The organism is Ochrobactrum teleogrylli, from assembly GCF_037482325.1.
In the GTDB taxonomy this organism is placed as follows: domain Bacteria; phylum Pseudomonadota; class Alphaproteobacteria; order Rhizobiales; family Rhizobiaceae; genus Brucella; species Brucella teleogrylli.
In genome coordinates, this window is sequence record NZ_JBBHKQ010000001.1 from 1,377,501 (window position 1) to 2,295,202 (window position 917,702).

Consider the following 917,702-nt stretch of genomic DNA (forward strand, 5'->3'; position numbering starts at 1 on the left):
AGAAGCTGGTCTTTCTGCTGATAACGTCAAGACTGATGTTTTGATGGATATTGGCAATGAGAGTGATCAAGTGTCTTAAGGGCATTTGGTGGATGCCTTGGCATGCACAGGCGATGAAGGACGTGATACGCTGCGATAAGCGTCGGGGAGGTGCGAATACCCTTTGATCCGACGATTTCCGAATGGGGCAACCCACCTTAGATAGCTAGAAAATTTGAATTGTTGGCGCTTTGGCAAGAACAGTTCAACTTTCTAGTTATCGTAATAAGGTATCTACACCTGAATACATAGGGTGTTAGAAGCGAACCTGGGGAACTGAAACATCTAAGTACCCAGAGGAAAGGACATCAAACGAGACTCCGCTAGTAGTGGCGAGCGAACGCGGACCAGGCCAGTGGCTTAATTGAGTAAAGTGGAACAACTTGGAAAAGTTGGCTAAAGTGGGTGATAGCCCCGTACACGCAACACGAAATTAAGTCCTTGAGTAGGGCGGGACACGTGAAATCCTGTCTGAACATGGGTCGACCACGATCCAAGCCTAAGTACTCGTGCATGACCGATAGCGAACCAGTACCGTGAGGGAAAGGTGAAAAGCACCCCGACGAGGGGAGTGAAATAGTACCTGAAACCGAATGCCTACAAACAGTTGGAGCCCAAGGTTCGTCCTGGGTGACAGCGTACCTTTTGTATAATGGGTCAGCGACTTAGTCTGACGAGCAAGCTTAAGCCGGTAGGTGTAGGCGCAGCGAAAGCGAGTCTGAACAGGGCGTTCAGTTCGTCGGATTAGACCCGAAACCAAGTGATCTAGCCATGAGCAGGTTGAAGGTACGGTAACACGTACTGGAGGACCGAACCCATATCTGTTGCAATAGATCGGGATGACTTGTGGCTAGGGGTGAAAGGCCAATCAAACTTGGAGATAGCTGGTTCTCCGCGAAATCTATTTAGGTAGAGCGTCCAGCGAATACCCCCGGGGGTAGAGCACTGAATGGGCTATGGGGACTCACCGTCTTACTGATCCTAATCAAACTCCGAATACCGGGGAGTACTACTGGGCAGACACACGGCGGGTGCTAACGTCCGTCGTGAAGAGGGCAACAACCCTGACCACCATCTAAGGTCCCTAAGTTATGGCTAAGTGGGAAAGGATGTGAGGATCCCAAAACAACCAGGATGTTGGCTTAGAAGCAGCCATCATTTAAAGAAAGCGTAACAGCTCACTGGTCTAAATAAGGGTCTTTGCGCCGAAAATGTACCGGGGCTAAAGCCATACACCGAAGCTGTGGATGCACGTATGTGCGTGGTAGCGGAGCGTTCCGTAAGCCTGTGAAGGGACAGTCGTGAGACATCCTGGAGGTATCGGAAGTGAGAATGCTGACATGAGTAACGATAAAGGGAGTGAGAGACTCCCTCGCCGAAAGTCCAAGGGTTCCTGCTTAAAGTTAATCTGAGCAGGGTTAGCCGGCCCCTAAGGCGAGGCCGAAAGGCGTAGTCGATGGGAACCACGTTAATATTCGTGGGCCTGCAGGTAGTGACGGATCGCGTGTGTTGTAAGGTCTTATTGGATTGATCTTGCAGCGAAGCGGTTCCAGGAAATAGCTCCTGCATATAGACCGTACCCTAAACCGACACTGGTGGACTGGTAGAGAATACCAAGGCGCTTGAGAGAACTGCGTTGAAGGAACTCGGCAAAATGCACGCGTAACTTCGGAAGAAGCGTGACCTCCATGAAGGCAACTTTGTGGGGGTGGCACAGACCAGGGGGTAGCGACTGTTTACCAAAAACACAGGGCTCTGCGAAGTCGCAAGACGACGTATAGGGTCTGACGCCTGCCCGGTGCTGGAAGGTTAAGAGGAGATGTGCAAGCATTGAATTGAAGCCCCAGTAAACGGCGGCCGTAACTATAACGGTCCTAAGGTAGCGAAATTCCTTGTCGGGTAAGTTCCGACCTGCACGAATGGCGTAACGACTTCCCCGCTGTCTCCAACGCAGACTCAGTGAAATTGAATTCCCCGTGAAGATGCGGGGTTCCTGCGGTTAGACGGAAAGACCCCGTGCACCTTTACTATAGCTTTACACTGGCATTCGTGTCGGCATGTGTAGGATAGGTGGTAGACTTTGAAGCAGTGGCGCCAGCCATTGTGGAGTCATCCTTGAAATACCACCCTTGCCTATATGGATGTCTAACTGCGGCCCGTTATCCGGGTCCAGGACCGTGTATGGTGGGTAGTTTGACTGGGGCGGTCGCCTCCTAAAGAGTAACGGAGGCGCGCGATGGTAGGCTCAGAACGGTCGGAAATCGTTCGTCGAGTGCAATGGCATAAGCCTGCCTGACTGCAAGACTGACAAGTCGAGCAGAGACGAAAGTCGGTCATAGTGATCCGGTGGTCCCGCGTGGAAGGGCCATCGCTCAACGGATAAAAGGTACGCCGGGGATAACAGGCTGATGACCCCCAAGAGTCCATATCGACGGGGTTGTTTGGCACCTCGATGTCGACTCATCGCATCCTGGGGCTGGAGCAGGTCCCAAGGGTATGGCTGTTCGCCATTTAAAGCGGTACGTGAGTTGGGTTCAGAACGTCGTGAGACAGTTCGGTCCCTATCTGCCGTGGGTGTAGGAATATTGATAGGATCTGTCCCTAGTACGAGAGGACCGGGATGGACGTATCTCTGGTGGACCTGTTGTCGTGCCAACGGCATAGCAGGGTAGCTATATACGGACGGGATAACCGCTGAAGGCATCTAAGCGGGAAACCCACCTAAAAACGAGTATTCCCTATCAGAGCCGTGGAAGACCACCACGTTGATAGGCCGGGTGTGGAAGTGCGGCAACGCATGCAGCTTACCGGTACTAATAGCTCGATCGACTTGATCACTCCCATTTACAATATCCATCAAGCTTCGCTTGACGAATACCAGCTTTAACTTCTGTCCTCACGCTGTCGCGGCTAAAGCCGCTTCGCTCCGGACAGGGCGCCGGACAACCGGCGGCACGCAGTCGCGTGCTTATTGTTTATCAGTGCAGAAAGAAAATAAGAGCAGAGGAAACAGTGAGCTAACATACTCCCTTACTGCCCTATTCCCCTACTCCCCTAATCCAGCTTCTCAATTTGTGTTCTTCGCCGACCTGGTGGTTATGGCGGAGCGGCTGCACCCGATCCCATTCCGAACTCGGCCGTGAAACGCTCCAGCGCCAATGGTACTTCATCTTAAGATGCGGGAGAGTAGGTCGCTGCCAGGTCTGCTAAGCACACAAATTAAAACATCTTCTCAAATCATACAAAACACTCCAAACATGCGATAATCGCTAAAAATACCCAACCGGTTCTAAAATAAAACACCCTGGCGCGGGGTGGAGCAGCCCGGTAGCTCGTCAGGCTCATAACCTGAAGGCCGCAGGTTCAAATCCTGCCCCCGCAACCATCTTTAATTGCGATCGGCCCATCTCTCCGGCGGGCTTTTTGTTTGTACCGAGAGTGTCAGGATACCAGCAAGATCGCCGCGAACGTCGATCTCGACCTTGCCGTCAACCGGCGTCAGGATGATGTCCTCAACGAGCGTGCGCAGGATATTGGCGGCTTCGTCCGCTGTTCATCGGAATCGTCCTGTAGCGTTTCGTAGAGCGGTTGGACACGCAGCCGATACTGGCGGGCCATTGCCGGATGCAGGAGCGAGGGCGGTTCTTCGGCGGTTGCCAGGAATGCGGTGAGCTCAGCTTTACGTGCCCGCAATTTGTCTCCGCGTTCCTTCACGTCTTCAATGGGCAAGGCATCCTTCAGATAAAGGTCTATCAGCTTTTGAACTTCGCGGTCGATCCGATCGATCTCTGCCACGGTTGCGTTGATGGTCGCGCGGCCTCCATCCGAAGTCGGTTCATCTCCTGCGTATAAGCGTCACAGAATTCGGCGAAAACTTCGGGATCGAGAATGCGATTGCGCAGGGCGTCCAGCACCCTTGACTCCAACTCATCGCGGCGAATGTTGACGCGGTTGTCGCAGGTGCCTTTGTTGCGGGCTGTCGAGCAACCGATCAGCGTGGCCGAAATTGCCGAATAACCTCCGCCGCAGCAGGCGCATTTAGTCAGGCCGGAGAAGAGATATCTGGGGCGACGACGATAATTGATCGTCGCGACATCGGCATAGCCGTCATCGTTCTGCTCGATCTTGTTCTTTTCTTGTCGCTCTTTGACCGCTTGCCAGAGTTCGTCATCGATGATGCGCAACTCCGGCACCTCCTGGATCACCCAATCGGATTCCGGGTTCGGTCTCGCCTGTCGCCTGCCTGTATCAGGGTCTTTGACGAAATGCTGGCGATTCCACGTGAGCTTTCCGATGTACATCTCGTTATTGAGGATGCCGGTTCCGCTCTTCGGATTGCCGTTGATGGTGCTGAATCCCCAAGTGCCCCCTGTGGGCGCCGGGATGCCTTCCTTGTTGAGTGCAAAAGTGATCGTCTTGGCCGACTTGCCGGCAGCATAGTCGCGGAATATCCGTTCGATCACCTTGGCCTGGGTTTCGTTGATAGCGCGATCGCCACGAACCGGGTCGCCATTGCCGTCGAGCTTCTTGACGACATCGTAGCCGTAGGAATTGCCGCCTCCGGATTTACCGGCCTCGATGCGACCGCGCTGGCCGCAACGGGTATTGTCGGCCAAATCCTTGAGCAACAGGGCATTCATCGTGCCCTTGAGCCCGATATGGAGATGGGACACCTCTCCTTCGGAGAGAGTGAAGATCTTCACATTCGAATAAGACATGCGCTTGAACAGGCCGGCAATGTCCTCCTGATCGCGCGAAAGCCGATCCATCGCTTCGGCCAGGATCAGATCGAAACGACCACGACTGGCGTCCGAGATCAGGGATTGAATACCAGGGCGTAGCAGCGAAGCGCCCGAGATCGCGTGGTCGCTATATTCCTCGACAATCTGCCAGCGCTGCTTTTCGGCTTGTAGCCGGCACATGCGAATCTGGTCGGCGATCGAGGCATCGCGCTGATTGTCGGAAGAATAGCGGGCGTAGATGGCAACTTTCAAATGAGGTCTCCCGTCATCAGGGCCGTTCGGGCCCCGTTTGCGGATCTGCGCTTCGAAGTCCTGACGCGCCATCTGTCTGCCGAGCAGACGGGCGAGTTGAATAAGACGAGGGTCCGGGTTTCCGCGCGGAGTGAAGGTCAGTTCCGGCGCGTCGGGAAGCATCGCTGCGAGCAGTTCTCGGCGCTCGCTTGGCGTAACCGTTTTTGTGGCTTTGCGTGCTTTCGGGGTCATGGCCCTTAGAATTCACGCCAAAGCTGAGATAAACAACTGAATTCAAAGCAGAATGATCGGCGTGAAACGGAGCGGATGCACGTACTGTAGCGGGCGTCGGCGTAGCATGGCGCGCGCTGGCGTCGTAAAATGACCTACGGAATTTGCGTGAAGCCTGCTTCTGAAGCATGTGACCTCCTCGGCTACCTTGGCGTCGTGTTCAGCAAAGCGCGATAAGTAGTGAACGACGCGGATGAATATCGTATTGCATTTAGCGATACAAGATATTATCTTGCTCGGAAAGGAGAAAACAATGGCCGCCACTGTCGAACGTAAGGAATACCCGATCTCGATGCGCCTGCCAGAGGCGGATGTCGCGATGATTGATCGCGCGGCCAGCCTGCGCGGCCGCTCTCGCACGGATTTCGTCCGGGACGCCGCCGTGCGCGCCGCGGAGGAAGTCGTCATGGAGCAGGGGCTTATCCGTATGAGTCCCGAAGGCTTTGCCGATTTCATGGAAATCCTGTCTCGTCCTCCCACCATCGTTCCGGAGATGATGGAGGTGCTCAGGCGGCCCGCCCCATGGGAGCCCGGTTACGAGCCGAAGCGCTGAGCCTTGGTTTTATCGGCTCCCGAGCCGCTCACCGCGGCGCATGACGTTTCAAAATTCTCCTGCGGAAAGCCGACGCTCGACCACTGGCTGAAGATCCGCGCTCTTACCAATCAGGAAAAGGGTTTCACGGCAGTCGTCGTCGTTCATGACGCGGGGCGCGTCGTCGGATACTACGGGCTGGCGCCCACAGGCGCTGTCCCTTCGATCCTGCCGCGTGCGATTCGCACCGGGCAGCCCCCCAATCCTGTTCCCTGCCTGCTTCTGGGGCAACTCGCCACGGATACGGAATGGGCCGGGCAGGGGATCGGCACAGGCTTGATGAAGCATGCTCTGCAGCGTTGCGTACAGGCTGCGCACCTGATCGGTGGGCGGGCGCTGATTGTCAACGCCGTCGATGAAGAGGCTGCCCGGTTCTGGCTGCGCCGGGGGTTCATCCCTTCAAAGGATGATCCATTGGTCTTGCTGCGGTCCATTGCTGATGTCGCCGCGATGCTGGCAGAAGACGGAATTCAGCGGGGAGACCCCGCAGCGCCCCCTTGAGAGTGAGCGTGCGGACGGGATTTGCCGTGACGGGTTGAGGGCTGGGAGAGAGGCTCCCGGCGCCTGTCGCGGAGAACCGCGATGTCCAGATATGACCGCAACATGCGCACCGGCTCGGACCGGGAAAACCTTTACGACGAAATCACCAACAAGATCATCGCCGGGCTGGAGGCCGGACGTATTCCCTGGGTCCAGCCGTGGGGCACGTCGGCAGCGAAAGCGCCGCTCGGCCTGCCGCAAAACGCCTCGACTGGACGGAGCTACTCAGGGATCAACGTTCTGATCCTCTGGGGCGCTGTTATCGAGCATGGTTTCCCCGGCCAGGGCTGGCTGACCTTTCGTCAGGCCCTTTCCCTTGGCGGCAATGAGGACTTCCCCTTCAAAAGTGGGGGGCTTCTGTTAGATAAAACTGACAGGAGACTTAGAATTGAAGCAGCGCGAATTTACAGAAGATTTCAAACGGGAAGCCGTTTGTATTTTGACGACGAGTGGTCTAAGCATTTCATCGGTTGCGGACGACCTTGGCATTGGCAAATCAACACTTGACCGCTGGCGTCGCAATTTTGCTGAGAAGGATCTGCTTTCTGGTCCGCATGAGGACATGAGCGAGGAACTTGCCCGGCTTCGTAAGGAAAATGAACTCCTGCGACAGGAACGTGACCTACTAAAAAAAGCGACGGCCTTCTTCGCTCGGGAGACAAGTCGATGAAGTTTGCGTTCATCGACACGGAGAAGGCTCATATGTCTCTGTCACGGTTGTGCGCTTTCGCAGGCGTCAGTATCAGCGGTTATTATGCATGGAAGCATCGTTTGCCCAGTCGTCGTCAGCTCGATGATATGATCATCCTGGCGCATATTCGTAATCAGTGTGATCTGTCACGTGAAACTTATGGCAGCCCTCGAATGCATGTCGAACTGAACGAAGAAGGTATTCGAGCAGGACGTTACCGCACGGCGCGACTGATGCGTGAAAACGGCCTTAAAGCCCGGCAGAAAACTCGCTTCAAACGCACGACCGACAGCAATCATGGTAAACCCGTTGCTCCCAATCTTCTGGATCAGGACTTCACTTGTGATGGGCCTGATCAGAAATGGGGTGTCGATATCAGTTACATATGGACGGCAGAAGGCTGGCTATATATCTGGCAATCGTTGTCGATCTTTATTCGCGTCGCATCATCGGCTGGGAAGCGCGCGATAGGATGAAGAAGTATCTGGCGATCAGTGCTTTGAAGCAAGCCATTGCAATCCGTCAACCAAAGCCGGGGCTGATCCAGCACTCGGACAAAGGAAGCCAGTATGCCAGTTATGAGTATCGCAAAATCCTCAAAGCTCACAAAATGCTTCCATCCATGAGCGGCAAAGGAAATTGCTATGACAATGCAATGGTGGAAACCGTCTTCAAAATGATCAAGTCGGAACTGATCTGGCGCACTGTGTTCTACACACGTGAGGATGCAATCAAAGCCATTGGCGAATACATTGACGGCTTCTATAATCCTGTGCGCAGACATTCTGCACTCGGGTATAAATCACCGATCCAGTTCGAGACGATAAATCGTAAATTAGTGACGGAACCTCTCCACTAAATAAGGGCAAGTCCACTGCGGGGCTTTTGGTGTTTTAGGGGCGAGTGGAAAGGAAGGGGAGGGCAGATTGCGACCAGGGAAGCGCGTTCTAAAAGTCGTGCAGCTTAACAGATCGTCGATACCTCAGCCATCAGCCAGTCGCGGAAGAGCTGTAATGCATGGTTTGAGGCAATGGTCTCATGGCTGCAAATGAACTTGTAAGATTCCTTGGGCTGGAAGTATTTCTCCGATACGATGCCGAGACTGCCGCGCTGCACGTCGCTTTCGAGAAGCGGTCGATGAGAAAAGCCAATGCCTTGTCCCGAACGTGCTGCCGCTAGGAGTGTGTGCTGGTCGTCGAAAAACAGATTTGAGTTTGCGGCTATATCACCAATGCCGTGGTGCGATATCCATCGCTTCCAGTCGCTCATGTCGCGGTAGTGTAGGCGCGGAATGTCGGGGTTTGTGAGAAGGTCTTCCGGGTTTGCCACGCCTTCGAGAAGAGAAGGGCTACAGACGGGAACGAGCTTTTCGGTCAACAGGTCGATGCTGTAGGCACCGGCAGGGGCGTTCAGGCAATATTTGATCTGCGCGTCTTCTCTGTCATGCGCAATGGAATCGATCTCGAGATTGTTCAGATGCAGCTGTATACCCGGGTTCTGTTTGAGGAATCCAGCAATGCGGCTGGCAATGACTTCCATAGAGAAGAAAGGCCCGGCGCGGACGCGGAGAATTTGCGCCCTGTTGTCCTGACCGATAAGGGCCGTCACAGCACCGATTTCGTCAAGGGCACGCCCACAAACTTCGGCCAGCAATGCGCCCTCTGCGGTAACGGTCACGCCACGAGGCCCGCGAATAAGCAACTGGCAGCCCAAGGCCTGTTCGAGAAGTTTGATCTGATGACTGACCGCGCCTTGGCTGACCGCAAGCTCTTCCGCCGCAGCGGTAAAGCTCTGGCAGTGCGCCACGGCTTCAAAAGCCCGCAACGCTTTCAAGCTTGGAAGTCTTCTCCGCCCGGTTCGTGAATTCATAGTCCCATTAAATTTTCTAATAACATTGAATAGTTCTTTTGCATTGATCGGCTGCGGGCACAAGCATAATCGTCAATCAATAAAAGCTGCCCAAGGGAGCATTCCCACCGGCTGATGATCTCAGGTGACGCTGATTGTCTGGGATCAGACATTGCCGGGCAAGGGCGAATAACAGGAGATCGGAACATGCATAAGCACGCCAAAATGGGAATTATTGCAGCGATTGTCGCCGTGTTCGGTGCTTTTCCAACCTATGCCGAAGAAATCCGCATGGGAGCCGAGGGCGCTTATGCGCCGTTCAATTACCTCGATCCCAATGGGAAGCTGCAGGGCTTCGATATCGACGTCGGCGATGCGATCTGCGAGAAACTGAAAGCGGATTGCGTGTGGAGCGCCAATGAATGGAGCGGGATTATTCCTGCTCTTCAGGCGAAGAAATTTGATGTGATGGCGTCGTCGATGGCTATCACGGAATCGCGCATGCAGCAGGTCAATTTTTCCAATCCCTACTACTACAATACCATGCGGTTTGTTGCGTTGAAGGAACTTGGCCTGAAGGACGTGACGCCGGAAAGCGCCAAGGGCAAGGTCATAGGCACCCAGACCGGCTCTATCGCGGTCGATGTTTTGCAGCGCTTTTTCCCTGATAATGAGGTGAAGCTCTATCCGACGCTGGAAGAAGCTTTCCTCGACATTGAAAACGGTCGCGTGGACCTCGTGCTTGAATCCAAGTTCGCGCTCAGCAACTGGATTTCTAAGGGAGCGAGCTGCTGCGAGTTCGTCGGTAACGAGTTCCTGCTCGACGGCACATTGGGTGCTGGCATGGCCTTCCGCAAGGATGATGAAGAACTGCGCGCGCGCGTCAACAAGGCGCTGGAGGAGATCATCCAGGACGGCACCTACGACAAGATCCGCGCCAAGTATTTCGACTTCGACATTCGGGAAAAGCCGAAATTCGCCAGCGAAATCTTCGCAAAATAGTTCGTTCCGAAAGGGCCCTGATCTGAAGCACCACATCAGATCAGGTGCCCGCCTTATGCCATGCGCAAGGTTGCCGCGGTTGGATCACGCATCAGCCGTTACATTCTCGACCAATCCAAACTGGTCTTCGCCGACATAAGAAAGGTCGATCCCGTGTCCTATCGCGTTGCGATCATCGAACTCATCAATGAAAGTAATACCTTCACGAAAAATCGCACGAGTATCGGCGATTTCCGTGCGTCCCACTATTTCAAGGGTGATGAGATTCCGGCCAATTTCCGCGGCACCGGCTCGGAGGTCGGCGGCGCGATAAAGGTCGCGGATGAAAAGGGATGGACACCTGTTTATATCACTGCCGCCCATGCGGAGCCGAATGGCGCGGTGCTGGAAAGCGCACGTCTGGAAATCACAGGCGAATGCCTGCGGCGGTTGAAGGAATGCGGACCGTTCAACGGTATCTTCGTCGCTCTGCATGGTGCCATGGTGACGGAAACGGATCAGGATGGCGACAGCCAGTTCCTGCGCGAAATCCGCTCGGTGGTTGGGTATGATGTACCGATTGCCATTACGCTCGATCTTCATGCGAATATTTTCGACGAACTGGCCGATCTGGCGCAGATCGCCGTTTCATTCCGAACCTATCCACATATCGATATGAATGAGGTTGGGGTTGAGGCCTGTTCGCTGCTGGATCGGGCGATGAAGGGCGAGATCGAACCTGCTCTCGCCATCGCCCGCCCGCCAATGCTGCTCGGTTGCGATGACGGTCGTACGACGGATAACGGCCCGATGTGCCGTCTGCTCGAAAGCGCGGACCGCGAAATGCAGCAGCCGGGCATTCTCAATGTAGCGATCAATGCCGGTTTTACCGATGCCGATGTTTGGGCGGCGGGACCAAGTGTCATCGTCACCTTCGATGCGAAAAGTGTTGAACGGCAGGCCGCTGTCGATCTTGCAGGCAAGATGTGTGATGAAATCTGGTCCTATAAGGATCAGTGGACGCAGCCGATGCCTCTTGATGCGTGCATCGCGCGATTGAAAGAGGCGCGCGGCGCCAAGGGCACGATTGTCGTTGCGGACTTCTCGGATAATCCCGGCTCGGGCGCTTATAGCGATTGCACCGCGCTGATTGCGGCGATGCTGGACGCCGGTGTGACCGATGCCGCCGCTGGCGCGCTGCTGGACCCCGAAGCGGTGGCCGAGATTGCAGCCAAGGCAGTGGGCGAGACCCTCACGGTGACGATTGGCGGCAAGTCTGATCCAACGGTCGGCGGTGGCCCGCTGACGGTGACGGGCCGTGTCATGGCGATCAGCGATGGCAGCTTCGTTTTCGAAGGGCCGATGTTTACGGGTCTGCCCGGAACGACCGGAAAATCCGTGTGCCTGCGCGTGGAGGGGATCGACATCATGATCGTTTCCGAACGGATGCAGATGCTCGATCAGAACATCTTCCGGATTGTCGGTATCGAGCCGAAGGAAAAGGCAATTGTTGCGGTCAAGTCGATGCAGCATTTCAAGGGGGCTTTCGGCCCGATTGCAGCGCAGATCATCGTGACCGATGCTGGTGGGTTGAGTTCGCCGGATCTTTCGAGACGCACTTATTCGCGCCTGCGGCGTCCGGTTTTCCCACTGGATACACTCTCCTGAGTACATCAGTGAAAGTCCCAACTGAATCTGTTGGACTTTTGCCAGCGAACAGGGAATTTAGAGCATGTCCAGCAAAAGTGCGTAGCGCCTACGCTGGGAAATCAGTCCACTGGACTGATTTCTAATCCCGCTTCGATGCGTAGGATAATGCGTAAAACAAATAGATAGAGCGGATCCACGATTCCGTTTTAATCGGAACCGCTCTAGAACCGTTTCGATCTGACGTAATCAATCATATCCACGGATGGAGTATCCGATGCAGACAGCGCCAATTTTCGCCGGATTAAAAATCGAGGCGGCTGAAATACGGGTTATCAGGTTGCCGCTGCTCGTGCCTTTCGTGATCTCCACCGGCACGATGACTGAAAAGGTGATACCGATCCTCACCCTGAAGGCGGAAGGTCTTGAAGGCTATGCCGAAGGCGTGATGGACCCCTTGCCGGATTATCTCGAAGAAACCATCTCCGGCTCGCTCTCATTCCTGCGCGATGTGCTGCTGCCGCAGATTGTTGGAAAGCGTTTCAACGGTCCGGCTGATCTTGCCGCCATTCTCGATCCGTGGCGCGGGCACAGGATGAGCAAGGCCATGGTCGAAATGGCCGTGTGGGACTTGTGGGCGAAAGCGCTGAACCTGCCATTGAGCGTTGCGCTTGGTGGCGTTCGCGATGCCATCGATGTTGGTGTCAGCCTTGGCATCGCCGATATTCCAACGACGATTGACCGCGTCGCGGCTTCGCTCGACGCCGGTTACAAGCGCGTGAAGCTCAAGATCAAGCGCGGCCATGATCTGGCGATGCTGCAAGCCGTGCGCGACCGCTTCCCGGACGCCAAGCTGACCGTTGACGCCAATACGGATTATCGCCTGTCGGACCTGCCGCTTTTGAAAGCCATGGACGCATTCGCGCTCGATTACATCGAGCAGCCGCTGGCGTTTGACGACATTACCGACCATGTGCATGTGCAGGAAAAACTGCTGACGGCCATTTGTCTCGATGAAAGCATTCGCTCTTCGGTCGATGCGCGCAAGGCGCTCGTCGCGCGTGCCTGCCGGGTCATCAACATCAAGGTCGGGCGCGTCGGTGGCCATAGCGCATCGCGGGCCATTCATGATGTCTGCGCGGCTTTCGATGTACCTGTATGGTGCGGCGGCATGCTGGAGGCAGGCATTGGACGTGCGCACAATATCCATCTTTCGACGCTGGCGAATTTCACCAAGCCGGGGGATACCTCGTCCGCCAGTCGCTATTTCCCGCGCGACATTGTCAATGAGCCGCTGGAAGCCGAAAACGGCCGCATGGCTGTGCCGAAAAACGGCCCGGGTATTGGTGTGACGCTCGACCGCGCCTTCCTCGATACGGTGACGAACCATCGCGAGGAATTCGCAGCATGAGCGAAATCGTCATCCGCGAACTCGCATCGCTGGCCGAGATGAAGGATTCGGAAACTGTGCAGCGGCTTGTCTGGGGCGACGACGATCCTGTCGATGCCTCCGATCTGTTGCTTGCTATCCAGCATGAAGGGGGGCTTGTCGCCGGTGCCTTCGATGGTGAGAAGATGCTGGGTTTCATCTTTGGTTTCCCGACTGCGACACCGGGCATCCAGCATTCGCATCGTCTGGCGGTTTTGCCGGAAGCGCGGGGCCTGAAGCTTGGTGCGCGCATGAAGTGGTTCCAGCGTGACTGGTGCCTTGCGCGCGGCGTGACCCATGTGCGCTGGACCTATGATCCCATCCGCGCGGTCAATGCCGGGTTGAATATTGCAAGCCTTGGCGCCACGTCCTCCACCTATCATATCGACTATTATGGTCCCATGGTCGGCATCAATGCGGGCCTTCCGTCGGATCGCATCGTGGCCGACTGGCACTTGGACGATCCGCGTGTCGAAGCACGTTCCAAAGGGCAGGCACCTGAATTTCCGGCCGATATTCGTCGCGTCGAATTTCCCGGCGATATCGACCAGCTGCTTGCGACAGATCCGGCGGCGGCCATGCAGGCGCGCCTGTCGCTTCGCGAGACGCTGCGCGCAGCCTTTGCCGAAGGGCAGCGCATTGTCGGCTTCGATCCCCAAATACCTGCCTATCTGCTGCGCTGAAGCCAGCCCGCGCGCCCTTTTAAAAGCCCGCATCCGAGCATTGGTTGCGGGCTGACTTTTTTCCGCGCGGCGCTACTTATTACATGGGGCGGACATCCCCCACGCTTGCGATGGTTTTTGAAAGGCAGAGCAAGCGCTCGCGTGTATGGTGAGTCCTCGACAGGATGCAGGCGGCGAAAGGAAAAGCGAATTGGCTCAGCATCGCGTAGTGATTGTCGGCGGCGGTTTTGCGGGTTTGCAGCTGGCGAAAGATCTGCAAAGTCCGGATACATCGATCACGATCATCGATCGCAGAAACCATCATCTTTTCCAGCCCTTGCTCTATCAGGTCGCGACGACTGTTCTTGCAACATCGGAAATCGCCTGGCCGATCCGCTCCGTCTTTCGCAATCGCGAAGAGGTTTCCACCCTGCTGGCTGAAGTGACGGGCGTGGACACGCAGGCGCGCAAGGTGCATCTCCGCGATGGGCACGCCGTTGATTATGACACGCTTGTGCTTGCGACCGGTGCGCGGCACGCTTATTTCGGACGCGACGAATGGGAGCCTTATGCACCGGGCCTGAAGGCGCTGGAAGATGCGACGACTATTCGCCGCCGTCTCCTGCTGGCTTTCGAACAGGCCGAGCTGGAGACCGATCCCGAAGTTCGCAAAGCGCTGCTGACATTCAGCATAATCGGCGCGGGGCCGACCGGCGTGGAACTGGCGGGGATCATTGCAGAACTGGCCCACCGCACCTTGGTCAAGGAATTCCGCAATATCGATACATCCACAGCCCGCATCATACTCATTGAAGCGGGGCCGCGCATTCTGCCGGTTTTCCCGCCGTCGCTCTCGGAATATGCGGAGAAGTCGCTGACGAAAATGGGCGTGGAGGTCAGAACCGGAACGCCCGTCACCGCCTGCGATGCCAGGGGCATTTCCATCGGTGACGAACAGGTCGCGAGCCGCACCGTCATCTGGGCGGCGGGCGTGCAGGCTTCGAAAGCGGCTGAATGGGTGGGCGCCGAACAGGATCGCGCCGGGCGCGCCGTGGTCGAGCCGGACCTGACAGTGAAGGGCCATCCCGAAATCTTTATCGTCGGGGATACGGCTCTGGTCAAAACCGCTGATGGAAAGCCAGTGCCGGGCATTGCGCCTGCCGCCAAGCAGCAGGGCAAATATGTGGCGAAGGTGATCAAGGCGCGGTTTGCCAATCATGCCGCGCCCGGTCCCTTCCGTTACAAGCATCTTGGCAACCTTGCCACCATCGGTCCAAGTGCAGCCGTCATCGATTTCGGGTCGCTGCGGCTCAAAGGCTGGATTGCATGGTGGATATGGGGCCTCGCCCATATCTATTTTCTCATTGGCACGCGCAGCCGTCTGGCGGTGGCGCTCAGCTGGCTTTGGGTGTTCATTTCCGGGCAGCATTCGGCGCGTCTGATTACGCAAAAAGAGACGCTGAAAAATGAAGTGTAGGCGTGTCGCCCACGGCATGTTTACGCCAACGCGATAGTGAATTTCGTTTCGCTGGACACATGGTTGTGTGCGCCATTCTTAGAGCGCGGTTCGATCTGATTGAATCAGATCGAACCGCGCTCTAATTTTTCTGTTATAACGCGCATCTTCTCCGAAAACCGTTTCACGCTTTTCGGGATGCGCTCTTAACGAGGAGATATGAGAATGCACTTGATGATGGGAATGCTGCTGGCGGGTGTCAGTATTTTGGGTGGGGCGAACCTGGCGCAAGCCGAGGAAAGCGTGGAAGTTCTCCATTACTGGACCTCGGGCGGTGAGGCGGCAGCGCTTAATCTCTTGAAGGAAAATCTTCAGAAACAGGGTATCGGCTGGGTCGATATGCCGGTCGCCGGCGGTGCGGGCGAGGCTGCCATGACGACCTTGCGCGCCCGTGTGACGGCGGGCAATGCGCCTGCCGCCGTGCAGATGCAGGGTTTCGACATTCTGGATTGGGCGGAGCAGGGCGTGCTCGGCAATCTGGATGAAGTCGCCGACAAGGAAGGCTGGGACAAGGTCATCCCGCCTGCAATCCAGCGCTTCTCGAAATATGACGGCCACTGGATCGCCGCGCCGGTCAATGTGCATTCTACCAACTGGGCGTGGTACAACAAGGCCGCGCTCGACAAGGCAGGCGGAAAAGTGCCGCAGAACTGGGACGAGCTTGTCGCGCTGCTCGACAAGTTCAAGGAACAGGGGATCACGCCGATTGCCCATGGCGGCCAGCCCTGGCAGGAAGCGCTTATCTTCACAAGTGTCGTGATGTCGTTCGGGCCGGATTTCTACAAGAAGGCGCTGATCGATCTCGATCCGGAAGCGCTGAAGAGCGATACCATGAAGCAGGTCTTCGAGCGGATGTCGAAGCTGCGCACCTATGTGGACGACAACTTCTCCGGACGTGACTGGAATCTTGCCTCGTCCATGGTCATCGACGACAAGGCGGGCGTGCAGTTCATGGGCGACTGGGCCAAGGGCGAGTTCACCAAGGCCGGAAAAAAGCCGGGCGCGGATTTCGTTTGCGGTCGTTTTCCGGGAACGGAAGGTTCCGTGGCTTTCAATGCCGATCAGTTCGCTGTCTTCGAAGTGGGTGAGGACAAGCGCAAGGCGCAACTTGCACTCGCAGCCGCTGTGGAAGACGTCAATTTCCAGTCGGCCTTCAATGTGGTGAAGGGCTCGGCACCGGCGCGCACGGATGTGCCGACCACGGCATTTGACGAATGCGGACAAAAGGCGATCAAGGATCTGGCCGCCGCCGACAAGAGCGGATCGCTGCTTGGTTCCTTCTCGCAGTCGCATGCACAGCCAACCGCGATCAAGAATGCGATGTTCGATGTCATCACCCGTCAGTTCAATGGCCAGCTGACGGCTGATCAGGCGGTTGAAGAGCTCAGCTCCGCCATCGACATGGCGAAATAAATAAAAAAGCCTCCACCGAAACCTTCGGGGGAGGCTTTTTCGTTAGAGCGGTTCCAGTTAAATTGGAATCGCTGGAGCTGCTCTATCCATTTGTTTTCACTCATTGTCCTACGCAAAACCGCTTCGCACTTTTGCTGGAAATGCTCTAGATCGGCTTTTATGCCAGATCGAAACGGTCGGCGTTCATCACCTTGGTCCAGGCGGCAACGAAGTCCTTCACGAACTTCTCCTTGCTGTCGTCCTGAGCATAGACTTCGGCATAGGCGCGAAGGATCGAATTCGAACCGAAAACGAGATCGACACGCGTTGCGGTGAACTTCGGCGTGCCGGTCTTGCGGTCGCGGATTTCATACAGGCCTTCGCCGGTCGGAACCCACGTGTAGCGCATGTCGGTGAGCGTGGCGAAGAAATCCGTCGTCAACGCGCCGACCTTGTCGGTGAAGACGCCATGCGCCGTGCCGCCATGGTTGGTGCCGATGGCGCGCATGCCGCCGACAAGGACCGTCATTTCAGGGGCGGTGAGGCCCATGAGCTGGGCACGGTCGAGGAGCAGTTCCTCGGCGCTGACCACATAGTCCTGCTTCTGCCAGTTGCGGAAACCGTCTGCCAGCGGCTCGAGCGGAGCGAAGCTTTCGGCATCGGTTTGCTCGGCGGTTGCATCGCCACGTCCCGGTGCGAAAGGCACTTCAATGTCGAAACCGGCGGCCTTGGCTGCCTGTTCCACACCGTAATTGCCAGCCAGCACGATGACATCGGCCAGACTTGCGCCAGACGCCGCTGCAATCGGTTCCAGAACCGAGAGAACACGGGCCAGACGTTCCGGCTCGTTGCCTGCCCAATCCTTCTGCGGAGCCAGACGGATACGCGCGCCGTTTGCGCCGCCACGGAAATCCGAACCGCGATAGGTGCGGGCGCTGTCCCAGGCGGTGGAAACCAGATCGGACACGGAAAGGCCGGAAACGGCGATCTTGGCCTTGAGGTCCTTCACGTCGTAATCCGTGCGACCAGCCGGAACCGGGTCCTGCCAGATCAGGTCTTCCGTCGGCGCGTCAGGCCCGATGTAACGGGTCTTCGGGCCCATGTCGCGATGGGTCAGCTTGAACCATGCGCGGGCAAAGGTATCCGAGAACGCGTCGAAGTCGTTCATGAAACGCTCGGAAATCGCGCGATAGATCGGGTCTACTTTGAGCGCCATATCCGCATCGGTCATCATCGGGTTCAGGCGGATTGACGGGTCTTCCACGTCAACCGGCTTGTCCTGCTCGGCAATCGAAATGGGCTCCCATTGCGATGCGCCAGCCGGGCTCTTGACCAGATGCCATTCATGCTTGAACAGCATTTCGAAGAAACCGTTGTCCCACTTGGTCGGTTCCGTGGTCCATGCGCCTTCGAGGCCCGAAACCACGGTATCACGACCGATGCCGCGACCCTTGGTATTCATCCAGCCCAGCCCCTGATATTCAGGGCCGGCATCTTCCGGATCGGGACTGAGGTTAGCCGGATCGCCATTGCCATGGGTCTTGCCGATCGTATGGCCGCCAGCTGTCAGCGCCACGGTTTCCTCGTCGTCCATACCCATGCGGGCAAAGGTTTCGCGCATCTGCGCTGCCGTTGCCAACGGATCGGACTTACCGTTCACGCCTTCCGGGTTGACATAAATCAGGCCCATCTGGACCGCCGCCAGCGGGTTGTCCAGCGTGCTCGGCTTGGTCACGTCACCGTAACGGCCATCGCTTGGCGCCAGCCATTCCTTTTCATTGCCCCAATAGGTGTCTTTTTCGGGCGCCCAGATATCTTCACGGCCAAAGGCGAAACCAAAGGTCTTAAGACCGGCGACATCATAGGCAATCGTACCGGCAAGCGCGATCAGGTCGGCCCAGGAGAGCCGGTTGCCGTACTTCTTCTTGATCGGCCACAGCAGGCGGCGACCCTTATCGGTGTTGACGTTATCCGGCCAGGAATTGAGCGGCGCAAAACGCTGGTTACCGGTGCTGGCGCCACCGCGACCATCGGAGGTGCGGTAGGAACCGGCGGCGTGCCAGGTCACGCGAGCCATCATGCCGACATAGCTGCCCCAGTCGGCAGGCCACCACTCCTGACTATCGGTCATGAGCGCGCGCAGATCGGCCTTGAGGGCTTCCACGTCGAGCTTTTTCAGCTCTTCTTTATAGTTGAAGTCCTTGCCCAGCGGATTGGTCTTGCTGTCGTGCTGGTGCAGAATGTCGAGGTTCAGCGCATTGGGCCACCATTCCATGACAGAACTGCCAAGCGCGGTATTGCCGCCATGCATGACCGGACATTTTCCGGCCGATTTCGTCTTAACGTCCATGATTGCTCTCCGATGGCTTTCCCAAAGATGGCTTTCGCTAAATTGAACGAGCGGCTGACACTGGCATGCCAAAGCGTCCGCTTTATGAATGCGGACACTCCGGGCCACAGTCAGTTTTGGTACGGTAATCAATGCTTCCGATAAATTCCAATTGTATATTCTAAAGGCTGCGATATGCTCAGCTTATGATTGGCCTCTCCATGAAACACCTTCGCTATTTCGACTCGCTGGCGCGATTGAGCCATTTCGGGCGCGCGGCAGCGGCCTGCTCCATCTCTCAACCCGCCTTATCCTTGCAGATCAAGGAACTGGAAGACCTGATCGGCGCGCCTCTGGTGGAGCGTGGTGGCAGACAAATCCGCCTGACCGGGCTCGGTGAGGAATTCGCGGAGAGGGTGCGCGGCATTCTGCGTTCGGTCGACGAACTGGAAGAGCTGGCGCGGGCAGCGCATGGCCCGTTCACGGGGCGCCTGCGTCTCGGCGTGATCCCGACGGTTGCGCCCTATCTTCTGCCGGAAGTGATCAAGACGCTCACCCAGCGTTATCCGGGGCTGGAACCACGTCCGCGTGAGGCCATCACCCAGAAACTGATCGAAGACCTTTTGGAAGCCAGACTGGACGCGGCGATTGTCGCCTTGCCGATTTCCGAGCCTGCCTTGCAGGAAGTGCCTCTCTTTGAAGAGGAATTCGTGCTGATGCGCCCGCTGGAAGATGCGGGCAAGCCGGTTCCAAGCGCCGAAAAACTGCATGAAATGCGGCTTCTCCTGCTGGAAGAAGGGCATTGTTTTCGCGATCAGGCGCTATCCTTCTGCAATATTGCGAATGCGCCGCCGCGTGAATTGATGGAAGGCAGTTCACTGTCCACGCTTGTGCAGATGGTGGGCGCTGGCATCGGCATTACGCTTGTGCCGGAGATGGCGGTCTATACGGAAACACTCGCCGCGAATGTCTGCATGTTCCGCCTTGCAGAACCGCGCCCGTCGCGAACCATCGGTCTGGTCTGGCGCAAAAGTAACCCGCTGTCGTCGCAACTCTCGCAGATCGCCGAGATCGTTCGGGAAGTGGGGTTGCGCAATCAGGACCGGATGCAGGCTTTGTTGAGCCAATAAACACCCGTCTGCGTCGGATCGGGCCTATTCTCCCACAATTTCGCCGACAACTTTGCCCGCTACAGACGTGCAGCGAAGATAGACCCGGTTCACGGCAACGCCGGGCAGGGGCTTTTCAAGAGCGTCGCGGGCGTGAAAGCCGTTTGCGTTATTCATTATAAGCAACCTGCGGCTTTCCTGCGGGATGGAATAGCGAAATTTGTTTTCTGATATGGCATTCACCATGTCGGTGACGACGTCATGGGATTGGGTGCGTTCCTCGCCCACCTTCCCGTCAAACTGGCCGCTCATATAAGTTGTAATCGAGCCGTTCTGGTCACGGCTGAAAATGGTTGCCTTGACGCGATGTTCTATGACCATCACGTCATTTTGCCCGTCTTCATAGACAGTCGGATTGAGCTTGAAATAATACGCATCCGATAAGCCTATTCTGTCCACAAGCGCTGCCAGACCATCGAGTTTGCAGGTCGGGACCCAATGAAAGTAGCCGCGTTCTTCGAAATTAATGGCAATGTTATAGACGGATATGTAGTCGGGAACGGCCACCTCTGTGCCGGTAAGTGCACTGTCGGAATGAAACTCCAATCGGTTCGTTGGCGTTAGATCCTGTAATCCGGCGCGTTCAAGTCTTTCGAGACTGTCTGCGGAAGTGGTGAAGACGGAAAACGGCGTCTGGTTTCTTCCGTCGGTTAACGTCGGCATAAGCGCCTGGGTGAGTGAAACGGCCAGCAGCGCACCCGCAATGGCATCCAATGTCGCATCGTCAAGGATGGACGGTATATCGACCGCGACGATCCCGATTTCCGGGCAATCCAACTGATACTGCAAATCTTTGAGCAAGTTTGCGAAGACATGAGCGGCCTGGTCGGCCAGATCCGCCGCGAGTTCCTTGTCACGCAAATCCGCGAGCGAAATCATGATGCCGCTCTTGGTGAGATAGTGCTCACAAAAGTCGCTTGCGGCCTGGTGAGGCAGCGAAAAGATAACCGGAGTTTCAAAGTGTTTCGTCATGAGAGTTATCTTTCCAGCGGGAAAATTAGGGAGTGAACTACCCCCTAATCTCCATCCAGAAGTTAGTAACGGGCGTTCTTAGCAGAGATAATATTATTTCTTCTTATTGTTGCAGTCATAAACATAAAGAAAATCAATAAAGCTGAGTGTTGAAGAGAGTCCCTTCAATACATCTTCAAATGCAATTGATTGCTTGCTTACGGTGTTGTTTGGATTATGCATTGAACTTCTCCCAATTTTTAAAATGTGCCTTTTATGAAGGTAGCTTATTATTGAAGTAATTTATTATTTCGCGAAATAGCAAAGGAGCGCTGGCAATTTTATATCAGAGATTGCTTTTTATAGTGTTGATTCTTGCGGGCGAGTTTTTGGTTCGGCGAAAGGATTCTGCCATACTGCGTCGGTTCCGCCGACAAAGGCCAATATGGCCGTCCACTGTAGAGTCCGCCTTGGTTTGTCTTGTTTGACGGCATCATCGTTGATTTTATTGGTCTTTTTAGCGTACCTTCAAAAAGGTATGGTCATTTCGTTGCGTTTGATTTGTCCGTTTTAAAGGGAAGATACAAAAAAAGCCCGCTTAGCGGGCTTCGTAAGGTTTCGGAATTGATTTTCTCATCGTCCCAAAGCGAAGGCTCCTCGCTTTTCAAGATCGGACAAATTGTAATAACTAGCCACGAATTTATTATCGTCGAAAAGTGGCGAGACGCCGAGATCTGCTAATCGCTTCTTCATCCCAACTCGGTTCACGCCGACCTTCTGACAGAAATCTACAAGAGAAATGAACTTGGATTTGAATTCTTGAAGCGAGTCCTCGTTAATCAATCGAGCCATTTTTGATGACCGCTTGTAATCCTTCTCCTTGATGTAACCTCGCCTGAGAAGCTGCGATAGCGTGACATCCGATGTACCGAGTAAGTCGAGAGCCTGCTCGAAAGTTACGAAATTTTCTTGCATGTCAGATAGGCTCTGGAGTCGAACACGTTGAACTTCGAGCTTACTCACGCGTAGCCTCGTAAGCAGGCCGCCTGGGCCAGTAATGACACGAGCATCTACAGAACCCTTGATAATCAGTTGGAGAATGTTTTCAAAAGCCATCGTAAAAGCGTGGGCGAGTTCCATTAGCGAACCCCACTCGCCTTCGTCATGTTCGACCGATTCCGCGTTTGCGAGCAACGCGGATTGAAAGCTGTCCAATTCCGCTTGAGGAATACGCAAATATCCCCTTTCGTTCTCTCGTTCTTCAACCTGGCCTACAAACCCGACTTTCACCAGTGTTCGGAACTGTTCTTCATCCACGCCGAGAATTGCTGCGGCAGCCGTAGATGTAAGGGTTTCGAGAGCGGCTTCTAAAATAGGACGAGCCTTCTCAGCATCAAAATAGATCGCCGAGTCATGCAGATTGACGCGGTCGGTTAGTCCATGCGACGCAAGCAGGGTCTTGATGCGCTTTTTATGAATGCCGAAGTCTGTGTGCGCAGAGTTCACGCAATAGACATAGCGGTGCTCGACGCGATTGATAAAGGTCAAGCCTGGACCAAATGGCATGTTCTTTTCGGCAATGTCCTGGAACAACGACACAAGAGGCTGGTATGCTGGCTTCAGTTTATTGCGGCGAAGCCAATCGATAAGCGGACCAAAGAATTGCTCGACGAAACGCACCATCGGCCTTTTCTGCTCGATGGTTTCAATAATAATGCGCTCCAGTTCTGCCTGCCCTTTGCAGAGTAGCCTAAATCCCCATTCACGCTGGTCCGTCGCCTCGTCCTGAAAGTCAGTCAGCTTATGAATCGCAATGAATGTACCCAAGTACCCTGAAAGCTCAGCAACGATATGGACATCCAATGTGTCGACCAGATCGTCGCCTTCGGCGCGTTTGAAAATGCGGTCACGCAGAAACCGATCCATGAAGGGTGCTGAGCTTTGCTGATCAGTGCACGCCTGATTGCGGAGTGTCTGGACATTTTGCTTGACGAACGTGGCAAAGTCGTCGCGCTGGTCAAAAGAGGTTACGAGGTGCTCGACCAACTTACGCCCATGCTCTGGACAACCTTCGATACCGCGACAACTCCACCACGAGCGTGCATAGGGCTTGGCGATGGAGCGACCTGGTTGCCGATCAATGTCGTCAAGAACGCAATGCGGACAGTATCGGAGCATCTTTCCCGGACGCATCTCTTTATTGAAAATAGCGTGGCCAAGCTTCCAGTTGGAACCTGGATGCTGATGGACGATGCTTGCGTTCGATAGGCGTTCAATGGAAATCCCTGAAAGCTCCGAGATTTCCGCAAGCGCGTCATGATCTCCACGAACAATAGCTTCTCGGCTCGTGTGTGTGAAACCGAGCAATGATTGCAAGGAATCATAGCTATTCGCGCGCGCCAGACGCGACACGAGGCTGATCGGACTTTCGTCTTCATGGAAGGGCAGGGTAACCGGCAATGTCATTTCTTGGTCCTTCCTTTTTTCTTGGGTTCGGTGGATGCAGACAGATCGGCGAGCACATGTTCAGGCGAGATTTCTGACCAACGTGCGGCTGAGAAGATATTGTGTTCGGGCAGGCAACCGCTCGATTCTTGATAGACGAATGCGAACGCACGATTTTCGAGCGCCGTCCTGTCGTTTTTAACGGTCAGGATGCAAGCGGCACGGATAGTTTCAACAATCTTGCCTAGCCCGCCTTGAGCCGAGTGACACAGTCGTCCCACAAAGTCGGCTTCTCGCAGTTCATCCGCGATCTTCAGGCCACACATCTGTTCGGCAATTTTGGTCATGGCATCGTTGATGAATTGCTGATCATCAGTAGGGCTCTGCTCAACATAGCGGATGACCTTGCTACGGTTCGCGAGCTGGAGATCATTTGTCAGCAATTTGGCAAGATCCGGCACACCCGAAAAGATCGTATGCAAAGGCCAGTCAGGAATCTGCATAAGGCTCTTCAGCCCGTCCTGGACTTCGGTAATCACCTTCTGACTATCGTGACGAATGAGGTGTTGAGCCTCATCGACGTGCAGATAGAGAATACCTCTCGCTTTCAACTGAGTTTTTACAGCCGAAAACAGCTGGGTCTCAGTCTGCTTGGAGTTTGCTGGAAGCCCCATCGCTGACAACAGCGTGATCGCAAACCCCTTCATGGTTGATGAGCTTGATGCCTCGATACTGAGAAAAGGCGTGATGGTTTCGCCAAACTCATTTTCTCGCGGCTGAAACTCTTCGATGCGACCACAGTGGTGTTTCAATGAATGGGATTTGCCGCTCCCGGATTCACCAATTACAAATAATGCAGTCTGCCGAGAACCGCCGCCACCGTTCAGGTGATCATCAACGTTATCAACCATTCCTTGCAGCATATTGCGCAATTTTCTGTCGCGCGGACTTTCAAGATATGTGCCGTAGATATGTCTTTTGAGTTCTTTCAATTCGTCAGTGTTCATTGGTCCCGCCCTTCTTAAAATTCGTCGTAATAGCCGCTCCTTGAAACAGAGGTTTCTGTTTGAAGGTCGGTATCTGTATTGTTCGCTCTGGTTTCCAGCCGCTCGCTTTTCGCAGCCCGTTTTGCAGCTGCGATCTCTTTCTTCTGGACCGTTTGGTACTCCACGAACGCCGATTCATCCGCGAGCTTCAGATCCCCCGGAAGAGAAGCGAGCGCTTCAAGTCCCTGCATCTGGTCATCCGGCTTTGCGATCCAACTGCCGCACAGTTCGGCTTCGAGCCTTGCCAGTGCATTGCTATCCAATGACCGTGCACCCAGCTTTGCCCTGATCATCGCGGCGTCACCGGAGGTCCGCAATTTATTGATCGCTCGGTACATAGCGGCGAGACCAGACTCGCTTTCCTTGGCATTAGCCAGACGAAGCTGCTGCCGTGCTACGATCCATTCCTCAAGCGAAACGTTATCGTCCAGTCCGATTTGGTTTTCGACTGCGAACCAGCCCTTATCCTTGCCTGCATAGACGGCAATGGAACGCAGATTCGCTGGATCGTACTTGATCTCAAAATCCGTCTGACCATGTTTCAGGCGAAGGCGCGTTAGCGCATCGTTCGAATAAGGAATGCCCATGAAAGACACGCCATAGGACGAAATCCGTCGCGAAACCTTCTCCCCGAAGATGTGAAGCATTTCTTCTTCGTCGGGCGCAACGTCGATTGGATATTGGGATGTCGCCTTCACCCAAGCATTGTGCGGAGTTCCTCCCGCGAGTCCTGCATGCTTCGTGTTGTGGTAGATATCGCAGATCGCGTAGAGGAAGAATTTGATCAGCTCGTCACTCTGCAGGCTGAGGCGTTCCTCGGGATTGTAGTCTCCTTTCTCCTGAATAGAACCGAAGGTTCGGCCATCAAAATGGTGGGCCACCATCGGACCAATGGTCTTGAAAAGTCGTTCGATAGATGGTCTGGCTTGTGGTTCACCCGCTGGTGGACGGGTGAACGCAATGCGTGCATTTCTCAGAACTTCTTGTGTCCGCTGGCTGATGAACTCCTTGCCGTTATCGCAATAGATCTGGCGAGGACGCAGGCGTCCAATCCAGGGCGTTTCGCAACCCAACGCAGTGGAAATATGCGTTTTGTCGGACATGATCATTCTGATTGCTTCGACGGCATTGGCCGCATTCGGATTGGTGCTCGCCTTAAAAGCCAACACATAGCGAGTGGACATGTCGATGGCGGCAGCGAACCAAATGCGAGTGCTTCCGATCTGATTACGGTAGCTTTCCGGTAACAGGGACCACATCCCCGTTTCCACGAACAAGGACATCAATTCCACATTCCAGAAGTCCATCTCGATGCGGTCACCCGGCACCTCGAAGTGGAAGCTCCGCTTTACGGAAGAAAGCCGTCTCTTGGCGTAAGCCTCCCCGTGTCGTCCAGCGACCTTTGCGTACTCATCAAAACCATCAATGATGCTCTCGAATTTTGTGCGCGAAACCTTTTTGAGTTGAGAATCCCGTGACGAATTCATCTCAAAAAGCTTGGCCAGATAATCCTGATAAACCTGTGCCTTCGATTTCTTCCTGTTATCCATGTACCGAAGAGCTTCGCTGTGAGCGAAAGCAATCGATTCCGGGTCAGCGGAACGATAATAGATTCCAGGACCATGGTGACGTTGAACCAATCCGAGGGCGTCGCCTCCGCATCCGTGATACTTGGTGTAATCCCTCCAAAAGGTCTTGACCGATGGGGCGCGATAGAACGTGAGTTCCATCGGCCTGTCTGCGCGCTTGGCGCTTGGGAGAAGGCTTGACTGGATCTCGGCGTGCCAAGTATTCAGCAGATGCTGGAGCTTCTCATTGTTCCAACGTTTCCGCCCATATTCCGGGAATTCCGCGTCATAACGGTTGATCAGCTTTTCACGAACGAGAGCCAGCTTCTGAACCTTCTCAGGGAAATCAGAGAACTTTTTATCGCCGAAGATAATGCGTAGCTTCTGTTGCTCTGGTTCCTGATATCCATACCGAACCGAGGCCCGACCAGCAGAAATTTCATTATAGAGTTCCTGATGGCCGACAACGACTTCGTGGCTGTCGTCTTCCCTCTTGATGTGCCATCCCTCGCTGCCTCTGCAAACTGGAATCCAATGGGCGTTCTTATAGCTAAGCCTGTCGACCTTGCGCATGTTCACCAAAGAGCGCTGGAATGTGGCTGGCTGTGCAAAATAGCTGTTCATGTTAACCTCCTTTTTGAACGTAGCTGTATTGGTCGTCGTCTAGCGAACCACAGTCATCCAACTGAGTTCGTTGATCTGTCCCGGATTCACGGGCCTGATAATTTCGTGGTCGATAAGCGACCAAGCCGCAGTCCAGCGGCTTGAACGGCTCGTGCAGTTCTTGAACAATTGCCCAAATCGGAAGTGGCCTGGGCAGTTCTTGATCTCGTTGGCCAGCGCCAGATACTCGTTTTCATTGTAATGAGAGCGGGCGCGTAGGATGTTCATGGCGTTCAGAAATGCATCGATGTTAGCCTCGACTTCGGTGAGAAGTCTGAGCTTGATGTCGGGGTGTCGAGTTTCAATCTCACCCAGTGTCCCGATGCATTCCATGCCTGCCCGTTGAATGCGCTCCAGCACATCTTGCATGGCCGCCTTTTTCTTGAACGGCTTAACTGCAATGGCCAGGCGCACTCCGCTTTTCAGCACCACGTAATAGTCAAAGATATGCTTTCGTCCGACGCCATCAGCGTCGACGTAGCCCATTACCGGATACTGTGAATGAAGTTCCTGAACGTCTCGCCGCGCCTGAATTAATGTCGAAACCCGATGCTCAAGTTCACTTTCATGGAAGACAACTGTAACTTCATGAACGGTGGAACCACGAGCGGTTTTGGCATTTTTTTGATGCGGTTGACGGGTTGCAAATCCAGGGCAGGGTTCTTTCCAAAACTTGATGGAAGAGCTGCCACTTTCGGATGAGGCTGCCTTATATTTCCAAGCCCCCGACCTTGGTCGGGCCGTGACAATCTTGGTCAATGAGCTGCAGCAGATCACGTGAAGCGTCAGCTTCGGCGGTGAATCCGAGACCGGCACGTTGAAGACTGATGTTTCGAGATACTTGACGAGAAAAATTCATAGCTGTCCCCTGAAAGCTTTTGGTGGCCAGGATGGCCAAAAGTCTGTCAATTGGGGAACACAAGGATAAGCCGATGCAATTGCGCATCGGGTATTAAACCGACACCAATACTAGGCCTTGCTTGTGCTCCACTGGGTAGTCGGTTTGCGTATCATGGTGATTTTTCCTTTTGCTCGAGCGTTTAAGCTCAGGGCGCTGCATATGGCAGCATTTCAAATTGATTGCAAGATACTAATTTTATAATCGCCACTTCGGATCGCTGTATTCGGGGACGCTATATGCAAGTGGCGGTCTTGAATACGTACACAATCGTGTCGGGTTCCCGTTCTCAGATGCCATTTAGTAGATTACTTTCTGTGGCTACCGCAAAATTGGAAATAGTAATTCATTAAACGTAGCGTTCTATAGCAGATTTTGCAGCATCGTCATCTGGAGGGCGGAACAAAGTGCGTGATCTTAATTGGGTAGAATCCAAGCTGGGTGATGATGCTCTTAATCGGCTACATCGAAAGCTGTCTGGAGGCAAAGCCAATCAAAATGGTTATGAGTTCGAGCTGTTCAACTGTATTGCCGAGATAGTGAGCGTTGCCTCCGCTTATGATACTTCTCTTGAGAGCGACGATGGAGAAGTTGCAGATCATCCAAATGCTGTTCGCATGACGCAAGGTTGTCTTGCCTTTGTCGATGATATTATGATCGAAACTCCGGATCGCTTAAGGTTCATACAAGTTAAAAGCACCTCGTGTTTAACGTGGGACGCGAAACTATTTGAGGACTTTCAAAACCAGTATGATTGGTTGATGGCGTACGGAAAAAAATTTGAACTGGTTCTCGTAACGATATCAGAAGGAGTAAGGAATAATTTAATTTCAGGTAGGTCAAAGTATACTTTCGACAAAGCCATCATTATTTCGAGGAATCCGGACGAGACAGAGTGGGTGGAGAAAATAAAATCGCTGGTGACGGGCGTTCCTTCTCTACGTAATGCACGCCTTTTGCATGGCCAACTGACTTTAGCTTGGATGGAATCAAATCGAGAGGAATTCATGGGGGAAACTCTATCCCGTGCAAAAGAAAAAACACGGGGTATGATCAAAGCATTTCAAAAAACTCCAGTCTTCCTTCAGGAGATCATTGGCGAAATTAAAAATCTTGACAATGATGTTTTGACACTTTCAGCCGATGGGCTGAGTATAATGTATCATATTCAAAATGAAGAAGATGAAATACAGGGAGTTATTTCGATTGAGAATTGGTGTGCGGCCGAAAGAGAACTGATCAATAATCCCCCTCAGACCGCCATAGCATTGATCACTCAGATTGCGGAAGGATTGAAAAATTTATGATAATTGTAGGACAATCAAGAGAAGGACTTAACGCGAGCGAACTGAGAGCTCTGAACTCGCTTCTCAAAGAGCAGTCTGATGAACAAGAGTTGACGGAAGTGATTTCTATTTTGGCGACACGTCTCGCCAACGAGCTTATTCCCATTGAGGGCGGTCGAAGTGTGCGGTTGATGGGGATTGCACATGATTTCGACTGCTTTTGTGATCCGATTTACAATCGTCTTGGCGCGCACGATGGTAAAATTGAACTCCACTGCATCTGGGGGAGCCGCTGTAGAGGGCTCAATGATTTCCAAACGTATATTGCTACGGAGTATGTTCAAAACAAAAATCAGCATTGCGATTTACTATGTATTGCTACCGCAGTCCTAACCGATGTGGAACTACTAGAAACACTGTTAGACCGATCAAACGAATTGTACGGCGACCACGCTCACACGCATATATTGTGCGCGATAGCTTCACATGAGGTGCGAAAAACTGCGCGAACGTTGGGCCATACCCTCTATAGCCTATACGATGTCGCTGAGTACGGAAAAGGTTATCACCCCGATGTATATGGAAGATATTTGAGTGGGCTTCCTTCTCAACGAGCTAAATCTCATTATTTTCCGAGTAATGTCGCAGACAGGATGTCGAGTTTAAAAAAATATGAAATATAAGCGATCTGCAAGAAATTCTTGTGCTTAATGCAAGAGTTGAAGCCGTGGACAAATGTCAGCAATATTAGGTTTCGGTTGGTGGATCCTCGGACAATACGAAAAATACATTCGCCAAAAGACTATCATTATTGGGTTGTACTCGGTCTGATGTCACGAATAGTTAGGTAGCCATTGAAGGAGTTGCCTTCGGTAACTTGCCCTTTGAACGGAAATAGGCCTTGCGCCGTTTCTTCTTGGCACCTACGCGCCAGGTCTTAGATTCCACGATGTCGCAATATCGCTCGAAAGAATCTTCACCAGCGGGGGTGCGGACGACGGAATAGAATTCATTCTTCCGCCCCTGCAGGACAGAAGTGTCGCCATGTTCCAGATTGCAATTGAAAATATCGATTTGCTCAGCTGTGGTGCGTGTCTTGTCGTCGTTGAGTGTGAATCCCGCCTCATCAACCGCCATCAGGAGCCCCTCGAACGCTTCCCGTAGGGCAGGCTCATCATTACCTGATAGGCAGATATCGTCCATATAGACTGACACCGTGACGGAAGGATTGAGGCCGCGCAGGTAATTGCCGATAGCCGAGCGCGCCAACACGAGGGTGGCGAGGATTGGAGACTGCACAAAGCCATAAGGGATGACGTAGCCGCCGCCCTCATATGGGTTTTTCACAGTTGACCACTTGGCGTAATATTCGGCCCGGAAGATGCCGATGTCTTTTAGGACCCGCTTTAGGCGGTTTCTCTGGATACTGTAGAAAAACCGAGCGATGTCAATACGGCAGAAAAAATGGTTGGCACGGTGCTTATGCAACGCTACCACATGTGAGCCGTCCTTAAAGTGATATATGAAGCTGTCAAACTTGTAGGCCTTGTTGACTTGTTGCTTAATTTGGTGACCGAGCTTCTCACAGAACTCGTTAGGTGCGTAGACCGGCTTGCCGTTGCGTTGGAAGGAATAGAGGAAGTTTTCGAACGCGACGGGCATAGTTGACAACCTTGCTGAGCAGATCAATCACAGACTTTATGCAATCCAAAGAAAGCGTTAGCACTGTCAAAGCTACTACAGCAAGGTCGAGACGCTTACGAATTTTCTTCATGCGCGAATCCTCCATTGCGAGACTTCAGCAAACTGCAACCCAGGTTTTAACCATGGAGCCGTCAACTGAGAGAAAGTTATTCTCGAAGATCGTACATCCGGACAACCTGTAGGTGTATCTTTCCGTCGATCCGTGAGCTACAGCCTAATACTGAAGTCAGCATAGATTTATGTAAGGTTGCGCGGATTTACAATAGGGTGTGCCCCTTCCTGAAGCAAAATTCCTCCATGGCCTTCGATACGCCGTTGCGTCGGTCAGAGCCTTTGACGAGTTGGTAAGATCCAGCCCATTGCGGTCAAGGGAGCACTCACATTTACTTCCACTCTGCTATACGATTCTTACCAGCCTCGGTCAGCACTGCCGCTAAGAAGTCACTACTTTTACGATGATCGATGTCAAACCGCCTTGCCGGGATCGCATGTACAGCGGTCGAATGACCGGCACCTACAAGAATTAATCCAATTCCATGTCGTATGCACTCGTCCTTTACGCGAACTGCTTGTGCGGGGTCTTTAGTCGTCCATGTAACTTCATCCAGAGGAAATACTACGTATGAACGTGTTGCCGCACTTCGGTGGGACATTGCTTCAAAAACTGCCAGCACATTACTGGTGTCGGCCCGCTTCACCTCAAACGTGACAACGTCGAATTCCGATCCGATTGTCCAAGGAAACTTCTTGTAGGAGACCATGGTGAAGTCTGGCCTTGTCCAAGGTCCCGCGATTTTCGAGTCACGGCGCGCTGTGTTTTCAAGATAAAACTGAGACTTGTCGTAGCCTTCGGCCTCCCAAATTTCCCGAAACGCACCTTCAATGGAGTCGTAGTAAGCTTCTTCTGGTATTATGTACGGAGCCACGAAGGTGAACATATTCCGATCACCCCACTTTAAGACCTTCCTTTCCGAGCCGTGCTGAACTGCGGCATCGAATAGGTCTGGGTCAAAATCATATGTTCTCTTGAGCTTCGTGCCACTCATTGTTTTGTGGATTTGAAGCGCCTGAACCACGGTCTCAAGACACCGAAGGATTTCAATGTTAGGATGCGGCACGTCTTCCCCCCAGCCGTAAAATGTTAATGTAGATCCATAACAAGACATCGCCGATTTCTCTACACATTTTCCTTGTGCGTCGGCTATTCAATGATCCAGGCGAACGACTGGGAAAGCTGGAAGCGGCTACAAAGGTCCGGGATGGGGTAGGAACCGGTCATTGATAACTGTTTATTTCCATGGCTGCCATTGCATACGCGATCACCGACACCGGCCCGACCGCTTCGGGCCTCAATTATGACGTCGACAACGAAGACACGTTATTGTGAAATGTGCAGTATCCGCGCAATCAAAAGGGAGTTCGCATGCGTACGGATTGGAACCAAATCAGAAACATGATGAATGCGGCGATTGAAGCTTGCGAGCGTATTGAATCGACGGGTGCGCGTTATCTGGGCCCATAAGCATCTATAGTCATTTCAACATAAATTTTATGCAGCCTTTCGATTTTCGCTTATCCGTTGAAACTCCGCCAGTATCTCCGGATAGTATTGGGCAAGTTGCCGGACAATACGGACGTTCTCTAGCAATCGACCTACATATCCAGTGGCAATAACCAGATCGATGTTATCTTTGCCGTAGTCTTCTTCGGCAATCTTGAACTCCTTTTCCAAGTTTGCCGTTTCGCGTTCCATTCTGGAAATCTGCTCAAGTGTTAGCCCTTTAGCTGCTTTTTGGGGGGCGATCAGCATGCTCTCGGGGGTCGATATCACAAGCGAATTCGCATAGCTTTGGCTATAGTTGTTCATCGCAATCATAAGTTCGGCGACTTCAATTTGCCTCATTGGTTTCAGCTTTTTAATTTGAGACATCGAATTCAACGGTACGTGTCTGTCTTTTAGCAGCTCGGCAGCCTCAGGACAGATACCGTCGAGCAATCGTTTTTTAGCCCTGATGCTGTTGATGTTAACGTTCAGTGCTCGAGCCAAGCGTTCCTCTGAAACGCCTTTTTCGATAGCCTTCATAATCATTCTGTACTCTTGGATCGTCGCCAATTTGCTGATCCTTTTGTTGTAAGTGAAGGCTTCATCTTCGGTTGCAACAAGGCATACGACCTCGGTGTCGCCCCTCTTGCGCAAAACATCCAAACGCAAATGGCCGTCTAAAAGATGAAATAAGGTAGTATTCTGCTTGTCTCTCACGACGACCGGCGGTTCTATTAGGCCGATTTCCCCTATGGAAGCTACTATTTGAGCATACTTGGAAGATCGTAACGCGGCTGGTGTCATAGGCCTCAAGGGAAGAATGGAATCCAGTGAAATGCGAAGGCTGGTTGTTTCGAAAGCTAGTGATACGGAGCCATCTTTACTACTATTTGACATGTACCTTCTCCAGATTTAGAGCTTTCGAGCCAAAACTTCGGGAATGGTTGTCAATCCTTCCTCTTCAAAGATTGGCCTTAATCTATTGTCGAGAAGAAGCGTTTTGACTGCTGCAATAATGAATGCCAGTCTGCTCTTCGCGGCGTCAGCTCTCTTGATCAGCATTTTCTTTTTGGTCGTATCGGCTTCGAATGCCTTGAGAATGGCGTCAGATGACATCGGGCGAGCTCGGCTGTCATAAACCTTTAGGCCTTTACCTCGAAGGCGACGCATTTCGACAATTCTCTTGGCCTGTATGAGCTTGCGTCCACGAAGAAGCTTGCTTTCGTATGCTGTCTGCAAGGCTGACTGAATCTCGTTGTTTTCTGCACATGCAATTTCCAGTGCAATGGAGAATGGAATCTGTCCGCACTCTACAGCATTGAGCAGTCGTTCTTCCCCTTTTTCGATGAGGCTTATAATTGCATGAATATATTCGGGCGTGAGGCCAGTCATTTGTGCAATCTTCGGAACAGAATGGCCGCGCCGACTCATACCTGCGATGTCTTTCAACAAATCGACAGCGCGAAGTTTACGCCTTGCACAGTTCTCCACTAGGCTTGCGATGTAACAGTCTTCCGTTCTCGCATTAACTACAAGTGCTGGAACTTCGGTCTGGCCAAGCGCTATAAAGGCTTCGATACGCCCTTGACCACAAACTAAATCGTAGCATGGTCCTTCAGACGTCATACGGCGCGCGACAGTGATAGGTCTTTTCAAACCGATCTGGCCGATATTATCGATGATTTCTCGAAACTGTTTTCGATTTCGACTGCGTGCGTTAATGACCGTGATACTGGAAATGGGTATCATCTCGATCTTCTGGGCGGGTGTAGCAGACATCATGCAACCTCCGAAATTGGGACGCGAGCAGCCAAAGAATACAAATTGTCTAGCGATTCAGTGCGAAATGCGTCGAAATATAAACCGTTCTCTTCACAAAGGCGCACCACGGCTTGCTCAATCGTCATCGTTGGCAATAGATAATAATCGTGAGCGGCAGAGTTCGATTGGTCCATACGAACGACGAGTGAAAAATCCGGGCGAATTTCTGTATCGAGCCGAACTTTCCATCGAAGGTGACCATTGGGCGTAGTCAGACACCGCGCGATTATAAGTGAGACTGTAAACTCACCATTGATAGTGAGTAGATCTGTTTCTGGATCCTGGTTTACAGTCCCACCCGTAATTTGAAGGCCCTGGACGAGCTGGCTTATTAGATCGCGATGTCTTACGCGCAAAGCCTTATTAATTTCAATGAAACTGTAATCTTTATCCGGCGCAAACCCCACTAATGTATAGGCTCGAAGCAGACTACCGAAGCGATGAGTAAAGGCGCTGCTTGAAGGACATTCTTCCGCTTCATCTATTATCAATCCAGAAAGATAGCCCGTATCGTGAAACACCTTTGCCAGTTTCTCCAACATTGCCTCGTCACTCAATCGCGCAGAGCGCTCGAGAATAATCCCCGTGGCTTTCAGGAAAAGTTCCTCGTTTACAATTGGTTCAAAGACGCTGTTAGCTCGAACCCATTCTTCCGGGGGATTTCGTGCATGTTTGGATTTGAGTTTGAAAGACGTCTTTGCCCAAACATTGTTGCCAATGTATTTTTCGTTAGTGAGTACCTGATGAACGGTACCTCGCGTCCATTGGCGATTTAAATCGGTCAAGACGCTCATCTCGTTCAAGTGATGGGCTATTTCGGCTTCCGTCCGTTTCTGATTAACAAATAAATCGTAGATATCCCTCACTCGTTTCTGCTCCTCTAGGGGGCCGGGAACGAGAATGACCCGATCAGTCGCGATGCTCTTCTGCTGACCTGGCAAAAGTTCGCTTTTCTGATTGCCGCACTGATCGATTAACATGCGTCGCAGGCCGTAACCGGCAGCACCACCTTGTCGAAAGCCTAATCGGATTAGGCGAACTTGCCCATTATAAACTTTGATGGAAAGATCACGACTGTACTCGCCAGCCATGGCGCGTTTGAGTGTTTTAACGATGGAAGAGCCCATACTGCCGTCATTCGAAAATAGCTCTCCGCAATAATGCACCGAGACACCGGCACGTTTGCATTTCAACTCAATTTCTGCAGCTTCGTCAGGATCTTGAAATCGTCCGAGGCGGCTAACGTCGTATACAAGGAGAGCCTTGTAATGAACGTGACTATTTTCAATGTCGAAAAGTAACCTCGTTAATGCGTCGCGCCCACGTAGACTTAGGCCGCTCTTACCTTCGTCAGCATAGAGTTGAACAATTTCATAATTGTTCTTCTCGGCATATGATTGAATAACGGCAAGCTGATTGTCGGTTGAATAGCGCTGATGGTCTGTAGACATACGTACATAAGCTGCCGCCGACACGGGAGGCATTGAGACGGGACCTGTTTGGTGACTCCAATCAATAATCATCGTCTTTCTTGGCGGAATAGCTGATTAAAGAACGACTATACACTATAAGGGTAAGAACAATGGTTCCTAAAAAGGGCACAGAAGTTCTGAAGCAATCGCGGCGTATTTTTCTAGAAGAGATGTCAATCGCGTTAAAATCAGAACTTGGCGATAGTCGCAAAGCGGCTAAAGAAATCACAAAATGGACAGGGGCAAGTGATCGGACTGCAAAATATTGGTTGTCGGGCGCTCGCGCGCCGAGCGGTTGGCAACTGATTGTTCTGGCCGAGCATTCCGATGCTGTTTTTCAAGCATTTCTGCGTTTAAGCCGCAGAAATGCGTTCCAAGTGTCCGTAGAACTAAATGTGGCAAAAGCGGCACTGAAACGAGCAACCAACCTCATCGACGGATTGTCTGTTCCTTGAGGATGTCGGGTCAACAGCGGTACCGGAAGGCGGGATTCAACCCTGTTCAGAAAAAATCGCAACTACAACGACTAACAATCGCGGCCATAGACTGACGTGCAGAACATTGCGCGAACGTGGAGACCATGAAATCATGTCATCTTCTGAACAACAGTTTGTCGAACAGATAAAGAGAAACGAGACAAACCGTTGGCTTTTGGAAGTTCTTCCCATAATGAAATTGCCTCAAGCTACTCTGACTGCGGGTTGCTTATTTCAAACAGTATGGAACCTCAAAAGTGGCAATGAACCAAATTGGGCCATCAAAGATTATGATGTTTTCTACTTCGATGCCGACGATCTCTCGTGGGAAGCAGAAGACGCTCAGATTCAAAAAGCCAGAGAATTGCTAGGCGATCTTGCAGATAAAGTTGAAATCAGGAACCAAGCTCGTGTCCATCTCTGGTATCAGCAGAGATTCGGTTCCCCTTGTCCGCAACTCACGCGAGTTGAAGACGGAATTGATCGATACCTGATCAACTGCACTCGGTTTGGGGTCGGCATTGAGAGTGGTGCAGTCTATGCTCCGGATGGGTTCGACGACATGCGCACTGGCATTCTCCGCATTAATCCCAATAACCTTCAAATGGATCAATTTCTCAGCAAATGTGCAGACTACTAGGTTAGATGGCCATGGCTTTCAGTGGCGCTTTGAACTTTATTTTCTGGTGCCAATTATCCGCATCCATTTGCCTTTATAAACCCAGCTGCGCTTGTTAGGCTCAGCCAAACCACAAGCGCTTGGAGGCCACATGACGAAGCAGGCATTTATCATTGGCGGAACCGGGCAAATCGGTCGGGTAGTTGGCCTGAAATTGTTGAAGGAAGGGTGGGGCGTTACCTTCGCAAGTCGTAATGGAAACATTCCCGATGAAGCCGTGAGCTTTGGCGCTAAGGCAATCTTTTTGGATCGTGAACAACCGGGCGCTTTAGCACAGGCCATCGGCGAAGGCGCTGACGCTGTGATCGACACAGTGGCGTTCGACCAAACACATGCAAATCAGTTGCTCGAACTGGAGTCATCAATTGGGCAGCTTGTAGTGATCTCGTCATCGAGCGTTTATCGTGATGCGTCTGGCAGAACACTTGATGAAGCGCGAGAGAATGGTTTTCCGGACTTGCCAGACGGGATGACAGAACAACAGTCAACTGTCGAACCTGGTTCAACGAATTACTCGACAAAAAAGGTTGCGCTCGAAAGACGGCTACTCGATAAAGCTAGGCGTTCTGTTATAATTTTACGTCCCGGTGCAATTCACGGCACGCATTCTTCGCATCCCCGCGAGTGGTGGTTTGTGAAGCGCATGTTAGACGGCCGTGAGGTGATTCCCATCTGTTTTGTGAGCGCGACGAACAACCCACCTTTTCTTTTGTGAATGAGGCCGCGAGATAAGCTCCTTCATCGATAGGAGCGGAATGGAATGGTTGGAGAACGCGCTGATGCCATGCTTGAAGTCATGGATGAAGGCATGCATGAAGCTAGGCATGAGGGAAAGTATCGTCGGATCGAGGTGATCACCGGTCGGCGCCAGCGGCGGAATTGGTCAGACGAGGAGAAGGCGCGGATCCTTGCGGAAAGCGCGGAACCTGATGTTAACATCTCGGCCGTTGCCCGGCGCTGGGGCGTCAATCGCGGCTTGCTGAACGTCTGGCGCCGGGACGCTGGGCTGACCTCCCAACGATCTGCGAGGTCCAGTGCGCAGCAGGCGATGTTCGTGCCCGTGACGGTGGTTGGCGATCGAACGCCTCCCGGAAGCTTGCCGTCGGATGTCGCCCACGTTGCCGCAGGTCGGATTGAGATCGAGATTGCTGGCGCGCGCATGACGGTTATGGGCCCGGTAGCACCTGAACTGGCGCAAGCGATGGTGGCGGCCTTGCGAGGTCGCCGGTGATCGGAGTTTCGCCGAGTGGCGTGAAGATCATGGTGGCGACGCAACCTGTCGACTTCCGGCGCGGTATGAATGGTCTTGTGGCTTTGGTGGCGTCAGCGCTTGCGGCCGATCCCTATTGTGGCGACGTGTTCGTGTTCCGCGCCAAGCGTCTGGATCGACTTCGCTGCATTTACTGGGATGGGTCAGGCATGATCCTGGCGACAAAGTGGTTGGAAAGCGGAAAGTTTGTTTGGCCCCCGATCCGCGATGGTGCGATGCAGATGAATGCCCAGGAGTTCTCACTTTTACTGGCGGGCATTGACTGGACACGGGTCAAGCGAAACGCGGTGAGACGACCCTCAAAAGTAGGCTGATCCTATTGGTTTTGCTTGAAGATTCAGGTTCATATGGTAGGGTCAGTCATGCTGCTTCGACCCGATCCCTTGCCTCAGGATGCTGCGCAATTGACCCGGATCATTCTCTCGCTCGACGAAGAGAATGCCGACCTCAAAGCGCGTATTGTCTTCCTTGAGCGCCAGCTCTTCGGGACGAAATCGGAGAAGATGACGATCATCGATCCGGCCCAGGCAACACTCGACCTGGGCGATCCAGGCGATATTCCCGTTGCAGCCAATGACGATGCCGCACCGGCCGATGAAGACAAAACACAGGCACGGCGATCGCCTGCCCGCAATATCGGCCGTTTGCCCAAGCATCTTCCGCGCTATGAAGAGATCATTGAGCCGGAGAGCAAGATTTGCCCTTGCTGTTCGTTCGAACTGCATTGCATCGGCACGGACGTCAGCGAGGCGCTCGACATCGTACCTGCTGTTGTCCGGGTCAAACGGACGATCCGGCCGCGCTATGCATGCCGGGCCTGTGAGAGTGCCGTCGTGCAAGCACCTGCACCGGCGCGCGTGATGGACGGTGGCATGGTGACCACTGCGTTTGCCGCGCATGTCGCTGTTTCGAAGTTTGCCTGGCATCTCCCGCTCAATCGTCAGGCGCAAATGCTGGCCTCCTGCGGTGTCATCATCGATCGCGGCACGCTTGGCGCCTGGGTAATGCGGGTCGCCTGGTGGCTGGAGCTTCTCTATGACGCGCTTACCGCCTTTATCCGCTCGCAGCCGAGAGTGTTCTGTGACGAGACGCCGTTGCCCCGGCTCGAGCCGGGCCGCAAACGAACCAAGGTCTGCCAGTTATGGGCGCAGGCGGTTGACGACCGTCCCTGGAATGGTCCGGCACCGCCGGCTGTGGCCTATATCTTTACCGAAAGCCGCAGCGCCCGCGAGATCGAGGGACAATTGTCGTCGTTTACCGGCGTGCTTCAAGTCGATGGATACCAAGCCTATAAAACCATGGTCAAACGTCGGGGCAAGAGCAATGTCGCACCCATGCGGCTAGCCTTCTGCCTTGCCCATGCCCGGCGCAAGTTCGTTGATGTCGTCAAGCTGACGGGTTCTTCGGAGGCTTTGTCGATCCTTGCCAGGATTGCGGAAATCTATCGGATCGAAGCAAAACTGCGCGGCGAAAGCGCCGATACCCGGCTCGTCGTGAGACGTCGGGAGGCAGCTCCAGTCATGAGGGAGCTGAAGGCCCACCTCACCGAACTGCGCGACGAGGTGTCGGCGAAATCGGCACTTGGCAAGGCCGTCAGCTACACGCTCAACCATTGGAGCGGGTTGACAGCCTGCCTTGATGATGGCCGGATCGAGGTCGACTCCAATGTGGTCGAGCGTTCAATGAAATCCGTGGCCCTGACGAGGAAGAATTCGTTGTTCGTGGGCAACGAGCGGGGTGGAAAGACTTTCGCTGTCCTCGCATCGCTCGTCAACACCTGTAAACTGAATGGTGTGGACCCCGAGGTCTGGCTTGCCGATGTGCTGGAGCGCATCATCTCCGGCAAAGTGAAAGCCAACGAAATGGAAAGTCTCCTGCCGTGGGCCTGGAAGGCTGAGCGTGAAGCGATGACACAGCAGGAGCGACGGGCGGCATGACACCGAACAGCCAGGCGACGACGGCACGACCGAAGCTCGATGACGAGGCGTTCGAAGCCTTTATCAGGGCACGTCGTCCGGCATCGCCAATCTGGTCAATGAGCGGTCTCGATGGTTATCTTACGGCTCTCATCATCGGCCCGAAGTTCATCGACCCACGCAAGTGGATCCCGGAACTGACCGGCCAGGACGCCCTGAACTTGCCGATGCAAACAACCGAACATCGGGCCGTGCAGACGATCGTTGCGGAATATAACCGTATCTCCGCGAACCTTTCCGAAACCCCGAAAGACCACAGGCCCAGGTTCACCAGGATCGATGACCAAACCTTTGATCCGTTCGATTGGGACCTCTGCTTTTTGCTGGCAACAGGATACGCGCCGAGGCTTTGGCAGCCGGTTCTTCGAGGTCATGCCGGGACTGGCGATATCATTGCGCCCATCCGCAAGCTCGGCGAGACAAAACGGAAAGCGACCCGCCAGGATGCTGCTGACGTCGCCGAAGCACTCGTCAATATCCGAACCTACTTTATGCCGAAGCGGGCAAAACAGAAGTTCTGAAAGAAAGTGCTATTGCGATCCCGTCAACGCCGAAAGCAGTGGGCTGTTCGTCGCGCTCACTCTGTTTTAATGGGAAAAGCCGTTTCCATACGACTGCCGCGCTGAACATAGCCGAGGTGACGAACGCTGCTTTAAACCAAACTGGGAGCCTCATCCTTAATATAGCAGATCCGGTTGCTCCGACCGTTCATGAGATCGGCTCTCACATTGCCAAAGCCATGGATTGGAAAGGGATACTTAAGCCAATTAATGTCGCCGATGCAGGTAAGGACTCGCTCGTTGGCTGGACACCTTGGTCAGTTCCTGCTCCGTTTACTTTGAGTACTGAAGCCGCACAGAAAATCGGATACATACCGGTTACCGATTATGCGCGTTCAGTTACGAACACTTGCCAGTGGCTTCGAAACTTGTCTGACGAGGACTGGCAACAACGCTTTCCCGCCTTGGCACGCTATACCATTCCCTTATTTGATTACGTCTCGGAAGACGCATACTTCATGGTTAGTCGGTGATTTACTCTCCAAACTCACGCGCCCATTTGTTCAAGCTCAAGCACGTTCCCTTCAGGATCACGTGCATAAGCGATAAAGTAAGGCTTCTCCGGCATTCCGAAATTTGTAGTTTGCCCGATCTGTGACCCACCCGCCCTGATGATTTTCGAAAGTATATCGTCGAGGTTCTCTATCCGGAAAGAAAGATGACCATAACCAGGTTCATTGACCTTTGGCAGGTCGCGCGAATGGGTGGTCTTATGCTCATGTATCTCAAGGAAGGGCCATTCGAGCTCCGGAAACTTTAACCAGATCGAATAGATCTCGCAATCCGGAAGCCCGTTACCACGTGAGACCTTATCGCCTGATAAAACCCTGGGCTCGCGAAGCAACTCGCATTTCATGACGTCCATATAAAATGCAGCGAGCGTTTCCGCATTTCTAGCGACCAGATTGATGTGAGCGAGTTTCAAGGCTAAGTACCTTCATCTTGGTTTGAGTTCCTTTTTAATTGCCACGTATGGGAACGCAACGGCCTCGTGCCAAAGTCGATATGTCTATTTACAGACACGATCTGACGTTGAAGACGGATCACAAACTCGAAATTTCGTTCAACACGGACTTGCACGCATCCTTACCGCTCTGTGCTTCTGTTTGAATTTCGGACGAGACGACGAGGCGATGAAATCGTACTTCCTCCTCGTTAAAGTTCTTCAACGTTTGCTGTGCCTGAGCGGCGGTTTTCGGGGCGACCGCCGACGAACAGTTTCTCGCCGCCCATTCAATCAGTGTAGCCTCTCTAAGTGTTCGAATTCGAGCCCGTTCAGCGGCGGTGCGAACCTGCAAGTCTTTTTTCGATTGCTCAACAGGGGTAAATACATCCCGCATGGCCAGATCGCATGGATCGTCTCCCCGGTCTCGAATTAGCAAGGCGCGTTCCGCATTCAGGGTACGGAAGAGTTCTACAGCGTTGGTATCATTTGTTTCGCTCAAGATAGTCTTGGCGCTCATTGCCCTTTCTGTATTTATAGCGGGAGAGCAATTATCGGCGGTCCATTCTACTAAGGCAGCTTTGTAGAGGCGGTAGACCGGACTTTTTTCCAAAGCTGCCTGCGCATCAGTGGAAACTTCAGTCGTCTCTGCAAGACATTGACCGCTCATTGCCGTGAGCGCAACGAACGCACTAGTAAAGTAGTGACGAATTTTCATTTTAGCCATTCCAGATGAAGAACAACCTCGCAAACATTAATATCGATTATTCGCGGGGATATTAGGGCTGGTTGATAGGATATTGTGGTGGGATGTAGCTTTATTCCCTGCGTCATCGCACTGGCAATTCTAATCAGATCAGGGACCTGCGGATTTTAGAATTAAACCGCCGATTTGGATTTTTATACGCGAAATAGGAGCCGTGGATTTAGCCAGCCGATGGAGCGTTCCTTGATATATTGCCCGCTTGGCGCGAGCATTATCATAATATCCGAGGCTATACTGAGCAGGTTTGCCGAAGAGCTTACAGAAGGGTAACGTTCTCAGCCTTCGATTTACCAGTCTTGCGATCCTGTCCAACGTCATAACTCACTTTATCACCGTCCCGGAGGTCTCCGCCTGCCATTATACCAGAGATGTGAACGAATACATCCGGACCACCATTTTCTGGTGTGATGAAACCGAAGCCCTTCTCATGATTGAAAAATTTTACTGTACCTGTAGCCATGCTTTCCTCTTTCGCATTCTTCTGAAAATAAATTTTTATATTTTAAGCAATCTTCTGGCAATGAATTTGGTTATTGCCTCCGAGCGCGGGTAGTCGATTTGGTTTCTCGCAGAAGAATCCTTTTCAGTTGCCTTTCGTTGAGTATCGAATAACGTTCGAGCTTCGCGGCGATTGAAGAAACGGCTTTCGCTTTTTTCTCGATGATGCCGACCGCTCTATCAAACTGGATTCGAAGGATTTCATTCACACGCTGATGGAGATGGGTATTTTGGCGCAGTAGGGTTTCGTCGCACAGATCCATAGTAGCTAAGAAAGCCAGCCCGTTACCCAAGCCGAAGGATGCTTCCATCCGAATTGCAATTCGGGTCGCTTCTGCTAGATCAGATTGAGAGCCGCCGCCGCTGCCATCAGTCGTCTCTCCAAACACAACCTTCTCGGCGGCTAACCCACCCAAAAGTGTGCAAATCTGCGCCTCAAAAGCGTTTCTGGTTGTTAGGATTCTATCTGCTCGAATTTGCATCAGTGTGCCGCCGAGATTGCAATCACGGTCTCGGAAGGTTCGCCTGATATGAACGGACACTGGTTTGATGCCAGTAACATCGAACAATTCATCTGCAACGATAGCATGCCCGGCTTCGTGAATGGCTGTTCGGCGGATGTCTTGAATACATACCGGGCGCGGAGAATGAATATTGATGGCAAGGTCTGACGCGCTTAGAGGGGCTTTCCTCGTTCGTGCGCGGCTCCGTGCTTCTCGCACCAGTCGGGCAATGTCTGCACCGGACGCGCCTTCAATCCTAACAGCGATTTCAGAAATGTCTTCCCCTGACAGGGCATCTCGCAAATGGTATTTGAGGATTTGTTCCCTTCCGACTGCATCGGGGAGGGGGATGTGAACATGCCGTTCAATTCTTCCAGAACGAATGATCGCAGGGTCAATTGCATTGATGTCGTTGGTCGCTGCAACTACGACGACACCTTCTCGTCCATCCAGACCGTCCAAGCACTGCAAAAATCCATTGATAACCTGCCGCGCGTAATTGGAATTTCTCCCAGAAAGCTGGGATCGTGTTCCGAAACTGTCAACTTCATCGACAAACAAAATGCATGGCGCTTCCCGTTTCGCCTGCTCAAATGCACAAAGCATCGCTTTGAGGAGATCGTCTAAGCTACCTTTGGCTTGCCATTGCGCTAGAGAGTGCGCAAACAAGGGGACTTTGCAGGTTCCAGCTAATGCACGAGCAAAAAGCGTTTTGCCGACGCCTGGCGGCCCACAAAGCAACACACCACGATCAATATCGTCCCAGTCCAGTTCTCGCTTGGCGAAGAGAGCTAGATCTTCTGCAAGCCTTTTTCCCCACGAAGCCGCTTCGCCGTATCCTGCGATATTATCGAGGTTGATCTCGTTTTTTGTGCTGATCGCTTTTGCTCCTCTGGTCACGCGATCAAGCTTGTGTTGAACGTCCTGATCACTCCATGATTGACAGATCATCGAAGCGAGGATGCGTAACGAGAACGGGGCAGGGACAGGCAGATCGGAAAAACGCGGCGGAGTTAGAAGACTTTCATTTGCAATTGCTTCACACAGAGAGCCATCAATCTTGATTTCGATGATATCATCAGCGGAGTCCAACACCTGCTGTGGCAAGGAAGCTACGTGTTGTGCGAAATAGACGGTTTGCTTGTAGGTGACGTGATCATCACCAAAATCACTGTGATCCCGCTTTTGGGCTGTTAGTAGGACGATGCTTCGCTGTGACGGCCGTTTCGAATTGTAATAGTCCAACCGACCAAGGGCCTTCTCATAAAGCTCCAGGTCATCTGCATGTTCACATGTCACAACTAGGTCCAGCACTCGGCCCGCGAGTAAATCATGAAGACCTCGCCTTCGAATTTGCCGAATAAGATGCGCAACAGCAAGGCGCAACGCCAGGTTTTCGGGTGTCTGTTGGAAATTCTGCATTCTGTTTTCTCACAAGGTTTCACAGCATTGAAAGATGGAGACCGGCTGCAGTGCGATATTCGAAACATTGTCATAGACGTCGCCCTCAAAAAATTAACGTAGACCTCTGACTGGAGCGGGTTTACCGAGTCGATAAAATCGCGAATACGTGCGCGCGAAGTGCAACTGCGGATCGACATAAAACAGTTCGCTTGTCGTAATCAGTCTGCGGCTACCGAGCTTCGGATGCTCTAGAACCATTCCTTCTAGACACGGTAAGGAGCGGGTCGTTCGAACCCAGTCGTTGAGAAGTGGGCTGTTATCCAAAAGGTTCAGGTCCGGTTGTTTGCCCTCGCGTAAAACCCTGAGATCGTTGATCAATTTTTCGAGCGTATTGATCGTTTCAGTTAAATAGTTCAGATTGTTCATCGTAAGCCTCCTCGTTATCGGGCATCAAAAGCCGATCTGGATAATTCTGATTTTGAAGTTAGATTAAGTTCTCGAAACCCTAGTTTCCGGGCTTATTCTTTCATTCAGGTCGAATGAAACTTCTCCAGAAAAATAGAGCGCGGCCAAAGCGCTCATCGGTTCGTTAGAATTGCGTACCAACTGACAGCAATGTTTAAGAAGTAGAGGACCGTCATCGTCTAACGCGGAAAGTAGTCGAAGTCGGTCTCCGAGCGAAACCGTAGATGAGGCAAAGGGAACGAGATCGACGGCATTAAAAATGATTGTTTGTTCAATCTTTTTGTAGGTGTGCTGATCATATAACCAGCCTTCATTCTCTGCCGCCGCAAGAGCCCATTCCGGTGTGTCATGGACATCGACAAGGTAGTCGCCATCCACTCTCTGAACTGCGAAGTCTGGGATGTGAAATGTCTCTGTCGAGCCGAGTAGGATCGGCAGGCACGACCATGCCAGTACGTCGGGGCTGAGGTCAAAATAGCAAGCTAGGTTTCGAGCCTTCTGTGATCGAAAGAGAGCGCGGCCCCTGCACTTTAAAACAACTGAAGGTGCAAATAAGTTGCTGGCCGCACGAAGATGTGCGTCAGCTAGGACATCATTAATGGAATGGAACATTGCATTGCTCCTGAGGACGGCAAGCCGTCTATGAACTGCGGGGTTCAAAAACTCAGAAGGTACGTATTCGACGCGCGCGGGTGACAAGCTCAACAGGGAGCATAGTCAGCAATGGGGAATGGGTGAGCGCGTGTTTCATGGTGGGAACATAACAGGAACAAAATCTGGGAGTCAAGGCACCATTTCTGTTTTTTTCGATCCAGCATACCATTCACCTGTAGCAGGATTGCAAAGTCCAGGAAGTGTGTACCATTGATGAATTCTAAGGAAATCGCTGACGTTTTCTGTCGCTATCGGAATTTGGTGGCGTATTGAAGCAGCGGCTATTTGCAGGTCTTGACCAAATTTGGGCTTCTTAGATTTTGCGTCTGGTACCCACAGAGATTTCAAGGCTGGCGTAGAGATCATCTGCCCAATTATTCGGGCGGTAATGACGTCTTGATCAAGGCAAACGAGGTCGCTGGCGAGTAGTCGATCCAGCCATTTCTCCAGTGCATCCGCGCGGGGCGAGCCCGAGAGCCGGAGATTTTCTATTCCCTTCTGTATCTCGATTACAGTCGAAACAGAGATCGCAAAATAATTGTCCGGAAATCGCTGGGACCATGTGATAAGCTGATGCGGAGGATTCTTGTAAGCAAATTGACTTATGATGCAGGTATCTAGTAGCAGTCGCTCATGCGTTTTCATACTGCACTCGCAAGCGTGGTTAATTGATAAGCATTATCTGGGCAATTACAAGAATTTGGTAAAATAAACATTAGTATATCTAACGGTGGCTCGCAAAAGCTGTCGCTATTAAACATGGGGTGTTTTGTAGATGGGTTCTGGAAAACATTGGACTATTACTGAATTTATTTCAGCGCCAGATGATGTTTTGTCTCTTGTTGATGCACAAAGTCCGCAATTTTTAGTGTCGGGCAGTAAGGTTTATAAAATTGAAGCCGTCCAAGAGGATCAGGCCGAAAATGCAAAAGCTATATTATTTCGCGGTGGGCCATTGGATACTGGTGACAGATTAGATTGAGCGGGCTTTGATTGTCTTCTCTAGGACCAGCAGAACATCCTTAATGAGGATTTTAGCTCTGTTCTGGGTGAGGATGTATCGGATCGACCCAATAGACCGTTTCTGGATTTTCGATAGGTTCCACGTCTGTGATGTTCACGACAACTGCTTCGTTGTCAGATCGAACCAAAACGCATTCCAGCACATTGTCCGGATCGGCATTAATCTCCTGATGGGGAACATAGGGTGGTACAAAAATAAAATCGCCTGGCCCGGCTTCAGCAACATACTCTAGTCGATCTCCCCAGCGCATCCGCGCTTTTCCTCGCAGAACAAAAATGACACTTTCCAACGCTCCATGGTGATGGACACCCGTTTTGGCATTGGGTTCGATTGCAACCGTCCCCGCCCAGATTTTCTGCGCACCAACACGTGCATGATTGATTGCGGCTTGACGGAACATCCCTGGGGTTTGTGCGGTGTTGGGGTCTAGCTGTTCACCTTTTATCACGCGTACCCCGTCATGCTTCCATCGATCTTTATGTTCCTGATGATGATCGTTGCTCATGACACACTCCCTTCCACGCGAGGGGAAAACAAACCTATCGACCGACATGGTCCGACAGTAAATACCTTGAGTCAAGGAGCGGCATCCAAAGATTGATCTAATACTAAAGGGGAGATGATCAGTTTTCCGCTTGATCGCACAGAAGAGCTAGGCAATATGGTTTCTGGGCTGGGACGATATGAATTTTCAATTTTGTGGCGAAACCCGATCATTGGTCGGCGAAATCACTGAAGCATTTTTACCTTACGCAGAAGCGGCTGTTTTAAGGCTTCAGACCTTATATCCCGACGTCAGTTTCTCGCTGGATGGCGATAAAATAACCGTTCGAGAAATCTATGAGCAATCTGTTGCAGTTTTTCGAAGCGCCATCGTCCATCAGATTTATCGCGAGAAGATTCTCGTCGAAACGCTTTCGTTGCGGAAATCCTTGTTGTCAGCGGTCATAAAATGACAGAGGTCTGGCCGCTTAAGTTCAAAGATACGGATAAGGAATATCTATTCTCGGACGACGCGGGGGGCTTCTTCCGGTCAGATGCCAAGTTCCTAGATCGCTATGCGAATGGCGAGCTCGTTGAACGCGACTTGAAGTTTTTAAAGTCGAATGGCCACGCATTTGAAGAACAGAACGACCTTGCCTGGACTTCATTTGCTTACAGATGGTCGCGACGCCAGGCGGCTGCGGGTGAGCTGACGTATCTGATCCTGGTTCCCACACTGCGCTGCAATCTGACTTGCGGCTATTGCCAGGTTTCTCGCGTTTCGGAGACGGCAAAGGGATTCGACTGGAACAGCGAAACCCTTGACGCTGTACTCCAGTTTCTGAACCAACTTTCAACCAGGTCGATCAAGATCGAGTTTCAGGGTGGAGAGCCACTGCTCCGGTTGGATATCCTTGAAAAGGTGAGGGCGTTTTGCAGACAACGTTTCGAGTGTGCTCAGTTTGTCGTTTGCACGAACCTGCAAAATTTGTCTGAGCGCGAATGGTCCTTTCTGGTAGATGACGACACTTTTATAAGCACGTCCGTCGACGGAGATCGTAGAACTCACGAACGGCAAAGAACGCATGAGGCTTCAAAAACGGACGCGTTCTTCAGGAATCTGAACGAGGCAGTTCGTCGCTTTCCAGAAGGCAAGATTTCGGCATTACCTACCATTGATGTCGATAATCCTCCTGATCTGGAAGCTTTGATCACGAATTTTGAACAGTTCGGCATTCGGTCAATTTACCTGCGCCCCATAAATTATCAGGGATTTGCCCGGAAACTGAAGCAGCGCGGTGACGTACTTCAACGCTGGAATACTCTTTATAACGATTTCATTGATCGCCTGGTCCAGCGCAATTTCGAAACTGGATCGGTTTTGGAAGAATACTATTTCAGCCAGTGTCTGAAGCGTATCCTTCGCAACGGATCAGATCAGCATGTGGATCTTCGAAATCCAAACTTCTTCGCGTCAGACTATCTGGTCATTGATCATGATGGCGTGTTTTATCCAACCGACGAAGCCCGAATGCTGTCACGTATCGGTCGGATTGATCTCAGCATAGGTGACCTCTCGTCAGGCTTGGATTCCACAAAGATTGCCGCTCTTAACGCCTCGTCGCTGAACAATTTCGACCCGGATTGCATTCATTGCGTTTATCAACCTTTCTGCGGGACCGATGTCGTAGATGACCTTTCGCGCTATGGTCGCATTGACGTTCCTCGGCACGAAACGTGGTTCTGTGGTCGCCACACAGCCATTTTCGATAAGGCATTCGAATTTTTATATAGCAATGACGAAGCAATTCGGTTCTCTGTCGCACATTGGCTCGGTATCGCCGATTGGAGCCCTCAGATGGTTGAGGTGCACACATGATACCGCTCCGTATCAAAGCAATGTCAGATGCGTCGGAGCCCTTTGTTGTTAGGCTATGGGCAGATCGACCGTTGGACGAGCCGTGGGTCGACGAAGCTTTCGAAGCAAATCTCGTGGCAGATTCGGATGGCAAAAGCATCTTCGAAGGCAAGGCAGGCCAAATAACAATCTCGGGAATTTCGCCTTCCGATGTCAATGGCGATGTGCTCCTTGTCAATCCGAGAAAGGGGGTCGCTGATCGTCTTGTTCGCAGGAACTCGCCTCATAATACATTCGTAATTACCGAGCGATGTGACCAGCTTTGCGTGATGTGTTCTCAGCCCCCGAAACAGCATCATGTGGATCTGTTTCCATACTTCGAAGCCGCAGCATTGTTGGCTCCGCGCAATGCGGTACTCGGATTGTCGGGTGGTGAGCCAACTCTCTACAAGGCTCAGCTTTTCGGACTTCTCGGCCGTGTAATGCAACAGCGGCCCGATATCAGCTTTCACATTCTGACAAATGCTCAGCATTTTGCTAACGAGGATCTATCCGCTCTAAGCCAGATTGATCTCAGTCGTGTAATTTGGGGCGTCCCTCTTTATTCAGCAGATTCTTGCGTGCATGACGAGATCGTCGGCAAAGCTGGGGCTTACGAGCACTTGCAGAAAAATCTGGCGCTGATGGCACGTGCTGGATGTCGGATCGAACTCAGAACCGTGCTGATGCGCCCGAACGCAGAGCACCTGCCGGAACTGGCGAGATTCATTACAACGATGCTGCCCTTTATTGACGTTTGGGCCATCATGCAGATGGAAAACATTGGTTACGGCAGGAAAAATTGGGACGCGCTATTCTTCGACAGTTCTGATCAATTTATGGGACTAGCTACGGCATTGAACATCGTCCAAAGTCGAGGGCTGGAAGCAAAATTATACAATTTTCCACTCTGCACTGTGCCAGTGGCTTACAGATCGCTGGCTCCGGCTACGATCTCGGACTGGAAGAAGACTTTTCTAGAGGAATGTGATGGATGTTCGATGAAGGAAGCTTGTGGGGGCTTCTTTGAATGGCATCCGCGTAATCACGGTTACAGGGCGTTGGGGGTATTATGAAAAAGAAGGTATTCGCAATTCCATCTTTGCTGGCCGCTGGGTTCTTGCCAGCGGAAGCGGTGGCAATGCCACCAAAGCCGTCCATAGATGACGGAGGAAGCTCGAAATCTCTATTCGATGTTTTCAGGATGGACCACGACTACACTCTGGCTGGCCACAGAAGCCACAGTTCACACCGGTCACATAGCAGTCACCGTTCCTCAACCGGCGGCTATTCCTATCGAGCGCCTTCTTACAGTGCGCCTTCCCGGAGTTATGCGGCACCGCTTTATAATCCGCCTGTTAACACTGCCCCTGCGCCGTCGCCCCAATATTATCCATCAGCGCCATCTGGATCGGGTGCGACAGGTGGCACAGCCATGCCGCTAAAGACGCTCCCTGGCAATAGCGACAAGTTCAAGGAAGTCGTGAAACAGGTCCAGCTCGCCATGCTCGCATACGGTTACTACAGCGGTGACATCGATGGGCTTCTGGGACCAACAATGAAAACAGGGTTGCAAAGGCTTCAAGGCGATTATGGATTGAAGGTTACGGGAACAATCACGCCTGAAACCCTTGACGCTCTTCGTATTTCAGCCAGATAAAGTGAGTAATGGTAATGGGTTCATGGCAATTGGCTCGTTTCCTGATAGCAAATGTTATCGCCATACTTTCGCTTGCGACATTCGCACGTGCGGAAATAGCTGTTGAACGTGTACCACTTGATGATGGACCACCGGCATTGGTCTTGAAAGGCGAGTTCTCTACCAACGACGATCCAAGTGTGTTTGCTCGCGAAGTTGGCGCTACTGGTGCCAAGATTGTCTCGTTCTCAAGTGGAGGGGGCAATATTATTTCCGCGATGGCATACGGTCGAATGATCCGATCCCTTGGTCTATCGACAATGCAACCTCGTTCCATGGAATGCTCGTCTGCATGTGCACTTGCGTTTGTGGGTGGTATCAACCGGCACGCGGAACCTGGTGCAATAGGTGTCCATCAGTCATCGTTTGCTCCTGAACATACACTGGACGGGCAAAGTGCGGTGGCTGCTGTCCAAAGGGTTACAGCGCACATCATTACCTATCTAGTCGAAATGGGCATCGATCCAAGGCTTCTGCAGCTCAGTCTGTCGGTACCGAGCACGGATATGCGCTATCTGACCGCGACTGAGATGCAAGACTTCAAAGTAACAACGAGCGGTGAAGCCACTGCGGCATCGACACCCTCTGTGGTGACAACACCTCAGACCGTCCAGTCGCCGTCAGTTGCGGAGAGCACTCCGCAGAATGACACGAGAGAAGATAGAGCACGCGCTTTTCTGACGAGCTATTATGAAACTTGGTCGCAATCAAACAGCCAGTCAATGAACTTCGCGGAAAGCGCGTATGCTGACTTTGTTACATTTTACGACAAGGTCCAGACCAAATCGTTCATCGTTGATGAAAAGCGCAAGTTTGTTGAGCGTTGGCCCGAACGGGCCTATAGCCCGAAAGCCGACACGGTTAAAGTTAGCTGCACGGATAATTGCCAGATCACAGGTGTCGTCGAATGGTTTGCGCGAAGCTTCTCTGGCAAGACCTCGTCTGGAGATGCCGAATTTGCGTTCGGTTGGGATCCACGCACGAATAGGATCGTCTCTGAATCGGGGAAGGTCATAACACTCGACAAAAACGTATTCGAACCCACCCGGATAATTTCGCAGTGGCAAACAGAAAATCAGTTATGCCGGGGTGGATCCGGGGACTCTCCTGAAACACATAAAGCTTGCGGACGACGAGATAAGCTGGATGCCAAACTCACTTCTGTTGGCTGGTGTTATGGGCGTCCGAGCGAATATGGCTACCAGATGAACTGGCATCAATGCGAAGGACGCCAATCGTCGGCTTCGAATTCTGTTCAGGCCAATGCTACCCGTGTAAGTGCTCCAGATCCCCGCGCATATCCTGTCGAAGCACGGTTCTCCGGCAAAACGAAGATGCCGGACTTCAAGGGACGCGATATGGATTTCAATTCGTTTCGAACTCGAATTCGCAATGGTCTCAAAGACGGACCCAATTTTGCGGGGCACTATTCGTTGATTCAGTTTGGCTGTGGGACCGGCTGCTCGGCGGTGATTGTGAGTGATAGTAATACTGGTCGTCCAATGGGCTTTCCACGCGGTGGCGAAGACAACTTGTATTTGTCGCTGATGTTTCGGCGCGATAGTCGCCTCATTGCGGCGCAATGGGCTGATACCGAACGTGACAAGTGTGTGATTGAGTTTTTCGATTTCAAGGGACGGGCTTGGAAGCCATTAAACCGTTACGACGTTGGGGCTGTCGACGCGTGTTATCGGGAGATAGGTCAAAATCTTCAATAGGTTTACAGCACAGCACATACGAGCAAGCGATCTGGGGGAATAGTTGCCATTTTATATTAGAAAATCGGTTTCTGCGGGGCCATTTCGTTTCAATTTTTCAAAGGGCGGTGTCGGCGTTTCTGTAGGCGTTAAAGGCCTCCGGATAGGAACAGGTCCGCGCGGTCATTACATTCATGCTGGAGCTGGGGGACTATATTATCGTGCTACGTTGGGTAATGCTGGTCGCAAGCGATCTTCGCAAGACCTAACGCCAAGTGAACGGCCTCCGGTCGCTACCTATTTCGACACTGATGTCACTATGGTTGAGATCGAGTCTGGCGACGTCATGCATATGCGTGACGAATCCTTTGAAAATTTGCTCAACGAAATCAATTCCAAGTTTACGCAATCGCGAATGTCCACCACTTTGGCTTGGATTTTGGGCGGCGTTGGGTTCGTGGCAGGTCTGGCGCTCGGGGGAGGGACTGCGCTTTTGTTCAGCCTATTGGCACTCCCTGGATGGGCGATAGGTACGTGGCTTGATTCATACCGACGTACCACGGTGCTTTATTATGATCTCGAAGGGGAGGCGGAGAGGGGCTATAGGCGTCTAACTGAGGGATTTGATGCTCTTTGTGGTTGCGCCGCAAAATGGCACATCGAGGCTGGCGGCGCAGTGCAAGGGCTTACCGCTTGGAAACGAAACGCAGGCGCGAGCCATCTCGTTAACAGGAAAGCGACCGCACTCTTATATAAGCTGCCTTCAATTATTAATAGCAACATAACTCCGCCTGCGCTTCATGTCGGTAGGCAGGTTATGTACTTCATGCCCGATGTCGTTCTGGTCCAAGATAGAAATCGGTTCGGTGCCGTGCAGTATGCTGATCTGAATTTGCGATGGCAGCCTTCAAGGTTTATCGAAACCGAACGTGTACCGAGCGATGCAACGGTTGTCGGCCATACCTGGAAGTACCCCAATAAAAACGGCGGACCAGACCGTCGCTTTAACGACAACAGACAAATTCCGATCTGCCTTTACGAATCCGTTCACTTCAAGAGCAAAAGTGGTATCAATGAGCTAGTCGAGTTTTCAAAAACAGGTCTCATTGAGCAGTTTGCCGAGGGCTGTAGTCTGCTGGCGGAGCTACCTCGCGGTCGTAAAACCGTTGCCCCCCCTGCAATTGAAGATGACGTGCGCAGCGCGATTGCGCCCGACGACCCTGCGATCAAGCGCAATCATTTCAGGACTATTGCGTATGTCTTGATAGGACTGGTTGCTAGCTTTTTTGTGCTGCGTTTTTTCGAATTCGGCAGCAGCCAACCGGACACAAATTCTGTCAGTCGCACGACAAGTGAATCTTCACCTTCCTTGGGACAGAGGTCTGAGCCTAACATCTCGTCTCCTCAAGAGGTGGATATGGCACCACAATTGCTGCCCAATAAAAATCCGGAAACGCTCCCTACTAACGCTCCTGCAGGTATCTCGGTAAAAACTGACACCGAAACAGAAAAAGCTTCAAGACGTTATACGAAGACGGCAGTCAATCTGAGGAAAGGTCCTGGGACGACTTTTGATGTATTGAGAGTCATTCCGAAGGATGCTGAGGTTTCTGTGTTGGAAATAAAGGGAAGATGGAGCCGCGTGCAGATTGATAATCAAAATATCGGATGGATAGCGAATTCGACCTTGTTGGATCGCTAATTATATCTGTACTGACGCTTTGGGATGCAGTCAGTCGTCGCCGTAAGAAGGCTTACATTTTCTACCAACCCGACTGGGTCGACTATCGCCGAGGCTAGTATTCCACTCTGATAGGCTCCTGTGTCCAGTGCTATTCTGTTTGAATAAACTTCCGGCCTACGCGATGCAGTAACCGTATGACCATGAACAATGAATTTCTCATGTGCATCCGTATGGTTGAGAAACTCATCTCTGATCCAGCGTAAGTCTTTTTCTCGTTGTTCGTTCAAAGAGACGTTCGGTCGGACGCCTGCATGGACAAACACAAAGTTTCCGTCGACGATAAGGTTCTCGGCTTGTCGCATCATTGCTACATGATGAGGAAAATGTTTGTTGAATTCCTCGGCCAAGTGCGTGACGTCTCTGCAATCGAGAAGGCCATATGACGCTAGCGTCTCGAAACCGCCTTTACCTAACCAGTGGTCCAGCACACGTTCACTCTCTTGGCTGCAATCGAGGACCCGTAGGAAGAATTCCTCGTGGTTGCCCAATATCAGGCGGCTATCCGGGGAAGCGTTAAGCGTTGCATGTACCAAGTCCATCGCCCTCCTGCTATCAGGTCCGCGATCAATGATGTCTCCTAAAAAGATAATGCGATACTCGACCGCTCGCTGATCAACATCAGTCTGAATTTGATCCAGCATCTTTTCCAGCAAATCTGCACGCCCGTGCACATCGCCGATGGCGTAAGTAATCCTGCTCGATTCCATTGGCTTTCCTTGGCTCATCGACGCTGTGTTTTCGGCAGTTTTCGCCATTCCCATGGCACAATGAAATCACCTTGCCAAAGGCCTGAAGAGGCTCGCATAGCAATGTCTTGCACGCCCTCGTATGCTCCCTTGGAATAAACTGGCCAATCCAATGCGAGACCGTTCTCGACCAACCATGCAGCGATGTCTTGGCCTTGGCTTGTTTGGCACGTCGCAACGGTTCGGCCGTACCGATCTCGATTCACTGGCAAACAAGTGACAGGCTGTGCTTCCTGAATGAATGCATCGAGTTTTAAGGCCGCTTGCTGTCCGCAACGATATAACTTGCCTTCCGCATTCTTACAGGTCTGCGTGCTTTCTGGGGCGTCAATCCCGCTAAGTCGAATGCGTGCACCATGTATTTCGATTGTGTCACCGTCGATCACCGAGGCTCTTCCAGTGATTTCAGCGCCATGAGCGGCTACAGCGCCTACACTGAGAAGCGCCGTCAATATCATTCGAACCATACGACTGCTACTTTCTAGTGCACAGTCGCTTGGATTTACTGATTGAGCCGTCCTGACAGAGAAACTTGCCATCGGCGGTACAACGCGCAACGCCGCCTTTCTTTCCAGAACATGGTGTATTGCGTGCATCCGCGAAACTGGAAAACGACAGAGCCGCAATCAGGATCGCGACGAAAGCTAAATATTTTTGCATTTTGCCCCCACGTAAAAATCGCCTCTCTAAAACAGGTCGGCGCTTAGAAACTTAAACATTTCAGAACTGACGCCCTAAATCCTTGCCAAGTGGTAGCCTTCAAGAACGATCCAGAAACTAAACAATTGATGCGACGTTGAGTGCGCCTGCTTCTTCCGCAATTGGGGCAGAAGCAGGCGCGGAGTTTCTTCGGTCTTAAATTGTCTTGAGTGTGAGAAGCCCATCTCGTTCCTCAAGTATATTGGCTTTTTTCAAATAGCCAATTCTCGCTTGGATATGCTCCCTCAATTGACCACTTGTTGATTTGAACCCAAGCGCTCGGGAAATCGCATTGATTGCTTCATCAGGCGTTGCACCGAAACTCGCCTCGACCAATTGTCGAAGTCCCTGATCAATTTCCATTGGAGGAAGCATATCGAGGCGGCGCAAACTGAGCGAGGTAACTTCACTTCGATCACGAAGCTTGATTTCTCCATTTGGCCATAGCAGGAATTCGCCTTCGATGTTGATGTGCTTGTTTCGGGCGGCCGCCAATATTGCCACGGTTACGTGGCTGTTGATGCGCTGGCCTGCTCTTTGTAATCCCCACGCGCTTCTGAGCCGAGTGACGAGTTCGTCTTGATGAAGAGGGCCTTCGACCTCCACAATTTCCTTAATGTGTTCAACCAGAATGCCGATAGGCGTTTCATGAAGTTCAACATGGATCACTGGCGTGATTGACGCTTCCTTATAAAGGGGAGTTGCGTTTTCGATCACATCCTTCGGCAGTAGCCCGATTTCAGTCACGTAATCACGATCAATGGTGATGATCTCCACATTGACTGCTTTGCGCTTCTTCTCTGTGTCACCTTCGAGTTCAAGTGTATTGGCCTTCGCACGTTCTATCGCGGTGATCAGCTTTTCGAGCTCAGCATTTGGGCGTTGAAACCAATCGGTGCTCCATATGCGATGAATATTCCAGCCATGCGCTTCAAGAACAGCTTGTCGCAAACGATCACGGTCGCGAGCAGAACGAGAGTCATGATATGCGGCACCGTCGCATTCAATACCGAGCAAATACCGCCCAGGAACGGCGTCATCGGCGACCGCAAGATCAATAAAGAACCCCGCAATACCCACCTGCGGATGGACCTGATAGCCACGCTCAGTCAATGCCGCAGCGACCTGTTCTTCAAAGACGCTGTCCATCTCGCGTTCAGTACGCTTGGAAAGCGATAGCCGTCCGGTTCTTGCAAAATGAAGGAAGAGCTTGAATGCAGCTACGCCTTTGCCTCGGGCGCGCTCCAAATCGATGTCCTCATCGGTTATGGACGCGTAGACTTCACAGCGTTGCTTGGCGCGACTAATCAAAACATTCAAACGTCGTTCACCACCCTCTGCTCCAAGTGGGCCGAACCTCATCCCCATGTACCCTTGGGCATTGCGGGCGTAGGCCACTGAAATGAAGATGACATCACGTTCGTCACCCTGAACGTTTTCGAGGTTCTTGATGAAGAACGGTTCTGTTGGATGCGAATGAAAGAAGGCTTCAGTTTCAGGGTTAAGCCGACGCAGGATTTCAAGCTGGTCCTGTATTTCCCTACGTTGCTTGATCGAAAAAGCAGCAACACCCAATGACAGGTTAGGGTTCTCAAGAGCATGTTTGATGATAGCTTTGGCCACGGCCTTGGCTTCGGTTTTGTTTACGCCTTCTTCAAAGGTGCCACCTGGAACTTGATGGAATCGGAGCCCCATTCCAGCTTCGTGCGTATACGGACTGGGAACGATAAACAGCTTGTTTTCGTAAAACTCGCTGTTTGAAACTGCAATGAGTGACTGGTGACGGCTACGATAATGCCATCTCAACATTTTCTCGGGCAGACCACGCGCAGAAAACAGACCGAGAATGCTCTCGATATCTGAAACCTGTGCGCCTTCAAGTTCGTCGTCCTCCGAGCCGCTTGAAGTCATCTTCGAGAAGAAGCGCGTTGGCGGCAACTGTCTTTCGTCGCCCACAACAACCACCTGCCGAGCTCTGGCAACAGCGCCAATGGCGTCAACAGGTTGTATCTGACTGGCTTCGTCCATAACGAGCAAATCGAAGGTGAGTTGTGCAGGTGGCAGAAACTGTGCAATGGACAGCGGGCTCATCATAAAGACTGGCTTCAGCGCTTGAATTGCCGGAGCGGCCCTTGTCATCAGCTGACGAATTGGCATGTGACCACGGCGACGAGCCATTTCAGATCTAAGTACACCCACGGGACCAACACCGCTCTTGCCCGGAATACGTTTATGGTGTGAACGAACGACTTCCAGTCGCGACAGTCCCATCCTATCCATGTCAAGGCGCGCGAATTCATTTACCAGCCTTCCGTGAACCTCGCCGTCGAAACGAGCTAACTCCGGATCGTGTCTATGTTGATCACGTAGGATGGCTTCGTAAAATGCCATCTCAAAATATGACATTACGCCGTCTGGAGTGACACGACCGTCTTCCAGACGTTCAACAATTAGTTCTGCGCCTGCATCATTTGCGGCATTGGCGCGATTACGGTAGGCGGTCCATTTGGACAGCTGTTCCCGTGAGGTCAACCAATCTTGCAACCGCTCCTGCAATTCGGAGCAGAGAACTTCCTCAACCCTGTTGGCTCCAAAAAGTGTTTCCGGATCGGTCTGTAGGTAATCAAGGATCGCTGAGAATTCGCCGACCCAGGTACCGGCATCGTCAAGCGTCGCTCCCGTTTTTCTGGCCAGGTCTCCCCGATCAGCTATTGTCGCAGCTAAAGGACGTATGTCTGCATTTTGCTGAACCCAATCGACCAGAATAGAGAGTGCATCCCAATCGGATCCAATGCCTTCCCAACGTTGACCAAATGCTGAAGCTAAAAGCGTTCCCTGACTGTCCACCTTTGCTTTCAGATCAAGGGCGAGGCCTAACACTTGGAAAATTTTCGAACGTTCGCCTGCTGTCGCCAGATCGCGCTTAAGGAGCGTCTTGGCTTCCTGCTCGGCTTGGCCGAGCTCATCCACCAATCTCAGGACTTGCGATAAATGTGCATCTTCTGCTCCGGTAGCGCCAGGGAAAAGAATCTGCGTCTTATCAGACAGTTCCAGCCAGAGAGCATGAGTCAGTCTGCGGGCTTCTTCCAAGATGCCTTGTACTTGTTCCGCACCGGTACCAACTGCGGCTTTGTTCGAAAGGCGGCTTGCGATTTGCCGCGCCTCAGTGCTGACACCGCGCAGGCTACGCATCCAAAGCACCAGATCTTCAAGCGGCTTCGGGTCTGTCTTCTCACCTCGCCAGTCCGCTCCAAAGGCGGAACGGCCAAGAGCATCTCCGTCTCGTATAGTGGCTCTGGCCTGCTTGCCCTTTTGAAGCAAGTCGAGAATACGCAACGTTTCGTCGACGGAAGGCTCACCAACCAATACCGTTTTAAGCAATGATCGGGCAGAACGCCAATCTCCACTCAGGAATTTGAGCATTCGCTTTCCGTGAACCGCCAAAGCGGTTCTCGCCGCAACGAGATCGACTTCCCAGGCGTGATCAGTAACCTTCCCCGTGAGTTCTGATCGAGCGTTTTGTAGTGTGGCTACGGCTTCAGCAAGATCACCGGCCTGATCGAGCCCTCGTTCCCAAATAGCTGCAACAAACGCGTCCGGACTTGCGTCTGGGGCATTTGCCACGCGTTGGCCGATTACGACCATCCGCTCAATCGAAGCCAATGATCCTATATCGTCTACCCCGAGCAATGCTTGCAATGATCGCACCGCTGTCAGCAATCGCGGTAGAAGGGTTCTTAATTGTTCAACGGTCGTAAAAGCTGCATCTGAGAAATTTGCAGGTACTCGTGAGAACTGCGAAACGAGTCCTGCAGGCTCATATTCCCAAGCTTCCGATGTTAAGATTTCATTAATTCTTTCAGCAACATTCGCTAACTTCTTACCATCTTGAACCAAGGAAGCGATGTCGGTGATTGAATTCGCCCATGCATCATTTGAAAGGGCTTCATTCGTAATAGTATCGGGACAGCTAGCGAGTCGGTCTGCAAGCTTCTTGCAGTTCTGATAATCTTGAAGATCGACGACATCCGCATGCTGAAGCGCCGTCGTCGTTTTTTGCATCCTTTCGAGCAATTCCGCGAATGCTGTGCTGGAGTTCTGGATGCGTACGGCTAGTCGTTCAAGATCGAGAGGTGAGATGCCCGTTATACCGACACCACGCCAAGGATGTTGAGAAGGCAGTCCAATGTCGCGAATGCGTTCCGCGAGCTCCATAAGCAATTTTGACACTTCGTCACGATGACCTGGTGTCCACTCTACCGCGTTATGAAGCTCTATATCTGACGGTGCCATACCTTCTCGACGAAGCCGAGACAAATGGCCGATGACCGTATATGCTGAAAGTCGATATGGCTCATACAGGCGGTGAAGCCTCTTGGGATGATCGTTCAGCCTGTCACGAAGATCGAGCAGGACATTATCTATCGCGCCATCGAAATTTCCTCGTGGCGAACCTAGATCCCAAGTTTTTTGGAGGTCGTGAAGTACGGCTTTCTTGTTCGCTTTATTGCTGTGCAACTCAAGGCAGGCTTCGCCGACACCAGCGGCGTCCAGGCGGCGTTTCACCACCTCCAGCGCCGCCATCTTTTCAGCTACAAACAGTACCGTTTTCCCATCAGCAACTGCCGAGGCAATAATATTGGCAATCGTCTGCGACTTCCCTGTTCCGGGAGGCCCTTGAATCACAAGGTTTTTACCTCGTTTGACCTCATGAATTGCCGCTGACTGCGAGCTGTCGGCATCGACGATATGGGTCATCTCAGATGGCTGGATGACGGAATCAATATTAGCGTCGTCAGAAATCAGGTCGTCATCGCGTTCAAACCCATCCGAGACAAGAGATCTAATAAGAGGCGTATCTGTAAACTTGGCGTGCACGGGCCAAAGAGAAGGATCGAGATCCCGATACATCAGAAATTTGGCGAATGAAAAGAAGCCAAGAACGATGTCGTCAGGCTGTACTGACCAATCCGGCTTAACCGCGATACAAGAGGCAATTCTCTGCGCGTAATCTTCAAACGAAAAATCGTCTGTTGCCTCGAACTCGGGCATTTTGATCGAATGGACACGATCAAGTAGGGCTTCCAAGGACAGATTGGATGAGAAATCTTCTTGCCGTGCCCGGAGCTTAAAGCGTTCACCGGCGGTTCCGCGTTCCAATATGACCGGCACCAATATCAATGGAGCATATCGTGTATTCTCTTTATTGTTGGGGTCGATCCATTTCAGCGTTCCGAGACCAAGAAATAGAATATTGACGCCTTGCTCTTCTTCGAGTGTGCGTGCGTCGAAATAGAGGTCCAGCAGACGTTTCTGCAAAGCATTCGGCGTCATCTTGGTCTGTAGCTTGGTATCACCGTGCCGGACCAGCTTGCCTTGTTCATCGCGCTCGTCATCATCCGGCAGTGCAAGCTCTATAAGCTCCTCGCCATCAGCATCTTCTCCGGTCTTCTCGCGTCCTTTCGCGCCTGCAAGGAAGGTCATTGCCTTCCCTTCGGTCACGAGAATACGAAATACTTCAGCCGCTTTTTCATCGATGATATCGACAGTCTTCGCGCTCTTTGAAAAACGCGGCACGTTCAACAAGCGATTTCGAGCTGAAAGATCTAAAAGCTCTGTTCGAGCTCGTTCGATCTTGTCTTCGACCGATAAACTACCTGAAAAAGCGGAATTTTCGACCGAGTTGGTCGATTCCGAACGCTGCTGATCCATGATTTAACCCACCCAATTATCAGCAATAAATGGAACAATCATGAGCAGGAGTCTAGTTGGATTTTTGTTGCGGCAGCCGTTTGGGTTCTCCCAGTCGAATTTGAAAAGATGTGACGAACCAAAATATATTTCAGCTAGCGATGCTGTTGCGCTCCTCTCACCTGAGATACTTATCGCAGAATCGAATGAATAAACGTTTTTTATTTAGAAGTAACTCCCAAGATGAAAAACTAATATAATTATATCATACGAAACCCATTTCTCTAAAATAAGGATCAGATTTTAAAGACGGGTGCGTGGCGAGCATTTTGGGAAAAATTTTGTTAGCATTTCGGTTCTTCTTGACAGATAATAACTGAAGAACTTTTGGAAAATAAATACTTTGCGGAAATGTAGGGTTTTGGGCCGCGAGATAGGATTTCTGGCTCAAAGTTAATTTAGTTGTTTGTGACAAATTGTAGAAATAAGAATAAACTGTTTCTGTGTCTTCATTTCTTAGATCCCTAATAATCTTTGTATAATCGCTCCACATGATTCCTGTATGTATGAACTTAGGGGTGAAGGATGCAGCCGCTCGTGAAAGCCAGAAACTGGATCGAATCCTGCTCATGTTATTTTTCAGTATTTCTAGATTGCTGGCTTTGTCTTGGAATTTTAAAGAGATATAAAATGCAGAATGGAGTTGTACTTCGGACAAACTAGATAATATATTTACAAAATCGGCCACATTTTGATCGAATTTTTTACTTCTTCTAAATCTAGAATGTAATATAAATGAAGACAATTCCACAACAGAAGCATCATCTATAAATAACCCATCTCTTACCCATGAAATAATTTCAGAAAAATGCGAGTTATTCCGTTTTGAGTGAGCTAAATACCGAAGAGCGGTCGATCTCATCCCTGGATCGTTCTTTATCAAATGTAAAAGATCATCATCGGGAACGGTTTCCCCGGATGAATATAATAGAGAAAAAATCCTTTTATGGATTCTAGGTCCATTCCCTCCAACAAATCTAGATCGGCTGCCGGGGCTGTGCGTAGACGTTCTGTCTAGCCATCGAGTATACTTAGATAGCAAGACTGGTCCGATCTTAGTTGCCCACTTTGCCTTAGTCGATGCCGATTCAAGCGTAGAAAGTTGAATATTTTCTGAAATGCGAAAATGGTCAAATGCTTCCATTTGGGATAAGATTTTTGTTTTCGAAGAATTCAATCTCAACTGGCGGGATTGTAGAGTTAAATCAATATCTCTTACTATCTTCTTTGCTTGTGCTGTGCTCTCGACGCCAATATCCATGTCGTCCATAAAGCGAGCGTAATTCAGCTTAGCATAGTCCTCACAAACTTTATCAACTTCGTAAAGCATTGCGTTCGCTAACACTCGTGTTGCAGTTGTCTCGATCTGCGGCATACCGATCTGTGTTAGCGGCATAAAGTCCGGTGTCCAAGTCAAGCGATTCAAAAGGTAGATTAGAAGATCTAAAACGCATTCTCTTACGCTAGAGAGCGAGGAGATAATATTTCTCAAATGTTGAAAATTAATAAAATCGTAAAAATTCGCAACGTCTGTAATTACCAGATATTTATTTTCTGAAGCGAAGCCAAAAACCTTCTTTTGAAATCGCTTCCAACTTGCATATGATCCGTATTGAAAATCAGATTGTTGGAATCCTTTTACAAAACTTCCATCGTCTGGTTCAAAAAACGCGGATTTGCTGGGAGAGTTGCTTTTTAGTTCGAAATAGAAACTGCGAGATAAACGTTCTAGGACCAAAAGGTCGCGCGGGTGTATTAGTGTCATCTGGCGACATAGGCCGACCGATTTTTCAACCAAGAATCTCTTTGCAGGTTTTACTTGGTACGTGCCGCTAGTGATATCCAAGCGTATGCCGTCAATAATGTTATCTAAATCTTCATCGTAATCGCGATATTCTATTGGATCAAATATTATTTGCTTCCTTATTTGATACTTAACCCTCTTTTTCCATTCTTCTTTCAAGATTGATCTTGTGAAGGTATCGTCGAGTTGCTTTTTGACGAAGGCAAATTTAGGCGACTGCAATTTGAATGTCCCATCCCACAGAATTAAAGGGATCATATCTATACGTTTTAAAAGTACAAGTCAGATAGACGCCAAGGAATACCTCCTTGAGCACGGGTTAACGAAAACCCTAGCGATTCAAACGGTCAACGAGCAAGTTTTACCCGACAACACGCCCCGAGCGATGTTGATCGATACAATTCGATACAAGCTATATCAACTAGATGCCAAGCACAGTTTGACTATCGTCGATCCATTTCTGTTCCCAAATGGGGCCGATCCAGATTACGAAAGTGATCTTTTTCATCTTCTCGCCCCCTGCCTTCAGAAATGCAGCCAACTGACCATTGTTGCAGGCCCGAAAACGCACACTCCTTTTCGGGTTCACATCGAAAATTGGATTCGCAGCCAGTCATCCATCAATCTAACCGTTAAACTAGTCGACGAGTTTCACGACAGATATTTGATTGCAGACGACAAGAGAGGACTATTTCTCGGCACTTCCCTGAATGGGGTCGGCAAAAAGTATGCGCTTGTCGACTTTCTTCAGGATCAGGATGGCCGCCAATATCGCGCAGCGGGTCGCAGCGATTCCGTAAGGGAATAGGAGAGGAATTCGATGGGTTGCATTTCAAAATTTGCTTATGCAACACTTCTGGGGCTGGTAGTCAGCCTTGCATCTGGTGTTGCCCTCAGTCAGGAAGATGAAGAGATCGAAGGGACAGTCGTTGACCTTGGCGAAGACTCGCCCGCCCTGCATTTTCCAATCGGGATGTCGGGCAAGCAGGTCCTCGTGGTTCCTGCGTTCGAAGACTATGCCTTCATGTTGGAAGACGCGTGTAATGCCATGAAGTTGACAGTCGAGGATGGCTGCAACATTCTGCCTATGAATGCGGATCTTGGCGGGAACGCCATCGCGACCATTCTGGATGGTAGCCAGGTGATCATTTACGACCGCCAGATGTCACCTGAAGCTGGCTACGATGGGGCGATGGCCATCATCGCACACGAGCTGGGTCACCATTATTGTGGCCATCTCGGCAAAAAGGCTGACCCCTCGCAGGAACTTGAAGCTGACCGTTTTTCAGGCGCTGCAATGCGGCGCTCTAATATGCCTCTGGAATCGGCACTAGCGATGGCAAAACTGATGGACGAGCGGCCATCTCGAACTCACCCTGCGAGAGCAGATCGGGTCGAGGCTTTCAAATCAGGCTGGAACGACCCCGAATCCGCCGAAGCCTGCAGGAAGAGCTGATGTGCGGTCGCTACACCCTTTATCACCGTGGTCCGAGATACACCGTCTTTATAATATGAGATTGACCACTGACCAGGCACGCAATACGCGGCCTCGTTACAATACTTGCTCAACGCAAAATGTCCTCTTCGTCACTCACACTGACGACAGGATGAGATTACGAGAAGGAAGGCGGGGCCTCGTTCGGTTCTGTGCCAAGGAACTTGGCAAGTTCTCGACATTCAATGCGATGTCGGAAGAAGCCAATGTTCCGAGAGGTCTTCAAAAGCAAGCGCTGCCTGATGCCGGCTGATGGCTGTTACGGATGCACGAAGAACACAGAAGATGGTGGTCGTGACCCTTGGGATATCCGTCTGCCAGAGCATTCGCTGTTATTCTCAATCCGGACGTTTATGAGCAATGGACTGATCCCGCTAAGTCAGTGCCACATGCCAAGAAATTGCTGAAACAGAAGCGGGATGGCAATTTCCAGATCTATTGGGTCGACCGCCAGATTAACTCAAACAGATGGTCTGGCGACGAAACGGCTATCCGGCCGATTTAATTGGGCAAGCTCACTTCAGGGCAAGCTTTTTTAAACTCAGCATTCGTGAGTGCTGTCGTTTTCCCAACTCTGTCCAGGATATCCTTTGTCCACGTGTCGAAGTCCTGCTTTACGTTATTGTCTGCGATAGATGGCCACGCCTTGGTGTCACCCAACTCAACCCATTGCATAGGCACATTCTGATCCAGCAGATACAAGATGCCAATGCGAGCGTTTAGAAGTTTGTCGAAGTTCCCTTTATCGTCAGAACTGTAATCGAAATAGATCTGGTTCTGATCAACCTCGCCATTCAAATTGAACGTATGTGATTGGCGATTGGCATCTGTAACAACGAACATAAAACGCTTTTTTGCTATTTTCTGCTGCCCATACAAAGCTGGAAGATCGAACCGATACGGAACGAAAATTGTCAGATACGATTTGGCGTTAGTCTTGGAACATCGAAACATTAGAAGATTGCGATTAGGGATTTTTGCACTGGTATCGACAGTGTATTTCCGGAAAATACTAAAACCATCAGGGTCTTGACCCTCTAAGTGATACCAATTGTTGGTGATCGCCAGACGCTCTTCACGCTTCTTTTCAGGTGCGTTTTTGGAGTCGCTGTTTGTGCTCTGGGCTTCACCAGTCTTTATAGAACTACAGGCCTGAAACTTGCCGCCTTCTGGATTCGAGGGGTAAATCCGGATACCATCCTGCTCTTTCACGATGAGTTCACGCGGCGTTGTGACCTCCGGGTCCATGTCGTTCCCACCACACTCATAATCGAGAATTACAGCATCGATATTTTTGATTTTTTGTTGCTTTGTAATCTTGCAGTTTATCTCCCAGCCTTTCAATGATTTGGCCGTAAATGTACGGATGCTGTCATTATCCTCACAGGTTCCACTGCTTTCTTTTATGAAGGTGTTTTGCCACCATTCATTGGCTACGCTCACACTCGCTGAGTTGGCGAGCAACGCTCCAGCCAATGCAAAGCTGAAATACCTGTTCATGATCCCCCACATTCCGCCTTGCAGGAAGGCGTCGGTATGCCCCTGCATGAAACCTCACTCCATGACCTTGCCAAATATAGCAAAATTGCTGAGCGCGTTCGACTAATTCCTTGTCTGAGTTTAATACAAAGAATGTCCGACAGCTGGAAGCATTTGCCCGGATTGCAATGGCTTTGGTTTCAAACTTCGAAAGCCAAAAATAGACTTCCACATCATGTCCGTCAGCTCGTCGAATGTTATGATGGTAGATGACGGCGGAGCGATTTTGGGCGAGGGCATTTGCCTTATGGAATGTAATAGATTTGCCGATTTTTGCCTTCGAGTGAGCAAGCCGTCATCAGGATCGGCTATCCGCAAAGGGGCCCAATTCGCCTACTTCTTGTCTAAACTAGATTCGCTATCGCCTAGGATTTTTTGGCCAGTATTGCCGCTTAAGGGATTGTTCCGCATTATAACTGCTTTTCCATTCGTCGGGCGAATTCGCGAAATGGACAAATCAAATGCATCGAAATGACTATACCAAGGCGCAGGGGGACAAACCAAGGCGGCATTTACATCCACCAATCCCATTTTACGCCATACGCCTGCACGCAAAATTTTGACGTTTACGGAAACGTCAAACTACGCTAGTTTCGAGTCCGAACTGGTCGGCTGCGACCCGAGAACGGGTTAAGGCTGGCCAGAATGCTGCAAAAATGGCAGTTTTCGAGTGAGAACGGTCCTTTTGTTGCAGCATGCAGGTTGTCACGGCGTTTTGCCGGTTAAGCAGACAGCATGCATGAAACGCGGTTTGGAGCTGGTATCCGTTTGTCACGGGCTGGCTCAGGTGATGAATTTGGAGGATTTTGATGCCGAGCTATCGCGCGCCCGTTGAAGATACGAATTTCGTGCTCAACGACGTTCTGAACTATCAGCGTTACAACAATCTGCCGGGCTTTGCCGACGCGTCGCCCGACGTGGTCGAGGCAATCCTGTCGGAAGGTGCAAAGCTCGCTGAAGGCACCCTGTTCCCTGTCAATCACAGCGGCGACCGCGAAGGCTGCAAGCGCGCTGCCGATGGCAGCGTCACCGCGCCGAAGGGCTTCAAGGAAGCCTTCGATCTTTACCGCGAGGGCGGCTGGCTCGGTCTCGCCGTGCCGGAGCAATATGGCGGCCAGGGCCTGCCTTATCTGCTGCACACCGCCGTCGGCGAATATATGTCCTCGGCCAATATGGCGCTCACCATGTATCCCGGTCTGACGCAGGGCGCGATTGCCGCGATCCTCGCCCATGGCACCGATGAGCAGAAGGACACCTATCTGCCGAAGATGGTGGAAGGCACCTGGACCGGCACGATGAACCTGACCGAACCGCATTGCGGCACGGATTTGGGTCTCCTGCGCACCAGCGCGGCGCCGCAGGGCGACGGCTCCTACAAGATTTCCGGCCAGAAGATTTTCATCTCGGCTGGCGAACATGACATGTCGGAAAACATCATCCATCTGGTGCTGGCCCGTATCGACGGCGCGCCGGAAGGTGTGAAGGGCATTTCGCTGTTCATCGTGCCGAAGTTCATTCTCGATGAAAACGGCAATCCGGGTACGCGCAACGGTGTTTCCTGCGGTTCCATCGAGGAAAAGATGGGCATTCACGGCAATGCCACCTGCGTCATGAACTATGACGATGCGACCGGCTATCTGATCGGCGAGGCGCATAAGGGCCTGCGCGCCATGTTCACCATGATGAACGAAGCGCGTCTCGGCGTGGCGCTGCAGGGGCTTTCGATTGCCGAAACCGCCTATCAGAATGCCGCGATCTATGCCCGCGAGCGTATTCAGGGCCGCGCCCTTTCCGGAGCGAAAGAGCCGGAAAAGAAGGCCGACCCGATTATCGTGCATCCGGATATCCGTCGCAACCTGATGACGATCCGCGCTTTCAACGAAGCAGGCCGCGCGCTCATCCTGTGGACGGCGCTGAATTCCGATATTGCGCATCGTTCCGGCGACGAGGCCGAGCGTCAGGCCGCCGATGATCTGGTCGGCTTGTTGACGCCGGTGCTGAAAGGCGTTCTGACCGACAAGGGTTTTGAACATGCCGTCATGGCGCAGCAGGTGTTCGGCGGTCACGGCTATATTGAAGAACACGGCATGAGCCAGTATGTGCGCGATGCGCGCATTGCGATGATCTATGAGGGTGCGAACGGCATTCAGGCGCTCGATCTGGTCGGTCGCAAGCTGGCGCTGAATGGCGGTCGTGCGGTCACGACCTTCTTCAAGGAAGCGGGCGAGTTCTGCGAAGCCAATCGCGACAACGAGAAGCTGTCCTTTTTCACCAAGCATCTGAAGAAGGGTCTCAACGACCTTCAGGCCGCCACCATGTGGCTGATGCAGAACGCCATGGCGAAGCCCGACAATGCCGGTGCAGCCTCCAATGACTATATGCACCTTTTCGGTTTGGTTGCGCTGGGCCTGATGTGGGGCCGCATGGCCAAGGTCGCCGAGGAAAAGCTGGCGGCAGGTGAAGGCAACAAGGCTTACCTTGAAGCCAAGCTTGTCACTGCCCGGTACTATTTCGAGCGTATCATGCCGGAAAGTGCCGCCCATCTGGCGCGCATCCAGTCGGGTGCGGATAGCATGATGGCGCTGCCTGCGGATGCGTTCTGATTTTCTGCCGATATTTTAAAGGTTAGGCCGGGTTCTTCGGACCCGGCGGGAAGGAGAAAAAATGGCTGAGGCTTATATTTACGATCACGTGCGGACGCCGCGCGGGCGCGGCAAGAAGGACGGGTCCTTGCACGAAGTGCCTGCTGTGCGTCTGGGCGCAAAGGTTCTGGAATCCCTGCGCGACCGCAACAACATCGATACCGCCAAGGTCGATGACATTATTTTTGGCTGTGTCGATCCGGTTGGCGAAGCCGGTGCCGTCATTCCGCGCTCTGCCGCTTTCGAAGCCGGTTACGACTTTAAGGCTCCGGGTATCCAGATTTCGCGCTTCTGCGCTTCCGGTCTCGATGCCATCAATCTGGCGGCTGCCAAGGTTGCTTTCGGCGCCGACGATCTGGTGATAGCGGGCGGCGTTGAAAGCATGTCGCGCGTGGGTATGGGCATGTCGGGCGGCGCGTGGTACATGGATCCATCGGTTGGCTTCCCGGGCTATTTCATGCCGCAGGGCGTTTCTGCCGATCTGATCGCTACGAAATACGGTTTCAGCCGGGACGACGTCGATGCCTATGCTGTCGAAAGCCAGAAGCGCGCCGGCAAGTCGTGGGAAAAGGGTTATTTCAAGAATTCGGTCATTTCGATCAAGGATCAGAACGGCCTGACCATTCTCGACCATGACGAGCATATGCGCCCGACGACCGACATGCAGGCGCTGGGCCAGTTGAACCCGTCCTTCGTGATGCCGGGCGAAATGGGCGGCTTCAATGCTGTCGGCATTCAGGCGCATCCGGAAATCGAAACGGTCAATCACGTTCATCATGCCGGTAATTCGTCGGGTATCGTCGATGGCGCAGCGGGCGTTCTGGTTGGCTCCAAGAAGGCTGGCAAGGCGTTCGACATCAAGCCGCGCGCCCGCATCCGCGCTTTCGCCAATATCGGCTCCGACCCGGCGCTGATGCTGACCGGCCCGGTCGATGTGACGGAAAAGCTGCTCAAGCAGGCCAAGCTGAAGATTTCGGATATCGACCTGTTCGAACTCAACGAAGCCTTCGCCGCTGTGGTGCTGCGCTATATGCAGGCTTTCGACATTCCGCACGACAAGATCAACGTCAATGGCGGCGCGATTGCCATGGGCCATCCGCTCGGCGCAACCGGCGCGATGATCCTCGGTACGGTGCTGGATGAGCTGGAACGCCGCGATCTCAACACCGCGCTGGTGACCTTATGCATCGGTGCTGGCATGGGCACGGCGACGATCATCGAGCGCGTATAAGGGCGAGGGAGGTTTTTACGAATGGCTTACACGAATTTCAAAGTTGAGACCGACGCCGACGGCATTGCCCTCGTCACCTGGGACATGCCTGAAAAGTCGATGAATGTTTTCACCGTCGAGGCGATGCAGGAACTGAACGCCATCATCGACGCGGTGGTTGCCGATGACAAGATCAAGGGCGTGGTCATCACGTCCGGCAAGGAAAGCTTCTCCGGTGGCGCCGACCTGACCATGCTGGAAGGCATGTTCAAGGCGTTCCAGAAGCAGAAGGCCAAGGACCCGCAGGGCGCGGTCCAGTCCCTGTTCGACAATGTCGGCAAGATGAGCGGCCTGTTCCGCAAGCTTGAAACCTGCGGCAAGCCATGGGTTTCGGCCATCAACGGCACCTGCATGGGCGGCGCGTTTGAAATGTCGCTCGCCTGCCATGCGCGGGTTGTGTCGGATTCTCCGGGCGTGAAGCTTGCGCTGCCTGAAGTGAAGGTCGGCCTGTTCCCGGGCGCTGGTGGAACGCAGCGCGTTCCGCGCCTAGCCAACCAGCAGGACGCGCTTCAGATGATGACGACCGGCTCCAGCCTGACGGCGCAGCGCGCCAAGGCGATGGGCCTCGTTACTGAAGTCGCCCCGGCGAAGAAGCTGGTCGAAACCGCCAAGAAGCTCATCAAGGGCGGCCTCAAGCCGGTTCAGCCTTGGGATGAAAAGGGCTTCAAGCTGCCGGGCGGCGCGATCTATTCGGCTGCCGGTGCCAACCTATGGCCTGCCGCAACCGCCATCCTGCGCCGTGAGACATCGGGCAATTATCCGGCGGCGCTGGCCATTTTGAAGTCGGTTTATGAGGGCCTTCTGGTGCCGTTCGATACCGGCCTTAAGATTGAGCAGCGCTATTTCACCGAAATCCTCCAGACAACCGAAGCGGGCATGATGATCCGTTCGCTGTTCGTGTCGTTGCAGGAACTGAACAAGGGCGCACGCCGCCCTGCGGATGAAAAGCCGACCAAGCTCAAGAAAATCGGCGTCATTGGCGCTGGTTTCATGGGGGCGGGCATTGCTTATGTGACCGCCAAGGCGGGCATTCCGGTGGTGCTGATCGACCGCGATCAGGAAGCCGCCGACAAGGGTAAGGCGCATACCGCCGATCTCGTCACCAAGGAAATGCAGAAGGGCCGCGCTACTGAGGCCGACAAGGAAAAGCTTCTGTCGCTCATCACCGCGACGCCGGACTATGCCGAACTCGACGGTGCCGATCTGGTGATCGAAGCCGTGTTCGAGGACCGTGAAGTCAAGCGTGTCGCGACCGAGAAGGCCGAGGAAGTGCTGAAGTCTTCGGCGATCTTCGCGTCCAACACTTCGACCCTGCCGATCAGCGGTCTTGCCAAGGTGTCGAAGCGTCCGAAGAACTTCATCGGCATTCACTTCTTCTCGCCGGTCGACAAGATGATGCTGGTCGAAGTGATCCTCGGAAAGAAGACCTCGGACAAGGCTCTGGCCGTCGCGCTCGATTATGTCCGTGCGATCAAGAAGACGCCGATTGTCGTCAACGACACGCGCGGCTTCTACGTCAATCGCTGCGTGCTGCGCTATATGTCGGAAGCCTACAACATGCTGGTTGAAGGCGTCCCGGCGGCCATGATCGAAAATGCCGCCCGCATGGCGGGTATGCCGGTCGGCCCGCTGGCGCTCAACGACGAAACCGCCATCGACCTGTCGCAGAAGATCCTGAAAGCCACGCTTGCCGATCTGGGCGACAAGGCCGTTGATCCGCGCCATGTCGAGCTGGTGGACAGGCTCGTCAACGAGTTCGATCGCAAGGGCCGCAAGAATGGCAAGGGATTCTACGAATACCCGGCCAAGCCTGCCAAGAAGCATCTTTGGGCTGGTCTCAAGGATCTCTATCCGCAGCAGAACCCCGACAAGATCGACGTGAACGAGCTGAAGCAACGCTTCCTCGTCACCATCGCTCTCGAAGCTGCCCGCGTGATGGAAGAAGGCATTGTCACCGATCCGCGCGAAGCCGATGTCGGCTCGATCCTCGCCTTCGGTTTCGCGCCTTATACGGGCGGTACGCTGTCCTATATCGATGGCATGGGTGCGAAGAAATTCGTCAAGCTTGCCAAGGATTTGCAGAAGAAATACGGCCAGCAGTTCAAGGCGCCGAAGCTTCTGCTCGACATGGCCGAGAATGGCGAAAGCTTCTATCAGCGTTTCAATCCCTACAAGAGCGAAACCAAAAAAGCGGCTTGATCCGTAATCTCTTAAAGTCTGGAAGGCGCGGTGTGAAAACATCGCGCCTTTTAATTTTCCGGCGTCCCTTTCGATCTCGTTAGGAAATTTTCCCTGTTATTTCATGCGTCTTGCGTAAAACACCAATTTTCGGTAGGTTCTGACAAAAGTTGGTAAGGGTATTAGGTTTAAAATCCTACGCGGCGCATTCTCACGGCCCGAGTTCGCCATGGGACGATGCCTGCCTGAAATTGGCGGATAACACATGTTTTCTCACGACAGCGTCTGGGCGGCGATAGACGCACTGGCAGAACGCCATTCCCTGAGTGCGTCGGGCCTTGCCCGCCGCGCTGGTCTTGATCCCACGACCTTCAACAAGTCGAAGCGTTACGCCGCCGACGGGCGCGCACGCTGGCCCTCGACGGAATCGCTGGCCAAGGTGATGGAAGCCACCGGGGCAAGCTTTGAAGAACTCACACGCCTGATCGGCGGCGTCAATACGAACCAGGGTTTCGGCGAATATACGCAGGATGCGCAACCGATCCCGCTTCTCGGCATGGCGGAGGCAGGCACGGGCGGCTATTTCGACGATGCAGGTTTCCCGGCGGGGCAGGGCTGGGACATTGTGGAATTTCCAGTGGGTGCCAGTGAAGGTGTGTATGCGCTGGAAGTTTCGGGCGACAGCATGTTGCCCCTTTACCGTGACGGCGATACGTTGATTGTCGCGCCCAATGCGCCGGTGCGTCGCGGCGACCGCGTGGTGGTGCGAACCAAGGACGGAGAAGTCATGGCCAAGATCCTCTATCGCCAGACACCACGGACAATCGAATTGCATTCGCTTAATCCAGAGCATTCAAACCGCAGCTTTGAGACCAAGGATGTGGAATGGATCGCCAGAATTCTATGGGCCAGCCAGTAATGGCGCAGTCGCATACGAGAAGCCATTCGCGCATGGTCTATGGCAGTCTCGCCGGTTTGACGGGCGCGCTGTTGGCCGCTGCTTTCATCGCTCCGTTTTATGGCGCTCTGGATGGGCCCGTGCCGGTGATCGCTGCGGATAGCGGCACGACCGCGCCGACCGGCAGTTCGGGCAACGGCATCGTCGTCGAACAATTCGATTATGACGAGCCGGGTACCAAAACGGATGGTCAGCAGAATGCGCAATCCGCTCCTGAGACCACGCCGCAGCCGGGCAATTCCAGCGATGAGGCAAACGGGCTTCAGCGTGAAGCGCCGCGACCGCCGCTCAGCGATCTCGGTCTTGCGGCAACACCAAAGCCGCCGGAGCCGGTCGCTCCGGCTGAGCCGGTTGCGCCAACCCCTGCCGTGCCTGTCGGGGAGGGCGAGGACATGCAGCTGTTGCAGCGGCCCGTCGCGGTTGCCGCCGGGCGGCTCGAAAGTCAGGGACGCATGATCGATTTGCAGGGCATCGAGGTTTTGCCGGTCGAGCAGACCTGCCAGACCGCATCTGGCCAGAACTGGCCATGCGGTATGCAGGCGCGGACGGCTTTCCGCCAGTGGCTGCGCTCGCGCGCCATCATGTGCCGTCTGCCGCAGAACGATAGCGGTGCCGCCATTGCGACCGGGTGCAAGCTTGGCAATGACGATGCCGCCGAATGGCTGGTGACGAATGGCTGGGCCAGGGCGACGCCAGACGGTTCCTATGCTGATGCGGGACGCAAGGCGGAAGAAGCGCGCCTTGGCATTTTCGGAGACAAGCCGGATGCGTCCTTGCAAAGTCTGGAGCCTGATCCGGGCAACAGTCTCGGCAATCCATCGCCGCTGGCACCTGAGCCAGAGCCGCAACCCTCTGTGCCTTCTCCGCAGCAGGGTGAGTTCCCGCCAGCACCCGCTGCTCCAGCACCGGCTAATTAAGCTTGCGCTGTTGCCTTCGGGTTTCCCCGTGTCGCTGATTTCAGCGGAACGGTGATCACCACGAGGCATGCGATCACCAGTACGACGCCGAGCCAGCCCATGGCTGGGAGACGTTCCCCGACGATGACTACGGCCAGCAGCGCGGCGACGACAGGCTCGACCAGTGTGATCGTCGTCGCCATGCTGACAGGAACCCGCGCAAGGCCGATGCCAAAGCAGACATAACCGAGGAACATCGGCACCGCCGCCATATAGATGCCGACAGCGGCATTGTTCCATGAGGCGAGGAAGGGCGCGCCGGTCATCAGCAGCACCGGCATCAGCAACAGGCCGCCAATGCCGAATGTCGCGCCCATCGCGACCGATGAATGGATGCCGCGCAGGATCAGGCCGCGCGCAGTCCATGAATAGAGCGCATAGGTGAAGCCTCCAATCAGGCCAAGTCCAATGCCGATCAGCACCGAGTTGCCCGTCTGTGCGCCGCTATGCGCCGATCCTTCGACAATCGATATAAGGACCATTCCCGTCAAACCGATCAATGCGCCGCAGAACCATTGCCTGGTGGGGCGAGAGCCGCCGAACATATATTCGATCAGGGCGGCCAGCAGGGGTGCCGAGCCAATGGTCACGACGGTCCCGATGGTGACCCCAGCCATACGCATCGAGGCGTAGAAGGCGAGCGGATAGATGGCGACGGCCAGTCCGCCCAGAACGAGGTTGCGCCAGTGCTGGCCCAGTTGCGGCAATGCACGGATGATACCGCGTCCGGCGAGAAGCGCCTGCATCAGCCCGCCGACGCCCATGGCCGCAGCGCCGATTGCCGCAGAACCCACCTCCGGGGCAAATGTTGCGGCTGTGCCAGTCGTCCCCCAGACGGCAGAGGAAAACAAAATGGCGGCGACGCCAATCGCATAATTGCGCGATGATGTGTTCACAATGCCCCCAACATGTCCGATACCATAGCCCGCGCCTCCTGAATGCAGACGCTGTTCCCCTCAAGTCCGGCGCGCGACATTGCCCCTTCCAGCAGAAAAGACAGTTGCCGCGCCAATGCAGCCGCTCTCTCAGGCGCGTCGGGCAGCAGTTCCGCTAGATGGCCAGCCAGCAGCGCTTCGACCTCGCGCTTGTGGTGTTTCACTGCCTGGCGCCCAATATCGCCGACCATCAATTCGGCAGCAGCATTCAGCAGCCCGCAGCCGCGAAAGCCGTGCTCATAGGCAAATTCAGCGTGGTCCTGATAGGCGTCGAAAACCGCGAGAACCTTTTCCAGCGGTGTGACTGCTTTTTGCAGCCGCGCATCATAGAGGCCCAGCCATTCGGCATGGCGCACTTCCAGATACTGGTTCACCAGATCGGCTTTGGACGCAAAATTATTATAGAGGCTCTTCTTGGCGACGCCCGCTTTTTCAACGATGGCGTCAATGCCGGTGCCGCCGATGCCGTGATCGTAAAACAGCACGGCAGCAGCATTCAAAAGCTTTTCGCGCGCGCTTTCCGTGGAAGCCGGAAATGGTGTTTGAACGGTCTTCATCGCAGTAACCTTTATGATAGGTATACCGTTCTACCTACTACGCGATACAGAGTCAATCGGAGCAAATGTGCCAGCGTTTCGGGCGCAAAAAAGCCCCGCGCCGGGTGGCTGCGGGGCTTGTCGTTTTGTTCGGCTATTGAGCGGCTCAGACCAGTTCGCCAGCCAGCGCCTTTTTGATCAGGGCGCGGGTTTCCTCGATGCCGTAAAGCGCGACGAAGGAGCCGAAGCGTGGGCCACGCTCCTGTCCGATCAGCACTTCATAGAGCATCTGGAAGAAGGAAACCGACACGCCGGGGCCGCCTTCCGGGCTCTTCTTGGTGTGATCCTGATAGCGTTCGATGGCGCGGGCGACGTCCAGAATGGCGTTCTGGATATCGTTGCCATCGGTCCCGGCAGGCAGGGTCGCAAGCTTGGCGTCCAGCGCTTCCAGTGCGCCGCGTTCCACGTCGTCCGGCGCACGGAACTGCTTGGTCGGCTTGACGAAATCGTTGAAGTAACGGATCGCGTAACCAACCAGCGCATCCAGTTCCGGATTGTTTTCCGGCGTGACGCCCGGCGCGTGGCGCGAGATGAAGCCCCACAGAACCGACGGGCTTTCCGCATTTGATGCGCTGACCAGATTGAGCATCAGCGCGAAGGTCACCGGCAGGTCAACCTTTGGCGGGTTGCCGTAATGAATATGCCAGACCGGATTGTTCAGCCGGTCCTTCCACTCTTGACGGTCATAGGCCGAAAGATAGGTGAAATATTCATCCACCGCCTTCGGGATGACATCGAAGTAAAGGCGCTTTGCGGTCTTCGGCTTCTGGAAATTGTAAAGCGCAAGGCTTTCGGTCGGCGCATAGGCCAGCCATTCGTCAATCGAGATGCCGTTGCCCTTGGACTTGGAAATCTTCTGGCCAAGTTGGTCGAGGAACAACTCGTAAACGAAATGTTCTGGCGCGCGTCCGCCGAGAATTTCGCAAATGCGGTCGTATACGCCCGCATTGGTCTGGTGATCCTTGCCGAACATTTCGAAATCGACGCCGAGTGCCGCCCAGCGCATACCAAAATCCGGCTTCCACTGCAGCTTTACCTTGCCGCCGGTGACGGAAAGCGTGGTTTCGACGCCGTCTTCATCGTCGAATGTGATCGTGCCAGCCTTGGCGTCCACGCTCTTCATCGGCACGTAAAGCACGCGGCCCGACTTGGGCGAGATCGGCAGGAACGGGCTATAGGTCGCCTGACGCTCTTCGCCGAGCGTCGGCAGCATGACTTTCATGATGTCGTCATAGCGTTCGACGGCCTTGAGCAGCACCGCATCGAACTTGCCGGACTTGTAGTAATCTGTCGCGCTGGCGAATTCGTAGTCGAAGCCGAAAGTGTCGAGGAAGCGGCAGAGCATAGCATTGTTATGCTCGGCAAAGCTCTTATATTCGCCGCCGAACGGGTTCGGCACCGACGAAAGCGGCATTTGCAGATAAGGCTCAAGGGCCGCCTTGTCCGGCACATTGTCCGGAATCTTGCGCATGCCGTCGAGATCGTCGGAGAAGCAGATCAGGCGCGTCTTCACCTTGTCTTCGGTCAGAATACGGAAGGCATGGCGCACCATCGAGGTGCGCGCCACTTCGCCGAATGTGCCGATATGCGGCAGACCCGACGGGCCATAGCCGGTTTCGAAAATCACTGTGTCCGGCAGGCCGGTCTTGGCATAGCGCTTGAGGATTTTCTTCGCTTCTTCAAAGGGCCATGCTTTCGCGTCCGCCGCCGCCGCGGTCAGTTCCGGGGTCAGCGTAATTTCGGGCAGACGATGCGAAGTCATGGTTTTGTCCTGATATCCTGTGAAGGGCGTTATTCTTGAAAAACGGTGCACGCATCCGTGCTTATGCTCTATGGCGCGACAACCCCGTGCCGTCAACGGCTGGTGCGGAATTTCCTTGCCTAACCGCGGGAGGCTTCCTAACTTTCCGGCAAATTGTAACCGGAAAAGCTGATTCCGATCATGGTGTCGCTGAGGAGTACCCGATGAAGAAAATCTCGCCGCAGGATGCACTCGTCTACATCATGATCACGACGTCGGCTGCCGATACGACGATGACCGACGCGGAACTGGAGTCCATCGGCAATGTGGTGACGCGCCTTCCGGTGTTCCGTGGCTTCGATACGGCGGAACTGCCGCGTCTTGCCAATGAATGCTACGCTCTGCTGGCCTATGAGGACGGTCTGGAAAAGATCCTCGACCTTGCGCATGAAGCGCTGCCTGAAAAGCTTTATGACACGGCCTATGCGCTGGCGGTCGAAGTGGCCGCCGCCGATCTCCATGTCGAGCAGGAAGAGCTGGAATTCCTGCAGATGCTGCGTGATCGCTGGACGCTGGACGAGTTGACGGTTGCCGCCATCGAGCGCAGCGCACGGGTGCGTTTCCGCAAGCTCTGAATAGTTTCCGTCACGCAAAAAAAACGCCGGTCCGAAACAATCGGACCGGCGCTTTCTTTTTGCGGGATAGGCTTACCAGGCAGGCTGAACCGAACCCTTGAAGGTTTCTTCGATGAAGGTCTTCACTTCCGGGCTGTGATAGGAGGTGATCAGTTCCTTGACCCAGTCGGCGTCCTTGTCGGCGGTGCGCACGGCAATGACGTTGAAGTAGGGCGCCTTTTCGCCTTCGCGGATCAGCGGGTCCTTGGCCGGGTTAAGACCGGCCTCCATGGCATAGTTCGTGTTGATGACAGCCGCCTCGACATCTTCCAGCGAGCGCGGCAGCTGTGCGGCATCAAGCTCGACGAATTTCAGGTTCTTCGGGTTTTCGGTCACGTCGATGACGCTGGCGCGCAGGCCCTTGGCCGGATCGATCTTGATGAGACCGTTATCGGCCAGCACCAGAAGTGCACGCGCGCCATTGGTCGGGTCGTTGGGGATCGCCACCGTCGCGCCATCGGCAAGTTCGGAGATGTTCTTGAGCTTCTTCGAATACATGCCCATCGGGAAGTTGACGGACTGTGCCACGCTGACAATATCGAATTTGCGGTCGGCAACCTGATTGTCGAGATAGGGCTGGTGCTGGAATGAATTGGCTTCCAGCGCGCCATCGGCCAGCGCCATATTTGGAATGACGTAATCGGAAAATTCCTGAATATCGATTTCCAGACCCTTGGTGGCAGCGACTTCCTTCACCTTTTCCATGATCTGGGCATGCGGGCCGGGCGTGACGCCGACGCGTATGGTTTTTGCCATCGCCGATCCGGCTGTGCAGACGGCGAGAATAAGGGCGGCGGTAAGCAGCTTACGCATCGGAACTCCTGAGATAATTGGTATGCGACCTGGGGAGGATGATTTCATCAGGTCCGGTTCATAAAGCATTTCCAGCAAAAGTGAAAAGCGGTGGCCGACCTGTCATGCACAAAAAAGCGGGCGGGGAAAACCCGCCCGCCTGTCCGGTTTCACGCTATCAGCACACGACTGGAAGCCGTCGCGCCTTGCGTCGTTCCAAAGCCGCGCGCATCACATGGGCGGCTTCTGAGAAAGTTGCGTTTTCTTTCCAGCGTTCCGCATGAACCAGTGTCGACGGAACGATATCCTTCAATGCTTCCAGCGTGTGGCGCGGCACCATGTCGGTGCAGTTCCACAGGCGACGGAAGACAACGCTGATACGTGTAATCTTGCCATTGACCTGAACAACCGGCTCTGCCGTTTCCAGTGTCCAATCTTCATAAGCATCGACCGCATCTTGAAATGCGTGATGTAGATAGATCGGTGCGTGACCGTCATGAAGCGGGGGCAGCAAACTAGACATTTCTGTTTCCTCTCTTCCAATGTGGTTCAGCTTCAAAACTTGCAGCCGGATTTATCTATCGGGCCTGCAAGTGGGCGAAACAGGAGCGGGGGTAAACTCCTGTGGTCATGTGCTGGCCATATTCGGTTCTCTCTTCACGAAATACGACAACACATAATTAACCATGATCTATGCAAAGGCGCCCCTTTGGCAAGGGGAGAATTTCTTAAGATGGCAATTTTGTAAAAAATTAATTCAGCAGTATTCTGCAAAATACTGAACAATCAGTGAGCATATTATTGGATTATACTACGTTTATCTGTTGGTCAAAATTTCCCAAAAAGGAAATGATTTTCAATATTTATTGTCGTGGTGACAGGTTTTGACCCTGTCATTCGGCCGTGGCTGCGATAGAAATAAGCCGATGGGAATAAAAAAGCAGGGCAGGTGGGGTTATGTCTCGGTTCATTGCGTCGCGAAGAGGTTTTCTGGTCGGCTCGACCTTTCTGGCCGCATCGGTGGCGTGGCCGAAATGGGCGCGGGCGCAGGACAGTGCAGAAAAGGGCGGACGACTTGTCGTGGCGGCGGATTCCGAACCGCGTAATCTCAACCCGGCTATCGTCGCCTCCAATGGCGTGTTTTTCGTTGCAAGCAAGATCGTCGAGCCCTTGGCCGAAGCCACTTTCGACGGCGAAAACGGCTTGAGCCCGCGTCTGGCCACGGCCTGGGACGGCTCGGCTGACGGGCTGACTGTGACGTTCCGCCTGCGTGAAGGCGTCACGTGGCATGACGGCACGCCGTTTACGGCGGCGGACGTGGCCTTTTCCGCACTGGAAGTCTGGAAGCCGCTGCAAAATCTTGGCCGCGTCGTGTTCAAGGCGCTGGATAAGGTGGAAACACCGGACGATCATACCGCCATCTTTCATTTCTCGGAGCCGACGCCGTTTCAGCTCGTGCGCAACGCTCTGCCAGCGCTGACCGCCGTTCTGCCGAAACATGTTTTCGCGGGCACCGATATTGAGGCCAATCCGGCCAATGAAAAGCTCATTGGCACCGGACCGTTCAAATATGCCGAGCACAAGACCGGCGAATATTATCGACTGGTCCGGAACGACGCCTATTGGGGCGAGGGCGAACCTCATCTCGATGAGATCATCTATCGTGTTCTACCGGACCGGGCTGCCGCAGCCGGTGCGCTTGAAGCGGAAGAGATTGATCTGGCGGCTTTCTCCGCCGTGCCGCTGGCCGACCTCGACCGCATTTCGAAAGTGCGGGGGCTGACGGTTATCTCCAAGGGCTATGAGGCACTGACTTATCAGCTTGTCGTGGAAATCAATCATCGTCGCAAGGAACTGGCGGACCGGAAGGTTCGTCAGGCGATTGCCCATGCGATCGACCGCGATTTCGTGGTCAAGACCATCTTCCTTGGCTACGCCAAAAACTCGACCGGCCCCGTGCCGCGCTATGACAGCCAGTTCTATACGGGTGATGTGCCGTCCTATCCGTTCGATGTGGCCAAGGCGAATGCGCTTCTGGACGAGGCGGGTTACAAGCGGGGCGCGGGTGGAACGCGCTTTGCGCTGAAGCTTCTGCCCGCGCCCTATTTCAACGAGACCAGACAGTTCGGCGATTATCTCCGGCAGGCTCTGGCTGCGATTGGTATCGATGCGCGCATCGTCAACAATGACGCGGCGGCGCATCAAAAGGCGGTCTATACCGACCACGATTTTGACCTTGCCATTGCGCCGACCGTCTATCGCGGCGATCCGGCCATCTCCACCACCATTTTGGTGGAAAGCGGCATTCCGGCGGGTGTGCCGTTCTCCAATCAGGGCGGCGATACCAATGCCGAACTGGACGCCCTGATCGCCGCCGCGGCACGCGAGATCGATGAGACGAAACGCACGGCGCTTTATCACGAGTTCCAGCAAAAAGTGGAAGCGGACCTGCCGCTGATCAATGTTGCCGAATGGGGTTTCATCACGGTTGCTAGTGAGCGGGTGAAGAATGTTTCCAACAATCCACGCTGGGCGGTTTCCAACTGGGCCGATACCTGGGTTGAGCCGCGATAGACAGTGACGAAGCTTCGCGTTGATTGTATCGTCGCGACGTGGCGCAGATTCTAACCCTTCTCCGGAAACGTCTGATCGGCAGCATCCTTGTGCTGCTGATTGTCGTTGTCGGCTGTTTTCTGATGCTGGAACTGGCGCCGGGCGATGCGGTGGACGCCTATGCCGTCAGCTTCGGCGGTGATGCGGCACAGATTGCGGAAATGCGTGCCCGCTGGGGGCTGGACCAGTCGGTCTGGCACCGGCTTGCCGCCTATATTGCCTCTCTCTTGCAGGGCAATCTTGGCTGGTCGGTCAGTTTCAACCGCCCTATCCTTGGCGTCATTCTGGAACGGCTGCCCAATACGCTGCTGCTTATGGGGGGGGCGACGGCGCTGTCCTTTGCCATAGGCACACTGCTTGGGCTTGTCGCCGGATCAAGGCCGGGTAGTTTGCGAGACCGGTTTCTGTCGGTTACCTCTCTGGTGCTTTATGCCATTCCGGGTTTCTGGCTGGCGCTGGTGCTGGTCATCCTGTTTTCGATCCGGCTGCGCTGGTTACCGTCGAGTGGCATCGAAACCATTGCATCCGGCAAGCAAGGACTGGCGCGGGCAGGCGACATAGCGCGCCATCTGGTGCTGCCGGTCATGTCGCTGGCGCTGATTTATCTGGCGCTTTATCTGCGGGTCATGCGCGCCGCGATGGCCGACATATGGCGGATGGATTTTGTGCGAGCCTTGCGGGCGCGCGGCATTTCGCGACCACGCATTGTGTTGCGCCATGTGGCGCGCAACGCGTTGTTGCCGCTCGTTACCCTGCTCGGATTGCAAGCGGCCAGCATGTTGGGCGGCAGCGTGGTGATCGAAAGCGTCTTTGCGGTTCCCGGTCTCGGACGACTGGCGCAGGAGGCCGTTGCAAGCCGCGATACGCCCTTGCTTCTGGGCGTCATTCTCACAAGCGCGATCATGGTGATTGCGGTCAATTTGCTTGTCGATCTTCTCTATGTTTGGCTCGATCCGCGTATTGCCCAAAGGCCGACAGGAAAGGCCAGCGCATGACGGTTTTTCTGCGCAGTCTCAAGACGGGCGAAGGTCTGGCAGGTTCGCTTATCCTGACGATCCTCGTCGCAGCAGCACTTTTCGCGCCGCTGCTCTTTCCTGGTGATCCGCTGCGGATTGTCGCGTCTCCCTTGCTGGCACCGTTCGAAAACAGCGCCTTTCCGCTTGGCACGGACCGGCTTGGGCGCGATGTGCTGGCCGAACTTTTCCACGGCGGGCGCACCTCGCTGGTTGTCGGGCTTGCGGCGGCTGTGGCCTCCATCCTCGTCGGCAGCACGGTCGGCGTGCTGGCGGGTTTTGTAGGCGGGATCGTCGATGAAGTCCTGATGCGGGTCACCGAGGCGTTCCAGACTGTGCCGGGCTTTTTGCTGGCGCTGGCGCTGGTTAGTCTTGCCGGGCCGTCATTGCCGGTTCTGGTCGCCGCAATCGTACTCTCAAGCTGGACGCAGGCTGCACGCCTAACGCGCGGGCAGGTGCTGTCCATCCGCGAGCGCGACTATGTGGCCTCGGCGCGGGGCATAGGCATGCATCCGCTGGAGATCGCCTTTCGCCAGATATTGCCCAACGCCCTGCCGCCGGTTCTGGCGCTGGTGCCGGTGATCGTCGCTTCGGCCATATTGATCGAGGCCGCACTGTCCTTTCTCGGCCTTGGCGATCCGAACCGTGTCACATGGGGCGGCATGATTGCGGAAGGCCGCACGGTTCTGCGCTCTGCACCGTGGCTTTCCATTGTGCCGGGACTGGCATTGGCTTTGACCGTTGTTGGCGTCTATCTGGCGGGCGAGGGCGTGACTGCCGCCGCGGCACGGCGCGAGGTGCAATCATGAGCCTGCTCGTGAAACTGGATAACCTCTCCGTCACCTATGGGCGCGAAACGGCGCTGGGCAACGTTCAGCTCGATATAGAGGCGGGCAAAACGCTTGCCATTATCGGCGAAAGCGGCTCCGGCAAAAGCACGCTGGCGCTGGCGCTTGCAGGTCTTCTGCCTGCCAATGCTCGAGTATCAGGGCGCATCGATTGGGCCGAAGCTCCCATGAAGCCGGGTCGCGATATCGGCTTTGTCTTTCAGGACCCGGCATCAAGCTTCGATCCGCTGATGAGCATTGGCGCGCAATTGGTCGAAACCATTCGCGCGCATGAAAAGCTGGATTACCACACCGCGAGGATGCGGGCGCTCGCACTGCTTGAGCGCGTGCATATCCCTGACGCGGACCAGAGCTTCCACCGCTACCCGCATCAGTTCTCTGGCGGGCAAAAACAGCGTATCGCGATAGCGCTCGCCATCGCCGCCAATCCGCGTGTGCTGATCGCCGACGAGCCGACAAGCGCGCTCGATACGATTGTCCAACGGGAAATCGTGGCGCTGCTGCGCAAGCTGGTGCGTGAAGACGGCATGACGCTGATCTTCATCACGCATGATATCGCGCTCGCTTCCGGGCTTGCGGATCGCATCGCGGTCTTCCGCCGGGGCGCGCTGGTGGAAAGCGGCGATGTGCGCGCAATCATCGGCACACCGCAGACCGACTATACGCGCGCACTGATTGCCGCCGTGCCTGTACTGGAGTTGGCTACCCATGGCTAAGACCTTGTTGCAGGCGGACGGGCTGGTGGTGCACTATGGCGCTGCATTGGCGATCAATCATGTCGGCCTTGCGGTCAACAGGGACGAGACACTGGCGCTGGTCGGCCCGTCGGGCAGCGGCAAGTCCACGCTCGCGCGTGCCTTGCTGCGCTTACAGCCGCTGGAGAGCGGGACAATCCGCTTTGAGGGTGAGGATTGGCTGGCACTGCAAGGCGCTGCGCTGCGAAAGCGTCGCGCAAGGATGCAGATGGTGTTTCAGGACCCGCTATCGGCTTTCAACCCTCGCGCCAGCGTGGGCGATCTTCTGCACGAACCGCTGCGCATTCATGGCATCGACCGCGATATCGCAGACCTGTTGCAAACGGTCGGGCTTGATCCAGCGCTTGCGCGGCGCGGTGTGCATGAAATTTCCGGCGGCCAGCGGCAGCGGGTGGCAATTGCCCGTGCGCTTGCGACATCCCCGTCGCTGATCGTGCTGGATGAAGCGGTTTCCGCGCTTGATGTCACCGTGCGCGGCGCAATTCTCGACTTGTTGCAGGAGATACAAAAGGCCGAGCAGACGGCCTATCTCTTCATCACCCATGATCTCGCGGTTGCTGCACAAGTGGCGGATCGCATTGCGGTGATGGAGCGCGGGCGGATTGTTGAAAGCCGCCCGACGCGGGAGCTGATCCTGACACCGCAAGCGCCTGTCACCAGAGCGCTGATTGATGCGGTGCCGAGACTTGCTGATTAAGCCTTGCCGAGTTCCACCGAACGCTTGCGCGCTGCTTCAACGGCCTCGGCAACGAGTGTCTTGAGACGGTCGCCACCCATCAGCACGTCAAGCGCTGCCGCCGTGGTGCCGTTCGGGCTCGTCACCTGCTCGCGCAGTTTCGACGGGGTGTCGGTGCTGGCGTCGGCAAGCGCGCCCGCACCCATCACGGTCTGCATGGCAAGAAGTGCCGCCGTTTCGCGTGGCAGACCGGCCGTAACACCAGCATCGGTCAAGGCTTCGATGAAGTGGAACACATAGGCCGGGCCTGAACCCGAAACCGCCGTGACGGCATCCATCAGCGTTTCGTCATCGACGCTGGCGACCTTGCCCGACGTTGCGAGCAGGCGTGCGACGAACGCCTCGTTGTCGGCGGTCACATTGGCGTTCTTGAAGGTCACCATCATGCCCTTGCCGATGGCGGCAGGCGTGTTGGGCATGCAGCGGAGGATGGCGGCGTCGCTGCCCAGATGATTTTCAAACAGCGCAACCGGAATGCCAGCTGCAACGCTGACAAAGGTGGCGGCAGGCGCAAAGCGCTTATAGGCAGGCAGGACGGCGTTCATCACCTGCGGCTTGACGGCAACCAGGATCATGCGCGGCTTAAGGTCAGCAGGCAGCGCATCCGCGCTGGCATAGGCGTGAACGCCGGCGCCAGCTGCACGTTCGCGCAGCGCATCCGTCGGCTCGACGACGTGAACATCGCCAGCTTTCAGAATGCCATTGTCGAGCCAGCCTTTGAGCATGGCAAAGCCCATATTGCCGCAACCGACGAGAATTACCGTATCCTGCATATTGATTGTTCCGCCTGTCTGAATGTGTCGGCGCCGTTGCGCCAGGATTGATCAAAGCCGGTATAGCCTTGCGCCTTTGCAATCTGCAAGGCGGCGCGGCCAAATTTGATCGTTGCGCGCGGACAAAACATAAAACTGCGGAAATTATAGCTTTATTGCCCGTAAATTATTGATGCCTCATAAATTATCGAACAATATGTCCCGACGAAATTGCATGAAAGCGCGGATAATTTGCTTATCCGCGCTGCTGTTGGAATGAGGGGCCAATGGATCCGTCTTTGACTACAGGTATTCCGCCAGCGGAGGCATTCGGTCACGTTCGCATCATCATCGGTATCATTCTGGGCCTGTGCGTATCGCGCCTGCTCACCGGCTTTGCGCGCTTCATCCAGCATCCCGGCAAACAGATAATCTATCCGGTACATCTGGCCTGGGTCGCCTTCGTGCTGTTGTCGGTGGCGCATTTCTGGTGGTTCGAGTTCGGCCTCAGAACCATTCCGCTATGGACGTTCGAAAAATATCTTTTCGTGATCTTTTATGCCGGGCTTTATTTCCTGCAATGCACGCTGCTCTTTCCCGACAGCATGGAGGAATATACTGGCTATCGCGATTATTTCATGTCACGGCGCAAATGGTTCTTCGGCATTCTGGCGTTGATCCATGTGGTGGATGTGCTCGACACATTGCTGAAAGGCGTGGATCACTATCAACTCTACGGGATCGAATATCCGATCCAGACGGTCTGCTTCATCCTGTTCAGCATCATCGCCATGTATACGGATAGCCGCCGCTATCATGGGACATTCGTCACATTCGCCTTGCTCTATCAGATCATCTTCACGCTGCGGCATTTCGCGACGCTGAACTGATCACTTCTGCCGCTCCGCATTGCGCGCGGTTTGCGCATCCACCACGGCGCGAAACTGGCGCAGGAGCGGGTGGCGCTCGGTCTGCTTGAGGCCGTAGCCAAGATTGAACGCATAATCGAAATCGGGCGGGTTCAGCCCGATATTGTGTTGCAGCATGGTCTCGATCTTGTCGAACCCCTTGGCGAAGATCGCCTCCGGGGAGGCACCGCGATTATAGTCGGTCCAAAGGTCGAGAGTTTCCGCCCGTAGATCATCGGGCAAAGGCGCGCATAGCTCGATGAGATCAGCCTTTTCCCGTTCGGCGCGGCCATCGTCGGCGCTTTGGTGAATGGCCGGAACATCGCCGGAAATCGCTTCGCCCAGATCATGTATGAGGCACATTTTGAGTAGGCGCAGCCGGTCGCAATCGCCAAGTTCCTTGTCGAAAAGCGTGACCAGCAGACTGAGCCGCCAGCTGTGTTCGGCAGTGCTTTCCGGGCGGCCCTCGGCAGTATGGCCGGAACGCAATGTGCTTTTCAGGCGTTCGGCTGCCTGAATGAACTCAATGATGCCCTCAAGGCGTTTCATATCGACCGGATGTTCCATTTTGGTTTGCATCGAGGGTTCCTCAAGTTGCGCATCGATATGAATCATTATGGAAAACTACAATTTTAACGGTTTGTTTGCCATGATGGATGCCATAATTCTCATGGTCTGTGATATGGGCAGATCATGGGTGGATGGTCCGGGCAAAGGGGCCAATCAATGGGCTTGGATAGGCATCGGGAAAAAGCGATGGTTGAGCAAAAGAACAAGGGACAAGCTGCTGCCGCGCGCCCCTTATTGGCTTATGCTCCCGAGTTTCTGGCCAGGACACCGGATGTAGGGCCGACCAAGACCACTGCCGAACTGGCCGAGGAATTGCTGGCCGAGCGCGAGCATCGAAGGCGGCGTGAGGAACTTTTGCGCCGCAAGCAGGAAATGCTGGACGGCGAACCGGCTGCCCCTTCGGCGGTCCATGATCCTGCCGCCGATATGCGCCAGCGCATGAGCGCGATCAGGGCCGAATTGCAGTCCCGGCTTGAACCGGAGGAAGCGCCAAAGCTGCCGATGCCAATAGCGCCCGCCGCTGTCGCTCCGACCGCTGATACACCGCCCGCCAAACCGCGCAGGCGTTGGCGCTTGCGCTGGGGTCGCATCGTGGGTTTTACCGTGCTGGGCGGTTTGCTTGGGCTTGGTTATGCCATGCTGGAGCCACAACATTATCGCGTATCGACATCCATGCAGGTGTTCCCTTCCGAACGTCGCAGCGAGATTGCATCCGAAGCGGTGCTGAACCGCGCCGCGCAACTGGCGCATATCCAGTCGCCACGAGATTTCGGGCCGCCGCCGCTTCTCGATCAACTGCGGCAAACCCTTGCCCGGTTCACCACAGCCGAAGGCGAGGCTGCGCCCGCAGCACAGGCCGCGCAAACGGGTGCGGCCATTCTGCGCCCGCATCTGGAATTTTCGCAGGCGCTCGATAGCGGCATCGTCACGGTCGAGGTGAAGGCCGCGAAGCCGGAAACAGCAGTGGCGGTTGCCAATGCGGTGACACAGGCCTTCCGTGACCAGCTGACGGGCAGCACGGGCGCGCCGGATGCCGGTCTGCCCGAGCGATTGCAGGCTCTGGAAGCTGATGCGACTGCGGTTAAGGCGGCGGTTGAAGCGTTCCGCGCCAGCCGGAATTTCGGCGACGGCGACCAGGCGGCGCTTGAAAAGGCCTTTGCCGAGGCCAAGGCCGAAACGGCGCGGATTGGCGCCGAGGCTGGCCGCTTGAGCAGCATGACGGCGGAAAGCCTGTTGCGGGATGGCCTGCCGGAAGATATGCGTTCCGGCGCGCTGGGCCGGCTGGTCGAACAATATCGCGCAGCCGGGCAAAGCGAAGCGGCCAAAAGCCTTGCCACTGAAATCGATACGGAAATCGCCAATCAGCGCAGTCTGATTCAGGCAGATTTGCGCAAAGCCGTTGAAAACGAGCAGAAGGCGGCATCGGCCATGACCGGGCTGAATGCGCCTCCAGCTAGCGATGAAGACCGCAATCGTCTGCAAGCGATGCAGCGCGATCTGGCGGCGCGGCAGGCGCTTTTTGAAGATGCGCAAATGCGCGCGGCGCAAGGCGATATGAGCACCCTGTCGGCGACGGGTGCCACGGTGCGCCTTGTTCCGCCCGCCAAGGATTCATACGGCTGGCGCGGCGTGTCCTTGCAGACTTCGGTTCTGGCCGGACTGCTCGGCGGCCTCTGGCTTGGTCTGTTTTCGTGCCTGTTCGGAAACAAGCACGCGCCCGTTGCAGAAAAGCGGGAGCGGGACGAGCCGGAAGTCGACGACGTGCTTGAGACCTATGGCGAAACGCGGCTTGCCGCCGTCATTCGGGAAGCGAACGAGCGCTGGGAAGTCGAAAACAATCGCGCCCATACAGCCGCAGAAGCGGATGAATTGCAGCGCACCATCGACGACGTGCGCGCAAACCGCGGCGTCCGGTTCTGAAACTTCTGAAATCCTGCCCTGATTTTCGCCTTTGTCGCGTATTCGGTAATTGTCATCGGGCGTCATGACGCTTATTGGCATGTATGCCCGACGGATGTGATGTATCTCCCAGACATTCCGCTCCGTTATTTCGCAAAGCCGATATTTCGAAAAGAAAGAAGCGCTCGCTATGGCCCAGTTGATCGATGGCAAGAAGCTCGCCGAGGATGTGGTTTCCACGGTGAAGACCGAAACCGAAAAGCTCGTTGCAGCGACCGGCGTGGTTCCCGGTATTGCCGTGGTGATCGTGGGTGAAGACCCGGCGAGCCAAGTCTATGTCGCCTCCAAGGGCCGCAAGGCCAAGGAATGCGGCTTCCATTCCATCCAGCACGATCTGCCGGACACCGCCTCTGAGCAGGAGCTTCTCGACCTGATCGAAAGCCTCAATAACGATCCGGCGATTCACGGCATTCTGGTGCAGCTGCCGCTGCCGAAACACATTGATTCAGGCCGCGTCATCCAGACCATTTCGCCTGACAAGGACGTGGATGGCTTCCACTTCATCAATGTCGGCAAGCTCGGCACTGGCGAGGTCGATACGGCGTTCGTGCCCTGCACGCCAGCCGGTGCGATGATCATGATCGAGCGCGTTCACGGACGCGATCTTTCCGGCCTCAATGCCGTGGTGATCGGTCGCTCCAATATTGTCGGCAAGCCTATGTTCAATCTGCTGCTCGCCGCCAATGCAACGGTCACGGTTGCTCATAGCCGCACCAAGGACCTGCCGGCGATTGCACGCACGGCGGATATTCTGGTTGCAGCCGTTGGCCGTCCGCAGATGGTCAAGGGCGATTGGGTCAAGCCCGGCGCGACGGTGATCGATGTCGGCATCAACCGCATCCCGGCGCCGGAAAAAGGCGAGGGCAAAACCCGTCTTGTCGGCGATGTCGATTTTGCCGATGCGGAAAAGGTTGCAGGCGCAATCACGCCGGTTCCGGGCGGTGTCGGCCCAATGACCATCGCCATGCTGATGGCTAACACGCTGACAGCGGCCTGCCGCAGTGCTGGCGTAAAAAAGCCCGTTTTTTGACATAATTGAGAGGCGTTTTCGCGCCTCGTTCCCGCAATTTGATGCGATTTGAAAGGCAAAGCGGTGCAAAACCCGCTTTGCCTTAATTGCTTCAGAACACCGAAGCGCCTTCATCGGCCCGCCCGGCAATCTGCCGGAAGGCGCGGAACAATTCACGCCCCATGCCATGTTCGTTGTCGGAAAGGTCGGGGCGTTCTTCCAGTCGGGCGTCGAATGTCGCGTGATTGATCAAAACTTCCAGCGTACCATTGACGGCATCCAGGCGGACAACATCGCCGTTGCGGATTTTGCCGATTGCGCCGCCATCGAGTGCTTCCGGCGTGACGTGGATTGCGGACGGCACCTTGCCCGATGCACCTGACAAGCGACCATCGGTGACAAGCGCCACGCGCTGGCCGCGATCCTGCAAGATGCCGAGAACGGTCATCAGCTTGTGCAGTTCCGGCATGCCATTGGCCTTCGGTCCCTGATAGCGAACCACCGCGATGAAATCGCCGGTCAGGTCGCCCGCCTTGAAGGCAGCCTGCAACTCGGCCTGATCGTTGAACACCTTTGCGGGCGCTTCGATCACATGGCGCTCGGGCTTCACAGCGGAAACCTTGATGATGGCATTGCCGATATTGCCGGTCAGAACCTTGATGCCGCCGGTTGGCTGGAACGGCGCATGGATTTTCGCCAGTACCTTGTCGTCGCCGCTCTTTTCGGGGACGGGTTCGCGCAGAACCGTGCCATCGGCACCGAGCTTCGGCTCAATGGCGTAAGGACGCAAACCCTCGCCCCAAACGGTGCGCACATCTTCATGAAGGATGCCGCCGTCCAGAAGCTCGCGGATGAGGAAGCCCATGCCGCCTGCGGCATGGAAATGGTTCACATCGGCCAGACCGTTCGGATAGACCCGGGCGAGCAGCGGCACCACGTCCGAAATCTCGGAAATGTCGTGCCAGGTCAGCTTGATGCCAGCCGCCGCCGCCATGGCGATCAGATGGATCGTATGGTTGGTCGAACCGCCGGTGGCATTGAGGCCAATGATGCCATTGACGAAAGAACGTTCGTCCAGCATTTCGCCGACTGGCGTATATTCATTGCCGCAGGCGGTGATGGCGAGCGCGCGCTTGGCGGCTTCGCGCGTCAGCGCATCGCGCAGCGGCGTGCCCGGGTTGATGAAGGACGCGCCCGGCAGATGCAGGCCCATGATTTCCATCAGCATCTGGTTGGAATTAGCCGTGCCGTAGAAGGTGCAGGTGCCAGGACCGTGATAGGACTTTGATTCCGATTCCAGCAGTTCCGCGCGCCCGACCTTGCCTTCGGCATAAAGCTGGCGGGTCTTGGCCTTCTCGTCATTGGGCAGGCCGCTGGTCATCGGACCGGCAGGAACGAAGACCGCAGGCAGGTGCCCGAAAGTCAGCGCGCCAATGATGAGGCCCGGCACGATCTTGTCGCAGACGCCAAGATAAACAGCGGCATCGAACATGTCGTGCGACAGGCCGACAGCTGCTGCCATGGCAATGACTTCACGCGAGAAAAGCGATAGTTCCATCCCCGCGAAACCTTGGGTGACACCATCGCACATGGCAGGTACGCCGCCCGCCACCTGCGCCACGCCGCCCGCATCGCGGGCCGCCTGCTTGATCAGCTGCGGGAAGGTTTCGAATGGCTGATGCGCCGAGAGCATGTCGTTATAGGCGGTGATGATACCCAGATTGAGCACTTCGTCGCCGGTCAGCGCAGCCTTGTCATGCGGCCCGCAGGCCGCAAAACCATGAGCCAGATTGGCGCAGGCCAGAACCGTTCGGTTCGGTTTTTTCAACGCCGCCTCGCGCACGCGGCCAATATAGGCCTCGCGGGTCGGTTTGGAGCGTTCGCGAATGCGCGCGGTGATTTCCTGAATGCGTTTGTGAGCGGATTGCATGGGCATGGGTATCACCTGTGCCAATCTGGCCTGAATAGAATTAACTGGTCCAGTAAAGCTGGATGGGGGTACGGGCATGGTGGAAAACCGCCCGTACCGGCATTTCATGTTCGTCGTCGCCGGACAGCGCCTTTTCCAGCGTCGCCTGCTTGGCCGCGCCTTCGATGTGCAGCACCAGCATGTCGGCCTCTGCAACCAGTGGCAGGGTCAGCGTCAGGCGCTTTTCACCAGCACCTTCGGCATGGATTGGCAGAACGAGCGCCCGCGTTGCCGGGTCGATCGCCTGATCGAGCCGGTCGGCATTGGGGAAGAATGAAGCGGTATGACCGTCATTACCCATGCCAAGCACCACCACGTCGAAGGGACGGCGCAATGCGTCGATGCGGCTGGCCGCGGCCAGCGCCGCCGTTTCGGCCGTCGCCGCCGGATTATAGAGGCCGACGAATTTGGCCACGCCCGCATGATCGCGCAAAAGATGGTCGCGGACCAGCTTTTCGTTGGAACGATCGCTGTCTGTGGCCACGAAACGCTCGTCAACGAGGGTGATCGTGACGAGGTTCCAGTCGATCATCTTGCGCGACAGCACTTCGAACAGCCTCAGCGGCGTGGTGCCGCCGGAGACGGCGAGCGTCGCCTGTCCCCGCTCAGCGATTGCGGCAGCCAGCTTGATTGCAATTGCCTCCGAGAGCGCTTGCGCCAGTTCCGTTCCGCTGGTGAAATCGTGCCGTTCGATGGTCATGCTGTTCCTTTCAGGGTCCTTTATAACGTTTCGTGCCAGGTGCGACCGTCGCGTTCGATCAATGCGATGGACGACGATGGCCCCCACGTTCCTGCGGTGTAACCCTGGACCGGCTGACTGTTCAACTCCCATCCCTGAAGGATCGGATCGACCCAGCGCCATGCGGCCTCGACTTCGTCGCGACGCATGAACAGGGTCTGATTGCCGCGAACCACATCCATGATCAGCCGTTCATAGGCGTCCGGATTGCGCTCGTTGAAGGATTCGGCAAAGCTCATATCGAGCGGAACGTGACGCAGGCGCATGCCGCCCGGGCCCGGATCCTTGATCATCAGCCACTGCTTGACGCCTTCATCGGGCTGCAGGCGGATGACGAGCTGATTGGCAATGACCTTGCCAGCACTTTCACCGAAGATCGAATGCGGAATTGGCTTGAAGGTCACGACGATTTCCGAAACGCGGGTCGCCAGACGCTTGCCTGTGCGCAGATAGAACGGCACGCCCGCCCAACGCCAGTTGGCGATTTCGGCCTTCAACGCCACGAAGGTTTCCGTGTTGCTGGTGTCGCTTTCGAGGTCTTCGAGATAACCGCGCACCGCGCCGCCCGCCGAAGCGCCCGCGCGATATTGGCCACGCACGGTCACATCCTCGACATTGGCATTGGTGATGGGCTTGAGCGAGCGCAGCACCTTGACCTTTTCGTCATGTACCGCGTCCGCTTCAATCGACGAAGGCGGTTCCATGGCGACAAGGCAGAGCAGCTGGAGAATATGGTTCTGCACCATGTCGCGCAAAGCGCCCGCCGTGTTGTAATAACCGGCGCGACCTTCAAGGCCGACGGCTTCGGCAACGGTAATCTGCACATGGTCGATATGGGCTGAGTTCCAAAGCGGTTCATAAAGCGCATTGGCAAAGCGCAGCGCCATCAGGTTCTGCACCGTTTCCTTGCCCAGATAGTGGTCGATACGGAAAATCTGGTCTTCACGGAACACGCTGCCCAGCGTGTCGTTGAGCGCCATTGCCGAATCCAGATCGCGGCCAATCGGCTTTTCAACGATGATGCGGGTGTCGCGGGTGATGAGGCCATGGCTCTTCAGGCGCGTGGCGATATCGCCGAACAGGGTCGGGCTGACTGCGAGGTAAAAGGCGCGAATCTTTTCCGGCTTCTTGCCGATCAGGGTCTTGAGCGCATCCCAGCCCTCTTCGGACTTGGCGTCGACCGCAACATAGCTGACACGCTTCAGAAATTCTTCGACCTGCTTTTCGTCGACTTCGGCAGGCTTGACGTGCTCATGAATGGCATCGCGCGCAAACTTCCGATATTCCTCATCGGTCATAGGGCTGCGCGAAGCGCCGATAATGCGCGTCGGGTCGGAGAGCTGGCCTGCACGCTGCCGCTGATACAATGCCGGGATCAGTTTGCGTTCGGCTAGGTCGCCCGAGCCGCCAAAAACGATGCAGTCGAAAGGCTCTACCGGAATAGTCTGGCTGGTCATCTGTCGCTCTCTTCTTTCGTTCGCGCAAATCAGTCTGTCAGTCATAGCCTACTATGACAACGGTGCCATATGCGCGGCCCATCTTTATAATTTAATCGATTTAAATTCAACCGTCCGATTGCCGCATTCTCGTGAATTTGAACTGGGCGTCAAATGTGGGCCAGATATCGGGATAAGACCGCGCATGGAGGCAGCCTGTCGGTTTTGTCGGGTTAACCGCTTATGCACACATGACATGTTCATCTTAAAGCCATATTGGAACAAACAATCGTGTTTCAAGTGATTTGCACACAAAGTCTGAAACGGCTTTGTCAAAGGAGAATGACATGAAGAGGCTGCAGGATAAGGTCGCAATCATCACCGGTGCCGGATCGGGTTTCGGTTCAGGCATGGCGCACCGATTTGCAGCCGAAGGCGCGAAAGTCGTGCTGGCTGACGTCAATGTGAAGCGCGTGGAAGACGAGCTGGCGCATATCGGCAAGAATGCCTTGTCCGTGCAGGCGGATGTGTCGCGCAAGGACGATGTGGAGCGCGTGGCGCGTGCGGCCTTCGAGGCCTTCGGGCGCATCGACATCATGGTCAACAATGCCGGTTTCACGCATCGCAACATGCCATTGACCGAGGTGGATGAGCACAATTTCGATCTCATCCATGCCGTCAACATGAAGGCGCTCTATTATTCGACGCAGATCGTCGTGCCGATCATGGAGCATCAGGGCGGCGGCGTCATCATCAACACTGCTTCGGCGACCGCGCTGCGCCCGCGCAAGGGGCTGGTCTGGTATAGCGCGTCCAAGGGCTGGATCATCAGCGCCACCAAGGCGATGGCGCTGGAACTGGCCAACAAGAATATTCGCGTCAATTGCATCTGCCCGGCGGAAAGCGACAGTGAAGCGCTGAAGCTGTTTCTGGAAGACGATACGCTGCAAGCGCGTGAAGCCTTGAAAGCAACCATCCCGCTCGATCGCTTTTCGACGCCGGAAGATGTTGCCGAAGCTGCCCTTTGGCTCGCATCCGACTCCGCCGCGATGGTCACGGGGACAGCGCTGAGTGTCGACGGCGGCTATTCTATCTGAGATTGCTGCTCTGGCCGCCTGTAAATGGCGTTGTTTTGCGCTTCCGGTGCTCATGTACCTTTAAGTACACTCCGCTCTGGTTCTCAAACTCCACCATTGTCGGCTGACCATAACCACAATCCATCTCATGCACCTGCTTCCGCGAGAAAATCATCATAGATGGCTTCCAGCCGCTTATGGCGTTCGGCGGCCATGCGCCCTCCGGTTTCCGTTCTGAAACCGGAGGCAAGCTTGAACAGCTTGGTGCGGAAATGGTCGAGCGCATAGGTTTTATCGTCAAGCGCCCGGTCTTCCGCTCTCGGGTTGCGCCAGTCATAAAGGGCGCTTCCCATACGGCCAGCAATATAAAAGCAGCGTGCAGCGCCGATCACGCCAATGGCGTCGAGCCTGTCGGCATCCTGCAAGGTCTGCGCCTCGATGGTCACGGGCTCGATATTGGCTGAAAAACTGTGCGCTTCAACCGCATGGGCGACGCGGTCAATGCGCTCATCGTCCCACCCGAGGCTGCGCAGCAGTGCGGAAGCCTTGTCGGCTGCAAGGCGCGAGGCCTTGTGCCGGTCGGGGGAATTTTTCTCCACACTCACACAATCGTGCAGAATTGCCGCTGCGCAAAGAATTTCGGCGTCGCCGCCTTCCACGCTTTGAATGGCCGAGGCATTTTTCCAGACGCGGGCGAGGTGGGACAGGTCGTGCGATCCGTCCTCACCATGTTCCAGCGCATGCGGCAGAAGTTCAGCTGCAAGCGCTTCGAAGGGCGCGAAGATATGGTCTGTCATTCAATGTCCCAGAATCATGGAATCGATGGAGTGACAGCCAGTATCCCTTGGTTGCGTCAGTTCTGTGAAGCGCGGCGCAGCACGATCCAGTTATAAAACGCGCCAAACGCCATCATCAGGCAGGTGCCGAGAAAGACGGCGCGCATCCCGAAATGGCCGCCGACAAAGCCGCCTGCCACCGGGCCTGCGACCTGTCCAACATATTGCGCCGAGACCGAATAGCCGAGTATGCCGCCAGCAACCCGGTCCGGCACATTGTGCCGGATGACGCTGGTGATGCAGGGCAGGAGGCCGCCCAGCGCCAGGCCCATCAGAAAGCGCAAGCCGATCAGTTGCCAGGCTTGTGTGACGAATGCCTGCGGGATCAGCAACAATGCGGAAATCGCCAGCGCACCGATGATGACATATCTGTGCCCGATGCGGTCGGCCAGTCGTCCGAGGCGCGATGAGGACAGGATGCTGCCCAAGGCTGCCGCCGCCATCACGACGCCGGAAATCAGCGTAACCTTGGTCTGGTCGTCCATCAGTTGTATGACATAGACAGTGATGATCGGTTCGATCGACATATTGGCGAACAGCAGCAGCATGCCCGTCACCAGCATGGCCAGAACAGGCTTTCTGTCGGGGATCGCAGCCCAGATGGATTCCGCCTTCTGTTCCTTGGTCGGTTTCGGCGGCTTGCGCTCTTCGCGGATCAGGAAAGTTGTGGCGAGGAAAGTCAGGAAGATCACACCGCCCGCCAGCCAAAAAGTGGCGCGAATGCCGATCAACGGCGGCAAAGCGCCGCCGAGCAGCGGTCCGGCCAGATTGCCCGCCATGATGCCCGCCGAAAGCGCGCCCAGCGCCCAGCCGGTCTTGTCTTTCGGGGTCTGCGTCGCGACGAGGATCATTGAGCCGGAGGAATAACCGCCCGCAATGCCGACGAACAGGCGTAGCGCGACCAGCTGCCAGACGCTTGTCACCATGCCGATCAGCGACATGGCGATGGCCATGCCGAGACTGGCCCGGATCAGCATCAGTTTGCGGCCATAGCGGTCGCCAAGCTTGCCCCAGAGCGGCGCGACGAAGGCGGCGGCGAGAAAGGTTGCGCCATAGGCGATGCCGGACCATTGCACGATGGCCGCATGGTCGGACACGCCAAGCTGCTCCACATAAAGCGGCAGGAACGGAAGCAGAAGCGACATGGCCACAAGCGTGGTGAACGAGCCGATGAGGCAAATGAGGAGGTTCTGTTTCCAGTAGCGCTCGTGGTTTTCCTCAGCCTGTTTCGGGCCAGCCAAAGGGCCAGTGGTGCCGTCTAAAGCGGCGGCGTCCCTGGCGGCAGCTTGGGTCGTACTCATGTCATGTCCTGCGAATGAATGCGGATGCGGGAATGGGATTGTATTGTATTCCATTTTGGGATACCAAAACGGAATACATGCATGCGCCTGTTGCTTCGTCTTGTCAACTCCCGTCAGGAACAAGCATTCACGGTGTGGTGAACGAGAGCATTTCCAGCAACAGTGCGTAGCGGTTTTGCGTGGGATAATGCGTGAAACAACTAGATAGAGCGGTTCCACGATTCCGTTTTAACCGGAACCGCTCCAGGAGGCCGGTCGGCAATGTCACAGATGAGGCAAGTGGAAGAGCAACTCCGCGACATGATCCTGGGGCTTGAGCTTGGGCCGGGCGAACGCCTGACCGAGCGCTGGGTGGAGACGCAGTTCGCCGCCTCGCGCACGCCGATCCGCGCCGCGCTGCTGCGGTTGGAAGCCGAAGGGCTGGTCTGTCGGGAAGGGCGCGGCTGGACGGTTTCGCCAATCAATCTTGCTGAAATCGATCAGATCGGCGTCTATCGCGAGGCGCTGGAAGTGGCGGCCATTCGTTTGACTGCGGCGCTTGATGACCGCAGCGGCGTCGAGCCGATTGGCGCGATGCTGGACAGTTGCGACGCCGAAACCTCGCGGGAGGAATGGCATCGGGTCGGCATGGATTTCCACATCGAACTGGCGCGACTGTCGGGTAATGAGTTTTTGAGCCGTGGCGTGCGTGATGCGATGCAGCGCCTGTCACGAGCGCGCTGGCTGGAAGTGCGCGACGAAGCGGCCCTTGCCCGCGCATGGCGTGAGCATCACGCGATCCTTGATGCGGTGCGCGAAGGCGACGCCGACGAGGCGGCGAAGCTGTTGAGCGCGCATCTGGGCGGCAGCCGCGACCGTCTCGTCAGCAGTTTGCACGAGGATCGTCGCGGCCTGAAGGCGCGGGGATTTGCCGTTATCAGCGCTTGAGTTAGCGCCAATCCGGCAGTCTGTGTCCGCCGCGCGGGAGGCGGGAGGTGCGCCCTTCCATGAGGCCAAGGTCGCGCAGCAGATAGTCGGGCGAGTGTTCGCTGACGACATAGGGCGCTGGCTTGCGCTGAAACAGGCGGGTGAAAAGACGATACCAGCCTGTGGTGGCTTTGCCGGCAGGGCCAGACGCAGCGCAAGCGCCTGCATGGGCTGGTGCATTGATCTCGATATTTTGCATGGTTCCGGCTTTGCTTTTGTGAACTGTGGGAGACAGTTCAGTTAAATTCTGCCTATAGATATGGCCGGAAAAGCTGTTGTTTTCCAATTGAACGTCGATTACCCTGCATAAGGAGGGCTTATGTATCATGGTGTCGTCGCTACCCCCTTTATCCGACATTCGCGTCTTTGAATCCGCGTCCCGTCATGCAAGCTTTACCAAGGCTGCGGAAGAGCTTGGCATGACGCAGGCCGCCGTCAGCTATCAGATCAAGATGCTGGAGGAGCGGGTCGGCGCGCCCTTGTTTCTGCGCATGCCGCGACAAGTGAAACTGACCGAGCTTGGTGAGCGACTGGCGCCGTCCATTACAGAGGCTTTTGAAACGATGCGCACGGCTTTCGCCACGTTGCGGGAGGATGCGGAAGGCGTGCTCACGATCAGCTCGGTCGCCACTTTCGCCGCCAACTGGCTGGTTCAGCGCCTTGGTTCGTTCCAGATGGAGCACCCGCTTCTGGCGGTGCGGCTCGATACCAATGACCAGCTGATCGATTTCACCCAGAGCGAGGTCGATCTCGCCATCCGCACCGGCACCGGCCACTGGCCGGGGCTGGTCAGTCATGAGCTGATCAAGGCGCAGTTCACGCCCATGCTGAGCCCGAAACTTGCGGCAAGCATTGGCGGGGTGCGCGAGCCAGCCGACCTGTTGCGCCTGCCCGCCATCGATGCCAGCGATCCTTGGTGGCGGCTGTGGTTCGAAGCCGCTGGTGTTCCTGATCCGCAACTGCGGGGCAACACGCAGAACCGACTGGGCGCGCAGCATCTGGAAGGGCGGGCGGCCACGGCGGGCCTCGGTATGGGTATCCTCACCCCTGCCTTTCACACGGCGGAAGTTGCGGCGGGTCTGTTGATCCAGCCTTTCGACCTCCTCTGCGATGATGGCCGTTCCTATTGGTTGGTCTATCCCGAATCCCGCCGTAACGTGCCGAAAATCCGGGCTTTTCGGGCATGGATTATGGGAGAACTTGGAAAATAACGCCTATCGGCAAAAGTTTTTTGCCCGCATGTCACATTCAGCGATGCTCGCTCGTCATGTCTTTCGAACCATCAAATCAAACCCGAAAGGAACGAGACCATGACTGCCACGCTGAACCCGTTCAATGCTGCTCCTGCCCTGATGAAATCCTGGATGACCACCTCGCAAGCCGTCGCTGCCAGTCTGGAAGGGAGCCTGATCGAATTGGTCAAAATCCGCTCGTCGCAGAACAATGCCTGTGCAAACTGCATCAACATGCACACGATTGAAGCCCGCGCGCTGGGCGAAACCGAACAGCGCATTTATTTGCTCTCGGCCTGGCAGGAAGCGCCATGCTATTCTGAGCGGGAACGGGCGGCTCTTGGCTGGGTGGATGCGCTGACGCGTCTCTCGCAGGGGCATGATCTTGTCGAAGCGCGCAAGGCCCTGCAGGCGCAGTTTACGGAGGAGGAACAGGTGAATCTCACGCTGATGATCAATATTATCAACGGCTGGAACCGCATGGCCGTTGGCTTCGGCCTCTGGTTTGAACCAGCAGCGGCAAAGGCTCCGGCCCAAAAGACTGCCGAGGCGGTCGCCTGATGACAGAGGGGCTGGCGCATGACGATGCAGCGGAGATTTTCGATCCGCTGCGTTCGAAACTGATCCGTGTCGCCTATCGCATGCTCGGCTCCGTCGCCGATGCGGAAGATATGGTGCAGGAGGCGTTCATCCGCTGGATGAACGCCGACCGCAGCGCGGTGCGCGAGCCGGAAGCCTTCCTGCGGCGCACGGTGACGCGGCTTTGTCTCGACCGGCTTAAATCCGGCCAGCGGCAGCGCGAAACTTATTTCGGCCCGTGGATTCCAGATCCGGTGGTCGAGGAGGAAGAGGAAGACGACGATGTGACCCTGCCGTTGATGCTGGCGCTGGAGCGTCTTTCACCGCTGGAACGCGCGGCCTTTCTGCTGCACGATGTCTTCGGTCTCGACTTCGACGAAATAGCGAAAACAATTCAGCGCGATGCGGCGGCCTGCCGACAACTCGCGACCCGCGCGCGCAAGCATGTTCGCGAAGAACGACCGCGTTTTCAGGTCGATAGAGAGCGCGGGATTGAGCTGGCGCAGGCTTTCTTCACGGCATCGCGTAGCGGCGACATGAATGCGCTGGGCACCATGTTGGCCGCCGACGTGCATATGCATGCGGATGGCGGCGGAAAACGCCCGGCCTTCCCGAAGCCGATTTTCGGCTTTACCGATGTTATGGAAATTCACGAGAAGCTTGCCGGCTATTTCAGGGCCAATGGTTCAACGCTGGTGCGCACCACCTTCATCAATGGTCTGCCGGGCTTCATCTCGCTGGAATCGGATGGTCAGATCCAGACCACGGCGCTCGATATCGAAGACGGAAAGATTGCGGCGATCTATGTCGTCCGCAATCCCGACAAGTTGCAGCACCTGCACTGACCTGTGCTGCCGCTATCCGATCAGGTAGCGGCAGAGACCGGCAGCACCGATGCCGATGATCACGGTCGGCAGCATGGAAAAGCGCGTGGCGGCGAAAATGGTGATCGCCAGAGCCAGAAGATCGGCGGGCTTGTCGGAGACGAAATCCGGTGCGATCACCGATATCAGCACACAACCGGGCGCGGCTTCCATAACGGCGGTCGCGCGTTTGCTGAGTGTGCGATTGCGCAGCAGTACATATCCGCCGATGCGGGTCAGATAAGTGACGCTGGCCATCAAAACGATGGTGAGAACGGCTAACGGATCGATCATTCTTCACCTGCCAGAAGATAGGCGGCAACGAGGCCGGAGAGTGCACCGGCGGCGACATACCAAGCGCCGGGAATGGTGAGATAGGTAACGGCGGCGACGACAAGGCTGACCAGCCATGGGCGCGCTGCGGCAAAGCCCTTCCACATGCCTGCCAGCAGCACCAGAAACACCGCCGGAAACGCCATGTCGAAACCATAGGGCCGCAAGTCGCCCATCATCGGGCCAAAGGCGGCGCCGAGCGTGGTGAAAAGCACCCATGCAATGTAGAACGGGATGGCGACACCGGCATAGAATTTGAGGCTCAGCGCCGGATTGACGCCCTTCGCCTGACGGCGCTTCGCATCGGCGAGGCCGAGCGCCCAGCTTTCATCGCACATCAGAAACAGGCTGGCGAAAGCCTTGCGCTTTGGCAGATGGCGGATGAAAGGCGCAAGGGCGGCACCCATCAAAAGATGGCGGCTGTTGACCAGAAGCGTGATCGCGGCAATGAGCAAAACATGCGGCGGCGAGGTCCAGAGCTGGATCGCGGCAAATTCAGAGCCGCCCGCGAAATTCAGGCCCGTCATCAACGGCACTTCGAGGACGCTTAGGCCCTTTTGTGCAGCCTGCGCGCCCAGCACCAGAGCATAGGGAATAATGCCTAGCAAAACCGGTAGTCCGGCGGTGGCACCCCGACGGAATTCCGACGCCGGTTTACTTTGCTGTGGCACATAGGCCTGTGAAATATCCATAAAACCGCCGTTGGCTGGCCTCGCGGCTGCCCCTTGTCTATTACCCCAGCATCTTTGCTTGAGAGCGAACGGCAATATAGCCAATGTCTTGAGCAATCGGGTTGCAAAGATTGGCCGATTGCAGCAATATTTGGCAGTGAATGCCAACAATATCGGCATAAATGGAATTCGTGGCCAATGAAGCGCGGGGCGATATAGAAGCTATCCGATAAAGTGGCGGCAAAGACCGGCAGTGCCGATGCCGATCAGCACGGTCGGCAGCATGGAAAAGCGCGTTGCGGCGAGAACGGTAATCGCCAGCGCCAGAAGATCGGCGGGCCTGTCGGAGACGAAATCCGGTGCGATGACTGAAATCAGTACACAGCCGGGCGCGGCTTCCATCACCGCCATCGTCCGTTTGCTGAGTGTGCGATTACGCAGCAGTACATAGCCGCCGATGCGGGTCAGATAGGTGACGCTGGCCATCGCGATGATGGTGAGCAGGACTAAGGGGTCAATCATTCTGCACCTGCCAGAAGATAGGCGGCAACGAGGCCGGAAACTGCGCCAGCGGCGACATACCATGCACCTGGAATGGTGAGGTAGGTGACTGCGGCGACGGCGAGGCTGACGAACCACGGACGCGCTGCGTTAAAGCCTTTCCACATGCCTGCGAGCAGCACCAGAAAGACCGCCGGAAACGCCATGTCGAAGCCATAGGGGCGGAGATCCCCCACCATCGGTCCGAGGACAGCGCCCAACGTGGCGGCGGACAGCCATGCCACGTAGAATGGGATGGCAACGCCCATATAAAATTTCAGGCTCAGCGCCGGGTTGACGTCCTTAGACTGGCGGTGCTTCGCATCTGCCAGACCAAGCGCCCAGCTTTCATCGCACATCAGGAACAGGCTGATGAAGGCCGTGCGCTTCGGCAAATGGCTGATGAAGGGCGCAAGGGCAGCACCCATCAGCAGATGACGGCTGTTGACCAGAAAGGTAATCGCCGCGATGAGCAGGACATGCGGTGGCGACGTCCAGAGCCGGATTGCCGAAAACTCCGAACCGCCCGCGAAGTTCATGCCGGCCATCACCATGACGGACAACAGGCTGAGGCCTTTGTGTACCGCCTGCGCGCCCATAACCATGGCATAGGGAAAAGCACCCAGCAGAACCGGAAGCACGGCAATGGCTCCGCGGCGGAATTCTGAACTTCTAATTTGATGGCTGCTAAATGTGCTTTCTTGAGATGCATAGAACGGTGGAGTATCCATAAAAATCCCGTTGGCTGGCCTCGCGGCTGCCCCTTATCCGGGTGGTTTCCAGTCCAGACACAGCTGCTGGAACCACTTGATCTCTTTCTTGCTTTGCGCGGCAAACTGGCCGCTTCATAACCTTTGCCGGAAATTCGCGCATGCGGTGCGCTGATCTGGAAGTACTCGATAATTTAATCAATATCTTGAGCGATTACCTTGTAGGAGCTAGTATATGGCATCAATATTTGGCAGAAAATGCCAATAGTTTGGGTGTAAATGAAATCGGTGGCCAATGAAGCTGGACGAGATCGACAAGCGGATATTGCGTGTGCTGCAACGCGACGGGCGCATCGCCAATAATGATCTGGCGCGCGAGGTCGGACTGTCGCCGTCGCCGTGTCTGCGGCGGGTGAAGCTTCTGGAAGAGGCGGGCGTGATCGACCGCTATGTTGCGGTGCTTAATCCGGCCAAGATCGGCAAGGGGCTGACCTTCTTCACTCGCATCCGGCTGGACAGGCAGGATGAGGAAACGCTTCAGGAGTTTGCGCGCGAAATATTGAAGCTGCCGCAAGTGCTGGAATGTTATTTCATGCTGGGCGATTACGATGCGATGATCCGCGTGGTCGCGGCGGATATCGAGGAATATCGGCGTTTCCAGTCGGAATATCTAAGCCGCATCAAAGGCGTGCAGAACCTGAAGACCGACGTTCCGAGCCAGACGGTCAAGCAGACTTCGGCGATGCCGCTTTAGGCGTTCCGGGAAGCGCGAGCAGGCTCACAAGCGCTATGGCCGAAAGGATCGCTCCGGCGAGGAAGGTCGAGGACGAGCCATAGGCTTCCCATAGCCAGCCAGCGCCGACATTGCCCGCCAGCATGACAAAGCCGGTGATCACATTGAAGATGCCGAAGGCGGTGCCTTTGAGATGCGGGGGCGCGGTATCGGCGATAAGCGTCGTCAGAATGCCTTGTGAAAAGCCCATATGCAGGCCCCACAGGACAATACCCGCCAGAAACGGATAGATCGTCGTTGAATGGGCGATCACCAGATCGGCGGCAACGAGAAAGCCGAGGCTTGCGGCGAGCAGGCCCTTGCGGCCCATCCGGTCCGACAGGCTGCCGACGGGATAGGCGGTCAGCCCATAGACGGCATGCATGACGACCATGGTGATTGGCACCCAAGCGGCGGTAAAACCGGCTTCCTGCGCCTTGAGCAGCAGAAATGCTTCGCTGAACCGGGCAAGCGTCAGGACCGACGCGACGGCGATGACGATCCAGACGGCGGTGTTCAGTTTTCCCGTATCGGCAAAGCGGGGCAAGCCTTTGGAGCGGGCAGGGGGTGTTTCCGGCTCGCGAATACCGACGATCAGAAGCGCAACCGCAAGGAAGGCCGGGATGACGGCAATCCAGAAAATCGCGACAATATTGCCTCCTGTCGCCAGCATCAGACCGATAGCGACAAGCGGACCGACAAAGCCGCCAACAGTATCGAGTGACTTGCGCAGGCCAAAGGCCGCGCCGCGAATTTCCGGCGGGGTTACGTCGGCAATCAGGGCGTCGCGTGGCGTGCCGCGTATGCCCTTGCCAACGCGGTCGATGGCTTTGGCGGTGACGATGCCGCCAGCCGTGGTGGCAAGCGGAAAGATCAGCTTGGAGAGGGCGGCGAGACCATAGCCTGCCACCGCGAGCGGCTTTCTGCGGCCAGTCCAGTCGGATATCACGCCGGAAAAGAGCTTGGTCACCGTGGCGATGGCAACCGACAGGCCTTCGATAAAGCCGATCATCATCGCGGATGCGCCCAATCCCGCCACCAGATAAAGCGGTAGCAGCGTCTGCACCATTTCCGACGAAATATCCATCAACAGGCTGACAACGCCCAGAACCCACACGGTTGAGGGGATTGCGTGCGTCTTGTCGGTGGAAGCTGAACCTGTCGCCATGCAGAAAATCCGAATCTGTCGAAGGATTATGTGTCTGATAGCACGGGTTGATGAAATATGAGCGCTGTGCTCACATTATTTGAGATAGGCGCGAACCACGTCCACAAGTTCGCCAGCGCCTTCGTCGCGCTCTTTCTGCGGCAGATCGCCATCGGCGACATGCATGAGAATATGATCCTCGATCACCTCGGCCATCAGCCCGTTCACCGCGCCGCGCACACCGGCGATCACCTGCATGACTTCAGAGCAGCCCTTTTCCTCTTCAAGCATCCGCTCCACACCTTCAAGCTGCCCGCGAATGCGGCGCACGCGGTTGATAAGCTTCTGCTTTTCGCGGATGGTATGGGTCATGGCGGCTCCTGAATATTCAGTAGGTCAGGCGGGGCGGGCTTCCACCTCCACCGTCACATGCGACAAATCGTGGATCGCTGCAAGCTTCTTGCGGTAATAGGACGGCGCCTTTGGCGTGGCCGTGACAATCGACACGATGGCGCCGTGATGGCCCGGCCCAAGCTGCCAGACATGCAGATCGGCGATTTCGCCGCCTTCCTTCTCGATGATCTCACTGATCTCTTCGGGCAGGTCCTCGCCTTCGGGGATGTAATCGAGGAGCGTCGCGCCCGCATCGCGAATGAGGCCCCAGGACCAGCGCGCAATCACCAAGGCACCGACAATGCCAATGGCCGGATCGAGCCAGAGCCAGCCGTAAAGACTGCCGAGAAGAAGGGCGGCAATCGCCAGCACCGAAGTCAGCGCGTCGGCCAGCACATGAATATAGGCGGCGCGCAAGTTCTGGTCGTGACCGCTTTCGTGGTGATGGGCGTGGTCATGTCCGTGGTGGTGATGCGCGTGATCGTCTTTCAACAGCCAGGCGCAGACGAGATTGACCGCGAGGCCGAGGCAGGCAATCAGAATGGCTTCATGGAAGTTGATGGCGACCGGGGCGCTGAAACGCTGGAAACTTTCCCAGCCGATCAGCAAAGCAATCAGTGCTAGAACGATGGCGCTGGCAAAGCCCGCCAGATCGCCGAGCTTGCCAGTGCCGAAGGTAAAGCGCGGATTGTTGGCGTGCCTGCGGGCATAGAGATAGGCGAGTGCTGCGATGAGCATCGCTGCTGCATGGGTGGACATGTGCCAGCCATCGGCAACCAGCGCCATGGAACCATAAAGGTTCCCGGCAACGATCTCGATCACCATCATTGCGGCGGTAATGGCGATGACGATCCACGTGCGCCGCTCGTTGCGCCGGTGGTTGTCACCCAGAAACACATGGTCGTGCCGCGCTTCCAGCTGACGTTCATACGGATGATGCGTGCCCATATCGCGGCCTCCTATAAAATAGGGGGGTATACTATTTTTGACGTTTCGACAAGAAGTGGAATCGGATGTTTCAGATGATGGGAATTAATCTCGATCAGTTCGCACTGCTTTGAGACGGACGGGAAAATGCCAAAAACCTGCACCTTTGGAGGTAGGTTTTACGCCTGTTTATGGAGGGTTTCGTCCGTTTTGCCGGAATATTCAGCGGGGCATGATCGGCTAAGATCAGAAACGTAGTCTTGGGGCAAAGCGTTCGAAACGACGAATTTCCACGTAATGGCGAGCGGCGTTTCGGGTTTTCAATCTGCGCATCGTGCTTTGCAAAACTCCGCACTGGTTTTCTGGCCGATGTTCAACTGCATTTCCGGCAAAAGCGCGCGGCGCTTGATGCTGGCGATGCGTCGAAACAGACAGACGGAGCGGAGGGATTTATGTCGACAGAACAACAAAACAGGCATTCACCACGCAATCGTGCGCGACGCCATTTTTTAGGAGTGGCGGGCGCTGCTGCCGCAAAGGCCGCTGCGCTTGGCGCTTTGGCGTCGTCTCTCACAACGCCAGCCCGCGCCTTGGGGACGAAATGGTGGGAGGATGGCGGCGGTGACGGCGGCGGTGGCACCAACTGCCTTTTGAAAGGCACGCTGGTTGAAACAATGAGCGGACCCGTTGCCGTTGAAAAACTGGCCGTTGGCGATCTTGTCGTGACCGCCAATTGCAAGGTGGTGCCGGTGAAATGGGTCGGCTGGCAGCGCTATAGGAAGGGCGGTGCGGAATGGGGCGAGGACGTGATGCCGATCCGCATTGCACGTCACGCGCTCGACCGCATGACGCCGCGACGCGATCTTTATCTGTCGCCCAACCATGCGCTTTTCATCGACGGCGTTTTGATCCGCGCCAAGGATCTCGTCAACGGGCGTTCCATCACGCGTGTGCCGATGGAGCAAGCAATCGACTACTACAATATTCTGCTCGACAGCCATGAAGCTATATTCGCCGAAGGGGCTGCGGTGGAGACCTATCTGCTGCTGGGCGACAGCTATAAGAGCTTCATGAACTTTGCGGAATATCAGGAGCTTTATACCGACGAGCCGAACATCGTGATGCAGCCCTTCGCGCCGATCATGGGCTATGAGGGCGGACGCGAACATATGCGCGCCTTGTTGTGCCTGAGCGGTGTTCTGCCGATGCGCGATGTGGTGGAGGAAACCTATCAGCGTCTGGCTTTGAGGGCCGGGGAGCAAATAGTGTAAGGGGAGCGGTCTGCAAAAATGCAGGTCGAAGAAAGGCGAGGCGCCAAATGGCGCCTCGCCTTCATTTCATATCCGATCCATCAGCGCATACCATGACAGCGCAAGGAAGAGCAGCGGCGCGCGGAATGTGCGCCCGCCGGGGAAGGCGGGAATGCGCAGTTCTTCGAACAGTCTCAGTTTGTCGCGCTTGCCGGAAATGGCGTCGGCATAAAGCTTGCCCATGAAATTCGCCAGCATCACCCCATGGCCGGAATAACCGCCTGCCGAAATGACGCCGGGCATCACTTCGCGGACAAAAGGCTGGCGCGGCATGGTTATGCCGACCGAGCCGCCCCAGGCATGGGTGATCTCGACATTGCCAAGTGCGGGATAGATTTCAGCGATCTGGCGGCGGATATGCGTGCTGATCTCACGCGGATTATCCGCCGTATAGGCTTCGCGACCACCGAACAACAGTCGCCCATCTTTCGAGCGGCGGAAATAGCGGACCACAAAGCGGGAATCGTCGACGGACTCGCCGCCCGGTATCACTGGGCTGTCGTCACCCAGCGGCACCGTCGCGCCGATGAAGGAGCGGATCGGCATGACATGCGATGCGCTGGTCGGTTCCAGCGTCCCGCCATAGGCATTGACCGCGATGAAGGCATGTTTCGCAACAATTGTGCCCTTTGTGGTCGCGACTTCCACACGCCCGCTGGACGTGCTTATCCCCGTTGCCCTGGTGTTTTCATAAAGCTGCGCACCCGCCGCTTTCGCCGCCTTGGCCGTGCCGATGAGCAACTTCAGCGGATGGATGTGGCCGGTGCCCGCATCATAAACGCCCCCGTGATAGCGGCTCGACCCTAACAGTGAGGCGGTTTCATCGCGGGTGATAAAACGCAAATGCGGATAGCTGAAGCGGCTCTGCATCAGTTCCGCATGGCGTTCATATTGCTTGAGATAGCGCGGCTTGTGCACGACGGAGATCTGTCCGGGGACATAGTCCATGTCGATCTGATGTTCGCTCGCAAAGGCGAGCAGATAGGCTTTCGCTTCTTCGGCCACATCGAACAGGGCCTTGGCGCGCTCGAAGCCATATTCGGCTTCAAGGTCTTCTGCCCATGTGCGCTGACCGGTGCCGAACTGGCCGCCATTGCGCCCCGACGCGCCATCGCCGAAGCGTTCGGCCTCGATCAGAACCACATCTGCGCCCTGTTTCGCCAGATGATAAGCAGCCGAAAGCCCTGTATAGCCGCCGCCGATGATAACAACATCGGCCTGCCGCGAACCGTCAAGTTCCGGATATTCTGGCCGCTCGGACACGCTCGCTTCGTACCACGAAAGGCCGGGGGAGATTGGGGACTGGTGGGGCATCGGCGATTCCGCGCTTTAAGGGAGTAGGGGAATAGGGGAGTAAGGGAATAAGGGAATAAGGGAGTGTGTTAGCCGTCCGATAGCTTGCGAATGAGAAGCCTAAGTAATTTTCCAATACTCTCACTCTTCGCCATGATCGGATCGATAGTGTCTTGTTTGATGAATCCCAATCTCTCAGCAATCAGTATATGGGTTTCCACTTCTTTCAACGAACCTTGCGCGATACGCAAAAAGTTCTGGTAGGCGCCACGTGTATCCCGCCCGTAACCTTCCGCTATATTCGCCGGAATTGATACTGCTGCGCGACGCACCTGACTTGTCAGCCCATAGACCTCTTCTTTTGGCCACATCTCCGTCGATTTATAGATTGCTGTTACCAGCTCCATTGCCTGCTGCCACGCAAGAATATCGCGATAAGAATTGATTGCCATATCTATGCCCCCGCATATTTTCTACTCCCCTACTCCCCTACTCCCCTACTCCCCTACTCCCCTAACCTACACATTAAGCAACAGGAACTCGCGTTCCCACGGGCTGATGACTTCCATGAAGGTTTCGAACTCGGCGCGCTTGATGGCGGCATAGGTCGTGACGAAGGAGCTGCCGATCAGATTGCGCAGTTCGTCGTCCTTTTCGAACAGTTCCACGGCGTCGATCAGGCCGCGCGGCAGTTCCACTTCCTTGGTGTTGACGCTGGTGGTGGCGGGCTGTTCCGCCTCGATCCTGTTGACGAGACCGATCAGGCCGCAGGCAAGCGAAGCTGCCAGCGCAAGATAGGGATTGGCGTCGGAGGAGGGGATGCGGTTTTCCACGCGGCGCGCATTGGGGTCGGAGCGCGGCACGCGGAAGGCCGTGGTGCGGTTGTCATAGCCCCATTTAACGTTGACCGGCGCGGAAGCGTCCGGCGTCAGGCGGCGATAGGAATTCACATAGGGCGCGAACATCACCAGAGCATTCGGCACATGGCGCTGCATGCCGCCGATGAAGTGGCGGAAAGCTTCGCTTTCGCTACCGTCTTCGTTGGTGAAAATGTTGCGGCCTGTTTTCTTGTCGACGATCGACTGGTGGATATGCATCGCCGAGCCCGGCTGGCCCTGAATGGGCTTGGCCATGAAGGTGGCATACATGTCGTGCTTGAGCGCCGCCTCGCGGATCGTGCGCTTGAACATGAAAACCTGATCGGCCAGTTCAACCGGGTCGCCGTGGCGCAGGTTGATTTCCAGCTGACCGGCGCCTTCCTCGTGGATCAGCGTGTCGATCTCCAGACCCTGACCTTCGGAGAAATGATAGATATCGTCGATCAGTTCGTCGAACTCGTTGACGCCCGCAATCGAATAGCCTTGTCCGCCGCCAATGGCGCGGCCCGAGCGGCCGACCGGTGGGGTGAGCGGATAATCCGGGTCCGGGTTCTTGCGCACCAGATAGAATTCGATTTCCGGCGCAACAACCGGCTTCAACCCGCGCTTGTTGTATGCGGCGACGACATTACGCAGCACGTTACGCGGGGTGAATTCGACCAAGCGTCCGTCCTGATAGACCAGATCGCAGATTACCTGCGCCGTCGGGTCGGATTCCCACGGAACCGCCGATAGCGTGGAAAGGTCGGGCAGAAGCCTAAGATCACCATCGTCTTCGGGATAGTGGAAGCCGTAGCCGTCTTCCGGGTAATCGCCGGAAATCGTCGTCATGAAGACGGCGGACGGCAGGGCCAACGATGTGTTGGACGTGAACTTCTTGGACGGCATCATCTTGCCGCGCGCAACCCCCGCCTGATCGGGGGTGATGCATTCGATGTCTTCGATATCCCGCCAGGCCAGCCATTCGGTTGCCTGCTTCCAGTTCTTCACCCCACGCAGGGATTTGACATAGGCAGGCGTACGGCGACGCGGCGCACGCGTAACCTTCTTTTCCGTCGTATCAGCAGACATCCATCACCAGAAAATGATTTCGATATGTGCATGATAGCTGCGTCGGCTGTGGTTGACAAATGGGGCCAGCAGGCTTTTTTGGGAGCCGGAAAACGGGTCTGGCTGGCAGGGTTGTGGTGGTCTTAAAGGCCGAACCGCGCCTTCAATTTCCAGAAATGCGCTTTGATCTCGTCCGCGAGGAGGTCGTCCAGTTCCCGAATGTGACTGAGGGCATGCAAGCCGATCTGCCTGATCTGCGACATGGTCAAACCGCTTGCTTTCAGCGCGGCGAGCCCCTTCAGCAATGCGCCGATTCTCTCGCCCGCAAGATTGCCGGCAGCATTGGCGATCCAGCTGAACAAGCCGCCTTCCGCGTTTTTGGCCATGACGTCATTGGCGTTGGCCAGTTCTTCCGCGCCTGGAATTTTGTCGAACAGGCGCGCCGCAAGGTCTGGCCTCTCATGCTGTACGACGGAGAACATGATCCCTGCAACGCGTTCGGCGACCACAGGGTCGATGCCGGTCTTCAATGCGACGCTATCGATGATGGACTGTACGGACATTTTATCCTGCGTGATCCGGGCGGTGTTGAACGCCCAGAATGATCAGGATCGTTGCGGCTTTCTACGGTCAGAAAAGACAGGATCGTACAGGTGTTTCCGGCAAAAGGTTTGTATGTCTGCGGGAAGTGTTCGAGGAGGACATGCGCTACCCGCAGACAATCGACCTCTTTATAGTCCCGATTTGCGGGGCGAGCATAACTCTCGGCTATCAACGCATATGGGAAGCTTGAGATCTGCGGAATTTGGGTTCGATACTTGCTGCGCTTTTAACGCGTCAGCATTCGCATCTTTAACAAACGAATATTTTTGCCCGAATGCCAGTGCTATAAGCGCCGTCGCCAGAAATATGAGAAGTGAATTCATAGGAATATCCTTATGGTTATTGGGTGGCACTCGCGTTTATGAATACCAGCATTCGAGATGGAGAAATCCCTTCTCGTAGAAGCAAAACAAATCGTTGATAAGGCCGCGCACCGCTTGATCCGGGCGCAAATCAGCACTCATTGCACTGGCGGCGGAATAGTTTGCTTCGGCAATTAAAGCGCTTGAAACAATTGAAAGAATGAAGATATACTTACGCATATTTTTCTCCTTTTCGCTATATTGCGCTTTTATTGAAAGCACATAATTTATTTTACTTCGATATCCAATATAGAATTAAATTTATATTCACAATTATTCAAATTTCGATAAATGCTGTATTTATTGAAATAGCGGTCTGTCGACTGCCTGTTTTTCTTTTCCGGTGCAAAAAATCCCCGGCTGGAGGGGGCAGCCGGGGTGGAGTTCAGGCAAGGAAGGCATGGGGCAGAGAGACGGTCAAAGCCTCTTGAAAGCGTTGGCCGGGGTAGGATTGCTGCCGCCGCCACCGGCATGAAGAATAGTTATGGTGGCGACGGCGATTGTCAGGATCGTCATCATTTTTCGTGAGTGACGATGAGGGGGATCAAGAGATCGCCCCAGTTACCGTCGCCATTCCCGTGTTGCCGAAGGCACACAAAATAAAAGAACATGGTGGCGACGGCGATTGTCAGGATCGGCATCATTTTTCGTGAGTGACGATGACGGGGATCAAGAGATCGCCCCAGTTACCATCGCCACCATGATGCCGGGCGGAGCGGACCAGTTCCACTGAGACGCCTGCCTCGACCGCCTTCATGACGGTGTAGTTGAGGCGATGCAGATCGTTGGCGAGCATGCGGATAACGGTCTGCTGATCCGTGGTCATGCTTGACGATTGTTCTTCTGCTCTTTCCTTGACGCGTGCTGGCGAATTCATGGAACTGTTCCTCCTGTTTTATGGCCGGTGTTACTCAGCAGCCGGTCTGAACTGTGCTGTTTCAGTTGATTCCTTCATGGCGGTGGTCGAAGACTGGCCGCCGGTGATTGCAAGCGACACGGCATCGAAATAGCCGGTGCCGACTTCGCGCTGATGCTTGGTCGCGGTGTAGCCGTTGGCTTCGGCTGCGAATTCCGCCTGTTGCAGTTCGGAATAGGCTGCCATCTGCCGGTCCTTGTAGCCGCGTGCCAGTTCGAACATGCCGAAGTTGAGCTGGTGGAAACCGGCCAGCGTGATGAACTGGAACTTGTAGCCCATCGCGCCCAGCTCGCGCTGGAACTTGGCAATCGTGGCGTCGTCGAGGTTCTTCTTCCAGTTGAACGACGGCGAGCAGTTATAGGCGAGCTTCTTGCCCGGATGCGCCTTGTGCACGGCTTCCGCGAAGCGGCGAGCCTGTTCGAGATCCGGCTTGGATGTTTCCATCCAGATCAGATCGCAATAAGGCGCATAGGCAATCGCACGGGCGATACATGGCTCGATGCCGTTCTTCACCTGATAAAAGCCTTCCGCGGTGCGGCCCGCATCATAATCGACAAAAGGCTGATCGCGCTCGTCGATGTCCGAGGTCAGAAGCTTGGCAGCTTCCGCATCCGTGCGGGCGATGACCAGCGTGGCCGTGCCCATCACATCTGCCGCAAGGCGCGCCGCATTGAGGTTACGGATATGCGCTGCCGTCGGGATCAAAACCTTGCCGCCAAGATGGCCGCACTTCTTTTCCGAAGCGAGCTGGTCTTCATAATGCACGCCTGCTGCACCGGCCTCGATGAAAGCTTTCATGATTTCAAAAGCGTTCAGTGGTCCGCCAAAGCCTGCTTCGGCATCGGCGACGATCGGGGCAAACCAGGTGTCGACCGAAAGTCCCTTGCCTTCGGCGGTTTCGATCTGGTCGGCGCGCTGCAAGGTCTTGTTGATGCGCTTGGCCAGTTCCGGGGCCGCATTGGCCGGGTAGAGAGACTGGTCCGGATACATGGCCGAGGCGGTGTTGGCATCCGCCGCAACCTGCCAGCCGGAGAGGTAGATCGCCTTCAGTCCGGCGCGAACCATCTGCATGGCCTGGTTGCCGGAAAGCGCACCCAGCGCGTTGACGAAATCTTCCTCATGGATCAGCTTCCAGAGGCGGTTTGCGCCCATTTCAGCCAGCGAATACTTGATCTCCACCGAACCGCGCAGCCGTTTTACATCTTCGGCCGTATGCGCACGTTCGATACCGTCGAAACGACCCTTGGGCGCCGAAGGAATAAGGCTGTAAAAATCTGTCATTTCGGTGTCTCCTCACACTTATCACTGGTTTTTCAAGAGCGGTTGGTCGCTGCTCTTTCTGTGACTGAATTTACATTCGCAATCGGTGGGGCGCCAGAAAAAGCAGCAAATACGCCTGATAATTGAAGTTAAGCTGTCGGAACTTTGACGGACTGGCTCTGTAAATTTGTAAAGATTGTCAAAAGTAGAATTTACGGCTATTTTGTCATGAATTGTAAAAGTCGCCGTTGCGGGTTTGGGAGGACGGAGTTGAGCGAACGCAAGATTTTTGCCGGACCGCGCATCAGGCGTATTCGCAACGAGCGGTCCCTGACGCAGACGGCTATGGCCGAAGCGCTCGGCATTTCACCGTCCTATCTCAACCTGATCGAGCGCAACCAGCGGCCCTTGACGGTGCAGCTGTTGTTGAAGCTCGCCAGTGTTTACAAGCTCGATCTCGATAGTTTGCAGGCAGAAAGCGGTGCGACGATCACCGGACTGAAGGAAGTGTTTTCCGACCCGCTTTTGACCGGCGAATTGCCGGGCGATCAGGAACTGGTGGAGATTGGCGAGGCGGCCCCCAACGCAGCTGTGGGTATAATGAAGCTTTATCGCGCCTATCGCGAACAGCAGCAGCGCCTGTCCGATCTCTCGCAATTGCTGTCGCATGAGGGGAGCGCTGCGCAGCTTTCCGCCACGCGCCTGCCGCTGGATGAAGTGCGCGATGTGATGGCGCGACGGCCCAATCATTATCCGCGTATCGAGGAAGAGGCGGAAAGTTTTTTCGCGTTGTTGAAGCCGGATGGCGATCTGTCGGCAGCTTTGAAGGATTGGCTGCGGCGTGAGCATGGCATCACGGTGCGCACTTTGCCTGTCGCGACCATGCCCAATTGGCGCAGGCGCTATGACCGCCATTCGCAACGCCTGTTCATTTCGGAGCGTCTGTCGCCTTTCGATCAGTTGCAGGAAATCGCCATGGAGGCGGCGCTGATCCGTATGCAGGTGGTGATCGGCGCAGAGACCGAAGGGCTGAAACTGTCTTCCGGTGAAGCAAAGCGCATCGCCCGGTTCGAGCTGGCGCGCTATGCCGCGCAGGCGCTGATGATGCCCTATCGCCAGTTTCGCGATGCTAGCGTGCGGATGCGCTATGATGTCGATGCGCTGCGCTCGCGATTTGGCGTTTCGTTCCAGCAGGCTGCGAACCGGCTGACGACCTTGCAGCGGCAGGGGGCGAGCGCGCTGTCCTTCTTCGTGATGGAAATCGACCATGCCGGCAATCGGCTGCGCGTTGCAGGCGCCGAGGGGTTTCCGGCGCGGTTTGGCGGCCAGTGCCCCAAACTGCCGGTCTATGCGGCTTTTGCGCAGGCGGGGCAGGTGCTGGTCGAACCGGCGGAACTGCCGGACGGGACTGCATTCCTGACCATTGCCCGTACGCTCGAAGGGCCGCAAGGCGCATTCAATGAGCGCCCGCGCCGCACCGCGATCCTGCTTGGCTGCGCGCTCGATGCGGGTGAGGAAACCGTTTACGGCGGAGCTATCGCCAAGGCTGGCAATACAGGGATCGGCCCCGCCTGCCGTTTGTGCGAGCGGCAAGGCTGCGTGACCCGTGCCGAGCCGCCGCTGACGCGTCCGCTGGGGCTGGACGAGATGGTGGCGGGGCTTTCGGCATTCGACTTTCAGTGACCATAAAAACACGAGTGCATTTTTTATGTTCGTGATGGCCGGAGGCGGTTGACGAAACCGGTGCAATCTAAAAAAGTGCAATCAAGGAATAGTATATCCAACCTGTACCTGCACCGGAAATGACCGTGTAGAATGGAGCAAAAAATGGGGATCAAATCCTTCCTTCTGGCCACAACCGTCGTGACGAGCGTTGTCGCCGCCGCCACATTCTCCGCCAGCGCGCAGGAGCGGGTGGTCAATATCTATAACTGGTCGGATTATATCGACGATTCCATCCTGAAGGATTTCACCAAGGAAACCGGAATCAAGGTCGTCTACGACGTCTATGATTCCAACGAAATCCTCGAAACCAAGCTTCTGGCTGGTGGCAGCGGTTACGATCTCGTTGTCCCGTCGGGCGAATTCCTGGGTCGTCAGATTCCAGCTGGCGTGTTCCTGAAGCTCGACAAGGACAAGCTGCCGAACCTCAAGAACATGTGGGATGAAATCTCCACCCGCGCTGCCACCTACGATCCGGGCAACGAATACTCGGTCAATTATATGTGGGGCACCACTGGCATTGGCTACAACAAGGCCAAGATCAAGGAAGCTCTCGGCACGGATACCATCGACTCGTGGGATGTGCTGTTTGACCCCGAAAAGTCGGCAAAGCTTAAAGGCTGCGGTATTTATCTGCTGGATTCCGCCAGCGAAATGCTGCGTCCGGCCCTGAATTATCTCGGTCTCGATCCGAATTCGCCGTCGCCGGACGATCTGCAGAAGGCGCAGGACCTTTATCTGAAGATCCGTCCGAATATCCGCAAGTTCCATTCGTCGGAATATATCAATGCGCTGGCCAATGGCGATATCTGCATGGCGATTGGCTATTCAGGCGATATTTTCCAGGCGCGTGACCGCGCCGAGAAGGCCAATCAGGGCGTCGAGATCGGTTACTCGATCCCGAAGGAAGGCGCTTTGATGTGGTTCGACCAGATGGCGATCCCGGCTGACGCCAAGCACGTGCCGGAAGCGCTGGAATTCATGAATTACATCATGCGTCCGGAAGTGGCGGCCAAGGCTTCGAACTATGTGTTCTACGCCAACGGCAACAAGGCGTCGCAGGAATTCATCGACAAGGAAATCCTTGAAGATCCGGCGATTTATCCGACGGACGACGTCATGAAGAAGCTGTTCGTGCCGACGCCTTACGACACCAAGACCCAGCGCGTCGTTACCCGTGCCTGGACCAAGATCGTCACAGGCCAGTAATAATCGAACGCTAGAGCATTTCCAGCAAAAGTGCGTAGCGGTTTTGCGTAGGATAATGCGTAAAAATAAATAGATAGAGCGGTTGCCCGATTCCGTTTTAACCGGAACCGCTCTAAGTCGGGGTGTGATCCCGGAATGCCCTTGGGCATGACATTGTGAAGAGCGGCTCACTGTTGGACAGAGAGCCGCTCTACGTCTTGTAAAACCTGACGAAACATCGGGCACGGCTAGATCGATAGGGGAACGGAATGGAATCTTTTGGCAGCTTTCGCCGCAAATTTGCACCCTGGAACGATCCGGCGGCCAAGCCCTATATTTCCTTCGAGAATGTGACAAAAATCTTCGGCGATTTCACTGCCGTCGATGATCTGTCGCTGAATGTTTTCAATCGCGAATTCTTTGCGCTGTTGGGCGCTTCTGGCTGCGGCAAGACCACGCTGATGCGCATGCTGGCAGGCTTTGAGGAGCCGACATCGGGTCGCATCACGCTGGACGGTCAGGACATGCGCGGCATTCCGCCCTATAAGCGCCCGGTCAACATGATGTTCCAGTCCTATGCGCTGTTTCCGCATATGACGGTGGAGAACAATATCGCCTTCGGCCTCAAGCAGGACGGCATGGCGAAATCTGAAATCGATGCGCGCGTCGCCGAAATGCTCAAGCTCGTGAAGCTGGAGCAATATGGCAAGCGCAAGCCGCATCAACTGTCGGGTGGTCAGCGCCAGCGCGTCGCGCTCGCCCGCTCCGTCGCCAAGCGTCCCAAGGTGCTGCTGCTCGACGAGCCGCTTGGCGCGCTCGACAAGAAGCTGCGCGAGGAAACCCAGTTCGAACTGATGGATTTGCAGGTCAAGCTCGGCATGACCTTCATGGTCGTCACCCACGATCAGGAAGAAGCCATGACCATGTCCGACCGTATCGCGGTCATGGACAAGGGCCGCATCAAGCAGGTGGCGACGCCAGCGGAAGTCTATGAAGCGCCGCGTTCCAAATTCGTGGCCGACTTCATCGGCAATGTGAATATCATCGAAGGTGAAGTCGTGAAGGCCGCTAATGGCGAGGCGGAAATCGCCACCGAAAAATTCGGCTTCCATATCCAGACCGAAACCCGCGAGGAGCTCAACCCCGGCCAGAAGGTCTGGTATGCGGTGCGTCCGGAAAAGACCCGCATCTCGCGCAGCAAGCCGGAAGAGGCTGCGGTCAACGCCGTCGAGGGCGAGCTTTGGGATATCGCCTATTTCGGCGACATGACGGTTTTCCACGTCCGCCTCGACAATGGCCGCACCATTAAGGCCGCGAGCCTCAACGCGGTCCGCAAGACGGAAAATCCGCTGACCTATGACGAGCGCGTCTGGGTCTCTTTCGATACCGATGCCGGTCTGGTGCTGACCGCCTGAGGAGGGCAAGACCATGCAGAAGCTGATCGCTTCCATTGCCAGCCGCCTCGTCATCACGGTGCCCTATTTCTGGCTGCTGGTTTTCTTTCTCGTCCCGTTCTTCATCGTCTTCAAGATTTCCCTGTCGGAAGTCGCGATGGCGATCCCGGCCTATATGCCGACTTTCGATCTGACGCAGGGCTTTGCGGCGAACTGGGAGAAGATCAAGCAACTCTCCTTCGATAACTATTTCTGGCTGCTCGACGATCCGCTTTACTACAAGGCCTATCTGTCGAGCGTCCGCATCGCAGCCATTTCCACGTTCCTGACCTTGCTCGTCGCCTATCCGATGGCTTATGGCATCGCGCGTGCGCCAACGACGATAAGGCCGACGCTGCTGATGCTGGTGATCCTGCCGTTCTGGACGTCGTTCCTGATCCGCGTTTATGCCTGGATCGGGATTCTGAAGCCGGAAGGTTTGCTGAACCAGTTCCTGATGTGGCTCAACGTGATCGATACGCCGCTCAACATTTTGAACACAGATACGGCGGTCTTTATCGGCATCGTCTATTCCTATCTGCCCTTCATGGTGCTGCCGATCTATTCGTCGCTCGAAAAGATGGATTATTCGCTGATCGAAGCGGCACAGGACCTGGGCTGCACGCCGTTTGCCGCCTTCTGGAAAATCACTTTCCCGCTGTCGCTGGCTGGCGTTCTGGCTGGCTGCTTCCTTGTCTTCATCCCGGCTGTCGGCGAGTTCGTGATCCCCGATCTTCTGGGCGGATCGCAGACCTTGATGATCGGCAAGACGATCTGGAGCGAGTTCTTCTCCAACCGCGACTGGCCGGTGTCGTCCGCTGTGGCGGTGGTGTTGTTGATCCTGCTGATCGTGCCGATTGTGATCTTCCAGCAGGTGCAGGCGCGCCAGCAGGAAAAGGGGAAATAAGCGATGAACAACAACTGGTCCCGTTTCAATATCGCATCGGTGGTTGTCGGCTTCGCCTTCCTCTATCTGCCGATCGTGCTGCTGGTCATCTATTCCTTCAACGAATCCCGGTTGGTGACCGTCTGGGCAGGCTTCTCGACCAAGTGGTATGGGGAACTGTTCCGCAATCAGGCGCTGATGGATGCGGCATGGGTGACGATCCGCGTCGCTTTCCTGTCGGCGACGATTGCAACCGTGCTGGGGACGCTCGCGGCGCTCGCGCTGACGCGCTATACCCGCTTTCGTGGTCGCATTCTGTTTTCCGGCATGGTCTATGCGCCGCTGGTCATGCCAGATGTCATCACTGGTCTGTCGCTTCTGCTGCTTTTCGTGGCGATGAATTTCGACCGCGGTTTCTGGACGGTCACGCTGGCGCATATCACATTTGCCATGTGTTTCGTCGCCGTCGTGGTGCAGTCGCGTCTGGTGAGCTTTGACCGTTCGCTGGAGGAAGCGGCGATGGATCTTGGTGCGCCGCCAGTTACAACCTTCATGAAGGTCACCCTGCCGGTGATCCTGCCTGCGGTGGTGTCCGGCTGGATGCTGGCTTTCACGCTGTCGCTCGACGATCTGGTGATCGCAAGCTTCACGTCAGGGCCGGGCGCAACCACCCTGCCGATGAAGATTTACAGCCAGGTGCGCCTTGGCGTGACCCCGGAAATCAACGCGATCTGCACCATCCTGATTGGGCTGGTGACCACAGGTGTCATCGTCGCATCCATCGTCAACAAGCGCCGCGAAGTGCAGCGCCGCCGCGATGAGCAGGCGGCATTCCGTATGTCTTAAAAAAGGGGAAGGGGCTTTATTGCCCCGATGCGCCCGATCCCGCCGATCCCATTGAGGACGGCGAAATGAAAGGCCGGTCCCAGGAACCGCCGACAAAGAAATGCAGCGGCGGCTTGGCGGGCGTGGCGTTTTCAGCTGGCGCGGGCGCTGGCTGGCCTTCCGTTCCTGCCTGCGGTTGCTGTTGCGGCGTTTCCGGCTGGCTGTTGGGGAAGATGACTTCGCCGCTCAGCGCAAGACTGCGATCCACGAAAGGCACGATGCCCGCCAGATTGAGCGTGCCATCCGATGTGTCGAGGCGCGCGCTTTCCAGCGATGCCACGCCTTCGGAAAGATTGGCCTTGAGGTCGAGCCGGTTGAAGGCCAGCGCAACATTATCTTTCCGTTCCAGCGCGAAGAAGCGCTCGCTCTCAGCCTTGGTCAGAAAATCCTGAACGGCAAATCCCTGCATCTGACCGTTGTTCAACTGCACGGATACATTGCCCTGCGCGCCGGAAAGCAGGCTGGACCAGCGATTGACCGGCCCCTTCATGAACAGCGAAACATTGCCCTTGCCGCTGATGAACGGCTTTTCGAAACCAAGCGCGGTGAGAAACTGTGTGCTTTCAATATCGCTGGCGTTGAACCGCAATTCGCCCGTGGCGCTCTTGAGATCGCGCACGATCTGCACATTCGTCTGCAAGGTGCCATTGAACGCTTTGGCGTCGCCAATGTCGAAAATTGCGCGGCCACCGCGAATCTGGATCGCCGCCGCAACACCCGTCAGCGCCACAGGGCCTGCCGTAGCATTCTGGGCGGAAAGGCGCAGGTCGAATTCGGAGCGGTCGAAGAAGCTGGTATTGATGGTGTCGACATTGCCGCGATCATTCGGCGCGCGCGCGGTTGTATCCGGCAAGGGCACGAAAGCGGCAAAAAGGCTGCGCAGGTCCAGCTTGTCGAAGGCGAGCGTGCCCGTGACGGCGGGCTGTTCCTGTTCGAGGCCGATCTCGATCACGCCTTTGGCGAGGCTGTCACCGGCGGTCATGTTCACATCGGCAAATTTCCAGCGCTTTGGCGTGGCGGTGATGGTGGATTCCAGCGAGAAAGCCCCGACTTCCGAGCTGCCGGCAATCGGCGGCAGGCTCAGCCACCGCACCGCGCCGCTCAAGGATGGCGTCTTGGCGCTGAGGTCCCCTTCGAAGAAGCGGTCTTCCGAAATATTGGCCTTGCCCTGAAAGGTCAGGCTCAGCGGATTGGCCGTGAGGCTCGCCGTTACGTCGGACGTGCCGCCTGCCAGAAGCGGCAAAGCCTGTGCCGCCGTGATGCTGAATTGCGATTCTTCGTTGCGCCATTTGCCGCTGCCGCGCAAGGTCGCTGCGCTCGACGTCTGGGGCCATTCCAGCGTCATGTTCACATTGGTCAGCTGTTCGTCTTTCGCGGTGTCTGCGCCGTTTTCGGCACGCGGAAACGAAACCGTGCCATCGCGCACCACCACACGGCCAAAAGGCTGCGATGCCTGTTCGGTGGCCTGCGTGTCGTTGTTCGTGCCGCGCTGTTGCAAGGCGCGCTGGGCGCGGATGGCCGTGCCAAGCCGACCGTTGGAATTGGCAATGGCATCGAGCAAGGCAGGGAAATTGGAAACCGGCCCATCAAGATTAACATGCGGGCGCACGATCTGCGTTTCCGAAAAGGAAATATGCCCCATGATCGCATCGAGCGGCGACAGTTCCACATCGATGCGGGCAGCGCTCATGAAGGGTTTCTGGCCCTGATCCGTCATCTTGCTCAAGGTGACGCCGTTCAGCGAGGCGCGCAGCATGGGGAAGACTTTGAGGCGCGGGGCTTCGCGCAATTCGACGCTATAGCCGGTCCAGGCGCTGATTTCCTGCGCCACACGCACGCGGATTGCGTCGGTCGAGACGATGAAAGGCACCACGGCCAGCAAGGTCGCTGCAGCCGCGGCACAAAGAATGACGAGCGCGATGACAAGGCGTGCGAATTTAGGCCAGCGCATCAACCATCCGATCCCTAATTCCCCTTACTATCGTTTAAACGAGCGAAATCACAAAGCAAAGCCGCCTTCGCAGATTCGGTTTAGAACGGTTCTTCCTTCAAGGGAATCGCTCAAATTGTTTTCGCGCAGTTCCTGACGCAAAACCGTGTCACAATTTTGCTGGCAACGCGCTATGGTTAATCAATTGTGTGCTGAAATTTAACCCTGATTTTACAGTGGCTACCAATGCGTAAATTTGGAACGGTGAAATTAATTTCGCATTAACTGGGATTATGCGAGAAAGCGTTAACACAACGGGTAATGATCGAGCCGCCGTTTCCGGCATCCTCTTGCAAGTTGCTTTTGTGTCTTTGTCTCTGAGATTCTCGTAGCGCCGGTTTTATCCGGCGCTTTTTTTTGGTCCGGTTATGCTGAGACTGATTAGTCAGCCAGAACCCGTGTTGGCGGGAAAAGGATTTCCACAACAGTGCCGCGTCCAGGCGTCGAGTCGATAGCGAACTGGGCGCGGTTGGCTTCGACCATCGCCTTGGTGAGCGGCAGGCCAAGGCCGGTGCCCTCATTGCGCCAGTCGCGCGACTGCTCGCTTTGGCGGCGCTGCGAAGCGTTCACCTGACGGAACGGCTTCAATGCCTGTTCGACTTCAGACTTGGTCATGCCGATACCGGTGTCGCGCACCCGCATGGCCACGTCGCCATTCATCTCATAGCTGGTCGAAACGATCACCTGACCACCGGGCGCGGTAAACCGCACCGCATTGGACAGGAGATTGAGCGCCACCTGCTTGATCGAACGCGCATCGGCTACGATGTCGGGTAGATTGGACTGGAAACTGGAGCGGATGATGATGCGCTCGCGGTTCGCCTGCGGCTGCATCAGCGCAATCGCCTCGGCAATCGCATCGTTGAGCGACACCGCTTCAAACTGCATTTCCAGCGCACCGGCTTCGATCTTGGAAATATCCAGCAGGTCGTTGACGAGCGCCAGCACATGATTGCCCGAGCGGTTGATATCCCGCAGGTAGTCGCGATAGCGGTCATTGCCGATGGGGCCGAATTTCTCGTCGGCCATCAGTTCGGAAAAGCCGATAATGGCGTTGAGCGGCGTGCGGATTTCATGGCTGATGCGCGCCAGAAAATCGGTCTTCTGGTTGGAGGCGCGTTCGGCCTCCTTGCGCGCATTGGTCAGTTCTTCCTCGGTGCGCTTCCACTGCGTGATATCGCGCAGCACGGCGCAGAAACCACGCTTTTGAGGCAGCTTGCCGATGGTCATGAAGAGCGGGATGAAACCGCCCTTGGCTTCACGACCGATCACTTCGCGTCCGTCATTGAGCACGCTCAGCACGCCATTGCCCGAAAGTCCGCTCAGATAATCCATCGCGGCGCGCTGGCTTTCAATGGCGAACAGCATAGAGAAGAACTTGCCTTCCGTCTCGTCGCGGTCATAGCCGAAAAGTGCGGATGCCGAATGGTTCATCGACCGGATGCGCCCTTCAGGGTCGATCAGCACCACGCCGTCGGTTGCCGTGTCGAGGATGGTCTTCAACTCATCCACATGGGCTTCCAGCGCCTGCTTTTCTTCGTCGTCGGTGACGGATTGCGGCACGGTTGCCCCGGCAGGTGCTGGCGCGGCTGGGGTTTCTGCAACCGGCATGAGGCTCAGCAACAGGGCGCGACCGTCCTGCCAAGCAATCGCATTGAGATGCGCATCGACCGGCTGCTCGCTGCCATCGGCACGACGCAACACCATGCCCTGGCGGGGCGCATTGTCGTCGCTCTCGCTGTTGAACAGCGCTTCCACGCCGCCCGCATGGCGAATGTCTTCAATGGCGTCATAGCCGGTCAGGTCCAGCAGGGCCTGATTGACGTAATGCACTTCATCGCCGGAATGAATGATGACCGGAACCGGCAGATTGGCCAAAAGGGCTGTCTCGTCGATGGCAGCCGGTTCATGCGCGGCATGATCCGCCTGCGGCTCTTCGACCTGTGCAAGGGGGATATCTGCAACCGGTGGAACCGGCGTCGTTTCCGCCGCCACGTCTTGCGTCTCAACGGCCGGCGCCTCGCTCTGTGTGCTGGAAAGTCCCTGTTTGCGCAGGCGATCGGCGATTTCGCGGAACGCATTGCGCTCGGTCTTGGTCAGCCCGCCTTCGGGACGCTGTTCGCGTTCCCTGACTTTCAGGAGCTTCGCCTGATCGGCGGCCACCTTTTCCTGTGCAGCCGCATTCAGAAGGTTGATCACCTTGTCGGAATCGCGACGCCCGGCTGTCGGCGCAATATTGAGCGGCGGCTTCGGCAGAATATCACCGGGATGATCGTCATTGGCGATTTCTTCGGTCAGCGCCAGCACGTCGTCATCGGGAGCATCGGCGTTGATGGCATCCTGAATTTCCGGTTTGCGCTTTTGCGGAATGCCTCCGGCCAGAGCGAGGCCGATTTCTTCCGGGTCTTCCACCGCTTCGTCAGGCCGCACGAGACCAAAACCGCGAAAACCGATGAATACGCGGTCCCGGGAATAGACCGGCAAAGCCGCCAGTTCCACCGGCACGCGCAGATTGGTGCCTTCGACCGGCCACATCAGCCGCTTGCCCGACCAGGTGTCGCGTTTGTTGAGCAGCGAGGCAATGCTGCCATCATGATCGAAGCCGAATACATTGGCGACATCGCTGAAACGGCGTCCGGTGACATCAGCCGCGTTGGGGCCGACGGTTATGCCGAACTCCGGCGAAATTTCGCTGAACACAGCGTCGGCGCTGGTTTTCCAGATGAAGCGGGCAGGCGGCGCATCCCGGTCGAACTGGAAGCCCTGTGGCTTTGGCGTTTCGGCTGCGGGTTCGGCGACCGGCTCTTCCCGAAGGGTTATTTCCTGTTCAGGGAGCATCTCTTCAAGAATTTCTTCCGCGCCTTCAGGCTGCTGGGCAGCTGGCTTCGCCACTGTCTGCGCCGGCGCTTCAGCAACGATGCACAGAAGATGCAGAGCGGGTGCGTCGATCAGCCGGGCAATGGCGCCCGGAACCGACTGGCGGCCAGCGCGGATGCGGCGCTTGACGATGCGGTCAGCCGCATCGGCGACTTCCACGACCAGATCTTCAAGCGTTCCGGCGGAAATATCGAGCGCGGCGAAGCGCGGGCTTGCGGCAATGACCTTGCAGTCGGCATCGATCAGCGCGACATGGGTGTCGTCATCGCTCAGACCGGCAATGATGTCTTCCGCGTCGCTCGATGTGCCGCTGGTGGTCATCGCAAGACCGGCCACGCCATCGGGCAGGACAATATGGGATATCCAGAGACGCGTCAGTTCCGAACGCAGACCACCGCCAAGACGCACGGACACGGAGCGGGGTTCGGCGCTGTTATCGTCGCTGGCGGCTGCAATCTGCCGGCGTGTTGAGACGGGCAGATCAATGGCGCTGCCGATCATATCCTCGATACGGTCAAAGCCGAACAGCCGGGCTCCGGCACCGTTCACCCAAAGCACAGCCGACAGGTCGCGCGTCAGCACGATCTGCGCATCGCCTTTGGCAAAGCCCTCGCGGATAGTATCCAGCGCGGCAATATCGATGAATGGGTATGATCCAGACATACCGGTCCTTATCTGTTCTTTCGACCGCCCCGTCGTAGCCATTAACCGCCTGTTAATAAGCTCACTGAGGCCGCGGGTCCATATTTCCATACGGTATGAGCCCGATTTTCTGTTTCATTAGTTAATGCCGGAAAGGCAATTTTACAGGTTGCGGTCAATAATCCGGTTGTTCACAGCCAGCCAGCCGCGATGGTTACCAGTCTGTCTAGATTATCGGTGGAATTGGACATTGAATCCGACAATTGGGAATTTCTGAAAAAAGAGCGCTATAATCGCTTGCAATATGGATCGATTCTCCGTATGTGACCCCCTGTCGGCGGCGCTGAGGCGCTTATACCGGCAAAGGTACGCGGTCGTAGCTCAGTTGGTTAGAGCGCAGGATTGTGGCTCCTGAGGTCGTTGGTTCAACTCCAACCGACCGTACCATTATTTTCAGCCGTTCATCAGAAATTGTGTAACGATAACAACCGCTTAGGCGGATTTTTTATTGTTGGTTCGATCTTAAACGTACCGTTTTGTGATACAAACTGTGCTACAAAATGCGCTACAATGTGTGTCACACTATGTTATCATGCCTATATGGCTGGCTATCGTATCAAAACTGATCCACACCGATATCTGAAAAACCGCGACGGCGTTTATCAGTATGTTCGCCGCGTTCCCACGTCTGTTGCAGACAAGGATAGTCGCGCTCCCATCATCCGCATAAGCCTGAAAACAAACGATCTCGCTCGGGCTATGACGAAGCGCAACGAATACGAATCTGCTGACGACGCGTTATGGGCGATGCTGAAGGCTGGGGCTGATGGCGATAAGGCAAGGGCACTTTATGATGCCGCCATTAAGCGCGCAGAAGCCATCGGAATTTCATATGTGCCAGCCGACAGGCTGCTTTCGTTTACGGATGACGCGCTAGCGGCCCGACTAAACCACGTAACTGGCAATCCGGTTGAAGATGCGGCGATGGTGGGCGCGGCAAGGACCCCGTCGGTGTCCGTGACGCAAGCCCTGAAAATCTATTTTGATGAGATAACTCCCGACGAATTGACGGGTAAGAGCGAAATTCAGAAAAAGCGTTGGCGTGCGCATAAGCAGCGGGCGATCGATCATTTTGTGAAGATTGTTTCAGATATGGCAATCGCGGACATAACGCGCGAGGACGCCCAGAAATTCTATAAGGTTTGGCTGCAAATGATAACGAAGCCAGCTAAAGGGAAGCAGCCGATATCGGCCAGCATGGGCAACCGCATGATGGGCGGGATGCGCGTTCTCTTTGCTGAGTATTTCAAGCACATGGGCGATAGGGATCGGCCAAACCCTTTCCGCGATTTGAGCTTTGCAGAGAAGGTCGAAAAGTCACGCCCACCGATCCCGACGGATATCATCAAAGGGAAGTTCCTGACCTATGGGCCCCTCGTCAGCTTAAACGAAGAGGCTCGTGGTATAGTCCTGGCCATGATCGAGACGGGCTGTCGACCAAGCGAACTTTGCAACATTACGGCCGAGCACATATTCCTGGCCGACAAGGTTCCGCATATCCTGATTGCGCCCCGAAAAGACGCTGCAGATCCGCGCGAGATTAAAACTGCTTCGTCTGTTCGCAAGCTGCCTTTAGTCGGTATAGCGCATGAGGTTTTTAAGAAGCATAGGAATGGCTTCCCTCGTTACAAAAACAAGGAAGACACACTATCAGCGACGCTGAATAAATATTTCAAGGACAACGAGCTGTTTCCGAAGGGTGCCGGCTATACCGTCTATTCGCTTCGCCACTCATTCGAGGATCGCATGAAAGAGGCTGGCCTAGACGATGAGCTGCGCCGGATGTTGATGGGCCATACAGTTGACCGCCCACGATATGGCACGGGCGGTTCCTTGGAATGGCGGAAAGAACAGATGGAAAAATTCACGCTGCCGTTCGACGCAGCCGTGATTTGATGCGGTCGCGAATATTATCGTTCGCAGTGAGATTGCGCTGCATGCCTTCCACACGCTCGTAAAGTGGCAATAGATTGTGTTCCGTTTCTGGAAAGCAGGCAATTACACCGGCTATGGCGTCCAACCATCGTTCGGTGTCAGCAAAGGTGTAAGCCGTCATCCTTACTCACCTTCCTGCGATGCGACATGCCCTGCTTTTTCTGCCGCCTCTTGCGCTTCCCGTATGGCTTTCGAAACGTCCTCGTTGGACGCGCTTCCGCCCTCGTAGCTGCCTTGGGCGCGCTCTCCGATGTAAATTTGCGGAATCTGCTGGTAGGCGAGGAATATGGCTACGAGCGCCGCGATGACGATAAATACTCGCTTGTAGTCTCGCGCTGACATCCTCACTCCCTTTCCCGCAGTGCGGCGCGGCCTGCTTCGGTATGCGATAAGCGGTCGGGGAGAGCCATAGCTACTCCTACGAAATGGCTGATTAAATCTTCCCAATTCATGAGCTTTAGCGGAACCATCGAGGGTCCTCCAGCGTTAGAGCGCGGAATGAAATGATGGAGAATTTCGCACATGCTGAAGGGCGGATTGCTTTGGCTCATTGGATTACCCCTCCCTGTAATTCTGGTGCTCTGGTTGATGGGTTACTTGTCCTAATAATCGAATAGCTGGAGAGATAAGATGTCAAATGCACGGTGGCGAGGGTTGGAAATGACAACTCATTTTTATTACATTTCTCAACAACCAGATGGTCTTTGGTCAGTACAAGAAACAGTAACGAACCAACCTGTCTCCCTTCATGGCCAATTGTGCTGTTCTCTCCGGAAGAGAGATGCGGAAGAGCTCGTTGAATACCTAATGAACCTTGATAGAGATATCGCAGCTTAGGTGCTTCGAGCTCTTACTGCCTCCGCGCCCGGCGGCGGTTGTCGTTGGCCGGGCTGCGACGCTGGCGGGGAGCGCCATAGCGGAACCGAACGCCGGTAATGCGCGCCAGTTCGAAAGCGGTGTCGCGCAGCCTCTCAGCCTCGGAATGATAACCGAGCGCTCGGACGGCTTTTGAAATCGATAGGACTTGTGTGGCGTTCGTGCCTTGCTGCTGGAATTCGGCGGCGGTCAGGATGGGTGCCATAGCGGCGTGTGTGATGCATCTGGACATAGGGTCTCCTCGTGTTTTGGTGGGTGCAAAAAGCCGTCGCGCAAAAACGCGCAAGGCTGTCATTCTTTGAGGTTCGGGGGCTTAAGCGCCCCGTCGCTATCTTTCGCGCCTCATGCTACAAGCCTCAACCCAACGCCGCACGCGGCAACGCAAAAGGCTACAACGACGGTCATCTCGACCGCTTCGCGGGCGGCATAACGTAGCCACGGCTGTGGGCGACCATGTTTCCTAGCCTTGTAGTCAGGGCGGCGCATAGGCTCGACATTGCCGGCCTTCGGTGCGTCGGTGTTCGGTGCGGACTCGTCGTGGGCGAGCATTTCCAGGAGCGCGCGGTTCATGCTGCAGCCCCCCGGTCTTTTGCCGCCCGATCCGATGCCGTTATGTTGTCGTTCGCGACAGGCTCCAGCTGGTAGTACCCATGGTTTCCCGCACCGCGATGATTCATCGGAATAGTCCAGCCAAACGAGGGCAGGAGCTTGCGGAGGCGACTGATTTGCACTCGCACAACGTTTTGCGCGCCATCAGGACCGCCGTTTGGGTCAAAGGCGTAGACGTTGTCGACTAGATCGTCGATGTAGATGCGACGCGGATAAATAGCTGTCAGCGCATCGACGATATTCTTCTGTCCACGCGGGAGGGGCGCGGCTTCGAGTTCCGTGGCTGGGTTGCGCTCCATTTTACGCAGCCTCCGCCAACACTACCGGCGTGCAGCAAGCTACGGCGCCGCTCGTCTGGAAAACTTCGAACGTTTCGCCGGGGCACAGGGCAGCGAGACGCGTCGCTTCTGCCACGGCATGCTCAAACGAACCGTGTTCGTATGGCATGGTGGTGAAGACGCCAACGCGGCCAGTCTTCTTGCCGCGGCGGAATACAAAGAATCCGCCGCCGATGATTTCATTCGGGCGTGCTTTGGAGCTTCTTCTTCTCGGTGCTGTTGCTGACATTTGGGTTTCTCCTCGTGTTCTGGTCGGTGGGTCAGCAGATCAAGCTGGTGAGGCTGTCTTCGTGCTGTGGTGTCATCGGTATATGCGAAATAGTCACCAAATGTCAACGCTATATGATGACAAAAACGCACCATTCGAGGCAATCATGGTTTATAACTAATAAATGTTCTTGAAATGCTCGCCGCCTGATGGAATCAATAAGGGTAGTTAGGAGAGGTTGGATGTTCCCAGTATGCGTAGTGCAATCGTTTACGGCCGGTCGATGGGGTGTTGTCCCAGACGCACCAATTCAAGTCGGAGACGTTATTCAGGCCGAGCGGTTGGCGGAGAGGCTGGCAAAGACAAAGCCTGCGGCCCTCGCCGTCTACAAATGGGCCGGGAGCGCAGAGGTCATTACAGCCATAGGCGAAGTGCCGGAAAGCTTCTTAGACGCCATAATGTGAAGCTGGGTCAGCGAGTATTATATTTCCCGACGACACGGTGGCATACGGGCCAGTCGCCGCGAAATTCTTTGAATTCCTTGTGCGGATTGTATTGCTCAAGCATCCATTCACGGTCGTTGAACCCGACGAGTCGCTTGATGATTGCTTCGTTCTCGTCCATTTCGCTGGTGTGATAGAGGATCACATCTTCGTCGCGCATGGGCGGAAGGTTGGGGTTCACGAGCGCCGTTTCGCCGGGGCGATAGGCCGGGACCATCGATTCCCCCGACAGTAGCAGGCCGTAGCCGCCCTTAACGCCCTGCAGGACGGCGGGCATCTTCATATAGCTGATTGGATCGAACGTAATAATTACATGCCCATCGCCGCCCTTGGCCGCTGCATAGACGGGAAGATCGCGTTGATCGCCAACCAGCTCGTTGCCAGGAATAATTTTTGGAGTGAACACATCGGCAGGTCGCTCAAGCGCTATTCGCTCCTCTTGGCTAATCATGTCGCCTTTTTCAAAGGCAAGCCAATCCTCGCACACATTCAAGGCTTTTGCCAGGCGAGCTACGAAGTCAACACTAACTCCGCGCTTGCCGCTTTCGAGCAAGCTTATTGCAGACTTGTCGCGACCAACAAGGTCGGCAAGCTGGGCTTGGCTCATGTCCCGCGCTACGCGCGCATTCTTAAGGCGAAAGGCGAAATCCTTATCCATGATGGGCTTTTCGCATATTGTTGTGAAAATGTAACGTGCGAATGTGTCATCACGTGTTGACATAGATGCGAATATGTCATATCTATACGTCATCAACCGACGCAGAAGACGCCGGACAGTTCGAAGGAGGGCCTACCTCATGATGCCAGAAAACATCTTCCCGAGGATATCGGCACTCAACAGATAGAAGCCGCGCTCAGGCGCAATCGAAATAGAGGAGAGAGCGAATGACGAAAGTTGCCGACAGAAGCGAACCGGCTCTCGTTGAAGTGCCGCCATAGAAATCATCAGGGACGCTGGCCGCTGAAACGCGGCTGGCGCTTTCGGCGTACATCTAAAGCAGGCTGTTATGGGTCGGCACCACCCGTTACCCCAGCCTGCCCGTACGTCGCGATAAACACGAGGAGGGCCGAAGCCGCTTCTACACCACGATTTCCTTGCCCAGTACCACCCGGGCCGACCAGACAGATGCCGTTAGACGCGGCACTTGTCAACCGTCACCAACCGACACGAGGAGACATGCCGTATTCAACAAGACACGAACTGCAGGCAACTGCCGCCGCGCACCGTAAAAGAGGCGCATCGTTTGGGAAGATCGCGGAATTGATGGGCATTACCAGAGGCCACGCATGGTCGCTGCTTTCGGAAAGAACGCCCACGCAAGCCATCAGAGCAACCGAAGGTTCATAAAAGCGAACAGGCCGCCACTGACGAGGCTGAACGGCTTGCCGTCAAATATCCAGGCCAGAAGTTCGGTGTGTTCGTTCTCGCTGACTCCCGCATTGCCGATGTCGTTATTCGGAGGGCCGCATGACCTCCAACACGTACAGCCACACGCGCAACTATGCGCCCAAAGACTATGCGGACGGCGATACGTTGTATGAGCCTGAAACCACGCTCGGCCTTGGCGACCGCTTTCTATGGGGCTTGGCAGTTGTAGCTGCGCTCGCTCTGACCGTCGGCTTTTACGCATGGGTGCTGGCATGATTTCCTTCACCACAAAAGCCACGACTGACATGCCGTTCATCGATCCCGGGCGAAAGCCCGGCGTCGGACGCATCTGGCAGTCCTTGGCGCTTGCAGCGTTCGCGCTGGCAATCGCCACGACAATTGCGGCCTTCCTGTTCTGGAACCTGCTGCTGCCGTTCTACGGGCTGCTTTATCTGTGGGGTGCGGCGTGACCGCACCACGCGCATGGCTGCTCACAAAACCACCTGCATGGCTTGTCGGCTGGCTCATACTCGCGGCCGCAATCGCCGCAATCGCCGTTACCCACCACACCTACTGAACACGAGGAGACCACATGTCTGTTTTTGACAGATTGAAGTCCAGTAAACGCAAGACGCCACCGTCGATTGCCATTTACGGCACGCCAGGCGTCGGGAAAACCAGTCTTGCTGCTGAGTTTCCAAAACCAATCTATCTTTATGTTGAAGGCGAGGAGCCGCCAGACGGCATCGACCTACCAAGTGCTGAAATCACTTCGTTCAGCGACCTTCTGGACACCTTCGGAGAAATCCTGACCGAAGAACACGAATTTCAGACCGTCATTCTGGATTCGGTCGATAAGATCGAGCCGATGGTTTGGGCTGCGACCTGCGCGCGAAACGGATGGGATTCCATCGATAGCAACGACAAGGGCTCCCCGACAGCTTTTGGCAAGGGTTACCTCGCCGCGGACGTCGAATGGAAAGAATACCACGAGGCTATCGCTGCGCTAAACCGGGCAGGACTGTTTGTAATTCAGATCCTGCACAGTGAAGCTAAGTCGTTCAATGATCCACTTGTGGATTCGTATGATCGATATCGCCCGAAATTGCAGAAGAGAGCTCTCGATCTCGTCATCGAAAACTGTAAGGCGCTCCTATTCCTCAACCGCCGCACGTCCGTAAAACAAGTCAAGGAAGGCTTCGGCGGCGAAAAGAAGAATAAGCCAGAGGGTATGTCTGGAGCAGAACGCGTCATCCATACAGATGAGCGGGCCGGGTTCTTGGCGAAGAACCGGTTGAAAGGTGCGCCGGCCACCATTCCTTATCGGCAAGGGCATGGCTTCGAGGAGCTTTCAAAATACCTCGATGCTGGGAACGACAATGACCAGAGGGAGGCGGCTTGATGGAAAAAGCTCTCGCGGGCCTTGTAGCAATCGCGGCCATCCTTTTCTTCGCACCGCTAATCGGCGTTCTCGGTGGCGCGTTCGTCGGCTGGGTCGTCGGTCTGTTTTTCGCAGAAACGATCCATGCGTTCCTTGCCGCCGTTGGCATCAACGCGGCAGGCCTTGCGATGTGGCAAATCGGCGCTTCGCTCGGCTTCATCGGCGGGTTCTTCCGCCCGGCTATTCATCGGGCGAAGGCGTAGGCGCCCAAACCCCAACGCAGCTGTTTTAAGTAAATAACGTCGCTCCGCTGCGGACGGAACGCGCGGAGCGACGGCGCAAAGCAATCCTCCTCCCCTGATTACTTACGCAGCTGCGAATTACCATGAGAATAAAATGGTTAATAGTTAAACATCCGTAACGATTACCTAACCACACCACCAACAACACGAGGATTTTATAGATGGCCAGACTTGGCTCAACATTTGATGCGACCAAACACGACACCACGCAGTCCGATTAGTCGGAACTGCCGAACGGCGACTATGAGCTGGAAATCGAGGCCAGCGAAGTAACCGCCACGAAGGACGGCACGGGCACCATCCTGAAGACGACGATGGTCGTTATTCGCCCGGAAGAGTACGCGAAGCGCAAGCTCTTCAACAATTACAACCTCAAAAACAAAAGCACTCAGGCCCAAGAGATCGGCCAGAGGCAGTTCGCCAGCCTTTGCCGAGCGATTGGCGTCTCGGAAGTCGAGGACAGCGAAGAACTGCACTTCAAGGCGTTCACGGCAAAAATCGGCCTCGGCAAGCCGTCGAAGGACGGCCAGTATCCGGCCCGAGCCGAGATAAAGCGCTATTATTATCCCGATGAGGGCAACGTTCCCCAGCCTTCAATCGACACCAACCAGCCGGTAGCGCAAGCCCGTCCGGCCAATGACAACCGACCGGCCGCGGCTAACAGCAACAAACCGGCGCCGGCTGCTGCTGCGGCAGGCAAGAAGCGACCTTGGGGTTAAGTCAACCCGCTACTGGCGCGAAAGCGCCGGTAGCAACCACCTTACCGAACCGAACACGAGGAGATACGTATGGCTTATGAAGCGGAGCGCAGACAGATCGATGGCGCGTTGCCAATACGCTTTGAGGGCGCGTTTGTAGCTGGCGGCGCCGTGACGAGCGTTTTTACCGGGGCGAAGATCAATGACGTTGATCTTTACTTCAAATCACGTCGGGCGTTTGAGCGCGCTGTTTATGACGCATATGAAGAAGGCCTCTGGTGCGTCGCTGCTAGCAAGCGGGCCGTGACGTTTGCCGATCAAAGCAACAATATCGCCCAGTTGATGTATTTCGACTTCTTTCCGGCTGCCGAAGATATCTTCAAGGCATTCGATTTCACCGTCTGCATGGGCGCTGTGGACTTGGATACGGGCTTCTTTAAATCGAAGTCAGACAGGTGGTGGCGAAAGCACGGCGGTCAGGCCCCGTTCCCGAAAACGGTGCTGGAATTCATGGAACGCCAGAACGAGCTGCTGCCTACGGGCGAAATCGTTGTGAAGCCGAACGGCAAATACTGGGAAGTGGTCGACGCCATGCCGGGTGCTGCGAATGACAACGTGACGGGGGCTGGTAATGACAATGAGCCCATGTCCGCTGGACTAGCAGAAATACTGGCAGACGACATACCATTTTGACAACCCGTTAACGGGATGCGCCGCGAGGCATGTTAACTTACCTACCGCTGCTTATCGCAGCAAAACCAACCAGCAAAAAACGAGGAGTAATGATGCAGAACAAAGCCGACAACGCGAGAGCGCAGAACTATCTGGCCTATGATGTTACCGTGCTGGAACGGGAATTCGCCGACCTGGTTGCGGTATACCCAGAACTGGCCGAAGATGAGGAACTGCGCGCTGACACGATCGAAGGTGAGACGGACGCTTACCGCGTGCTCGGTAAGATCGTGGCCATCGAGCGCGATGCAAACAGCATGGTACTGGCCATCGGCGAACGCGCCAAGGAATTGGCCGCGCGCAAAGACCGATACACCAGACGCAAGGACGCCATGCGGGCCTTGTTGCTGCGTCTGTTGAAGGCTGCCAACCTGAACAAGGTCAGCCTGCCGGAGGCGACCGTGAGTATCGGTAAGGGCCGCGCCGGGGTTGAGATTGTGGATGAAGCGCTGCTGCCCGATAACGTTGTGAAGCTGAAGCGTGAGCCGGATAAGACGGCGATTAAGGCCGCGCTGGATGCTGGCGAAGATGTGCCCAGTGCAGTGCTGCGAGAAGGCCAGCCGAGCGTTACGGTGAGGGCGGCTTAAATTCCGAGGTGGTGACGATATAGGATTTGAACCTAACGGACGCTTCCGCTTAGCATTGGAACGGGCCACATCGCGGCGCCTGCCCTGAGGAATTTCCCGCTCTCCCTCATGCTTCGTCACCAATTGCAGACAAAACGTAAAATGTGACCCTGTCAACACCCCACCAGCCACCAACTGGCGGGTTACCACCACGAAACACGAGGAGATGAGGATGATTGAGCCGCTACCGAGCGGGCCTTTCGGCTGCGTCCTTGCGGACCCGCCATGGGCATTTAGAACCTACAGCAAGAAGAACGTGGCGCCGGCTAGAGGTCGCCAGCCTTATAGCGTGATGTCGCTCGACGATATCAAGGCGCTACCTGTCGAACAGGTATGCGCCCGCGACTGTTTGCTATTTATGTGGACAGTTTCACATCTGCAGCGTGAAGCCTTCGATGTGGCTGCATCGTGGGGATTCCGTCCTGTCAGTGTGGCCTTTGTCTGGGACAAGGGGCGCATGGGAATGGGCTATTGGACACGACAGGAAGTTGAAATCTGCCACCTGTTCAAGCGAGGCAAGCCGCGACGTCAGAGCAAAGGCGTGCGCTCGCTGATCAAAGCGCCCCGCCGTGAGCATACGCGCCTTAACGCGCAGCGGACACGATGGGCGCGCCGTTCAACAAAAGCACGGCTTACAGCGTCCATCCGTACACAGCGAGAGCAACGCCGCCGACCGCACCGATGACTGACCATCCAATCATGCTGATACCCATGAAGCTGTGATACGTGTCCGCTGAAATCTTCTTGAAAGCCGCAACCACCAAAAGGTTTGCTAATGCACCTGCAATGAGACCGATACCGTTTGCGACATATGCCGCTGGATGAAGTGCCATGGTCTGCATGAAATACGGTCTCAACAGGAAAGTCGCCCCCAACATACCTGCGATCAACACAAAAACGGAAACCATTCCGAAACCGGACCATCTTACGAGCATTTGGTGAATTACCTTTGTCTTGGAGAAGATCAGGCGGTAATGGCCCTTGCTCGCTCACCGGGCAACCCACCAATGACAAAATCCTCAAGAAAAACCCCGGAACAAGCCGGGGCTATTTGTCAGCGAACCTGCAGTACCTCGCCGGAATACCGGTCGATGACTACCCGCATTTCATCATCGTAACGGTCCACTCCGCGGACGATGTAGACGTTGCGTCGACGTGATACGTTGTCAATTTCGTCCATACCCTCTCTCTGAGCGATGCGTGCCGCACGACGTTCGCTGATATCTTCGCGATATCGCGGGCGATCACTTTCAGGTTCTACTAGGCGGATGCCGTTCGGGCCGATTTCTATACTCTGCGCGTGCGCAGGAAGAGCGGAAGCCAATACTGTTATCAGTGCTGCGAAAGCTGCAGTTTTGTACATTGTCTATCCAACATTCAGTGGTTCATATCGCCCGCCAATTACCGGCGGCTTTGTACATCGCCTCATCTCCGGTGAACACTGGCTTGTGGCTCAATTACGCTAACAAAGCGAATGATCCTGTGATGTCTTCACGGCAGCCGACCGGATCCGCATTCTTGGTGGCGTTCGATATACTTCCAGACTAACGGTCTCGGAATAACGAACGGGAGGATCTTTCGTTCGTTCAATTGGAATTACGCTTCAGAACGAACTGTGCGCACGGAGCGCAAATTGAGCTCCCAACTCCATTACAGGAAATCCCCATGAACAAAACAACGTTCTTCGCGTATGCGAGGCGCGCGCCTTTTGGCGGGCGTTTGAGCCAGGCGCAGGTCGACGGCACGTCGGCAATTCTGGCTGAAGCTGAGCGGCGAGGCCTGCCAGACGAGCAGACGGCTTATGTGCTCGCAACGGCATTCCACGAGACGGGCGGCAAGATGCAGCCGATCGAGGAAAACCTCAATTATACCAGTGCGGCTCGCATCAGGCAGGTGTGGCCGTCGCGGTTCGCGTCTGCCACTGCCGCACAGCCTTATGTCCGCAACCCACAGGCCTTGGCCAACAAGGTCTATGGCGGTCGCATGGGCAATACTGGCGCGAACGATGGCTGGATATATCGTGGCCGCGCCTTGGCGATGATCACTGGCAAGGACAACTATAAGAAGTATGGCCTCGGCGATAACCCCGACGCTGCGCTGGAGATGGCCACGGCTATCAGCATCCTGTTCGACGGGATGATCAACGGCAAGTTCACGGGCAAGCGGCTGGCAGACTATTTCGGCGCCGGTAACGCTAACCCAGTGGGCGCCCGCGCTATCGTCAACGGCAGCGACAAGGCCAGCCTAATCGCTGGCTATTACCGCAATTTCCTCGACAGCCTTGTGGCTGCCCGTGAAATGAAGCCCGCCGCGGCTGAGGACGCCAAGCCTGATGATGTGCCTCTGCTCGAAAGCCCCGCCGTTAAACTGATGCTTACGGGTGGTGCTGGCACGATGGCGACCAGCCTTATTGGCGCTGTGGCTAACCCGTGGGCGTTCGCAACTGTCGCGCTTCTGCTGGTCGCAGCGGGCGCGGGGTTCTGGCTTTGGAAGAGCGGCAGGCTTGAGCTGAAGAGGGCGGCGGCGTGAGTAAGATTAAGGTGGTGATCGATTACGACACGGACACGGATACGGCGCAGGTCCAGTACGGCGGCAAAACGCAGGAATGGCGCGACGCCAAGCTGACCTTCGCTCAGGGAATTACTGAGACGCGCGATGGCTACCTCATCCGCCGCGAACGCGACGGCAGCGCGTCCATTATGCTGACGGGAGTGCCGACATGACCTGGCTCTTATCCCTCCGCTCCAAAATCACAGGCTGGGCCGTGGCTATCGCTGCGGCCCTTGCGATTCTGGCGGGCGCTTACCTCAAGGGCAGGGCGGACAGCGTCACAAGCGCCACCGCCGACCGGCTGAAAGCCGCCAACAAAGCAAGGAAAATCGAAGATGAAACCAGCAAGCTTGGCGGCGCTGATGTTGACGCTGCTCTGTCTCGGTGGATGCGTGACAGCTGGTAGCTATTGCGACGTAGCGCGGGCAGTCCGGCCAAGCGTGTCGGACCGGATGACGCCAGAAACCCAGCGTCAGATCCTCGCGGAAAACACGAAACTTGAAAAGCTTTGCGGGGTGCGACCGTGAGGGCGCAACTGTGGCTGGCCTGCCTATGGCTGGGCGTGGCGGCAAGGGGGATTATCGGATGACCGGCGCTGAAATCATGGCCGTTGTCGGCTTTATCGTGATGCTGATGGGCTTTCTGTTCGGCCTCTGGAAGTACGTCGAAAGCCAGATCGCAAAAGCTGAGACGCGTAGCGCTGCAAAAGCTGACGCTGCGACCGCACTTGCCAGCCTGACGCGGCAAGAGCTTTCCGACTACAAGCTGCGCGCGGCAGAGACGTTCGCCACGAAAGCAGGCATGCAAGAGCAGACGTCCCAGATCATGCGGGCCATCGAAAGCGTGGCGCACCGCATCGATGGGCTCACCGAGCGGATTGATAATCTGATGCAGCCAAAATCGGTGAGAAGTAGAAATTAATTCCTAAAAAGTGGGAACAAAGGATACCGCATGCGCATTATACGTTCGTAAATGCCAAATATGAATGGAGAATATAATATGCGTCGTATTTTGTTAGCTGCTGTTGCAACTGGTGCACTTGTTTCTTTCGCAAATGCGCAGAGCGCTACCGCAACGCAAGAAGAGGTATTTGTTACTGCAAAGCCTACCGACGTTATTACTAGTAATATTCTTAACCTTGATGTTACGAATTCTAACGATGAGAGCATCGGCAAAATCCAGGATGTAGTGATGGGCGACGGTGACGTCGAAGGCTATATCGTATCGGTTGGCGGCTTTTTGGGCGTCGGCGAAAAGTATGTAGTCGTTGACCCGGATGCTATCGAGATTGTCTATTCTGAGAATGATAAGAAATGGTCGGCGAAAATGAACGCCACCAAGGAACAGCTCGAAAAGGCCACCGAGTTTAAGTACGAAGGCCGATGGGCCAAGTAATCAGTTTTTGAAAGAGCGGCTTTCGAGCCGCTCTTTTCATTTTTGGTAAGCTAAAGGCGCGAGCAGCTCACTACTGGTTTTCAGGTCCAGGCGCTCTCCGGATCATGTGAATGCAGACGGCTTAAAGAGAGCTATCAGCCCCGCTGGGCCGTGGTTCCTATTTATGCAAGCGTGTAGAACCAGATGACCGGCGCCACGATCAGGAATGCCAGAACACTCCAGGCTGCTCTCCACCCGGTGCTATTCGTTCCCAAGAATGCCGTTATGGCTATAGCCGCCGCTATCATCACGGTAATCGGCCAATAGATTGACATATATACGAGGGCGGCAACCCACCAAGGAAATGAAATCATGCGCGCTTTTAGCTGGTGGGCAGGGCGTCGGCAATATTGTGGTTGTTGATAGCAAGCAAAAAAATATGACAACTATCGGGCCACTGTTTTTACTCTGGCGTCATAGATGCGGAGGTGAGGCCACAAGTAACGCATTCCGTTCGATGTCGGATTTCAATTGTCCCGGACTGAGACCGTGACGTAATCTTCGTAAATTTCGACATATATAAGCGGCGTTCCGTTTAGCACCGCGCTTTCGGCGCCACCGAGGTAATGGCCGTTGGCGATCATTCGTTCGAGTCGGGCGCGGTTAGCCTTGTCAGAAAACGTATAATCCGAATCATCTTCACGATCGCGCTTCCCATAAACATGGAAGTTTGCTCGATCCTGCCGAATAATCGCTGCCGCTGTGGTTAGGCGCTCACCCGCTGAATTGAAATGATCTTCGGCGCTTAATCGAGCGTAGTACGACTCGATGGGTTTTTCTGCCGCGCCCACATAAATACTGGATACAAGTAACGCGCCTAGCGCCAAAATCGCACGCATATTAACACCCGTGTTGTTTAATTTTGAAGTATTTATGGTGAGTCGGCGGCCGTACTCCAGCCCAAATTTTAATTAGGAAATCGTCTCTTACGTGAATATTTATTACTGAAATCATTCTTTCATGCGCCATTAACACCACATTTATCGAGACATTCCCTCCTTCCTTTTGCGCCGCTCACCACGGCTACCAACCAAACACGAGGAGACTGTATGTCCCATGACAGAAAGGGTGCGGGTGCGCGCCTTTCACACGAAGAACTCCTGCGCCGCGCCGAGGCTTACCGCGAGCACGGCACGCTGGTTAAAGCTGCCAGTGCGCTCGGCATAAAGAAGTCAGCATTCCACGACAGCATAAAGCGGGCGGCAGAGCTGGGGCTGTTGGGTCCGTCGCCGACGTTGCCCGGATATGCGATCAAAAGCCTGACCGATACGCCTAACGGCACTTATATGCGCCAGACGAAACAGGCTGGCCCGGTATATGAGCCAACAGCTGGCCTTGCCGTCAAAGGCAAAACTACGCTCGTCAATGCCGAAGGCCGGGTTATCACGCAGCACATTATGGAGCGGGCAGACGCCAGCGCACAGCGTGCGGCACTCGATGCCATGGTGTCGGCTCTTTCGGAAAGCCTGCCGCGCGCCAGCATTATGCCCGCTCCGCGCGGCACGAATGCGGAGTTGTTGAACTTCTTTTGTTTAACAGACGCCCATTTTGGGATGCTGGCATGGCGCGAAGAAACCGGCTCTGATTACGATATCGAGATTGCAGAGCAACTGGTTACGGACTGGTTCGCTGCCGCGATTGATCTTGCGCCAGATGCGCACACCGCCGTTTTGGCGCAACTCGGTGACCTTGCTCACTACGGCAGCATGGAAACGGTCACGCCTGCCAGCAAACACGTGCTGGATTCGGATTCGCGCTTGCAGAAGATCATTCGCGTCATCATCCGAACAGTCCGTCGCGTCATCGACATGTTGCTGCAAAAGCATCAGCATGTGCACATCATTATGGCACAGGGCAATCACGATCCAGCCTCCTCGGCTTGGCTTCGAGAAATGCTGGCAGCGATGTATGAGAACGAGCCTCGCATCACCGTCGATAATTCACCCAGCCTTTATTACGCCTATGAGTGGGGCAAGACGGCAATATTCGCACATCACGGCCACAAGCGCGGCGTCAATAACGTTGATGCGACACTCGCGGGCATGTTTCGCGAAATGTATGGACGGAGCAAATATGCCTATGCGCACATCGGCCATTTGCATTCGGACGAAGGGCGCAAGTCTGGTCTGATGTATGTCGAGCGCCACGAGACGCTGGCGGCGCCAGACGCATATGCTGCCGGCGGAGGTTGGCTGTCAGGCAGATCGGCGAAGGTCATCACGTACTCAAAGCTGTACGGCGAAGTTTCGCGCCTGACGCTCAGGCCTGAAATGGTCCAAGGCGCTGCGCGTTTGCTGGTGGCCGCGAATGATAACCAGCCTAAGCGGGCTGCAGCTTAAAAAGAAAAAGGCGGGTTTTGCCCGCCTCTCACTTCGTTGTCCTATTGTGCAGCAAGAATGCCTGCAATCAATCCGGTGGCACCTGCAATGAGAAGGAACTGATTATCGACCTTAACCCAATGCTGGCCACGACCAGGCTTACGAAGACCGTAGCGATTGTAGTCGCGGATTTCCTGATGGCGGCGCCAATCGCTGTAACGCTGACCCTTTGACCACTGATGACGTCCGTAGTCGCGGCGATCATGGCGATAGAACTCCTTGCCGTGATGCGGGCGCTGCGGCTCATAGCGCTGTGGAGCAGGCTTGCCGTGATGGTAATCGCGGGCCTGTGCCATTGGAGCGGCAACGAACGTCATAGCGATGGCGGCTAGTACAGCTTTCTTGAACATGAATGCTCTCCTTTGTTGTCCGCAAGATATCGGGAGCGAACTGAACGCTAGATGAACAGACGAAGGTGCAAACATTAAATAAAATCAATGTGATGTTAGTAAAATATTAACCAAAATACTAACCACCGCAGCCAAAAACACGAGGAGAGAATATGCTTGAAGAAGCAGAAGACCGCGCCGCGCGAGTGGCCGTTGAAGGACGGCAGATGAGGGCAGGTGGGGCAGTTATAAGTTGCCTGCCAAAACCTTATAACGACAGCCGCAAGCCACTCGTCATCATCGAAAGCCCTTACAGCGGCGACGAGGCGCGCAATACGGAATATGCGCGCGCTTGCCTTCTAGATAGCTTGCGGCGAGGCGAAGCACCGATTGCGAGCCACTTGCTGCATACGCAGGTGTTGGACGACGTGCGGCCTGATGAACGTGAACTCGGCATCGAGGCTGGTCTCGCATGGTATCGGGTGGCGGAGAAGTGCGTGATCTACGAAGATCTTGGTATAAGCGGTGGTATGATCGAAGGCATCGAGCGGGCCAAGCGGTACGGAGTGTTGGTCGAGTTCCGCAATATTGAAGCAAGCGCCGTAGGAGAAAACCCATGAGTAACCTTGAAACAGCAATTGCGGTAGCGGCAGCGGCGCATATGGACCAGAAGAGCGACAACGGCGACCCGTACATTCTGCATCCGCTGCGCGTCATGATGGCTCAGGAAACGCGTGAAACGCAGATCCTCGCAGTTATGCACGACATGATCGAGCACACGAATACCTCGCTGAACGATATCTATTCGTTCGGTTTTGATGACGACATCGTGCTCGCTCTAAACGCGATAACTCGGCGCGATGATGAAGACTATCTCGTCTACGTCAAACGGGCCTGCTCTAACCCTATCGCGCGACCGGTGAAGATCGCAGACCTGCGCGACAATCTACGTGCCTATGGCGACGATGAAGAGCACCGAGCGCGCTATACAAAAGCTCTCGAAATCATCGGGGAAGCGCCATGACCCCTTTCAAAGTTGGTGATCAGGTCGTCTGCATCGATGCCAAGGTCGGCTTCGAACAGTTCATCGAAATCCGGGAAGGCGAAGTCTACACCATAAGCTGGATCGGACCATTTGAGCACTACACGCAGGGCAGCTACATCGGCGTTCGTCTGAAAGGCGTCGATCGAGGAATCTGCCCGCAATTCGGTTATGACAATCCGCCGTTCGCGGCGCGTCGGTTTCGCCCGCTTGTTCGCGATAAGCTTTCGTCAGTTCGCGGGTTACTCGCAGGCGGGCCAGTAACTGAGAAGTTTGAAGAGCCGAAGCGGAAGGTGCGGGAAGAGGTATGAGTTTCGTCGTCGACAGAACAGCGCCCATTTATGCCGACCTCAAGTTTAAATCAGTCACCTCCGACGGCGGCAGCACGAGCTATTACGAGCTGCCTCCCCATGCGACCGAGCTAAACGATCTTATCGAGCACAAAGGCATGTCCTTTGCGCTCGGCAACATCTTCAAGGCTTGCTATAGGTTCGGTGAGAAAGACGCGGCCAGCCGGATGTACGATCTGAATAAGATCATCTATTTCGCGGAGAGGCTTAAGGCTTTGGAAACGAGAAGAAAAACGTAGCCAGTAACGCGGCTCCCTTGGGTTCTTATCTACGAAAAGAACGTTTTCGCGATGAGCCTCCGCACGACCGCCTAAGTATATTGGAAAGTTTTGTCCAATCTTCTGAGGGGGATGACATCTGTTTGTGCGCGTCTTCAATATCGCGCTGCGTAGCAACAGCATTTTTCACCACGCTAAAGTTACTGTTCGGAATGGTAAGGCCGATATTCACCTCATGGTTATTCATTCTAATCTCTCTTTCGTGTTGGCTCCCTTGCCGGGCAATAAAAAAGGTCGGGCTATTGCCCGACCCCAAAAGTCAACTTCTTCCGATTGTGCCAGTACATCCGTGGTCACTAGAAAGAAGAAACTTCATTCAAGCCGCCTGCAAATTACAAACGGACATTTTTCCAGACTTGCGATCCTGTTCAAGATCATAAGTCAGCTTCTGACCTTCACTGAGCGTATGCATACCTGCTCGCTCAACAGCGGAGATGTGAACAAACGCATCCAAACCGCCGTTTTCAGGCTGAATGAAACCAAAGCCTTTTGCTGCGTTAAACCATTTAACTGTGCCGGTGCTCATATGAACCCCTTTCATAGCAATATTGATATCCGCGTTTGAATTAAACGCAGAGATGAAACGATTTTTTAAAGGGAGTTTTCGTTCGGCGCGCAGTGCTAATCGCGCAGGGAGCAAATCTCAGCAAGAAAATCTCGATTTCTAGCTTTTATCAGCTTAAATAAATTTTGTCAAATTATTAATATCTCACGATCTCTTTCATAGAGAGAAAAACTTAAATCTATTACAATTTCCGTTGTCTTCATATAGAAATAACGAGTTACTTGAGAGGCCCGGTGCGGGCTCCCTCAAATGATGATTGTTAAGCTGTGCCGTAAGAGAATGAGCCATCAGTGTGGGGGCCTGCATTCGCTTGAATGTCGCCCATGACCTCAGCCATAAAGCTATTTAAAATCAATACCGAGTCATTGTAATGAGGACCCGGCAGTGGTTTCATCCTGGCTGTTAGATAACCGGCTTTCATAATCATCTGCTTCAGTATGCGATGGTTTGAGTGAAAATCCATATTATGGATGTTGGAAGACATAGCGTCCTCCTTTCAAATTGCGGGCAAGGGCAGTTCAGCCCGCGTCAGCTGAGCCCGTATTCAATCAAAAGCTGACAACCTATGGTGGACGGACTGCACGCGAATAGCAAGCGGACAATTAAGGTCACTTAAGGGCAAACCGTACTTTGTACCAACGGCCCTACAATTGATTCATTAGCAGAAGTTTAATTCGTATCAAAAAGAACCCCGCAGCGAAAACCGCGCGGGGTAAGGCTACTGAGCCCTCTCTCCCAAGGGCGACAAAAATTTACCCATCTGGTCAAAAAAGTAAAGCCTCACATGAAGTCAGGCTTCAAACTTTCTGCCTTTCAGGGATGTAGGCCGCCTTCTTCGGCGGCTCGATGGCCGGCGGCCAAAGAGGTTGTCCATCTGGGAAAAAAATCAAAAGGGCCCCGGATTCCTCCAGAGCCCGTTTCGCCTAAGCGGATTGGTTATCTGTGGTAAGATAAGCCACCCCAAATTCTGCCTTCGTCACGATGACGGCCTCCGTGTATGGCTCCGATGTAGGCTGCCACAGCGGCAACGAGAGCAGATGCTGCAAGCAGGAATGCAGTGAGAATGCCAGTTATTCTGGCCTTTTCAGCAGTTTCAGCCGCTTGAGCCTTTACTTCTTCAGCAGCTTTCTCGGCCTGTGCTTGAGCGTCGGCGAGTGCCTTCTTTGCTTCTTCCACTTTCGCCTGAGCTTCGGAGCGCAGGGCCTGAACGCGCTCAACGGTCTGGTTCACTCGCGTCTGGGCGTCATTTTGACTAAGTCCCGTCCGCGTGGCGACTTGGTTTGTGAGCCAGGCGCGGTCAGCGTCAGAAATTTCGCCAGTACTAAGCAGGTTTCCCAGAATGCCGCTTATCTGACGTTGGAAATCCGCCAAGTTCTGTGCTTCCTGACCGGCCACAGAGCTTCCTTGGGCGTCTGTGCGCAGCAGGCTATCTGTAAGATAGTCTAATGGGTTGGTTTTCAGTCCTTGCGGCAACATCTGCTCTACGGATGGAGCGGCCGCTTGCCCTGCGCCTTGCGTAAGCCCCGAGACAGCTTGCCCTGCACCTGAAACGATGCCGCCCGCTAACTGACCGGCGCCCTGAGCGGCGCTGCCAACAACTGTACCAGCTGTTTGTACTGCTGTCTCAGCCGCGCTTCCAACCGCTTTTGCGCCACCTGAAATAGCGCTGACGAGTAGTAGCGTGGAAACGATCGTTCCCAAACCCCATACAACCAAGCCGTTCAGGCCGTCCCGAACGGTTAGTTCGTCACGAGTTGCGGTTCCAGCGGGGCGGCGCATTCTTCCGGTGATATATCCGCCGAGCATATAAGAGGCGACCGTCGATATGACGATAAAGAGCGCCGTAATAACGAGCCATACCGTACTTATATCCCCGCCTTCATCGACGGAAAATGAGCTTAAGCCAAGGCCGCCGGCGAATGTGGTCAGGACGGCCATCACACCTGATGCCACTGTAGCGCCAGCAAAGATTGCCGCCCAGTCTACATAGCCGCGATCAGACGTCTTTTCTACGACAGTTGGATCTACCATCAACGTAACCCCAGAAAAGAGAGAATGAACAACACGATGACAACTAGTCCTACTAAATAGATGATAGAGTTCATGTTGATTGTCTCCTTCGCATAGATAAAAAAATGCCCGAAGGTCGGGATTTTAGTGATCGATAGATTGTGCTCTGGAGATGAGAACTCGGCAGCTATTAAAAAGTTTCATTCAGCATGAATTTTATTTATTCTAAAAATACTTAGTCGGGTCGGTGGGCACTGTCCGAACTGCTCACTTCGACTATCGTGTCTCGTTCTTCAACGAATTCCGCAAAGTGTCCATGATGTTAATCATAATCGGCTGGTTCCATATTGGAGTTTGCGGCGGGAAAATGATCTTCTGGATGCCGGAATTGATATTTCTGGTGTGTCAATTTGGCGGCCAATTCTGACATGTAGCCGAGGTCTCGAAGCCCGCTCTCATAAAGCATGATAATTGTGCCAGAGAGATCTATCCCCACATACTCTCTTTCGCTTTCATCGAGCAGGACAACAGCATCGGAATAAATCCGTCGCATAAAGTTCACTTCCTCGATTGTATAAATGCGGCTTCCCTCGCTAAAAAACGGCATGATTAGCCTCCCTTCAGTACTCAACCAAAGCAAAAGCCGTGGGGCATTGATTCAAGTGATATAGGTTAATGCGGAAGGGCCCAGAAGGTTTCTGAAAAGTATGCCCTTGGCGCAGAAAAGGCTATTCCACGGGTGTGATAGGTTCCATTGTGTCATCGCCAGTGTAGCGACTGTTGTTGACCTGGGGCGACACGCGCCACGCTTGCAGTACGTCGTCATTTGCGGGTTTGAGCAAATCTTCACGTGGCTCTGACAACCAGAGGTGCCAGTCCTTCTCGTCCAAGATGACGGGCATTCGGGTGTGAATTTTTGCCATGAAGTCGTTAGCGGCACAGGTGATTATCGTGCAGCTTTTCACCTCTTCGCCGGTGGTTCGGTCGCGCCATGTCTCATGCAGGCCTGCGAAGGTCAGGGGCTTCCCGTCCTTAGCGGAGATGAACCAAGGTTGGCGCGATTCTTTCGGACCCGTCCATTCAAAAAAGCCAGAGGCCGGGATAAGACAACGGGTGCTTTTAAAGGCGGAGCGAAACATAGGCTTGCTGGCGATCTCTTCAGATCGAGCGTTGAAAGTAGCTGGAACACTCTTCAAATCCTTCGACCACCAGTTGGGCACGAGCCACCAACGCATTTCTGAATAGTCGAGTGCGCCGTCTTTCTGCGTTATGACGCCCACCTGCGTGGTCGGCGCGATATTGTAGCGAGGCTGGATATTCCGAGGCGTAACTGCCGTCAGATTGTACATCGCGTGGATTTCAGCCCACGTATAGGTCTGGGTAAATCGTCCGCACATGCGCGCCTCCGGTTGCTGGAAATGTAGTGCGCTTATTGTTTTCGTCCAGCCAGCGCGAAATACGGCGGATGGCGTATTTAATCTACAAGCCTGAATTGGTTGAATGTACTCCAACCTTCCGCAGGGGAAGGGAATATTGGAGGGTGCTATGAAATTTGCAATTATCGCGATGGCTTTACTCTTGGCTGGGGCATCTACAGCGTCGGCTATGGCTAGCTGGAAGCCAGAAAGTCACTGCCGTACCGGCAAAGGATGCAAGACTGGAAGGTAATTCCAATGGGCGCCTGTGAACGGGCGCCTATTTCTTTCTGCCAGCCAGCGCGTCTTCGCCTTCCTGTTTATGCTCACGGCAAAACCAGAGCTGTCCAAAGGCCGTCTTGTAGCCAAACGAACCCCACGCTTTGCAGCCCTTCGAATCACAGTAGTGCTCAAAAAGCTTGCCGCCTTTGGTTGCGACGGTGTTCTCGCTCTTATATCCGCTCATTTTATCTCGGTGCCTTTGTTATCCCGAATTGAGCATCGCCCTTGGCCGTGCAGGCCTTGCACCGCATTCGAGGGTGCAGATCCACGAAATAGGTGTGCGTACCGAACTTTCGCAGAATGATGGTTCTGTCTACGGACCCGATATGGCCGCATCGGCAGCAATAGCCGTAAAGCTCGTACCAGCCGAACAGATCCATTATCCGTGCCGAAGCAGGCATTTCCTTCAAGAAGGTCGGTCTTATTCTCATTTCTCAAAATACGTCTCCCACGGCTTGGAAGACTTGTCGTGCGGGTTATGTGCCTTGCCGCCATAAAGCCGGATGAATTCTTGCTGGCCTTCCTCGGTCTGGAACATGGCCGCGCTGAAATCTTTCTTATCGTGATACACACTTCTCCATAGCCGATACCCGCCTAATCTCTCCCGGTCGTTCAACATCTGAACGAGGTTTGTTCGGTGCCAATCTGTGAGGTAAAGCACGACTTGAAACGGATATTCTTTGTTGATGAGCGTCTTAGGCGGCTCACCGCGTGACCTGCCGCTCATTTTACGAACACCGTCGGCTTCCATTCGCGGGCAAAGCCCATCGACATTGCGAGGCTAGTATATTCGATTTCCTTCACCAGAAAATCGCGGTCTTTCAGCAAGGTCTCTATTGCAGCTCGCACGTCACCGTCATGGAAGGCGAGTAAGCAGGAATATGTGGTCGTATAGACCGATATCGAACATCGTCAGTCTCGGTCTCGTTCTGCCCAAGCCGTGAATCCGATGAGCGCGAACAGCGACACGATCATTGTGCCAATGAACCATACAAACCAGCTCATACCGGGTTCCTCCGGCGACCAAACAACCCCGACCGGCAAAAGTTCATCCGACTTACGCAAATTGAACGAAAAACCCCGGCGACGCGGCGCGATACCGGGGTTATGTCGTCAGCGCACTTCGAGCACTTCGCCCGTGCGGCGGTCTATCACAACGCGCATATCGTCATTTCGACGGTCCACGCCCCGAACAACATACACGTTTCGACGTCGTGACACGCTTTCGACTTCATCCATACCCTCGTTGCGTGCAATTCTCGCGGCTCTACGCTCGCTTATCTCGTCGCCGTAACCGCGTCGATCACGATCCATGCGCCGGTTATCGTCTGGATTGACCTGAATCCCGTTGGGTCCGATTTCGATGCTTTGGGCCTGTGCTGGAACGGTCGCCACAAGCGCTGTCACCATCACCGCTGCGATTGTCGAAAACTTATACATGGCACCTATCCTTATCTCGCGCCCGCCGTGCAAATGAACGGCCAGACCCGCCTGTGGTTCCTGTTGGCGCGGTCAACTCTTTATAACGGGGCGATATATTGATCGTTGCGCTGTTGGGCGTGGCGCGGTGCAGCGTCCATGAGAACGACAACGGGGCGAGAGGCATAAGTGGTGTTGAAATTATGCCTCTCGCGGGGGCGGGCAATTGCTTAGGCTGCCCGGCTCGGGACTTAATACTCACGTGTTTTAGCTGCAACTTTTAAACGCATAGCGTGTGTCTTATTCGATCAGAACGGGACATTTCTGGCACGATTAGACAAGAAAGGGGGCCAGTCCGCTGCTTGTGCCGCAGAAAGGCCCGAGCGGATGAATAAAAAACCCCGGACAAGCCGGGGTTTCAAGCTACTGCCGCCGTCTGGTATCCCAGAAAAGCATCGATACGACCCAGAGAAACGCAAAGAGGATCGTTCCCTCAATCAGAAAATACCAATGCATTGCCATTCCCTCATACAGGAACGCGGCCACCGCCATTGCCATGCGAAATCATCCACGGCATGGCGGCTTCAGGTTTTTCGAGAATATTTCGCTTTCGCGCAAATCCTTCAAATGCGTTTTGCGCCACGATCAGCGGCTTTTGTCCGCTGTGAGCGTCGCAACAGGCGCTCCATGCCACTTCATAGATGATATCGCGATCATCCTGTGGCCATTCATAAAGAAAATCGATTGCGTCGATCGGGCCTGCAATCTCCCTGATTAGAAATTTGCCGTCCTTCACAAAAACAGGACTGTCAAACAAACGGTCGCTCATCGGAACCTCCATTTGATCGAACGATAAAGTTGGAATGACGGCTTCGATTTAGTAATCGCTCCGACGGTTTCAAGAACCCCACAGCATGAATTTCAGCAAAACTCAGCGCGCAAAACAGCACGCTTCGCAGATGCGAGGCGCGTGTTTTTTAGCGACTATAAGAGGCGGCAGGCTTCAGCTGCAGAGGGGCGCGGACCTGCTGCATGTGCAGATCAGTTTGTTGGCAAGCAGCGCGCTTATTTTCTTCGTTCAGCCATGTCGAAATACGACAGATGACGTATGGCGTTTCATCCGGCTTTGTCGTCCTCTGTGTCAAGATCGTGCACGTCACCTGCACGGTCGTTTCTGTGTTTGGCGAATTGCTGGCGAGACCAGCAGAGGAGGGCATATGAAAGCCATAGCGATAATAGCAATCGGATCGATGATGGTGTCTGGCACTGCGCTTGCTGCGGCACCGGTCGTGGGCGCACAAAAACCTGCGGTAGCGACCAGCAAGGAAAACGGTAAGCCTGTTTTGCTGGCGGTCGGACCGACGCGAAATATAGGTCCAGGCAAAATATTTGGTACCAAAGGCGCTTAGCAGAGGCATTTGCCCCGGTTGACAGCGGGGCAAGTCTTCTATGGCCCCATTCGTATACCAACGGCATTGCAGCGGGATTGGACAATCCCGCCGTGAAGCCGTTGTCGCTTGCGCGAAATCTCGCTAAATATGGGGCCACAAACGGGTGCACTTATGGGTGCACAAATATCGGATCGTGTTTGTAGGACCTCGCAATGATTGGATGCCTGCCGCCGCTTATCCTGCTGATTTTAGGGGCTGGCATTGGGGCATTGATCGGCGGCAACACCGATGCCGTCTATGGCGGTTTGATTGGTTTGGCGATCGGCCTCGTCGTAATGATCGTTCTCATCTGGATTCTGATGAAGGCCCGCAACCGATAGGCTCAGAGGCGCGCGTCGTCCTCATGTGCGCGCACTGGTGATAGCCTTTCATGGGCGCAGAAATAGTGAACTATCTCTGGCAGTTTTCTGTGCAATATTAAAAATATAACTATGCGTCATCTGTTACAGGAGTGGCGCATGCAGCGTATCGTTTTATCAATATTCTTATTGTTTTTAAATTTTCCTTTGGCCAATGCTGCGGACAAGGCCGCGGGGGTTCAATATACAAATATAGACAAAAGCTTCACCTTTTTAGGCGGTGTCGGCTACGCTTGGGTCAAGGCGGACGAAATCGTCTACAATGGCGGAAACCGCATGAGCCATTTGTTTTGGCAGTCGCAAATGCCTGTGCTGACCGGCGCTTTCAGGGCCGATCCCATGAAAAATATAACTGTGGTTGGCCGTGTGAAAATCGGGCTGGGTGGCACCCACAAGATGGAAGACTACGATTGGTTAGCGCCATATTTGAAAAGTTATGATTTTGATGACTGGACAGATCGTTCGGTTAGCGATGAGACAGATCTGGATCGTTACATCAATCTGGATATTGCCGTTGGGCATGATTTCGAGATCAATCAACATAACGTCTTCAATCTGCATGGCGGGTTCAAATATACGAATGTGAAATGGACCAGCGGTAACTCGCAATATGTCTACAGCGAAGAGGGATTTCGCGATAAAACGGGCGTCCTCTCTGGGAAGGGGATCAGCTACGAGCAAAGTTTGCCAGCGCTGTTTGTGGGCGGCGAATGGCGTTCAACATTCGAAAAATGGTCTTTTTCGTTGCTGGGGCGCGTAGGAGCAACTGTCGCTGCCAAGGACATCGACGATCATTGGCACGGGGATAAGCGTTTTACTGATACGTTCGGAAGCCGGGCGTTTCTGGATACGCAGGCCGAAGTCGCTTATGCCTTTACCGAGCGCACAAATGTCTATCTCTCGGCGGCTTATGAAAAATACTTCCGCATGAGGGGCGACACGATGATGGAAAACAGAACAACGGGGGAGGTTAAGAGCTTCCCCGATGATGCAGGCGCCGGCTTGCAGGCGTTCACGCTTGGCGGCGGCCTGAAAGTCAGTTTCTAACATTGCAAAAAGAAAATCGGCCAGAGTTTTGCTCTGGCCGATTTTTAGAAACACTGAGGCTTGCGGCTTACCGGCCAGCGAGAATGCCAGCGATGATTCCCGTTGCCGTGGTGACCAGCAGGAACTGGTTGTCAACCTTCACCCAGCGCTGGCCCGGACCCGGACGGCGCAGACCATAACGCTTGTAGTCGCGCACTTCCGGCTGGCGGCGCCAGTCATTGTAGCGCTGGCCCTTGGACCAATGCTGACGGCCATGGTCGCGCGGGTCTTTACGACCGAATTCCTTGCCATGCGGCGGACGCGGCTTCTGGTCCATGCGGTGCGGACCCGGCTTGCGCTGATAATCCTGCGCCTGTGCGGCCAGCGGTGCGCCGATGAAGGAAAGGGCTACGGCTGCAAGAATGACTTTTTTGAACATCATGTTCTCCTTTGCTGTTGGGTGGACACTATTGGGAGACGAATGAACGGAAGATGAATGTCTGCATTTTGAAACATTAAATAAAATCAATGTGATATTAACGCTTTGTTAACCATGGCTTTATGCGCTTGGGCATACCGCCAAATGGAAACAGAGCCACTTGACCTCAGCGCAATGCGAACGTAATAGTATTACGACGGTTCCCCGACCGAGAGTGAAGGGGATTAATAGGGAACACGGTGAGGACGACCCGAAAAGGGACCGAGACCGTGGCTGCCCCCGCAACTGTAAGCGGATTGCTGTTCATCCTCGTGACGCCGACGGGCGTCATGCCACTGTGTTCAACCGGCGAAAGCTGAAAGACACGGGAAGGCAGATGGAAGCGATTATCTGCAAGCCAGGAGACCTGCCGTCATAGGGCCTTTGGGCCATCATTATCCATTGTCACGGGCGGGGATGCCCGGAGCAGGAGCAGGTTATGACAGCACATCGCGCCGCAAGGCGCTTTCTTTCATCGTCATCCATATCCCCGGATATCTCCGTTTGCTCACGGCGTCTTATCGCCGTCGCTTGCTGACGTGGCCATTTCTCTCACCATTTCGGGGTTTCCCATGACATTGCACGGCAAGACGTCGTTTCGCATCGCTTTATGCGCTCTTTTTCTGTTTGCAGGCGCGCCAGCACTGCAGGCGGCGGAAACGCAATATCCGCTGACGCTGAAGAACTGCGGACGCGACGTTACATTCAAACAGGCCCCGACGCGCGCGGTGGCTGTCGGTCAAAGCAGCACGGAGATTTTGTACAGCCTTGGTCTGGGTGACAAGGTGGTCGGTACGGCGGTGTGGTTCGGCCCGGTACTGAAAGGCTTTGAAGAGGTCAACGCCAAGGTCAAGCGACTGGCCGATAACGACCCGAGCTTCGAAAGCGTACTGGCGCAGAAACCCGATATTGTGACGGCGGATTTTCAATGGCATGTCGGGCCGAATGGCATTGTCGCCAAGCCGGAGCAGTTCGAGGAACTGGGTATCCCGGCCTATACCTCGCCTTCGGATTGTGTCGGCAAGGATAATTCCGGCGGCGGCGACGGCGTGCGCACGGCCGCTTTCACCATGGATATCGTCTATCAGGAAATCGGCGAGCTGGCCGCAATCTTCAACGTGCAGGATCGCGGTGAAAAGCTCATTGCCGAGCTGAAAGGGCGCGAAGATGCGGCGCGCCGCAAGATTGGCGCCAGCGGGGCCAAGCTTTCCGCTGCGGTGTGGTTTTCCAGCACGCAGATTGACGCCGATCCCTATATCGCCGGAAAATTCGGCGCTCCGGCCTATATCCTGTCGGCGCTCGGCATCAGGAATGTGGTCGACAGCCAGGAAGAATGGCCGACCATCGGCTGGGAAACCATCGCCAAATCTGGCCCGTCGATGATCGTGGCAGCAAAACTCGATCGTCGCCGCTATCCGGCGGACGATATTGCCGTGAAGCGCAAATTCCTCGAAAGCGATCCGGTGACAAGCCTGATGCCTGCAGTCAAGGACGGCCACGTCTTCGACATGGATGCGCAGTCGATGAGCACCTCGCTGCGGGTGATTGAGGGCATCGAAACGCTGGCGGCGGCCATCGCTGCCTCGGACCTCAACAAATGACGGCATTGGTAGCCATAGGAAGGCTTCCGTTCAGCAACAAGCTGAGCGCCGGGGTTCTGGCGCTCATCCTGCTGCTTGCCGCCTTGTGGCTGGGCGCAGCGATTGGCGAAACCGCCATACCGCTCGATGTGGTGGCGAAGACCGTCGCCAACCGCCTGTGGCATGCAGGCTATGTGCTCGATCCCATCGATGAGGGCATTGTGTGGAGCTATCGTCTCAGCCGTGCCGTGGTGGCGGCATGCTGCGGGGCGGCGCTGGCGCTTTCCGGCGTCGTGCTGCAATCGCTGCTGCGCAACTCGCTGGCTGATCCGTATATTCTGGGCATTTCCGCCGGGGCCTCGACCGGGGCTGTCAGCGTCGCCATTCTTGGCATCGGCGCTGGCGTTCTCACTTTGTCGCTTGGCGCATTCATCGGGGCGATTTTTGCCTTTGTGCTGGTGTCGCTGCTGGCGTTGAAGGCGGGGCGGGGCAACAGCGCGATCATTCTGGCCGGTATTGCCGGATCGCAGCTTTTCAACGCGCTGACCTCGTTCATCGTGACCAAGGCGGCCAATGCCGAGCAGGCGCGGGGCATTATGTTCTGGCTGCTTGGCAATCTGTCCGGCGTGCGTTGGCCGGATGTGACGCTGGCGCTGCCTGCTTGCCTGATCGGGCTGGTGGTCTGCCTGTGGCATGCGCGTGCGCTCGACGCCTTCACTTTCGGCGCAGAATCCGCTGCTTCGCTCGGCATTCCAGTGCGGCGTGTTTATGCCGTGCTTATTGGCGCAAGCGCCATGATGACGGCGGTTATGGTCTCCATTGTCGGGTCCATTGGCTTTATTGGCCTTGTCATTCCCCATGCGGCGCGGATGGTGGTGGGTGTCCGGCATGGCGTTTTGCTGCCCACATCCGCTTTGATCGGCGCGATCTTCATGATCGCAGCAGACATCGTGTCGCGCATCATCGTGCCGGGACAGGTGCTGCCCATCGGTGTGGTGACGGCGCTGGTCGGCGCTCCGGCCTTTGCGCTGCTGCTTGGGCAAAGGAGGGCGCGGGCATGATGCTGTCGGCACAGAATCTTTCATGGTCGGCAGGCAGCGTCGAAATCCTGCGCGGCGTTTCGCTCGATGTGATCGAGGGCGAGTTTCTCGGCATTATCGGGCCGAACGGTTCCGGTAAGACCACGCTTCTATCGCTGCTTTCAGGTCTGAAGCGCCCGCGCAGCGGTACGGTTTATCTCGGCGAGGCGCCGATTGAACGCTTCAACCGCCGCGAGATTGCGCGCTTGCTGGCGCTGGTCGAACAGCAGGCGGAAACGACCGAGCGCATCACCGCCCGGCAGGCAGTGGAGCTTGGGCGCACGCCTTATCTCGGTACGCTTTCACCATGGTCTGCGGAGGATGACGCCATCGTCGATCAGGCGCTTGCGCATGTGGACATGTCGCATCTGGCCAAACGCAACTGGCACACATTGTCGGGCGGTGAACGCCAGCGCCTGCATATTGCCCGCGCTCTGGCGCAGCAGCCGCGCATCCTGTTGCTGGACGAGCCGACCAATCATCTCGATATCGGCCACCAGATCGGCCTTCTCGATCTCGTCCGGCGTCAAAGTCGAACGATAGGCCTGACGGTAGTGGCAGCGCTGCATGACCTCAACCATGCGGCCATGTTCTGCGACCGCATTGCGGTGATGGACAGGGGGCGTCTGGCGGCGCTGGGCGCGCCGCGAGAGGTTTTAACCGTGGAACGCATTCGCTCCGTGTTCGGTGTCGATGTGGAGGTCGAGCATAGCGGCGAGCGCGGCTGTCATATCCGTTACTGCGCCTGCGCCGCCTGACGGCTTACAGCGCCGCTTTCAACCGGCGCTGTTCCAGACCGAGCCCCAGCTCTTCCGCCCGCGCGATGATGGGCGCAAAGCGGCGCTGCTTCTTTTCCTCGTGATTGGAAGCAATATCGGCGATGCGATGCTTCAGGAACGGGTTGAGAAAACGATTGCGCACGGAAACCACATAGGCTTCCGCTTCCGCGCCAAGCCCGTCTGCTGCGAAAACCGGTAGCACTTCCTCACGCCACAGGGCTTCCAACTCGCTGCGGATGGTTTCATCCTGCATGGCTTCCAGCACGATTTCGTCTTTCGGGCGATTGCCCTTCAGCCAGCGTTCGGCAATGAAACTATGGCCGAGATTGAGCAGATAAAGCTTCAACCGCTCATAGCGCGCCAGATCGTCGGTGACGACGATATCCTTGTGACGGCATGGCAGCGTCTGACCGTCAGCCTGTTCGATAGCCCAGATCGCATAGGGTTCGGCGATGGCGCCGACCGGTTCGATGGCCTCGGAGACGATGCGGTCCACCAGACTATTGGCAAAGATGCATCGCGTTTCCAGCCAGTGGGCAAAGCTGTCCGGCAGTTTCCAGTCCTGCGTCAGCCTGATCAGAATTGCGCGCAGCTTGTCGCCATTGCGGGAGATCAGCTCGCACGGAAAAATCGAGAGCGGTGCATCCGGGTTGTTCTGCCAGCGATTGTGCAGCAGCACGAGCAGCTTGGCCGGAAAGCTTTTCGGCAGGGTCAGCGGATTGGCGATGAGCGATGCGTCGTCGCTTGCATCCAGCTCATAACCCCTGTCGCCGGTGTTCGAGAGGATCACCTGGACCGTCGCGCCGAGATCGAGAATCGCGGCCCAGTCGGTATGCGCGGAATAGGCAGCGGTCACGCCCCTGGCGTTGTGCTCTGTTTTCGACGGCTTGCCATCGACCAGACCACGGATCACGACCGGATAACCCTTGCCCTCGTTCAGTGCGGCGATGCGTTGCGCGCTTTGCGGATTGGAGGTGGTCTGCACCACGGCAATCGTGCCGATTGCATCGCCCGTTGCCAGCGCTTCGGCGACGAAGAAATCGGCATGGGCGAGCAGAAAACGGCTGGTGCCGAACTGAAGAATCACTGGCTTGTCTTGCATGGAATGCTCCCGAATTTGCAGGTCACAACTAAGCAATCCGCACTAAATTGGTCAAGCCAATAGGCTTTATAGCCCAAAAATAGCGTTGAACTTTTCGGTGGTACTGCGCGATTTGCCGCATTTTCGCACCGATTCAGGCATATTGCGCTTGGGGCTGACCGGAATTATGGTAAGGCCAATTTGGGAGCGACGATGAGCGACTTTGCGGCCACAGCGGAACCCCGCAGGCTTTACCAGCAGATTGCCGACCGGGTGAGAGGTCTCATTCAGGCCGGGCAGTTTCCGGCGGGAAGCAGGCTTCCGGCTGAGCGCGAGCTTGCCCAGCAATTGGGCGTGTCGCGCCCGTCGCTGCGCGAGGCGCTGATCGCTCTCGAAATTGCCGGCAATGTCGAAATCCGTATGGGTTCCGGCATTTATGTCAGCGCCGAGCCGGAAAAGCGCGTTGTGACGCAAGGCGTTTCGATCGGCGAAAGCCCGCTTGAAATCATGCAGGCGCGCGAGTTGATCGAAGGCAGTTTGGTGGTGATGGCCTGTGCGCGCATGACGCCGGAGACCTTGGCTGCCTTGCGCGCCACGCTCGACGAAATGCGCGCCCAGGTGCATGTCGACCGCCGGGCGATGGAGCTTGACCGGCAGTTTCACCTGTTGCTGGCCGAACAGGCAGGCAATTCGGTGGTGGTACGAATTATCCGCGATCTCTTCGATGAGCGGCACAGCCCGCTGACGTCGCAGATCAGAACACGGTTTGAGAATAACGATACGTGGGTTCTGGCTTTGGCAGAACACGAAATCGTCTATGCAGCGCTGGAGGCGAGGAATCCGCTTCAGGCGCAGGCGGCCATGCGAACGCATCTGGAGCAATCCAAGCAGCGTTGGATGGATAACGAGCCGCGCGACAGGTCGCCTATAGCGACATGACCGCGACGACATGAATTGGGAGTGAGGTCAGACCCATGAATATTTCCGTTTCTCCGGCTGCCGCAGCGCCGGTCATTCTCTTGCATACGTCCGACGATGTCGCGGTTGCGCGTATTTCCGTTCGTGCTGGCGACCCCATCGGTCTGGAAGGCATCAATGCACGCGAACTGATCGGACGCGGCCACAAGGTGGCGATCCGCGCCATTCCAGAAGGCAAGGAAGTTCTGAAATACGGACAGGTCATCGGCGTTGCCACCAAGGACATTGCGCCCGGCGAGCATGTGCATCTGCAAAACCTCGCCATGCTGCCTTCCGAACATGAACACCAGTTCTCCATCGATATCGAAGAACGCGGCATGTTGCCGGAAGCCGAACGCCGCCATTTCATGGGCTATGATCGCGGCGCTGGTGGCGTGGGCACGCGCAACTATATCGGCGTCATTTCCTCGGTGAACTGTTCGGCCACCGTGTCGCGCTATATCGCTGACTATTTCAACCGCATGGGCGGTCTCGACGGATTCGACAATGTGGATGGCGTTGTGGCGCTGACCCATGGCAGCGGTTGCGCGCTCAACACCAAGTCTGAAGGCTATCGCCTTTTGACCCGCACCATTCAGGGTTATGCCAAGCACCCGAATTTCGGCGGTATCCTGCTGATTGGCCTTGGCTGCGAAACGAACCAGATCGCGCCGATCCTTGAACATTACCGCATGGAAGAAGGCTCGCGCCTGCGCACCATGACGATTCAGCAGCATGGCGGCACACGCAAGACCATTGATCATGCGATTGCCGAGATCAAGGAAATGCTGCCGCTGGTCAATTCGGCGGTGCGCACCAAGCAGCCGTTGTCGAAGCTGAAAGTGGCTCTGGAATGCGGCGGCTCGGATGGTTATTCCGGCATTTCGGCCAATCCGGCGTTGGGCTATGCCTCTGACCTGATCGTGCGTAATGGCGGCACGACGGTTCTGGCTGAAACGCCGGAAATCTATGGTGCAGAACATCTTTTGACGCGCCGCGCCGTGACGCCTGCGGTGGCGGAAAAGCTGCTGCAGCGCATCGACTGGTGGCGTGATTACACGGCGCGCAATGGCGACGAACTCAATAATAATCCATCGCATGGCAACAAGCTTGGCGGCCTGACCACCATTCTGGAAAAGTCGCTCGGTGCCGTTGCCAAGGGCGGCTCGATGCCGCTCAAGGCGGTCTATGAATTTGCCGAAACCATCACGGAGCCCGGCTTCGTCTTCATGGATACGCCGGGCTATGATCCGGTTGCCGTGACAGGACAGGTGGCGGGCGGCTGCAATGTCATTTGCTTCACCACGGGCCGTGGTTCGGTTTCCGGCTTCAAGCCCTCGCCCTGCATCAAGATCGCCACGAATTCCGAAATGTACGAGCACATGAAGGAAGACATGGATATCAATTGCGGTGGCATCGTCACCGGCGAGGAAACCATTGAGGAATCCGGCACGCGCATCTTCGAATATATCATCGCGGCCGCCTCCGGCGAAAAGACGCTGAGCGAAATCTACGACTATGGCGACAATGAATTCGTGCCATGGCAGGTCGGCGCCGTTACCTGATCCGCATCTTTCAATCTGTAACCGACAGGAATATCCGATGGTCAAAGCTCTGCGTATCGAGAGCGAAAACGTTACCCGCTTCGCCGAAATCGACGAAGCGCCGCTGCTCCCCGGTCATGTGCGCGTCAAGGTGCGCCATGTCGGCCTGTGCGGCAGCGATTTGAACACCTTCAAGGGTCTCAATCCGCTGGTGCAGCTGCCGCGCATTCCCGGCCATGAAATCGGCGGCGAAATCATCGAGGCCGGTGCGGGCGTCAGTGCGGCCTATGCCGCAGGCAAGCGCGTCATCGTGCTGCCCTATACGAATTGCGGCGAATGCTCGTCCTGCCGCAAGGGGCGTCTCAATGCGTGCCGCTACAACAAGACGCTCGGTGTGCAGCAGAATGGCGGTCTGGCCGACCAGATCGTGCTGCCAGCCGAAAAGCTGATCCTCAACGATACGCTGGAACCACGCCATTTGGCGCTGGTCGAGCCACTTTCGGTCGGTTTCCATGCGGTTGCTCGTGGCCGCGTCGAGGCGGGCGATACGGTTGCGGTGCTTGGCTGCGGCATGATCGGCATGGGTGTGCTGATCGGTGCCGTGGCGCGCGGCGCAAAGGTCATCGCCATCGATCCGAGCGCTGAAAAGCGCGAGCTGGCGCTGCAATTCGGTGCCACGCATGTTCTGGCGAGCGGCGAGAATGTGGTGCAAAAGGTCATGGAACTGACCGGCGATGACGGCGTCGATGTCGCTTTCGAAGCGGTCGGCCTGCCCATCACTTTCACGCAGGCCGTCGATCTTGCGGGCTTTGCGGGACGTGTGGTCTATGTCGGCTACTCCAAGGCACCTGTCACCTACCAGACCCAGTTCTTCAATCTGAAGGAACTCGACATCATGGGCTCGCGCAATGCGACGCTGACCGATTTCGAGGCAGTGGTTTCGCATCTGGAGAAGCTTGGTGCCGATGCCGACAAGCTGATTTCAAAGGTGTTCCCGTTCGAGGAAGCCGAACAGGCGCTGCCCTATTGGGATGGCGACCGCAATGTGCTGAAAATCGTGATCGAGCGGGCGTAAGCCGTCGCAAATCGAATAAAGGGGAGCCGGTCTGGCTCCCTTCTTATGCGCTAGGAAAAGGCACGAAGGTGCTCTTTCAGAACACGTGCCGCTAGCAGTAAACAGCGCACACTATATTCTTGAAAACTATACTTCCAACACAGACCAGGAGTCCGTCTGGTTTGCGTGTTCGGAATCCGCAAGCGCTGGATAATAACGTCCTTGCGCATCGATATATTCAATTAGCTTCTGTCTTTTATTGGAATGATATATTCTAAATAAATTTGTACCATCGATTTGATCAAATTCAAATACAATTGGATTATGAAGATGCTCGGGTGCACCCTGCAGAGTGGTGTAATCCACGTCATTTTCGGTAAATTCATCTAAGTGACATATCCAAGCGGCTGTGCCAATTAGTTTTAGTGAAAACGAGCCAGTATCAATTCGATTGTGGTTGGGCGATAGCTGCCATATTGAGCGTTTATCAACTTCTTCGCTGTATTCCTCCAGTGTGGCTCTGTGTATTCCCATTTTGCCAGATGGAGTCAGCGTTAATACATTTTTACTATAGTTATTTTTGATGCGATATAGCATTCTAATTTTCCTCTAGAAAATAATTATGAAAAAATTATTTAAACCGTACGAGTAATGTACTGGTGCATTTTAAAAGCTGAAACTGTAAATAAAGCGGGTAAAGAGCATACCGTTGCTGTCAGCTTCGGTTGCCATTGTAGATGTCGCAGCTGATGGCATATTTGTCGCACGCCGTTCGTGCAATTGAGTGGCGAAGGACTACTATTGTCCTCATGCTGGCCGACTTCGACCTACTTAAATAATGCCCCGGCCAGCCTGCATATTTCGTCGCGCAACCTTTCAAAAAAGCATTAAAGGGGATGGGTGCGCTTGGATGAATTCACGGCTGTGGGTGGACATGTCGGGAAATGACCTATATAGAATCAGGCAATCTTTCGCTAATCATTCGGTGCGAACCGTTCGCGGTTCACAGATTGTGTGTGCGCGATTCGCGCTGGAATGAAGTCATATCAATCTTGAAAAGGAGATTAAGTCCGCCAGCACAGCGGGGTTAAACTTAATGCATGGTATTTTATACAAGGATGAAAGTATGAAGTCGCCGGCTAAGACAAAGATAAGCTTGAATGGCGTGTTTAAAGTCTTCGGCGACGACCCGAAGCGTGCAATGGAAGCGTTGCGCGCAGGCAAGTCAAAAGCGCAGATTTACAGCGATCTCGGGGCCACAATCGGCGTCGATGATGCAAGTTTCGATATTTATGAAGGCGAAGTATTCGTCATCATGGGTCTGTCCGGCTCCGGCAAATCGACCCTCCTGCGCCTGCTCAACCGGCTTATCGAACCGACCGCCGGATCCATCGAAGTGGAAGGCCGCGATATCGTCAAAATGACGAAGCGCGAGCTGATCGATCTTCGCCGCCGCGACATGAGCATGGTTTTCCAGTCATTCGCGCTGTTGCCCAATCGTTCGGTGCTGAACAACGCCGCCTTTGGCCTTGAAGTGGCCGGGATGGGCGAAGCCGAGCGCCACGCCAAGGCGTTGACCGCGCTCGCAGCCGTCGGTCTCGAACCCTATGCCAACAGCATGCCGGACCAGCTTTCCGGTGGTATGAAGCAGCGCGTCGGCCTGGCGCGGGCTCTGGCCAGCGAGCCGACGATCCTTTTGATGGATGAAGCGTTTTCTGCGCTCGATCCGCTGATCCGCACCGAAATGCAGGATGAGTTGAAGCGCCTTCAGGCCGAGCATAGCCGCACCATCATCTTCGTCAGCCATGACCTTGATGAAGCGATGCGCATCGGCGACCGTATCTGCATCATGCAGCACGGCAAGGTCGTGCAGGTGGGCACGCCGAACGAGATCGTCTCGGAGCCTGCCAATGATTATGTCCGGTCCTTCTTCCGCAATGTGGATGTGTCGCGTGTCTTCAAGGCCGCCGACGTTGCCCGCGAGGATGAGCTGATCGTGTTTGAACCCGAACAGCTTGCCACCGCTCTTGAGCGCTTTGACGCCAGCGGCAAAACCTTTGGCGTGCTGGTCGATGCAGACCGCACCTATCGTGGTCTTGTCAGCCGGGATGCGCTGGCCAAAGGCGTCCCCGCCGAGGCAGGAACGCGACTTGACGATGTGGCCGCCATCGAGGCGGAAGCGCCACTGTCGGGCCTCCTGACGCAGGTCGCCGCCAGCCCGTGGCCGATGCCCGTCACCGACCAGCATAACCGCTACGTGGGCGCGATCAGCAAGTCGGCATTGCTTGAAACCTTGGGCCGTGCGGGCTGATTGCTCGCCGCCAATTCGTTCTCGCACGCTTTGTGTGACGCATTTCCAGACGCAAAACCGGTTACCACTTTTGCTGGAAATGCTTCCCACCCAGTCCAGAAATACGGAAATGGACGGTAAAACATGGATTTGAATTTCAGTGTTGGTGGTGCGGCTGATGTTGTGGTCAATTACATTCTCGACCACTTCACGCCTGCACTCGACATAATCGCAGCGACCATCGGTTTTGTGACCGATGGTATTCAAAACGCTCTCATCGCTATTCCACCAGTTGCTGGTGTGGCCATCCTCACCTTGCTCGCGCTGTGGCGCGTGGGCTGGAAGTTTGCGATCTTCACCCTTCTCGCATTGGCGCTCATCATCCACATGGAATTGTGGAGCGGCACAATGGAAAGCCTGTCGCTGGTGCTGGCATCGACCGTCATCGCGGTGGTGATTGGCATCCCGCTTGGCATCGCCATGGCGCGTAGCGACACGGTGGCGTCAGTCGTGCGCCCGGTGCTCGACCTGATGCAGACGATGCCAGCCTTCGTCTATCTTATTCCGGCGGCCATGTTCTTCGGCCTTGGCGCCGTGCCCGGCACGATTGCGACGGTGATTTTCGCCATGCCGCCGGTGGTGCGCCTGACCAATCTCGGCATTCGGCAGGTTCATGCAGAATTCGTCGAAGCGGGTCTGGCCTTCGGCTGCACATCGCGCCAGCTTCTGTTCAAGGTGCAACTGCCGAATGCCATGCCGTCGATCATGGCCGGTGTGAACCAGACGATCATGCTGTCGCTGTCGATGGTGGTCATCGCGTCGATGATTGGCGCGGGCGGCCTTGGAAACACGGTCCTGACCGGCATTCAGCGCCTCAATGTGGGGCTTGGCTTCGAAGGCGGACTGGCCGTGGTCATTCTGGCGGTCATTCTCGACCGGATTACCCAGAGCTTCGGCAAGGGAAATGGCACCGGTTTCTTCAAGAGACTGGCATCGTTGAGAAAGGCGGCGGACCCACAATCCGCCTCATCCTTTCGCAAGCAGGAAGCATGAGACAACCAGAAACAATAACGGGAACTGAATCCAATCGAAAAGGAGTAGGCATGTTGAAGAAACTTGCAGGTTTCGGTCTGGCTGCAGTGGTGGCGGGTACCATGACAATGGGCGCGGCCTTTGCGCAAGATAGCAAGACGGTGAAGATCGGCTGGGCCCCATGGTCCGACGCCGAATTCGTCACCAAGCTGGCGAAGAAGCTGATCGAAGACAATCTCGGCCAGAAGGTCGAACTGGTGCAGACTGATGTTGCACCGCTTTATCAGGGCGTCAGCCGTGGCGATATCGACGCCATGATGATGGCCTGGTTGCCGGAAACCCACGCCGATTATTACAAGCGCGTCGAGGGCAAGGTTGAAGATCTCGGGCCGCTCTATGAAGGCGCAAAGCTCGGCTGGATCGTGCCGGATTATATTCCGGAAAGCGAAATCAGCTCCATCGCCGATCTGAAGAAGCCGGAAGTGAAGGAAAAGCTGAAAGGCGAAATTCAGGGCATCGATCCGGGCGCCGGTCTGACGCGGCTTTCGCAGGAAGCGATCAAGAAATACGGGCTTGATTACAAGCTCAATATTTCGAGTGAAGCGGCAATGCTCACGACTGTTGACCGCGCGACGCGCTCCGATGGCTGGTTCGTGGCAACCTCGTGGAGCCCGCACTGGATGTTCGGCAAGTATAAGCTTCGCTATATCGCCGATCCGGAAGGAGCGCTGGGTGGTGCTGAACATATCAACGCCATTGCACGCAAGGGCTTCAAGGAAGACAACCCGAAAGTTGCTTCGCTGCTGACCAAGTTCAGCATTCCGATCAGCGAACTCGAAGCGGCGATGTTCGATGCGCAGGAAACCTCCTACGAGAAGGCTGTCGATAAATATATCGCCGACCATCCGGACCGCATCAAGGAATGGCTTGCCGAATAATCGGTAGCTCTGACAGGAAAAAGCCCCGCTCACGCGGGGCTTTTTTAGCCCTTGCGGGCGATCAGAATACCGGCAATGACGATTGCGCCGCCCAGCCCCTGCATCATGCCGAGTGGTTCGGACAAAATGGTCCAGGCGAGAAACGCCGCCACCACCGGCTGAAGCAGCAAGGTGAGCGACGAGAAGGAAGCCGGCAGAAATGCAAGCGCATAGGCGATCATGCTTTGTCCGGCGGCATGGGTGAGCCATGCAAGTCCTGCCAGTATCAGCCAGCCGTAGAGCGTGGTGGGCACGATCTGCCCTTCGGCAAAATAGGCGACTGGCAGCGAAACGATCGCCGCGATGGCGCTGCTCCAGAGCATGATGCGCATGGTCGAAAACCGGTTGCGCAGGCGTCCGACCGCCAGAATGTAACCGGCATAGAACACGGCAGCCAGCAGTGCGAGCGCATCGCCCGATGATTGCGAATGCAGGAGTTCGCCCGGCCCGCCTTTCAGCACGACCACACCCAGAATGGCCACAACCAACCCGATGATGAAGGACTGGCTGACACGCGCCTTGTAGAGCAGCCATGCGGCGAGCGTGACGAAGATCGGCGCCATATTGGCCAGAAGCGTCGCATTGGCGACCGACGTATAATGCAGCGACAAATGCCACGCGCCGAGATCGGCGGCGATGAACAGGCCGGGCACGGCCAGCAGCAGGCAATCCGTGAGGGTGAGGCGCTTGTTGTCTTTTATGTCGCTGCGTTCGCGTCCGCTCATCAGCAGCAGCGGGATGACCGCCAACGCCACGCGCCAGAAGCCGGTGGCAAGGGGGCCTACTTCCGACAGGCGGACAAAGATCGGCGAACTCGCAATGGCAAAGCCACCGGCCACCAGAATGGGCATGGCCCAACGCTGGCCAAAGGTCTGGGCGCTTGAAGGGGACGGGCCCGTTACGGGGCTTTCTGGAGCGGTCGTCTGCGACATTATCAAACTCGGGTCAAACTCGGGCGAAACCGGCGTTGCAGAGCGAATTCAGCATATTTATTCTGCAACACATGTTCTGAAACCGTCTGTCATGTCGCAAAGCAGTCGAATTATAGAAATTCTTGACTGTTGGCATACAGACGCCGAGATGCTTATTCCTGTTTGATGACAGCGTCCAGAAGAAAGAATGCGGGCATGACTGCTTTGCAGCCGTTGCTGCCACAACGCTTTCAGGAGGACGGTGCGTACAAAAAAGCGCCCCGCAGGGCGCTTTCCGATTGTCGATCTATGGCGCGTTACCGATAGGGCGAGACACATTGTCTGCGCGGGCCGCTGTTCGGCTGGAAGGTGTTATCCGATACGCGATAGGTGCGATAACGGTTCTGACACCAACGAACGTGGTTGTTGCTGTGAACAACGCGGGGCTGGTTCAGCGCGCCGCCGACGATTGCGCCTGCCGTGAAGGCTGCCAGCGGATACCACCAGCCATCACTGTGGCGGCGATAGCCGTTGCGGTAGTAGCGCGAGCCGTGATGGCCATGCCAGTAACCGGGACGGTTCGACGGACGGTGGCTGCTATGGGGCGGGCGACCGGGGCGATGGGCATTGCTTGGAGGGCGGCCCGGCCTGTGGGCGTTGCTCGGCGGACGTTTGTGGCGCTGGGCATGACCGCGCGGCGGACGGCGATCATCGCGAACCTGTTCGACGTTCTGATTGAGAGCAGGACGCTCAAGGTTCATCGGCGCAGCCATGGTTGGTACGATGGATGTAAATCCAAAGACCAGCGCCAAGGTCCCCGCGCACGCCTTTTTCAGAATTTTCATATGCAACCCTCCGTATGGAATGACGCAACTAAACGCCTGAAAACACAATTGGTTCCGTTTCCAGGCGATGATTGGCCCACAATTTTGACCGGAGGATTGTGAAATCTATTCCGTGCCGATGCGCACGATCTTGTCGACCAGAGCGGACGCCAGATGGAGCGCGCTGCCGGTAGCAGCCACGATCTGGGGCAGGATCATCCATTCCAGCATCCATGCCGCGCCCGAACGTTCCTGCTCATGCACCATGGATTGATGCAGGCCGGAAACTTGCACCGCGTTGAAACGGGCAAGGCTGACCAGCACTTCCGCACCGACCGGATTTTGCTTGTGCGGCATGGCCGATGATCCGCCGCCGCCCGAAAGAGAAAGCTCTGCGCCAAGTTCGGCCATCAGCGCAATGTCCTGCCCGAATTTGCCGAGCGTTCCCGTGATCAGCGACAGGAGGCTGCCGAATTCTGCGATGAAAGCGCGCTGGCTTTGCCATTGCGGGCGGTCGTGCAGACCAAGTTTCTCTGCCAGAAGCGCCCGCAGGGCCGGGCCGCTCTCGCCGAACTTTTCAAGCGTTCCCGCCGCGCCGCCAAATTGCAGCGGAAAGGCGAGGGTGCTGAGCTTCTGGTCGTAACCGCCGAGCGGCGTCTGCCAGCTCGCAATCCGGTCGGAAACCGTGACGGGAATGGCGGCCTGCATCCGGGTATAGGCGGTGAGGCTGTTTTTGCCGAAGGTCGCATCGAGCCATTTGAAGCGGTCGGAAAGCTGATGCAGCCGACCGCGCAGAATTGCATTCGCCGCCTGCAGCCGCAGCATCAGGCTTGTGTCGATGACATCCTGACTGGTGGCTCCGAAATGCAGCTGTGCGGCGAATTCCGGGCCTGTGGCCTTGCGCAGTTCCTTCACGAGTGCCGGAATGATCACGCCATCCCGTGCCGTCCCGCTTTCAAGAACGGACAGGTCCGGTTCGAAAGTCTCAGCCGCCAGCCTGATCGCATTGGCGGTTTCGACCGGGATTATGCCGAGCGAAGCCTGGGCATCCGACAATGCCACCTCGAAGCGGACCATTCCGGCGATGTCAGCCGCAGCCGTGAAGAGACTTAATATCTCTTCGTCATCGCCGAAAAGCCCGGCCAGAAACGGATGTTCGAATACCGAAATGCTCATGCGTCAAATATCGAAAAAGACGGTTTCTTTTTCGCCCTGCAAATAAATGTCGAAGTGATAGATGTCACCTTCGCGCTGGCCGATCAAGGTCTCAACGCGCGCACGATGCTCGACGCGCGCCAGAACCGGATCTTCCGCATTGGCGTCTGCCTCATCGGAGAAATACATACGCGTCTGCAAGCCGAGATTGATGCCGCGTGCAACGATCCAGAACGTGATATGCGGCGCCATCAGGCGTCCATCCCGGAAGGGAACGCGACCGGGCTTGATCGTCTCGAAGGTGAACTCGCCAGTTTCCATATGGCTGGGGCAGCGGCCCCATCCACGGAAATTGGGGTCGGCCTTGCCGCCGGTTTCCGAAGGGCTGTTGTAAAGCCCCTTGGCGTCGGCCTGCCAGATTTCCACCAGCGCATCGCGCAGCGGCGCGCCCATGCCATCGATAACGCGACCCTTGATGGTCACACGCTCGCCGGACGTCTTGTCGTTGGTGAGCGGGCCGGACCCGAGATCTTCCGCGAAAACGCCATTGATGCCGACGAAATTCGGCGTCAGCCCGATATGGACGTAAGGGCCCGCAGTTTGCGATGCGCTTTCCTTGAGATAACCCAGTGGCTGTACCATATCAGTTGCCCTCCGGCCGGTTTTCAAAGAAGGTCGAGCGGCGTCCGCGCAACACAATGTCGAACTTGTAGGCCAGCATGTCCATCGGCAGGCTCGCATTCATGTCGAGCGGTGCGATAAGGCGCTCAACCGCGCTTCTGTCGGGAACAGTCTTCACAATCGGGCAGCGCCAGATCAGCGGATCACCTTCGAAATACATTTGGGTGATCAGACGCTGCGAGAAGCCATGGCCGAAGATCGAGAAATGGATATGCGCCGGGCGCCAGTCATTGACGCCATTTGGCCACGGATAAGCGCCGGGCTGGATCGTCTTGAACCAGTAATAGCCATTCTCGTCGGTGATCGTGCGGCCCACGCCGCCGAAATTCGGATCGATGGCCGCGAGATAGGTTTCCTTCTTGTGCCGGTAGCGACCGCCAGCATTGGCCTGCCAGAATTCGACAAGCGCACCAGGGATCGGGCGATTGCTTTCGTCCAGCACACGACCATGCACCAGAATGCGCGGGCCGACCGGCATTTCGCCGGGGCGCGCATAGTTGCGGATCAGGTCGTTATCGAGTTCGTTCAACATGCCATGGCCGAAAACCGGGCCGGTAATCTCGCTCTTGGTGCCTTCCAGCGAAAGCAGCGCGCGGGTGGGCGAGCGCAGAACGGATGTCTTGTACCACGGCGTATAGGCCGGTGGATGCATGGTGAGATCACGAGCGAAAAAAGGGCTCGTTTCCGGCGGTGTGTTTTTCATTTCTCGGCTTCCTCCGCTTCCATCTGCGCGTAGGTCTGTTTGGCGATCTTGAACGCGTGGTTCGATGCAGGCACGCCCGCATAAATCGCAACATGCAGCAGAGCTTCGCAGATGTCTTCCTTGGTTGCGCCCGTATTTTTCGTGGCGCGGATATGCATTGCAACTTCATCGTCCTGGCCAAGAGCGGCCAGAAGCGCAATCGTCACCATGGAGCGCTCGCGCTTTGTCCATTGCGGACGCGACCAGACCGTTCCCCATGCCGTTTCGGTAATAAGCTCCTGAAAGGGCGCATCAAGTCCCGTGGCAGCCTTCGATGCCCGGTCCACATGCGCATCGCCCAGAACCGAGCGACGGACGCTCATTCCAAGCTTGTAACGCTCGGAGCGCTCGACAGTGTCACCCATGGCTATTCTCCCTGTGGAAGCTTAATTTGAAAGTCGGGTTGAAAGAAAATCGCGCAATAGCGAGACATAGGCGTCTGGCTGTTCAACGCAGGGTATGTGGCCGCTATGCGCAATTTCAGCGAAATGCGCGCCGGGCACGAGGCTTGCCAGTTCCTTGACGAGCGCTGGCGGTGTTGCGCCATCCTGATCGCCCACGACACAAAGCACGGGCACGGCAATCGCCTTGGCCGCTTGCGTGAAATCCGCATCGCGCAGGGCTGCGCAGGTTGCCGCATAGCCCTCGAGTGGCTGGCGCACGAACATGTTGCAATAGGCGCGGAAGGCGTCATTGTCGGGCTTGCGGAAATCGTCGGTGAACCAGCGCGGCATCGTGCCGTCGAGAATGCTGGCAAGACCGTTTTGCATAATGGCGTCGATGCGGGCGTTCCACATCTCCGCGGTGCCAATCTTGTGGGCGGTGTTGGACAGGACCAGACCCGCGACGAGATCGGGACGGGCGGCATAAACGCCCTGCGCAATCAGTCCGCCGACCGAAAGGCCGCACAGAACCACGCGGCGGATCGACAGTTTTTCCAAAAGCGCGATCAGATCCTGCGCCAGAAGTTCGATGCTGTAGGGCGTATTGCCGATATCGGAAAGGCCGTGCCCGCGCTTGTCGTAAACCAGCGTCGGGATATCGTTGCCGAGCTTCGCCCTCACGTCATCCCAGATGCGCAGGTCGGTTCCCAGTGAATTGATGAAAACCAGAACGGGCTTTTCATCACCACTCCACTGCAAATCATAGTGAAGGACGATATCGTTGACGTTTGCGAACTGCACGGCTTTCTCCTCTTGATCAGCACTGTTGCGCTTTCCAATTGGTTAAGTAAAATGATATTATCAGTCAAAAATATAACTCATAGGTTATCCAATAAGTGATCGGAAACAGGATCAAGTTTCGCCATCTGCACACCTTTGTTGAAGTGGCGCGGCAGAAGAGCGTGGTCAAGGCGTCGGAGATTTTGAATATCAGCCAGCCCGCCGTCACCAAAACTATCCGTGAGCTGGAGGAGGTGCTGGGCGTTCCGGTTCTGGAGCGCGACGGTCGCGGCATTCGTATTACGCGGTTTGGCGAGGTATTCCTGCGCCATGCGGGTACGGCGCTGACGGCCTTGCGGCAGGGGCTGGATTCGGTCTCGCAGGAGCTCGACGGTTCCGGCCCGCCCATTCGTGTCGGCGCCTTGCCGACAGTTTCCACACGCATCATGCCCAAGGCCATGAGCCTGTTTCTGGCGGAAAAGGCGGGCAGCCGCGTGAAGATCGTCACGGGCGAGAATGCGGTTTTGCTGGAGCAGTTGCGCGTCGGCGATCTCGATCTGGTTGTCGGGCGTCTTGCCGCGCCGGAAAAGATGACCGGCTTTTCCTTCGAACACCTCTATTCCGAGCAGGTGCGGTTTCTGGTCCGGGCAGGGCATCCGCTGACCGACGGGCGACCCGTCTTCGACCATCTGGCGGATTATCCGGTGCTGATGCCGACTCAAAATTCGATCATCCGTCCTTTTGTGGAGCGGTTGCTGATTGCCAACGGCATTGGCGCGCTGCCCATTCAGGTTGAAACCGTGTCGGATGCTTTCGGGCGCGCTTTCGTTCGCGAGAGCGATGCAATCTGGATCATTTCCGAAGGTGTCGTGGCGCGCGATGTGGCGGAAGGCAAACTGGTCATGTTACCGATCGATACCAGCGAGACTGTCGGGCCGGTTGGTCTGACAATGCGGACGGATACGGTCAGCTCCGGGGCGCTGCAAATGCTTATCCAGATATTGCGCGACGTGTCCGGCGCGTCTCTGTCCCGCTCGTCCACAAGCAGACTGCAATAAGGCTAGTGGATTGAATTTGACGTTTGAATCCCGGCTGACATAGATGCTGTTTCAAACGTCAAATTCGAAAAATCCACTAGATACATATACTTGCTAGTGATCTTTTTGATTCCAACATTTGCTCAGCGCGTGAACCGAGGAATGCAAATGTTGGAATCAGACCACTAGTGGTGCAATAGTTCGCCCAGAAATTTGCGCGTGCGTTCCTGCTTCGGATTGGCGAAGAATTCGTCCGGGGACGCCTGTTCAATAATCGCGCCTTCGGCCATGAAGATCACGCGGTCGGCCACCTGACGGGCAAAACCCATTTCATGGGTGACGCAGATCATCGTCATGCCTTCTTCGGCAAGGCTGACCATGGTGTCGAGCACTTCCTTGACCATTTCCGGATCAAGGGCCGAAGTCGGTTCATCGAAGAGCATGACCTTCGGCTTCATGCAGAGCGCTCGCGCAATCGCAACGCGCTGTTGCTGGCCGCCCGAAAGCTGCGACGGATATTTATCGGCCTGCTCGAGAATTTTCACCCGGTCCAGAAGCGCCCTGGCGCTTTTTTCCGCATCGGCCTTGCTGGCTCCAAGCGAGCGCATGGGCGCCAGCATGCAGTTTTGCAGCACGGTGAGATGCGGGAACAGATTGAACTGCTGAAACACCATACCGACCTCACGGCGCACCGCATCGATGGTTTTGCCCGCATGGCCGAGCAAAATGCCGCCAACGTGGATTTCACCCTTCTGGTAGGTTTCGAGATGATTGATGCAGCGGATGAGCGTGGATTTTCCACTGCCGGAGGGACCGCAGAGAACGATCTTTTCTCCCTTGCGCACCGCCAGATTGACATCGTGCAAGGCTTGAAAATGGCCATACCATTTCTCGACATTCTGCAAGCGGATCATCGCTTCGGAAGGATCGGCGGATGGCTGGTGGATCATCGGGTCACTCCGGGCATGGTTCAGGCTCAGCGGCTCGACGCGGCAAATTTACGTTCAAGATGCGCGCCGAAGATCGTCAGCGGGCAGCACATCAGGAAGTAGAGAATGCCCACAACGCCGAAGACAGTGAGCGGCTCGAAAATCTGGTTCGAAATGATGTTGCCAGCCCGCGTCAGCTCGGTGAAGCCGACGATGGAGGCAAGCGATGTTCCCTTGATAAGCTGCACCAGAAAGCCGATGGTTGCGGGCAGCGAAATGCGGATCGCCTGCGGCAGGATTACATCCTTCATGCGCCAGAAATAGCGAAGGCTCAGCGCTTTCGCGGCCTCCATCTGTCCCTTGGGAACCGCCTCAATCGAGCCGCGCCAGATTTCGCCAAGATAGGCGCTGGCATGCAGGGTCAGGCCGATGGCGACGGCCAGCCATGCATCGAGTTTCAGCCCGATCAGTGCAAGGCCATAATAGACGACGAAGAGCTGCATCAGGAGCGGCGTGCCCTGAAAGACCGCGATATAGCCAGCGGTCAATCGTTCCAGCACAGGAAAGCCCGATGTGCGAAGCAAGGCAATGCCAAGACCGGCCGTGCAGCCGCAGACGAAGCCCACGGCGGAGAGCGCGACCGTCCACTTCAATCCGATCAGCAGGAAGACGAATTCATCGCGACCCATGGGAATGCTCCTACTTGACCGGATAGGCGAAATAGCGCGCCGAAATGAAGGAGAAGAGGCGCATCATGACCCAGGAAATCACCAGATAGAACGCCGTGACGGTGAAATAGACCTCGAAGCTGCGGAAGCTGTCGGATTCGATGCGCTGGGCAACTGAGGTCAGTTCATAGGCCGAGATTGCCGAGGCGATGCTGGTCGTCAGCGTCAACAGGATGAACTGGCTGGTCAGCGATGGGAAAATTGCCCGCAAGCCCGGTTTCAGCACGATCAATCGGAAGACCTGCGCCTTATGCAGACCAAGCGCGATGCCCGCCTCGATCTGGCCTTTCGGAATGGATTGAACACCGCCACGAATGATTTCGATGGCATAGGCGCCGCCATTGATGCCGAGCGCAATGATGGCGGTCGGCGTCGGGTCGAGCCGGACACCGGCCAGCGGCAGAGCGAAATAGATGAAGAATATCTGGACGAGAAAGGGCGTGTTGCGGATGAGTTCGACAAAGCCGATGACCAGCCATCGCAAAAACCAGTAGCGCGAACCGCGCAGCAGAACACCGCCAATGCCGATGACGATTGCCAGCAACATGCCGAATATGGCCAGGGTAAAGGTGCCCAGACAGGCAAGCAGCAGGTTGGGGAGGCCATCGATGACCGGCGTGAAATCCAGAGTATAATTCATCGTTCGCTCTGTCTGTTTTTATCAAGGCGCGGCGAGATCGCCGTTGCTCTCTTGCTCCAATTGACCGGCGCGGCTGGCCAGATGTCTGTCGGTCAGTCCTTGTCGGCCATTTTCGCCATGGCTTGCACGGCCAGTTCATACCCATTCGCGCCGAACCCGATCAGAATGCCGGTTGCGACACGCGAAATGAGCGAATTGTGGTAGATGCTCTCGCGGGCATGGACATTTGAAATATGCAGCTCGATCTTCGGGCCGTCGAACATTTTCAACGCATCGAGCAGGGCGACCGACGTGAAAGTATAGCCCGCGGGATTGACGATGATGCCGCAGGCTTGTTTGCGCGCCTGATGCACGCTTTCCACCAGTTCTCCCTCGAAATTGGTCTGGCGAAAATCGACTGCAAATCCCAGCGTCTCAGCCACCTGTGTCGCGCGGTCGCGAATATCGGCAAGCGTTGTGGTGCCATAGACTGTCGGCTCGCGCTCGCCGAGCAGATTGAGATTGGGGCCGTTCAAGATAAAGATTGTTCTGGACATGGTGCTTCCCGAAACGGCGGGTAAGCCGTTTTACGACATGAGGAAACGGTTGCAGACGCTGGCGTTTTTAGGATCGGATTGGCGCCCCCCGGTGCCAATCCAAATCTTGTTTTTATGCATTTGAACGCAAAGCGGCTTCGCGCTTTTGCCGGGAATGCTTTTTAGCCAGCGTCTGCAATCGGGATCGCTGAATTATCAGTTCGCCGTGAAGGAAACGCCTTCAAGCTTTTCCGGGAATTCCGGAACCGGCACCTTCATCCACTTGTCGTAGATTTTCTTCAGCTCGCCATTGTCCTTGATCTTGTCGATGAAGCTGTTGATGGCGACGTTGAGTTCCTTTTCGCCCAGACGCGTGCAGGCGCCATTATAAAGCTTCTGGAATTCCAGCTTGTTTTCGAATTCGCCCGGACGGGCCTTCTCGACGCGGTCCATGTAGAAGATGTTTCCGCCCAATGCCTGCACCTGACCCGAAGCCAGAGCCTGAACGCTTGGCGCATCGCCGTCATAGCGGCGGATGGTGGCGCTGGATGGTGCGTTCTTGGTCACCTGCGTGTCCTGCGCAGCGCCCTTCGCAACCGCGATGGTGAGATTGGCCATATCTTCATTGGTCTTGATCGACATGGATTTCGGGCCGATCAGCACAATGGCATTGGCCACATAGGGCTTGCTGAACTGTACCGCCTTGGCGCGTTCCGGCAGCATGGCCATGGTTGCGAACAGCACGTCGACGCGACCGGTGGTCAGCGCGGGAATGCGGTTGTTGACTTCGAGCGGTACGAATTCGACCGGCACGCCCAGTTCCTTGCCGAACAGATTGGCGATATCGGCGTCAAGGCCGTCCTGCTGGCCAGCGCTCGTCACGAAACCCCATGGCGGATTGTCGCCCTGAATTCCAACGATCAGCTTGCCGCGCGCCTTGATTTCCTCTGGCGTGATGGCGGATGCGGGCTTGGTCATCCCGGCGGCGGCAACCAGCGCCGCCGCACCCAGCATCATGTTGCGACGTGTCAGCATCGATTTAAACATTCGTTCCTCCTCCCAAAAACTGCCGCTCTGTCGATCCTCTCCCGTGGATCAGATGGCCGTATGAGTATATTTTTGTCAGATGATGCTTGGCAAATCAACCGAGTTTATAAAAATCATATGAGATTTTGTATTTTGCACAAAACGCATTTTTCCGACAGACAACCGACGGATATGTACGAGCGAATGCGGTTCAGACGATGCGCCCGCTTTTGAGAATATGATCCATGCCGCTCTGGATATGGCGGCGCACAACGGCTTGCGCGCCTTCGACATCGCGTGCCACGGCCAGTTCGAATAGCAATTTGTGGTCATGCACGACGGGGCGTCCGCGAAAGGTCTGCGCCAGCATGTGATAGCGCAAAAAGCGGTCGAACACCGAGGACAGCGCCGTCAGCAATGTTTGCGAATCGCATGCCGAGACGATGGCCTGATGAAACTCCCAGTCGTAACGCACCCAGTCGATGGTGCGCGATGCATCGCCTGCAAGCAGCACTCTTTCCGCAGCGGCGAGCTTGTGGTGGGCCGCAACGATACGCCCCTCCCATTCCAGATCGCCGACCGCGAAGGAAAGCCCGATGGCGTGGGTTTCGAGAACCGAGCGCAGATCGGCCAGTTCCTCAAGCTCCTTGCGGGAAGCCGGGCTCACTTCAAAACCGCGCTGCCCTTCAGCCACGACCAGATTTTCCGTGGTCAGCCGGTTGAGGATCTCGCGCAGCGACGAGACGCTGATCGAATAGCGCTCCCTTGCCTGTTCCAGCTTGATCTTGGCCCGTGGCGGCAATGTACCGGAGATGATGTCCTTGCGGATCTGCCGGAAAACTACATCGCTGACGGTTTCGGTGGGTGCGCTTTCTTCCCGCAGCATGGTGTTTCCTTTTCCGTGGCGGTCACGATCAACGGCAGTGGCAAATCAGGGCAGGGTGCCCCCGGCCAGCGCATGTTGGACGCCGCCATCTATGTGCTTGATAAGAATGGCTTTTGCTTCGGTCGCATTGCGCGCTAGCGCAGCGTCGAGCAATTGCTTGTGTTCCTTTTCGGCGACATCGCCGCGATAGGACAGCGCAACCATCTGATAGCGTAGATATTTGTCGAAGACGGTGGCGTGGGTTTCCATCAGCAATCTTGAACCGCAGGCGGAAATTAGCGCCTGATGAAACTCCCAGTCATAGCGTTTCCATTCTTCCGCCCGGCTGGCGTCGCCTGACGCCATGATCTGCTCCATCCGCGAAAGCTTGTAGTGCGCGGAGACCAGTTGCGCCTCCCAATCCATCCCGCCGAAAGCGAAGGATTGCTCCAGCGCGTGGGTTTCGAGCAACAGGCGCAATGCAGCGATTTCCTTGAGATCGGCATCCGACATGGGCGCGACTTCGAAGCCGCGCTGGCCTTCGGCAACGACAAATCCTTCCGATGATAGCCGGTTGAGGATTTCGCGCAACGTACTCACACTGGTGTCGTAGGAATCCTTCAGGCTTTCCAGCCGCAACCGCTGCGCAGGCGCCAGCCGCCCGAAGATAATATCGGTCCGAATGCGGCGATAGCAGCTTTCAGCAATGGACTCATTGGAAGATTCGTAACGCATTTGGAGATATCTCAGATATTCGACACTTTATCATACATGTCTCGCGCTGCGGTTACAATGTGATATCCTGTCTTGCGGCAAGGTCCGACATTTTCTCGGATGATTTTTGGATCGTCCCTGAATACGGAGGCTGACCGGCCTTCACGGAATATCGCGGCAGCAACACGATACGAACAGATCATTTGATATATTGTGGTTTATGGGCGGCGGCAGTCGTTGGCATCCCTTCTTTATCGCGAATGTTGATGCTACGACTTCTGCCGATCTTCATTTCGTTCCCGGTAGAAATAGCATGACCTCACAAACACCTATCCGTAAACCGCGTGGCCGCGATCTTGGCATCCCTTTCACCGGGTGTACTGGTCCGCACAATGCGATCACCGATGTTGATGGCGTCGGTGTCGGCTTTCAGACGATTATCGAGAACGAGCCGCGCCCGGGCCGCAAGCGTCCGGTCCGCAGCGGCGTAACGGCCATTCTGCCGCATATGCAGTCAGAAACGCCTGTTCCGGTCTATGCTGGTGTGCATCGTTTCAACGGCAATGGCGAAATGACCGGCACGCACTGGATCGCGGATGGCGGTTATTTTCTGGGACCCGTCGTCATCACCAATACGCATGGCATTGGCATGGCGCATCACGCCACCACCCGCTGGATGGTTGACCGCTATGCCTCGACCTACAAGACCGACGATTTTCTCTGGATCATGCCGGTTATTGCTGAGACCTATGACGGCGTGCTGAACGACATCAACTGCTTTCCGGTTACCGAAGCCGATGTGCGCAAGGCGCTCGACAGCGTTGCCTCCGGCCCGGTGCAGGAAGGCAATTGCGGCGGCGGCACAGGAATGATCACCTATGGATTCAAGGGCGGCACGGGCACGGCATCGCGCGTCGTGGAATTCGGTGGTCGCAGCTTCACCATTGGCGCGCTGGTGCAGGCCAATCACGGCCAGCGCGACTGGCTGACCATTGCCGGTGTTCCGGTTGGCCAGCATATGCGCGACGGCACGCCGCAAAGCCAGTTGCAGGAGCGCGGTTCCATCATCGTGGTGCTGGCAACGGACCTGCCCTTGATGCCACACCAGTTGCAGCGGCTGGCACGTCGCGCCGCGATCGGCATCGGTCGCAATGGCACGCCGGGCGGCAACAATTCGGGCGATATTTTCCTGGCCTTCTCGACGGCCAATCAGCGCCCGATGCAACACCGTTCCGCGCCGTTCCTCCAGATGGAAGTGGTGAATGACGAGCCGCTCGATCCGTTCTATCTCGCTGCGGTCGATAGCGTGGAGGAAGCAGTGGTCAATGCGATGCTGGCAGCTGAAGATATGGGCGGCACGCCTTACGACCGTCTGCGCGTTCAGGCTATCGATCACGACAGGCTGCGCGAAGTGCTGGCCCGTTACGGACGGCTGTCTGCATAAAGACGGCTGATTGCAAATATAGAAAGCAGCGACAGATGCGGGTTCTGTCGCTGCTCCCCCTTTTGTGATGCCCTTTTGACTGGAGGTCAGATCATCACAAACTGGTAGTGTTGGTGGGGCCCATTTTTGCCACTAGAACGACCGCTGGAAGCGCACCGTGCCGCCCCAGGCATCGTTGACCTTGTTGTCGCGAAAATCGGCTTCGTAACGCCTCCAGTTCCCGCCGAATTTGGTGTAGTTGACTTCCGGCGTGATGGTGAAGCCGGGGACAATTTGGTAGGCAATATTGGCGGCAGCAGCCGTCTTGCCCCAATCGTCATGCGCACCTTGGAGATTGAACGCGACCTTGTCGGTTGCCTGGAATTTCAGGCCGCCCCAAACAGCCCAGTCGCCACCCCATTGGCCATACATCTGGTCTGGGTCTTCTTCCGAAGCATAACCGCCCTGTAACCAGAGCGAGAAACGGTCGGTCAGATTGACGTCGCCGCGAAGCTTGGCCGCCCATTCTTCGATAACGGAATCATACGCAACGACGCCCGCAATGGAACCCCAGCCGCCTGCATATTTCAGGCCGCCGACGACATGTGGCACATAACCGTCGATCGTGTAATGATGGCCTGTCGGATTTCTGTAACCGTTATCGTTGTCGCCGCCCTCTTCGAGAGCGATCACTGCGGAGAAGCCGCTGCTGCTTGCGAATGTGTAAGAGATCTTGCCTGTGCGATAGGCGCCGGGAGAAACCACGTCGTCGTTAATGACGTCGCCGAGATAGCCGGTGAAAGTATGGAATTCTGACTCGTCGATGCCGACTTTGAGACCACCCAGTTCGATATAGGCGAATTGGAGAACGACTTCCGAGCCGCTCCAGCCATAAACGTCGGTTCTGCGCGAAATATTTGCCCAATAGTTGAATCGGGTCTCGGTGAAAGTCTTCAACGTGCCCAGTTCGGTTTCGGAAGCAGTCGAGGTGCGCAACGCAAAACGGGCGCCCTTGTCCCAGCCTTCGCGATCTATGCCCGTAAAGACATTATCAGCGCCATTCATGTCGTAACGCACATAGCCATGAATGCGCAGGCAGGTCTCGGTGCCGGGGATATAAAAATAGCCCGCGCCATAGGTGTCGCAAACACGCACATATTCAACGGCTTCCGGCTCCGGTGCGATGATTGCGTCGGCAGCGTAAGATGAAAAAGACATCATCGTCGCTGCCGAAGAGATCAGAACGGTCTTCATTTTCATAAGAGTTGCCTCGATTCAGCGTGAACTTTGAGAGAGTTCATGTATATCGCGGCAAAGCTTCGGTCTCAATGGAACTAAAAGTAATTAAATCCAATAGAGTTGTTATGTTGCATAAGAGATACCAATTTATATAATAAATATCGATTTGTATTTTTACTTTTACATGATTAGATACGGATTACCAATAAATCAAACTATGAAATAGTTATATAACTAATTATAAAATTCTCATTATTTTTCAAAAAGTTGCGATTTTGCGAATTTGATTGATAGTATAATCATGCATTTCAAAATGAGAGGATTTAATCGTTCCTTTGGAGCGGCTAATTGGAAAAGAAGTTTATCGATGACGATTGACGCAGAAAAAATGATTTTATTGCGCGACTTGATGGCGAATATACTTGTCTCCGCGAAAATATGGCGATCGCTGGCCAATGAGGCGCTGCTGGACCTTGGACTTGATTCCGGGGTTGCGGCCTGCCTGTTCTGGATCGCCTATGTGGGCGATGGCGCCAAGCAAATCGATATCGCGACGGAAATGGGGCTGACGGCTGCATCGCTGGTGCGGATGATCGATTCACTCGAAGCGCTGCAGCTGGCGCGCCGCGAGGTCGATGAGAACAACCGGCGGGCCAACCGGATCAGGCTGACCGAGGAGGGGCGTCGTGTCGTTTCCATCATGCAGACGATCCTGGATAGTGTGCACCAGAATCTGTTCCGGGAATTTGAGAGTTCCGATATCAACACGGCCAATACTCTTTTGCGGCGCGTCATCAGTGAAAGGGCGTGATCCCTGTTCGATCACGGCCGAGCCGGCACGGTGTTGAAGAAACTGCGCCTGGTCCGGTTGTTGCCGGACAGGCGGTTCAAGGCTCATTTGTTGCGGAATGTTTCTGGCTTCGACGCGGAAATATTCGGTTACAAAAAAATGAAAACCGCCCGCCGTGAAGTGGCTATAGTGTTTTTCAACAACACCTGATTGATAACGTCACGAGCCCGAATGAGCGTTCCGCCCCATATACTGATCGTCGATGACGACCCGGAAATCCGCTCGTTGTTGTCGCGCTATATCAGCGAGCAGGGTTTTCGCGTTTCGGTGGCGGGCGATCGCCGCGAATGCGAAAAGCGTCTCACGGAGACCAACCCCAATCTGATTGTTCTGGATGTCATGTTGCCGGATGGTTCGGGCCTCGACATTTGCAGGCGGCTGCGTGACCGGGAGCCTAGCATTCCGGTCATCCTGCTGACTGCATTGAAAGAGGATGTGGATCGCATCATCGGTCTGGAAATCGGCGCGGATGACTATCTGGGCAAGCCGTTCAATCCGCGCGAACTGACGGCTCGCATCAAGGCTGTGCTGCGCCGCAGCCAGCATGTTCCATTATCCACTAATGATGATGTTACGCTTTTCCATTTCGGCGCCTTCGTCCTCGACCCGCAGCTGCGCAAGGTTGCGAGGGATGATGGCGCGCAGGTCGATCTGACGGCGGCTGAATTCGATCTGCTCAAAGTATTCGTGGAGCGTCCTGGTCGGCTATTGTCGCGTGACCAGCTGCTCGATTTCACACAGGGGCGGGGACGCGGCCCGCTTGATCGCTCGATTGACGTTCTTATGAGCCGGTTGCGCCGCAAGCTTGATGACAGTCAGGCTGGCGATGTATTCAAGACCGTGCGCAATGGCGGCTATCAGCTGACGATACCGGTCAAAACATCGGTTGTGACGCGATGAACACATTGCGCAATCGCATCGCTCTGTTGTTGATCTGCGCCATCGTCTCCGTTGTGGGACTGGCGACATTTGCGGCGGACCGCGTACTCAGTCCGCCGCCGCGCGAACTGACGTCTGATCCGCTGGCGCGCCAGATCATGCTGCAGGTGTCGCTGTTCACTCAGAACCCGGCAGCAGCGCAAGCCTATGGCCTTGTCGTTCAGGACAAACCCATCGATACGAATGTCGATGAGAGGGGAACCCGCTTCATCTCGCGCGCGCTGGCTGCAAACGGTAAGGACTGGCCGCTGATCGTCAGCCATGCGGACACGCCGAGGACGGACAATGTCTCGGTCAAACTTGGCGAGGATCGGTGGATCATTTTGCAAATTCCGCAAATGGGGCCGCCGGAAGGCGCCGCTCGCGTGCTGGCTTTGTGGGTCTGCCTGATTGTGCTGGGCAGTGCTGTCATTTCATTGTTCGCCGCTGCCAAGATCACGAAGCCGCTGCGCCTGCTCGAAGGGGCGGTGACGCGCATCGGGCCGGATGGCGTCCTGCCGCTGATCCCCGAAACCGGATCGGGCGAAGTGCGCGCAACTGCAAAGGCCATCAACCGCCTGTCAACGAGGCTCAAGACGGCAATGGAAAGCCGCATGCGGCTGGTTGCCGCCGCCGGTCATGATCTGCGCACACCGATGACGCGGATGCGGCTGCGCGCCGAATTCGTCGCAGATGAGGCGGAGCGTGCGAAATGGCTGGCAGATCTCGAAGAGCTCGATTCCATCGCCGACAGCGCCATTCGTCTCGTGCGCGAGGAAGTGGACAGCAACGGCGCGACGGAGATTTTGCAGCTCGACCGCCTCGTGACCGAACTGGTCGCGGAACTGCGGGCGATTGGCTATTCGGCAGAGTTGCAGCCGGTGAAAACCGCGCAGCCCCTCGTCGTGCAGGCCAACCCGATTGCGCTGACGCGCGCCTTGCGCAACCTGATGATCAACGCGGCAACCCATGGCCATCACGCTGTTGTGTCGAGTGTTGAGAAGAACGGCGAAGCAGTCGTTCTTATAGAAGATAACGGTCCGGGCATTCCTGAAGAATTGATAGGGCGCATTTTCGAGCCCTTCTTCCGGGTCGATGCGGGACGCCGGAAAATGCATCCCGGTGCGGGGCTTGGGCTGGCCATCGCCAAGGAAATTATCGAGCGCATGGGAGGGCGCATCGATATCGCCAACAAAACGCCGAACGGCATCGCGCAAACCGTGACGCTGCCGGTCGCAACCAAATCGCTCAGTAAACAAGGTTTATAGTATGGTTCAGCCGCTGATTTCCCGTAGCAAACCGTGTCGCTTCCTCCCAGATGCGCGGTCTTTCGGAATGGCGCTGGCCGCCGCGTCGCTTCTGCTGGTTTCTGCCTGTTCGCAGGAGCAATCCCAGAAGGCGGGCACCAATGCCGCGGCGCTGCCGAAACCGGAGGTTGGCGTTGTGACCTTGCAGCCGCAATCGGTCTCGATCAATGCCGAAATGCCGGGGCGCACCACCGCGTCGCTAGTGGCGGAAGTCAGACCACAGGTTGGCGGTATCATCGAGCAGAGGCTGTTTACGGAAGGCAGCGAGGTCAAAGAGGGCGATGCGCTCTATCAGATCGAACCTGCCAGCTATAAGGCTGCCTATGAGAGTGCAGCTGCCGATCTCCAGCGGGCGGAAGCGACTGTACCCAGCGCGCAATCCATGGTGACGCGCTATCAGGGGCTGATCAAGCAGAACGCCGTCAGCAAGCAGGACCTCGACAATGCGGTTGCATCGCTGGCGCAGGCCAAGGCCGATGTTGCGGCAGCGAAAGCCGCGCTGGAAACGGCGCGTATCAACCTTGATTATACGTCGATCAAGGCGCCGATCAGCGGACGCATCGACCGCTCGACCCTGACGCCCGGCGCGCTGGTGACAGCCAGCCAGGACACGGCGCTGACCACCATCCGCACGCTTGACCCCATCAATGTCGATGTGACGCAATCGAGCACCAATCTGCTCAATCTTCGTCAGGCCATCCAGGATGGGCGCATCAAGATCAGTGGTGAAAATGTCAGCGTGCGGCTCAAGTTGGAAAACGGCGCGATCTATCCGCTGCCGGGCAAGCTTGAATTTGCGGAATCCGCAGTCAGCGAAACGACGGGCACCTTTACGCTCCGCGCCACATTCCCCAATCCGGATCGACTGCTTCTGCCGGGCATGTACGTGCGCGCGCTGGTGGAAGAGGGCGTTGCCCCCAACAGCTTCCTCCTGCCGCAGCGCGGCGTTTCGCGCAATGCCAAGGGCGAGCCGACCGGCCTTTTCGTCAATGCCGAGAACAAGGTAGAGGAGCGCGTCCTCGAAGTCCGCCAGAGCGTCGGCAATAATTGGCTGGTCAACGGCGGCGTTGCGGCTGGCGACCGGGTCATCGTGGAAGGATCGCAGCTTGTCCGCGCCGGTCAGGAAGTGCAGGCGGTCGATGTCATTGTCGATGATACGACCGGCGAGGTGCGCGAGCGCAAACAGGCGCAGACGACCGATGGCGCTGGCAGTCAGTTGACCCAGAACCAGACCGGCAACGCGGCGGTGAAGGAATAGACCATGTCGAATTTCTTCATCAACAGGCCCAATTTTGCCTGGGTCATTGCGATTGTCATCATGCTTGGCGGTTTGCTGGCGCTGAGTTCCCTGTCGATCTCGCAATATCCGCAGATCGCGCCGACCACGGTGCGCATCAGCGCCACTTACGCGGGCGCAGATGCCGAAACGGTCGAAAACTCGGTTACCAAGGTGATCGAGCAGGGCATGACCGGCATCGACAATCTGGATTACATGACGGCCAACTCGACCTCGACCGGCTCGGCAACGATTACGTTGACCTTCACCAGCGCCGCCGATCCCGACGTGGCGCAAATGCAGGTGCAAAACAAGCTGCAGCTCGTCCAGTCGCAGCTGCCGGAGAGCGTACAGAGCACGGGTCTGACAGTCAGCAAGTCGTCCGAAAGCTTTCTGATGGTCATCGGCTTTGTCTCGACCGATAGCAAGCTAACAGCCAACGATCTGGCTGACTATATCGACAGCTCGCTCAACGATACGCTGAAGCGCGTCGAAGGCGTGGGCGATACGCGCATTTTCGGTTCCGGCTATGCAATGCGCATCTGGCTGGACCCCGACCAGCTTGCGAAATATGCGCTGATGCCGGGCGATGTCGCTTCGGCGATTGAGGCGCAGAACACGCAGGTTTCGGCTGGTCAGCTGGGCGCAATGCCCGCCAATAAGGGTCAACAGCTCAATGCGACGGTGACGGCGCAAAGCCGTCTTCAAACGCCGGAACAGTTCCGCAATATCATTTTGAAAAGCACGACCGATGGCGCGCTGGTGCGGTTGAACGATGTGGCCCGCGTGGAACTGGGTTCGGAAAGCTATACGAGTGAATCCAGTTATAACGGTCTGCCTTCGGGCGCCATCGGCATTTATCTCGCCACCGGCGCAAATGCGATCAGCACGGCGGAAGGGGTGCAGGAAGCAATCGGGAACCTGAAGGAAACGCTGCCAGCGGGGGTGGAGGTCGTTTATCCTTATGACACGACGCCCTTCGTGCGCTTGTCTATCGAGGAAGTGATCAAGACACTGATCGAGGCCATCATTCTGGTTTTCGTCGTGATGCTGGTGTTCCTGCAAAACATCCGCGCCACGCTTATTCCAACGCTGGCCGTTCCGGTGGTTCTGTTGGGCACGTTCGGGGTGCTGGCGATCTTCGGCTATTCCGTCAATACGCTCACCATGTTCGCCATGGTGCTGGCCATCGGCCTTCTGGTGGATGACGCGATTGTCGTCGTGGAAAATGTCGAGCGCGTGATGGAGGAGGAAGGACTTCCGCCAAGGGAGGCCACGATCAAATCCATGGGCGAGATCACCGGCGCACTGGTTGGCATCGCGACGGTGCTTTCGGCGGTGTTTATTCCGATGGCCTTTTTCGGCGGATCGGTCGGCGTCATCTATCGCCAATTCTCGGTCACCATCGTATCGGCGATGATCCTGTCGGTGGTGGTCGCGCTGATCCTGACGCCCGCTTTGTGCGCCACGCTTTTGAAGCCGGTCCAAGGCCATGCGAAGCAGCGCGGCATTTCCGGTTGGTTCAATCGCGGTTTCGACCGGACAACGAATGCCTATCGCCGTGGCGTGAATGGAATCCTCACGCGGTCATTCCGTTACCTTCTGGTCTTCGCGCTGATCGTGGTTGCCATGGGCTGGATGTTCAACCGTCTGCCAAGCTCGTTCCTGCCGCAGGAAGATCAGGGCACGCTGATGACCAGCGTTCAGCTTCCCGTGGGCGCTACGCAGGACCGTACCGAACGGGTCATGAAGCAGGTGACGGATTTCTATCTCAATCAGGAGAAGGATGCGGTCGAAGGCGTGATGAGCGTAATCGGCTTTGGTTATGGCGGGCAGGGACAGAATGTCGGTCTGGCCTTCGTGCGTCTGAAAGATTTCGAAGCGCGCCAATCTGCTGATCTATCGGCAAGCGCGGTCGCCGGACGCGCCATGAAATTCTTCTCGACAATTCGCGACGGCAAGGTTTTTGCGCTGGCGCCGCCTGCCATTCAGGGCATGGGCAATTCGAGCGGCTTCGATTTCTTTCTGCAAGATGTCAATGGCGCCGGTCACGCCAAGCTGATCGAGGCACGCAACCAGTTGCTGGCGCTGGCGGGCAAAAGCAACCTTCTGGCCAATACGCGCCCGAACGGGCAGGAAGATACGCCTGAATTCGCGATCAATATCGATCAGGAAAAGGCGAGTGCTTTGGGCGTTTCGCTGGCCGATATCAACAGCACGCTGTCGACAGCCTGGGGCAGCGCCTATGTCAATGATTTCATCGACAGGGGTCGCATCAAACCGGTCTATGTTCAGGGCGACAGCAATTTCCGCATGCAGCCGGAAGATCTGGAGAAATGGCAGGTCCGCAACGCCGATGGCATCATGGTGCCGTTTTCAGCCTTTGCAACCGGCTACTGGAAATATGGCTCGCCGCGACTGGAACGCTATAACGGCTCGTCCGCCGTGGAAATTCAGGGCGAAGCGGCACCCGGCGTCAGTTCCGGTGTCGCTATGGATGAAATAGACAATCTGATGACGCAATTGCCGTCCGGATTTGCCCATGAATGGACCGGACTTTCCTATCAGGAACAGCTTTCCGGCAATCAGGCAGCCTCACTCTATGCGATTTCGGTTCTGGTGGTGTTCCTATGTCTCGTCGCGCTTTATGAAAGCTGGTCCATCCCGTTTGCAGTCATGCTTTCCGTGCCGATCGGCATTTTCGGCGCACTTTTGGGCGCAACGATTTTCGGGCAGAGTAACGACGTTTATTTCAAGGTCGGTCTTCTCACCACCATCGGTCTTGCCGCAAAGAATGCTATTCTGATCGTCGAATTTGCGATAGAGCGGCAAGCGGCAGGCATGGGGCTGGTCGAGGCGACGCTGGAGGCCGCTCGACAGCGCCTGCGACCGATCCTGATGACATCATTCGCCTTCATTCTGGGCGTCACTCCGCTGGCCATTGCAAGCGGTGCCGGTTCGGGTGCGCAGAACGCAATCGGTATCGGCGTCATGGGCGGGATGATCGCCGCAACCGTGATAGGTGTCTTTCTTGTTCCGCTGCTCTTCGTTGCCGTTCGGCGCATCTTCAAGGGCAAATCCAGTCAAACTCAATCGGTGTCGCCGCAGACGCAGACGGAATCAAACCATGTCGACAAATGATCTCACCCGCCTTGCAGCGACTTTTGACCACAACCCCTGCACCAGACAGGATCAGCGCGTCCGCCGCACGATGAAAGTGCTGGCCACGTTGTGTCTTGTTGCGACCGTCAGCGGTTGTGTGGTCGGGCCGGACTATCAGTCGCCCCTGATCAACATGCCTTCCAACTGGGGCAACAAGAAGCAGCAAAAACCGGCAAAGCCCGCGGAACTGGCCGAATGGTGGAAGCGGCTCAACGATCCATTGCTCAATGCTTTCGTAGAGGAAGCGGTTGCGGGCAATCTGGATGTTGCAACCGCCAAGGCCCGCGTGCGCGAGGCGCGCGCTACCTATCGTCAGTCGGTCGGCACGCTGCTGCCGTCACTGGACGGTTCCGCTTCGGCGACCCGCAGCCGCACAGGCTCTTCGGTCAGTGGCACGGCGAGCACCAGCAGCCAGTTCCAGAGCGGACTGGATGCAAGCTGGGAAATAGATCTGTTCGGCGCCAACCGCCGGTCGGTGGAAGCCGCCAAATACGGCATGGATGCCTCGGAAGAAGACCTGCGCAATACGCTCGTGACGCTGATTGGCGATGTAACCACGAATTATGTCGAAGCACGCGGTTATCAGGCGCGTGCCGCGCTGGCCCGGCGGACCGCCGCTTCACAGCGCGAAACGGCTACCCTGACGCGCAACAAATTCGAGGCGGGCGCATCGTCGGCGGTCGATCTTTCCAACGCATCCGGTCAGGCGGCTTCGACAGAGGCCAATATACCGGACCTTGAAGCGGCCTATGCCGCTTCCGTGCATCGGCTTTCTGTGCTGACAGGTCGCGCGCCTGCCGCACTTGCCGAGCGCATGAAGAAGGTTAAGGCGATCCCCAAGCCGAAACTGCCGATGCCCACGGGCATTCCAGCAGACATTCTTCTCTCCCGCCCGGATGTGCGGCTGGCTGAACGTCAATATGCGCAATACACGGCCAAGGTCGGTCAGGCGGAAGCCGCCCGCTATCCGGGTCTCAGCCTGACGGGCGATATTGCGACCTCGGCCACCAAGATCGGCGATCTCGGCAAAAGTTCGTCGATCAGCTGGTCGTTCGGCCCAACCCTCACGGTTCCGATCTTCAATGGCGGCCAGCTGAAGGCAGCCGTCGAGATGGCGCAGGCGCAGCGCGACCAGTATTTTATCGCCTACCGCTCTTCGATCCTGACCGGGCTTGAAGAAGTCGAAAACGCTATCGTTTCGCTGGCGCAGGAGCGCATCAAATCGTCCAAGCTTGCAACATCGGCTCGCCATTATCGCGAGGCGGCGTCGCTTGGACGTTCGCTCTATCAGTCGGGTACGCAGAGCTTCCTCGATCTTCTGGAGGCCCAGCGTTCGCTCTATTCGGCGGAGGATTCACTGATCGCCAGCCAGGTTCTGATCACTACCGACTATATCGCGCTCAACAAGGCGCTTGGCGGTGGCTGGAGTGGCGCCATTGAAGTTTCCAAACCGGAAGTCGTGGACGTGAATACGGGTCCGCGTCTTCCGAAGAGAAATGCGGTGGCCACTGCCGCCGCCAACTAAGTTAAATCCCCCTCATACGGATTTGGTGGTCGCATTCCGGCATGTGCTGCCAATGTCACACATTGGCCAAGGCAGATGCCGGAATTGAAAAGATTGCCTGCAATTATAGATTTCTACTGGATTTTTTGAATTCGACCCTTGATCATGCGGCCCTGTGAGGCCGGTTTCCGAGGTCACGTTCAATCCACGAGCATATGCAAGGTTCCCTGAATGCGCTTTAAACGTCTCGTCGTCACGACCGCAGTCCTCATCGCTGTGGCCGTGTGCGGATATTTTTACTGGCGCAGCCAATCGTCGTCCCAGACACCATCGATGATGACCGCCACTGCGACCCGTAGCGACATCGAAGTCACGGTGCTTGCAACGGGAACCATCAAGCCGGTTCGTCTGGTTGCGGTCGGCGCGCAGGCATCGGGCCGCATCACATCGGTCAAGGTGAAGCTTGGGCAGGTCGTGAAGGCGAATGACCTCATTGCTGAGATCGACTCCACCACGCAGAAAAACGACCTGCGGACATCCGAGGCGTCACTTGCCAACATGCAGGCGCAGTTGAAGGAAAAGCAGGCGACGCTGGCGCTGAACCAGCAGACGCTGAACCGCCAGAAAGCCATGCTTGCCAAACATGCCGTTTCGCAGGCCGATTACGACACGGCTGCCGCCGATCTGAATGTGACGCAGGCGCAGATTGAATCGCTCAGGGCCCAGATCAAGGCAGCCGAAGTTGCCGTCGAGACAGCCAGAGCCAATCTCGGCTATACGCAGATCACCGCGCCGATTGAGGGAACCGTTCTTTCCATCGTCAGCCAGGAAGGCCAGACGGTCAACGCAACGCAATCCGCACCGACGATTGTTATTCTCGGCCAGCTTGACCGGATGACGGTTTATACGGAAATTTCCGAAGCTGATATCGTCCGGGTGAAGCCCGGCCTGCCGCTTTATTTCACGGTGCTCGGCGATCAGGACCGCCGCTATGAAGCAAGCCTTGAATCGGTGGAACCGGCGCCGGAATCGATCAAAAGCGACAGCAGCTTCAGTTCCTCAAGCTCGTCCTCGTCGTCCTCTTCGAGCAGCACGTCGTCGGAGGCGATCTATTATAATGGCCTTTTCACCATCCCGAATGAAGACGGGCATCTGCGCACCTATATGACGGCGGAAGTGCACATCGTTCTCGGGCAGGAGAACAATGTCCTGACCATTCCGTCCTCTGCCTTGGGTGCGCGCGATGCGGATGGCCGCTATACGGTGCGCGTGGTCGATGACAAGGGGCAGATCTCAAGCAAGAAGATTGAAATCGGCCTGAACAACAAGGTGATGGTTCAGGTGAAATCGGGCCTCGATGAAGGCGAACGCGTCGTCACCGGCCAATTGGCGGCAGGTGCTGCGGCAAGCCCCAGCCCGGGTGGCCGTCGCGGCCCGCCGATGGGCTTCTGATCATGACGGAACCGTTGATCCGCCTCAGAAAGGTCCGGCGGGAATACCCGTCGGGGGACAGTTCCATCGCGGTACTCAAAGATATCGACCTCACCATCAATGCTGGCGAGATGGTGGCGATTGTCGGTGCCTCAGGTTCGGGTAAATCCACGCTGATGAATATTCTCGGCTGTCTTGACCGCCCAACGTCCGGCAGCTACGAAATCGGCGGTCGCGAAACCGCCTCCATGGATGTCGATGAACTGGCCGCGCTGCGGCGTGAGCATTTCGGCTTCATCTTCCAGCGTTATCATCTGCTGCCAGAGCTGACGGCCATCGGCAATGTCGAGATACCGGCGATCTATGCTGGTATCGACCCGTCGGCGCGTGCCAAGCGCGCCGGGTCCTTGCTGACGCGTCTTGGCATGGGTGACCGGCTGCATCACCGGCCCGGCCAGCTTTCCGGCGGGCAGCAGCAGCGCGTCTCCATTGCGCGCGCGTTGATGAACGACGCCAGCCTCATTCTGGCCGACGAGCCGACCGGCGCGCTCGACAAGCATAGCGGCGAAGAGGTGCTGCGCATTCTGGGTGAGCTGCATGCCGAAGGGCGCACGGTCATCATCGTCACCCACGATATGTCGATTGCCAGCAAGGCAGAACGCATCATCGAAATCAGCGACGGCGAGATCATCGCCGACCGCCCGGTTGAAAAGACCGAGATCGTGGAAAGTGCCGTCAGACCGGAGGATGCGGCCTCGAAGCGCAAGCGCGCGTTGTCGCTCTATGGATTGATGGGTTCGATCCGCGAGGCCTTTCTGATGGCCTTACTCTCGATGCGGGCGCATAAGCTGCGCACTTTCCTGACCATGTTGGGCATTATCATCGGCATTGCTTCGGTCGTCAGCGTCGTGGCGCTGGGGCGCGGTTCGCAGGAGCGGGTGCTGGCCAATATTTCCAGCCTCGGCACCAATACGCTGGAAATTTTCGCAGGCAAGGATTTCGGCGATGTGCGATCCGGGAAAATCACCACACTGGTGGTTTCGGACGCTTTGGAACTGTCCAAACAGCCCTATGTCGCGGCTGCCACGCCAACAGTCTCGACAAACAGCACGGTGCGTTTCGGCTCGCAGGAGTCCAATGCGCTGGTGAATGGCGTCAGCGAGCAATATTTTGTCGCCAAGGGCAGCAAGATTGCCGATGGACAGTTTTTCGACCGCGAAAGCGTGCGAACTACGGCGCAGGATGTGGTCATCGACCAGAACACCAAAAACGCGCTGTTTGCCGATATCAATCCGGTGGGACAGGTGCTTTTGATTGGCAATGTTCCAGCGCGCATTGTCGGCGTGATGGAGCCGCAGCAGGGCGGTTTCGGCTCTAACCAGAATTTGTCGCTTTATCTGCCATACACCACCGTTCAGGCACGGTTTCTGGGAAGCAATTCGCTGCGCAGCATTACCTTGCAGGTCAAGGACGGGATCGATACGGCGCTGGCCGAACAGTCGGTCACCGAATTTCTGTTGCAGCGCCACGGCACCAAGGATTTCTACATCCTGAACACCGACGATATTCGCAAGACGATCACCAGCACGACCCAGACGCTGACGCTTCTGGTGGCGGCAATCGCCATTATTTCGCTGATCGTCGGCGGCATCGGGGTGATGAACATCATGCTCGTCACGGTGTCCGAACGTGTTTCGGAAATCGGGGTACGCATGGCGGTCGGCGGGCGACAGAGCGATATCCTGCAGCAATTTCTCATCGAGGCGGTGCTTGTCTGCCTGATAGGCGGTGTTCTGGGCATTCTGACGGCGCTCGGCTTCGGCTTGCTCTTCAGCTTGTTCAGCTCGAATTTCAGCCTTGTTTATTCAACCACGTCGATTATCGCAGCTTTCCTGTGTTCGACGCTGATCGGTGTCGTGTTCGGCTATCTGCCAGCGCGAAACGCTTCGCAACTGGACCCGGTCATCGCGCTTTCCAAGGGGTAAGTGCGACGACTAGCGCCAAACGCAGGTTTGCAGCGGCACTCTTAAAAAAATCAGCGGCAATAAAAGAAAATGCGTGTGTCTGTAGGGATTTTTGCTAAATCCCTACAAAATAATAAAAATTTATAAGCTGAACTCTGCCCCCGATCCTTTAAAAATACGGATAAAGGTCGCAGTGCTCACTGTTCGTCATCTGATTGTAACAGAAATGGGCGAAGCATCCGGCCATTCGCAGTTCGTTGGGGGACAACGGCTGCGGGGATGTATTGAAGAGGGGTGAAATATGGCGGGTTTGGCTACCACCGGAAATATTGAGGCTATGTCTTGCACGCTGCCAAGGCGGTGCATGATGTCGCTTACTTGCGCAACAGCTGCCCGCGGCATGTAGCCGTTTCCACCATCTGCACGGGTTCCACCGAGAAGCTGCAGAAATCCTCAAAACAGCGCTCCGGGCATCCGGGGGATCGAAAATCCGGTTCCCGCAAAAGTGGGAGAGCGGCGGGCCATGGCTAATTATGACTGTTGCAGAATTTCAACGGTCGCCCCGGAAGTAACGGTCTGTATCTTATTGGGAAAAAACGCCATTGACTAACGAAACCATCAATGAAAATCGTATTATGCAATCGTAAAAAACGACTCGTAAAAAAATCGAAACTTCTATCAACTTGATCCTGGAGGTCAGAAATGAACATCAAGAGCCTTCTTCTCGGCTCCGCTGCAGCGCTCGTTGCAGTTTCCGGCGCACAGGCTGCCGATGCAATCGTTGCACCGGAACCTGAAGCAGTTGAATATGTCCGCGTTTGCGATGCTTACGGCGCTGGCTACTTCTACATTCCGGGCACCGAAACCTGCCTGCGCATCAGCGGCTACGTCCGTTACGACGTAAAGGGCGGCGATGACGTCTACACCGGCGTCGACCGTAAGGGCTGGGATAAGGCTGCTCGCTTCACGCTGCGCACCCACACCGCTTCGGAAACCGAACTCGGCACCCTGAAGACCTACACGGAAACCCGCTTCAACTACGGCGCCAACAATTCCCGTCACGATGGATTCTACGGCGGCTACAGCCCTGACGAAGACACCGTTTGGGGTGGCACGAGCAGCGGCGTTGATTTCCGTATCGGCTACATCCAGCTCGGCGGCTTCAAGGTCGGTATCGACGAATCCGCATTCCACACCTTCACCGGTTACCTCGGCGGCGTCATCAACGATGACGTGGTCGGCGCAGGCAGCTACACCACCGGTCAGATTTCGTACACCTACAAGGGCGGCAACGGCTTCTCGGCTATCCTGGCTGTTGAAGAAGGCGGCTCGGGCTACGTCATCGACGGCTACACCCCGCACATCCTCGGCGGTCTGAAGTACGAAGGCGGCTGGGGCTCGATCGCAGCTGTTGCAGCTTACGACTCGGTCATCGAAGAATGGGCTGCCAAGGTTCGCGGTGACGTGAACATCACCGACCGCTTCTCGGTTTGGTTGCAGGGTGGTTACGCTTCGGAAGAATCTCCGGTGCAGAACTACGGCCAGTGGGGCGGCGATTGGGCTGTCTGGGGTGGCGCGAAGTTCAAGGCAACCGACAAGGCTACCTTCAACCTTCAGGGCGCACACGACGACTGGGGCAAGACTGCAGTTACGGCTAACGTAGCTTACCAGCTCGTTCCTGGCTTCACGATCACCCCGGAAATTTCGTACACCAAGTTCGGTGGCGAATGGCGTGATCTCGCTGTCGAGAAGGACGCTTGGGGCGGTATCGTTCGCTTCCAGCGCTCGTTCTAATAACACATATCAATATCGGATATCGGGGCATCGTCCCGATATCCGGACAGGTTTCGTCTAGGTTTATGTTCGCAGTAATGTGTCGGGTTATCTGACGAAGCTTGAAAATATGAACTGATAATAATGTGACCTCCAGTCCATTGTTATAGACAGGCGACAGGTCTCCGATCTGTCGCCTGCTTTTTATCTGGGCGGCGGTATTGCCATTTGGGTTGCCCTTTGAAGCGCACCAGTTCGGGTCGAGCAAAGCGGCTCCCCGGCCGTAACTCCCGCTATTTTTCAGAAAACTGCTTTCCGTTTCGCCTCATCACGCGCCGATCACATTGGCGTGCCCTCAAGCGAATGGAACTCCCGCGCGTGCAGATTTTTGTTATAAATTTGTCACGGAGGATTTACCGCGCGTGAACATCATCGTAACAGCACCCCGGACGGACGGAACAGTGACGCAAACCGGTTTGAGCAATCTTCAGGTGGAAGTTGCGCATAAGATGCTGGCGCTTATCACCAAGGAGCGCTGGCAGATCGGTGATCGCATTTCCGATGCTGCGATTGCGCGCGAATTGCACGTTTCACGCTCGCCGGTCCGGCAGGTTTTGCATCTTCTGGTGGAGCGGGGGATCGTCGCGCAGGCACCGAACCGTGGTTATCTGTTGCAGCGTTTTCCGAAACAGGACGAGCTGTCGAACGAGATTTTGCCGCCGTCCGATTTCGAAGACCTCTATCACAGGCTGATGAGCGCGCGTGCTTCCGGTTCGATCGGCCTGGAAGTTTCTGAAGCAGCCCTCGCGGAACAGTTCGAAGTGACCCGTGGAACGGTGCGCCGCACATTGATGCGCTTTGCCGCCGAAGGACTGGCCGAGCGGCTTCCAGGCTACGGCTGGCGCTTTGCCGAAGCGCTCGACAATGAACATGCCGTCAATGAAAGCTATTCTTTCCGGGTGGTCATCGAATGCGGCGCGCTGACACAAGCTGATTACAGCCCGGTTCTCTCCGAGTTGCAGGAACTGCACCGCGAACAGCTTGAAATACTCGAACGCCCGATATCCGATTTTCCGGATGGGTTTTGGTTCGACGTCAATGCGAATTTCCATGAAACGCTGGTGTCATGGGCCAATAACCGGTTTCTTACCCAGGCTCTGCGCTGGCAGAACCATTTGAGGAGACTGACGGAATCCTGTGAGTTTGAGCGTATGGGCGAAGCGCGAATTCGTCAGGCCTGCGCGGACCATCTGGAGATTTTGCAGGCTATCGAGGCACGGGATTTCGAATTTGCAGCCGCATTGCTGAAGCGGCATATCGCGCGTCCAGCTCACGATAGCGTGTGATTCCGCGCGGCATTTTTCAACGAATGAAATGGAAAAGGCCGGGATTCGAAGCGATCCCGGCCTTGTTCTTGGTTAGATTTTGGCGGCCTGCACAAAGCGCGGATCGAAAGTCTGCGCAAATGAAATATCCGCGCTGGAAAGCTCCGGATCGAGCGCCTTCAACATTTCATAGAGGCTCTTGAAGCCTTCTTCGGCAATCAGGCCCTTTTCGGAATACATGGCGCGGGATTTCTCAAAGCCGGTTTTGTAGAGTTCGCGGTCGCCAAGCAGATATTCCTCCGGCACGGCGTCGGCAACGTCGTCGGCGGATGCCTTGTGAATCCAGTCCAGCGACTTGACGAAGGCATTGACGACGCGCTGCGTGGTGATCGGGTTTGCGTCGATAAAGCTCTGCTGCACATAAACTGTCGCGGCCGGATTGGTGCCGCCGAACAGCTGTCGCGTGCCTTCTTCTGTGCGGGTGTCGATCAGCAGAGTGATATCGCCATCGACTTCGAGGCGGGTGATCACCGGATCGAGATGGACGAGAGCGGCGATTTCGCCTTTCTTGATGGCTGCAACCGCGCTTGCGCCGCCGCCAACGCCGATAATCGACGCGGCATCTTCCGACAGACCGTTCTTCATGAGTGCATATTGCAGGAACAGCGACGTGGAGGAGCCGGGCGCCGTAACGCCGACATTCTGGCCCTTCAGGTCGGCAATGGTCTTGATTTCGCCTGCGAGGTCCTTGCGCACGCCGATGCAGATGCCCGGGAAACGTCCAAGTTCGCAGACTGCCTTGATGTCCTGGCCCTTGTTCTGCATGCGGATCGTGTGTTCATAAGCGCCCGTCACGACATCGACCGAACCACCGATCAGAGCCTGCAACGACTTCGCGCCGCCGCCAAAATCGTTGACCGTTGCCTTCAGGCCCTGTTCTTCAAAGAAGCCTTTGCGCTCGGCAATCGTTAGCGGCAGGTAGTAGAAAAGCGGCTTGCCGCCGACGCCGAACATCAGTTCGGGTTTTTCTGGCGTTGCCGATGCATCCTGCGCATAGGCGGGCAGGCGGGAAGCAATGCCGGCCAGTCCAAGAGCTGCGGCGCCCAGCAGGGCGTCTCTGCGATTAATCTTCATGATTTTCCTCCTAGAGCATTTCCAGCAAAAGTGCGCAGCGGTTTTGCGTAGGATAATGCGTGAAAACAAATAGATCGAGCGGTTCCATGATTCCATTTTAACCGGAACCGCTCTCGTAAGCGCGACGCGCCGTTATGCGTTGTGGCTTGCGGCTTTGGGGCGCCAGACAAGCAGGCGCTCCTCGATGATGGTGACGCCCCAGTCGATGATCAGCACGAAGACGGTCAGCACGAGCATACCGGCGACAACGCCGGTCACGTCGAACACGCCTTCCGCCTGATGAATGAGGTAGCCAAGCCCCGCCGAAGAACCGAGATATTCGCCCACGACCGCACCCACGACGGCGAAGCCGACAGCGGTATGCAGGCTCGAAAACATCCATGACAAAGCCGAAGGCAGGTAGACGTTGCGCAACAATTGCCGCTCGTTCATGCCGAGCATGCGGGCATTGGACAGCACGGTCTGGTTCACTTCCTTCACGCCCTGATAGACGTTGAAGAACACGATGAAGAACACCAGTGAAACGCCAAGCGCTACCTTGGACCAGATGCCGAGGCCAAGCCACAGCGCAAAAATCGGCGCCAGAACAACACGCGGCAGGGAGTTGGCGGCTTTCACATAGGGATCGAAAACAGCTGCCAATATGGGCTTGCGCGCAAACCAGAAGCCGATCAGGACACCCGCAATCGAGCCGATGGCAAAGGCGAGCATGGCTTCGAGCAGCGTGATGCCGAGGTGATACCAGATGGTGCCTTCGGCAAACCATCTATAGGTGCGCAAGGCGACATCGCCCGGTGTGGCGAAGAAGAATTTCGCCTTGGCGGGGTTGCCGAAAAGATGCGTGGCGGTAAAGACATGCCACACGAGAATAACGGCGACAGCAATACTGAGCTGCGCCAGAAACAGCATTGGCTTTTTCATGAACGTCCTCCGGCGCGGTCTCCACTCGTCTGCTGGTAGCCCTTGAGGACTTCTTCCTTGAGCGCGCTCCAGATTTCCCGGTGGATTTCGTGAAACTGGTTGTCGAGGCGGATTTCGGAAATCTCGCGAGGGCGTTCGAGCGGAATGCGATATTCCGCCATGATGCGCGCCCTCGGACCGGCAGACATGATGACAACGCGGTCAGCAAGCGCGATGGCTTCTTCGAGATCATGCGTGACGAACATGACCGCCTTCTTGTCTTGCGACCACAGATCGAGCAGCAAATCGCCCATGATGACGCGGGTTTGCGCGTCCAGCGGGCCGAATGGCTCATCCATCAGCAGATATTTCGGATTGCGGATCAGCACCTGCGCCAGACCCACACGTTTGCGCTGGCCCCCGGAAAGCATATGCGGATAGCGGTCGCCGAAGCTTGCAAGCCCGACACGAGCCAGCCATTCCTGCGCATGTCTGCGGGCTTCGGCCTTTGTCGAGCCTGCGATTTCAAGACCGATGGCGACATTGTCGAGCACCGTCTTCCAGGGCATCAGCGCGTCCTGCTGGAAGAGATAACCCGCCTTGCGATTTAGCCCTTGCAGGCGCTGGCCGTTGATCTCGACAATACCCTGCGCAGGCGTCAGAAGACCGGCCACAGCATTCAGCAAGGTGGATTTACCACATCCGGTTGGACCGACAATGGCGACGAATTCGTTTTCCGCGACCTTGAGATTGCTTTCGGCAACCGCATCGAACCGACCGCCATCGGCCAGTTTGAACGAAATCTCTACATTCTTCAGCTCGATGGCCGTCTTGTCGGTTCCACCCGCCTGCGCGTGCTTTACTTCGGCGCTCATCGTCTTCTCTCCTTGGGAAGTCGACGAGACGCCTTGCCGCAGTATTGCATATAATCACTCCTCCGAATGCGCACTTCAACGATGGGGGTTGGGCAAGACGGCCAGAATTCAGGGTCCTGCACGTCGCGAATGAAGCGCGCGAACGTTTAATTTCAGCCTTCCTATACCGCTCTTGCAACAAGGCGCAATGGAAAGCTGACCGCGCTTTGCATTATATCTACATAAATAAGTCTATACGAAATAATATTGCTGTCTGGCAATGTGCCGCAAATTGGCAGCGCATATCGCCTCTTTCGTCCGTCGAAGCGGGGCTTTAAAGTCCCAATTTAAAAAGCCGTCCGGCGATGTTGGGAGGAGCTAGGCGTGACGCTTCGATATCAGATTCTGGCTCTGGCCATTGTGCCGTTGATCGTAGCGATCCTGACGGTCACGGCCTTCATCACGTGGCAATCGGCCAATCTCGTGCAGAGCAGCATCGCGACTTTTGAGAAAAACATGCTGAAGGCGAAGGAGACCGAGCTTCTGAACCTCACCAATCTGGCTCTGTCAGCAATCCAGAAAATCTATGACGAGGCCGGTCCCGACGATACAGCGGCCATGCAGAAGGTGACGAGCATTCTCACCTCGCTCGATTATGGGCGGGACGGCTATTTCTTCGTTTATGACTATGACGGCAACAATGTCGTGCATCCGCGCCAGACCTTTCGTCCCGGTCAGAACTGGCTCAATCTGGTCGATCCTGATGGCGATCATGTCATTGCCAATCTGATCGACAAGGCAAAGCAGGGGGGCGGGCTGCACCAATATAAATGGGAAAAGCCGTCGAGCGGCGAAATGGCCGACAAGCTGTCCTTTGCGGTTGGGCTGGATAAGTGGAAATGGATGCTGGGAACCGGCGTTTATCTGGATGATGTTTATGCGCAGACGGCGGCGGCCAATGCCGATTTTCGCGCCAATATCCGCAACACGTTTCTGGTGGTCAGCCTGATCGCCGTGCCTGCCGTCATGCTGGTTTTTGCGACATGCATGTTGTTGAACATTCGCGAGCGGCGCATGGCGGACAGCAAGCTCAAGGAGCTTGCCCAGCGCATCATCGATACGCAGGAGGAAGAACGCGCCCGTCTGGCCCGCGAACTTCACGACGGCATTTCGCAGAATCTGGTGGGCGTGCGCTATGCCATCGATCTGGCCAGCCGTCAGGTGCATACGGGCAGCGACGGTGCGCCGAGGGCTATCGAGAAGGCATCGGATGTGCTGAACGGCGCGATCAAGGAGGTGCGGCGTCTATCGCATGATTTGCGACCGCGCATTCTGGACGATCTGGGCATGACGGTGGCGCTGAAAGCGCTCTTCGAGCATTTCGCGGAGCGGACTGGTATCGAGACCCGCTTCGAGGCTGATACGCTGCGGGTCAATCTGAAACCGGAGCCGAGCACGGCGCTCTACCGGGTGGCGCAGGAAGCGCTGACCAATATCGAGCGCCATTCGGGTGCCAATGCTGTCTCTGTGCGCCTTTGGGATTCGAACGGGCGCGTGACGATGACGGTGAGCGACAATGGCAATGGATTTGCCGGTCATGATCTGAAAGGGGCGACATCGGGACTTGGCCTCAGAAATATGCAGGAACGCATGGCACATTTCGGCGGTGTGCTCTTGGTGGAAACCGGCAGCGATGGTACGCAGTTGACCGCGCGCCTGCCGCTTTCGGCAGTCGAAAGACCTATGACGAAGCCGTCCCTGATGAAACCGGAAGTCGCATGACGAAAGAATGCAAGATTCGCGTATTGCTGGTCGATAATCATCCGCTGGTTCTCGACGGCTTGCGCGCCGTGCTTGAAACCTATGACGACATTGAAATCGCGGGCGCTGCATCCAATGCGCGGCTGGCGCTGGATATGGCGCAGACCGCCAAGCCCGATGTCGTGCTGATGGATATCAATATGCCGCTTCTCAACGGTATCGATGCCATCGAGCTTTTCAAGCGGCAACTGCCGGGTACGCGCATTCTGATGCTCTCCATGCATGACAGTCGCGAATATATCTCGACCTCGATCATGCGCGGTGCTTCGGGCTATGTGCTGAAGGATGTTTCGACGAGTGAAATCGTCGCCGCCATCCATGCGGTCGCATCGGGCGGAACCTATTTTTCCTCCGGCGTTTCGGAAGCACTTCTCGACAATGCCGAGAAGAAGGCGGAAGGCCTGTCGTCGCGTGAAAACGATGTGCTGGTTCTGGTTGCCGAAGGTAGCAGCAATCGCGAGATTGCTTCCGCGCTCGGCATATCGGAAGCAACAGTCGAGACTCACCGCAAGAACATCAAGAAAAAACTCGGTATCGCCAGCACCGCCGGATTGACCCGTTATGCCATTGAAAACCGGCTTGGCTTTTCAGAAAGTTAGCCGCCGGAAGACGGGAAAGCTCTGCTTATTACCCACTAGTGGGTAATTGTGCTTTTGTTGCGACTATCGTCTGCTTGCGGGTGGATTCCCGCGCACTTATTCTCTTTTGCAAAACGGCTTGAGGAGGCCGAAACAAAAGGGGAGGAGCAATGTCAGTTTTGCTGGCGTTGTCGCGCGCTATTGACGCGGCCAATAATTTCATCGGAAAAGCAGTATCCTGGCTGATACTCGTGGCGGTGCTGATCAGCGCCATCAATGCGGTTTCGCGCAAGCTTTTCAATCTCAGTTCCAACGCATGGCTGGAAGCGCAGTGGTATCTGTTTTCGGCGGTTTTCCTGATCGCCGCCGGTTACACGCTGCTACACAGCGAGCATGTGAAGGTCGATCTGCTCTACAGCCGTTATTCGCGCCGCACCCAGCTGCTGGTCGAGATTTTCGGCACTATCGTCTTCCTGCTGCCCTTCTGCCTCATCACGATCTATCTTTCATGGCCCATTGTGGAAGCGAAGTTCGCCAGCGGTGAAACCTCCAACAATACAGGCGGGCTGGTTCTCTGGCCTGTCTGGACGCTGATCCCCATCGGTTTCGGACTCTTGGCGCTGCAAGGCCTGTCCGAACTCATCAAACGCATTGCCATTCTGCAAGGGCGTCTACCGGACACGGTGGCGGCTGAAGACGCAGAAGCCCAAGCGCTCTGAGGGGGACGGATATATGGTTGCTTTCTTCGCGGAAAATCTCGCGCCGCTGATGTTCCTCTCGCTGATCGTCGTGCTTTTGCTCGGCTATCCGGTGGCTTTTGCGCTTGCCTTTGTCGGGTTTGCCTTCGGTTTCGTCGGCATCGAAATGGGGCTTTTGCCGGTCAATCTGTTCGGGGCCATACCCGACCGCATCTTTGGCCAGATGTCGAACGAAACCCTGCTCGCCATTCCTTTCTTCACCTTCATGGGGTTGATATTGGAGCGAAGTGGTATGGCCGAAGACCTGCTCGACACGATCGGGCAGTTGTTCGGCCCCGTGCGCGGTGGCCTGGCCTTTGCGGTGATTATCGTCGGCGCACTTCTGGCGGCCACCACTGGCGTCGTTGCCGCTTCGGTGATTTCGATGGGCTTGATCTCGCTGCCGATCATGCTGCGCTATGGTTATGACCGCAAAGTGGCAAGCGGCACTATTGCCGCTTCCGGCACATTGGCGCAGATCATTCCGCCGAGCCTCGTTCTGATCGTTCTCGCCGACCAGCTCGGTCGGTCGGTCGGGGATATGTATAAGGGCGCGCTCGTGCCGGGCCTGATGCTGGTCGGCTTTTATTGCGCCTACATCATCGGCATGTCGATCCTGCGGCCTCAGACTGTTCCAGCCTTGCCGTTGCAGGCCCGCACCTTGAAGGGGTGGAAACTGGCGCAGCGCGTGGTGGTCTCGCTCGTGCCGCCGCTGGTGCTGATCTTCCTCGTTCTTGGCACGATCTTCATCGGTGTCGCTACCCCCACGGAAGGCGGCGCAATGGGCGCGGTCGGTGCGCTTCTGCTTGCGATCATCAATCGCCGCCTGAACATGAAGATGCTGACCTCGGCGCTTTACGCCACGGCGAAGCTTTCGTCTTTCGTCATCTTCATTCTGCTTGGCGCACGTGTGTTTTCGCTCACCTTCTACGGTGTCAACGGTCACGTCTGGGTTGAGCATCTGATGACGTCGATTCCCGGCGGCGAAGTCGGCTTCCTGATCGTCGCCAATATTCTCGTCTTCTTTCTGGCCTTCTTCCTCGATTATTTCGAGCTGGCCTTCATCATCATCCCGCTTCTGGCGCCGGTTGCCGACGCACTCGGCATCGATCTCGTCTGGTTCGGCGTCATGCTGGCGGTGAACATGCAGACATCGTTCATGCATCCACCGTTCGGCTTCTCCCTGTTCTATCTGCGCTCGGTGGCGCCGTCGCGCGCCTATAAGGACAAGGTAACGGGAGCCACGATCCAACCGGTCACGTCGGGCCAGATCTATATGGGGTCAATCCCGTTCCTGCTGATCCAGCTGGTGATGGTCGCGATCATCATCGCGTTTCCCGGTATCGTTACCCATTACAAATCCGGCCATCCGGTCGCCGATCCGTCGACGATCCAGATCAACGTGCCGATGCCGGGTGCGGATGGCGGCAATCCGTTCGGCACTGCGCCCGCCCCATTCGGTGCGCCTTCGCCGTCCACGGACCCGCTGCCCGCCCCATCGTTCGGATCGCCGCAGCCAAGCTTCGGACAACCGGAAAAGCCAGCGCAGTAACCGAGGGGAGACCAGTTTTCGCGCGGGTTACAAGTGAAACAGTTTTGGAGGAGGAAAACATGAAACAGGATTTGAACCGCCGTACATTTCTAACCAAGGGGGCGGCCATCGGCGCCGCCGCCGCCACAAGCGGTGCGGCGCTGGCCACACCGGCAATCGCAGATGAATTGCCGAACATACGCTGGCGTCTGACATCGGGCTTCCCGAACAATCTAGACACGATCTATGGCGGCGCGGTCTTTATGGCCAATGCTCTGTCGAAGATGACGGACGGCAAGTTCCAGATACAGGTGTTTCAGGCGGGCGAACTGGTGCCCGGTCCGCAGGCTATTGACGCGGTGCAGGCCAATACCGTCGAAATCGCCCATACCTGCGGCTATTATTTCACCGGCAAAAACCCGGCTTTCGCCATCGGCACCGCTATTCCCTTCGGCATGAACACGCGCCTGCAAAATGCATGGCTCTATCATGGCGGCGGCAATGAGCTTTATAACGAATTCCTTTCCGATTACGGCGTTGTCGGTATCGTCGGCGGCAACACCGCTGCACAGATGGGCGGCTGGTATCGCAAGGAAATCAAGAGCCTCGAAGACCTGAAAGGTTTGAAGATGCGCATTGCCGGTGTGGCTGGTGAAGTCATGTCGCGCCTTGGCGTCGTGCCGCAGCAGCTGCCCGGCGGCGACATCTATCCGTCGCTGGAACGCGGAACCATCGATGCCGCCGAATGGGTCGGCCCGTATGACGATGAGAAGCTCGGCTTCTACCAGATCGCGCCTTACTACTACTATCCGGCTTTCTGGGAAGGTGGCGCTTCGGTGCATTTCTTCGTCAACAAGCAGCAATATGAAAGCCTGCCGGAAGCCTACAAGGTGGCGCTGAACACCGCCGCTCAGGCTGCAACGCAGAACATGATTTCGCTCTATGACGTGAAGAACACCGGTGCAATCCGCTCGCTGGTGTCGAAGGGCGTAAACTTGCGGCCTCTCCCGCGTGACGTGCTGGATGCCGCTTACAAGGTCACTTTCGATCTCTACGCTGAATATACCGAAAAGAACCCGGCCTGGGCGAAGATCTATCCGAGCTGGAAGAAATTCCGCGACGAGGGTTTCGAGTGGTTCCGCGTCGCCGAATATACCTATGACAGCTATGTCTATGCAGCGCAGGCGGCGGGTAAATAGGGTAGCGTCAAGCCTGTTGAACTTAGAGAAGGGGTCGGTTTACCGGCCCCTTTTCCATTTGCGCATGCATGACAGTGCCCCGTGCTTGCCCCTCGCGGAACTATGCGCCTATATAACCCACCAGTTGGTACATTTTAAAAGGCGGCCAGACGATCACGATGGACAGCGCAGTCGAGCTTGCACAGGCCCGCGCGGGACGGAAAAACGATCCCGACAGCACCAGGGAAAACATCCTTGAGGTCGCGACCGAAGAATTCGTTCGGGCGGGTTTTTCCGGCGCGCGTGTTGATACGATTGCCGAGAAGACCAAGACGTCGAAGCGGATGCTCTATTATTATTTCGACAACAAGGAAGGGCTTTATCTGGCTGTGCTGGAGCGCGCCTATGCCAAGATAAGGGCGCTGGAAAGCCGCCTTCAGCTTCAGGATTTCGAGCCGGAAGAAGCGATGCGGCGGTTGATCGAGGCCACATTCGATCATGACGACGCCAATCCCGATTTCGTGCAGTTGGTCAGCATCGAGAACATCCACCGCGCCGAGCATCTGAAGAATTCCAGCGTTTTCCAGCGCACCAATTCCGGCGTGATCGGGATCATTGCCGAGATTCTGGCGCGCGGGGAAACACGCGGTGTATTCACCCGCAAGGTCGATCCGGTCGATCTGCACCAGATGATCAGCGCCGCCTGTTTTTTCCGGGTCGCCAACCGGCACACATTTGGCGCGCTTTTCGACCGGGACCTCATGGCCGATGAGTACCGAACGCGACATCGTCAGCTTATCGCGGATATGATCCTGGCCTACCTGAAATCGTGAGGCTCTATAGCGGTTCCGGTTGAAACGGAATCTTTGGACCGCTCTAAATATTTGTTTTCACGCGTTATCCGACGCATCGAAGCGGGATCAGAAATCAGTCCAGTGGACTGATTTCCCCGCGTAGGCGTTACGCACTTTTGCTGGAAATGCTCAAAGCACATTCAATTCGGTGTGCATTGCAAAAATAGTCGCCATGTCCGATTGACGTTACTAACCAGTTCGTACATTTTCAAAAACAAGAAACCTGCCGTGCGAAAATGGCGGGACGATAGGGGTGGAGTTTAAATTCCGTGACGGAAACAGTGACGCGGTCGGTTCGCGTGGGCTTGATTGGCAGCGGCATCGGTGCCTCTCGCACTCCAGCCATGCATATGCATGAAGGGCGCATGAACGGCATCGATTACCGCTATGACCGATTCGATCTTTCGGTGCTGGGCGTGGGCGTTGAGGCTTTGCCGCAGCTGATGGATCAGGCGGAGAAAGACGGGTTTGCAGGGCTCAACATCACCTATCCCTGCAAACAGGCGGCGATTCAGTTTGTCGATGAATTGTCGCCCGATGCGGCGGCACTCGGCTCGATTAATACGGTGACATTCAAAAACGGTCGCAGAACCGGCTATAACACCGACTGGTGGGGCTTTTCGCAGGGCTTCCGGCGCGCTTTGCCCGATGCCCCGGTCGACAATGCAGTATTGATCGGTGCCGGTGGTGCGGGTGTTGCGGTTGCGCATGCATTGGCGACAATGGGCGCGCGAAACGTGCAGGTTTTCGATTTGGATGCCGCCCGAACCGAAGCGCTGATTGCGCAACTGGCGCCGAGGCATGAGGCTTGCCGGTTTGTATCAGGCGGGGATATCGCCGCCGCGCTGGAAGTTACCGATGGGCTGGCCCATGCCACGCCGACCGGAATGGCCAAGCACCCCGGCGTGCCTTTGGATACGGGTCTGCTGACGCCACGGCATTGGGTGGCGGATATTGTTTATTTCCCGCTTCAGACGCAGCTTCTGGTCGAAGCGGCAAAGCGCGGATGCAGCATCGTCAACGGCGGCGGCATGGCCGTTTTTCAGGCGGTCGGCGCGTTTGAATTGTTCACGGGTCTGACACCCAATGTCGATCGCATGATCGAGCATTTCGGCACTCTCGGCGAGGGCGGCGGTATCTAACGAAACGGCCCGCATGAAGCGGGCCGTTTTTGTTTGCGTAGCGCTTACTCCGCTGGCTCCAGCTGCGGCATCGCATCGGTGATGGCGGGGGTGCCAGCCAATGCGGCGGCAAGCTTGTCCTGATCCAGCTCGTTTTCCCAGCGCGCAACAACGATGGTGGCGACTGCATTGCCAACGAGATTGGTCAGGGCGCGGCATTCCGACATGAAACGGTCGATGCCGAGGATGAGCGCCATACCGGCCACAGGCACAGCCGGGACGACCGACAAGGTCGCGGCCAGCGTGATGAAGCCCGCGCCGGTTATGCCAGCGGCACCCTTGGAGCTGAGCATGGCCACCAGCAGGAGCAGAATCTGGTCGCTCAACGACAGCGGAATATCTGTCGCCCGCGCGATGAAGAGGGCAGCAAGCGTCATATAGATATTGGTGCCATCGAGATTGAACGAATAGCCGGTGGGAATGACGAGGCCGACAACCGAGCGTTTGCAACCTGCCTTTTCCATCTTGTTCATCAGGGCAGGCAGAGCCGCTTCCGATGAGGAGGTGCCCAGCACGAGCAGCAACTCTTCCTTGATGTAACGGATCAGAGCGAGAATGGAGAAGCCGTTATAGCGCGCCACCGCACCCAGAACGACGAGCACAAAAAGCAGCGAGGTGAGGTAGAAAGTGCCGATCAGCATGGCGAGATTGGCGATGGAACCAATGCCATATTTGCCGATGGTGAAGGCCATCGCGCCGAAAGCGCCGATGGGTGCGGCTTTCATTAGGATCGACACCAGCTTGAAAACCGGTGCGGTCAGCACATGCAGGAAGTCGGTGACCGGCTTGCCGCGGTCGCCCACAAGCGCAAGCGAAATACCGAACAGGACCGAGAAGAACAGCACCTGCAGAATGTCACCTTCCGCAAAAGCGCCGACAATCGTCGTCGGGATGATGTTGCTGAGGAAGCCAGTAATGCTCTGCTCATGCGCCTTGGTGGCGTAGTCGGCCACGGCCTTTGGGTCGAGAGAGGCTGGGTCGATATGCATGCCAGCGCCCGGCTGCACGACATTGGCCACGACGAGACCGATAATCAGCGCCAGCGTGGAGAAGGTGAGGAAGTAGATCATCGCCTTGCCAGCAACGCGCCCCACGTTCTTCATGTCGGTCATGCCAGCAATGCCGGTCGCGACCGTCAGGAAGATGACGGGCGCGATGATCATCTTCACCAGCTTGATGAAGGCGTCGCCCAGCGGCTTCAGCTGCGTGCCAAGTTCGGGATAGAAATGGCCGAGCGTGATACCGGCGGCAATCGCCACCAGTACCTGAAAATAGAGATGCTTATAAAGCGGGATGCGGCCGCGCGGCTCATCCGCCGTGCCAGTCGGAACTGCAATCATTGTGTCCTCCATTTGGCTCAGTCTGGATCGCGTCCAGCCTCCCGAGCCTTTCAGTCCTGGATTTCAGCGGCGCTCAACCGCTGTTGGAGGTTCTAATTGCAATGTCCGTGCCAAGTTTGTGAGCGCGTACTTATCCGATTGAAAACTATGGATATTATACCATGGGCAGGGGTAGCGTTACTCAGTATTGTGTGAATTTTTACACATTCTTCTTTTCAATTTGTGCGAAATATCGCACATTGATTTGATGAACAAGTTGGTGTCCCCAATCATTGATGAAGCGGATCTGCGAGCCGCCAATCGCCGGGCCTGGGCTCTGTTTGCGCTCATCTGCGCCGTGTTCTTCGCGCTGGCATTCTGGCTGGTTGGCAACACGGCGCATGAGCGCGCCGTCGAGGACTTGAGCGAGCAGACGCGCATTGATGCCAATCTGAATACAGCGCTGCTGCGCGCTGTTCTCGACAAGCAACGCGCCTTGTCGCTTGTGCTTTCAAAGGATCGGGAGCTGGCGTCGGCACTTCTGGACAAGACGGTGGCGACGATAGACCCCGCAAACCGAAAGCTGGAGACGCTCGCGGATGGCACGCAGGCGGCGGTGATCTATCTGGTGGGGATGGACGGGATCGCGATTGCGGCCAGCAACTGGCGCGAGCGGGACAGCTTTGTCGGCAATGATTACAAGTTCCGGCCCTATTTTCGGGATGCCCTGACCAATGGCGGCGACGAATATTTTGCGCTCGGCAATGTGAGTTTCCGCCCCGGCCTTTATATCTCGCGGCGCGTCGATGGGTCTTCGGGCCCGCTCGGCGTCATCGTCGTCAAACTGGAATTCGACGATCTGGAGCAGGACTGGCGCAATGCGGGCCGTCCGACTTTCGTGACCGACGAACGCAACATCGCGCTGATAACCAGCCTTCCGTCCTGGCGCTTCATGACCATAGGCCGCATCGGTTTGGAACAGTCTCAATCTATTCGTGACAGTCTGCAATTCGGCGATGTGCCGCTGCAACCCTTGCCGCTGTCTATGAAGGCGGTGGGCGAGGGCGATGTGCTTTTGATGAATGCGCAAATGCCCGGCGAGGGGCGCAGCACGCAGTTTCTGGCTATTCATTCCACGGTGCCGTCCACGCCCTGGCAGATGTACAGCATGGCGCCGACAAAGCCGCAGATTCCAGGCGCGGTGCGCGAGGCGCGGCTGATTGCCTTCATCATTCTGGCGGCCATTGCGACCATCGCCGGGATGTTGTTGCGCAGGCGGCAGAAGGTGGTGGCGCGCATCGCAGCGGCAGCGCGCACGCAACAGGAACTGGAGCAACGCGTAGAAGAACGCACCCGCGATCTCAGTCTTGCGCGAGACCGGCTGGAAGCTGAAATCAGCGACCACCATCGCACGGAATCCATGTTGCAGGGCGTGCAGCAGGATCTCGTCCACGCTAACCGTCTCGCCATTATGGGGCAAGTGGCGGCGGGTGTTGCGCATGAGATCAATCAGCCGGTCGCGACGATAAGGGCCTATGCGGACAATGCGAAGACGTTCATCGAACGAAAGCGGCTGGAGGCCGCAACCGAGAATCTCGATGAAATCGCCGCGCTGACCGATCGTATCGGCACTATCACCGGCGACCTGAAGGCCCTTGCCCGCAAGGGACGTTCACCTTCGGAGCCGACACCGCTCAGTCAGGTCATATCGGGCGCGCTTGTGCTGCTGCGCAGCCGTTTTTCCGGTCGGATGGATCAACTGGATATCGAATTGCCGCCGCCCGATCTGCGCGTTGTCGGACATTCGCTTCGGCTGGAACAGGTGCTCATCAATCTGTTCCAGAACGCGCTGGAGGCGGTGGAACTCAAAGGCAATGACGGACGCATCGAAGTGCGCGCAACAGAACAGCGCGAGACGGTGCTGGTCACCGTGTCCGATAACGGACCGGGCATGCCGCAGCATATTCGCGACAACCTGTTTTCGCCCTTCAATACATCGAAGGAAAAGGGCCTCGGCCTTGGTCTGGTGATCGTCAAGGAAATCGTCACCGATTATGGCGGAACCATATCTGCGGAAAGCAGTGCCGACGGCACAGTCTTCCGCGTCGAATTGAGAAAAGCATGATGAACCCTCCTCACTCCGTTATCCTGGTCGATGATGACAGGGCATTGCGCCGCGCCACCCGGCAGACACTGGAGCTTGCCGGTTTTTCCGTCGCCGATTATGGCAGTGCCGTGGACGCGCTGGCCGATGTGACGGCGGATTTTGACGGCGTGATCGTATCCGACGTGCGGATGCCGCAGATTGATGGGCTGCAATTTTTTACGCGGATCAAGGGCATCGATCCCGATCTGCCGGTGATCCTCATCACCGGTCATGGTGATATTCCGATGGCGGTTCAGGCCATTCAGGATGGCGCCTATGATTTTATAGCCAAGCCTTTTGCTGCGGACCGGCTGGTGCACAGCATTCGACGCGCCGGTGAAAAGCGCCAGCTTGTGCTTGAAAACCGCGCCTTGCGCGCCGCTGCAATCGACGCCGAAGGCGATCTGCCGCTGATCGGCCAGACGTCCGTGATGGAAAACCTGCGCCGCACACTGCGCGATATTGCGGATACAGACGTGGATGTGCTGGTGGCGGGCGAAACCGGCAGCGGCAAGGAGGTCGTGGCACAACTGCTGCACAATTGGAGCCGCCGTCGCAAAGGCAATTTCGTTGCGCTCAATTGCGGCGCGCTGCCGGAAACTGTGATTGAAAGCGAATTGTTCGGCCATGAGGCGGGTGCCTTCACCGGCGCGCAGAAAAAGCGGCTGGGACGCATCGAACATGCAAGCGGCGGCACGCTGTTTCTCGACGAGATTGAAAGCATGCCAGCCGCAACGCAGGTAAAACTGCTGCGCGTGCTAGAAATGCGGGAGATTACCCCGCTCGGTACCAATGAAATCCGCCCGGTCGATTTGCGCGTGGTGGCTGCCGCGAAGATCGATCTCGGCGATCCGGCGCAGCGCGGCGATTTTCGTGAAGACCTTTACTATCGGCTCAATGTTGTGACGCTATCGATACCGCCGCTGCGGGAGCGCCGCGAGGACATTCCGCTGCTTTTTGCGCATTTTTTGACGCGCGCGGCAAAGCGCTTCAATCGCGATGTACCGGTGGTTGACGCCGCCACGCATCGCCATCTGATGAGCCATGTCTGGCCGGGCAATGTGCGTGAACTGGCGCATTTTGCTGACCGGGTGGCGCTTGGCGTCTCATCTTCCAATGGCGTAGGCCGTTCCGTGGCGGATGATCAGGAACCTTTGCCGAAACGTCTGGAGCGTTATGAAGAAACGCTGATCCGCGAAACGCTTGCCGCTCATAGCGGCAATGTGCAGGAAACGATCAAGGCGCTCGGCATTCCGCGCAAGACCTTTTACGACAAGATGCAACGTCACGGCATTACCCGCGCTGATTATCGAGCCAATGACTGACGTCAGAGCGCGTTTCGATCCGATTGTATCAGATCGGCACTCTAACTGTTTGTTTTAACACACATCTTATCCGAAAACCGTTTCACACTTTTCGGGATGTGCTCTAAAATAAAGGAGAGCGGGTTCCTCCCCAAGAACCCGCTCTCCAGATGCATCGCCCCCCGCTTCGGTGCGATGCTTGTTTTGTCGGCCTAACTATTAGCTGTCTATATTTTTCTTGCAAGCAAAACGTTACACAGTTTTGCGGGAATTGCCGCCGGTCAATTCTTGCCGGACAAGGCGCTTTCCAGAAGCTTCAGCGCGCCTTCCTTGGTAAGCTCAATCGGGTTGCCGCCAGCCGTCGGATCAACGATTGCCATCTCTGCAATCAGGTCCTTGCGAGCGCTGTCCATCTCCAGCCCTTTGATGAATTCCGGCAATGTGTCCGGCACGCCGAGGTCCTTGCGCAGTTTCATGATGGCAGCGACGAAGCCGTCGAATCCGCCCTTGATACCGAGATAATCCGCAAGGCGTTCAATCCGCTTTTCGATAGCGGCGCGGTTATGATGCAGCACATAGGGCATGAAAACGGCGTTGGTCATGCCGTGATGGGTGTCGTAGAGCGCGCCAATCGGGTGCGACAGCGAATGGATCGCGCCGAGCCCTTTCTGAAAAGCGGTTGCGCCCATCGCGGCTGCGGCCATCATATTGGCGCGGGCTTCAATGTCGTTGCCGTTGGCATAGGCCCGGGGCAGATTTTCGAACACAAGGCGGATACCTTCGAGAGCGATGCCATCCGCCATTGGGTGAAAGCCCGGCGCGCAATAAGCTTCAAGACAATGTGCCAGTGCATCCATGCCGGTTCCTGCCGTGATGAAAGGCGGCATACCGGTGGAAAGTTCGGGATCGGCAATGACCGTGACCGGGAGCATTTTCGGGTGGAAAATGACCTTTTTCGTGTGCGTCGCTTCATTAGTCAACACGCCCGCGCGGCCCACTTCCGAGCCGGTTCCAGCGGTGGTTGGCACGGCAATCACCGGCGCGATGGCGTTGCTGTCGGCACGGGTCCACCAGTCGCCAATATCCTCGAAATCCCAGACCGGGCGCGTCTGGCCCGCCTGAAAGGCGATCAGCTTGCCAAGGTCGAGCGCAGAACCGCCACCAAAGGCGATGACGCCATCATGTTTGCCGTCCTGAAAAACCTTGACGCCCGCATAGAGATTGCTTTCGACCGGGTTAGGCTTCACATCGGAAAAGACGCCATATTGCACACCTGCCGCATCGAGAACGGCCAGCGTGGAAGCAACCACGGGAAGTTTCGCGAGACCCGGATCTGTTACGAAAAGCGGGCGCGCGATACCTGCCGCCTTCAGAACAGCAGGCAGTTCCTTGATGCGCCCCGGCCCGAAAAGAACGGTGGTCGGGAAGTTCCATTTAGCGGTCAGTGTCGTCATATCGATTGCTTTCAAAGTGGGGCAGAACAGGGGTCAGATCAGATTTTTTCACGCAGGTGGAAGGATTTAGGCCGGGTCAGATTGCCGTATCCGATGGGCGAAAGGGAAGCGCCTTTGCCGGTATCCTTAACGCCGGTCCAGACAAGGCCCGGATCGAGATAGTCGCAGCGATTCATGAAAACAGTTCCGGTTTGGATGCGGTCGCCGAGCGTTGCCGCGCGGTCCGTGTCCGTCGTCCATAGCGAAGCGGTGAGGCCATAAATGCTGTCATTCATCAAAGCGAGCGCTTCCTGATCGTTGCGTACCTTCATGATGCCGACGATGGGGCCGAAACTTTCCTCGCGCATGACGCTCATCTGGTGATCGACATGGGTGAGTACTTCCGGCGCGATATAGGGTGAGCCGGCGACGTCATTTTCAACTTTCATGTTCACATGCGCCTTGGCACCCTTGCGCAGCGCTTCGGCCTTCTGCTCGCGGATAAGATCGGCAAAACGCGCCTGCGCCATGGGGCCGAGCGTTGTACCAGCGTCCAGCGGGTTGCCGACGACATATTGGCGGGTCAGATCGATGAAACCGTCCACGAAACGATCATAGACATCTTCATGCACATAGATGCGCTCGATGCCGCAGCAGCACTGGCCCGAATTGAAGAAGGCACCGTCCACCAGATTGGCGACCGCATGATCGAGATTGACGTCCGGCAGGACATAGGCCGGGTCTTTGCCGCCAAGCTCCAGCCCCATGGTCATGAAGGTGCCTGCGGCAGCCTTTTCAATCGCCCGTCCGCCGCCGACCGACCCCGTGAAATTCACATGATCGACCGTGCCGGAAGCCAGCAGTTTTTCGGTGGAGGCATGATCCAGAACCACATTCTGGAAAACACCCTTGGGAAGCCCCGCCTTCTCAAAGGCTTGGGCGAAGCGCTCGCCCGCCAGAAGCGTCTGCGTCGCATGTTTCAGGATGACGCTATTGCCCGCCATCAGGGCTGTGATTATGGTGTTGACGGCAGTAAGATACGGATAGTTCCACGGCGCGATCACCAGCACGACGCCAAGCGGCACATGTTTGACATAGCGGCGGAAACCGTCCTTTGGCGCGGGTAGATAAGGTTCCAGCGCTTCCGCGGCAATATCGATCATATACTGACCGCGCTCCTGCACGCCGCCATTTTCGCCGCCATAGCGAGTCGGGCGACCCATCTGCCAGGCAATCTCCGGCACGATTTCGTCCTGCATGGCGGCAAGCGCTGCAAGCGCGGCACGGCAATAGCGCGCCCGCTCCGCAATGCTCAGTTCAGCCCAGGCGGCTTGTGCCGTTCGCGCCGCCGCAACGGTGGACTGAATGGCGGCTTCGCTCAAAAAAGGGCGCTCGGCATAGACCGAACCGTCGATAGGCGAGATGATTTTCGCAGTGCCGCTCATTGGGCAGGTCCTTCATAGCTCATTCTGGATATCCATGGACGGTCAGTAGCGCTCGAAACCGCGATGCAATTCCCAATCGGTGACGCGGCGGTCATATTCGATCTGCTCCCAATGGGCGGTGTGGACATAATGGCTGACCACCTCCTCACCGAGTGCTTCCTTCAGGAAAGACGAGTTCTTAAGCGCAAGCGCTGCTTCGCGCAGCGTGTAGGGAATTTCCTTCAGCTTCACCGCGCCATAGGCATCGCCGACAAAAGGTTCTTCCAGTTCAAGCTTCTCATCGATCCCTTGAAGACCAGCAGCGATCAATGCCGCAAAGGCGAGATAAGGATTGAGATCGGCCCCGCCGATGCGGCACTCGATGCGAATGCCCTTGGTGCCTGCACCACAAAGCCGGAAACCTGCGGTGCGGTTGTCCTCGCTCCACATGATCTTGGTGGGCGCGAATGTGCCCGCCTGAAAGCGCTTATAGGAATTGATGTAGGGCGCGAGGAAATAGGTGTAGTCGGTTGCATATTTCAGCTGTCCGGCCACCCATGACCGCATCAGCGGAGTCATCGTATGTGGCGCCTTCGGGTCAAAGAACAGCGATTCCTTGCCGTCAGCGCTCCAGATCGAATTGTGCACATGGCTGGAACTGCCAGCCTTGCTGTAATCATACTTCGCCATGAAGGTGATGCATTTGCCATGCTGCTCGGCAATGTCCTTCATCGCCGTTTTCATGATCACATGCCGGTCAGCCATTTCCAGCGCTTCGGCATAGCGCACATTCAGCTCTTCCTGACCCGGACCCCATTCGCCTTTCGAATTCTCAACCGGAATTCCGGCTGCGGCTAGTTGATTGCGCATGGCGCGCAGGACCGGTTCTTCCTTGGTGGTGAGGTGGATCACATAGTCCTGCACATAGGGCGAGGCCGTTTCCATGGCCTGCCAGTGCTTGTTGCGGGCGGTCTTGTAGGTCTCGTCGAAGAGATAGAATTCGAGCTCGGAGGCAAAATAAGCGCGATAGCCGCGCTCTTGCAGGCGGGTGAGCTGCTTCTTCAAAATAGCGCGCGGCGAATGGGCGAGATCGTCATGGTGATGGTCCTGCACGTCGCAAAGAACGAGGGCGGTCTTTTCCAGCCATGGCGCAAGCCGGATGGTGGAAAGATCGGGTTTCATGACGAAGTCGCCATAACCCTTGTCCCAACCGGCGGCTTCATAGCCGGGCACCGGTTCCATGTCGATATCGTCGGCGAGGAGATAGTTGCAGCCATGCGTTTCGTCATAGGCGGATTCCACGAAGAACGGCGCATAGAAACGCTTGCCGATCAGGCGTCCCTGCATATCCACGATGCAGGCCAGAATGGTGTCGATCTCTCCGGCGGAAACGGCTGTTTTCAGCGCGTCGAAAGTCAATTGTCCGGCCATTTATATGCCTGCTCCTCAAAGCATGAAAGGATAGACCGGGATCGGAGACTTTCCCGTAAGCCTCCGATCCCTCGCTGGTTCGTTATGTTCACCGTCAGCTGTAGCGATACGGCGCTCCGGCATTGCGCATGGTTTCCTGATATTTCTTCAAAATGGCCACGACCTTGGCGTTGCGCTCGCTCTGCTTGGAAATGTCGTCCCAGAACTCCTGTGCCGCATCTTCGATCTGCTTCCATTCCGATTCCGGAATGGTGGTCAGTTCCAGCTTGCCGCCGGTAGTGCGGTAATGCGCTTCGCCCCACCAGTACCAATGCTGACGGTAGTAGTGCGAGGAATCCATCGCCAGCTTGAAGAGCGCTTTCAGGTGTTCCGGTACGGCATCCCACTTTTCGGTGTTGGCGAAATAGGAACCGGCCCATGCGCCGTTGATATTGTTGGTGAGGTAGTACTTGTTGATATCCGCCCAGCCAACGGTATAGGCCTCGGTCGCGCCGCACCAGGCCACGCCGTCGAGTTCGCCGGTCTGGATGGCGACTTCAATATCTTCCCATGGCAGCGTGACAGGCACCACGCCGAACTTGGTCAGGAAGCGACCGCCTGTCGGGAAGGTGAAGACGCGAAGGCCCTGCAAATCGGCAACGCTGCGGATCGGTTTTGTGGTGACGAAGTTGCAGGGGTCCCACGAACCGGCGCTCAGCCAGGTGACGCCGGGAATTTCCTTATAGGCTTCCTCCCAGATTTCGTTCAGCCCGTACCAGTTGAAGAGTGTCGGCACGTCGAGGCTATAGCGCGAAGCGAAGGGGAAATAAGCGCCGAACACCGCGACATCGACGGGCGATGCCATGGAATCGTCATCGCTTTGCGCGGCATCGATGGTGCCCGACTGCACGGCGCGGAAGAGTTCTCCCTGCGGCACCAGCTGGTCAGCGGTGTAAAGTTCAATTGTCATTTCGCCGTTCGCCGCCTTGTTGAAGGCGTCAATCGACGGCTTGATGACATGTTCGGCCAGTGCCGGGCCTGCATAGGTCTGCAATCGCCACTTGATCGGGCTTTGTGCTTTGACATAGGGCGTCGCAAGTGTGCTGGCACCCAATGCTCCAACCGTCGTCAGTCCGGCCTTCTTGAGAAAGTCACGTTTATTAAGCTTGTTATTCTCGCTCATGCCCATTCTCCCGTTTGTTTGAAGTTCACCCTTTCACATGAGCCGGGCCGGTCCATTCGGACTCTTGTCACCGGATTATTCGTATTTCCTCCATCGTTCCTCATCGTCCTGTGTACCAGTTCGGCAGCCACAACGCGATTTGCGGGAAAATCATCAAGATGATGATCGTCAGCACCATAAGGAAGAAGAACGGCACGATGGATTTGTAGATGTCGATCAGCGTGATTTCCTTGGGTGCCAGCGCTCGCATCATGAAGAGATTGTACCCGAAAGGCGGCGTGATATACGCAATCTGGCAGGTGATCGTGTACAGAATGCCGAACCAGATCGCATTGAAGCCGAGGCTCTTGACCAGCGGAATATAGAGCGGCGCCACGATAACCAGCATGGCCGTATCATCCAGAAACATGCCGAGCAGAATGAACGACAGCAGCATCAGGATGAGAATGGTCCACGGCGACAGATCGAATGTGCCAAGAAGGATCTTCTCGATTGCCTTGACGGCGCCCAAACCGTCATAAACCGACGAAAAGCACAGCGCGCCGAGAATGATCCAGAGGAACATGCAGGTGACGGTCAGGCTGTTGCGGGACGTCGTTTCCCACACCTGCTTGTTAAGACGCCCGGTGAACAGCGCCGCCAATGTGGCGAGCAAAGCGCCGACCGCCGCACTTTCCACCAGGCTGGTAATGCCCGTCAGGAACAGGCCCATCATCGCGCCGAAGACGACGAGCGGCAGCAGACCGGCGCGCAACACGGAAAAGCGTTCGCTCCAGCTGAATTTCTCCAGCTCTTCTTTTGGCAGGGCTGGTCCAAGTTCCGGGTTCAGGCGGCAGCGGATATAGATATAGATCGCGAAAAGTGCCGCCATCAACAGGCCGGGGCCGATGCCAGCCAGCCAGAGTTGCAGCACCGGCTGGCGAGCGATCATCGCATAAAGCACCAGCACGACGCTGGGCGGAATGAGGATGCCGAGCGAACTGCCTGCCTGTATGACGCCGGTGACCATGACCTTGTTGTAGCCACGCTTGAGAAGCTCCGGCAGCGCCACGGTCGCCCCAATGGCCATGCCTGCAACGCTGAGGCCGTTCATGCAGGAGATGATGACCATCAATCCGATGGTGCCGAGCGCCAGACCGCCGCGTATGCCGCCGAACCAGACATGGAACATGCGATAGAGATTGCTCGCAATGCCGGATTCCGACAGCATATAGCCCATGAACACGAAGAACGGCACGGTGATCAGCGGATACCAGTTCAGGACCGCGAAGGTCGCGTTGAACGGCATTTCAAACGAGCCTTTGCCCCAAAGGAGCAGGGCCGCCAGCGATCCGACAAAGCCGATGACGCCGAAAACCCGCTGACCGGTCATCAGCAGCGCCATCATTGTGGCGAACATAAAAAGTGTTATGAGTTCAGAGCTCATATATGATGGCCCTCCTCAATGGCCGGACCGGCAAGCGTGTCGATGGGCTGGCCGCGCAGCGATGCCCAGTCCTTGAAAAAGTTGGAAAGGCATTGCAGCAGCAGGAGCAAAATGCCGGTCGTCATGATGAGCTTGATCGGCCAGAGCGGAGGCGCCCAGGCGGTATAATTCTTCTGCCCATAGACGATGGCGTAATTCGTGGAAGAAATGCCGCCCATCACCATGACGCCGAGATAAAACACGATGAACAGAATGGTGATCAGGTCGGTCAGCGTCTTTTTGCGCGGGGGCAGACGGTCGAAAAAGAGGTCCATGCGGACATGCGCGCCCTGTTGCATCGCATAGGCGCCGCCGAGCAGATAATAGGCCGACAGCAGAAACTGCGACATTTCAAGGACCCAGTTGACGGGCACGCCGAAAGCAACCCGCGAGAAGGTGGAATAGAGAAGGCAAGCCGCCAGCACGAAAAGCAGATACATCGAAAAGCGCCCGACACGATAATTCAGCGCATCCACATATTTGACGAAAAGCCTGATCGGCTTGGGCATTTCCCTCTCCTTCAGTTCTTCGTTCCGTTCGGTTGCGCTGCGGGGCAAAGCGTCTCGCCAATCCGGCTGAATATCGGCGCCAGCCGCTCGGCCCATGCTCTTTGAGCCTTTGCATCGGCGATTTCGTTATTGCGGATTTCGATCATGGCGCAGGGCGCATTGCGCGGGCGCGCATGGCGCTCCAGCGTGTAATAGACGCGGTCGGACGGCGCATAAGGCTCGTTGACGCCGACATTGAGCGTTTGGTCCTGCTTGAGTGCGGCAATCAGCGGCGCTGCAACCCGGTCATCCGCATCGTGGATGATGCCGACATGCCATGGGCGCGATATGGCGCGATAGACCGGCGTGAACGAATGGATCGTGACCATCCATGACGGAAAGCCGCGTGCGGCGCGCGCCGCAATAAGCTGTTCGATCCTGGCATGAAACGGGCGATGCGACAGGTCGATGCGCGCGGTGCGCTCCAGCGAGTTCAGCTCGTGATTGCCGGGAATGACCGTCATTTCGCTGATTTCGGGGATCAGGTCCGGCGCATCGAGCGGGCGATTACAATCGATCAGCAGGCGCGACAGACACGACTCTACGAGCGGCGCATCGAGCGCGGCGCTGAGATGTCGGGCAACCTCCACCGCTCCGGGATCCCAGGCGATGTGGGCGCGAAGGGCATCCTCCCCCAGCCCCAGGCCGTCGAAACCGTCCGGCACATGGTTGGAGGCGTGTTCGCAAACGAAAAGCCAGGGGCTTGACCCTGTTTCGTTGACGACAAAAACCGGCTCATGCGAAGCCGGGCGTTTCTCTCGCTCGTCCGCCATTTTGTTTGTTCCCCGCGCTGTAACTTATGTTACGTTTTTTAAAATTATGCGCTATTGCGGATTATTTGATACGTCGTATGATAATTTGTCAAACACAATTTTGCCCGAATTGAATTGGGTATCGGGATGGAAAATATCGTGCCGGAAAGCGCCCCGGAAAACACCAGCGTTGCCGAACGCATCAATGAACGGATCGATACGATGCCTGCCGGCGAACGGGCCGCAGCGCAGACTTTGATCGCCAATTATCCGATACTCGGATTGAAGACGGTGGCGGAATTTTCAGCGCAGGCGGGCGTCAGCTCGCCGACGATCCTGCGCTTTGTAAACCGGCTCGGTTTCCAGAATTATCCCGAGTTTCAGGCGCATCTGCAAAACGAACTTGCGGCGCAATTACAATCGCCGCACCACCGCAATGAAAATCCGGACAAAGCCCCCGATACGGCCTATCCGGCGGTAGAGCACACACAGGAAAATATCCGCGAGACATTTCGGCATCTTGGCGCCAGACAGTTGCAGCAGGCGGTGGCCGCACTGTCGAATGCCAAGGGCAATATTTATCTGATCGGGGGCCGGTTCACCGATCCCATCGCGCAATATATGACGGCGCATATGACGATCATCCGCCCGCAAGTGTTTCATCTCGGCGGTCAGGAAAGTGTCTGGCGCGACCGGTTGCTGGATATGGGAAAACGCGATGTGCTCGTCGTTTTCGACATTCGCCGCTATCAGGACAGCCTGTTGGCGCTGGCGGAAAAAGCACGGGCGCGGGGTGTCGAGGTTATTCTTGTCACCGACCAGTGGCTGTCGCCGATTGCCCGCGTTGCGCGCCATGTTCTGGCGGGTCGCACGGCGGTGCCCTCTGCCTGGGATTCGTCGGCGGCCCTGTTTGTACTGGCCGAAACGCTTATCCGCGAAATGACGCGCATGCTGGAAAAGGATAGCGCCGCGCGCATCGCAGAACTCGAAGGGCTGCGATAATTACTCCAGCCCGCATGCGCGCAGAAACAGCGCCGAGACTTCCTTTTCGATGCGCTCGAAATCCAGCGGAACGTCCTCGCCCACTTCCATCATGCTACGCACCTGCGTTTCAAAATCGGCATAATGCTGCGTCACGGCCCAGATATGCATCTGGAACAACAGCGGATCGACTGGCTTGATGCGCCCGTCATCCACCCATGACTGGATCAGTTTGACCGCGCTGTGGGTGGCTGCGACATGCTTGTTCCAGTGGCGGCTGAGATAGGGCGCACCATTGGCGATTTCGGTGGTGAAAAGCCTCGATGCCTTGGGGTTCTTCTGGCTATAAGCGAGCTTGGCCCGGATATATTGGCGGATCACCTTGGCCGGATCATCCTCGGCGCTGGCATCGAGGAAAATATCTTCCCACTGGTCGAGGATGAAGACGATGATGTCTTCGTAGAGCTCTTCCTTGCTGGAAATATAATAATGCAGCTGAGGCTTGGTCAGTCCGGCACGGTGCGCAATGCCTTGGGTCGATGCGCCGACCAGACCCTTTTCCGCGAATTCGTCAATCGCGGCAGTGCGGATCGCGCCGAGAATGCGCCGCCGGCGGTCGAGAACCTTGTCTCGCCCGGTCGGCTCGATATCGTCATTCTCGTCGTCGATAGCCATGTCTCTAACCGTGGTCGGGAGGGAAAGCCGCCGGGCATTCAAACAGGCGGGCGACTTTCCGTTTTCGTCGGGGCTTACTGGCCCAGCTGCTTCTTGATGTCGAGGCCTGCGCCCTTGTTGACGAAGGCGTCGGTTGCCACCTTGCTCATGTCGAGTTCTTCGCCGCTGACAATGCCGGACTTGCGCGCCAGCTCGTAAAACGACTTGACGCGGTTCATGTCGATGGCGCCAATGCCCTTGGTCAGCGTGTCGCCGCTGTCGATGAGCTGCAGTTCCTTGAGATTGGCCAGTTCGGCGTCGAGCGTTTCCTTGCTCATATCCGCATTGTCCTTGAGGATCATCTCATAGGCCTTGCTGTGGTCGCCATACATGAAGTTGACCCAGCCTTCGATCGAAGCCGTCACAAAACGCTGCACGAGGTCGGGGTTCTTGTCGACCAGTTCCTGACGCGTCTCAATGGTGTTTGCGTAGGTATTGTAGCCCTGATCAGCGAGCAGGAACGTCTTGACCTTTGCGCCTTCCTTGGCCGCGTAAAGCGGTTCGGCGGTCGCATAGGCCTGCTGCACGGTCTTCTTGTCGCCGAGGAACTGGGCGAGGCTATAGCCATAGGGACGCAGCTGTTCGTCCTTGAAACCAAATTCCTTCACCAGCCAGGGCCAGAACGAGAACTGGCCGTCCTTGGAGATCAGGATCGTCGGTGCGTTCACCAGATCCTTGAAATCCTTGTACTCGCCGTCATGCGCCATCAGGGCCTGCGGGTCCTTCTGATAGAAGGCAGCCACAACCGTGGTCGGAACGCCATTGGCGACATTGTTGAAGGACAAAAGCAGATTGCCGGTGAGCAGGAAGTCGAGGCGGCCTGCGGCCAGCATCGGACGGTTGTTGACCTGCGGTCCGCCCATCTCGATCTTCACGTCGAGGCCGTATTTTTCATAAGTGCCATCGGCGAGCGCCTGATAAAAGCCGCCATGACCGGCCTGCGCCAGCCAGTTGGTGCCAAGCGTCACCTTGTCGAGCGCAAAGGCCATCTGCGCCGAAAGGCCAAGCGAGAAAGCGGCGACTGCCGCAAAGAGTGCTTTTTTCATTGGTTTCGTTCCCCTGTTATCAGTTCGAAAGTGCCATATCGGCCGTCCAGCCGCGTGTTTTACCGGGATTGAGCAGACCATAAGGATCGGCCAGTTTCTTAAATTCGATCTGCACGCTGTCGATCTCCTTCATGCCGCCATCCTCGATGGTATAGGCATGGGGATCGTAGATGTCGCAACCGTCAACCTGTTCCAGCTCGCCGATGAGCTTATACATCGCGTCGCGGTCCTCGAAGCGCACCAGTGGCAGGCCGAAAATCTGTACTTCGCCTTCAAGGCGCGCCATTTCATGGTGCATATATTGCGTGTCGCCATAACGCTCGATCTGGCGATTGACCAATGCCGGGTCGAAGGGGCGCGGATAGGCGACCTGAAGATAGGTCCAGCCCGGTTCCGCCTTCAGCGCCTGAAGCGTGGTGTGGTTCCAGCCGCATTCATAGGCGGGCTGAAGGCCAGCCTTGTGCAGCTCGTCCAGCGTCATGGAGAACGATACCTGACCGTTGAACTCTGTGGCGAGCTCTGCGAACCGCTCGCGTTCTTCCGGCGCGATCATGGCGAAAACGGCATCCTTGTCGGATGGGAAAAGGTCGCCGAACTTGGTGTAGAAGCGCGCGAAGCGACGATCCACGGTGGTCAGAAGATAGCAATCCAGATTTTCTTCCAGCGCCTTGAGGCAGAAGTTCAGCGTCGCTTCATAGCTGTCGAAAAGCGCTGCGGTATGGATCCAGTCGGTCGCCTTGGTCAGCCCGATTTCCAGCTCCAGAATGATGCCGTTGGTGCCATAGGCGTGCTGCACCTTGTGGATGTCGCGACCCATCAACTCGATGATTTTCGGCTCCGGCTCGACGGTCAGAACCTTGACCGAATAGACATTGCCGTCATCGCGCAACATGCCATGGCGCAGTGATCCGATGCCGCCCGAACCGCCGGAGAAGAAGCCGCCAATGGTGGCGATGCGGCGGGTGGACGGATACATGAGAAGTTCCTGTCCGGTTTCGCGCACGGCGTCGTCAAGACGCGAAATGCGTGCGCCGCCTTCGACGCGCACCTTGCCCGGCTCGATGGCGATGATGCGGTCGATCTTGGTCATGTCGAGGATGACGCCGCCTTCAAGCGGAACGCACTGGCCGTAATTGCCGGTGCCGCCGCCGCGAACCGTGATCGGAATGCGCAGTTTCGCAGCTGCCGCCGCCACGCGGCGCACTTCGTCCTGATCCTTCGGAATGACGACGAGGTCGCCGACATAATGGCCGATATCTTCGGTCAGGATCGGGCTGTACCAGAAGTAATCGCGGGAGCGCAGCTCGACCTGCTTGGGGTCGTCATAGATGCGGATGCCGTCGATTTCGGCGCGGAATGCGGCCCAGTCATAGATGCGCTGCGGGGCGACAGAATTCATGGGTTTCTCCCGTAAACATGGTCCGAGGCAATGCCATCGCGCCAGACACGGCGGAGGGCTTGCGGACGGCTGATGAGATCATTGAGGTCTTCGGCATCGTGCCAGATGAAATTGGCGGCACCGCCTGCGGACAGCGCCTGCACGCGCTCGCTCCTGATCAGGTGCGCGGGCAGGGTGGTGATGCTGTCGAGCCATTCTTCCGGCTCCAGATGGCAGACAGGTGCCGCAAGGCGCAGGATCGCGAGCGGATCATAGTCGCCATAGGGGTAAAAGGCATCGCGTACATTGTCGGAGCCAAGCATGGTTTCCACACCGGCCAGACGCGCTTCTTTCAGCGGGGCCACACCACGAAGACGCGGCGATTTTCCGCCGATCCGGTCTTGCAGATAGAGATTGGTGGTGGGTAGCGAGACAAGCGCGACACCTGCTTGCGCGGCGGCATCCAGAATACGCGTGAGTTCATCCACTGTTCGCAGCGAAAGCGAGCAGGCATGGCCGCACAAAACGCGGCCCGCCATATGATGCCGTGCGCTCGCATCGACAATCAGCGAAAATCCGTCCGCTTCAACATCCAGACCTTCATCAACATGAAAGTCGAGATCGAGATCGTTTTCGACAGCGAGACGGAACATTTCCTCTATCTTGGCTGCGAGATCGGCATTGCGATAGAAAAACGCGCCAAACACACCGCCATCGGCCTTCACGTGGGTCGCAATGTCACTGCCTGCTTCCAGAACCAGATCGCCGTGAACAAGGGCCGCAAGTTGAAGATCAATGCGGTCTTTCCATTCCTGTCGCAATTCGTTGAGAACAGGCCAGGCGGTCGGAACTTCCGGGCTGGTCCAATCCACATGGCTGCGAATAGCGCCGACGCCCTGCGCAAAAGCCGCCTCAAGGCCGCGCGTGGCGCGGGTGCGGATGTCTTCGGCGTTCCAGTTCTGGCGGTCGGTGTTCATCAGGTCGATGGCATCGAACAGGCACTCGACCTTCGTGTCGCCATTCTGCGCGATGCGCTGGATGGTGAACGTCTTGTCGAGATGCACATGCACATCGGCCAAAAGCGGCGTGACGCACCCGCCGCCTGTCGCTTGCGACGACGTGATCGCGGCAATGCGTCCATGCTCGACGGTGATGTCGTGGCGGCCCGGACGGCCCGCGATGGCGACGCCATTCAACATATCAGCGGTCCCGGCGAATTTCGCTTTCGTGCCAGCGTCCTAGGACAAGGCGCGACAGCCAGCTGGTGATCAGGAAGATCACGATACCCAGCAGCGAAACGAGGAAAAGCGCCGCAAACATGCGCGGGATTTCATTACGGAAGCTCGATTCCAGAATACGCGAGGCAAGGCCGGTGCTCTGGCCTGCGGTGCCTGCGACGAATTCAGCCACCACGGCGCCGATCAGCGACAGGCCACCGGCGATTTTCAGGGCCGCCATGAAATAGGGCAGCGCGCTCGGGGCCAGCAGATAGCGCAGGCGCTGCCACGGCGAGGCGCGATAAAGCTTGAACAGATCGCGCAGATTGTGGTCGGCGCTGCGCAGTCCGATCACCGTATTGGACAGAATCGGGAAGAAAGCGACAATCCACGCGCAGATAAGCAGGGCCGAGAAAGTATCGCGCACATAGATCAGGATCAGCGGTGCGATGGCGATGACCGGCGTCACCTGAAGGATGACGGCGAAGGGGAAGAACGCCATTTCGATCGGACGCGACAGCGCAAACACCATGCCGAGCAAAACGCCGCCAATGATGGCGCAGGCCAGCGAGATGAGCGTCAGCTTGACGGTGAACCACATGGAGGCCATCAGCGACGGGCCGTCCTTGAACAGCGTTTCGGCAATCAGTGACGGGGCCGGGATCAGGTAATGTGGCACTTCATAGAAGCGCACCAGACCTTCCCAGATGCCGAGCGCGATAATGATCGCCAGCGTCGGCATGAGAATGCGCAGCGTGCGTTCGCGTCGTGCGAGACGATCCTGTTCGGAATTGAGGACTGGCAGTTCGTTTTGCATCTGGTTCATTTGCATGTCCTCAGTGATCGATATCTTCAGAGGAAAGCGTCGCGGTCAGCGTATCGGAAACCTTGGCGCAATATTTCGCGTAAGAATCCGTGGTGCGGTAGTTTTCGGCCCGCGGATAAGTGCCGATGATGGGAATGTCCGCGACGACACGACCCGGACGCGCCGCCATCACGATCACGCGGTTGGAGAGATAGACCGACTCATAGACGCTGTGGGTGACGAAGATCACGGTCAGTCCGTGTTCCTGCCACAGCCGCAACACGTCATTATTGAGCTTGAAGCGCGTCATCTCGTCGAGCGCTGCAAAAGGCTCGTCCATCAAAAGCAGGCGCGGGCGAGTCACCAATGCGCGCGCAATGGAAACGCGCATTTTCATGCCTCCCGAAAGCTCCCGCGGAAAGGCATTGGCAAAACGCGACAGGCCAACCTGCGTCAGCACTTCTTCAATGCGGGGCTTGGCTTCCTTGCGCGAAACGCCGGAAAGCCGCAGCGGCAGATAGACATTGTCATAGACGCTGGCCCAGGGCATCAGCGTCGGCTCCTGAAACACAAAGCCGATATCCTGTGCGCCGGAAGGACCCTTGCCGGGCGCATGACCATTGACGCGAATTTCGCCAGCCGAGACCGATTCCAGTCCGGCGATCATGCGCAGCGCCGTGCTCTTGCCGCAGCCCGAAGGCCCAAGAAAGCTGACGAACTGGCCTTGCTCGATCTTGAGCGACATGTCGTTCACGGCCATGACGCCGGTGCCGTACTGCTTGTAGACGCCGTTGATGTCGATCAGTGGTGACTGGTTCTGCGAGTTGGGGGCCACGCTCATCGTCCTTACCAAGCGGGATTTTTGTCGAGCCAGGAGAGCGGCGCGCGCTCAATCTCGCCCAGCGCTTCAATCAGCCGGTCGGCAGCAAAATCGATGGTCTTGCGACCCTTTTCAGCGGTGGCAATCGATGCGTTGCCGGCTGCGCCATAGGCATTGATATCCTGCATCTGCCATGCGGGCTTGGCGCCGCCGCCAAGGCTGATGTGCTTGTATTCGTCGGCGAAAACTTCGGTCAGCGTGCGGAAATCCTGCGCCTTTTCCATCACCACCAGATCGGGATGCATTTCCAGCATCACCGATGTTTCCATGTCGCCAGCATGGATGCCATGCTTCAGGTCATGCTCGCTGTAAACGCCATCGGGCATGCCCAGGCCGAACCAGTTGAGGCAGAAGACCATCATATTGTGCTGCACGCGCAATTCGCGGGCGACAATGTCCATCACCGGAATATTGCCGCCATGGCTGTTGAACAGCACCATCTTGCGCACGCCGCTTGCCGCCACGCAGGTGCCTATCTCGCACCACATGCGGATGACAGTTTCGACTGAAAAGGTCAGCGTGCCAGGATAACGCTTGTGTTCATTGCTCTTGGCAATGGCCTGTGTCGGCAGGAACAGAACCTTGCTTGTATCGGGCAAGCGTTTGATCAGTTCCGCCACCATGCCATCCGCGACGGCGGCATCCACACACATCGGCAGATGCGGTCCGTGCTGCTCGATTGCGCCAACAGGCAACACCGCCACGAGCTTGTCGCGCTCAAGGCGCGAAAACGCCTCGCTCGTGTAATCGGACCAATATCGTTTCAAGGTGGCGCTCCAAATTTTGTCTTGAAGCAGCAACCTTACTAAACAATCTGACCGATTGGTCAAACTAAATGTTTAAAAATTGCGAGCCCCGTGCAATTAAGATGTGAATCCGTGGTAGATGCGCCACGCGACAGACCAGCACATGACTATGATGCGGGGAAATTTCCGGAGGTCCTATGGACGAGAGATGCATTATTATTGGCGCGGGCCATGCGGGCTCGCAGGCCGCAATCAGCCTTCGTCAGGAAGGCTATGCCGGAGACATCGTACTCATCAACGATGAGACGGATATTCCCTATCATAAGCCGCCGCTTTCCAAATCCTATCTCAAGGCACCTGAGCATGGCGGCCTGGTGCTGCGTCCGGAAAGCGCCTATCGCGACAATAATATCGAGATGTTGTTCGGGCATCGGGTCGAAGGCGTATCGCTGACCGACCGCACGGTGACCCTTGATGACGGTCGCGTGCTGCACTGGTCTGATCTGGTCTTTGCAACCGGTGCCCGCGCGCGCGTTCCCGACATGCCGGGCGTCGATCTTGACGGTGTCGTCACGCTGCGCCGGATGGAAGATGCGCGCCGCATTGCTGGCCTCATGCCCACCATCAGCAATGTCGTGATCATCGGCGGCGGCTTCATCGGGCTTGAAATGGCACATAGCGCGATGGCGCTCGGCAAGAACACCGTGTTGATCGAGGCCGCGCCGCGTGTTCTTGGCCGCTCGGTCGCGACACAAATCTCTGCACATGTCGAAACGCGCAGCCGCGCCGCGGGAATTACGCTGCACACCGGGCTTGGTGTGATGGCAATCGAAGGCGAAAACGGTCGCGTGACCGGTGTAAAGGCAGCAGATGGGACCGTGTTCCCGGCGGATATGGTTGTTATCGGCACCGGCGCGCTGCCCAATGTCGAACTCGCTGCCGCAGCCGGACTCGTCACCGACAATGGCATTGTCGTGGATGAAAAGATGCGCACATCAGCGGATCATGTCTACGCCATCGGCGATTGCGTGAGCTACGACCATTTTCATGCCGGTCGGCGTGTGCGCTTGGAATCGGTGCAGAACGCGACCGATCAGGCCAAGCATGTGGCCCGCAGCATTGTCGGGCGCGCCACGCCGTTCCGCGAAGTAGCGTGGTTCTGGTCTGATCAGGGCGACATGAAGCTCCAGACGGCAGGCCTGTCATTTGAAGCAGATCGTCATATTCTGTCAGGCAATCCCGATGATAATGCCTTTTCGATCTTCCATTTTGCCGGTGACAGGCTGGTGGCGGTTGATTCCATCAATCGCCCGGCCGACCACATGATCGCCCGCCGCCTGCTGGCGGCCGGGATCACCCCCACGGAAGCCGACATTGCCGCGGGTGCGCCGCGCCTGAAGGAACTTCTGGCCAGCGCCCCCAAATCATAAGGATCGTTCGATGAGCACTTTGCAACATTTGCTGCCTGCCGACATGGCGGCACCCTTCGCCGCCTATAGTCATGGCGTGAAGGTGCAAGCCGGTGCCGAACTGGTGTTCTGCTCCGGCCAGCTCGGTATCGCGCCGGATGGAAGCGTGCCCGAAGATGCGGCCGCGCAAGCCGAGCTTTGCTTCGAGAATATCCGTCGCATTTTGCGCGATGGCGGCATGGATCTTTCCAATGTCGTGCGCATCAACGCCTATGTGACGGATCGCGCCTATATGCGCCCCTATATGGACGTGCGCGACAGGCTGTTTCCGCAGCCAGCGCCCGCCTCGACGCTGATGATCGTTTCCGGCTTTACCCGCGAGGAATTCAAGGTCGAAATCGAAGTCGTCGCCGCAAGTTGATCTCTCGCGCGCATCCCGAAAACCGCTTCGCGCTTTTTGGGATGCGCTTTCGAACTTTACGCGTGACAAGAAGGCGTATCGCCTTTGCATGAAATGGGTGGTAGGTGTGCGAGACTCCTACACTCCCTTCAGGCCTATTCATGTCACAATTTCAGTCTTCCGCTGCGATGCGGAAATCTTCGCCACGCTCGTCCGAACGCATGGCGGAAATCGCGCTTGCCATTGGTGGCTTCGGCATCGGCACCGGCGAGTTCGCCATCATGGCACTGCTCCCGGATATTGCACGCGACCTCAACGTCACGATCCCGCAGGGCGGACATCTCATCAGTTCTTATGCGCTGGGCGTGCTGATCGGCGCGCCGGTGCTGGCCGTCATCGGCGCGAAGCTCGACCGCCGCAAGCTCCTGTTCCTGCTGATGGGCCTGTTTGCCTTTGGCAATCTTGCCAGCGCTTTCATGCAGGATTATTCCAGCCTTTATATAATGCGTTTTATCGCAGGCTTCCCACATGGCGCTTATTTCGGCGTCGCATCGCTGGTTGCTGCATCGCTGGCCGAGCCGGGCAAGCGCGCGCAGGCGGTTGGGCGTGTCATGATGGGCCTGACGATTGCCACGCTGTGCGGCACGCCGCTGGCCACATGGCTGGGGCAGGTGGCGGGTTGGCGCGCCATGTTCGGCGCGGTCGGCCTGATCGCCATTCTGACCATGGTGATGGTGACGCTTTATGTGCCAAAGCTGCCCGCCGCAGAAGGCGCATCGCCGCTGCGTGAGCTGGGTGCGCTGCGCCGCAAACAGGTGCTGCTAACGCTTGCCATTGGCGCCATCGGCACGGGCGGGCTGTTTTCCGTCTTTTCCTATGTCGCCGCCACCGTGACGGAAGTTTCGAATATCGATGTGAAATGGATGCCGCTGGTGTTCGTTATGTTCGGTCTCGGCATGGTGCTGGGCAATGTAGTGGGCTCCCGGCTGACCGACCGTTCCGTCATGGGAACCGTTGGGATCGTGCTGCTTTATGACATGGCGGTGATGCTGGCATTCCCGCTGCTGATGCAGCATCCACTCACCGCTTTCCTTAATGTGCTTCTGGTCGGCGGCGGTTTTGCGCTGGTGCCTGCACTGCAAACCCGCCTGATGGATGTCGCAGCCGATGCCCAGACGCTCGCTGCGGCGCTCAACCATTCAGCGCTCAATCTCGCCAATGCACTCGGTGCATGGCTTGGCGGACTGGCAATTGCATGGGGCTATGGCTGGACATCGACCGGTACGGTCGGCGCGCTTTTGGCTCTGGCCGGTCTGGTTGTGTTCGGAATTTCGATGCTGCTGGATCGGGGAACTGCGACGACGCCTGCCTCACAGGAAAGCTGAACAGGTCGGCGCAAACGAAAACACCCGTCGCGGGAGGAGCGACGGGTGCTTATGGGGAAGACCGGACAATGGGGGGAGGAGGATGTCCGGTCTTTGGATCGCCAGGGAAAAATGGGAGGAGGAAACCCCGGCGATAACTCGTTTGAGCAATTGAATGCTCTGGAAACTATAAGGACCGCGCGGTTTGGAGGACGCGATCCTGAAAGAAGGCTGATGCCTTCGGATGGCGCTTTTCCCGCTGATTAGCGAGCAGCAGCCTTGCGTGCGACGAACGGAATTTCCGAAGGCAGGATGCCGAGGTCGTTCAGTTCACGTGGGCTCAGGCGGCTCAGTTCGTTTACGGTTGTACGGTAACGGCGCCAGTTGTTGTACGAGCGGATCAGGTTCATTTCTCTCACCTAGTAAAATCTATCTCTCTGTGTTGCAGACAGCATATAGGCTGGTGCGATCTGAAAAAGGAGAGCCAGATTTGCATAGCTGATGTGCAATTAAGCTTGGAGATTGCATGTTTTTTACGCAGATCGGTCATTATGTTATCACAATTGCCGTTCTCCATGGCCAAATCACCAAATTTGATGCCGTGCAGAGCCTCCATCGCTATCATTTTCCACATAGATAGTGAAAATCTCTTATTTATACATCCATGTCGGCTGATCCTTGGGCGGCGGGCGCAATGGCTCAAGTTTTGTCGCAAAACTTCTGGAAATTGTCGGTTGAAGACTACAATTCTACATGACTCCCAAAGCGGATTAAGCTAAGGGATTTGTGTCGGGTGCCGAAGCATGCGTTTTACAAATGCTTTTTCACTGTCTGTCTGCGGGAGAGCGCCAATTGGCCGCCGAAGGGGAAATCGCCCGAAATCTCTCAGGTACAAGGAACCGCAGACGGGTAAGACAACTCTGGAAAGTCGGGGGAAACTCCGCGCCGAAGGTGTAAGTATAGCGCTTTGCTATGCGAGTCTCTCAGGCCTGAGACAGAGGGGCACGAAGCTACCGCATTTTGCGGAAGGCACACGTGCGACTCTGGAGTTGTTATGGGCGATACCGCACATTTGAATATCCTGCCTTTGCAGGACTTGCATGAACAGGCTGGCGCGCGCTTTGGCGGCTTTGCAGGCTGGAACATGCCGATCACCTATCCGCTGGGCGTCATGAAGGAACATCTTCATACGCGTGACCATGCGGGCCTTTTCGATATTTCTCATATGAAGCTGGTCGAAGTTTCCGGCAGCGATGCCGCAGCGCGTCTGGCGGAAACCTGCCCGCTCGACCCGACCGTGCTGAAGCCTGGCCAGTCGAAATACACTTTCTTCCTTAATGACAAGGGCGGCATTCTGGACGATCTCATCGTCACGCGTCTTGGCGAAGACCGCTTCATGGTCGTCGCCAATGCGGGTAATGCCGATGCCGATATCGAGCATTTGAACGAAGCCGCTTCCGGCAAACAGGTTACGGTCAATCCGCTCGACCGCGTATTCCTCGCCATTCAAGGGCCGGAAGCCGAAAGCGTTATTAACGATGCCGGTCTTACCGGTGCTGCCGATCTCGCCTTCATGAGCGGCTTTGAGCCGAAGCCGGGCTGGTTCATGACCCGCTCGGGCTATACCGGCGAAGACGGTTTTGAAATCGGCCTGCCTGCCGATGAGGCGCGCGCGCTGGCGACCAAGCTTCTCGCCGACGAACGCGTTGCGTGGATCGGCCTTGCCGCTCGCGACAGCCTGCGCCTCGAAGCCGGGCTTTGCCTGCACGGACAGGACATCACGCCGGAAACCGATCCGGTCTCCGCCGGTCTCACCTGGGCGATCACCAAGGCCGTGCGCGAGAAAGCCGCCTTCAACGGTGCCAAGCCAGTGCTCGACACTATTGCCAAGGGCGCTGCCGCCAAGCGCGTCGGCCTCAAGCCGGAAGGCCGGCAGCCGGTACGCGGCGGCGCAGACCTGTTCGATGAAAGCGGCCGCCAGATCGGCACGGTCACATCGGGCGGCTTTGGTCCCTCCGCCGGTTTCCCGGTCGCCATGGGCTATGTCGAGGCCAGCCTCGCCACGCCCGGCACACGTATTTTCGCTGAAGTTCGCGGCAACAAGGTTCCCGTTGACGTTTCGGCGCTTCCCTTCACACCGCATCGCTATCGCAAAGGATAATTTCCATGGCCAAAATCCTGTTCACCGAAGATCACGAGTGGATCAGCGTCGAAAACGGCGTCGCCACTGTCGGCATAACGATCCACGCACAGGAACAGCTGGGCGACCTCGTTTTCGTCGAGCTGCCGGAAGTCGGTCGCACCGTTTCCAAGGGCGAGGGCGTCGTGGTTGTGGAATCGGTCAAGGCCGCTTCCGACGTTTATGCGCCGGTTGACGGCGAAGTGGTGGAAGTCAACGAAGCCGTGTCGTCCGATCCGGCTCTGATCAATCAGGCTGCCGAAGGCGATGGCTGGCTGTTCAAGCTGAAGCTTTCGGATGAAGGCCAGCTTTCCGGTCTGCTCGACAAGGCCGGTTACGACGCTCTGGTAGGATAAAGCGATGACCCAGCAGGTTCTTCCCTTTGTTGCCCGTCATATCGGGCCGAGAATTGAAGACGAGCGCGCCATGCTGGCCGCGCTCGGCCTTCCTTCCATGGAAACCCTCATCACGCAGGCCGTTCCGGCGTCCATCCGTCTCAACCGCGCTCTGGATTTGCCAGCGCCGTTGAGCGAACATGCGGCGCTGGCCGAATTGAATGAAATCATGGGCCGCAACGTGGTGAAGAAGAGCTTCATCGGTGCGGGCTATCATGGCGTGCATACGCCGCCGGTGATCCAGCGCAATCTGTTTGAAAATCCAGCCTGGTACACGGCCTATACGCCGTACCAGTCGGAAATCAGCCAGGGCCGTCTGGAGCTGCTGTTCCACTTCCAGACGCTGGTTGCCGAGCTGACCGGCCTGCCGGTTGCCTGCGCCTCGCTGCTCGATGAAGCAACCGCCGTTGCGGAAGCTGTCGGCGTTGCCTGCCGTCATCACCGCGACAAGCGCAGCCGCGTGCTTCTGGCGGGCGATCTGCATCCGCAGACCGTCGATGTCGTCAACACGCGCGCCGAGCCGCTCGGCTGGCTGGTTGAGGCTGGCAGCACCGTCGATGACAACACCGCTGCTGTCATCGTGCCGTGGCCGGATACCAAGGGCGTTTACGGCGACTTCACCGGCGTTATCGCCGATGCAAAGGCCAAGGGCGCGCTGGTTATCGCCGTTGCCGACCCGTTGGCGTTGACCATAATGGAAGCTCCCGCGAAGTGGGGTGCGGACATGGCGGTTGGCTCCATGCAGCGTTACGGCGTGCCGATGGGCTTTGGTGGCCCGCATGCCGCTTATCTCGCTGTGTCTGAACCGCTCACCCGCATCATTCCGGGCCGCATTGTTGGCCAGTCGGTCGATGCGCATGGCCGCGCGGCCTATCGGCTGGCGCTCCAGACCCGCGAACAGCACATCCGTCGCGATAAGGCGACCTCGAACATCTGCACTGCGCAGGCGCTGCTCGCCAATATGGCTGCATCCTATGCCATCTGGCACGGTCCGGCTGGTTTGCAGGCGATTGCCACACGCATTGCCGCTCTTGCTGCCCGTTTTGCTGCCGGTCTCAAGGCCGCTGGTGTCGAAATCGCAGGCGAAAGCCTGTTCGATACGGTTTCGGTCAAGGTCGCCGGCAAGGCTGCGAAAATCGCTGACGAGGCCGACAAGGGCGGTCGTCTGCTGCGCATCATCGATGCCGACACGGTTGGCGTGACCTTCGACGAAACCTCGACCGAAGACGATCTGGCGGCGCTCGCCGTTCTGTTCGGCGCGAAGGCGGTCGAAGGCGACGCGGTCCTCGTTCCGGGCAAGGGACGCGGTGAGGGCTTCCTGACGCAGGATGTGTTCCATTCGCACCGTTCGGAAACCGAGATGATGCGCTTCCTGCGTCGTCTGGCCGACAAGGATCTGGCGCTTGACCGCGCAATGATCCCGCTTGGTTCCTGCACCATGAAGCTCAATGCGGCGGCAGAAATGATGCCGGTGAGCTGGAACACGGTTGCGAACCTGCATCCCTTCGCGCCTGCGGCACAGACCGAAGGCTATGCGAAGATGACGGCTGACGTCGAAGCATGGCTTTGCGAAGTCACCGGCTTTGCAGGTGTTTCGCTGCAGCCGAATGCGGGCAGTCAGGGCGAATATGCCGGACTTCTGGCTATCCGTCACTATCACCAGTCGCGTGGTGAAGGTCATCGCAACATCTGCCTGATTCCATCCTCCGCGCATGGCACCAATCCGGCCAGCGCCTCGATGGCAGGCATGAGCGTTGTCGTGGTCAATTGCCGCCCGGATGGCGACATCGATATCGATGACCTCAAGGCCAAGGCCGAGAAGCATCGCGATAATCTCGCCGCCTTCATGATCACTTATCCGTCGACCTATGGCGTGTTCGAAGAAGGCATCAAGGCTTTCTGCGAAATCGTCCATGACAATGGCGGTCAAGTCTATTTCGACGGCGCAAACCTCAATGCACTCGTTGGCCTTGCGCGTCCATGCGATATCGGCGCCGATGTCTGCCATATGAACCTGCACAAGACCTTCTGCATTCCGCATGGCGGCGGCGGTCCGGGTGTCGGTCCGATCGGCGTTGCCAAACATCTGGTGCCTTATCTGCCAGGCCACGTTGATCTTGGTTCCAAGCACGCCGTTTCGGCAGCTCCCTTCGGCAGCGCGTCTATTCTGGTCATTACGTGGATGTATATCCGCATGATGGGCGGTGCAGGTCTTAAAAAGGCGACCGAAGCTGCGATCCTCAATGCCAACTACATCGCGCATCGCTTGAAGGACGCTTATCCGATCCTTTATACGGGCGCGCATGACCGCGTGGCGCATGAGTGCATCGTGGATACGCGTGTTCTCAAGGATAGCGCGGGCGTAACCGTGGAAGATGTGGCCAAGCGCCTCATCGACTATGGTTTCCATGCGCCGACCATGTCCTGGCCGGTTGCGGGTACGCTGATGATCGAGCCGACAGAATCCGAGCCGAAGTCGGAAATCGACCGTCTCTGCGACGCTATGATCGCCATTGCTGGTGAGGCGAAGAAGATCGCCGAGGGTGTCTGGCCGCAGGATGACAATCCGCTGGCCAATGCACCGCACACGGCAGGCGATACGCTGGCCAGTGAATGGACGCATCCTTACACGCGTGAGGAAGCGGTGTTCCCGGCCATTGCCTTGGGCGGCGAATTCGACGCCACGGCAAAATACTGGCCGCCGGTCAGCCGCGTGGACAATGTCGGCGGCGACAGAAACCTCATCTGCTCGTGCCCGCCGGTTGCAGCCTACGGTTGATTGCCAGTTGGATGACTGAAAACACGAAAGCGCCGCCGAAATGCGGCGCTTTTTTCTGTCCGGTTTGTTGGGGTTTTCAGAAAACGCCGCTTTTGCAATTATCTGCTGATCGCAAATAGAAGAAAACATATCGGACGGATTTATTATGAAGATAATAGTTTTAGTCTTGTCTCTCTTTCCGATCTTTATCGGATTTTCTTCCAGAGCGGCGTTCGCGAAGGATAATGCTGCCAGATTAGAATCCACATTACAGTGCTGGCGCTACGGCGAGAAATTGTGTTGTTTTGATCATTACGGTGAGTATGTATGCTTCCCGAGAATGTGAAGCATTTATTATAATTCAAATATAGAAGCTCTGCTGCGGTGGAGCTTCTTTTATTTGGCGCTACAGGAATTCAGGCAAAAAAAGAGCCGGACTAGGAAGTCCGGCTTAGTTATGAAGGTGCCACTTGGGCAAACCTCCAGAGGGGAACACTTACCGCGCGCAATGGGAGGAGGCACAGCGGTAAGTAACCCCGATATGGATCAGTCAGCCGCATTGTTCAACCCCTTAGTCGACTTTTTTTGTCGATTTCGGAAGATTATGAACTTTTTCACGGGTTTATGATCGCGCTACCGCAATGCAAACGGGGGTTGTGTTTCATTTCGGTTCAGGTTGCGGCACAGAAAAATTCAAAATCTTTTCCGTGGGATAGGGCGTGAGTCGCCCGGGCCTGTCTGCCACGGTTCGTCAGCCTTGCCTTAATTGCTTCCATAAACGCATGAAATCGTTAGAATAATTCTAAAACATTCCTAGCGTGGTCATGTTCATTTGTCTTGCAGTGGGTGTAAGCTAATTATAAAAGGTGACCAATTGACGAAGGCTTAGGCTGATCGAGAACTGGTCAAAAGGGGCGGGCCGGTTTCTCTGTCTGTTTGGATAGAACGAAATGCTCGTACCGTTTCTCATCATGTTCCGCGAAGGCGTGGAGGCAGCGCTGATCGTTGGTATCATCGCGAGCTATCTGCATCAGACGGGACGCAGCGCCTGGATGCCCGTTGTCTGGATCGGCATTCTTCTGGCGCTTGCCATGTCGCTGACCGTTGGCGCGATCCTGCAAATTCTGAGCGCAGAGTTTCCGCAAAAGGCGCAGGAACTGTTCGAAGCCATCATTGGATTGATCGCCGTTTTCGTGCTGACTTCCATGGTGTTCTGGATGCGCAAGGCAGCGCGCTCGATCAAGGCCGAGCTGCATCATTCCATCGACGCTGCTTTTGAAACGCCGACGCATAAGGGCGTCGGCCTTATCCTGATGGTGTTTTTCGCTGTTGCCCGCGAGGGGCTGGAGTCGGTCTTCTTCCTGCTGGCCGCATTCCAGCAAAGCGAAGGCGCTGCCGCCCCGCTTGGCGCGCTTCTGGGTGTGCTGCTTGCCGCTGTCGTCGGCTATGCCATCTTCAAGGGTGGTTTGAAGCTCAATCTGCGCCGTTTCTTCCGCTGGACTGGCGTTTTCATCCTGATTATCGCCGCCGGTATTCTGGCCAATTCGGTGATGGCGTTGCATGAAGCCGGTCTCTGGAACCATTTCCAGACGGTGGTTTTCGACGCAAGCGACATTCTACCGCTGGACAGCACGCTCGGTTCGGTTCTGGCCGGAATCTTCGGCTATATCGCAACGCCGACGGTTAGCGAAGTCGTGGCCTATGTCGCCTTCCTTGTTCCAGCACTCGTTCTTTTCCTGATGCCATCCTCCGCGCCTGTTCAGGGCGCTGAGGCCAAGCATAGCGCTTAGTCGAAGAGATTTTTCATGACGAACCCTAGAGCCACCGAACCTTTCTCCCGCAATCTGGTTCGCATCGGGCTGGTGCTGGCCGTGCTGCTGCTCGTGGCGGCGGGGGCGGCCTTCTATTATGCCTCGCGCGTTTCGGATAAGGCGCGTCATGCCGATGCCGAAGGCAAAATTCAGGTGGCGATCAATGCGAAAAGCTGCGAACCGAACGAGCTGTCCGTTCCGGCCGGGCGCTCGGTGTTTGAGATCGTCAACAAGTCCGACCGCACCGTCGAATGGGAAATTCTCGACGGCGTCATGGTGCTGGAAGAGCGCGAAAATATCGCGCCCGGTTTCAAGCAGACAATCACGGCAAAGCTCGCGCCCGGCGAATATCAGATCACCTGCGGCCTGCTGTCCAACCCGCGTGGCAAGCTGACGGTCACGCCGTCCGCCGCAAGTGATGCAGAAAAGGGCAAGAAACTGCCACTGACCGCCTTTATCGGCGCGCTGGCGGAATACCAGATTTATCTTGCAGCAGAAGTGGCTGAATTCCAGAAGGAGACAGGCGATCTGTCGGCTGCTGTCACCAGCGGCAATCTGGAAGCAGCGCAGGCAGCCTATGGTCCGGCCCGCGCCGCCTATGCCCGCATTGCGCCGGTCTCCGAAGCCTTCTCCGATCTCGATACGGCCATCAATGCGCGTGCTGATTATTTTGAAAAGCGTGAGCAGGATGCTGCTTTTGGCGGCCTGCATCGTATCGAATACGGGCTGTTCGAGCAGAAATCGGCAGACGGTCTGGCCCCGGTCGCGGACAAGCTGGCACAGGATGCCGGTGCCTTGAAGGAGCGTATTCGCGCCCTGCGCATTTCGCCGGATCGCATGCTCGCTGGTACTGCATCGGCGCTTAATCGCTTTGCTTCGACGGCGGGCGATACGGGTGAAGACCGCTATGCCCACACCGATTTGCACGCATTCGCCGGTCTCGTTGAAGGCGCGGCCAAGACGGTGGATGTGTTGCGTCCCATCGTGGACAAGGTCGATGCGAAGGCATTTGAAGGCATCGACAAGGAACTGGCTGCGGTGAACGCTCTTTTGAGCGCCAATGCCGAAGGCAATGGTTTCAAGACCTATGACAATCTTTCGTCTGATGAAAAGGCGAAGATCAAGGACGGCGCCGCCTCGCTCGCCGCCCAATTCTCTAAACTCCGCGATCAATTGGGAGTGGATTAATGACCAAGAAATTTTTGAAAACCGATAATCCTGTTTCACCTTCACGCCGCGCATTGCTGCTGGGCGCTGGGGCAACCGGCGTTGCCGGCGCGGTGGCGGGCGTGTTGAACCCGCAACCGGCCCATGCACTGTCTTCCGACAGCGTGACCAACGCGCCGGAAAGCGACAAAATTCACGAAAGCCAGCCGTTCCATGGCGTTCACCAGCCGGGCATTGTCAATGCGCGTCCGGCGGCTGGCCTGGTTGCCGCCTTCGATGTTCTGGCGCGGGATCGCGGTGAACTTGAGCGCATGTTCAAGCTCCTGACCGAGCGCGCTGCCTTTCTCATGAAGGGCGGCGAGCCGCCGGTGCTCGACGCAAAATTTCCGCCGTCTGATTCAGGCATTCTCGGCCCGACGGTGACGCCGGACAATTTGACGATAACGGTCGCGCTCGGCAATTCGCTGTTCGATGACCGTTTCGGCCTGAAGCCGATGAAACCGAAGCGCCTTCAGCGCATGACCGGCTTCCCCAACGATGCCTTGCAGAAGGATATCTGCCATGGCGATCTGATGATCCAGTTCTGCTCCAACACGCCGGACACCAATATTCACGCGCTTCGCGATATTATGAAGAATATGCCGGACTTGCTGATGGTGCGCTGGAAGCAGGAAGGCACTGTGCCGGTGCAGCCGCCGCATTCGCCGAAAGCCAAGGAAAGCGCGCGTAACTTCCTCGGTTTCCGCGATGGGTCGGCCAATCCGGATGCATCCGACAAGAAACTGATGCAGCAGGTTGTCTGGGTGCAGAAGGAAAGCGACGAGCCGGATTGGGCCGCCAATGGCAGCTATGTCGCGGTGCGCATCATCCGCAATATGGTGGAGCGCTGGGACCGCACGCCATTGCAGGAGCAGGAGACGATTTTCGGTCGTCGCAAGGATAGCGGTGCGCCGTTCGACGGTAAGACAGAAGCCGATGTGCCGGATTTTGCCAAGGATCACGATGGCAAGGTCACGCCGATGGATTCGCATATCCGTCTGGCCAATCCGCGTGATGCCAAGGCGCATGAGAACCTGATCCTGCGCCGTCCGTTCAACTATTCGAACGGTGTCACCAAGTCGGGCCAGCTCGATATGGGGCTGCTGTTCATTGCCTATCAGGCCAACCTCGAAAAAGGTTTCATCACGGTCCAGAACCGCCTCAATGGCGAGCCGCTGGAAGAATATATCAAGCCCATCGGCGGCGGATATTTCTTCGCGCTGCCGGGCGTGACGGACGATCAGGACTATTACGCGCGTGGATTGCTTGCGGCGAGCGGGCCGCAAAACGCCCGCGGGTGAGGTGGAGGCATTTCCCCCACAACTGCCCAAGCTGTTTGGAGAAATGCACAAACAAGATGACAGAGCGTTTTGACGGTTGAGGCCGGAGCGCTCTGTCCATCATCATGGAGAGGCTAAACATGAAGTATCGTCTGCCCCTGTATGTTTCTGGGCTTGCTTCGGCTTGCGCCGTCGCGCTCTCGCTCAGCTTCGGCGCTGCCAAGGCCGAGGTTTCGCCGCTGGATCTCGTCCAGCCGATTGCCGACTACAAGGTCTATGTGCAGGAGCACCTCGACATTCTGGTGAAGGACACCAAGGCTTTCACGGATGCGATCAAGGCTGGCGATCTGGCGAAGGCCAAAGAACTCTATCCGTCCTCGCGCGTCTCCTATGAAAAGATCGAGCCGATTGCTGAACTTTTCGCTGATCTCGATGCGTCTATCGACAGCCGCGCCGACGATCATGAAAATGGCGAGAAGTCGGAAGATTTCACCGGCTTCCACCGCCTCGAATATGGCCTGTTCGCACAGAACACGACCGATGGCCTGACGCCTTTTGCGGACAAGCTCTATGCCGATGTTCTGGAACTCCAGAAGCGTGTAAAAGACCTGACTGTTCCGCCTGAAAAGGTCGTGGGCGGTGCAGCCGCACTCATGGAGGAAGTGGCTGCTGGCAAGATTTCCGGCGAAGAAGACCGTTACAGCCACACCGACCTTTGGGATTTCAAGGCCAATGTCGATGGCGCGCAGAAGATTGTCGAGTTGTTCAAGCCGCTGATCGAGAAGGAAAATCCTAACCTGATCAAGAAGGTCGAAGCCAACTTCAAGACCGTTGACGATATTCTTGCCAAGTACAAGAAGGGCGACGGCTACGAAACCTATGACAAGCTGTCGGAAGACGACCGCAAGGCGCTTGCCGGTCCGGTGACGACGCTGGCCGAAGACCTGTCCACGCTGCGCGGCACGCTCGGCCTGAACTAATCCGTTCCAGCAATGGAAAATGAAAATGGCGGGCAATGCCCGCCATTTTCTTTTGGTCAGATCGCGCCCGGATAGACTCTGACGGGGCGATTGTCCTTGACGGATTCCATCACCACGAAGGTCGATGTGCTTGCCACATTGGGCAGGCTGGAAATCTTCTCGCCCAGCACTTCGCGATAGCGACGGATATTTGGTGTACGCACTTTCAAAAGATAATCGAACGAGCTCGCGATCATGTGGCACTCTTCCACCTCGCGTATCTTGCGCACCGCCGTGTTGAAGGCGTTGAGCGCCGCCTCGCGTGTGTCGGACAGTTTAACCGTCGTGAAGGCGATGTGATCGATGCCAAGTTTCTCCGGATCGATAGCCGCGCGAAAGCCCAGAATATAGCCTTCATCGACCAGCCTTTTCAGTCGCGCCTGACATGGCGTCTTGGAAAGACCGACCTTTTTAGACAGCTCGGTTACCGGAATTCTGCCGTCTTCGCTGAGAACTTCCAGAATGCGCCGGTCGAACTGATCCAGATCGTCTATAGACTCTATCTTTCGCATTCATTTTGCCTTTATAGATCGCGATAATAAGATCGTTTTTCCTCTATATGGTTCAAATCAAGGCAGAATGCAATTTGCGCCGATGATAGTGTGCACCCAAATAAAACAGAGGTAAACTGGGCGTTACGCCCGGGCCTGTTCTCTTTTGCGAGCCTTGCACCATGACCGATAAAATTCCAGCTCCCACAAATCCGGTTTTCCAGAATTTTGCGCCGCCGATCCGCGAGCAGAGCGCTCTGCGTCAGATCATCACGAGCGCCTATCGTCGTTCGGAAGCGGAATGCGTGACGGCTCTGGTTGAGCAGGCGACACTGCCGGATGAAACCCGCAAGGCGGTGCGCGCAACGGCGCGCAAGCTGATCGAGGCGCTGCGCGCCAAGCACAAGGGCACCGGCGTTGAAGGTCTGGTGCATGAATATTCGCTGTCGAGCCAGGAAGGCGTGGCGCTGATGTGCCTCGCCGAAGCGCTGCTGCGTATTCCAGACATGGCGACCCGCGATGCGCTCATTCGCGACAAGATCTCTAATGGGGACTGGAAATCCCATATCGGTGGCGGTCGTTCGCTGTTCGTCAATGCGGCAACCTGGGGTCTCGTCGTTACCGGCAAGCTCACCAACACCGTCAATGATCGCGGCCTTTCGGCTGCGCTGACGCGCCTGATCGCCCGTTGCGGCGAGCCGGTTATCCGCCGTGGCGTCGATATGGCCATGCGCATGATGGGCGAGCAATTCGTCACCGGCGAAACCATCGACGAAGCACTGAAGCGCGCCAAGCCGCTGGAGGAGCGCGGCTTCCGTTACTCCTACGATATGCTGGGCGAGGCCGCGACCACCGCTGCCGACGCCGAGCGCTACTACAAGGATTACGAAACCGCCATTCATGCCATTGGCCGCGCTTCCGCTGGTCGCGGCATCTATGACGGCCCCGGCATTTCCATCAAGCTTTCGGCGCTGCATCCGCGTTATGTCCGCTCGCAGAGCGAACGCGTCATGGGTGAATTGCTGCCAAAGGTGAAGGCACTCGCGGCCATCGCCAAGTCCTACAATATCGGTCTGAACATTGACGCCGAAGAAGCTGACCGTCTGGAACTGTCTCTCGATCTGTTGCAGAGCCTGATCGAAGATCCGGATCTGGCCGATTGGGAAGGCATCGGCTTCGTGGTGCAGGCCTATGGCAAGCGCTGTCCGTTCGTGCTCGATTTCATCATCGATCTGGCCCGCCAGAACAAGCGCCGTGTCATGGTGCGTCTGGTGAAGGGCGCTTATTGGGACGCCGAAATCAAGCGCGCGCAGGTGGACGGTCTGGAAGACTTCCCGGTCTATACCCGCAAGGTGCACACCGACGTTTCCTACATTGCCTGCGCTCGCAAGCTGCTGGCGGCAACCGATGCCGTCTTCCCGCAGTTCGCGACCCACAATGCGCAGACGCTGGCGACGATCTATCACATCGCCGGCCAGGATTTCAAAACCGGCAAGTTCGAATTCCAGTGCCTGCACGGCATGGGTGAGCCGCTTTATGACGAAGTTGTCGGCCCGTCCAAGCTTGGCCGTCCGGCCCGCATTTATGCGCCGGTTGGCACGCATGAAACACTGCTGGCCTATCTGGTGCGCCGCCTGCTCGAAAACGGCGCGAACTCATCCTTCGTCAATCGCATTGGCGATGAAAATGTGTCCGTTGATGAGCTGGTCGCCGATCCGGTCGAGGTCGTGCGCTCCATGGCCGTCGTCGGTGCGCGCCATGACCAGATTGCGCTGCCGGAAGGTCTCTATGGCGCTCGCCAGAATTCCGCCGGTTTCGACCTGTCCAACGAAGTGACGCTCGATGCGCTGAGCAAGAAGCTTGAAGCGACGGCAGATCGCAGCTGGACGTCCGAGCCGCAGGTTGCAGGCGTCAAGGTAAAGGGCGCAAGCCGCCCGGTTCTGAACCCCGGCGACCACGAAGACGTTGTCGGCACGGTCACGGAAATCGACGCCGCTGATGTTGCCAAGGCGATGGCCATTGCAAAGACGGCGACTGCAAGCTGGTCCGCCGTAGCGCCCACCGAACGCGCCGCCTGCCTTGATCGCGCTGCCGACATCATGCAGCGCGACATGGCGGAACTGCTCGGCCTCGTGATGCGTGAAGCGGGCAAGTCCATGCCGAACGCCATCGCCGAAGTGCGCGAAGCCATCGACTTCCTGCGCTATTATGCCGAACAGACCCGCCGCACATTTGGCGTTGCGCATAAGGCGCTCGGTCCTATCGTCTGCATCAGCCCGTGGAACTTCCCGCTCGCTATCTTCACCGGCCAGATTGCAGCCGCGCTTGTTGCTGGCAATCCGGTTCTGGCGAAGCCTGCCGAAGAAACGCCGCTGATCGCGGCGCAGGGCGTGCGTATCCTGCACGAAGCCGGTATTCCCGCTGACGCGCTTCAGCTTCTGCCGGGCGATGGTCGCATCGGTGCTGCATTGGTTGCAGCGTCGGAAACCTGCGGCGTGATGTTCACTGGCTCGACGGAAGTTGCGCGACTCATTCAGGCGCAGCTTGCTTCGCGCCTGCTGCCAAACGGCAAACCGATCCCGCTGATCGCCGAAACCGGCGGCCAGAACGCCATGATCGTCGATTCTTCGGCTCTGGCCGAACAGGTTGTCTTCGACGTGATCGCTTCTGCCTTCGACAGTGCCGGTCAGCGCTGCTCGGCGCTGCGTGTACTCTGCTTGCAGGAAGATGTGGCAGACCGCATTCTGGCCATGCTCAAGGGCGCGCTTCGCGAATTGTCCATCGGGCGCACCGACAAGCTGAAGGTGGATATCGGGCCGGTCATCACCGACGAAGCCAAGGGCATCATCGAAAAGCATATTCAGGGCATGCGTGAGCTTGGCCGCAAGGTTGAGCAGCTTCCGCTTGGACCGGAAACCGCTAAGGGCACATTCGTTGCACCGACGATCATCGAGATCGAAACGCTGCGCGATCTGAAGCGTGAAGTGTTCGGCCCGGTTCTGCATGTGGTGCGCTACAAGCGCGACGACATGGAGCGCCTGATCGATGATATCAACGCCACGGGCTATGGTCTGACCTTCGGTCTGCATACGCGCCTTGATGAAACCATCGCCAATGTCGCCGACCGTATCCGCGTCGGTAACATCTATATCAACCGCAACGTCATCGGTGCGATTGTCGGCGTTCAGCCGTTTGGTGGCCGCGGCCTGTCCGGCACCGGCCCGAAGGCGGGTGGTCCGCTCTATCTCGGACGTCTGGTTGATACCGCGCCGATCCCGCCGCGCCATAGCTCGGTTCACACCGACGCGGCGCTCAAGGATTTCGCGAAGTGGCTTGGCCAGCGCGGCATGAACGATCTGGCGCAGGCAGCGCGCGAGACGGGCAGCGTTTCGGCGCTCGGTCTCGATATCGAGCTGCCGGGTCCTGTTGGTGAACGCAACCTCTATGCGCTGCATCCGCGTGGTCGCATCCTGCTGGTGCCGCAGACCGAGATCGGTCTCTATCGCCAGCTGACAGCAGCGCTTGCCACCGGCAACACGGCGGCAATCGACGCGGCTTCCGGCTTGCAGGCCAGCCTGAAAGACTTGCCTGCCAGCGTTGCCGCCCGCATCAGCTGGAGCAAGGACTGGCAGGCGGATGCGCCTTTCGCCGGCGCGCTTGTCGAAGGTGACAGTGCGCGCATTCTTGAGGTCAACCAGAAGATCGCGGGGCTGCCGGGACCATTGGTTCTGACGCAGGCCGCCTCGACCGAAGAACTGGCCGCCAAGGACGATGCTTACTGCCTCAACTGGCTGTTGGAAGAGGTCTCGACCTCGATCAACACGACCGCTGCAGGCGGTAATGCCAGTCTGATGGCAATCGGCTGACGGGTCTCGCTCTTGAAATTGAAAAAGGCGGCTTTCGAGCCGCCTTTTCGGATTTTTCAGGCATTTTACGGATTATCGCGCTGATAAATCCAGTCGTGATCGGGGTGGTTCTTGAAGCGCCATTTACGCATTGGCCCGGCCATGACGTTGAGATAATACATCTCATAGCCATAGGGCGAGCCGCAGGGGTGGTGCCCCTTCGGGACCAGCACGACATCACCATCTGAAACAGCCATTGTTTCATCGAGGCTGCCATCTTCGGTGAAGACGCGCTGGATGCCATAGCCCTGCGCCGGATTGAGCCGGTGGTAATAAGTCTCCTCCAGATAGGTCATATCCGGATAATTGTCCTCGTCATGCCGGTGCGGCGGATAGGACGACCAGTTGCCCTGTGGCGTGAAGACTTCCGTCACCAGCAGGCTGTCGGCAACATCGCGGCCTTCCATCGCGATATTGTGGATGTAGCGCGTGTTGGCGCCCTTGCCGCGCTGCTCCAGCGTCAGGCCTTCGGGGCCAAGTTTCTGCGCCTTGCGTCCGGGCTTGCCGGGTGCTGTGCAGACGGCGAGGACGCAATCGCTTGTCGCTATGGCTATCCAATCGCTTTCGGCTGGAACATAGACGCAATGCGGGGGCAGCTTGTCGAACACGCTCATGCGTTCGCCCATTTCGCCAAAATCTTCGCCCGATGCGGTGATTTTGGCCTTGCCTTCCACCAGCACCAGAATGACTTCGTTGACATCGGTCCGCTCGGAGACCGTGTCGCCCGGTTTCAACCGGTAGAGACCGAAACCGACATAACCCCATTCGGCACTTTCCGGCGTGATGTCGTGGACTTTGCCATGCGTGCCTTGCGGCTTGCGTAACAGATTAGCCATGTCTCAGTCTCCCTTGTCGAGCCCTGCGTCCCTGGCGAATGCTTTCAGCGATTTCAGCCCCAGCGTCTGATATTCGAACGGGTTGCGAATATCCGGGTCCTGTTCGGCTTCGATGACGAGCCAGCCCTGATAGCCGTGTTCGGCAGCTTGCTTGAGAACAGGTACGAAATCGACCGCGCCTTCCTTGTCGCCCGGAACCGTGAACACGCCGCGACGCACCCCTTCAAGGAAGGAAAGGCTTTGGTCGCTGACTTCGGTTGCAATAGCCGGGCGAACATTCTTGGCGTGGATATGGCCGACGCGCGCCATATGCTTTTTTGCTGCGCGCTCAGGATCGCCACCGCCAAACAGGCAATGCCCGGTGTCGAGCAGGAGTTTCGTCGCCGGGCCAGTATGGTGCATCAGCAGGTCGATTTCGTCCTCGCTTTGCACGATCGTGCCCATATGGTGATGATAAACGAGCGCAATCCCCTGTTGAGCCGCATGAGCTGCGAGCGCTTCGACGCCAGCGCCGAAAGTTGGCCAGCGCGCTTCTTCCAGCACGGGGCGTTCGGAAAGCGGCTTGTCGTTATCGCCGTGAATGGCGTTGGAGGTTTCGCAGACGATGATGACCTTCGAGCCCATGGCCTTCAGAAGGTCAAGCGCGGGCTGCATCGCGGCTTTCTCGTCTTCGACCGAATTGACGAGCAGGTTGAGCGAGTGCCAGCCGGAAACATAACGCAATCCCCGCTGCTCCAGCACAGCCTTGAGCGCGTCTGGTTCTTGCGGGAATTTATGGCCCTTTTCGATGCCGTCGAAGCCGATTTTCGCCGCTTCATCCAGGCATTGATCCAGCGTGATATGCGCGCCGAGGCTGCGGTCATCGTCATTGGACCAGGCAATGGGATTGGTGCCGTACAATATCATCGGTCAGTTTCTTTCTTTCAGCTGAGCTTCATAGGCGCGGCGGGCAGCGCGTACCTGTTCGCGCTCCGATACTTCCGGCACGGCAACATCCCACCACCAGCCTCCGGTGTCAGGCGTCGGGTAGGGATCGGTATCGATGACGATCACGCTTGTGCGTGGGCTTTCGCGTGATTCGGCAAGGGCCGCTTCCAGCTCCGTGATCGACGTAACCTTGCGCGTATCCGCACCCATGGCGCGGGCATGCGCGGCGAAGTCGATCTGCGACGGGTTCACATGGGCGGCATGGTCGAGCAGATTGTTGAACTCTGCGCCACCAGTGGCCATTTGCAGCCGGTTGATGCAGCCAAAGCCGCGATTGTCCGTCAGGACAACGGTGATTTTCTGACCCAGCATCACGGCGGTGGCGAGTTCGGAATTTGCCATCATGTAGGAGCCATCGCCAACCATGACGATGACGTCGCGGTCCGGCTCAGCCATCTTGATACCAAGGCCACCCGCAATTTCATAGCCCATGCAGGAGAAGCCATACTCCATGTGATAGGACATGGCGCGCCCGGCCTTCCAGAGCTGGTGCAACTCGCCCGGCATCGTACCGGCTGCACACATGACAACCGTATTGTCACGCGACTGGCGCTGCACGGCACCGATCACCTGCATGTCGGTAGGCAAGGCATTGCCCTCCGTGGGTGCAGCGGTGATCCGGTCGGCATCGGCAAACCATTTGTCTTTCAAGCGTGTATCGACCGGCTGTCGTTTGTAGCCTGAAAGCGCCGCGTCAAGCGCCTGCAACCCGATCCACGCATCCGCCACCAGAGGCAATGCATTGTGCTTCGCACCGTCATAGGGCTGGACGTTGAGCGACAAGAGCTTGCGGCCCGGATGCTTGAACAGCGCCCATGAGCCGGTGGTGAAATCCTGAAAGCGGGTCCCAACGCCGATCACCAGATCCGCTTCGGCGGCAACAGCATTGGCGCTGTCGGCACCCGTCACGCCGACCGGACCGAAGTTGAGCGGATGATCCCATGGCAGCGCAGATTTCCCCGCCTGTGTTTCGATGACGGGAATGCCATGCGTTTCGGCAAATTGCTTCAAAGCCTCATGTGCGCCGGAATAATGCACGCCGCCGCCTGCGACGATCACAGGCTTGGATGCGTTGCGGATTGCGGCGATGGCGGTTGCGAGCTCCAGTTCATCCGGCGGAGGGCGACGCCAATGCCAGACCTTTGGCGCGAAGAATTCCAGCGGCCAGTCATAGGCTTCCGCCTGAACATCCTGACAGAAGGCGAGTGTCACCGGGCCACAATCGGCTGGATCGGTCATGGTGCGGAAGGCGCGGGGCAGGGCGGTGAGAAGCTGTTCCGGTCGGGTGATGCGGTCGAAGTAGCGGCTCACCGGGCGGAAACAGTCGTTGACGGTCATGGTGCCGTCGCCGAAATCCTCGATCTGCTGCAGCACGGGATCGGGGCCGCGATTGGCGAAGACATCGCCGGGAATAAGCAGAACGGGCAGGCGGTTCACATGGGCCAGCGCTGCCGCCGTCACCATATTGGTCGCGCCGGGGCCAATGGAGGATGTGACGGCGCAGGCGCGTTTGCGGCCAAGCTGCTTGGTATAGGCGATGGCCGCATGGGCCATGGTCTGCTCGTTATGGCCGCGCCATGTCGGCAACTGCTCGCGGATGCCGTAAAGCGCCTCGCCCAGCCCCGCCACATTGCCATGACCGAAAATAGCCCATACGCCCGCGATGAATGTGTCGCCTTCCGGCGTCATCTGGTTCGCGAGATAACGCACCAGCGCTTGCGCGGCAGTCAGTCGAACGGTTGTCATGTCTCCTCCCGAGATATGAATCAGTGTCTGCGCAGTTTGTCCCAGACATCGCACAGGTTTTTGTAGCGCGCGACCATTTCGGCAACGGCCTCATTATCGCTGATCTTGCCATTCAGCCATTTGCGCGCTGCGTCACCGAAGATGGTTCTGCCGACCGCAAAGCCTTTCACAAGATCGAAGCCTGCCGCTATTGCGAGGCTCGATTCCAGCTCCTCCGCTGGCGCATCAAGACCCAGAACCACGATGCCACGCGTGTAAGGATCGTTGCGGGTGATGGCTTCACAGGCATTGGCCCAGGCCGCCTTGGTCTTCATCGGTTCCAGCTTCCACCAGTCGGGATAGACGCCGATATCGTAGAAGCGCTGGATGACGCGCGCGGTGGTCCCGTCATCGACCGGCCCGGCCTTGGACGGAATGATCTCCAACAGAAATTCCAGCCGGTTGCGGCGCGCCGCCGTGAACAGCCGTTGGACGGTCGCTTCCTGCTCGGCCTTCATATCCGCCGTATCGTCCGGGTGGTAGAAACAGAGAAGCTTCACCACATGTTCCACCGGCCATTCCACGAGTCCGCCGCAATCGGCTCCGAGGTCTGGTTCCAGCTTTAGCGGACGCGAACCCGGCCATTCGGTCGGGCGCCCGATCCATAGGCCGGAGCCAGCCGCCCGGTAGAGCGCGTCACGACCCAGCCTACCATCGCACAGGATGCCATAGCCGCCGCTTCCGCCGGAAACCTGCAAGGCGGCGTCGAGGCAGAGACGTTTGAATTCGCCGATCTTGGTGTTATCCACGCCGGCCTCGGCAGCCATTTCTTCCAGCTGGATGCGATGATCGAAAGCGAAAACCCGCATATGCGGCCAGTCACCGTTGCGGTTGGTGGACCAATGCACCTGTTCCAGTTGCGCATCCTTGCGCAGCGCATGATTGCGAATGCCGTTGCGGAAGAAATATTGCATTTCTTCGAAGCTTGGATAAGCAGGCGTGCAGCCATGTCGGGAGACGGCGAAAGCACCACAGGCATTGGCGAATTTCAGGCTGGTCGGCCAGTCCTCGCCCTTCAGCCAGCCGCGCAACAGGCCGGACATGAAGCCATCGCCCGCGCCCAGCACATTGAAAACTTCGATGGGAAAGCCTTCTCCGCTCTGCCCCTTGTCGAGATTGTCTGGAATAGCGCCTTCGAAAACCACCGCGCCCATCGGCCCGCGCTTGCAGACAAGAACGGCATCGGTGATCTTGCGCACAGCGGTGAGGGCTGCAAGCGTATCGGTCGAGCCGCCTGCAATGTGAAACTCTTCCTCCGTGCCTACGATGAGGTCAAAAAGCGGCAGGCTCGATTGCAGCTTTGCGGTGACGGCAGCAGATTCGATAAAACGGTTTTCGCCATCGCCATGCCCTGAAAGACCCCAAAGATTGGGGCGATAATCGATATCGAGCGCGGTGCGACTGCCATTCTGGCGCGCAAGGCGCAGCGCCTTGAGGACAGCGGCTTCCGTGCGCGGATGCGACAGATGGGTGCCGGTTGCGAGAACGCATCCAGCTTCAGCGATGAAATACGGGTCGATATCATCTTCGCAAAGCGCCATGTCGGCGCAGTTCTCGCGGTAGAAAATCAGCGGAAAATGCTGCTGGTCGCGGATGCCCAGAATGACCAGTGCGGTCAAACGTTGCGGATCGGTGACGATGCCGCGGGTGTCTACACCTTCCCGTTCCAACTCGCGCAGCAGGAAACGGCCCATATGCTCATCGCCGACGCGCGTGATCAGTGCGGATTTGAGGCCGAGCCGGGCGGTGCCCGTTGCGATATTGGTCGGGGAGCCGCCGACATATTTGTTGAAGGAAGCCATATCTTCGAGAAGGCCGCCGATCTGCGCGCCATAGAGGTCCACCGAAGACCGGCCAATCGTTATCAAGTCGAGCGGCTTCTCCATGAAATGCGCTTCCTCCCTCGGCACTTCTTATGATGACCGCAATGCGATTCTGTGCGCATAGCAGTTATTCCATTTCTGATTAAAATGGATTTATTATTCCATTTCAACCGAAAAATGGAATCAACCCGACTGGCGGGCGGTGCCGACGGCAACCGCAAGCGCGATAGCGAGGCAGAGTGTGGCGGAAAGCGAGCGGAAAGCGCCGAAATCCACTTCGGAGACCAGCAAGGTTTGTTGCGCAAGCTTGCTCAGCGGGCTGACGATGGTGTCCGTGATGCCGACGACATTGACGCCGCGCGCGGCAGCGGATTCCGCCATCTCGACGGTTTCAGCGGAGTAGGGCGAAAAGGTGATTGCCAAAAGCACATCGCCTTTGCGGATGGCGTGCATGTTTTCCAGCTTGCCGACGGCGCTGTGCAGCATGGCCGGAACCTGCATCTTTTCCAGCGCATAAGCGAGATAGCTTGCCACAGGAAACGCGCGGCGAATGCCAACGAGGTGGATTGTCTCGGCGCGGGCGAGAATCTCGACGGCTCTTTCCAGCGCTTCCGGTTCTATAGTCTTGAGCAGGCCTTCAAGCGATGTACGCCCCGCTTCGGCAAACTCGGCCAGCAAGGCAGGCGCGCTGTTGGCTGCCGTCTCGCGCAGATGTTCCAGACGGGTCGAATAATCAGGCCAGCCGCCAGCATAGGATTCTCGGAAAAGCTTCTGCATTTCCGAAAAGCCGGAAAAGCCCAGCAATTGGCAAAACCGCATGAAGGCCGAGCTTTGCACGCCTGCGCCATCGGCCATTTCTGCGACTGTGGAAACCGCGATGCGATCCTGATTGGCCGCGACAAAATCCGCGCATTGTTTCAGGCGCTTCGGCAGGCGGTCGGAAACTTCCAGCAGACGCGCTTCAAATTCCTTGACGGTGGTTGGGGCTGGGGATGAAGCGGAAACTGTATCCATTGCGGACTTTCCAAAAACGGTGTCTTGACAATCTTTATGCCACATTCTAGCAAAATAGAATAAATATTCCAATATGCCTTACGCGCGATCCCCAATAAACGGGACAATTAAGTGGTAAACGCATGAATGGGAATATCAATCAGTTTTGTAACCGTTTCACAGCGGCGGTTTCCTGGGAGGGATAAGGCAATGGTGACACGTCTGGCACTGCTTGGCGCAGGTCGCATCGGCAAGGTTCACGCGGGCGCGATAGCGTCCGACAGGCGCGCCAGACTGGTCGCAGTCGCCGACGCCAATGAGGCGGCGGCGCACGCGATTGCCGACGCTGCCGGTGCGGATGTGCGCACAATCGAAGAGATCGAAAAGTCCGGTGATGTGGATGCGGTGCTGATCTGCACGCCGACCAACACCCATGCCGATCTGATCGAGCGCTTTGCGCGGGCAGGCAAGGCGGTGTTCTGCGAAAAGCCGATTGATCTCGACATTGCGCGGGTGCGCGCTTGCCTGAAAGTCATCAAGGAGACCGGCGCGAAAGTGATGCTCGGTTTCAACCGCCGTTTCGATCCGCATTTTACAGCCGTGCGCAAGGCGATTGACGATGGCCAGATCGGCAAGGTCGAAATGGTGACGATCACCAGCCGCGACCCCGGCGCGCCGCCAGCCGAATATATCAAGGTTTCGGGCGGGATTTTCCGCGACATGACGATCCATGATTTTGACATGGCGCGTTTTCTTCTTGGCGAGGAAATCGACGGTGTTTCGGCCTCGGCCTCGGTGCTTGTGGACCCGAAGATTGGCGAGCTTGGCGATTTTGATAGCGCCAGCGTCATCCTCACCACGGCTTCCGGTCGTCAGTGCGTTATCTCCAATTCGCGCCGCGCCTCTTATGGCTACGATCAGCGCATCGAAGTGCATGGTTCGCTGGGCGCTGTATCGGCGGAAAACCAGCGTCCGGTATCGATAGAAATAGCTTCGAAGGATGGTTACACCCGCCCACCGCTGCATGATTTCTTCATGACGCGTTATACGCAGGCTTATGCGGCGGAAATTGCGTCGTTCATCGATGCGCTGGATAGCGGCAAAGCGCCGTCGCCTTCCGCCGAAGACGGTTTGCAGGCCTTGGCATTGGCCGAAGCGGCTTTGCGCTCGGTCAAAGAGGGACGCCGTGTGAAAGTTGCGGACGTTCTGGCTTAGGCATTGATTTCCGTTTGCCTTTCCCGCCGCGAGGCTGCGATATGCGGATATGGCTTACAAAATCGATGACCTGCCGCTTGAGGAACTTTTCCTTGCCGTGACCAGCGCGACCGCCGCGCTGACACGACTGGACGAGCGGCTGGCGCGTTCGCCCATCTGTGATGGATTGAAACGGCGCATGCATATGCAGGACGCCGTCTCCTCCATGTGGCTGGAAGGCGAACTGGTGCATCTGGAAGACCTGGTGCTCCATGATGCGCTGATGGACAGCCGCACGCCAAGCCATGCCCTCACGGTCGCTCATGCGGTGCTACGTATGCGCCGCCAGATTGCGGGCCGTGCGGCGGGCTGGGCGTTGAGTCCTGCTGGCATGCGGCAGCTCCTGGGGCTTAATCCTGATGTTGCTGAAGCACCCGAGCCAGAGCCGTCCGCCCTGTCCGACGATGACGACAGCGATCCGCTGCTTGATGATATCGACGCGCTTCTGGCACGAACGGATGCCCTGTTAAAAGGCGTGACCAGCGAACCCCGCAAGCCGAAACCTTTGCCACGCGATACGCTGATCTATGAAGACGACTGGGACGAGGCCGAGCGTCTGCAGGAATGGCGCGAAATTTTCGATTCAACCCGGCATTTGCCGCCGCTCTTGCGTGCCGCAATCATGCATGACGCCTGGTTTTCCATGCAGGTGGTGCAGCGCTCGTCCTGGATTGGCCGACTGCTGACGGCGTCTTTCCTGAACCAGTCGGGCATCGCCGCCAATCATCTGCCAGCGATCAGTATCGGTTTGCAGACGAAAAAGCCCAATGAACGCCGTTCGCCGAACCGGCTTATGCGGCTCAAGGTTTTTCTGGCGGCAATCGAAGAGGCTTCGGAAGCGGGCATGAAGGAGCATGACCGCCTGATGCTGGCGCGCGAACAGATGCAGCGCAAGCTGAAGGGGCGCCGATCCAATTCGCGTTTGCCGCAATTGATGGAACTGATCCTGAGCAACCCGCTGGTTTCCAGCCAGATGATCGAGAAGGAATTACAGGTCACGCAGCAAGGTGCGTTGAAGCTGATCGGCGAACTCAATCTGCGCGAAATGACCGGGCGAGGCCGCTTTCGCGCCTGGGGCGTTCTGTAGTTCAGGTCAGGCTGCGTCGCTCATACAGTTGTCGCGCAGATGGCTGGCGAACAGCTGGAACTCGTTGCGCCGCGCCGCATTCGCCCGCCACGCCAGCACCAGCGAACGGAAATTGTTCTTCCCCTCATAGGGCACAATGCTGAGATCGGTGCCACGCGCCACATTGGCCTTGACCGCCAGCTCCGGCAGCAGCGTGACGCCCATGCCAAACTGCACGAGCTGAACCAGCGTCATGATGCTGGTGGCGTGCACATCGCCGCCGGTTTGGGCAGGCTTGGAGCCGATGGCCGCCATCACATGTTCGCGCAGGCAATGGCCGCTTTCGAGCAGCAGGAAAGGCTCATCCAGCAGATCGTCGGCATCGACGCGATCCCGATTGGCAAGCGCATGATCGCGGCGCACGGCCAGGAAAAACGGATCATGCCCGATTTCCGCCATTTCGAACTCATCGAGGTCATAGGGGTGGGCTACAAGCGCAACATCCAGCGTGCCGGAGCGCAGGCTTTCCAGCAGGCTGCGGGTCAGCCCTTCACGCACGGTCAGTTGCAACTCGGGAAACGCCTTGGCCGTCGCGGGCAGGACTTTCGGCAGGAAGAACGGCGCGATGGACGGAATGACGCCAAGCCGCAGGCGCGTGGTCAACGGTCGTTCGGCCTGCCGGGCATGTTCGGGCAGCTCTTCGATCCGCGCAACGATATCACGGGCGCGTGCCAGAAAATCCTCGCCAGCGGGCAAGAGTTGCATGCGTCGGCCCGTCCGGTCGATCAATGTAACGCCCAGTTCCGCTTCCAACGCCTGAATGGCAGCGCTCAATGTGGATTGGGTGACGCCCACGGCTTCAGCGGCGCGCGAAAACGAACCTGCCTGTACAAGCGATAGAAAATAGTGGAGCTGGCGAACGCTGATATTGAGCATGAAATGAAGGGCTTATCGTTATAATCGATATGAACAATCGCTTTAATCGCTTTGACCGATAGTGGTAGGTCGACTATAGATGACTCGCAAGCAGAAAATTCAGAAAATTCTGAATTTTCTGAATAACTATAGAATTTACAGGCAGGTTTTAAGATGCTCGGTATCGGCGATAAGCTCCCCTCTTTCAAGGTCACCGGTGTAAAGCCCGGTTTCAACCATCATGAAGAAAACGGTGTTTCGGCATTCGAAGAGCTGACGGAAACGAGCTTCGAAGGCAAGTGGAAGGTCATCTTCTTCTACCCGAAGGATTTCACCTTCGTCTGCCCGACTGAAATTGCAGAATTTGCTCGTCTGGCTTCCGATTTTGAAGACCGCGACGCCGTGGTTCTCGGCGGTTCTACCGACAATGAATTCGTGAAGCTCGCATGGCGTCGCGACCACAAGGATCTCGACAAGCTGCCGATCTGGTCGTTTGCCGACACCAATGGCTCGCTGGTTGACGGTCTCGGCGTTCGTTCGCCGGATGGCGTTGCCTATCGCTACACCTTCGTTGTCGATCCAGACAACACGATCCAGCACGTCTACGCAACCAACCTCAATGTTGGCCGCGCTCCGAAGGATACGCTGCGTGTTCTCGACGCTCTGCAGACCGACGAACTGTGCCCTTGCAACCGCGAAGTCGGTGGCGAGACGTTGAAGGCAGCTTAAGCTGTCGCGCACGACCAATCAAAAGGCGGGTTCAGGCCCGCCTTTCTTTTATCCAGCAATAAGCAATAAGAGGGTTCCATGTCGATTGACGACCTGAAGTCAAAAATCCCGGATTTCGCCAAGGATGTCCGCCTCAACCTGTCGTCCATGGCCAGCGACGAAACGCTGAGTCCGCAGCAGAAATACGGTCTGTTCGTGGCTTGCGGCATTGCCTCGCGCAATGCGGATGTGCGCAAGGCGCTAACCGCCGAAGCCGCAGCCAAGGTCGACGCATCGGTGGTGCAGGCTGCAAAATCGGCTGCATCCATCATGGGCATGAACAATGTCTATTACCGCTTCGTGCATCTGGCCTCGAACAAGGACTACCGCACATTGCCAGCCAAGCTGCGCATGAATGTGATCGGCAATCCGGGCGTGGACAAGGTCGATTTCGAACTCTGGTCGCTCGCGGTTTCGGCGATCAATGGTTGCGGCATGTGCATCGACGCGCATGAAGATGTGCTGCGCAAAGCGAACGTGACGACGGAAGTCATCCAGACGGCAGCGCGTTTTGCCGCGATCATCCAGTCGGTGGCGATTGCACTCGAAGCTGCCGACGTCGAATAAGCTTTCGGCAACGGAAACGAAAAGCCCGCGTGGATTGCTCCACGCGGGCTTTTGTTTGGCTTTCAAGCCTGGCTTTATTTGCCGCGATTGAACGAGATGAAGGCAAAGCCGATCAGCGAGATCAGGGCTGCGACCACCATGTAATAGCCGACATAGTCGAAGCTGTAATGGGTGGCGAGCCAGGTCGCGATATAAGGCGCGACCGAAGCGCCGAGAATGCCGGCCAGATTGAAGGTCAGCGATGCGCCGGTGTAGCGTACCGAGGTTGGGAACGGTTCGGCCAGCGCCGCGCCGATCGGACCATAGGTCATGCCCATCAGGCCGAAACCGATGATGAGGAAGGCCAGAACGCCAGCCGTACCGCCCAGGAAAAGCGGTGCCATGATCAGGCCGTAGAGACCAATCAGGATCGTGACGACGATCATCACCGGGCGCATGCCATAGCGGTCGGACAGAATAGCCGACAGCGGAATGGTCAGGCCGAAGAACACGACGCCGATCATCTGCAGGACGAGGAATTCTTCACGGCTATAGCCCAGCGCACGCGTGCCCCAGCCGAGCGAAAACACGGTCATGAGGTAGAAAAGCACGAAGGTTGCAACGGCGGCGATGGTGCCGAGGAACAGGTTCAGCTTGTGCTGCTTGAACAGCGTGGCAACCGGCACTTCAACGCGTTCGGCCTTGTCGATGGCCTTCTGGAATTCCGGCGTTTCAGCGATCTTCAGGCGGATGAAGAGGCCGACCGCGACGAGAATTGCACTGGCGATGAACGGAACGCGCCAGCCAAAGGCGAAGAACTGTTCTTCGGTGAGAACTTCGGCCAGAAACAGGAAAATACCCGTCGCCAGAATGAAACCGACCGGCGCGCCAAGCTGCGGGAACATGCCGTACCAGGTGCGCTTGCCTTCCGGCGCGTTTTCGGTGGCGAGCAGCACGGCGCCGCCCCATTCACCGCCGAGACCGAGGCCCTGGCCGAGACGGCACAGCGCCAGCAGGAGAGCGGCCCAGACGCCGATGGATTCATAGGTCGGCAGGAAGCCGATGGCGACTGTGGAAATGCCCATGGTCATGAGCGCGGCCACGAGCGTTGCCTTGCGGCCGATCCTGTCACCGAAGTGACCGAACAGCGCGCCACCAATCGGGCGGGCAAAGAACGCGATAGCAAATGTGGCAAGCGATTGAAGCAGTGCCGAATTACCATCGCTGGCAGGGAAGAACAGATGCGGGAATACAATCACCGCTGCCGTTGCATAAATGTAAAAGTCGAAGAATTCGATCGTAGTGCCGATCATGCTTGCGGCCAGAACACGGCGCGCGGAATTTTGCTGCGGAACAACCGCTTGAGCGACAGTCATTTTCTTATCCGTTTTTGTGGGCTGTTATAATTGGGAGCAGCCAAGATGCGGTTCTTTAAAACCTTGTGATACGGAATCGCAAGCAGAAAAGGGGTTTTGCGTAATTTTATGAACGCGGAACTCTTCTTTTCGAAAGAAAAGTGAAAGTGCGAGCTAAATCATGGGATATAAGAATAGGCCTTTCAATTGTCACATCGCGTCCCTAGATTCGGGTCGGATCAATAACCGGGCATCAATTCGGATGCGGAGATGCAGTTCGTGAAACAGAACATTGGCGGCAGACGCAATATGTGGGGTCTTTCCTTCCTGCATATGCCGTCGCGCGTGTTGCTGACGGTTTTGTCAGTGCTGTTTCTCATTTCCACACAGCTTTGTTATGCCATGGCGCATGATACGCCGACGGCAGGCGTTTCTGTCGGCTGTCGTATGAGCGAACAACAATCCGCAGACAGCGCGATGCCCGTCTCCCACAATGGGGGGCAACAGGCACCCATGGATCACGGAGCAAAGGCTCCGGTCGCCTGTGTGATGATGAGTTGCGGCTGTATTGTGCAGTTGAGCGCCGATATTGGCGCATTCGCGCCGTCACAGGATTTTGGTCCTCCGCCACTCGTTGCCGCACTGAACAGCAATGCCCGCCATGACCTTCTGCGACCTCCAATAACACTTCCGCTTTAATCGCTCAAAACGCTGTCGATCGATCGGCGGCGACAGGATTATTGTCTGGAATTCTATTTGGAGACTTCACTATGCGTGGATTAACTCGCCGCCGCCTGCTCGCGCTTGGCGCGGGCGCGGCAAGCTTCGCCGCTGTTCGCCCTTTGACCGGCTTTGCGCAGGATGCGCATCAGAATATGGGCCACGGCGCCATGGAAATGGCCCCATCGGGCAAGGCGCAGAGCCTGCCCGTTCCGCCTTTGCTGGAACCCGATGCTTCCGGCGTCGTCCGGTTCAAGATCGGCAAGGGTCGTCATTCCTTCGCGCCGGGCAGCGATGCGGCTTCTGCCGGTATCAACGGAACCTATCTCGGCCCCGTCGTCCGGCTCAAGAATGGCGAAAACGTAACGCTTGCCGTCGAAAACGACATGGACGAGGAGACGACCCTGCATTGGCACGGGCTGTTCGTTCCGTCGAACCTTGACGGTGGGCCGCACAATCTTGTTCCGGCGGGAGGCCGCTGGGAACCAAGGGTAACGGTCAACCAACCGGCTTCGTTCAACTGGTTTCACCCGCATCTGCACGGCGGCACCGCCCGTCAGGCGCATATGGGCATTGCCGGGTTGATGATCGTCAGCGACGGCAAGGATGCCGAGCGAGGCCTGCCGGAAACCTATGGTGTGGACGATATTCCGCTGGTGCTTCAGGACCGCCGTGTCATCGAAGGCGACAAGGTCTATCAGCCCGATATCATGGATCTGATGCACGGTTTTCGCGGAGATCGTCTGATCGTCAATGGCGTCATCTCGCCGGAAGCGAAAGTGCCCGCGGCAGTGGTGCGCCTGCGCATTCTCAACGGTGCCAATGCGCGCAATTTCCATCTGCGTTTCAGCGACAATCGCCCGCTGCATGTGTTTGCTTCCGATGGCGGCTTTACCGGCAAGCCGGAAGCCGTCGAACGGCTGACGATCAGCCCCGGCGAGCGTTATGAGGCGCTCGTCGATTTTTCGACGGGAGGCAATAGTGTCGAACTTCTGACCGCAAGCGATGACAGCGGCGGCGACGACCAGATGCTGATGCGGTTCAGCGTCGATAGCGCGCTTAAGGGAGGGGTCAAGGACATTCCGGCAAGTCTTGAAGCACCGGAAGCGCCAGACCCCGACAAATCGGTGCGCAGGCGTTCATTCTTCTTTGATGAGCGCATGGCTGAAAACATGAAGCTGATGATGCAAAAGCCTGCCGCAGACCCCCATGCTGGCCACAGGATGGGCCCGATGGATATGGGCGCCATGCAGGGCGGGGAGATGGACCACGACATGATGCATGGTAGCCGTTCATCCGCTGAGGCCGGTCCGGCGCTGGATGCGATGACGTCCGGTGTGCGCATGGCGATTGCGGGCGAACCTTTCGACATGAAGCGTATCGATGTGGAGGCCAGGCTGGGCTCATGGGAAATATGGGAACTGACCACGAAGGAAATGGCGCATCCGTTCCATATCCACGGTGCCTCTTTCCGTATCCTGACGTTGAACGGCAAGGCTCCGCCCGCCCATCAGTCGGGTTGGAAGGACACAGCGCTGATTGATGGCAAGGCAGAGCTTCTGGTACACTTCGATCGTGAAGCGGTGCGCAGTCATCCATTCATGTTCCATTGCCATGTGCTGGAGCATGAAGATGTCGGCATGATGGGGCAGTTCGTAACTGTCTGATCCAATACCGGATTGCGCGGCGGAACACTGCCGCGCAATCTTTTGCAAACTTTATAAACCGAACAATTTGTCGATCCATACGTTAGTTTTTATCCCGAAACGAATTTGAGGATGGAGGAGACGATGCGCAGCTTGATTTTAGGTTCGTTACTGGCGCTTGCGACTGTGCCCGCCTTTGCGGACGACGTCAGCGTGAAAATGTTCGAGGCGCTACCAACAGGGCAGGGCAAGGAACTCGGCACGATTACGATTTCGCAAACTGCTGATGGCCTGCAGTTTACACCCAATTTGCAGGGCATAGCAGCGGGGGAACATGGTTTCCATGTCCATGAAAAGGGAAGCTGCGCACCGGCGGAAAAGGACGGCAAGACCGCTCCCGCAGAGGCGGCTGGCGGACATTATGACCCCGGCCATACCAAGCATCACATGGGGCCTGAGGGCGAGGGCCATATGGGCGACCTGCCGCTGTTGAAGGCCGATGCGGACGGCAAGGTTACGGGTAGCGTGGTTTCGCCGCGTCTCAAATCGCTGGATGAGATCAAGGGCCGCGCCCTGATGGTGCATGTTGGCGGCGATAATTATGCGGATAAACCGAAGCCGCTTGGCGGTGGCGGCGCGCGCTTCGCTTGCGGCGTGATTGAATAATTCGGGCCGCTTTCCCCGGAGCTGTCAGCTCCGGGGAAAGCATATTGGGCTTAGCCCCAGGTTTCGATGCGCAGTTTTGACCCATCGGAAAAGCGGGAAATATGGAACGGCGATGGATCGACCACCGGCGTTTCACCGCTCACCATATCCGCAACCAGACGGCCAGCGCCGGGGCCGATGCCGAAGCCGTGGCCGGAGAAGCCGGTCGCAACGATAAGGCCCTCAACGCCCGGAATCGGGGAAATGGTCGGAATGATATCCGGCATGGTGTCGATCAAGCCCGCCCATTCCTGTGCAATCGAGACGGAAGCAAAGGCGGGGATCGCCTGTTTCAGCTTCGCCAGAATTGCTGCATTGGCGGCGCGGTGCGGTTCGGGGTCGAGCGTGCGGATTTTCTCGAAGACCGAGACCTGATCGGCGGGGCGCAGCTTCCACTGGAAGGCTTCCTCGAAGAAGCGTTTTCCGAAACGGAAGCGCACATTGAACCACTCTCCACTCGATAGCGAAGGGATAAAATCTTTTAGATAGCGGAAACTGTCGGGAACGATATCGGCAATCGAGCCGCCGAGGCTGGCGACCGTATAGCCGCCGTCCATCCGCTTGCGCAGCGCGAAATCCGAATAGGCAATGGCAGGTTCCACACCGGCATCAATCGGCGTGGTGCGGAAAACCGACGAGCGAACCTTGAGTTGCGGCAGGCGGGCATTGAACTCCGAGATAATCAGGCGCGACCATGCGCCACCAGCCACAACGACCGCCTCACAACGCACGCGGCCCTTTTCCGTCAGAACGGCAGTCACGCGACCATTGGTCGTTTCGATGCCGCGCACCGCGCAATTCTGCATAATGACGGCACCGTCTTCCTGCGCCTTGGCGGCAAAGGCGGGCACAGCCTTTTGCGGCTCTGCGCGACCGTCAAGCGGCGTGATCATGCCGCCAGCAAGGCGACGCGTCAGGCCCGGAGCCAGCGCTTCGGCCTGCTGGCTGTTCAGAATGTCGGTTTCAATGCCATGCTCGCGCGCAGCGGCAATCCATTGTTCATAGAGCGCCATCTGTTCGGCTTTTTCAGCCGCATAGGCAATGCCGGTCACGCGGAAGCCGGTTTCGCGGCCCGTGCGCTCGTTCATTCCGTCCCAAAGCCGCATGCTGTCGACGATCAGCGGCATTTCACGGGTATCGCGGCCCGTGCGGCGGCACCAGCCCCAGTTTCGGCTGGACTGTTCGCCTGCGATTTCACCCTTTTCGAACAGAGCGACCGGGATGCCGCGTTCGGCCAGAAACAGGGCGGTGGAAACACCGATGACGCCGCCGCCGATAATGGCGATTTTCGTTTCTTGCGGCAGGCGTTCGGCTGTCGCGACCTTGTCCGTGACGGGCCCCATGGTCATTCTCCTAAGGTATGATAAGGCATGCGGAAAGCTTGCGGAACATGCTCCGCTTTTTGCTTGCAATCAACCAAGTTGATACCCAAAGCAATATCGAAATCCGAAAAAGATGGGGCCGCTATCCGGTTCTTGAGGAATTGTGTCCTGTTTTGGTGGCGAAGCCGCTAAACACGCTTTATAGCGAGGGAATGGACAAGGGGATTCCGGTCAGGCATGGACGTGCGAAATCAGGTTGAGCAATTGCAGGAAGAGGCCGGTGCATCCGGTCCGGCTCTGACGCTTTCCAGCGTTACCCGCCAGTTTGGCCCTGTCCTTGCGCTCAACAGTGTGTCGCTTGACGTGCAGGCCGGTGAAATCATCTGTCTCGTGGGCCATTCCGGCTGCGGCAAGACCTCCATGCTGCGCATTATCGCCGGTATCGACGCGCCCGATGGCGGCTTGCTGAGCATGGGGGGCAAGGTGCTTGCCTCGCCAACCACATTCGTAGAACCCGATAAGCGCAATATCGGCGTGGTCTTTCAGGATTATGCGCTGTTTCCGCATCTGAGCGTTCGCGACAATGTCATGTTCGGTCTGCGCAAGATGCGCCGCGATTTGGCTGAGGGCCGCGTGCGCGAGCTGCTTGAACTTGTGGGCCTGTCGCATATGGCCGACCGCTATCCGCACATGTTGTCGGGCGGCGAGCAGCAGCGCGTGGCGCTGATCCGCGCGCTGGCGCCAAAGCCGCATCTTTTGTTGATGGACGAGCCGTTTTCCAATCTCGACCGGGGCCTGCGGGCAAAGGTGCGCCGCGAGACGGTCGGCCTGTTGCGGGCGCTTGGCACCACGGCAATTATCGTGACGCATGAGGCGGAAGAAGCGCTTTCGACCGGCGACCGCGTTGTGCTGATGCGTTCGGGCGAGATCGTTCAAAGCGGCACCGCGCGTGATCTTCATGATCGTCCTGAAAGCCGCTATGCCGCAGACTTCTTTTGCGATTTCAACGTCATTCCGGGTGTGGTGCAGGGCAATGCGGTGGAAACTGTTTACGGCAATTTCAAAGCGCCGCAAGCGCTGCAATCCGTGAAAGACGTGTCCGTCTATCTGCGTCCTGCCGATCTGCATATCGTCGCGGATGATGAGGCTGATCCCACCGATCTGCGCTGCCTGATCGAGATGCGCACCTTTCTGGGTGAAACGGAAGAGCTGGTGCTCCATGCCGACGCCGCGCCACTTCGTTTGCGCCTGCGCACGCCGGTCCATGTGCCGAATACGGTCAATCACGTGTTTGTTCGTTTCGACCGCGATAAGGCCCTGATCTTCCACAGCTGATTCCGATTGGTTCGCATTTGCGTGGCAGGGCGATTGACCGGGCCAGAAACTGCTCATATAAGTTGATTGCATAACTCATCATTTTATTTGGAACCATTCCAAACGGAGGTAAAATGCCTATTTTCGCGCGTGCCAGCCTTGCTCTCGTTGCAGCGACTTTTCTATCTGGAACTGCTTCCGCCAATGAGGTGAATATCTACACGACGCGCGAACCGGGCCTCATTCAGCCTCTGCTGGATGCGTTCAAGGCATCGACGGGTATCACGGTCAACACCGTGTTTCTGAAGGATGGTCTGGCTGAGCGCGTCGCATCGGAAGGCGCAAGCTCTCCTGCCGATATTCTGATGACGGTTGATGCGGGCAATCTCGTCGATCTCACGGAAAAGGGGCTTACCCAGCCGGTCGAATCCAAGACCCTGAACGAAGCCGTGCCGGAGCAGCTTCGTGACGCCAAGGGCAACTGGTATGCCCTGTCGCTGCGCGCCCGCGTGGTTTATGCGTCGAAGGATCTGGAACTCGACGCCATCAATTATGAAGACCTGTCCGATCCGAAGTGGAAGGGCAAGATCTGCATCCGCTCCGGTCAGCATCCTTACAACACCGCGCTTTTCGCCGATTACATCGCCCATTACGGCGCTGAAAAGACCGAAGCCTGGCTGACCGGCCTGAAGGCCAATCTGGCCCGCAAGGCTGCCGGTGGTGACCGCGATGGCGCCAAGGATATTGTCGGCGGCATTTGCGATATCGCCGTTGCCAATTCCTATTATGTCGGCCTGATGCGTTCGGGTAAGGGCGGCGATGAGCAGAAGGGCTGGGGCGAGGGCATCAAGGTCATCCTCCCGACCTTCAAGGATGGCGGCACGCAGGTCAATATCAGCGGCGCAGCCGTGGCCAAGAATGCCCCGCATAAGGAAGAGGCTGTCAAGCTTCTCGAATATCTGGTTTCCGACGAAGCGCAGAAGATCTATGCCGAGGCCAATTACGAATATCCGGTGAAGCCGGGCGCTCCGGTCGATGCGATTGTAAAGTCGTTTGGCGAATTGAATATCGACAAGGTTCCGCTGACCCAAATCGTCAGCCATCGCAAGGAAGCCAGCGAACTGGTTGATAAGGTTGGTTTCGACAACTAAAACCAGAATGACAGTATGAACAAAGCGCCGGTGCTTCATGCGCCGGCGTTTCAGTATAACGAGCACAATGACACCTATGCCCGCCACAGCACGACGTTCGCTTTTCCGGCCTGCAAGGGCGGGGCGCTTCTGGCTTTGGGCTTCAGCGGTGATTGCGCTTCTTGTTTTCCTGCCGGTTCTGGCGCTCGCTCGTGAAGCTTTGCAGGGTTCGGCAGGCCTGTGGCAGCATCTGTTCGCGACATTGTTGCCGACAGCCTTTGCCGATACGATCATTCTTCTGCTTGGCGTCGGCTTCATTGCCGCGCTCGTCGGTACGTCGATGGCGTGGCTGGTGACAGCCTATGATTTTCGCGGGCGCGCTATTCTGGAATGGGCGCTGCTGCTGCCGCTGGCGGTGCCGACCTATATCGTCGCCTATGCCTATCTGGACATTCTTCATCCGATAGGGCCGGTGCAGGGCGCAATTCGCTATATTCTGGGCTTTGATAGCCCGCGTCAGTTCCGTTTGCCGGATATTCGCTCGATGACCGGCTGCATTCTGCTGCTGGGCTTTGTGCTCTATCCTTATGTCTATATCCCGACCCGGGCGATGTTTCTCACGCAGTCGGCGAGTCTCATGGATGCCGCGCGAACCCTTGGGGTCAGCCGTCGCGGTATTTTCTGGCGGGTGGCGTTGCCGCTGGCGCGTCCCGCTGTTGCCGTTGGTGTCAGCCTCGCCTTGATGGAAACGCTGAACGATGTGGGCGCGGCTGAATTTCTAGGCGTCCGCACTCTGACCGTATCGATCTACACGACATGGATCACGCGATCCGATCTGCCGGGCGCGGCACAGCTGGCACTGGCTTTGCTGCTGATCGTGGTGGCGCTGGTGTCGCTGGAGCGTTGGGCGCGGCGCAAACAGCGCTTCGCCTCCAACATCCGCCATTCGCGCGGTTTTGAACCATCGAAGGTTTCAGCAGCCAGAGGGCTGTGGCTGTTTGCTCTCGGGTCTTTGCCGGTGGTCATCGGCTTTGTCGGACCGGCGCTCTATCTGCTCATCGAAGCAATCAAGCGCGCGCGCTTCGCAGGCATATCGCCGCGTCTTGCCGGGGAGGCGGTCAACACGCTGCTGCTGGCCTCAATTGCGACAGCGATTGTGCTGGTCTGTGGCATGGCGGTTGCTTATGCGGTGCGCCTGTTTCCAGGCGCTTCCTCCCGCTGGTTCTATCGCCTGTCGACCATGGGCTATGCCGCCCCCGGTACGGTGATTGCCATTGGTATTCTCGTCGTTTCGGGCAGCTTCGATCATGTGTTCAACCAACTGGCCGGGTATCTTCTCGGCGTTCCCGCCGGTCTGATTCTGATCGGTTCGGGTGCCGCTGTGGTTTATGCCTATGGCGTGCGGTTTATGGCCATCGCCGCTGGCGGTATCGATGCCGGGCTGGAGCGCATTTCGCTGTCGCTCGATCATGCATCGCGCACGCTTGGACGAAGCGTGACGGCGACATTCCGCTCCGTGCATCTGCCGCTCTCCAGGACGGCAATCGTTGCAGCCGGATTGCTGGTTTTCGTGGACTGTGTGAAGGAGCTGCCCGCGACTTTGCTTCTCCGCCCGCTCAATATGGAAACTTTCGCGACGCATCTTTACGGCGAAGCCGCCCGCGGTACATATGAAGAAGCGTCGATTGCCGCACTTGCCATTGTGGTGATCGGTATTGTGCCGGTTATCCTGCTTGCGCGGGTGGGCCGTAGGACTGTCGATTCCGCGCGTCAATATTAAAATTGTCTAATATAGTAAGTGTCTTAAGTATAGACCTTATACCCTGGTATCGCTTGGCTTTTATGCTCGAATTTATGATTGCTTAAGTAGTGTAGGCTAAAGAAAATCCTGTTATATAATAAAACTACCAATATGCTTCGGTCAGGGCCGACGCGGCCTTGCGCGAATGAGAGCGGGGGCGTGACGTGTTCAAAGTTATCGAATGCATATCCGTACAGCACGACAGATCTATCGTCATCCTGGCCGCCCTCATTTCCTTCATTGGTGTCTTTGCTTTTTTTCTTCTGCTGGCGAGAGCGGGCGAATGCGCCGATCATCGCCGTGACAGCTGGCTTGCAACCGCTGCTTTTGCAGGGGGCTTGAGCGTCTGGGCAACGCATTTCGTTGCGATGCTCGCCTATCAGGGCACGGTGGCGATCGAGTTTGACCTCATCATCACGACGCTTTCAGCTGTGATTGCCATTGCCGGTTTCTGGGTCATGCTTCGCTTGCTCAATTTCGACAGCGTCAAGGCAAACCTGTTTGCAGGTTTTTGTGGCGCGCTGGTGATCGCCGCAATGCATTTCACCGGCATGGCCGCAATCCGGGCTGCTGCGACAGTCCAGTTTGATGCAGTGCCTATCATTGTCGGCGCGGTTGTCTCCACCCTGTTGCTGGCTGGCGCTTTCGAGGTGATGCGCCTTCCGGGCCGTTGGATGCGCATTTCCATCGCCACAGTTCTCGGTGTCGGCTCGATCTGCGTCCTGCATTTCACCACCATGTCGTCCAGCACTTTGATACCCGATCCAAGCCTGCCTGCGGCTGATCCGCTGGGTACGGGCCGCATGTGGATCGTCGGCGCTGTGGCGACGGTCTCCTGCTTTATAGCCTTCATGACAGTCGCTGCCGTATTCATCGACCGTTACATGACGGATTTGAAGGGCTTTGCCAATGCGACGCTGGACGGGCTTGCCGTCATCCGCGACGACCGGATCGTCGAAGTGAATGCGCGCTTTTCGCGTTTGATGAACAGCACTGAAAAGGCGCTGATCGGGCGTTCGCCAGAGGATTTGCTGCTGACGGCAGATGGTCTGCCCGCCGCCGCGCCGCGCACGGCTGCGGTCGAGGCGACTCCCCGGCAGGAAAATGACGAGCGTATTTTCGAACTCGCCGTCCACACGATTGAATATCAGGGCAAGGCCTGTGAAGTGCTCGCCGTGCGAGACCTGACGGAAAAGCACGCCGCGCAGCGTCAGATCGAGCATATGGCGAACCATGATGCGCTGACCGATCTTCCCAATCGCGCCTTTTTCGAACAGCGCCTGTCCAATGCCGTAGGCGGACGCTCGCAGCAGCGTTGCGCCGTCTTCGCGCTCGATCTCGACCGGTTCAAGGCGGTGAACGATATTTTCGGTCATGCGCAGGGCGACCGGGTGTTGAAAACCGTTGCCAATATTCTGCGGCGCACGATTAGCGGCGTCGATACGGCGGCGCGCATCGGCGGCGACGAGTTCGTGATCCTGCAGGTCGGCGTGCCGCAGCCTTCCGGCGCGCGCAGGCTTGCCGAGCGGATATTGGACGAATTCAAAAAGGAAATGAATATGATCGCCGATCAGACGGCGGTGGGCGTCAGTATCGGTGTTGCGATCTATCCGACCGATGGCCGTGATGCCGAAACGCTCCGCCATGCTGCCGACGTTGCGCTTTACCGCGCCAAGACCAGCGGGAAGGGCATGGTTGCGTTCTATTCGCCGGAAATGGATCGCGAGATTACCGAGCGGCGGCAGCTGGAAGCCGATCTGCGGCAGGCCATGTCGCGCGGTCAGATAACAATCGCCTACCAGCCGCTGATCGGAACCGCCGACGGTTCCTGCAAGGGCTACGAAGCGCTGTTGCGCTGGACGCATCCGGAGCGCGGAACCATTCCGCCGGAAGTGTTCATTCCGATTGCCGAGGAAACAGGTGTCATTATCGCCCTTGGCGAATGGGTGCTGCGGGAAGCATGCCGGACGGCAGCGACATGGGAACGTCACCTGACGGTCGCCGTCAATGTGTCTCCGATCCAGTTTCGCCTGACCAATCTGCCTGAGACGGTCGCCGCTATTCTGGATGAAACCGGACTTGAGGCCTATCGGCTGGAACTGGAAGTTACGGAAGCGGCACTCATCAAGGACAGGCCCACCACGCTGGAACTGCTGCGCCGGATCAAGAAACTGGGCGTGCGCATCGTGATGGACGATTTCGGCACCGGCTATTCCTCGCTGAACAACCTCCAGAGTTTTCCTTTCGACAAGATCAAGATCGACCGCAGCTTCATCAATACGATGGAAACCGATGTCAGTTCCCACGCGATTGTGCGTGCAATTGTCGGGCTTGGGCGCAGTCTCGATCTGCCCGTCGTAGCGGAAGGTATCGAAAATTTTCATCAGCACCGCATGGTGATTGAAGAAGGCTGCGCACAGGTGCAGGGTTTCCTGTTCGGGCGTCCCGCACAGGCGCCAGGCATGGCCGACCCGTCAGAAATTGTTCCCTACAAGAAATTTGTGGACAAATAAAACGTTCCGCCTTGCTTGCTGCGGCGAATAAAGTGGAGCTTCGGGAGCGGCTCCCGGGCTCTCTATACTCTGCCAAATTGTTACAACGCTGTTACATGACAGTCGCGTGATGCGCTTTCAGGGCGCGTCCGCCGGCCTGCGCGTCGGTAGCGCCAAGACAAATAATCCAAGACTATCAAGGGGGTTGCCACTGCACCCGTATCGGAGGGGAGCGGGGATAGTATAATGTTTTCAACACGATATTTCGCGTGATCGCAATAATATGTGAATTTATTACAAGGAGCTTTCCGTGCTTCTAACACGTTGAAGCCACAAATTGACAGCTCAATGGGGCTGAAGCATCGGGCAAGAAACGACATCGTTTTGGAAAGCACGGTGTAAAGGAAAGTAAACAATACCTTCGATCCGGAAGGAAAAGCCATGTGGCGGCTTTTGACCTGACGTATCGCGGCTTAAGTTGGATGATAGATACTATGCTTACTTCGCAGCAATGGCTCCCGGTCGAATTGCTCAACATCGGGCTGGCCGCGGCTCTTTTCTTCGCCTGCCTTGTCCACTCGCTGTGGAAGGCGGTCTTCGATGAACTCAATCCGGTTTTCTGGCGCCGTACGGCTGCCCTTTTGTGGGCTGGCGTCGTGGTCGTCGCGCTGAGCGGCGGGCTGGACAGCTTCGACTGGGTACAGGCAATCGGCTGGATGCTCGTCGCCGGTGGCGTTGCCGCAACGGTGGTTCGCGCCGGTCTTTCCTATTATCGCCAGTATTGCGCGCAGAACCCGCAGGGTGTCTTCGGTCGCCGCACGCGGCTTTCGGGACGGTGAGCCTTATGTTTGCAAGAACCGAAACAATGCCCTTGCGGCAACACCGCCCTTATAGCCTGCGCTCGTTCTTTATCCGCGCTTTTGGCTCTGCACGATCCCGTAAATATTCGTAGAACGGGCGCCGGAGCGGCAATAGGCGAAGAACGGGCCTTCTGCCTCGTCAAGCGCCGCCGCCATGGCATCGACATCATCCTGCGTCAGCTGGCCGCCAACTACCGGAATGTAATAGGTGGCGAGGCCAGCTTTCTCTGCAACACGCGCAATTTCTGCAAAATCCGGCTGTTCCGGGCCGCCTTCGCCATCGGGACGGTTGCAGATGATCGTCTGAAAGCCTTCTGCCGCAATGTCGCGTACGTCATCGGGCGAAATCTGGCCCGAGACTGAGTAATTATCGTCGATCTGGCGAATATCCATTTTATCCTCGCTATCGGCGCTGCCTTTCATACACAATATATTCGGGCGATGGCCGAAATACTTGTGCTGCATGCCTGTTCGCTGGCACCATACATAAAACCCGATATGATGCTACAGCAAACTGTAGCAATGTGTCGGGATGCGCAAACAGCAGGCAAGAGAAATGACAATACCCAAGATCAGTCAGGATGTGGTGCGCCTCGCACATCGCGTTTCGGGCTTCCAGGAAGGGCGCCGCACCGTGCCCGAGGAAGTGCCGGTCGCGATGAGCTATAACGGCTCCACCCAGGCTGTCATGATGGCGACCCCATCCGATCTGGAGGATTTCGCGGTCGGGTTCAGTCTGACCGAAGGTATTATCGACGATGCCAGCCAGATTGAAAGCATCGAGCTTGTCGCTTTCGCGGAAGGCGTGGATGTGCAGATGCGCCTTGCTGAATTGCCGGAACAGCGGCTGGCGGCGCGTCGCCGTTTCATGGCTGGCCCGGTTGGCTGCGGACTATGCGGCATCGATTCCATCGAACAGGCCTTGCGCCCGGTGAAGCCGCTCGCGGTAGACGGCTACCGTTTTTCGGCGAGCACCATTGCCATCGCGATGGCGGCACTCGGGCGTGAACAACAATTGAATGCAATCACCCATTCGGTTCACGCAGCGGGTTTCTACACACCGCAGCAGGGATTGATTGCGGCGCGCGAGGATGTTGGCCGGCATAATGCGCTGGACAAGCTCGTTGGCGCTCTGACGCGTAGCGAGTTCGCAACCGGATGCGGCATAACCGTGATCACGAGCCGGGTATCCGTTGAAATGGTGCAAAAGGCAGTGAAGCTCGGCGCGCCGGTTCTGGCGGCTATTTCAGCGCCCACGGCACTCGCCATTCGCACGGCACAGGAGGCCAATCTCACTCTAGTCGCCATCGTGCGCGGCGAAGAATTCGATATCTACACCCATGGCGAGCGTATTGTGGTCGACTGAGATACGGCCCCGCATGGCGGGGCCGTTCCTGTGAGCGATCAGACCAATGCGGCGATACGGCTGCGTTCGCCGACGATCTGCAAGGCCGCGTGAGCGGCTTCGACACCCTTCACCTTGAAATGGTTGAAGAAGAAGTCGTGATGCTCCTTGCTGTCATGGAAATGATGCGGGGTCAGAACGACGCTCAGCACCGGCACTTCGGTTTCCAGCTGCACCTGCATCATGCCGTTGATGACGGCAGTGGCCACGAAATCATGGCGATAGATGCCGCCATCGATGACGAATGCGGAGCCGACGATGGCTGCATACTGGCCGGTCTTGGCAAGCGTCTTGGCATGAAGCGGAATTTCGTAAGCGCCGGGAACATCGAAGACGTCCACTTCGACATTGGTGCCGGTTTGGGCGGCGAGTTCCGCGATAAAGCTCTTGCGGGCTTCGTCGACAATGTCGGCGTGCCAGCGGGCCTGAATGAATGCAACTTTGAAGGAAGTCTTGTTCGGATAGCTCTGGTTCATAGGTTCCTCAAGAAACTAGAATCAGGGCGCACAAAGGAACGCTTTGCTGGCGTCGGGAGACGCAATTCGTCACGCTCTTTTGCTCTCTTTCATCCGGACTATACCGTCGGCTCCGGCATCTCACCGGATCTGCTGACCCTGACAGAAGAAGCGAATCAGCTTCCTTCTTTCAGGCGCTCGCGGGCTTAGAAATAGCTTTCCATACCGCCGGTGGGGAATCTCACCCCGCCCCGAGAACAAGCCCACGCACTATTGCGAGAGCACCCTTAAATTAAGTGGCGGCTGCGATCTTGTCCAGTCGGTTCACAGGATTTTTATCCCATTAAAGAGTGTGCAGCGTCATTTTTGGTCTACGGAAATTCAAACGTTTAGGCGCTAGCCGCAACAGCGCGCGAAAAAAGCCTAAACGCCTCATTTCTCATGCGAAATTGCCCGCAGAATAGGGCGGCAAATTTTAATCGATTAAATTTCTCACTATTTATCATATCTGCCGTATTGACACCCATCAGGGGTTTCAGCCTATCCTAAGCATTACATCTTGTCGGTTGGATGCGGTTCATCCATGAAAGACAACGTTGTCAATTGGGGTGAGGCGGCGTAAAGATGGTATGGAGGACATCGCAGCACGTCGTGTCGTTTGGCCGGGGTATCCGGCGGGGATCATCTCCCTGTTTCGGGTTGCGGCAGTGAATGAGGAGGAGCCGGTTGTATGGAGCGACCGGTTTGGTTTGCGCCTGAAGGCGCGGACAGGACGAAGGAAATATAAGTTTCGTTTGTTTCTACGGGAGGTAGACATGCATAAACTTCTGAAACTCGCCGCTATGGGCACCGCTGCCTGCGCTTTGCTTGCCGGAATGGCGCCCGTCGCAAATGCACAGGATGCCAAGCAGAATGTTGAGGTTCTGCACTGGTGGACCGCTGGCGGTGAAGCTGCCGCGCTCGATGTTCTCAAGAAGGACCTCGAAAAGAAGGGCATCAGCTGGACTGACATGCCGGTTGCAGGCGGTGGCGGCACCGAAGCCATGACCGTTCTGCGCGCCCGCGTTACCGCTGGCAACGCACCGACCGCCGTGCAGATGCTCGGTTTCGACATTCGCGACTGGGCCGAGCAGGGCGCTCTTGGCAATCTCGATGAAGTTGCCAACAAGGAAGGCTGGGACAAGGTCATTCCGGCTCCGTTGCAGGCATTCGCCAAGTATGAAGATCACTGGATTGCCGCGCCTGTGAACGTTCACACCACCAACTGGATGTGGATCAACAAGGCCGCGCTCGACAAGGCAGGCGGCAAGGAACCGGCAAACTGGGATGAGTTGATTGCGCTTCTCGACAAGTTCAAGGAGCAGGGCATCACGCCAATCGCCCACGGTGGCCAGCCTTGGCAGGATGCGACGATCTTCGACGCTGTCGTGCTTTCGTTCGGCACCGATTTCTACAAGAAGGCTTTCATCGATCTCGACCCGGAAACGCTGGGCAGTGATACGATGAAGCAGGCTTTCGACCGTATGACCAAGCTGCGCAGCTATGTCGATGACAACTTCTCTGGTCGCGACTGGAATCTGGCTTCGGCCATGGTCATCGAAGGCAAGGCCGGTCTGCAGTTCATGGGCGACTGGGCCAAGGGCGAATTCGTGAAGGCCGGCAAGAAGCCGGGCACGGATTTCGTCTGCATGCGCTATCCGGGCACGCAGGGCGCGGTGACTTTCAACTCCGACATGTTCGCGATGTTCAAGGTTTCCGACGACAAGATCCCGGCGCAGATGGAAATGGCATCGGCTGTTGAAAGCCCGACCTTCCAGTCGGCCTTCAACGTGGTCAAGGGCTCGGCGCCAGCACGTACCGACGTGCCGAACACCGACTTCGATGCTTGCGGCCAGAAGGCTATCGCCGACCTGAAGGAAGCCGATGGCAAGGGCACGATGCTGGGTTCCATGGCGCATGGCTATGCCAATCCGGCAGCCGTCAAGAACGCGATCTACGACGTGGTGACCCGCGAGTTCAACGGACAGCTCTCTTCGGAAGATGCTGTCAAGGAACTCGTCTCGGCTGTCGCTGCAGCGAAGTGATGCGCTGAATAGGCGTCCGGGAAGTTTAAACCTCCCGGACGTTTTTTATCCGGCCCGGATTCTCCGACCGGCGCAGCAATATCGTAACTAATCAAGCATTGCATGATGTTGTCTTGCATGGTTCCATCTGAACCGGTGAAGGCATCTCGGACCAACGCATTTTGCAGCCGGGTCGCGATCCGGTCTTGCATAAATGCCGCTGAAACGATCGTCTCCAAAACGCCTTCATGGGCATCAGGAGCGGCGCAAACTGGGTGGCGCAAATATGCAGCGTAACAGCCGATTGCAGGAAATCATCCCCAAGCTGGTCTTGGCTCCGAGTTTCCTGATCGTCCTCGTCTTCGTCTACGGGTTTATCATCTATACCGGCGTGCTTTCGCTGACCAACAGCCGCATGCTGCCATCCTACGGCTTCGTGGGATTGTCCAATTATGAGAAACTCTGGGCGCTGCCGCATTGGTGGCGGGCGATCACCAATCTGGCGATTTTCGCGTCGCTCTATATCATCATCTGCTCGGTGATCGGCCTGTTTCTGGCCATTCTGCTCGACCAGAAGATCCGCGGCGAAGGCTTTTTGCGTCCGATCTATCTCTACCCGATGGCCCTTTCCTTCATCGTGACCGGCACGGCATGGAAGTGGTTTCTCGATCCGGGCATCGGGCTTGAAAACACCATGCATCTGTGGGGTTGGGAAAGTTTTTCCTTCGGCTGGATCAAGAGCAACACCATGGCGATCTACTGTCTGGTGATCGCCGCCGTGTGGCAATCGTCGGGTTTCGTGATGGCGATGTTTCTTGCCGGCCTACGCGGCGTTGATAATGAAATCATCAAAGCGGCCCAGATCGACGGCGCTTCGACCGCCACGATCTATCGCCGCATCATTATTCCGCTGATGCGCCCGGTATTTCTGTCGGCCTTTGTCGTGCTGGCGCATCTGGCGATCAAGGCCTACGATCTGGTGATCGCGCTGACCGGCGGCGGGCCGGGGCAGGCGACCGAACTTCCGGCGACATTCATGTATTCCTATACGTTCACCCGTAACCAGATGGGCATTGGTGCTTCGTCGGCGATTATCATGCTGGCGATGATCTTCTCTATCATCATTCCCTATCTCTATTCGGAAATTCGCGGAGGGTCGCGGTCATGAGCGCCCAGTCGCAAGATAACGCCATCAACAGCGGAAAGCTGACGCGAGCGCTGATCTACACCGCGCTGCTGCTCTTCGCCTTTTATTATCTGTTGCCGCTCTATGTGATGCTGGTCAACTCGTTCAAGCCGCTGGAAGAAATCCGTCAGGGCGGCATGTTGAACTTGCCTCAGCAATGGACCATCGAGCCCTGGCTTTCGGCCTGGTCCACGGCGCAGATCGGTGTGCAGCCTACCGGACTGAAGCCGTTCTTCATCAATTCCATTTTGATGGTCGTGCCTGCCGTGGCAATCTCCACGATCATCGGCGCGTTGAATGGTTACGTGCTGACTAAATGGCGCTTTCGCGGCTCGAACATCTTCTTCGGACTGCTGCTTTTGTCATGCTTCATTCCGTTCCAGATCGTGCTCATCCCCATGGCGCGTGTGCTCGGGCTTTTCGGCATTGCCGGAACGATATGGGGCCTCATCATGGTGCACGTCATCTATGGTCTCGGCTTCACGACCCTCTATTTCCGCAACTATTACGAAGCGTTCCCGACCGAGCTGGTGCGTGCCGCGCAGATTGATGGCGCAAGCTTTTTCCAGATTTTCTGGCGCATTTTGCTGCCGTCGTCGGGGCCGATCATCGTGGTGTCGGTGATCTGGCAGTTCACCAATATCTGGAACGACTTCCTGTTCGGCGCGTCCTTCTCCGGCGCGCACTCCACGCCGATGACGGTTGCGCTCAACAACCTCGTTTCGTCTTCCACAGGCGTCAAGGAATATAACGTCCATTTCGCGGGCGCCATTCTGGCGGCTCTGCCGACGCTGATCGTCTATATCGTATCTGGCCGCTACTTCGTGCGCGGTCTGATGTCCGGTGCCGTCAAGGGATAAGTTCAATATGTCATTTCTGAAAATTACCGATCTCTACAAATCCTATGGCACCGTCTCGATCCTGAAAAACATCAATATCGAGATTGAAGAAGGCGGCTTTCTGGTTCTCGTTGGCCCGTCGGGTTGCGGCAAGTCCACGCTGCTCAACACGATTGCCGGTCTTGAGCCGATCACCTCCGGCGACATCGCCATCAACGGCAAATCGGTTGCCGGCCTGCATCCATCCCAACGCGATATCGCGATGGTCTTCCAGTCCTATGCGCTTTATCCGAACATGACGGTTGCCGGAAACATCGCTTTCGGCATGGAAATCCGCAAAGTTCCGAAGCCCGAGCGCGACAAGGCCATTCAGGAAGTGGCCGACATGTTGCAGATCGGGCATCTGCTCGACCGCAAGCCGAGCCAGCTTTCCGGTGGTCAGCGCCAGCGCGTCGCCATGGGCCGCGCATTGGTGCGCAATCCGCAGGTCTTCCTGTTCGATGAACCGCTGTCGAACCTCGATGCGAAGCTGCGTGTGGATATGCGCACCGAAATCAAGCGGCTGCACAACCGCATGAAAACCACTATTGTCTATGTCACGCATGACCAGATCGAAGCCATGACGCTGGCAACCAAAATCGCGGTGCTGAAAGACGGCGTCTTGCAGCAGTTCGGCACGCCTGCGGAGATTTATAACAATCCGTCCAACATGTTCGTGGCGGATTTCATGGGTTCACCGGCGATGAACCTGCTGACCGTTGCAGTGGAGAAGAACGGCACGGATTATGCAATCTCGCTCGACCGCGGGGACGGTCAAGCCCTGACGCTGCCGCTGAAGAATGCGCCGCAGAAGCTTGGTGACTATGTGGGGAAACAGGTTGTCTTCGGCATTCGTCCGGAAGCCCTGACTGATCCCGACGGCGCGGATCGCAATGCGGGCGCTGTCGTGGAAGGCGATTGCCTGATCGACGTGGTCGAACCGGCAGGGTCGGACACGTTCGCGGTAACCCGTCTTGGCGGCAAGCATGTGGTCGCCCGGCTGCGCGCCGATGCGCGCATCGCTGCCGGGCAGGCATCGCGGCTCGCCTTCAATCTCGACAAGTCGGTGTTCTTCGATCCGACGAGCCAGGCACGGATTCTGTAGAACAACATTCGCCAGATACGGGAAATCGGTATCTAAAGCGTGTCGCATTTATTCGGCCTCATACCCAGCAGCCTTAAAGAAGTTCTGGCATTCATTGATGGAGAAGAGACTGATGATATCGCCAAGTGCTTTTGAGATGGCGTCGAAGCTGCGTGCTGCTCGCTTTCTCAGAAGTGCTTTGAGTTTTGAGAAAGCCATTTCGATTGGGTTCAGGTCCGGCGAATAGGGCGGCAGGAAGAGAAACCAAGCGCCCTTTGCCTTGACGAGTTGCTCAGCCTTCTGGCTTTTGTGGAAGCCGACATTGTCGAGGATGACTATATCACCGGCTGACAGTGTCGGCACAAGCTGTGTCTCGATCCAGGTTTCGAAGATGCGGCTGTTCATCGGTGCATCGACGATCCATGGCGCGGTCAGGCCATGGCAGCGCAGTCCGGCAATGAAGGTCTGTGTCTTCCATTTTCCGAAGGGCGCATAGGCGGCAAAGCGCCTGCCTTTGGTAGACCATCCGGTGCGTTTTGTCAGGCGCGTATTTGTGGAAGTCTCATCGATAAAGATGAGACGCGACAAGGCCTTGTTGAAGAACCGCTTTCGGCGATTGATCCAAAGATCACGCGTCTTGGCGATCTCTGGTCTACGCTGCTCGCTTGCCTTGAGGCTTTTTTTTATTACTCAGCCCAAGTCGGTGTAGAAATCGCCCGGCCGTGGCGCGGTGGACTTCAATACCGCGCTCCGCGAGCGCAACGCACAGTTCGTCCAAAGTCGTTTCGCCACGGGCGGACATCTGCTCGCGGACCCAATCACCATGAGCCAAAAGCTTCACACTACCAGGCGGGTGGCCCTGCCTGGCGGCGGCCAGACAGCCGGATGACCGATGCAGGATCATCATGTTGTTGACGAACCGAGGCGAAACACGGAAATGCCGAGCGGCTTCCCGGTGACTATTGCCCTCATTCACAAACGCAACGACACGCTCACGCAACTCAATCGGATGCGGCTTGCCCATGGTGCATCTCCTTCCATGAGACAAGTGAATCACAGATCAAGCCAAACGGGAATCCCGAAGCCGGTTAACAGCGACATGCTTTAAACCGCTTCCCCATTCTGGCTCGCCGTTCAAAGCCAAAACGAAAAGAGCGCTTCCGACCAATCGGAAGCGCTCTTTTTCATAATTTGCCTGGAGGGCAAAATCAAATTCGATCTATGAACATCGCAAGCACTGGACCAGCCTCATCGGGCGGTCAACTCAGCGCAGAAAATCCAGTCCCAGAAGACCGACCGCAAGCGCCGTGTTCAGCGAAATGATCATCATGCCATAAACAAGTGCAGTTCTCGTAATATCGTTCATTTCCTACCTCCTTGAGCCGGGACCACCCCTTCCAGACTCGAAGCCTCGTGAAACTGTTACCGAATGTAACAGTCCGTTACGGAGAGCGCAACCCCGCTTTACACAATTGTGAACGATTGAAATTTGCCGTGAGAAAAATGGCTGCCTACAGCCCGCGCTCGCGGTCCAGCCGCGAAAATTGCCGCCAAGTCACCACAATGTGAGAAAAAATTGGCTAGCAATCTATCTATAAGCTCGACATAGCTTCGGCAGGCTTTATGTAAAAAGCACGGCTTATTCGGATATTCATCGTGAACCGCATCATTCCACTTGTGCTGGCTATTGCTCTTTTCATGGAGCAGATGGATTCGAATGTCATTTCGACATCTTTGCCAGCAATTGCTGCAGATATCGGCACTAGCCCGATTGCGCTCAAGCTGGCGCTGACGGCCTATCTGGTTGCGCTCGCGGTGTTCATTCCAGTCAGCGGCTGGATGGCTGATCGGTTTGGCGCCAAAAATGTCTTTCGCGCGGCCATTGCCGTCTTCGTCGTCGGTTCGATTGCCTGTGCAGCGGCAAACTCGCTGACCGCCTTCGTGGTTGCGCGCTTCTTGCAGGGCATGGGCGGCGCGATGATGACGCCGGTGGGGCGCCTTGTGCTTATCCGCTCCACACCGCGCAGCGAACTTGTCTCCGCCATGGCGTGGCTGACGATCCCGGCCATGGTCGGCCCGTTGGTCGGCCCGCCAGTCGGCGGCTTCATCACGACCTTTCTCACGTGGCACTGGATATTCCTGATCAATGTGCCCATCGGCGCTGTCGGTATCTGGTTCGCCACCCGCTTCCTGCCCGATAATGACGAGCGCATCGTCAAGCGTCTCGACTGGCCGGGTTTCGTTCTTTCCGGCATCGCCATGTCTGGTGTGGTCTTCGGCCTCTCAGTGGTCAGCCTTCCGGCGTTGCCGCCCGCCGTTGGCTTGGTCACTCTGGCTGTCGGTCTGATCTGCTCGGTGCTTTACATCGGCCATGCCCGGCGCAGCGCCGATCCGCTGCTCGATCTGCGGCTGTTCGACAATCAGGTTTTCCGTTCGGCAGTGTTCGGCGGCAGTATTTTCCGCTTTGGCATTGGCGCAATTCCGTTTCTGCTGCCGCTGATGTTCCAGCTCGGCTTCGGGTTCTCGCCGTTCCAGTCGGGCATGATAACCTTCGTGTCAGCCATCGGCGCTATCAGCATGAAGTTCGGTGCAAAACGGATTTTCGCTCGGATCGGTTTCCGGCGCGCCTTGATGGCGGGTTCGATCATTTCGGCGGGTTTCATCGCGGTAAACAGCCTGTTCACGCCTGCAACGCCGATCTGGATCATTCTCGGCTTCCTGCTGGTCGGCGGCTTTGCGCGCTCCCTGTTCTTTACCGGCGTCAATGCGCTGGCCTATGCGGAAATTCCGGATGAGAAGACCAGTCAGGCCACGCCGATGACCGCCGTTGCACAGCAGGTTTCGCTGGCGATTGGCGTTGCGCTTGCCGGCGGCGTTCTGGAAATCAGCAGTGGCTTGCGCGGTGCGCCGCTTGCTTTGGTCGATTTCCACGTCGGCTTTATCGTGGTGGCTTTGGTCTCCGCAGTGGCATTCTTCTGGTTCGCGCGGCTTTCGCCCGATGCCGGTCACGAATTGGCCGGGCCGACTGTCGTTAAACCGAAGAGCACGGAGCGTGCTGTAGTCGAAGCGGCAAACTCGTCGGCGGGCAAATAAAAGGGGCCGTGGGGGCCCCTGTCGTGACTTTGCGATTTCGTTTGAAAATCAGCCTTTGAAGTCACGTGCGAGCAGATAAAGCTCCACCGATTCCGCGCGCGATGCGGGCGGTTTGACGTGATGCACGGAGCGGAATTTCTGCTTCAGCATGGCCAGAAGCTCGTTTTCCGTGCCGCCCTGAAATGTCTTGGTCAGGAAGTGGCCGCCGGGCTTGAGCACCGAGACCGCAAAATCAGCCGCCACTTCACACAGATGCACGGTGCGCAGATGGTCGGTGCGACGGTGGCCGGTGGTAGGTGCCGCCATATCGGAAATGACGAGATCTGGCTTGTCGCCAAGCGCTTCCATCAGCTTCTGGGGTGCTTCATCATCAAGAAAGTCCATTTCAAGCAGGATAACGCCCGGCAGCGGATCGACATGCAGATAGTCGATGCCGACGACATGCGGGTTTTCATCGGTGGAGCCGACGATCTTGGCCGCAATCTGCGACCAGCCGCCCGGTGCTGCGCCAAGATCGATGATCTTCTGCCCCTTCTTGAGCAGGTCATAGCGGTCGTTGATTTCGATCAGCTTATAGGCCGCGCGCGAACGATAGCCGTCCTGCTTGGACTTGTGCACATAGGGGTCGTTCAGGTGACGCAGCAGCCAGCGACGCGAGGATTCCTTGATCGTGCCTGCCTTTTTCTTCACGCGCACGTGCAGATTGCTGGTGCCCGCACCACCACGCCCACCAGTTTTGGCGCCCGTCTTCGTGCCGCCCTTGTTTCCGCCTGCTTTGCTCATTTTCAGTTGCCTGTTCTAGCGCCAACAGCGCATTTATTGGCGCAATTGCGCACGATTGTGCCGCCATGCGCCGTCGCGCGACATCAGTTCGGTCAGGATGCCTTCACGCAAACCGCGATCCGCCACCAGAAGTTTTTCACTCGGCCAAACCTTGCGGATGGCATCGAGAATGGCGCAGCCTGCGAGAACCAGATCGGCCCTGTCCGCACCGATGCATGGATTTGCCACCCGCGCCTCGAAATCCCAGGAGAGGAGGCGGCTCGTCATCTGCGTCACATCTTCCGAGCCCATCCACATGCCATCGACGCGGCGACGATCATAGCGTTCGAGACCGAGATGAATACCCGCCAGTGTGGTCACCGTACCGGATGTGCCGAGCAAATGGAAACGCGGGCTTGAAGCCAGTTGGCCCAAGCAGTGCCGTTCGGCAAAGCTGGACAGAAGCTCGGTCACATGACCGACCATCGCCTCGAAACTTTCCTGCGTGACATTGCGCCCACCGAAACGCTCGGCAAGGGTCACGACCCCAACGGGCAGCGACGTCCATGCCATGATGTGTTCGGCAAGACGCGGCGAACGGCGTTGTGAAACGTCGATCAGCGCGATTTCGGATGAACCGCCGCCAATATCGAACAGCACCACGGCTTCCGTTTCGCGCGCCACCAGCGTTCCGCAGCCCGAAACGGCCAGACGCGCCTCGGTCTGGCGATCGACGATTTCCAGTTCAAGTCCGGTTTCCTCGCGGACACGCTCCAGAAACTCTTCGCCGTTGGAAGCCGCGCGGCAAGCCTCCGTCGCAATCAGACGCGAACGGCGAATTTTCTTGCCCGCCAGCTTGTCGCGGCAAATCTTGAGCGCTTCAATGGCGCGCAGCATGGCGTTGTCGCTCAGTCTGCCAGTCGCGCTCAAGCCTTCGCCGAGGCGCACGATCCGCGAAAAAGCATCCACAACGCGAAACTGTCCCGGCCGGGTCGGCGATGCAACCAGCAGGCGGCAATTGTTGGTGCCAAGGTCGAGCGCGGCATAAAGCGGCGCTTCGGTGTGGTAGTGCCGTGGAGGCTGTGCCGTGCCGTTCTTGCGCTTGGCTTGAGACGATGCCTGCGCATGGTTGTCACGGCGCGGGGTTTCGTGGCCTTGCTTGGCGGTGTGTTCAGCGGCCCGCGGCGCGGCATTCGTCTGCTGCTGCGCCTGCTTCTTCTTGCGGGCGCGTCGGCGACGATTCGAAATTTTGCCGGGAGACTTGGCTTCCTGATGCGCGGCTTCTTCCGCAGCTTTCTGTGCAACAGCTGCTTCCGGTCGCCGTCCCGCTTTGCCACGGTGACGACGGCGCGCACGCTTCCGCTGGCTGCCGGAACCCTTGTCGTCCGCTTCACTTTGCGGCTTTGGGCATCCTGAATCGGGTGCGCTACGCGCATTGCCCGCTTCTGCAACGGCTTCCTTGCGCGCTTTGCGCTTGCCGTTGTGGGACGGACTCCGGGCTTGAGCATTTCCCGATTGTCCGCCGGACGCCCCTTGATGCGCCTTTTCTACGGGGCGCTCCTCGGGGTTTTTCAAGGTACTGATCCTTATAAGCGCCGCGCGAACCGTCAGGACGCAAGCTGGACGCTTGAATTATTACGTTGCCCTTAATGTAACAGCGGTTTCCTCTTTTACCAAGGGGCAGGCCGGTGAGACTCGGCGGAAAATTTTGAAAAGAACGAATGAATTGCGCCAAGGCGAAAAATGAGAGGGCCTTCGCAAACACGAAAGCCCCCTTTTGAAAGCAAAATGTCCGGTCAGATGTCGTAAGTGTGCGCGGCGTTGATGGTTGCGACAAACTGCTTGGTACGCTCGCGGGATGGGCGCGTGAAAACTTCATGCGCAGAGCCGGTCTCGACAATATTGCCCGATTCCAGAAACACCACATTCTGCGAAATCTTCGAGGCGAGGCGCAGATCGTGGGTGGCAATCACCATCGTCGTGCCTTCCTTGGCAAGTTTGCTCAGCACATCCACCACTTCCGAGGCAAGTTCAGGATCGAGCGCCGAAGTGGGTTCGTCGCACAGCAGCACGCGTGGCGAAGGCGCCAGCGCACGGGCAATCGCGATGCGCTGCTGCTGCCCACCGGACAAGGTCGATGGCCAGGCGTCGGCCTTATGGGCCATGCCCACTTTCTGCAACAGTTCCATCGCGCGTTCGCGGGCCTTGGCTTTCGGCCATTTCAGCACGGTGACGAGGCTTTCCATGACATTCTGGATCGCGGTCTGATGCGGAAACAGCTGGAAATTCTGAAACACCATGCCGGTCTGGCGGCGAATGGACTGAATGGCCTGCCAGCTTGGCTTGCGCCCCGGCTCGAAAGTCAGCGTCTGTCCGCCGAGCGATAACGTGCCGGATGTCGGTACTTCCAGCAGGTTGATGCAGCGCAGAAGCGTGCTCTTGCCGCCACCCGATGGGCCGACGAGAGCTGTCACCGAGCCTTCAGAGATCGTGACATTGATGTCGTTGAGGATAACAGCGTCGTCGAAACGCTTGACGATGTGTTTCAGCTCGATCATGCGTTTGTCTCCAGCGTGCCGCCATAGCGCCCGAAGCGTCGTTCAAGCCGTACCTGAAGGGCCGACAATATCGAACTCAACGCAAGATAGATCAGCGCGGCCTCGATATAGAGGATCAGCGGTTCATAGGTGGTGGCGACGATACGCTGTGCCGACTGGAAAAGCTCCGGCACGGTGATGGCGGCGGCAAGCGAGGTATCTTTCACAAGCGAAATGAAAGTGTTGGAAAGCGGCGGCACGGCGATTCTGGTCGCCTGCGGCAACACGGTGCGGGTCAGCGCCTGACGCCAGCTCATGCCGATGGAGTATGCGGCTTCCCACTGCCCCTTGGGCACGGATGAGATGACCGCGCGGATGATTTCCGAACTATAGGCACCGACATTCAACGTGAAGCCAATGAGGGCTGCCGGGAACGCATCGAGATAAATGCCAATGCTCGGTAAGCCATAGAAGATCACGAAAAGCTGCACCAGTAGCGGCGTGCCACGGAATATCCAGACATAGAAGCGTGCAATCGACGAGAGCCAGACCGGCGCGAAAAGCCGGACGAGGGCCGTCAGAAGCGCCAGCGCCAAACCAAAAATGAAGGACAGCAATGTCAGTGGAATTGTGAAGATCAGCCCCGCCCAGAGAAGGGTCGGGAGCGACTCGATCATGAGTTGTAGCCAGTCAGGCACTGGGGTCTGCTCCTTCGCACACAAAGCAGTGTCGGTTCAAATCGAGATGATCAGGCACCGGCAAGGCACTTTCATTCATCTTATACTGTTTGTGGAAAACGATCTCTGAAATTCAGTGGGAATAATTTTCTACTACACAATAAAAGAAGCCGGAAATGAATTCCGGCTTCATCGTTTATGTATCCGGAAGCTTACTTGGAAACGTCCTGACCGAAATATTTCTGCGCAATCTTGTCGTAGGTGCCATCGGCCTTGATATCGTCCAGCGCCTTGTTGATGGCTGCGACGAGGTCGTCGTCGCCCTTGCGAACGATGATGCCCGAAGCGTCAGCATTTTCCTTCTCTGCGGCGATCTTGACCGGAGCCTTCGGCTGCTGCTTCTTGAAGTCAAGGAAGGACAGGCTGTCATTGAGCGTCGCATCGGCGCGGCCCGTCAGGACGAGCTGGATCGACTGGTCGAAACCATCGGTCGCCACAAGTTCCGCACCGGCTTCCTTGGCGAGCTTGCCGTAGTTACTGGTCAGCGACTGTGCCGACTTCTTGCCCTTCAGATCGGCAAAGTCCTTGATCGTGTCGTTCTTGTCGTTGACGATCAGAACAACCTTGGAAACGATGTAAGGGTTGGAGAAGTTGAACTTCTTCTTGCGCTCTTCGGTGATGCCAACCTGATTGATGACGGCATCATAACGATTGACGTCGAGACCGGCGATGAGGCCGTCCCACTTGCCTTCGATGAATTCCGGCTTCACGCCGAGCTTGGCGGCCACGGCTTCACCGATTTCCACGTCGAAGCCGACGAGCTTGTTTTCCTTGTCGTGATAGGTGAAAGGCGCATAGGTGCCTTCCGTGCCGATCTTCAGAACGCCCGCCGACTTGATGGCGTCGAGATTTTCTCCGGCCATTGCGCCGGTGAAGAGAGCTGCTTGAATGAGGCCTGCCGTAGCGATGATCTGAGCGAATTTCATTTTCGGTATCCGTGAACTGGTTGATGTTCTATTGATCGCAGAAATTTAATTCTAAAGATGCGTCCAAAACGACGGTAAAGACGCAATTATTAGGATTGAATCCTAATTATAGATCGAATTTGGGTGAATAATTCTAACATTTTTCGGGGTGGACCGAAAGGGTGGAAAAACCGTTCGCAAATGCGTCGGCACGCATTGATTTTGCCCGGTTTTATCCCGGTTGAATGCACAACGCCGCCAGACATGAGCTGGCGGCGTTGTGCTTTGTTAATATTCATCTCGGTTGCTCAGGCTTGCCGTATCCGCCACCAGTCGGCGTGATGACGGTGAAGGCTTCGCCTGCTTCCAGAACAGTCTGGTCGCAATTCCCCAATACGTCGATGGACCCGTCCTTGCGCCGCACTTCATTGCGGCCGGTCTGGCCAGCTTCGCCGCCTTCCAGACCGAAAGGCGCCACCCGGCGATGACCGGAAAGAATGGCAAATTCCAGCGTCTTCAGCGCGCGGATCGTCCGCCTGGTGCCGTCGCCCGCGTGCCATTTGCCCTTGCCGCCGGAATCTTTTCTGATGTGGAAGTCTTCCAGCAAGACGGGGAACCGGGTTTCCAGAATTTCCGGGTCGGTCAAACGCGAATTGGTCATGTGGGTGTGCACAGCATCGGCACCGTTGAAACCGGGACCGGCGGGCGCGCCGGAACAGATGGTTTCGTAATACTGATATTCATCATTGCCGAAAGTCAGATTGTTCATCGTGCCCTGCGCTGCGGCCATCGCCTTGGTCGCGCCAAACAGGCAGTTGGTGACGGCCTGACTGACTTCGACATTGCCCGCCACGACCGCCGCTGGATATTGCGGCGAGAGCATCGAGCCTTCCGGCACAATGATCCTGATCGGTCGCAGGCAGCCCGCATTCATCGGAATGTCGCCCTCAACCAGCACGCGGAAGACATAAAGCACAGCCGCGCGGGTGACGGGCTCCGGCGCGTTGAAATTGTCGGAACGCTGTTCCGACGTGCCGGTGAAATCGACCGTCGCTTCGCGCTTTTCCTTGTCGATGGTGACGCGCACCTCGATTTGGCAGCCCTGATCCATCTCATAGGTGAAATGGCCGTCGGGCAGCTTGTCGAGTACGCGGCGCACGCTTTCGGCGGCATTGTCCTGAACGTGGCCCATATAGGCTTTCACGACATGCTCGCCGAATAGGCCGATCATCTTTTTCAGCTCGGCCACGCCCTTTTCGTTGGCCGCGATCTGCGCCTTCAGGTCGTTGACGTTCTGCGTCAGGTTACGGACAGGGTAGGTCGCGCCAGTCAGCAGAGCGGCAAGCGCCTCTTCGCGGAAGGTGCCGCGATCTACCAGCTTGAAATTGTCGATATAGACGCCTTCCTGCTCGATATTGACCGCAAGCGGCGACATGGAACCCGGCGCGATGCCGCCAATATCCGCATGGTGTCCACGGCTTGCCACCCAGAAACGGATTTCACGGTTCTCGTCATCGAAAACCGGCGTGCAGACGGTGAGGTCGGGCAGATGGGTGCCGCCATTATAAGGTGCGTTGATGAGGAACACATCGCCCGGCTTGATGTCGCTGTTTTCGCGGATGGCGGTGGCGACCGACGCATCCATGGAACCGAGATGCACCGGCATATGCGGCGCATTGGCGACAAGATTGCCTGCCGCGTCGAAAACCGCACAGGAAAAGTCGAGACGCTCCTTGATATTCACCGAATAGGCAGTGTTTTGAAGCGTAACGCCCATCTGTTCGGCAATGGACATGAAGAGATTGTTGAAAATCTCCAGCATGACCGGGTCGGCTTCGGTGCCGATGGCCGTGCGCGCGGGCAGCGCCTTGATGCGCGTCAGCACGACGTGGTCATGCGCAGTCAGGCGGGCCTGCCAGCCATCTTCGATAACGATGGTCTGGTTTTTCTCGATGATGATCGCCGGGCCGGTAACAGTCTGGCCGCGTTGCATCTGCTCGCGCAAGACAACGCCCGCGTCGTGCAACGCGCCCTGCGAGAAGAAGCGGGTCCGCTTGGCGGTTGCAGCTTCCAGATCGCTGTCGAGCGATTGGGCGCTTTCGGTTTCGCCCGCGCCTCCGCCAACGGCTTCGACTTCCACCGCGTCGATAACGAGAGCCTTGTTTTCCGCAATGAAGCCGAAACGGCGCTTATGGGCCGCCTCGAACTCGGCGCGAAGACGGTCGGCACTATCTTGTGCCGGGAAGGTGGCTTCAACGGAGAGCACCGTGTCGGTGCCAGCATAGCGGATGTGGGCGCGCAGATGACGCTGCACGGCTGCGGCCTCTATGCCTTGAGCCAGAAGTTCAGCGACGCATTCCTGCGCCAGTTCTTCACCCAGTTCTTTCAGGGCTGAAGGCGCTGCCGGATCGAGCGCGACGCCGAGCGCCTTTTGACGGGTGGCGCGAATATCGGCCAGGCCCATGCCATAGGCAGAAAGCAGGCCGGACATTGGATGGAGGAGAATATTCTTCATGCCAAGCGCATCGGCAACGAGACAGGCGTGCTGGCCACCCGCACCGCCAAAGCAGTTGAGCGCATAGCGCGTCACGTCATAGCCGCGCTGGACGGAAATTTTCTTGATGGCCTCGACCATATTGGCCACCGCAATGCGGATGAATCCATCGGCAACGGCTTCCGGCGAGCGACCATCGCCTATTTCGGCTGCGAGCGCGGTGAAGAGTTCACGCACTCGCTCCACATCGAGCGTCTGGTTCTGGTCCGGGCCAAAGATTGCCGGGAAAAATTCCGGCAACAGCTTGCCCAGCATGACATTGGCATCGGTAACGGCGAGCGGTCCACCGTTGCGATAGCAGGCTGGACCGGGATTGGCGCCCGCCGAATCCGGGCCGACGCGGAAACGTCCGGCGTCATAATGCAGGATCGAGCCGCCGCCTGCGGCAACGGTGTGGATCAGCATCATCGGTGCCCGCACGCGCACGCCAGCCACTTCCGTTTCGAAAGCGCGTTCATATTCGCCATCGAAATGCGCGACGTCCGTGGAGGTGCCGCCCATGTCAAAGCCGATGACTTTCGGAAAGCCTGCCGTTTCGCCGGTTCGGGCGAGGCCGACAACGCCGCCAGCCGGGCCAGACAGGATTGCATCCTTGCCCTGAAACAGGTCTGCTGCCGTGAGACCGCCGGACGACATCATGAACATGACGCGCGCTCCGGTGCGCTCGACATCCAGCTCATCGGAGACCTGCGCAACGTAACGGCGAAGAACCGGCGACAGATAGGCATCGACGACGGTAGTGTCGCCACGACCGACCAGCTTGATCAGCGGCGAAACCTCGTGGCTAACGGAGACCTGCTCGAAGTCGAGACCGCGCGCAATGCGAGCAATTTCAGCCTCATGCGCGGGAAACTTATAAGCATGCATGAGCGCGATGGCGACGGATTTGTAGCCCTGTTTCTTCAGCGCAACCAGTACGGCTTCGGCCTCGGAGGGATCGAGAGCCGTTTCAACCGTGCCATCCGCCTGAACGCGCTCATTCAGTTCCACGACCTTTTCATAAAGCGCTTCCGGCTTGATGATTTCGGTCGCGAAGATGTTCTTGCGTTCCTGATAGCCAATGCGCAGCGCATCACGGAAACCCCTTGTGGTAACAAGGGCCAGCCGCTCGCCCTTGCGCTCCAGAAGCGCATTGGTGGCGACCGTCGTGCCCATGCGAACTTCGCCGATGGCACCGGCGGGAATCGTTTCACCGGAGTTCAGGCCCAGATGCAGGCGAATGCCGTGAACGGCGGCGTCCTTATAGGCAGACGGGTTTTCGGAGAGAACCTTGCGTGCATGAAGGCGCCCCTGCGGATCCCGCCCGATGACGTCCGTAAACGTACCGCCGCGGTCGATCCAGAAATCCCATACTCCGCGTCCCGTTCCGCTCATCGCTGGCTCCCTCACACAAGTTATAAAGCGGGTCGCATTTATCCTATTAGGGTGACGCGCTCTCAGTATTTGTTTATACGCACATCCCGAAAACCGTTTCACCCTTTTCGGGGTATATTCCAAAATCTTCTTGGCGACTGGCTGCGCGACAGCCTTGACCCCGCTTTGATCCCATTGGCAGGACTTCCCGATGAGCGTGCTTTTTGAGAAAACCTATCCGCGTACCGTTCATGCGCTTGTCGATCATTTTCTGAAACCGGAAATGCGCGACGCGAAGGTGGAAGCCTGGCTGTTCGATGACCAGCCGAGCCGCTTTGCAGCGGAAACGAAGCTGCGCGAAGCAGGCGTCGAGGCGCGCCTGCGCTCGGCTTACAAGCCGCTCCTGCATTTCTTTCTGGAAGAAGTCGATGGCGCGGCGCTGAAGTCGGCTGCGATCCGCTATCCACGCCACGAAGCCTGCGTGCAGAACCGTTTCCTGCTCGAAACCTATCCTTTGTCAGTGCTGCTGCCGGAGGCGGAGGTGGCTTTTGCAGCTTCGGACAAAGACGATTTTTATTACGAAGTCGATCTGGTCTTTGCGGATGGTCATAGCGAGAAGCACCGGGTTTTTGCCCCGAACCGCGTGCATGTGGATTTCATCGGCGAAACGCTGGTCTCGCCAACCGGCTGGCTGACGGTCACGCAAGGCGGCAAGACTGAAAGCGCGCGCTACGAGACATCCTATGAAAAGCTCTTTCATGACACGGTTTCGACCATCGCGGCCCATGACTGGAAGCGTGGCGAACCTTATTTCGATGAACTGAACATTACGGTCAGCCTGCCGATCACCGACCGTCGCCTGCCTTACGATGAGGAAACGCTGAGCCTCACCGAAGCCATGCACGAGGATATCTATTTCTCGCTGCTTGAAGTATTTCAGAAAAAGTCCAGTCGTCCAGTGGGTGATCGTGGGTTGCAACCGGGCCAGATTGTGCCGGAAGTCTGCTTTTGCGATGCCGAGCCGTCGGTCAGAGTGGAAACGAGACCGCTTTCCACCGATGACGCGCTGACGGCAGAACAGGTGCTGGAGACGGCGCAAGCGCCGCTTTCCGCCGATCAGATCCGCCGTGAACTCGCCCGTCTGGGCGGCGAGCCGTTTGAGGCAAAAACCCGTTCGGGCAGAGCGGTGCGCGCGACCTATCGCAAGGGCAGCGATGCCGCGATGATGATCAGCGCCGGTCAGCATGCCAATGAAACGACGGGCGTTGTCGGCGCGTTGCGTGCGGCCAATCGGCTTGCCACGCGCGAAGGCGCGCATTTCACGATCTCCCCGCAGGAAAATCCAGACGGCTATGAGCTTCACAAGCGGCTATGCGCCTTGCAGCCGCACCACATGCATCACGCGGCGCGCTATACGGCGCTGGGTGATGATCTGGAATATCGCAGCGGCGAGGGGCTCTACGAAAAGGCCATTCGTGTCGAGGCTGAAAGGCTGACGGAGGCGAAACTGCACGTCAACCTGCATGGTTATCCGTCGCATGAATGGACGCGCCCGCTCTCAGGCTATGTGCCGCGTTCCTTTTCCATGTGGACGCTGCCGAAAGGCTTTTTCCTGATCATCCGCCACCATGCCTCATGGGAGAGGCACGCAGAGGAACTGATCGACCGCGTAACGAAACATCTGGCCGCGATTGACGGGCTGGTCGCTTATAACAACGCCCAGATCAGGCTTTTCGAGCAGCATGCAGGCGAAACGGGTTTCCGCATCATCAACGGATTTCCGTGCCTTGTCGGCGTCGATGACCGCCATACGGCACCATTGACGCTGATCACCGAATATCCGGATGAAACGGTCTACGGCGATGCTTTCGTCAAGGGCCATACCGCGCAAATGGAAACCGTGCTGGCATCCTACGATGCCTTGCAGGCGCTGTTCCCATCCACGCCGGTTGCCTGAACGGTCTCGATTTCGAGAGTGAACTTTTATAAAGGAAAAAAAGCGCCGTTTAGCGGCGCTTTTTCATGTTTAACATCTGCTGGTTGAGATCAACCGCTGATCAGCTTCACTTCCATGAAGTCTTCGAGGCCCCATTTGCCGCCTTCGCGACCGTTGCCCGACTGCTTGTATCCGCCGAACGGGCTGCCCGGAGCGCGGGACGTGCCGTTGATCTGGATCATGCCTGCGCGAAGCTTGCGCGCAACGCGCTTGGCGCGTTCCGGGCTGCCGGTCTGGATATAGGCGGCCAGACCGTACGGCGTGTCATTGGCGATGGCGATGGCTTCTTCTTCCGTTTCAAACGGGATCATGGCCAGCACTGGTCCGAAGATTTCTTCGCGGGCGATGGTCATGTCGTTGTTCACATCGGCGAAGACGGTCGGCTTGACGAAGTCGCCCTCCGTGAAGCCATCCGGACGGCCCGTGCCGCCAGCAACGAGGCGTGCGCCTTCATCGATGCCTTTCTGGATCAGCTTCTGCACCTTTTCGAACTGAATCGACGAGGAAAGTGGCCCGATATGATCGCCTTCTTCCGCAGGATCGCCAACCTTAGTGCCTTCGGTGACCTTCTTCGCGAGTTCGACGGCCTTGTCATAGACCGAGCGCTCAACCAGCATGCGCGTCGGCGCATTGCAGGACTGGCCGGTATTCTCGAAACAATGGGCAAGGCTGCGCTCGATGGTCTTTTCCAGATCGCTATCGGCAAAGACGATGTTCGGCGACTTGCCGCCGAGTTCCAGCGAAACGCGCTTGACGGTTGCCGCTGCGGCGCGGGAAACCGCCGTGCCCGCGCGCGTCGATCCGGTGAAGGACATCATGTCCACATCCGGGTGCTGCGACAGCGCTTCGCCGACCACCGGACCTTCGCCATTGACGAGGTTGAACACGCCCTTCGGCAGACCGGCTGCATCGACGAATTCTGCAAACAGCATCGCCGACATCGGTGCGATTTCGGACGGCTTGAGCACGACCGTGCAGCCAACCGCAATCGCGGGAATGACCTTCAGCGCAATCTGGTTCATCGGCCAGTTCCACGGGGTGATCAGCCCGCAAACGCCGATCGGTTCGTGCACGATGGTCTGGTTTGGAAATTTCGGAGAAAGAATTTCTTCGAACTCGAAATTCTCGAAGGCAGCGACAAAAGCCTTGATATGCGACACGCCAACGGCAGCCTGCGATTCACGCGCAAGCGTGATCGGCGCCCCCATTTCGTGCGAAATGGCCTTGGCCATTTCATCCATGCGGGAATCGTAGATTTCAGCAATACGGCGGATATAGGCGATACGCTCCTTCGCGGGCGTTTCGGCCCATGCCGGGAAGGCTTTGCGCGCTGCCGCAACCGCCAGATCGATATCGGCAGCCGAACCGCCGGAGATCACCGCATAGGGCTTTTCATTGGCCGGATTGACGACTTCGATGCTCTTGGCGTCGATTGGAGCCCGCCAGGCGCCGTCGATATAAAAATCCGTTTTCTGAACCAGGTTCTTCTGAAGCATGGCGCTTTCCTCCGTCGTTTTTGAATTCCCATATGTTGTTCTGCAAGCGGATCCAAATCGAACCGGTTACATTTGCGGGCAACTCTAATGCCCGGATATGGCAGCGTCAAAACAGAAGGACGGATGGAACCATCAATTTTTCTTATTCATTATCGTAGGCTTCGACATCGATGCCGAGCGACACAAGGCCTTCCTCGATATAATCGCCCAGAAGCGGTGTTCCGATCAGGTATTTTGCCTCGCGCCCATTATGGCGTTCGCTTGCGGTGGATAGCGCGTCGTCCCATTCCTCTGCCGAGAAATCGCCGCGCCCCACCCACATCAAGGCGAGCAATTCGATACGCTGATCTTCGTTCAGCGAGCGGATGGCGGCGAAAAGCTCTTTCCGGGTTGGGTTGTCAATTGACGCATCGAGAATATCGACATCCCTGTCGTCGCCGGGATTGGAGCCGGAATCCTCGTCCACCGCAGGCACTTGCACGTCATATTCGCGCGCCTTTGATATAATGAATTCCAGATTCTCCAGATTGTTCGTCAGCTCGACCATCGAATACCTCCGTTACCGGTTTTCTCAGCGTCTTTCTGATTATAGGGTGTCCGCTTCACGCAGGCGATAGCCAACACCGGTTTCGGTGAGAATATATTGCGGCTGGTCGGGCAGGGCTTCGATCTTGTGACGAAGCTGGCGCACATAGATGCGCAAATATTGCACGTCTGCCGCCGGACCCCAGACGTAATTCAGAATAAATTGATGCGTCAAAACCTTGCCCGCATGCTGCACCAGAAGGCGCAGAATATCGTATTCTTTGGGCGAAAGCTTGATGTCGTTGCCATCGACCCTGACGATGCGCCGCACCAGATCGACCGAAAGACCACCGCTCTGGAAAATCGGCTTTTCGCCTTGCTGTTGCAGCTTGTGGCGGAGCGCAACGCGCATGCGTGCCGCAAGTTCGCGCATACCGAAGGGCTTGGTCACATAATCGTCGGCGCCGAGTTCGAGAGCTTTCACAATGCCCACTTCGTCGGTGCGGCTCGAAAGAATGAGGATGGGCAGGCTGCGCCCTTCCTGTCGCCATTGCAGCAGGAGCCGGTGCCCGTCCATATCCGGCAGGCCGAGGTCGAGCAGTACCAGGTCTGGACTTTCTGCCTCAATCTTTTCGATCGCTTCGGTAGCATTGGCGGCTTCAACGGTCGTGTAACCCTCGGTGGTCAGCCCGACGCGCAGAAGTTTGCGGATCGGCGGTTCGTCATCGACGATCAGCACTTTGACGCTTTGCATATTCATTGCGTTGTTTCCGTTTCAGCGTCGCCGGATGGAAGCGGCAGGGATATGACGAAGACCGCGCCCGCACTGCTGTGGCCGCGATTGCGGGCGGATAAGGTGCCGCCCATCGCTTCGACAAAACCGCGCGCGATAGAAAGGCCAAGGCCTGTACCCGCTTGTACGTGATCACCCTTGCGAACGCGATAGAAGCTGTCGAAAATCCGTTCCGTGTCGTCGGCGGGGATGCCCGGCCCCTGATCGGCAATTTCCAGAATAAGCCGCGTGCCGCTGATATGGGCTTCGATGGTAATTTCAGAGGCGTCCGGCGCATATTTCGCGGCATTGTCGAGAAGATTGAACAGAACCTGTTCAAACAGCACCGCATCCAGCCGCAGCATCGGCAGATCGGCGGGTACTGATACGCGCACCGCATGGCGCGCAAGAATTTTGGCGGCGCGGTGCAGGGCAGCGCCGACAAGATCGCCAATATAATGCGGGGACAGGTTCGGCTCCATCGCACCTGCTTCAATCCGGGTCATGTCCAGAAGATTGGCGATGAAGCGGTTGAGACGTTCCGACTGATCCACGATGGTCTGATAAAGATCGGCCTGATCTTCAGCGGGCAAAGAGCCATGATATTCGCGCAATGTGGTGGCCGCACCCATGATGGCCGCGAGCGGGGTCTTGAGGTCGTGCGAAATCGAAGTGAGAAGTGCGGAGCGCAACTTGTCGGTTTCCGCAGCAAGCTTCGCCCGCTCGACATCCTCCACCAGTTGCACGCGCTCGATGGCGATGGCGGCCTGATCGGCCAGCGCTTCGAACAGTCTTTGCTGCTCTGGCGTGAGTATCGGTCCCTGCCGGTCATTGTCGAGACCGATAACGCCGACCGAGGTTCGCGCCGTGCGCAGTGGCAGGTAAAGGCGGCGCGCGCCGGGCAGTGTATCCGCACCACGTTCTGCGGGCAGATTGTGCTCCCATGCCCAATGGGCAGCGGCGATATCGGCATCGTCGAGCGTGTCGTCCGGCGGATATCCGGCGCGCACCGCGATGCTTTCGCGTTCCGGCAGCAGGATGACCGCACGCACCTTCAGCATGGACGCGATCTGGAACGCCGTTGCCCAAAGGACATCGTCCAGCGAGCCGGTGCCCGCGAGCTTTTTGCTGAAAAGATAGAGATCCTCCGTCATGCGCGCGCGCTGGCGCGCCGATGCCGCCTGACGCTGTACGCGGCTTGCCAGATTGCTGGCCACGAAACTGACGAGCAGGAAGAAGACGAGGGCGACCACGCTTTCCGGGTCCGCAATGGACAGGGTGTAAAGCGGCAGGAGAAAGAAGAAATTATAGGCGAAAGCGCTAATCACGGACACAAACAGCGCTGGCCACAGGCCAAGCGTTACTGCAACGCCGAGAACGCCGACCACGAAGACCAGCGCTATGCTGCGCACGTCGAGAAACTGGTCGAGCAGCAGCCCGACGGCGAGCGCCGCCGTGATGACCGCCATGCCAATCACATAGGGCAGGAGTTGCAGGCTCGCGGTTGGCGCGGCGGTCTTGACCTTGCGGGCTGCATTTGCCGCCTCCTGATCGATGCCAGCGGTGATGTGAACATCGATGGCGCCTGCCCGGCGGATCAGATCGTGCCCGACCGAACCTTCGATGATTTCACGCCAGCGCGGCTTGGCCGATTTGCCGACGACAACCTGCGTGAAATTATGCGTGCTGGCATAGCGAATAATGTCTTCGGCCACCGACTGGCCGGGAATGATGATCGGTTCGCCGCCCAACTGTTCGGCAAGGCGCATGGTTGCCGACAGCCGGTCTTTTTCATCCTCCGACATGGTGGCCGAGCGGGGCGTTTCAATGTGAATGACCGCCCATGGCGCGCGCAGCCGGTCGGCAAGACGGCGCGCATAGCGCACGAGAGACGCGCTACGCGGTCTTTCATCCACGGCAACAAGAATACGGTCGCCAGCAGCCCACGGACCTTCGATGGCATGGGCGCGCATATGGGTGAGAAGCTGCTCGTCCACCCGCTGCGCAGTGCGCCGCAGTGCCAGTTCGCGGAGCGCCGTCAGATTGCCGGGCGAGAAATAGTTGCGGATTGCGCGCTTCGCGGTCTTTGGAAGATAGACCTTGCCTTCATTGAGCCGTTTGATGAGGTCGCCCGGTGTCAGGTCGATCAGCTCTATATCGTCGGCGCGGTCGATAATGCTGTCCGGCACGGTCTCACGAACGCGAATGCGCGTGATCTGCGCCACCACATCATTCAGGCTTTCGACGTGTTGAATGTTGAGCGTGGTATAGACGTCTATCCCTTGCGCGAGGATTTCCTCCACATCCTGATAGCGCTTGGGGTGTCGGCTGCCGGGCGCATTGCTGTGGGCGAGTTCGTCCACCAGAACCAGCTGCGGACGGCGCGCCAGCACGGCGTCAATGTCCATCTCTTCCAGTTCATGGCCATGATAGGCGACGCGGGCGCGCGGAATGATTTCCAGCCCATCGACCAGTGCTTCGGTGTCGCGGCGGCCATGGGTTTCGACAACGCCGATAACGATATCAACGCCATCGGCCTTGCGCGCCCTGCCGGACATCAGCATTTCATAGGTTTTGCCGACACCGGGTGCTGCGCCCAGAAATATCTTCAGGCGGCCACGCGCTTCGCGCTCCGCCTGTTCGAGCAGGGCATCGGGAGAGGGCCGTGTGTTGTCAGCGCGAATGTCGTCCGACATCAATGATAATGCTCCTGCGAAGCGGGCGGCGACATGAGCGCCACCCCCAATCTACCTCATTTCGCTGCGGTTCTGTCCAGAACAAGATTGAGTTTCAGGACATTGACCACAGCTTCGCCGAGAAAGCCGAGTTTTCGGTCTTCCACCTGCTGCTCCACAATGCCGCGCAGCGTGGCTTCGCTGATACCCCGCGCTTTGGCGACACGCGGTATCTGATAAAAGGCTGCTTCCGGCGAAATATGCGGGTCGAGACCGCTGGCCGAAGTGGTCACGAGATCGATAGGGATCGCGGTGTCAGGCGCTGCCTGTTTTAACGATTCCGCCTCGGCCTTGATCCGCTCTATCAAAGCGGGATTAGTGGGGCCGAGATTGGAGCCGCCGGAACTGGATGCATCATAACCATCCTTGCCTGCGGCGGATGGGCGGCCGTGGAAATAACGGTCGCTGGCAAAGCTCTGGCCGATCAGTTCAGAGCCGATGACCGTTCCATCCTTCTCGATCAGGCTGCCATTGGCCTGTTGCGGGAAAATTGCTTGCGCAAGGCCTGTCATGCCGAGCGGATAGATGAAGCCGGTAATGACAGTGAGCGCGACGATCATGACCAGTGCAGGGCGAAGTTGCTTCAACATGGGCGAAAATCCTTATGCGAGGCCAAGGGCGATAATGGCCATATCGATGGCCTTGATGCCGATGAATGGAACGATGACGCCGCCGAGACCGTAGATGAGCAGGTTGCGGGAGAGCAGGGCGCCCGCGCCAACGGCCTTATACTTCACGCCTTTCAGCGACAGCGGGATCAGCGCCACGATGATGAGGGCGTTGAAGATGATGGCCGAGAGAATAGCGCTTTGCGGCGTGGCGAGGTTCATGATGTTCAGCGCGCCAAGCTGCGGGTAAAAAGCCAGAAACATGGCCGGAATGATCGCGAAATATTTCGCGATATCGTTGGCGATGGAGAAAGTCGTAAGCGCGCCGCGCGTCATCAGAAGCTGCTTGCCGATTTCAACAATCTCGATGAGCTTGGTCGGATCGCTGTCGAGATCGACCATATTGCCCGCCTCGCGGGCCGCAACCGTACCAGTGTTCATGGCGACACCCACATCGGCCTGCGCAAGCGCTGGCGCATCGTTGGTGCCATCACCACACATGGCGACGAGTTTGCCCTTGGCCTGTTCCTCGCGGATCAGCGCCAGCTTGTTCTCCGGCGTTGCTTGCGCCAGAAAATCATCCACGCCCGCTTCCGCAGCAATTGCCGCTGCCGTCATCGGATTGTCACCGGTGATCATCACCGTGCGGATGCCCATACGCCGCAATTCGGAGAAACGCTCGCGAATGCCGCCCTTGACGATATCCTTGAGGTGAATGACGCCGAGCAGCTTGCCATCCTTGGCGACGGCAAGCGGCGTGCCGCCACCCTTGGCAATGGTGTCGGCGATGGCTTGCAGTTCGTGAACGGTTTTTGCATCCGAAGTCGCGTTTTTCAGCACGGCATCCACGGCACCCTTGCGAATGGACGAACCGTCAATATCAACGCCGCTCATGCGGCTCTGCGCTGTAAAGGGCACGAAAGTCGCATGCAGGCTTTGCATATCGCGACCGCGAATGGCGTATTTTTCCTTGGCCAGAACCACGATGGAACGACCTTCCGGCGTTTCATCGGCAAGGGAGGCGAGTTGTGCTGCGTCGGCCAGTTCCTGTTCGCTTACGTCGGTGATGGGCATGAAGGCTGTTGCCTGACGATTGCCAAGCGTGATCGTACCGGTCTTGTCGAGAAGCAATGTGTCTACATCGCCTGCCGCCTCTACCGCACGGCCCGACATGGCCAGCACATTGAAGCGCACCAGACGGTCCATGCCTGCAATGCCGATAGCTGACAGCAGCGCACCGATGGTGGTCGGGATCAGTGTTACGAACAGGGCAACCAGCACGATGACCGGGATATAGCCACCCGCATAGGTCGCGAAACTTGGAATTGTCACCACGGCCAGAACGAAGATCAGCGTCATGCCTGCAAGCAGGATGTTGAGCGCGATTTCGTTCGGCGTTTTCTGGCGTTCAGCACCTTCCACAAGGCTGATCATCTTGTCGATGAAGGTCGAGCCCTGCGCTGCCGTGATGCGCACCCTGATCCAGTCGGAGAGAACCTGCGTACCGCCGGTGACGGCGGAACGGTCGCCGCCGGATTCGCGGATGACCGGTGCGGATTCGCCGGTGATGGCGGCTTCGTTAACCGAGGCGACACCCTCGATCACTTCGCCATCGGAGGGGATGATGTCACCTGCTTCAACGAGAACGATATCGCCGACCTTGAGGCTTGTTCCGGCCACGGTCTTGTAATCGGTCTTGCTGTCGCCGCTCAGGAGCTTGGCTTGGGTTTCAGTGCGGGTGCGGCGCAATGATTCCGCCTGCGCCTTGCCGCGCCCTTCGGCAACGGCTTCGGCAAAATTGGCGAACAGCACTGTAAACCAGAGCCACAGCACGATCTGGGCGGAAAAGCCGACATTGCCGCCGCCTGTGGCAATGTCCTTTGCAAGCAGTACCGTGGTGAGCGCCGAAACGACGGCCACGACGAACATGACCCGGTTTCGGGCAAGGCTTTTCGGGTTCAGTTTGCGGAAGGCATCGCCAACCGCTGGGATAAGAATACGGGCATCGAGAATGCTCGCAGATTTGGACTGGCTCATAACGAGGCTCCAGTGGATGTTTTGCGAATCGGACGCTCAGATCAGCCGGATGGCGAGAAACAGGATGAGCATCACGGCAAGGATCGACAGAATGCAGTTCGATGGTTTCAGCATCAGAAGGTCTGTCCCTGGATCAAAGCGAGGTGTTCGGCGATGGGGCCGAGCGCCAGCGCGGGGAAGAAGATCAGCCCGCCGACAACCAGAATGACGCCGATCAGCAAGCCCACGAACAATGGACCATGGGTCGGGAAGGTGCCGGCCGATTGCGGAGCGATTTTCTTGGCGACCAGCGATCCGGCAATGGCCATGGCGGGAACAATGACGAGAAAGCGCCCCATCAGCATCGCAAGCCCGATGGTGATATTGTACCAGGGCGTGTTGCCGGAAAGCCCACCGAAAGCCGAGCCGTTATTGGCGGTGCCCGACGTATAGGCATAGAGGATTTCCGAAAAGCCGTGCGGTCCCGGATTGGCGATGGAGCCAAGGCCAGCCGGAATGACGGCAGCGATTGCGGTAAAGCCGAGGATCGACAGCGGCAGGCACAGCACGGCCAGCATCGCCATTTTGACTTCCCTGGCCTCGATCTTCTTGCCCAGATATTCCGGCGTGCGACCGACCATCAGGCCAGCCACGAAAATCGCCACCACAACGAACAGGATAATGCCGTAAAAACCTGCGCCGACACCGCCGATGATGATTTCGCCGAGCATCATATTGATCATCGGGATCATGCCGCCGAGCGCCATCATGCTGTCATGCATGGCGATCACCGCGCCACAGGATGCGGCAGTCGTGACCACGGCGAAAAGGGCGGTCATGGCGATACCGAAACGGGTTTCTTTGCCTTCCATATTGGCACCGTCGATGCCGAGTGCGTGGATCAGCGGGTTGCCGGCAGCTTCTGCCCAGTAACAAATGGCAACGCCTGCAACGAACAACACGCCCATGGCCGCGAAAATGGCCCAGCCCTGCTTTTCATTGCCGACCATGCGGCCAAAGACATTGGTCAGCGATGCGCCGATGGCGAAGATCGCAACCATCTGGATCATGTTCGAAATGGCGTCCGGATTTTCAAACGGATGCGCGGAATTGGCGTTGAAGAAACCACCGCCATTGGTGCCCAGCATCTTGATCGCCAGCTGCGATGCAACCGGCCCAAGCGCGATGACCTGCCGCGCGTCTTCAAGCGTCGTGGCCTGCGCATAGGCGCCAAGCGTTTGCGGAACGCCCAATGCGACGAAGGCAAGCGTCATCACGATGCAAATTGGCAGCAGGATATAAAGCGTGCAGCGCGTGAGATCGACCCAGAAGTTACCAAGCGTTTTCATGGATTTGCGAGAGAAAGCGCGGATAAGCGCTATCGCGATCGCCACACCCGTTGCAGCCGAGACGAAGTTCTGCACCGTCAATCCGGCCATCTGCGTCAGATAGGACATGGTGCTTTCGCCGCCATAGTTCTGCCAGTTGGTGTTTGTCACGAAACTGGCGGCGGTGTTGAAGGCGAGGTCAGCGGGCACATTGCTCATGCCCATGGGGTTGAAGGGCAATGCACCCTGAAACCGCTGCATGGCATAAAGCAGAACGAACCCGGCCAAGTTGAACAGCAGCATGGCGGCGGTATAGCTCGTCCAGTGCTGTTCCTCGCGTTCGCCAGTGCCTGCAAGGCGGTAGAGCCCGCGTTCGACCGGAACGAGAATTGGCGAAAGGAACGTTCGTTCGCCGTTGAAGACGCGCGTTAAATAGAAGCCAAGCGGCTTTACGAGCAGAATGATGATCCCGCAAAAAACGAGGATCTGTATCCATCCATTGATTGTCATGGTTTTTCCCAAGCCCCATTGGGCTGCAGCTCAGAACCGCTCCTCAGAACCGCTCTGGGCGAATGAGCGCATAAAGAAGGTAGATCGCGATGAAGATGGCGACCAAAGCGCCAGCGATATATTCGATCAGCATGTCACGCCCTCAAAGCTTTTCGCAGACGCGCAGATAACCAAAGAGCAGACCGAAAAAGCCGATGCCGATTGCCAGGACGGCGATGTCCATAATGTCGTCCCCTTGCGGGGCTCCCTGTTGGTGAAGGCTTTCGCCAGGCAGGGATTATGTGACGTTACGGCATAGGGTTTCGAGACAGGGAAACGGGCCGCGATATAAAAATCTCATATAGAAAATGGAATAGTGGACGGCAGCTGTCCGGCTGACGATCCAGAAAAAATCACGTAAAATCGAATTGTTACGGAATGGTGCTCACGCTTCAGATCGAAGCGACTGCCCGGCCTGCCGCCCGCCCGGAGAATATACAGCCGCCCAAGAATGTGCCTTCCAGCGCGTTATAGCCGTGATAGCCGCCACCGCCAAAACCGGCGGCTTCGCCTGCTGCATAAAGGCCGGGAACCGGTTCGCCGTCCTCGCCCAGAACTGCCGATTGTAGGTTGGTGTGCAGGCCACCCAGCGTCTTGCGGGTCAGGATATGCAGTTTGACGGCAATCAGCGGGCCGTTGGCAGGGTCGAGCAATGCATGCAACGGCACGGCCCGCGTCAGCCGGTCGCCGATATAGGCGCGGGCATTATGGATCGCCATGATCTGCGCGTCCTTCGTGTAGCGGTTGACCACTTCACGATCCCGCGCTTCGATCTGGTCGCGAATGCGCCGCACATCGAGCAGTTTATCGCCGCTCAAAGTGTTCATGGCCGCGACCAGTTCTTCAATCGTCTTGGCGGTGATGAAATCCGCCCCCTTGTCGATAAAGGCTTTGACGGGCGGCGGCGGCGCTTTGCCGAGCCGACTTTTCAGGAGCAGCTTCCAGCTTTTGCCGGTCAGGTCCGGGTTCTGTTCGGAGCCGGACAGCGAGAACTCCTTGCGGATGATCTTCTCGGTCAGAATGAACCAGGAATAATTATATCCGGTGGAGAGAATATGTTTGAGCGTGCCGAGCGTATCGAAGCCGGGCAGATAGGGAGCCGGTAGCCGGTTGCCGCGCGCGTCGAACCACATGGAGGAAGGACCGGGCAGAATGCGGATGCCATGATTGGGCCAGATCGGGTTCCAGTTGCGGAGACCTTCGGTGTAATGCCACATGCGGTCGGCATTGATGACGTGCCCGCCTGCATTGACAGCCATATCGATGCCGCGTCCGTCCACATGGGCTGGAACACCAAGCACCATTTCCTTCGGCGGATTGCCGAGCCTTTCGCGCGGCCATGCCCGGCGCACGCGTTCTGGATCGCCGCCAATGCCACCGGATGTTACGATAACGCTGTCAGCGCCAAAGGCGAATTCCCCAATGATCTCGCGGGACGATGGTTGCCCGCGCTCAACGGTGGAAGGGGCCAGCACTTCTCCGAAAACGCCGGTGACGCGTCCGTTTTCGGTGGTGATTTCATTGACGCGATGACGGCATTTCAGAGTCACCAGTCCTTTCGCCATTGCCGTCCGCAGCCGCTGTTCGAAAGGGGCCACCACACCCGGCCCGGTTCCCCAAGTGACGTGAAAACGCGGCACGGAATTGCCATGCCCATGGGCCTCAGCGCCGCCACGTTCGGCCCAGCCGACAACGGGAAACCAGCGCATGCCAAGGCTATGTAGCCATGGGCGCATTTCTCCGGTTGCAAATTGCAGATAGGCTTCGGCCCACTTCCGGGGCCATAGGTCTTCCGGCCTGTCAAACTGCGCCGAGCCGAACCAGTCCTGCGCGGCAAGATCGAAACTGTCCTTGATGCCGAGACGGCGTTGTTCCGGCGTGTCGATCATGAACAGGCCGCCCAGCGACCAGAAAGCCTGACCGCCGATGGAATTCTCGCCTTCCTGTTCGAGCAGGATGACTTTTTTGCCCGCGCTGGTCAGCTCGCTCGCTGCGGTAAGGCCCGCCAGCCCCGCACCGATAATGATCGCATCCGCATCAGCCATTCCCACATCCTCCCCGCATTTTGTGCGCATGGTGGCGGAAGCGGAAGCATCTGGCAAGAACCGGTGAAAGCCTCTCAACCAAAGAAATACGGCATGACCCAATCGGCGATCAGCTTGATAGAAAGGCCGAACAGCGTCAGTTGTACCAGCAGGAAGAAGGGACCGTCAGGAAGAAGCCGCGTCAGTTTGGCACCGGCAAAAGTGCCGATGACTGCCGACGGTATCAGCCAGAGGCCCATCGACAGGTCGAGATTGGAAAACTGCTGCAACTGCCAGTATGGCACCAGCTTCACGGCGTTGACGATGGCGAAGAGGATCGTCGATGTGCCCGCGAAAACAAGCTTTTCCAGATGTTGCGGCAGCACATACATCTGAAAGGGCGGCGCGCCGGAATGCGACACGAAACTGGTGAGGCCGGTGAGAATGCCCCAGAAGACGCCACCTGGAACATCGGCCTTGCGGGCTTTTCTGCGATAGCGGGCGCCGATCCAGGCATTGAGGCAAAACAGGATGCCGACCAGCCCGACCAGCATGCCAATGAAAGTGGCGGAGAGGTGCGAGCTGAACACCCAGCCCACACCGACACCAACGATGGCCGCTGGCGTGAGGATGGCGAGATTGCGCGCTGAATAGTGATGTCGGTAGAGATAAAGCCCGAACATGTCGCTGATGACATAGATCGGCAGCAGCAAGGCGGCGGCTGTCACAGGCGAGATGACAAGCGCCATCAGCGGAACGGCAAGCGTACCGACCGAGGGCAGGCCGCCTTTCGACATGCCGACCAGAAAGGCCGCAGTGACAGCGATTGCCAGATAAAGGGGGGTATGTTCGATCATGCGGCCGCCGCTGTCGGGGATAGGCTCCGGGCAGGATGGCCCGGAGGGTCAGGAGAATGGAATTTCGTGACGGAAAATCAGGCTTGCGCCCATTCCCAATAGAGGCTGCGGGCGCGCTTGGTCACGGCACCGTAATCGAGCTTGCGGTCGTCAAAACCGATGATCGGCACAACCTTGCTCATATTGCCGGTTGAGAAAATTTCATCCGCCTGACGGAAATCTTCGATCTTCAGCGTGGTTTCATGCACCGTCACGCCTGCGGCGCGCAACAGCTTGATGACGCGCTGGCGCGTGATGCCGTTGAGGAAGGTGCCGTTTGGCACCGGGGTGAAGACTTCACCGCCGCGAACCATGAAGATATTGGAGGTCGCCGTCTCTGCGACGTTACCCAACACATCGGTCACGATTGCGTTATGAAAGCCCTTGGCCTTGGCTTCGAGCAGCATACGGCCATTGTTCGGATAGAGGCAGGCCGCCTTGGCATTGACCGGCATTACTTCCAGAAAAGGACGACGAAACGAGGTCGTGGTGATGGTGAAGCCCTTCGGCTCAACCATCGGAATGGCTTCAAGGCACAAGGCGAAATCGGTGGAAGAGGCAAGCGGCGCAACCGTGCTGCTGTCACCCTCCTCGGCCCAATACATGGGGCGGATATACACATCCGTGCCGGGGGCGAATTTCTTCAGGCCTTCCAGCGCCAATGCTTCGATGTCATTGGCCGAAAGCGTCGGCGCCAGACCGAGCGCGCGCGCGGAATCATTGGCGCGTGCGGAATGCAGGTCGAGGTCCGGCGTAACACCTTCGAACAGGCGCGCGCCGTCGAATACAGCAGAACCGAGCCAGGTCGCGTGCGAGGCCGCGCCCAGAATGCGCACGTCGCCTTCGCGCCATTCGCCCTTGTAATAGGTCCACATTGCCTTCGAGGCCTGCTTGTCGGTCATTTCTCTCGTCCTTAATTCGTTTGTCTTGCGACGGTAACCCATGGCACCGGCGAGCGTGGATACGCTGTTGTCTGCTGCTGATCTGTCGGGGAAAGGTGCAGTCGGCCGGTGAGTTTTGGGTATCGTAGGATCGCTTGTCGGTGGAAACAAGCGGGAAGCGGGCAACGAGAACAGTTTTTATCGGGCAATGCCGTAAAAACGGAGAAGCCAGCCGGGTGGGCTGGCATCCAGTATGTTTCTGAATGTATCGCTCAGAACATCGTATTGTTATTCTTGGACGTTTCCGGCACCGCCTGGATTACGTCCCAATGTTCGACGATCTTGCCGTTATCGACGCGAAAAATATCCACGATGGCGCGACCGCGATCCTCTTCATTCATTTTCGACTGGAGATGCAGGAAGACAAGATCGCCATCCGTGGCGCTGCGCACAATGCGTGCGGTGGCCTTGGGATTGTCCTTGAAGCGCTGCGTGAAAAATTTCACGAAAGGCGCTTTACCGTCGGGTACGCCCGGATTGTGCTGGATATAGTTTTCAGCAAGTACTTCGGAGTATTTTTCCACTTCATGCTTATTGAAGACACCATCGTAAAATTCAAGAACGAGTTTGCGATTGGCTTCTTCTTTGGCAATGTCCCGCGTTTGCTGGGCAAAGACTGGTGTGGAAACCGATGCAACACTGATCAGCAAGGCACTGCAAACGGCAAGAATGGATATTTTCATGGGAGAGGCCTCTTTGTTAGGCTGGGAGGAAGCCTCTATTCTAGGGCATTCTGGCGATTGGAAAAGGCCTTATTCAGCATTTCGCCAGATTCTCAGAAAGCTGGCGATCGATGCGTCGATCAGTTTTTGATTGACCTGTTCGTCGGGATCGACCGTGCCAAGCAGCAGACGGGGAAACAGAAACCCGCTGATACTGCCCAGAAAAAGCATAACCTGCGTTTCCGGGTCCTTTACATGAAACTCGCCGGTCCTGGTTTTTGCCTCCAGATATTCGATCATTTTTTTCAGGACCTGGCCGGTTTGATCCGATCGCAGACTGACGCTGATCTCAGGAATATCCTCGACAGCTTGGATCATTGCGCGCAGCAACTTGGCCATTGCCAGATCCAGAAAACTATCCGCTACAATACGCGCGATCACGGGGAGCAGAACTTCAGGTTCAGCGTCCCATGGAGCATTGTCAAGACGAGCATGAATCTGTTGGCGCAGATCGTCGAAAGCAGCGCGGAGAAGGGTTTGCTTACTGCCAAACCGGTTATAAAGGGTCTGGCGCGTCAGTCCGGCCTCGGCGGCCACGAGTTCCAGACTGACGGCAGAACCGTGTTGGGACAGCATCTTTCTCGTGGCGTTGAGAACCGTTTCGGTACTCACATTCAATTTTCTATCCATGTTTCTCAGGCCCTCCCACGCCCCGTGCGTTCGTCAAGAGACTGATATCACAGAAGATATTTTCACTTTACTGTAAAGTCAAATATGTTGAAGGCTAACAATTAACTGCCATTCGACCTGACGCGTGGGAGAGAACGCGGTGTGGAATCAAGCGCGATAGACTGCTGCGCCGCCCATCATTCCGGCACCTGCGGCGGTTAGCAGGATGGTTTCGCCTTCTGAAAAAGCTTTGCTTTCATTGGCAATCGACAGCGATAGCGGAACTGTCGCAGCGGAGGAATTGCCAAAGGTTGCGATTGTCCGGACCGTTTTAGCCGGATCGATTCCCAGATTATGTGCCACAGCATCGAACATGCGCGCATTGGCCTGATGCGGGATGAAGCGATCAATGTGTGCCGATTCGATTCCGGCTTTCGCAAGCGCATTTTTGGAGGCGACGGTCATAAGATCGACCGCGCGGGAAAACACCTCGCGACCATCGCTCATCGTCATCAGAAATTGCTCTGGCGGCAAATCGGGAGAAAATGGCTGGTTGCTGCCGCCGGACGGGATTGAAATCAGGTCATAACCGCTTCCGTCGGAAGACAGATCAGCCGAGAGGATGCCGCGTTGCGGGTCTTCATCCGGCACCAGTACAACGGCTCCGGCCGCATCGGCGAAGAGGACGGCGCTAGTCCGTTCAGCGGGATTGATGCGGCGGCTCAAAATATTGGCGGCGACCACAAGGACCGGGCGTTTATGGCTGCGCACAAAGCCATCGGCCAGCGTCAGCGCATAGAGAAAGCCCGCACACGCCCCCGCCAGATCGATGGCGCCGGATCGTGCAAGGCCGAGCTTTTGCGCCAGCAGCGGCGCTGACGGCGGCAGCAGATGATCCGGCGTGGAGGTGGCCAGCAAAGTCAGCGCGACGTCTTCGCGGGCGATGGCGGCATTGTTGAGCGCCATGTCTCCAGCCATGGCTGCAAGCCCGCTCAATGTCTCGCCATCGCCTGCCCAATAGCGCGTGCGGATACCCGTGCGGCGTTCGATCCAGCCCGTTTCCAGACCGAGTTGCTGTTCGATCTCACCGTTTTCCACGCGGCGTTTTGGCACTGCATGACCAAACCCCACCATGCGGGAGGAGTGACACGAGCTCATAGTGCCCGCCCCGTCACGATGGATGCCACATCGTCAATCGCGTTGTAGAGGGCGGTCAACTCTTCGCTGGTCACACAATAGGGCGGCATCAGATAGATCACATTACCAAGCGGGCGGATCAGCAAGTTCCGCTCGCGAAACAATTTGCGCATCTGTTGGCCGATTTCTGCAAGATAGCCGCCGGAAGGTACGGCAATATCAAGCGCGGCAATCGTTCCCGCCTGCCGGATGCTGGCAAAGCGCCGGTCGCCTGCAAATCGCGTCAGATTGTGTTCATGAAACTCCTCGATGGAGCGAATGCGGCTCAAGACCGGCTCCTGCTGCCAGACTTCGAGATTGGCGACAGCGGCGGCGCAGGCAATCGGATTGGCGGTATAGGAGCTTGAGTGAAAAAAGGTCTTGCGTCGGTCGGTCGACAGATGCACATCGAAGATCGCCGGGGTGCAAAGCGTTGCCGCCAGCGGCAAGGCACCGCCGGTCAGCCCTTTGGAAACGCATAGGATATCCGGTGTGATGCGCGCCTGTTCACAGGCAAAGACGGTTCCGGTTCGTCCCCAGCCGGTCATGACCTCATCGGCGATCAGCAGGCAGTCGAAACGTTTGGCGATCTGTTTCAGTTCCGTCAACAGGGCCGGGCGATAGGTTTTCATGCCGCCCGCCCCGAGGACTAGTGGTTCGATCAGCAAGGCCGCTACGTGACCTGCCCTGCAATACTCCTCGAACATATCGAGTGTGCGCTGTTGATTGCCTTTTTCGGGAAAGGGCAGCCGGTCAACGCCAAACAGCAAGGGTTCATAGGCGGCATTGAACACGCCGCGCTCTCCAGTGGACATGGTGCCGATGGTATCGCCGTGATAGCTGTGTTCCATCACGACGATACGGTCGCGCTTTTGCCCGGTATTGTGAAAATAGCCGAGCGCCATTTTCAGCGCCACTTCCACCGCGGTCGAACCGCTGTCCGAATAAAAGACGTGCTGCAGGCCGGGCGGTGCGATTTCAATCAGCCCTTCCGCCAGCTGTTCGGAAGGCGCATGGGAATATTCGGCAAAGATGATCTGGTCGAAGCTTTCCGTGGCGGCGCGGATTGCCTGCATGATTAAAGGGTGTCGGTGACCATGGGTGATGACCCACCAGGAGGAGATTGCATCGAGAATGCGCTTGCCGCTCTCGTCGATCAGATAAGCGCCTTCCGTCGAGACGATGCGCTGCATCTCCGGTTCCAGCGCGTGCTGGGTGAAAGGGTGCCAGACGGTCTGCCGCTTCATGCCCACACCTCCACGAAGCTGCCGAGATCGAAATTTTCTTCGAAGGCATGCATCAATACACCTTCGGAAAGTGACGGCAACAATGGCAGGCGACCCAGAATGCGCACGCCGCTCATTTTGGCGATGATGCGCTGGGTTTCGGGATTCTCATCGCCGATAAAGGCAATGCCGCATATTGGCGTCCGGCGATGCTTCAGCGCTTCGACCGACAAGAGCGTGTGATTGATCGTGCCGAGATTGGTGCGGGCGCAGACAATGACAGGGATTTTCCACTGCGCGAATATATCGGCAAAAACCAGATCATCCGAAAGCGGCACCAGCAAGCCGCCAGCGCCTTCGATGACCAGCGGTCCGTCGGTTGCGGGGACAGTGAGTGCGTCGGCGGAGATTGCCGTGCTGTCCAGCGCTGCCGATTGATGGGGGGAAAGCGGTGCCGAGAGCCGATAGGCTTCGGGTAAAATGCGGCTTTGGGGCATGCCGACGAGCTTTGCTATCGCTTCACTGTCCGTCTCCGCATCAAGGCCGGATTGCACCGGCTTCCAGTAATAGCCGTCAAGGGCGGCGGTGAGTGCGGCTGAAAAGACCGTTTTCCCGATGCCGGTATCCGTGCCGGAGACGACGAGGCGCGTTGTCATGGTCTGTCTTTCCCGATTGCGATGGAAAGCCGTTCGAACATCTCGGTAATCTGGCTTTCATTGGCATTGAGCGTGATGGATAGTCTGAGCCGGGCGGTCCCTTCCGGCACGGTCGGAGGGCGGATAGCCCTGATATCGAAACCATCGGCGCGCATGGCCTCGGCGATGCGCATGGCGCGGAAATTATCGCCGATCAGGATCGGCATGATGTGCGAACCACTGGGTGTGAGACCCAGAAGCGAAACGACCAGCGATCCAGCATGGCCGGTCAGCGTCTGCAATTGCTGACGACGCTCTGGCTCGTCTGCGATCATCCGCAGGGCCTCGCGCACGCCCGCTGCCATCAAGGGCGATGGCGCGGTCGAATAGATGAAGTTGCGGGCGCGGTTGACCAGATAATCGCCGAGTATGGCGGGCAATTGCAGCAATGCGCCGGACAGGCCCAAAGCCTTGCCACACGTATGCAACACCAGTACATTGTCGCGATTTTCGAGGTCTGCCGCCAGTCCACGTCCTTGCGAGCCATAAATGCCAGTGGCGTGGGCTTCATCGATGACCAGAAATCCGTCATGGCGGGTCGCCAGTGCGGCCAGTTCTGCGATGGGAGCCATATCGCCGTCCATGGAATAAAGGCTTTCAACGGCAATCCACGGACGGCCCTTGCCGCCCTTGCGTCGCCAGCCATTGATTGCCGTGTCGAAAGCATCGACATCATTGTGTTGCACGAAGACCGCGTCTGCCTTGCTGGATGAAATTCCTTCATGGACGCTAGCATGGATCAGCGCGTCGCAAACGATCAGATCCCCGCGTTGCGGCAGGGTCGCGAAAAGCGCCGTATTGGCAGCAAAACCAGTGCCGAAATAGAGCACTTTTTCTGCGCCGAAAAAGGCGGCTGCTTCACTTTCGAGCGCTTCATGCTCGACGTGATTGCCGCGCAACAGCCGCGATCCGCCAGCACCCGCCGGGACGCCCCGGTAGAGAGCCGTAGCGATTGCGGCCTTGAGGCGTGGTGAATTGGCGAGGCCCAGATAATCGTTCGAGGTGAAATCGACGCCCTTTTGCGGGGAAAGGGTGCGCAGGCGCGATTTCCGCTCAAGACCCTCAAGCGTTGCCTGATAACGGGCGAGTGCGGGAATGCTCAACGCATCTGCTCCAGTGTCATCGGCTTGAGACCGAGCCGCCGGAAGAGCGCGCTGTCGCGATCCTCGCCGGGATTGTCGGCGGTCAGCAGCGTGTCGCCGACAAAGATCGAATTGGCCCCGGCTAAGAAGCATAGTGCTTGCGTTTCATCGCTCATATCGGTGCGCCCGGCGGAAAGCCGCACATAGGAGGTTGGCATCAGAATGCGGGCCAGCGCGATGGTGCGGATGAAATCGAACGGGTCGATGGGCGCGGCATTGGCAAGCCGCGATCCGGGGATGGGGATCAGCATGTTGATCGGCACGCTTTCGGGCGGTGTCGGAAGGCTGGCCAGTGTGACCAGCATCGAAATGCGGTCATCGACGGTTTCGCCCATGCCGAGAATGCCGCCCGCACAGACCTTGATGCCAGCATCGCGGACATTCGCCAGCGTTTCCAGCCGGTCTTCGAAAGTCCGGGTAGTGATGATTTCGGGGTAAAACCGCTCCGACGTGTCGATATTGTGGTTGTAGTAATCGAGCCCGGCGTCGGAAAGGCGTGCCGATTGTTCCGGCGTCAACATGCCAAGCGTCATGCAGGTTTCCATGCCCATCGCCTTGACGCCTTCGACCATGGCGACAAGCATGTCCATGTCGCGCTCTTTGGGGCTGCGCCATGCCGCACCCATGCAATAGCGTGTCGCGCCGCCATCCTGTGCCTTGCGCGCTTCCGCCAGTACGCGCTCGACTTCCATCAGCTTGGAGGCTTTCAGCCCGGTCGGATAATGCGCCGACTGGCTGCAATAGCCGCAATCCTCCGCACAGCCGCCCGTCTTGATGGAAAGCAGCCTGCTCATTTGAATGGCATCGGGGTCAAAATGCTGTCGATGGATTTCCTGCGCGCGGAAGATCAGCTGAATGAAGGGTAAATTATAGATAATTCTAGCAAGATTGAGCGACTCATTTTGTTCTCCTGATGAATAAACGCCACGTATTTGTCCAATTATCTCATTAATCTCGGTCATGTAGCGGCTCTTCCCATCTTTAATAGATTTGATTCTTGATTTATCTATATTTTAGATGGGCGCATTCATGCAAGCGGCTAAAGATTGCCAGATGTCGCCATTGGTGAGCTTCTAGGGAGGGCGTCACTGGCTGGAACGCTGCGTTCCGCGTAGTGCAAGGCGGTGGACACGAAACTGGCGAGGGAAGAAGAGAGCGCTTCAGAGAGGAAGTCAGAACAGCTGAAGCCGCATATCCCCGCGCTATGAAGCGCGGGGAGGAGGCTGAGTTACTTCACCCAGATGACGCGGCGCGTCTGCGGCTCAACGAGGGCCGGGCGCTGATCGATATAGACGTAGGAATAATTCGGCTGATCCGGGACGGCCACCAGTGGCACATCTTCCGGTATCACCATGCCTTCCGTCACCTCGCCTTCGATGGTGATGGGCTCAATTGGATGGCTTTCAATGAAGGTCACGACATCATCCGGCACAACGGGCACGGGCGGTCCTGCATTGGGTCCTTCGTCATAATAAACCACCTGCCGGTTCTGCATGGAAACGATCACCGGTTCGCCATTCACATAGATATAGCCGAAGTCGGGATTGTCTGGGATGGGGCGCACGACAACAGCTTCCGGCACCACATAGCCCTGAGCGATATCGTCCTGAATAACAACCGGATCGACGGGATGGGCGATGACATAATCGCGTGCGGACTGGGGCACTTCGATGATGACAGCATCCTGCGCGGCGGCCAGACCGGTTGTCGCAAGAAACGCTGCCGCTGTAAGAATAAGAGCCTTTTTCATTGCATCGTCTCACTTTCTGTCTTGCCCCGCAGCGGTGGATAAACCTGCACGCGGACAATCTGTTCCCCCTGCGGCGCGCACATCGTGCAACAGGCTGCAATATTCGACCCGTCGCTAGCGATCAGGCCATGCAAAAAGCGAGCAAAGAGGAAGGGTAAGCGTAGGACGCTCCCTCAACCATAAACTGCGTGAAATCGAGTTTCCGTTGCGACTGGCAAAAAATAGTTGGCTTTGTTGTGGTAATCCGCCGTCGTTCGGATTACTCAGACTTATCCCCTCAAGACAGACCGTCACCCGTTTCGGGCGGCTTAGAGTATGGCGTATGACCCCCAAGAGCCAAGGCTACTTCTTCACGATCCTCGCGGTGACCATTTTTGCGGCGCAGGACGGCATATCGAAATATCTTGGTACGCATTACTCGCCGATCTTCATCACGATGATCCGCTACTGGGTGTTCGCAATTTTCGTCATTCTGCTGGCCATGCGGTCTGGCGGAATCGTCAAGGTCGCTTCCACGAAGCGCCCCTTTCTGCAGATTACTCGTGGTGTGTTATTGGCGGCGGAAATCGTCACCTTCATTTTCGGCCTCAGCCGGGCCGGAATGGCCATGGCGCAGTCGGTCTTTCAGGGCGCGCCACTGCTGGTCACCATGCTTTCCGTGCCGTTTCTGGGCGAAAAGGTCGGCTGGCGTCGCTGGACGGCGATCATTATCGGCCTGTGCGGCGTGCTTTTGATCATCAACCCGGTCAATGCGCATTTCGATGCCAATATCCTGTTTTCCGTGGCTGCGACCTTCATGTTCGCGATCTATGCCGTGGCAACGCGTGCGGTGAGCAAGGATGACGACGCCATGACCAGCTTCTTCTATACGGGGATCGGGGGTGTCGTGGTGCTGACGGCGGTGGGCGTTTTTTATCTCGTACCCATCGCGCCGCATGACTGGTTCTGGATGGCCGCGCTCTGTGTTTGCGGCATTTCGAGCCATTATTGCCTTATCCGCGCTTATGACATTCTCGAAGCGGGCGAAGTGCAGCCACTAACCTATCTCCAGCTGGTCATCGGCGCTTTTATCGCCACGCTTGTTTTCCACGAAACCTTGACATGGAACGTTATCGCTGGCGCTTTCATCGTTGTTGGCGCTGGTCTGTTCTCCATGTTCCGCGAGCGTAGCCTGTCGCTGAAACGCACCACAAGCGCGACGACGCCCTGAACCAAAAATGAATTTAAAATTCCTCTGCTGCCGACGACGAAAAATAACGGGTTTCGTTGTAGCAATCTGTGATGGCGGGGATTACTCAAAACTATTCCTTTAAGCAGATTTTCACCTGTTGCGGGCGGCTTTGAGTATTGCGTATGACCCCCAAAAGCCAAGGCTACCTGTTCAAGATTGCCTCCGTGTCCATCTTTGCGGTGCAGAATGGCCTGTCGAAATATCTTGGCACGGCCTATTCGCCAATCTTCATTGCGATGGTCCGTTACTGGGTGTTCGCGGCCTTTGTCATTCTGCTGGCCATGCGGTCCGGGGGCATCGTGAAGGCTGCGTCAACGAAGCATCCCTTTCTCCAGATTGCCCGGGGTGTCATATTGGCTGTTGGTGTTGTCGCAGCGATTTTTGCCTTGAGCCGGGCAGGCCTTGCCGTAGCGCAAACGATCTTTCAAAGTTCGCCTTTGCTGGTCACCATGCTTTCCGTACCGTTTCTGGGCGAAAAGGTCAGGTGGCCGCGTTGGATGGCGGTCACCCTTGGTCTGGGCGGTGTGCTTTTGATCATCAACCCGGTCAATGCGCATTTTGATGCCAATGTTCTGTTCGCCGTGGCGGCTTCCTGTCTCTTGGCGATTTATGTCGTGGCAACGCGTGCGGTCAGCAGGGATGACGACACCGTGACAAGCTTCTTCTATACGGCGATCGGCGGCGCTGTGGTGCTGACAGCCGTGGGTGTCTTTTATATCGTACCTATCGCGCCGGAGGATTGGCTGTGGCTGGCAGCGTGCTGCGTGTGCGGCATTGCGAGCCATTGCTGCCTCATCCGGGCTTATGAAATCCTTGAAGCGGGGGAATTGCAGCCGCTGACCTATCTCCAACTGGTCATAACCGCTTTTATCGCCACGCTGGTTTTCCACGAAATGCTGACATGGAACGTCATTGCTGGCGCTTTCATCGTTGTTGGCGCTGGTCTGTTCTCCATGTTCCGCGAGCGGAACCTGTCGCTGAAACGCACCACAAGCGCGACGTCGCCCTGATCCATAAATGAATCCGAGGTCAAATTCTCTTGAGCGGCTATGTTTCGCCGTGATCTGTGATATATGCCATCAACGGTGGAGGACTGAGTTTACTGCTCGCAGTTTTGTGTGAGTCGTCCATTGTTTACTCGCTGATCGGCATTGTCTCGGCGAGCGAGTCCGCAGCGCTGGAATAGCCATGAGTGTCAGCCTCGAGAGCCAGAATTCAACCGCCGAAGCCGCAGCTTCGGAGGGCAAAAGCAATTTTCGCATCGTCGCACTGATTGTCGCCAGCGCCATGCTGATGGAACAGCTCGACGCGACCATTCTGGCCACGGCACTGCCGACCATGGCGCGCGATTTCAATGTCGGGGCGCCTTCCATGAGTGTGGCACTGACTTCCTATCTGCTGAGCCTTGCGATTTTCATCCCGGCCAGTGGCAAGATCGCCGACCGCTTCGGCACGCGCACGGTTTTCCGCTTCGCGATTGCAATCTTCATTCTGGGTTCCGTACTCTGCGCGCAGGCGCCGAACCTGCCCTGTCTGGTCGCGGCCCGGCTGTTGCAGGGCGCAGGCGGCGCGATGATGCTGCCGGTCGGTCGTCTGGTGCTGATCCGCTCCGTGGAACGCAAAGACCTCATCGCCGCCATGTCGTGGATGCTGGTGCCAGCCCTTATGGGCCCCATTCTCGGGCCGCCGCTTGGCGGTCTGTTTGTGACATATCTGGACTGGCGCTGGATTTTCTACATCAATGTTCCCATCGGCATTCTGGGCATGATTTTCGTGTCGCTTTATATCGGCGAATATAAAAGCGAAACGCGTGAACCGTTCGATTTCATGGGCTTGATCCTGTCCGGTATTGCGCTCGGTGCACTGCTGTTCAGTCTGGAAACGGCGAGCAATCCCGAAGGCGGGAACCTGGCGCTGAAACTGTTTGTGGTCGGCATTGTCTTCGGGGTTGCCACAATCGTCCATTCGCGCCGTCATCCGGCGCCGATGTTAGATTTTTCTCTGCTGCGGATTGAAAGCTTCGGAACCTCGATGATTGCGGGGTCGATCACTCGTATCACGCAGGGCGCGCATCCGTTTCTGCTGCCACTGATGCTTCAAATCGGCTTTGGCCTGTCTGCCGTGGCGGCGGGCAATATGGTGCTTGCGACTGCGCTTGGTGCGCTGGCCATGAAGGCCTTCGCGCCGCGCATTATCCGGCAGTTCGGCTTCCGCATGTCGCTGGTCGTCAATGGCATATTCTCTGCATGCAGCTATGCAATCTGCGCCTTTTTCACGCCGGACTGGCCGCACTGGCTGATCTTCATCGTGCTGGCCATGTCGGGCTTTTCCATGTCGTTCCAGTTCACTGCCTATAACACCGTGGCGTATGACCGGGTGGACGCAAAGCGGATGAGTTCCGCCAACAGCTTCTATTCAACGTTCCAGCAGCTCATGCTGTCGGTCGGCGTTTGTGTGGCGGCACTGATACTGCATGCATCCATGAACCTGCATGCCCGGGACGTGCCCGTCATGTCCGATTTCTCGACGGCGTTTCTCGTCGTCACCGGCATTTCGCTGACGGCGACCTTCTGGAACCTGCGTTTTGCCAAAAATGCAGGCGAACAGATGCGGGGCAAGTAAGCGGCAACGAAAAAAGCCTCCTTGCCGAGCGTTCCCGACAAGGAGGCTTTTGTTCAGATACGCTTCTTGTGTTCGGTCGATTATTCCTCGAACCAGATTTTTTCCGCCAGACGATAGCCGCTCATATCGCCGCCGGATGGCGTCGGGGTAAAGCCCTTGATCTTGTCCGTTGCTGCGGCAAGGTTGTCGGCAAAGAGCGGGATAAGCTCGCCGCCTTCATCCACCATGATTACCTGAATGTCATGGTAGATTTTCTTGCGCTTTTCCTCGTCCAGTTCGACGCGGGCTTCAGCAAGCAGCTTGTCGAAGGCTTCGTTCTTCCAGGCGGTTTCGTTCCACGGCGCATCCGATTGCAGGATCATCGACAGCATGGCGTCGGCGGTCGGGCGAACGGCCCAGTTGGAGGCGACGAACGGGCGCTTCAGCCAGATTTCGTCCCAATAGCCGTCGGACGGCACGCGTTCCACGTCGATGGTGATACCGGCCTTGGCGGCTGCTGCCTGATAGACCTGCGCCGCATCAACCGCGCCGGGGAAACCGTTTTCGGAAACGACCAGCGGAATATTTCCGCTATAGCCTGACTTCTTGAAGTGGAAGGCCGCCTTTTCCGGGTCGTAGGCGCGCTGCGGAATGTCCTTGGAATAATACGGGTTTGACGACGAAATCGGATTGTCGTTGCCAATTGAGCCGGTGCCGCCGAGAATGCTCTTCTGCAGTTCTTCGCGGTCGATGGCGTATTTCAGCGCCAGACGCACATCGTTATTGTCGAAAGGCGCCGTGTCGACCCGCATTGGCAGGCAATACATGGTGTTTTCCGGCGTTTTCAGGATCTGCACGCCGGGACGCGACGAAACGAGACCTACCGAGCGGGCGTCTACGCGATTGACGACATGCACCTGCCCGCTCAGCAATGCGGCCATGCGGGCGGTCGCATCGCTCATGGCGATCGTTTCGACGGATTCCACATTGGCGCGATCTGGCGCCCAATAGTTCGGGTTGCGGCGTGTCAGTGCCCGGACGCCCGGCTGGAAATCTTCCAGAATGAAAGCGCCGGTGCCGATACCCTTGTCGAAATCCGCATCGAGCGGCGTGATACCAAGATGCACGTCGGTTAGAGCTGCGGGGAAGTCGGCATTGCCCTTGTCGAGCGTGATCGTCACTTCGTAAGGATCGGTCGCCTTCAATTCCGTCACGGCGAGCAGGAAGCCTTTGCCGCCGGAATTGCTGTTTTCGCCGCGATGATGGTTCAGCGAATAGATGACGTCTTCGGCTTTCAGCTCTTTGCCGTTGTGGAACTGGATGCCCTTCTTGAGCTTGAAAACCCACTGCGATGCATCAGGCTTGGTCGCTTCCCAGCTTTCGACAAGCGCGCCGTAGAGGCGACCGTCCGGGGTCGGTTCAAGCAGGGTGTTGAAGAGCTGAAAACCCACCGAATACATATAGGCTTCCGGATAATAGGCCGGATCGAGCCGGTCTGAACTCGACGCCGTGTCGAGACCCATGATCAGATGGCCGCCCTTGCGTGGCGCGGCATTCTGCGCGCGCGCCTGACCGGGCATCCAGAAGCTGCCGGTAGCGCCAAGCGCCAGTGCACTGCCTGCTCCAAGCAAAAACTGACGGCGATTTGGGGAAAGAGAGTTGGGGTTGTGATCCGACATGGCGGGTACTCGCATTGTATGAATTGGGCCTGGGTTGCAGGCGTACTCTTGGGTTCCGTTCTATCGGGACCGCTGGTTGCATTCGTGGTAATTTTTTCTAATTTCTACGCAATTTCTGTAATAATTTTCAATAGCAATTATCATGATCCTGCGCGTACGGAGCGTTTCGCGTAACTTATGATTGCCTGCTTCCATTTGGAATTTGACTGCGCGGTAGCACACTGTCAAACGTCTGCGTGCCCGTGTTTTCTTGATCGTGCCTTTCAGGGAACCACGGCATATATGAAATGATGTGATTGAACAGTCGAATGCGCAGTTTGCCGGATCAGAACATTGTTATCGTCGGGGCAGGGCTGGTGGGCTCGGCCATTGCCTGGGGGCTTTTACGCTCTGGCATGCGCCCGCTGCTTCTTGATGGTGAAGACCTTTCGTTGCGCGCATCGCGTGCCAATTTCGCGCTCATCTGGGTGCAGGGGAAGGGTGTCGGCGCTCCACACTATGCGCGTTGGACGATTCAGTCCGCCCGGTTGTGGCCGACATTGGCAGATGATTTGCGTGAAGTAACCGGCATCGATGTCGCCTTGAAACAGAAGGGCGCCTTCATTTTCTGCTACGACGAGCGCGAGCTTGAAATGTACATGGGCGATGTGGAAACTGTTGCACAAGAGCTAGGCCGTGACGCACCGGAACATGTCGTGCTGGACCACAGTGGAACAGCAAAAATGCTGCCGTCAATTGGTCGTGATGTTATCGGCTCGATCTATTCCCCCATGGATGGCGACGTGAATTCACTGCGTCTGTTTCATGCTTTGCATGAAGGCATGTTGAAGCTCGGCGCTTCCTATCAGCCGCACAGCGAAGTGACCACGGTTACTCCGCAAGACGGCGGGTTTCTGCTGCGTGGCACTTGGGGCGAGGTTTTCACCGAGCGCGTTGTCCTTGCGGCTGGCAATGGCAACCCCGTCCTGGCCCAAAGTGTCGGCTTGCAAGCGCCGGTGGTGCGCAGCAAAGGGCAGATTCTGGTGACGGAAAAATGTGCGCCATTCTTTCCCTATACGGCGGCGACGCTGCGCCAGACCGATGAGGGCGGTGTCATGATCGGCGATAGTCAGGAGACGCATACGGACCGGATTGCCACCAATCAGGATATCAGCGCGGTTCTCGCCAACCGGGCTGTGCGGGCCTTTCCGCATCTGGCGGAGGTCAATGTCGTGCGAAGCTGGGCCGGGTTTCGCGTCAAGACACCGGATGGCTTGCCGATCTATGAGCAGTCCGCGAGCCATCCCGGCGCTTACGTGGTCATGTGCCATTCCGGCGTGACGCTGGCAGCCAATCACGCCATTACGATTGCGCAGCAAATCGCAACCGATGCAAAGCATCTGGCGGATGATGCATTCTCCGGGCGGAGGTTCCATGTTTCGTAAAACCGACATTCCGAACGAAACCGTGTCGATTACCTTCGATGCGCGCCCGCTGACCGTGCCTGCCCATGTGACAGTCGCCGCCGCCTTGCTTGGCGAGGGCATAACCAAGCTTAGAAACAGTGTCGTGGGCGATCAACCACGCGCCGCCTATTGCCTGATGGGCGTCTGTTTCGAGTGTCTGGTTACAATCGATGGCGTACAGAACCGGCAGGCCTGCATGACACAAGTGTCTGACGGAATGGTCATTTCGTCCCAAAGTGGCGCGCGCGCTTTGGAGGGGAATGATAATGTTTAGGACAATTTCCGACATTCACGCGCTCGATACGCTGTACGACCTCGCCATCGTTGGCGCAGGCGCGGCAGGCATGGCAGCCGCTGTTGAGGCGAGCGCGATCGGCGCAAAGGTGGTGCTGTTCGTCGAAAATCCCGCAGCGGGCGGGCAGATTTATCGTGGCATTGAACAGAATAGACCTGAGCGCCGACCGTTTCTCGGCAAAGACTATTGGCGCGGCGAGGATGTACTGAAAGCTTTTCTGGCAAGCGAAACAACCTACGTGCCGCAGGCGCTTGTCTGGAGCGTCGAACAGCGGGAAGAACCGAACGGAACCGGCGTTGAACTGCGGGTGTCGGCAGGCGGCAAAAGCGGGATTGTTTATGCGCGCCGCGTCGTCTTTGCGACCGGAGCGATGGAACGCCCGATGCCCGTCAAAGGCTGGACATTGCCGACCGTGATGACCGTTGGTGCGGCGCAGATAGCATTGAAGACCGCCGGGCTCATTCCAGAAGGGCGCGTGGTGCTGGCGGGCACAGGTCCGTTGCTCTACCTTTTCGCAGCGCAGCTTTTGAAAGCTGGTGGCAAGATCGCTGCCTTGCTCGATACGACACCGGCGGAAAACTGCCGAAAAGCCATGCCGCATTTGCTGTCGTTCCTCATCTCGTCTTATGGATTGAAGGGGCTTTCGCTGCACTTGAACGTGCGAAAATCGGTGCCTGTCTTTTCCGGGGTTACGAGCATCGCCATTTCTGGAAAAGACAAGGCCGAGGCCATCGTCTTTACGGCAAATGGCAAGGAACACAGGCTTGCCGTCGATAGTGTTTTTCTGCATCAGGGTGTTATTCCGAACAATAATCTCGCCAATGCGTCCGGTTGCGCGCTTGTCTGGAACGATGGGCAGAAGTGCTTCCAACCGAAACTGAGCGAGAACGGTCGAAGCTCGGTCGAGGCGATCTATGTTGCGGGCGATGGCGGCGGTATCGGCGGTGCCCTGCTTGCTGAGGTGAGCGGGCGCATTGCGGCACTGGCCGCCTGTCAGGATATTTTTCCGGAACGAGCAGCAGGCTTGCAACCGAAGATCGATGTTCTGCGCAAGCAGGGCCGACGGTTGGGGCGGGGGCGGGGTTTCATTGATGCGCTTTATCAGCCGGGGCAGGCCTTTCGCGCCCCAGCGGATCGCGGTGTGATCGTCTGTCGCTGTGAAGAAGTGACCGTGGGAACAATCCGCGATGCCGCGCCGCATGTCGTTGGTCCCAACCAGCTCAAGACCATGGTGCGCTGCGGCATGGGGCCATGTCAGGGACGTCTTTGCAGTTCCACGGTGACTGAAATTCTGGCCGAAGTGCGCAATTGCACGCCGGAACAGATCGGTTTTTATCGTCTGCGCGCGCCGGTAAAGCCGGTGCCGTTGGGCGAGATTGCCGCTTTGCCGCAAACACCAGATGCGATTTGCGCTGTGGCGGGGGAGTATTCGGAAACAGTCGAAACCCCTTGAAAAGATTGAAGATAAAACATCGGGGGATGCTTGATTTTTATTGGCTCGGTTCGGGTCAAGAAGTAAAAAATTTCTGCCCGCCGCGCGGTGGCAGTAAGAATTTGATCTTAACTTAAATAAGTAAGTATCGATTCTTTGGCATTCTGTCGCTAAACTCCCGCTTCAATATGGGCGAGAGCACGCGCCGAAAACCGCGAAAGACGGGTCTCGGGCAGAATGTGCGCGACAATAAATAGTTAGAGCGCCGATCCGGCACTGTCGGATCGCAAGCGCTTTACAGGGGTGCGGAGTTAATCTTGGAGCTAGACCAGAACACGCTATTCTTCGCAGCGGGCTTGTGTTCGCTTGCGGTGGCGCTGACGATTTTGAGTGTCTGGTATCAGAACCGGATGGACAGGTTCCTGCTCTGGGGTTGCCTGGGCATGATCCTGCTCGGCGCGGGCGCCGTGCTCAACTATTCCGGCCTCCTGGCGCTGGTTCCGTCGCTGGTCATTGCTTTCAGCGTCATGACGGTGGGCTTCGTTTTGCTGTTTGTCGGCGCAAGGCAGATATCCAGCAATCCGGTCAACAGGAAGCAACTCGTCGCATTTTCGATCATAGCGATTGCCGCTGTTCTGGGGCCGATTGTCTTGGGCGTTGCCGGTATCGGCATTGCGCTCTTCAACTTCATTGCCGCATTTCTGCTGTTCATCACCGCCAGGGAATATGTCTCGGTCTATGAGGAGGCCCCGGTTCCTGTTGTTGGCATGATGGTGCTTTATCTGCTGACGGCCATATCGTTTTTGCTCTGCGGTTCCGTCATTGTCTTTGACCGGCAATGGACGCTGACCAGTATGCCGAGCAATCTGGCGGAAGATTTCAATGCCATCATGGCGATCATCGGCATTACGGGGATCGGGGCGCTATCACTGACCTTCACGCAGTCGCGTGTGGCGCGTCGCCATGCGAACGAAGCGCGCACGGACAGCCTGACAGGGTTGCTCAACCGGCGGGCGCTTTACGACAGTCTGGCCATCGATGTGATGCGCATCGGCGATTCCGTAATCGTGTTCGATCTGGATGACTTCAAGTCGATCAATGATAGCCACGGTCATACGGTCGGGGATCGCGTATTGCTGGAATTCGCAGGCATCATCCGTGCCTATGCCGGGCAGGATGCGCTCATTGCACGCATAGGCGGCGAGGAATTCGTGCTCATCCTGCGCCAAACATCCAATGTGAATGTTCTGGCGATCGCGGACAAAATCCGCAAGGCTTTTGCTTCGGCGTCTTTCGATACGACGCATGCTCCTTTCAGCACCACCACCAGCGCCGGTATCGCTTTTCTGACCGCGGCGGATACCGGGTTTGAGACGGTTTTCCGTCGCGCGGATGCCGCGCTTTATCGCGCCAAGGATCTGGGACGTAACCGTATCTGTACGGAATTGCAGATTGTAGCCTGATTATTTCTTCCAAAACGGAAGGAATTAGCTTCGTTTCACCCCGCTAATCAGGGGGCGTTTTCTCTGACAATATCAGGTTCAGTAATCAACGGTTTGAAACGAGGCATCTATACGGCGTCTCGTACTTCATGCGAACATCAAGGACAGACGCCATGCTGGTAGACGGAAAATGGACTGAAGACTGGCAACCGGTTCAGGCCAAGGATGAGAAGGGCGGCTTCGTGCGCCAGATCTCCGGTTTCCGTAACTGGGTCACACCGGATGGCAGCGCGGGACCGACCGGCGAGGCGGGTTTCAAGGCGGAAGCCGACCGCTATCATCTCTATGTCGCCTATATCTGCCCATGGGCCTCGCGCACGCTGATCGCGCGCAAGCTAAAAGGGCTGGACAAGCTCATTTCGATCTCGGTGGTAGAGCCTGCGCTGACGGATCAGGGCTGGCGTTTCGGTGACTATCCGGGGTCCAACCGCGATAGCCTCAATGGCGCAACCTATATGCATGAGCTCTATACCAAAGCCGATCCCTACTATACGGGACGCGCCACCGTGCCGGTACTTTGGGACAAAAAGACCAAAACCATCGTCAACAACGAATCCGCCGACATCGTGCGTATGTTCAACACCGGTTTTGGCGATCTCGCCAATAACGATATCGACCTTTATCCCGAGCCGTTGCGCGCCGAAATCGATGCGCTGAACGAACATATCTATCCGAGCCTGAACAACGGCGTCTATCGGGCGGGCTTCGCCACCACGCAGATCGCCTATGACGAAGCCTTCCGCGATGTGTTCCGCACGCTTGATGAACTGGAGGCAAGGCTTTCGGCCAAGGGGCCGTTCCTGTACGGGGAACAGTTCACCGAAACGGATATCCGCCTCTTCGTTACTCTGGTGCGTTTCGATGCGGCCTATCATGGCCTGTTCAAGTGCAATCTGCGTCGGCTGGTTGATTATGCGGCGCTCAGCGCCTGGCTGACGCGAATTCTGGATATTCGCGGCATTCGGGAAACGGTCAACATCGACCATATCAAGCGTGGTTATTATTCCATCAAGGCGCTGAACCCCACCGGCATCGTGCCGCTTGGCCCCGATCTTCCGGGATTGGCTCCCGTCCAAATTTGAAAGCGAATGACAGACAAATGCGTTCTTTGGTAATTTTCCTTCACGGTGTCGGCAGTCGCGGCGCGGACCTTTCTTCGCTTGGCACGTTCTGGGCCGATAGCTTGCCCGGCACCGTATTTGCAGCGCCTGATGCGCCTTTTGCCTTCGATCAGGGTGGCTCGGGCCATCAGTGGTTCAGCGTCAGCGGCGTCACCCCGGCCAACCGTCCGCAGCGGATTGTTGAGGCGCGTGCGCCTTTTGATGAAACACTGACAAGGATCATTTCCGAACACGGCTTCGCCGACAAACTCGACCGCGTGGCACTGGTCGGTTTTTCGCAAGGAGCGATCATGTCGCTTGACGCTCTGGTTTCGGGTCGCTGGCCCATTGCCGCTGTGGTTGCCTTTTCTGGCAGGCTGGCTTCGCCAGAACCGTTTACGCCGACGCTTGCGACGCAGGCCATGCTTGTGCACGGCAGCGCCGATCCGGTTATTCCGGCAAGCGAATCCGAAAGCGCGAATGCGCGCCTTGGCGAGATTGGCGTGAATTCCACCTGCCACATCTTTCCCGATGTCAGCCATACGATATCAGCCGACGGAGCCGTCATGGCTGCAGCCTTTCTGCGGTCTGCTTTGAAGCTTGGATAATTTCCATATTCAGCTATTTTCCTGTTCTTAAGCGGAAGAAAATAGCTGAAATGGAAGCAATCGATGGATCGGCTTGACTGCGAACGGATGTTCGTTGCGGTGCTGGATACGGGCAGTTTTTCTGCGGCGGCGCAACGGCTTGGAACGAGCAGCGGTCAGGCGTCCAAACTCGTGTCACGGCTGGAAGCCGATCTGGGTGTCCAGCTTATCAAGCGCACCACGCGCGCCTTGTCGCCGACCGAGGTGGGGTACGCCTATTATGAGCGCATGAAAGGCCTGTTGCAGGACTTTGACGCGCTGGAAGCCGCGGTGCGCAACGCATCAGGTGCTCTGACTGGACGCATCCGGCTGACGGCTCCTTTGTCATTCGGCACCTTGCGGCTGACTCCCATATTGCTGCAATTCGCGCAATCTTTTCCCGATATCCAGATTGATGTGAGTTTTTCCGACAGGGTTGTCAGTCTGGTCGATGAAGGTTTCGATATCGGGGTTCGGATCGGAAAGCCGCTCGACAGCAGCCTGATTGCCCGCAAACTGTGCGATGCGCGGGTGGTTCTGGTGGCCGCACCGTCCTACCTTGCCGAACATGGAACGCCGGTTCATCCACAGGAACTGACGCAGCATAGCTGCATCATTGATACGAATTTCCGCGATCCGTATGTCTGGCGTTTCGCTTCCTCACAAGGCGGCGACGGCGAGACGGTCAATGTTGCAGGCCGGTTGCATTTTTCCAATGGCGAAGCCTGTCTTGATGCGGCCCTTGCCGGATTGGGCATTGCCCACGTCCCAACATTCATTGCCGGGCCATCCATCCGTGAGGGGCGGGTGCAGCGGCTCCTTGGCGAGTTTGAAAGCACGCCGCTTGGCATCCATGCGGTCTATCCGCCTGCGCGCCATCTGGCGATCAAGGTACGCACCCTCGTCGACTATCTGGCGGAGAGTTTTCGCGGTGAGCCTGACTGGGATCGTGGTTGGAACTAAAACAGGTTGCGCCCGCCGGAAGGCGGGCGTCGTCTCGCAGACTTTAGCCTGCGGTGTCTTGTTCCCGCTGGCGCCAGTTGACGACAAGCTCTTCACGGAAAGCAAAGCGCACCAGATGCCGTACAACCACATCCTGCAACTGTGTCAGCGAAGGCTGATCGGGCGAGGTGAGGGCGATATGCAGAAATGCATCATCGGCCCGTAACCGGCAGTCGCCGATGGAGAAGCTGATCTGCCCCGCTGCCGGATCGAAAGTGACCGGCAGCTTATGCGCAAAATGCTTGGCCAATTGCTGCAAATAGCGGCTGGCATGGGCGGTCGCGATGGACGCTTCAGAATCCACGACCGTATTCGACGTGTCCATCAGCTTTCCTCCACAATGCGGGCAGCTTCGTTGAGTGCGGTGACGATGGCTTCAGCGCTTGCGGCATCCATCGGTCCACGATGCAGCCTTTGGCGAACCGTCATCTTCAGACTTTTCAGCGCGTGAATGACGGTGTGCGGCATCTCGCCGTTGTTCTCGGCAAAGCTGCTTATTCTGCTCAAAAGCGCATCGGCTGCGGCACGATTTGCGACCAGAAAGGCCTCACCCTCTGCCGTGATGCGATTGAGCTTCTTGCCTGAAGCGCCGGGTTCGGTGACGGTGTAGCCCATGTCGTCCAGCCATGAAAGCGTCGGATAGATCACCCCGGGGCTTGGCGTGTAAACGCCTTGCAGCCGTTCGGAAATATCCTTGATCAGCTCATATCCATGACGGGGGCGTTCGGCGATCATGGTAAGGACCAGCAGGCGCAGGTCGCCATAATCGAAAATCCGCTCACGACGGTGACCGCCTCGGCCACCACGTCGTTCGCCCCGATGCTCGTCATGGTCCTCGCGAGAATGTTCGCCGCGATGACGGCCACGCCCACCGAAGGGACCACCCCGGTGACCGCCGCGATGATCGCCATGGCGACCGTGACGATGACGGGTTTCTTCTTGTTCCGGATGATTTGGGCGATCCGGATCGCCATTGCTTGTGTTTGTCATGTCCACAAGATAAATCCCGATATATCGAAAAACAAGATATATCGAAATTAATTTTTCGTAATGCGTTTCGATCTGTCACTTGAACAGAAGGTCGACCTGCGCCTCGAACATGGTTGCGGTGTCGATCAGGCTGTCCTGCCCGAGTAGACCGTTATGGACGATGCCCATCCACACGGGCGCGGTCAGCAGATGCGGATAGGTCTTCAGGATCGTACCCTTCAGCTCTCCGCGTTCTTCAGCCACGTCGATCAGCCAGCGTATCCGATCCAGAAAAGGCTCATAGACTTCGGTGCGGTAAACTTCCGTGAGATACGGAAAGGCATGTCCTTCGGCGAGCACAAGCCGCGCCACAGTCGCCCGCCCCTTGTCCTCGATGGTCCGCATCACCGGGATCATGGTGCGTTTGCAATAATCGGAAACCCGCTCGTCCGCCCTGATCGGGAAGTTTTCAATCTCACCGAGCGGGTTGGTCACGATATCGCGGACGATGCCAGCAAAGAGATCTTCCTTGGTGTCGAAATAGCGGTAGGCCGTGCCTTTGGCGAGGCTGGCGCGTTCGGCGATACCGGCCATGGTCGCATTGGCATAGCCCTTGTCCAGAAACTCCCGCATCGCGGACCTGATGATCTGCCTGCGGGTGCGCGCCGTCTTCTCTGGGCTGGGACCGCGCGTTCTGGGCACCCTTGTTGCGGTGCGAGGCTCGGTCCTCTGCGCTTCAGCACGATTGGTCGTCGGATTGTTGACCATGGCTGTATTCCCTTCCTCATGGCATCGTCATGTCAAAGCAGCTTGCAGAACGATTCCAGTTGAATTGGTCTTTTTGCGTGCTCCATCTCAGTGTTGTCGCGCATTATGCCACACAGAACTATTGCAGTTTTTTGCCGGGAATACTTTACGTGCACTGTTGGCGATTAATTTTTGAAAGCGCACCTACAGCGCGATTACATAAAACTTCGAGTCCACTGCCATGACAGGAAAACTCTCTGGCAGGGCAGACCGTTCCACCACGGTAAAACCATTCTTTTCATAAAAACGGTGTGCGCCGAGAAACTTATCCGTTGTTCCAAGATAAATGCGGCGAATGCCTTTTTCCCGGGCATGAGCGAGCAGGGCAGACAACAACTTGCTGGCAGTCCCAATCCCGGAACCCCGATAGGCAGCGGCGACGAACATTTTCCGCAGAGCGGCTTCATTGTTGCCGATATCCTTGAGCGCGATTGTTCCGACGACATCGCCATCATGTTCCGCAACCCAGAACTCCCCGCTGCCTAACCGATAAAAGCTGTCGATGGAATTGAGGTCGGGCTGGTCTTCGGCGGTTATGGCGATGCCATATTCGTCCCGCTGGATCGGCAGGATAACGGAAAATACGCCTTCCAGATCAGTTGGTTGAAAAGGGCGAACGGAGACGAAAACGGGTGTGGTGGTGTCGGCCATAAGGGGAGCATTTCATTAAAGGAAAGGATGACGGATTGTTAGCGCAAAATCAGCTGAGATCAATCGGCTCTGACGAGCGTGGGTGTGTCGCTCCGCAGTCAGAACTTGCGATAGATAAAGCTATCCGGGATGGGAGCAGCGGCGTTTTCCTGCGCCATGGCCGTCACCGTATCGCGCAGCGGTGAGCGTACACAGACCGGATCGGTCGCGCTTGCATCACCAGCCAGCGCCATCGCCTGACAGCGGCAGCCGCCGAAGTCTATCTCCTTGCGCTCGCAACTGCGGCAGAGGTCGGGCATCCAGTCATCGCCGCGATAGGCATTAAAGGCCTCGCCATCAAACCAGATATCGGCCAGTCCCTTATCGCGAACATTGTCGAAGCGAAGCGACGGGATTGTTTCTGCGGCATGGCACGGCAGCACGCGCCCGTCGGGCGTAACATTGAGGCCAACCCGGCCCCAACCGCCCATGCAGGCTTTCGGATAGGACGAATAATAATCAGCCGGAACATAATCGATCACAAGTCGGCCTTCGAGACGCTTGCGCGCTTCAGCGACGGTCTGGTTGGCTTTGACGACCTGCTCGCGCGTCGGCAAAAGCGCCGCCTTGTTTTTCTCCGCCCAGCCGTGAAACTGCACGGTTGCAATTTCGATGCGGCGCGCGCCAAGCGTCAGGGCAAGTTCCAGCATCGCGTCGAGCTGGTCCATATTCTGCTTGTGGCAGACGGCATTGACGGTCAGCGGAATGCCCGCCGTCGTGACCCAGTTCGCCACGGCCATCTTGCGTTCGAACCCGTTTTTATATCCGCCTATACGGTCCGCCGATGCGGCGTCGGTGCCTTGTATGGAAAGTTGCACATGGTCGAGACCAGCTTGCCCGAGTGCGTCCACACGCGCTTGCGTGAGACCGATGCCCGAGGTGATCAGGTTCGCATAAAGCCCAAGCTTGACTGCGGCCCCAGTCAACTCAAGAAGATCGCGCCGCGCCGCCGGTTCTCCACCGGAAAGATGGAGGTGCAGGACACCCATTTTGGCGGCCTGACGAAAGACCTCTATCCACTCTTCAGTCGAAAGCTCCTGCTTTACGCCAATCAGTTCCAGCGGGTTGGAACAATAGGGGCAGGCAAGGGGGCAGCGATGCGTCAATTCGGCAAGCAAAGCCATCGGCGGCGGTGCCAGCCGTTTCAGCTTTGCTTCCTGAATTGCCAGATTCATGTCTGAACCTCGATCATGCGGCGGTGGGCCAGTTCCTGAACGAAGGCCAGCACATCGCCGCCGACCTGTTCGCGTGGCGCATTGAATTCCAATGCGAAAGCATCGCAGATCGCATCGATGCTGCGCACACCATCAAGCGCATTGACGATCAGGATCGCAATATCGTCGAGCGCCATGGCGCGCTCGGGCGCCAGAAGCACGGTTTGTCCGCGCACCTCATCGACGCGCAGTCTCACACCACGCGCAAGCGTGACGATATCGGCCGGTTTGATGGCGACGCTGCCTGTCTCGCTCATGCGGAAACCCTCTTTTCTGCCAGAGCCTTGTCCCATGCGGCATTCACGCCTTGCCTGCCATCCCACGCGCCAGGCGGGATCATGCCGGGGGCCACATAGGCCGCATAAAGCGCATCAAGCTGCGCCCACAGCACATCCGTTTTGAAGGTCAGGGCAGCGGCCACAGCATCCTGCTTTTCCAGAGTGTCGGCATGTTCCAGCACATAGGCAAGACCATATTCGACATCGACCGGCGCTTCGTTGAGCCGCTGGCGGAAATAGGACAGCGCGTCTTCATCGGCGAAGGCATAATGCTTCAAAAGGCCCGCAATACGATCCTTGTGGATTTTCGGCGCAAACAGTTCGGTAAGCGACGACGCGACTGCATCCAGAAGCGGCTTGTCACGGACATAGTGGACATAAGCACCCACTGCAAAGCGGGTTGCCGCCAGAATGCCCTTGCCAGACGCCACATAGTCGGGATCAAGGCCAACGGCTTCGGCCAGTTTGAGCCAGCGCCGGATGCCGCCACCTTCATGGATGCCGCCGTCGTGGTCTTCGATCCGCGAGCGCCAGGCGCGGCGCATATCGACATCCTCGCAGCGTGAAAGGAACGCCGCATCCTTCATGGGAATGCTGCTTTGATAGCAATAGCGATTGATCACCCAGGCGCGCACTTCCGTAATGGTGCATTCGCCGCCATGCAGCCGGATATGGAACGGATGCTTGTCGTGATAACGCTCGTGACCGATGGCCAGAAGTCGGGCGTGGAATGTGTCCTTGTCGGCAGCGTCTTTCATAAGCTGATCTCCTTGCCGTCAAAGGCGATTTCGAACCCGTTATCCTCGACCAGCTTCCGCTCGGGGCCATCACGCCAGACCGGGTTCGTATTGTTGATATGGACATATATCTTGCGTCGAACTACCACCTTGGCGAGCGCTTTCAGGCTGCCCTCGTCGCCCGAGATGGACATATGCCCCATGCGTTGGCCAGACTTGATGCCGGTGCCGGATTTGATCATCTCGTCATCGGTGAAAAGCGTGCCGTCGAAATAAAGAATATCGGCGCCGCTGATCCGAGCCTTGAGATCGTCGCGCAGCAGCGCACAACCCGGAATGTAGTAGACTCGGTGCCTGACCGTGATGAGTTCGACGCCCACCGTCTGCTCGCCCTCAAGCGCCGTGTCCGGGTTTTCGCCTTCCATGAAGAGCGGCACTTTTCCGGGCACGGAAAACAATCGGGCCTCGATGCCGGGAACCAGCATGAAAGGCTCATTCAGCGCCACGATTTCCTGCGTTACGAAAGCCGGATCGAGCGCATTGAAAATCGGATTTGCAGCGAGAATATCGCGAATGGCAGCAGTCATCACCAGCCGGAACGGCTGCTTTTCCCGCAGCGTCAAAAGACCGGCGATGTGATCTATATCGCCATTGGTCAGGAGCACGGTCTTGATCGGACTGTCACGCAACGCTCGCGGATGCAAGGCGGGTGTGTTGATCAGTTGCTGTCGCAGGTCGGGCGATGCGTTGAGCAGCGCCCAGCTGTCGCCATCCGATGTGACGGCCAGCGAGGACTGGGTTTGCGGCATAATCCCATCCGGCAGGCCCAATCGCGCCAGACGGCAGTTTTCACAACCACAATTCCACTGAGGGAGACCGCCCCCAGCGGCGGCCCCAATCACGATTGCGCGGATCTCCGTCATGAAACTGTTCCCGCGTATGGGGAGACAGTTCAGAACAGGATCGGTTCGTCACCGTCTGCCGGTGCATAGCGATTGATTTCCATGCCGCAGCTAACTTCGATGAACTTCGGTGCATGCCAGGACAGGGATTTCGTCATGCGGCTTCTCCTTGGTTGGACGAATGATAACATTGTACCACCTATAAACTAGGAAGAGCCGCGCCGTTTGGTAGGCCAGATCAAGTCAATTTTACCACAGGCTCAGCTGTGCCGATAAACGCCTTGTCCTATCTTGCGCTATCCGTTCCGCCCTTCTTGTCCTTGATTGGCGCGTTGCCGTGGATGAGATCGCGCCCGGCATAAATGCCTTCGGTTAATTCGATTGTGAGGCGATCACTGTCGCGACGGCGAACATCTTCCATGACACGCTCGCGCTCCTCTTCATCGACGTCCAGCATTTCCAGCGCTTTTTCGCCAAGAGCCAGCGCCGATTCAAAGGTCTCGCGGATTTGATATTCGACACCCGCATTGATCAGTTCGATGGCATGTTCGCGGTCGAGGGATCGTGCCAATACCGGAACAAGCGGAAATTCCGCCTTCACCAGTTCCGCGATTTTCAGGCTGGCTTCGCGGTCGTCAACGCTGATGACGATCAGTCGCGCATGATGTGCGCCCGCAGCATGCAGTATGTCGAGGCGCGAGCCGTCGCCGAAATAGACCTTGAAGCCGAAGTCCTTCGCGTTGCGGATGGCATCGGTGTTGGTTTCGATAATGGAAATCGAGCAGCTGTTACCAAGAAGCGGCTGGCTGACGATCTACCCGAAACGGCCAAAGCCGATCAGGAGGACGCTGGCGGACAGATTGTCTGCCGTCTCGACATCTTCCATGGAAGGCGCGGGTTTTGGCATCAGCCGGTCATGCAGGATGATCATGATCGGTGTGAGCGCCATGGAGACGATAATCGTCGCTGTCAGGATCGCATTGGCCTCGGCGTCGATGATGTTGACCGCCGTGGCAGCGGCATAAAGGACGAAGGCGAACTCACCGCCCTGCGCCATCAGAACGGCGCGTTCGACGGCTTCGCGGTTGCTGGCGCGAAACAAGCGGGCAACCGCATAGATACCGAACATTTTCAAGAGCATATAGGCGACGACCGCAACGATGATCAGCTGCCAGCTGGCCGCAATCACCGCAAGGTCGAGCGACATGCCGACGCCGAGAAAGAACAGGCCGAGCAGTACACCGCGAAATGGTTCGACATCGGCTTCAAGCTGGTGGCGGAAGGTGGATTCCGACAGCAGCACGCCAGCAAGAAATGCGCCCATCGCCATCGATAGCCCGCCGAGTTGCATGGCAAGCGCTGCACCCAGCACGACGAAAAGTGCTGCCGCCGTCATCACCTCGCGCGCTTTGGCTTTGCCGAGAATGCGGAATAACGGGTCGAGCAGATAGCGCCCTGCCAGGATCAAGCCGACGATGGAGGCAAGCCCGATGGCAATGCCGGTCAGACGGTCGGCGAGCGTTGTTTCTTCGCCGCCCGGTGCCAGAAAGGCCACGAGCGCCAGAAGCGGCACGATGGCGAGGTCTTCGAGCAGCAGAATTGCAACGATGCGGCGACCTTTCGGCAGACCCATGGCCCGCCGTTCTTCCAGCATTTGCATCACGATGGCAGTCGACGTCAGCACGAAACCGGTGCCTGCGACGAAGCTTTGCGCGACCGGATAGCCAAGCGTAAGGCCGACGATAGTGAGAAGACCGATACAGAGTGCCACCTGTGCCAGACCGAGACCGAAGATTTCACCACGCATAGACCACAGGCGCGAGGGCTGCATCTCCAGACCGATGATGAACAGGAACATCACCACGCCGAGTTCGGCAACATGCAGGATCGCCTGCGGATCGGAAAATAGTCCAAGACCGAACGGCCCGATGATCAGCCCGGCTGCGAGATAGCCGAGCACCGAGCCGAGACCGAGTCGTTTGAACAAAGGCACTGCAATGACGGCTGCGCCCAAAAGCACGACGATGGGGATAAGATCGAAACCGCCATGATGGGCGGCTTCGGCGGCGTGGGTTGCGGTTTCAGCAGCGGCCATTGGCTATTTCCTTGCCATTGCCAGCATTTGGCTGGCAAAAATGTGGGGGAGAGCAAAGATTACAAGAAGAATCGGGTGTTCCGAAGTCAATGTATCGCTACGCTTGACGAGGAGCGAGTCTCGGCATGTTCTGCACAAAGCAAATATTGCGGGGCTATGGTCTATTGAAATTATTTTTTGTAGTCTCCATGTAGTTTGTGCCCGCTAGAGGAAGCGGGCTATGGGGAGGTCCGCCGCAAGGCGGCTTTGCGTCTGATTTGGGAGGACATATGCGTAGGTTTATTCTGGCCGTAACGTCGGTCGCTGCTTTGGCAATGATGGGAGCCGGTTCGGCGTCGGCGGAAGATTACAAGCTGCTCGCGCCGGCTGCCCCGGGCGGCGGCTGGGACCAGACGGCACGCACGATGCAGAGTGTGCTTCAGGACGAAAAGATCTCCAGCAGCGTACAGGTTATCAACGTACCGGGTGCCGGTGGCACTATCGGTCTGGCGCAGTTCGTCAATCAGAACAAGGGCGACGCCAGCCAGCTGATTGTTGGCGGTTATGTGATGGTCGGCGCAATCCTGACCAACAAATCGCCGGTAACGCTGGATCAGGTCACGCCGATTGCGCGCCTGACAGGCGAATATGAAGCCATTGTTGTTCCCGCCGCATCCGATATCCAAAATCTCGGCGATCTTGTCGCCAAGCTGAAGGCCGATCCTGGTTCCGTATCCTGGGGTGGCGGTTCGGCAGGCGGCACCGATCACATCACGGCTGGCCTTTTTGCAAAGGCGGCTGGCGTCGATCCGACCAAGGTGAACTACATCGCGTTTTCAGGTGGCGGTGAAGCATTGGCCGCTATTCTCGGCAATCAGGTGACGGTCGGCATTTCCGGTTACGGCGAATTCGACTCGCAGATCAAGGCCGGTACGCTGCGTATCATCGGCATTTCCAGCGATGAGCGTGTGGAAGGCATCGATGCGCCCACCTTCAAGGAAGGCGGCGTGGACGTCTCCATCCAGAACTGGCGCATGGTTGCTGCCGCTCCGGGCATCACGGCTGAACAGGAAGCCGCGATCAACGCCGATGTCGAAAAGCTCGTGAAATCGGAATCCTGGCAGAAGGCGCTGAAGGATAAGGGTTGGGCCGATACCTATCTCGCCGGTCCGGCATTCAAGGAACAGCTCGCCAAGGATGTCGCGGCGACTGAGACAATCCTCAAGGAAATCGGCCTCGTCAAATGACAGGGTCTCAACAGCACGATGAGCGTCGCCCTGACAGGGCGGCGCCGGATATCGCCGCTCTTGTCATCGCTTTCATTCTGGCTGCCGTTTCGATCGCCATTGCCTGGTCCACGGCCTATGGCAACGAGGTGACGAGTTACTCGCCGGTCGGCCCGAAAACCGTTCCCTATGTCGTTGCAGCCGGATTGTTCGGCCTTGCCATATGGACAGTTATCGAAGCGCTACGCGGTGATTTTCCCGAAAGAGAGCATCAGGAAATTGCCCCCATGGCGTGGATCATCGGCGGTCTGGCTATCCAGATGCTGACGATGAAGACAGCCGGGTTTTCGCTTGCCACCGGATTGCTGTTCGCGGCAACCGCACGCGGCTTTGGCTATCGCAAGTTCTGGATCAGCGTTCCGGCAGGCATCATCTTTGCCTTCGTGATCTGGTTCATCTTCGCGCGTGGTCTTCAGCTGTCGCTGCCATCCGGCTGGCTTGAACGTTTCGTCTAACGGCGAGGGCACATTATGGATACTGTAGCACTTCTCGCCAACGGACTGCTGGTGGCGTTGGAGCCATCGAACCTCCTCTATGCTCTGATCGGCGTGACGCTCGGCACGGCAGTCGGCGTTTTGCCGGGCATCGGCCCGGCGCTGACGGTCGCGCTTCTGCTGCCGGTTACCTACAAGCTGGACCCGTCCGGCTCGCTCATCATGTTTGCCGGTATTTATTATGGCGGCATGTATGGCGGCTCGACCACGTCAATCCTTCTCAATACGCCGGGTGAAAGCGCCTCCATCGTGACTGCGCTGGAAGGCAACAAAATGGCAAGGGCCGGGCGCGGCGGGCCAGCACTGGCCACGGCTGCCATCGGCTCATTCATTGCGGGTCTTATCGCCACGCTTGCGCTCGCCTTCGTCGCGCCGTTCGTGGTGAAATTCGCGCTATCCTTCGGGCCGTCAGAATATTTCGCGCTGATGTTGCTCGCCTTCATGACAGTCTCGGCGGCTTTCGGCGATTCCACCCTTCGCGGCCTCACATCGCTATTCATCGGACTTGCGCTTGGCCTGATCGGTATCGATCAGCTGACCGGACAGGCGCGCCTTGTGATGGGCACGCCGAATCTGCTCGACGGCATCAATGTCACGACGCTTGCCGTGGCGCTGTTTGCTATCGGTGAAACGCTGGCGGTGGTGTCGAAGAAGCTCGGCCCCGACGATGAAGTCATTGCCGTCAAAGGCTCGGTCTGGATGACCAAAAACGACTGGAAGCGCTCGTGGATGCCATGGCTGCGCGGCACGGCCATCGGCTTCCCGATTGGGGCCATGCCTGCAGGCGGCGCCGACGTATCAAGCTTCCTGTCCTATTCGGCGGAACGCCAGTTCTCCAAACATCCGGAAGAATTCGGCAAGGGCGCAATCGAAGGTGTTGCCGGGCCAGAAGCTGCCAACAACGCTTCGGCTGCCGGAACGCTTGTGCCGCTTCTGACGCTTGGTCTGCCGACTACTGCAACAGCCGCGATCATGCTGGCCGGTTTCCAGCAGTTCGGCTTGCAGCCGGGACCGCTTCTTTTCGTGACGAATGCTTCGCTGGTCTGGGGACTGGTTGCGAGCTTGCTCGTCGCCAATCTGATGCTGCTGGTTTTGAACCTGCCGCTGATCGGCCTGTGGGTGAAGATGCTCACCATTCCGCGCCATTGGCTTTATGCAGGCATTCTGGTGTTTGCGACACTCGGCACGATTGGCGCCAATGCCTCAACGTCGATGCTGTTTGGACTGCCGGTTTCCTTCGAACTGGGCCTGCTTCTGGCATTCGGTCTGCTCGGCTATGTGCTGCGGCGCTTTTCCTATCCGATTGCGCCAGTGGTCGTTGGTCTGATCCTTGGGCCAATGGCGGAAAAGAGTTTGCGTCAGGCGTTGCAGATCAGTCAGGGCAACCCGATGGCGCTCGTCCATTCCTGGGTGTCGGTCGCGCTGATTGCGCTCGCAATTGCCGCTGTCGTCGTGCCGATGATCATGCGCCAGCGCGGCAAGGGCGATCTTTTGAAGCAGATGGCCACCGACGAAGATTGATCAAAACAAAACAGCCCCGGTGTTCGGCCGGGGCTGTTCAAAACGCGGATACTTGATACTCTTTACACGAAAATTATCCGTGAATTTCGCGGAACTGCTTTGCATTGATGCCGAGCGTCTCAAGGTCTTTCGCGGCAGGCTGATGACCAACCCGCACAGCAGCCGAAGCGCGGACAGCGCTACCAAATTGCGCGAATGCACGACCGAAACGATTGTTAAAACGGGCAAACATTTTTCATCTCCAGTACGGACAGTTTCTTCGTCCGTGACTTTTAAATGGCGATGAAGCCGGGCGTTTTGAAGAGAGTTCCGTGCATGCCTGCCATGCAGCACGTGCATGTGGTGGCCATCGCCATCAGGCGGTGGCTTTTCCCGCTCAATATCGTCATCGCGAAATGAGACGTTATTGCGTGGGGTTTTCTTCCACGAGCGCAGGCGTCGGGTCGGATGTAGCGACGGCGGGCGGTCCCTCCACGCCGCGCTGGCGTTCGCGGATGAATGTGAACATGCCGGAAATGACGATCAGCACAATGCCGATCAGCATCGCCATATCGATATGATCGTGGAAGACGAAATAGCCGAACAGGATCGCCCAGATCATCTGGCTATATTGCGGCGATGCAATCGCACTGGCAGGCGCGTGATGTGCCGCCAGCATGAGCAGAATATTGGCGAGTGCTGCCAGCAGGCCATATCCAGCCAGATAGACCCATTGCATCGTATCGGGTGCCTGATAGGTCGGCAGCATCAGCGCGCCGCAGATGACGATGGGGCCGATGAGCCCGCTTGTATAAAGCGAGATGCGCTTTTCCTGTTTGCCCATCACGCGGAAAATGATGATGCCGACTGCGCCACCCATGCCGCCGGCGAGCGCACCGAGATGGCCAATGGACAATTCGCGGAAGCCGGGCCGCAGAACCACCAGAACACCCGCAAAGCCGATGGCGACAGCCAGCCAGCGTCGCCACCCGACCTGTTCCTTGAGGAACACGACGGACAATATGGTGACGAATGCAGGCAACAGGAAAATCAGCGCGAAAGCTTCCGCCATCGAAAGATGTGTAAATGCGGTGACGCTGCCAACAGTCCCCATCGTGGTCGTGACCATGCGCAGAAGCCACATCTTCACATTGGTGGTTCGAAACATATCGAGCCAGCCGTCGGTGGCTTTCTTGGTGAAAGGGACGGCAAGCAAACCGAGCACTGCGCCGAAAAAGGCGGTTTCGTAGGGAGACAGCGAGCCGTCAATGAATTTGACGCAGGCATCACTGATAGCGAATGCAGCATAGGAAGCAAACGCGAGGAAAATTCCGTAAAGCATGACTATGTCCGTAAAGACGGGTCCGAAACCGCGGAGGCCGAAAAGAAGGGAGGAGGCTCTTGTCGATCCTCTAATCGATTGGAGACACATTGGCAAAAGACATTTTAGTAAAACTGCTGCTGAGCCAGTATAAATCGAGAGGTGCGATTTCGCCTTTTTCAAGGCTTGGAGCTCTCGCGAAAACGCATGCCTCATTTGCAATCATATCCGTGGTGGAAATTTAGACAAACGCCTATTTCATGCTCATCCAAACGAGGAGAGAGCAAATGAACATTCGTCAGAAATTCCAGCAGTATGTATCCCGTCGCCGTGCAGTTCGTGAACTCGGTGCAATGGACGACCATCTTCTTGCCGACATCGGCGTTTCGCGTTCGCAGATTCAGAGCGCCGTATTCGGTCGATAAGTGCTTATGGAGCGTCTTTCGAAGGATCGCCCCGCAAGTACAATTGAAATAAAGTGACAAAGCGTCGGTCTCCAGTCCCGGCGCTTTTGCTTTTTCTGCCTTGCCTTAGAGTATTTTAGCAATTTCTTTTTTGATCAGCGCATTCCAGCTGGCAATTCTATTCCTCCGATTCTTTAAAAATTCGAGCTTGCAGACGGGCGATATTAATGTCGCATGGCTGTTGTTTTGCCGTGGGATCCACTCTCTTTTCGCCGGTTTTTTCGAAATCCAATCGCATTTGGGACATTTCTGATCCCGTTTTGAGACAACTTTGAATTGTTTCTCGCATGGTCTCTCATATACTCAATCTCGCGGGGGCTGATGATGAAGAGCATTTCAAGGTTGAGATGTTCAGGCTTTGAGTGCTTCTTCATCGTCGCTCTCTTTTCAGAGCAATGACTATTCAAACGATTGTTACAGCGGCTTGGCAGTAATATTGTGTGAAAACATCTATACTGAGACTGGCATCCTTGCGCATCGGGCGATCAGATTGCTAACTGATCGCCCGATGACATAAAAGCTCACAAGGCGATGGGGCTTGCAAGATGATGGACCTCCTATGGCGCGGTATCCTGATTGGGATCGGCGCAACAGTGGTGATGGATATTTGGGCAATCGTGCTGGCAGCTATGCCGGGACAGTCTGCTCCAAACTGGGGGCGGGTTGGTCGCTGGTTTTGGCACCTTCGCAAAGGCCAGATCTTCCATGACGATATAGGCAAGGCTGCGCCCTACAAGCACGAGGTCGCGCTTGGCTGGATTGGCCATTATGGTGTCGGCGTTCTTTACGGCGTGATCTTCGCTTTCTATGGCGGGGCGGCGTGGTTCGAGGACCCTGTCTTTCTGCCCGTCTGGATCTTCGGCATATTAACGGTCGCCGCCGGTTGGTTTTTGCTGCAGCCGGGGCTGGGAATCGGCTGGGCGGCATCCCGTTTGCCGAATGCGCGTCATGTCCGTATTATGAACCTCGTCGCGCATACATTTTTTGCGCTTGGCATGTATGCGACCGCGCTTTTGCTGAAAAGCGCTTTCTAATCAGCATGTTGAAGATCGCATTCGTCGCCAAGACGGGTGCTTTTTTTTGAAGCACTTTCAAATATTTCCCCGCAAATGGGGAACTGGTGTTCGGGGACAAGTCAGTCCACACTTCATCAAGTCAATAAATAGGCATTCTCAAGGCAGAATTGTGTGCAGATCGTGTAGAGAACTGTGCATTGCCTGCAATGAGGTGTATGGGGAACCAGTCCGTCCGTGCAAAATGCGGCGGCGTCTAACATTTTGGCAATCCCAAAGGGTTGCTCCATTCTGCATTCCGTGGCGGCGCAGCAAATCTGTCCGTGGCGGAATTGGCGTGGGCACCCGAGAAACGGGCCTACTTGCCTCGGAGGAACGATGCTCGAAAAGCTGTTCAAATTACGGGAACATGGCACTAACGCGCGGACGGAAATCATCGCCGGCGTAACAACCTTCCTGACCATGTCCTACATCATCTTCGTCAACCCGGATATCCTGTCCACCACGGGCATGGATAAGAGCGCGGTTTTCGTGGCGACCTGTCTTGCGGCAGCGCTCGGCTCGATCATCATGGCTCTCGTTGCCAACTGGCCGATCGGCATGGCGCCCGGCATGGGCCTCAACGCGTTCTTCGCGTTCACGGTCGTTGGAGCCATGGGCTTCAGCTGGCAGCAGGCGCTTGGTGCGGTTTTCATTTCCGGCATCATCTTCCTCCTTCTGACAGTAACGGGTATCCGCCGCTGGCTGGTTGAAGGCATCCCGCATTCGCTGCGCAGCGCCATCGCCGCCGGTATTGGCATGTTCCTGGCGTTGATCGGCCTCAAAACCGCAGGCGTCGTGGTTGGCAATGAAGCAACGCTCGTCGGGCTTGGCGATCTGACCAAAGCTGGCACCCTACTCGCTATTGCCGGTTTCTTCATCATCGCGGTTCTGGATGCGCTCAAGGTTCGTGGTTCGATCCTGATCGGCATTCTGGTGATTACGATTGCATCGATTGCGCTCGGCATCAGCCAGTTCAATGGCGTGTTCTCCGCGCCGCCAAGCCTTGCGCCGACGTTCCTGCAGCTTGATGTCATGGGCGCGCTCCACACCGGCATTCTGCACGTGATCCTCGTCTTTGTTCTGGTCGAAGTTTTCGACGCCACGGGCACGCTGATCGGCGTTGCCAAGCGTGGCGGCTTGATCGAGCCGGGCAAGCCGAACCGTCTTGGCCGTGCACTTTTTGCCGATAGCACGGCCATTCTCGGCGGCTCGCTGCTCGGCACCTCGTCCACGACGGCTTATGTCGAAAGCGCTTCCGGCGTGCAGGCAGGCGGTCGCACGGGCCTCACAGCGCTCGTCGTGGCGCTGCTGTTCCTTGCAGCGCTGTTCATTTCGCCGCTCGCCGGTTCGGTGCCTGCTTATGCAACCGCACCTGCGCTGATCTATGTGGCTTGCCTCATGATGCGCGAACTGACCGAGATTGAATGGAGCGACATTACGGAAGCAACGCCTGCCGCGTTGACGGCTCTGGCCATTCCGCTCACCTATTCGATCGCCAACGGTCTTGCCTTCGGCTTCATCAGCTATGTCGTGCTCAAGGCCTTCACAGGCAAGGCACGTGAGGTTCACCTCGCAACCTGGCTGGTGGCTGCACTGTTCGTGATCCGCTTCGCATTCTTCGCAGAATAGTCTTGCAGCGCCGGGCGTCCGCGCCCGGCGCATTTCCTGACCAGAGATGAGGAGAGAGCCTTGCAGTCGAACGATTTGAAACTTCTGGAACGACTGATTGAAGTTCTCGAGAAGGATATCATCCCGCTGACGGAAAAAGGCGTTGCCGCTGGCAACAAGATTTTCGGCGCAGCACTTTTGCAGAAATCCGATCTCTCGCTCGTTTTGGCGGAGACCAACAATGAGACGGAAAACCCGCTTTGGCATGGTGAAGTGCACACGCTGAAGCGCTTTTATGAAATGCCGGAAAAGGGCAGGTCGAACACCAAGGATATGGTGTTCTTTTCCACCCATGAGCCATGCTCAATGTGCCTTTCGGCCATCACCTGGAGCGGCTTCGACAATTTCTACTATCTGTTCAGCCATGAAGACTCGCGCGATGCGTTTTCAATTCCGCACGATCTGAAAATTCTGAAAGAAGTCTTCACGCTGGAACCGGGCGGCTATAATCGTGACAATGCCTTCTGGCATAGCCATTCCCTGCCCAAGCTCGTTGCAAGTTTGCCGGAGCCGGATCGTTCGCGGCTAGAAAAGCGTCTTGATGCCATTCGCGCGAAATATGATGCGATGTCCGGCGCTTATCAGGCCCACAAGGATGGTAACGCAATCCCGCTGAACTAAAAACTTTAGCGCGCGAAGGCCGATTATTTTTTACCGAAGCTTGACAGGCCGACGGGTTACGCCGCACATCGCTCGTGTTGCGTGATCCGGTTTTGTTTCAGCGAAGACTTTTTGACTTCGCATGCCGGCGCCAGCGTGTCGGCGAGCCTGTGAGGATATTGATGCTGCGTATGATTGTTATGGGCGTTTCGGGTTCCGGAAAGTCCACTGTCGGTGAGAAGATCGCTGCCGAATTGCAGCTGCCCTTTCTGGAAGGGGATTCCCTCCACCCCAAGGCCAATGTCGATAAAATGTCGGCGGGCATTCCGCTTCAGGATGAAGACCGCTGGCCGTGGCTGGACAAGATCGGCGAACAGCTTGCCGCAGCAAATGATGGCATCGTCGTTTCCTGTTCCGCTTTGAAAAAGACCTATCGCGACCGCTTACGCGCTGCTGCCGGTGCACCGGTTCTGATTATCTTCCTCGATGGAACATTCGAAGTTCTCCACGAGCATATGGGACACCGCACTGGCCATTTCATGCCGGTCGCCATGCTCGAAAGCCAGATCGCGACGTTGGAAAACCCGGTGGGCGAGCCGCTTGTTTTCCGGGCAGACGTTGCCGACCCGGTGGGGAAAATCGTGGCGGAAAGCCTTGCCTGGGTTCGCGCGCAGAAGCTCTGAGCCGTCCTATTTCAGCGGCCAGAAGAACATCAATGTCGGCACGGTTACGATCGCGATGATGATGGAAAGCGGCAGCCCAAGGCGGGAGTAATCACTGAATTTGTAACCCCCCGGTCCCATGACCAGCGTGTTGCATTGATGGCCGATGGGCGTGAGGAAATCGCATCCCGCGCCGATCGCCACCGCCATCAGGAAAGCTTCAGGCCTGAAGCCAAGACCAGCGGCAAAGCTGGTTGCAATGGGTGCCATGACCAGAACCGTGGCGGCATTGTTGAGAAACGGCGTCACCATCATTGCGGCGACCAGGATCAGCGCCAGTGCACCGGCGGGTGGCAGTTGATGACCAATGGTGGCGAGGGCTTCGGCGATCAGATCAGTGCCGCCTGTGGTCCTGAGTGCGTCCGATACGGGTATGAGCGCCGCGAGCATCACCAGAATAGGTCCGTCGATCTCGTCATAAACTTCGTTGAGCGGGATCACCTTAAAAAGCAGCATCGCAACCGCAGCTGCGAAAAACGCAATGGCAACCGGTACGATGCTGAAAGCGGTCGCGCCAATGGCGACAATCAGAATTGCCAGTGGTATCAGGCTCTTGCGGACATTTCCAAGCATCAGCTTGCGCCGCGCCAGAGGCAAAAGCTCGAATTCCGGCAGGAAGGTCGAAAGACTGGCCTGTCTGCCTTGCAGCACCAGCACGTCACCAAAGCGCAGGCGCACTTCGCTCAATCGTTCCGTGATGCGCTCGCCGGGACGACTGACGGCGAGGAGATTGACGTCATAGCGCGCATAAAGCTCGAGCCGTTGCGCCGAAAGATCGACAAGATGGGAATTCTTGCCGATGACGGCTTCAACCACCTCAATGTCGGTCGAGCCGCTCGTGTCTTTCGGGTCGCGATTTTCGGACAGGGTCAGCTTTCCGGCGCTGACAACCGTATCGAGCGCTTTCGGATCGCCTTCCAGCATGACGATATCGTCTTCGGCAAGGACTGTGTCGGGCAGGGGCGTGATGCGCCCTTCCTTGCGGATGATGGCTGTGACCATCGCCTCACCTTCGGCGGGACGGATCAGTTCGGATATCTGCTTGCCTACCAGTGGCGAGGATTTTGAAACACGGGCTTCGGAAGCGTAGTTCTTGATCTTGATCGCTTCGTTGAGCGAAACGTTCTCGCGGGTGCGCTGCGGCACCAGCCAGTAAAAGCACACGAGATAGACGAGGCCGACAGCGGCAAGCACAGCGCCGACCGGCGTGAAATCGAACATGGTGAAAGGCTCGCCGACCATTTCGCCGCGAATACGCGAAACGACGATATTGGGCGAGGTGCCAACTTGCGTCATCAGCCCGCCGAGCAGCGCGCCGAAGGCCATCGGCATCAGGAATGTCGAGGGCGAGACATTGGAGCGGCGGGCAAACTGAAAGGCGACAGGGATCATGATCGCCAGCGCGCCGACATTCTTCACGAAGGCGGAAAGCACTGTCACGATGGCGACCAGCACGGCCAGCTGCAATCGAACGCTGTTCATTTCGGGCAGGAACCGCTGGACGGCAAGCTGCATCAGGCCAGAGCGTGCGACGCCCGCGCTAACCACCAGCGCACTGCCGACAATGATGACGATGTCGTCGCTGAAACCGCTGAACGCCTGGTCATAAGGGACGACACCGACCGCGATGGCAAGCAGAAGCGCGCAAAGCGCCACGATGTCGTATCGAAACTTGCCCCAGATAAAAGCCCCCATCATGAGTACGATCACAGCGAAGGACAGTATCTGTTGATGAGTCATTCAGTACGCATTCCCAGAAATGAGAAAATTATTCCCTTTCTGTGTAACGCATAAAATTTCAAACGGAAATTGATTATTCAAGGTGATGTAAACATTGCGCATATAAGAAAAGGCGGCGTCTTGCGCTCTGGTTGCAGAGCGCAAGACTGTTTCAATCAGTCGCCGATACGGCGGCCATTCGCATCAAAAAGATGCACGTTCTGCGCTGAAGCGCCGACCTTCACGACTTCATCGATTGCATGGCCCGAGCGTCCGGCCACGCGGAAGACCAGCGGCTTGCCATCGGAAAGCGAGCCATGGATGAAGCTTTCCGCGCCAACCAGTTCGATAGCGTCAATGCGCACATCGGCGTTGAAGCCATCTGCCGGCGGTTCTCCGGCTTCGATGATGCGAATATCTTCCGGGCGTACGCCGAGCGTGAAACTGCCTGACGGGATAGTGATGGCACTGCCCGGCTGCCACAGCGTGCTTGCGCCGCCTTCCAGTAGGTTCATCGACGGGGAACCAATGAAGGTTGCCACAAAGGTCGAAGCGGGCTTTTCGTAAAGCTCGATGGGCGTGCCGACCTGCTCGATATTCCCGGCATTGAGCACGACGAGGCGGTCAGCCATGGTCATGGCTTCCATCTGGTCGTGGGTCACATAAACACTGGTGGTGCCGAGCGAACGTTGCAGGCGCTTGATCTCGACGCGCATCTGAACGCGCAGTTTCGCATCGAGGTTGGAAAGCGGCTCGTCGAACAGGAATGCCGCCGGTTCGCGCACGATGGCGCGGCCCATGGCAACGCGCTGGCGCTGGCCGCCCGAAAGCTGGCGCGGCTTGCGGTCAAGAAACTGCTCGATCTCCAGCGCCTTGGCGGCCTTAGCGATCCGGCGTTCGATCTCGTCTTTCGGCGTTTTGCGGTTTCTAAGGCCATAAGCGAGGTTATCGCGCACCGACATATGCGGATAAAGCGCATAGTTCTGGAACACCATGGCGATGTCGCGTTCGGCTGGCTCGACATCGTTGACCACACGGTCGCCAATGGCAATCGTGCCGCCGGTGATGCCTTCAAGCCCTGCGATCATGCGCAACAATGTGGACTTGCCGCAGCCCGATGGGCCGACGAGAACGACGAATTCGCCATCCTGAATATCCAGTGAAACGCCTTTGATGACTTCAATGCCGGCACCATAGCTCTTGCGGACATTATCAAGAACGATTTTGCTCATTATTTTTCCGTTTCCACGAGACCTTTGACGAACCAGCGCTGCATCAGCACGACAACGAGGATCGGCGGGATGATGGCCAGAATTGCCGTTACCATGACATAGTTCCATGGGGTGGATGCGTCGGCCCAATCGACCATGCGGCGCAGGCCGATGATGATCGTGTTCATTTTCGCATCATTGGTAACGAGCAGCGGCCACAGATACTGGGTCCATCCGTAAATGAAGAGAATGACGAAAAGCGCTGCGATATTCGTCTTCGACAGCGGCAGGAGAATGTCGCGCATGAAGCGGAACGGTCCTGCATTATCGATGCGCGCGGCTTCGACCAGTTCTCCCGGAATGGTCAGGAAGAACTGCCGGAACAGGAATGTCGCTGTCGCCGATGCCATCAGGGGCAGTGTAAGCCCTGCATAGGTATCGATCAGGCCAAGATCGACGATGACCTTGTAGGTCGGCAGGATGCGCACTTCGACCGGCAGCATCAGCGTCACAAAAATCATCCAGAAGAAGAACATGCGCAGCGGAAAGCGGAAGAAGACAATCGCGAAGGCTGACATGAACGAGATGATGATCTTGCCGATGGCAATCGCCATCGCCACGACGAACGAGTTCCACAAGAGCCGTTCAAGGCTGACGCCGACAACGCGCTCCACGCCGCCGAATATGGCTTCGTTATAGTTCTCGATGAGATTATCGCCGGGCAGGAGCGAGATAGGCGGGCGGATGATTTCCGACGAGCTCATCGTCGAGGCGATGAAGGTGTAATAGATCGGAAAGGCGACGATGATGATCCCGATGATCAGGATCAGGTGGCCGATCAGATTGGAGATGGGGCGTTTTTCGATCATGGCCGCCTCGCTCACGAATAATGCACGCGCTTCTCAACGAAGCGGAACTGGAAGGCAGTCAGGGCGATGACGATGGCCATCAGGATGACCGATTGGGCCGACGACGAGCCGAGGTTCAGATTGACGAAGCCATCATTGTAAACCTTGTAGACTAGCGTTTCCGTGGCCTTGGCAGGACCGCCGCCGGTGACGGCATGGATGATGCCGAATGTATCGAAGAAGGCATAGGTCGTGTTGACTACCAGCAGGAAGAACGAAGTCGGTGCCAGCAGTGGAAACACGATGGTCCAGAAGCGCCGCGCGCCGCGCGCGCCATCGATTGCCGCTGCTTCGATTAAGGACTTAGGAATTGCCTGCAAGCCTGCGACAAAGAACAGGAAATTGTAGGAAATCTGTTTCCACGCCGCCGCGAAAACAACGAGGCCCATAGCCTGATTGCCATCCAGAAGCGGGTCCCATGCGATGCCGTTGCGGCGCAGTATATAGGCGAGTGTACCCATCGCCGGGTTGAACATGAACAGCCACAGCATGCCAGCGACGGCAGGTGCCACGGCATAGGGCCAGATCAGCAATGTGCGATAAAAGGTCTTGCCGCGTATGACGCGGTCGGCTGCGGTCGCCAGCAACAAGGCTGCGCCCATGGCCACAAAAGCCGTCAGGACGTTGAAGACAATCGTGACCCTGAAGGAATGCAGATAGTTCGGGTCCGAGAGAACCGCGCTGAAATTTGCCAGCCCTACGAAGGTGGATTTCAGGCCGAACGCGTCTTCACGCATGAAGGACTGATAAATGGCCTGACTGGCGGGCCAGAAGAAGAACACCAGCGTCAGCGCGATTTGCGGCGCCAGCAGGAAATAGGGCAAGATCTTATTGGGGAATGTGACTTTCTGCACGGCGATTTCCTTGCAGGAAACAAAGCCGCCCACTCGATTAAGAGCAGGCGGCATTGCTTGATTTAAAACTTATTGTGCGGCTGCGATCGCATCGTTTCCACGCTTGACAGCGTTTTCAAGCGCGGTCTTCGCGTCCTGCTTGCCGCCGAGCATGGCTTCGAACTCTTCGTTCAGGATATCGCGCACCTGCGGCAGATTGACGAGGCGCACGCCCTTGGAGTTCTCGGTCGGGGCCTTGCCCATCATCTGCAGGATCGGCGTTTCGCGCCCCGGATTCTTTTCATAGAAATCCGACTTCTTGGTTTCTTCGTAAGCCGCCAGCGTCACCGGCAGATAGCCGGACTTCTCGTGCAGCTTGACCTGAATCTTGGTCTGCGACAGGAAGTTGAAGAACTGCGCAATGCCCTTATACTGGTCGTCGCTGAGGCCAGCGAAAACCCAGAGAGCCGCACCGCCGGGAATGGTGTTCTGAGGCCCATGACCTTCATAATAAGGCAGCTGGCCGATACCGTAATTGATGCCGGATTTGACCACATCGCCGAGACCACCGGACGATTCCGTCAGCATGGCGCATTCGCCCGAGGTGAAGAGCTGCTTTGCTTCCGAGGTGCGACCGCCATAGCGGAAAGTGCCATCCTTGGCGAGATCGGCAATCGACTGGAAATGCTGGATGTAAAGCGGGGAATTGATTTCCAGCTTCACATCGGTGCCGCCGAGGCCGTTTTCGTTGGTGCCATAGGGCACGTTGTTCCAGGCTGCGAAGTTTTCGGTCTGGATCCAGGTCAGCCAGGTCGAGGTGAAACCGCAAGCTGCAGCGCCGCTCGTCTTGATCTTTTTGGCGGCTTCAAACACTTCCGGCCAGGTCTTTGGCGGATTGTTCTCATCCAGACCAGCCTTTTTGAAGGCATCCTTGTTGTAATAGAGGATTGGCGACGAGGAATTATACGGGAAGGACAGCATGGTGCCGTCCGGCTTGGAGTAATAAGCGACGATACCCGGCAGATATTGCGACTTGTCGAACTTGAAGCCGCCCTTTTCCAGCACTTCCGCTGCCGGAACCACAGCGCCCTCTGCGCCCATCATCACGCCACTGCCAGCGTCGAAGACCTGAAGAATTGCCGGCGGCTGCTTGGAACGGAACGCGGCAATGCCAGCGTTCAACGTTTCCGGATAGCTGCCCTTATAGACCGGAACGACCTTGTAGTCGCTCTGGCTTTCGTTGAACTCCTTGGTGAGTTCGTTGATCATTTCGTTGTTGGCGCCGGTCATGCCATGCCACCAGGACAACTCGGTCTGGGCAAATGCCTGCGAACCGATGCAAAGAGCAAGCGCGCCTGTAAGCGCAGAGGTCGAGATCAGACGGGTAAGCATGTTTCCTCCTCGGAGTTGAGGTTGCGTGAATATCAGGAACAGCGAAGCCTGCTCGCGATAACTCCGGAACCTGCATTATCGTTATTACGCTTATATGAATTCAATTTTTAGGGAAGGATCAACCTTCGATTTCACCTATGTCAGAGTAAACCCGAAAATAGTAGCTATCGAAAAGAAAAAAATCGAAAGTCCCGCGAAAAATTGTGAGTGGCTGTGGATTAACTGCGGAAGTTTTATGACGTTACAGGAGACGGGTGTTGCTGTCTTGAGCAAAAAATAAAGGAGGCCCGGAAGGCCTCCTCGATACTTTGTCTGGATTTGCAGGATTGTTTGGGTCTTATTGGCCCCAGCTGCGCTCCAGCACATCAATCCAGTTTCCATGGGCCAGTTTGACGAGGGATGCGTCGTCATAACCATGCGCGCGGAAGGTTTGGATCACACGCTGAAGGTCGGCGACGCTATGCAGGCTGTTCGAGATCGTCGTTCCGTCGAAGTCCGAACCAAGCGCGATGTGATCGATGCCGATGCGGTTGACGATATAGTCGGCATGGCGCACCAGCTCGTTCAGATCGGTATTCGGGTCGCGTTTGCCATCTTCGCGCAGAAAGCCGACGCCGAAATTCAGGCCGACAAGACCACCGGTATCGCGAATGGCGTCCAGCTGCCGGTCGGTGAGATTGCGGCTTTGCTGGCAAAGCGCATGGGCATTGGAGTGCGACGCAACCAGCGGTGCATCGGACAGGGCAGCAATATCCCAGAAGCCTTTTTCATTCATATGGGAAAGATCGACCATGACCTTCAGTTCATTGCAGGCGCGGATCAGCGCCTTGCCGTGATCGGTCAGGCCCGGCCCGATATCGGGCGATGATGGAAAACGGAACGGAATGCCATGGGCAAAAATATTGGGGCGGCTCCAGACAGGGCCGAGCGTTCGGAGGCCGGCTGCGTGCAGCACGTAAAGCGCATCGAGGCTTTCGTCGAAAGCTTCCACGCCTTCAATGTGAAAGACGGAGGCGAAAATGCCTTTGGCAAAAGCGTCGCGAATATCCGCAGCCGTCCGGCAGATGCGAACCTGCCCTTCCGACTTGCGTTCGATGTTCTGCAGGATGGCCGCCATGCCCAATGTCGCCTTCATGGCATCGGGCTGGCTTGGCGTTGGCAGATTGCCGTCGGCGTCAAGCTCACGGGCAGGAGACGGAACATAGACCGCGCATAGTCCACCGCCGAGGCCCCCCTTGCGGGCGCGGGGCAGGTCGATATGCCCGACATCTTCGCCTTCCAGGAAGCGCTTTTCAGGCGCAGGCTTGTTGGAAGACCACAGGCGCAGCAGAACATCATTGTGCCCATCGAATACCGGAATCAATTGTTCTGTCGCCATGTTGGGAGTTTTCCTTCACGCTGATCATTCAGTTCAATGGCGTAGTGGACCCGCTGACGGCAAATTGCAAACGAGTTTTCTGCGTCATGTGTCTCACACCGTACAGTGAGGCGGTCTTGCGTGGACAAGAGAATCCCATTTATCTGCGGTCGGCCACGATCCCATGCTATGGTGCCGCGATGTTTCTTGAGACAGTGAACATTCGGCATCCGGGATTGTGGAACAGCTCGGCGGCGGGGGAATTGCGCATGCAGGGAGCGTTGAAATGCAAGAGCTGTCTGACGGAGATTTTATGCCAATGCATGCGGACTGGAACGCTGCCTCACAGGCTGCGAAGGTCTATTCGAGAAGCTGGGCGAAGGATGAGCCCGGCGGTGTGATTATCGGTTTTGATCTGGACGGGGTCAAATTCGCTTATGCGGGCGGGCTGGAAAGCCTCGCGACGGGTGTTCCCTTTACGGCCAATACGGTCGTGCGCTACGCGTCCATCACCAAGCATTTGTTCTGCGCCATGGTTCTGAGCCATAGCGATGTCATAAGCCTCGATGATCGTCTCGGTGACCATCTGCCGGAACTGCAAAGCCCGCTGGCGGATGTGACCGTGGGCCGTGCGCTGGATATGACTGGCGGCCTGCCCGATACGCGCGAATGCCTGACACTGCTTGGTCTTTCCGTCTACACACAGACTGAAGCAAACCAGCTTCTGGATTTTCTAGCATCGTTGACGCGGCTCAATTTTGAAGCAGGCAGCGAAATTTCCTATTCCAATACCGGCTATCGGCTGGTGGAAGCCGCGCTGGAACGCAAAGGCTTAAGCTTTCGCGATTTCATAAAGGCCAAAGTTGCGGCGCCGCTTGGTCTTGCGATCGATGCGCCCGATCTGTGGAACGATCCGATCAAGGGATTGGCCCCGGGTTACTTTCAGGCGGGCGACAAGTGGCAATTGAGCGCTGCTGGCTTGCATCTTTCCGCTTCGGGTTGTCTGGTCGGCAGCGGCATGGCCTTGACGATCTGGGCGCAAGCGCTTCTGGAAGGCGAGGGTGCTTACAGGGGATTACTCGCAAAACTCTCTGCGGAACGCACCCTGTCGAACGGACGTCCGACCGGCTATGGTCTGGGCCTGCGCTGGAACGGCGTGGACGGACGGGCATTTGTCGGCCATGGCGGTTCGCATCCCGGTTACAAGAGCTATTTTCTGCTCGATCCGCTTGCGAAAAGCGGCATGGTTGTTGTGTCCAACCGGGAAGACGCCGACACTTATAGGATCGCGCGCGATTGTATGGCCGCCCTCTATAGTTTGCAGCTGCCCGATACCGATTGCACGATCCCGGACGGATTGTACGTTGCCGAAACCGGGTCGCTATGGCTGGAAATGCGCAATGGCGTCGCCAATTGCCTTGATGCCCAAGAAACGCTCTACAGCGTTGGTGATGGCTGGTTCTCGTCCCTTTCTGCGTCGTCGCCGGTCAAGCTGCGCTGGACGGGTGACGTGCTGGAAGGTGAAATCGGCTATGCCCCGTGTCGCCTGAATCCGGCATCGGTGTCGCCTGCCGGAAGAGAACTGGATGGCCACTGGCAGGCATCGGCTTATGGCGCCAGTTTCGATATCAGGGACGGGCATGTCATTTGGGGGATCGGTCCCACACGCCGCGCCATACCGCTGGAAGACATGGGCAATGGACGGGCGCTCTTCACGCTGCAAGACGGCCCGTGGACGCGGCGCGTCTGTCTGCACCAGCTCGACGGTAATCGTCTCGAACTGGTTTTGAGCCGCAGCCGCATCATGGAATATCGCCGCTGACAACGCGGTATTGTTATCGACGGCGCGGCGGAAGGGCGACCTTACCGCCGCGTCTTGCATTATGATAACCTCTTTCGAATTGATTCAGTTGTGAATGGAGTAAGCGATGCTGGAACGGATGATCGATCAAGGCGTGGGCCGCGAGCCTGCCGATATCGTGCTGAAGGGTGGCCGCTTCTTCGATCTTGTCACCGGCGAGCTGGTGGAAAGCGATATTGCAATCTGCGGGGATCGCATTGTCGGCACGTTCGGGACCTATTCCGGCAAGCAGGAAATCGACATTTCGGGGCGCATCGTCGTGCCGGGCTTTATCGATACGCATCTGCACATCGAATCCTCGCACATCACGCCGCATGAATTCGATCGCTGCGTATTGCCGCAAGGCGTGACGACGGTTATCTGCGACCCGCATGAAATCGCCAATGTTCTGGGCGCGGAGGGCATTAAGTTCTTCCTCGACAGCGCGCTGGAAACCGTGATGGATATCCGCGTTCAGTTGTCGAGCTGCGTCCCTGCCACGCATATGGAAACGGCGGGTGCGGAACTGCTGATCGGCGATCTTCTGCCCTTCGCGGATCATCCAAAGGTGATCGGTCTGGCCGAGTTCATGAATTTTCCGGGTGTTCTGGCCAAAGACCCCGAATGCATGGCCAAACTCAACGCATTTCAGGGGCGACACATCGACGGTCATGCACCACTGCTGCGCGGCAAGGACCTGAACGGCTACATTTCCGTCGGCATTCGTACCGAACATGAGGCGACAAGCGCCGAAGAAGCGCTGGAGAAGATGCGCAAGGGCATGCATGTTCTGGTCCGCGAAGGTTCGGTTTCCAAGGACCTCAAGGCGCTGATGCCGATCATCACCGAGCGCCACGCGCAGTTTCTGGCGCTTTGCACCGACGACCGCAATCCGCTCGATATCGCTGATCAGGGCCATCTCGATTATCTGATCCGCACCGCTATTGCGGGCGGCGTGTCGCCTTTGGCCATCTATCGTGCGGCCAGTGTTTCGGCGGCCCGTGCATTTGGCCTGTTTGACCGGGGGCTGGTAGCGCCGGGGCAGCGCGCCGATCTCGTGATCGTGGACAGTCTGGAAGGTTGTCATGCCGAGATCGTCCTCTCGGCAGGACGTGTGGTTTCGGAAGAGCTTTTTGCCCAGCGCAAGACAATCGCCGAAGTGGGGCGCAACAGCGTGAAGGCGCAGCGTGTCAGTGCTGCCAATTTCCGTTCGCATTCCAACAGCGGCAAGACGCGCGCCATTGGCATCATTCCCGGCAAGATCATCACCGAAAGCCTCGAATTCGAGCTGAAAGTCGGACCGAAGGGTGTTGAACCCGATCTCGAACAGGATGTTGTGAAAATCGCGGTGGTTGAGCGCCACGGCAAGAATGGCAATATCGCCACCGGTTTTGTGCATGGTTTCGGGTTGAAAGCGGGAGCCATTGCTTCAACTGTCAGCCATGACAGCCACAATATTTGTGCCGTCGGCACATCGGACGAGGATATTGCGGTCGCCGCCAACCGGCTTGGCGAGATCGAAGGCGGTTTCGTGGTGGTTCGCGATGGCAAGGTGCTGGCCGAACTACCTTTGCCCATTGCCGGACTGATGAGCGACCAGCCTTATGAGGTGGTGCGGGAGGAATTGCGCAAGCTGCGCCATGCGGCGGAAGAACTGGGCTCGGTTCTGGAAGAACCATTCCTGCAACTGGCCTTTGTCGCACTGCCGGTGATTCCGCATCTGAAAATCACGGATCGCGGTCTGGTCGACGTGGACAAGTTCGAATTTGTCGGCAACTGAGCGCTAGCTCAGTTTGCTGGCAGGGCTGAATCTGTTCGAAAGGAAACCCAGAAAAGCAAAAATCCCGGGCGAAGCCGGGATTTTGATCGTTGCCTTGCTGGAAACTGGAGCGGGCGAAGGGATTCGAACCCTCGACCCCAACCTTGGCAAGGTTGTGCTCTACCCCTGAGCTACACCCGCTCGCGCCAGTTTCGACCTGAAAACGTTTCCGAAGGAAGTCGTTTCCGTCAGGCAGGCGCTATATGGACTAAGGCATTTCGGAATGCAACAGGGAAATTACAATAAAATGTCGTTTTCCGGAGATTGTCCAAAGTTCGGTTCGGGTGGTTACAGCCGTGCATGCCATGGTCTATAAACCTGAACGGAACAATTTGAATATTGAATGGAAATGGGTGGAATCATGGCTTTGTCGCCGAAGGAGCTTCTCGACTATCTGCAAAATCTCGGTATCGAGGTGACGACCGTGGAACACCCGCCTTTGTTCACGGTTGCGGATTCTCAAGGCTTGCGTGGCGAAATTCCCGGCGGACACACCAAAAACCTGTTCCTGAAGGACAAGAAGGACAATTTCTTTCTCGTGACCGTGGAGGAAGATGCCGTGGTCGATCTGAAGTCGATCCATCAGGTGATCGGTGCGGCAAGCCGCGTTTCGTTTGGCAAACCGGAAAAGCTGCTGGAATATCTGGGTGTCATTCCGGGATCGGTGACAGTGTTCGGCGCGATCAACGACCGCGACCACAATGTTCAGGTCGTCATCGATGCGGATCTGATGAAATATGATGTCATCAACGGACACCCGCTGACCAACGAAGCCACCACCTCGATCCGGCGCGAAGACCTCATCGCCTTCCTGAAATCGACCGGTCACGAACCACGTATCCTTGCAGTATCAGAAGGTGCGAAGGCAGACGCAACGGTATAGACTACGCGTCTTGAAATCCGCCGGAACAGATACAAATTGACAAGCACGAACTGAAAAGATCGACACCGGCCTTGATGCGGGGTGCATGAACAGGGCCGGAAGATATGAGGAATATTCCATGACCAGCCAGAACAATCCTTACGCCAATACGGGCGGCCAGATGACGGCAAATGTTTCTTTCGGTTCGGCGCCGGCACCCGTGGGCGGGGCGGATCTGATCAAGGATACGACGACTGCGGCATTTCAGACCGATGTGCTGGCCGAATCGCGCCAGCAGCCGGTTCTGGTCGATTTTTGGGCTCCGTGGTGCGGGCCCTGCAAGCAGCTGACGCCGATTATCGAAAAGGCCGTCAAGGACGCGGGCGGAGCAGTCAAGCTCGTCAAGATGAACATCGACGATCACCCGTCCATTCCGGGCCAGCTTGGCATTCAGTCCATCCCGGCGGTTATCGCCTTCGTCAACGGCCAGCCGGTCGATGGCTTCATGGGCGCATTGCCGGAATCGAAGGTGAAGGAATTCATCGCCAAGATCGGCGGGCCAAGCGATCAGGAAAGCGCGATTGCCGAGGCGGTAACAGCCGGGCAGGAACTGCTTGAATCCGGCGATTACGTTCAGGCTGGTGAGATTTTCAGTTCCATTCTTCAGGCCGCGCCCGACAATGTCGATGCGATTGTCGGTCTGGCGTCCTGCGTTCTGGAATCGGGCGATGCCGAACAGGCACGCGAAATTCTGGCCGCCATTCCTGCCGATAAGCAGAATGCCGCATCGGTGCGCGCGCTCGAAGCCAGGCTGGCGCTTGCCGATCAGGTCAAGCTGATTGGTGACCCGGTTGAACTGGAAAAACGCCTTCAGGCTGATCCGCAGGATTATCAGGCGCGTTTCGATCTGGCGCAGGTGCGCAATGCACAGGGTCGTCGCGACGATGCCGCCAACGAACTGCTGGCCATCATGAAGGCCGACCGCAGCTGGAACGAGGATGGCGCGCGTAAGCAACTGCTCCAGTTCTTCGAAGCATGGGGCAATACGGACCCGGCGACGCTTTCGGCCCGCCGGAAGCTGTCTTCGCTGCTGTTTTCGTAGGCGATAAAAGCGGCGGGAAATCTGACTGTCAGGATGCTGCGCGCGTGGATTGCGCGAAGCATCCCAAAGGAGGTTGCAATGCAAGTGGGTAATGCCCGCTACAGAACGGGTTCCGACATTCCGGACCTGGTTCCGATATTTCCGCTGAAAGGTGCCCTGCTTTTGCCCGGCGGCCAACTGCCGCTGAACATATTCGAGCCGCGTTATCTGGCGATGGTGGAAAACGCGCTTGCCGGCAAGCGGATCATCGGCATGATCCAGCCGCAGATCGATGACGAAGACGACGACGAGGGCGTCAATGAACTGGACGAAAGCCTTCGTCCGCCGCTGAGCAGCATTGGGTGTCTCGGTCGCATAACGACCTACGCGGAGACCGGCGACGGACGGCTTCTGATCACGCTTCAGGGCATTTGCCGTTTCCGTATCAAGGAGGAGGTCAATTGCCGCCAGCCTTATCGCCAGTGCCGGATCATGCCGTTTCTGGCCGATCTGGAAGAGGCGCGCGACACGGCTGATATCGACCGCGGAGCGCTGCTTCGTGCCTTCCGCGACTATCTCGAAGCGCATAATCTGGAAGCCGACTGGGAAAGCATCTCCCGCGCCGGAAACGAAACGCTCGTCAATGCGCTGTCGATCATGTCGCCCTTTGGGCCTGCCGAAAAGCAGGCATTGCTGGAGGCGCCCGATCTCAAGACGCGTGCTGCGACGCTGATCGCCATTACCGAAATGGTGCTGGCGAAAGTGAAAGACGACGATTACGGATCGCGCCTGCAATGATCCGGAGGATATGAAATGGTGAATGATAAAACCGAAACCGGCAGCATCGATGTGCGCCTTCTGGAGCTGCTTGTCTGCCCGCTGACCAAAGGCCCGCTGGAATATGACGCGGAGCATAGCGAACTGATTTCGCGCAAGGCAAAGCTTGCCTATCCGGTGCGCGGCGGCATACCCATCATGCTGCCATCGGAAGCGCGGACGCTTGTGGACTGAGCGTCAGCTTCGGTTATTTAATTTCTGCACAAGCCTCGATCTTTTTCATAAGTTTCATGCCTGCTGATTGTTGCCTGCCACGCAACAGGGCTCTATAACCCTCCCGGAACTTTGAAAAACAATTTCGGAAGACGCCCGGTTTTTCGTAATTGTGCATTGAAAAACAGAGGCTTGGCATTATGGCAACCAGAAAACTTCTTCTCCTGCCCGGCGATGGCATCGGTCCCGAGGCCATGGCGGAAGTCCGCAAGATCATCGCTTACCTCAATTCGGACCTCAAGCTCGGCTTTGAAACCGAGGAAGGTCTGGTTGGCGGCTGCGCTTACGACGCGCACGGTCAGGCGATTTCGGATGCCGATATGGAGAAGGCGCTGGCAGCCGATGCCACGCTGTTTGGCGCTGTTGGCGGCCCGAAGTGGGATAGCGTGCCTTATGAAGTGCGCCCGGAAGCTGGCCTTTTGCGCCTGCGCAAGGACATGCAGCTTTACGCAAACTTGCGTCCGGCCATTTGCTATCCGGCGCTTGCGCATTCCTCTTCGCTGAAGCCAGAAGTGATCGAAGGCCTCGACATTTTGATCCTGCGCGAACTGACTGGCGGCGTTTACTTCGGCGAGCCGAAGGAAATCATCGACCTCGGCAACGGCCAGAAGCGCGGGATCGACACGCAGGTTTATGACACCTACGAAATCGAGCGCATCACCGATGTGGCTTTTGAGCTGGCGCGCACGCGCCGCAACAAGGTCACCTCGATGGAAAAGCGCAATGTGATGAAGTCGGGCGTGCTCTGGAATCAGGTCGTCACCGCGCGTCACAAGGAAAAGCATTCCGACGTGGAACTGGAACACATGCTGGCCGACGCTGGCGGCATGCAGCTCGTCCGCTGGCCGAAGCAGTTCGACGTCATCGTGACCGACAATCTGTTCGGTGACATGCTGTCGGACGTCGCTGCCATGCTGACCGGTTCGCTCGGCATGTTGCCGTCGGCTTCGCTTGGCGCAGTCGATGCCAAGACCGGCAAGCGCAAGGCGCTTTACGAGCCGGTCCATGGCTCCGCACCGGATATCGCTGGCAAGGGCATTGCAAACCCGATCGCCATGATCGCGTCGCTGGCCATGTGCCTGCGTTATTCGTTCAATCTGGTTGCCGAAGCCGACCGTCTGGAAGCAGCGATTGCCGGTGTTCTGGACGATGGCATCCGCACGGCGGACATCTGGTCGGAAGGCACAACCAAGGTTGGCACCACCGAAATGGGTGATGCGATCCTCGCCAAATTCAAGGCGCTTTCGGCTTAATCACCCGCTGAAGAATTGCGAAATTGGAAAGCCCGCCGGATAGTTCCGGCGGGCTTTTTCTTATTGAAATAAACGCCTGATTTGAGGCTGTAATTTCTGCATAGACGGATAAGAATGCGTGTCATGTTGTTCACGCTTCCAAACCAAGACAAACTTTACGACGCGCTGTTGGCCCGCGATGCCTCTTATGAGGGCAGGGCCTACGTCGGTGTCGTTTCCACCGGCATTTTTTGCCGCCTGACTTGCCCGGCGCGCAAGCCGCGCCGGGAAAACTGCCGCTTTTTTGCGTCGGTTGCCGAATGCATGGCGGATGGTTTTCGCGCCTGCAAAAGATGCCATCCGCTGCAACCCGCAGCCGAAGCCGAGCCTTCCATCAAGAAATTGCTCGATGCTCTGGAAGCCGATCCCGAACGGCGATGGAGCGAAGATGATGTCGCGCGCATGGGGCTTGATCTGTCAACGGTGCGGCGCAGCTTCCGGCGACATTTCGGCATGACATTTCTGGAAATGGCGCGCCAGGAACGTTTGCGTCACGGCTTTCAGGCATTGGCTGACGGAGGCCGGGTCATCGACGCGCAGATCGATGCGGGCTTTGAATCGCCGGAGGCGTTCCGCAGCGCCTTTGGCCGTATTCTTGGTCTTCCTCCCGCAAAACTGCGCGGCGACGGTCTGTTGCGCGCCGATTGGATCAAGTCGCCGCTCGGAACGATGATTGCCATTTGCGATGCGAAAAACCTGCATCTGCTGGAATTTGCCGACCGCAAGGCGCTCTCTTTCGAGTTGAAGAAACTCTATGCCACTTCTCGTGGAGATATCGGCATTGGTCGCTTCAACACGCATGATCTGGTCGAGCGACAGCTGAGTGCTTTCTTTGACGGCAAGTCGCCCACTTTCGATCTGCCGATGGTCTTGCATGGCAGCGCCTTTACGCAATCTGTGTGGCGTGAGCTGCAAAAGATCAGGGCAGGGGAAACACGCAGCTATAGCGAGTTGGCGCAAGCCATCGACAAGCCGCTTGCTGTAAGAGCGGTTGCGTGGGCCAATGGCGCCAACCAGATTGCCATTATCATCCCGTGTCATCGCGTGATCGGCGCCGACGGATCATTGACCGGCTATGGCGGCGGTCTCTGGCGCAAGCAGAAACTGATCGAGATCGAAGCGCAATATCGCTGAAAATTCGTTGGGTGTACGCAAAAACGCCGCCCTTTCGGGGCGGCGTTCCGCATTGTCGTTATTGCCGGATTAGTCGAGCTTGTGCAGATCGACGCCCTTGGTTTCCTTCACGAAGATCATGCCGATCACGAAGGTGATGGAAGCGATGACGATTGGATACCAGAGGCCATAGTAGATGTCGCCCTTGGCTGCACTGAGTGCGAACACGCCAGCCGGAAGCAGACCGCCGAACCAGCCGTTGCCGATATGGTAAGGCAGCGACATGCCGGTGTAGCGGATGCGGGTCGGGAACATTTCCACCAGGATTGCAGCGATTGGGCCATAAACCATCGTCACATAGATGACGAGGATGGTCAGGATCGCAATCGTCATGACCCAGTTCACCTTGGCAGGGTCTGCCACCATCTTGAATGCGCCTGCATTCGGAATGGTGTAGACGGCCTGATCGGTGCTGACGCCGAGACCTTCGGCTTCAGTCTGGGTCAGGAGCTTCTGCTTGACCAGATCGGCAGCAGGAACCATCGCCTTATCGCCACCGCGGACAGCATCAGCACTCAGCTGGAGTTCCGGATTGGCGGCCAGGAAGGCGTCAAGCTTGCTGTCCGGCACCTTGGCAGGATCGCGGACCAGTGGGAAGCCTGCCTTCTGGAGAGCCAGGTTCACGCCATGAGCGAGTTCAGCCTGCTTGCCGGCAGCACCTGCACCAGCCTGAACGGCATCAAAGGACGTAATCGTCGCGTCGCCGATGGTGACGGTTGCAGGCGTTCCAGCCGCAGCGGTCTGCACGACTTCGTAAGGCACCGAGCTCTTGGCGAGGAAGCTGGTCGCAACATCGCAGGAGCTGGTAAACTTGGACGTGCCGGTGGCGTTGAACTGGAAGTTACAATCGCCAGGGGCCGCGGTGACGGTTGCCTTGATGGTCTGCTCAGCCTGCGCCAGCGCCGGATTTGCGGCATTGGTCAGCGCCTTGAACAGCGGGAAGTAGGTTACAGCCGCCAGAAGCAGGCCCGCCATGATGATCGGCTTACGGCCGATCTTGTCCGACAGCCAGCCGAAGAAGACGAAGCCGCCGGTGCCGAGCAGCAGGGCGATAGCAACCATGATATTGGCCGACTGATTTTCCACCTTCAAAACGTTCTGAAGGAAGAACAATGCGTAGAACTGGCCGCAATACCAGACCACGGCCTGACCGGCGGTGAGGCCGAACAGTGCGATAAGCGCGATCTTGGCATTTTTCCACTGGCCGAAAGCTTCGGATAGCGGAGCCTTCGAGGTCTTGCCTTCTTCCTTCATGCGCTTGAACGCAGGCGACTCGCTCATCTGCATGCGGATCCAGACGGAAATACCGAGCAGGAGAACCGAGACGAGGAACGGAATACGCCAGCCCCAGGCGGCAAAGGCTTCCTTGCTCATCATAGTCTGGATGCCGAGGATCACCAGCAGCGACAGGAACAGGCCGAGCGTTGCAGTGGTCTGAATCCACGAGGTGAAGAAACCGCGACGGTTATTCGGCGCATGTTCCGCGACATAGGTTGCCGCGCCACCATATTCGCCACCGAGTGCGAGACCCTGAAGCATGCGCAGCACGATCAGTATGATGGGCGCCAGAATGCCGAGTGTTGCCGAACCAGGCAGAAGACCGACCAGAAAGGTCGATGCGCCCATGATGACGATGGTGACGAGGAAGGTGTATTTGCGTCCGACGAGATCGCCAAGGCGACCGAAGACGAGCGCACCGAACGGACGCACCAGAAAGCCCGCCGCAAAAGCCAGCAGGACGAAGATGTTGCGCGTTGCTTCGGGATATTCGTTGAAGAAGGCTGCGCCGATAAAGGAAGCGAGCGTTCCGTAAAGGTAAAAGTCGTACCATTCAAAGACGGTACCAAGCGACGATGCAAAGATGACTTTGCGTTCTTCGCCCGTCATTTTCTGCGTGCCGACATCGGCACTTGACGAGACTGCCATTAATCTGTCCTCCCAAACAGAGCCCCTGAGGGGCAATGCAAGACTGGGGTTCATTCGCTATACAAATGTAACCAGTCCGATGCGCCGCCTTGTATCCCAACAAGTGAGGCGCACTCCTCACCAAATTATGATGAACCTAAAAAGGAGATTCGGGCAGTAGTCTTTAGTATGAGACAAAATCGACAGCTTGACGCCCGCCGGTTTTGCTTGCGGTGCAAAAAAATACAGGGCGGAAGCGGTGGAGAATTGACTCCGTTCATAAAGCGCGTAAAAGCAATGCCGAACGAAGGAGAACTCGCGTGCAACGCGTTAACGTAGCGTCAGTTTCGTCTGGAACTGCCGGCATCAATGCCGGAGCAGTACGCATGCCTTCGATTACCAAAAAACTCACGGCCATCACTAAAACGACCACGAAAACGGTCTGATTCCCTTGGCCTGCTCGCCCTCTCCCCGGGTCTGGCCCGGGGACGGAAAACCCGCGTGGCCTGCGGGGTTCCGGATCTGGAAGCGGAGAGGGACAGGAGACGAAAAATGGGTTTCAAGGTAGCAGTAGTCGGCGCCACCGGTAATGTCGGGCGCGAAATGCTCAATATTCTAGAAGAACGCGGTTTTCCAGCCGATGAAGTTGTGGCGCTCGCATCGCGTCGCAGCCAGGGCACAGAAGTGTCCTATGGCGACAAGACGCTGAAGGTTCGCGCGCTCGACACATACGATTTTTCCGATACGGACATTTGCCTGATGTCTGCTGGCGGCAATATTTCGAAGGAATGGTCGCCGAAGATCGGCAAGCAGGGCTGCGTCGTCATCGATAATTCGTCGGCCTGGCGTTATGACATGGACGTGCCGCTGATCGTGCCGGAAGTAAACCCGGATGCCATCACGGGCTTCACCAAGAAGAACATTATTGCCAACCCGAACTGCTCGACTGCGCAGCTCGTTGTTGCGCTGAAGCCGCTGCATGACGCCGCCAAGATCAAGCGCGTCGTCGTTTCGACCTACCAGTCGGTTTCCGGCGCGGGCAAGGAAGGTATGGACGAACTGTTCGAACAGTCGCGCGCTGTGTTCGTTGCTGACCCGGTCACGGCGAAGAAGTTCACCAAGCGCATTGCGTTCAACGTGATCCCGCACATCGATGTCTTCATGGAAGACGGTTACACCAAGGAAGAATGGAAGATGGTGGCCGAAACCAAGAAGATGCTTGATCCGAAGATCAAGCTGACGGCGACCGCAGTGCGCGTTCCGGTCTTCATCGGTCATTCGGAAGCGGTGAATATAGAGTTCGAAAACCCGCTTTCGCCGGAAGAAGCCCGCGAAATCCTGCGCGAAGCGCCGGGTTGCCAGGTTATCGACAAGCGCGAAGACGGCGGCTACATCACGCCATATGAATCTGCTGGTGAAGACGCGACTTATATCAGCCGTATCCGTGAAGACATTACTGTCGAAAACGGTCTGGCCATGTGGGTCGTCTCGGACAATCTGCGCAAGGGCGCAGCGCTCAATACGATCCAGATTGCAGAACTGTTGGTCGCTCGCGGCCTGATAAAGCCAAAGGCGCTTGCCGCCTGATCTGTCTTGGTCAGTCGAAATACATAAGCGCCGGGAAACCGGCGCTTTTATTTTGCGGTGATGAACTAGCGTTCCGCGCTATCGGCAAGATTGCCGCGAATGTCGAGCAGGCGGGAACGCAAATCCTTCAGTTCGTCGACGGGCTGACCGAGCGCACAGAGAATTTGATCCGGTACAGAATCAGCCGCTTCACGCAGTTTGAGGCCTTCTTCGGTAAGTGTGATGCGCACTTGCCGTTCGTCCTGTGGGTCGCGGCGGCGCACGATGCGTCCTGCCGTTTCAAGCCGTTTCAGGAGTGGCGTCAGCGTCCCTGAATCGAGATGGAGCTTCGCGCCGATTTCGGAAACGGTCTGGTCGTCCTTTTCCCACAGCACCAGCATCACCAGGAACTGCGGATAGGTCAGGTCCAGTTTGCTCAAGATCGGCTGGTATGCGCGCGTCAGCGCATTTGCGGTCGAATAAATCGCAAAGCAGACCATGTTTGAAAGTTTGAGAAAAGAGTCCTGTGTCATGCGCCAATTCCTTCGAGCGCTGTTCCAGCGCATATCCTTCATACCATAAATCATGCGCAATTGCATTGTGCATCACTTAATTGTGAGAAATGATTTTGCAAAATTAGATTGCGCACAATTTAATTTTCGATAGCTTGTCTTCGGAGACAAATTATCACCGAAGGAGAAATCGAATGGCTATTCTCTACACCACCCAGTCTACAGCAACCGGCGGACGCACGGGCAGCGCCAAGACAGCAGATGGTCGCCTTAGCGTCGTTCTCGACACGCCGAAGGAACTCGGTGGTCAGGGCGGCGAGGGCACCAATCCCGAGCAACTTTTTGCGTCCGGTTATGCGGCCTGCTTCCTTGGCGCGCTGAAGTTTGTTGCTTCGAAGGAGAAGGTCGCCATTGCTGCCGACAGCACCGTTACCGCGACCGTCGGCATCGGCCCACGGGAAGACGGCACCGGCTTCGGTCTCGATGTTGCGCTTGAAGTGGCGCTTCCGGGTGTCGAGAAGGCAAAGGCGCAAGAGTTGGTCAATGCGGCTCACATCGTTTGCCCCTATTCGCATGCCACGCGCGGCAATATCGACGTGCGCCTGAGCGTCGCCTGACCCAAACAAAAAGGCGCCCGATCAGGGCGCCTTTTTGAATTGATATTCGGCAGAAATTATTCTGCCTGGGCTTCGATTGCTTCCATGTCGTCGTCCGACAGGCCAAAGTGATGGCCGATCTCATGGATAAGCACATGGGTGACGATATCGCCCAGCGTCTCCTGATTTTCAGACCAGTAATCCAGAATGGCGCGACGATAGAGCGTGATGCGGTTGGGACCATCGCCGGTCTGCAGGCTGAAACGCTCGCCAATGCCGCGACCTTCAAAAAGGCCGAGCAGGTCGAACGGCGTATCCAGCCCCATATCCTCGATGATCTGGTCTTCAGGAAAATCGGCGATCTGGATGATGATGTCGCCGCACAACGCACGAAACTCCTGCGGCAGATGCGCAAGAGCTTCAATCGCGATGGATTCAACTTCGTCCAGCGAGGGCGAGAAACGTCCCGCCCAGTCGCCGCTTTGATCTTCTCGGGCCATTCCAGCCAATCGTGTCCTATTCAATTGCTCAGGCCACAGGGCTTAAAGGCCGCGTAAATTGCATTGTGTGTCATCAGGCCCAGGGACGCAGTTCGGCGCGCTTGGCTTCGAACGTGTCGATGCTCTTTGCCTTTTCCATGGTCAGGCCGATATCGTCCAGACCGTTGAGCAGGCAGTGGCGCTTGAAGTCGTCGAGATCGAAGGAAATCGTGCCGCCGTCAGGGCCATGAATTTCCTTTGCTTCGAGATCGACGGTGAGGGTGGCATTGGCACCGCGCGAGGCGTCGTCCATCAGCTTGTCGAGATCTTCCTGGCTGACCTTGATCGGCAGAATGCCGTTCTTGAAGCAGTTATTATAGAAGATGTCGGCAAACGAGGTCGAAATCACGCAACGGATACCAAAATCGAGCAGAGCCCAAGGGGCGTGCTCGCGCGAGGAGCCGCAGCCGAAATTATCGCCTGCGACCAGGATCTGGGCATTGCGATAGCCGGGCTTGTTCAGCACGAAATCAAGATTTTCGGAACCGTCTTCATTAAAGCGCATTTCCGCAAACAGTCCCTTGCTCAGGCCCGTGCGCTTGATCGTCTTCAGGTAATCCTTCGGAATGATCATATCCGTGTCGATGTTGACGATCGGCAGGGGAGCGGCGACGCCGGTGAGCTTGGTGAACTTATCCATGTCCTGAACCTGTCGGTTGGGTATTTGCTATATTGCGAACTGGTTTACATCAGCATTGCCGAGAGTCAACGTTTCAGGCCCAAACTGCCCAATAGGTCGCAACCTGCGGCGGATTTATCGAACCATCCAGACCGTTTTGAGGCGGTCCGGACGGTTCGATGGTTGATTACTGCGCATAATCCTGTCGGGAAATCCCGTCAACCTTTGTGAATCATGCGCTGTAAATGCCGCATCCGCAATTATTGGACGTTCAACGCCACGCCGCCGCTCTCGCTGCCGGTCAGGCGGCGGGATTTTCCGTCACTGCCGACAACAATGGTAAAGCGCCGGCGCCGCATCGACATATTTGGCGAAACGGCGACATCGATCGCCGGGTCGAACTGCAATGTGATCCGCCACAGATCCGGCTTGATGGTTTCCTCGACGCCTATAATACGGGCGTCGAAGGGCGTGGTGTGAAACATGCCGGAGATGCGCTGGCCGACACGGTAGGGGGCGGTGTCGTCCTGCGCGGCAACCGGTGTTGCTTCCACCTTGCCGCCCGTGGCGGCAAGCGTGTTCCAGTCACGCGTGCCTGACTGGCGGGCCACGAGATCGAGCGCCTTACCGTGGCTGATGGCGATGCCTTCCTCGCTCAAAGCCTGCCGCAAACGGCGAGCCTGATGCTTGAAGTCAATAGTGGTGTGCCCAGCGGTCATAGCTGTGGTCATTGTTTTCGCTCCTGATTGTGAGCGGCGTTTTCATGAACGGGTGCCCGCATTGCCGTTTCTGCCGTCACGGGACAGGAACGTGTATTTCGAATGCTTTACCGTGGCTTGAAACCTGCGGGCGGCTGGCGCATTCAACCGAAGGCTGGAAAATAGGCGGGCAGGGCACGGATTTCAAGCCCCCGCTTTGAAGGGAGCTTTAACCCGCTCCCAAGGCTTGCACCGTGTCGCAGTTCCGTGCACAAATCGGCCATGAAAACAATCGCTCGTCCACGCCGTTCCGTTCTGTTCGTTCCTGCCGCCAATCCGCGCGCGCTGGAAAAATCGCTCACGCTTGCAGCCGATTGCGTGATCTACGATCTGGAAGATTCCGTTGCGCCCGAAGCAAAGCAATCCGCGCGCGAGGCGTTGGTTGCGCATTTTGCAGCGCATCCGAAACCGGCCTTTGAGCGGATCATTCGCGTCAATTCTGGCGAGACGCCATGGGGCAAGGATGATGTGGCCGCAGCGGCTGATATGGGTGCCGACGCCATTCTCCTGCCGAAGGTCGAGCGACCGCAGGACATTATCGATGCTGCCAATCGGCTTGATCGCAAGGATGCTGATCCGTCTGTCGGCGTTTGGGCGATGATTGAAACTCCGCGCGGCATTTTGAACGCGGATGAAATAGCCATGCTCGGCCATCGCTCGGCAGTGCGGCTCGCCTGTTTCGTTGTTGGTCCGAACGATATTGCACGGGAAACTGGTGTTCGCCCGCAAGCCGGGCGGCCTTATCTCGTGCCGTGGCTGATGCAGATCATTCTCGCGGCGCGAGCAGGCGGGTTTACTGTTCTCGATGGCGTGTTCAACGATTTTCGCGATTCTGTCGGCTTTGAAGCCGAGTGTTTGCAAGGGGCTGCGATGGGCTTCGACGGCAAGACGCTTATTCATCCGGGTCAGATCGAGGCCGCCAATCGCGCCTTCTCACCGACGGATGAGGAAGTGGCGCATGCACGGGCCGTTGTCGATCTGTTTGCGCAGCCGGAAAATGCGGATAAGGGCGTTGTGTCACTGGATGGCCAGATGATCGAACGGCTGCATCTGGCAATGGCCGAAACGCTGCTCGCGAAAGCATTTCCAGCAAAAGTGTGAAACGGTTTTGCGTTCGGAAATGCGTAATAAATAGAACCAAGGCGGGCCTGAAATTTAACAAAGGAAGAAAGACTATGAAGCTCTATCGTTTCATCACCGGACCGGATGATTCCGCATTTTGCCACCGCGTTACGGCGGCGCTCAACAAGGGCTGGCAGCTCCATGGCTCGCCGACCTATGCCTTCAATGCGGCAACCGGCGTGATGCAGTGCGGCCAGCCGGTTGTGAAGGAAGTTGATGGCGTTGACTATACGCCGGATATAAAGCTCGGCGAATATTGATGGCCGTCCGTCGCATCGTCGCCAATATAGCTGCCAGCGACCCTGCGGCGGCAAAACGCTTCTATGGCGAATTGTTGGGCCTCGACGTGGCGATGGATTTCGGCTGGATCGTAACCTATGCCACCGATGCGCAGTCGCGCGTGCAGGTGAGCATCATGCGTGAAGGTGGTTCGGGCACACCGGTGCCCGATCTTTCCATCGAGGTGGACGACGTAGACGCCACGCTGGAGCAGGCAATCGCGATGGGGTTTCCTATCGAATACGGTCCGGCGGATGAGGATTGGGGCGTGCGCCGCTTTTTCGTACGCGATCCTTTTGGGCGGTTGGTCAATATCCTGACCCATAAGAACTGAAAAGGCCGGTTTCCCGGCCTTTTGCTTGATTAGTTCAACCCGCGTTTTTCGATCATCGCATCCGGCGTCGGCATCTTGCCGCGGAATGCTTTGTACAGATCTTCCGGGTCGCGACTGCCGCCAGCGGCATAGATGTGCTGCTTCAGCTTGGCGGCGAGTTCCGGGTTGAAAGCGTCGCCGGTTTCCTCGAAAGCCGAGAACGCATCCGCATCCAGCACTTCCGACCACATGTAGGAATAGTAACCGGCGGAATAGCCATCGCCGGAGAACACATGAGTGAAATGCGGTGTGCGGTGGCGCATGATGATCGCATCAGGCATGGAAAGCTTTTCGAGTGTCTTTGCCTCGAAGGACAGCGGATCGGCGATCTTCTCATTACCGGTATGGAAAGCCATATCCACCAGCGCGGACGCGGTAAATTCAACCGTGTTGAAACCGGCATTGAACGAACGCGCCGCCAAAACCTTATCGAGCAGGGCTTTCGGCATTGCTTCGCCGGTGCGGTAATGCACGGCGTATTTTTCCAGAACGGCGGGTACGGTCAGCCAATGTTCGTAAAGCTGCGACGGCAGTTCCACGAAATCGCGCGATACGGCAGTGCCGGAAACGGCAGGCCAAGTCACATCCGATAGAAGTCCGTGCAGCGCATGGCCGAACTCGTGGAACAGCGTGCGGGCATCATCGAGCGACAGCAGGGCGGGTTCACCGGCCTTCGGCTTGGCGAAATTCATCACATTGTAGATGATGGGCTTCTGGCCGCCGTCGAGCTTGTGGCTGGATTGCAGCGCGCTCATCCACGCGCCGGAGCGCTTCGATGTCCGGGCGAAATAATCGCCGAGGAAAAGACCGCGTTCGCTGCCATCCGGGTTGAAAACCTGAAACACGCGCACGTCCGGGTGCCAGGCGGCAATGCCCTTCTTTTCTTCAAAGCGAACGCCGAACAGGCGCGTGGCCACATCGAAGCTCGCTTCGATGATCTTTTCCAGTTGCAGATAAGGCTTTAGCTCGGCCTCGTCGAAGGCAAAGCGTTCGGCGCGCAACTTTTCTGCATAGAAACGCCAGTCCCATGGCGCGACTTTGTGATTGCTGCCATCGGCGGCGATCAGGCGCTCAAGCTCTGCCTGTTCTTCACCAGCCTTTGCGCGTGCCTTGTCCCAAACGGGTTCCAGCAGGTCCATGACGGCCTTTGGCGTCTTGGCCATGGTGTCGTCCAGCTTATAGGCTGCAAAATTGGCATAGCCGAGCAGATGGGCCTTGCGCTCGCGCAGTTCGACCATCTCACGCACAATCTCGCGATTGTCGGAGTCGTTGCCATTCTCGCCGCGCTTGGCCCAGGCATTGAAAGCCTGCTCGCGTAAGGCGCGGTTTTCCGAAAAGGTGAGGAATGGCTCGACGATGGAACGCGACAGCGTAACCGCATAAGCATCCGGTTTGCCGCGTTCGCTTGCTGCGCTCTGCATGGCGTTTTTCAGAAAATCCGGCAGCCCGGCGAGATCGGCTTCATCGGTGATGAACAGTGCCCAGCTCGACTCGTCTTTCAGCACATTCTGGCCGAAGCGTGCACCGAGACCGGCAAGCTTCTCGTTAATGCCAGCGAGTTCCGCCTTGCCAGCTTCATCGAGTTTTGCGCCGGACCGGACAAAACCCTTCCAGGTCTTTTCCAGAACGCGTTTGGTTTCCGTGTCGAGATCAAGCAGATCGCGATTGTCATAGAGCGCGTCGATCCGGGCGAACAAAGCCGGGTCCATCATGATGCGCGAATAATGACGCGACATTTTCGGCGCAATGTCCCGCTCCAGTGCTTGAATGGTGTCGTTGCTATGGGCGCCTGCGCGCATCCAGAAAATGGCCGACACATGGTCAAGCGCCTTGCCTGTCAGTTGCAAGGCCTTCAGCGTGTTTTCGATGGTTGCTTCGCCAGTTGCGCTGGCGATGGCTTCCACCTCGGCGAGATCGGATGCGAGCGCTGCCTCAAAGGCTGGCGCGAAATCGTCGTCTTTGAATGCGGTGAAATCCGGCAGGCCCAGCGGTCCGTTCCATTCTGTGAGCGCATGATTATAGGTGGGCTTGTCGGACATGATGAAACTCCGGATCAAATGAATTCGATGGTCAAGACTTAAGGTTTCGGTGTCGGGTGAGCAAGGGCGTTCAACCGGCTTTTACGGTTAAGGCGCCAGACGACAGCATTCGACGCCTTGCTCGCAAAAACCTCTTCAGATTACTGTGTGGGGCTTGACTTTAAGGGCGACCAAGCGCACATCACGCTGGCTGTCCGAAGTCTCTTTGCGACAGCAATCTTCAACCGGAGTTTTATTCTCTTATGCCCAGCGACAGTCACAGTCGATTGTGTCAGCCGTCAAGGTAGCCGTGTACTGATCGCTTGAGGTCAGCTTGCACGATCTGCCTTTGACGGCGGATCGACGGAAAGGCAAGCTTAATGACCGACAACAACTTCTCTCCGGAAGTGCTTGATGTTGCCGACCTCCCGGCGGCTGCGATTGCTGCACGTATCGCCGAAATGCATACGGGCGATGCCGTTGAGCTATTGAACGAGCTCGAAGATGATGACGCAATCTCCGTCTTCGGACAGCTCACCCATGAAGATGCCATCCGCCTGCTTGACCAGCCGGAACTGCATCGTACCGCCGAAATCGTAGCGGCGCTTGCGCCGGGGCTTGCGAGCCTCCTTTTGGACGGTATGTCAGCTGACCGTTCGACGGACGTGTTTCAGGAACTTGACGAGAGTGACCGTGCGCGGCTGTTCGCCATTCTGGCCCCGGAAACCAAGGCCAATCTGAAAAAACTTATGGGCTACCCGCCGAATACGGCCGGTTCGCTCATGACGACCGAATTCATCGCCGTGCCGTCGAACTGGAATGTGGCCGAGACGCTCGATCACATTCGCAAGGTCGAGCGCACGCGCGAAACCGTCTACGCGATTTACGTGGTTGATCCGAAGTCCCGCGCCCTTGAAGGCGTGGTCAGCCTGCGCCGCCTGATCATCCGCGAGCCGGAAGAACCGATTCTATCGATTGTCCGTGACGAAGAGCCGATCACCATTGCGCCGCTCACCAGCCGCGAAGATGTTGCGCGCCTGTTCCGCAAGCACGATCTTCTGGCCGTCCCCGTTGTGGATGAAAGCCGCCATATCATCGGCATTGTGACGGTGGACGACGTGCTTGACGCCATCACCGAAGATGCCAGCGAAGACGCCTATCGCTTCGGCGGCATGGAGGCGCTGGACAAGCCCTATATGCGCATTGGCTTCGGCGAAATGTTGAAGAAGCGCGCTGGCTGGCTGGGCGTTCTGTTTCTTGGCGAGATGCTGACGGCGAGCGCCATGCAGCATTTCGAGATGGAGCTGGAAAAGGCGCTCGTGCTGACGCTGTTCATTCCGCTCATCATGTCGTCGGGCGGTAATTCCGGTTCGCAGGCCACCTCGCTGATTATCCGTGCGCTGGCATTGCAGGAAGTGAAGCTCAAGGATTGGTGGCGCGTCGCGCTGCGCGAACTGCCGACCGGGCTTGCTCTTGGCAGTTTCCTCGGCCTGATCGGCATTGTCCGCATTGCCGTGTGGCAGACGATTGGCATCTATGACTATGGCGAACACTGGATTCTGGTCGCTCTGACCGTCGGCATGGCGCTCGTCTGTATCGTGATGTTCGGCTCGCTGACTGGCTCAATGCTGCCTTTTGCGTTGAAACGGCTTGGATTCGATCCGGCCAGTGCGTCAGCGCCTTTCGTGGCGACATTGGTCGATGTGACGGGTCTTGTCATTTATTTCAGCGTCGCCATTGTCATACTTTCTGGCACTTTGTTGTAGCGCTTGGTGCCGACTCCGCATGCCGACTGACAAAAAACTGACAGAATGACGGTGTAAAAGCGCCGATAAACAAGGGTTTTTCGCGAGAAATAAGGGGCAGTGTCGCGCTGCCCCTTTCTAAAACGCAAAAAAACCTGTAAGAGCGCCGCATTGTTTTTCCGCGCGGGTCTGTTGGCGCGGCTCCCAACTCATATAGAAGTGATCTCCATATGGAATTGCGTAATATCGCTATTATCGCACACGTCGATCATGGCAAAACCACACTGGTCGATGAACTGCTGAAGCAGTCTGGCTCGTTCCGCGACAACCAGCGCGTTGCAGAACGCATGATGGACTCCAACGACATCGAAAAGGAACGCGGGATCACCATTCTCGCCAAGGCGACCTCGGTTGTCTGGAAGAATACCCGCATCAACATCGTCGACACACCCGGCCACGCCGACTTCGGCGGTGAAGTTGAGCGTATTCTTTCGATGGTGGACGGCGCTATCGTTCTCGTTGACGCCGCCGAAGGCCCGATGCCGCAGACGAAGTTCGTCGTTGGCAAGGCGCTGAAGGTTGGTCTGCGTCCGATCGTTGCGATCAACAAGATCGACCGTCCGGATGGCCGTCATGAAGAAGTCATCAATGAAGTGTTCGACCTCTTCGCCAATCTCGACGCCACCGACGAACAGCTGGACTTCCCGATCCTGTACGGTTCTGGCCGTAACGGCTGGATGGCGCTGAACCCGGAAGGTCCGCAGGACGAAGGCCTGGCCCCGCTGTTCGACCTCGTGCTCAAGCACGTTCCGGCGCCGAAGGTTGCCGAAGGCCCGTTCCGCATGATCGGCACGATCCTGGAAGCCGATCCGTTCCTTGGCCGCATCATCACCGGACGCATCCATTCCGGCTCGATCAAGTCGAACCAGGCCGTCAAGGTTCTCGGTCAGGACGGTTCGCTGCTCGAAACCGGTCGCATCTCGAAAATTCTCGCATTCCGCGGCATCGAGCGTCAGGCCATCGACGAAGCACAGGCAGGCGACATTGTTGCCATCGCTGGTCTTTCGAAGGGCACCGTTGCAGACACGTTCTGCGATCCTTCGGTCAGCGAGCCTCTGGCAGCACAGCCAATCGATCCGCCGACCGTGACCATGTCCTTCATCGTCAACGACAGCCCTTATGCGGGCACCGAAGGCGACAAGGTAACGAGCCGCGTTATTCGTGACCGTCTGCTCAAGGAAGCAGAAGGTAACGTTGCGCTCAAGATCGAAGAATCGAACGAAAAAGATTCGTTCTTCGTGTCGGGTCGTGGTGAATTGCAGCTCGCAGTTTTGATCGAAAACATGCGCCGCGAAGGCTTCGAACTTGGCGTTTCGCGCCCGCGCGTCGTCATGAAGGACGGCGAAAACGGCGAGAAGCTTGAGCCGATCGAAGAAGTCGTCATCGACGTCGATGAAGAATATTCGGGCACCGTTGTTCAGAAGATGTCGGAACGCAAGGCCGAAATGGTCGAGCTGCGTCCTTCGGGCGGCAACCGCGTTCGTATGGTGTTCTACGCACCGACCCGTGGTCTGATCGGCTATCAGTCGGAACTTCTGACCGATACGCGCGGCACGGCGATCATGAACCGTCTGTTCCACGATTATCAGCCATATAAGGGCGAAATCTCGGGCCGTAACAACGGCGTTCTGATTTCCAACGATCAGGGCGAAGCTGTTGCTTACGCGCTGTTCAACCTTGAAGATCGCGGCCCGATGATCATCGACGCTGGCGTCAAGGTCTATCAGGGCATGCTGATCGGCATTCATAGCCGCGACAACGATCTGGAAGTCAACGTTCTGAAGGGCAAGAAGCTCACCAACATCCGCGCCGCTGGCAAGGATGAAGCTGTGAAGCTCACCCCGCCGATCAAGATGACGCTGGAACGCGCCCTGTCATGGATTCAGGACGACGAACTGGTTGAAGTGACGCCGAAGTCGATCCGCCTTCGCAAGCTCTATCTCGATCCGAATGAGCGCAAGCGCTTTGAAAAGAGCAAGTCGAGCGCTGCATAAGTTCGACAACACAAAAGAAAACGGCGCCTTCGGGCGCCGTTTTTGTTTGCAGTTTGGTGGTGAAAAACGCCGTTAGCGCTCTCCGCGACGATAGGGCTGCATCAGCGCTTGCGGAACGCGCGCGCGTCGCGCCATGACGATCAGCGCGATAATCGACATGATGTAGGGGATCATCAGGAAAAGCTGGTAAGGAACCGCCTTCCCATACACCGTTTGCAGGCGAAGCTGAAAAGCATCGAACAGCGCGAACAGCAATGCGCCCAGCAATGCACGGGCGGGCTTCCACGATGCGAAAACGACGAGCGCGATACACACCCAGCCGCGTCCCTGCATCATGGTCGGGAAGAACGAGTTGAACGCCGAAAGCGTCAGGAACGCGCCGCCAACCGCCATCAATGCACTGCCGAACATGATCGTGAAAATGCGCACGCGGATCGGGTTGATGCCTTGCGCCTCGGCGGCATGGGGATTTTCGCCGGTCATGCGAATAGCAAGGCCGAGCGGTGTGCGGAAAAGCACATAGCCAAGCAACAGCGCCAGTGGAATGGCGATCCATGTCAGTGCGGTCTGTGTGCCCAATACCTGCCCGATAAAAGGCACATCAGCCAGGAAAGACGGGTTCACTGGCTGGAATGGCGTTATTGTCGGCGGCGTTGAAGAAAGCGGCACCAGCAGTCGGAACAGGAAATAGCTGAGGCTCGAGGCAAACAGCGTGATGCCGAGGCCTACCACATGCTGCGACAGCCCGAGCGGGACAGTCAACGCCGCGTGCAGCAGGCCGAACAATGCGCCCGAAGCGGCAGCGGCCAGCACACCCACCCACAGATCCGCCCCGTTATAGACAGTCAGCCAGCCGATCATCGCGCCAAAGGTCATGATGCCTTCGATGCCGAGATTGAGCACGCCTGCGCGTTCGCAATAAAGTGCGCCGAGCGTGCCGAAGATCAGCGGCGTTGCGATGCGCAGGACCGAGACCCAGAGGCCAGCGGAAAGCAGGATATCCATCAACTCGTTCATCGGGCGATCCTGTATTGGGTGAAGAACAAAGCGACGAGCATGGTCAGGAGCGACAGCGCCACGGTGACATCGGCAATGAAGCTCGGAATGCCGATGGTGCGGCTCATGCCGTCCGCGCCAACGAACATGGCGGCGGCAAAGAGCGCCGAGAAGATCGCGCCGATCGGGTTTAAGTTGGCGAGCATCGCGACGATAATGCCGGAATAACCGAAGCCCGGCGAAAGGTCGGTCGTGACATAGCCCTTCACACCCATGACCTGAATGGCGCCCGCCAGACCTGCCAGACCGCCGGAGATACAGGCGACCTTGATCAGTGTGCGACCGAGGGGAACACCTGCAAAACGCGCCGCACCCGGATTGATACCGGCGGCCTTGGTTTCAAGGCCGAACACGGTGCGCTTCTGCATATAGGCAATGATCAGCGCAAGCGCGATGGCGATCAGGATGCCGATATGCAGTCGCATACCCGCCATGATTTTCGGCAGCACGGCGGCATCCGGCACCGGTTCAGACTGTGGCCAGCCAAAGGCCAGCGGGTCTTTCATCGGCCCTTCGATCATCATGGAAACGAACAGCACGGCTACGAAGTTCAAAAGCAGTGTCGTCACCACTTCATCGACGCCGAAGCGCAAGCGAAGGCCGAGCGGGATCAGTAGAAAAATCATGCCAGCAATCGCGCCGACAATCAGCAGCAGCGGAATTAGGAGCGGCGCGGGCAGCTGCAATTGCGTGCCCATGGCCACCACGGCCAGCGCGCCCATATAGAACTGTCCCTCAGCACCGATATTCCAAAGCTTGGAGCGGAAGGCGACAGCGGCGGCAAGGCCGGTCAGCATCAGCGGCGTGGCGCGTGTCAGCGTCTCGCTGATCGACAGCTTGTTGCCAAATGCGCCGATGGCGATCTGGCGGAAGGATTCGACCACCGGCGCACCGGCGGCGGCGATCAGCAGGCCCGCCAGCACGAAAGCGGCCAGGACCGCAATGATCGGTGCCGTAGTCACCAACGCCATGGGCCGCGTTTCGCGTCGTTCAATACGCATCAATTCAGCCCCTTCTTGGTATTTGCCTGCCATTCGCCAGCCATCATGAGGCCCAGTCTCTGCGCATTGGCTTCTTCTGCATCGATAGGCGGGGAGAGGCGGCCCTTAACAATCGCTTGAACACGATCAGCCAAGCCAATGATTTCATCAAGATCTTCGGAAATCAGCAGAACGGCTGCGCCCTTGGCGCGTGCTTCGAGAATGCGGGTGTGGATGGCCGCGACCGCGCCTTCATCCAGTCCGCGTGTCGGCTGCGCCGCGATGAGAATGCGCGGCGCGGTCTCCAGATTGCGACCCAAAATGAGCTTTTGCATATTGCCGCCGGAAAGCAGGCGGATACGACTATCCGGTGTGCCGCCGCGCACATCGAAATCCGTGATAATACTTTCGGTGAATTCGCGTGCCGCAGTGCGATTGACCAGAATACCGTTCGAGAATTTCAGATCGCGCACGCGCTCCAGAATGGCATTTTCCCACAAGGTCAGATCGCCAATGGCGCCTTCAGCATTCCGGTCTTCGGGAATACGCCCGACACCTTCTGCCACAAAGCGGCGCGGATCGAATTTGGTCACGGTCTGCCCCAACATGATAAGCGCGCCGCTTGCCGGCTGGCTAAGGCCCGAAACCAACCGTCCGAGCGCTGCTTGCCCATTGCCGGACACACCGATAATGCCGAGCGTTTCACCGGCACGAACCTGAAAATTCAGTTCCGAAAGGCGAGCAATTCCGTCCTCCACAACCGTGACATTGCTGGCTTCCAGCAACGTTTCGCCGGGGGTTGCAGCGGCGCGGGCAGGGCGCGAAACACGTCGTCCCACCATCAGTTCGGCCAGTTCTTCCTTGGAAGTCTCAGAAGCCTTGCGCTCGGCGACAAGCTTGCCGCCGCGCAGCACGATAACCCGGTCGGCGGCGGACATAACTTCATGCAGTTTGTGCGAGATGAAGATCAGCGACAGGCCTTGGCGGGCCATTTCCTTGAGCGTCGCGAACAGGCCTTCCGCTTCCTGCGTCGTCAGAACGGCGGTCGGTTCATCGAGGATCAGCACATCCGCGTCGTTATAAAGCGCTTTCAGAATTTCGACGCGCTGCTGCTCACCGACCGAAAGATCGCCAAGCCGCGCATCAGGATCGACCTTGAGGCCAAAACGCTCTGCAATCTGCGCGATCTTGGCGCGCGCTGCACCATGCGCGGATTTGAGCTTCCAGAGGCTTTCTGTGCCGGTAATGATGTTTTCCAGAACCGTCAGGTTGGGTGCGAGGGTGAAATGCTGGTGCACCATGCCCACGCCCGCATCAATGGCTGCGCGCGGCTTGCCCTGCGGAATTTCCGCGCCCTTCACAAAGACGCGCCCTTCATCCGGCACGTAATGGCCGAACAGGATGTTCATCAACGTGGTTTTACCCGCGCCGTTTTCGCCGAGAAAAGCGAGGATTTCGCCACGCTCCAGCTTCAGCGAAATATCGTCATTGGCTGTAAGCGCACCGAAGCGCTTGGTGATGTTTTGCAGTTCAAGAACTGTTGTCGTCATTGGTTCAACCCCGCAACGGGAAATTTATGCCGCCAGCGGCGATCCGCTTCCAACCGCTGACCGGCATTTAGAAGTAGCCTGTCCGCGCCCATCGGCGCGATAAGCTGCACGGCTAACGGCATCCCGTTGGCATCTTCTCCGAATGGTAGAGAAAGCGCCGGGAAACCGGAAATATTGGCAAGCGCCGCATAGGGCGCAAATTCGTTCATCTTCCGCCAGTGATTGTCCACATCGCCATGGTTCATCGGAAACGAGCCCAATGGCAAGGGCGCTCTGGAAAGCATCGGGGTTATCAGCACATCAATATCGCGGAAAATCTGCCAGAGCATATGCGAAGCGCTGACAGCGCCGTTCATTGCTCGATAGAGCGCGGTTGCATCAAACCCGCGTCCTCGCTCAGCAACAGCGCGGGTGAGCGGTTCCAGTTTCTCCTGATCGATTGCCAGAAAGTCGATTGCAGCAGCCAGATTGACGGAAATGATGCGATCGAATGCGCGTGCGCTGGAAGCGACAAGAGGACTTAGATCCTGCGCGGGGATTTCGCGGATTGTATGGCCTTGCGCCTCCAGAAAACGGGCGGCATCGGTTACAACCTGCATACGCTCTGCTGTGACAGGATAAGCGGCAAGGTCTTCCGCGACAAAGCCGATGCGCAGACGTTCCGGCAGCTCGCCCGCGCGCATGGCCGGATCAGGCAGAAAGCCCTCGGTCTTGCCCTCGACGAGCGGAAGCAGTGTCTTCGCATCGCGGATCGAGCGACACAGCGCAAACTCGCTGGCGATACCGGCGAGAAAATTGCCGAAATGCGGTCCTGCGGGCATCGCGCCACGGCTCGGCTTCAGGCCGATCAGACCGCAGGTAGCGGCAGGTACGCGAATGGAGCCACCTGCATCCGTTGCGTGGGCGATGCTGACAATCCCGGCTGCGACGGCTGTCGCCGCGCCACCGGATGAGCCAGCGGGAGAAAGTGTTCCATCGAATGGATGGCGGGCCAGTGGGCCGCTTTCCGGTTCGCTGGCGAGTGCAAGGCCGAATTCCGGCACGGTGGTCGTGCCGAAGAAATTGAGGCCCGCTTTGCGCAGGCGTCTGCCAAGCTCGGAATCCATTTGCGGCGAAGCGTTTTCGAAGGCACGCGAGCCAAGCCGGATCGGCAGACCGGCGCAAGGGCCGCCCAAATCCTTGAACAGCGATGGGATGCCCGCAAACGGAGCTTTGTCGGCGTGCGCGTCAAACGCCGCTGCGTTGGTGCGGCCAAGTTCAGGATCGAGATATGCAATGGCGCCCAGAGGGCGCCATTTTTCTGCGGCTTCAAGGGCGGCATCCATGGCCTCTCGCGCACTTAAAACGCCTCCGGCAATCGCTTGCGCGAGTGCTGTTGCGTCCTGATGCTTGCTGTCGAATGCCACTTCTGCCGCCCTGTTTGCTGCTGTCTTACTTGGGCTCAGCCGCGTTCGGCTTGTACTCGAACTTGCCAGCCTTGATCTCGGCGCGGCGCGCTTCCATCTTGGCTTCGGCTTCTGCCGGTGCGACGCCCTTGACGTAGACGATGTCGTTGCCGCCTTCCTTCATCAGGCTGAATGGCGTGTAGTCCTTGCCGGTCGGCTGGGCGGCTTTCACATCTGCAATCGCTGCATTAAGGATTGGGCGGAAGTACCACATTGCATTGGCAAAAATGGTGTCCGGATAGCGCGGTGTATAGTCGATCAGCGAACCGATTGCCTTGATGCCGCGTTCCTTGGCGGCGTCGGCGGTGCCGATGCGTTCGCCGAACAGAATGTCTGCGCCGGAATCGATCTGGGCAAGACCGGCTTCACGCGCCTTCGGCGGATCGAAGAAGGTGCCGATGAAGGATGCAATGAATTTCGCATCTGGCCGGGTTTCCTTCACGCCATCCTGGAAGGCGTTCATCAGCATGTTGACTTCCGGGATCGGCACAGCGCCGACCGAACCGAAAGTGCCCGACTTGCTCATCGCGCCTGCCAGCATGCCTGCAAGATAGGCTGCTTCGAAATTCCAGGTGCCGAACACGCCGAAATTGTCGCCCTGCGGCTTGCCGGAGGAACCCATGACAAAAGTGGTCTGCGGATAATCGCCAGCAACCTGACGCGCTTCGCGTTCGACGGCATAGGATTCGCCGACGATCAGCTTGATGCCCTGTTCGGCATATTCGCGCATGGCGCGGGGATAGTCGCTCGCCGAAACGCCTTCGGAGAAGACATATTCGATGACGCCTTCGTCATTGGCCTGCTTCAGTGCTTCGTGCAGGCGGGAGTTCCAGGCGTTTTCAACCGGCGAGGCGTGAATGCCTGCAACCTTCAGCTTTTCATCCGCTGCGAAAACACGCGTGGAAATCGCAGTTGCGCCGAGTGCCGCAGACATCGCAAGAATGTCGCGGCGGGTAAAGTTCGATAATTTGGCCATTTGGACCCCTCTTAAGGTGGTGTTTGTGCGTGCTTTCCATGCGCGACGGATTGCCCTGCACCCTGATCAGGAGGAGCATAAGCAATGTCTCGTATTTCCGACTAATCTGCCTTTAATTCAAGCGCTTTTATCGGTCGCTTGAAAAACAGGCACCGGTTTGTTGCTGCGTCGTGTTTGTTCAGCCGATGGGTGCGTAATCGGCGCCATCAATCGAAGACGGACGGCCTTCGAGATTGAGCGCACTGACACGCTGCGGCGTTTCAGCAATGATCTTGCCTCGCTTCACGACCGTCAGGCGGTTGGCCTTGAGGCGCAGCGCTTCCAGCGGGTCACGCGCCTGCAACACGACGAAGTCTGCATTGCAGCCCTTTTCAAGACCATAGCCTTCCAGACCTAGCGCCTTGGCCGAATTGACGGTCAACGCATTGAAGACCTGTTTTTTGCCTTCGATGGACGTCATCTGCGCCACATGGACCGCCATATGCCCCACTTCCAGCATGTCGCCGGAGCCCATCGAGTACCATGGGTCCATAACACAATCATGACCGAAGGCGACATTAACGCCAGCAGCCATCAGTTCCGGCACGCGGGTCATGCCGCGACGCTTTGGATAGGTGTCGGCGCGTCCCTGCAATGTGATATTGATGAGCGGGTTCGGAATAGCGTTCATCTGCGCTTCCGCAATCAGCGGAATGAGCTTGGAAACATAGTAATTGTCCATGGAATGCATGGATGTGAGGTGCGAGCCCGATACGCGACCCTGAAGCCCGAAACGCACGGTCTGGGCGGCCAGCGTTTCCACATGACGCGACATTGGATCATCGGTTTCGTCGCAATGAATATCGACCGGCAGGCCACGCTCGGCGGCAATCCGGCAGAGCTCTTCCAGCGATGCCGCGCCGTCGGCCATGGTGCGCTCGAAATGCGGGATGCCACCGACAATGTCGAGGCCCATATCGAGCGAGCGGTTGACCAGATCGACCGCGCCGGGCGAGCGGTAATAGCCATCTTGCGGAAAGGCGACGAGTTGCAAATCTATATACGGCTTTACCTTTTCGCGCACCTCAATCATCGCTTCCGCCGTCAGCAGACGCGGATCGCTGACATCGACATGGCTGCGAATGGCCAACAGGCCCTGGCTGACGGCCAGATCGCAATAGCGCAAGGCGCGCTCGACCATGGCTTCAACGGTCAGCATGGGCTTCAGTTCACCCCAGAGCGCGATCCCTTCCAGAAGCGTACCGGAACGGTTGAGACGCGGCAGGCCAAGCGACAGCGCTGCGTCCATGTGGAAATGCGGATCGACAAAAGGTGGTGTTACGAGGCGGTTGGAAGCGTCGATTTCCTTGGCAGCCTGATGCTCGCCCTTCGATGGAACGATATCGGTAATCTTGCCGTCCTTGACCAGAATGTCCTGCTTCTCGCGACCGTCAGGGAGATTAGCGTTTCTCACAATCAAATCGAACATCGGCAGGCCTCTTAAGTCATTGCAGGAAGATCAATGCTGTTAGAAAACAGCACATTTCTAAAATGCCTTATACCCTCCGCGCCGTAGGCGCAATGGCGGGCAATGCGTAAGGGGTCGTCATCTACACAGGAACATGATAGGCCGCAAAATCATAGTTGCAGGATTGCCATGTTCACGATCAGTCGCGTCGAAACCTATAGTCAGGAAATCAAGAAAAGTCGGTTTCTGGCCATTGCCGCGCCGGTTGCGAGCGAGCAGGCGGCGAAGGATTTCCTGAGCGAACATTCGGACCTTGCGGCCAGTCACAATTGCTGGGCCTGGCGTATGGGGCAGAACTATCGTTTCAGCGACGACGGTGAGCCAAGCGGCACGGCGGGCAAGCCGATCCTGCAAGCCATCGACGGTCAACAGCTCGACAATATTGCGGTGGTGGTGATCCGTTGGTTCGGCGGCATTCTGCTCGGTAGCGGTGGCTTGATGCGCGCCTATGGCGGCACGGCGGCGACCTGCCTGCGACAGGCGGAAAAGACCGAGGTGATCCCGATGATCGGCTTTGCCTTTGCCTGCGATTTTTCCGACCACGCGCTGTTGAAAGCGCGGCTGACCGCTGTGAATCATGTCGCGATTGCGCAGGAGAATTTTACGGCAAACGGCGTGGAAATAACCGGCGCAATGCCTATTGCCGCGCAGGATGACCTGTCGCGGCTCGTGACGGACCTGACACGCGGCAAATCCGTCATCACGTTCGACGATTAAAGCTCCCGCTAGACATCAGTTGCGACGATGCGATCAGGTGCGCTTGGTCTCTTCCCCAAGCGCTCCCATCCGATCCTCCGCGAATGCGTCAACAAGACCGTGTGGTGCGTCTTCGCCAAACAACAACCGCACAAGCGCTGCTGCCTCCACCGCAGCCGACCGGCTTCGGGGGAATAGTTCTGCCTCGTATTGAGTGAGCGCAGCCTCTATATCGCCTTGACTTTCAGCGATGGCCTTGCCGAGTTCTGCGCCGTCGAACATCGCAAGATTGGCGCCCTCGCCAGACGGCACCATCAGATGCGCTGCGTCCCCGATCAGGGTTACGCCCGGAACTCTCTTCCAGCTAAAGTGTTCCGGCAACGTGTGAAGGACACGCGCAACCAGCGGCGTATCGCTCTCGGTGATGAGCGCCTTGAGCTCAGGAGCCCAGCCATCGAATTCCTCGGCAGTCGTTGCGATCGCGCTTTCGCGCTTGGAAAAGTCGATCTGCGCGATCCAGTCCTCAGGCTTGTTTAGCGCCACATAGGCATGCAGAACGCCGTCAGGCTCGCGATGCGCCATTATGCCCTTGCCGGGTGAGAGAGCAAACATCGAGCCGCCGCCGACGGCCTTGGCGGTGGCCGGATGGCGAACGTCTACATTATAGAGCCACGTCTCTACGAAAGTCGTTCCGGAATAGGTTGGCTTAACATCCGACAGGCGTGATCGCACCTTCGACCAGGCGCCATCAGCGCCAACGAGAAGACCGGTCGCCACGCTCGAGCCGTTCTCGAAGGTCAGCTGGTGCCGTCCCATACCGAGTGGCTCAACACTTCTAAGCTTGTGACCCCACCGAACGGTTTCCGGCGGAAGCGCTTCCAGCAAGATGCGACGTAGTTCTCCACGCTGTACTTCCGGCCGGCCTCCCGTACCGTCGTCCGGATTATCCATCAGAAGACATCCGTTCTTGTCCAACACGCGGGTTTGTTGTCCTCCCGCATGGACCAGTTCCAAAAACCTCTCATAGAGGCCGGCGTCGTGGAGCGCGCGCTGGCCGTTGAAGTCGTGGATATCGAGCATGCCGCCCTGTGGTCGGGCATTGTGGGAGGAGTCCGCTTCATAGACCGTCGCCGTAATCCCGTTGACGTACAGAACGCGTGCGAGCATGAGCCCGCCGAGCCCACCGCCGGCGATTGCAATATCCATTTGGCTGTTCTCCTTGAATGGAATATCATTCCATAGTTGGAATATCATTCCATTCATGTCAAGAAGGGCTATGAGAAAAGATGGTAGACGCAGACAGGATATGCTCACGAGGGCGCAGATTATCGATGCAGCCGTCGAGCTTCTGGATAGGAACGGAGAAAGCGGGCTAACGTTTCAGGCGCTTGCAAAGCATCTGAATACCGGCTCCGGCGCGATCTATTGGCACATCAAGAACAAGGCCGCTCTGCTGGTCGCGGCTTGCGATGCCATCGTTGAACCCATTGCCCGTCCGGCTAGCCAAGGCTCTCCGTCTTGCGGGATCCGAGATTTTTCTGGCGCTATTTTCGACGCCATCGACAACAGGCCCTGGATCGGATCTGTCCTCGCTCAGGCACCTGGATCATTGCCCTCGGTTCGCATCATTGAACTCTTTGGCCAGCAAATCCGAAGGATGGGCGTCGCTCCAGCCAAGGAATGGTCGGTCGTCGCTGCTATTCTGAACTACGTTCTGGGCGTTGCCTGCCAAAATGCAGCCAATGCCACGATGGCGCGCAGGCTCGAGCTCGACCGGGAACAGTTCTTGGGTGGAATGGCGGAAGAATGGTCGCGTCTCGACGCCGCAATCTTCCCGTTTACGCAGGACATTTCCAGTCAACTATCGGCGCATGATGACCGTGACGATTTTCTCACTGGGGTCGATCTCATCCTTGCTGGCATTCAGCAGAGCCTAGATACCGCCTTTGGATGAATATTGCTGGCGCTTGTTTTCATACATCAGGAGATCGGCGCGTTTGGCGACGGCTTCGAGCGTTTCTCCCGGCGTGGTGGTTGCCGTGCCGATGGACAGGTTGAGCTGCAATTGGGAATAGTACTGATTGTTGATTTCAACCAGCCGCTTGATGTCTTCCACCATGGCTTCCGCGCCGCGCTCATCCACATAAGGCAGCACAATTGCAAATTCGTCGCCGCCGATCCGCGCGGCATGGCCGGGCAGCTTGACGGCTTCGTTCAGAACTTCGCCGATACGGCGCAGCAATCCGTCGCCTGACGCATGTCCCCAAAGGTCATTGGCAGACTTGAGGCCATTTAGATCGATGATGATGATGGAAACAGGCAGGTGGCCCTTCCGCTCCAGCCGGTTGAGCTCATCCACATAAAAGGCGCGGTTGTGCAGCTTGGTCAGCACGTCGTGCTTGCCGAGATATTCCAGATAGGCTTCGGCCTTTTTGCGTGCGGTGATGTCCGTCAGCGCCACCTGCACCAGCGACCAGTCATTTTCATGGCCGGGCAGGACCGAGAACTGCAACAGAACGTGGCGTTCAGTGCCATCGAGTGCGTAGTTGATCACTTCGCGACGCTGGAACAGAATGCCATTCCACAGGTCGATCAGCTGTTCGCGGAAATGCGCTTCCATTTCCCCGCGTAGAATCTGCGGCAGGGATTGCAGCAATGTCTGCTTGTCAGGTGCGAGGAAAAGCTCCAGCGTCTCGTTGTTGATTTCCAGCACGCGAATTTCGCTCATGCACTGACGCACGAATTCCGGGTGCACATCGGTGAACACGCGGAAATCGACAATGCCGCGCTGGCGCACATCGTCCATCAGTTCCTTGATGCGGCTGAAATCCTCAACCCACAGCGAAACCGGCGAATGCTCGAACAGGCCTTGCGCATGACGCTTGTGGCGATCCTGCTCGCGCATCGCGTTCTCGCGTGCGGTCACGTCCTCAATCGACAGGAGGACACGATCCCAGCTTTGTTCGTGACCGGGCAGGATACGGCCCTTCAGCTGAATATCGATGCGCCGGCCTTCTAGCGAATAGTTGATCGTGTTGCTGTAGAAGGTGTCGGAGCCGTTCCAGAGCTGCACCATCTCGTCGATATGCGGTTCCAGCATATCGTCGCGGAAAACGCGCTCCAGATTGGTGACGAGGTGATTGATATCCTTCGCCTCGAACAGCGAAAGCGTCTTGCGGTTAACCGCGAGAACCCGGATGTGACTCGTGCAGATGCGAAGACGGCTCGTGTCTTCCATCAGAAAAGTCTTAAGGTCAGTGATGCCTTCCGACCGCCATGTATCGAACTGCTTGCGAAGACCGCTATAGTCTTCAAGCCAAAGAGAAATAGGAGCCAGATCGAAGATGCTGGCTTTGTCGTTCACGGCCGTCTCGATGTTCATTAGGTTCCCGCTTTTAACACCACCCTATTGCGAGGCGGCAATAAAATATCAGGGGCGCCTTATATTATGAAAGTGTTGAATAGACCAGCGGCTTTGAAGTCACAGCGATGCAATATTTATAACACTAAATAAGAAAATGCTGTTTCTTTGTGAGCCGGACGGCTTTGCCTTTTAGCTATCTGCACGAAAGACATAGGCTTTGTGTGCAGCGCTTATTGAAATTCGCCATTGCCGTCACCATTCTGGCTTTTGCACATTATTCCACGCCAAATGTGGTTCATTTTCCTTGCGAACGAAGCAAAATTTTACGAGGTGTCTGGTATGAAAACCTGGAAGTGGTTGCATGAAACGAATTGAGTTGATGATTGAGAACATCATTCTGGCCTCGCGTTGGCTGTTGGTGGTTTTCTATCTGGGTTTGGCCATTGCCTTGGCCATTTATGCCGTATCTTTTGCGGGTAAGCTTTTCGACTTTGCCAGCAAGGCCACGTCGCTGAACGACACCGATACGATCCTGAAAATATTGGGGCTGATCGATGCGGCGCTGATTGCCAGCCTCGTGGTGATGGTGATCATTTCCGGCTATGAAAATTTTGTCAGCCGCTTCGATCAGGCAGGCGACGAGGTGCACTGGTTGGGCACGATTGATGCCGGTTCGCTCAAGATCAAGGTCGCATCGACGATTGTGGCCATCTCGTCGATCCATCTTTTGCAGATATTCCTGAATGCCACGACCTATACGTCGAACCAGCTTATGTGGTTCACGATCATACATCTGGCCTTCGTCGTGTCTGCGCTGTTCCTTGCCTATATCGACAAGCTCACAGCCAAGGATAAGGGCAAGGCCAAAGGCAAGATCGAACCGAATATCTGATCGGCCTTCGCAGGCGTCAACACAGATCAAAAACGCCCGGCACTGCCGGGCTTTTTATTTTTCTAGACGCTAATAAAGGGAATTTGATCATAATCAATGAAATCAAGCCGCTGGCGTGGGTTGATAGCGCCGGGACGTGTTCCATATCGCCTATGGGATGCGTTGCATTGCCATTCATCAAATCACTCAGGAAAGGATGAATCATGTCGGCTAACACCAAGGTTGCGCTCGTCACCGGTGCGGCACAGGGCATCGGTCGGGGCATCGCCCTTCGGCTGGCCAAGGACGGTTTCGATGTCGCACTGGTCGATCTCAAGGCGGACAAGCTCAATGCTGTCAAAAAAGAGGTGGAAGCCTTGGGCCGCAAGGCGTCTACATTCTCAGCCGATGTCAGCAAGCGCGATGATGTCTATGCCGCTATCGACCATGCGGAAAAGGAACTGAGCGGCTTCGACGTGATCGTCAACAATGCCGGTATCGCGCAGGTTCAGCCGATAGCGGATGTAAAGCCGGAAGAGGTCGAGCGTATTTTCCGCATCAATGTCGATGGTGTGCTCTGGGGCATTCAGGCGGCTGCCGCGAAGTTCAAGGCGCGCAACCAGAAGGGCAAGATCATCAATGCTTCGTCCATTGCCGGTCATGATGGTTTTGCGATGCTCGGTGTTTATTCCGCCACAAAATTCGCCGTTCGTGCGCTGACGCAGGCCGCAGCCAAGGAATATGCCAGCGCGGGCATTACCGTGAACGCCTATTGCCCCGGCATCGTGGGCACCGACATGTGGGTGGAAATCGACGAACGTTTCGCCGAGATTACCGGCGCGCCGAAAGGTGAAACCTATAAGAAATATGTCGACGGCATTGCGCTTGGTCGCGCGCAGACGCCGGACGATGTGGCATCTCTCGTCTCTTTCCTGGCGAGTCCGGATTCCGACTATATCACCGGTCAGGCCATCCTGACCGATGGCGGTATCGTCTACCGCTGATCCTACGGAAAGCCGGAAGATACCCCGCGCTTTCGCACGCGGGGTATCTGTCATTTACCCGGAAGCACCCTGTGTTAAGCTGACCTCCTTGAAAGAGGAGAGCGCTGCCCATGACACGTTTAACGGCAAAGGACTTCCCGCAGGAACTGCTCGAGCTTTACGACTTTTACGCGCATGGCAAGATCACCAAACGCCAGTTTCTCGACCGGGCTGCAAAGTTCGCCGTCGGCACGATGACGGCAACCGCTATATTGGCATCGCTCAGCCCGGATTACGCCATAGCGCAGCAAGTTGAGTTTACCGATCCTGATATTCTGGCCGAATACATCACCTATCCATCACCGGAGGGGAACGGCAATGTGCGCGCCTATCTTGTCCGTCCTGCGAAGGTGCAGGGCAAGGTTCCGGCGGTCGTGGTGGTGCACGAGAACCGCGGCCTCAACCCTTATATCGAGGATGTCGCGCGCCGTGTGGCCAAGGCCGGTTTCATCGCATTGGCACCGGATGGTCTTACGTCGGTCGGCGGCTATCCCGGCAATGACGAAAAGGGCCGCGAATTGCAGCAGCAGGTCGACCCAACCAAGCTGATGAACGACTTCTTCGCTGCCGTCGATTTCATGATGAAAAGCGATCTGACCACCGGCAAGGTCGGGATCACCGGCTTCTGCTATGGTGGTGGCGTTGCCAATGCGGCAGCAGTCGCCTTTCCCGAACTGGCCGCTGCCGTGCCGTTTTATGGTCGGCAGGCACCGAAAGACGAGGTTTCGCGCATCAAGGCGCCAATCTTGCTTCATTATGCCGAGTTGGACACGCGTATCAACGAAGGCTGGCCGGCCTATGAAGAAGTGCTGAAAAAGAACGGCAAGACCTACGAGGCCTATATCTATCCGGGCGTCAATCACGGCTTCCACAATGATTCCACCCCACGCTATGACGAGGCCGCCGCCAAGCTCGCCTGGGACAGAACAATCGCCTGGTTTAGGCGCTATCTGGCGTGATCAGGCCTTGGATTTAACCGCCTTGACGACATGTACGATGCCGACAATGACGGCCCCGATCAGGACGGCGAGCACTGCTTGCAGGAAAGACGTTGCGATCCACTCCAGAACGCCGCCGAAGCTGCTGCCTTCGGTCGGCAGATGGGCGACGATGTTGTGAATGAATTCCTCGACGCTGTGAACGCCGATCGATGCCAGACCGTGAACGATGATGCTGCCGCCAACCCAGAGCATGGCGACGGTGCCCACGGTGCTGAGCACCTTGAGCACGACGGGCATACCCGCAACCAGACCCTTGCCGAACCGCTTACCAAAACCGGTATGGGCATTGCGGGCAAGCGCGACACCCATGTCATCGAGCTTGACGATAAAGCCGACAACGCCATAAACGGCGAAGGTGATCAGGACGGCGACACAGGCGAGGATCGCCGCCTGCGTATAGATATTCGAAGGCGGCAGACCGGCAAGCGTGAGCGCCATGATCTCCGCTGACAGGATGAAGTCGGTTCGGATGGCCCCGCTCACAGTTGTCGCTTCAATTTCCTTCGCGGTGGTGGCCTTTGTTTCCGCTTGTTCCTCATCCTTATGCGGCACGAAAAACTCGACCAGCTTTTCCGTGCCCTCAAATGCGAGATAGGCGCCGCCGATCATCAGAAGCGGCATGATGAGACCGGGCGCGAAATAGCTGAAGATCAGCGCCAGCGGCAGTAGAAAGATCAGCTTGTTGCGCAGCGAACCCTTGGTGATTTTCCAGATGACCGGCAATTCCCGTTCCGGCTTCAGACCAACGACATATTTCGGCGTCACCGCCGTATCATCAATCACAATGCCTGCCGCCTTGGCGCTGGCCTTTGCGGTTTGTCCAGCCACGTCATCCAAAGAGGCCGCCGCCATTTTTGCGATTGCTGCCACGTCATCGAGAAGTGCAAACAAGCCGGACGCCATGGGAGGCCTTTCTTTGTCATTGCGATAAAGGTTAGCTAAACTTGTAGGGGGTCTCAGTCCAGCACCTATTGGCAGGGATAGCTAATTGTATTCGATCTGAAGACAATCTGTGTATGATTGTCAATATATCCAGATGCATTCCGATCATTATATCTTGCTGCAACACAACAGGAGAGATCGCCATGCTTAATCAGATCAAAGGCCTTCACCACGTTACGTCGCTGGCAGCAGATGCCCGTTCGAACAACAAGTTCTTCACGGATGTGCTGGGATTACGCCGCGTCAAGAAGACCGTGAACTTCGATGATCCGAGCGTTTATCACCTCTATTATGGCGATGAAGTTGGCACGCCGGGCACCGTCATGACCTATTTCCCCTTTCCCGGCATTCAGCGCGGTCGCGATGGTACGGGCGAGGTGGGAACAACCGTTTTTGCAGTCCCGCAAGGCTCGCTCGGTTTCTGGAAGGATCGCTTCGCGCAATCCGCCGTCACTGTCGAATCGGAAGATGAAGCTTTTGGCGAAAAGCGCGTCTTCTTCCGTGGCCCCGATGGCGACAGTTTCGCTCTGGTGGAAGTGAAGGACGATCCGCGTGAGCCGTGGGCGCATGAAGGCATCGATGCCGACCACGCCATTCGCGGCTTTCATTCGGTTTCGATGCGCTTGCGTGACGAGGGCGCGACTTCGGAATTGCTCAACTATATGGGCTATCAGAAGCTGGACGCGAAGGATGGCATCACTCGCCTTATCATGTCGGAAGGCAACGGAGCTGATGTGATCGATCTTCAGACCTTGCCTTCTGTCGGTCGTAACCAGCAGGGAGCAGGTTCGGTGCACCACGTCGCCTTTGCGGTCGAAAACCGCGAAAAGCAGCTGGAAGTTCGCAAGGCCCTGATGGATACCGGATATAATGTCACGCCAGTGATCGACCGCGATTATTTCTGGGCGATCTACTTCCGGACACCGGGTGGTGTTCTGTTCGAAGTCGCAACCAACGAACCCGGCTTTGATCGCGACGAAGACACCGCGCATTTGGGCGAAGCTCTGAAGCTGCCGTCGCAGCACCAGCATCTTCGTGCTTATCTCGAAGAACATCTCGACAAGATTTAAGCGCGAGCAGGAGACAGATTATGACCATTCAGACCTACGTGCACCGGCTGAAGGCCGGTGCGGTCGGCGCGCCGCTGTTCATTGTCTTTCACGGCACCGGCGGCGATGAAAATCAGTTCTTCGGTTTGGCTGAACAGCTTTTGCCGGAGGCGACCATTGTTTCCCCCCGCGGCGACGTGTCGGAATTTGGTGCCGCCCGCTTCTTCCGTCGGACGGGCGAGGGCGTCTATGACATGCCAGACCTTGCCCGCGCCACGGACAAAATGGCTGCGTTTATCGCCGCGCTGGTCGAAGAGTATCAGCCGTCGGAAGTGATCGCTTTGGGTTATTCTAACGGGGCCAATATCATGGCCAATCTGCTGATCGAGAAAGGCAGGATATTTGACAAGGCAGTGCTTCTACATCCGCTGATCCCGTTCAAACCAGCGAATAATCCGGGCTTGGAAGGCGCGAAAATTCTGATGACGGCTGGCCGAATGGACCCGATCTGCCCGCCGGATTTCACGGAGGCGCTCGCGCACTATTTTGAAAGTCAGAAGGCCGACGTCAATCTTGTCTGGCATCCGGGCGGTCATGAACTGCGCCAGACCGAACTGACAGCTGTGCAGGAATTCCTCGGCTGACAAAGTCGATCACCGCCATTCGTAAGGATGGCGGTGATTTTTATCTCTGTAGAACTCCAGATACCGCACTTGATTTTATCAATATATATTATATGTAAGCGTATATTGAATTTGGAGTTGCCTCATGGATAGTGTTACGGGCACCAATGCCGTCATGTCGCGCCAGCAGATGGAAAATCGTGCGGGCGAAGTGGCCGAATTGCTGCGCACCCTGTCGCATCCGGCCCGTCTGATGCTGGCCTGTGCGCTGGCGGAAAAAGAATATTCGGTTGGTGAATTGGAACATGGGCTTGGCATTCGTCAGCCGACCCTGTCGCAGCAACTCGGCGTGCTGCGTGAATCCGGCATCGTCGAAACCCGGCGCGAAGCCAAGCAAATATTCTATCGCCTGACGGAAACCAAGGCGGCGCAGCTGATCGAGGCGCTGTATGGCATCTTCTGTCATGACGCGCCTAAGGGAGATTTGTCATGATGACCTATCTCCAGTCGCTGGCAGGCGGCATGATTCTCGGTGCAGCAGCGATTTTTCTTCTGATTTTCAATGGCCGCATTGCCGGTATCAGCGGTATCGTCGGCAGATTGCTGAACGGAAGTCAGGCCGCGCTCAATGCAGCTTTCGTTCTTGGCCTCATTCTCGGCCCCGTGGTCTACGCCGCGCTTTTCGGGAGCTTCCCGGTAACAACCATTTCGGCTTCCTGGCCGATTATTGTCGTCGCCGGTCTTCTGGTCGGCATTGGAACGCGCATGGGCTCGGGCTGCACATCCGGTCACGGTATCCTCGGCATGGCCCGCTTTTCCAAACGTTCCATCGCCGCGACAATCACCTTCCTGATAACTGGTGTCGCGGCGGCGACCCTCACGGGAGTTCTGTTATGAAAAGTTTCGCTTATTACCGGCTCGCGGCAGCGCTTTTCGCAGGCGCGTTATTCGGGTTCGGATTGTCGCTTTCAGGCATGATCGACCCGTCACGCGTGCAGGGCTTTTTGAATATCGCAAGCGGTCACTGGGACCCCAGCCTTGCATTCGTGCTCGGCGGCGCTCTTCTGGTCGCCATCCCGGGCGTAATGCTACAGCGTAAGCTGGCAAAGCCGGTGCTGGATGACAGCTTTCACCTCCCCGAAAAGACCCAGATCGACCGGCCTCTGCTGTTTGGCTCGGCGCTGTTCGGTCTCGGCTGGGGACTGGCCGGCTTCTGCCCGGGACCTGCGGTCGCAGCCTTGTCTATCGGCTTGCCGCAGGTCTGGTTATTCGTGGCCGCCATGGCGGCAGGCATGGTCATCCACGACCGTTTTGGGAAGGCTTAAAGCCCGCGAGCAATCACCAGTCGCTGAACTTCGCTCGTGCCTTCATAAATCTGGCAGACGCGCACATCGCGATAGATGCGCTCAACCGGATAATCGGCAAGGTAGCCATAGCCGCCGTGAATCTGGATCGCAGCGGAGCATACTTCTTCAGCCATTTCCGACGCCACGAGCTTGGCCATCGAGGCTTCCGTCAGGCAGGGTTTGCCCGCCTCGCGCAAGGCTGCGGCGTGCAGGACCATCTGGCGAGCCGTTTCGATCTTCGTCGCCATATCGGCAAGACGGAAGGCTACGGCCTGATGTTCGGCAATCGGCTTGCCGAAGGTGATGCGCTCTTTGGCATAGTCGCGGGCTGCTTCGAAAGCGGCCCGCGCCATGCCCACGGCCTGCGCGGCAATGCCGATGCGTCCGCCTTCAAGATTGGCAAGCGCTATTTTATAGCCTTCGCCTTCCGCGCCCAGCCGGTTTTCCACTGGCACGCGCATATTGGTGAAAGCCAGCGCGCAGGTATCGGATGAATGCTGGCCGAGCTTGTGTTCGACCGTCATGACCTCATAGCCTGGTGTGTCGGTCGGCACGATAAAGGCCGAAATGCCCTTCTTGCCCGCAGTCGGATCGGTGACCGCAAAGACAATCACCACACTGCCATTCTTGCCGGACGTGATGAATTGCTTGGAGCCGTCGATCACATAATGGTCGCCATCAAGCCGGGCGCGGGTTTTCAGCGCCGACGCATCGGATCCGGCCTGCGGTTCAGTCAAAGCAAAGCCGCCGATCCATTCACCCGATGCCATTTTCGGCAAAAAGCGGCGTTTCTGGTCCTCAGTCCCGAAGCGCAGGATGGGTACGCAGCCCACAGAGGAATGCACCGAAACGATGGTCGAGCACGCGCCGTCACCGGCGGCGATTTCTTCCAGAGCCAGCGCATAGGCCACCATGCCGAGGTCCGAGCCGCCCCATTCTTCCGGCACAAGCATGCCGAGAAAGCCAAGTTCGCCCATCTCGGTCAGTTCAGCGCGCGGGAAAGCATGTTCCCGGTCACGCTTTGCCGCGCCCGGCGCAAGACGCTCCTGCGCGAAATCGCGGACGGCGTCGCGGATCTGCTCCTGCGTATCGGTCAGAAGCATCACACGATCCTTTCAATGCCGATTGAGGTGGCTTCGCCACCGCCAAGGCAGATACCAGCCATGCCGCGTTTCAGGCCATGCGTTTCAAGCGCGGCGAGCAGCGTCACCAGAATGCGCGCGCCGGAAGCGCCGATCGGGTGGCCGAGCGCGCAAGCGCCGCCATGAATATTGACCTTGTCATGCGGCAGATCGAGATCGCGCATGGCCGCCATGGTGACGACAGCGAAAGCTTCATTGATCTCGAACAGATCGACATCCTTGAGGTTCCAGCCGATCTTTTCCGAGAGCTTGCTGATTGCGCCGATAGGCGCGGTCGCGAAAAGGTTCGGCTTGTCGGCATAGGTCGCATGACCAACCAGCACCGCGCGCGGGGTCAAGCCACGCTTCTCCGCTTCCGATGCGCGCATCAGCACGAGCGCTGCAGCGCCATCGGAAATCGACGAGGAATTGGCCGCCGTTACCGTGCCGCCATCGCGAAAAGCTGGGCGCAGCGCGGGGATCTTGTCGAGCTTCGCCTTGCCGGGCTGTTCGTCAATCGAAACCTGCACCTCGGCGCGACTGGATTTCACCGTGACGGGCGTGATCTCTGCCGCAAACAGACCATCCTTGATGGCCTTTTGGGCGCGGGTCAGCGAGGCAATGGCGAACTCGTCCTGCGCTTCACGGGTGAACTGGTAGGCTTCCGCGCAATCTTCCGCAAAAGTGCCCATCAGGCGGCCCTTGTCATAGGCATCCTCAAGACCGTCGAGGAACATATGATCCATAATCTGGCCGTGGCCCATGCGATAGCCGCCACGCGCCTTGGGCAGCAGGTAGGGCGCGTTGGTCATGCTTTCCATACCGCCGGAAACGATCACATCCGCCGAACCGGCCAGCAGCAGATCATGCGCCAGCATGGTGGCTTTCATGCCCGAACCGCACATTTTGTTGACGGTCGTAGCCCCGGTCGAAACGGGCAGTCCAGCCTTGATCGAAGCCTGACGCGCCGGGGCCTGTCCCTGACCGGCAGGCAGGACACAGCCCATCAAAACTTCTTCGACAGCTTCCAGTGCCAGACCCGCGCCGGCCAGCGCGCCGCTGATCGCAGCAGCGCCGAGATCAGTCGCCTGCGCGCCGGAAAAGTCGCCCTGAAAGCCGCCCATGGGGGTGCGGGTTGCGCCGACAATGACAATAGGATCGCTGTGGGACATGATTATTCCTCGCTTCCTGATGGTGAATTTATTTAGCAGCCATGCGCAGCGCACCGTCGAGACGGATGACTTCGCCGTTGAGCATCTGGTTTTCCGCAATGTGGCGCACGAGCGCTGCATATTCCGCCGGGCGTCCAAGCCGCGACGGGAACGGCACGGATGCGCCGAGCGCGTCCTGCACGTCCTGCGGCATGCCTGCCATCATCGGTGTCTCGAAAATGCCGGGGGCAATCGTCATGACGCGAATGCCATGGCGCGCCAGTTCACGCGCGACGGGGAGGGTCATGGCCGCAACGCCGCCCTTCGAGGCGGAGTAGGCGGCCTGTCCGATCTGGCCGTCAAAGGCGGCGACCGAGGCGGTGTTGATGATCAATCCGCGTTCGCCGCCATCGCCCGGTTCATTCTTTGCCATGGCTTCGGCTACCAGCCGCAGCATGTTGAAGGTTCCGATCAGATTGATCGAAATGGTGCGCGCAAAACTGTCGAATTTGTGTGGACCTTCGCGGCCCAGCACCTTTTCGCCCGGCGCAATGCCTGCGCAATTGACGAGCGCATCGATACGGCCAAAAGCCTTGAGCGCGGCAGCAATGGCAGCTTGTCCATCTGCCTCGCTGGTCACGTCGGTGCGCTGGAAAATAGCGGCTGCGCCAAGCGCTTTCGCCGCCGCTTCACCCGCTTCCGTGTTGACATCCAGAAGGGCTACCTTGCCGCCAGCTTCGACAACCATCCTGGCCACAGCCGCGCCGAGGCCGGAACCTGCGCCGGTGATCAGAAATACCCGATCTTGAATCTGCATAATTGTACCTCAGGCTGTTGTCTGTTGCTGTTTGTCGATTTCTGCCTTGCGCAGCAGAAAGCGCTGGATTTTTCCGCTTGGCGTTTTCGGCAGCTCGCTGACGAAATCGATCTCGCGCGGATAGGCATGGGCGGAAAGCCGTTTCTTCACATGCTGCGCCAGTTCTTCGGCAAGCGCGGGCGTGCCTTCCTGTCCGGGTGCCAGAATGACGAATGCCTTGACGATTTCGGTGCGTTGCGGATCAGGAACGCCGACGACCGCCGCCTCATTGACCGCCGGATGCTCCAGCAGGGCGCTTTCCACGTCGAACGGTCCGATGCGATAGCCGGATGAGGTGATGACATCATCGGCACGACCAATGAAGCTGACGGAACCGTCGTCTTCGAATTCCACCGTATCGCCGGTGCGGTAATAGCCGCCTGCAATGGCTGGTGTTTCCTGCTTGTAATAACCGAAAAACCAGAGCAGTGGCGATTTTGCGATATCGATGGCGAGGACACCCGGCTGGTTCGGGCCGAGTTCATTTCCGGCCTCATCCAGAACCGCGACGCGATAGCCCGGCATGGCATAGCCCGCCGAACCCTGACGCACGGCATGTTCAAGGCCGTGGTGATTGTTGACCACCATGCCGAGTTCCGTCTGGCCGTAATGGTCGTGGATCGGCGCGCCGAGATTGGCGTCGAACCAGCGGATCACTTCCGGATTGAGCGGTTCGCCCGCGCTGGAAACCACGCGCAGACGTCCCTTGATCCGGGCTGCCGCCTCCGGGCCTGCCGCCATCAACAGGCGAAAGGCGGTTGGCGAACCGGCCAGACTGGTAACGCCCAGACGTTCGATAATGTCGTAGGTGCTTTCGGCGTTGAAACCGCCTTCGTAAAGCGTGGTGGCGATGCCCAGTTGCAGTGGGCCCGTCACGGCATAGTAAAGCCCATAGGCCCAGCCGGGATCGGCAATATTCCAGAAAATGTCGTCGGAACGCAGGCCCACGGCTTCACGCATATAGGCGCCAAAGGCGAGAAGCGCGAAAAGCGGAACCGGCACGCCTTTTGGCAGGCCAGCCGTGCCGGAGGTGGACATCATCATGAAAAGATCATCGCCCTTGCGCATGACAGGCGGACAATGGGTGGAGGCAGCGGCGAGCGCTGCGCGGAAATCGATATCAGCGGCAGGTGCGGTTTCGTCGGGCGCAAGTATCGTTGCGACCTGCGGGCAATTTTCGACTTCGTCAAGCTTGCTGCGATTGGCAAGATTGGTCACGACCAGTTTTGCATCGCTCGTCTTGAGGCGGTGTTCGATGGCCTTTGGACCGAAAGCGGTGAAGAGCGGCTGATATATAGCGCCGATACGCCAGGCACCGAGAATGGTTGCAACAAGTTCGGGTGTGCGGGGCAGGAGACCGGCAACGACATCGCCCGCACTGACGCCTGCATTCTTCAGCATGTTGCCGACTTTTGCGGAAAGATCGCGCAATTCTTCAAAGGTGAGTTCTGTCAGCTGGCCGTCGGCGGAAATGGCGCGCAGCGCTACCCGGTTTTCGCCGACATAACGGTCGCAGCATTCCACGCAGGCATTGAGGCCGGTGTCGGGATGGCCCGCAAGCTGTGTGATGGCATGATCGAGTTCAAACTTTGCCACGGCGTCATCATAACGCACACGCTGCGTGAAAGCAGACGCTTCAGTCATTCCGGTATTCCTCCCAGACTAGTCACGGCAGCGCCAAGCTCCTCTAAAAACGCTGCGAGGAAGAGGTTAATCCCTCAATCATTGCAAACAATGACATTAGAGGTCTTAATTGGTGATCGTTTTTGCAATAAAGTTCAATCCATGGAACGCCATAATATCACACCCGGCTTCGTTGAAGATGCTTTGGAAAGCGTACGCCAGCGTGGCATCGATACCGCGCCATTGATGGCGGCAGTCGGTTTGCCGGAAAGGCTGACCGAGCCGGTCACGAATATCCAATACGGTCGCCTGTGGTGGCTGATTGCCGAAACCATCGATGATGAGTTCTTCGGTTTGGCCGCACGCCCGATGCGGCCCGGCAGCTTCAACCTGCTTTGTCATGCCGTTTTACATGCGGGCACTCTGGAGCGCGCCTTGCGTCGTGCCCTACAGTTTCTGAATGTCGTGCTGGACGATCCGCGTGGCGAATTGCGCATCCGAGACGGCATGGCGCATGTGGTGCTGACGGATGCAGGCTCGCCGCGTCCGGCCTTTGCCTATCGCGCCTATTGGCTGATCCTGATGGGTGTGGCGTGCTGGCTCGTGGGGCGGCGCATCCCGTTGCGAACGCTGGATTTCGCCTGTCCGGCACCCGTGGACCGGCAGGATTATCGAAAATTCTTCGGCGCGCCGGTGCTGTTCGATCAGCCCGCAACACGACTGGTTTTCGATTCATCCTATCTAACCTTGCCGACTATCCGCAGCGATGTGGCGCTCGAAAATTTTCTGCGTGAGGCTCCGGCCAATATTCTGATCCGCTATCGCCACGATCACGACATTTCCTCACGGGTTCGCGGGCATCTGAGCCAGATGCCTGCGCAGGAATGGCCTTCATTCGAAGATATCGCCGTAAAGCTGAAAATGTCCGCCCCGACGCTGCGGCGCAGGCTGAAAGCCGAAGGGCAAAGCTTTGGTACGATCAAGGACGAGTTGCGCTTCGTAACAGCACAGCAACTGTTGCAGGAGGACAGGCTGACCGTTGCGGAAGTTGCGGCGGAACTCGGCTATAGCGAGCCCAGCGCATTCTATCGCGCCTTTCAAAAATGGATCGGGCAAAGCCCCGGCACATTCAGAAAAATCGAGCCTTCCCAATAAAGGCCAGCGGGTGCAAGCGCATCTGCTCCAACTTTTTTGCGAATGAAAGCGTTAATATCTGTACCCGGCGGTTCTCCGGTGTTAAAGCACCCGCGCAACAAGAACTGGCGGCCTCCCACCGCGCAAGCAGCTGACATATCCGAAAATATCGTATTGACGACAGATTTGGCTTCATTCATGTCGTAATCCGACCGTTTGCTGTTCCAGCCTGGAAACCCTGACAATGACCGAACGTCTTTCTTTCGCCCGTGATCGCATCAATGTTCTTCTTCTCGAAGGCATCAATCCGACTGCCGTTGAATACTTCAAATCCTCCGGCTACACGAATGTCACGCATCTTCCCAAGGCGCTGGACAAAGCCGATCTGATTGAAGCGATTTCGCATGCGCATATCATCGGTATCCGCTCGCGCACGCAGCTGACCGAAGAAATCTTCGCCGCAGCGAACCGTCTGGTTGCAGTCGGCTGCTTTTCCGTCGGCACCAATCAGGTCGATCTGAAAGCGGCCCGCAAGCGCGGCATTCCGGTTTTCAACGCGCCGTTTTCCAATACGCGCTCGGTTGCAGAATTGGTGATCGGCGAGATCATCATGCTGATGCGTCGCATTTTCCCGCGGTCGGTATCGGCTCATGCCGGCGGCTGGGATAAGACTGCGACCGGCAGCCGCGAAGTGCGCGGCAAGACGCTCGGCATTATCGGATACGGCAATATTGGCTCGCAGGTCGGCAATCTGGCCGAAAGCCTCGGCATGACCGTTCGCTACTACGACACATCCGACAAGCTGCAATACGGCAATGTGAAGCCAACGGCGACACTCGACGAATTGCTGAAGATTTCCGATGTCGTCAGCCTGCATGTACCGTCGAACAAGTCCACGTCGAAGCTCATCACCGAAGCACGACTGCGCAAGATGAAGAAGGGCGCCTTTCTCATCAACAATGCGCGGGGCACGGTTGTCGATCTGGATGCGCTGGCAAAAGTTCTTCAGGAAGGCCATCTTGCCGGTGCGGCAATCGACGTTTTCCCGGTCGAGCCTGCTTCCAACAACGACAAGTTCGTTTCACCGATTCAGGGCATCGAGAATGTCATTCTGACGCCGCATATTGGCGGTTCGACGGAAGAAGCGCAGGAGCGCATCGGCATCGAAGTGACGCGCAAGCTGATCGAATATTCCGATGTTGGCTCGACGCTGGGCGCCGTGAACTTCCCGCAGGTTCAACTCCCGCCGCGCCCGACCGGCACGCGCTTCATGCATGTGCATGAAAACCGTCCCGGCATCCTCAACAGCCTGATGAACATTTTCTCCACGCATGGCATCAACATTGCCAGCCAGTTTCTGCAGACGGATGGCGAAGTGGGTTACCTGGTTATGGAAGCCGATGGCGTCGGCGAAGCCAGCGACGACATTCTGAACGCCATGCGCGAAGTTCCCGGCACCATTCGCGCGCGTCTTTTGTACTAACAGTCAAAACAGCTGTTTTAATTCTGTGACGGCGTACCCCGGTGCGCCGTCATATTCGTTTCAAGAAACTGTATTATATGCCCGGCAAATAAGGACTTTTTGCCATGCAGTTTTTAAAGACATTTGATCTCTTTCCTTTTCTGGATACGGTCGTCAGCCTGACCGCAGCATTCATTTTCGGCACGCTGATCGGCGCGGAACGTCAGTATCGGCAGCGGACCGCAGGATTACGCACCAACGCTCTGGTGGCGCTCGGCGCTGCCGCTTTCGTCGACCTTGCGGTACGTATTGCCGGGGCACCGGAGTCCACGCGTGTAATTGCCTATGTCATTTCGGGTATCGGCTTTCTGGGCGCAGGCGTCATCATGAAAGAGGGCATGAATGTGCGCGGCCTCAACACTGCCGCGACGCTCTGGTGCTCGGCAGCAGTGGGCGCATTTGCGGGAACCGACATGGTTGCCGAAGCTGCGTTGCTCACGGTTTTTATCCTGTTCGGCAACACGCTTCTGCGTCACCTCGTCAATCTCATCAGCCGCATCCCGATCCATGAACGCGCCTTGGAGCAAACCTACGAAGTGCGCGTCATCGCTTCTCATGACGGGATGGAGGAACTGCGCGAATTGCTGGTCGAACGGCTGGAACACGCGAAATATCCGGTCAGCGACGTGGAGATCACTGATCGCAACCCGAAAACCGTGGAGATACTGGCAACCCTGGTCAGCACATCCATCGAGCCGGATGAAATCGAGGCAGTCACTGCTTTCATGGAAAAGCAGAACGGCGTTTTCTATGCGGGCTGGGAAGGCAGTTCGAAGGACTGACGCTCGAAGGCTATGCGCTTATCGGTCGATGCGCGTGGAAAGCACGATGGACGACATGGTGCGTTCCACGCCTTCCAGCGCGCCGATCCTGTCGAGAACTGCATCCAGTTCCTGAATAGAGGGCGCTTCAACCACGACAATCATATCGAAATGACCGCTGACGGAATGGAGCGTTCTGACCGTCATCATGCCGCGCAGCGCGGTTTCAACCTTTGGCGCTAGTTTGGGCAGTGCTGTCACCAGCACATGGGCGCGCACCAGATCGCGCTCGAATTCCGGTGCGATTCGAACGGTATAGCCCTCAATGACGCCCTGCTTTTCCAGCTTTTCAATGCGGCTTTGCACGGTTGTTCGCGAGACGCCGAGGCGTCGGGCGAGCTCGGCTGTGGATGCGCGCGCGTTTTCACGAAGGAGGGCGATGAGGTTCAGGTCTGCATTTGTCGGCATAATGCATAATTATTACGGCATAATGTGCAAAGAAACAACGTCAGATCGTCGGTTCATACGCTTCTTTTTGCATAAGACTATGCGATTCTTGCATATCGAATTGCATTCCAGTGGGACCAGAAAGGCCAAGGGGAAAACAAAATGAAACAGATCGTTGTCGTCGGCGCAGGTAAAATCGGTGCAACCATTGCCGATCTTCTGGCTTCCACAGGTGAGTATGACGTCACCGTCGTCGATCGTTCGCAGGCACAGCTCGACGCGCTGGAATCCGGCGCTTCGGTCAAGACGCAGGCGCTCGATATCGAAGACGCCAAGGCGCTTGAAGCTGCCCTTACCGGCAAGTTTGCCGTGCTGAGTGCCGCTCCGTTCCACCTGACCACCCGCATCGCCGAAGCCGCTGCCAAGGCAGGCGTTCACTATCTCGATCTGACCGAAGACGTTGCCAGCACGCGCCGCGTGAAGGAACTCGCGCAAGAAGCCAAGACGGCTTTCATCCCGCAGTGTGGCCTTGCCCCGGGCTTCATCTCCATCGTCGCTTATGATCTGGCCAAGCGTTTCGACAAGCTCGATAGCGTTCGCATGCGCGTCGGCGCTCTGCCGCAATATCCGTCCAATGCGCTCAACTACAACCTGACCTGGAGCACCGACGGCGTCATCAACGAATATATCGAGCCTTGCGAAGCCATCGTGGACGGCGAACTGTCGGAAGTTCCCGCGCTGGAAGAACGTGAAGAATTCTCGCTCGACGGCGTGACCTATGAAGCGTTCAACACGTCTGGCGGTCTCGGCACGCTGTGCGAAACACTGGAAGGCAAGGTGCGCACCCTCAACTACCGCACCATTCGCTATCCGGGCCACGTTGCGCTCATGAAGGCGCTTCTGAACGATCTCGGCCTGCGTCATCGCCGCGAAGTTCTGAAGGACATCTTCGAAAACGCGCTACCGACTACGCTTCAGGACGTTGTCGTGATCTTCGTGACCGTTTCCGGCACCAAGAATGGCCGTCTGGTTCAAGAAACCTACGCAAACAAGGTTTATGCTGCGCAGGTTGGCAAGATCGTCCGCTCCGGCATCCAGATCACCACGGCTTCGGCCATTTGCGCGGTGCTCGACATGCTGGCTAAGGGCGACCTGCCGCAGAAAGGCTTCATTCGTCAGGAAGACATCACGCTGGAAGCATTCCTCGCGAACCGCTTCGGCAAGGCCTATGCACAGGACGACCATTCCACGCGTCTGGTTGCCTGATTTTCTGGGCTGATGAACTTGGGCTCACTGCGTGCCAGCGCAGTGAGCCCTTTCGTGCTTTTGGCCAAGGGGGCTTGCCACCGGGGCTTTGAGAAACGGGCGAACTCTCGCCTCATGCAACGGCACTCCGGTCAACAGCCGGAATTGCACAGGACTATGAAACAGGGAAATCATGTTGAAATCAGTTTTGCTGGCCGGTCTGGCCACTGTCGTTCTCGCCTTGCCCGTTCAGGCTAAGGAATGGAAGGAAATCCGTATCGCCAGCGAGGGCGCATATCCTCCGTTCAATTACATGTCGCCAGAAGGCAAGCTCGTTGGCTTCGATCTCGATATCGCCAATGCTCTGTGCGAAGCCATGGAAGCCAAGTGCACGGTCGTCGCCAATGATTGGGATGGCATGATCCCCGGCCTGCAGGCCAACAAGTTCGACGCAGTGATCGCATCGATGGCCATCACGCCGGAACGCGAACAGCAGGTTGCCTTTACCGAGCGCTATTACACGACGCCGCTTGCAGTCGTCGTGCCCAAGGATACGGACCTCACTTCGCTTGAACCGTCGGCATTTGATGGCAAGACCATCGGCGCACAGGCTGGCACCACGCAGGGCAATTATGCCGATGACGTTTATGGCAAGGCTGGCGCTGACGTGAAGCTCTATCCGACCGCCGACGAAGCCAATGCCGATCTGGAAAGCGGTCGCGTCGATGCGATTGCAGCCGACAAGTTCCTCGCTGCCGACTGGCTGAAGAAGCAGGGCGCGGATTGCTGCAAGTTCCTCGGCGACATTCCGGGTTCCGAAACCAAAATCGCCGTGGCGCTGCGCAAGGGCGATGACGATCTGCGCGAGCAGTTCAATGCCGCGATCAAGAAGATCCGCGAAAACGGCACCTACGACACGATCCGCAAGAAGTACTTCGATTTCGACATCTATTGATCTTAAAATATCATCGGATGCCGCCAAAAGCCTACTTGATGTTGGCGGCATCCGGTGCTTCAGTCAAACTGAAGCCGATGAGGTTCGCGCGCTGCACTAAACAGCGAATTTCTGTCGGACGAACTAAAAAGCAGTCAACAAAAATAAGCATTTAAGGGGAAACCATCATGCTGAAATCTATCCTTGCCGCGGGCCTTTTTGCTGGCCTTTCCACTGTGGCCGCCGTTATTCCGGCGCAGGCAAAGGAATGGAAGGAAATTCGCATCGCGACGGAAGGCGCTTATCCGCCCTTCAACTTCGTTGCTGCTGACGGCTCCCTTCAGGGGATGGACGTTGAAATTGGAAAAGCGCTCTGCGCTGCCATGCAAGCCAAGTGCACGATTGTCGCCAATGACTGGGACGGCATGATCCCCGGCCTGAAGTCGAATAAGTTCGACGCTGTTCTCGCTTCCATGAGCATCACCGAAGAGCGCAAGAAGCAGGTCGCATTCACGGACAAATATTATTCCACGCCGCTCGCAGTCGCCGTTCCGAAGGACAGCGCGATCACTTCGGTTGACGTTGAAGCGTTGAAGGGCAAGACCATCGGCGCGCAGGCTTCCACGACGCAGGCAACCTATGCCGAAGACGTTTATGCCAAGGGTGGTGCCGAAGCCAAACTTTACCCGACCGCCGACGAAGCCAATGCCGATCTCAAGAGCGGTCGTCTGGATGCCGTCGTGTCGGACAAGTTCCCGCTCGTGGATTGGCTTAAGGCTGATGGCGCTGATTGCTGCAAGCTGCTCGGAGACGTGCCGGGAACGCAGACCGCAGCCGGTATTGCCGTCCGGCAGGAAGACAACGATCTGCGCGAACAGCTGAATGCCGCGATCAAGAAAATCCGCGATGACGGCACCTATGCCACCATCGTGAAGAAATATTTCGACTTCGACATTTATTGATCCCGACCAGCAGCAGACTTTGCTGCAAGCAGAAACGCGCCAGCTAAACGCTGGCGCGTATTGTAATGAGAATGCCGGAAATACCGATGCAAAATCAGGATATTATCGTTCTAGGCGCTGGCATTGTCGGCGTTTCGGCTGCGCTTCATTTGCAGGCGCGCGGACGTTCCGTCTGTCTGATCGACAAGGCAGAGCCGGGGCAGGGAACGAGTTTCGGCAATGCCGGCCTGATCGAACGCTCCAGCGTCATTCCCTATTCCTTTCCGCAGGGTTTTGGGAAGCTTCTGCGCTACGCCACCAATCGCCGTACCGATGTGCGCTATTCTCCGCTTTATGTTCCGCGCATGGCGCGCTGGCTTTACCGTTACTGGCGGGAATCGTCGCCGGAACGTCTGGAGATTGCCGCGCAGGCCATGCTGCCGCTGATCGAAGCAAGCGTGCATGAGCATGATGCTCTGATTGCGGAGGCGGGCTGCGAAAAGCTCATTCGCAAACAGGGCTGGATGCAGGTTTACCGCAACCAGTCCGCTTTTGATGCCGCGGTGCGTCGTCTGCCCAATTTACAGCGCTTCAATCTGGCCTATGACATTCTGGCTGCCGGAGCCTTGCGCGCACGCGAAACCGCTCTGGGCGAGGTTGCGGGGGCCATTCACTGGCTCGATCCCAAATCGGTGGTCAATCCGGCTGGACTTGTTCAGGCCTACGCCGATCTATTCATCAATCGCGGCGGCAGATTTGTACATGGCGACGCGTCAATGCTGGCGCAGAATGGCGACAACTGGCAGGTGACGACGCGGGAAGGGCCGGTTAAGGCGCGTGAGGTTGTCGTGGCGCTTGGGCCTCAGTCGGGGCTCATTTTCCGCCGCTTCGGCTATCCCATTCCGCTGGGCATCAAACGCGGCCATCACCTGCATTTCGCAATGCGCAACAATACGCGACTGGGCCATACAGTGGTGGATGAGGAAGCCGGTTACGTTTTGGCGCCGATGGTGCAGGGTGTACGGCTAACCACCGGCATCGAATTCGCTTCGCCCTCGGCTGCGGCCAATCGCATCCAGCTTGGAAAGACGGAGAAGATTGCACGGCGTCTGGTGCCGCAGCTTGGAGAGCCGGTGGACAGCACGCCATGGCTTGGTCTGCGCCCATGCCTACCAGACATGCGACCGGTGATTGGTCCGGCACCGCGCCACAAGGGATTGTGGTTCGATTTCGGCCACGCCCATCATGGCCTGACGCTGGGCCCTGCAAGCGGACGCCTCATCGCTGAAATGATGACAGGCGAGAAAACCTATATCGATCCGACGCCTTATTCGGCAGAACGCTTCCTGTAATCGTTGAATATTTTGTGACAGGCTTGTCAGAGGTGACGAAGCGGGGCTATCAATTCACCCCTCACATTATTCCGCAGTTCTGCGGACCAATTGATCCGGAAAATCCTCGTGAAAAAGAATTCCCTGGGCCGCACCGGCCTCTCTGTCACTGAAATTTGCCTCGGAACCATGACCTGGGGTGTGCAGAACACCGAAGCCGACGCCCACGAACAGCTGGATATTGCTGTCGATGCAGGCATCAACTTCATCGACACGGCGGAAGGCTATGCCATTCCGATGAGCGCTGAAAGCTACGGCAAGACCGAGACCTATATCGGCAACTGGTTCAAGAAATCGGGCAAGCGCGACAAGGTCATTCTCGCCAGCAAAATTGCGGGCGGCGGTCGTCAGGAGTGGATTCGCGGCGGCGCCCGCCCAAGCCGCGCCAGTGTGCGCGAGGCGGTTGAGAACAGCCTGAAGCGCCTTCAGACCGATCACATCGATCTTTACCAGATCCATTGGCCGATGCGCTCGCATTATCATTTCGGACAGGGGTGGAATTTTGATTTCACCAAGAACGATGCGAAGTCGGAATTGCAGCATATGCATGACACTTTGCTCGGCCTCGACGATATGGTTCGCGAAGGCAAGATCCGGCATGTCGGTCTTTCCAACGAAACCGCATGGGGAACGATGCGCTGGCTGCGTCTGGCTGAGGAACACGGTCTGCCGCGCATGGCGTCGATCCAGAACGAATATGGTCTGTTGCAGCGCCACTATGATTACGACATGGCTGAAGTGTCTTTGGCGGAAGATATCGGACTGCTGGCCTATTCGACACTCGCCGCAGGCGTGCTGACGGGCAAATATCTTGGCGGCAATGTGCCAGCCGGTTCACGCGCGGCGGTCACCGATGGCGGCCTGTGGCGTGACAATTCCCATTCGGAACCGGTGGTGCGTGCTTATATCGATGTTGCCAGGAAGCATGGCCTCGATATCGCCCAGATGGGCATTGCCTTCTCGTTGACCCGCCCGTTCATGACCTCTGTCATCATCGGGGCCACGACTGTTGAGCAGCTAAAGACGGATATCGCGGCCCATGAGCTGAAACTGTCGGACGAAGTGCTGGCTGATATTGCGGATGTTTACCGCAACAATCCGCGCCCGCTCTGATCGCGCTCAATAGAGCGCGGTTCGATGTGATTGGATCAGATCGGCGCTCTAATTCTTTGTTTTAACGCGCATCTTTTCCGAAAACCGTTTCACACTTTTCGGGATGCGCTCTAATGCTGACTATGAAAAGCCCGGTTTTGACCGGGCTTTCTGTTATCCGGCCAGATAAATCTCATCCTTGACGATCCATTGGTCGATTGGGGTCATGCTGGACGAACTGACAATGACCATGCGGTCGAAACGAACACTACGACCGGACAGTGCGTCTGAAAGACGTTTCATTTCGGCGCGTTTCTCCGGCGTCTCATGAACGCCATAGGCAAGAGACACATGCGGGACGAAACTTGCGAGATCGTCCATGCCCGAAATGCCGATTGTATCTCGCTTCAAATCCATCAGCGGCGGCGTTTTCTCCAATTCGGCATAGAACGAACGGAAATAGGCTTCCGTTGCAGTTATACCGTCGATCTTGATATCGAGCGGCTTGCGCCCTATCGCAAGGCTGAGAACCAGCGGTTGAAGCTCTTCAGTCGAGCGTTCCATATCGGGGATCAAGGTCGCATGCGGTTCGAAAACTGGCGTATCAAAGCGAAGCGCCAGATCGCGAACTATCGTTTCGAGAAACTGGAGGTCGCCACGCGACGGGCGCAGCCAGACGGAATGAAATGTCATGTGTCAGGCACCCTTTGCGCCCTTGGTCGCATAGTCTGTTTTCAGTGGCCGCACACTACCGCGCAGAATGAGCGGCATGTCCAGGATAATCGTCTGCGGCGGCTCATTGGGTGCGCTTTGTCGTTCATCGAGCAGGCGAACGATTTCCGCCGAAAGACGCTCCGCATTCTGGTCGAATGTCGTCAGACGATATGCGCCCCAGCGCGCCTCGGCCACATTATCGAAGCCGATGATCGAAAGGTCCTCCGGAATGCTGAGATTATAGACATCGCGCGCGCAGTCCATCAGGCCAAACGCCATCAGATCATTGACGCAAAGCACGGCTTCAACCCGATCCTTATCGCCAAGAAGCAGCGAACCGGCGGCGAACCCGCTGTCATAGTCCGTCAGTTCACCGCGCTGCACGACCACCGGCAGGCCCATACTGGCCGCCTTGGCTACAAATGCTTGCTCTCGTTCCACAAGGCTCGGACTGCCGACGCTTGATGTAAGCAGGCCAAGCTTTTTTAAACCCCGCGCAGTAAAAACATCGACCGCCGTTTCTGCTGCGAGTTTGTTGTTGGCGTGGACGCGGTCTGCCCCGGCCTCGGTCCGGCCCACGAGAATGAGCGGTTGGCCATTTCGCTGCGCCAGTTCGACGAAGGACGAGGAAGGCATGCCCGACAAAACCACCGTCGCTTCCGCACGATAGCGCAACAGCGCCTCGTGGGCGGCAGAAAGGTTCTCGCCATGCTGACCGGTGGGGATCAAAACCGGCACATTGCCGCGCGCCGCAAGACGTCGGGAAAGGGTGGCGATCTGGCGGGCACGAAAAGGGCTGTCGGGATCGGCGGCGATCATGCCGACGATACGGCTGCGATGGGCGAGAAGTCCGCGAGCAAGATCATTGACCTGATAGCCAAGCTTGTCGGCGGCTTTCAGCACTTTCTCGCGGGTTGCAGCCGAGACGCTCGCGCCGGGCGTGAAGGTGCGGGACACAGCGGAGCGCGAAACGCCTGCTTCCTGCGCCACTTCATGCGCGCTGATGAAGCGCGGGCCACCACTGGCGTCCTGATCCTGCTGAGCCATTTCTAGCGCCCCACTTTCGAAAGAACATCGGCGCGAAGAAAGCGCTCCACAACGAACATGAATGCAATCGAAGGCACAAGCAGTATCAACGCGCTGATTGATGCAATCTGATAGTTGCCGCCAGAGCTTGCCGTATAGAGCAAGAGCGGCAGGGTGGAAATGTCCGGTGCGCCCACAAAATAGGTGCCGGTAAATTCGTCCAGCGATTCAAGGAAAACGAAGATCGCGCTTGCCAGCAGCCCCGGTGCGGCGATTGGCAATGTGATGTCGAAGAAGGTTTTTATCGCGGAAGCGCCCATGGAACGCGCGGCTTCTTCAAGCTCGCTGTCGATGGCCGAGAAGGCGGCGGTTGCAATCCAGACCGCATAGACCAGACCATGCGTGACATGCACCAACACCACGCCGATGATCGTGCCATTGAGGCCGAACGAATAGAACATTTGCGCGATGTTCACATAGACCGGGAGGTTGGGAAAGGCTTGCGGGATCAGAAGCGTCAGCAGGATCAGGCCACGAAACGGCAGTTTCAGCCTTGCCAGCGCATAGCCCGCTGGAATGGCCAGACCAAGCGAGACGATCACGGTCAGGATCGCGATGAGAACACTGGTTCCAAGCGACGACAAGGCATTGCCGCGCGGCGAGAACACATTGGCCCAGAAGGAAAAACCGTATTGCAGCGGCAGTGTGTGTGGAAAATACCAGCGTTCCGCCACAGCCCACAGGAGGAGGTTGGCCAGCGGGCCGAAAATCGCGAAGGCCAGAAGGCCGAGTATGATGCCGCGCGGTATCCAGCGCCAGTCGAAGGTGGTACTCATTTGCCGTGCTCCTTCATGGTCTGGCGCAGATAGATCCACGCCACCAGACTGGTCATCAGCAGCGAAATCGTGCCAAGCGCATTGGCGACACCGTAATCGCCATAGGCATTGATGCGGAAGGCCATATTGGCGGTAATCATGGTGGGTGATTGCGCGTTGATCATCAGCGGTACGGACAGGACCGACATCATGGTCACGAAGCTTAAGATAAGCCCCACAAGAAGCGTCTGGCGCACCTGTGGCAGAACAATCTCGATCAGGATACGCAGGCGTCCTGCGCCCAGATTGCGGGCGGATTCAATGGTGCTTCTGTCGAGCGAAGCCATAGCGCCTGCCAGCAGCAGGGTGACGAACGGGGTCTGTTTCCAGACGAAAGCGATGGTAATGCCGCGCCAGTCAAGAAAGCTCATCGCCTGTAACGGTGTCAGTATGCCGGTTTCGATCAGCAGGCTGTTCATCAGACCATTCTTGGCGAGAAAGGTTCGTAATATCTGGCCGACGACGATAAACGGAATGAACAATGGCCAGCGATAGAGCCACCGCAGCACCGCGACAGCGCGCGGATTGGAGCCGAGCGTCAGGTAACCGCTGATCGCGATGGAGAGCAGTGCGATCAGCGCCGACGACAGCATGACAATCAGCAATGTGAACAGAATGTCGCTTGAATAAAGCTCGAATGTCTTGGTGAAATTGCCGAAACCCCATTGCCCGGACACATAAAATGCTCCGGTGAGGGCGCCGAACAGCGGCACGATGAACAATACCACGACGATTGCCAATGCAGGCGCGACCAGCAGTAAACCCGTCAGTCTTGGCGACATTCGAGACCTCATGAAAACGATGGAATGCCGGATGCGCCTGCGGCGGCGCATCCGGCAACGCGGTTATCAGTTGCCAACTTGACGTTCGTAGGCTTCGAGAATGGCGGTGTTGTACGGCGCAATCGGGAAGGACTTGCCGAACTTGCCCAGATCATCTGCCGAGATATCGGTGAAAAGCTTGTTCCAGGTGTCGGCATCGAGTTCCGATTTGACGTTGTCGGCGTCAATGCCCGGATACCAGTTGAAGCGCTTCACAATGCCTTCGGCCTGAACTTTCGGGCTGGTTGCCAGCGCGACGAACTTTTCGGCCAGTTCTTTATTCGCACTCTTTTCCGGGATCACATAATGCATCGGCTGGCCCGGCATGCCGGGCTCCGGCAAAACAAGCTTCATTTCGGGCGGCAACTGGCCATTGGCCTTCCATGAATAGAACATATCCACCCAGACCGGACCCATGGCGATTTCGCCACGGCTTAGCATGTCGAGCGTTCCGGCATTGCCCGGCGTCAGGGTCGCGTTCTTGGTGAACTCCTTCAGCGATGCAAAAGCCTTGTCCCAGTTCTTGGCTTCGCCTTCTTCGAACGGTCCCTGCTGAAGCTTGTTCGCATCGCCGCCATAGGCATAAATCCAGCCCATGACGAAGCTGACGCCCGAAGCACCGCCCTTGATGCCGTTATAGCCGAACTGCTTCGGATTTTCCTTGGCCCAGGCGACGAGTTCGTCATAGCTCTTGGGCGGTGTGGCGACGAGTGCGGGATTATAGGCAAGCGCGGTCTGGCTGTTGAACATCGGCATGACATAGCCGTCGACATTGGTGCCAAGCGCCATCTTGGCATTGTCGCGGGTTACCAGCTTGCCAGTTTCGATCTTGCCGCGATAATTTTCAAGGAATTTGCCGGTGACCATCGGCCCGGCGAATTTTTCATGGATGACGGCAACGTCCGTATCCCATTTTTCGACACCCGCCTTGGACTGGGCTTCGAAACGCTCGAGAATCTTCTGCGAACCGGCATCGCCCGGGCCGGTGCCGACAACGCGCACGGTCGTGCCCGGATTTTCCTTCTCGAACAATGGTCCGAGATACTGGTTGACGTAATCGACCATGTTCTGGTCACCGGCGGTAAGCACCGTCAGTTCGTCGGCGGATGCTGGGGCCACGGTAAGACCGAGTACCATTGCTGCTTTCAGGACCGTTCTCATGAAAAACTCCTGTTAAATCCGGATCATCCGGTTTGTAGATTGCGATTGGGATGCAAGGCATCCTGTTGCTTCATCGGGAATTTTTAAGCTGCTGCGGACTGGTTGATGCCCGCAGTTACTGACATTGGCCGAGCCGAAACGCCGCCCGGCAAAACTGGTGCGGGACTACTTGTCGAACAGAAACAGCGCCTGTTCGGGTATCTGGATTTCGACATCCGTACCGGGTTGGTGGCTTTCCTGCGCATCGACCATGATATGGCGGTCGCCAATGCTGACCATGTGTCGCCAAAGGCCGCCGGGATAGCTGGTCTGCTCCACCCTGCCTGTGAGGACGAGGGCAGGTGCATTGTCGCGCTGTGTGCCCGGCTTTACGAGATGCGCAGCTTCGCTGCGGAAGCGCGCGGAAGCGATTCCATCGGAAAGAGTGCGCCTTCCGGCTGGAATAGTGCTTGCCTTGTTATGCGCGCCCGTCGCGATTTCGATCCTGTCAGCTTTGATCGCAACAGGCAGTTCAATCAGGTTTTCCGCACCCATGAAGGCGGCCACAAAATCGGATGCCGGATGGTTGTAGACTTCCTCGGGTGCGCCAGCCTGGGCGATCTCGCCATTGTTGAGAATGACGATCCGATCCGCCATGACCATCGCTTCTTCGCGATCATGGGTCACGTGAACCGCCGTAATGCCCAAACGGCGCTGCAAGGCGCTGATTTCATGACGCACCGACAGACGGATACGCGCGTCAAGATTGGAGAGAGGCTCGTCAAGAAGCAGAATGTCGGGCTGGATGGCCAGTGCACGACCCAGCGCGACGCGCTGGCGCTGACCTCCGGACAAAGCCGCGGGCTTCCTTTCCAGCAGTGCGTCGAGGCCAAGCAGGCGGGCAACTTCCTCCACCTTCTGCTTGATCGTGTCTTTGGCAATACCGCGAATGCGCAGACCATAGCCGATGTTCTGCGCAACCGTCATGTGCGGCCACAACGCATAGGACTGGAATACCAGCGCCATGCCGCGCTTGTCCGGGGGCAGGCGAGTCACATCAGTTCCATTGACCCTGATCGCGCCGCTGCTGGGCGTGTTGAAACCAGCGATTGCACGCAGCAGGGTTGTTTTTCCACAACCTGACGATCCGAGCAGGGCAACGAATTCGCCTTTGCGGACCGACAGATCTACCCCTTTGAGAACCTCATTATTGCCATAACGAACGCGCGCGCTCGCCACCTCCAGAAAAGCTGGCATAGGCGTCTCCTCCCCAGGATCGCCGGCTGCTTTTGTTTTTTCTGCACAGCCGTGCAATTCAGATTGAAACATCTTTATGAGACCTCGACAAGCGGCAAAAACAGTTCCAATGCAGAAACAGCGCGAATGCACCCCCACATCGTGGCCCCCTGTTTAGCGGGCCTTTATTACAGCGGTGTGACGCAGCGCGATCGAGGTGGACAGCTTTGCATTCAATTCGGACAGGCCCTGTGCATTATTCAAGGTCGATGAAGAAGCCGTCAAGGAAGCCCAAACCGCGCTGCATTTCGGTTTTCAATGGATGCAAAAATGCAATGGCGTGCAACAGCCCCAATATCCGCCTGATTTACATGAGAAGCTGCTAATGAGAGCAAAGGGAGGATGCAACAACGGAGCCTTATTCCGTGCCGCAACACGTTTTGTCCGGCTTCAATAATTCGGTTGCATAATCTTTAAATTGCAACTAAAGATTGATTTGCGGCATTCACGCGGTTTTTGAGGGAAGGCCGTTTTGATTTTCTAAAATCCAGGGGGAATACAGGTTTCGAGTCCGTTCCATTAAACCCGTGGCGCTCCCAATATTTATTCTTTTTTTCGGTTTGATGATTGAGGATAATATGAGCATAGTCATGAAGAATAACTCAATGAATTTATCGACTTATGATCCATCGCCAGTAATCAACGCAATGCAGCTGGCATCGCTGGATGGCGGTGGCAAACCCGATATTGATTACGGTTTTTCAGACATTGGCGAGAGGACGTATCACTCGCTCGAAACCATAGCCATCATCGTGCTCGAAATGGTGCGCGGGTTGAGATGGAAGCCCTTTGAGGCGCCTGAGGAGACCATCAATTGCCCGGCAGGTATGACGTTCATCATTCCCGCTCACATGAGCTGCGCAATCGTGTGGCCCAAAAATACCGCGCATCTGACGGTGACGCTCGACACGTCGTTTTTTTCTGCGGAAGAAAGCGAAGAGGCTACCCATAACTGGACGCCAATTCATTTTTCCAACAGGCAGTGCCTGCAACTGGCGCAAATCCTGTGGGGGGAGCTACAAGTATCACCTCATGTAAGCAGCACCTATATGGATGCGTTCCGCACGGTGCTGACAGGCGTGCTGGTGCGCAACGCGTCTATCGCAAGGGGCAGCAACAAACAGCAGTTTGGGCTCAGCAATTATGCCTGCCGACAGATTGAGAATTATCTCAGGGAAAACTATCGCCAGCAGGTATCTGTGCCGGACATGGCATCCCTGATCGGGATTTCAGCGGGCCATTTTGCAACCTGTTTTCGCGCAAGCTTCGGTCTTACACCACATCAATATCTGATGCGACTGCGGCTGGACGAAGCCGAGCGATGCCTGCGCGAGACCGATATATCCTTGAGTGAGCTTGCAGCCACGTTGGGTTTTTCCAGCCAGAGCCACATGACGACTGCGCTTCGCAAATATCGCCATCTGACGCCGGGAGAAGTCCGGCGGCGCAGTTACGCGCAGCGGCGGAAGAATCTGTCCTGAACCATCAACTGATACGCGGACTCGGATTGGCCCGGCTTCATGCCGGGCCATGTCGTTTCTATCGCGTTGCTTCTGTTGAGCGCTCAGGCCTGCAACGGCGCGAGATATCAGTTTCCCGTGCCACCATTGGCATTTGAGGACGCGTTGCGGCGCACCCATTTGCGCCAGATGTAGATTTCGCTGCGCCGGCGGATACGACGAACCCGGTGAGAATCGTGAGAAAGCACGATCAGGCCAAGCGGAAGCATCCAAAAACCCAGCACAGGAAGAAAACCCAGTGCACCACCGGCCACCAGAGTGCCGCCCAACATGCGGCGCATCATCACCGATTGGGGAATCGGGATTCGCCGACCAAGAATCAAAATGACCTTGCGGGGCGCTTTGGGGTTCGTTTCTTCGTTCACTGGACCAGGTCTCTCCACAGCTGCTGCATATTTTTTACGTCTGAATGTCCCAGAGAATATAGGGTTTCGTGAGGCAGATGCAAAAAGTTGGAAAAAATACGATTTTGCCCTTTGCAAACCCGAAATCCTTTTGCTATACGCCACATCGCTGACGCAACGAGCACCTGTTCCCCGGTAGCTCAGTGGTAGAGCAACCGGCTGTTAACCGGTTGGTCGCTGGTTCGAATCCGGCCCGGGGAGCCACTTCAATTTCCGAAGTCACTTAATAACTCAATCACTTGCGCAAAACTGATCAAGCATTGCATTAACAATGCACCATGACTGTACGGCGTTTTACCCGTTTCAATTCATGCAAATTTCTCCATCTTTAAATCGTCACGTGCAGAGCGCGAATCACTTCGCCGCAGTGGCACATTGGGCCGCAGAACCGTCATTTAATGCTGATGGCTTCAGGCAGGCGCAGGAGAGCGTTCAGTCGATTTTTCCGCAATCCCCCAGCCCAGAGATGGTTCACGAGCCAGCGGGTTGGGTTGGAGCCGTAGAATGCCTTTGAGCGGAGAAGAGCAGGTCCGGCTTGAGATCCCCCATGCCGACATAGGGATTTGCGTGGTTTGCCAATATCCAAAGACTGATCGTGGCTGTGAGCACGTAGAGGATCAGGGCGCGCCGCCCGGCAAGCGGGCGATCGGCATGGACCGAAGCAATCGTGATGGCTGTCAGCAGGGTCAGGAACAGGACGAGATACCACTTGGATTCGTCGATCGACGCGCTCGCCACCGCCAATCGCTCATTACGGGCATCCTGAAGTTCGTCAAAATCATTGACGAGTTGCGAGACAATCGGGCCGGGCAGCCCGGAAAGCGCAATCTTTTGGACCATGGCGCGAATCTCCAGGATCGCGTGATCCACTTCCAATGTCGAAGCCGTGTTGTTCCGTTGTCCCCATTCATCGTCGACCACGATGGTGCGATAGTTGAGCACCGCAGTCTTTAGTTCCTCATCGTTGAGAACCATGGGGTTAGCTGTATCCAGCAATCGGTGGATGGCAGAGCGCTCCTTGCTCACCGAAAAATCGGCGCGAGAATTGAGCGACCATGCGTCGGCAGCGACAAAGCCAATGGAAAGCGCCCATGCGGTTGCAATCGTTCCGAGAAAGGCCGGTGCAGGTATGGAAAAAATATCGTGTTTGGCGTGCACATTGAGATATCGTAGCGCGCAATAGCCGATAGCGAATAGTATAAGAGCAAAAGCTATGAAAAACAAAAAGACGGCATAGGTGGGAAATTCTAGAAACGTCGCGAGCATTGTTTATGACTCCACCTAACCCCTGAATAGTGGGCGCAATAATAACTGCTCGTCCGGCTCTGGCAATCGAGAGCGCAAACAATAAACAGAAAGGTCGGCCCGTAAACAATGCCGACGCGGAACCTCCGGGGAGGGAGCTTCGATGATTTATCCTGTGCATGACAGTCATGGTAATCGCATCGGCACCATCATGCCTGAAGACAGCGAAAACCCCGAGGAACGCTGGATCGCCTACGCGCTGCACAATCAGCGAATGGCCTTCGGCAGCTGGCAGGCCGCACGGGACTGGATTGAAAGAAAAGCCGCAGATGATGGCGCGCGATAAGTCACTTCCGAAAGATGTTCCGCGTGCTTCTTGTCGGTTAACCTAATTTAGCGGTTTTATGTGCATTTAAAACTGACATAGCTATACTTTTTTTGAAAAGGAACTGTCACGCTTGGGAGAATATTGATGCTACGGATTGCAGCTGTTGGTCTTGCTTCGCTTTTTCTTTGTCTGCCTGCGACGGCGGCCTCTAAAAAATGCGCCAATGCGCAAGATCAGGCCACGATGACCCAATGCGCTGGCGATGATTTTTCTGCTGCTGATAAGAAGCTCAACGCCAGCTTCAAGGAAATCCAGAAGCGTCTTGCCGATGACGCCGATGGAAAGGCGCGGTTTGTCAAAGCCCAGCGCGCATGGATTGCATTCAGAGATGCCGAATGCGGTTTCAATGCGGGCAATTCTTCCGGTGGCAGCATCTATCCGATGCTTGTTGCCAGCTGCAAAACCGACCTGACCGAGCAGCGCAATAAGCAACTGCGGACTTATCTAAGCTGCGAAGAGGGTGATCTCAGTTGTCCGGTTCCGGCTAATTGATTCTTTGCTTCCGAATCGCAGCGCCATATTTCGGGCTGCAACGGGGCGCAAACTCCAGATCGGAAGAACAGGCGGAACTATAAACGATCATATGTCTGTCTTCCGAACCAAGGAGGATATGCCGTGAAAACGATGCTTCTAGCGATCGGATTGGTCGCGCTATCGACGGCTGGCGCGTTTGCAGCCGAACCTGCCAAGATGATGGATAGCCAGTCCGGCAAAATACTGACCACGCCGAAGGGCATGACGCTTTATACATTTGACAAGGACGAAGGCGGTAAATCGTCCTGCGATGCCAAATGCCTGAAGATTTGGCCTGCATTTCATGCCGACAAAGGCGCAAAATCGGACGGCGACTTTTCTGTCGTCAAAGCCACGGACGGCAAGGATATGTGGGCTTACAAGGGAATGCCGCTTTATCGTTACCACGACGACATGAAGATGGGTGACGTTAAAGGCGACGGCAAGGGCGGCGTCTGGCACGTCGTCAAATGAAAGAGGGCGCTACGGCGCCCTTTTCGCTTCTAATCGTCATGAAATCATCCGCGTATGGTGACGGCGTAAAGCAAAGCCAGAAAATTGACGAGCATGAAGCCTGTTCCCATATAGGGCAAGGCCTTTGCAAAAAAGAACTGCAGCTTGGCCATAAATCATCTCCGCAATTGAACGATTGCGGCACTCTACGAGCCATTTCAATCCAGGATTCGGCAGCGAGGTTTCCAGCTGTTGCAATTTGTAACGTCAGATTGCCGACGAGGGATCAATTTCCGGTCGGCGCTGTCGCGCCGGAAACACCCTTGTCGGGAACCGGCGGTTTGTTACCGTCCGGATTGGTCACCATGGTCAAAGCCGCTAATGCCAGCAGAATGGGGGCGGCCAGCATGGCCACGCGCAAAACGAAGCAAGCCGCGTGCTTCACTCGTCTCCATGTCGGCGCTTGTCTCATGGGCTTATTGTTGCACAGCCTGTCCTTTCCAATGCGTTAACAGATCGTAATGCTCTAAAATTCCCCAATCGCGCTGGCCGCAGGCGCTTATTCGTAGGCCAAGAGAAAACACCAAGGATTTTTTACACAAAGGGCTCGAATCGCTTGACGAAGTGGGCAGGGATCAATATTGGAACTGCGCAGAGCCAAACCAATTGATTTGGAAACGCTCTCAGGAAGGCCTCGTGGCGGAGTGGTTACGCAGAGGACTGCAAATCCTTGCACCCCGGTTCGATTCCGGGCGAGGCCTCCATTTTTTTCTCAAAATCACTGTAACCGATTGATATCCAAGGTTTTATTTTCTTGGGTGTGGCAAACTATGCCGTCTTTTGGCTCTGAGCCTCCGCAATATGTTCGCCCCGGTTTAGTAACTGACTGAAATTTCAATACTGTGGAGGGCGTCTAGATGCCGAAATACGGCATGTGCCGTATATCATCGAGGCCAAATCTGGCGTTTTCTAAACGCCGGATGGTGCGTCAACGCCCGCATGATCTCATCGTATTTTCGGCGTCAGCTGGCAGGGCCAGCAAAGGAGGAACCATGAAGACCATAGCTTTGTTAGCCGTTGGTGCATTCATGACGGCAGGAACTGCATTTGCGACCGCGCCAACGAACGGAAACCTGGATACCCAGACGGTAAAGTCCGATAAATCTACCGGGGTTATTGTCGCGGGCGGCAAGAACAGGAGCGGATTTACGACCAGTTCGGGATCGGGTTTCAGCGGTGGACGGACCATTTTCGGCGGTTGAATGATTTGCCCCGTTTAGGCGGGGCAGACGCTCACATGTGCTCTCCCGCAAGAGAGTTCTGCCTTAATGCTTGTGCCTGCAGATAGTGTATCAAAACGAAATCCGGCGTTTGCAGTCCAAACGGCTGTTTGAACGGCCACGGCACCAATGTGTCAGGTGACGTCATCCTGGGCTATGATGCCGCCTTCGCCTTCGAGGATCGCTATGCGTTTGGCTTCGGAGGCGGTGAATTTCAAGCGAACGCCAACTCCGCGTTCATCTTCCGGGATAAAAACTGCGCCGAGATCTTCCAACGCGCTTTGCAGCTGATTGATCGTTTCAGCGGACGGTTTGTCGATCTTCCGCTCAAAATCTTCGATAACCGATGCATCCACCTTGGATAGTTTGGCGAGGTTATCGCGTGAAATCTCAACGAGCGCGCGGCCTGCTCGACACAATGGGCCTGTCAGCATTTTTAACCTCCATGTTTTAGCTGCGGGAATTGAACCGTGAGTCTAAAGCGGAAACAAGTCGGATAACGCGGTGAATTCCCGTCAGGCCGCCAATCACTCAGTCGTGGTCGTCATTATCGCGGTCGGATGGTGTCTGCGTGCGGGCGAGATTACCTTTTGAGAAAGTATAGCCGGTCTCAACTGCATTCAGCCCGAACTTGTTGCGCAGGCGATCAATCGCGGTTTCGGCGACAGCACGCTTTGTGGCCTGCGTATCGACCAGATCTGGCGGGTCAGCCCGGTCGCTTGAGGATAGCTCGCCGACACCGATTCCAAGCAGCCGGAATTTGGTGCCATCCAGCTCCTTTTCCAGAAGCTGCAATCCATGGCGGAAAATGCGGTCAGCCAGCTGGGTCGGGTCCGAAAGCTGGCGATTGCGGGTGCGCAGCTTGAAGTCCTGCGTCTTGAGCTTGAGGACGACCGTGCGCCCGGCAATTTCACCTGCTTTGAGCCGTCGCGATACTTTTTCTGCAAGCGCACGCAAAACAGGCACCAGATCGGCCGCAGTGGAAAGATCGGTGCTGAAGGTCGTTTCCGCCGAAACGCTTTTCATATCATGTTCCGGCTCGACCCGTCGGCTGTCCTGCCCCCGCGACAGGCGATAGAGACGCTGGCCCATGGTGCCATAGGCCTTCATCAGCCCGCCTTCATCCATCGTCTGGAGCTGGCCTATGCTACGGATGCCGTCGCTTTGCAGCTTGGCCGCAAATGCTTTGCCGACGCCCCAGATCATGCTCACCGGCTTATCGCGCAGAAAATCGAGCGCCTCGGCTTCTCCAATAACGGAAAACCCGCGCGGCTTTTCCAGATCGGAGGCCACCTTGGCGAGATATTTGCAATAGGACAGGCCGATGGATGCGCTGATTCCAATCTCGCTTTCCACGCGCTTGGAAAAGCGTGCGAGAACCACGGCGGGCGGCGCCTTATGCAGTCGTTCCGTGCCACTGAGATCGAGAAACGCTTCGTCAATGGAAAGCGGCTCAACCAATGGGGTGAGATCACGCATCAGCTGGCGCACTTCGCGCCCCACGCGGGCATATTTCTCCATATTAGGCTTGATAACGACCGCCTCGGGACAGGCTTCCAGCGCCTTGAACATCGGCATCGCCGAACGCACACCATGAATACGGGCGAGGTAACACGCTGTCGAAACGACGCCGCGCTTGCCGCCGCCGATGATGAGCGGCTTGTCGCGCAATTCAGGATTATCGCGCTTTTCAACGGAGGCGTAGAATGCGTCGCAATCGATATGCGCCAGCGTCAGCTTGTACAATTCCGGATGTCGCACCAGGCGCGGGCTGCCGCAGGAAAAACAGCGGCGCACCGAAGCACTCTTCTGCAGCGACAGACAGTCGCGACATAAGCCTTGCTCCGAACTGTTTCCGGCGAAATTCTCAACCATCGTCCACATGCGCAGCTTCGTCGTCTGGCCCGGCTTCGACTCGATGAAGCCTGCTCGAACGAACATAAAAGGAACATGCTTTGTATATCACCAATCGCGCGCCGTGCCACTGGCAGAGCCGCGCACAACCGTCATGCTCTTGACATTGGCAACGATATCACCAACTTTAGTGTTATGAACAACCGTTTCGCCGCCATACTCCATCGGGTTCAACCGATCGCGGGATAAAGGCCCTCGAGTCCTGCCTAGCGCAGAAGGACTCCGGGGGATGGTTCGTCGCTTGCCTCAAGCGAATTCGACAAGCGCTTTCATGAAAACATCCCAATAATCCGCTTCGAGCCATCATGCTCGGAGATATTTATCTTTTATAACAGTGAGCTATCGCCATGAGCGTCAAGAATCGCAAGAAGCCCAATATTGTCGTCAGCGACGTCGATTACGAGCGCCTGATGGGGCTGGCCAACAGCGTCGCCGAGCAGCACGAGGAAATCGCCGACGAGCTGATGGCCGAACTTGACCGCGCCAAGGTCGTGCCCGCCAAGCGGCTGCCGCAAAATGTGGTGCATATGGGTTCGGTGGTCGAATTCCGTTCCAATGACGGACATGAGCGCCGCGTGACGCTGGTTTATCCGGGCGAGGCGGACATTGCACAGGGCAAGGTTTCGATTCTGACCCCGATCGGTACGGCATTGATCGGGCTTGCACCCGGCCAGTCGATTTCATGGACTGCACGCGACGGGCGGGCGCATGAACTGAACGTTCTCAATGTGTCCGCGGCGGAAGAGGTCGTCACCGGGCCGACCGCAGCCTGATTTCAGCGCAAAAACAGGGCGGTGTCGGTCGAATCAGTCGGCGCCGCTTTGCAAATGCTGGCCCGCACCGCCGGGCAAGAAAGACGCCGCTTTCTGGATGATAGCCGGGTCACGCCCGGTTTCTTCGCAAAAGCGCATCAGCGTTGGCTCGTGGCTTAAGAAAAACTGCAGCACACCGGCCAGAAAGCCCGGCTCACGCGCTGCCTGACGGATGGACGAGGCTTCGATGCCCGTCAGCGCCAGAAAGCGCGGGAGTAAATCCTTGTCCTGCGCAAGCCAGGCCAAAGCTTCAATGGCGAGACCCTGCGCTTCTGTTTCGTTCATAAGCGTTTTCATCGTCATCTCCATTTCAGCCTATCCATGCCGCCGCCACGCGGGCCTGCAATTGTTTTCATATAAGATGCAGGTCCTTGTAGCGACAACGGAATTATTTGCCTTTCGTCAATGAAATGAGGTTAAATCATAGAGTGGACCGAGGGGAATGTCGGTGCACACACTGTTTGGTGTCAGCCAATGCCAGTAGATGAATGAATAATCGGGCCGGGGAGTTGCCCCAGGGAAGTTTCGATGACGAAAAGCGTAATGATCGTCGAAGACAACGAATTGAATATGAAGTTGTTTCGCGATCTTATCGAAGCCAGCGGATACGAAACGATCCGGACACGAAACGGTCTCGAGGCGCTTGATCTCGCACGCGAACATCGGCCAGATCTCATTCTCATGGATATCCAGCTTCCGGAAGTCTCAGGTCTGGAAGTGACCAAGTGGCTGAAAGACGATGAGGAACTGCGCCATATTCCGGTGATCGCGGTCACGGCTTTCGCCATGAAAGGCGACGAGGAACGCATCCGGCAGGGCGGATGCGAGGCCTATATATCCAAGCCAATTTCTGTTCCAAGATTTATAGAAACGATAAAGTCTTATCTGGGCGACGCTTAGGCTCGACCAGGCGAGGGGGATCATGACTGCCAGAATTCTCGTCGTCGATGATGTGGCTTCCAATGTGAAGCTTCTGGAAGCAAGGCTGCTTGCTGAGTATTACGAAGTTGTCAGCGCTTATAACGGATCAGATGCTTTCGAAATCTGCTTAGGCGGGCAGATTGACGTTGTCCTGCTCGATGTTCTCATGCCGGGCATGAATGGCTTCGAAGTTTGCCGCAAGCTGAAGGACGACCCGCGCACGTCCAATATTCCTGTGGTCATGGTGACATCGCTTGACCGCCCGGAAGACAAGATTCGTGGGTTGGAGGCGGGTGCAGATGATTTTCTCTCCAAGCCGGTCAACGATCTCCATCTGATGTCGCGTGTGAAAAGCCTCGCCCGCCTGAAGCTGGTCTCGGACGAACTGTTCCAGCGCAGCAACAGCGTGGCCGATGCCGAGGTGGAGGCGCTGCTTTCAGCCAAGGTTTCTGGTTCCGGTCCGAACTTGCAGGATGCCGCCCGCATCCTCGTTGTGGACGAGGATGAAACGGCGGCAGCACGGCTGCGCGTTATTTTGGGCGAAACCTATCGGGTCGATATCGCCACAGACGCCAATGCCGCTCTCATCAAGGCCATCGAGGCGGATTTTGACAGCATCGTCGTTTCGGCGGCTTTCACCTATTACGACCCGCTGCGCCTCTGCTCCCAATTGCGCACCATCGAGCGTACCCGACTGGTGCCGATCATCCTGATTGTGCGGGAAGACGAGGGCGCGCTTGTCGTTCGCGCGCTGGAGCTTGGCGTTAACGATTATCTGATGCGCCCGCTGGAAAAGCTGGAGCTTTTTGCGCGGCTGCGTACGCAGATCAAGCGCAAGTGCTACAATGATCTGCTGCGGCAGAGCCTGAACCGCTCGATCACCATGGCGGTAACGGACGATCTCACGGGGCTGCACAACCGCCGCTATCTCGATACGCATATGCCGGTGCTTTATAGCCGCGCCACAGGCCGGGAGCGCCCGCTGACGGTCATCATGATCGACTTCGACTATTTCAAGCGCGTCAACGACCAGTACGGGCATGATGCTGGCGACGATGTCCTGCGCGAATTCGCATCGCGCCTGCGCAAGAATATCCGCGGTATGGACCTGATGTGTCGCTATGGTGGCGAGGAGTTCATCGTCGTGCTGCCCGATACAGATTTGCAGGCCGGAGCAGCCGTTGCAGAGCGTATCCGCACCTCTGTCGAGGCAGTGCCCTTCTCGGTCGCCAGCGGGCGCCACAAGGTCAATATGACGATCAGTGTCGGTCTGGCTGGCTTGCGCCTGATCGGCGACAGCGTCGAAGCGCTGTTCGACAGAACCGATGCAGCGCTTTATCTCGCAAAAAAGAATGGGCGGAATCGGGTGGTCGCTTCGGCTGCCTGAATGTTTTGATAAACGACGGATCAAAAACAAAAAGCCGTCTCGTGAGAGACGGCTTTTTTGATTCCGGTCACCGCATGGGCAACGCGGGAAACGAATTACTTGATCTTCGTTTCCTTGAACTCGACGTGCTTGCGCGCAATCGGGTCGTACTTGGTCTTTGTCATCTTTTCCGTCATCGTGCGGCTGTTCTTCTTCGTAACGTAGAAGAAGCCGGTGTCAGCGGTCGACAAAAGCTTGATCTTGATCGTCGTAGCCTTGGCCATATCGAAATACCTGCTCTTTAACTTTGCCGGAGCATCACCTTTTCGGAAACCGGACCCGCTTATCGGGCTCCCATTCTCCGGGGTCATACTCTATGGATGGTAACCGCCAGCGATTCCGGCAATTCACCCGGCAGCGGAAATTCGCCGCATAACTACGGATTGGGGCCGAAAAGTCAAGTCCGCTTCTTTCTGAAAAGCAGTCTTCCTGCTGCAAAGATCGCATATGCGGCAAAAAATACCCCAAGCGTCCACGAAAAACCTGCCGGGCCGAAAGCATCCATGCCGACACCCACGGCCTGCGGGCCTGCCAGCATGCCAATTGCATAGCAGAACACGAAGGCGGCATTGGCCGACGCCAGTTCGCGGCCTGTGAGTTCGGAACCGAGATGCGCAAGGCCGACCGTGTAGAGACCAGCCACCACGCCACCCCACAGGAACAGCACGCCCGCCATCAGATACCAGTGCTGCATCAGATAGGGCAGCGCGATCATGCCGATGAGGCCGGTGACTGCACAGAACAGCAGAAGCTTGCGGCGGTCGGAAATCTTGTCGCTGATGATGCCAAGCGGAATTTGCAGCAGCACATTGCCGAGACCAATCATCGTCAGCAACAACGCAGCGTCCGCTTCCGGATAGCCAATGCGCGCGCCAAAGACCGGGAAAAGCGCAAAGCCGCCCGTTTCCACGGCACCAAAGACGAAGACTGCCATGGTCGCGGTTGGCACGGCGAAGATAAACGGCAGGAAGGGAACATGTTCACCTTCCTCGAAATCCGGGCTGTCGCGCCAGGCAATTGTCACCGGGATGAGCGCAATCATGATGATTGCGAATCCAACGAAGAATGGTAGGCCACCGGCGCTGCCGATCTTCGAGAAAAGCCATGGTCCGAGCGCGAAACCGAGCGAGAGCGATGTGGAATAGATCCCGAGCACCAGTCCGCGTTTTTCCGGCGGTGCTGAGGCATTGATCCAATATTCTGACAGGACGAAAAGCACCGTCAGTGCAAAATGCAGCACGATGCGCAACGCGAACCACGCCCAGAGCGGCTGGAAAAAATGAAAGCCGAGGAAGGCAATACCGCCGATGACGAGCATCAGAAAGATGGCTCTGACCACGCCGAGCTTTGCCGCAATCGGAGCGGCGAGGGGGGCGGCGGCAATCGAGGCAAGCCCGGCAACAGCGGTATTGGCGCCGATAAGGCTTGCCGAATGACCGCGGGCTTCCAGCAGCACGCTCAAAAGCGGAATGCCCAGCCCGATAGCCGCACCCACCGCGCTGATGGTCGCAATGGCCGCAGCAAGCGAACGCCAGTGCATCTGGCCTTCCTGCGGAAGAGCGCCGTTCACGCCTTCCGTGCTTGTTTTGGCAGAAGCACGGTCGGTTGCTGGAATTTCTGTATTCATCAGGTCAGATCACTTCACGGACAAAGCGGCCGTGCCGCACACGGTATTGCACCACCGGAAGGGCGGCAGGCAAATCAAGGCGTGTTTCAGCCAGTAGATTTTGTGCTTCCTCCAGGATGATCTGGGTAATGCGAGCGAGATCGAGTTTGCCCACATCATCGATCGATACCCAGTCGAGATTTTCCAGCTCGCCGCTCGGTGCGAGCTTTTGTTTGCCGAATTCCGGCAGGCTGTCGCAAAATGCGATGAAGAAGCGTGTATCGAATCGACGGACATGTTCCGGCGGGGTCACGGCACGCGCAAAATAGCGCAGGCTGGACAAAGCGGGCAGAGCGCCCTGACCGAGAAAAGCCCGCCAGTCCTGATGATTGGCCGGGAGGCCAAACGGCGGTTCGGCGGAAGACTCGGCGTTGACCGGATGCGCCACACGCAGCCCGGTTTCCTCGAATGTTTCGCGGATGGCGCATAGGCCAAGCGCGCGGGCGCGACGCATCGAAGGGCGGGAACCCATGCCATTCAGAAGTTTCAATGTGTCGTCGTGGCTGAGTTCGCTCGAAGCTGAAATCGCGCCGTCAATTGAATCGGCACGGCCACCTGGAAACACGAATTTTCCCGGCATGAAGGCAAGGCTGTGATGGCGCTTGCCCATCAGCACGCGGGGCTTGCCGGATGAACGGTCGATCAAAAGTAGCGACGCTGCGTCGCGCGGGCGCAGCACCTTCTTCTTCTGTTCAGCCAAGGGCGTGGAAACTGTCACGGTCATGATAGCCGGATCAGGTCACGTCGCCGTAGTCGCCTTCGCCCTTGCCCCCGAAACCATGCATGTAAAGCGCCCATTGCAGACCGATGGTTGCCCCTTTGAGCGGCTGGAGCAGCATGAGCGACAAAATGACCGTCAGCGGCCCCCAGATCGCCATATGCGCCCACAGCGACAGATTGGTCGTGGCTTCCACGCCCATGAAAGCGCCGACCACGATGTGACCGACAACCAGAATCGTCAGATAGGCCGGAAGGTCATCAGCACGCTGTTCGGTATAATCCTCGTTACAGACGGAACATTTGGCGACCGGCTTGACGAAAGCGCGGAAAAGCTTGCCTTCGCCGCAATGCGGACAGCGGCAGCAGAAACCGCGCCACATGGCCTCGCCAAGCGGGCGCTTGGGATGGGCTTTTCTGCTGGTTTCGCCACCGAAAACCTGAATGTTCTGCGCGGAATTGGCCTCAAGCGTGCTCATTACCGACCTCTCTTCTTGTGACGCGGGATGCCCGAGGGCTTGCCCTTTCGTCCGCGCATCGTCCGGGTTGCCTTGTGATGCGAGCGCGTCGACATCGGCAGGGGATGCGGTTCCGATACCATCTCAAAACGAAGCGCGCCCGCGACGGGGAGCGCCTCGACCAGCCTGACCGTGACAGTATCACCGAGGCGGAAGCCTTTTCCGCTTCTTTCTCCGGCAATCGCATGGTTGGCTTCGTCATATAAATAGTATTCATGACCCAAAGTTGAAATGGGCACCAGTCCATCCGCGCCATATGTCGCAAGGTTCACGAAAAGACCGGCCCGGGTAACACCTGTCACGCGACCTTCATACTCGTCACCCAGATGTGAAGCGAGGAAATGCGCGATCAAACGATCCACGGTTTCACGCTCTGCCAGCATGGCGCGGCGCTCGGTTGAGGAAATCAGCGCGGAGATTTCCTCAAGGCGCGCTTCCTCGTCGGTCGTTATTCCGTCCTTGCCAAGCCTCAGCGCCTTGATCAGCGCGCGATGCACGATCAGATCGGCATAACGGCGGATTGGCGAGGTGAAATGCGCATAGCGGCGCAGATGCAGCCCGAAATGCCCGATATTGTCAGGGCTGTATATGGCCTGGCTCTGCGTGCGCAGCACGACCTGATTGACCAGTTCCTGATGATCGGTGTCCTCGACAGCCACCAGAATACGGTTGAACTGCGATGGTTGCAGCGGCCCGCCCTTGGCGAGATTGAGGTCGAGCGTGCGCAGAAATTCGCGCAGGCTTTCCTGCTTGGCAAGCGCCGGCTCGTCGTGGATGCGGAAGATCAATGGCTGACGATGATCTTCCAGTGTTTCAGCTGCCGCGACATTGGCCTGAATCATGAACTCTTCGATGAGCTTATGTGCATCCAGACGTTCCGGCACGATCACCTTGTCCACCTTGCCATCCGGCGTCAGCAGGATTTTCTTTTCCGGCAGATCGAGTTCCAGCGGCTCACGGGCGTCCCGCCCGCGCTTCAACACCGCATAAGCAGCCCAAAGCGGCTTCAGCACACTATCGAGGATTGGTGCCGTCTTGTCATCTGTCGCGCCGTCAATGGCGGCTTGAGCCTGACCATAGGCAAGCTTGGCGGCAGAGCGCATCATGATGCGGTGAAACTTGTGCGATTTCTTTCTGCCGTCTGCGGCAAAGACCATCCGCACAGCCAAAGCCGGGCGGTCTTCCAGCTCGCGCAGCGAACAGAGATTGTTCGATATGCGCTCCGGCAGCATCGGCACAACCCGGTCCGGGAAATAGACGGAATTGCCGCGCTTCAAAGCTTCCCGGTCCAGCGCCGAACCGGGGCGTATATAGGCCGCCACATCGGCAATCGCCACGATAACGATCTGGCCACCGGGGTTTTCCGGGTCGGTATCCGGCTCCGCATAGACGGCGTCGTCATGGTCCTTGGCGTCGGCCGGGTCGATGGTGAGAAGCGGAACAGCCCGCCAGTCTTCGCGGCCATCGAGCGTCGCGGGCTTGGCATCTTCGGATTCGCGGATCACTTCATCCGGGAACACATGCGGAATTTCATGTTCGTGGATGGCTATCATCGACAGCGCCTTTTCGCTATCGATGGAACCAACCACCTGTCGGACCTTTCCACGCGGCAGCCCCTGACGGCGCGACGAGATCAGTTCGACTTCCACCAGATCGCCGCTTTCGGCATTTTCCAGTTGGGCAGGGTCAAGCTGCACTTCCGCCTGCTTGCGATCCACAGGCTCCAGCCGCCACTCGCCATTGCCAAGCTTGCGCACGACACCCAGCACCGCATCGGTGCGGTGTTCGAGCCGCTTCATCACGCGCGCGGTATAGTCCGGGCCGTCGCGGTCTTCATTGCGGAAAATCTTCGCGAGAACGCGGTCGCCGACACCGACCGCCGGACCACCTTCGGACGCCTTGTTAAGCCGCGTGCGGCGCACCAGCACCACGGGCGGCTTGCCATAGGCGGCCTCGTCCCATTCGGCTGGACGGGCCAGCAAGCCGCCATCCTCGTCGCGTCCCGTGACATCCAGTACGGTGACGCTTGGCAATGAGCCGGGACGTGAAAGCTTGCGTGCACGCTTTTCGACAAGACCGTCATCGGCCAGTTCGCGCAACAGGTCTTTCAGATAAACCCGTGCATCGCCATTGATATTGAATGCCTTGGCAAGTTCACGCTTTCCAGCGCGATCAGGATTTTCCTCGATATATTTGAGGACTTCCTCACGCGTCGGCAGAAAGGCATGCGGATCACCCGTATGCGCGTCCGATTTTGCCTGTGCTGCACGCCGTTCGGTCCGTGCGGATCGACCGGAATCGGGTTTAGGAAAACGACGTGCCAATTGTTACTCCTCTGCCGCCGCGGCCTTCTTAGCCTTCGGAGCGGCTTTTGCCTTTGCGGGCGCTTTCTTTGCTGCCGGCTTTTTGGCTGCGGCTTTCTTTTCCGTACTGGCGGCAGATTTGCGGGCAGGGGCTTTCTTGCCCTTGGTCGAGCCAGCCTTTTCGGTGATCAGCGCCAGCGCTTCTTCCAGCGTGACACTTGCCGGGTCCTTGCCCTTCGGCAAAGTCGCATTGACCTTGCCCCAGTTCACATAAGGACCATAGCGTCCGTCGCGCACCGTGATCGACCCTCCATCCGGATGGTCGCCAAGCGTTGCCAGCGCCGCAGGTGTCGAACGCCCGCGACCGCCCTTCGACTGCTTGTCTGCCAGCACCGAAACGGCGCGGTTGAGACCAACCGAGAACACCTCCTCGGCATTTTCCAGATTGGCGAATGTGCCGTCATGGCTGACATAAGGCCCATAACGCCCGATGCCCGCTGAAATCATCTTGCCGGTTTCCGGATGCTGGCCCACATCGCGCGGCAGCGACAGCAGGGCCACAGCCTTTTCATGGTCGACCGTATCCAGCGTCCAGCCTTTCGGCAGGCTGGCGCGCTTGGCTTCCTTGCCTTCGCCACGCTGGATATAGGGACCAAACCGGCCTGTCCGTGCAGTGATTTCCTCACCCGTAAACGGATCTTTGCCGAGCGACTTCGGTTCGTCGGCTGCTGCTGCCTCGCCATTGGCTTCGCCACCGAGCTGGCGGGTGAATTTGCACTCGGGATAGTTGGAGCAGCCGACAAACGCGCCATACTTGCCAAGTTTCAGCGACAGCACGCCGGTGCCGCAGGTCGGGCACGAACGCGGATCGCTGCCGTCTTCGCGAGCGGGGAAAGCCAGCGGCGCCAGTTCCTCGTTCAGCGCATCAAGAACATTGGTAACGCGCAGTTCCTTGATGTCATCGACCGAGCCGGAGAAATCGCGCCAGAAATCACGCAGCACGTCTTTCCAGGAAAGCTTGCCATCGGAAATGAGATCGAGCTTCTCTTCAAGGCTCGCCGTGAAATCATATTCGACATAGCGGTCGAAGAAGCTTTCAAGGAAAGCCGTGACCAGACGGCCCTTCGGTTCCGGGATCAGCTTGCGCTTGTCCATGCTGATATATTCGCGGTCGCGCAGCGTGGCGAGCGTGGCGGCATAGGTCGAAGGACGACCGATGCCCAGCTCTTCCATCTTCTTGATCAGCGAGGCTTCCGAATAGCGCGGCGGCGGTTCGGTCGAATGCTGGGTGGCATCGATCTTTTCGCGCGCCAGCGCTTCGCCGCTGCGAATCTCCGGCAGCTTTGCGCTGTCCTCGTCGTCGTCCTCTTCCTCGCGATGATCCATATAGGCTGCAAGGAAGCCGTCAAACTTCGTCACCGAGCCATTGGCGCGCAGCATTGCCGAGCGCGAACCATTGACGGCTTCAATGTCAGCCGTGGTGCGCTCGATATCGGCGGCCTGCATCTGGCTGGCGATAGCGCGCTTCCAGATCAGCTCATAAAGCCGCGCCTGATCTTCATCGAGATAACGGCGCACTTCCTTCGGATGACGCGAAAAATCGGTCGGTCGAATGGCTTCGTGCGCTTCCTGCGCGTTCTTGGCCTTGCTGGAATAATAGCGCGGCTTTTCCGGCACATATTTTGCGCCGAATGTGTCGCCGATGGCCTGACGTGCGGCAGTGATCGCTTCCGGCGCCATCTGCACGCCGTCGGTACGCATATAGGTGATGAGACCGGCAGTCTCGCCGCCGATATCCACGCCTTCATAAAGGCGCTGCGCCACCTGCATGGTGCGCGACGCCGAGAAACCGAGCTGGCCGGAAGCGGCCTGCTGCAAGGTGGAGGTGGTGAAAGGTGGTCCGGGATTGCGCTTGGTCGGCTTGGCTTCGACCGAAATAGCCTTGAAGCTCGCGCCTTCCAGCATAGTGCGGATGCCGGTTGCCTGTTCACCATTCTTGATGTCGAGCTTGCCGAGCTTCTTGCCATCCACTGCGGTGAGGCGAGCGGTAAAGCTGTCACTGCGCGGCGTCTTCAGAAGAGCGGCAATGTTCCAGTATTCTTCGCGAATGAAGCGTTCGATTTCCGACTCGCGGTCGGCAACGAGGCGCAGGGCGACGGACTGCACGCGGCCAGCCGAACGCGCGCCCGGCAGCTTGCGCCACAGAACCGGCGAAAGCGTGAAACCGAAGAGATAGTCGAGCGCACGGCGCGCAAGATAGGCATCGACCAGCGGCTCGTCGATATCGCGCGGATTGGCGATGGCGTCGAGAACGGCCTTCTTGGTAATGGCATTGAACGCGACGCGCTTGACCGTCTTGCCCTTCAGCGCCTTTTTCTGATTGAGCACTTCCAGCACGTGCCAGGAAATGGCTTCACCTTCGCGATCCGGATCGGTTGCGAGAATGAGGCCATCGCTGTCTTTCAGCGCCTTGACGATGTCTGACAGTCGCTTGGAGGAATTGCCGTCCACTTCCCACGACATGGCAAAATCTTCGTCCGGACGCACCGAACCATCCTTGGCTGGCAAGTCTCGCACGTGACCAAACGATGCCAGAACCTTATAGTTCGAGCCCAGATACTTATTGATAGTTTTCGCCTTGGCAGGCGATTCGACAACAACGACGTTCATTTAAAACAGCCCAGATTCGCGCCCCGCAGAGGCGTTTTGCCTCCCAACCGCGTCATATTTGTTGCCTTCCACATGAACAGAGGGCGACGTTTGGTCAAGAGTGCGAGACAAAAAATCGCGAAATACAACTATAAATAGCGATTGCCAGATATGTAACTTTTGGTAGATTTGGAGCCAAATATGGTCGGAGCGTTCATAATTTGCATAGTGATTTTCTAATAAAGCTACTTGCTTATTTGTTGGGGGCAGCATGAAGCAACGTCGTGAAGATAATCCTGAGACCCTCGTATATATAGAACAGATGCTGGGCGAACTTGGGAAACTGGCAAAGAAGACAGACAATCCCTTATTGGCTTACATGATTCAAATGGCTTCGGAAGAGGCGAAGGATCTGATTGAGGGGAAGCGAAATCATTAAAGGAACGGGCGGGGCACAGATTACCCCTCGGGGAGGAGGGCGATCTGATTGCCGGGATAGCGCACAAGGCGTCCCGCCAGATCGAGTTCCAGCAGAATAAGCTGGACCTGACTGGCACCAATGCCGGTATGGCGGACAAGACTATCGATATCGACCGGGCTTGGACCGAGAACGTCCACAACGCGGTAACGTTCCTCATCCGTCATGAGCGCGGGCAGTTCATCCAGCGGTTCTTCCAGTTGATGGTTACCGTCAGCCTGCGGAATTTCGGCGCTAAAAAGATCTTGCGGCCGCAAGATCGGATTGAGCGTCTCGATCACATCCTCCACGCCGGTGACCAGTGTTGCGCCTTGTTTCAGGAGCGCATTGGTGCCACGGGCGCGTGGGTCCAGCGGTGAGCCGGGCACGGCAAAAACCGTGCGGCCCATTTCGCCCGCCATCCGCGCGCTGATCAGCGAACCGGAGCGTTCCGCCGCTTCCACAACGATCAGGCCGAGCGAAAGCGCGGCAATGATGCGGTTACGGCGCGGAAAATCGCGGGATCGCGGTTCTGCGCCCATCGGCATTTCGGTGATCAAAGCGCCGTCATGTTCGGGGATTGCGCGGTATAGCGGCAGGTTTTCAGGCGGGTAGGGGCGATCCAGCCCTCCAGCCAGCACGGCAACCGTGCCGCTCGTCAGGCTGGCCTTGTGTGCGGCGGCATCAATGCCACGCGCGAGCCCGGAAATCACGGCAAAGCCCGCATCGCCGAGATCACGCGCCAGTTTCTCCGTGAAGCGCGCACCCACAACAGAAGCATTGCGCGAGCCGACAATGGCAACGGGTGGCTTGCGGAACACGTTCTCACCGCCCTTGATGATCACCAAAGGCGGCGGCGCTTCGCAGTTCTTCAGTTGCGCGGGATAATCCGGTTCGCCCATGCCGACGAGGCGAGCGCCATGGCGCTCAATTGCCTCCAGCTCACGCTCGGCATCTTCCATCGGCGTAATGCGAAGTGGTCTCGTGCTGCCGCCCCGGATATTGAGATCGGGTAGCCGCTCCAACGCATTGGCGGCGGAACCGCAAAAAAGGATAAGGTCGCGAAAGGTAACGGCACCGATATTGTCGGTGCGAATAAGGCGCAGCCAGTTCAATCTCTGGCGATCTGAGAGGCGAATTCCGGCTTTTGAATTCGCGCCCTCCATCACCCCTTGGCTCCGATCCGGCTTTCTGTGCCGTTCAGAAGCCGCTTAATATTGGCGTAGTGCTTGAAGAAGATGATCACTGTCAGCACTGCAAACAGGCCCGCAATCGCGTGGTCGCCTTTGAAATAAAGGCCAATCGGCACGATGACACTGGCCAGAAGCGCGGATAGCGACGAATAACGCGTGACAATTGCGGTTACGATCCAGACAGCGGCGAAGATCAAGGCGCCGGGCCATGCCAGGCCGATCAGAATGCCGAGATAGGTGGCAACGCCTTTCCCGCCCTTGAAGCCGATCCATACCGGAAAGAGATGGCCGATAAAGGCGCCAAAGCCCGCAGCAATTGCGGCACCTTCGCCATAGCGCCAGGCGATCAGCACGGCAAAGGTGCCCTTCAGCGCGTCGAGAATAAGTGTCGCGGCGGCGAGTTTCTTGTTGCCGGTGCGCAGCACATTGGTTGCGCCGATATTGCCCGAGCCGATGGACCGCACATCACCCAAGCCCGCCAGTCGGGTGAGGATCAGCCCGAAAGGAATGGAACCGAGGAGATAGCCGAATATTAGTGTCGCAACGAGCACGAGATTAAAGAAACCGGTTTCGGCCATATAAATTCCCTCTGGCTTTTATTGTCATCCGAGGTCCCGAAAAGAATTCCCCTCCCGGGACCATGGACTCTTATGCCGAATAAACGGTTTTGCCGGCGACTATAGTGCGGACAACGCGACCCTGAAAGCGGGCGCTTTCAAAACAGCTGTTCTTCGAAAGCGAATGCAGCTCTTCCTCCCGCACAATCCACGGCTCGTCGAGATCGACAATGGCAAGGTCTGCCGACGCGCCGGGCTTCAGCGTACCGGCATCGAGGCCGAAAATCTTCGCTGGGGCGGTAGACAGCACTTCAACCAGACGCAACAGCGGGATGCTGTCATTGTGATAAAGACGAAGGGCTGCGCCCAGAAGCGTTTCCAGGCCGATGGCTCCGGCTTCTGCGTCCGCAAAAGGCAGGCGCTTGGTGTCCACATCCTGCGGATCATGCGCGGAGACGACAATATCGATGGTGCCGTTCTTGACCGCCTCGACCATGGCAAGCCGGTCCTGTTCACTGCGCAGTGGCGGCGACAGGCGGAAGAAGGTGCGGAACTCGCCAATATCGTTCTCATTGAGCGACAGGTGGTTGATCGACACACCTGCCGTCACCTTGGCGCCAAGGTCCTTGGCACGGCGCATGGCATCTGCCGACATGGCGCAGGAAAGCTGTGCCGCGTGATAATTGCTGTTGGTCAGCGCGGCGAGGCGCAGATCGCGCTCCAGCGGGATGACCTCGGCTTCACGCGGGCTTCCGGACAGGCCGAGCCAGCTTGCGAACAGGCCTTCATTCATCACGCCATTGGCACCGAGATAGGGGTCACGGGTTTCGCAGGCGATGACCGCGTTGAAATCGCGGGCATAGGTCAGTGCGCGGCGCATCAGCTGCGTATTGCCTATTGTCTGACGGCCTTCGGTGAAGGCGACCGCACCGGCATCGCGCAACAGACCGATTTCAGTCATTTCTTCGCCGTGCAGCCCCTTGGTGATCGCAGCCGCCGGGTGCACATTGACAACGGCCGTATCGCGGGCAGTGCGCTTGACGAACTCCACCAGTGCCACATCGTCGATGACCGGATCGGTATCCGGCATCATGATGATAGAAGTCACACCACCGGCGGCAGCAGCGCGGCTGGCTGACGCGATAGTTTCGCGGTGTTCCGCGCCCGGCTCGCCAATAAACACCCGCGAATCGACCAGACCGGGCAGAACGGCCTTACCGTCCAGATCGATGATTTCCGCGCCTTCCGGCGCGCCCTGATTGCGGGCATCCGCTCCGGCGGCAACGATCTTGCCGTCGCGGATCAGCACGCTGCCGGTTTCATCGAGACCGCGCGACGGATCGACGATGCGCGCATTTTCAAACAGAACGGCGCTCATGCTGCTTCTCCGTTGCTTGGATTTCGGCGCGGATCGAGTAGGGCTTCCATCACGGCCATGCGCACGGCAACGCCCATTTCCACCTGCTGCTGGATGACGCTCTGCGGGCCATCGGCGACATCCGAGGCGATTTCGACGCCACGGTTCATCGGACCGGGATGCATGACGAGCGCGTCAGGCTTGGCGTGTTTCAGTTTTTCCTTATCGAGGCCGTAGAAGCGGAAATATTCACGCACCGACGGCACGAAGGCACCTGCCATGCGCTCGCGTTGCAAGCGCAGCATCATGACCACATCGGCGTCTTTCAGACCTTCCTCCATCGAGTTGAAGACTTCGACACTCATATCCGCCATGCCGGAAGGCAGAAGCGTGGATGGCGCGACGACGCGAACGCGCGCACCGAGGGCGTTGAGAAGCAGAATGTTGGAGCGCGCCACGCGTGAATGGAGCACATCGCCGCAAATGGCGACAATCAGGTTTTCGATCTGGCCTTTGGCGCGACGGATCGTCAGCGCATCCAGCAGGGCCTGTGTGGGATGTTCATGCGCGCCGTCGCCCGCATTGACGACCGAGCAGCCGACCTTTTGCGCGAGCAGGGCGGCGGCTCCGGCAGAGGCGTGACGGATGACCAGAATATCCGGTTGCATCGCGTTCAGCGTCATCGCCGTATCGATGAGCGTTTCGCCCTTCTTGACCGACGAATTGCCGACCGACATGTTCATCACGTCGGCACCAAGCCGTTTACCGGCCAGTTCGAACGACGATTGCGTTCGCGTCGATGCTTCGAAGAAAAGATTGATTTGCGTGCGACCGCGCAGCACGGACTTTTTCTTCTCTGGCTGCCGGGATACGGCGATTTCCTGATCGGCAAGATCAAGGAGGCAGAGAATGTCCAGGGGCGATAGCCCCTTGATACCAAGCAGGTGGCGGTGAGGGAAAAGCGGAGAGACCGGTTCTTTTATCATGGCAAGTCACCCGTATAGGACCATAGCACTAAGCCCGCAACCGTCCTTATAACGGCATCTGCCGATTCCCCAAGAAAAACCTGTGTCGTTTGAGCGACAAATTCGGGAATGGATGGCAAATTTTTAGCAAATGCGATGCAAGACGGTTAAGTTGAACAAAACGAACAGCACGGAATGAGCCTTTGAAAACGCATGAAGTCACCAACCAGACGCCGCCCATGACAGGCACCAATGCATATCTGGGCGATCCGCTTCTGATGCAGATTGCGGCTCGTTTTCCAAAAGAGCTCCACAATGAGCTGGAACAGACAGGGCGTTTCGTGCTGTCGGCGGAAGCGCAGGATCTGGCACGGCTGGCCAATACGGAGCTGCCAAAGCTGCGCTCCCATGACCGGCAGGGCAACCGGATCGATCTTGTCGAATATCATCCGGCCTATCACGCACTCATGCGCCGCTCCATCGCCCAGGGCCTGCATTGCTCGATCTGGGAAGACAATCCGGCTGAAACCGGTCGCCGTCATCAGGCGCGCGCCGCACGCTTTTATCTGACCGCACAGCTTGAGGCCGGGCACCTTTGCCCACTCACCATGACAAGCGCCTCGCTTGCGGCATTGATGGGCGCGCCGGACATCTACAAAGAGTGGTCTCCGGCGGTCCTGTCGCGCAAATACGACTTTTCTCAAAAGCCCGCGCTCGGCAAAAACGGCGTCACGCTCGGGATGGGCATGACGGAAAAGCAGGGCGGCACGGATGTGCGCACCAACACGACCCGCGCGACAGTTAATGAGGACGGCACCTATACGATCACCGGGCATAAATGGTTCATGTCTGCGCCGATGTCGGATGCGTTCCTGGTTCTGGCGCAGGTCGATGAGCAGCTTTCCTGCTTTCTGGTTCCGCGCCTCACTTCGGAAGGTAAAGGCAACGGCTTTGCCTTCCAGCGTCTCAAGGACAAGCTCGGCAACAAGTCCAACGCCTCTTCGGAAGTCGAGTTCGACGGCGCGATCGGCCAGCTGATTGGCAATCCGGGCGAGGGCTTGAAAACCATCATGGACATGGTAACGCTGACACGGCTTGATTGTGCCGTCGCATCGGCAGGCCTGATGCGCTCCGGTCTGGCCGAGGCCGTGCACCACTGCCGCCATCGCGCGGTCTTCGGCAAGCCCTTGATCGAACAACCTTTGATGAGCCGTGTTCTGGCCGATATGGCGCTGGATGTTGCTGGTGCGACAGCACTTTCCATGCGCCTTGCCCGCGCCTTCGACATGGCGGCAGGTGATCGCGCCGAAGCTGCCTTCGCCCGCTGCATGACGCCGGTGGTGAAATATTGGGTGTGCAAGATTGCGCCCGCCTTGCTTTACGAAGCCATGGAGTGTCTTGGCGGCAACGGCTATATCGAAGACGGCAATCTGGCCCGCGCCTATCGCGAAGCGCCGGTCAACGCCATATGGGAAGGTTCTGGCAATGTCATGGCGCTGGATGTGGCGCGGGTGCTGTCGCGTGCGCCCGGTCTGTTTGACGAAGTGCTGGAATGGATCGGCGGACAACTTGGCCAGCGCGGGCAGGGCACCATCGACGTTCTGCGCGCTGCTTTGCAACTGACGGAAAGCGATCAGGGGGTTGCCCGTCTTCTGACGGAACAGCTTGCCTATGCGGCTGCGGCGGCGGAATTGCGCCAGCTCGGCGCGGACGACATTGCTGATGCCTTCATCGAAACCCGGCTCGGCGGCCAGTGGCGCAGCACCTATGGCATGCTCGATGCGCGCCATGATGCGATGCGCATTCTCGACCAGCTTTATCCGGCGTCGTAATCGTCATCGGCTTCCGACCGCCTGATCAGATGCAGGCGGTCGAGCGCGCCTTGCAGGATGAAGGCAGCAGCAGCCGAATCGATGCGTTCGGCGCGCTTGCCGCGTGATACATCCATGCCGATCAGCGCGCGTTCAGCGGCAACGGTGGACAGCCGTTCATCCCAGAACACGAAGGGCAGACCGGTCAGCGGCTGCATGGTGCGCACGAAAGCGCGGGTTGCCTGAACACGGGGACCGGAAGTGCCGTCCATATTCATAGGCAAGCCGATCACGATCACGCCGACCCTATCCGCCTCCAGCGCCTTCAAAAGCGTTTGCGCATCCAGCGTGAATTTAACCCGTTTTATGACCGGACGCGGATTGGCAAAAGAGTAACCGAGGTCCGAAACGGCGACGCCTATGGTTTTGGTGCCAAGGTCCAATCCGGCAATCGTCTGACCGGGCTTCAGCAGCGCCGGGATTTCCTCGATTTCAACGATAGCCATAAGTCCTCATCGGAATTTGAAGTGGTCTTCATATTGCTTTCAACTTTATGGGCGTCATATCTGTTCTCAACCCGGAAATCGAGATCGAAGGAGAATCTTCATGAAACTGACCTGGCTTGGCCATGCCGCCTTCCGCATTGAAACCGCAAAGGCGGTCATCCTCATCGATCCGTTCCTGAACGGCAATCCCGGGGCGAAAGGCATCGACTTCAAGGAAGCGACCAAAGGCGTCACCCATATTGCACTGACCCACGGCCACGGCGATCACATCGGCGACACGGTTGCCATTGCCAAGGAGCATGGCGCGACGGTTATCGCCAATGCCGATCTGGCAAGCTGGCTCGGCACACAGGGCGTTGAAAAGCTCGAGATGGGCAACACCGGCGGCACGCAGTCGCATGACGGCTTCACCGTCACCTTTGTCAATGCGCTGCATTCCTCGGCTTTTCTGACGGAAAACGGTGTTTCGCAGGCGCTTGGCAACCCGAACGGTCTGGTGTTCCACTTTGAAGACGATCCTACGCTTTATCACATGGGCGATACGGATATTTTTTCCGACATGGCGCTCATCAACGAGTTGCACCAACCGGAAATCGGCATTGTGCCGGTTGGCGACCGCTTCACCATGGGCGGTGCGGTGGCGGCTCTGGCCTGCCAGCGTTACTTCAACTTCAAGACCGTGTTGCCGTGCCATTACGGTTCGTTCCCGATCATCGACCAGACCGCGGAAAAGTTTGTGGCCGGTATGGCCGATCATCCCGGCACGAAGGTTCTGGCAGATCCTGCCGGCATCGTTCACAGCTTCTAATCCCCGTTGAAGCGCCAAGAAATGTTGCGCTTCAACAATCGCGCCGTTATAGCCGTAGCAAAGAACCTTCAGGGTGGCGGGTCGCCGCCCTGATACAGCATTTGCGGAGAACAGAATGTCCGTCGATATTTCCACCGTCAAACGCGTTGCGCATCTCGCGCGCATCGCCGTCAGCGAAGACGATGCCGAGCGCATGACCGGTGAACTCAATGCAATTCTGGGCTTTGTCGAGCAATTGAACGAAGTCAATGTTGACGGCGTCGAGCCGATGACCTCGGTGACGCCGATGAATATGCGCCTGCGCGACGACAAGGTGACCGATGGCGGCATCGCCGATGCCGTGGTTGCCAATGCGCCAGTCACGGAAGACAATTTCTTCGTCGTTCCGAAGGTCGTGGAGTAAACCATGGCCGTTCGGGTTTCCATCGAGACCCCATTGCAGGACGACGTGCGCGAGCTGGTCGAGCACCTGAACGCGCATATGCTGCCGCTGTCGCCACTGGAATTCCAGTTCAAGATGACAGTTGAGCAGATGGCGGAGCCGGATACCACGGTTTTCGTGGCCCGCGACGAGACGGGCAGGGCTGTCGGTTGCGGCGCTTTGAAGCTGCACGAAGACGGCATCGGCGAATTGAAACGCATGTTCACCCGCCCGGAAGTGCGCGGCAAACGTGTGGGGTCTGCTCTCGTGGATGCGATTGTCGATGCGGCAAACGCCAAAAACGTTTCCCGCCTTGTGCTCGAAACCGGGACAGGCCCCGGTTTTGCCGGTGCATGGCGGCTTTATGAGAATTCGGGTTTTACGCGCTGCGGTGTGGTTCTGGACTATCCGGACTCCGAATACAGCGCCTTTTTTGAAAAGCGTCTCTCTGAGGCGCACTGACAGGATTTGACGATGAGCGAACTGACCGCACTGACCATTGCCGAAGCGCGCGACAAGCTGAAGGCCAAGGCCATCACCGCGACCGAGCTGACCGATGCCTATCTGGCCGCTATCGACACCGCCAATGAAGCCATCAATGCCTATGTGACCGTTACGCACGATCAGGCGCGTTCCATGGCCAAGGCCTCGGATGAGCGCATCGCCAAGGGCGAAGCGGGTACGCTGGAAGGCATCCCGCTCGGCGTGAAAGACCTGTTCGCAACCAAGGGTGTGCATACGCAGGCTTGCTCGCATATTCTCGACGGCTTCAAGCCGGAATATGAATCGACCGTCACCGCCAATCTCTGGGCTGACGGCGCGGTCATGCTGGGCAAGCTCAACATGGACGAATTCGCCATGGGCTCGTCCAACGAAACCTCCTATTATGGCTCGGTCAAGAACCCGTGGCGCGCCAAGGGTTCCAATGCCGATCTGGTGCCGGGCGGTTCGTCCGGCGGTTCGGCTGCTGCCGTTGCCGCACAGCTTTGCGCTGGCGCCACCGCGACCGATACGGGCGGTTCCATCCGCCAGCCTGCAGCCTTCACCGGCACGGTCGGCATTAAGCCGACCTATGGACGCGTGTCGCGCTGGGGCACGGTTGCCTTCGCTTCGTCGCTCGATCAGGCTGGTCCGATTGCGCGCGACGTGCGCGATGCCGCTATTCTGCTCAAGTCCATGGCATCGCTCGACCTCAAGGACACCACCTCGGTCGATCTGCCGGTGCCGGATTATGAAGCCGCCATCGGCAAGTCGCTGAAGGGCATCAAGATCGGCATTCCGCGGGAATATCGCGTCGATGGCATGCCGGGCGAGATCGAAGAACTGTGGCAGAAGGGCATCCAGTATCTGAAGGATGCCGGTGCCGAGATCGTCGATATTTCGCTGCCGCACACGAAATATGCGCTGCCTGCTTATTACATCGTCGCACCGGCGGAAGCTTCGTCCAACCTCGCGCGCTATGACGGCGTGCGCTATGGCCTGCGTGTGCCCGGCAAGGACATTGCCGACATGTATGAGCAGACCCGCGCGGCCGGTTTCGGCAAGGAAGTGAAGCGCCGTATCGTGATCGGCACCTATGTGTTGTCAGCTGGTTATTACGACGCCTATTATCTGCGCGCCCAGAAAGTTCGCACGCTGATCAAGAAAGACTTCGAGGACGTTTTCGCCAAGGGCGTGCACGCAATCCTCACGCCTGCGACGCCGTCGGCTGCATTCGGCCTTGCCGATGAAGACCTCGCCAACGATCCGGTCAAGATGTACCTCAACGACATCTTCACCGTGACTGTGAACATGGCCGGTCTTCCGGGCATTGCAGTGCCTGCTGGCATCAACGGGCAGGGCCTGCCGCTCGGTCTTCAGCTGATTGGTCGCCCGTTCGAGGAAGAAACCCTGTTCCAGACAGCCCACGCTATCGAGCAGGCCGCCGGACGCTTCACTCCGGCCAAATGGTGGTAAAAGTCGAAACTGCAATTCGCCGGGGCCTCCCCGGCGAATTTGTTTTCATGGCCGCTCTTGCGGTCAGGGCGTGGGAAATCCCTGCCAAAAGCGAGCCACTTGGTGATCGTCGCCGCGCGGAGCTGGAAGCGAATTTTCTCGGCTATCTGCATGAGAATGCCGATGGCGTTTTGGTTGCGGAGCTCGACGGAAAAATCCTCGGCTGGGGTGCGCGCGTTCCCGGCAGCAATTATATCGCCGATCTCTGGATCGATCCGCCCTATCACGGACAGGGCATAGGCGGACGCATTCTCGACGCGCTGATGGCGCAAATTCTGCTGGATGGCTTCGATTCAGCAACGATCGGCACGCATGCCGATAATCTCCCGGCCATCGGCCTTTACGAGAAAATGGGCTTTCGCATCGAGTGGCGTGGCGAAGAAGCATCGGTCAGCATGGGCCGCGTCGTTGAAAAAGTGCGCATGTGCGCAACGCTTTGAAACGCCTTCTGTTGCCGAACAGTCCGGCGCGCCTATCCTTCTCTTGAGAGTTCCAGTTTTTCTTAGGAGGAGGGCCATCATGTGGATCATGCTGACGGATGTGAGTGGCGAAAAGCTCGCGATCAATTTCAACCACGTTCTATCCTATAATGCCTACGGTACGGGCACACGCATTCTGACGATGAGTGCGGACCAGACTTTCTTCGTTAAGGAATCGCTGGAAGATATCGAGTCGCGCCTTGGTATCAACGTGAAAGCGTAAAAATCATTTTTTTCAGTCAGTTGAAATATCTGGCTCAGATATAAATAGAGCGGCGGTTGGCCAAAACCAACGCGCCGCTCTCTGTTCATGATAAGCTTACTTTAAATGTCGAGTTCTTCCACGAAAGCAGCGCGATCCGTGATGAAGCGGAAACGGGCTTCCGGCTTGGTTCCCATCAGTTCATCGACGGTATTGCGGGTTTCATCGATATAGTCTTCGTCCACCTGCACCCGCAGCAGCGTGCGCTTCTTCGGGTCCATCGTGGTTTCCTTCAACTGCTCGGCGCGCATTTCGCCAAGACCTTTGAAGCGACCGATTTCCACCTTGCCACGTCCGGTAAACATGGTGCGCAGCAATTCATCTTTATGGGCGTCGTCACGCGCATAAGCCGTCTTGCCGCCTTGGCTCAGGCGGTAAAGCGGCGGCACGGCCAGATAAAGGTGGCCGTTGCGGATCAGTTCCGGCATTTCCTGATAGAAGAAAGTGATCAGCAGCGATGCGATATGCGCGCCGTCCACGTCCGCATCGGTCATGATGATCACGCGGTCATAACGCAGATCGTCTTCGCGATAATTCTTCCGCGTGCCACTACCCAGCGCCTGAATGAGATCGGCAATCTGCTGGTTTGTTGTCAGCTTTTCGCGGCCAGCGCTGGCGACGTTCAGAATCTTGCCGCGCAGCGGCAGGATCGCCTGCGTGGCGCGATTGCGCGCCTGCTTGGCCGAACCGCCTGCCGAGTCACCTTCGACGATGAACAATTCCGCACCTGCTGCCGCATTCTGCGTGCAGTCGGCCAGCTTGCCGGGCAGGCGCAGCTTGCGCGTTGCGCTCTTGCGCACCGTTTCCTTTTCCTGACGACGGCGCAGACGTTCTTCCGCTCGGTCCACCACCCAGTCGAGCAGGCGCGAGGCTTCCTGCGGTGAGGCCGCGAGCCAGTGGTCGAACGGATCGCGGATTGCATTTTCCACAATTCGCTGCGCTTCCACCGTCGCCAGCTTATCCTTGGTCTGACCGACGAATTCCGGTTCGCGGATGAAGACCGACAACATGCCCGCAGCCGAAACCATGACGTCATCCGTCGTGATGATCGAAGCGCGCTTGTTATTGGTCAGTTCCGCATAGGCCTTGAGACCACGCGTCAGCGCAATGCGCAGGCCAGCCTCATGGGTGCCGCCATCGGCAGTCGGAATCGTATTACAATAGGAATGGACGAAGCCGTCGCCGCCATACCACGTGACCGCCCATTCGACGGCGCCGTGCCCGCCCTGCTTCTCGGTCTTGCCAGCAAAAAGCTCGCGGGTGACCTGATGTTCCTTGCCGAGGGAGGCCTGAAGATAGTCCTTCAGACCACCGGGGAAGTGGAACACGGCCTTTTCAGGCGTTTCCTTTTTGGGGTCGAGCAGCGAGGGATCGCAGTTCCAGCGAATTTCGACACCGCCGAACAGATAGGCCTTCGACCGCGCCATGCGATAAAGCCGGTGCGGGTCGAAATGCGCCGTCTTGCCGAAAATATCCGGATCCGGGTGAAAGCGAACACGTGTGCCGCGACGATTATGCACTTCGCCTGCATCTTCCAGCCCGCCCTGCGGAATACCGCGCGAAAAGCGCTGGCGATAGAGACGACGGTTGCGCGCGACTTCCACTTCCAGCACGTCGGACAGCGCATTGACCACCGAAACGCCGACGCCGTGCAGGCCGCCCGATGTTTCATAGGCCTTGCCGTCGAACTTGCCGCCCGCATGCAACTTGGTCATGATGACTTCAAGCGTGGACTTGCCCGGCACCTGCGGGTGTTCGTCAACCGGAATGCCGCGGCCATTATCGGAAACGGTGATGAAACCTTCTGCATCGAGGCTGACTTCGATGAAATTTGCATGGCCTGCCACCGCTTCGTCCATCGAGTTATCGATGACTTCCGCAAACAGGTGGTGCAATGCCTTTTCGTCGGTGCCACCGATATACATGCCGGGGCGCAAACGCACCGGCTCCAGCCCTTCGAGAACGCGGATGGACGAGGCGTTGTAATCATCGCCACCTGATGAAACCGGCTGGGCCTTGGTCGCAACCGGCTTTGCGGCCTGTTGAACAGGTGCAGACGGCAATGGCGTTGCCGCAGGCGGTGCGACGGGTTGAGGCGCGGCGCTCTGTTCCGTGCGTCGTTCCACCTGCCGCTCCCGGGCATTGTTCACCACTCTCGAAAAGAGATCGTTGCTGTCGTCCATCTTTACCCGATAAGCTCTCTGTCAGAATTTCAGGAAGGACCATGCGGCTTGCTGCCCCGGCATGGACCGAAAATATACTGTCTGCGAATCATCCGAATGATGCCATGCGCAGCCGTGAAAGGCGAATGAAGTTCGCCTTACGTTCCACTTTCGCACGGCTTTATCAAAGGATTTCGTGTGATGTCGTGTCGGTTTGCACCAGAAACAAGGCGAAAGTCAAACAAGCGGCTGTTCATTCGATGAATATGATGGAAACGGGGCCGTTGTTGGCCTACAGCGAACAAACGAGCATTTAGAAGAAATCGTGAGCGGGAAATGCAGGGCAGCGCGGCAGGCGGCGTAGAAGCGCATGTAAAAGGCATGGCCATTATGGTCGTCTCGGTGCTGATGCTGCCGCTGATGGACGCCATCGGCAAATGGCTGGCCATGATGGATAATATGCCTCCGGCAACCGTTACGTTCATGCGCTTTTTCGTGCAATGCTGGTTGATGTTCTTCATTCTGCTTGTGGCAGGTGGTGGGGTGGCGGCACTTCGCACGCAGCATCTGGCGGGCAACCTCATACGCGGGGTTCTGATGGGCTTTGGCGGCCTCTGCTTTTTCACAGCTGTCAAATATATGCCGCTTGCCGACGCCATGGCCGTATTCTTCGCAGAGCCGCTTATTTTGACGCTGCTTTCGGCGATCTTCCTCAAGGAGAAAGTTGGCTGGCGGCGATTCAGCGCGGTCGGTATCGGCCTCATCGGCACGATGATCGTCATCCAGCCAAGCTTCGAGATTTTCGGCGCGGTGTCGCTGTTGCCGCTGGCGACGGCGGTGACATTCGCGATCTATCTGATCCTAAACCGCAAATTCGGCGCGAAGGAGAGCCCGCTCGTCATGCAGTTTTACGCAGGCGTTGGCGGATGGGTGTTTGCGGGGCTCGCCATGCTCGTCGGGCCAACCATGGGCCTCGAAGATTTGAGCTTCGGCCTGCCCAACGGCATCCAGCCCTGGCTGCTTTTGCTGCTTTTGGGCACTATCGGCACGGTCAGCCATTTGATGGTCGTGCACGCCTTCAAACTGGCGCCAGCTTCCATGCTGGCACCGTTTCAATATCTGGAAATCGTGAATGCGGTTCTGGTCGGGCTGATCGTCTTCGGCGATTTTCCAACGCCATCCAAATGGTTTGGCATCGTGATCATCATCGGCTCGGGCTTTTATGTCTTCATGCGCGAGCGCAAACTGAAGGTCGCAGCCTGACGCTTACTTCACTGCGCGACGACCGAATACGTTTTCGAACGCTTTGCCGAGCGCCACATCCATATCGCCCAAGGTCACGGGCAGGCCGAGATCAACAAGGCTCGTGACGCCGTGTTCTGAAATGCCGCACGGCACGATGCCGCCGTAATGGCCGAGATTCGGCTCCACATTGATGGCGATGCCATGAAAGCTGACCCAGCGGCGCAGACGAATGCCGATAGCGGCAATCTTGTCCTCGCACATGTCGCCATTGGCAAGGCGGGGCTTTTCAGGGCGCATCACCCAGACACCGACGCGATCTTCGCGGCGCTCGCCCTTCACGTTGAATTCGGCGAGGCTTTCAATGATCCATTGTTCCAGTGCAGCCACGAAAGCGCGCACGTCTTCGCGCCGGCGCTTCAAATCCAGCATCACATAGGCCACACGCTGGCCCGGACCGTGATAGGTATATTCGCCACCGCGCCCTGTGTTGAACACCGGCAGGCTGTCGGGCGTCAGCAAATCTTCCGCCCGCGCGCTCGTCCCAGCCGTATAAAGGGGAGGATGCTCTACCAGCCAGACAAGTTCGTTTGCCGTGCCTTCACGAATGGCCTGCACCCGCGCTTCCATGAAGGCGAGCGCTTCCTCGTAATCGGTAAGCCCATCCGCCACGAGCCATTCCACCGGCGGCGCATCGGCGTCCATAGGCAGAAACTGCACGTTGAGCGCGTCGCGTTGCGGCTTGGAGGAACTATCCATAAGTGAGGCAGAGTTGGTCATGATGGCAGCATATGGCGGTTTTCAGCGCCCGTTTCCAGATGTCAAAATGCCTCTGCTCTTCACTGAACCGCGAGCGGCACTTCCGTTTCGCAGCGATTGCGGCCAGCCTGCTTGGCCCGATAGAGCGCCTGATCGGCGGCGTCGACCAGATGCGTATAGTCCGGATGGCCGTTGAATGTGGCGATGCCGATGGAAAGTGTCACGGTGTCCACCGTGCCATTGGTCAGATTGAATGTCTGTTGCTCGACCAGCTTACGCAGCTCTTCGCCAATACCAAAGGCCCTGTGTTCGTCGGTTTCGACGAGCGCGACCAGAAACTCTTCCCCGCCATAGCGGAAAACAAAATCTCCCGGACGGCAATGGGCCAGAATCGTTTCCGCGACCTGCTGCAATACGGCGTCGCCACCGCCATGCCCATGGGTGTCGTTGATCTTCTTGAAATGATCGATATCAACCATCAAAATGCTGAGATCGAGTCCTTTCTGTGAGGCCATGCGGATTTCGCGGGTCAGAATAGGCGGCAGAAAACGGCGGTTCAGGGCGCGTGTCAGTGGATCACGGCCTGTCTCCATCGTTGCTGCGGCCTGAAACAATTCCGCCAGCAGAAACTTCGCTTCGCCAATCCTTGTCTGAAACTCGGCCATCGCAGCTGGAAGCTCTGCCGGGTCACTTTTGCGCGCCGCATTCAAAGCTGGCAATAATTCATAATCAATGAGGCTGACAGTCTGACGCAGGCGCTCAAGCGTTGCCGAACCGGAAAACAGCATGTCAGCCTTGTGCTGCAGCCACAGGCCGAAATCCGAGCTGCCGAGCAAGAGCAGTGGGCTGTCGTTGTTGCCATAAAGGTTGAACAACAGAGATTGGCTCCATTCCATCAGGGCGGCGCGTTGCGATTCCCGTTCGAGTGGAATGTCGTGGCTTAGCGTGAAGGCGCGATATGCTTCGTCCGTCTGGGCGCTTTTGCGCGCGTCTTTGACGAAGGCCTGACTCATGATTTCAATGGCAATATCGACCGCATTGCTGACATGCACGATCAGCCGAGCCAGCGCATCGCGCTCCGGCACAGTCTTCTTCAACTGGCGGATGATTTCGTTTTTCAGCAGCCGTGCGCCCTGCATGACGATATGGATCGGCACCTGAATACGCGCATGAACCTCGCCAATCTTGCGCTGTTCCTGCACGAAAGCGGCTACATCCGTGGGACGACTCACCAGAAGATGCACGAGCCAGTCGCTGAGCGAATGTTGCAGACGATCATGCACGACAGTTTGCGACAGGAAGACCGCCGCCTCGCGATTTTGCATCAGGCGGCTATAAAAGATGTCCACGAAGCTCTGTTTGTGCTGCTCGACCAGATCGGACAAAAGCCGCGACTGGTCTTCAGACAGGTGCGAGACCAGCTCTACCCATTCCTCTTCGGTCGCCCCAAGGCCTGTTTGAGATCCCCACCGCGTTGCATCGTTCAACAAGGCCGCACCACCCATATCCAAAATCCCGCCAAGCGCTGCCAGTTCCAGCAACCATCGTTACCGGCCAAGACCGGTTGAAATGGGGAACAGGATTCTGCAGCTTTCTTCAGGTTCTATAAGGTGTGCTCGGCGGAACTCAATGCCTTATGTCGTTGATGCGCGAATTTGCCTGCGAACGGCGCTGCTCGGGGAAATTCAGGGTCGAAAAAGCCATCGAAGCCGCTGTGGTGTTGTTTTTATGGTATTGGCCAGTTAATTTCGCCGTTTCATACTTCATAGTAAATTGCTGAAATATATGAGGTAAATTGCGTTCGGCTTGAAATTTGATATGATTGCTAGTCATATTCAGGGTGCATTCATGTGGGAGACTTCATGATGCATGCACCTGAAAAGGAGAAGCATAATGAAGAGCAACCTTACAAGTTTTTGGTCTGGCAAGGCATTGCTGGCCGGAACGATTGGCGCGACATTTCTGATCGGCGCCATCGCACCCGCAGCTGCGGCGCCGGTCATGCCTTCGGCTCCAGCTGTCGCCAACGAAAACATCCAGCAGGTTCGCGACCACTGGAGAGGCCGCGGCGGACATTGGAACGGTTACCGCCATGGACCACGTCCGGGCTGGCATGGCGGCGGTTATCGTCCGGGGCCGGGCTATTGGAACGGCCATCGCGGCTATAACTACTACCGCCATGGCTATCGCCGCCACAGCGACGGCTGGTGGTATCCGCTTGCGGCCTTCGGTGCGGGCGCAATCATTGGCGGGGCTATCGCGGCTCCACCGCCGCCACCTCCACCGGTCTATCGCGCACCGGCCTACAACACGTCTCATGTGGAATGGTGCTATGACCGTTACCGGTCCTACCGCAGCTCGGACAATACGTTCCAGCCTTACAACGGTCCGCGCCAGCAGTGCTATTCACCGTATCGCTGATAGATTCGACCTCTATGAATAGGAAGCCGCCCTTCGGGGCGGCTTTTCTTTTGCAAAGGCAGCTAAAAACCATCAGCTTGCGCTGATTGAAGCCAGTCTCGTTTCGCTATGGCGCGGGATTACGTGCAGTTGACAGGATTTTTTGAATTTATGTTGGAGAAACGTGATTTTATGGTGTTGACCATTCGAAAACTCGCCCTTATGTTCCGCCGCACTTCCAGGGACGATTTGTTCCTCAGGGAGCGCGTAGCTCAGCCGGTAGAGCAACTGACTTTTAATCAGTAGGTCCAGGGTTCGAATCCCTGCGCGCTCACCACTTTTCCAAGACCTTATTTGATCGATTCTCCGGTCTTTGGATCGATTTTGATTTCGACTTTCGCGCCGTTCTTCATGAAATACTCGATCTCATAATAGCCACGATCATTCCAATCGACTTCATCGACATATGACACGTCCGAGGTTTGCTCGATCTTCGAAATGATTTCAGAAAGTTTTTGACCTTCAGGGGCGGCGGCTGACGCCAGACCACAGGTTGTTGCAAATGCCAGAACGGTAAGCATCAAACGCATTGGTTCTCTCCATTTTCCATTGTTACATGGGGAGATATAGGCCCGCATTCATCAATGTTAAGAAACTAAATCCTCGGCACCTCGAATCTGGTCGCCTACGACCCTTCTTCCTCGACGGCAGTTTGTGCGATCTGTTGGGAACCGCTGTTGATCTGTTGCGCGGCAAGGAAGCCAAGCCAGACCGCAATGAGGCAAAGGATAACCGAAATGCCGATATTGAGCAGAGCTTTGCCGGCCTGGCCTGCTCGCAGGAGATCCAGCGTTTGCAGGCTGAATGAAGAAAATGTGGTGAAGCCGCCGCACACGCCGACCATGAAGGCGAGACGCCAGATTTCCGGCACCGCAAAGCGCCCCTGTTCAAGTGTCAGCGCACCAAAAAAGGAAATCGCAAACGATCCGGCTATATTGATGACGATTGTGCCCCAAGGAAGGTCGCGACTGACCGGCAACATCAAAAGCGCGAGCCAGTAACGCGCTACACTTCCGATTGCGCCGCCGAGCGCCACCATGATGGTTGCTTGCATAATTCACCTGTCAAAATTGCGGAACGAAATGCCTGCTGGAGAAAGTCGGGCAGGGATAACCCACAGCCCCGACAGCTTCCCGCTATCGAGGCATTGCGTTCCTGTTGTCAATTCGATCAGGAGTCATCAGCCAGAAGCGGCGGTTTCGGGAGAACCCCATTCCCATCATGCGCATCGTTTATATAGAATAGCCGCACGCCCCGTCAACGCGACTGGAGCTTCACAATCGCGCAACCCGATTCCGCAACGCATCGCTGATGCGATAAATAGTGGAGGCCGGTGCGGGAAGGGTACGTCGCATGAAAGCGACTTTCTTCAGGTAGCGTTCGATCTTCCAGGTGGCCCATGTTCCACCGCGGAAATAGCCCACATCACCGGCTTTCAGCGTTCGATGTTTTCCGTCGGCATCGGTGACATGCACCTCGCCTTCGAGAATATAAACCGTTTCATCCCAGCCGAAATACCAACGGAATTCGCCCGCTGTACAATCCCAGATCGCAGTGAAAGCCGCGCGGTCGCCGCTGGCGGATTGTTCGCATGAACGTGCCTTTGGCGATCCAGCCAGTATCCATTCAGGATTAATCGGCGCGGATTTCAGCTCCATGTCGAATGCATTATCGGCAATGAGCGCAGGCTTCGCCGGTGTGTTAAAAATATTAGGCTTAAAGACATTTGGCATAGTACGCGCAACCGCCATAACGGCTGTCGCCAGCATAAATTTCCAGGCCATGGTATCCCCCCGATCCACAATGGCCTGTTCTTAGTTGTAAATCGTCGGAAAAGTATTAATTCGCGAATAAAATTTGGCGCGGCGAAACCAGAAATACTGTTCCCAACGGCGCATTCCATGCTTCAATTTTATTGAACTTATGGGGCGTTTTAGCCAATGAAAATGAAAATAAGCTTGTGATAAGTGTGATGACGAACCCTCTGTCAGAGGGCATTGTCAGATCGATTTCAATAAGAGGCGCGCGAGCTAATGAGCCAGACGAAGCTATTTTCTCCTTTGGACGTGGGCGGTTTGCATCTGAAAAACCGCATTGTCATTGCCCCGATGTGCCAATATTCGGCTGAAGACGGCAAAACGACCGATTGGCATCTGATGCATCTCGGTAGTCTCGCTCAATCCGGAGCAGGGCTGTTGACGATTGAGGCAACGGCAGTCAGCCCTGAAGGCCGGATCAGTTATGCGGATGTCGGGCTTTATTCCGATGAAACCGAAGCCGCGCTGGAACGGACGCTCGACGGTATTCGTCGCTGGTCATCCATGCCCATCGCCATACAGCTTGCGCATGCAGGCCGAAAGGCATCCACTGATTTGCCATGGCAAGGTGGACGCCAGATTGCGCCGCAGCATGAGAACGGGTGGCAGACCATTGCGCCGTCAGCCGTGGCGTTCAATCCCGCTGACAATGCTCCGACAGCGATGGATAAAGACGAGCTGAAGCGCATCCGCGATGCATTTGTAAGCGCTGCCAAACGCTCGGCGCGGCTTGGCCTCGATGCAATCCAGGTGCACGGAGCCCACGGTTACCTTTTGCATGAATTCCTGTCGCCGCTCTCGAACAAGCGCGACGATGAATATGGCGGCTCGCTGGAAAACCGTCTGCGTTTTCCGCTGGAAGTGTTCGACGCTGTACGCGCAGCGTTTCCGGCAGATCGTCCGGTCACCATGCGCGTTTCCGGAACGGACTGGGTCGAAGGCGGTTGGGATATAGAGCAGACCGTGGCGTTCTCGCAAGCTTTGGCCGCAAGAGGTTGTGCAGCAATTCACGTTTCGAGCGGCGGCCTTGATGCGGCACAGAAAATACCAGTCGGCCCGAGCTATCAGGTGCCGCTGGCGCGCGCTGTGAAATCGGCTGTCAATATTCCCGTCGTTGCTGTCGGTCTGATTACCGATTTCGAGCAGGCAGAAGCCATTCTGGCCACCGGTGATGCTGATCTGATCGGACTTGCACGCACGGTTCTCTATGATCCGCGCTGGCCGTGGCATGCGGCGGCGCATTTCGGCGAAACCATTGAGGCGGCTTCCCAGTTTCTGCGTTCACAGCCGCGCCAGTTCCGCAATCTCTTCACACAGGCAAAGTAACGAACACCCGCCAAGCAGGATTCAACGGGGCAGCCTAGGCTGCCCCGATGGAAAAGCTATCCCAAGTGCATCATGCCGTTGATGAGGCATATCTGATTATGCTGCTTCCTGCAAAAGGGAGGCGAACACTTCAGCGGGTGTCTTGAATCCAAGACACTTGCGCGGGGTTGCGTTAAGATCATGGGCGAGGGCAGTCAACTGCGCCTGGTTGACCTGCGTCAGGTCAGTGTTGCTGGGTAAGTAGCGTCGGATGCGCTTGTTGATGTTCTCAATAGCACCTTTTTGCCATGGCGAGTTTGGATCACAAAACCAGCTTCTGGCCCCCATACCATCTTCCAAAGCCCTATACCCCATGAACTCGGAACCACGGTCAAAGGTAAAACTGCGGCGTGCGTGATAAGGCAGTGCTGCAAAGGTCTGAATGATTTTGTTCATGATAGGCTTTGAGTGCCGACTGTTGTTTTTGATGATGACGCAATAAAGACTTTTGCGTTCAACAAGCGTCATGAGATTGGCTTCTCCAAGGTCTCGCTCAAAGATAATCAAATCACCTTCCCAGTTCCCAAATTGCAGACGACTGCCAATAAAATCAGGGCGTTGATGAATGCGAAACGCTTCTGGAATGCGGGAACTGCGCAATCGTCTGGTGCCGCGTGGGCAGCGTTTTGTTCGCATCTCGGCAAGATGTTCATACAGCTTCAGAGCGTATTCTTCCTTTGAATAGATGAAGCGATAGATTGTTTCTGCACACAGACGTATCGCGCTCACACCATGGCTAACCAAATCGGCCGCAGATCTGTTCCGGCGACCAATGGGCTTCCAATTGTTCAATGACAAACTTGCGCAGCTCTGGATAACGTCTGAGCTTGCGCAACCGTGTTCTCCGGTCTTTGCTGATGTTGTCGGCAACAACGCTATGATAGCCATTATAGTCTGGTATCTCCGTGTCCCGAAAGCTGTTGCGCTTGATCTCGCGATAAATCGTCGAGCGATGACGACCCATCAGCCGCGCTATATCGCCGGGAGGGACTTTGAGCTGTTTAAGCTCGAAAAGACGGCGACGTTCACGCAAAGTGATCTGTGAATAGCAATTCGACATCCAATTTCCTCCATGGCTAACATCATGAATTCATTGGCATGTTGCAGTTTAAAATAGAATGTACCCCGACTGCCATGCTTGTTTTGGCAAGATAGGGATGCGCTATCTCCAGCAAGATAGAGATGCGACAGGTGCTGACGTTCAGCCCCCATTCCGAGAGGCTGGTCAGGGTTGCAAGCGAGGAATGGGGGCGGGTCGATAGGTGCCCTTCGGCTTTAGCTTTCTTAGTAACAATCATTCCGTCGCTTTGGGTCATGCACGACATCACCCGCCAGCTGAAGCTTCTTCGCCGCTCTGGGCAGCTTGCCTGCAGCTGGAATCGGATACCCAAAGCGACATTGAGGTGCATTGACGATCATTATTCGGCTGCTGTCCGCCTCATCAGTGCCTTCTCCCGGCGCGCGATAACGTCAGGATCGTTCATGTAAGCGGCGCGCGATTTGCGCTCGCGCTTCTGATACCCGTTCCCGACACTGCCATCAGGCACGCCAAACAAATGGTTCGTCTGACCTGTGCGACGGGGACCGCTCTGGCTGCGTTGCAGTTCCCGGCCTGCCTGCATCTCGGCCACAATCGAAAGCATGTCATCCAGTCGCTTGTTCTCGACAACAGGCGAGCGATGAACAGAACGAAGCTTGTCGAATGTTCTGTAGGGCAGGGTGTCCGTACCATACATGATCTCCAGACGGCCATCCGGATAGTCGCAGACAATCACCTTTTGTCGAGCCAGCCGCTTTGCAAACTCCGTCGGCTCCAGGATGAACAGCACCTTGTCGTAACGCAGTGTCAGTGTTTGCGACAGTGTCCGTACTTCCTTCCGGCACATCGCACCATCGATGTTCTCATGCGCGGCCAGCGGTCGATGCATATCCTTAGGATTGCGCGGCTCCTTGCCAAAACGAGCATTGAAGTCTGCAATATATTCCGGCGCATAAGCATTGGCTGCTTCGATCGTATCAATGCCGCGCAGTCGCAATTCCTTGACCAAACGATCCTGCAAAGTTCTGTTTGCCCGCTCGACACGGCCTTTGGCCTGCGGGGTATTGGCGCAGATAATGTCGATGTTGAGTTCATAAAGCGCCCGGCCAAACTGGGTCAGACCGCTCGTGCGATCCTGCTGCGAACCATGGGTCGTGCGAAACACACCATGCTTGTCACTGTAAAAGGCCAGCGGCTTGCCCCATTGCTGCAGGTAGGCCTTCGTCGCATGAAAATAATCAAACGTGTTCTCTGATCCAGCGAAGCGCAAATGCAGGAGCTTGCCCGTGGCATCGTCAATATAAACGAGGAGGGCGCATTTGGGACCCCGCTCCTCAAACCACCAATGATGCGAACCATCGATCTGTACCAGCTCACCAAAGCAATCACGCCGACCGCGCGGCTGATGCAGTTGTCGCTTGCGTTCGCGCCGTAACGTCCACAAACCCGCCGCCGTCATCCATTGCCGCAGCGTCTCCTTGCTGACCGAAAGCTGGTGGCGTTCGACAAGCTTCTCACAGGCCAGTGTCGGCCCAAAATCCCGATAATAAGCCCGGATCAAATCAAGCACCGCATTCCGGAAATCCTCGCTGTAACGACGATTGCTCGGGCGTCCGCGTCGTCCCGACATCAGACCCGAATGCCCAAGCTTGTCGTAAGCCTGTAAAAGACGATGGATCTGGCTGCGGCTGAGATCCAGCAATGCAGTCGCCTGGATAACCGTCAGACGACGATCTCGAATCTTCTGAATGACTTCCAATCTATTGAGTTCTTTCTGCGACATCGTAATCAAACAAGACATGGCAACTCTCTAAACGGATACGTGTGAAGAGCCGCCCAGTCTTCCTTTCCTCGTTCGATCTGAACAGGGCACGCGACCTAAAAATGTCGCATCTCTATCTTGCCCATCTGTCGCATCTGTATATTGCTGTTATATATGTCGATCACATAATTTACATTATGGAACAATCATGTTCATGAAACGGCGATGTGAAAGCACGTCCAGCTCCACGACTATTCGATGAACCAGACAATTACGCCAACCGTCATCAAGCGATCTAGCGTGGTTCAGTTCAACCACGCTGGATCGAAATGTCAGCGACGTCGCGCGACGTAAAGATGTCCGGGAACCGGCGATCCTTGTTCGCTACGCACGGTGATGTTTTCACAGCGGATGCAGTCCATGCCGTGCGCATCCAGCATTGCTGTCACGTATGATTTTGCATGCGCGAAACGCTGATAATCGCCGACCATAAACGCCCGGCCCGCAAAGCGCGTATCGTCCTGCGTTTCACTGGAGAAGCCAAAATAGCCGTCCGGCTCCAGTTGCGTCGCCACGCCTGCAAAGAACCGATCCAGTTCGCCCATATAAGGCAGCACGTCGGTTGCCACGATCAGGTCCCAGTTGTCCTCGGCTGTGGTTTCCAGAAAGCGTACCGCTTCGCCCACGAACAGCGCGTCGTAATCACCTTTTTCAAAAGCGACTTCGATCATGTTTTCAGAAATGTCCACACCGGTCTTGTGCGTCGCCATGTCGTCGAGCGCATCGGCGGAAAGGCCCGTGCCGCAACCAAGATCAAGCATACGATCACGATGAAACTCGTCGTCGATCTCCAGCAATATTTCGCGCAATTGCAGCGGCACGTCGTAACCAAGCTGGTCCACGAGAATTGTGTCGAACATTTCCGCGTGCTGGTCGAATAATGTTGCCACATAAGCATCTGGCGCTTTCAGTGGAACAGCGCCGCGTCCCATGCTGGCCAGCCGCACGGTAGCGCCGCCATGGTCGTCGGGATCGATGGCCAGAACTTCTTCATAGGCCTTAGCAGCGCCGTCGAAATCGCCAGCCTTTTCAAGCGCAAGCGCACGATCATAGGCTTCCGCCAGAGCGTCCTCATCGAAGGATTTGTCGTCGGTCTGCGCCATTGTCGTATGCCTTTTCAAAGTCTGATGGTCGTGCAGCTTATTTATGATCGGCCAGTTTTCGCGCAATCACCGCGCAAGCCATAAGCTGTATCTGATGAAACAGCATCAATGGTAGCACAATACTGCCCACATTGGCGCTCGCGAAAATGGCACTAGCCATCGGCGCACCACTGGCAAGGCTTTTCTTGGAGCCGCAAAACAGGATGGTTATGCAATCAGCGCGATTGAAGCCCAGTCGCTTGCTGCCGTACCAGGTAATCAACAGGACGGCAATCAGCAGCACGATGTTGACGCCGACCATCATCACCAGATCGTCCCAGGAGACCGATTTCCAAAGGCCTTCCACGATGGCTTCGCTGAAAGCCAGATAGACGACCATCAGGATCGAACCGCGATCCACGAAGCTGAGCGGCTTGCTGTTGCGCCGCATGAAATTGCCGATCCAAGGCTGCAGGACTTGACCCAGAACGAAGGGCAGCAGCAATTGCAGCAGAATAGATTCAAACGCATCAAGAGAGATGCCGCCTCCTCCGCTTTGCACCGCAAAAAGCAAGCCCACCAGCAGTGGCGTCAGAAACATGCCGAAAATATTCGAAGCAGAAGCCGAGACAATCGCCGCGGACACATTGCCACCCGCCATCGATGTGAATGCGATGGATGACTGGACCGTCGAAGGCAGAACGCAGATGTAGAGAATGCCGGTATAGAAGGCCGATTGTGCGAGGCCCGGAATAACCCATCCCGCTGTGAGGCCCAGAATCGGAAACAGCACGAAAGTGGACAGGAAGACCACGAGATGCAGCTTCCAGTGGGTGATGCCTGAAATAACGGCTTCGCGCGACAACCGCGCTCCGTGCAGGAAGAAAAGAAGACCGACGGCCACTTTTGTCGCCATGCCGAACCATTCGGCAAACTCGCCCTGTACCGGGAGCACCGATGCCAGCAGAATTGTGGCGATCAACATTGTGGTGAATTTATCCGGCAGGAAGCGCATTCTTTCGTCCAATCTTGTTCGGCGCGCCTTTTAGGAAATTGGGCGCCGTTTCGTATCCATGAAACAGGGATATTCAGGGACATAAGCCCATTTTGCGGGGCCTGTTTATTAAACGCATCGGGCCTGTTTTCAACCATTGGTGGATCGAAAACAGACCCGTCTGCTTCACTTTTCCGGGATTTACTTGCGATGAGCGCGTGACGCCGATCTATTCGTATCCATTGGGATTTTTTGCCTGCCAGTTCCACATGTCCTGACACATCTCGCGCAAGTTCTTTTCAGCCGACCAGTCGAGGAAATCATTGGCAAAAGTCGGATCGGCGTAGCATTCGGCAACGTCGCCCGGACGACGCGGTGCGATTTCGTAATGAATCTGGCGGTTGGAGACGTGCTCGAACGCCTTGACGACATCGAGGACGCTGTAGCCCTGCCCTGTGCCGAGATTGACGGCGAAGCATTTCGGCTCGTCCAGCTTTTTCAGAGCCTTGAGGTGTCCAGCGGCCAGATCGACCACGTGGATGTAATCGCGGACGCCCGTGCCATCCGGTGTCGCATAGTCATTGCCCCAGATGTTGAGCTTTTCCCGGCGTCCAGTTGCAACCTGGGCGATGATCGGCATCAGATTGTTCGGAATGCCTTTCGGGTCTTCGCCAATCAGGCCGCTTTCATGCGCGCCGACGGGATTGAAGTAACGCAGAATGGCGATCCTCCAGCTGTTGTCGCTGTTATAGAGATCGCGCAGCATTTCTTCGATGATCAGCTTGGTACGACCATAGGGATTGGTCGCGGAAAGCTGCTGGTCCTCGGTGATCGGCAGCTTCTGCGGATCGCCATAGACGGTGGCGGAGGATGAGAAGACCAGCGTTTTGACGCCGGTGGCCTCCATCGCCTGCAACAGCCGCAGCGTGCCCAGCACATTGCAGTCATAATAATGCAGCGGCTTTTCACTTGATTCTCCGACAGCCTTCAGGCCCGCAAAATGGATCACCGCCGTGCATTTGTGACGGGTGATGATCTGCTCCAGAAGCGCGCGGTCGCGAATGTCGCCCGGCTCGCGAATGGGCGCGCGACCGGTGATTTTTTCGATCCGGTGAAGGGCTTCCGGGTTACTGTTGTCGAAATTGTCGACCACGACCACTTCATGGCCTGCCTCGATCAGCTGAACGCAGGTATGAGAGCCGATATAGCCGGCACCGCCAGTCACAAGAATTGTCATTGATCAAGTATCCACTTGTTGAACATGCCGCCCCGATGTGCGATCCCGAGCTGACTATGCAAAATCGGCAACGGACTTCAACCCGTTCCAGATGATTCTTTGGGAGCAACTGGCAACGGTATTAACGAAGTTCGATGGAGCGCAGATGACCCCTTCCCGCAATATCGACCGCCTGCTCGAAATTATGGCCGCCCTTCGAAATCCGGAAACCGGCTGCCCCTGGGATGTGGAGCAGAACTTCCGCTCGATCATGCCATATACGCTGGAAGAAGCCTACGAGGTTCTCGACGCCATCGAGCGCGACGATATGGACGATCTGCGCGAGGAACTGGGCGATCTTCTGCTGCAAGTGGTTTTCCATGCGCGGATGGCTGAAGAGCAAGGCAGCTTCGATTTCGGCAATGTGGTGGAGGCGATCACCCATAAGATGATCCGCCGCCACCCGCATGTCTTTGGCGATGCGGAAGCCCGAAGCGCCGGTATGGCCAAGGGTTCGTGGAACCGGATCAAGGCGGAAGAGAAGGCGGAGCGTGCGGAACGCCGCGCCAATCTCGGGCTTGATACGAGCGAGAGCAACGGTTTTCTTGACGATATACCGAACGCCTTCCCTGCCCTCGTCCGCGCTTTGAAATTGCAGCAGAAAGCAGCAAAAGTTGGCTTTGACTGGTCTGAGGCGGCACCGATTCTCGACAAGATTTCGGAAGAAACCGCCGAGCTCAAGGAAGCGATGGCCGCACAGGACAAAGCCAATATCGCGGAAGAATATGGCGACCTGCTCTTCGCCATGGTCAATCTGGGCCGTCACCTTGAGATTGACGCAGAAACGGCGCTGATTTCTGCCAATGAGAAGTTCAAGCGGCGCTTCCATTTCATCGAAAAGACGCTGGATGAGGCAGGAAACAGCCTCGATTCAGCAAGCCTTGAGGAAATGGAAGATATCTGGACCGAAGCCAAGAAAAAGGGGCTTTAACAAACCCCTCTTACTTGTCTTTCCATTTTGGCCGGAACATCTGATAGACGCTCTCCGTCGTGGCGTAATCCATATAACCAAGCCGGGTTACCGGTTTTACCTTGGCGATATCGACAAGGCCGTCGGTCAGAATGCTTTCATCGATATGGACGCCGACGACTTCCCCGATGACCATATAGTTATTGGTCGGCTGGCCTTCCTTGTCCTGCAATCGCCGGATGTCCACGGCGACACATTCCAGTGACGCGTAGGCTTCCTTGACACGCGGAGCGGCGATGATTTTCGACGATGCGCGGGTCAATCCGGCATAGTCGAACTCGCTGACACCACGCGGTGCGTCGACGGATGACGCATTCATATGCGTCTTGAGATGGTCGCTCACCAGATTGGCCGTGAACTCGCCCGTTTCCTCGATAAACGTCACGCTGTCCTTGATGCCACTGGACGAAAACATCACCATCGGCGGCGTGTCGCAGATCGCGTTAAAGAACGAGTATGGAGCGAGATTGACCGCGCCGTCTTTCGAACATGTGCCGATCCAGCCTATTGGACGCGGCGCGACAATTGCCTTGAAGGGATTATGGGGCAGCGGATGCCCCTCTTTCGGCTCATAAAACATCGATATTTCCTTGTGTTAGGAAATGATTTTAAGGTGATAACTTATCCCGCCCACGGGCCGGAATAGTCGGAAACGATCTTGTCCATATCAGCGCGGGGGCGCTCTGGCATCTTGTTTTCGGCTGTACCAATATGAACGAAACCAGCCACGCGTTCATTCGGCGCGAGACCGAGAAACGCGCGGGACGGCGCGTCATTTGAATACCAGTTGGTGATCCAGTTGGTGGCATAGCCGAGCGCATTGGCGGCAATGCAGAGGTTCATCGCAACGGCGCCAGCCGACAGGAACTGCTCCCATTCCGGAATGCGCTCATGTCCCACTGGGGACGATATAATGCCGATCACCAGCGGCGCGCGCGAGAATCGGGTCAATTCCTGCTCCTTGCGGCCTTCCGGCAGTGGGCCTTCGCGCTCTTCGGCGCGCTTGACCAGCAACTCCCCTACCCGCTTGCGAGCATCGCCGCGGTACAAAATGAAGCGCCAGGGCGTGAGGCGGCCATGATCGGGAACGCGGGCCGCGACCTTGAGCAGTTCGGCCAGTTCTTCACCTTCCGGTGCCGGAGCGCCGATTGCGGAAATCGGCGTGGAACTACGCTGAGCTAGAAAATCGAACACCGGATGCGCCACGGGAAACCTCACGACTGGAACTTGCTAAAACCTGAACTGCCACTCCGGTTTAGAGAGGGCCGCCTCTTCTCGCCCGTCACAGGGGCGGTGTAAAGTCAAAACTCTGGCAAACCGCAGCACAGCCATGGTTAAAAAAATGCCGGTGGCAGAAACGATTTGGCCTTGAATTCGACACCGGCATGGGATCAAAAAAGCTATGTCGGTTTTCAAACTTCTGCCTTGCGTTCAAATATCCCGATACTTTCGCGGCAAATGGGTTGCTGTCGCACTGCTATCCGCGATTCCGGGTGTACCCGCATGGGCGCAGGGTCTCGATCCTGCTGCCGAGGCAAGCAGTGGATTGAACCTGCCTGAACCGCCGCTTGATCTGCCAACGCTCAGCCCCTATGCGTCACCGACGAGCCCGGAAAACAATCCCTTGATGAAAACCAGTGAACTGGATCTCAAGGCACGCCTCGTGGATGATGGCAGCGACATACCAACGGGTTTGGTCTGGCGCGTTTTCTCTCCCAATGTCGGGCCAGACGGACAATTGCCGCTGATCGCCAGTGCACAGGGCGGAAGCGCTGTCTTCAATCTGCCGGAGGGAAGTTACCTCGTTCATGTGGCCTATGGGCGCGCTGGCGCAACCAAGCGCATTACGCTTGGTGGCAACGCCCGACAGGAACTCATGATGCTCGATGCGGGCGGGATGAAGCTGAGTGCGGTTCTGCCCGACAAAAGCAAGATTAACAATGATCTGCTGCGGTTCTCGATCTATGCGGACGAAGACAATAGTGATCGTTCCTTGATCGTTCCCGATGTGAAGCCCAATGCGATCATCAGGCTCAATAGCGGCACCTACCACGTCGTTTCCAACTATGGTTCGGCCAATGCGATCATCCGTGCCGATATTCGTGTCGAAGCAGGCAAACTCACCGAAGCCACGGTCGAGCATCGTGCTGCGGAAATGACCCTCAAGCTCGTGCGCGAACGGGGCGGTGAAGCGCTGGCCGACACGTCGTGGTCCGTTCTCAACGCCTCGGGCGATGTGGTGCGCGAAAGTGTGGGTGCCTATTCCTCGCTGGTGCTGATCGAGGGCGATTATGTCGCCGTCGCAAAGAACAAAGACCGCATCTATCAGCGGGATTTCAAGGTTACGTCTGGAAAAAACGAAGAAGTCGAAGTCATTGCCAACAAGGAATCTGAGGCATCTGACGACAGCCTCGACTGAGATTCTAAATTCCGCTGAGATAAAAAAGACCGCGCTAAGGCGCGGTCTTTTTGTTTGGAGCGAGGCGTTTGTTATTTGCCGCCATTCTTGAGACGGATCAAATCCGGCGGGGTGGCCTCTTCGGTCAGACGGGCAATAGCCTCATCAAGCGTCATCGATTCCTGATCGCGAGAGCCGAGGCGGCGCATATTGACCGTCTGTTCTTCCGCTTCGCGCTTACCGCAAACGAGAATGACTGGAACCTTCTGGAGCGAATGTTCGCGAACCTTGTAGTTGATCTTCTCGTTGCGCAGATCGGTGACGACCTGCAAACCGGCAGCCTTCAGCTTGGCGGCTGTTTCGACCGCATAATCATCGGCGTCCGAAGTGATCGTCGTCACCACAACCTGAACCGGCGCGAACCAGAGCGGCATGTGACCGGAGAAGTTCTCGATCAGAATGCCCAGGAAACGCTCCATCGAACCGCAGATGGCGCGATGGATCATGACCGGCTGGCGCTTGTCGGATTCCTTGTCGATGTAGAACGCTCCAAAACGTTCCGGCAGGTTGAAATCGACCTGCGTGGTGCCGCACTGCCATTCACGGCCAATGGCGTCTTTCAGCGTATACTCGAACTTCGGTCCGTAGAACGCACCCTCGCCCGGCAGAATGCCGGTCTTGATGTCGTCTGACTGCTGTTCGATTTCTTCCAGAACCTTCATCATCACGCTCTCAGCGCGATCCCACAGCTCGTCGGAACCGACGCGCTTTTCAGGGCGGGTCGAGAGCTTGATGGTGATCCCTTCGAAGCCGAAATCCTTATAAACCGACAAAATGAGATCGTTGATGCGCAGGCATTCCGCTGCCATCTGCTCTTCGGTGCAGAAGATGTGCGCGTCGTCCTGCGTGAAGCCGCGTACGCGCATCAGGCCGTGCAGAGCGCCGGACGGCTCGTAACGATGGACGTTGCCGAACTCGGCAAGCTTGATCGGCAGATCGCGATAGGATTTCAGGCCGTGCTTGAAAATCTGCACGTGACCTGGGCAGTTCATCGGCTTCAATGCAAAGACGCGGTCGTCGTCGGTATCGTCACCGGCAACCGTCACCTTGAACATGTTGTCGCGATACCAGCCCCAGTGACCGGAGGTTTCCCAGAGCGACTTGTCGAGGACCTGCGGCGCGTTGACTTCCTGATAGCCGTGGCTGTCGAGGCGACGGCGCATATAGCTCACCAGATTCTGGAACATTTTCCAGCCCTTGGCATGCCAGAACACGACGCCCGGACCTTCTTCCTGAAAATGGAACAGGTCCATTTCGCGGCCAAGACGACGGTGATCGCGCTTCTCAGCCTCTTCAAGCATATGCAGATAGGCCTGAAGGTCGTTGTCGTTGGCGAAGGCGGTGCCATAGATGCGGGTCAGCATCGGATTGTTGGAATCACCGCGCCAGTAAGCACCGGCAACCTTCATCAGCTTGAAGGAATTGCCGATCTGGCCGGTGGAAGCCATATGCGGACCACGGCAAAGATCGAACCAGTCACCCTGGTAATAGATCTTGAGGTCCTGACCTTCCGGAATCGCATCGACGAGTTCGACCTTATAGGCTTCGCCCTTGTCGGCAAAAACCTGCCTGGCCTTGTCACGCGACCAGATTTCCTTGGTGAACGGCTTGTTGCGCTGAATGATCTCGCGCATCTTCTTTTCGATCACCGGAAGGTCGTCCGGGGTAAACGGTTCATTACGCGCAAAGTCGTAATAGAAGCCGTTTTCGATGACGGGGCCGATGGTAACCTGGGTGCCCGGAAAAAGCTCCTGAACGGCTTCAGCCAGGACGTGCGCCGTGTCGTGGCGGATCAGTTCGAGCGCGCGCGGATCTTCGCGGGTCAGAATCTCGATCTTGCCGGAAGCGCCAAGCGGATCAGAAAGATCGCGCACGGTGCCGTCGACGGCATAGGCCACCGCCTTTTTTGCGAGAGATTTGGAGATTGATTCCGCGAGTGCAGTGCCGGTGGTCGACGCATCATAGTCCCGTACGGAACCATCGGGGAATTGCATGGAAACGGTATTCGACATTCTATTCGTCCTTATCCAGTCCCGCCAACGATTGCGGGTGGTTCATGATCATGCGTGCTTGTATCGTGAGGCTTCTAATATTTTTTGTCCGGCCAGTAAAGCACGGCATCCCGACAAGGCTATTTGTCGGGATTTATAAGCCAATTTGTAAATGGGATTTCAGCCCTTGATAGGCAAGCAGTCGATATTCTGCTTTTTCAACTTGGCGCAGGCCTTTTCGGCGGAAGCGGAATCCTTGAAGCCGCCAAACCAGACGCGATAGACCTTGCGGCGCTTGCCGTCCGGCGAAATCTCGCCCTTCAGCCCATGAGCGACCTGATCCACCGCGGGACGGAACTTTTCCTGAAGTTCGTTGGCTCCGGCACGCGTGGGTGTTGCTGCAAGCTGAATGCGCCACGCCGCGCCTGCCGATGCGACGAGATAGCCGCCGTCGCCCTGTTCAATCTGGGAATCGTCGATCAAGTCCGCAACCGAATCTCTTTTCGGAGCTGCTTTTTGCGCTGGCGCTAAAGCGACCGGCTTTGCCATAGCCACAGCCGTGCCCTCGCCGCTGGCATTGCCATAGCGGGTCAGAAGCTTGGCCATCTGGCCGTCCCGCTCGCCTGCCGACCCGGCGCCCAGAACAACGCCGACAAGATGCTTGCCATCAATGATCGCGGACGAAACAAGATTGTAGCCGGATACATTCGTATAGCCGGTCTTGATTCCATCGACGCCGCCATAACGGTACATCAGGTTGTTGTGGCCGTTATAAACCCGGCCGCGATAGGTGAAGGAGCGCTGGGAAAACAGCGCATATTGGTCCGGGAAATCACGGCGCAGCGCCATGCCAAGCACCGCCATGTCGCGTGCTGTGGTGAGCTGCGTCATATTGGCGGTCAGTCCTGACGGATTGACGAAGAAAGTGCTCTTCATGCCGATCTGGCGTGCGCGCTGTGTCATCAGACGCCCGAAGGCCGCTTCGGACCCGCCGATATATTCGCCCATCACAGTGGCAGCATCATTGGCCGAGATGATGATCATTGCATTGACGGTGTCGCGCACTGAAATGGTTTGCTCCGGCTTGAGCCATAGCTTCATGCGGACTTTCGCAGCGGCATTTTTGGAGACGGGCATCTCGTCATCCCAATGGAGACGACCCGTCTTCAGCGCTTCGAATGTGATGTAGAGCGTCATCATCTTGGCGAGCGAGGCCGGTGCGCGCTGGAAATTCGCGTCGTCCTGACCAAGTATCCGATTGCTATCAGCGTCGAACACGACCCACGACGGCTTTGCCAATGCTGTAGAGGCACACAGAACGGTGGCTCCAAACGCTACGGAAGCAACGAAACGTGCGAAACGGGACGGCGATGTTAGCATGATGGCTCGCGGATATGGAATTGCTAGCTGGATGTGCAGGCAAATTGCGGCCTGAAAAAGACCATAACGATGCCTCAATTCTTATTCCCTAAGAAACATTGATATCGTTAATGAATTCTAAGCATCGCGTAAAAACATGGGTATTTAGTCGTGAGGAGCCGAACAGCGCCAGTAGCGCCAGGGCAAATACCATTTGAGGTCGCCCGCCAGTTCGCGCGGCACCGGATCGAAACCATGGGTGCCGAACGGGCCACAGCGCATGACGCGAAAAAGCCCCATCCAGCCGCCGCTCCACAGGCCGTGGCGGGCGATTGCCTCATAGGCATATTCGGAACAGGTCGGCATATGGCGGCAGGAGTTGCCGATCAGCGACGACAGCGTCAGCTGATAGAGTCGAACGAATGCCGTGCCAAACACCCTCCCCGGCGTTTTGCGCCAGCCATCGGTGAAGTTGCGGCTGTATCGCTTTGCTTGAGGCGGCGTATCAGTCGTGTGGTCTTTACCACAGGAACACATGGCGTCAGGCGGCCTTGGCTTTGTCTTCGATCTGGCGAATGCAATCGACAATAGCATCGAAGGTCAGAAGCGTCGATGCATGGCGGGCCCTGTATTCGCGCACCGGCTCGAAATATTTGAGGTCTTCGAATCGCCCTTCCGGAGCCGGGGCGTTTTCCTTGAGCATGGCATACATTGCACCGCGGACGGCTTTCAGTTCGTCGGCGGTCGCGCCAATGATATTGCGCGCCATGACCGACGAGGACGCCTGCCCCAGTGCACACGCCTTCACCTCATGCGCAAAATCGGTGACGACACCATTGGCCATCTTGAGATAGACGGTGACCGTCGAACCGCACAGTTTGGAATGCATCGTTGCGACGGCATCCGGCTCGGCCAAACGACCGATACGCTCCATATTGCCCGCAAATTCCAGAATGCGCTTGTTGTAAATGTCGTCGATCATATGCGTGAGCCTTCCGCCCGGTATGCTGGCTATGCAGCCTCATGTTCTTACATGGTGCCAGCAGTCAGGAACTTCAAATCCGTAGATAGCGCCAGATTCAGCTGATTTCGAATCCTGCCCCTGCCGCTTTTCATTGCGCCGAAATGATACGAATTTCACAATGGTGACACCAGCCTGAGAAAAAACAAAAAAATGTTTTTCGACGGCAGTTTGAAGTTGCAATTTACTCCCTATATATTAGGCAAGTAATGCCTGCACTTTGGATGGTGTCAGGACGTTGGACTTAAAACTATTGTTGAACGTTCTGATAGTGTGTTTTAGAGCATGATAACGTATAAAAAAGCCTTTGTGCTTTCAGGTATCATGTTTTAGCACAACGCCGTGGTGGCGGCATGAAAACCTGTCCGGTGGGCCTAAACCGCCGGATCAATACATCGCCCGCTCGCAAAGCGTATCGTTGTATTGTCCGTTTAACTCGTCTCCTCCCCGAAGGAGACTACTGGAGAATACTGATGGACGCGCGCATCCTCAAAGAAGATGACGAATCCGGCCTGCCTTCGAAGAAGCAGGCAAATGTAACCCCGTTGCACGGCACGCCAACGCAGGCCGACGCGGAAGCGGCAGTCCGCACGCTTTTGCTGTGGGCTGGCGATAATCCGGACCGCGAAGGCCTTCTGGAAACGCCAAAGCGTGTTGCCAAAGCCTATAAGGAGCTTTTTTCCGGTTATGCGGAAAGCCCCGAAGAAGTGCTTGGCACCGTGTTCGAAGAAGTCGCCGGTTATAACGATATGGTGCTGGTGAAGGACATTTCCTTCTTCTCGCATTGCGAACACCATATGGTTCCGATCATCGGCAAGGCGCATGTCGCCTATCTGCCCGACCACAAGGTTGTCGGCCTGTCGAAGATCGCCCGCGTGGTCGATATTTTCGCGCATCGCCTGCAGACGCAGGAAAGCATCACCGCCCAGATCGCCGACAGCATTCAGACCATTCTGAAGCCACGCGGCGTTGCCGTGATGATCGAGGCCGAGCATATGTGCATGGCCATGCGCGGTATCCGCAAGCAGGGTTCGACCACCATCACCACCACCTTCACCGGTGAGATGAAGACCAAGGTGGATGAACAGGTGCGCTTCATGACCCTCTCGCGCAGCAAATAATGCACTGTCCCGAAAGGTTTCGGCTTTTCGGGCATGCATGACCGACGTTTTTCAAATATTTCGAGGCACGTGGTATAAAGCCCGTGCCTCTTATCCGTTTCAGGCGAGACAATGACGACCTTCCCTGCCCAGCCTTCCGATAAAAAGACGATAGAAGAAGGTGCGGTATTCATGCCGCGCTTCGACGCTTCCGGCCTCATCACGGCTGTCGTCACCGATGAACGGGACGGCGTGCTTTTGATGGTGGCTCATATGAATGCGGAGGCGCTGAGCCTGACGCTGGAAACGGGCATCGCGCATTACTGGTCACGCTCGCGCAACACACTTTGGAAGAAGGGTGAAACGTCCGGCAATCTGCAAAGCGTCATCGAATTGCGCACCGATTGCGATCAGGACGCCTTGTGGCTGAAGGTTCGCGTCGCTGGCGACGGTCCCACTTGCCACACCGGACGCCGGTCCTGCTTCTACCGGCAGGTGGTTACCGAGAACGGTGAAACGACGCTGGAAATGGAAGCAAACGGCGCTTGCGATCACGATCATTGATCGTTTTCAATTCGATGTGATGACGCGAATAGGTCTCGCGTCATCAATTTGCAGCATTTATTCTTTGGATACCAAGTTTCGCTAGTCTGAACGAAACGATGAGGTGTCCGTGGTGATGCTTAACTGGGGGGTAAGGCGCAGGACTGTCAGTGTAGACGTCGAAGCACCTGCTCAGGAAGTCATTGAGAAGCCTGAAATCAAGCGTGAGCCGCGCAAGATTGCGCTGGCGCTTGGCGGCGGTGCTGCACGCGGCTGGTCGCATATCGGTGTGCTGCGCGCGCTGGACGAGGCCAATATCAAAATCGAAATGATTGCCGGCACATCCATCGGCGCGCTTGTCGGGGGCTGTTATCTGGCGGGCAAGCTGGACGAGCTGGAAGAATTCGCCCGCAGCCTGACCCGACGCCGCATGTTCAATCTCCTCGACATTACCTTTCGCGGCAGCGGTCTTTTCGGCGGCATGAAGCTCGATGGACGCCTTCGTGAACATCTCGATGGCCTGCGGATAGAAGAGCTTACACGGCCCTTTGTGGCGGTCTGCACGGAGTTGCGTACCGGCCATGAGATATGGCTGTCGTCGGGGCCGCTTGTGGATGCCATGCGGGCTTCCTATGCCCTGCCCGGCGTGTTTGAACCCGTGCGCTGGGACGAGCGCGTGCTTGTCGACGGTGCGCTTGTCAATCCTGTGCCGGTTTCCGTTTGCCGCGCCTATGAGCAGCGGCTCGTTCTGGCGGTCAACCTTCATTACGATCAGTATGGCCGCGCAGCGGTCATCAAACACGCGCAGATGCGTCAGGAAAGTCTGCCCGGCGCTGTCCATGGCGAAAAGGAAGCGCGTCTGGGAATCACCGGCGTGATGATGGACGCCTTCAACATCATCCAGGACCGCATTTCCCGTGCACGTATGGCGGGCGATCCACCAGACCTTTCGCTGATGCCTGTGGTTGGCCAGATTGGCCTTGCAGATTTTCACCGCGCTTCCGAGGCAATCGATGCCGGATATGTCGAAACGATCAAACGTCTGGAGGATATCCGGCGTCTTCAGGGCATAGCGGGCTGATTTTTCAGTTTTTCACGAATCTTCTGGAGCGAGGATTCGCGATTCTTCGGACTTGCTGATCGTGTCAGCTGTTTTTGCGCTCCCAAGACGGGCTCTGTGAAGATTTTCTGAAAAAATATCATCCGAGGGAAGCCTTTGAAAAAGCCCGCAAAATAAGGGTTCCCAGTATTGGTGATGGTGAACGCGACGCGGTTTTTCACATTCTTTTCGAAAAAGATTGGCTGATGATGCAGATGGGGCTTGTGCACCCCAAGGTGATTTGCTAAATGCCCACTCGCCGGAGCAATTCGGCTTCTACCACGGGCGGTCGTGGCGGAATTGGTAGACGCGCAGCGTTGAGGTCGCTGTGGGGCAACCCGTGGAAGTTCGAGTCTTCTCGACCGCACCATTCTCTTTATAGAGAATTGAAATCGTTAGATTTTAAGCAAACGCCCTTTCGGGCGTTTTTGTTTTCCGGCTTAAGAAAGTGCTTCTCCAGCGCAAAGAAAACCCCGCCGGAGCGGGGTTGATCACTTCATTTGCGATCCAGTTCAGATCGGATCATTTCGCTATGTTCGCCCAGATTGGGTGAGCGATGGTCGGTTTTCAGTTCGGCATCCGAGAAGCGGATCGGCGTACGCAACCCCGGTACGCCCTGCGGATCGATCTTCATCCCACGTGCGATGAATTGCGGATCGGCAAAGACATCGGCAACCGAGTTGATTGGCCCGGCCGGAACGCCGATCTTTTCCAGACGCGCCAGAAGGTCGTCGCGCTTCCATCGCCGCGTGCGCTCTTCCAGCCGTTCTGTCAGTGCCGTCCGGTTCGCGACACGGGCAGCATTGGTGGCAAAACGTTCGTCGCTCGCAAGCTCAGCAAGCTCCAACAGGCCGACCAGCCGGCCAAACTGGCCGTCATTGCCGCAAGCGATGATGAAATAGCCGTCGGAAACCGGCAGCGTCTGATATGGCGCGATATTGGGATGTGCGTTGCCCATGCGCTTCGGGGATACGCCGGAAGCCAGATAGTTCATGGCCTGATTGGCGAGAACTGCTGACATGCAGTCGAACAGCGCCATATCGATGTGCTGCCCCTTGCCCGTGCGCTGGCGCATGATCAGCGCCGACTGGATGGCAATCACGCTATAAAGGCCGGTGAAAATGTCTGCAAAAGCCACGCCGATCTTCTGCGGTTCACGGTCCGGCTCGCCAGTCAGATCCATGATCCCGCCCATGCCCTGGATCATGAAGTCATAACCTGCCCTTTCGGCATAAGGGCCATCATGGCCGAAACCGGTGATGGAGCAGTAGATAAGGCGCGGATTGACGGCCTTGAGGCTCTCATAATCAAGTCCATATTTATCGAGGCCGCCGAGTTTGAAATTCTCAATGACAATATCTGCATCGGCCGCGAGGCGGCGCACCAGCTCCTGCCCTTCTTCCGAGCGGAAATCCGCTGTAATCGAGCGTTTGCCGCGATTGCAGGCATGGAAATAGGCAGCCGACTTCTCGCCTTCGACTTCAATGAAGGGAGGCCCCCATTTGCGCGTATCGTCGCCTTCCGGGCTTTCGACCTTGATAACGTCCGCTCCCAGATCGGAAAGCGTCTGACCGACCCACGGGCCTGCCAGAATACGGGCCAGTTCAACCACCTTCAAACCGTCAAGCGGTGTGTTCTGCATTTCGGATACCTCGAGAAAGTAGAAAAGCCCGCCCGCGAGAAGCGAGCGGGCCTTGGGAGGATAGTGCGGGCGGTTACGATCAGAAGAAAGCCTGAATGCCGGTCTGCGCGCGTCCAAGGATCAACGCGTGAACGTCATGCGTGCCTTCATAGGTATTCACGGTTTCGAGGTTCTGCGCGTGGCGCATGACGTGGTATTCGATCTGGATACCGTTGCCGCCATGCATGTCGCGGGCCTGACGGGCGATATCGAGCGCCTTGCCGCAATTGTTGCGCTTGACGATGGAGATCATTTCCGGGGCCATCTTGCCTTCGTCGAACAGACGACCGACGCGCAGCGATGCCTGAAGGCCGAGCGTGATTTCGGTCTGCATGTCGGCGAGCTTCTTCTGGTAAAGCTGCGTGCCAGCCAGCGGCTTGTCGAACTGCTTGCGGTCGAGGCCGTATTGACGCGCGCGGAACCAGCAATCTTCGGCGGCGCCCAGAACGCCCCACGAAATGCCGTAGCGCGCACGGTTGAGGCAGCCGAACGGACCCTTGAGGCCCGATACGTTTGGCAGCAGCGCGTCTTCCGAGACTTCCACGCCGTCCATGACGATTTCGCCGGTGATCGAAGCGCGGAGCGACAGCTTGCCACCGATCTTCGGGGCGGAAAGCCCCTTCATGCCCTTTTCAAGCACGAAGCCGCGAATGGCATTGTCATGGGCTGCGGACTTGGCCCACACCACGAACACGTCAGCGATTGGCGAATTCGAAATCCACATCTTTGAGCCGGTCAGGCGATAGCCGCCGTCGATCTTTTCGGCGCGGGTCTTCATGCCTGCAGGGTCGGAACCGGCATCCGGTTCGGTCAGACCGAAGCAGCCGATCAACTCGCCGGAGACGAGACCCGGCAGATATTTCTTGCGCTGTTCGTCAGAGCCATAGGCGTAGATCGGATACATGACGAGCGAGGACTGTACGCTCATCATCGAACGATAACCGGAATCAACGCGCTCGACTTCGCGCGCTACGAGGCCATAGGCAACATAACCGGCATTGGCCGCGCCATATTCTTCCGGCAGCGTCACGCCGAGAAGGCCAGACTGGCCCATGAGGCGGAACAGTTCCGGGTCGGTGGTTTCGTCGAGATAGGCCTTTTCCACACGCGGCAGCAGAACGTCGCTCGCGAATGCCTTCGCGGAGTCGCGGATCATGCGCTCGTCTTCGGTCAGCTGTTCGTCGAGCAGAAAGGGATCTTCCCAGTTAAAGGCCGTACGCGACATTAGAAATTCTCCTCATTTCAGAATTGACCGGACTATGAACCGCAGGGCGTCAGGCTGCAAACGATGTTTACTCATCGATCTATTCCATTTAGTAATAGATCATGACGACACTCTCGCGACGGCTCCTTCCCTCCACCAGTGCGCTTGCGGCGTTTGACGCTGTTGCGCGGCTTGCAAGCTTTTCTGCGGCTGCAGAAGAACTCGCGCTGACACAAGGCGCGGTCAGCCGTCAGATCGCGACGCTCGAAGAACAGCTTGGCACAGCACTTTTCGACCGCACCAGCCGCCACGTCGTGCTGTCGGATGCGGGACGCGCTTATTTTAATGCCGTTGCGCCTGCCCTTTCGGTTATTCGGGCCGCTTCGCTTCAGGTCATGTCGCAGATGCGTGGCAAAACATTGAACCTCGCTTTTCTGCCCACATTCGGCACGCGCTGGCTCATTCCGCGTATTCCGCGCTTTGTGGCACAATTTCCGGATATTATTCTGAATTTCGCGACCCGTATCGGCCAGTTCGACTTTGACCGTGAAGGTCTGGACGCGGCCATTCACATCGGCCAGCCGGATTGGCCGAATGGCGATTGCGTGTTTTTGATGGATGAAACGGTTGCGCCGGTTTGCAGCCCGGCTTTTTTGAAGGAGAACCCGGTGTCAGCGCCCACCGATCTTCTTCGGCTGCCCTTGTTCAACATGGCTTCGCGACCGGGAGCGTGGGATCACTGGTTCCGCAGCCTTGATATCACCGTGCCAGCGCCGGGTGGCATGCGGTTTGAACAGTTTTCCAATGTTTCGCAGGCTTGCATCGCGGGGCTGGGCGTTGCCCTCATGCCGCTTTTTCTGATCCGCTCGGAAATCGACAGCGGGCAGCTTGTGGTGGCCTACCCGCACACGGTCAAAAGCCCCAGCAGCTATTATTTCGTCACACCGAAGGCGCGCGCAAACACGCCTGCAGTCAATGCGTTTCGCGATTGGCTTCTGGGTGAAGTCAATCGCGAATTCGATCCTCACGCTATCGAGTTGCTGACAATCTCGTAGGAGCGCAGGCGCTTCTTGTGATCGTGGATCATGCCGGTGATCATCAACTCATCAGCGCCGGTGCTTTCGGCAAAGGCCTGAATGCCCTTTGCCACCGTTTCAGGCCCGCCGACCACGCGGCACGACAGCATCTGGCGGACAAGCGCCTGGGCTGCCGGATCAAGCTGCTCCATGTAGCCGGCTACAGGTGCGGGTAATTTTCCGGGACGACCGCTGCGCAGGTTTACGAATGCCTGCAATTGCGAGGTGAAGAGATAATGCGCCTCTTCGTCGGTATCTGCTGCGATCACGTTGAGGCCGAGCATGACGTAAGGCTTCTGCATATATTCCGATGGCTCGAAACGCTCGCGATAAAGCGCGATGGCGCGTTCCATCTCCGCTGGTGCAAAATGCGATGCAAAAGCGTATGGCAGGCCCAGCATGGCCGCAAGCTGCGCGCCGAACAGGCTTGAACCTAGAATCCAGACCGGAACCTCAAGCCCCTCGCCTGGAACGGCGCGGACGCGCTGGGCGGGTTCCGCCGGTTTGAAATAATTGAGCAGTTCAACCACGTCCTGCGGGAATGCGCTGGCATCGCCGTCGAGATTGCGCCGCAAGGCGTGCGCCGTGATCTGGTCGGTTCCGGGCGCGCGGCCAAGGCCGAGATCGATACGGCCAGGAAAAAGCGACGCCAGCGTGCCGAACTGCTCGGCAATCACCAGCGGCGAATGGTTCGGCAGCATGATGCCACCCGCGCCGACGCGAATCGTCGAAGTGCCATTCGCGACATAGCCGATCACGACCGATGTGGCGGCACTGGCAATGCCGGGCATATTGTGATGTTCGGCCAGCCAATAGCGATGAAAGCCAAGTTTCTCCGCGCGCTGTGCAAGCTCAAGCGTGTTGCGCAGAGACTGTCCGGCATCGCTGTTATCGGGAACGGGCGAAAGATCGAGTACGGATAAAGGTATCATGCTGGCTCATATGGGCTTGAATACTGCAGTTACAACTGCCGCAAAGAAATAGGGCACCCTAGAAATAGGGCGCCCTATACTTAATTCAAAGCAACTAAGAGTGATCGAACAATCCTAATGTGGTTGTGCCGGGGCTGAATCATGCCCCTCTTCCGGCGAAGCCACATACTCGCCTTCCACATCCTTCTTCGCGATGAAGGTGTAGAACATTGGCACCACGAACAGCGTAAACATCGTACCAATCACGATACCGGTGAAAATCACCAGACCCATCGAATAACGGGCGGCGGCACCGGCGCCGGTTGCAATGATCAGCGGAACGACGCCAAGCGCCATGGCTGCGGTGGTCATCAGGATCGGACGCAGACGGGTTTCAGCGGCGGCGACGATTGCATCGCGACGCGAAAGCCCGTGCAGGCGGCGCTGCTGATTGGCGAATTCCACCATCAGAATGCCGTGTTTGGTTATCAGCCCGACAAGGGTGATGAGACCAACCTGCGTGTAGATGTTCAGCGTGCCGAGACCGATATTGAGCGGCACGATAGCGCCGAAGATCGAAAGCGGCACCGACATCATGATGATGAACGGATCGCGGAAGCTTTCGAACTGCGCAGCCAGAACCAGATAGATCACGATAACGGCGAGGCCGAAGGCGATCAGGATGGTGTTGCCCTGCTCCACTTCCAGACGCGACTGACCGGAATAATCCAGGAAGAAGCCTTCCGGCATCTTCGCCTTGGTCAGATCCACAAGCGTTTGCAGGCCCTGGCCGGTGGTGACGCCCGGCAGAGGCAGCGCCGAAATCGTCGCCGAATTGAGCTGGTTGAACTGCTCGATTGCGGCAGGCGATGCGTTCTGCGTGATCGTGATGACTGATGATAGCGGGATCATCGAACCCGAAACGCTGCGGACATAGAATTCACCAAGCTTTTCGGGATTCGAACGATAGACATCAGGCACCTGCGTGATGATGTCATAGCTGTTCGAATCGCGGTCGAACTTGGCAATCGACGCACCACCAGTCAGTAGGCCGAGCGTTGCACCGATATCACTGACCTGCACGCCAAGCGTTGCCGCGCGGTCACGGTCGATGGTGATCGTCGTTTCCGGCGCGTTGAAGGACAGCGAGTTCTGCACGATGATGAACTGTCCCGAAGCTTGCGCTTCGTTCTTGATCTCTTCGGCCAGTTCGAAAACCGTGTCCGCCGGGCCCGTAGACTGCAAGGCAATCGAGATCGGCAAACCGCCACCTGTGCCCGGAAGCGATGGTGGAGCGAAGACGAAAGCCTGCACGCCGGCAACTTTGGTCAGACGGTTGGTGAGGTCTTCCTGAATCTGCTTCTGCGAACGAGTACGGTCGTTCCAGTCGCTTAGCACCCAGAGTGCGATTCCAGAGGTGGTGCCGCCATCCATGCCGACGATCTGGAAACGGGTCTTCTGCTCAGGCAAATCCTTCGTCAGCGCATCGATCTGTTCGGCGTAAAGGTTCGTATAGGCCGAAGTCGCATATTGCGGCGCCTGGAACATTGAGAACAGTGCGCCCGAATCTTCTTCAGGAGCCAGTTCGCTCGATGTGTTCATGAACAGAAAGCCTGTCAGGCCCATTAGCGCCACAACGATCATTAGCGTAATGCCGCGATAGTTCAGCGAGTTGGAGACCCGGCGATGATACCATTTCTCGACACGCGAGAAGGTGCGGTCGATGAACTTCTGAAACCGCGTTTCGCTGCCATGCTTGAGCATGCGCGAGCACATCATCGGAGAGATGGTCAAGGCCGCCACACCGGAGATGATAACGGCACCCGCCAGCGTGAAGGCGAATTCGCGGAACAGCGCGCCGGTCAGACCGCCGGTGAAACCGAGCGGAGCAAACACGGCCGCCAGCGTGATCGTCATGGCGATGATCGAGCCGGTGATTTCCTTCATACCTTTGAAGGCGGCATCCATAGGACGCAGGCCCTCTTCGATGTGGCGGTGAATATTCTCCAGAACGACGATGGCATCATCGACCACGAGGCCGATAGCCAGAACCATGGCCAGCAGCGAGAGAAGATTGATCGAGAAACCAAGCGCGAACAGGAAGAAGCACACACCGATCAGCGAGATCGGAATGGTCACAATCGGAATCAGAACCGAACGGAACGAACCAAGGAAGACGATGATGACCAGAATAACAATGGCCACAGCTTCGCCGATGGTCGTGAACACTTCCTTGATCGACGAACTGATCTGTTCGGTCGCGTCATAGACCAGAACCAGAGACATGCCTTCCGGGAGCGAGTTCTGGATTGATGGCAGTTCCTTGTTGACGGCAGCCGCCATGTCGATCGGGTTTGCCGCTGGTGTCGGATAAACGCCAAGGAACGTACCAGCCGAGCCGTTGAACGACACGATGGTGTCCGTGCTTTGGGCCGCCAGTTCCACCTTCGCCACATCGCGCAGGCGCACGACTTCATCACCCGAAGTCTTGATCGGCATTGCGCCGAAGGCTTCCGGTGTTTGCAGCGTGGATTTGAGCGTGATCGCCGACGCGACATATTCGTTTTTGGTCGTGCCGGGGGCCGACAGGAAGTTCGACGCATTGATTGCGGCCAGCACTTCCGGTGCTGTGATCTGACGCGCCGCCAGCTGGATCGGATCAAGCCAGACGCGCATCGAATAGACCTGACCACCGAGGATTTCAGCCTTGGCGACGCCCTGAATGGTGGACATGCGCGGCTGGATGACGCGTTCCAGATATTCGGTGATCTGCTCGCTGGTCATGTTCGGGTTCTGCGCAGCCAGATACATGGTTGCGAAGCTCTGGCCCGTCCCCTTGACGATGATCGGATCATCGGATTCATCCGGCAGATCGCCGCGAACCTGATTGACCTTGGCGATAACTTCCGTCAGCGCGGCATCCGGATTGGCGCCAAGCTTCATCTGCACCGTCACCGTGCTCGACGATGGGCGGCTGGACGAGGTCACATAGTCAATGTTTTCTGTCGTCGCGACCGATTCAGCGATAGGCGCGGTTATGAAACCCTGAATGAGTTCAGCGCTGGCACCGGCATAGTTGGTGGTGATGGTGATGACCGTTTCGTCAACCTTCGGATATTCGCGCACCGAAAGCTGCGCGATACCCTGAAGGCCGAGGAGAATGATCATGAGGGCGACCACCGTTGCAAGAACGGGTCGCCGAATGAAAATATCTGAAAAACTCATCGGTTCGCCTATTTCTTGTCAGCCGGATTGGCCGGGTTAACCGCGTTGTCGATGTTCACCGGAACGCCGGGCGAAAGCCTGTTCTGGCCAGCGGTGATGACGATGTCGCCTGCCTTGAGGCCGCTGGTGATTTCCACCACGCCATTGTAGCGACGGCCAAGCTTGACGAAGACCTGCTGCGCGACCAGCTTTTCGCCTTCTGCGGGCTTTGCATCGGCAGCAGGTGTCTTGGCCTCTTCGGCTGGCTTTGCTGCTTCCGCATTGGCCTTACCCTCTTCGGCCTTCTTTTCCGGGCGAACGGCATAGACATAATCGCCATAAAGGCTCGACACGATCGAAGTCTGCGCAATGGCGAACACATTGCTTTCTTCAGGCAGTTCAACGCGCACCTGCACGAACTGACCAGGCGTCAGCTTGTGATCCGGGTTCTTGACTTCGGCGCGCACAGAAACAAGGCGTGTGGTCGGGTCGATCTTCGGATCGATACCGACAATCGTGCCGGTGAAGTCGAGGTTTTCAGCCGTGGAGCCGACCTTGACGGTCTGGCCGAGCTTGATGGAGGCCAGCGACTGTTCCGGCACAGTGAAATCGATGCGCATCATGTTGGTGTCCTGCAAGGTGGCAATCACCGTGCCGGGCGTCAGATACTGACCGATATCGACCTTGGCGATACCGATAACGCCGGAAAACGGTGCCTTCACCGTCTTCTGCGCCAGCGTTGCGCGCATCTTTTCGACCGCTGCTTCAGCGGCATTGGCGACCGATGCCGTCGTATCGACGTTAGAAACGGCACCGACGCCGCGTGTCCGCAGCGTATCGGCGCGCTTCAGATTCTGCTGGGCAAGAACGGCCTGCGCCTCGGCGGCGACAAGATCAGCCTTCTGGATGCTGTCTTCCAGCTGCAGCAGCACATCGCCCTGCTTCACGTCCTGATTGGAGGTGAAGTTAATCTTCTGCACGATACCGTCGAGCTGAACCGTCAGGTCAACGCCGTTCAGCGCATGAGCCGTACCGATGGCTTCAACACCCGGCTGCCATGTACCCGGCTCAACCGTGATGGTCGAAACCGTCTGGGCTGGCTGCTGCATAGTGGCGAAAAAGTCCTTGATGGCCTTCGATCTGAACAGATTGAAGCCGACAAGCCCCCCGACGACGATCACCAGGAACACGATTGCCAGAATTAGGCGCTTTATCATTGCGGTTGTACTCCGGGGTGGCGCCCTGAACGCTGTTAAAAAGCGTCGAGGGGGGACGTTGAGCGCATCCCTTGGCCATCACACAAAGGTCGCGCGTATTTTACTTGAATTAGCGGAGCGAATAACTGTACCGTCTGGACGGTATTGTCAACTCATGAACTGTCAGGAGACCCGGCGAAGTTGTTAGCTAAAAAGAAGGTCTCTTCGCGTGATCGTATTTTACGCGCGGCAGTTGAGCTAGCCCGGGAAGTGGGGCCGGCTCATATTTCACTTGACGCCGTTGCCGCCCGAGCCGGGCTGTCGAAAGGCGGATTGCTTTATTCTTTTCCGACCAAGGCAAAGCTGCTTGAGGGCGTTGTCGAAGAATATATGAAAGAACATGAGCGCGCGATGGAGGTTCAGGAAACGCTCCAGTCCGGCGATAAAAACCGCGTTGCGCGGGCTTTTCTGGATGTTTACCGCGTTCAGGCCGACGATGAACCACCCGCTTGTGGCGTTCTTGCGGCACTTGCCGAAGATCCGGGTTTCATGGTGCCCGTTCGCCAGTACCATCGGACATTTCTCGACCGCATGATCAAGGATACGACCGATCCCGATACGGCGCTGATCGTCTATCTGGCCGTGGCCGGGCTTGAGTGTTCCAAATTGATGGAATGCGAGATTGTCACTGATGAAGAGCAGCGTGCCGTTCTCTGCCGTTTGGAAAACATGCTGACAGAAAACTGACAGTATTTAAGAAAAAAGGGCGCCGAGCGCCCTTTTATTTAACAGTCTGCGAATCACAGAGCCGGAATGTCTCCCCGCTCCCACCCCGCGGTGGTTTCAGCGGCAAAATCGTTGAATCGCCCTTCGGCAATCGCTGCGCGGATGCCCTTCATCAGATACTGGTAATAGGCCAGATTGTTCCAGGTCAGCAGCATGGCGCCGAGTGCTTCACCGGACTTCACCAGATGGTGCAGATAGGCGCGACTGTAGTCGCGCGACGCCGGGCAATCGGATTCCGGATCGAGCGGACGGTGATCGTCAGCATGGCGCGCATTGCGCAGATTGACCTTGCCAAAACGCGTGAAGGCCAGACCGTGACGCCCTGCGCGGGTTGGCATGACGCAGTCGAACATGTCGATGCCGCGCGCGACAGATTTTAAAATATCGTCCGGCGTGCCGACGCCCATCAGATAGCGCGGCTTTTCAGCGGGCAGGATCGGACAGACGACTTCCAGCATGTCCAGCATGACGTTCTGCGGCTCGCCGACAGCAAGGCCACCCACCGAATAGCCCTTGAGGTCCATGGCTTTCAGCGCTTCGGCTGAACGCTCGCGCAGACGGGCATTGTCGCCGCCCTGCACAATGCCGAACATGGCCTTGCCCGGCTGGTCGCCAAAGGCCACCTTGCAACGCTCGGCCCAGCGAAGCGACAGTTCCATCGCGCGCTCGGTGTTCTTTTCCGGCGATGGCAACGCCACGCATTCATCGAGCTGCATCTGGATATCACTATCCAGCAGGCCCTGAATTTCGATGGAACGCTCCGGCGTCATTTCATAGGCTTTGCCGTCGATATGCGAGCGGAAGGTCACGCCCTTCTCATCAAGCTTGCGCAATTGTGCCAGCGACATGACCTGAAAACCACCGGAATCGGTCAGGATCGGGCCTTTCCAGCCGCCGAATTCGTGCAATCCGCCAAGGCGGGCAACACGCTCTGCGCCGGGGCGCAGCATGAGATGATAGGTATTGCCGAGGATGATATCCGCGCCAAGGTCCTTCACCTGGTCCATATACATGGCCTTGACTGTTCCGGCTGTGCCGACCGGCATGAAGGCAGGCGTGCGCACCACGCCGCGCGGCATGGAAATTTCACCCTGACGGGCCGCGCCGTCGCGGGCGAGGACTGTGAATTCAAAATTTTCGCTGGTCATGGCCGTTGTCTATTATGTCAAGCGCGTTCAAGCAAGCTGCCGTCGCCGTAGGAATAAAAGCGATAGCCGGTTTCAATGGCGCGTTCATAGGCAGCGCGCATGGTGTCGAGGCCGCTGAAGGCGGAAACCAGCATGAACAGCGTCGAACGCGGTAAGTGGAAATTGGTCATCAGCATGTCGACTGCGCGGAATTTATAGCCGGGCGTGATGAAGATGTCGGTCGGGCCGGACCAAGGACGAATGAGACCATCCTCGCCCGCAGCACTTTCAATGAGCCGGAGCGACGTCGTGCCGACACAAACCACGCGGCCACCGCGCTCATGCACGGCGTTCAGCGCATCCGCAGTCTTCTGCGAGACATAGCCGATCTCGGAATGCATTTTGTGGTCGGTGGTGTCGTCGGCCTTGACGGGCAGGAAAGTCCCCGCCCCGACATGCAGCGTCACGAAATGCTCTTCAATGCCCTTGGCCTTGATCTTTTCCAGAAGGTCGGGCGTGAAATGAAGCCCGGCGGTGGGGGCTGCGACAGCGCCTTCCTCACGGGCATAAACGGTTTGATAATCGCTGCGGTCGCGGTCGTCTTCCGCGCGCTTCGAAGCGATATAAGGTGGAAGCGGGATATGTCCGACAGCAGCGATTGCTTCATCCAGCATCGCGCTGGACAGATCGAACACGAGAAGCGCCTCGCCCGCCTCGCCTTTCTCGGCAACGGTTGCGTCGAGGGTGCCAAGAAAGCAGCTTGAACCGGAATGACCGAAGCGGATGCGGTCGCCTTCCTTGACGCGCTTGGCCGGGCGCAGAAACGCCGCCCAGCGATCTGGTCCCATCCGCATATGCAAGGTTGCGCTGACTTGGCTGATATTGCCGTCGCGTTCGCGCATACCTTCAAGTTGTGCCGGTATCACCTTGGTATCATTAAAAACAAGCGCATCGCCCGGCTGCAGAAGATCGGGCAGATCATAGACGTGACGATCCTCGAAAGGCTGGCCCGGAACAACACGCAAAAGCCTCGCATGATCGCGCGGCTCCGCTGGGCGCAGGGCAATACGCTCTTCCGGCAGATCGAAATCGAAAAGATCAACACGCATGATAGGCCTCGTACATAGCTGCGGCCCCGGTATGAACCGGAGCCGCAATTTTCATTGGAAATAGTCGATCAGGCGTCGGCTGCGATGCGGGCAGACACGATCTTGTCCGGGTCGGTGACCGGCTCGCCGCGCTTGATCTTGTCGACATTGTCCATGCCTTCAATGACCTGACCCCATACGGTGTACTGGCGGTCCAGCCAGGGAGCATCGGTAAAGCAGATGAAGAACTGCGAGTTGGCAGAATTCGGGTTCTGGCTACGTGCCATCGAAGCCGTGCCGCGCTTGTGCTGGGTGTTGGAGAACTCAGCCTTCAGGTCCGGCTTGTCCGAACCGCCCATGCCAGCGCGCGAGCCGTTGAAATATTCGCCGCCCGACTTGCCGAACTTCACATCGCCGGTCTGCGCCATGAAGCCGTCAATGACACGGTGGAACACGACGCCATCATAAGCGCCTTCACGCGCCAGTTCCTTGATGCGCTCGACATGGCCCGGAGCCAGGTCGGGATAGAGTTCGAGCACGACATTGCCCTTGGTGGTTTCCAGAACGAGCGTGTTTTCGGGGTCTTTGTAAGCCATTGGGCCTCTCCTGTTTCAATGCGTTCGATAAGACGCGTTGTATTGGATATTTATTTCTGAATGGTCGCCTTGACGATCTTGTCCGGGTTTTCGACGGACCCATTATCGGATTCGCTGCCCTTCTTTATCTTGTCCACGGCTTCCATGCCGCTGACAACTTTGCCGACAACCGTATATTGGCCATTCAGGAAAGCACCGTCGTCGAACATGATGAAGAACTGCGAATTGGCGGAATTCGGGCTCTGGCTGCGGGCCATGCCCACCGTGCCGCGCACGAAAGGTTCTTTCGAGAATTCAGCCTTGATATCAGGCAGTTTGGAGCCGCCGGTGCCCACGCGCGACGCGTCAAAGCCCTTGTTCATATTGCCGAATTCGACATCGCCGGTCTGGGCCATGAAGCCCGGAATGACACGATGGAAGGCAACGCCGTCATAGGCGCCTTCGCTTGCCAGCTTCTCGATCTGGGCCACATGCTTCGGCGCGAGGTCGGGACGCAGCTGGATTGCGACATCACCGTCCTTGAGCTTCAGAACGAGCGTGTCCGCCGCATTGGCGATGGAGGCCATCACGCCTTGAGACAGTGTAAAAATCGCGGCAGCGGCAAGCGCCGAACGGATAAATTTCATGATCGAAAAACTCCCAAACCTCAGGATTTGAATTTTGCTTCAAGGGCAGCGGCCACAACAGCCGGTACGAAAGGCCTGATATCGCCGCCCATGGACGCAATCTGGCGAACCAATGTGGCGGTAATGGTGCGCACGGCAGGATCGGCCGGCAGGAAAACGGTCTGCAATTCCGGCGCCATAGTGCCGTTCATGCCCGCCATCTGCATTTCGTAATCGAGATCGGTGCCGTCGCGCAGGCCGCGCACCATCAGCTGCGCCTTATGCTTGCGCGCCGAGTCGATCACCAATCCATCAAAGGAGATAACGGAAACGCGCGCTCCATCACCGCCAAGAACAGCTTTCGCGCTCTGGCCGATCAGTTCCACGCGTTCCTCAAAACTGAACAGCGGCTTCTTACCGGGATGCACGCCAATGGCGACAATAACCTCATCGGCAAGGCGCAAAGCACCTTTCAGGACATCCATATGGCCGTTTGTCACCGGGTCGAAGGAGCCCGCATAGATCGCGATTGTCATTTCTTCCAGCTAGCCTTTTCTGACAGGATTTTCAACAAGAACCAGAACGATAAGAAAATAGAAACCAAGAAACCAATTGAACGCGATGTGAACGATGATTTCACGGCAAGTTCACAACCGATTTACCAGAATAGGCGCAAGTTTGGTGCAACCTTTTCGTTTCTGAAGCGTATGTATGTCGAAAGGATATGACGATGATGATCTTTCTTCTGGCATTATCCATGATGGTCGCAATGGCCGCATCGGCAATCATATTGCTCCTCGAGGAGAACGAAGCCAAACGCCAACGCGTGCGTCAGGTGGCCTTCGACCTCAACAGCATGCGCAACATGCGCTCACGGTAATTCGTATCTTCCTGGCTTGAACACTCGCCTTTCGGCTTGAGATTGAGCATCCAGAAGAAGAACACATCACCGGCGGTATTCCCGAAACAAATCAACTATCTGTCGTAATGACGCAACCTGATTAGAAGATCGCCAATTCCTCCAGTCTTGGCATCTGAAAAAGGCCGATGGTTTTGCCATCGGCCTTTTTCATTGCGCTTACTCCAACCGGGGCATCAAGCCCGGCTAGTTTGCTTATTCTTCGCTGGCTGCGGGTGCTTCGCCTCCGGGCGCGGATTCGCCACCCTCAACGTCACCATTGCCGTTTTCCTCGTCGCTATCCGTTTCGGAAATACGCTCGACGGAAACAACCTTTTCACCATCAGCCGTGTTGAAGATCGTAACACCCTTGGTCGAACGGCCCGCGAGACGGATACCATCGACAGGCACGCGGATCAGCTGGCCACCATCGGAGACGAGCAGGATCTGGTCACTTGCTTCGACCGGGAATAGCGAAACGAGCTTGCCGATTTCGTCGGTCTTCGACGTGTCGGTGGCACGGATGCCCTTGCCGCCACGGCCCGAAACACGGAACTCGTAAGACGATGAACGTTTGCCGTAGCCATATTCGCTGACCGTCAGCACGGTTTGTTCGCGCGCCTTCAGTTCCTGATACCGCTCTTCGGAAAGTTCGGCGTCGGTACCGACTTCCTCACCAACAACGACGATATCGTCGGCATCGTCCGCGCCTTGCGCCCGGCGTTCGGCAATCGAACGCTTGAGATAGGCGGAACGCTGCGAGGCATCGGCTTCGACATGGTGCAGGATCGCCATGGAGATGACCTTGTCGCCATCCGCCAGATTAATGCCGCGCACGCCGATCGAGTTGCGGCCTGCGAAGACGCGCACATCGGTAACCGGGAAGCGGATACACTGGCCGCCGGCGCAGGTTAGAAGCACGTCGTCGAATTCCGTACAGGTATCGACGGAGAGGATTTCATCCCCGTCATCCTCGAGCTTCATCGCGATCTTGCCGTTGCGGTTGACCTGAACGAAGTCCGACAGCTTGTTACGGCGAACCGTACCGCGCGTGGTCGAGAACATGACGTCCAGATTTGCCCAGGAATCTTCATCCTCCGGCAACGGCATGATGGTCGTGATGCGCTCGCCCTGCTGCAACGGCAGCATGTTGATGAGAGCCTTGCCGCGCGATTGCGGTGTGCCGACCGGCAGGCGCCAGACCTTTTCCTTGTAGACAATGCCACGCGAGGAGAAGAACAGAACCGGCGTATGCGTATTGGCGACAAACAGGCGGGTGACGAAATCTTCATCCTTCGTCGCCATGCCGGAACGGCCTTTGCCACCGCGGCGCTGTGCGCGATAGGTCGTCAGCGGAACGCGCTTGATATAGCCCGCATGGCTGACGGTGACGACCATGTCTTCGCGAGCGATCAGGTCTTCATCGTCCATTTCCGCGCCGCCGAAACCGATTTCGGTGCGGCGTGGCGTGCCGAACTCGTCACGAACGGCAATCATCTCGTCCTTGACGATGGTCATGACGCGCAAACGCGACGACAGGATATCCAGATAATCGCGGATTTCCTCGCCGATCTTGTTCAGTTCGTCCGCCACTTCGTCACGTCCGAGCGCCGTCAGGCGCTGCAGACGCAATTCGAGAATGGCGCGGGCCTGTTCTTCGGAGAGGTTATAGGTGTTGTCTTCATTGATGCGGTGACGTGGATCGTCGATCAGGCGGATTAACGGTGCAACGTCAGCGGCGGGCCAGCGGCGCTCCATCAACTGTTCACGCGCGGTCGTTGGATCGGGCGCGCGACGGATCAGTGCGATCACTTCATCGATATTGGCAACCGCAATCGCCAGACCCACCAACACATGCGCACGGTCGCGCGCCTTGTTCAGCAGGAACTTGGTGCGGCGGGTGACGACTTCCTCGCGGAAGGCCACGAAGGCGCGCAGCATGTCGAGCAGCGTCAGCTGTTCCGGCTTGCCGCCATTCAGCGCCACCATGTTGCAGCCGAACGAGGTCTGCAGCGGCGTGTAGCGATAGAGCTGATTCAGCACGACATCGGCAACGGCGTCACGTTTCAATTCGACCACGACGCGATAGCCTTCACGGTCGGATTCGTCGCGCAGATCGGAAATGCCTTCGATGCGCTTGTCGCGCACCAGTTCGGCCATTTTCTCGATCATCGAGGCCTTATTCACCTGATACGGAATCTCGGTTATGATAATGGCTTCGCGGTCGCCGCGCATTGGCTCGATTGCCGCGCGTCCACGCATGATCACCGAACCGCGCCCGGTCGTATAGGCGGAATTGATGCCCGCACGTCCAAGAATGATGCCTCCGGTCGGGAAATCGGGACCCGGAATGATCTCCATGATTTCTTCCAGCGGGATGGCTGGATTTTCAATCAACGCGATGCAGCCATCGATGACTTCGGCAAGGTTGTGCGGCGGAATATTGGTCGCCATACCGACCGCAATACCGCCCGAACCATTGACGAGCAGGTTCGGGAAACGCGCTGGCATAACCACCGGTTCCCGTTCGCGACCGTCGTAATTGTCCTGGAAATTGACCGTGTCCTTGTCGATGTCCGACAGAAGGGCTTCGGTGAGTTTTTCCAGACGGCATTCGGTATAACGCATTGCCGCCGGGGGATCACCGTCGATGGAGCCGAAATTGCCCTGCCCGTCGACAAGCGGATCGCGCATGGAGAAATCCTGCGCCATACGCACGAGGGCATCGTAGATCGAGGCATCGCCATGCGGGTGATACTTACCCATGACCTCACCGACCACACCCGCCGATTTACGGTAGGGGCGGTTATAGGCGAGATTCATCTCGTTCATGGCGTGAAGGATACGACGATGCACTGGCTTCAGGCCGTCGCGCACGTCGGGCAGAGCACGGCTCACGATAACGCTCATGGCGTAGTCGAGATATGAGCGCTGCATTTCCTCGATAATGGAAATCGGCTCAATACCGCTCGGGCCGCCATTCATATCGTCGGAACCGGGTGGAGGGGTTTGATCTGACACTATTCAGATATCTTTCTCAACAGAATCGATAAAGTCTCTTTATAAAGGAAAGTAGCGCAAAACGCCAATTTCGAGACCATTTCCGGCGGCTAAATCGTTTTTGTAAATCAATGACTTATAAGATATTCACATAAACATGGCGCAAGCTTGTTGCTCGATCCGGCACTTTGCATCGACCAATGCGGCTTGATCGTCTAGAATTCAATCGTGACAGACCAATGAGAGGGCGACAGTAGCATGGGGTTCTACGATACCGTATTCAGCGCCTTCGTCACCCTTCTTGTCACGATCGATCCACCGGGCCTGGCGCCGCTGTTTCTAGCGTTGACGCCGGGCATGGATCGTCACCATCGCGGTCAGGTCGCGCTTCGCGCTTCCATCATCGGATTCATCGTCATGGCGCTCTTTGCCGTGGCAGGCGTGCAGATCCTCGGCATGTTCGGTATTTCCATCGGGGCTTTCCGCGTCGCCGGTGGTCTGCTGCTGTTCTGGATCGCGTTTGAAATGATTTTCGAGAAGCGAACCGAGCGCAAAGAAAAGAGTGCCGAAGTCGCGATCACCAAGGATCATATCCGCAATATTGCCGCCTTCCCGCTCGCAATACCGCTTATCGCCGGTCCCGGCGCGATCTCGGCCATCGTGCTGACGTCGAACTCATTCCATGGCTTCGGGCCGCGTATCGCCCTTCTGGGGGTGATCTTCGTTTGCCTGCTCATTACCTATGTCGTGCTTCTGCTCGCAGAACGCGTCGACCGGTTCCTTGGCGAAACCGGTCGATCCATTCTCACCCGCTTGCTGGGTGTCATTCTGGCGGCACTCGCCGTTCAGTTCGTCGCCGATGGTATCAAGACGCTCATAACCGGTTAAGAGCATTTCCAGCAAAAGTGCGAAGCGGTTTTGCGTCAGATAATGCGTATGAATGAATGTATAGAGCGGTTTCTAATAACCGCTCTATACCGATTTCTGTGCCTTCTTGCCGATCATGGCATGACGCAGCTTGGACGAGAACCAGTCGATAACCGCAACAGCAATCAGGATCATGATGATCAGGAACGAAACGTCCTGAAGGTTCAAAACCTTGATCTGTTCGGCCAGATGCGCGCCGATGCCGCCTGCCCCGACAATACCGATGATCGTTGCCGAGCGCGTGTTGGACTCGAAGAAGTACAGAACCTGACTACCGATCAGCGGCAGAACCTGCGGCAGTATGCCGAAGCGATAGCCGTGCAGGCGGTTGCCTCCCGACGACAGCACGCCTTCAACCGGCTTCTTGTCCGCGCCTTCAATGGCTTCCGAAAACAGCTTGCCGAAAGCGCCAAAGTCGGAACAGGCGATAGCCAGAATACCGGCGAAAGGTCCAAGCCCCACCACTGACACCCAGATCAGCGCCCAGATCAGTGTATCGACGCCACGGATGGTATCGAGAAAGCGACGTATGCCGAAATGCAGGAAGATGTTCGGGATGATGTTCTTCGCCGCCAGAAACCCGAACGGAAAGGCCAGTATGGCGGCCAAAAGCGTGCCCAGATAGGCAATGGCCAGCGTTTCCAGCATTGACCACAGATATAGGCTGAAACGGCCATTGGATGCCGGTGGCAGCATCATCAAGGCGAAATCGCCGAGACGACCGAAGCCGTTCAGGATACGCAGCAGCGAAAAATCCAGCCAGTAGAAGGCAAACCACAACGAGGCGATGATGAGCACGCCTGCAATCGTCAGATTGCGCCATGTGCGCGCATTGCCGAACAGTTCCGCATATTCCGCGCGCAATTCCTTTTCGTGGGCATGGGCTTCGCGGGAGAGGCTTTGCGCAATGTCTGTCATGAGAAGCTCCCCTTTAACCGATGCGGCCCAGAAGCGCGTGACGCACACGCTGGGTGATGAGATCGATCACGACTATCGTGATGATAATCAGCAACAGGATGGCGCTGACATCGCTGTAATAAAATTGCCGGATGGAAGTGAGCAGTTCCTGACCGATACCGCCTGCACCGACAAAGCCCATGACGGAAGCGCCGCGCACATTGATTTCAAAGCGCAGCAACCCGTAGGAGGCGAAATTGGCGGCGACCTGTGGCAGTACGGCAAAGCGGATGACCTGAAGGCCGGAGCCGCCGGAAGCACGGATACCTTCCACCGGCCGCATGTCGATGTTTTCGACTACTTCCGAAAAGAGTTTGCCGAGCGCGCCGGTCGTGTGAAGCATCAGAGCCAGCACACCGGCCATTGGTCCCAGACCGAAAGCGATAACAAATAGCAAGGCGAACACGATTTCAGGCACGGTCCGCAGCAGTTCTAGTCCACGACGAACGATGAAACGCACCGTCGAGTTCGGGGCCATATTGGAGGACGCTGCGAAGGAAGCCGCAAAAGCGATAACCGCCCCGATCAGCGTGGCGAGATAGGCGATCAGCAACGTCTCGAAGAGCATCTTGAGCCAGCCACCGATATTCCAGTACCAGGCGGCCATGTCGCCCCAGAAATTGGCGATGGTCAGGTCTGGCAGAATGCGCCCGAGATAACTTGTAAAGCGAAAGAGATTTTCAACCAGTGTGCCCGGCCGAACGTCGGCAACAACAGAGGCAGCTATGGCGATAACAACAAGGCCGACGAGGAAACCGATGCCATAAAGGCGTCGTTTCCCGACTTCCCTGCGATACTCGGCGAGCAGACCCTTGGAGCCGCTGCCGTCGAGAGTGGATATCGTCATGCGAGATTCCCTAACAAAAATGCCCGAAGCTTTTGCGGCTCCGGGCATTTCGATTGTTCTTCGGATCAGGACTTGCGTGCCTTGTCGTTGAACTTCAGCATCTCGATGATCGGCTCATAATCCTTGGTTTCGGTCGCCACGAATTCCTGGTCCTTGCCATCGGAAAGAGCGTCAAAACCGGCCTTGTCCTTCTTTGGCATGTCGAGGAAAGCCTGCTTGATGTCAGCCTTCAGCTGGTCAGGCAACGTGCTGAGCACGGCAAACGGACCTTCCGGCAGGAAGTCCGACTTGAAGATGATGCGGAAATCGTCCTTCGTCAGCGCCTTGCCGTCTGCGTCCTTGAGAACGCCGCGGCTGATCATGCGGGTCAGGTTGGAGTCGTTTTCCGAATTCCAGGAATTGGCGGCAGCGTCAGCGGTGCCCTGAGCGAGAGCCAGAACGGCGTTTTCGTGGCTGCCGGCAAAAAAGTTCTTACCGAAGAAGGTATCGACGCTATAGCCTTCGCGGTTGAGGAAGTAGCGCGGCGCATTGTTGCCCGAGGTGGAGTTTGGATCGACAAGCGCGATACTCTTGCCCTTCAGGTCGTCCATTTTCTGGTATGGGCTGTTGGCGCGAACATAAACGACCGAATAATAGCCGTTGACGCCGGTGTCGTGACGCTGGTTGACGAGCGGCGTGGTTTCAACACCGGTCATGACGGCGCGTGCATAGGAAGCCGGGCCATAGAAAGCGATCTGGATATTGCCAGCGCGCTGGCCTTCGATAACGGCGGCGTAGTCGTTTGCAACGCGCAGCGTGACCTTGGTGCCGAGTTCCTTGCCGAGATAGGCCGTCAGAGCGGCATAACGGTCACTGGTGGTCGAAGCGTTTTCGGACGGGATAACGCCCAGAACCAGTTCCGGATATTCCTTGCTCCAGTCAGCAGCCTGAGCATGGAAGGTCATGGTAGCGGTGAGCGCAACAGCCGCCAGAAAAGTTCTACGGTTAAGCATAAGTCTCTCCTGTTAATCCTGAGTTTGGAGCGAGTTTTTTCCGCAGCTTTATTCGCTCAGGCGGAAATCTGGCGCAGTGCGGCTTCAGCCGACTGCGGAACCGGTACAGGCATTGCGTCAACCGTGTCGTCACTATCGACAACGTCGGCTGCTTCCATGCCGTAAAGATCGCGCGATGCCATATCAGTCAGCATCGACGGCGTGCCGCGGAACACGACCTTGCCAGCGGACATGCCGACGAGGCGGTCGCAATAGCTGCGCGCGATATCAAGTGAATGCAGATTGCAGAGAACGGTGATGCCGTATTCGCGATTGATACGACGCAACGCATCCATGACGCTGCGCGTATTGCGCGGATCGAGCGAAGCAATCGGTTCATCGGCAAGAATGATGCGCGGCTGCTGAACGAGTGCACGCGCAATCGCCACGCGCTGCTGCTGGCCGCCGGAAAGCTCATCGGCGCGGTGCGCGGCCAGATGGGCGATATCGAACTGCTGCAAGGCAGACAATGCGATCAGGCGTTCTTCATCGCTCCAGATGCGCAGAAGCGACTTTGGCGTCGAGACATAATTAAGACGCCCCATAAGCACATTGGTCAGAACATCGAGACGGTCGACCAGATTGAAATGCTGAAAAATCATCGCGCATTGTGCGCGCCAGTCGCGAAGCCCGGAGCCTTTCAGGCCGGTAACATCGCGCCCCTCCCAATGAATGGTCCCTTCCGACGGTTCGACGAGGCGGTTGATCATACGCAACAGCGTCGATTTACCCGCGCCCGAACGTCCGATAATTCCCACAAACGTGCCGGGCTCGATCTCGAGGTCAACCCCCGAAACCGCCACCTTGTCATTATAGCGGCGCGTTACGTTTTTCAGTTGAAGCATGAATTCATCTCCATTCATGCTCACTCTGAATTGCTTCCATGACATTGCAATGAAAGCATCGTGACGTTTGTGTAAATTTAAACGCTACTATAGGTTTATTAGTTAAGACTTTGTTTTAGCGTACATTTCTGTCAGATGACGAATAAATGCCTCTGTGGATTCACCAACATCGCCGGAATTGTCTATTATGACAACATCGCCAGCCCCGTCATTGAAGTTCACTTCGCGCGAAAGCCGCAAGGCGATCTCGTCTTTGCTTTCGCGGCCACGGCTTGCCAGCCGCTCGGCGAGGATTTCCGCGCGTGCCGAAATGACCACCACCGAACGCGACGGATAAAGCCTGCGCATGTCGTCCAGAACGCGGCGCGAGACATTGGCAATCACCACAGTTCCGCCATCGATCAGCGTATCAAGCGACTTCGGAAGACCGTAGTTCAAACCATGGGCGCGCCAATGAAGCGCAAAGGCGCCCTCGCCCGCGGCTTTCGCAAAAGCCGCTTCATCCAGACTGTCGTGGTCTTCGGTTCCCGGCATTTGCGGGCGCGTGACGATGCGGCGTACAAAATGAAAGCGCGCATCGCCTGCGAGGGCCATGCGCGCGCCATCCATGATCGTGTCCTTGCCGGCCCCGCTGGGGCCGACGACAGCAACGAAACAGCCTTTCGGCCGGATATTTTCCATACGCATCAGAGCACCCGCTCGCCTTCCCGCCAGACGGTGCGCACCACCGGTATCGCACTTCTGGTGCGTGCTCGTACCAGATCGGCGCGCTTGCCGACAGCAATTTCGCCACGATCATCCATGCGCATTGCATCGGCGGGGTTCTTGCTGACAAGGCGGATGGCTTCAGGAAGCCCAATCGGGCGCTCGCCGGAAGCAAGGCCGAAAGCCGACTGGATGAGGCTGAACGGAATATAGTCCGACGACAGAATATCGAGACTGCCATTATCCACCAGATCGCGGGCGGCGATATTGCCCGAATGCGAGCCGCCACGCACGATATTCGGCGCGCCCATCAGGATCGACAGGCCCGCGCCCTTGGAGGCAGAAGCCGCTTCCAGTGTGGTCGGGAACTCCGCAATACGGACGCCGTGATCAAGCGATTCCCCCACGTGAGCGCTGGTGGCGTCGTCATGGCTTGCCAAAACAATACCGCGTGCGCCCGACATATCGGCAATCGCCCGGCGATGCTTGGCCGAATAGGCGTCGGAGTCTGCCATGCGCTGTTCGCAATGCAAACGAAACTCTTCGTCGTTGAGTTTCAGCTTGCGCATGTAATAGGTGCGATAGGTTTCGATCTCCGCGAACTGACGCTGCCCCGGCGCATGATCCATCAGCGAAGCCAGCCTCACCCGATCATCGTTTTCAAAAAGCGCAAAGCCTTCAAGGCAGTCGGCTGCGGAAACCTCGCAGCGCAGATGCAGGAAATGGTCCGCGCGCAGACGGTTTTCGCGCACGCCGCTTTCAATTGCATCGGCCAGCAGACGCATATCCTTGCCGACGAAGTCGCGATCATAATCGGAACCGACCCGCATCGCATCGAAGACAGTGGTGATGCCCGATGCGGCAACCTGCGCGTCGTGGGCCTGAACGGCGGCATCCACGTTCCAACGCACCTTGGGACGCGGCGCATAATGCGATTCCAGCTGGTCGGTATGGAGTTCAATCAGGCCGGGAATGACGTAATCACCATCCATATCCTCGCCGCCATTTACATTGCCCTGATCGATGGCGGCGATCTTGCCGTCGCGTATCAGGATGGAGCCGGAAACGACCTCGTCGGCGAGCACGATGCGCGCATTTTTGAGAACGATTTCATTCGCCATGAGAAAGCTCTTTCATGACCGCCTCGGTATTGGCGGCAGTTTCATATTTTGAGAGAAAAGTTTCGATATCGAGCGCGCGGAAATCATCAAGTGCATCGCGCAGGCGTTCATGGCTCCAGTCCCACCAGCCCAGCCGGTCGAGACGATTGCCGGTCGCGGCGTCAAAGCGCTCGCGTATGAGACGCGCCGGGACACCGCCCACAATCGTGTAAGGCGCAACATCTTTGCTGACGACCGCACCGGCACCGATCACTGCGCCATTGCCCACGGTGACGCCCGGCAGGATGGTCGATCCGTGACCGAGCCATGTGTCATGGCCGATCTTAACCGCATTGCCGCGACGCCAGTCGAAAAACTCGGTTTCATTCTCCGCATCCGGCCAGTAATCGCCAGCGCGATAGGTGAAGTGATGCAAAGTTGGACGCCAGGTCGGATGATTGGTGGCATTGATGCGCACATGGCTTGCAATGTTGGAGAATTTACCGATCTCCGCGCACCAGATTTCGCAATCGATGCCGAGATAGGAGTAGTCATCCAGCACAGTTTCCGACAGACGGCTGCGCGCGCCGACTTCCGTGTAACGGCCAAGCTTGCTGCCGGTGACATCTGCCGTTTCGTGAACCAGAGGTTCAACCGAGAGCTTGGTCATGCCGCCGCCCTCGGCGAAAAGGCGGTCACGTCGATGATGCGGTCGGCCACTTCCTCACGCACATCCTCGTCGTGGAAAATGCCGAGCATCGCAACGCCTTCTTCCTTTTTGGTCTTGATCAGATCCACCACGACCGCGCGGTTCTTCGCATCAAGCGAAGCTGTCGGTTCGTCCAGCAGCAACACCGGATGATCGGTGATGAAACCGCGAGCGATGTTGACGCGCTGCTGCTCGCCGCCGGAAAAGGTTGCAGGCGGCAGCGCCCAGAGGCGTTCCGGCAGGTTGAGCTTGGCCAGCAATTCCCGCGCGCGGTCCAGCGCCATGTCGTGGTCGGCACCACGAGCGATCAAAGGTTCGGCCACGACATCGATAGCCGCCACTCGGGGTAACGTGCGCAAAAACTGACTAACGTAGCCAATCGTGTCACGGCGAACGCCAAGCACTTCGCGGGGATCAGCCGTGGCCAGATCGACAGCGCGATCCACATGGCGGATCAGAATGGAGCCCCCATTCACCGCATAATTGCCGTAGACCATCTTCAGGATCGAGCTTTTGCCGGCACCCGATGGACCGCCCAGCACGGCGCATTCACCGGCATTGAGTTCAAAATTCACGCCCTGCACGACCGGCAGTTCAACGCCGCCCTGCAAATGCATGGTGAAGGTCTTGGTAACGCCGGATACCACCAGGGGCGGCGTGGATTGCGAAGCGGATGTTTGCAACAGAGACATTTCTCACCTCACGCATGAAGTTCCGTCAGTTTGGAAAAAACACGCGATAAATATCTATTTTAATTGATCTATACCTGTAAGATCGATGATACGAGCAACTGCGTATAAGGCGCTTGCGGGTCATCCAGCACGCGATCCGTCAAACCTTGCTCGACGATGTGACCGTCTTTCATGACCATGATCCGGTGCGACAGAAGCCGCGCTACGGCGAGATCATGCGTGACGATGATGACCGAAAGCCCCAGATCGTTGACGAGCCCGCGCAACAGATCGAGCAGGCGCGCCTGCACCGAAACGTCGAGACCGCCGGTTGGCTCGTCCATGAACACCAGTCGCGGCGCGGTGACGAGATTGCGGGCAATCTGCAAACGCTGGCGCATACCGCCGGAAAAAGCGCGCGGCTGATCATCGATACGGTCGGCAGCAATTTCCACACGGCCAAGCCACTCAGTCGCAGTGGAGCGGATATTGCCATAATGGCGCTCACCCACCGCCATCAGGCGCTCGCCGACATTGGCGCCAGCCGAAACCGTCATGCGCAGTCCGTCAGCCGGGTTTTGATGCACAAAACCCCAGTCAGTGCGCATCAGAAAACGGCGCTCGGCCTCGCCGATCTTGTAGAGATCGCGGAATGCGCCATCGCGCATCCGATATTCAACGGTGCCAGACGTCGGTTCCAGCCGGGTTGCAAGGCTGTTGAGCAGCGTCGTCTTGCCCGAGCCGGATTCCCCGACGATGGCCAGAACTTCGCCGGGCCAAAGATTGAAGGAGATATCCTCGCAGCCACGGCGGCTGCCGTAGAACTTCGACAGGTTGTTTACTCTCAGCAGAGGTTCGTCGTTCATTCTGCGGCCTCCTTATTGGCAGCCAGATGACCAAAATGGCCCTTTGCCTGACGGTCTTCGCAATAATCGGTATCCGAGCAAACGAACATTGAACCGCCGCGATCATCGAGCACAACTTCGTCCAGATAGACGCCCCTTGCGCCGCACAGCGCACAAGGTTCCTTGAACTTCTGCACTTCAAACGGATGATCCTCGAAATCGAGGCTCACGACCTGCGTGTATGGCGGCACTGCATAGATGCGCTTTTCGCGACCCGCGCCGAACAGCTGCAAGGCAGGCGACATATGCATTTTCGGATTGTCGAATTTCGGCGTCGGCGATGGTGCCATCACGTAGCGACCTTCGATCATCACGGGATAATCATAGGTCTTGGCGATCTGGCCGTGGCGCGCAATGTCCTCGTAGAGCTTCACATGCATGAGGCCATATTCGGCGAGCGCATGCATCTTGCGCGTTTCCGTCTCGCGGGGTTCCAGAAAGCGCAGCGGTTCCGGGATCGGCACCTGATAGACGATCACCTGCCCTTCGGTCAGCGGATATTCCGGAATGCGGTGGCGCGTCTGGATGATCGTCGCCTCGCCGGTGCTGGTGGTCACGGCCACATTGGCGGTCTTCTGGAAGAACGCGCGGATCGAAACGGCATTGGTCGTGTCGTCCGCACCCTGATCGATAACTTTCAGCACATCGTCCGGCCCAAGAATGGCAGCCGTCACCTGCACGCCACCCGTGCCCCAGCCATAGGGCATCGGCATTTCGCGGCTCGCAAAAGGTACCTGATAGCCGGGCACCGCTATGGCCTTCAATATGGCGCGGCGGATCATGCGCTTGGTCTGCTCGTCCAGATAGGCGAAATTGTAATTGGCCAGATCGCTCATTCTGCGGCCTCCTTCACTGGAGATTCTGCTTGATTTTGCGTCTTCTCATATTCAGCACGCATGCTGCGGATGAGTTCGAGCTCAGCCTGGAAATCGACGTAATGCGGCAGTTTCAGATGCTCGACGAAGCCGGTCGACTGCACATTGTCGGAGTGCGAAATGACGAATTCCTCATCCTGTGCGGGCGCGGTCACGTCGGTATCGAATTCACGAACCCGCAAGGCGCGGTCGCAGAGCGACATAGACATGGCCTTGCGTTCGCTCTGGCCGAACACCAGACCATAGCCACGCGTGAATTGCGGCGGCTGCTTTGAGGAGCCCTTGAACTGGTTCACCATTTGGCACTCGGTCAATTGCACCCGGCCAAGCGAGACGGCAAAGCCCAACTCCGGCACGTCGAACTCGACCTCCACTTCGCCGATGCGAATTTCGCCGACGAAGGGGTGGGTGTTGCCGTAGCCGCGCTGGGTCGAATAACCGAGCGCGAGAAGAAAACCTTCATCACCGCGCGCCAGCGCCTGCAAGCGCAGATCGCGTTCCATCGGGAATGTCCATGGCTCGCGTGTCAGATCGCCGGGCTCATGACCTTCCGGCAGGGAGCCATCGTCCTCGATCATGCCGTTCGCGCCGAGAATATCGGTGACGCGGGGCGTCTCTTCCTTCTCGGTTTCGCGTGCTTCCGGCTCTGGCACAGCAACGTCTCCCGCCAGATCCGGATCGAGAAGACGGTGGGTGTAGTCGAAGGTCGGGCCGAGCATCTGGCCGCCCGGAAGATCTTTATAGGTCGCGGAAATGCGGCGCTCGATCAGCATCTGCCCGGTTTCCATTGGGCGGGAATACCCAAAGCGCGGCAATGTGGTGCGATAAGCACGCACGAGGAAAATGGCCTCGATCAGATCGCCACGCGACTGACGCACGGCAAGCGCGGCCAGCTCGCGATCATAGAGCGAACCTTCCGCCATCACACGGTCAACGGCGAGTGCAAGCTGCTCGACAATCTGATCCAGACGCAGTGCGGGCACAGCACGATCACCCCGGCGGCGATCATCGAGAAGTCGGTGGGCGTTACGAATGGCTGTTTCGCCACCCTTTACGGCAACATACATGTTCAGCCCTCCAGTTTGATTATGCGCGTGGTGCGCGGAAATGCGATGACCGCGCCATCGCAGACCAGAACCAAATCGACGCCAAGCGGATATTGTGCGCCGTTGTCTCGCCATTGCGAAACGAAGTCCTGCGGAAGACCGTCGATGTGAATTTCCCGCTCACCGTTAATGCCCGGCCCCTTCAGAACAAGGCCCTGCCCGCTCTCAAACGACTTGACCGCAAGAACCACCGTTGTCGAACGATCCGGAAACTCCGGCTGCCCTTGCGAGAATTCAGCCAAGGGCGGCAACAGCGAAGCATCGGTAACCAATGCGAATTGCGCAGAAGCGGAAGATTCAACCTGCGGCGCGCCGGTTTGAAATGTCAGCCAGGCTGTAGCGTCTGCATCGGCTGCAATGGCGCGGTCGCACCAGACGGTGGCATCATGGTCGAGCAAGGTGGCGGCTATGACGCCCAGTTCCGGCGTCAATGGCTGGGGCGGCGTGGCAGCCCGGGTCAGAGCGTAGACGCGGCCCGGATTGGCCATCGCATGCATGACGGCATGAAATGCCGATTGGGCGTCGGTGACCGGATTTGCCAAACCACCTTCGAAGGCCGGAGACGAATGGGGTGAAGAATGCAGCATCAATTGTCTCCCCGAACCATGGTGAAGAAATCAACTTTGGTGGCAGCAGCTTCGCTGCGCAGTTTTGTGTCGGCCTGTTCCAGCCGGTTGCGCAAGACGTCGAGGACCTGACGCTCCACCGCTTCACGGCGCGCTTCGTCGGTCCAGAGCGCATCAAACAAAGCGGCCAGTCGTGCCTTTTCCTGATCGCGACCGAGAGCATAGGAATGCCCGACGGAACCATCGGTCAGACGCACAGTCGCGCGCGTCACCGTCGCCTCGCCGACATTGAAAGGCGCACCGCCGCCGCCGATACGGCCGCGCAGCATTACCAGTCCTGTTTCCGGACCACGGAGAATTTCGAAATCAGGCTTGTCCGACCAATTCTGCCAGAAAGCTTTCAGCTCTTCGCCGCTTGCCTGCGCAAGCGTTGCCATGCTGGCCTGTCGTGCAGCCTGCACCGCGTCAAGCGCCTTGCTGTTGCCGGACTTGTCGTTGCTGGCCGAGGCGTGCATCCCACCGGCGGCAGTGCCATTGCCTGCCTTGGGCTCTGTCGTTTGCATGAGCTTTTCCGCCCTGTTCAATTCCGTTGACTTGCCTTGCATATTTGTCTATTTATCTAGACAACCATACAATAACAAAATTATTACTCCCTGCCAATGACAGGACGATGACAGTTGATGACAAAGACCAGACGAATTGAAAGAAATAGCGGCGTGGCGATCTGGCGGCAGATTGCCGATGAGATACGCGGCGACATCATGGCCGGGAAACTTCAGTCCGGCGCGCGCATGCCTGCCGAAATGGAGCTTGCGGATCGCTTCGGCGTCAACCGCCATACGGTGCGCAGCGCCATTGCCGCGTTGACGCAGGAAGGCGTACTTCGTGCCGAACAGGGTCGCGGCACATTCGTCGCCAATGCAAAGCGTTTGACCTACCAGATCGGGCCACGCACCCGCATTTCACAGTCACTGGGCACGCAGGCGAGCGAAGTCAAAGGCATATTGCTCAGCAGCGGCACCGAAGTCGCGACCGCCGAAATAGCCGAAGCCCTGGGCATCGCCGCCGGAAGCGAAGTCACGCGGCTTGAGACGGCGCATAGTGCCGATGGACGCCCTGTATCGCGCGCAACGCATTGGGTGGATGCGGCGCGCTTTCCCGATTTTGCTGCTGACTATGCTGAAAACGGGTCTATTACCTGGGCGCTCAGGAAAGCTGGTATCGAGGATTATTTCCGCAAATCGACAACCATATCTGCCCAGCACGCTGATTCAGATGACCTGAAACATCTGAAGCTCTCGCCCGGTGCTATCGTGCTGATGGCACGCGCCATCAATGTCGATACGAACGGTCAGCCTCTTCAATATTCTCTGACGCGGTTTTCTGCGGATCGCATGGAGTTTTCGATCGATACATATTGAGCTGATAAGCTCGGAAATTTCTTTATTATTCAGTTAGATAATATTAATTTATAAGGTTCCGATTTAACAAACCGTCTAACCATAATGAAACGGGCGCCTAAAGCGCCCGTTAGATTCATCAAAATGGAATTTCGTCGTCGAGATCGCGGGAGAACCCACCGCCACCGCCGCCACCCGAAGAAGACGGTCCGGACGAACCGAAATCGCCACCACCGCCGGAATAATCCGACATCTGATTACGTCCACCACCGCTGCCGCGATCAAAAGAACGGCCCTGATCGCCGCCTTCACCACGGCTATCGAGCATCTGAAGCTCACCACGGAACTTCTGTAGCACAACTTCCGTCGAATAACGGTCGTTGCCGTTCTGATCCTGCCACTTGCGGGTCTGGAGCGCGCCTTCGATATAAACCTTGGCACCCTTCTTCAGATATTGCTCTGCGACCTTGGCAAGGTTTTCGTTGAAAATAACAACGCTATGCCATTCGGTGCGGTCCTTGCGCTCGCCGGACTGGCGATCACGCCAGCTTTCCGAGGTCGCAATACGCAGATTGGCAACCACATCGCCTGAATTCAGACGACGAATTTCCGGATCGGCACCGAGATTGCCGACCAGAATGACCTTGTTGACGCTACCAGCCATCGAAAACCTACTCCGGGTCTCATGCGCGCCTCGCCGGATCTGAAATCCTCACAAGAGCGCTTTCCTAAAGAAGGATCAGGCGCATGAATTGCGCCATCACCTGAAACTCAATTACCCACCTTACAGGACTGGCGCGCATGACGCTCAATTTCCCGGGCGGGGAATGGTCAATGTCCACAGAGTTTATGTTCTTGTTTTGTTCAAAATGCAAGTGCTTGTGGCATCAAATCGACAAAACATCCCTCATTTCTAACGAGGTCCAGTGACTAACGAGGAGAATGCCTGACCCGCCGCATAGCGACAGCCGAAGATACAACAAAGCGCGTCACAGTCAGACAATGAAAAGCCCCGCCGCTCACTGTTTCTTTGGCGCGCGGGGCTTGGGGTTTGAGCAAAGCTCATATGTCGGCATTAATTCGTCGACAAAATCTTTCGGAACTCGAAGGCACGCGGCCAATCGTTTTCCGCGCATATATAGATTTTCGGCAATCGAACTTCTCACCAACGATGCATTGTTCCTTGCGAAAGAACGCATCCGCGACAAAGATCGATTGTGCTTTCATCTGTGTGAAAGCTAGGCAGTGTAGTCAGGTGGACTCATGCTCCTTTACCTCCCTACCGGATTTCCCGCCTCCTGCGAACCTCTTGCCGATATCGCGTCATCCCTCCGCAATACCTCTTCGCATCAGCGAGTAAGAGAAGTGTGCTCCTGTCAGGAGTGACAGTCAACGCTCTTGCGTTCACATTTCGTATCGCCTATCAGAAGCTTGGTTGTTCGATATTTGTTCCGGTGATACAAGAGCGCAAATTAGGATAACCAAGCCCCTTCTTCTTTGGAGGGCTTCGCCCCATATTATGGGATTGGCGCGGCGGTTCATCGCCGGGGCCAATCTATCCATGGCATCACGAAGCAGGCAGGACGCGGAATGAGCGATCAGAAATTCATTTCCATACGTGGCGCGCGCGAGCACAATCTTAAAAATGTCGATCTTGATTTGCCGCGCGACAAGCTGATCGTCATGACAGGCCTTTCCGGCTCGGGCAAGTCGTCGCTTGCCTTCGACACGATTTATGCGGAAGGCCAGCGTCGTTACGTGGAAAGCCTCTCGGCTTATGCGCGCCAGTTTCTGGAAATGATGCAGAAGCCGGATGTGGACCAGATCGATGGTCTGTCGCCCGCCATTTCCATCGAACAGAAGACGACGAGCCGTAATCCGCGCTCGACGGTCGGCACTGTCACCGAAATCTACGACTATATGCGCCTTCTTTTCGCGCGTGTGGGCGTGCCTTATTCGCCTGCAACTGGCCTTCCCATTGAAAGCCAGACCGTCAGCCAGATGGTTGATCGTGTGATCGCTCTGGAAGAAGGCACGCGTCTTTACATTCTGGCGCCGATCGTACGCGGGCGTAAGGGCGAATATAAGAAGGAACTGGCAGAGCTTCAGAAGAAGGGCTTCCAGCGCGTCAAGGTGGACGGCACTTTCTACGAGATTGCCGATGTTCCGGCGCTCGATAAGAAATACAAGCACGATATTGATGTGGTGGTAGACCGCGTCGTCGTGCGCCCTGACCTCACCTCGCGCCTTGCCGACAGTCTAGAAACTTGCCTCAAGCTCGCCGACGGTCTGGCCGTCGCTGAATTCGCCGACAAGCCGCTTCCGCCCGAAGAAACGGCGGAAGGCGGCGCAGCCAATAAGTCGGCCAACGAGACCCACGAGCGCATTCTGTTCTCAGAAAAATTCGCCTGTCCGGTTTCCGGTTTCACGATCCCGGAAATCGAGCCGCGCCTGTTCTCGTTCAACAATCCCTTTGGCGCCTGCCCGACCTGTGACGGTCTCGGCACACAGCAAGCTATCGATCCAAACCTGATTGTTCCCGATGAAAGCGCGGCGCTGAAAGATGGTGCAATTGCGCCCTGGGCGCGGTCATCGTCACCCTATTACAATCAGACGCTGGAAGCGCTGGGCAAGGCTTATGGCTTCAAGATCGGCACCCGTTGGTCTGATCTGCCCAAGGAAGCGCAACGCGCCATTCTTCATGGCACGGGCGGCAAGGAAATCACCTTCCAGTATGACGACGGCCTGCGGTCCTATCAGACCACAAAGCCCTTCGAAGGCGTGATTCCGAATCTGGAGCGCCGGTGGAAGGAAACCGATTCTGCCTGGTCGCGTGAAGAGATCGAACGCTTCATGTCTTCGACGCCCTGCCCGGCTTGCAATGGCTATCGCCTGAAGCCGGAAGCGTTGGCCGTGAAAATCGGCATGAAGCATATCGGCGAAATCACCGAAATGTCGATCCGCAAGGCAGATGCCTGGTTCCGCGACGTCGATGGCAGCTTTAATGAAAAGCAGCGGGAAATTGCAGCGCGCATTCTCAAGGAAATCCGTGAACGCCTGCAATTCCTCAATGATGTCGGCCTCGATTATCTGACACTGGCGCGTAATTCCGGCACGCTTTCCGGGGGTGAAAGCCAGCGTATTCGCCTCGCCTCCCAGATCGGCTCTGGCCTGACTGGCGTTCTCTACGTGCTGGACGAGCCGTCCATCGGCCTGCATCAGCGCGACAATGCCCGCCTGTTGGACACGCTTCGTCATCTGCGCGATCTCGGCAATACGGTCATCGTGGTGGAGCATGACGAAGATGCGATCCTGACCGCCGATTATGTGGTCGATATTGGTCCCGCGGCTGGCGTCCATGGCGGCAAGGTGATTGCACAGGGCACGCCGAAGGACGTCATGTCCAATACCAATTCGCTGACCGGCAAATATCTCTCGGGCGTTATGGAAGTCGCTGTTCCAGCGGAACGTCGCAAGATTTCCAAGACCAAGCGTATCCGCGTCGTCGGTGCGCGCGGCAACAATCTGAAAAATGTCTCGGCAGATATTCCGCTCGGTACTTTCACCGCTGTAACGGGCGTTTCAGGTGGCGGCAAGTCCACCTTCCTGATCGAAACACTGTTCAAGGCCGCTTCACGCCGCATCATGGGTTCCCGCGAGCATCCGGCGGAGCACGACCGTATCGAAGGGCTGGAGTTCCTCGACAAGGTGATCGATATCGACCAGTCGCCGATTGGACGCACGCCGCGTTCCAACCCGGCGACCTATACCGGCGCCTTCACGCCGATCCGCGACTGGTTCGCGGGGTTGCCGGAAGCCAAGGCACGCGGATATCAGCCGGGTCGTTTTTCCTTCAACGTGAAGGGCGGACGCTGCGAGGCCTGTCAGGGCGACGGTGTCATTAAGATCGAGATGCACTTCCTGCCGGATGTGTACGTGACTTGTGACGTCTGCCACGGCAAGCGTTACAATCGCGAAACGCTGGAAGTGCTGTTCAAGGGCAAGTCCATCGCCGATGTGCTGGATATGACTGTCGAGGAAGGCGCGGAGTTCTTCTCCGCTGTTCCTGCCGTGCGCGACAAGCTGGAAACGCTGGTCAAGGTTGGCCTCGGCTATATCAAGGTCGGGCAGCAGGCGACAACGCTCTCGGGCGGTGAAGCGCAGCGTGTGAAACTCGCCAAGGAACTATCGCGTCGCGCAACCGGACGCACGCTTTATATTCTCGATGAGCCAACCACCGGTCTGCATTTCCACGACGTAGCAAAGCTGCTGGAAGTGCTGCATGAACTGGTCGAACAGGGCAATACGGTCGTGGTGATCGAGCACAATCTCGAAGTCATCAAGACTGCCGACTGGGTGATCGACCTCGGTCCAGAAGGTGGTGATGGCGGCGGTGAGATCCTTGCTGTGGGCCGTCCAGAAGACATCGTTAAGGAAAAGCGCTCCTATACCGGCCATTTCCTCAAGGAACTGCTGGAGCGACGCCCTAAGCGAAACTCGGAAGCTGCGGAGTAAGCGCAGCTCGACGGTTGAAAATGCAAAAGCCGGGTCTAGCGCCCGGCTTTTTTCGCGATGAGCGGAAAATCAGCGGCGGCGTAGTATCTAAACGAAAAAAGCCCGGACAAGCCGGGCCTTCTCGACAGCCGCTCACGTTTAAACCGCAGCGACCGAAATCTTGCCTTCACACATAATGCTTCGAAAAGCCTGTCGGCTTTCCGAGATCATGCATTAGCCGTTGACGGCATCCTTCAGGCCCTTGCCGGCCGAGAACTTCGGCACGTTGCGAGCCGGAATAGCAACTTCCTTGCCGGTCGACGGATTGCGGCCGGTCGAAGCTGCACGGTGCGAAACGGAGAAAACGCCGAAGCCTGGCAGGCGGACTTCTTCACCAGCCTTCAGTGCGCCGGTGACAGCAGCGAGCACAGCGTCAACAGCCGTACCGGCATCAGCCTTCGTCAAACCGCCCTTTTCCGCGACTGCGGCAACCAATTCGTTCTTGTTCATTGGCATTTCCTTTCTTTACCTACCGGAACGGATAACGTGACCGGATTGGGCGGAGTTTATTCGAAACGCTCGCCAAACCAAGCCTGTCAATGGCAAAAAAGCCCGGTTTTCTGGGGTTAAACACAGAAATGCCGGGCTTTTGGCCCGGCATTTCGTTTGTTGGTCGTCTTACCGACTGTCAATGTGCTGTTGTGGCGCCTGCTTCATCGTCAACCGAAGGCACCTTTGCAGGTGTTTCAGGCTCGGTCCACTCAATCGGTTCGGGCTGACGCACGAGCGCGTGCTTCAGAACTTCACCGACGCGAGACACCGGAACGATCTCAAGATTGTTCTTCACATTGTCCGGAATATCCGCCAGATCCTTGGCGTTTTCTTCCGGGATCAGAACCTTCTTGATGCCGCCGCGCAGAGCCGCAAGGAGCTTTTCCTTCAGGCCACCGATCGGCAGAACCCGACCGCGCAGCGTCACTTCGCCGGTCATCGCGATGTCCTTGCGAACCGGTATGCCGGTCAGCACGGAAACGATGGTCGTGACCATGGCGATACCTGCGGACGGACCGTCTTTCGGCGTCGCACCTTCCGGCACGTGGACGTGAATGTCGCGCTTGTCGAACAATGGAGGCTCGATGCCGAAATCAACTGCTCGGCTGCGGACATAGGATGCAGCAGCGGAAATCGATTCCTTCATCACGTCACGCAGGTTACCCGTGACGGTCATGCGACCCTTGCCGGGCATCATGACGCCTTCGATGGTCAGCAACTCGCCGCCAACTTCCGTCCAGGCCAAGCCGGTAACGACACCGACCTGATCTTCGCCGTCGATCTGACCGAAGCGGAAACGCTCCACACCCAGATAGTCGGAGAGGTTCTTGTCGGTGATCTTCACCGACTTCTTCTTCGACTTCAGGATTTCGGTGACGGCCTTACGGGCGAGTGTCATCATCTCGCGCTCAAGGCTACGTACACCGGCTTCCCGTGTGTAAAGACGGATCACATTGCGCAATGCATCGTCCGTGAGCGAGAACTCCTTCGGCTGCAAAGCATGGTCCTTGATGGCCTTGGGCAGCAGGTGCCGCTTGGCGATTTCCAGCTTTTCATCCTCGGTGTAACCGGCGATACGGATGATCTCCATACGATCCAGCAACGGACCGGGGATGTTCAGCGTATTGGCGGTCGTCACGAACATGACGTTGGACAGGTCATACTCAACCTCAAGGTAATGGTCCATGAAGGTTGCGTTCTGTTCCGGGTCCAGCACCTCGAGCATTGCAGACGACGGATCACCACGGAAATCCTGGCCCATCTTGTCGATTTCATCGAGCAGGAAGAGCGGGTTGGACTTCTTCGCCTTTTTCATCGACTGGATGACCTTGCCAGGCATCGAGCCGATATAGGTGCGGCGGTGACCACGGATTTCAGCTTCGTCCCGCACGCCGCCAAGCGACATACGGACATATTCACGGCCCGTCGCCTTGGCGATCGAACGCGCAAGCGAGGTCTTGCCGACGCCGGGAGGTCCGACGAGGCAAATGATCGGGCCCTTGATCTTGGTCGAACGAGCCTGCACCGCCAGATACTCGACGATGCGTTCCTTAACCTTGTCGAGACCGAAGTGATCATTGTTGAGCACTTCTTCCGCAAAGTTCAGGTCCTGCTTGACCTTCGACTTCTTGCCCCATGGAATGGACAGCAGCCAGTCGAGATAGTTGCGCACAACCGTCGCTTCCGCAGACATCGGGCTCATGGTGCGCAGCTTCTTCAGCTCAGCCTGAGCCTTTTCACGCGCTTCCTTGGAAAGCTTGGTCTTGTTGATGCGTTCTTCCAGTTCAGCCGCTTCATCGCGACCGTCCTCGCCGTCACCAAGCTCCTTCTGGATCGCCTTCATCTGCTCGTTGAGATAATATTCGCGCTGCGTCTTCTCCATCTGGCGCTTGACGCGCGAGCGGATGCGCTTCTCAACCTGCAGAACCGAGATTTCGGCTTCCATGAAGGCAAGAGCCTTCTCCAGACGCTCACGCACCGAGAGAATGGACAGCATTTCCTGCTTTTCAGGTATCTTGATCGCGAGATGCGAAGCAACCGTATCGGCAAGCTTGGAATAGTCGTCGATCTGGCTGGCGGCGCCAACCACTTCCGGCGAAATCTTCTTGTTCAGCTTGACGTAGTTTTCGAAGTCGGAAACCACCGAACGGGCCAGCGCCTCGATTTCAACGGCATCTTCCTCCGGCTCCGGCAGAGCCGCAGCGTAAGCTTCGTGATAGTCTTCGCGATCCGTAAACTTGGAAATCTTGGCGCGCGCCGTGCCTTCGACCAGCACCTTCACAGTGCCGTCCGGCAGCTTCAAAAGCTGAAGCACATTGGCAATGGTGCCAATTTCATAAATTGCATCCGGCGCCGGATCGTCGTCGGCAGCATTTTTCTGGGTCGCAAGCAATATCTGCTTGTCGACACCCATCACTTCTTCCAGAGCGCGAATAGACTTTTCGCGTCCGACAAAAAGCGGAACGATCATGTGCGGGAAGACCACAATATCGCGCAACGGAAGAACGGCATAAAGCCCGTCTGCACCGCCCGCTTCTGCTCCACCCATCAGGGTCTTGTCTTCAATACCCGTCATAATTCAAGTCCTTTCTCAGGCCTTTCGACCCGACTGCCACGCCGACGCCCCCTTTCATCATGAGGCAGGTCGCACAGCGTGCTTCGGTTCATACTTGGAGAGCCAAGCCCGGCAATTCAATAGCCAGTTTCGGGCGGCTTTCATAGAATCGTTAACTATCCTGCGCCGTCCGGGCAATTTGCACAATATGCCGCTTTGGATATGCTCCGATACAAGCGCTTCGAACCCATAACACTAAAGCGAATTGCCAAACTGGCAACAAAAAAGGCCGCTTTCGCGGCCTTTTGAGGAGAAAATCTATCTCTTAGGCCGAAACATTGCCCTTCTCGTCCTGACGCTCCGCATAGATGTAGAGCGGACGGGCGCTGCCATCCACGACATCACCGGAGATCACGACTTCGCGAACACCTTCCAGTGTCGGCAGTTCGAACATCGTGTCGAGCAGGATCTTTTCCATGATCGAGCGCAGACCGCGCGCACCCGTCTTGCGTTCAACTGCCTTGTTGGCAATGGCGCGTAGAGCGTCGTCATGGAACACCAGCTCGACATTTTCCATATCGAACAGGCGCTGATACTGCTTCACTAGCGCATTTTTTGGCTCAGTCAGGATCTGGACCAGTGCATCGACGTCGAGGTCCTCGAGCGTTGCAATAACCGGCAGACGACCGACGAATTCCGGAATGAGACCGAATTTCAGCAGATCCTCCGGTTCCAGTTCGCGGAACACCGCACCGATACGACGCTCGTCAACCGAGCGGACAGTCGCCCCGAAGCCGATGGACGTCTTTTCGCCACGAGCGGAGATGATCTTGTCGAGACCGGCAAAAGCACCGCCGCAGATAAACAGGATGTTCGTCGTATCCACCTGCAGGAATTCCTGCTGCGGATGCTTGCGACCGCCCTGCGGAGGAACCGAAGCAACGGTACCTTCCATGATCTTCAGAAGTGCCTGCTGCACGCCCTCGCCCGATACATCGCGCGTGATGGACGGGTTGTCGGACTTGCGGCTGATCTTGTCCACTTCGTCGATATAGACGATGCCGCGCTGTGCGCGTTCGACGTTGTAATCAGCAGCCTGAAGCAGTTTCAGGATGATGTTTTCAACATCTTCACCGACATAACCGGCTTCGGTCAGCGTCGTCGCGTCAGCCATGGTGAATGGCACGTCGATGATGCGAGCGAGCGTCTGGGCAAGATAGGTCTTGCCGCAGCCGGTCGGACCGACGAGAAGAATATTCGACTTCGCCAGTTCTATATCGTTGCTCTTCGACTGATGTGCGAGACGCTTGTAGTGATTGTGCACCGCGACCGACAGAACGCGCTTGGCATCCTTCTGGCCGATGACATAGTCGTCAAGAACGGCCATGATTTCCTGCGGCGTCGGCACGCCCTCGCGGGACTTCACCATCGAGGATTTGTTTTCCTCGCGGATGATATCCATGCAAAGTTCGACGCATTCGTCGCAGATGAAAACGGTCGGGCCTGCAATCAGCTTGCGCACTTCATGCTGGCTTTTGCCGCAGAACGAGCAATAAAGCGTATTCTTGGAATCGCCGCCGCTGTTGCTGACTTTGCTCATTGCAGTTTCCTTTCAATAAACCGAAACGAACCTTGGGCTGTTCATTCCGATCGTTTCTTCCGGTTCGGACCCAGTACGGAAGGAAACACTCACCTTCTACCGGTCACATTGACAGTTGATACGCACTGCCCCTGTAGTCTCTAGGATTCCAATCACCGTAGACTCCCCGACCGAAGGAGTCATTTGGTGACTTTTGCAGAACCTGAACCGTCGAACAAACAAAAAATAAGTTCCCGGCAAAGATTCGGCCTGATCTGACCAACTTTAGCGCCTTGATGCCCAACAGATGCTTAACGCGGCGCGTTAACCTTCACGTTGGTCCAAGAATTGAGCCCCTTTTGTGGCAAAAGGGGCCAATAATTGGAAGGGAGCCAGATTCAGGCTAACTTCGATTCGTCGGCGCTCACGTCGCGGGCTTCCACGACCTTGTCGATGAGACCGAATTCGAGCGCTTCCTGAGCGGTCATGAAATGATCGCGATCAAGAGTGCGTTCGATGGTTTCGTAGTCGCGGCCCGTGTGCTTCACATAGACTTCATTGAGACGGCGCTTCATCTTGATGATGTCCTGCGCGTGGCGTTCGATGTCGGACGCCTGTCCCTGGAAGCCGCCCGAAGGCTGGTGGACCATGATGCGGGCATTCGGCAGCGCATAACGCTGGCCGGTTGCGCCTGCCGTCAGAAGCAGCGAACCCATCGACGCGGCCTGGCCCATGCAAAGCGTGGATACCGGCGGACGGATGAACTGCATCGTGTCATAGATCGCCATGCCGGACGTCACCACGCCACCGGGCGAGTTGATGTACATGTTGATCTCTTTCTTCGGATTCTCGGCTTCGAGGAAGAGAAGCTGCGCGCAGACCAGCATCGACATGCCGTCTTCAACCGGTCCGTTGACGAAGATGATGCGTTCTTTCAGAAGGCGCGAGAAAATATCATAGGCCCGCTCGCCGCGGTTGGTCTGCTCGACCACCATCGGCACGAGGTTCATGACGGTTTCAATCGGATCTCTCATTATGGGCCTCTGCATATATTGGATGCGTATTGAGTGGATTTGAATCGTCGGACTTCCATACATAGGGCGTTGCGCCCCTGTTCCGCAAGTGGTGCTCGGTTCCTCACGGAATCATGACTAACACTATAGTTGCATTCTTCGTGAGGTCGGTCTGCAACGAGCAATTTCCTGTGCTCCGGTGCTCACGTACCCAAAAGTACGCTCCGCTCCGGTGCTCGAAAATCAGTCGTTTCGCCACGACCTGACGAATTTGCAACTGTAGTGCTAATCCCAGTCGTTTTCCGGCTTCTCCGGCTTGATGCCGCGCTTTTCGTCCAGCGTCTTGCGCGCCACTTCGGTCAGACGCGCCTGCACCCGAACCGAACCGTCTTCGAGATCTTCGCGCTGCACATCACTGCCGTGCTGGTAAATCCAGTTCAATATGTGCAACTCGAAAGGCGACAGAACGACATCCACCGTGCCAAGCACGCCCGCTATCCGCGTTTCGATCAGGTTTAGCAAGCGATCAACGCCCTCGCCTGTGATGGCTGACAGGGGGATGGGGCGGCCTTCATCACCGCCGGCTGCGGCCAGACGCAGCGCCGCTTCACGCCCGCTTTCGTCCAGATTGTCAATCTTGTTCCAGATTTCGACGACGCGCTTGCGGTCCTGCGGCTCAATCCCGAGACCAGCCAGAATATTCTCGACATCTTCAGCCTGCGCGGCATTGTCCGGATCAGAAATATCGCGCACATGCAAAATGAGATCGGCTTCCACCACTTCTTCCAGCGTCGCGCGGAAGGCAGCCACGAGATGGTGCGGCAGGTTGGAAATAAATCCAACTGTATCAGACAGGATCACCGTCTCGCCATGCGGCAGGCGAATGCGCCGCAAAGTCGGATCGAGCGTGGCGAAGAGCATGTCTTCGGCCAGCACCTCGGCACCGGTCATACGGTTGAACAGCGTGGATTTTCCGGCATTGGTATAGCCCACAAGGGCGACAATCGGATGCGGAACCTTGCGCCGCTTCTGGCGGTGCAGTGTGCGGGTGCGCACCACCGTTTCCAGTTCGCGCTTGATCTTCAGAATCTTGTCCTGCAGCAAGCGACGGTCGGCTTCGATCTGCGTTTCACCCGGACCGCCGAGGAAGCCGCCACCGCCGCGCTGACGCTCCAGGTGGGTCCAGCTGCGAACCAGTCGGCCCTTCTGATAATTCAGATGCGCCAGTTCGACCTGCAGCGCGCCTTCCTTGGTGCGCGCACGTTCACCGAAAATCTCAAGAATCAGACCCGTGCGGTCGATGACCTTGACGTTCCATTCCTTCTCGAGATTGCGCTGCTGTACCGGTGTCAAAGCATGATCGACAATGACCAGCCCGATATCGTTTTCCTTGACCGTATCGGCAATGGCTTCGACCTTACCTGCACCAAGCAAGGTTGCGGGCCGTGGATTGGTGACAATCGCCACTTCTGCGTGAATGATTTCCAGATCGATGGCGCGCGCCAAACCGACCGCTTCCTCCAGACGTGCTTCGTTCGAGCGCTGGAACTGCGTGCGTGCGCCTTCTTCGCCCGAGCCGTTCGCACTATAGCGCTCCGGCAAAATGGGAACGACGACGGCAGCTCTGGTCGGTTCTTGTTCGGAAAGGCCGTAGCCTTTGTTCGCATCGTCTTTATGCGCGTCGAAGGATGACGCGTTTTTATCCTTGAATTTGGACAAATAAATTTTCTCCGGGGAGTGCAGAGACATTGCGCTCCATCATCAAGCACAAATAGGTCGCCGCTATGCGTGTTTCAAATGGAAGACGCCCCGGGCGTTAAAGCAAATACATCCGAGTCCCATGGCTGAGACCCGGAAATAATCGCCTAACAAAACATCCACGCGACGCGACATCGATGGACGAAGCCGCTACACCCGAATGGAATTCGGAAAGCGTCAGGCTTCCTCGCCTTCGAACATCTGAACCGGCTGGCTCGGCATGATCGTCGAAATTGCGTGCTTATAAACAAGTTGCGAATGACCATCGCGGCGCAGAAGCACACAGAAATTGTCGAACGACGTCACAATACCGGTCAGTTTTACGCCATTGATCAGAAAAATCGTCAGCGAGATCTTCTGTTTGCGTACGGAGTTCAGAAAAAGGTCTTGAAGATTTTGCGATCGTTCAGCCATTGTTTTTATTCCTTTAATCGATCAGCAGCCTGTTCGCGATACGTCAAAGCGGTGAACCCGCTCTATCTCTTTGTTTTCGTGCACTTCTCGACCAGCAAAACCGTTTGACACTTTTGCTGGAAATGCTCCAGACGAGCATGCGCATTTGCATAAATCAAGCACCGGAGCGCGAGGCGCCAGTACAGAACTGCAATTGCTGTGGAAAGACAACTGCTTCGCCCTCTAGCTTCGGTTAACAGGATGGGAATCTTTGCGCAACCGACATTTTTGTTGAACACGCGTCAAATATTGCTCACAAGCCTGTCGGCTGTCGGTCAGCCTGCCTTTGAAAGCTCAATGTTATCATTGTGTTCCAGCAGAGGCTTAACCTGATCCCTCATCCACATGTAAAAACTTCCGGGTTGCAATGAAACAACTTCCTTGTGTTTTTTATGAACATGGAAGCCGATGAAGTTGGGATGATTGAGCGGCTCCAGACCATAGGCAGGATCGTAGATACGGGTCGCATCCTTGCCCACCCAATAATAGAAATTCTCCTGCTGAGCGGCGTTTTTGAAAACTCCGTATTTGCGGGCAAGGCGTGAAATGCCGTCATTGCCGAAAACCGTGATACCGATAGATGCTGGCGTAACTTCCTTGCCGATTGCCCGGTAATAGAGCGGTCGCAGCGTTCCACGCCGTACTCCCAGCCATCGCGGTAGGGAATAAGTCGCGCCCATATAGGCTTCAAACTCGCCAATAATCGGATGGTCCGACGGGAAGTAAAGCGCCGATACACCGACGCGAAACCGGTTTTCGCGCGCAAGATACGGCTTCTGCGGATCTGGGTGGAATTGCTTTACGAGAAAAACATCCGTGTCGAGCCATACGCCCTGCTGGTGTTTCATCAGCATGATGCGGAAAATATCGCTGAACTGCACAATGGTTCGCGATGAACGAAAATTCGGATAGTCGCAATCCAGCCGTGTGAATGCACTTTCCGGCAGAACCGCATTGGCATCATGCAATTCCACGCCAGACGGCACATTTTCAATTGGCGCGTAAGCAAATAACTTCACACGCTGGCCCGTCATCACCATCGATGCGAGACAAATCCGATCGACCTCGCGCAAGCGAGGTCCGTACCAGAAGGTACAAATATCCATACAAGCCCCCAAGATTGCAGCTTGAAGACTTATACCACTCATATTTAATTAACTATATCAGAATTCTATGGTCAAAAAAATTCCAAGCTGACACGGAACATCTGTTCCACATGCTTTACAGCTTCCGCAGTAGCGAAAATAACCACCCGGTCCTTCGGCTTGATGCGGACGTCGCCATTGGGCCGGATCACCTGCCCATCCCGGTAGATCGCACCGATTCGCAAGCCGACCGGGAGATCGAGATCCCGCAATGGCGCGCCGACGAGCGATGATGTTTCCAGCGCTTCAGCTTCAATGATTTCCGCCATGTCGCGATAGACGCTATAGACGGCACGGATACGGCCGCGGCGCACATGCTGGAGGATTTTGGAGACCGTCACCGCCTTCGGATTGATATAGGCGTCGATCCCCACCATGTGGGTGAAATCCTGATAGGCGACCGTGTTGAGCAACGCCATGTTGCTTTTGCAGCCAAGGCGTTTCGCCATGATGCTGGAGAGAATATTCACCTGATCCTGATTGGTGAGCGCCACCATCAGGTCGGCATCCTGAATATCGGCCTCCTGCAGCAAAGCCTGATCCAGCGCACTGCCATGTAGCACCATGGTCCGCTTCAGCTGATCGGCAATCGTGAAGGCGCGCTCGTGGTCGCTTTCGATCATCTTCACGCGGGTTTGCCATTTGCGGTCTTCGATAGCCTTGGCGACATAAAGCCCGATATTCCCGCCGCCTGCTATGACGATGCGGCGCGCTTCCGGCTTTTCATGGCCGAACAGCGACAGCGTCCGGCGAACCTGCTCGCGCGTGGTGACCACATAAGCCAGATCGCCTGCATTCAGCTCATCGGACGAGCGCGGAATGAACAGATTTTCATTGCGCACCACGCCCACCACTGTTGCCGCGAGATCGGGAAACAGATCGGTCAGCTGCTTGAGCGGCGTGTTGATGACCGGGCATTCTTCCAGACATTCGATGGCCAGGCCGATGACGCGATCATCGGCAAAGCGCAGAACATCCGTCGCACCCTGCAAGGCGATGCGGCGCAGCACCACCTCGCCCACTTCCAGTTCGGGCGAAATAATCACATCGATCGGCAGGTTTTCGCGGAGAAACAAGTCCTGATATTCAGCCTGAAGGTAGGACTGGGCGCGAATGCGCGCAATCTTCGTCGGCACATTGAAAACCGAATGTGCAACCTGACAGGCGACCATATTCACTTCGTCGGACAACGTGACGGCGATGATCATATCCGCTTCGTCAGCGCCAGCCGCAGCCAGCACATCCGGCTGCGAACCATGGCCGACGAACCCACGCACATCCAAAGTATCACGCACGATTTCGATATGACGCGCCGACGTATCGATGACCGAAACGTCGTTCTCCTCGGCGGCCAGCCGCTCAGCTATGCCATAGCCGACCTGCCCCGCTCCGCATACGATCACCCGCATGACTGCTCCGCTTCTATAATCACCAGATGCTTATACGCCGAGTGATTTCAATTTACGATGCAGGGCCGAGCGTTCCATACCGACAAATTCCGCAGTACGCGAAATATTGCCGCCAAAACGGTTGATCTGCGCGATCAGATATTCCTTCTCGAAACGCTCACGCGCTTCACGCAATGGCAACGCCATGATGTGCTGGTCCGACTCCGTCGGCGCACGCGGCAACGTGTCACCAATTTCGGCTGGCAGAAGATCAGCTGTTACCGGCGCATCCGCGTCGTCGCCCCGCGCCAGAATCATCAGGCGTTCGACATTGTTGCGCAGCTGACGAATATTGCCTGGCCAGCTATGGGCCTGAAGTACGGCCATGGCATCCGCACCGATCTTGCGCGGCTTGATGCCCGCCTGCCCGGCAATCTGGGTCATGAAATATTCGACAAGCGACGGAATATCTTCGCGACGAGCTGCGAGCGGCGGAACCTGCACCGGCACAACCGACAGCCGATGGAACAGGTCTTCGCGGAATGTGCCTTCGGCAATCATCCCTTCAAGGTTTTGTGCCGTGGATGAGATGATACGCACATCGACCTTGACGCGCTTCGTGCCGCCCACGCGCTCAAATTGCTGATCGACCAGAACGCGCAGAATCTTGTTCTGCGTTTCGCGCGGCATATCGGCAACTTCATCGAGATAGAGAATACCACCATGCGCTTCTTCCAGAGCGCCGACCTTGCGTTCGCCCCCGTCCATTTCGGTGCCGAAAAGCTCGATCTCCATGCGCTCCGGCGTGATCGTCGCCGCATTAACGGTCACGAAGGGCCCATTGGCACGCGCCGATTGCGCATGGATGGCGCGGGCCGCGAGTTCCTTGCCGGCACCCGAAGGGCCGGTGATCATGATACGGCTGTTGGTCGGGGCAACGCGCTCGATGGTCTGCTTGAGCTGGCTCATGGCCAGCGATGCGCCGATCAGTTCCATGCTTTCGCCGGAGCGCTTGCGCAGATTGGACACTTCGCGCTTCAGCTTAGACGTTTCCAGTGCGCGTTCGGCGACGAGGATCAGGCGATCCGCCTTGAATGGCTTTTCGATGAAATCATAAGCGCCGCGACGAATGGCCGAAACCGCCGTCTCGATATTGCCGTGGCCGGAAATCATCACCACCGGCAGATCGGGATGCTGCTTCTTGATTTCGTCCAGCAAAGCCAAACCGTCAAGACGGCTGCCCTGAAGCCAGATATCGAGAAAAACCAGTCGCGGCACGCGATCACCGATGGCGGCCAGCGCGCTGTCCGCATCGAACGCGGTACGGGTTTCATGACCCTCATCGCTGAGAATACCAGCTACGAGCTCCCGGATATCCGCTTCGTCATCAACTACAAGAATATCGGCTGCCATATCAATTCACCTGTCCAGCTATCTTTGTCTCATCATTTCCGTTGGCAGCGCCGGGTGTACCGGCCTGCGTATCGGGAAAGACCATACGTATCATCGCGCCACGACCTCCGTGGAAATCCGCTGGCGCGTCATGCAATTCGAGATGCCCGCCGTGATCCTCGACAATCTTGCGGACGATGGCGAGGCCAAGCCCGGTGCCCTTCTCCCGCGTGGTCATATAGGGCTCAAGCAGCTTCTGGCGGTCGTCACCGGGCAGGCCCTTGCCATTGTCGATCACATCAACAAACAACTGCCCGTCCGCCTTGTAGGACCGAATGAGAATATGCCCCTCGCCGCGGTCTTCCTTAGCAACGGCGTCAATTGCTTCGCTCGCGTTCTTGATGACATTACCGAAGGCCTGACCGATCAAGCGGCTGTCAAAAGAGCCTGCCAGCTTTTCGGGGCCGAAATCATTTTCGAACTTGATATCGCTACGGCTGACTTCGATCAGGAAGGACGCTTCACGCAACGCTTCGCGCATATCCATCTGCCGCATTTCCGGTTTCGGCATGCGCGCAAAGGCGGAAAACTCATCCACCATGCGGCCAATATCGCCAACCTGACGGATAATGGTGTCGGTGCACTGGTCGAAGACCTCGCGATCCTCGGTAATGACTTTGCCATAGCGACGACGAATGCGTTCGGCAGAAAGCTGGATCGGGGTCAGAGGGTTCTTGATCTCATGCGCGATGCGCCGCGCGACATCGGCCCACGCGGACGTGCGCTGCGCCTGCACCAGATCGGTAATGTCGTCCACCGTCACGACATAGGAATGGTCTTCAGATTCAATATCTTCAACGGTAACCTGAACATTGAATGTGCGCGCCACACCACTGCGTGTCATGCTCACCTGCTCGCGATGTACGGGTTTGTCCGCAGTGCGGGCGACTTCAAACGCCTGACCGACTTCGGGTGCGATGCTGCTCAGACTTTTGCCCACGGCATCCTCCGAAACGACCCCGAACATATGTTCGGCCGAGCGGTTGAGAATGGAGATGGAACCGTCGGTTTCGATGCCGATGACGCCAGCCGTCACGCCAGAAAGCACAGCTTCCGAGAAGCGGCGGCGTTCGTCGATCTGGTCCTTGGCCGAAATCAGTTCGTTACGCTGGCTTTTAAGCTCCGCGACCATATTATTGAACGTACCCGACAGAGCGCCGACGTCGCCGTCGGACGAACGAACCGGCACGGAAACGTCAAGATCGCCAGCTGTTACGTCATCGGCAGCGCCGATCAGCAGACGGATCGGGCGAACCAGACGATCCGCAACGGCAATACCGGTCCAGATGGCCGACAGAAGAACAATCAGTGTCAGACCGAAATACAAAAGCGCAAAGGCAATCTGGGTTGGAATGCGGTTCGCATCCATCGCCTGATAGCGCTGCGTATTGGCTTCCATCAGGCGCATTGCGTCGAGGATCTGCGGATCGACGGCGCGCACCGTGTAGAGAAAAACGTCCGGAATTTCGCGCATCTTGATGATTGCGCCGACAAAATTACTGTTGCCCGGTGGAATGATGACAGGCTTGCCGTCAGTCGCCGTCTTTAGCGCATCTTCTGTCGGCGGCGGCAGGCGCGTTTCCAGCCCGGTGCCGCTTTTCACGACAATGGAACCGTTTTCGCGCACCAGAAATGCACCGAGCAGACCGCGTCCACGCGTCTGTAGCGTCATCAATTCGATGAACCCGCCCCGATCAAGGCTATAGAGCGTACGCTGCGCATCCAGATCCTGCAGCATCGAGTACGACGTGCTTTGCAGATTGAGCGCGGTCTCGCGAATATAGGCCGTGGTGAGGCTCTGTGAGGAATTCACAATGTCGCGCGTATTGGTGTCGAACCATCGGTCCAGACCGAGATTAAGCGTCACCGATGCGACAATGGCTACCACAATCGCCGGAACAGCGGCGATCAGGGAGAACAGCGCGACAATGCGGACATGCAGCCGCGACGCCGCCTTGCCCGACCGCCGGGCCGTTACGATGCGGTAGACCTCACGGCAAATCAGCAAAATCAGGAACAAAATCAACGCGACATTGATGATGACCAAGGCCAGCGTGACTGTGCGGTCAGGGGTGATCGGGGTAATGCCGATCAGGATCGCAAAGGAAATAGACGCCGTTATCAGCGCCGAAACGACGGTGATAATACCGGGCAACGCAAGAAGCCTGCGCCCCTCGCCTTTGCGCGACGTTTTCTCCGTCTTATCCATATCCGTGGTCAGATTCGCTGCGTTCATATTAACCATGATACCCAATAGCGTTGCATCTATGCAACGCATTGTGGCGAAAATGCAACGTTTGTTTTCGTAGATTGTTGATATTCAACAGCACACGCATGGCGGGTGTCGGCAACTGAAAGGCGCTGCCACGGAGCAGCTGAACATTTATTCCCCTCTTTCCAGCAAAGATTGGCAAATCAAAGCGCCTGACATGCCCTGAAGAGGTCGTCTTTTCTTTGACGTTTACAGGCTATGACCTCAAAATTACCAACATGGAAACAGCTCAGTACATATTCGTACTTATTGCGGCCTCACCCTTCGTGATCTGGGGCGCCATTCTTTATGGCCTCTCCGTTGCCGTGCCTTTGAAGAGCGCATCAAACGTGAACATGTTCGGTGAAGGAACGGCGAAAGCAACAGACAGACAATCATTTTATCTGTCCGAACTTCCTGATGTTGCGATCGAGCACTATTATATTCACCAGACTGAGCGAACCCCCTTTATTTCGAGCTGAAGTCGTTCATCTTAACAAGATATACAGACATAAATTCAGTTATCGAAGACTGACATGCAATATTGTCTGGAACCAATTGCAAAATAATGCATTCTGTTCGGCACAGTCATCCAGTCCTTTGGCTGATTGAAGTGTCCGACCACGTCTGTTGTGACAATCCCCCGGTCGGGCCACCTGTTTTACAACTGGAGTTCGACATGGGCATTTTCGACAAGATCAAGGGCGCCATCTGGGGTCAGGCACAAGCAGCGACACCTACCGCCGAAACGACCGCAACCGCCGAACCAAGCCAGACAACAGCAGCACCTTCCCCGACCGCAGCGCCAGCGCCGTCGGCACCTGCCGCCACAGGCTCTGTCGATGTCAGCGCTGTGCTTGATGCAGCGGTGGCGAAAAGCGGCCAGAAGCTCAACTGGAAAGCATCTATCGTCGATCTGATGAAGGCGCTCGGGCTCGACAGCAGCCTTGAACACCGCAAGGAACTTGCCAAGGAACTTGGTTATACCGGCGACACGAGCGATTCCGCGACGATGAATGTCTGGCTGCACAAGCAGGTCATTCAGAAGCTCAAGGACAATGGCGGCATTGTTCCAAGCGGGCTTTGATATTTTGCGGCCAATGGGAACATTTGGCCGCATAACACGTTTATAAACAGACGCTTGGAGCGGCAAGTTTATCTGAAGAGATAAGCAGATGTTCCGGGCGTCTGTCGATAGTTCGAACGATCGATCCGATTTTGTGAAGTGTTTCCGTGCTTTTGGGACGCTTTTGAAAACCTGTTGTCTTACGTGCCTGTTTTCCGAGTGTAGCCCGCCTTGTGGGCATGATTTCGAAAGGCATGTTTCAAGGTTCGGCAGATGGCTATGCCGTTTGTCGAGACCGGATTAGAGGAGTGGATCATATGAGCGGTGCAGGCGTGGGCTGGATTGCTGCCATCATCATCGGCGGCCTTGCTGGTTGGATTGCTTCCAATTTCATGAATAGCAACACCGGCATATTCATGAATATCATTTTGGGTATCATCGGCGCTGCAGTGGCGAGCTTTCTGTTCGGTCTGCTCGGCGTGTCCTTCGGTGGCTGGCTCGGTTATCTGATTTCAGGCTTCGTCGGGGCGTGTATACTCATATGGGTCGGAAGAATGATCAGTTCATAAAACAAGGCGCCGCTGGCGCCTTTTTTATGCCTGTTCGCCTGCTCTCGCCCAGATATTCCTTTCATGCCTCGTACATGGCAAGCGTTCGCAACAATGTTTCGAATGTCGAAGGCTGGGCCTGATCCTGATGCGCGTCTGCCACCGCATCGGTCCTTGACGATGGCTTCCGCACACTGCTGGGGCTATAGCCGAACTGCTGTGTGAATGCGCGCGTGAAATTAGCAGCGGAATCGAACCCGAAAGCGAGCGCGGCATCCGCAACCTTTCGATTTTCGGATGCATCCGCCAGCATGGTATGAGCCGCAAACAAGCGCCGTTGGCGAATATAATTCAGCACGCCGCCTGACCCTTCAAAGAGCTGATAAAGATGCGTGCGCGAAATCGCCAGTTCACGGCTCAACGCTTCCGGCGTCAAATCCCGCGACATAAGATTTTTCTGGATGAACCGCCGCGCCTTTGTCATCAATCCCAACTGGGAAATCTGCTCGCTGACGTCGATTTTCTTTACTAGCGGCGCAATGGTGTCAAATATGATCTGTCGCAGACTATCCCGCAATGCCGGCAAATCTTCGTTGGTGACCCGGCTGAGACCGTCTTCGAGGCTCGAAACGAAGTCGATCAGCAATTTGGCGCGGTAGCCGCCCAAAGTGACGTTGTTACTCGATTCAGGCATGCCGCCGCGTCCGGCAAACTGATCGACGGGGATGATCAGGGAAACGGACTCTGAAGCGATGGCCCGCCCTCGAAAAGGATAGCCGAGCGAGCGCACGTCGATCATGCCCGGCTCATTTTCCGCCACACGCCCATCAACGCCGGTCCAGCTGTGGCCGCTGCGCAAAAAGCCGATCTGCCAGTGATCAATCGTGCTGAAACGCACCTTTTCCTTCGGGCGCTCATAGCTGAAAGCCGGTGCGGACTGCTGGATGAGGAGCATGCCACCCAGATTCCACACCGTTTGAGATGCTAGAAATCCGTCGCTGGCATGAACTCCATCCGGCAGGCGCATGTCCAGCAAGGGCAGCATGTGCTGTTGCCAGGCAGCAAATTGTTCGGAGGGTTCATAACATTCCGTGGTGAAGATCAAAGGTTCCAGAAGGTTGCTTCCGCCAGCAATTTCGCCCAAGGGAGAAACCGGCACGCGCACTGATTGTCGGCGCTCGACAAATTCCAACTCAAAATCTTGCGCGGTCTTGTCATTGTCGGACGTCACGGCAATTCCTTGATTTCACCGCTTGATCCAAGCGATGCACTTCGCCTTAGACTTTAGGCCTAGATGATAACATTTGGGAAAATTAAATAAATCGAATTCGCGGGCGAAATATTAAATTCGTTTTATGTATAAAGTCGGCGAAAACTTGGCGTTGATACTCCATTTTAAAAGTCATCTTGGTGTAGCGGCAAAATCCAAAATAACCAGTCGCCACGCAGTGTTCCCTCAAATGCTCCATACCCCTTCGTATATTAGTATTAGCTAACAGTGGACAGGCATACGCCTTTCATGGGATATATGCGGCTGCGTCCCATTTGATGAAAATTGTCTGGAATTTCCGGCAGGAATATTAAATCGCTCTTGCTAAAACACCTCCAAAATAACCAACAGGAGGCAGTCGCATGAACAATGTATTTTTCAATGCTGTACGCCGTGAAAGCGTAAAATGGGCAGCAACGGCCGCGATAGGTCTTGCAGCTTCTTTGTGTCTTTCTGCAAATGCGCAGGCCAAAGACAAATACAAACCGAAGAATGACACGCAGTCCGTTTACCTCGTGAAGTATCGCGTCAATAACGAAGTCCGTTACAACAAGAACCCGATGGGCAAGGTCGTCAAGGTTTCGGCTTCGCAGTATTATAGCGGTACTCCCTATGTCTGCACACCGAGCGGCTTTGGGCAAAAGTCACGCTGTTTTATGCGTGACTAATAATGTTCGTAACCCGGGGCCGACATTCGCATCCTTGGGACATGAATGTCGGCTTCTAACGACCACCAGCCCGCCAACTCCGCTCATGCACTCCTAACGCACGAAGTCGGCGAGCCGGTTCCCCGCCTGGGATTTATTTGGCTGACGCCTTAATTCGCATCAGTCCTTTGCTGACCAGATCGCCCCGCACGAGCTTTTGTGCTTCATCCGTCGGCTTCGAAGGGTTGTTCCGGAATATGTACCAGTCGCCGCCAATGGAGCGCTTCTGGTAGATCACGCCTGCCTTCTCGCGATGCAGGAAGCAGCTTATATCTCCGCCGCCACCACTGGATTTATTGCGCCAGTAAGCCTGCATGCAGAGCTTGCCGCCGTCGGTCGCGTACCAGCGTCCTTCACCATAGGACCAGGCTTTTCCCTTTTGGGACCAGGCCGCCAGTTTGTGTCGGTCGGCAGAGAAAAAGCCGCCGCCGTCCTTCCATTTCCATGTTTTGCCCGCATAGATCGCCTCAAGCGCCTGTGCGGACATTGGCGAAGCGGCAGCGGCCAGCTTGGCCGTTACGTCATCTGCTTTTGGCTTCGGTGCAGCTTCGGCGACACCTGCCACGAGGAGTACGGACAGCGCCGCACTCACAGCTGTGAAACGGATCGAAACCATTTTGCTTTCCTGTCCAATCTTTCGAGTTTCGGTTAATCCAACGGATGGTTCGCGACGCGCCAGTCAGGCCGCCCGACACCCCTTGGCCACGGATAGACTTCGCGGTCATTGAAATAGACAACGGCTGTCAGTTCCGGGAATTCGGGCTGAGGCTTGTTTGCCTCCGCAGCCCATGCCCGCACATAGTCGTCGCTGCCTTCATAACCGAGTTCCGCAATAACGATCGGCTTGTTGAAGGCCACCACGCGGTCGTAACCGGGCTTTGCGCGTTCGACGAAACTCGTGGGGCGCCCGACCTCCAGCTTGTCATAAGGCTCGTAGCCGAACACCGACAGGCCGATCACATCCACGAAGGCGTCGCCCGGATAATAGGCCTGAAGTCCCTCGTCTCCCTTCGGCGACCACATATATTTGGCGTTCGGCAGAGTTTTCCGGCAGACCTTCACGGCATGCTGGTAAGCAGCGATATACCCCTGCGGCGACCAATAGGACCATGTGAACTGGCCGGTCTTGTCGTCCATTTCCTGCGCCCAGCGAATAGTCACCGGACTTTTCAGTTTTGACGCCGCCGAACAGACGGCACCCATGTTGGAGTCGTAGCGACCATTGACGATTCCGCTCAGGAGCGCATCCGGCGCAACACGCCAGTCGCGCGCCCATGACCATGGCTCGATGGTGATCAGCAGATCACGACCGCGCTCCCGCGCATAGGCATCAGCTGCGCTGAGGCTTGTCAGATCCACATCTTCCCATGGCAAGAACAGATGTTCGATCTTCGAATTGGGATCATTGGTATAATCCCCGTGCGGGTCGTAAGCGCCGGGCGTGATCGACTTCGGTGTTATCACCGGGCGCTTGTCGTGGAACAGATTGCGCGTATCGACCGTCGCACCGGAAACCCCGCTTGCGGCATAGACAGCGCTGGTAACGAATGCTCCGCAGAGCAATATCGAAGCTATCTTGTAAGGGGTTTTCATGGCCCCCTCCCTTCTATTGTTTTGGCGATTGCTGGGCGGCTTCCGCCGCTGTCAGCTCGCCATTCTTTTTTTCCGATGCAAGACTGATGGATATGAGTTTGCGCGCCTCGTCTTCCACACGACCGTCAGCGTGACGGAAGACGTACCAGACGCCGTTGGGCTCGCGCTTTTGATAGACTGCTCCATCGCCGATACGGTGCGAAAAGCACGTCTTCGCCGGAAACTTGCCTTTTTCGGTGTGCCAGTCAGCCTTGAAGCACATGCGCCCGGTCTTGGTGATCATCCAGCGACCTTCCGCCCAGGCTTTGCCCTTTTCGCCATCGACACGCGCCGTAAAACGACGATCCGCACTCACCATCTGGCCGGAGCCATCGGCCCATTGCCAGTTTTTGTCACGGTAAAGCACGTAGATTTCAAACGGCGTCATCACGCGCGTCCCGGCGGGGATATTATCACCGGGCATGGTCGCAGCTTCGGCAGCACCTGCTGCGAGACCGGTCAGGCCAGCCATCAGGGCAAGAGTTGTAAGGGACAGCCTGCTCCGGCGGCTGAAATAGCGGCCGGTATCAAACATCGATAGCTTCATTTGATCCTCCCACGATTTTGAGATTGCGCGCGCCCGCCGGGGGTTCTTGTGGTGGGCGGACGCGCGCCTGCGGCAGCAAGTTTATTGGTTTTATTTCCTGCCGCAGATGAACGGGGCGACCGATGGTCGAAATACGAAAGCCAAGCCTTTCGGCCATCGCCCGGGAAAAGACATTTCTGAGATCTATGAGAACCGGCTGGCGCATTAGCCGCTTCATGCGAACGAGATCAAGCTTGCGAATGCTGTCCCATTCGGTCACGACAACGGCGGCATCAGCATCGGCCACACAGTCATAGGCGTTCTCGCAAAACTCCACATCGCTGAGGATGCGGCGTGCATTTTCGATGCCGACCGGATCATGGGCACGAATGCGTGCGCCGAAACGCTGCAAGGTTTCAATCAGCGGAATGGACGGCGCATCGCGCATATCATCCGTATCGGGTTTGAAGGTCAGGCCAAGCACGGCAATGGTGCGGCCCTCGATATCGCCGCCGAGCGCATCCATGACCTTCAGCGCCATGCGGCGCTTGCGCGCTTCATTGGCTGTCACGGTTTCCTCGACCAGACGCAGCGCTACGCCGTGGTCCTGCGCCGTGCGCAGAAGCGCAATGGTATCCTTTGGAAAACAGGAGCCGCCATAGCCCGGACCCGCATTTAGAAAGCTGGTGCCGATCCGCTTGTCCAGCCCCATGCCCAAAGCGAGATCGGAGACATCGCTTCCCACTTCCTCGCAGAGATCGGCGAGTTCGTTGATGAAAGTTATCTTGGTGGCAAGAAACGCATTGGCCGCATATTTGATCAGTTCGGACGTGCGGCGCTGCGTCACCACGATGGGCGTCTGGTTTGCTTCGAGTGCAGCGCTATAAAGCGCGACCAGAAGCTTGCGCGCACGCTCGTCCTCGACGCCGATAACCACGCGGTCGGGTTCCAGAAAGTCGCGGATGGCAACACCTTCGCGCAGAAACTCCGGATTGGATGCAACCGAAAATGTTCCAGGCTTGCGCACCGAGCCGATGATCTTCTGCACCACATCACCGGTCCCGACCGGAACGGTGGATTTCACCACCACAACCGTATTGTCATCGATGAGCGGCGCCAATTCGCGTGCCGCCATATAGACGAAAGACAGGTCTGCATCGCCATGGCCAGCCCGGGCGGGCGTACCGACGGCGATAAGCACAAGCTCTGCGCCTTTGACGGCTTCGGCCAGATTGCAGGTGAAGCTGAGACGACCAAAGGCGAAGTTGCGTTCGACCAGTTCGTCCAGCCCCGGCTCGTAAATGGGCACGATACCACGTTCCAGTCCGGAGATTTTCTGCGCGTCCTTGTCCACGCAGACAACCTCATGTCCCCAGGCAGCGAAGCAGGTGCCGCTGACCAAACCGACATATCCCGTTCCAATAACAGCGATCTTCATAACAAGTCCCGCCTCTCCGCTAGTTGTTTTCGCTGCGCGTGCCGCCCAATGGGTTCTCGCGCCAACGTGGGTTGAATATTGTCTTGTGCGTGTCGCGTCCGCCGACGCCTGCTCCGGCTACCGAGAATTGGTCGTCGAATACTGAAAAGCTCAATGTGCCCCAGGTGAGCGCTTCAATGCCGTCGCGGCCCCGTTCAGCGGTCGTGAAACCTGTGACCATGACAAGCGCCATGAAGCTGCTTGCGAGGACCGGCTGATAGAACCGGCTTTGCATCCGCACCTTGTTTTCATGTGCGTGCTGCACAATGATCATGCCGATCAAAAACAGGTAGAAGCACGCATTGATGATGGCGAAGACGTAGAAGCCGCGTGTTTGATCAGCGTCATCGACCAACAGAACCGGAACAAGCGACAGCATGGAGATGGAGGCATAGGGTGCAAGCACTCGGAACGGCACCGGATCGACTTCTGATGAGCCCTTCGGCGTAACGCGGAAGTCGACGAATGAACCCGTTGCCCAGTCCCGAAATGCTGCGAAGGTTCCAGCCAATACCCATGGCCAACGCGCCAACAGAAACAGCATCGCTTCCCAGCTGAAAATCTTGCCGTCGACCGGGCGGAACGTCTTGCTCGACCGCCACCAGAACGCGAGGAACAAAATCATCAGCGACTGCGGCATGAAGTGAAGCAGAAAATCCGGATATGTGACGCTGACAAAATTATCGCCATAGGCAAGGATAATGATCGGCAACAGAAAGGTCATAGCCAGGAAGAAGGCATAGAGCGGATACCAGACCTGTGAAAACAGAAACTGGAACTTCAGACGCAGCGGCAGTCGACCGATCAACTTCGGCGTGTACTGCAAAAGGATCATGACCAGACTACGCGACCACTGAAACTCCTGCGTTACCAGATCGCCGAAGGTTCGCGGACCATCGCCATGGGCAATGGCATCCAGTGCGTGAACGCCGCGCCAGCCATGCGCATTCATGAACAGGGTTGTCGAATGATCTTCTGCAAGTTCGGGGCCAAGGCCGCCGATTTCCTTCAAAGCCGCTGTACGAACTGCATAATGCGAACCGATGCACACAGGCGCAAAGCCGCCATTGTACCCCGCCTGCAACGAGCCATGCATGCTCGCCTCGACATAGAGACGTCCGCGTGCCGACCAGCTTTCATGGGCGTTGCGATCGCAAATGCTTGGCGCTGAAACATAGCCGATTGCCGGGTCTGCGAATGGACGCAGAATGTTGTAGAGATAATCCGGCTCTGGCACATGGTCCGCATCGAGCTGCGATACGAAGTCATAGCGTTCATAGCCGTAATGATCGTAGAAGAACGCCAGATTACCTTCCTTGCAGCGCGTGCGGCGCGGCCATGTCTGCCGGTGATAATCGGCGCGTCCCTTGCGCGTTGATACGAACACACCATGCTCACGGCACCATGCCAGCGTTGATGGTGACGGATCTTCATCGGCAAGCCAGGTGTCATGCGGGACATTCTGAGCCAGCATGGCCAGCAATGTTTCCGACACGACTTCAAACGGTTCGGACGGTGCCTTGGTGACCACCATGGCCACCCGGCTTCCTTTCGGCAGCCGTAACGGGCCGGTCGGGCGCGCCGCGTGGAAGAAAATCAGGATGAAATAGAGCGGCAGTATGGTTATCCAGGCCAAAAGCGCCGTAACCAGAACAGAACCGACCGGATGGATATGTTCGGCGCTGATCAGCCACCATTGCCAGAAATAAGCAATGGCCATAGCCCAGAGAACGATGCCGATAATATATTCCACCCGCTTGCGGCCTGTGAAAATGGGTGTCAGCAAGGGTTCATGATTGTCCGTGAGCGGAGGAATTCGAGGCGTTTTCATGATCGCGCCTCCAGACCGAAGAACGGAGCAGCGGTACGAATGATCGTATCGAGATCGGAATGAAGCGTCGTGAAGCCGAGCTTTGCGGCGGCTTCTGTCGGATCGGCGTAAAGCGCTGGCGGATCGCCTGCCCGGCGCGCGCCCATTTCTACCGGCACCTCACGTCCCGTTACCCGCCCGATGGCATCGACGATTTCCTTGATCGATGTGCCGCGTCCGGTGCCGAGATTGAGAACGAGATTGCCGCCGCCATTCGCCAGATGTTCGACGGCCAGCACGTGGGCCCGCGCCAGATCGACAACGTGGATATAGTCGCGAATACAGGTGCCGTCCGGCGTATCGTAATCATCGCCGAAAACTTCAAGCGCATCAGCGCTACCAGCCGCCGCCAGCATGGCGCGCGGGATAAGATGCGTTTCGGGATCGTGCTTTTCGCCCAGTTCTCCATCGATATCCGCGCCGCACGCATTGAAATAACGCAGCGCCGCATAACGCATCCCATAGGCTGTCGAATAATCGGCAAGCATATGTTCGGCGATCAACTTGGTCCGCCCATAAGGATTGATCGGACGTTGCACCTCGCCTTCCCGGATCGGCAAGCGATCTGGGATGCCATAGGTCGCACAGCTGGACGAGAAGATAACCGGACGTCCGCCCGTCAAACGGCACGCTTCCAGAAGCGATTGCGTGCCGCAGACATTGTTCCGGTAATATTTTGCCGGGTCAGTGACGGATTCACCGACATAGGCCGAAGCCGCAAAATGGATGACAGCAACGGGATCGAAAGTCTCGATCGCCGCGATGAGCTTTTCCTGCGAGAGAATATCGCCTTCGACGAATTCGCCCCAACGTACCGAAGCCTTGTGACCGGTCGACAGATTGTCGTAGACGACCGGAGAAAATCCGTGCCCGGCCAAAAGCTTGGCCGTATGGCTACCGATAAAGCCAGCACCGCCGGCAACGAGTACGTTTTGCCTGGTCATCATGCCACCTCAACAAGCTCTCCCGAAGGTCGGACCAGTTGGCGCTCGAAATAGGCTATCGTTGATTTCAACCCTTCAGTGAGGGCAATCGCCGGTTCCCAGCCAAGCTCGCGCTTGGCAACGGTGATATCTGGCCGACGCTGGCGCGGGTCGTCGGTTGGCAGCGGACGCTGCACAATCCGCGATGACGAACCGGTCAGAGCGATGATCTGTTCCGCCAGTTCCCGCACCGTGAATTCGCCGGGATTGCCGAGATTGACCGGCGTGTGGATGGCAGGCTGACTGCCCATCAGGCGGCAGAAGCCTTCGATGAGATCATCGACATAGCAGAAGGAACGCGTCTGCGAGCCATCGCCATAGATGGTGATGTCATCACCCTTCAGAGCCTGTACGATGAAATTGGAAACGACGCGGCCATCGTCCGGGCGCATGCGCGGACCATAGGTGTTGAAGATGCGCACGATGCGGATATCAACGCCATATTGCTTATGAAAATCATAGAACAGCGTTTCAGCCGAACGCTTGCCCTCGTCATAGCAGGACCGTGGACCGAACGAATTGACGTTGCCCCAATAGGTTTCCGGCTGTGGGTGCACCTGCGGATCGCCATAGACTTCCGATGTCGAAGCCTGGAAAATCCGGGCCTGATAATGAGCGGCCAGTTCCAGCAGATTGAGCGAGCCGATAACGCTCGTCTTCATCGTGTGAACCGGATCAGCCTGGTAATGCGGTGGCGAAGCCGGGCATGCCAGATTGTAGATTTCATCAACCGGCAGATCGAGCGGGTGCACAATGTCATGGCGAACGAAGCTGAACGTGTCATAGCGCAACAGATTGCGCAGATTTTCGATGCGCCCCGTGGAAAAATTATCGACGCAGATAACGAAATTGCCTTCGCGCAGAAGTCGCTCGCAAAGATGCGAACCTAGGAATCCTGCACCGCCGGCGACAAGAATGCGGCGCGTAGACATGCGCTCTGCGAATATACTCGACGATTTGAAGATGATGCTCACAAAAACCTCCCGCGATACTCATCCGGTTTATGTCAATTCTTCAAATGCAAAGGACCTCCCCCAGCGACCGCATAGCAGCAGCCACTTTGAACAGTGTTTTCGGATGCCCTTTATTAGATGCTTGACGATAACCGCACGGGTTGGCTCTGTCGTTAGCGTAGAATCCTGAAACTTATCCGCGCGTCCAAATCTTCACAAAAACAAGGCGACCGGCTTTCGGGACGAGAAAATTGAATTTCAGACGCCTTGAAGCTGGAGATTGCAGGTCTAACGCGGCCCAAATCGCGGATAAAACCGCGTGTTCCGCAGCGCATATGGTGCAATCATTGAGACAACACGCCATATTACGAATTGTTGTATTTGTTTACAGCATCAGAAATTCATTAGAACTAAATTCTATTTGTATATAAATTAATTGCTAGATTAGTCCGCTTTTCCCGGCTCTTCGAATAGGTTTTCGCCCCTGAAACCTCATCTGTGTCTCTTTTTATTTATATTTACAGCCTTTATCCATATACGAGTTTACATTAGCGTGCGCGCATTCTTGAGGTGATGAGGAGGAGACACACCGGAATGAGTGCTACACATATTGATAGCGCTGTTCGGAAGGCCACACGGCGACTGCTGCCATTTCTGGCGCTGATGCTGATCATGGCCTTTCTTGATCGCGCGAATATCGGCTTCGCCAAGAAGGAGTTTCAGCTCGATACGGGCCTAAGCGATGCAGCCTATGCTTTCGGAGCGGGCATATTCTTCATCGGTTACGCGCTGTTTGAAGTGCCGAGCAACATCATCCTGCACAAAGTGGGCGCGCGGCTCTGGCTTAGCCGCATCATGATCAGCTGGGGGCTTGTATCGGCGGCGATGATGTTCGCCCATACGGAAACGGTGTTCTACACGCTGCGTTTTTTGCTGGGCGTTTGCGAGGCTGGTTTCTATCCGGGCGTTCTGCTGTATCTGACCTATTGGTTCCCAGCGAAGGAACGCGCGAAGGCGACGGGCCTGTTCTATCTCGGCGTCCCTCTGGCGCTGGTGTTGGGCAGCCCCCTGTCCGGCTGGCTTCTCACGCATCACGGCATATTCGGGCTCACCAACTGGCAATGGATGTTCCTTGTCGAAGGTCTTGGCGCCTCACTCATGGGCATCATTGCGCTCTTTTACCTGACCGACCGGCCCGAAAAGGCGAGCTGGCTCACGCCGGAAGAACGAGATGCGCTGACGACCGTTGTGAAGGCGGAAGAAGCCGCCAAGGAGAATACGCACAAGCATTCGGCACTTTCTGTTCTGAAAGACGCCAGAGTCTGGGCCTTTATCGCGATCTACTTCTTCCTGCAGATTGGTACCGCACCGCTCACGTTCTATTTCCCCTCGCGATTCGCGGACGCGGCATCGGGTGGAGAAATGAACCTCTTGATCGGCACGCTGTTGAGCCTGCCGTGGCTGTGTTCGGTGATAGCAACCCGCTATTTCACCGTGCTTGCGGATAATACCGGCAAACACCGGCTCATCTGCGCTCTGATGGTCACCGCAGGCACCATCGCCTTGGCGATGATCGGTCTGACCGGAAATGCCTGGATCATGCTGATTGCGGCCTGCATCGCCGTGCCCGGACTGACCGCATCGCAACCGGTTTTCTGGAGCCTCCCGACGCGCTATCTCGGTGGTGTGGGTGCGGCAAGCGGTATCGCCTTTATCGTGTCCATCGGCAATTTGGGTGCATTCTTCGCGCCGCAGATCAAGAACTGGGCCGATGTCGCCGTCGGCAATCACGATGCCGGGTTCTACGTTCTGGCTCTTCTGTGTGCGCTTGCCATCGTCGTTCTGATCGGACTGCGGGCAAGGAATGGCGGAAGCGAACTCGCCAAACATCACGCATAAAGCTTTCAAAATTCAAGCTCCCGGCTGACCATTTGGCCGGGAGTTTTATGACCTGAGGCCTATTCATCCATAGACAACAGAACCAATTGGCGATTCATGCACCGCGCGTCAGATTTAACTTGGTTTATGAAAATAAGTCATTGATGCGATTGCCCGGTTCAGCTAGAAACGCGGCAGAACAGGCTTTCAGCCGTCCAGTTTGCACCCGTAGCTCAGCTGGATAGAGTGCTGCCCTCCGAAGGCAGAGGTCACAGGTTCGAATCCTGTCGGGTGCGCCATTTTCCAGATAGCTTTCAGTTCGCTCAGGATACCTGTAGCCAGCCGTCGATACCTTCGGCTGCGGCAACGCCCATTGTGAAACAGGCCGTTAAAAGATAGCCGCCGGTGGGTGCTTCCCAATCGACCATCTCACCGGCAACAAAGAGGCCGGGCATTTTCTGCAACATCTGATTCTGGTCGATCTCATCCCACACGATACCGCCAGCCGAAGAGATGACCTCATCTATCGGACGGGTACGCAGCAAAGGGACGCGAAGCGCCTTGATGGCATGCGCCAGCTTGTCAGGATTTTTATCGCGCAGATATTCAGCAACGAGCGCTGCCTTCACGCCGGTCAAGCCAGCGCCCTTCCGCAAAAGATTGCCAAAGCTGAGCTTGCTGTCCTGTCGTTCCAGATCGGCTTTGAGCCGCTCAACGCTACGCCCTGGCGCAAGATCGAGCACCAGATCGGCCCGCCCGTCTGCTTCCAGCGCGTCCCGCAAGGCGGCTGCGTGCGCGTAAACAAGGCCTCCTTCCACACCCGTTTTCGTGACGACGAACTCGCCCTGTGTGGTCCCCGCAACGCTTGTGATGGTGACGGATTTGACCGGTTCGCCTGCAAAACGGCTCACCAGATGCTCACTCCAGGCAACATCGAATCCGCAATTTGCGGAACGCAACGGCGCAATCGTAATGCCCTTCTCGGCAAAATGCGGCATCCAGGCGCCATTTGAACCGAGTTTAGGCCAGCTTCCGCCGCCAAAAGCAAATAGCGCAGCATCGCATTCGACGGTTTCGCGGCCTTTGGCTGTTTCCACAACAGGCCTGTTGCCTTCAAAGCCCACCCAGCGATGACGCGTCAGCACCCGCACGCCTTGCGCTTCCAGACGGCGTCCCCATGCGCGCAGAAGCGGCGATGCTTTCATCGCCTTGGGAAACACCCGATCCGAGGACCCCACAAAGGTTTCAGCGCCAAGCCCGTCAGCCCAGTCGCGTAGTTGTTGAGGCCCAAACTTTTGCAGCATTGGCAGAAGCCGGGCATTGGCCGCGCCGAAACGGCTTGCGAAGACCGCGAAATCTTCCGCATGGGTGATGTTGAGACCGGATTTTCCAGCCAGCAGAAATTTCCGTCCAACCGTCGGCATCTGCTCGTAGACGGTCACGGCGTATCCGAGGGCAGATAGTTTTTCGGTTGCAATCAGTCCGGACGGACCGCCGCCGAAAACCGCGATGCGACCGCTACGCATGACTGTTTTGCTGAAACGTGGACGTAAAATCCATCAGTCCTGCTTCTCCAGCATTTCCTTAACGGTAGTCGCCAACTGCTTGAGCGAAAACGGTTTTGGCAGGAATCCGAACTTTGCATCCGCTGGCAAGTTACGCGCAAAAGCATCTTCCGCATAACCGGAAACAAACACGAATTTGATGTCCGGATAGGTCTTGCGCAGCTCACGCAACAGCGTCGGGCCGTCCATTTCAGGCATGACCACGTCGGATACGACGATATCCACCTCGCCGCCCAGCTCTTCCATGATTTCCAGCGCTTCCACGCCGGAAGCCGCTTCATGCACCGTATAACCGCGCGACTGGAGCGCGCGCACGCCGCCCATACGCACGGCATCCTCGTCTTCCACGAGCAGGACGGTCGCGGAACCGGACAGGTCCGTTGCCTTTTCGACCTTCTTTTCCTTGACCGCGACGGGCACGTCTTCGGCGCTCTTTTCCACGATAAGGCGCGGCAGGAAGATCTTGAAGGTCGTTCCCTTGCCGACTTCGGAATCGCAATAGATGAAGCCGCCGGTTTGCTTGATGATGCCATAGACCATCGAAAGGCCAAGACCGGTGCCCTTACCGACTTCCTTGGTGGTGAAGAACGGCTCAAAAATCTTTTCAAGCACATCGGCTGGAATGCCCGTGCCGGTGTCTTCCACCTCGAAGACGACATAATCGGCTTCAGGAAGATCGCGATAGTTGAGCTTTGCCGCTTCATGGACGGGCACGTTGCGGGTCCGCAGCGTGATTGCACCGCCTTCAGGCATAGCATCGCGGGCATTGACGGCGAGATTGACCGCAACCTGCTCGAACTGGCCAAGATCGGCTTTGACTGGCCACAGGTCGCGGCCATGATCAATCTTCAGTTCGATATCCTTGCCGACGAGACGCGCCAGCAACATGCGCAGATCGGCCAGAACATCGGTCAGGTCCAGCACTTCCGGACGCAGCGTCTGGCGGCGCGAGAACGCAAGCAACTGGCGCACGAGCGAAGCGGCACGGTTTGCGTTCTGCTTGATGTTCATAATGTCCGGGAAAGACGGATCGGACGCGCGATGATTGGTCAGAAGCAGGTCCGACGACATGATGATTGCCGTCAAAACGTTGTTGAAATCATGCGCGATACCACCGGCAAGCTGGCCCACAGCCTGCATCTTTTGGCTCTGCGCCATCTGGTTTTCGAGCGCTTTCTGTTCCGTCGTTTCAACGGCGGAAATGATCGCGGCTTCTTCCGACGATTCCCCGCCCATATCGCTGACCGGGCTCATATAGAAACGGATATGCCGTTCTTCATTGCCCGGAAGCACAGTATCGACGGGCGAGATACTCGCCTGTCCGGCAAATGCCGCAGCAAGCGCCTTGGTGAAGACTTCGCGGTCACGCTCATGCACGACATTTTCAAGCTTCACGCGGCGATCGACGGAATCGCGATCCACAACGGACGAGAAAATATCGAGGAAGCGCGCATTGGTGCGTAGCGTGTGCCCTTGCGCATCGACGGCGGCAATGGCCATTGGCGCGGAATTGAAGAATCGCGTGAACCGAACTTCTGCCGAACGCAGTGCAGCCGAGGAATCATCCCCCTCCGCACGATCCAGAACGATGGTGCGACTGGTGCCGCGCGTCCCGTCGCGCGCCGCCTGTACACGGTGATAAAACCGCACGGCCAGGCTCTGGCCATTGCGCTTGATGAGATCGAGATCGATCACCGTGTTGCGGCTGGTGCCGGGCTCGGCCTTGACGGCCTTGATCAGCGCCATGCCGCTGCCCGCTACGATTTCGTTGAGCGTCAGCGAGCCCGGTGTGAAGGCTGTGAGATCGACGCCCAGCCATTCCGCCAAAGTGGCGTTGAGATAGATGATGCGGCCCGACGGATCGGCAGAGAAGAAGCCTGCCGGTGCATGATCGAGATGATTGATTGCTTCCTGCAATTCCTGAAAGAAGCGTTCCTGTTCGGCGCGTTCTTCTGAAATGTCGGCAATCTGCCAGGCGACGAGCGGACCTTTGTAATCCTGCCCCGCTTCGATGGGACGAGCTTTGATCCGATACCAGACCGGTGCAAGCGAACCATGGGCTTCACGGGACAGCCCGCCAGACAGTCGCACTTCCTCCTGCCCGGAGAGACCGTCACGTACGGCATTCGTCAGACGGTAAATCGCGTCGGATGCCGCCGGTTCCGCCGTCAGCACATTGTCAAGCGAGCGGATGCCGTCGGCATTGGCAACGCCGGTCATGTTGGCATAAGCCTGATTGGCATAAACGATCTGACCGCGAGAATCGGAGATGACAGTACCTTCCGGCTGCGAATCCATGAAGGAATGCGCCAGATCTTGCCCGCCTTTGCGCTGGCTGAACTGAATGAGGCCCGTGGCCGCGCCCAGAAGATAGAAGACGCCGACCATCGACAGAATGCCCATCAGGATAAGCGCGAAACCATCACCAATCCGGTCGCGAAAAAGGAAGTAGACAACCGCCAGCCCGGTCAGCAAAAGGCCGACGATCAGCAGACGCAGCGCGCCGCTGGAATTGCGCTTCGGTGTAACGAGCGGTTTCGGATATGCGTTGTCCGTCTGTCGAGACATCAAGCCCACCGACCTTCCATACTGCATGACTGTTCTGCGCAGGCCGTGAATGTGCCGTGCATTGTTTCGATCAGCCAAGACGTCTTTTCACTCATTTAGCAACCCGATCCTGTCGCCACCCATCTTCTTGCGCGTTCTCCATAAACGATCGCGCAGCGGGGCGAAACGCCATGCATCTGGGTATATCCGATTCGCAGAATGCGTTAATCGGCGAGCAGCACAAGCGTTGCTACACGGAAACGGTGTAAATGCGGTTGTTTTTCACCGTTTTGGTTGGGGATCATAGATTTCTCGCAATTCGATGGAACATTCCCAACGCTTGCAAATTCAACTACTGTCCTGGAAAGTGCAAGTTGCGCGATGATGCGGAATGTCGGGGGATGCACAATCTCCGCTCGTCGGGTTTTTCGAATATTGAATTTAAGAGGGTATCCGCATGAAGGAATGGCTCAGCGGCATCGTTGGAGAAAGCGCGGCTAATATTGTCGGCTTTGTGCTTATATTTGCGATCATTCTCGGCGGAATTTTCGTTGTTTTGAGTATCATCCGCCGTTTCAGCGGTGGTACTTTCGTCTCGAACGGTCGGACACGCCAGCCGCGCCTCTCCGTCATGGATGCCGCAGCCGTGGATAGCCGCCGCAAGCTGGTTCTCATCCGTCGCGACGATGTCGAGCATCTGCTGCTTATCGGCGGCCCGACGGATGTGGTTGTCGAACAGAACATCGTTATGGAATCACGCGCCCATGCCCGCGTGCAGAACTCGCGTATCGAGCCGGAACATATCGAGCGTTTTCGTCAGCATGAAGCGACGATCACAAGCGACGTGAACGAGCGGCCAGCTTTGTCGTCACAGACATCCGCGCCAGAACCGACGCCAGCCAAGGATGAAGCGATCCAGCTGAGTTCGGCCATCGAAACGCCGGTCTACCGCAAGCCGGAACCGCCGAAGGAAGAACCGGTCAGACACGAAGCCCCGCAAGTTGCTGCGCCGCGCGTACCACCGCGCCCGCCGGTGACACCAACGGTTACTCCCGCCGCCCCGCAGGCCCCTGTTCGCCCTCCGGTCGCGCCGCCCGTACAGGCCGCACCACAGAATCGTCCGCAACCGCGCCCTGCACCCAATTATCCGCCGCAGCCGCGCACGGTGCTTCCAGCCCAGCCACCACAGCCGTCGCAGCCGCCTGCCCGTGCTCATCCTGCCTATCCGTTGAGCCAAGTATCGCGCGGCGTGGTCAGCTCTACGTCAAACCTGGGAACCGCCGCCGTAACAGCTGGCGCCGCTGCTGCAACGGTCGCCTCGGCAAATCTCGGCAGCATCGTGCCGGAGCGTGAACCGGTAGCCGCCGTGACAAACACGCCCACGCCTTCGCTCGACGTGACGAGCCCGTCCGTTTCGTCCACCGTGACACCGGATTTCAGCAATGTATCCGAACCGAAGCGCGTCGAGCCGGAAGTAGCAGTCGCCGCACCGGTCCAGCCCACAGCGGCAACGGAAGATGACGATCTGGAAGGACTGGGGGGTGCGTTACACGACGCCATTATGGCCGATCTTGAAACGGAAGTGACGCCGGTGAAGGAAGAAACGCCTGAACCGGAAGCGGATTTGACGACTGATTTCTTCGAAAGCGAACTTTTGAGCTCGCTTGACATCTCGGCAACCGACGACACGACGTCGGATGATATCGAAGATGAGATGGAAAAGCTTCTCGGCGAACTGACGAAGAACGAAACCCGCCCGTAAGACGGCGGTTCTCGTTTCGACTTTAAAGCGCCAGCGGTTATGCCGCTGGCGCTTTTAGTTTGGCGGGCATGCAAAAACAAAAGGCTGCGGTCACCCGCAGCCTTTGAAATTTCTCAAACCAACGTTATGTTCTTAGTCGTCGCGATAAACTTTTTCACGACGCTCATGACGTTCCTGCGCCTCAATGGACAATGTCGCAATTGGGCGTGCATCCAGACGCTTCAGACTGATCGGCTCGCCGGTTTCTTCGCAGAAACCATAAGTGCCTTCGTCAATCCGGCTCAAAGCCGCATCAATCTTGGAAATCAGCTTCCGCTGTCTGTCGCGAGCCCTAAGCTCGATTGCCCGGTCCGTTTCGGAGGATGCCCTATCCGCCAGATCGGGATGGTTTGCATTTTCCTGCTGTAGCGCATCAAGCGTTTCACGCGCTTCGCGAAGAATATCATTCCTCCAGGCGATTAGTTTCGCTCGGAAGTAAGACTTCTGCCGTTCATTCATGAACGGTTCGTCTTCAGTGGGCCTATAGTCAAGGTCGATTAATTCACTCATTCTGAATCACCCCACATCTAGGAGACGCGTGCGGTTATATAAGTCCATCGTCCAGTCGACACAACATCAAAGAAACGTATCCCACTACTTTTTAGTGCATCAATTTTGTGTGTATTTGCAAAAAATTTGTGCAAATGGCGCGCGCAACAGATACTCCGGCCATTATGTCTGGAAGATGACACCGAGGATTAAAAATAGATTGCAACGGGAAACATGATCTCAGCAATTCCGTTACCGTTGCTCTATTATGCCCAATAAATCAGCACCAATCCGCTGTGAAAAACGTCAGGCAACGGTGGAAAATTACGCCACATGACGCAGCAACCGCGCATTTTAGCGAAAATCATGGCAAAACATCTGTGTAGCCACGTTCGGGACGGTACAGATGAGTCGCTTGCTTCTCCTACGACATGCCAAAGCCGTCTGGGCAAAGCCCGGAATGAAGGATTACGACAGGCCGCTGGATGTGGAAGGCCACAACGCGCTCGACAGGCTCGCCGAGGCGATGCGCGCGACAGGCCTTCTGCCTGACCGCGTGGTGCTTTCCGGCTCCTGCCGTACGCGGGAAACCGCCTTCGGCCTGCAGACAAGGCTGGGCGTCGAGGTCGAAACCATCATAGACGACGAAATCTATAACGGCGGCGCAGCGGAATATCTGCGCTCCGTTCGCGCGCATGGCGATGTCGAGACGCTGATGCTGGTCGGGCATAATCCGAGCATGGAAGATCTGGCGCTTGCCTTGTGCGCCAAAGGCGACCGGGAGAGCCTTGACCGTCTGCATGCCGGTTTCCCCACCGCCGCCCTCGCAACAATCATTTTTTCTGAAAAGCTGAGCGATCTCAGCCGCGAACACGGATTTCTTGAAAGTTTTCCGCAGCCGTGAGCTTGAACGGGATCCTGACGCGCCTTCGTCTTGCGAAAAGGGTTCGTCATCTTATTTATACGTGAACCGGGATTCACCCTGCGAGGACATCATTGGCAAAGCTTACCAGCATCGGCGACGAAGCCAAAATCGCACTGGACACACTGACGGAACGTGCGACCGGGCTTCTTTCTCCATCGCTGCGCCTTGGGGTGACGGGCCTGTCCCGCGCCGGTAAAACGGTTTTCATCACTGCACTGGTCCATAATCTCGTTCATGGCGGCAGGCTGCCGATGTTCGAAGCGTATAAGTCGGGGCGGATATCCCGCGCGCTTCTTGAGCCGCAGCCAGACGACGCTGTTCCGCGTTTTCAATATGAAGAACATCTGTCGGCGCTTATCGACGAACGCGTCTGGCCGGATTCCACTCGTGCCATTTCGCAGCTTCGTCTGACCATTGAGTATGAAACCGCATCAGCATGGGGGCGATGGCTGTCTCCCGGACGACTCTCGGTCGATATTGTCGATTATCCCGGCGAATGGCTGCTCGATCTGCCACTGCTCGGCAAGAACTATGCCGAATTCAGCGCAGATTCCTTCGCCTTGGCCAACGAACCGACCCATATCGATCTGGCGCAGCCGTGGCTGGCGGATGCCGCCTCGGTCGATCCAGCCGAAAAGGCGGATGAACTGACGGCGCAGCGGCTGGCAAAAAGTTTTACCGCCTATCTGCGGGCCGGAAAAGCGGACGAACGCGCATTGTCCACCCTGCCGCCCGGTCGCTTCCTGATGCCTGGCGATCTTGATGGCTCGCCTGCGCTGACCTTTGCGCCACTACCCAACCTTGCACCTGAAGACATCAAGGCCGGATCGCTCGCGGCCATGATGGAACGGCGCTATGAGGCCTATAAAACCTATGTCGTGAAACCGTTCTTTCGCGAGCATATTGCTCGGCTGGACCGCCAGATCGTGCTGATCGACGCGATGCAGGCCATGAATGCCGGAGGCGCCGTGGTGGCGGACCTCGAACGTGCACTGACCGATATCCTGTCCTGTTTCCGTCCCGGACGCTCCAATCTGCTGACCGGCCTTATCCAGCGCCGTATCGGGCGAATTCTGGTGGCCGCAACCAAGGCCGACCATCTGCATCATGAAAGCCATGATCGTTTGCAGGCCATTGTACGTCGTCTTGTAGAACGCGCCATCGAGCGCGCCAATTTTTCGGGCGCAGACATCGATGTTCTGGCCATGGCAGCCGTGCGCGCAACCCGCGAAGCGACTGTGACACAGGGAAAAGAGGTTCTTCCGGTCATCGTCGGGACGCCTCTCAAGGGCGAACGTATCGACGGCGATGTTTTCGATGGTGAAACAGAAACAGCTATATTTCCTGGAGACTTGCCAAAGAATCCTAATGCGATCTTTGAACAGGTTTCCACACCGGAAGACCCTGCCATTCGCTTCGTGCGGTTCCGCCCCCCGCGCCTTGAACGCACCGCCGAGGGTGTGACGCTATCGCTTCCTCATATAAGGCTCGACCGCGCCCTTCAGTTCCTGATCGGAGATCGTCTGGCATGAGCGATGACACACCGCGCAAACCGACCTCCTTCAAGGTTGCCCCCCAGCCACGCGTTCAACCGGTACCGGAAGCGCCTGACGAGACGCCGCGCCGACCCCGTGCCGTCAAAGATTTGGAGCAGATCGTCGTAGAGCCGGATATTTTCGAACTCAGCGACGAAGAAGCCGCCGAACTCGAAGTTCTTGATCCAGCCTTCGAAGCACCGAAGCGCAAGGGCTGGTTTGGCGGATGGTCGCTCGGCAAGATATTGACCGGCGCACTGGGTGTTCTGGTTTCTTTTGCCGTTGGCATCTGGACCGAAGATCTCATTCAGGCGCTTTTTGCCCGTGCAGGCTGGCTCGGCTGGACCGCTCTGGCGGTAGCACTCGTCGCCCTCGCCGCTTTCATCGCCATCATAACCCGTGAATTGCTGGCCCTGAGACGCCTCGCCTCCGTGCAGCATTTGCGCAGGGATGCGGCGGACGCCGCAGAGCGCGATGACATGGCGGCTGCGCGCAAAGCGGTCGATGAATTGCGCGCCATTGCGGCCAACCTGCCGGAAACGGCGCGTGGACGTCAGCTTCTGGACGGTTTGACCGACGACATCATCGATGGGCGCGATCTGATCCGACTCGCGGAAACGGAAATTCTGCGCCCGCTCGACCGTGAAGCGCGCGCGCTCATTCTCAACGCGTCGAAGCGCGTATCGATTGTGACGGCGATCAGCCCGCGGGCGCTTGTCGATATTGGCTATGTGATTTTCGAATCGGCGCGGCTCATTCGCAGACTGTCGCAGCTTTATGGCGGCAGGCCCGGCACGCTTGGCTTTATCAAGCTCGCGCGGCGCGTTCTCGCCCATCTGGCCGTCACTGGCACCATTGCCATGGGCGACAGCGTGATTCAGCAACTGGTCGGGCAGGGTCTGGCGTCGCGGCTGTCGGCCAAGCTCGGCGAAGGCGTGGTGAACGGCCTCATGACGGCGCGGATCGGCATAGCGGCGATGGAGGTCGTGCGCCCCTTCCCGTTTAACGCTGAAAAGCGCCCCGGTATCAGCGATTTCATCGGCGATCTGGCGCGCGTCAATGGCGACCGAAACGCCGCGCCCAGGTCTGGCAAGGCCGCAGCGACCAAGGCCAAACCATGAGTTTTTTCCCGGAAAACCCACTGACTTCCAGCCCGATGAAAACCAAGCGTTAACCATTCGCGACGATTATTAGCGGATAGAAATCCTGCGTCAGAATCGCGTGATCTGGTCGTTTGGCACAATCCTGTTTCGGTGTGCCCATCCAGTCCGATTGTTTCTGATAGTGCCGGTTATTCCGGCTTTTTGCAGCGTATGACACGACATTCGGTCGTGACATACTGACCAACAACGATTAGGAATGGCGTCCAGTAAAGGTCGCAAATTCCGGGACAGAGCCGAATATGAAGAATTGCATCGCTGCCTGCCTGACGCTGCTGCCCGTCTCGCTTTCCGCTGCGCCGGTTCTGGCCGCAGACAAGGACAAGCAGTTTTTCCAGACGATCGAAGGCCAGTGGTCCGGCCCGGGCGAAATCGTTGCCGGCAAGTACAAGGGCACCAAATTCGTCTGCAATCTTGCTGGCACCACACCGGATGATGCCGTTGGCATGACGCTGGATGGCAGCTGCCGCGTCGGCGTCTTTTCGCAGCCCATGAAGGCTACCGTCACCCGCGTCGGCTCCGGCTATTCCGGCAAGTTCAATGATGGGTCGGAAGGCAAAGGCCTCGACGTTACGTCCGGTTCCGTCAGCGGCAACAAGATGGTGTTCGGCCTCAATCGCAAACAGCTGAACGGCGCCATGCTGGCCCGTATTTCCGATCAGAACACGATGAATGTCACCGTGTCGGTGCGTGTCGAAAAGGAACTCGTTCCGGTTATCGGCATGAGCCTCAAGCGCATTGATAATGTCGCCGTCGGCAGCATCGCCAAGAACTGACTTTTACAGTTTTATTGGTTCCACCAGCCCGCATCCGTGCGGGCTTTTTCTATTTCGGATGATGGAACGTCCGCTTTCCATTCTGCAACCGTTCGCCCGGCGACTTTCAAGGATGGTGCGATATCGCTGAGTGGCACAAGCACAAATGCCCGCTCCTGCATGCGCGGATGCGGCAACTGGAGTTCCGGCAGCGCCATCGCAACAGGCTGCCCGGCAGCATCTTGCATGGCCAGAATGTCGATATCGATGATGCGCGGCCCCCAACGCTCCAGCCGAACGCGTTTCAGCGAGCGCTCCACGTCGAGACATGTCGCGATCAGTTCCAGCGGTTCGAGCGTGGTTCGCAGCTCGGCGCAGGCATTGTGAAACCAAGCCTGATCGGTCTTGCCCCATGGCGGAGTGCGATAAACGGGTGAAACGGCGACCACACTCGTATCCGCGCGCGCATCCAGCATACGCAGTGCGCTGCCCATCGAAAGAATGGGGTCGTCAATATTGCCGCCGAGGCCAAGCCAGGCGCGATAGGGTCCTGCGACTGCGCTCACTGCGGATGAACCACCGTGACCTCAACATGATCCAGAACACCCGGCACTGGCGCATTGGGCTTGCGAATGGTGATTTCGGCGCGCTTGATTTGCGGAAACCGCTTGCTCAGAGCCTTGGCGACGTCAAGCGCCAGCGTTTCGATCAGATAGCGCTGGCGACCGGTGATGATTTCCTCGATCACAGTGAAAGCCGTTCCATAATGGACGGTCCCTTCAATATCATCGCTTTCCAGCGCATTGCCGGGATCGACATCCAGAATGGCGTCGACATAAAAACGCTGACCGAGTTTGTGTTCTTCATCGAACACGCCGTGGTGCGCAAAGAATGCGCAATTCATAATCCGGATCGTGTACACGGCTTCACTTTCTCATATTCTCGCTGCGCTTCACTTGCAGGATAGCATCCGCAACCGCAAGTGCGTCTCTATTAAAAGCGACATTGTGAACGCGAAAGATGTCGGCTCCTGCCAGTCGCAACGCAACCGAGGTCGCAGACGTAGCTATATCACGCTTCAAAGGGTCGGTCTCGCCCGTGATCGTGCCCACAAAGCGTTTGCGCGATGTGCCGACCAGCCACGGATAGCCGAAACGATGTAGTTCCTCCATCCGTGCCATCAAAATCACGTCGTCTTCGACGGTCTTGCCGAAACCGAAACCCGGATCAAGCATGATGCGGGATCGATCAATGCCCGCCGCAGATGCAACCTGCAGCGACTTGTTTAGAAAAACGGCGCGATCCTCGATGACATCAGGATCGGTTTCCCGCTCGCGGGTCGTATGCATGATGACAAGCCCTGCGCCCGTCTCGCGGGCAACATCGGCAATAGCCGGTTCGCGCTGCAACCCCCAGACGTCGTTGACGATATGCGCGCCAGCCTCCACCGCCGCTCTGGCCGTTGAAGCCCGATACGTATCGACTGAAATGATGCAGCCGAAACGTTCCGTCAGCGCCCGGATGACCGGCACGACGCGGGCCACCTCTGTTGCGGCATCGACGCTCTCACCGCCCGGCCTCGTCGATTCACCGCCAACATCAATGATGGTGGCGCCGTCCTCGAGCATCTTTCCGGCAGCGGCAAGCGCCGTTTCGAATTCATTGTGATGCCCACCATCAGAAAAGGAATCCGGCGTAATGTTGAGAATGCCCATGATTACGGACTTTTCCCCGAACTCAAGGCTGCGCCCGTGAGCCAGTTGCCAGATTTTCGCCATTTCCGGATATTCCTGTATAGATGCTAATTAAGGCCCGCGATGCAACCAAGCTGGCCGAATGTCATTTAACCAAAGCGTTATAGTTCTCTTGACGTTTGCATGCCATGCTGCGACGGCAAAATATGAGTTTATTCCGAGTTTAGGAAAAAGGTGCCAGAATATGATTTTCAAAAAGCGGATTCTGGCTTTTGGCGCAGCTCTTGCAATCCTTGCATCTCAGGCCGACGCCGCATCGATCTTCCGTGAATTCAAATATTACACCGTCAATGGCAAGACAGCTGCCGAACTCGACAAGGCGCTCTCCCGCAGCGGCCCCTTTCTGAAGAAAACAGGACAGCATCATCCTGGCGCCGCTGAAATCCGATTCGACGCCAAAGTCCGCTATGGTCGTGCGCCGGGCAAGGCCTGCAAGGTGCAGGACGTCTATGTCAATGTTCACGCGAAAGTCTCGCTGCCGCGCTGGGCGCAGCGCCGCAAGGCGACAGCGGAACTGGCGCTGATCTGGGACACGCTCTATCAGGACATTCGCCGTCACGAGGAAAGTCATATCGTCATCGCGCGCAGCCATGCCAGCGAGATGGAACGACAGATCCGCGCCCTCCCCACCCGCTCGGACTGCGCCGTTTTGCGCAAGGATATCGACAGGATCACCGCCCGACTGATGGAAGCCCATGACGAAGCGCAGCAACGCTTCGACCGCGTCGAGACCATCAATTTTGAAAAGCGCTTCGAGCGGCTGCTGACCTATCGTCTTGAAAAGATGAATCAACTGCCGCGCTGATTCCTACGATCCGGCTTTATGCAACCTCTTGCGCACAGCCTGCGTCATGAGGGCGGCTTCATGAAAACCGCACAGGATTAGCTTCAGCTTGCCCGGATAATGGCAGGCATCGCCAATCGCATAGATATCGGGCTGTGAGGTCGCGAAAGTTTCAGGTGCGACAGCAATGGCATTGCCAGCCCTTTCCAAAGCGATTTCGGCCAATGGATCGGGCCGCACGATCTGGCCATCCGGTCCGAAAGCACCGAGACCCGAAGCGATCACCACGGCATCCGCCGCAAATGAAGCATCGTTGGCCGTCGTCAGGACAAGGCGATCTCCAGCGCGTTCCAACGTCGTGACGGTCTGACCGTAATGGAATGTGGGTTCGTAGGGCGCGATCTGTTCCAGGAGCCGGGAAACCAGCTCGTCGCCCATGATCGTGGGGAAACCCGGAATATCGAAGATTGGCTTGTCGGGATAGAAGGCGGAACATTGTCCGCCCGGCCGATCCAGCGCGTCGATAAGCTGACATCTGAACCCGAACAGGCCGAGCTGGAATACGGCGAAAAGTGCAACAGGCCCTGCCCCGATGATCGCTATATCATTCTTTATAACGATCCCCGGAGCAGCCGCCATTTTCTTAGTTCTGGCGTTCCGGCACCTGAACGACGAGACCGTCGATCTCATCGGTCACGCGGATCTGGCAGGACAGACGCGAAGTTGGACGCACCTCATAGGCGAAATCCAGCATGTCTTCTTCCATCGGATCAGGCCCGCCAACCGTTTCCGTCCACTCTTCATCAACATAGACGTGGCAGGTAGCACAGGCGCATGCGCCACCGCATTCGGCGTCGATGCCCGGAATGCCATTGCGAATGGCCGCTTCCATCACGCTGGAACCGTTATCGGCCTCAACTTCGGTACGTGTCGCGCCGTCAGCAGATACGAATACGATCTTGGTCATTTTCATTCCTTGAAACGCGTGAAGCCACGCGATCTTTTATCCCTTGCGATGGATCACCTGAAATTGGGATCTGCACGCATAATCTCGCAATGGCAGATACGGCGTTCCGGCCTTAGTTTCAACTGCAAGAGCCCCGTTAAGCCCAACTGCGCCAATATGCCGTGTTTTATAATGTATAAGCGGTGCGCAAGCGCCGATATAATGGGTTTTCTGCAAAACTCCGCCTTGCCGTTGCGCAAGTTTGCGGCATATGATGACAAGATGGGAATGCAGACATGTCGGATGGACGAATCCTGCACCCGGCAAATACAGCTTATAATTGCGCTATAGGATATCGAATTCGAGATACGAGCAATTTTGTTAACGAATTTGCATCGCCTTTCGAACTGCAAAAAGCGACCCCTGCTGATTTCCACAACTTGCTGATAATTGCAAAAAGCCCGAAAACACCGCATTTTTATGAACCCAAGCGTTTTCTGTTAACCTTGTATTTAAAGTTTTAGGCATCAGCGGGTGTCGCCTATTTCCTTAACAGGACCGAGCCGATACGATGCAAAATGGCGGATAAAGTTTAGTAACGGCTCTTTGACGATCCGGCCGTCACGGTAATTGAGTACGAGGTAGGCGAACAATGGCTTCCAAATCCAAGGCACAAAAGCTCGACCTTGAGGTTGAAAAGGCACTAGAACAGGCACTCGACATCGACTTCGGCGATGATCTCGATATCGATATGGATTTAAGTGCGTTCGACGAGAGTTTTTCGGTCGACGATCTGGAAGAGCAGATTTCGCGCGCCGCTGAAGAGCTGGTCGCGGAACAGAAGACGAAAGCCGCTGAACCCGAAAAGGTCGCAGCCGTGGCAGCCGAAACCAAGGTCGCTCCGATCGTTTCTGCATCCGTTATCGCCACGCCTGCAGCACCACCCGTACCGCCGGTGGTCAAGGCCGTGTCTTCCACACAGCAGCCCCTGCAGCAGATCGTCGCCAATACGCCGCATAAGCCGACCCCGATCAAGCCCGACACGACGCAAGCCGCTCCTTCGCCTCAGGTAGCAGATGTGCCGGAAGCGCCGGAAGCAATCCTGCGCCCTGTTGCACCGGCAGCGACCGTCAGCGTTGCAGCGCCTGCCGCACGCACACCCGCCAACGATGATTCGCGCAACGATCGTGCTATCGCAACCGCGCCGCGCCGCGTGACCGAGCGCACATCCAAGCTTTACTGGACCACCACAGCCATCAGCGTTTTGTGGGCAGCCGGTGGCGTCGCACTCGGCAAGGCCATCGATCCGGCTGTTTTCTCCAGCCTTGAGGCCACCAAGAACTTCTTCACCTCGCCCGCAGGCATTGGTGTGGTTGCAGGCGTCGCCCTGCCCGTTGCCATGTTCTGGGGCTTTGCGCAGCTTGTGAAGCGCGCGCAGGAAATGCACAACGCCGCACGCAGCATGTCTGAAGCGGCGATGAAGCTGCTTCAGCCCGAAGCCGTATCGGCTGATCGTGTTTCGACGCTGAGCCAGGCTGTGCGTCGCGAAGTGGCTGCCATGAACGAAGGCATCGAGCGCACACTCGCCCGCGCCGTCGAGCTGGAAACCCTCGTTCAGTCCGAGGTCAATCAGCTTGAACGCGCCTATAGCGATAATGAAGTTCGCATCCGTTCGCTGGTCGGCGATCTGGGCAATGAGCGCGAAGCCGTCGTCAGCCACGCTGAACGCGTTCGCTCGTCGATTTCCGGCGCCCACGAACAGCTCAAGGAAGAACTGTCGAGCGCATCCAACATCATCCGCGATAATGTTCTGTCTGCTTCCCAGCAGCTCAGCTCGCTGTTGAGCGAATCCGGCGAACGTCTAATCGGCAGCATCAATGAGAGCGGCAGCTCCATTGCCGAAGCCATCGAAACCCGCACGGGTGACATCGGTTCGCGCATCACGACCTCGGGCGAGGCTTTTGCCAATCTGCTCGATACGCGTATCGCAACGCTGGACGAACAGTCCCGCACGATCTCCGAACGCTTCACGACGGCTCTCGATGAACGCGCCGCTGGCATTGCCAATCTGCTTGGCAGCTCGACGCAATCGATGGTCAGCGAATTCGACACGCGCCTTGCCAATCTGGAAGGCACCTTGTCCGAACGCGGTCATGCCCTGCTTTCCGAGTTTGAGGCACGCGCTCATGCACTTGACAGCAGCACAGAGAAGCTCAACGCCGCTCTGGAAACACGCTCGCGTCAGATCAACGAGAACCTCATCGCCCGCACCCGTGAAATTGCCGAGACCTTCTCCGGCGGTCGCGCTTCGCTGAGCTCGATGATCGACGAAACCAAGACGAAGATCAGCGACGATCTGACCTCTATCGGTGAAAGCGTCGGCAATCTTCTCGGTGAAAAGGCAGCCGCCTTTGCAGGTAAGCTGGCAGAAAGCCGCGATGTGCTGGCTGCTTCGCTCGAAGGCGAAACCGACCGCGTGTCGGCAGTCATTCGCGGACATGCCGATACGCTGGCAGCCCGCACCGATGACATCCGCAATGCGATTGACGGTAGCGCATCGGCGCTCAACTCCGTCGCGGATAACCATGCGGCCATTCTGGCTGAGCGCACCAATGCGCTGCAGCAGGCAATGGCGAGCCATTCGGCACAGCTGGATAGAAGCTTTGCCGATCACGCCCGTTCGCTGGAAGAACGCGCTTCCGCCCTGCATACGGTCATCACCGGCAATCAGGCCATGCTTGCTCAGCTGATGGATGAGCGCACGGCGGCAATGCGCGATAATTTCAACGAAAATCGCGAAATCATGGCGCGCGCATTCGATGACCGCGTCAATTCGCTTCAGGCCCTGATTGCCGACAACCAGGCTTCGCTGGCGCGCATTCTGGACGAACGCGCGGCAACGCTCGGCCAGTCCATTGCCGCCGGACGCGAGGCTTTCGAAGCAACGCTTGGTGATCATGTTCGTCAGGTGGAGGAACGCACGAGTGGCCTCCGCGCCGTCCTGAGCAACCATAACGACTCGCTGGTCGATATTCTGAACGGCCATGAGCAGACGATTGAAACACGTGCCGCAGCAATCCGCGCAACGCTGAGCGACAGCACTGCCTCGCTCAACCAGTCGCTGCAAGACCATAGCGATGTTCTGGATCAGCGTACCGCCAATCTGCGCGGCGCGATTGCCGACAGTGCTTCGGCAATCGGTCAGGCGTTCGAAGGCCAGACCGGCATTATCGAAGGACACACGGCCAATCTCCGCAGTGTCATCGCCGAAAGCGGTTCCGTCATTGGCCAGGCATTCGCCAGTCAGAACGGTGCGATTGAAGAGCACACCGCCAACCTGCGAAACGTCATTGCGGATAGCAGCGCTATCATCAACGACGCGTTTGCTGGCCAGACTGGTATTATCGAAGAACGCACGCAGACCATGGAAAAGGCGCTATCCATCGGCGTCGACAATGTTCGCCGCGCACTGGAACAAAGCGCCGGTGTTGTTGCAAGCTCGCTGCGTGAGAAGATCGGCGAAGCGGCAAGCACGCTTTCCGCAGAAGCAGCAAAGGCCGGTCAGGCTCTGGATGGCTTCGGCGAAGCATTCAGCGCGCGCCTGATCGACAATCTGTCGGGCACGGAAGCACGCTTGGGCGAGCGCGCCGATGCGATTGCCGGACGCCTCGGCGATATCGAAACCCGCCTCACCGGCGAGCTCGGTTCTATCGAAGCCCGCATCGCTGACACCGCAACCAAGACAAGCGAGACCCTTGCCGGTCACAGCGAGGCTTTCGCTGCGAACGTTATCGATAATCTGGCGGGCACCGAAATCCGCCTCAATGAGCGCGCTGGCGCGATTGCAAGCGGCCTTGAAGCCATCGAAAACCGCCTCACCGGTGAACTCAGTGCCATCGAGGCCCGCATCGCCGATACGGCATCGAAGACGAGCGAAACCCTTGCTGGTCACAGCGAGAGCTTCTCTGTCAGCGTTGCCGACAATCTGGCAGGCACCGAAGCCCGCCTTGCGGAACGCGCCGACGCGATTGCCACCCGTCTGGGCGACATTGGTTCGCGCATCACGATGGAACTCGGCTCCGTGGAAGCCCGCATCGCGCAGGTCACGGATACAACGGCTGTTACCCTTGAAGAGCGCACGCGTGAACTCAATGCGGTTCTCTCGGCCCGCTCGCAGGAAATCACCAAGATCCTCAACGATACGGCTGAGCCGCTGGTCCAGCGCCTTGCCGACAGCGGACGCGGTTTGGCACAGCAGCTTGAAGAAGCAACCCATGCCGCAACCGACCGCCTGCGTTCGGAAAACGCCGCTCTGGTCAACGCACTGGCAAACCGCACGGCAGAAACCATTGCAGCCGTTCAGCAGGCAAAGGCCGGTCTGTCCGACAATGTCAGCGAGCTGATCGATCGCCTCTCCACTTCGAACGGCGAGCTTGGCAAGCTAATCGACGCTGCAACGCGCAACCTGACGGATATTGATGGACGCCTCGTCGACACCACGTCGAGCTTCGTTGAAAACACCAATCGGGCTGCTCAGATGTTCCAGGCCTCGACCGGCCTGATCGACACGAATATCGGTACGCTGCGTGCACTCTCCGACAGCACCCTGTCGCAGATTGCCGACATTGCCGACCGTTTCGAAGACCATGGAAAGGTTCTTTCCTCGGCCTCCGACATGATCAATTCGGCGCAGAACGGTCTTGTCTCCACGCTGTCCGACCGCCAGCAGGCGCTCGACAAGCTGGCTTCCGGCCTTGTCGAGAAGTCGGAAGGTATCGAGAAGCTGATGCAGTCCTTCGAAACTCTGGTTGCTTCGGCATTCCAGCGCGCAGAAGGCCAGACCCGCGCCTCGGCGGAAAAGATGCGCGAAAGCGTTTCCGAAATCGTCGAGCAGGCAGCGCAGAAGTTCTCGGCGGCAACAGACGATATCCGCCGCACCGCTGGCGAAATCCGCACCGAGCTCAACACCACGCGTGGCGAGCTGAAGCGCGGCGTTCTCGACATGCCTGCTGAAGCCAAGGAAACGACGACTGCCATGCGCAAGGCCGTCAGCGAGCAGATCAGCGCGCTTAAGGAACTGGCTGAAATCGTCAACAAGTCTGGCCGCCTGGTCGATGTTGGTGAAAGCCGCGCAGACCGTCCGGTTTCGCGTCCGGCGCCAGCTGCACAGCGCCCGGCCCCTGTTCAGGCGCCAGTTGCACCAGCGCCACAGGCTGATGTTGCCGTGCGCCAGCGCCCAGTTGAAATGCCAAAAGCTCCGGCTGCATCGGCACCTGCCGCTACCGCTGACAAGCCTCGCGGCTGGGTTTCCGATCTCCTTGCCCGCGCATCGCGTGAAGAAGAAGAAGCCGTTCAGCCCAAGGCGCAGCCAACCGCCGCTCCGCGTTCGCCGAGCCATGTGGTTGAATCGCTGAACTCGCTTTCGGTCGATATCGCCCGTGCAATCGATCATGAAGCATCGGTTGAACTGTGGGACCGCTACCGCCGCGGCGAGCGCAACGTCTTCACCCGTCGCCTTTACACGCTCAAGGGCCAACAGACGTTTGACGACATCAAGCGTAAGTATCAGACGGATGGCGAATTCCGCCGCGCCGTGGACCGCTACATGGACGACTTCCAGCGTCTGCTCGAAGACGTCGCCCGTAACGACCGCGATAATATGGTGACGCAGACCTATCTGACGTCCGACACCGGCAAGGTTTACACCATGCTGGCCCATGCCAGCGGTCGCCTGCGCTAATCAGGTACCAGATCACACGCAATTCAGAACGCGGCTTTCGGGCCGCGTTTTTTGTTTACCGAAAGGAAGTGAGACTAACAAACGTGGCAACGCGGCGATGGGTTGATAAGACCGAAATCCGGCGTGCTTTGGCTGCTACAGCTGGACAAAAGAAAAGCGGGGTTTGCACCCCGCCTTTTCATTTCAAATCATCTATTCGGCATTTGCGCGGTTTACAGCGATGAAACCGTCCAAGTGACGATTTCATTCACCGTACGATCAAAGGCAGCATCAAGCGCCTTCACGTAAGCCGCATTGCCGGTGCCGCTGACCGGCGCGGAATTCCGAAACACGCGTGTGGAGCGCACTTCACCGGTCTTGTCGTTCATGAGCTTGATGGCGAGTTCCACAACAGCCGTTCTGGAACCGCCGCTAACCTGAACGCCAAACATGCGAAGATCAGTCAGGATCTGATAATTGATCGCCAGACCATCACCCGGACGCCCAACACCGCCAAACACTCCAGTATTCTCGTAGGCCTGGACAAGGCGAGACTGGACGATATTCGTCAGCCTGTCGCCCCATTGTGCGCCCTTCAGATACTCGATGGAACCCGGCGCTGAGCTGATAACGATGTTTTCGCTGTCCAGCGCCTTCAATGCTGTTGGTGTCGGAACCAGCAACTGTAGGCTCTTGCGGCTCGGCGACGAAACAGCAGGTTTCGGCGCGCTCAGATTGAATGTATCGAGAGGTGTCGTCCCACAGCCCGCGAGAAGCGCCGCCAGCAAGAGCGAAACCGAACCCACGGCACCAATCTTGCAGCGCGATTTCAAGCCATTCGTCCCACCTGTCGAATTTCCGCTTAAGAAAATCAATGACGCGCCCTTCCGTTATACTGGGGTACACTGCCTTGCCCGCCGAAAATCAGACGCTGCGGGTTGCGTTCTAGATCTGTGATGGCCTGCTCAATACGCTGTATGGAGCGGCGGCTATCCACGACCACCGACTGCACGTCGCGCAAACCCTGACCTGAAAAACGCTGCAAATTATCTGCAATCGGTCCGAGGCGCTTGTCGAGATTGTCCGAGGTCTGGCGAATGGATTCGAGCGTCGCCTTGGCCTGCGCCACCACACCGTCCTTATCGTCCGTAGACAGAAGCTTGTCGGTCTTGGCCAGAATGCCGTCAACGCGCACCGAAGCCGCATTGAGCCGCGCCATTGTTTCCTTGGCATCCTCGATGATCTGCTTGATGTTTCCGGTGTTGGAACCCAGTTCGTCAAGCACATCGGCGTTTTTGGCCAGTGCGTCGGTGAATGTCTTGGTGTTGTTAATCGTGTCGGTCAGAGGACCACGCGCTTCTTTGACAAAGCCTTCCAGCTCGCCCAGCACAGTGTTGGCACGTCCGAAAATATCCTGCGCGGTGGCAAGGAGATTGTTGACCGCAGATGGATCGGCGTCGATACGCGCGACCGTATCCTCCTTCGCCGCTTCGGTCAGCAGGTTAGGCTCGTCCAGGCTGCCGCCCTTCAGTTCGATATAGGCCTGTCCGGTCAAGCCCTGAAAGCCGAGCGTTGCAGCCGTCGAGCGCGTGATCGGCGTGCTGCCATTCACGCGCGTCTGCACGATAACCATTTCCGGGTTGCTCTCATCAAGGCGCAGACGACGAACATCGCCAACCTTGATACCATTGAAGAGAACCTGACTGCCGACAGTCAGGCCCGTCACGGAGCCGGGAATGCGCACATCCATGGGAATGGAATCGCGGGCCTCACCGAAGCGCGCAATCCAGTACACGAATCCGAAAGCCAGCAGGCTGACAAGCAGCGTGAAAACCCCGACCAGAACGTAATTGGCTTTTGTTTCCATATCTTATCCCGTCTGCAAGCGGCTGCCGGGCCGCCGTCTTGATGGCGCCGAAGTATCGATCTGGCGCGCACGCTTGCCCCGAAAATAGGATTTAACCCATGGATCGTCTACATGCAGCATGTCTTCTATCGTGCCGCTGACGAGCACTTTTTTGTTCCCCAGAACTGCTATGCGGTCGCAGATCGCAAACAGGCTGTCGAGGTCATGCGTGACCATATAGACCGTCAAGCCCATCGTATCGCGCAAATTCGCGATCAATTCATCGAATTCCGCGGCGCCGATCGGATCGAGCCCCGAGGTCGGCTCGTCAAGAAAGACGATGTCCGGATCGAGCGCCAGCGCACGTGCCAGAGCGGCGCGCTTGATCATGCCGCCGGAAAGTTCCGACGGAAATTTCTCTGCCGTATCCGGCTTCAGTCCCACAAGATCGATCTTCAGTCGCGCCAGCTCATCCATCAGCTTTGGCGACAGATCGAGATATTCGCGCATCGGCACCTGAATATTTTCGAGCACGTTGAGCGCCGAAAACAGTGCGCCATGCTGGAAAAGAACGCCCATCCGCATGTCGATGGCCATTTTTTCCAGCTCATTGAGGTGATCGATATTGCGCCCAAGAATCTCGATTTCGCCGGACTGCTTCTTGTTCAAGCCCAATATGGTGCGCATCAGCACCGACTTGCCCGATCCGGACGGACCGATGAAGCCCAGAACCTCGCCCTTGTAGATATCGAGGGACAGCTTATCGAGCACCGGCGCACGGCCAAACGACACCGTCACGTCGCGCACCGAAATCATCGGTATCGCCGTGTGCTGGCCATCGTCCTGCTGTGGTTGCGACTCTGCGTCGATACCGTTCTCCATATCTATTCTTTAACCGAGCCGCGCTTCCGACTGAACAGCGGAAGGCCAATGCAGGATCAGATTTTTGTGTAACTGTGTCTCAAAGAACCCAAACAAAACAACGGCCATACAAAATTCTAGAAATTGATCGCTGCGTAGAACATCGCAAACATGCCATCGACAACGATAACCACAAAAATAGCCTTCACCACCGATGCTGTGACCCGGCGTCCAAGTGATTCTGCACTTCCGCCGACCTTCATACCTTCGACCGAAGCAAGAATACCGATAATCATCGCCATGAATGGCGCTTTGATCAAACCGGCGAAATAAGTGTTGAGCGCCACGGCATCATGCAGACGGCTGATAAAGGCCTCCGGCGAGATATTGGAATAGAACCATGCGACACCACCTGCCCCTACCAGTGCCGCCAGATTGGAAATAATGGTCAGCAGCGGCAGCACGATGACGAGCGCAACAAGGCGCGGAAACACCAGAACTCCAACGGGATTGAGCCCGATGACGGTCAGCGCGTCGGTTTCCTCGCGCATTTTCATGGAGCCTATTTCGGCCGTGATGGCGCTGCCGGAACGACCGGCAATCATGATCGCGGTCAAAAGCACGCCCAGTTCACGCAAAACCAGAATGCCAACCAGATCGACCACGAAGATTTCAGCGCCAAAATAGCGAAGCTGAAACGCGCCCTGCTGTGCGATAATGGCGCCCACAATCGTCGACATCAGCACGATAATGGGAATGGCACCCACGCCCATGCGGTCCATCTGCGTCACGATGGCGGCAATCGGAATTCCGCTCCCACGACCATATTTCAGCTGCGCGCCGCGAATGGTGGCGCCCAGAATATGCATCGACATCTTGAAGTCATTGTAAATCGAGACGACACCGCCACCAAGGGCTGCCAGAAACGCGATAACGAAGAACGGCTTTTTGGCGCGCGGAACGTCGAGCGCGCGTTCGACGGCACCGCCGACTTCGTCCATCAGCGGTGCCCAGGCTTCGCGGATACCTTCAAGCTGAACATCCGCCTTCTGGGTGATGAGACGCTGCCTCAGCCGCTCGACAAGCCACGCGCCTGCCGTATCGAGGCCGGAAATGCCGGAAGCATCGATATGCGTGGATTGGCCGCCCGCAACTTTTTCGAGACTGCGCATTTTGTCGTCGACAAGATGAACGCTCTGCGAAACCCAGCGTCCGCTCAGGCGAACCAGACGCACGCCATCCTGATCGGCCACATCGATCTTTGGCGCGACATTCGCAGCGGCTCTTGCTTTGTCAGCAGTGTCGGTCAACATGGCAAACCTCATATACGAGTCGTAACACGACCGAAATACAGCGTATTGGAGCATCCGCCCGTTGAATCAGACGAATACCCCAATTTCGCGCTCTCACGCACTATCTCATCCCAAAAGCCCATCAACTTTTCGGGATTGAGATTCGGAAGGCTCTCCATGCAGAATACCTTGAACATCCTCGTTGAACGCTACCCTATCGCCGGAAAATTCACAATTTCGCGCGGGTCGAAGACCGAAGCAGCAGTCGTTGTGTGTGCAATCGGCAACGGTGAACATCAGGGGCGCGGCGAATGCGTTCCCTATGCACGCTATGGCGAAAGCATCGAAAGCGTCACGGCAGCAATCGAAGCCGTCCGGGCACAGATCGAAGATGGTGCAACGCGTCAGGATATCCAGACGCTGATGCCAGCCGGTGCCGCCCGCAACGCGGTCGATTGCGCCCTGTGGGATCTGGAAGCCAAGACCACCGGCAAACGTGTTGCCGATATGCTGGGCGGTGCGTTCAAGCCGCTGGAGACCGCGATTACCGTTTCGCTGGGCACGCCGGAAGAAATGGCGGAATCGACCGCTAAAGTCGCGCATTATCCGCTGATCAAGGTGAAGATGGGCGGCGACAACGACATTGAACGCATTCGCGCCGTTGCCGCGGCAGCGCCGAACAGTCGCATCATCATCGATGCAAACGAAGGCTGGACCGATGCGAATATTGCCGAAAATATGCGCGCCGCTGCCGATGCGGGCGTGATCCTCATCGAGCAACCCCTGCCCGCTGGCAAGGATGCGATCCTGAGCCAGATCGAACGTCCGGTCATGATTTGCGCCGACGAAAGCGTTCACACGTCAGAGGGTCTGGAAGAATTAGCCAAGCGCTATGATGCCGTGAATATCAAGCTCGACAAGGCAGGCGGGCTGACCGAAGGGCTAGTGATGCGCGAAAAGGCCATTGGGCTCGGCCTGAAGATCATGGTCGGCTGCATGGTGGGCACATCGCTCGGCATGGCGCCCGCAGTTCTGCTCGCCCAGAAGGCAACGGTTGTCGATCTCGACGGACCACTGCTCCTTGCACAGGACCGCGAACCCGGCCTTCGTTATGATGGCGCGCTTGTTTATCCGCCGGAAGCGACTGTCTGGGGCTGAACTGCCTGATAGTCCCGAACGGGGGGCTGTCCGCCCGCTATGGAGGTCAAAGCCTCTTCAAAGATGTCTGCGCAGGCATCCCAGGTGAAGGGTTTTAGAACCTGTTCCGGATCGAAAGGCTCAAGCTCCAGCGCGGCCAGACAGGCCGCGCGCAGATCTTCCGAAAGAACACCCGCGCCCGTCGCGCCGATGACGTCTTTCGATCCCGGTACGGGAAAAGCCGCAACAGGCAGACCGGATGAAATTGCTTCCAGCAGCACGAGGCCAAACGTGTCTGTCCGGCTCGGGAAAACAAACACGTCAGCCGACGCATAGGTTTCGGCCAGCGCCTCGCCTTCCCGCTTGCCCACAAATACCGCATCGGGAAAGCGTGATTTCAGATCATCGAGTGCCGGGCCGTCACCGACAATCAGCTTGGTGCCGGGTAGATCGAGACTGAGAAAGGCGGGTAGGTTCTTTTCCGTCGCCACGCGTCCAACACAGATGAAAACAGGTTCCGGCAGATCGCGGCTCACATTGGCGCGGGCATGGAATACACCGCGATCCACGCCGCGTGTCCACAGATTGAGGCCGGTAAAACCGCGCTCTTTCAGATCATCCAGAATGGATTGGGTGGGAACCAGCGTATGCGATGCGGCATTGTGAAACCGCCGCAGAAAGCCATAGCTCCAGCTCAAGGGAACCGGGACGCGCTCCGCAACATATTCAGGAAAGCGCGTGTGAAAACTGGTGGTGAAACTCCAGCCCTTTTTCAGACATGCCTGTCGCGCCATGTAGCCGAGCGGACCTTCGGTGGCGATGTGGATATAATCAGGCTGCATTTGCACCAACCGCCGCCGAAATGCGCCGGGTGTGGTCAGTGCCAGTCTGATTTCCGGATAGGTCGGGCACGGAACCGACTTATAGTCGAGTGGCGAAACCACAATCACTTCATAGCCCCGCGCGCGCATCATGTCCTGACATTTTGTCAGTGTCCGAACGACGCCGTTGACTTGCGGATGCCAGGCGTCGGTGACGATGACGAGCTTGTTCATCCGGCAATTTTCGCCGCGCTACGGGCAGGACGTGGCAGACGGACTATCCTGTTGTCGTCGGCCCGATTATCGTGAGCGAGAGCCCTGCCGTCGGACGATTTTTCGTCGCGCATTTCCGTCCAGCTGACCAGTTCCATACGTCCGTCGAAATGCTCCAGCACCGCTGTGCAGCTTTCCACCCAGTCGCCGGTGTTTATATATTCAACATCGTTCATCTTTTCGATGGTGGCGTGGTGAATATGACCGCAAATGACGCCATCGACACCGATGCGCTGCGCCTCTTCGGACACCACCGTTTCGAACTCGCCGATGAAATTGACCGCCTTTTTCACGCGGAATTTCGCCCAGGCCGAAAACGACCAGTAGCGCAACCCGAAGAGCGAGCGCAAACGGTTCATCGCCGTGTTGATCCAGATCGCCGTGTCATAGGCCCAGTCGCCGAGATAAGCGATGAAACGGGCATTGCGCACCACCACGTCGAACTGATCGCCATGGATCACCAGAAACTTGCGGCCATCCGCCGTCTCGTGAATGGCGCGGTTTATCACTTCGATGCCGCCGAAATGCGTTCCCTGAAAATTACGCAGGAACTCGTCGTGATTGCCTGCAATGTAGATGATGTTGGTGCCCTTGCGGCTTTTACGGAGAAGCTTCTGGACAACGTCGTTATGTTCCTGCGGCCAGTGCCAGTTGCGCCGTAATCGCCAGCCATCGACGATATCGCCGACCAGAAAAATCGTTTCCGCATCATGGTAGCGCAGGAAATCGAGAAGCAGATCGGCCTGCGCGGCCTTTGATCCCAAATGCACATCCGAGATAAAAATCGTCCGGAGTTTCTTGGCCTGCGCTGCATCGGTGCTCATTTGGTTGTCCCTCTCAATGGCAACCTGAAACTACGTGCAGAGAACCTGATTCATGTCACAGAGTTATGACGGGACTGTAATGCGCAGATGACAGTGGCCGACGAACAGACAGCCCCATGCAAAACACGATCACCGAATAGTGTGCGTGAAAAACACCGAAAAATGGTCAAATGAGCGTCGAGAAAAGTGGACACATCAGCGCGTCAACCAGAATCCGGTTGATTGCACTTGGCGCTTGGTGGCATGTCTCCATGACCTTTAAAAAGCAAAGAGGATCGAGCCGTGGATTTGGGCTTGAAAGGTCGCAAGGCAATCGTATGCGCTTCCAGCAAAGGTCTGGGTCGCGCCTGCGCCGAAGCACTGGCCGAGGCAGGATGCGATATCGTGCTGAACGGACGCAGTGAAGAAACTCTTCTTGAGACAACTGACGCCATTCGCTCGGCTTATGGTGTCAATGTGGTCGCTGTCGCCGCCGATGTTTCGACGCCAGAAGGTCAGAAGGCGCTGCTCGCCGCCTGCCCCAACCCGGATATTCTGGTCAACAATAATGGCGGACCACCCTTCCGCGACTTCCGCCTGCTCGACCGCGAAGCCCTTCTTGAAGGCGTGACGCAGAACATGGTCACCCCGATCGAACTGATCAAGGCGGTCATCGACGGAATGGTTGAGCGCGGCTTTGGCCGCATCGTCAACATCACCTCGACCTCAGTCTATGCGCCTATTCCGGGACTTGATCTTTCATCCGGCGCCCGCGCGGGACTGACGGCCTTTCTGGCCGGCGTTGCCCGTACCGTTGCCGGGGCCAATGTCACCATCAACAATATCCTGCCCGGTGCATTCGACACGGACCGCCTGCGCAAAGGCTTTGCCTTCTCCGCGCAGAAGACCGGCACCACCGCAGAAGCAGAAGCTGCCAAGCGCGCAGCCCGCATCCCTGCGGGACGCATTGGCCAGCCAGAAGAGTTTGGAAAGGCTTGCGCCTTCCTCTGCTCGCAGCATGCAGGCTATATAACGGGCCAGAATCTCGTTATTGACGGCGGCGCTTATCAGAGCGCCTTCTGACACGGCCATTACATTACAGATAAACTCATTCTCCAAAACGGGCCTAATGGGACGTCAGAGTTTGAGCTAAAACCCAAAGTGCCCGACCCACGTGTTTAAAGGCTCGGTGTGCATGTGATTGCACCCTCCACGCGCCGCTGATCATCCCGGCGGTGCGGAAAAATGGAAAGCGATGCGACTATGACCAAGAAAACTCCTTCCACGCCGACGCGTTCGGATTTCGATGAAGCAGCCCTGTTTTTCCATCGATATCCGAAGCCCGGAAAGCTGGAAATCCAGGCAACCAAGCCGCTCGGAAACCAGCGTGACCTTGCGCTCGCTTATTCGCCAGGTGTGGCAGCGCCCTGCCTCGCCATTCAGGAAGACCCTGCCACCGCTGCCGAATATACGGCGCGAGGCAATTTGGTGGCGGTGGTTTCGAACGGCACGGCTGTTCTCGGTCTTGGCAATATCGGCGCGCTCGCATCGAAGCCGGTCATGGAAGGCAAGGCCGTCCTGTTCAAGAAGTTCGCCGATATCGACGTTTTCGACATCGAAATCGACGCGCTGGAAATCAACCGCGTTGTCGACGTGGTTTCCGCTCTGGAGCCGACATTTGGCGGCATCAATCTGGAAGACATCAAGGCACCGGAATGTTTCGAAGTTGAAGAACAGCTTCGTGCCAAGATGAATATTCCGGTTTTCCATGACGACCAGCATGGGACGGCGATCATCGTGGCCGCCGCCGTGTTGAACGGTCTGGAACTTGCAGGCAAGCAGATTGCAGACGCCAAGATCGTCACCTCGGGTGCCGGTGCCGCGGCTCTCGCCTGCCTCAATCTTCTCGTCAATCTCGGCGCCAAGCGTGAAAACATCTGGGTCTGCGATCTGGAAGGTGTGGTCTATGAAGGCCGCAACACGCTGATGGACCGCTGGAAAGAAATCTATGCCCAGAAGACCGATGCGCGCACGCTGGCCGATGTCATCGGCGGGGCGGATGTGTTCCTCGGCCTTTCGGCTGCGGGCGTCTTGAAGCCGGAACTGCTCAATCAGATGGCTGAAAAGCCGCTGATCATGGCTCTCGCCAATCCAAAGCCGGAAATCATGCCGGAAGAAGCGCGTGCTGCGCGTGCCGACGCCATGATCTGCACCGGACGGTCCGACTATCCGAATCAGGTCAACAACGTTCTTTGCTTCCCCTATATCTTCCGTGGCGCTCTCGATGTCGGCGCAACCGCGATCAATGAAGAGATGAAGCTCGCCGCCGTGCGCGCCATCGCCTCGCTCGCCCGCGAAGAACCTTCCGATGTCGCCGCCAAGGCTTATTCCGGCGATACGCCGACCTTTGGCCCGGATTACATCATTCCCTCGCCTTTCGATCAGCGCCTGATCCTGCGCATCGCCCCGGCTGTGGCCAAGGCTGCGATGGAAACCGGTGTCGCAACGCGCCCCATCGAGGACATGGAAGCCTATCTCGACAGGCTGAACCGCTTCGTGTTCCGCTCCGGCCTCATCATGAAGCCGGTTTTCGCCGCCGCCCGTTCGCAGGACAAACCCAAGCGCGTCATCTATGCCGATGGTGAAGATGAGCGCGTGCTGCGTGCCGCGCAGGTGGTGATCGAAGAACGCATCGCCGCGCCGATCCTTGTCGGTCGTCCGCAGGTTGTCGAAACGCGCCTGCGCCGTTATGGCCTGAAAATCCGTCAGGGCGTCGATTTCGAACTGATCAATCCTGAAGACGATCCGCGTTACCGCGACTATGTCGATCTGTACCTGTCCTATACGGGGCGTCAGGGCGTAACGCCGGAAGCGGCCCGCACCATCGTGCGCACCAATTCGACCGCCATTGCGGCGCTCGCCGTGATGCGCGACGAAGCGGATGCAATGATCTGCGGTCTCGAAGGTCGTTTCGAGCGCCATCTGCGCGTTGTGCGCCAGATCATCGGCATTGTGCCGGGTATCCGCGATTACTCCGCGCTCAGCCTGCTTATTTCGCAGCGCGGCGCGCTGTTCCTGACCGACACCTATGTCAATGTCGATCCGAACGCGAATGAAATTGCTGAAATGGCAATTCTCGCGGCCAAGGAAATAGACCGCTTTGGCATTGTCCCGAAGGCTGCTCTGGTTTCGCATTCGAATTTCGGATCGAAGGAAAGCGCCAGCGCGGAAAAGATGCGTCAGGCAGCGGCCATCCTCGCAGAAAAGGCCCCCGACCTCGAATCCGACGGCGAAATGCATGGCGACTCGGCGCTGTCTCAGGCGCTGCGTGACCGCGTGTTCCCGAATTCGCGCCTCAAGGGAGAAGCCAATCTTCTGGTTTTCCCGAATCTTGATGCCGCCAATATCACGCTCAACGTGGTCAAGACGGTCACCGATGCGCTGCACGTCGGCCCGATCCTGCTCGGTGCCGCCCGCCCGGCACATATTCTGACCCCTTCGGTCACGTCGCGCGGCGTCGTCAACATGACCGCTCTGTCGGTCGTGGAAGCACTGCAGCGCGCTGGCGAAGCACCGGTCCGCAAGGCAAAGATTCGCAAGTAAGCCTATCCGCAAAAAGAATCAGCCGGCACAGTATCAACTGTGTCGGCTGTTTTTGTTTGTAATCAGTAAAACTGTCAGGGCTTTCGGCTCTGAACCTTGTCCGGCCCCATCAGCACAAGAAGGTCGGCCAGTTCGGGTCCGTGAGATTGCCCCGTCAGCGCCAGACGCAACGGCATGAAGAGACCCTTGCCCTTACGTCCCGTTTCCGACTTGACCGCGTCAGTCCAGGCTTTCCATGTCTGGTGGTTCCAAGGAGCTGCTGGCAACGAATTGAACGCGATACGAATAAAGTCGCGATCCTCATCGGACAGTTCCGGCGCTTCCGGCAAATCGCCAGTCACGATCTGCCACCAATGCTGCACATCGCCGAAGCGATCCAGATTGCCACGCACAGCGAGCCAGAATGGTTCAGCCTTGCCGCCTTCGACACCAAGCGCTGTGAGACGAGGCTTGGCGTCGGCAAAAGACATTTCATGCAGCAATGCGCGATTGAGCGTGTCCAGTTCCGCCGGATCAAACTTGGCCGACGATTTTGAGATGGAGGCCAGATCAAAACGTTCCGCCAGCGCATCCATGGTCGGTGCAGCGGCGACATTTTCCGACGTGCCGATCAGGATAGCCAGCGAAGCAACCGCCATCGGCTCATAGCCGTTTTCGCGCAGCGACCCAACCGAAAGCGCGCCCGTGCGCTTGGACAGCCCTTCGCCCGTCGTGGTGGTCAGCAGATTATGGTGTCCGAAGACCGGCGGTTCTGCGCCGAGCGCCCGGAAGATTGCGATCTGCACGCCGGTATTCGTCACATGGTCGTCGCCACGGATAATATGGCTGACGCCGAGATCGATGTCGTCCACGACCGAAGGCAGCGTATAGAGATAGGTGCCGTCTTCACGCACCAGCACCGGGTCCGACATGGACGCCAGATCGACCACCTGGGGGCCACGCACCAGATCATCCCAGTGAACTTCGGTGCGCTGCGTTGTGAACGGATCGCTTTCGAAATTCGGCAGCAGAAAGCGCCAATGCGGCTTGCGGCCTTCGGCCTCGAAAGCGGCCTTTTCCGCATCGGTGATTTTCAGCGCCTCGCGGCCATAAACCGGTGGCAGGCGGCGTGCGAGACGCAGCTTGCGGCGGCGTTCCAGCTCGTCAGCCGTTTCATAGCAGGCATAAAGCAGCCCTGCTTCCTTCAGCTTTTCCACGGCGCGAGCATAAACATCGAAGCGTTTCGACTGATATTCGACGCGGTCCGGCTTTACGCCAAGCCAGTCCAGATCAACGGCGATGGCCTCAGCATATTCTTCACGCGAGCGTTCAACATCCGTGTCGTCATAGCGCAGGATGAACTTGCCGCCATTCTTTTGGGCATAAAGCCAGTTCGAGAGCGCAGTGCGCGTGTTGCCGATGTGAATATAGCCCGTCGGCGATGGGGCAAAACGAACAGTAACAGTCATTCTATTATCTTTCAGCGGTCGCGGAAGCGGTTCGTTATGGGATAACGGCGATCGCGTCCAAAATTCTTCCTGGTAATCTTAACACCGGGGGCCGATTGTCTGCGTTTGTATTCAGCGAGATAAAGCAAATGTTCGATACGCTGCACGGTCTCAACCGGATGGCCGCGCGCTACAATATCGGCATTGCTCATTTCGTTTTCGACCAGACATTCCAGAATATCGTCGAGCACCGGGTAGGGCGGCAAGCTGTCCTGATCGGTCTGGTTTTCACGCAGTTCGGCGGACGGCGCCTTGGAGATGATGTTGTTCGGGATCACCTCGCCTGCCGGTCCGAGCGAGCCTTGCGGAACATGGCTGTTGCGCCATTCCGACATCGCATAGACCTGCATCTTGTACACGTCTTTGATCGGATTGAAGCCGCCATTCATGTCGCCGTAGAGCGTGGCGTAACCGACAGACATTTCCGACTTGTTGCCAGTCGTGACGACCATGGAGCCGAACTTGTTCGAAACGGCCATCAGGATGGTGCCGCGCGCGCGGCTTTGCAGGTTTTCTTCAGTGACACCGCTGTCCGTACCGGCAAATAGTGGCTGAAGCGCGCTCATGAAGCCCTCAACCGGCTCGGCAATGGGCACGATATCGTAACGTACGCCAAGCGCCTTGGCGCAGTCGGCTGCATCTTGCAGGGATTCACCTGACGTGTAGCGATACGGCAGCATGATGCAGCGCACACGCTCCGGCCCCAGTGCATCCACGCCCATCGCAGCGCAGATTGCCGAGTCGATACCGCCGGAGAGACCCAGAACGACATCCTTGAAACCGTTCTTGTTCACATAGTCGCGCAGGCCCAGCACGCAGGCGGAATAATCCGCCTCCAGTTCTTCCGGAAGTAGAGCTTTCTCGCCCTCCTCGCAACGCCAGGTGTCTCCGTCGCGATGCCAGATCGTCATGGCGATCTGCTCCGAAAATTGCGGCATTTGCAGGCACGGGAACTTGTTGCCGGGATTGAAAGCAAACGATGCGCCGTCGAAAATCAGTTCATCCTGACCGCCAACCTGATTGGCGTAAAGCATCGGCAGTTCGGACAGCATCACCTGCTTTAGAACGACCTGATACCGGCGGTCCATCTTGGCGCGGTGATAGGGTGAACCATTCGGCACGAGAAGGAATTCTGCACCGCTTTCGGCAAGCGTTTCGGAAACGCCGAGATCGCCCCAGATATCCTCGCAGATCGGAATACCGATTCGCACACCACGGAAATTGACTGGTCCCGGCAGCGGACCCGGCTCGAATACGCGCTTTTCATCGAATTCGCCGTAATTCGGCAGATCGACCTTGAACCGCTCAGCAATCACTTCGCCGCCATCCAGCACCATGACCGAATTATGCAAGCCGCTCTCGCGGCGCAGAGGGGTTCCGATGATAACGCCCGGCCCACCATCCGCCGTATCGGCTGCAAGGTCTCGGACGGCCTTCTCGCAGGCTTCGACAAAAGATGGCTTCAGCACCAGATCCTCAGGAGGATAACCGGCAATGAACAGCTCTGTGAACAGGATCAGATCGGCCTTCATGTCGGCAGCCTGCACGCGAGCCGCGCGGGCCTTGGCCAGATTTCCGGCAATATCGCCCATGACGGGATTGAGCTGCGCGACTGCAATACGAAGCATAATGAGATTCTCACCAACACTATTTCAGCGCAAGATTTAGCGTGGGAGTGGAGGGGATGCAATGACCGGCACGCCTCCCCGCGCCGTTCGTCTCAATTATCGATGAGAGAACCCTGAATTGTTCAACCGATCTGAACAAGTCAACGGCAAACTGCCTTGCCAAGACCCGAATTAGTTTACGTCCTATTTCGGGGATATGAGGATACAACGGGTATAATCCGCCAGGTTTTCATAACTATCGCAATGATGTGCATTCGGCTGCGACGGTGCAGTATCCGCAGCATTGGCATCAATAAAATAAAGCCCAGCCGATATTAGAAACACCAAAAACAAAAAAAGATAAATTATTCTCGTCATTTATATCTCCTGGAATCAACCCGAAAGAAGATATCAATTATAGAAATTTCTAAAACCGCAATTATGAAAGAACTTTTGCTATTTTATCTATTTCAAATTCAAATATATTTATTTTAATAATAGAAAGACGATATGATTATATAGCCCCATGTGGCCACAACAAATATAATCGCGATCAGCACGGCCAATGAACCACAGTCCTTGGCAATCTGGATTTCCTTATGAAAATCGCGGGACACCGCATCGCATGTCGCCTCTATGCCGGTATTCAGAATTTCGACCATCATCAGAAACAGGATCGAGCCGGTCATCAGCAGGAAGGCCAGCCATGTGGGCGCAAGGAAGAAAGCGACAGGCAAGGAGACCAGAAACAATACCAGTTCCTGTTGCACGGCTTTTTCATTGCCCGCGAGATATTTCAGCGCGCGCATCGAGTTCAGAAAAGCCAGAAAAATGCGCTGCATAAATACCCCCAGAAGCCATGGACACGATTTCGCGCTTTGCCGGAGAATGCTTTAGACAACTCTGCTTCAAAAGCAACAGGGCGGAGATCGAAACCTCCGCCCTGCCCAAATGATTGCAATCCAAGAGCCTTTCAGGCGCTTGCGACCTGCTTTTCAGTGCCCGCATCGCGCTCCTTCTTGAGGAGTTCGGCCAGCAGGAACGCCAGTTCCAATGCCTGATCGGCGTTAAGGCGCGGATCGCAATGCGTGTGGTAGCGATCCTGAAGATCGTCTGCGGAGATGGCGCGGGCGCCGCCCGTGCATTCCGTGACGTTCTTGCCGGTCATTTCGACATGGATACCGCCCGGATGCGTGCCTTCGGCGCGATGGATCGCGAAGAAGGATTCCACTTCCTTGAGAATGCGGTCGAACGGACGCGTCTTGTAGCCGCCAGCGGTGATCGTATTGCCATGCATCGGATCGCAGGACCAGACGACCTTGCGGCCTTCCTTTTCGACAGCGCGGATGAGCTGCGGCAGGTGATCGCCCACCTTGTCGTAGCCGAAGCGCGCAATAAGCGTCAGACGGCCAGCTTCGTTTTCCGGGTTGAGCAGGTCGATCAGACGAATGAGGTCATCCGGCTGCAAGGACGGGCCACACTTGAGACCGAGCGGGTTCTTGATACCGCGGCAATATTCAATATGCGCATGGTCGGCCTGACGCGTGCGATCACCGATCCAGATCATGTGACCAGACGTGCCATACCAGTCGCCCGACGTGGAATCGACGCGGGTGAGCGCTTCTTCATAGCCGAGTAGCAGCGCTTCATGGCTCGTGTAGAAGTCAGTCTCGCGCAGCGAATGGTTGCTGTCAGACGTGATGCCGATAGCGCGCATGAAGTGCATCGTTTCCGAAATGCGCTGCGCCAGAGCCGTGTAACGTTCCGCCTGTGGGCTCTTGCCGACGAAGCCGAGCATCCACTGGTGCACGTTTTCCAGATTGGCATAGCCGCCCTGCGCAAAAGCGCGCAGCAGGTTCAGCGTTGCTGCGGACTGGCGGTAAGCCATGTCCTGGCGCTGCGGATCGGGCGTGCGCGAGGCTGCGTCGAAATCGATGCCGTTGATGATGTCGCCACGGTAGGATGGCAGCTCGACGCCATCCTTCGTTTCCATGTCCGTCGAACGCGGCTTGGCGAACTGACCGGCAATACGACCAACCTTCACCACCGGCTTGGAAGCACCGAAGGTGAGAACGACGGCCATTTGCAGGAACACGCGGAAGAAGTCGCGAATATTGTCCGCGCCATGTTCAGCGAAGCTTTCGGCGCAATCGCCGCCCTGAAGCAGAAATGCCTTGCCTTCCGCCACAGCGGCCAGCTGCTGCTTGAGCTTGCGCGCCTCGCCTGCAAAAACCAAAGGCGGATAGGTGCGAAGACGGGCCTCAACGTCGGTCAGAGCCTGTGCGTCCGGATAAAACGGCACTTGCTTGATCGGTTTGTTTCTCCAGGAATGCGGGGTCCAGTTCTTCGTCATTAGAGCACCTGTTTTGCGTTATCCGCTCGATAATCCTCGGATTATATCCTCCTTACACGAAAGCCGGAATTCCAATCATGCAGTCTGCACCTGAAGAAGATGCCAGCCACATGTCTAATCCCGGCGTGCGTGGGTCGCGCTGATATAATGCACGCGCGGGTTTTATACCAGCAATAATCGTTAATGATATTCGCCTGCGGCGAAAGGGTCAGCCTTCGACCTTTTCGCCATTTACGACGCGATAACTTGGCTTGTACATCGTGACCAGTTCTTCGGCGGCGGTCGGATGCACGGCCATGGTGCGGTCGAAATCATCCTTGGTCGCGCCAGCCTTCAGCGAAATCCCCAGAAGCTGCGCCATTTCACCGGCATCCGGTCCCATAATATGGGTGCCCAGGACGCGGCGGCTTTTGGCATCGACGACGATCTTCATCAGCATCTTTTCGTTGCGGCCCGAAAGCGTGTTCTTCATCGGACGGAACAAGGCGCGATAGACTTCGACTTCCGGATATTTCTTCGCTGCCTCTTCCTCGGTCAAACCGACAGTGCCAATTTCGGGCTGGGAAAAGACAGCCGTTGCGATCAATTCATGATCGGGCTTGGTCGGATTGTCCTTGAAAACTGTTTCAAGGAAGCACATTGCCTCGTGAATGGCCACCGGCGTCAGCTGCACGCGGTTGGTGACATCGCCGACCGCCCAGATATTGGCGGTGCTGGTGCGCGAATAGTCATCCACTTCCACGGCGCCGAGCTTGTCCAACTTCACGCCAGCGGTTTCAAGGCCGAGTCCTTCCGTGTTGGGCATGCGGCCAAGCGCCAGCATCGCCTGTCCGGCTTCGAGCGTCTCGCCATTCGACAGGGCAATCGACAACAGGCCGTTTGCCTGCTTCGTAACCTTCTCGAAAACCGCCTCACAAATGATGCGAATACCCTTGGCTTCCATGGTTTCATGCAGCAAATGGCGAACATCGCCGTCGAAACCGTTCAGGACTTCCTTGCCGCGATAGACAAGTGTGGTTTCCACGCCGAGACCATGGAAGATATTGGCGAATTCGACCGCGATATAGCCACCGCCAGCGATGACAATTGCCTTTGGCAATTCATCCAGATGAAAAGCCTCGTTCGAGCTGATGCAAAGCTCATGGCCGGGCAGAGCCGCGTGCGGGTTCGGACGTCCGCCGGTGGCGATCAGAATATGTTCAGCAGTAACGCGTCGTCCATCAGCCTTAAGCTCGACCGTATGTTCATCGACGAGCACCGCGCGGCTTGCAAAAATCTCGACCTTCGAATTTTCAAGCCCCTTGCGGTAGAGCCCTTCCAGACGGTCGATTTCCTTGTCCTTGGCAGCGATCAGCTTCTTCCAGTCGAAGCTGCTTTCGCCCACCGTCCAGCCGTAACCGACAGCGTCCTCGAAATGTTCGGGAAACTGTGAGGCATAGACAAACAGCTTTTTCGGTACACAGCCGCGAATGACGCAGGTTCCGCCCATGCGATATTCCTCGGCCAAACCGACCTTCTTCCCCATGGCGCCCGCCAGTCGGCCTGCGCGCACACCACCGGAACCGCCACCGATAACAAAGAGGTCGTAGTCATATCCGGTCATGGGGAATCTCCTTCAGCATTACTGACGATGATATGTAGGCAAAAGAAAAAGCCCGGCCAAGTCGCCGGGCTTTCAAATTATTTGATCTGAGCCGTGATTTACTGCTGTGCAGGCTGCTGCGTCTGCTGGCCAGCTGCCGCACCGGCCTGAGCGGCCAGAACTTCTGCAACATCGCGAGCGAGGTCACGGGCAACACCATTTTGCCAGACATTGGCGGCCTTCACGACTTCACGGGTCACAATCGGGCCTTCCGACAGAAGCTTCTTGCCAGCTGGCGAGGTGTAGAAGGTCGAGATCGCCTTCAGTTCCTCTTCCGAAAACGCCTTTGCGTAAGCGCGTGCGGATTCGGTTTCGAGGTCCGAACGGCGGGCAGCGAGAGCCAGAGCCTTTTCATCGACGGTCTTGGTGATCAGACCTTCGAGATTGGGATCCTTCTGGATCAGCTCGCCCTTGAGCGCGCGGGCTGCGTTCGGCAGAATCTCGTCGAACTGCTCGGTCGCGTGGATCGCGGAGATCGCTTCGCGGGCAGCCTGCAGATGGGCATCAGTGATTTCCTGCGCCGAAGCCGCATGAACGCCGGCCATCAGGGCGAATACGGAAAGCGGTGCAATCAGACGACGAAAGCCAGTTGCCGGGATCATATGCTCAATACTCCGTTCAATCAGTTCAACACCAGTAATAGCACTGGCAGTTCAAGACCGGTTCAGGGTTCGGATGCCGTCGGTGCCTGCAATTACTGCCGCACGCGCCAGCCCGATGAAAAGTCCATGCTCGACGACGCCGGGAATGGCGAAGAGAGCGTCAGATAGTGTCTTTGGCTCGGGAATGCGGCCAAAAGATGCATCGACGATGTAGTGTCCACCATCCGTTACAAAAGGCGAACCATCTTTTAAGCGCAGGTTCAGCGGGCCTGCAAGGCCGCATTTCGCGGCTGCCGCCTCGATTGCGCGCATCGTGGCGCCAAGACCGAAGCGGTTGACCTCGATGGGCAGCGGAAAACGACCCAGGGTTTCCACAACTTTCGATTGGTCGGCAATGACGATCATGGCGTCCGAGGCTGCGGCCACGATCTTTTCGCGCAACAGCGCGCCGCCGCCGCCCTTGATGAGCGACAGTTCGGAATCGACTTCGTCCGCGCCGTCAATGGTCAGATCGAGATGCGGAGTTTCTTCCAGCGTCGTCAGCGGAACGCCCAGTTCCTGACACAGGCTGGCGGTGCGTTCAGAGGTCGGCACGCCGACGATCTTGAAGCCGCCCTGCACTTTTTCGGCCAGCAGACGCACGAATTCTTCTGCCGTGGAGCCCGTGCCGATGCCAAGACGCATACCATCCTTGACATGCGTCAGCGCCTCGGCTGCGGCGGCGATCTTCAGCTTGCGTGCTTCGTCCATGAAAGAAATCCTAGCATATCCTCCGGGTTGAACCGGCGGATTCTCGTCCCAATTCGGTTCGCGTCTAGCATGCGCAGGCATGACAACAAAGCATCTATTTAAATATGACGCAGAATTTCACATCTGCGCGACCGGACTACCTGCCCTTGAGCCGTTGCACGCTATCGGTTACGTATGCCTGACCTCATCTATCCGAAAGAGACATTATGTCCGTTGCCAGTGCCAAGCCCATCATCGTTTTCGATCTCGACGGCACACTCGTCGATACCGCGCCGGACCTTCTCGACAGCCTCAATCACTGCCTGTCCATTTCCGGTCTCAAGGCCGCCGATCGGGCAGCGTTGCGCCGGTTTGTCGGTCAGGGCGGACGCACCATGATCGAACGCGCTTTCGCGGCGCAGCAGACGCAGATCGATGACACGCGCCTCGACCAGTTGGTGGAAGAGTTTCGCGAGCATTATGCGGACAACATGCCCGGACATTCCGTGTTCTTCCCCGGGGTACTGGAAGCGCTCGACCGCTTTCAGGCGCATGGCTTCGAACTGGCTGTCTGCACGAACAAGTTCGAATCTCTTTCGGTCAAGCTGTTGACGTCAATGGGCGAAGCCGCGCGCTTTGCCGCCATCTGCGGCGCGGACACTTTCGCCTGGCGCAAGCCGGACCCGCGCCATCTGACCGACACCATTGCGCGCGCTGGCGGCAATCGTGATCGCGCTCTGATGGTCGGCGACAGCCGCACGGATATCGACACGGCCAAGGCTGCGGGCATTCCTGTGGTAGCCGTCGATTTCGGTTATACTGACCTTCCGGTCCAGCATTACGAACCGAGCCGGGTGATTTCGCATTATGACGAATTCACCCTCGAAATGGCTGAACAGCTGATCGACGCGGTTGCAGACCCCGTCTGAAAGGATCGAGAACGGTGAAAAATACAGTTTCTCAGTTTGTTACGCTGGCTTTTTCAACCGCTATGGCATCAGGCGCTTTCGCTCAGGAAAAATCCGCGCCCGGCCTTCCGGGCGTTGAACCGCAAAAGCCGCTCGTCTCGGCTCCGCCGCCCGCCCCGGAGCCGGATGGAACGCCAGCAGGCAGTTGGAAGAATTTTCGGGTCGGCAATACCGATGTCTCTGTCTCGGGCGATATCATCATCGATGTCGGCACCGGCAGAGGCGGTTCCCGTCACCGATGATCCTTAGCTCCTTGCTGCAACCGCCAAGGCCGACCAGACGGCGGGCAGCAGCTCGGGCAAGTCTTCAGCGATCAATCCGTGACCGAAGCGCCGTCCCGCATCGGCATGAACCCAGACTGCCGCACAGGCTGCCTCGAAGGGCGACATTCTCTGCGCCAACAGACCGGCCACAATGCCTGCCAGAACATCGCCGGAACCGGCGGTCGCCAAAAACGGCGTTCCATTTGCATTGATCGCGGCGCGACCATCCGGGGCGGCGATGACCGTATCCGGCCCCTTATAGATCACCACCGCATTGGCAAGGGTAGCCGCCTTACGGGCCTTATCGAGCTTTGACGCATCATCCTTGGCCACATCCGGGAAGAGCCGACGGAATTCTCCCTCATGCGGCGTCAAAACAAGCGCTGTCGCCGCGCCTTTTCGCGCCTCAAACAATTCTCGCGGATTCTTTTCGAATGCCGTTATGCCATCCGCATCAAGCACCAGCCCATTGAGCGCCGGAAATGCCGAGGCCGAGCGCCCGCCCAGCATCAGGGCATGCTGGCGTGCGAATGCTGCGTTTCCGTAACCGGGGCCGAGCACAGCCGCCGCGACTTTTCGATCTGCGATGAACTCCCGTACATCGCTGGCACTGCGGGTTTCGCGCACCATGATGCTGGTGACATGCGCCGCATTGATTGGCACGGCATCCGGTGGCGACAACAGCGTTACGGCTCCCGCGCCGCTTCTGGCCGCAGCCAGTGCCGACAGCCGCGCTGCGCCCGTCGCGTGCATGCCACCAGAAAAGACGGCGACATGTCCGCGGCTATATTTATGCGCATTGACGTTCAAGGCAGGCAAGCTATCCACCCATAAAGCGGGAGCATTTTCGTGCGCCTGCGGGCGGATCGTGTCCAGCACACGGTCTGGAATGCCGATATCCGCCACATGCAGAACGCCGCATAACGCCCTGCCCGGCTGCAGCAAATGGCCGGGTTTCTTGCGGAAAAATGTGACGGTTGCCCGCGCTTTGGCCGCCGCGCCCAGGAGTTGCCCGCTGGCGCCCGACACGCCGCTTGGCAGATCGACGGCGATAACCGGAATGTCTGATGCGTTGATCGCGTCGATGGCCACGGCTTCGGCCCCATGAACCTCACGCGTCAGTCCTGCACCGTAAATGGCATCGATGACACCGGAAAAACTGGCGGGCGAAAATTCGTTGATGCTGCGCACCTCGCCCTTGTGAAACAGCGAGGCACGAAGCGCGTCGCTGCCTTTTCGCGGCGGCGCGACGCTGAAGCACACGACCTCGAAACCCGCTTCCAGAAGATATTGCGCTGCGACATAACCGTCACCGCCATTATTGCCCGGTCCGCATAAAACCGCGACCGGCCCTTTGTCGGCGAACATGCGTTGTGCGACTTCCGCCACCGCCCGCCCCGCCGCCAGCATCAGCGAAAAGCCGTCACGCACCCCGTTATCCATGGTCCAGCGGTCCGCGGCTGCCATTTCATCGGGGTTTAGCAATTCCAACATCGCGCACCTGTTTCGTAAGACGGATTTCGCGGTGATTAAACACGCGGCAGAGCGCTTTGTGCAAGAGAGCCTATATTTGTCGCAAATTGATTACTTTTTAATCATACATTCAATATCAGGATAGCTCTTCCACACCCCAACGATAGGCACCTCCTTGCAAAGGTGCCGCCTTTAGTGCCACTCTGCTAAGGAAATGGAAGAGAAGAGAAAATTTTGCCTAGTTTTTTCAAACTGGCACGCTTCATGCTTCTCCAACAGTGAAACGGGCACAACGCTCATTTCTGAAGAAAAGCGGAGACCATTCTCTGATGAAAAAGATCGAAGCCATCATTAAGCCCTTCAAACTCGATGAAGTGAAGGAAGCCCTTCAGGAAGTCGGCTTGCAAGGCATCACTGTCATCGAAGCCAAGGGCTTTGGACGACAGAAAGGTCATACCGAGCTTTACCGCGGTGCCGAATACGTCGTCGACTTTCTTCCCAAGGTGAAAGTCGAAGTCATTGTAGCGGATGAAACCGTGGACAACGCGATTGAAGCCATCCGCAAGGCAGCCCAGACGGGTCGCATCGGCGACGGCAAGATTTTCGTCTCCAACATTGAAGAAGTCATTCGTATCCGCACCGGTGAATCCGGCGTCGATGCCATCTGATTAACACCTGCATACCTCTCCTTCGTCGTGCAAACAGGGAATTAAAATGACGACCGCCAACGATATTCTGAAACAGATCAAAGACAACGACATCAAGTTTGTGGACCTTCGCTTCACCGACCCGAAGGGCAAGCTCCAGCACGTTACGATGGATATCGGCCTCGTTGACGAAGAAATGTTCGTTGACGGCGTCATGTTTGACGGCTCCTCGATCGCCGGCTGGAAGGCCATCAACGAATCCGACATGGTTCTGATGCCTGATCCGGCGACGGCCCATATCGACCCGTTCTTCGCCCAGTCCACGCTGGTCATTCTTTGCGACATTCTCGAGCCGATCTCGGGCGAGGCTTACAGCCGCGATCCGCGCACGACCGCAAAGAAGGCAGAAGCCTACATGAAGTCGCTCGGTATCGGCGACACGGTCTATGTCGGCCCGGAAGCTGAATTCTTCGTCTTCGACGACGTCAAGTACAAGGCAGATCCGTACAATACCGGATTCAAGCTCGATTCCACCGAACTGCCGTCCAACGACGACACCGACTATGAAACCGGCAATCTCGGCCACCGTCCGCGCGTCAAGGGCGGCTATTTCCCGGTTCCGCCGATCGACAGCTGCCAGGACATGCGTTCCGAAATGCTCACCGTTCTGACGGAAATGGGCGTAACAGTTGAAAAGCATCACCACGAAGTGGCATCGGCCCAGCACGAACTCGGCGTCAAGTTTGACTCGCTCGTTCGCAACGCCGACAAGATGCAGATCTACAAGTATGTCGTGCATCAGGTTGCCAATGCCTATGGCAAGACCGCAACCTTCATGCCGAAGCCGATTTTCGGCGACAACGGCTCGGGCATGCACGTTCACTTCTCGATCTGGAAAGACGGCAAGCCGACCTTTGCTGGCAATGAATATGCCGGTCTGTCGGAAAACTGCCTGTTCTTCATCGGCGGCGTCATCAAGCATGCCAAGGCTGTGAACGCATTCACCAACCCGTCGACCAACTCGTACAAGCGTCTGGTTCCGGGCTATGAAGCTCCGGTTCTGCTGGCCTATTCGGCACGCAACCGTTCGGCTTCCTGCCGTATTCCTTTCGGCTCCTCGCCGAAGTCGAAGCGTCTTGAAGTCCGCTTCCCGGACCCGGCTGCCAATCCGTATCTCTGCTTCGCAGCGCTGCTGATGGCTGGCCTCGACGGCATCAAGAACAAGATCCATCCCGGCCAGGCCATGGACAAGGATCTGTATGACCTGCCGGCAAAGGAACTGAAGAAGATCCCGACCGTTTGCGGCTCGCTTCGTGAAGCGCTCCAGTCGCTCGACAAGGATCGCGAATTCCTCAAGGCCGGTGGGGTGTTCACCGACGACCAGATCGACTCGTTCATCGAACTAAAGATGGCCGAAGTGATGCGTTACGAAATGACCCCGCATCCGGTCGAATTCGACATGTACTACTCGGTCTAATAACGGAGATGCGGGAGCGCTTGCGCTCCCGCCATTCCATGAGTTACCGAGGGGAACGACGCGTTTTTAAAAACGCGCAAAAGAAAACCCGGCCTTATGGCCGGGTTTTCTTTTTGTAATCAATGCTTTGGATAAACTATTTGAGAAATAGTTTCAGTTGGCTCAAAGCGCCTTGAGTACCCGCGCTGCGATCATCATTTCGACCGCGCGCGCCTTGCGCCGTGCAGCCGCTTCCGCGTCTTCGCCCCACTGTTCGGTCGTCCAGTCTTCGTCGATATGCGCCAGTGCCCAGCCGTCTTCGGCGGATACTTCGCCCTTGGCGATGGCCAGTGCAATGATGGCCGAGCCGGTTAGCGTCGTCATCGTATGGAGCGACGCAAGCGCAATCGGATCGGTGAATGCGGACAGATGAATGCCAAATGCCGTAATCGCCTCACGCGACTGCTCCACATGCATCACGCCTTCGGCAAGCGTAAAGCGCGCGCCTAGCGTTTCCGCCCAGTCGATCAGCGGGTCCCACCGCGCCGTCTGGCGCGACACCAGTTCCTGTGGCGCATCGGCGCGATAGCAGAGCAAATCCGTGCCTGCGAAGCGCAATATGTCTTCAAGCACCGCCTGGGGGTCCTGCGCGATGCCGTCAATGGCCGTGTTCACAAGGCGCGTTGCGGGCATTTTACCCGGATCGATAACCTTTTCCTGCGCACGGAATTCTTCAGCAACTATCTCTGCCGCCGCAGCCGTCGGAAGCATGAGGAGACTGCGCGCTGGTGTCTTTACCGGGCGACCGTCGAGATGAACGGCAAAACCACCTTCCACTTCAGCGACTGCCACCTGCTCATAGAACCGCTTCGGCAGTTGCGCCTGCATCAGCTTCTGCGCTCGTATGATGGGATTCTCGTCGGAAAGCTGCTTTCCGGCTTCAAGATCGCTTAAAGTATCACGCATGGGGTCTTTCCAACTTTTTAAAGTGCATCCATTGCTTTCAGCAGCGGATGAAGGTCGTGCGGCGTAGCCAATATGTGGTGCGCACCGGCTTCGACGAGCGCATGCCGGTCATGATAACCCCATGACACGCCCGCCGCCATGGCTCCTGCCGAGCGCGCCATCTGCATATCGTAAATCGCATCGCCGATAACAATGGTTCGGTCGGGTTCTATCCCCATTTCCGCGCAGGATTCAAGCACCATCGCCGGATGGGGTTTGGACGGGCAGTCGTCCGCCGTGCGAATGACCAGAAAATGCTTGCCGATGCCATGGCGTTCGAACACCGCATGGACGCCGCGACGCGATTTGCCCGTGACGATCCCCAACAAAAGATCGTCCCGCTCGCCGAGTTCGGTCAGAAGCGGCAGAATGCCGTCATAGAGCGGCTCCGAGAAATCCGGCGCCTGCCGCAGTCGCACGAAATTATCCTTGTAGCGCTGCGTCAACCAATTGACCTGTTCATCCGGCTCGCGGCCCAGCAATCGCGCAATGGCCAACGGAAGCGACAGACCGATGATGGAATGCGTCTGGGCTTGTTCCGGTGGCGTCAGCCCCGCATCGGCAAAACTTTCCGCCATGCAGCGATGGATGAAATCACCGCTATCGACCAAAGTGCCGTCGCAATCGAAAAGAACAAGTTTCATCGTGCTGCTGCCGCCTTTGCCGGTCGATTGATGATTGTCAAGCCAAGACCGATCAGGATCAAGGCTGCGAATATCTTCCAGCTCAAGGCCTCGCCGAGCACAATACCGCTCAGCAACACGCCGAAGGCTGGCGTGAGAAAGGCAAAGTTGGAAAGCTTCGACGCCGGATAGCGATTCACCATCCAGAACCAGAGCGGATAGGTGAATGCGACCACAAAAAAGGACTGAAACAGCAGCGAGATCACCGAAAGAACATTCGGATCGCGCACGAGTGGGCCGGCAAGGCCGATAAACGGTAGCGGCACCAACGTGGCAACGACCAGCTGATACAGCAGGATTTTCTCAGGAACGGCATAAGCGAGTTTGCTGCGCTTGATGACCAGCGTGGTCAGCCCCCAGAGAATGCCCGAAACAAGCGCCAGCAAATCGCCATAGAACGCATAGGGCCCCGGTCGGCTGACATGATCAGAAAACACCACAAACACACCCAGAAACGCCACGCACATGCCGATGAACGCCCGGACCGACATGCGCTCGCCGAGCAGGAAATGGCTGCCGATCGCCACCCAGAACGGCATGACATTCATCATCAGTGTCACGCGGCTGACGCTGGTGAGGTCCATCGCGAGAAAAATCAGCACAAACTCGGTGCCAAACAGCAGTCCGGCAAGAATGCCCGGCAGCAGGGTTCCGTCATTTCTGAACAGCGGAATGCGTCGCCAGAAACACCAGAAAAACACGCATATGCCGCCGAGAGCGGAACGCCCGGCGGCCATCAGCATCGGATTGAAACCCTGATTGCCTATCTTCACGGCAACCTGATTAAGCCCCCAGCTGAACATGATGAAGATGACCAACGCCACGGCCAGCCCATCGAAAGAAGCCCGGCCCGGCGCCAGCGCTTCAACTTTCCCCTGCCCCATTTTCGCACCGAAATCGTCAGTTTGACTTTATTGGTTAGTCTTCCGCACTGTCCTCATCGAAACCAAGCAGGTTCCACGACTGAACCATGTGCGGCGGCAGCGGCGCGGTCACATCAATGATCCCGCCCGATGGGTTGGGGATGCGGATGCGGCGCGCATGCAGATGCAGACGCTTCTGAATGCCGCCGGGAAACTCCCAGTTCTGGTCGGCTTCGAAATATTTCGGATCGCCGATGATTGGATGACCGATATAGGCGGCGTGAACGCGCAGCTGGTGCGTGCGGCCCGTATAGGGCTCCATTTCCAGCCATGTCAGATTGTTGCCCACCTTTTCGATGATGCGGTAATAGGAAACCGCGTGATCGGAATCCGGTTCGCCGTGCTGGCAAACGCGCATCTTGTCGCCATCGGGCGTCTGTTCCTTGACCAGCCAGGTCGAAATCTTGTCTTCACGCTTGCGCGGAACACCCTTTACCAAAGCCCAGTAGGTCTTTTTGGTATCACGCTCGCGGAAAGCGGCAGTCAGAGCCTGCGCCGCGCCGCGCGTGCGCGCCACCACAAGAACACCCGATGTATCGCGGTCGATGCGATGAACAAGACGCGGCTTTTCGCCCTTCTTGTTGCGCCACGCTTCCAGCATACCGTCAACGTGACGGGTCAGTCCCGAACCGCCCTGCACGGCGAGACCCGCTGGCTTGTTGAAGACAAACACCTTCGGGTCTTCATAAATCAGCATCTGCGAGAGAACGTCGCCGTCCTGCTGGCTGCGGATGGTGCGCGCTGTGACCGGGCCAGTTGCCTTTTCATCGACACCGAGCGGCGGCACGCGGACCATCTGATTGGCCTGAAGGCGCGTATCAGCCTTGGCGCGACCACCATCGACGCGAACCTGACCTGAACGCAGCAATTTTTGCAGATGGCCGAAGCCCAGCCCAGGAAAGTGAACCTTGAACCAGCGATCAAGGCGCATGCCCGCTTCGCTTGTATCCACAATCTTCTGTTCAACGCCTGCCATGAGAAACCCGATCAATATCTTTCTGCCACGCGCAATCGGCGTGTCTGAGTGTTATTCCTGTCAATAGACGTGAGTTTCCACGATTGCTAGTGGAATTCCGGAAAACTCCGACTTGAAGCCTTTTACGCCAATTGCAGCCGATATTAGCCGGAAAACGCCTGAATCTTCACACTCAGTTACATACGTTTTTAATTTATGGTTGGTTCTGACACCCCATAGCCACTTCTTGCAGTCATAGAATATTGATACAAAGGCGGGGCTATACCATGTAGCCCCGTAAATAGAACGAGCGGGAGTGCGAAAGTGTCATTGCTCAAAATATACTGGCGAGCCATGGAATATCTTGCGGTCGAGAAAACCGCAACGATATCGATGTGTGTCGCGAGTGTCCTTGTTGCCCTTGTAACACTGGCCGAGCCTATCCTTTTCGGTAAGGTCATTCAGGCCATTTCCGACAAGGGAGATATCTTCTCCCCGCTGTCGATGTGGGCAGCGCTTGGCGTTTTCAACATCATCGCAGCCGTTTTCGTGGCGCGTGGTGCGGATAGGCTTGCGCATCGCCGCCGTCTCGGCGTGATGATCGACTCCTATGAGCGCCTGATCACCATGCCGCTTGCCTGGCATCAGAAGCGCGGCACGTCGAATGCCCTGCACACGCTGATCCGCGCGACGGACTCGCTCTTCACGCTGTGGCTCGAATTCATGCGTCAGCACCTGACCACGGTTGTGGCTCTGGCGACGCTTATTCCGGTTGCCATGAACATGGATATGCGCATGTCGCTGGTCCTGATCGTGCTCGGCGTCATCTATGTCATGATCGGCCAGCTGGTCATGCGCAAGACCAAGGACGGCCAGATGGCCGTTGAGAAGCACCACCACAAGCTTTTCGAACATGTCAGCGATACGATCAGCAATGTTTCGGTCGTGCAGAGCTATAACCGCATTGCCTCGGAAACGCAGGCGCTGCGCGACTATGCCCGCAATCTGGAAAAGGCACAGTTTCCGGTTCTCAACTGGTGGGCGCTTGCCAGCGGCCTCAACCGCATGGCTTCGACCTTCTCCATGGTGGTCGTGCTGGTGCTTGGCGCCTATTTCGTGACCAAGGGTCAGATGCGCGTCGGCGATGTGATTGCCTTCATCGGTTTCGCGCAGCTCATGATCGGTCGTCTCGACCAGATCAGCGCCTTCATCAACCAGACTGTGACGGCACGCGCCAAGCTCGAAGAATTCTTCGAAATGGAAGATGCGACCGCAGACCGTCAGGAGCCGCAGGACGTGGCCGATCTGGAAAACGTTAAGGGCGACATCGTCTTCGACAATGTCACCTTCGAATTCCCGAATTCGGGTCAGGGCGTCTATGACGTTTCCTTCGAGGTGAAGCCCGGCCAGACGGTGGCCATCGTCGGCCCGACCGGTGCAGGCAAGACCACGCTGATCAATATCCTTCAGCGCGTGTTCGATCCGGCTGCTGGTCGTGTGCTGATCGACGGCGTCGATACGCGCACCGTCAGCCGCCGTTCGCTGCGCCATGCGATTGCCACTGTGTTTCAGGATGCCGGTCTCTTCAATCGTTCCGTGGAGGAGAATATCCGCGTCGGTCGTGAAGACGCCACGCATGAAGACGTCCATGCCGCCGCCAAGGCTGCCGCCGCGCATGACTTCGTTCTTGCCAAGGCAAACGGTTACGACACGGTTGTCGGCGAGCGCGGCTCGCAGCTTTCGGGCGGCGAACGCCAGCGTCTGGCGATTGCACGCGCCATCCTGAAGGATTCGCCGATCCTCGTGCTCGACGAAGCGACAAGCGCGCTCGACGTCGAGACCGAAGAAAAAGTGAAGCAGGCTGTGGACGATCTGAGCCAGAACCGCACCACCTTCATCATCGCGCACCGTCTTTCGACGGTACGCTCAGCGGATCAGGTTCTGTTCATGGACAAGGGCCATCTGGTCGAACGCGGCAGCTTCGATGAGCTTGCAGCCCGCGGCGGTCGTTTCTCCGACCTGCTCCGCGCCGGTGGTCTTGCTCTCGAAGACAAGCAGGCCAAGCCCGCAGAAGGCAGTAATGTGATGCCTTTCCCGGCCCGTGCCTGATCGCTGATGATAGCGAACACGAAAAAGCCCGGCAGAGATGCCGGGCTTTTTCGTTTTAGAGCGGGATTTCAAACCGGAGTCCATCATATCCGGGCTCAACATTCTCAGGCGTTTCACGCAACACCGTCTCATAGTCCAGCGGCACATGCATGTGTGTGAGGATTGCCCGCCTGGGCGCGAATAGTTCGATCCATTCCAGCGCCTGTTCAAGCGAGAAATGGCTCGGATGCGGGCGATATTGCAAGGCACCAAGGATCAGCACATCGGCGTGGCGGATATGGCGCAGGCTTTCATCCGGGAACGCGCTGACATCCGTGCAATAGACAACATTGCCAATACGGAAGCCGAGCGACTCGATATCGCCGTGGATCTGCCGGAACGGCTCGAACCGGATCTCACCACCCGCGCCGTCGATGGTGAAGGGTGTTTCGGCTGCAATATCATGCATGCTCAGGATCGGCGGATAGCTTGAGCCCGCCGGCGTCTCGAAACAATAGCCAAAGGCGTCGTACAGCCGGTTACGCGTGAAGCGGTTGGCATAGACATCCATTAGCCGCCGATTATCCACCACATAGGTGCGCAGATCGTCGATCCCGTGAATGTGGTCGGCATGCGGATGGGTATAGACCGCCGCATCGAGCGCGTGCACGCTGGCATTGATCATCTGCGTGCGAAAATCCGGCCCCGTATCGATCACCACGGTGGTGTGGTTGCCGCTCTCATTGAAACGCTCAACCAGCAGCGAGGTACGCGTGCGACGGTTTTTCGGGTTTTGCGGATCGCACTTACCCCAATCGCCATTGACACGCGGAACGCCGGGCGACGAACCGCAGCCCAGAATCGTGAAGCGCAGGCAATTTCGGGGAGAAGTCACGCTCAAACTTCCTCTGAAGGCCGGGGCATCTTGGAGAAGAGCCTGAACACGTTGTCGCTCGTGATGCGGGCGACTTCTTCATTGCTCACGCCAATCGTCTCGGCCAGCATGGCAGCGGTGTGCTGCACGAAAGACGGTTCGTTGCGCTTGCCACGATGCGGCAGCGGCGCAAGGAACGGCGCATCCGTCTCCACCAGCAGACGGTCGCGCGGAACAATGGTCGCAATCTCGCGGATTTCCGGCGAGTTCTTGAAAGTCAGAATGCCGGAAAACGAAACATAGCCGCCCAATTCAACACCTTTTTCCGCCAGTGCGCGACCGGACGAGAAACAATGGAGAATGAAGGGAAAAGCGCCCTTGGCGGTTTCTTGCTCCAAAATTTCGGCCATGTCGTCATCGGCGCTGCGCGCATGGATGACCAGCGGCAGTTGCGTGCGGCGCGCGGCTTCGATGTGGACGAGAAACCCCTGGCGCTGCGCTTCCGGCGGAGCGTAGTCGTAATGATAATCAAGACCCGCCTCGCCTATGGCGACAACTTTCGGGTGCTCCGCAAGGCGCACCAGATCGTCAGCCGTAATGTCCAGTTCTTCATGCGCATTGTTCGGATGGGTGCCGACCGAGCAGTAGACGGACTCGTAAGATTCAGCGATGGCGCGGATCGTATCGAATTTACGCACCCGTGTGGAGATCGTCACCATGCGCTTGATACCGGCGTCGAGCGCGCGCTGCACAACAGCATCGCGCTCCGGCTCGAAATCGGCAAAATCGAGGTGACAATGGCTATCGACAAGCATCATCGCACTCAGTTCTGTTCTTCAGTTTCCACATAGCGCGGGAATACCGGCTGCGGGGCTGGCAGATCGGCGCCACCGATGAGCTGGCTTGCTGCCACGTCAGTGAACTGGCGCTTGTCGGCAGGGATGGCCAGAATGTCGAGCAGCTTTTCCGCCGACTGCGGGATGAAAGGCTGCACCATGATGCCGACGCGACGAATGACTTCTGCCGTCACGTAAAGCACGGTGCCCATGCGCGCCGGATCGGTCTTGCGCAGCGCCCAAGGCTCCTGCCCCGCGAAATAACGATTGGCTTCCGCGACGACGGCGAAGATCGCGCCGAGCGCCAGATGCAGCGCCTGATCGTCCATGGCCTTACGCGCTGTTTCCAGCGCCGCATCGGCCTGATCGAGAATGGCCTTGTCGGCGTCCGAGAATTCACCCGGCTGCGGCACCTTGCCTTCGCAATTCTTGGCGATCATCGACAGCGAACGCTGCGCCAGATTGCCAAGATCGTTGGCAAGATCAGCATTGGTCCGGTTAACGATGGCGTCATGGCTGTAGCTGCCGTCCTGTCCGAACGGCACTTCGCGCATCAGGAAGTAACGCAGCTGATCCAGCCCGTAACGTTCCACCAGACCGAACGGGTCGATGACATTGCCGAGCGACTTCGACATCTTCTCGCCGCGGTTGAACAGGAAGCCATGGGCAAACACGCGCTTCGGCAGCGGAATGCCTGCCGACATCAGGAATGCGGGCCAGTAGACGGCGTGGAAACGCGAAATATCCTTGCCGATGATATGCGCATCGGCAGGCCAATAGGCCCACTTGTCGCTGGTCGTATCGGGATAGCCGAGTGCGGTGATGTAGTTGGTCAGCGCATCGACCCAGACATACATGACGTGCTTTTCGTCGCCCGGCACCGGAATGCCCCAATCGAAAGTGGTGCGCGAAATCGACAGGTCCTTCAGACCGGACTTCACGAAGCTCACAATTTCATTGCGGCGTTCGGCAGGCATGATGAAGCCCGGATTCTTTTCATAAAGATCGAGCAGCTTGTCCTGATATTGCGAGAGACGGAAGAAATAGCTTTCCTCTTCAACCCACTCGACAGGCGTGCCTTGTGGACCGTAGCGAACATTATCCGCGCGGACTTCGGTTTCTTCCTCGCCGTAATAAGCTTCGTCGCGAACCGAGTACCAGCCCGCATAGCCGCCCTTATAGATGTCGCCATTGGCGGCCATTGCCTGCCAGATGGCCTGGCTGGCCTTGTAGTGACGCTCTTCGGAGGTGCGGATATAATCGTCGTTCGAGCTGTTCAGAACCTCGGCCATGCGACGGAAAGCTTCGGTATTGCGGTCTGCAAGCTCGCGAGGCGTGATGCCTTCCTTGCGCGCGCTTTGCAGCATCTTGATACCATGCTCGTCCGTACCGGTCAGGAAATGCACATCCTTGCCGTTCAGGCGCTGAAAACGCGCCATCGCGTCGGTTGCGATCAGTTCATAGGCATGGCCGATATGCGGCTTGCCGTTGGGGTAAGCAATCGCGGTGGTGATATAGTATTTTTCGCGGCTCATTATGGACCCGGTCTTTCGATGTTTGAAAGCGCGCCTGACCGTTTGCGGGAACGATCACCAGACACACACAAGAGAAAATCGTCGGCTGTGACATAACCCATGTGAGCAGTCATGTCACGCCGCAGTGCAGCAAGTTGGGCCAATCTGGAGCTATGATCCAGCGCCAGTGTGAAAAGCGCGATGCGTCTTCTCCAGCAGGATCACAACCGCTTGCTTGCGATCAAGATTATAGGTTTCAGCATCGATGATCTCGCGACCGAGATCGCTCCAGAATCGCGACCACTGATCGGCCTCCCGCAATTGCCCTGCTTCGGCGCGCTGGCGCGCTTCCGTGGCGATGCGCTCCATCAGATGATCGCGGAAAAGTTGATACTGAATTTCCGCCTCACGCCCCGTCAGGACGCTGGCCAACGCCTGCGCCTTGGGCAGATCGAAGGCCGGCCTCTCCAGTATCCCATCGACGGTGTCGGAAATCTCAATGCCGCCATGCGCCAGAAGCAGAAGCGCCTTGCGCACGCTGCCTTCGGCGCGTTCCAGAAGCGTCGGCGTGACACCGGATGCATCCAGCCCGATATGCGCGCCGACATGAGTCAGCGCATCCTTCATGGCCCTCTCGTCCAGCGGACGCAGCTGAATGCTCTGGCAGCGGGAACGGATGGTCGGCAAAAGGCGACCGGATGAATGCGACACCAGCACGAACAGCGCGCGCGCTGGCGGTTCTTCCAGTGTCTTCAATAGCGCATTGGCCGCATTGCGGTTCATGTCGTCAGCGGGATCGACGATGACGATGCGCCAAGCATGGTCCGAGGCGGTGCGGGTCAGAAAATGCGTGACGCGACGGATTTCCTCGACCGTGATACCGGTGCGGAATTTGCCGGTCTTCTGGTCGAACGGGCGATTGATATGCAACACTGCTGGGTGCATTCCACCCGCGATCTGCCGCCAAAGAGGCCTCGAAAAATCCGGCGTACCGATATCTTCCGGCGCATTGGTCTGATCGCCGTGGGTCAGCATATGCCCCGCCAGATGGAAAGCGAGCGTCGCCTTGCCGATGCCCTGCTCGCCCTCGAGCAACAAAGCATGGTGCATCCGGCCTTCGCGATAGGCCTGCGCCAGAAAGCGTGTCACCTCCCCGTGACCGGTCAGATAATCACTCGCGGATGGTCCCGGAATACCTTCAATGGAATCATGCGCCTTGGGGACGTCGAGTTCGTCGATCACAACAGCCCCTTCTTTTTCAACAATTCGCTGGCCAGTGCGCCGATATCTTCAGCTATTTCTTCCTGCGGTCGGTCAGCTGCAACAACCTTGCAGCGCTCTGGCTCCGCAGCAGCAATGGCCAGAAATGCCTGACGGCGCGCCTCATGCACGGCAATGTCTTCCTTCTCAAATCGATCCGCAGTCTCGTTACCGCGCCGTTTTCCGGCACGGGAAAGCCCTTTTTCAGCCGGAATATCGAGAATGATTGTCATGTCGGGAACAGCACCGTCGATTGCAATACGTTCAATGGCTGCCATATAGGTCGCATCGAGATTGCCCGTCACGCCCTGATAGGCACGGCTGGAATCGATAAACCGATCACACAGCACCACGCGCCCTTCGGCAAGCGCCGGGCGTATCAGCTGGTCAACATGATCGGCGCGGGCGGCTGCAAACAACATTGCCTCCATGGCCGGACCATAGCTTTCGGCATTACCGCTCAGGATGACGTGCCGCACAGCCTCTGCGCCCGGCGAACCGCCGGGTTCGCGCGTAATGACGGGATCAAATCCGTTTGCGCGCAAATATTTGGCAAGCAAGGCGATCTGCGTCGACTTGCCTGCACCCTCGCCGCCTTCGAATGTGATGAATAATCCTGACACTCTGGCTTCCGCATTACGTTCTGAAAAGATTCAATAGCCACAAGAGCTTGATTCAAGTTCATACCGGCCTTTGGCGGTGAGGTCGAGAATTTTGAGCATGTCCCGAAAACTGTCTAAAGATATTTGCGCAACCAGCCGGTCGAAAGCTCCACCGCGCTGCTCCATGCTCTTTGCGCAAGACTGCCTTTCTCGACGGATTGCGCAGCAAACAGCGGCACTTGCTGAACCATATTGCCGTTGAGATCAAACTCCAGCATACCGACCTTGCTTTCAACTGCGACCGGCGCATGCAGCGGCCCCTCATAAATGAACCGTGCCTTCAGCTTTTCCCGCCCCTCTTTGGGCAGCAGTAATTCGACATCGTCCTTCACTTTCAGCGAAACACTGGCCTGTGTCCCGCCGAAAACCTGCGCTTCCCCCACAATATCGTTTGCCGAATAAAGACGCATATCGTCAAACGACGTCATGCCCCACTGGATCAGCTTTCTGGCTTCCTCTTCGCGCTCCTTGACGCTGGCGAGACCGCTCAACGCAAGAAACAGACGCCGCCCGTTCTGCTCAGCCGATGCGACTAGAGCGTAACCAGATGCTTCCGTGTAACCGGTGCCCATGCCATCCGCGCCAACATCCAGCCGCAAAAGCGGATTGCGGTTGCGCTGGGTGATATTGTTCCAGGTAAAGGCCTCCTGCGCGTAATATTTGTAAAAATCCGGGTGGGCGGAATGAATATGACGTGCAAGCTTGGCCAGATCATCCAGGGTTACCGACTGTCCGCTTGCAGGCAGACCGGTCGAATTCACAAACACGGAATTGGTAAGACCCAGTTCCCTGGCGCGCTGGTTCATTCGTTCCGCGAAGCTTTGTTCGCTCCCAGCCATTCCTTCAGCCAGAATGATTGCACCATCGTTAGCCGACTGAACAATGAGCCCCTGAAGAAGATCCGCGACGGTCGGTGCGGACTTGATGCGGGCGAACATGGTCGAAGTGCCTGACGGTGCACCGCCGGTGCGCCAGGCATTTTCACTGACGATGTAAGGCGTTTCGAGTGTGGTCTGGCCCTTTTCCAGTGCTTCAAACACCACCTCCGCTGTCATCAGCTTGGCAAGCGATGCGGGCGGGATCGGCGTATCGGCGCCCTTTGACAGAAGGACCGTGCCACTGCGGTCATCGATCAGCAGGGCTTGCGGAGCCTTGGTCACAAGCGCGGTCTCGGCTGGCGCGGCAACGGCCGCCAAAGGCAACAGAACGGCAGCGATCCCCACCGTTCCTGCTGTTAAAACGCCAGCGATTCTTGAATGAAGCCCCATGGAAATCCCGTTACGACAGCAAGAGTACAAGCTTACGCAACGAATTCGACCAAAATCAATCCTTCAAACCGCATCACTCAAATATGATGCGACTGAGGGATTAATCCATACGGACAACGAATGCGTTCTTGGCCCCAGCCTTCCATGCCGCGCGCAGCAGGGCATCGTTGCCGCCCTTTTCTGCAACAGCCGTGAGTTCGTAGAACTCGCCCGTTTCAGTCGGCACTTTGGTGCGTTTGACTTTCGCCGTTTTCGGCAAGGCGCGCTGCATCTTTTCAGCCGCTGCAAGCGTGTCGAACAGACCGAGTTCAACATACTCGCCGTGCTCTTCGGCATTGCGGCGCTTCCATGCATCCGAAACAGCGCTTGCCGTCAGGATGCTGCCATAAGTGCGTTCTTCCGTATAGGCGCTTGCGGCGATCCGATCAGACGCATAGCCCGTCAGTCCGCTGATGTGACCCGCATTGGCCACACCAAAGCTTCCATTCGGCTTGCGCGACGGCAGAGGTACGTTCGGTGGCAAAACCGGTGCCGGACCCGACGCATCGCCATAGGCCGGATTGACCGAGAATGGCGATTCCTGCGGCACAGGTGCGGAAACCGGCATAGGTGCGCTTTGCGGCGCCATGGCAGGTATCGGAACAGCGGATTTCGGCGAGGTCGGCGTCGGGCCGTTCATGGCCATCATCACGCCCGTTGCAGGCTGGCCGATCATGTCGCCGCCAGCCGGACGATAGGATGCCATCAGATAGGCATCATCCTTGCCGTCGAGCGGTGCGCGCCCGACATATTCCACCTTCACATTGGCCGTGCCGTGATGTTGGTAATCGAGCATTTCCGCCGCTTTCTGCGACAGATCGATCACGCGATCATATTCATAGGGACCGCGATCGTTGACGCGCACGATGACTGAGCTACCGGTATCCATATTGGTCACGCGGGCATAGCTCGGCAACGGCATGGTCGGATGCGCTGCGGTCAGATGCGTCATGTCATAGACTTCGCCATTGGCAGTGAGACGGCCATGGAAGGCCTCGCCATACCAGGACGCACGACCGACGGCGGTATAATTTTTGTCTTCTTTGGGATAATACCAGCGGCCCTTAACCTTGTAAGGCTGGCCCGTCTGATCTCGTCCGCCCCCACGGGGCATAGGCTTGCCGGTGCCATAGGCAACACGCGGGCTTGCCTTCACGCCATATTTGGATTCGGCAAAATATTCCTTGGAGCGCTTCGGCTTCGGCTTGGCAGTCGGCGGCGTCGCGCAACCGGCCAGAGCAACGGCCATGGCCATGAAAGTCATCATGGCGACCGAGCCGCGCTTATCACGCAACATCGCCGCCTTCTCGCTGACCGAAATTTTCAGCCCACGCTTCGAACTCATACGCCACACGCCCGCTACTCGACACGCAGCCAAAAACGCTGGCTGCACTTTACATAAATCCAGTGATGTCACCGATTTATTGACGGATCATTAAAACTTTCAGAAAAGCCGTCATTTGAGTCGCCACACGCACAAGATGATTAACGGAGCCGACGATCACCGCCTTGAATTGTGGAACCAATCTGCCTCCCACAGAGTTGGAAATACACAACAAGGAGAACACCATGTTTCGAGCACTCATTCTTTGGCTTCTGGGCGTACCATTCATCCTCGTGCTGATTATCTGGTATTTTTTCTTCTAAACACGGAACATTCGCAGGACTACTCCGTTTTAGAAGTGGCTCTCTTGACCTCTGAGCCAGTCACCTAACGTCATGATTAGGCCCGCGCTTCATAGCTGCGGGCCCTTTTTTTGGCTCGAGTTTACCGGTCGCGCGCCGGTTAAGTGGGAATAAGCGCGTTGATGGCCTGCCGGTGGAGCTTGAAATGCGCCGGTGTCCAGGTGGAAAGCTCGCCATCGGTATTCACCGCGCGCGGCTTCTTGGTGCGGATAATCACTTCTGTCGTCGGAAAGGCGCGCACATCATTCCATTTCGACTGCGTGCCGCGTCGCAGGCTCGGCAGTAAACGAAGCAGATGCCACCAGTGATCAACTTCGAGACTGTAGAAATCCAGCTTGCCGTCATCGATGGCCGCGTCCTTTTCAACGGCCATGCCACCACCGTAAAACTTGCCGTTGCCGACGGAAACCTGCAATGTTTTGATCTTTTCGGTGATGCCATCATGTTCGAGATAGGCGGTAAACAGCTCTGACCGCATCAAAATGCGCGCCGCGACGATACCATAGCCGAGCTTGCCCCATTTCTTTTTCGCGTCCGCGCTCAGTTGCTGCGCAAGTTCCGCGCTGAAACCGATACTGGCGACGTTGAAATAGAGGTGACCGTTCACCTCGCCGAGATCGATGGGATGCACCTTATAGGTCGCAATCTGACGGGCCGCCTCCACCGGATCAGCTGGAATGCCCACGGTGCGGGCAAAATCATTGGCTGTTCCGAGCGGCAAAATGGCGAGCGGCATGCGGGTTTCCATGAGCCCCTTTGCAGCCGCATTGAGGGAACCGTCACCACCGCCGATGACGACCAGATCATGGTCCCGCTCGCGCGAAATGACATCGGAGATCGTTTCGCCCTCGCGCGGCTGGTGCTCGAACAGTTCCAGCCCACCGCGCTCAAGTTCCGTCCTCATCGCGCCGCCGAACCCTTTCCCATTACGGGCATTGGGGTTCACAATCAGCAATGCGCGACGCTTTGTTGTCTTTGCCATAGAGTATCCGTCGGGTCCGTTTCGTTTCACCCACCGCGAGTTGCAGCAAGTCGTAAAAGGCTTGTTCAGCAGATGGCGACGGATCGGCGGATATCAATATGCGCAAATGCTAATTCTGCTACCTTTGACAGCAAAGTGAAGACTGTAACAGCATGTGATCGCGTCAGCTGAGCAACTTTTCGCAGGCCCCACCCTGCCGCCGCAATCTTACAGATTGACGGGTGGATAAAGAGAACATAGCTTGTGCCCAAGAGTGCCAAACTCTCCAATCTGATCGAGCCCGATGTGGCTACAAGATACTGAAATATCTTGCAGATTGCGGGTATGATGTAATGGTAGCCTGTCAGCTTCCCAAGCTGAACGCGCGGGTTCGATTCCCGCTACCCGCTCCAGTTTTTCCCAATACTTACAATCAATGACTGTTGCGACTGCGCCTCCTCGCACGACATCGCGCATCTCGATTAATACTTAAAAAGCCAAATCATTACACCATTATAAGTATATTATAATTTAGTAATTTATAATATTTATTATTTGCTCCCTAATACTTGCCGTATTAACTATTTTCATTTCAATATAGAATTCCGAATTATTTAAGAACGAGATAGTTCATGCAGCGATATTCTATTCTGATTTCAGTGGTAACGAGAAATCGCCCGGCGATGCTCGCCGCACTTCTCAAGTCATTGGAAAGCGTCGTGGTGCCGGAACAGGTGTCGCTGCATTTTCTGGTCGTCGAGAACGATTCTCGCAAATCGCTGGATGAACAGGTGACGGCTTTTGCTGCGCGCATGCCGGACCATATCGTGCAGTATCGGCTTGAACCGAGGATCGGCATTTCGCACTCCCGCAATTGCGCGCTGAACCATGCCGTCGATAACGGCCACGATTTTCTGGTCTTCATCGATGACGACGAAATTCCAGAACCAAACTGGTTGATCGAACTCTTTGCTGAGCAACAGAGGGAGAGCCTGGATATCGTCGGCTCGCCGGTGCGCCCGATGCCTGTCGAGGGCAAATTGAACATCTGGCAGAAATTCGTCTGGTCCGGGCTGGACCGCCTTGCCAGTCGCTCGGAGCGGAAATCACGCGCGAAATGGGAAAATGGCCTGGCTGGCGGCATCAAGGTCGCTACGGGAAGCTGGATGGGCAGGCTCGATTTCTTTCGCGAGACGGGACTGCGATTCGATTCCTATTTCGGCCTGACGGGCGGCGAAGACTGGCATTTGTGGGCCAAGGCCAAAACGCTCAATGCGAAAACGGGATGGGCGCCGGACGCCATCGTCTACGAGACTGTGCCGCTCAGCCGCCTGACCCTCGCCTATCACTTCCGCCGTAATCGCGATCACAACACGACGGAGTTCATTTCGTCCTACAAGAAGAACCCATCGCGGGCGCTCGGTAAACTGCCTTCGTTGCTGGCCAGCCGCAGCTGGAAATTACTGGTTTCGGTTCTCTCCATTCCGCTGAAAGGCGCGCCGGCAGTGCTGGCCTCCGCGACAGCGCTTGGAGGTCTTGTCGGGTTGCTCCGCGGCTGCCGAGGCAAGCAATCCATGCATTATGCGAAAACGACCGGGCACTGAGCATTTTTTCGAAAGTGTGAGCGGTTCTCGTAATAGATGGAACAAACAAAAACAGCCCCGTAAGACGGGGCTGTTTGCATTTCAAAATCTGGGCAGGCAATCAATACCAGCCGACAGCGACCTGCGCTTCTTCGGACATACGGTCTGCGGTCCATGGCGGATCGAAGGTCATCGAAACTTCGACCATGGAAACCCCCTCCACCGCTCCAACGGCGTTTTCCACCCAGCCCGGCATTTCGCCAGCCACCGGGCAGCCGGGGGCCGTCAGGGTCATTTCGATCTTTACGGTACGGTCGTCTTCGATATCGATCTTGTAGACAAGGCCAAGCTCGTAGATATCCGCCGGGATTTCCGGGTCATAGACGGTTTTCAAAGCCGCAATGATGTCATCCGTCATGCGCAGGAGTTCTTCCTGCGGAAGAGCGGAGGCAGAGAAAACAGCGCTGCCTTCGGCTTTCGCCGTTTCATCGGCAGGCTTGGTTGCAGCCTGATCCTGAACTTTTTGTTCCATCTCGGTCATCCGAAAAACTTCCTCGCCTTTTCCAAGGCTTCCGCCAATGCATCCACTTCAGCGCGGGTATTGTACATGGCAAAGGATGCACGGCATGTAGAGGTGACGCCAAAGCGTTTCAAGAGGGGCTGTGCGCAATGCGTGCCCGCGCGCACCGCCACCCCGGCCCTGTCGATCACCATCGACACGTCATGCGCATGGATGCCTTCCAGCGCAAACGAGATGATCGCGCCCTTGTCCGGCGCATGACCGAAAATGCGGAGCGAATTGATTTTGCCCAGTTGTTCGTGGGCGTAATCGCGCAAATCTTCCTCATGGGCGAGAATGGCGTGACGACCAATCTTTTCCATATATTCGAGCGCCGCACCAAGACCGATTGCCTGAACGATGGGTGGCGTGCCAGCTTCGAAACGGTGTGGCGGATGATTATAGGTCACGTATTCTTCCGTGACTTCCTCGATCATTTCGCCGCCGCCCTGGAAGGGGCGCATCTTTTCCAGCATTTCGGCGCGACCATAAAGGACACCGATACCGGACGGACCATAAACTTTGTGGCCAGTGAAGACATACCAGTCGCAGCCCAGATCCTGCACATCGACCGGCAGGTGCACCGCGCCCTGACTGCCATCGACCAGAACCGGAATGCCCCGCGCATGGGCAAGCTCAACGATCTTCTTGATCGGCGTCACCGTGCCAAGCGCATTGGACATATGCGTGATGGCGACGAGCTTTGTGCGATCGGTCAGGCGCTTCTCGAATTCCTCGATATGGAAGATGCCTTCATCATCCACCGGCGCGAAAACCAGCTTGGCGCCCTGTCGCTCACGGATGAAATGCCACGGCACGATATTGGAGTGGTGCTCCATGATCGAGACCAGAATCTCGTCGCCTTCGCCAATATGCGGCATGCCGTAGCCATAGGCGACCGTATTGATTGCCTCGGTGGCGTTCTTGGTGAAGACGATCTCATCGACCGAGCCCGCATTCAGAAAACGCCGCACGGTTTCGCGCGACTTTTCATAAGCATCGGTTGCAGCATTCGACAAAAAATGCAGGCCGCGATGCACATTCGCATATTCGTTGGAATAAGCGTGCGTCACCGCATCGATGACGCTTTGCGGCTTTTGCGCCGAAGCGCCATTGTCGAGATAGACAAGCGGCTTGCCGTGGACTTCGCGCGACAGAATTGGAAAATCCCGGCGGATGGCTTCCACGTCATAGGCCGCAACAAGCGGATTCTTCTGGTCCATGATCGTTCCTTTTGCCGTTCGGCAGGAAGGACGGCGCGCACATCTGAGCGCACCGTCCTATTCAATCAGGCATGAACGGCGAGCCAGTTGGACAGCACGGCTTCCAGCGCTTCCACCAGCGTTTCGTCTTCCAGCTCTTCAATGATCTCGGCGATGAACGCCTTGATCAGCAGGCCACGCGCCTCGTTTTCCGGAACACCGCGGGCCATCAGATAGAACAGATAGTCCTTGGAAAGCTCGGCAACCGTTGCACCGTGACCGCAGGCCACGTCATCGGCAAAGATTTCGAGTTCCGGTTTGGCGTCGAACTCGCCTTCGTCCGAAAGCAGAAGCGTGTTGCAGGCCATGCGGGCATCGGTCTTCTGGGCGATCTGCGCAACGCGGATCATGCCCTGGAAAACGCCGCGCGCGCGGTCCTTCACCACATTGCGGATGATCTGGGTCGAACGGGTGTTCTCCACCAGATGGCCAACCGTCATGGTGATGTCGGTGTGGGTGTCGTCGGCCAGAAGATTGAGGCCGCGAAGCTCGAAGTCGGAATCTTCGCCCGTTACATTGACGTGCACTTCCTGACGAACCAGCTTGCCGCCCGCATTGACGATGTATAGCGTGAGCTTGGAGCCTTTGCCAATCGTCGCATTGAACTGCGAAAGCTGCGTCGCCTGGCCGAAATCACGCAGGATGACCCAGAGGACTTCTGCGCCGTCACCAACCGAAACGTGGCTCACCGACGTCGAGAACGCATCGCCCTCGCCGCCATTCTGGCGCTCGATGATCGTTGCCTTGACATCCGAACCGATGCGAACCGGGAAACGCGTGTGGCTCTGCCCGGTCTTCTGGATGTTCTGGATTTCGAGAGGCGCTTCCAGCTCGGTGCCATCGGCAATCGAAACCATCCAGCCATCGCTGACATAGGCAGCGTTGATCTGGCCAATCGTATCGTCGGTGCCACGTGCTTTAAGCTGAAGAGCCAGCGAACCATCGGCCAACGCTTCGCGAACCGGGGTCAGCGAAACGCCTTCCGGCGCCTTGGCGTCGAGCGCAGCGCCATTGCTGGCGGCAAGAATGGTGGAACCGGTGAGCAAAGCCGCAAGCGGCTTCGTACCGGCAGCGCTATCAAAAGGCGCGACGCCCTTCAAAAGTGTGCGGAAATCCGTGTAATGCCAGCTTTCGACGCGGCGCGACGGAAGCCCGATGCTCTTGAGCAGCTCAAGCGCGGTATCGCGTGCGACGACGACATCGCCATTGCCCGACAAATCGCCGATATAATCGCCAAAATTGTCGATCAGCGCGCTTTCAGCGGGCGTCCTCGGCTTTGCGGTCTGAGCGGTCTGGATATTCATAATCCAATCCTCCTCAGGCTGCTTCGCCGATTACTTCGGCATAACCGTTTTCTTCCAGATGCAGTGCGAGGCTCTTGTCGCCAGACTTGATGACCTGGCCCTTGTAAAGCACGTGCACGCTATCGGGAACGATGTATTCGAGCAGACGCTGATAGTGGGTGATGACGATCACGGCGCGGTCAGGCGAACGCAGCGCATTGACGCCTTCCGAAACGATCTTCAGCGCATCGATGTCGAGGCCAGAGTCGGTTTCGTCGAGCACGCAGAGGCTTGGCTCCAGAAGCTGCATTTGAAGAATTTCAGCGCGCTTCTTTTCGCCGCCCGAGAAGCCGACATTGAGCGGGCGCTTCAGCATGCTCATGTCGATGTTGAGGCCGCCGGCGACATCCTTCACCCGCTTGATGAATTCCGGAATCTTCAGTTCCGGCTCGCCGCGCGCCTTGCGCTGGCTGTTCATCGCGACTTTCAGGAATTCCATCGTGGCAACGCCCGGTATTTCCATCGGATACTGGAAAGCGAGAAAAATGCCCTTGGCAGCGCGTTCTGCCGGGTCGAGTTCGAGGATCGACTCGCCATTGTAGAGAATGTCCCCTTCGGTCACTTCGTAGTCGTCGCGACCAGCGAGGATGTAAGACAGCGTGGACTTGCCCGAACCGTTCGGCCCCATGATCGCAGCCACTTCACCCTTGTTCACGGTGAGGTTCAGGCCACGGATGATTTCGGTGTCCGTATCGGCGATCTTTGCGTGGAGGTTCTTGATCTCAAGCATGAATGTAAACCTTGTTCTAATGCCAGGAAAAGGCTGGCCAGAAAAATCAATGGGGAAGAGGCGTGTCGATTGGTTAGCCGACACTGCCTTCAAGCGAGATGCCGATCAGCTTCTGGGCTTCGACGGCGAACTCCATCGGCAGTTCCTGAATGACTTCCTTCACGAAGCCATTGACGATGAGAGCGATTGCCTCCTCTTCCGGAATGCCGCGCTGCATTACATAGAACAGCTGGTCTTCGGAAATCTTGGAGGTGGTTGCCTCGTGCTCGAACTGCGCCGTAGCGTTCTTCGCTTCGATGTACGGTACCGTATGCGCGCCGCAATCGTTGCCGATCAAAAGCGAGTCGCACTGGGTGAAGTTGCGGGCATTCTCCGCCTTGCGATGCGCCGAAACCTGTCCGCGATAGGTGTTGTTCGACTTGCCAGCCGAAATTCCCTTGGAAATGATGCGGCTCGACGTGTTCTTGCCGAGATGGATCATCTTGGTGCCCGAGTCGATCTGCTGATAACCGTTCGACACGGCAATCGAGTAGAACTCACCGCGTGAGTTGTCGCCGCGCAGAATGCAGGACGGATATTTCCAGGTAATGGCAGAGCCGGTTTCAACCTGTGTCCAGGAGATCTTGGAATTGTCGCCACGGCAATCGCCACGCTTGGTGACGAAGTTGTAGATGCCGCCCTTGCCGCTGCTGTCGCCCGGATACCAGTTCTGGACCGTCGAATACTTGATTTCGGCGTTTTCCATCGCAACCAGTTCAACCACGGCGGCATGAAGCTGGTTTTCATCGCGCTGCGGTGCGGTGCAACCTTCCAGATAGGAAACATAGGCGCCTTCATCGGCGATGATGAGGGTGCGCTCGAACTGGCCGGTGTTCTTCTCGTTGATGCGGAAATAGGTCGAAAGCTCCATCGGGCAGCGAACGCCCTTCGGAACATAGACGAACGAACCGTCGGTGAAGACAGCCGAATTCAGCGTCGCATAATAGTTGTCCGACACCGGAACAACCGACGCTAGATATTTCTGCACCAGTTCAGGATGTTCACGGATAGCTTCCGAAATCGAGCAGAAGATCACGCCCGCCTTGGAGAGTTCTTCCTTGAAGGTGGTCACGACCGACACGCTGTCGAACACCGCATCGACGGCAACACGGCCGGACGCATAGACATTGTCTGACGGATTGCCGTCGATTTCGCTCGGATCGCCCTGCTTGCGCACGCCCGCAAGAATTTCCTGCTCGCGCAGCGGAATGCCAAGCTTTTCGTAGGTCTTGAGAAGTTCCGGATCGACTTCATCCAGCGACTTCGGGCCGCTCTGGTTCTTCGGCGCCGCGTAATAATAGGCGTCCTGGAAATCGATCTTCGGATAATCGACACGCGCCCAGCTTGGCTCTTCCATGGTGAGCCAGCGTTCATAGGCCTTCAGACGCCATTCCAGCATCCATTCCGGTTCATTCTTCTTGGCGGAGATGAAGCGAATGATATCTTCGTTCAGGCCCTTGGGAGCCTTCTCTGCTTCGATCGTCGTCTCGAAGCCGTACTTGTACTGATCCACGTCAAGGCCGCGGACCTGATCAATGGTCTCCTGCACTGCAGGCATTGGCGTTCTCCATCCTCGTCGGGGTCAAGGCCCGACAGTTGCAAACGTCAAGGTGATATGTCTTGAACAATACCGCCTCAATATAGTGTGCGTGACGCTTCTTTAAAACCTCTCTAAACTAGATTTCAAGCGCCGCACGTAAATTTGTCCGAAAAATTCAAGAATATTTTGGGAATGGCGTAAACCCGGCAGCCATTCCAGCGTTTAAACACACTTCCGCCGCCTATTTCCTGCTTTCGTGACGCTCAACAATTTTGCGCAGGACGGCGAGAAACGCTTCGACCGAATCCATGCTCACATCCGGTTCCAGCGACACACGGATCGCGCCGGGGCCGTCCTCATGGCCCATGGCCGCCAGCACGTGGCTTGGACCGACCTTGCCTGACGAACAGGCAGAACCCGCCGAAAGCGCTATTCCGCCAAGGTCAAAGGCGATCTGGACTGTCTCGGCCTTCTGGCCATCGAGCGAAAAGAACGTTGTGTTCGGAAGACGATCCACGGACTTGCCGTGAATCACTGCCCCGGGTGCGATTTCCAAAATCCCCGCTTCCAGTCTGTCCCGCATATCGGGAGACCAGCCGCCACTTTCAAGCCGCTCTTTCGCAACGGTTGCAGCAGCGCCGAAGCCCGCAATCAGCGGCAAGGCTTCTGTACCGGCACGGTGTCCCTTCTCCTGACCGCCGCCGCGCACCAGCGCACGCGGCATCATCAGATCTGAAATGGCAATAACCGCACCGACGCCTTTCGGACCGCCGATCTTGTGGGACGAAACGATGAGATAATCGCCACAATTATCTGAAATATCGAGCGGAATACGCCCTGCCGCCTGAACGGCATCGACGACATAAATGCCGCCCGCAGCCTTCACGATAGCGGCAATCTCTGCCACGGGCTGAACGACACCGGTTTCGTTATTCGCGGCCTGCACGGCGACCAGCGGCAAGCCCTTGCTTTTGTCATAGGCAGCAAGCGCTTGCTCCAGCACATCGAGCCGCAAAATGCCGTTTGCATCGACAGGCAATGCCGTGATGCTGTCAGCGGCAAACTGACCGCCAGCGGTCATGCAGGGGTGCTCGGTCGCGCTGACATAAAGATGCGAAAGGCGCACCGGCGAACGCCCCATCATATAATTCGGCGTCAAAAGCGTCGATGCAGCTTCGGTCGCGCCGGAGGTAAAGAAGACATGTTCGGGCTTGGCGTTGACCAGCGACGCGACGTTGCGGCGCGCCGCTTCAACCAGCGCGCGGGCAGCGCGGCCCTCACGATGCACGGAGGACGGATTGCCCGTAATGCTCAACGCCTCGATGACCGCATTGCGCGCTTCATCGAGCAAAGGCGCACTGGCATTATAGTCCAGATAGAGCCTCTTGCCGCTCCCGTTCACCGTCCCTATCTCCTAAATAACGTCAAGAATGGGCTTCGAGCGCAATTTCCTTGAATTTTCAATCGGGAAAAGCCTATTAAGCCATTACTGCGTGCTGAACTTCAGGTTCAGCCTGTCCAAATTTCAAATCGGTTCTAGAAGCGGCGTCCCCCAACGTCAAGTTCGCAGCTTCGGTCCGATCATCCCGTTACAAGCGGAGTACACATGCCAGAAGTCATTTTTAACGGACCAGCCGGACGCCTCGAAGGCCGCTATCAGCCTTCCAAGGAAAAGAACGCGCCCATCGCGCTCATCCTGCATCCGCATCCGCAATTCGGCGGCACGATGAACAACAAGATCGTCTACGATCTGTTCTACATGTTCCAGCAGCGCGGTTTTACGACACTGCGCTTCAACTTCCGTGGCATCGGTCGCAGCCAGGGCGAATTCGACCACGGCGCGGGCGAATTGTCGGATGCCGCGAGCGCGCTCGACTGGGTGCAGGCCCTGCATCCGGATTCCAAGAATTGCTGGGTTGCCGGTTATTCCTTCGGTTCCTGGATTGGCATGCAGCTTCTGATGCGCCGTCCGGAAATCGAAGGCTTCATCTCGGTCGCACCGCAGCCGAACACCTACGACTTCTCGTTCCTCGCGCCGTGCCCTTCGTCCGGTCTCATCATCCATGGTGATCAGGACAAGGTCGCACCGCCCAAGGATGTGCAGGCGCTGGTGGATAAGCTTAAGACCCAGAAGGGCATCACCATCACGCAGAACACGATTGAAGGCGCCAACCACTTCTTTGCCGGCCATGGCGATCAGCTGATCGAGGAATGCTCGGAATATCTCGACCGCCGGCTGATGGGCGAACTGGTCGAAGCGCGCCCGAAGCGTCTGCGCTAAACAACAAAATCGGTCGCAAACCAGATTGACCTGGTCTTATCCGGCGGATCGCTCCGCCGGATTTTTTGTGCATATTGATTTCGTCAGATCGATTCGTTTCTCAGCAGGTGCGCCATGCCGGTCTATGCCCTTCTCGCCATTGCCATCTGCTCCGAAGTCATCGGCACATTGAGCCTCAAGGCGTCGGAAGGGTTCACCCGGCCCATTCCATCTATTATTGTGGTCGTCACCTATGGGCTTGCCTTCTATTTTCTATCCCTGACATTGAAGACTATTCCCGTCGGCATTGCCTATGCAGTCTGGTCGGGGATCGGCGTCACACTGGTCGCGCTGATCGGCTGGCTCGTCTTCGGTCAGAAGCTGGATTTTGCCGCCGTGGCGGGCATGGCATTGATTATCGCAGGCGTAGTGGTTCTCAATCTGTTTTCAGGCACAGCACAGCACTGAACAATCGAAGCTGTTGACGAAACCTGCGCAAATTGCGTGTTTCGCCAGACGTTCGGGAGTTTCCTTGTTATTGGCGGTTGATTGGTGCTAAAGGCCAACTTATCACTTTGTTGTAAGCATCCGCTTACTCCAGTTTCAACTTCGCCTTACCAGTCAGGAAAAAGGAATGTCCGGTTTCAAATCCGATTTTCTTCGCACGCTTTCCGAGCGTGGCTTCATTCATCAGATTTCCGATGAAAGCGGCCTCGACGAATTGTTGGCCAAGGAAACCGTGACGGCTTATATCGGCTTCGACCCGACGGCACCAAGTCTGCACGCGGGCGGTCTTATCCAGATCATGATGCTGCACTGGTTCCAGCAGACCGGCCACAAGCCTGTGGCCTTGATGGGCGGCGGCACGGGCATGGTCGGCGATCCGTCCTTCAAGGACGAAGCGCGCAAGCTGATGACCGAAGATACGATTGCCGAGAACATTGCCGGCATCAAGCGCGTCTTCGCGAACTACCTCACCTTTGGCGACGGCGCCACCGACGCGCTGATGGTCAACAATGCCGACTGGTTGCGCAACATCAATTACCTCGAATTCCTGCGCGATGTGGGCCGTCATTTCTCGGTCAATCGCATGCTGTCCTTCGATTCGGTGAAGATGCGCCTTGACCGCGAGCAGTCGCTGTCCTTCCTCGAATTCAACTACATGATCCTGCAGGCTTACGACTTCGTGGAACTGAGCAAGCGCCATAATATCCGCCTGCAAATGGGCGGCTCGGACCAGTGGGGCAATATCATCAACGGTATCGACCTCGGCCACCGTATGGGGACGCCGCAGCTCTATGCCCTGACCTCGCCACTGCTGACCACCGCTTCCGGCCAGAAGATGGGCAAGTCGCTGGGCGGCGCCATCTGGCTCAATGCGGACATGCTGAGCGCCTACGACTTCTGGCAATACTGGCGCAACACCGAGGACGCAGACGTGGAACGCTTCCTGAAGCTCTACACGACGCTGCCGATGGATGAGATCGCCAAGCTTGCCGCGCTCGAAGGTTCTGAGATCAACGAAGCGAAAAAGATCCTCGCGACGGAGATAACGGCTATATTGCATGGCCGTGATGCCGCCGAGGAATCCGCCGAGACGGCCCGCAAGACCTTTGAAGACGGCGAACTGTCTGAAAATCTTCCGACGGTCGGCGTCCACAAGGCAACGCTCAACAGCGGCATCGGCATTCTGGCGCTGATGGTTCTGGCAGAACTCTGCACCACCAACGGTGAAGCCCGCCGTCATGTTGAAGGCGGTGCCGTGCGCATCAATGACGAGCCGGTCACCGATCCGCGCATGACGATCGACGCCGGTGCGTTGAACGATCAGGGCGTCATCAAGCTGTCGCTCGGCAAGAAGCGCCACGTGCTTATCCGCCCGGCCTGATCTGGCCAGCCCAATAATTGAAACGAAAAAGCCGGGCTCCTGCCCGGCTTTTTCACATCCGTATTATCGGCGCTAACCCGCTTTAAAACTCGAAGATCGAGCGGAAGATGCCTGGCGCAATGATCGAAATAGGATTGACGATCACCTGCGGCTGTTTTGCGCTTCCCGAAAGCTTGTAGGTGATGCCGATCAGGCCACGGTCGCGACCATTGCCCAGCAGCATACCCACGATAGGCACTTCCCCGAACAGGCGGTTCACGCCATAAGCAGGCATGAAGGTGCCGGTGATCGCCATATTGCCTTGCTTGTCGTAAAGCGTTCCCTGGAACGTTGTGCCGACCGATGGTCCGCGCACCACACCCTTCGACAGGTTGAGATAGCCATCGCCCTTTTCAATCAGCGAGAAGCCCCGCTCGACATCGACGCGCGACACGTCAATGTCACGCTTCACCGCCTGATTGAGGCTTGCACCACCGGTTGCAGGCGGGCTCGACACGAGCTTGGCCAGACGCGGCTCGTTGATGATCGCGAAGTTGCGGGCATCGATCTGTCCACGCAGCGGGCCATCGCCCTGCGCCGCAAGCCCAACGGTTATCTTGCCGCCGCGCATCTTGTCGTAGAAATCGAAAAAGCGCAGCACCGCGCCCGCATCATTGGACTGGAGCGAAATTGAGCGGGCATCGCCCTGATCATTATTCGTCGCGACGAATGATTGACCGGACGAAGTCTGGGCGTTGACGGAAACACCCGCAATGCGATTGCCGGAGCTTTCATAGGAAATAGCGACATTGCGCAAGGATTCGCCGTTGAAGCCGCTGACTTCATCGACCTGCGCGCTCACGACCACACGCGGCCCCTTGCTTTTGCCGCCGCTGCCCTTGCCGCCCAGATCGGACGCCTGCTTGATCAAGGCCCGCGCATCGAATTGCGATCCGCGCACATTGACCCGATAGCCATTGGCACCCTTGGTAGCCTTGACCGACAGACGGTCATTCCGGTTGAGACGCAATTCGCTGAAATCAGCCGACTGGAAATCGCCCTTGGCAATCGACAGATCGCCCTTTACGCCGAATGCATCCCCCGTGAAGACCAGATTGTTGATATCGATCTTGCTCTTATCATCCGGATTCTGGATGAAATCGAAGGTGGCCTTGGCCGGTATGCCAGCGCCCTTACGCCAGCCAAGCCATGACAGGTCCACCTGTGTTCTGCCAAGATCGGCCGTGACGTGGCGCTTACCGCCTTCCGCCATGCCGAGATCAACCGACATTGGCCCGGAAAAGACGGAGTTCAGCCCCGGAAACACCGCGTTGCGTGTCTTGTCGTCGATTTCCAGCTTGATCTTCTGATCGCGCTTGGCCGGTCCGGACAGATTAACCGGCTCGGTCATCGTCACCTTGCCGGGTACGCCATCGAGTTTAGCATCAGCGGTGATGACAGCGGCGGTCTGGTCAACCTTGATCGTGCCTGTCGCATTGCTGACATTCGATCCGCCCACCGGCTTTGCGATATCCAGATTGTTGAAGCCGATATCGGCGCTCCATTTCAAAGTGCCGGGCGGCGGGTCCTTCGACACGGCAAAGCTTACCTTCACCTGCGCTTTCACATCGCCCGATACGTCTTCCGGCAGGAAGGGCACGTTTTTCAGAACATCAATGGGCTTTTTACCGGCAATCTCGGCGATAGCGGATGCATCGCCCGAAACCGTAATATCGAGATCGGAAATAACCGGACGCTGCGGTCCCCATGGAATGATCAGCGTGCCGTTGGAAACGTCGGCCTTTCTGTTTTGCGCCGTATAGACGACCCCCTTGGGGAGCTTGATCGTCGTATGCGCACCGCGAACGGTGATCACGCCATCGGCATCGCGCACCGGCGGCAATTCACCGACCACGTCAAGACGTGTGTCGAAAACCTTGAAATCACCTTTGATTTCATCGCCCGTCAGCGGTGGCGGCAGACCCGGACCGTTAAAGCGTCCGGCAGCCAGCGAGATGTCGATCTGGCTATCTTTCAGCGTGCCGCCGTAAAGGTTTTTCAGAACCCATTCACGCGCGCCATCGGCCACGTCGATGGGCCAGAGATGCTTGGCGTCAGCCACAGGCATTTTAGGAATGCGCAGCATGAAGATCATTTCGGGCGAGCCATTGCCGAACGCCATGCCGCCCTGCCCGTAAAGCTGACCGTTTTCGGTCTGCACATCGAGATTGGCAAACTGCACACGCAGCTGATCAGCCAGAAAACGACCAGATATGCGGGTTGCGAAGGACAGCGGCTGCTCTGTCGACTCCGCTGGCATGCTCGTCGCCGAACTGGTCAGAACCTCGAAACGATAGGCCGGACCGTCCTGATTGCCCGCATCCTCCGGTTCTGGCCCGAATGCGCCGTTGAACTGCGCCTGAAGTCCCCCCAATTGCAGCCGCGATTGCTTGATCTCGATCTTGCGACTACCCACCTGATGCTCAAGGCTCAAAAGCGCACTGCCGCGCACGTCCTCGACCCGCCCCATCTGCATGTCGATGCCATCGACGCCCAGATCAACGCCAAGGCGTTCGGGCCGGTCGCCCGTCGCGGCTGTGCCGGAAAGCGTAATTTTTGCCTGCCCGTCCAGCTCGAAATGCGCCGGATTGATCCTGTTGTTCGCCATGACAGGCGTTACTTCAGGCGGCGATCCGAGCTTAACGGGAATATCATTGATGTTAAGCGCGAAGCCCTGAAGGCTGTTATCAGCAACATCGCGATCAATCTTGCCGTCAATCGCGATCCTCTTACCCTGCCAGAGCAGATCACCCGTGATGGCGATCTTTCCTTGATCTTCCACCAGTCGCGCAGTCTTGATTTCCACGGAATGTTGAGCGTCGCCCGCCTTGAAGCGGATGGTGCTGTTGAAAATGCCAATGGCGCGGGTGTCCTGCTGGCGCAAAAGCTCGACGCTCTTGCGCATCGCCGCGAAAATCTGCGCCGAAACGGCATCGAAATCGACGATGCCGCGCTCATCGTAAGGCAGGGACTTCCAGAAACCGTCGCCCTTCGCCTCCGGCATATCGAAGGTCACGCCCTCGACTTCGAGCTGCGCCACGCGCACCGATCCGGTCAAAAGCGGCAGAGGGGCCAAACCAAGGCGCACAGACCGGATGCCTTTGATTTCAACGCCTTGCCCGGGGTCGATCACGGAAACGTCCCGCGCTTCCATGGCGACATGGCTATCCTGATCGAGCGAAAGCGCGGCGCTGCCAATCGAAGCGGACGCGCCATCGCCCAGCACGCCGACCAGAGCCTTCTGCGCTTCATTACGCAAAAGCTCGCTGTTCACGCCGCCACGAAGAATGAGAAAACCCGCACCACCGACCAGAACAAGCAGAATGCAAATCGAAACGAAAGCATGGGAACAACGCGAAATAAATGACCGCCCCGAGCGCAACGGGCCGTCTGCGAGACCATCTGCGCCATCAGCGGCCAGACGCTCGATTCTATCCATCTCCCGCTTCGTGAAGCGGATTCGTTTCGGTTTCTCTGTCAACAACCCAGCCGGATATCAAGTGCTGCAATCGACGACGCTTCATAAGATGAATCATGAAACTATCGTATTGAATTGATTTTACTCACCCTTTCCATCTGAGACAGTGCTTGCGGTTTGCGCTTGCGTCCATTTTCCGACATTTCGCCAATCTGCGAAACGATGCGGTTTCCATGGTTGCACAAGCGTCACTCGAATGCGATAGCTCGGACTGTAACAGGTGATTTCCATGCTAATCCATAAAAGAAAGGCACAGATATGGCTCATCCCCAAGTTGGCGAAACGGCACCGGATTTCAGCTTGCCGTCAGATGGACTTTCGGGAAGCGGTCAACTCACCCTTTCGTCGTTGAAAGGCAAGCCTGTCGTCCTCTATTTCTATCCCAAGGATGACACGTCGGGCTGCACCAAGGAAGCGATTGCCTTTTCACAATTGAAGCCGGAATTCGACAAAATCGGTGCGCGGGTAATCGGCCTGTCGCCAGACAGCGCCACGAAACATGCCAAGTTTCGCAAAAAGCACGATTTGACCGTCGATCTCGTCGCAGACGAAGAACGCACAGCTCTGGAAGCCTATGGCGTGTGGGTCGAGAAAAGCATGTATGGCCGCAAATATATGGGCGTCGAGCGTACAACCTTTCTGATCGATGCCGCTGGCCGTATCGCACGGGTCTGGAACAAGGTGAAAGTTGCCGGTCACGCCGAAGACGTGCTGGAAGCGGCTCGCGCCCTATAGCCCGACGGAGTGTATCCTGTGATGCGCGAGACCAAGGCTCCCGAACAAACGCTGCGTGGCAATGCCATCCGTGCCATTGCTGCAGCCGATCTGGACGACAAAGTCCGCCTCACGCGCGAGACGGCGGCGCGCTGGTTCGGGCGCACGCTCTCGGTGCGAAGCCCGCTCGACCCGCCTTTGCCAGATCGTCCGGGCCGTCCGGACAAGCCGGAGCTTGTCCCGCCGCGCATGATGAAGAAGCGCTCGCTCCACACGGAGCATGGCCGTATCGCGCTGATGCACGCTCTTGCGCATATCGAGTTGAATGCCATCGATCTGGCGCTCGATATTGTGGCCCGCTTTGCAGCCAAGCCCATTCCGCGCAGCTTTTTCGATGGCTGGATGAAAGTCGCTGATGACGAAGCGCGGCATTTCACTTTGCTGCGCAATCGCCTGAAAGATCTTGGTGCCGATTATGGTGACATGCCTGCTCATGACGGGCTGTGGCAGTCGGCGCATCAAACGCGCAATGATCTGGAGGCGCGGCTGGCCGTGGTGCCGCTCATACTCGAAGCGCGTGGGCTGGATTTGACGCCGTCGCTTCTCGAAAAGATGATCGAAACCGGCGATCACGAGACGGCAGCGATACTGGACACCATCTATAACGACGAGAAAACCCATGTCGCGGTCGGCGCGAAATGGTTTCGCTTTTTCTGCGCGCGTAATCGCATCGATCCGGTCGCCCGCTTTCAGGAACTGGTGCGCACCAATTTTCGCGGCGATCTCAAGCCGCCGTTCAACGATTTGGCACGGGCCGAAGCCGGACTGACGCCGTCCTTTTATCGCAACCTGTCTCCGGTCTCGATCTGAGACACTTTCCGGCCCGCATGGCTGGCGCAAGCCACGAATGCAAAGCTTTATTAACCCTAATAAGTTGTAATCAAACTTAGGGAATCGGTGCGTTTTCCAGAACGTTCCGCCAGAATTTTGCAGTTCGCATCCGTGTTCAGGTTCCGAGCTGCTCTATCGGGGGGCATGTGGGTGCCATGACGAATAAACGGGCGAAAACAACGGGAAAGACGGTCTTCGGTGAACGCAAGGAACCGCCTGTCGTCATTATCGCTCGCGGCGAGAAAATCAGCCATTTCACGTTTCGCCCTTGGATGGCCATTGCAGGCGGAGCGGCGTTTCTGGCGCTTTCAACTGCCTATCTCGGCTCCACCGCCTATCTCGTGCTGCGCGATGATCTGATCAGTTCCAGCATTGCGCGACAGGCACGCAACCAGCAGCTTTATGAAGACCGGATTTCGCTGCTGCGCACGGAAGTGGACCGCATTACGAGCCGCCAGATGCTTGACCAGCAGGTCATGGAAAACAAGCTCGCTGAACTCATGCAGCGACAGCAGACGCTGAGCGCGCGCGATGGCAAGCTTGCGCCTTTGCTGGAACGGGCATCGAAGTTGCAGCCAATGCCGGATATGCCGACACAGCCCGTCCCCTTCGCCGAAGAGCATAGCCAGCTTATCCCGGATGAGGCGATTGGCGAGCGGGACTTTCCCGGCATCGATCCGATCATAACCGGGCCTGTGCCCGCGAATGTCAAACCGGAGCGTCGTGCCGATGCGGGACCGCTGGGTCTGCGTCTTGCGGGCGGCATGTCGGGTGAATCCACAATCGAGACCTCCGACAAGTTGCTTGCCACCATCAACCAGACCCTCCATCGCATCGAAAGCGAACAGAATGGCAAGGTGCGCAATCTGGCGGATGCCGCTTATGAAAAAGCCGACACCATCGTCGACACGCTAAATTCCGCCGGGCTTCGCATCGAAACCTCGGACCAGGCGCATTCTGCCATGGGCGGCCCGCTGATTCCGATTTCAGCGCCCGGCACAATCGTCAATGATTTCGACATGCAGATCCGCAATCTCGACAGTGCACTGGAACGGCTCGATAGCGTTCGCAAACAAATCACGGCGATGCCGCTCGCGAACCCTGCCCCCGGTATGCCGGTGACGAGCCTTTTCGGATATCGCAGCGACCCGTTTTTCGGCAGCTCCGCCTTTCATTCAGGTATCGATTTTCGCGCCGCCTACGGCCAGACAATCCGGGCCACGGCTGCCGGAATGGTCATGAAGGCAGGACGCTTTGGCGGCTATGGTAACATGGTCGAGATTGACCACGGCAATGGTTTTGCCACACGCTTTGCGCATCTCTCGCAGGTTCTGGTCCGTGACGGGCAGAAGATCACCCGCGGCACGGTCATCGGTCAGGCGGGCAGCACCGGGCGTTCGACCGGGAGTCACCTTCATTATGAAGTGCGCGAGAACGGTCGTCCCGTCAATCCGGTCAATTTTCTCAAAGCGGGCAAACAGATAGAGCCGCTGCTTTAACAACAGCCATAAAAAACCCGGCGCTGAGGCCGGGTTTTTGTTATTCGCGGATTTCGAACAGGTATCAGTCGATATCGTCGATCATCTCGCCACCACCCTGAATGCGGTGTGCGAGCGCTGCTTCCATGAAAGGCGTTACCGCGCCATCCAGCACTTCCTGTGGATTGGTGCTTTCCACGCCGGTGCGCAAATCCTTCACCAACTGGTATGGCTGCAGAACGTAGGAACGAATCTGATGCCCCCAGCCGATATCCGTCTTGGTGGCATTGGCTGCGTCCGTCGCTTCTTCGCGCTTTTTCAGCTCTTCCTCGTACAAACGCGCGCGCAGCATCGACCATGCTTTTTCACGGTTCTTGTGCTGCGAACGTTCCGCCTGACACTGCACCACGATACCGCTCGCGATATGCGTGATACGCACTGCGGAGTCCGTCGTGTTGACGTGCTGACCACCGGCACCCGATGCACGATAGGTATCAATGCGAACGTCTGCTTCCGTCACCTGCACATCGATATTGTCATCGATCACCGGATAAACCCAGATACTGGCGAAGGACGTATGGCGGCGGGCATTGGAATCGTAGGGCGAGATGCGGACCAGACGATGAACGCCTGATTCGGTCTTCATCATGCCGTATGAATTGTGCCCCTTGACGAGAATGGTCGCGGATTTGATGCCCGCTTCATCGCCATCGTGCACTTCCATCACCTCGACCTTGCGGCCGTTGCGTTCTGCCCAGCGCGTATACATGCGCAGCAGCATCGACGCCCAGTCCTGGCTTTCCGTGCCACCGGCGCCGGCATGCACTTCGACATAGGTGTCGTTGGCATCGGCTTCGCCCGACAGCAGCATGTCGATCTGGCGGCGATCGATCTCGACCTTGAGTTCGCGGACGGTGTTTTCCGCATCGTCGATGATCGACTTGTCGCCTTCCTCCTCGCCCATGGCGATGAGTTCGATGCTGTCGTTCAATGTCTGGGTAAGCTGATTGATACCGTTAATGCTGTCTTCCAGCTGCTGGCGCTCACGCATCAGCTTCTGGGCTTCCTGGGCATCATTCCAGAGTGTGGGATCTTCGGCCTTCTGATTGAGATAGCCGAGACGTTTTATCGCCTGATCCCAGTCAAAGATGCCTCCTCAGCAGGCTTATGGCCTGCTTGATTTCGACAACCAGCGTCTCGATTTCCGCGCGCATGGGCAAATCGTTCCTTCAGTAATTCCTATTTCAATGGGAAACCAAACCGGACGCAAAGCCCGGCTCGTCATTTCCAGCGTCGGACAGCCTGTCCAAGCGCCGCGGACCATAGTGACGCGGCCACGCTGTGTAAAGGCCAAAGCCCTGTAACCGGATCAGTAAAGTCCGCCCGAGCCGGAGTTGATTGCACGGGTTGCTTGCGGCGATTGCGGTGCGACAGGCGCGCCTTCACGGAACGAATCCATACCGATGACCGAATAGCTGTCGGATGGTCCCGTGCCCGGCTTAAAGGCTTCCATAATCAGATTCGGGTCACCCTCATTGGTGCGCATACCGGTCTTGCGGTTGATCGCAATCAGCGTCATGCCTTCCGGTACGCGGAAGTCCACCTTGGGCGTTCCAGCCAGCGCCTGCTCCATGAAGGATTTGAACACCGGTGCAGCCAGACCGCCGCCCGTGCCGCCCCGTCCGAGCGATTCCGGAGTATCGTAGCCCATAAATACACCGACCACGAGGTCGGGCGTGAAGCCGACGAACCATGCGTCTTTTTCGTCATTGGACGTGCCGGTCTTGCCAGCCAGCGGACGGTCGAGGCTCTTCAGAATCTGCGCCGTGCCGCGCTGAACAACGCCTTCCATCATCGATGTGATCTGATAGGCCGTCATCGGGTCCAGCACCTGATCGCGATTGTCGATCAGGGTCGGCTCTTCCTGATTGGCCCAATCCTGCGCATTGCAGCCTTCGCACTGGCGCGCATCGTGCTTGAACACGGTCTTGCCGTAACGGTCCTGAATACGGTCGATCATCGACGGCGTGATGCTCTGGCCACCATTGGCGATGACGGAATAGGCCGTTACCATGCGCAGTACGGTGGTTTCACCCGCGCCGAGCGACATGGAGAGAACCGGCAGCATCTTGTCGTAAACGCCGAAACGTTCGGCATATTCAGCGACAAGCTTCATGCCCATGTCCTGTGCCAGACGCACGGTCATGACGTTACGCGACTGCTCGATACCGTAGCGTAGCGTGGACGGACCGGCGAATTTGCCCGAATAGTTCTTCGGCGCCCAGACACCGAGCGTACCGCCCTGATTGACTTCCAGCGGACCGTCCAGAACCACGGAAGCAGGCGTATAACCATTGTCGAGCGCCGCAGCGTAGACGAACGGCTTGAACGACGAACCCGGCTGGCGATAGGCCTGTGTGGCGCGGTTGAATTCCGATTCCGCATAGGAGAAGCCGCCGACCATTGCCAGCACACGGCCCGTATGCGGGTCCATGGCGACGAGCGCGCCTTCAAGCTTCGGCGGCTGCTGAAGCCGATAGCCGTTGCCTTCCTTCGAGACATAGATGATGTCGCCGGTGTTGAGTACACCTTCCGGCGACTTCGCACTGCTGCGCTTGCCATCGATATTGGTGACGCGCATCGCCCACTTCATGTCGTCGGCGGTGATAAAGGCGCGCTTGCGCTCCTTGCTGCGCGATCCGGACGCTTCGACTTCCGGCTGGAGGCCGATATCGGCACCGGCAGCGGAAACATTCAGCACAATGGCGAGCTGCCATTCCGGAACATCCGAATAGGACTGCATGTCGCCGAAGGCGGTGCCCCAATCATTGCCGAGATCGACATTCTTCAACGGCCCGCGCCAGCCGCGTGCTTCGTCATAGCGCAGAAGCGCAGACTGCAGCGATTTGCGTGCTTCGACCTGCAAGGTCGGATTCAGCGTGGTGCGGACCGACAGGCCGCCTTCATACAGGGCGTCGACACCATATTTCTGGATGATCTGGCGGCGCACTTCCTCGGTGAAATATTCCGATGCGAAGACATAATGCATATCGCTGCGCGATGTGACGCCGAGCGGCTGCTTCTTCGCGTCTTCCGCCTCAGCTGTCGTGATATAGCCGTTTTCGGCCATACGATCGATCACCCAGTTGCGACGTTCCATGGCGCGGGCTGGCTGGCGGAAGGGATGATAATTGTTCGGGCCCTTCGGAAGTGCTGCGAGATACGCGCTCTCCGCGATGTTCAGTTCGCCGACCGACTTGTCAAAATAGGTCAGTGCCGCGCTGGCGATACCGTAAGAGCCAAGGCCGAAGAAGATTTCATTCAGATAGAGTTCGAGAATGCGATCCTTGGAATAGGCCTGCTCGATACGCATGGCCAGAATCGCTTCACGAATCTTGCGGTCATAGGTCTGGGTCGAGGACAGGAGGAAGTTCTTCGCGACCTGCTGCGTGATGGTCGACGCGCCCATCGGGCGGCGACCCGAGCCCATATTCTTGACGTTAGTGATAACGGCGCGTGCCAGACCACCGAAATCGAGACCATGATGTTCGTAGAAGGTCTTGTCTTCGGCGGAGATGAACGCAGCCTTGACCCGGTTCGGCACAGCCTGGATTGGCAAGTACATGCGACGCTCGCGCGCGAACTCCGCCATCAGGCTGCCGTCCGATGCATGAACGCGGGTCATGACCGGCGGCTCGTACTTCGCCAGCACCTCATAATCGGGCAAATCTTTGCTAAGGCTTCCGACGTAAAGGGCAACGCCGCCTGCTGCCAGAAGCATCAGCACCGCACCAATCCCGAAGAAATAACCGATAAGCCTTACCATATTTGCGGAATCCTGCCGTCAGATTATGCCCATGATAAGCGTCAATGCGCCAACCGCCAACCCACGAGCCCCGTAAGGTTCATGGTATCAGGCTTAGTGACCATCAAATGCGTCAAACGCAAGATCGTTTATGCGTTTTAACAGAATTAACATCTTTAGGCTCGGTCCCGGAATAAAAATACGACAAACTGTTGCATGCATGCATCGTCGTGCTGGTGCTCAACCTTTTGTTACGATTGCCGGGCGTCGTAACGTTTCGAACGACTTGATTGCCAAAGCAAGTCGGTCAGCAAGTTTTTTCCGCCATTCCGGGTTGCTTATGAGTTTTTCGTCTTCTGCATTCGACAGATAGCCGATTTCGATCAATACAGAAGGCACGTCCGGGGCGCGCAGCACCTGAAATCCGGCAAAACGGTGCGGATTGTTGATGAGATTAACCTGCCCCTGCAATTGTGCGATCACCTTTTCCGCAAAGCTCAGCGAGAAGCTATGGGTCTCGCGGCGCGTCAGATCGAGCAGAATATCGGCAACTTCCGGCACTTCTTCCGGCGCGGTGCCTCCCAGATTGTCGGATTTGTTTTCACGTTCCGCCATGGCGCGCGCTACCGCATCCGACGCCTTGTCGGAAATCGTATAGACCGTGGCACCGCGAATATCCTGCTGATTGATCGTATCAGCATGGATGGAGATGAACAGATCGGCCTCATGCTGGCGCGCGATGCGGACGCGCTCGGACAAGCGAAGATAAGTATCGTCGTCCCGTGTCATCAGAACCTGAATGTTCTTTTCCTGCGCAAGACGGTCGCGCAATTCGACACCGAAGGCGAGCGTCAGGTCTTTTTCCTTGATACCGCTCAGGCTTTCGGCACCGCTGTCGATGCCGCCATGGCCCGGATCGATCATCACCGTAAACGGACGGGTCTCGATCTTGGCTGATTGAGCAGAAAGCGCAGCCTTGCGCTCGGTCGAACTCGTGATTTCTGAACGTCCTTGCAGTTGTGCGGTGAATTCCCGGTCGGACGTTGCGACCATATCCGCCACAAGACGATAACCGGACGCGCTTTCATTTTTCAAAACGCGCAGATTTTCCACCTTGAAGGGGCCACGCAGGGTCAGGATAAGGCGCGAACGCCCCTTCCCCGCCAGTCCGTAACGAACATTGGAAACCAGACCTCTGGCTTCAAGGCTCTTTTCGTCGAACCCGAAACGGGTTTCGGGCAACTCGATCACCAGACGATGGGGATTGTCGAAAAGGCGCGTCGTCAGTTCCGGCTCGCGGTCGAACATCACGACGATGCGGGTGCGCAGATCATCGCCTGCCATGCGAAAAGTGAGCGCCGTCAGCGACTGTCCGGCCTGATCGGCGGCCAGAGCGGCGCCCACCTGAAAAAGACCCACAAGGAGAAAGACCGCAAGCGCCAGCCATTGCCGCGCAGTTGCAGAGATTGTCGTTGCTTTTTCACCGTTTCGAAAATGCATTCGCCATCACGATCGAATAATATTGAATTGGTGGCACCGAATAGCGATGCCAGCGCTTTTATGTGCGCCTCAATGCGCAACTGTCCACCCGACCCGCTGCACGCAACTCATGAAACTGTCGTACAGAACTACGGTTAACGAAGGCTTTCCAGCCGCAATTGAGCCGCGAATATGACCTACATTCGGGTTACGACGAAATTGCGATGCGAATGTCAACTGATATTCGTACTTGTCATCATGCATCCGACGCCATAAAAGCTAATGCAGGTTACGGGTTAGCTGTCAGAATCGTTTGCCGGTTTTCGAATATGACCGGAGAGAACGAGAGCGAGAACAGTGGTTTATACGCTCACAGTCCCGGTGGCCGGAACAGAATTCAGTGGAGATGTGGCTCCCCCGCCCTCCACTTTTGATTGGTCGATTGCGCATTGTTACGCGCTGTCGCCACCGCATCGAACTTAAAGCCGGGTCCGGCTTCAGGATAGAACGGTGCGTGGATTTGAGAATTTAAGGTGTCCTTGTGCGTCCAGTTAGACGCACGGCGCTTTAACGCTCGAGAAGAGCAATGAAATCGGCCCGGTCTCCGGGTCATATATTGAGGTCGTTTCGTTCGGAACAGCTATGGGTCTAGTAAGACTGACCATCGCAAGCCTAAAGACCGTGATCGCCACGTGGCCGTCGCGCGTAAAGGCAGCAGCTTATGTTCCGGCGAACCCAGAACCATCCGGCAGATGCAATACGGTTAGGTCGGCAGCCTTCAGGGCTTCCTCCGGCGCACGTGTTTTGCGTCTTCGCGCCGGTAGGAAAGACACTAATGTCCAACAAAATGCTCATCGATGCCTCCCACCCGGAGGAAACCCGCGTCATTGTTACGCGCGGTAACAAGATTGAAGAATTCGACTTCGAGTCGGAACACAAGAAGCAGCTGAAAGGCAATATCTACCTCGCGCGGGTCACGCGCGTCGAACCTTCGCTTCAGGCTGCATTTGTGGAATATGGCGGCAACCGTCACGGTTTCCTCGCCTTCTCGGAAATCCATCCCGATTATTACCAGATTCCGGTCGCGGATCGTCTGGCGCTGCTTGAAGCGGAAGCCAAGGCGCAGCGCGCCGAAGACGACGATGATGACGAGCCACGCGCCAAGAGCGAACGCTCTGGCGAGCGTTCGGGTGAACGGTCGAATGACCGCTCGCGTCGCAATCGCCGCCGCGGTGGCCGCGACAACCAGAACAAGGCACAGGCCAGCGCATCGGATAACGGCCTGCCCGCAGCCGAGCCCGTCGGTCCCGGTTTTGCGAATTATGTGCCTGGCACACCTGCAAGCGCCCTGTCGCATAAGGGCGACGTAATTTCGGAAGCCATCGACAATGGCGACGAAGACGATGTCGAGCATGAAGAAGACATGGTCGAATCGGTCGGTTCGGAAGATGCGCTGGAAGAACTGCCGACGCATACCCGCACCCATCGCCGCCAGTACAACATTCAGGAAGTCATCAAGCGCCGCCAGATTCTGCTGGTGCAGGTGGTCAAGGAAGAGCGCGGCAACAAGGGCGCTGCTCTCACGACCTATCTGTCGCTGGCTGGTCGTTATTCGGTGCTGATGCCGAACACTGCGCGTGGCGGCGGCATTTCCCGCAAGATCACCCAACCGCAGGATCGCAAGCGACTGAAGGAAATCGTCAAGGAACTCGAAGTGCCGCAGGGCATGGGCGTGATCCTGCGTACGGCTGGCGCCAATCGCACCAAGGCGGAAGTCAAGCGCGACTACGAATATCTGATGCGCCTTTGGGAAAATGTCCGTACGCTGACCTTGCAGTCGACGGCGCCGTCCCTCGTCTACGAAGAAGGCAGCCTGATCAAACGCTCGATCCGCGACCTTTATAACAAGGACATCACGGAAATCCTCGTTTCCGGCGAGAACGGCTATCGCGAGGCCAAGGACTTTATGCGCATGCTCATGCCGAGCCATGCCAAGGTGGTCCAGCCCTATCGCGAACAGGTGCCGATCTTCACACGCAATGGCGTCGAAGCCCAGCTCGACCGCATGCTGCTGCCGCAGGTGACGCTGAAATCGGGTGGTTACCTGATCATCAACCAGACTGAAGCGCTGGTTGCCATCGACGTCAACTCCGGTCGCTCGACGCGCGAACATTCCATCGAAGACACCGCGCTCCAGACCAATCTGGAAGCAGCCGAAGAAGTGGCGCGCCAGCTGCGCCTGCGCGACCTTGCCGGCCTGATCGTCGTCGACTTCATCGACATGGAAGAAAAGCGCAACAATCGCGCTGTCGAAAAGAAGATGAAGGACTGCCTGAAGGACGACCGCGCCCGCATTCAGGTTGGTCGCATCTCGCATTTCGGCCTTCTGGAAATGTCGCGCCAGCGCATTCGCGCATCGGTGCTGGAAAGCACGATGCAGGTTTGCCAGCATTGCGGCGGCACCGGCCATGTCCGCTCGGACTCGTCGATGGCGCTGCATATCATTCGCGGCATTGAAGATTATCTGCTGCGTCATTCGGGCTTTGACATCAATGTTCGCACGCCAGCGGCTTCGGCGCTTTATGTGCTGAACCACAAGCGCCAGTTGCTGGCCGATCTGGAAGGCCGCTTTGGCGTCGCCATCAGCATCGACGCCGATGAAAGCGTCGGTCACCAGCATTTTGCGATCGACAAGGGCGCGCCGTCCACCCGTCCGGTGACACAGCCTCCTGTCCAGCCGATGGCCTATATCGAAGACGACATCGAAGATCCTGAAATTCCGGTCGAGGAAGACGAGGAAGAAGAAGACGTCAAGGCCGAAGCGCCGGCTCGGGAAGAGCGCAGCGAGGAAGGCGACCGCAAGCGTCGTCGCCGTCGTCGCCGTCGTGGCGGCAAGGATCGCGACAACCGCGAACAGACCGCTCAGGACAATGCTGCCACCGAAGATGCCGAAGACGATGCGGATGAAGGCGATGAAGCTTCTGAACCGCGGTCGGATGCCGCTTTGAGCGACGATGATCGCCGTAAGAAGCGCCGTCGTGGCCGTCGCGGTGGACGCAAGAATCGTCGTGAAGACGAGGTGCGCGGTCGCAAGGTTCCTGATCCGGAGTTTGTCGGCTACACGCCTGTTCTGCCGGTAAAGGCCGAGGCCGCTATTGAAGCTGCTGCAGCCGAAGTCGTCGCTGCCAAGGCCGAAATTGTTGAGGTTGTGGAAGCGGTTGCTGTTGCAACGGAAGCTGCCGAAGCGCCGGCTGAAGCCGAAAAGCCAGCCAAGGCTGCCCGCAAGCCGCGTGCCCGCAAGTCTGCAAAGACTGAGGAAGCCGCAGATGAGGTGGTTGCTGCAGAAGTCGAAGAAGCCCCTGTCAAGCCAGCCCGGAAGACCCGGTCTCGCAAGAAGGCCGACGACGCCGCACCGGAAGCCGTAGAAGCGCCTGAAGCCGTGGAAGCTGATAAGCCGAAGCGCCGCACCCGCAAAGCAGCTGCCAAGCCGGTAGAGGTTGAAGAAGGCGCTGCCGAAGCTGTTGAAGTCGAAACCGAAGTGGCTGTGATCGAAGAACCGGCCAAGAATGTTGAGCCTGTCGTCACATCGAGCGAGAGTGACGAACAGAAGCCGAAGCGTGGCGGCTGGTGGCAGAAGAAGGGTTTCTTTTAAGCTCTGCCCGAACATCAGAAATAAAAAAAACCGGCGGAAACGCCGGTTTTTTTGCATCTTTGGTTTCAGGCTGACTGTTGCGGAAGCCAATCTTCCAGGCGGCGAACCGCTTCCTGCATTTCCTCGACTTTTCCAGCATAGGAAAAGCGCATGGTACGGTGGCCATCCAGCGGATCGAAATCGCGGCCCGGCGTTGCGGCGATGTTGATCTCGGCAATCATCTTGCGCGCAAATTCCATGCTGTCATTGGTGAAGCGTGAAACGTCGCAATAAGCGTAGAATGCACCGTCCATCGGTGCCGCGAGTTTCAGCCCCATTTGCGGCAGGTGTTCCAGCAGGATGGCGCGGTTCTGGCGATAGCGATCCTTGATGCGCTCCAGTTCGGCAGTGGCGTGGAAAGCCTCGATGGCCGCGCGCTGCGAAAGCTCTGGCGCGGAAATATAAAGGCTTTGGCTCAGCCGTTCGATGGCGCGAACATCGCCCTCCGGCAGAACCATCCAGCCGATACGCCAACCCGTCATGCAGTAATATTTCGAGAACGAATTGATGATCGTGACATCGTCGGCGATTTCAAGCGCCGTCACATCGTCGGTTTCATAGGAAAGCCGGTGATAAATTTCGTCCGAAATCACGCGAATGCCAAGCGAACGGGCCGTATCGATGATCGCCCTCAGTTCAGGCTTGGCAATGACTGCGCCTGTTGGATTGGCCGGGCTTGCAAATAATACGCCCTTCAACGGCTTTTCGGCGTGCGCAGCCGCCAAAGCCTCGGCAGTCAGCGCCGCCGATGAGCCATTGCCGGTTGGGATTTCCACCACTTCCAGCCCAAGCGCTGTCAGAATATTGCGGTAAGCCGGATAGCCCGGGCGCGTGATCGCCACCCGGTCGCCTGGATCGAAATAGACGACAAAAGCCAGATTGAAGGCCGCCGAAGAGCCGGTCGTAACCGCTATTCGATCTGCCGAAACGGAAACGCCGTAATGATCGGCATAATGCGTGGCAATCGCTTCACGCAGTTCAACCAGCCCCAGCGCGTCGGTATAGCCGATGCGCCCGTCTTTCAACGCCTGTTCGGCGGCCTGCCGCACGATTTGCGGTGCCGGATCTGCGGGCTGGCCAACCGCCATCGAAATGATCGGATGACCTGCCGCGCGGCGGCGGTTGGCTTCGGCCAGAACATCCATGGCGTGGAATGGCTCAACCGCGCTGCGGCTAGAAAGACTGATCAACTTTACCTCCAGAACATTGCAGGCGCTCCGCTGGAGCCGCCGCACGGACACAACACAACATCACCGCCGTATAAACGCCGGATTGCTAAAGCAACAGCGCTTTTAGGAAATTGGGTACATTGTCTTGGATGAATGCTTGTAAACGACACCGGTAGCGCAGTCATAACGCGCTTTGGGGTCTACAGATTGATGGCAACAATATCGGAATTGACCGGATATCAAAGTCGGCAGAGATTGCACGCCCGATATCCGACTTTTAAGATCATGCTGCCTTGTCGAGATATCGTTTAAAAAGCGCTGAGACGGCTATAAGGTCCTGAACCGGAACTTGTTTCCCGATACGATGAATGAACCGATGCGAGATTCGCATGAAATGACGAGGAGGACGACGAGCATTATGGCAGCATTGATCGCGCCGTTCCCGACTGGAACCTTATCCTTTGGACGATTTGTCCGCCGTTCTGTGGCCGCACTTTCAGCACTTGCCGTGGCGGTGACGGGAGTTATGCCTGCATCCGCCCAGTCGCGTGGTGTACCGATCGTGCGCGACGCGGAAATCGAAGCACTGGTTTCAGATTATGCCGCGCCGATCCTGAAGGCCGCTGGTCTTTCCAGCCGTGGCGTGCGCGTCATCCTCGTCAATTCGCCGAGTTTCAACGCCTTTGTCGATGGGCGGCGCATTTTCATCAATACCGGCGCGATCATGCAGGCCGATACGCCCAATGAAATCATCGGCGTGATCGCGCATGAGGCGGGCCATCTGGCGGGCGGGCATCAGGATCGCCTGCGGGAACAGTTGAGCCGCGCGCGGACCATGGCGGTGATCGGCATGTTGCTCGGCGTGGGCGCAGGCGTTGCAGGCGCAGCAGCAGGCAGCGGGTCTGCAGCCGGTGCAGGCGGCGGCATCGCGCTTGGCAGCGCCGAGGCGGCAATGCGCAGCCTGCTCAGCTATCAGCGTACCGAGGAAATGACCGCCGACCGTATGGCAGTCAATTATCTCAATGCGACCGGGCAGTCGTCCAAGGGAATGCTGGACACGTTCCAGCGTTTTGCCTCCGCCCTCTCCCTGTCAGGCACGCAGATCGATCAATATCGCATCAGCCACCCGCTTCCGCGTGAACGTATCGCCAATCTGGAAGAACTGGCCAAGAAGAGCCCAAACTTCAACAAGACGGATTCGCCCGCACTTCAATTGCGTCACGACATGGCACGCGCCAAGATTGCCGCTTATTCGGGCAATATGGGCGCGCTGCAACGCATGTTTCGCAGCAATCCCGGCGGGCTTCCGGCGCGCTATGGCAGCGCCATCACCACCTATCTGAACGGTGCTGCGCGTTCCGCCCAGCCCAAATTCGACGCGCTGATCAAGGAACAGCCGAAGAACCCTTATTTCTTTGAAATGCGCGGCGAAGTTCTCATCAAGGCGAATGATGCCGCCGGCGCAGCAAAGGCTTTCCAGACCGCCGTATCGCTCGACCCACGCAAGTCTCCGCTGCTGCGCATGAGCTACGGACGGGCACTCATGCTGACGGGCACAAAGGCGAACATGCCAACCGCGATCAAGGAGATCAAAGCGGGCATTGCTTCCGATCCCGAGTTTCCGGGCGGCTATGGATATCTCGCGCAGGCCTATGGCCAGCAGGGCAATATGGGCCTTGCAGACCTCGCAACCGCCGACATGAACTTCTATGCGGGCAAACTTCAGGATGCCCAAATATTCGCAATCCGCGCACAGAAGCAGCTGAAATCCGGCTCGCCGGACTGGTTGCGTGCGCAGGACATTATCAATACGAAGAAAAGCAAATAACGCCCGACATAGTCCTCCTGGCAGGGCGTATTTTTAAACGGATTGGAATTTGAAGATGAAGAACGCAGTTTCCATCACGCTGGCAAGCGGCATTGTCGGTCTGGCAGCGCTGGCTCTTGGCTATGGTGCGGGTCTGTCGCGCCATTCGGCTGCGCCCGTCGCCCCAGCAGCAGCGGCAGTAACAGCTGAAGCACCGCTTAACCAGCAAGCCATTGAAAATGTGGTGCGCAACTATCTTCTCAAGAACCCAGAACTGATGCTGGAAGTGCAGACCGCGCTCGAAACCAAGCAGGCGCATGACGCGCAGGAGCAGGTCAAGAAGGTGCTGGCTGCCAACCAGAGCGCACTTTACCACCCCGAGCATGACGCAGTTTTTGGCAATCCGAACGGCGACGTAACCGTCTATGAGTTCTTCGATTACAATTGCGGCTATTGCAAGCGCGCCCTGCCCGACATGCAGGCCATCCTGAAAAACGATCCGAATGTTCGTTTCGTCATGAAGGAATTCCCGATCCTCGGCCCGGATTCGGTGAAGGCGCATATTGTTGCGCAGGCCTTCAAGGCGCTGATGCCGGAAAAATATGCTGAATTCCACGGCGTATTGCTGGGCGCACAGGAGCGCGCGACCGAGGCATCTGCGATTGCCGATGCCGTCAAACTTGGCGCCGATGAAACCGCACTGCGCGAAAAGATGAAAGACCCGGCGATCACCGGCGCTTTCCAGGATACCTATCAATTGGCAACGCAGCTCAACATCACCGGCACGCCGTCCTATATCATCGGCAGCGAGCTGGTGCCGGGCGCCATCGGTGTCGATGGTCTGGTGGAGAGAATCGCCGCAGCACGTACCGCCGCCAAGAAGTAAAACTGACACCTGTGCCCGATACGCTTTTCCCTGACAGGCGTTTCGGGCACAGACTTATCAAAACTCGGTGATAACCGGCGATTAAAGCAAATATGCCGCAATGCCGGTGCATCTCGCAAAGAATAGCGGGAAAAACCGGTCAGGCAGGACATCTGCACTGAATTATAGGGTTTCGGCTTGCATCCAAGCTCTCTATATGGAAAGCGAAGTGTTACTAAATTTTCGTGGTAACACGATATCGGTTGCAAAGGATTTGGCGCGGACACAATGGCAAAGACGGTTTTTGTTCTAAACGGTCCCAATCTCAATCTTCTGGGAAAGCGTGAACCGGGGATTTATGGCGTTGCGACGCTGGCCGACATTGAAGAGGCTTGCAAGCGCGAATCCGGTTCTCTCGATCTTGACGTTGATTTCCGCCAATCCAATTATGAAGGCGATCTGGTCACTTGGATTCAGGAAGCGGGCAAGAAAGACGCCTATGTCCTGATCAATCCGGCGGCCTACAGCCACACTTCAATTGCCATTCACGACGCGATCCGCTCTGCAAAGGTCACGGTTGTGGAAGTGCATCTTTCGAACATTCATACGCGTGAGGCCTTCCGGCACCACTCTTATGTATCCGCAGTCGCCAAAGGCGTCATTTGCGGCTTTGGCGCGGAAGGGTATCTGCTCGGCCTACGCGCGCTCGCGGCAATTGCCAAAGAACAAGAACACAACGGGCAAAGCGTAAAAGGGGCCTGATATGTCCAGCAAAAACACTGTCATCGACAAAGAAACCATCCGCGATCTGGCGGATATCCTCAACGATACCGACCTCACGGATATCGAAATCGAACATGGCGATCTGCGCATCCGCGTTTCGCGCAATGTAACGGTTCAAGCCGCAGCGACCGTTTATCCGGCCGCAGCACCGGCTGCTGTTGCAGCGCCTGCCGCCGCTCCGGCAGCCGCCGAGCCGACCAAGGCTGAACTGGCAAAGAATGCCGTTCCTTCGCCGATGGTTGGCACCGCCTATCTCGCTCCGGCACCGGGCGCCCGCAACTTTATCGAAGTCGGCACACAGGTGAAGGAAGGCCAGACCCTCCTCATCATCGAAGCCATGAAGACCATGAACCAGATCCCCGCCCCGCGCGCCGGGACGGTCAAGGCCATTTTGATTGATGACGCCCAGCCGGTTGAATTCGGCGAACCGCTCGTCGTGATCGAATAAGCGTCGCACAACCATTGTTTGACGTGTCTTCACTTCACGAAACGGGAACTGGCAGCAAGCGCATGTTTCAAAAGATCCTCATAGCCAATCGTGGCGAAATCGCTCTTCGCGTGCTCAGAGCCTGTAAGGAACTGGGCATCAAGACGGTCGCCGTTCACTCCACGGCAGATGCCGACGCGATGCATGTCCGTCTGGCGGATGAAAGTGTTTGTATCGGACCGCCGCCCTCGCGCGACAGCTATCTGAACATTCATCAGATCGTTGCTGCTTGCGAGATCACCGGCGCCGATGCGATCCATCCGGGCTACGGCTTCCTGTCCGAAAACGCAAAGTTTGCGGAAATTCTCGAAGCACACAACATCACCTTCATCGGCCCCACCGCCTCGCATATCCGCATCATGGGCGACAAGATCGAAGCCAAGCGCACAGCCAAGCGCCTTGGCATTCCGGTCGTTCCTGGTTCCGATGGCGGCATCACCGACGATGTTGAAGCTGCCCGCGTGGCCAAGGAAATCGGCTTCCCGGTCATCATCAAGGCTTCGGCCGGTGGTGGCGGTCGCGGCATGAAAGTGGCGCGTACCGAGGAAGACCTGTCGGTTGCGCTCGCAACCGCTCGCTCAGAAGCTGCTGCCGCTTTCGGTGACGATGCCGTCTATATCGAGAAATATCTCGAAAAGCCGCGTCACATCGAAGTTCAGGTCATGGGCGATGGTGCGGGCAACGCGATCCATCTGGGTGAACGCGACTGCTCCTTGCAGCGCCGTCACCAGAAGGTCTGGGAAGAAGCCAACTCTCCGGCTCTTAATTCGGAAGCGCGCGACAAGATCGGCATGATCTGCGCCAACGCTGTTGCCGAGCTTGGCTATCGCGGTGCGGGCACGATCGAGTTCCTCTATGAAAACGGCGAGTTCTATTTCATCGAAATGAACACCCGCCTGCAGGTGGAGCATCCGGTCACGGAAGCCATCACCGGCATCGATCTTGTGCATGAGCAGATTCGTGTCGCTGCGGGTCTCGGCCTTTCGGTGAAGCAGAAAGATGTGCGTTTCTCTGGCCATGCCATTGAATGCCGCATCAATGCCGAAGACCCGCGCACCTTCACGCCATCGCCGGGTCTCATCACCCACTACCATACGCCTGGTGGCCTCGGCATCCGCGTGGATTCCGGCGTTTATTCCGGCTATCGCATTCCGCCTTATTACGACAGCCTCATCGGCAAGCTCATCGTGCACGGACGCAACCGCGTCGAATGCATGATGCGTCTGCGTCGTGCGCTGGACGAATTCGTGGTGGATGGCGTCAAGACGACCCTGCCCCTGTTCCAGGAGCTGATCGGAAATCAGGACATCGCCAATGGTGCCTATGATATCCACTGGCTGGAAAAATATCTGGCCAGCCAGTCTGAGAACGAAGGCGCTTAAATAAGTGACTGCAGGAGCAAAACCGGACGACTATATAATCGAACCGGAATTGCTCCTGCGCGCTTACGCCACCGGGGTTTTCCCGATGGCCGAAGAGGCGGATGATCCAGAGGTCTTCTGGGTACGCCCTGAAAAACGCGGTGTTATTCCGCTGGATGGTTTCCACATCCCCCGCAGCCTGCAAAAGACCATTCGGCAGGGCATTTTCGATATCAGGCTGGATAGCGATTTCGAGGGCGTCATAGATGGATGCGCCAGCGGGGTCGGCGAACGTGCGCGCACATGGATCAACGGTCCAATCCGCGAAGCCTATGGCAAATTATTCGAAATCGGACATTGCCACACAGTCGAGGCATGGCACGAGGGCAAGCTGGTCGGCGGCCTTTATGGCGTGACGCTCGGGAGGGCATTTTTCGGTGAGAGCATGTTCACACGCAAGCGTGACGCTTCAAAGGTCTGCCTTGCTTATCTGGTGCAACATCTGGTCAAGCAGGGTTTTCTGTTGCTCGATACCCAATTCACCACGCCGCATCTAGAGCGGTTCGGTGCAATCGAAGTTCCCCGCAAGAAATACGAGAAAATTCTCGAGCAAGCCCTCGAAGGTATTGCCCTTTTCTAACTGTCGGAAGGTGGTTTGATCAGTTCTGCTTTGCCGCCGGTGCCGGAACGTCGGACTTCTGCTTGCAGTCTTTCAGCCAAACGTCATAGATCGGATGCTCAACGGCGTTGAGACCGGGACTGTCTGCGAACATCCAGCCGGTGAAGATACGGCGTATTTTGCGATCCAGCGTAATTTCCTCAACCTCGACAAAACTGTCGGTGCGCGGCGCTTCATTTTCGGTGCGGGAATAGCAAACCTTCGGCGTCACCTGAAGCGCGCCGAATTGAACCGTCTCATTGATATAGACGTCAAAAGTCGTAATGCGGCCTGTAATCTTATCCAGCCCCGAAAACTCCGCGACCGGATTGGAAATGCGTTCTGCCTGAGCAGCGTGCAAGCTGCCAACAGCGGTAAAAAGCGAAATCAGGGCCACATATGCAGCCTTCTTGATTCTGTTCTTTCCGTTGCCAGCCGTGCCGGGGGAATGCTTCGTCAAAACGGAAACCCGCATCAAAGTTTGTCGAATAAACTGGAATAATTCCTAGGCATGAAATGTGACGATTCGTTGCTCTGCTGCAAGTTGCAATGCCACGATCACACCCTCGTCGCCTGTCTATCCCGGCTTTTTAAGTGAAAAAACAAGCAAGGCGACGGCAAATAAGAAAATCCGGCGTGAAAATCACGCCGGATCGTAAACTTTGTCAGTCTTAATTACCCGGCGTCCAGGCGTCATATTCGCCCGTCACACGTGGACGCTCGGCCGGTTCCGTACCCGGACGCGCAATCGAGCCCTTGGGACGATAGGCGAGCGGGGAGCCGGTCAGGTTCTGCAAATGCGGCTTCTGCCAGTCGCGCGGCTTGTAGTCTTCCTTGCTTGGCGGCGTATCGACACGATGATGCATCCAGCCGTGCCAGCCCGCAGGAATTGCACTCGCTTCCGCATAGCCATTGAAAATGACCCAGCGGCGCGTGCGACCTTCGGAGTCCTTGCCACCCTGATAGTAGATATTGCCGAACTCGTCCTCACCGACGCGCTCGCCCTTGCGCCACGTATGAAGGCGGGTGCCGAGCGTCTGGCCATTCCACCAGGTGAAGACTTGCGTAAGAAATTTCATCATGGCCTTTTCCAGATCCATCATCTCGCAGACAGCCGAAACTGCCGCTTTATTCTTGCTTATGGCCCTATCGTCCGATCAAGGCAAGGGTCAAGTTGCCGCTGTCACAAGAGTATGAAGAGCGTCACACGCTCCAGCCCTCGAGCGACTTTTCCATGACCAGAACGGGTTCCTTGCAATTCGGATCGCCCCAATCTTCGTTGCGCCCGACCGTGACATAGCCCTTGCGTTCGTAGAACCTCACCGCCTTGGCATTCTTCTCGATGACTTCGAGCTTGATCGTGCGCACATCCGGGAAAGCCATTTCGATTTCCGCAAGCAGCATCGTGCCGACGCCCTGAACCTGCACGTCGGGGCGCACATAAAGCTGGTGCAGCGATACCTTGCCTTCCTCGGACTGGCTGGCGAAGGCCATACCATCAATGCCACCCTCGCCGTTATCGGCGACGATGAATTCCGAATAAGGCTTGCGCAGATTGGCTTTCAGCGCGGCAACACTGTGCCACTGGCCGGTGACGGCGTTGACCATCTCCCGGCCCAGAATGTCGTCGAAAGTCGCGTGCCAGGTCGAAACCAGCAGTTCGTGCACTGCCTTCAGATCGGCCTCGGTGGCGCTTCGAACCCACATTACTCCTCGATCCCGAGCTTGGCCTTAACCAGATCATTAACAGCCTGTGGGTTGGCCTTGCCGCCCGTCGCCCTCATGACCTGTCCCACAAACCAGCCGGCCAGCGTCGGCTTGGCCTTGGCCTGTTCGACCTTGTCCGGGTTGGCCGCAATGATATCGTCAACAGCCTTTTCGATGGCGCCGGTGTCGGTGACCTGCTTCATGCCGCGTTCTTCAACGAGCTTCTTCGGGTCTCCGCCTTCGTTCCAGACGATTTCGAACAGATCCTTGGCGATCTTGCCGGAAATCGTGCCGTCCTTGATGAGATCGATCACCGCGCCGAGCTGTTCCGGGCTGACCGGTGATTCCTCGATGCTCTTGCCCGCCTTGTTGAGCGCGCCGAGCAGATCGTTGATGACCCAGTTGGCCGCAGCCTTGCCATCGCGACCGGCAGCGACAGATTCGTAATAGTCGGCAATCGCCTTTTCCGTGACCAGAATAGAGGCGTCGTAGATCGAAATGCCCTGCTTTTCGACCAGACGCTGCTTCTTTTCATCCGGCAGTTCCGGCAGTTCGGCAGCCAGCGCATCGACAAAGGCCTGATCAAATTCGAGCGGCAGCAGATCCGGGTCTGGGAAATAGCGGTAGTCGTGCGCTTCTTCCTTGGAGCGCATCGAACGGGTTTCGCCCTTCACGGGATCAAACAGGCGCGTTTCCTGATCAATCGAACCGCCATCTTCCAGAATGGCGATCTGACGGCGGGCCTCATATTCGATGGCCTGACCAACGAAGCGGATCGAGTTGACGTTCTTGATTTCGCAACGTGTGCCGAACTCGCCACCCGGACGACGCACGGAAACATTGACGTCGGCGCGCATGGAGCCTTCGTCCATATTGCCGTCGCAGGTGCCGAGATAGCGGACAATCGTGCGCAGCTTGGTGAGGTAGGCGCGTGCTTCATCCGACGAGCGCAGGTCCGGCTTGGAGACGATTTCCATCAGCGCCACGCCAGAGCGGTTCAGATCGACATAGGACATGGTCGGATGCTGGTCGTGCATCGACTTGCCCGCGTCCTGTTCCAGATGCAGGCGCTCGATGCCGATCTCCACATCTTCGAACTGGCCCTTATTGTCGGGGCCGACCGAAATCATGATCTTGCCCTCGCCGACAATCGGCTGCTTGAACTGCGAAATCTGATAGCCCTGCGGCAGATCGGGATAGAAGTAGTTCTTGCGGTCAAACACCGACTTCAGATTGATCTGGGCATTGAGACCGATGCCCGTGCGGACGGCCTGCTTGACGCATTCCAGATTGATGACCGGCAGCATGCCCGGCATGGCGGCATCCACCAGAGACACATTGGCGTTCGGATCGGCACCAAACGACGTGGAAGCGCCGGAGAACAGCTTCGACTCGGACGTGACCTGCGCATGGACTTCCATGCCGATGACGACTTCCCAGTCGCCGGTGGCGCCGGAGATGAAGCGTTTCGGTTCCGGTATGCGCGTATCAATAAGGGACATGCTGGCTCGCAAATATTCTGATTGAGCTAAAAACGGATTGATTACTGGCTAGAGCAAAGCCCCCATGGATGCAAGCTTTTCAGCCGTTTATCCGTGGGTTGAAACGGAAAAGGCCGCGCAATGCGCGGCCAGTTCCAAATTCGCTAGATAGAAAAGATTAAGCCTCTTCGGACTTGTCTTCGTCGGCCTTCTTCTTAGGAGCGGCCTTCTTCTTCGGTGCAGCCTTCTTTGCAGGCTTTGCTTCCGAACCGTCTTCGTCTTCAGCCGTCAGCTCTTCCTTCGAGACCTTCTTGTCGGTCACGTTGATGTTGGCGAGCAGATGATCGACGACCTTTTCTTCGAAGATCGGGGCGCGGAGGTTAGCCACGGCATCCGGCGTCTTGCGCAGGAAGTCGTAGATTTCCTTTTCCTGGCCCGGATAGCGACGAACCTGGTCATAAACGGCGCGCTGCAGTTCTTCTTCCGACACTTCTACGCCAGCCTTCTCACCGATTTCGGAGAGAACGAGGCCGAGACGAACGCGGCGTTCAGCGAGCTTGCGGTATTCTTCGCGAGCAGCTTCTTCCGTGGTTTCTTCGTCTTCGAAGGTGCGGCCAGCCTGCTGCAGGTCGAAGTTGATCTGCTGCCAGATGTTGTTGAATTCAGCGTCAACCAGCTTCTGCGGGGTTTCGAACTGATAATCGCCGTCCAGAGCGTCGAGAATCTGGCGCTTTACCTTCTGGCGGGTGATCTGGCCGTACTGGCTTTCGATCTGTTCGCGAACAACCTGACGCAGACGCTCCAGCGACTCGATGCCGAGCTTCGTCGCAGTTTCGTCGTTGAGTTCGAGTTCGTTCGGCTTGGCAACTTCCTTGACCTTGATGTCGAAGGTGGCTTCCTTGCCTGCGAGATGCGCTGCGCCGTATTCAGCCGGGAAAGTCACGTTGATGACCTTTTCGTCGCCAGCCTTGACGCCAACAAGCTGTTCTTCGAAGCCCGGAATGAACTGACCCGAACCGAGAACCAGCTGTGCGTCGTTGTCGGCGCCGCCGTCAAACGGCTCGCCATCGAGCTTACCGAGATAGTCGATCGTGACGCGATCTTCGTTTTCGGCCTTGCCCTTCTTGGTCTCAAAAGTGCGGGTCGACGAAGCGATACGCTTGACCTGCTCATCGACTTCCTCATCGGTGATGTCGACGACTTCACGGGTCACGGCGATCTTGGAGAAATCCTTGACTTCGATTGCCGGCAGAACTTCGTAGTTCAGCGAGAAAACGAAATCGGCCTTGCCGTCGAGAACCTTTTCGGCTTCTTTTTCGTCTTCCGACATGATGACTTCAGGCTGGGTGGCCGACTTTTCGTTACGGTCTGCGAGAACCGAACGCGACGAATCGCTCAGGATTTCGTTGACGATCTCGGCCATGAACGAACGGCCATACATCTTGCGCAGGTGACCGGCAGGCACCTTGCCCGGACGGAAACCATTGATCTTGGCGCGACCGCGCGCGGTATCGAGCCGCTCAACGAGCTTGGCTTCGAGATCTCCGGCCGGAACCACGACTTTAATCTCGCGCTTCAGCCCTTCATTGAGCGTTTCGGTAACCTGCATGTTCAAACCTTCACTTCTTGTCATTGTCCCGCCGTTTCCGGCATTTTGCCTCAAGACGCGGGAGAGAAATTCTTTGGCCTTATGGCAGTTGGTGCGGATAGAGGGACTCGAACCCCCACGGTCTCCCGCCAGAACCTAAATCTGGTGCGTCTACCAATTTCGCCATATCCGCTTCTGAACCGAAGCGCATTCTTTAAGAACGCACCAAATTCGTCTCAGATCTTGAACTGCCCTCGAAAGCGCGCGTCTCTATATCATCCAATTTTCCCGGTTCAAAGGAAAAAAGCCGCCTTCCCGGTATAGATTTTCCGGGTTTGGCAAGACGAAACGCTTCCGGCACTCTGCCCCTCTATATAGCGATCATTCCGCGCATGCCAAGCCTGAGATAAACTTCAGCTTGACGCGGCAATATAAGAGTGGCGAAACCGCTGGAAAACCGATCAATAGAGCGGTTCTTCATAGAGTTGCCGCCCTTCGTCCCGCAAAGCCTTGATGACCGCAGTGCCGCTGTCATCGACAGCAACGACAACGGAAATCCGGCTTTCACGTTGCCCGATCTCGATATCGCGACCCTGCCCTTCAGGAACATAATAGCGTTCGATGCCGAAATTGAGGCGGATGGTCTGATCCGGATAGCCCGAAACCGGATAAGTCGACTGGCCGCGAATCTGCACTTCATCCGGCGCCAGATCGGTGAACGGGCTGAGCGCCGCCCGCGAGAAATGCCATAGCTTTTCTGCATCCGGCTTTAGCGCCACATAGACCGTTCGTGGTTCGCCCGTGGGTTTACCCTGCACATCCTTGCCCATGACACTGGAAATTGCGTAGCCGAGGATGACGTAATCGCCGCGCATCAGATCGCGCGGATCGACCGGCTCGGTCTGCAACACGATTTCATGGCCTGAACGCAATATGGATGCGCGCTGTTCGATACCCGCATAAAGAATGCCGCTCTGCAGCAAGGCGGAGACGGCAGCACCAATATAAAGCCACTTCCTGCTCATGACTGGTTCCCCGCTTCGCGTTTTTTACCGAACCGCCGTTCCATCCGGCGGACAAAGGCCGCCAGCAGCAGCACGAGGACGCCTGCGGTCAGGAAGAAGCCCGACGTACCGATCATCGTGCCCACGGTCGTGAATGCCAGATAAAGCACCTGAAACGAAAACGCCGCATAGGCGATGGAGCGCAGTCCGCCATTGTCGCGACCACACAGGGCGATAGCGCCAATCGATAGGCCGAGGATCAGCATACTATAAAGAACATCCTGATCGAGCGAGGCAGAGCCGCCTGACGAAGAGAACATATGATTGAGCTGCAGAATGCCAAGCGACAGCAGGGCCAGCATCAGCCCATAAGAAGCCAGCGGCTGCGCGAAGCGGGTGAGCCGCTCCATCGTGTCATGTGCAAATGCATCCGCCAGCATCAACGCGATGCCGACCGCAATCATGAGGCACAGGATCACGTCGTTTTCATTCTGAACGTAAACCAGCAAGGCCCAGCCGATTGCGAACAGGGCCCAGAGATGGGCGGCATGGCGCGAACGCGTGAGGAGTGCTGCACCGACGCCGACCAGCAACAGAAGCGGACCGATCCAGCGATAGGCCAGCTCACCATTGTCAGCCGATGTGCCGTCAAACACGAATGTCGAAAGATAAAAACACGCAACGCCTGCACCGAATGCAGCCAGAACCGGCGCACGCAGCAGGAAGGCTGACGCAAGCACGCCCAGGGTCCAGTAGACGGCGGCGGAATGAACATCGCCGGACACGTGATACATCTGCCCGACAAGCGCGATACCTGCGCCGAAGGATGCGGCACCGACGACATAAAGAGCGGACGAGAACACCTTGTCGCCCCTCGCCTGTCGCCATGCGCCGCCGAGATAGCCGATCCAGATAAGTGCAAGCACCATCCCGATCCGCATCAGGCGCGGCATATCCTGCCAGTTGGCGGCAACCAGCATGATGACGGCTGCGCCCAGAAGCAGACCGCCAAGCGTGGCGAGCACCGCACCCAAGCTGAAACCCGTGGCTCGTTTTTCAAGATCCGCATTCAGGCGCGACGCGGTAACCGCATCGATCAGCCCTTCCTGCTGCCAGCGCTCAACCAGGCGCTCCACTGAGATTGAAAAAGACAAAATGACTCCCGGGTCAACGAACTGAGATGGCGGTCGCAACCGCAACCGGTTGAGAACATATAAGAAACTTCGCAACCAGCAAACCACCCGATCAAATCGCATTGCGGCAATTTTGTGCCGGAACAGTCCAATCGATTTAAAGCGTCGTGCAGGAACCGCAAGGCAGCTATGCAAAGTCGGCTCTGCAACTTGCAAAAACAATAGCTTATATCATGGGCAACAAAAGAGATGAATTGAACCCAAGCGATAGCATCGCACATTGAAGGATTAAGATCATGAACCTGTTTCGCTCTTACAACAACTGGCGCCGTTACCGTGAAACCGTCAGCGAACTGAACCAGCTTTCGACTCGCGAACTGAACGATCTCGGCATCTCCCGCGCCGACATCCCTTACGTCGCTCGTCAGAGCAAGGCTCGCTAAGCATCAAGCTGAAGACCGAAAAGCTGTTCGCGACGATTGCACTACGCTGAACGCCTTTCGATGAAAATTTCAGATTGAAGTTTCGCGCTGTGAATACCACCAGGACTGGATCCTCCTCCCGCCAGCCCTGGTTTGTTGCCAAGCCATCCTCCTCCCAGGCTTAGCGACAACGAGACCGGTTCTCCTCCTCCCAATCCGGTCTTTCCATATGGCATCCGTCGCACCTCCTCCCGCGACGGATGCCATTTGTTTTTCTGGACCTTGCTCGCCCATTGATGGCCGCCAGCAAAGGCGATATGGGAAGGACCATGACAAACACATCCGATCTCACCCCCATTCACGTCGTTGGCGGCGGTCTCGCTGGCTCCGAAGCCGCCTGGCAGATTGCGCAGGCAGGCGTTCCTGTCGTGCTGCATGAAATGCGTCCCGTGCGCGGCACTGATGCGCACAAGACCGAACAACTGGCCGAACTCGTCTGCTCCAATTCATTCCGCTCGGATGATGCCGAAACCAATGCTGTCGGCGTACTGCATGCGGAAATGCGCCTTGCAGGCTCGCTCATCATGGCCTGCGCCGATGCACATCAGGTTCCGGCGGGCGGCGCGCTTGCTGTGGACCGCGAGGGATTTGCGCAAGCCGTAACCGAAAAGCTTGAGGCTCATCCGCTGATTACCATCAAGCGCGAGGAAGTCACCGGCCTGCCGCCGGAAGAATGGGGCACGACCATCGTTGCCACCGGCCCGCTGACCGCGCCGTCGCTTGCCGAAGCCATCGCTGCGGAAACGGATGCCGATGCACTCGCCTTTTTCGATGCGATTGCGCCCATCGTGCATTTCGATTCGATCAATATGGATGTCTGCTGGTTCCAGTCGCGCTACGACAAGGTCGGCCCCGGCGGCACCGGCAAGGACTATATCAACTGCCCCATGGATAAGGAGCAGTATGAGGCGTTCGTGGCGGCGCTTGTCGAAGGCGACAAGACGGAATTCAAGGAATGGGAAGGCACGCCCTATTTCGATGGCTGTCTGCCGATTGAAGTCATGGCGGAACGCGGACCCGAAACGCTGCGCCACGGCCCGATGAAGCCTATGGGCCTGACCAATGCGCATAACCCGACCGTCAAGGCCTATGCGGTTGTGCAACTGCGTCAGGACAATGCGCTTGGCACGCTCTACAACATGGTCGGTTTCCAGACGAAGCTGAAATACGGCTCACAGACCGGCATCTTCAAGATGATTCCCGGGCTGGAAAATGCCGAATTCGCGCGCCTCGGCGGTTTGCATCGTAACACCTACCTGAACTCCCCCGTGCTGCTCGACAGCGTGCTGCGCCTGAAGTCGCGTCCGACACTGCGCTTTGCCGGCCAGGTGACGGGTTGCGAGGGCTATGTCGAATCATCGGCCATCGGCCTTCTTGCCGGTCGGTTCACCGCTGCGGAGCGACTGGGCAATGCTGCCGTCCCGCCACCGCCGACAACCGCCTTTGGCGCACTGCTTGGGCACATCACCGGCGGCCATATCGTCGCTGACGATGCCGAGCCTGGCAAGCGGTCGTTCCAGCCGATGAATGTCAATTTCGGTCTGTTTCCGCCGGTCGAAGTGCCGAAGGAAGAAGGCAAGCGTCTGCGTGGCAAGGAAAAGACCATCGCCAAGAAGCGTGCGCTTTCCGCCCGCGCGCTTGCAGATTTCCGCACATGGCTGGAACAGCTGGCCTGACGGTCAGAAATTGGCGCGAAGCATCAGCCACTGCTTACGGATAGCCGAAATATCGGCTGTCCGTTCTGCCGCCCTGCCGCCAAGGCGTTCAATCGCTTTCAGATAAGCTGGCACGATGGCCATCGGCAAAAATGCTGGTGCAAGGCTTTTTGGCAATGTCGCCCTTGCCTTATCGAAAATCGCCAGATGTTCCCGCGCCAGTGCCAGCATGACGCTGGCCACGCGCTCAAAAGCCGACGGATCGTCGTTGGCAAAAAATGCTTCGCGCGTCACGCCGACCGATGCCAGCATGTCGGCTGGAACATAGAGCTGGCCGCGACGGCGATGAATCGGCAATAGGCGAAGCAGGCCTGTCGTCGCCTGCGCAACGCCCGCGTGACCGGCGGTTTCACTCTGCGCCTGCGCGGCGTCACGATCCAGAATAAAGCCGGCTAACTGAATGATTGCCGAAGCGGTCTCACCGCAATAGCCTTCCAGATCGTTACGGCTTGGCATCGGATCGTCATAGAGATCGAAGATACGCGCCTCGCAATAATTGTCGAAAGCGGAGCGCGGAAGCTCGTATTTGTCGATTGTTTCGACCAGAGCAGCGGCAACCGGGTGCGCATCAGCGCTGCCCCTCGCCTCGCCATTGATCAGATCGCGCCACCATTGCAGACGTACTTCGCCCGGCAACGGCTCATGAACAAGATCGCGAATGCGCGCCACTTCCGCATTGAAGGCATAGAGTGCCGCCAGCCCGCCGCGTTTATCCTCCGGCGCATAGAGCACCGACAGATAACGGTCCCGGTCAGCCTCACGAAGAAGCGCCAGGCAATGTGCCTCATTCTGGTTCATGATCGTTATTCTACTGCAATAAGCGCCGCCGCAACCGCGCGATCTTCCGCCAGCAGCACATTATAGGTCCGCACGGCAGCACCTGTGCTCATCGGATCGGATGAAATGCGATGCTCGCGCAAAACAGCGCGCACGTCTTCTGGAATACGCCGCAGATCCATTCCGGTTCCAACCAGCAGAATTTCAATATCCGAAGCCTGCTCCAGAATCAGCTCCAGATCGGCCCGCGAAAGCACCGGCGGCATTGCAGGCTTCCAGCCGTGAATACCGGAGGGCAGACACAGGATCGAACCGCGATGCGACATTTCGGCGAAACGAAAACCACCATCGCCATAAGCATCAATGGGCGCGCGCCCCGGAAAATGCGCTTCGCGTATTTCTATTCCCTTGGCCATTCTCAGCTTTCCAGATTGAGCGACTGTGCAAGTTCGTCGCCCATTTCCTCATCCTGCTCAGGCCCGCGCGGCTTCAGTCCAAACTGAACCAGCAGCGGTGCGGCGATGAAGATCGACGAATAGCTCGCCACAATAATGCCGACGCTGAGCGCCAGCGCAAACATGCGGATATCCGCGCCGCCAAAGGCGTAAAGCGGAATATGCGCGAGGAACGTCACGAAAGACGTCAGCAAGGTACGCGACAGGGTCTGGTTGATCGAGGCATCGATGATCGCAGGCAGCGGCGCGCTGCTGTAGCGGCGCAGGTTTTCGCGAACGCGGTCATAAATCACGACCGTATCGTTCAGCGAATAGCCGATGATCGTCAGGATTGCCGCGACGCTCCACAGATTGAATTCCATGCGGAAGACAATGAACATGCCTGCGAGAATAACCACGTCATGCAGGGTCGATAGCACGGCGCCAAGCGCCAGTTGCCACCGGAACCGCACCCAGACATAGATGAAAATGCCGATTAGCGACAGGACAACGGCCAGAATACCGGCGCGCGACAGCTGTTCGGAAACCGTCGGGCCGACGACTTCCACACGCTGGAACGAATAATCCTGTTCGAACTCACCGCGCAGTTTTACAGCGACCGTCTGTTCGGCGTCATCACCGACTTCCTGGCTGCCGATGATCACAAGCGCCGAGCGCGCCGATTTGGCGGGCAGAACACGGGCGCTGTCGATATTTAGTTCGGAGAGACGGTCCTGAATATCTTCCAGATTGGCGTCACCGCTGCGCGCCTGAAGCTCGACCATCGAACCGCCACGGAAATCGATGCCGTAGTTGAAGCCGATATTCACAAACAGCGCCACCACGATGGCGCAGGCCAGCACGGAGATGCCGAGCGTAATGAATTGAAGGCGCATGAACGGAATATGCGTCACCGTCGGCACCAGCTTGAGGCGGCGCTTCGGCACTTCCTTCGGCTTTGCCGTGCGCACCCATTGGGCGATCAGCAGTCGGGTAAAAGTCAGCGTGGTGAACAGCGTCGTGCCAATACCAACCGCGACGGTCAAAGCAAAGCCATGCACCGTGCCGGAACCGAGCAGGAACAGAACCAATGCGGCAATGAGTGTTGTCAGATTGGCGTCGATGATGGTCGACAGAGCGCGGTAGAAACCGGATTCCATCGCCTGCACGACGGAATAGCCCTTGCGGCGATCTTCGCGCACGCGTTCATAGATCAGAATATTCGCGTCAACCGCCATGCCGATGATGAGCACCAGACCGGCAACGCTGGCGAGGCTGATGGAAGCGCCGATCAGCGACATCACCGCAGTCAAGATGATGATATTGACCACAAGCGCGACCATGGCGATGACGCCAAGAACGCCATAGGACAGCACCATGAACAGGCCGACGAGAAGTGCGGCCAGAAGTGCAGCCGTCACGGCAGCGCTGGCATAATCCTCGCCAAGTGCCGAGGCGATGGTGCGCTCTTCAAGCACGGTCACAGCCTGTGGCAACGTGCCGGAACGCAGAACCACGGCCATATTGTTGGCAGCCTGCAAATCGAAGGCGCCTGAAATCTGCAATTCGTTGGTATCGAGCGGCTCGCTGATGACCGGCGCAGACACGACCTGATTATCGACCACGATGGCAAAGCTCTTGCCCGTCGCATTGGCGGTCAGCTCTGCCAGACCTTTGCGGCCCGCGTCATCAAGGGTCAGGGTAATAACCGGTTCATTATCATCGGAAGAAAGCGTGGCCTTCGCGTCGGTGATATTCGCGCCGGTGAGAACGGGCTGTTTCTTGACGAGATAACCGACCGGCGGATCGTCATAGGAATAGACGACTTCGCTACCCACCGGGGGCGCGCCGCGAATGGCGTCATCCGGCGAAACGGAATCATCCACAGCGTGGAATGATAGATCGCCGCGAATACTCAGAATGTCTTTCAGAAGCTGCGCATCGTAAAGGCCCGGAACTTCGACGCGAATCTGGTTGCGCGCTTCGGTTTCCACAACGGGACGACCGTAACCCAGTTCCTCCAGCCGCTGCCGCATGATCTCGGCACTGTGTTCCAGATCGTTGCGGCCTGCATTTTGAACCTGCAGAACAAGGCGGGAGCCGCCGGAAAGATCAAGGCCGAGCGCGACCTGCTTCTTCGGCAGGAAACCGGGCAGATTCGCCAGCGTTTCACGCGAGAAAAAATTAGGGGAAGCGATGACGAAGCTGACGAGAACCGCCAACCAGATCAGGGCCGATTTCCAGCGTGAAAAATAGAGCATAGAGCAGCAATTCCGTTTCAGCTTGGCCCGTTTTGGCCTGGATAGGGCATGCCGGGGTACGAATGCGCACCGCTCTCCGGCCTTGGGTCATGCGCGCATACAAAGGTCGCGCCGACCGAATATTGCACGGGCTCCGGTTAGTGAATGCTTACCGGAGCCCGTATCATCTCAAAAAGAGATTACTTGTTCTTATTATCGGCGACTGGTTCGCCCTTGACGCGCACATCCATCAGGGTGCTGCGCAGAACCTTGATGCGAACGCCTTCGGCGATTTCGACTTCGACTTCATTGTCGTCGACGACCTTCTGCACCTTGCCGACGATGCCGCCGCCGGTGACAACCGTATCGCCACGGCGCACTGCGTTCAGCATTTCCTGACGCTTCTTCATCTGGGTCCGCTGCGGGCGGATGATGAGGAAATACATGATGACGAAGATCAGGATGAACGGCAGAATGCTCATGAGCATGTCTGGGCCAAAAGCGCCGCCGCCAGGTGCTTGAGCGAAAGCCGGTGTTACGAACATTAGGAACTCCTCTGAAGTCTCAAAGACAATTTGTTAAGGGCATTACAATGGTTGGCGCGCCAAATGCAACCGACGATCATCCCGCCTGCGCCAAGGTCGCACACTTTTCGCCTCCGCTGTGACATGTTAAGCCGTTCAGACACCACTAGGGGCATGGAAATGACGACCGAAGACATACTCAGCCAGAAACTGGACCGTTTGATCGCCGCGCTCGAACGTATCGCACCACCAGAAGCCAAAACGCCGGACCTCGACGCCGCAGACTGTTTTGTCTGGGCGCCGGAACGATTGACGCTTGATCCGGTGAAGCGGGTTAACCGCGTGGATATCTCCCTGATCCGTGGCGTAGATTTGGTGCGCGACCAGCTTGTAGACAATACCCGCCGCTTCGCAAATGGCTATCCGGCAAACAACGTTTTGCTATGGGGCGCACGCGGCATGGGCAAATCCTCGCTGGTGAAGGCCGCGCAGGCCAGCGTTAACGCCGAACTCACGTCCCAGAAGCCGCTTAAGCTGATCGAAATCCATCGCGAGGATATCGACAGCCTGCCGACGCTGATGAACATGATCAAGGATACGGAATATCGCTTCATCCTGTTCTGCGACGACCTTTCCTTCGACCATGACGACACGTCTTATAAGTCGCTCAAAGCCGCGCTCGAAGGCGGCGTCGAGGGCCGTCCGGGCAATGTGATCTTCTATGCAACATCGAACCGCCGCCACCTCATGCCGCGTGACATGATCGACAATGAGCGTTCCACGGCGATCAACCCGTCGGAAGCGATTGAAGAGAAAGTTTCGCTGTCGGACCGCTTCGGCCTTTGGCTCGGCTTCCATAAGTGCAGCCAAGACGATTATCTCGCCATGGTTGACGGCTATGCAGCCCATTTCAAACTGAACTACGATCAAGCCAAGCTTCACGCGGAAGCGCTGGAATGGTCAACCACGCGCGGCAACCGCTCGGGGCGCGTGGCCTGGCAATATGTGCAGGACCTTGCTGGCCGCCTCGGCGTTGCAATGTAAGAATAGAAAAAGGCGGGCTTTTCGGCCCGCCTTTTGATTTACATCTCTCAGCGCAATCAGCTTTCCAGATATTTGGAAGGATTGACCGGCGAGGAATTCTTGCGCACTTCAAAGTGCAGCTTCGGCGACTTCGCATTCCCGCTCATGCCGGACTTTGCGATATCTTCGCCACGACGAACCTTCTGGCCGCGCTGCACCAGTATCTGGCTGTTATGGCCATAGACCGTGACAAGACCGTTGTCGTGACGGATCAGAACCGTCTGACCGAATTCCTTCAAACCGTCGCCAGCATAGATGACGACGCCGTTTTCAGCGGCCTTAACCGAGGTTCCTTCCGGAACCATGATATCGATGCCATCGCTGACAGCAGTGCCTTCACGCTGACCGAAGCTCGCCAGAATACGACCGCGAACCGGCCAGCGCATCTGAGAAATACCGGTGGAAGAAGGCGCTGCGGCCTGATCCTTCTCGGCATCCTCGATCACCTTGTTGCTCGCTTGCGGCGGCGTATAAGGCTTGACGCTTCCAGCCGCTTCCGGCGCTGCGGCAACAGCCTTGGCCGGGCTTGCGGGCTGCGGCGTGACAGCGGCAACTTGCGTTACAGCAGCAGCACCGGCTGCCGGGATCACCAGCGTCTGGCCGACGCGGATTGCGCCGTTAGACAGGCCGTTGGCCTTCTTCAGGTCGTCAACCGGAACGTTGTGCTTCTGTGCGATAGAGAACAGCGAATCGCCGCTCTGGACCGTATAGCCGCCCTTTGGTGCAGGCGGCGTTGCCGTGTTCGCGCCAGCCGATGCCAGATCGGTTGCGGCAGCAGATTTCTTGCCGTTAACCGAAGGGACTGCGGGGACAACAGCTATGTTGTTGTCCGTCGGGCGCGGGGCACCCTGCCCCGGCGTTGCCGGAAGCTGGCCCAGAACCTTTTCCTTCGTGCCGTTCACGGCATTATGGGTCGTCGTGGCAGCGCTTGCCACGCGGGTCTCTGCGCCATTGACCTGATTGGCCGTCATATCGCGGGCCTGACCAACCTGGTTCTGCATCTGCGTTGATGCCGCAGCGACTGGTGCCTGAACCGACTGGCGCGCTGCGGCGACCGGTGCCGCCATCGGAGCGGAAGACACCGCAGAAGGCGCCGGAAGGGAATTGCGCTGTACCGTTCCGCTGGAAACCCGCGGGGCTGGCGCTATTGGGGCGGACGCATAAACATCGCCTGCGGGCTGTTGCGCAACGCGCTGATTGGACGTCGAACCGGTAAAGATGCCGTCTGTGAAACGCATCGTATCGGAACTGCACCCGGCTCCAAAGCCGGCAATCAGAACAATTGCGACATTCCGCAGGAGACGTTCGGACGTATGATGCAAAATTGGGAAACGCATGTTCAACTCGTCCATACTCGAAACTCAGTAAGACGATTAAAGCGCGTTAATGTTACTCGCTGGTTAAGAACGGCCCAACTTTGGAAAAAGATTCACCAATTAAACACCATAAGCCCGCATTGGCGCGCGGCCATCATCGGTGGGCACTGAAACACATGACGGGTAGATTGGAAAATGTGAATCTTCAAAGAACCGAGGAAACGCCTTCAATGAAGGGCTGATAGCGAACAGCCATCAGGTTTTCCTGCTCGAAACGGCTGCCAACCTTCGAGATTCGCGTCACGATCTGTTCGCCGTCACCGGGACCAATCGGCGTGATGAGAACCCCATGCGTTGCAAGCAGCTCCACGAAATGACGCGGCACTTCCTCGCAAGCCAGCCAGAGAATGATTCGGTCGAACGGCCCGCCCGGCATGCCATGCCGTCCATCGGCATGCTTGACCATGATGTTCTCACGCTTGAGCGAGACGAACTGCTGCAAGGCATGGTCGCAGAGTTTGCGATAACGCTCTACGGTCGTCACACGACCGGACAGCAATGACATGACAGCGGCGGTAAAGCCCGATCCCGTGCCGATTTCCAGCACGCGATGGCCGGGTTCCAGCTTGAGCGCGGCTAGCACACGCGCCTGATCGTCAATGCCTTCGATATATTCGCCGCAATCGAGTGGCGCCGTGCGGGTGCTATAAGCCAGATGCGACCACGCCGAAGCAAGAAAGCTCTGGCGTGGGGTCGCTTCAATGGCCGCAAAGAGGCGCGGATCATCAATGCCGCGCGCGCGCATGCGCAAGACGAAGGATGCAAATCCTTCCCGGTCCGAAAGCCTTGGCCGCTCAGACGTTGCCTGCCTCATGCTTCCCCCCGCTTCAAGCTTCAAGACCAAGCGCAGAGCTCAGTTCTGCACGAACCTTATGCGCCGTCAGGTCGAGGTGCAACGGCGTGACCGAGATGCAGTCGGAGCGGATGGCGGCCAGATCGCTGTCGTCGGCGACCGGAGCTTTGCCGCGACCGAACCGCAGCCAGAAATACGGGAAACCGCGACCGTCGCGGCGCTCATCAAGACGCGCATCGTGGCTAAGCTTGCCTTGCGCCGTCACGCGGGTGCCCTGCACTTCATCCGCACCGCAATTCGGGAAATTGAGGTTCAGCAGAACGCCTTCCGGCCAACCGGCTGCGACCAGCTTACGGATCAGGTCTGGCGCGTGCGCTTCAGCTGTTTCCCAAGGAACTATCCGGCGGTCGCCTTCATAATCATATTCCTGCGACAGGGCGATGGAGCGAATGCCGAGCAGCGTTCCTTCCATCGCACCGGCCACGGTGCCCGAATAGGTCACGTCGTCTGCGATATTCGCACCGGAATTGACGCCGGACAGGATGAGGTCCGGCGCACCCGGCAGCACATGACGGACGCCCATGATGACGCAATCGGTCGGCGTGCCGCGCAGCGCGAAATGGGTATCGTCAATCTGGCGCAGGCGCAGCGGCTCCGACAAGGTCAGCGAATGCGCCAGACCGCTCTGGTCGGTTTCCGGCGCAACCACCCAGACATCATCCGAGAGCTGTCGTGCGATTCGCTCCAGAACTGCGAGGCCTTCAGCGTGGATACCATCATCGTTCGTCAGCAAAATTCGCACGTCTTCACTCCTGCTTTAATTATTGAGATCCTGAATCACGCAGCCTTTTCAATGCGCGTGAGGCCGCCCATGTATGGCTGCAATGCTTCAGGAATATGAATGCTGCCATCTTCCTGCTGGTAATTTTCCATGACGGCAATGAGCGCGCGACCGACCGCAACGCCAGACCCGTTGAGAGTGTGGACGAAGCGCGTGGACTTCTCGCCCTCCGGGCGATAGCGGGAATTCATACGGCGACCCTGGAAATCACCGCAGACCGAGCAGCTGGAGATTTCGCGATAGGTGTTCTGACCTGGAAGCCAGACCTCGATATCGTAGGTCTTCTGCGCGCCAAAGCCCATATCGCCGGTGCAAAGCACGACGGTGCGGAACGGCAGTCCAAGACGCTTCAGCACTTCTTCGGCGCAAGCCGTCATGCGCTCATGTTCGGCAATCGAGCTTTCTGCATCGGTGATCGACACCATTTCCACTTTCTGGAACTGGTGCTGGCGCAACATGCCGCGCGTATCGCGCCCGGCGGAACCGGCTTCCGAACGGAAGCAAGGCGTCAGCGCGGTGTAGCGCTGCGGCAGGGTCTTCACATCGACGATTTCGTCGGCGACCAGATTGGTCAGCGGCACTTCCGCCGTCGGAATCAGCCAGCGCCCATCCGTGGTGCGGAACAGGTCTTCCGAGAATTTCGGCAGCTGGCCGGTGCCATAAACGGCCTCATCGCGCACCATCAAAGGCGGCATGGTTTCGGTGTAGCCATGCTGCGTCGTGTGGAGGTCGAGCATGAACTGACCAAGCGCACGCTCAAGACGCGCCAGACCGCCCTTCAGAATCGTAAAGCGCGCACCGGCGATTTTCGCGGCGCGTTCGAAATCCATCATGCCGAGCGCTTCGCCCAGCTCATAATGCTCCTTTGGCTGGAAGGAGAAATTGCGCTGATTGCCGACGCGGCGAACCTCGACATTGTCGGCTTCGTCCTTGCCAAGCGGCACATCGCCAAGCGGAACATTCGGTATTGTCGACAGCGCGTCGTTCAGTTCCTTGACCAGCCGACGCTCTTCTTCCTCAGCGTGAGCGAGGAAATTCTTGAGCTCGTTTACTTCCGCTTTCAGCTTATCGGCGGTGGCGGTGTCTTTTTCAGCCATCGCCTTGCCGATTTCCTTCGAAGCGGCATTGCGACGTTCCTGTGCGGCTTGAACCTTGCCGACATTTTCGCGGCGCTTTTCGTCGAGCGCGATCAGTTCGGACGAGAGCGGCCCTGCCCCGCGCTTTGCAAGCGCCTTATCGAGGTCTTCAGGGTTTTCGCGAATCCATTTGATGTCGAGCATGGGAAAAGCCGTTTCGTGAAATTTGAGTACAAGCGGGCCGCAAAAGCTGCGGCCAGCGGAAATCGTAGTCTACGATCAGGAGGAAGAAGCGTCGTTTTCAGCTTCTTTTGCGTTCTCTGCTTCGTCGCGTTTCTTCTCGATCATACGAGCCACGATAATGGAAATCTCGTAGAGAAGGATCGTCGGCAAGGCAAGACCGATCTGGCTCGCCGGATCGGGCGGCGTCAGAACGGCGGCCACGACGAAGGCGATCACAATCGCATATTTACGCTTGTCCTTCAGGCCCGCCGAAGTCACCAGACCAACACGCGCCATGAGGCTGGTGATGACCGGCAACTGGAAAACCAGACCGAAAGCGAAAATGAGCGTCATGATGAGGCTCAGATATTCCGAGACCTTCGGCAGAAGCGAAATCTGCACTTCCCCCGCGCCGCCCGTCTGCTGCATGGCCAGGAAGAACCACATCACCATCGGGGTGAAGAAGAAATAAACGAGCGCGCCGCCCAGCAGGAACAGAAGCGGCGATGCAATGAGGAATGGCAGGAACGCCATACGCTCGTGCTTATAAAGCCCCGGCGCTACAAACTTGTAGATCTGCGCTGCGATGATCGGGAATGCGAGCACAATACCGCCGAACATCGCCACCTTCACCTGCGTGAAGAAGAACTCCTGCGGTGCGGTATAGATCAGCTCGGCCTTGGAGCGGTCCATGCCTGCCCAGTCGATGGCCCATTGATAAGGCACCACAAGCAGATTGAAGAGATGCTTTGCGAAGGCAAAGCAGAACACGAATGCCACGAAAAATGCCAGGATTGCCCAAATGAGGCGGCGGCGCAGTTCGATCAGGTGTTCAAGCAAAGGTGCAGCACTCTGCTCGATTTCATCCTCGTCACGGGTCACGCTTTGGTTCCTGTCTTCTTGGTGGTCTTTTTGGCAGGAGCAACCGCCTTATCGGCGGCTGGCTTTGCTGTATCCGCCGCTTTCTTTGCCGCGGATTTCACCGCAGCCGGTTTTGCAGCAGGCTTTTTGACAGCAGCAGGTTTCGCGACCGCAGGCTTTGTCGTCTCGGCCTTGGCCTTTGTCACCTTCGGTGCCGCTGGCGCAGCTTTTGCCGCCGTTTTGCGGGGCGCCCGCGCAGCCTTGGCAGGCTTTTCCGGGGCAGTGTCTGCCTGAACCGGCGCAGATACAGGAACAGGCGTTCCGCTCAAATCGACCGGTGTGGTCACTTCCGCAACCTTGTCAGGCGTCGCAGGCGACATGGAGGTCGAGGATTTGATGCTCGATTTCAGGTCTTCGCCTGCACTTCGAATCGGATCGAAAACCTGCGTCAGCTTGGAGCGCGGATCGAGCTTGCGTGTTTCGTCGATGATATTCTTGACGTCTTCCAGTTCCGCCTCTTTCAAGGCTTCGTTGAACTGGTTGCGAAACTCGTTGGCTGTCGCGCGCATGCGCGCCGTCGCCTTACCGAAGGCTCTAAGCATCTTCGGCAAATCCTTGGGGCCGACGACAACGATCATCACGATCGCAATGACCAGCAATTCAGACCAACCGACATCGAGCATTTTATACCCCGCGCAATGCGCGCGCGTCCCGTCTTTCGGCGGAAAACCGCACTTTTACAGATGACAAACATGCTGCGTATCCATCGCGATACGCAGCATTCTTGATCCGATAGATCAGGACTTGGTGGTTTTCTTGACGGTGTTGACGGTTTCTTCCGCCTTGGCGTCGATCGTGCGACCGTCATCCCCAGCGTCCTTGGCAGCGTCTTCGTCGTTCATGCCCTGCTTGAAATTCTTGATGCCCTTGGCAACATCGCCCATCAGCTCGGGAATCTTGCCGCGGCCAAAAAGAAGCAGCACAACCGCCAGAACGATCAGCCAGTGCCAGATGGAAAAGCTACCCATTTCATTCCTCTCATCGCTGCTTAAACGCAGCCTGTTCCTGCAATGTCGATAGTGATTTAAGCGCTTTCAAGCAATCTTTCAAACGGAAGTATAGCTGTGAAGGCAGATGTGACGATTTTATTCGTCGCATGTGTCCTCTTTATGTGCAGCGAATTGTGGATCATGACGAGATTGGGCCTATTTCACCCTTTAGGAGCCAGCAGGCCGAGGCCTTCAAGATCGATATCCTCGAGCGGCTCTTCTTCGTCGGTTAGCTCATCCGGATCGATATTCGGCACCGGAACAGCAAAGCTTGAAGGCATGCGGGCGGAAAGAAGCCCTGCCCCGCGCAATTCTTCCAGACCCGGAAGATCGCGGATTTCCGGCAACCCGAAGTGGTCGAGAAACGATTCCGTCGTGCCATAGGTGACCGGACGGCCCGGCGTGCGGCGACGCCCGCGCAGCTTGATCCAGCCGGTTTCCATCAACACGTCCAGCGTGCCTTTCGACGTTTCGACACCGCGAATATCTTCGAGTTCAGCGCGCGTGACCGGCTGGTGATACGCAATGATCGCCAGCACTTCCATTGCAGCTCGCGACAGTTTGCGCTGCTGCACCGCCTCACGGCTCATCAGGAAAGCGAGATCGGGCGCGGTACGGAACACCCAGGCCGCACCGACCTGCACCAGATGCACCCCACGCGACTCATAGACTTTCTGGAGATGCTGCAAGATCGGAGCAAGCTCGGCTCTTGGCGGCAGGCGTTCCTGAAGGGCGCGCTCCGACACTGGTTCGGCGGAAGCAAAAATGATCGCCTCGACGATGCGCGCCAGATCGGCCAGTCCATTTGCCGGAAGCTGTGCTTCCTCAAATTCATCATCCATCTCGAATTCCGCCAGCGGGCGTTCGGCCTCAGACATCCTCGTCCTCGTCAAATTCGCTTAAACCGGGCTTGGCCCGCATATAAATCGGCTCGAACGGCGCATTCTGGCGAACTTCAAGCTTGCCTTCACGCACCAGTTCCAGACTGGCGGCAAAGGAGCTTGCGAGCGCCGACGCCCTTTCCTGCGGCGACAGCGCATAGTCGATGAGAAAACGGTCGAGCGAAATCCAGTCGCCGATATCGCCACCCATCAGGCGCACCAATGCGACACGGGCTTCTTTCAACGACCAGACGGCACGTTTGGTAATCTGCACATTCGTCACGGCTTGCCGCTGCCTTTGGGAAGCGTAAGCCGTCAGAAGATCGTATAGCGAGGCAGAAAACTGGCTGGCGCGATCGACCATCACCACTTCCGGCATGCCGCGCGCGAAGACATCGCGCCCCAGCCGGCTGCGATTGACCAAAGCGGCTGCGGCATCGCGCATTGCCTCCAGCCGTTTCAGACGAAATTGCAAGGATGCCGCAAGTTCTTCGCCGGTCTCGCCATCATCCCCTTGCTGCTTTGGAATCAGCAGCTTGGATTTCAGATAAGCGAGCCACGCCGCCATCACGAGATAATCGGCGGCCAGCTCCAGCCGGAACGCCCGGGCCTGCTCCACGAATTCGAGATATTGCTCGGCCAGCGCCAGAACGGAAATACGCGCCAGATCAACACGCTGGTTGCGCGCCAGATGCAGCAGAAGATCGAGCGGACCTTCAAAGCCCTGCACGTCGATCAGCAAGGACGGCTCGCTTTGAGCCCGTTCGGCATCGCTTTGCCACAGCGAATCCATCGGCACGAGCGTACCGTCTTTTCCGTCCGTGTTCGTTCCTGATGCCGCCAAACCGCTAGCCTCTCGATGCGCAGTCGTCACTCACGCTGCCCGGACAAGCCGGGCAACGCATCTTTGCAGTTTACCAAGTTTTAACGATTACGCTATCGCTTCGAATATACCATTGAATTCTGCGCGCAGTTCATCTTCATCCGAAAGGTCCGGATCACCGGCGTAGACTTCGGCCAGATCAGCGCGACGCTTCGACTTGCCTTCAAGGACCGGCACGCGGGCGGCGACCTGAACCAGTTCCTCCATCACGCCTGCGCAATAAAGCACGATATCGCAGCCTGCTCCGGTGATGCCCCCAGCGATATCGCCGAGTTCGCCGGAGAGCGCTTTCATCGAAATATCGTCGCTCATGATGAGGCCATCGAACTCAATCACCTGACGGATGATCGTGTTGATCACGGTCGGCGACAGGGTGGACGGACGCTGCGGATCGAGCGCGTCGAATACGACATGCGCCGTCATCGCCATCGGTAGATCATTCAACGCCTTGAACGGCACGAAATCATGCGCCAGCAATTCGCTCAATGGCGCGTTCACCCGGGCCAGTTCCTTATGCGTATCCGCAAAGGCGCGGCCATGGCCCGGCATATGCTTCATGACCGGCAATACGCCGCCCGCCAGCAAGCCCTCGGCAGCGGCACGGCCCAATTCAGCCACCGCATGCGGATTCTTGGAATAAGCGCGGGCGCCGATCACATCATTTGCGCCCTCGACGGGGACATCGAGCACCGGCAGGCAGTCGGAGGTGACGCCAACCTTCAAAAGATCGAAGGCGTGCAGACGCGCATGCAGCCATGCGGCGCGCAGGCCCGCTTCGCGGTCACGCGTATAGATCGCTCCAATCTCTCCAGCAGAGGGATAGTTCTGCACAAGCGGCGGACGCAGGCGCTGCACGCGCCCGCCTTCCTGATCTATGAAAACCGGAGTCTGATCGCGCCCCGTCACCTCGCGCATATGCGCGGTCAGTTCGGCAACCTGTTCAAGACTTTCGACATTGCGCGCGAACAAGATAAAGCCCCAAGGCCTCTCATCGCGGAAAAAGGCAACTTCATCCGGTGTAAGTTTTGTCCCCGAAACACCGGCAATCCAGGCCTTGCACTGTTTCATGCGAATATCCCTCGTCTTTTCCGCAAATTAGAAATTTGTTCTAACGAAAATTCCATGCACTTGATAGTGCATATGAAAAGGGCGGCCTCAAGCCGCCCTGTTCCTGTCTATTGCCGTGGCTTACCGCGTTACAAGGCAGCTGCCCCCAGCCGACTTCAACCGTCCGCAGAGCGCGTTGGCATCGTCACGCGAACCCGCCTGAACGCGGACACGGTAGTAGGTGCCCTTGCCCGGAATGTCGGCGCGCTTGATATCCACGCCGCGTCCGCCGATCACATTGGCGTATTTCTGCGCCATGTTGGAATAGGACTTCTGCGCCAGTTCGGCAGAAGGCTGTGATGCGATCTGGATGAAATATCCACCGGCACCGGCTGCCGATGCAACCTGCTGATTGGCCGCCGGAGCAGCAGCGGCAGGCGCTTGTGTCTGCGTGCGCTGCGGAACATTGCCCACGATATTGACCGGCTGTTCAGCCGGGCGCGACGGGACAACCGGAGCGCGAGCTGGAAGGCGCGGCGTTTCTGCAACCGGCGCCTGAGCAACAGGGGCTGGCGCGGCGGGCTGCGGGGCCTGCTGCGGCGCAGGTGCCGAAGATTCCGGCACGGAGTTGCCCGAAGCAATTGCCGCGATTTCGTCACCACCCACCGGAGCGGAAGGCTGTTCCGAAGGCTGGGGGGTGTTGTTGGCCGTCTGCGGTGCGGGCGATTCCGGCTGCATGATCGTACCATCCGGGCGAACGATCATCGTTTCAACTTCGCGCGGCTGGATCAAAGGCGCATTTTCCTGCGCGTTCTGATTACCGGTATTGGCCTGACTGTTTTCAGCCGACAAATCCGGCGTATCGGTCATGGCTTCATTGTCGTCCGTGCCGGAAATATCAACCGGCTCCTCGCCTGAGGTGATCAGTGATTTCTGTTCCGGATTGTTCGGCAAGGTGCCTGCCACACGGTCATAGACCGCCTTGTCCTGGTTCGGCACCGTTGCGCCACCTGGGTTTTCCGGCTGCATCTTGATCGGCTGCGTGTCGGCACGAATGACCACCGGCTCTTCCGAGCCGCCGCCCATGAAGTGATATCCGATACCGCCGAGCAACACGACTGCACCGGCAACACTTGCCAGAATCAGGCCGCGACGACCGCGTACCGGACGGTTGCGATAGGCTTCCGACGCCTTGCCAAGATCGTCTTCCGGCTGCATGGCGGCACGCGCGCCATAGTCACCACCTTCAACGGTCTGTGCGCCCTGAGCAGCCCAGTGATTGTAGAAATCATCCTCGCTGCCAGCTTGCTCGCCTGCATTGTACTGGCCAGTCTGGCGCGGCTGCGCACGGCCATAGGAGGCAGCGGATGCGGCAACGGCAGCGCCAAGGCCCGCCGCGGCAGCACCTGCGGCAACACCGGCGTTCGGCAGATAGCTGGATGCGCTTTCGCGGAAAATATCCTCAAAGGCTTTGTCGGCTTCGCTCTGCGCTTCCGATGGGGTGTTCAGCTCATCGACGCCAACCGTATTGAAGACCTCGGCAAATTCAGCTTCGAGATCACCAAGACCGGCAGCGGTTTCCTCTTCACCGTAATTAACTTCCGGCAGATCCAGCGAATGGGTCTGCTCAACCTTGTTTTCGGCAACGCTCAGCGTTTCCACATCCGGCGCGGGTGCGCTGGCAGCCTGCTGCGCGCTGGCAAAATGCGGCATCGATGTGGACGGACGATAATCCTCGTCCGACAGCACCGCATGCGCATAGGCGGGCGCGGCTGCACTGTTTTCAACGCCGCCCAGATCAAGATCGTCTTCGTTGAAGAAATCATCACCGCCAAGCAGTTCTTCATCGGTCGCCTTGAGCGGTTCCGATTCGGAATAATCACCCGAAGGCTCGAAACCGAAATCGTCTTCGGTCAGGCTCAGCTCATCAAGGTCGGACAGATCGTCATCGGTGCCTTCCGCTGCGGTCGCTGCGGAGAAAGCTGGTGCGTCGAAGGAGAAATCATCATCGAACGAAAAATCGTCGTCTTGCGCTGCAACTTCGTTCGAAGCTTGTTCCGAACCCGTGAAGGCGGCGTAAGGCGCTTCCGCCTGACCAACCGGCTGCGCTGCCGTCACTGGCATTTGCGCAGCAATGCCTGAAGCAAAGTTGCCACGGGTGTAATAGGGATAACCGGATGGCTCCGTGCGCGCGACAGCTTCGTGCACCGGCGCGGCAGCTACCGGCTGATGCGGTTCTTCAAAGGTCTGCTCATCCAGTTGCAGTTCGTCGAGCTCGAGATCGTCAAATGCAGGCTCGGCTGCTTCCTCGCCCGCATAGGCATGATCCTGCGCGGACGCGTAGGACACGGCCTGTTCCGGCTCGTAAGCTGGGGTCTGCGGAGCATAGGATACCGGCTCCGGCTGGTAGCCATAAGCGCTGTCATTTGCGGATTGGGGCTGTGGCTCATCACCGAACAGCAGGTTTTCCAGTTCGTCCTCAAGCGACAAGGACTGATGCGCAGGCTCGACATCATAAGACGGCGTAGCAGGCTCAACGGCCTGCACTTCCCAGTCGCGGCTTTGCGCAGTCTGGGTCAAATAGGATTCTTCGTGCGGCTCGATAGCCGGCTGATAAATCGTCGGATCAAATGCACCGGCTTCGGTCGCATGGCTTCCACGCGCACTATCCAGCGATTCGCGATTATCATAGGCCGAGTTCTGCGCCGCATAAGGATCGCCATACGAATCGCGGGCGCTCGAATAATCGGCATAATCGAACTGCTGAACGGGTTCAGTCCGTTCGATATCTTCGAAGTCGTCCAGTTCAGGCGCAAGAACGGATGCACCGCTATCCAGATGCAGGTCGAGTTCTTCCTCAAGAGCCGAAGCAAGTTCGTCTTCATGCACCAGCGGTTCGGCACCGCGATAATACTGCGCGCTGTAGCGCTGCTCCTGAGCGGCCTCGGCCTCGGGCTCCACAGGCTGGCTCTGGCTGGCCGCCGGTGCGTAATCGTCGAAGTCGCCGAGAAGCTCGCGCTCAAGGTCAAGCGACGCATCGAAGTCAGGCTCCGCGCGCTCACGCGCCAGTTCATCTTGCGATCGGCGCTCGTTCCTAGCGGAATGATCACCTTGAGGCGCGCCAAAGTCCACGATTCGCGACAGTTCCATCAGCGGATCGTCTTCGTGCAGCGGACGCTCGCCGTAATTACGGGGATTTGCACTGCTGTCCGTCATGGTGTGTTCCTAACTCAAACCCTGGACGCCGCAAGACGTCACCTTACATTGCTTATTAGCGAGGCAATGTGGGCAAAAGTTGACGGTAGTTTCCTGCACCGAAAGACCAGAACGGGATAAACCAACACCTTCGGTTCATCCCGGTCCTTTCTCGTTAGACTTAATCGTCTGCACCCGAAAGCTTCGTTTGACTTAACGAACCCTCGATCAGTCGATCAGTCCTAGCGCATTTCCGTCGGAGCATCAGCCCCGATGATCGTCAAACCTGACGTCAGCACATCGGAAACAACCTGTACCAGCCCTAGCCTGGCTAATGACAAGTCTGGATCGTTAACCTTAATAAAACGTAAGTCCGGGTTCTCTGTGCCCTTATTCCATTGCGAATGGAACGCGCTGGCAAGATCAAACAGATAAAAAGCAAGACGATGCGGCTCCTGATGGATCGCCGCTGCTTCGATCAAACGCGGATATTCTGCAAGCTTGCGGACGAGTGCGATTTCGCTCTCGTCGGTCAGCTTGTCGAACTGGGCAGCCATCGCCACACGATCCAGATCAGCGAGACCCAACTGGTCGGCAGCCTGACGGAAAACCGAGTGCGAACGCGCCGATGCATACTGCACGTAGAACACCGGATTGTCCTTGGACTGTTCCGTCACCTTCGCAAAATCGAAATCGAGCGAGGCATCGTTTTTCCGGTAAAGCATCATGAAACGCACCGGATCACGGCCCACTTCGTCCACGACATCACGCAGGGTGATGAATTCGCCCGAACGCTTCGACATGCGCACCGGTTCGCCGTTACGGTAGAGTTTCACCAACTGGCAGATCAGCACCGTGAGCTTTGCCTTGCCGTCGGAAACAGCACGCGCGACAGCTTCAAGACGCTTCACATAGCCGCCATGATCGGCGCCCAGCACATAGATCATCTCGTTGAAGCCGCGGTCGTATTTGTCCTTGAAATAGGCAACGTCCGCCGCAAAATAGGTGAAGGAGCCGTCAGACTTCATCAGCGGACGATCGATATCGTCACCCACTTCGGTCGAGCGGAACAGGGTCTGCTCGCGATCTTCCCAATCTTCCGGTAGCTGACCCTTCGGGGGCGGAATCTTGCCCTTATAGACGTGGCCTTTCAGCGTCAGATCGTTGATCGCATTGCGAATCGCTCGCGCATGGTCAGCATGCAACTGGCGTTCGGAATAGAACACATCATGATGGACGTTCAACGCTTCCAGATCGGCGCGGATCATCGCCATCATGGCATTGATCGTGGTTTCCTTGACGATAGCCAGTGCTTCCGTCTCCGGCATTTCCAGAAGCTTGGTGCCATATTCCTTGGCAAGCGCCTGCCCCACCGGCACGAGATAATCGCCCGGATAGAGACCTGCCGGAATTTCACCGATGATTTCGCCCAGTGCTTCGCGATAACGCAGCATGACGGAGTTTGCGAGCACGTCGATCTGCGAGCCCGCATCGTTGATGTAATATTCCTTGACGACGTCATAGCCCGCAAATTTCAGCAGGTTGGCCAGCACGTCGCCGACGACGGCGCCCCGGCAGTGACCGACATGCATCGGGCCGGTCGGGTTTGCCGAAACATATTCGACATTGACCTTATTGCCCGCGCCAAGCTTGGAGCGACCGAAATCCGTGCCTTCATTGAGCATCGCGGCAAGCTCGCGCTGCCAGTAGCTGGCCTTCAGACGCAGATTGATGAAGCCCGGACCTGCAACATCGACCGTTTCAACATCCTCGTCGTTCTTCAAGGCTTCGGCGATACGCACCGCAAGTTCGCGCGGATTCTGCCCCACGGCCTTGGAAAGAACCATGGCCGCATTGGTCGCTATATCGCCATGGGTCGCATCGCGCGGCGGCTCGACACCAACGCGCGAAAGATCGAGTTCACCGCCATCTTTCGGTTTCAGATCAATATCTTGCAACGTCTTTTTGATACGTGCGTCGAAATCTGCGAAGATATTCATGGTCTGTCCTGTCAGGCTGTCGTCCGGTGTCGTGATTTGCGTATTCCGGAGTCGGCTCGTTCGATTAGGTAGTTGTGTTGCAGGGGCCTTTTCAGCCTCGCCAGCACTTCGTTTGGCCCCGATTAAGCTAAATCGGGGGTATGGTCAAACAATCGTCGGTGTTCGCGCACGGCAAAATTGTCAGTCATCCCCGCCAGATAGTCGGCCACACGGCGCGCGCGTGACGGGATATCCAGCGTTTCGCAGCCCGATTGCCACTCGGGCGGCATGATCGACGGATCGGCAAAACAGGCATCGAAAAGGTCCTGCACAATTTTGTCCGCCGCCTGCCGACGCACCACCACGCTGTCATGAAAATAGAGGTTCTTGAACAAAAACCGCTTCAGCACTTTTTCCTCGTCACGCATCGTCGGCGAAAACGCCACCAGCGACCGGGACTGGTTATGAATATCGGTAAGGCTTTGCGGCTGCGCGACAGCAAGGCGACGCTGCGCCTCGGCAATCACATCCTCAACCATGATGGTGATCTGCCTGCGGACCAGTTCGTGGCCGGTGCGCACCGCATCGAGATTGGGATAGCGTCCGCGCACCACATCAAGCAGCCGCTTCGTCAGGGGCACTTCGTCCAGCGCGTCGAGCGTCAGCAGGCCCGCGCGCAGGCCGTCATCAATATCATGGGCATTATAGGCGATGTCGTCGGCAATCGCCGCGCATTGTGCCTCCAGGCTGGCAAAACGGCCCAATTCGAGATCGTAGCGTTCGTTGAAGTCCAGAATTGGCTGCGGCACTGGCTCATCCGAATGCACAGCATGCGGCCCGACCAGCGGACCATTATGCTTCACCAGACCTTCCAGCGTCTCCCAAGACAGGTTGAGACCGTCGAAATCCGCATAACGATGCTCAAGCTTGGTGACGATGCGCAGAGACTGGGCATTGTGATCGAAGCCGCCATAATCCTTCATGCGCTCGTTGAGCGCGTCCTCGCCGGTATGGCCAAAGGGCGTATGGCCGAAATCATGTACGAGTGCGACCGCTTCGGCGAGGTCTTCATCCAGCCGCAACGCACGGGCCAGCGCGCGCGCAATCTGCGCCACTTCAATCGTATGCGTCAGCCGCGTGCGGTAATGATCGCCCTCATGCGCAATAAAAACCTGCGTCTTGTGCTTCAGGCGACGGAAAGCGGTGGAATGGATGATGCGGTCGCGATCACGCTGAAACGGTGTGCGCGTCGGGCTTTCCAGTTCCGGCACCAGTCGTCCACGGCTTGAGGCCGGATCGCAGGCATAGGGCGCGCGTTCGCGATAACCAAAGCCTATTCCTTCCAGCGACATTGCGATGCATCCTTCACTGTAATATGATTACACCAAACATTGACTTCTATCGGTAGCGTTCATAGCTATCAGAGGAATATGAAGGCAAGTCTGCGATAATGGGCAGCAGGGGAAAATCACGCTCCAGCCCAGCAACTGCAAACGGATGAGACCGATGACAGGCATTACCGTTTCCGATTCCGCCGCAAAGCGGATCGCTAAAATTCTCAATTCCGAACCGGACAAGACCGCGCTGCGCGTTTCTGTCGAGGGTGGCGGCTGCTCCGGTTTTTCCTACAAATACGATCTCGTCGACGAACAGACCGACGACGACATCGTCATCGAAAAGCTCGGCGCGAAGGTGCTGATCGATTCGATCTCGGTTCCTTATATGGACGGCTCGGAAATCGATTTCGTTGACGATCTGATGGGACAATCGTTCCAGATCCGCAATCCGAATGCGACCGCCTCTTGCGGTTGTGGCACAAGCTTCGCGATTTAGACGGTCCAGAACGCACCGCATAAAAATAAACCGGCTGCCTCGTGGCAGCCGGTTTTGTTTTGTCAGACTTTCACCGAAGCGACCGTCGCATCGATATGGTCCACCAGCGCGTCGGGCAGACCAAGACGTCCAGCCAGCATATCGAGATAGCCACGCTCCGCCCGGCTATCGGGATCGATGGTCAAACGCGAGGCGGTGTAAAGCTCCACCTTCTGCTCTTCTGTTTGTGCGGCGGCGACCAGTGCGTCGAGATCGACGGGCTCTGCCAGTTCTTTCTGGAAAAAAGCTTCCGCATCGTCATCAAGCCCCGAAATCTGAAGCTTTTCCATGATGCGCGCGCGCTCCGCGTCGTCGATATGGCCGTCTGCCTTGGCGGCGGCGATCATGGCCTGGATCAGCGTCAGGGCAAAACTGTTGCTCATGGCTGGCGAATGCGGGTGAAAAGGAGAATCGGCGGGCGGCGGCGGAAGCAGTTCCTGCTCCTTTGCCACCGGCTGTTCCACCGTTTGCGGCGATTGACCGGACTTGTAGTTCTTATAGGCCAGATAGCCGAGACCGGCGATGGCCGCAATCCCGCCAACAGTGGCGACATTGCCTGCCAGCTTGCGGCCCGTCTTGGTGCCAAGAACCGCAGCGGCGATAGCGCCAGTCGCAAGCGGGTTCTTCTTGGCCAGATCACCCACCTGCCCGGCTCTGTCCTTCACGCTCCCCGACATGCCTGGTATTTGCGATCCCAAAAACTGGTCGAGAAGTTTCTTGGCGTCGAACATCGTCATCTCCTGTCTGGCTCCATTGAGTCCGAGATAGGAACGCGATGGCGACAATACAAATACAACCGGCATCGAAATATGCACTTGGCTGCAATTTCTGTGATGAGGCCTGCGCCGTGCTTGCCCTCACCCTTTCAAGCGCCTAATCATTGAGCCATGAAGATTGCTACGTGGAACATCAACGGCGTCAAGGCCCGCATCGAGAACCTTCAGCATTGGTTGAAGGAGTCTTCGCCCGATATTGCCTGCCTGCAGGAAATCAAGTCGGTGGACGAGCAGTTCCCCCGCCTTGAGCTTGAGGCGCTTGGCTATCACGTCGAGACCCATGGCCAGAAAGGTTTCAACGGCGTCGCACTTCTCTCCAAGAAGTCACCCGATGAGGTCAATCGCGGCCTGCCCGGCGATGACAGCGACGAACAGGCGCGTTTCATCGAAGGCGTCTACTCGACCGATAAAGGCGTCATCCGCGTCGTCTCACTCTATCTGCCGAACGGCAATCCAATCGATACCGAGAAATTTCCCTACAAGCTTTCGTGGATGCGGCGTCTGGAAGCCTGGGCGAAGGATCGTCTGGCGCTTGAGGAACCGCTTGTGCTGGCTGGCGACTATAACGTCATCCCCGAGCCGCAAGACGCGAGAAACCCGGAGGCATGGCTTGGCGACGCTCTGTTTCAGCCGCAATCACGGCAAGCGTTTCGCAAGCTCGAAAATCTCGGTTTCACCGACGCTATTCGAGCGGCGACCGACGATGACGGCATCTATTCATTCTGGGATTATCAGGCCGGTGCCTGGCAGAAAAACAACGGCATTCGCATCGATCATCTGATGCTCTCGCCGGAAGCGGCCAATCGTTTCGTATCGACCGATATTGAAAAACACGTTCGCGGCTGGGAAAAGCCATCTGACCACGTGCCGGTAACGGTCACGCTGTCGGTTTAAGACACTGGAAGCTTAGCACTACAGTTGCAAATTCGTCAGGCCGTGGCGAAAAGAGTGATTTTCGAGCACCGGAGCGCAGAAAATTGCTCTTTACAGACCGGCATCACGAATTTGCAACTGTAGTGTCAGAACGACCCTTTGGTCGTCATATCGCTCGCTAGAGCCACAGCATTCCGGCGATCAGCTTCACCGACAATTGAGAAAGCCTGTTCCTGCATTTCGCGGATCCAGGTGCAATCCTCGGCGGCGCAACGCTCAGAGGCAGCCGTCATGAAAGCCAGCCCGCGCACGGTCTTGCCCGCCTGAAACAGCATGTTTCCAAGCATGGCCTGAGCGCTGACATTGCCTTTATTCGCAGCCAGCTGGAACCAGCGCGCAGCCTGAACCGAATTGCGCTCTCCGCCCTCACCGGACAGAAGCATCTTGCCAAGTTCAAACTGGGCGGCAGAGTCACCGAAATTCGATGCAGCTTGCACGTAAAGATCGCGGGCGACACCAAGATTGGCGCGTACCGGCGAACCCGGAATGCCGCGTTTCACATAGCCGGCCAGCGCGACCAGCGCGTCAGCGACATAGGAATCGTTCTCGGAACCCGGTTCGGACCCCTCACGCACGATCTTTTCGAAAATCTTGTAGGCTTCGTAATCGTTTTCCGCCACGCCGTCGCCATCGGCATACATGCGCGCCAGTTTCCACTTTGCACCCTGATGACCACGCTCGGCGGCATAACGCAGCGCCTTGATCGCCTCGTCCTTGTGGCCGTTCTTATAGGCGGAGAAGCCGAACTTGAAGAGTTCAAACGGGCTGCGCGACTTTTCAGAATCGTCGTTCAGATCAAAAGCAAAGGCACTGTTGCAGGCGATGGCCAAACCAACAGCCATGGCGATAACAGGATATGAAAAACTACGACTACGCATCACACGCCGGTCTTTCACAATAGTTGGCACAAATCGTGGAGAAAGATTTCATTACACGCAGAATAGCCACGCTTTTCGTCAAGACTGAGACCCGATCTTGGCCGAAAAAAGCCTTACCATCATTGGAAGGAATCGGAGCGGCGGCGGCAAGGTTTCCCTTGCTTGCAATCGGTGTGCTCTGCAACAACGCGCTCTTGCTCATTCCTGCCTAATCCTGCGGGAGCCTTCGCTCCAGATTGTTTGACGGCTTTTGCCTTTCCTTGACGGATGATGTCCCTTTGTGGCGGGAAATAGGCAAAAATGACCGTAGTTCTTTCTAACCTAAAGTAACGGTAAAGACTGTTGCCGTTTGACAACAAACCGATTGTTGTTGATCCCTTTGAATATGCTCCCCATGAAACAGAACGCTGACGATTGTTTCCGTCTGAGGGCCGCATAAAATAGAACGCCTATGACACCGACGATTGCAACCAACCGGATCCCATGCGCAATTACAGACGCCCCTATCGGCGCCCCAATAGGCGAAACAACTCCGGCACCCGCAAAAGCGGAATGGGAGGTCTTCGCAGCATCATACTGACTTTATTGTTCTTTTCAGCTATCGTTATCGGCATTTCATACTTGCCGAATGAAAAGCGCCCGACCGAAACGCGCGATGGGTCGGTCTATGTCATAGATGGGGATACGGTGATCATAAACAAGGTGCATATTCGCCTGAAGGGTATCGACGCACCGGAGATGACACAGAGCTGCGAGCGAAACGGCAATAGTTACGATTGCGGCAAGGAAGCTCGCAATTTCTTGCGGGCAAGAATCGGAAGGGCAACGATTCGCTGCGAGACCGAGGGCTTTGACCGTTATGGCCGCGACCTGGCGCGTTGTTATCTCGGAGAAACCGACCTCAATGGCTGGATGGTGCAGCAGGGTTGGGCGCTTGCCTATGGCGATTATGACCGCGAGGAAACAGACGCCCGCCGCAACAGCCGCGGCATGTGGGCAGGGCGTTTCGAGAAGCCCTCGTCATGGCGGAAGGAAAATCCGCGCGAGGATAAGGATGCGCAGACGGGGAGCGAGACCTCATCGCTGGACCGCAATAGTATCGACGCTTTCGTTTACTATATTAAGGAGCGTATCGCCGCCTTCATCGACCGTTTCCAATGACGACATCCCGAAATCCGGAGCGAAGCTTCGTGGAAGACCTGATCACGCTCAGCCAATCGATCAAAGCCTGCCGCATCTGCCGCGATGAGCCGCTGTTTCAGCCACCGCTGCCACATGAGCCCAATCCTGTCTGTTTTGTCTCCAATACGGCGCGTGTCGCGATCTGCGGTCAGGCACCGGGTATCCGCGTGCACAATACGTCCCTGCCCTTTAACGATCCTTCCGGCGACCGCCTGCGGCAATGGCTTGGAACGACCCGTGAGGAGTTTTATGATCCGGCCCGGTTTGCCATCGTTCCCATGGGCTTCTGCTTTCCCGGCTATAACAAGCATGGCGGCGACCTGCCCCCGCGCCGCGAATGCCGTATGACTTGGCATGACCGGGTCTTCGCTTCCATGCCGCAATTGGAGTTCGTTCTGGTGGTGGGGCAATATGCGCTGGCCTACCACTTGCCCGACTATCGCGGACGCAACCTGACCGAAACAGTGAAGAACTGGCGTCACTTCATTGAAACGCCCAACAAGGCAGGACGGATCGTGCTTCCGCTGCCTCATCCTTCCTGGCGAAACAGCGGCTGGCTGAAACGCAATCCATGGTTCGATGAAGAGGTTGTGCCTATTGTTCAGGCAAAAGTGCGAAGCCTCATCCACGACGATAAATAAATTTTACTGGATTGGTTCTCATAAGAATATTTTTCCTGTAACTTCTGCCGATAGCACATCATAAGGTATGACGTTTCGCACACTCGTAAAGTTCGGGAAACGATTTCTAAAACCGGGAACGGAAACGCATGGACAGGCTCGACAGAAAAATACTGCGCTTATTGCAGGAAGACGCAACATTGGCAGTGGCAGACGTTGCCAAGAAGGTTGGCCTTTCCACAACGCCTTGCTGGCGTCGTATCCAGAAGCTTGAAGAAGATGGTGTCATCAAGCGCCGTGTGGCGATCCTCGATCCGATCCGCGTCAATGCGCGTGTAACGGTGTTCGTATCGGTGCGCACCAGCTCGCACAGCCATGAATGGCTGAAGCGCTTCTCGGAAGTGGTGCAGGAATTCCCTGAGGTTATCGAATTCTACCGCATGAGCGGCGATGTCGATTATCTTCTGCGTGTCGCTGTACCGGATATTGCGGCCTATGACGCCTTCTACAAGCGCCTGATCAGCAAGATCGAAATCCGCGACGTGTCGTCATCCTTCGCGATGGAGCAAATCAAGTACACGACCGAGCTGCCGCTCGACTACATGGTGCTGGATAAGGAAAATAATTGACCTCCCAGTCTTTGAAATGAAAATGAAAAGCCCGGCAGCGCCGGGCTTTTTGTTGTTGTTAGTGCTTCGCGGAGGCTACACCGGCCTGCTCGAAGGTTGCCATGCCGCTATGGCATTGTGCCGCCGCCTTGACGATGCTGGCGGCGAGTGCGGCACCGGTGCCTTCACCCAAACGCATGCCGAGATCGAGTAGCGGCTCCTTGCCAAGCTTTGCCAGCAGCAGACGATGCCCCGGCTCAGCCGACACGTGGCCGAACAGGCAGTGATCGATTGCTTCCGGATTTGCCGCATAGAGTATCGCCGCAGCCGAAGAGGCGACGAAACCGTCGATAATGACCGGGATTTTTTCCATGCGAGCGGCCAGAATGGCGCCTGCCATGGCTGCAATTTCACGCCCGCCGAGGCGGCGCAGCACTTCAAGCGGATCTTTCAGATGCGCCTGATGCAACGCAACCGCCTGACGAACGGCTGCAAGTTTGCGCTGCAACAGATCACCCGTAGAACCTGTGCCCGGCCCCACCCAGTCTTCCGCCGTGCCACCAAACAAAGCGAGCGCGATAGCCGCCGCAATGGTCGTGTTGCCGATACCCATTTCACCGATGCAGAGAAGATCGGTGCCGCCGGCAATCGCCTCCATGCCGAAAGCCATGGTCGCCGCGCAGGTGCGCTCATCCATGGCCGGTTCTTCGGTGATGTCTGCCGTCGGATGCTCCAGCGCCAGATCGAAAACCTTCAGGCCCAGATCATTGGCAATGCAGATCTGGTTGATAGCCGCACCACCTGCCGCAAAATTCTCAACCATCTGCGCCGTGACGCTCGACGGAAATGGCGTAATGTTCTTTGCCGTGACACCGTGATTGCCAGCAAACACCGCGACCAGCGGGCGGTTGATCTGCGGCGTGCGCTTTCCGGTCCATGCGGCGAGCCAGGCTGCGATGTCTTCAAGACGCCCCAGCGAACCGGCAGGCTTGGTCAGAGTTACCTCGCGCTCGCGCACGGCCCTTTCCGCACCCAGATCGGGACCGGGCAGATTGCGGATCAGTTCACGAAAATCGTCAAAAGGAAGGCCACTGGCGCTCATATCGTTCAGTCCAATCGATCATGGGAGATGCAAATCTGTTTGGCACGTCCTATAAGCACTGACACAATTTTTCAAATCACCTCTTCGAGCCAATGGCCCTTGAGGCGAAATATCGCGAGCCCCGAACCCTTCTTTGGGCGATAAAGTGTTGCGGAGCAGTCGTTTGCAGAAAAATGGTTTCATAGGCGATACAATCCGGTCGCTCGGCTTTCTGAGCCGTCTGCCGCTTCCGCGAAGCTGGTTTGAAAACACGGACGATTCGCTATTGCGCAATGCACGCGCCTTCCCGCTTGCCGGTGCTGTGCTGGGCCTGCTTGCAGGCATCGCGCTGATGGTCGCCAATTCACTGCATCTGCCGGCCCTCGCCTGCGGGTTTATCGTAATCGGCGCGCTGGCAGCCATGACCGGCGCGCTGCATGAAGACGGCCTCGGCGACACGGCTGATGGCTTCTTCGGCGGCGCAACGCCGGACCGTCGGCTCGATATCATGAAGGATTCGCGCATCGGCACGTTTGCCGCCCTCACGCTCATCACGTGGGTGGGCATCAAGGCTTCGCTTCTGGCCGCTATTATAGAGCGCGCAGGCCCCGGCTATGCATTGCTTGCTCTCATCGCCTGCGAAGCGGCGAGCCGTTCGGCCATGCTCGCCTTCTGGCATAGCCTGCCCTCCGCCCGCCCCGGCGGGCTTGCGGACAGCGTTGGTGCGCCAAGTTGGGAAACGGTCGTTTGCGGCGCGGCGCTGGGTTTCGTTATTCTGGCGGCGGGGCTGATCCCTTCAGGCGGCGTCCCGTCCGTCATCAATGCGCTTGTTCTTGTGACGCTGCTGCTTGTCGGTTTCGCCCGGCTGTGCATGTCGAAAATCGGCGGGCAGACGGGCGATACTTTGGGCGCTGCGCAACAAATCGCGTCGCTTGCGGTGTTGATCGGGCTTGTCATGGCCCTGTAATGCAACCACATTTCACGCATGAACACGGCGACAATCAAATCACCCTGCATATTGATATGCACGATGGACGCAGAAACCGGCTTTTGTCTCGGTTGCGCGCGCACGCTTGATGAAATCACGCGCTGGTCCCGGATGAGCGCCGAAGAGCAGATCACGGTGCTATCGCTTCTGCCCGACCGGCATGAAATTCTCATTGAAAAGAAAGTAGGCTGATGGGGCGTTTCTTCTGGCTCGTTATTGCCGCTGTCGCAATTGTCGCTCTGCTGCTGATGTCCAATAATGACAGCGGCACCACGATGGGGCTCGACAATGATGTCTTCGCCCGCGCAGCCTATCTTGGCATATGGGGCGTGGTTCTCGCCGCCGGTCTGCTCGGCTCCGGCATCAAGCTTTCGGATTTCGCACGTAATATGGCGGTCTGGGCGGTGATTATTCTCGGTCTCGTTGCAGGCTATCAGTACCGCTACGACCTTCAGGATGCTGCCAGCCGAATTACCGCAGGCCTTATTCCCGGCAGCCCGATTTCCGGACGAAACGCCGAAGGGTCGCTGACCGTCACACTCGCCAAAGCCGCCAATGGCCATTTCGAAGTGAATGGTCGCGTCAACGGCGCGCGCGTGCATTTTCTGGTCGATACGGGCGCATCTTCCGTCGTGCTCTCACAGCAAGACGCGGAGCGCGCGGGTCTGGATACCGCGTCGCTCAACTATAATGTGCCAGTGATGACAGCCAATGGCACCGCTTCCGCCGCCAGCATCACTATCGCGAATTTGCAAATCGGCGACATCGAACGCCAAAATATTCGCGCCATGGTCACCAAGGAAGGCCTCATGACTGGCAGTCTGCTTGGTATGAATTTCCTGCAAACGCTTGGCGGTTTCACGGTGCGTGGCGACCAGCTGATCCTGATTGATTAAGCCGCTTCGGCACTGGCTTCGGTTACAGCAGCATAGGCTTCACGCAGCACAGCGCTGGTAGCACCCGGCTTCGTCGCGTCGGTGGACAACATCTGACGCCAGCGGCGCGCGCCCGGCAGGCCGCTGAACAGGCCCACCATATGGCGACTGACATGGGAAAGCCTGCCACCTGATGCGATATGCCGGTCGGTATAGTCGCACATGGCTTCGATAATATCCGCCATTTCAACCGCGACAGGTTCATCGCCAAACAGACGGGCATCCACTTCAGCCAACAAAGCGGGATTGTGATAGGCAGCGCGTCCGAGCATCACACCATCCATCTGTTCCAGATGCGTTTTGGCTTCATCAAGCGTGGTAATACCGCCGTTGATACCGACGAAAACATCGCCAAGACGCTGCTGCAGGCGATAGACACGATCATAATCCAGCGGCGGAATTTCGCGGTTTTCCTTCGGTGACAGCCCTTTCAGCCACGCCTTGCGTGCATGCACCCACAAGGCGTCGGCGCCTGCGGCAAGCGCCAGATCGACCAGCGCATCGAGCGCCACTTCCGGGTCCTGATCATCGACGCCGATACGACACTTGACCGTGACCGGCACGGAAACAGCCGCCTTCATCGCTTCGACACAGCGCGCCACGACTTCGGGCGTCTGCATCAGGCAAGCGCCGAACGTGCCCGACTGGACGCGATCCGATGGGCAGCCGACATTGAGGTTGATCTCGTCATATCCAAAGCCGATCCCGATCTTTGCCGCTTCTGCAAGCTTCACCGGATCGGACCCACCGAGCTGCAAGGCGATTGGATGTTCTGCCGCATCAAAACCGAGCAGACGATCGCGCGGACCATGGATCGCCGCATCCGCCACAACCATTTCCGTATAAAGCAAAGCGCGCTTCGAAAAGAGCCGGTGAAGATACCTGCAATGTCTGTCAGACCAATCGATCATCGGCGCAACGGCGAAGCGATAGTCCGGATAGTTGCGATTTTTCGACGGTACATCAGTCATTTAGGCATAAATCCTGAGAAGGCGATTCATGGAGCATTTCAGAACAATCGGCTCGATTGCAGGTAATGAGGTCCCAATCTGGCACTCGAACGGCGCAAAAAGCCACACTTGCGCAAAATGTTCAAGTTTTGCGGGTTGGGTTTCGCTTTGCACCTATATAGGAGTTTATCGCGTTCAACGCCAACCAGCGCCGTTATATGCCAAAGACTGTGACTTTGGTCGCATTTGCGCATTATGATCGCGTACTAAAGCATTTCTTCCGATTCTTTTCTCATTCATTCAAGGAAATCCGGCGTGACCTCCCTTTCTCCCTTCGGCAAAACCTTCGATGCCTTCCTGTTTGACATGGACGGCACGATCCTGAGTTCCATCGCCGCGACCGAACGCGTCTGGGGAGAATGGGCCAAGCGTCATGGGATCGATCCGGTTACATTTCTGCCGACCATTCATGGCGTACGCGCAGTCGATACCGTTCGCCGCCTTGATCTCGGCCTTGACCCCGATCAGGAAGCGGCGATCCTGCTGGAAGCTGAAATGGCCGATCTGGATGGTATCGTTCCGATCGACGGTGTCTGCGATTTTCTGAAGGCCCTACCGGAAGATCGCTGGGCGATTGTCACATCCGCCCCGCTTGAGCTGGCCCGACGCCGCATCAAGGCAGCCGGACTGCCGCTGCCGAAAACCATTGTTTCGGCAGAAGATGTCGAGCGCGGCAAGCCGAGCCCCGAATGCTTCCAGCTCGGCGCAAAGAAGCTTGGTTTCGATCCACATCGCTGTCTGGTGTTCGAAGACGCTCCGGCTGGCATCGTCGCAGGCGAATCGGCTGGCGCTTGCGTGGTGGTCGTCACGGCAACGCATCCCCATTCACCGCAGACCTCGCATCGCAGCATAAACAGCTATCGCGAGTTCGAGTTGAACGTGGCCGATGACGGCAAGCTTAGCCTTGCCGCAGCAGAGCCGATGCCGGTTGGGTAAAGATTACATCCGGCAGGATCAGATAACACGTTTCCCCTCGCGCCAAACAGTCTTGATAATCGGCACATGGTCGGCCACCTGAAGGCGTACCAGATCGGCGCGCTTGCCTTCGGCAATTTCGCCGCGATCATCGAGACCCACAGCCTGCGCGGGATTCTTCGAAACCAGACGAATAGCCTGCGGAAGTGAAATTCCATCAAGCACATCGGCCAGAAAGAATGCCGACTGCATCATGCTGGCCGGAATATAATCCGACGAGATGATGTCGAGATGCCCGGCTTCAACCAGCTCGCGTGCGGACACGTTGCCCGAATGCGAGCCACCGCGAACCACATTCGGTGCGCCCATCAGCACCGACATGCCAGATTCTTTCGACGCTCTGGCCGCGGCATGAGTGGTCGGAAACTCGGCCACGCGAATGCCCTGTTCGCGCGCTTCGGCAACGTGATCCAACGTTGCATCGTCATGACTTGCGAGGATCACGCCGCGCTCGTGGCACAGATCGGCAATCGCCTTGCGGGTCGTGGCGGAATATTGCTGCGACTGGCCGATGCGGCGCTCGCAGTAAATCCGAAACTCTTCTTCCGACAGCTTGTTCTTGCCCAGGAAGTAGGCCTTGTAGGCGTCAAGATTGGTGAATTGGCGCTGTCCGGGCGCGTGATCCATCAGCGAGACCAGCCTGATCAACGGATGACTGCCGAAGCGTTCAAAGGCCGAAAGACAATCCGGCGCGGAAACTTCGCAACGCATGTGCAGGAAATGGTCGGCACGCAGCCGTCCCGCCGCACGACCTTCCGCTATTGCCGTGGAAAGCTTGAGCATATCATCGATGCCGGTTGGCGCATCATCATCCAGACCTATGCGCAAGGCGTCGAATACGGTGGTGATGCCGGAAGCAGCAATCTGCGCATCATGCGCCTGCACGGCGGCAATCGGGTTCCAGCGCACTTTCGGGCGCGGTGCATAATGCCCTTCCAGATGATCGGTGTGCAATTCGATCAGCCCCGGCGTCAGGAAGTCGCCTTCCATATCCTCGCCGACCGCTGACGGACCGCTGGCAATGTCTGCGATTTTACCGTCGACGAGCTTGATTGATCCGTCGATAACATCGTCTGCGAGAACGATACGCGCGTTGCGCAGGATAGTTTCATTGGTCATCGCTTACGGCCTCCCCACTGCCCGCTGGGTGCGCGTCTTCGTGGTTCCGCCTGTCAGCGGATGCAGCGAATGGATCTCGAAGGGCGCGCCCTTCTCAGGTTCCACAAACAGAGCGAGATTCGCAACCTCGACCGGGTCGTTCAGCAATGGCGCAAAGAATTCTTCCAGCCTGCGCTCGATCCTGGCGCGGTCACCTTCCGCGACAGGACCCGTGAGCGTCATATGGAAACGGAACTCTTCAAAAACGTATGGATAGCCCCAGCGCTCCAGATTGTGACGCTGCGCTTCGCTCAGGCGTTCAGGGCGGCGCTTGGCAATTTCAGCTTCGTTGAGCGGCGCGCGGAAGCGGTCCAGCGCGACGACAACATCATTGGCGAGTTGGTTCAATGCTGTGACAGGTTCATGCGGCACCAGCGCGAAGAACGGCCCGATGGCCTGAAGCTTCAGGCGTGGAATGACGACCGGCTCGACCGACGAGGCAAAATGCATCAATGCGGACAGGAGTTCGCTTTCCGTCTGATTGTCGTTCAGGCGAAACGGCGCTTTCATCGTGGCGTGGAAACCGTAACGACGCGGCTCTTCAGTCAGCGATGCGATCTCTTCCGTGCCAAGGGAGCGAATCGCCGGCAGCTTGACAGGCTCTCCGCTAAAGGCGTTGCGCCCCAGCCAATTGGCCGCAACCTTCAAAAGCGCATCGCTGGAAGGCGGCGTGAAATAGATTGCATAACGCATTTCAAATCCTTGGTCTGTAACGGTGTCTCACCCCAGCACGGCGCGGGATCGTTACACAACGAATGTGGCAAGTCGATAAAGCCTGTATGACAATGATGGAAGACAACTGACAAAGCGATTTTACATCACAGAAAATTGGTATAGGCGTCTGTAATCGATTTGAGGAGAAAAAGATGAGCGGTTTCGCGTCTATCGGTGAGTGCATGATTGAACTTTCGGGCGGCGAAGGCGACCAGTGGCGCATGGGTTTTGCTGGCGATACGCTGAACACCGCCTGGTATGTTCGCGCGCTGACAGACAGAGCGTTTCCGGTCGACTATGTGAGCGCATTCGGCGAAGACAATTTCTCGCAGAAACAGCGCGTTTTCTTTTCGTCCAACGGCATCGGCATTGCCCATAGCCCGGTGATTGCCGGTGTGCATCCGGGCCTTTATGCGATCACGCTGAGCGGTGCGGAACGGTCCTTCACCTATTGGCGCAGCGATGCCGCTGCGCGCCGTCTGGCCAGCGACAGAGCCGCGCTAGAGCAAAGCCTTTCCGGGCGCGACATCATCTATTTTTCCGGTATTTCGATCGCCATCGTCCTGCCGGAACATCGCGAAACCTTTTTCGACGTGCTGCGGCAATGCCGCGCTGCCGGATCGCGGATCGCTTTCGATCCGAATTTCCGTCATCAACTCTGGCCGGATCGCAAGGCAGCGCAGGAGATCATCAGTGAAGCGATGCGCCTTGCCGATATCGCTCTGCCGACCTTCCCGGATGAACAGGCGCTTTTCGGCGACACCAATGCCGAGGCCTGCGCCGAGCGCCTCATCAGCCTTGGCGTGAAGGAAGTTGTCGTCAAGGACGGCACCGAACCCGCCCTGGTTGCAGCGGGTGGCGAACAGACACTGGTTCCTGCCGTTTTCGCCAATGCCGTGGACACGACCGGCGCTGGCGACAGCTTCAACGGTGCCTATCTTGTCGCGCGCATGGAACGGCTTTCACCCGTCGAAGCCGCGCAGAAGGCCCATGCCGTCGCGGCCCGGGTGGTGGAAACGCGCGGCGCGCTCACGCCCATGGAAACAGCGCGCGCCGCTTATGCCGGATAGCATCCATTAGTCCCGGGTGAAGGCGAAACGGCTCTCCTGAGCGTAGATTTCGCCCGGGTGCAGAATGGCCTGCGGGAAATAGGGATATTCGAGCGAGCCGGGCCAAATTTGCGGCTCGAGGCAGAAGCCCGCATGTTTCCCGTAGGGCTTACCCGTCAGGCCGATGCAATCATTGGCCATCGTATTGCCGGCATAGAACTGGACGCCCGGTTCTGTCGTCAGCACATCCATACGCACACCGGACTTCGCGGCCTTGACAGAAGCGCAGAGCCGCAACGGCACACGCGCCGCCGAAAGACAAAAATTGCTGTCATACTCGACCTGTTTGCCGTTTTCAGCATGGCGGATCGGGCGATAATCGCGGAAATCATATGCCGTGTCCTTGACCGGCAGAACGCGCCCGTCTGGAATCAGCGCTTCATCCACCGGCATATAAGCGTCGGCCACAATCTTCAGCTGATGGTCGAGGATGTCGCTTTCGCCGCCGTCGTCCAGATTGAAATAGCTGTGGTGCAGAAGATTGCAGATCGTCGGCTTGTCGGTCACGGCTTCCAGCCGCACGATCAAGGCGCCATTGCCATTCAGCATATAGGTGCAGCTGATTTTGAGATTGCCGGGAAAACCCATTTCGCCATCTTCGGCAACGGTTGCAAGCGTGACATAATCGGCACCGCTGCCGGTGACTTTCCAGACGCGATTGCCGAGGCCCTTGCTGCCACCATGGAGATTATGGCGGCCGAGATAGTTTGGCTCCACCTCATAAGTCTTTCCGTCCAGCACAAAGCGCGCATCGCGAATACGATTGGCCGAGCGACCCGCAATCGCGCCCAGATGCGGCGAATGGGCCGGATAATCATCAAAATTCTGGTAACCGATCACCAGCGGCGCATCATGCCCGTCAAGACGCAGATCCTGAATGGCCGCGCCCCAGGTGATGATCTTGGCCGTGAGCGGCCCGTTGGAGATGGTCAGCCGGTGAACCGCCTGCCCGTCTGGAGCATGTCCGAAAATTTCCGATGTCACGTCTGCCGCCTGTAAAAGTATGATTTATGGGAACCGCATCAAGCCGCATCGCACGCTCTTAAGCAAGAGGGTTGCTGCTTGATCGCAATCGATTCCTCCGATATTTTTTACATCTATTTCTGTGATAGCGTACAGTATACAGCGCCCATACTTACTTTATATTTCTAATATAAATTAATAAAGGTATTGATATGCGTTCAAACTTCTCGACGATTATGCCCTATATATTTCAGGAAGAAGGCGGCTACGTCGACAATCCGGCTGATCCGGGCGGCGCAACCAATATGGGTATTACTATCGGCACTCTTTCGAAATGGACAGGTCATTCCGAGTCTGCTCAAGACGTCAAAAATCTTACGAAAGACGCTGCAACGGAAATCTACAAAAAGCAGTATTGGGACAAGATCGATGGCGACAGTCTTCCCTCAGGCGTTGACTATGCCATGCTGGACTTCGCGGTCAATTCAGGCCCCGGTCATGCGATCAAGATGTTGCAGCAAATACTTGGCGTTCTTCAGGACGGGTTTCTCGGGCCAGCAACATTTGCCGCACTTTCCGCCCGCTCCCCGCAAGACCTGATCGACAGACTTTCCGATGAACGTGCAGCCTGGCTCAGAGGACTGGCCGCCGCCGCGACCTTTGGCAAAGGCTGGCAGGCTCGTGTCGAACGCGTGCGAACACGCGCGCTGGCGCTGGCGGAAAAGCCAATCAACGATATCGACGCCGCTCATTCGGCAGGTATTTCGTTCCCGCACTCCTATGAACCGGCATATAAGGGGGCCCCGGAGGCTGAACAGCAGAGCGCGTCCATAACCACCACGTTGCAACAGCCGGGATTGCTTGGCACGCTGGCCAGCATCATATCGGGTCTCGTTGCTATCATCATACAGGACGGCCCGCTGGAAACGGCGCTTGCCTGCGCCATGATAGCGCTGTCGCTCATTGGGGTGATCTATTTCGTCAAGCGCTAAAAAAGCCACCAAAACGAGCCATATGAAGTGATTTCAAAAAATTGAGATTGCCTTTATGTTGCGCTTCGCTTGTCTCGTATCTTATATGCGCATCGAATGCCCGGTGATCTTGAAAGTAATATGACTTTCCTCGTGACCGGAAAAACGCTAGACACGCGCATACAGAGCATTTCCAGCAAATGTGCCCGGCACTTTTGCTGGCTGCGAAATGCGACGAAAAAATCAGATGCCTATAATTCGCGGCATCATCAGGAATAAAGGAATCGAAACTTGTCCTCTACTTTTGACAAAGTCGCCGACATCATCGCCGAAACCAGTGAAATCGATCGTGACACCATCACGCCGGAAAGCCACACCATCGACGATCTGGGCATCGACAGCCTCGACTTCCTCGACATCGTCTTCGCTATCGACAAGGCTTTCGGCATCAAGATTCCGCTTGAGCAGTGGACGCAGGAAGTGAACGAAGGCAAGGTTCCGACCGAAGAATACTTCGTGCTGAAGAACCTCTGCGCCAAGATCGACGAGCTGGTTGCGGCCAAGAAGGCCTGAGCTCGCTGAAAAATTGACGGTATTGAAGGGTGGACAGCAATGTTCGCCCTGATTCCGTTTCTGGAGCGCAAGATAGTTCTCGGATAGACCTTGGCCTCATCACGGCAGAACCGGACCCATGCAGAACAATAAAGTCGTCATCACCGGCATCGGCATCATTTCATCACTCGGCGAAGGCGCTGAAGTGCATTGGAACGCTTTTTCGACAGCAGGCAGCGAACCGCGCCTCGAAAAAGAAGCCTTTGCTCCCTACACCGTCCATCCACTCGGCGAAGTCGATTGGAGCCTGCAAATTCCAAAGCGTGGCGACCAGCGCCAGATGGAAACCTGGCAGCGCCTCGGCACCTATGCCGCAGGTCTCGCGCTGCAAGATGCGGGCATGAAGGATGATGAAGCGCTCTGCGCGACCATGGATATGGTTGTGGGCGCGGGTGGCGGCGAACGCGATATTACCGTCGATATGCAGATTCTTGAGGAAGGCCGCACCAGCAATAATCGCGGTGTGATGCTGAACGAGAAACTCTCGACCGAACTGCGTCCGACCCTGTTTCTGGCGCAGCTTTCCAACCTGCTCGCTGGCAATATCTCCATCGTGCACAAGGTGACGGGTTCTTCGCGCACCTTCATGGGTGAAGAAGGCTCCGGCATTTCAGCCATCGAAACCGCGGCAGCCCGCATCCGCACCGGACAAAGCACCCATGCTCTGGTGGGCGGCTCCTACAATGCCGAACATTTCGACATGATTCTCGGTCACGAATTGGGCGGATTGCTCAAGCATGACGGCTGGGCTCCGCTCTGGGAGCGTGACGGCTCGGCTGGCGGCGGCATGATTTCAGGTTCCGGCGGCGTGTTCCTCGTCCTCGAAAACGCCGAACATGCGGCAAAGCGCGGCGCACGCGCCTATGCGGAAGTAGCGGGAATCGCTGCCACGCAAATCCGCCGCGAAAGCGACGATCTTGCAAAGACCGTTCGCGACCTCGTTCTCGAAGCCAATGGCGGCAAAGAGCCTGCTTATGTCGTTTCCGGCGCGTCCGGCGCTCATGACGCGACCAAAGCCGAAAAATCCGTACTCGACGGCTTTTCCGCAGCCTATCGCGGCATATCCGGCCTGACCGGACATTTGCGCGAAGCACAATTCCCGCTGGCGCTGGCGCTGGCCGCCATTTCCGTTTGGAAAGGTGAGGCTTTTGCGCCGTTGAACGCGTCGGAAAAGGCAGCTGATGGAAAAATCAGCGAAGCCGTCGTCACCACTGTCGGAGCAACGCGCGCCGAAGGTGCCGCAAAGCTGGTGAGAGCATAAGATGACCAAATATAAAGACCATCTGGGCCGCCCCATCGTCGCCATCACGGGCGCTGGCGTTGTTTCCTCGCTCGGACAGGGCAAGGAAGATAACTGGGCCGCGCTGACCGGCGGTGTTTCGGGCATTCACAGCATTACCCGTTTTCCGTTGGAAAATCTGAACACGCGTTTTGCGGGCACGGTCGATTTCCTTCCTGAAAGCGAAGTCGGCGCGTCGGCACTGTCGGAAAAGCTGGCACGTCTGGCCGGTGAAGAGGCGCTTGCACAGTCCGGCCTTTCGACAACCAATTTCGGGGGTCCGCTCTTTCTGGCCGCTCCGCCGGTCGAACTCGACTGGAAAAGCCGCTTTGCGCTTGATGCCAGCGTGAAGAACGAAGGTCCTGCAAGCTATCAGCTTCTGCTTGAAGCCTGCCGTCGTGCACGTCACGAGGCACTCTTCAACACGACGCAGTTCGGCTATATCGCCGAACGTCTTTCGGAAGTCTTTGGCACGCGTGGTCTGCCGATCACGCTTTCCACCGCGTGCGCCTCGGGTGCAACAGCGATCCAGCTTGGCGTTGAAGCGATCCGTCGCGGCGAAAGCGACCATGTTCTGGCGATTGGCACCGATGGTTCTGTTTCGGCGGAAGCGCTCATCCGCTTCTCGCTGCTTTCCGCATTGTCCACCCAGAATGAAAAGCCGGAAAAGGCCTCAAAGCCCTTCTCCAAGGATCGCGACGGCTTTGCCATGGCCGAAGGTTCCGGCGCGCTCGTTATGGAATCGCTCGAAAGCGCGGTCGCCCGTGGTGCGAAGGTTCTCGGCATTCTGGCTGGTTGTGGCGAAAAGGCCGACGACTTCCACCGCACCCGTTCCAAGCCGGACGCCTCACCTGCCATTGGCACCGTGCGCGCGGCACTGGCTGATGCTGGCCTGACCGAAGACCAGATTTCCTACATCAACGCCCACGGCACCTCGACGCCGGAAAACGACAAGATGGAATATCTGGCCCTTTCGACGGTATTCGGCGAACGCATCGAATCCATCCCTGTTTCGTCCAACAAGTCGATGATCGGCCATACGCTGACCGCCGCCGGTGCGATTGAAGCTGTGTTCTCGCTGCTCACGATCCAGACGGGGACGCTGCCGCCGACCATCAATTACGACAATCCAGACCCGGCTATCCCGCTGGACGTTGTGCCGAATGTGAAGCGTGAGGCCAAGGTTTCCGCCGTGCTTTCGAACTCATTCGGCTTCGGCGGACAGAATACGAGCCTTGTTTTGGCGGCAAATCCGAATTAATCCGTCCGGCAAAAGAATTTTAAATTTCCTGATGATCCCGGAAGGCGGAAGCTCTCCGGGATCATGCCATGAAAGGAAGAGCCCATGCGCGCTTTGCAGCTTCTCGACGACCGTCGCCTTGAAATCACCGACATTGCACCGCCGCCGCCTCCCGGCCTTGGCGAAGTCACGGTCAAGATCAAGGCGGTCGCGCTGAACCATATCGACGTATGGGGCTGGCGCGGTATGGCTTTCGCCAAACGCAAGATGCCGCTGGTGATCGGTGCGGAAGCTTCCGGCGTTGTCGATGCCGTCGGTCCCGGCGTTTCCAATCTGCTGCCCGGCCAGCTTGTTTCGATCTATGGTGCGCGCACCTGCGGCCTTTGCCGCGCCTGCCGTGAAGGCCGTGACAATCTGTGCGAACATGTCGGCGGCGTTCATGGTTTCCATCTCGACGGCTTTGCCTGCGAGGCCGTGAACCTTCCGGCTCGCCTGCTCGTGGCAGCACCTCCCGGCGTTGACGCCATCGGCGCTGCCGTCGCGCCTGTCACCTTCGGCACGGTCGAGCACATGCTGTTCGACAATGCCAAGCTGGAACCGGGCGAAACCGTTCTCGTCCAGGCTGGCGGCTCGGGAATCGGTTCGGCGGCGATCCAGCTTGCCAAGAAGATGGGCTGCACCGTCATCACCACGGTCGGTTCTGACGACAAAATCGAGAAGGCCAAGGCTCTCGGCGCCGATCACGTCATCAACTATCGCGAAGACCGCTTCGAAGGCGTCGTGCGCAAGCTGACCAAGAAGAAGGGCGTCGATGTCGTCTTCGAACATGTCGGCGCGGATACCTGGGCCGGTTCGATGCTCTGCATGAAGCGCGGCGCGCGTCTTGTCACCTGTGGATCGACCTCGGGCGTTTCGACCAACATGAACCTTATGCAGCTCTTCCAGCAGCAGCTCAAGATTTTGGGCTCATTTGGCTGCCGCATGGAAAACATGGCGGATGCCATGCAGAAAATGGCGCGCGGCATCGTGCACCCGGTCATCGATACGGTTGTCGATTTCAACGATATCGACACGGCCCTGAAGCGCATGGAAGGCCGCGACGTCTTCGGCAAGATCATTCTCCAGATTGACTGAAGCCCGTCCTTGTCATGATGTTCAAACTGAAGCTCCTGCTCTTTCGCTGGTCGCGCAAGCTGAAGCAGTTCAATTACTGGCTCTGGGCTCAGGCCGTTTTTGTGCTGCTTGGCCTGTTGCGCCTGTTTCCGGCGAAAGCTGCCATCAGCTTTTCGGCCAAGGTGGCCCGTCTCATCGGGCCGCTGACGCCGCGCCACAAGATCGCAACCAACAATCTGCGCCAAGCCTATCCCGGAAAGAGTGACGCCGAGATCGAAGTGATCGCGCGCGACATGTGGGATTCCATGGCGCGGCTGCTGGCGGAGTATATTTTCCTCGATGCGATTTTCGATTTCGATCCGAACGCTGCCAAGCCGGGCCTGATTGAAGTCGATGGCATTCCGATTTTCGAACGCCTGCGCGATGAAAAGAAGCCGCATATCTTCTTCACCGCCCATACCGGCAATTTCGAACTGCTGCCGATCTGCGCAGCCACATTCGGCCTGAATGTCACCGCACTGTTTCGTCCGCCGAACAATCCCTATATCGCCAACAAGGTTCTGAAAGCGCGCCATACCAATATGGGCCATCTCGTGCCTTCCAAGGCAGGCGCTGCCTGGGCGCTGGCGGGTATTCTCGGCGATGGCGGCAATGTCGGTATGCTCGTTGACCAGAAATTCTCGCGTGGCGTGCCTTCCACATTCTTCAACCGCCCGGTGAAGACCAATCCGCTGCTGGCCAAGCTTGCGCGGCAATATGATTGCGATGTCTATCCGGCGCGCTGTATCCGCCTGCCCGGCGGACGCTATCGGCTTGAACTTTACGAGCGCATGGAATTGCCACGCGACGACAAGGGCCAGATCGATATCGACGCCACCGCGCAATTGCTCAATGACACGGTCGAGCAATGGGTGCGCGAATATCCGGGCCAGTGGATGTGGTTCCACAAGCGCTGGGGATAGGATTTTTGCTGTTCATATGATACGGGCAAGCCACGCTGCCAAGGAGACTATCGCCATGCGCCCCATCGCCATTGCCCCGTCCATTCTGTCCGCCGACTTTGCCCGTCTTGGCGAAGAAGTCGATGCCGTGCTGGAAGCCGGTGCCGACTGGATCCATATCGATGTCATGGACGGACATTTCGTGCCGAACATCACATTCGGCCCGCAGGTGGTGAAAGCGATCCGCCCGCGCACCAAGGCATTCTTCGACGCGCATCTGATGATTGCGCCGTGCGATCCCTATCTGGAACCCTTTGCCGATGCAGGCTGCGATCTGATCACCGTGCACGCAGAAGCCGGACCGCATACGCATCGCTCGCTGCAGTCGATCCGTGCGCTCGGCAAGAAGGCCGGTATCGCGCTCAACCCGGCAACACCGGTCGAAGCGATCAGCAATATTCTGGACGATGTAGACCTGATCCTCGTCATGACCGTCAATCCGGGCTTCGGCGGCCAGAAATTCATCACGCCGATGCTCGACAAGATCAAGCGCGTCCGTGAAATGGTTGGAGACCGTCCGATCGACATCGAAGTCGATGGTGGCGTGACGCCGGAAACCGCAGGCTCGGTGGTTGCAGCTGGCGCGAATATTCTCGTCGCGGGCTCCGCTGTCTACAAAGGCAATTCGGTCGAGACCTACCGCGCCAATATCGACGCCATTCGTGCTGCGGCGGAAGCCGCGCGTAATCGTTAAACCCTCACTTTCTACAGGACGCTCCCATGATCCCGCGCTATTCCCGGCCAGAAATGGTCGCTATCTGGTCTCCGGAAACGAAATTCCGTATCTGGTTCGAGATCGAAGCCTATGCTTGCGAAGCGCTGGCCGAACTGGGCGTCATCCCCAAGGAAGCTGCCAAGACCATCTGGGAAAAAGGTAGCGTCGCGAAGTTCGACGTCGCTCGCATCGACGAAATCGAAGCCGTCACCAAGCATGACGTCATCGCCTTCCTGACACATCTTGCCGAATTCATCGGCCCCGACAGCCGCTTTGTGCATCAGGGCATGACCTCGTCGGACGTGCTCGACACCACGCTCAACGTCCAGCTGGTTCGCGCTGCCGACCTCCTGCTCGCCGACATGGACCGCGTTCTGACCGCGCTCAAGACCCGCGCCTTCGAGCACAAGGATACGGTGCGCATCGGCCGCAGCCATGGCATTCACGCCGAACCGACCACGATGGGTCTCACCTTCGCGCGTTTCTATGCGGAAATGCAGCGGAACCGCACCCGCCTCGTCGCGGCCCGCGCAGAAATCGCAACCGGCGCGATTTCCGGTGCTGTCGGCACTTTTGCCAATATCGATCCACGCGTTGAGGAATATGTCTGCGCCAAGCTTGGCCTCGAAGCCGAGCCGGTTTCCACGCAGGTCATTCCGCGCGACCGTCATGCGATGTTCTTTGCAACACTTGGCGTCATCGCTTCGTCGATCGAAAATGTCGCCATCGAAATCCGCCACATGCAGCGCACCGAAGTTCTGGAAGCCGAAGAGTTCTTCTCTCCGGGCCAGAAGGGTTCGTCCGCCATGCCGCACAAGCGCAACCCGGTTCTGACCGAAAACCTGACCGGCCTCGCCCGTCTCGTGCGTATGTCGGTCACGCCTGCCATGGAAAATGTCGCTCTGTGGCACGAACGCGATATTTCGCATTCGAGTGTCGAGCGCGCTATTGGACCTGACACCACCATCACCCTCGACTTCGCGCTCAACCGTCTGGCTGGCGTGGTCGAAAAGCTGGTGATCTACCCGGACAACATGCTGAAAAACATGAACAAGTTCCGCGGTCTGGTGCATTCGCAGCGCGTGCTGCTGGCGCTGACGCAGGCAGGCGTATCGCGCGAAGACGCCTATCGTCTCGTGCAGCGCAACGCCATGAAAGTCTGGGAACAGGGTGCCGATTTCCTTGAAGAACTGCTGGCAGACACGGAAGTGCGCGCAGCCCTTTCCGAAGAGCAAATTCGTGAGAAGTTCGATCTCGGCTACCACACCAAGCATGTGGATACGATTTTCAAACGCGTCTTCGGTTGAGGAGATTTCGGCTCTGGCACTGCCTTTCCCTCATCCTGAGGAGCCGTTGAAAACGGCACATCATCCTGAGTATGTCGAAGGATCGAAGGAGAGGGAAACAAGCAAAGCGCCTGCCCTCGCCCTCGACACGGCGCTTCGCGCCTGCTCAGGATGAGGGAGAAAACAAGTGTCCGGCTGATCTGAAACGATCACGCCTCAAGTGATAGCCGTATACAAAAAAGCCCCATGTTTTTGAAAACATGGGGCTTTTCTATTGTGGGATATTGGTTCTATCAGGCCTTGGTCTTGATCGTATTGACCACATTGCCCCAAGGATCGACGAAGGAGCTATCGTTACCGCCGCGCGTATCTTCCAGCTCAACCCAGGCAAGTCCGGTACGATCTGCATCACGCTTACCGGCACCGGCGCTCTGCCAGGCATTGGCTGCGATATGGTGATGGTAACGCCCCGTGGACATGAACACAGCCCGGTCGCCATAGGTCTGCACCGTCTCCAGCCCAAGCTCGTTGTGCCAGAAGGTTTCGGCCTCATGCGCATTGCCAACACGCAGGTGCACATGGCCGACAACGGTGTTTTGCGGCGCGCCAGTCCATTCTCCGCCTTCGGTCTTGATGACATCAAGCAGGCCACGCACGTCGAGCGCTTCCGTGCCCATTTTCACGCGGTCACCATTCCAATGCCACTTCTCATGCGGGCGGTCGGAATAAATCTCGATGCCATTCCCTTCCGGGTCAGTCAGGTAGATGGCTTCACTGACATCATGGTCTGAAGCGCCGGCAACCGGCAATTGCTTGTCGATAGCCCGGCGCGACCAGCGCGCCAGATCGCCACGCGTCGGCAGCAAGAACGCCGTGTGGTATAGCCCGGCGCTGCGCGGATCATCCGCGCGAGCAGCGGAAAACTGTTCGATTTCCATCAGTTCGCGATCCCCAGCGCCCAACACGATGGAAGCGCCGCGGCGGCTCATTTCGCGCAAGCCGACAACGTCGCGATAATATTCGGCCAATGTTTCCGCATCGCGTGCCTTGAGACCAATACGCGCCACGCGCATTGGCGTAGTCATGGCAAATGGAAGCGGAGCAACCGGACGGGTCGTCTCGGCAACCGGCGTCTTCAATTGCTGTGTCATATCATTCTCCTTCGACGGCATGTCTGCACGCGCGGGCACTATACCGGCCATTAAAGCAGCTCCCGTAGCGCCAAGCACCGAACGTCTGCTGATTGTCATGGCCTATGCTCTCCTTCGCGTTCTGTTCCCGCTAAACATCGCTGTTTGCGGGATCGTTCACAAGATCGCGATCTGAGAACAGGCTGTTCATCATTCGTAACATTCAGCGGCATCGCCGGTGCTTGAAGAAGTCACAAAGGCAATCTAAATGGGTGCTATGAAAGTCAAAGACGCAGATATCCTCATCATCCCCGGTTACACCAATTCCGGCCCTGACCACTGGCAGACCCGTTGGGAGAACAAACTCTCGACAGCGCGCCGCGTGCAGCAGGCCGAATGGTCGAAGCCGGTTCGCGACGATTGGGTGGGCGAAGTCGTCAAGGCGGCGAATGCGGCCACCAAGCCGATAGTGCTGGTTGCGCACTCTCTCGGCGTGGCCACAGCCCTGCATGCCGTGCCGTTGATCCAGCACAAGATCGCGGGCGCATTTTTCGTTGCCCCGCCAGATGTTTCGAACGAAAGCATCCGCCCGAAGCATTTGATGACCTTCGGCCCCTATCCGCGCGACCGACTGCCTTTCCCGACCATCACGGTCGTGAGCCGCAACGATCCTTTCTCAAGCTTCGAAGCAGCCGAAGATGTCGTGAAGGATTGGGGCGCCATGCTGATCGATGCGGGCGAGTCGGGTCATATCAACGCGGATTCCGGTCACGGACCATGGCCGGAAGGCTCCATGGTGTTTGCGGAGTTTATGACGCAGCTACAAGCACCCAAGCAGCACTGAAACAAAAGGCGGGTTTGAACCCGCCTTTTTGGTAGTCAACAATGCAAGCTAAAATCAGGCGCGAACGGCGTCCACAAGCTGTTGTGCAGCAAGACGGAGGTAGCCGCCCTCATTGCTGACCGTCACGAAACGGAAACCCAGCGGAATATAACGTCGCGCAAATTCCGGCGACGGCGAATAAATGCCCGCGATCTTGCCAGCGGCAGCGGCTTTGCGCGCAATATTGCTGATCGGCTCGACAATGGCGTCGGAATTTGGGTTGGCCTCGCGTCCATTGCTCCAGGCAATCGAGAAATCGGCGGGGCCGACGAAGACACCGTCAATGCCGCGCACATCGAGAATGGCATCCAGCACATCATAAGCGTCACGCGTTTCGATCATCGCGAAAGCCAGCGTGTCCTGATTTGCCGTGGTCAGATAATCGTTGGAGCCGGGTGTGCCATAATCGGCATTGGCGCGGAAAACACCCCATGAACGTTCGCCCACCGGCGGATATTTCATGGCTGCTGCGAACTTGCGCGCATCTTCGGCGGAATTGATCATTGGAGCGATCACTGCCTCCGCGCCGAAATCCAGTGCGCGGCTTGCCATGTCGAAGCGTCCCACCGGAATACGCACCACCGGCGGCTTTCCGGCATTCAGCACGTGACCGACGCTGCGCAGCACACTCGCCTCGTCATGACCGCCATGCTGCATGTCCAGCGTCACGGCGTCAAAGGCGGTGTGTGCAAGGATTTCGACCGTCAGCGGCTCAGGGAGAGACGACCACGCGGAGAGCACGGTTTCACCGGCACGCAGACGCGAAGACAGGGACATAGGAATTTCCTTCATTTCATAAGAACGGCATTTCACAATAGCAGGTAAATAAAAATGGGGTGGAAGCACTAGCCGCACTTCCACCCCATGATATCAATCCTGCTGTATCTGACGGATCGCTTCCTCTAGGAACAGTTGCATTTTTTCGCGGATCGTTTCGTCGCTATCGGTGACACCGCCTTCGTCGAAATCGGTGCGGATCTTGCGAAACACATCGTCATCACCGGCCTCGATGAAATCGGCTGCTATGACATCGCGGGCATAGGCCTCGGCCTCGCCATCCTTTTTGCCAAGACGCTCGGCAGCCCACAATCCGAGGAGCTTGTTTCTGCGCGCTTCGGCCTTGAAGCGTAAATCAGCATCGTGCGCGAATTTCTTTTCGAAAGCATCGCGGCGATCATCCATACCTGTCGTCATTCACAAAACTCCCAACAACTGCCATTAGGAATGAGATCGTCACCCATTCTCTTGCCTAAAGCTGGCAAGGGGCGCAAGATTATACAAGAGCGGCAAATCAATTTCTTGCTGTTCGTCCATAATCTTGCATGAGAACGCATCCCGAAAAGTGTAAAACCGTTTTCGGAGAAGATGCGCACCAAAACAAAGGATTGGAGTGCCAGGCTGATAGAATCGGATCGAAACGCGTTTCAGAATCACCGAAAACGGGGGAACGGGCACGAAGCAGGATTGTTAAAAGCCCTTATTTGCTATAGGTAGCCCGCGAGAATAGCGGCTTAGAGCCGATCACCATAGATATGGAAATCCGAGAAAAGCCATGAACCGTCGCCGCCGTATTTACGAGGGCAAGGCCAAGATTCTTTACGAAGGCCCCGAGCCAGGAACGCTTGTCCAGTTCTTCAAGGACGATGCAACCGCGTTCAACAAGAAAAAGCACGAAGTCGTGGACGGAAAGGGTGTACTCAACAACCGCATTTCCGAATATATTTTTACGCAGCTGAACCGCATTGGAATTCCGACCCACTTCATCCGCCGTCTCAACATGCGTGAGCAGCTGATCAAAGAAGTGGAAATCATTCCGCTTGAAGTCGTGATCCGCAACGTTGCAGCAGGCTCGCTGTCCAAGCGCCTCGGCATCGAGGAAGGCACGGTTCTGCCGCGCTCGATCATCGAGTTCTATTACAAGGCCGATGCGCTCGAAGACCCGCTGGTCACCGAAGAACACATTACGGCATTCGGCTGGGCCAGCCCGCAGGAAATCGATGACATCATGGCTCTTGCCATTCGCGTCAACGACTTCCTTTCCGGTCTGTTTCTTGGCGTCGGCATCCAGCTTGTCGATTTCAAAATCGAATGCGGACGTCTGTGGGAAGGCGACATGATGCGTATCGTCGTCGCCGACGAAATCTCCCCGGACTCGGCTCGTCTCTGGGATATCAATACCAATGACAAGCTAGACAAGGACCGTTTCCGCCGCGATATGGGCGGATTGGTCGAGGCCTATCAGGAAGTGGCGCGCCGTCTCGGCATCATGAACGAGAATGACTCGCCCCGTCCTTCCGGCCCTGTGCTTGTGAAGTAATCCGATCAGCCCGGGAGCCGCTAAGACAGACACCTTCCGGGCTGTTTCGTTCGCGACAGGCAATTCCAGATTTTCATCTGAAGTTGTAAGAACCAAATCTAGAGCTACAGGAACTTAAGAGTGATCAAGGCACGCGTCACCGTTACACTGAAAAACGGCGTTCTGGACCCGCAGGGCAAAGCTATCGTCGGCGCACTCGGCAGCCTCGGTTTCGCCGGCGTCAATTCGGTCCGTCAGGGCAAGGTGTTCGACCTCGAACTCGAAGGCACCGACAAGGCCAAGGCCGAAGCAGACCTGAAGGCCATGTGCGACAAGCTCCTCGCCAATACGGTGATCGAAGATTATTCCATCGCCATCGGCTGAGCCAAACAAAGGAAGCAGACGCTCATGAAATCCGCTGTCATTCTCCTTCCCGGCCTCAATCGCGACCGCGACATGATCGCAGCGCTCACCAAGATCACCGGTCAGGCTCCTGTCACTGTCTGGCAGACCGATACCAGCATCCCGGACGATGTCGACCTGATCCTCATCCCCGGCGGCTTCTCCTACGGCGACTATCTGCGCTGCGGCGCAATTGCGGCCCGTATGCCGGTTCTTCAGGCCGTGCGTGAGAAGGCCGACAAGGGCGTCATGGTCATGGGCGTTTGCAACGGCTTCCAGATTCTCGTTGAAGCCGGACTGCTGCCGGGCGCGCTGATGCGCAACGCCTCGCTTAAGTTCGTCTGCCGCGAAGTGAAGCTTGAAGTCAGCAATGCGAACACCGCCTTCACCCGTGGCTATCAGCCGAACCAGATCATCCGCTGCCCGGTCGCGCATCATGACGGCAATTATTTCGCCGATGCCGAGACGCTGAAGCGTATCGAAGGCGAAGGTCAGGTCGTGTTCCGTTATGCGGAAGGCACCAATCCAAACGGTTCGGTCAATGATATTGCCGGTATCGTCAATGCGCGCGGCAATGTGCTTGGCATGATGCCGCATCCGGAAAATCTGATCGAAGCGGCCCATGGCGGCGACGATGGGCGGGCGCTTTTTGCGGGCGCGCTGGGCATCGCAGCCTGATAAGTTTCGAAGAAGGGCGGTTCTCTATGAGACCGCCCTTTTTCATTTTCTTCACCGAATTGCATTGCCGGTAAGATAACGTTCCCTGCCCGCACCCTCGACGACGAAAACCAGTCTAGCTTGTCGCCTGCTTTCGTGGCAGTTTTGCCTTGGGAGAATTCCTTGGCAACCGAATCGGGGGGACAAAATCATGCAGCTTTATTCTCGGCCTCTGTCTCCTTACTCCGCTTTCGTGCGCAGCGTTCTCTATCTGAAGGACCTGCCTTTCAAGCCGATCACACTGCCCTATCCCTTCCCGGCCGATTTCGGTGAAATCACGCCTTTGCGCCGTGTTCCCGTGCTGATTACCAGTTCCGGCGAAACGCTTTTTGAAGCCGTTGTGATTGCCGAATATCTCGAAGATCATTTTCCTGAAAAGCCGCTCCTGCCCGGCACGCCGCGCCAGCGCGCGCTGATCCGGCTTCTGGCCCGCGTTGTGGAGCTGGAAGTTCTTGGACCGGCGATGAAGCTGTTCATCCTGCTGAGCAAACCGGAGCGTGACAGCGCAACCATCGACCGCCTGTTCGAAAAACTGAATACGGGCCTGTCGGTGATCGAACATCGCCTCCCGGATACGTTTTATGCCGTTGGCGAAGAGCCGACGCTGGCTGATGCCTGGCTGCTACCGGTGCGCTTTCTCATGGAACCATTGAAGAAGCTTTCGGGAAAGCCGGATTTGCTGGACGCGTTTCCGAAATTCGATGCCTATGCCGCGAAGGCAAAGCAACATCCGGCTTTTGAGCGCATCTGGAACGAGATGAGCGATGGACTAAAGGCCTTCATGCCGCAGCTGGCCTGAGAGCCCGCTGCGCCGCCCCTTCCTGTCATTATTCCCCCTCTGCGCGCCTCCAGTCCTCCCCGGTGGCACGCCCTTTTGGAGTTCGTTTCTTGACGAAAAAGACCATCGCTTTCATCGCCTTGCCTGCGATTGCGCTTCTTGCGGCCTGTACGCCGCGTCCGGCCAGTGGACCAGTCACGCAGAATGTCAGCAAGGCTGCGCTACCGACGATGGAACGCATTGCACTGGCCGCCAATAGCTGCTGGTTCAAATCGAAGGACAAGGATTTCCGCAGCTATTCGCTGGCACCGGAACTCAATTCTTTCAGCGGTCGTCCGCGTATCCTCGTCGTGCCGGGGCACAATCCGGCAGCGCGCCCGCTGCTAGTCGTTCAGGCGGAAGGCAATCCCGCCCGTGTCGAAACCTTCGGCCCGATGCTCCAGGAAAGCCACGGCAACCGCATTCTCAGTGACGTCAACCGCTGGGCATCTGGCCAGAAGGGCTGCTAAAATTGAAACCCTCCCGCAAAAATGCGGGAGGGGTCATCTCTATAACAGCTGTCGACGACAGCGAATGTGTGTTTCAGTTCTTCACATCGAATTCGTTCTTGGCAGCGCAGGCGGTCGCTTCCCGTTTCAAAGCTTCAGATTTCGTCCCGCCTGATGCCAATGTCTTTAAGCTGTCTATCGTCCAGCTCCATAAGCATCTTCCGGGTCCGACGTCTTGACGAAGATGCCCGGACTTTATCGACAAGCCCTGTCCAAGCCTTGCGTATCCTGTGCGGCACAACCGAAACTGACCGAGCGCGCAAGCCCTTGCTTAAATCACTCGCAATATCGACTTCCGGCAGAATAGTAATTGCGTCAATCACATCATTGGTTGGCCTGATGTAGTTCATTACAGCAGCCTCCTCTTTTCAAACATTAGCTTCATGCGAATGGATTGATGATTAGGATGCTACCAAATTCACCAATATGAACAATTACAAGTACTTGCGCTGGATTTCTGCCTCGCTATTTTGCCATAGCCATTATTTCGATACTGCTCATATAGAGCTCGACGATTGCAGGCATGTTCCTGCATGCGCGTAAGCCCGGAGCGGGTTTGGGAATTTCAGCGCAGATGAAAACGTACCTTGCGCGCTTCCCGCTCGGCTTCGCTTCTTCTGAGGCCAATATCGCGCAACTGCTCCTCGGTCATTTCGAACAGTGCAAGGCGACTGCGACGCATCATGCTTTTGTGTGACAGCCAGTTGAAGAGCCGACGCAGCAGGCCCGCATCCGTCGCTTCCCCCGACGCAGCCTCCAGTTGAGCATGCAACCCACGGGGCAGTTCGCTTATACGATCCGCATCCGGCATGGGGGAAATTGTATCTATTGTCTCTGTCTGCAGTCTGAAGTAAAACATCGTTCCGTCCATTCATGTGCGCGCCTGATGCCATAGGGGGCCAGATTTGAAGGTCATTCACGGCAATCTGGATATAGGGGCATCAATCGGCTGCGAAATGACTCTATAATTGACTCCGTAACCGATACAATTTATAAGTTGTCACCATGACAAATTGGATTCCTGACCTATCGTGCAAAACCGGCCCGCTTTACCTGCAATTGGCGGATGCGATTGAGGAAGCGATCGGCAATGGTGGATTGCCTGCGGGCGTGAAACTGCCGCCGCAGCGCAATCTCGCTTACGATTTGAAGGTGACAATCGGTACAATCGGGCGCGCCTATGCGCTTGCCCATGAGCGTGGCCTCGTCACCGGTGAAGTCGGGCGCGGCACCTATGTGCTAGGTGAAGAGTCGTCCGAATCCGGGCTGGTTCCGCCCGGACTGATTGGTACGAAACCGGCTGACGTGCCAACGGGTAAAATCCGGCTCGATTCCACCTCGGCGCCGGAAGTCGGCCAGCACGATGTGCTGGCGCGGATCAGCGCCGACATTCACCGCGATTTTCCGCAGGAGATTGCCAACTATTCGCGTCAGTTTCCGCAGCATTGGCTGGAAGCGGGCCAGAAATGGCTCGGCAGGGCCGACTGGCAGCCGGATCTCGACAATATCGTCATCACCAATGGCGCGCAGGCCGCAAGCATTGCCATCATCACGGCTTTCACCAATCCGGGCGACCGCATTCTGTTTGAAAACCTGACCTATGCGCAGATCAGCCGTTCGGTGCGACTTCTCGGTCGTCGCACTATTCAGGCTGCGCATGATGAATACGGCCTCATCCCGGAGGAATTCGAGCGCGCCTGCCGCCAGCAGCACCCTACTTTGGCATTTCTCATGCCAACGCTGCACAATCCGACGCTTGCGACCATGACGGCGGAGCGTCGTCGCGCGATAGCCGATATTGCGCGGCGGTATAATGTCTGGCTCATCGAGGACGACATTTACGGCAGCATGTGCGAAAGCGACATTCCGCTCTTGGCAAGCTTTGCACCGGAGCGCACTTTCGTCGTGTCGAGCCTCTCAAAGGCGGTAGCCGCTGGCATACGCAGCGGCTGGGCCGCCTGCCCTTCGCATTGCGCGCAACGGGTCAAGGTCACGCACAAGATGATGACGGGCGGCGTGGCTTTTCTGCTGGCTGAAACCGGCGCACAGCTTGTGCTGTCCGGCGCCGCCGACGATATCCGCGAAAAAAGCCGTATAGAAACAAGAGCGCGTGAAGAAATAGCGCGCCGCGTGTTTTCCGGCTTCGATTTCGTGTCCCGCCCCAATATCCCTTTTCTCTGGATGGGACTGCCCGAGCCATGGCTCTCCGGCACATTCAAGGCTGCGGCCTATGAAAGCGGCATTCTGATTGACGATGAGGACGAATTCAAAGCCGGTCGCGTCGATCAGATTTACCACCGCGTGCGCGTCGCCTTCTCGTCACCGATAGACAGGAACATTGTCGAAGACAGCTTTCTGACGCTGCGGCGTCTGCTTGAAAACGAACAGGCGGGCTATGAGGGCAGCGTGTAAACGCTGCCGCTTGCCGGGCTGATAGAGTTTCGATGCAATCAGATGCTGAATCAGGCCGGGAAAGCGGCATTTTCCTGTCGCGCTTCCAACAGAGTTAGGTTAAAGAGACCCCTTGAAACCTTAGGTGTCCGCCCTTCGCCAGAAGTTTCCGGGTGCCACAGCCTGCGACGGGGTCCCTCATCTCCATGACTATTTCCAATAAGCGCGATATCACGCCGGAACTTATCGAATCCCACGGTCTCAAGCCGGACGAGTATCAGCGCATCCTCGAATTGATCGGTCGCGAACCGAGCTTTACTGAACTCGGCATTTTCTCGGCCATGTGGAACGAGCATTGTTCCTACAAGTCCTCGAAGAAATGGCTGCGCACGCTGCCGACCACCGGTCCGCGCGTCATTCAGGGCCCCGGCGAAAATGCAGGCGTCGTGGACATTGGTGACGGCGATTGCGTCGTCTTCAAAATGGAAAGCCACAACCACCCGTCTTATATCGAGCCCTATCAGGGCGCGGCGACCGGCGTGGGCGGCATTTTGCGTGACGTGTTCACCATGGGCGCGCGTCCCGTTGCTGCGATGAATGCGCTGCGCTTTGGCGAGCCGGATCATCCGAAGACCCGCCATCTGGTGTCCGGTGTCGTGTCCGGCGTCGGCGGCTATGGCAACGCGTTTGGCGTGCCGACCGTTGGCGGCGAAGTGAACTTTGACAAGCGTTATAACGGCAATATCCTCGTCAATGCTTTTGCAGCCGGTCTTGCCAAGCATGACGGCATCTTTTTGTCGGAAGCCAAGGGCGTCGGCCTGCCGGTCGTCTATCTTGGCGCCAAGACGGGCCGTGACGGCGTCGGCGGCGCGACCATGGCCTCGGCTGAATTCGACGAATCGATTGAAGAAAAGCGCCCCACCGTTCAGGTCGGCGATCCCTTCACCGAAAAGTGCCTGCTTGAAGCCTGCCTTGAGCTGATGGCGTCAGGCGCAGTCATCGCCATTCAGGACATGGGTGCGGCGGGCCTCACATGTTCTGCTGTTGAAATGGGCGCAAAGGGCGACCTCGGTATCGAACTCATTCTCGATCATGTTCCGGTTCGCGAAGAGAACATGACCGCCTATGAAATGATGCTTTCGGAAAGCCAGGAGCGCATGCTCATGGTTCTGAAGCCGGAAAAGGAAGCCGAAGCCCAGGCGATCTTTCGCAAATGGGGTCTCGACTTCGCCATTGTCGGCAAGACGACTGACGATCTGCGTTTCCGCGTCATTCATCAAGGCGAAGAAGTCGCCAATCTGCCGATCAAGGATCTGGGCGACGAAGCGCCGGAATATGATCGTCCGTGGATGGAACCGGGCAAGCATGCGCCACTCCCGGCCAGCAATGTGCCGCAGGTGGAAGACTATTCGGCAGCGCTTCTCAAGCTCATCGGCTCGCCTGACCTTTCGTCGCGCCGCTGGGTCTATGAGCAATATGATACGCTCATTCAGGGCAATTCGCTGCAGGTTCCGGGCGGCGACGCCGGTGTGATCCGCGTTGAAGGCCATGACACCAAGGCGCTCGCCTTCTCGTCGGACGTGACGCCACGCTATTGCGAAGCCGATCCCTTCGAAGGTGGCAAGCAGGCGGTTGCCGAATGCTGGCGCAACATCACCGCGACCGGCGCAGAGCCGCTGGCTTCGACCGACAATCTGAACTTCGGCAATCCTGAAAAGCCGGAAATCATGGGCCAGCTCGTCAAGGCCATAGAAGGCATTGGCGAAGCCTGCCGCGCGCTCGATTTCCCGATCGTTTCGGGCAATGTCTCGCTTTATAACGAGACCAACGGTCAGGCCATTTTGCCGACGCCGACCATTGCCGGTGTCGGCCTTATTCCGGACTGGACGCAAACGGCCAAGATCGGCGGCATGCAGGACGGCGACACGCTGGTTTTGCTTGGCGGAGACGGCACGCATCTCGGCCAGTCGGTCTATCTGCGCGATCTCTTCGACCGTGCCGACGGCCCTGCCCCGTTCGTCGATCTCGCGCTTGAAAAGCGCAATGGCGAATTCGTCCGCTCGGCAATCCGCAATGGTCAGGTTACGGCCTGCCACGATCTTTCCGACGGTGGACTGGCAATCGCTGTCGCCGAAATGGCGATCAAGTCTGGCAAGGGCGCAACCCTCAATGCTGGTGACGGCCTGCCGCACGCTGTTCTGTTCGGTGAAGATCAGGCGCGCTATGTGATCGCCGCCACGCCGGAAATGGCCAAGCTCATCGCGCTCAATGCCGAGGGTGCAGGCATTCCGTTCCGCATTCTGGGTCAGGTCGGTGGCGACCGTCTGACCATCGGCGATAGCGTCAATGTCGGCGTTACCGAACTGACGCGGGCTTTCGAAGACTGGTTCCCGGGCTTCATGAGCGGTGAGTTGGTCAGCGATAACTGATCGTCGCTGAACCAGCAGAAGTTAAAACGCCTGGATGAACATCTCATCCGGGCGTTTTGCCTGTATGGACCACCTGTGTGGCATTTAAACATTAGACAGATACACATTGACGTTCCACGATGGTGCGATACGATTCGATGGGTAACAAGAAGCTGGAAACGGCGGGAGTATTTGCATGGCTATGGACGCACATGAGATCGAAAAACTGATACGCGAAGGGATTCCCGGCGCAAAGGTGACGATCCGCGACCTTGCCGGTGACGGGGATCATTATGCAGCCGAAGTGGTCGCGGAGAGCTTCCGCGGCAAGTCGCGCGTGCAGCAGCACCAGATGGTCTATGACGCGCTGAAGGGCAATATGGGCGGCGTGCTTCACGCGCTTGCCTTGCAGACCAGCGTTCCGGAGTGAACCGAAGCGCTTATTGAGCGGACGGCATCTGCTGCGGCAAGATGTTGCCCCTTCAATCCGGCACTTCGCGCGTATTTGACTTGCTTTCACCCGCACGGGGTGGTTACGAGCATGGAAATGATTATATTGGGAGAGACCTCCCAATTAAGCCGGAAATCGACCCGGCGAGTTTGTTTGAAGCGTGATGCGGCCCCATATGTTCCAACGACATTGGGCACACGCTCTGAAAGGAAACGAGATGACCGGCATTAACGATTTCATCGACAATGAAGTGAAGACCAACGACGTCGTGCTTTTCATGAAGGGCACGCCCGGCTTTCCGCAGTGCGGCTTTTCCGGTCAGGTCGTTCAGATCCTCGACTATCTTGGCGTCGACTATAAGGGCGTGAACGTGCTTGCCTCCGACGAGATTCGCCAGGGCATCAAGGAATATTCCAGCTGGCCGACCATCCCGCAGCTTTATGTGAAGGGTGAATTCGTCGGTGGCTGCGATATCGTGCGCGAAATGTTCCAGTCCAACGAATTACAAGCACTTTTTACCGATAAAGGTATTGCCACCAAGGCTGCTTGAGGATTAATAGCCGGTCATACGGCTTTAGTCTTAGCTTTTTACAAAAGGCGCCGTTTATCGGCGCCTTTTCGTTTTTATCCGACGGCAGTTTCTGCCGGGTGCCTCATTTTCGAGATTTCGACGTTCGTACCGCCCTTTACTGGCGCGGCGCGTCAGTATGCCAAGGAATGTCAGTCATGCCGATCGACATAAAGAACGCCTCGCCGGACCAGAAGACCTCCATACACGGGCGCGGCGAATTCATTGCACTGATCGCGGCTATCATGGCCATCAATGCGCTGGCGGTTGATATCATGCTGCCCGGCCTGCCGCAGATCGGCGCGAGCCTCGGCGTGCAGTCTGAAAACCATGTGCAATTCGTGATCACCGCCTATCTGCTGGGCTTCGGTGTCTCGCAGCTGTTTTATGGACCGCTCAGCGACCGTTTCGGTCGCCGTCTGCCACTGTTCGGCGGCTTGGTGATCTATGTGCTGGCCGCGCTCGGTGCCGCCATGGTCACGGATTTCACCACGCTCATCATATTGCGCGTGCTTCAGGGACTGGGTGCCGCGGGCACCCGCGTCATTGCCGTTTCAGTGGTGCGCGACCGTTTTGCCGGTCGCCAGATGGCGGAAGTCATGTCGCTGGTGATGATGATCTTCATGATCCTGCCGGTGGTCGCACCCGCCACCGGACAGCTGATCATGCTGTTTGGCGAATGGCACCTGATCTTTCTGTCCATGGCCGTGATGGCGCTGATCGTCGGCATATGGGCCTTCATCCGCCTGCCTGAAACGCTGCCCACAGACCAGCGCCGCCCGCTGACCATCAAAAGCGTGATCGGCGGCTTCGGTATCGTGCTGTCGAACCGCGTCGCGCTGTTCTACATGCTTGGCACGTCGTTCATCCTCGGCGCGCTGTTCGGCTATATCAATTCCGCCCAACAAATCTTCGTTGATATCTACAAGCTCGGCTCCTACTTTCCGCTGGCGTTTGCTGCGGTCGCCATGACACTGGCGCTGGCGTCGTTCCTCAACTCCCGCCTCGTCGGACGGTACGGCATGCGCCGCATCTCCCAGTCCATGCTGCTGGTTTTCACCAGTTTCAGCCTGCTCTGGATGGTGCTGTCGATCGTGCTGGTCGATCCGGTGCCGTTCCCGCTGCTGATGGCGATCTACATGACCATCATGTTCTCGTTCAGCCTCGTGACGGCCAATTTCAACGCGCTTGCGATGGAGCCGCTTGGTGAAGTTGCAGGCACGGCATCGTCCGTTCTCGGCTTTGCCCAGACGGTCATCGGTGCTGCGCTGGGTGCGATCATCGGTCAGGCCTTCGACGGCACTACGACGCCGGTCGCCATGGGCTATGGCGTGCTTGGCTTCGTCGCGCTGATCTGCGTGCTGATCGCCGAACGCGGCAAGCTCTTCCGGGTGCAGAACCCGCCTGCCGAACATGTGGTCGGTTGATTTTCAATGAGAATAAAAAACCCGCCATTCCGGCGGGTTTTGTTTTTACTCTTCCCAGAGCGTGGCCTGAATAGCCTGCCAGCTGTCCTTACTCGGCGCAGCCAATATGCCCCCGCCGATATGCGACGGATGATAATCGCTACCGTCCCAACGGGCGAGATGGCCGCCTGCTTCCTGATGGATCAGTGCGCCGGGCAGATGGTCCCAGGGCATCAGCTTGTTATAGACCGCGAAATGCGCGCCGCCGGTCGCGAGAATGCGATAGTCATGCGCTGCACAGCGATAGCCGATCTGCGACAGGAATTTCGTATGATTGCGCGCAAGACGGGACCGCAGCGGTTCCGCCGTGTACTGCCACGAGATCGTGCCTGTCATCTGGTCGATAGCGGCGGGCGCTGCAACGCGGACCTTGCGCGTGCTGCCATTGGCATGGCGAATATAGCTGCCGCTGCCCTTTGTGGCCGTGATCCAGTCATTGCCGACCGGATCGTGGATGATGCCGGCAACGGTCTCGCCTTTCGACACGACCGCTAGCATAACACCGAACAGCGGTACGCCGGATGCAAAATTGAACGTGCCGTCCACCGGATCAATGGTGAAAGCAAAATCGGCATCGCCGAGTCCATCGAGCAAGGCTGGATTGTCGGAGCACGCTTCCTCGCCCACAATCATCGCATCGGGATAGCGTTCTTTCAGCTTTGCGGTGATAAAGCGCTCTGCATTGACGTCGGCTTCCGTCACCAGATCGGCGGGGGACGTTTTCTGCCGGATATCGTCCGCGTCGAGCGTGCGGAAACGCGGCATGATTTCTTGCTGGGCAGCTTCTGCCAGAAGATCGGCAAGCCAGTCGATCTGGCCTTCATCAAAGCGCACTGTCATTCCCTTCATTCTTCTCGTCCTGCGGACCAGCCATCAGGCCCGCGAAATCGAACAGCTTGCGGTCCAGAAGATGGCTCGGGCGCACATTGGTCATGGCGCGGATCATCGTGTCCTTACGGCCCGGCATGCGCTTTTCAATATCCGTCAGCATGGCCTTCATGGCATTGCGCTGAAGCCCTTCCTGGCTACCGCACAGGTCGCAGGGAATGATCGGAAACTGCATGGAGGTTGCAAATTTTTCCAGATCGTCTTCCGCCGCATAAGCCAGCGGGCGGAACACCATCAGATCGCCTTCGTCGTTCAGAAGCTTCGGCGGCATGGCGGCAAGGCGTCCGCCATGAAACAGGTTCATGAAGAAGGTTTCGAGAATATCCTCGCGATGATGGCCGAGAACGATGGCCGAGCAGCCCTCCTCGCGCGCAATGCGATAGAGATTTCCGCGACGAAGGCGCGAACAGAGCGAGCAATAGGTGCTGTTCTCTGGTAGCTTGTCCGTCACAATGGAATAGGTGTCCTGATATTCGATGCGATGCTCGATGCCATAGCGGTTCAGGAAATCCGGCAGAATGTGCTTTGGAAAATTCGGCTGTCCCTGATCCAGATTGACCGCGAGCAGTTCGACCGGTAGCAGGCCGCGCCATTTAAGATCGAGCAGCAGCGCCAGCAGGCCATAGGAATCCTTGCCGCCGGAAAGACAGATCATCCAGCGCTCGCCGGGCTTCACCATAGCAAAGTCTTCGATAGCCTGACGCGTCAGACGTAGAAGGCGCTTGCGCAGCTTGTTGAATTCGACCGTGGCGGGCACGTCGCGAAACAGCGGATGGCAACCGTCTCCGCCGGTCTCTTCCGAGATACCGGGCAAATTATCTGGCGCAATATTCGGATCGAAAGCGTTCATGGCTCTTCTCGGATGCTGTCTGGTATAGCGCTTTACATACAGAAAAGCCGCCCATGGGGAAACCATGGACGGCCATTTCTTTGCGATAAGTGGCGCCCGAAGGCGACCAGATTAACGCGAGTAGAATTCGACCACGAGGTTCGGTTCCATCTGGACGGCGTAAGGCACATCCGTCAGGGTCGGAACGCGGGCGTAGGTCGCAACCATCTTATTGTGATCAACTTCGATGTAGTCCGGCACATCGCGTTCTGCGAGCTGAACAGCTTCGAGAACAACAACCAGCTGCTTCGACTTTTCGCGAACTTCAACAACGTCACCGGCCTTCAGGCGGTAGGACTGGATGTTGACGCGACGGCCGTTCACGTTCACGTGACCGTGGTTGATGAACTGGCGTGCAGCGAAGATCGTCGGAACGAACTTTGCGCGGTACACAACAGCATCCAGACGTGATTCGAGAAGACCGATCAGGTTTTCACCCGTGTCGCCCTTGCGGCGAGCGGCTTCGTCATAGGTCTTGCGGAACTGCTTTTCCGAGATATCGCCGTAGAAACCCTTGAGCTTCTGCTTGGCGCGCAGCTGCACACCGAAGTCCGAGAGCTTGCCCTTGCGGCGCTGGCCGTGCTGACCCGGGCCATATTCACGACGGTTAACCGGGGACTTCGGGCGGCCCCAGATGTTTTCGCCAAGACGGCGATCAATCTTATACTTTGCGGATTCGCGCTTGCTCATCGCATTTCCTTCAAAAAGTTAGTGCGCCATACGGCGCAGACAGGAAACGCGCCCTCCTCTGCCCTCCGTTTTCGAGGACTGACAGGATGAAGCGCGCGAGCGCAATCTTCATCCACGGGACACGTCAAATGAAACGCCAGCGCGTTAAAGCGCCAGCGATGGCGGGCTTTTAGTCATGTGCATGTCATCTTGTCAAGTTCGAACGCTTGCCAAAGCCCAGATAACCGGGCGTTTAAAGCGCTTTTCGCCGTCTTTTGCAACATATTGCCATCAAGCGTGAAGGAACGCGGCTTCTCTTTGCGGCATTATGCAGTCGGGGCTGTAGAAAATGAGGTATTCATTGGTGTTGCTGGTCCTACCCCGTTTCCTATCCCGTAGAAATTCAACTGCCGCTGTTCTCCTCCTCAGTTTCCTCGGTTTTACGGGAGAAACGGCTCTTTATCCTCAGCCCGCACAGGCGCAAAACTTCATCGAAAAAATCCTGAAGCGCGATGCGCAAAAGGCAAAGCAACAGCGCAAGCGCCCGTCGGCCAACCCGCAAAAGAAACGGCAGGAAAGAAAGCCGCCAGCCCGGCAGGATAAAGCTCCGACTAAACCTGCACCACAGTCAGCATTGCCTGTTGTCGTTCCTGTTCCAACACCGGCACCCAGACCAGCGCCTGCTCCCGAACCGAAGACCGAGGCAGAGCCCGCCGTCATCATTCCGCCTGAAAAGCCCACCCCGCCACAACAGGCGGAGCCAGAACAGCCGCAGCCTTCAAAACCTGCCGCTGATGGACGCGTCTATCAGGTGGCGTGCCCCGCGCTGATTTCCGGCGAAGTAGAGGGCAAACTTCTGACACCCATCGAAGACGGCGCGCAATGCGGTCTCCATTCGCCGCTCTCACTGACGGCAATCGGCAAGAATGAGCCGCTCAAGCTTGCCAATCCCGTCACGACGAACTGCGCCATGGCGGTGACACTCGCCCAATGGAGCAACGACGTTAAAAACGCAGCACAGGATATCTACGGCAAGGATATCAAGATTACCCAGATCGGCACCGGCTCTGATTATCAATGCCGCAAGGTGAATGGCGCATCCACAGGCCGCGTGTCGGAACATGCCTTTGGCAATGCGCTCGACATCATGTCCTTCACATTCTCGGACGGCAGCAAGACGCAGCTGGAAAGCGGCTGGAATGGCGCCGACAAGGAAAAGGCCTTCTGGCGCGCTGTGCACGGCGCAAGCTGCAAGCTTTTCATGACCGTCATCGGCCCGGATGGCGATGCGGCGCACCGCACCAACATACATCTTGATCAGGGATGCCACGGCAAAAGCTGCACGGCCCGGATATGCCAGTGAGAAAAGTGCATAACCGCCCGGAATTCATAAAAAAATCCAAATCCGGTTTCTAGTTTGATGCGGTATTATCGATTCCAGAACGGGTCCGCCTGTGACAGAATCACTGGAACCGCTCTCTTTGCCTATTTTGCAGGGTTTCCGAAAAGGATATGGGGCATGCAATTGACCAAAATTATACTTTCCACCCTTTGCGCCATCGGCTTTGTGACCGCCGCTCACGCGGACGCTGTTCCGAAGCGCTCGAAAGATTTTACGGGTAATTACCAGACATTGGTCAAGGACCAGCAGGCCTCGCCACAGGTGGCCGATTGTGTGGCCAGCGGTTATGATCTGGTGAAAAAGGACAAGAAATACGACCGTCTAGGCTTCACAAAAGACGATATTTCGTCGGCCACAACCAATGACACATCATCGAAGTTCAGCGCCAAGGACCCGCGCAAGGTCTCAGCCGTCATCTCGGTGCCGGGCGAAGCGCGTATCAAGAGCACGGGCTATAAATGGGATGGCGTCAATCTGCGTTGCGGCATCACCAATGGTAAGCTGACGGCCATCGAACTGGTTCAAACGAAAGCCGCACAATAATTTGATCGGCAACAGCCACACAGAACCGAGCACCTGATCCCAAGTCAGGTGTTCTTTTTGTCGTCGACATGCTGAGGCAGACCGTTGCGCTTGGTCTCGGCGAATTCTTCCAGTTCTTTCTCGCTCATCGATTCGTACATCTCTTTCGATGCGCCGATTAACTCGCTGACCTTGATCTCGCCGCGCTTGGCCGCCAACGCAGCACCGGCAGCCTTTTGCTGGGCTTGAGATTTTGCAGGCATGAACTCTTCTCCTTTTGCGCCGCCCCAAGGCCAACGCGACGGATAGAAATCAGTTCCCGCCGCTAGTCCTGCTCGCTGTCGAAACGAGAGCGCGCACTGCGTAGCGACGCCCGGTTTGCAACCGCCCATTGCCCCAAACTGTCGATAGGCCCCGCCAGCGAATGACCAAGCTCGGTCAGCGAATATTCGACTTCCGGTGGTGAAGTCGGTCGTACATGGCGCGAAACCAGCCCGTCGCGTTCGAGCGAACGCAGCGTGACCGTCAGCATACGCTGCGAGATTCCTTCAATTTCTCGCCGTAAGGCATTGAAACGCATGGAACCGCTCTGCAAGCTGAAGATAACAAGAATGCTCCACGTGTCGCCAACCCGGTCGAGCACATCACGGATCGGGCAAGAACCCTTGCCGTCCGTCTCAAAGGCCGGTGTGGAAGACAAAAGCGGCGTCTTGGCGTCTGGTCGTGTCGGTATCGTCATAGTCACTCTTATCACATACTCGCTTGTTGGGATCAAACCGGATGCTTGCGTCTGCCCTTCCGCCAAGCCCATGGGCTAACAACCCCACACGTCCAAACGTCCTTATCTTGCCTTTTGGACGGTTACTTCCATGTTTCCTACCCATGTAGAAGTGCGTTCTTCACAAGCCCGGTAGCCTGACATATGTAGTTACCAGAAATAACCTGATTATGAAACATACCTTAAATGGCTGAACTACAAAAGCGTAAGGAAGGAACTGGAATGGCTAAAATCGCACTGATTGGCGCAACGGGTTTTGTTGGCGCAGCAATCTTGAAGGAAGCCGCATCGCGCGGCCATCATGTTACGGCGCTGGTACGCCACCCGGAAAAGGTGGAAAAGCTTGCCAACGTGACCGCCGTGAAAACGGACGTGTACGACACGGATGCGCTCGCCAGCCAGCTTTCAGGACATGACATCATCATTTCCGCATTCAATCCCGGCTGGGGCGACACGAATATTCGTGAAAACCACATCAAGGGCAGCCGCTCGATCAACGAGGCAGCCAAGAAGGCAGGCGTCAAGCGTCTAATCGCGGTCGGTGGTGCTGGTAGCCTGTCGATCAACGGCCAGCAACTTGTCGATTCCGCCGAATTCCCGGCAGAATGGAAAGAAGGTGCTCTGGGCGCCCGCGAAGCGCTGAACGAGCTGCGCAAGGAAAGTGGCCTCGACTGGACCTTCGTGTCGCCAGCGATCATTCTTCAGCCGGGTGAACGCACGGGCAAATATCGTCTTGGCGGTGACGAGCCCGTTTTCAACGACAAGGGCGAAAGCACTATTTCGGTCGCTGATCTGGCTGTCGCTATCGTCGATGAGGCCGAACAGGGCAAGCATATCGGCAAGCGTTTCACCGCAGCCTATTGATTACTGCTTCTTGATCGCATTTCTGCTTTAAAAGCAAAGCCGGACGGTAAATGCCATCCGGCTTTAGAGCGCATCCCGAAAAGTGTGAAACGGTTTTCGGAACAAGATGCGCGTTAAAACAAAGAGTTAGAGCGCCGATCTGATCCAATCAGATCGAAACGCGCTTTAACGTATCAAAACAACCTGCGGAGACCGTATGGAACTCGGAATCTATACTTTTGGCGATCTTGGTCCAGACGTGGAAACCGGAAAGCCGATCGCCCCGCAACAGCGTATCAGCAATCTGATCGAGGAAATCGAGCTGGCCGATCAGGTGGGGCTCGATGTCTTCGGCCTTGGCGAACACCATCGGCCCGATTATTCGGTATCCGCACCCGCCGTTGTTCTGGCTGCTGCGGCCTCGCGCACTAAAAACATCCGGCTGACGAGCGCAGTCACCGTCTTGTCGTCCGACGATCCCGTGCGCGTTTACCAGCAGTTTTCGACGCTGGACCTGATCTCGAATGGACGCGCTGAAATCATGGCCGGACGTGGTTCGTTCATCGAATCCTTCCCGCTCTTCGGGTACAATCTCGACGATTACGACACGCTTTTTGCCGAAAAACTCGATCTGCTTCTAACGATCCGCGACAACGAACGCGTGAGCTGGACCGGGACGACGCGCGCAGCCATTGACGGGCGTGGTGTCTATCCCCGTGGCGTGCAGGAACAGCTGCCCATATGGCTCGCCGTTGGCGGTACGCCAGCTTCCGTCGGTCGCGCCGCCCTGCTCGGATTACCATTGGCTCTCGCCATTATCGGCGGCTACCCGGAACGGTTTGCCCAGCTGACCGATTTTTATCGTGAAGCTGGCGTAAAAGCGGATCATGCGCCGGAAAAGCTCAAAATTGGAATCAATTCGCATGGCTATGTGGCTGAAAACGCTCAACAAGCAGCGGATGAATTCTATCCGTCCTATTCACAAGTCATGGCAAAGCTTGGCCGGGAACGCGGCTGGCCGCCAACCACGCGAGAGCAATTCGACGCAATGCGCGAACCGCGTGGATCTCTTCTGGTGGGCAGTCCGCAGCAGGTCATCGACAAGATTCTCGCCCAACACAGCTACTTCAAGCACGACCGCTTTTTGTTCCAGACAGCGCTCGGCAATCTGCCGCATAAATATACGATGAAATCGATTGAGCTGTTCGGCACCAAGGTTGCGCCGGAAGTTCGCAAAGCGCTCGGCGTGGTATCCGCGACATGAAAAAAGCCCGGTGTCGCGACCGGACTTTTTTTAAACCAGTTCCACGTCCACGACGCCCTGAATGGCTTTCATTGCGCTCGCAATCTGCGGGCTGACGCGATAACGGTGGGGTAGTTCGATTTCAACTTCGCGCTGCCCATTGTCCTTGATGACGATGAGACTGACCTGTCCGTCGCCGCGCGTGTTGAAATGCGGCGCGATATGGCGAATCGCTTCCGCCGAGCGCAGATAAAGCCGCAGCGCCTTCTGCATGCGGCAGGCCTCGTCTTCCAGCGATTGCACGGTCTGGATGCGCAAGCCGATACCTTCCGGGCGATCCTCCGCCTGCACCGTGATCACCACCGATTTGCCGCTTTCCAGAAGATCGCGATATTGCGCGAGCCCTTCCGAAAACAGCACGGCTTCAAACTGGCCGCTGGCATCCGACAACTGAACAATGCCCATCTTGTTGCCGGTGCGGGTCTTGCGCTCCTGACGCGCCGTCACCGTGCCCGCCAGACGCCCGGCATTGGCGCCGCGCTTCACCGCAGCCGAGAAATCAGCCCAGCTTTGCACGCGCATACGATCCAGAACCGCGCGATATTCATCGAGCGGATGCGCCGACAGATAGAAGCCGACCGCCTGAAACTCTCGATGCAGCATTTCCGACGGCAGCCAAGGTGCGGCCTGCGGCAGAATAAGCTGTTCCTTCGGCGCACCGGACAGGCCGAAAATATCGGACTGGCCGCTGGCGGCATTTTCCTGCGTGCGCTGGGCGAAGCCCATGATGCGGTCCATGCCTGCGCTCATTGCCGGGCGTTCGCGCTTGAAGCAATCCATCGCGCCCGCATTGATCAGGCTTTCCAGCACGCGACGATTAACGATCCTCGGATCAATCCGCTCGCAGAAATCCTCAAGGCTTTCAAACGGCTTCTGGGCGCGCACATCCACAATATGGTCGACAGCAGCTTCACCGACGCCCTTGATGGCAGCCAGTGAATAGAAAATCTGCTTCTCGCCCACTTCAAACGGACGGAACGAGGTCATGACCGAAGGCGGCACGACCTCGATCCCCAGACGATTCGCTTCGCGGCGGAAATCGTTGAGCTTGTCGGTGTTCGACATATCGTAGGTCATCGACGCGGCCAGAAATTCGACCGGGTAATGCGCCTTCATATAGGCTGTCTGATAGGAAACGATGGCATAGGCCGCCGCGTGTGACTTGTTGAAGCCGTAATCGGCAAACTTGGCAAGCAGATCAAAGATCATATTCGCCTGAGCCTTGTCGACGCCGCCATCAATAGCGCCCGAGACGAAACGGACGCGTTGCTTGTCCATTTCCTCGCGAATCTTCTTACCCATGGCGCGACGCAGAAGGTCAGCTTCGCCGAGCGAGTAGCCCGACAGCACCTGTGCGATCTGCATCACCTGTTCCTGATAAACGATAACGCCTTGCGTTTCCTTGATCAGGTGATCGATCTTCGGGTGAATGGAAGCGATTTCCTCTTCACCATTCTTGCGCGCATTATAGGTCGGGATGTTCTCCATCGGACCGGGACGATAGAGCGCGACGAGCGCAATAATGTCCTCGATCCGGTCAGGACGCATGCCGAGCAGCGCTTTACGCATGCCAGCACTTTCAACCTGAAACACTCCGACGGTTTCGCCGCGCGACAGCATTTCATAGGTCAGCTCATCGTCGAACGGCAGCCGGGTCAGATCGATGTCGATCCCCTTGCGCGCTACGAGCTTGACCGCCGTTTCCAGCACCGTCAGCGTCTTGAGCCCGAGAAAGTCGAACTTGACCAGTCCAGCTTGCTCCACCCACTTCATATTGAACTGGGTGACTGGCATATCGGAACGCGGGTCGCGATACATCGGCACCAGTTCCGACAGCGGACGGTCGCCGATCACGATACCGGCGGCGTGGGTCGAAGCGTGGCGATAGAGACCTTCCAGCTTGAGCGCCATATCGAGAAGCCGCCCAACGACCGGTTCCTTCTCGCGTTCCTCGGTGATCTTCGGCTCGGTTTCGATGGCCTGCGCCAGCGACACCGGATTGGCTGGATTTTGCGGCACCAGCTTGCAGAGCCGATCCACTTGCCCATAGGGCATTTCGAGAACGCGGCCGACGTCGCGCAACACGGCGCGCGCCTGAAGCGTACCGAAGGTTATGATCTGGGCGACCTGATCACGCCCGTATTTCTCCTGCACATAGCGGATCACCTCTTCGCGGCGATCCTGACAGAAGTCGATATCGAAGTCGGGCATCGATACGCGGTCCGGATTGAGGAAGCGTTCAAACAGCAGCGAGAAGCGCAGCGGATCGACGTCCGTAATCGTCAGGGCATAAGCGACGAGCGAACCCGCACCCGAACCACGGCCCGGCCCGACCGGAATGCCATGCGCCTTGGCCCATTTGATGAAGTCCGCAACGATCAGGAAGTAGCCGGGGAACTTCATGCGGGTGATGATGCCGATCTCATATTCGAGACGTTCGGCATATTGTTCCGGCGTATAGCCTTCGGCAAGGCCCACGCTTTCCAGCCGCATCTGCAAGCCCTCACGGGCCTGACGTGCAAGTTCTTCTGCTTCCGCAGCGACAGCGGCTTCAGGATCGTCGGATTCACCCGTGAAGCGTGGCAGAATTGGAGCGCGGGTTTGCGTGTACCAACTGCAACGCTCCGCTATCTCAATCGTGTTGTCCAGCGCCTCGGGCAAGTCGGCAAACAGCGCCGCCATTTCGGCGCGGCTTTTCAGATAATGATCCGGCGTCAGGCGGCGGCGATCATCATTGGAAAGGATCTGCCCCTCGGCGATGGCCAGCAGCGCATCATGGGCTTCGTAATCCTCCGCCTTGAGGAAGAACGCCTCATTGGTGGCCACCAGAGGCAATTCCATCTCATAGGCTAGCGCAACAGTCTTGGCTTCCAGAGCACGGTCATAGCCCGCATAACGCTGTAACTCGACATAAAGCCGATTGCCGAATGTCTCATGCAGGAACGCCAGACGCGATTGCGCCCGGTCTGGCCGGTCTGCCGCAAAAGAGCGACCGATTGGCCCGAGCGGCCCGCCTGACAGGACGATGACGTCCTTGGCCAGTGCTGGCAGCCAGCCTGCATCTATATGGACCGGATCGCCCGCAGGCGTATCCAGAAACGAGCGGCTGACCAGCCGCACGATATTCGCGTAGCCCTCTTCCGTCGAAGCAAGCAGGACGAGAGGAGCCAGATCAAGCGCGAGCCTGCGATTGATACTGCGCCCATTGTCGTTGTGGTCGCCGAAGGCAACATCGACCTGACAGCCGATGATCGGCTGCACACCATCCTTCGATGCCTTCTGCGCAAATTCGAGTGCACCAAACAGATTGTTGGTGTCCGTTATCGCGATGGCCGGCGCTTCGTCGGCAATCGCCTGTTTGATGACCTTGCCGAGCGGCAATGCGCCCTCGAGCAAGGAATAGGCCGAATGAACACGCAGATGCACAAAACGCGGCGTGGAAACGCTTCCACTGGCTGCATTGTCTGCTGCTGCATCATTCATTCTATTCACCCTGATCAAACCGAACCGTGCGGGTGGACATACACCCGTTTCATAGGACCGCCTACTGAAATGCTGCTGGTCGCCGGCGACTCTGTCGCCTGAGGCTTTCAGTTTCAGGGAATGTCCCGGCGATGTCCAGAGAGACAGCCGCCGGTATCGAAAGGGTACACAAGAGAACCCTCAAAAGCGCGTTACTTCGAGCCGGTTCATACGGCGAACTTCAGTGATCGCACTCCAAGCTTTGTTACGCATATCAGTGTCCAAAACAGGTTTTCCGCTTTGGATGATATGCTTCAGTCACTTCAGATCGCGCTGACCCAGATGGCGAAGGTTGCAATAAACAGGCTGACGGAGACGAATGACAAAACGTCGTGGACGAGATCGGTCATGTGGAAAACTCCTCTTTGTTCACGTATGTTTATTTTTTGTTCTATTTTTGTTCCAAAGTCAACACCCTGTTTGAGTCGCCAGTTACATTAGGGTTTACGAATAATAAACGCGCAACCGCAGGCGGTATCACGCGCCTGCGGTTTCAATGGCTTAACGATGGAGAAAGTTGGCCGTCTTACAGATCGACGACCTTGCCGTCCTGCAAGGTCACGCGCCGGTCCATGCGGCGGGCCAATTCGTGATTATGCGTGGCGATCAGCGCCGCCAGACCGGACTGGCGCACAAGCGCCTCCAGTGCCCCGAACACATAGGAGGACGTCGTCGGGTCGAGATTGCCGGTCGGCTCGTCGGCTAAAAGCACAAGCGGCGCATTGGCGACGGCGCGCGCAATAGCGACACGCTGCTGCTCACCACCGGAAAGCTCGGCGGGACGATGCGAAGCGCGCTTGCCGATCTTCATATATTCGAGCAATTGCTGTGCGCGTTCCGATGCGGCCTTCTTGGTCAGGCCACGGATCATCTGCGGCATCATCACATTTTCCAGCGCTGAAAACTCCGGCAGCAAATGGTGGAACTGATAGACGAAGCCGATATCGTTACGACGCACCGCCGTACGGTCGTCATCCGAGAGCGCGCTGCAGGAGCGACCGTCGAGAAAGACATCGCCATTGTCCGGGCGTTCCAGAAGCCCAGCCGTGTGCAAAAGCGTGGACTTACCGGCACCGGACGGGGCGACGAGCGCCACCATCTCGCCGCGACGCAGCGTGAAATCGGCGTCTTTGAGGATAACCAGTTCGCGGTCGACTTCCTTATAGGCGCGACTGACCTTCTCCAGCCGCAGAATAATTTCAGCCGCCATTATTCGTACCTCAATGCTTCGACCGGATCGAGCTTGGCAGCGCGCCAGGCTGGGAAAATGGTGGCGATAAAGGAAAGCACCAGTGCCATGACGATGACGGAAATCGTCTCGCCAGGGTCCATCTTTGCTGGCAGCTGGCTCAGGAAATAGAGCTCCGGATTGAACAGCGTCGTTCCCGAAAGCCACGAGAAGAACTCACGCAACCGTTCGACATTCAGGCACACCACCACGCCGAGCACCACACCGGCGACCGTGCCGGTCACGCCGATGGCTGCACCCGTCATCAGGAATATGCGCATCACCGCGCCGCGTGTCGCGCCCATGGTGCGCAGAATAGCGATATCATGCCCCTTGTCCTTCACCAGCATGATGAGACCGGAGATGATATTGAGCGCCGCGACCAGAACGATCAGCGTCAGGATCATGAACATGACATTGCGCTCGACTTCCAGCGCCGAGAAGAAAGTCTGGTTGCGCTGGCGCCAGTCAACAAGTGTCAGCTGGCGACCTGCCGCCTCTTCCACCGGCGCGCGCATCGCATCCACCTTGTCGGGATTTTCGACAAAGATTTCGAGCGACTGCACCTTGCCTTCCTGATTGAAGAAAAGCTGCGCCTCGGAAAGCGGCATCATCACGATGGAATTGTCATATTCCGACATGCCGATCTCGAAGATCGCGACAATCGGATAGGCTTTTACGCGCGGATTAACACCAAACGGGGTCACATCGCCATCGGGAGAAATCACCCGCAGCGTATCTCCGATGGAAAGCCCCAGATTTTCAGCCATGCGCGTGCCGATGGCGACACCGCCGCTCTGGTCGAAGCCTTGCAGTGTGCCCTGGCGGATATTGCCCGATACAAGCTTCAGCTTGTCGAGGTCTTCCTCGCGCAGACCACGGATCAGCGCTCCATTGCCCGCACCGATGGTGCCCTGCACGAGAGCCTGTCCTTCCACCACCGGAATAGCGAATTTGATGCCGGAAATGCCGTCGATACGCTTGATCAGGTCAGCATAATCATCCAGCGGACGATCAATCGGCTGCATGATCAGATGGCCATTGATGCCGAGAATGCGCGTCAAAAGCTCGGCGCGAAAGCCGTTCATCACCGCCATAACGATGATGAGGGTCGCCACGCCCAGCATGATGCCGGTGAAAGAAAACCCGGCAATAACCGATATGAATGTTTCACGGCGGCGCGCACGCAGATATCGCCACGCGATCATCCGTTCGAAGGCCGAAAAAGGGCCGGACTTCGGCGGCTTCACAGCTGCCTTGGCCTGCCCTTCGGACTTTGCTGCCGCCGCGCCGCTCATGCTTCAGCCGTCAGCATGTTGATGGCGGCTTCCACCGTCAGATTCTGGCGTTCGCCGGTCTTGCGGTCCTTGACTTCAACCTCACCAGCGGCAACGCCGCGCGGACCGACGATCACCTGGGTCGGCAGGCCGATCAGGTCCATGGTGGCGAATTTTGCACCGGGACGGTCATCCGTATCGTCCAGCAGCGGATCGATACCGGCATTGGTCAGTGCGTCGTAGAGCTTCTCGCTGACGCTATCGCAGCCTTCGTCGCCGGGCTTCATGTTCACGATGCCTGCGCCGAACGGTGCAATCGCCTTTGGCCAGATGATGCCCGCATCGTCGTGGAAGGCTTCGATAGCAGCCGCCACCAGACGCGACGGGCCGATCCCGTAGGAGCCCATAGACACCAGATGTTCCTTGCCGTCCGGGCCCTGCACTTTCGCGCCCATCGGTTCGGAATATTTTGTGCCGAAATGGAAGATGTGACCGACTTCAATGCCGCGCGCCGAAACCTGATCATCAGCCTTGACCTTGGCCCAATCGGCTTCGTCATGCATTTCGTCGGTTGCCGCGTAGGGCGTTGTCCAGCGATTGACGATATCGGTCAGCTGCGCATCGTTGCGGAAATCCGTATCCGCGCCTGGCACGGCCAGATCGAGATAGGCCTTGTCGCAATAGACCTGGCTTTCGCCGGTTTCAGCCAGAATTATGAATTCGTGAGACAGATCGCCGCCGATCGGGCCGGTGTCGGCGCGCATCGGGATCGCCTGCAGACCGACGCGCGCAAACGTGCGCAGGTAGGAGACGAACATGCGGTAATAGGCCATCTTCGCGCCCTCATAATCGAGGTCGAACGAATAGGCGTCCTTCATCAGAAACTCGCGTGAGCGCATCACGCCGAAACGCGGGCGGACTTCGTCGCGGAATTTCCACTGGATATGATAGAGGTTAAGCGGCAGATCCTTGTAGGAGCGCACATAGGAACGGAAAATATCCGTGACCATCTCTTCATTGGTCGGGCCGAAGAGCATTTCGCGCTCCTGACGGTCCTGAATGCGTAGCATTTCCTTGCCGTAAGCGTCGTAGCGCCCGCTTTCACGCCACAGATCGGCGGACTGGATGGTCGGCATCAGGATTTCGTTGGCGCCAGCGCGGTTCTGCTCTTCACGGATGATATCGCAGACCTTGTTCAGCACCTTCAGCCCAATCGGAAGCCAGGAATAGATGCCTGCCGACTGCTGGCGGATCATGCCCGAACGCAGCATAAGCCTATGAGAGACGATTTCCGCCTCTTTAGGATTTTCCTTCAGAATGGGCAAAAAATACCGCGACAAACGCATCGTAACCACCGATCCAGAGAGAATGCCTGCTTGCTTCAAGAATCAGGCAAAAATTAAGCATATTTGAAGGTTTCTTATCGGGTTATGCTTGCGTTGAAAACCCGCCTGAAAAAGCTTTGCGCGGAGCGGTTTTCACCATCCACAGGCGCGACAGGCAGGTAAAACGCCCAAAGCCACAAAACACCGCCTCCGAATTCACATTCAATTTCAATATATTACAGATATATCATTAGCTTTTAGGAAAATTCACGAAAGAATTATGACGCAGAAGAAGATTTTTCGTGACAAAAGCTGTGCAGTTCGCTATTTTTTTCATCATAAGAGCAACAACGGAATAAAACCGTTGTTTTCACGCGGTCAAAGTCTTGGGAGGATGGATCCAGGCGCGAGCTACGCAGCCGCCAGTAACATGGAAACGGATCGAACGCGTATTTTATTAGCAAGGCGAAAGCCTTGCTTTTTTTTTGCATTTGCATTGATCGCGACCCTCGCCGTCAGCTTCCCGAAAAGCCGCGCAATAACCCATTGAATTTGTGTGATTTATAGACCTGCTTTTGCAGGCGACTATTTGCAATATGTTGCCAAAGTAAAACTAGTTTTATTCTTCGGCGCATATCGCGACCAGAGCGAACGAGGACCGAAGCGTGAAATTCCTTTAGTCCCTTATAATTCAGCACCTTACGATAAGATCATAAGTTTTTGATTCAGAGCGTATTTCCCAGCAGTCTGTTTTGCGCATAAAAGAAAGACTGCCTAAAAATGAGGCAGCCTTGGATTTCTCATTCTGTTTTCGTAAATGCGATTACGTCAAATCCGGGAAAAAATGCGGAATGTCGTCCAGACCAAAACCGCTGATCTGCGTCACATAATAATAGACAGCGAAGATAAGCGTGGCGACAAAAGTGGTACGCAGAAAGGCGCGACCGATGCGCGGTGTTGCCGGAGCGCTGGCCACCGTGCCAAGCGTAACATTATTTTCCTCAGCCTGTGTGCGCAGGCCGACCGGCAGCAGCGCAAAAAGCGACGTCCACCAGATAATGAAATAGATCGCAATGCCGGACATGATGGACATGATTACACTTCCTCCAGCTCAATCAGCGTGCCGTTGAAGTCTTTCGGGTGCAGAAACAGGACCGGCTTGCCATGGGCGCCGGTCTTCGGCTCTCCATCGCCGAGAATACGTGCGCCTTCCGCCTTGAGCTTATCCCGCGCTGCGATAATGTCCTCCACCTCATAGCAGAGATGGTGCACACCACCGGACGGGTTCTTTTCGAGGAAGGCTGCAATGGGTGATCCCTCACCCAAAGGCTCCAGCAGCTCGATTTTCGTGTTGCCGACGTCGATGAAAACCACGGTCACACCGTGTTCCGGCAAGGCCTGCGGTGCGCCGACATTTGCAGCCAGTTTGCCACGATAAAGCGCGGACGCAGCCTCGATATCCGGAACGGCAATCGCGACATGGTTCAAACGTTCGAGCATCAGCACCTCCCTTGCTGCATATTTATAGCGTGACGGTCAGCGTATCCTATTCACGAATACGGTCACCACAGGCTTTTTGCCCCACGTCTGATTTGCCGCAGCGCGCACCGCGCGGCGCGCGGATTCACGCACCAGCTCGACATCCTTGCGGCGGACGCGGGGAATGCTATCGACGGCCTCGACGACCGCATCGAGCAGGATGTCTTCCATCAACTCGCCCTGACCGTCTTCTTCCGGCAGACCAAATGTCACCAGATCGGGTTCGTCGAGAAGCTTGTGGTCGCGGTCCAGCAGGATGGAAACGGCGACATGGCCGACATAAGCGAGCTTGCGGCGCTCGACCATGCCGATCTCTTCCTCGTCACCGATCAGCTTGCCGTCCTTGTAGATACGGCCAATCGGCGCTTCGTCGATAATTTCGGCCTTGCCGGGGGCAAGACGCAGCACGTCGCCATTGCGGATCTGGGCGACCTGCCCGATCCCTTCCATCGCGCCAAGCGAGCCCTGCGCCACCAGATGCGCAGCTTCGCCATGCACCGGAACGAGAATTTGCGGGCGAACCCAGGAATACATACGCTTTAATTCGCTGCGACGCGGATGGCCGGAGACGTGCACCAATGCATCATCGTCGCCGATGATCTTGATGCCCCGGTCGATCAGGCAGTTCTTGATGTCGAGAATGGCTTTTTCGTTGCCCGGAATGGCGCGCGACGAATAAATGACCGTATCGCCCGGCGACAGGGCCAGACTGCGCATTTCATCGCGGGCCAGCTTGGCAAGTGCTGCACGCGGCTCGCCCTGACTGCCGGTCAGGATCATCACCACGTTTTCACGCGGAATATAGCCGTAATCCTCTTCGCTCAGATATTCCGGCAGGCCTTCCATATAGCCAAGCTCGGTCGCGACAGAAATCGCGCGCTTCATCGAGCGACCGACGACCAGAACCTGACGGCCCGCATCGCGCGCCGCCTCCGTGATGGAGCGTATGCGGCCCACATTGGAAGAAAAGGTGGTGATCGCCACGCGTCCACGCGCATTCTCGATCAGCTCGCGCAGGCTTTCACCGACCTGACGTTCCGACGGGGATTCACCCTCGCGCATGGCATTGGTGGAATCGCAGATCAGCGCCAAAACACCGGCATCGCCAATGGCGCGGAAGCGCGCTTCATCGATGACCGGGCCGAGCGAAGGTTCCGGGTCCATCTTCCAATCGCCGGTGTGAACGACAGTGCCAAGCGGCGTCGTGATCGCCAGCGACACAGGTTCCGGGATCGAGTGCGTGACAGCGACCGCTTCAACCTTAAACGGGCCAACTTCGAACTTTTCACCAGCCTTGTAGACCGTGACCGGAATTTCCGGCGCGCTGATCTCGGACTGGCGCTTGGCTTCCAGCAGACCGGCGGTGAACGGCGTCGCATAGACTGGAACCTTCAGGCGCGGCCACAGATCGAGCAGCGCACCAAAATGGTCTTCATGCGCGTGGGTGATGATGATACCGCGCACATTGTTCTTTTCCGCTTCAAGATAGCGAATATCCGGCAGGATAAGGTCGGCACCCGGCTGTTCCGGCCCGGCAAAGCTCACGCCCATGTCGACGACCAGCCATTCGCGATTATCCGCAGGTCCAAAGCCGTACATAGCGAGATTCATGCCGATTTCGCCCACGCCGCCGAGCGGCAGAAAGACGAGTTCCGGGTTATTGGATCGGGCCATGAAATTTCCTCTGTAATTATACCCTGCTTATAAAGTGGAACCGGATCAGTTTGCACTTCGGGAAGACATGCTTTCGCCGCATCCACTGAACCTAAATGGCTTTAGTTGCAACCCCGGCAAGATAAAAGAAAGCTGTTATTTACGCAGTGTTGCTGCCGTTCCGAAATAAACATCGCCCGCTGTGACCGTAATGCGCGCGCCGTCATTGTCGCGGATCACGAAACGGCAGGCTTCATCGATGGTCTCGAACCGGCCTTCGATGACCTTGCCTTCAACCTGCATCGTGACATTTCCACCAAGACCATGCGCCCGCTCCAGCCAGCGTTTGCGGATCGTATCCAGCCCGCGTCCCTCGTCCCAGACACGATAATTGACCGACCACGCATCGGAAAGAGCGGCAAACAATGTCTCGGCATCGCACTTGCTGCCAAGCGCCTGCAGCGACGTGGCGGCGTATGGCAGATCGTCGGGAAAGGCCACGATGTTGGTGCCGATGCCGATGGCAATCGCAAAGCTATCCTTGGCGAGAATTGATGATTCCAGCAGAATGCCCGACAGTTTCGCACCATCCAGCAGCACATCATTCGGCCATTTCAGGCCGATCTTCGGCGGCACGGCTGGTCCGGTTGCTGCAAAAGCCGCTTCCAGCGCATCGGCCAGCGACAGGCCCGCAACGAAACCGAGCGTTGCCGCCGTTTTCAATTCGTAGGATTCGATCAGGAGAAGTGTGGAGGCCAGATTACCTTCCGAAGTAGACCAGGCGCGACCGCGTCTTCCGCGTCCACTTTCCTGCCTCTTCGAGACAAGCCAGAGCTTGCCCGGATCACCGCCAGCTGCTCGTTCCAGAGCCACCGCGTTTGTGGAGCCTACCGTCTCGAAAACCTCGAGACGGTAGCCAGCATTTTCGGCGACAGGCGAAAGCGCAAAATGCATTCGATCACCTGTCACAGTTTACTTAGAAGAACGTCTTTGCTGCGGCTTCGGCAAATCCGCCGATTGGACCAGCGAGGAAGACGTAGAAGAGCACGAAAGCGCCCGTAACGCCGAGAACGAGGCGCAGCTCGCCCGCGACCGGCACGAAACCACCAACCGGCTCATCGAACCACATGATCTTGATCATGCGCAGATAGTAGAACGCACCCACGACCGAAGCCACGATACCGATGATCGCCAGCGGGTAAAGACCAGCCTGCACAGCAGCAAGGAAGGTGTACCACTTGCCGAAGAAGCCGGCGAGCGGCGGGATCCCGGCGAGCGAGAACAGGAAGATCGTCATGATCGTTGCCAGCACCGGATTGGTGCGCGACAGACCGGCCAGATCGCCGATGTTCTCAACATTGCCGTCTTTGGTGCGCATGGCGAGAATGAAGGCAAAGGTGCCGAGCGTCATGGCAAGATAGATCGCCATGTAGATGGCCACGCCCTTCACACCGATGGCCGTACCAGCAGCCAGACCCACAAGGGCATAGCCCATGTGGCTGATCGACGAATAAGCCATCAGACGCTTGATATTGCGCTGGCCGATAGCGGCGAAGGCACCCAGAACCATCGAAGCGATTGCGATGAAGATCACAACCTGCTGCCAGTCATGGGTGACCGGAGCGAAGGCTTCGGAGACGACGCGGATGATGAGCGCCATGGCGGCCATCTTCGGAGCGGCGGCAAAGAAGGCCGTTACCGGGGTCGGCGCACCTTCATAGACGTCCGGCGTCCACATGTGGAACGGAACGGCGGAAATCTTGAATGCCAGACCGGCCAGAATGAAGACCAGACCGAACACCAGACCAAGCTCACGCTGGCCGCCCGAAACAGCCTGGGCGATTTCGGCGAAACCGATATGGCCGGTATAGCCGTAAACAAGCGAGATACCGTAAAGCAGCATGCCCGAGGACAGCGAGCCGAGAACGAAATACTTCAGACCGGCTTCTGTGGAGCGAACGCTGTCGCGGTTGAACGCAGCCAGCACGTAAAGCGCCAGCGACTGCAGTTCGAGACCGAGATAAAGCGACAGCATGTTGGAGGCCGACACCATCAACAGCATGCCGAGCGTCGAAATGACGATCAGGACCGGGAACTCGAACTTGTCGAACTTTTCCGCCTTGGCGAAACCGACCGACATGACGAGCGTGACGATGGAGCCGATCAGCGTCAGCACCTTCATGAAGCGGCCAAAACCGTCATTGACGATGGCGCCGCCGAAAGCGGAACCATTCGCCGGGAATAGAACAACCAGTGCCAGCGCTGCAATCAGCACTGCGACGGACAGTCCGTTGACGAGCGTGGTTGCACGCTCGCCAGAGAACACGCCGATCATAAGCAGTGCCAAGGCGCCTACAGCCAGGAGAACCTCCGGCGCTGCAAGGGTCAGATGAGCTATCAGATCAGTCTGCATGACCTTACGCCTTTATTTTCTTACTGTGCCAGCATTGCATTGGCGGCTCCGCCAATTGCAGCGTCGTAATGTTGAACCAGAGCGGTCACAGCACTTGCAGTCGCATTGAAGACCGGTGCCGGATACACGCCGAAGAAGATGGTGAGTACCACGAGCGGATAGAGAATGATCTTCTCACGCGGGCTGAGATCGAGGAGCGCCTTGAGGCTTTCCTTGTCGAGCGCACCGAAGATCACCTTGCGGTAAAGCCACAGCGCATAGGCCGCCGAGAGAATGACGCCCGTGGTTGCGAACAGCGCCACCCAGGTATTGACCCGGAACACACCGAACAGCGTCAGGAATTCACCGATGAAGCCCGAAGTACCCGGCAGGCCGACATTCGCCATCGTGAAGATGAGGAAGGCCACCGCATATTTCGGCATGTTGTTCACCAGACCGCCGAACGCCGCGATCTCACGGGTATGCATACGGTCATAGATCACGCCGACGCAAAGGAAGAGAGCACCCGACACGATACCGTGCGACAGCATCTGAAAGATTGCGCCCTGAATGCCCTGCTCATTGGCCGCGAAGATACCCATGGTCACATAGGCCATGTGTGCGACGGACGAGTAAGCAATCAGTTTCTTGATGTCTTCCTGAACCAGAGCCACCAGAGACGTGTAGATGATGGCGATCACCGACAGCGTGAAGACAAGGGGCGCGAAATCAGCAGAAGCCAGCGGGAACATCGGCAACGAGAAGCGCAGGAAGCCGTAGCCACCGAGCTTCAGAAGGATACCGGCCAGAATGACCGAGCCTGCTGTCGGCGCTTCAACGTGGGCATCGGGAAGCCAGGTGTGGACCGGCCACATCGGCATCTTGACCGCAAACGACGCGAAGAAGGCGAGCCATAGCCATGTTTGCATGCCAGCCGGGAAGCTGAACTTCTGCAGTTCGACGATGTTCATCGTGCCAGCCTGCCAATACATGGCCATGATGGCGATGAGCATCAGCACCGAGCCGAGCAACGTGTAGAGGAAGAACTTCAAGCTTGCATAAACGCGACGCTTGCCGCCCCACACGCCGATGATGATGAACATCGGGATAAGGCTTGCTTCGAAGAACACGTAGAACAGGAAGAGGTCGAGCGCGCAGAACACGCCGATCATGAGCGTTTCCAGAATGAGGAACGCGATCATATATTCCTTGACGCGCTTTTCGACAGACACCCAGCTTGCAAGAATGCAGAACGGCATCAGGAAAGCGGACAGCACCACGAACAGGACGGAGATACCGTCCACGCCCATATGGTAGCTGATACCGCCGCCCATCCAGTCGACCTGCTCGACCATCTGGAAGCCAGCGTTCGAATTATCGAACCCGGCCCAGACGACGAGCGACAGGATAAAGACGAACACCGTTGTCAGCAAAGCGACGTTGCGGATGTTGCGACGCGAAGCCTCGCTGTCGTCCTTGATCAGAAGGATCAGTAACGCGCCGACGAGCGGCAGAAACGTGACCGTTGAGAGAATTGGCCAGTCGGTCATCAGAAAGAGCTCCCGAGCATCATCCAGGTGACGAGCGCGGCGACGCCGATCAGCATCGCGAATGCGTAATGATAAAGATATCCGGACTGCATCTTGACGACGCGGTTGGTGACATCAAGCACACGGGCCGAGATACCATCCGGACCGAAGCCGTCAATGAGCCAGCCGTCGCCACCCTTCCAGAAGACACGACCGAGCCACTTGGCCGGACGAACGAAGAGGAAGTCGTAGAGTTCGTCGAAATACCACTTGTTCAGCAGGAACTGGTACAGACCGCGATGGCGTTCTGCCAGTGCCTTCGGCATTTCCGGCGACCGGATGTAGAAGATCCATGCAACGATGAAGCCGATGATCATAGCCGTGAAAGGCGACAGCTTAACCCAGGTCGGAACATGATGGTACTCATCGAGGATCTCGTTGGTCGGCAGCGTGAACAGAGCGCCCTTCCAGAATTCGGCATAGTCATGACCGAAGAAGAATTCCTTGAACACCACACCGGCAAGGATTGCGCCGACAGCAAGAACGAACAACGGCACCAGCATCACGGGCGGCGATTCATGGACGTGATGCATGACTTCCGCCGAAGCGCGCGGCTTGCCGAAGAAGGTCATGAAAATCAGACGCCAGGAATAGAAGCTCGTGAACAGAGCCGAGACGACGAGCAGCGTGAAGGCGTAGCCAGCAGCCGGGCTGTGCGAAGCGAACGTCGATTCAATGATCGCATCCTTCGAGAAAAAGCCTGCCGTACCGATAATCGTGCCCGGAATGCCAAGACCCGTAATAGCAACCGTACCGATGAGCATCATCCAGTAGGTAACCGGGATCAGCTTGCGTAAGCCCCCCATGCGACGCATGTCCTGCTCTTCCGACACGGAATGGATGACCGAACCGGCGCAAAGGAACAGGAGAGCCTTGAAGAAGGCGTGCGTGAACAGGTGGAACACCGCAGCGCCGTAAGCGCCGACGCCGAGAGCCACGAACATATAGCCCAGCTGCGAACAGGTCGAATAAGCGATAACGCGCTTGATATCGTTCTGCACCAGGGCAACCGTTGCCGCAAAGAATGCGGTGGTGGCGCCGATGATGGTGACGACCAGAAGAGCTGTATGCGACAGTTCGAAGATCGGCGACATGCGCGCGACCATGAACACCCCCGCGGTCACCATGGTTGCGGCGTGAATGAGAGCCGAAACAGGTGTCGGGCCTTCCATAGCGTCCGGAAGCCAGGTGTGCAGCAGGAACTGCGCCGACTTACCCATCGCGCCCATGAACAGAAGCAGGCAAACAACGGTCAGTGCCGTTTCCTTGTGCAGTTCATAGCCGAGGAAGTTCAGCACGACCTGACCTGCATCCGCAGCGCCTTCTGCCGGCAGATAATTGGCGGCAGCAGCGAAGATCGTGTTGTAATCAACCGACTGGAACAGAGCGAACAGGCCGAAGATGCCAAGCAGGAAGCCGAAGTCACCAACGCGGTTGACGACGAAGGCCTTCATGGCGGCGGCATTGGCCGAAGGCTTCTTGAACCAGAAACCGATCAGAAGATAGGACGCCAGACCCACGCCTTCCCAGCCGAAGAACATCTGAACCAGATTGTCCGACGTAACCAGCATGAGCATCGCGAAGGTGAACAGCGACAGATAGGCGAAGAAGCGCGGACGATGCGGATCGTGGTGCATATATCCAATCGAATAGATATGCACGAGAGCCGAAACCGAGTTCACGACAACGAGCATGACGCCGGTCAGCGTATCGACACGCAGCGCCCAATCGAAGGACAGCGAACCGGACGTGACCCAATGCAGCACCGGAATGCGCACAGTTTCACCGTCGCCCATTGGAATCTGGAAGAACACGATCCACGAGCAGATCGCGACGATAACCATAAGGCCGGAAGTGATGTATTCACTCGCTTTTGCGCCGATCTTATTGCCGAACAAGCCAGCAATAAGAAAGCCGATAAGCGGAAGGAAGACGATCGCGTAGTAGAGCATTTGCCCGTCAACCTTTCATAACATTGACGTCTTCCACCGCGATGGAACCGCGATTACGGAAGAAAACAACGAGAATTGCCAGACCGATGGCCGCTTCAGCAGCCGCAACAGTCAGAACGAAAAGGGCGAAGACCTGCCCGACCATGTCGCCGAGCTGGCTGGAGAACGCCACGAAGTTGAGATTGACCGAAAGCAGGATCAATTCGATCGACATCAGGATAACGATGACGTTCTTGCGGTTCAAAAAGATGCCGAAGACGCCAAGCGTGAACAGGATGGCCGAAACGGTCAGATAATGAGCGATACCGATTTCCATATGCTTATCCTTAGATGCCTTTGCCCGTTTCGACCTTCTTGATCTCAATCGCCGTTTCGGGCGTGCGAGCAACCTGGGCCGAGATGGACTGGCGCTTGACATTCGGCTTGTGCCGCAGCGTCAGAACGATGGCGCCGATCATCGCGACCAGAAGGACGAGACCAGCAACCTGGAAGTAGAAGACGAAGTCGGTGTAGAGAATGTCGCCCAGAGCAGCGGTATTGGACCGCTCGGCGATATTCGGGATCGGCACAGCGCCCTGCCCCAGCTTCGGTGCAAACATGTTGCTCGCGAAGACGAAGATCAGTTCGCCCAGCAGGATCAACCCGACCAGAGCGCCGACCGGCGCATATTGCAGCGCACCGCGCTTCAGTTCCGAGAAATCCACATCCAACATCATGACGACGAAGAGGAAGAGAACCGCCACAGCGCCGACGTAAACGACGAGCAGGATCATGGCGAGGAACTCGGCCCCGGTCAGCAGGAACAGAGCTGCCGCATTGAAGAATGTGAGGATCAGAAACAGCACCGAATGCACGGGGTTGCGTGCCGCAATCACCATGAACGCGCTTGCGATCATGATGAAAGCGAACAGATAGAAAAACGCTGCCGCAATACCTGTCAGCATGGGGATCCCCCAACACCTTTCCGTGAGCAAAGCCCTATTGCTTTGCCCGCTTTATTCATAAACTCTTGTCCGAGCATCGGACTGACCGAAAATTCGATCTGACACTCGAACTGATCAGGAACCCGATCAGCGATAAGGCGCATCCATCGCGATATTGCGCGCGATTTCGCGTTCCCAACGGTCACCGTTGGCGAGGAGCTTGTCCTTGTCGTAGTAAAGCTCTTCGCGCGTCTCGGTCGCGAACTCGAAGTTCGGGCCTTCGACGATGGCATCCACCGGACATGCTTCCTGGCAGAAGCCGCAATAAATGCACTTCACCATGTCGATGTCGTAACGCACCGTACGGCGGGTGCCGTCGTTGCGACGCGGACCGGCCTCAATGGTGATGGCCTGTGCCGGGCAGATTGCTTCGCAAAGCTTGCAGGCGATGCAGCGTTCTTCACCGTTGGGATAACGGCGCAGCGCATGTTCGCCGCGGAAGCGCGGTGAAACCGGACCCTTTTCATGCGGGTAGTTCAACGTCGCCTTCGGCGCGAAGAACTGACGCATGGAAAGAAAGAACGCGCCGACGAATTCCTTGAGAAGGAGCGATTTGGCTGCTTGAGCGATTGAAGCCATTGTTATTACTCCTTACGCCAGACCGAAGACTTTGAGGAAGGTCGCGGTGGCGACAACCATGAAGAGCGAGATCGGCAGGAAAACCTTCCAACCCAGACGCATCAGTTGGTCATAGCGGTAACGCGGTACGAAAGCCTTCACCATGGCGAACATGAAGAAGCAGAGGCAGAGCTTGAGCATGAACCAGATGATGCCCGGAACCCAGTTGAGGAACCAAACGTCAACCGGAGGCAGCCAGCCGCCGAGGAAGAGCGTGGTCATCAGGGCGCACATCAGCGTGATCGCCACGTACTCGCCGAGGAAGAACAGAAGGAACGGCGTGGACGAGTATTCGATCATATGACCGGCCACGAGTTCGGATTCAGCTTCGACGAGATCGAAAGGCGGACGGTTCGTTTCAGCAAGCGCCGAAATGAAGAAGATCACGAACATCGGGAACAGACAGAGCCAGTTCCAGTCGAGGAACGATGCAGGCAGGCCGAGCATGGTGCCGAGGCCGGTGTTCTGCGACAGCACGATATCGGTCAGGTTGAGCGAGCCGACAGTCAAGAGAACGGTGACAATCACAAAGCCGATGGAAACTTCGTAGGAAACCATCTGCGCCGCCGAACGAAGCGCGCCGAGGAACGGGTACTTCGAGTTGGAGGCCCAGCCGCCCATGATCACGCCGTAAACTTCAAGCGAAGAAATGGCGAATATATAGAGAATGCCGACATTGATGTTGGCGATAGCCCAGCCTTCATTGACCGGGATAACGGCCCAGGTTGCCATTGCGAGAACGGCAGAGACGAAGGGCGCAAGGAGGAAGACACCCTTGTTTGCGCCCGACGGAATGATCGGTTCCTTGAAGACGAACTTCAACAAGTCGGCGAAAGCCTGGAACAAACCCCAGGGGCCGACAACGTTAGGGCCGCGACGAAGCTGCACCGCTGCCCAGATCTTGCGATCCGCATAAAGCAGGTAAGCGACGACGATCAGCAATACGACGAGCAGAACGACCGACTTCAGCGCCATGATCAGCGCGGGTAAGACGTAAGCTGCAAAAATTCCTTCCATTGTTCCGTCTCTCTCTCGCTTACTCGGCAGCTTGGCTGAAGCCGCCAGCCGCGAGCGCCGAGCATTCGGCCATGACGGCGGAAGCGCGCGCAATTGGGTTCGTCAGGTAGAAGTCCTTGACCGGGGAAACGAACGCAGCGCCGCCGCCCAGGTTGGAAGCCTTAGCTGCCAGCGCGACGAGATCGTCGGCGGAAGCAGGCGTGATGGTGTCGATGGCCAGCATGTGCGGGTAGTCTGCATAGAGCTTGGCGCGAAGCTGCTGCAAGCTATCGAACGGCAGGCGCTTGCCAAGGCTGTCCGACAGAGCGCGCAGGATTGCCCAGTCTTCCTTCGCTTCGCCCGGTGCGAAACCGGCGCGGCTGCCAAGCTGTACGCGACCTTCGGTGTTGAGCCAGGTGCCCGACTTTTCCGTATAGGCTGCGCCCGGCAGGATCACGTCGGCTGCATGCGCACCGGCATCGCCGTGCGTGCCGATGTAAACAACGAAGCTCGGGCCCTTACGGGTCATGTCGAGTTCGTCTGCACCGAGCAGGAACACGACATCCACATTGCCCAGCATGTCGCCAGCTGCCTTGCCGCCCTCACCCGGCACAAAGCCGAGGTCCAGAGCGCCAACACGTGAAGCGGCAGTGTGCAGAACGGAGAAGCCGTTCCACTCATCCTTGATCGCGCCAACGTCCTGAGCAAGCTTGGCGGCCGTCGCCAGAACCCCACGACCGTTTTCGCCGGTGAGCGCGCCCTGACCGATGATGATCAGCGGACGTTCAGCCTTGGCCAACACATCGCGGAAAGCGTTGTTGCCAGCAGCGACGGATGCCAGCGTGTCGGCACCTGCGCCTAGATATTCGTAATTGTAACGCAGTTCAGCCTGTTCGCCGATCAGAGCGACCGGGAAATGGCCCATGCGCTGACGCTTGCGAATACGTGCGTTCAGAACGGCGGCTTCAACGCGTGGATTGGAACCGATGATGAGCAGAGCATCAGCGTTTTCAATGCCTTCGATGGTCGCGTTGAAGAGATAGCTTGCACGACCGAGAGCCGGATCAACAGCTGCGCCATCCTGACGGCTGTCGATATTGGCAGAGCCGAGCGAAGCCATCAGGCCCTTCAGCGCATAGATTTCCTCGACCGAAGCCAGATCGCCTGCAACAGCGCCGATCTTATCAGCCGACGTTGCCGAAACCTTGGCTGCAATGGCAGCGAAAGCTTCCGGCCAGCTTGCGGCGACCAGACGGCCATCCTTGCGGACATAAGGGCGGTCGAGGCGCTGGGTGCGCAGGCCGTCCCAGATGAAGCGGGTCTTGTCGGAAATCCACTCTTCGTTCACCGCTTCGTTGACGCGCGGCATGATGCGCATCACTTCGCGGCCACGCGTATCGACGCGGATGTTCGAACCGACCGCGTCCATCACATCGATGGTTTCAGTCTTGTTCAATTCCCACGGACGCGCCTGAAACGCGTAAGGACGCGAGGTCAGAGCGCCAACCGGGCACAGGTCGATCACGTTGCCCTGCAATTCCGAGGTCATGGCGCGTTCGAGATAGGTGGTGATCTCGGCGTCTTCACCACGGCCGATGAGGCCGAGTTCGGAAATGCCAGCCACTTCCGTCGTGAAACGGACGCAGCGCGTGCAGTGAATGCAGCGCGTCATCACCGTCTTGACGAGCGGGCCGATATATTTGTTTTCGACCGCGCGCTTGTTTTCGCGATAGCGCGAACCGTCGGTGCCGAAAGCCATTGCTTGATCCTGCAGATCGCACTCGCCGCCCTGATCGCAGATCGGGCAATCCAGCGGGTGGTTGATCAGCAGGAATTCCATCACGCCTTCGCGGGCCTTCTTGACCATCGGCGTGTTGGTGAAGATTTCAGGCGCTTCGCCGTTCGGGCCGGGACGCAGATCGCGCACGCCCATGGCGCAGGATGCCGCCGGCTTCGGCGGTCCGCCCTTTACTTCAACCAGACACATACGGCAGTTTCCAGCGATGGAAAGCCGTTCGTGGAAACAGAACCGCGGCACTTCAGCGCCCGCGGCTTCGGCAGCCTGAAGGAGCGTATAGTGATCGGGTACTTCGATCTCTGTGCCGTCAACCTTGATCTTTGCCATCGTTTATCCAAACCTGCGGCTTAAGCCGCATTTTCCAGATCTCAAACTCTTGCGCCCGCCCTTGTATTGGCATGGCCTTTTCCGAAAACCGCCAGGCACTTTTCGGGGCCATGCCCTGTCGGGCAGGCTCACACAAACCGTTCAGCCTTATTCCGCTGCTTCCAGACGGATATTGCGGCTCTGCACGGCGTTGCGTGTATAATCATCAATGCGCTTTTCAATCTCCGGACGGAAATTGCGGATCAGACCCTGAATCGGCCATGCAGCCGCGTCGCCAAGCGCGCAGATCGTGTGACCTTCAATCTGCTTGGTCACGTCGAACAGCATGTCGATTTCGCGCTTCTGCGCATTGCCCTTGACCATGCGTTCCATCACGCGCCACATCCAGCCGGTGCCTTCGCGGCACGGCGTGCACTGGCCGCAGCTTTCATGCTTGAAGAACGCCGACAGACGGGCAATCGCCTTGATGATGTCGGTGGACTTGTCCATGACGATCAGGCCGCCGGTGCCGAACGACGATTTCTTGTCGCGCATGCCGTCGAAATCCATGATGGCGTCCATCATGTCTTCGCCTTTGATGACCGGGCAGGATGCGCCACCGGGAATAACCGCCAACAGATTGTCCCAGCCGCCGCGAATGCCGCCAGCGTGCTTTTCGATCAGTTCGCGGAACGAAATGCCAAGGCCCTCTTCCACGACGCAAGGCGTGTTCACATGACCAGAAATCTGGAACAGCTTGGTGCCGACATTGTTCGGACGACCGATGGACGAGAACCATGCACCGCCGCGACGCAGGATCGTCGGCGCAACCGCAATCGATTCCACGTTGTTCACGGTCGTCGGGCAGCCATAGAGACCCATATTGGCTGGGAATGGCGGCTTCAGGCGCGGCTGGCCCTTCTTGCCTTCAAGGCTTTCGAGCAGCGCGGTTTCTTCGCCGCAGATATAAGCGCCAGCGCCATGGGAGACAAAAATGTCCATATCCCAGCCGCACTTGTTGTCCTTGCCAAGCAGACCGGCTTCGTAGCATTCGTCGATTGCCGCCTGCAGGGCTTCACGCTCACGCATGAATTCGCCGCGAATATAGATATAGGCGGCATGTGCGCCCATGGCGCAACCGGCGATCACGCAGCCTTCGATCAGCGTATGCGGATCGTGGCGCAGAATCTCGCGGTCTTTACAGGTGCCCGGCTCGGATTCGTCGGCATTGACGACCAGATAATGCGGACGACCATCGCTCTGCTTGGGCATGAATGACCATTTGAGACCCGTCGGGAAGCCCGCGCCGCCACGGCCACGCAGTCCCGAGGCCTTCATCTCGTCTATGATCCAGTCACGGCCCTTTTCGATGAAACCCTTGGTGTTGTCCCAATGGCCGCGCGCCATGGCACCCTTGAGGGAGCGATCCTTGAAGCCGTAAATATTGGTGAAGATGCGATCTTTATCAGCCAGCATGTCTCACCTGTTTCCGTTCGTGTTTGCGAATATCGAAGTCATCATACCGGCTTCTTTCCGAATACCTTGATGTATTCCTCGACGCCGCCCTTGGCCAAAGCCTTGGCTTGCTTCACCCAGTCTTCACGCTCGATACGACCGTGGAAGCTGAGATAACCGTCAACCCATTCACGCTCGGCCTTCCTCCAGGCCGCAACCTGCTTGAAGGTGAAGATGCCAAGCTCATGCAGGGTTCCTTCAATCTTCGGACCAACACCGGAGATCAGCTTCAGATCGTCAACTACTTCCGGGCGCTCCATGGCAACCGGACGATTGGCATCGTCAAGCTTGAAGGACTGCTTCGTATCGACCGATGCGGCCTTCTCGGCAGTCTTCGGCACCTTGACGTCCGAAGGCGTCTTCAGGGCCGGATCGGTTTCGGGCGCATTGGTGACCGGCTTTGCAGCGTTCGACGGAGCGACGTTCTTCGCTTCTTCGGCGGCCTTGGCTTCGGCTTCCGCCTTGGCCTTTGCTTCCGCTTCGGCCTTCGCCTTGGCGGTCGCGGCATCCGATGCCTTGCGGGTTTCGAGACCGATCTTCTTGTAGTCCAGATCTTCGGTCAGCGACGTCAGACCGTCGACCGGATTGGACGTTTCACGGCCAATCTGCGGGCCCGGCTTGACGGTGTCGCCCTTTCCAGCTTCGAAAGCGTCGATGATTTCGGCAAGGCGTTCCGGCGTCAGGTCTTCATAGGCGTCCTTGAAGATCATGACCATCGGCGCATTGGCGCAGGCGCCCTGGCATTCGACTTCTTCCCACGACAGCGTACCGTCGGCATTAAGCTCGAACGGATCGTGGTTGATCTTGTGACGGCAGACATCCATCAGCGCTTCCGAGCCACGCAACATGCACGGGGTCGTACCGCAAACCTGAATGTGAGCGCGCGTGCCGACAGGCTTAAGCTGGAACTGCGTATAGAAAGTGGCTACTTCCAGAACACGGATCAGCGGCATGTCGAGCATGGCTGCCACATGTTCAATGGCAGCTTTCGTGACCCAGCCGTCCTGCTCCTGCGCACGCATGAGCAACGGAATGACAGCCGACTGCTGACGGCCATCGGGGAATTTTGCAATCGTCTTGTGCGCCCAGTCCTGATTTTCCGCGTTGAACGCGAAAGCGGCTGGCTGGACGGCATCATCTGCGAGACGGCGAACGGACATCAGCGGTCAACCTCACCAAACACGATATCGAGCGAGCCAAGAATTGCCGACACGTCAGCCAGCATATGGCCGCGGCACAGGAAATCCATGGCCTGAAGATGGGCAAAGCCCGGAGCGCGCAGCTTGCAGCGATAAGGTTTGTTGGAGCCGTCCGAAACGAGGAAGACGCCAAATTCGCCCTTCGGCGCTTCAACTGCTGCGTAAACTTCACCGGCAGGCACATGGTAGCCTTCCGTGTAAAGCTTGAAGTGGTGTATGAGCGCTTCCATCGAACGCTTCATCTCGCCGCGCTTCGGCGGCACGATCTTGTTGTCGGTATTGGAAACCGGGCCGACGCGTTCCTTCCCGAGCAGCAGGTCAACGCACTGGCGCATGATGCGCGCCGACTGGCGCATTTCTTCCATGCGGATCAGGTAGCGGTCGTAGCAGTCGCCGTTCTTGCCGATCGGAATGTCGAATTCCATCTCGTTGTAGCACTCATAAGGCTGCGACTTGCGCAGATCCCATGCAGCGCCCGAACCGCGCACCATGACGCCCGAGAAGCCCCATGCCCATGCATCTTCCAGCGACACCACGCCGATATCGACGTTACGCTGCTTGAAAATACGGTTCGGCGTGATGAGGTCATCAAGGTTGTTGAGCGTCTTGAAGAACGGATCGATCCATTTGCCGATGTCTTCAACGAGCTGATCCGGCAGGTCCTGATGGACGCCACCCGGACGGAAATAGGCAGCGTGCATACGCGCGCCACAGGCGCGTTCGTAGAACACCATCAGCTTTTCGCGCTCTTCGAAGCCCCAAAGCGGCGGCGTCAGTGCGCCAACGTCCATGGCCTGCGTGGTCACGTTCAGAAGGTGGTTCAGGATACGGCCGATTTCCGAATAGAGAACGCGGATCAGCTGACCGCGCTTCGGCACTTCGATGCCCATAAGGCGTTCAACGGCAAGCGCATAGGCATGTTCCTGGTTCATCGGCGCCACGTAGTCGAGGCGGTCGAGATAAGGCACAGCCTGAAGATAGGTTTTGGCTTCCATCAGCTTCTCGGTGCCGCGATGCAGCAGACCGATATGCGGATCGACGCGGTCGACGACTTCGCCGTCGAGTTCAAGCACCAGTCGCAGCACACCGTGCGCGGCGGGATGCTGCGGACCAAAGTTGATATTGAAATTGCGGACCTGAGTCTCAGCCATGTTCAGCTTCCCGTCGCTCAGTTCGTCTTTGCCTTCTCATCGCCCGGCAGGACGTATTCCGTCCCTTCCCATGGCGAGAGAAAATCGAAATTGCGGAATTCCTGACGCAGTTCGACAGGTTCGTAGATGACGCGCTTCAGCTCGTCGCTGTAACGCACTTCCACAAAGCCGGTCAGAGGGAAATCCTTGCGCAGCGGATGGCCCTCGAAACCATAGTCGGTCAGAAGGCGACGCAGATCCGGGTGGCCGGAGAACAACACGCCATACATGTCGTAGGTTTCGCGTTCATACCATTCGGCACCAACGAAAACCGAAACCGCCGATGGAACCAGCGTGTCTTCGTCTGCCTGAACCTTGACGCGGATGCGCTGGTTCTGACGCGGCGACATCAGCTGATAGACCACATCGAAGCGATTGGCGCGCTGCGGGTAGTCAACGCCAGAAATATCCGTCAGATTGACGAACTGGCATTGAACATCGTCACGCAGGAAGGTCAGAACGCTGATAAGGCTCGTCACCGGTACAGAAAGCGTCAGCTCGCCATAGGCCAGCTTCGCCTCTTCGATTGCATCGCCGAGGCGTTCCTTGATGTAGCCGGAAAGTTCACCGAGAGCTTCTTCGCTCATTTCCCTAACTTCCTTATTTAGAACTCACACTGCACTTGCCTTGGGAGACTTTTGGGAGAAATCCCACGCGGCGGTGTCAGTCGAACCCTAACAAAACCTGTATGGCGCAAACCGGTCCAGGGACCGGATTAACGCTCGATCGTACCCGTGCGGCGGATCTTCTTCTGCAGCATAAGAATGCCGTAAAGCAGCGCTTCCGCAGTGGGCGGGCAGCCCGGCACGTAGATATCAACCGGAACCACGCGGTCACAGCCACGAACCACCGAATAGGAATAGTGGTAGTAGCCGCCGCCATTGGCGCAGGAACCCATCGAGATCACATAGCGCGGCTCGGGCATCTGGTCGTAGACCTTGCGCAGAGCGGGCGCCATCTTGTTTGTCAGCGTCCCTGCAACGATCATCACATCGGACTGACGCGGAGACGCGCGCGGTGCGATACCAAACCGTTCGGCGTCGTAGCGCGGCATGGAAATGTGCATCATTTCCACAGCGCAGCAGGCGAGACCGAAGGTCATCCACATCAGCGAACCGGTACGCGCCCAAGTGATCAGAGCGTCAGCAGATGTGACGATGAAGCCCTTATCGGACAGTTCGCTGTTCAGATCGTTGAAGAAAGCATCGTCGGAACCGACAGGCTTGCCCGTGCGCGGGTCAAGAATGCCTTTCGGCTGCGGAGCCACGAGTGTGGTGTTGGCTGTGGTCAATCCCATTCCAGCGCTCCCTTCTTCCATTCATAGATGAAGCCGATGGTCAGGACGCCAAGGAACAGCATCATCGATGCAAAGCCGAACCAGCCGATGGAACCGAAGGACACAGCCCACGGAAACAGGAAGGCGACTTCAAGATCGAAGATGATGAAGAGAATCGACACGAGATAGAAACGGATGTCGAATTTCATACGGGCGTCATCGAAGGCATTGAAGCCGCACTCGTAAGCTGAAAGCTTTTCCGGGTCTGGCTGTCTATATGCGACGAGGAACGGCGCAACCAGAAGGGCTACACCGATTACCATTGCGATGCCGAGAAAGATGACAATCGGCAAATAGGAACTCAAAAGCTCGTTCATGATCCTTTATCCGGCTTGAATACGAGGCTGCGCCGCCTGTCATAAGCTTTTTGAAGCCCACGACCATGCGACACATTGCATCTATTGCATCCTCGTCGCCCCAAGCAGCTTCAAAAGGCATGCCGTGCGAACTAAGCGCTTTCGCGGGGACGGTTAGCGCAGCCCGCGTTGAAGCGCAACCCCTCCAGCGCCTTCAGGTGGGCATAGTCGGGTCGAGATGCTTAATAAGGCATGACCTCGGGCCCGAATAACCCGGCTGAACTCGTTCTGCCCCCGTCCTGGCACAGTAAGATCATAATTTTGTGAGGCACTGTCTCATGATGCCTTCCCGCTGACAACAGCAAAGAGAATCAACGGCATTATTAATAAAGTACGTTTGCGAACCATTTCGAACGCTTCGTCAGGCGGGAGAAATGCGAGCGCGCCCATGCGATCCATCCCGCTCCCCGCCTCCCGCGAATACACCCGCGCTCTGCTGCACGCAAATTTCTTTCGCGCAAGCCGCAATATGGAGAATGGAACCAGCTCCGCACTGTCTCAGCACGCCAAGCCATGCCTTCAGATCGGCAGAGCAGACTTTATCATAACGACATTGCTTGGAATCGGAACGAAGGGAGGTCACACATGCAAGATTTTCTGCTCGCTGGCGGCGACCTTCTCGTGATCGGCGTGATCGTTCTCTCGGTCGCCTATCTCTCCTGGAAGCAATTCTCCCGATAAAAGAGACTGGCTCGCACAAACCGGCAGACGAACAAATTCGTCTGAACAGTTTTGGCGATCATTTATGAGGAATGTTTGGGAAACGGCGTGGAGCGCCACTTTCAGTTCAACAGTGCATTTGATTGTGTTGAAGGAAAGTGGCGCGAGTGACGGGGCTCGAACCCGCGACCTCCGGCGTGACAGGCCGGCACTCTAACCAACTGAGCTACACCCGCGCATTTTTTAAAGCCCGTAGGCTTCGGTCACCACCGCCGTTTCCGTCGGTGTGAGCGGTCGTTTAAGGGGTTCGCGAACAAGTGTCAAGCGCATGTTTGGAGAAGAATTGCGATATTCTGCAATTCATTCACAAGCTTTGCAAAACACCCCGAAAACAGGCCGCTAGTGGTCTGATTCCAACATTTGCCTCCCTCGGTTCACGCGCTGAGCAAATGTTGGAATCAAAAAGACCACTAGCAACTATATGTATCTAGTGGATTTTTCGAATTTGACGTTTGAAACAGCGTATGTGTCAGCCGGGATTCAAACGTCAAATTCAATCCACTAGAATAGGCCCACGGCGCAGCAGCACACAAATGCTTGCACGACATGAAATACAAAAAAAGGGAAACAAATGAGGAGGCGTGGAGCGCCACTTTCAGTTCAACAGTGCATTTGATTGTGTTGAAGGAAAGTGGCGCGAGTGACGGGGCTCGAACCCGCGACCTCCGGCGTGACAGGCCGGCACTCTAACCAACTGAGCTACACCCGCGCATTTTTCTAAAGCCCGTAGGCTTCGGTCACCACCGGCGTTTCCGTCGGTGTGAGCGGTCGTTTAAGGGGTTCGCGAACAAGTGTCAAGCAAGTGCTGGGAAGAAAGCAAAAGAATTTTTGCCTTTCTGTGGAAAGGCTGGTTTTCCCGGCTTTTTCAAAGACATCCTGTTATCCACACCACGCTGACCGCCGCAACAATGACGGCGACCAGCGCGATGAATCACGTGCTGCTTCGGATATTCGCCCTCTCACCCGAACTTGTGATTCAAAATCCCGCATAGCGGGACATTACGAAGAATGTAACTGTGGTGTTACGCGACAATTCTCTCTATTCCATGTATCCATGCCTCCCCGATCCTTTTAGCCGCCAAGGCGCGCAGAAAACGGATCGGGATAATATGAAGATCGCGCCGCGATAGACTGACTTGCTGCAAGAGCAGATGGAAAGGAATTGAGATGAGCTGGACGCCCCATGGACAACACCTGATAGCTGGCGAGTGGGTTGCGGGGGAGACGACTTTTGCCTCGACACCGGCGACGGGTCCATCACATGAATTCGCAGTCGGTACGCCCGATCTGGTGGCGCGCGCCTGCGAAGCGGCAGAAGATGCTTTCTGGACTTATGGTTATACAAGCCGCGAAGAACGCGCCCTGTTCCTCGAAGCCATTGCCGACGAAATCGAAGCGCGCGCTGCCGCCATTACTGAAATCGGCACGCAGGAAACCGGCCTACCGGCGGGTCGCCTTGAGGGCGAGCGTGGACGCACCACCGGCCAGCTGCGCCTTTTCGCCAGCCATATTCGCAAGGCTGACTACCTCGACCGTCGCGTGGACGAAGCCCTGCCCGATCGCAAGCCCGCACCCCGTCCGGAAATCCGCCTGATGCAGCGCCCGATCGGCCCAGTTGCCGTTTTCGGCGCATCCAACTTTCCGCTCGCTTTCTCGACCGCTGGCGGCGACACCGCCGCAGCGCTTGCCGCAGGCTGCCCGGTTGTGGTTAAGGGCCACTCCGCCCATCCCGGCACCGGCGAAATCGTCGCTGACGCCATTCAGGCCGCCATCGCCAAGACCGGCGTGCCGAAGGGTGTGTTCAGCCTCATTCAGGGTGGCGACCGCAAGGTCGGCGAAGCGCTGGTCACCCACCCGCTGATCAAGGCAGTCGGTTTTACCGGTTCGCTTGGCGGTGGTCGTGCTTTGTTCAATCTGTGCGCCCAGCGCCCGGAACCGATTCCTTTCTTTGGCGAGCTCGGCTCAGTCAATCCGATGTTCATGCTGCCGGAAGCCATGAAGACCCGCGCGACGTCGCTCGGCGAAGGTTGGGCTGGCTCGCTGACCATGGGCGCCGGTCAGTTCTGCACCAATCCGGGCATTGCCGTGGTGATCGACGGTTCGGACGCGGATAATTTCGTGCAGTCCACGCGCAACGCTCTGGAAAAGGTCGCGCCGCAGGTCATGCTGACCGATGGCATTGCCAAGGCCTATCAGGACGGCAAGGCGCATTTCGACAGCCGTAACTCGGTCAAGCCGGTGCTGACAACCGAAAGCAAGGGCCGTGAGGCTTCGCCCAATCTCTATGAGACCACCGGCGACGCCTTCCTCGGCGATCATAGCATCGGCGAAGAAGTGTTCGGCCCGCTCGGCGTTGTCGTTCGCGTCAAGTCGGTCGATGACATGGTGCATCTGGCAAAAGGCTTTGAAGGCCAGCTGACGGCAACCTTGCATATGGACAAGGACGATGCCGCTGCAGCGCGCAAGCTTCTGCCCGTTCTGGAACGCAAGGCCGGACGCGTTCTGGCCAACGGTTTCCCAACCGGCGTGGAAGTGGTCGATTCGATGGTTCATGGTGGCCCCTACCCGGCCAGCACCAATTTCGGTGCCACCAGCGTCGGAACCATGTCCATCCGTCGCTTCCTGCGCCCCGTCAGCTATCAGAACATCCCAGCCGATGTGCTGCCTGCTGACCTTGCGTAAATAAACAGATGAGACGCAGATCAAAGTCTCAAAGAGCTTTGGTCTGCGTCTCATCATTAGAGCGTAAAAGGGCGCCGGTCTCAAAAGTCCAAGTCAGTTTCCATGGACGGATTCCTCAAGGCGCGCGCGCTCGCGCAAGCGAAAACTGCGGGGCGTTTCGCCTGTGAAATTTTGGAAGAAGCGCGAAAAATAGGCCGGGTCCGCAAAGCCGAGTGAATAGGCAATATGCTGGACTGACGAGGGCATGGCGATCAGATCGTGCTTGGCCACCTCGATCAGCTTATGCGCAATCATATGTTGTGTCGTCTCGCCGGTGAGCCGCCGCACCAGCCGGTTGAGATGGGTTGGCGACAGGCCGAGTTGATCGGCATAAAACGCCACCGGGCGATGCTCCCGAAAATGCCGTTCGATCAGTTCCAGAAATTTTTCCACGCGCACATCGCTATAGTCTGGGCGTCCGGTCTCATCAAGCGACCCACTCAATCCATGACGTGAAACCAGCACGATCATCGTTTTAAGCATCGACTCCAATATGCTGTTTTTATATGGCTTTCTGGAATAGAATTCGACCTGTATCCGATTGACGGTCAAGGCTGCCAGTTCACGATCCTCCAGCGCGGCATCTTCCATCGCCACAAGTCTCGGCTCATTCAGCCAAGCTCCGAACGGCCCACCGCGGCGGTCGCCGACAAAGGGCATTTGCGGGCGCAATATCGTGATGATGTGCCCATTGATATCGCGTGAGAACGAAAACCCATGGTTGAATCCGGGCGGCACAAGAATAGCGCATGGCGTGCGAAAACTGTGAATCACGCCGTTGAAACTGGCATTGCCTGCGCCATCCTGAATGTACAGGAATTGAAAGAAATTCTCGTGACGATGCAGCGATATTTCAAACTGATACAGGCTGGATCTGGAATAAAGCGTCTCACAATGTAGCCAGAAATCGGGCTTTTTATCGGTCCCTTCCCCATAGAGTTCATAGGTTGGAACATCGACGCGCATCATTCTCTCCTGCAGATTGTGTTCGATTTGTACAATTAATTGCAGCAAGAATCCATTGCCAGTTTGCAACGATTCCAAAAAATAAGGGGCATCGTTGCGTTGGGAGGAAATCATGCGCACTAAAGTCGCCATTATTGGTTCGGGTCCGTCCGGCTTGTTGCTCGGACAACTCTTGACGCGCGCCGGTATCGACAATGTCATTCTCGACCGCGCCAGCGAAAATTATATTCTGGGCCGCGTACGCGCCGGGGTGCTCGAAGAAGGCACCGTTCGCCTGATGGAAGAAGCCGGCGCCGCCGAGCGCCTGCACCGCGAAGGCCTGCCGCATGACGGCTTTTCGCTTGCTTTCGACGGTCGTGATCACCGCATCGATCTTCACGCCCTCACCGGCAAGCGCGTGACCGTCTATGGTCAGACGGAACTGACGCAAGACTTGATGGATGAGCGGCACAAATCCGGCACTGTCGGCATTTATGAAGCCGCGAATGTTACGCCGCATGATTTTGACGGCGCATCGCCTTACGTCACCTACGAAAAAGATGGCGTCACGCACCGGATCGATTGCGACTTCATCGCCGGTTGTGATGGCTATCACGGCATCAGCCGCAAATCGGTGCCCGAAAAGGCCATCACCAATTTCGAAAAGGTCTATCCTTTCGGATGGCTTGGCGTTCTGGCGGATATTCCGCCGGTCGATCACGAACTTATCTACGCCAATCACGAACGCGGTTTCGCGCTGTGCTCAATGCGGTCGGAAACCCGCAGCCGCTATTATCTGCAGTGCTCGCTGGACGAAAAGATCGAGGATTGGAGCGACGACCGCTTCTATGACGAATTGCGCCGTCGTCTGCCCGTGAACCATGCGGAAGCTCTGGTGACAGGCCCCTCTTTCGAAAAGTCGATAGCGCCGCTTCGCTCCTTCGTTGCCGAGCCGATGCGTTTCGGAAAACTGTTCCTCGTCGGCGATGCCGCCCATATCGTTCCGCCGACCGGCGCGAAGGGCCTCAATCTGGCGGCCAGCGATGTCCACTATCTTTTTGAGGGCTTGCGCGAGTTCTATCTCGAAAATTCTGCAGCGGGCGTGGATGCCTATTCGGCCAAAGCACTGGCGCGCATTTGGAAAGCGGAGCGCTTTTCCTGGTCGATGACGAAAATGCTGCATCGCTTTCCTGACATGGAAGCTTTCGATCAGAAGGTTCAGGAGGCGGAGCTTGACTATATCAGCCATTCTCACGCGGCATCGACCGCGCTGGCGGAAAACTATGTAGGATTGCCGTTCTAAACATAAGCAATCACACATACGGCGCGCTGCTTTGTACTTAAGTGGCGCGCCATCGTGCCTATCGGTGCGCGTCGGGCTTGAATGCGAGGAAATATCGGACTTAAATCCTTGAAAGAAAGTCTGTGCGCAGCGGTGTTGAATCATTTCTTATTTGGACACTAACATAACCAATGAGTTATGATTTCGGCAGACAATATCATTTTACATAAACAGTCAGATCGACATTCTAGAGCGCAACCCGAAAAGTGTGGAGACGGTTTTCGGAAAGATGCGCGTTAGGCAAAAGTTGGGACGCGCCGATCTAATGCAAACAGATCGAAACGCGCTCTAAAATAGGACATTCCATGCGATACTGAGACGGTCAGGCGCAGGAATGTTGGGCAACCGGGAGGAAGACATGAAGAAAATTGCACTCACCGCGCTGGCGGTATTGTCGCTCACCGCATCCGCGGCTTATGCCGATGTGGTCAAGGTTGGCGTTATCGGTCCGTTTTCGGGACCGTTTGCCATTCAGGGCAAGAATTTCAAGGCCGGTATCGACGCCTATATGGCCGAACACGGCAACAAGGTCGGCGAAGACACGGTGGAAGTCGTTTATCGCGATGTACCGCAGGCCGATCCCGCGCAGTCCAAGGCACTGGCGCAGGAACTCGTCGTCAAGGAAGGCGTGCAATATCTGGCAGGCTTCTATTTCACGCCTGACGCCATGGCCGTCACGCCGATCTTGAAGCAGGGCAATGTGCCGATGGTGGTGATGAATGCCGCCACGTCCGCAATCGTGACCAAGAGCCCCTATGTGGTGCGCACATCGTTCACGACCTGGCAGACCTCAACCCCTATTGCCAAAGTGGCAATCGACAAGGGCGTGAAGAAGGTCATCTCGGTGGTGAGCGATTACGGTCCGGGCGTCGATGCGGAAAATGCTTTCAAAGCCGCTTTTACGGAAGCTGGCGGTGAAGTGGTGGAAGCCATCCGCATGCCGCTTGCCACCAATGATTTCAGCCCGATCATGCAGCGCATCAAGGATTCCGGTGCGCAAGGCGTTTTCGCCTTTCTACCGTCCGGTCCCACCACGCTCGGTTTCATGAAAGCCTATGTCGATAACGGCCTCAAGAAAGACGGCGTACAGCTTTTTGCGCCGGGCGACCTGACGCAGGAATCCGATCTTCCCGCCCTTGGCGAAACGGCGCTTGGCGTGCTGACGACCTTCCATTATGCGATTTCGCACGATTCTCCGGAAAACAAGAAGTTCGTCGAAGAAGCGGGCAAGGCCATCGGCAACCCAGCTGAATTGTCCTTCCCGTCTGTCAGCGCCTATGACGGCATGCATGTCATCTACAAGATGATCGAAGCAACCGGCGGCAAGAAGGATGCGGAAAAGGCTGTGGAAGCCGTCAAGGGCATGGAATGGATCAGCCCGCGCGGCCCGGTTTCCATCGATCCGGAAAGCCGTCACCTGACGCAGAATATCTATCTGCGTGAAGTCGCCAAGGCGGAAGACGGCACCTATTACAACAAGGAAATCCAGACCTTCGAAAAGCAGGGCGATCCGGGCCTCAAGGCCAAGTAATTCACCTGCTTCACGGTTCAGCCCGCCTTATATTCCAAGGGATATGAGGCACTTGCGCTCCCGGAACGTTCCGGGAGCGACTTTCTCTCCGCCTCCGGCCAGAGAATCGATCTAGAGCGTTCCAGCTAGAACGGAATCATGGAACCGCTCTATCTCTTTGTTTTACGCATTATCCTACGCAAAACCGCTATGCACTTTTGCCGGAAATGCTCCAATAGGATTACTCAATGCAGACTGTGCTCAGCATTGCTGTCGATGCCCTCGCCTATGGCATGGTGCTTTTCGTCATCTCTATCGGCCTTTCGGTCACCATGGGCCTGATGCGCGTCGTCAATCTGGCGCATGGCGCCTTTGCGATGATCGGCGGCTATTTCGCGTCTTACGCCGCGCATCAGCTTGGCCTCAATTACGGTTTTGCCATCATCATCGCCGTTATCGGCACGATGATCATCGCTGTTCCGGTGGAGCGCCTGCTCTATCGCCGCATCTATGGCGCACCGGAGCTGACGCAGGTTCTGATGACCATCGGCATAACATTCTGCATCATCGGTCTGACAAACTATATTTTCGGCCCGACGCTGAAGACCATCCCACTGCCGGAAATGCTTCGCGGCTCGATTGATCTCGGCTTCCGCGCCATCGCCAAGCATCGCGTCTTCGCCATCGGCTGCGGCCTCGCCGTTGCAATCGGCCTCTGGTACATCGTTGAACGCACCGCGTTCGGCGTTAAACTTCGCGCTGCTGTCGATAATGCGAATATGGCTGCCGCGCTCGGCGTTCGGACCGAAATCGTCTATGCGATCAGCTTTGCGCTCGCCATCGGCCTTGCCGCATTCGGCGGTGTCGTCGGTGCAGAACTGCTGCCCGTCGAGCCCTACTACGCGCTGCGCTATATGGTGACGTTTCTCGTGGTCGTTTCCGTCGGCGGCGCTGGCTCCATCCCGGGCGCTCTTATCGCCTGCCTGCTGCTCGGCGCTATCGACACGACGGGACGCTATCTCGCGCCAGAATATGGCGAATTCTTCTTCTATCTGGCGGTGATCGTGATCGTTACCCTGTTTCCACGCGGCCTTGCCGGAAGGTTGGCCAAGAAATGACCGACATGTCGCAAACTCTCCCCCAAAACCGCAATTCCTATGCGGGCCTGATTGGCGTCATCGCCATCATCGTGGCCAGCATCGTCGGCTGGTTCCTGTTTCCCGATAATCTGGCGCTTCTGACACGCATCATCGCGATTGCGCTTCTCGTGCTCTCGCTCGATCTCGTCACCGGCTATTGCGGCATCGCAACGCTCGGCCATGCAGCCTTGTTCGGCGCTGGCGCTTATGGCGCGGGCATTGCCGCAGCGCATTTCGGCGTGACCGACCCGCTGCTGATGACGTTTATCGGCCTCGCCGCCGGTGCCGTCACCGGACTGGTTTCCGGCTTCGTCATCTTGCGCGCCCATGGATTGGCGCAGCTCGTATTGTCGATTGCCGTGGTGCATCTTTTCCATGAAGCGGCCAACAAGGCATCCAACTGGACCGGCGGCAGCGATGGCCTGAGCGGCATTTCGCCCGATCCTATCTTCGGCATGTTCGAATTCGATCTTTATGGACAGACCGCCTATATTTTCGGTGTCATCCTGTTGGTCGTGTCGTTCATTTTCCTGCGCTATGTCGTGCGGTCGCCTTTCGGCATGCTTTGCCGGGGCGTGAAGGAAGATCCGATCCGTATCCACGCCATGGGTGCTTCGGTTCATTCGGCGCAGCTTCGCATGTATGTCATTTCCGGCGCCATTGCCGGTATCGGCGGCGCACTGAACGCCATTTCAACGCAGGTCGTGGGTCTCGACAGCCTCAGCTTCACCATGTCGGCGGAAGCGCTCGTCATGCTGGTTCTGGGCGGCACGGGCACATTGTTCGGCGGCCTCATCGGCACCGTCGTCTTCATGTGGTTCGAAGATCTGGTTTCTGCCGCCAATCCGTTCCATTGGCTTACCATGGTTGGCGCATTGCTGATCCTCGTGGTGCTGTTCGCCCCGCGTGGCCTTTATGGCACCGCTGTCCATTATTTCGAGAAGCGGAAGGCGCGCAACCCATGAGCACCGTGTTTGAAGTCTCAAAACTGCGCAAGAATTTTGGTGGCCTTGCCGTCACGAACGATGTCTCGCTCAGCATGGCAAAGGGCGACCGCGTTGCCCTGATCGGCCCGAATGGCGCAGGCAAGACCACATTCGTCAATCTTGTGACCGGGAACCTTCCCGCCACCTCCGGCACAGTGACGCTTGGCGGCGAGAATGTCTCGAAACTCAACGCCATGCAGCGCGTGCGGCGCGGTCTGGTGCGCTCATTCCAGGTCACGCGGCTCTTCTTCGACATGACGCCGGAAGAGCATGTCGCGCTCGCCGTTTTGCAGCGAGAAGGCAAGACGGGCCGCATTCTCGGCGACTACCATAAAATGCCGGCCGTGATGGATGAGGTGCGCGATATTCTCGACACGCTCGGGCTGCTGCCGCTCAGTCAGCTGCGCGTCAGCCAGATCGCTTATGGCCAGCAACGACTGCTGGAGATCGCGCTGGCACTGGCGCTGCGTCCAAAGGTGCTGTTGCTGGATGAACCTGCCGCCGGTGTGCCGCAAAGCGATACGGGCCGCATTGAAGAAGCGCTCGACCGCCTGCCCGCCGATCTTGCTGTTCTCATGATCGAGCACGACATGGATCTGGTTTTCCGCTTTGCAAAACGCGTTATCGTTCTGGCCGCTGGAACCGTGATTTTCGACGGACTGCCGCAAGATGTCGTGCAGGATACCCGCGTCCGTGAAGCCTATCTGGGGAGCTATGCGCAATGAGTGCAGCCTCGCTTGAAATCCGCAATCTTTCCTCCGGCTATGGTCCTACGCGGGTCATTGAAGATGTGTCGTTCAAAGCCGAACCCGGCTCTCGGCTGGCCATATTGGGGCGCAACGGCGTCGGCAAGACCAGCCTCTTTGCGACCATCGCCGGACAAACCCGGCGCTATGGCGGCGAAATCCTGCTCGGCGGCCAGAATATCGCGACACTGCCGTCAGCTGCCCGTGCGCTTGCCGGTCTTGGCTATGTGCCGCAGACCCGCGATGTGTTCCCCACGCTGACGGTGGAAGAAAACCTGTTCGTCGGCTTGAAAAAACGACCAAAGGACGCGCTCGAAGAAGCCTATGCCATGTTCCCTCGCCTCAAGGAGCGGCGGCGCAATCTGGGTTCGCAGCTTTCCGGCGGCGAACAGCAGATGCTTTCAACGGCACGCAGCATTCTCGGCAAGCCGACGGTGCTGCTGCTGGACGAGCCGCTTGAAGGCCTCGCGCCGGTCATTTGCGAAGAGCTGATGGCAGCATTCTCGACACTGGCGCAAAAGGGCGACATGACGATCCTGCTCGTCGAACAACGGATCCAGAGCGCGCTAGACTTCGCCGATCACATCATCATTCTGGAGCGTGGCCGCATTGCATGGTCCGGCACGTCCGAACAACTGGCGTCAGATCATCACGCGGTTGAGGAACATCTGGGCGTCGGCGGCTTGCATTGATCGAGCGCCACTCGGCGCCATCTGATATATATTTATAGAGGTTATGGCGGGCATTGTCCCGCCATAGTCGTTTTAGCGGCGTGGCACACCAAACGTGACAAACAGGCAGCCAAATTAGGGCTGGCTGCGCTTACAATGCATATATTTTCGGGGAGATAGAATGGTGGGCGATGAGAGACTCGAACTCCCGACATCTTCGGTGTAAACGAAGCGCTCTACCAACTGAGCTAATCGCCCGACTGATTTGTCAGTCGCGTGAGAGCCGTTTAGGCAATTCGTGCGCCAAGCGCAAGAGCAAATTTTGGCAATTCGCACAGTTTCGTCCATTTTTCCAAAATGACCAAATTCGATGCGCTCATAACACCCGAACTATCGGTAGCTGAGCGGACGATAGAGTTGTTTTCAAGGGGATCGGGCTGGCGCTCCTGATGCCACGTAAGATAGGGCATTCGATAAAATGCACAGCTGCCTTTGGCTTCTAACGCACAAATATGACGCGGATTTAAAAATCAGAAGAAACTAATTCCATTTTATCACATTTCACTAATTAATCTTTCTTGAATTTTCCCCGTGGGGAAAATCGCATTATCTCGCAATGTATTTGGAACATGGAGAAGAATTATAATGCGTAATGTCATTCGCGTTTCTTTGACCGGCCTCTTTCTCGGTGTAAATCTCGCTGCGGCCCTCGCGCAGGCGACGCCTGAGCAGATGGAAATGGCCTATAGTGCAGCCCGCAATCAGCTCGGCGTGCTGACCTATTGCAAGGACAAGGGCTATACCGACGATGCAGCCATCGAAATCCAGAACAAAATGCTTGGCTTGATCCCTCCTCCAGCCGATACGTCCAAGGCCCAAGCTGCCGAAGAAACCGGCAAGCAGGGCAAGGTTTCCGTCATGGGTATGGAACAGGATCTGGCCACCAGCGCAAAGGCGCAGAATATTTCGGAAGAAAAGCTGTGCCAGACCATGGCAGACGCCGTGAAGCAGGCCGGTGCGCAGCTCCCCAAGTAGCGCAGCTGGATAACCGAAAAGAACCCCGCTCAGGCGGGGTTTTGTTTTTTGGGCTTTGTGCGTCGGAAATGATCGTTCAGCCCAATGCTTGGGTATATTTCAGCAATTTATTAATCATACAGGGCGCTTATCTTCTATTTACCATGCAACTTAAGAGCGCAAAAAGAATTGCCCGTGTAATTTGGCCCAAGGTCAAGACGACCAGCTAATAAAAGCAGAGTCTCAGGAGCAACACATGTCCAAGCTTTTCTCGCGTTTTCGCAAAGACGAATCCGGCGCAACCGCAATCGAATACGGCCTCATCGCTGCACTTATTTCTGTGGCAATCATTGCCGGAGCGAGCACACTAGGAACCGACATCAATCAAAAATTCAAGGACATCAGCTCGGCCGTAACTGGCGCTGCTGTGAATACCGATTAATAAATGCAAAAAGGGGGCGGTAACCGCCCCCTTTTTTTGTAAATTCGCATTCTGTGATTGAGCAAATATGCATGTACGAATACGATATGTAGTCCGAAACGCTCCCACGGCTATCACACCGTAATCTTTAGTGATTTTGCCGCTTCACGCCATTTCTGCATAATGTTCGTCGAAAGAATGTTTGCCAAATGCTGCAACATTCAGCGATGTACAGCGTTCGAGCTTTGAAGGAGCGAAGGCCATGTCATTAAAATCACTTCTGATCGCCGTTGGCATAGGCATATCCGGACTGACGCTCACCGGGTGCGTGTCCGAAGGCTATTATGGCAGCGGCGGCGGCTATTACGACCCTTACTATGTACAGGGCAGCTATATCGGCACCGGCGTTGTCTATGATAGCGGACGCTATTATCGCAATTCGCCGCGTTATTATCGGGATTCTCGCTACCGCGATTACCGTTATCGTGATCGCGACCGTCGCCCGAATTACAACAGACCAGACCGCCCGCGCCCGCCGCAAGGTGAGCGTCCGCGTCCACCGCAGGCCGAGCGCCCATCGCAACCGCGCCCGGAAGCAAGACCTTCGGGCAGCAACCGGCCCCGCGCCTATATCAGACCGCGAGGCAATGAGCCGCGGTAGGTCGAGAATCAAAGAGGCTGCGAATTTCGCAGCCTTTTCTTTTTTCAGAGCTTAATCACATATTCCTTGCGGGTGGTTTCCAGCACGTCCCAACTGCCCTTGAAGCCGGGGCGAATGACAAAACTGTCTCCCGCCTTGACTTCGCGGCTCGCGCCGCCCTCCTCACTCACAATCGAGCGACCGGATAGAATGTGACAGAACTCCCATTCGTCATATTCGATCCGCCATTTTCCCGGCGTGCTTTCCCATATGCCGGCAAAGAGGGTGCCATCGGCATTTTCTTCCAGATTCCATGTTCGGAATTTTGGATCGCCGGAAAGAACGCGCTCCGGCAAAGGAGCGCCTTCTTCCGGTTCAATGCCGGTCAGGTCGAAGTCGAGAAACCGGCTCATCCGGTCAGACCTTGGCAAGAGCCTGTTCGATATCGGCTATGATATCGTCGGCATCCTCGATGCCGATAGACAGGCGCACGACATCCGGACCAGCTCCAGCCGCCACTTTCTGCTCGTCGCTCAGCTGCCGATGTGTGGTCGAGGCCGGATGAATCACGAGCGAACGCGTGTCGCCGATATTGGCGAGCAGCGAGAACAGGTCGAGGCTATCCACGAATTTCACGCCCGCATCATAGCCGCCCTTGAGACCGAAGGTGAAAACCGAGCCTGCGCCCTTCGGCGAATATTTCTGCTGAAGCGCATGATATTTGTCATGTGGCAGACCAGCATAGTTCACCCACGATACCTTCTCGTGACCATGCAGCCAGGAGGCAACCTTCTGCGCATTGTCGCAATGGCGCTGCATGCGCAACGGCAGAGTTTCCACACCGGTTAGAATCTGGAAGGCGTTGAATGGCGAAATCGCCGGGCCGAAATCGCGGAGACCCAGCACGCGGGCAGCGATGGCAAAGGAGATGTTGCCGAAGGTCTTGTGCAGTTCCAGACCGGCATAATCCGGGCGCGGTTCGGTCAAAAGCGGATAATTGCCAGACTTCGCCCAGTCGAAGGTTCCGCCGTCGATGAGGATGCCGCCCATGGAATTACCATGGCCGCCAATGAACTTGGTCAGCGAATGCACGACAATATCCGCGCCGTGTTCGATCGGGCGCACGAGATAGGGCGAAGCAAGCGTATTGTCTACGATCAAAGGCAGGCCATGCTTATGGGCGATTTCGGCAATCGCTTCGATATCCACGACTATGCCGCCCGGATTAGCGAAGCTTTCAATGAAGATTGCGCGCGTTTTGCCATCGATCTGCTTGGCAAAGTCGGTCGGATTGCTGGCATCGGCCCAACGCACCTGCCAGCCGAAGGATTTAAACGACTGGCCGAACTGGTTGATCGAGCCGCCATAAAGCTGGCGCGCAGCGACGAAATTATCGCCCGGCTGCAAAAGCGTATGGAAAACGAGCAGCTGCGCAGCATGCCCCGATGCCGTCGCGACAGCTGCGGTGCCGCCTTCAAGCGCTGCGATGCGCTCTTCCAGCACCGCCGTCGTCGGATTGGTAATACGTGTATAAATATTGCCGAACGCCTGTAGCCCGAACAGGGAGGCCGCATGATCCGCATCTTCGAACACGAAGGACGTCGTCTGATAGATTGGCGTTGCACGCGCGCCAGTTGTCGGATCAGGCTTCGCGCCTGCGTGAACGGCCAGTGTTTCTATGCCGGGTGAGCGTTTGGACATCTATTCCTCCTGATAACGAATGCCACTCTTTGAGAGCGGACGTTAGGCTCTGCCAAAAAGAAAGCAAAGGAGGAATTTTTCGACTGATATCAAAGCGCGGAATTTTATTCTCGCTTCATACGCTACCCGATCAAGCGCGGGTATTCTATCGCGGGACAACGATCCATGATGACGGTCAGCCCTGCTTCTTCGGCACGCTTGCCAGCTTCTTCATGAACAACGCCGAGCTGCGTCCACAAAACGGATGGACGCTGCTTCATGGCGAGGATTTCATCCACAATACCCGGCAGCGAATAAGGCTCACGAAACACATCGACCATGTCGACCTGCTCTTCAATATCGGCCAGACGCGCCACGACGCGCTGGCCGTGAATTTCCTTGCCGACCTGCCCCGGATTGACGGGAATGACGCGGTAGCCCTTGGAGAGCAGAAACTCCATCACGCCATTGCTTGGGCGCTCGGGCTTCGGGGAGGCACCAAGAAGCGCAATTGTTTTGACGGATTGGAGAATGTTGCGAATTTGGTCGCCAGACGGATTGTTCATGTTCTTACCTCACCAGTCTCAACTGCGCGACCGTATTTATCGTTCGCACGACAGGATGCCGCTTGCAACACAAGGGTCCACGCTTCTATTCCTATAAAGATTGGGAGGACTGGATGAATATCAATATGACAAGACACACAAGTCTGGCTCCGGTGATGGATATCGACGAGCTGCGCGCTTTCATGAAGCGTGAGTTTCCGCAGCTTGGTAAGAGTTTCGAGATTGTTGCGATTGATGAAGGTTCCACCACGATGCGCCTTCACGCCGACGAGCAACATCTGCGTCCCGGCGGCACGGTTTCCGGCCCTGCGCTATTCGCCCTGGCCGATGTTGCTGCCTATGCGGCTATTCTGGCGCATATCGGCCCGGTCGCGCTGGCGGTGACCACCAATCTCAACATCAATTTCCTGCGCAAGCCCTCACCCGGCGCGGTGGAAGCTGTCGCGAGACTTCTGAAGCTTGGAAAACGCCTCGCCGTCCTCGATATCAGCCTGACTGATGGCGCGACTGGCGAACTGGTTGCTCATGCAACAGCGACTTATTCAATCCCACCGCGTTAAAAGCACCACAAAAACATACGGTATTATAATACCAAATAATCAAGTAATTGATTTCATTATGTTTTTAAAATCATCGTGCAAATACGGGACTTGACGGCGGGGCAGAGTTTGTGTATCGACCCGCCGGAAGCGCGCGAAACTTAATTTTTGCACGCCCGTTCGGGTTGGATATCACCAACACAAGCAACAAAAAAAGCCCTGATGTTCATATCGGGGATTAGTCTAAGGAAGACTTCAATGGCAACTTTTTCTCAGAAGCCGGCTGAAGTGGTGAAGAAGTGGGTACTGATCGACGCCGAAGGTCTCGTCGTTGGTCGTCTCGCAACTATCGTCGCCAATCGCCTGCGTGGCAAGCACAAAGCAACCTTCACCCCGCACGTTGACGATGGCGATAATGTCATCATCATCAATGCCGACAAGGTTGTTCTGACCGGCAAGAAGTACACCGACAAGGTTTATTACTGGCACACCGGCCATCCGGGCGGCATCAAGGAGCGCACTGCTCGCCAGATTCTCGAAGGCCGTTTCCCGGAACGCGTTCTCGAGAAGGCTATTGAGCGTATGATCCCACGTGGTCCGCTCGGCCGTCGCCAGATGAAGAACCTGCGCGTTTATGCAGGTCCGAACCATCAGCATGAAGCTCAGCAGCCGGAAGTCCTCGACGTCGCAGCGCTGAACCGCAAGAACAAAGGGAATGCATAATCATGGCTGAGCAGCTCAACTCGCTCGAAGAACTCGGCACTGTTGCCAAGACCGAAGCTGCCGCTCCGGTTCACGTCCAGAAGCTGGACGCACAGGGCCGCGCTTATGCCACCGGCAAGCGTAAGGACGCCGTTGCACGCGTTTGGGTCAAGCCGGGTTCCGGCAAGATCACCGTCAACGACAAGGAATTCGAAAAGTACTTCGCACGTCCGGTCCTGCAGATGATCCTCCAGCAGCCGATCATCGCTTCGAACCGCGCTGGCCAGTTCGACATCGTTGCTACCGTTGCCGGTGGCGGCCTGTCCGGTCAGGCTGGTGCCGTTCGTCACGGTATTTCGAAGGCCCTCACCTACTACGAACCGGGCCTGCGCACGGTTCTCAAGAAGGGTGGCTTCCTGACCCGCGATAGCCGCGTCGTCGAACGTAAGAAGTACGGTAAGGCCAAGGCTCGCCGTTCGTTCCAGTTCTCGAAGCGCTAATCCGTTTCAAGGAATATTCCCAAGCGCTCCGGCGCTTGGGACCAAATTTCCGAACGGTGATATTTCCGTCGTTCGGATCTACAAAAAAGCGAGCCGCAAGGCTCGCTTTTTTGGTTTCTACCGTCCTCCGACCCCTATTCAAAGGAGGCTAATTTACACTATACTTATGTTATTTTATATTTTTCAAGTATTTTTATTTTAAAATTTTTTAACAGGATAATTACTTTGACCTATATTCCTTTTGGGAAAGTCAATATTATATTGACTGCACTCGCCCCTGTTCAATTTTTACTTTCTTCTGCAGCTTACTCCCAGAGCATAACCGACAATGTCGAGAAAGCTTATTTCGACAGGGCCATCATCTTCGGCGACAGCTTGAGCGATAACGGCGCATTCAGTGAGTTTTTCATAGAAAAACTTAAAAAAATGTACACGACCGACGGACGCTTCAGCAATGGACGCGTCTGGAACGAGTACCTTTTCCGAGACCAGGAAAGGGGCACGAAATTTCGACCAACTCGTCAGCCCCCGGTGATTTTGGCAGCAACACCCCGAACGGTGGCACCAGTGTGAACTACGCCATAGGCGGCACAAAGTATGAGAACCACAAAATACCGGGGATGATCCCCTCTATTGCTGAGGAGGTGACCGAGTACATTCGTGGGACGAATACCGTTTATCCTCAGACCATCTCTCCTCACACCATCGTGTCTTTATGGGCGGGTGGCAATGATGCTTTGGATGCAATCAAGCACGATGAATCCACGCGAGTGAAAGCTGCATTTAGCGGAAATGAATTGTTCACTTCACTGGAACGCCTTTATCAGGTGGGAGCGCGGCAATTTCTGGTGCCCGACATGCCTGATTTTTCGAAAGTTCCGCGTTATGCAAATGCGCCCGGCGTCATTGCTCGAGAAGCAACCGATGATTTCAACAAGGCCATCGCCACCAGCATCGCTGCCTTTAAGGAAAAGCATCCGGATGCTGTGGTCTACGCCCCAGACGTAGCTGGCATCCTTGACATGGTGGTGAAGCACCCCGGCGTTTTCGGCTTCTCGAATGCGACAGGAAATTGTGTCGATACGCCCTCATGTCTCGACCAGCCGCGCGGTTCCGCAATCCAGAATGAATATGTTTTCTGGGATGATATTCATCCGACGACCCGCACACACAATTACATTGCCAACTACGTGCGGGAATATTGGTCAAACCCCGACTTAGCTGGTTTCTACGCCCGGTCTCCCAATGGCCTGTTCAAGACCGAGCGCAACTTCTTCTTTCCGACATCCGATAAGATCGTATCGGGCTATCTGGATGGAAACAGATCACTGTACAAGATGAACGCCGGAAAGCTGACGCTGACGGGAGAAAACAAATACACCGGCAACAGCTTCGTGGCGGAAGGCGGGTTGGCGCTTGGTAATGGCGGCGAAACCGGCTCCGTCATCGGCGACGTTGATTTGATGCAGAAAGACGCCTTTCTGTCGTTCAATCGCAGCAACCTGCTCGAATTCGACGGCAAGATTACCGGCGATGGTCGCGTACAGCAGGTTGGAGACGGCATGACCATCCTTAACGGGCAGAACAGCTACAAAGGGGTGACCGACATTTACGCTGGGGAATTAAAGGTAAACAGCTCAATCACTTCGCCGGTTCTGGTCCACTCCGGCGGTACACTGAGCGGCACCGGTTTTACCGGCAGCATAGTGGCTGGAGCCGGTGCGCATGTTTCCCCCGGCGACTACCGTTCGCCGCGCATGAAACCATTGAACGTGAATGGCGATATCGATCTGAAATCTGGCAGTGTTCTCGACGTGAAGGTCGATGCCAACGGCAACACTTCAGGGATTTATGCTAGCAACAAGGCTATGCTCGCCGGGAGCGTTAAATTCGGCGGCCATCCAAAGTTGACCGTTGACGAAATCAACGCCCGGGTAGGCAAAACAAGCGTGTTCGTGATGGCCGACAACGGGGTCAATGGCCGCTTCAGCGACGTTCTTCCCACCTATCACTTCATCACCGAAAAACTTGAATACAGGCCGAATGAAGTCGAAGTCACCTTCGCAACGGCGGGCAAGTCATTTGCAGAATCGGCGGTAAGCAACCAGCAACGAAGGGTTGCCAACGCATTGCAGGCGCTCGGCCACGATCAAAAGCTCTACAAGAACGTGCTTACATCGCGGATGGAAGACGATTTGTCAGAGGCCTATACCGAGCTGTCTGGCGATATTTACGCATCCACGCTGATATCGCTTCTTTATGACAACCAGTTGCCACGCGAAGCCGTGACACAGCGCATGAATGATCTGTCCGACAGTCGCTTCAATCATTCGGCGCTGAATGCTCCGCTCAAAAGCGGCGTATGGGGACAAGCCTATAATTCCAGAGCGCATTTCCAGAGCATTGGAGAAGCGCAAGCCATGAGCCGCAGCGCGACGGGCTTTATCACCGGCATTGACGGCCAACTGTCGGATAATTGGCAATTGGGTCTCTTCGCCGGTTATCTGCAATCCTCGCTCAATAGCGGCCTGTCGTCTGCGAAAGTCGATAGCTATCAGATCGGCGCCTATGGCGGCTATGCATGGAAAAACTTCAACCTGACTTTTGGTGGCAATGCCAATCTGCACGACATCGACAGCAAGCGCACAATCCGCTTCAGGGAAGTTTCAAACGATAATCGCGCAAGCTACAAAGGCAACAGCTTCCAGGGTTTTGCGGAACTCGGCTACAATATCGATACCAGTCTGGCGCTGCTGGAGCCATTTGCGGGCATTTCCTATGCCTATGCGAAAACCAATGGTTTTACGGAAAATGCGGCTGTGACCGCCCTCTCCGGCTCTGGCGCCACCGGCGACCTTTTAACCAACTATCTCGGCGTGCGTCTTTCGAACAAATACGCACTCTCCGAAAACACCAGCGTCAACACCAAACTGGCGCTCGGCTGGCAGCATAATAGCGCCGACCAGCCGGAAACAATGCTGCGTTTCAGCGACGGTCCCGGCTTCATGGTTGAAGGTCTGCCGCTCGACAAAAACATGTTCTACGCACAGGCCGGGTTGGACCTCAATCTGGCGCATAACACGTCTCTCGGATTGCACTACCGGGGACAATTCGCAAACAAGGCGCAGGATCACGCCATTAAAGTGAACCTCGCGGTCAACTTCTGACGATCAAACAACGGAAAGCGGGCCTTCGGGTCCGCTTTTTGCTATGAATTTCAGGAATCAGCCAGCAGGGAGCCAGCATGATGTCGTCCAGCCGCTTTGCCGTCACACCGGAGCCACCTTATTACGTCGTGAGTTTTGCCTCGCAGCGCATTGGCGACGACGATGGCTACGCCGATATGGCGGTGCGCATGGCGGAACTCGCAGCGCAACAACCCGGCTATCTTGGCGTCGAGAGCGCCCGAGACGCGGAAGGTTTTGGCATAACGAATTCGTTCTGGGCGGACGAAGACAGCATTCGCGCATGGAAGCGCGAAGTGGACCACCTTGTGGCGCAAAAGCTTGGTCGCCAGCAGTGGTATGAGACCTATCGCGTGCGCATTGGCCGTGTCGAACGCGCTTACGGTTTTGATAGAGACTAAAACCTCTTCCCAATTTCTGGCGTGACCGGTTATAGAAGTCAGAACTTCACCGGGGAACGGCCATGCCATCCAAGACCATTGATCACGCATTTACCGCACGCAGCCTGACGAGCGCTGCGACCGACCCGACCCATGCGGGCGTGCTGTCTTTCATGCGGCGCGTCTACACCAAGTCGCTGAAGGGCGCGGAAGCCGTTGTCTGGGGCATTCCGTTCGACGCGGCTGTGTCCAACCGGCCCGGCGCGCGTTTCGGTCCGCAGGCCATCCGGCGCGCATCGACCATTTTCGACAATGACCCGCAATATCCGTTCCAGCGCGACCTGTTCGAAAACCTCGCTGTGATCGATTACGGTGACTGCCTGCTCGACTACGGCAACCATTACAAGACGCCAGCCACGATCGAGCGTGAAGCGGCGAAGATCCTCAAATCCGATGCATTTTTGCTGACGCTTGGCGGCGATCACTTCGTGACATGGCCGCTTCTGAAAGCCCATGCCGCGAAATATGGCCCGCTGGCACTGGTGCAGTTCGATGCGCATCAGGACACATGGTTTGACGACGGCAAGCGGATCGACCACGGTTCCTTCGTTGCCCGCGCCGTGCGTGATGGCATCATCGATCCCGACCATTCCATTCAGGTCGGCATTCGCACCCATGCGCCGGAAGATTGCGGCATCAAGATCATTTATGGTCACGAAGTCGAAGACATGACGGCAGCAGAGATTGCCGACGCCATTTTTAAACGCACTGCGGGCAAGAAGACCTATCTGACCTTCGATATTGATTGCCTTGATCCGGCCTTTGCGCCCGGCACGGGCACGCCGGTGGCGGGCGGTCCTTCGTCCGCCAAGATGCTATCGATCCTGCGCAAGCTCACGGCGCTTGACTTCGTCGGTGCGGATGTGGTCGAGGTTGCACCAGCCTATGATCATGCCGATATTACGGCTATCGCTGGAGCGACAATCGCAATGTATTATCTGGGTCTGCTGGCAGAGCAGAAAGAACGACGATGACGGTGCCGCGTTTATGCGGTTGAGAAACTGATTCAAGCGGTTGAAAGACCGATTCCGGATATTGTCGTAACTTTATGAAATCAAAAGGCAAAAGCATGAAACCGAAAATCTTCATCGATGGCGAACACGGCACCACCGGCCTGCAAATCCGCAGCCGTCTGGCCGAGCGCGACGATCTTGAAGTGATTTCAATCCCGGAAGCCGAGCGGCGCAACAAGGATTTGCGCGCCGACTATCTGCGCTCTGCCGACATTGCCATTCTGTGCCTGCCCGACGACGCTTCGAAAGAGGCCGTCTCCCTGCTGCGGGATCACAATTCGACCCGCATCATCGACACTTCGACCGCCCACCGCGTGCATCCGGAATGGGCCTATGGTTTTGCCGAACTGGCCAAAGGCCAGCGCGAACGCATCGCCGAAACGAGACTCGTCGCCAATCCGGGCTGCTATCCAACCGGCGCGATCGCGCTTGTTCGCCCGCTGCGCGACGCAGGGCTGTTGCCGTCTGACTATCCGGTCAGCGTCAATGCCGTCTCCGGCTATACCGGCGGCGGCAAGCAGCTGATTGCGCAGATGGAAGACAAGAACAATCCGGACTATCTGGCCGCTAACAACTTCCTTTATGGCCTGCCGTTGCATCACAAGCATGTGCCGGAATTGCAGCTGCATGGACGCCTCGACCGTCGCCCGATCTTCAGCCCGAGCGTCGGACGTTTCCCGCAGGGCATGATCGTGCAGGTTCCGCTGTTCCTGAACGAGCTTGAAGGCAGGCCGTCGCTGACAAAGATTCACGCAGCCCTGAGCGAGCATTATGCCGGTCAGGACATTGTCGAAGTCGTGCCACTGGAGGAAAGCGGCAAGCTTCCGCGCGTCGATGCGGAAGAACTTGCCGGCAAGGACGGCATGAAGCTCTTTGTCTTCGGCACCGAAGGCGACGATCAGGTCAATCTGGTCGCCCTACTCGACAATCTCGGCAAAGGTGCTTCGGGTGCCGCTGTCCAGAACATGAACCTCATGCTTGGCAAAGCCTGATGACGATTGAACCGGTATTCCCTGACCAATGGAATATCGGTTCGTTCGAACCACTGGCGGATACGCATTCAAGCCTCGTCTGGAAGGTCGAACGCATCGATCATCCGGGCGAGGTTTTTGTTATCAAGCAGTTGAAGCCAGCCGGAATGGAGGAAATGCGCGGCGCGCATTATCTGCGCTGGCAGGATGGACATGGCGCGGCCCGTCTTTACGATCTGAGAGGCACGTCGATGCTGCTCGAATATGCGGGCAGCTATCATCTCGATCAACACCTCAAAGACGGACACGATGCGGATTGTCTGGGGATTTTCGGGCAGGTTCTGGCCGCGCTGCATACGCCCTCGCCCGAGCCTGTGCCGTCAGATCTGCAACCGCTCGACAAGCATTTCTCCGGCCTTTTCGCCGTCGCAGACCAGACGCCGCTTTATGCGGAGGCTACAGCGCTTGCAAGGCAACTGCTGACGGCACCGCACCAGCCCATTCCGCTGCACGGCGACATCCATCACGAAAACATCCTGCAAGGGCCGCGCGGCTGGCTTGCCATCGATCCGCACGGACTGGTCGGTGATGCGGCTTTCGATGCCGCCAATATCTTTTACAATCCGCTGGATCGTGACGATCTCTGCCTAGACCTCGATCGTGCCAAGCGCATGGCTGAGCATTTCGCGCCGATCATCGGTAGCGCACCGTCTTATATTCTTGATTATGCCATCGCCTATGGCTGTCTTTCAGCCGCGTGGCACCGCGAGGACGGCAATGATGCCGATGAAGCGCGGGAGCTGAAGATTGCCACCGCGCTGAGATATTTGCGCCAGACGGCCTATCCCGCGTAAGCGCCCTTGGTTGCGCGCCAATGCGCAACCGCGAAAGCCAGCACGATCAGTGCGACGAACTGGTGCGTCAGGCCCATATGCAACGGTACACTCATCAGCAACGTTCCAATGCCGATGACAGCCTGCACCAGCACCAGGCCGAGCAGAACAATCGTGCGGCGCGCATGGGTTGTACCCGGCGCATCTTTCCAGACCTGCACGGCGTGGAGAACGGTGAGAACCAGAACCGTATAAGCGAACATGCGGTGTACGAACTGCACGGTTTTCGGGTTTTCGAACAGATTGCGCCACCATGGCGACTGAATGAACAGATCGGATGGGATGATGGCACCATCCATCAAAGGCCAGGTGTTGTAGGTCAGACCGGCATGCAGCCCGGCAACCAGGCCGCCAAGATAGATCTGCACCAGAACGGCAAAGACCAGCCACCCGGCGAAGCGCTGCACGGATCGCTCCGCCGGACGCTCGGTATAGGTGACAAGTCCTCTGGCAATGTAGAAGACCGCGGTAATGATCACGCAGGCCGTGGTGAGATGGATTGCAAGCCGGTACTGGCTGACACTGGTAAGCTCGCTGAGACCCGATGCAACCATCCACCAGCCAATCGCGCCCTGAAAGCCGCCCAGCGCCAGAAGCCCCAGCATGCGGTATTTCAGCCCGCCCTTCAGACGCCCCGTCGCCCAGAAGAAAGCAAGCGGCACCGCAACCAGAAAGCCGACGAAGCGCGCCAGCAGGCGATGCGCCCACTCCCACCAGAAAATATACTGAAACTCTTCAAGGGACATGCCCTTGTTGATCTGTTGATATTGCGGGATCTGGCGATATTTATCGAACTCTTCCACCCATTCAGCATGGTCGAGCGGGGGAATGACGCCATGGATAGGCTTCCATTCGGTGATGGAAAGGCCAGAGCCGGTCATGCGGGTGGCCCCGCCCACCATCACGATGGCGATTAGCACGACAAAAACCGCATAAAGCCAATAGCGCACAAGGCGCCGGTCGCGTTCGTCCTTCGACGTTCTCGAACTACGCTCTCCGCGCTGCGCCATCGATGCTGCCGTCATGCCGTTCTTCCTTCAAACCATCTGGAGCGATACATGCCGCATCGACCTGTCAGTTACAAGGCAAGTCCACGCGACATGCCGCCGCGTTTTTTGCCCTTTCGCAGATCAGGCACAGCGGTTAGTGATGGTGCGGGGAAAAGGAGAGACGCAATCATGCCCGTTAGGCTGAAGAAACTGATCGGCACATTTCTGCTGGTAACGCTGGTGATCGTCTATGCGGTTCTGGCTACGATCATCGCCGTCGCGCATCTCGGCAATTCTCCGGCATGGGTGCATCTCCTCTATTTCATTGTTTCAGGCCTGCTCTGGGTCCTGCCAGCCATGGCGATCATCTGGTGGATGGCGCAGCCACCGCGTAAAAAGCAGCTCTGAGCATATTCAAGGGGCGCAATACAGCATGACTGAGCGGGGCAACATGGCGGGATCGGCCACGCTTACGGAACGCATTATCAGCGATTTTTCCGAAATCGAGCGTCTCTGGGCGATAGGGCCTGCCCTGCACGGCGCACCGCAATCCTTCGCCTGGATTGATTGCTGGCATCGTTGCGTCAACACTGATTGTTTCGTCGCCGGAATTTTCGATGCTGAACGCCCGGTTTTTCTCCTGCCGTTGGAAGTCATCCGCCAGAAGGGCATGACGATCGCGCGCTATCCCGGCGGCAGCCATGCCAACGGTAATTTCCCATGGTTGGCCGCAGCACGGTCATCCGCAGTCAACCGCAAAGCTCTGGACCGGCTCATTGCCGCCATATGCAAGGCGCGACCGGATATCGACGCTTTGGCGCTGACGCGCCAGCTTGACGCCGTTGATGATATCGACAATCCGCTTTTTACCCTTGGGCAGAAACGAAACCCGAATCCGGTCCTGATGGTCTCGCTTGATGGTGGTTTTGACGCGGTGCTTAATCGCACCAACCGTCGCCGCAGATTGAAGAAGCACCGCCAGCATGAGCGCCGCTATCAGGAAGCCGGCGGCTGGCGCATTGAACAGCCGCAGACACAGGACGAATCCGACCGCGTTCTCGACCTTTACTTCGCCATGAAAGCCGGACGTTTCCGGCAGATGGGCATAAGCGACCCGTTTGCCGGCAAAGCCGTGCAGACTTTTTTCAAGGCACTCTACGCGCGGGCTCTCACGGCACCAGCGCCCATCTGCGAATTGCGGTTTCTGGAAGTGGGCGGCATTATCCGCTCGATCGTCGGCAAAAACCTCACCGCCACTGGACCGACAGCCGAATTTGCCGCCATCGCCGATGACGATATGGTCCATGCCAGCCCCGGCGAATTTCTGTTCTTCGAAGACATAAAGCGCTGTTGCGATGCCGGTTATGCGGTCTACAGTTTTGGTGTAGGCGATGAACCCTACAAGCGCGACTGGTGCGATATCGAGCTTGAAATCTTCGATACCGTTCTGCCACTCTCGGCCAAAGGCAGGCTTTTTGTGGCGCTGCAAGCCGCACGCAGCGCTGTCGCCAGCACAATCAAACGCAATCCCCGGCTCTGGCGACTCGCCAAGCGCATCCGAGCAAGGCTTGCCCGGAGGTAAATAGCGATTTTGATTCAGCTTTCCGCTTTAAGACGCTATTTTTGAATCGAATTATGCGCGTGGCTGCGGGGTCTTGTCGTCCATCAGAATGACGACATCTTCATAGCCACCCTGATCAAGATCGAGTGCGGCAAGCGCTACATCATTGTTCTCGGGATCGACAATGCTCATCACAACCGTCACGTCATTATCAGCAACACGGCGAATCTGTGCAGAGGAAGATGGGCCGCATTCCACGATCACGAAGTCATAAACGGTTTCGAGCGCATCGAGAATGAGCGGCAGACGATCGACGGCGCGCATGGCTTCAACCGGGTCTGCTGCACCGAGCGGCACGACATGCGCCTGCGAAAAGCGGTCGCTATGAATGACTTCATTGAAGCGTTTCTCGCCAGTTAGAAGCTCGGTGATGCCGGGCAGTTTATGCCCGTCGAGCATTGCGCTCCCCACCGTGCCCTGAGCTGTCATATCCACCAGAAGCGCACGCTTGCCACGGTCGGCCAGATCGCGCAACAGCCGCACAGTCGTTGCTGACGCTTCGTCGCCTTCGGGCGAAACCACAACAATGCGCTTGTCGCGACCGTCGAGCAGACGATTGGCAATGGCTTCCACGCCATTCGGGTTCTTTGGTGCAGGCATGGTCGTCTCCTTCGCCGATGGCGCAGGTGTCGTCCGTGCGTCAGAGCCAGACGATCTCGTGATAAAAGGCACTGTCCAGGACCGGCGCGGAGCAGCAACCGGCACTTCCTGCTCGGAAAGGGTCGGCGGAACGGCAGCCGCTTGGGCGGCAGCGGTAATCACCGGCATTTCGATTTCCTCGACAGCCTCGACGCGTCGGCCATCGGCGGTCACGAAGGCCCGCCCGCTGAACAGTTCACGCAGCAACACGAAGATCGAGAGTAACAGCAGCCCCGCCACAAAGGTTGCAGCAACAGTCGGCAAAACCATTGGGAAATAGGGAAGCGCTGGTGCGTCGCCCGACAGAATGCGTGCATCGACAGGCACATAATTGCGATCAATACGGGAAGCTGCCTCACGATAACGGGTCAAATAGGTTTCCAGAAGCTCGCGCTGCGCTGCCGCCTCGCGTTCGAGTGCGCGCAACTCGACTTCCTGATCGCCTGCCTGCGCGGCTTGCGACTGCACGCGGTTGAGTTCACGGGTCAGCTCGTCTTCACGCAGCTTTGCCGTCGTGACATCGTTTTCAAGACTGGCAAGCAGCTTGCGCCCTTCCGCCTTGGTCTGGCGATCAAGGTCGGCCAATTGCGAGCGCAGCGCCTTGATGCGCGGATGGCCATCAAGAAGCGTCGTCGACAAATCGGCAATCTGGGCGTTGAGTTCGATGCGGCGCTCGGCGAGCCGCTGCATCATGCCGGAAGCAACAACTTCGGGCAGCGTATCGACCGGTGTGCCTGCAGAAAGCGCCTTGCGAACACTTGCCGCCCTCGCTTCCGCCGTGGCGCGATCAGAGCGCACACGCGTCAGGTCCGTCGAAACTTCGGAAAGCTGCTGCGATGCAATCGTATTGTTGGTCTGCCCGGTCAATAATCCACGCGAGGCGCGGTAATCGGCGACTTTTTTCTCGGCATCGCGTACACGTGTGCGTAAGTCTTCGATTTCCGGCGCAAGCCAGTTAGTCGCATCGTCATTCGATTGCAGCTTCGCCGCGCTCTGTAGCGCGATATATTCTTCCGCGACTGTATTGGCGATTTGTGCAGCCAACTGAGGATTAGCAGAGGTGTACTGCACTGCGATAACGCGCGAGCCCGTGATATTATACACTTGCAGGTGCTTACGCAGTCGCTGCAGAACCCGCTCATCGGGAGAGAGTTTCTCCGGATCGGCTATCATGCCGAGAAGAATCAGAATCCGGCTGTAAGGCCTTACTTCAATTGAAGTAAATGCCTCATTGTTCGGCAAATCCAACTTGTCGGAAACACGTCTCATGAGATCGTTAGACGTCAGAATCTCTATCTGGCTCTTCACGCCTTCCGGGTCCAGCACCGGGCGCTCGGCAGGATTATCTCCATTGGGCCGCGTGAAGACGGACTCGCGGGTTTCGATAATGATGCGGGTTTCCGCGCGGTAATCCGGCGTCAAAAGCAGACAAATGATCCACGCCAGCGCCGCCATGAGAAGAGCGCCACCAACAATCAAAAGCCAGTTACGGCGCAAGCTTCCAAAAAGCGCGCCTATATCGATGTCTGCGTCTTTCAACGACGAATCGACTTCCGCCATTTCGTTACTCCGCGGGCGCCCGTCGATCATTGACAATCGTCATTCCATCCAGGCCGCATACCCATTTCCGGCCGGAAAAGTAAACGCTTAAGGTAACCATAGAGTTAAGCACTCGACTTTCTGCGTTCTTCATGGGGCAGCGCTGACAAAACCACGCAGGATCGTTTTCTATATATTTCAAAGTGCTTAAATGCTCTCGTTACTCTGTCGCCCTCTTCTGGAAAGTTTTTTGACCATCGCCGCACATCTTTACCAGCCATTAACCCTAATCAATCGATAACGCAGTGACAGGAATTCATCTGATCGCGCTTCGGCACCGGTCAGTTTCCATAAATGCGGGTGATGCTTTTCGGGGATACCGAGGCGAGACATGATGGCGAAGACAATTCACAACAAGCGCACAGGCCGTGCTTTGCTCACGGCGCTCGGTCTTGCGGCGATGACGCTGTCATCCGCCTGCACGAGCTACCGCCCTGCACCGCCGGCTTTTCACGAAGCGTTGAACCAGCCCTATATGCTGGATGCGGGCGACCGCGTGCGCATCACCGTTTTCGAACAGGCAAGCCTGACCAACACCTATAGCGTGGATCAGGCAGGCTACGTGGCTTTCCCGCTTGTCGGCAGCATTCCAGCGCGCGGCAAGACCGCAAAGCAGCTTGAAGGCCTGATCGCATCGAAACTGCGCGGCGGTTATCTGCGCGACCCGGATGTCAGCGTGGAAATCGACCGCTATCGCCCGATCTTCGTCATGGGCGAAGTGGGCGCGGCCGGGCAATATTCCTATGTGCCGGGCATGACGGTGCAAAAAGCCATTGCAGCCGCAGGCGGTTTCAGCCCGCGCGCCAATCAGGAGAATGCCGATATCACCCGCCAGTTCAATGGCAAGGTGCTGACAGGCCGGGTTCTGATCTCCGATCCGATCCTGCCCGGCGATACGATTTATGTCCGCGAACGTCTGTTCTGATGGCGATTGATGGCTGATGACAACACCGTTTCCCCTCTGCGTATCGTCCACTGCTTTCGCGAGCCCACTGGCGGATTATTCCGCCATGTCCGCGATCTGGTCGGCGTACAGGCGGAAAAAGGTCACCTTGTCGGGCTCGTCTGCGACGCAACAACAGGCGGTCCTAGAGAGGATGCGCTTCTAGAAGAATTGCGGCCCAAGCTCGCGCTGGGCCTGCATCGAATTGCCATGCAACGCCATATTGGTATCGGCGACGCAGCGGCAGCGTTCAAAGCATACCGTGTTGTCAAGACATTGCGGCCGGACATTTTGCACGGACATGGCGCCAAAGGCGGCGTCTATGCCCGATTGTTCGGCTCTGTTCTACGGGTTTTTAGGTCTCGCGTAGCCCGTATCTATTCACCGCATGGCGGAAGCCTGCATTTCGACCAGAAGACACGCCGCGGCGGCGCTGTCTTTCTGGTCGAGCGACTTCTCGCCCCGATGACCGATGCGGTCATGTTCGTTTCCAACTTCGAGAAACGAACCTATGAGGAAAAGGTCGGACGGCCTTATGGCCTCCATGCGGTGGTCTATAACGGCCTGGTCGATGACGAATTCATTCCCGTTCCCGACGCGCCCGATGCCAGCGACCTTCTGTTCGTCGGCACGATGCGCGATCTGAAAGGCCCGGATATCCTGATCCGCGCCATCGCAGAGCTGCGTGATCAGCACGACCTGCCGCTCAGCGCCACCATGGTCGGCGATGGCGCTGAAAAGCCGACCTTTACGGCACTTGCAAGCGAACTTGCCCTTGGCGCACAAATTCGCTTTCTGCCTGGCATGGCGGCGCGCGATGCGTTTGCCCTTGGCCGCCTGATGGTGGTTCCTTCCCGTGCGGAGGCTTTTCCCTATATCGTGCTGGAAGCGCTCGCTGCCGGAAAAACCGTCATCGCCAGCCGCGTCGGCGGTATTCCAGAGATATTCGGCCCCGCATCTCCCGCCCTGTTCGAGCCGACCGTGGAAGCGCTGGTCGCCAAAATCCTTGAACTCAGAGCCGACAACGGCGATTTCGATGTGCAAATGCCCGAAAATTCACGACTTCGTGAACGTTTCAGCGTGCAGTCCATGGCTCATTCTATAGAATTGATTTACCGTGAAACACATTCTTGAGTATTCAGCAGGTCCGATACCTGCGTGTTTCAGAGATTTCTTAGGAATCTGACGGTACACATCCTCCTGTAAACTGATAAGCGAGACATTATCGTGCGGGACAATGATGCTTTTTCTCCATTCGGACGCAAGGCGATTGAAGCCAGCGCCAAGCAGGATTCGAAGCCGCAAGAACCGGTGGAACTCAGCCCTCTGGCGCGCAGCATAGCCGCGCAATATCAGCGGGACACGTTTTCGCCGCTCATGCTCAGCGGCGTCGTGCGTCTGGTTGAGTTCGGCCTCATCTTTCTGATGGGCATATTAAGCCTTGGCTATTATGTCGGGCTTCAAAGCGATTATCTGCTCTATTACCCGCTGATCGTCATCGCTGGCGGCGTTCTTTATGTCGCCCTGATGGAAATCAACGACGGCTATCAGGTCAACATCCTCAGAAGTCCCACCCACCATTTGCGGCGGCTGATCATCAGTTGGGCGGCAACGCTCGGCACGCTTGCACTGGTTGGCTTTCTCTTCAAGGTCTCGGCGCATTTCTCGCGCGGCTGGTTCCTCATCTGGGCCGTCAGCACCATCGCCGTCATTCTGATATCCCGCCTTTTCATTGCCTGGAAAATCCGCCGCTGGGCACGCAATGGCACTATGGAACGCCGCGCCGTGATCGTTGGCGGCGGCCCCAATGCCGAAGCGCTGATCCGCTCTCTTGAGCAGCAGCCCGATAACGATATCCGTATTTGCGGTATTTTCGACGACCGCGACGACAAGCGCTCGCCGCCCGTGGTCGCCGGTTATCCCAAGCTCGGCAATATCAACGAACTGATCGAATTTGCGCGCATCGCGCATATCGATCTGCTAATCGTGTCGCTGCCGATCAGCGCGGAAGCGCGTGTCCTCGCCCTTCTCAAGAAGCTCTGGGTGCTGCCCGTCGATATTCGTCTGTCCGCGCTCAACAATCACCTGCGCTTCCGTCCACGCTCTTATTCCTATGTCGGCTCGGTGCCGATGCTGGATATTTTCGACAAGCCGATCAACGACTGGGATTCGGTCGCCAAGCGTATTTTCGACATCGCCTTCAGTCTCGTTGGCATTGTGGTGCTGTCGCCGATCATGATTGGCGCTGCTATCGCCATCAAGCTCGACAGCAAGGGGCCGGTTTTCTTCAAGCAGAAGCGCCATGGCTTCAACAATGAAGTCATCAACGTCTGGAAGTTCCGCTCGATGTATACCGAGCAATGTGACCCGACGGCGCGCAATGCGGTGACGAAAAACGATCCGCGCGTTACCCGCGTCGGACGCTTCATCCGCAAGACATCCATCGACGAACTGCCGCAGTTCTTCAACGTCGTCGCCGGGTCGCTGTCGCTGGTCGGCCCGCGCCCGCACGCCGTGGCGGCACATTCCAACAATCTTCTCTATAATGAAGTGGTCGATGGCTATTTCGCACGCCACCGCGTCAAGCCGGGCGTAACCGGCTGGGCCCAGATCAATGGCTGGCGCGGCGAGATCGACAATGAAGAGAAGATCATGATGCGCACCGAATACGACCTTTATTACATCGAAAACTGGTCGCTCTGGTTTGATCTCAAGATTCTCTTCCTGACACCCATTCGCCTTCTCAACACGGAAAACGCTTATTGAGCCAGGCAGTGCCCATAGTTGCGCCGATGCGCAATTCAGCGCCCCCCCGGGGCGCGACGGAGCATCAACGCCGGGCGCTGAACCGCCTGATCGTCAACTTCGCAGTTGGGTTGGGCGTGTTTCTGCTGGGTTTCGTGCTGAGCGAACCTGCGCCTTATGAAGTTTATATGGCGGGGCTGATTGCTATTGCGCTGCTGTTCGGACTTCGCCTGAGCCGAACCAACCTCGTTCTGCTGGCTATCCTCGCGGTCTTCAACTTTGGCGGGGTCCTTTCGACCTTACAGATGGCCGACCTCAAAAACGCGCCGCTTTATATCGCCGTTTCGCTGTTCCTCGCCTTCACTTCGGTTTTCTTTGCCGCAATGATCGAGATGGATTACCGGCGGCTGCAAACGATCTTCAAGGCCTATCTGTTTGTCGGCCTGATCGCCGCCTTTCTCGGTATTGCGGGCTATCTCAGTCTATTCCCCGGTGCCGATCTCTTCACGCGCTACGGGCGTGCCAAAGGCGCGTTTCAGGACCCGAACGTGTTCGGCCCGTTTCTCATTCTGCCGTTGAGTTGGACGGTCTACCGCATCCTCACCGGACGTGCGCGCGACATGCTGGTCTATCTGCCTGCTGCCGCCATCCTGACGCTCGGCGTGCTGTTCTCGTTTTCGCGCGCAGCCTGGGCGATGGTGCCCCTCGCCTGCATGGTAATCCTGCTTACCCTGTTCCTACAAACCAACAATAACCGCTTTCGCCTGCGCCTCATCGTGCTGTCCTTGCTGGCGGTTGCCGCTGTGGTGATCGGGCTGCTGATCCTCATCGAAATCCCCGGCATCGGCGATTTCTTTCTGCAGCGCGCGCAACTCGAACAAAGCTATGACGCGGATCGTATGGGGCGCTTTGCCCGCCACTGGTATGGCATGGTGCTTGCCACCCAGCATCCGCTCGGCATCGGCCCGCTGGAGTTCGGTCCGATGTTCGGCGAAGACACGCATAACAACTGGCTCAAAGCCGCGCTCGATTATGGCTGGGTCGGCTTTGTGGCTTTCGTCACGCTGACATTCATGACGCTTGGCATCGGCTTTCGCCAGCTTTTCCGCAACAGGCCGTGGCAGCCTTATCTGCTCTGCGCTTATGCGACCTATCTGGGGCATGTGCTGATCGGCAATGTCATCGACACCGATCATTGGCGGCATTTCTATCTGCTGTTCGGGATCATCTGGGGTTGCGCCGGGCTTGAATATAAATACCGGCGTCAAAATTCCCGGCCCGTCGTCCGCCAGCCAGCACAAGCATAGGAGCCCACTTGCAGTTCATCACCTATGCCGCCGCCGCAATCTGCGAAATCGCCGGTTGTTTTGCTTTCTGGGCGTGGCTGAAACTCGATAAATCGCCGCTCTGGCTCATTCCCGGTATGGCGTCGCTGGCGCTCTTCGCCTACTGCCTGACACTGATCGAGAGCGATACGGCGGGCCGCGCCTATGCGGCCTATGGCGGCATCTACATTGTCGCCTCCATTTTATGGATATGGATTGCCGAAGGCGCAAAGCCGGATCGCTGGGATATCACCGGAGCCTGCGTGGCTCTGGCAGGCACCTGCATCATCCTGTTCGCCCCGCGGACTTAAGCGGTACTGGTAGTTTTCCAGATATCAATTGTGCGCATTTTGCCTTTTTGCCACTTTTAGGGCTTGCGGAAAATACCTTTGCATTCTAAGGCTTTCCCCGGCTCGGAGCGTAGCGCAGCCCGGTAGCGCACTTGACTGGGGGTCAAGGGGTCGTGGGTTCGAATCCCGCCGCTCCGACCATTTTCTTCCCCATATTGTTTTTTCTGCACAATCTCCGCTTTGCGGAGAGCGAAAAACTGGTTTAACTCCACCATAAATCATGCGGAGGAGTTCGAGCTTGAAAAACGTCCTGATAACCGGCGGTAGCCGTGGCATTGGCAGAGCAACGGCATTGCGTTGCGCCGCGGACGGTTGGTCCATCGCCCTCAATTACGCCGGAAACACCTCGGCAGCAGCGGAAACTACCGACGGTCTGAAACGTGCAGGCGCCAAAGCCATTGCGCTGCAAGGCGATATTTCACACGAAGAAGACGTTATTTCCATTTACGACCGCGCGGAACAGGAATTGGGCAAGCTGCAAGGCGTTGTTTTGAATGCCGGTATCGTCGCGCAGACGATGCCGCTCGCCGAGATGAGCGCGGAACGTCTGCGCACCATGTTCGATGTCAATGTCTACGGCACCTATCTCTGCGCACGCGAAGCAGCGCGCCGCGTTCAACCGGGCGGTTCCATCGTCATCGTTTCCTCTATGGCGGCAAAGCTCGGCTCACCGTTCGAATATGTGGATTATGCAGGTGCCAAAGGCGCACTCGACACGTTGACCATCGGCCTGTCGCGGGAGCTCGCGCCGAAAGGCATCCGGGTCAATGCGGTTCGCCCCGGTTTGATCGAAACGGAAATCCACGCGAGCGGCGGCAATCCCGACCGGGCCAAAACGCTCGGTGCCGGAACCCCGATGGGACGCGCAGGAAAAGCCGAGGAAGTCGCGGAAGCAATCTATTGGTTGCTCAACGACGCCCCCGGCTACACAACCGGCTCGTTCATCGAGGTCGCAGGTGGGCGCTGACCGGGATTACATGTCCCGGAGCTGATACGACTCTGGAACATAGCGGTAGCCCGCGCCGTCCTTCTCCAGATAAGCCACTGCCGGGAAAGGCATATGATATCCGATGAAAGGCAGGCGCTCGGTCGCCAGCATGTCGAAGACGCGCTTGCGCGTCGCGACGGCGGCCTCCTTGTCCACATCGAAAGCCACGTGCCAGTCGGGCCGCTGCAACGTGATGACAAAATGATTGGCGGTGTCCGAGATCAGCATCAGCTGCTTGCCGCCGGATTCGACGCGGAATATCAGGTGGCCAGGCGTGTGCCCGAAAGCCGCCAAAGCATGAATGCCTGAGACGACTTCGCTGTTGTCTTCCAGAAAGGTGATCTTCTCGGCCAGCGGTTTCACATTCTTGCCGACAAGCTCGGCACCACCCTTCATCGGACTATCCAGTCGTGCGGGGTCGGTCCAGAAATCGAACTCCTTTTGTCCGGCTGCATAACGGGCATTGGCGAAGGCAGGCTTACCGTCTTCCATAAGGCCGCCAATGTGGTCGCCATGAAAATGGCTGAGCACGACGAGCGAAACGTCAGAGGCCTTATAGCCTGATGCTTCCAGCGCACTGACAAGTTTGCCCTGCCCGTTTGCGCGCGCACCGGCACCCATGCCCGTGTCGAATAGGACGAGGTCCTTGCCAGTGTTGATCAGCACCGGCGTAAAGCTGTTCACAAATCGGTCGGCAGGCAGCATGTTCGTTTCAAGCAGCGCAGCGACTTCCTTCGGGTCCTGATTGATCGCATAGGTTTTTTCAGGCGCCTCGCCTGCCCGGCGTCCATCAGACAATGTGGTGATTTCAAATTCACCGAGCTGGAAGAGATGGAAACCCGGATTTTCAACTTGCGACGGTTTTTGCACGTTTGAACTGCCCGTTTCGGCTGCTGCTTGGGCAAGGGCCAACGGCGAAAGCGCCATCCCCGCACCGGCAGCAGATGCTGCAACAATGAAATTACGTCTTGAGATGGTCATTGATCGATCTCCTGGCATAATTGTGAGTAAGAATGACAGGATAAACGAAAACAACAGCCGATCCACGACAGAAGCAATCAAGTTAATGTTGGCAGCAATTTCGTCATGCATCTTGCCACAGCACCAGCGAGACACTATCTATCTGGCGCGCGGGACGACCCGCGCCACTGTTTGCATAGGGGACGGCCCCATAGGAGCATCCTATGTTACGGCCAATCGAACCAACCAGCATCAAGCACATCGTCAGGTCTAGAAACACTGGCGGCCAATTGGCCAGCCTTGGCGGTTCGCACGTTTTTTTGCTTGGGACACCAACCACACCGGGACTTTGAGAAACTGATTCATCGAAACAGTTTAAGTCTTTGATTTTACCCATTTCCAAAAATGGAGCATACAAATGGCATGGGTCTATCTGGCTATCGCCGGCATTCTTGAGGTCGTCTGGGCATTCTTCATGAAAAAGTCGGAAGGCTTCTCTCTTCTGACACCCAGCATCATCACACTGGTCACGATGATCGGCAGCTTCCTGCTGCTTTCCATCGCCATGCGCAGCCTGCCGCTCGGCACGGCCTATGCGATCTGGACCGGCATCGGCGCAGTTGGCGCTTTCGTAGTCGGCATCTTCATTCTCGGGGAAACCGCAAGTTTCTTCCGCGTTGCAAGCGTTATGCTCATTCTCGCGGGCATCATTGGCCTGAAACTCTCGTCGAGTTGACGATATAAAAAAGGGAGGCTACGGCCCCCCTTTTGTCGATCCTAGCGAACCTGATCCAGCAATCGCTTGCATTCCAGAAGATCGAAAAGCGCTTCCTGCAAAAGCGAGCGGTTGTCCTTCGACGGACGCTTACCGTCCGCGCCGATCGGGCCGTCATCCTCGCCTTTCAGCAAGCCGAACAGCTTGCGTGACGGCTGCGGCGCCTTGATGCCACTCGGCAAGGCCATTTCATTGTCGGCAGCTTCTTCCGCTGCACGCTTGTCAGCCGCAGCCTGCTTCTGGCGCGAGATGACTTCAATGGCCTGCACATCGCCATTGCCCAGAGCAATGATAAACTGCGGATTGTTTTCGCGTAGCAGACGCTGCACGCCCTTGATCGTATAGCCTTGATCGTAGAGCAGATGGCGAATGCCCTTAAGCAGCTCAACATCGATGGGACGATAATAGCGGCGACCGCCGCCACGCTTCATCGGCTTGATCTGTGTAAAGCGCGTTTCCCAGAAACGCAGCACATGCTGGGGAAGATCAAGATCCTCCGCAACCTCACTGATCGTCCTGAATGCATCAGGGCTCTTGTCCATCCACCTGCCCTTTCCAGCAGCAACGGCCCGCTCACCGAGCGATCCGTATAGGCTTTGAAATCCACTTGCGGTCCGCACGATACACGGACAGTGACAATAAGGCGGAATGCCACCAGTTTTCAAAAACCGTGGCCTACTTATACTGTCCGAACGCCGATTGAAACCCGAGGCGTTTCACGCTGAAACTCTTTCCGAAAAGCCTGTGCGCTCCCGGATTCGAATATTAGCGAAATGATTCGTTCCACTATCTCCATTATATAATATCAGAGCTTTATGCGCATCCCTTCACATGGATGACGCTCAACAGCCAGCTTTTGACAGAGGAACAGCGGGGGCACATGGGGCGAGACACCACCGCCTTCCGGCGAAGCAGGCCCTGTTCCGCGATGTGAGATGGATCACGACGGCAGCGCAAAAGCCATCATCGCGCTGCGCCAGAACGCGCAAGCCGCCGCTTTTGCCACCTGATCGGGAAAAACAAATGCCGCCCGAAGGAACTGGGGCGGCATCGATTTGGATTATTTGCTCTTGGTTTCGCGCTTCTGATGTTCCTGCAGAATGCGCTGCTTGAGAACATTGGAAGCCTTGAAGGTCATCACGCGTCGCGGAAGAATTGGTACTTCTTCGCCGGTCTTCGGATTGCGACCGATACGTTCGTTCTTGTCGCGGACCTGAAAAGTGGCAAATGACGACAGCTTCACTGTTTCGCCATTGACGATTGCGTCACAGACCTCATCGAGAATCATCTCGACCAAAGCCGCCGACTCCGTTCTGGAAAGACCGACCTTCCGGTAAACAGCCTCTGCCAGATCAGCCCGCGTGACCGTTTTACCTCCCATAACCGAACCCACCTGGTTAGCGTTTGAACAGATAATATCCTTACGTGACAGGACGTTACACAAATAAAAGCGGCTCGGTCAAGCCGCGAGTTCCCTCGCGGTGGATCAATTTTGTTGCTTTTCTTTTCCGATCCGATTCCGAACGTGACCCGACGCGCCTGTTTTGCGGCGATTGGCTTACCAGCGCAGCAAAACCGCACCCCAGGTAAATCCGCCGCCCATGGCTTCGAGAAGAACCAGATCGCCCTTCTTGATCCGGCCGTCGGCAACGGCTGTGGCCAGCGCCAGCGGCACCGATGCCGCCGAGGTGTTGCCGTGGCGGTCAACGGTGATGACCACCTTGTTCTCGGCGATATTCAGTTTCTTGGCCGACGCGTCGATGATGCGCTTATTGGCCTGATGCGGCACAAACCAGTCGATATCGTCTGCCGTAAGGCCCGTTTCCGCGAAGGAAGCTTCGATAACGTCGGTGATCATGCCGACAGCGTGCTTGAAGACCTCACGGCCTTCCATGCGCAGGTGGCCGACGGTCTGCGTCGTCGAAGGGCCGCCATCGACATAGAGCTTTTCCTTGTGGTTGCCGTCCGAGCGCAGATTTGCAGCCAGAACGCCACGGTCCGAGGTCAGGCCCTTGCCTTCGGCAGCTTCCAGCACAACAGCGCCAGCGCCATCGCCAAACAGAACGCAGGTTGTGCGGTCGGTCCAGTCGAGAATGCGCGAGAAGGTTTCCGCACCAATGACCAAAACGCGCTCGGCCATGCCGCCGCGAATATAAAGGTCGGCGGTGGTGATCGCATAGATGAAGCCGCTGCAAACGGCCTGCATGTCGAAAGCGAAACCGGAGGTAATGCCAAGCTCACGCTGGATTTCTACCGCACTCGCCGGGAACGTGTTGTTCGGCGTCGATGTGGCGACCAGCACAAGGTCGATATCGGATGGCTGCAGGCCTGCATTTTCGATGGCCGCGCGCGCGGCGGCTGCACCCAGCGAAACCGTGGTTTCGCCCTCACCCGCGATATGGCGTTGGCGAATGCCCGTGCGCTGCACGATCCATTCGTCCGAGGTCTCTATGACACCCTCAAAATCGGTGTTCTTCATGACCCGCTTCGGCAATGCCGAACCGATACCCCGCACGACAGATCGTATCATTTTTTATTCCTGTCCTCATAAGCGAACGGAACGGGGCTATTGCCCGCACCGTCGAAATCCGCGCCCGTTCAGGGCAAATAATTACCTGGCCGCTTCGCCGCCTTCACTGGACGAAACATGCGGGTGACTGTGGTGAAAATGCGCCAGATCGGCTTCAATCTTCTGTAGAAGACGATTGCGCACCATGTCGTAGCCCACTTCGACCGCCGAGCAGAAGCCTTCGGCGCTCGCGCCGCCATGGCTCTTGATGACGATGCCACTCAAGCCAAGGAACACGCCGCCATTGACCTTGTTCGGGTCCATCTTTTCGCGAAGGCGATCAAAAGCGCCCTTGGCAAAGACATAGCCGATCTTGGCCAGCAAAGTGCGGCTCATGGCCTGACGGAGCAATGTCGCCATCTGACGCGCCGTGCCTTCAGCGGCCTTCAGAGCGATATTGCCGGTGAAGCCTTCGGTCACCACGACATCGACGCTACCTTTGCCAATGTCGTTGCCTTCCACGAAGCCGGAATATTGCAGACCATCCAGCGGCGTATCGCGCAGGATCTGCCCGGCTTCCTTGATTTCATCGAGGCCCTTGACCTCTTCCGTGCCCACATTCAGCAGGCCGACCGTCGGCTTGCGCACTTCAAACAGCGCCCGCGCCATGCCAGCGCCCATGACGGCGTAATCGACCAGCTGACGCGCATCGGCCCCAATCGTCGCGCCAACGTCCAGCACGATGCTTTCACCGCGCAGCGTCGGCCAGATGCCCGCAAGCGCCGGACGTTCGACATCCGACATCATGCGCAGGCAGAATTTCGACATGGCCATGAGTGCACCGGTATTGCCCGCGGAAACGCAGGCATCGGCTTCACCCGTCTTCACCGCTTCAATGGCCTTCCACATCGTGGACTTGCCGCGCCCGTTGCGCAGCGCCTGGCTTGGCTTGTCGTCCATACCGATGGCGACTTCGCAGGCACGAAACTCGGATGCGGCCTGCAACTTCGGAAAGCGCGCCAGCACCGGTTCAACCTGTCCGGCCAGACCGAAAAAGATAAAACGCATGTCGGGGTGGCGCTCAAGCGCCTTTGCCGCGCCGGGGACGACCACTTCAGGACCGAAATCACCGCCCATCGCGTCAATCGATATTTTTACCACTCTTGATTATTCCTGTTCGATCCCTGCTCGCCCCCTGCTCCCGGGCCGCGCTCGGGGCGCGACAGGGCTTTCGGCGAAAATAGTGGTTTTGCGTTACCGTACAACAATATTCTGTCAAACGCGGCGCAAATCACCGTCAATTACGACTTGTCGCGCCATTCCGACAGCTTTGCAAAGGGCGAAACAGGCTTGTCACCCTCATCACCGGCATCGCCAAAGACCTGAGGTTCTGCTTCGTCAGGCAAACCGGGTTTGCGCGGATAAGGATCGATAGCCAGTTCGAAGAACTCTTCGGCAACCGCGCCCACATCAATCCGGTCGCCAACAAAGGTTTCCGGGCTATCGGCACCGTCTGCATCCAGCATCATTTCACCGCTTTCGTCGAGTTGAACGCGGGCCAGACGCGAATTTTCCGGCACGAAGATCGTATCGACTTCTTCCGCAATCACATTGGTCAGCGGCTCCAGCGTGGTGACACAAGCCTGCACGATTTCCGCATCGATGCGACCGCGCACACGAATGCCGTCTTTTTTCCACGGCGTCAGCAGAAATTCAGCCGAGAACGCGTTCACCGCCTCAAGCGCATGGCTGGCGGCAAGCGCGGCGCGTTCTTTCTCATCGGTGCCGATTGTCACTGTCACGCCCTTCTGGGGCAGGTGCAGAACCGGAACGGGATAGGTCAGCGCCGGCTTGTCAGTCATTTTGTTTTGCCTCTTCAGTATTATCATGCGTCAGCGCCAGCGCTGGATCTTCGGCATCCATAAAGGAAATCTCGCCAGCCACCAGAGTGCTGTCGTCGATTGCGCGCAGCCGGTCGCGACAACGCAGAACATATTCGCCTAAATGGCGAGCTTGTGGCCAAAATTCCAGATCAGGCCGAATATTTCGCGTCAGCGCGGCTGCTAGCGCTTCCGCATCGTCGGTGTCTAGCGCCGCGCCGTAGGTGGCGACCCGGCCATAAAACATGCGGGCAAGTTTTTTCATGCGTTTTGGAACACCCTGATCGCCGATTCCCAATTCGCGCAGCGAGTGGTCGACATCCTTGAAAAACTCGTCGGCCACCTCCTGGGCAAGCGCCATCAGAGCCGGATTGTCGCCGCGCATCCGGTGCAGTGTCAGGAAAATATGCACCGACAACATCTCATACCGGCCAAGTGGCGTATCCGGCACATGAAATTGTGCATAAAACCGTTTTTGCCGCGCCGCTGCCACGATCGCCTCGTAAACGCGAAGCACGATAGCCTCATTGGCCTTCGATTTGCGGCGGAAAAGTTGGAGAATCATCCCTGTACGACCGTTCCAGTTGCATATAGAAGCAAGGTGGTTTACCGAAGTTCTCCCGACGGCGAAAGTGCCGCGCTGATAATAGAATTATGGAGAGGTCTTTGTTGCAGCGGATTTTCTCAACTGTGCGTTCCGGCGCATCAACAGGCGCACGCAAGCAGCGTGCTCTTCTGGCTGGTACGGCAATTCTGTTTTCGGCCGCCCTCGCCGGATGCAACACCGCGTCCACGCTGAACCCGTCCGAGACGCTGACGGAAGGCTATGTGCTGGATCAGCAGGCGCTTGATTCGGTGCCGGTCGGCTCCAGCCGCGAGCAGGTGCTGCTGGCGCTTGGCACGCCGTCGACCACCGCGACCTTCGACAACGAAGTGTTCTATTACATTTCGCAGAAGCGCCATCGCATGGCTCAGTTCATGAAGCCGAAGCTGGTTGATCGCCAGATTCTCGCAATCTATTTCGACAAGGACGGCAAGGTTCAGAATATCGCCAATTACGGCATGCAGGACGGCAAGCTGTTCGATTTCGTATCGCGCACCACGCCAACCGGCGGCAAGGACCAGACCTTCTTGGGCCAGGTTATCCAGGGCGTTTCCAAAGCTCCGACCTCCGTGCCCGGAGCGGGAGCAGGCGGACCGGGCGGCAGCTGATCGCCGCAATATCTTATCCAAAGGAAAACCCGCCTCTCGGCGGGTTTTCTGTTTTCGGGATTTGAAAACGGATCAAGCCATATGCGCCAGCACTGCAAGCAGCAGAAGCGCCACGATATTGGTGATCTTGATCGCCGGATTGACCGCGGGACCGGCAGTATCCTTGTACGGATCGCCAACCGTATCGCCCGTCACCGACGCTTTATGCGCTTCCGAACCCTTGAGGTGCTTCACGCCCTCGGCGTCGGTAAAGCCGTCTTCGAAGCTCTTCTTGGCATTGTCCCATGCACCCCCACCGGAGGTCATGGAAATGGCCACGAACAGCCCATTGACGATGACGCCGAGCAGCGACGCGCCAAGCGCTGCGAAGGCCGCCGCCTTGGAGCCCGAAATCATCAGCACGCCGAAATAGACGACGAGCGGCGCCAGCACCGGCAGAAGCGACGGAATGATCATTTCGCGGATTGCCGCTTTGGTCAGAAGATCGACCGCGCGGGCATAATCCGGGCGTTCCTTGCCGGTCATAATGCCCGGCTTTTCCTTGAACTGGCGACGAACCTCCTGCACCACGGCCCCGCCTGCGCGACCCACAGCCGTCATGGCCATACCGCCGAACAGATAAGGGATAAGGCCGCCGAAGATCAGACCTGCCACCACATAGGGGTTGGACAGATCGAACGAAACCGGCCCCATATCCGCAAAGTACGGATAGGTCTGACCATTGGCAGCGAAGTAAGCAAGGTCGTTGGAATAGGCTGCGAACAGCACCAGAGCGCCCAAGCCCGCTGAACCGATGGCATAGCCCTTGGTCACGGCCTTGGTCGTGTTGCCGACCGCATCCAGCGCATCAGTGGACTTGCGCACTTCCGGGTCGAGACCGGCCATTTCCGCAATACCACCAGCGTTGTCAGTCACCGGTCCGAAGGCATCGAGCGCCACGATCATCCCGGCAATGCCCAGCATGGCCGTGACCGCAATAGCCGTGCCGAAGAGACCAGCAAGCTGATAGGTGCTGATGATGCCGCCAACAATCACGATGGCAGGCAAGGCGGTTGATTCCAGCGAAACGGCAAGGCCCTGAATGACATTTGTGCCATGCCCCGTCACGGAAGCCTGTGCGATGGAATTGACGGGACGCTTGTTGGTGCCTGTATAATATTCGGTAATCACCACGATCAGACCCGTCACGATGAGACCGATCAGCCCGCAGATGAAGAGATTGGTGCCGGTGATGCTCTTTCCGGCCACAGTGCCGATTTCGCCCCAGCCAATCGTCAGCGTGTTGGCAACGCCAAGCCCGATGATGGACAAGAGGCCCGTCACGATCAGGCCTTTATAGAGCGCGCCCATGATGGAGCCGTTGACGCCAAGCTTGACGAAGAACGTACCTGCTATCGAGGTGATCACGCAGGCTCCGCAGATCATCAGCGGATAGAGCATGACGCTCGACAACACGTCCGAACCATTGAAGAAGATCGCGCCCAGAACCATGGTGGCGACCACGGTAACGGCGTAGGTTTCGAACAGATCGGCCGCCATACCGGCGCAATCGCCGACATTATCGCCGACATTATCGGCGATGGTTGCTGGATTGCGCGGATCATCTTCCGGAATACCCGCTTCCACCTTGCCGACGAGATCGCCGCCGACATCCGCACCCTTGGTGAAGATACCGCCGCCGAGACGCGCGAAGATCGAAATCAGCGACGCGCCAAAGCCGAGCGCCACCAGTGCATCGATAACCGTGCGGTCGGCAGGCGCATAGCCCAGCCAGACAGTGAGAATGAAATAATAGACGGAGACGCCAAGCAGCGCGAGACCGGCCACCAGAAGGCCGGTAACGGCACCGGACTTGAAAGCCATTTCAAGCCCGCCTGCCAGACTCAAGGAAGCGGCCTGTGCTGTGCGCACATTGGCGCGCACTGAAACATGCATCCCGATAAAGCCTGTGACGCCGGACAGGATTGCGCCGATCAGAAAGCCGATAGCGGCGCTCAACGACAGCAAATACCATGCGGCGAGGAACACGACGACGCCGACAATCGCAATCGTGGAATATTGTCGTGTGAGATAGGCCGACGCACCCTCACGGATGGCGCCAGCGATTTCCTGCATACGTGGAGTTCCCTGATCGGCCGCCAGGATCGAACGGATCGACCAGAAGGCGAAAAGAACGGAAACCACGCCGCAGGCAATAACGAGAAGTAAAACTGCCACTCCCATTTGCATAAAGGCCAACTCCTATTGAGTTTGCGCCGGCTACCGTCAGCTTGACCTCAGATAACATCCGTTTACTCGGCAATTAACGGCAGGCATATGCGCATGAAGGCCCGAAAACCCCTCCCCGGGCCGATTAGAGCGGCATGGAAAGTGCTTGAAGCCACCACTTCGTACCGGGCTTCAACGGTATAGTTTCATCAGGAACTTAACGCCTTGAAATCAAATAATTACAAAGTTCCCTTGCAGTCGGTCATTCTCAATGCCGCATGACCAACATGCGAAACGGTTTAACAAACGTCAAGACGTTCTTTGCCAGCATACAATGAAAGAAGGGCTGTGATTTCTCACAGCCCTTCTTGCTTTTATCAATCTCTAAAACCGCTCTTAGTGGCGCGGCTTGGTCCCACGGCTTTCACCGCGAATAACGAAGGCAAGGCGGTCGAGCACGGCATTGACGAGCTTCGGCTCGTCTTCGGTGTAGAAAGCCTTGGCGATATCGACATATTCCGAGACAATCACGGCGGTCGGCACATCGTTGCGCGAGGTCAGCTCCCATGCACCGGCGCGAAGGATCGCGCGCAGCGTGGAATCGAGACGCGACAGCGGCCAGTCCTCGGTCAATGCCTGATGGATCATCGGATCAAGCTTGAGCTGGCTGTCGACAACACCGGCGACGATGGCGCGGAACCATTGCGGATCGGCATCGAGATATTGCGTACCATCCACTTCCTTGCCGAGGCGGAAGGCTTCGTATTCTGCGACCACTTCCATCACGCCCGTACCGGCAACGTCCATCTGGTAGAGCGCCTGCACGGCTGCAAGCCGGGCAACGCCACGCTTGTTCGCCGTACGCGGCAGGTTTGGTGTCGGGCGACCTTCTGCGGAAGAACTCATAATATTCACGCTCCGAACTTCTTGCGCAGATCAATCATGGTCAGTGCGGCGCGGGCAGCAAAACCGCCCTTGTCCTTGTCTTCACGACGCGCGCGCACCCATGCCTGTTCGTCATTCTCGACGGTCAGAATGCCGTTGCCGATGGCAAGGCTTTCTTCAACGGCCAAATCGGTCAGCGCACGGCAGGATTCGTTTGCAACGATGTCGAAATGATAGGTCTCACCACGGATCACCGTGCCCAGCGCGACATAACCGTCATATTCGGTGCCGTCATTGTCGGCGCCATCGAGGGCAAAGGAAATGGTGGCCGGAATTTCCAGCGCGCCCGGTACGGTCACGACGTCATAGGTGGCGCCCGCATCGTCCAGAGCCGCCTTTGCGCCATCAAGAAGTGCATCGGCAAGATCGTCGTAGAAACGTGCTTCAACAATAAGCAAATGCGGCGCGCGCGCCTCGTGATCGGACATGAGAAACTCCATGACAAATTTTGCGGACCGCAAGACCTGCGGTCAACGCTTAAATCGGGATATGCTTTTACAGCCTGGAATTTTAGGCTGTAAGCCTATTTCCGATATTGCGCAAGCCTTGCCGCATAGCGTGCGAGCTGGTCGATCTCGATATTCACCTTGTCACCCGCTTTTCGCTGACCCCATGTTGTCACTTCCAGCGAATGGCGGATGAGCAAAACGTCAAATTCATTACCGTTCACACCGTTGACCGTCAGCGACGTGCCATCGAGCGCGACCGAACCCTTCTGGGCGATGAATGGCGCAAGTTCTTCCGGCGCACGCAGGGTGAAGCGCACCGCGTCGCCCTCATCCTTGCGTGCAACGATTTCCGCCTGTCCATCGACATGGCCGGAAACCAGATGCCCGCCCATTTCGTCGCCGAGCTTCAGCGAGCGTTCCAGATTGATATTGGTTCCATTTTCCCACGTGGAGATGGTGGTCAGGCGCAGGGCTTCTTCCCATGCTTCCACTTCAAACCAGCGGGCATTGGTGCCCTTTTCCGGCAGCGCAACGACGGTCAGGCAAACACCGGAACACGCAATCGATGCGCCAAGCTCGATGGTTTCGGGATCGTAGACGGTCTCGATACGCAGCAACACGCCTTCATTCAGCGGCTTGATCCGGTCAACCTTGCCGATATCGGTAATAATGCCTGTAAACATCAAGACTTCCTTACATATTCCGCATAAGCATCGTCACCGAAACGCGCCTGCCTGAGAATTTTGAATTCTTCTGCGATATGGGTTTCAAGACCGGGGACGGCAACCCCATCGGCAGCACCAATTTCAATCGGTGAGCGGAAGGTAATCAAGCGGTCAACCAGCTTTTCTTCCAGAAAGCTCTTGGCCACACCCGCGCCGCCTTCCACGAGAACGGAACCAATACCCTGCGCGGCAAGGTCGTCCATCAATTCCGGCAAGGCAATCCGGCAATCATGCGCCTCGGTCGCCAGAATGCGGCACCCTGCCGCCTTCAGTTCGTACCGCCGTTCCGGCGATGCATCGTCTACACAGGCAATCCAAAGCGGCTGCGCATCCGCCGACTGAACCAGCTTCGAAGCCAATGGCAACCGCAAACCACTGTCGAGCACGACGCGGATGGGCGAGCGCTGTTCAAGCCCCGGCAGGCGGCAGTTCAAAACCGGATCGTCTGCAAGCGCCGTTTCGATACCAATCAGGATAACATCAGTTTGCGACCGTAAGATGTGGGATTGGGCGCGCGACACCTGGCCGGTAATCGGCACCTGCCCCTCGCCCTTTTTTCCGATCATGCCATCTGCGGAAAGTGCAAGTTTCAGAATCACTTCCGGGCGTTTCCTGGAAGATCGATTCAGGTAGCCAGCGAGATCATCGGCTGCCTTTTCGGCGAGGATGCCCGGCTCCACTTCAATACCCGCTTCGCGCAGGATGGCGAAGCCCTTTCCGCTGACCCGATCATCCGGATCGGTGGCCGCGACGACAACGCGGGCCACACCGGCACGCACCAGCGCTTCAGCGCAAGGCGGCGTGCGACCATGATGGGCGCATGGTTCCAGCGTCACATAGGCCGTTGCGCCTCGCGCCGCCTCGCCTGCATCGGCAAGCGCCTGCGGCTCGGAATGCGGCCTGCCGCCCAGTGCGGTCACGCCGCGTCCGACGATGACGCCATCCTTGACGATCAGCGTGCCGACGGATGGATTGGTGCCCGTCAGCCCCTTGTGACGACGGGCATAACGGATTGTCGCTTCCATGAAGCGGATATCGTCCGAAGTTACGTCGGAATGCGGAAATTCCAGTGCAGTCATGCCTATCTATCCAGATCGTCCTCGGTATCGGGAGCTGCCAGTTCATCGATCACATTATGGAAATCGACGGCCTTGCTGAAATTGCGATAGACCGATGCAAACCGGATATAGGCAATATCATCCACCCCCTTCAGCGCATCCATCGCCAGACGACCGATCTCGTCGGATGTCACCTCCGCCTCCCCCGAGCTTTCAAGCTGGCGAACAATTCCGGAAATCGCACGTTCGATACGCTCGCTGTCGACTTCGCGCTTGCGCAGCGCCACTTCGATGGAGCGGGTCAGCTTGTCACGGTCGAAAGGCACACGGCGTCCGCTTTTCTTCACGACCATCAGGTCGCGAAGCTGGACACGTTCGAATGTGGTGAAGCGCCCGCCGCAAACCGAGCAGACACGACGCCTGCGAATGACCGCACCATCCTCCGCAGGACGGGAATCCTTCACTTGCGTATCTTCAGATTGGCAATAGGGACAACGCATGGAACTCTTTCACTCACTCTTCGAAGACTGATTCCTACAGATCATAGCTGATCTGCGCCAATCAACCTACCGAATGCGACACACCGGGTATGACGGGCAAAAAAGCCCCGCTCAACAGGGTTGAACGGGGCTTTTGAAATTCAGGCGATCAGGTTTACCCCTGATAGCCATACATCGGGAAACGGTCAGTCAGAGCGACGACCTTATCCTTCACAGCCTGTTCGACGGCGGCATTGCCTTCATCGGAATTAGCGACCTTCAAACCGTCGAGAACTTCGGCAATCAGCGAGCCGATTTCCTTGAATTCGGTTACGCCGAAACCGCGCGTGGTGCCGGCTGGCGTGCCGAGACGAACGCCGGAGGTGACAAACGGCTTTTCAGGGTCGAACGGAATACCGTTCTTGTTGCAGGTGATGTTGGCGCGACCGAGAGCGGCTTCCGCACGCTTGCCGGTTGCGTTCTTAGGACGCAGATCAACCAGCATCAGATGGTTATCGGTGCCGCCGGAAACAATATCGAGGCCATGCGACTTCAGTTCTTCCGAAAGTGCACGCGCATTGTCAACGACGTTTTTGGCATAGAGCTTGAATTCTGGCTTCAGCGCTTCACCGAAGGCAACAGCCTTACCGGCGATAACATGCATGAGCGGACCGCCCTGAAGACCGGGGAACACAGCCGAGTTGATCTTCTTGGCAATGTCCGCATCGTTGGTCAGAATCATGCCGCCACGCGGGCCGCGCAGAGACTTGTGCGTCGTCGTCGTGCAGACATGGGCATGCGGGATCGGCGACGGATGCTGGCCACCGGCAACCAGACCGGCAATATGCGCCATATCGACCATGAGATAAGCGCCAACTTCATCGGCGATCTCGCGGAAACGCTTCCAGTCCCAGATGCGCGAATAAGCGGTGCCGCCAGCGAGAATCAACTTCGGCTTGTTTTCGCGGGCAAGGCGAGCCACTTCGTCCATATCGAGCAGATGGTCGTCCTGACGGACGCCATAGGACACGACATTAAACCACTTGCCAGACATGTTGACCGGCGAACCATGCGTCAGGTGACCACCCGAATTGAGATCGAGACCCATGAAGGTGTCGCCCGGCTGCAGCAGAGCCAGGAACACGGCCTGATTCATCTGGCTACCGGAATTCGGCTGAACATTGGCGAATTCGCAGCCGAAGAGCTTCTTGGCGCGTTCGATTGCCAGTTCTTCCACCACGTCCACATACTGGCAGCCACCATAATAGCGCTTGCCCGGATATCCTTCGGCATATTTGTTGGTGAGGATGGAGCCCTGCGCTTCGAGAACAGCCCGCGAAACGATGTTTTCCGAGGCGATCAGCTCGATTTCATGGCGCTGACGACCGAGTTCGTTGCGAATTGCACCGAAAATTTCGGAATCGATGTCCTCGAGGCTTGCATTGAAGAAAGCGTCGGAAAACGCATTCTTGGCGGCGGCGTTGGCTTGAGACATTTTCACACCCTCCGGGTCAGCCGGTAAAAGCTATTGGATGAGGCGCATTATCACACTTGAATGCCCAAGGCCAATGGCCGCAAAGCGAAAAGCATGTTCCAAAATGCGGCAAACCGATTTGATATCGGTTTAACAACTAAAAAAGCCGCTCCGAATATTCGAGGCGGCTCTTTTTCAGTCGGAAATATCGAAAAATCAGGTGTCTGTACCAAGCGCCAGCGAGGCTGCGCCGTCCATCTTGTAAATGTCGTCGCGGAACTGCACGACACCGTCACCCGTCGACCAGGCCGAAATATACACGAAGTGCAGCGGCACGGGATCGGCGACCTGAATAGGCGTGTTGTTGCCCGTACGGATCGTTTCTTCGATGTTCTGGCGATCCCAGCCAGCGGTGTTCTTCAAGAGCCAGACGTCCAGATCGCGAACATTCTGCACGCGCACGCAGCCCGACGAGTCGAAACGCATGAGCTTGTTGAAATAGCTCTTCTGCGGCGTGTCGTGCATATAGACGGCATACTGGTTGTGGAAGTTGATCTTGGTCGAGGACATGGCGTTGATCTTGCCCGGGTCCTGACGGAACATCAGCTTCACGGCGTCGTCCGTGTTCCAGTCGATGCTTTCCGGCGGAACTTCCTGACCGGCCTGATTGTAGAGCCGGATCTTGTTCTTCGCCAGATATTGCGGGTCCTTCCGCATCAGCGGAATGATGTCCTTCTGGATGATGGACTTCGGCGCCGTCCAGTAAGGATTGAGAATGACTTCATGAATCTTCGAATTAAGGATTGGCGTCTGGCGGTCGATCTTGCCCACAACGGCGGTGTGGCGCTGCATGACGCTGCCATTTTCAACGGCTTCAATCCGCGCAGCCGGGATATTCACCATCACGAAACGCTGTTCCTGCATACCGGCGCTGACCAGCGGCGAAAGACGCTGCAAGTTGGTCTGGAGCTGGCCGAGGCGCGTATTCACGTCTACATTCATCGCGGCATAGGTGAACTGGCCCATCACGCCGTCTGCCGGCAGACCATGACGCGACTGGAAGCGCTTCACTGCGGCATCAACATAGGTGTCGAAGGCGTTGGAAAGACCAGCGCCCTGCGGCAGATCGCCAGAGACCATGAGGCGCTTGCGCAGATACTGGACCGACTGGTCATTCACGCCAAGCTGAAGCTTTGCATTGCCCGGAACGGTCGGCCAACCGCCGCGACCGGCAATATCGCTATATTGTGCAATGGCATTTTGAAGATTGCCGACAGTCTGCTGGCTCAGAACTGGCTGGTTGGTCGCAACCTTCTGGCCGCCTGTCGCGCGCGCATCGAACTGGTCATCCCAGTTACCGCGCCGCGGCGACGCGAGCACATCGTTAAAAGCCTGCTGTGCAAAGGACGACGTCGCAAAAGCCGAGGCTGCCACGGAAAGGCCAGCTGTTGCAGCACCGCGCAGGAAGCGGCGGCGGTCCACTTTGAAAGCTTCGGCATTCTTGTCAGTTTTGGTCATTTGCTTGGTCCCAAAAAGGCGCGCCGCTCATCGGTCAATGTCGGCGGCAGTCGTCCGAGAATATCAGCAACAGTGTTTCAAGGCGATAGCCGACCCGCAACCATATGCGCGCCCGCTTATATCTCCCGACCTGTTGGAAGATGGCACATTCTTGCCCGTACAGTCTTGAGGACTGCTTATGTCGGTTTTTATGGCTTAATCATGTCGCGCGGCCCAGTTTGCAAGCCACGCGCGTCAAGATCGAAGCATAATTGCCCATCCGCCTCAGTAAATGCCGGTCCGTTGTGTCCGTTCTGCAACAAACGCGCCCGAAGGCCGGTCCATTTATCAGAGACGGTAAGCGATGCTGTCGTTCCAGAAGCGGTCGAGACGCTGCAAGGACTTGTTCATCGCCATGAATTCTTCAACCTGAATTCCGCCGACCTGTTCGATGGACAGGACGTGACGTTCGTAAAGTGCTGCAACCTGATTGGCGATCTCATTGCCCTTGTCGGTCAGGCTGACGCGCACCGAACGGCGGTCGACACGCGAACGCTGGTGATGAATGAAGCCCATTTCGACGAGCTTCTTGAGGTTGTAGGAAACATTCGAGCCGAGATAGTAACCGCGTGAGCGCAGTTCACCGGCGGTCAGTTCCGAATTACCAATGTTGAAAAGCAGCAGTGCCTGCGTTGCGTTGATGTCGAGCTGACCGTTGCGGTCGAATTCGTCCTTCACAACATCAAGCAGACGGCGGTGCAGACGCTCCACTAGTTGAAGGGCTTCCAGATACAGGCTGCGGAGTGCGGCTTCCGGAGCATAGAGCGGAGCGTCGATTTTGCGCTGAGCATTCATCATTGTCTTTGCCTCTCTGTCGGAGCCGCATTCGGGAAATCCAAGATGCCGCTCTCTTCCTGTTTTATGCAGCGATGTTTCTCGCTGTTCTGAGAGGACTTTAGGCGAGATGCATAAAATTCGACTTAAAAGTCAGACTTAACAGTAGCTTACCAAGGGGAATGCAAATTCAGGCTTAATGTTTACTTACCTGCGCCCGCGATCAGACCGGAATGCTGGCCTTTGCCTGCCGCCGTTTTTCCAGCGCCAGCAGGACGCGGAACACGATATAAACGAGGATGCAGACGGCGTTGAACGTGACCGTCAACGGCCTGCTTTCAAAGTTCCGTTCAAAGACCGAATAGATGCTGATCTCGCCGATTGCGGCCACGAACCAAAGCACGGGCCCCCAGGTTGCCCGCATCCAGAGACCCGTTGCGGCAACCGGCATTAATACCGCCAGCGCGACCACGGCGGTCTGCCACATCCATGGCATCAGATCGAACCGCCAGAGCAATCCCGGATGAATGCCGATGAGCCGCACCCAATAGAAAACGCCGCTTGCAAGCGCAGTCAGCGCCAGCAATCGAATGAACCATGTAAATGTCCATTCCAGGCCGCTCGGTTGCGTGTGCTGGCGCAACTCATCCATATGCATCAGCAATTCCTCATGAGAACGTCAGTTCCTTTTCGCCAAGATTGACGAAATAGGCGTTCACCTGTTCCGGCTTCACGTCCTCGATGGAAGCCGGTTGCCAGGATGGCGCGCCATCCTTGTCGATCAGAAGTGCCCGCACGCCTTCATAAAAGTCGTGCGCTTCCAGCATGCGGCTGGCAATGCGATATTCCATGCGCATGCAATCATCGAGATCGAGCGGGCGACCATCGGCGATCTGCCGGAAGGTCACCGCCACGCTGGTCGGCGACCGCGTTGCGATCACGTTCAGAATATCCGTCGCCGGTTTGCTGCCCGAAGCTGCGGCCTTGTCCAGCAGGTTCATGCAATCGGCAAGCGTCGCGCCGGAAAAGCATTCTTTGATCACATTCCGCGCTTCTGCCGGGGTTTCGAAATCGGGATACTGGCTGCGGGTCAATGCAGCGTCGATATCGGCCGTCGCGATGAGGTCCTCGCGCACGTCATTGAGATCGCTGGCTGCAACCGCATGGGTGGCAATTCCGCTCTGGAGGCAATCACCCCAGCGAATACGATTGCCCGTCAAGGCGAGATAATAGCCGAAATTGTCGTGGAGATGCGGCAGGAACGCGCTTCCTCCAACATCGGGAAAGAAACCGATTCCGGTTTCCGGCATGGCGAACATGGTGTTTTCGGTCACGATGCGATGCGAGCCGTGCACCGAAATGCCAGCGCCGCCACCCATGATGATGCCGTTGATCAGCGAGATATAAGGCTTGGGGAAACGGCCAATGCGGGCATTGAGCCGATATTCATCGCGGAAAAATTCGTAAGCGGGCGTTCCCTCGCGGCCAGACTTGTAGGCAGCCACCACATCGCCGCCAGCGCAGAATGCCCGGCCCTCGCCTTCCAGAATCACGCAGGCGACTTCGGGATCGTTTTCCCAGGCCTGCAATGCGCGGTCGAGCGCCAGAATCATCTTGTGCGTCAGCGCGTTGAGCGCTGCGGTCCGGGTCAGCCTTACCAGACCGGCTTTTCCCTTGCGTTCGAAGCCGATTTCGTCGCCACCGCCAAAGTCAATCTGCATATCTTGTCTCCCGTTCCCCCAAATGGGTAGAAAGTGAGACGCCCCGCGTCAATCCCACACAGGCGAGAGTGGGCCAATCTTCTTGGTTTCACCACTTTTCCCGTGATAAACGGTGCGCATCCGAAGTCAGCCCTTTGATTGCATTTGCATCGCGGCTTCCATTCTCGGGAATAATTCAATGAGCGACCGTCAATCCAAATATCTCCCCCCTCATATCGGCAGGCATGTCGATGACGTAACCGGCAGCCGCCGTTTGCGCCGTATGCGCAAGGCCGACTGGTCGCGCAGGCTGGTGCAGGAAACGCAGCTCACGGTGGACGATCTGATTCTGCCATTCTTCCTCACCTATGGAAACGGCGTTTCCGAACCTGTGGAAGCCATGCCGGGTGTGGAGCGCTATTCGGTTGATATGGCGGTGCGCATGGCAGAGAAAGCCGCTAAGCTTGGCATTCCAGCCATTGCCCCCTTCCCGCGCGAAAAGGCCGAAGTGAAGACGGATGACGGCGCCTTTGTCGCCAGCCCCGACAATCTGATCAATCGTGCAGTGCGGGCAATCAAGAAGGAAGTGCCGGAAATCGGCATCATTACCGACGCCGCGCTCGATCCGTTCACCACACATGGCCATGACGGCATTTTGCGCGATGGCGAAATCGTCAACGACGAATCCGTCGCGATGGTTGTTCGCGGCGCGCTTTCGCAGGCCGAGGCCGGTGCCGACGTCATCGCCCCGTCCGATATGATGGATGGCCGTATCGGCGCGATACGTCAGGCGCTGGACGAGAACGGCTTTCACCATATTCCGATTATGTCCTATGCGACGAAATTCGCCTCGGCTTTCTACGGCCCTTATCGCGAGGCCATCGGCACGCAGGGCCTGCTGAAAGGCGACAAGAAGACCTATTATATCGACCCGGCCAATCCGGAAGAAGCCGTGCGCGAAGCCGAACAGGATATTGCCGAAGGCGCGGACATGCTGATGGTCAAGCCCGGCCTGCCCTATCTCGACATCATCCATCGCCTGAAAAGCGAATTCCGCCTGCCGACCTATGCCTATCAGGTGTCGGGCGAATATGCGATGATCAAGGCCGCCGGTATCAATGGCTGGATCGACGAGGAAAAAGTGATGATGGAAAGCCTGCTGGCTTTCAAGCGCGCCGGTTGTGACGGTGTCCTCACCTATTTCGCGATCGAGGTCGCGGAAAAGCTGAAACAGCAAAGCTAATAATAGCAGGGTGTCAGTGCTTTCTCTGACACCTTCCTTGAAACGGCCTATTGCATTTACCATGTTGATTGCTGTTCCGCCCGGAAGGCGGAGCGACGCCGGACATGGTTTTTACTCCATGAGTTTTATTCCGGTTGTCTTGTTTAACGACTGGAAGGAAAAATGTCCGACCATATCCTGCACGGCGAGATTATGGCTCCGCGTTACGACAGCCGCGCCTTTTTCGAAGGTGTGCGTACGCGCCGTATCATGGCTTTCCTCATCGACTATCTCATCGTCTTTCTGCTGTGCATTCCGGCTGCAATCGTGATCGCCCTGTTTGGCGTGCTCACACTCGGCATCGGCTGGATGCTCTATGGCATCATGTTCCCTATCGTCGCACTGATCTATGTGTCCCGCACCATGGGTGGCCCGCAGCAGGCGACCAAGGGCATGCAGATGATGAATCTCAAGCTGGTTCGGCTTGAAGGCGGCACGGTGGACCCGATGCTCGCCATCGTTCACTCGGTGCTGTTCTGGGGCCTCAATGTCGTGCTGACGCCGCTGATCCTGCTGGCTACGCTGGTTCTCGACCGCAAGCGCACGGTACACGATCTTTTGCTCGGCACAGCGGTCATCCGCTCGGATCGTTAAGATCGGGGCCTATCAGGCTTAAGTTCAAAAAAATTCAGAGTCGGCTGCGCAAAATGCCACTTGACGTTTTGCGCCGTCGGTTCGATCCTTGTCCAATATCGTGATGGTTTCGGTATTGCCATTTCGTGGATATTGAATGACCCATCAACCGCAACAGTCTCCGCAGTTTTTCTTGACGGCACCCTCGCCCTGTCCGTATCTCGACGGTCAGATGGAGCGCAAAGTGTTTACGCATCTCGTGGGCGACAAGGCCAACGAGATCAACGATCTCCTGACCCAAGGCGGGTTTCGCCGATCCCAGAACATCGCCTACCGCCCGGCCTGCGAGCTTTGTCGCGCCTGCGTTTCCGTGCGCATTCTGGCGGGAGAGTTCGAGATGACGCGCAATATGCGCCGCGTCTGGAGCCAGAATCGCGATCTGGTCGGTCGCGTCCACAAGGCGCAACCCAGCACCGAGCAATATGCGCTGTTTCGCGATTATCTCGACGCGCGCCACCGTTCAGGCGGCATGTCGGACATGACCGTGCTTGATTATGCGATGATGGTTGAAGATACCCATGTCAACACGCAGATCATCGAGTATCGCCGTCGCGGCCCCGACAGTTTTATCGACCCGAAAGGCGATGGCGAGCTGATCGCCGTGGCACTGACCGATGTGATGGCCGACGGCCTTTCCATGGTCTATTCGTTCTTCTCACCGCATATGCATGACCGCTCGCTCGGCACCTATATGATTCTCGATCATATAGAGCGGGCGCGAGCGGCAGGCCTGCCGCATGTCTATCTCGGCTATTGGGTCGAGGGCTCGCGCAAGATGCAGTACAAAATTCGCTTCACACCGCAGGAACATCTCGGCCCTCGCGGTTGGCAGCGGTTTGAGGGGTAACGTCGCGTTTTCTGATCTTGTCGAAGGATCGAAGCGCTGAGGGAAAACGCACAACGTATACCCCTATCCCCTCACCCTTCGAGACGGTTCCCTTCGCTTCGCTCAGGGCACCTCCTCAGGATGAGGGGTGGTGCTATACCTGTCAGAACTTACCCGAACGTGGAAACCCCTTCGGAACAACGCGGCCGGCGGAAGCGCGTGCACCGATCCATTCGATGAGTTCTTCCTTGCTGCGCGTAAAGGTGCGTTCTGCCGAATCCTGCCATGACAGCCCTTCGGCAATTGCAAAAGTGCGGATATCGGACACGCCGCCATCCTTGTATTTTTGCAGGCGCACGCCCTTGCCGCGCGTCATTTCCGGGATTTCCGTCAGCGGGAACACGACCATCTTGCGGTTTTCGCCAACGACCGCAATGTGATCACCCGAAACACGCGTGCAAATTTTGGCCTCGTCCGGTGCCTTCACATTCATCACCTGCTTGCCCTTGCGGGTGTTGGCGACGGCTTCGTTTTCCGGAACGATGAAACCATTGCCTTCATGCGAAACGAGCAGCAGCTTTGCCGACGGATCGTGCACGAAGGCCGTCAGGATATCCTGATCGTTTTCCATATCGACCAGAATGCGGATCGGCTCGCCATGGCCGCGACCGCCCGGAAGCGTATTTGCACCGATGGTGAAGAACTTGCCGCCTGTCGTGAAGAACAGAAGCTTGTCGGTGGTTTCCGCGTGGAAAGCCAGTTTGAGCTTGTCGCCTTCCTTGAAGGAAAGCGTCGAGAAATCGGCCATATGGCCCTTCATCGCGCGCAGCCAGCCCTTTTCCGATACGACGATTGTGACAGGCTCGCGCTCGATCATGGCATTGTGGATGTCTTCAAGATCGTGGGTCGGGGCTTCCGCGAAATTCGTGCGGCGCTTGCCGAGCTTGGTAGCAGGGCCGAATTTCTCGCGCACCGCCTTGATTTCGGTGCTGATCTTCTTCCACTGGCGCGTGCCGGAAGCGAGCAGTCCTTCCAAATCGGTCTTCTCGACGGTCAGAGCGTCGAACTCTTTGCGGATCTCGAATTCTTCGAGCTTGCGCAACGAACGCAGGCGCATATTGAGGATGGACTCGGCCTGAACATCGGTCAGTTCGAAGGCCCGCATCAATTCCTGCTTCGGCTCGTCTTCCTCGCGGATGATGCGGATAACCTCATCCAGATTGAGATAGGCGATCAGAAAGCCGCCGAGGATTTCCAGACGCCGTTCAATCTCGGCCAGACGATATTGCGAGCGGCGAACCAGAACTTCCTTGCGGTGTTCCAACCATTCGCGCAGCACGCCGCCCAGCGAGAGAACATTCGGCACCTTGCCGTGCGACAGCACATTCATGTTGAGCGAAACGCGATTTTCGAGCTCGGTCAGCTTGAACAGCGATTCCATCAGCAGTTCAGGATCGACCGTGCGGTTCTTCGGCTCCAGAACGATGCGGATATCTTCCGCAGATTCATCGCGAATATCGTCGAGCAGCGGCAGCTTCTTGGCCAGCAGCAATTCGGCAATCTTCTCGATCAGGCGCGACTTCTGTACCTGATAGGGAATTTCGGTGACAACGATCACCCAGGTGCCGCGATTGCCCTCTTCCTTTTCCCAGCGCGCGCGAACGCGAAACGCGCCGCGACCGGTGCGATAGGCTTCGACAATATTGCCGTGTTCTTCAACCAGAACACCGCCCGTCGGGAAATCCGGCCCGCGCACCTTGGCTTTCAAAAGTGCAGACGGATCCGTTTTCGCTTCCTGCTCGATTTCCGCATATTGCTCCGGCGAGGTGATGAGTTCTTCCACGCCTGCATCGGGATGGTTGATCAGATAAAGCGCCGAGGAGCACAGCTCCGCCACATTATGCGGCGGAATATTCGTGGCCATGCCAACCGCGATACCCGCCGAGCCATTGGCCAGCAGGTTTGGGAATGCGCCCGGCAGAACGATGGGCTCCTCGTCTTCCTCATTATAGGTCGGACGGAAATCGATGGCGTCCTCGGTGATGCCTTCGAGCAGCAGCGTCGCCACTTCGGTCATGCGCGCTTCGGTGTAACGCATGGCGGCGGCATTATCGCCGTCGATATTGCCGAAATTGCCCTGCCCGTCGACCAGCGGATAACGCACCGCGAAATCCTGCGCCAGTCGCACCAGCGCATCGTAAATCGACGCGTCGCCATGCGGATGGAACTTACCCATCACATCGCCCACGATACGCGCGCATTTCGCATAGGCCTGATCGGGATTGAGACGCAGCAGGCGCATGGCATGCATAATGCGGCGATGCACCGGCTTGAGACCGTCGCGCACGTCCGGCAGCGCACGATGCATGATCGTGGACAGCGCATAAGCGAGGTAACGTTCCTCGAGGGCCGATTTAAGATCGACCTTTTCGATGTGTTCTTCGCCGTCGCCCGGCGGAATCAGACTTTTTCCCATGCTTCTCAGTACCAAGTGCGCGATTCGTCAGCAAGCGTTCAGGAGAACTAAACCAGTACATTACAGTGCGGCTGCGCCAAATAGGACACGCAAAGCGCAAGGCTGCGCTTGAAATCCACTGCATAGTTGCACAAATCCAGATTGGAGTGTGCAACAGAGCGTCAGTCGCAAATCCGCCGCCATTTACACACTATAGAGCAACCGGAAACTAGTTTTCTCGTGCTGCAACCACAGGATTAGCAAATCTGGTTGTTAAATTAGAACATTTGCGCCTATGAATGCCGCACCCAAATCAAGAGATGAGCCAGGAGCTTCGAATGCAGGTTTTCGTCAACATCAAGCCAGCGGCGCGCATTTTTGCTGCAAGCACAGCGCTTTCGCTGATTTTCGGCAGCGCCGCCATGGCTGCGGATGCCAATGCCGTCGCCGAGCGCCTCAAGGCCCTCTACGAAAAGCAGGGCGGTGAACTGAGCTTTGCCAATGTAAAGGCCGACGGTTCGAATATCGTCCTCGAAGGCACCAAGGTCAAACTTGCCACGCTGTCTCCGAAAGACGTGGAAGTCGGCGATGTGACGCTTGAAGATGTTCAGGACGCACAGGATGGCGGATTCACCATCGGACAGGTTGTCGTTCCCGACCTCACGCTCGATAACACCGACGGCAAGAACGATCAGGCCTCCATCAAGGGCATGTCGATGCAGAACCTGCAGATTCCAGCCGAATCCGCCAAGGGTCCGCTCGACAGCATGGTTCTTTACGACAAGATGAAGATCGATGAACTCGCCTTCGGCAAGCCGGGCACGGATGGCGCCACGGTGAAGGGCATCGATGTCTCGCTCGACACGTCGAACAAGGCTGAAAAGATCGGCTACAGCGCCACTGTCGCCAGCATTGACGCCACCTTCGGCAAGGACGGCCAGAACCCGCTTGAGCCGCTGGGCATGAAGAGCCTTCAGGCCGCCGTCAACATGAAGGGCCAGTGGTCGCCGAAGTCGGGCGATGCCACGCTCGATCAGATGGAAGTTGATGCGCAGGACCTCGGCAAGATCAACATTACCGGCAGCCTTGGCGGTTACGATCTGGCCTTTGTCGAAGCCGTGCAGAAGACGCAGGAAGCAATGACCAAGTCGGACGCCGACAAGGACGCCGCCGGTCTTGCCATTCTCGGCCTCGCAGAACAGCTGAACCTCAAGAACCTGACGATCCGCTTTGACGATGCATCGCTGACCGAAAAGCTGCTGACCTATTATGCCAAGCAGCAGGGTTCGGACGCCAAGGCGCTTGGCGAACAGCTGAAGATGATGGTTCCGCTGATGGCCACGCAGCTGAAAAACCCGGATTTCGCCCAGCAGCTGAAAGCGGCATCGGACAAGTATTTCTCCGATCCGAAGTCTCTGACGCTGAGCGCCTCGCCTGACCAGCCGGTCACCTTCGCATCGATCGTTGCAACCGCCTCGCTCGATCCAACGAAGATCATCCAGCTGTTGAAGGTCGGCATCGACGCCAACAACTAAAATCGAAGAAGCCCGGTGAATGCACCGGGCTTTTTTCCGAGATTTGATCCAAAATAAAAAACCCGGCTCAAAGGCCGGGTTTTTTGTTCTCTGAAAAAAAGCTTAGCTCTTCTGAGTCTGGGGAGCCAAACGGATATGAAGATCGCGCAGCTGGGCTGGCGTCACTTCCGAAGGCGCGTTCATCAGAAGATCGAGCGCCTGCTGGTTCATCGGGAACAGCGAGATTTCACGCAGGTTCTTTGCACCGACCAGCAGCATGATGACGCGGTCGATACCGGCAGCCATGCCGCCATGCGGAGGCGCGCCGTACTGGAACGCACGGTAGAGACCGCCGAAACGATCTTCCACATCCTGCTGGCTGAGGCCGACCTTTTCGAAGGCCTTGACCATGACGTCCGGCAGCTGGTTACGGATCGAGCCCGAGGCGATTTCAAAGCCGTTGCAGACGAGATCGTACTGATAGGCCTTGATGGCGAGCGGGTCCTGATTTTCCAGCGCATCCAGACCGCCCTGCGGCATGGAGAACGGGTTGTGCGCGAAGTCGAGCTTCTTGTTGTCTTCGTCCCATTCGTAGAACGGGAAGTCGATGATCCAGGCCAGTTCGAAACGGTCGCGATCCACGAGGTTCAGTTCTTCGCCTGCACGGGTGCGCGCATCGCCAGCGAACTTGTAGAACTTCGACGGTTGGCCAGCCACGAAGAAGCAGGCGTCGCCATCGTCGAGGCCCATCTGCACACGGATTGCTTCGGTGCGTTCCTCGCCAATGTTCTTGGCGATCGGGCCAGCGCCTTCAAGCTTGTCGCCTTCCTTGCGCCAGAAGATATAGCCAAGACCCGGCTGGCCTTCGCTCTGGGCCCAGGAATTCATGCGGTCGCAGAATGCTCTGGAGCCGCCGGTCTTGGCCGGAATGGCCCAGACTTCGACCTTGGGATCATTGGCGATCATGTTCGCGAAGACCTTGAAACCGGAACCCGCGAAATGATCGGTCACAGCCCGCATTTCGATCGGGTTGCGCAGATCCGGCTTGTCGGAACCATAGGTGCGGATCGCGTCGTCATAGGCGATACGGCGGAATTTCTGCGTCACCGGCTTGCCTTCGGCAAATTCTTCGAAAATGCCGCGCATGACCGGTTCCATCGTTTCCCAGATTTCTTCCTGGGTCACGAAGCTCATTTCAAGGTCGAGCTGGTAGAATTCGCCCGGCAGGCGATCAGCGCGCGGGTCTTCGTCGCGGAAGCAAGGCGCAATCTGGAAGTAGCGGTCGAAACCGGCAACCATCAGAAGCTGCTTGTACTGCTGCGGTGCCTGCGGCAGCGCATAGAACTTGCCTTCGTGAATACGACTTGGCACGAGGAAGTCGCGTGCGCCTTCCGGCGACGAGGCCGTCAGGATCGGCGTGGTGAACTCGTTGAAGCCGATTTCGGTCATGCGGCGACGCATCGCGGCAATGATCTTGGTGCGGCTCATGATGTTCTTGTGCAGCGTTTCGCGGCGCAGATCGAGGAAGCGATACTTCAGGCGGATATCTTCCGGATAATCCGGCTCGCCGAAGACAGGCAGCGGCAGTTCCTTGGCTGCGGCCAGAACTTCGATCTCGGTCGCGAAGATTTCAACTTCGCCGGTCGGCAGGTTCGCATTGACCGCATCACCTGCGCGGGCCTTCACTTCACCATCGACGCGGATGACCCACTCGCCGCGAACTGTTTCGGCAACCTTGAAAGCGGGCGAATCGGGATCGGCCACAATCTGGGTAATGCCGTAGTGATCGCGAAGATCGATGAAGAGAATGCCGCCATGGTCACGGACGCGGTGAACCCAGCCGGACAGACGAACGTTCGAACCGACGTCCGTCTTACGGAGGGCTGCGCAGGTATGGCTGCGGTAACGGTGCATGATTTCTGCCTTTTGGTAAGATAAGTCAGTGCAGGCAAAGCGCTGCAAATTCTGGCGGAAAAGCGCATTTTGACCGGGTTTTGTCAAGTCTGCACTCTCTACAAGTGGCGCGGTTCGGACCGCATGACGTAACGTATCGACAAAAAACACGATTTGCACTTGTTATGCTATCGCTTTTGCGCATTCTTTCGGGACAATCAATGTCGCTTTGTCTGAATGCAGCGCGCATTTCCAGACGCAAAACCGCTTCACACTTTTGCTGGAAATGCAGATCTTTATCTTTCGCATTATCCGGCGCAAAACCGCTTCGCACTTTTGCTGGAAATGCTCTAGAAGAAAACCATGCAACTCATTACGACCACAGAGGCCCTTGAAGAGGCCGTATCCGCCCTATCCAAGTCAGATTTCGTCACTGTCGACACGGAGTTCATCCGCGAAACGACGTTCTGGCCGGAATTGTGCCTTATCCAGATGGCTTCGCCGGATCACACCGCGCTGGTGGATGCGCTTGCGCCCGGTCTCGACCTTGCACCCTTCTTCCGCCTGATGGCCGACGAGAAAATCGTCAAGGTTTTCCATGCTGCGCGGCAGGATATCGAAATCGTGTTTCATCTTGGCGATCTCATCCCGTCTCCTGTCTTCGACAGTCAGGTCGCGGCGATGGTCTGCGGCTTCGGCGATGCGATTTCCTACGACCAACTCGTTCAGAAAGTCACCGGCAAGCATCTCGACAAGTCGTCACGCTTCACCGACTGGCGTCGGCGTCCGCTTTCGGACAAGCAACTCGACTATGCGCTGGCCGATGTCACCTATCTGCGCGATATCTATCTCTATCTGAAGGAAGAGCTTCAGAAAGAAGGCCGCAGCGAATGGGTGAACGAGGAAATGGCGGTTCTGACCGCCCGTGAGACCTATGATCTGCATCCGGACGACGCATGGCGGCGCGTGAAGGCCCGCGTGCGCAAGCCGATCGAACTAGCCATCATGCAATCCGTTGCTGCATGGCGCGAGCGGGAAGCGCGCGAACGCAACGTGCCGCGTGGCCGTATCATCAAGGACGACACGATTGCCGAAATCGCGCAGCAGCAGCCGCGTGATGCCGAAGCGCTTGGTCGTCTGCGTTCGATCCCGAAGGGTTGGGAACGCTCGGCACAGGCCGCCGGTCTGGTCGCCGCAATTCAGTCAGCGCTCGCTATCCCTAAAGAAGACCTGCCGAAGCTGCCGAAGCCGTCGCATTCGCCGGAAGGCAGCGCCGCCGCAGCCGATCTTCTGAAGGTTCTGCTGAAGCTGGTGACAGAAGAACACGGCGTTGCCGCCAAGATCGTCGCCAGCTCGGATGATATCGACAAGATTGCAGCCGAAGGCGATGAAGCGAAAGTGCAGGCCTTGCAAGGCTGGCGTCGCGAAGTGTTCGGTCAAAAGGCACTGGACCTGATCGACGGCAAGATCGGCATCAAGTTCGAGAACCGGCGTATTCGGGCGGTGGAATTAGGGGAGTAAGGGAATAAGGCAGTAGGGGAATAGGTGAAAAGGGCTGTATAAACATACTCCCCTATTCCCTTACTCCCTTATTCCCCTCCCTTGTCGCCAATCGCGAAATAGAGGTTCTTGCCCGTCAATTTGGCAAGCTGCTGCAGGCGACCTTCCGGGCGGTCCGAGACAAGATCGGCAAGATCGCCCGGCACGACCAGCGCAATGCCGTTTTCTTCCTCACGCCAATAGAGGCGCGGAATGACACCCGGCATCGATGCCGACAGAAGATAGACGACGCGTAGCAATGCACCGAGTAGCTTGGCCCTTTCGCGCAGGCGCGGTGTGGCAAGCTGCACGATTTCCGGCGCAATCTCGTCTTCGATCAGCCCTTCATGACGATAGTAATTGGCCAGCGCCATATAGGAACGGCCCGGATGGTCAATGCCGCCGAACGAGCCGTGAGCAATGATGTTCAGCGCCTGCGAACCGCGATAATCGGGATGCGCGCGCCAGCTTATATCCGCCACAAGACATGCGGCTTCGCGATAACGCGCCTCATCCTCGGTTTCATCAAAGCCGAGTTGCGGCAATGAAAGCGTCGTCCAGACGGCAAGTTCACGCGCATGGCGTGGCGAACGCGACCGCAGTATCGCCAGTTCTTCCGCAGAAGCCAGCAATGGGTCGAGTTTCTGCTCGTTCTTCGGCAACAGCGAATAGAGATATCCTTCGCGCACGCCCAATGCCGAGAAAACGATCTTAGATGGCTTCATGCGGCGGATGGTTTCCAGCATCACGGTCGCGCCGTAAGACAGAAGCTGGCGACGGTTCTTCGATACCGCCTCAATACCGCGCATCGTGTCGATATTGCCCTTGGCGACGCGCTTGAGAAAACTCTGCGCCTCAACCGGGTCCATCTCGTAACCATGCATGACCAGTAGTGGATAATGCTTCGCGGTCATATGCAGCTTGGCAAGGTTACGCCACGTGCCACCAACCGCATAGAAGACCTGCCCCTGATGCATTTCAAGCAGCGTCGCCTTTGCAAGCTCCGTGCGTGTGATCTTCGCGGCTTCCGTCAGCTTTTCGTCGGACATGTCCTGAAGGCGCAAGCCGCCGAGCGGCAGGGTGATGCCCTCGCCGATATCGTGATCGTTGACGGCCACCAGCTCAAGGCTGCCGCCACCGAGATCGCCCGCTACGCCCTGGGGCTTGTGGAAGCCGGAAATGATCCCCAGCGCCGAATAATAGGCTTCTTCCTTGCCGGACAGAACTTCAATGTGCCGTCCAAGAATGGCCTCGGCCTGCGCGATGAAATCAGGTCCGTTCTTCGCTTCGCGCGCGGCAGCTGTCGCCAGCGCGTGCACGGAAACGGCGCCAGCCTGTTCGGCCAGCGCACGGAAGCGCCGCAAGGCGCGCAGCGCAATATCGACGGACTTGTCGTTGAGCCGACCTGTCTTGGCGAGTCCCTTGCCGAGACCGCAAAGGAGTTTTTCGTTGAAAAGCACCGTCGGTGAACGGACGATACCTTCGTAAATGACGAGACGGATCGAATTCGAGCCGATGTCAATGACCCCGATGGGCTTGAGACCCTTCAGACGGCCTTGTGCTATAGCTGGGCTCATGCAGTCGTTTTTCTTTCCGCCTGCGCACGCTTGCGATGTGCGATGAGGCGGGGGGCCGAAGACTTCAGCGACTTTCCGCGACCCGAAAGGCTAGGATTGGTCATGAAATATTCCTGCGCGTTGAAAGCTTCCTCTCCTTCTTCTTTTTCTATCCGGCGAGAGGTGCCATCCGCAAGTAGCTGATAGCTCTGTTGGTTATCAATTATGTTGGCAAACATGATTTGTGATAAAATTTGTTGATGAACTGTTGCGTTGGTGATGGGTACTAAAGTCTCCACACGGCGGTCGAGATTGCGCGGCATCATATCGGCGGAACCAATATAGACAATCGCCTTGTCGGACGGCAGATCATGCCCGTTTCCAAAGCAGAAAACGCGGCTATGCTCGAGAAAACGCCCCACAATCGACTTGGCGCGGATATTGTCCGATAAGCCCGGAACACCCGGCCGCAGGCAGCAAATGCCGCGCACCACCAGATCGATATGAACGCCCGCCTGACTTGCCTTATAAAGCGCATCAATAATCTGTGGATCGACCAGCGAATTCATCTTCATCCAGATCGCCGCCGGTCGCCCGGCCTTCGCATGCGCCACTTCATCCTCGATGTGCTTGATGATGCGCGCGCGCAAGGTGAAGGGCGAAATGGCGATTTTCATTTCCTCGGCGGGCTGGGCATAGCCGGTGATGAAATTGAAGATATGCGCCACATCGCGGGCGATATCCGCATCCGAAGTGAAGAAGGATAGATCCGTATAAATGCGCGCGGTGATCGGGTGATAATTGCCGGTGCCCAGATGCACATAGGAGCGCAGCTTCTGGTCCTCGCGCCGTACGACAAGCGACATTTTTGCGTGCGTCTTCAATTCGATGAAGCCGAACACCACCTGCACGCCCGCGCGTTCAAGATCGCGCGCCCAGCGAATATTGGCTTCTTCATCGAAGCGCGCCTTCAGCTCGACCAGCGCCGTCACCGACTTTCCCGCTTCCGCCGCATCGACCAGCGCACGCACAATCGGGCTGTCGTTGGAGGTGCGGTAGAGCGTCTGCTTGATGGCCAGCACATCCGGGTCCGCCGCCGCCTGACGCAGGAACTGCACCACAACGTCGAAGGATTCATAAGGGTGGTGAACCACGATATCCTTTTCGCGAATCGCGGCAAAGCAATCGCCGCCATGTTCGCGGATACGTTCCGGGAAACGCGGATTGTAGGACACGAATTTCAGGTCATCGCGCGGGATCGAGACGATTTCCGAGATCATGTTGAGCGCCAGAAGTCCTTCATGCACGCTGACACGATTTTCGGAGACGCCAAGTTCGGTCGCCACAAAGACGCGCAGGGCTTCCGGCATTTCGCCATCGAATTCGATACGGATCACCTGACCGCGACGGCGGCGCTTCAGCGCCGTTTCGAAGAGACGCACGAGGTCTTCGGCTTCTTCTTCAACTTCAATATCGCTGTCACGAATGATGCGGAATGTGCCTGCTCCGCGCACCTCATAACCAGGGAACAGCCGCCCGATAAACAGGCTCACCGCATCTTCAATGGTGATGACACGATAGACGTTTTGTTGGTCTGTCGGCAGCTGGATGAAACGCTTCAGAGCCACCGGAATGCGCAAAAGCGCGGTCATCGGGTGATTGTCGGCGCGACGCGCCAGCTGCAAGGCAATTGAGAAGCCCAGATTCGGAATGAACGGGAAAGGATGAGCCGGATCGATGGAGAGCGGCGTCAAAACCGGGAAGATCGTTTCAAGAAAATGGCTTTCCAGCCATTCCTTTTCCGAATCCGACAAGCCCGACGGGCGAACGATGTCGATATTTTCCTGCACCAGTTCATCACGCAAAATGCGGAAACGTCCCTGCTGCTCGGCCTGCAAACGGCTCACTTCATCCAGAACGAAATCGAGCTGCTCCTGTGGCGTACGACCATCGGCACTGCGCAGCGCCACACCGGCCCGCACCTGTCCGGCAAGACCGGCAATGCGCACCATGAAAAATTCATCGAGATTGGTGGCCGAAATAGACAGAAAACGCAGGCGTTCCAGTAAGGGCTGGCGCATATTGGCCGCCTCGTCCAGAACGCGACGATTGAACTGGAGCCAGGAAAACTCACGATTAACGAAGCGATCCGCGCTGTTCATCAGCTCCGCGATTTTATCTTCATTCAAAGCTTTGTGAGCATCGGGAGCGTTTTGCATGTCCGAACCGATATCGGAGGTGCGGGCTGGTTCAGCTGTCATCTCATGAGCCCCGTTCTGGGTTTCTCTTGCCAACGCACTGTTTTCGTTCATTTTTCCTAATCCGGCATCTGCCGGAACGAACCGGCGCATCGCAAAGTCTATGGCTGTCACATGACAGTTTGATAGCAAATCACTTAAATATCCCTAGAATTGATGAAAACGCTTCCGGAAACAAGCGTTTCGCGGTAAACGCAAGCAGAGTTTTGAGCGCGCTGGTCTGAGGCGTGCTATATACCGCGAACGACAGCCCGGAGCGTATTATGTCCGATCACATCATTCCTCATTTCCAGAACGACGCCGGCCATAATGCCATTGAAATCGGCGTAAAGGAATTCATGTGCGTCGGCGCAAACCCGCCTTTCGACCATCCGCATGTCTTCCTCGACATGGGCGATGAAAGCGAAGTGGTCTGCCCGTATTGCTCGACCCTTTATCGCTACAATGCCAAGCTGCATGCCGACGAAACCGTCCCGTCAGGCTGCACCTACGACGCCCCAGCCGACAAAGCGGCCTGATCGGCGTCTGTTAAAGCCCATCTCGTCACAGCATTGGGCAAGAAGACCGATATGGGCAAAGGCCACATATTGATAGCAGGAGCCGGTGTCGCGGGATTGAGCGCGGCGCAGGAACTTGCAGCACGGGGCTGGACCATCCGGCTCATCGAGAAAGCCTCAGCTCTTTCTGAAGTCGGTGCGGGCCTGCAGCTGGCCCCCAACGCCATGCGTCACCTCGAACGCCTCGGTATCGCCGACAGCTTGGCTTCCCACGCCGTAACACCTGAAAAGCTCTACCTCGTTGACGGGCGCAAGGCGCGTCCCCTGCTTGCCATGGAGCTGGGTGACAAGGCTTTTAAGCGCTGGCATCATGCCTATGTGGTCTGCCATCGTGCCGATTTGCAATCGGCCCTGTTGCAAGCCTGCGCGGAAAACCCGGCGATCCAGATCAGTCTCGGCAGCGAAATCCTCGACCATAGCGCTCGCGACAAGGGCATCGTGGCGACCGTCAAAAGCGAAAGCGGAACGGAGACCATCGAGGCCGATTATCTGATCGCCTGCGATGGAGTCTGGTCTGTCGAGCGCGCACTTGCCAGTTATGACAAGGCGCGGTTCAGCGGCCATATTGCGTGGCGCGCAACATTGGCAACCAATGCCCTGCCCGCCTCTTTCCTGAGCGCTCTTCCTGAACGCAAGGCCGTATCGGCCTGGCTCGGCCCGAGCATTCATTTCATCGCCTATCCCGTCAAAGCCGGGACATTCTTCAATTTCGTTGCCATAACGGCAGGTGAAAATGCGGGCGAAAACTGGTCCGGAACAGGCGACCGCACAAAGCTGCAAGCCGCCTATCGGGATTGGGCCAAGCCGGTTCGCGATGTTCTGGCAACTGCCGAAGATTGGACCTATTGGCCGCTTTTCGAAATGTCGGAACCGCAGTTTCTGGGGCCGAACCGCACCATATTTCTGGGCGATGCGTCCCATGCCGTCACGCCATTTGCCGCGCAAGGTGCGGCGATGGCGATTGAAGATGCTGCCGCACTTGCCGAAGCGCTTGATGCCGCCGATCAATCGGTGGGACTGCGTCGCTTCGAAACCGTCCGCAAGGAACGGATCGCGGCGGTCGCCAAACGCGGCCAGCTTAACCGCTTTGCCTATCACGCCACCGGACCGATGGCGCTTGGCCGCAACATGCTGTTTGCCTTGCGCCGCCCGGATACTTTTCTGAAGGATCTGGACTGGCTCTACGGCTATGATGCGGTTGCGGCCATACGTGGATAGTCGGTTAAAACTCAGGCAGCGTCGCGCGCCGCTTCCAGTGTCGCAACATCGATCTTGACCATCTTCATCATGGCGTCCGCTACGCGCTGACGGACATCGGGCGCACCGTTTTCGAGAATATCGAGCAACATATCGGGCACGATCTGCCATGCGAAGCCGTATTTGTCGGTCAGCCAACTGCATTCCATCGGCGAACCGCCTTCCAGAAGTTTTTCCCAGAAGGCATCCACCTCTGCCTGATCCTTGCAGCGAACGATCAACGAAGCCGCTGGCGTAAACTTGAACGACGGACCGCCGTTGAGGCCGCATATTTTTTGCCCGTCGAGCGTGAAGTTCGCAGTGACTGCCTGTTCTTCGTTCTGCTGATGGCCATGCTTGAAGCGGATGAAGCCATCAATCGAAGCCGGTCGCCCGCAGGCGCGAAAAATCGAAACGTAATGATTGGCGGCTTCCTCCGCCTGCCCATCGAACCACAGGCAAATGGTGAGACCAGACATGGTCAATTCCTCCCTGTCTATCCGGTTTGATGTCAGCCCATGACCTTGGCTGCTTCTTCCATATCCATCCACATCAGCTCCCAGATATGGCCGTCCGGGTCCTCGAAGCTGCGCCCATACATGAAACCGTAATCCTGTTTGGCCGCTGGATCGGCACGACCGCCAGCCTTCGCGGCCTTTTCGACCGTATCATCCACCTCGGCCTTGCTGTCGGCGGAAAGGCAGACCAGTACTTCGCTGACCGCGGTGGCATCGGCAATTTTCTTCGGCGTGAACTGGCTGAACTTGTCATGATCAAGGATCATGGCGTGGATCGTATCGGAGAAAACCATGCAGGACGCGGTTTCGTCCGAGAACATCGGGTTCTTCTGCGCGCCAATGGCTTCATAAAAGCTGGTCGAGCGCGCAACGTCTTTCACAGGCAGATTCACGAAAATCATTTTCGGCATGTCATTTCCTCCATTGGCAGGGTGTGGCCCTGTCTCCATTGCTAACGTTAATCGTCGCTGGGCCAGACATTTTCTGCCTCTAACGGACATGTCTGGATTAAGTTTGCTTGAACATAATGACAGATAAGTTATATTAAGCAACTATGAAGTTAGGAAAAATAACTAAAAGCGAAAAACAAGCCGCCAAGCGCAGCTATGACGATGCGTGCGCCGCAGCGCATGGCCTTGATTTAATTGGAGAGCGCTGGGCGCTGCTGGTCATGCGAGAGCTGATGCTGGGCCCAAAGCGCTTCAGCGATTTGCGCGCCGATCTGCCGGGCGTCAGCGCCAATGTGCTGACCCAGAGGCTGGAAGGGCTGGAACTGGCGGGCATTCTCCACAAGACCAAATTGCCTCCCCCCGCCTCGGTGCAGGTCTATGAACTCACCGAATGGGGCTATGAAAGCGAGCCTATCCTGCAAGCACTCGGTCGTTGGGCCGCGCGTTCGCCAATGCACGATCCGAACCTGCCGATATCAACAGTGTCGTTCTTGCTATCCCTGCGCACTATGTTGGATAGCGAAAGCGCGCATGGGATGAATGCGACCATCCACCTGCAGCTGGATGGAGAAGATTTCACCGCCCACCTGCATGATGAGGCGCTGGATATCGCCCGTGGTAAGCCAGAACGATGCGATCTTTCGCTGCAAGGCGCACCGCGCATGGTCGCCGCAACGATCTATGGCGGGCAGCCATTATCAGCGCTTGAGGAGGCCGGTCTGCTGATCGTCGAAGGAGATCGCGCCTTGGCAGAAAAGCTTCGCACGCTGTTCCCCTTGCCCGACAAAGCACCCTCCCCGGAGTAAATATGCAACTTTTCGGTTGCTTATTTTTCCTGGGCCTGTAAATTAGCAACCATTGAGTTGCCAATTACGGAGGATTTACACCATGACCCTTGCAAGCACGACAGATCGCATTGAGAAAACCGTCGATATTCGCGCAGGCATTGACCGCGTTTGGCGCGCCCTGACCGACCATGACGAGTTTGGAAGCTGGTTTCGCGTCAAGATCGATGGCCCGTTCGTCGTCGGCACCGCTTCGACCGGCCACATCACCTATCCGGGCTTTGAGCATGTGCGCTGGGAATCCTTCGTCAAGGATATGGAGGCGCCGAACTATTTTGCCTTCACCTGGCATCCTTATGCGATCGAGCCCGATGTCGATTATTCCAAGGAGCCGCCGACGCTGGTGGAATTCAAGCTAGAACCGATCGAGAGCGGCACCCGCCTGACGGTTGTTGAAAGCGGTTTCGATGCCCTGCCCGCCGAGCGCCAGCCATTGGCACTGCGCATGAACGATGGCGGCTGGCAGGAGCAGGTCGGCAACATCAAGGCCCATGTCGAAAAATGAATGAAAGCCCGGCCAGTCACGCCATGGAAATATCCGCTATTTTCGGGGCGCTTGCCGACCCGACCCGACTTGCGCTCATCGAAACATTGAGTGACGGTGAGAGCCGCTCCATCGTGGTGCTGTCGCAGAATGGCAGCATCACACGGCAAGCCGTGACCAAGCACCTGTCCGTTCTCGAACAGGTTGGCCTTGTGCAGCGGGAAAAGATCGGGCGGGAAAGTCACTTCCGCCTGCATCCTGCTCCACTTGTCGATGCCCGCGCCTATCTGGCGGCCGTTTCGACGCAGTGGGACGATGCCTTGCAGCGCCTGCGCCATTTCGTGGAAGATTGAAAATCATACAGTCGACACAAAATAGATAATACGAAAACACCCGCCAGTGACACTGGCGGGTGTTTTCCAATGCAAGGCAATCGGCCTGATCAGTGCAGGATCTGGCTGAGGAACAGCTTGGTGCGTTCGTGCTGCGGATTGTCGAAGAACTCGTTCGGCGAGTTCTGTTCGACAATCTGGCCCTGATCCATGAAGATCACGCGATTGGCGACCTGACGGGCAAAGCCCATTTCGTGCGTCACGCAGATCATGGTCATGCCTTCGGCGGCAAGGCTCACCATCGTATCAAGCACTTCCTTGACCATTTCCGGATCGAGCGCAGAAGTCGGTTCGTCAAACAGCATGACTTTCGGATTCATGCACAGCGCACGGGCAATTGCCACGCGCTGCTGCTGGCCACCGGAGAGCTGGCCCGGATATTTATTAGCCTGCTCCGGAATTTTCACGCGCGCCAGATAATGCATGGCGATTTCTTCCGCCTTTTTCTTCGGCATCTTGCGCACCCAGATCGGGGCCAGCGTGCAGTTTTCCAGAATGGTCAGATGCGGAAAAAGGTTGAAGTGCTGGAACACCATGCCGACTTCGCGGCGCACTTCATCGATCTTCTTCAGATCGTTGGTGAGTTCGATACCGTCAACGACGATCTTGCCCTTCTGATGCTCCTCCAGACGGTTGATGCAGCGGATCATCGTCGATTTGCCGGAACCAGACGGACCAGCCACGACGATACGTTCACCGCGCATGACCTTCAGGTTGATGTCGCGCAGAACGTGAAACTCACCATACCACTTATGCATATTGGTGATTTCGATGGCGACATCGGTTTTGGAAACCTGCATCTTGGAGCCGTCGACATCGACACCGAGCTCGGATTGCGGGAGGGCGCTTTGTGCACTCATTCCATTATTCCCTTTTGTTCTTTTTATCGTTTGTGACCCGTGTCGAGCCGTCGTTCCATGAATATAGAGTATCGCGACATAGCGAAACAGAAAATCCAGAAAACGAAGCCCGCAAAAATAAGGCCGGTAGCAGGCGTCTGTGGAGAAGCCCAATTGGCATCGGAGAAATTCTGGCGAACAATACCCAGAAGATCGAACATGCCGATGATGTAGACGAGGCTCGTATCCTTGAAGAGACCGATGAAGGTGTTCACGATGCCGGGAATCACCAGTTTCAGCGCCTGCGGCAGGATGATGAGACCCGTCTTCTGCCAGTAGCTGAGGCCGAGCGCATCCGCGCCTTCATATTGCCCGCGCGAAATGGCCTGTAGTCCGCCGCGCACCACTTCCGCCATATAGGCCGAGGCAAACAACGCCACGCCGATCAACGCACGCAGCAGTTTGTCGAAGGTGACACCCGGCGGCAGGAACAGTGGCAGCATGACGCTCGCCATGAACAACACTGTGACCAGCGGAACACCGCGCACCATCTCGATGAAAATGATGCTAAATGTCTTGATGACAGGCAGATGCGACCGGCGACCGAGCGCCAGCAAAATGCCGAGCGGCAGTGAGACGGCAATGCCCACGAAGGACAGAACCAGCGTCACCAGAAGGCCGCCCCAAAGCGGCGTTTCCACGAAGGACAGGCCAAACCAGCCACCAACCAGCAGGAAGAAAGCGACGAACGGAAACACGAAGAAGAACAGAATGGCGTTGAGCGCCTTCTGCGGCACCTTCGGGATCAGCAGCGGTACCAAAAGCACGACGAAGATCAGCGCCGTGAGATTGACCCGCCACCGCTCATCGATCGGATAGCGCCCATAGATGAACTGCTCATACTTGGCCTGAACAAAAGCCCAGCACGCGCCGGACCAGCCATCCGGCTGTGCGCCGCCCTGCGCAACGGTCAGACAGGCGGTGCGGTCGGTTCCGCTCCACACCGCATTGATGAAGAGCCACTGAATCGCCGAAGGCAGAAACCAGACCAGCAGAAACAGAGCGAAGATCGTCAGGGCCGCATCGGTTGGAGAAGCGAAGAGATTGACGCGCAGCCAGTGCGAAAAGCCCTGTACGGAACGCGGCGGCTTTTCGCTATCGACCATTTGCGTGCGGATATATTGGAGATCGGCATTTTCCATGGTCATCTCTCCACCAGCGCCATTTTGGCATTGAACCAGTTCATGAGGGCGGATGTAACCAGACTGATGCCCAGATAGATCACCATCCAGATCGCCACGACTTCAACCGACTGGCCCGTCTGATTGAGGATCGTGCCGCCGACGGCGACCAGATCCGGATAGCCGATGGCGATTGCCAGCGAGGAATTCTTGATAAGGTTCAGATACTGGCTCGACAGTGGCGGAATGATGATGCGCAGCGCCTGCGGCACGATGATCAGCCGCATCGTCGGGCCGGGCCGCATGCCCACAGCATAAGCGGCTTCAGTCTGCCCTTTGTTGACGCCAAGAATGCCTGCGCGCACCGTTTCGGCAATGAACGACGCCGTATAGAAAGACAGAGCCAGAAACAGCGCCAAAAATTCCGGTTTGACCTGCGCGCCACCCGTCAGATTGAACGTCCCGAGTTTCGGGACATCGAAGGATACCGGAAAACCGGTCGCGATGAAGGCAAGTAGCGGCAGACCAATGATCAAAGCGATCGCGACACGGATTGTATGGAAGGGCTGCCCCGTCGCCATCTGCCGGCGCTTGGCCCAGCGCGCCACCACGAAAGAGGCGACAATGCCCAATGCGAGCGCCGCCAGTATCAGCCACGCCCCCTCACCCCAGACTGGCGCGGGCATGAAGAAACCGCGCGTATTGATATAGGTGTGCAGCGGTCCGCTGATGCTCTCGCGCACATTCGGCAAGGTGGCCAGAATGCCGAAATACCAGAAGAAAATGACCAGCAGCGGCGGAATGTTGCGAAACACCTCGACATAGACCGTGCAGATCTTTCGGATCAGCCAGTTGCGCGACAGACGACCGATACCGACAAGAAAGCCGATGATCGAGGCCGTGATAACGCCCAAGCCCGCCACATAGAGTGTGTTGACCAGACCGACCAGAATGGCCCGGCCATAGGTGGAATCGCTGTTATAGGAAATCAGTGTCTGGCTGACATCGAAACCCGCGCGACCGTTCAGAAAGCCGAAGCCGGAGGCGATATTCGCGCGCTGAAGATTGGTGATCGTGTTTCCGACGATCCAGTAGATCGAGCCTACGACCGCGACGAACACAATCACCTGATAGAAGATGCCGCGAACGCGCGGATCGTAGAGAAGTGAGGTTCCACCGCCATCATGGCGTTCGGTTGCAGAATAGGAAGCCATATGTTTCCCGTATCTTGGGGCTCTGGCGCAAATTTTTCGGAACGGAAACGGCGCTCCCAAACGGAAGCGTAATTCTCGAAACGTCAATGCAGCCGAACCATACTTTTTTGCGACGGGCCGGTTCAAATGTCTGGCCAGCGAAATGCTATGCGCTCTTGTGGGCAAACGCCCATTTCAAATGCCTGCTACGAAACAGGTCCGATCCCGAGGGAAACCTGTTCTCAGGGAAATAAAGAGCTGACAAATCCGGCATGAGGCGGGTGCAAATGCCCCCACCCCATGTCAGATGCAAAAGCCGTCGTCCTTAGCGGATCGGCATGCCGTATTGCAGGCCACCCTTCGTCCACTGGGCATTGAGGCCGCGCGCGATCTTGAGTGGACTGCCGCTGCCGAGATTGCGTTCGAACAATTCGCCGTAATTGCCGACGCCCTTGATGATCTTGACGACCCAGTCATTGTCGAGGCCGAGATCGGTACCGATCTTCGTATCGGCTTCGGTGCCAAGCAAGCGCTTGATTTCGGGGTTGTCGGAGTTCTTCATCTCATCGACATTGGCCTTCGTGATACCGAATTCTTCGGCGTTCAACAGGGCATAATGGGTCCAGCGGATAACGTCTGCCCACTTGGAATCGCCCTGACGGACAGCTGGTCCAAGCGGCTCCTTCGAAATGATTTCCGGCAGGATGACGTGATCGTCCGGATTGGCGAGCGTCAGGCGGATCGCATAAAGGCCGGACTGGTCGGTGGTATAAGCGTCGCAACGACCGGAATCGTAAGCCGCATTGGCTTCATCGACCTTTTCGAAGACGACCGGATTATATTCCATTTTGTTGGAGCGGAAATAATCGGCCATGTTCAGTTCGGTCGTGGTGCCAGCCTGAACGCAGATCGAAGCGCCGGAAAGCTGAAGCGCCGAATTGATGCCGGAAAGCTTCTTCGAATTGATCATGAAGCCCTGGCCGTCGAAATAGTTCACGCCCGCGAAATCAAGACCGAGCGACGTATCGCGGCTGATAGTCCAGGTGGTGTTGCGGATCAGAACATCCACTTCACCAGACTGCAATGCCGTGAAGCGTTCCTTGGCATTGAGCGGCGTAAACTTCACCTTGGTCGGATCGCCAAATATCGCGGACGCGACCGCGCGGCAATAATCCACGTCGAAGCCCGACCATTCGCCCTTGTCGTCCGGCGAAGCAAAACCGAGAAGACCGGTGTTGACGCCACATTGCAGGAAGCCCTTTGCCTTCACATCCGAAAGCGTGTCGGCAGATGCCCCTGAAGCCGCGCCGAACAGCGCTGCCGCACCCAATAACCCCATTACGATTGTATTTTTCATCTGGCCTGCAACCTTTTTGTTCCCTGGAAACGTCGGGCAAACTGCCCGTGCGTCTCTCTCGTTGTTGTTGCATAGGTTTTTCCGGGAAAAGCGTTGCGCTCGTCCTCAACCCCACGCTGCATAGCAGACCGCCTCTCGCCCTGACCAGTTTATCCGGCCTCTTGATTATTTTCGAGCACAGCGGCGCCTGTCGCCTTCACCGCCTTATCGAAGGCGATATTTGGGCATTGGTCAAGTTAATAACGGCGGCAAAATCCGCGTTTCGTGGAAAAGCCCGAAACAGCGGTTCAATTTTTTACACGGTTTCCCAATTTCTGGGTAGCGCGGCTAACAAAGTGTGAGGTTCGACACTTGCTGGAATCTCGAAAGTGAAAATAGAGTAATAACAGTTATTTAAATGAACATAGCCCTAGCGCGGCTGTCGAAAACAGCCGCGGTCAGGGCCAGAATCACACAGTGGGGAGCGTGTGCTTATCATCCAGTGAAAAAATAATATTTCGCGTCGCCATGTAGCGCGCCACCCACCAGGTTGCGAGCAATCCAATCGTACAACCTGCCACAATGTCGGTCGGGAAATGCGCTCCGGCAGCAAGCCTGCTGATGCAGAACAACAGACCGATAACGATAATCGGAAAGCGCCAGCGTGGCAGAAAAATGCTCAGCGACATCATCATGATACCCGCCATCATCGAATGGCCCGACGGGAAACTCTCATAGAGAAACTCACCCTTGAACGGCGAGAAATAGGCTGCACCATATTGATCGAGCAGAAACGGGCGCGCGCGACCGATGGCAAGCTTGCCGATTTCCGTTGGAATACTGCCCGCGACGATGGATGCCAATACCAGCGTGGCCCAACCGTGCCAGCGCATGAGAATGGGGCGCATCTGCCCCCGATAACCGGGCGACAAGATGAAAGCCGCCACGAGCCAGACGATCAGCGCCACCGCCAGCCACACCAGCGTGCGGATCGCGTCGGTCACGGTTCGCAGGATTTCCATGACGATATTGGTGCTTCCAGCCGCCGCACGAACGATATCGGCGTCCCATAGGTGCAGGATCAGGATGATGAAGGGCAGCAGCACGACGATTGCTGTCATCTGCATCGTCCAGGAATAGGGAGCTCCCTTATAAGCAGGACGCAGAAAGGAGCGGATAAGTTCAATGGCCGCATATACCGGATTGAGAAGCGTGTTTTTCATATCCGGTGATGACATTCCATTATTCCCTTTTCGCATCGCATCTTGCACTTCGAGCACTGACCACAGGGTTGCATCCAGCCCAGACGCGGCTTATCGAATGAACTTCAAAACATTCCGTTATCGGCGGAATCATTGATCTTTCTGCCAACCGCATCTGGCCGCATCCGGTAGACGGTACGACCATGCAGAGCTCTCTAAAAGAGAACCGGCGGAACGCATGCAACACGGTCTGGAGGCAATTTCGTGGCTAAGCAGCAAGTCAACACGGCGAAACTGGGGATAAACACTCGACTGGCGCATGATGGCTATCAGCCACGCGACTATCACGGCTTCGTCAATCCGCCGGTTGTCCGCGCCTCGACCGTGCTTTTCCCGGATGCCGAGACCATGGCGACCGGCAACCAGAAATATACCTATGGCACGCGCGGAACGCCCACCAGCGATGCGCTTTGCGATGCGATCAATGCACTGGAAGGCTCTGCCGGAACCGTCTGCGTTCCGTCCGGTCTGGCGGCTGTGACCGTGCCACTGCTGGCCTTCCTGTCTTCCGGCGATCATGCTCTGCTGGTGGATTCGATCTACAATCCGACCCGTCATTTTGCCGATACGATCCTCAAGCGCATGGGCGTGGATGTCGAATATTACGACCCGGAAATCGGCGCGGGCATCGCGGCTCTGATGAAGCCCAATACCAAGGTGGTCTTTACGGAATCGCCCGGCTCCAACACTTTCGAGATGCAGGACATTCCGGCCATCGTTGAAGCTGCCCACAAAGGCGACGCCATCGTGATGATGGACAACACCTGGGCAACCGCAGTCTATTTCAAGGCGCTCGACTTCGGTGTGGATGTTACGATTCACGCCTCGACCAAATATCCATCCGGCCATTCCGACATTCTGTTCGGCACCATTTCCGCCAACGAGAAATGCTGGCCGCAGCTTCTCGAAACCCACGGCACGCTTGGGCTTTGCGCCAACCCCGACGATACCTATCAAGTCCTGCGCGGCATGCGCACCATGGGCATCCGGCTGGAGCATCACCGCAAGAGCGCACTGGAAGTTGCCCATTGGCTCGAAAGCCATCCCGCAGTCGCACAGGTTCTGCACCCTGCCCTTGAAAGCCATCCCGGCCACGAAATCTGGAAGCGCGATTTCACCGGCTCGTCGGGCATCTTCTCGTTCGTTCTGAAAGAAGGCGGACAGGCGGAAGCCCATGCTTTCCTCAACGCGCTGGAAATCTTCGGCCTTGGCTATTCCTGGGGCGGTTATGAAAGCCTCGCGCTGCAGGTGCGCGTTGCCGACCGCCTGATTGCCAAGGGCAATTATCCAGGACCGGTCATCCGGCTGCAGATTGGTCTGGAAGATGTTGCCGATATCATCGCAGATCTTGAAAAAGGCTTTGCCGCGATCTGACGGGCATAATCGAGTGCGAGCGCATGCCCGGCACCTTGCAGCAGCCGGAATGCGCTCTATACTTTTCGCAAAGTGCTTTCAGTGGCACCATATGCGCGGTGGTTTGACGGAAAACCATCAGCGCTAAAGGACGATATCATGATGAATGCGGTTTTCATTATTCAGGGTTTCATCGCCATAGGTCTGGCCGTCCTGGCGATTGCGGTCATTCTGCGCTATCGCCGCTAACCACTGTTTTCGCTGCAAATTCTCCTTTATTTTCGAGCAACCGATTTCAAGGCGAATCGTTCTTATTGCATCACTGCACTTACGGAGGACACAGAAATGCGGAAAGTAGCACTTGGACTGGTGGCGCTGATGGCAATTTCAGGCTGCACCACCACTGAAAAAGATATTTCCATCGGTACGGGTGCAGGCGCGATTATCGGCGGCATCGCCGGCGGCGGGCGGGGTGCTCTGATCGGTGCAGGTGCAGGCGCGCTTGGTGGTCTGCTCGTGCGCGAATTGCGCAATGGCAATTGCGAATACCGCAACCGTCATGGCAAAATCTACGTGGCGCGCTGCAAACGCTAAGCCCGGACCCACCAAGCAAACGTATACAAAAGCGCCGGATATCCCGGCGCTTTTTCTTTGTCCCGTATATTGCTTTTCTCACCGATTGCCCTGACGTCCGACTGTTTACCAAGTTCCAAAGAGGAACTTTCGCCCGACAGCCTCGTTTCATAAAAGATTGTCGTCATTCATCGTGTTCATTCAGGGAGATGTTCGATGAAACTCGCTTTGAGAGCTGCCCTTGTGGCGTTGGGAGTCTTGTCGGCTGGCGCGGCACAGGCCGCAAACGCCATCTCCACCGCCAATCTCAATATCCGCACCGGCCCCAGCACCAGCTATCCGTCCATGGGCGCCATCCCGGGCGGCGCGCCGGTGACAGTACACGGCTGCACCTCGGGTTATGGCTGGTGTCAGGTGAGCTATGGCGGAACCCATGGCTGGTCGTCGTCACGCTATATCGCGTTTCAGGAAGGAACGGTCGGCAGCGGCTATTCCAATGATTTCGGACGTAACGCAGCCCTCATCGGCATTCCGCTGATCGCCGGTGTGGCCATCGGCTCCGCGCTCAATGATCGCGATGATTACTATTATCGTCGCGGTTATTGGGGTCGCCCTGACTATCGCTATCGTAACCGGAACTGGGATCGTCCCGGCTGGCACGGCGGACGCCCGGGCGGTCATGGCCCACGTGCCTATATCCGCCCACGCGGCAACGAACCGCGCTAAGCCGGCCACGAGATCAAAAAAATGGCGGGGTTTTTTGCCCCGCCATTTTCCGATCATTCAGACACGGTCTGCGGATTAAGGTTCAGCATCGGGATGGAGCTGTTCGGCAACATGGTCGATGGCAACTGGCCGTTCCATCTTTCCGCCTGTGTCAGCGATACGAGACCCGGATTATCCCGCAGCGCGTCACCACGCGCCTTGATGGCGGTTGCTTCCGCCTCGCCCCTCAGACGAATAGCTTCCGATTCCGCTTCGGCTTGAAGACGCACGGCATCGGCCTGCGCTTCGGCTTCCGCACGGCGCGCATCAGCTTGCGCCTTGGCCTGCGTGACGGTGATTTCCGCCTGCACCTTTTCGCGCTCGGCATTCTGGCGCAAACGCTGCACTTCGACTTCCGCCAGCATGCGCTGCTCGATGGATTGTTCATAGGCATCGGAGAAGTCGATATTCTCAATCTGGACGCTGTCGACAACCACCGGCCCACGTACGCTGCTCTGGATGGCTTCTGCGATCTCCTGATTGAGACGGCTGCGCTCCTGAATGGCCGTCACGGCATTGAACTTGCCGAACACCGTCTTGCTCTCCTCGAAAACGCGACGCTCGACCAGACGCGACAGCAGGCCGTCCTCGCCGCCGTAATTGGCGTAGACTTCCTCGACGCGATCAGGCGGGATGCGATAATTGACCGACAGATTCATGGTCGCCGGTTGCTGGTCGCGGCTATAGGCTTCCATCTGGTTATAGATCGCCGCCTTCGACTGTACCGAAACGCGAACGATGGAATCAATCAAGGGAATCTTGAAACCCAGTCCCGGCTGCGCGACCCCGGCGACCGCGCCATATCGCAGAACGACACCGCGTTCGCCTTCGTCGATCGTGTACCATGAGCCCAGAATAACGCTGAGCAAAACCAGACCGATGAACCCGGCCACCGCCGTTGGAATATAACGCATGCCCTCTCCTCTTCACTTATTAAAGCTTTGCTGAAATACACGCGAAAGCTGTAAACAAGAAAGACAATCGGGCTCTATCCACCGGATATCGACAGTTTTACTGACAATGACAGGGATCAAACCGGCTTATGATCTGCTGGTATAGGGGAAGCAGATCATAGAATTGGGTTTGTCCTTGTTGGGGCAGCATTTCTGCGGGGGTGCGACGATACAACCATCCGCTTGTCCGTCGGACGCCGCATAGGCAATCGGAGTGAGAAAAACAATAGCAAACGATACTGCGAGAAACACGAGCTTCATAACAACCTTTCCGACGAGAAGACCGGCGCCTTTAAGCGCGATTCTCACCGTCGCGGTATTCCAAGTCCTCAGGACCAAGAACCGGCGTGCAAATCCATGCGCGCAACATTTCCCACGGGATGAACGCATGGAGGCAGAACGAAACGGAAATTTGGGAAAGGTGGCGATCCCGGCAGGATTCGAACCTGCGACCTACGGCTTAGAAGGCCGGTGCTCTATCCAGCTGAGCTACGGGACCACGTCTTTGAAAAGTCGAAGACATTTTGAGCGCTTCGGGCTTCAGTAAAAGCCCGAGCGATCATATTCCGGCCTTAGCGCGATGACCAAGACCGGGCAAGCTGTCAATGCGTCCAGGGCATCGTGCGATCGAAGCGGAAATTGTCCGAATAGGACACTTTGCGGCGCTTCGGTTCGTTCGGCTCGGCAACGCGATAGGCAATGCCATAGCGCTTTGCATAAGCGATGGCGTCTTCCTGGCTATCAAAAGCGAGACGGATCTGGCTTTTCATATCGCCTGACGACGTGTAGCCCATCAATGGCTCGACCTTGCGCGGGCTTTCCGGCTCGTATTCGAGGATCCATTGATCTGTCTTGGCCTGACCGGACTGCATGGCAGTCTTAGCTGGACGGAAAATGCGTGCAACCATTTGAAGAACCTTGGACTATGCTCTTGCCGCCCCCAAAAGGGCTCTGAATTTCAACAAGGCAATAGTAGACCCACCAACCCATGTCAACGCGATAAAGACGCGCGCCACAAGCCAAGCACAGGATAGCTTGGTTTTTTCAGGTCAATCATGGTGGGGAAAACATGGTCGGAGCGGCAGGATTCGAACCTGCGACCCCCTGATCCCAAATCAGGTGCGCTACCAGACTGCGCTACGCTCCGTGGCCCTTTCGGACGTTGAGTTCCCTAGAGAATTCGCTTTCCTAAGGCAAGAGCTATTTTCAAACTTTCATAAAAAAATCGAACAGTTGACGCAAGAGTTGGACCCGCCCCTGCCAAAAGCTCGCTTGAATGCACCGGCTTGCGCATCGCAAGCCGGTGCAAATTCGCGGATAGAATCAGTCTTCCGAGCCGTAAGCGTCGAAATCGAAATATTTGTCGTTGATTTCCTTGTATTTTCCATTCGCACGGATGGCCTTGATGGCGACGTTGAACTTTTCAACCAGTTCCGGACGTCCCTTCTTCAGGGCGACGCCCACGCCAACACCGTGAATTTCCGGGTCGGGCGGATAGGTGCCGACCATCTTGCAGCAGGCGCCATCCGGTGTCTTCAGCCATTCGGCCAGCGTGACGCTGTCATCATTGGCGGCATCGAGGCGACCATTGGCCAGATCGAGGCGATATTCGTCAGCGGTCGGATAAGCCTTGATCGTGCTGTCGGTGAAGGCGTGTTCGGCATAATTGGCATGGGTGGTGGAAACCTGCACGCCGACCGTCTTGCCTGCAAGGTCCGCCTTGGTCACGCCCTTGATGTCGCTATCCTTCGGAACCGCGACGCCGGGAGGCGTGTTGTAATATTTGTTGGAGAAATCGACCTGCTTCTTGCGCTCTTCCGTGATCGACATGGACGATACATAGGCGTCGAATTTATCGGCCTGCAACGCCGGGATCGTGCCGTCCCATTCCTGCGTGATGAACGTGCACTCGGCCTTCATTTCATCGCAAAGCGCCTTTGCGATATCCACGTCGAAACCAGCCAGGGTGCCATCCGGCTTAATGAAATTGAACGGACGATAGGCGCCCTCGGTGCCGATGATGAGTTTCAGCGGTGCTTCGGCATTTGCAGCAGTCGTTGCCAGTCCGCCGATCATGGTTGCCATCGTCGCCACCGAAGCAGCCACGACGATACGCTTCAAGACACGCATGCTAAGTTCTCCCAATTTGCTTTGGCTGGTTCCCTTATTGATGTGCCGACCCAGCCGCCGGCAGGGTAATCACAACCAGTCAATGCAAATTGACGACTCGCAGTGCCTTCCCCCGCCCTATCATTAGATATTTCCCCGGAGACTACAAAATGTCTTTTCGTGGGGAAGTCCGGGCGGACAATTGACTTTGCGACCGGCTGGTTTATTGAGGCTCTGCCGAAAAATTCCAGGCCGGTTGGTTATTCCGGTGCCCGTTAGACGCGGGAATCAACCGCTTCAGCGAACCCACGGCACCTAACCTTCTCTTGGTGGTGCTGTGCTCTTCTTCGGATCGAAATCCCTAAAGACCGCTTCACGCCTATCTGTTTGTGGAGTTTTCCGAATGTCGCCCAAGACACTTATTCTCGCTCAGGCGTTGATCTCATGCATGATGGCTTTTCTGATGACGGGATTCATGGGCTTCCTGCATCTCGGCCCGACTGAAGCCTGGCTTCATGATTGGGTCAGCAATTTCGTGATTGCCTGGCCGGTCGCCTTCTGCTTTTCGCTGGTCGTCGGGCGCATCGCGTTCAAGCTGGCTTTTGCCATGACTGGCCCGTCGAAAAAAGCCTGATTGGCGCTGGCGCACAAAGTCCTTTTCCGCCGCGCCGCTTCATCGGTGCCCGGCGGCAAAGGGCGAATGCCGCTCTAACTGCCCGGTTCTACCCGAACAGCCCGACAAACATCCACACGACGAGGGATGCCATCAGACTGACAATCAACACGGTCAGAACCTGGGTTCCCTGCCTGCCCTGACGAACATTCTGTGCCTCGAATTCCTTCGGCGGCAATGCGCGCGTGACCATGACAGCCTCCTCTCAAAGAGGCCTTCCAATATGCGCTGAAATAACGACGAAAAAGCGGCCTGTATTGGCGCATGCTTTTCCCGAATCAGAACAAGTTCTGACGTTACGTCATTTGAACAAGCACAGACTTTTCTCCTGCACGAGCAGCATATCCATGCCTAAAGTAGCAGAAGAGCCCGAATTGACAGTCCTGGTAAAGTAAGTTTACCAATCAATCGTCTAAAGAAGTCAACAATCAGCAATAGGCACGTCCGGGGAGAGGATGGTGTCCGTTGCCTCTTCATCGGCAGACAGACCGGTGAAGCATTTTGCATTGAAGAGAGGAACGTTTTTCAGTCCAGGAAGGGAGGAAACCATGCCCTGGAATCAAGTATACGACCCTTTGGGCAGCATGTTCTGGTCAACATTGCTTGCCGCTTTGCCAATTGTCGTCCTGTTGGGCGGCATCGGCTTTCTCCATATGAAAGCTCATACTGCAGCAATACTCGGTCTTCTGACCGCTCTCATCATCGCCGTTGTAGGATTTGGTATGCCCGCCGACAAGGCAGGCGCAACTGCCGTCTATGGCGCGGCCTACGGGCTTTTGCCCATCGGCTGGATTATCCTGAACGTCATTTTTCTCTATCGCCTTACTGAACAGACCGGGCAATTCAACATTCTGCGCGATTCGATCGCCGGGATTACGCCGGATCGCCGTCTGCAGCTGCTGTTCATCGCCTTTTCCTTCGGTGCCTTCTTTGAAGGTGCGGCTGGTTTTGGCACGCCTGTCGCGGTCACTGCGGCGATGCTCATGGGGCTGGGCTTTGCCCCTCTCCCAGCTGCTGGCCTGTCGCTGATCGCAAACACCGCGCCTGTGGCCTATGGCGCGCTTGGAACACCAGTCATCGCGCTTTCCGCCGTGACCGGCATCGATCTTCTGCAACTATCAGGCATGATCGGGCGGCAATTGCCGTTCTTCTCGGTTATCGTGCCCTTCTGGCTGATCTAGGCCTTTGCCGGACGCAAAGGCATGCTGGAAGTCTGGCCTGCCTTGCTGGTTGCCGGTGTGGCCTTTGCGATTCCGCAATATCTGGTTTCAAACTTCCATGGTCCGTGGCTGGTCGACGTGGTTGCCGCCGTCTGTTCCATGGCAGCGCTCGCCGGATTTCTGAGAATATGGCAGCCGAAACGCATCTGGACTTCCACCAGTCTCGATGCCGACGAAGTCGCCGCGCCCTATACGCCACCGCAGCAACATGCGAGCGGAATCGTTTTCCGTGCGTGGTTGCCATGGCTGATTCTGTCAGTCTTCGTGTTTCTGTGGGGCACGCCACAGTTCCGTGCATGGCTCGACTCACTCTGGGTGCTGAAAGTGCAGGTACCTTATCTGCATAATCTGGTGTTCAAAGTGCCGCCCGTCGTCGCCGAAGCTCATGCGGAAGCGGCGGTCTATACGCTCAATCTGCTGTCGGCCACAGGGTCGGGCATCCTGCTTTCCGCCATCGTGGCGGGGCTGGTTCTGGGCTTCAATCCGTTCAAGCTGCTGAAGGAATACGGCAAGACTGCCTATGTGGTGCGCTTCTCGCTCATCACCATCGCGGCCATGCTGGCGCTGGGCTATGTCACCCGCTATTCCGGTACGGATGCCACGCTTGGTCTTGCATTCGCGCAGACCGGCTGGGTCTATCCGTTCTTCGGCGCAATGCTGGGTTGGCTCGGCGTTGCCCTCACCGGCTCGGACACGGCATCCAACGTTCTTTTCGGCGGCTTGCAGAAGATTACCGCCGAGCAGCTCGGGCTCTCGCCGGTACTGATGGCTGCCTCCAACTCGTCGGGTGGCGTCATGGGCAAGATGATCGATGCGCAATCCATCGTTGTCGCGTCCACGGCAACCCAGTGGTACGGGCATGAGTCGAAGATCCTGCGCTATGTGTTCTTCCACTCGGTTGCGCTGGCGTCGCTCATCGGTCTTCTCGTGATGGCACAGGCCTATCTGCCGCCATTTACCCATATGGTTCCGGCGGAAACCCTGCCTGCCATAACGCACTGATTGCCGATCAAGTCCGCAACAACCCACGCGAGCGCATGGCCGCGTGGGTTTTCTTTATCGGAACCGATGGCGCATTCGGGCGTTCCATTCTTACCCCTCACGTTAAGGAGTTGAATGTGAACAGAAACGGGCTTTATCTGATTATCGGCGCATTGATCGTCGTTGCCACCGGTCTGGCTTTTTACGTCTATCGCGAAGAGACGAAACCCGCCGGGATCGAGTTAAAAATCGGAGAAGGCGGTGTTTCCGTCGAGGAAAACTGACCTCTAAAAAGGTTATAAACATATAAACCGATTTAGATTTCAAGTGCTTACGCTTTGTGATGCAACGTTCTGGGCAGCTCCGTGTTATCTGCATCGCCAGATGAACGGAGGATCAAAATGAGTATCCAGACTGTTTCCGATGAACTTTATCGTCGTCACGAACGCGAATGGGCACAGTGGCGTGACGCAGTTGAAGAGCAGGAATCGAACCAGAAACAACAGGATAAGGTTTCCGGCGAGACTTCTTGTGACGGCAAGACGTCCGGACACTGATTAGCCTCTTCTCGAAGAATTGGATGCGCCGCGAAAGCGGCGTTTTCCGTTTGTGGCCTGCCCTTGCCCATTAAGCGCCAGGTAACGAAATGCGAAGGAAGACTTGTTAGCGTCTAGCCATCGCGATTCGAACAGGGGTCAGACATATGGCTGCACGGAAGCCCACCCGAAAAGCTGCACCGAAAAAGAGGTCCCGCTCCACCAAGGGCGGATCTGGTTCGTCTGCGCCTGTTCTGGCGTTGGCCGCCATCCTCGGTCTTGGCGCTTTCAGCCTATGGGCCACCTCGCAGCACAAAAGCCCGCAAGCCGCACTGACGGCGCTGTTCCCGCGCTCCGCGACCAATCCTTTTGCATCGACCCCGCCCCGCACGGAAAGCAAGCCCACGGTTACCGCAAAGGCTCCAGAATCGACCGCACTGTCGAAGGAGAAAGACAAGGACTATGGTGCAGCCGTTGGCCCTGTGCCGCGTCCGTCAGCGCCTGTAGCGCCTGTCGCTCCGAAGCCCGTTCAGCAGGCGGCGGCTCAAGCCCCAACTCAAGTCACCGTTCAAGCGCCGAAGCCGCCACGCCCGACCAATCAACTCGTCGCCTCAGCGCCGACCGGCCCGCATATGATGCCGCCGCGTGGCGTCAACACGCCTGCGCATTCGCCTTCGGTCGTCTATGCCCGGACGCAGCTGACCATTCACAAGAATGCATGGGACAAATCCGCAGCCATCGGCACCGTCGCAAAGGGACGCGAGATGCGCTCTTACGGCAAGACAGGGCGCTGGCATCGCGTCATCGTGCCTAAGACCAATATGATTGGCTGGGTTCATGAAGATCAGCTTGTCGGCGGTCGCAACAAGCCCGACAGCGCAACGCTGATCACCGGCTCGGTCACGAAGAAGCCCGAGATCGCTAAAAGCGCGCCTCTACAGACGCAGTCCCGCATCGTCCCGCCCAAGGCGGTTGGAGATAAGAATTAGGCTTTTTTAACTTCCGCAGCCATGGCTGCAATCTGCGGATCGCCACGAAGATATTCAAACCCGGCGCCGGTCAGTGACGACGTGTCCGCTGTCAGATCACCGAACAGCTGCTCATAGAGCCCCTTTTTTCCGAGTGCCGTCAACAGCAGGCGCATCAGCATTGGCGGCACGGGCAGAAGGCGCGTCGGACGCCCCATAGCCTTACGGGCGATGGATACCAGTTGCCGCGTTGAACGTGGTTTGGGTTCAGCCAGATGGAACACCCGCCCCGCGACTTTTTCAGCCGGAGCTTGCGACAGGAAAGCAAGTGCGCGGGCGGCATTCTGCAAGGATACGAAGCTGCGCTGGTTGTTCGCCATGCCGAACGGTAGCGGAAATGCACTATCGCAGAGCTTCATCAAGGCCCGGAGATTGGCGCGTGCACCGGGACCGTAGACGAGTACGGGACGCGCAATGACAACCTCGATGCCGGTCATCGCCAGCAGCGCCGCTTCCGCCTTCGCCTTAGCGCGTCCATAATCGTCGTCTGCCCTCGGCGATAGTGGCATGTCGGGCGTCAACGGCGTTGGATTTCCGGCAATGGTATAGATGGTTGAAACGAAGACGAAGCGTTTCACGCCCGCCTGTTTCGCCTTTTCGGCCAGTTCAACAGTCAGTCGGTGATTGACGGCATCGAAAGCATCAGCGTCCGGTCGTTCCGCGCCCGTGCGATGGGCAAGGGCCGCGCAGTGCACAACGGACTCCGTGCCGGAGAAATACGCATTCGCCAGATCGTTGCGAGAGAGGGGCGTGACCTGATGCCCTTCGTCATACAGCTGCTGCACAAGCGCGCTGCCGATAAACCCGCCTGCCCCCGTGACGACAATCTTCACCGTCAGCCTGCCTTGTCGCCCGTTTGGCCATCCGTATCAGCCAGCACCTGCGCCGCCAGCGCCCGCGTGATGCGGGTTTTCTGTTCCAGAGCCGCCCGGTCGAGCTTGTCGACAATCTGGATCGCAGACAGGAGCGAACGTTCAATCCGGCTGACCAGATAGGTCACGACATGCGGCTCAACGCTGACCTGACGATCGGCAAAAAGCTTGTGAATGACACCCGACAACAAAAGATCGTCCGGCTCGGCGATTTCCACCACGGTGGCCGCTTTCAGCCGCGAAGCGAGATCGGGCAGCTTTACGTTCCAGTTCGCGGGCCACAGGCGCGACGTCATCAGGAGTGACGGCCCGAAACCCTGCGCGGCATGCTGGCGAACGCTGTTGATGAGGTGAAACAGCCCCGTTTCATCGAACGGCGCGCCGCCAATATCGTCAATCAGCACGGCGCGCTCTGCCGCAGCCTGAACGATTTCATCGGTAATCCGCGCGGGATCGACCAGAAGCGCATCTGTACCTGCGCGCCAGATTTCGGCGAGATGCGTCTTGCCCGCGCCGGTAGGCCCGGCCAGGATCGTAACCGGCGATACCCAGTTCGGCCAGCGGTCGATAAGGTCAACCGCCGCACGGTTCGAGCCCGTGACGATCAGGTCTTCGCGGTGATAACCGGGCTGGTGTTCGAGATTCAGCGGAATCTGACGCGGGGCGTCACGCATCGCTGCCTCCCGCACATCCGTCCAGATTGCGGTTCAGTCTCATTTGTCCCTGCCTGCATTCGGGCCTGCATTCTCGCCTGCCTCGATCAGCGGCCCCGCATCCGGGTCGCGACGACGAAAGGCTGGATCGTACATCGGTGAATTGAGATAGCGATTCAAGGCAAAACGCACAAGCACCCCGACTGCCGCCGCAGCGGGCACAGCGACCAGCATTCCGGTGAAGCCGAACAGTGAACCGAACGCGAACAGAGCGAACATCAGCCATACCGGATGGAGGCCAACCGACGACCCAACCAGCTTGGGCTGGAGGATGTTTCCTTCCACGAACTGGCCGATGAAAAACACCGCCGCGACGGCACAGATCATGATCCAGTCTGGCCAGAACTGTACCAGCGCCACACCAATGGCGAGTGCCAGACCGACGAACGAGCCGATATAGGGAATGAAGGAGATCAGACCGGCAAAAAAGCCGATCAGCAGGCCGAAATTGAGCCCCGTCAGGGTCAGTCCCAGGGCATAATACGTGCCCAGAATGAGGCAGAGCGTGCCCTGCCCGCGAATGAAGCCTGCAACCGCTGCATTCATTTCGCGTGCGATCTGGCGCACCGTATGAAGTTGCGCGCGCGGCACCCAGGAATCGATGCGATTGACCATCCGGTCCCAGTCGAGAAGCATGTAGAAGGCGACGACCGGCGTGACGACGAAAAGTCCCGCAATATCGATCAGGGATTTCCCCGAATTCCACAGGGACTGCAGCAGCGTTGTCATGAAACCGGCGCCCTGCTGGACCAGCGCGCTGAGATTTTGCTGAATGACCGAACTGTCGATGCCGATATATTTCTTCAGCCATTGCGAGTTTTCGTTAGCGAGCAACGACTGCAATTGCGTGATGTATCCGGGCAGTTTGGAAATGAAATCGGCAAGCTGCGTCGCCAGAATTGGCACGATGATCATCAGCCCGACGACGAGCGCGATCAGAAAAACCAGCAGGATCACGACAGTTGCAGTCAGACGCGACAAGCCGAAACGCTGGAGCCTGTCAGCCACGGGATCAAGGAAGTAAGCCAGAGCCATGCCCGCCACAAAAGGCAGCAGCACCGAGCTGAACACCACCAGAAACAGAACGAACAAGGCCATTGTCGCGACCCAGAACATCGCCTGACGCCGCACCGTTGTTCCCGTCAAACTGCCGACTTCGACATTGACGTGGATATTGCCATCCGAAGCGATGGCATCCGTCTGGCGAATGACTTTGCTGCCAGCCGTCTGGTTGGTATCTGTTCTGGCGCTTGTCTGGCGTGTCGGCGTCGGCTTCTTGACCATATGGTTCCGTTCTCTGCAAATATCTGCTGGCAAAACAATATCAGAATTGCATTACCGGCATCTTATCGCTGATGCTCGGCTCATTCTGTACTAAGAGTAGACTGGCCCGCGCGAAATGCAAAGCCATGCGACACACGCAGTCATCGGCACGACAACGGCCGATCATGCGAAAAACTGGGCAGAATCCAGCAGAGTTTTGCGCTTTTCCCGCTTCTTGACCTTGCGGGCAGCGCCATCTCGTGGCATTGCGCGCTAGGGTCTGAACTCGATTAGGATTTGGAGCGCGGTATGAGCGAAAATCGCTCAGCTTTAGGAGCGAACGCGAAGGTGGAGTGTATCTCCATCAAGTGTTCGCGACGAAAAGATGAGGGATTTCCGTCATATTCCGAAGGAACGCGGTGGATTTTGTCCCAGAATGCGTCGAAAAGCCCTCATGGAGATTTACTCCATCACGGTCTTTTCTCCTATTCTAAAACAAAATCCAGCTCGCGCCGCGCCCGAAACCTAATCGAGTTTAGACCCTAGTGGATAGCACCCAGTTTCAGGAGCAGGCCATGTCCTCGGAAAACAAGCTCGACGGCCATAATGGCCTGACCTATGCGCAGGCAGGTGTCGATATCGATGCCGGCAACCTGATGGTTGAAAAGATCAAGCCACTCGTGCGTTCGACGCGCCGTCCCGGTGCGGATGGCGAGATCGGCGGTTTCGGCGGCCTGTTCGATCTGAAAGCGGCAGGCTTCAAGGACCCGGTTCTGGTCGCCGCCAATGACGGCGTGGGCACCAAGCTGAAGATCGCCATCGACGCTGACAAGCACGACACCGTTGGTATCGACCTCGTCGCCATGTGCGTGAACGATCTGGTTGTACAGGGTGCGGAGCCGCTTTTCTTCCTCGATTATTATGCCACCGGCAAGCTGTCGCCCGATCAGGGCGTGGACATCGTTGCAGGCATTGCCGAAGGCTGTCGTCAGGCTGGCTCGGCGCTGATCGGCGGCGAAACCGCTGAAATGCCCGGAATGTATCGCGACGGCGACTACGATCTGGCCGGTTTCGCCGTGGGCGCGGCAGAGCGCGACCGGCTGTTGCCGCGCGGCGATATTGCCGAAGGCGATATCATTCTTGGCCTCGCCTCTTCCGGCGTTCATTCCAACGGCTTTTCGCTGGTGCGCCGCATTGTTGAACTGTCCGGCCTCGGCTGGAAGTCCGATGCGCCATTCCAGCCGGGTTCGACGTTGGGTGAAGCGCTACTCACCCCGACCCGCATTTATGTGAAGCCGCTGCTTGCAGCCATCCGCGCTTCGGATGGTATCAAGGCGTTGGCGCATATCACCGGCGGCGGTTTCCCCGACAATATTCCGCGCGTTCTGCCTGAAGGTCTGGCTGCCGAAATCAACCTGACGGCCATCGCCGTACCGCCCGTTTTCTCCTGGCTTGCCAAGACCGGCAACGTGGAAGCCAATGAAATGCTGCGTACCTTCAATTGTGGTATCGGCATGATCGCCGTCGTCACGCCTGAAAAGGTTGACGAAGTGGTCGCGGCCCTCGTGGCTGAAGGCGAACAGGTCGTCACGCTCGGTCGCATGATCGCACGCGAAAAGGACGGCGTCGTCTATAAGGGCACGCTCGCACTATGAGCCGCAAGCGGGCCGTTATTTTCATCTCGGGCGGCGGCTCCAATATGGAGGCGCTGATCCGGGCTGCGCAGGCACCCGACTTTCCGACGGAAATCGTCGCGGTTTTTTCCGACAAGGCAGATGCAGGCGGCCTCGTGAAAGCGCAAGCCGCTGGCGTTGCCACACAAGTTTTCACGCGCAGGGATTTTGCGTCGAAGGAAGAGCATGAAGATGCGATCCTCGCCGCGCTGGCTACGCTGAAGCCTGATTTCCTCTGCCTCGCTGGCTATATGCGGCTTCTGTCCGGGCGTTTTATCGCGCCCTATGAAGGACGCATCCTCAACATCCACCCTTCCCTGCTGCCACTTTTTCCGGGCCTCCACACACATCAGCGCGCTATCGACGCCGGTGTGAAACTTGCAGGCTGCACCGTGCATCTTGTGACGGAAGGCATGGACGAAGGCCCCATTTTGGCTCAGGCTGCCGTGCCGGTCATCGACGGCGACACTGCCGACACGCTGGCGGCACGTGTTTTGAAAGCCGAACATCGGATTTATCCGCTCGTTCTGCGGCAGTTTGCGAATGGCCAGAAGGACGATGATGCGTCTCTAGCCGACGCGATGCTCGTGAGCGCCTGAGGGCGCTTCCGCGCATATGCGCGACAAATTCATCACACCCCGAGTTTTTTGTTAATAAAACTTTAATTTCCCGCAAAAAGCTCTAATTCAGATTTGTAACGGAACTTGCTTCGGCAATCCCCGTTATTGAGACGAGCCTATGCAGCCCCGTCTCTTTCAATATGTGTTCAAGAAGAGGACAAGATCATGTCTCTCCGTTTTTCGACTTCCTTCCTGTCCGCAATGGCCGTCATCTCCGGCATTGCTGTCACCGCTCCCGCCATCGCGGCAGACTTCGTAGCTCCTCCCGCTTCGGGTCGCACGCAGCCGCGTTCGGAAGTCGGCACCCTGACCTGCGACATTTCCCCGGCGATCGGTGTGATCATCGGCAGCCAGCAGGAGGTTGATTGTGTGTTCCGCCCTGCGCGCCGTGGTAATCCTTTGGAACATTACACCGGAACGATCACCAAGCTCGGCGTTGACGTCGGCTTTATCAATGGCGGCACTGTCGCCTGGGCCGTCTGGGCTCCGACCGTTCGTCCGGAAGGCGCACTCAAGGGCCGTTATGTCGGCGCTTCGGCCAATGCAGCCATCGGCATCGGTTTCGGCACGAACATCCTGACGGGTGGTTCTTGGAAGACGATTTCGCTGCAGCCGATTTCGGTTCAGGGCCAGCGTGGCCTCAATGCAGCTGTTGGTGTGTCCAAGCTGAAGCTGAACTACGCCGGTTAATCGTTAGTCTGCTTTACGGAAAAGCCGCGCCGAAGACATTCGGCGCGGCTTTTTATTACGCAAGTTTTCTGATCCAGATCTTTGTGTCATGCACCGCCAGACCGCCATAAGGAGCGGCGGGCTCCGCACCGAGCAGCGTATTGATCCCCTCGCCGCGCTCGAATGACGTGTTTGGAAAAATGCCTTCCGACACCACCACGCCGCGTTTTTGACCAGCGCGAAACACGGCGTGCAGCACCACTTCGCCGCGATGATTGCCGATCTCGATCCGCTCGCCATCGGCAATGCCAAGTTCCGCCGCATCGTCCGGATGAATCAGCAGTTCCGGGCGGATTTCCTTGGCCATAGAGGTCTGCGTTTCGGCAAAAGTCGAGTTCAGGAAATTATGCGCCGGTGATGTCGCGAGCCGGAACGGATGCTCGGCATCCGCCACCTCAATGACTTCCCAATAATCCGGGAATTCCGGGATCGAGTGGAACTCGCCTTGCAGGCCCATGACTTCCGGCGGACGGTCCGGTGCAGGACTACCCGTCCAGTCGGGACGGAAGCGGAATTTGCCATCCGGCCATTTGAAGCCATTGATGTAATGCGCTTCTTCAAATGGCGGCTGCTTATCGACAAAGCGTCGCTCTTTCAGTCCGTCGAAATGCGGCAGATCGCTATTGGCATTCATATTATCGATCAGCGTGCGCTCATCGACAGAAAAGCCCGGAAGATGCCCAACGCCCAGCCGGTTGGCTAGTTCGTTGATGACGAAAATATTCGGTCGCGCCTCGGCTAAAGGTTCGATCAGCTTTGGCCCAAGCACCACGTGCTGCTGGCCGCCGCCGCGATAAATATCGTCATGTTCGAGGAATGTGGTGGCAGGCAGCACGACATCGGCCATCTTGGCCGTATCCGTCATGAACTGCTCGTGCACGGTGACGAACAGGTCCTCGCGCGCAAAACCTTTGCGGACAAGACGCTGTTCCGGTGTCACATTCATCGGATTGGTGTTCTGGATGAGCATCGCCATGACGGGCGGGCCGTCATAAAGCGCCTCGCGATCGCCGGTGAGAACGCGCCCGATCTTCGACTGGTCGAGGAAGCGGATGGTCTTATCCTGCATCGCCCGACCTTCAATCTCGCGCTTGTCGAATTTGAAGATGCTGGCGTTAGAGTGAAACGCCCCGCCGCCTTCATGAAGAAAAGCGCCGGTCACACAAGCGATAGAGGCTGCGGCATGCATATTCACCGCGCCATTGCGCTGGCGCGTGAAGCCATAGCCAAGGCGGAAATAGGTCCGCTTGGTCTTGCCGACCAGATGCGCGAAGGCTTCGATTTCCTCAACCGTCAGACCGGTGATGGCGGAGGCCCACTCCGGCGTGCGGGTTGCCAGATGCGCTTCCAGCCCCTTCGGGTCATCGGTGTAGCGCTCCAGATAATCCCAATCGGCAAGGCCGTCGCGGAACAGCACATGCATGACGGCGCAAGCAAAGGCGCCATCCGTGCCGGGCTTGAGTACGATGCCCATATCGGCCTGTCGCACGGTCGCATTGGCATAAATGTCGATGACGACGATCTTTGCGCCGCGTTCCTTGCGCGCACGCACGGCGTGGGTCATGACATTGACCTGCGTTGCGGCAGCATTGGTGCCCCAGATCACCACCACATCGGCCTTGCTCATCTCACGCGGGTCGGGGCCGATCAGGCTTCCCGTTCCGGCGAAATAGCCGGTCCAGGCCATGTTCGTGCAGAAGCTATCGAATTGGTTGGAATAGCGCTTAGCGAAGCGAAGACGATTGATGGAATCGCGCTGAACAAGCCCCATCGTGCCAGCATAGTAATAGGGCCAGACGCTTTCACTGCCATATTCTGCTTCGGCTTTCAAAAACCGCTCGGCAATCAGATCAAGCGCTGCTTCCCAGGACGCCTGTTTCCATTCGCCCGCGCCCTTATCGCCGGAGCGTATCAAGGGGTGTTTCAGGCGATCCGGATGATGAACGCGTTCGGCATAACGCGCCACCTTGGCGCAGATGACCCCCGCCGTATAGCTGTTGTCCTTCGAACCGCGCACACGACCGATGGTGCGCTCGTCCAGAAGTTCGACGTCGAGCGCGCAGGTGGACGGGCAGTCATGCGGGCAAGCCGAATGACCGATCTTGATATTGGATATGGAAATTTGCTCGTTCATATTTCTTTATTACCGCAAGCGCTCACACGGCGAAATATGTTTTCAACGTAGGACCTCTAAGACAGACGAAGCGTAATCGCACCCAGCACAATCAGTGCCGCAGCCGCAAAACGCGGCAACCCTACCTTTTCCTTCAGCACGACCGCAGAAATGATCATGCCGAACAGGATGGCGGTTTCACGCAAGGCCGCCACCACGGCAATCGGCGCCATGGTCATCGCCCAGAGTGCCAGCCCGTAGGAACCGAGCGTCCCCACGCCGCCGATCAGCGCCGGACGCCAGCGATTGCGCATATAGCTGATAAAACGGTCGGGCTCGCGATAGAGCGCCCAGCCCGCCAACGGCACGGCATTGATGACAAACAGCCATAATGTATAGGAAAGCGGCGCACCCGACGCCCGCACGCCAAGACCGTCGATGATAGTGTAACCGGCGATAAAGCCGGCATTGGTCAGCGCCAGAATGGCCGTGCGACTGGAGGTGCCGCGATTGCGCCGCCTTGCTTCCAGCGCCATGGCCAGCACGCCTGAACAGATGAAGACAATGCCGAGCCAGCTCTTCCAGCCCATGACCTCGCCCACCAGCGGGGCGCTGACCAGCGCGACGAGCAAAGGCGGCGTGCCGCGCATGATGGGATAGGCCTCGCTCATATCGCCGGATTTATAGGCCGCCGCCACCAGCGACATATAGAAAGTCTGGGTGACGGTCGACATCAGGATATAGACCCAGCTGACCGCATTCGGCATCGGCAGAAATGGCACGATGAACAAGGCGATGAAACCGGCAGCGCCGGTCACGCTGGCGGCAGCGAAAAACTTGTCGCCGCTGCTTTTGACGATGGCGTTCCAGCTCGCGTGAAGAAACGCGCCAAACAGGACGATCAGAAGGACGCCACCGGACATTGCAAGCTCGACTCAGGTGAAGATGCGGTTGGTGACCGCTGTATGTCACATTTATGACAGTCGTGGCGAATCGGAAATTGGTATCCTCTTGCCGAAAGCGGAAAGCCGTGAAACAAGCGCGATCATGAATTATCGTCACGCCTATCACGCCGGAAATTTCGCGGATGTCGTCAAACACGTCATCCTCGCCCGTATCATCGACTATCTGAAGCGCAAGGATCAGGCCTTTCGCGTCATCGACACCCATGCGGGCATCGGACTTTACGACCTGAAAAGCGTCGAAGCGGGCAAGACCGGCGAATGGACGGGTGGCATTCACCGTGTCATCGAAGCGGTCGAAAAAGGCCAGATCGAACCGGCAGTGCTGGAACTGCTCACGCCTTATCTCGATGCAGTGCGGGCGGTGAACGCGGACGGAAAACTCCGCCACTATCCTGGTTCGCCTTATGTGACGCGGCATTTGTTGCGCAAGCAGGACCGCCTGTCAGCGCTGGAACTGCACCCGCAGGATGCGGCCAAACTGGCAAAGCGCTTCGACGGCGATTATCAGGTGCGCGTCATTGAACTCGACGGCTGGCTGGCGCTTGGCGCGCATCTTCCGCCAAAGGAAAAACGCGGCCTCGTGCTGGTTGATCCGCCGTTCGAAATTGAAGGCGAATTCGACCGTATGGTGGATGGTCTCGCCAAGGCGCACAAGCGCTTCGGCGGCGGCACTTATGCGCTGTGGTATCCGGTGAAGGACCGCAAGGAAACCGAGCGCTTCGCCAAGCGGCTTCATGAAACCGGGATTCCGAAGATCATGCAGATCGAGCTGGCGATTCGCCCGCCCTCATCCAAGCCGCGCCTCGATGGCACCGGTATGATTGTCGTGAATCCGCCCTATACACTCGAAAGTGAGATGCAAACCGTGCTTCCCAGCCTTACGAAACTGCTGGCCGAAGAAAAGGGTAGCAATTTCAGTGTTCGGTGGATACGCGGCGAGACGGATCGCTCTTGACCGCTGCCGCGTGCTGAAAGAAACTGCGCGAAGCAAAGCTTCGGCTATCACAGACATAAGCGCGCGCTTCGCGTTCGCATTTTGGGACAGGATAGAGACATGCAACTTACCTCGGGCAAACTGGATCGCTTCGGTCGCTTTTCGCGGGCCGCCCTCTTCGCCGCCTCCGTCCTGCCGGTGACTTTTGCAGCCCTGCCCGCCAGCGCTGCCGATTATCCTCAGTCTGCACCAGCCGTCGTCGACAACACCGTCTGCAACCAGCAGAGCGTGCTGCGCTCGGTGGTCTCGCGCTTCGGCTATCAGGTGCGCCACGTTCCCGAACTGCCGCAAGTCGGCATTTCAGCGATGAGCGATGTTCAGCTGACCCGTTATGAGCCGAAGACCAACCCGGCAGAAATCGAACGCACCTATTGCAAGGCCACTGCCGTGTTAAGCGACGGCCAATACCGTTCCGTCTGGTATCTAGTCGAAGAAGGTCAGGGTTTTGCATCGGTCGGTCGCAACGTGGAATTCTGCGTTGAAGGCTTCGACCGCTGGTATGTCTACGACGCGCCAAGCTGCCGCGTCCTCCGCTGACCTGACCGGAGGTTCCATGCTGCGAAGACTGGCGGCTGTCCCAAGCGCTTTGCTTTCGATTGCCCTGATGGCGACGACAATATTGTCGGGTGCAGCTCTTGCTGACGACCAGGACAATGGCGATGTGCCCGGCGATTTCGACTTCTATGTGCTGTCGCTTTCTTGGTCACCGAGCTATTGCGCGTCGGAAGGCCGTCGCGCCAACAAGCAGCAATGCAACAACCAGCGCCCTTTCGGCTTCGTCGCCCATGGTCTCTGGCCCCAAAATGAATGGGGCTATCCGGCCAATTGCCAGCTCGACAATGTGCGCAGCCGCGGCGGTTATGTTCCGCGTCAGATTATTTCCAGCCTCTCGGACATCATGCCGGCCGCTGGATTGATAGGCCATGAATGGCGCAAGCACGGAAGCTGCTCGGGTCTGTCCCAGAGCGATTATTTCGACACGCTGCGCAACGCCTATGAGCAGGTCAATATTCCGCCCAGCCTTCGCAATGTAAGCGGTGACCGCCGGGTTGACCCGATGCTGGTCGAAAAAGCCTTTCTTGCAGCCAATCCGGGCATGAAGGCCAGCGGCATTTCTGTCACCTGCCAGCGCAATTATCTTCAGGAAGTGCGCATCTGCATGACGAAGGATCTCCAATATCGCGCCTGCCAGGAGGTTAATAATAACGCCTGCCGCAGCCGTTCGGTCATGATGCCGGCAACCCAATAATCTTCATTCTCAGGAATCAAATATGACGCAGATTCTCTATTCACCCGCCTCGCCTTACAGCGCGAAGGTGCGCATGGCCGCGCATTATGCAGGCGTCCCTTTTGAAAGCGTGGTCGTGAACACGTCGGCGGAGCCGGAGAACCTCATCAACGCCAATCCACTTGGCAAGATTCCAACCCTTGTTACCGATGACGGCAAGGCGGTGTTCGACAGCCGCGCCATCACCCAATATCTGAACCGCGTTTCCGGCAACAAGCTTTTCCCGCGCAACGCGGAAAAGCGCACCGATGCCGAGCGTTATGAAGCCATTGCCGATGGCCTGGCCGACGTTCTGCTCGCGCATGTCTATGAACGCCGCCTGCGCCCGGAAGATAAAATCCACCAGCCATGGCTGGATCTGCAATGGCGCAAGGCCGAGCGTGCGCTCGACCTGCTCAATGAGGCCCCGCCGCGTCTGGCGGGCAAGCTGCATGCGGGCCATATCGCCGTCGCTGCTGTGCTGGGCTATCTCGCGCTGCGCTTCGATGGCAAATGGGAACGTGGACGTCCGAAGCTGAAGCGCTGGATCAAGCGTTATCAGGAACTGCATCCGGAACTGGCGGCTTTGCTGCCGCAAGGCTAAGTTCTGCGCCAAGCTTTCAAATGCCCCGGATGGCAGCCGCTATCCGGGGCGTTTGTATTTTCAGCGATTATTGATTGCCGTCCAGCGCCTTCAGGATGCGGTAACCGGCCTTGATCCGTGCATCGTTCGGATAATTGCGGTTCGCAAGCATCACAATGCCGATCTTTTTGCCCGGCACAAAGGCCACATAGGCCCCGAAACCACCGGTCGAACCGGTCTTGTTCAGCAGCATGTCGTCCGACGGCTGCAAAGGTGGGTCGAGCTTTTCGATTTTGTGCGATTTCATCGCCATATCGGAGGTGTTGCCGCCAAGCAGCGTTTTCAGACTCACAGGATAGGCGTAACGCTCCCAGCCAAGGCTCTGTGTCATGTCACCGACCTTGTAATAGCCGGTATGCGTGGCCGCTACGGCCTTTTGCATCGGCTGACCAAGCGATGTGCTGTCCATATTCAACTGAACGAAACGGATCAGGTCCGGCGCAGTGGTCTTGATTCCATAAGCCTGCGCGTCGAAGGCGCCGGGAGACACGCGGATCGGCTTGTTGGCTTTCGAATAGCCATAGGCGTAATTCTTCATCTGGCTTTCAGGCACCTGGATGAATGTGTGCTTCAGGCCGAAGGCTGGAATGAGCCTCGTTTCCATCACCTTGTCGAAGGGCTCGCCCATGCTTTGAGCGGCGAGATAACCAAACAGACCGATACTCGGATTTGAATAGCGGCGCTGCGTGCCCGCAGGATAATCCGGCTTCCAATTCTTGAAATAGTAGATCATCGTCTTGTGGTCGGTGACACTGTCTGGAAATTGCAGGGGCAAACCGCCAGCAGTGTAGGTGCCAAGATCAAGCATCGAGACCTTGTCGAAGCTGCTGCCTGCCAGTTTGGGAGCGTATTTCGTCGCCGTGTCCCCCGGTTTAAACGCACCCTCCGCAAGCCCCAACCCGCCGAGCGTCGCGGTAAAGGTTTTGGAGACGGAACCAATCTCGAAGATCGTGTCTTCGGTCACCTTCTGTCCGCTTTCCTTAGAGGCGACGCCATAGCCGAAAAAGTAGGTCTCGCCACCCGCCGTAACGGCGACAGCCATTCCGGGAATCTTGTGTTCGGCCATGACAGGCTTGATCGTTTCATCGACCAGATGCCTGTTTTCTTTCTCGCTCGGCGCGTTTGCGGCCTGTACGGAGACACTGGTCAACAGGCTGGCGACGGCAGTTATGCTCAAGGCGGAAACGGTAGTTTTTCTCATGACTTATACGCAATCCTCATTGTGAACCGATTTCCCTGCCGCGTGGGAGACATGCGGAAGGAATCGGTGTTTTCTCATGTGAAATAACGCGCGTTAAACCGGATGCAGGTGAATTGAAATCAAAACCCGTCTATTCGGCACTCTCGATATAAGCGAGCTATACGTCCGAAACAAACGACGTTATCTTGCCTCTGACATTAGAAAAATTTGGGTATAGCGATGGTCCGGCCTCATCTTCCGCTGAATGCACTGCGCGCCTTCGAGGCGTCGGCACGCCATCTCAGCTTCACCAAGGCGGCAATCGAATTATGCGTGACCCAAGCCGCTGTCAGCCATCAGGTGAAAAGCCTCGAAAGCCGCCTCAATGTCACCCTGTTCGAACGCTTGCCGCGCGGATTGCTGCTCACCCATGAAGGTGAAACGCTGCTGCCCACCTTGCGGGAGGCCTTCGATAACATTGCCGGGACGCTGGAACGTTTTGAAGGCGGACATTATCGCGAGGTTCTGCGCGTTGGTGTGGTCGGAACTTTGGCCGTCGGCTGGCTGATCCCTCGCCTGCGCGATTTTCAGACCACGCATCCGTTTATCGATTTGCGGCTTTCGACCAATAATAACCGCGTCGACATCGCCGCTGAGGGACTGGATTTTGCGATTCGGTTCGGGTCCGGGGCGTGGCACGGTGTCGAGGCAACCCGCCTTCTGGAAGCGCCGCTTTCGCCCTTGTGCATTTCGGACATAGCCAGTCAGCTGAAAAACCCGCCTGATCTCGCTCGCCATACGCTGCTTCGGTCCTATCGGGCCGATGAATGGTCGCAATGGTTTGCTGCTGCTGGCGTCACCGGCGACATGCCGCTGCCCAAAAGCATCATGTTCGATTCGTCGCTGGCCATGATGGAAGCTGCAATACAGGGGGCAGGTGTCGCGCTTGCGCCGCCGTCAATGTTCACCCGGCAGCTTCACGCCGAAACAATCGTCCAGCCCTTCCCACAAACGGTGACGATGGGCAGCTACTGGCTGGCCCGACTTCAATCGCGCCCGGAAACGGACGCGATGGCCGCTTTTCGTAAATGGCTGATCGATACCGCACAGCAGGAAGGTTACTAAGCGGCCTGTTTGCCCGAAGAAAAATTCGAGCAACAAAAAACCGGGCAGTTGCCTGCCCGGTTTTCCGTGTTCAATTATCAGATAATTAGAACTTGTAGCCGAGACCGACGCGGATGTCATGGGTGTCGAGCTTGCTACGAACCGATTCGTTGCCGAGATCGTAGGTCTTGTTACCGAACTGGGTGTAGCGGTATTCAACGCGGCCCAGGATGTTTTCGGTCAGCTTGGCTTCCATGCCGGCGCCAGCAGTCCAACCAACGCGGAACTTGCTTTCGTCATCAAAGCCGTTGTCGAGCTTAACCTGCGAACCGGCGATACCACCGGTGATGTATGGCATGATCGGGTTCAGGTCGTAGCCGAGACGTGCACGCAGCGAGCCTTCAAAGCCCTGCTTGACTTCCAGACCGTCCCTGGACTTCTTGGCCCAGGAGTAGCCGGCGTCACCTTCAACACCGTATACGAACTGGTCCTGCTGGAAGTTCCAGCCAGCGTAAGCGCCAGCCTTCCAGTCGTCAGGCTTTACTTCGCCGTAACCATTCGAATTCTTGGCCTTGTTCCAGCCGTAGCCGAGGTACAGACCGGTATAGCCGCCAGCCCAGGTGTTCTGGGGAGCCATTTCGACCGGAGCCGGAACAGGAGGCTGTTCCTGAATGGCGTCAGCTGCAAAGGCAGTCGCAGAGAACGGCAGCAGCGCAGCCGAGGCGATTACGAGAGACTTAAGAGTGCGCATAGCATTCTCCTTACACAAATTACGTTTGACACGGTCCCTTATCGGGCGGGCAGCATGTTGGGAGTTCGAAGTTGCCCATGCCGTGCTGATGGGGAGGAGGTATCGTCGGTAATTGCGGCACGAAATGCCCGCTTCTGTGAAGAAAACCCGACGAGAAAATGGCAAAAATGCGATGTTGCATTCTCGCAACGCCAAGCTTTTGTGACTATATGAGCGGGTGCGGATTGTTGCGGGGCAATCAACTCACTCCCTCGCTACGAGAAGCAACTGATATTGCTCGCATTTTGTCAGTAGCGGACGTATTTCCCGCTATTAATGGATGCAATCTGACGAGCAAAATGGCATGAAAATCACGAGAGAATCTCGATAAGAAAGTGTTTACCGTGTTGAACGAACAGGAAGTCAGCCAGCTTGCAAAATGTCCGGTCCTCGTGACGGGCGGCGCACGGCGCATCGGAAAGGCGATTGTCGAAGACCTCGCAGCCCATGGCTTCCCTGTTGCGATCCACTGCAACCGTTCCATCGAAGAAGGTCAGGCTCTTGCCGACGCCATCATTGCGCGCGGCGGAACGGCCTGCGTCGTTCAGGCCGACCTCTCATCCGAGCAGGATGTGCGCGGCCTTATTGCGCAAGCAGAGCGCCAGATCGGCCCGATCCGCCTGCTCGTCAATAATGCGTCCTTGTTTGAGGATGACCGGGTTGGTGATCTCGACATGGCTTTGTGGGACAAGCATTTTGCGATTCACCTCAAAGCCCCGGTCATGCTTTCCGAAGCAATGGCCAAGGCTCTGCCGGAAGCAGTGGACGGGCTGATCGTCAATGTAATCGACCAGCGCGTCTGGAAGCTCAATCCGAACTTCTTCTCCTATACGCTGTCCAAGACAGCGCTTTGGAATGCAACCCGCACGCTTGCGCAGGCATTGGCCCCGCGCATTCGCGTCAACGCCATTGCGCCGGGTCCGACCTTGCCGAGTGAGCGGCAGCGACCGGGTGATTTTGAACGACAGGTCAGCAAGGTCGCCTTGCAACGTGCGCCAGAATTGCCGGAATTCGGGCGCACAGTGCGTTACTTCTGGGAGAATCGTTCCATTACCGGCCAGATGATCGCGCTTGACGGCGGGCAACATCTGGCATGGGAAACCCCCGACATCGCAGGAATCACTGAATGAGCGGCAACCGCAAAAGCCATGACGATACTGGCTCTAACCTGCCGTCCGACGACGAGCAGGACGTGGCCGGTATTATCATTGGCGATGCGGAAGCCGAAGATGATGAAGACAGCGACGACACCGGTTCCGAAATTGTTGCTGCGCCTTCAATGGCCGATCAGATCCAGTGGGACTCGTCCGATGGACTGCCGGATACGGCAGGTCTCAGCGGTCAGGATATCATCAACGCCTTCGTGAAACGGCTGCCGAACAATCCCGGCGTCTATCGCATGTTCAACAGTGACGGTGACGTGCTTTATGTCGGCAAGGCGCGCAATCTCAAGAAACGCGTTTCCAATTATGCGCGCGGCATAGCCCATTCGAATCGCATCGTCCGGATGATCCGCGAGACGGCGATGATGGAATTTGTCGTCACGCGCACCGAAACCGAAGCGCTGCTGCTCGAAGCCAATCTGATCAAGCGATTGCGCCCGCGCTTCAATGTGCTGATGCGCGACGACAAGTCGTTTCCCTATATTCTGCTGACGGGCGATCATCGCGCGCCGGGTATTTTCAAGCATCGCGGCGCACGCTCTCGCAAGGGCGACTATTTCGGCCCCTTCGCGTCGGCCGGCGCGGTAGGACGCACAATCAACGCGTTGCAACGCGCCTTTCTGCTGCGCACCTGCACCGATTCGGTATTCGAAAGCCGCACGCGCCCCTGTCTGCTTTATCAGATCAAGCGCTGCTCCGGTCCGTGCACGCACGAAATCAGCGATGCCGACTATGCCGAGCTGGTCTCGGAGGCCAAAGCATTCCTGTCCGGCAAGAGCCAGTCGGTGAAAGACCATCTGGCCACCGCCATGCAGGCGGCATCTGCCGATCTCGATTTCGAACATGCGGCAGTCTATCGCGACCGTCTGGCAGCGCTTTCGCATGTCCAGTCACATCAGGGCATCAATCCGCAGACGGTCGAAGAAGCCGATGTGTTCGCCATCCATCAGGAAGGCGGCATGACCTGTATTCAGGTCTTCTTCTTCCGCACCGGCCAGAACTGGGGCAACCGCGCTTATTATCCAAAAGCCGACAGCTCGCTTGGCCCGGCGGAAGTTCTGGGCGCATTCCTGTCGCAGTTCTATGACGACAAACCCTGCCCCCGCCTTGTGCTTCTGTCTGAGGCCGTGGAAGAACAGTCGCTCATCGCCGAGGCGCTTTCCACCCGCGCCGGTCATAAGGTGCAGGTCAATGTGCCCCAGCGTGGCGAGAAGAAGGACCTTGTCGATCACGCCCTGACCAATGCGCGCGAAGCGCTGGGCCGCAGACTTGCCGAAACCTCGTCGCAGGCGCGCCTGCTGCAAGGCATGGCAGAGACATTCGGCCTTGCGCGTACGCCACGCCGCATCGAGGTTTACGACAACTCGCACATCATGGGCACGAACGCCGTCGGTGGCATGATCGTCGCCGGACCGGAAGGGTTCGTCAAAAACCAGTATCGCAAGTTCAATATCCGCTCGACAGATATCACGCCGGGCGATGATTTTGGCATGATGCGCGAAGTGATCGAGCGTCGCTTCTCAAGGCTGGTGAAGGAGCATGGCGCGCCGGATGAAGCACCCGATCCGGAAAGCCCTGAAGTGCCTGAAATAAATGACAGTTTCCCGGCCTGGCCCGATGTGATTCTCATTGACGGTGGACAGGGGCAAGTGGGGGCTGTGCGTCAGATTCTCAACGAGATGGGTATCGCCAATCTGGTCAATGCAATCGGCATCGCCAAGGGCGTGGACCGTGAAGCGGGACGCGAACGGTTTTTCGTGGAGGGTAAGCAGCCTTTCACCCTGCCGCCGCGCGATCCGGTTCTCTATTTCATCCAGCGCATGCGCGATGAGGCACACCGGTTCGCCATCGGCACGCATCGCGCACGGCGCAAGAAAGAAATGGTCAAGAACCCGCTCGATGAAATTGCGGGAATCGGCCCATCGCGCAAACGCGCATTGCTGCATCATTTTGGAACGGCAAAGGCTGTTTCCCGTGCGGCGATGGAAGACCTGATGCAGATCGACGGCATATCGGAGGCAATGGCACGCACCATTCACGATCATTTTCGTGACCGGTGACGCAATTTTGATGCGCTTTTGCGCGCCAGCGTCATAAGGTCCGAGCAGAACACCTGCACAAGAGTTGATTTTATTGGTCATCCCTGTTGATGTGCACAAAATAACGTTACGGCGGAACAATGCAGAACAAACATACCCTCTCCTTGCCCAACATCCTCACATATGGACGGATTGTCGCCGTGCCGCTTGTGGTGTTGTGCTTCTTTGTGGAGGGGCGCCTCGAATCCAGCGACTTCGCGCGCTGGACCGCTCTTGGCCTGTTTATCGTGGCCAGCATCACCGATTTCTTCGACGGCTATCTTGCCCGTATCTGGAAGCAGACCTCGACCATCGGTCGCATGCTTGACCCGATCGCAGACAAGCTTCTCGTATCCGCCATTCTGCTGCTTCTGGCCGCCGATGGCACCATCGCTGGCTGGACGCTCTGGGCGGCGATCATCATCCTGTGTCGCGAAATTCTGGTTTCCGGCCTGCGTGAATATCTGGCGGAACTGAAAGTCAGCGTTCCGGTTTCGCGTCTCGCGAAGTGGAAAACCACAGCGCAAATGGTTGCATTGGCCTTTTTGCTCGCTGGCCCTGCCGGTGATAAAATCATGCCCTATGTAACGGAACTGGGCATTGTCCTGCTGTGGATTTCGGCAATCCTCACGCTTTATACGGGCTGGGATTACTTCAAGGCAGGCCTGAAGCACGTGATGGATTAAGCTCGTGAGCGTTAAAGTCGTCTATTTCGCCTGGGTGCGGGAGAAAATCGGCAAGGATGAGGACCTCATCGTCCTCCCTGCCGCGAAAGTGACGGTCGGCGAACTCATTAGCCAGCTGAAAACCCACGGCGAAGAATATGAAGCCGCTTTCGAACATGGCGACGTTATCCGCGCGGCGATCAATCAGGAACATGCCGAACACCACGAATTCATCCAGGACGGCGACGAGGTAGCACTTTTCCCGCCTATGACGGGTGGCTGAGATGAGCGGGCAACCAATTTGCCCGCTGTTCGTCAGCGTTCGCGAAGATGATTTCGACGCGGCGGCGGAAGTGGAAAAGCTTCGCGACGGGCGCAAGGATATCGGGGCCATAGTCACCTTCACCGGGCTTTGCCGGGACGAAAATGGCCGCCTCTCCGCGCTTGAACTTGAACATTATCCGGGCATGGCCGAAGCCGAGATCAGGCGCATTGCCGAACAGGCGATGGCGCGCTGGCCGCTTCTCGGCATATCCGTCATTCATCGCTATGGGCTCATCAAGCCCGGCGACAATATCGTCCTCGCCGCGACCGCTTCGGCGCATCGCTTCGCCGCCTTCGAGGCCGCCTCTTTCCTGATGGATTTCATGAAGACCGGCGCACCGTTCTGGAAGCGCGAACACCTCGTCAATGGCACAGCGGATGGGTGGGTAGAGGCCAAGGCAGACGACGATTTGAGTCGTCAGCGGTGGCTCAAGTCACGCGATACTTGAGCCGTCCAAACAGTGCGCTGATGTATTTGCTGAAAACTGCGTTTATCTTTAAGTGCGAATTAACTATTTAAACCCCTAAAATAAAGGGTAATTTGGGTCGCATTTACTTGTGCTGCCACAATTTTCACATGAAGATTTCATTACTGTCAGCGGAGTGAATCAGGCTCCCGTCAGATATGGATCGCGAACGGAGCAATGGGCACGGCAACACTGTCACGACGGGGATTCTCCCCGACTGTGCAGGAATAAGGTTTCGGACTTTAAGAATGCGAAAACTACTGAAAAGCACTCTTTCCATTGCGGCGGCTCTTGTGGTCGGTCTTGGCGCGCTTGGTGGCGCCGCCTTGTTCCTCACCACATCCATGCCGACCAGCAGCATTGCTGCGGAAAAGACTGTCAGTGGCAAGGTCATGTATCGTGAGCGCATCGCCCTGCCCCCCGAGGCCAAGCTGACCGTGCAGCTTGCGGATATCTCGCTTGCCGATGCGCCGTCCACAACGATTGCCGAAACTCGCATTGAATCCGCGCAAGGATCGCCGATCCCCTTCGCGATCAATTTCGACACCGATCAGATTCAATCCGGCCACACCTACGCCTTGCAGGCCCGTATCACGGCTGGCGATACGCTCTGGTTCGTCAATGACCAGAATTACACCATCGATCCGGCCAATCCCGGTGCTCCGGTGGAAATGCGCGTCGTCATGGTTCGCAAGAGCGCCGACGAAGCCGTGTCCATCGGTATTGAAGGCAAGGACTGGCTGGCCGAAGACATTCAGGGTGGCGGCGTGATCGACAATGCCCAGACCACACTGACCGTCACCTCCGATGGATCCGTCAGCGGTTCGGGCGGCTGCAATCGTTATTTCAGCAAAGCCACGGTGACGGGCGAGAATATTTCCTTCGCCGAGGTCGGATCGACCTACATGCAGTGTCCACCCGCACTCATGAACCAGGAACGCAAGTTCCTCGACACATTGACCAGAACGCGATCCTACAAGATTGATACGGTAGGCAAGCTCGTCCTTCTCGATCAGGAAGGCAAAGAGATCGCGACACTGGCGCAAAATCTCTGATCTGATTTGAGAAAAGATACAAAAAAGCCGGGCGCGAGCCCGGCTTTTTTCATGCATGCGGATCGGATTAGCCGACGATTTCGGTGCCCGAGAACCAGTAAGCGATTTCTTCGGCAGCGGTTTCTGGAGCGTCGGAACCGTGAACCGAGTTTTCGCCGATCGACAGGGCGAATTCCTTGCGGATCGTGCCAGCGTCTGCATTTGCAGGGTTGGTGGCGCCCATGACTTCGCGGTTCTTGGCGATTGCGTTTTCACCTTCGAGAACCTGAACGATCGTCGGGCCCGAAGACATGAATTCAGTCAGTTCGCCGAAGAAAGGACGATCCTTGTGAACAGCGTAGAAGCCCTGTGCTTCACGCAGGCTCATCCAGACGCGCTTCGAAGCGACAACACGCAGACCAGCTTCTTCAAGCTTGGCGGTGATTGCGCCGGTCAGGTTGCGGCGGGTCGCGTCGGGCTTGATCATGGAGAAGGTACGTTCGATTGCCATTATGACACCTTGTTTGCTGGGAAATTTTAGAAAAGTGAGGCTCTATACCGTCGATAGGCCTGATTGCCAAGAGCTAGCGAGCATCGCAACCCGTTTACCGGCTTGAGACGGCAGAAATTTGAAGGCATAGATAACGCCATTCTGATTCAGGCTGTCAGATAGCGGGGGATTGCATGGAACAGCATTTTCAAATGTTTGCGTGGTACAATCGCTGGGCGAACGAGCTGCTTTATGCCGCCGCTGCCGATCTGAGCGATGAAGAATATCGGCTGGATCTCGGCCTGTTCTTCGGATCAGTCCATCGCACGCTCAACCATCTTCTGGTTACCGACCGCATCTGGATGAAGCGTTTTACCGGCGAAGGCGACCATCCAAAGCAACTCGACGCCATCATTACCGACAATTTCATCACGCTGCGCGATCTGCGCCATGCCGAGGATGAGCGCATCTGCCGCTATACCGAAGGATTAAACGCCGACAAGCTCGCAGGGCGCTTTACCTACACGACCGTTTCGGACATGCGCACGATGAGCCAGCGACTGGCGCCTTCGCTTGCGCATCTGTTCAATCACCAGACCCACCATCGCGGCCAGATCCATGCGGCCCTGACGCGGCTCGGCACCAGCGCCCCATCGCTTGATCTCTCGCAATTCCAGCGCACGGAAGGCGGTCGCCGCTTCGCCTGATCTATGTTGATACTTGCGGAAACGCCGGAGCCGTGCAAAAGCCTGTCCATGCTTATTCTCGATGACATTTCCGTCCGCATCGCCGGACGCCTTCTGATCGATCATGCCAGCGTGACGCTGCCAGCCGGGTCGAAGACCGGTTTCGTCGGTCGCAACGGCACCGGAAAGTCCACCTTGTTTCGGGTGATCACCGGTGATCTCGCGCCGGAAACCGGCAGCGTATCAGTGCCGAAGAACACCCGCATCGGTCAGGTGGCGCAGGAAGCCCCCGGCACCGAGGAAGCGCTGATCGAAATCGTCATGAAGGCGGACAAGGAGCGCACCGCGCTTCTGGAGGAAGCCGAAACAGCGACCGACCCGCATCGCATCGCAGAAATTCACACGCGGCTTGCCGATATCGACGCCCATTCAGCCGAAGCGCGCGCAGGCGCGATCCTGTCCGGTCTCGGCTTCAACGCGGAAGCGCAACGGCGCCCGGCGTCGGCCTTCTCCGGCGGCTGGCGCATGCGCGTGGCGCTGGCTGCGGTGCTGTTTGCCGAACCGGACCTGCTGCTGCTCGACGAACCGACCAACTATCTCGATCTTGAAGGCGTGCTGTGGCTGGTCGACTATGTGAAGCGTTATCCGCACACAGTCATCATCATCAGCCATGACCGCGATCTTTTGAATTCGGCCACGACCTCGATTATGCATCTTGACCAGAAGAAAATCAGCTTCTGGCGCGGCAATTACGATCAGTTCGAGCGGCAGCGGCATGAAATGCTGGAATTGCAGCAAAAGGCCCATGCCAAGCAGGAAGCGCACCGCAAGCACATGGAATCCTTTGTCGAGCGGTTCCGCGCCAAGGCAACCAAGGCCAAGCAGGCGCAGTCCCGCCTCAAGGCGTTGCAGAGGTTGAAACCGATCGACCTTTATGTCGAGAGCCATGTGCAGCCGTTCAGCTTTCCCGACGCGGAAAAGAAGGCCGCCTCGCCCATCATCGCGCTGGACCATGCCGATGTCGGCTACGTGCCGGGCAAGCCGGTGCTGCGCAATGTGACGCTGCGCATCGATAATGATGACCGCATCGCGCTGCTGGGATCAAACGGCAATGGTAAGTCCACACTGGCCAAGCTGATCGCGGGCCGGTTGAAGCCCGAAAACGGCACGCTGACCATTTCACCCAATCTGAAGGTGGCCTTCTTCGCGCAGCATCAGCTGGACGATCTGGTGCCGGAAGACAACGCCATCGAGCATGTGCGCAAGCTGATGCCGACCGAGCCCGAAGCAAAGGTTCGCTCGCGCGTGGCGCGGATGGGGCTTTCGACGGAAAAGATGCTGACACCCGCCAAGGATCTTTCCGGCGGCGAGAAGGCGCGTCTTCTGATGGGGCTTGCGACCTTCCACGGTCCAAACCTTTTGATCCTCGATGAACCGACCAACCATCTCGACATCGACAGTCGCGAAGAGCTGGTCCATGCACTCAACGCCTTCAACGGTGCTGTCATCCTGATCGCGCATGACCGGCATCTGATCGAAGCCACGATGGAACGGCTTTGGCTGGTGCGCGAGGGCGACGTGAAAGCGTTTGAAGGCGATCTTGATGAATATCGCCAGATCGTACTGGCTGACGCCAAGGGCGAACCCGCCACTGACCGTGACGAAGGTCCAAAGGTCAACAAGGCGGAGCAGCGCAAGCTTGCTGCGCAAAAGCGCGAAGCCATGGCCCCCTTGCAGAAAAAGATCAAGGAAACCGAGAGCTTGATGCAGAAACTGCAGAAACAGATTCAAGCTTTCGCCGCTCAGCTGGAAGACCCGGCGCTCTACGAGAAAGAGCCACAAAAGGCCATTCGCATCAACAAGGATATGAGCGATGCGAAATCCGCGCTCGCGAGTGCGGAAGAAAAATGGCTGGAGCTTTCATCGGAATATGAAGAGGCGATGGCGGATTAATCCGCCATTGCTCAACCGATAAATCCAAGAGCGAACACAAGCGCCAGCAGCACCCATCCGACGATGCGCGCCCAGACCGGCAACGGTCTTGGCCCGAAGCGGACTGCCAGAACCGCGAAAATGACGGTCAGGATCGGAAATCCGAAATAGACCGCGACGTATCCGCTCGATCCTTCAAAAGACGAGCCGAAAACGCCAAGCCGCTCAAGCGGAAACAAGGCGATAAACGCCAGCACAGCCGACAAAAGAAGCAAAAGCAAACGGTCTGAAACGGTGCGGACAAGCTGCATGGGATCAGCTCTGTCGACGCAATCGCGTGCGCATCAGGCCGTAAACGCCCAAGACGCCCAAAACCAGACCGATGGTGGTAAAGGTTTCGTCCGGTGTTTCCGCTCCACGGCGCAGAACCAGATCGGCCTTCGATATTTGCAGGCCGTCCGTATTGCCCTGAACAAGACGAAACGCATATTGGCCGGGGATGACCGGATCAATATCGCCCGCACTCTGGCGCAGCGGCGTCCCGTCCTGCGGGCGGTCCGTATTGACGGAGCTGCTGTTCGAAACGAAATCAAGCCCCTGCGACAGAACCGGCTGGCCGTCGCGGCTGACGGCAAGCGTCAGCGCAGACCGACGTTCCGCCGGGACATAGCCGGGCAAAGGCGTGGCATCGATGAAGACCCGCACCGGCGCATCGCCCGTTTCAAGGCGCACTTGCTGCATCTTGAAACCGCTCTGCCGGTTTTCCAGCATTGTCCAGCGACCGATCTCGCTGCCGGTGAAATGGCGCATATACCACGGGTAGCCCAAGCCAAGCCCGACGCCCGCCACGATCATCGCAACAAAAACCGGACGCATCAGGCTTTCCGCTCCCAGCGGCGATCCGGCGTCTGCTGCCAGTAAGTCAAATCGTGGTTCTCCGCCTTGAAGGCTTTCCATTGTGCGCGCGCAATATCGAGCTGGTCCTGATCGTGACCGTCAAACATCACCACAAGCCGTTCGTAATTGCCGACCTGCTCCAGCCCGGCGCCTTCCACCAGAAAGCGGACAGTTGCGCCATTGGCATTGTTTTCGGTCGTCGTCAGCAGGACAGGCTGCAGCTCCGGGTTCGGTTCCGCATCGGTGCCGTGGGCAACGAAGGACGTGTCGGAGAAGGTCCACAGCAGATTGTCCAGCGCATCCCGCCTTTCCTCGCTGACGGTCTGCACCGTCACGCGCCAGCCGCGCCCAAGCGATCGCTCGACGAGGCCCGGCAGAGCTTCGTCGAGGGTCGATTCCGTCAGATGGTAGAACAGGATTTCTGCCATGCATGTCCCAGAAATGTCTGCGAAGCGGGGCGGAGAAAATGATTCACATTCCCGCCCCATCTTCTTGTTTCAAAAAGAGTTTAGCTTTCGAAATGATCGCGGACAAGGCGGTCGAGCAGACGCACGCCGTAGCCGGAAGCCCAGGTCTGGCTATATTCATTTGCCGGTGATCCCATTGCCGTACCTGCCACGTCGAGATGCGCCCAAGGCGTTTCGCCGACAAAGCGCTTCAGGAACTGCGCAGCGGTGATCGAGCCGCCGTAACGACCGGCGCTGTTCTTCATATCGGCAAATTTCGAATCGATCATCTTGTCGTATTCGGCGCCAAGCGGCAGACGCCACAGCTTCTCGCCCGTTGCCTGACCGGCATCGTAAAGCTGGTCTGCCAGTTCGTCGTCGTTCGAGAACAGACCCGCATGATACTGGCCGAGCGCAACCATGACCGCGCCGGTCAGCGTGGCCAGATTGATGATGAAACGCGGCTTGAAGCGATCATTGGTGTAGTGCAGCGCATCGGCCAGAACCAGACGGCCTTCCGCATCGGTGTTGATAACCTCGATGGTCTGGCCAGACATGGTGGTGACGATATCACCGGGACGCTGCGCATTGCCGTCAGGCATGTTTTCCACAAGGCCGATCACACCAATCGCATTGACCTTGGCCTTGCGTCCGGCCAGCGCGCGCATCAGGCCCGTTACGGCTGCCGCGCCACCCATATCGCCTTTCATGTCTTCCATGCCGCCAGCGGGCTTGATCGAAATGCCGCCCGTGTCGAACACGACGCCCTTGCCGACAAAGGCAACCGGCTTTTCCTTGCCCTTCGCGCCCTGCCATTCCATGACGACGAGGCGCGGCGGACGCACCGACCCCTGCGCAACCCCGAGAAGCGCGCCCATGCCAAGCTTCTTCATTTCCTTTTCGCCGAGAATCTCGATCTTCACGCCGAGCTTCTCAAGCTTTTCCGCTTCTTCGGCAAACTCCACCGGGCCGAGTACATTGGCCGGCTCGTTGACGAGATTGCGCGCCTGGATGACACCATCGGAAATGGCTTCAGCCACTTCAAAGGCCTTCTTCGCGCTGTGCGTATCGGCAACGTTGATGGTGATCTTCGCGGCGTGTTTCGGCTCGGCGTTTTCCTCGTTCTTGCGCGTCTTGTAACGGTCGAACTTGTAGGACCGCAGAATCATGCCAAGCGCCACATCGGCAGCTTCGTCGCCCGCAATCGTCGTTTCCGGCAGAGCCAGCGTGACGGTCGCGCGTTCGGACTTGCCGATTCGCGAAAATGCCGCACCGCCGATCTTCAGCCAGTCATCATTGCCAAGCTTGCCCGGCTCGCCAACGCCGACGAGAATAATCTTGTCGATGCCGCCAGCCATCGTTTCGATTGCTTCAGCAGTCTTGCCCAATGCGCCGGTGAAATCCGAGATTTCGAGGATGCGCGCAATCTTTTCCGCCCCACCCACAGCCTGCGCCGCCTCTTCAGCGAAGCCTCCGCCTTTGGCAACCAGAACGATGGCTGCGCCTTTTTCGGGTGCTTCAAACGCGCTGAAAGAAATCGAAGGACGTTTAGACATGATAACTCCAAACCGATGGCCGATGAACAAATGACACGATTGTGTCGCGACTTTTCATCACTCATGTGAGACGAATATGGCGAAACAGCAAGGGTGCAAGCCCTTCCTTATCAGTTTTGCGTTAACTTGGGTGAAGCGCCATCACATGCAAGCGATATTCTGGTCACACCCTCGGTCATTCCAACAGCTGTTGCGCAGAAACATGTTGCTTCGGACATTTCAATCCTTTTAACAGACAACAGCTAGCGCCAGCGCTTCGCTTTTAGTAATCTGTTAACTGCGTTTATTCGGGCAATCTTAGCCAAGCGGCATTAGATTAAGTTCATTATTGCGAGTGCCGTTCCAAAATGGTGAATGGGCTCCTTCAACGGAACCGGGATGTAAACTCCACCTATGCGATTGATAGAGTTGTACATCCTGCGCCGCGTGGCGATCATGTTCCTCGCGGTGCTGGGCGCGGCGGTGGGCATTACGTGGACGGTGCAGGTGCTTCAGCGCATCGACTTTCTGACGACCAGCGGACAGACTTTTCAGACGATCATTCAGTTCAGTTCGCTGCTGATCCCGTCCGCCATCCCGCTGGTGATGCCTTTTGCACTGATCATCGCCATCACCCAGACGCTCTCGACGATGAACCAGGACTCCGAACTTGTCGTCATCAATGCATCGGGCGCGCCGCGCAGTGCTGTCATGCGCCCGATTCTGATGCTTGCGGCGGTGATTTCCATCGTTTCGTTTCTCGTCGCCAATTATGTCGATCCTTATGCGCGCATGAACATGCGCGCGATGATCGCCAATGCCAGCGCCGACCTCGTCAATCTGATCGTGCAGGAAGGCAGCTTCCGCAAGCTGGCTGACAATCTCTATATTCAGGTGGCCGAGCGCCGTTCCGATGGTAGCATTGGCGGATTGTTCATCGCGGATTCCCGCGATCCGTCGCTCGATCTCATCTATTACGCAGCCGACGGTGGCATCGCCACGACGGAGACCGGCGCCAACATGCTGCTCATGCAGAATGGCGAAGTGCAGCGCCGCAGTGTGTCCGATGGCACGGTTTCGATCATCAAATTCGATTCCTATGCTTTCGACCTCAGCCAGTTTGCCTCTGCTGGCGACGATTATGTGATTTATGCCAAGGACCGTCCGCTGTCCTATCTGCTCAATCCGGACCCGAACGATCCGATCCTGCAAACGCGACCATTGCGTTATAAGGCGGAACTGCATCGCCGTTTGACGCAATGGCTCTATCCGGTGGTCTTTGCGATGATCGCACTGGCTTTCGCCGGCGATTCCCGCTCGCATCGTGAAGCACGGGTGTCCGCATCGTTTTCGGCCATCAGCACCGCCCTTCTCGTCTATTGGGCCGGGTATTTCGCCTCGGATCGCGCCGACAAGGACGCGTCCTATATTGTCGTGATGTATTTCGTGCCTATTGCCGTCATGCTCTTCACCGGTTATGCGCTGGCGACAGGGCGCAGCATCGGGCTGCCCAACAAGTGGAACGACAGATTGCTCGACAGCTTCGACCGGCTCCGGAAGTTCGTTTCCGATCTCTATGATCGCGTGACGGGCCGCTTCCGCGGCAATGCGGGAGGTCAGGCATGATCGGTTGGACGCTCGGTCGATACTTCTTCACGCGCTACGTGCAGATCACCTTTTATTTTCTGCTCGGCATTTTCGCGCTTTCGATGCTTCTCGACTTCACCGAGAATGCCAGCAAACTCTCCAATCTGCCTGACTATACGGTGTGGGCGGCGCTTGGCCTTTCCGCCATGCGCGTGCCGTTCATCATGCAGCAGATGATTCCATTCGTGGCGCTGTTTTCCGCAATGGCGACGCTGATTTCGCTTAACCGCAAATATGAGCTGGTCGTCGCGCGTTCGGTTGGTGTCTCGGCCTGGCAATTTCTGCTGCCCGCCTGCTTCGGCGCGCTGCTATTCGGCGTCGCGACGATTTTGGTGCTCAATCCGCTGGCGGCCTATGGCTTCTCCAAGGCTGAGGAAATTGCGGCGACATGGAAAAACGGCAAAGTGACCGATGTTTCCGCGCTGCGCGATCCATGGCTTCGCCAGAAGACCGACGAAGGCGAAACCATCATCGGCGCGAAGAGCATTCTGGATCAGGGCGCGAGGCTGGCCGACGCGACATTCATCCAGTTCGACAGCCAGAAGAATATCAGCGTGCGTTACGACGCCCGCGTGGCCCAGCTGATGGATGGTCATTGGCAGCTTACCGACGTGACGCGATTCGCGCGCGGCGAAGAGCCCAAGAAAATGGACAGCTTTGCGATCCCCACGCAGCTGCGACCCGAATATGTCGAAGAGAAGCTCGCTTCTCCCGATACGATTCCCTTCACCCAACTACGACGCAAGATCGAAGTCGCGCGTTCATTCGGCTATTCAGCAAACGCATTTGACATGCAATACCAGTCACTTCTGGCCTTGCCTGCGCTTCTGATGGCGATGACGCTCATTGCTGCAACAGTGTCCCTGAAATTTGTGCGTTTCGGCCAGTCCGGCGCGATGATTCTGGGTGGCGTTGTCGCTGGCTTCATGCTTTATGTCGTTTCGGTACTGGTCAAAGCATTCGGCAATGCGGGATTCGTCCCGCCGTTTGTAGCTGCCTGGGTTCCTGTGATTATTGCGACATTCTTTGGTGTCTCCTTTTTGTTGCATAAGGAGGATGGTTAGTGGGTTTGAGTAACACCCGCATGGTATTGCCCCAGCTGCTCACGCGCTTCTCGCGCGGGACCGCCTTGGCGTGCGTCCTTGCTTTGCCTTTCATATCTGTCGCAGTCATGCCCTCGCCCGCTTCGGCGCAGGACGCATTGGGGGCCAATTATCAGAGCGATCCGAATGCACGGATGCTTCTGCAGGCGGATGAGCTTGTCTATGATCGCGATGTGAACACCGTTACCGCTCAGGGTCGGGTCAAGATCGAGTATGACGGCAACCGCCTTGTCGCCGATAAGGTGACCTATAACCAGCAGACCCGACGCATGACGGCGACCGGGAATGTGGAAGTTGTCGAACGCGACGGCAACAAGATCTATTCCGATCACATGGATGTCACCGACAGTTTCCGCGACGGCTTCGTCAATGGCCTGCGCGTCGAGACGACGGATAATACGCGTTTTGCCGCCGAAAGTGCTGAACGCAGCAACGGCGAAATCACGACATTCAATAACGGCGTCTACACGGCTTGCGAAGCGTGTAAAAAAGACCCCGACAGGCCTGTTCTCTGGCAGATCAAGGCCCGCAAGATCATCTGGAACAGCACCACGAAGACGGTGCGGTTCGAGCGCGGCAAGTTCGAGTTCCTCGGTATTCCGCTGGCCTGGTTCCCGGCGTTTGAAATGGCTGACCCAACGGTCAAGCGCAAGAGCGGCTTCCTGTTCCCGGGCTTTGCCTATAAGGACGATCTCGGTTTCGGCATCAAGAACTCCTATTTCTGGGCTCTTGCTCCGAACTACGACGTGACGCTCTCGTCGACCTATTACACGAAGCAGGGCTTCCTCAACGAAGCCGAGTGGCGTCATCGCCTTGAAAACGGCACCTATAACCTGCGTATCGCAGGCATGCATCAGGCCAAACCCGGTGAGTTTGATGTCGCGACGGTTGATCGCGATGTGGACAACCGCGGCATGGTGTCCTCGAAAGGTGATTTCGAGATCAATTCCCGTTGGCGTTACGGCTGGGACGTCATGGCCCAAAGCGACCGTAATTTCAGCCGCACCTATAATATCGAAGGATATAACGCCGGAACGCAGGTTTCGAAGATTTACCTGACCGGTATCAACAACCGGAATTACTTCGATCTCAATTTCTATCGCTTCAATGTGCAGGAGTCCCTTCTGCCGGGCGATCCAAACGAGATACATTCGAAGCAGCCTTGGGTTTTTCCAAGTCTGGATTATTCCTATACGCTGCCTGAATCTGTTTATGGCGGCGAGTTGAGCATCAACACCAATCTGCAAGCGCTTTATCGCGACAACGATAATGTGACGCCTTTGGGTACTCGCTACCCTCGTGTACCGGGTTTTGGTGGAACAAGTGCTCGTTTAACGAGTGAAGCGGAATGGAAGCGCACCTACATCACGCCATCCGGCCTGGTTATTACGCCATTGCTCGCATTGCGTGCCGATGCAATTGGTGCCAATACGAATCTCGATCTTTCCTCCGCTGGATACACAGACGCCGTCGTACGCTCCGAAGCCCTGCGCGCCATGGCGACTGCGGGCCTCGAATTGCGCTGGCCGATCCTGTTCTCGAGCACCAGTTCAACGCATATCCTCGAACCAATTGCGCAGATCTATGTGCGCAACAATGAGCGTTATGCTGGTGAATTGCCGAACGAAGATGCACAGAGCTTTGTCTTCGACGCGACGAACCTATTCTCGCGCGACAAGTTCTCTGGTTATGACCGCGTTGAAGGCGGCACGCGCGCCAATCTCGGCTTCCGCTATTCCGGCAGCTTCAACAACAGCGATTGGGCGCTCTACGCCTTGGCGGGGCAGTCGTTCCAGCTGGGAGGCCTGAATTCCTATGCAACGAGCGACTTCGTGAATGTCGGTGCGGATTCGGGTCTCGACAGTGCGCGTTCGGACTATGTTGCGATGATCGGCACGTCCAATTCGACCGGTCTGGCGCTGGCTGCACGCGGTCGCTTCGATAAGGACAGCCTGTCGGTACGTCGCGGCGAACTTGAAGTGCAGCAGAGCTGGCAAAAGCTGACGCTGACGGCGCAATATGCTTATATCACCCCTCAGCCAGCCTATGGCTATAATGATTTGCGTCAGGAAGTGAGCGGCACCGCTTCGGCCAAGGTCAATGCGAACTGGCGTGTTTTCGGCTCGGGCACTTACGATCTCGTGTCGAATACCCTCGTCCGTGCATCGTCCGGCCTTGCCTATGATGACGAATGCTTCACTTACATGATGGCATATACGCAGACGCGTAATCCCGGTGAGGACAAGGCTTCGCACGGCATCGGCTTCAACATCTCATTGCGCACGCTCGGCGATATCGGCAGTGGCAACCAGACATTCTAAGATCTATGATCGGAAACATATTCTTATATTTCCGATCATATCTGCTCAAAGCCGTTCCCAGCAAAAAACGGCTTATGTGAAATTTGCGATTTCACTCAGTAAACAATCCCTAATCGTCTTGTAAAATGCGCGAGGGTCATTGTTTCGCCGCACTGGCTCCTCTATACAGACAGCAATATAGTTGGTTTCCGATACTCTTGCGGCTCGATGACAAGCATATCCGGAACCGAATGAGCACATCCGGTGAAGGGTTCCGTTCACCGACCGTAAGGAAATCGGGAAACAAGATGATGTTTGCAAGACCTCTTTTCGCCTCCCTGTTAAGCGCGGCTGTCTGTCTGACGGCGCTCGGCACGGTTGCACTTCCCACCTCGGCTTTTGCCGCTGGGGAAGCTGAGGTCAAGGTTGTCGTTTCCGGCAATGCGATCACCAATGGAGATATTCAGCGCCGGGCAGCTTTTTTGAAGCTGCAGCGCAAGGGTGGCAACACTGCCCAGCTCGCGCGTCAGGAACTGACCGACGAAATGCTGAAGCGCATCGAGATGAAGAGCCGCGGCATCAACGTTTCCGATCAGGAAGTCGATCAGGCCTATGCAGGCTTTGCCTCCCGCAACAAGATGACGCTTGCGCAGTTGAATCAAGTGCTCAATCAGGCTGGTGTTACGCCGGACCATTTCAAGAAATACATCATGGTCCAGATGGGCTGGGGACGCCTTGTCAGCGCTCGTTTTCGTGCCACAGGCATGGTTAGCGAACAGGATGCCGTTCAGCGCATGCTGAAGGACGGCGGCAAGAAGCCTGTTGCGACCGAATATCATCTGCAGCAGGTCATCTTCGTCGTACCGACCTCTAAGCGGTCGCCCGCCCTTCTCGCCAAGCGCCGTCAGGAAGCCAATGCGCTTCGTTCGCGCTTCCAGAGCTGCGACGCGACGCGCCAGCAGGCAAAAGGCATTATCGATGTGACTGTCCGCGATCTTGGGCGCATTATCGAACAGCAGCTGCCGGGTGAATGGTCGAAGGATGTGAAGGCCGCTGGCGTGGGCCGCACGACACCGCCGCATGACACGGAAAAGGGCGTCGAATTCCTCGCCGTCTGCGCCACGCGCCAGCTTTCCGATGACCGCGTCGCACAGCTCGTTTTCTCCATGGAGGGAGCGGACACGCCAGAAGGTCAGGAAAAGAAGGCGGACGCGCTTGCCACCAAATATCTGGATGAGCTGCGCAAGAAAGCCACCATCGTTAATCGCTAACATTCCGGCGACAGCACAGCTGTCGTTCAGGATAAGGCAATGATATGAGCTGGCACGGTATTTTCCGGTTGCCAGCTTTTATTTTTGGAATCAAAATTATGTGCGCACAGTCTGTCCTCCCGCTCGCGGTTACTATCGGCGACCCATCCGGTGTCGGCCCGGATATCGCGCTGGCCGTCTGGCTCAGACGGGATGAATTGTCCCTGCCCCCTTTTGTGCTGCTGGCCGATCCTGCACAGCTTGAAGCACGCGCGCGGCTTCTCAATCTCGACGTCCAGATCGAAGCGGTCGCAGACGCTGCCGCATCGCGCGAGGTTTTTGCACGCGCTTTGCCCGTCTTGCCGCTCGTGAACAAGCACAGCGAAAGCGCTGGTAAACCACTGACTGACAATGCCGCAGGCACAGTTGAAGCGATTGAGCGCGCTGTCGCGCTTACGCTCGCTGGCGAGACGTCCGCCGTCGTCACCTGCCCGATTGCCAAGAAGCCGCTTTATGAAGCCGGATTCCAGCATCCGGGGCACACCGAATTTCTGGCAGAGCTTGCAAGCCATCACGCTGGCACGACAATCACGCCGGTGATGATGCTCGCCGGGCCGCAATTGCGCGCCGTCCCCGTGACCATTCACATCCCGCTTGTGGAAGTGCCGCGCCAGCTCACGACCGAGAATATTCTCGAAGTGTCGCGCATCACGGCGCATGAACTGCGCGAGCGGTTCGGGATTGCCAAGCCGCGTCTGGCGCTTTCCGGCCTCAACCCGCATGCGGGCGAAGGCGGCGCCATGGGCAAGGAAGACGACGCGATCATTCGCCCCGCAGTGGAACAATTGCAACTGGAGGGCATCGACGTGCGCGGTCCCCTGCCCGCCGATACGATGTTCCACCCTCAAGCGCGTGCGGCATATGATGCAGCCATCTGCATGTATCACGATCAGGCCCTGATACCGGCCAAGGCGCTCGCCTTTGACGAAACCGTCAATGTGACGCTCGGCCTGCCCTTTATTCGCACCTCGCCGGATCATGGCACAGCGTTCGACATTGCAGGTCAGGGCTTAGCGCGACCAGACAGTCTGGTGGCAGCGATCCGGCTTGCGCATGAGCTGGCAAAAAATACAACAGGTTCCAAGGCATGAGCATCGACAATCTGCCCCCCCTTCGCGAAGTCATCGAACGGGATGACCTGATGCCGAAGAAGTCGCTCGGGCAGAATTTTCTGTTCGATCTCAATCTGACTTCCAAGATCGCCCGTCAGGCGGGCGATCTGAAGGACCAGCCAGTTATCGAGGTTGGCCCCGGCCCCGGCGGGTTGACCCGCGCCCTTCTGGCGCAGGGCGCCTACGTGACGGCAATCGAGCGCGACGAACGCTGCCTTGAGGCGCTGGCGGAAATAGAGGCCCATTATCCGGGCCGCTTGCGGATCATCTCCGGCGATGCGCTAGAGCAGGATTTCAAGACACTGTTTCCCGATGGCCCCAAGCCGCGCATCGTGGCCAATCTGCCCTATAATGTCGGCACGCAGCTGCTTTTGAACTGGCTTCTGGTCGAGCCGTGGCCGCCGTTCTATTCCTCCATGACGCTGATGTTCCAGCGCGAAGTGGCAGAACGCATTGTGGCAACACCCGACAGCGATCATTATGGACGCCTCGGCGTGCTGGCAGGCTGGCGGACAAAATCCAGGATCGCGTTCGACGTGCCACCGCAGGCCTTTACACCGCCGCCGAAAGTCATGTCGTCCGTGGTGCACATCGTTCCGCTCGAAAATCCGCTGCCCTGCAATGCGGCGGCACTCGGTCAGGTGACGCAGGCCGCTTTCGGACAAAGGCGCAAGATGCTGCGCCAGAGCCTGAAACCCATCGGCGGTGCGGCCCTTCTGGAAAAGACCGGCATTGACGGCACCCGCCGCGCCGAAACGCTGAGCGTCGAAGAATTCGTCGCTCTGGCGAATGCCTATCGCCCATGACGTGATTTAATGGTGGCCGCCAGCCACCCGGCCCGCCTTTTGACCATTGGCCGGTCGGTCATGCGGTTCGGTCTTGTCCTTGGCGTCTGAGCCGTCTTTCAGAATCGGCAGCGTCATTTCATCGACGATCTGACCGACGTGATCGATTTCCTCGCGGAAACTCGACAACGACGAACCGGAGAGCTTTTCACCAGCATTGAGGCGCGCGGTCAGCGGGTCGACATATTGATCGCCGACTTTCAGCTCATAATAAAGATGCGGACCCGTGGAATAGCCGGTCGAGCCGACATAGGCGATGACTTCGCCCTGCTTGACATGCTGGCCGACGCGCAGTCCTTCCTTGGCCGATGAAAGATGCGCATAGGTGGTGCTGTAACCGCCCTGATGGCGGATACGCACATATTTGCCATAACCCTTCTGGTATGAAATCAGTTCCACGACGCCGTCGCCCGCAGCCACGATCGGCGAACCTATCGGTGCGTCGTAATCGACACCGTTATGATGCTTGCGGACGTGCAGAACCGGGTGGATACGCCAGCCGAAACCATCATTCAGTCGCCCGTTCGGCAAAGGTTTGTGCATCAGATATTTGGTCATCGAGGAGCCATCCTCGTTGAAGTAATCCGTGGCGCCGCCCTTGCCTTCGTGACGGTAGAGGCGCTTGCTTTTACCGTTGGTGGTGAATTCCACAAATACCAGTTCCGGGTCGGTTTCTGCGCTTTTCCTGAAAAGAAGGTCGATCAGATCCGGCGCATTGATGCCCTTCTCCAGCACGACACCGTTCTGTTCCGCAAGCTTCTCGACTTCGCGCACGATTTCTCGTGGAGCGCCCGCCTGAACCAGCCTTGTTTCTATCGAGCCATTGCTGTTTCCCGCCGGAGCCGATGGATGATAGGCGCTCAGCATGGCATCGCGGGACAAACGCGCAAAAAGCCGCTCATTACCGGTCGAATGAAAGACACCGTCATCTGCCCGACCATAAACGGCCTTGTTGGCATTGCCGTGGTTGAAGCGGGCCAGCGAAACATGGGCGGCGGCATCGCTGCCGTCTTTCTTGTCGACCAGCAGTTCCAGATTGTCGCCCGGAAGCAATTCGGTGCGGGCCAGCGCTTCTTCCAATCTCTGACTGTCTTCGGCGGCGATCCCCGCGGCCTGCAAAAGCGCCTCTATTCGTTCCCGCGATTGCGGCGCAACGATGATTTCATGCACATCCGCCTTCTCATGGGCGGCGGGCTTGGCAAGGCTGACATTGACAGGAACGCCACGCTCCAATTCGGACAGCGGTTGCGCCGGTTCGCAACACTTGGCCGCTATTGTTGTTCCATCCATCGTATCGTCAATGGCGGGCCGCCTGGCGTCGCGGCCTTTCACATCCAGCACCACATGCTGATAGGTATAAAGCCGCGCATCGCCATCCTCGACGCCTTCCTCAATATCGATGCGGCGCGACACGCGATGGCTTAAATCATTATTCACGGCGGGCACGAGCCGCGCATCTTTGGCTGCGGCGCGATGCCGGCGAACCAAGCTTGTCGGGCTGGCAAAAGCTGGCTGTGCGGCACGACCATGGCGCACAAGCCCGCCGGTCGCGAGTATCATCGCGCCACCGGCAATGACCGTCACGGAGGCCAGCGCCAGACAGAAGCGCATATGCGTATGCAAGGAAAAGCGAACCCAGCGCACCGGCCCAAGGCTACGATGTGATAACGGTTCCGCCTTCATATTTGTGCCAGCAGGTGCAAAGGCGGACCCCAATGGGTTCACCGTCGCAACTGCAAGCTTGCGATGGAAGTATCCTGCCCTCGGGGCCATACCGACAATACTCTAGGTTCTCTGCAAATATCGGCGGAACTGATGCTGATAGAGCGGCCAAATTAAGACCTCCGGTGGAGGTTATCCACCGGAGGTAAATCACAAATTATTTATGATTGCTGGTCAGTCCCGCGCGCGGTTGCGACGGTGCTGGGACAGTGTCGACCAAGAGTAGAGCGCAAGCCCCGCCCAGATCAGCACGAAAGCGCCAAGCTGCACGGTCGAAAACGGCTCGTGGAAGATGAAAATCGCGAAGAAAAACAACATGGTGGGCGTCATATACTGCATCAGCCCAAGCGTGGTGTAGCGCAGAAGTTTTGCACCGCCCGCATAAAGAATAAGCGGGATGGCGGTGAACGGACCGGCAAGCAGCAGGAGACCGACATTCGAAACCGGACCGGCGAAGAAATGGTCCTGACCAGTCGAGCCGAGCCATGCCACATAGGCGAGCGCCGGAATACACAGGATCAGCACTTCAAGCGTGAAGCCCTGCAACGGCTGCATCGGCAGTGATTTCCGGAAGAAGCCATAGAGACCGAAGGACACCGGCAAAGCGAGCGACACCCAAGGCAAGCCGCCAGCATTGAACGTGAGCAGCAGGACAGCTGCCGCGGCAAGGCCGACAGCCACATATTGCACCTTGCTCAACCGTTCACCGAGAAACAGGCCGCCCAGCACCACATTGAACAGTGGATTGATGTAATAACCAAGTGCTGCGCCCATGACCTGGTCATGCGCGACCGCCCAGACATAAATGGTCCAGTTTGCGGTGATAAGCGCTGCGGTCAGCGCCGCCATTGCAAGCATACGCGGCTGGCGAACAGCGTTGAGAATATCCTTGAATTGCCCAAGCGCGACCAGCAGCAGCAAAGCAACCGGCACCGACCAGATGACGCGGTGAGACACCACTTCCATAGCCGGAATATGGGCTACCATTTTCAGATAAAACGGCAATGCGCCCCAAAGCGCATAGGCGCCGAACGCCATGAGAAAACCTCTGGCCCCATCCGAAAGACGGGTATCGGACAGGGTCTCATCGGTCATTGTCTCTCTCCACTCGAAAGCAAATCCGCTTTTGAATAAATCGCATAGCAGATGACTTGTTCAGCCACTGCTATGCGCTTCTCAATACATAAAATCCATTCAATTAAACTGATTGAAGCATCAATCCTGGTGAATGATGGCGTTTATTCCGCCGCAGCAAGCCCGGCCATGGCGCGGTTTTTCATAAGCTTGAAATTCACGGAATCCATCAGCGCCTGAAATGAGGCATCGATGATATTGTCCGAAACGCCAACCGTGCGCCAGCGCGCGCCTGTGGCGTCGCCCGACTCGATCAGGACGCGCGTGATCGCCGCCGTACCGCCATTTAGGATACGCACCTTGAAGTCCACGAGTTCGAGATCTTCGATTTCCGCCTGATAGCGACCGAGATCTTTGCGCAGTGCAATGTCGAGTGCATTGACCGGGCCGTGGCCTTCGGCGACAGACATGCGCACTTCGCCATCGACCTCCACCTTGACCACCGCTTCCGACACGGTCTTCAGCATGCCATTGGCATCGAAACGGCGCTCGACGAGACAACGGAACGACTCGACCTTGAAGAATTCTGGCTGCGGATTGAGCATATTGCGCGCCAGAAGTTCGAAACTTGCATCCGCGCCCTCATAGGCATAGCCTTCCGCCTCGCGCTCCTTGACCAGAGTGATCAGCGTGTCGAGGCGGACATCGTCTTTCGCAACGCGGATGCCGCGACGCTCCAGCTCGGCGATGAAATTCGACTTGCCGCCCTGATCCGAAACCATGACGCGACGGCTGTTGCCAACCGTTTCCGGGGGAACATGTTCGTAGGTCTGCGGTTCCTTGAGCAAGGCCGAAGCATGGATGCCCGCTTTCGTCGCGAAAGCTGATGTGCCGGTATAAGGCGCCTGCTCGGTCGGCGGACGGTTCAAAATATCGTCAAACGCACGCGAAATACGGGTGATCGCCTTCAGCGAAGCCGGTTTGATGCCGAGTTCAAACCGCTCCGACCAGTATGGCTTGAGCAGCAGCGTCGGGATCAGCGAAACCAGATTGGCATTGCCGCAGCGCTCGCCAATACCGTTCAGCGTGCCTTGCACATGCCGCACACCGGCATCGATGGCGGCAAGCGAAACGGCAACGGCCTGTTCCGTGTCATTATGGGCGTGGATGCCGAGGCTTTCACCGGGCACCACGGCCTTCACCGCATTGACGATTTCGGCAATTTCATGCGGCTGCGTACCGCCATTGGTGTCGCAGAGCACAACCCAGCGTGCGCCCGCCGTATAAGCCGCCCTGGCGCATTCCAGCGCATAGTCCGGATTAGCCTTGTAGCCGTCAAAGAAGTGCTCGCAATCGACCAGCGCCTCACGGCCCGCCATACGCGCAGCCGTCACCGATGCCGTGATCGATTCCAGATTTTCCTCATTGGTGCAGCCAAGCGCCAGCCGCACATGATAGTCCCAGCTTTTGGCAACGAAACAAACAGCATCGGCGGAAGCCTGCAGTAGGCTCGACAGTCCCGGATCGTTCGACGCGGAAACACCAGCACGTTTGGTCATGCCGAAGGCGGTAAATTTCGACCGCGACGTCTGACGGCGCTTGAAAAAAGCCGTATCGGTCGGATTGGCGCCCGGATAGCCGCCCTCGACATAATCGACGCCCAGTTCCTCAAGCAGCGCGACAATCGACTTCTTGTCCTCGACAGAAAAATCAATGCCGGGGGTTTGCTGCCCGTCGCGCAAGGTCGTGTCGTAGATGTAGATGCGTTCGCGTGCCATAAATGCCTGCCTGTCGGTGGGTCTCTATTGGTTCAACGTTACGGTTGCGGCCAATTATCTGTGTCGTAGTCCGGATGCTGATAGGAAATCATCGTCCTGACAAATTCGATGCTCTCCGGATCGCGTTCGGTTGCATAGCCGGGAAGGTTTGCAAGTCCACTCACATAAGGAAGCTGCTTTTCGATGCCCCATTGCACGGTCGGCTCCACTTCCTCCGGCGCATCGAACGCACCGATGGCGATCGCGATGCCATCCGGCGCTTCATAGGTGAGCGGGGTTCCGCATTCCGGGCAGAACCCGCGTTGCACATGATTGGAAGAGCGAAAACGCTTCGGCTCGTTGCGCGTCCATTCCAGTTTTGCCTGATCGACGGAAACCAGCGGCGCATAGAAATTGCCGAAAGCCTTCTGGCACATGCGGCAATGACAGATGGAGGCCGAACCCAAAGCGCCGTCGACGCGGAAACGCACCGCGCCGCATTGGCAGCCGCCGGTATAAATCGGCTTGTTATCGAGTGTCATGTTGTCCTCCCCAATCAAAAACGCTGTCAGCCTACCACATCCCACGTCGTCATGCGCTCGCCCGTGGCAGGATCCTTGCCATCCTTGAGCTGCACGCCTTCCGCAAGAAGCGCATCGCGGATGCGATCAGCTTCCGCGAAGTTCTTCTCCTTGATGAAGCGCAGGCGTTCCGCAATGCGCGCCTCAATGGCATCCGTATCGACATTCGCCTTGGCGAACACCGGCACATCCTCCGCCGTCACGAAGTAAGGATCGAGCAGGCCCATCAGCGCCATGCCCTCGCCCAATGTCGCAATATCCTTGTTCTTGAACGCCTTGCGCAATGCGGTGATCGCGACCCAGCTGTTCAGATCGTCGGACAGGGCTTCCGTCACTTCACCGATTGCGGTGAGCTTCTCTAGCGCCACAAACTTTACATCACGCAGCAGACCATACCAGCGGCGCAGTTCGTCGGCTGATTCAGCCAGACGCTGTGCCGTCCAGTTGATCGGCTCGCGATAATGGGTTTGCAGCATCGACAGGCGCGCAGCCAGACCGACCCAGCGATCACGGATTGCGTTGTCGTCCCACGCACCCAGTTGCGGCAGGCCGCCATTCAGCACGTCACGAATGGTGATGAAATTGCCGAGCGATTTCGACATTTTCTGCCCTTCGACCTGCAGGAAGCCGTTATGCATCCAGATATTGGCCATCCGCTCGGTGCCGAATGCGCAGCAGGACTGCGCGATTTCGTTCTCGTGGTGCGGGAAGACCAGATCGATGCCGCCGCCATGAATATCAAAGCGGTTCTTGTCCGGATCGTCGCATTTCAGTCCCCCGCCGAACGGCTCCAGAAGTTTGGCCATCGACATGGCCGAGCATTCGATATGCCAGCCCGGACGGCCGAGCGTCTCGATACCTGCGGGCGATGGCCAGCCCGGTTCGCCTTCCTTTGAAGGCTTCCACAGCACGAAATCCATCTCGTCGCGCTTGTAGGAGGCAACATCCACACGCGCACCCGCCAGCATTTCGTCGAGCGAGCGGCGGGCCAGCGCGCCATAGCGTGGTCCGCCGAACGTCTTGACGCGCTCGTTCATGGCGGAGGGCGAAAACAACACGTGATCTTCGGCCACATAAGCGACGCCGATGGCGACCAGACGGTCAATCATCGCGCGCATTTCGTCCATATGCTCGGTCGCGCGCGGCTGAACACTCGGCGCCAGATTGCCGAGCGCCGTCACATCGGCCTGAAACTGCGCATTGGTGCTTTCCGTCACACGCCGGATGGCCTCGTTGAAAGGCAGCTTCGGATAATCGCGTGCGGCGCGCGCATTGATCTTGTCGTCAACGTCGGTGATGTTGCGCGCATAGGTAACGTGTTCGGCACCGTAAACCTGACGTAAAAGCCGGAAAAGAATGTCGAAGACGATGACCGGGCGCGCATTGCCGATATGGGCAAAATCATAAACGGTGGGTCCGCAGACATACATGCGCACATTGTCGGCATCGATGGGGGAAAAATCCTCCTTCGTGCGGGTCAGCGTATTGTAAAGACGCAATTGCGGCGCATCAGCCATGGAACCATTCCCCAAAAAAACCAGCAAATCCAAGTGAATTCAATGCACAACGGATCGCAGCCATCTGGCCGGGGCGTTATCATCCTGTTTTATGGAAGGGAGACGAAAACGGCCGGGCCAGCAGGCTGCTAGCCAATAATGATCGCACAAATACAAATGTTCGTGGTCGGCGTTTTCATGGCAGCACTTATCCCTGTCCGGCGAACGACAGTCAAGCGCTTTTGCTTGGGGGGGATTATTTTGCCAGAAAGCACAGAGCCACTATTGCGGCTTTTAAGGGCGTATGCGCGGGCCCTATTTCGCGTTCGTAAAATCTAAGCTCCTCGCATAAGTTCTGGGGTATCTTCCACTTTTAATAACAACTATTTGGATATAAAATAGCACATGTCATTCTGCCATTGCTTTCTAAACTCAAGGAAAAATCGTGAACTCCACCCTTAAGGGCGATAAACTTGAAGATGCATTTTACCGATACCTTATAGATCAGCAAAATCGCGGAGAATTGCTTTTTGACATTTACCCGCCGGAAAACTGTAAAATCTTTAGAAAGAAGAAATATTATTGCAAGCAACGTGAGGATGACGTTGAATTTGACATCGTCCTGGAGGTATATCGAAAAGGCAGACACTCACCCCATCTGCACGTCATATTTGAGTGTAAGAACTATAATGGGAATATACCGGAAACATACGTAAATGATTTTTCCTCGAAAATAGGTCGAATATTCCCGAATGCAGTGAAGGGCGTCCTAGTAATATCCTCACGCTTACAATCGGGCGCAGAAAAAGTTGCTTTAAACAACAAGATGGGCATTGTAAAATATGATGAAACTGGGCTGGATATAATTGCTGATCGCACGGGACGTATCTTCGTTGAAAATAGATTCATTGAAGCCCAGATTTTCTCGAGTGCTCCGCCTACCAAGTCCCTTAAATTTTCTGCTTATCACGACGGAAGATTTTTCGGAAATCTTGGCCGTTTTTTGTGTAGTCTGGACCCCAACATCTCAACCGAATCTAAAAAAGACCACGACTTGGTATCTGCTCGTTATATTCCCAACGAACACATAAAAAAATCCGCTGCGGAAGTGCTAAAACGAATCAACTACAAGAGTGGCCCCGTTGATCTAGAGAAAGTTTGCTCCTGTCTATCGATAGACTTGCAATTCACAAACCAGAAAATTCAAGATGAAAATGGAATTGTTACTCTCGGATCTGCAAACTTTCGACGTAGATTAATTCTTATTAACGCCCACGAAAATAAAAATCGAGAACGGTTCACGATCGGTCATGAGATCGGCCATTTCTGCCTAAACCATGAAATGTATCTGAGTTCAGAAACGATCGTCGAAAAAGACCTGCTGATAAATAGCGAAAAAGAAGTCACCTTCAATTACGAACGACTAGAATTTCAGGCCAATATTTTTTCAGCAAATCTAATTCTTCCCGATGAAGTTTTCAAAAACGTGACTGGATATTATCGGCACATTCTCGACATAAAAGATCGCGGGCATGGATACATATTCGTTGACGATCAGCCTTGCAATTTTATGGTGTACGAAGAGTTACTGTCTATTTTATCAACTCATTTTGGGGCATCCAAAACAGCGATCGAAATAAAGTTCAAAAACCTGGGCATGCTTACAGATCAGAGGAAACGCAGAGACGCCCCTCCTATACCGGGTTTGATAAAAAACTTGATTGCGCTTCGAAAAACTTGCGAGACGCGGACATCTGCCAAAATGTTGCATTTCTGCAACCCCGATAATTCTTGACGGGCGTTAACCGGATTACCCCAAAACCGGCCCCAAACAGCCTTCATTCGGTCTCAATCCATCACAAAATAGTGAGTGTAAATTACTTAGGCGTAACCGAAGTTCGGTTGGTTTTAGAAGCATTCGGGACCGAACGCTTCGGGGAAAGGAAGTAAAAATGTCTAAGAGTGAACTGCAACCGCGTCAGGACCGTCTGGTCGACAAGTATCGTGAAATTGGCCCCGCCGCGCTCGTCGCCGCCTTGATGACGGCAGCAAAGCGCAGCAGCGCAGGCCGTAACGACAATCGTCGTCATTCTATACTGGCCACCAAAAAATTCGCCAAGTAAGCAGTACCGACCACTATTAAGTCGCGCAAAGCGGTCAGAACATCGAAAGCTGACCGCCGGAACTGTCTTCGGGTTCCGCTTTGGCCTTGCGCTTTTGCGGTGTTTTCTGCGCTTCCATCGTTTCTTCGATACGCATCTGCAGATCCGGCGTGGCGTTGCTCACCTTGTTGACCTTGTCCGAGACGGGTATAACCTCGAAAAAATCCTCCTGCACCGGGCGCATGATGTCCGCCACTTCGCGCGGCAAGTAGCGCTTGCAGTCGAGCCAGCGTGCAAAATCTTCGGGCTGCACCACCACCGGCATGCGTTCATGGATAGGACGCAGGAGTGCATTGGCGCTTGTCGTCAAAATGCCGCCCGTATCGATCTGCGACCCGTCGGCACCGCTCCAGGTTTCGATCAGTGCACCGAAGGCGACCATGCCGCCATTGCGTGGGCGTACCCAATAGGCTTGCGCCTTGTTCTTCCCCTCGCGACGCCATTCATAAAAGCCGGAAGCCGGAACAAGCGCGCGACGGTGATTCAGCGCGGCGCGAAACGAGTTCTTTTCGGCAGCTGTTTCCGAGCGGATATTGAATACCAACGACCAGTCATTCGGGTCTTTCACCCATGATGGCACAAAACCCCAGCGCACCAGCGTGCCCACCCGATCCGGGCGGTTACTGCCTACCGGAGGCATGTTGCCGACAAAACTGGAAAGAGACGGCGTTTCGCCCGCCACTATGGTCAGGATCGGCTGGGTCGGGGCGATATTATAGCGAGGAGGAAATTCCTCTGAGATCATGGCAGCCAGAAAGATCTCGAGTTCTTCCCGACTTGCCGTCAATGAAAAGCGTCCGCACATGGTGGCCATGTTCAGGTTTTTGTGCTGGTGGTCAAGACCGGTTTGCGATTGCCAAAACGCCGCAAGCCGATCATAGCTATTCCATGCCCACGATCCCCGTCATTCCCGTTCCGCTTCATATTCATGGCGTTTCGCTGATCTGTCGTCGCAACGGCCGCTTTCTGCTGGTCGAACGCGGCAAGGAGCCATGGAAAGGCTGGCTGGCTTTTCCAGGAGGAAGCATCGAAGCGGGCGAGACGCCGGAACAGGCCGCCATTCGCGAGTTGAAGGAAGAAACTGCGCTCGATGTCAGCGCGCTTTCCCACGTCATCACCGTCGATCTGGCGCAGGAAGGCAAGGCCTATGAGAAAAGCTATTTCCTGTCGGTCTTTCGTGCGCTGGATATTTCAGGGCGCGAACAGGCCGGCGATGACGCTGCCGCGATCCATTGGCTAACGTTGGAAGAAATGGCCCATGCCCGCGTGACTGACAGCACGCTCGACGTCGCCCGCTCCGTTGCGGAAAGCGAAGATGGCTTGGGATATTGATCGGCCTCGTTTCATCCTGTTTGACAATCTGCCTTGAAGCAGCCCCTATTTCACGCAACAAGTGCATTTCATGTGAGAGGGTTTCCGATTGAAAGGCATGAAACTGTTCCGGTTCGCATTGCTGATGTGGGCAGGCGCAGCCGGTCCGGCTTTTGCGCAGGATGCGCCCTATGAGGGCAAGATGTTGCGGCTTGCCGAGGTTCTGGGCTCGCTGCACTATCTGCGTAACCTGTGCGGAGAAGCTGGCAGCGAATGGCGCGACCGCATGGACGCGATCATCGCCGCCGAGAAGCCGTCGGAGGGCGAAAGGGTGAGGATCGTTTCGAGCTTCAACCACGGATATCGCGTCTTCAGCGACAATTATACCAGCTGCACCCCTTCCGCGCTTGCGGCGATAGACCGCTATATGAAGGAAGGCGAAGGCTTGTCGAACGAGATCATCTCGCGCTATGGAAATTAACCAATCATACACTCTTATGCGGATTGCGGAGAATAGTCTCGTTCAAATCCGGTATAATCTGTTAACACTGTCTTAAGAAGGCAGGCAGGCCGCAAATGGATTGCGCTCCCGGAACACGGTGAGACATCCGCAAAACGGCAGAAAGGCGAAAGCCAGGATGAAGTCTATGGAACATGCACCGACCGATCTGGACGAGATGATCGCACGCGAGAAGAAACTCGTGGCAATCGAATATCAGAACGAAGCCTGGGCGGACGGTATTTCCGAAGGCATTGAGCCTGAAATCCTTGCAGAAGCTGCGTTCACGACCGCGCTGACGGAACTCATCCGTGAGGCTGGCGACGACTGCGCGCTGGAACTGATTGAAAAGATGCGCGAACAGATCGAAGCGGGAGCATTCCTGCCAGCACGCATCCTGCAATAGCTAAGCCATAACGTCGCCGGTCGAGGGGCAAGAACCGGCCGTTCCCACCAGTCGTCCTCCGACAACGCCGATGCATCCTGCAATCTGGAATTCCGTCCGACCGCTCGCGCTCGTCGCGAGCATGATGCTCGTCTCACTGCCCGCCTTAGCGGCAGCGGATCAATTGGCGTTTGTGGATCGTTCTGAATTCCTGACACTGCCAGCCTATCGCACCGCACCGGACGAACATCCGGCTTCGTCGCCGATACCGCTTCCCAATGCGCTGCCGCATCGGGTGCCCTCTGCAACACCGCAGAACGTGCCCGCCAGCCCTGCCCAACCGGTTGTTAAACCGATGCCGGAAGTGTTGCGCGATTTCGACAAACTGCCGCAGCCTGTCCGGCAAATGCGCGAGAAAATGCTCGCCGCCGCACAATCCGGCGATATCGAGCTGTTGCGCCCGCTGTTGGGCGAAGCCCACAACAGCACACAGTTTTCGCTGGAAGACCACGAAGAAGACGTCATCGAATTTCTGAAATCGCTGGCTGGAGATGCGGAAGGCCGCGAAATCCTCGCCATCATCGCCGACCTGCTTGGCACAGGTTATGTGCATGTGAATGCCGGAACGGATGATGAGGTTTATGTCTGGCCCTATTTCTACGCCATGCCGCTTGACAGGCTGACACCGTCGCAGACCGTCGAGCTTTTCCAGATCGTCACCGCCAGCGATTTCGAAGACATGAAAAAGGCAGGCGGCTATATTTTCTACAGCATCGGCATTGCGCCCGATGGAAGCTGGCGCTTTTTCACCGCCGGGGAATAATTACCCCACTGGCCCACGCGCGCGGCTTGGCGACTGGTTATAGATGCGCTGCCAGGCACGGCGAAACTGCCGCGCCGACGCGAAGCCAGATTTTTCGGCCACATTCTCGATATCGAGACCTGAATTAAGCAGCATTTCGCGGGCCAGACCAACTTTCAGCCGGTTGACATAATCCGTCACGCTCATGCCAGCATGTTCATTGAACAGCCGCGAAAGATTGCGCGGGCTCGCGCCACTCACATCGGCAAGCTTTTCGACGGGCCATGCTCCGGCGGGGTCCGCTGCGATGGCGTCCTGCGCACGGTGCACGACGGGGTTCATGTGATTGCGCCCTTCAAGCCAGGGCGAAAGCTGCGGATCGCCGCCGCTGCGCCGGAGGTAAACAACCAGATAGCGCGCCACCGACAAGGCGACTGCGTGGCTGGTCAAATCGGCGACGACTTGCAGCATCAGGTCGATCCCGGCGGTAATACCAGCACTGGTCAGCCGTTCGCCATCTTCCACGAAAAGCCGGTTTTGCAGCACTTTTGCGGTGGGTGCTGACTTTTCCAGTTCTGCGATGGCCATATGGTGCGTCGTGCAGACATAGCCGTCGAGCAGGCCTGCGCGCGCTGCCAGCAAGGCGCCGGAGCAGATCGTGACCAGCCGGACACCGGGGCAGACGACACGCTTCAGCCAGCCGATAATTTCATTCTCAAAGACGGCGTCTTCATCGCGGCTGGCAACCGACCCGCCAAGCGGCATATCCGTGGAACCGGACACGATCACCAGCGAACCCTGCGGCACGCTATCCGGCAACGGTTCGACGCCAGTTACTGCCATACCGATGGAACTGTGAACCGTGCCGAGCGGCCCGACATAATGCACCGCAAATTCGACCTTGTCCTGATCGAGATTCGCCTTGCGCAACACTTCCAGCGGTCCTGCCACGTCCAGCAAAAGCAGACGTGGCGGAACGATGACATAGACGGGGATGATTTGCTTGCCGTCTGTCGGTTGGGTCATGCGGCCTTCCGTTCCTGCTGGCCAGCCAGCGCTTCTTCCACCGTGGCGATGCGGGCGAAGCGATTGGCCAGCACGAGTTCCGTGCGCGCGCGAATCTCGGCAGCGCTCCATTCACGGCCCGTTGCGTCAGTCATCGGGAAGGTCAGCGTCGCCTCGCCGACGAAATCGACCGTATAGCCCAGATCGGACGCCTGACGTGTGGTGGTTTCGCAGCACTGTTCCGTGCGAATGCCGGAAACCATCACCCGGCGAATACCGTTTGCTACCAGCCATACATCGAGACCGGTGCCGACCAGCGCACTGTGACGACGCTTACGGAACACCGCATCCGGCGTGAAGCAGAGCGGCGCGAGCGTGCGGACATGGCCCGATGCTTCGGCAAAGTTGCCGCTCTCTTCCGTGTGGAAAATCTGCACAACCGGAATACCCGCCTGCTTTGCGCCATCAATCAGCTTTTGCTGGCGCTCGACATAGGCGGCCACATCGGCCTCACGATAATAAGGCTGGTGCCGGAAGGATTCCTGCGCATCGACGACAAGCAGAACGGTATCTTGAGCGGACATTTTTGTTCTCCTACAGTTTGAATATAGGAGAGAATTTACGCCGTATAGACTGGAGCGAAAGATAGATGCCGGACAAAGATGGGACAAATCACGCCATTCGTTCGAACGGCGTGAAAACCCATTATCCGCGCGGCAGAGCTTCGATAAATTCGACCGGCTCGCCCTGATGCGGGTTCACGATTTCCGCATCCCACATCACCTTGATGCCGCGTACGATTGTCCCGACCGGCCAGCCGGTGACGGTCTTGCCGTGGTAAGGCGTCCAGCCAGCTTTTGAGCCTGCTTGTTCATGCGTGATGGTTTCGCGGCGCTTCATGTCCACAATGGTCAGATCAGCATCATAGCCGACAGCGATGCGGCCCTTGCGCGACATGCCGAAAATACGGTTCGGGCCGTGGCTCGACAGATCAACAAAGCGTTCCAGCGAGAGTTTGCCCGCATTCACATGGTCGAGCATGATTGGCACCAGCGTCTGCACGCCGGTCATGCCGGATGGCGAGGCCGGATAAGGCTTCTGTTTTTCTTCCAGCGTATGCGGGGCATGGTCGGAGCCCAGCACATCGACGATACCCTGATCGATACCCTTCCAGATGCCGTCGCGGTGGCGTTTGTCGCGCACCGGCGGGTTCATCTGGATGAGATTGCCCAGTGTCTTGTATTCATCGGCGGAAAGCGTCAGGTGATGCGGGGTTGCTTCGCAGGTCGCAACATCCTTATGCGCTTGCAGAAAGTCGATTTCCTCAGCCGTGGAGATATGCAGCACATGAATGCGTGCGCCGGTTTCATGCGCAATGCGCACCAGACGTTCCGTGCATTGCAGCGCAGCAATTTCATCGCGCCAGACCGGATGGCTGGACGGATCGCCCTGCACGCGCAGACCTTCGCGCTGCTTGAGGCGGAATTCGTCTTCCGAATGGAAGGCAGCGCGGCGGCGCGTATTTTTCAGGATGGAGCGAACGCCGTCATCGTCTTCAACCAGCAGATCGCCGGTCGAGGAACCCATGAACACCTTGATGCCTGCGGCGCCCGGAAGGCGCTCCAGTTCGGCAACGTCCTTCGCATTGTCGCGTGTGCCGCCGACCCAAAAGGCGAAATCGCAATGCATGTGGTGGCGTCCGCGACGGATCTTGTCTTCCAGCGTTTCGACGGTCGTGGTCAGCGGCTTGGTGTTCGGCATTTCAAAGACAGCCGTAACCCCGCCCAGCACGGCAGCGCGGGAACCGGTTTCGAGATCTTCCTTATGCTCCAGACCCGGCTCGCGGAAATGAACCTGGCTGTCCACGACGCCCGGCAGGATATGCAGGCCGGTGCAGTCGATCACTTCGCCTGCCGACGCCTGCCCCAGAGAGCCTATAGCGGCAATACGCCCGTTGCGAATACCGATATCGCGCTGCCCGGTGCCGTCATGATTGACGAGGGTTGCGCCTTTCAGAATCGTGTCGAACGTCTCGGCCATTGTGCTCTCCTACGCTGCTGATGGGACTTGCGAGCCTTTCCAATGGGGATTACGTAACGAAGGCGCGAAACGCAAGGAAGAAGCGATGAGAACGGCAGCCGAAACGATCAATCTTTCCAACAGAGCACTGGTCCACATCACCGGCGAAGACGCGGAAAAGTTTTTGCAGGCCGTAATCACGACCAATCTCGACAAGCTCGGCTCAGACGAAGCCAAACCCGGTGCGCTGCTGACGCCGCAGGGGAAAATCCTGTTCGATTTCCTTGTCTCGCGTATTGAAAACGGCCTGCGCTTCGAGATGCCCGCAAGCATTGCAGCTGATTTCTGCAAGCGCATGACATTCTATCGCCTGCGCGCCAAAGCGGAAATTACACAATTGCCGGAACCACTTGTCAGCGTTTCCTGGCAAACTGATTCCTCTCCTTCACAAGATGATTCAACAAAACGCGATTCCCGCTTTCCGGCTGAGTTGAACGTGCTTCGCACCTATGGTCAGGCCGGTGAAAATGCCGACGCATCGGCTTGGACGAAGCTGCGCGCCGAATATGGTATCGCAGAAGGCGAAGCCGATTTTGCCTATAGCGATGTGTTTCCGCATGACGTTAATTTCGACCAGATCGGCGGCGTCACCTTCCCGAAGGGATGCTTCATCGGACAGGAAGTCGTCTCGCGTATGCAGCATCGCGGCACGCCGCGACGCCGGGTTCTGGTCGCCAAGTCGGAAGGCAATCTGCCGCCGCTCGGCACACCTATTACGGCAGACGGACGTGAAGTCGGCAATCTCGGCAGTTCTGCAAATGGCGTCGGCATTGCGCTTGTGCGCATCGACCGCGTCAAGAACGCAATGGATGCAGGCACGCCCCTGCTCGCTGGCGAAACACCGCTAGAACTGAGCCTCCCGCCTCATGTTCGGTTCGGCTTCCCGGAAATCGAAGCAGGCAACGCCTGATGGCGGCGGCGGATCAATCATCCGGCAAAGCGCGCGCCTGGCAACGCATGTTGTCGGGCCGCAGGCTGGACCTGCTCGACCCCTCGCCGCTCGATGTGGAAATCGAAGACATTGCGCATGGCCTCGCCCGTGTGGCGCGCTGGAATGGACAGACCATCGGCGAGCATGCGTTTTCCGTTGCCCAGCACTCCCTGCTGGTGGAAAAGATATTCAATCGCCTCGTGCCCGATGCAAGCGTCGAATGGCAAATCCTGACGTTGCTACATGACGCGCCGGAATATGTCATCGGCGACATGATCTCGCCGTTCAAGGCGGTGATGGGGGGCAATTACAAGCTGATTGAAACACGTCTGCAAACCGCCATTCACCACCGCTTTTCCCTGCCTGCAACATTGTCCGCAAAGCTGAAACCGCTGGTAAAACGCGCCGATCAGATTGCCGCGTTTTTCGAAGCCACGCGACTGGCCGGTTTCAGCGAAGGGGAAGCCATCAAATATTTCGGTCGCCCGCGCGGCTTCAATCCAGCCAATCTGGACCTGACCCCACGCCCGACGCAAAACGTGCAGAATGATTTTCTGGCGCGCTTCGCCTTGCTGGAAGAAAAGCGCAAGAGCGGCTCATGACGCTGATCGCCGTCAGCCCCCTCTCCCAACTGGCTCTACAGCTTGAGCATCACCGGCCAAGCCATGTCGTAACGCTGACTAGCGGGGAAGTTCCTGCATTGCCGGAAAGCGATGCTATGCGGCGTCTGGTGCTGACATTCAACGACATTACCGAACCGCGCGAAGGCATGGTCGCGCCAGACACGAGCCACGTGCAAGCCTTGCTCGGCTTTGTGCGCGCATGGCCCAAAAACGCGCCGCTGCTCATCCATTGCTATGCGGGCATTTCCCGTTCAACCGCAGCCGCCTATATCGCGGCCCTAGCGCTCAATCCGCAAAGCGACGAAGCAGGGCTGGCAAACGAATTGCGGAAGCGGTCGCCTTCCGCCACGCCGAATATCCGCCTGATCGAGATTGCAGATGAGATTCTGGGACGTAATGGTCGGATGGCTGCTGCGATCAAATTGATCGGTCGTGGTGCAGAAGCGTTTGAAGGCGAGGTTTTCAACCTGCCTGTCCGCGTTTAAGCGCGTTCAAAAAGCCGCCACGAGAATCGGGCGGCGTCTGCGCGCGTGGCTCCCAGACATGGCGCAAGAAAAAATAGCCCGTCATCTTGAACGCATGGTCGATGTCTTCATAAGACGACGCACGCACCGCCGTATCATTGACGAAAGCAGGCAAGGCCAGAAGCTTGTCGGCCCAAGGCGCGCCAGCCTCGCGACAAACGGCACGGCCGGATTTCGGCGAGACATAGATCAGCTCTTCACGGCGGCCCGTGGCGGCGCATTCCTTGAGATCTAGGCCGAAGCCCAGTTCTTCCAGCATCATGACTTCAAACCGCAGCAGCAATTCGCCGGATGCGAGCGGATCGTCAAAATGCTCGATGATCAGCCGCAGCGTTTCATAAAGTCCGCGATGGGCGTCGCGTTCCGGCAAGAGCCGCAAATGCGAGGCTGCAAGCTGGATGCCATAAAGCGCGACAGGCGTTTCAATGAGCCGGGCTGCGGCAAAGCCCAGCGGCTCAATAGTGAAACTGCCCATATGCTCGTCCAGCCGCGCCCACCAGCCGATATCGACATGGTTGCCGGGCTGGAGCAGCGGCTGCATGCGGCGGGATCGCCCGCCGCGCACCATGCCCAGATGTCGGCCATGTTCACGGGTCATCACTTCGACAATGGCGCTGGTTTCACCATGACGACGTGTGCCCAGAATTATGCCTTCATCATGCCATTCCATAGAGGTCAGTTTTGATTGTCAGGTTGGGAAATCAAGTCCCATTTCGCGATAGCGCTCGGGATCATTGCCCCAGTTTTCGCGCACTTTCACGAACAGGAACAGGTGAACCGTCTGTTCGAGAATTTCCGAGATTTCCTTGCGCGCCGACTGGCCAATCGCCTTCACCGTCTCGCCCTTGTGACCAAGCACGATCTTCTTCTGGCTTTCGCGCTCGACATAGATGACCTGCTCGATACGAACCGAGCCATCCTTGCGCTCTTCCCAGCGTTCCGTTTCCACGGTCGAGGCATAGGGAAGTTCTTCATGCAGGCGCAGGTAAAGCTTCTCGCGGGTGATTTCGGCTGCGAGCTGGCGCATCGGCATGTCGGAAATCTGGTCTTCCGGATAATACCACGGGCCGTTCGGCACGTTTTCAGCCAGATATTTCGCCAGATCCTTGCAGCCCGAGCCATTCAGTGCCGAGATCATGAATGTCTGGTCGAAGGTCACCAGTTCATTGGCCTTCTGTGCCAGCGTCAGCAGAACCGGCGGATCGACGCGGTCCACCTTGTTCAGCACCAGCACCTTCTTCTGGCGCACATTCTTCATGCTTTCCAAAAGCGCTTCGGCATTCTCATTGAGACCGCCCTGCGCGTCCAGCAGAACCAGGATGATATCCGCATCCTTCGCACCGCCCCAGGCGGTGGTGACCATGGCGCGGTCGAGCCTGCGCTTCGGGCGGAATATGCCGGGGGTGTCGACCAAAACGATCTGAGCCGGACCCTCGATGAAGATGCCGCGCACCAGTGCGCGTGTTGTCTGCACCTTGTGCGTGACAATCGATACTTTCGTGCCCACAAGCTGGTTGACCAGTGTGGATTTCCCCGCATTTGGCGCCCCGATCAGCGCAACAAAGCCCGAGCGGGTCTGCCCGGTTTCCGTTTCGCTTTCTGTCGGTGTCGTCCGATTATTCATTGTCCATCCTTCCAGACGATATTTTTATAGAGCGTGATCCCCTTGGCACGCCCGCCTCCCGTGCGACCTGTCGTCATTACAACGAAATTTGTCGCAATCGATCAATTATAACCGATCTCGATTGAAAAAACGTGAGTTCTTGCGTCATATAGTTTCGTCGCGCTTCCACACGCCTTGGCGGTAGAGCATAGCCTCTGCAGCACTCTGTTCGGCGATGCGCTTGGAGCGCCCCTCACCGTTTTCCGGCGCAAAGCCTTTCACCTGAACTTCGACCACGAAAAGCGGGTCATGGTCCGGGCCGCTGCGGCTCAGGACCGAATAGGACGGGTGCACATTGCCCTGCTGATGCGCCCATTCCTGCAATTCCGTCTTGGCATCGCGGCGCCCTGCGCCGGTCTCCAGCGACCGTTTCTTCCAATAACGCTTAATGAAGGAGCGCGCGGCTTCAAGGCCGCCGTCGAGATAGATCGTCGCGATCAGCGCTTCCACGACATCGGCGCGCACATTCATGAGGCGCTTGTCGTTCAGCGATTTGATATCGGAGCCGGTGTGAATGAAATTGGCGAGACCGATTTCGTCGGCAATCGCCGCACAGGTTTCGGCATTGACGAGCGCATTGAGGCGCACCGACAATTCGCCTTCGGAAGCCTCGGGAAATGCCTCAAACAGCATTTCTGCGACAGCGAGCCCCAGCACACGGTCGCCAAGAAATTCCAGCCGCTCATAATTCGCCCGCGATGGGGCCTGTACACTTGAATGGGTGAGCGCACGTTCCAGCCGTTTCAAATTAAGAAAACGGTGTCCTGTGCGCTCTTCCAGAATGGATGCTGCCTGCCCTGCGGAAACCATCTCAGTTTCCGGTGACGGCCGTGTGGGGCGCAGCATTCACAGAACTGAACAGACGGCTGAAACGCACATCGGTCGGCCATTTCCAGATTTCCAGCGGGCTGGCTTTGTCCGCGATGGAGAAGAAAATAATATTGGCGCGACCGACGAGGTTTTCGAACGGCACATAGCCGACGCCGAAGCGGCTATCGAGGGAGTTGTCGCGATTGTCGCCCATCATGAAATAATGACCGGCTGGCACTTCGAAGACGCGGGTATCGTCGCCGATGGAATTGGGTGCAAGATCAAGCGTGTCGTAGGTCACGCCATCCGGTAACGTCTCACGATAGACCTCGACCGGACGGTTTTCTTCCGTCACATCGGGATTGTCGATGGTGCCGATGCGGTCGCGCTTGACCGGCTGGTCGTTGATATAAAGCACACCACCGCGCATCTGCACGCGGTCACCCGGCAGGCCGATCACACGCTTGATGTAATCAACGGACGTGTCGCTCGGCAGCTTGAAAACCACCACGTCGCCGCGCTTCGGTTCCGCGCTCCAGATACGTCCCGAAAAAAGGTCGAGACCAAAAGGCAGCGAAAAGCGCGAATAGCCATAGGCATATTTCGACACGAACAGATAATCGCCTTCCAGAAGCGTCGGGCGCATCGAGCCCGATGGAATGCTGAATGGCTGGAAAAGAATGGTGCGGATCACCAGCGCCAGCAGCAGCGCCTGCACGATAACGCTGATGGTTTCGCCGAGGCCGCCGGACTTCTTGGTTTCACTCTTGCTGGACACGCTCATTGTCTCTCCGCTTGCGATAACGCGATCTAATAACCGCTAAGATTGCGTGAGGCAATCCGCGCACTGCTTTCTCGCACGATTATGAGCAGGAGTTTACCTGTCACAATCCCAACAAGTTTCGTGTAGGCCTACCAAAACCGCTCAAGCCGATTCCGGCAACGCCTCGATGATCACGAAAGCCTGCGCGAGAGGAAAATCATCGGTAATTGTCAGATGTATGGCAGCGCGTGTTCCCGGCGGCAGGAGTTTCTGCAACTGGGTGGCGGCTCCACCCGTCAGATGCATTGTGGGCTTGCCGGAAGGCAGGTTCACCACCCCCATGTCGCGCCAGAACACACCGCGCGCAATGCCGGTGCCGAGTGCCTTGGCGCAGGCTTCCTTGGCGGCGAAGCGCTTGGCATAGGATGCAGCCCGCTGCTGGCGGCCATCCGATTTCTTCTGTTCGATTTCGGTATAAACCCGATTGCGGAAGCGGTCGCCGTGCCGCTCAAGCGCTTTTTCGATACGCCGGATATCGATAAGGTCACTGCCTATTCCGACGATCATATTTGCTGCAGCCCCCGCTCGCCGTGCAGCCTGTGCTTTTCAGCCAGTCGCTCCAGACGACGACGGCGAAACCCCGAGACTGCATAGCGCGTCACAAAATAGACAAGCACGGCGCAGGCTGCGCCCAGAATTGTCGAACCGAACAGCATCGGCTTCAGAAGCGGCGTCCAGATTTCATCGAAATGCATCGTTTCGAGAGCACGGCCAAAATGCACAGGCGGCGCTGCATCCACACTGCCATTCATGATGAAGCGGCCCAGTTCGAACGTGCTGCCCCAGATGAAGGGTAAAGTCAGCGGATTGGCCAGCGTGGTGCCGATGGCGGCAGCTGCAATATTTCCTGCCAGAAAATAGGCAAGCACAATCGCAATGATCAGATGAAAGCCGAAAAACGGGGTAAATGCCGAGAAGACACCCACGGCCAATCCTGCCGCCACCGCATGCGGCGACGCGGTGATGCGCAGAATCCTCTTGCCCCCGTACTTGAAAGAACGGGAAAAGGAGCGACGCGGCCAGAGCATAAGTCTCAGGCGCTCGCGTCGGGTCAGCGGATTTCGGCGTTGGAACAACATGGGCTCTTAATACTGCTCTCCTCGAGCGGAAACAATTGCTTTTATTAGATCATCCTATCGATCATGCATCGCGGTATTCTGTCGGCGCCAGCTCTGATTTCGGCTGGTAATGACGAGGGGATACGCCCAGCATGCGGCGAAACATTGTCGTAAAGGCCGAAACACTGTCATAGCCGAGATCGAGCGCCACGCTGGTTACGGCTTCCCCTTCCGAAAGCCGGGGAACGGCGGCGAAGAGGCAGGCCTGCTGACGCCACACCGAAAGGCTCACCCCTGTCTCACGCTGGAAATGCCGGGTAAAGGAGCGCCTGCTCATGGCAAGCCTGTCCGCCCAGTCATCGATTGTGACGCGCGAAGACGGGTTCTTGACAAAGTCGCGACAGAGCTTTTGCAAGCGCGGGTCGTTCGGAATGGGCAGTCCAAGCGACCTTTGCGGCAGCGTATGCAGATCACGCAGGATCAGTTCGATAACCAGCGCGTCGCGGCTGCCCGCTTCCGGTATGCTGTCGATCATGGTCGCATCGATGATGAGGCAGCGCATCAGATCAGTCAGCCCCACGACATGCAGATAGTCGGGCACGCCGGATACGGCATCGGTGCTGATATAGATCGAGCGCATATAGACATCGCCAACGATCTCGACCGAATGCTCGATGCCAGCCGGTATCCACATGGCATGATCGCCGGGGATCATCCAGCGACCGGCATTGGTTGTAACCAGAACGACGCCCTGCGAAGCACACAACAGCTGCGCACGCGAATGGCTGTGGAGCGGTACGAAATAGCCGTCGGGATATTTCGTCGGAAGCGCCACTACCGGCCCGGTCATGGTCTCCAGCATCGCCACGCGGTCTTCGTGGAATCTTTGCAGTTCCTCGCTCTCGGGTAAGAAAAGACGTGATGGCGATGGCGGCTTCATCTCAAATTCGTTCTTAAACAGCTTAGCTTGGCCCACTCTGACAAGTAATGGACCAAATCACGAAAGCGGGCGGCGAGCAATATGCTTATGAAGAGAGAACTGGAGAGTACGCTTGACGAAATCTCCTTTCGGAATGGCATCCAAACGCTCCTTTTCTTTCCAATATGCGGGAAGGTTGGAACGAAAGACGGATACTTCTTATAAAATGCGTTCGATCTGATTGAATTGGGTCGGCGCTCTGCACGTTTATTTTAACGCACATCTTATCCGAAAACCGCTGATGCTTTTCGGGATGTGTTCGAGGAGTCGCATTATGAGCATGAGTGCTGCGCAGCAGCCGTCCAACAGCGGTGCGGACAATACGGTCCTCACCATCATATTGGCCACAAGCATGGGCCACTTTCTGAACGACATGATGCAGTCGCTCCTTCCGGCCATCTATCCGATGCTGAAGGACAATTACAGCCTGTCCTTCTGGCAGATTGGTCTTCTCACCTTCACTTTCCAGATGACGGCATCCATTTTGCAGCCGCTCGTCGGCATCTATACCGACCGCAAGCCGATGCCTTATTCGCTGTCTTTCGGCATGGGTTGCACACTTGTCGGCCTCGTGCTGCTGGCGACCGCGCATCATTATTCGGTACTGCTGATGGGCGCTGCCTGCGTCGGCTTCGGCTCGTCCGTTTTCCATCCGGAAGCATCGCGGGTTGCACGACTGGCCTCGGGCGGCAAGCACGGTTTCGCACAATCGCTGTTTCAGGTGGGCGGTAACTTCGGTTCGTCAATCGGCCCGCTGCTTGCGGCATTCGTCGTGCTGCCCTTAGGCCAGATCAGCGTTTCGTGGTTCTCGATCGCAGCTTTGGCGGGCATGTTGCTGCTCTGGTATGTCGGTAACTGGTATAATCGCTATCGTCTGGCCAATGCCCGCAGGGCGCAGCCTGACAAGACGCTGCCGCTGCCGCGCAACCGGGTAATCGCCACGGTGGCCGTGCTCGCGCTGCTGATCTTCACCAAATATATCTACATGGCGAGCCTGACGAGCTACTACACCTTCTACACGATCCACCATTTCGGCGTGTCGGTGCAGACCTCGCAGATCCTGCTGTTCCTCTTCCTCGGCGCTGTGGCTGCGGGAACGATCTTTGGTGGCCCGATCGGTGATCGCATCGGAACGCGCAAAGTGATCTGGGTGTCGATCCTCGGCGTTTTGCCCTTCACTCTGGCTTTGCCTTACGCAAATCTTGAGATGACGGCTGTGCTGACGGTGATCATCGGCTTCATCCTGGCCTCGGCCTTCCCTGCCATCGTGGTCTTTGCGCAGGAACTGCTTCCGGGACGTGTGGGCATGGTGTCCGGTCTGTTCTTCGGCTTTGCCTTCGGCATGGCCGGCATCGCAGCCGCGGTTCTCGGCATCGTCGCCGACCGCAAGGGCATCGAGTTCGTCTATACGATCTGCTCATATCTGCCATTGCTCGGCCTTCTGACCGTCTTCCTGCCAAAGCTGGAAAAGAACCGCAAAGCGAAAGCCTGAGCCCGAACTTGAAAAGCGCTCCCCCGAAGAGGGGGAGCGCCGCACGTCCCCCAACGGCGGCGCTCCCATGCCACTGACCTTTTGACGGCCCGGTACAGCGGCATCTCCAGAACGGTTCGTTGGAACCGCTCGATCAAATGCAGATCACACGGCGAAGCTGAAGCCTTGCACCGTTTCCCTGCGAAATTCATCAAAGGCCGCCGCGACGAGGCGGATCAGCGGCTTGCCATCCTCGGTAGCGCGGATGAGGCTGCCCTTTACTTCGACCAGACCATCGGCGACCAGCGGGCGCAGCAAGGCGAGTTCATCAGAGAACTCCATACCCGGCGCCACATCATCGAGATCGACCTCAAAATTGCACATGAGCGCGGTGATGATTGCTGAACGGAGCCGGTCGCTTTCGCGCATCGTATAGCCGCGCACCGTGGCAAGCTCGCCCGCATCGACGGTCTTGCGATACTGCCCGATATCGGGAATGTTCTGCGCATAGCCGCCCGGAAATTGCGAGATGGAGGACGGCCCAAAACCGATCAGGGTCTGGCTTCGATCCGTGGTATAGCCCTGGAAATTGCGGTGCAGCAGCCCCTTGCGGGCAGCAACTGCCAGCGCATCGTCCGGCAAGGCATAGTGATCGATACCCACCGCCTCGTAGCCGAGAGCGGAAAAACAGTCAGCCACCACTCGCGACTGCGCAAAGCGCGCTTCAGCGTCGGGCAGTTGGCTCGCATCGATCAGTCGCTGGTTGGCGCGGCGCTGCGGCAGATGTGCATAACCATAGCAGGCAACGCGGTCCGGACGTAGCGCGGCAACCGTCTCGCAGGTGCGGCGCAGACTGTCCACCGTCTGCATCGGTAGACCATAGATGAGATCGAAATTGATTTTCTCGATGCCCTCACCGCGCAAAAGCCATGTGGCTTCCGACACGGTTTCCATCATCTGCACCCGGCCAATGGCCTTTTGCACACGATTATCGATATCCTGGACGCCAAGGCTGGCGCGGTTGACGCCCATGAAAGCCAGCGTCCTGACGAGGTCCGGCGTGACAGAGCGCGGATCAAGCTCAATGGCATGCTCCATCGTCGGCGCAAATTCGAACACCGAGCGCAGCGCTGTGATAATTTCCAGAAACTGGGAAGAATTCAGGATCGAAGGCGTTCCGCCGCCCCAGTGCAGATGGGTGACGCGCGGACGGCCGGTCAGCACATGGCCCACCGTTTCGATTTCGTTCAATAGCGAATGATAGAAACTCTCGACGACATCGTCGCGTATGGCGACCTTGGCGTGGCAGCCACAATAATAGCAGAGCTGCTTGCAATAAGGCACATGGATGTAGAGTGAGGTGCCCTCGCCCGGGCCAATCTGGCGAAGCCAGCGATGCGCAGTCTCGGATGCGAAGGGAACGAAATCGGCAGCCGTCGGAAAGGACGTATAGCGCGGAACAGCAAGTGCAGCGTAACGCTTTATCGCTTCTTCATGCATGGCGCACCCACCTCGCGCGGCGCGCGGACTGGCGAAGTTCGGCCAGTGCGAATGGAGACGCCGATGCCTGAACCGGAATTGCAACCTGCAGGACTGGACGGCATGATGCGGCACGATATACCGCATGAATGACAGCCAATGTTGCAGTGACCAGCCACAAGAGCACCCGTCTTTCTCCCCATTTACCGCGCGGCCGTCCCTTTTGTAGCCGCATCAATCTTTATGGTAGAAATTACAGGGCAACGCGGCACCCCGCATTGATTTGAATCAACGGGTGACGATGAATGAGCAGAGTATTGGGAGCTGGAGAATTTTCAGCAGAAGTGCTGCACGCCTATACGGTGAAATCAGCGCACCGGACTGATTTCAGGCCCAGCTTCGATCAGGCAGAATATACGCTAAAACAAAGAATTAGAGCGATTACAACAGATCGACCTTAGACCGTTTTAAAGCGCGTCGAAATCCATGCCCGCAACAGCTGCAAGCGAACGGCGCGACAGAATTTCGACCGTATTGGCGTCGATGAGCTGGATCAGGCCCTGGCTCTTCAGCTTGGTGAAGCTTCGGCTCACCGTTTCGATGGTAAGCCCCAGATAATCCGCGATATCCGTACGGTTCATCGACAGATGCACCGGATTGGAGCGTTCACCGCGCTTTTCGGCGCGGGAGGACAGAACCAGCAGGAAGCTCGCAAGTTTTTCCACCGGCGCAAGACGACCGAGCACGAGCTGGTTGTCGCGCGCGGTGCGCAGTGCAGCCCGCGTCATCTGGTGCAGCCTTTCCTTGAGCTTTGGAAAGCGCTCCATCAGATTTTCCATTTCCTTCGTGGAGAAGGCACACAGGACCGAAGGCACCACTGCTTCCGCCGACTGCGAATAGACATCATCGTCGGCAAGACCGAGATAATCGCCGGGAAACAGGAAGCCCGCAATCTGGCGGCGCCCATCCGGTAGAGAGGTATAGATGCGCAACATACCGGACGTCAGGCTGAAGACCCGCCCCTTCAGCTCACCCTCCTCGACCAGCATCTCGTTCGCATCCAGCCTTTTGGACGTCATGATCGCTTCCAGCGCACCAAGATCGCCGTCGTCGAGCGCAGCACAAACCGCCATACGGCGCACATCGCAGTCGACACAGATGCCGCACGGCGCGCGAAAAGGCGATTTCGGATCGAAAACTAAAGGTGCTACAGCCACGATGGATTCCTGTCGGCGAGAACTGATCGGACTCTTCTATCAACCATCTAGATTACGTAAATAAAAGGCCCCACGTAAAGGGGAATCTCACCGCAGAGCTTTTAATAGCCCTGCGGCATCAAAACTTATATTATATCCAGCCAGAAAGTCTTTTAATATACAACGTTTCTAAAGAACTTCCCGGCAAGAAATAACCGTCAAATATTGCGGCTGCCCGGCTTGATGGCCGGGATTGCCGCCAGTTCCGGCGGCAGATTATCGGCGGGGTAAGCTGGCACTTCATATTCCGCAAGCGCGATCAGCTTGGTGCCAACATCAGCCTTACCCGCCGACCGGTCAACGATGCAGGCCGCAGCAACAACCTCGATGCCGAGCTCTTTCATGCAGTCGATGGTTTCGCGGATCGACAGGCCGGTCGTCACGATATCTTCCACGATCACCACGCGCGCGCCCTTGGGCACATCGAAGCGGCGCAGGCGGAAAACGCCGTTTTCGCGTTCGACCCAGACCGACGGCACACCCAGATGGCGCGACGTTTCATAGGACGGGATAAGACCGCCAATGGCCGGCCCGACCACATAGTCGATGGGACCGAGATTGGCCGTCTTGATCTTTTCTGCCAGCGCCTTGCACAGCTTTTCCGTCTTGTCGGCATGCATGAACACACGCGCCTTCTGAAGGAAAATAGGGCTGCGAAGGCCGGAAGTGAGAATGAAATGGCCTTCGAGGATCGCTCCCGCTTCGCGGAAGACGGCAAGCACGCCTTCGGTGTTCATTTTGGTCCTATCCGTTCACGCGCTTGGCGCCGCTGACGCTCGCGCTTTCTTTCAATTGGGAAATGATGCGGTTGAGGTGTTTCAAGTCCCACACCTCGACGTCGATGATCATTTCGGTAAAGTCCGGTGCGGTGCGCACCATGGAGAGATTGTGAATATTGGCGTCGTTGGCCGCAACAATCTGGGCGATTTCCGCCAATGAGCCCGGTGAATTGATCGCCGAGACGCTGACGCGGGCCGGAAAGCGCTCATGCATCGTCTCATCGATATCCCAACGCACATCGATCCAGCGTTCCGGCTGATCGTCATAGGCGGTCAGCGCCGGTGACTGGATCGGGTAAATGGTGATACCGGCGCCCGGCTGGAGAATGCCGACGATACGGTCACCCGGCACCGCGCCTTCCGGCGCAAAACGCACCGGCAGATCGGAATTGGTGCCACGGATTGGCAGAGCACGCTTGCCCGGCTTCGTCGCGGTTTCCTGATCCTTGCCCTTATCGGCCTCGGAGCCTTCACTGCCTTCGGGAACCTTGAAGATCATCCCGGCAGCATTTTGAATGTTGAACCAGCCTTTTTCGCCGGTCTTGGCGGGGTTGTTCTGCGTTGTGACACGCGTATCCTGATAGTCTGGATAAACGGCCTTCACCACATCGGTGGACGGCAGTTCGCCGCGCCCGACGGCGGCCAGCACGTCTTCCACATCCTTTCGCGCCAGACGCGGCAGGCCCGGTTTCAGGATATCCTTGCTGAATGGCTTTCCGGCGCGCTCGAAAGCGCGTTCGAGAATACGCATGCCGAGGCCGGAATATTGCTTGCGCACGGCGGAGCGGGTCGCACGGCGGATCGCAGCGCGCGCCTTGCCGGTCGCAACCAGAGATTCCCAGGCCGCAGGCGGCACCTGCGCCTTGGAGCGGATGATATCCACTTCGTCACCGTTCTTCAGCTCGGTCATCAGCGGCATGATGCGGCCATTGACCTTGGCGCCAACACAGCTGTCACCAATATCGGTGTGCACGGCATAGGCGAAATCGATCGGCGTCGCACCGCGTGGCAGTGCAATCAGGCGGCCCTTCGGCGTGAAACAAAAAACCTGATCCTGAAACAGCTCCAGCTTGGTATGTTCCAGAAACTCTTCCGGATTATCGCCTTCGGAAAGCTGCTCGATGGTCTGGCGCAGCCAGGCATAAGCGTTGGTTTCCGTCGAGATCGCGTGCGGATTGTTGGCGCTGCCGCGATCCTTATAGATCGAATGCGCCGCCACACCGAACTCGGCAATTTCATCCATCGCACGGGTGCGGATTTGCAGTTCGATACGCTGGCGTGACGGACCGATAATGGTGGTGTGCAGCGAACGATAGTCGTTTTGCTTCGGCGTTGAGATATAATCCTTGAACCGCCCCGGCACCATCGACCACGTCGTATGGATCAGCCCCAGCGCCCGATAGCAATCCTGCACCGTATCAACCATGACACGGAAGCCGAAAATGTCGGACAGCTGTTCGAAGGACAGGCCCTTGGTTTCCATCTTGCGGAACACCGACCACGCCTTCTTCTGGCGGCTTTTGACACTGGCCTTGATGCCGTTCTTCTCGAAAATCTCGGACAGGTCCTTTTCGATCTTCTGCAGGAGACCGCGGTTTTTCTCTAGAAGTTCAGCCAGACGGTCCGTAACCGCGCGCCATGCATCGGGATTGATATAGCGGAAGGCCAGCTCTTCCAGCTCTTCGCGCATGTCCTGCATACCCATGCGGCCAGCGAGCGGCGCATAGATATCCATGGTTTCTTCGGCAATGCGCAGGCGCTTGTCCTCGCGCATGACGCCGAGCGTGCGCATATTGTGCAGACGGTCGGCAAGCTTGACCAGAAGCACGCGCACATCTTCGGCGATGGCCAGAAGCAGCTTGCGCAGGTTTTCCGCCTGCACGGCCTTCTTGGAAACCAGATCGAGCTTCTTGAGCTTGGTCAGTCCTTCGACGAGCTTGCCGATTTCCGGTCCGAACAGCTGGTCGATTTCCTGACGGGTCGCGGTGGTGTCTTCGATGGTGTCGTGCAGAAGCGCGATGGCGATCGTCGCCTCATCCAGATGCATGTCCGTGAGGATGGCCGCGACTTCGAGAGGATGAGAGAAATAAGGGTCGCCGGAAGCACGTTTCTGGCTGCCATGTTTCTGCATGGCATAGACATATGCCTTGTTGAGAAGCGCCTCGTTAACATCCGGCTTGTATCGCTGCACACGCTCCACAAGCTCATACTGGCGCATCATCTACGACAACTCCCTCAAACCAACGCCGGGCGGTTCGCGGCCACGCCGCAAAACAATGACACCCCAATCGAGCACAACTTCGCAAATTATCGAGTGTTTTGCGAGCTTTAGCACCGACTTTCTGCCAACAGGATTAATTTCAGACAGAAATCAATTTCCTGCAAGCCGCCGCAGCGATCATTTTATGTTCACGCGCGTAAAAATACGCGCCGCGGCCTGATGAGCCGCAGCGCGTGTATAAAAAGGCAACCCGAAAGCGGATTAGAAGTCGTCGTTCTTTTCCGGAGCGACCAGACCTTCGATACCGGCCAGAAGCTCTTCTTCCGACATGCGGTCGAAAGACACAATGTCTTCCTCGGCAGCATCGGCAATGCCTTCAGCCAGTTCGTCGGACGACGACGTGATCTGGGCAGGAGCAGCAGCTTCCGGTTCATCCACTTCCACATGCTTCTGCAGCGAGTGGATCAGGTCTTCCTTCAGATCGTCCGGCGAAAGCGTTTCGTCGGCGATTTCGCGCAACGCAACGACGGGGTTCTTATCATTGTCGCGGTCGACAGTGATCGAAGCGCCCTGGGAAATCTGGCGGGCGCGATGACCGGCGAGCAGAACCAGCTCGAATCGGTTCTCGACTTTGTCTACGCAGTCCTCAACAGTGACGCGGGCCATACACGGTCCCTTTCATTTTCGAACTTTAAACGGATTTTTTTCAGCACATAACGCCTGTCGGGCGAAATTACAAGCCAAAGCGGGATTACAGGCGTTAAATAGCCTTAATCCGTTCATATACCCTCGATTTTTAACGATATACCGCATAATATCTCATCGCATTTCAAAATGGAACAATATTAAGCAGACCAAAATTCGTTCCCATATCGAAATTGCTACATTAGGTAAATTAGCTCACTAAAATAACAACCTATGGTTGCTTGTTTTTCTATAATATGTCCTTAGAAACGCTATAAACGCTATTGGTAGAAATATTTCGCCAGCCGACGTTTGTGAAACAAATCTGAATACGCGGTCGACGGTCCACACTCCCGTTAGGCTGTAGAGTGGATATATTGCACGATGTTCGATTCTCGTGAAAAAATTGCGCTTTTTATTGACGGCGCCAATTTATACGCAGCATCCAAGACTCTGGGCTTTGACATCGATTACCGCAAGCTTCTGAAGGCGTTTCAGAAGCGCGGTTATTTGCTGCGCGCTTATTATTATACGGCGCTTGTTGAAGATCAGGAATATTCCTCGATCCGCCCACTGATCGACTGGCTGGATTATAACGGTTACAAAGTCGTCACCAAGGCCGCCAAGGAATTCACCGATTCGACCGGTCGCCGCAAGGTGAAGGGCAATATGGACATCGAACTCACCGTCGATGCCATGCAGCTCACCGACACGGTTGATCATTTCGTCATCTTCTCTGGCGACGGCGATTTCCGTTCGCTCGCAGAAGCCCTGCAGCGCAAGGGCCGCAAGGTTTCCGTCGTTTCGACGCTGACGACCCAGCCCGCGATGATCTCCGACGAACTGCGCCGTCAGGCCGATCATTTCATCGATCTTGTTTCGCTGAAGGCTGAAATCGGTCGCGATCCTTCGGAGCGCGCGCCACGCCGCCAGGACGACGATCTCGAAGAGAATTATTGATATCGGTCAGGGTTCGATCCATGCACCAGCATGAATTTTGAGCCCTCCCGACGAATAATCCACTTTTCTACCTGAATCAAAAAGAGCGCCTGACGGCGCTCTTTTTCCTTGGAATGCGATCAGCCCCGGTCGCGGAGCAAGCGGGCCTTTTCGCGGCCCCAATCGCGCTTCTTTTCCGTCTCGCGCTTGTCATGATTCTTTTTACCGCGCGCCACGGCCAGTTCCAGCTTCGCGCGTCCGCGATCGTTGAAATAGAGCTTCAACGGAACGACCGTCATACCGTCGCGCGATACGGAGTTGAACAGGCGCGATGCTTCGCGGCTGCTCACCAGAAGCTTCCGCAAACGGCGCGGCTCGTGGTTGAAGCGATTGCCCTGCGTATATTCCGGAATATAAGAGTTGATCAGCCAGAACTCGCCATTCTCGAAGCTGGCATAGCTTTCAGCGATATTCGATTGATTGGCGCGCAGGGACTTCACCTCGGTGCCGGTCAAAACCAGACCAGCCTCGAGCGTGTCCAAAATCTCGAAATTGAAGCGCGCCTTGCGGTTTTCCGCGATGATCTTGCGTGCAGGGGAATTCTTCGGCTTGTTCATAACTGCACTATATAATGTGTTGCATTTAAAATGAAAACGCTCCCGCGACGGCGGGAGCGTAAAAATCAGCAGCTTGCAATTCTTTTAACGAGCAGCCACGCTAATGCCTGCTCAGTTGATGAGACCTGCATGCTTCATGGCGTGATCGATCTTCTCCGCCGTCGAAGCTTCGACCTGCACCATCGGCGAGCGCAGGCTGTTTTCGACGCGCCCAAGACGCGACAACGCATATTTCGGGCCAGACGGGTTCGGCTCGATGAACAGGGCCTTGTGCAGCGGCATCAGACGGTCCTGCAGTTCCAGCGCCTTGGCGAAATCGCCAGCCTGGCAGGCATCCTGAAACTCGGCGCATAGACGCGGCGCGATGTTCGACGTCACCGAAATGCACCCTACCCCGCCATGGGCGTTGAAGCCGAGCGCGGTCGCATCCTCGCCCGAAAGCTGGATGAAATCCTTGCCGCAGGTGCCACGCTGTTCTGAAACGCGCTCGATCTTGCCGGTCGCGTCCTTCACACCGATGATGTTCTTGTGATCGCGCACCAGAGCGCCCATCGTTTCCGGCGTCATGTCGATGACCGAACGGCCCGGAATATTGTAGATGATGAGCGGAATGGAGATCGAACGCGCAACCTGCGAGAAGTGTTCGTAAAGTCCACGCTGGGTCGGCTTATTGTAATAAGGGGTCACCACCAGCACGGCGTCGGCGCCAGCCTTTTCGGCATGCTGCGCGAGTTCAATCGCCTCGACAGTATTGTTCGAGCCGGCACCTGCAATAACCGGCACGCGACCGGCGGCCACTTCGATGCAGACCTCGATGACGCGCTTGTGCTCGTCATGGGAAAGCGTCGGCGTTTCGCCGGTGGTGCCAACGGGAACCAGACCTTTGGTGCCCTCTTTTATCTGCCAGTCAACGAATGCACGAAAAGCTTTTTCATCGAACGCTCCTTCACGATCGAATGGCGTGACAAGCGCGGTAATTGAGCCCTTCAGCATCAGTAACTCCTGAAAAAGATAGACAGAACCTCAAACCGCAGGGGCGCTCGACCTCATATGCGGTTTGCGGAGGCGTTGAACAATAGTCTTGCAGCACGAATGGAGCAAGCACATTGCAAGCGGAAAACAGGGGTATTACGGCAGATTTGCGACGAAAATTCCGGCTTTATTCCAATGTCATCTTCGCTCATCCCGACAGCCCGTAAAGCCCGGTATTCCGCATGGCCGTTTCGTCCCCGTTTGCACTATCTTATAAAGCTTTTATTAATCATAGTTTCATTCCTTGGGGCCTATCCTTGACGACAAGATATGCGGGCGAAATGAAAGGCTAACAAAAGCCGAATTTTGCTAACATATTTTGCAGCAACCAAGTCCCGGCTAGCCGGATTTTTGTTTCAGAGTGCGGATGTCTAAAGAAGTCGTAGCGATCAATATCAGACGAAAAGCCCTGCTTGCAGGATGCCTTATTGCGGTTGCCGTGCAGCCGTCGGCGTCGTTTGCGCAGTCGTCACTGCCGACTCAAGTGCCGACCCCGCTCGTGCGCCCGTTTGCGCCTGCCGCAGCACCGTCTCCGGCGTCGCCGATGAATCTCGTGACGCCAACGCCGCGTCCCACCCCGCCCGATCCGGTTATCACCTCGTCATTCAGCCGCGTGGAAAACCCGGCGGCCATTGGCGGCACGCTGAAAAGCGGGCTTGATGCGCTTTATTCGAAAGATGTTGCAAGTGCGGTTGCCTTTCGCAACGGCATGCCACGCGGTTCGCTCGACCGGCAGATTCTGACCTGGGCCATTGCGACCTCGGGCGTCGAAGGCGTCACCAGCAGCGAAATCGCCGCTGCGACTGCCGAACTGCCCGGCTGGCCCGGCATTTCCACGCTTCAGCGCAATTCTGAACGCGCTCTATTCAAGGAAAACCCGCCTGCGGGAACCGTCATGGCGGCATTTGGCAGCCGTCGCCCGGTGACTACCGAAGGCATGATCGTGCTCGCTCGCGCCTATGTCGGTATCGGCAATCCCGGCAAAGCCCACGAACTCCTGTCTCCTTGGTGGGCAACGCAGCGCCTCTCGTCTGAAGACGAGCAGAAAGTGCTGAAGGAATTCAACGGCATCCTGACACGGGAAGACCATCAGCGGCGTTTTCTGCGCGCGATCTATAATGACCGTATGGCATCGGCAAAACTGCTTGCCGGTCCCGCGCAAGCCCAGTCGCTGTATAATGCTTTTGCAGCCGTCTCGCAGAAATCGCCCACCGCAGCGGCGACGATTGCCGCCGTGGACCGTTCGTGGCAGGCGAATGCGGCCTATCAGTTTTTGAAGATTCGCTATCTGCGTCGCACTGAGCGCTATGATGACGCGACCGAGTTGATGCTGAAAGCGCCGCGTCAGGCAGCCATGCTGGTCGATCCGGACGCATGGTGGACCGAACGGCGTATTCTGTCGCGCGAGTTGCTTGATCTCGGCAAGCCGCAACTGGCCTATAAGGTGGTCGCGGCCCACGCTGCCGAATCGCCAACAGTTGCCGCCGAAGCGGAATTTCATGCTGGCTGGTATGCGCTCCGCGCGCTCAAGCAACCCAAGACTGCCGCACCGCATTTCGCCAGAATTGCCGAAATCTCCGCCCGTCCAATTTCCGCGTCCCGCGCCTATTATTGGCTCGGACGCGCTGCGGATGCGGGAAGCGGCGGCAATGCGCGCGATTTTTATCGTCGCTCGGCCCATTTCGGCACGACATTCTATGGCCAGCTTTCCGCAGCCAAGCTGGATGAAAAGGCGCCGGAACTGATCTATCCGAAGCCGACCGAGACGGATCGCGCGCGCTTTGCCAACCGCCATGCGGTGCAAGCCATCAAACGTCTCGAACAAATCGGTTATGCCACCAAGGCGACATCCATCTATACGCAGCTTTCGCAGGAACTCGACAGTGTCGGCGAACTGGCTTTGCTGGCCGTCATGGCAGAGCGCAACGAGAACCATTATCTGGCACTGCGTGTCGGCAAAACCGCAGCCCTGCGCGGGCTGGATGTGGGTGCGCTTTCGCATCCGCTCGGCGCCATTCCGGCCAGCGCCAATATCAGCGGCTCGGGCAAGGCGCTTGCCTATGCCATCGCGCGTCAGGAAAGCGAGTTCAATGTCGGCGCAGTTTCGAAGGCCGGCGCACGCGGACTGTTGCAGCTGATGCCTGCGACCGCCAAGAGCGTCGCAACGCGCAACGGCATGCCCTTCTCTGCACCGCGCCTCACGAGCGACGCAGGCTATAACGCGACGCTCGGCGCGCATTTCCTGGGTGAACAGCTCGACCGTTTCAACGGTTCTTATGTGCTGACTTTCGCCGGATATAATGCTGGACCGCGCCGCGCTTCGGAATGGGTCGAGAAATATGGCGATCCGCGCGGCCAGTCGATTGAAGAGGTCGTGGACTGGATCGAGCGCATTCCCTATTCGGAAACGCGCAATTATGTGCAGCGCGTGATGGAAAATTACGAGGTCTATAAAGCGCGCCTGACCGGTTCCGCCGATATTGAAACCGATCTGGTTTACGGGCGCCGCTAGAGCGGTTCCGATTATGCTTCGGATTTTTTCGTAGGCTTTGCCTTCGGCTTGGCTGGAGCCTTCCTGGCTCTGGCTGGCCGTTTGGCCGCTGGCTTGATCGTGGTCTCCACAAGCCTTTCTGCCTGGCCGATCCAGTTTTCGCGCACGATTCGGCGCGGGAACCCGATGTGACGTTCGACCCATGCAGCTTCCTCATCCGACCAGTTTGCGATCTGGTCATAATGATAGACGCCAAGCCCATTCAGCATCGATTGAATAGCCTTGCCTATTCCGCCGATCACGGTCAGTTCGTCTGCCTTGCCTTCGCGCGGCGCATCCAGCAGTTCCGGGCGGCCCGGATCGTCCGGCACACTCTGTTCTTCCGGTTGGACCAACTGCACCGGCAGCGGCCCGCCAACAACTTCGGCATCCGGCACAGGCGCTTTCTTCGGCGTGCTCGCCTTTACGGGCTTCTTGTCTTTCGCAAGCGGCGCGGTCACCGCCTCTTTCACAGGCGCGGGCTGAACCGGCTCCGGCTTCTCATCCACGGCTGGTGCCGAAAGCGCAGCCGCGACGATTGTGCGTTCCTCGTCGGTCATGGCCTTGTTCTTGCGTCGGAACAATCTGCCCAGAACGCATCCGACGATAAACGCCACTGCAACAAGGATCGCCAGTTGAATGATCAGCAACGGCATATCGGTTTCCCTCGTATTCTGTACTACGCGCCCTAACCTCTCGATTCGGCGCATTTTATCTCTCGGCTCGCTTTTGAAGCCCACGCAGTTCGGAATGGCGGCTCTATTTACGACCGCTCAGCCATCCGACAACGATCCCGATCAATACCGCCGCGAGAAGAACGGGCCAGAATGTTTCAGCAAGATAAAGCATCAAAACCTGCACTGGGTTTCATAGGTCAATTCCAATCCGTCAGTCATAATAAGAAAGCAAAAATTGAAACAGCGAAACTGTCATTTTCGAACAGGAAAGTCGCTGGATTAACCTGCCGCCACGGAAGCTTTAATCCACAGAATCACGGCTCAACCAAATCTGATGCCGCAAGCTTCAAATCGAACGGTAGCGGCTTGGACAAAATATCCGCCATCGACTGATACTCCTCGGCACTTGCCGCCTTCCCTTTTATCGAAAGCGATCCGTCCGTAATCGTTATCTCGCCATCGGCAAGCCCTTTGGTCAAAGAGAGCGCAAACAGCACACCGTCGGAAAAATGTGGCCAGCTGCCGCGCGCCAGCGCCATTTCATCGTCGAGCGACAGGCCCGGTGCAGCCGCTTCCGCAGCCTCCATAATCCGGTCGCGCAAGGTGTTTTCAGGGATAGAGCCGGTGAAAACCAAACCGTCATTGCTCTTCTCTATCTTAAAAACATAAGGCGACGCGGCCGGCAGAACCGATGTGAGGTCGGTGATGTCGTTTACTCCCCACACAGCGCTCAATGCAGCACGTGCAGCGTCTTGCGCTGCCGGGTCGGGCGCGATGCCCTTCAGGGTGACATCGCGGCCTTCAATATCAAAACCCGTCCAGACATAGGGCGCCAGCGCTTCGGAGGTGCGGCTGGAAATATCGGTCTGAACACGATCCACGCCGAACCACAGCGCCAGCGCCGTCAGTGTTGCGGTCCACGTTAGCCCCGGCCAGAACCAGCTTTTCATGTCGCCTCACCTTCCGTGTCTGTGATCCGCTTCGTCCGAGCGGCGCATTTCAATAGCTCGTTCGTACAAAGACAGGACATTCCACAAATGCAAGAGCCGTTCGAATCAGAGAACAACAAAAAACCCGGCAGCTGAGCTGCCGGGTTTCCTGTAACCAATCCGTAAAGGATTAGAACGAACGCTGGAAGCGGATGGTGCCGCCGATTGCGTCCTTTTCGGTGATGCCACCGTCATAGGCGCGCCAGTCGTTGCTGAAGCGGGTGTAGTTGATTTCTGGCGTAATGGTGAAGCCAGGAACCAGCTCGTAAGCAACGTTAGCAGCAATTGCGGTCTTGCCCCAATCGTCATGCGCGCCCTGAAGGTTGAAGACAGCCTTGTCGGTTGCCTTGAACTTCAGACCACCCCAGACAGCCCAATCGCCGCCCCACTGGCCGTACATCTGGTCCGGATTTTCTTCCGAAGCGTATGCACCCTGCAACCAAACCGAGAAGCGGTCGGTGATGTTGACGTCGCCACGAACCTTGGCAGCCCACTCTTCGATGACCGAGTCGTAAGCCACGACGCCAGCGATCGAACCCCAGCCGCCAGCATACTTCAGGCCGCCAACAACGTGTGGCATGTAGCCGTCGATTGCGTAGTCGCCAGCGCCCGTAAAGCCACCGTCGTTGTCCGCACCCTGTTCAAGAGCGATCACAGCCGAGAAGCCGTTGCCGCCAGTGAAGGTGTACGAGATCTTGCCCGTGCGGTATGCGCCAGCAGAGACCACGTCATCGTTGATGATGTCGCCGAGGTAACCGGTGAAGGTGTGGAATTCCGACTCATCGATACCGACCTTCAGGCCGCCGAGTTCGATATAAGCGAACTGCATAACGACGTCGGAAGAGTTCGAGCCATAAACGCCGTCTTCACGCGAATTAGCCGAAGCATAGTTGAAGCGGGTTTCGGTGAAGGTCTTCAGCGTGCCGAGTTCGGTTTCCGAAGCGGTCGAGGTGCGGAGCGCGAAACGAGCGCCCTTATCCCAACCTTCACGGTCCTGACCGGAATAGACGTTGTCGCCGCCCTTTACGTCGTAACGGACGTAACCATGGATGCGCAGGCAGGTTTCGGTGCCCGGGATGTAGAAGTAGCCAGCGCCGTATGCGTCGCAAACGCGAACATATTCAACGGCTTCGGGCTCTGGCGCGACGATTGCGTCGGCAGCCTGAGCGCCGGAAGCTGCAACCAGAGCTGCAGCGGAGCCGAGAAGAAGGCTCTTGATGTTCATTTCTGACCTCCAGTCAAAGTTAAAAACGGGTCTGGGCATTTTGATTTGGCTGAAGGACAACCTGTCCCCATCCCCTTGTGAAAAAGTCGCCCCGAAGCGCTCCTTCTTCTGGATGTGAAGATACTCGCCCGTTCCCTCGTTTCAACTGCGAATACGGCTTACCCGCCCCGGCAAGCCCTCTATGCAGAATGGTTGTTGCAGAAAAGACACGAAATTGTCAGCTTTGGTGGCCCTTCTTTAGAGTTTATTAACATTCCTAACCACGAATTAACCGATCTTAACGATTGAAAACGTAGATTTTTTTAAGTTAAGCGCCAAAACAGCGTCGAGATTCCACCATTTGCCACCTGGGAACAGAAAGTGTCCTGCGGATGTCCGTAACTTGGTGATTCCTCTTGTGAGAGGCCGAATCTCTAATGTTCTGAATGGCATGATTGTGCGACGGACCAATGAAGAGCGCATAGCCGAAACGCCGCAAATCAAGCCTGCACCATGGTTGCCTTATATATAATGCGTGTAATTCGCAGGAAATTTTACCAGCTGTTGCGTAAATCGCTTGAAATGCCTCGGCGTACCGGCTATCTCGCCCTTACCGGAGAGGTGGCCGAGTGGTCGAAGGCGCTCCCCTGCTAAGGGAGTAGACCTCATAAGGGTCTCGTGGGTTCGAATCCCATCCTCTCCGCCACTAGCTGCAATCAGCTTTCCAACTCCTTCCCCAAAATCATCGATAGTATCGTCTCTTTGAGCCGTTTCTCGACGCATATTCAGGCCGTGCGATGCGAGCGTTTTTGACACTTTGAATCTCGAAAATACGTAACATACTGATTTATAGGTATTTTCTGGTTTCCCTCCGATTCTTGACTGGAGGTCAGAAATGAACATCAAGAGCCTTCTTCTCGGCTCCGCTGCAGCTCTGGTTGCAGCTTCCGGCGCTCAGGCTGCCGACGCAATCGTCGCGCCAGAGCCCGAAGCCGTTGAATATGTTCGCGTTTGCGACGCATACGGCGCTGGCTACTTCTACATCCCGGGCACCGAAACCTGCCTGCGCATCCATGGTTACGTCCGTTACGACGTAAAGGGCGGCGACAACGTCTATTCGGGTCAAGACCGTGAAGGTTGGGACAAATCAGCTCGCTTTGCACTCCGCACCTCGACGGCTTCGGAAACCGAACTCGGCACACTCAAGACCTACACTGAAACCCGCTTCAACTACCTCGCGAACAACTCGCGTATAGACGGCGTATACGGCACCACCGATTCTGAAGTTGTACTTCAGTTCGCTTATATCGAACTCGGCGGCCTGAAGGTCGGTATCGATGAGTCGGAATTCCAGACCTTCACCGGTTACCTCGGCGATGTCATCAACGATGACGTGGTCGCAGTTGGCGGCTATCGCACGGGCAAGATCTCGTACACCTTCACCGGTGGCAACGGCTTCTCGGCTGTGATCGCTCTTGAACAGGGTGACGACGGCTTCACCATCGACGGCTACATGCCGCACGTTGTTGGCGGCCTGAAATATGCAGGCGGCTGGGGTTCGATCGCTGGTGTCGTAGCTTACGACTCGGTCATCGAAGAGTGGGCTGCCAAGGTTCGCGGCGACGTCAACATCACCGACCGTTTCTCGGTTTGGTTGCAGGGCGCGTACTCGTCGGAAGAATCTCCGCTGCAGATGTACGGCCAGTGGGGCGGCGATTGGGCTGTCTGGGGTGGTCTGAAATTCAAGGCAACCGACAAGGCTGTCATCAACATTCAGGGCGCGCATGACGACTGGGGCAAGACCGCAGTTACGGCCAACGTTGCTTACGAACTGGTTCCTGGCTTCACCATCACGCCAGAAGTTTCCTACACCAAGTTCGGCGGCGAATACCGTAATGTCGTTGACGAAGACAACGCTTTCGGCGGCATGGTCCGTTTCCAGCGTTCGTTCTAATCAGATCGAGCTTGAACAGAAAGACGCCAGCGGGAAACCGCTGGCGTCTGCAATCGTAGAATCGTTGTTCACAGAGTTGTGAAACCACCCGCCTCGAAATGGGGATTTCGGCCGGTGGCGATGAGGGGAATTACCGAGAAACAGAAAGATGGGGACAAACGGGGGGCCTTAAACAAGGATCGCACCATGTCTCTGCATAAAATTAGCCTACTTATCTTGTGCTTCTTAAATTATTCCATTAGTTGTGCAGCCCGGAGAATGCCGGGGGGCGCAAAATGATAACTATTGGGGAAACCAAAGTCGGTTCTGGTGACAAATACGCGCCAATCATCGACTACAATCTGAACTACGCATCCGACAGAAGCCAAAACCATCGCCTCGTGGAGAAATTCTCCATCGCCGAGTTGACGGGAAAATATATAAACATTCTGTGGGATGACGGCTCGCACAAGTATAATGTGAGGTCGTTTCTCGGCGAGATTGACGAAATTCTGAAGGGCGAACGCTTTTCAGGTTTCGATCAGGAAATGCTTGATTCCCTTATTGGCACGCTCCGTGAGCGCGGCAACAGCAATGCAACCATCAACAGAAAGATGGCTGCGCTGAGCAAGCTGCTGCGAAAGGCGCATAAAATGGGGGATATCTATAGTCTGCCGGAGTTCGTCCGACAGAAAGAACGGGTCGGACGCATCCGTTTCCTCGAATATGAAGAAGAAAAGCGCCTGTTCGCCGCAATTAAATCGCGCTGCGAAGACAGTTTCCGTCTTGCCGTATTTCTGGTTGATTCGGGCTGCCGTCTTGGCGAAGCCATCGGTTTGACCTGGAACGATTTGCAGGACCATCGCGTCACCTTCTGGCTCACCAAATCCAACAGAAGCCGTACCGTTCCCCTCACCCGCCGTGCTGCAAAGGCAACGAAGATCGCACATGAGCGCCTCAAAGGCCCATTCTCGATGCTCAATCAGGTTCGGTTCCGCCAGATCTGGAACGAAGCCAAGATGGAAGTCGGCCTGGGCACTGACGATCAGGTCGTACCGCATATTCTGCGCCATACCTGTGCTTCGCGCCTCGTTCGCGGTGGGATCGATATCCGCCGTGTGCAGATGTGGCTCGGTCATCAGACACTGCAAATGACCATGCGATATGCGCATCTGGCTACGCATGATCTCGATTCCTGTGTGAAAGTGCTGGAGATTCACTAGGGATTTCCGGCCAACGTCTGGAGCGCCGACAGGGACAAATCGGGACACATCTGATTTCGATTACGCTGCGGTGCGAGAATCGTAAACAAAAACAACGCGATTGGATTACTCCACGCGGACGCAGCCCTTCGTAGAGTTGTGGTTTAATGCCTTAAAACATGTCTTCCATATTTGACTGCATCCTCTTCTCGCGACAGCACTGGAAGCGGAACTCTTAATATCGGCCTCATCTGCCATTGCGGTTCGGAAGCCGAAACGCACCTCCTTAATGGAGCGGTGCGAATTCCTCAGTCCTTACGACCACGCATTCTTCTGTGGTTTCCGCTTTGCGTCGGGCACGCCTTAGCCGGCCAGTGATTGAAAACACACTCCGAAAAAGCGTCCTCGCCTCCTACTATCGCGCCTCGAACCTTTATCGACCGCCTTCGTCAAAACGACACGACGGAACACGCCGCACAGCTGATCGCAATAAACCTCGCATCAACAGTACCCGATTGAAAATCCGGGATCGTCAGCGCTTTCTCAGCTAAATGAAATTGATGCGTTGACCACATCACGAATGCCGCCAACCCTGATCACCTATTTTAATATCCAGCAAATGGACCGCTAAACACGCCTTTCTCACCATTCTGGTGGAACCGACGGGCAGGTCTTGCTATGCCTGATTATCGGGAGGACGAACGGCCATGCGGCAGCAGTTGCGGACCATCTCGCCCGACCGAGCCGCCTTCATTGCCTGACGGAAAGCTGACTGGATATCGCCATGGGATCACCCCGCCTCACGCCTCTTGTGGAAAAGCTGCCTTCAACCGTGCCGTTTGTCGGCCCCGAAACGCTGGAATTGCAGCGCGGCAAACCGTTCAAGGCCCGCATTGGCGCCAATGAGAGTAGTTTCGGCCCAGCACCTTCGGTGATCGAAGCGATGCAGCGCGAAGCTGCAGAGGTCTGGAAATATGGTGACCCGGAAAATTACGAACTGCGCCATACCATCGCCGGGCATCACGGCTTGAAAGCCGAGAATATCATGCCCGGTGCTGGCGTCGACGCCCTACTTGGTCTGGTCGTTCGCCAGTATGTTCAAGAGGGTGACAAGGTCATCAACTCACTCGGCGGCTATCCGACCTTCAATTATCACGTCGCAGGTTATGGCGGCGCGTTAGTGACGGTGCCTTATCGCAATGATAAATCGGATCTGGATGGCCTGCTCGCTGCTGCAAAGCGCGAGAATGCAGCCATCGTCTATGTGGCCAACCCGGATAACCCGATGGGGACCTGGCACGAAGGCGCCGACATTCAGTCATTCATCGACGGGCTTCCGGAAACGACGATGCTCATTCTGGATGAAGCCTATTGCGAGACCGGACCGGATTCGGCCTTCCCACCTTTCGAAACAGATCGCCCAAATATTCTGCGCATGCGCACCTTCTCCAAGGCTTACGGTTTGGCGGGCATTCGCTGCGGTTATGTCGTCGGCAGCACTGAAGCGATCCGCTCATTCGACAAAATCCGCGACCATTTCGCCGTCAACCGTGTCGCGCAGGCAGCAGCTATCGCAGCGCTGAAAGATCAGGCCTATCTCAAGGACGTTGTCGGCAAAATCCATGCCGGTCGCGACCGTATCGCTGCCATTGCCGCGGCCAATGGCTTGAGCGCCATCCCTTCGGCAACCAATTTCGTGGCTATTGACTGTGGACGCGATGCAGCCTTCGCCTCCGCCATTATGAATGGACTGATCGCGCGCGATGTTTTCGTGCGTAAGCCCGGCGCACCGGTTCTCGACCGCTGCATTCGCGTGAGCGTGGGAATCGAAGAGCAGCTGGATGTCTTCGAAGCCGCCCTGCCCGGCGCATTGGAAGATGCCCGCCAGACCGTCAAAAGCACCGAAACCGTTTGAACAGCGAGCCATCATGTCCAGTTTATTGAATGGCAGACCCTATAACGTTCTTTTCAGCACGCTCGGTGGCCTTTGCGGCGCGCTAGCAATTGCTGCCTATGCGGGCGCTGCCCATGGGGGTGAAAACCACCTCGGCAGCATAGCACCTTTGCTTCTGGGGCACGCGCCAGCCCTGCTCGTGCTGGCCCTATTGGCACCTGCAAGCCGCGCAGCCATGATCGGCGGCGCACTTCTGGTCGTAGGCCTTGCACTCTTCTGCGGTGATCTTTTCATGCGCGATATCACCGGCAATCGGCTGTTTCCCCTTGCCGCGCCGACAGGCGGAAGCCTGATGATTCTTGGCTGGCTCGGTGTTGCGCTGACCGGCTGGTTTTCACGACAAAAATAAAGGGCCTCACGGCCCCTTTTTCTTAAAGTGTGTCGCGTTCAGTCATATTCACGCGACACATTTTAAGCTTTTGTTTTTACGCATGTCTCCCGAAACTGGTTCCCACTTCGGGAGACATGCTTTAGATCAGGAATTGCCCTTGAGGCGTGCATTGCAAAGGCTGTAATAGCCGCCGCCCTTCTGCACCCACTTCAGGCCGCCAAGTGCATTGGCATCCTTCAATGCGTGATACTGCTCAAGGCAGGTGTGCATGCGCGCCTTGCCAGCCGATTCATTCGAATATTTCGCAGAAACGGCAGTTGGGAACTTCACGCCCTTTGGAGCCGCGACGGTTGGTGCAGCAGGTTCGCTATTGCCATCCGTGCTGAGCGCAATCGGATCGGCTCCGGCGCCGCATTCGGCCTTACGGAAATCGTTCCACTTCACGCCACCATCTGTGCCTGCGTCCTTGGCAGCCTGATATTTGGCGCTGCACTGCTTCATCGTCAGGCCCTTGGCGCTGTCATCAGCGGCAGGAGCTGCCGTTTTTGCAGCCTTGGCGGCTGGCGCTGCTGCGGCAGGTGCCGCCGGAGCAGCTGCAGTATCGTCGTCGCCGCACTGCGCTTTGCGGAAGTCGTTCCACTTCAGATTGCCGAGCGTTCCGGCGTCTTTGGCGGCCTGATACTTGGTGCTACATTCCTTCATCGTCAACGCGCTTGCAGGCGACGAGAAGGTGAAAGCCGCTGCACCCATAATGATGGCGGTGCCTGCCAAAGCTGTGATGGTTCGAATGGACATTGCGTCACTCCCTATCGAATACGGCCCCTTGGATCGCGAGACACCGGATTGATGCTTCCCGACCAATCTCTATTGCATATGCAGGGATTCTATATTCCTCAGCATATGCCGGAATTAAGAAGAACGCAGGCCCAACCTGTTGCTCCTGTTCATTCCTTTTCCGCGCCAACATTGCTCCTGGCAAAATTGACTGTCAATCGTTTGCTTAATATTACAGGCTCTGGCAATACAAATTTTCTAACGATCATTTTCGGCCCGTTATGGTTACCGCCTTCATAGTAACGACATAGTAACGCCATCAAATTGACCGCTTTCTATTTAAGCAGAAACTGCATTAAGGACGGTGGACGATGCCACAGCGTATCATGATTATCGGTGGCGCCGGTTCAGGAAAATCAACGCTGGCGCGGGAACTGGGCCAGATGCTGGACCTGCCGGTCATCCACATCGACACCATCTACTGGCAACCAGGCTGGGTGATGCGTTCGCTGGATGAAATCGCACGTCTGACAAAGGAAGCGGCGGACGGTGAGGCCTGGGTCTTTGAGGGCAATCACAGCCATACCATGGCCTATCGCGCCTCGCGGGCCGATATGCTCATCTTTCTCGATATTTCAACTAGTCATCGCCTCTGGCGGATCATCTGGCGCATCGTGAAATATCATGGCCGCACCCGACCGGATATGGGCTTAGACTGCCCGGAGCGTTTTGACTGGGATTTCATCAAATGGGTGGTCGATTATCGCAAAAATGGGCGAATTCGCGCCCTGAAATTCATGGAAGAGGCCCCAAATCACCTCATAAAGCGCCATTTACGCGAGCCCCGCGAAGTGGACGCTTTTCTCGACAGCATTCGTCGCGAAACAAAACAAAAGCAAACCGACCATAAAAAGTAGCTAGCCAATAAAGGTGATCGTAAAATAGCAATATTTCAAATGATGCCAAGGCGCTCTGGCACTGCTATATTCCATGCGTCTCCCAAGACTTGACGTTCGTGTACGATCATCGCAACAACGACCCTATCGGCACAGCGCAATCATCTGTTAAACGAGCGCCGGACCCAATCCGGCTTTTAACTTTTGAGCCGGTTTCCCGGCTCTCGCTGCTGGAGTCCGAACGTGGCCAATATCGCAGATAGCGCCGCTCCGCTTGCCGGTGTGCCCAATACAATGAGCCACGACCGTCATCGCCTCTACGAAGACGCGATGGCCATGCTCATTGGCACGTCGTTTATCGCGCTCGGTATCAATCTTTACAGTCATGCAACTTTGATGACCGGCAGCACCGCCGGTATCGCCCTTCTCATTCAATATGCGACGGGCACAAATTTCGGCCTTCTTTATTTCCTGATCAACCTGCCGTTCTATTATTTTGCCATCCGGCGCATGGGATGGCCATTCACGATCCGCACCTTCGTTGCGGTCGGCATGTTGTCGGGTTTTGCCTGGCTGATACCGCAGAGCGTCGATTTCAGCACTGTCAATCCGCTGTTTGCTGCGCTGATGGGCGGCACCTTGATGGGAATGGGTGTGTTGGCACTTTTCCGCCACCGCTCCGGCGTCGGCGGCGTCAATATTCTGGCGCTCTATCTCCAGGACGCTTATAAAATTCGGGCGGGCTGGTTTCAGCTCGGCCTTGATCTGGTGATCATGCTGGCATCACTGTTCTTCATCCCGTGGCAGAACATGGCGCTGTCCCTGCTGGGCGCAGTGGCGATGAACCTCATCATCTCGATCAATCACAAGCCGGGCCGCTATCTCGGCATGAGCTGATGCAAAAAAGCCGCCTTCGAAGGCGGCTTTTGTTTCCGGTCATGACTTTCGCAGTATCAGTGCGTGGTCATCCATTCGCGTGCATCGCGAAGGGCTGCGGCCAGTTCAGTCTTGCTCATTGTGGCGGCCACCTGATTGCGCATCCGGGCGGCCTTTTCGTTGCCGCGAATGGCAGCGATGTTGAGCCACTTATGGGCTGCGACCACGTCGATCTCGCAATCACGACCGATTGCAAACTTCATGCCCATTTCCAGAAGAATGCGGTCCTGCGAGGCGATCTTTTGCTGCTGCGTAAAGCTCTGAAACTGTGCCATTTTTCTTTGTCCCTGTTAAATCCCGAGAACCGTCCGGTCTTTCTTTCGTGGCGGTTGCTACCGCTTTGAAAACGCCGTCTCTGTCGTTCCGTTCATAATGTCGAGAATAGAGCTCAGGGCTGAAATGCGCGTTAAACCAGATGCTTAACGTCTGACCAACAAAATCCCAACAAGGTGTAAACTTGGGATTTTGTTAAACATCCAAGCCTCGCGGATTGCTGGGTTTTTCCAAAAATTCAATTCAAATCCACTCGGTGCATGGAAACCGGATGATAACCATAGGACAAACGCTGTCCGTCGGATTGGTGCATTTCGACGTTTACACATGCGCAGAGAATCCCTTCACCAACGCTCCCGCGAGAGTGAAAATTCCACTTCCGCTCTTGCGAAATCTCGTTTACGTTTACGTTTGCGTAAGTCGTGGCGATTGGGGGAGAACACTGTCGTCTTGCAAAACCGGCGCAATCCGAGGCTTTTCGATCAGGCAAAGGCCCCGGTTACGGCGACCACGGCAAATGAACGAAGCGGTTTGCGCCATATCCCGATGGAGCGGGACTGGCGCACATTGGGAGGAATGAATGATCCGCACTCTTATTCTTGGAATGACACTTGCAGCCAGTTTCGCCGCGCCCGCCCTGGCGGAGGAAGGCATTGTGGGCAGCTGGAAGCGCCCGAACGGTACCATCATCAGCTATGCGTCCTGCGGCGGCAACAAATTCTGCGGCACGGTCATGACCGGCGAGTACAAGGGCAAGTCCATCGGCACCATGTCCGGCACGGGTGGCAGCTACAAGGGCGAAGTCAACAAGCTCGACGAAGGCAAGACCTATACGGGCAAGGCATCGGTGAAGGGCAACACACTATCGCTGTCGGGATGCGTACTCGGCGGCCTGATCTGCAAGAGCGAAAGCCTGACGCGCCAATAATCGCGGCGGCAACAGTCACCAAACGAAAAGGGCGGCCTGAATAGCCGCCCTTTCCTTTTATTCCGCGTTTAGCGCGCTTTCTGGCCGAAGAGAATCTTCTGCGCTTCCTTGTCGTTAGCGAGATTGGATTTTTCGCGCTCTTCCTTACCGACAAGCAGACCGCGCGCGACGGCCGGACGCGCGTTCATGGTTTCATGCCAGCGCTTCACATTCGGGAAATCATCGAGGTTCTGCTCGTAGTTCTTGAAAGCATTCACCCAGCCGATACTGGCCATATCCGCGATGGAATACTCGCCGGTGATATAATCCTTGCCTTCGAGCTGACGGTTCAGCACGCCATAAAGACGGTTGACCTCATTGGTATAGCGGTCGATGCCATACTGCACCTTTTCCGGCGCATAGAGACGGAAGTGCCCCGCCTGACCCGACATCGGCCCCAGCCCGCCCATCTGCCACATCAGCCATTCGTCGACGGCCACGCGCTTGCGTTCGTCAGTCGGGTAAAACTTACCGAACTTACGTCCAAGATATTGGAGAATAGCGCCGGATTCGAAAACCGAGATCGGTTCGCCGCCCGGCCCTTCGGGATCGATGATCGCTGGCATGCGGTTGTTTGGGGCAATCTTCAAGAAGTCCGGTTTGAACTGGTCGCCCTTGCCGATATTGACATATTTGACCTCGTAAGGAACGCCCAGTTCCTCCAGCATGATGCTGATTTTGACGCCGTTCGGCGTTGGCCAATAGTACAGCTCGATGGGCTTTGTCTGTTCAACCATGGGCTTTCTCCAACTCGTTCGAGTGTGTGCAGCAGATTTGTGCGGGAAGCGTCCCGCGTTCCAATGATGGGAAACATAAGACCCATTTCGACAGGCACAAGACCAATCCGGCGCATTTAACGGAACATCAATATTTTTGAACCGCACATGAACGACCGTATCAGCTGCGGTTCAGGCGCGCTCGCTAAACTGGGCAACAACAAGGACGGATTTGAACCTTTTGGGGGCTTTCATGTTGCTCAGGCGCCTGACGATCGTTTGTCTGCTCATTGCCGGATTGGCGGTTGTCGCCGGCGTCTTCGCAGACAGGAAACACGATAGCTATCGTGACCAGACGATGTTCGGCCCGCTGGCTTCCATGCAGGTCAAGACGGGGAAACAGCCATGACCAGAACCATTCGTTCCAGTGCCGCAATCGCGCTGCGCGTATTCCTATTCACAGCGATTTTCACCGGCCCGGCGGCAACCTTCGCCTATATGCAAATCGGCGAGCACACCAAGATGAGTGGCGTCGGCCTTGTGCTCTATGTCAGCCTGCAACGCACCGCATAATCTGCTTCATTTTATGGTCATGGACTCTGCTATACTAAGCCATGACACAGCGAATCGAACAATCATTTCTCAACGAAATCAAAACGCCGTCGCCGGTCGAGCCGGAGGTGTTTACCGATGCGAGCGCGGCGGTTGCCGCGCTGCAAAAGCTTTACGAGCGCAATACGGGTTTTCTGCGCAATGCTTTCGAGAAAGTGGCGCGCGGGGAAATACGTGCCCAGCGATACCGCGCCTTCTACCCCGAGATTTGCCTTTCCACATCGAGCTTCGCGCATGTGGATTCGCGTCTGGCTTTTGGCCATGTTTCGACGCCGGGCGATTATTCCGCCACCATTACCCGTCCCGACCTGTTCGACCATTATCTGACCGAGCAAATCCGCCTGCTGATGCGCAATCACGGCGTGACGGTCACGGTGCGCGAATCGTCCACACCGATCCCGATCCATTTTGCCTTCATGGAAGGCACCTATGTGGAGGCCTCGGTCGCGAGCGCCTTCCAGCATCCGCTGCGCGATCTGTTCGACGTGCCGGATCTGGCGGCCACCGACGACAAGATCGTCAATGCAGACTTTGAACCCGCGCCGGGCGAACCGATGCCGCTTGCGCCCTTCACGGCACAGCGCATTGATTATTCGCTGCACCGGCTGGCGCATTACACGGCGACCAGCCCGGCGCATTTCCAGAACTTCGTGCTCTTCACCAACTACCAGTTCTACATGGATGAGTTCTGCGCCTATGCCCGCGATTTGATGGCGCAGGGCGGCGGCGGTTACGAACAATTCGTGGAACCGGGCAATCTCATTACCCGTGCGGGCGAAACCGCGCCAAGCAGCGGCACCCCATTGGGACGCCTGCCGCAGATGCCAGCCTATCACCTGCAGCGCTCCGACCATTCCGGCATCACCATGGTGAATATCGGCGTTGGACCTTCCAACGCCAAGACAATCACCGACCATATTGCCGTGCTGCGTCCGCATGCATGGCTGATGCTCGGCCATTGCGCAGGCCTGCGCAACAGCCAGCAGCTTGGCGATTACGTGCTGGCCCACGCTTATATGCGTGAGGATCACGTTCTCGACGACGACCTGCCGGTCTGGGTTCCCCTGCCCGCGCTGGCGGAAATTCAGGTCGCGCTGGAAGAAGCGGTCGAAGAAATCACCGGCCTCGAAGGCTATGATCTCAAGCGCATCATGCGTACCGGCACCGTTGCCACCATCGACAATCGCAACTGGGAACTGCGCGACCAGCGCGGCCCGGTGCAGCGTCTTTCGCAGGCACGCGCCGTTGCGCTCGACATGGAATCGGCCACCATCGCCGCCAACGGCTTCCGCTTCCGCGTACCCTACGGCACCCTGCTCTGCGTTTCGGACAAGCCACTGCACGGCGAGTTGAAGCTGCCGGGCATGGCGACCGAGTTCTACAAGCGGCAAGTGGCGCAGCATCTGCGCATCGGCATCCGCGCGGTGGAAAAGATCGCCGCCATGCCGGATGAAAGGCTGCATTCGCGCAAGCTTCGAAGCTTCTACGAGACGGCGTTCCAGTGAGGTTAGGGGAGTAGGGGAATAAGGGAATAGGGGAGTAGGTCTTCGGGAATGCGGCCTCAGCACCAACATACTCCCGTACTCCCCTATTCCCTTATTCCCTTATTCCCCTACTGCCCTCCTTCCATCATCACGCCGTAATCCATCCCTAAAGGCATCTCATGTCGAAGAGCCGTGAGAATATCCCCTTCCTGTTGCTGCTTGCCGCTGTAGCGGTATCCATCCCGCTCGTGCTGGGATTTCTCGGTGCGGTCCATCCGGCGCTCGATTCGTTTTCGCATTTTCGGGCACATCTCGCGGTTCTGATGATCGTGCTGGCTCTGCCGCTGCTGTTCACCAAGATGCGGCGCGAAGGTGCGATGTTGCTGCTGTTCGCCATCATGGCGCTCAGCACCACGCTCGGCATGGCGCGTGATTTTCTCAGCGATACGGCAGGCGCAACCTCAGCCGAAGCAACAGGGCCGCGCTATAGCCTCGTTCAGATCAATCTGCGGGAGGACAATCCGGAGCCAAAGCGCATCTTGCAAATGATCGCTCGCGAAAAGCCGGACATCATCACCTATCAGGAAGCCAGCGAGCAGTGGACGAAGTGGCTCGATATTCTCCAAGGGACTTATCCCTATCGCCTGCATTGCCGTAAGGATCCCCGCACTTGGGGCGTGGGTATACTGTCCCGCCGTCCTTTCGTTGAAGGCGCACAACCTGTTTGCATCGGTGATGGCGTGCTCGCTATCGCCCCCGTCGATCTCGGCGGCACGCATGTCAACGTAGCTTCACTGCATTTTTCATGGCCATGGCCGCGCTGGCAGCCCTATCAGCTTGGCTTCATAGAGCCGAGCTTAAGGGAGTTGGCTGGGCCGACGATCATCGCTGGTGATCTGAATGCCGTGCCGTGGAGCAATACCGTTCGCCGGATTGAGGCCGCGTCGAAGACCGCACATATGACAGGCATCGGGGGAAGCTGGTTCCCGTCGTTCCTGCCGGTGTCGCTAGCGCCTTTTCTCGGCCTGCCTATCGATCAGATTTTCACAAGCCCGGATATTGTTGCGCCCAGGGCTGCAGCCCGCGAAGATGCCGGGTCGGATCACCTGCCCGTTCGGCTGGACTTTTCGGTCCCAGCCCCGGTGCGCCCGGACGAAGACGAACCGGAAACGCAGTCCGTCATGCTGCAATAGAAGGAACTCCTCATGCAGATGTATCAGGTCGATGCGTTTACCGATCGCCTTTTCGGCGGAAATCCCGCTGCCGTTCTCGTCCTTGACGATTGGCTACCGGATGCACTGATGCTGGCAATTGCGCAGGAGAACAACCTCGCCGAAACCGCCTTCGTCAAGCCTCGCCCCGATGGAGCATGGGATTTGCGCTGGTTTGCCCCGGCGCATGAGGTTGATTTCTGTGGTCACGCTACCCTTGCGACAGCCCATGTCTTGTTCACCACGGCCAAGGCGGACACCCTGCTGGTCTTCCACAGCAGAGTGGGAGAACTGCGTGTGTCGAGGGAAACGGATAGCTACAGGCTAGACATTCCCCGCCTGTCGCCGGAAACCATTGACGCTTTGCCCCGCGAAATTGCCGATATCTTCGCCGAGCCGCCTGTCCACATTTTTCGGAATTTTGAAAACTTCTTTGTCGATCTCGGCAGCGCCGATGCCGTGCGGAGTTTTGTGCCGGACCTCGCCGCAATTGCCCTTCTCGGCCCGGTCGGTCTTGTTGTGACCGGGCAAGAAACGGACGATGCAAAGCCGGACTTCGTGTCCCGCTATTTTGTTCCGGGCGCAGGCATTCCAGAAGACCCGGTTACAGGGTCGATCCATGCCACGCTTGTGCCCTATTGGGCCTCACGGTTGGGACGCGACAAGCTCATGGCCTATCAGGCGTCGGCACGCGGAGGGTGGCTCGACTGCGAATTGAACGAGGATCGCGTTATTCTGCGGGGAAATGCAGTGACTTTCATGGAAGCCACGATCTTTCTGCCCGAAACGACATAGCTGTCATTCATCTGCAATAAAAAAGGCGGCCAACGGCCGCCTTTTCGCATTACATGTTCACATAGACCGGTCCTTCGCCGCCTTGTGGCGGGACCCAGTTGATGTTCTGGTTCGGGTCCTTGATATCGCATGTCTTGCAATGCACGCAGTTCTGCGCGTTGATGACGAAACGAACATCCTTGGCGCTTGGGTCCGCAGCCGAGTTGCCGTCCTTGTCCACCCATTCATAAACGCCTGCCGGGCAATAACGCGTCGATGGGCCTGCAAAAACATCGTGTTCCGACGTCGTCTGCAACTGCATATCGCGGACTTGCAGATGGATTGGTTCATTCTCGTCATGATTGGTGTTCGACAGAAACACCGACGACAGACGGTCGAAGGTCAAAACACCATCCGGCTTCGGATAGTCGATCTTCTTGTGCTTTGCTGCCGGTTCGAGCGACTGCGCATCGTTCTTGCCATGCTTCAGCGTGCCAAAGAACGAGAAGCCGAACAGCTGGTTCGTCCACATATCGAGACCGCCGAGAGCGACGCCCACCACTGTGCCAAACTTCGACCACAGTGGCTTGACGTTGCGGACCTTTTTCAGGTCCTTGCCGATCAGGCTCGAACGCCAGCTGTTTTCGATCTCGACCGGTTCGTCATTGGCGCGACCGGCTGCAATGGCTTCCGCCAGCTTGTCGGCGGCGAGAATGCCGGACAGAACCGCATTGTGGCTGCCCTTGATGCGCGGCACGTTTACGAAACCTGCCGAGCAACCGATCAGCGCGCCGCCCGGGAAGGACAGTTTCGGCACCGACTGGAAGCCGCCTTCCGTAATCGCGCGCGCGCCATAGGACAGGCGCTTGCCGCCTTCGAACACGTCGCGGATGGCCGGATGCGTCTTGAAACGCTGGAATTCTTCAAACGGCGACAGATACGGGTTCTTGTAGTTGAGGTGCAGCACAAAGCCGACCGCAACCATATTGTCTTCGAGATGATAGAGGAACGAACCGCCGCCGGTCTTCATGTCGAGCGGCCAGCCGAACGAATGCTGCACCAGACCCGGCTTATGCTTGGACGGATCGACCTGCCACAATTCCTTGAGGCCGATACCGTATTTGCCCGGTTCGCGGCCTTCATCCAGCTTGAACTTCGAGATCAGCTGCTTGGCCAGCGAACCGCGCGCGCCTTCACCGATCAGCGTATATTTGCCGAGCAGCGCCATGCCGCGCGTATAGTTCGGCCCATGCGTGCCGTCGCGCTCGACGCCCATGTCGCCGGTGGCGACACCGATGACCGCGCCTTCGTCATTGTAAAGCACTTCGGTTGCGGCAAAGCCCGGGTAGATTTCGACGCCAAGTTCTTCCGCCTTCGTGCCAAGCCAGCGGCAGACATTGCCGAGCGACACGATGTAATTGCCGTGATTGTTCATTAATGGCGGCATGGCGAAATTCGGCAAACGCACCGAACCGGCAGGGCCGAGCAGCAGGAAATGATCGTCCGTCACCGGCGTCTTGAAAGGGTGCCCCTCGTCGTCCCGCCAGTCCGGCAGCAACTGGTCGATGCCCACCGGATCGACAACCGCGCCAGACAGGATATGCGCACCGACTTCCCCGCCCTTTTCAAGGACCACGACAGAAAGCTCTGGATTGACCTGCTTCAGACGGATCGCCGCCGCAAGACCCGCAGGGCCCGCGCCGACGATCACAACGTCAAATTCCATGCTCTCGCGTTCGGGAAGCTCCGGGTTCGCATGTTCTGGGGCTTCGGACATTCATCCCTCCGTTCGGTATGCCATCATCGTCTCATTACGACAGCGAGATGATGCATCCAATTGTTTTTACGCATAATCCCCTTGCGAATACCCATCAACCAGCGCATTGGCCAGTAATGATTGGCATCCGATTGGATTTACCTGTTCCCGTCATTCGCCTTAACCTCTTACAGAGTTAGTCACTGTCGCAAATGCGTCCAATTGTCCAAAATCAGCGTCTGACTGCGTTTAATCATATTTACTTTAACGTAAACGTCAATTTCAATTGTTTGAAATCAGTGCGCTGGATTTTTTGTCGCGACCGGGGTGGTTTTCACCTCCCCGGCAAGCTTCCGGTGGTTAGTCGGCGGTTTGATCGTGAAAAGCGCGGCGCGCTCTTGCATTCGCGGTCAAAATTCGCCACCTCATCTATTGAGGTACAAAATGACTGATGGCCGCGAGATACTGGATATGGAAGGCTTGCTCCGCTTCTATGCGGAAGCGGGCGTTGACATGCCGCTCTCGGAAACGCCGATTGACCGCTTTGCCGAACCGCAGCGTGCGCCTGCCGCGCCACGACCGGACATGCAGGCCACAGAGCGCCCTCGCCCGCCACAGCAGCAGCCCAACCAGCAAAGCCGTTCGCAAAACTGGCAGCAACCCTCGGCCGCCGCAACGCCTTCGCCGGAAAGCAGGCCTGTTCAGGCCGCAGCCGACGTGCCCGATACGGCCCAGATCGCTCTGGCCCGGGAGGCCGCGGCACAAGCCGCGACATTGGACGAACTGCGCGAGAAGCTTGCGGCCTTTGACGGCTGCAATTTGAAATTCACCGCGAAGAACCTTTGCTTTGCCGATGGCGATCCTTCCTCCGACATCATGTTCATCGGCGAAGCGCCGGGACGGGATGAGGATATGGAAGGGCTGCCTTTCGTCGGCAAATCGGGCCAGCTTCTCAACCGGATGATCGAATCCATCGGTCTGAAGCGCGAGAGCGTTTATATCGCCAATACGATCCCCTGGCGCCCGCCGGGCAATCGCACGCCGACGCCGCTGGAAACCGAGCTTTGCCGCCCGTTCATCGAACGGCAGATAGAGCTTGCCGCGCCGAAAATACTGGTCGCACTCGGCGGACCGGCAGGCAAGGCGCTGACCGGAGCAACCGAAGGCATATTGCGGCTTCGCGGCAACTGGAAAATCCACCGCACGCCATCCGGCATGGAAATTCCTGTGCTGCCGACATTGCACCCGGCCTATCTTCTGCGCACACCGGCACAGAAGCGTTTTGCCTGGCGTGATTTTCTGTCCGTGAAGTTGAAACTAGACGAATTACGCAATTGATATTTCGGCCTTTCGGTGTCATCGCCTCTCGCACGAGAGCAATGCTTGTCACCAACATGCCGCAAACTTGTTCTATTTCGCCGCTTGCCAAAGCGCCTGACGGCGACAAGTAGTTTTAAAATCCAGACTCTTCGTTTCGGAGTATTTCATGGCTGGCCAGCTCCTGCCCATCGCCGCCCTGCTTGCAAGCACGTTCCTGATGCTGCTTGCCGGTGGCCTCGCGGGTATTCTTCTGCCGCTACGCGGCGGAATGGAAGGCTGGTCCACAACCACCATTGGCTGGATGGGAACAAGCTATTCGCTGGCCTTCACCATCGGCTGTATCGTCGTGCCGCATCTGGTGCGCCGCGTCGGCCATGTGCGCGTGTTTTCCGCTTTGTTGACCTTGCTGTCGATGGCGCTGTTGTTTCATGCGCTTGTGGTCAGCCCGGCGGCCTGGATGATCTTTCGTGGTGTCGCAGGCTTCTCGCTCGCAGGCAGCTACATGATTATCGAAAGCTGGCTGAACGAGCGCGTGACCAATGAATCGCGCGGGCGCATTTTCTCGATCTATATGATCATCACTATGCTCGGGCTTATGTGCGGACAGTATATCCTGCCCTTCGGCGATGCGATGACGCAGACGCTGTTCATCGTCTGCGCGATCATCTATGCCAGCGCCCTGCTGCCAACGGCCTTGTCCAGTGCCCAATCGCCGAACCCGCTGACGCAAGTGTCGCTCGACATCAAGGGGCTTTACCGCCGCTCACCCGCCGCAGCCATCGGCTCGCTCATCGCCGGTATCGTCGCCGGTACGTGGAACTTTCTTGCCGCGATCTATGGCGAGATGAACGGTCTTTCGACCTTCGGCATTGCGACCATGCTGGCCTCCGCAATGATCGGCGGTGCCATTTTCCAATATCCGCTCGGTCGCGCTTCTGACTTCGTGGACCGGCGCTATGTCATGGTTCTGGCCGGGCTTATCGGCTTCGCATTGTCGCTGGTCATGGTGCTGTTCCACCCGACCGCGCCTTATGCAATCTATGCGATGATGTTCCTGTTCGGCTCGGTGATCTATCCGATCTACAGCCTTAATGTCGCGCACGCGAATGACTATGCCGACGCCAGCGAATTCGTCAAAATCTCCGGTGGACTGCTGATCATCTATGGTGTGGGCAGTGTGATCGGACCCGCACTTTCCGGCCCGCTGATGGATGCCATCGGCCCTTCCGGCTTCTTCGTAACCATGGCCATCGCCTTTGGCGTTTATGGCCTGCACGCCTTCTGGCGTATTCGCAGGCTTCAGCGCCCCGCGATCAGCGAGCAGAAAACCGAATACAAGTTCCACACACCGGACGGCCAGTCCACGCCGGAAACCATGCAGCTTGATCCGCGTTCCGAAGGGCCGCAGGAAACGACAAGCTGATCTTTACTGGCCTTGCGGCGCGTTGACCTTATGCGGTTCGAGCGCGAGCTTGTGTTCGCGATAGATGATGAACCCGCCCGCTGCCATCACAATGACGCTGCCGACCAGCATTTCCATGGTCGGCACATCACCGAACAGCAGGAAGCCGATCAACAGGCCAAGCAACATCGACGTATATTCAAAGGGCGCGATGGTAGACATCGGCGCATGACGGTAGCATTCGGTGAGCAAAATCTGAGCAATGCCGCCCGCAAATCCCGCACCGACAAGCAGAGCCAGCTGTGTCCAGCTCGGCACGACCCAGCCGAAAGGCAGGCTAAACAGCGCAATGACGCTTGCCGATAGCGAAAAATAGATCACGATTGTTGCCGTGCGTTCTGTCTGCACCAGACGCCGCACCAGCAGCATGGCGATGGCGGAGGTGAAAGCTGCACCCAATGCGGATAGCGCCCCAATCGCCTCGGCCTGCCCGACATTGCCTTGCGAAAACAGCGTCATTCGCGGCCAGATAATCACCAGCACGCCGAACAGGCCAACCAGAACCGCGCTCCAGCGATAGAACCGCACGACTTCATGCAGGATGACCGCGCCGAGAATCACCGTGATCAGCGGCGAGGCGTAATTAATGGCGATTGCTTCGGGAAGCGGCAGTTTCATCAACGCAAAGAAGCTCATCGTCATGGAACAGACGCCGACCAGACCACGCCAGAAATGACTGAAACCGTGCTGCGTCCGAAACGCGCCGGAAAGCTGCCCACGCCATTGCAGATAGAGCAGAACGGCAATCACCGCAAAAAAGGATCGGAAGAAAATCAGCTGCCCAAGCGGCACGCCGTCAGCGGCCTTGAGCATGGTGGACATGCCGACGAAAACGGCAACGGAAGCAATCTTGAGGCCGATGCCGAGCATCGGATTCGAGTCCAGCCCTGCCGCCTCAACAGGTGCACTCGCACGAGCGTTCACGATGCAATTCCCCAAACGTACCGCGTAAAAAGCGTGGCCTGAATATTATGACCACATTGATTTCTTAAGCTTGTTTGCAGAGAACCGCCACCCGGACTTGGCGTGATCGCGAAATTTAATTGACGCAAGCGCTTTTCTTGTCGTTTGCGCAAAAGCCGGGTACGAATCCAGCATGAGAGCGGTTCCTGTTTAGACGGAATCGTCGGAACCGCTCTATCCATTTGTGTTTACGCATTTCCGAACGCAAAACCGCTTCGCACTTTTGCTGGAAATGCTCTGGAGTCCACAGAAAGAGTTCCGCAATGCGTACAGAAACCGGCCAGACATTTCGTCTTGAAGATTACCGCCCGACGCCTTACGCGATACCGGAAACAAAACTCGACTTCACGCTGGAGCCGGAAAACACCATTGTCCGCGCCGAGTTGACCATCGAGCGCCGCCCGGGCACCGCGCCCGGCACACCGCTGGTCCTCGACGGCGACGAACTGAAGCTCGTCAGCATCGCCATCAACGGCACGCCGCTTGCTGATAACAGCTATGCCGCGACGCCAGATCTCCTGACCATCAGCGATTTGCCGGAAGGCGAGCGTTTCACGCTGGAAATCGTCACCGCCGTCAACCCGTCGACCAACCGCCAGCTGTCAGGGCTTTATCGCTCCAGCAGCGTGTATTGCACGCAATGCGAAGCGGAAGGCTTTCGCCGCATCACCTATTATTATGACCGGCCCGACGTGCTTTCCGTCTATACCGTGCGTGTCGAAGCCGACCGCGAAGCCGCACCGATCCTGCTCGCCAATGGCAACCCCGTTGAAAACAGCGCGACGGCAGGCAATGCCGACCGGCACTTTGCAGTGTGGCACGATCCGCATCCGAAGCCGTCCTATCTCTTCGCTCTCGTTGCCGGCTCGCTCGGCGTCGTGAAGGATCATTTCACCACCGCTTCGGGACGTCCGGTTGATCTCGCCATCTATGTCGAGCATGGCAAGGAGAAGCGCGCGCTTTACGCCATGGATGCGCTGAAGCGCTCCATGCAATGGGACGAGGAAAAGTTCGGGCGCGAATATGATCTCGATGTTTTCAACATTGTCGCCGTGTCGGATTTCAATATGGGCGCGATGGAAAACAAGGGCCTCAATGTCTTCAACGACAAATATGTGCTGGCCGACCCGGAAACCGCAACCGATCTGGATTATGCCGGTATTGAGGCCGTCATCGCGCATGAGTATTTTCACAACTGGACCGGCAATCGCATCACCTGCCGCGACTGGTTCCAGCTCTGCCTCAAGGAAGGGCTGACCGTCTATCGCGATCACGAATTCTCTGCCGACCAGCGCTCCCGCCCGGTAAAGCGCATCGCCGAGGTGAAGATCCTGAAGGCGCAGCAGTTCCCGGAAGATGGCGGCCCCCTCGCCCATCCGGTGCGCCCGCGCGAATACCGCGAAATCAATAATTTCTATACGGCGACGGTCTATGAAAAAGGCTCGGAAGTCGTGCGCATGATCCGCACGATCATCGGCCCGGACCTGTTCCGCAAGGGCATGGACCTCTATTTCGAGCGCCATGACGGCGATGCCGCCACCATCGAAGATTTCATCAAGGTTTTCGCCGACGTTTCCGGACAAGACTTTGCGCAATTCGCGCTCTGGTACGATCAGGCAGGCACCCCGCGCGTGGAAGCGGGTTTCGATTATGATGCGGCGGCTGAAACCTTCACCATCCGTTTGAAACAAGCGCTGGCGGCGACACCCGGCCAGCCGGTGAAAAAGCCGATGCATATCCCAATCGCGTTCGGCCTTATTGGGCCAGACGGCAAGGATATAGAGCCCACTTCCGTGGAAGGTGGCGACGTGCATGACCATGTCATCCATCTGCACCATGCGTCTGAAACCATTCTTTTCCACGGCATCAAGGCGCGCCCGGTTGCCTCGCTGCTGCGCGGCTTTTCCGCGCCGGTCAATCTCACTTCACCGCTCTCCGAGGAAGACCTGACATTTCTGGCGCTGAACGACAGCGATCCGGTTGCGCGCTGGCAGGCCATGACCAGCATTCTCACCCGCGCCCTGCTCGACGGCGCAAAGCGCGTTCGCGGCGGTTATCAGCCGGAGCTGAATGCCAAGGTAGTTGAACTGGTCGGTCGCGTTGCGTCCGACGAAACGCTCGACCCGGCGTTCCGCGCACTCTGCCTGACGCTTCCAAGCGAAAGCGACGTGGCGCGTGAAATGGGTGACAATGTCGATCCCGACGCTATCCTTGCCAGCCGTGACCACTTGATCGCCGCGATTGCATCGGCCTATGCGACCGATTTCGCGAAACTTTACGACGGTCTCAAGCAGACCGGCGCGTTCACGCCGGATGCGGAAGCCGCAGGCAAGCGTTCCTTGCGCAATGCGCTGCTCGATTATCTGAGCCGCCATGAGCAGAACCAGCGTCGTGCCGCCCTGCAATATGCAGATGCCGACAACATGACCGACCGCTTCGCAGCGCTGACGATTCTCGTCCATCGCTTCGGCGATACGGATGAAGCACAGGAAGCCCTGTCCGGCTTTGAACAGCGTTTCGGCGGCGACGGCCTTGTCATGGACAAATGGTTCAATGTTCAGGCAACCCGACCCGGCGACCATGCGCTGAAAACGGTGCGCAAGCTTGCCGTCCATCGCCTGTTCTCGCTCGACAATCCCAATCGGGTGCGCTCGCTGATCGGCTCGTTCTCGGCGTCGAATCCGACCGGTTTCAACCGCAAGGACGGCGCGGCCTATGCGTTCTTCGCCGACACGATCCTCGCCATCGATCCCGAAAACCCGCAGCTCTCGGCGCGGCTTTTGACCTCGATGCGTTCGTGGCGGTCGCTCGAAGAAACGCGGCGCGAACACGCCCGTGCCGCTCTTGCCCGCATATCGGGTACGGCGAAGCTTTCCACCGACCTGCGCGACATCGTGGACCGCACTCTCGCCTGATTCGCTGGCGACAATCGAAACAGCATGATTCGCCCCTGCCCGCCGCCTCGTCGCGGCTGGCAGGGTGAACAGCTATGCCCGCCAGCGCTTGTCTGACAAGCTTTCGGAGCGAGCATGTTTTTCATGAGTCTTTTCATGGATTTAAGCGCGTCAGCTGACGAACTGATTCCAGTTAAGAGCTTGAGATTCATAAGAAAATCAGCAGCAGCAAACGGGCTTTTTTACGTCTCGTTAACGAAATCGCTGGACAGCGCGAATCACTTTTGATTCATTGAATGCATTCGGAGGTGGCGTATTCCGAATCACTTCACTCGCAGGCATTTCACGAGGGACCATCAGATGGCGAGCACCGACGCGTATGGCGCGCCGGCGGGGACGCATTGCGAATCCGGTCGGAAGAGAAGGAAAGGCAAGGTCTCTGGCCATGTCCGTCTTCTCGCGGGTCCGGCCTATGGCAAGTTTATCTCGATGGAACCCATTCTGCGCCGCCTCGTTCCCGCGCTGATCATCATCTTCCTCGTCATTTTGGGTGTCGCCCGCGTGTTCTCCATGCTGGCCTGGCATGACGATATCGAACAGCAGCACAAGGCTTCGCTGTCGGCGGCGACCGCCAATCTCGCGCAAATGATCGAGCGCGTGGCGAACGGCACCACGGCAGGCGCGCAGATTTCCGCCAAAGACCTTCAGGACACGATTGCCGAATTTCGCTCGCGCGGCCTCTCCTCGCCCGGCATGACGGTTGCCGTCCTGGACGGTCAGTCGTTGGTGGTCGCAGCCTCCGGCCCGCTCTCCGATTTGACCGGGAAGCCGATCGATACGATCCTGACGGAAGCGCAACCGCTGTTCCTCTTTGCCGAGCGCGCAGGCGTATTGAAAGTGATGTTGCAGGGCGAAGCCGCCTATGGCGCCTTGTCCAAGCCACTGACGGCGCCCTATTCCGTCATAGCGACGGAAGCAGAAAACACGATCTTTGCCGAATGGCGTCGCGCCGTGTCGCTCAACGTCACGCTCTTTGCAGGCACCACCGGCGTCATGTTCGCCATTCTCTACGCCTATTTCAGTCAGGCAGCGCGCGCTCGCGAAGCCGACGATCTGTCCAACCAGATCCAGCGCCGGATTGATCTGGCCATGGCGCGCGGACGCTGCGGCCTCTGGGATTGGGACATGGCGCGCGGGCGCATCTACTGGTCGCATTCCATGTATGAAATGCTGGGCTATGAAGCGCAGGACGCGGTTCTGCCCTTTGGCGATGTCGCTGCGATCATCAATCCTGAAGACGGCGACCTTTATTCTCTTGCTGAGCAAGCCGCCGCTGGAGACTTCTCACATGTCGACCGCGTGTTCCGCATGCGCCATGCGGACGGGTCGTGGGTGTGGATGCGTGTGCGTGCCGATATTGCCGCCGAGGGCGACCTGCATCTGGTCGGCATCGCCTTCGACGTCAGCGAACAGCACCGCTTTGCGGAAGCGACAGCGGAAGCGGACATGCGCATCCGCGAAGCCATCGAGAATATTTCGGAAGCCTTCATTCTCTGGGATTCCAACAACCGTCTGGTGATGGCGAATTCCAAGTTCAGCGAATATGCGGGTCTGCCAGTCTGGACGCTGAAGCCGGGCGTGCCGCGCAATGAAGTCGACGCCCATACGCGCCCGTTCACCTTCGAACGCCGCATGGCCAACGAACACAATCGCGCAGGCGGTCAGACCTTTGAACGCCAGCTCAGCGATGGCCGCTGGCTACAGGTCAACGAACGCCGCACGCAGGATGGCGGCCTCGTTTCCATCGGCACCGACATTACCCAGCTCAAGCTGCATCAGGAACGTTTGGTGGACAGCGAACGTCGCCTCATGGCAACGATCCACGATCTGTCCATTGCCCGCAAAGGCGAGCGCGACCGTGTGCGCGAATTGTCCGAACTTGCCCGCAAATACGGTCAGGAAAAGGAACGCGCCGAAGCCGCCAACCGCGCCAAGTCGGAATTCCTCGCCAATATGTCCCATGAGCTGCGCACGCCGCTCAATGCGATCATCGGCTTTTCGGAGATGATCCAGGCGGGCACCTTCGGGCCCCTCGGCTCCGACCGCTACGAGGAATATATCAACGATATTCACACCAGCGGTAACTTCCTGCTGAATGTCATCAACGACATTCTCGACATGTCGAAGATCGAAGCCGGTCATTTCTCGCTCGACCGTGAGCAGATCGACCTTTGCCCGCTCATAAATGAGACGGTACGCATGATTTCGCTGCAGGCCGACGAGAAGAACATCACGGTCGAAACGCGCATCGAAGATGCGATGCAGCTCTATGCCGACCGCCGCGCGGTCAAGCAGGTGTTGATCAATCTTCTGTCCAACGCGGTCAAGTTCACGTCCCATAACGGGCACATCACAGTGCGCGCCCGCAAGGCCGGATCGGCCCTGTTCATGACCATTCAGGACACGGGCGTCGGCATTCCAAAATCGGCATTGAAGAAGATCGGCCAGCCGTTTGAACAGGTTGAAAACCAGTTCACCAAGAGCCATAGCGGCTCCGGCCTCGGGCTCGCCATCACCCGTTCATTGGCCGAACTGCATGGCGGCTGGCTGCGCATCCGCTCGACCGAAGGCGTCGGCACGGTGGTTGCGGTCAGCATACCCGACCGCAAGGCGGTTCAGATCAGCGGGCACAGCACCGCGATCCACGCGGCGTAAATTTAGACGCTAACGAGCTTCTCAAAGCTCGCACGCACTTCCTTCGCCAGTTCGGTCAGATGATGTTCGACACGCTTGATGTCGGGCATATCGGCGGCGCGGCACAGAAGATCGATCATGCCCGGAATGAACTCGTCGCGCGGGGCATCGCCGCCGAGACACAGGCGAATGGTCTGGCTGAGATTGGTGTAAAGCCGGTGTGCTTCAACCAGACTGTCGGCAAGGGCTGGTTCCGCATAGGCCGGGTCGAGCGATGCCAGCACCTCCTCCGTTCCAAGCGGACGCGGCTTCTTCGTCACCTTGCCGACCAGCGCCGCAAACTGGGCGATGAATTCCAGATCGACAATGCCGCCCGGTTTCAGCTTGAAATCCCAATCGTCGCGCGGTGGTTTTTCCTGATAGATCAGGTCGCGCATTTCGCGCACATCCTTGGCAATCTTCTTCACGTCACGCGGCGTTGATAGCACCTCGTCGATTTCCGCCGTGATATGCGCAATAAAATCCTCGTCGCCGTGGATCGGGCGCGCGCGCGTGAGCGCCATATGCTCCCAGGTCCAGGCTTCAGTGCGTTGATACTTGCCGAAGGATTCAATATGCGTTGCAACAGGTCCCTTGTTGCCCGAAGGGCGCAACCGCATGTCGACTTCATAGAGCACGCCCTCCGCTGTCGGCGCAGACAGCGCGGCGATCAGGCGTTGCGTCAGGCGGATATAATATTGCGACGGGGCGAGCGGCTTTTCACCGTCCGATTCATCAGCATCCGTGTCATGATCGTAGAGCAAGATCAAATCAACATCGGAACCTGCCGTCAGTTCACGACTGCCAAGCTTGCCCATGGCGAGCAGCGCGGATTTCGCGCCTTTGACCTTGCCGTGGCGACGCTGCAATTCGGCCTCCACGGCCTCGAATGCTTTGCCGATCATCAGCTCGGCCAGATCAGAAAAAGCGCGGCCGGCGCGCACGCCGTCAATCGCGCTTGTCAGCAGGCGAATGCCGATCAGGAAACGGTGTTCAGCCGCGAAGATGCGCAGCCGGTCCAGCACTTCCTCATAGTCGGTCGCGGCCCCGAGAAAGACGCGCAGCCGTTCTTCAAGATAGGAGCGGGTCGGCATTTCTGAAAAGATAGCCGGGTCGAGCAGTCCGTCGAAAACATGCGGATTGCGGGTGATGATTTCGGCCAGCCGTGGCGCGGCGCTCATGATCATCACAAGCAGATTGAGCAGGCGCGGATTGGATTGCAGCAGGCTGAAAAGCTGGATGCCCGCAGGCAGACCTTGCAGGAAACTGTCGAACCGCAACAACGACTCGTCGGCGCGTTTGGTCTCGGCGAAGGCTTTGAGGAGCGCAGGCGTCAGTTCGGTCAGGCGCTCGCGCGCTTCCGCTGACTGCGTGGCGCGATAGCGTCCGAAATGCCAGGTGCGGATGACACGGCAGATGTCGCTCGGGCGCTCATAGCCCATGGCGGCGAGCGTCTCCAGCGTACCCGGATCGTCCACATCGCCGGTGAAGACGAGATTGCCGGTCGAGGTGCCCAGTTCCGGCGCCTGTTCGAACAGGGCCGCATAGTGCTTTTCAACGATCTTGAGCGCTTCGAGGAAAACATCGGAAAACTCTGACGGATCAGCATAGCCCATCATATGGGCGACACGGGCAAAGCCTTCGTCGTCTTCAGGAAGAATATGGGTCTGCTCGTCGGCAATCATCTGGATGCGGTGTTCCACATCGCGCAGGAAATAATATTCCTTGGCCAGCGCATCGCGCGCTTTTTCCGTGATCCAGCCGCGCTCCGCCAGTTGGCCGAGCATCGGCACAGTCTGATTGCCGCGCAGTTCCGGAAAGCGTCCGCCAGCGATCAATTGCTGGGTCTGGACGAAAAACTCGATCTCGCGGATACCGCCGCGACCAAGTTTCACATTGTGCCCGCGAACGGCAATGTCGCCATGGCCCTTATGGGCGTGGATTTGCCGCTTGATCGAATGAACATCGGCAATCGCCGCATAATCGAGATATTTGCGCCAGACATAAGGGGAGAGTTCAGCCAACACCTGACGACCGGACGCGCGATCACCGGCGACGGGCCGCGCCTTGATCATGGCGGCGCGCTCCCAGTTCTGCCCGCGCCCTTCGTAATAATGCAGCGCCGCGCCAACGGGAATGGCAAGCGGCGTCGAACCCGGATCTGGACGCAAGCGAAGATCAACTCGGAAGACATAGCCATCCGCCGTGCGATCCTGAAGGATGCGGACAAGACGCCGTGTCAGACGCGAAAACGTGTCCACGCATTCATAAGGATCGCCGATGGCCGGTTTGGTTTCGTCGATGAAGACAATCAGATCAATGTCGGAGGAATAGTTCAGCTCGCGGGCGCCGAACTTGCCCATGCCCAGCACGATCCAGCCGCAATCCTTGTCGGGCTTGTTCCTGTCGGGCAGCTTGATCTTGCCCGCAGCATCCGCATTGCGCAGCAAAAAGCGCACGGCAGCACCGGTGCAGGCCTCGGCCAGATCGGTCAGCCAGCCGGTGGTGGCTTCGGTGTCGAAAATATGCGCCAGATCGCAAAGCGCGATCAGCACATGCGCTTCGCGTTTGAAGCGGCGCAGATCGGCCATAAGCGAAGCTTCGCTCGCGCCCTCCTCCATGCAGCACACGGAAACCGTCGCAAGAATGTCGTGCAATGCAGTTTCTGGCGAAGCAGAAACGATCCGGCTCAAAATAGATGGATGCCGGTTCAGCGCTTCGCGAATGAAGGGCGACAGATCGAGTACCGCTGACAGGAAGGCCGAAGCTTTCTGCGTTTCCAGCAGAGCGGCGACTTTCGGCAGTTCGTCCTCGCGGGACCGTTCAATCAGATCGGCGAGGAAAGATCGCGCCCGATCAGGATCAAGCGGCACCAGCGCACAAAGGTCTCTCTCGAAAAACAGTGCCTTTGTATCGTCAGCCGCCATGATCCCCTCATCGAATTATGCTTATTTCACCTCGCCCTGCGGCAACGGGAATTCCAGAACAGCACGCAGTCCCGGTTCGTTGCTTTCAAGACGAAGCGCGCCACCGTGCAACTTCATGACCGCCTTGGCAAGACTCAAACCGAGGCCGGAACCCGGTTGCGTACGGCTTTCCTCCAGACGCACGAAACGTTCTGTCGCCTGTTCGCGTTTTTCCTCGGGGATGCCCGGTCCATTATCGGCCACGATGATCCGCACCCAGTTAGCATCGCGCTCCATGGCGAGCGAGACATTTGCCTCGCGTTCCTCGCAACTGGCATATTTGATCGCATTGTCCACGAGGTTCGAAACTGTCTGGCCCACCAGTTCGCGGTTGATATGCAGCACCACCTCGTCCAGAGCGCCAAGCGTCAGCTTCCCATTCGCGTCTTCCGCCACCGGCTCATACATCTCCGCCACATCACGCACGATGGGCGCGACCGGCAGGTCTTCGAGGTTTTCCGTCGAATAACCAGCCTCAAGACGCGAAATCATCAGGATCGCGTTGAAGGTGCGGATCAACTGATCCGATTCGCCAATGATATCTTCCAGAGCTTCCCGATATTCCGGCCCCGCCTTTTTGCCCGCCAGTGCTTCCTCGGCGCGATTGCGCAGCCGGGTCAGCGGCGTCTTGAGATCGTGAGCAATATTATCGGAAACCTGCTTCAGCCCTTCATTCAACTCCAATATGCGCCCGAGCATGACATTGAGATTGCCCGACAACCGGTCGAATTCATCGCCCGAGCCGTTGACCGGCAGACGCCCGGTCAGGTCGCCATCCATGATACGCTGCGAGGCTTTGGATACGTCATCGATGCGCTTCAAGGCGCGGCGTCCGACCACGAGCCAGATCAAAAGCGCGCCCGCGCCCATAATGCCAAGCGCCAGCATGAGTGAACTGCGAATGATGTCGCGGAAGCGCTCCGGCTCGCCAAGATCGCGCCCGACCATCAGGCGCATGCCATTTGGCAGCGCAATTACCACGGCAACGGCGCGATGATCGCTTTCTGCCCCCTGTTCGCCATAGCGCTTGTAGACAAAGGCGCGCTCAACAATGCCGTCCGTGTCCAGCACGCCTGGTTCCACGCTTTCGACATTGCCTGCCAGAATGCGCCCCGTTGGGTCGGCGACCAGATAAAGATAAGCGCCCGGCTGGCGCGAGCGATAATCGATGCTGCGCACAAGCTGCGGAATACCGCCGCGCGCATAGCTCTTGCCGATGCTGGCCACCTCTTCGCCCAGTGCCTGTTGGGTCTGGGCGGTGAGGATCGAAGCCGACAGATTGGTCATGTAAAAGACCAATGCGACGGCCCCGACCACGAAGAGAAGCAGATAAAGAGCCGACAGGCGCACCGCCGTGGTGCGCATAAGCGCGGAAAACCGACCCATCAGTCCACCTTGGCGGCGGTCTGTTTGGCACGCCCGGCCTTCAGCATGTAACCGGCGCCACGCACCGTATGCAGCAGCGGGCCGTCAAAGCCCTTTTCGATCTTGGAGCGCAGACGCGAAATATGCACGTCGATCACATTGGTCTGAGGGTCGAAGTGATAATCCCATACATTTTCCAGCAGCATGGTGCGGGTCACCACCTGCCCGGCATGACGCATGAGATATTCGAGAAGGCGAAATTCACGCGGTTGCAGCGTGATATCGACATCCTGACGGCGCGCCGTATGCGCAAGCCGGTCAAGCTCGAGATCGCCGACGCGATAGATTGTGTCCGCCTCGCGTGGGCTGGAACGGCGCTGCAATACTTCTACGCGCGCCAGAAGCTCGGAAAATGCATAGGGCTTGGTCAGATAGTCATCGCCGCCAGCACGCAGGCCCGTCACGCGGTCATCGACTTCGCCGAGCGCAGATAGAATTAGCACCGGCGTTTCCATGCCCTTGGCCCGCAGGCCCGCCACGACAGACAGTCCATCGCGCTTCGGCAGCATACGGTCCACGACCAGCACGTCATAAGTGCCGTTTTCCGCCAGCGCATAACCGGTCTCGCCGTCACCGGCAATATCTGCCGAATGTCCGGCTTCGCTGAAAGCTTTCTCCAGATAACGAGCAGCTTCGCGGTCATCTTCAATAACGAGAATTTTCATGGCGCCACTTATAAATTACATTCGGAGATAAAGCACATCCCGAAAAGTGTAAGACAGTTTTCGGATAAGAGGTGCGTAAACAAAAACTGAGAGCGCAGATCTGATGCAATCAGATCGAAACGCGCTCTAAGACGATGCCAGGCAGTTACCCGCCTGGCATCGATTGTTCAGAAGTCGCTACGGATACCGGTCATCAACCCTGATCGATCGGCAAGGCCACGAAGCGGCTCTGATCGTTGCTCTGCAATTGCAGCAGCACAGCCTTGCGACCCGACTTGGAGGCTTCGCTGATGGCGTTGTTGATGTCTTTGGCGCTCTTCACCGTCTGGTTGTTGACGCTGACGATGACATCGCCGGAGCGAACGCCACGGTCGGCGGCATCGCTATCGGGATCGACATCGGTAACCACCACGCCGTCACCATCTTCCGAAGGCGTCACGGTCAGGCCGTAGCTGTCGAGCGTTTCGCTCTGCTGGCCGCCCTTGTCTTCATCCGTCGTACCGCCAGCCTGCTTCAGATCCTTCGGCATCGCCTCGATGGTGATGCTGATTTCTTCAGCCTTGTTCTTGCGCCAGACGCTGAGGGCTGCCTTTTCGCCCGGATTGATACCGGCAACCTTGCGGGCCAGATCACGCGGATCCTGTACCGTTTCCCCATTTACGGCGGTGATCACGTCACCGGCCTGAATGCCAGCCTTGGCTGCGGGACCATCCTTCTGCGGTGCAGCGACGATTGCGCCCTTTTCCTCGGCCAGACCAAGCGAAGCAGCGATATCCTTCGTCACCGGCTGGATCTGCACGCCAATCCAGCCGCGCTCAACCGAGCCCTTCTTGATGAGCTGATCGACAACCTGCTTTGCAGTGCCCGACGGGATTGCGAAGGCGATACCGACGCTGCCGCCCGAAGGCGAGAAAATGGCGGTGTTGATGCCGACGACCTGACCGGACAGGTTGAAAGCCGGGCCACCCGAGTTGCCCTTGTTCACAGCCGCGTCGATCTGGATGAAGTCGTCGTAAGGACCAGCTCCGATGTCACGGCCACGGGCCGAAACGATACCCGAGGTCACCGTGCCGCCGAGACCGAACGGATTGCCGACTGCAACAACCCAATCGCCGACGCGCACCTGATTGTCATCGCCGAAAGCGACATAAGTGAACTTGCGCTTGGCATCGTCAACCTTCAGCACGGCAAGGTCGGTGCGCGGATCGGTGCCGATCAGCTTGGCGTCGAGTTCGGTGCCGTCATCCATGACGACCGTATAGGCGTCACCGTCGGAAACGACGTGATTGTTGGTGACAACATAACCGTCTTCAGAGATGAAGAAGCCGGAGCCCTGTGCATAGGGGCGCTCATGACCCGGACGGCCCGGACGCTTGCCGGGGCCACGGCGACCATCGGGACGCGCATCGCCACTCGGCGGTTCCATGCCGAAATCACGGAAGAAGCGCTTCAGCGGATGATCGTCGGGCAGCTGGTCAAAACCGCGCGCACCAAAATTCTGACCGCCACGGCTATCGGCTTCCTGAACGTTCTTCTTCACGGTGACGCTGACGACGGCAGGACGTACCTTTGAAACCAGATCAGCGAAGCCGACAGTCTGCTGCGGCGGCGTCACCTGAACGGCTTCCGCGCGGGCATCGTTGAGTGCGCCAAGCGGGCCAGTCGCGACAAACGCGCCTGCAAGGGCAGCGCAAACTGCAACGGCTGCAACGCTCTTGCGGTAATGGGAAGTCTTAGCTCTGGACATCTATTTCTCCTTGCGAGCAGTAATCGGCCCGTGTTCTCGTCATCGGGAAACGAGGCCCTGAAGATCCTTTATAGAGCGCAGGATAGCTACAGCTACCTTACCGCTCAATTTCCGCAACATGAAAGTTTCGTAAGGTTGAGCGCGCGCAAGGTAGAAACTTGCTCATAAATATAGAGGATTATTTATTATTCAGAAGTCGGGAAAGCTCAGCTTTTTCGCTTTCGGAAAGCGGCTGCGCCGCTTCGCCAAGCCTGCGTCGCCCCCGAAACGCGAAGACGAGCGCCACCGCGCCGATCAGAAGCACCATGACCGGAAATCCCCAGAGCAGAACCGTGCGGGCCGACAGGCGCGGCTTCAACAGCACGAACTCACCATAACGGGCAACCACAAAATCCTTCACCTGATCGTCCGTATCACCTGCTTTCAGGCGGTCACGGACGAGAAGGCGCAGATCGCGGGCAAGCTCGGCATTCGAATCATCGATGGATTCGTTCTGGCACACCATGCAGCGCAACTCGCCGGATATGGTGCGGGCGCGCTTTTCAAGCGCCGGGTCGGGCAGAACTTCATCCGGGTTGACGGCGAGTGCCGCCGTTCCCTGAATGGCCAGAGCAACGGCAAGGGCACACGTGGCAAAGAGGTTGCGCATCTTCATGCTGCGGCCTCCGCTTCCTGCGACGAGGTCTTTCGCTTGGAGGCAGGTGCGCCGACGCGCAAGCGGCGGTCGGCCAGCGAAAACAGGCCGCCCAGCATCATAACCAATGCGCCATACCAAATGAGCGTGACCTGCGGTTTCCACCAGATACGAACGACCACCGAACCGTCGCCCGGCTCATCGCCCAGTGCCACATAGACCTGACTGAACCAGAGCGTGCGAATGCCCGATTCGGTCGTCGGCATCTGGCGTGCCGGGAAGAAGCGCTTGGATGGCTCTATCCGGCCAAGATCGCGCGCACTGGAATCGAGCAAAGTGAACGTACCGCGATTTTCCGTAAAATTCGGACCCGTCAAAGGCCGCAACCCGTCAAAACGCAACGTGTAGTCCTGAACCTTGACCGTATCGCCCGCACGCATGATGAGCACGTTTTCGGTGCCGAAGGTCGTCACGCTCACGATACCGAGCAGCGTCACGCCAAGACCGATATGCGCCAGCGCCGTTCCGAAAACGGAGCGCGGCAGCCCCTTGAAACGCGCCCAGGCCTTCGTTGCCGAAACCTTGCCGATACCGGCTTTCTGTACCAGATCGGTAAGGCTACCGAAAATCAGCCAGGCGGCGAGACCGACGCCGCAAGCCGCAAGCAGCGATTTGGCCGAAGTGGTCCAAAGCACGATACCGGCCACAACCAGCGCCAGGGCGAAAGCCGTCATCAGTCGCTGGGCCACGCCGTAAAGGTCGCCGCGTTTCCAGGCGAGAAGCGGCCCAAACGGCACCGCAAACAGAAGCGGGATCATTAGCGGACCGAAGGTCATGTTGAAGAACGGCGCGCCGACGGAAATCTTCTCGCCCGTCATGACTTCCAGCAGCAGCGGGTAAAGCGTACCGATCAGAACGGTCGCAGCGGCCGTGGTCAGGAACAGGTTGTTGAAGACCAGCGCCCCTTCCCGCGAAATCGGATGGAAAATGCCGCCAGCGGTGAGGCTCTGGACGCGAAGCGCGAACAGCGACAGGGAACCGCCGATAAAAATGGCGAGAATGGCCAGAATGAAAAGCCCGCGCCCCGGATCGGTCGCGAAACTATGCACCGAGGTCAGCACGCCGGAACGCACGAGGAAGGTTCCGAGCAGCGATAGCGAGAAGGTCAGGATCGCCAGCAGGACCGTCCAGATTTTCAGCGCCGAGCGCTTTTCCATGACCAGCGCGGAATGCAGCAAGGCGGTGCCGACCAGCCATGGCATGAAGGATGCGTTTTCGACCGGGTCCCAGAACCACCAGCCGCCCCAGCCGAGCTCGTAATAGGCCCAGTAGGAACCCATTGCGATGCCGCCGGTCAGGAACACCCATGCCACCAGCGTCCATGGCCGCACCCAGCGCGCCCAGGCTGCATCAAGACGACCTTCCAGAAGGGCGGCGACAGCAAAGGAGAAGCAGACGGAAAAACCGACATAGCCGAGATAAAGTAGCGGCGGATGAATGGCGAGGCCGATATCCTGCAAGATCGGATTGAGATCGCCGCCTTCCATCGGGGCCGGAAGGATGCGCGTGAACGGGTTCGACGTGAAGATGATGAAGGCCAGAAAAGCCACAGCGATCCAGCCCTGCACGGCCAGCACATTAGCACGCAATGTTTCAGGCAGATTGCCGGAAAATGCCGCGACCAGCGCGCTGAAAAGCGTCAGGATGAACACCCACAACAGCATGGAGCCTTCATGGTTCCCCCAGACGCCGGTGATCTTATAGAGAAGCGGCTTTTGCGAATGCGAGTTTTCGACAACGTTCAGGACCGAGAAATCGGACACGACATAGGCATGGACCAGCACCGCTGAGGACAGGACGACAAGCGCAAAAACCGCAAGCGCCGTTGGCACGGCCACCGACATGAGCTGCGTGTCGCGTCGGCGGGCGCCGATCACCGGCACGACCGACTGAACGATCGACAGAGCCAGCGCCAGCACCAGAGCAAAATGGCCGATCTCGACACTCATAGGCAGTCTCCCGGCATAATTATTTACCTTCCCACACGCCTTTGGCCTTCAGGCTATCGGCAAGATCCTTGGGAACATAGTTCTCGTCATGCTTGGCAAGCACATTGTCGGCGCGAAACACGCCATCTTGTCCGAAACGTCCTTCGGCCACCACACCCTGCCCTTCACGGAACAGGTCGGGCGGAATGCCTTCGAACACCACTTTCACGGTCTTGATCGTATCGGTGACGGTGAAGCGCAGCTCGCTGCCTTCTCGGCTGACCGAGCCTTCCTCGACCAGACCACCCAGACGAAAACGAGAACCGGACGTCAATTCCTGTTCCGTCAGATCAGCGGGCGTGCGAAAGAAACGGATGTCCTGATTGAAGGCCATCAGCATCAAGCCAACCGCCACGGCCAGAACCGCCAGCGCACCGCCGATCAACATCAGGCGCTTGCGTTTTCTCTGGCCGATTGTCCGGGCAAGACTGCCAGCAGGTTTCGGCTTGCGTGCGTTTTCTTCTGCGGTCGCGCTCATTTCTGTGCCTCTAGACCCAAGCCGGATGCAAAACTGCGAAGTTCGGTCCGCTGTTCTTCCGCAAGGGCGGTCATGCCCCGGTTCAGGGCATCAAGCGCCGCATCGCGGCGATGCAGGATCATATAGGAGCGCACGAGACGCTTCCAGCCTTCGACATCCCCGCTATTCTGGCGAAGACTTTCATCAAGACGTTGAACCATGCCCTCGATCATCGTCTGACGGTCTTCCGCCGACAGGGACGAAGCCGCTTCGATATCGTCGGATGACGGGCCTTTTTGCTCTGTCGGCTGGTTGGCCGAAGGATTGCTTAGCCGCGCAATGGCCTGTTCGACCTGACCACGCCAGGGGGCATCAGCTGGCGCCTTGTCCAGAAGGGTCTTGAGACGGGCGGCGGCGGCATCGGGGCGACCGTCCTGCATCTCGCCTTGCGCAAGATAGAATTGCGGACGCGGATCGTTCGGATCGAGCGCGACAGCTTTGTTCAGAAACGTTTCTGCCTCGGCGGTGAT

The 917,702-nt window shown here is 56.9% G+C and carries 862 protein-coding genes, 17 tRNA genes, 2 rRNA genes, 10 pseudogenes and 4 riboswitches (1 of these 895 only partly in view); of the genes and pseudogenes, 408 read left to right on the forward strand and 483 right to left on the reverse strand.

The genetic code is table 11. From position 1 onward, the window contains the following. Positions 1-64 precede the first annotated feature (64 nt). From WIX40_RS06350 to WIX40_RS06360, 3 genes are all read left to right on the forward strand, one after another. A 23S ribosomal RNA gene (locus WIX40_RS06350) occupies positions 65-2,877 on the forward strand. Between the two features lie 250 nt (positions 2,878-3,127). Further along, a 5S ribosomal RNA gene (rrf, locus tag WIX40_RS06355) occupies positions 3,128-3,242 on the forward strand. Between the two features lie 105 nt (positions 3,243-3,347). Beyond that, a tRNA-Met gene (locus tag WIX40_RS06360) sits at positions 3,348-3,424 on the forward strand. A 113-nt stretch (positions 3,425-3,537) separates the two neighbouring features. On the opposite strand, the gene WIX40_RS06365 is transcribed toward WIX40_RS06360, so the two are convergent. Continuing rightward, positions 3,538-3,834: a hypothetical protein gene (locus WIX40_RS06365; protein WP_339439273.1), complete on the reverse strand. Its 297-nt coding sequence runs from the start codon at positions 3,832-3,834 to the stop codon at positions 3,538-3,540. Then, positions 3,792-5,195 (reverse strand): recombinase family protein, encoded by a 1,404-nt coding sequence (locus WIX40_RS06370; protein ID WP_339439274.1) that lies wholly within the window; start codon positions 5,193-5,195, stop codon positions 3,792-3,794. Before WIX40_RS06370 ends, WIX40_RS06365 begins: the two co-directional genes overlap by 43 nt. Before the next feature lie 361 nt (positions 5,196-5,556). On the opposite strand from WIX40_RS06370, the gene WIX40_RS06375 reads away from it, so the two are divergent. From WIX40_RS06375 to WIX40_RS06390, 4 genes and pseudogenes are all read left to right on the forward strand, one after another. Further along, a complete protein-coding gene (locus tag WIX40_RS06375) occupies positions 5,557-5,856 on the forward strand; it encodes a type II toxin-antitoxin system TacA family antitoxin (protein WP_339439276.1) in 300 nt (99 codons plus the stop codon). Between the two features lie 3 nt (positions 5,857-5,859). Further along, on the forward strand, positions 5,860-6,396 hold the full coding sequence (locus WIX40_RS06380) for a GNAT family N-acetyltransferase (RefSeq protein ID WP_339439278.1): 537 nt from the start codon (positions 5,860-5,862) through the stop codon (positions 6,394-6,396). An 81-nt stretch (positions 6,397-6,477) separates the two neighbouring features. Beyond that, a pseudogene (locus WIX40_RS06385) lies at positions 6,478-6,762 on the forward strand (ArdC-like ssDNA-binding domain-containing protein); the annotation flags it as partial. A gap of 61 nt (positions 6,763-6,823) precedes the next feature. Continuing rightward, a pseudogene (locus WIX40_RS06390) lies at positions 6,824-7,985 on the forward strand (IS3 family transposase). A 104-nt stretch (positions 7,986-8,089) separates the two neighbouring features. Here WIX40_RS06390 and WIX40_RS06395 read toward each other — a convergent pair. Continuing rightward, entirely contained in the window at positions 8,090-9,058 is a 969-nt protein-coding gene (locus tag WIX40_RS06395) for a LysR family transcriptional regulator (RefSeq protein ID WP_339439280.1), read from the reverse strand. 123 nt (positions 9,059-9,181) lie between these two features. Between WIX40_RS06395 and WIX40_RS06400 the strand changes: the two genes are divergently transcribed. From WIX40_RS06400 to WIX40_RS06425, 6 genes are all read left to right on the forward strand, one after another. Then, on the forward strand, positions 9,182-9,976 hold the full coding sequence (locus tag WIX40_RS06400) for an ABC transporter substrate-binding protein (RefSeq protein ID WP_235942816.1): 795 nt from the start codon (positions 9,182-9,184) through the stop codon (positions 9,974-9,976). A 60-nt stretch (positions 9,977-10,036) separates the two neighbouring features. After that, positions 10,037-11,623 (forward strand): M81 family metallopeptidase, encoded by a 1,587-nt coding sequence (locus tag WIX40_RS06405; RefSeq protein WP_339439282.1) that lies wholly within the window; start codon positions 10,037-10,039, stop codon positions 11,621-11,623. 256 nt (positions 11,624-11,879) lie between these two features. Beyond that, entirely contained in the window at positions 11,880-13,013 is a 1,134-nt protein-coding gene (gene menC, locus WIX40_RS06410) for an o-succinylbenzoate synthase (protein WP_140023990.1), read from the forward strand. Beyond that, positions 13,010-13,714, forward strand: coding sequence for a GNAT family N-acetyltransferase (locus WIX40_RS06415; RefSeq protein ID WP_339439287.1), 705 nt, complete (start codon positions 13,010-13,012; stop codon positions 13,712-13,714). Before menC ends, WIX40_RS06415 begins: the two co-directional genes overlap by 4 nt. Positions 13,715-13,904: 190 nt before the next feature. After that, positions 13,905-15,170, forward strand: coding sequence for an NAD(P)/FAD-dependent oxidoreductase (locus tag WIX40_RS06420; RefSeq protein WP_339439289.1), 1,266 nt, complete (start codon positions 13,905-13,907; stop codon positions 15,168-15,170). A gap of 204 nt (positions 15,171-15,374) precedes the next feature. After that, positions 15,375-16,622, forward strand: a complete 1,248-nt coding sequence (locus tag WIX40_RS06425) for an ABC transporter substrate-binding protein (RefSeq protein ID WP_339439291.1) — start codon at positions 15,375-15,377, stop codon at positions 16,620-16,622. 157 nt (positions 16,623-16,779) lie between these two features. On the opposite strand, the gene katG is transcribed toward WIX40_RS06425, so the two are convergent. Continuing rightward, on the reverse strand, positions 16,780-18,951 hold the full coding sequence (gene katG / locus WIX40_RS06430; RefSeq protein ID WP_171317654.1) for a catalase/peroxidase HPI: 2,172 nt from the start codon (positions 18,949-18,951) through the stop codon (positions 16,780-16,782). 185 nt (positions 18,952-19,136) lie between these two features. Between katG and WIX40_RS06435 the strand changes: the two genes are divergently transcribed. Then, complete coding sequence (locus WIX40_RS06435) at positions 19,137-20,060, forward strand: hydrogen peroxide-inducible genes activator (protein ID WP_109366999.1); 924 nt, start codon at positions 19,137-19,139, stop codon at positions 20,058-20,060. 24 nt (positions 20,061-20,084) lie between these two features. Here the strand turns inward: WIX40_RS06435 and WIX40_RS06440 are convergent, their stop codons facing one another. The 5 genes from WIX40_RS06440 to WIX40_RS06460 all read right to left on the reverse strand — a co-directional run bounded on the left by WIX40_RS06440 (position 20,085) and on the right by WIX40_RS06460 (position 27,531). Beyond that, positions 20,085-21,071 (reverse strand): hypothetical protein, encoded by a 987-nt coding sequence (locus tag WIX40_RS06440; RefSeq protein ID WP_339439296.1) that lies wholly within the window; start codon positions 21,069-21,071, stop codon positions 20,085-20,087. A 612-nt stretch (positions 21,072-21,683) separates the two neighbouring features. Next, positions 21,684-23,516 carry a TniQ family protein gene (locus WIX40_RS06445; protein ID WP_339439298.1) on the reverse strand — a complete coding sequence of 611 codons (1,833 nt, stop codon included), beginning with the start codon at positions 23,514-23,516 and terminating at the stop codon, positions 21,684-21,686. Continuing rightward, positions 23,513-24,502: an ATP-binding protein gene (locus WIX40_RS06450; RefSeq protein ID WP_339439300.1), complete on the reverse strand. Its 990-nt coding sequence runs from the start codon at positions 24,500-24,502 to the stop codon at positions 23,513-23,515. The genes WIX40_RS06445 and WIX40_RS06450 overlap by 4 nt, the downstream gene beginning before the upstream one ends. Positions 24,503-24,516: 14 nt before the next feature. Continuing rightward, entirely contained in the window at positions 24,517-26,733 is a 2,217-nt protein-coding gene (locus WIX40_RS06455) for a TnsB C-terminal domain-containing protein (RefSeq protein ID WP_339439302.1), read from the reverse strand. A gap of 39 nt (positions 26,734-26,772) precedes the next feature. Beyond that, positions 26,773-27,531 (reverse strand): hypothetical protein, encoded by a 759-nt coding sequence (locus tag WIX40_RS06460; RefSeq protein WP_339439304.1) that lies wholly within the window; start codon positions 27,529-27,531, stop codon positions 26,773-26,775. 546 nt (positions 27,532-28,077) lie between these two features. Between WIX40_RS06460 and WIX40_RS06465 the strand changes: the two genes are divergently transcribed. Beyond that, a complete protein-coding gene (locus WIX40_RS06465) occupies positions 28,078-28,977 on the forward strand; it encodes a hypothetical protein (RefSeq protein ID WP_339439306.1) in 900 nt (299 codons plus the stop codon). Beyond that, complete coding sequence (locus WIX40_RS06470) at positions 28,974-29,639, forward strand: hypothetical protein (RefSeq protein WP_339439308.1); 666 nt, start codon at positions 28,974-28,976, stop codon at positions 29,637-29,639. Before WIX40_RS06465 ends, WIX40_RS06470 begins: the two co-directional genes overlap by 4 nt. Before the next feature lie 160 nt (positions 29,640-29,799). On the opposite strand, the gene WIX40_RS06475 is transcribed toward WIX40_RS06470, so the two are convergent. The 5 genes from WIX40_RS06475 to WIX40_RS06495 all read right to left on the reverse strand — a co-directional run bounded on the left by WIX40_RS06475 (position 29,800) and on the right by WIX40_RS06495 (position 35,547). Further along, complete coding sequence (locus tag WIX40_RS06475) at positions 29,800-30,618, reverse strand: reverse transcriptase domain-containing protein (protein WP_339439309.1); 819 nt, start codon at positions 30,616-30,618, stop codon at positions 29,800-29,802. A gap of 425 nt (positions 30,619-31,043) precedes the next feature. Beyond that, the gene (locus tag WIX40_RS06480; RefSeq protein ID WP_025200284.1) at positions 31,044-31,826 is read right to left on the reverse strand and encodes a hypothetical protein; all 783 of its coding nucleotides are present in this window, start codon (positions 31,824-31,826) and stop codon (positions 31,044-31,046) included. 383 nt (positions 31,827-32,209) lie between these two features. Further along, positions 32,210-33,100 (reverse strand): plasmid partitioning protein RepB C-terminal domain-containing protein, encoded by an 891-nt coding sequence (locus WIX40_RS06485; RefSeq protein ID WP_339439315.1) that lies wholly within the window; start codon positions 33,098-33,100, stop codon positions 32,210-32,212. 15 nt (positions 33,101-33,115) lie between these two features. Further along, positions 33,116-33,985, reverse strand: coding sequence for a ParB/RepB/Spo0J family partition protein (locus tag WIX40_RS06490; RefSeq protein WP_339439317.1), 870 nt, complete (start codon positions 33,983-33,985; stop codon positions 33,116-33,118). After that, positions 33,982-35,547 carry a recombinase family protein gene (locus tag WIX40_RS06495; RefSeq protein WP_339439319.1) on the reverse strand — a complete coding sequence of 522 codons (1,566 nt, stop codon included), beginning with the start codon at positions 35,545-35,547 and terminating at the stop codon, positions 33,982-33,984. Before WIX40_RS06495 ends, WIX40_RS06490 begins: the two co-directional genes overlap by 4 nt. Before the next feature lie 59 nt (positions 35,548-35,606). Here WIX40_RS06495 and WIX40_RS06500 point away from each other — a divergent pair, with 59 nt between their 5' ends. From WIX40_RS06500 to WIX40_RS06535, 8 genes are all read left to right on the forward strand, one after another. Then, positions 35,607-35,951 (forward strand): hypothetical protein, encoded by a 345-nt coding sequence (locus WIX40_RS06500; RefSeq protein WP_339439321.1) that lies wholly within the window; start codon positions 35,607-35,609, stop codon positions 35,949-35,951. 133 nt (positions 35,952-36,084) lie between these two features. Continuing rightward, complete coding sequence (locus tag WIX40_RS06505) at positions 36,085-36,612, forward strand: nucleotidyltransferase family protein (RefSeq protein ID WP_339439323.1); 528 nt, start codon at positions 36,085-36,087, stop codon at positions 36,610-36,612. A 130-nt stretch (positions 36,613-36,742) separates the two neighbouring features. Next, complete coding sequence (locus WIX40_RS06510) at positions 36,743-37,366, forward strand: NAD-dependent epimerase/dehydratase family protein (protein WP_339439325.1); 624 nt, start codon at positions 36,743-36,745, stop codon at positions 37,364-37,366. Between the two features lie 45 nt (positions 37,367-37,411). Continuing rightward, positions 37,412-37,882: an IS66-like element accessory protein TnpA gene (tnpA, locus tag WIX40_RS06515; RefSeq protein WP_043062545.1), complete on the forward strand. Its 471-nt coding sequence runs from the start codon at positions 37,412-37,414 to the stop codon at positions 37,880-37,882. Next, complete coding sequence (gene tnpB, locus WIX40_RS06520; RefSeq protein ID WP_043062544.1) at positions 37,879-38,235, forward strand: IS66 family insertion sequence element accessory protein TnpB; 357 nt, start codon at positions 37,879-37,881, stop codon at positions 38,233-38,235. The genes tnpA and tnpB overlap by 4 nt, the downstream gene beginning before the upstream one ends. Positions 38,236-38,283: 48 nt before the next feature. After that, positions 38,284-39,858, forward strand: a complete 1,575-nt coding sequence (gene tnpC, locus WIX40_RS06525; RefSeq protein ID WP_043062543.1) for an IS66 family transposase — start codon at positions 38,284-38,286, stop codon at positions 39,856-39,858. Continuing rightward, positions 39,855-40,418: a UPF0149 family protein gene (locus WIX40_RS06530; protein ID WP_112591117.1), complete on the forward strand. Its 564-nt coding sequence runs from the start codon at positions 39,855-39,857 to the stop codon at positions 40,416-40,418. Before tnpC ends, WIX40_RS06530 begins: the two co-directional genes overlap by 4 nt. A gap of 116 nt (positions 40,419-40,534) precedes the next feature. Next, positions 40,535-40,930 carry an NAD-dependent epimerase/dehydratase family protein gene (locus WIX40_RS06535; protein WP_339439338.1) on the forward strand — a complete coding sequence of 132 codons (396 nt, stop codon included), beginning with the start codon at positions 40,535-40,537 and terminating at the stop codon, positions 40,928-40,930. 14 nt (positions 40,931-40,944) lie between these two features. Here WIX40_RS06535 and WIX40_RS06540 read toward each other — a convergent pair whose 3' ends face one another. From WIX40_RS06540 to WIX40_RS06570, 7 genes are all read right to left on the reverse strand, one after another. After that, positions 40,945-41,382 (reverse strand): VOC family protein, encoded by a 438-nt coding sequence (locus WIX40_RS06540; protein ID WP_339439339.1) that lies wholly within the window; start codon positions 41,380-41,382, stop codon positions 40,945-40,947. A gap of 118 nt (positions 41,383-41,500) precedes the next feature. Next, the gene (locus WIX40_RS06545; protein WP_339439340.1) at positions 41,501-42,118 is read right to left on the reverse strand and encodes a hypothetical protein; all 618 of its coding nucleotides are present in this window, start codon (positions 42,116-42,118) and stop codon (positions 41,501-41,503) included. Positions 42,119-42,422: 304 nt separating this feature from the next. Then, positions 42,423-42,626 carry a cold shock domain-containing protein gene (locus WIX40_RS06550; RefSeq protein WP_200635851.1) on the reverse strand — a complete coding sequence of 68 codons (204 nt, stop codon included), beginning with the start codon at positions 42,624-42,626 and terminating at the stop codon, positions 42,423-42,425. 70 nt (positions 42,627-42,696) lie between these two features. Then, complete coding sequence (locus tag WIX40_RS06555; RefSeq protein WP_339439343.1) at positions 42,697-44,589, reverse strand: AAA family ATPase; 1,893 nt, start codon at positions 44,587-44,589, stop codon at positions 42,697-42,699. Between the two features lie 93 nt (positions 44,590-44,682). Further along, positions 44,683-44,997, reverse strand: coding sequence for a DUF6634 family protein (locus WIX40_RS06560; RefSeq protein ID WP_339439344.1), 315 nt, complete (start codon positions 44,995-44,997; stop codon positions 44,683-44,685). Positions 44,998-45,060: 63 nt separating this feature from the next. Continuing rightward, positions 45,061-45,648, reverse strand: a complete 588-nt coding sequence (locus tag WIX40_RS06565; RefSeq protein ID WP_339439345.1) for a hypothetical protein — start codon at positions 45,646-45,648, stop codon at positions 45,061-45,063. A 171-nt stretch (positions 45,649-45,819) separates the two neighbouring features. Beyond that, positions 45,820-46,335: a PIN domain-containing protein gene (locus WIX40_RS06570; RefSeq protein ID WP_339439346.1), complete on the reverse strand. Its 516-nt coding sequence runs from the start codon at positions 46,333-46,335 to the stop codon at positions 45,820-45,822. Positions 46,336-46,465: 130 nt separating this feature from the next. Between WIX40_RS06570 and WIX40_RS06575 the strand changes: the two genes are divergently transcribed. Further along, positions 46,466-46,672 (forward strand): hypothetical protein, encoded by a 207-nt coding sequence (locus WIX40_RS06575; RefSeq protein ID WP_339439348.1) that lies wholly within the window; start codon positions 46,466-46,468, stop codon positions 46,670-46,672. 52 nt (positions 46,673-46,724) lie between these two features. Here WIX40_RS06575 and WIX40_RS06580 read toward each other — a convergent pair whose 3' ends face one another. Beyond that, the gene (locus WIX40_RS06580; protein ID WP_339439350.1) at positions 46,725-47,219 is read right to left on the reverse strand and encodes a cupin domain-containing protein; all 495 of its coding nucleotides are present in this window, start codon (positions 47,217-47,219) and stop codon (positions 46,725-46,727) included. Between the two features lie 178 nt (positions 47,220-47,397). Here WIX40_RS06580 and WIX40_RS06585 point away from each other — a divergent pair, with 178 nt between their 5' ends. The 7 genes and pseudogenes from WIX40_RS06585 to WIX40_RS06610 all read left to right on the forward strand — a co-directional run bounded on the left by WIX40_RS06585 (position 47,398) and on the right by WIX40_RS06610 (position 54,192). Continuing rightward, positions 47,398-47,670 carry a hypothetical protein gene (locus tag WIX40_RS06585; RefSeq protein WP_155997875.1) on the forward strand — a complete coding sequence of 91 codons (273 nt, stop codon included), beginning with the start codon at positions 47,398-47,400 and terminating at the stop codon, positions 47,668-47,670. Then, entirely contained in the window at positions 47,667-49,076 is a 1,410-nt protein-coding gene (gene hxsB, locus WIX40_RS06590; RefSeq protein WP_339439357.1) for a His-Xaa-Ser system radical SAM maturase HxsB, read from the forward strand. The genes WIX40_RS06585 and hxsB overlap by 4 nt, the downstream gene beginning before the upstream one ends. Beyond that, positions 49,073-50,170, forward strand: coding sequence for a His-Xaa-Ser system radical SAM maturase HxsC (hxsC, locus tag WIX40_RS06595; protein ID WP_339439359.1), 1,098 nt, complete (start codon positions 49,073-49,075; stop codon positions 50,168-50,170). The genes hxsB and hxsC overlap by 4 nt, the downstream gene beginning before the upstream one ends. Beyond that, positions 50,167-50,754: a His-Xaa-Ser repeat protein HxsA gene (gene hxsA / locus WIX40_RS06600; RefSeq protein WP_339439361.1), complete on the forward strand. Its 588-nt coding sequence runs from the start codon at positions 50,167-50,169 to the stop codon at positions 50,752-50,754. Before hxsC ends, hxsA begins: the two co-directional genes overlap by 4 nt. A gap of 8 nt (positions 50,755-50,762) precedes the next feature. Beyond that, complete coding sequence (locus WIX40_RS06605) at positions 50,763-52,511, forward strand: COG3904 family protein (protein ID WP_339439363.1); 1,749 nt, start codon at positions 50,763-50,765, stop codon at positions 52,509-52,511. Between the two features lie 43 nt (positions 52,512-52,554). Next, a pseudogene (locus tag WIX40_RS23670) lies at positions 52,555-52,701 on the forward strand (DUF4236 domain-containing protein); the annotation flags it as partial. Between the two features lie 108 nt (positions 52,702-52,809). Next, the gene (locus tag WIX40_RS06610) at positions 52,810-54,192 is read left to right on the forward strand and encodes an SH3 domain-containing protein (protein ID WP_339439365.1); all 1,383 of its coding nucleotides are present in this window, start codon (positions 52,810-52,812) and stop codon (positions 54,190-54,192) included. On the opposite strand, the gene WIX40_RS06615 is transcribed toward WIX40_RS06610, so the two are convergent. The 5 genes from WIX40_RS06615 to WIX40_RS06630 all read right to left on the reverse strand — a co-directional run bounded on the left by WIX40_RS06615 (position 54,189) and on the right by WIX40_RS06630 (position 63,456). Continuing rightward, positions 54,189-54,941, reverse strand: coding sequence for a metallophosphoesterase (locus tag WIX40_RS06615; RefSeq protein ID WP_339439367.1), 753 nt, complete (start codon positions 54,939-54,941; stop codon positions 54,189-54,191). The genes WIX40_RS06610 and WIX40_RS06615 overlap by 4 nt on opposite strands. 14 nt (positions 54,942-54,955) lie before the next feature. Further along, the gene (locus WIX40_RS06620; protein WP_503656141.1) at positions 54,956-55,519 is read right to left on the reverse strand and encodes a thermonuclease family protein; all 564 of its coding nucleotides are present in this window, start codon (positions 55,517-55,519) and stop codon (positions 54,956-54,958) included. Then, entirely contained in the window at positions 55,455-55,640 is a 186-nt protein-coding gene (locus WIX40_RS23720; protein WP_503656143.1) for a YdcA family protein, read from the reverse strand. Before WIX40_RS23720 ends, WIX40_RS06620 begins: the two co-directional genes overlap by 65 nt. 195 nt (positions 55,641-55,835) lie before the next feature. Next, positions 55,836-61,391, reverse strand: coding sequence for a DUF3320 domain-containing protein (locus WIX40_RS06625; protein WP_339439371.1), 5,556 nt, complete (start codon positions 61,389-61,391; stop codon positions 55,836-55,838). Between the two features lie 244 nt (positions 61,392-61,635). Continuing rightward, positions 61,636-63,456: an RNA-directed DNA polymerase gene (locus WIX40_RS06630; RefSeq protein WP_339439372.1), complete on the reverse strand. Its 1,821-nt coding sequence runs from the start codon at positions 63,454-63,456 to the stop codon at positions 61,636-61,638. A 1-nt stretch (position 63,457) separates the two neighbouring features. On the opposite strand from WIX40_RS06630, the gene WIX40_RS06635 reads away from it, so the two are divergent. The 3 genes from WIX40_RS06635 to WIX40_RS23675 all read left to right on the forward strand — a co-directional run bounded on the left by WIX40_RS06635 (position 63,458) and on the right by WIX40_RS23675 (position 65,136). Then, on the forward strand, positions 63,458-64,042 hold the full coding sequence (locus tag WIX40_RS06635; RefSeq protein WP_339439375.1) for a hypothetical protein: 585 nt from the start codon (positions 63,458-63,460) through the stop codon (positions 64,040-64,042). Positions 64,043-64,054: 12 nt separating this feature from the next. Further along, on the forward strand, positions 64,055-64,690 hold the full coding sequence (locus tag WIX40_RS06640; protein WP_339439377.1) for a M48 family metalloprotease: 636 nt from the start codon (positions 64,055-64,057) through the stop codon (positions 64,688-64,690). A 224-nt stretch (positions 64,691-64,914) separates the two neighbouring features. Further along, positions 64,915-65,136 carry an SOS response-associated peptidase family protein gene (locus tag WIX40_RS23675; RefSeq protein WP_503656146.1) on the forward strand — a complete coding sequence of 74 codons (222 nt, stop codon included), beginning with the start codon at positions 64,915-64,917 and terminating at the stop codon, positions 65,134-65,136. A gap of 94 nt (positions 65,137-65,230) precedes the next feature. On the opposite strand, the gene WIX40_RS06645 is transcribed toward WIX40_RS23675, so the two are convergent. Then, complete coding sequence (locus tag WIX40_RS06645) at positions 65,231-66,277, reverse strand: hypothetical protein (protein ID WP_339439379.1); 1,047 nt, start codon at positions 66,275-66,277, stop codon at positions 65,231-65,233. Between the two features lie 800 nt (positions 66,278-67,077). Between WIX40_RS06645 and WIX40_RS06650 the strand changes: the two genes are divergently transcribed. The 5 genes from WIX40_RS06650 (at position 67,078) to WIX40_RS06670 (ending at position 74,233) form a co-directional block, all read left to right on the forward strand. Further along, complete coding sequence (locus WIX40_RS06650) at positions 67,078-68,871, forward strand: acyl-CoA dehydrogenase C-terminal domain-containing protein (protein ID WP_339439381.1); 1,794 nt, start codon at positions 67,078-67,080, stop codon at positions 68,869-68,871. A 61-nt stretch (positions 68,872-68,932) separates the two neighbouring features. Beyond that, positions 68,933-70,141, forward strand: a complete 1,209-nt coding sequence (locus tag WIX40_RS06655; protein WP_140023984.1) for an acetyl-CoA C-acetyltransferase — start codon at positions 68,933-68,935, stop codon at positions 70,139-70,141. Between the two features lie 21 nt (positions 70,142-70,162). After that, a complete protein-coding gene (locus WIX40_RS06660) occupies positions 70,163-72,379 on the forward strand; it encodes an FAD-dependent oxidoreductase (protein ID WP_339439383.1) in 2,217 nt (738 codons plus the stop codon). Positions 72,380-72,623: 244 nt separating this feature from the next. Continuing rightward, the gene (locus WIX40_RS06665; protein ID WP_140023982.1) at positions 72,624-73,277 is read left to right on the forward strand and encodes a S24 family peptidase; all 654 of its coding nucleotides are present in this window, start codon (positions 72,624-72,626) and stop codon (positions 73,275-73,277) included. After that, entirely contained in the window at positions 73,277-74,233 is a 957-nt protein-coding gene (locus WIX40_RS06670) for a thermonuclease family protein (protein WP_339440962.1), read from the forward strand. The genes WIX40_RS06665 and WIX40_RS06670 overlap by 1 nt, the downstream gene beginning before the upstream one ends. On the opposite strand, the gene WIX40_RS06675 is transcribed toward WIX40_RS06670, so the two are convergent. The 3 genes from WIX40_RS06675 to WIX40_RS06685 all read right to left on the reverse strand — a co-directional run bounded on the left by WIX40_RS06675 (position 74,230) and on the right by WIX40_RS06685 (position 77,565). Then, complete coding sequence (locus WIX40_RS06675; protein ID WP_339439386.1) at positions 74,230-75,168, reverse strand: DMT family transporter; 939 nt, start codon at positions 75,166-75,168, stop codon at positions 74,230-74,232. The genes WIX40_RS06670 and WIX40_RS06675 overlap by 4 nt on opposite strands. Beyond that, positions 75,165-75,764 carry a TetR/AcrR family transcriptional regulator gene (locus tag WIX40_RS06680; protein ID WP_339439388.1) on the reverse strand — a complete coding sequence of 200 codons (600 nt, stop codon included), beginning with the start codon at positions 75,762-75,764 and terminating at the stop codon, positions 75,165-75,167. The genes WIX40_RS06675 and WIX40_RS06680 overlap by 4 nt, the downstream gene beginning before the upstream one ends. Positions 75,765-75,909: 145 nt before the next feature. Next, a complete protein-coding gene (locus WIX40_RS06685; RefSeq protein ID WP_339439390.1) occupies positions 75,910-77,565 on the reverse strand; it encodes a lysine--tRNA ligase in 1,656 nt (551 codons plus the stop codon). A 203-nt stretch (positions 77,566-77,768) separates the two neighbouring features. Here WIX40_RS06685 and WIX40_RS06690 point away from each other — a divergent pair, with 203 nt between their 5' ends. Then, positions 77,769-78,179, forward strand: a complete 411-nt coding sequence (locus WIX40_RS06690) for a tellurite resistance TerB family protein (protein ID WP_109367008.1) — start codon at positions 77,769-77,771, stop codon at positions 78,177-78,179. 72 nt (positions 78,180-78,251) lie between these two features. Here WIX40_RS06690 and WIX40_RS06695 read toward each other — a convergent pair whose 3' ends face one another. Further along, positions 78,252-79,031: a MetQ/NlpA family ABC transporter substrate-binding protein gene (locus WIX40_RS06695; protein WP_109367009.1), complete on the reverse strand. Its 780-nt coding sequence runs from the start codon at positions 79,029-79,031 to the stop codon at positions 78,252-78,254. A gap of 157 nt (positions 79,032-79,188) precedes the next feature. Then, positions 79,189-79,533 (reverse strand): BRA0787 family protein, encoded by a 345-nt coding sequence (locus WIX40_RS06700; protein WP_109367010.1) that lies wholly within the window; start codon positions 79,531-79,533, stop codon positions 79,189-79,191. A gap of 434 nt (positions 79,534-79,967) precedes the next feature. Between WIX40_RS06700 and WIX40_RS06705 the strand changes: the two genes are divergently transcribed. The 5 genes from WIX40_RS06705 to WIX40_RS06725 are packed head-to-tail and all read left to right on the forward strand — an operon-like array spanning position 79,968 to position 84,936. Beyond that, positions 79,968-81,584, forward strand: coding sequence for an ABC transporter substrate-binding protein (locus tag WIX40_RS06705; protein ID WP_339439393.1), 1,617 nt, complete (start codon positions 79,968-79,970; stop codon positions 81,582-81,584). Positions 81,585-81,607: 23 nt separating this feature from the next. Next, positions 81,608-82,618 carry an ABC transporter permease gene (locus WIX40_RS06710; protein WP_339439395.1) on the forward strand — a complete coding sequence of 337 codons (1,011 nt, stop codon included), beginning with the start codon at positions 81,608-81,610 and terminating at the stop codon, positions 82,616-82,618. Further along, positions 82,615-83,445 (forward strand): ABC transporter permease, encoded by an 831-nt coding sequence (locus tag WIX40_RS06715; RefSeq protein WP_339439397.1) that lies wholly within the window; start codon positions 82,615-82,617, stop codon positions 83,443-83,445. The genes WIX40_RS06710 and WIX40_RS06715 overlap by 4 nt, the downstream gene beginning before the upstream one ends. Beyond that, positions 83,442-84,200, forward strand: coding sequence for an ATP-binding cassette domain-containing protein (locus WIX40_RS06720; RefSeq protein WP_339439399.1), 759 nt, complete (start codon positions 83,442-83,444; stop codon positions 84,198-84,200). The genes WIX40_RS06715 and WIX40_RS06720 overlap by 4 nt, the downstream gene beginning before the upstream one ends. Next, positions 84,193-84,936 carry an ATP-binding cassette domain-containing protein gene (locus WIX40_RS06725; RefSeq protein WP_339439400.1) on the forward strand — a complete coding sequence of 248 codons (744 nt, stop codon included), beginning with the start codon at positions 84,193-84,195 and terminating at the stop codon, positions 84,934-84,936. The genes WIX40_RS06720 and WIX40_RS06725 overlap by 8 nt, the downstream gene beginning before the upstream one ends. Here the strand turns inward: WIX40_RS06725 and proC are convergent. Continuing rightward, the gene (gene proC / locus WIX40_RS06730; RefSeq protein WP_339439402.1) at positions 84,933-85,748 is read right to left on the reverse strand and encodes a pyrroline-5-carboxylate reductase; all 816 of its coding nucleotides are present in this window, start codon (positions 85,746-85,748) and stop codon (positions 84,933-84,935) included. The two genes, WIX40_RS06725 and proC, sit on opposite strands and share 4 nt — an antisense overlap. 266 nt (positions 85,749-86,014) lie before the next feature. Here proC and WIX40_RS06735 point away from each other — a divergent pair, with 266 nt between their 5' ends. Next, positions 86,015-86,617 carry a hypothetical protein gene (locus WIX40_RS06735; protein ID WP_339439404.1) on the forward strand — a complete coding sequence of 201 codons (603 nt, stop codon included), beginning with the start codon at positions 86,015-86,017 and terminating at the stop codon, positions 86,615-86,617. On the opposite strand, the gene WIX40_RS06740 is transcribed toward WIX40_RS06735, so the two are convergent. Beyond that, a complete protein-coding gene (locus WIX40_RS06740) occupies positions 86,618-87,214 on the reverse strand; it encodes an HD domain-containing protein (protein ID WP_339439406.1) in 597 nt (198 codons plus the stop codon). A 177-nt stretch (positions 87,215-87,391) separates the two neighbouring features. Between WIX40_RS06740 and WIX40_RS06745 the strand changes: the two genes are divergently transcribed. Both WIX40_RS06745 and folD read left to right on the forward strand, forming a co-directional pair. Next, positions 87,392-89,125: a GumC domain-containing protein gene (locus WIX40_RS06745; RefSeq protein ID WP_339439408.1), complete on the forward strand. Its 1,734-nt coding sequence runs from the start codon at positions 87,392-87,394 to the stop codon at positions 89,123-89,125. Positions 89,126-89,294: 169 nt separating this feature from the next. Next, positions 89,295-90,194 (forward strand): bifunctional methylenetetrahydrofolate dehydrogenase/methenyltetrahydrofolate cyclohydrolase FolD, encoded by a 900-nt coding sequence (gene folD, locus WIX40_RS06750; RefSeq protein WP_339439410.1) that lies wholly within the window; start codon positions 89,295-89,297, stop codon positions 90,192-90,194. A 91-nt stretch (positions 90,195-90,285) separates the two neighbouring features. On the opposite strand, the gene edd is transcribed toward folD, so the two are convergent. From edd to zwf, 3 genes are read right to left on the reverse strand one after another with little or no spacing between them, the layout of a single operon-like run. Then, positions 90,286-92,109 carry a phosphogluconate dehydratase gene (gene edd / locus WIX40_RS06755; protein WP_339439412.1) on the reverse strand — a complete coding sequence of 608 codons (1,824 nt, stop codon included), beginning with the start codon at positions 92,107-92,109 and terminating at the stop codon, positions 90,286-90,288. Between the two features lie 34 nt (positions 92,110-92,143). Then, positions 92,144-92,842 carry a 6-phosphogluconolactonase gene (pgl, locus tag WIX40_RS06760; RefSeq protein ID WP_109367021.1) on the reverse strand — a complete coding sequence of 233 codons (699 nt, stop codon included), beginning with the start codon at positions 92,840-92,842 and terminating at the stop codon, positions 92,144-92,146. 20 nt (positions 92,843-92,862) lie between these two features. After that, on the reverse strand, positions 92,863-94,338 hold the full coding sequence (zwf, locus tag WIX40_RS06765) for a glucose-6-phosphate dehydrogenase (protein WP_171317637.1): 1,476 nt from the start codon (positions 94,336-94,338) through the stop codon (positions 92,863-92,865). Positions 94,339-94,664: 326 nt separating this feature from the next. Between zwf and WIX40_RS06770 the strand changes: the two genes are divergently transcribed. Beyond that, on the forward strand, positions 94,665-95,414 hold the full coding sequence (locus tag WIX40_RS06770) for an SDR family oxidoreductase (RefSeq protein WP_339439415.1): 750 nt from the start codon (positions 94,665-94,667) through the stop codon (positions 95,412-95,414). A 125-nt stretch (positions 95,415-95,539) separates the two neighbouring features. Here the strand turns inward: WIX40_RS06770 and WIX40_RS06775 are convergent, their stop codons facing one another. Together WIX40_RS06775 and WIX40_RS06780 are read right to left on the reverse strand one after the other, a co-directional pair. Continuing rightward, a complete protein-coding gene (locus tag WIX40_RS06775) occupies positions 95,540-96,190 on the reverse strand; it encodes an HD domain-containing protein (protein ID WP_171317635.1) in 651 nt (216 codons plus the stop codon). A 56-nt stretch (positions 96,191-96,246) separates the two neighbouring features. Then, on the reverse strand, positions 96,247-97,530 hold the full coding sequence (locus WIX40_RS06780) for a multidrug efflux MFS transporter (protein WP_339439417.1): 1,284 nt from the start codon (positions 97,528-97,530) through the stop codon (positions 96,247-96,249). Positions 97,531-97,791: 261 nt separating this feature from the next. On the opposite strand from WIX40_RS06780, the gene WIX40_RS06785 reads away from it, so the two are divergent. Beyond that, on the forward strand, positions 97,792-98,457 hold the full coding sequence (locus WIX40_RS06785; RefSeq protein WP_339439419.1) for a GntR family transcriptional regulator: 666 nt from the start codon (positions 97,792-97,794) through the stop codon (positions 98,455-98,457). A 1-nt stretch (position 98,458) separates the two neighbouring features. On the opposite strand, the gene WIX40_RS06790 is transcribed toward WIX40_RS06785, so the two are convergent. Then, the gene (locus WIX40_RS06790; protein WP_109367026.1) at positions 98,459-98,695 is read right to left on the reverse strand and encodes a hypothetical protein; all 237 of its coding nucleotides are present in this window, start codon (positions 98,693-98,695) and stop codon (positions 98,459-98,461) included. A 127-nt stretch (positions 98,696-98,822) separates the two neighbouring features. Between WIX40_RS06790 and WIX40_RS06795 the strand changes: the two genes are divergently transcribed. The 3 genes from WIX40_RS06795 (at position 98,823) to WIX40_RS06805 (ending at position 101,152) form a co-directional block, all read left to right on the forward strand. Then, positions 98,823-99,707, forward strand: a complete 885-nt coding sequence (locus tag WIX40_RS06795) for a LysR substrate-binding domain-containing protein (RefSeq protein ID WP_339439422.1) — start codon at positions 98,823-98,825, stop codon at positions 99,705-99,707. A gap of 99 nt (positions 99,708-99,806) precedes the next feature. Next, the gene (locus tag WIX40_RS06800; RefSeq protein WP_339439424.1) at positions 99,807-100,289 is read left to right on the forward strand and encodes a carboxymuconolactone decarboxylase family protein; all 483 of its coding nucleotides are present in this window, start codon (positions 99,807-99,809) and stop codon (positions 100,287-100,289) included. After that, positions 100,289-101,152, forward strand: a complete 864-nt coding sequence (locus WIX40_RS06805) for a sigma-70 family RNA polymerase sigma factor (protein ID WP_339439426.1) — start codon at positions 100,289-100,291, stop codon at positions 101,150-101,152. Before WIX40_RS06800 ends, WIX40_RS06805 begins: the two co-directional genes overlap by 1 nt. A 12-nt stretch (positions 101,153-101,164) precedes the next feature. Here the strand turns inward: WIX40_RS06805 and WIX40_RS06810 are convergent, their stop codons facing one another. From WIX40_RS06810 to WIX40_RS06825, 4 genes are all read right to left on the reverse strand, one after another. After that, positions 101,165-101,464 (reverse strand): branched-chain amino acid transport AzlD family protein, encoded by a 300-nt coding sequence (locus WIX40_RS06810; protein WP_109367030.1) that lies wholly within the window; start codon positions 101,462-101,464, stop codon positions 101,165-101,167. Further along, positions 101,461-102,195, reverse strand: coding sequence for an AzlC family ABC transporter permease (locus WIX40_RS06815; protein WP_109367031.1), 735 nt, complete (start codon positions 102,193-102,195; stop codon positions 101,461-101,463). Before WIX40_RS06815 ends, WIX40_RS06810 begins: the two co-directional genes overlap by 4 nt. Positions 102,196-102,396: 201 nt before the next feature. Next, positions 102,397-102,696 (reverse strand): branched-chain amino acid transport AzlD family protein, encoded by a 300-nt coding sequence (locus WIX40_RS06820; RefSeq protein ID WP_140023962.1) that lies wholly within the window; start codon positions 102,694-102,696, stop codon positions 102,397-102,399. Further along, positions 102,693-103,445: an AzlC family ABC transporter permease gene (locus tag WIX40_RS06825; protein ID WP_339439429.1), complete on the reverse strand. Its 753-nt coding sequence runs from the start codon at positions 103,443-103,445 to the stop codon at positions 102,693-102,695. Before WIX40_RS06825 ends, WIX40_RS06820 begins: the two co-directional genes overlap by 4 nt. A gap of 274 nt (positions 103,446-103,719) precedes the next feature. Here WIX40_RS06825 and WIX40_RS06830 point away from each other — a divergent pair, with 274 nt between their 5' ends. Further along, positions 103,720-104,178 carry an Lrp/AsnC family transcriptional regulator gene (locus tag WIX40_RS06830; RefSeq protein WP_109367034.1) on the forward strand — a complete coding sequence of 153 codons (459 nt, stop codon included), beginning with the start codon at positions 103,720-103,722 and terminating at the stop codon, positions 104,176-104,178. Here WIX40_RS06830 and WIX40_RS06835 read toward each other — a convergent pair. The 3 genes from WIX40_RS06835 to dmeF all read right to left on the reverse strand — a co-directional run bounded on the left by WIX40_RS06835 (position 104,150) and on the right by dmeF (position 106,684). Further along, a complete protein-coding gene (locus WIX40_RS06835) occupies positions 104,150-105,364 on the reverse strand; it encodes an MFS transporter (RefSeq protein ID WP_339439432.1) in 1,215 nt (404 codons plus the stop codon). The two genes, WIX40_RS06830 and WIX40_RS06835, sit on opposite strands and share 29 nt — an antisense overlap. 75 nt (positions 105,365-105,439) lie before the next feature. Next, positions 105,440-105,715, reverse strand: coding sequence for a metal/formaldehyde-sensitive transcriptional repressor (locus WIX40_RS06840; RefSeq protein ID WP_078339803.1), 276 nt, complete (start codon positions 105,713-105,715; stop codon positions 105,440-105,442). 24 nt (positions 105,716-105,739) lie between these two features. After that, positions 105,740-106,684, reverse strand: coding sequence for a CDF family Co(II)/Ni(II) efflux transporter DmeF (gene dmeF, locus WIX40_RS06845; protein WP_339439437.1), 945 nt, complete (start codon positions 106,682-106,684; stop codon positions 105,740-105,742). A gap of 431 nt (positions 106,685-107,115) precedes the next feature. Here dmeF and WIX40_RS06850 point away from each other — a divergent pair, with 431 nt between their 5' ends. Then, complete coding sequence (locus WIX40_RS06850) at positions 107,116-107,934, forward strand: Hint domain-containing protein (RefSeq protein ID WP_109367953.1); 819 nt, start codon at positions 107,116-107,118, stop codon at positions 107,932-107,934. A gap of 66 nt (positions 107,935-108,000) precedes the next feature. On the opposite strand, the gene WIX40_RS06855 is transcribed toward WIX40_RS06850, so the two are convergent. The 7 genes from WIX40_RS06855 to aceA all read right to left on the reverse strand — a co-directional run bounded on the left by WIX40_RS06855 (position 108,001) and on the right by aceA (position 114,356). Beyond that, a complete protein-coding gene (locus WIX40_RS06855) occupies positions 108,001-109,287 on the reverse strand; it encodes an NAD(P)/FAD-dependent oxidoreductase (RefSeq protein ID WP_339439439.1) in 1,287 nt (428 codons plus the stop codon). A gap of 68 nt (positions 109,288-109,355) precedes the next feature. Beyond that, positions 109,356-109,718, reverse strand: a complete 363-nt coding sequence (locus WIX40_RS06860) for a four helix bundle protein (RefSeq protein ID WP_109367039.1) — start codon at positions 109,716-109,718, stop codon at positions 109,356-109,358. Positions 109,719-109,784: 66 nt separating this feature from the next. Further along, positions 109,785-111,215 (reverse strand): glutamine synthetase family protein, encoded by a 1,431-nt coding sequence (locus WIX40_RS06865; protein ID WP_339439442.1) that lies wholly within the window; start codon positions 111,213-111,215, stop codon positions 109,785-109,787. Positions 111,216-111,337: 122 nt separating this feature from the next. After that, complete coding sequence (locus WIX40_RS06870; RefSeq protein ID WP_339439444.1) at positions 111,338-111,757, reverse strand: DUF2267 domain-containing protein; 420 nt, start codon at positions 111,755-111,757, stop codon at positions 111,338-111,340. Between the two features lie 399 nt (positions 111,758-112,156). Further along, the gene (locus WIX40_RS06875) at positions 112,157-112,339 is read right to left on the reverse strand and encodes a hypothetical protein (protein WP_339439446.1); all 183 of its coding nucleotides are present in this window, start codon (positions 112,337-112,339) and stop codon (positions 112,157-112,159) included. 460 nt (positions 112,340-112,799) lie between these two features. Beyond that, complete coding sequence (locus tag WIX40_RS06880) at positions 112,800-113,036, reverse strand: SMc00767 family acetate metabolism repressor (protein ID WP_006473055.1); 237 nt, start codon at positions 113,034-113,036, stop codon at positions 112,800-112,802. 30 nt (positions 113,037-113,066) lie between these two features. Then, positions 113,067-114,356: an isocitrate lyase gene (gene aceA / locus WIX40_RS06885; protein WP_078339792.1), complete on the reverse strand. Its 1,290-nt coding sequence runs from the start codon at positions 114,354-114,356 to the stop codon at positions 113,067-113,069. 249 nt (positions 114,357-114,605) lie between these two features. Between aceA and WIX40_RS06890 the strand changes: the two genes are divergently transcribed. From WIX40_RS06890 to WIX40_RS06910, 5 genes are all read left to right on the forward strand, one after another. Further along, a complete protein-coding gene (locus WIX40_RS06890) occupies positions 114,606-116,018 on the forward strand; it encodes a helix-turn-helix domain-containing protein (RefSeq protein WP_339439456.1) in 1,413 nt (470 codons plus the stop codon). 144 nt (positions 116,019-116,162) lie between these two features. Continuing rightward, positions 116,163-117,266, forward strand: coding sequence for a polyamine ABC transporter substrate-binding protein (locus tag WIX40_RS06895; protein ID WP_339439458.1), 1,104 nt, complete (start codon positions 116,163-116,165; stop codon positions 117,264-117,266). A 248-nt stretch (positions 117,267-117,514) separates the two neighbouring features. After that, positions 117,515-118,660 (forward strand): ABC transporter ATP-binding protein, encoded by a 1,146-nt coding sequence (locus WIX40_RS06900; RefSeq protein ID WP_121539089.1) that lies wholly within the window; start codon positions 117,515-117,517, stop codon positions 118,658-118,660. A 13-nt stretch (positions 118,661-118,673) separates the two neighbouring features. After that, complete coding sequence (locus tag WIX40_RS06905; RefSeq protein ID WP_140023953.1) at positions 118,674-119,585, forward strand: ABC transporter permease subunit; 912 nt, start codon at positions 118,674-118,676, stop codon at positions 119,583-119,585. A 3-nt stretch (positions 119,586-119,588) separates the two neighbouring features. Next, the gene (locus WIX40_RS06910) at positions 119,589-120,410 is read left to right on the forward strand and encodes an ABC transporter permease (protein ID WP_109367048.1); all 822 of its coding nucleotides are present in this window, start codon (positions 119,589-119,591) and stop codon (positions 120,408-120,410) included. Between the two features lie 16 nt (positions 120,411-120,426). Here the strand turns inward: WIX40_RS06910 and WIX40_RS06915 are convergent, their stop codons facing one another. Then, positions 120,427-122,400, reverse strand: coding sequence for an AsmA family protein (locus WIX40_RS06915; RefSeq protein WP_140023952.1), 1,974 nt, complete (start codon positions 122,398-122,400; stop codon positions 120,427-120,429). A gap of 420 nt (positions 122,401-122,820) precedes the next feature. After that, on the reverse strand, positions 122,821-125,979 hold the full coding sequence (pdhS, locus tag WIX40_RS06920) for a cell-division control histidine kinase PdhS (protein ID WP_339439464.1): 3,159 nt from the start codon (positions 125,977-125,979) through the stop codon (positions 122,821-122,823). 349 nt (positions 125,980-126,328) lie between these two features. Here pdhS and WIX40_RS06925 point away from each other — a divergent pair. Both WIX40_RS06925 and WIX40_RS06930 read left to right on the forward strand, forming a co-directional pair. Continuing rightward, positions 126,329-126,405 (forward strand) — tRNA-His (locus WIX40_RS06925). 153 nt (positions 126,406-126,558) lie between these two features. Next, on the forward strand, positions 126,559-127,914 hold the full coding sequence (locus WIX40_RS06930) for a DUF6538 domain-containing protein (RefSeq protein ID WP_339439466.1): 1,356 nt from the start codon (positions 126,559-126,561) through the stop codon (positions 127,912-127,914). On the opposite strand, the gene WIX40_RS06935 is transcribed toward WIX40_RS06930, so the two are convergent. From WIX40_RS06935 to WIX40_RS06960, 6 genes are all read right to left on the reverse strand, one after another. After that, positions 127,883-128,074 carry a hypothetical protein gene (locus WIX40_RS06935; RefSeq protein WP_124916081.1) on the reverse strand — a complete coding sequence of 64 codons (192 nt, stop codon included), beginning with the start codon at positions 128,072-128,074 and terminating at the stop codon, positions 127,883-127,885. The two genes, WIX40_RS06930 and WIX40_RS06935, sit on opposite strands and share 32 nt — an antisense overlap. A 2-nt stretch (positions 128,075-128,076) precedes the next feature. Continuing rightward, a complete protein-coding gene (locus WIX40_RS06940) occupies positions 128,077-128,295 on the reverse strand; it encodes a hypothetical protein (RefSeq protein WP_124916080.1) in 219 nt (72 codons plus the stop codon). A 508-nt stretch (positions 128,296-128,803) separates the two neighbouring features. Next, positions 128,804-129,061, reverse strand: coding sequence for a hypothetical protein (locus tag WIX40_RS06945; RefSeq protein ID WP_339439470.1), 258 nt, complete (start codon positions 129,059-129,061; stop codon positions 128,804-128,806). Positions 129,062-129,395: 334 nt separating this feature from the next. Then, entirely contained in the window at positions 129,396-129,737 is a 342-nt protein-coding gene (locus tag WIX40_RS06950; protein ID WP_339439472.1) for a helix-turn-helix domain-containing protein, read from the reverse strand. Between the two features lies 1 nt (position 129,738). Continuing rightward, positions 129,739-130,005, reverse strand: a complete 267-nt coding sequence (locus WIX40_RS06955) for a hypothetical protein (RefSeq protein ID WP_339439474.1) — start codon at positions 130,003-130,005, stop codon at positions 129,739-129,741. Between the two features lie 450 nt (positions 130,006-130,455). Further along, positions 130,456-131,145 (reverse strand): helix-turn-helix domain-containing protein, encoded by a 690-nt coding sequence (locus tag WIX40_RS06960; RefSeq protein ID WP_339439476.1) that lies wholly within the window; start codon positions 131,143-131,145, stop codon positions 130,456-130,458. A gap of 810 nt (positions 131,146-131,955) precedes the next feature. Here WIX40_RS06960 and WIX40_RS06965 point away from each other — a divergent pair. The 8 genes from WIX40_RS06965 to WIX40_RS07000 all read left to right on the forward strand — a co-directional run bounded on the left by WIX40_RS06965 (position 131,956) and on the right by WIX40_RS07000 (position 136,280). Then, complete coding sequence (locus tag WIX40_RS06965; protein WP_339439478.1) at positions 131,956-132,132, forward strand: hypothetical protein; 177 nt, start codon at positions 131,956-131,958, stop codon at positions 132,130-132,132. Next, on the forward strand, positions 132,117-132,326 hold the full coding sequence (locus WIX40_RS06970; RefSeq protein ID WP_339439480.1) for a hypothetical protein: 210 nt from the start codon (positions 132,117-132,119) through the stop codon (positions 132,324-132,326). Before WIX40_RS06965 ends, WIX40_RS06970 begins: the two co-directional genes overlap by 16 nt. A 122-nt stretch (positions 132,327-132,448) precedes the next feature. Then, on the forward strand, positions 132,449-133,258 hold the full coding sequence (locus WIX40_RS06975) for an ATP-binding protein (RefSeq protein ID WP_339439482.1): 810 nt from the start codon (positions 132,449-132,451) through the stop codon (positions 133,256-133,258). Beyond that, the gene (locus WIX40_RS06980) at positions 133,258-133,500 is read left to right on the forward strand and encodes a hypothetical protein (protein WP_021587370.1); all 243 of its coding nucleotides are present in this window, start codon (positions 133,258-133,260) and stop codon (positions 133,498-133,500) included. Before WIX40_RS06975 ends, WIX40_RS06980 begins: the two co-directional genes overlap by 1 nt. Positions 133,501-133,766: 266 nt before the next feature. Next, positions 133,767-134,258 (forward strand): DUF669 domain-containing protein, encoded by a 492-nt coding sequence (locus tag WIX40_RS06985; protein ID WP_339440963.1) that lies wholly within the window; start codon positions 133,767-133,769, stop codon positions 134,256-134,258. Positions 134,259-134,327: 69 nt separating this feature from the next. After that, positions 134,328-134,930, forward strand: coding sequence for a Gabija anti-defense Gad2 family protein (locus WIX40_RS06990; protein WP_339439487.1), 603 nt, complete (start codon positions 134,328-134,330; stop codon positions 134,928-134,930). Between the two features lie 89 nt (positions 134,931-135,019). Then, the gene (locus WIX40_RS06995; protein WP_339439489.1) at positions 135,020-135,556 is read left to right on the forward strand and encodes a siphovirus Gp157 family protein; all 537 of its coding nucleotides are present in this window, start codon (positions 135,020-135,022) and stop codon (positions 135,554-135,556) included. 211 nt (positions 135,557-135,767) lie between these two features. Continuing rightward, positions 135,768-136,280: an MT-A70 family methyltransferase gene (locus WIX40_RS07000; protein WP_339439491.1), complete on the forward strand. Its 513-nt coding sequence runs from the start codon at positions 135,768-135,770 to the stop codon at positions 136,278-136,280. Here the strand turns inward: WIX40_RS07000 and WIX40_RS07005 are convergent. Both WIX40_RS07005 and WIX40_RS07010 read right to left on the reverse strand, forming a co-directional pair. Continuing rightward, positions 136,228-136,503, reverse strand: a complete 276-nt coding sequence (locus tag WIX40_RS07005; protein ID WP_109367098.1) for a hypothetical protein — start codon at positions 136,501-136,503, stop codon at positions 136,228-136,230. The two genes, WIX40_RS07000 and WIX40_RS07005, sit on opposite strands and share 53 nt — an antisense overlap. 146 nt (positions 136,504-136,649) lie before the next feature. Then, a complete protein-coding gene (locus WIX40_RS07010; RefSeq protein ID WP_339439496.1) occupies positions 136,650-136,958 on the reverse strand; it encodes a PepSY domain-containing protein in 309 nt (102 codons plus the stop codon). Positions 136,959-137,260: 302 nt separating this feature from the next. Between WIX40_RS07010 and WIX40_RS07015 the strand changes: the two genes are divergently transcribed. From WIX40_RS07015 to WIX40_RS07035, 5 genes are all read left to right on the forward strand, one after another. Continuing rightward, a complete protein-coding gene (locus WIX40_RS07015) occupies positions 137,261-138,124 on the forward strand; it encodes a chitinase (RefSeq protein ID WP_339439498.1) in 864 nt (287 codons plus the stop codon). Then, positions 138,121-138,318 carry a hypothetical protein gene (locus WIX40_RS07020; protein ID WP_339439499.1) on the forward strand — a complete coding sequence of 66 codons (198 nt, stop codon included), beginning with the start codon at positions 138,121-138,123 and terminating at the stop codon, positions 138,316-138,318. Before WIX40_RS07015 ends, WIX40_RS07020 begins: the two co-directional genes overlap by 4 nt. Beyond that, positions 138,315-138,551 (forward strand): hypothetical protein, encoded by a 237-nt coding sequence (locus WIX40_RS07025; RefSeq protein ID WP_339439501.1) that lies wholly within the window; start codon positions 138,315-138,317, stop codon positions 138,549-138,551. Before WIX40_RS07020 ends, WIX40_RS07025 begins: the two co-directional genes overlap by 4 nt. Positions 138,552-138,643: 92 nt before the next feature. Then, on the forward strand, positions 138,644-139,066 hold the full coding sequence (locus tag WIX40_RS07030; RefSeq protein ID WP_339439504.1) for a hypothetical protein: 423 nt from the start codon (positions 138,644-138,646) through the stop codon (positions 139,064-139,066). 78 nt (positions 139,067-139,144) lie between these two features. Continuing rightward, positions 139,145-139,540, forward strand: coding sequence for a PRC-barrel domain-containing protein (locus WIX40_RS07035; protein ID WP_339439506.1), 396 nt, complete (start codon positions 139,145-139,147; stop codon positions 139,538-139,540). A 506-nt stretch (positions 139,541-140,046) separates the two neighbouring features. On the opposite strand, the gene WIX40_RS07040 is transcribed toward WIX40_RS07035, so the two are convergent. Then, the gene (locus WIX40_RS07040; RefSeq protein WP_339439508.1) at positions 140,047-140,418 is read right to left on the reverse strand and encodes a hypothetical protein; all 372 of its coding nucleotides are present in this window, start codon (positions 140,416-140,418) and stop codon (positions 140,047-140,049) included. A 210-nt stretch (positions 140,419-140,628) separates the two neighbouring features. Between WIX40_RS07040 and WIX40_RS07045 the strand changes: the two genes are divergently transcribed. Beyond that, the gene (locus tag WIX40_RS07045; RefSeq protein ID WP_339439510.1) at positions 140,629-141,918 is read left to right on the forward strand and encodes an oxidoreductase; all 1,290 of its coding nucleotides are present in this window, start codon (positions 140,629-140,631) and stop codon (positions 141,916-141,918) included. Positions 141,919-141,959: 41 nt separating this feature from the next. Here WIX40_RS07045 and WIX40_RS07050 read toward each other — a convergent pair whose 3' ends face one another. Continuing rightward, the gene (locus WIX40_RS07050) at positions 141,960-142,307 is read right to left on the reverse strand and encodes an RcnB family protein (RefSeq protein WP_283736186.1); all 348 of its coding nucleotides are present in this window, start codon (positions 142,305-142,307) and stop codon (positions 141,960-141,962) included. 152 nt (positions 142,308-142,459) lie between these two features. On the opposite strand from WIX40_RS07050, the gene WIX40_RS07055 reads away from it, so the two are divergent. The 4 genes from WIX40_RS07055 to WIX40_RS07070 are packed head-to-tail and all read left to right on the forward strand — an operon-like array spanning position 142,460 to position 143,917. Next, positions 142,460-142,906, forward strand: a complete 447-nt coding sequence (locus tag WIX40_RS07055; protein ID WP_339439516.1) for a DUF7768 domain-containing protein — start codon at positions 142,460-142,462, stop codon at positions 142,904-142,906. Further along, positions 142,903-143,310, forward strand: coding sequence for a GTP pyrophosphokinase (locus WIX40_RS07060; protein ID WP_283736184.1), 408 nt, complete (start codon positions 142,903-142,905; stop codon positions 143,308-143,310). Before WIX40_RS07055 ends, WIX40_RS07060 begins: the two co-directional genes overlap by 4 nt. Further along, positions 143,307-143,639 carry a hypothetical protein gene (locus tag WIX40_RS07065; RefSeq protein WP_339439519.1) on the forward strand — a complete coding sequence of 111 codons (333 nt, stop codon included), beginning with the start codon at positions 143,307-143,309 and terminating at the stop codon, positions 143,637-143,639. Before WIX40_RS07060 ends, WIX40_RS07065 begins: the two co-directional genes overlap by 4 nt. Further along, the gene (locus WIX40_RS07070) at positions 143,636-143,917 is read left to right on the forward strand and encodes a hypothetical protein (protein ID WP_235942811.1); all 282 of its coding nucleotides are present in this window, start codon (positions 143,636-143,638) and stop codon (positions 143,915-143,917) included. Before WIX40_RS07065 ends, WIX40_RS07070 begins: the two co-directional genes overlap by 4 nt. A 355-nt stretch (positions 143,918-144,272) precedes the next feature. Here WIX40_RS07070 and WIX40_RS07075 read toward each other — a convergent pair whose 3' ends face one another. The 10 genes from WIX40_RS07075 to WIX40_RS07120 all read right to left on the reverse strand — a co-directional run bounded on the left by WIX40_RS07075 (position 144,273) and on the right by WIX40_RS07120 (position 150,476). Beyond that, on the reverse strand, positions 144,273-144,482 hold the full coding sequence (locus tag WIX40_RS07075; RefSeq protein WP_167836075.1) for a cold-shock protein: 210 nt from the start codon (positions 144,480-144,482) through the stop codon (positions 144,273-144,275). A gap of 298 nt (positions 144,483-144,780) precedes the next feature. After that, entirely contained in the window at positions 144,781-145,005 is a 225-nt protein-coding gene (locus WIX40_RS07080; protein ID WP_339439522.1) for a hypothetical protein, read from the reverse strand. 452 nt (positions 145,006-145,457) lie between these two features. Continuing rightward, positions 145,458-146,552, reverse strand: a complete 1,095-nt coding sequence (locus WIX40_RS07085; RefSeq protein WP_339439524.1) for a hypothetical protein — start codon at positions 146,550-146,552, stop codon at positions 145,458-145,460. Between the two features lie 301 nt (positions 146,553-146,853). Next, positions 146,854-147,138, reverse strand: coding sequence for a hypothetical protein (locus WIX40_RS07090; RefSeq protein ID WP_109367109.1), 285 nt, complete (start codon positions 147,136-147,138; stop codon positions 146,854-146,856). 121 nt (positions 147,139-147,259) lie between these two features. Beyond that, positions 147,260-147,928 carry an SOS response-associated peptidase gene (locus WIX40_RS07095; protein ID WP_339439526.1) on the reverse strand — a complete coding sequence of 223 codons (669 nt, stop codon included), beginning with the start codon at positions 147,926-147,928 and terminating at the stop codon, positions 147,260-147,262. 298 nt (positions 147,929-148,226) lie between these two features. Further along, on the reverse strand, positions 148,227-148,412 hold the full coding sequence (locus tag WIX40_RS07100) for a hypothetical protein (RefSeq protein ID WP_109705688.1): 186 nt from the start codon (positions 148,410-148,412) through the stop codon (positions 148,227-148,229). A 243-nt stretch (positions 148,413-148,655) separates the two neighbouring features. Beyond that, a complete protein-coding gene (locus WIX40_RS07105; protein WP_121538173.1) occupies positions 148,656-148,979 on the reverse strand; it encodes a hypothetical protein in 324 nt (107 codons plus the stop codon). Continuing rightward, positions 148,952-149,077, reverse strand: a complete 126-nt coding sequence (locus WIX40_RS07110) for a hypothetical protein (RefSeq protein WP_371834123.1) — start codon at positions 149,075-149,077, stop codon at positions 148,952-148,954. Before WIX40_RS07110 ends, WIX40_RS07105 begins: the two co-directional genes overlap by 28 nt. 264 nt (positions 149,078-149,341) lie before the next feature. Continuing rightward, a complete protein-coding gene (locus WIX40_RS07115) occupies positions 149,342-149,668 on the reverse strand; it encodes a PepSY domain-containing protein (RefSeq protein ID WP_339439534.1) in 327 nt (108 codons plus the stop codon). Between the two features lie 505 nt (positions 149,669-150,173). Continuing rightward, the gene (locus tag WIX40_RS07120) at positions 150,174-150,476 is read right to left on the reverse strand and encodes a DUF982 domain-containing protein (protein ID WP_109367117.1); all 303 of its coding nucleotides are present in this window, start codon (positions 150,474-150,476) and stop codon (positions 150,174-150,176) included. A gap of 388 nt (positions 150,477-150,864) precedes the next feature. Here WIX40_RS07120 and WIX40_RS07125 point away from each other — a divergent pair, with 388 nt between their 5' ends. The 3 genes from WIX40_RS07125 (at position 150,865) to WIX40_RS07135 (ending at position 152,504) form a co-directional block, all read left to right on the forward strand. Further along, complete coding sequence (locus WIX40_RS07125; RefSeq protein WP_109367119.1) at positions 150,865-151,056, forward strand: hypothetical protein; 192 nt, start codon at positions 150,865-150,867, stop codon at positions 151,054-151,056. Between the two features lie 194 nt (positions 151,057-151,250). Next, positions 151,251-151,418 carry a hypothetical protein gene (locus tag WIX40_RS07130; RefSeq protein ID WP_167836071.1) on the forward strand — a complete coding sequence of 56 codons (168 nt, stop codon included), beginning with the start codon at positions 151,251-151,253 and terminating at the stop codon, positions 151,416-151,418. 138 nt (positions 151,419-151,556) lie between these two features. Then, positions 151,557-152,504, forward strand: coding sequence for an omptin family outer membrane protease (locus tag WIX40_RS07135; protein WP_339439535.1), 948 nt, complete (start codon positions 151,557-151,559; stop codon positions 152,502-152,504). 67 nt (positions 152,505-152,571) lie between these two features. Here the strand turns inward: WIX40_RS07135 and WIX40_RS07140 are convergent, their stop codons facing one another. Continuing rightward, positions 152,572-152,922, reverse strand: a complete 351-nt coding sequence (locus WIX40_RS07140) for an RcnB family protein (protein ID WP_109367121.1) — start codon at positions 152,920-152,922, stop codon at positions 152,572-152,574. Between the two features lie 180 nt (positions 152,923-153,102). Continuing rightward, a riboswitch (cobalamin riboswitch) is annotated at positions 153,103-153,350 on the forward strand. A gap of 183 nt (positions 153,351-153,533) precedes the next feature. On the opposite strand from WIX40_RS07140, the gene WIX40_RS07145 reads away from it, so the two are divergent. The 3 genes from WIX40_RS07145 to WIX40_RS07155 are packed head-to-tail and all read left to right on the forward strand — an operon-like array spanning position 153,534 to position 156,378. Continuing rightward, positions 153,534-154,562 (forward strand): ABC transporter substrate-binding protein, encoded by a 1,029-nt coding sequence (locus WIX40_RS07145; RefSeq protein WP_109367122.1) that lies wholly within the window; start codon positions 153,534-153,536, stop codon positions 154,560-154,562. Continuing rightward, positions 154,559-155,602, forward strand: coding sequence for a FecCD family ABC transporter permease (locus WIX40_RS07150; protein ID WP_339439536.1), 1,044 nt, complete (start codon positions 154,559-154,561; stop codon positions 155,600-155,602). Before WIX40_RS07145 ends, WIX40_RS07150 begins: the two co-directional genes overlap by 4 nt. Beyond that, positions 155,599-156,378, forward strand: a complete 780-nt coding sequence (locus tag WIX40_RS07155) for an ABC transporter ATP-binding protein (RefSeq protein WP_339439537.1) — start codon at positions 155,599-155,601, stop codon at positions 156,376-156,378. The genes WIX40_RS07150 and WIX40_RS07155 overlap by 4 nt, the downstream gene beginning before the upstream one ends. A 4-nt stretch (positions 156,379-156,382) precedes the next feature. Here the strand turns inward: WIX40_RS07155 and WIX40_RS07160 are convergent, their stop codons facing one another. Then, the gene (locus WIX40_RS07160) at positions 156,383-157,501 is read right to left on the reverse strand and encodes a mannitol dehydrogenase family protein (protein WP_339439539.1); all 1,119 of its coding nucleotides are present in this window, start codon (positions 157,499-157,501) and stop codon (positions 156,383-156,385) included. A gap of 192 nt (positions 157,502-157,693) precedes the next feature. Here WIX40_RS07160 and WIX40_RS07165 point away from each other — a divergent pair, with 192 nt between their 5' ends. Genes WIX40_RS07165 through WIX40_RS07175 form a run of 3 tightly spaced genes read left to right on the forward strand, consistent with a single transcriptional unit; the run spans position 157,694 to position 161,056 of the window. Next, on the forward strand, positions 157,694-158,419 hold the full coding sequence (locus WIX40_RS07165) for a FadR/GntR family transcriptional regulator (protein ID WP_339439541.1): 726 nt from the start codon (positions 157,694-157,696) through the stop codon (positions 158,417-158,419). A gap of 35 nt (positions 158,420-158,454) precedes the next feature. Next, entirely contained in the window at positions 158,455-160,002 is a 1,548-nt protein-coding gene (locus WIX40_RS07170; RefSeq protein WP_339439543.1) for a D-arabinonate dehydratase, read from the forward strand. Between the two features lie 37 nt (positions 160,003-160,039). Beyond that, positions 160,040-161,056: a zinc-binding alcohol dehydrogenase family protein gene (locus WIX40_RS07175; RefSeq protein ID WP_339439545.1), complete on the forward strand. Its 1,017-nt coding sequence runs from the start codon at positions 160,040-160,042 to the stop codon at positions 161,054-161,056. Between the two features lie 126 nt (positions 161,057-161,182). Here WIX40_RS07175 and WIX40_RS07180 read toward each other — a convergent pair whose 3' ends face one another. Next, the gene (locus WIX40_RS07180; protein WP_339439547.1) at positions 161,183-161,632 is read right to left on the reverse strand and encodes a hypothetical protein; all 450 of its coding nucleotides are present in this window, start codon (positions 161,630-161,632) and stop codon (positions 161,183-161,185) included. Positions 161,633-162,161: 529 nt separating this feature from the next. On the opposite strand from WIX40_RS07180, the gene proV reads away from it, so the two are divergent. The 3 genes from proV (at position 162,162) to WIX40_RS07195 (ending at position 165,295) form a co-directional block, all read left to right on the forward strand. Continuing rightward, a complete protein-coding gene (gene proV, locus WIX40_RS07185) occupies positions 162,162-163,346 on the forward strand; it encodes a glycine betaine/L-proline ABC transporter ATP-binding protein ProV (protein ID WP_109367964.1) in 1,185 nt (394 codons plus the stop codon). Between the two features lie 123 nt (positions 163,347-163,469). Beyond that, the gene (locus tag WIX40_RS07190; protein ID WP_339439550.1) at positions 163,470-164,378 is read left to right on the forward strand and encodes an ABC transporter permease; all 909 of its coding nucleotides are present in this window, start codon (positions 163,470-163,472) and stop codon (positions 164,376-164,378) included. Positions 164,379-164,428: 50 nt separating this feature from the next. After that, a complete protein-coding gene (locus WIX40_RS07195) occupies positions 164,429-165,295 on the forward strand; it encodes a glycine betaine ABC transporter substrate-binding protein (RefSeq protein ID WP_109367130.1) in 867 nt (288 codons plus the stop codon). A gap of 44 nt (positions 165,296-165,339) precedes the next feature. Here the strand turns inward: WIX40_RS07195 and WIX40_RS07200 are convergent, their stop codons facing one another. The 7 genes from WIX40_RS07200 to pcaD all read right to left on the reverse strand — a co-directional run bounded on the left by WIX40_RS07200 (position 165,340) and on the right by pcaD (position 170,831). After that, a complete protein-coding gene (locus tag WIX40_RS07200) occupies positions 165,340-166,266 on the reverse strand; it encodes a DMT family transporter (RefSeq protein WP_339439552.1) in 927 nt (308 codons plus the stop codon). A 296-nt stretch (positions 166,267-166,562) separates the two neighbouring features. Continuing rightward, a complete protein-coding gene (locus WIX40_RS07205; RefSeq protein ID WP_140023941.1) occupies positions 166,563-167,090 on the reverse strand; it encodes a BA14K family protein in 528 nt (175 codons plus the stop codon). Positions 167,091-167,195: 105 nt separating this feature from the next. Further along, positions 167,196-168,245: a 3-carboxy-cis,cis-muconate cycloisomerase gene (locus tag WIX40_RS07210; RefSeq protein ID WP_171317558.1), complete on the reverse strand. Its 1,050-nt coding sequence runs from the start codon at positions 168,243-168,245 to the stop codon at positions 167,196-167,198. A 3-nt stretch (positions 168,246-168,248) separates the two neighbouring features. Then, on the reverse strand, positions 168,249-168,866 hold the full coding sequence (gene pcaG / locus WIX40_RS07215) for a protocatechuate 3,4-dioxygenase subunit alpha (RefSeq protein ID WP_339439554.1): 618 nt from the start codon (positions 168,864-168,866) through the stop codon (positions 168,249-168,251). 1 nt (position 168,867) lies between these two features. Then, entirely contained in the window at positions 168,868-169,608 is a 741-nt protein-coding gene (gene pcaH, locus WIX40_RS07220; RefSeq protein WP_121538193.1) for a protocatechuate 3,4-dioxygenase subunit beta, read from the reverse strand. Then, positions 169,605-170,012, reverse strand: a complete 408-nt coding sequence (gene pcaC, locus WIX40_RS07225; protein ID WP_121538195.1) for a 4-carboxymuconolactone decarboxylase — start codon at positions 170,010-170,012, stop codon at positions 169,605-169,607. Before pcaC ends, pcaH begins: the two co-directional genes overlap by 4 nt. Before the next feature lie 21 nt (positions 170,013-170,033). Beyond that, positions 170,034-170,831, reverse strand: a complete 798-nt coding sequence (gene pcaD, locus WIX40_RS07230; RefSeq protein ID WP_339439555.1) for a 3-oxoadipate enol-lactonase — start codon at positions 170,829-170,831, stop codon at positions 170,034-170,036. A 95-nt stretch (positions 170,832-170,926) separates the two neighbouring features. Between pcaD and pcaQ the strand changes: the two genes are divergently transcribed. Then, a complete protein-coding gene (gene pcaQ / locus WIX40_RS07235) occupies positions 170,927-171,868 on the forward strand; it encodes a pca operon transcription factor PcaQ (protein ID WP_140023938.1) in 942 nt (313 codons plus the stop codon). A gap of 164 nt (positions 171,869-172,032) precedes the next feature. Here pcaQ and WIX40_RS07240 read toward each other — a convergent pair whose 3' ends face one another. The 7 genes from WIX40_RS07240 to WIX40_RS07270 all read right to left on the reverse strand — a co-directional run bounded on the left by WIX40_RS07240 (position 172,033) and on the right by WIX40_RS07270 (position 177,285). Beyond that, positions 172,033-172,761: an amino acid ABC transporter ATP-binding protein gene (locus WIX40_RS07240; RefSeq protein WP_339440968.1), complete on the reverse strand. Its 729-nt coding sequence runs from the start codon at positions 172,759-172,761 to the stop codon at positions 172,033-172,035. 62 nt (positions 172,762-172,823) lie between these two features. Beyond that, positions 172,824-173,465, reverse strand: a complete 642-nt coding sequence (locus WIX40_RS07245; RefSeq protein ID WP_339439558.1) for an amino acid ABC transporter permease — start codon at positions 173,463-173,465, stop codon at positions 172,824-172,826. A 10-nt stretch (positions 173,466-173,475) separates the two neighbouring features. Beyond that, entirely contained in the window at positions 173,476-174,144 is a 669-nt protein-coding gene (locus WIX40_RS07250; protein ID WP_339439560.1) for an amino acid ABC transporter permease, read from the reverse strand. A gap of 92 nt (positions 174,145-174,236) precedes the next feature. Continuing rightward, positions 174,237-174,680 carry a type II 3-dehydroquinate dehydratase gene (gene aroQ / locus WIX40_RS07255; protein ID WP_339439562.1) on the reverse strand — a complete coding sequence of 148 codons (444 nt, stop codon included), beginning with the start codon at positions 174,678-174,680 and terminating at the stop codon, positions 174,237-174,239. A 195-nt stretch (positions 174,681-174,875) separates the two neighbouring features. After that, entirely contained in the window at positions 174,876-175,706 is an 831-nt protein-coding gene (locus WIX40_RS07260; protein ID WP_339439564.1) for a transporter substrate-binding domain-containing protein, read from the reverse strand. 190 nt (positions 175,707-175,896) lie between these two features. Then, entirely contained in the window at positions 175,897-176,571 is a 675-nt protein-coding gene (locus WIX40_RS07265; RefSeq protein ID WP_339439566.1) for a GntR family transcriptional regulator, read from the reverse strand. 45 nt (positions 176,572-176,616) lie between these two features. After that, entirely contained in the window at positions 176,617-177,285 is a 669-nt protein-coding gene (locus WIX40_RS07270) for a GntR family transcriptional regulator (protein WP_109367144.1), read from the reverse strand. 292 nt (positions 177,286-177,577) lie between these two features. Here WIX40_RS07270 and WIX40_RS07275 point away from each other — a divergent pair, with 292 nt between their 5' ends. Next, positions 177,578-178,708: a DmpA family aminopeptidase gene (locus WIX40_RS07275; protein WP_140023934.1), complete on the forward strand. Its 1,131-nt coding sequence runs from the start codon at positions 177,578-177,580 to the stop codon at positions 178,706-178,708. Between the two features lie 132 nt (positions 178,709-178,840). On the opposite strand, the gene WIX40_RS07280 is transcribed toward WIX40_RS07275, so the two are convergent. Next, complete coding sequence (locus WIX40_RS07280) at positions 178,841-179,947, reverse strand: porin (RefSeq protein ID WP_339439570.1); 1,107 nt, start codon at positions 179,945-179,947, stop codon at positions 178,841-178,843. A gap of 346 nt (positions 179,948-180,293) precedes the next feature. Here WIX40_RS07280 and WIX40_RS07285 point away from each other — a divergent pair, with 346 nt between their 5' ends. From WIX40_RS07285 to WIX40_RS07335, 11 genes are all read left to right on the forward strand, one after another. Then, on the forward strand, positions 180,294-180,737 hold the full coding sequence (locus tag WIX40_RS07285; RefSeq protein ID WP_339439572.1) for a MarR family winged helix-turn-helix transcriptional regulator: 444 nt from the start codon (positions 180,294-180,296) through the stop codon (positions 180,735-180,737). Positions 180,738-180,767: 30 nt separating this feature from the next. Further along, positions 180,768-180,926: a hypothetical protein gene (locus WIX40_RS07290; protein ID WP_167836076.1), complete on the forward strand. Its 159-nt coding sequence runs from the start codon at positions 180,768-180,770 to the stop codon at positions 180,924-180,926. A gap of 21 nt (positions 180,927-180,947) precedes the next feature. Beyond that, on the forward strand, positions 180,948-181,676 hold the full coding sequence (locus WIX40_RS07295; RefSeq protein ID WP_109367149.1) for a response regulator: 729 nt from the start codon (positions 180,948-180,950) through the stop codon (positions 181,674-181,676). Continuing rightward, a complete protein-coding gene (locus WIX40_RS07300; protein WP_109367150.1) occupies positions 181,673-182,962 on the forward strand; it encodes an ATP-binding protein in 1,290 nt (429 codons plus the stop codon). The genes WIX40_RS07295 and WIX40_RS07300 overlap by 4 nt, the downstream gene beginning before the upstream one ends. Before the next feature lies 1 nt (position 182,963). Next, positions 182,964-184,259, forward strand: a complete 1,296-nt coding sequence (locus WIX40_RS07305; RefSeq protein WP_109367151.1) for an efflux RND transporter periplasmic adaptor subunit — start codon at positions 182,964-182,966, stop codon at positions 184,257-184,259. A 3-nt stretch (positions 184,260-184,262) separates the two neighbouring features. After that, positions 184,263-187,418 carry an efflux RND transporter permease subunit gene (locus WIX40_RS07310; protein ID WP_121538205.1) on the forward strand — a complete coding sequence of 1,052 codons (3,156 nt, stop codon included), beginning with the start codon at positions 184,263-184,265 and terminating at the stop codon, positions 187,416-187,418. Positions 187,419-187,488: 70 nt separating this feature from the next. Further along, positions 187,489-188,964, forward strand: coding sequence for an efflux transporter outer membrane subunit (locus tag WIX40_RS07315; RefSeq protein ID WP_109367966.1), 1,476 nt, complete (start codon positions 187,489-187,491; stop codon positions 188,962-188,964). A 210-nt stretch (positions 188,965-189,174) separates the two neighbouring features. Further along, the gene (locus WIX40_RS07320) at positions 189,175-190,395 is read left to right on the forward strand and encodes an efflux RND transporter periplasmic adaptor subunit (protein WP_339439577.1); all 1,221 of its coding nucleotides are present in this window, start codon (positions 189,175-189,177) and stop codon (positions 190,393-190,395) included. A gap of 2 nt (positions 190,396-190,397) precedes the next feature. After that, positions 190,398-192,359 (forward strand): MacB family efflux pump subunit, encoded by a 1,962-nt coding sequence (locus tag WIX40_RS07325; RefSeq protein WP_339439579.1) that lies wholly within the window; start codon positions 190,398-190,400, stop codon positions 192,357-192,359. Between the two features lie 681 nt (positions 192,360-193,040). After that, a complete protein-coding gene (locus WIX40_RS07330; RefSeq protein ID WP_339439581.1) occupies positions 193,041-194,132 on the forward strand; it encodes a porin in 1,092 nt (363 codons plus the stop codon). Positions 194,133-194,533: 401 nt separating this feature from the next. Continuing rightward, positions 194,534-195,457 carry a GntR family transcriptional regulator gene (locus WIX40_RS07335; RefSeq protein WP_339439583.1) on the forward strand — a complete coding sequence of 308 codons (924 nt, stop codon included), beginning with the start codon at positions 194,534-194,536 and terminating at the stop codon, positions 195,455-195,457. Between the two features lie 72 nt (positions 195,458-195,529). On the opposite strand, the gene WIX40_RS07340 is transcribed toward WIX40_RS07335, so the two are convergent. From WIX40_RS07340 to WIX40_RS07350, 3 genes are all read right to left on the reverse strand, one after another. After that, positions 195,530-196,570, reverse strand: a complete 1,041-nt coding sequence (locus WIX40_RS07340; RefSeq protein ID WP_109367157.1) for an ABC transporter substrate-binding protein — start codon at positions 196,568-196,570, stop codon at positions 195,530-195,532. 132 nt (positions 196,571-196,702) lie between these two features. Next, positions 196,703-197,491, reverse strand: coding sequence for an ABC transporter permease (locus tag WIX40_RS07345; RefSeq protein ID WP_339439586.1), 789 nt, complete (start codon positions 197,489-197,491; stop codon positions 196,703-196,705). Beyond that, a complete protein-coding gene (locus tag WIX40_RS07350) occupies positions 197,488-198,345 on the reverse strand; it encodes an ABC transporter ATP-binding protein (protein ID WP_171317548.1) in 858 nt (285 codons plus the stop codon). The genes WIX40_RS07345 and WIX40_RS07350 overlap by 4 nt, the downstream gene beginning before the upstream one ends. Positions 198,346-198,708: 363 nt before the next feature. On the opposite strand from WIX40_RS07350, the gene mctS reads away from it, so the two are divergent. The 7 genes from mctS to WIX40_RS07385 all read left to right on the forward strand — a co-directional run bounded on the left by mctS (position 198,709) and on the right by WIX40_RS07385 (position 206,165). After that, complete coding sequence (gene mctS, locus WIX40_RS07355; RefSeq protein WP_339439588.1) at positions 198,709-200,106, forward strand: two-component system sensor histidine kinase MctS; 1,398 nt, start codon at positions 198,709-198,711, stop codon at positions 200,104-200,106. Then, positions 200,103-200,744 carry a two-component system response regulator MctR gene (mctR, locus tag WIX40_RS07360; protein ID WP_109367161.1) on the forward strand — a complete coding sequence of 214 codons (642 nt, stop codon included), beginning with the start codon at positions 200,103-200,105 and terminating at the stop codon, positions 200,742-200,744. Before mctS ends, mctR begins: the two co-directional genes overlap by 4 nt. Positions 200,745-200,893: 149 nt before the next feature. Further along, positions 200,894-201,442: a TRAP transporter small permease subunit gene (locus WIX40_RS07365; RefSeq protein WP_109367162.1), complete on the forward strand. Its 549-nt coding sequence runs from the start codon at positions 200,894-200,896 to the stop codon at positions 201,440-201,442. 13 nt (positions 201,443-201,455) lie between these two features. Then, positions 201,456-203,012 carry a TRAP transporter large permease gene (locus WIX40_RS07370; RefSeq protein ID WP_109367163.1) on the forward strand — a complete coding sequence of 519 codons (1,557 nt, stop codon included), beginning with the start codon at positions 201,456-201,458 and terminating at the stop codon, positions 203,010-203,012. A 59-nt stretch (positions 203,013-203,071) separates the two neighbouring features. Then, positions 203,072-204,190, forward strand: coding sequence for a TRAP transporter substrate-binding protein (locus WIX40_RS07375; RefSeq protein ID WP_109367164.1), 1,119 nt, complete (start codon positions 203,072-203,074; stop codon positions 204,188-204,190). Positions 204,191-204,348: 158 nt separating this feature from the next. Continuing rightward, complete coding sequence (locus tag WIX40_RS07380) at positions 204,349-205,002, forward strand: TetR/AcrR family transcriptional regulator (protein WP_339439592.1); 654 nt, start codon at positions 204,349-204,351, stop codon at positions 205,000-205,002. A gap of 290 nt (positions 205,003-205,292) precedes the next feature. Next, positions 205,293-206,165, forward strand: a complete 873-nt coding sequence (locus WIX40_RS07385; RefSeq protein WP_109367166.1) for a shikimate dehydrogenase — start codon at positions 205,293-205,295, stop codon at positions 206,163-206,165. Positions 206,166-206,209: 44 nt separating this feature from the next. Here the strand turns inward: WIX40_RS07385 and WIX40_RS07390 are convergent, their stop codons facing one another. Continuing rightward, on the reverse strand, positions 206,210-207,544 hold the full coding sequence (locus WIX40_RS07390) for a dicarboxylate/amino acid:cation symporter (RefSeq protein ID WP_339439594.1): 1,335 nt from the start codon (positions 207,542-207,544) through the stop codon (positions 206,210-206,212). Positions 207,545-207,791: 247 nt separating this feature from the next. Here WIX40_RS07390 and WIX40_RS07395 point away from each other — a divergent pair, with 247 nt between their 5' ends. Then, positions 207,792-209,648, forward strand: coding sequence for a sensor histidine kinase (locus WIX40_RS07395; protein ID WP_109367168.1), 1,857 nt, complete (start codon positions 207,792-207,794; stop codon positions 209,646-209,648). After that, positions 209,648-210,994, forward strand: coding sequence for a sigma-54-dependent transcriptional regulator (locus WIX40_RS07400; protein WP_109367967.1), 1,347 nt, complete (start codon positions 209,648-209,650; stop codon positions 210,992-210,994). The genes WIX40_RS07395 and WIX40_RS07400 overlap by 1 nt, the downstream gene beginning before the upstream one ends. A 260-nt stretch (positions 210,995-211,254) precedes the next feature. Here the strand turns inward: WIX40_RS07400 and WIX40_RS07405 are convergent, their stop codons facing one another. The 7 genes from WIX40_RS07405 to WIX40_RS07435 form a co-directional block, all read right to left on the reverse strand. Beyond that, positions 211,255-212,427: an iron-containing alcohol dehydrogenase gene (locus WIX40_RS07405; protein WP_109367968.1), complete on the reverse strand. Its 1,173-nt coding sequence runs from the start codon at positions 212,425-212,427 to the stop codon at positions 211,255-211,257. A gap of 38 nt (positions 212,428-212,465) precedes the next feature. Continuing rightward, on the reverse strand, positions 212,466-213,851 hold the full coding sequence (locus WIX40_RS07410; RefSeq protein ID WP_339439598.1) for an aldehyde dehydrogenase family protein: 1,386 nt from the start codon (positions 213,849-213,851) through the stop codon (positions 212,466-212,468). Between the two features lie 42 nt (positions 213,852-213,893). After that, on the reverse strand, positions 213,894-215,261 hold the full coding sequence (locus tag WIX40_RS07415; RefSeq protein ID WP_109367170.1) for a glutamine synthetase family protein: 1,368 nt from the start codon (positions 215,259-215,261) through the stop codon (positions 213,894-213,896). 94 nt (positions 215,262-215,355) lie between these two features. Continuing rightward, positions 215,356-216,423: a TRAP transporter substrate-binding protein gene (locus WIX40_RS07420; RefSeq protein WP_109367171.1), complete on the reverse strand. Its 1,068-nt coding sequence runs from the start codon at positions 216,421-216,423 to the stop codon at positions 215,356-215,358. A 100-nt stretch (positions 216,424-216,523) separates the two neighbouring features. Continuing rightward, positions 216,524-217,849 (reverse strand): TRAP transporter large permease, encoded by a 1,326-nt coding sequence (locus WIX40_RS07425; RefSeq protein WP_109367172.1) that lies wholly within the window; start codon positions 217,847-217,849, stop codon positions 216,524-216,526. Next, on the reverse strand, positions 217,846-218,397 hold the full coding sequence (locus WIX40_RS07430) for a TRAP transporter small permease subunit (protein WP_109367173.1): 552 nt from the start codon (positions 218,395-218,397) through the stop codon (positions 217,846-217,848). Before WIX40_RS07430 ends, WIX40_RS07425 begins: the two co-directional genes overlap by 4 nt. Positions 218,398-218,408: 11 nt before the next feature. After that, positions 218,409-219,209, reverse strand: coding sequence for an N-formylglutamate amidohydrolase (locus tag WIX40_RS07435; protein ID WP_140023921.1), 801 nt, complete (start codon positions 219,207-219,209; stop codon positions 218,409-218,411). A 126-nt stretch (positions 219,210-219,335) separates the two neighbouring features. Here WIX40_RS07435 and WIX40_RS07440 point away from each other — a divergent pair, with 126 nt between their 5' ends. Continuing rightward, on the forward strand, positions 219,336-220,190 hold the full coding sequence (locus tag WIX40_RS07440; RefSeq protein ID WP_371834124.1) for a MurR/RpiR family transcriptional regulator: 855 nt from the start codon (positions 219,336-219,338) through the stop codon (positions 220,188-220,190). Here the strand turns inward: WIX40_RS07440 and WIX40_RS07445 are convergent, their stop codons facing one another. From WIX40_RS07445 to WIX40_RS07475, 7 genes are all read right to left on the reverse strand, one after another. Beyond that, complete coding sequence (locus WIX40_RS07445) at positions 220,191-220,844, reverse strand: TetR family transcriptional regulator C-terminal domain-containing protein (RefSeq protein WP_121538219.1); 654 nt, start codon at positions 220,842-220,844, stop codon at positions 220,191-220,193. 74 nt (positions 220,845-220,918) lie between these two features. After that, a complete protein-coding gene (locus WIX40_RS07450; protein ID WP_171317522.1) occupies positions 220,919-221,929 on the reverse strand; it encodes an ABC transporter substrate-binding protein in 1,011 nt (336 codons plus the stop codon). 19 nt (positions 221,930-221,948) lie between these two features. Continuing rightward, positions 221,949-223,328, reverse strand: coding sequence for an FAD-binding oxidoreductase (locus WIX40_RS07455; protein ID WP_339439603.1), 1,380 nt, complete (start codon positions 223,326-223,328; stop codon positions 221,949-221,951). Further along, the gene (locus tag WIX40_RS07460; RefSeq protein ID WP_339439605.1) at positions 223,325-224,506 is read right to left on the reverse strand and encodes an amidohydrolase family protein; all 1,182 of its coding nucleotides are present in this window, start codon (positions 224,504-224,506) and stop codon (positions 223,325-223,327) included. The genes WIX40_RS07455 and WIX40_RS07460 overlap by 4 nt, the downstream gene beginning before the upstream one ends. A gap of 1 nt (position 224,507) precedes the next feature. Continuing rightward, positions 224,508-225,350 (reverse strand): ABC transporter permease, encoded by an 843-nt coding sequence (locus WIX40_RS07465; RefSeq protein WP_171058738.1) that lies wholly within the window; start codon positions 225,348-225,350, stop codon positions 224,508-224,510. A gap of 10 nt (positions 225,351-225,360) precedes the next feature. Beyond that, positions 225,361-226,170, reverse strand: a complete 810-nt coding sequence (locus WIX40_RS07470; protein WP_109367179.1) for an ABC transporter ATP-binding protein — start codon at positions 226,168-226,170, stop codon at positions 225,361-225,363. Positions 226,171-226,175: 5 nt separating this feature from the next. Next, entirely contained in the window at positions 226,176-226,976 is an 801-nt protein-coding gene (locus WIX40_RS07475) for a creatininase family protein (RefSeq protein WP_109367180.1), read from the reverse strand. Positions 226,977-227,152: 176 nt separating this feature from the next. Here WIX40_RS07475 and WIX40_RS07480 point away from each other — a divergent pair, with 176 nt between their 5' ends. From WIX40_RS07480 to WIX40_RS07490, 3 genes are all read left to right on the forward strand, one after another. Beyond that, the gene (locus WIX40_RS07480; protein ID WP_140023916.1) at positions 227,153-228,385 is read left to right on the forward strand and encodes an NAD(P)/FAD-dependent oxidoreductase; all 1,233 of its coding nucleotides are present in this window, start codon (positions 227,153-227,155) and stop codon (positions 228,383-228,385) included. Between the two features lie 10 nt (positions 228,386-228,395). Next, positions 228,396-228,785, forward strand: coding sequence for a RidA family protein (locus tag WIX40_RS07485; RefSeq protein ID WP_109367182.1), 390 nt, complete (start codon positions 228,396-228,398; stop codon positions 228,783-228,785). Between the two features lie 140 nt (positions 228,786-228,925). After that, positions 228,926-230,149 (forward strand): MFS transporter, encoded by a 1,224-nt coding sequence (locus WIX40_RS07490; RefSeq protein ID WP_339439616.1) that lies wholly within the window; start codon positions 228,926-228,928, stop codon positions 230,147-230,149. Positions 230,150-230,391: 242 nt separating this feature from the next. On the opposite strand, the gene WIX40_RS07495 is transcribed toward WIX40_RS07490, so the two are convergent. After that, entirely contained in the window at positions 230,392-230,538 is a 147-nt protein-coding gene (locus tag WIX40_RS07495) for a DUF1127 domain-containing protein (RefSeq protein WP_078336788.1), read from the reverse strand. 418 nt (positions 230,539-230,956) lie between these two features. Beyond that, a riboswitch (glycine riboswitch) is annotated at positions 230,957-231,040 on the forward strand. A 142-nt stretch (positions 231,041-231,182) separates the two neighbouring features. On the opposite strand from WIX40_RS07495, the gene gcvT reads away from it, so the two are divergent. From gcvT to efeO (WIX40_RS07530), 7 genes are all read left to right on the forward strand, one after another. After that, positions 231,183-232,289 carry a glycine cleavage system aminomethyltransferase GcvT gene (gene gcvT, locus WIX40_RS07500; RefSeq protein ID WP_339439623.1) on the forward strand — a complete coding sequence of 369 codons (1,107 nt, stop codon included), beginning with the start codon at positions 231,183-231,185 and terminating at the stop codon, positions 232,287-232,289. A 5-nt stretch (positions 232,290-232,294) separates the two neighbouring features. Continuing rightward, a complete protein-coding gene (gcvH, locus tag WIX40_RS07505; RefSeq protein WP_109367186.1) occupies positions 232,295-232,663 on the forward strand; it encodes a glycine cleavage system protein GcvH in 369 nt (122 codons plus the stop codon). Between the two features lie 4 nt (positions 232,664-232,667). Further along, positions 232,668-235,481, forward strand: coding sequence for an aminomethyl-transferring glycine dehydrogenase (gene gcvP / locus WIX40_RS07510; protein WP_339439625.1), 2,814 nt, complete (start codon positions 232,668-232,670; stop codon positions 235,479-235,481). Positions 235,482-236,410: 929 nt separating this feature from the next. Next, on the forward strand, positions 236,411-237,250 hold the full coding sequence (gene efeU / locus WIX40_RS07515) for an iron uptake transporter permease EfeU (protein ID WP_109367188.1): 840 nt from the start codon (positions 236,411-236,413) through the stop codon (positions 237,248-237,250). 15 nt (positions 237,251-237,265) lie between these two features. Next, entirely contained in the window at positions 237,266-238,459 is a 1,194-nt protein-coding gene (gene efeO, locus WIX40_RS07520; protein ID WP_339439628.1) for an iron uptake system protein EfeO, read from the forward strand. Further along, on the forward strand, positions 238,459-239,778 hold the full coding sequence (gene efeB / locus WIX40_RS07525) for an iron uptake transporter deferrochelatase/peroxidase subunit (RefSeq protein ID WP_339439630.1): 1,320 nt from the start codon (positions 238,459-238,461) through the stop codon (positions 239,776-239,778). Before efeO (WIX40_RS07520) ends, efeB begins: the two co-directional genes overlap by 1 nt. 119 nt (positions 239,779-239,897) lie before the next feature. Further along, positions 239,898-240,737, forward strand: a complete 840-nt coding sequence (gene efeO / locus WIX40_RS07530; protein WP_339439632.1) for an iron uptake system protein EfeO — start codon at positions 239,898-239,900, stop codon at positions 240,735-240,737. Positions 240,738-240,793: 56 nt separating this feature from the next. On the opposite strand, the gene WIX40_RS07535 is transcribed toward efeO (WIX40_RS07530), so the two are convergent. After that, positions 240,794-241,288 carry an Lrp/AsnC family transcriptional regulator gene (locus tag WIX40_RS07535; RefSeq protein WP_109367192.1) on the reverse strand — a complete coding sequence of 165 codons (495 nt, stop codon included), beginning with the start codon at positions 241,286-241,288 and terminating at the stop codon, positions 240,794-240,796. A gap of 161 nt (positions 241,289-241,449) precedes the next feature. Between WIX40_RS07535 and putA the strand changes: the two genes are divergently transcribed. Continuing rightward, complete coding sequence (gene putA / locus WIX40_RS07540) at positions 241,450-245,133, forward strand: trifunctional transcriptional regulator/proline dehydrogenase/L-glutamate gamma-semialdehyde dehydrogenase (protein WP_339439634.1); 3,684 nt, start codon at positions 241,450-241,452, stop codon at positions 245,131-245,133. A gap of 65 nt (positions 245,134-245,198) precedes the next feature. Here the strand turns inward: putA and iolB are convergent, their stop codons facing one another. From iolB to WIX40_RS07565, 5 genes are all read right to left on the reverse strand, one after another. Beyond that, on the reverse strand, positions 245,199-246,008 hold the full coding sequence (iolB, locus tag WIX40_RS07545) for a 5-deoxy-glucuronate isomerase (protein ID WP_339439636.1): 810 nt from the start codon (positions 246,006-246,008) through the stop codon (positions 245,199-245,201). 3 nt (positions 246,009-246,011) lie between these two features. After that, positions 246,012-246,914, reverse strand: coding sequence for a myo-inosose-2 dehydratase (gene iolE, locus WIX40_RS07550; protein ID WP_339439638.1), 903 nt, complete (start codon positions 246,912-246,914; stop codon positions 246,012-246,014). A 3-nt stretch (positions 246,915-246,917) separates the two neighbouring features. Beyond that, entirely contained in the window at positions 246,918-248,741 is a 1,824-nt protein-coding gene (iolD, locus tag WIX40_RS07555; RefSeq protein ID WP_339439640.1) for a 3D-(3,5/4)-trihydroxycyclohexane-1,2-dione acylhydrolase (decyclizing), read from the reverse strand. 20 nt (positions 248,742-248,761) lie between these two features. Further along, positions 248,762-250,666 carry a bifunctional 5-dehydro-2-deoxygluconokinase/5-dehydro-2-deoxyphosphogluconate aldolase gene (locus tag WIX40_RS07560; RefSeq protein ID WP_339439642.1) on the reverse strand — a complete coding sequence of 635 codons (1,905 nt, stop codon included), beginning with the start codon at positions 250,664-250,666 and terminating at the stop codon, positions 248,762-248,764. Positions 250,667-250,786: 120 nt separating this feature from the next. Then, positions 250,787-251,617 carry a MurR/RpiR family transcriptional regulator gene (locus WIX40_RS07565; protein ID WP_109367200.1) on the reverse strand — a complete coding sequence of 277 codons (831 nt, stop codon included), beginning with the start codon at positions 251,615-251,617 and terminating at the stop codon, positions 250,787-250,789. A 189-nt stretch (positions 251,618-251,806) separates the two neighbouring features. On the opposite strand from WIX40_RS07565, the gene iolG reads away from it, so the two are divergent. Then, positions 251,807-252,811: an inositol 2-dehydrogenase gene (iolG, locus tag WIX40_RS07570; protein WP_339439645.1), complete on the forward strand. Its 1,005-nt coding sequence runs from the start codon at positions 251,807-251,809 to the stop codon at positions 252,809-252,811. Between the two features lie 49 nt (positions 252,812-252,860). Next, positions 252,861-253,937: an RHE_PE00001 family protein gene (locus tag WIX40_RS07575; RefSeq protein WP_140023902.1), complete on the forward strand. Its 1,077-nt coding sequence runs from the start codon at positions 252,861-252,863 to the stop codon at positions 253,935-253,937. 6 nt (positions 253,938-253,943) lie between these two features. Here the strand turns inward: WIX40_RS07575 and WIX40_RS07580 are convergent, their stop codons facing one another. After that, positions 253,944-254,852, reverse strand: coding sequence for a hydrogen peroxide-inducible genes activator (locus WIX40_RS07580; RefSeq protein ID WP_109367203.1), 909 nt, complete (start codon positions 254,850-254,852; stop codon positions 253,944-253,946). Positions 254,853-255,005: 153 nt separating this feature from the next. Between WIX40_RS07580 and WIX40_RS07585 the strand changes: the two genes are divergently transcribed. Both WIX40_RS07585 and ahpD read left to right on the forward strand, forming a co-directional pair. Continuing rightward, complete coding sequence (locus tag WIX40_RS07585) at positions 255,006-255,560, forward strand: peroxiredoxin (RefSeq protein WP_109367204.1); 555 nt, start codon at positions 255,006-255,008, stop codon at positions 255,558-255,560. Between the two features lie 78 nt (positions 255,561-255,638). Continuing rightward, positions 255,639-256,166: an alkylhydroperoxidase, AhpD family gene (gene ahpD, locus WIX40_RS07590; protein WP_140023900.1), complete on the forward strand. Its 528-nt coding sequence runs from the start codon at positions 255,639-255,641 to the stop codon at positions 256,164-256,166. Positions 256,167-256,240: 74 nt separating this feature from the next. Here the strand turns inward: ahpD and WIX40_RS07595 are convergent, their stop codons facing one another. Then, positions 256,241-257,521 carry an MFS transporter gene (locus tag WIX40_RS07595; protein ID WP_339439650.1) on the reverse strand — a complete coding sequence of 427 codons (1,281 nt, stop codon included), beginning with the start codon at positions 257,519-257,521 and terminating at the stop codon, positions 256,241-256,243. Positions 257,522-257,770: 249 nt separating this feature from the next. Between WIX40_RS07595 and WIX40_RS07600 the strand changes: the two genes are divergently transcribed. The 3 genes from WIX40_RS07600 (at position 257,771) to sodC (ending at position 260,532) form a co-directional block, all read left to right on the forward strand. Further along, the gene (locus WIX40_RS07600; protein ID WP_339439652.1) at positions 257,771-258,199 is read left to right on the forward strand and encodes a hypothetical protein; all 429 of its coding nucleotides are present in this window, start codon (positions 257,771-257,773) and stop codon (positions 258,197-258,199) included. A gap of 71 nt (positions 258,200-258,270) precedes the next feature. Beyond that, positions 258,271-259,887 carry a multicopper oxidase CueO gene (cueO, locus tag WIX40_RS07605; RefSeq protein WP_339439654.1) on the forward strand — a complete coding sequence of 539 codons (1,617 nt, stop codon included), beginning with the start codon at positions 258,271-258,273 and terminating at the stop codon, positions 259,885-259,887. A 123-nt stretch (positions 259,888-260,010) separates the two neighbouring features. Next, positions 260,011-260,532: a superoxide dismutase family protein gene (sodC, locus tag WIX40_RS07610; RefSeq protein WP_124915841.1), complete on the forward strand. Its 522-nt coding sequence runs from the start codon at positions 260,011-260,013 to the stop codon at positions 260,530-260,532. A gap of 50 nt (positions 260,533-260,582) precedes the next feature. On the opposite strand, the gene WIX40_RS07615 is transcribed toward sodC, so the two are convergent. Further along, the gene (locus WIX40_RS07615) at positions 260,583-261,914 is read right to left on the reverse strand and encodes an NAD(P)/FAD-dependent oxidoreductase (protein ID WP_339439657.1); all 1,332 of its coding nucleotides are present in this window, start codon (positions 261,912-261,914) and stop codon (positions 260,583-260,585) included. Positions 261,915-261,961: 47 nt separating this feature from the next. Between WIX40_RS07615 and WIX40_RS07620 the strand changes: the two genes are divergently transcribed. The 6 genes from WIX40_RS07620 to WIX40_RS07645 all read left to right on the forward strand — a co-directional run bounded on the left by WIX40_RS07620 (position 261,962) and on the right by WIX40_RS07645 (position 269,469). Next, positions 261,962-262,153 carry a hypothetical protein gene (locus WIX40_RS07620; protein WP_339439659.1) on the forward strand — a complete coding sequence of 64 codons (192 nt, stop codon included), beginning with the start codon at positions 261,962-261,964 and terminating at the stop codon, positions 262,151-262,153. After that, the gene (locus WIX40_RS07625) at positions 262,131-263,228 is read left to right on the forward strand and encodes an ABC transporter ATP-binding protein (RefSeq protein WP_339439661.1); all 1,098 of its coding nucleotides are present in this window, start codon (positions 262,131-262,133) and stop codon (positions 263,226-263,228) included. Before WIX40_RS07620 ends, WIX40_RS07625 begins: the two co-directional genes overlap by 23 nt. 113 nt (positions 263,229-263,341) lie before the next feature. Continuing rightward, positions 263,342-264,358 (forward strand): Fe(3+) ABC transporter substrate-binding protein, encoded by a 1,017-nt coding sequence (locus tag WIX40_RS07630; protein ID WP_339439663.1) that lies wholly within the window; start codon positions 263,342-263,344, stop codon positions 264,356-264,358. Positions 264,359-264,425: 67 nt separating this feature from the next. Next, positions 264,426-266,117: an ABC transporter permease gene (locus WIX40_RS07635; protein ID WP_339439665.1), complete on the forward strand. Its 1,692-nt coding sequence runs from the start codon at positions 264,426-264,428 to the stop codon at positions 266,115-266,117. A gap of 185 nt (positions 266,118-266,302) precedes the next feature. Then, on the forward strand, positions 266,303-268,651 hold the full coding sequence (locus WIX40_RS07640; protein ID WP_339439667.1) for a bifunctional diguanylate cyclase/phosphodiesterase: 2,349 nt from the start codon (positions 266,303-266,305) through the stop codon (positions 268,649-268,651). 473 nt (positions 268,652-269,124) lie between these two features. Further along, the gene (locus tag WIX40_RS07645) at positions 269,125-269,469 is read left to right on the forward strand and encodes a hypothetical protein (protein ID WP_121538239.1); all 345 of its coding nucleotides are present in this window, start codon (positions 269,125-269,127) and stop codon (positions 269,467-269,469) included. A 69-nt stretch (positions 269,470-269,538) separates the two neighbouring features. Here the strand turns inward: WIX40_RS07645 and WIX40_RS07650 are convergent, their stop codons facing one another. Beyond that, complete coding sequence (locus WIX40_RS07650) at positions 269,539-269,883, reverse strand: protein tyrosine phosphatase family protein (RefSeq protein WP_078337067.1); 345 nt, start codon at positions 269,881-269,883, stop codon at positions 269,539-269,541. Positions 269,884-270,046: 163 nt separating this feature from the next. Here WIX40_RS07650 and fdhD point away from each other — a divergent pair, with 163 nt between their 5' ends. After that, positions 270,047-270,856: a formate dehydrogenase accessory sulfurtransferase FdhD gene (fdhD, locus tag WIX40_RS07655; RefSeq protein WP_339439670.1), complete on the forward strand. Its 810-nt coding sequence runs from the start codon at positions 270,047-270,049 to the stop codon at positions 270,854-270,856. 38 nt (positions 270,857-270,894) lie between these two features. Here the strand turns inward: fdhD and WIX40_RS07660 are convergent, their stop codons facing one another. Next, on the reverse strand, positions 270,895-271,371 hold the full coding sequence (locus WIX40_RS07660; protein ID WP_140023889.1) for a 6,7-dimethyl-8-ribityllumazine synthase: 477 nt from the start codon (positions 271,369-271,371) through the stop codon (positions 270,895-270,897). 77 nt (positions 271,372-271,448) lie between these two features. Further along, positions 271,449-271,613: riboswitch (FMN riboswitch) on the reverse strand. 552 nt (positions 271,614-272,165) lie between these two features. Between WIX40_RS07660 and WIX40_RS07665 the strand changes: the two genes are divergently transcribed. The 4 genes from WIX40_RS07665 to WIX40_RS07680 all read left to right on the forward strand — a co-directional run bounded on the left by WIX40_RS07665 (position 272,166) and on the right by WIX40_RS07680 (position 276,582). Continuing rightward, on the forward strand, positions 272,166-273,434 hold the full coding sequence (locus tag WIX40_RS07665) for an ABC transporter substrate-binding protein (protein WP_109367219.1): 1,269 nt from the start codon (positions 272,166-272,168) through the stop codon (positions 273,432-273,434). A 265-nt stretch (positions 273,435-273,699) separates the two neighbouring features. Next, entirely contained in the window at positions 273,700-274,581 is an 882-nt protein-coding gene (locus WIX40_RS07670) for a carbohydrate ABC transporter permease (RefSeq protein WP_109367972.1), read from the forward strand. Further along, positions 274,578-275,459: a carbohydrate ABC transporter permease gene (locus WIX40_RS07675; RefSeq protein WP_109367220.1), complete on the forward strand. Its 882-nt coding sequence runs from the start codon at positions 274,578-274,580 to the stop codon at positions 275,457-275,459. Before WIX40_RS07670 ends, WIX40_RS07675 begins: the two co-directional genes overlap by 4 nt. 7 nt (positions 275,460-275,466) lie before the next feature. Continuing rightward, a complete protein-coding gene (locus tag WIX40_RS07680; protein WP_339439674.1) occupies positions 275,467-276,582 on the forward strand; it encodes an ABC transporter ATP-binding protein in 1,116 nt (371 codons plus the stop codon). Positions 276,583-276,630: 48 nt separating this feature from the next. Here the strand turns inward: WIX40_RS07680 and WIX40_RS07685 are convergent, their stop codons facing one another. Next, complete coding sequence (locus tag WIX40_RS07685) at positions 276,631-277,149, reverse strand: IS630 family transposase (RefSeq protein ID WP_011982875.1); 519 nt, start codon at positions 277,147-277,149, stop codon at positions 276,631-276,633. A 64-nt stretch (positions 277,150-277,213) separates the two neighbouring features. Beyond that, the gene (locus WIX40_RS07690; RefSeq protein WP_339439678.1) at positions 277,214-277,585 is read right to left on the reverse strand and encodes a transposase; all 372 of its coding nucleotides are present in this window, start codon (positions 277,583-277,585) and stop codon (positions 277,214-277,216) included. Between the two features lie 632 nt (positions 277,586-278,217). Between WIX40_RS07690 and WIX40_RS07695 the strand changes: the two genes are divergently transcribed. Further along, positions 278,218-279,654, forward strand: a complete 1,437-nt coding sequence (locus tag WIX40_RS07695) for a DHA2 family efflux MFS transporter permease subunit (protein WP_339439680.1) — start codon at positions 278,218-278,220, stop codon at positions 279,652-279,654. Positions 279,655-279,702: 48 nt separating this feature from the next. Here the strand turns inward: WIX40_RS07695 and WIX40_RS07700 are convergent, their stop codons facing one another. The 6 genes from WIX40_RS07700 to WIX40_RS07725 form a co-directional block, all read right to left on the reverse strand. Continuing rightward, positions 279,703-280,437 (reverse strand): RlmE family RNA methyltransferase, encoded by a 735-nt coding sequence (locus WIX40_RS07700; RefSeq protein WP_151590708.1) that lies wholly within the window; start codon positions 280,435-280,437, stop codon positions 279,703-279,705. A 33-nt stretch (positions 280,438-280,470) separates the two neighbouring features. Further along, positions 280,471-281,991 carry a Ppx/GppA phosphatase family protein gene (locus tag WIX40_RS07705; protein ID WP_339439687.1) on the reverse strand — a complete coding sequence of 507 codons (1,521 nt, stop codon included), beginning with the start codon at positions 281,989-281,991 and terminating at the stop codon, positions 280,471-280,473. A 221-nt stretch (positions 281,992-282,212) separates the two neighbouring features. Next, positions 282,213-282,974: an amino acid ABC transporter ATP-binding protein gene (locus WIX40_RS07710; protein ID WP_109367225.1), complete on the reverse strand. Its 762-nt coding sequence runs from the start codon at positions 282,972-282,974 to the stop codon at positions 282,213-282,215. Then, positions 282,971-283,651, reverse strand: a complete 681-nt coding sequence (locus WIX40_RS07715) for an amino acid ABC transporter permease (protein ID WP_140023883.1) — start codon at positions 283,649-283,651, stop codon at positions 282,971-282,973. The genes WIX40_RS07710 and WIX40_RS07715 overlap by 4 nt, the downstream gene beginning before the upstream one ends. 191 nt (positions 283,652-283,842) lie before the next feature. Continuing rightward, positions 283,843-284,616, reverse strand: a complete 774-nt coding sequence (locus WIX40_RS07720) for an amino acid ABC transporter substrate-binding protein (RefSeq protein ID WP_339439691.1) — start codon at positions 284,614-284,616, stop codon at positions 283,843-283,845. 274 nt (positions 284,617-284,890) lie between these two features. Continuing rightward, positions 284,891-288,523, reverse strand: coding sequence for a hydantoinase B/oxoprolinase family protein (locus WIX40_RS07725; protein WP_339439693.1), 3,633 nt, complete (start codon positions 288,521-288,523; stop codon positions 284,891-284,893). Between the two features lie 190 nt (positions 288,524-288,713). On the opposite strand from WIX40_RS07725, the gene WIX40_RS07730 reads away from it, so the two are divergent. Further along, positions 288,714-290,459, forward strand: a complete 1,746-nt coding sequence (locus WIX40_RS07730) for a M14 family metallopeptidase (RefSeq protein WP_339439695.1) — start codon at positions 288,714-288,716, stop codon at positions 290,457-290,459. Positions 290,460-290,548: 89 nt separating this feature from the next. Here the strand turns inward: WIX40_RS07730 and WIX40_RS07735 are convergent, their stop codons facing one another. The 19 genes from WIX40_RS07735 to WIX40_RS07825 all read right to left on the reverse strand — a co-directional run bounded on the left by WIX40_RS07735 (position 290,549) and on the right by WIX40_RS07825 (position 311,708). Further along, positions 290,549-291,994, reverse strand: a complete 1,446-nt coding sequence (locus tag WIX40_RS07735; RefSeq protein WP_339439697.1) for an aldehyde dehydrogenase family protein — start codon at positions 291,992-291,994, stop codon at positions 290,549-290,551. Positions 291,995-292,136: 142 nt separating this feature from the next. Beyond that, the gene (locus WIX40_RS07740; RefSeq protein WP_109367231.1) at positions 292,137-292,541 is read right to left on the reverse strand and encodes a DUF3775 domain-containing protein; all 405 of its coding nucleotides are present in this window, start codon (positions 292,539-292,541) and stop codon (positions 292,137-292,139) included. A 39-nt stretch (positions 292,542-292,580) separates the two neighbouring features. Further along, complete coding sequence (locus tag WIX40_RS07745) at positions 292,581-293,279, reverse strand: response regulator transcription factor (RefSeq protein ID WP_339439700.1); 699 nt, start codon at positions 293,277-293,279, stop codon at positions 292,581-292,583. Continuing rightward, entirely contained in the window at positions 293,276-295,987 is a 2,712-nt protein-coding gene (locus WIX40_RS07750; RefSeq protein WP_339439702.1) for a DUF4118 domain-containing protein, read from the reverse strand. Before WIX40_RS07750 ends, WIX40_RS07745 begins: the two co-directional genes overlap by 4 nt. 56 nt (positions 295,988-296,043) lie before the next feature. Continuing rightward, positions 296,044-296,616 carry a potassium-transporting ATPase subunit KdpC gene (kdpC, locus tag WIX40_RS07755; protein ID WP_140023878.1) on the reverse strand — a complete coding sequence of 191 codons (573 nt, stop codon included), beginning with the start codon at positions 296,614-296,616 and terminating at the stop codon, positions 296,044-296,046. Between the two features lie 12 nt (positions 296,617-296,628). Further along, a complete protein-coding gene (gene kdpB, locus WIX40_RS07760; protein ID WP_339439705.1) occupies positions 296,629-298,671 on the reverse strand; it encodes a potassium-transporting ATPase subunit KdpB in 2,043 nt (680 codons plus the stop codon). A gap of 113 nt (positions 298,672-298,784) precedes the next feature. Beyond that, positions 298,785-300,488, reverse strand: coding sequence for a potassium-transporting ATPase subunit KdpA (gene kdpA, locus WIX40_RS07765; protein WP_339439707.1), 1,704 nt, complete (start codon positions 300,486-300,488; stop codon positions 298,785-298,787). A gap of 43 nt (positions 300,489-300,531) precedes the next feature. Then, a complete protein-coding gene (gene kdpF, locus WIX40_RS07770) occupies positions 300,532-300,621 on the reverse strand; it encodes a K(+)-transporting ATPase subunit F (protein ID WP_078336841.1) in 90 nt (29 codons plus the stop codon). Between the two features lie 298 nt (positions 300,622-300,919). Then, positions 300,920-302,572 carry an FAD-binding dehydrogenase gene (locus WIX40_RS07775; protein ID WP_339439710.1) on the reverse strand — a complete coding sequence of 551 codons (1,653 nt, stop codon included), beginning with the start codon at positions 302,570-302,572 and terminating at the stop codon, positions 300,920-300,922. Positions 302,573-302,646: 74 nt separating this feature from the next. Then, a complete protein-coding gene (locus WIX40_RS07780; protein WP_109367238.1) occupies positions 302,647-303,408 on the reverse strand; it encodes a sulfite exporter TauE/SafE family protein in 762 nt (253 codons plus the stop codon). 77 nt (positions 303,409-303,485) lie between these two features. Beyond that, positions 303,486-304,349: a branched-chain amino acid aminotransferase gene (locus WIX40_RS07785; RefSeq protein WP_339439712.1), complete on the reverse strand. Its 864-nt coding sequence runs from the start codon at positions 304,347-304,349 to the stop codon at positions 303,486-303,488. A gap of 251 nt (positions 304,350-304,600) precedes the next feature. Beyond that, positions 304,601-305,071, reverse strand: coding sequence for a nuclear transport factor 2 family protein (locus WIX40_RS07790; protein WP_109367240.1), 471 nt, complete (start codon positions 305,069-305,071; stop codon positions 304,601-304,603). 69 nt (positions 305,072-305,140) lie between these two features. Continuing rightward, entirely contained in the window at positions 305,141-305,722 is a 582-nt protein-coding gene (locus WIX40_RS07795) for a TetR/AcrR family transcriptional regulator (protein WP_339439715.1), read from the reverse strand. Positions 305,723-305,887: 165 nt separating this feature from the next. Then, a complete protein-coding gene (bioZ, locus tag WIX40_RS07800; protein ID WP_339439718.1) occupies positions 305,888-306,877 on the reverse strand; it encodes a 3-oxopimeloyl-[acyl-carrier-protein] synthase BioZ in 990 nt (329 codons plus the stop codon). Further along, positions 306,874-308,142 (reverse strand): adenosylmethionine--8-amino-7-oxononanoate transaminase, encoded by a 1,269-nt coding sequence (locus WIX40_RS07805; RefSeq protein WP_339439720.1) that lies wholly within the window; start codon positions 308,140-308,142, stop codon positions 306,874-306,876. The genes bioZ and WIX40_RS07805 overlap by 4 nt, the downstream gene beginning before the upstream one ends. Then, positions 308,139-308,777 carry a dethiobiotin synthase gene (bioD, locus tag WIX40_RS07810; RefSeq protein ID WP_339439722.1) on the reverse strand — a complete coding sequence of 213 codons (639 nt, stop codon included), beginning with the start codon at positions 308,775-308,777 and terminating at the stop codon, positions 308,139-308,141. The genes WIX40_RS07805 and bioD overlap by 4 nt, the downstream gene beginning before the upstream one ends. After that, the gene (locus tag WIX40_RS07815; RefSeq protein ID WP_339439724.1) at positions 308,774-309,919 is read right to left on the reverse strand and encodes an 8-amino-7-oxononanoate synthase; all 1,146 of its coding nucleotides are present in this window, start codon (positions 309,917-309,919) and stop codon (positions 308,774-308,776) included. Before WIX40_RS07815 ends, bioD begins: the two co-directional genes overlap by 4 nt. Then, positions 309,916-310,920 (reverse strand): biotin synthase BioB, encoded by a 1,005-nt coding sequence (gene bioB, locus WIX40_RS07820; RefSeq protein WP_339439726.1) that lies wholly within the window; start codon positions 310,918-310,920, stop codon positions 309,916-309,918. Before bioB ends, WIX40_RS07815 begins: the two co-directional genes overlap by 4 nt. Before the next feature lie 266 nt (positions 310,921-311,186). Continuing rightward, a complete protein-coding gene (locus WIX40_RS07825; protein WP_121538257.1) occupies positions 311,187-311,708 on the reverse strand; it encodes a DUF1236 domain-containing protein in 522 nt (173 codons plus the stop codon). A gap of 322 nt (positions 311,709-312,030) precedes the next feature. On the opposite strand from WIX40_RS07825, the gene WIX40_RS07830 reads away from it, so the two are divergent. From WIX40_RS07830 to WIX40_RS07840, 3 genes are all read left to right on the forward strand, one after another. Then, positions 312,031-312,918, forward strand: a complete 888-nt coding sequence (locus WIX40_RS07830) for a DMT family transporter (RefSeq protein ID WP_171317425.1) — start codon at positions 312,031-312,033, stop codon at positions 312,916-312,918. 143 nt (positions 312,919-313,061) lie between these two features. Further along, positions 313,062-313,949: a DMT family transporter gene (locus WIX40_RS07835; RefSeq protein ID WP_339439730.1), complete on the forward strand. Its 888-nt coding sequence runs from the start codon at positions 313,062-313,064 to the stop codon at positions 313,947-313,949. A 178-nt stretch (positions 313,950-314,127) separates the two neighbouring features. Continuing rightward, positions 314,128-315,561, forward strand: coding sequence for an MDR family MFS transporter (locus WIX40_RS07840; RefSeq protein WP_339439732.1), 1,434 nt, complete (start codon positions 314,128-314,130; stop codon positions 315,559-315,561). A gap of 80 nt (positions 315,562-315,641) precedes the next feature. Here WIX40_RS07840 and WIX40_RS07845 read toward each other — a convergent pair whose 3' ends face one another. Continuing rightward, positions 315,642-317,219, reverse strand: coding sequence for an ABC transporter substrate-binding protein (locus tag WIX40_RS07845; RefSeq protein ID WP_339439734.1), 1,578 nt, complete (start codon positions 317,217-317,219; stop codon positions 315,642-315,644). Positions 317,220-317,527: 308 nt separating this feature from the next. Between WIX40_RS07845 and WIX40_RS07850 the strand changes: the two genes are divergently transcribed. From WIX40_RS07850 to WIX40_RS07880, 7 genes are all read left to right on the forward strand, one after another. Further along, the gene (locus WIX40_RS07850; RefSeq protein WP_339439736.1) at positions 317,528-318,643 is read left to right on the forward strand and encodes an NAD(P)/FAD-dependent oxidoreductase; all 1,116 of its coding nucleotides are present in this window, start codon (positions 317,528-317,530) and stop codon (positions 318,641-318,643) included. Further along, entirely contained in the window at positions 318,633-318,938 is a 306-nt protein-coding gene (locus WIX40_RS07855) for a (2Fe-2S)-binding protein (protein WP_171317420.1), read from the forward strand. The genes WIX40_RS07850 and WIX40_RS07855 overlap by 11 nt, the downstream gene beginning before the upstream one ends. Beyond that, positions 318,931-320,412 carry an FAD/NAD(P)-dependent oxidoreductase gene (locus WIX40_RS07860; protein ID WP_339439738.1) on the forward strand — a complete coding sequence of 494 codons (1,482 nt, stop codon included), beginning with the start codon at positions 318,931-318,933 and terminating at the stop codon, positions 320,410-320,412. The genes WIX40_RS07855 and WIX40_RS07860 overlap by 8 nt, the downstream gene beginning before the upstream one ends. 296 nt (positions 320,413-320,708) lie before the next feature. Next, a complete protein-coding gene (locus WIX40_RS07865) occupies positions 320,709-321,854 on the forward strand; it encodes a GGDEF domain-containing protein (RefSeq protein ID WP_339439740.1) in 1,146 nt (381 codons plus the stop codon). Between the two features lie 152 nt (positions 321,855-322,006). Further along, positions 322,007-322,975 (forward strand): glutathione S-transferase family protein, encoded by a 969-nt coding sequence (locus WIX40_RS07870; protein WP_339439742.1) that lies wholly within the window; start codon positions 322,007-322,009, stop codon positions 322,973-322,975. Next, complete coding sequence (locus WIX40_RS07875) at positions 322,972-323,601, forward strand: alpha/beta hydrolase (protein ID WP_339439744.1); 630 nt, start codon at positions 322,972-322,974, stop codon at positions 323,599-323,601. The genes WIX40_RS07870 and WIX40_RS07875 overlap by 4 nt, the downstream gene beginning before the upstream one ends. Before the next feature lie 63 nt (positions 323,602-323,664). After that, positions 323,665-324,582, forward strand: coding sequence for a LysR family transcriptional regulator (locus WIX40_RS07880; protein WP_339439746.1), 918 nt, complete (start codon positions 323,665-323,667; stop codon positions 324,580-324,582). 43 nt (positions 324,583-324,625) lie between these two features. Here the strand turns inward: WIX40_RS07880 and WIX40_RS07885 are convergent, their stop codons facing one another. The 10 genes and pseudogenes from WIX40_RS07885 to WIX40_RS07930 all read right to left on the reverse strand — a co-directional run bounded on the left by WIX40_RS07885 (position 324,626) and on the right by WIX40_RS07930 (position 332,313). Continuing rightward, positions 324,626-324,946: a DUF2218 domain-containing protein gene (locus WIX40_RS07885; RefSeq protein WP_171317411.1), complete on the reverse strand. Its 321-nt coding sequence runs from the start codon at positions 324,944-324,946 to the stop codon at positions 324,626-324,628. Next, positions 324,946-325,611 carry a PadR family transcriptional regulator gene (locus WIX40_RS07890; protein ID WP_339439748.1) on the reverse strand — a complete coding sequence of 222 codons (666 nt, stop codon included), beginning with the start codon at positions 325,609-325,611 and terminating at the stop codon, positions 324,946-324,948. The genes WIX40_RS07885 and WIX40_RS07890 overlap by 1 nt, the downstream gene beginning before the upstream one ends. 75 nt (positions 325,612-325,686) lie before the next feature. After that, complete coding sequence (locus WIX40_RS07895; RefSeq protein ID WP_339439750.1) at positions 325,687-326,358, reverse strand: TetR/AcrR family transcriptional regulator; 672 nt, start codon at positions 326,356-326,358, stop codon at positions 325,687-325,689. 183 nt (positions 326,359-326,541) lie between these two features. Next, positions 326,542-327,048: a GNAT family N-acetyltransferase gene (locus WIX40_RS07900; protein ID WP_171317406.1), complete on the reverse strand. Its 507-nt coding sequence runs from the start codon at positions 327,046-327,048 to the stop codon at positions 326,542-326,544. A 98-nt stretch (positions 327,049-327,146) separates the two neighbouring features. After that, a complete protein-coding gene (gene pqqE, locus WIX40_RS07905; RefSeq protein ID WP_339439753.1) occupies positions 327,147-328,262 on the reverse strand; it encodes a pyrroloquinoline quinone biosynthesis protein PqqE in 1,116 nt (371 codons plus the stop codon). Continuing rightward, positions 328,259-328,558 (reverse strand): pyrroloquinoline quinone biosynthesis peptide chaperone PqqD, encoded by a 300-nt coding sequence (gene pqqD, locus WIX40_RS07910; RefSeq protein WP_339439755.1) that lies wholly within the window; start codon positions 328,556-328,558, stop codon positions 328,259-328,261. The genes pqqE and pqqD overlap by 4 nt, the downstream gene beginning before the upstream one ends. Then, on the reverse strand, positions 328,555-329,337 hold the full coding sequence (gene pqqC, locus WIX40_RS07915; RefSeq protein WP_339439756.1) for a pyrroloquinoline-quinone synthase PqqC: 783 nt from the start codon (positions 329,335-329,337) through the stop codon (positions 328,555-328,557). Before pqqC ends, pqqD begins: the two co-directional genes overlap by 4 nt. Further along, positions 329,334-330,239, reverse strand: a complete 906-nt coding sequence (pqqB, locus tag WIX40_RS07920) for a pyrroloquinoline quinone biosynthesis protein PqqB (RefSeq protein WP_339439757.1) — start codon at positions 330,237-330,239, stop codon at positions 329,334-329,336. Before pqqB ends, pqqC begins: the two co-directional genes overlap by 4 nt. A gap of 29 nt (positions 330,240-330,268) precedes the next feature. After that, a complete protein-coding gene (pqqA, locus tag WIX40_RS07925; protein WP_078337071.1) occupies positions 330,269-330,364 on the reverse strand; it encodes a pyrroloquinoline quinone precursor peptide PqqA in 96 nt (31 codons plus the stop codon). A 140-nt stretch (positions 330,365-330,504) separates the two neighbouring features. Further along, positions 330,505-332,313: pseudogene (locus WIX40_RS07930) on the reverse strand (monovalent cation:proton antiporter-2 (CPA2) family protein). Between the two features lie 269 nt (positions 332,314-332,582). Between WIX40_RS07930 and WIX40_RS07935 the strand changes: the two are divergent. Genes WIX40_RS07935 through WIX40_RS07945 form a run of 3 tightly spaced genes read left to right on the forward strand, consistent with a single transcriptional unit; the run spans position 332,583 to position 335,593 of the window. Then, positions 332,583-333,539: a Bug family tripartite tricarboxylate transporter substrate binding protein gene (locus tag WIX40_RS07935; protein ID WP_109367269.1), complete on the forward strand. Its 957-nt coding sequence runs from the start codon at positions 332,583-332,585 to the stop codon at positions 333,537-333,539. Continuing rightward, entirely contained in the window at positions 333,536-334,033 is a 498-nt protein-coding gene (locus WIX40_RS07940; RefSeq protein ID WP_109367270.1) for a tripartite tricarboxylate transporter TctB family protein, read from the forward strand. Before WIX40_RS07935 ends, WIX40_RS07940 begins: the two co-directional genes overlap by 4 nt. A gap of 15 nt (positions 334,034-334,048) precedes the next feature. Then, positions 334,049-335,593, forward strand: coding sequence for a tripartite tricarboxylate transporter permease (locus tag WIX40_RS07945; RefSeq protein WP_109367271.1), 1,545 nt, complete (start codon positions 334,049-334,051; stop codon positions 335,591-335,593). Between the two features lie 73 nt (positions 335,594-335,666). Here the strand turns inward: WIX40_RS07945 and WIX40_RS07950 are convergent, their stop codons facing one another. Together WIX40_RS07950 and WIX40_RS07955 are read right to left on the reverse strand one after the other, a co-directional pair. After that, the gene (locus WIX40_RS07950; RefSeq protein ID WP_167836079.1) at positions 335,667-335,825 is read right to left on the reverse strand and encodes a hypothetical protein; all 159 of its coding nucleotides are present in this window, start codon (positions 335,823-335,825) and stop codon (positions 335,667-335,669) included. A 171-nt stretch (positions 335,826-335,996) separates the two neighbouring features. Then, positions 335,997-336,914, reverse strand: coding sequence for a DMT family transporter (locus WIX40_RS07955; protein WP_140023850.1), 918 nt, complete (start codon positions 336,912-336,914; stop codon positions 335,997-335,999). Between the two features lie 266 nt (positions 336,915-337,180). Here WIX40_RS07955 and WIX40_RS07960 point away from each other — a divergent pair, with 266 nt between their 5' ends. From WIX40_RS07960 to WIX40_RS07980, 5 genes are all read left to right on the forward strand, one after another. Beyond that, positions 337,181-337,318 carry a DUF1127 domain-containing protein gene (locus tag WIX40_RS07960; protein WP_078336882.1) on the forward strand — a complete coding sequence of 46 codons (138 nt, stop codon included), beginning with the start codon at positions 337,181-337,183 and terminating at the stop codon, positions 337,316-337,318. A gap of 584 nt (positions 337,319-337,902) precedes the next feature. Next, positions 337,903-338,391, forward strand: a complete 489-nt coding sequence (locus WIX40_RS07965; protein ID WP_180917886.1) for a DUF2938 domain-containing protein — start codon at positions 337,903-337,905, stop codon at positions 338,389-338,391. A 357-nt stretch (positions 338,392-338,748) separates the two neighbouring features. Continuing rightward, positions 338,749-340,041: an NCS2 family permease gene (locus WIX40_RS07970; RefSeq protein WP_121538279.1), complete on the forward strand. Its 1,293-nt coding sequence runs from the start codon at positions 338,749-338,751 to the stop codon at positions 340,039-340,041. Between the two features lie 60 nt (positions 340,042-340,101). Further along, entirely contained in the window at positions 340,102-340,701 is a 600-nt protein-coding gene (locus WIX40_RS07975) for a deaminase (RefSeq protein ID WP_140023849.1), read from the forward strand. A gap of 161 nt (positions 340,702-340,862) precedes the next feature. Next, positions 340,863-341,363 carry a gluconokinase gene (locus WIX40_RS07980; RefSeq protein WP_109367276.1) on the forward strand — a complete coding sequence of 167 codons (501 nt, stop codon included), beginning with the start codon at positions 340,863-340,865 and terminating at the stop codon, positions 341,361-341,363. Between the two features lie 6 nt (positions 341,364-341,369). Here the strand turns inward: WIX40_RS07980 and WIX40_RS07985 are convergent, their stop codons facing one another. The 6 genes from WIX40_RS07985 to WIX40_RS08010 form a co-directional block, all read right to left on the reverse strand. Further along, positions 341,370-343,142 carry an SLC13 family permease gene (locus tag WIX40_RS07985; protein WP_140023848.1) on the reverse strand — a complete coding sequence of 591 codons (1,773 nt, stop codon included), beginning with the start codon at positions 343,140-343,142 and terminating at the stop codon, positions 341,370-341,372. A gap of 155 nt (positions 343,143-343,297) precedes the next feature. Next, positions 343,298-344,353: a sn-glycerol-3-phosphate import ATP-binding protein UgpC gene (locus tag WIX40_RS07990; protein WP_339439758.1), complete on the reverse strand. Its 1,056-nt coding sequence runs from the start codon at positions 344,351-344,353 to the stop codon at positions 343,298-343,300. After that, on the reverse strand, positions 344,353-345,201 hold the full coding sequence (ugpE, locus tag WIX40_RS07995; RefSeq protein ID WP_121538360.1) for a sn-glycerol-3-phosphate ABC transporter permease UgpE: 849 nt from the start codon (positions 345,199-345,201) through the stop codon (positions 344,353-344,355). Before ugpE ends, WIX40_RS07990 begins: the two co-directional genes overlap by 1 nt. Positions 345,202-345,212: 11 nt before the next feature. Continuing rightward, positions 345,213-346,094 (reverse strand): sn-glycerol-3-phosphate ABC transporter permease UgpA, encoded by an 882-nt coding sequence (gene ugpA / locus WIX40_RS08000; RefSeq protein WP_109367974.1) that lies wholly within the window; start codon positions 346,092-346,094, stop codon positions 345,213-345,215. 69 nt (positions 346,095-346,163) lie between these two features. Beyond that, entirely contained in the window at positions 346,164-347,465 is a 1,302-nt protein-coding gene (gene ugpB, locus WIX40_RS08005) for a sn-glycerol-3-phosphate ABC transporter substrate-binding protein UgpB (protein ID WP_339439759.1), read from the reverse strand. Positions 347,466-347,802: 337 nt separating this feature from the next. Continuing rightward, on the reverse strand, positions 347,803-348,843 hold the full coding sequence (locus WIX40_RS08010; RefSeq protein WP_339439760.1) for a dipeptidase: 1,041 nt from the start codon (positions 348,841-348,843) through the stop codon (positions 347,803-347,805). A 292-nt stretch (positions 348,844-349,135) separates the two neighbouring features. On the opposite strand from WIX40_RS08010, the gene WIX40_RS08015 reads away from it, so the two are divergent. Next, the gene (locus WIX40_RS08015) at positions 349,136-350,644 is read left to right on the forward strand and encodes a serine hydrolase domain-containing protein (protein ID WP_339439761.1); all 1,509 of its coding nucleotides are present in this window, start codon (positions 349,136-349,138) and stop codon (positions 350,642-350,644) included. A gap of 106 nt (positions 350,645-350,750) precedes the next feature. Beyond that, positions 350,751-352,442 carry an adenine deaminase gene (gene ade, locus WIX40_RS08020; RefSeq protein WP_339439762.1) on the forward strand — a complete coding sequence of 564 codons (1,692 nt, stop codon included), beginning with the start codon at positions 350,751-350,753 and terminating at the stop codon, positions 352,440-352,442. Between the two features lie 105 nt (positions 352,443-352,547). On the opposite strand, the gene WIX40_RS08025 is transcribed toward ade, so the two are convergent. Continuing rightward, positions 352,548-352,622 (reverse strand) — tRNA-Gly (locus tag WIX40_RS08025). 220 nt (positions 352,623-352,842) lie between these two features. Here WIX40_RS08025 and WIX40_RS08030 point away from each other — a divergent pair. The 6 genes from WIX40_RS08030 (at position 352,843) to WIX40_RS08055 (ending at position 357,900) form a co-directional block, all read left to right on the forward strand. Beyond that, entirely contained in the window at positions 352,843-353,364 is a 522-nt protein-coding gene (locus WIX40_RS08030; protein ID WP_109367976.1) for a prolyl-tRNA synthetase associated domain-containing protein, read from the forward strand. 118 nt (positions 353,365-353,482) lie between these two features. Continuing rightward, positions 353,483-354,445 carry a thioredoxin gene (gene trxA / locus WIX40_RS08035; protein ID WP_339439763.1) on the forward strand — a complete coding sequence of 321 codons (963 nt, stop codon included), beginning with the start codon at positions 353,483-353,485 and terminating at the stop codon, positions 354,443-354,445. Between the two features lie 78 nt (positions 354,446-354,523). After that, the gene (locus tag WIX40_RS08040; protein WP_339439764.1) at positions 354,524-355,222 is read left to right on the forward strand and encodes an LON peptidase substrate-binding domain-containing protein; all 699 of its coding nucleotides are present in this window, start codon (positions 354,524-354,526) and stop codon (positions 355,220-355,222) included. Between the two features lie 18 nt (positions 355,223-355,240). After that, positions 355,241-355,435 (forward strand): Trm112 family protein, encoded by a 195-nt coding sequence (locus WIX40_RS08045; RefSeq protein ID WP_339440972.1) that lies wholly within the window; start codon positions 355,241-355,243, stop codon positions 355,433-355,435. Between the two features lie 179 nt (positions 355,436-355,614). Beyond that, positions 355,615-356,727, forward strand: coding sequence for a 3-isopropylmalate dehydrogenase (gene leuB / locus WIX40_RS08050; RefSeq protein WP_078336896.1), 1,113 nt, complete (start codon positions 355,615-355,617; stop codon positions 356,725-356,727). A 123-nt stretch (positions 356,728-356,850) separates the two neighbouring features. Further along, complete coding sequence (locus tag WIX40_RS08055; RefSeq protein WP_339440973.1) at positions 356,851-357,900, forward strand: bifunctional transcriptional activator/DNA repair enzyme AdaA; 1,050 nt, start codon at positions 356,851-356,853, stop codon at positions 357,898-357,900. A 69-nt stretch (positions 357,901-357,969) separates the two neighbouring features. On the opposite strand, the gene WIX40_RS08060 is transcribed toward WIX40_RS08055, so the two are convergent. After that, positions 357,970-359,865 (reverse strand): MFS transporter, encoded by a 1,896-nt coding sequence (locus WIX40_RS08060; protein ID WP_109367283.1) that lies wholly within the window; start codon positions 359,863-359,865, stop codon positions 357,970-357,972. A 531-nt stretch (positions 359,866-360,396) separates the two neighbouring features. Between WIX40_RS08060 and WIX40_RS08065 the strand changes: the two genes are divergently transcribed. Then, the gene (locus tag WIX40_RS08065; protein WP_109367284.1) at positions 360,397-361,431 is read left to right on the forward strand and encodes an aspartate-semialdehyde dehydrogenase; all 1,035 of its coding nucleotides are present in this window, start codon (positions 360,397-360,399) and stop codon (positions 361,429-361,431) included. 65 nt (positions 361,432-361,496) lie between these two features. On the opposite strand, the gene ohrR is transcribed toward WIX40_RS08065, so the two are convergent. Beyond that, positions 361,497-361,943, reverse strand: a complete 447-nt coding sequence (gene ohrR, locus WIX40_RS08070) for a transcriptional regulator OhrR (RefSeq protein WP_339439765.1) — start codon at positions 361,941-361,943, stop codon at positions 361,497-361,499. Positions 361,944-362,116: 173 nt separating this feature from the next. Here ohrR and WIX40_RS08075 point away from each other — a divergent pair, with 173 nt between their 5' ends. Continuing rightward, entirely contained in the window at positions 362,117-362,539 is a 423-nt protein-coding gene (locus WIX40_RS08075; protein ID WP_109367285.1) for an organic hydroperoxide resistance protein, read from the forward strand. 56 nt (positions 362,540-362,595) lie between these two features. Here WIX40_RS08075 and WIX40_RS08080 read toward each other — a convergent pair whose 3' ends face one another. From WIX40_RS08080 to WIX40_RS08090, 3 genes are all read right to left on the reverse strand, one after another. Further along, the gene (locus WIX40_RS08080; protein WP_109367286.1) at positions 362,596-363,018 is read right to left on the reverse strand and encodes a metallopeptidase family protein; all 423 of its coding nucleotides are present in this window, start codon (positions 363,016-363,018) and stop codon (positions 362,596-362,598) included. Positions 363,019-363,091: 73 nt separating this feature from the next. Next, positions 363,092-363,697 (reverse strand): 3-isopropylmalate dehydratase small subunit, encoded by a 606-nt coding sequence (leuD, locus tag WIX40_RS08085; RefSeq protein ID WP_339439766.1) that lies wholly within the window; start codon positions 363,695-363,697, stop codon positions 363,092-363,094. A gap of 239 nt (positions 363,698-363,936) precedes the next feature. Next, the gene (locus WIX40_RS08090; protein WP_339439767.1) at positions 363,937-364,407 is read right to left on the reverse strand and encodes a glyoxalase superfamily protein; all 471 of its coding nucleotides are present in this window, start codon (positions 364,405-364,407) and stop codon (positions 363,937-363,939) included. 249 nt (positions 364,408-364,656) lie between these two features. Between WIX40_RS08090 and WIX40_RS08095 the strand changes: the two genes are divergently transcribed. The 3 genes from WIX40_RS08095 (at position 364,657) to WIX40_RS08105 (ending at position 366,169) form a co-directional block, all read left to right on the forward strand. Further along, positions 364,657-365,535: an HpcH/HpaI aldolase/citrate lyase family protein gene (locus tag WIX40_RS08095; RefSeq protein ID WP_339439768.1), complete on the forward strand. Its 879-nt coding sequence runs from the start codon at positions 364,657-364,659 to the stop codon at positions 365,533-365,535. A 74-nt stretch (positions 365,536-365,609) separates the two neighbouring features. Continuing rightward, the gene (locus WIX40_RS08100; RefSeq protein ID WP_109367290.1) at positions 365,610-365,816 is read left to right on the forward strand and encodes a DUF1737 domain-containing protein; all 207 of its coding nucleotides are present in this window, start codon (positions 365,610-365,612) and stop codon (positions 365,814-365,816) included. Further along, complete coding sequence (locus WIX40_RS08105; RefSeq protein ID WP_140023836.1) at positions 365,816-366,169, forward strand: VOC family protein; 354 nt, start codon at positions 365,816-365,818, stop codon at positions 366,167-366,169. The genes WIX40_RS08100 and WIX40_RS08105 overlap by 1 nt, the downstream gene beginning before the upstream one ends. A 29-nt stretch (positions 366,170-366,198) precedes the next feature. Here the strand turns inward: WIX40_RS08105 and WIX40_RS08110 are convergent, their stop codons facing one another. Further along, positions 366,199-368,247, reverse strand: coding sequence for a M3 family metallopeptidase (locus WIX40_RS08110; protein ID WP_339439769.1), 2,049 nt, complete (start codon positions 368,245-368,247; stop codon positions 366,199-366,201). Positions 368,248-368,606: 359 nt separating this feature from the next. On the opposite strand from WIX40_RS08110, the gene mgtE reads away from it, so the two are divergent. Next, on the forward strand, positions 368,607-369,992 hold the full coding sequence (gene mgtE, locus WIX40_RS08115; RefSeq protein ID WP_339439770.1) for a magnesium transporter: 1,386 nt from the start codon (positions 368,607-368,609) through the stop codon (positions 369,990-369,992). A 209-nt stretch (positions 369,993-370,201) separates the two neighbouring features. Continuing rightward, positions 370,202-372,025 carry a translational GTPase TypA gene (gene typA, locus WIX40_RS08120; protein ID WP_109367294.1) on the forward strand — a complete coding sequence of 608 codons (1,824 nt, stop codon included), beginning with the start codon at positions 370,202-370,204 and terminating at the stop codon, positions 372,023-372,025. A gap of 72 nt (positions 372,026-372,097) precedes the next feature. On the opposite strand, the gene WIX40_RS08125 is transcribed toward typA, so the two are convergent. The 6 genes from WIX40_RS08125 to WIX40_RS08150 form a co-directional block, all read right to left on the reverse strand. Then, positions 372,098-373,042, reverse strand: coding sequence for an ABC transporter permease (locus tag WIX40_RS08125; RefSeq protein WP_339439771.1), 945 nt, complete (start codon positions 373,040-373,042; stop codon positions 372,098-372,100). Beyond that, entirely contained in the window at positions 373,039-374,082 is a 1,044-nt protein-coding gene (locus WIX40_RS08130; RefSeq protein WP_339439772.1) for an ABC transporter permease, read from the reverse strand. The genes WIX40_RS08125 and WIX40_RS08130 overlap by 4 nt, the downstream gene beginning before the upstream one ends. Further along, complete coding sequence (locus WIX40_RS08135; RefSeq protein WP_339439773.1) at positions 374,082-375,611, reverse strand: ABC transporter ATP-binding protein; 1,530 nt, start codon at positions 375,609-375,611, stop codon at positions 374,082-374,084. The genes WIX40_RS08130 and WIX40_RS08135 overlap by 1 nt, the downstream gene beginning before the upstream one ends. Next, a complete protein-coding gene (locus WIX40_RS08140) occupies positions 375,608-377,017 on the reverse strand; it encodes an amidase (protein ID WP_339439774.1) in 1,410 nt (469 codons plus the stop codon). Before WIX40_RS08140 ends, WIX40_RS08135 begins: the two co-directional genes overlap by 4 nt. Before the next feature lie 25 nt (positions 377,018-377,042). Next, positions 377,043-378,032, reverse strand: coding sequence for a BMP family protein (locus WIX40_RS08145; protein ID WP_121538283.1), 990 nt, complete (start codon positions 378,030-378,032; stop codon positions 377,043-377,045). Positions 378,033-378,210: 178 nt separating this feature from the next. Further along, complete coding sequence (locus WIX40_RS08150) at positions 378,211-379,500, reverse strand: amidohydrolase family protein (protein WP_339439775.1); 1,290 nt, start codon at positions 379,498-379,500, stop codon at positions 378,211-378,213. A gap of 168 nt (positions 379,501-379,668) precedes the next feature. Here WIX40_RS08150 and WIX40_RS08155 point away from each other — a divergent pair, with 168 nt between their 5' ends. Next, entirely contained in the window at positions 379,669-380,256 is a 588-nt protein-coding gene (locus WIX40_RS08155) for an IMPACT family protein (RefSeq protein WP_339439776.1), read from the forward strand. Positions 380,257-380,289: 33 nt separating this feature from the next. On the opposite strand, the gene WIX40_RS08160 is transcribed toward WIX40_RS08155, so the two are convergent. Further along, entirely contained in the window at positions 380,290-381,441 is a 1,152-nt protein-coding gene (locus tag WIX40_RS08160; protein ID WP_339439777.1) for an FAD-dependent oxidoreductase, read from the reverse strand. A 100-nt stretch (positions 381,442-381,541) separates the two neighbouring features. Between WIX40_RS08160 and WIX40_RS08165 the strand changes: the two genes are divergently transcribed. Beyond that, a complete protein-coding gene (locus WIX40_RS08165) occupies positions 381,542-382,189 on the forward strand; it encodes a TetR/AcrR family transcriptional regulator (protein WP_339439778.1) in 648 nt (215 codons plus the stop codon). On the opposite strand, the gene WIX40_RS08170 is transcribed toward WIX40_RS08165, so the two are convergent. Next, positions 382,169-383,617, reverse strand: coding sequence for a sensor domain-containing diguanylate cyclase (locus WIX40_RS08170; RefSeq protein ID WP_339439779.1), 1,449 nt, complete (start codon positions 383,615-383,617; stop codon positions 382,169-382,171). The genes WIX40_RS08165 and WIX40_RS08170 overlap by 21 nt on opposite strands. 343 nt (positions 383,618-383,960) lie before the next feature. Here WIX40_RS08170 and WIX40_RS08175 point away from each other — a divergent pair, with 343 nt between their 5' ends. Then, positions 383,961-384,491 (forward strand): TIGR00645 family protein, encoded by a 531-nt coding sequence (locus WIX40_RS08175; RefSeq protein ID WP_109367302.1) that lies wholly within the window; start codon positions 383,961-383,963, stop codon positions 384,489-384,491. A 16-nt stretch (positions 384,492-384,507) separates the two neighbouring features. On the opposite strand, the gene WIX40_RS08180 is transcribed toward WIX40_RS08175, so the two are convergent. Beyond that, a complete protein-coding gene (locus WIX40_RS08180; RefSeq protein ID WP_339439780.1) occupies positions 384,508-384,696 on the reverse strand; it encodes a hypothetical protein in 189 nt (62 codons plus the stop codon). Between WIX40_RS08180 and WIX40_RS08185 the strand changes: the two genes are divergently transcribed. Together WIX40_RS08185 and yghX are read left to right on the forward strand one after the other, a co-directional pair. Then, positions 384,695-385,474: an acetoin reductase gene (locus tag WIX40_RS08185; protein WP_339439781.1), complete on the forward strand. Its 780-nt coding sequence runs from the start codon at positions 384,695-384,697 to the stop codon at positions 385,472-385,474. The two genes, WIX40_RS08180 and WIX40_RS08185, sit on opposite strands and share 2 nt — an antisense overlap. 110 nt (positions 385,475-385,584) lie before the next feature. Next, complete coding sequence (gene yghX / locus WIX40_RS08190; RefSeq protein ID WP_339439782.1) at positions 385,585-386,472, forward strand: YghX family hydrolase; 888 nt, start codon at positions 385,585-385,587, stop codon at positions 386,470-386,472. On the opposite strand, the gene WIX40_RS08195 is transcribed toward yghX, so the two are convergent. Next, the gene (locus WIX40_RS08195; protein ID WP_339439783.1) at positions 386,473-387,417 is read right to left on the reverse strand and encodes a DUF808 domain-containing protein; all 945 of its coding nucleotides are present in this window, start codon (positions 387,415-387,417) and stop codon (positions 386,473-386,475) included. A 182-nt stretch (positions 387,418-387,599) separates the two neighbouring features. On the opposite strand from WIX40_RS08195, the gene WIX40_RS08200 reads away from it, so the two are divergent. The 5 genes from WIX40_RS08200 to WIX40_RS08220 all read left to right on the forward strand — a co-directional run bounded on the left by WIX40_RS08200 (position 387,600) and on the right by WIX40_RS08220 (position 390,453). Beyond that, positions 387,600-388,526, forward strand: coding sequence for a VOC family protein (locus WIX40_RS08200; protein WP_339439784.1), 927 nt, complete (start codon positions 387,600-387,602; stop codon positions 388,524-388,526). A 20-nt stretch (positions 388,527-388,546) separates the two neighbouring features. Next, complete coding sequence (locus WIX40_RS08205; protein WP_339439785.1) at positions 388,547-389,149, forward strand: alpha/beta hydrolase; 603 nt, start codon at positions 388,547-388,549, stop codon at positions 389,147-389,149. Between the two features lie 124 nt (positions 389,150-389,273). Further along, entirely contained in the window at positions 389,274-389,621 is a 348-nt protein-coding gene (bigR, locus tag WIX40_RS08210; RefSeq protein WP_339439786.1) for a sulfite-sensing transcriptional repressor BigR, read from the forward strand. Then, positions 389,618-390,025, forward strand: a complete 408-nt coding sequence (locus WIX40_RS08215) for a YeeE/YedE family protein (RefSeq protein WP_339439787.1) — start codon at positions 389,618-389,620, stop codon at positions 390,023-390,025. Before bigR ends, WIX40_RS08215 begins: the two co-directional genes overlap by 4 nt. After that, the gene (locus WIX40_RS08220; RefSeq protein ID WP_171318831.1) at positions 390,022-390,453 is read left to right on the forward strand and encodes a YeeE/YedE family protein; all 432 of its coding nucleotides are present in this window, start codon (positions 390,022-390,024) and stop codon (positions 390,451-390,453) included. The genes WIX40_RS08215 and WIX40_RS08220 overlap by 4 nt, the downstream gene beginning before the upstream one ends. Here the strand turns inward: WIX40_RS08220 and WIX40_RS08225 are convergent. From WIX40_RS08225 to WIX40_RS08240, 4 genes are read right to left on the reverse strand one after another with little or no spacing between them, the layout of a single operon-like run. Then, positions 390,450-391,577: an acyl-CoA dehydrogenase family protein gene (locus tag WIX40_RS08225; RefSeq protein WP_339439788.1), complete on the reverse strand. Its 1,128-nt coding sequence runs from the start codon at positions 391,575-391,577 to the stop codon at positions 390,450-390,452. The genes WIX40_RS08220 and WIX40_RS08225 overlap by 4 nt on opposite strands. Continuing rightward, on the reverse strand, positions 391,577-392,767 hold the full coding sequence (locus tag WIX40_RS08230) for an acetyl-CoA C-acyltransferase (protein WP_339439789.1): 1,191 nt from the start codon (positions 392,765-392,767) through the stop codon (positions 391,577-391,579). Before WIX40_RS08230 ends, WIX40_RS08225 begins: the two co-directional genes overlap by 1 nt. A 28-nt stretch (positions 392,768-392,795) precedes the next feature. Beyond that, positions 392,796-393,563, reverse strand: coding sequence for a 3-hydroxyacyl-CoA dehydrogenase (locus WIX40_RS08235; RefSeq protein ID WP_339439790.1), 768 nt, complete (start codon positions 393,561-393,563; stop codon positions 392,796-392,798). Positions 393,564-393,572: 9 nt separating this feature from the next. Then, positions 393,573-395,246 carry an acyl-CoA synthetase gene (locus WIX40_RS08240; protein WP_339439791.1) on the reverse strand — a complete coding sequence of 558 codons (1,674 nt, stop codon included), beginning with the start codon at positions 395,244-395,246 and terminating at the stop codon, positions 393,573-393,575. Positions 395,247-395,387: 141 nt separating this feature from the next. Between WIX40_RS08240 and WIX40_RS08245 the strand changes: the two genes are divergently transcribed. From WIX40_RS08245 to WIX40_RS08255, 3 genes are all read left to right on the forward strand, one after another. After that, positions 395,388-396,380, forward strand: a complete 993-nt coding sequence (locus WIX40_RS08245) for an AraC family transcriptional regulator (RefSeq protein WP_339439792.1) — start codon at positions 395,388-395,390, stop codon at positions 396,378-396,380. Between the two features lie 223 nt (positions 396,381-396,603). Beyond that, on the forward strand, positions 396,604-397,842 hold the full coding sequence (gene serA / locus WIX40_RS08250; protein WP_339439793.1) for a phosphoglycerate dehydrogenase: 1,239 nt from the start codon (positions 396,604-396,606) through the stop codon (positions 397,840-397,842). A gap of 104 nt (positions 397,843-397,946) precedes the next feature. Continuing rightward, positions 397,947-398,663 carry an MgtC/SapB family protein gene (locus WIX40_RS08255; protein WP_339439794.1) on the forward strand — a complete coding sequence of 239 codons (717 nt, stop codon included), beginning with the start codon at positions 397,947-397,949 and terminating at the stop codon, positions 398,661-398,663. 18 nt (positions 398,664-398,681) lie between these two features. Here WIX40_RS08255 and WIX40_RS08260 read toward each other — a convergent pair whose 3' ends face one another. Further along, a complete protein-coding gene (locus tag WIX40_RS08260) occupies positions 398,682-399,110 on the reverse strand; it encodes an Lrp/AsnC family transcriptional regulator (protein ID WP_078336932.1) in 429 nt (142 codons plus the stop codon). 141 nt (positions 399,111-399,251) lie between these two features. Here WIX40_RS08260 and WIX40_RS08265 point away from each other — a divergent pair, with 141 nt between their 5' ends. From WIX40_RS08265 to WIX40_RS08285, 5 genes are all read left to right on the forward strand, one after another. Further along, positions 399,252-400,355, forward strand: a complete 1,104-nt coding sequence (locus WIX40_RS08265) for a saccharopine dehydrogenase family protein (RefSeq protein ID WP_140023812.1) — start codon at positions 399,252-399,254, stop codon at positions 400,353-400,355. Between the two features lie 172 nt (positions 400,356-400,527). Further along, entirely contained in the window at positions 400,528-401,289 is a 762-nt protein-coding gene (locus tag WIX40_RS08270; RefSeq protein WP_109367319.1) for an ABC transporter substrate-binding protein, read from the forward strand. A gap of 179 nt (positions 401,290-401,468) precedes the next feature. Further along, on the forward strand, positions 401,469-402,230 hold the full coding sequence (locus tag WIX40_RS08275) for an ABC transporter substrate-binding protein (protein ID WP_371830817.1): 762 nt from the start codon (positions 401,469-401,471) through the stop codon (positions 402,228-402,230). Positions 402,231-402,310: 80 nt separating this feature from the next. Further along, positions 402,311-403,561, forward strand: a complete 1,251-nt coding sequence (locus tag WIX40_RS08280; RefSeq protein WP_339440975.1) for an NAD(P)/FAD-dependent oxidoreductase — start codon at positions 402,311-402,313, stop codon at positions 403,559-403,561. A gap of 108 nt (positions 403,562-403,669) precedes the next feature. Further along, on the forward strand, positions 403,670-404,713 hold the full coding sequence (locus tag WIX40_RS08285; protein WP_140023811.1) for an aldo/keto reductase: 1,044 nt from the start codon (positions 403,670-403,672) through the stop codon (positions 404,711-404,713). Positions 404,714-404,866: 153 nt separating this feature from the next. On the opposite strand, the gene WIX40_RS08290 is transcribed toward WIX40_RS08285, so the two are convergent. From WIX40_RS08290 to WIX40_RS08315, 6 genes are all read right to left on the reverse strand, one after another. Beyond that, positions 404,867-405,385, reverse strand: a complete 519-nt coding sequence (locus WIX40_RS08290) for a 2'-5' RNA ligase family protein (protein ID WP_339439795.1) — start codon at positions 405,383-405,385, stop codon at positions 404,867-404,869. A gap of 3 nt (positions 405,386-405,388) precedes the next feature. Continuing rightward, positions 405,389-406,453 (reverse strand): LacI family DNA-binding transcriptional regulator, encoded by a 1,065-nt coding sequence (locus tag WIX40_RS08295; protein ID WP_339439796.1) that lies wholly within the window; start codon positions 406,451-406,453, stop codon positions 405,389-405,391. 2 nt (positions 406,454-406,455) lie between these two features. Next, positions 406,456-407,268, reverse strand: coding sequence for an ABC transporter permease (locus WIX40_RS08300; protein WP_339439797.1), 813 nt, complete (start codon positions 407,266-407,268; stop codon positions 406,456-406,458). After that, a complete protein-coding gene (locus WIX40_RS08305; protein WP_339439798.1) occupies positions 407,265-408,089 on the reverse strand; it encodes an ABC transporter permease in 825 nt (274 codons plus the stop codon). The genes WIX40_RS08300 and WIX40_RS08305 overlap by 4 nt, the downstream gene beginning before the upstream one ends. Before the next feature lie 66 nt (positions 408,090-408,155). Further along, on the reverse strand, positions 408,156-409,289 hold the full coding sequence (locus WIX40_RS08310) for an ABC transporter substrate-binding protein (RefSeq protein WP_339439799.1): 1,134 nt from the start codon (positions 409,287-409,289) through the stop codon (positions 408,156-408,158). Between the two features lie 165 nt (positions 409,290-409,454). After that, positions 409,455-410,525 carry an ABC transporter ATP-binding protein gene (locus WIX40_RS08315; protein WP_339439800.1) on the reverse strand — a complete coding sequence of 357 codons (1,071 nt, stop codon included), beginning with the start codon at positions 410,523-410,525 and terminating at the stop codon, positions 409,455-409,457. A gap of 196 nt (positions 410,526-410,721) precedes the next feature. Between WIX40_RS08315 and WIX40_RS08320 the strand changes: the two genes are divergently transcribed. After that, on the forward strand, positions 410,722-410,961 hold the full coding sequence (locus WIX40_RS08320) for a hypothetical protein (RefSeq protein WP_339439801.1): 240 nt from the start codon (positions 410,722-410,724) through the stop codon (positions 410,959-410,961). Between the two features lie 181 nt (positions 410,962-411,142). Continuing rightward, entirely contained in the window at positions 411,143-412,045 is a 903-nt protein-coding gene (locus tag WIX40_RS08325; protein ID WP_339439802.1) for a helix-turn-helix domain-containing protein, read from the forward strand. A 107-nt stretch (positions 412,046-412,152) separates the two neighbouring features. Here WIX40_RS08325 and WIX40_RS08330 read toward each other — a convergent pair whose 3' ends face one another. Beyond that, positions 412,153-412,368, reverse strand: coding sequence for a hypothetical protein (locus WIX40_RS08330; protein ID WP_235858964.1), 216 nt, complete (start codon positions 412,366-412,368; stop codon positions 412,153-412,155). A gap of 249 nt (positions 412,369-412,617) precedes the next feature. On the opposite strand from WIX40_RS08330, the gene WIX40_RS08335 reads away from it, so the two are divergent. Continuing rightward, positions 412,618-412,692 (forward strand) — tRNA-Asn (locus WIX40_RS08335). A gap of 267 nt (positions 412,693-412,959) precedes the next feature. Here the strand turns inward: WIX40_RS08335 and WIX40_RS08340 are convergent. Next, the gene (locus WIX40_RS08340) at positions 412,960-413,754 is read right to left on the reverse strand and encodes a bestrophin-like domain (RefSeq protein WP_339439803.1); all 795 of its coding nucleotides are present in this window, start codon (positions 413,752-413,754) and stop codon (positions 412,960-412,962) included. Positions 413,755-413,896: 142 nt separating this feature from the next. On the opposite strand from WIX40_RS08340, the gene WIX40_RS08345 reads away from it, so the two are divergent. The 3 genes from WIX40_RS08345 (at position 413,897) to WIX40_RS08355 (ending at position 415,108) form a co-directional block, all read left to right on the forward strand. Then, complete coding sequence (locus tag WIX40_RS08345) at positions 413,897-414,079, forward strand: hypothetical protein (RefSeq protein WP_171318845.1); 183 nt, start codon at positions 413,897-413,899, stop codon at positions 414,077-414,079. A 126-nt stretch (positions 414,080-414,205) separates the two neighbouring features. After that, positions 414,206-414,613, forward strand: coding sequence for a lysozyme inhibitor LprI family protein (locus WIX40_RS08350; RefSeq protein ID WP_140023804.1), 408 nt, complete (start codon positions 414,206-414,208; stop codon positions 414,611-414,613). A gap of 123 nt (positions 414,614-414,736) precedes the next feature. Next, the gene (locus WIX40_RS08355) at positions 414,737-415,108 is read left to right on the forward strand and encodes a COG4315 family predicted lipoprotein (protein ID WP_339439804.1); all 372 of its coding nucleotides are present in this window, start codon (positions 414,737-414,739) and stop codon (positions 415,106-415,108) included. A 265-nt stretch (positions 415,109-415,373) separates the two neighbouring features. Here the strand turns inward: WIX40_RS08355 and WIX40_RS08360 are convergent, their stop codons facing one another. Next, a complete protein-coding gene (locus tag WIX40_RS08360) occupies positions 415,374-415,532 on the reverse strand; it encodes a hypothetical protein (protein ID WP_167836083.1) in 159 nt (52 codons plus the stop codon). A gap of 245 nt (positions 415,533-415,777) precedes the next feature. Here WIX40_RS08360 and WIX40_RS08365 point away from each other — a divergent pair. Next, a tRNA-Cys gene (locus WIX40_RS08365) sits at positions 415,778-415,851 on the forward strand. 288 nt (positions 415,852-416,139) lie between these two features. Beyond that, positions 416,140-416,349, forward strand: a complete 210-nt coding sequence (locus WIX40_RS08370; protein WP_171318846.1) for a hypothetical protein — start codon at positions 416,140-416,142, stop codon at positions 416,347-416,349. Positions 416,350-416,501: 152 nt separating this feature from the next. On the opposite strand, the gene WIX40_RS08375 is transcribed toward WIX40_RS08370, so the two are convergent. Both WIX40_RS08375 and WIX40_RS08380 read right to left on the reverse strand, forming a co-directional pair. Further along, on the reverse strand, positions 416,502-416,801 hold the full coding sequence (locus WIX40_RS08375; protein WP_109367334.1) for a hypothetical protein: 300 nt from the start codon (positions 416,799-416,801) through the stop codon (positions 416,502-416,504). A 97-nt stretch (positions 416,802-416,898) separates the two neighbouring features. Then, positions 416,899-418,242 (reverse strand): DNA polymerase IV, encoded by a 1,344-nt coding sequence (locus tag WIX40_RS08380; protein WP_339440976.1) that lies wholly within the window; start codon positions 418,240-418,242, stop codon positions 416,899-416,901. A gap of 386 nt (positions 418,243-418,628) precedes the next feature. On the opposite strand from WIX40_RS08380, the gene rnk reads away from it, so the two are divergent. Then, a complete protein-coding gene (gene rnk / locus WIX40_RS08385) occupies positions 418,629-419,054 on the forward strand; it encodes a nucleoside diphosphate kinase regulator (RefSeq protein ID WP_171318847.1) in 426 nt (141 codons plus the stop codon). A 33-nt stretch (positions 419,055-419,087) separates the two neighbouring features. Here the strand turns inward: rnk and WIX40_RS08390 are convergent, their stop codons facing one another. Then, positions 419,088-419,390, reverse strand: a complete 303-nt coding sequence (locus WIX40_RS08390; RefSeq protein ID WP_109367336.1) for a DUF3572 domain-containing protein — start codon at positions 419,388-419,390, stop codon at positions 419,088-419,090. 231 nt (positions 419,391-419,621) lie between these two features. Here WIX40_RS08390 and WIX40_RS08395 point away from each other — a divergent pair, with 231 nt between their 5' ends. Together WIX40_RS08395 and WIX40_RS08400 are read left to right on the forward strand one after the other, a co-directional pair. Further along, entirely contained in the window at positions 419,622-419,993 is a 372-nt protein-coding gene (locus WIX40_RS08395) for a response regulator (protein ID WP_007878616.1), read from the forward strand. Positions 419,994-420,015: 22 nt separating this feature from the next. Then, positions 420,016-421,401, forward strand: coding sequence for a PleD family two-component system response regulator (locus tag WIX40_RS08400; RefSeq protein ID WP_339439805.1), 1,386 nt, complete (start codon positions 420,016-420,018; stop codon positions 421,399-421,401). Positions 421,402-421,496: 95 nt separating this feature from the next. Here the strand turns inward: WIX40_RS08400 and rpmG are convergent, their stop codons facing one another. The 6 genes from rpmG to topA all read right to left on the reverse strand — a co-directional run bounded on the left by rpmG (position 421,497) and on the right by topA (position 429,314). Beyond that, positions 421,497-421,664, reverse strand: coding sequence for a 50S ribosomal protein L33 (gene rpmG / locus WIX40_RS08405; RefSeq protein ID WP_002966024.1), 168 nt, complete (start codon positions 421,662-421,664; stop codon positions 421,497-421,499). Between the two features lie 173 nt (positions 421,665-421,837). Beyond that, the gene (locus WIX40_RS08410; protein ID WP_140024026.1) at positions 421,838-422,980 is read right to left on the reverse strand and encodes an MFS transporter; all 1,143 of its coding nucleotides are present in this window, start codon (positions 422,978-422,980) and stop codon (positions 421,838-421,840) included. A 91-nt stretch (positions 422,981-423,071) separates the two neighbouring features. Beyond that, positions 423,072-423,830, reverse strand: a complete 759-nt coding sequence (locus tag WIX40_RS08415) for an NUDIX hydrolase (protein ID WP_121538328.1) — start codon at positions 423,828-423,830, stop codon at positions 423,072-423,074. A gap of 10 nt (positions 423,831-423,840) precedes the next feature. Further along, positions 423,841-424,302, reverse strand: coding sequence for a DUF983 domain-containing protein (locus WIX40_RS08420; RefSeq protein WP_339439806.1), 462 nt, complete (start codon positions 424,300-424,302; stop codon positions 423,841-423,843). Next, positions 424,302-426,665 (reverse strand): ribonuclease R, encoded by a 2,364-nt coding sequence (gene rnr, locus WIX40_RS08425; protein WP_339439807.1) that lies wholly within the window; start codon positions 426,663-426,665, stop codon positions 424,302-424,304. The genes WIX40_RS08420 and rnr overlap by 1 nt, the downstream gene beginning before the upstream one ends. A 3-nt stretch (positions 426,666-426,668) precedes the next feature. Beyond that, positions 426,669-429,314, reverse strand: coding sequence for a type I DNA topoisomerase (gene topA / locus WIX40_RS08430; RefSeq protein ID WP_171318851.1), 2,646 nt, complete (start codon positions 429,312-429,314; stop codon positions 426,669-426,671). A gap of 250 nt (positions 429,315-429,564) precedes the next feature. Here topA and WIX40_RS08435 point away from each other — a divergent pair, with 250 nt between their 5' ends. Then, positions 429,565-429,732 (forward strand): hypothetical protein, encoded by a 168-nt coding sequence (locus tag WIX40_RS08435; RefSeq protein WP_167836084.1) that lies wholly within the window; start codon positions 429,565-429,567, stop codon positions 429,730-429,732. Between the two features lie 20 nt (positions 429,733-429,752). Here the strand turns inward: WIX40_RS08435 and dprA are convergent, their stop codons facing one another. The 4 genes from dprA to WIX40_RS08455 form a co-directional block, all read right to left on the reverse strand. Further along, positions 429,753-430,919, reverse strand: coding sequence for a DNA-processing protein DprA (gene dprA, locus WIX40_RS08440; RefSeq protein ID WP_339439808.1), 1,167 nt, complete (start codon positions 430,917-430,919; stop codon positions 429,753-429,755). After that, positions 430,916-431,521, reverse strand: a complete 606-nt coding sequence (gene plsY, locus WIX40_RS08445; RefSeq protein WP_339439809.1) for a glycerol-3-phosphate 1-O-acyltransferase PlsY — start codon at positions 431,519-431,521, stop codon at positions 430,916-430,918. Before plsY ends, dprA begins: the two co-directional genes overlap by 4 nt. Before the next feature lie 70 nt (positions 431,522-431,591). Next, positions 431,592-432,878 (reverse strand): dihydroorotase, encoded by a 1,287-nt coding sequence (locus tag WIX40_RS08450; protein WP_339439810.1) that lies wholly within the window; start codon positions 432,876-432,878, stop codon positions 431,592-431,594. Next, entirely contained in the window at positions 432,875-433,843 is a 969-nt protein-coding gene (locus tag WIX40_RS08455) for an aspartate carbamoyltransferase catalytic subunit (protein ID WP_109367345.1), read from the reverse strand. Before WIX40_RS08455 ends, WIX40_RS08450 begins: the two co-directional genes overlap by 4 nt. A 182-nt stretch (positions 433,844-434,025) precedes the next feature. Here WIX40_RS08455 and WIX40_RS08460 point away from each other — a divergent pair, with 182 nt between their 5' ends. Beyond that, the gene (locus WIX40_RS08460; protein ID WP_339439811.1) at positions 434,026-435,654 is read left to right on the forward strand and encodes an acyl-CoA dehydrogenase family protein; all 1,629 of its coding nucleotides are present in this window, start codon (positions 434,026-434,028) and stop codon (positions 435,652-435,654) included. Here WIX40_RS08460 and ruvX read toward each other — a convergent pair. Beyond that, on the reverse strand, positions 435,639-436,139 hold the full coding sequence (gene ruvX, locus WIX40_RS08465; RefSeq protein WP_339439812.1) for a Holliday junction resolvase RuvX: 501 nt from the start codon (positions 436,137-436,139) through the stop codon (positions 435,639-435,641). The two genes, WIX40_RS08460 and ruvX, sit on opposite strands and share 16 nt — an antisense overlap. A gap of 100 nt (positions 436,140-436,239) precedes the next feature. Here ruvX and WIX40_RS08470 point away from each other — a divergent pair, with 100 nt between their 5' ends. The 6 genes from WIX40_RS08470 (at position 436,240) to WIX40_RS08495 (ending at position 440,065) form a co-directional block, all read left to right on the forward strand. Beyond that, positions 436,240-436,947 carry a metal-dependent hydrolase gene (locus tag WIX40_RS08470; protein WP_339439813.1) on the forward strand — a complete coding sequence of 236 codons (708 nt, stop codon included), beginning with the start codon at positions 436,240-436,242 and terminating at the stop codon, positions 436,945-436,947. Positions 436,948-437,062: 115 nt separating this feature from the next. After that, positions 437,063-437,350 (forward strand): Asp-tRNA(Asn)/Glu-tRNA(Gln) amidotransferase subunit GatC, encoded by a 288-nt coding sequence (gene gatC / locus WIX40_RS08475; protein ID WP_078336964.1) that lies wholly within the window; start codon positions 437,063-437,065, stop codon positions 437,348-437,350. A 3-nt stretch (positions 437,351-437,353) separates the two neighbouring features. Next, complete coding sequence (locus WIX40_RS08480; protein WP_121538338.1) at positions 437,354-437,830, forward strand: GNAT family N-acetyltransferase; 477 nt, start codon at positions 437,354-437,356, stop codon at positions 437,828-437,830. A 12-nt stretch (positions 437,831-437,842) separates the two neighbouring features. Next, complete coding sequence (gene gatA, locus WIX40_RS08485) at positions 437,843-439,324, forward strand: Asp-tRNA(Asn)/Glu-tRNA(Gln) amidotransferase subunit GatA (protein WP_109367350.1); 1,482 nt, start codon at positions 437,843-437,845, stop codon at positions 439,322-439,324. 47 nt (positions 439,325-439,371) lie between these two features. Beyond that, a complete protein-coding gene (locus tag WIX40_RS08490; protein WP_339439814.1) occupies positions 439,372-439,803 on the forward strand; it encodes a GNAT family N-acetyltransferase in 432 nt (143 codons plus the stop codon). A gap of 79 nt (positions 439,804-439,882) precedes the next feature. Continuing rightward, positions 439,883-440,065: a hypothetical protein gene (locus tag WIX40_RS08495; protein ID WP_109367351.1), complete on the forward strand. Its 183-nt coding sequence runs from the start codon at positions 439,883-439,885 to the stop codon at positions 440,063-440,065. A gap of 101 nt (positions 440,066-440,166) precedes the next feature. On the opposite strand, the gene parE is transcribed toward WIX40_RS08495, so the two are convergent. Next, on the reverse strand, positions 440,167-442,287 hold the full coding sequence (parE, locus tag WIX40_RS08500) for a DNA topoisomerase IV subunit B (RefSeq protein ID WP_339439815.1): 2,121 nt from the start codon (positions 442,285-442,287) through the stop codon (positions 440,167-440,169). 41 nt (positions 442,288-442,328) lie between these two features. Between parE and WIX40_RS08505 the strand changes: the two genes are divergently transcribed. Beyond that, the gene (locus tag WIX40_RS08505) at positions 442,329-442,583 is read left to right on the forward strand and encodes a hypothetical protein (RefSeq protein ID WP_339439816.1); all 255 of its coding nucleotides are present in this window, start codon (positions 442,329-442,331) and stop codon (positions 442,581-442,583) included. 19 nt (positions 442,584-442,602) lie between these two features. Then, a complete protein-coding gene (locus WIX40_RS08510; protein WP_339439817.1) occupies positions 442,603-443,529 on the forward strand; it encodes a DMT family transporter in 927 nt (308 codons plus the stop codon). 3 nt (positions 443,530-443,532) lie between these two features. Here WIX40_RS08510 and lipB read toward each other — a convergent pair whose 3' ends face one another. Beyond that, positions 443,533-444,267, reverse strand: coding sequence for a lipoyl(octanoyl) transferase LipB (gene lipB, locus WIX40_RS08515; protein ID WP_371834146.1), 735 nt, complete (start codon positions 444,265-444,267; stop codon positions 443,533-443,535). 80 nt (positions 444,268-444,347) lie between these two features. Continuing rightward, on the reverse strand, positions 444,348-445,808 hold the full coding sequence (locus WIX40_RS08520; RefSeq protein ID WP_235942947.1) for a GGDEF domain-containing protein: 1,461 nt from the start codon (positions 445,806-445,808) through the stop codon (positions 444,348-444,350). 352 nt (positions 445,809-446,160) lie between these two features. On the opposite strand from WIX40_RS08520, the gene WIX40_RS08525 reads away from it, so the two are divergent. Together WIX40_RS08525 and WIX40_RS08530 are read left to right on the forward strand one after the other, a co-directional pair. Continuing rightward, on the forward strand, positions 446,161-446,688 hold the full coding sequence (locus WIX40_RS08525) for a BA14K family protein (protein ID WP_140023787.1): 528 nt from the start codon (positions 446,161-446,163) through the stop codon (positions 446,686-446,688). A 240-nt stretch (positions 446,689-446,928) separates the two neighbouring features. Beyond that, positions 446,929-447,004, forward strand: a tRNA-Lys gene (locus tag WIX40_RS08530). Between the two features lie 13 nt (positions 447,005-447,017). Here WIX40_RS08530 and WIX40_RS08535 read toward each other — a convergent pair. The 3 genes from WIX40_RS08535 to WIX40_RS08545 form a co-directional block, all read right to left on the reverse strand. After that, positions 447,018-447,257: a PepSY domain-containing protein gene (locus WIX40_RS08535; RefSeq protein WP_121538348.1), complete on the reverse strand. Its 240-nt coding sequence runs from the start codon at positions 447,255-447,257 to the stop codon at positions 447,018-447,020. 95 nt (positions 447,258-447,352) lie between these two features. Further along, complete coding sequence (gene crcB, locus WIX40_RS08540) at positions 447,353-447,781, reverse strand: fluoride efflux transporter CrcB (RefSeq protein ID WP_171318857.1); 429 nt, start codon at positions 447,779-447,781, stop codon at positions 447,353-447,355. A 110-nt stretch (positions 447,782-447,891) separates the two neighbouring features. Next, positions 447,892-447,954: riboswitch (Fluoride riboswitch) on the reverse strand. 47 nt (positions 447,955-448,001) lie between these two features. Next, a complete protein-coding gene (locus tag WIX40_RS08545) occupies positions 448,002-448,511 on the reverse strand; it encodes a cupin domain-containing protein (RefSeq protein WP_339439819.1) in 510 nt (169 codons plus the stop codon). A gap of 249 nt (positions 448,512-448,760) precedes the next feature. Between WIX40_RS08545 and WIX40_RS08550 the strand changes: the two genes are divergently transcribed. Continuing rightward, positions 448,761-449,870, forward strand: coding sequence for an NADH:flavin oxidoreductase/NADH oxidase (locus tag WIX40_RS08550; RefSeq protein WP_339439820.1), 1,110 nt, complete (start codon positions 448,761-448,763; stop codon positions 449,868-449,870). Positions 449,871-449,966: 96 nt separating this feature from the next. Here WIX40_RS08550 and WIX40_RS08555 read toward each other — a convergent pair. The 6 genes and pseudogenes from WIX40_RS08555 to galE (WIX40_RS08580) all read right to left on the reverse strand — a co-directional run bounded on the left by WIX40_RS08555 (position 449,967) and on the right by galE (WIX40_RS08580) (position 456,083). Continuing rightward, positions 449,967-450,969 (reverse strand): annotated as a pseudogene (locus tag WIX40_RS08555) (IS30 family transposase). Between the two features lie 22 nt (positions 450,970-450,991). Then, on the reverse strand, positions 450,992-451,225 hold the full coding sequence (locus tag WIX40_RS08560; RefSeq protein ID WP_339439821.1) for a hypothetical protein: 234 nt from the start codon (positions 451,223-451,225) through the stop codon (positions 450,992-450,994). Between the two features lie 102 nt (positions 451,226-451,327). Continuing rightward, positions 451,328-452,749: an ISNCY family transposase gene (locus WIX40_RS08565; RefSeq protein ID WP_339438206.1), complete on the reverse strand. Its 1,422-nt coding sequence runs from the start codon at positions 452,747-452,749 to the stop codon at positions 451,328-451,330. A gap of 293 nt (positions 452,750-453,042) precedes the next feature. Next, positions 453,043-453,873, reverse strand: a complete 831-nt coding sequence (locus WIX40_RS08570) for a class I SAM-dependent methyltransferase (RefSeq protein ID WP_109369088.1) — start codon at positions 453,871-453,873, stop codon at positions 453,043-453,045. Between the two features lie 37 nt (positions 453,874-453,910). Beyond that, a complete protein-coding gene (locus WIX40_RS08575) occupies positions 453,911-454,867 on the reverse strand; it encodes a bile acid:sodium symporter family protein (protein ID WP_109369087.1) in 957 nt (318 codons plus the stop codon). Between the two features lie 208 nt (positions 454,868-455,075). Next, a complete protein-coding gene (gene galE, locus WIX40_RS08580) occupies positions 455,076-456,083 on the reverse strand; it encodes a UDP-glucose 4-epimerase GalE (protein ID WP_109369086.1) in 1,008 nt (335 codons plus the stop codon). 145 nt (positions 456,084-456,228) lie between these two features. Between galE (WIX40_RS08580) and mazG the strand changes: the two genes are divergently transcribed. Beyond that, entirely contained in the window at positions 456,229-457,053 is an 825-nt protein-coding gene (mazG, locus tag WIX40_RS08585; protein WP_109370235.1) for a nucleoside triphosphate pyrophosphohydrolase, read from the forward strand. 10 nt (positions 457,054-457,063) lie between these two features. Here the strand turns inward: mazG and WIX40_RS08590 are convergent, their stop codons facing one another. Together WIX40_RS08590 and WIX40_RS08595 are read right to left on the reverse strand one after the other, a co-directional pair. Further along, the gene (locus WIX40_RS08590) at positions 457,064-457,672 is read right to left on the reverse strand and encodes a flavin reductase family protein (protein ID WP_109369085.1); all 609 of its coding nucleotides are present in this window, start codon (positions 457,670-457,672) and stop codon (positions 457,064-457,066) included. Positions 457,673-457,713: 41 nt separating this feature from the next. Continuing rightward, positions 457,714-458,298, reverse strand: a complete 585-nt coding sequence (locus tag WIX40_RS08595) for a nitroreductase family protein (protein ID WP_140025079.1) — start codon at positions 458,296-458,298, stop codon at positions 457,714-457,716. Between the two features lie 196 nt (positions 458,299-458,494). Here WIX40_RS08595 and WIX40_RS08600 point away from each other — a divergent pair, with 196 nt between their 5' ends. Continuing rightward, positions 458,495-459,511 carry an RgsD C-terminal domain-containing protein gene (locus WIX40_RS08600; protein WP_235891999.1) on the forward strand — a complete coding sequence of 339 codons (1,017 nt, stop codon included), beginning with the start codon at positions 458,495-458,497 and terminating at the stop codon, positions 459,509-459,511. Between the two features lie 71 nt (positions 459,512-459,582). Here the strand turns inward: WIX40_RS08600 and thrS are convergent, their stop codons facing one another. The 4 genes from thrS to WIX40_RS08620 form a co-directional block, all read right to left on the reverse strand. Continuing rightward, a complete protein-coding gene (gene thrS, locus WIX40_RS08605; protein WP_109369083.1) occupies positions 459,583-461,562 on the reverse strand; it encodes a threonine--tRNA ligase in 1,980 nt (659 codons plus the stop codon). Positions 461,563-461,721: 159 nt separating this feature from the next. After that, complete coding sequence (locus WIX40_RS08610) at positions 461,722-462,921, reverse strand: serine hydrolase (protein WP_339439822.1); 1,200 nt, start codon at positions 462,919-462,921, stop codon at positions 461,722-461,724. 144 nt (positions 462,922-463,065) lie between these two features. Next, on the reverse strand, positions 463,066-463,437 hold the full coding sequence (gene yidD, locus WIX40_RS08615) for a membrane protein insertion efficiency factor YidD (RefSeq protein ID WP_109369082.1): 372 nt from the start codon (positions 463,435-463,437) through the stop codon (positions 463,066-463,068). A 4-nt stretch (positions 463,438-463,441) separates the two neighbouring features. Then, positions 463,442-463,882, reverse strand: coding sequence for an iron-sulfur cluster assembly scaffold protein (locus WIX40_RS08620; RefSeq protein ID WP_109369081.1), 441 nt, complete (start codon positions 463,880-463,882; stop codon positions 463,442-463,444). Positions 463,883-464,394: 512 nt separating this feature from the next. Here WIX40_RS08620 and folE point away from each other — a divergent pair. The 4 genes from folE (at position 464,395) to WIX40_RS08640 (ending at position 467,033) form a co-directional block, all read left to right on the forward strand. After that, on the forward strand, positions 464,395-465,042 hold the full coding sequence (gene folE, locus WIX40_RS08625; RefSeq protein WP_109369080.1) for a GTP cyclohydrolase I FolE: 648 nt from the start codon (positions 464,395-464,397) through the stop codon (positions 465,040-465,042). Positions 465,043-465,153: 111 nt separating this feature from the next. Beyond that, positions 465,154-465,585 carry a phosphoribosyl-AMP cyclohydrolase gene (hisI, locus tag WIX40_RS08630; protein ID WP_109369079.1) on the forward strand — a complete coding sequence of 144 codons (432 nt, stop codon included), beginning with the start codon at positions 465,154-465,156 and terminating at the stop codon, positions 465,583-465,585. Positions 465,586-465,697: 112 nt separating this feature from the next. Beyond that, a complete protein-coding gene (locus WIX40_RS08635) occupies positions 465,698-466,645 on the forward strand; it encodes a patatin family protein (RefSeq protein ID WP_371831119.1) in 948 nt (315 codons plus the stop codon). Positions 466,646-466,948: 303 nt separating this feature from the next. After that, a tRNA-Leu gene (locus WIX40_RS08640) sits at positions 466,949-467,033 on the forward strand. A gap of 126 nt (positions 467,034-467,159) precedes the next feature. Here the strand turns inward: WIX40_RS08640 and WIX40_RS08645 are convergent. Together WIX40_RS08645 and WIX40_RS08650 are read right to left on the reverse strand one after the other, a co-directional pair. Continuing rightward, the gene (locus WIX40_RS08645; protein WP_109370229.1) at positions 467,160-468,305 is read right to left on the reverse strand and encodes a CaiB/BaiF CoA transferase family protein; all 1,146 of its coding nucleotides are present in this window, start codon (positions 468,303-468,305) and stop codon (positions 467,160-467,162) included. Between the two features lie 79 nt (positions 468,306-468,384). Continuing rightward, positions 468,385-469,569 carry an acyl-CoA dehydrogenase gene (locus WIX40_RS08650; RefSeq protein WP_078338624.1) on the reverse strand — a complete coding sequence of 395 codons (1,185 nt, stop codon included), beginning with the start codon at positions 469,567-469,569 and terminating at the stop codon, positions 468,385-468,387. A gap of 101 nt (positions 469,570-469,670) precedes the next feature. Here WIX40_RS08650 and WIX40_RS08655 point away from each other — a divergent pair, with 101 nt between their 5' ends. Further along, positions 469,671-470,603, forward strand: a complete 933-nt coding sequence (locus tag WIX40_RS08655; protein WP_109368983.1) for a LysR family transcriptional regulator — start codon at positions 469,671-469,673, stop codon at positions 470,601-470,603. On the opposite strand, the gene WIX40_RS08660 is transcribed toward WIX40_RS08655, so the two are convergent. The 3 genes from WIX40_RS08660 to WIX40_RS08670 form a co-directional block, all read right to left on the reverse strand. Then, positions 470,573-471,556, reverse strand: a complete 984-nt coding sequence (locus tag WIX40_RS08660; RefSeq protein WP_109368982.1) for an LLM class flavin-dependent oxidoreductase — start codon at positions 471,554-471,556, stop codon at positions 470,573-470,575. The two genes, WIX40_RS08655 and WIX40_RS08660, sit on opposite strands and share 31 nt — an antisense overlap. Positions 471,557-471,670: 114 nt before the next feature. After that, on the reverse strand, positions 471,671-474,760 hold the full coding sequence (locus tag WIX40_RS08665) for an efflux RND transporter permease subunit (RefSeq protein WP_109368981.1): 3,090 nt from the start codon (positions 474,758-474,760) through the stop codon (positions 471,671-471,673). Between the two features lie 8 nt (positions 474,761-474,768). Next, entirely contained in the window at positions 474,769-475,956 is a 1,188-nt protein-coding gene (locus WIX40_RS08670) for an efflux RND transporter periplasmic adaptor subunit (RefSeq protein ID WP_109368980.1), read from the reverse strand. 180 nt (positions 475,957-476,136) lie between these two features. On the opposite strand from WIX40_RS08670, the gene WIX40_RS08675 reads away from it, so the two are divergent. After that, the gene (locus WIX40_RS08675; protein WP_109368979.1) at positions 476,137-476,682 is read left to right on the forward strand and encodes a TetR/AcrR family transcriptional regulator; all 546 of its coding nucleotides are present in this window, start codon (positions 476,137-476,139) and stop codon (positions 476,680-476,682) included. 53 nt (positions 476,683-476,735) lie between these two features. Here the strand turns inward: WIX40_RS08675 and tgt are convergent, their stop codons facing one another. The 5 genes from tgt to coaD all read right to left on the reverse strand — a co-directional run bounded on the left by tgt (position 476,736) and on the right by coaD (position 480,673). Beyond that, a complete protein-coding gene (tgt, locus tag WIX40_RS08680; RefSeq protein WP_109368978.1) occupies positions 476,736-477,869 on the reverse strand; it encodes a tRNA guanosine(34) transglycosylase Tgt in 1,134 nt (377 codons plus the stop codon). A gap of 17 nt (positions 477,870-477,886) precedes the next feature. Continuing rightward, positions 477,887-478,957, reverse strand: coding sequence for a tRNA preQ1(34) S-adenosylmethionine ribosyltransferase-isomerase QueA (gene queA, locus WIX40_RS08685; RefSeq protein WP_109368977.1), 1,071 nt, complete (start codon positions 478,955-478,957; stop codon positions 477,887-477,889). Between the two features lie 68 nt (positions 478,958-479,025). Beyond that, positions 479,026-479,532, reverse strand: coding sequence for a peptidylprolyl isomerase (locus tag WIX40_RS08690; RefSeq protein WP_339439823.1), 507 nt, complete (start codon positions 479,530-479,532; stop codon positions 479,026-479,028). A 50-nt stretch (positions 479,533-479,582) separates the two neighbouring features. Further along, the gene (locus WIX40_RS08695; protein ID WP_109368975.1) at positions 479,583-480,158 is read right to left on the reverse strand and encodes a peptidylprolyl isomerase; all 576 of its coding nucleotides are present in this window, start codon (positions 480,156-480,158) and stop codon (positions 479,583-479,585) included. A gap of 20 nt (positions 480,159-480,178) precedes the next feature. Continuing rightward, complete coding sequence (gene coaD / locus WIX40_RS08700) at positions 480,179-480,673, reverse strand: pantetheine-phosphate adenylyltransferase (RefSeq protein ID WP_109368974.1); 495 nt, start codon at positions 480,671-480,673, stop codon at positions 480,179-480,181. Positions 480,674-480,867: 194 nt separating this feature from the next. On the opposite strand from coaD, the gene WIX40_RS08705 reads away from it, so the two are divergent. Continuing rightward, the gene (locus WIX40_RS08705) at positions 480,868-481,017 is read left to right on the forward strand and encodes a hypothetical protein (protein ID WP_167836029.1); all 150 of its coding nucleotides are present in this window, start codon (positions 480,868-480,870) and stop codon (positions 481,015-481,017) included. Positions 481,018-481,251: 234 nt separating this feature from the next. On the opposite strand, the gene gyrA is transcribed toward WIX40_RS08705, so the two are convergent. Continuing rightward, on the reverse strand, positions 481,252-484,020 hold the full coding sequence (gene gyrA, locus WIX40_RS08710; protein ID WP_124915993.1) for a DNA gyrase subunit A: 2,769 nt from the start codon (positions 484,018-484,020) through the stop codon (positions 481,252-481,254). Positions 484,021-484,293: 273 nt separating this feature from the next. On the opposite strand from gyrA, the gene WIX40_RS08715 reads away from it, so the two are divergent. After that, positions 484,294-484,923: a MarC family protein gene (locus WIX40_RS08715; protein WP_109368972.1), complete on the forward strand. Its 630-nt coding sequence runs from the start codon at positions 484,294-484,296 to the stop codon at positions 484,921-484,923. Between the two features lie 84 nt (positions 484,924-485,007). Here the strand turns inward: WIX40_RS08715 and phnE (WIX40_RS08720) are convergent, their stop codons facing one another. From phnE (WIX40_RS08720) to phnG, 13 genes are all read right to left on the reverse strand, one after another. Then, positions 485,008-485,880, reverse strand: coding sequence for a phosphonate ABC transporter, permease protein PhnE (gene phnE / locus WIX40_RS08720; protein WP_109368971.1), 873 nt, complete (start codon positions 485,878-485,880; stop codon positions 485,008-485,010). 13 nt (positions 485,881-485,893) lie between these two features. After that, the gene (gene phnE / locus WIX40_RS08725) at positions 485,894-486,766 is read right to left on the reverse strand and encodes a phosphonate ABC transporter, permease protein PhnE (protein ID WP_109370228.1); all 873 of its coding nucleotides are present in this window, start codon (positions 486,764-486,766) and stop codon (positions 485,894-485,896) included. Between the two features lie 65 nt (positions 486,767-486,831). Continuing rightward, on the reverse strand, positions 486,832-487,758 hold the full coding sequence (gene phnD, locus WIX40_RS08730) for a phosphonate ABC transporter substrate-binding protein (RefSeq protein ID WP_109368970.1): 927 nt from the start codon (positions 487,756-487,758) through the stop codon (positions 486,832-486,834). 56 nt (positions 487,759-487,814) lie between these two features. Then, positions 487,815-488,642, reverse strand: a complete 828-nt coding sequence (gene phnC, locus WIX40_RS08735) for a phosphonate ABC transporter ATP-binding protein (protein WP_109370227.1) — start codon at positions 488,640-488,642, stop codon at positions 487,815-487,817. A 102-nt stretch (positions 488,643-488,744) separates the two neighbouring features. Further along, on the reverse strand, positions 488,745-489,323 hold the full coding sequence (gene phnN / locus WIX40_RS08740) for a phosphonate metabolism protein/1,5-bisphosphokinase (PRPP-forming) PhnN (protein ID WP_124915994.1): 579 nt from the start codon (positions 489,321-489,323) through the stop codon (positions 488,745-488,747). Between the two features lie 5 nt (positions 489,324-489,328). After that, positions 489,329-490,468 carry an alpha-D-ribose 1-methylphosphonate 5-triphosphate diphosphatase gene (locus tag WIX40_RS08745; RefSeq protein ID WP_109368969.1) on the reverse strand — a complete coding sequence of 380 codons (1,140 nt, stop codon included), beginning with the start codon at positions 490,466-490,468 and terminating at the stop codon, positions 489,329-489,331. Further along, entirely contained in the window at positions 490,458-491,117 is a 660-nt protein-coding gene (locus WIX40_RS08750; RefSeq protein ID WP_109368968.1) for a DapH/DapD/GlmU-related protein, read from the reverse strand. Before WIX40_RS08750 ends, WIX40_RS08745 begins: the two co-directional genes overlap by 11 nt. Beyond that, positions 491,114-491,848, reverse strand: a complete 735-nt coding sequence (phnL, locus tag WIX40_RS08755; protein ID WP_109368967.1) for a phosphonate C-P lyase system protein PhnL — start codon at positions 491,846-491,848, stop codon at positions 491,114-491,116. Before phnL ends, WIX40_RS08750 begins: the two co-directional genes overlap by 4 nt. 68 nt (positions 491,849-491,916) lie before the next feature. Beyond that, entirely contained in the window at positions 491,917-492,693 is a 777-nt protein-coding gene (gene phnK / locus WIX40_RS08760; RefSeq protein WP_109368966.1) for a phosphonate C-P lyase system protein PhnK, read from the reverse strand. Further along, entirely contained in the window at positions 492,690-493,568 is an 879-nt protein-coding gene (locus tag WIX40_RS08765; protein ID WP_109368965.1) for an alpha-D-ribose 1-methylphosphonate 5-phosphate C-P-lyase PhnJ, read from the reverse strand. The genes phnK and WIX40_RS08765 overlap by 4 nt, the downstream gene beginning before the upstream one ends. Then, a complete protein-coding gene (locus WIX40_RS08770; RefSeq protein ID WP_109368964.1) occupies positions 493,565-494,674 on the reverse strand; it encodes a carbon-phosphorus lyase complex subunit in 1,110 nt (369 codons plus the stop codon). The genes WIX40_RS08765 and WIX40_RS08770 overlap by 4 nt, the downstream gene beginning before the upstream one ends. 2 nt (positions 494,675-494,676) lie before the next feature. Beyond that, complete coding sequence (gene phnH, locus WIX40_RS08775) at positions 494,677-495,300, reverse strand: phosphonate C-P lyase system protein PhnH (RefSeq protein WP_109368963.1); 624 nt, start codon at positions 495,298-495,300, stop codon at positions 494,677-494,679. After that, entirely contained in the window at positions 495,300-495,794 is a 495-nt protein-coding gene (gene phnG, locus WIX40_RS08780) for a phosphonate C-P lyase system protein PhnG (protein ID WP_109370225.1), read from the reverse strand. The genes phnH and phnG overlap by 1 nt, the downstream gene beginning before the upstream one ends. A 162-nt stretch (positions 495,795-495,956) precedes the next feature. Between phnG and phnF the strand changes: the two genes are divergently transcribed. After that, positions 495,957-496,700, forward strand: a complete 744-nt coding sequence (gene phnF, locus WIX40_RS08785; RefSeq protein WP_181376087.1) for a phosphonate metabolism transcriptional regulator PhnF — start codon at positions 495,957-495,959, stop codon at positions 496,698-496,700. 118 nt (positions 496,701-496,818) lie between these two features. Here the strand turns inward: phnF and ssb are convergent, their stop codons facing one another. Next, positions 496,819-497,343 carry a single-stranded DNA-binding protein gene (gene ssb / locus WIX40_RS08790; protein WP_109368961.1) on the reverse strand — a complete coding sequence of 175 codons (525 nt, stop codon included), beginning with the start codon at positions 497,341-497,343 and terminating at the stop codon, positions 496,819-496,821. 591 nt (positions 497,344-497,934) lie between these two features. Here ssb and WIX40_RS08795 point away from each other — a divergent pair. Continuing rightward, positions 497,935-498,160, forward strand: a pseudogene (locus WIX40_RS08795) (hypothetical protein). 109 nt (positions 498,161-498,269) lie between these two features. Further along, a complete protein-coding gene (gene uvrA / locus WIX40_RS08800; RefSeq protein WP_109368960.1) occupies positions 498,270-501,194 on the forward strand; it encodes an excinuclease ABC subunit UvrA in 2,925 nt (974 codons plus the stop codon). A gap of 213 nt (positions 501,195-501,407) precedes the next feature. Here the strand turns inward: uvrA and WIX40_RS08805 are convergent, their stop codons facing one another. The 10 genes from WIX40_RS08805 to WIX40_RS08850 all read right to left on the reverse strand — a co-directional run bounded on the left by WIX40_RS08805 (position 501,408) and on the right by WIX40_RS08850 (position 515,345). Continuing rightward, on the reverse strand, positions 501,408-501,683 hold the full coding sequence (locus WIX40_RS08805) for an HU family DNA-binding protein (protein ID WP_006470422.1): 276 nt from the start codon (positions 501,681-501,683) through the stop codon (positions 501,408-501,410). Positions 501,684-501,861: 178 nt separating this feature from the next. Further along, the gene (gene lon, locus WIX40_RS08810; protein WP_109368959.1) at positions 501,862-504,300 is read right to left on the reverse strand and encodes an endopeptidase La; all 2,439 of its coding nucleotides are present in this window, start codon (positions 504,298-504,300) and stop codon (positions 501,862-501,864) included. A 304-nt stretch (positions 504,301-504,604) separates the two neighbouring features. Further along, the gene (clpX, locus tag WIX40_RS08815; protein WP_078338598.1) at positions 504,605-505,879 is read right to left on the reverse strand and encodes an ATP-dependent Clp protease ATP-binding subunit ClpX; all 1,275 of its coding nucleotides are present in this window, start codon (positions 505,877-505,879) and stop codon (positions 504,605-504,607) included. A gap of 377 nt (positions 505,880-506,256) precedes the next feature. Next, positions 506,257-506,892: an ATP-dependent Clp endopeptidase proteolytic subunit ClpP gene (gene clpP, locus WIX40_RS08820; protein WP_109368958.1), complete on the reverse strand. Its 636-nt coding sequence runs from the start codon at positions 506,890-506,892 to the stop codon at positions 506,257-506,259. Positions 506,893-507,156: 264 nt separating this feature from the next. Beyond that, the gene (gene hflX / locus WIX40_RS08825) at positions 507,157-508,590 is read right to left on the reverse strand and encodes a GTPase HflX (RefSeq protein WP_109368957.1); all 1,434 of its coding nucleotides are present in this window, start codon (positions 508,588-508,590) and stop codon (positions 507,157-507,159) included. Positions 508,591-508,806: 216 nt separating this feature from the next. Further along, complete coding sequence (hfq, locus tag WIX40_RS08830; RefSeq protein WP_002964239.1) at positions 508,807-509,043, reverse strand: RNA chaperone Hfq; 237 nt, start codon at positions 509,041-509,043, stop codon at positions 508,807-508,809. A 314-nt stretch (positions 509,044-509,357) separates the two neighbouring features. Continuing rightward, positions 509,358-510,188 (reverse strand): glycosyltransferase family 32 protein, encoded by an 831-nt coding sequence (locus WIX40_RS08835; protein ID WP_109368956.1) that lies wholly within the window; start codon positions 510,186-510,188, stop codon positions 509,358-509,360. Between the two features lie 71 nt (positions 510,189-510,259). Then, a complete protein-coding gene (gene trkA / locus WIX40_RS08840; RefSeq protein ID WP_109368955.1) occupies positions 510,260-511,636 on the reverse strand; it encodes a Trk system potassium transporter TrkA in 1,377 nt (458 codons plus the stop codon). A gap of 30 nt (positions 511,637-511,666) precedes the next feature. Next, the gene (gene ntrX, locus WIX40_RS08845) at positions 511,667-513,028 is read right to left on the reverse strand and encodes a nitrogen assimilation response regulator NtrX (RefSeq protein ID WP_124915978.1); all 1,362 of its coding nucleotides are present in this window, start codon (positions 513,026-513,028) and stop codon (positions 511,667-511,669) included. Between the two features lies 1 nt (position 513,029). Further along, positions 513,030-515,345 (reverse strand): sensor histidine kinase NtrY-like, encoded by a 2,316-nt coding sequence (locus WIX40_RS08850; protein WP_109368953.1) that lies wholly within the window; start codon positions 515,343-515,345, stop codon positions 513,030-513,032. A 176-nt stretch (positions 515,346-515,521) separates the two neighbouring features. Between WIX40_RS08850 and WIX40_RS08855 the strand changes: the two genes are divergently transcribed. The 3 genes from WIX40_RS08855 to WIX40_RS08865 all read left to right on the forward strand — a co-directional run bounded on the left by WIX40_RS08855 (position 515,522) and on the right by WIX40_RS08865 (position 516,953). Continuing rightward, positions 515,522-515,800, forward strand: coding sequence for a hypothetical protein (locus tag WIX40_RS08855; protein ID WP_148094264.1), 279 nt, complete (start codon positions 515,522-515,524; stop codon positions 515,798-515,800). Between the two features lie 197 nt (positions 515,801-515,997). Further along, a complete protein-coding gene (locus WIX40_RS08860; RefSeq protein ID WP_109368951.1) occupies positions 515,998-516,405 on the forward strand; it encodes a DUF3597 domain-containing protein in 408 nt (135 codons plus the stop codon). Between the two features lie 296 nt (positions 516,406-516,701). Continuing rightward, a complete protein-coding gene (locus WIX40_RS08865; protein ID WP_109368950.1) occupies positions 516,702-516,953 on the forward strand; it encodes a GlsB/YeaQ/YmgE family stress response membrane protein in 252 nt (83 codons plus the stop codon). Between the two features lie 61 nt (positions 516,954-517,014). Here the strand turns inward: WIX40_RS08865 and WIX40_RS08870 are convergent, their stop codons facing one another. Continuing rightward, positions 517,015-518,163, reverse strand: a complete 1,149-nt coding sequence (locus WIX40_RS08870; protein WP_339439824.1) for a helix-turn-helix domain-containing protein — start codon at positions 518,161-518,163, stop codon at positions 517,015-517,017. Positions 518,164-518,564: 401 nt separating this feature from the next. Here WIX40_RS08870 and WIX40_RS08875 point away from each other — a divergent pair, with 401 nt between their 5' ends. Then, positions 518,565-518,870: a hypothetical protein gene (locus WIX40_RS08875; protein ID WP_109368948.1), complete on the forward strand. Its 306-nt coding sequence runs from the start codon at positions 518,565-518,567 to the stop codon at positions 518,868-518,870. Positions 518,871-519,003: 133 nt separating this feature from the next. On the opposite strand, the gene WIX40_RS08880 is transcribed toward WIX40_RS08875, so the two are convergent. The 7 genes from WIX40_RS08880 to WIX40_RS08910 are packed head-to-tail and all read right to left on the reverse strand — an operon-like array spanning position 519,004 to position 526,371. After that, a complete protein-coding gene (locus WIX40_RS08880; protein WP_109368947.1) occupies positions 519,004-519,525 on the reverse strand; it encodes a DUF995 domain-containing protein in 522 nt (173 codons plus the stop codon). A gap of 32 nt (positions 519,526-519,557) precedes the next feature. Then, positions 519,558-520,502: a glycoside hydrolase family 26 protein gene (locus tag WIX40_RS08885; protein ID WP_109368946.1), complete on the reverse strand. Its 945-nt coding sequence runs from the start codon at positions 520,500-520,502 to the stop codon at positions 519,558-519,560. A 13-nt stretch (positions 520,503-520,515) separates the two neighbouring features. Beyond that, positions 520,516-521,088 (reverse strand): DUF995 domain-containing protein, encoded by a 573-nt coding sequence (locus WIX40_RS08890; protein WP_235858870.1) that lies wholly within the window; start codon positions 521,086-521,088, stop codon positions 520,516-520,518. Then, complete coding sequence (locus WIX40_RS08895; RefSeq protein WP_109368945.1) at positions 521,069-522,505, reverse strand: UDP-glucose dehydrogenase family protein; 1,437 nt, start codon at positions 522,503-522,505, stop codon at positions 521,069-521,071. Before WIX40_RS08895 ends, WIX40_RS08890 begins: the two co-directional genes overlap by 20 nt. A 19-nt stretch (positions 522,506-522,524) precedes the next feature. Beyond that, a complete protein-coding gene (locus WIX40_RS08900; RefSeq protein ID WP_109368944.1) occupies positions 522,525-524,375 on the reverse strand; it encodes a glycosyltransferase family 2 protein in 1,851 nt (616 codons plus the stop codon). Further along, positions 524,372-525,358, reverse strand: a complete 987-nt coding sequence (gene galE, locus WIX40_RS08905) for a UDP-glucose 4-epimerase GalE (protein WP_109370223.1) — start codon at positions 525,356-525,358, stop codon at positions 524,372-524,374. The genes WIX40_RS08900 and galE (WIX40_RS08905) overlap by 4 nt, the downstream gene beginning before the upstream one ends. Next, on the reverse strand, positions 525,358-526,371 hold the full coding sequence (locus tag WIX40_RS08910) for a UDP-glucuronic acid decarboxylase family protein (RefSeq protein ID WP_371830781.1): 1,014 nt from the start codon (positions 526,369-526,371) through the stop codon (positions 525,358-525,360). Before WIX40_RS08910 ends, galE (WIX40_RS08905) begins: the two co-directional genes overlap by 1 nt. A gap of 573 nt (positions 526,372-526,944) precedes the next feature. Here WIX40_RS08910 and WIX40_RS08915 point away from each other — a divergent pair. After that, entirely contained in the window at positions 526,945-528,249 is a 1,305-nt protein-coding gene (locus WIX40_RS08915; RefSeq protein WP_109368943.1) for an MFS transporter, read from the forward strand. A gap of 201 nt (positions 528,250-528,450) precedes the next feature. Continuing rightward, a tRNA-Arg gene (locus WIX40_RS08920) sits at positions 528,451-528,527 on the forward strand. Between the two features lie 24 nt (positions 528,528-528,551). Here WIX40_RS08920 and WIX40_RS08925 read toward each other — a convergent pair. Both WIX40_RS08925 and cckA read right to left on the reverse strand, forming a co-directional pair. After that, complete coding sequence (locus tag WIX40_RS08925; RefSeq protein ID WP_109368942.1) at positions 528,552-529,754, reverse strand: TIGR03862 family flavoprotein; 1,203 nt, start codon at positions 529,752-529,754, stop codon at positions 528,552-528,554. 33 nt (positions 529,755-529,787) lie between these two features. Then, positions 529,788-532,361: a cell cycle histidine kinase CckA gene (cckA, locus tag WIX40_RS08930; protein ID WP_339439825.1), complete on the reverse strand. Its 2,574-nt coding sequence runs from the start codon at positions 532,359-532,361 to the stop codon at positions 529,788-529,790. A gap of 436 nt (positions 532,362-532,797) precedes the next feature. Here cckA and WIX40_RS08935 point away from each other — a divergent pair, with 436 nt between their 5' ends. Continuing rightward, positions 532,798-534,102, forward strand: coding sequence for a flagellar biosynthetic protein FliO (locus WIX40_RS08935; protein ID WP_124915979.1), 1,305 nt, complete (start codon positions 532,798-532,800; stop codon positions 534,100-534,102). 132 nt (positions 534,103-534,234) lie between these two features. On the opposite strand, the gene dksA is transcribed toward WIX40_RS08935, so the two are convergent. Then, positions 534,235-534,651, reverse strand: coding sequence for an RNA polymerase-binding protein DksA (gene dksA, locus WIX40_RS08940; RefSeq protein ID WP_109368939.1), 417 nt, complete (start codon positions 534,649-534,651; stop codon positions 534,235-534,237). A gap of 385 nt (positions 534,652-535,036) precedes the next feature. Here dksA and WIX40_RS08945 point away from each other — a divergent pair, with 385 nt between their 5' ends. From WIX40_RS08945 to WIX40_RS08960, 4 genes are all read left to right on the forward strand, one after another. After that, complete coding sequence (locus WIX40_RS08945) at positions 535,037-535,534, forward strand: SixA phosphatase family protein (protein WP_109368938.1); 498 nt, start codon at positions 535,037-535,039, stop codon at positions 535,532-535,534. 92 nt (positions 535,535-535,626) lie between these two features. After that, positions 535,627-537,087 carry a YcjX family GTP-binding protein gene (locus WIX40_RS08950; RefSeq protein ID WP_109368937.1) on the forward strand — a complete coding sequence of 487 codons (1,461 nt, stop codon included), beginning with the start codon at positions 535,627-535,629 and terminating at the stop codon, positions 537,085-537,087. Then, complete coding sequence (locus WIX40_RS08955; RefSeq protein ID WP_109368936.1) at positions 537,084-538,211, forward strand: YcjF family protein; 1,128 nt, start codon at positions 537,084-537,086, stop codon at positions 538,209-538,211. Before WIX40_RS08950 ends, WIX40_RS08955 begins: the two co-directional genes overlap by 4 nt. 281 nt (positions 538,212-538,492) lie before the next feature. After that, on the forward strand, positions 538,493-539,026 hold the full coding sequence (locus WIX40_RS08960) for a hypothetical protein (RefSeq protein ID WP_109368935.1): 534 nt from the start codon (positions 538,493-538,495) through the stop codon (positions 539,024-539,026). Positions 539,027-539,037: 11 nt separating this feature from the next. On the opposite strand, the gene folK is transcribed toward WIX40_RS08960, so the two are convergent. From folK to folP, 3 genes are all read right to left on the reverse strand, one after another. After that, complete coding sequence (gene folK / locus WIX40_RS08965; RefSeq protein ID WP_235858880.1) at positions 539,038-539,499, reverse strand: 2-amino-4-hydroxy-6-hydroxymethyldihydropteridine diphosphokinase; 462 nt, start codon at positions 539,497-539,499, stop codon at positions 539,038-539,040. 68 nt (positions 539,500-539,567) lie between these two features. Beyond that, positions 539,568-539,927, reverse strand: coding sequence for a dihydroneopterin aldolase (folB, locus tag WIX40_RS08970; protein WP_109368933.1), 360 nt, complete (start codon positions 539,925-539,927; stop codon positions 539,568-539,570). A gap of 4 nt (positions 539,928-539,931) precedes the next feature. Next, on the reverse strand, positions 539,932-540,783 hold the full coding sequence (gene folP, locus WIX40_RS08975) for a dihydropteroate synthase (protein WP_339439826.1): 852 nt from the start codon (positions 540,781-540,783) through the stop codon (positions 539,932-539,934). Between the two features lie 160 nt (positions 540,784-540,943). Here folP and WIX40_RS08980 point away from each other — a divergent pair, with 160 nt between their 5' ends. Continuing rightward, complete coding sequence (locus WIX40_RS08980; protein WP_109368931.1) at positions 540,944-541,564, forward strand: DUF922 domain-containing Zn-dependent protease; 621 nt, start codon at positions 540,944-540,946, stop codon at positions 541,562-541,564. A gap of 3 nt (positions 541,565-541,567) precedes the next feature. Here the strand turns inward: WIX40_RS08980 and WIX40_RS08985 are convergent, their stop codons facing one another. After that, the gene (locus tag WIX40_RS08985; protein ID WP_109368930.1) at positions 541,568-542,182 is read right to left on the reverse strand and encodes an NAD(P)/FAD-dependent oxidoreductase; all 615 of its coding nucleotides are present in this window, start codon (positions 542,180-542,182) and stop codon (positions 541,568-541,570) included. Positions 542,183-542,186: 4 nt separating this feature from the next. Further along, positions 542,187-542,510, reverse strand: coding sequence for a 2Fe-2S iron-sulfur cluster-binding protein (locus tag WIX40_RS08990; protein ID WP_109370221.1), 324 nt, complete (start codon positions 542,508-542,510; stop codon positions 542,187-542,189). Positions 542,511-543,118: 608 nt separating this feature from the next. Between WIX40_RS08990 and WIX40_RS23680 the strand changes: the two are divergent. Then, positions 543,119-545,712: pseudogene (locus WIX40_RS23680) on the forward strand (apolipoprotein A-IV repeat region-like domain-containing protein); the annotation flags it as partial. 99 nt (positions 545,713-545,811) lie between these two features. Continuing rightward, positions 545,812-548,229 (forward strand): annotated as a pseudogene (locus tag WIX40_RS23685) (apolipoprotein A-IV repeat region-like domain-containing protein); the annotation flags it as partial. Between the two features lie 212 nt (positions 548,230-548,441). Here WIX40_RS23685 and WIX40_RS09000 read toward each other — a convergent pair. From WIX40_RS09000 to WIX40_RS09015, 4 genes are all read right to left on the reverse strand, one after another. Continuing rightward, on the reverse strand, positions 548,442-549,041 hold the full coding sequence (locus tag WIX40_RS09000) for an ABC-type transport auxiliary lipoprotein family protein (RefSeq protein ID WP_109370220.1): 600 nt from the start codon (positions 549,039-549,041) through the stop codon (positions 548,442-548,444). Positions 549,042-549,079: 38 nt separating this feature from the next. After that, positions 549,080-550,075, reverse strand: coding sequence for an MlaD family protein (locus WIX40_RS09005; protein WP_109368927.1), 996 nt, complete (start codon positions 550,073-550,075; stop codon positions 549,080-549,082). 3 nt (positions 550,076-550,078) lie between these two features. Beyond that, a complete protein-coding gene (locus WIX40_RS09010) occupies positions 550,079-550,936 on the reverse strand; it encodes an ABC transporter ATP-binding protein (protein ID WP_109368926.1) in 858 nt (285 codons plus the stop codon). Positions 550,937-551,052: 116 nt separating this feature from the next. Beyond that, positions 551,053-552,228 carry an MlaE family ABC transporter permease gene (locus WIX40_RS09015; RefSeq protein WP_109368925.1) on the reverse strand — a complete coding sequence of 392 codons (1,176 nt, stop codon included), beginning with the start codon at positions 552,226-552,228 and terminating at the stop codon, positions 551,053-551,055. Between the two features lie 156 nt (positions 552,229-552,384). Here WIX40_RS09015 and dgcA point away from each other — a divergent pair, with 156 nt between their 5' ends. Beyond that, on the forward strand, positions 552,385-553,365 hold the full coding sequence (gene dgcA, locus WIX40_RS09020) for an N-acetyl-D-Glu racemase DgcA (RefSeq protein WP_109368924.1): 981 nt from the start codon (positions 552,385-552,387) through the stop codon (positions 553,363-553,365). Here dgcA and WIX40_RS09025 read toward each other — a convergent pair. Both WIX40_RS09025 and WIX40_RS09030 read right to left on the reverse strand, forming a co-directional pair. Continuing rightward, a complete protein-coding gene (locus WIX40_RS09025) occupies positions 553,335-554,399 on the reverse strand; it encodes a glycosyltransferase family 4 protein (RefSeq protein WP_109368923.1) in 1,065 nt (354 codons plus the stop codon). The two genes, dgcA and WIX40_RS09025, sit on opposite strands and share 31 nt — an antisense overlap. Continuing rightward, positions 554,396-555,262: a UDP-2,3-diacylglucosamine diphosphatase gene (locus WIX40_RS09030; protein ID WP_181376086.1), complete on the reverse strand. Its 867-nt coding sequence runs from the start codon at positions 555,260-555,262 to the stop codon at positions 554,396-554,398. The genes WIX40_RS09025 and WIX40_RS09030 overlap by 4 nt, the downstream gene beginning before the upstream one ends. A 282-nt stretch (positions 555,263-555,544) precedes the next feature. Between WIX40_RS09030 and WIX40_RS09035 the strand changes: the two genes are divergently transcribed. Both WIX40_RS09035 and WIX40_RS09040 read left to right on the forward strand, forming a co-directional pair. Beyond that, positions 555,545-556,324, forward strand: coding sequence for an SDR family oxidoreductase (locus WIX40_RS09035; protein WP_109368922.1), 780 nt, complete (start codon positions 555,545-555,547; stop codon positions 556,322-556,324). A 180-nt stretch (positions 556,325-556,504) separates the two neighbouring features. Then, the gene (locus WIX40_RS09040) at positions 556,505-558,844 is read left to right on the forward strand and encodes an NADP-dependent malic enzyme (protein ID WP_109370218.1); all 2,340 of its coding nucleotides are present in this window, start codon (positions 556,505-556,507) and stop codon (positions 558,842-558,844) included. A 74-nt stretch (positions 558,845-558,918) separates the two neighbouring features. Here WIX40_RS09040 and gltX read toward each other — a convergent pair whose 3' ends face one another. From gltX to rpiA, 7 genes are all read right to left on the reverse strand, one after another. After that, positions 558,919-560,292: a glutamate--tRNA ligase gene (gene gltX, locus WIX40_RS09045; protein WP_109368921.1), complete on the reverse strand. Its 1,374-nt coding sequence runs from the start codon at positions 560,290-560,292 to the stop codon at positions 558,919-558,921. Between the two features lie 11 nt (positions 560,293-560,303). Next, positions 560,304-561,959: an NAD+ synthase gene (locus WIX40_RS09050; protein WP_109368920.1), complete on the reverse strand. Its 1,656-nt coding sequence runs from the start codon at positions 561,957-561,959 to the stop codon at positions 560,304-560,306. Between the two features lie 470 nt (positions 561,960-562,429). Beyond that, positions 562,430-562,780, reverse strand: coding sequence for a diacylglycerol kinase (locus WIX40_RS09055; RefSeq protein ID WP_109368919.1), 351 nt, complete (start codon positions 562,778-562,780; stop codon positions 562,430-562,432). A gap of 131 nt (positions 562,781-562,911) precedes the next feature. Beyond that, on the reverse strand, positions 562,912-564,291 hold the full coding sequence (locus tag WIX40_RS09060) for a class II 3-deoxy-7-phosphoheptulonate synthase (protein ID WP_109368918.1): 1,380 nt from the start codon (positions 564,289-564,291) through the stop codon (positions 562,912-562,914). 208 nt (positions 564,292-564,499) lie between these two features. Further along, entirely contained in the window at positions 564,500-565,894 is a 1,395-nt protein-coding gene (gor, locus tag WIX40_RS09065; RefSeq protein ID WP_109368917.1) for a glutathione-disulfide reductase, read from the reverse strand. Between the two features lie 98 nt (positions 565,895-565,992). Then, positions 565,993-566,535 carry a DUF2059 domain-containing protein gene (locus WIX40_RS09070; RefSeq protein WP_109368916.1) on the reverse strand — a complete coding sequence of 181 codons (543 nt, stop codon included), beginning with the start codon at positions 566,533-566,535 and terminating at the stop codon, positions 565,993-565,995. Between the two features lie 51 nt (positions 566,536-566,586). After that, positions 566,587-567,285, reverse strand: coding sequence for a ribose-5-phosphate isomerase RpiA (gene rpiA, locus WIX40_RS09075; protein ID WP_109368915.1), 699 nt, complete (start codon positions 567,283-567,285; stop codon positions 566,587-566,589). A 206-nt stretch (positions 567,286-567,491) separates the two neighbouring features. On the opposite strand from rpiA, the gene WIX40_RS09080 reads away from it, so the two are divergent. Then, positions 567,492-568,193, forward strand: a complete 702-nt coding sequence (locus tag WIX40_RS09080; protein ID WP_109368914.1) for an HAD family hydrolase — start codon at positions 567,492-567,494, stop codon at positions 568,191-568,193. A 62-nt stretch (positions 568,194-568,255) separates the two neighbouring features. Beyond that, positions 568,256-568,474: a hypothetical protein gene (locus WIX40_RS09085; protein ID WP_109370217.1), complete on the forward strand. Its 219-nt coding sequence runs from the start codon at positions 568,256-568,258 to the stop codon at positions 568,472-568,474. A gap of 3 nt (positions 568,475-568,477) precedes the next feature. Here the strand turns inward: WIX40_RS09085 and WIX40_RS09090 are convergent, their stop codons facing one another. Next, complete coding sequence (locus WIX40_RS09090; protein WP_124915983.1) at positions 568,478-569,989, reverse strand: NAD(P)H-hydrate dehydratase; 1,512 nt, start codon at positions 569,987-569,989, stop codon at positions 568,478-568,480. Positions 569,990-570,297: 308 nt separating this feature from the next. Between WIX40_RS09090 and WIX40_RS09095 the strand changes: the two genes are divergently transcribed. Further along, the gene (locus WIX40_RS09095; RefSeq protein WP_078338549.1) at positions 570,298-570,636 is read left to right on the forward strand and encodes a P-II family nitrogen regulator; all 339 of its coding nucleotides are present in this window, start codon (positions 570,298-570,300) and stop codon (positions 570,634-570,636) included. Positions 570,637-570,682: 46 nt separating this feature from the next. After that, positions 570,683-572,092: a type I glutamate--ammonia ligase gene (gene glnA / locus WIX40_RS09100; protein WP_109368912.1), complete on the forward strand. Its 1,410-nt coding sequence runs from the start codon at positions 570,683-570,685 to the stop codon at positions 572,090-572,092. A 162-nt stretch (positions 572,093-572,254) separates the two neighbouring features. Here glnA and WIX40_RS09105 read toward each other — a convergent pair whose 3' ends face one another. Genes WIX40_RS09105 through WIX40_RS09120 form a run of 4 tightly spaced genes read right to left on the reverse strand, consistent with a single transcriptional unit; the run spans position 572,255 to position 575,658 of the window. Then, the gene (locus WIX40_RS09105) at positions 572,255-573,037 is read right to left on the reverse strand and encodes an ATP12 family chaperone protein (protein ID WP_109368911.1); all 783 of its coding nucleotides are present in this window, start codon (positions 573,035-573,037) and stop codon (positions 572,255-572,257) included. 17 nt (positions 573,038-573,054) lie between these two features. Then, on the reverse strand, positions 573,055-573,720 hold the full coding sequence (locus tag WIX40_RS09110; protein WP_124915984.1) for an HAD-IA family hydrolase: 666 nt from the start codon (positions 573,718-573,720) through the stop codon (positions 573,055-573,057). Continuing rightward, positions 573,717-574,643 (reverse strand): DMT family transporter, encoded by a 927-nt coding sequence (locus tag WIX40_RS09115; protein ID WP_124915985.1) that lies wholly within the window; start codon positions 574,641-574,643, stop codon positions 573,717-573,719. The genes WIX40_RS09110 and WIX40_RS09115 overlap by 4 nt, the downstream gene beginning before the upstream one ends. Positions 574,644-574,677: 34 nt before the next feature. Continuing rightward, positions 574,678-575,658: an RluA family pseudouridine synthase gene (locus WIX40_RS09120; protein ID WP_109370216.1), complete on the reverse strand. Its 981-nt coding sequence runs from the start codon at positions 575,656-575,658 to the stop codon at positions 574,678-574,680. A 303-nt stretch (positions 575,659-575,961) separates the two neighbouring features. Between WIX40_RS09120 and WIX40_RS09125 the strand changes: the two genes are divergently transcribed. Continuing rightward, the gene (locus tag WIX40_RS09125) at positions 575,962-577,746 is read left to right on the forward strand and encodes a glucan ABC transporter ATP-binding protein/ permease (protein ID WP_109368908.1); all 1,785 of its coding nucleotides are present in this window, start codon (positions 575,962-575,964) and stop codon (positions 577,744-577,746) included. 55 nt (positions 577,747-577,801) lie between these two features. On the opposite strand, the gene WIX40_RS09130 is transcribed toward WIX40_RS09125, so the two are convergent. The 8 genes from WIX40_RS09130 to WIX40_RS09165 all read right to left on the reverse strand — a co-directional run bounded on the left by WIX40_RS09130 (position 577,802) and on the right by WIX40_RS09165 (position 586,846). After that, positions 577,802-578,620 carry an MBL fold metallo-hydrolase gene (locus WIX40_RS09130; RefSeq protein ID WP_109368907.1) on the reverse strand — a complete coding sequence of 273 codons (819 nt, stop codon included), beginning with the start codon at positions 578,618-578,620 and terminating at the stop codon, positions 577,802-577,804. 2 nt (positions 578,621-578,622) lie between these two features. Beyond that, positions 578,623-579,414, reverse strand: a complete 792-nt coding sequence (locus tag WIX40_RS09135) for a TatD family hydrolase (RefSeq protein ID WP_109370215.1) — start codon at positions 579,412-579,414, stop codon at positions 578,623-578,625. 8 nt (positions 579,415-579,422) lie between these two features. Next, positions 579,423-580,970: a methionine--tRNA ligase gene (gene metG, locus WIX40_RS09140; RefSeq protein ID WP_109368906.1), complete on the reverse strand. Its 1,548-nt coding sequence runs from the start codon at positions 580,968-580,970 to the stop codon at positions 579,423-579,425. A gap of 150 nt (positions 580,971-581,120) precedes the next feature. Further along, on the reverse strand, positions 581,121-582,191 hold the full coding sequence (locus WIX40_RS09145) for a DNA polymerase III subunit delta' (RefSeq protein ID WP_109368905.1): 1,071 nt from the start codon (positions 582,189-582,191) through the stop codon (positions 581,121-581,123). Next, positions 582,188-582,832 carry a dTMP kinase gene (tmk, locus tag WIX40_RS09150; RefSeq protein ID WP_109368904.1) on the reverse strand — a complete coding sequence of 215 codons (645 nt, stop codon included), beginning with the start codon at positions 582,830-582,832 and terminating at the stop codon, positions 582,188-582,190. The genes WIX40_RS09145 and tmk overlap by 4 nt, the downstream gene beginning before the upstream one ends. A gap of 113 nt (positions 582,833-582,945) precedes the next feature. After that, complete coding sequence (locus WIX40_RS09155) at positions 582,946-584,139, reverse strand: D-alanyl-D-alanine carboxypeptidase family protein (protein WP_109368903.1); 1,194 nt, start codon at positions 584,137-584,139, stop codon at positions 582,946-582,948. A gap of 100 nt (positions 584,140-584,239) precedes the next feature. Then, positions 584,240-585,523, reverse strand: a complete 1,284-nt coding sequence (locus WIX40_RS09160; RefSeq protein ID WP_109368902.1) for a septal ring lytic transglycosylase RlpA family protein — start codon at positions 585,521-585,523, stop codon at positions 584,240-584,242. 441 nt (positions 585,524-585,964) lie between these two features. After that, positions 585,965-586,846 carry a lipid kinase gene (locus tag WIX40_RS09165; protein WP_109368901.1) on the reverse strand — a complete coding sequence of 294 codons (882 nt, stop codon included), beginning with the start codon at positions 586,844-586,846 and terminating at the stop codon, positions 585,965-585,967. A gap of 318 nt (positions 586,847-587,164) precedes the next feature. Here WIX40_RS09165 and WIX40_RS09170 point away from each other — a divergent pair. Together WIX40_RS09170 and WIX40_RS09175 are read left to right on the forward strand one after the other, a co-directional pair. After that, positions 587,165-587,238, forward strand: a tRNA-Gly gene (locus WIX40_RS09170). Positions 587,239-587,457: 219 nt separating this feature from the next. Continuing rightward, positions 587,458-588,429 (forward strand): glycosyltransferase family 2 protein, encoded by a 972-nt coding sequence (locus WIX40_RS09175; RefSeq protein ID WP_109368900.1) that lies wholly within the window; start codon positions 587,458-587,460, stop codon positions 588,427-588,429. A 100-nt stretch (positions 588,430-588,529) separates the two neighbouring features. Here the strand turns inward: WIX40_RS09175 and WIX40_RS09180 are convergent, their stop codons facing one another. From WIX40_RS09180 to WIX40_RS09205, 6 genes are all read right to left on the reverse strand, one after another. Then, a complete protein-coding gene (locus WIX40_RS09180; RefSeq protein WP_109368899.1) occupies positions 588,530-588,949 on the reverse strand; it encodes an SUF system Fe-S cluster assembly protein in 420 nt (139 codons plus the stop codon). Further along, positions 588,946-590,190, reverse strand: coding sequence for a cysteine desulfurase (locus tag WIX40_RS09185; protein ID WP_109368898.1), 1,245 nt, complete (start codon positions 590,188-590,190; stop codon positions 588,946-588,948). Before WIX40_RS09185 ends, WIX40_RS09180 begins: the two co-directional genes overlap by 4 nt. Before the next feature lie 65 nt (positions 590,191-590,255). Then, entirely contained in the window at positions 590,256-591,533 is a 1,278-nt protein-coding gene (gene sufD, locus WIX40_RS09190) for a Fe-S cluster assembly protein SufD (RefSeq protein WP_109368897.1), read from the reverse strand. Between the two features lie 13 nt (positions 591,534-591,546). Further along, positions 591,547-592,302: a Fe-S cluster assembly ATPase SufC gene (gene sufC / locus WIX40_RS09195; RefSeq protein ID WP_109368896.1), complete on the reverse strand. Its 756-nt coding sequence runs from the start codon at positions 592,300-592,302 to the stop codon at positions 591,547-591,549. A gap of 73 nt (positions 592,303-592,375) precedes the next feature. Further along, positions 592,376-593,899 (reverse strand): Fe-S cluster assembly protein SufB, encoded by a 1,524-nt coding sequence (gene sufB / locus WIX40_RS09200; protein ID WP_078338531.1) that lies wholly within the window; start codon positions 593,897-593,899, stop codon positions 592,376-592,378. Positions 593,900-594,122: 223 nt separating this feature from the next. Continuing rightward, the gene (locus tag WIX40_RS09205) at positions 594,123-595,283 is read right to left on the reverse strand and encodes a cysteine desulfurase family protein (RefSeq protein WP_109368895.1); all 1,161 of its coding nucleotides are present in this window, start codon (positions 595,281-595,283) and stop codon (positions 594,123-594,125) included. A gap of 204 nt (positions 595,284-595,487) precedes the next feature. On the opposite strand from WIX40_RS09205, the gene WIX40_RS09210 reads away from it, so the two are divergent. The 3 genes from WIX40_RS09210 (at position 595,488) to tyrS (ending at position 598,029) form a co-directional block, all read left to right on the forward strand. Next, the gene (locus tag WIX40_RS09210) at positions 595,488-596,162 is read left to right on the forward strand and encodes an alpha/beta hydrolase (protein ID WP_078338528.1); all 675 of its coding nucleotides are present in this window, start codon (positions 595,488-595,490) and stop codon (positions 596,160-596,162) included. A gap of 114 nt (positions 596,163-596,276) precedes the next feature. Continuing rightward, positions 596,277-596,609 carry a DMT family transporter gene (locus tag WIX40_RS09215; protein WP_109368894.1) on the forward strand — a complete coding sequence of 111 codons (333 nt, stop codon included), beginning with the start codon at positions 596,277-596,279 and terminating at the stop codon, positions 596,607-596,609. Between the two features lie 166 nt (positions 596,610-596,775). After that, positions 596,776-598,029, forward strand: coding sequence for a tyrosine--tRNA ligase (tyrS, locus tag WIX40_RS09220; RefSeq protein WP_109368893.1), 1,254 nt, complete (start codon positions 596,776-596,778; stop codon positions 598,027-598,029). An 82-nt stretch (positions 598,030-598,111) separates the two neighbouring features. Here the strand turns inward: tyrS and WIX40_RS09225 are convergent, their stop codons facing one another. Beyond that, positions 598,112-601,507 (reverse strand): DUF3971 domain-containing protein, encoded by a 3,396-nt coding sequence (locus tag WIX40_RS09225; RefSeq protein WP_339439827.1) that lies wholly within the window; start codon positions 601,505-601,507, stop codon positions 598,112-598,114. 297 nt (positions 601,508-601,804) lie between these two features. Here WIX40_RS09225 and WIX40_RS09230 point away from each other — a divergent pair, with 297 nt between their 5' ends. The 3 genes from WIX40_RS09230 (at position 601,805) to WIX40_RS09240 (ending at position 604,650) form a co-directional block, all read left to right on the forward strand. Further along, positions 601,805-602,281 carry a peroxiredoxin gene (locus tag WIX40_RS09230; RefSeq protein WP_109368891.1) on the forward strand — a complete coding sequence of 159 codons (477 nt, stop codon included), beginning with the start codon at positions 601,805-601,807 and terminating at the stop codon, positions 602,279-602,281. Positions 602,282-602,302: 21 nt separating this feature from the next. Beyond that, the gene (locus tag WIX40_RS09235; protein WP_109368890.1) at positions 602,303-603,130 is read left to right on the forward strand and encodes a ferritin-like domain-containing protein; all 828 of its coding nucleotides are present in this window, start codon (positions 602,303-602,305) and stop codon (positions 603,128-603,130) included. A 176-nt stretch (positions 603,131-603,306) separates the two neighbouring features. Next, a complete protein-coding gene (locus WIX40_RS09240; protein WP_109368889.1) occupies positions 603,307-604,650 on the forward strand; it encodes a M23 family metallopeptidase in 1,344 nt (447 codons plus the stop codon). 64 nt (positions 604,651-604,714) lie between these two features. On the opposite strand, the gene prfB is transcribed toward WIX40_RS09240, so the two are convergent. The 4 genes and pseudogenes from prfB to WIX40_RS09260 form a co-directional block, all read right to left on the reverse strand. After that, positions 604,715-605,843 (reverse strand): peptide chain release factor 2 gene (gene prfB, locus WIX40_RS09245; protein WP_339439828.1). Its coding sequence is split into 2 segments (ribosomal slippage): positions 604,715-605,773 and positions 605,775-605,843, totalling 1,128 coding nucleotides; the frame shifts between segments, so codons are not numbered across the junction. A 155-nt stretch (positions 605,844-605,998) separates the two neighbouring features. Then, positions 605,999-608,455 (reverse strand): penicillin-binding protein 1A, encoded by a 2,457-nt coding sequence (locus WIX40_RS09250; protein ID WP_124915990.1) that lies wholly within the window; start codon positions 608,453-608,455, stop codon positions 605,999-606,001. A 219-nt stretch (positions 608,456-608,674) separates the two neighbouring features. Continuing rightward, positions 608,675-609,934: an N-acetylmuramoyl-L-alanine amidase gene (locus WIX40_RS09255; protein ID WP_124915991.1), complete on the reverse strand. Its 1,260-nt coding sequence runs from the start codon at positions 609,932-609,934 to the stop codon at positions 608,675-608,677. A 632-nt stretch (positions 609,935-610,566) separates the two neighbouring features. After that, positions 610,567-610,746 (reverse strand): annotated as a pseudogene (locus WIX40_RS09260) (hypothetical protein); the annotation flags it as partial. Positions 610,747-610,748: 2 nt separating this feature from the next. Here WIX40_RS09260 and WIX40_RS09265 point away from each other — a divergent pair. Then, positions 610,749-613,565 (forward strand): Rne/Rng family ribonuclease, encoded by a 2,817-nt coding sequence (locus WIX40_RS09265; protein WP_124915992.1) that lies wholly within the window; start codon positions 610,749-610,751, stop codon positions 613,563-613,565. A 65-nt stretch (positions 613,566-613,630) separates the two neighbouring features. Here WIX40_RS09265 and WIX40_RS09270 read toward each other — a convergent pair whose 3' ends face one another. Continuing rightward, on the reverse strand, positions 613,631-614,794 hold the full coding sequence (locus tag WIX40_RS09270; RefSeq protein ID WP_121536021.1) for a pyridoxal phosphate-dependent aminotransferase: 1,164 nt from the start codon (positions 614,792-614,794) through the stop codon (positions 613,631-613,633). A gap of 397 nt (positions 614,795-615,191) precedes the next feature. On the opposite strand from WIX40_RS09270, the gene WIX40_RS09275 reads away from it, so the two are divergent. The 6 genes from WIX40_RS09275 to aat all read left to right on the forward strand — a co-directional run bounded on the left by WIX40_RS09275 (position 615,192) and on the right by aat (position 620,716). Then, positions 615,192-616,601: a M48 family metalloprotease gene (locus WIX40_RS09275; RefSeq protein WP_121536018.1), complete on the forward strand. Its 1,410-nt coding sequence runs from the start codon at positions 615,192-615,194 to the stop codon at positions 616,599-616,601. A gap of 55 nt (positions 616,602-616,656) precedes the next feature. Then, positions 616,657-617,466: a DsbA family protein gene (locus tag WIX40_RS09280; protein ID WP_121536015.1), complete on the forward strand. Its 810-nt coding sequence runs from the start codon at positions 616,657-616,659 to the stop codon at positions 617,464-617,466. A gap of 267 nt (positions 617,467-617,733) precedes the next feature. After that, complete coding sequence (gene aroQ, locus WIX40_RS09285; RefSeq protein ID WP_121536012.1) at positions 617,734-618,207, forward strand: type II 3-dehydroquinate dehydratase; 474 nt, start codon at positions 617,734-617,736, stop codon at positions 618,205-618,207. A gap of 1 nt (position 618,208) precedes the next feature. Continuing rightward, positions 618,209-618,676, forward strand: a complete 468-nt coding sequence (gene accB, locus WIX40_RS09290; RefSeq protein ID WP_121536009.1) for an acetyl-CoA carboxylase biotin carboxyl carrier protein — start codon at positions 618,209-618,211, stop codon at positions 618,674-618,676. Between the two features lie 62 nt (positions 618,677-618,738). Next, the gene (gene accC / locus WIX40_RS09295) at positions 618,739-620,097 is read left to right on the forward strand and encodes an acetyl-CoA carboxylase biotin carboxylase subunit (RefSeq protein ID WP_121536006.1); all 1,359 of its coding nucleotides are present in this window, start codon (positions 618,739-618,741) and stop codon (positions 620,095-620,097) included. Between the two features lie 49 nt (positions 620,098-620,146). Then, on the forward strand, positions 620,147-620,716 hold the full coding sequence (gene aat / locus WIX40_RS09300; RefSeq protein WP_109370214.1) for a leucyl/phenylalanyl-tRNA--protein transferase: 570 nt from the start codon (positions 620,147-620,149) through the stop codon (positions 620,714-620,716). Positions 620,717-620,735: 19 nt separating this feature from the next. Here aat and WIX40_RS09305 read toward each other — a convergent pair whose 3' ends face one another. From WIX40_RS09305 to WIX40_RS09340, 8 genes are all read right to left on the reverse strand, one after another. Continuing rightward, positions 620,736-621,209, reverse strand: a complete 474-nt coding sequence (locus WIX40_RS09305) for a DUF2155 domain-containing protein (protein WP_109368878.1) — start codon at positions 621,207-621,209, stop codon at positions 620,736-620,738. Between the two features lie 196 nt (positions 621,210-621,405). Then, positions 621,406-621,816, reverse strand: a complete 411-nt coding sequence (locus tag WIX40_RS09310) for an NADH:ubiquinone oxidoreductase subunit NDUFA12 (RefSeq protein WP_167836027.1) — start codon at positions 621,814-621,816, stop codon at positions 621,406-621,408. 121 nt (positions 621,817-621,937) lie between these two features. Continuing rightward, positions 621,938-622,441 carry a GNAT family N-acetyltransferase gene (locus WIX40_RS09315; protein ID WP_121536003.1) on the reverse strand — a complete coding sequence of 168 codons (504 nt, stop codon included), beginning with the start codon at positions 622,439-622,441 and terminating at the stop codon, positions 621,938-621,940. Beyond that, complete coding sequence (gatB, locus tag WIX40_RS09320) at positions 622,441-623,943, reverse strand: Asp-tRNA(Asn)/Glu-tRNA(Gln) amidotransferase subunit GatB (RefSeq protein ID WP_121536000.1); 1,503 nt, start codon at positions 623,941-623,943, stop codon at positions 622,441-622,443. The genes WIX40_RS09315 and gatB overlap by 1 nt, the downstream gene beginning before the upstream one ends. Positions 623,944-624,100: 157 nt before the next feature. Next, positions 624,101-625,531, reverse strand: coding sequence for a trigger factor (gene tig, locus WIX40_RS09325; protein ID WP_268967053.1), 1,431 nt, complete (start codon positions 625,529-625,531; stop codon positions 624,101-624,103). 89 nt (positions 625,532-625,620) lie between these two features. Next, a tRNA-Leu gene (locus tag WIX40_RS09330) sits at positions 625,621-625,703 on the reverse strand. Positions 625,704-625,971: 268 nt separating this feature from the next. After that, positions 625,972-626,535, reverse strand: coding sequence for a GDYXXLXY domain-containing protein (locus WIX40_RS09335; RefSeq protein ID WP_121535994.1), 564 nt, complete (start codon positions 626,533-626,535; stop codon positions 625,972-625,974). Then, positions 626,532-627,668, reverse strand: coding sequence for a DUF2157 domain-containing protein (locus WIX40_RS09340; RefSeq protein WP_121535991.1), 1,137 nt, complete (start codon positions 627,666-627,668; stop codon positions 626,532-626,534). The genes WIX40_RS09335 and WIX40_RS09340 overlap by 4 nt, the downstream gene beginning before the upstream one ends. 275 nt (positions 627,669-627,943) lie before the next feature. Between WIX40_RS09340 and WIX40_RS09345 the strand changes: the two genes are divergently transcribed. Continuing rightward, positions 627,944-628,090: a DUF1127 domain-containing protein gene (locus tag WIX40_RS09345; RefSeq protein WP_078338506.1), complete on the forward strand. Its 147-nt coding sequence runs from the start codon at positions 627,944-627,946 to the stop codon at positions 628,088-628,090. A 308-nt stretch (positions 628,091-628,398) separates the two neighbouring features. Then, the gene (trmFO, locus tag WIX40_RS09350) at positions 628,399-629,805 is read left to right on the forward strand and encodes a methylenetetrahydrofolate--tRNA-(uracil(54)-C(5))-methyltransferase (FADH(2)-oxidizing) TrmFO (protein WP_109368872.1); all 1,407 of its coding nucleotides are present in this window, start codon (positions 628,399-628,401) and stop codon (positions 629,803-629,805) included. A 3-nt stretch (positions 629,806-629,808) separates the two neighbouring features. Here trmFO and WIX40_RS09355 read toward each other — a convergent pair whose 3' ends face one another. The 4 genes from WIX40_RS09355 to yajC all read right to left on the reverse strand — a co-directional run bounded on the left by WIX40_RS09355 (position 629,809) and on the right by yajC (position 633,840). Then, a complete protein-coding gene (locus WIX40_RS09355) occupies positions 629,809-630,642 on the reverse strand; it encodes a phytoene/squalene synthase family protein (protein ID WP_121535985.1) in 834 nt (277 codons plus the stop codon). Between the two features lie 5 nt (positions 630,643-630,647). Beyond that, positions 630,648-631,037 (reverse strand): Mth938-like domain-containing protein, encoded by a 390-nt coding sequence (locus WIX40_RS09360; RefSeq protein ID WP_109368870.1) that lies wholly within the window; start codon positions 631,035-631,037, stop codon positions 630,648-630,650. A 2-nt stretch (positions 631,038-631,039) separates the two neighbouring features. Beyond that, positions 631,040-633,316 (reverse strand): protein translocase subunit SecDF, encoded by a 2,277-nt coding sequence (secDF, locus tag WIX40_RS09365; RefSeq protein ID WP_109368869.1) that lies wholly within the window; start codon positions 633,314-633,316, stop codon positions 631,040-631,042. 179 nt (positions 633,317-633,495) lie between these two features. Further along, on the reverse strand, positions 633,496-633,840 hold the full coding sequence (yajC, locus tag WIX40_RS09370) for a preprotein translocase subunit YajC (RefSeq protein WP_109368868.1): 345 nt from the start codon (positions 633,838-633,840) through the stop codon (positions 633,496-633,498). A gap of 159 nt (positions 633,841-633,999) precedes the next feature. Here yajC and WIX40_RS09375 point away from each other — a divergent pair, with 159 nt between their 5' ends. Continuing rightward, positions 634,000-634,863 (forward strand): ATP-binding protein, encoded by an 864-nt coding sequence (locus WIX40_RS09375; RefSeq protein ID WP_167836026.1) that lies wholly within the window; start codon positions 634,000-634,002, stop codon positions 634,861-634,863. A gap of 56 nt (positions 634,864-634,919) precedes the next feature. Here WIX40_RS09375 and dipM read toward each other — a convergent pair whose 3' ends face one another. The 13 genes from dipM to WIX40_RS09440 form a co-directional block, all read right to left on the reverse strand. Continuing rightward, the gene (dipM, locus tag WIX40_RS09380) at positions 634,920-636,254 is read right to left on the reverse strand and encodes a cell division endopeptidase DipM (RefSeq protein WP_121535979.1); all 1,335 of its coding nucleotides are present in this window, start codon (positions 636,252-636,254) and stop codon (positions 634,920-634,922) included. 169 nt (positions 636,255-636,423) lie between these two features. Continuing rightward, positions 636,424-637,092, reverse strand: a complete 669-nt coding sequence (locus tag WIX40_RS09385) for a protein-L-isoaspartate(D-aspartate) O-methyltransferase (protein ID WP_109368865.1) — start codon at positions 637,090-637,092, stop codon at positions 636,424-636,426. A gap of 13 nt (positions 637,093-637,105) precedes the next feature. Then, positions 637,106-637,873, reverse strand: a complete 768-nt coding sequence (surE, locus tag WIX40_RS09390; RefSeq protein ID WP_121535976.1) for a 5'/3'-nucleotidase SurE — start codon at positions 637,871-637,873, stop codon at positions 637,106-637,108. Between the two features lie 35 nt (positions 637,874-637,908). Then, positions 637,909-639,192, reverse strand: coding sequence for a serine--tRNA ligase (gene serS, locus WIX40_RS09395; protein WP_121535973.1), 1,284 nt, complete (start codon positions 639,190-639,192; stop codon positions 637,909-637,911). A gap of 75 nt (positions 639,193-639,267) precedes the next feature. Beyond that, a complete protein-coding gene (gene tatC, locus WIX40_RS09400; RefSeq protein ID WP_109368862.1) occupies positions 639,268-640,092 on the reverse strand; it encodes a twin-arginine translocase subunit TatC in 825 nt (274 codons plus the stop codon). Continuing rightward, entirely contained in the window at positions 640,089-640,754 is a 666-nt protein-coding gene (gene tatB / locus WIX40_RS09405) for a Sec-independent protein translocase protein TatB (protein ID WP_121535970.1), read from the reverse strand. The genes tatC and tatB overlap by 4 nt, the downstream gene beginning before the upstream one ends. Positions 640,755-640,868: 114 nt before the next feature. After that, the gene (locus WIX40_RS09410; protein WP_109368860.1) at positions 640,869-641,099 is read right to left on the reverse strand and encodes a twin-arginine translocase TatA/TatE family subunit; all 231 of its coding nucleotides are present in this window, start codon (positions 641,097-641,099) and stop codon (positions 640,869-640,871) included. A gap of 182 nt (positions 641,100-641,281) precedes the next feature. After that, positions 641,282-641,998, reverse strand: a complete 717-nt coding sequence (gene scpB / locus WIX40_RS09415) for an SMC-Scp complex subunit ScpB (protein WP_121535967.1) — start codon at positions 641,996-641,998, stop codon at positions 641,282-641,284. Then, positions 641,991-642,845: a segregation and condensation protein A gene (locus WIX40_RS09420; protein ID WP_121535964.1), complete on the reverse strand. Its 855-nt coding sequence runs from the start codon at positions 642,843-642,845 to the stop codon at positions 641,991-641,993. Before WIX40_RS09420 ends, scpB begins: the two co-directional genes overlap by 8 nt. 87 nt (positions 642,846-642,932) lie before the next feature. Further along, positions 642,933-643,952 (reverse strand): beta-N-acetylhexosaminidase, encoded by a 1,020-nt coding sequence (gene nagZ / locus WIX40_RS09425; RefSeq protein ID WP_121535961.1) that lies wholly within the window; start codon positions 643,950-643,952, stop codon positions 642,933-642,935. A gap of 120 nt (positions 643,953-644,072) precedes the next feature. Then, complete coding sequence (locus WIX40_RS09430; RefSeq protein ID WP_121535958.1) at positions 644,073-647,147, reverse strand: SPOR domain-containing protein; 3,075 nt, start codon at positions 647,145-647,147, stop codon at positions 644,073-644,075. A 221-nt stretch (positions 647,148-647,368) separates the two neighbouring features. Then, complete coding sequence (gene argS / locus WIX40_RS09435; protein ID WP_121535955.1) at positions 647,369-649,126, reverse strand: arginine--tRNA ligase; 1,758 nt, start codon at positions 649,124-649,126, stop codon at positions 647,369-647,371. A gap of 122 nt (positions 649,127-649,248) precedes the next feature. Beyond that, positions 649,249-650,457, reverse strand: coding sequence for a deoxyguanosinetriphosphate triphosphohydrolase (locus WIX40_RS09440; RefSeq protein WP_121535952.1), 1,209 nt, complete (start codon positions 650,455-650,457; stop codon positions 649,249-649,251). Positions 650,458-650,611: 154 nt separating this feature from the next. Here WIX40_RS09440 and erpA point away from each other — a divergent pair, with 154 nt between their 5' ends. Beyond that, a complete protein-coding gene (erpA, locus tag WIX40_RS09445; protein ID WP_078338486.1) occupies positions 650,612-650,938 on the forward strand; it encodes an iron-sulfur cluster insertion protein ErpA in 327 nt (108 codons plus the stop codon). 62 nt (positions 650,939-651,000) lie between these two features. Here the strand turns inward: erpA and WIX40_RS09450 are convergent, their stop codons facing one another. Continuing rightward, positions 651,001-651,708 carry a tellurite resistance TerB family protein gene (locus tag WIX40_RS09450; protein ID WP_121535949.1) on the reverse strand — a complete coding sequence of 236 codons (708 nt, stop codon included), beginning with the start codon at positions 651,706-651,708 and terminating at the stop codon, positions 651,001-651,003. Positions 651,709-651,864: 156 nt separating this feature from the next. Between WIX40_RS09450 and xth the strand changes: the two genes are divergently transcribed. Next, positions 651,865-652,647: an exodeoxyribonuclease III gene (gene xth, locus WIX40_RS09455; protein ID WP_121535946.1), complete on the forward strand. Its 783-nt coding sequence runs from the start codon at positions 651,865-651,867 to the stop codon at positions 652,645-652,647. Positions 652,648-652,772: 125 nt separating this feature from the next. On the opposite strand, the gene WIX40_RS09460 is transcribed toward xth, so the two are convergent. Both WIX40_RS09460 and WIX40_RS09465 read right to left on the reverse strand, forming a co-directional pair. Continuing rightward, positions 652,773-653,564 (reverse strand): tetratricopeptide repeat protein, encoded by a 792-nt coding sequence (locus WIX40_RS09460; protein WP_109368851.1) that lies wholly within the window; start codon positions 653,562-653,564, stop codon positions 652,773-652,775. Beyond that, the gene (locus WIX40_RS09465; protein WP_339439830.1) at positions 653,557-653,766 is read right to left on the reverse strand and encodes a hypothetical protein; all 210 of its coding nucleotides are present in this window, start codon (positions 653,764-653,766) and stop codon (positions 653,557-653,559) included. Before WIX40_RS09465 ends, WIX40_RS09460 begins: the two co-directional genes overlap by 8 nt. 350 nt (positions 653,767-654,116) lie before the next feature. Here WIX40_RS09465 and WIX40_RS09470 point away from each other — a divergent pair, with 350 nt between their 5' ends. From WIX40_RS09470 to WIX40_RS09480, 3 genes are all read left to right on the forward strand, one after another. After that, a complete protein-coding gene (locus tag WIX40_RS09470; RefSeq protein ID WP_283735835.1) occupies positions 654,117-654,725 on the forward strand; it encodes a thermonuclease family protein in 609 nt (202 codons plus the stop codon). Beyond that, on the forward strand, positions 654,722-655,387 hold the full coding sequence (locus WIX40_RS09475) for a uracil-DNA glycosylase family protein (protein ID WP_121535940.1): 666 nt from the start codon (positions 654,722-654,724) through the stop codon (positions 655,385-655,387). The genes WIX40_RS09470 and WIX40_RS09475 overlap by 4 nt, the downstream gene beginning before the upstream one ends. Positions 655,388-655,515: 128 nt before the next feature. Then, positions 655,516-655,995, forward strand: a complete 480-nt coding sequence (locus WIX40_RS09480) for an Lrp/AsnC family transcriptional regulator (RefSeq protein ID WP_078338480.1) — start codon at positions 655,516-655,518, stop codon at positions 655,993-655,995. A 58-nt stretch (positions 655,996-656,053) separates the two neighbouring features. On the opposite strand, the gene cobT is transcribed toward WIX40_RS09480, so the two are convergent. After that, positions 656,054-657,076, reverse strand: coding sequence for a nicotinate-nucleotide--dimethylbenzimidazole phosphoribosyltransferase (gene cobT / locus WIX40_RS09485; RefSeq protein ID WP_078338479.1), 1,023 nt, complete (start codon positions 657,074-657,076; stop codon positions 656,054-656,056). Between the two features lie 163 nt (positions 657,077-657,239). Between cobT and WIX40_RS09490 the strand changes: the two genes are divergently transcribed. The 3 genes from WIX40_RS09490 to WIX40_RS09500 are packed head-to-tail and all read left to right on the forward strand — an operon-like array spanning position 657,240 to position 658,939. Next, the gene (locus tag WIX40_RS09490) at positions 657,240-658,022 is read left to right on the forward strand and encodes an adenosylcobinamide-GDP ribazoletransferase (protein ID WP_121535937.1); all 783 of its coding nucleotides are present in this window, start codon (positions 657,240-657,242) and stop codon (positions 658,020-658,022) included. Positions 658,023-658,040: 18 nt separating this feature from the next. Beyond that, a complete protein-coding gene (locus tag WIX40_RS09495; protein WP_121535934.1) occupies positions 658,041-658,235 on the forward strand; it encodes a DUF1289 domain-containing protein in 195 nt (64 codons plus the stop codon). Next, a complete protein-coding gene (locus WIX40_RS09500; protein ID WP_121535931.1) occupies positions 658,235-658,939 on the forward strand; it encodes a TIGR02281 family clan AA aspartic protease in 705 nt (234 codons plus the stop codon). The genes WIX40_RS09495 and WIX40_RS09500 overlap by 1 nt, the downstream gene beginning before the upstream one ends. On the opposite strand, the gene dusA is transcribed toward WIX40_RS09500, so the two are convergent. Then, positions 658,936-659,949 carry a tRNA dihydrouridine(20/20a) synthase DusA gene (dusA, locus tag WIX40_RS09505; RefSeq protein WP_121535928.1) on the reverse strand — a complete coding sequence of 338 codons (1,014 nt, stop codon included), beginning with the start codon at positions 659,947-659,949 and terminating at the stop codon, positions 658,936-658,938. The two genes, WIX40_RS09500 and dusA, sit on opposite strands and share 4 nt — an antisense overlap. 294 nt (positions 659,950-660,243) lie before the next feature. On the opposite strand from dusA, the gene WIX40_RS09510 reads away from it, so the two are divergent. Next, entirely contained in the window at positions 660,244-660,924 is a 681-nt protein-coding gene (locus WIX40_RS09510) for an HAD family hydrolase (protein WP_121535925.1), read from the forward strand. Positions 660,925-660,942: 18 nt separating this feature from the next. Here the strand turns inward: WIX40_RS09510 and WIX40_RS09515 are convergent, their stop codons facing one another. Further along, the gene (locus WIX40_RS09515) at positions 660,943-662,082 is read right to left on the reverse strand and encodes an alpha-D-ribose 1-methylphosphonate 5-triphosphate diphosphatase (RefSeq protein ID WP_121535922.1); all 1,140 of its coding nucleotides are present in this window, start codon (positions 662,080-662,082) and stop codon (positions 660,943-660,945) included. A gap of 3 nt (positions 662,083-662,085) precedes the next feature. Beyond that, positions 662,086-662,814 carry a DUF1045 domain-containing protein gene (locus WIX40_RS09520; RefSeq protein ID WP_121535919.1) on the reverse strand — a complete coding sequence of 243 codons (729 nt, stop codon included), beginning with the start codon at positions 662,812-662,814 and terminating at the stop codon, positions 662,086-662,088. A gap of 173 nt (positions 662,815-662,987) precedes the next feature. Here WIX40_RS09520 and WIX40_RS09525 point away from each other — a divergent pair, with 173 nt between their 5' ends. Continuing rightward, on the forward strand, positions 662,988-663,905 hold the full coding sequence (locus WIX40_RS09525) for a sugar kinase (RefSeq protein WP_121535916.1): 918 nt from the start codon (positions 662,988-662,990) through the stop codon (positions 663,903-663,905). A 6-nt stretch (positions 663,906-663,911) separates the two neighbouring features. Here WIX40_RS09525 and WIX40_RS09530 read toward each other — a convergent pair whose 3' ends face one another. Continuing rightward, positions 663,912-664,928, reverse strand: coding sequence for an aldose epimerase family protein (locus tag WIX40_RS09530; protein ID WP_121535913.1), 1,017 nt, complete (start codon positions 664,926-664,928; stop codon positions 663,912-663,914). 191 nt (positions 664,929-665,119) lie between these two features. Between WIX40_RS09530 and WIX40_RS09535 the strand changes: the two genes are divergently transcribed. From WIX40_RS09535 to purB, 8 genes are all read left to right on the forward strand, one after another. Continuing rightward, entirely contained in the window at positions 665,120-665,899 is a 780-nt protein-coding gene (locus tag WIX40_RS09535; protein WP_121535910.1) for a glycoside hydrolase family 108 protein, read from the forward strand. A gap of 270 nt (positions 665,900-666,169) precedes the next feature. After that, positions 666,170-666,451 (forward strand): acyl carrier protein, encoded by a 282-nt coding sequence (locus WIX40_RS09540; protein ID WP_078338469.1) that lies wholly within the window; start codon positions 666,170-666,172, stop codon positions 666,449-666,451. Between the two features lie 118 nt (positions 666,452-666,569). After that, complete coding sequence (locus WIX40_RS09545; RefSeq protein ID WP_121535907.1) at positions 666,570-667,751, forward strand: beta-ketoacyl-ACP synthase; 1,182 nt, start codon at positions 666,570-666,572, stop codon at positions 667,749-667,751. A 1-nt stretch (position 667,752) separates the two neighbouring features. Next, positions 667,753-669,030 carry a beta-ketoacyl-ACP synthase gene (locus WIX40_RS09550; protein WP_121535904.1) on the forward strand — a complete coding sequence of 426 codons (1,278 nt, stop codon included), beginning with the start codon at positions 667,753-667,755 and terminating at the stop codon, positions 669,028-669,030. A gap of 84 nt (positions 669,031-669,114) precedes the next feature. Beyond that, entirely contained in the window at positions 669,115-670,143 is a 1,029-nt protein-coding gene (locus tag WIX40_RS09555; RefSeq protein ID WP_121535901.1) for a zinc-binding dehydrogenase, read from the forward strand. A 14-nt stretch (positions 670,144-670,157) separates the two neighbouring features. Next, positions 670,158-671,084 carry a lipid A biosynthesis lauroyl acyltransferase gene (locus WIX40_RS09560; RefSeq protein ID WP_121535899.1) on the forward strand — a complete coding sequence of 309 codons (927 nt, stop codon included), beginning with the start codon at positions 670,158-670,160 and terminating at the stop codon, positions 671,082-671,084. A gap of 55 nt (positions 671,085-671,139) precedes the next feature. Then, a complete protein-coding gene (rpe, locus tag WIX40_RS09565) occupies positions 671,140-671,817 on the forward strand; it encodes a ribulose-phosphate 3-epimerase (RefSeq protein WP_109368833.1) in 678 nt (225 codons plus the stop codon). Positions 671,818-671,843: 26 nt separating this feature from the next. Continuing rightward, a complete protein-coding gene (gene purB, locus WIX40_RS09570; RefSeq protein ID WP_121535896.1) occupies positions 671,844-673,145 on the forward strand; it encodes an adenylosuccinate lyase in 1,302 nt (433 codons plus the stop codon). A gap of 272 nt (positions 673,146-673,417) precedes the next feature. Here purB and WIX40_RS09575 read toward each other — a convergent pair whose 3' ends face one another. After that, a complete protein-coding gene (locus tag WIX40_RS09575; RefSeq protein ID WP_371830779.1) occupies positions 673,418-674,374 on the reverse strand; it encodes a VOC family protein in 957 nt (318 codons plus the stop codon). A gap of 157 nt (positions 674,375-674,531) precedes the next feature. Between WIX40_RS09575 and WIX40_RS09580 the strand changes: the two genes are divergently transcribed. Further along, positions 674,532-675,098, forward strand: coding sequence for an alpha/beta hydrolase (locus tag WIX40_RS09580; protein WP_121536296.1), 567 nt, complete (start codon positions 674,532-674,534; stop codon positions 675,096-675,098). A gap of 54 nt (positions 675,099-675,152) precedes the next feature. On the opposite strand, the gene WIX40_RS09585 is transcribed toward WIX40_RS09580, so the two are convergent. Continuing rightward, on the reverse strand, positions 675,153-675,920 hold the full coding sequence (locus WIX40_RS09585) for an HpcH/HpaI aldolase family protein (RefSeq protein WP_209445956.1): 768 nt from the start codon (positions 675,918-675,920) through the stop codon (positions 675,153-675,155). 87 nt (positions 675,921-676,007) lie between these two features. Next, positions 676,008-676,331, reverse strand: coding sequence for a DUF1476 domain-containing protein (locus WIX40_RS09590; RefSeq protein WP_109368829.1), 324 nt, complete (start codon positions 676,329-676,331; stop codon positions 676,008-676,010). Positions 676,332-676,689: 358 nt separating this feature from the next. Here WIX40_RS09590 and purC point away from each other — a divergent pair, with 358 nt between their 5' ends. The 5 genes from purC to WIX40_RS09615 all read left to right on the forward strand — a co-directional run bounded on the left by purC (position 676,690) and on the right by WIX40_RS09615 (position 679,839). Continuing rightward, entirely contained in the window at positions 676,690-677,454 is a 765-nt protein-coding gene (gene purC, locus WIX40_RS09595) for a phosphoribosylaminoimidazolesuccinocarboxamide synthase (protein ID WP_109368827.1), read from the forward strand. Between the two features lie 120 nt (positions 677,455-677,574). Then, complete coding sequence (gene purS / locus WIX40_RS09600; protein ID WP_124915641.1) at positions 677,575-677,817, forward strand: phosphoribosylformylglycinamidine synthase subunit PurS; 243 nt, start codon at positions 677,575-677,577, stop codon at positions 677,815-677,817. A gap of 24 nt (positions 677,818-677,841) precedes the next feature. Next, on the forward strand, positions 677,842-678,513 hold the full coding sequence (gene purQ / locus WIX40_RS09605; RefSeq protein ID WP_109368825.1) for a phosphoribosylformylglycinamidine synthase subunit PurQ: 672 nt from the start codon (positions 677,842-677,844) through the stop codon (positions 678,511-678,513). 190 nt (positions 678,514-678,703) lie between these two features. Then, on the forward strand, positions 678,704-679,351 hold the full coding sequence (locus WIX40_RS09610) for a glutathione S-transferase family protein (RefSeq protein ID WP_109368824.1): 648 nt from the start codon (positions 678,704-678,706) through the stop codon (positions 679,349-679,351). Between the two features lie 89 nt (positions 679,352-679,440). Continuing rightward, positions 679,441-679,839, forward strand: a complete 399-nt coding sequence (locus WIX40_RS09615; protein WP_121535884.1) for a hypothetical protein — start codon at positions 679,441-679,443, stop codon at positions 679,837-679,839. 134 nt (positions 679,840-679,973) lie between these two features. Here the strand turns inward: WIX40_RS09615 and WIX40_RS09620 are convergent, their stop codons facing one another. Continuing rightward, the gene (locus tag WIX40_RS09620) at positions 679,974-680,228 is read right to left on the reverse strand and encodes a YjiS-like domain-containing protein (protein ID WP_109368822.1); all 255 of its coding nucleotides are present in this window, start codon (positions 680,226-680,228) and stop codon (positions 679,974-679,976) included. 215 nt (positions 680,229-680,443) lie between these two features. Then, a complete protein-coding gene (locus WIX40_RS09625; RefSeq protein WP_109368821.1) occupies positions 680,444-680,749 on the reverse strand; it encodes a DUF1127 domain-containing protein in 306 nt (101 codons plus the stop codon). Positions 680,750-680,883: 134 nt separating this feature from the next. Here WIX40_RS09625 and WIX40_RS09630 point away from each other — a divergent pair, with 134 nt between their 5' ends. From WIX40_RS09630 to WIX40_RS09650, 5 genes are all read left to right on the forward strand, one after another. Further along, the gene (locus WIX40_RS09630) at positions 680,884-682,290 is read left to right on the forward strand and encodes an aminotransferase-like domain-containing protein (RefSeq protein ID WP_121535881.1); all 1,407 of its coding nucleotides are present in this window, start codon (positions 680,884-680,886) and stop codon (positions 682,288-682,290) included. A gap of 185 nt (positions 682,291-682,475) precedes the next feature. Beyond that, on the forward strand, positions 682,476-684,698 hold the full coding sequence (gene purL / locus WIX40_RS09635; RefSeq protein ID WP_121535878.1) for a phosphoribosylformylglycinamidine synthase subunit PurL: 2,223 nt from the start codon (positions 682,476-682,478) through the stop codon (positions 684,696-684,698). A gap of 175 nt (positions 684,699-684,873) precedes the next feature. Continuing rightward, the gene (locus WIX40_RS09640) at positions 684,874-685,107 is read left to right on the forward strand and encodes a BolA/IbaG family iron-sulfur metabolism protein (RefSeq protein ID WP_007874594.1); all 234 of its coding nucleotides are present in this window, start codon (positions 684,874-684,876) and stop codon (positions 685,105-685,107) included. 238 nt (positions 685,108-685,345) lie between these two features. Then, positions 685,346-685,678 carry a Grx4 family monothiol glutaredoxin gene (gene grxD / locus WIX40_RS09645; RefSeq protein ID WP_078338449.1) on the forward strand — a complete coding sequence of 111 codons (333 nt, stop codon included), beginning with the start codon at positions 685,346-685,348 and terminating at the stop codon, positions 685,676-685,678. Between the two features lie 176 nt (positions 685,679-685,854). Beyond that, positions 685,855-687,123, forward strand: a complete 1,269-nt coding sequence (locus WIX40_RS09650; protein WP_121535875.1) for a multidrug effflux MFS transporter — start codon at positions 685,855-685,857, stop codon at positions 687,121-687,123. Between the two features lie 45 nt (positions 687,124-687,168). Here WIX40_RS09650 and WIX40_RS09655 read toward each other — a convergent pair whose 3' ends face one another. From WIX40_RS09655 to rpsD, 3 genes are all read right to left on the reverse strand, one after another. Then, entirely contained in the window at positions 687,169-687,996 is an 828-nt protein-coding gene (locus WIX40_RS09655; RefSeq protein ID WP_121536294.1) for an inositol monophosphatase family protein, read from the reverse strand. Next, positions 687,986-688,900 carry a tRNA 2-thiocytidine(32) synthetase TtcA gene (gene ttcA / locus WIX40_RS09660; protein WP_121535872.1) on the reverse strand — a complete coding sequence of 305 codons (915 nt, stop codon included), beginning with the start codon at positions 688,898-688,900 and terminating at the stop codon, positions 687,986-687,988. The genes WIX40_RS09655 and ttcA overlap by 11 nt, the downstream gene beginning before the upstream one ends. Positions 688,901-689,011: 111 nt before the next feature. After that, a complete protein-coding gene (rpsD, locus tag WIX40_RS09665) occupies positions 689,012-689,629 on the reverse strand; it encodes a 30S ribosomal protein S4 (protein ID WP_121535869.1) in 618 nt (205 codons plus the stop codon). Between the two features lie 328 nt (positions 689,630-689,957). On the opposite strand from rpsD, the gene WIX40_RS09670 reads away from it, so the two are divergent. Together WIX40_RS09670 and bspC are read left to right on the forward strand one after the other, a co-directional pair. Continuing rightward, positions 689,958-690,971 carry an extensin-like domain-containing protein gene (locus WIX40_RS09670; protein WP_339439831.1) on the forward strand — a complete coding sequence of 338 codons (1,014 nt, stop codon included), beginning with the start codon at positions 689,958-689,960 and terminating at the stop codon, positions 690,969-690,971. 156 nt (positions 690,972-691,127) lie between these two features. Then, a complete protein-coding gene (bspC, locus tag WIX40_RS09675) occupies positions 691,128-691,553 on the forward strand; it encodes a type IV secretion system effector BspC (protein ID WP_121535863.1) in 426 nt (141 codons plus the stop codon). Between the two features lie 44 nt (positions 691,554-691,597). On the opposite strand, the gene WIX40_RS09680 is transcribed toward bspC, so the two are convergent. Continuing rightward, positions 691,598-691,795 (reverse strand): DUF3008 family protein, encoded by a 198-nt coding sequence (locus WIX40_RS09680; RefSeq protein WP_121535860.1) that lies wholly within the window; start codon positions 691,793-691,795, stop codon positions 691,598-691,600. Between the two features lie 62 nt (positions 691,796-691,857). After that, positions 691,858-692,271 carry a winged helix-turn-helix transcriptional regulator gene (locus tag WIX40_RS09685; RefSeq protein ID WP_121535857.1) on the reverse strand — a complete coding sequence of 138 codons (414 nt, stop codon included), beginning with the start codon at positions 692,269-692,271 and terminating at the stop codon, positions 691,858-691,860. Positions 692,272-692,532: 261 nt separating this feature from the next. On the opposite strand from WIX40_RS09685, the gene WIX40_RS09690 reads away from it, so the two are divergent. Together WIX40_RS09690 and WIX40_RS09695 are read left to right on the forward strand one after the other, a co-directional pair. Continuing rightward, complete coding sequence (locus WIX40_RS09690) at positions 692,533-693,174, forward strand: NAD(P)-dependent oxidoreductase (protein ID WP_109368813.1); 642 nt, start codon at positions 692,533-692,535, stop codon at positions 693,172-693,174. A gap of 196 nt (positions 693,175-693,370) precedes the next feature. Further along, on the forward strand, positions 693,371-694,417 hold the full coding sequence (locus WIX40_RS09695) for an LLM class flavin-dependent oxidoreductase (protein WP_121535854.1): 1,047 nt from the start codon (positions 693,371-693,373) through the stop codon (positions 694,415-694,417). Between the two features lie 30 nt (positions 694,418-694,447). Here the strand turns inward: WIX40_RS09695 and dnaE are convergent, their stop codons facing one another. From dnaE to proS, 4 genes are all read right to left on the reverse strand, one after another. Beyond that, positions 694,448-697,939, reverse strand: coding sequence for a DNA polymerase III subunit alpha (gene dnaE, locus WIX40_RS09700; RefSeq protein ID WP_121535851.1), 3,492 nt, complete (start codon positions 697,937-697,939; stop codon positions 694,448-694,450). A gap of 565 nt (positions 697,940-698,504) precedes the next feature. Further along, entirely contained in the window at positions 698,505-699,188 is a 684-nt protein-coding gene (locus WIX40_RS09705) for an ABC transporter ATP-binding protein (RefSeq protein ID WP_109368810.1), read from the reverse strand. Continuing rightward, positions 699,188-700,504 carry a lipoprotein-releasing ABC transporter permease subunit gene (locus WIX40_RS09710; RefSeq protein ID WP_121535848.1) on the reverse strand — a complete coding sequence of 439 codons (1,317 nt, stop codon included), beginning with the start codon at positions 700,502-700,504 and terminating at the stop codon, positions 699,188-699,190. The genes WIX40_RS09705 and WIX40_RS09710 overlap by 1 nt, the downstream gene beginning before the upstream one ends. Beyond that, positions 700,501-701,829 (reverse strand): proline--tRNA ligase, encoded by a 1,329-nt coding sequence (proS, locus tag WIX40_RS09715; protein ID WP_121535845.1) that lies wholly within the window; start codon positions 701,827-701,829, stop codon positions 700,501-700,503. Before proS ends, WIX40_RS09710 begins: the two co-directional genes overlap by 4 nt. Before the next feature lie 259 nt (positions 701,830-702,088). Here proS and WIX40_RS09720 point away from each other — a divergent pair, with 259 nt between their 5' ends. Continuing rightward, positions 702,089-702,358 carry a hypothetical protein gene (locus tag WIX40_RS09720; protein ID WP_167836025.1) on the forward strand — a complete coding sequence of 90 codons (270 nt, stop codon included), beginning with the start codon at positions 702,089-702,091 and terminating at the stop codon, positions 702,356-702,358. 273 nt (positions 702,359-702,631) lie between these two features. Here WIX40_RS09720 and WIX40_RS09725 read toward each other — a convergent pair whose 3' ends face one another. The 20 genes from WIX40_RS09725 to WIX40_RS09820 all read right to left on the reverse strand — a co-directional run bounded on the left by WIX40_RS09725 (position 702,632) and on the right by WIX40_RS09820 (position 722,659). After that, positions 702,632-702,901, reverse strand: coding sequence for a DUF1467 family protein (locus WIX40_RS09725; protein ID WP_121535842.1), 270 nt, complete (start codon positions 702,899-702,901; stop codon positions 702,632-702,634). 2 nt (positions 702,902-702,903) lie between these two features. Next, complete coding sequence (gene mce / locus WIX40_RS09730; protein ID WP_121535839.1) at positions 702,904-703,308, reverse strand: methylmalonyl-CoA epimerase; 405 nt, start codon at positions 703,306-703,308, stop codon at positions 702,904-702,906. A 36-nt stretch (positions 703,309-703,344) separates the two neighbouring features. After that, on the reverse strand, positions 703,345-705,021 hold the full coding sequence (locus tag WIX40_RS09735) for a ribonuclease J (RefSeq protein ID WP_121535835.1): 1,677 nt from the start codon (positions 705,019-705,021) through the stop codon (positions 703,345-703,347). A 135-nt stretch (positions 705,022-705,156) separates the two neighbouring features. Beyond that, positions 705,157-705,954, reverse strand: a complete 798-nt coding sequence (locus WIX40_RS09740; protein WP_121535832.1) for a biotin--[acetyl-CoA-carboxylase] ligase — start codon at positions 705,952-705,954, stop codon at positions 705,157-705,159. A 22-nt stretch (positions 705,955-705,976) separates the two neighbouring features. After that, positions 705,977-707,413 carry an NADH-quinone oxidoreductase subunit NuoN gene (gene nuoN, locus WIX40_RS09745; RefSeq protein WP_109368803.1) on the reverse strand — a complete coding sequence of 479 codons (1,437 nt, stop codon included), beginning with the start codon at positions 707,411-707,413 and terminating at the stop codon, positions 705,977-705,979. A 20-nt stretch (positions 707,414-707,433) separates the two neighbouring features. Further along, complete coding sequence (locus WIX40_RS09750) at positions 707,434-708,942, reverse strand: NADH-quinone oxidoreductase subunit M (RefSeq protein WP_109368802.1); 1,509 nt, start codon at positions 708,940-708,942, stop codon at positions 707,434-707,436. After that, positions 708,942-710,933 (reverse strand): NADH-quinone oxidoreductase subunit L, encoded by a 1,992-nt coding sequence (nuoL, locus tag WIX40_RS09755; protein WP_109368801.1) that lies wholly within the window; start codon positions 710,931-710,933, stop codon positions 708,942-708,944. The genes WIX40_RS09750 and nuoL overlap by 1 nt, the downstream gene beginning before the upstream one ends. 7 nt (positions 710,934-710,940) lie before the next feature. After that, complete coding sequence (nuoK, locus tag WIX40_RS09760; protein WP_006466598.1) at positions 710,941-711,249, reverse strand: NADH-quinone oxidoreductase subunit NuoK; 309 nt, start codon at positions 711,247-711,249, stop codon at positions 710,941-710,943. Positions 711,250-711,259: 10 nt separating this feature from the next. Further along, entirely contained in the window at positions 711,260-711,877 is a 618-nt protein-coding gene (locus tag WIX40_RS09765; RefSeq protein WP_109368800.1) for an NADH-quinone oxidoreductase subunit J, read from the reverse strand. A gap of 126 nt (positions 711,878-712,003) precedes the next feature. Beyond that, complete coding sequence (nuoI, locus tag WIX40_RS09770) at positions 712,004-712,495, reverse strand: NADH-quinone oxidoreductase subunit NuoI (protein WP_078338429.1); 492 nt, start codon at positions 712,493-712,495, stop codon at positions 712,004-712,006. Positions 712,496-712,507: 12 nt separating this feature from the next. Next, the gene (nuoH, locus tag WIX40_RS09775) at positions 712,508-713,551 is read right to left on the reverse strand and encodes an NADH-quinone oxidoreductase subunit NuoH (protein WP_109368799.1); all 1,044 of its coding nucleotides are present in this window, start codon (positions 713,549-713,551) and stop codon (positions 712,508-712,510) included. 19 nt (positions 713,552-713,570) lie between these two features. Continuing rightward, entirely contained in the window at positions 713,571-715,655 is a 2,085-nt protein-coding gene (nuoG, locus tag WIX40_RS09780; RefSeq protein ID WP_124915638.1) for an NADH-quinone oxidoreductase subunit NuoG, read from the reverse strand. Positions 715,656-715,802: 147 nt separating this feature from the next. Next, positions 715,803-717,110 carry an NADH-quinone oxidoreductase subunit NuoF gene (gene nuoF / locus WIX40_RS09785; RefSeq protein ID WP_124915637.1) on the reverse strand — a complete coding sequence of 436 codons (1,308 nt, stop codon included), beginning with the start codon at positions 717,108-717,110 and terminating at the stop codon, positions 715,803-715,805. A gap of 41 nt (positions 717,111-717,151) precedes the next feature. Further along, positions 717,152-718,309: an NADH-quinone oxidoreductase subunit E gene (locus WIX40_RS09790; protein WP_124915636.1), complete on the reverse strand. Its 1,158-nt coding sequence runs from the start codon at positions 718,307-718,309 to the stop codon at positions 717,152-717,154. Next, positions 718,309-719,499, reverse strand: coding sequence for an NADH-quinone oxidoreductase subunit D (locus tag WIX40_RS09795; RefSeq protein WP_124915635.1), 1,191 nt, complete (start codon positions 719,497-719,499; stop codon positions 718,309-718,311). The genes WIX40_RS09790 and WIX40_RS09795 overlap by 1 nt, the downstream gene beginning before the upstream one ends. 17 nt (positions 719,500-719,516) lie before the next feature. Then, on the reverse strand, positions 719,517-720,125 hold the full coding sequence (locus tag WIX40_RS09800; RefSeq protein WP_109368794.1) for an NADH-quinone oxidoreductase subunit C: 609 nt from the start codon (positions 720,123-720,125) through the stop codon (positions 719,517-719,519). 128 nt (positions 720,126-720,253) lie between these two features. Continuing rightward, the gene (locus WIX40_RS09805; RefSeq protein ID WP_010661172.1) at positions 720,254-720,835 is read right to left on the reverse strand and encodes a NuoB/complex I 20 kDa subunit family protein; all 582 of its coding nucleotides are present in this window, start codon (positions 720,833-720,835) and stop codon (positions 720,254-720,256) included. After that, positions 720,826-721,191, reverse strand: coding sequence for an NADH-quinone oxidoreductase subunit A (locus WIX40_RS09810; protein ID WP_078338422.1), 366 nt, complete (start codon positions 721,189-721,191; stop codon positions 720,826-720,828). The genes WIX40_RS09805 and WIX40_RS09810 overlap by 10 nt, the downstream gene beginning before the upstream one ends. A gap of 858 nt (positions 721,192-722,049) precedes the next feature. Then, a tRNA-Asp gene (locus tag WIX40_RS09815) sits at positions 722,050-722,126 on the reverse strand. Between the two features lie 456 nt (positions 722,127-722,582). Continuing rightward, positions 722,583-722,659: transfer RNA gene (locus WIX40_RS09820), tRNA-Asp, on the reverse strand. A gap of 458 nt (positions 722,660-723,117) precedes the next feature. On the opposite strand from WIX40_RS09820, the gene WIX40_RS09825 reads away from it, so the two are divergent. Further along, positions 723,118-724,632: an aldehyde dehydrogenase (NADP(+)) gene (locus tag WIX40_RS09825; RefSeq protein WP_124915634.1), complete on the forward strand. Its 1,515-nt coding sequence runs from the start codon at positions 723,118-723,120 to the stop codon at positions 724,630-724,632. A gap of 93 nt (positions 724,633-724,725) precedes the next feature. On the opposite strand, the gene WIX40_RS09830 is transcribed toward WIX40_RS09825, so the two are convergent. Then, on the reverse strand, positions 724,726-725,637 hold the full coding sequence (locus tag WIX40_RS09830) for a helix-turn-helix domain-containing protein (RefSeq protein WP_124915655.1): 912 nt from the start codon (positions 725,635-725,637) through the stop codon (positions 724,726-724,728). A 112-nt stretch (positions 725,638-725,749) separates the two neighbouring features. Between WIX40_RS09830 and pobA the strand changes: the two genes are divergently transcribed. The 6 genes from pobA to WIX40_RS09860 all read left to right on the forward strand — a co-directional run bounded on the left by pobA (position 725,750) and on the right by WIX40_RS09860 (position 732,031). Next, complete coding sequence (gene pobA, locus WIX40_RS09835) at positions 725,750-726,919, forward strand: 4-hydroxybenzoate 3-monooxygenase (protein WP_124915633.1); 1,170 nt, start codon at positions 725,750-725,752, stop codon at positions 726,917-726,919. 397 nt (positions 726,920-727,316) lie between these two features. Further along, entirely contained in the window at positions 727,317-728,489 is a 1,173-nt protein-coding gene (locus WIX40_RS09840) for an ABC transporter substrate-binding protein (protein ID WP_124915632.1), read from the forward strand. Between the two features lie 227 nt (positions 728,490-728,716). Beyond that, positions 728,717-729,586 carry a branched-chain amino acid ABC transporter permease gene (locus WIX40_RS09845; protein WP_109368789.1) on the forward strand — a complete coding sequence of 290 codons (870 nt, stop codon included), beginning with the start codon at positions 728,717-728,719 and terminating at the stop codon, positions 729,584-729,586. Continuing rightward, the gene (locus WIX40_RS09850) at positions 729,583-730,572 is read left to right on the forward strand and encodes a branched-chain amino acid ABC transporter permease (protein ID WP_124915631.1); all 990 of its coding nucleotides are present in this window, start codon (positions 729,583-729,585) and stop codon (positions 730,570-730,572) included. The genes WIX40_RS09845 and WIX40_RS09850 overlap by 4 nt, the downstream gene beginning before the upstream one ends. Then, positions 730,569-731,318 (forward strand): ABC transporter ATP-binding protein, encoded by a 750-nt coding sequence (locus tag WIX40_RS09855; RefSeq protein ID WP_124915630.1) that lies wholly within the window; start codon positions 730,569-730,571, stop codon positions 731,316-731,318. The genes WIX40_RS09850 and WIX40_RS09855 overlap by 4 nt, the downstream gene beginning before the upstream one ends. Next, a complete protein-coding gene (locus WIX40_RS09860; RefSeq protein ID WP_124915629.1) occupies positions 731,315-732,031 on the forward strand; it encodes an ABC transporter ATP-binding protein in 717 nt (238 codons plus the stop codon). Before WIX40_RS09855 ends, WIX40_RS09860 begins: the two co-directional genes overlap by 4 nt. A 161-nt stretch (positions 732,032-732,192) precedes the next feature. Here WIX40_RS09860 and WIX40_RS09865 read toward each other — a convergent pair. Continuing rightward, positions 732,193-732,268, reverse strand: a tRNA-Val gene (locus tag WIX40_RS09865). Positions 732,269-732,655: 387 nt separating this feature from the next. Between WIX40_RS09865 and WIX40_RS09870 the strand changes: the two genes are divergently transcribed. The 3 genes from WIX40_RS09870 to WIX40_RS09880 all read left to right on the forward strand — a co-directional run bounded on the left by WIX40_RS09870 (position 732,656) and on the right by WIX40_RS09880 (position 734,106). Next, the gene (locus WIX40_RS09870) at positions 732,656-733,045 is read left to right on the forward strand and encodes a pore-forming ESAT-6 family protein (protein WP_124915628.1); all 390 of its coding nucleotides are present in this window, start codon (positions 732,656-732,658) and stop codon (positions 733,043-733,045) included. Positions 733,046-733,280: 235 nt separating this feature from the next. Next, on the forward strand, positions 733,281-733,466 hold the full coding sequence (locus WIX40_RS09875; RefSeq protein ID WP_124915627.1) for a Flp family type IVb pilin: 186 nt from the start codon (positions 733,281-733,283) through the stop codon (positions 733,464-733,466). 241 nt (positions 733,467-733,707) lie between these two features. Beyond that, positions 733,708-734,106: a hypothetical protein gene (locus WIX40_RS09880; protein ID WP_339439832.1), complete on the forward strand. Its 399-nt coding sequence runs from the start codon at positions 733,708-733,710 to the stop codon at positions 734,104-734,106. Between the two features lie 44 nt (positions 734,107-734,150). On the opposite strand, the gene WIX40_RS09885 is transcribed toward WIX40_RS09880, so the two are convergent. The 3 genes from WIX40_RS09885 to WIX40_RS09895 all read right to left on the reverse strand — a co-directional run bounded on the left by WIX40_RS09885 (position 734,151) and on the right by WIX40_RS09895 (position 736,331). Next, positions 734,151-734,498, reverse strand: a complete 348-nt coding sequence (locus WIX40_RS09885; protein ID WP_121535781.1) for a cupin domain-containing protein — start codon at positions 734,496-734,498, stop codon at positions 734,151-734,153. Positions 734,499-734,502: 4 nt separating this feature from the next. Further along, on the reverse strand, positions 734,503-735,786 hold the full coding sequence (locus WIX40_RS09890) for an O-acetylhomoserine aminocarboxypropyltransferase (protein ID WP_109368754.1): 1,284 nt from the start codon (positions 735,784-735,786) through the stop codon (positions 734,503-734,505). Positions 735,787-735,908: 122 nt separating this feature from the next. Next, complete coding sequence (locus WIX40_RS09895; RefSeq protein WP_121535778.1) at positions 735,909-736,331, reverse strand: CoA-binding protein; 423 nt, start codon at positions 736,329-736,331, stop codon at positions 735,909-735,911. Between the two features lie 113 nt (positions 736,332-736,444). On the opposite strand from WIX40_RS09895, the gene WIX40_RS09900 reads away from it, so the two are divergent. From WIX40_RS09900 to WIX40_RS09940, 9 genes are all read left to right on the forward strand, one after another. Beyond that, positions 736,445-736,891, forward strand: a complete 447-nt coding sequence (locus WIX40_RS09900) for a PaaI family thioesterase (RefSeq protein WP_121535775.1) — start codon at positions 736,445-736,447, stop codon at positions 736,889-736,891. A gap of 237 nt (positions 736,892-737,128) precedes the next feature. Beyond that, a complete protein-coding gene (gene rplM, locus WIX40_RS09905; protein ID WP_078340528.1) occupies positions 737,129-737,593 on the forward strand; it encodes a 50S ribosomal protein L13 in 465 nt (154 codons plus the stop codon). 2 nt (positions 737,594-737,595) lie between these two features. After that, positions 737,596-738,072 (forward strand): 30S ribosomal protein S9, encoded by a 477-nt coding sequence (gene rpsI, locus WIX40_RS09910; RefSeq protein ID WP_078340527.1) that lies wholly within the window; start codon positions 737,596-737,598, stop codon positions 738,070-738,072. 225 nt (positions 738,073-738,297) lie between these two features. Continuing rightward, complete coding sequence (locus WIX40_RS09915) at positions 738,298-738,645, forward strand: SGNH/GDSL hydrolase family protein (RefSeq protein WP_121535772.1); 348 nt, start codon at positions 738,298-738,300, stop codon at positions 738,643-738,645. Beyond that, on the forward strand, positions 738,642-741,239 hold the full coding sequence (locus WIX40_RS09920) for an autotransporter domain-containing protein (RefSeq protein ID WP_339439833.1): 2,598 nt from the start codon (positions 738,642-738,644) through the stop codon (positions 741,237-741,239). Before WIX40_RS09915 ends, WIX40_RS09920 begins: the two co-directional genes overlap by 4 nt. 80 nt (positions 741,240-741,319) lie before the next feature. Further along, positions 741,320-741,658, forward strand: a complete 339-nt coding sequence (locus tag WIX40_RS09925) for an antibiotic biosynthesis monooxygenase family protein (RefSeq protein WP_109370209.1) — start codon at positions 741,320-741,322, stop codon at positions 741,656-741,658. Between the two features lie 62 nt (positions 741,659-741,720). Beyond that, complete coding sequence (gene speB / locus WIX40_RS09930) at positions 741,721-742,671, forward strand: agmatinase (RefSeq protein WP_124915624.1); 951 nt, start codon at positions 741,721-741,723, stop codon at positions 742,669-742,671. Positions 742,672-742,766: 95 nt separating this feature from the next. Next, positions 742,767-743,702 carry an N-acetyl-gamma-glutamyl-phosphate reductase gene (argC, locus tag WIX40_RS09935; RefSeq protein WP_121536292.1) on the forward strand — a complete coding sequence of 312 codons (936 nt, stop codon included), beginning with the start codon at positions 742,767-742,769 and terminating at the stop codon, positions 743,700-743,702. After that, complete coding sequence (locus WIX40_RS09940; protein ID WP_124915623.1) at positions 743,702-744,535, forward strand: aminoglycoside phosphotransferase family protein; 834 nt, start codon at positions 743,702-743,704, stop codon at positions 744,533-744,535. The genes argC and WIX40_RS09940 overlap by 1 nt, the downstream gene beginning before the upstream one ends. On the opposite strand, the gene WIX40_RS09945 is transcribed toward WIX40_RS09940, so the two are convergent. Beyond that, a complete protein-coding gene (locus WIX40_RS09945) occupies positions 744,523-745,599 on the reverse strand; it encodes a COX15/CtaA family protein (RefSeq protein WP_124915622.1) in 1,077 nt (358 codons plus the stop codon). The two genes, WIX40_RS09940 and WIX40_RS09945, sit on opposite strands and share 13 nt — an antisense overlap. Before the next feature lie 153 nt (positions 745,600-745,752). Between WIX40_RS09945 and WIX40_RS09950 the strand changes: the two genes are divergently transcribed. Next, the gene (locus WIX40_RS09950; protein WP_109368747.1) at positions 745,753-745,971 is read left to right on the forward strand and encodes a DUF2842 domain-containing protein; all 219 of its coding nucleotides are present in this window, start codon (positions 745,753-745,755) and stop codon (positions 745,969-745,971) included. 25 nt (positions 745,972-745,996) lie between these two features. Continuing rightward, the gene (locus tag WIX40_RS09955; protein WP_339439834.1) at positions 745,997-747,145 is read left to right on the forward strand and encodes a GNAT family N-acetyltransferase; all 1,149 of its coding nucleotides are present in this window, start codon (positions 745,997-745,999) and stop codon (positions 747,143-747,145) included. A gap of 51 nt (positions 747,146-747,196) precedes the next feature. Here the strand turns inward: WIX40_RS09955 and WIX40_RS09960 are convergent, their stop codons facing one another. Next, positions 747,197-749,383, reverse strand: coding sequence for a GumC family protein (locus WIX40_RS09960; RefSeq protein ID WP_339439835.1), 2,187 nt, complete (start codon positions 749,381-749,383; stop codon positions 747,197-747,199). A 373-nt stretch (positions 749,384-749,756) separates the two neighbouring features. Here WIX40_RS09960 and WIX40_RS09965 point away from each other — a divergent pair, with 373 nt between their 5' ends. From WIX40_RS09965 to WIX40_RS09995, 7 genes are all read left to right on the forward strand, one after another. After that, the gene (locus tag WIX40_RS09965) at positions 749,757-750,347 is read left to right on the forward strand and encodes a polysaccharide biosynthesis/export family protein (RefSeq protein ID WP_371830778.1); all 591 of its coding nucleotides are present in this window, start codon (positions 749,757-749,759) and stop codon (positions 750,345-750,347) included. 9 nt (positions 750,348-750,356) lie between these two features. Then, positions 750,357-751,499, forward strand: coding sequence for a glycosyltransferase (locus WIX40_RS09970; RefSeq protein ID WP_339439836.1), 1,143 nt, complete (start codon positions 750,357-750,359; stop codon positions 751,497-751,499). A gap of 93 nt (positions 751,500-751,592) precedes the next feature. Continuing rightward, complete coding sequence (locus WIX40_RS09975) at positions 751,593-753,131, forward strand: undecaprenyl-phosphate glucose phosphotransferase (RefSeq protein ID WP_140024791.1); 1,539 nt, start codon at positions 751,593-751,595, stop codon at positions 753,129-753,131. A 26-nt stretch (positions 753,132-753,157) separates the two neighbouring features. Beyond that, positions 753,158-754,417: an O-antigen ligase family protein gene (locus WIX40_RS09980; RefSeq protein ID WP_109370206.1), complete on the forward strand. Its 1,260-nt coding sequence runs from the start codon at positions 753,158-753,160 to the stop codon at positions 754,415-754,417. Positions 754,418-754,425: 8 nt separating this feature from the next. Further along, positions 754,426-754,746: a YnfA family protein gene (locus WIX40_RS09985; RefSeq protein ID WP_109368742.1), complete on the forward strand. Its 321-nt coding sequence runs from the start codon at positions 754,426-754,428 to the stop codon at positions 754,744-754,746. A 103-nt stretch (positions 754,747-754,849) separates the two neighbouring features. Next, positions 754,850-754,926 (forward strand) — tRNA-Pro (locus WIX40_RS09990). A gap of 97 nt (positions 754,927-755,023) precedes the next feature. After that, positions 755,024-755,752 (forward strand): SDR family oxidoreductase, encoded by a 729-nt coding sequence (locus WIX40_RS09995; protein ID WP_140024793.1) that lies wholly within the window; start codon positions 755,024-755,026, stop codon positions 755,750-755,752. A gap of 6 nt (positions 755,753-755,758) precedes the next feature. Here WIX40_RS09995 and WIX40_RS10000 read toward each other — a convergent pair whose 3' ends face one another. After that, positions 755,759-756,754 carry an MBL fold metallo-hydrolase gene (locus WIX40_RS10000; RefSeq protein ID WP_339439837.1) on the reverse strand — a complete coding sequence of 332 codons (996 nt, stop codon included), beginning with the start codon at positions 756,752-756,754 and terminating at the stop codon, positions 755,759-755,761. Between the two features lie 397 nt (positions 756,755-757,151). Here WIX40_RS10000 and sugE point away from each other — a divergent pair, with 397 nt between their 5' ends. Beyond that, complete coding sequence (gene sugE, locus WIX40_RS10005) at positions 757,152-757,469, forward strand: quaternary ammonium compound efflux SMR transporter SugE (protein WP_109368740.1); 318 nt, start codon at positions 757,152-757,154, stop codon at positions 757,467-757,469. Between the two features lie 41 nt (positions 757,470-757,510). Here the strand turns inward: sugE and WIX40_RS10010 are convergent, their stop codons facing one another. From WIX40_RS10010 to WIX40_RS10035, 6 genes are all read right to left on the reverse strand, one after another. Then, positions 757,511-758,050: a MerR family transcriptional regulator gene (locus WIX40_RS10010; RefSeq protein ID WP_109368739.1), complete on the reverse strand. Its 540-nt coding sequence runs from the start codon at positions 758,048-758,050 to the stop codon at positions 757,511-757,513. A 518-nt stretch (positions 758,051-758,568) separates the two neighbouring features. Next, a complete protein-coding gene (locus tag WIX40_RS10015) occupies positions 758,569-758,889 on the reverse strand; it encodes an integration host factor subunit alpha (RefSeq protein ID WP_078340512.1) in 321 nt (106 codons plus the stop codon). A gap of 177 nt (positions 758,890-759,066) precedes the next feature. Then, positions 759,067-760,038, reverse strand: a complete 972-nt coding sequence (locus WIX40_RS10020; protein WP_121535736.1) for a beta-ketoacyl-ACP synthase III — start codon at positions 760,036-760,038, stop codon at positions 759,067-759,069. 81 nt (positions 760,039-760,119) lie between these two features. Next, on the reverse strand, positions 760,120-761,178 hold the full coding sequence (gene plsX, locus WIX40_RS10025) for a phosphate acyltransferase PlsX (RefSeq protein ID WP_109368737.1): 1,059 nt from the start codon (positions 761,176-761,178) through the stop codon (positions 760,120-760,122). 140 nt (positions 761,179-761,318) lie between these two features. Then, positions 761,319-761,879: a YceD family protein gene (locus WIX40_RS10030; RefSeq protein WP_121535733.1), complete on the reverse strand. Its 561-nt coding sequence runs from the start codon at positions 761,877-761,879 to the stop codon at positions 761,319-761,321. After that, positions 761,872-762,462, reverse strand: a complete 591-nt coding sequence (locus WIX40_RS10035) for a ubiquinol-cytochrome C chaperone family protein (RefSeq protein ID WP_109368735.1) — start codon at positions 762,460-762,462, stop codon at positions 761,872-761,874. Before WIX40_RS10035 ends, WIX40_RS10030 begins: the two co-directional genes overlap by 8 nt. An 89-nt stretch (positions 762,463-762,551) precedes the next feature. Between WIX40_RS10035 and WIX40_RS10040 the strand changes: the two genes are divergently transcribed. Then, a complete protein-coding gene (locus WIX40_RS10040) occupies positions 762,552-763,109 on the forward strand; it encodes an outer membrane protein assembly factor BamE (RefSeq protein WP_109368734.1) in 558 nt (185 codons plus the stop codon). A 72-nt stretch (positions 763,110-763,181) separates the two neighbouring features. Here the strand turns inward: WIX40_RS10040 and WIX40_RS10045 are convergent, their stop codons facing one another. The 11 genes from WIX40_RS10045 to WIX40_RS10095 all read right to left on the reverse strand — a co-directional run bounded on the left by WIX40_RS10045 (position 763,182) and on the right by WIX40_RS10095 (position 774,499). Then, positions 763,182-765,338 (reverse strand): sodium-translocating pyrophosphatase, encoded by a 2,157-nt coding sequence (locus WIX40_RS10045; protein ID WP_109368733.1) that lies wholly within the window; start codon positions 765,336-765,338, stop codon positions 763,182-763,184. 375 nt (positions 765,339-765,713) lie between these two features. Further along, positions 765,714-766,223, reverse strand: a complete 510-nt coding sequence (gene nusB, locus WIX40_RS10050; protein WP_109368732.1) for a transcription antitermination factor NusB — start codon at positions 766,221-766,223, stop codon at positions 765,714-765,716. Between the two features lie 5 nt (positions 766,224-766,228). Next, positions 766,229-766,690 carry a 6,7-dimethyl-8-ribityllumazine synthase gene (locus tag WIX40_RS10055; RefSeq protein WP_109370205.1) on the reverse strand — a complete coding sequence of 154 codons (462 nt, stop codon included), beginning with the start codon at positions 766,688-766,690 and terminating at the stop codon, positions 766,229-766,231. Between the two features lie 95 nt (positions 766,691-766,785). Then, the gene (locus tag WIX40_RS10060) at positions 766,786-767,394 is read right to left on the reverse strand and encodes a riboflavin synthase (protein WP_109368731.1); all 609 of its coding nucleotides are present in this window, start codon (positions 767,392-767,394) and stop codon (positions 766,786-766,788) included. Beyond that, positions 767,394-768,515, reverse strand: a complete 1,122-nt coding sequence (gene ribD / locus WIX40_RS10065) for a bifunctional diaminohydroxyphosphoribosylaminopyrimidine deaminase/5-amino-6-(5-phosphoribosylamino)uracil reductase RibD (protein ID WP_339439838.1) — start codon at positions 768,513-768,515, stop codon at positions 767,394-767,396. The genes WIX40_RS10060 and ribD overlap by 1 nt, the downstream gene beginning before the upstream one ends. A 2-nt stretch (positions 768,516-768,517) precedes the next feature. Next, on the reverse strand, positions 768,518-768,994 hold the full coding sequence (gene nrdR / locus WIX40_RS10070) for a transcriptional regulator NrdR (protein ID WP_109368729.1): 477 nt from the start codon (positions 768,992-768,994) through the stop codon (positions 768,518-768,520). Between the two features lie 154 nt (positions 768,995-769,148). Next, positions 769,149-770,468, reverse strand: coding sequence for a serine hydroxymethyltransferase (gene glyA / locus WIX40_RS10075; RefSeq protein ID WP_109368728.1), 1,320 nt, complete (start codon positions 770,466-770,468; stop codon positions 769,149-769,151). Between the two features lie 195 nt (positions 770,469-770,663). Further along, entirely contained in the window at positions 770,664-771,965 is a 1,302-nt protein-coding gene (locus tag WIX40_RS10080; RefSeq protein ID WP_109368727.1) for a L,D-transpeptidase family protein, read from the reverse strand. Positions 771,966-772,292: 327 nt separating this feature from the next. Then, positions 772,293-772,802 (reverse strand): transcriptional regulator LdtR, encoded by a 510-nt coding sequence (gene ldtR, locus WIX40_RS10085; RefSeq protein ID WP_078340499.1) that lies wholly within the window; start codon positions 772,800-772,802, stop codon positions 772,293-772,295. A 199-nt stretch (positions 772,803-773,001) separates the two neighbouring features. Further along, positions 773,002-773,436 carry a DUF6163 family protein gene (locus WIX40_RS10090; protein WP_109368726.1) on the reverse strand — a complete coding sequence of 145 codons (435 nt, stop codon included), beginning with the start codon at positions 773,434-773,436 and terminating at the stop codon, positions 773,002-773,004. 10 nt (positions 773,437-773,446) lie between these two features. Further along, positions 773,447-774,499 carry an enoyl-CoA hydratase/isomerase family protein gene (locus WIX40_RS10095; RefSeq protein ID WP_109368725.1) on the reverse strand — a complete coding sequence of 351 codons (1,053 nt, stop codon included), beginning with the start codon at positions 774,497-774,499 and terminating at the stop codon, positions 773,447-773,449. Between the two features lie 178 nt (positions 774,500-774,677). Between WIX40_RS10095 and hemB the strand changes: the two genes are divergently transcribed. The 3 genes from hemB (at position 774,678) to WIX40_RS10110 (ending at position 777,240) form a co-directional block, all read left to right on the forward strand. Continuing rightward, positions 774,678-775,721, forward strand: a complete 1,044-nt coding sequence (gene hemB, locus WIX40_RS10100; RefSeq protein ID WP_109368724.1) for a porphobilinogen synthase — start codon at positions 774,678-774,680, stop codon at positions 775,719-775,721. Positions 775,722-775,883: 162 nt separating this feature from the next. After that, complete coding sequence (locus tag WIX40_RS10105; RefSeq protein ID WP_109368723.1) at positions 775,884-776,354, forward strand: RDD family protein; 471 nt, start codon at positions 775,884-775,886, stop codon at positions 776,352-776,354. Between the two features lie 136 nt (positions 776,355-776,490). Further along, positions 776,491-777,240 (forward strand): arginyltransferase, encoded by a 750-nt coding sequence (locus WIX40_RS10110; protein WP_109368722.1) that lies wholly within the window; start codon positions 776,491-776,493, stop codon positions 777,238-777,240. A 142-nt stretch (positions 777,241-777,382) separates the two neighbouring features. On the opposite strand, the gene parC is transcribed toward WIX40_RS10110, so the two are convergent. Next, positions 777,383-779,695 (reverse strand): DNA topoisomerase IV subunit A, encoded by a 2,313-nt coding sequence (gene parC / locus WIX40_RS10115; RefSeq protein WP_109368721.1) that lies wholly within the window; start codon positions 779,693-779,695, stop codon positions 777,383-777,385. A gap of 317 nt (positions 779,696-780,012) precedes the next feature. Here parC and WIX40_RS10120 point away from each other — a divergent pair, with 317 nt between their 5' ends. Then, positions 780,013-781,209 (forward strand): aq_1923 C-terminal domain, encoded by a 1,197-nt coding sequence (locus WIX40_RS10120; RefSeq protein ID WP_109368720.1) that lies wholly within the window; start codon positions 780,013-780,015, stop codon positions 781,207-781,209. 102 nt (positions 781,210-781,311) lie between these two features. On the opposite strand, the gene aspS is transcribed toward WIX40_RS10120, so the two are convergent. Continuing rightward, positions 781,312-783,102 (reverse strand): aspartate--tRNA ligase, encoded by a 1,791-nt coding sequence (gene aspS, locus WIX40_RS10125; protein WP_109368719.1) that lies wholly within the window; start codon positions 783,100-783,102, stop codon positions 781,312-781,314. A 342-nt stretch (positions 783,103-783,444) separates the two neighbouring features. Between aspS and rnd the strand changes: the two genes are divergently transcribed. Continuing rightward, positions 783,445-784,602: a ribonuclease D gene (rnd, locus tag WIX40_RS10130; protein WP_109368718.1), complete on the forward strand. Its 1,158-nt coding sequence runs from the start codon at positions 783,445-783,447 to the stop codon at positions 784,600-784,602. Positions 784,603-784,670: 68 nt separating this feature from the next. On the opposite strand, the gene ppx is transcribed toward rnd, so the two are convergent. Then, complete coding sequence (ppx, locus tag WIX40_RS10135; protein WP_109368717.1) at positions 784,671-786,197, reverse strand: exopolyphosphatase; 1,527 nt, start codon at positions 786,195-786,197, stop codon at positions 784,671-784,673. Continuing rightward, positions 786,194-788,437 carry an RNA degradosome polyphosphate kinase gene (locus tag WIX40_RS10140; protein WP_371830902.1) on the reverse strand — a complete coding sequence of 748 codons (2,244 nt, stop codon included), beginning with the start codon at positions 788,435-788,437 and terminating at the stop codon, positions 786,194-786,196. The genes ppx and WIX40_RS10140 overlap by 4 nt, the downstream gene beginning before the upstream one ends. Before the next feature lie 260 nt (positions 788,438-788,697). On the opposite strand from WIX40_RS10140, the gene WIX40_RS10145 reads away from it, so the two are divergent. Together WIX40_RS10145 and WIX40_RS10150 are read left to right on the forward strand one after the other, a co-directional pair. Then, positions 788,698-788,952: a zinc-finger domain-containing protein gene (locus tag WIX40_RS10145; RefSeq protein ID WP_109368715.1), complete on the forward strand. Its 255-nt coding sequence runs from the start codon at positions 788,698-788,700 to the stop codon at positions 788,950-788,952. A 51-nt stretch (positions 788,953-789,003) separates the two neighbouring features. Continuing rightward, on the forward strand, positions 789,004-790,209 hold the full coding sequence (locus WIX40_RS10150; RefSeq protein ID WP_339439839.1) for an FAD-binding protein: 1,206 nt from the start codon (positions 789,004-789,006) through the stop codon (positions 790,207-790,209). A gap of 11 nt (positions 790,210-790,220) precedes the next feature. Here WIX40_RS10150 and WIX40_RS10155 read toward each other — a convergent pair whose 3' ends face one another. Then, positions 790,221-790,706: a VOC family protein gene (locus WIX40_RS10155; RefSeq protein WP_109368713.1), complete on the reverse strand. Its 486-nt coding sequence runs from the start codon at positions 790,704-790,706 to the stop codon at positions 790,221-790,223. Positions 790,707-790,738: 32 nt separating this feature from the next. Then, positions 790,739-791,155 (reverse strand): VOC family protein, encoded by a 417-nt coding sequence (locus WIX40_RS10160; protein WP_109368712.1) that lies wholly within the window; start codon positions 791,153-791,155, stop codon positions 790,739-790,741. Positions 791,156-791,298: 143 nt separating this feature from the next. Between WIX40_RS10160 and WIX40_RS10165 the strand changes: the two genes are divergently transcribed. From WIX40_RS10165 to WIX40_RS10175, 3 genes are all read left to right on the forward strand, one after another. Further along, positions 791,299-792,000 (forward strand): winged helix-turn-helix transcriptional regulator, encoded by a 702-nt coding sequence (locus WIX40_RS10165; RefSeq protein WP_121535698.1) that lies wholly within the window; start codon positions 791,299-791,301, stop codon positions 791,998-792,000. 82 nt (positions 792,001-792,082) lie between these two features. After that, entirely contained in the window at positions 792,083-792,544 is a 462-nt protein-coding gene (locus tag WIX40_RS10170; RefSeq protein WP_109368710.1) for an SRPBCC family protein, read from the forward strand. After that, positions 792,541-792,876, forward strand: a complete 336-nt coding sequence (locus WIX40_RS10175) for an ArsR/SmtB family transcription factor (protein ID WP_235891988.1) — start codon at positions 792,541-792,543, stop codon at positions 792,874-792,876. Before WIX40_RS10170 ends, WIX40_RS10175 begins: the two co-directional genes overlap by 4 nt. A gap of 89 nt (positions 792,877-792,965) precedes the next feature. On the opposite strand, the gene WIX40_RS10180 is transcribed toward WIX40_RS10175, so the two are convergent. The 5 genes from WIX40_RS10180 to lpxE form a co-directional block, all read right to left on the reverse strand. Continuing rightward, positions 792,966-793,775 (reverse strand): amino acid ABC transporter ATP-binding protein, encoded by an 810-nt coding sequence (locus WIX40_RS10180; protein WP_109368709.1) that lies wholly within the window; start codon positions 793,773-793,775, stop codon positions 792,966-792,968. A 23-nt stretch (positions 793,776-793,798) separates the two neighbouring features. Further along, on the reverse strand, positions 793,799-794,956 hold the full coding sequence (locus WIX40_RS10185; protein ID WP_109368708.1) for an amino acid ABC transporter permease: 1,158 nt from the start codon (positions 794,954-794,956) through the stop codon (positions 793,799-793,801). A gap of 2 nt (positions 794,957-794,958) precedes the next feature. Continuing rightward, the gene (locus WIX40_RS10190; protein ID WP_109368707.1) at positions 794,959-796,149 is read right to left on the reverse strand and encodes an amino acid ABC transporter permease; all 1,191 of its coding nucleotides are present in this window, start codon (positions 796,147-796,149) and stop codon (positions 794,959-794,961) included. Between the two features lie 304 nt (positions 796,150-796,453). Continuing rightward, positions 796,454-797,485 (reverse strand): amino acid ABC transporter substrate-binding protein, encoded by a 1,032-nt coding sequence (locus tag WIX40_RS10195; protein ID WP_109368706.1) that lies wholly within the window; start codon positions 797,483-797,485, stop codon positions 796,454-796,456. A 449-nt stretch (positions 797,486-797,934) separates the two neighbouring features. Beyond that, on the reverse strand, positions 797,935-798,702 hold the full coding sequence (gene lpxE, locus WIX40_RS10200; protein ID WP_339439840.1) for a lipid A 1-phosphatase LpxE: 768 nt from the start codon (positions 798,700-798,702) through the stop codon (positions 797,935-797,937). A 228-nt stretch (positions 798,703-798,930) separates the two neighbouring features. Here lpxE and WIX40_RS10205 point away from each other — a divergent pair, with 228 nt between their 5' ends. The 3 genes from WIX40_RS10205 to WIX40_RS10215 all read left to right on the forward strand — a co-directional run bounded on the left by WIX40_RS10205 (position 798,931) and on the right by WIX40_RS10215 (position 801,378). Continuing rightward, entirely contained in the window at positions 798,931-800,100 is a 1,170-nt protein-coding gene (locus WIX40_RS10205; protein ID WP_109368704.1) for a cystathionine beta-lyase, read from the forward strand. Between the two features lie 324 nt (positions 800,101-800,424). Then, positions 800,425-800,673, forward strand: coding sequence for a YMGG-like glycine zipper-containing protein (locus tag WIX40_RS10210; protein WP_109368703.1), 249 nt, complete (start codon positions 800,425-800,427; stop codon positions 800,671-800,673). Positions 800,674-800,868: 195 nt separating this feature from the next. After that, entirely contained in the window at positions 800,869-801,378 is a 510-nt protein-coding gene (locus WIX40_RS10215) for an SH3 domain-containing protein (protein WP_109368702.1), read from the forward strand. A 53-nt stretch (positions 801,379-801,431) separates the two neighbouring features. On the opposite strand, the gene WIX40_RS10220 is transcribed toward WIX40_RS10215, so the two are convergent. The 5 genes from WIX40_RS10220 to WIX40_RS10240 form a co-directional block, all read right to left on the reverse strand. Continuing rightward, complete coding sequence (locus tag WIX40_RS10220) at positions 801,432-802,331, reverse strand: prohibitin family protein (RefSeq protein WP_109368701.1); 900 nt, start codon at positions 802,329-802,331, stop codon at positions 801,432-801,434. Positions 802,332-802,792: 461 nt separating this feature from the next. Beyond that, a tRNA-Arg gene (locus WIX40_RS10225) sits at positions 802,793-802,869 on the reverse strand. Between the two features lie 103 nt (positions 802,870-802,972). Then, positions 802,973-803,278 carry an ETC complex I subunit gene (locus tag WIX40_RS10230; RefSeq protein ID WP_109368699.1) on the reverse strand — a complete coding sequence of 102 codons (306 nt, stop codon included), beginning with the start codon at positions 803,276-803,278 and terminating at the stop codon, positions 802,973-802,975. Between the two features lie 162 nt (positions 803,279-803,440). Beyond that, positions 803,441-803,517: transfer RNA gene (locus tag WIX40_RS10235), tRNA-Pro, on the reverse strand. Positions 803,518-803,693: 176 nt separating this feature from the next. Continuing rightward, positions 803,694-804,500: an ABC transporter substrate-binding protein gene (locus tag WIX40_RS10240; protein WP_109368698.1), complete on the reverse strand. Its 807-nt coding sequence runs from the start codon at positions 804,498-804,500 to the stop codon at positions 803,694-803,696. Positions 804,501-804,882: 382 nt separating this feature from the next. Between WIX40_RS10240 and WIX40_RS10245 the strand changes: the two genes are divergently transcribed. Continuing rightward, entirely contained in the window at positions 804,883-805,113 is a 231-nt protein-coding gene (locus WIX40_RS10245; protein ID WP_109368697.1) for a DUF2798 domain-containing protein, read from the forward strand. 88 nt (positions 805,114-805,201) lie between these two features. Here the strand turns inward: WIX40_RS10245 and WIX40_RS10250 are convergent, their stop codons facing one another. Then, on the reverse strand, positions 805,202-805,345 hold the full coding sequence (locus WIX40_RS10250) for a hypothetical protein (RefSeq protein WP_180917957.1): 144 nt from the start codon (positions 805,343-805,345) through the stop codon (positions 805,202-805,204). 355 nt (positions 805,346-805,700) lie between these two features. Here WIX40_RS10250 and WIX40_RS10255 point away from each other — a divergent pair. The 4 genes and pseudogenes from WIX40_RS10255 to WIX40_RS10270 all read left to right on the forward strand — a co-directional run bounded on the left by WIX40_RS10255 (position 805,701) and on the right by WIX40_RS10270 (position 808,878). After that, positions 805,701-807,374, forward strand: a pseudogene (locus tag WIX40_RS10255) (L-lactate permease). 35 nt (positions 807,375-807,409) lie between these two features. Continuing rightward, positions 807,410-807,637, forward strand: a complete 228-nt coding sequence (locus WIX40_RS10260; protein ID WP_181376116.1) for a hypothetical protein — start codon at positions 807,410-807,412, stop codon at positions 807,635-807,637. A 117-nt stretch (positions 807,638-807,754) separates the two neighbouring features. Beyond that, entirely contained in the window at positions 807,755-807,910 is a 156-nt protein-coding gene (locus tag WIX40_RS10265; protein ID WP_167836021.1) for a hypothetical protein, read from the forward strand. Between the two features lie 146 nt (positions 807,911-808,056). Next, entirely contained in the window at positions 808,057-808,878 is an 822-nt protein-coding gene (locus WIX40_RS10270) for a hypothetical protein (RefSeq protein ID WP_339439841.1), read from the forward strand. On the opposite strand, the gene WIX40_RS10275 is transcribed toward WIX40_RS10270, so the two are convergent. From WIX40_RS10275 to WIX40_RS10285, 3 genes are read right to left on the reverse strand one after another with little or no spacing between them, the layout of a single operon-like run. Beyond that, positions 808,875-809,750: an NAD-dependent epimerase/dehydratase family protein gene (locus WIX40_RS10275; RefSeq protein WP_339439842.1), complete on the reverse strand. Its 876-nt coding sequence runs from the start codon at positions 809,748-809,750 to the stop codon at positions 808,875-808,877. The genes WIX40_RS10270 and WIX40_RS10275 overlap by 4 nt on opposite strands. Positions 809,751-809,752: 2 nt before the next feature. Continuing rightward, positions 809,753-810,463 (reverse strand): DnaA regulatory inactivator HdaA, encoded by a 711-nt coding sequence (gene hdaA / locus WIX40_RS10280; protein ID WP_121535653.1) that lies wholly within the window; start codon positions 810,461-810,463, stop codon positions 809,753-809,755. Positions 810,464-810,502: 39 nt separating this feature from the next. Beyond that, positions 810,503-811,786 (reverse strand): AI-2E family transporter, encoded by a 1,284-nt coding sequence (locus WIX40_RS10285; protein ID WP_109368692.1) that lies wholly within the window; start codon positions 811,784-811,786, stop codon positions 810,503-810,505. Positions 811,787-812,340: 554 nt separating this feature from the next. On the opposite strand from WIX40_RS10285, the gene purM reads away from it, so the two are divergent. From purM to WIX40_RS10300, 3 genes are all read left to right on the forward strand, one after another. After that, positions 812,341-813,420, forward strand: a complete 1,080-nt coding sequence (gene purM / locus WIX40_RS10290; protein ID WP_109368691.1) for a phosphoribosylformylglycinamidine cyclo-ligase — start codon at positions 812,341-812,343, stop codon at positions 813,418-813,420. Continuing rightward, entirely contained in the window at positions 813,417-814,037 is a 621-nt protein-coding gene (purN, locus tag WIX40_RS10295) for a phosphoribosylglycinamide formyltransferase (RefSeq protein ID WP_109368690.1), read from the forward strand. Before purM ends, purN begins: the two co-directional genes overlap by 4 nt. A gap of 186 nt (positions 814,038-814,223) precedes the next feature. Then, a complete protein-coding gene (locus WIX40_RS10300; protein WP_109368689.1) occupies positions 814,224-814,748 on the forward strand; it encodes a DUF992 domain-containing protein in 525 nt (174 codons plus the stop codon). A gap of 55 nt (positions 814,749-814,803) precedes the next feature. Here the strand turns inward: WIX40_RS10300 and WIX40_RS10305 are convergent, their stop codons facing one another. Together WIX40_RS10305 and WIX40_RS10310 are read right to left on the reverse strand one after the other, a co-directional pair. Beyond that, positions 814,804-816,921, reverse strand: a complete 2,118-nt coding sequence (locus tag WIX40_RS10305; protein ID WP_109368688.1) for a molybdopterin oxidoreductase family protein — start codon at positions 816,919-816,921, stop codon at positions 814,804-814,806. Positions 816,922-816,977: 56 nt separating this feature from the next. Then, positions 816,978-817,823, reverse strand: coding sequence for an EamA family transporter (locus WIX40_RS10310; protein ID WP_109368687.1), 846 nt, complete (start codon positions 817,821-817,823; stop codon positions 816,978-816,980). A 124-nt stretch (positions 817,824-817,947) separates the two neighbouring features. On the opposite strand from WIX40_RS10310, the gene WIX40_RS10315 reads away from it, so the two are divergent. From WIX40_RS10315 to WIX40_RS10330, 4 genes are all read left to right on the forward strand, one after another. Beyond that, the gene (locus tag WIX40_RS10315) at positions 817,948-818,820 is read left to right on the forward strand and encodes a 23S rRNA (adenine(2030)-N(6))-methyltransferase RlmJ (RefSeq protein ID WP_109370202.1); all 873 of its coding nucleotides are present in this window, start codon (positions 817,948-817,950) and stop codon (positions 818,818-818,820) included. A gap of 99 nt (positions 818,821-818,919) precedes the next feature. Then, positions 818,920-819,396, forward strand: coding sequence for a hypothetical protein (locus WIX40_RS10320; protein WP_109368686.1), 477 nt, complete (start codon positions 818,920-818,922; stop codon positions 819,394-819,396). Positions 819,397-819,412: 16 nt separating this feature from the next. Then, entirely contained in the window at positions 819,413-820,108 is a 696-nt protein-coding gene (locus WIX40_RS10325; RefSeq protein WP_140024819.1) for a ribonuclease T2 family protein, read from the forward strand. Positions 820,109-820,130: 22 nt separating this feature from the next. Further along, the gene (locus WIX40_RS10330; protein ID WP_140024820.1) at positions 820,131-820,730 is read left to right on the forward strand and encodes a glutathione S-transferase; all 600 of its coding nucleotides are present in this window, start codon (positions 820,131-820,133) and stop codon (positions 820,728-820,730) included. A gap of 67 nt (positions 820,731-820,797) precedes the next feature. Here WIX40_RS10330 and ampC read toward each other — a convergent pair whose 3' ends face one another. Then, entirely contained in the window at positions 820,798-821,970 is a 1,173-nt protein-coding gene (gene ampC, locus WIX40_RS10335) for a class C beta-lactamase (RefSeq protein WP_339439843.1), read from the reverse strand. 219 nt (positions 821,971-822,189) lie between these two features. On the opposite strand from ampC, the gene WIX40_RS10340 reads away from it, so the two are divergent. Beyond that, the gene (locus WIX40_RS10340) at positions 822,190-823,074 is read left to right on the forward strand and encodes a LysR family transcriptional regulator (RefSeq protein ID WP_339439844.1); all 885 of its coding nucleotides are present in this window, start codon (positions 822,190-822,192) and stop codon (positions 823,072-823,074) included. Between the two features lie 85 nt (positions 823,075-823,159). On the opposite strand, the gene omp25 is transcribed toward WIX40_RS10340, so the two are convergent. Next, the gene (omp25, locus tag WIX40_RS10345) at positions 823,160-823,804 is read right to left on the reverse strand and encodes an outer membrane protein Omp25 (protein WP_339439845.1); all 645 of its coding nucleotides are present in this window, start codon (positions 823,802-823,804) and stop codon (positions 823,160-823,162) included. 374 nt (positions 823,805-824,178) lie between these two features. On the opposite strand from omp25, the gene WIX40_RS10350 reads away from it, so the two are divergent. From WIX40_RS10350 to WIX40_RS10375, 6 genes are all read left to right on the forward strand, one after another. After that, complete coding sequence (locus WIX40_RS10350; protein WP_371830776.1) at positions 824,179-824,973, forward strand: SDR family oxidoreductase; 795 nt, start codon at positions 824,179-824,181, stop codon at positions 824,971-824,973. Next, positions 824,970-827,066: an excinuclease ABC subunit UvrC gene (gene uvrC / locus WIX40_RS10355; protein ID WP_339439846.1), complete on the forward strand. Its 2,097-nt coding sequence runs from the start codon at positions 824,970-824,972 to the stop codon at positions 827,064-827,066. Before WIX40_RS10350 ends, uvrC begins: the two co-directional genes overlap by 4 nt. 119 nt (positions 827,067-827,185) lie before the next feature. After that, a complete protein-coding gene (gene pgsA, locus WIX40_RS10360) occupies positions 827,186-827,770 on the forward strand; it encodes a CDP-diacylglycerol--glycerol-3-phosphate 3-phosphatidyltransferase (RefSeq protein ID WP_078340745.1) in 585 nt (194 codons plus the stop codon). A gap of 4 nt (positions 827,771-827,774) precedes the next feature. Next, positions 827,775-828,032 carry a molybdopterin converting factor subunit 1 gene (moaD, locus tag WIX40_RS10365; RefSeq protein ID WP_339439847.1) on the forward strand — a complete coding sequence of 86 codons (258 nt, stop codon included), beginning with the start codon at positions 827,775-827,777 and terminating at the stop codon, positions 828,030-828,032. A gap of 1 nt (position 828,033) precedes the next feature. Then, positions 828,034-828,522 (forward strand): molybdenum cofactor biosynthesis protein MoaE, encoded by a 489-nt coding sequence (locus WIX40_RS10370; RefSeq protein ID WP_109368678.1) that lies wholly within the window; start codon positions 828,034-828,036, stop codon positions 828,520-828,522. A 266-nt stretch (positions 828,523-828,788) separates the two neighbouring features. Further along, positions 828,789-829,595, forward strand: coding sequence for a YbaY family lipoprotein (locus WIX40_RS10375; protein ID WP_121535619.1), 807 nt, complete (start codon positions 828,789-828,791; stop codon positions 829,593-829,595). Between the two features lie 67 nt (positions 829,596-829,662). Here WIX40_RS10375 and ndk read toward each other — a convergent pair whose 3' ends face one another. Then, positions 829,663-830,085 carry a nucleoside-diphosphate kinase gene (ndk, locus tag WIX40_RS10380; protein ID WP_109368676.1) on the reverse strand — a complete coding sequence of 141 codons (423 nt, stop codon included), beginning with the start codon at positions 830,083-830,085 and terminating at the stop codon, positions 829,663-829,665. 173 nt (positions 830,086-830,258) lie between these two features. On the opposite strand from ndk, the gene WIX40_RS10385 reads away from it, so the two are divergent. Then, entirely contained in the window at positions 830,259-830,771 is a 513-nt protein-coding gene (locus WIX40_RS10385) for a DinB family protein (RefSeq protein ID WP_109368675.1), read from the forward strand. 48 nt (positions 830,772-830,819) lie between these two features. Then, positions 830,820-832,703: an ABC-F family ATP-binding cassette domain-containing protein gene (locus WIX40_RS10390; RefSeq protein WP_339439848.1), complete on the forward strand. Its 1,884-nt coding sequence runs from the start codon at positions 830,820-830,822 to the stop codon at positions 832,701-832,703. Between the two features lie 11 nt (positions 832,704-832,714). On the opposite strand, the gene WIX40_RS10395 is transcribed toward WIX40_RS10390, so the two are convergent. From WIX40_RS10395 to WIX40_RS10410, 4 genes are all read right to left on the reverse strand, one after another. Continuing rightward, positions 832,715-832,993, reverse strand: coding sequence for a hypothetical protein (locus tag WIX40_RS10395; protein WP_339439849.1), 279 nt, complete (start codon positions 832,991-832,993; stop codon positions 832,715-832,717). A 4-nt stretch (positions 832,994-832,997) separates the two neighbouring features. Continuing rightward, a complete protein-coding gene (bspB, locus tag WIX40_RS10400) occupies positions 832,998-833,558 on the reverse strand; it encodes a type IV secretion system effector BspB (protein WP_339439850.1) in 561 nt (186 codons plus the stop codon). Next, positions 833,558-834,007, reverse strand: coding sequence for a DNA polymerase III subunit chi (locus WIX40_RS10405; RefSeq protein ID WP_140024829.1), 450 nt, complete (start codon positions 834,005-834,007; stop codon positions 833,558-833,560). The genes bspB and WIX40_RS10405 overlap by 1 nt, the downstream gene beginning before the upstream one ends. An 80-nt stretch (positions 834,008-834,087) precedes the next feature. After that, positions 834,088-835,581 carry a leucyl aminopeptidase gene (locus tag WIX40_RS10410; protein ID WP_339439851.1) on the reverse strand — a complete coding sequence of 498 codons (1,494 nt, stop codon included), beginning with the start codon at positions 835,579-835,581 and terminating at the stop codon, positions 834,088-834,090. Positions 835,582-835,974: 393 nt separating this feature from the next. On the opposite strand from WIX40_RS10410, the gene lptF reads away from it, so the two are divergent. From lptF to rsmA, 6 genes are all read left to right on the forward strand, one after another. Continuing rightward, positions 835,975-837,186: an LPS export ABC transporter permease LptF gene (lptF, locus tag WIX40_RS10415; RefSeq protein ID WP_339439852.1), complete on the forward strand. Its 1,212-nt coding sequence runs from the start codon at positions 835,975-835,977 to the stop codon at positions 837,184-837,186. Beyond that, positions 837,183-838,271: an LPS export ABC transporter permease LptG gene (lptG, locus tag WIX40_RS10420; RefSeq protein WP_124915599.1), complete on the forward strand. Its 1,089-nt coding sequence runs from the start codon at positions 837,183-837,185 to the stop codon at positions 838,269-838,271. Before lptF ends, lptG begins: the two co-directional genes overlap by 4 nt. A gap of 20 nt (positions 838,272-838,291) precedes the next feature. Continuing rightward, positions 838,292-840,631: an LPS-assembly protein LptD gene (locus WIX40_RS10425; protein WP_339440984.1), complete on the forward strand. Its 2,340-nt coding sequence runs from the start codon at positions 838,292-838,294 to the stop codon at positions 840,629-840,631. A gap of 287 nt (positions 840,632-840,918) precedes the next feature. Then, positions 840,919-841,881, forward strand: coding sequence for a SurA N-terminal domain-containing protein (locus WIX40_RS10430; RefSeq protein ID WP_124915598.1), 963 nt, complete (start codon positions 840,919-840,921; stop codon positions 841,879-841,881). A 98-nt stretch (positions 841,882-841,979) separates the two neighbouring features. Next, complete coding sequence (pdxA, locus tag WIX40_RS10435; protein WP_339439853.1) at positions 841,980-843,011, forward strand: 4-hydroxythreonine-4-phosphate dehydrogenase PdxA; 1,032 nt, start codon at positions 841,980-841,982, stop codon at positions 843,009-843,011. Continuing rightward, positions 843,008-843,838: a 16S rRNA (adenine(1518)-N(6)/adenine(1519)-N(6))-dimethyltransferase RsmA gene (gene rsmA, locus WIX40_RS10440; protein ID WP_339439854.1), complete on the forward strand. Its 831-nt coding sequence runs from the start codon at positions 843,008-843,010 to the stop codon at positions 843,836-843,838. The genes pdxA and rsmA overlap by 4 nt, the downstream gene beginning before the upstream one ends. Positions 843,839-843,844: 6 nt before the next feature. Here the strand turns inward: rsmA and WIX40_RS10445 are convergent, their stop codons facing one another. The 5 genes from WIX40_RS10445 to cysS all read right to left on the reverse strand — a co-directional run bounded on the left by WIX40_RS10445 (position 843,845) and on the right by cysS (position 850,528). Beyond that, a complete protein-coding gene (locus WIX40_RS10445) occupies positions 843,845-845,650 on the reverse strand; it encodes a M23 family metallopeptidase (RefSeq protein WP_339439855.1) in 1,806 nt (601 codons plus the stop codon). A gap of 123 nt (positions 845,651-845,773) precedes the next feature. Beyond that, positions 845,774-846,694, reverse strand: a complete 921-nt coding sequence (gene rarD / locus WIX40_RS10450; RefSeq protein ID WP_109368664.1) for an EamA family transporter RarD — start codon at positions 846,692-846,694, stop codon at positions 845,774-845,776. 143 nt (positions 846,695-846,837) lie between these two features. After that, a complete protein-coding gene (gene cimA, locus WIX40_RS10455) occupies positions 846,838-848,451 on the reverse strand; it encodes a citramalate synthase (RefSeq protein WP_109368663.1) in 1,614 nt (537 codons plus the stop codon). Between the two features lie 38 nt (positions 848,452-848,489). Then, the gene (locus tag WIX40_RS10460) at positions 848,490-848,972 is read right to left on the reverse strand and encodes a GFA family protein (RefSeq protein ID WP_339439856.1); all 483 of its coding nucleotides are present in this window, start codon (positions 848,970-848,972) and stop codon (positions 848,490-848,492) included. Positions 848,973-848,998: 26 nt separating this feature from the next. Further along, positions 848,999-850,528, reverse strand: coding sequence for a cysteine--tRNA ligase (gene cysS / locus WIX40_RS10465; protein ID WP_339439857.1), 1,530 nt, complete (start codon positions 850,526-850,528; stop codon positions 848,999-849,001). A gap of 424 nt (positions 850,529-850,952) precedes the next feature. On the opposite strand from cysS, the gene WIX40_RS10470 reads away from it, so the two are divergent. Together WIX40_RS10470 and WIX40_RS10475 are read left to right on the forward strand one after the other, a co-directional pair. Then, positions 850,953-852,302: an ImmA/IrrE family metallo-endopeptidase gene (locus tag WIX40_RS10470; RefSeq protein WP_339439858.1), complete on the forward strand. Its 1,350-nt coding sequence runs from the start codon at positions 850,953-850,955 to the stop codon at positions 852,300-852,302. Between the two features lie 157 nt (positions 852,303-852,459). Then, positions 852,460-852,630 carry a hydrolase gene (locus tag WIX40_RS10475; protein ID WP_109370198.1) on the forward strand — a complete coding sequence of 57 codons (171 nt, stop codon included), beginning with the start codon at positions 852,460-852,462 and terminating at the stop codon, positions 852,628-852,630. A gap of 34 nt (positions 852,631-852,664) precedes the next feature. On the opposite strand, the gene WIX40_RS10480 is transcribed toward WIX40_RS10475, so the two are convergent. Next, positions 852,665-853,474, reverse strand: coding sequence for an SOS response-associated peptidase (locus WIX40_RS10480; protein WP_339440986.1), 810 nt, complete (start codon positions 853,472-853,474; stop codon positions 852,665-852,667). Between the two features lie 83 nt (positions 853,475-853,557). Here WIX40_RS10480 and WIX40_RS10485 point away from each other — a divergent pair, with 83 nt between their 5' ends. The 4 genes from WIX40_RS10485 (at position 853,558) to WIX40_RS10500 (ending at position 855,687) form a co-directional block, all read left to right on the forward strand. Further along, a complete protein-coding gene (locus tag WIX40_RS10485; RefSeq protein WP_339439859.1) occupies positions 853,558-854,001 on the forward strand; it encodes an NUDIX hydrolase in 444 nt (147 codons plus the stop codon). 97 nt (positions 854,002-854,098) lie between these two features. Further along, positions 854,099-854,461: a TIGR02301 family protein gene (locus WIX40_RS10490; RefSeq protein WP_109368659.1), complete on the forward strand. Its 363-nt coding sequence runs from the start codon at positions 854,099-854,101 to the stop codon at positions 854,459-854,461. A gap of 166 nt (positions 854,462-854,627) precedes the next feature. Further along, positions 854,628-854,885 carry a hypothetical protein gene (locus tag WIX40_RS10495; RefSeq protein ID WP_171318934.1) on the forward strand — a complete coding sequence of 86 codons (258 nt, stop codon included), beginning with the start codon at positions 854,628-854,630 and terminating at the stop codon, positions 854,883-854,885. Positions 854,886-854,955: 70 nt separating this feature from the next. Next, positions 854,956-855,687, forward strand: a complete 732-nt coding sequence (locus WIX40_RS10500; protein WP_339439860.1) for a hypothetical protein — start codon at positions 854,956-854,958, stop codon at positions 855,685-855,687. Here WIX40_RS10500 and WIX40_RS10505 read toward each other — a convergent pair whose 3' ends face one another. The 3 genes from WIX40_RS10505 to WIX40_RS10515 form a co-directional block, all read right to left on the reverse strand. Further along, entirely contained in the window at positions 855,688-856,692 is a 1,005-nt protein-coding gene (locus WIX40_RS10505; protein ID WP_339439861.1) for a GlxA family transcriptional regulator, read from the reverse strand. Further along, positions 856,689-857,255: an isochorismatase family protein gene (locus tag WIX40_RS10510; protein WP_339439862.1), complete on the reverse strand. Its 567-nt coding sequence runs from the start codon at positions 857,253-857,255 to the stop codon at positions 856,689-856,691. Before WIX40_RS10510 ends, WIX40_RS10505 begins: the two co-directional genes overlap by 4 nt. Before the next feature lie 121 nt (positions 857,256-857,376). Continuing rightward, positions 857,377-858,711 carry a dihydroorotase gene (locus tag WIX40_RS10515; RefSeq protein WP_339439863.1) on the reverse strand — a complete coding sequence of 445 codons (1,335 nt, stop codon included), beginning with the start codon at positions 858,709-858,711 and terminating at the stop codon, positions 857,377-857,379. On the opposite strand from WIX40_RS10515, the gene ygfZ reads away from it, so the two are divergent. From ygfZ to WIX40_RS10530, 3 genes are read left to right on the forward strand one after another with little or no spacing between them, the layout of a single operon-like run. After that, entirely contained in the window at positions 858,710-859,660 is a 951-nt protein-coding gene (ygfZ, locus tag WIX40_RS10520) for a CAF17-like 4Fe-4S cluster assembly/insertion protein YgfZ (RefSeq protein WP_339440987.1), read from the forward strand. The genes WIX40_RS10515 and ygfZ overlap by 2 nt on opposite strands. Then, complete coding sequence (locus WIX40_RS10525; RefSeq protein ID WP_339439864.1) at positions 859,660-860,283, forward strand: YfbR-like 5'-deoxynucleotidase; 624 nt, start codon at positions 859,660-859,662, stop codon at positions 860,281-860,283. Before ygfZ ends, WIX40_RS10525 begins: the two co-directional genes overlap by 1 nt. Further along, on the forward strand, positions 860,280-860,789 hold the full coding sequence (locus tag WIX40_RS10530) for a tyrosine phosphatase family protein (RefSeq protein ID WP_109368652.1): 510 nt from the start codon (positions 860,280-860,282) through the stop codon (positions 860,787-860,789). Before WIX40_RS10525 ends, WIX40_RS10530 begins: the two co-directional genes overlap by 4 nt. Here the strand turns inward: WIX40_RS10530 and recO are convergent. The 7 genes from recO to WIX40_RS10565 form a co-directional block, all read right to left on the reverse strand. Then, a complete protein-coding gene (gene recO / locus WIX40_RS10535) occupies positions 860,767-861,498 on the reverse strand; it encodes a DNA repair protein RecO (protein WP_078340715.1) in 732 nt (243 codons plus the stop codon). The two genes, WIX40_RS10530 and recO, sit on opposite strands and share 23 nt — an antisense overlap. Positions 861,499-861,516: 18 nt before the next feature. Next, positions 861,517-862,452, reverse strand: a complete 936-nt coding sequence (gene era, locus WIX40_RS10540) for a GTPase Era (RefSeq protein WP_078340714.1) — start codon at positions 862,450-862,452, stop codon at positions 861,517-861,519. 144 nt (positions 862,453-862,596) lie between these two features. Beyond that, positions 862,597-863,301, reverse strand: a complete 705-nt coding sequence (gene rnc, locus WIX40_RS10545; protein ID WP_121535583.1) for a ribonuclease III — start codon at positions 863,299-863,301, stop codon at positions 862,597-862,599. Between the two features lies 1 nt (position 863,302). Continuing rightward, positions 863,303-864,085, reverse strand: a complete 783-nt coding sequence (lepB, locus tag WIX40_RS10550) for a signal peptidase I (RefSeq protein ID WP_121535580.1) — start codon at positions 864,083-864,085, stop codon at positions 863,303-863,305. 141 nt (positions 864,086-864,226) lie between these two features. Next, the gene (gene acpS, locus WIX40_RS10555; RefSeq protein WP_109368649.1) at positions 864,227-864,631 is read right to left on the reverse strand and encodes a holo-ACP synthase; all 405 of its coding nucleotides are present in this window, start codon (positions 864,629-864,631) and stop codon (positions 864,227-864,229) included. After that, a complete protein-coding gene (gene bspA / locus WIX40_RS10560) occupies positions 864,628-865,203 on the reverse strand; it encodes a type IV secretion system effector BspA (RefSeq protein WP_124915588.1) in 576 nt (191 codons plus the stop codon). Before bspA ends, acpS begins: the two co-directional genes overlap by 4 nt. A 61-nt stretch (positions 865,204-865,264) precedes the next feature. After that, positions 865,265-866,122: an AraC family transcriptional regulator gene (locus tag WIX40_RS10565; protein ID WP_109368647.1), complete on the reverse strand. Its 858-nt coding sequence runs from the start codon at positions 866,120-866,122 to the stop codon at positions 865,265-865,267. 313 nt (positions 866,123-866,435) lie between these two features. Between WIX40_RS10565 and WIX40_RS10570 the strand changes: the two genes are divergently transcribed. Next, positions 866,436-867,653 carry an MFS transporter gene (locus WIX40_RS10570; protein WP_109368646.1) on the forward strand — a complete coding sequence of 406 codons (1,218 nt, stop codon included), beginning with the start codon at positions 866,436-866,438 and terminating at the stop codon, positions 867,651-867,653. Between the two features lie 144 nt (positions 867,654-867,797). Here the strand turns inward: WIX40_RS10570 and hemN are convergent, their stop codons facing one another. The 5 genes from hemN to rpoZ all read right to left on the reverse strand — a co-directional run bounded on the left by hemN (position 867,798) and on the right by rpoZ (position 874,033). Beyond that, positions 867,798-869,132: an oxygen-independent coproporphyrinogen III oxidase gene (gene hemN, locus WIX40_RS10575; protein ID WP_109368645.1), complete on the reverse strand. Its 1,335-nt coding sequence runs from the start codon at positions 869,130-869,132 to the stop codon at positions 867,798-867,800. Between the two features lie 446 nt (positions 869,133-869,578). Further along, on the reverse strand, positions 869,579-870,244 hold the full coding sequence (locus tag WIX40_RS10580; RefSeq protein WP_210261576.1) for a helix-turn-helix domain-containing protein: 666 nt from the start codon (positions 870,242-870,244) through the stop codon (positions 869,579-869,581). 281 nt (positions 870,245-870,525) lie between these two features. Beyond that, the gene (gene pyrE, locus WIX40_RS10585; protein ID WP_109368643.1) at positions 870,526-871,104 is read right to left on the reverse strand and encodes an orotate phosphoribosyltransferase; all 579 of its coding nucleotides are present in this window, start codon (positions 871,102-871,104) and stop codon (positions 870,526-870,528) included. Positions 871,105-871,111: 7 nt separating this feature from the next. Continuing rightward, positions 871,112-873,367: a RelA/SpoT family protein gene (locus WIX40_RS10590; RefSeq protein ID WP_109368642.1), complete on the reverse strand. Its 2,256-nt coding sequence runs from the start codon at positions 873,365-873,367 to the stop codon at positions 871,112-871,114. Between the two features lie 261 nt (positions 873,368-873,628). Beyond that, positions 873,629-874,033, reverse strand: a complete 405-nt coding sequence (rpoZ, locus tag WIX40_RS10595; protein WP_109368641.1) for a DNA-directed RNA polymerase subunit omega — start codon at positions 874,031-874,033, stop codon at positions 873,629-873,631. Between the two features lie 402 nt (positions 874,034-874,435). On the opposite strand from rpoZ, the gene WIX40_RS10600 reads away from it, so the two are divergent. Continuing rightward, positions 874,436-875,011: a LabA-like NYN domain-containing protein gene (locus WIX40_RS10600; RefSeq protein ID WP_109368640.1), complete on the forward strand. Its 576-nt coding sequence runs from the start codon at positions 874,436-874,438 to the stop codon at positions 875,009-875,011. Between the two features lie 119 nt (positions 875,012-875,130). Here WIX40_RS10600 and smpB read toward each other — a convergent pair whose 3' ends face one another. After that, a complete protein-coding gene (smpB, locus tag WIX40_RS10605) occupies positions 875,131-875,607 on the reverse strand; it encodes an SsrA-binding protein SmpB (RefSeq protein WP_109368639.1) in 477 nt (158 codons plus the stop codon). Between the two features lie 111 nt (positions 875,608-875,718). After that, positions 875,719-876,600 carry a 4-hydroxy-tetrahydrodipicolinate synthase gene (gene dapA / locus WIX40_RS10610; protein WP_109368638.1) on the reverse strand — a complete coding sequence of 294 codons (882 nt, stop codon included), beginning with the start codon at positions 876,598-876,600 and terminating at the stop codon, positions 875,719-875,721. A 406-nt stretch (positions 876,601-877,006) separates the two neighbouring features. Between dapA and WIX40_RS10615 the strand changes: the two genes are divergently transcribed. Beyond that, the gene (locus WIX40_RS10615; protein ID WP_121535564.1) at positions 877,007-879,151 is read left to right on the forward strand and encodes a lytic transglycosylase domain-containing protein; all 2,145 of its coding nucleotides are present in this window, start codon (positions 877,007-877,009) and stop codon (positions 879,149-879,151) included. 11 nt (positions 879,152-879,162) lie between these two features. Here the strand turns inward: WIX40_RS10615 and WIX40_RS10620 are convergent, their stop codons facing one another. The 3 genes from WIX40_RS10620 to WIX40_RS10630 all read right to left on the reverse strand — a co-directional run bounded on the left by WIX40_RS10620 (position 879,163) and on the right by WIX40_RS10630 (position 882,060). Continuing rightward, positions 879,163-879,825, reverse strand: coding sequence for a helix-hairpin-helix domain-containing protein (locus WIX40_RS10620; protein WP_121535561.1), 663 nt, complete (start codon positions 879,823-879,825; stop codon positions 879,163-879,165). A gap of 335 nt (positions 879,826-880,160) precedes the next feature. Next, the gene (locus WIX40_RS10625; protein WP_121535558.1) at positions 880,161-880,796 is read right to left on the reverse strand and encodes a BON domain-containing protein; all 636 of its coding nucleotides are present in this window, start codon (positions 880,794-880,796) and stop codon (positions 880,161-880,163) included. Positions 880,797-880,965: 169 nt separating this feature from the next. Next, a complete protein-coding gene (locus WIX40_RS10630) occupies positions 880,966-882,060 on the reverse strand; it encodes a porin (RefSeq protein ID WP_121535555.1) in 1,095 nt (364 codons plus the stop codon). 594 nt (positions 882,061-882,654) lie between these two features. Here WIX40_RS10630 and WIX40_RS10635 point away from each other — a divergent pair. The 5 genes from WIX40_RS10635 to WIX40_RS10655 all read left to right on the forward strand — a co-directional run bounded on the left by WIX40_RS10635 (position 882,655) and on the right by WIX40_RS10655 (position 887,477). Beyond that, positions 882,655-882,745 (forward strand) — tRNA-Ser (locus WIX40_RS10635). A gap of 189 nt (positions 882,746-882,934) precedes the next feature. Next, a complete protein-coding gene (locus WIX40_RS10640) occupies positions 882,935-883,993 on the forward strand; it encodes a porin (protein WP_121535552.1) in 1,059 nt (352 codons plus the stop codon). Positions 883,994-884,268: 275 nt separating this feature from the next. After that, positions 884,269-885,195 (forward strand): tyrosine-type recombinase/integrase, encoded by a 927-nt coding sequence (locus WIX40_RS10645; RefSeq protein ID WP_109368632.1) that lies wholly within the window; start codon positions 884,269-884,271, stop codon positions 885,193-885,195. 763 nt (positions 885,196-885,958) lie between these two features. Beyond that, on the forward strand, positions 885,959-887,089 hold the full coding sequence (locus tag WIX40_RS10650) for a pyridoxal phosphate-dependent aminotransferase (RefSeq protein ID WP_339439865.1): 1,131 nt from the start codon (positions 885,959-885,961) through the stop codon (positions 887,087-887,089). A 13-nt stretch (positions 887,090-887,102) separates the two neighbouring features. Then, a complete protein-coding gene (locus WIX40_RS10655) occupies positions 887,103-887,477 on the forward strand; it encodes a DUF423 domain-containing protein (RefSeq protein WP_109368630.1) in 375 nt (124 codons plus the stop codon). Between the two features lie 126 nt (positions 887,478-887,603). Here WIX40_RS10655 and WIX40_RS10660 read toward each other — a convergent pair whose 3' ends face one another. Continuing rightward, positions 887,604-888,254, reverse strand: coding sequence for an antifreeze protein (locus WIX40_RS10660; protein WP_109368629.1), 651 nt, complete (start codon positions 888,252-888,254; stop codon positions 887,604-887,606). A gap of 365 nt (positions 888,255-888,619) precedes the next feature. Between WIX40_RS10660 and WIX40_RS10665 the strand changes: the two genes are divergently transcribed. Beyond that, positions 888,620-889,150, forward strand: a complete 531-nt coding sequence (locus WIX40_RS10665; RefSeq protein WP_319081235.1) for a P-loop NTPase family protein — start codon at positions 888,620-888,622, stop codon at positions 889,148-889,150. Between the two features lie 222 nt (positions 889,151-889,372). Continuing rightward, on the forward strand, positions 889,373-890,026 hold the full coding sequence (locus tag WIX40_RS10670) for a YitT family protein (protein WP_371834126.1): 654 nt from the start codon (positions 889,373-889,375) through the stop codon (positions 890,024-890,026). A 56-nt stretch (positions 890,027-890,082) separates the two neighbouring features. Here WIX40_RS10670 and WIX40_RS10675 read toward each other — a convergent pair whose 3' ends face one another. Then, the gene (locus WIX40_RS10675) at positions 890,083-890,340 is read right to left on the reverse strand and encodes a hypothetical protein (protein WP_109368626.1); all 258 of its coding nucleotides are present in this window, start codon (positions 890,338-890,340) and stop codon (positions 890,083-890,085) included. 578 nt (positions 890,341-890,918) lie between these two features. Here WIX40_RS10675 and WIX40_RS10680 point away from each other — a divergent pair. Further along, positions 890,919-891,266, forward strand: a complete 348-nt coding sequence (locus tag WIX40_RS10680) for a DUF2147 domain-containing protein (protein ID WP_109368625.1) — start codon at positions 890,919-890,921, stop codon at positions 891,264-891,266. Between the two features lie 68 nt (positions 891,267-891,334). Here WIX40_RS10680 and WIX40_RS10685 read toward each other — a convergent pair whose 3' ends face one another. After that, entirely contained in the window at positions 891,335-892,042 is a 708-nt protein-coding gene (locus tag WIX40_RS10685; RefSeq protein WP_109368624.1) for a glutathione S-transferase N-terminal domain-containing protein, read from the reverse strand. A 232-nt stretch (positions 892,043-892,274) separates the two neighbouring features. Here WIX40_RS10685 and WIX40_RS10690 point away from each other — a divergent pair, with 232 nt between their 5' ends. The 5 genes from WIX40_RS10690 (at position 892,275) to WIX40_RS10710 (ending at position 896,123) form a co-directional block, all read left to right on the forward strand. Continuing rightward, a complete protein-coding gene (locus tag WIX40_RS10690) occupies positions 892,275-892,430 on the forward strand; it encodes a hypothetical protein (RefSeq protein ID WP_167836020.1) in 156 nt (51 codons plus the stop codon). Beyond that, a complete protein-coding gene (locus WIX40_RS10695; protein ID WP_171318949.1) occupies positions 892,427-892,594 on the forward strand; it encodes a hypothetical protein in 168 nt (55 codons plus the stop codon). The genes WIX40_RS10690 and WIX40_RS10695 overlap by 4 nt, the downstream gene beginning before the upstream one ends. 41 nt (positions 892,595-892,635) lie before the next feature. Continuing rightward, positions 892,636-894,138, forward strand: a complete 1,503-nt coding sequence (locus tag WIX40_RS10700; RefSeq protein ID WP_121535546.1) for an AMP nucleosidase — start codon at positions 892,636-892,638, stop codon at positions 894,136-894,138. 158 nt (positions 894,139-894,296) lie between these two features. Then, positions 894,297-895,310 (forward strand): endonuclease/exonuclease/phosphatase family protein, encoded by a 1,014-nt coding sequence (locus WIX40_RS10705; RefSeq protein WP_121535543.1) that lies wholly within the window; start codon positions 894,297-894,299, stop codon positions 895,308-895,310. 12 nt (positions 895,311-895,322) lie between these two features. Beyond that, entirely contained in the window at positions 895,323-896,123 is an 801-nt protein-coding gene (locus WIX40_RS10710; RefSeq protein WP_121535540.1) for a PhzF family protein, read from the forward strand. Between the two features lie 49 nt (positions 896,124-896,172). On the opposite strand, the gene WIX40_RS10715 is transcribed toward WIX40_RS10710, so the two are convergent. Beyond that, positions 896,173-897,879: an electron transfer flavoprotein-ubiquinone oxidoreductase gene (locus WIX40_RS10715; protein ID WP_121535537.1), complete on the reverse strand. Its 1,707-nt coding sequence runs from the start codon at positions 897,877-897,879 to the stop codon at positions 896,173-896,175. A 423-nt stretch (positions 897,880-898,302) separates the two neighbouring features. On the opposite strand from WIX40_RS10715, the gene WIX40_RS10720 reads away from it, so the two are divergent. Both WIX40_RS10720 and WIX40_RS10725 read left to right on the forward strand, forming a co-directional pair. Further along, positions 898,303-899,196: a uracil-DNA glycosylase gene (locus WIX40_RS10720; RefSeq protein WP_109368619.1), complete on the forward strand. Its 894-nt coding sequence runs from the start codon at positions 898,303-898,305 to the stop codon at positions 899,194-899,196. A gap of 148 nt (positions 899,197-899,344) precedes the next feature. Continuing rightward, positions 899,345-900,601 (forward strand): MFS transporter, encoded by a 1,257-nt coding sequence (locus WIX40_RS10725; RefSeq protein ID WP_121535534.1) that lies wholly within the window; start codon positions 899,345-899,347, stop codon positions 900,599-900,601. 3 nt (positions 900,602-900,604) lie between these two features. Here WIX40_RS10725 and WIX40_RS10730 read toward each other — a convergent pair whose 3' ends face one another. Beyond that, complete coding sequence (locus WIX40_RS10730) at positions 900,605-901,510, reverse strand: DMT family transporter (protein WP_121535531.1); 906 nt, start codon at positions 901,508-901,510, stop codon at positions 900,605-900,607. A 356-nt stretch (positions 901,511-901,866) separates the two neighbouring features. On the opposite strand from WIX40_RS10730, the gene pepN reads away from it, so the two are divergent. After that, entirely contained in the window at positions 901,867-904,518 is a 2,652-nt protein-coding gene (gene pepN, locus WIX40_RS10735; protein WP_339439866.1) for an aminopeptidase N, read from the forward strand. A 339-nt stretch (positions 904,519-904,857) separates the two neighbouring features. After that, positions 904,858-907,212: a PAS domain-containing sensor histidine kinase gene (locus WIX40_RS10740; protein WP_283735773.1), complete on the forward strand. Its 2,355-nt coding sequence runs from the start codon at positions 904,858-904,860 to the stop codon at positions 907,210-907,212. A 2-nt stretch (positions 907,213-907,214) separates the two neighbouring features. Here WIX40_RS10740 and WIX40_RS10745 read toward each other — a convergent pair whose 3' ends face one another. The 8 genes from WIX40_RS10745 to ccmI form a co-directional block, all read right to left on the reverse strand. After that, positions 907,215-910,157, reverse strand: coding sequence for a bifunctional [glutamine synthetase] adenylyltransferase/[glutamine synthetase]-adenylyl-L-tyrosine phosphorylase (locus WIX40_RS10745; protein ID WP_339439867.1), 2,943 nt, complete (start codon positions 910,155-910,157; stop codon positions 907,215-907,217). Positions 910,158-910,178: 21 nt separating this feature from the next. Further along, positions 910,179-911,585 carry a sensor histidine kinase gene (locus WIX40_RS10750; RefSeq protein WP_171318999.1) on the reverse strand — a complete coding sequence of 469 codons (1,407 nt, stop codon included), beginning with the start codon at positions 911,583-911,585 and terminating at the stop codon, positions 910,179-910,181. Next, positions 911,582-912,286 carry a response regulator transcription factor gene (locus WIX40_RS10755; protein WP_109368612.1) on the reverse strand — a complete coding sequence of 235 codons (705 nt, stop codon included), beginning with the start codon at positions 912,284-912,286 and terminating at the stop codon, positions 911,582-911,584. The genes WIX40_RS10750 and WIX40_RS10755 overlap by 4 nt, the downstream gene beginning before the upstream one ends. A 193-nt stretch (positions 912,287-912,479) precedes the next feature. Next, a complete protein-coding gene (locus WIX40_RS10760; RefSeq protein WP_109368611.1) occupies positions 912,480-914,033 on the reverse strand; it encodes a Do family serine endopeptidase in 1,554 nt (517 codons plus the stop codon). A 178-nt stretch (positions 914,034-914,211) separates the two neighbouring features. Next, entirely contained in the window at positions 914,212-914,688 is a 477-nt protein-coding gene (locus tag WIX40_RS10765) for a cytochrome c-type biogenesis protein (RefSeq protein WP_339439868.1), read from the reverse strand. Continuing rightward, positions 914,685-916,676: a heme lyase CcmF/NrfE family subunit gene (locus tag WIX40_RS10770; protein WP_121535515.1), complete on the reverse strand. Its 1,992-nt coding sequence runs from the start codon at positions 916,674-916,676 to the stop codon at positions 914,685-914,687. The genes WIX40_RS10765 and WIX40_RS10770 overlap by 4 nt, the downstream gene beginning before the upstream one ends. A gap of 19 nt (positions 916,677-916,695) precedes the next feature. Beyond that, a complete protein-coding gene (gene ccmE / locus WIX40_RS10775; protein ID WP_109368608.1) occupies positions 916,696-917,193 on the reverse strand; it encodes a cytochrome c maturation protein CcmE in 498 nt (165 codons plus the stop codon). Beyond that, positions 917,190-917,702 carry the 3' portion of a c-type cytochrome biogenesis protein CcmI gene (gene ccmI, locus WIX40_RS10780; protein WP_121535513.1) on the reverse strand. It continues 618 nt past the right edge of the window, so only the last 513 of its 1,131 coding nucleotides appear in the window; its start codon lies beyond the right edge, outside the window — the gene reads right to left on this strand; the stop codon is at positions 917,190-917,192. The genes ccmE and ccmI overlap by 4 nt, the downstream gene beginning before the upstream one ends.

Excerpts from the sequence above, each read along its gene's own strand:
- WIX40_RS07310 (WP_121538205.1), top strand. The coding sequence starts at position 184,263 with ATGTCGAATTTCTTCATCAACAGGCCCAATTTTGCCTGGGTCATTGCG.
- WIX40_RS06655 (WP_140023984.1), top strand. The coding sequence starts at position 68,933 with ATGGCTGAGGCTTATATTTACGATCACGTGCGGACGCCGCGCGGGCGC.
- WIX40_RS10045 (WP_109368733.1), bottom strand. The coding sequence starts at position 765,338 with ATGCAAATGGGAGTGGCAGTTTTACTTCTCGTTATTGCCTGCGGCGTG.
- WIX40_RS06820 (WP_140023962.1), bottom strand. The coding sequence starts at position 102,696 with ATGATTGACCCCTTAGTCCTGCTCACCATCATCGCGATGGCCAGCGTC.
- WIX40_RS07400 (WP_109367967.1), top strand. The coding sequence starts at position 209,648 with ATGAACCCTCCTCACTCCGTTATCCTGGTCGATGATGACAGGGCATTG.
- WIX40_RS07280 (WP_339439570.1), bottom strand. The coding sequence starts at position 179,947 with ATGAAAATGAAGACCGTTCTGATCTCTTCGGCAGCGACGATGATGTCT.
- WIX40_RS08125 (WP_339439771.1), bottom strand. The coding sequence starts at position 373,042 with ATGAACGAGTTGATGGATATCCTGCTTTCCGCTGGCCTCTGGGTCTCG.
- WIX40_RS08350 (WP_140023804.1), top strand. The coding sequence starts at position 414,206 with ATGCTACGGATTGCAGCTGTTGGTCTTGCTTCGCTTTTTCTTTGTCTG.
- WIX40_RS09650 (WP_121535875.1), top strand. The coding sequence starts at position 685,855 with ATGCCGATCGACATAAAGAACGCCTCGCCGGACCAGAAGACCTCCATA.
- cckA (WP_339439825.1), bottom strand. The coding sequence starts at position 532,361 with ATGTCTCGACAGACGGACAACGCATATCCGAAACCGCTCGTTACACCG.
- purL (WP_121535878.1), top strand. The coding sequence starts at position 682,476 with ATGACTATTTCCAATAAGCGCGATATCACGCCGGAACTTATCGAATCC.
- serA (WP_339439793.1), top strand. The coding sequence starts at position 396,604 with ATGACCGAACGTCTTTCTTTCGCCCGTGATCGCATCAATGTTCTTCTT.
- WIX40_RS10160 (WP_109368712.1), bottom strand. The coding sequence starts at position 791,155 with ATGCCGAAAATGATTTTCGTGAATCTGCCTGTGAAAGACGTTGCGCGC.
- cobT (WP_078338479.1), bottom strand. The coding sequence starts at position 657,076 with ATGAGCGCCAGTGGCCTTCCTTTTGACGATTTTCGTGAACTGATCCGC.
- WIX40_RS06560 (WP_339439344.1), bottom strand. The coding sequence starts at position 44,997 with ATGAACAATCTGAACTATTTAACTGAAACGATCAATACGCTCGAAAAA.
- WIX40_RS07305 (WP_109367151.1), top strand. The coding sequence starts at position 182,964 with ATGGTTCAGCCGCTGATTTCCCGTAGCAAACCGTGTCGCTTCCTCCCA.
- WIX40_RS08305 (WP_339439798.1), bottom strand. The coding sequence starts at position 408,089 with ATGTCGCCAAGACTGACGGGTTTACTGCTGGTCGCGCCTGCATTGGCA.
- pyrE (WP_109368643.1), bottom strand. The coding sequence starts at position 871,104 with ATGAACACCGAAGGCGTGCTTGCCGTCTTCCGCGAAGCGGGAGCGATC.
- WIX40_RS09215 (WP_109368894.1), top strand. The coding sequence starts at position 596,277 with ATGCCGGTCTATGCCCTTCTCGCCATTGCCATCTGCTCCGAAGTCATC.
- WIX40_RS10770 (WP_121535515.1), bottom strand. The coding sequence starts at position 916,676 with ATGAGTGTCGAGATCGGCCATTTTGCTCTGGTGCTGGCGCTGGCTCTG.
- WIX40_RS07470 (WP_109367179.1), bottom strand. The coding sequence starts at position 226,170 with ATGAGCGTGGCCCCCAACTCGCAGAACCAGTCACCACTGATCGACATC.
- WIX40_RS07680 (WP_339439674.1), top strand. The coding sequence starts at position 275,467 with ATGTCATTTCTGAAAATTACCGATCTCTACAAATCCTATGGCACCGTC.
- lipB (WP_371834146.1), bottom strand. The coding sequence starts at position 444,267 with ATGGATAGTTCCTCCAAGCCGCAACGCGACGCGCTCAACGTGCAGTTT.
- WIX40_RS08315 (WP_339439800.1), bottom strand. The coding sequence starts at position 410,525 with ATGCCAGCTTTTCTGGAGGTGGCGAGCGCGCGCGTTCGTTATGGCAAT.
- WIX40_RS09360 (WP_109368870.1), bottom strand. The coding sequence starts at position 631,037 with ATGGCCAAGGGAATAGAAATACGCGAAGCGCATTTTCCGGGGCGCGCG.
- WIX40_RS10510 (WP_339439862.1), bottom strand. The coding sequence starts at position 857,255 with ATGTCCGCTCAAGATACCGTTCTGCTTGTCGTCGATGCGCAGGAATCC.
- WIX40_RS07160 (WP_339439539.1), bottom strand. The coding sequence starts at position 157,501 with ATGCAAGACAAGCCAGTGATTCTTCAGTTCGGCACCAGCCGTTTTCTG.
- rplM (WP_078340528.1), top strand. The coding sequence starts at position 737,129 with ATGGCAACTTTTTCTCAGAAGCCGGCTGAAGTGGTGAAGAAGTGGGTA.
- WIX40_RS10020 (WP_121535736.1), bottom strand. The coding sequence starts at position 760,038 with ATGATACGATCTGTCGTGCGGGGTATCGGTTCGGCATTGCCGAAGCGG.
- WIX40_RS09880 (WP_339439832.1), top strand. The coding sequence starts at position 733,708 with ATGTCATTAAAATCACTTCTGATCGCCGTTGGCATAGGCATATCCGGA.
- pdhS (WP_339439464.1), bottom strand. The coding sequence starts at position 125,979 with ATGTCTGGATCATACCCATTCATCGATATTGCCGCGCTGGATACTATC.
- WIX40_RS10460 (WP_339439856.1), bottom strand. The coding sequence starts at position 848,972 with ATGACACTCGATAACAAGCCGATTTATACCGGCGGCTGCCAATGCGGC.
- WIX40_RS10305 (WP_109368688.1), bottom strand. The coding sequence starts at position 816,921 with ATGAACGAGCAAATTTCCATATCCAATATCAAGATCGGTCATTCGGCT.
- WIX40_RS08300 (WP_339439797.1), bottom strand. The coding sequence starts at position 407,268 with ATGAGTACCACCTTCGACTGGCGCTGGATACCGCGCGGCATCATACTC.
- WIX40_RS06625 (WP_339439371.1), bottom strand. The coding sequence starts at position 61,391 with ATGGATCAGCAGCGTTCGGAATCGACCAACTCGGTCGAAAATTCCGCT.
- yidD (WP_109369082.1), bottom strand. The coding sequence starts at position 463,437 with ATGTGTTCCTGTGGTAAAGACCACACGACTGATACGCCGCCTCAAGCA.
- WIX40_RS09275 (WP_121536018.1), top strand. The coding sequence starts at position 615,192 with ATGGCAGCATTGATCGCGCCGTTCCCGACTGGAACCTTATCCTTTGGA.
- plsY (WP_339439809.1), bottom strand. The coding sequence starts at position 431,521 with ATGGCCGAAACCGGTTTCTTTAATCTCGTGCTCGTTGCGACACTAATA.
- WIX40_RS06700 (WP_109367010.1), bottom strand. The coding sequence starts at position 79,533 with ATGTCTAGTTTGCTGCCCCCGCTTCATGACGGTCACGCACCGATCTAT.
- cimA (WP_109368663.1), bottom strand. The coding sequence starts at position 848,451 with ATGGCACGCGAACGCATCTACATCTACGACACGACCTTGCGCGACGGG.
- WIX40_RS07345 (WP_339439586.1), bottom strand. The coding sequence starts at position 197,491 with ATGAAAAAGCCAATGCTGTTTCTGGCGCAGCTCAGTATTGCTGTCGCC.
- WIX40_RS10660 (WP_109368629.1), bottom strand. The coding sequence starts at position 888,254 with ATGTCCATTCGAACCATCACAGCTTTGGCAGGCACCGCCATCATTATG.
- WIX40_RS07190 (WP_339439550.1), top strand. The coding sequence starts at position 163,470 with ATGGATTTGAATTTCAGTGTTGGTGGTGCGGCTGATGTTGTGGTCAAT.
- WIX40_RS09495 (WP_121535934.1), top strand. The coding sequence starts at position 658,041 with ATGAACACGGCGACAATCAAATCACCCTGCATATTGATATGCACGATG.
- WIX40_RS08670 (WP_109368980.1), bottom strand. The coding sequence starts at position 475,956 with ATGATAAAGCGCCTAATTCTGGCAATCGTGTTCCTGGTGATCGTCGTC.
- WIX40_RS06565 (WP_339439345.1), bottom strand. The coding sequence starts at position 45,648 with ATGTTCCATTCCATTAATGATGTCCTAGCTGACGCACATCTTCGTGCG.
- phnK (WP_109368966.1), bottom strand. The coding sequence starts at position 492,693 with ATGAACGACGAACCTCTGCTGAGAGTAAACAACCTGTCGAAGTTCTAC.
- WIX40_RS06950 (WP_339439472.1), bottom strand. The coding sequence starts at position 129,737 with ATGGAGCGCAACCCAGCCACGGAACTCGAAGCCGCGCCCCTCCCGCGT.
- WIX40_RS08890 (WP_235858870.1), bottom strand. The coding sequence starts at position 521,088 with ATGAAGCTATCGATGTTTGATACCGGCCGCTATTTCAGCCGCCGGAGC.
- WIX40_RS08980 (WP_109368931.1), top strand. The coding sequence starts at position 540,944 with ATGATTTTCAAAAAGCGGATTCTGGCTTTTGGCGCAGCTCTTGCAATC.
- WIX40_RS07380 (WP_339439592.1), top strand. The coding sequence starts at position 204,349 with ATGGACAGCGCAGTCGAGCTTGCACAGGCCCGCGCGGGACGGAAAAAC.
- efeO (WP_339439628.1), top strand. The coding sequence starts at position 237,266 with ATGACGAACCCTAGAGCCACCGAACCTTTCTCCCGCAATCTGGTTCGC.
- WIX40_RS08835 (WP_109368956.1), bottom strand. The coding sequence starts at position 510,188 with ATGGATATTTGTACCTTCTGGTACGGACCTCGCTTGCGCGAGGTCGAT.
- WIX40_RS08655 (WP_109368983.1), top strand. The coding sequence starts at position 469,671 with ATGACGACACTCTCGCGACGGCTCCTTCCCTCCACCAGTGCGCTTGCG.
- speB (WP_124915624.1), top strand. The coding sequence starts at position 741,721 with ATGCCATCCAAGACCATTGATCACGCATTTACCGCACGCAGCCTGACG.
- WIX40_RS10010 (WP_109368739.1), bottom strand. The coding sequence starts at position 758,050 with ATGGACAAGAGCCCTGATGCATTCAGGACGATCAGTGAGGTTGCGGAG.
- WIX40_RS09050 (WP_109368920.1), bottom strand. The coding sequence starts at position 561,959 with ATGCTTCGTATTGCAGTCGCGCAGCTCAATCCCGTCATGGGCGATATT.
- WIX40_RS07645 (WP_121538239.1), top strand. The coding sequence starts at position 269,125 with ATGCTTACTTCGCAGCAATGGCTCCCGGTCGAATTGCTCAACATCGGG.
- WIX40_RS09575 (WP_371830779.1), bottom strand. The coding sequence starts at position 674,374 with ATGACAATCAGCAGACGTTCGGTGCTTGGCGCTACGGGAGCTGCTTTA.
- WIX40_RS06480 (WP_025200284.1), bottom strand. The coding sequence starts at position 31,826 with ATGTCTTGTTATGGATCTACATTAACATTTTACGGCTGGGGGGAAGAC.
- WIX40_RS09960 (WP_339439835.1), bottom strand. The coding sequence starts at position 749,383 with ATGGCGGAAGTCGATTCGTCGTTGAAAGACGCAGACATCGATATAGGC.
- WIX40_RS07390 (WP_339439594.1), bottom strand. The coding sequence starts at position 207,544 with ATGATTGCAGTTCCGACTGGCACGGCGGATGAGCCGCGCGGCCGCATC.
- WIX40_RS07415 (WP_109367170.1), bottom strand. The coding sequence starts at position 215,261 with ATGGCCGGACAATTGACTTTCGACGCGCTGAAAACAGCCGTTTCCGCC.
- WIX40_RS06510 (WP_339439325.1), top strand. The coding sequence starts at position 36,743 with ATGACGAAGCAGGCATTTATCATTGGCGGAACCGGGCAAATCGGTCGG.
- WIX40_RS09110 (WP_124915984.1), bottom strand. The coding sequence starts at position 573,720 with ATGAAACTTGTTCTTTTCGATTGCGACGGCACTTTGGTCGATAGCGGT.
- WIX40_RS10620 (WP_121535561.1), bottom strand. The coding sequence starts at position 879,825 with ATGCCGTTGCTGATCATTCAACTGGCGATCCTTGTTGCAGTGGCGTTT.
- WIX40_RS09765 (WP_109368800.1), bottom strand. The coding sequence starts at position 711,877 with ATGCTGACAGGTATTGCGGCAGCGTTTTTCTATCTGTTCGCTTTCATC.
- WIX40_RS07300 (WP_109367150.1), top strand. The coding sequence starts at position 181,673 with ATGAACACATTGCGCAATCGCATCGCTCTGTTGTTGATCTGCGCCATC.
- putA (WP_339439634.1), top strand. The coding sequence starts at position 241,450 with ATGACCGATAAAATTCCAGCTCCCACAAATCCGGTTTTCCAGAATTTT.
- WIX40_RS07080 (WP_339439522.1), bottom strand. The coding sequence starts at position 145,005 with ATGTCTTCCAACATCCATAATATGGATTTTCACTCAAACCATCGCATA.
- dipM (WP_121535979.1), bottom strand. The coding sequence starts at position 636,254 with ATGGACGAGTTGAACATGCGTTTCCCAATTTTGCATCATACGTCCGAA.
- WIX40_RS06640 (WP_339439377.1), top strand. The coding sequence starts at position 64,055 with ATGGGTTGCATTTCAAAATTTGCTTATGCAACACTTCTGGGGCTGGTA.
- WIX40_RS09610 (WP_109368824.1), top strand. The coding sequence starts at position 678,704 with ATGCAGCTTTATTCTCGGCCTCTGTCTCCTTACTCCGCTTTCGTGCGC.
- WIX40_RS09870 (WP_124915628.1), top strand. The coding sequence starts at position 732,656 with ATGCGTAATGTCATTCGCGTTTCTTTGACCGGCCTCTTTCTCGGTGTA.
- phnG (WP_109370225.1), bottom strand. The coding sequence starts at position 495,794 with ATGCACGCCTCGGCCAGCAACGACAAGTCCGGCAACAGCAAGGCGCTT.
- WIX40_RS06585 (WP_155997875.1), top strand. The coding sequence starts at position 47,398 with ATGAATTTTCAATTTTGTGGCGAAACCCGATCATTGGTCGGCGAAATC.
- nagZ (WP_121535961.1), bottom strand. The coding sequence starts at position 643,952 with ATGAAACAGTGCAAGGCCTGGATTGCCGGTGTTTCGGGGACAAAACTT.
- WIX40_RS08225 (WP_339439788.1), bottom strand. The coding sequence starts at position 391,577 with ATGCTTCTGACCGATACGCAGGAGCAGATCCGCGACGCCGTCCGCGAT.
- WIX40_RS10640 (WP_121535552.1), top strand. The coding sequence starts at position 882,935 with ATGAACATCAAGAGCCTTCTTCTCGGCTCCGCTGCAGCTCTGGTTGCA.
- WIX40_RS10475 (WP_109370198.1), top strand. The coding sequence starts at position 852,460 with ATGTCTAAGAGTGAACTGCAACCGCGTCAGGACCGTCTGGTCGACAAG.
- nuoN (WP_109368803.1), bottom strand. The coding sequence starts at position 707,413 with ATGCAGACTGATCTGATAGCTCATCTGACCCTTGCAGCGCCGGAGGTT.
- WIX40_RS06780 (WP_339439417.1), bottom strand. The coding sequence starts at position 97,530 with ATGAGTACGACCCAAGCTGCCGCCAGGGACGCCGCCGCTTTAGACGGC.
- WIX40_RS10035 (WP_109368735.1), bottom strand. The coding sequence starts at position 762,462 with ATGATTCTCCAACTTTTCCGCCGCAAATCGAAGGCCAATGAGGCTATC.
- WIX40_RS09955 (WP_339439834.1), top strand. The coding sequence starts at position 745,997 with ATGACTGAGCGGGGCAACATGGCGGGATCGGCCACGCTTACGGAACGC.
- iolG (WP_339439645.1), top strand. The coding sequence starts at position 251,807 with ATGGTGACACGTCTGGCACTGCTTGGCGCAGGTCGCATCGGCAAGGTT.
- WIX40_RS09440 (WP_121535952.1), bottom strand. The coding sequence starts at position 650,457 with ATGTCGCTGGAAGGAATAGGCTTTGGTTATCGCGAACGCGCGCCCTAT.
- WIX40_RS07090 (WP_109367109.1), bottom strand. The coding sequence starts at position 147,138 with ATGCCGTTTTTTAGCGAGGGAAGCCGCATTTATACAATCGAGGAAGTG.
- WIX40_RS06620 (WP_503656141.1), bottom strand. The coding sequence starts at position 55,519 with ATGGCAAGTTTCTCTGTCAGGACGGCTCAATCAGTAAATCCAAGCGAC.
- WIX40_RS07830 (WP_171317425.1), top strand. The coding sequence starts at position 312,031 with ATGACCCCCAAGAGCCAAGGCTACTTCTTCACGATCCTCGCGGTGACC.
- WIX40_RS07025 (WP_339439501.1), top strand. The coding sequence starts at position 138,315 with ATGACCTGGCTCTTATCCCTCCGCTCCAAAATCACAGGCTGGGCCGTG.
- WIX40_RS10690 (WP_167836020.1), top strand. The coding sequence starts at position 892,275 with ATGTTGCTCAGGCGCCTGACGATCGTTTGTCTGCTCATTGCCGGATTG.
- WIX40_RS07425 (WP_109367172.1), bottom strand. The coding sequence starts at position 217,849 with ATGAGCTCTGAACTCATAACACTTTTTATGTTCGCCACAATGATGGCG.
- WIX40_RS06915 (WP_140023952.1), bottom strand. The coding sequence starts at position 122,400 with ATGCGCTGGCCTAAATTCGCACGCCTTGTCATCGCGCTCGTCATTCTT.
- WIX40_RS07120 (WP_109367117.1), bottom strand. The coding sequence starts at position 150,476 with ATGAGCGACCGTTTGTTTGACAGTCCTGTTTTTGTGAAGGACGGCAAA.
- nuoI (WP_078338429.1), bottom strand. The coding sequence starts at position 712,495 with ATGGCTTCAATCGCTCAAGCAGCCAAATCGCTCCTTCTCAAGGAATTC.
- WIX40_RS06740 (WP_339439406.1), bottom strand. The coding sequence starts at position 87,214 with ATGCAAACCAAAATGGAACATCCGGTCGATATGAAACGCCTTGAGGGC.
- WIX40_RS10000 (WP_339439837.1), bottom strand. The coding sequence starts at position 756,754 with ATGACCATCTCAAGACGTAATTTCATTGTTGCAGCATCTGCTGCCGGT.
- WIX40_RS08955 (WP_109368936.1), top strand. The coding sequence starts at position 537,084 with ATGAGCGATGACACACCGCGCAAACCGACCTCCTTCAAGGTTGCCCCC.
- WIX40_RS06665 (WP_140023982.1), top strand. The coding sequence starts at position 72,624 with ATGTTTTCTCACGACAGCGTCTGGGCGGCGATAGACGCACTGGCAGAA.
- WIX40_RS08380 (WP_339440976.1), bottom strand. The coding sequence starts at position 418,242 with ATGGTTGAGAATTTCGCCGGAAACAGTTCGGAGCAAGGCTTATGTCGC.
- WIX40_RS08470 (WP_339439813.1), top strand. The coding sequence starts at position 436,240 with ATGAAACTGACCTGGCTTGGCCATGCCGCCTTCCGCATTGAAACCGCA.
- WIX40_RS06900 (WP_121539089.1), top strand. The coding sequence starts at position 117,515 with ATGGAATCTTTTGGCAGCTTTCGCCGCAAATTTGCACCCTGGAACGAT.
- WIX40_RS08915 (WP_109368943.1), top strand. The coding sequence starts at position 526,945 with ATGAGTGCTACACATATTGATAGCGCTGTTCGGAAGGCCACACGGCGA.
- pdxA (WP_339439853.1), top strand. The coding sequence starts at position 841,980 with ATGTGCGCACAGTCTGTCCTCCCGCTCGCGGTTACTATCGGCGACCCA.
- aroQ (WP_121536012.1), top strand. The coding sequence starts at position 617,734 with ATGGCAAAGACGGTTTTTGTTCTAAACGGTCCCAATCTCAATCTTCTG.
- ntrX (WP_124915978.1), bottom strand. The coding sequence starts at position 513,028 with ATGGCAGCCGATATTCTTGTAGTTGATGACGAAGCGGATATCCGGGAG.
- WIX40_RS10675 (WP_109368626.1), bottom strand. The coding sequence starts at position 890,340 with ATGGCACAGTTTCAGAGCTTTACGCAGCAGCAAAAGATCGCCTCGCAG.
- WIX40_RS09940 (WP_124915623.1), top strand. The coding sequence starts at position 743,702 with ATGACGATTGAACCGGTATTCCCTGACCAATGGAATATCGGTTCGTTC.
- WIX40_RS07560 (WP_339439642.1), bottom strand. The coding sequence starts at position 250,666 with ATGGAGAAGCCGCTCGACTTGATAACGATTGGCCGGTCTTCGGTGGAC.
- WIX40_RS06720 (WP_339439399.1), top strand. The coding sequence starts at position 83,442 with ATGAGCCTGCTCGTGAAACTGGATAACCTCTCCGTCACCTATGGGCGC.
- WIX40_RS06685 (WP_339439390.1), bottom strand. The coding sequence starts at position 77,565 with ATGACTTCGCATCGTCTGCCCGAAATTACGCTGACCCCGGAACTGACC.
- WIX40_RS07435 (WP_140023921.1), bottom strand. The coding sequence starts at position 219,209 with ATGGCGGACGAGCGAGAGAAACGCCCGGCTTCGCATGAGCCGGTTTTT.
- WIX40_RS09055 (WP_109368919.1), bottom strand. The coding sequence starts at position 562,780 with ATGCAGCGCATTTTTCTGGCTTTTCTGAACTCGATGCGCGCGCTGAAA.
- WIX40_RS06790 (WP_109367026.1), bottom strand. The coding sequence starts at position 98,695 with ATGCAAAATATCGAGATCAATGCACCAGCCCATGCAGGCGCTTGCGCT.
- WIX40_RS08435 (WP_167836084.1), top strand. The coding sequence starts at position 429,565 with ATGAAGCAACGTCGTGAAGATAATCCTGAGACCCTCGTATATATAGAA.
- WIX40_RS08770 (WP_109368964.1), bottom strand. The coding sequence starts at position 494,674 with ATGTATGTTGCCGTAAAGGGTGGCGAAACAGCCATTCGTAACGCCCAC.
- WIX40_RS06470 (WP_339439308.1), top strand. The coding sequence starts at position 28,974 with ATGATAATTGTAGGACAATCAAGAGAAGGACTTAACGCGAGCGAACTG.
- WIX40_RS07835 (WP_339439730.1), top strand. The coding sequence starts at position 313,062 with ATGACCCCCAAAAGCCAAGGCTACCTGTTCAAGATTGCCTCCGTGTCC.
- tatB (WP_121535970.1), bottom strand. The coding sequence starts at position 640,754 with ATGCTCGATGTCGGTTGGTCTGAATTGCTGGTCATTGCGATCGTGATG.
- lptG (WP_124915599.1), top strand. The coding sequence starts at position 837,183 with ATGATCGGTTGGACGCTCGGTCGATACTTCTTCACGCGCTACGTGCAG.
- WIX40_RS09795 (WP_124915635.1), bottom strand. The coding sequence starts at position 719,499 with ATGGCTGAGACTCAGGTCCGCAATTTCAATATCAACTTTGGTCCGCAG.
- WIX40_RS10175 (WP_235891988.1), top strand. The coding sequence starts at position 792,541 with ATGAATGAAAGCCCGGCCAGTCACGCCATGGAAATATCCGCTATTTTC.
- WIX40_RS07840 (WP_339439732.1), top strand. The coding sequence starts at position 314,128 with ATGAGTGTCAGCCTCGAGAGCCAGAATTCAACCGCCGAAGCCGCAGCT.
- WIX40_RS07205 (WP_140023941.1), bottom strand. The coding sequence starts at position 167,090 with ATGAAAATTCTGAAAAAGGCGTGCGCGGGGACCTTGGCGCTGGTCTTT.
- WIX40_RS07945 (WP_109367271.1), top strand. The coding sequence starts at position 334,049 with ATGGATACTGTAGCACTTCTCGCCAACGGACTGCTGGTGGCGTTGGAG.
- WIX40_RS10655 (WP_109368630.1), top strand. The coding sequence starts at position 887,103 with ATGTCCAGTTTATTGAATGGCAGACCCTATAACGTTCTTTTCAGCACG.
- WIX40_RS23720 (WP_503656143.1), bottom strand. The coding sequence starts at position 55,640 with ATGCAAAAATATTTAGCTTTCGTCGCGATCCTGATTGCGGCTCTGTCG.
- WIX40_RS10310 (WP_109368687.1), bottom strand. The coding sequence starts at position 817,823 with ATGTCCGGTGGCGTCCTTCTGATCGTCCTGTTTGGCGCGTTTCTTCAC.
- WIX40_RS07000 (WP_339439491.1), top strand. The coding sequence starts at position 135,768 with ATGATTGAGCCGCTACCGAGCGGGCCTTTCGGCTGCGTCCTTGCGGAC.
- WIX40_RS08160 (WP_339439777.1), bottom strand. The coding sequence starts at position 381,441 with ATGGATATTGCAATCGCCGGCGGTGGGCTCGGCGGGCTCATGCTCGCA.
- WIX40_RS09695 (WP_121535854.1), top strand. The coding sequence starts at position 693,371 with ATGGAACTCGGAATCTATACTTTTGGCGATCTTGGTCCAGACGTGGAA.
- lepB (WP_121535580.1), bottom strand. The coding sequence starts at position 864,085 with ATGAGCGTGTCCAGCAAGAGTGAAACCAAGAAGTCCGGCGGCCTCGGC.
- WIX40_RS08560 (WP_339439821.1), bottom strand. The coding sequence starts at position 451,225 with ATGACCCAAAGCGACGGAATGATTGTTACTAAGAAAGCTAAAGCCGAA.
- WIX40_RS07375 (WP_109367164.1), top strand. The coding sequence starts at position 203,072 with ATGAAACAGGATTTGAACCGCCGTACATTTCTAACCAAGGGGGCGGCC.
- WIX40_RS06400 (WP_235942816.1), top strand. The coding sequence starts at position 9,182 with ATGCATAAGCACGCCAAAATGGGAATTATTGCAGCGATTGTCGCCGTG.
- WIX40_RS10680 (WP_109368625.1), top strand. The coding sequence starts at position 890,919 with ATGATCCGCACTCTTATTCTTGGAATGACACTTGCAGCCAGTTTCGCC.
- trkA (WP_109368955.1), bottom strand. The coding sequence starts at position 511,636 with ATGCGGGTGATCGTATGCGGAGCGGGGCAGGTCGGCTATGGCATAGCT.
- WIX40_RS09945 (WP_124915622.1), bottom strand. The coding sequence starts at position 745,599 with ATGACGGCAGCATCGATGGCGCAGCGCGGAGAGCGTAGTTCGAGAACG.
- WIX40_RS06875 (WP_339439446.1), bottom strand. The coding sequence starts at position 112,339 with ATGCGTAAGTATATCTTCATTCTTTCAATTGTTTCAAGCGCTTTAATT.
- WIX40_RS07365 (WP_109367162.1), top strand. The coding sequence starts at position 200,894 with ATGTCAGTTTTGCTGGCGTTGTCGCGCGCTATTGACGCGGCCAATAAT.
- WIX40_RS08535 (WP_121538348.1), bottom strand. The coding sequence starts at position 447,257 with ATGCGTTTGATGCTTACCGTTCTGGCATTTGCAACAACCTGTGGTCTG.
- WIX40_RS08135 (WP_339439773.1), bottom strand. The coding sequence starts at position 375,611 with ATGACGACAACAGTTCTTGAACTGCAAAACATCACCAAGCGCTTCGGT.
- WIX40_RS08960 (WP_109368935.1), top strand. The coding sequence starts at position 538,493 with ATGAAGAATTGCATCGCTGCCTGCCTGACGCTGCTGCCCGTCTCGCTT.
- WIX40_RS07720 (WP_339439691.1), bottom strand. The coding sequence starts at position 284,616 with ATGAAATTCGCTCAGATCATCGCTACGGCAGGCCTCATTCAAGCAGCT.
- WIX40_RS08220 (WP_171318831.1), top strand. The coding sequence starts at position 390,022 with ATGAAAAGTTTCGCTTATTACCGGCTCGCGGCAGCGCTTTTCGCAGGC.
- acpS (WP_109368649.1), bottom strand. The coding sequence starts at position 864,631 with ATGATCGTCGGAATAGGCAGTGACCTTATCGATATCCGGCGTATCGAA.
- WIX40_RS06770 (WP_339439415.1), top strand. The coding sequence starts at position 94,665 with ATGAAGAGGCTGCAGGATAAGGTCGCAATCATCACCGGTGCCGGATCG.
- yajC (WP_109368868.1), bottom strand. The coding sequence starts at position 633,840 with ATGTTCGTAACACCGGCTTTCGCTCAAGCACCTGGCGGCGGCGCTTTT.
- WIX40_RS09255 (WP_124915991.1), bottom strand. The coding sequence starts at position 609,934 with ATGCATTTTCGAAACGGTGAAAAAGCAACGACAATCTCTGCAACTGCG.
- WIX40_RS08455 (WP_109367345.1), bottom strand. The coding sequence starts at position 433,843 with ATGATAAAAGAACCGGTCTCTCCGCTTTTCCCTCACCGCCACCTGCTT.
- hxsC (WP_339439359.1), top strand. The coding sequence starts at position 49,073 with ATGATACCGCTCCGTATCAAAGCAATGTCAGATGCGTCGGAGCCCTTT.
- rpiA (WP_109368915.1), bottom strand. The coding sequence starts at position 567,285 with ATGGACGAAGCACGCAAGCTGAAGATCGCCGCCGCAGCCGAGGCGCTG.
- WIX40_RS07170 (WP_339439543.1), top strand. The coding sequence starts at position 158,455 with ATGAATATTTCCGTTTCTCCGGCTGCCGCAGCGCCGGTCATTCTCTTG.
- WIX40_RS09965 (WP_371830778.1), top strand. The coding sequence starts at position 749,757 with ATGGCGAAGACAATTCACAACAAGCGCACAGGCCGTGCTTTGCTCACG.
- folP (WP_339439826.1), bottom strand. The coding sequence starts at position 540,783 with ATGGCGAAAATCTGGCAACTGGCTCACGGGCGCAGCCTTGAGTTCGGG.
- WIX40_RS08575 (WP_109369087.1), bottom strand. The coding sequence starts at position 454,867 with ATGCGCTTCCTGCCGGATAAATTCACCACAATGTTGATCGCCACAATT.
- WIX40_RS08370 (WP_171318846.1), top strand. The coding sequence starts at position 416,140 with ATGAAGACCATAGCTTTGTTAGCCGTTGGTGCATTCATGACGGCAGGA.
- WIX40_RS06935 (WP_124916081.1), bottom strand. The coding sequence starts at position 128,074 with ATGACGGCTTACACCTTTGCTGACACCGAACGATGGTTGGACGCCATA.
- WIX40_RS08450 (WP_339439810.1), bottom strand. The coding sequence starts at position 432,878 with ATGAGCGCCGTTCTGTTTGAAAATGCGCGCATCGTCGATCCGTCGCGC.
- rsmA (WP_339439854.1), top strand. The coding sequence starts at position 843,008 with ATGAGCATCGACAATCTGCCCCCCCTTCGCGAAGTCATCGAACGGGAT.
- WIX40_RS06455 (WP_339439302.1), bottom strand. The coding sequence starts at position 26,733 with ATGAACAGCTATTTTGCACAGCCAGCCACATTCCAGCGCTCTTTGGTG.
- tig (WP_268967053.1), bottom strand. The coding sequence starts at position 625,531 with ATGCAGGTTACCGAAACGCTCAATGAAGGGCTGAAGCGCGAGATTAAA.
- WIX40_RS07985 (WP_140023848.1), bottom strand. The coding sequence starts at position 343,142 with ATGACTCATCAACAGATACTGTCCTTCGCTGTGATCGTACTCATGATG.
- WIX40_RS09840 (WP_124915632.1), top strand. The coding sequence starts at position 727,317 with ATGAAGAAAATTGCACTCACCGCGCTGGCGGTATTGTCGCTCACCGCA.
- WIX40_RS07045 (WP_339439510.1), top strand. The coding sequence starts at position 140,629 with ATGTCCCATGACAGAAAGGGTGCGGGTGCGCGCCTTTCACACGAAGAA.
- WIX40_RS06680 (WP_339439388.1), bottom strand. The coding sequence starts at position 75,764 with ATGAAGACCGTTCAAACACCATTTCCGGCTTCCACGGAAAGCGCGCGC.
- WIX40_RS07935 (WP_109367269.1), top strand. The coding sequence starts at position 332,583 with ATGCGTAGGTTTATTCTGGCCGTAACGTCGGTCGCTGCTTTGGCAATG.
- pobA (WP_124915633.1), top strand. The coding sequence starts at position 725,750 with ATGCGCACTAAAGTCGCCATTATTGGTTCGGGTCCGTCCGGCTTGTTG.
- WIX40_RS06375 (WP_339439276.1), top strand. The coding sequence starts at position 5,557 with ATGGCCGCCACTGTCGAACGTAAGGAATACCCGATCTCGATGCGCCTG.
- WIX40_RS10090 (WP_109368726.1), bottom strand. The coding sequence starts at position 773,436 with ATGCATATGGATGAGTTGCGCCAGCACACGCAACCGAGCGGCCTGGAA.
- WIX40_RS09010 (WP_109368926.1), bottom strand. The coding sequence starts at position 550,936 with ATGGAGAACGGTATCGACGCAGAGTCGCAACCACAGCAGGACGATGGC.
- WIX40_RS06695 (WP_109367009.1), bottom strand. The coding sequence starts at position 79,031 with ATGCGTAAGCTGCTTACCGCCGCCCTTATTCTCGCCGTCTGCACAGCC.
- WIX40_RS07670 (WP_109367972.1), top strand. The coding sequence starts at position 273,700 with ATGCAGCGTAACAGCCGATTGCAGGAAATCATCCCCAAGCTGGTCTTG.
- WIX40_RS10480 (WP_339440986.1), bottom strand. The coding sequence starts at position 853,474 with ATGTGCGGACGCTTTTCATTGACGGCAAGTCGGGAAGAACTCGAGATC.
- WIX40_RS07095 (WP_339439526.1), bottom strand. The coding sequence starts at position 147,928 with ATGTGCGGACGATTTACCCAGACCTATACGTGGGCTGAAATCCACGCG.
- WIX40_RS09670 (WP_339439831.1), top strand. The coding sequence starts at position 689,958 with ATGAGGTATTCATTGGTGTTGCTGGTCCTACCCCGTTTCCTATCCCGT.
- WIX40_RS09095 (WP_078338549.1), top strand. The coding sequence starts at position 570,298 with ATGAAAAAGATCGAAGCCATCATTAAGCCCTTCAAACTCGATGAAGTG.
- WIX40_RS10150 (WP_339439839.1), top strand. The coding sequence starts at position 789,004 with ATGGGCAAAGGCCACATATTGATAGCAGGAGCCGGTGTCGCGGGATTG.
- rpoZ (WP_109368641.1), bottom strand. The coding sequence starts at position 874,033 with ATGGCCCGCGTCACTGTTGAGGACTGCGTAGACAAAGTCGAGAACCGA.
- efeB (WP_339439630.1), top strand. The coding sequence starts at position 238,459 with ATGACCAAGAAATTTTTGAAAACCGATAATCCTGTTTCACCTTCACGC.
- WIX40_RS09305 (WP_109368878.1), bottom strand. The coding sequence starts at position 621,209 with ATGCGGGTTTCCGTTTTGACGAAGCATTCCCCCGGCACGGCTGGCAAC.
- WIX40_RS08030 (WP_109367976.1), top strand. The coding sequence starts at position 352,843 with ATGGCTTTGTCGCCGAAGGAGCTTCTCGACTATCTGCAAAATCTCGGT.
- WIX40_RS08925 (WP_109368942.1), bottom strand. The coding sequence starts at position 529,754 with ATGCGTAGCGGTCGCATCGCGGTTTTCGGCGGCGGTCCGTCCGGACTG.
- WIX40_RS09015 (WP_109368925.1), bottom strand. The coding sequence starts at position 552,228 with ATGTTGACCGACACTGCTGACAAAGCAAGAGCCGCTGCGAATGTCGCG.
- WIX40_RS09460 (WP_109368851.1), bottom strand. The coding sequence starts at position 653,564 with ATGCGTAGTCGTAGTTTTTCATATCCTGTTATCGCCATGGCTGTTGGT.
- WIX40_RS09515 (WP_121535922.1), bottom strand. The coding sequence starts at position 662,082 with ATGACCAATGAAACTATCCTGCGCAACGCGCGTATCGTTCTCGCAGAC.
- metG (WP_109368906.1), bottom strand. The coding sequence starts at position 580,970 with ATGAGCCGCGAAAAATACTATATCACCACCGCGATTGCTTACCCCAAC.
- WIX40_RS10395 (WP_339439849.1), bottom strand. The coding sequence starts at position 832,993 with ATGCAGCTTGTCCGCACCGTTTCAGACCGTTTGCTTTTGCTTCTTTTG.
- WIX40_RS10570 (WP_109368646.1), top strand. The coding sequence starts at position 866,436 with ATGAGCATGAGTGCTGCGCAGCAGCCGTCCAACAGCGGTGCGGACAAT.
- WIX40_RS06725 (WP_339439400.1), top strand. The coding sequence starts at position 84,193 with ATGGCTAAGACCTTGTTGCAGGCGGACGGGCTGGTGGTGCACTATGGC.
- WIX40_RS10105 (WP_109368723.1), top strand. The coding sequence starts at position 775,884 with ATGTCCGACCATATCCTGCACGGCGAGATTATGGCTCCGCGTTACGAC.
- WIX40_RS06415 (WP_339439287.1), top strand. The coding sequence starts at position 13,010 with ATGAGCGAAATCGTCATCCGCGAACTCGCATCGCTGGCCGAGATGAAG.
- WIX40_RS09175 (WP_109368900.1), top strand. The coding sequence starts at position 587,458 with ATGCAGCGATATTCTATTCTGATTTCAGTGGTAACGAGAAATCGCCCG.
- WIX40_RS09735 (WP_121535835.1), bottom strand. The coding sequence starts at position 705,021 with ATGGCCCGATCCAATAACCCGGAACTCGTCTTTCTGCCGCTCGGCGGC.
- WIX40_RS08150 (WP_339439775.1), bottom strand. The coding sequence starts at position 379,500 with ATGTTCGATTTGATTGTGAGAAACGCTAATCTCCCTGACGGTCGCGAG.
- WIX40_RS09860 (WP_124915629.1), top strand. The coding sequence starts at position 731,315 with ATGAGTGCAGCCTCGCTTGAAATCCGCAATCTTTCCTCCGGCTATGGT.
- WIX40_RS09080 (WP_109368914.1), top strand. The coding sequence starts at position 567,492 with ATGTCCGTTGCCAGTGCCAAGCCCATCATCGTTTTCGATCTCGACGGC.
- argS (WP_121535955.1), bottom strand. The coding sequence starts at position 649,126 with ATGAATATCTTCGCAGATTTCGACGCACGTATCAAAAAGACGTTGCAA.
- WIX40_RS08040 (WP_339439764.1), top strand. The coding sequence starts at position 354,524 with ATGCAAGTGGGTAATGCCCGCTACAGAACGGGTTCCGACATTCCGGAC.
- WIX40_RS10165 (WP_121535698.1), top strand. The coding sequence starts at position 791,299 with ATGAAGTTAGGAAAAATAACTAAAAGCGAAAAACAAGCCGCCAAGCGC.
- WIX40_RS06575 (WP_339439348.1), top strand. The coding sequence starts at position 46,466 with ATGGGTTCTGGAAAACATTGGACTATTACTGAATTTATTTCAGCGCCA.
- WIX40_RS06435 (WP_109366999.1), top strand. The coding sequence starts at position 19,137 with ATGATTGGCCTCTCCATGAAACACCTTCGCTATTTCGACTCGCTGGCG.
- WIX40_RS07350 (WP_171317548.1), bottom strand. The coding sequence starts at position 198,345 with ATGAGCGCCGAAGTAAAGCACGCGCAGGCGGGTGGAACCGACAAGACG.
- WIX40_RS09335 (WP_121535994.1), bottom strand. The coding sequence starts at position 626,535 with ATGAGCAGGAAGTGGCTTTATATTGGTGCTGCCGTCTCCGCCTTGCTG.
- WIX40_RS07710 (WP_109367225.1), bottom strand. The coding sequence starts at position 282,974 with ATGATCGAGCTGAAACACATCGTCAAGCGTTTCGACGACGCTGTTATC.
- WIX40_RS07440 (WP_371834124.1), top strand. The coding sequence starts at position 219,336 with ATGGAAAATATCGTGCCGGAAAGCGCCCCGGAAAACACCAGCGTTGCC.
- WIX40_RS09450 (WP_121535949.1), bottom strand. The coding sequence starts at position 651,708 with ATGTTCGACGCCAAGAAACTTCTCGACCAGTTTTTGGGATCGCAAATA.
- WIX40_RS08195 (WP_339439783.1), bottom strand. The coding sequence starts at position 387,417 with ATGGCGTCCGGCTTGTTTGCACTTCTCGATGACGTGGCAGCAATCGCA.
- nuoL (WP_109368801.1), bottom strand. The coding sequence starts at position 710,933 with ATGCTCTACTACGCGATCGTCTTCCTTCCGCTTATCGGCTTTCTTATT.
- hemN (WP_109368645.1), bottom strand. The coding sequence starts at position 869,132 with ATGCATGAAGAAGCGATAAAGCGTTACGCTGCACTTGCTGTTCCGCGC.
- gltX (WP_109368921.1), bottom strand. The coding sequence starts at position 560,292 with ATGACTGTTACTGTTCGTTTTGCCCCATCGCCGACGGGCTATATTCAC.
- era (WP_078340714.1), bottom strand. The coding sequence starts at position 862,452 with ATGAATAATCGGACGACACCGACAGAAAGCGAAACGGAAACCGGGCAG.
- WIX40_RS09160 (WP_109368902.1), bottom strand. The coding sequence starts at position 585,523 with ATGAGTTCGAAGCGTGGGCTGAAAATTTCGGTCAGCGAGAAGGCGGCG.
- WIX40_RS08240 (WP_339439791.1), bottom strand. The coding sequence starts at position 395,246 with ATGACTGAAGCGTCTGCTTTCACGCAGCGTGTGCGTTATGATGACGCC.
- WIX40_RS07295 (WP_109367149.1), top strand. The coding sequence starts at position 180,948 with ATGAGCGTTCCGCCCCATATACTGATCGTCGATGACGACCCGGAAATC.
- WIX40_RS07140 (WP_109367121.1), bottom strand. The coding sequence starts at position 152,922 with ATGTTCAAAAAAGTCATTCTTGCAGCCGTAGCCCTTTCCTTCATCGGC.
- gcvH (WP_109367186.1), top strand. The coding sequence starts at position 232,295 with ATGGCCAAAATCCTGTTCACCGAAGATCACGAGTGGATCAGCGTCGAA.
- WIX40_RS07890 (WP_339439748.1), bottom strand. The coding sequence starts at position 325,611 with ATGACAAACACAAGCAATGGCGATCCGGATCGCCCAAATCATCCGGAA.
- WIX40_RS10705 (WP_121535543.1), top strand. The coding sequence starts at position 894,297 with ATGTCGAAGAGCCGTGAGAATATCCCCTTCCTGTTGCTGCTTGCCGCT.
- WIX40_RS08310 (WP_339439799.1), bottom strand. The coding sequence starts at position 409,289 with ATGAGAACGGTCCTGAAAGCAGCAATGGTACTCGGTCTTACCGTGGCC.
- WIX40_RS08495 (WP_109367351.1), top strand. The coding sequence starts at position 439,883 with ATGTGGATCATGCTGACGGATGTGAGTGGCGAAAAGCTCGCGATCAAT.
- WIX40_RS07105 (WP_121538173.1), bottom strand. The coding sequence starts at position 148,979 with ATGGAAGCCGACGGTGTTCGTAAAATGAGCGGCAGGTCACGCGGTGAG.
- WIX40_RS06500 (WP_339439321.1), top strand. The coding sequence starts at position 35,607 with ATGGTTCCTAAAAAGGGCACAGAAGTTCTGAAGCAATCGCGGCGTATT.
- WIX40_RS09640 (WP_007874594.1), top strand. The coding sequence starts at position 684,874 with ATGGCTATGGACGCACATGAGATCGAAAAACTGATACGCGAAGGGATT.
- fdhD (WP_339439670.1), top strand. The coding sequence starts at position 270,047 with ATGACAATACCCAAGATCAGTCAGGATGTGGTGCGCCTCGCACATCGC.
- rnk (WP_171318847.1), top strand. The coding sequence starts at position 418,629 with ATGAGCGTCAAGAATCGCAAGAAGCCCAATATTGTCGTCAGCGACGTC.
- WIX40_RS08015 (WP_339439761.1), top strand. The coding sequence starts at position 349,136 with ATGCCAATGCATGCGGACTGGAACGCTGCCTCACAGGCTGCGAAGGTC.
- WIX40_RS08985 (WP_109368930.1), bottom strand. The coding sequence starts at position 542,182 with ATGGCGGCTGCTCCGGGGATCGTTATAAAGAATGATATAGCGATCATC.
- WIX40_RS09850 (WP_124915631.1), top strand. The coding sequence starts at position 729,583 with ATGACCGACATGTCGCAAACTCTCCCCCAAAACCGCAATTCCTATGCG.
- WIX40_RS09240 (WP_109368889.1), top strand. The coding sequence starts at position 603,307 with ATGACGAATAAACGGGCGAAAACAACGGGAAAGACGGTCTTCGGTGAA.
- WIX40_RS08490 (WP_339439814.1), top strand. The coding sequence starts at position 439,372 with ATGGCCGCTCTTGCGGTCAGGGCGTGGGAAATCCCTGCCAAAAGCGAG.
- clpX (WP_078338598.1), bottom strand. The coding sequence starts at position 505,879 with ATGAGCAAAGTCAGCAACAGCGGCGGCGATTCCAAGAATACGCTTTAT.
- phnN (WP_124915994.1), bottom strand. The coding sequence starts at position 489,323 with ATGGAAAATATCCGGCCGAAAGGCTGTTTCGTTGCTGTCGTCGGCCCC.
- WIX40_RS06650 (WP_339439381.1), top strand. The coding sequence starts at position 67,078 with ATGCCGAGCTATCGCGCGCCCGTTGAAGATACGAATTTCGTGCTCAAC.
- WIX40_RS06870 (WP_339439444.1), bottom strand. The coding sequence starts at position 111,757 with ATGTCCGTACAGTCCATCATCGATAGCGTCGCATTGAAGACCGGCATC.
- WIX40_RS10270 (WP_339439841.1), top strand. The coding sequence starts at position 808,057 with ATGGCTGCACGGAAGCCCACCCGAAAAGCTGCACCGAAAAAGAGGTCC.
- proS (WP_121535845.1), bottom strand. The coding sequence starts at position 701,829 with ATGCGTTTGTCGCGGTATTTTTTGCCCATTCTGAAGGAAAATCCTAAA.
- WIX40_RS10185 (WP_109368708.1), bottom strand. The coding sequence starts at position 794,956 with ATGGAAAATGCCGATCTCCAATATATCCGCACGCAAATGGTCGATAGC.
- uvrC (WP_339439846.1), top strand. The coding sequence starts at position 824,970 with ATGAGCGGCAACCGCAAAAGCCATGACGATACTGGCTCTAACCTGCCG.
- ccmE (WP_109368608.1), bottom strand. The coding sequence starts at position 917,193 with ATGAGCGCGACCGCAGAAGAAAACGCACGCAAGCCGAAACCTGCTGGC.
- dnaE (WP_121535851.1), bottom strand. The coding sequence starts at position 697,939 with ATGAATGATGCAGCAGCAGACAATGCAGCCAGTGGAAGCGTTTCCACG.
- WIX40_RS07970 (WP_121538279.1), top strand. The coding sequence starts at position 338,749 with ATGCTCGAAAAGCTGTTCAAATTACGGGAACATGGCACTAACGCGCGG.
- WIX40_RS07790 (WP_109367240.1), bottom strand. The coding sequence starts at position 305,071 with ATGAAAATATCCATTCTTGCCGTTTGCAGTGCCTTGCTGATCAGTGTT.
- WIX40_RS08395 (WP_007878616.1), top strand. The coding sequence starts at position 419,622 with ATGACGAAAAGCGTAATGATCGTCGAAGACAACGAATTGAATATGAAG.
- WIX40_RS08340 (WP_339439803.1), bottom strand. The coding sequence starts at position 413,754 with ATGCTCGCGACGTTTCTAGAATTTCCCACCTATGCCGTCTTTTTGTTT.
- gor (WP_109368917.1), bottom strand. The coding sequence starts at position 565,894 with ATGACCGGATATGACTACGACCTCTTTGTTATCGGTGGCGGTTCCGGT.
- WIX40_RS06815 (WP_109367031.1), bottom strand. The coding sequence starts at position 102,195 with ATGGATATTTCACAGGCCTATGTGCCACAGCAAAGTAAACCGGCGTCG.
- WIX40_RS08480 (WP_121538338.1), top strand. The coding sequence starts at position 437,354 with ATGGCCGTTCGGGTTTCCATCGAGACCCCATTGCAGGACGACGTGCGC.
- WIX40_RS07180 (WP_339439547.1), bottom strand. The coding sequence starts at position 161,632 with ATGCTATATCGCATCAAAAATAACTATAGTAAAAATGTATTAACGCTG.
- argC (WP_121536292.1), top strand. The coding sequence starts at position 742,767 with ATGAAACCGAAAATCTTCATCGATGGCGAACACGGCACCACCGGCCTG.
- rpmG (WP_002966024.1), bottom strand. The coding sequence starts at position 421,664 with ATGGCCAAGGCTACGACGATCAAGATCAAGCTTTTGTCGACCGCTGAC.
- WIX40_RS06775 (WP_171317635.1), bottom strand. The coding sequence starts at position 96,190 with ATGACAGACCATATCTTCGCGCCCTTCGAAGCGCTTGCAGCTGAACTT.
- WIX40_RS10245 (WP_109368697.1), top strand. The coding sequence starts at position 804,883 with ATGTCGCCCAAGACACTTATTCTCGCTCAGGCGTTGATCTCATGCATG.
- sufC (WP_109368896.1), bottom strand. The coding sequence starts at position 592,302 with ATGCTTGAGATCAAGAACCTCCACGCAAAGATCGCCGATACGGACACC.
- kdpB (WP_339439705.1), bottom strand. The coding sequence starts at position 298,671 with ATGAGCCAGTCCAAATCTGCGAGCATTCTCGATGCCCGTATTCTTATC.
- WIX40_RS06855 (WP_339439439.1), bottom strand. The coding sequence starts at position 109,287 with ATGCCCCACCAGTCCCCAATCTCCCCCGGCCTTTCGTGGTACGAAGCG.
- pgl (WP_109367021.1), bottom strand. The coding sequence starts at position 92,842 with ATGACCATCGAACGGCACGATTTCACCAGCGGAACGGAACTGGCGCAA.
- WIX40_RS08055 (WP_339440973.1), top strand. The coding sequence starts at position 356,851 with ATGTTGTTCACGCTTCCAAACCAAGACAAACTTTACGACGCGCTGTTG.
- WIX40_RS08705 (WP_167836029.1), top strand. The coding sequence starts at position 480,868 with ATGATGATCTTTCTTCTGGCATTATCCATGATGGTCGCAATGGCCGCA.
- WIX40_RS09135 (WP_109370215.1), bottom strand. The coding sequence starts at position 579,414 with ATGCTTGTCGATAGCCATTGTCACCTCGATTTTGCCGATTTCGAGCCG.
- WIX40_RS06955 (WP_339439474.1), bottom strand. The coding sequence starts at position 130,005 with ATGTCAGCAACAGCACCGAGAAGAAGAAGCTCCAAAGCACGCCCGAAT.
- WIX40_RS07075 (WP_167836075.1), bottom strand. The coding sequence starts at position 144,482 with ATGAGCACCGGCACAGTTAAATGGTTTAACGCAGCAAAAGGCTTTGGT.
- WIX40_RS07195 (WP_109367130.1), top strand. The coding sequence starts at position 164,429 with ATGTTGAAGAAACTTGCAGGTTTCGGTCTGGCTGCAGTGGTGGCGGGT.
- WIX40_RS10410 (WP_339439851.1), bottom strand. The coding sequence starts at position 835,581 with ATGTCTAAACGTCCTTCGATTTCTTTCAGCGCGTTTGAAGCACCCGAA.
- bioZ (WP_339439718.1), bottom strand. The coding sequence starts at position 306,877 with ATGAGCTCGTGTCACTCCTCCCGCATGGTGGGGTTTGGTCATGCAGTG.
- WIX40_RS06965 (WP_339439478.1), top strand. The coding sequence starts at position 131,956 with ATGACCTCCAACACGTACAGCCACACGCGCAACTATGCGCCCAAAGAC.
- WIX40_RS08080 (WP_109367286.1), bottom strand. The coding sequence starts at position 363,018 with ATGGCCCGAGAAGATCAAAGCGGCGACTGGGCGGGACGTTTCTCGCCC.
- lpxE (WP_339439840.1), bottom strand. The coding sequence starts at position 798,702 with ATGTCATCACCGGATATGAAAAACACGCTTCTCAATCCGGTATATGCG.
- WIX40_RS07455 (WP_339439603.1), bottom strand. The coding sequence starts at position 223,328 with ATGAATTCTGTCGCCCCGCAGCGCATCTATGACTGGGCCGCATTCCGC.
- dmeF (WP_339439437.1), bottom strand. The coding sequence starts at position 106,684 with ATGGGCACGCATCATCCGTATGAACGTCAGCTGGAAGCGCGGCACGAC.
- WIX40_RS10730 (WP_121535531.1), bottom strand. The coding sequence starts at position 901,510 with ATGCTCGGCATCGGCCTCAAGATTGCTTCCGTTGCCGTTTTCGTCGGC.
- parE (WP_339439815.1), bottom strand. The coding sequence starts at position 442,287 with ATGGACGACAGCAACGATCTCTTTTCGAGAGTGGTGAACAATGCCCGG.
- WIX40_RS07370 (WP_109367163.1), top strand. The coding sequence starts at position 201,456 with ATGGTTGCTTTCTTCGCGGAAAATCTCGCGCCGCTGATGTTCCTCTCG.
- rpe (WP_109368833.1), top strand. The coding sequence starts at position 671,140 with ATGCGCCCCATCGCCATTGCCCCGTCCATTCTGTCCGCCGACTTTGCC.
- WIX40_RS07965 (WP_180917886.1), top strand. The coding sequence starts at position 337,903 with ATGATGGACCTCCTATGGCGCGGTATCCTGATTGGGATCGGCGCAACA.
- kdpC (WP_140023878.1), bottom strand. The coding sequence starts at position 296,616 with ATGTTGAAGCAACTTCGCCCTGCACTGGTCATGATCGTCGCGCTCACT.
- WIX40_RS07275 (WP_140023934.1), top strand. The coding sequence starts at position 177,578 with ATGACCTCACAAACACCTATCCGTAAACCGCGTGGCCGCGATCTTGGC.
- WIX40_RS08715 (WP_109368972.1), top strand. The coding sequence starts at position 484,294 with ATGGGGTTCTACGATACCGTATTCAGCGCCTTCGTCACCCTTCTTGTC.
- gatC (WP_078336964.1), top strand. The coding sequence starts at position 437,063 with ATGTCCGTCGATATTTCCACCGTCAAACGCGTTGCGCATCTCGCGCGC.
- purC (WP_109368827.1), top strand. The coding sequence starts at position 676,690 with ATGAACCGTCGCCGCCGTATTTACGAGGGCAAGGCCAAGATTCTTTAC.
- WIX40_RS06505 (WP_339439323.1), top strand. The coding sequence starts at position 36,085 with ATGTCATCTTCTGAACAACAGTTTGTCGAACAGATAAAGAGAAACGAG.
- grxD (WP_078338449.1), top strand. The coding sequence starts at position 685,346 with ATGACCGGCATTAACGATTTCATCGACAATGAAGTGAAGACCAACGAC.
- WIX40_RS09155 (WP_109368903.1), bottom strand. The coding sequence starts at position 584,139 with ATGGGGCTTCATTCAAGAATCGCTGGCGTTTTAACAGCAGGAACGGTG.
- WIX40_RS07955 (WP_140023850.1), bottom strand. The coding sequence starts at position 336,914 with ATGCTTTACGGAATTTTCCTCGCGTTTGCTTCCTATGCTGCATTCGCT.
- WIX40_RS06910 (WP_109367048.1), top strand. The coding sequence starts at position 119,589 with ATGAACAACAACTGGTCCCGTTTCAATATCGCATCGGTGGTTGTCGGC.
- pgsA (WP_078340745.1), top strand. The coding sequence starts at position 827,186 with ATGCAGAACAAACATACCCTCTCCTTGCCCAACATCCTCACATATGGA.
- WIX40_RS08525 (WP_140023787.1), top strand. The coding sequence starts at position 446,161 with ATGAAGAGCAACCTTACAAGTTTTTGGTCTGGCAAGGCATTGCTGGCC.
- WIX40_RS06495 (WP_339439319.1), bottom strand. The coding sequence starts at position 35,547 with ATGATTATTGATTGGAGTCACCAAACAGGTCCCGTCTCAATGCCTCCC.
- tyrS (WP_109368893.1), top strand. The coding sequence starts at position 596,776 with ATGTCCGGTTTCAAATCCGATTTTCTTCGCACGCTTTCCGAGCGTGGC.
- WIX40_RS09105 (WP_109368911.1), bottom strand. The coding sequence starts at position 573,037 with ATGCGTGATACTTTAAGCGATCTTGAAGCCGGAAAGCAGCTTTCCGAC.
- WIX40_RS08645 (WP_109370229.1), bottom strand. The coding sequence starts at position 468,305 with ATGCAGAACACACCGCTTGACGGTTTGAAGGTGGTTGAACTGGCCCGT.
- bspA (WP_124915588.1), bottom strand. The coding sequence starts at position 865,203 with ATGTTGTTCCAACGCCGAAATCCGCTGACCCGACGCGAGCGCCTGAGA.
- WIX40_RS07885 (WP_171317411.1), bottom strand. The coding sequence starts at position 324,946 with ATGGACACGTCGAATACGGTCGTGGATTCTGAAGCGTCCATCGCGACC.
- WIX40_RS10405 (WP_140024829.1), bottom strand. The coding sequence starts at position 834,007 with ATGGCAGAAATCCTGTTCTACCATCTGACGGAATCGACCCTCGACGAA.
- WIX40_RS08155 (WP_339439776.1), top strand. The coding sequence starts at position 379,669 with ATGTTCACGATCAGTCGCGTCGAAACCTATAGTCAGGAAATCAAGAAA.
- WIX40_RS09500 (WP_121535931.1), top strand. The coding sequence starts at position 658,235 with ATGGGGCGTTTCTTCTGGCTCGTTATTGCCGCTGTCGCAATTGTCGCT.
- scpB (WP_121535967.1), bottom strand. The coding sequence starts at position 641,998 with ATGTCTGAGGCCGAACGCCCGCTGGCGGAATTCGAGATGGATGATGAA.
- omp25 (WP_339439845.1), bottom strand. The coding sequence starts at position 823,804 with ATGCGCACTCTTAAGTCTCTCGTAATCGCCTCGGCTGCGCTGCTGCCG.
- WIX40_RS06880 (WP_006473055.1), bottom strand. The coding sequence starts at position 113,036 with ATGAATTCGCCAGCACGCGTCAAGGAAAGAGCAGAAGAACAATCGTCA.
- WIX40_RS07785 (WP_339439712.1), bottom strand. The coding sequence starts at position 304,349 with ATGACCGACAAGCAGGCCTCGAAGGCAATGTGGACCTATTACAAGGGC.
- WIX40_RS08570 (WP_109369088.1), bottom strand. The coding sequence starts at position 453,873 with ATGGCGCAGACCGACGACAAATCCTTCGATGAGGACGCTCTGGCGGAA.
- WIX40_RS06745 (WP_339439408.1), top strand. The coding sequence starts at position 87,392 with ATGGTTGAGCAAAAGAACAAGGGACAAGCTGCTGCCGCGCGCCCCTTA.
- aspS (WP_109368719.1), bottom strand. The coding sequence starts at position 783,102 with ATGCACCGTTACCGCAGCCATACCTGCGCAGCCCTCCGTAAGACGGAC.
- WIX40_RS08565 (WP_339438206.1), bottom strand. The coding sequence starts at position 452,749 with ATGTCTTGTTTGATTACGATGTCGCAGAAAGAACTCAATAGATTGGAA.
- WIX40_RS09535 (WP_121535910.1), top strand. The coding sequence starts at position 665,120 with ATGCGTTCAAACTTCTCGACGATTATGCCCTATATATTTCAGGAAGAA.
- WIX40_RS08235 (WP_339439790.1), bottom strand. The coding sequence starts at position 393,563 with ATGCAGATTCAAGATCGGGTATTTCTGATCACCGGCGCAGGTTCCGGC.
- WIX40_RS08865 (WP_109368950.1), top strand. The coding sequence starts at position 516,702 with ATGAGCGGTGCAGGCGTGGGCTGGATTGCTGCCATCATCATCGGCGGC.
- pcaH (WP_121538193.1), bottom strand. The coding sequence starts at position 169,608 with ATGAAAAACACACCGCCGGAAACGAGCCCTTTTTTCGCTCGTGATCTC.
- WIX40_RS07055 (WP_339439516.1), top strand. The coding sequence starts at position 142,460 with ATGCTTGAAGAAGCAGAAGACCGCGCCGCGCGAGTGGCCGTTGAAGGA.
- WIX40_RS06795 (WP_339439422.1), top strand. The coding sequence starts at position 98,823 with ATGGTGTCGTCGCTACCCCCTTTATCCGACATTCGCGTCTTTGAATCC.
- topA (WP_171318851.1), bottom strand. The coding sequence starts at position 429,314 with ATGAACGTCGTTGTTGTCGAATCGCCTGCCAAGGCGAAAACTATCAAT.
- WIX40_RS09800 (WP_109368794.1), bottom strand. The coding sequence starts at position 720,125 with ATGAGCGAAGAAGCTCTCGGTGAACTTTCCGGCTACATCAAGGAACGC.
- WIX40_RS06895 (WP_339439458.1), top strand. The coding sequence starts at position 116,163 with ATGGGGATCAAATCCTTCCTTCTGGCCACAACCGTCGTGACGAGCGTT.
- WIX40_RS07600 (WP_339439652.1), top strand. The coding sequence starts at position 257,771 with ATGCAGTTCGTGAAACAGAACATTGGCGGCAGACGCAATATGTGGGGT.
- WIX40_RS10145 (WP_109368715.1), top strand. The coding sequence starts at position 788,698 with ATGTCCGATCACATCATTCCTCATTTCCAGAACGACGCCGGCCATAAT.
- WIX40_RS07730 (WP_339439695.1), top strand. The coding sequence starts at position 288,714 with ATGAGCGTGCTTTTTGAGAAAACCTATCCGCGTACCGTTCATGCGCTT.
- WIX40_RS09970 (WP_339439836.1), top strand. The coding sequence starts at position 750,357 with ATGGCTGATGACAACACCGTTTCCCCTCTGCGTATCGTCCACTGCTTT.
- WIX40_RS06450 (WP_339439300.1), bottom strand. The coding sequence starts at position 24,502 with ATGAACACTGACGAATTGAAAGAACTCAAAAGACATATCTACGGCACA.
- lptF (WP_339439852.1), top strand. The coding sequence starts at position 835,975 with ATGCGATTGATAGAGTTGTACATCCTGCGCCGCGTGGCGATCATGTTC.
- WIX40_RS07115 (WP_339439534.1), bottom strand. The coding sequence starts at position 149,668 with ATGTATAAGTTTTCGACAATCGCAGCGGTGATGGTGACAGCGCTTGTG.
- WIX40_RS06735 (WP_339439404.1), top strand. The coding sequence starts at position 86,015 with ATGGATCCGTCTTTGACTACAGGTATTCCGCCAGCGGAGGCATTCGGT.
- WIX40_RS09480 (WP_078338480.1), top strand. The coding sequence starts at position 655,516 with ATGGACAGGCTCGACAGAAAAATACTGCGCTTATTGCAGGAAGACGCA.
- WIX40_RS10095 (WP_109368725.1), bottom strand. The coding sequence starts at position 774,499 with ATGCAGATTGACTTTGGCGGTGGCGACGAAATCGGCTTCGAACGCAAG.
- WIX40_RS10695 (WP_171318949.1), top strand. The coding sequence starts at position 892,427 with ATGACCAGAACCATTCGTTCCAGTGCCGCAATCGCGCTGCGCGTATTC.
- WIX40_RS06830 (WP_109367034.1), top strand. The coding sequence starts at position 103,720 with ATGAAGCTGGACGAGATCGACAAGCGGATATTGCGTGTGCTGCAACGC.
- WIX40_RS09885 (WP_121535781.1), bottom strand. The coding sequence starts at position 734,498 with ATGAGCCGGTTTCTCGACTTCGACCTGACCGGCATTGAACCGGAAGAA.
- WIX40_RS08095 (WP_339439768.1), top strand. The coding sequence starts at position 364,657 with ATGAAAACAATCGCTCGTCCACGCCGTTCCGTTCTGTTCGTTCCTGCC.
- hisI (WP_109369079.1), top strand. The coding sequence starts at position 465,154 with ATGACGACCTTCCCTGCCCAGCCTTCCGATAAAAAGACGATAGAAGAA.
- WIX40_RS07895 (WP_339439750.1), bottom strand. The coding sequence starts at position 326,358 with ATGGTCAACAATCCGACGACCAATCGTGCTGAAGCGCAGAGGACCGAG.
- mgtE (WP_339439770.1), top strand. The coding sequence starts at position 368,607 with ATGACCGACAACAACTTCTCTCCGGAAGTGCTTGATGTTGCCGACCTC.
- WIX40_RS10650 (WP_339439865.1), top strand. The coding sequence starts at position 885,959 with ATGGGATCACCCCGCCTCACGCCTCTTGTGGAAAAGCTGCCTTCAACC.
- purB (WP_121535896.1), top strand. The coding sequence starts at position 671,844 with ATGATCCCGCGCTATTCCCGGCCAGAAATGGTCGCTATCTGGTCTCCG.
- WIX40_RS09895 (WP_121535778.1), bottom strand. The coding sequence starts at position 736,331 with ATGAACAATCCGTCTGGCGACCAAATTCGCAACATTCTCCAATCCGTC.
- hfq (WP_002964239.1), bottom strand. The coding sequence starts at position 509,043 with ATGGCTGAACGATCGCAAAATCTTCAAGACCTTTTTCTGAACTCCGTA.
- WIX40_RS06370 (WP_339439274.1), bottom strand. The coding sequence starts at position 5,195 with ATGCTTCCCGACGCGCCGGAACTGACCTTCACTCCGCGCGGAAACCCG.
- WIX40_RS08885 (WP_109368946.1), bottom strand. The coding sequence starts at position 520,502 with ATGAAAACCCCTTACAAGATAGCTTCGATATTGCTCTGCGGAGCATTC.
- WIX40_RS09210 (WP_078338528.1), top strand. The coding sequence starts at position 595,488 with ATGCCAGAAGTCATTTTTAACGGACCAGCCGGACGCCTCGAAGGCCGC.
- aroQ (WP_339439562.1), bottom strand. The coding sequence starts at position 174,680 with ATGTCCAGAACAATCTTTATCTTGAACGGCCCCAATCTCAATCTGCTC.
- WIX40_RS08935 (WP_124915979.1), top strand. The coding sequence starts at position 532,798 with ATGAAGGAATGGCTCAGCGGCATCGTTGGAGAAAGCGCGGCTAATATT.
- WIX40_RS08745 (WP_109368969.1), bottom strand. The coding sequence starts at position 490,468 with ATGGCGAATGAAATCGTTCTCAAAAATGCGCGCATCGTGCTCGCCGAC.
- WIX40_RS10495 (WP_171318934.1), top strand. The coding sequence starts at position 854,628 with ATGGAACATGCACCGACCGATCTGGACGAGATGATCGCACGCGAGAAG.
- WIX40_RS07980 (WP_109367276.1), top strand. The coding sequence starts at position 340,863 with ATGCTGCGTATGATTGTTATGGGCGTTTCGGGTTCCGGAAAGTCCACT.
- accB (WP_121536009.1), top strand. The coding sequence starts at position 618,209 with ATGTCCAGCAAAAACACTGTCATCGACAAAGAAACCATCCGCGATCTG.
- WIX40_RS10745 (WP_339439867.1), bottom strand. The coding sequence starts at position 910,157 with ATGGCGGCTGACGATACAAAGGCACTGTTTTTCGAGAGAGACCTTTGT.
- queA (WP_109368977.1), bottom strand. The coding sequence starts at position 478,957 with ATGCGTGTTGATCTTTTCGATTTCGATCTGCCGGAAGAGCGTATTGCC.
- WIX40_RS07855 (WP_171317420.1), top strand. The coding sequence starts at position 318,633 with ATGTTTCGTAAAACCGACATTCCGAACGAAACCGTGTCGATTACCTTC.
- WIX40_RS07330 (WP_339439581.1), top strand. The coding sequence starts at position 193,041 with ATGAACATCAAGAGCCTTCTTCTCGGCTCCGCTGCAGCGCTCGTTGCA.
- WIX40_RS10155 (WP_109368713.1), bottom strand. The coding sequence starts at position 790,706 with ATGTCTGGTCTCACCATTTGCCTGTGGTTCGATGGGCAGGCGGAGGAA.
- pqqB (WP_339439757.1), bottom strand. The coding sequence starts at position 330,239 with ATGACGGAGATCCGCGCAATCGTGATTGGGGCCGCCGCTGGGGGCGGT.
- WIX40_RS10180 (WP_109368709.1), bottom strand. The coding sequence starts at position 793,775 with ATGAGTGCACAAAGCGCCCTCCCGCAATCCGAGCTCGGTGTCGATGTC.
- WIX40_RS09385 (WP_109368865.1), bottom strand. The coding sequence starts at position 637,092 with ATGAGGCAGGCAACGTCTGAGCGGCCAAGGCTTTCGGACCGGGAAGGA.
- WIX40_RS07580 (WP_109367203.1), bottom strand. The coding sequence starts at position 254,852 with ATGCTCAATATCAGCGTTCGCCAGCTCCACTATTTTCTATCGCTTGTA.
- WIX40_RS07125 (WP_109367119.1), top strand. The coding sequence starts at position 150,865 with ATGAAAGCCATAGCGATAATAGCAATCGGATCGATGATGGTGTCTGGC.
- WIX40_RS07625 (WP_339439661.1), top strand. The coding sequence starts at position 262,131 with ATGGACGTGCGAAATCAGGTTGAGCAATTGCAGGAAGAGGCCGGTGCA.
- WIX40_RS08215 (WP_339439787.1), top strand. The coding sequence starts at position 389,618 with ATGATGACCTATCTCCAGTCGCTGGCAGGCGGCATGATTCTCGGTGCA.
- WIX40_RS06835 (WP_339439432.1), bottom strand. The coding sequence starts at position 105,364 with ATGGCGACAGGTTCAGCTTCCACCGACAAGACGCACGCAATCCCCTCA.
- iolE (WP_339439638.1), bottom strand. The coding sequence starts at position 246,914 with ATGATATTGTACGGCACCAATCCCATTGCCTGGTCCAATGACGATGAC.
- WIX40_RS10340 (WP_339439844.1), top strand. The coding sequence starts at position 822,190 with ATGGTCCGGCCTCATCTTCCGCTGAATGCACTGCGCGCCTTCGAGGCG.
- WIX40_RS10720 (WP_109368619.1), top strand. The coding sequence starts at position 898,303 with ATGACTGATGGCCGCGAGATACTGGATATGGAAGGCTTGCTCCGCTTC.
- WIX40_RS09705 (WP_109368810.1), bottom strand. The coding sequence starts at position 699,188 with ATGGCGGCTGAAATTATTCTGCGGCTGGAGAAGGTCAGTCGCGCCTAT.
- WIX40_RS09685 (WP_121535857.1), bottom strand. The coding sequence starts at position 692,271 with ATGACGATACCGACACGACCAGACGCCAAGACGCCGCTTTTGTCTTCC.
- bioB (WP_339439726.1), bottom strand. The coding sequence starts at position 310,920 with ATGACCGAGATTAATGAGATAATTGGACAAATACGTGGCGTTTATTCA.
- WIX40_RS23675 (WP_503656146.1), top strand. The coding sequence starts at position 64,915 with ATGCGATGTCGGAAGAAGCCAATGTTCCGAGAGGTCTTCAAAAGCAAG.
- WIX40_RS07870 (WP_339439742.1), top strand. The coding sequence starts at position 322,007 with ATGCTGGTAGACGGAAAATGGACTGAAGACTGGCAACCGGTTCAGGCC.
- WIX40_RS07485 (WP_109367182.1), top strand. The coding sequence starts at position 228,396 with ATGAGCACTTTGCAACATTTGCTGCCTGCCGACATGGCGGCACCCTTC.
- WIX40_RS10625 (WP_121535558.1), bottom strand. The coding sequence starts at position 880,796 with ATGAAAAGCTGGTTCTGGCCGGGGCTAACGTGGACCGCAACACTGACG.
- WIX40_RS07630 (WP_339439663.1), top strand. The coding sequence starts at position 263,342 with ATGCCTATTTTCGCGCGTGCCAGCCTTGCTCTCGTTGCAGCGACTTTT.
- WIX40_RS07015 (WP_339439498.1), top strand. The coding sequence starts at position 137,261 with ATGAACAAAACAACGTTCTTCGCGTATGCGAGGCGCGCGCCTTTTGGC.
- phnD (WP_109368970.1), bottom strand. The coding sequence starts at position 487,758 with ATGCTTAACCGTAGAACTTTTCTGGCGGCTGTTGCGCTCACCGCTACC.
- WIX40_RS10215 (WP_109368702.1), top strand. The coding sequence starts at position 800,869 with ATGAAACTCGCTTTGAGAGCTGCCCTTGTGGCGTTGGGAGTCTTGTCG.
- WIX40_RS08245 (WP_339439792.1), top strand. The coding sequence starts at position 395,388 with ATGGAACGCCATAATATCACACCCGGCTTCGTTGAAGATGCTTTGGAA.
- WIX40_RS10590 (WP_109368642.1), bottom strand. The coding sequence starts at position 873,367 with ATGATGCGCCAGTATGAGCTTGTGGAGCGTGTGCAGCGATACAAGCCG.
- WIX40_RS07990 (WP_339439758.1), bottom strand. The coding sequence starts at position 344,353 with ATGAGCAAAATCGTTCTTGATAATGTCCGCAAGAGCTATGGTGCCGGC.
- WIX40_RS09520 (WP_121535919.1), bottom strand. The coding sequence starts at position 662,814 with ATGCGTTATGCAATCTATTTCACGCCGCCTTCCAGCGATGCGCTTTTG.
- WIX40_RS10385 (WP_109368675.1), top strand. The coding sequence starts at position 830,259 with ATGGAACAGCATTTTCAAATGTTTGCGTGGTACAATCGCTGGGCGAAC.
- WIX40_RS10330 (WP_140024820.1), top strand. The coding sequence starts at position 820,131 with ATGACGCAGATTCTCTATTCACCCGCCTCGCCTTACAGCGCGAAGGTG.
- WIX40_RS10485 (WP_339439859.1), top strand. The coding sequence starts at position 853,558 with ATGCCCACGATCCCCGTCATTCCCGTTCCGCTTCATATTCATGGCGTT.
- WIX40_RS09855 (WP_124915630.1), top strand. The coding sequence starts at position 730,569 with ATGAGCACCGTGTTTGAAGTCTCAAAACTGCGCAAGAATTTTGGTGGC.
- recO (WP_078340715.1), bottom strand. The coding sequence starts at position 861,498 with ATGGAATGGCATGATGAAGGCATAATTCTGGGCACACGTCGTCATGGT.
- WIX40_RS08325 (WP_339439802.1), top strand. The coding sequence starts at position 411,143 with ATGAGCATAGTCATGAAGAATAACTCAATGAATTTATCGACTTATGAT.
- folK (WP_235858880.1), bottom strand. The coding sequence starts at position 539,499 with ATGGGCAGCGCACTGCGTATGCTGGATGCGCGCGCGGATACGAGTGTG.
- WIX40_RS06970 (WP_339439480.1), top strand. The coding sequence starts at position 132,117 with ATGGGTGCTGGCATGATTTCCTTCACCACAAAAGCCACGACTGACATG.
- WIX40_RS10515 (WP_339439863.1), bottom strand. The coding sequence starts at position 858,711 with ATGGCCGAGACGTTCGACACGATTCTGAAAGGCGCAACCCTCGTCAAT.
- WIX40_RS07175 (WP_339439545.1), top strand. The coding sequence starts at position 160,040 with ATGGTCAAAGCTCTGCGTATCGAGAGCGAAAACGTTACCCGCTTCGCC.
- sodC (WP_124915841.1), top strand. The coding sequence starts at position 260,011 with ATGCGCAGCTTGATTTTAGGTTCGTTACTGGCGCTTGCGACTGTGCCC.
- WIX40_RS10230 (WP_109368699.1), bottom strand. The coding sequence starts at position 803,278 with ATGGTTGCACGCATTTTCCGTCCAGCTAAGACTGCCATGCAGTCCGGT.
- WIX40_RS06690 (WP_109367008.1), top strand. The coding sequence starts at position 77,769 with ATGAAGAAAATCTCGCCGCAGGATGCACTCGTCTACATCATGATCACG.
- WIX40_RS09720 (WP_167836025.1), top strand. The coding sequence starts at position 702,089 with ATGACGCAGAAGAAGATTTTTCGTGACAAAAGCTGTGCAGTTCGCTAT.
- WIX40_RS08170 (WP_339439779.1), bottom strand. The coding sequence starts at position 383,617 with ATGAACATCGAGACGGCCGTGAACGACAAAGCCAGCATCTTCGATCTG.
- WIX40_RS06405 (WP_339439282.1), top strand. The coding sequence starts at position 10,037 with ATGCGCAAGGTTGCCGCGGTTGGATCACGCATCAGCCGTTACATTCTC.
- WIX40_RS07145 (WP_109367122.1), top strand. The coding sequence starts at position 153,534 with ATGACATTGCACGGCAAGACGTCGTTTCGCATCGCTTTATGCGCTCTT.
- WIX40_RS09025 (WP_109368923.1), bottom strand. The coding sequence starts at position 554,399 with ATGAACAAGCTCGTCATCGTCACCGACGCCTGGCATCCGCAAGTCAAC.
- WIX40_RS08600 (WP_235891999.1), top strand. The coding sequence starts at position 458,495 with ATGTCGGTTTTCAAACTTCTGCCTTGCGTTCAAATATCCCGATACTTT.
- lon (WP_109368959.1), bottom strand. The coding sequence starts at position 504,300 with ATGACGGGTATTGAAGACAAGACCCTGATGGGTGGAGCAGAAGCGGGC.
- WIX40_RS07665 (WP_109367219.1), top strand. The coding sequence starts at position 272,166 with ATGCATAAACTTCTGAAACTCGCCGCTATGGGCACCGCTGCCTGCGCT.
- pepN (WP_339439866.1), top strand. The coding sequence starts at position 901,867 with ATGCGTACAGAAACCGGCCAGACATTTCGTCTTGAAGATTACCGCCCG.
- WIX40_RS08010 (WP_339439760.1), bottom strand. The coding sequence starts at position 348,843 with ATGGCGACAGAACAATTGATTCCGGTATTCGATGGGCACAATGATGTT.
- WIX40_RS06425 (WP_339439291.1), top strand. The coding sequence starts at position 15,375 with ATGCACTTGATGATGGGAATGCTGCTGGCGGGTGTCAGTATTTTGGGT.
- WIX40_RS09315 (WP_121536003.1), bottom strand. The coding sequence starts at position 622,441 with ATGTGGGTTCGAAGCGCCACCGAGGCCGATCTGAAGGCAGTGCACGAA.
- WIX40_RS08620 (WP_109369081.1), bottom strand. The coding sequence starts at position 463,882 with ATGATCGACGACATTTACAACAAGCGCATTCTGGAATTTGCGGGCAAT.
- trxA (WP_339439763.1), top strand. The coding sequence starts at position 353,483 with ATGACCAGCCAGAACAATCCTTACGCCAATACGGGCGGCCAGATGACG.
- WIX40_RS07155 (WP_339439537.1), top strand. The coding sequence starts at position 155,599 with ATGATGCTGTCGGCACAGAATCTTTCATGGTCGGCAGGCAGCGTCGAA.
- mce (WP_121535839.1), bottom strand. The coding sequence starts at position 703,308 with ATGCTCGAACGTTTGAACCATGTCGCGATTGCCGTTCCGGATATCGAG.
- WIX40_RS07620 (WP_339439659.1), top strand. The coding sequence starts at position 261,962 with ATGCTCCGCTTTTTGCTTGCAATCAACCAAGTTGATACCCAAAGCAAT.
- WIX40_RS06865 (WP_339439442.1), bottom strand. The coding sequence starts at position 111,215 with ATGTCTGCTGATACGACGGAAAAGAAGGTTACGCGTGCGCCGCGTCGC.
- iolD (WP_339439640.1), bottom strand. The coding sequence starts at position 248,741 with ATGACAACCGTTCGACTGACTGCCGCGCAAGCGCTGGTGCGTTATCTC.
- WIX40_RS10445 (WP_339439855.1), bottom strand. The coding sequence starts at position 845,650 with ATGGCCCCGAGGGCAGGATACTTCCATCGCAAGCTTGCAGTTGCGACG.
- WIX40_RS06615 (WP_339439367.1), bottom strand. The coding sequence starts at position 54,941 with ATGGAATCGAGCAGGATTACTTACGCCATCGGCGATGTGCACGGGCGT.
- bspB (WP_339439850.1), bottom strand. The coding sequence starts at position 833,558 with ATGCGTCCGGTTTTTGTTGCGATGATCGTGGCGGGCGTCGGGCTTGGC.
- WIX40_RS09355 (WP_121535985.1), bottom strand. The coding sequence starts at position 630,642 with ATGAACCAGAATGAGGCACATTGCCTGGCGCTTCTTCGTGAGGCTGAC.
- WIX40_RS07420 (WP_109367171.1), bottom strand. The coding sequence starts at position 216,423 with ATGAGCGAGAATAACAAGCTTAATAAACGTGACTTTCTCAAGAAGGCC.
- WIX40_RS08390 (WP_109367336.1), bottom strand. The coding sequence starts at position 419,390 with ATGAAAACGCTTATGAACGAAACAGAAGCGCAGGGTCTCGCCATTGAA.
- WIX40_RS08100 (WP_109367290.1), top strand. The coding sequence starts at position 365,610 with ATGAAGCTCTATCGTTTCATCACCGGACCGGATGATTCCGCATTTTGC.
- WIX40_RS08590 (WP_109369085.1), bottom strand. The coding sequence starts at position 457,672 with ATGTTTTATGAGCCGAAAGAGGGGCATCCGCTGCCCCATAATCCCTTC.
- bioD (WP_339439722.1), bottom strand. The coding sequence starts at position 308,777 with ATGACAACGCGCCTCGTCGTCTCCGGCACGGATACCGGCATCGGGAAA.
- pqqE (WP_339439753.1), bottom strand. The coding sequence starts at position 328,262 with ATGAATCTGGCAATTCAGGAAGCAAAGCTGAAACGGCTGGCACCGCCG.
- accC (WP_121536006.1), top strand. The coding sequence starts at position 618,739 with ATGTTTCAAAAGATCCTCATAGCCAATCGTGGCGAAATCGCTCTTCGC.
- WIX40_RS10370 (WP_109368678.1), top strand. The coding sequence starts at position 828,034 with ATGAGCGGGCAACCAATTTGCCCGCTGTTCGTCAGCGTTCGCGAAGAT.
- WIX40_RS10740 (WP_283735773.1), top strand. The coding sequence starts at position 904,858 with ATGGCGAGCACCGACGCGTATGGCGCGCCGGCGGGGACGCATTGCGAA.
- WIX40_RS08060 (WP_109367283.1), bottom strand. The coding sequence starts at position 359,865 with ATGGCAGTCTCGTCAAGTGCCGATGTCGGCACGCAGAAAATGACGGGC.
- gcvP (WP_339439625.1), top strand. The coding sequence starts at position 232,668 with ATGACCCAGCAGGTTCTTCCCTTTGTTGCCCGTCATATCGGGCCGAGA.
- WIX40_RS07040 (WP_339439508.1), bottom strand. The coding sequence starts at position 140,418 with ATGCGTGCGATTTTGGCGCTAGGCGCGTTACTTGTATCCAGTATTTAT.
- cysS (WP_339439857.1), bottom strand. The coding sequence starts at position 850,528 with ATGGCTGATGCGCCGCAATTGCGTCTTTACAATACGCTGACCCGCACG.
- WIX40_RS10210 (WP_109368703.1), top strand. The coding sequence starts at position 800,425 with ATGCGGAAAGTAGCACTTGGACTGGTGGCGCTGATGGCAATTTCAGGC.
- WIX40_RS10565 (WP_109368647.1), bottom strand. The coding sequence starts at position 866,122 with ATGAAGCCGCCATCGCCATCACGTCTTTTCTTACCCGAGAGCGAGGAA.
- hdaA (WP_121535653.1), bottom strand. The coding sequence starts at position 810,463 with ATGCGTGACGCCCCGCGTCAGATTCCGCTGAATCTCGAACACCAGCCC.
- WIX40_RS06975 (WP_339439482.1), top strand. The coding sequence starts at position 132,449 with ATGTCTGTTTTTGACAGATTGAAGTCCAGTAAACGCAAGACGCCACCG.
- proV (WP_109367964.1), top strand. The coding sequence starts at position 162,162 with ATGAAGTCGCCGGCTAAGACAAAGATAAGCTTGAATGGCGTGTTTAAA.
- WIX40_RS09555 (WP_121535901.1), top strand. The coding sequence starts at position 669,115 with ATGCGCGCTTTGCAGCTTCTCGACGACCGTCGCCTTGAAATCACCGAC.
- WIX40_RS08550 (WP_339439820.1), top strand. The coding sequence starts at position 448,761 with ATGAGCCAGACGAAGCTATTTTCTCCTTTGGACGTGGGCGGTTTGCAT.
- nrdR (WP_109368729.1), bottom strand. The coding sequence starts at position 768,994 with ATGCGTTGTCCCTATTGCCAATCTGAAGATACGCAAGTGAAGGATTCC.
- WIX40_RS10170 (WP_109368710.1), top strand. The coding sequence starts at position 792,083 with ATGACCCTTGCAAGCACGACAGATCGCATTGAGAAAACCGTCGATATT.
- WIX40_RS08185 (WP_339439781.1), top strand. The coding sequence starts at position 384,695 with ATGTCGGCTAACACCAAGGTTGCGCTCGTCACCGGTGCGGCACAGGGC.
- gyrA (WP_124915993.1), bottom strand. The coding sequence starts at position 484,020 with ATGAATGGCGGCCCGAGCGGTATTGAGCCGATTTCCATTATCGAGGAA.
- WIX40_RS09690 (WP_109368813.1), top strand. The coding sequence starts at position 692,533 with ATGGCTAAAATCGCACTGATTGGCGCAACGGGTTTTGTTGGCGCAGCA.
- WIX40_RS07010 (WP_339439496.1), bottom strand. The coding sequence starts at position 136,958 with ATGTACAAAACTGCAGCTTTCGCAGCACTGATAACAGTATTGGCTTCC.
- WIX40_RS10030 (WP_121535733.1), bottom strand. The coding sequence starts at position 761,879 with ATGACTGACAAGCCGGCGCTGACCTATCCCGTTCCGGTTCTGCACCTG.
- WIX40_RS10195 (WP_109368706.1), bottom strand. The coding sequence starts at position 797,485 with ATGAAAAATACAATCGTAATGGGGTTATTGGGTGCGGCAGCGCTGTTC.
- WIX40_RS10715 (WP_121535537.1), bottom strand. The coding sequence starts at position 897,879 with ATGTCCGAAGCCCCAGAACATGCGAACCCGGAGCTTCCCGAACGCGAG.
- WIX40_RS10530 (WP_109368652.1), top strand. The coding sequence starts at position 860,280 with ATGACGCTGATCGCCGTCAGCCCCCTCTCCCAACTGGCTCTACAGCTT.
- parC (WP_109368721.1), bottom strand. The coding sequence starts at position 779,695 with ATGGGAAAAAGTCTGATTCCGCCGGGCGACGGCGAAGAACACATCGAA.
- WIX40_RS09280 (WP_121536015.1), top strand. The coding sequence starts at position 616,657 with ATGAAGAACGCAGTTTCCATCACGCTGGCAAGCGGCATTGTCGGTCTG.
- sugE (WP_109368740.1), top strand. The coding sequence starts at position 757,152 with ATGGCATGGGTCTATCTGGCTATCGCCGGCATTCTTGAGGTCGTCTGG.
- WIX40_RS07460 (WP_339439605.1), bottom strand. The coding sequence starts at position 224,506 with ATGTTGAATGGCGTCGCCATCGCGGGCCGTCCGGGCCGCCACGACATC.
- WIX40_RS09525 (WP_121535916.1), top strand. The coding sequence starts at position 662,988 with ATGAGCGGTTTCGCGTCTATCGGTGAGTGCATGATTGAACTTTCGGGC.
- WIX40_RS07285 (WP_339439572.1), top strand. The coding sequence starts at position 180,294 with ATGACGATTGACGCAGAAAAAATGATTTTATTGCGCGACTTGATGGCG.
- WIX40_RS07725 (WP_339439693.1), bottom strand. The coding sequence starts at position 288,523 with ATGAGCGGAACGGGACGCGGAGTATGGGATTTCTGGATCGACCGCGGC.
- yghX (WP_339439782.1), top strand. The coding sequence starts at position 385,585 with ATGACACGTTTAACGGCAAAGGACTTCCCGCAGGAACTGCTCGAGCTT.
- WIX40_RS10220 (WP_109368701.1), bottom strand. The coding sequence starts at position 802,331 with ATGCGTTATATTCCAACGGCGGTGGCCGGGTTCATCGGTCTGGTTTTG.
- ribD (WP_339439838.1), bottom strand. The coding sequence starts at position 768,515 with ATGACTGCACTGGAATTTCCGCATTCCGACGTAACTTCGGACGATATC.
- WIX40_RS10700 (WP_121535546.1), top strand. The coding sequence starts at position 892,636 with ATGACACAGCGAATCGAACAATCATTTCTCAACGAAATCAAAACGCCG.
- WIX40_RS10060 (WP_109368731.1), bottom strand. The coding sequence starts at position 767,394 with ATGTTTACAGGCATTATTACCGATATCGGCAAGGTTGACCGGATCAAG.
- kdpA (WP_339439707.1), bottom strand. The coding sequence starts at position 300,488 with ATGACAATCAATGGATGGATACAGATCCTCGTTTTTTGCGGGATCATC.
- WIX40_RS07035 (WP_339439506.1), top strand. The coding sequence starts at position 139,145 with ATGCGTCGTATTTTGTTAGCTGCTGTTGCAACTGGTGCACTTGTTTCT.
- ugpB (WP_339439759.1), bottom strand. The coding sequence starts at position 347,465 with ATGCTTACCCGTCTGATCTCGACCTCTGCGCTTACAGGCGCGCTTGCT.
- WIX40_RS08375 (WP_109367334.1), bottom strand. The coding sequence starts at position 416,801 with ATGCTGACAGGCCCATTGTGTCGAGCAGGCCGCGCGCTCGTTGAGATT.
- hxsA (WP_339439361.1), top strand. The coding sequence starts at position 50,167 with ATGAAAAAGAAGGTATTCGCAATTCCATCTTTGCTGGCCGCTGGGTTC.
- zwf (WP_171317637.1), bottom strand. The coding sequence starts at position 94,338 with ATGACCAGCCAGACTATTCCGGTAGAGCCTTTCGACTGCATCGTTTTT.
- WIX40_RS07070 (WP_235942811.1), top strand. The coding sequence starts at position 143,636 with ATGAGTTTCGTCGTCGACAGAACAGCGCCCATTTATGCCGACCTCAAG.
- WIX40_RS06940 (WP_124916080.1), bottom strand. The coding sequence starts at position 128,295 with ATGTCAGCGCGAGACTACAAGCGAGTATTTATCGTCATCGCGGCGCTC.
- coaD (WP_109368974.1), bottom strand. The coding sequence starts at position 480,673 with ATGACAATCGCGATCTATGCGGGCTCCTTCGACCCGGTGACAAACGGC.
- iolB (WP_339439636.1), bottom strand. The coding sequence starts at position 246,008 with ATGGCTAATCTGTTACGCAAGCCGCAAGGCACGCATGGCAAAGTCCAC.
- folD (WP_339439410.1), top strand. The coding sequence starts at position 89,295 with ATGGCCCAGTTGATCGATGGCAAGAAGCTCGCCGAGGATGTGGTTTCC.
- WIX40_RS10490 (WP_109368659.1), top strand. The coding sequence starts at position 854,099 with ATGAAACTGTTCCGGTTCGCATTGCTGATGTGGGCAGGCGCAGCCGGT.
- WIX40_RS07950 (WP_167836079.1), bottom strand. The coding sequence starts at position 335,825 with ATGTTTGCCCGTTTTAACAATCGTTTCGGTCGTGCATTCGCGCAATTT.
- glyA (WP_109368728.1), bottom strand. The coding sequence starts at position 770,468 with ATGTCTCAAGCCAACGCCGCCGCCAAGAATGCGTTTTCCGACGCTTTC.
- WIX40_RS09620 (WP_109368822.1), bottom strand. The coding sequence starts at position 680,228 with ATGAACTACATCAGGCCAACCAATGATGTGATTGACGCAATTACTATT.
- WIX40_RS08180 (WP_339439780.1), bottom strand. The coding sequence starts at position 384,696 with ATGATTCATCCTTTCCTGAGTGATTTGATGAATGGCAATGCAACGCAT.
- WIX40_RS09090 (WP_124915983.1), bottom strand. The coding sequence starts at position 569,989 with ATGTTGGAATTGCTAAACCCCGATGAAATGGCAGCCGCGGACCGCTGG.
- WIX40_RS09950 (WP_109368747.1), top strand. The coding sequence starts at position 745,753 with ATGCCCGTTAGGCTGAAGAAACTGATCGGCACATTTCTGCTGGTAACG.
- WIX40_RS06810 (WP_109367030.1), bottom strand. The coding sequence starts at position 101,464 with ATGATCGATCCGTTAGCCGTTCTCACCATCGTTTTGATGGCCAGCGTC.
- xth (WP_121535946.1), top strand. The coding sequence starts at position 651,865 with ATGAAGATTGCTACGTGGAACATCAACGGCGTCAAGGCCCGCATCGAG.
- WIX40_RS07735 (WP_339439697.1), bottom strand. The coding sequence starts at position 291,994 with ATGCTTCAGAAGAACCTGGTTCAGAAAACGGATTTTTATATCGACGGC.
- WIX40_RS07315 (WP_109367966.1), top strand. The coding sequence starts at position 187,489 with ATGAAAGTGCTGGCCACGTTGTGTCTTGTTGCGACCGTCAGCGGTTGT.
- WIX40_RS10055 (WP_109370205.1), bottom strand. The coding sequence starts at position 766,690 with ATGTCCGATCACGAGGCGCGCGCGCCGCATTTGCTTATTGTTGAAGCA.
- WIX40_RS10505 (WP_339439861.1), bottom strand. The coding sequence starts at position 856,692 with ATGACCCAACCGACAGACGGCAAGCAAATCATCCCCGTCTATGTCATC.
- WIX40_RS09180 (WP_109368899.1), bottom strand. The coding sequence starts at position 588,949 with ATGACCGAGATGGAACAAAAAGTTCAGGATCAGGCTGCAACCAAGCCT.
- WIX40_RS09310 (WP_167836027.1), bottom strand. The coding sequence starts at position 621,816 with ATGATGAAATTTCTTACGCAAGTCTTCACCTGGTGGAATGGCCAGACG.
- WIX40_RS10120 (WP_109368720.1), top strand. The coding sequence starts at position 780,013 with ATGCAGGTTTTCGTCAACATCAAGCCAGCGGCGCGCATTTTTGCTGCA.
- WIX40_RS10285 (WP_109368692.1), bottom strand. The coding sequence starts at position 811,786 with ATGGTCAAGAAGCCGACGCCGACACGCCAGACAAGCGCCAGAACAGAT.
- WIX40_RS07130 (WP_167836071.1), top strand. The coding sequence starts at position 151,251 with ATGATTGGATGCCTGCCGCCGCTTATCCTGCTGATTTTAGGGGCTGGC.
- WIX40_RS07060 (WP_283736184.1), top strand. The coding sequence starts at position 142,903 with ATGAGTAACCTTGAAACAGCAATTGCGGTAGCGGCAGCGGCGCATATG.
- ssb (WP_109368961.1), bottom strand. The coding sequence starts at position 497,343 with ATGGCTGGTAGCGTCAACAAGGTCATTCTGGTCGGCAATCTCGGTGCC.
- WIX40_RS08345 (WP_171318845.1), top strand. The coding sequence starts at position 413,897 with ATGATTTATCCTGTGCATGACAGTCATGGTAATCGCATCGGCACCATC.
- WIX40_RS08990 (WP_109370221.1), bottom strand. The coding sequence starts at position 542,510 with ATGACCAAGATCGTATTCGTATCTGCTGACGGCGCGACACGTACCGAA.
- WIX40_RS07650 (WP_078337067.1), bottom strand. The coding sequence starts at position 269,883 with ATGGATATTCGCCAGATCGACGATAATTACTCAGTCTCGGGCCAGATT.
- WIX40_RS09710 (WP_121535848.1), bottom strand. The coding sequence starts at position 700,504 with ATGAGCGGCGCGGCGGCAGCAAAGTCCGAAGGGCAGGCCAAGGCAGCT.
- WIX40_RS09465 (WP_339439830.1), bottom strand. The coding sequence starts at position 653,766 with ATGAGCAAGAGCGCGTTGTTGCAGAGCACACCGATTGCAAGCAAGGGA.
- dgcA (WP_109368924.1), top strand. The coding sequence starts at position 552,385 with ATGCAGAATACCTTGAACATCCTCGTTGAACGCTACCCTATCGCCGGA.
- ade (WP_339439762.1), top strand. The coding sequence starts at position 350,751 with ATGCTGGAACGGATGATCGATCAAGGCGTGGGCCGCGAGCCTGCCGAT.
- WIX40_RS06905 (WP_140023953.1), top strand. The coding sequence starts at position 118,674 with ATGCAGAAGCTGATCGCTTCCATTGCCAGCCGCCTCGTCATCACGGTG.
- serS (WP_121535973.1), bottom strand. The coding sequence starts at position 639,192 with ATGCTCGACATCAAATGGATTCGCGAAAACCCTGAAGACCTCGATAAG.
- WIX40_RS09115 (WP_124915985.1), bottom strand. The coding sequence starts at position 574,643 with ATGGGGCAGGGGAAAGTTGAAGCGCTGGCGCCGGGCCGGGCTTCTTTC.
- WIX40_RS07880 (WP_339439746.1), top strand. The coding sequence starts at position 323,665 with ATGGATCGGCTTGACTGCGAACGGATGTTCGTTGCGGTGCTGGATACG.
- WIX40_RS08110 (WP_339439769.1), bottom strand. The coding sequence starts at position 368,247 with ATGTCCGACAAGCCCACCTATAATCATGCGCTCACAGAATGGAACGGA.
- kdpF (WP_078336841.1), bottom strand. The coding sequence starts at position 300,621 with ATGCTGATCGAATATATCGCTGGCGCTTTGGTCGCCATCTTCATCGCG.
- WIX40_RS06800 (WP_339439424.1), top strand. The coding sequence starts at position 99,807 with ATGACTGCCACGCTGAACCCGTTCAATGCTGCTCCTGCCCTGATGAAA.
- WIX40_RS09580 (WP_121536296.1), top strand. The coding sequence starts at position 674,532 with ATGAAAGTCAAAGACGCAGATATCCTCATCATCCCCGGTTACACCAAT.
- WIX40_RS09825 (WP_124915634.1), top strand. The coding sequence starts at position 723,118 with ATGAGCTGGACGCCCCATGGACAACACCTGATAGCTGGCGAGTGGGTT.
- WIX40_RS08650 (WP_078338624.1), bottom strand. The coding sequence starts at position 469,569 with ATGTCGCGTACGGCCTTTAACTGGGAAGATCCCTTTCTGCTCGACGAA.
- WIX40_RS08200 (WP_339439784.1), top strand. The coding sequence starts at position 387,600 with ATGCTTAATCAGATCAAAGGCCTTCACCACGTTACGTCGCTGGCAGCA.
- WIX40_RS07465 (WP_171058738.1), bottom strand. The coding sequence starts at position 225,350 with ATGAACCAGATGCAAAACGAACTGCCAGTCCTCAATTCCGAACAGGAT.
- dusA (WP_121535928.1), bottom strand. The coding sequence starts at position 659,949 with ATGACTGATGTACCGTCGAAAAATCGCAACTATCCGGACTATCGCTTC.
- WIX40_RS07480 (WP_140023916.1), top strand. The coding sequence starts at position 227,153 with ATGGACGAGAGATGCATTATTATTGGCGCGGGCCATGCGGGCTCGCAG.
- WIX40_RS09345 (WP_078338506.1), top strand. The coding sequence starts at position 627,944 with ATGAACCTGTTTCGCTCTTACAACAACTGGCGCCGTTACCGTGAAACC.
- WIX40_RS08105 (WP_140023836.1), top strand. The coding sequence starts at position 365,816 with ATGGCCGTCCGTCGCATCGTCGCCAATATAGCTGCCAGCGACCCTGCG.
- aceA (WP_078339792.1), bottom strand. The coding sequence starts at position 114,356 with ATGACAGATTTTTACAGCCTTATTCCTTCGGCGCCCAAGGGTCGTTTC.
- gcvT (WP_339439623.1), top strand. The coding sequence starts at position 231,183 with ATGGGCGATACCGCACATTTGAATATCCTGCCTTTGCAGGACTTGCAT.
- WIX40_RS09890 (WP_109368754.1), bottom strand. The coding sequence starts at position 735,786 with ATGTCCAAACGCTCACCCGGCATAGAAACACTGGCCGTTCACGCAGGC.
- WIX40_RS06670 (WP_339440962.1), top strand. The coding sequence starts at position 73,277 with ATGGCGCAGTCGCATACGAGAAGCCATTCGCGCATGGTCTATGGCAGT.
- WIX40_RS09750 (WP_109368802.1), bottom strand. The coding sequence starts at position 708,942 with ATGACCGACTGGCCAATTCTCTCAACGGTCACGTTTCTGCCGCTCGTC.
- WIX40_RS07050 (WP_283736186.1), bottom strand. The coding sequence starts at position 142,307 with ATGTTCAAGAAAGCTGTACTAGCCGCCATCGCTATGACGTTCGTTGCC.
- WIX40_RS07535 (WP_109367192.1), bottom strand. The coding sequence starts at position 241,288 with ATGCGAAAGATAGAGTCTATAGACGATCTGGATCAGTTCGACCGGCGC.
- WIX40_RS08410 (WP_140024026.1), bottom strand. The coding sequence starts at position 422,980 with ATGCACTGGCGTTCGCTTGCTGCGGCCATTGCGACCATCAGCGCGGTG.
- WIX40_RS08545 (WP_339439819.1), bottom strand. The coding sequence starts at position 448,511 with ATGGCCTGGAAATTTATGCTGGCGACAGCCGTTATGGCGGTTGCGCGT.
- WIX40_RS10630 (WP_121535555.1), bottom strand. The coding sequence starts at position 882,060 with ATGAACATCAAGAGCCTTCTTCTCGGCTCCGCTGCAGCTCTGGTTGCA.
- pcaC (WP_121538195.1), bottom strand. The coding sequence starts at position 170,012 with ATGGGTGACACTGTCGAGCGCTCCGAGCGTTACAAGCTTGGAATGAGC.
- hemB (WP_109368724.1), top strand. The coding sequence starts at position 774,678 with ATGAGCGACCGTCAATCCAAATATCTCCCCCCTCATATCGGCAGGCAT.
- WIX40_RS07085 (WP_339439524.1), bottom strand. The coding sequence starts at position 146,552 with ATGGTAGATCCAACTGTCGTAGAAAAGACGTCTGATCGCGGCTATGTA.
- WIX40_RS08695 (WP_109368975.1), bottom strand. The coding sequence starts at position 480,158 with ATGAAATTTATCCGTTCGGCGCTTGCCGCTGCCGCGATTTTTACACTG.
- WIX40_RS08610 (WP_339439822.1), bottom strand. The coding sequence starts at position 462,921 with ATGCTAACATCGCCGTCCCGTTTCGCACGTTTCGTTGCTTCCGTAGCG.
- WIX40_RS07860 (WP_339439738.1), top strand. The coding sequence starts at position 318,931 with ATGTTTAGGACAATTTCCGACATTCACGCGCTCGATACGCTGTACGAC.
- WIX40_RS07805 (WP_339439720.1), bottom strand. The coding sequence starts at position 308,142 with ATGAAGCGGCAGACCGTCTGGCACCCTTTCACCCAGCACGCGCTGGAA.
- WIX40_RS10600 (WP_109368640.1), top strand. The coding sequence starts at position 874,436 with ATGTTCGATTCTCGTGAAAAAATTGCGCTTTTTATTGACGGCGCCAAT.
- WIX40_RS08850 (WP_109368953.1), bottom strand. The coding sequence starts at position 515,345 with ATGCGTTGCATAGATGCAACGCTATTGGGTATCATGGTTAATATGAAC.
- WIX40_RS07200 (WP_339439552.1), bottom strand. The coding sequence starts at position 166,266 with ATGTCGCAGACGACCGCTCCAGAAAGCCCCGTAACGGGCCCGTCCCCT.
- rpsD (WP_121535869.1), bottom strand. The coding sequence starts at position 689,629 with ATGAGCAAGCGCGAATCCGCAAAGTATAAGATTGATCGCCGTCTTGGC.
- WIX40_RS07150 (WP_339439536.1), top strand. The coding sequence starts at position 154,559 with ATGACGGCATTGGTAGCCATAGGAAGGCTTCCGTTCAGCAACAAGCTG.
- WIX40_RS10260 (WP_181376116.1), top strand. The coding sequence starts at position 807,410 with ATGGCCGCGTGGGTTTTCTTTATCGGAACCGATGGCGCATTCGGGCGT.
- WIX40_RS08255 (WP_339439794.1), top strand. The coding sequence starts at position 397,947 with ATGCAGTTTTTAAAGACATTTGATCTCTTTCCTTTTCTGGATACGGTC.
- WIX40_RS07745 (WP_339439700.1), bottom strand. The coding sequence starts at position 293,279 with ATGAATATGCAAAGCGTCAAAGTGCTGATCGTCGATGACGAACCGCCG.
- WIX40_RS09725 (WP_121535842.1), bottom strand. The coding sequence starts at position 702,901 with ATGTCCATCATGTCCGGCATTGCGATCTATTTCATTATCTGGTGGACG.
- WIX40_RS07250 (WP_339439560.1), bottom strand. The coding sequence starts at position 174,144 with ATGAATTATACTCTGGATTTCACGCCGGTCATCGATGGCCTCCCCAAC.
- WIX40_RS06605 (WP_339439363.1), top strand. The coding sequence starts at position 50,763 with ATGGTAATGGGTTCATGGCAATTGGCTCGTTTCCTGATAGCAAATGTT.
- pcaG (WP_339439554.1), bottom strand. The coding sequence starts at position 168,866 with ATGGTACAGCCACTGGGTTATCTCAAGGAAAGCGCATCGCAAACTGCG.
- WIX40_RS10685 (WP_109368624.1), bottom strand. The coding sequence starts at position 892,042 with ATGGTTGAACAGACAAAGCCCATCGAGCTGTACTATTGGCCAACGCCG.
- efeO (WP_339439632.1), top strand. The coding sequence starts at position 239,898 with ATGAAGTATCGTCTGCCCCTGTATGTTTCTGGGCTTGCTTCGGCTTGC.
- WIX40_RS07320 (WP_339439577.1), top strand. The coding sequence starts at position 189,175 with ATGCGCTTTAAACGTCTCGTCGTCACGACCGCAGTCCTCATCGCTGTG.
- tgt (WP_109368978.1), bottom strand. The coding sequence starts at position 477,869 with ATGACCAGCGAAAATTTTGAATTCACAGTCCTCGCCCGCGACGGCGCG.
- phnC (WP_109370227.1), bottom strand. The coding sequence starts at position 488,642 with ATGCTTCAACTGAAAAACGTAACGCGCCGCTATAATGACAAGGTGGCG.
- WIX40_RS08900 (WP_109368944.1), bottom strand. The coding sequence starts at position 524,375 with ATGAAAACGCCTCGAATTCCTCCGCTCACGGACAATCATGAACCCTTG.
- WIX40_RS09900 (WP_121535775.1), top strand. The coding sequence starts at position 736,445 with ATGAATATCAATATGACAAGACACACAAGTCTGGCTCCGGTGATGGAT.
- ampC (WP_339439843.1), bottom strand. The coding sequence starts at position 821,970 with ATGAGAAAAACTACCGTTTCCGCCTTGAGCATAACTGCCGTCGCCAGC.
- WIX40_RS07100 (WP_109705688.1), bottom strand. The coding sequence starts at position 148,412 with ATGAGCGGATATAAGAGCGAGAACACCGTCGCAACCAAAGGCGGCAAG.
- WIX40_RS07700 (WP_151590708.1), bottom strand. The coding sequence starts at position 280,437 with ATGAGCAAAGCAGGCGGAAACAAGGGCGGCACGAAGACGGGCGCCAAA.
- WIX40_RS09545 (WP_121535907.1), top strand. The coding sequence starts at position 666,570 with ATGCAGAACAATAAAGTCGTCATCACCGGCATCGGCATCATTTCATCA.
- WIX40_RS09560 (WP_121535899.1), top strand. The coding sequence starts at position 670,158 with ATGATGTTCAAACTGAAGCTCCTGCTCTTTCGCTGGTCGCGCAAGCTG.
- nuoH (WP_109368799.1), bottom strand. The coding sequence starts at position 713,551 with ATGGAAGGAATTTTTGCAGCTTACGTCTTACCCGCGCTGATCATGGCG.
- WIX40_RS10500 (WP_339439860.1), top strand. The coding sequence starts at position 854,956 with ATGCATCCTGCAATCTGGAATTCCGTCCGACCGCTCGCGCTCGTCGCG.
- WIX40_RS08075 (WP_109367285.1), top strand. The coding sequence starts at position 362,117 with ATGGCTATTCTCTACACCACCCAGTCTACAGCAACCGGCGGACGCACG.
- WIX40_RS10265 (WP_167836021.1), top strand. The coding sequence starts at position 807,755 with ATGAGTATCCAGACTGTTTCCGATGAACTTTATCGTCGTCACGAACGC.
- WIX40_RS07495 (WP_078336788.1), bottom strand. The coding sequence starts at position 230,538 with ATGAACCTGATCCGCTCGTACAACAACTGGCGCCGTTACCGTACAACC.
- WIX40_RS08415 (WP_121538328.1), bottom strand. The coding sequence starts at position 423,830 with ATGACCGTGACAGTTTCCACGCCCTTGGCTGAACAGAAGAAGAAGGTG.
- WIX40_RS06530 (WP_112591117.1), top strand. The coding sequence starts at position 39,855 with ATGACACCGAACAGCCAGGCGACGACGGCACGACCGAAGCTCGATGAC.
- WIX40_RS07260 (WP_339439564.1), bottom strand. The coding sequence starts at position 175,706 with ATGTTTAAATCGATGCTGACACGTCGCAACATGATGCTGGGTGCGGCG.
- WIX40_RS10665 (WP_319081235.1), top strand. The coding sequence starts at position 888,620 with ATGATTATCGGTGGCGCCGGTTCAGGAAAATCAACGCTGGCGCGGGAA.
- WIX40_RS10525 (WP_339439864.1), top strand. The coding sequence starts at position 859,660 with ATGGCGGCGGCGGATCAATCATCCGGCAAAGCGCGCGCCTGGCAACGC.
- typA (WP_109367294.1), top strand. The coding sequence starts at position 370,202 with ATGGAATTGCGTAATATCGCTATTATCGCACACGTCGATCATGGCAAA.
- WIX40_RS07750 (WP_339439702.1), bottom strand. The coding sequence starts at position 295,987 with ATGTCGGACGACATTCGCGCTGACAACACACGGCCCTCTCCCGATGCC.
- WIX40_RS07660 (WP_140023889.1), bottom strand. The coding sequence starts at position 271,371 with ATGAACCAGAGCTATCCGAACAAGACTTCCTTCAAAGTTGCATTCATT.
- ruvX (WP_339439812.1), bottom strand. The coding sequence starts at position 436,139 with ATGGCTATCGTTGAAATCGAGGAAATCCCGGCGCTGCTGAAGCCCGGT.
- nuoK (WP_006466598.1), bottom strand. The coding sequence starts at position 711,249 with ATGGAAATCGGTATCGCTCATTATCTGACCGTTTCGGCCATCCTGTTC.
- tnpA (WP_043062545.1), top strand. The coding sequence starts at position 37,412 with ATGGTTGGAGAACGCGCTGATGCCATGCTTGAAGTCATGGATGAAGGC.
- WIX40_RS10110 (WP_109368722.1), top strand. The coding sequence starts at position 776,491 with ATGACCCATCAACCGCAACAGTCTCCGCAGTTTTTCTTGACGGCACCC.
- WIX40_RS09875 (WP_124915627.1), top strand. The coding sequence starts at position 733,281 with ATGTCCAAGCTTTTCTCGCGTTTTCGCAAAGACGAATCCGGCGCAACC.
- WIX40_RS06840 (WP_078339803.1), bottom strand. The coding sequence starts at position 105,715 with ATGACCCATACCATCCGCGAAAAGCAGAAGCTTATCAACCGCGTGCGC.
- sufB (WP_078338531.1), bottom strand. The coding sequence starts at position 593,899 with ATGCCTGCAGTGCAGGAGACCATTGATCAGGTCCGCGGCCTTGACGTG.
- ttcA (WP_121535872.1), bottom strand. The coding sequence starts at position 688,900 with ATGAACGCTTTCGATCCGAATATTGCGCCAGATAATTTGCCCGGTATC.
- WIX40_RS08860 (WP_109368951.1), top strand. The coding sequence starts at position 515,998 with ATGGGCATTTTCGACAAGATCAAGGGCGCCATCTGGGGTCAGGCACAA.
- WIX40_RS10080 (WP_109368727.1), bottom strand. The coding sequence starts at position 771,965 with ATGACCAAAACTGACAAGAATGCCGAAGCTTTCAAAGTGGACCGCCGC.
- WIX40_RS07490 (WP_339439616.1), top strand. The coding sequence starts at position 228,926 with ATGTCACAATTTCAGTCTTCCGCTGCGATGCGGAAATCTTCGCCACGC.
- hxsB (WP_339439357.1), top strand. The coding sequence starts at position 47,667 with ATGACAGAGGTCTGGCCGCTTAAGTTCAAAGATACGGATAAGGAATAT.
- WIX40_RS06825 (WP_339439429.1), bottom strand. The coding sequence starts at position 103,445 with ATGGATACTCCACCGTTCTATGCATCTCAAGAAAGCACATTTAGCAGC.
- WIX40_RS09060 (WP_109368918.1), bottom strand. The coding sequence starts at position 564,291 with ATGACGAAGAACTGGACCCCGCATTCCTGGAGAAACAAACCGATCAAG.
- WIX40_RS09070 (WP_109368916.1), bottom strand. The coding sequence starts at position 566,535 with ATGATCCCGGCAACTGGCTTTCGTCGTCTGATTGCACCGCTTTCCGTA.
- WIX40_RS10190 (WP_109368707.1), bottom strand. The coding sequence starts at position 796,149 with ATGGCTTCCTATTCTGCAACCGAACGCCATGATGGCGGTGGAACCTCA.
- WIX40_RS07340 (WP_109367157.1), bottom strand. The coding sequence starts at position 196,570 with ATGAAGATTAATCGCAGAGACGCCCTGCTGGGCGCCGCAGCTCTTGGA.
- WIX40_RS08205 (WP_339439785.1), top strand. The coding sequence starts at position 388,547 with ATGACCATTCAGACCTACGTGCACCGGCTGAAGGCCGGTGCGGTCGGC.
- WIX40_RS06485 (WP_339439315.1), bottom strand. The coding sequence starts at position 33,100 with ATGTCAAATAGTAGTAAAGATGGCTCCGTATCACTAGCTTTCGAAACA.
- glnA (WP_109368912.1), top strand. The coding sequence starts at position 570,683 with ATGACGACCGCCAACGATATTCTGAAACAGATCAAAGACAACGACATC.
- WIX40_RS09805 (WP_010661172.1), bottom strand. The coding sequence starts at position 720,835 with ATGGGATTGACCACAGCCAACACCACACTCGTGGCTCCGCAGCCGAAA.
- purM (WP_109368691.1), top strand. The coding sequence starts at position 812,341 with ATGTCCTCGGAAAACAAGCTCGACGGCCATAATGGCCTGACCTATGCG.
- WIX40_RS10645 (WP_109368632.1), top strand. The coding sequence starts at position 884,269 with ATGATAACTATTGGGGAAACCAAAGTCGGTTCTGGTGACAAATACGCG.
- WIX40_RS07900 (WP_171317406.1), bottom strand. The coding sequence starts at position 327,048 with ATGGCCGACACCACCACACCCGTTTTCGTCTCCGTTCGCCCTTTTCAA.
- WIX40_RS10300 (WP_109368689.1), top strand. The coding sequence starts at position 814,224 with ATGTCTCTCCGTTTTTCGACTTCCTTCCTGTCCGCAATGGCCGTCATC.
- WIX40_RS07065 (WP_339439519.1), top strand. The coding sequence starts at position 143,307 with ATGACCCCTTTCAAAGTTGGTGATCAGGTCGTCTGCATCGATGCCAAG.
- WIX40_RS10140 (WP_371830902.1), bottom strand. The coding sequence starts at position 788,437 with ATGACAGCTGAACCAGCCCGCACCTCCGATATCGGTTCGGACATGCAA.
- WIX40_RS08260 (WP_078336932.1), bottom strand. The coding sequence starts at position 399,110 with ATGCCGACAAATGCAGACCTGAACCTCATCGCCCTCCTTCGTGAAAAC.
- WIX40_RS08090 (WP_339439767.1), bottom strand. The coding sequence starts at position 364,407 with ATGACCACAGCTATGACCGCTGGGCACACCACTATTGACTTCAAGCAT.
- WIX40_RS09235 (WP_109368890.1), top strand. The coding sequence starts at position 602,303 with ATGCGCGAGACCAAGGCTCCCGAACAAACGCTGCGTGGCAATGCCATC.
- WIX40_RS10615 (WP_121535564.1), top strand. The coding sequence starts at position 877,007 with ATGTCTAAAGAAGTCGTAGCGATCAATATCAGACGAAAAGCCCTGCTT.
- WIX40_RS07445 (WP_121538219.1), bottom strand. The coding sequence starts at position 220,844 with ATGGCTATCGACGACGAGAATGACGATATCGAGCCGACCGGGCGAGAC.
- WIX40_RS07960 (WP_078336882.1), top strand. The coding sequence starts at position 337,181 with ATGAACATTCGTCAGAAATTCCAGCAGTATGTATCCCGTCGCCGTGCA.
- WIX40_RS08510 (WP_339439817.1), top strand. The coding sequence starts at position 442,603 with ATGCAGGGCAGCGCGGCAGGCGGCGTAGAAGCGCATGTAAAAGGCATG.
- trmFO (WP_109368872.1), top strand. The coding sequence starts at position 628,399 with ATGACAAACACATCCGATCTCACCCCCATTCACGTCGTTGGCGGCGGT.
- WIX40_RS07165 (WP_339439541.1), top strand. The coding sequence starts at position 157,694 with ATGAGCGACTTTGCGGCCACAGCGGAACCCCGCAGGCTTTACCAGCAG.
- WIX40_RS06570 (WP_339439346.1), bottom strand. The coding sequence starts at position 46,335 with ATGAAAACGCATGAGCGACTGCTACTAGATACCTGCATCATAAGTCAA.
- WIX40_RS06440 (WP_339439296.1), bottom strand. The coding sequence starts at position 21,071 with ATGACGAAACACTTTGAAACTCCGGTTATCTTTTCGCTGCCTCACCAG.
- gatB (WP_121536000.1), bottom strand. The coding sequence starts at position 623,943 with ATGTCCCTTATTGATACGCGCATACCGGAACCGAAACGCTTCATCTCC.
- WIX40_RS06645 (WP_339439379.1), bottom strand. The coding sequence starts at position 66,277 with ATGCAGGGGCATACCGACGCCTTCCTGCAAGGCGGAATGTGGGGGATC.
- WIX40_RS06785 (WP_339439419.1), top strand. The coding sequence starts at position 97,792 with ATGTCACAGATGAGGCAAGTGGAAGAGCAACTCCGCGACATGATCCTG.
- WIX40_RS08130 (WP_339439772.1), bottom strand. The coding sequence starts at position 374,082 with ATGCGTATTGAACGACGCGAAACGCGGCCCATGGCGTTGGTGACTACG.
- phnL (WP_109368967.1), bottom strand. The coding sequence starts at position 491,848 with ATGTCTCTGTTGCAAACATCCGCTTCGCAATCCACGCCGCCCCTGGTG.
- thrS (WP_109369083.1), bottom strand. The coding sequence starts at position 461,562 with ATGTCGAATACCGTTTCCATGCAATTCCCCGATGGTTCCGTACGGGAC.
- leuD (WP_339439766.1), bottom strand. The coding sequence starts at position 363,697 with ATGGATAAGTTCACCAAGCTCACCGGCGTCGCCGCTCCCCTGCCGATC.
- folE (WP_109369080.1), top strand. The coding sequence starts at position 464,395 with ATGGACGCGCGCATCCTCAAAGAAGATGACGAATCCGGCCTGCCTTCG.
- WIX40_RS10710 (WP_121535540.1), top strand. The coding sequence starts at position 895,323 with ATGCAGATGTATCAGGTCGATGCGTTTACCGATCGCCTTTTCGGCGGA.
- WIX40_RS10320 (WP_109368686.1), top strand. The coding sequence starts at position 818,920 with ATGCAACTTACCTCGGGCAAACTGGATCGCTTCGGTCGCTTTTCGCGG.
- WIX40_RS06545 (WP_339439340.1), bottom strand. The coding sequence starts at position 42,118 with ATGAAAATTCGTCACTACTTTACTAGTGCGTTCGTTGCGCTCACGGCA.
- WIX40_RS06995 (WP_339439489.1), top strand. The coding sequence starts at position 135,020 with ATGATGCAGAACAAAGCCGACAACGCGAGAGCGCAGAACTATCTGGCC.
- WIX40_RS09040 (WP_109370218.1), top strand. The coding sequence starts at position 556,505 with ATGACCAAGAAAACTCCTTCCACGCCGACGCGTTCGGATTTCGATGAA.
- WIX40_RS09790 (WP_124915636.1), bottom strand. The coding sequence starts at position 718,309 with ATGTCCGTTCGCCGTCTCGCAGATGATGCCGTCCAGCCAGCCGCTTTC.
- WIX40_RS06580 (WP_339439350.1), bottom strand. The coding sequence starts at position 47,219 with ATGAGCAACGATCATCATCAGGAACATAAAGATCGATGGAAGCATGAC.
- leuB (WP_078336896.1), top strand. The coding sequence starts at position 355,615 with ATGGCAACCAGAAAACTTCTTCTCCTGCCCGGCGATGGCATCGGTCCC.
- uvrA (WP_109368960.1), top strand. The coding sequence starts at position 498,270 with ATGAGCGATCAGAAATTCATTTCCATACGTGGCGCGCGCGAGCACAAT.
- WIX40_RS07780 (WP_109367238.1), bottom strand. The coding sequence starts at position 303,408 with ATGATCGAACATACCCCCCTTTATCTGGCAATCGCTGTCACTGCGGCC.
- galE (WP_109369086.1), bottom strand. The coding sequence starts at position 456,083 with ATGACAATTCTTGTGACTGGCGGTGCCGGCTATATCGGCTCTCATACC.
- WIX40_RS07850 (WP_339439736.1), top strand. The coding sequence starts at position 317,528 with ATGCGCAGTTTGCCGGATCAGAACATTGTTATCGTCGGGGCAGGGCTG.
- purN (WP_109368690.1), top strand. The coding sequence starts at position 813,417 with ATGAGCCGCAAGCGGGCCGTTATTTTCATCTCGGGCGGCGGCTCCAAT.
- WIX40_RS10315 (WP_109370202.1), top strand. The coding sequence starts at position 817,948 with ATGAATTATCGTCACGCCTATCACGCCGGAAATTTCGCGGATGTCGTC.
- WIX40_RS07245 (WP_339439558.1), bottom strand. The coding sequence starts at position 173,465 with ATGGGTCGCGATGAATTCGTCTTCCTGCTGATCGGATTGAAGTGGACG.
- galE (WP_109370223.1), bottom strand. The coding sequence starts at position 525,358 with ATGACCAGGCAAAACGTACTCGTTGCCGGCGGTGCTGGCTTTATCGGT.
- WIX40_RS09030 (WP_181376086.1), bottom strand. The coding sequence starts at position 555,262 with ATGAGCACCGATGCAGCGCAGGCCAAGAAACTCCGGACGATTTTTATC.
- mctR (WP_109367161.1), top strand. The coding sequence starts at position 200,103 with ATGACGAAAGAATGCAAGATTCGCGTATTGCTGGTCGATAATCATCCG.
- rnc (WP_121535583.1), bottom strand. The coding sequence starts at position 863,301 with ATGGTTTCCGCAGGGCAGGCAGCATCCATTCTGGAAGAGCGCACAGGA.
- WIX40_RS07595 (WP_339439650.1), bottom strand. The coding sequence starts at position 257,521 with ATGACTGTCGCTCAAGCGGTTGTTCCGCAGCAAAATTCCGCGCGCCGT.
- dksA (WP_109368939.1), bottom strand. The coding sequence starts at position 534,651 with ATGAGTGAATTAATCGACCTTGACTATAGGCCCACTGAAGACGAACCG.
- WIX40_RS06475 (WP_339439309.1), bottom strand. The coding sequence starts at position 30,618 with ATGCCCGTCGCGTTCGAAAACTTCCTCTATTCCTTCCAACGCAACGGC.
- WIX40_RS07450 (WP_171317522.1), bottom strand. The coding sequence starts at position 221,929 with ATGAAAAAAGCACTCTTTGCGGCAGTCGCCGCTTTCTCGCTTGGCCTT.
- WIX40_RS07270 (WP_109367144.1), bottom strand. The coding sequence starts at position 177,285 with ATGCGTTACGAATCTTCCAATGAGTCCATTGCTGAAAGCTGCTATCGC.
- efeU (WP_109367188.1), top strand. The coding sequence starts at position 236,411 with ATGCTCGTACCGTTTCTCATCATGTTCCGCGAAGGCGTGGAGGCAGCG.
- WIX40_RS07325 (WP_339439579.1), top strand. The coding sequence starts at position 190,398 with ATGACGGAACCGTTGATCCGCCTCAGAAAGGTCCGGCGGGAATACCCG.
- nuoF (WP_124915637.1), bottom strand. The coding sequence starts at position 717,110 with ATGCTGGCTGATAAAGATCGCATCTTCACCAATATTTACGGCTTCAAG.
- WIX40_RS07005 (WP_109367098.1), bottom strand. The coding sequence starts at position 136,503 with ATGGTTTCCGTTTTTGTGTTGATCGCAGGTATGTTGGGGGCGACTTTC.
- katG (WP_171317654.1), bottom strand. The coding sequence starts at position 18,951 with ATGGACGTTAAGACGAAATCGGCCGGAAAATGTCCGGTCATGCATGGC.
- WIX40_RS09165 (WP_109368901.1), bottom strand. The coding sequence starts at position 586,846 with ATGGCAAAGACAACAAAGCGTCGCGCATTGCTGATTGTGAACCCCAAT.
- WIX40_RS09475 (WP_121535940.1), top strand. The coding sequence starts at position 654,722 with ATGACGACATCCCGAAATCCGGAGCGAAGCTTCGTGGAAGACCTGATC.
- gatA (WP_109367350.1), top strand. The coding sequence starts at position 437,843 with ATGAGCGAACTGACCGCACTGACCATTGCCGAAGCGCGCGACAAGCTG.
- phnE (WP_109368971.1), bottom strand. The coding sequence starts at position 485,880 with ATGACAGACATTGCGCAAAGCCTCTCCCGCGAAGCCCATGCCCACGAA.
- WIX40_RS06660 (WP_339439383.1), top strand. The coding sequence starts at position 70,163 with ATGGCTTACACGAATTTCAAAGTTGAGACCGACGCCGACGGCATTGCC.
- WIX40_RS09265 (WP_124915992.1), top strand. The coding sequence starts at position 610,749 with ATGTCCAACAAAATGCTCATCGATGCCTCCCACCCGGAGGAAACCCGC.
- ugpE (WP_121538360.1), bottom strand. The coding sequence starts at position 345,201 with ATGATCGAAAAACGCCCCATCTCCAATCTGATCGGCCACCTGATCCTG.
- WIX40_RS07240 (WP_339440968.1), bottom strand. The coding sequence starts at position 172,761 with ATGATCCGCTTGCAGAATGTCGAGAAATGGTATGGCCATTTTCAAGCC.
- WIX40_RS07740 (WP_109367231.1), bottom strand. The coding sequence starts at position 292,541 with ATGGTCGAGCTGACGAACAATCTGGAGAATCTGGAATTCATTATATCA.
- WIX40_RS10755 (WP_109368612.1), bottom strand. The coding sequence starts at position 912,286 with ATGAAAATTCTCGTTATTGAAGATGACCGCGAAGCTGCTCGTTATCTG.
- WIX40_RS09005 (WP_109368927.1), bottom strand. The coding sequence starts at position 550,075 with ATGGAAACAAAAGCCAATTACGTTCTGGTCGGGGTTTTCACGCTGCTT.
- WIX40_RS07635 (WP_339439665.1), top strand. The coding sequence starts at position 264,426 with ATGACACCTATGCCCGCCACAGCACGACGTTCGCTTTTCCGGCCTGCA.
- WIX40_RS07395 (WP_109367168.1), top strand. The coding sequence starts at position 207,792 with ATGAACAAGTTGGTGTCCCCAATCATTGATGAAGCGGATCTGCGAGCC.
- smpB (WP_109368639.1), bottom strand. The coding sequence starts at position 875,607 with ATGAACAAGCCGAAGAATTCCCCTGCACGCAAGATCATCGCGGAAAAC.
- WIX40_RS09120 (WP_109370216.1), bottom strand. The coding sequence starts at position 575,658 with ATGGCAGGCGTTGAACAGAAGATTGTGGATACAAGCGAAGCGGGCATG.
- ppx (WP_109368717.1), bottom strand. The coding sequence starts at position 786,197 with ATGAGCCCAGCTATAGCACAAGGCCGTCTGAAGGGTCTCAAGCCCATC.
- WIX40_RS09185 (WP_109368898.1), bottom strand. The coding sequence starts at position 590,190 with ATGGACCAGAAGAATCCGCTTGTTGCGGCCTATGACGTGGAAGCCATC.
- WIX40_RS07615 (WP_339439657.1), bottom strand. The coding sequence starts at position 261,914 with ATGGGGCCCGTCACGGACAAGGTCGCGACAGCCGAACGCCTGCCGCAA.
- WIX40_RS08750 (WP_109368968.1), bottom strand. The coding sequence starts at position 491,117 with ATGACCAAGCTCTCGGTTGAACCTCTGGTTCACGAAACGGCAGATGTC.
- WIX40_RS07825 (WP_121538257.1), bottom strand. The coding sequence starts at position 311,708 with ATGAAAAAGGCTCTTATTCTTACAGCGGCAGCGTTTCTTGCGACAACC.
- WIX40_RS10390 (WP_339439848.1), top strand. The coding sequence starts at position 830,820 with ATGCTTATTCTCGATGACATTTCCGTCCGCATCGCCGGACGCCTTCTG.
- ohrR (WP_339439765.1), bottom strand. The coding sequence starts at position 361,943 with ATGACACAGGACTCTTTTCTCAAACTTTCAAACATGGTCTGCTTTGCG.
- WIX40_RS07135 (WP_339439535.1), top strand. The coding sequence starts at position 151,557 with ATGCAGCGTATCGTTTTATCAATATTCTTATTGTTTTTAAATTTTCCT.
- WIX40_RS09740 (WP_121535832.1), bottom strand. The coding sequence starts at position 705,954 with ATGCATTTTGCGCTTTCGCCTGTCGCCGAAAATGCTGGCTACCGTCTC.
- WIX40_RS10375 (WP_121535619.1), top strand. The coding sequence starts at position 828,789 with ATGCGAAAACTACTGAAAAGCACTCTTTCCATTGCGGCGGCTCTTGTG.
- WIX40_RS06805 (WP_339439426.1), top strand. The coding sequence starts at position 100,289 with ATGACAGAGGGGCTGGCGCATGACGATGCAGCGGAGATTTTCGATCCG.
- bigR (WP_339439786.1), top strand. The coding sequence starts at position 389,274 with ATGGATAGTGTTACGGGCACCAATGCCGTCATGTCGCGCCAGCAGATG.
- WIX40_RS10015 (WP_078340512.1), bottom strand. The coding sequence starts at position 758,889 with ATGGGAGGTAAAACGGTCACGCGGGCTGATCTGGCAGAGGCTGTTTAC.
- pqqC (WP_339439756.1), bottom strand. The coding sequence starts at position 329,337 with ATGAAAGACGCTGCCGACAAGGACACATTCCACGCCCGACTTCTGGCC.
- proC (WP_339439402.1), bottom strand. The coding sequence starts at position 85,748 with ATGCAGGATACGGTAATTCTCGTCGGTTGCGGCAATATGGGCTTTGCC.
- WIX40_RS08665 (WP_109368981.1), bottom strand. The coding sequence starts at position 474,760 with ATGAGTTTTTCAGATATTTTCATTCGGCGACCCGTTCTTGCAACGGTG.
- WIX40_RS06610 (WP_339439365.1), top strand. The coding sequence starts at position 52,810 with ATGGTTGAGATCGAGTCTGGCGACGTCATGCATATGCGTGACGAATCC.
- WIX40_RS08875 (WP_109368948.1), top strand. The coding sequence starts at position 518,565 with ATGAACAATGTATTTTTCAATGCTGTACGCCGTGAAAGCGTAAAATGG.
- crcB (WP_171318857.1), bottom strand. The coding sequence starts at position 447,781 with ATGCAAGCAACCATCATGGTGGCGCTCGGCGGCGCAATCGGAAGTGTA.
- mazG (WP_109370235.1), top strand. The coding sequence starts at position 456,229 with ATGACCCCTTCCCGCAATATCGACCGCCTGCTCGAAATTATGGCCGCC.
- pqqD (WP_339439755.1), bottom strand. The coding sequence starts at position 328,558 with ATGAGCGAGACAGGCAGCGTCGCCATCAAACCGGCCGATATCGTCACG.
- WIX40_RS10240 (WP_109368698.1), bottom strand. The coding sequence starts at position 804,500 with ATGCGTGTCTTGAAGCGTATCGTCGTGGCTGCTTCGGTGGCGACGATG.
- WIX40_RS06945 (WP_339439470.1), bottom strand. The coding sequence starts at position 129,061 with ATGTCCAGATGCATCACACACGCCGCTATGGCACCCATCCTGACCGCC.
- WIX40_RS06850 (WP_109367953.1), top strand. The coding sequence starts at position 107,116 with ATGTCGACAGAACAACAAAACAGGCATTCACCACGCAATCGTGCGCGA.
- WIX40_RS07210 (WP_171317558.1), bottom strand. The coding sequence starts at position 168,245 with ATGAGCATTTCGGTATTCGAACATCCGTTTCTGGCCGGGCTTTTCGGC.
- WIX40_RS10040 (WP_109368734.1), top strand. The coding sequence starts at position 762,552 with ATGGAGAGGTCTTTGTTGCAGCGGATTTTCTCAACTGTGCGTTCCGGC.
- WIX40_RS06990 (WP_339439487.1), top strand. The coding sequence starts at position 134,328 with ATGGCTTATGAAGCGGAGCGCAGACAGATCGATGGCGCGTTGCCAATA.
- WIX40_RS06980 (WP_021587370.1), top strand. The coding sequence starts at position 133,258 with ATGGAAAAAGCTCTCGCGGGCCTTGTAGCAATCGCGGCCATCCTTTTC.
- WIX40_RS08765 (WP_109368965.1), bottom strand. The coding sequence starts at position 493,568 with ATGAGCGATCTGGCCAATTACAATTTCGCCTATCTGGACGAGCAGACC.
- secDF (WP_109368869.1), bottom strand. The coding sequence starts at position 633,316 with ATGCTCTATTTTTCACGCTGGAAATCGGCCCTGATCTGGTTGGCGGTT.
- WIX40_RS08420 (WP_339439806.1), bottom strand. The coding sequence starts at position 424,302 with ATGAGCACGCTTGAGGCCAATTCCGCGCAGAACATTCAGGTTTTCGGT.
- WIX40_RS10430 (WP_124915598.1), top strand. The coding sequence starts at position 840,919 with ATGATGTTTGCAAGACCTCTTTTCGCCTCCCTGTTAAGCGCGGCTGTC.
- rnd (WP_109368718.1), top strand. The coding sequence starts at position 783,445 with ATGCAACTCATTACGACCACAGAGGCCCTTGAAGAGGCCGTATCCGCC.
- WIX40_RS09250 (WP_124915990.1), bottom strand. The coding sequence starts at position 608,455 with ATGGTAAGGCTTATCGGTTATTTCTTCGGGATTGGTGCGGTGCTGATG.
- WIX40_RS07265 (WP_339439566.1), bottom strand. The coding sequence starts at position 176,571 with ATGCTGCGGGAAGAAAGCGCACCCACCGAAACCGTCAGCGATGTAGTT.
- WIX40_RS08945 (WP_109368938.1), top strand. The coding sequence starts at position 535,037 with ATGAGTCGCTTGCTTCTCCTACGACATGCCAAAGCCGTCTGGGCAAAG.
- WIX40_RS07585 (WP_109367204.1), top strand. The coding sequence starts at position 255,006 with ATGCTCGGTATCGGCGATAAGCTCCCCTCTTTCAAGGTCACCGGTGTA.
- WIX40_RS10725 (WP_121535534.1), top strand. The coding sequence starts at position 899,345 with ATGGCTGGCCAGCTCCTGCCCATCGCCGCCCTGCTTGCAAGCACGTTC.
- WIX40_RS07775 (WP_339439710.1), bottom strand. The coding sequence starts at position 302,572 with ATGGCTGATGCGGATGCGATCATTATCGGTGCGGGGCTGGCGGGCCTT.
- WIX40_RS06555 (WP_339439343.1), bottom strand. The coding sequence starts at position 44,589 with ATGCAGAATTTCCAACAGACACCCGAAAACCTGGCGTTGCGCCTTGCT.
- WIX40_RS09810 (WP_078338422.1), bottom strand. The coding sequence starts at position 721,191 with ATGAACGAGCTTTTGAGTTCCTATTTGCCGATTGTCATCTTTCTCGGC.
- WIX40_RS07430 (WP_109367173.1), bottom strand. The coding sequence starts at position 218,397 with ATGCCCAAGCCGATCAGGCTTTTCGTCAAATATGTGGATGCGCTGAAT.
- WIX40_RS09550 (WP_121535904.1), top strand. The coding sequence starts at position 667,753 with ATGACCAAATATAAAGACCATCTGGGCCGCCCCATCGTCGCCATCACG.
- WIX40_RS08330 (WP_235858964.1), bottom strand. The coding sequence starts at position 412,368 with ATGATGCGCCGCATGTTGGGCGGCACTCTGGTGGCCGGTGGTGCACTG.
- WIX40_RS10580 (WP_210261576.1), bottom strand. The coding sequence starts at position 870,244 with ATGGCGGTTTGTGCTGCGCTCGACGACGGCGATCTTGGTGCGCTGGAA.
- WIX40_RS06960 (WP_339439476.1), bottom strand. The coding sequence starts at position 131,145 with ATGGATAAGGATTTCGCCTTTCGCCTTAAGAATGCGCGCGTAGCGCGG.
- WIX40_RS09085 (WP_109370217.1), top strand. The coding sequence starts at position 568,256 with ATGGCATCAGGCGCTTTCGCTCAGGAAAAATCCGCGCCCGGCCTTCCG.
- WIX40_RS06445 (WP_339439298.1), bottom strand. The coding sequence starts at position 23,516 with ATGACATTGCCGGTTACCCTGCCCTTCCATGAAGACGAAAGTCCGATC.
- WIX40_RS09845 (WP_109368789.1), top strand. The coding sequence starts at position 728,717 with ATGCAGACTGTGCTCAGCATTGCTGTCGATGCCCTCGCCTATGGCATG.
- WIX40_RS07690 (WP_339439678.1), bottom strand. The coding sequence starts at position 277,585 with ATGGGCAAGCCGCATCCGATTGAGTTGCGTGAGCGTGTCGTTGCGTTT.
- WIX40_RS06490 (WP_339439317.1), bottom strand. The coding sequence starts at position 33,985 with ATGATGTCTGCTACACCCGCCCAGAAGATCGAGATGATACCCATTTCC.
- ahpD (WP_140023900.1), top strand. The coding sequence starts at position 255,639 with ATGTCGATTGACGACCTGAAGTCAAAAATCCCGGATTTCGCCAAGGAT.
- WIX40_RS08895 (WP_109368945.1), bottom strand. The coding sequence starts at position 522,505 with ATGAAGATCGCTGTTATTGGAACGGGATATGTCGGTTTGGTCAGCGGC.
- WIX40_RS09470 (WP_283735835.1), top strand. The coding sequence starts at position 654,117 with ATGGGAGGTCTTCGCAGCATCATACTGACTTTATTGTTCTTTTCAGCT.
- phnE (WP_109370228.1), bottom strand. The coding sequence starts at position 486,766 with ATGACGATATCCACTCTCGACGGCAGCGGCTCCAAGGGTCTGCTCGCC.
- edd (WP_339439412.1), bottom strand. The coding sequence starts at position 92,109 with ATGCCCATGCAATCCGCTCACAAACGCATTCAGGAAATCACCGCGCGC.
- nuoG (WP_124915638.1), bottom strand. The coding sequence starts at position 715,655 with ATGGCAAAGATCAAGGTTGACGGCACAGAGATCGAAGTACCCGATCAC.
- WIX40_RS10760 (WP_109368611.1), bottom strand. The coding sequence starts at position 914,033 with ATGTCCAGAGCTAAGACTTCCCATTACCGCAAGAGCGTTGCAGCCGTT.
- erpA (WP_078338486.1), top strand. The coding sequence starts at position 650,612 with ATGACAGGCATTACCGTTTCCGATTCCGCCGCAAAGCGGATCGCTAAA.
- WIX40_RS08165 (WP_339439778.1), top strand. The coding sequence starts at position 381,542 with ATGCTCACGAGGGCGCAGATTATCGATGCAGCCGTCGAGCTTCTGGAT.
- WIX40_RS07845 (WP_339439734.1), bottom strand. The coding sequence starts at position 317,219 with ATGTCGGATCACAACCCCAACTCTCTTTCCCCAAATCGCCGTCAGTTT.
- WIX40_RS09680 (WP_121535860.1), bottom strand. The coding sequence starts at position 691,795 with ATGCCTGCAAAATCTCAAGCCCAGCAAAAGGCTGCCGGTGCTGCGTTG.
- WIX40_RS07575 (WP_140023902.1), top strand. The coding sequence starts at position 252,861 with ATGGCTTACAAAATCGATGACCTGCCGCTTGAGGAACTTTTCCTTGCC.
- WIX40_RS09410 (WP_109368860.1), bottom strand. The coding sequence starts at position 641,099 with ATGGGTAGCTTTTCCATCTGGCACTGGCTGATCGTTCTGGCGGTTGTG.
- rarD (WP_109368664.1), bottom strand. The coding sequence starts at position 846,694 with ATGACCGATGAGACCCTGTCCGATACCCGTCTTTCGGATGGGGCCAGA.
- WIX40_RS09830 (WP_124915655.1), bottom strand. The coding sequence starts at position 725,637 with ATGCGCGTCGATGTTCCAACCTATGAACTCTATGGGGAAGGGACCGAT.
- WIX40_RS09430 (WP_121535958.1), bottom strand. The coding sequence starts at position 647,147 with ATGACGGACAGCAGTGCAAATCCCCGTAATTACGGCGAGCGTCCGCTG.
- WIX40_RS06930 (WP_339439466.1), top strand. The coding sequence starts at position 126,559 with ATGGCTGGCTATCGTATCAAAACTGATCCACACCGATATCTGAAAAAC.
- WIX40_RS08175 (WP_109367302.1), top strand. The coding sequence starts at position 383,961 with ATGAAACGAATTGAGTTGATGATTGAGAACATCATTCTGGCCTCGCGT.
- WIX40_RS08290 (WP_339439795.1), bottom strand. The coding sequence starts at position 405,385 with ATGACATTTCATTCCGTCTGGCTGCGCCCGTCGCGTGGCGACCTCCAG.
- rpsI (WP_078340527.1), top strand. The coding sequence starts at position 737,596 with ATGGCTGAGCAGCTCAACTCGCTCGAAGAACTCGGCACTGTTGCCAAG.
- WIX40_RS06715 (WP_339439397.1), top strand. The coding sequence starts at position 82,615 with ATGACGGTTTTTCTGCGCAGTCTCAAGACGGGCGAAGGTCTGGCAGGT.
- cueO (WP_339439654.1), top strand. The coding sequence starts at position 258,271 with ATGCGTGGATTAACTCGCCGCCGCCTGCTCGCGCTTGGCGCGGGCGCG.
- purQ (WP_109368825.1), top strand. The coding sequence starts at position 677,842 with ATGAAATCCGCTGTCATTCTCCTTCCCGGCCTCAATCGCGACCGCGAC.
- phnH (WP_109368963.1), bottom strand. The coding sequence starts at position 495,300 with ATGCTGCATTCTTCACCCCATTCGTCTCCGGCCTTCGAAGGTGGTTTG.
- WIX40_RS08265 (WP_140023812.1), top strand. The coding sequence starts at position 399,252 with ATGAAACAGATCGTTGTCGTCGGCGCAGGTAAAATCGGTGCAACCATT.
- WIX40_RS07410 (WP_339439598.1), bottom strand. The coding sequence starts at position 213,851 with ATGAGCGGCACTGCGAAAATCATCTCGCCTATCGACGGTTCGGTCTAT.
- clpP (WP_109368958.1), bottom strand. The coding sequence starts at position 506,892 with ATGAGAGATCCGATTGAAACCGTCATGAACCTCGTGCCGATGGTGGTC.
- WIX40_RS08690 (WP_339439823.1), bottom strand. The coding sequence starts at position 479,532 with ATGGCTTACAAAGACCCCGAAAACACGCTCGTTCTGGAAACCACCAAG.
- WIX40_RS07940 (WP_109367270.1), top strand. The coding sequence starts at position 333,536 with ATGACAGGGTCTCAACAGCACGATGAGCGTCGCCCTGACAGGGCGGCG.
- WIX40_RS07405 (WP_109367968.1), bottom strand. The coding sequence starts at position 212,427 with ATGACGACACTGACCGCTAAATGGAACTTCCCGACCACCGTTCTTTTC.
- WIX40_RS09590 (WP_109368829.1), bottom strand. The coding sequence starts at position 676,331 with ATGACGACAGGTATGGATGATCGCCGCGATGCTTTCGAAAAGAAATTC.
- ldtR (WP_078340499.1), bottom strand. The coding sequence starts at position 772,802 with ATGATGAATGCTCAGCGCAAAATCGACGCTCCGCTCTATGCTCCGGAA.
- WIX40_RS07565 (WP_109367200.1), bottom strand. The coding sequence starts at position 251,617 with ATGGATACAGTTTCCGCTTCATCCCCAGCCCCAACCACCGTCAAGGAA.
- menC (WP_140023990.1), top strand. The coding sequence starts at position 11,880 with ATGCAGACAGCGCCAATTTTCGCCGGATTAAAAATCGAGGCGGCTGAA.
- WIX40_RS10765 (WP_339439868.1), bottom strand. The coding sequence starts at position 914,688 with ATGAAGATGCGCAACCTCTTTGCCACGTGTGCCCTTGCCGTTGCTCTG.
- WIX40_RS08230 (WP_339439789.1), bottom strand. The coding sequence starts at position 392,767 with ATGTCCCACAGCGATCCTATTGTCATTGTCGGCGCAACCCGCACCCCC.
- WIX40_RS08805 (WP_006470422.1), bottom strand. The coding sequence starts at position 501,683 with ATGAACAAGAACGAATTGGTTGCCGCAGTCGCGGAAAAGGGCGGTTTG.
- WIX40_RS09225 (WP_339439827.1), bottom strand. The coding sequence starts at position 601,507 with ATGGATAGAATCGAGCGTCTGGCCGCTGATGGCGCAGATGGTCTCGCA.
- WIX40_RS06705 (WP_339439393.1), top strand. The coding sequence starts at position 79,968 with ATGTCTCGGTTCATTGCGTCGCGAAGAGGTTTTCTGGTCGGCTCGACC.
- WIX40_RS10325 (WP_140024819.1), top strand. The coding sequence starts at position 819,413 with ATGCTGCGAAGACTGGCGGCTGTCCCAAGCGCTTTGCTTTCGATTGCC.
- WIX40_RS09630 (WP_121535881.1), top strand. The coding sequence starts at position 680,884 with ATGACAAATTGGATTCCTGACCTATCGTGCAAAACCGGCCCGCTTTAC.
- tnpC (WP_043062543.1), top strand. The coding sequence starts at position 38,284 with ATGCTGCTTCGACCCGATCCCTTGCCTCAGGATGCTGCGCAATTGACC.
- WIX40_RS09925 (WP_109370209.1), top strand. The coding sequence starts at position 741,320 with ATGTCGTCCAGCCGCTTTGCCGTCACACCGGAGCCACCTTATTACGTC.
- bspC (WP_121535863.1), top strand. The coding sequence starts at position 691,128 with ATGCAATTGACCAAAATTATACTTTCCACCCTTTGCGCCATCGGCTTT.
- WIX40_RS09230 (WP_109368891.1), top strand. The coding sequence starts at position 601,805 with ATGGCTCATCCCCAAGTTGGCGAAACGGCACCGGATTTCAGCTTGCCG.
- WIX40_RS08400 (WP_339439805.1), top strand. The coding sequence starts at position 420,016 with ATGACTGCCAGAATTCTCGTCGTCGATGATGTGGCTTCCAATGTGAAG.
- WIX40_RS09375 (WP_167836026.1), top strand. The coding sequence starts at position 634,000 with ATGACGACCGAAGACATACTCAGCCAGAAACTGGACCGTTTGATCGCC.
- ndk (WP_109368676.1), bottom strand. The coding sequence starts at position 830,085 with ATGGCAATCGAACGTACCTTCTCCATGATCAAGCCCGACGCGACCCGC.
- WIX40_RS08660 (WP_109368982.1), bottom strand. The coding sequence starts at position 471,556 with ATGATACCTTTATCCGTACTCGATCTTTCGCCCGTTCCCGATAACAGC.
- WIX40_RS08295 (WP_339439796.1), bottom strand. The coding sequence starts at position 406,453 with ATGGCTCAGCAGGATCAGGACGCCAGTGGTGGCCCGCGCTTCATCAGC.
- WIX40_RS09625 (WP_109368821.1), bottom strand. The coding sequence starts at position 680,749 with ATGGACGGAACGATGTTTTACTTCAGACTGCAGACAGAGACAATAGAT.
- WIX40_RS08880 (WP_109368947.1), bottom strand. The coding sequence starts at position 519,525 with ATGGTTTCGATCCGTTTCACAGCTGTGAGTGCGGCGCTGTCCGTACTC.
- WIX40_RS08065 (WP_109367284.1), top strand. The coding sequence starts at position 360,397 with ATGGGTTTCAAGGTAGCAGTAGTCGGCGCCACCGGTAATGTCGGGCGC.
- WIX40_RS08270 (WP_109367319.1), top strand. The coding sequence starts at position 400,528 with ATGTTGAAATCAGTTTTGCTGGCCGGTCTGGCCACTGTCGTTCTCGCC.
- dapA (WP_109368638.1), bottom strand. The coding sequence starts at position 876,600 with ATGCTGAAGGGCTCAATTACCGCGCTTGTCACGCCATTCGATCGTGAA.
- WIX40_RS06860 (WP_109367039.1), bottom strand. The coding sequence starts at position 109,718 with ATGGCAATCAATTCTTATCGCGATATTCTTGCGTGGCAGCAGGCAATG.
- WIX40_RS08505 (WP_339439816.1), top strand. The coding sequence starts at position 442,329 with ATGCGGCTTGCTGCCCCGGCATGGACCGAAAATATACTGTCTGCGAAT.
- WIX40_RS06550 (WP_200635851.1), bottom strand. The coding sequence starts at position 42,626 with ATGGCTACAGGTACAGTAAAATTTTTCAATCATGAGAAGGGCTTCGGT.
- sufD (WP_109368897.1), bottom strand. The coding sequence starts at position 591,533 with ATGAATATCCAGACCGCTCAGACCGCAAAGCCGAGGACGCCCGCTGAA.
- WIX40_RS10425 (WP_339440984.1), top strand. The coding sequence starts at position 838,292 with ATGGTATTGCCCCAGCTGCTCACGCGCTTCTCGCGCGGGACCGCCTTG.
- WIX40_RS09980 (WP_109370206.1), top strand. The coding sequence starts at position 753,158 with ATGCGCAATTCAGCGCCCCCCCGGGGCGCGACGGAGCATCAACGCCGG.
- WIX40_RS08145 (WP_121538283.1), bottom strand. The coding sequence starts at position 378,032 with ATGGCCAAATTATCGAACTTTACCCGCCGCGACATTCTTGCGATGTCT.
- WIX40_RS10250 (WP_180917957.1), bottom strand. The coding sequence starts at position 805,345 with ATGGTCACGCGCGCATTGCCGCCGAAGGAATTCGAGGCACAGAATGTT.
- nusB (WP_109368732.1), bottom strand. The coding sequence starts at position 766,223 with ATGAGTTCTTCCGCAGAAGGTCGCCCGACACCAAACCTGCCGCGTACG.
- WIX40_RS07675 (WP_109367220.1), top strand. The coding sequence starts at position 274,578 with ATGAGCGCCCAGTCGCAAGATAACGCCATCAACAGCGGAAAGCTGACG.